This is a genomic window from Desulfomicrobium baculatum DSM 4028 (genome assembly GCF_000023225.1).
In the GTDB taxonomy this organism is placed as follows: domain Bacteria; phylum Desulfobacterota; class Desulfovibrionia; order Desulfovibrionales; family Desulfomicrobiaceae; genus Desulfomicrobium; species Desulfomicrobium baculatum.
Map to the genome: position 1 here is coordinate 3,289,784 of NC_013173.1, position 652,874 is coordinate 3,942,657.

At 59.1% G+C, this 652,874-nt stretch carries 583 protein-coding genes, 7 tRNA genes, 4 rRNA genes, 1 other RNA gene, 2 pseudogenes and 1 riboswitch (1 of these 598 cut by a window edge); of the genes and pseudogenes, 344 read left to right on the plus strand and 253 right to left on the minus strand.

All coding sequences use genetic code 11. The features are described 5' to 3' along the window. Nucleotides 1–264, minus strand: the beginning of a protein-coding gene (locus DBAC_RS14565; RefSeq protein ID WP_015775072.1) for a hypothetical protein. Its footprint begins 714 nt before the window's first position; only the first 264 of its 978 coding nucleotides appear in the window; its start codon is at nt 262–264; its stop codon lies beyond the left edge, outside the window. 267 nt (nt 265–531) lie between these two features. Between DBAC_RS14565 and fusA the strand changes: the two genes are divergently transcribed. The 5 genes from fusA (at nt 532) to DBAC_RS14590 (ending at nt 9,163) form a co-directional block, all read left to right on the plus strand. Beyond that, nucleotides 532–2,592, plus strand: a complete 2,061-nt coding sequence (fusA, locus tag DBAC_RS14570; RefSeq protein WP_015775073.1) for an elongation factor G — start codon at nt 532–534, stop codon at nt 2,590–2,592. A 663-nt stretch (nt 2,593–3,255) separates the two neighbouring features. Next, complete coding sequence (locus DBAC_RS14575; RefSeq protein ID WP_015775075.1) at nt 3,256–4,218, plus strand: carbohydrate kinase family protein; 963 nt, start codon at nt 3,256–3,258, stop codon at nt 4,216–4,218. Beyond that, nucleotides 4,215–6,371: an HAD family hydrolase gene (locus DBAC_RS14580; protein WP_015775076.1), complete on the plus strand. Its 2,157-nt coding sequence runs from the start codon at nt 4,215–4,217 to the stop codon at nt 6,369–6,371. Before DBAC_RS14575 ends, DBAC_RS14580 begins: the two co-directional genes overlap by 4 nt. Continuing rightward, complete coding sequence (locus DBAC_RS14585; RefSeq protein ID WP_015775077.1) at nt 6,368–7,201, plus strand: HAD-IIB family hydrolase; 834 nt, start codon at nt 6,368–6,370, stop codon at nt 7,199–7,201. The genes DBAC_RS14580 and DBAC_RS14585 overlap by 4 nt, the downstream gene beginning before the upstream one ends. A 9-nt stretch (nt 7,202–7,210) precedes the next feature. After that, nucleotides 7,211–9,163: an alpha-amylase family glycosyl hydrolase gene (locus tag DBAC_RS14590; protein ID WP_015775078.1), complete on the plus strand. Its 1,953-nt coding sequence runs from the start codon at nt 7,211–7,213 to the stop codon at nt 9,161–9,163. Nucleotides 9,164–9,176: 13 nt separating this feature from the next. Here DBAC_RS14590 and DBAC_RS14595 read toward each other — a convergent pair whose 3' ends face one another. After that, on the minus strand, nt 9,177–9,743 hold the full coding sequence (locus tag DBAC_RS14595) for a YqaA family protein (protein ID WP_015775079.1): 567 nt from the start codon (nt 9,741–9,743) through the stop codon (nt 9,177–9,179). 315 nt (nt 9,744–10,058) lie between these two features. Between DBAC_RS14595 and DBAC_RS14600 the strand changes: the two genes are divergently transcribed. After that, nucleotides 10,059–11,012 (plus strand): hypothetical protein, encoded by a 954-nt coding sequence (locus DBAC_RS14600; protein ID WP_015775080.1) that lies wholly within the window; start codon nt 10,059–10,061, stop codon nt 11,010–11,012. A gap of 6 nt (nt 11,013–11,018) precedes the next feature. Beyond that, entirely contained in the window at nt 11,019–13,097 is a 2,079-nt protein-coding gene (locus tag DBAC_RS14605; protein WP_015775081.1) for a PEP/pyruvate-binding domain-containing protein, read from the plus strand. A gap of 4 nt (nt 13,098–13,101) precedes the next feature. Here the strand turns inward: DBAC_RS14605 and DBAC_RS14610 are convergent, their stop codons facing one another. Then, nucleotides 13,102–14,058, minus strand: coding sequence for a prenyltransferase (locus tag DBAC_RS14610; protein WP_015775082.1), 957 nt, complete (start codon nt 14,056–14,058; stop codon nt 13,102–13,104). Then, on the minus strand, nt 14,055–14,480 hold the full coding sequence (locus DBAC_RS14615; RefSeq protein ID WP_015775083.1) for an HIT family protein: 426 nt from the start codon (nt 14,478–14,480) through the stop codon (nt 14,055–14,057). Before DBAC_RS14615 ends, DBAC_RS14610 begins: the two co-directional genes overlap by 4 nt. Nucleotides 14,481–14,651: 171 nt before the next feature. On the opposite strand from DBAC_RS14615, the gene DBAC_RS14620 reads away from it, so the two are divergent. The 6 genes from DBAC_RS14620 to DBAC_RS14645 are packed head-to-tail and all read left to right on the plus strand — an operon-like array spanning nt 14,652 to nt 20,919. Further along, complete coding sequence (locus tag DBAC_RS14620; protein ID WP_015775084.1) at nt 14,652–16,199, plus strand: ABC transporter substrate-binding protein; 1,548 nt, start codon at nt 14,652–14,654, stop codon at nt 16,197–16,199. Nucleotides 16,200–16,248: 49 nt separating this feature from the next. Then, the gene (locus DBAC_RS14625; RefSeq protein WP_015775085.1) at nt 16,249–17,259 is read left to right on the plus strand and encodes an ABC transporter permease; all 1,011 of its coding nucleotides are present in this window, start codon (nt 16,249–16,251) and stop codon (nt 17,257–17,259) included. A gap of 9 nt (nt 17,260–17,268) precedes the next feature. Then, the gene (locus DBAC_RS14630) at nt 17,269–18,126 is read left to right on the plus strand and encodes an ABC transporter permease (protein ID WP_015775086.1); all 858 of its coding nucleotides are present in this window, start codon (nt 17,269–17,271) and stop codon (nt 18,124–18,126) included. A gap of 1 nt (nt 18,127) precedes the next feature. Continuing rightward, nucleotides 18,128–19,114, plus strand: a complete 987-nt coding sequence (locus DBAC_RS14635) for an ABC transporter ATP-binding protein (protein ID WP_015775087.1) — start codon at nt 18,128–18,130, stop codon at nt 19,112–19,114. After that, the gene (locus DBAC_RS14640) at nt 19,111–20,085 is read left to right on the plus strand and encodes an ABC transporter ATP-binding protein (RefSeq protein ID WP_015775088.1); all 975 of its coding nucleotides are present in this window, start codon (nt 19,111–19,113) and stop codon (nt 20,083–20,085) included. Before DBAC_RS14635 ends, DBAC_RS14640 begins: the two co-directional genes overlap by 4 nt. Before the next feature lie 9 nt (nt 20,086–20,094). Further along, nucleotides 20,095–20,919 (plus strand): M55 family metallopeptidase, encoded by an 825-nt coding sequence (locus DBAC_RS14645; protein ID WP_015775089.1) that lies wholly within the window; start codon nt 20,095–20,097, stop codon nt 20,917–20,919. 68 nt (nt 20,920–20,987) lie between these two features. Here DBAC_RS14645 and eutC read toward each other — a convergent pair whose 3' ends face one another. The 6 genes from eutC to DBAC_RS14675 all read right to left on the minus strand — a co-directional run bounded on the left by eutC (nt 20,988) and on the right by DBAC_RS14675 (nt 27,516). Further along, nucleotides 20,988–21,806: an ethanolamine ammonia-lyase subunit EutC gene (gene eutC, locus DBAC_RS14650; protein WP_015775090.1), complete on the minus strand. Its 819-nt coding sequence runs from the start codon at nt 21,804–21,806 to the stop codon at nt 20,988–20,990. Next, nucleotides 21,803–23,161 carry an ethanolamine ammonia-lyase subunit EutB gene (locus DBAC_RS14655; protein ID WP_015775091.1) on the minus strand — a complete coding sequence of 453 codons (1,359 nt, stop codon included), beginning with the start codon at nt 23,159–23,161 and terminating at the stop codon, nt 21,803–21,805. Before DBAC_RS14655 ends, eutC begins: the two co-directional genes overlap by 4 nt. A 67-nt stretch (nt 23,162–23,228) precedes the next feature. Next, the gene (locus tag DBAC_RS14660) at nt 23,229–24,338 is read right to left on the minus strand and encodes a glycoside hydrolase family 3 protein (RefSeq protein WP_228644898.1); all 1,110 of its coding nucleotides are present in this window, start codon (nt 24,336–24,338) and stop codon (nt 23,229–23,231) included. Nucleotides 24,339–24,449: 111 nt separating this feature from the next. Beyond that, nucleotides 24,450–25,763, minus strand: coding sequence for a TRAP transporter large permease (locus DBAC_RS14665; protein WP_228644900.1), 1,314 nt, complete (start codon nt 25,761–25,763; stop codon nt 24,450–24,452). Nucleotides 25,764–25,771: 8 nt separating this feature from the next. Continuing rightward, nucleotides 25,772–26,308 carry a TRAP transporter small permease subunit gene (locus DBAC_RS14670; RefSeq protein ID WP_015775094.1) on the minus strand — a complete coding sequence of 179 codons (537 nt, stop codon included), beginning with the start codon at nt 26,306–26,308 and terminating at the stop codon, nt 25,772–25,774. Between the two features lie 152 nt (nt 26,309–26,460). Beyond that, on the minus strand, nt 26,461–27,516 hold the full coding sequence (locus tag DBAC_RS14675; protein WP_015775095.1) for a TRAP transporter substrate-binding protein: 1,056 nt from the start codon (nt 27,514–27,516) through the stop codon (nt 26,461–26,463). A gap of 698 nt (nt 27,517–28,214) precedes the next feature. On the opposite strand from DBAC_RS14675, the gene DBAC_RS14680 reads away from it, so the two are divergent. From DBAC_RS14680 to DBAC_RS14700, 5 genes are all read left to right on the plus strand, one after another. Beyond that, nucleotides 28,215–29,198 carry a BMP family protein gene (locus DBAC_RS14680; RefSeq protein ID WP_015775096.1) on the plus strand — a complete coding sequence of 328 codons (984 nt, stop codon included), beginning with the start codon at nt 28,215–28,217 and terminating at the stop codon, nt 29,196–29,198. A gap of 45 nt (nt 29,199–29,243) precedes the next feature. Beyond that, nucleotides 29,244–30,773 (plus strand): ABC transporter ATP-binding protein, encoded by a 1,530-nt coding sequence (locus DBAC_RS14685; RefSeq protein WP_015775097.1) that lies wholly within the window; start codon nt 29,244–29,246, stop codon nt 30,771–30,773. Then, entirely contained in the window at nt 30,770–31,819 is a 1,050-nt protein-coding gene (locus tag DBAC_RS14690) for an ABC transporter permease (protein WP_015775098.1), read from the plus strand. The genes DBAC_RS14685 and DBAC_RS14690 overlap by 4 nt, the downstream gene beginning before the upstream one ends. Nucleotide 31,820: 1 nt before the next feature. Then, nucleotides 31,821–32,762 carry an ABC transporter permease gene (locus DBAC_RS14695; RefSeq protein WP_015775099.1) on the plus strand — a complete coding sequence of 314 codons (942 nt, stop codon included), beginning with the start codon at nt 31,821–31,823 and terminating at the stop codon, nt 32,760–32,762. A gap of 244 nt (nt 32,763–33,006) precedes the next feature. Further along, complete coding sequence (locus DBAC_RS14700) at nt 33,007–34,275, plus strand: amidohydrolase family protein (RefSeq protein ID WP_015775100.1); 1,269 nt, start codon at nt 33,007–33,009, stop codon at nt 34,273–34,275. Between the two features lie 39 nt (nt 34,276–34,314). On the opposite strand, the gene DBAC_RS14705 is transcribed toward DBAC_RS14700, so the two are convergent. The 3 genes from DBAC_RS14705 to DBAC_RS14715 are packed head-to-tail and all read right to left on the minus strand — an operon-like array spanning nt 34,315 to nt 35,275. Further along, nucleotides 34,315–34,635, minus strand: a complete 321-nt coding sequence (locus tag DBAC_RS14705; RefSeq protein ID WP_015775101.1) for a type II toxin-antitoxin system RelE/ParE family toxin — start codon at nt 34,633–34,635, stop codon at nt 34,315–34,317. Then, nucleotides 34,632–34,862 (minus strand): type II toxin-antitoxin system ParD family antitoxin, encoded by a 231-nt coding sequence (locus DBAC_RS14710; RefSeq protein WP_015775102.1) that lies wholly within the window; start codon nt 34,860–34,862, stop codon nt 34,632–34,634. Before DBAC_RS14710 ends, DBAC_RS14705 begins: the two co-directional genes overlap by 4 nt. Nucleotides 34,863–34,921: 59 nt before the next feature. Then, nucleotides 34,922–35,275 (minus strand): GrlR family regulatory protein, encoded by a 354-nt coding sequence (locus DBAC_RS14715; RefSeq protein ID WP_015775103.1) that lies wholly within the window; start codon nt 35,273–35,275, stop codon nt 34,922–34,924. A 222-nt stretch (nt 35,276–35,497) separates the two neighbouring features. Here DBAC_RS14715 and DBAC_RS14720 point away from each other — a divergent pair, with 222 nt between their 5' ends. Next, complete coding sequence (locus DBAC_RS14720) at nt 35,498–36,634, plus strand: MFS transporter (protein ID WP_015775104.1); 1,137 nt, start codon at nt 35,498–35,500, stop codon at nt 36,632–36,634. 108 nt (nt 36,635–36,742) lie between these two features. On the opposite strand, the gene hcp is transcribed toward DBAC_RS14720, so the two are convergent. The 3 genes from hcp to DBAC_RS14735 form a co-directional block, all read right to left on the minus strand. Further along, nucleotides 36,743–38,440, minus strand: a complete 1,698-nt coding sequence (hcp, locus tag DBAC_RS14725; RefSeq protein WP_015775105.1) for a hydroxylamine reductase — start codon at nt 38,438–38,440, stop codon at nt 36,743–36,745. A gap of 149 nt (nt 38,441–38,589) precedes the next feature. Then, on the minus strand, nt 38,590–39,945 hold the full coding sequence (locus tag DBAC_RS14730; RefSeq protein ID WP_015775106.1) for a sigma-54-dependent transcriptional regulator: 1,356 nt from the start codon (nt 39,943–39,945) through the stop codon (nt 38,590–38,592). Next, the gene (locus tag DBAC_RS14735; protein WP_015775107.1) at nt 39,942–41,702 is read right to left on the minus strand and encodes an ATP-binding protein; all 1,761 of its coding nucleotides are present in this window, start codon (nt 41,700–41,702) and stop codon (nt 39,942–39,944) included. The genes DBAC_RS14730 and DBAC_RS14735 overlap by 4 nt, the downstream gene beginning before the upstream one ends. A 216-nt stretch (nt 41,703–41,918) precedes the next feature. Here DBAC_RS14735 and DBAC_RS14740 point away from each other — a divergent pair, with 216 nt between their 5' ends. The 5 genes from DBAC_RS14740 (at nt 41,919) to DBAC_RS14760 (ending at nt 45,604) form a co-directional block, all read left to right on the plus strand. Next, entirely contained in the window at nt 41,919–42,149 is a 231-nt protein-coding gene (locus DBAC_RS14740; RefSeq protein ID WP_015775108.1) for an SHOCT domain-containing protein, read from the plus strand. Nucleotides 42,150–42,252: 103 nt separating this feature from the next. After that, entirely contained in the window at nt 42,253–42,780 is a 528-nt protein-coding gene (locus tag DBAC_RS14745) for a periplasmic heavy metal sensor (RefSeq protein WP_015775109.1), read from the plus strand. Between the two features lie 106 nt (nt 42,781–42,886). Beyond that, nucleotides 42,887–43,783, plus strand: coding sequence for a DMT family transporter (locus tag DBAC_RS14750; protein WP_015775110.1), 897 nt, complete (start codon nt 42,887–42,889; stop codon nt 43,781–43,783). Nucleotides 43,784–43,905: 122 nt separating this feature from the next. Further along, nucleotides 43,906–44,499, plus strand: coding sequence for a MarC family protein (locus DBAC_RS14755; RefSeq protein WP_015775111.1), 594 nt, complete (start codon nt 43,906–43,908; stop codon nt 44,497–44,499). A 4-nt stretch (nt 44,500–44,503) separates the two neighbouring features. Then, on the plus strand, nt 44,504–45,604 hold the full coding sequence (locus DBAC_RS14760) for a 4Fe-4S dicluster domain-containing protein (RefSeq protein ID WP_015775112.1): 1,101 nt from the start codon (nt 44,504–44,506) through the stop codon (nt 45,602–45,604). Between the two features lie 4 nt (nt 45,605–45,608). On the opposite strand, the gene DBAC_RS14765 is transcribed toward DBAC_RS14760, so the two are convergent. From DBAC_RS14765 to DBAC_RS14780, 4 genes are read right to left on the minus strand one after another with little or no spacing between them, the layout of a single operon-like run. Next, entirely contained in the window at nt 45,609–46,607 is a 999-nt protein-coding gene (locus DBAC_RS14765) for a glycosyltransferase (RefSeq protein ID WP_015775113.1), read from the minus strand. After that, nucleotides 46,604–47,221 carry a methyltransferase family protein gene (locus DBAC_RS14770; RefSeq protein ID WP_015775114.1) on the minus strand — a complete coding sequence of 206 codons (618 nt, stop codon included), beginning with the start codon at nt 47,219–47,221 and terminating at the stop codon, nt 46,604–46,606. The genes DBAC_RS14765 and DBAC_RS14770 overlap by 4 nt, the downstream gene beginning before the upstream one ends. After that, entirely contained in the window at nt 47,218–50,334 is a 3,117-nt protein-coding gene (locus DBAC_RS14775; protein WP_015775115.1) for an efflux RND transporter permease subunit, read from the minus strand. The genes DBAC_RS14770 and DBAC_RS14775 overlap by 4 nt, the downstream gene beginning before the upstream one ends. Nucleotides 50,335–50,377: 43 nt before the next feature. Continuing rightward, on the minus strand, nt 50,378–51,502 hold the full coding sequence (locus DBAC_RS14780) for an efflux RND transporter periplasmic adaptor subunit (protein WP_015775116.1): 1,125 nt from the start codon (nt 51,500–51,502) through the stop codon (nt 50,378–50,380). Between the two features lie 314 nt (nt 51,503–51,816). On the opposite strand from DBAC_RS14780, the gene DBAC_RS14785 reads away from it, so the two are divergent. The 6 genes from DBAC_RS14785 (at nt 51,817) to DBAC_RS14805 (ending at nt 56,535) form a co-directional block, all read left to right on the plus strand. Then, entirely contained in the window at nt 51,817–52,332 is a 516-nt protein-coding gene (locus DBAC_RS14785; protein ID WP_015775117.1) for a lipocalin family protein, read from the plus strand. Nucleotides 52,333–52,432: 100 nt separating this feature from the next. Next, nucleotides 52,433–53,971 carry a PAS domain-containing protein gene (locus DBAC_RS14790; protein WP_015775118.1) on the plus strand — a complete coding sequence of 513 codons (1,539 nt, stop codon included), beginning with the start codon at nt 52,433–52,435 and terminating at the stop codon, nt 53,969–53,971. A 42-nt stretch (nt 53,972–54,013) separates the two neighbouring features. Continuing rightward, a complete protein-coding gene (gene cls / locus DBAC_RS14795; protein WP_015775119.1) occupies nt 54,014–55,444 on the plus strand; it encodes a cardiolipin synthase in 1,431 nt (476 codons plus the stop codon). A gap of 153 nt (nt 55,445–55,597) precedes the next feature. Beyond that, nucleotides 55,598–55,816: a hypothetical protein gene (locus tag DBAC_RS14800; RefSeq protein WP_015775120.1), complete on the plus strand. Its 219-nt coding sequence runs from the start codon at nt 55,598–55,600 to the stop codon at nt 55,814–55,816. Between the two features lie 31 nt (nt 55,817–55,847). Next, nucleotides 55,848–56,018: a hypothetical protein gene (locus DBAC_RS19410; RefSeq protein ID WP_015775121.1), complete on the plus strand. Its 171-nt coding sequence runs from the start codon at nt 55,848–55,850 to the stop codon at nt 56,016–56,018. Nucleotides 56,019–56,217: 199 nt separating this feature from the next. After that, on the plus strand, nt 56,218–56,535 hold the full coding sequence (locus tag DBAC_RS14805) for a TusE/DsrC/DsvC family sulfur relay protein (RefSeq protein ID WP_015775122.1): 318 nt from the start codon (nt 56,218–56,220) through the stop codon (nt 56,533–56,535). Between the two features lie 78 nt (nt 56,536–56,613). Here DBAC_RS14805 and malQ read toward each other — a convergent pair whose 3' ends face one another. The 7 genes from malQ to DBAC_RS14835 form a co-directional block, all read right to left on the minus strand. Continuing rightward, on the minus strand, nt 56,614–58,122 hold the full coding sequence (malQ, locus tag DBAC_RS14810) for a 4-alpha-glucanotransferase (RefSeq protein WP_015775123.1): 1,509 nt from the start codon (nt 58,120–58,122) through the stop codon (nt 56,614–56,616). Next, on the minus strand, nt 58,119–60,020 hold the full coding sequence (gene glgB / locus DBAC_RS14815) for a 1,4-alpha-glucan branching protein GlgB (protein ID WP_015775124.1): 1,902 nt from the start codon (nt 60,018–60,020) through the stop codon (nt 58,119–58,121). The genes malQ and glgB overlap by 4 nt, the downstream gene beginning before the upstream one ends. Before the next feature lie 132 nt (nt 60,021–60,152). Continuing rightward, nucleotides 60,153–60,296 carry a hypothetical protein gene (locus tag DBAC_RS19415; protein WP_015775125.1) on the minus strand — a complete coding sequence of 48 codons (144 nt, stop codon included), beginning with the start codon at nt 60,294–60,296 and terminating at the stop codon, nt 60,153–60,155. 127 nt (nt 60,297–60,423) lie between these two features. Next, nucleotides 60,424–61,506, minus strand: coding sequence for an aminofutalosine synthase MqnE (gene mqnE / locus DBAC_RS14820; protein WP_015775126.1), 1,083 nt, complete (start codon nt 61,504–61,506; stop codon nt 60,424–60,426). A 93-nt stretch (nt 61,507–61,599) separates the two neighbouring features. Beyond that, nucleotides 61,600–63,381 (minus strand): 30S ribosomal protein S1, encoded by a 1,782-nt coding sequence (locus DBAC_RS14825; RefSeq protein WP_015775127.1) that lies wholly within the window; start codon nt 63,379–63,381, stop codon nt 61,600–61,602. A 159-nt stretch (nt 63,382–63,540) separates the two neighbouring features. Then, on the minus strand, nt 63,541–64,866 hold the full coding sequence (gene rimO, locus DBAC_RS14830; RefSeq protein ID WP_015775129.1) for a 30S ribosomal protein S12 methylthiotransferase RimO: 1,326 nt from the start codon (nt 64,864–64,866) through the stop codon (nt 63,541–63,543). Then, complete coding sequence (locus tag DBAC_RS14835) at nt 64,866–65,900, minus strand: elongator complex protein 3 (RefSeq protein WP_015775130.1); 1,035 nt, start codon at nt 65,898–65,900, stop codon at nt 64,866–64,868. The genes rimO and DBAC_RS14835 overlap by 1 nt, the downstream gene beginning before the upstream one ends. Nucleotides 65,901–66,079: 179 nt before the next feature. Here DBAC_RS14835 and DBAC_RS14840 point away from each other — a divergent pair, with 179 nt between their 5' ends. Continuing rightward, nucleotides 66,080–66,373, plus strand: a complete 294-nt coding sequence (locus tag DBAC_RS14840; RefSeq protein WP_015775131.1) for an integration host factor subunit alpha — start codon at nt 66,080–66,082, stop codon at nt 66,371–66,373. Here the strand turns inward: DBAC_RS14840 and DBAC_RS14845 are convergent. Together DBAC_RS14845 and DBAC_RS14850 are read right to left on the minus strand one after the other, a co-directional pair. Beyond that, nucleotides 66,360–67,136: a septal ring lytic transglycosylase RlpA family protein gene (locus tag DBAC_RS14845; protein ID WP_015775132.1), complete on the minus strand. Its 777-nt coding sequence runs from the start codon at nt 67,134–67,136 to the stop codon at nt 66,360–66,362. The two genes, DBAC_RS14840 and DBAC_RS14845, sit on opposite strands and share 14 nt — an antisense overlap. Continuing rightward, nucleotides 67,133–67,741 carry a hypothetical protein gene (locus tag DBAC_RS14850; RefSeq protein ID WP_015775133.1) on the minus strand — a complete coding sequence of 203 codons (609 nt, stop codon included), beginning with the start codon at nt 67,739–67,741 and terminating at the stop codon, nt 67,133–67,135. Before DBAC_RS14850 ends, DBAC_RS14845 begins: the two co-directional genes overlap by 4 nt. Before the next feature lie 106 nt (nt 67,742–67,847). On the opposite strand from DBAC_RS14850, the gene DBAC_RS14855 reads away from it, so the two are divergent. Beyond that, on the plus strand, nt 67,848–69,569 hold the full coding sequence (locus tag DBAC_RS14855; protein ID WP_015775134.1) for an aldehyde ferredoxin oxidoreductase family protein: 1,722 nt from the start codon (nt 67,848–67,850) through the stop codon (nt 69,567–69,569). Nucleotides 69,570–69,708: 139 nt separating this feature from the next. On the opposite strand, the gene DBAC_RS14860 is transcribed toward DBAC_RS14855, so the two are convergent. After that, the gene (locus DBAC_RS14860) at nt 69,709–71,526 is read right to left on the minus strand and encodes a chloride channel protein (RefSeq protein ID WP_015775135.1); all 1,818 of its coding nucleotides are present in this window, start codon (nt 71,524–71,526) and stop codon (nt 69,709–69,711) included. A 10-nt stretch (nt 71,527–71,536) separates the two neighbouring features. Further along, nucleotides 71,537–72,481: a bifunctional riboflavin kinase/FAD synthetase gene (locus tag DBAC_RS14865; protein WP_015775136.1), complete on the minus strand. Its 945-nt coding sequence runs from the start codon at nt 72,479–72,481 to the stop codon at nt 71,537–71,539. Between the two features lie 200 nt (nt 72,482–72,681). On the opposite strand from DBAC_RS14865, the gene DBAC_RS14870 reads away from it, so the two are divergent. From DBAC_RS14870 to DBAC_RS14880, 3 genes are all read left to right on the plus strand, one after another. Beyond that, a tRNA-Leu gene (locus DBAC_RS14870) sits at nt 72,682–72,768 on the plus strand. A gap of 260 nt (nt 72,769–73,028) precedes the next feature. Continuing rightward, nucleotides 73,029–73,784 (plus strand): substrate-binding periplasmic protein, encoded by a 756-nt coding sequence (locus DBAC_RS14875; RefSeq protein ID WP_015775137.1) that lies wholly within the window; start codon nt 73,029–73,031, stop codon nt 73,782–73,784. A gap of 73 nt (nt 73,785–73,857) precedes the next feature. Then, nucleotides 73,858–75,111: a DUF190 domain-containing protein gene (locus tag DBAC_RS14880; protein WP_015775138.1), complete on the plus strand. Its 1,254-nt coding sequence runs from the start codon at nt 73,858–73,860 to the stop codon at nt 75,109–75,111. A gap of 36 nt (nt 75,112–75,147) precedes the next feature. Here the strand turns inward: DBAC_RS14880 and DBAC_RS14885 are convergent, their stop codons facing one another. Both DBAC_RS14885 and DBAC_RS14890 read right to left on the minus strand, forming a co-directional pair. After that, nucleotides 75,148–76,008 carry a motility protein A gene (locus DBAC_RS14885; RefSeq protein ID WP_218915577.1) on the minus strand — a complete coding sequence of 287 codons (861 nt, stop codon included), beginning with the start codon at nt 76,006–76,008 and terminating at the stop codon, nt 75,148–75,150. Further along, nucleotides 76,005–76,892: an OmpA/MotB family protein gene (locus DBAC_RS14890; protein WP_015775140.1), complete on the minus strand. Its 888-nt coding sequence runs from the start codon at nt 76,890–76,892 to the stop codon at nt 76,005–76,007. The genes DBAC_RS14885 and DBAC_RS14890 overlap by 4 nt, the downstream gene beginning before the upstream one ends. A 140-nt stretch (nt 76,893–77,032) precedes the next feature. Here DBAC_RS14890 and DBAC_RS14895 point away from each other — a divergent pair, with 140 nt between their 5' ends. The 4 genes from DBAC_RS14895 (at nt 77,033) to DBAC_RS14910 (ending at nt 80,342) form a co-directional block, all read left to right on the plus strand. Beyond that, complete coding sequence (locus DBAC_RS14895; RefSeq protein ID WP_015775141.1) at nt 77,033–77,215, plus strand: ferredoxin; 183 nt, start codon at nt 77,033–77,035, stop codon at nt 77,213–77,215. 140 nt (nt 77,216–77,355) lie between these two features. Next, nucleotides 77,356–78,039, plus strand: coding sequence for a polyphosphate polymerase domain-containing protein (locus DBAC_RS14900; protein WP_015775142.1), 684 nt, complete (start codon nt 77,356–77,358; stop codon nt 78,037–78,039). 9 nt (nt 78,040–78,048) lie between these two features. Continuing rightward, a complete protein-coding gene (locus tag DBAC_RS14905; RefSeq protein ID WP_015775143.1) occupies nt 78,049–78,780 on the plus strand; it encodes a DUF4956 domain-containing protein in 732 nt (243 codons plus the stop codon). After that, on the plus strand, nt 78,780–80,342 hold the full coding sequence (locus DBAC_RS14910; protein WP_015775144.1) for a CotH family protein: 1,563 nt from the start codon (nt 78,780–78,782) through the stop codon (nt 80,340–80,342). The genes DBAC_RS14905 and DBAC_RS14910 overlap by 1 nt, the downstream gene beginning before the upstream one ends. Here DBAC_RS14910 and DBAC_RS14915 read toward each other — a convergent pair. The 18 genes from DBAC_RS14915 to DBAC_RS15000 all read right to left on the minus strand — a co-directional run bounded on the left by DBAC_RS14915 (nt 80,339) and on the right by DBAC_RS15000 (nt 102,333). Beyond that, nucleotides 80,339–81,874, minus strand: a complete 1,536-nt coding sequence (locus DBAC_RS14915) for a DHA2 family efflux MFS transporter permease subunit (protein WP_015775145.1) — start codon at nt 81,872–81,874, stop codon at nt 80,339–80,341. The genes DBAC_RS14910 and DBAC_RS14915 overlap by 4 nt on opposite strands. A 3-nt stretch (nt 81,875–81,877) precedes the next feature. Beyond that, nucleotides 81,878–83,080, minus strand: coding sequence for an HlyD family secretion protein (locus DBAC_RS14920; protein ID WP_015775146.1), 1,203 nt, complete (start codon nt 83,078–83,080; stop codon nt 81,878–81,880). A gap of 76 nt (nt 83,081–83,156) precedes the next feature. Further along, entirely contained in the window at nt 83,157–86,075 is a 2,919-nt protein-coding gene (locus DBAC_RS14925; protein WP_015775147.1) for a DEAD/DEAH box helicase, read from the minus strand. A 13-nt stretch (nt 86,076–86,088) separates the two neighbouring features. Further along, nucleotides 86,089–87,465 (minus strand): sigma-54-dependent transcriptional regulator, encoded by a 1,377-nt coding sequence (locus DBAC_RS14930; RefSeq protein WP_015775148.1) that lies wholly within the window; start codon nt 87,463–87,465, stop codon nt 86,089–86,091. Between the two features lie 12 nt (nt 87,466–87,477). Then, complete coding sequence (locus tag DBAC_RS14935; RefSeq protein ID WP_043812876.1) at nt 87,478–88,914, minus strand: sensor histidine kinase; 1,437 nt, start codon at nt 88,912–88,914, stop codon at nt 87,478–87,480. Nucleotides 88,915–88,987: 73 nt separating this feature from the next. Then, nucleotides 88,988–90,613: a glucose-6-phosphate isomerase gene (gene pgi / locus DBAC_RS14940; protein ID WP_015775150.1), complete on the minus strand. Its 1,626-nt coding sequence runs from the start codon at nt 90,611–90,613 to the stop codon at nt 88,988–88,990. Between the two features lie 13 nt (nt 90,614–90,626). Beyond that, nucleotides 90,627–91,808: a pyridoxal phosphate-dependent aminotransferase gene (locus tag DBAC_RS14945; protein ID WP_015775151.1), complete on the minus strand. Its 1,182-nt coding sequence runs from the start codon at nt 91,806–91,808 to the stop codon at nt 90,627–90,629. Nucleotides 91,809–91,851: 43 nt separating this feature from the next. Continuing rightward, nucleotides 91,852–92,697: an HDOD domain-containing protein gene (locus DBAC_RS14950; RefSeq protein ID WP_015775152.1), complete on the minus strand. Its 846-nt coding sequence runs from the start codon at nt 92,695–92,697 to the stop codon at nt 91,852–91,854. Nucleotides 92,698–92,699: 2 nt separating this feature from the next. Beyond that, the gene (locus DBAC_RS14955) at nt 92,700–94,610 is read right to left on the minus strand and encodes a GspE/PulE family protein (protein ID WP_015775153.1); all 1,911 of its coding nucleotides are present in this window, start codon (nt 94,608–94,610) and stop codon (nt 92,700–92,702) included. A gap of 18 nt (nt 94,611–94,628) precedes the next feature. Then, entirely contained in the window at nt 94,629–95,099 is a 471-nt protein-coding gene (locus DBAC_RS14960) for a PilZ domain-containing protein (RefSeq protein WP_015775154.1), read from the minus strand. 130 nt (nt 95,100–95,229) lie between these two features. After that, nucleotides 95,230–95,556, minus strand: coding sequence for a MerR family transcriptional regulator (locus DBAC_RS14965; RefSeq protein WP_015775155.1), 327 nt, complete (start codon nt 95,554–95,556; stop codon nt 95,230–95,232). Nucleotides 95,557–95,581: 25 nt separating this feature from the next. Further along, nucleotides 95,582–97,963 carry a phenylalanine--tRNA ligase subunit beta gene (gene pheT, locus DBAC_RS14970; protein ID WP_015775156.1) on the minus strand — a complete coding sequence of 794 codons (2,382 nt, stop codon included), beginning with the start codon at nt 97,961–97,963 and terminating at the stop codon, nt 95,582–95,584. 19 nt (nt 97,964–97,982) lie between these two features. Then, the gene (pheS, locus tag DBAC_RS14975; protein WP_015775157.1) at nt 97,983–99,026 is read right to left on the minus strand and encodes a phenylalanine--tRNA ligase subunit alpha; all 1,044 of its coding nucleotides are present in this window, start codon (nt 99,024–99,026) and stop codon (nt 97,983–97,985) included. Continuing rightward, nucleotides 99,026–99,379, minus strand: a complete 354-nt coding sequence (gene rplT / locus DBAC_RS14980; protein WP_015775158.1) for a 50S ribosomal protein L20 — start codon at nt 99,377–99,379, stop codon at nt 99,026–99,028. Before rplT ends, pheS begins: the two co-directional genes overlap by 1 nt. 77 nt (nt 99,380–99,456) lie before the next feature. Next, nucleotides 99,457–99,657 carry a 50S ribosomal protein L35 gene (gene rpmI, locus DBAC_RS14985; RefSeq protein WP_015775159.1) on the minus strand — a complete coding sequence of 67 codons (201 nt, stop codon included), beginning with the start codon at nt 99,655–99,657 and terminating at the stop codon, nt 99,457–99,459. A gap of 105 nt (nt 99,658–99,762) precedes the next feature. Further along, nucleotides 99,763–100,284 (minus strand): translation initiation factor IF-3, encoded by a 522-nt coding sequence (infC, locus tag DBAC_RS14990; protein WP_015775160.1) that lies wholly within the window; start codon nt 100,282–100,284, stop codon nt 99,763–99,765. Beyond that, nucleotides 100,268–102,205: a threonine--tRNA ligase gene (thrS, locus tag DBAC_RS14995; RefSeq protein WP_043812877.1), complete on the minus strand. Its 1,938-nt coding sequence runs from the start codon at nt 102,203–102,205 to the stop codon at nt 100,268–100,270. The genes infC and thrS overlap by 17 nt, the downstream gene beginning before the upstream one ends. A gap of 53 nt (nt 102,206–102,258) precedes the next feature. Next, nucleotides 102,259–102,333, minus strand: a tRNA-Val gene (locus tag DBAC_RS15000). A gap of 292 nt (nt 102,334–102,625) precedes the next feature. On the opposite strand from DBAC_RS15000, the gene DBAC_RS15005 reads away from it, so the two are divergent. Genes DBAC_RS15005 through DBAC_RS15015 form a run of 3 tightly spaced genes read left to right on the plus strand, consistent with a single transcriptional unit; the run spans nt 102,626 to nt 104,554 of the window. Further along, nucleotides 102,626–103,747 (plus strand): PP2C family protein-serine/threonine phosphatase, encoded by a 1,122-nt coding sequence (locus DBAC_RS15005; RefSeq protein WP_228644902.1) that lies wholly within the window; start codon nt 102,626–102,628, stop codon nt 103,745–103,747. 1 nt (nt 103,748) lies between these two features. Next, a complete protein-coding gene (locus tag DBAC_RS15010; RefSeq protein ID WP_015775163.1) occupies nt 103,749–104,159 on the plus strand; it encodes an ATP-binding protein in 411 nt (136 codons plus the stop codon). A gap of 2 nt (nt 104,160–104,161) precedes the next feature. Then, nucleotides 104,162–104,554, plus strand: coding sequence for a secondary thiamine-phosphate synthase enzyme YjbQ (locus DBAC_RS15015; RefSeq protein WP_015775164.1), 393 nt, complete (start codon nt 104,162–104,164; stop codon nt 104,552–104,554). A 1-nt stretch (nt 104,555) separates the two neighbouring features. On the opposite strand, the gene DBAC_RS15020 is transcribed toward DBAC_RS15015, so the two are convergent. Next, the gene (locus DBAC_RS15020; protein WP_015775165.1) at nt 104,556–105,548 is read right to left on the minus strand and encodes an NAD(P)H-dependent glycerol-3-phosphate dehydrogenase; all 993 of its coding nucleotides are present in this window, start codon (nt 105,546–105,548) and stop codon (nt 104,556–104,558) included. Nucleotides 105,549–105,699: 151 nt separating this feature from the next. Here DBAC_RS15020 and ahbB point away from each other — a divergent pair, with 151 nt between their 5' ends. The 12 genes from ahbB (at nt 105,700) to DBAC_RS15080 (ending at nt 120,385) form a co-directional block, all read left to right on the plus strand. Beyond that, the gene (ahbB, locus tag DBAC_RS15025) at nt 105,700–106,170 is read left to right on the plus strand and encodes a siroheme decarboxylase subunit beta (protein WP_015775166.1); all 471 of its coding nucleotides are present in this window, start codon (nt 105,700–105,702) and stop codon (nt 106,168–106,170) included. A 20-nt stretch (nt 106,171–106,190) separates the two neighbouring features. Further along, nucleotides 106,191–107,459 carry a glutamate-1-semialdehyde 2,1-aminomutase gene (hemL, locus tag DBAC_RS15030; protein ID WP_015775167.1) on the plus strand — a complete coding sequence of 423 codons (1,269 nt, stop codon included), beginning with the start codon at nt 106,191–106,193 and terminating at the stop codon, nt 107,457–107,459. 109 nt (nt 107,460–107,568) lie between these two features. Further along, nucleotides 107,569–107,997 (plus strand): cytochrome c3 family protein, encoded by a 429-nt coding sequence (locus DBAC_RS15035; RefSeq protein ID WP_015775168.1) that lies wholly within the window; start codon nt 107,569–107,571, stop codon nt 107,995–107,997. 183 nt (nt 107,998–108,180) lie between these two features. Further along, on the plus strand, nt 108,181–109,953 hold the full coding sequence (locus DBAC_RS15040) for a hypothetical protein (protein WP_015775169.1): 1,773 nt from the start codon (nt 108,181–108,183) through the stop codon (nt 109,951–109,953). A 183-nt stretch (nt 109,954–110,136) separates the two neighbouring features. After that, complete coding sequence (locus DBAC_RS15045; protein WP_015775170.1) at nt 110,137–110,328, plus strand: hypothetical protein; 192 nt, start codon at nt 110,137–110,139, stop codon at nt 110,326–110,328. Continuing rightward, nucleotides 110,315–111,016 (plus strand): ubiquinone/menaquinone biosynthesis methyltransferase, encoded by a 702-nt coding sequence (locus DBAC_RS15050; RefSeq protein WP_015775171.1) that lies wholly within the window; start codon nt 110,315–110,317, stop codon nt 111,014–111,016. Before DBAC_RS15045 ends, DBAC_RS15050 begins: the two co-directional genes overlap by 14 nt. Nucleotides 111,017–111,082: 66 nt before the next feature. After that, nucleotides 111,083–112,393, plus strand: a complete 1,311-nt coding sequence (locus DBAC_RS15055; protein ID WP_015775172.1) for a nucleotide sugar dehydrogenase — start codon at nt 111,083–111,085, stop codon at nt 112,391–112,393. Between the two features lie 14 nt (nt 112,394–112,407). Next, the gene (mqnB, locus tag DBAC_RS15060) at nt 112,408–113,106 is read left to right on the plus strand and encodes a futalosine hydrolase (protein WP_015775173.1); all 699 of its coding nucleotides are present in this window, start codon (nt 112,408–112,410) and stop codon (nt 113,104–113,106) included. Continuing rightward, nucleotides 113,103–113,894, plus strand: coding sequence for a 1,4-dihydroxy-6-naphtoate synthase (locus tag DBAC_RS15065; RefSeq protein ID WP_015775174.1), 792 nt, complete (start codon nt 113,103–113,105; stop codon nt 113,892–113,894). The genes mqnB and DBAC_RS15065 overlap by 4 nt, the downstream gene beginning before the upstream one ends. Next, on the plus strand, nt 113,891–114,871 hold the full coding sequence (locus DBAC_RS15070) for a polyprenyl synthetase family protein (RefSeq protein WP_015775175.1): 981 nt from the start codon (nt 113,891–113,893) through the stop codon (nt 114,869–114,871). Before DBAC_RS15065 ends, DBAC_RS15070 begins: the two co-directional genes overlap by 4 nt. Before the next feature lie 2 nt (nt 114,872–114,873). Then, nucleotides 114,874–117,375 (plus strand): sensor domain-containing diguanylate cyclase, encoded by a 2,502-nt coding sequence (locus tag DBAC_RS18105; protein ID WP_015775176.1) that lies wholly within the window; start codon nt 114,874–114,876, stop codon nt 117,373–117,375. A gap of 28 nt (nt 117,376–117,403) precedes the next feature. Continuing rightward, nucleotides 117,404–120,385: an AIR synthase-related protein gene (locus tag DBAC_RS15080; protein ID WP_015775177.1), complete on the plus strand. Its 2,982-nt coding sequence runs from the start codon at nt 117,404–117,406 to the stop codon at nt 120,383–120,385. A gap of 166 nt (nt 120,386–120,551) precedes the next feature. Here the strand turns inward: DBAC_RS15080 and pyk are convergent, their stop codons facing one another. The 6 genes from pyk to DBAC_RS15110 form a co-directional block, all read right to left on the minus strand. After that, nucleotides 120,552–121,973, minus strand: a complete 1,422-nt coding sequence (pyk, locus tag DBAC_RS15085) for a pyruvate kinase (protein ID WP_043812895.1) — start codon at nt 121,971–121,973, stop codon at nt 120,552–120,554. Nucleotides 121,974–122,004: 31 nt separating this feature from the next. Further along, a complete protein-coding gene (locus DBAC_RS15090; RefSeq protein ID WP_015775179.1) occupies nt 122,005–123,837 on the minus strand; it encodes a UbiD family decarboxylase in 1,833 nt (610 codons plus the stop codon). A gap of 100 nt (nt 123,838–123,937) precedes the next feature. Further along, nucleotides 123,938–124,333: an FxsA family protein gene (locus DBAC_RS15095; protein ID WP_015775180.1), complete on the minus strand. Its 396-nt coding sequence runs from the start codon at nt 124,331–124,333 to the stop codon at nt 123,938–123,940. Beyond that, nucleotides 124,333–125,568 carry a phosphoserine phosphatase SerB gene (gene serB, locus DBAC_RS15100; protein WP_015775181.1) on the minus strand — a complete coding sequence of 412 codons (1,236 nt, stop codon included), beginning with the start codon at nt 125,566–125,568 and terminating at the stop codon, nt 124,333–124,335. Before serB ends, DBAC_RS15095 begins: the two co-directional genes overlap by 1 nt. Before the next feature lie 4 nt (nt 125,569–125,572). After that, nucleotides 125,573–126,418 carry a DNA polymerase III delta subunit-related protein gene (locus DBAC_RS15105; protein WP_015775182.1) on the minus strand — a complete coding sequence of 282 codons (846 nt, stop codon included), beginning with the start codon at nt 126,416–126,418 and terminating at the stop codon, nt 125,573–125,575. 31 nt (nt 126,419–126,449) lie between these two features. Further along, the gene (locus DBAC_RS15110) at nt 126,450–127,724 is read right to left on the minus strand and encodes an adenylosuccinate synthase (RefSeq protein ID WP_015775183.1); all 1,275 of its coding nucleotides are present in this window, start codon (nt 127,722–127,724) and stop codon (nt 126,450–126,452) included. A gap of 271 nt (nt 127,725–127,995) precedes the next feature. Here DBAC_RS15110 and DBAC_RS15115 point away from each other — a divergent pair, with 271 nt between their 5' ends. From DBAC_RS15115 to plsY, 3 genes are all read left to right on the plus strand, one after another. After that, complete coding sequence (locus DBAC_RS15115) at nt 127,996–129,270, plus strand: phosphoribosylaminoimidazolecarboxamide formyltransferase (protein ID WP_015775184.1); 1,275 nt, start codon at nt 127,996–127,998, stop codon at nt 129,268–129,270. A gap of 69 nt (nt 129,271–129,339) precedes the next feature. Then, on the plus strand, nt 129,340–131,382 hold the full coding sequence (locus tag DBAC_RS15120; protein WP_015775185.1) for a ribonuclease catalytic domain-containing protein: 2,043 nt from the start codon (nt 129,340–129,342) through the stop codon (nt 131,380–131,382). A gap of 79 nt (nt 131,383–131,461) precedes the next feature. Continuing rightward, on the plus strand, nt 131,462–132,046 hold the full coding sequence (gene plsY, locus DBAC_RS15125; protein WP_015775186.1) for a glycerol-3-phosphate 1-O-acyltransferase PlsY: 585 nt from the start codon (nt 131,462–131,464) through the stop codon (nt 132,044–132,046). 274 nt (nt 132,047–132,320) lie between these two features. Here the strand turns inward: plsY and hflX are convergent, their stop codons facing one another. The 3 genes from hflX to DBAC_RS15140 form a co-directional block, all read right to left on the minus strand. Next, complete coding sequence (hflX, locus tag DBAC_RS15130) at nt 132,321–133,943, minus strand: GTPase HflX (protein WP_015775187.1); 1,623 nt, start codon at nt 133,941–133,943, stop codon at nt 132,321–132,323. A gap of 43 nt (nt 133,944–133,986) precedes the next feature. After that, the gene (locus tag DBAC_RS15135) at nt 133,987–134,580 is read right to left on the minus strand and encodes an IMP cyclohydrolase (RefSeq protein ID WP_015775188.1); all 594 of its coding nucleotides are present in this window, start codon (nt 134,578–134,580) and stop codon (nt 133,987–133,989) included. Nucleotides 134,581–134,709: 129 nt separating this feature from the next. Beyond that, on the minus strand, nt 134,710–135,267 hold the full coding sequence (locus DBAC_RS15140) for a tetratricopeptide repeat protein (RefSeq protein ID WP_015775189.1): 558 nt from the start codon (nt 135,265–135,267) through the stop codon (nt 134,710–134,712). 252 nt (nt 135,268–135,519) lie between these two features. Here DBAC_RS15140 and flgB point away from each other — a divergent pair, with 252 nt between their 5' ends. From flgB to DBAC_RS15175, 7 genes are read left to right on the plus strand one after another with little or no spacing between them, the layout of a single operon-like run. Continuing rightward, a complete protein-coding gene (flgB, locus tag DBAC_RS15145) occupies nt 135,520–135,930 on the plus strand; it encodes a flagellar basal body rod protein FlgB (protein WP_015775190.1) in 411 nt (136 codons plus the stop codon). Beyond that, entirely contained in the window at nt 135,930–136,367 is a 438-nt protein-coding gene (gene flgC / locus DBAC_RS15150; protein WP_015775191.1) for a flagellar basal body rod protein FlgC, read from the plus strand. The genes flgB and flgC overlap by 1 nt, the downstream gene beginning before the upstream one ends. A gap of 56 nt (nt 136,368–136,423) precedes the next feature. Continuing rightward, on the plus strand, nt 136,424–136,747 hold the full coding sequence (gene fliE / locus DBAC_RS15155; RefSeq protein ID WP_015775192.1) for a flagellar hook-basal body complex protein FliE: 324 nt from the start codon (nt 136,424–136,426) through the stop codon (nt 136,745–136,747). Between the two features lie 24 nt (nt 136,748–136,771). Beyond that, the gene (gene fliF / locus DBAC_RS15160; RefSeq protein WP_015775193.1) at nt 136,772–138,385 is read left to right on the plus strand and encodes a flagellar basal-body MS-ring/collar protein FliF; all 1,614 of its coding nucleotides are present in this window, start codon (nt 136,772–136,774) and stop codon (nt 138,383–138,385) included. Next, entirely contained in the window at nt 138,386–139,396 is a 1,011-nt protein-coding gene (gene fliG, locus DBAC_RS15165) for a flagellar motor switch protein FliG (protein WP_015775194.1), read from the plus strand. It begins immediately after the preceding gene. Continuing rightward, nucleotides 139,389–140,087: a FliH/SctL family protein gene (locus DBAC_RS15170; protein WP_015775195.1), complete on the plus strand. Its 699-nt coding sequence runs from the start codon at nt 139,389–139,391 to the stop codon at nt 140,085–140,087. Before fliG ends, DBAC_RS15170 begins: the two co-directional genes overlap by 8 nt. Then, entirely contained in the window at nt 140,084–141,430 is a 1,347-nt protein-coding gene (locus DBAC_RS15175) for a FliI/YscN family ATPase (protein WP_015775196.1), read from the plus strand. The genes DBAC_RS15170 and DBAC_RS15175 overlap by 4 nt, the downstream gene beginning before the upstream one ends. Here DBAC_RS15175 and DBAC_RS15180 read toward each other — a convergent pair. Then, the gene (locus DBAC_RS15180) at nt 141,427–143,211 is read right to left on the minus strand and encodes a GspE/PulE family protein (protein WP_015775197.1); all 1,785 of its coding nucleotides are present in this window, start codon (nt 143,209–143,211) and stop codon (nt 141,427–141,429) included. The genes DBAC_RS15175 and DBAC_RS15180 overlap by 4 nt on opposite strands. After that, nucleotides 143,204–143,689, minus strand: coding sequence for a D-glycero-beta-D-manno-heptose 1-phosphate adenylyltransferase (gene rfaE2, locus DBAC_RS15185; protein ID WP_015775198.1), 486 nt, complete (start codon nt 143,687–143,689; stop codon nt 143,204–143,206). The genes DBAC_RS15180 and rfaE2 overlap by 8 nt, the downstream gene beginning before the upstream one ends. Before the next feature lie 70 nt (nt 143,690–143,759). Here rfaE2 and DBAC_RS15190 point away from each other — a divergent pair, with 70 nt between their 5' ends. The 6 genes from DBAC_RS15190 (at nt 143,760) to DBAC_RS15215 (ending at nt 148,857) form a co-directional block, all read left to right on the plus strand. Next, on the plus strand, nt 143,760–144,461 hold the full coding sequence (locus DBAC_RS15190) for a hypothetical protein (RefSeq protein ID WP_015775199.1): 702 nt from the start codon (nt 143,760–143,762) through the stop codon (nt 144,459–144,461). 104 nt (nt 144,462–144,565) lie between these two features. Continuing rightward, nucleotides 144,566–145,096, plus strand: a complete 531-nt coding sequence (locus tag DBAC_RS15195; protein WP_015775200.1) for a hypothetical protein — start codon at nt 144,566–144,568, stop codon at nt 145,094–145,096. After that, nucleotides 145,093–146,304: a bifunctional phosphopantothenoylcysteine decarboxylase/phosphopantothenate--cysteine ligase CoaBC gene (gene coaBC / locus DBAC_RS15200; protein WP_015775201.1), complete on the plus strand. Its 1,212-nt coding sequence runs from the start codon at nt 145,093–145,095 to the stop codon at nt 146,302–146,304. The genes DBAC_RS15195 and coaBC overlap by 4 nt, the downstream gene beginning before the upstream one ends. Then, on the plus strand, nt 146,280–146,894 hold the full coding sequence (locus DBAC_RS19165; RefSeq protein ID WP_015775202.1) for a hypothetical protein: 615 nt from the start codon (nt 146,280–146,282) through the stop codon (nt 146,892–146,894). The genes coaBC and DBAC_RS19165 overlap by 25 nt, the downstream gene beginning before the upstream one ends. A gap of 130 nt (nt 146,895–147,024) precedes the next feature. Then, nucleotides 147,025–148,032 carry an NAD-dependent epimerase gene (locus tag DBAC_RS15210; RefSeq protein WP_015775203.1) on the plus strand — a complete coding sequence of 336 codons (1,008 nt, stop codon included), beginning with the start codon at nt 147,025–147,027 and terminating at the stop codon, nt 148,030–148,032. Between the two features lie 36 nt (nt 148,033–148,068). Next, entirely contained in the window at nt 148,069–148,857 is a 789-nt protein-coding gene (locus tag DBAC_RS15215) for a ParA family protein (protein ID WP_015775204.1), read from the plus strand. Here DBAC_RS15215 and DBAC_RS15220 read toward each other — a convergent pair. Continuing rightward, nucleotides 148,833–149,243 carry a hypothetical protein gene (locus tag DBAC_RS15220; RefSeq protein ID WP_015775205.1) on the minus strand — a complete coding sequence of 137 codons (411 nt, stop codon included), beginning with the start codon at nt 149,241–149,243 and terminating at the stop codon, nt 148,833–148,835. The genes DBAC_RS15215 and DBAC_RS15220 overlap by 25 nt on opposite strands. A gap of 97 nt (nt 149,244–149,340) precedes the next feature. On the opposite strand from DBAC_RS15220, the gene DBAC_RS15225 reads away from it, so the two are divergent. Together DBAC_RS15225 and DBAC_RS15230 are read left to right on the plus strand one after the other, a co-directional pair. Then, on the plus strand, nt 149,341–150,225 hold the full coding sequence (locus DBAC_RS15225; protein WP_015775206.1) for a ParB/RepB/Spo0J family partition protein: 885 nt from the start codon (nt 149,341–149,343) through the stop codon (nt 150,223–150,225). Beyond that, nucleotides 150,222–151,232 carry a bifunctional heptose 7-phosphate kinase/heptose 1-phosphate adenyltransferase gene (locus tag DBAC_RS15230; RefSeq protein WP_015775207.1) on the plus strand — a complete coding sequence of 337 codons (1,011 nt, stop codon included), beginning with the start codon at nt 150,222–150,224 and terminating at the stop codon, nt 151,230–151,232. Before DBAC_RS15225 ends, DBAC_RS15230 begins: the two co-directional genes overlap by 4 nt. Before the next feature lie 7 nt (nt 151,233–151,239). On the opposite strand, the gene DBAC_RS15235 is transcribed toward DBAC_RS15230, so the two are convergent. After that, nucleotides 151,240–151,788 (minus strand): type I restriction enzyme HsdR N-terminal domain-containing protein, encoded by a 549-nt coding sequence (locus DBAC_RS15235; RefSeq protein WP_015775208.1) that lies wholly within the window; start codon nt 151,786–151,788, stop codon nt 151,240–151,242. 132 nt (nt 151,789–151,920) lie between these two features. Between DBAC_RS15235 and DBAC_RS15240 the strand changes: the two genes are divergently transcribed. Then, a complete protein-coding gene (locus tag DBAC_RS15240) occupies nt 151,921–153,354 on the plus strand; it encodes a DNA integrity scanning protein DisA nucleotide-binding domain protein (protein WP_015775209.1) in 1,434 nt (477 codons plus the stop codon). Between the two features lie 4 nt (nt 153,355–153,358). Here the strand turns inward: DBAC_RS15240 and DBAC_RS15245 are convergent, their stop codons facing one another. The 3 genes from DBAC_RS15245 to DBAC_RS15255 are packed head-to-tail and all read right to left on the minus strand — an operon-like array spanning nt 153,359 to nt 157,472. Continuing rightward, a complete protein-coding gene (locus DBAC_RS15245) occupies nt 153,359–155,860 on the minus strand; it encodes a [protein-PII] uridylyltransferase family protein (protein ID WP_015775210.1) in 2,502 nt (833 codons plus the stop codon). Nucleotides 155,861–155,891: 31 nt separating this feature from the next. Next, entirely contained in the window at nt 155,892–156,230 is a 339-nt protein-coding gene (locus DBAC_RS15250; RefSeq protein WP_015775211.1) for a P-II family nitrogen regulator, read from the minus strand. A gap of 24 nt (nt 156,231–156,254) precedes the next feature. Next, the gene (locus DBAC_RS15255) at nt 156,255–157,472 is read right to left on the minus strand and encodes an ammonium transporter (RefSeq protein ID WP_015775212.1); all 1,218 of its coding nucleotides are present in this window, start codon (nt 157,470–157,472) and stop codon (nt 156,255–156,257) included. A 655-nt stretch (nt 157,473–158,127) separates the two neighbouring features. On the opposite strand from DBAC_RS15255, the gene DBAC_RS15260 reads away from it, so the two are divergent. Together DBAC_RS15260 and DBAC_RS15265 are read left to right on the plus strand one after the other, a co-directional pair. Continuing rightward, nucleotides 158,128–159,510: an ammonium transporter gene (locus DBAC_RS15260; protein ID WP_015775213.1), complete on the plus strand. Its 1,383-nt coding sequence runs from the start codon at nt 158,128–158,130 to the stop codon at nt 159,508–159,510. A gap of 13 nt (nt 159,511–159,523) precedes the next feature. Further along, nucleotides 159,524–159,865, plus strand: a complete 342-nt coding sequence (locus DBAC_RS15265) for a P-II family nitrogen regulator (RefSeq protein ID WP_015775214.1) — start codon at nt 159,524–159,526, stop codon at nt 159,863–159,865. A 156-nt stretch (nt 159,866–160,021) separates the two neighbouring features. On the opposite strand, the gene DBAC_RS15270 is transcribed toward DBAC_RS15265, so the two are convergent. Both DBAC_RS15270 and DBAC_RS15275 read right to left on the minus strand, forming a co-directional pair. Beyond that, nucleotides 160,022–161,323 carry a radical SAM/SPASM family putative metalloenzyme maturase gene (locus DBAC_RS15270; RefSeq protein WP_043812905.1) on the minus strand — a complete coding sequence of 434 codons (1,302 nt, stop codon included), beginning with the start codon at nt 161,321–161,323 and terminating at the stop codon, nt 160,022–160,024. A 64-nt stretch (nt 161,324–161,387) separates the two neighbouring features. After that, a complete protein-coding gene (locus DBAC_RS15275) occupies nt 161,388–162,821 on the minus strand; it encodes an aminotransferase-like domain-containing protein (protein WP_015775216.1) in 1,434 nt (477 codons plus the stop codon). Between the two features lie 579 nt (nt 162,822–163,400). On the opposite strand from DBAC_RS15275, the gene DBAC_RS15280 reads away from it, so the two are divergent. The 5 genes from DBAC_RS15280 to DBAC_RS15300 all read left to right on the plus strand — a co-directional run bounded on the left by DBAC_RS15280 (nt 163,401) and on the right by DBAC_RS15300 (nt 170,244). Further along, complete coding sequence (locus DBAC_RS15280; protein ID WP_015775217.1) at nt 163,401–164,123, plus strand: AzlC family ABC transporter permease; 723 nt, start codon at nt 163,401–163,403, stop codon at nt 164,121–164,123. After that, nucleotides 164,099–164,425, plus strand: coding sequence for an AzlD domain-containing protein (locus DBAC_RS15285; RefSeq protein WP_015775218.1), 327 nt, complete (start codon nt 164,099–164,101; stop codon nt 164,423–164,425). The genes DBAC_RS15280 and DBAC_RS15285 overlap by 25 nt, the downstream gene beginning before the upstream one ends. 21 nt (nt 164,426–164,446) lie before the next feature. After that, complete coding sequence (locus DBAC_RS15290) at nt 164,447–165,631, plus strand: aminotransferase-like domain-containing protein (protein ID WP_015775219.1); 1,185 nt, start codon at nt 164,447–164,449, stop codon at nt 165,629–165,631. Nucleotides 165,632–165,798: 167 nt separating this feature from the next. Beyond that, nucleotides 165,799–166,986: an efflux RND transporter periplasmic adaptor subunit gene (locus DBAC_RS15295; protein WP_015775220.1), complete on the plus strand. Its 1,188-nt coding sequence runs from the start codon at nt 165,799–165,801 to the stop codon at nt 166,984–166,986. A gap of 3 nt (nt 166,987–166,989) precedes the next feature. After that, complete coding sequence (locus DBAC_RS15300; RefSeq protein ID WP_015775221.1) at nt 166,990–170,244, plus strand: efflux RND transporter permease subunit; 3,255 nt, start codon at nt 166,990–166,992, stop codon at nt 170,242–170,244. 25 nt (nt 170,245–170,269) lie between these two features. Here the strand turns inward: DBAC_RS15300 and DBAC_RS15305 are convergent, their stop codons facing one another. Beyond that, nucleotides 170,270–171,556, minus strand: a complete 1,287-nt coding sequence (locus DBAC_RS15305; RefSeq protein WP_218915578.1) for a class I SAM-dependent rRNA methyltransferase — start codon at nt 171,554–171,556, stop codon at nt 170,270–170,272. A gap of 78 nt (nt 171,557–171,634) precedes the next feature. Here DBAC_RS15305 and DBAC_RS15310 point away from each other — a divergent pair, with 78 nt between their 5' ends. Further along, entirely contained in the window at nt 171,635–172,585 is a 951-nt protein-coding gene (locus DBAC_RS15310) for an energy transducer TonB (protein ID WP_043811114.1), read from the plus strand. A gap of 117 nt (nt 172,586–172,702) precedes the next feature. Beyond that, nucleotides 172,703–173,251, plus strand: coding sequence for a hypothetical protein (locus DBAC_RS15315; protein WP_015775224.1), 549 nt, complete (start codon nt 172,703–172,705; stop codon nt 173,249–173,251). A gap of 78 nt (nt 173,252–173,329) precedes the next feature. Here DBAC_RS15315 and DBAC_RS15320 read toward each other — a convergent pair whose 3' ends face one another. The 6 genes from DBAC_RS15320 to DBAC_RS15350 form a co-directional block, all read right to left on the minus strand. Then, the gene (locus DBAC_RS15320; RefSeq protein ID WP_015775225.1) at nt 173,330–174,652 is read right to left on the minus strand and encodes a malic enzyme-like NAD(P)-binding protein; all 1,323 of its coding nucleotides are present in this window, start codon (nt 174,650–174,652) and stop codon (nt 173,330–173,332) included. Between the two features lie 594 nt (nt 174,653–175,246). Further along, nucleotides 175,247–175,804, minus strand: a complete 558-nt coding sequence (locus DBAC_RS15330; protein WP_015775226.1) for a Fe-S-containing hydro-lyase — start codon at nt 175,802–175,804, stop codon at nt 175,247–175,249. Next, the gene (locus DBAC_RS15335) at nt 175,804–176,643 is read right to left on the minus strand and encodes a fumarate hydratase (RefSeq protein ID WP_015775227.1); all 840 of its coding nucleotides are present in this window, start codon (nt 176,641–176,643) and stop codon (nt 175,804–175,806) included. Before DBAC_RS15335 ends, DBAC_RS15330 begins: the two co-directional genes overlap by 1 nt. A 2-nt stretch (nt 176,644–176,645) precedes the next feature. Further along, on the minus strand, nt 176,646–177,383 hold the full coding sequence (locus tag DBAC_RS15340) for a fumarate reductase iron-sulfur subunit (protein ID WP_015775228.1): 738 nt from the start codon (nt 177,381–177,383) through the stop codon (nt 176,646–176,648). A 12-nt stretch (nt 177,384–177,395) separates the two neighbouring features. Next, nucleotides 177,396–179,255 carry a fumarate reductase flavoprotein subunit gene (locus tag DBAC_RS15345; RefSeq protein WP_015775229.1) on the minus strand — a complete coding sequence of 620 codons (1,860 nt, stop codon included), beginning with the start codon at nt 179,253–179,255 and terminating at the stop codon, nt 177,396–177,398. Nucleotides 179,256–179,266: 11 nt separating this feature from the next. After that, on the minus strand, nt 179,267–179,911 hold the full coding sequence (locus DBAC_RS15350) for a succinate dehydrogenase/fumarate reductase transmembrane subunit (protein ID WP_015775230.1): 645 nt from the start codon (nt 179,909–179,911) through the stop codon (nt 179,267–179,269). 233 nt (nt 179,912–180,144) lie between these two features. Between DBAC_RS15350 and DBAC_RS15355 the strand changes: the two genes are divergently transcribed. The 3 genes from DBAC_RS15355 to DBAC_RS15365 are packed head-to-tail and all read left to right on the plus strand — an operon-like array spanning nt 180,145 to nt 184,357. After that, a complete protein-coding gene (locus DBAC_RS15355; RefSeq protein ID WP_015775231.1) occupies nt 180,145–182,619 on the plus strand; it encodes a heavy metal translocating P-type ATPase in 2,475 nt (824 codons plus the stop codon). A gap of 53 nt (nt 182,620–182,672) precedes the next feature. Next, nucleotides 182,673–183,866: an HDOD domain-containing protein gene (locus tag DBAC_RS15360; protein WP_015775232.1), complete on the plus strand. Its 1,194-nt coding sequence runs from the start codon at nt 182,673–182,675 to the stop codon at nt 183,864–183,866. Between the two features lie 32 nt (nt 183,867–183,898). Beyond that, the gene (locus DBAC_RS15365; RefSeq protein ID WP_015775233.1) at nt 183,899–184,357 is read left to right on the plus strand and encodes a GyrI-like domain-containing protein; all 459 of its coding nucleotides are present in this window, start codon (nt 183,899–183,901) and stop codon (nt 184,355–184,357) included. Nucleotides 184,358–184,378: 21 nt separating this feature from the next. Here the strand turns inward: DBAC_RS15365 and DBAC_RS15370 are convergent, their stop codons facing one another. Beyond that, nucleotides 184,379–185,311 (minus strand): secretin N-terminal domain-containing protein, encoded by a 933-nt coding sequence (locus DBAC_RS15370; protein WP_043811120.1) that lies wholly within the window; start codon nt 185,309–185,311, stop codon nt 184,379–184,381. A 104-nt stretch (nt 185,312–185,415) separates the two neighbouring features. Beyond that, entirely contained in the window at nt 185,416–186,528 is a 1,113-nt protein-coding gene (gene ald, locus DBAC_RS15375; protein WP_015775235.1) for an alanine dehydrogenase, read from the minus strand. A gap of 555 nt (nt 186,529–187,083) precedes the next feature. On the opposite strand from ald, the gene DBAC_RS15380 reads away from it, so the two are divergent. The 3 genes from DBAC_RS15380 to DBAC_RS15390 all read left to right on the plus strand — a co-directional run bounded on the left by DBAC_RS15380 (nt 187,084) and on the right by DBAC_RS15390 (nt 189,026). Continuing rightward, on the plus strand, nt 187,084–187,725 hold the full coding sequence (locus tag DBAC_RS15380) for an ABC transporter ATP-binding protein (protein ID WP_015775236.1): 642 nt from the start codon (nt 187,084–187,086) through the stop codon (nt 187,723–187,725). Next, nucleotides 187,722–188,516, plus strand: coding sequence for an ABC transporter permease (locus tag DBAC_RS15385; RefSeq protein ID WP_015775237.1), 795 nt, complete (start codon nt 187,722–187,724; stop codon nt 188,514–188,516). Before DBAC_RS15380 ends, DBAC_RS15385 begins: the two co-directional genes overlap by 4 nt. Before the next feature lie 153 nt (nt 188,517–188,669). Beyond that, nucleotides 188,670–189,026: a DMT family protein gene (locus DBAC_RS15390; RefSeq protein ID WP_015775238.1), complete on the plus strand. Its 357-nt coding sequence runs from the start codon at nt 188,670–188,672 to the stop codon at nt 189,024–189,026. 62 nt (nt 189,027–189,088) lie between these two features. On the opposite strand, the gene DBAC_RS15395 is transcribed toward DBAC_RS15390, so the two are convergent. Beyond that, nucleotides 189,089–189,685 carry a nitroreductase family protein gene (locus tag DBAC_RS15395; protein ID WP_015775239.1) on the minus strand — a complete coding sequence of 199 codons (597 nt, stop codon included), beginning with the start codon at nt 189,683–189,685 and terminating at the stop codon, nt 189,089–189,091. A 79-nt stretch (nt 189,686–189,764) separates the two neighbouring features. Further along, nucleotides 189,765–190,457, minus strand: coding sequence for a uracil-DNA glycosylase (locus tag DBAC_RS15400; protein ID WP_015775240.1), 693 nt, complete (start codon nt 190,455–190,457; stop codon nt 189,765–189,767). Between the two features lie 40 nt (nt 190,458–190,497). Here DBAC_RS15400 and DBAC_RS15405 point away from each other — a divergent pair, with 40 nt between their 5' ends. The 4 genes from DBAC_RS15405 (at nt 190,498) to DBAC_RS15420 (ending at nt 196,109) form a co-directional block, all read left to right on the plus strand. Beyond that, nucleotides 190,498–191,118 (plus strand): LysE family translocator, encoded by a 621-nt coding sequence (locus DBAC_RS15405; protein WP_015775241.1) that lies wholly within the window; start codon nt 190,498–190,500, stop codon nt 191,116–191,118. A 73-nt stretch (nt 191,119–191,191) separates the two neighbouring features. Beyond that, nucleotides 191,192–192,109 carry a patatin-like phospholipase family protein gene (locus DBAC_RS15410; RefSeq protein WP_015775242.1) on the plus strand — a complete coding sequence of 306 codons (918 nt, stop codon included), beginning with the start codon at nt 191,192–191,194 and terminating at the stop codon, nt 192,107–192,109. 45 nt (nt 192,110–192,154) lie between these two features. After that, complete coding sequence (gene ptrA / locus DBAC_RS15415) at nt 192,155–194,995, plus strand: pitrilysin (RefSeq protein WP_015775243.1); 2,841 nt, start codon at nt 192,155–192,157, stop codon at nt 194,993–194,995. Nucleotides 194,996–195,053: 58 nt separating this feature from the next. Beyond that, nucleotides 195,054–196,109, plus strand: coding sequence for a radical SAM protein (locus DBAC_RS15420; RefSeq protein ID WP_015775244.1), 1,056 nt, complete (start codon nt 195,054–195,056; stop codon nt 196,107–196,109). A gap of 103 nt (nt 196,110–196,212) precedes the next feature. Here the strand turns inward: DBAC_RS15420 and DBAC_RS15425 are convergent, their stop codons facing one another. Then, complete coding sequence (locus DBAC_RS15425; protein ID WP_015775245.1) at nt 196,213–198,711, minus strand: 2-oxoacid:acceptor oxidoreductase family protein; 2,499 nt, start codon at nt 198,709–198,711, stop codon at nt 196,213–196,215. Nucleotides 198,712–199,016: 305 nt separating this feature from the next. Here DBAC_RS15425 and DBAC_RS15430 point away from each other — a divergent pair, with 305 nt between their 5' ends. Then, nucleotides 199,017–199,598 (plus strand): hypothetical protein, encoded by a 582-nt coding sequence (locus tag DBAC_RS15430; protein WP_015775246.1) that lies wholly within the window; start codon nt 199,017–199,019, stop codon nt 199,596–199,598. A 92-nt stretch (nt 199,599–199,690) separates the two neighbouring features. Here DBAC_RS15430 and DBAC_RS15435 read toward each other — a convergent pair whose 3' ends face one another. Continuing rightward, nucleotides 199,691–200,767, minus strand: coding sequence for a 5-(carboxyamino)imidazole ribonucleotide synthase (locus DBAC_RS15435; protein WP_015775247.1), 1,077 nt, complete (start codon nt 200,765–200,767; stop codon nt 199,691–199,693). Next, nucleotides 200,764–201,258, minus strand: coding sequence for a 5-(carboxyamino)imidazole ribonucleotide mutase (gene purE / locus DBAC_RS15440; protein WP_015775248.1), 495 nt, complete (start codon nt 201,256–201,258; stop codon nt 200,764–200,766). The genes DBAC_RS15435 and purE overlap by 4 nt, the downstream gene beginning before the upstream one ends. Nucleotides 201,259–201,467: 209 nt before the next feature. Between purE and DBAC_RS15445 the strand changes: the two genes are divergently transcribed. Then, nucleotides 201,468–202,358 carry a LysR family transcriptional regulator gene (locus DBAC_RS15445; RefSeq protein ID WP_015775249.1) on the plus strand — a complete coding sequence of 297 codons (891 nt, stop codon included), beginning with the start codon at nt 201,468–201,470 and terminating at the stop codon, nt 202,356–202,358. A gap of 92 nt (nt 202,359–202,450) precedes the next feature. Here the strand turns inward: DBAC_RS15445 and DBAC_RS18110 are convergent, their stop codons facing one another. From DBAC_RS18110 to DBAC_RS15505, 12 genes are all read right to left on the minus strand, one after another. Next, nucleotides 202,451–203,215, minus strand: coding sequence for a tetratricopeptide repeat protein (locus DBAC_RS18110; protein ID WP_015775250.1), 765 nt, complete (start codon nt 203,213–203,215; stop codon nt 202,451–202,453). Nucleotides 203,216–203,256: 41 nt separating this feature from the next. Continuing rightward, entirely contained in the window at nt 203,257–204,138 is an 882-nt protein-coding gene (gene hisG, locus DBAC_RS15455; protein WP_015775251.1) for an ATP phosphoribosyltransferase, read from the minus strand. Then, entirely contained in the window at nt 204,138–204,515 is a 378-nt protein-coding gene (hisI, locus tag DBAC_RS15460) for a phosphoribosyl-AMP cyclohydrolase (RefSeq protein ID WP_015775252.1), read from the minus strand. The genes hisG and hisI overlap by 1 nt, the downstream gene beginning before the upstream one ends. Further along, entirely contained in the window at nt 204,502–205,584 is a 1,083-nt protein-coding gene (gene rlmN, locus DBAC_RS15465) for a dual-specificity RNA methyltransferase RlmN (protein ID WP_015775253.1), read from the minus strand. The genes hisI and rlmN overlap by 14 nt, the downstream gene beginning before the upstream one ends. 95 nt (nt 205,585–205,679) lie before the next feature. Further along, a complete protein-coding gene (locus tag DBAC_RS15470; protein WP_015775254.1) occupies nt 205,680–207,002 on the minus strand; it encodes a tRNA nucleotidyltransferase/poly(A) polymerase family protein in 1,323 nt (440 codons plus the stop codon). Between the two features lie 60 nt (nt 207,003–207,062). Next, nucleotides 207,063–208,436, minus strand: a complete 1,374-nt coding sequence (locus DBAC_RS15475; RefSeq protein ID WP_015775255.1) for a sigma-54-dependent transcriptional regulator — start codon at nt 208,434–208,436, stop codon at nt 207,063–207,065. Between the two features lie 50 nt (nt 208,437–208,486). Beyond that, the gene (locus DBAC_RS15480; RefSeq protein ID WP_015775256.1) at nt 208,487–209,800 is read right to left on the minus strand and encodes a dihydroorotase; all 1,314 of its coding nucleotides are present in this window, start codon (nt 209,798–209,800) and stop codon (nt 208,487–208,489) included. Between the two features lie 22 nt (nt 209,801–209,822). Next, on the minus strand, nt 209,823–210,755 hold the full coding sequence (locus DBAC_RS15485; RefSeq protein ID WP_015775257.1) for an aspartate carbamoyltransferase catalytic subunit: 933 nt from the start codon (nt 210,753–210,755) through the stop codon (nt 209,823–209,825). A gap of 243 nt (nt 210,756–210,998) precedes the next feature. Next, on the minus strand, nt 210,999–213,545 hold the full coding sequence (gene gyrA / locus DBAC_RS15490; RefSeq protein WP_015775258.1) for a DNA gyrase subunit A: 2,547 nt from the start codon (nt 213,543–213,545) through the stop codon (nt 210,999–211,001). A 38-nt stretch (nt 213,546–213,583) separates the two neighbouring features. Next, nucleotides 213,584–215,995, minus strand: a complete 2,412-nt coding sequence (gene gyrB / locus DBAC_RS15495; RefSeq protein ID WP_015775259.1) for a DNA topoisomerase (ATP-hydrolyzing) subunit B — start codon at nt 215,993–215,995, stop codon at nt 213,584–213,586. Nucleotides 215,996–216,082: 87 nt separating this feature from the next. After that, the gene (gene dnaN / locus DBAC_RS15500; RefSeq protein WP_015775260.1) at nt 216,083–217,237 is read right to left on the minus strand and encodes a DNA polymerase III subunit beta; all 1,155 of its coding nucleotides are present in this window, start codon (nt 217,235–217,237) and stop codon (nt 216,083–216,085) included. A 19-nt stretch (nt 217,238–217,256) separates the two neighbouring features. Then, nucleotides 217,257–218,537: a DnaA/Hda family protein gene (locus DBAC_RS15505; protein ID WP_015775261.1), complete on the minus strand. Its 1,281-nt coding sequence runs from the start codon at nt 218,535–218,537 to the stop codon at nt 217,257–217,259. 112 nt (nt 218,538–218,649) lie between these two features. Between DBAC_RS15505 and DBAC_RS15510 the strand changes: the two genes are divergently transcribed. From DBAC_RS15510 to DBAC_RS15545, 8 genes are all read left to right on the plus strand, one after another. Further along, nucleotides 218,650–219,822, plus strand: coding sequence for a homocysteine biosynthesis protein (locus DBAC_RS15510; RefSeq protein ID WP_015775262.1), 1,173 nt, complete (start codon nt 218,650–218,652; stop codon nt 219,820–219,822). 3 nt (nt 219,823–219,825) lie between these two features. Then, complete coding sequence (locus tag DBAC_RS15515; protein WP_015775263.1) at nt 219,826–220,935, plus strand: DUF362 domain-containing protein; 1,110 nt, start codon at nt 219,826–219,828, stop codon at nt 220,933–220,935. A gap of 240 nt (nt 220,936–221,175) precedes the next feature. Beyond that, complete coding sequence (locus DBAC_RS15520; RefSeq protein ID WP_015775265.1) at nt 221,176–221,427, plus strand: FmdB family zinc ribbon protein; 252 nt, start codon at nt 221,176–221,178, stop codon at nt 221,425–221,427. Nucleotides 221,428–221,506: 79 nt separating this feature from the next. Continuing rightward, nucleotides 221,507–222,817 carry an adenylosuccinate lyase gene (gene purB / locus DBAC_RS15525; RefSeq protein ID WP_015775266.1) on the plus strand — a complete coding sequence of 437 codons (1,311 nt, stop codon included), beginning with the start codon at nt 221,507–221,509 and terminating at the stop codon, nt 222,815–222,817. Beyond that, entirely contained in the window at nt 222,810–223,373 is a 564-nt protein-coding gene (pyrE, locus tag DBAC_RS15530) for an orotate phosphoribosyltransferase (protein ID WP_015775267.1), read from the plus strand. Before purB ends, pyrE begins: the two co-directional genes overlap by 8 nt. Nucleotides 223,374–223,401: 28 nt before the next feature. Further along, nucleotides 223,402–224,631, plus strand: coding sequence for a L,D-transpeptidase family protein (locus DBAC_RS18115; protein ID WP_015775268.1), 1,230 nt, complete (start codon nt 223,402–223,404; stop codon nt 224,629–224,631). Continuing rightward, nucleotides 224,628–225,401 carry a sugar phosphate isomerase/epimerase family protein gene (locus DBAC_RS15540; protein ID WP_015775269.1) on the plus strand — a complete coding sequence of 258 codons (774 nt, stop codon included), beginning with the start codon at nt 224,628–224,630 and terminating at the stop codon, nt 225,399–225,401. The genes DBAC_RS18115 and DBAC_RS15540 overlap by 4 nt, the downstream gene beginning before the upstream one ends. 119 nt (nt 225,402–225,520) lie before the next feature. Continuing rightward, nucleotides 225,521–226,915: a Fic family protein gene (locus tag DBAC_RS15545; protein ID WP_015775270.1), complete on the plus strand. Its 1,395-nt coding sequence runs from the start codon at nt 225,521–225,523 to the stop codon at nt 226,913–226,915. 52 nt (nt 226,916–226,967) lie between these two features. On the opposite strand, the gene DBAC_RS15550 is transcribed toward DBAC_RS15545, so the two are convergent. Then, nucleotides 226,968–228,524, minus strand: coding sequence for an ArnT family glycosyltransferase (locus DBAC_RS15550; protein WP_015775271.1), 1,557 nt, complete (start codon nt 228,522–228,524; stop codon nt 226,968–226,970). Further along, nucleotides 228,521–229,441 carry an RluA family pseudouridine synthase gene (locus DBAC_RS15555; protein WP_015775272.1) on the minus strand — a complete coding sequence of 307 codons (921 nt, stop codon included), beginning with the start codon at nt 229,439–229,441 and terminating at the stop codon, nt 228,521–228,523. Before DBAC_RS15555 ends, DBAC_RS15550 begins: the two co-directional genes overlap by 4 nt. Nucleotides 229,442–229,517: 76 nt before the next feature. On the opposite strand from DBAC_RS15555, the gene DBAC_RS15560 reads away from it, so the two are divergent. Both DBAC_RS15560 and DBAC_RS15565 read left to right on the plus strand, forming a co-directional pair. Further along, complete coding sequence (locus DBAC_RS15560) at nt 229,518–230,762, plus strand: NOL1/NOP2/SUN domain family protein (protein WP_015775273.1); 1,245 nt, start codon at nt 229,518–229,520, stop codon at nt 230,760–230,762. 18 nt (nt 230,763–230,780) lie between these two features. Further along, nucleotides 230,781–231,542, plus strand: coding sequence for a class I fructose-bisphosphate aldolase (locus DBAC_RS15565; RefSeq protein ID WP_015775274.1), 762 nt, complete (start codon nt 230,781–230,783; stop codon nt 231,540–231,542). Between the two features lie 9 nt (nt 231,543–231,551). On the opposite strand, the gene DBAC_RS15570 is transcribed toward DBAC_RS15565, so the two are convergent. The 8 genes from DBAC_RS15570 to rfbA form a co-directional block, all read right to left on the minus strand. Continuing rightward, nucleotides 231,552–232,277, minus strand: a complete 726-nt coding sequence (locus DBAC_RS15570; protein ID WP_015775275.1) for a class I SAM-dependent methyltransferase — start codon at nt 232,275–232,277, stop codon at nt 231,552–231,554. Then, complete coding sequence (gene ilvD, locus DBAC_RS15575) at nt 232,277–233,947, minus strand: dihydroxy-acid dehydratase (RefSeq protein ID WP_015775276.1); 1,671 nt, start codon at nt 233,945–233,947, stop codon at nt 232,277–232,279. Before ilvD ends, DBAC_RS15570 begins: the two co-directional genes overlap by 1 nt. An 18-nt stretch (nt 233,948–233,965) precedes the next feature. Beyond that, entirely contained in the window at nt 233,966–234,838 is an 873-nt protein-coding gene (locus DBAC_RS15580; RefSeq protein WP_015775277.1) for a cell division protein FtsX, read from the minus strand. Then, on the minus strand, nt 234,835–235,515 hold the full coding sequence (locus tag DBAC_RS15585) for a cell division ATP-binding protein FtsE (protein ID WP_015775278.1): 681 nt from the start codon (nt 235,513–235,515) through the stop codon (nt 234,835–234,837). The genes DBAC_RS15580 and DBAC_RS15585 overlap by 4 nt, the downstream gene beginning before the upstream one ends. Continuing rightward, on the minus strand, nt 235,512–236,699 hold the full coding sequence (locus DBAC_RS18120; RefSeq protein WP_015775279.1) for a response regulator: 1,188 nt from the start codon (nt 236,697–236,699) through the stop codon (nt 235,512–235,514). Before DBAC_RS18120 ends, DBAC_RS15585 begins: the two co-directional genes overlap by 4 nt. A 1-nt stretch (nt 236,700) precedes the next feature. Then, nucleotides 236,701–237,990, minus strand: a complete 1,290-nt coding sequence (locus DBAC_RS15595; protein WP_015775280.1) for a GAF domain-containing sensor histidine kinase — start codon at nt 237,988–237,990, stop codon at nt 236,701–236,703. Nucleotides 237,991–238,006: 16 nt separating this feature from the next. Continuing rightward, nucleotides 238,007–240,241 carry a vitamin B12-dependent ribonucleotide reductase gene (locus DBAC_RS15600; protein ID WP_015775281.1) on the minus strand — a complete coding sequence of 745 codons (2,235 nt, stop codon included), beginning with the start codon at nt 240,239–240,241 and terminating at the stop codon, nt 238,007–238,009. Nucleotides 240,242–240,613: 372 nt separating this feature from the next. After that, a complete protein-coding gene (gene rfbA / locus DBAC_RS15605) occupies nt 240,614–241,486 on the minus strand; it encodes a glucose-1-phosphate thymidylyltransferase RfbA (protein WP_015775282.1) in 873 nt (290 codons plus the stop codon). A 156-nt stretch (nt 241,487–241,642) separates the two neighbouring features. On the opposite strand from rfbA, the gene DBAC_RS15610 reads away from it, so the two are divergent. From DBAC_RS15610 to DBAC_RS15670, 13 genes are all read left to right on the plus strand, one after another. Further along, on the plus strand, nt 241,643–242,398 hold the full coding sequence (locus tag DBAC_RS15610; RefSeq protein WP_015775283.1) for a MogA/MoaB family molybdenum cofactor biosynthesis protein: 756 nt from the start codon (nt 241,643–241,645) through the stop codon (nt 242,396–242,398). 532 nt (nt 242,399–242,930) lie between these two features. Next, a complete protein-coding gene (locus DBAC_RS15615; protein ID WP_167320947.1) occupies nt 242,931–244,037 on the plus strand; it encodes a two-component system sensor histidine kinase NtrB in 1,107 nt (368 codons plus the stop codon). Continuing rightward, complete coding sequence (locus tag DBAC_RS15620; RefSeq protein ID WP_015775285.1) at nt 244,034–247,135, plus strand: UvrD-helicase domain-containing protein; 3,102 nt, start codon at nt 244,034–244,036, stop codon at nt 247,133–247,135. The genes DBAC_RS15615 and DBAC_RS15620 overlap by 4 nt, the downstream gene beginning before the upstream one ends. After that, on the plus strand, nt 247,125–247,835 hold the full coding sequence (gene cbiR / locus DBAC_RS15625; RefSeq protein WP_143890961.1) for a cobamide remodeling phosphodiesterase CbiR: 711 nt from the start codon (nt 247,125–247,127) through the stop codon (nt 247,833–247,835). The genes DBAC_RS15620 and cbiR overlap by 11 nt, the downstream gene beginning before the upstream one ends. Next, nucleotides 247,828–248,334 (plus strand): bifunctional adenosylcobinamide kinase/adenosylcobinamide-phosphate guanylyltransferase, encoded by a 507-nt coding sequence (locus tag DBAC_RS15630; protein ID WP_015775287.1) that lies wholly within the window; start codon nt 247,828–247,830, stop codon nt 248,332–248,334. Before cbiR ends, DBAC_RS15630 begins: the two co-directional genes overlap by 8 nt. 7 nt (nt 248,335–248,341) lie before the next feature. Beyond that, entirely contained in the window at nt 248,342–249,367 is a 1,026-nt protein-coding gene (locus DBAC_RS15635; RefSeq protein ID WP_015775288.1) for a DHH family phosphoesterase, read from the plus strand. 32 nt (nt 249,368–249,399) lie between these two features. Beyond that, on the plus strand, nt 249,400–251,985 hold the full coding sequence (gene polA / locus DBAC_RS15640; RefSeq protein WP_015775289.1) for a DNA polymerase I: 2,586 nt from the start codon (nt 249,400–249,402) through the stop codon (nt 251,983–251,985). A 30-nt stretch (nt 251,986–252,015) separates the two neighbouring features. Then, nucleotides 252,016–253,188, plus strand: coding sequence for a pyridoxal-phosphate-dependent aminotransferase family protein (locus DBAC_RS15645; RefSeq protein WP_015775290.1), 1,173 nt, complete (start codon nt 252,016–252,018; stop codon nt 253,186–253,188). A 9-nt stretch (nt 253,189–253,197) separates the two neighbouring features. After that, nucleotides 253,198–253,503, plus strand: a complete 306-nt coding sequence (locus DBAC_RS15650) for a DUF1844 domain-containing protein (protein ID WP_015775291.1) — start codon at nt 253,198–253,200, stop codon at nt 253,501–253,503. A 9-nt stretch (nt 253,504–253,512) separates the two neighbouring features. Beyond that, entirely contained in the window at nt 253,513–254,562 is a 1,050-nt protein-coding gene (gene argC, locus DBAC_RS15655; RefSeq protein WP_015775292.1) for an N-acetyl-gamma-glutamyl-phosphate reductase, read from the plus strand. 11 nt (nt 254,563–254,573) lie between these two features. Continuing rightward, nucleotides 254,574–255,821: an EAL and HDOD domain-containing protein gene (locus DBAC_RS15660; protein WP_015775293.1), complete on the plus strand. Its 1,248-nt coding sequence runs from the start codon at nt 254,574–254,576 to the stop codon at nt 255,819–255,821. 76 nt (nt 255,822–255,897) lie between these two features. Then, on the plus strand, nt 255,898–257,139 hold the full coding sequence (locus DBAC_RS15665; protein ID WP_015775294.1) for an EAL and HDOD domain-containing protein: 1,242 nt from the start codon (nt 255,898–255,900) through the stop codon (nt 257,137–257,139). Nucleotides 257,140–257,232: 93 nt separating this feature from the next. Then, nucleotides 257,233–258,015, plus strand: a complete 783-nt coding sequence (locus DBAC_RS15670; protein WP_015775295.1) for a prepilin peptidase — start codon at nt 257,233–257,235, stop codon at nt 258,013–258,015. 60 nt (nt 258,016–258,075) lie between these two features. Here the strand turns inward: DBAC_RS15670 and DBAC_RS15675 are convergent, their stop codons facing one another. Further along, the gene (locus tag DBAC_RS15675) at nt 258,076–258,891 is read right to left on the minus strand and encodes a MotA/TolQ/ExbB proton channel family protein (RefSeq protein ID WP_015775296.1); all 816 of its coding nucleotides are present in this window, start codon (nt 258,889–258,891) and stop codon (nt 258,076–258,078) included. A 4-nt stretch (nt 258,892–258,895) separates the two neighbouring features. Then, complete coding sequence (locus DBAC_RS15680) at nt 258,896–259,354, minus strand: chemotaxis protein CheX (protein WP_015775297.1); 459 nt, start codon at nt 259,352–259,354, stop codon at nt 258,896–258,898. Nucleotides 259,355–259,692: 338 nt separating this feature from the next. On the opposite strand from DBAC_RS15680, the gene DBAC_RS15685 reads away from it, so the two are divergent. Further along, entirely contained in the window at nt 259,693–260,001 is a 309-nt protein-coding gene (locus DBAC_RS15685) for an Hpt domain-containing protein (RefSeq protein WP_015775298.1), read from the plus strand. Nucleotides 260,002–260,078: 77 nt separating this feature from the next. Here the strand turns inward: DBAC_RS15685 and DBAC_RS15690 are convergent, their stop codons facing one another. The 7 genes from DBAC_RS15690 to DBAC_RS15720 all read right to left on the minus strand — a co-directional run bounded on the left by DBAC_RS15690 (nt 260,079) and on the right by DBAC_RS15720 (nt 267,106). After that, the gene (locus DBAC_RS15690) at nt 260,079–260,807 is read right to left on the minus strand and encodes an energy-coupling factor ABC transporter ATP-binding protein (protein WP_015775299.1); all 729 of its coding nucleotides are present in this window, start codon (nt 260,805–260,807) and stop codon (nt 260,079–260,081) included. Continuing rightward, entirely contained in the window at nt 260,800–261,567 is a 768-nt protein-coding gene (gene cbiQ, locus DBAC_RS15695) for a cobalt ECF transporter T component CbiQ (RefSeq protein ID WP_015775300.1), read from the minus strand. The genes DBAC_RS15690 and cbiQ overlap by 8 nt, the downstream gene beginning before the upstream one ends. Continuing rightward, nucleotides 261,560–262,168, minus strand: coding sequence for a NikL family nickel/cobalt ECF transporter subunit (locus DBAC_RS15700; protein ID WP_015775301.1), 609 nt, complete (start codon nt 262,166–262,168; stop codon nt 261,560–261,562). The genes cbiQ and DBAC_RS15700 overlap by 8 nt, the downstream gene beginning before the upstream one ends. Next, nucleotides 262,161–262,787: a cobalt transporter CbiM gene (cbiM, locus tag DBAC_RS15705; protein WP_015775302.1), complete on the minus strand. Its 627-nt coding sequence runs from the start codon at nt 262,785–262,787 to the stop codon at nt 262,161–262,163. Before cbiM ends, DBAC_RS15700 begins: the two co-directional genes overlap by 8 nt. 111 nt (nt 262,788–262,898) lie before the next feature. Continuing rightward, a complete protein-coding gene (locus DBAC_RS15710) occupies nt 262,899–263,669 on the minus strand; it encodes a DUF4198 domain-containing protein (RefSeq protein WP_015775303.1) in 771 nt (256 codons plus the stop codon). 304 nt (nt 263,670–263,973) lie between these two features. After that, nucleotides 263,974–265,401 (minus strand): DEAD/DEAH box helicase, encoded by a 1,428-nt coding sequence (locus tag DBAC_RS15715; RefSeq protein ID WP_015775304.1) that lies wholly within the window; start codon nt 265,399–265,401, stop codon nt 263,974–263,976. Nucleotides 265,402–265,477: 76 nt separating this feature from the next. Further along, on the minus strand, nt 265,478–267,106 hold the full coding sequence (locus DBAC_RS15720) for a diguanylate cyclase (RefSeq protein ID WP_015775305.1): 1,629 nt from the start codon (nt 267,104–267,106) through the stop codon (nt 265,478–265,480). Nucleotides 267,107–267,275: 169 nt separating this feature from the next. Here DBAC_RS15720 and DBAC_RS15725 point away from each other — a divergent pair, with 169 nt between their 5' ends. The 9 genes from DBAC_RS15725 to DBAC_RS15765 all read left to right on the plus strand — a co-directional run bounded on the left by DBAC_RS15725 (nt 267,276) and on the right by DBAC_RS15765 (nt 276,425). Further along, a complete protein-coding gene (locus DBAC_RS15725; RefSeq protein ID WP_015775306.1) occupies nt 267,276–267,902 on the plus strand; it encodes a LysE family transporter in 627 nt (208 codons plus the stop codon). A gap of 30 nt (nt 267,903–267,932) precedes the next feature. Then, complete coding sequence (locus DBAC_RS15730; RefSeq protein WP_015775307.1) at nt 267,933–268,292, plus strand: t-RNA-binding domain-containing protein; 360 nt, start codon at nt 267,933–267,935, stop codon at nt 268,290–268,292. 7 nt (nt 268,293–268,299) lie between these two features. Beyond that, the gene (locus tag DBAC_RS15735) at nt 268,300–269,145 is read left to right on the plus strand and encodes a DMT family transporter (RefSeq protein ID WP_015775308.1); all 846 of its coding nucleotides are present in this window, start codon (nt 268,300–268,302) and stop codon (nt 269,143–269,145) included. 140 nt (nt 269,146–269,285) lie between these two features. Then, nucleotides 269,286–270,593, plus strand: a complete 1,308-nt coding sequence (locus DBAC_RS15740; protein WP_015775309.1) for a PAS domain-containing protein — start codon at nt 269,286–269,288, stop codon at nt 270,591–270,593. Between the two features lie 162 nt (nt 270,594–270,755). After that, nucleotides 270,756–271,481 (plus strand): FadR/GntR family transcriptional regulator, encoded by a 726-nt coding sequence (locus DBAC_RS15745; RefSeq protein WP_015775310.1) that lies wholly within the window; start codon nt 270,756–270,758, stop codon nt 271,479–271,481. Beyond that, a complete protein-coding gene (locus DBAC_RS15750; protein ID WP_043811141.1) occupies nt 271,471–271,731 on the plus strand; it encodes a hypothetical protein in 261 nt (86 codons plus the stop codon). The genes DBAC_RS15745 and DBAC_RS15750 overlap by 11 nt, the downstream gene beginning before the upstream one ends. A 147-nt stretch (nt 271,732–271,878) precedes the next feature. Further along, nucleotides 271,879–273,291, plus strand: a complete 1,413-nt coding sequence (locus DBAC_RS15755) for a hypothetical protein (RefSeq protein ID WP_015775312.1) — start codon at nt 271,879–271,881, stop codon at nt 273,289–273,291. A gap of 21 nt (nt 273,292–273,312) precedes the next feature. Next, a complete protein-coding gene (locus tag DBAC_RS15760) occupies nt 273,313–274,488 on the plus strand; it encodes an MBL fold metallo-hydrolase (RefSeq protein ID WP_015775313.1) in 1,176 nt (391 codons plus the stop codon). 14 nt (nt 274,489–274,502) lie between these two features. Continuing rightward, nucleotides 274,503–276,425 (plus strand): CobW family GTP-binding protein, encoded by a 1,923-nt coding sequence (locus tag DBAC_RS15765; protein ID WP_015775314.1) that lies wholly within the window; start codon nt 274,503–274,505, stop codon nt 276,423–276,425. 203 nt (nt 276,426–276,628) lie between these two features. Here the strand turns inward: DBAC_RS15765 and DBAC_RS15770 are convergent. Next, nucleotides 276,629–276,705, minus strand: a tRNA-Met gene (locus DBAC_RS15770). Between the two features lie 66 nt (nt 276,706–276,771). Here DBAC_RS15770 and DBAC_RS15775 point away from each other — a divergent pair. Both DBAC_RS15775 and DBAC_RS15780 read left to right on the plus strand, forming a co-directional pair. Beyond that, nucleotides 276,772–277,503: a glycosyltransferase family 2 protein gene (locus tag DBAC_RS15775; protein ID WP_015775315.1), complete on the plus strand. Its 732-nt coding sequence runs from the start codon at nt 276,772–276,774 to the stop codon at nt 277,501–277,503. An 83-nt stretch (nt 277,504–277,586) separates the two neighbouring features. Then, entirely contained in the window at nt 277,587–277,901 is a 315-nt protein-coding gene (locus tag DBAC_RS15780; RefSeq protein ID WP_015775316.1) for a lipid-A-disaccharide synthase N-terminal domain-containing protein, read from the plus strand. Here the strand turns inward: DBAC_RS15780 and DBAC_RS15785 are convergent. Beyond that, nucleotides 277,856–278,443, minus strand: a complete 588-nt coding sequence (locus DBAC_RS15785) for a phosphatase PAP2 family protein (protein WP_015775317.1) — start codon at nt 278,441–278,443, stop codon at nt 277,856–277,858. The two genes, DBAC_RS15780 and DBAC_RS15785, sit on opposite strands and share 46 nt — an antisense overlap. Before the next feature lie 132 nt (nt 278,444–278,575). Between DBAC_RS15785 and rpmH the strand changes: the two genes are divergently transcribed. The 6 genes from rpmH to mnmE all read left to right on the plus strand — a co-directional run bounded on the left by rpmH (nt 278,576) and on the right by mnmE (nt 283,305). After that, entirely contained in the window at nt 278,576–278,713 is a 138-nt protein-coding gene (rpmH, locus tag DBAC_RS18550) for a 50S ribosomal protein L34 (protein WP_015775318.1), read from the plus strand. Then, on the plus strand, nt 278,701–279,072 hold the full coding sequence (rnpA, locus tag DBAC_RS15790) for a ribonuclease P protein component (protein ID WP_043811143.1): 372 nt from the start codon (nt 278,701–278,703) through the stop codon (nt 279,070–279,072). The genes rpmH and rnpA overlap by 13 nt, the downstream gene beginning before the upstream one ends. A gap of 18 nt (nt 279,073–279,090) precedes the next feature. Further along, nucleotides 279,091–279,324 (plus strand): membrane protein insertion efficiency factor YidD, encoded by a 234-nt coding sequence (gene yidD, locus DBAC_RS18555; RefSeq protein ID WP_015775320.1) that lies wholly within the window; start codon nt 279,091–279,093, stop codon nt 279,322–279,324. Between the two features lie 5 nt (nt 279,325–279,329). Next, entirely contained in the window at nt 279,330–280,934 is a 1,605-nt protein-coding gene (gene yidC, locus DBAC_RS15795; protein WP_015775321.1) for a membrane protein insertase YidC, read from the plus strand. A gap of 87 nt (nt 280,935–281,021) precedes the next feature. Then, nucleotides 281,022–281,897: a Jag family protein gene (locus DBAC_RS15800; protein ID WP_015775322.1), complete on the plus strand. Its 876-nt coding sequence runs from the start codon at nt 281,022–281,024 to the stop codon at nt 281,895–281,897. 34 nt (nt 281,898–281,931) lie between these two features. Then, nucleotides 281,932–283,305 carry a tRNA uridine-5-carboxymethylaminomethyl(34) synthesis GTPase MnmE gene (gene mnmE, locus DBAC_RS15805; protein WP_015775323.1) on the plus strand — a complete coding sequence of 458 codons (1,374 nt, stop codon included), beginning with the start codon at nt 281,932–281,934 and terminating at the stop codon, nt 283,303–283,305. Nucleotides 283,306–283,460: 155 nt separating this feature from the next. On the opposite strand, the gene rnr is transcribed toward mnmE, so the two are convergent. From rnr to DBAC_RS15820, 3 genes are read right to left on the minus strand one after another with little or no spacing between them, the layout of a single operon-like run. Beyond that, the gene (rnr, locus tag DBAC_RS15810) at nt 283,461–285,566 is read right to left on the minus strand and encodes a ribonuclease R (protein ID WP_015775324.1); all 2,106 of its coding nucleotides are present in this window, start codon (nt 285,564–285,566) and stop codon (nt 283,461–283,463) included. Continuing rightward, a complete protein-coding gene (gene lpxK / locus DBAC_RS15815) occupies nt 285,544–286,635 on the minus strand; it encodes a tetraacyldisaccharide 4'-kinase (RefSeq protein WP_015775325.1) in 1,092 nt (363 codons plus the stop codon). The genes rnr and lpxK overlap by 23 nt, the downstream gene beginning before the upstream one ends. Nucleotides 286,636–286,681: 46 nt before the next feature. After that, complete coding sequence (locus DBAC_RS15820; RefSeq protein ID WP_015775326.1) at nt 286,682–287,386, minus strand: Bax inhibitor-1/YccA family protein; 705 nt, start codon at nt 287,384–287,386, stop codon at nt 286,682–286,684. A gap of 330 nt (nt 287,387–287,716) precedes the next feature. Here DBAC_RS15820 and DBAC_RS19975 point away from each other — a divergent pair, with 330 nt between their 5' ends. Together DBAC_RS19975 and DBAC_RS15830 are read left to right on the plus strand one after the other, a co-directional pair. After that, a complete protein-coding gene (locus DBAC_RS19975; protein WP_015775327.1) occupies nt 287,717–288,112 on the plus strand; it encodes a prepilin-type N-terminal cleavage/methylation domain-containing protein in 396 nt (131 codons plus the stop codon). A 247-nt stretch (nt 288,113–288,359) separates the two neighbouring features. Continuing rightward, a complete protein-coding gene (locus DBAC_RS15830; protein ID WP_043812963.1) occupies nt 288,360–290,735 on the plus strand; it encodes an acetate--CoA ligase family protein in 2,376 nt (791 codons plus the stop codon). Between the two features lie 3 nt (nt 290,736–290,738). On the opposite strand, the gene DBAC_RS15835 is transcribed toward DBAC_RS15830, so the two are convergent. From DBAC_RS15835 to DBAC_RS15845, 3 genes are all read right to left on the minus strand, one after another. After that, nucleotides 290,739–291,425, minus strand: a complete 687-nt coding sequence (locus DBAC_RS15835) for a four helix bundle suffix domain-containing protein (RefSeq protein ID WP_015775329.1) — start codon at nt 291,423–291,425, stop codon at nt 290,739–290,741. 14 nt (nt 291,426–291,439) lie between these two features. Beyond that, the gene (acs, locus tag DBAC_RS15840; RefSeq protein WP_015775330.1) at nt 291,440–293,386 is read right to left on the minus strand and encodes an acetate--CoA ligase; all 1,947 of its coding nucleotides are present in this window, start codon (nt 293,384–293,386) and stop codon (nt 291,440–291,442) included. Nucleotides 293,387–293,469: 83 nt separating this feature from the next. Continuing rightward, nucleotides 293,470–294,327, minus strand: coding sequence for a LytR/AlgR family response regulator transcription factor (locus DBAC_RS15845; RefSeq protein WP_015775331.1), 858 nt, complete (start codon nt 294,325–294,327; stop codon nt 293,470–293,472). 269 nt (nt 294,328–294,596) lie between these two features. Between DBAC_RS15845 and lepA the strand changes: the two genes are divergently transcribed. The 5 genes from lepA (at nt 294,597) to DBAC_RS18130 (ending at nt 302,432) form a co-directional block, all read left to right on the plus strand. Next, nucleotides 294,597–296,399, plus strand: a complete 1,803-nt coding sequence (lepA, locus tag DBAC_RS15850; RefSeq protein WP_015775332.1) for a translation elongation factor 4 — start codon at nt 294,597–294,599, stop codon at nt 296,397–296,399. Nucleotides 296,400–296,455: 56 nt separating this feature from the next. Next, nucleotides 296,456–297,058 carry a signal peptidase I gene (lepB, locus tag DBAC_RS15855; RefSeq protein WP_015775333.1) on the plus strand — a complete coding sequence of 201 codons (603 nt, stop codon included), beginning with the start codon at nt 296,456–296,458 and terminating at the stop codon, nt 297,056–297,058. 2 nt (nt 297,059–297,060) lie between these two features. Then, the gene (locus DBAC_RS15860) at nt 297,061–298,596 is read left to right on the plus strand and encodes a YifB family Mg chelatase-like AAA ATPase (RefSeq protein ID WP_015775334.1); all 1,536 of its coding nucleotides are present in this window, start codon (nt 297,061–297,063) and stop codon (nt 298,594–298,596) included. A 79-nt stretch (nt 298,597–298,675) separates the two neighbouring features. Continuing rightward, on the plus strand, nt 298,676–300,013 hold the full coding sequence (locus DBAC_RS15865) for a M48 family metalloprotease (protein ID WP_015775335.1): 1,338 nt from the start codon (nt 298,676–298,678) through the stop codon (nt 300,011–300,013). A 64-nt stretch (nt 300,014–300,077) separates the two neighbouring features. Next, nucleotides 300,078–302,432, plus strand: coding sequence for a mechanosensitive ion channel family protein (locus DBAC_RS18130; protein ID WP_015775336.1), 2,355 nt, complete (start codon nt 300,078–300,080; stop codon nt 302,430–302,432). 593 nt (nt 302,433–303,025) lie between these two features. Here the strand turns inward: DBAC_RS18130 and DBAC_RS15875 are convergent. Next, the gene (locus tag DBAC_RS15875) at nt 303,026–303,484 is read right to left on the minus strand and encodes an L-2-amino-thiazoline-4-carboxylic acid hydrolase (protein ID WP_043811145.1); all 459 of its coding nucleotides are present in this window, start codon (nt 303,482–303,484) and stop codon (nt 303,026–303,028) included. A 116-nt stretch (nt 303,485–303,600) separates the two neighbouring features. Between DBAC_RS15875 and DBAC_RS15880 the strand changes: the two genes are divergently transcribed. From DBAC_RS15880 to DBAC_RS15895, 4 genes are all read left to right on the plus strand, one after another. After that, nucleotides 303,601–303,942: a cereblon family protein gene (locus DBAC_RS15880; RefSeq protein WP_143890964.1), complete on the plus strand. Its 342-nt coding sequence runs from the start codon at nt 303,601–303,603 to the stop codon at nt 303,940–303,942. Nucleotides 303,943–304,143: 201 nt separating this feature from the next. Then, the gene (locus tag DBAC_RS15885; protein ID WP_043811147.1) at nt 304,144–304,992 is read left to right on the plus strand and encodes a TatD family hydrolase; all 849 of its coding nucleotides are present in this window, start codon (nt 304,144–304,146) and stop codon (nt 304,990–304,992) included. 448 nt (nt 304,993–305,440) lie between these two features. Then, on the plus strand, nt 305,441–306,214 hold the full coding sequence (locus tag DBAC_RS15890; protein ID WP_015775340.1) for a tRNA threonylcarbamoyladenosine dehydratase: 774 nt from the start codon (nt 305,441–305,443) through the stop codon (nt 306,212–306,214). Continuing rightward, complete coding sequence (locus tag DBAC_RS15895; protein ID WP_015775341.1) at nt 306,211–306,747, plus strand: DUF3750 domain-containing protein; 537 nt, start codon at nt 306,211–306,213, stop codon at nt 306,745–306,747. Before DBAC_RS15890 ends, DBAC_RS15895 begins: the two co-directional genes overlap by 4 nt. Before the next feature lie 108 nt (nt 306,748–306,855). Here the strand turns inward: DBAC_RS15895 and wrbA are convergent, their stop codons facing one another. Next, a complete protein-coding gene (gene wrbA / locus DBAC_RS15900; RefSeq protein ID WP_015775342.1) occupies nt 306,856–307,470 on the minus strand; it encodes an NAD(P)H:quinone oxidoreductase in 615 nt (204 codons plus the stop codon). Nucleotides 307,471–307,696: 226 nt separating this feature from the next. Then, on the minus strand, nt 307,697–308,770 hold the full coding sequence (locus DBAC_RS15905) for an adenine nucleotide alpha hydrolase family protein (RefSeq protein WP_015775343.1): 1,074 nt from the start codon (nt 308,768–308,770) through the stop codon (nt 307,697–307,699). 193 nt (nt 308,771–308,963) lie between these two features. Here DBAC_RS15905 and recA point away from each other — a divergent pair, with 193 nt between their 5' ends. After that, complete coding sequence (gene recA, locus DBAC_RS15910) at nt 308,964–310,025, plus strand: recombinase RecA (RefSeq protein WP_015775344.1); 1,062 nt, start codon at nt 308,964–308,966, stop codon at nt 310,023–310,025. Nucleotides 310,026–310,177: 152 nt separating this feature from the next. Then, nucleotides 310,178–312,817, plus strand: a complete 2,640-nt coding sequence (gene alaS, locus DBAC_RS15915; protein ID WP_015775345.1) for an alanine--tRNA ligase — start codon at nt 310,178–310,180, stop codon at nt 312,815–312,817. Nucleotides 312,818–312,944: 127 nt separating this feature from the next. On the opposite strand, the gene DBAC_RS15920 is transcribed toward alaS, so the two are convergent. After that, the gene (locus DBAC_RS15920; protein ID WP_015775346.1) at nt 312,945–313,310 is read right to left on the minus strand and encodes a hypothetical protein; all 366 of its coding nucleotides are present in this window, start codon (nt 313,308–313,310) and stop codon (nt 312,945–312,947) included. A 386-nt stretch (nt 313,311–313,696) separates the two neighbouring features. On the opposite strand from DBAC_RS15920, the gene DBAC_RS15925 reads away from it, so the two are divergent. Together DBAC_RS15925 and metG are read left to right on the plus strand one after the other, a co-directional pair. Next, nucleotides 313,697–314,968 (plus strand): regulatory iron-sulfur-containing complex subunit RicT, encoded by a 1,272-nt coding sequence (locus tag DBAC_RS15925; RefSeq protein ID WP_015775347.1) that lies wholly within the window; start codon nt 313,697–313,699, stop codon nt 314,966–314,968. 24 nt (nt 314,969–314,992) lie between these two features. Continuing rightward, nucleotides 314,993–316,939 (plus strand): methionine--tRNA ligase, encoded by a 1,947-nt coding sequence (metG, locus tag DBAC_RS15930; RefSeq protein WP_015775348.1) that lies wholly within the window; start codon nt 314,993–314,995, stop codon nt 316,937–316,939. 76 nt (nt 316,940–317,015) lie between these two features. On the opposite strand, the gene DBAC_RS15935 is transcribed toward metG, so the two are convergent. Beyond that, entirely contained in the window at nt 317,016–318,698 is a 1,683-nt protein-coding gene (locus DBAC_RS15935; protein WP_015775349.1) for a formate--tetrahydrofolate ligase, read from the minus strand. Nucleotides 318,699–318,712: 14 nt separating this feature from the next. Continuing rightward, the gene (murB, locus tag DBAC_RS15940; protein ID WP_015775350.1) at nt 318,713–319,585 is read right to left on the minus strand and encodes a UDP-N-acetylmuramate dehydrogenase; all 873 of its coding nucleotides are present in this window, start codon (nt 319,583–319,585) and stop codon (nt 318,713–318,715) included. A gap of 196 nt (nt 319,586–319,781) precedes the next feature. Between murB and DBAC_RS15945 the strand changes: the two genes are divergently transcribed. From DBAC_RS15945 to DBAC_RS15965, 5 genes are all read left to right on the plus strand, one after another. Then, on the plus strand, nt 319,782–320,243 hold the full coding sequence (locus tag DBAC_RS15945; RefSeq protein WP_015775351.1) for an RrF2 family transcriptional regulator: 462 nt from the start codon (nt 319,782–319,784) through the stop codon (nt 320,241–320,243). Between the two features lie 73 nt (nt 320,244–320,316). After that, nucleotides 320,317–321,492, plus strand: a complete 1,176-nt coding sequence (argJ, locus tag DBAC_RS15950; RefSeq protein ID WP_015775352.1) for a bifunctional glutamate N-acetyltransferase/amino-acid acetyltransferase ArgJ — start codon at nt 320,317–320,319, stop codon at nt 321,490–321,492. Beyond that, entirely contained in the window at nt 321,473–322,102 is a 630-nt protein-coding gene (locus tag DBAC_RS15955; RefSeq protein ID WP_015775353.1) for an HD domain-containing protein, read from the plus strand. The genes argJ and DBAC_RS15955 overlap by 20 nt, the downstream gene beginning before the upstream one ends. Before the next feature lie 48 nt (nt 322,103–322,150). Beyond that, nucleotides 322,151–322,690 (plus strand): hypothetical protein, encoded by a 540-nt coding sequence (locus DBAC_RS15960; protein WP_015775354.1) that lies wholly within the window; start codon nt 322,151–322,153, stop codon nt 322,688–322,690. Then, a complete protein-coding gene (locus DBAC_RS15965; RefSeq protein ID WP_015775355.1) occupies nt 322,687–323,172 on the plus strand; it encodes a metallophosphoesterase family protein in 486 nt (161 codons plus the stop codon). The genes DBAC_RS15960 and DBAC_RS15965 overlap by 4 nt, the downstream gene beginning before the upstream one ends. An 81-nt stretch (nt 323,173–323,253) precedes the next feature. Here DBAC_RS15965 and DBAC_RS15970 read toward each other — a convergent pair whose 3' ends face one another. After that, nucleotides 323,254–325,152 carry a peptidylprolyl isomerase gene (locus DBAC_RS15970; protein ID WP_015775356.1) on the minus strand — a complete coding sequence of 633 codons (1,899 nt, stop codon included), beginning with the start codon at nt 325,150–325,152 and terminating at the stop codon, nt 323,254–323,256. A 57-nt stretch (nt 325,153–325,209) separates the two neighbouring features. Beyond that, nucleotides 325,210–327,132 carry an aconitate hydratase gene (locus DBAC_RS15975; RefSeq protein ID WP_015775357.1) on the minus strand — a complete coding sequence of 641 codons (1,923 nt, stop codon included), beginning with the start codon at nt 327,130–327,132 and terminating at the stop codon, nt 325,210–325,212. Here DBAC_RS15975 and DBAC_RS19420 point away from each other — a divergent pair. After that, nucleotides 327,131–327,430, plus strand: coding sequence for a hypothetical protein (locus DBAC_RS19420; RefSeq protein ID WP_167320948.1), 300 nt, complete (start codon nt 327,131–327,133; stop codon nt 327,428–327,430). The two genes, DBAC_RS15975 and DBAC_RS19420, sit on opposite strands and share 2 nt — an antisense overlap. Here DBAC_RS19420 and DBAC_RS15985 read toward each other — a convergent pair. Then, on the minus strand, nt 327,417–329,057 hold the full coding sequence (locus tag DBAC_RS15985; protein WP_015775359.1) for a carboxyvinyltransferase: 1,641 nt from the start codon (nt 329,055–329,057) through the stop codon (nt 327,417–327,419). The two genes, DBAC_RS19420 and DBAC_RS15985, sit on opposite strands and share 14 nt — an antisense overlap. A gap of 349 nt (nt 329,058–329,406) precedes the next feature. Between DBAC_RS15985 and sat the strand changes: the two genes are divergently transcribed. The 8 genes from sat to DBAC_RS16025 all read left to right on the plus strand — a co-directional run bounded on the left by sat (nt 329,407) and on the right by DBAC_RS16025 (nt 339,626). Further along, nucleotides 329,407–330,675 carry a sulfate adenylyltransferase gene (gene sat, locus DBAC_RS15990; RefSeq protein WP_015775360.1) on the plus strand — a complete coding sequence of 423 codons (1,269 nt, stop codon included), beginning with the start codon at nt 329,407–329,409 and terminating at the stop codon, nt 330,673–330,675. 210 nt (nt 330,676–330,885) lie between these two features. Next, complete coding sequence (gene aprB / locus DBAC_RS15995) at nt 330,886–331,374, plus strand: adenylyl-sulfate reductase subunit beta (RefSeq protein ID WP_015775361.1); 489 nt, start codon at nt 330,886–330,888, stop codon at nt 331,372–331,374. A gap of 38 nt (nt 331,375–331,412) precedes the next feature. Beyond that, nucleotides 331,413–333,404 carry an adenylyl-sulfate reductase subunit alpha gene (gene aprA, locus DBAC_RS16000; RefSeq protein WP_015775362.1) on the plus strand — a complete coding sequence of 664 codons (1,992 nt, stop codon included), beginning with the start codon at nt 331,413–331,415 and terminating at the stop codon, nt 333,402–333,404. Between the two features lie 162 nt (nt 333,405–333,566). Then, the gene (locus DBAC_RS16005) at nt 333,567–334,808 is read left to right on the plus strand and encodes a CoB--CoM heterodisulfide reductase iron-sulfur subunit A family protein (RefSeq protein WP_015775363.1); all 1,242 of its coding nucleotides are present in this window, start codon (nt 333,567–333,569) and stop codon (nt 334,806–334,808) included. Nucleotides 334,809–334,811: 3 nt separating this feature from the next. Next, on the plus strand, nt 334,812–337,103 hold the full coding sequence (locus tag DBAC_RS16010) for an FAD-dependent oxidoreductase (protein WP_015775364.1): 2,292 nt from the start codon (nt 334,812–334,814) through the stop codon (nt 337,101–337,103). Between the two features lie 11 nt (nt 337,104–337,114). Next, on the plus strand, nt 337,115–338,341 hold the full coding sequence (gene qmoC, locus DBAC_RS16015; RefSeq protein ID WP_015775365.1) for a quinone-interacting membrane-bound oxidoreductase complex subunit QmoC: 1,227 nt from the start codon (nt 337,115–337,117) through the stop codon (nt 338,339–338,341). Nucleotides 338,342–338,356: 15 nt separating this feature from the next. Continuing rightward, nucleotides 338,357–339,031, plus strand: coding sequence for a hypothetical protein (locus DBAC_RS16020; protein ID WP_015775366.1), 675 nt, complete (start codon nt 338,357–338,359; stop codon nt 339,029–339,031). Nucleotides 339,032–339,164: 133 nt separating this feature from the next. Continuing rightward, entirely contained in the window at nt 339,165–339,626 is a 462-nt protein-coding gene (locus tag DBAC_RS16025) for an EVE domain-containing protein (RefSeq protein ID WP_015775367.1), read from the plus strand. Nucleotides 339,627–339,713: 87 nt separating this feature from the next. On the opposite strand, the gene DBAC_RS16030 is transcribed toward DBAC_RS16025, so the two are convergent. The 7 genes from DBAC_RS16030 to DBAC_RS16060 all read right to left on the minus strand — a co-directional run bounded on the left by DBAC_RS16030 (nt 339,714) and on the right by DBAC_RS16060 (nt 348,251). After that, nucleotides 339,714–340,427 (minus strand): ABC transporter ATP-binding protein, encoded by a 714-nt coding sequence (locus DBAC_RS16030; RefSeq protein ID WP_015775368.1) that lies wholly within the window; start codon nt 340,425–340,427, stop codon nt 339,714–339,716. A 10-nt stretch (nt 340,428–340,437) separates the two neighbouring features. Then, nucleotides 340,438–341,205 carry an ABC transporter ATP-binding protein gene (locus DBAC_RS16035; protein ID WP_015775369.1) on the minus strand — a complete coding sequence of 256 codons (768 nt, stop codon included), beginning with the start codon at nt 341,203–341,205 and terminating at the stop codon, nt 340,438–340,440. After that, nucleotides 341,202–342,158, minus strand: coding sequence for a branched-chain amino acid ABC transporter permease (locus DBAC_RS16040; protein ID WP_015775370.1), 957 nt, complete (start codon nt 342,156–342,158; stop codon nt 341,202–341,204). The genes DBAC_RS16035 and DBAC_RS16040 overlap by 4 nt, the downstream gene beginning before the upstream one ends. After that, entirely contained in the window at nt 342,155–343,060 is a 906-nt protein-coding gene (locus tag DBAC_RS16045; protein ID WP_015775371.1) for a branched-chain amino acid ABC transporter permease, read from the minus strand. Before DBAC_RS16045 ends, DBAC_RS16040 begins: the two co-directional genes overlap by 4 nt. Nucleotides 343,061–343,122: 62 nt before the next feature. After that, nucleotides 343,123–344,253 carry a branched-chain amino acid ABC transporter substrate-binding protein gene (locus DBAC_RS16050; protein ID WP_015775372.1) on the minus strand — a complete coding sequence of 377 codons (1,131 nt, stop codon included), beginning with the start codon at nt 344,251–344,253 and terminating at the stop codon, nt 343,123–343,125. Between the two features lie 479 nt (nt 344,254–344,732). Next, on the minus strand, nt 344,733–347,738 hold the full coding sequence (pruA, locus tag DBAC_RS16055; RefSeq protein WP_015775373.1) for an L-glutamate gamma-semialdehyde dehydrogenase: 3,006 nt from the start codon (nt 347,736–347,738) through the stop codon (nt 344,733–344,735). 27 nt (nt 347,739–347,765) lie between these two features. Then, on the minus strand, nt 347,766–348,251 hold the full coding sequence (locus DBAC_RS16060) for an Lrp/AsnC family transcriptional regulator (protein WP_015775374.1): 486 nt from the start codon (nt 348,249–348,251) through the stop codon (nt 347,766–347,768). A 468-nt stretch (nt 348,252–348,719) separates the two neighbouring features. On the opposite strand from DBAC_RS16060, the gene carB reads away from it, so the two are divergent. The 8 genes from carB (at nt 348,720) to DBAC_RS18560 (ending at nt 359,812) form a co-directional block, all read left to right on the plus strand. Next, nucleotides 348,720–351,968, plus strand: coding sequence for a carbamoyl-phosphate synthase large subunit (carB, locus tag DBAC_RS16065; protein WP_015775375.1), 3,249 nt, complete (start codon nt 348,720–348,722; stop codon nt 351,966–351,968). 103 nt (nt 351,969–352,071) lie between these two features. Beyond that, nucleotides 352,072–353,463, plus strand: a complete 1,392-nt coding sequence (gene purF / locus DBAC_RS16070) for an amidophosphoribosyltransferase (RefSeq protein ID WP_015775376.1) — start codon at nt 352,072–352,074, stop codon at nt 353,461–353,463. Beyond that, on the plus strand, nt 353,464–354,459 hold the full coding sequence (locus DBAC_RS16075; protein WP_015775377.1) for a KpsF/GutQ family sugar-phosphate isomerase: 996 nt from the start codon (nt 353,464–353,466) through the stop codon (nt 354,457–354,459). A 164-nt stretch (nt 354,460–354,623) separates the two neighbouring features. After that, nucleotides 354,624–355,049, plus strand: coding sequence for a YkgJ family cysteine cluster protein (locus DBAC_RS16080; protein ID WP_050762113.1), 426 nt, complete (start codon nt 354,624–354,626; stop codon nt 355,047–355,049). Beyond that, entirely contained in the window at nt 355,046–357,382 is a 2,337-nt protein-coding gene (locus DBAC_RS16085; protein ID WP_015775379.1) for a penicillin-binding protein 1A, read from the plus strand. The genes DBAC_RS16080 and DBAC_RS16085 overlap by 4 nt, the downstream gene beginning before the upstream one ends. Before the next feature lie 4 nt (nt 357,383–357,386). Then, nucleotides 357,387–358,412 (plus strand): nucleoside recognition protein, encoded by a 1,026-nt coding sequence (locus DBAC_RS16090; RefSeq protein WP_015775380.1) that lies wholly within the window; start codon nt 357,387–357,389, stop codon nt 358,410–358,412. A gap of 43 nt (nt 358,413–358,455) precedes the next feature. Beyond that, entirely contained in the window at nt 358,456–359,517 is a 1,062-nt protein-coding gene (locus DBAC_RS16095) for a M24 family metallopeptidase (RefSeq protein WP_015775381.1), read from the plus strand. Next, entirely contained in the window at nt 359,504–359,812 is a 309-nt protein-coding gene (locus DBAC_RS18560; protein WP_015775382.1) for a DUF4911 domain-containing protein, read from the plus strand. Before DBAC_RS16095 ends, DBAC_RS18560 begins: the two co-directional genes overlap by 14 nt. On the opposite strand, the gene DBAC_RS16105 is transcribed toward DBAC_RS18560, so the two are convergent. Both DBAC_RS16105 and DBAC_RS16110 read right to left on the minus strand, forming a co-directional pair. Beyond that, a complete protein-coding gene (locus DBAC_RS16105) occupies nt 359,801–360,619 on the minus strand; it encodes a TatD family hydrolase (RefSeq protein ID WP_015775383.1) in 819 nt (272 codons plus the stop codon). The two genes, DBAC_RS18560 and DBAC_RS16105, sit on opposite strands and share 12 nt — an antisense overlap. A 1-nt stretch (nt 360,620) precedes the next feature. Continuing rightward, entirely contained in the window at nt 360,621–360,818 is a 198-nt protein-coding gene (locus tag DBAC_RS16110; protein ID WP_015775384.1) for a Trm112 family protein, read from the minus strand. 138 nt (nt 360,819–360,956) lie between these two features. On the opposite strand from DBAC_RS16110, the gene DBAC_RS16115 reads away from it, so the two are divergent. Genes DBAC_RS16115 through folD form a run of 3 tightly spaced genes read left to right on the plus strand, consistent with a single transcriptional unit; the run spans nt 360,957 to nt 363,967 of the window. After that, nucleotides 360,957–361,775, plus strand: a complete 819-nt coding sequence (locus DBAC_RS16115; RefSeq protein WP_015775385.1) for a type III pantothenate kinase — start codon at nt 360,957–360,959, stop codon at nt 361,773–361,775. Then, nucleotides 361,772–363,064 carry a phosphopyruvate hydratase gene (eno, locus tag DBAC_RS16120; protein ID WP_015775386.1) on the plus strand — a complete coding sequence of 431 codons (1,293 nt, stop codon included), beginning with the start codon at nt 361,772–361,774 and terminating at the stop codon, nt 363,062–363,064. The genes DBAC_RS16115 and eno overlap by 4 nt, the downstream gene beginning before the upstream one ends. Nucleotides 363,065–363,121: 57 nt before the next feature. Beyond that, the gene (gene folD, locus DBAC_RS16125; protein ID WP_015775387.1) at nt 363,122–363,967 is read left to right on the plus strand and encodes a bifunctional methylenetetrahydrofolate dehydrogenase/methenyltetrahydrofolate cyclohydrolase FolD; all 846 of its coding nucleotides are present in this window, start codon (nt 363,122–363,124) and stop codon (nt 363,965–363,967) included. 63 nt (nt 363,968–364,030) lie between these two features. Here folD and amrB read toward each other — a convergent pair whose 3' ends face one another. From amrB to DBAC_RS16140, 3 genes are read right to left on the minus strand one after another with little or no spacing between them, the layout of a single operon-like run. Beyond that, nucleotides 364,031–364,843, minus strand: a complete 813-nt coding sequence (amrB, locus tag DBAC_RS16130; RefSeq protein WP_015775388.1) for an AmmeMemoRadiSam system protein B — start codon at nt 364,841–364,843, stop codon at nt 364,031–364,033. Between the two features lie 9 nt (nt 364,844–364,852). After that, nucleotides 364,853–367,921, minus strand: a complete 3,069-nt coding sequence (locus DBAC_RS16135; protein ID WP_043811163.1) for a tetratricopeptide repeat protein — start codon at nt 367,919–367,921, stop codon at nt 364,853–364,855. A gap of 31 nt (nt 367,922–367,952) precedes the next feature. Next, the gene (locus DBAC_RS16140; RefSeq protein ID WP_015775390.1) at nt 367,953–368,960 is read right to left on the minus strand and encodes a sigma-54 interaction domain-containing protein; all 1,008 of its coding nucleotides are present in this window, start codon (nt 368,958–368,960) and stop codon (nt 367,953–367,955) included. 85 nt (nt 368,961–369,045) lie between these two features. Between DBAC_RS16140 and sfsA the strand changes: the two genes are divergently transcribed. Both sfsA and hslO read left to right on the plus strand, forming a co-directional pair. Then, a complete protein-coding gene (sfsA, locus tag DBAC_RS16145) occupies nt 369,046–369,768 on the plus strand; it encodes a DNA/RNA nuclease SfsA (RefSeq protein ID WP_015775391.1) in 723 nt (240 codons plus the stop codon). Between the two features lie 6 nt (nt 369,769–369,774). Continuing rightward, a complete protein-coding gene (gene hslO / locus DBAC_RS16150) occupies nt 369,775–370,650 on the plus strand; it encodes an Hsp33 family molecular chaperone HslO (RefSeq protein WP_015775392.1) in 876 nt (291 codons plus the stop codon). Between the two features lie 217 nt (nt 370,651–370,867). Here the strand turns inward: hslO and DBAC_RS16155 are convergent, their stop codons facing one another. The 9 genes from DBAC_RS16155 to DBAC_RS16195 are packed head-to-tail and all read right to left on the minus strand — an operon-like array spanning nt 370,868 to nt 378,216. Beyond that, nucleotides 370,868–371,239 (minus strand): flagellar basal body rod C-terminal domain-containing protein, encoded by a 372-nt coding sequence (locus DBAC_RS16155; RefSeq protein WP_015775393.1) that lies wholly within the window; start codon nt 371,237–371,239, stop codon nt 370,868–370,870. Between the two features lie 22 nt (nt 371,240–371,261). Continuing rightward, nucleotides 371,262–372,086 (minus strand): GTP cyclohydrolase FolE2, encoded by an 825-nt coding sequence (folE2, locus tag DBAC_RS16160; RefSeq protein ID WP_015775394.1) that lies wholly within the window; start codon nt 372,084–372,086, stop codon nt 371,262–371,264. After that, complete coding sequence (nikR, locus tag DBAC_RS16165) at nt 372,086–372,505, minus strand: nickel-responsive transcriptional regulator NikR (protein WP_015775395.1); 420 nt, start codon at nt 372,503–372,505, stop codon at nt 372,086–372,088. Before nikR ends, folE2 begins: the two co-directional genes overlap by 1 nt. Before the next feature lie 14 nt (nt 372,506–372,519). After that, complete coding sequence (locus DBAC_RS16170; RefSeq protein ID WP_015775396.1) at nt 372,520–373,176, minus strand: class I SAM-dependent methyltransferase; 657 nt, start codon at nt 373,174–373,176, stop codon at nt 372,520–372,522. Beyond that, entirely contained in the window at nt 373,169–374,671 is a 1,503-nt protein-coding gene (locus tag DBAC_RS16175; protein WP_015775397.1) for an ABC transporter ATP-binding protein, read from the minus strand. The genes DBAC_RS16170 and DBAC_RS16175 overlap by 8 nt, the downstream gene beginning before the upstream one ends. 3 nt (nt 374,672–374,674) lie before the next feature. Then, nucleotides 374,675–375,160: a xanthine phosphoribosyltransferase gene (gpt, locus tag DBAC_RS16180; protein WP_015775398.1), complete on the minus strand. Its 486-nt coding sequence runs from the start codon at nt 375,158–375,160 to the stop codon at nt 374,675–374,677. A gap of 9 nt (nt 375,161–375,169) precedes the next feature. Further along, nucleotides 375,170–376,090: an ABC transporter permease gene (locus DBAC_RS16185; RefSeq protein WP_015775399.1), complete on the minus strand. Its 921-nt coding sequence runs from the start codon at nt 376,088–376,090 to the stop codon at nt 375,170–375,172. Then, nucleotides 376,087–377,151 (minus strand): ABC transporter permease, encoded by a 1,065-nt coding sequence (locus tag DBAC_RS16190; protein ID WP_015775400.1) that lies wholly within the window; start codon nt 377,149–377,151, stop codon nt 376,087–376,089. Before DBAC_RS16190 ends, DBAC_RS16185 begins: the two co-directional genes overlap by 4 nt. 9 nt (nt 377,152–377,160) lie before the next feature. Next, nucleotides 377,161–378,216 (minus strand): BMP family ABC transporter substrate-binding protein, encoded by a 1,056-nt coding sequence (locus tag DBAC_RS16195; protein ID WP_081434509.1) that lies wholly within the window; start codon nt 378,214–378,216, stop codon nt 377,161–377,163. 343 nt (nt 378,217–378,559) lie between these two features. Here DBAC_RS16195 and DBAC_RS16200 point away from each other — a divergent pair, with 343 nt between their 5' ends. Beyond that, nucleotides 378,560–379,054, plus strand: a complete 495-nt coding sequence (locus DBAC_RS16200; protein ID WP_015775402.1) for a PilZ domain-containing protein — start codon at nt 378,560–378,562, stop codon at nt 379,052–379,054. A 99-nt stretch (nt 379,055–379,153) separates the two neighbouring features. On the opposite strand, the gene DBAC_RS16205 is transcribed toward DBAC_RS16200, so the two are convergent. Beyond that, on the minus strand, nt 379,154–379,678 hold the full coding sequence (locus DBAC_RS16205; RefSeq protein ID WP_043811167.1) for a hypothetical protein: 525 nt from the start codon (nt 379,676–379,678) through the stop codon (nt 379,154–379,156). Further along, nucleotides 379,675–380,304 carry a recombination-associated protein RdgC gene (rdgC, locus tag DBAC_RS16210; RefSeq protein WP_015775404.1) on the minus strand — a complete coding sequence of 210 codons (630 nt, stop codon included), beginning with the start codon at nt 380,302–380,304 and terminating at the stop codon, nt 379,675–379,677. Before rdgC ends, DBAC_RS16205 begins: the two co-directional genes overlap by 4 nt. A gap of 95 nt (nt 380,305–380,399) precedes the next feature. Here rdgC and DBAC_RS16215 point away from each other — a divergent pair, with 95 nt between their 5' ends. Next, the gene (locus DBAC_RS16215) at nt 380,400–382,529 is read left to right on the plus strand and encodes a DUF3536 domain-containing protein (protein WP_015775405.1); all 2,130 of its coding nucleotides are present in this window, start codon (nt 380,400–380,402) and stop codon (nt 382,527–382,529) included. Between the two features lie 132 nt (nt 382,530–382,661). Here the strand turns inward: DBAC_RS16215 and trmFO are convergent, their stop codons facing one another. Together trmFO and DBAC_RS16225 are read right to left on the minus strand one after the other, a co-directional pair. Next, nucleotides 382,662–383,963, minus strand: a complete 1,302-nt coding sequence (trmFO, locus tag DBAC_RS16220; protein WP_015775406.1) for a methylenetetrahydrofolate--tRNA-(uracil(54)-C(5))-methyltransferase (FADH(2)-oxidizing) TrmFO — start codon at nt 383,961–383,963, stop codon at nt 382,662–382,664. Between the two features lie 132 nt (nt 383,964–384,095). Then, nucleotides 384,096–386,810: a cation-transporting P-type ATPase gene (locus tag DBAC_RS16225; protein ID WP_015775407.1), complete on the minus strand. Its 2,715-nt coding sequence runs from the start codon at nt 386,808–386,810 to the stop codon at nt 384,096–384,098. A gap of 140 nt (nt 386,811–386,950) precedes the next feature. On the opposite strand from DBAC_RS16225, the gene DBAC_RS19750 reads away from it, so the two are divergent. Beyond that, on the plus strand, nt 386,951–387,310 hold the full coding sequence (locus tag DBAC_RS19750; RefSeq protein ID WP_015775408.1) for a hypothetical protein: 360 nt from the start codon (nt 386,951–386,953) through the stop codon (nt 387,308–387,310). After that, a complete protein-coding gene (locus tag DBAC_RS16235; RefSeq protein ID WP_218915580.1) occupies nt 387,304–388,005 on the plus strand; it encodes a pseudouridine synthase in 702 nt (233 codons plus the stop codon). Before DBAC_RS19750 ends, DBAC_RS16235 begins: the two co-directional genes overlap by 7 nt. Nucleotides 388,006–388,038: 33 nt before the next feature. Here the strand turns inward: DBAC_RS16235 and DBAC_RS16240 are convergent, their stop codons facing one another. After that, nucleotides 388,039–388,242 carry a hypothetical protein gene (locus DBAC_RS16240; RefSeq protein WP_015775410.1) on the minus strand — a complete coding sequence of 68 codons (204 nt, stop codon included), beginning with the start codon at nt 388,240–388,242 and terminating at the stop codon, nt 388,039–388,041. A gap of 3 nt (nt 388,243–388,245) precedes the next feature. Continuing rightward, nucleotides 388,246–389,298, minus strand: coding sequence for a tetratricopeptide repeat protein (locus tag DBAC_RS16245; protein ID WP_015775411.1), 1,053 nt, complete (start codon nt 389,296–389,298; stop codon nt 388,246–388,248). 244 nt (nt 389,299–389,542) lie between these two features. On the opposite strand from DBAC_RS16245, the gene DBAC_RS16250 reads away from it, so the two are divergent. From DBAC_RS16250 to DBAC_RS16465, 48 genes and pseudogenes are all read left to right on the plus strand, one after another. Beyond that, nucleotides 389,543–391,507 (plus strand): peptidase U32 family protein, encoded by a 1,965-nt coding sequence (locus DBAC_RS16250; protein ID WP_015775412.1) that lies wholly within the window; start codon nt 389,543–389,545, stop codon nt 391,505–391,507. A gap of 246 nt (nt 391,508–391,753) precedes the next feature. Next, a complete protein-coding gene (locus DBAC_RS16255) occupies nt 391,754–392,059 on the plus strand; it encodes a ComEA family DNA-binding protein (RefSeq protein WP_043811170.1) in 306 nt (101 codons plus the stop codon). 112 nt (nt 392,060–392,171) lie between these two features. Continuing rightward, nucleotides 392,172–392,696 (plus strand): winged helix-turn-helix domain-containing protein, encoded by a 525-nt coding sequence (locus tag DBAC_RS16260; protein ID WP_043811173.1) that lies wholly within the window; start codon nt 392,172–392,174, stop codon nt 392,694–392,696. A gap of 44 nt (nt 392,697–392,740) precedes the next feature. Beyond that, the gene (gene gmd / locus DBAC_RS16265) at nt 392,741–393,859 is read left to right on the plus strand and encodes a GDP-mannose 4,6-dehydratase (RefSeq protein ID WP_015775414.1); all 1,119 of its coding nucleotides are present in this window, start codon (nt 392,741–392,743) and stop codon (nt 393,857–393,859) included. Nucleotides 393,860–393,866: 7 nt separating this feature from the next. Further along, nucleotides 393,867–394,865, plus strand: coding sequence for a GDP-L-fucose synthase family protein (locus DBAC_RS16270; protein ID WP_015775415.1), 999 nt, complete (start codon nt 393,867–393,869; stop codon nt 394,863–394,865). Between the two features lie 23 nt (nt 394,866–394,888). Then, nucleotides 394,889–395,287 (plus strand): type VII toxin-antitoxin system MntA family adenylyltransferase antitoxin, encoded by a 399-nt coding sequence (gene mntA / locus DBAC_RS16275; protein WP_015775416.1) that lies wholly within the window; start codon nt 394,889–394,891, stop codon nt 395,285–395,287. Nucleotides 395,288–395,327: 40 nt separating this feature from the next. Continuing rightward, a complete protein-coding gene (gene hepT / locus DBAC_RS16280) occupies nt 395,328–395,750 on the plus strand; it encodes a type VII toxin-antitoxin system HepT family RNase toxin (protein WP_015775417.1) in 423 nt (140 codons plus the stop codon). A gap of 11 nt (nt 395,751–395,761) precedes the next feature. Continuing rightward, entirely contained in the window at nt 395,762–396,814 is a 1,053-nt protein-coding gene (locus DBAC_RS16285) for a Gfo/Idh/MocA family protein (RefSeq protein ID WP_015775418.1), read from the plus strand. A gap of 85 nt (nt 396,815–396,899) precedes the next feature. Further along, the gene (locus DBAC_RS16290) at nt 396,900–397,610 is read left to right on the plus strand and encodes an acyltransferase (RefSeq protein ID WP_015775419.1); all 711 of its coding nucleotides are present in this window, start codon (nt 396,900–396,902) and stop codon (nt 397,608–397,610) included. A gap of 47 nt (nt 397,611–397,657) precedes the next feature. After that, a complete protein-coding gene (locus DBAC_RS16295; RefSeq protein ID WP_015775420.1) occupies nt 397,658–398,809 on the plus strand; it encodes a DegT/DnrJ/EryC1/StrS family aminotransferase in 1,152 nt (383 codons plus the stop codon). Further along, nucleotides 398,806–399,051: a UDP-N-acetyl glucosamine 2-epimerase gene (locus tag DBAC_RS16300; protein WP_015775421.1), complete on the plus strand. Its 246-nt coding sequence runs from the start codon at nt 398,806–398,808 to the stop codon at nt 399,049–399,051. The genes DBAC_RS16295 and DBAC_RS16300 overlap by 4 nt, the downstream gene beginning before the upstream one ends. Nucleotides 399,052–399,292: 241 nt before the next feature. Then, complete coding sequence (locus tag DBAC_RS18565; protein ID WP_143890968.1) at nt 399,293–400,567, plus strand: lipopolysaccharide biosynthesis protein; 1,275 nt, start codon at nt 399,293–399,295, stop codon at nt 400,565–400,567. A 652-nt stretch (nt 400,568–401,219) separates the two neighbouring features. Then, nucleotides 401,220–402,035, plus strand: coding sequence for a hypothetical protein (locus DBAC_RS19170; RefSeq protein WP_143890970.1), 816 nt, complete (start codon nt 401,220–401,222; stop codon nt 402,033–402,035). Between the two features lie 153 nt (nt 402,036–402,188). Beyond that, nucleotides 402,189–404,204, plus strand: a complete 2,016-nt coding sequence (gene asnB, locus DBAC_RS16315; protein ID WP_015775424.1) for an asparagine synthase (glutamine-hydrolyzing) — start codon at nt 402,189–402,191, stop codon at nt 404,202–404,204. 21 nt (nt 404,205–404,225) lie between these two features. Next, on the plus strand, nt 404,226–405,527 hold the full coding sequence (locus tag DBAC_RS18570) for a glycosyltransferase (protein ID WP_015775425.1): 1,302 nt from the start codon (nt 404,226–404,228) through the stop codon (nt 405,525–405,527). 35 nt (nt 405,528–405,562) lie between these two features. Next, a complete protein-coding gene (locus tag DBAC_RS16325; protein ID WP_218915581.1) occupies nt 405,563–406,252 on the plus strand; it encodes a glycosyltransferase family 2 protein in 690 nt (229 codons plus the stop codon). A 4-nt stretch (nt 406,253–406,256) separates the two neighbouring features. Further along, entirely contained in the window at nt 406,257–407,003 is a 747-nt protein-coding gene (locus DBAC_RS18575) for a glycosyltransferase (RefSeq protein ID WP_015775427.1), read from the plus strand. Between the two features lie 65 nt (nt 407,004–407,068). Continuing rightward, nucleotides 407,069–409,183, plus strand: a complete 2,115-nt coding sequence (locus DBAC_RS16340; protein WP_015775428.1) for an STT3 domain-containing protein — start codon at nt 407,069–407,071, stop codon at nt 409,181–409,183. A gap of 2 nt (nt 409,184–409,185) precedes the next feature. After that, nucleotides 409,186–410,151, plus strand: a complete 966-nt coding sequence (locus tag DBAC_RS16345) for an NAD-dependent epimerase/dehydratase family protein (protein WP_015775429.1) — start codon at nt 409,186–409,188, stop codon at nt 410,149–410,151. A 41-nt stretch (nt 410,152–410,192) separates the two neighbouring features. Then, a complete protein-coding gene (locus DBAC_RS18150) occupies nt 410,193–411,134 on the plus strand; it encodes an MraY family glycosyltransferase (protein ID WP_167320951.1) in 942 nt (313 codons plus the stop codon). Beyond that, on the plus strand, nt 411,131–413,020 hold the full coding sequence (locus DBAC_RS16355) for a polysaccharide biosynthesis protein (RefSeq protein WP_015775431.1): 1,890 nt from the start codon (nt 411,131–411,133) through the stop codon (nt 413,018–413,020). Before DBAC_RS18150 ends, DBAC_RS16355 begins: the two co-directional genes overlap by 4 nt. 263 nt (nt 413,021–413,283) lie before the next feature. Beyond that, on the plus strand, nt 413,284–414,432 hold the full coding sequence (gene gmd, locus DBAC_RS16360; protein ID WP_043813025.1) for a GDP-mannose 4,6-dehydratase: 1,149 nt from the start codon (nt 413,284–413,286) through the stop codon (nt 414,430–414,432). 18 nt (nt 414,433–414,450) lie between these two features. Further along, a complete protein-coding gene (locus tag DBAC_RS16365; protein WP_015775433.1) occupies nt 414,451–415,401 on the plus strand; it encodes a GDP-L-fucose synthase family protein in 951 nt (316 codons plus the stop codon). Nucleotides 415,402–415,544: 143 nt separating this feature from the next. After that, nucleotides 415,545–415,850 (plus strand): nucleotidyltransferase domain-containing protein, encoded by a 306-nt coding sequence (locus DBAC_RS16370; protein WP_015775434.1) that lies wholly within the window; start codon nt 415,545–415,547, stop codon nt 415,848–415,850. Then, nucleotides 415,847–416,323 carry a hypothetical protein gene (locus DBAC_RS16375; protein WP_218915582.1) on the plus strand — a complete coding sequence of 159 codons (477 nt, stop codon included), beginning with the start codon at nt 415,847–415,849 and terminating at the stop codon, nt 416,321–416,323. Before DBAC_RS16370 ends, DBAC_RS16375 begins: the two co-directional genes overlap by 4 nt. Before the next feature lie 223 nt (nt 416,324–416,546). Beyond that, nucleotides 416,547–418,370 carry an ABC transporter ATP-binding protein gene (locus DBAC_RS16380; protein ID WP_015775436.1) on the plus strand — a complete coding sequence of 608 codons (1,824 nt, stop codon included), beginning with the start codon at nt 416,547–416,549 and terminating at the stop codon, nt 418,368–418,370. Between the two features lie 20 nt (nt 418,371–418,390). Further along, nucleotides 418,391–419,044: a class I SAM-dependent methyltransferase gene (locus DBAC_RS16385; protein ID WP_015775437.1), complete on the plus strand. Its 654-nt coding sequence runs from the start codon at nt 418,391–418,393 to the stop codon at nt 419,042–419,044. Further along, nucleotides 419,041–420,576 carry a methyltransferase domain-containing protein gene (locus DBAC_RS18155; protein WP_015775438.1) on the plus strand — a complete coding sequence of 512 codons (1,536 nt, stop codon included), beginning with the start codon at nt 419,041–419,043 and terminating at the stop codon, nt 420,574–420,576. Before DBAC_RS16385 ends, DBAC_RS18155 begins: the two co-directional genes overlap by 4 nt. Beyond that, a complete protein-coding gene (locus tag DBAC_RS16395) occupies nt 420,576–421,610 on the plus strand; it encodes a glycosyltransferase family protein (protein WP_015775439.1) in 1,035 nt (344 codons plus the stop codon). Before DBAC_RS18155 ends, DBAC_RS16395 begins: the two co-directional genes overlap by 1 nt. Before the next feature lie 81 nt (nt 421,611–421,691). Next, complete coding sequence (locus DBAC_RS18160; RefSeq protein WP_015775440.1) at nt 421,692–422,474, plus strand: class I SAM-dependent methyltransferase; 783 nt, start codon at nt 421,692–421,694, stop codon at nt 422,472–422,474. Nucleotides 422,475–422,709: 235 nt separating this feature from the next. After that, nucleotides 422,710–423,675 (plus strand): glycosyltransferase, encoded by a 966-nt coding sequence (locus tag DBAC_RS16405; RefSeq protein WP_015775441.1) that lies wholly within the window; start codon nt 422,710–422,712, stop codon nt 423,673–423,675. Nucleotides 423,676–423,685: 10 nt separating this feature from the next. Beyond that, on the plus strand, nt 423,686–424,789 hold the full coding sequence (locus DBAC_RS16410; protein ID WP_015775442.1) for a glycosyltransferase: 1,104 nt from the start codon (nt 423,686–423,688) through the stop codon (nt 424,787–424,789). 212 nt (nt 424,790–425,001) lie between these two features. Then, nucleotides 425,002–425,997, plus strand: coding sequence for a glycosyltransferase family 2 protein (locus tag DBAC_RS18580; protein WP_167320952.1), 996 nt, complete (start codon nt 425,002–425,004; stop codon nt 425,995–425,997). Nucleotides 425,998–426,063: 66 nt separating this feature from the next. Beyond that, a complete protein-coding gene (locus DBAC_RS18585) occupies nt 426,064–426,987 on the plus strand; it encodes a glycosyltransferase family 2 protein (RefSeq protein ID WP_015775444.1) in 924 nt (307 codons plus the stop codon). Between the two features lie 185 nt (nt 426,988–427,172). Then, nucleotides 427,173–428,057, plus strand: a complete 885-nt coding sequence (locus tag DBAC_RS18590; protein WP_143890972.1) for a sugar transferase — start codon at nt 427,173–427,175, stop codon at nt 428,055–428,057. Between the two features lie 304 nt (nt 428,058–428,361). Continuing rightward, nucleotides 428,362–428,664, plus strand: a complete 303-nt coding sequence (locus DBAC_RS19925) for a transposase (RefSeq protein WP_267195239.1) — start codon at nt 428,362–428,364, stop codon at nt 428,662–428,664. Then, the gene (locus DBAC_RS18595) at nt 428,624–429,130 is read left to right on the plus strand and encodes a transposase (protein WP_267195240.1); all 507 of its coding nucleotides are present in this window, start codon (nt 428,624–428,626) and stop codon (nt 429,128–429,130) included. The genes DBAC_RS19925 and DBAC_RS18595 overlap by 41 nt, the downstream gene beginning before the upstream one ends. Beyond that, entirely contained in the window at nt 429,123–429,533 is a 411-nt protein-coding gene (locus DBAC_RS20060; RefSeq protein ID WP_081434470.1) for an acyltransferase family protein, read from the plus strand. The genes DBAC_RS18595 and DBAC_RS20060 overlap by 8 nt, the downstream gene beginning before the upstream one ends. Then, nucleotides 429,421–430,110, plus strand: a complete 690-nt coding sequence (locus DBAC_RS20065; protein WP_043811193.1) for an acyltransferase family protein — start codon at nt 429,421–429,423, stop codon at nt 430,108–430,110. The genes DBAC_RS20060 and DBAC_RS20065 overlap by 113 nt, the downstream gene beginning before the upstream one ends. A 632-nt stretch (nt 430,111–430,742) precedes the next feature. Then, nucleotides 430,743–430,922: pseudogene (locus DBAC_RS20080) on the plus strand (DapH/DapD/GlmU-related protein); the annotation flags it as partial. 149 nt (nt 430,923–431,071) lie between these two features. After that, on the plus strand, nt 431,072–431,737 hold the full coding sequence (locus tag DBAC_RS16430) for a class I SAM-dependent methyltransferase (protein WP_228644907.1): 666 nt from the start codon (nt 431,072–431,074) through the stop codon (nt 431,735–431,737). Between the two features lie 134 nt (nt 431,738–431,871). Further along, on the plus strand, nt 431,872–432,804 hold the full coding sequence (locus DBAC_RS18605; RefSeq protein WP_015775448.1) for an NAD-dependent epimerase/dehydratase family protein: 933 nt from the start codon (nt 431,872–431,874) through the stop codon (nt 432,802–432,804). Beyond that, nucleotides 432,801–433,982 carry a glycosyltransferase family 4 protein gene (locus DBAC_RS16435; RefSeq protein ID WP_015775449.1) on the plus strand — a complete coding sequence of 394 codons (1,182 nt, stop codon included), beginning with the start codon at nt 432,801–432,803 and terminating at the stop codon, nt 433,980–433,982. The genes DBAC_RS18605 and DBAC_RS16435 overlap by 4 nt, the downstream gene beginning before the upstream one ends. A 187-nt stretch (nt 433,983–434,169) precedes the next feature. Continuing rightward, a protein-coding gene (locus DBAC_RS16445; protein WP_143890741.1) for an IS3-like element ISDba1 family transposase occupies nt 434,170–435,284 on the plus strand; the annotation gives its coding sequence in 2 pieces (ribosomal slippage) (nt 434,170–434,419 and nt 434,419–435,284; 1,116 coding nt in all). 135 nt (nt 435,285–435,419) lie between these two features. Further along, complete coding sequence (locus DBAC_RS16450; RefSeq protein WP_015775450.1) at nt 435,420–436,784, plus strand: undecaprenyl-phosphate glucose phosphotransferase; 1,365 nt, start codon at nt 435,420–435,422, stop codon at nt 436,782–436,784. Between the two features lie 150 nt (nt 436,785–436,934). Next, nucleotides 436,935–437,768 (plus strand): glycosyltransferase, encoded by an 834-nt coding sequence (locus DBAC_RS18175; protein WP_015775451.1) that lies wholly within the window; start codon nt 436,935–436,937, stop codon nt 437,766–437,768. A gap of 232 nt (nt 437,769–438,000) precedes the next feature. Continuing rightward, nucleotides 438,001–439,113 (plus strand): glycosyltransferase family 4 protein, encoded by a 1,113-nt coding sequence (locus DBAC_RS16460; protein WP_167320954.1) that lies wholly within the window; start codon nt 438,001–438,003, stop codon nt 439,111–439,113. Further along, a complete protein-coding gene (locus tag DBAC_RS16465) occupies nt 439,079–439,870 on the plus strand; it encodes a WecB/TagA/CpsF family glycosyltransferase (protein ID WP_015775453.1) in 792 nt (263 codons plus the stop codon). The genes DBAC_RS16460 and DBAC_RS16465 overlap by 35 nt, the downstream gene beginning before the upstream one ends. Before the next feature lie 53 nt (nt 439,871–439,923). Here the strand turns inward: DBAC_RS16465 and DBAC_RS16470 are convergent, their stop codons facing one another. From DBAC_RS16470 to larB, 7 genes are all read right to left on the minus strand, one after another. Next, nucleotides 439,924–441,120, minus strand: a complete 1,197-nt coding sequence (locus DBAC_RS16470) for an O-antigen ligase family protein (protein ID WP_015775454.1) — start codon at nt 441,118–441,120, stop codon at nt 439,924–439,926. Further along, nucleotides 441,113–442,879 carry an ABC transporter ATP-binding protein gene (locus DBAC_RS16475; RefSeq protein WP_015775455.1) on the minus strand — a complete coding sequence of 589 codons (1,767 nt, stop codon included), beginning with the start codon at nt 442,877–442,879 and terminating at the stop codon, nt 441,113–441,115. Before DBAC_RS16475 ends, DBAC_RS16470 begins: the two co-directional genes overlap by 8 nt. Nucleotides 442,880–442,905: 26 nt before the next feature. Continuing rightward, complete coding sequence (locus DBAC_RS16480; protein ID WP_015775456.1) at nt 442,906–443,754, minus strand: hypothetical protein; 849 nt, start codon at nt 443,752–443,754, stop codon at nt 442,906–442,908. Between the two features lie 84 nt (nt 443,755–443,838). Beyond that, on the minus strand, nt 443,839–444,483 hold the full coding sequence (locus DBAC_RS16485; protein ID WP_015775457.1) for a protein kinase family protein: 645 nt from the start codon (nt 444,481–444,483) through the stop codon (nt 443,839–443,841). Continuing rightward, nucleotides 444,480–445,568, minus strand: a complete 1,089-nt coding sequence (locus tag DBAC_RS16490) for a glycosyltransferase (RefSeq protein WP_015775458.1) — start codon at nt 445,566–445,568, stop codon at nt 444,480–444,482. The genes DBAC_RS16485 and DBAC_RS16490 overlap by 4 nt, the downstream gene beginning before the upstream one ends. Nucleotides 445,569–445,589: 21 nt before the next feature. Continuing rightward, a complete protein-coding gene (locus DBAC_RS16495; protein ID WP_043811200.1) occupies nt 445,590–446,483 on the minus strand; it encodes a polysaccharide deacetylase family protein in 894 nt (297 codons plus the stop codon). A 95-nt stretch (nt 446,484–446,578) separates the two neighbouring features. Next, nucleotides 446,579–447,334, minus strand: a complete 756-nt coding sequence (gene larB / locus DBAC_RS16500; RefSeq protein ID WP_015775460.1) for a nickel pincer cofactor biosynthesis protein LarB — start codon at nt 447,332–447,334, stop codon at nt 446,579–446,581. Between the two features lie 139 nt (nt 447,335–447,473). On the opposite strand from larB, the gene DBAC_RS16505 reads away from it, so the two are divergent. The 15 genes from DBAC_RS16505 to smpB all read left to right on the plus strand — a co-directional run bounded on the left by DBAC_RS16505 (nt 447,474) and on the right by smpB (nt 459,668). Beyond that, nucleotides 447,474–448,883: a sigma-54-dependent transcriptional regulator gene (locus DBAC_RS16505; protein WP_015775461.1), complete on the plus strand. Its 1,410-nt coding sequence runs from the start codon at nt 447,474–447,476 to the stop codon at nt 448,881–448,883. Nucleotides 448,884–448,911: 28 nt separating this feature from the next. Next, entirely contained in the window at nt 448,912–450,105 is a 1,194-nt protein-coding gene (locus DBAC_RS16510) for a pyridoxal phosphate-dependent aminotransferase (RefSeq protein ID WP_015775462.1), read from the plus strand. Nucleotides 450,106–450,224: 119 nt separating this feature from the next. After that, the gene (ffh, locus tag DBAC_RS16515; protein ID WP_015775463.1) at nt 450,225–451,703 is read left to right on the plus strand and encodes a signal recognition particle protein; all 1,479 of its coding nucleotides are present in this window, start codon (nt 450,225–450,227) and stop codon (nt 451,701–451,703) included. A gap of 74 nt (nt 451,704–451,777) precedes the next feature. After that, nucleotides 451,778–452,023, plus strand: coding sequence for a 30S ribosomal protein S16 (gene rpsP, locus DBAC_RS16520; RefSeq protein WP_015775464.1), 246 nt, complete (start codon nt 451,778–451,780; stop codon nt 452,021–452,023). Nucleotides 452,024–452,084: 61 nt separating this feature from the next. After that, nucleotides 452,085–452,318: a KH domain-containing protein gene (locus tag DBAC_RS16525; RefSeq protein ID WP_015775465.1), complete on the plus strand. Its 234-nt coding sequence runs from the start codon at nt 452,085–452,087 to the stop codon at nt 452,316–452,318. 1 nt (nt 452,319) lies between these two features. Next, entirely contained in the window at nt 452,320–452,868 is a 549-nt protein-coding gene (gene rimM, locus DBAC_RS16530) for a ribosome maturation factor RimM (RefSeq protein WP_015775466.1), read from the plus strand. Nucleotides 452,869–452,908: 40 nt separating this feature from the next. Continuing rightward, nucleotides 452,909–454,183, plus strand: a complete 1,275-nt coding sequence (gene trmD / locus DBAC_RS16535) for a tRNA (guanosine(37)-N1)-methyltransferase TrmD (protein ID WP_015775467.1) — start codon at nt 452,909–452,911, stop codon at nt 454,181–454,183. A gap of 48 nt (nt 454,184–454,231) precedes the next feature. After that, nucleotides 454,232–454,579, plus strand: coding sequence for a 50S ribosomal protein L19 (gene rplS / locus DBAC_RS16540; RefSeq protein WP_015775468.1), 348 nt, complete (start codon nt 454,232–454,234; stop codon nt 454,577–454,579). 6 nt (nt 454,580–454,585) lie between these two features. Then, on the plus strand, nt 454,586–455,209 hold the full coding sequence (gene rnhB / locus DBAC_RS16545) for a ribonuclease HII (protein WP_015775469.1): 624 nt from the start codon (nt 454,586–454,588) through the stop codon (nt 455,207–455,209). Next, complete coding sequence (locus DBAC_RS16550; RefSeq protein ID WP_015775470.1) at nt 455,191–455,595, plus strand: YraN family protein; 405 nt, start codon at nt 455,191–455,193, stop codon at nt 455,593–455,595. Before rnhB ends, DBAC_RS16550 begins: the two co-directional genes overlap by 19 nt. Continuing rightward, entirely contained in the window at nt 455,546–456,376 is an 831-nt protein-coding gene (gene rsmI / locus DBAC_RS16555) for a 16S rRNA (cytidine(1402)-2'-O)-methyltransferase (protein WP_015775471.1), read from the plus strand. The genes DBAC_RS16550 and rsmI overlap by 50 nt, the downstream gene beginning before the upstream one ends. Before the next feature lie 2 nt (nt 456,377–456,378). Continuing rightward, nucleotides 456,379–457,125, plus strand: a complete 747-nt coding sequence (locus DBAC_RS16560) for a PTS system mannose/fructose/sorbose family transporter subunit IID (RefSeq protein ID WP_015775472.1) — start codon at nt 456,379–456,381, stop codon at nt 457,123–457,125. Between the two features lie 10 nt (nt 457,126–457,135). Beyond that, entirely contained in the window at nt 457,136–457,414 is a 279-nt protein-coding gene (locus tag DBAC_RS16565; protein WP_015775473.1) for an HPr family phosphocarrier protein, read from the plus strand. After that, nucleotides 457,414–459,180, plus strand: coding sequence for a phosphoenolpyruvate--protein phosphotransferase (ptsP, locus tag DBAC_RS16570; RefSeq protein ID WP_015775474.1), 1,767 nt, complete (start codon nt 457,414–457,416; stop codon nt 459,178–459,180). Before DBAC_RS16565 ends, ptsP begins: the two co-directional genes overlap by 1 nt. Nucleotides 459,181–459,203: 23 nt before the next feature. Beyond that, nucleotides 459,204–459,668 carry an SsrA-binding protein SmpB gene (gene smpB / locus DBAC_RS16575; RefSeq protein WP_015775475.1) on the plus strand — a complete coding sequence of 155 codons (465 nt, stop codon included), beginning with the start codon at nt 459,204–459,206 and terminating at the stop codon, nt 459,666–459,668. Between the two features lie 28 nt (nt 459,669–459,696). Here the strand turns inward: smpB and DBAC_RS16580 are convergent, their stop codons facing one another. Then, nucleotides 459,697–460,278, minus strand: coding sequence for a cysteine hydrolase family protein (locus DBAC_RS16580; protein WP_015775476.1), 582 nt, complete (start codon nt 460,276–460,278; stop codon nt 459,697–459,699). A gap of 139 nt (nt 460,279–460,417) precedes the next feature. Between DBAC_RS16580 and secA the strand changes: the two genes are divergently transcribed. Continuing rightward, a complete protein-coding gene (secA, locus tag DBAC_RS16585; RefSeq protein ID WP_015775477.1) occupies nt 460,418–462,934 on the plus strand; it encodes a preprotein translocase subunit SecA in 2,517 nt (838 codons plus the stop codon). Between the two features lie 279 nt (nt 462,935–463,213). Here the strand turns inward: secA and DBAC_RS16590 are convergent, their stop codons facing one another. The 7 genes from DBAC_RS16590 to DBAC_RS16620 all read right to left on the minus strand — a co-directional run bounded on the left by DBAC_RS16590 (nt 463,214) and on the right by DBAC_RS16620 (nt 471,324). Continuing rightward, complete coding sequence (locus tag DBAC_RS16590; protein ID WP_015775478.1) at nt 463,214–464,053, minus strand: glycine betaine ABC transporter substrate-binding protein; 840 nt, start codon at nt 464,051–464,053, stop codon at nt 463,214–463,216. 16 nt (nt 464,054–464,069) lie between these two features. Next, complete coding sequence (locus tag DBAC_RS16595) at nt 464,070–464,906, minus strand: ABC transporter permease (protein ID WP_015775479.1); 837 nt, start codon at nt 464,904–464,906, stop codon at nt 464,070–464,072. Beyond that, on the minus strand, nt 464,903–466,096 hold the full coding sequence (locus DBAC_RS16600; protein ID WP_015775480.1) for a quaternary amine ABC transporter ATP-binding protein: 1,194 nt from the start codon (nt 466,094–466,096) through the stop codon (nt 464,903–464,905). The genes DBAC_RS16595 and DBAC_RS16600 overlap by 4 nt, the downstream gene beginning before the upstream one ends. A 137-nt stretch (nt 466,097–466,233) precedes the next feature. Further along, the gene (locus tag DBAC_RS16605) at nt 466,234–467,361 is read right to left on the minus strand and encodes a PAS domain S-box protein (protein WP_015775481.1); all 1,128 of its coding nucleotides are present in this window, start codon (nt 467,359–467,361) and stop codon (nt 466,234–466,236) included. 221 nt (nt 467,362–467,582) lie between these two features. Beyond that, nucleotides 467,583–468,959, minus strand: coding sequence for a sigma-54-dependent transcriptional regulator (locus DBAC_RS16610; RefSeq protein ID WP_015775482.1), 1,377 nt, complete (start codon nt 468,957–468,959; stop codon nt 467,583–467,585). Beyond that, nucleotides 468,956–470,182 carry a two-component system sensor histidine kinase NtrB gene (locus DBAC_RS16615; RefSeq protein ID WP_015775483.1) on the minus strand — a complete coding sequence of 409 codons (1,227 nt, stop codon included), beginning with the start codon at nt 470,180–470,182 and terminating at the stop codon, nt 468,956–468,958. The genes DBAC_RS16610 and DBAC_RS16615 overlap by 4 nt, the downstream gene beginning before the upstream one ends. Continuing rightward, nucleotides 470,182–471,324 carry an iron-containing alcohol dehydrogenase gene (locus DBAC_RS16620; RefSeq protein ID WP_015775484.1) on the minus strand — a complete coding sequence of 381 codons (1,143 nt, stop codon included), beginning with the start codon at nt 471,322–471,324 and terminating at the stop codon, nt 470,182–470,184. Before DBAC_RS16620 ends, DBAC_RS16615 begins: the two co-directional genes overlap by 1 nt. Before the next feature lie 495 nt (nt 471,325–471,819). Between DBAC_RS16620 and DBAC_RS16625 the strand changes: the two genes are divergently transcribed. From DBAC_RS16625 to DBAC_RS16630, 3 genes are all read left to right on the plus strand, one after another. After that, on the plus strand, nt 471,820–473,001 hold the full coding sequence (locus DBAC_RS16625; RefSeq protein WP_015775485.1) for an iron-containing alcohol dehydrogenase: 1,182 nt from the start codon (nt 471,820–471,822) through the stop codon (nt 472,999–473,001). A gap of 59 nt (nt 473,002–473,060) precedes the next feature. Beyond that, nucleotides 473,061–473,213 carry a hypothetical protein gene (locus tag DBAC_RS19260; protein ID WP_153304568.1) on the plus strand — a complete coding sequence of 51 codons (153 nt, stop codon included), beginning with the start codon at nt 473,061–473,063 and terminating at the stop codon, nt 473,211–473,213. Between the two features lie 200 nt (nt 473,214–473,413). Continuing rightward, on the plus strand, nt 473,414–475,135 hold the full coding sequence (locus DBAC_RS16630; protein ID WP_015775487.1) for an aldehyde ferredoxin oxidoreductase family protein: 1,722 nt from the start codon (nt 473,414–473,416) through the stop codon (nt 475,133–475,135). A gap of 682 nt (nt 475,136–475,817) precedes the next feature. Here the strand turns inward: DBAC_RS16630 and DBAC_RS16635 are convergent. The 5 genes from DBAC_RS16635 to DBAC_RS16655 all read right to left on the minus strand — a co-directional run bounded on the left by DBAC_RS16635 (nt 475,818) and on the right by DBAC_RS16655 (nt 479,818). After that, nucleotides 475,818–476,555 carry a pseudouridine synthase gene (locus tag DBAC_RS16635; protein ID WP_015775488.1) on the minus strand — a complete coding sequence of 246 codons (738 nt, stop codon included), beginning with the start codon at nt 476,553–476,555 and terminating at the stop codon, nt 475,818–475,820. Next, nucleotides 476,542–477,570 (minus strand): asparaginase, encoded by a 1,029-nt coding sequence (gene ansA, locus DBAC_RS16640; RefSeq protein ID WP_043813059.1) that lies wholly within the window; start codon nt 477,568–477,570, stop codon nt 476,542–476,544. Before ansA ends, DBAC_RS16635 begins: the two co-directional genes overlap by 14 nt. Continuing rightward, nucleotides 477,567–478,346 (minus strand): lysophospholipid acyltransferase family protein, encoded by a 780-nt coding sequence (locus tag DBAC_RS16645; protein ID WP_015775490.1) that lies wholly within the window; start codon nt 478,344–478,346, stop codon nt 477,567–477,569. Before DBAC_RS16645 ends, ansA begins: the two co-directional genes overlap by 4 nt. A gap of 133 nt (nt 478,347–478,479) precedes the next feature. Continuing rightward, complete coding sequence (locus tag DBAC_RS16650; RefSeq protein WP_015775491.1) at nt 478,480–478,896, minus strand: MarR family winged helix-turn-helix transcriptional regulator; 417 nt, start codon at nt 478,894–478,896, stop codon at nt 478,480–478,482. Next, the gene (locus DBAC_RS16655) at nt 478,889–479,818 is read right to left on the minus strand and encodes a cation diffusion facilitator family transporter (protein ID WP_015775492.1); all 930 of its coding nucleotides are present in this window, start codon (nt 479,816–479,818) and stop codon (nt 478,889–478,891) included. The genes DBAC_RS16650 and DBAC_RS16655 overlap by 8 nt, the downstream gene beginning before the upstream one ends. Nucleotides 479,819–479,934: 116 nt before the next feature. On the opposite strand from DBAC_RS16655, the gene DBAC_RS16660 reads away from it, so the two are divergent. The 3 genes from DBAC_RS16660 to DBAC_RS16670 are packed head-to-tail and all read left to right on the plus strand — an operon-like array spanning nt 479,935 to nt 481,544. Beyond that, nucleotides 479,935–480,522, plus strand: a complete 588-nt coding sequence (locus DBAC_RS16660; RefSeq protein WP_015775493.1) for a CDP-alcohol phosphatidyltransferase family protein — start codon at nt 479,935–479,937, stop codon at nt 480,520–480,522. A 52-nt stretch (nt 480,523–480,574) separates the two neighbouring features. Further along, nucleotides 480,575–480,838: a hypothetical protein gene (locus tag DBAC_RS16665; protein ID WP_015775494.1), complete on the plus strand. Its 264-nt coding sequence runs from the start codon at nt 480,575–480,577 to the stop codon at nt 480,836–480,838. A gap of 28 nt (nt 480,839–480,866) precedes the next feature. Further along, entirely contained in the window at nt 480,867–481,544 is a 678-nt protein-coding gene (locus DBAC_RS16670; RefSeq protein ID WP_015775495.1) for a phosphoribosylanthranilate isomerase, read from the plus strand. 100 nt (nt 481,545–481,644) lie between these two features. Here the strand turns inward: DBAC_RS16670 and DBAC_RS16675 are convergent, their stop codons facing one another. From DBAC_RS16675 to DBAC_RS16690, 4 genes are all read right to left on the minus strand, one after another. After that, complete coding sequence (locus tag DBAC_RS16675; protein WP_015775496.1) at nt 481,645–482,712, minus strand: oxidoreductase; 1,068 nt, start codon at nt 482,710–482,712, stop codon at nt 481,645–481,647. Between the two features lie 80 nt (nt 482,713–482,792). Continuing rightward, on the minus strand, nt 482,793–484,208 hold the full coding sequence (locus DBAC_RS16680) for a PAS domain S-box protein (RefSeq protein WP_015775497.1): 1,416 nt from the start codon (nt 484,206–484,208) through the stop codon (nt 482,793–482,795). A gap of 35 nt (nt 484,209–484,243) precedes the next feature. Next, the gene (locus tag DBAC_RS16685) at nt 484,244–484,882 is read right to left on the minus strand and encodes a cysteine hydrolase family protein (protein WP_015775498.1); all 639 of its coding nucleotides are present in this window, start codon (nt 484,880–484,882) and stop codon (nt 484,244–484,246) included. A 16-nt stretch (nt 484,883–484,898) separates the two neighbouring features. Then, nucleotides 484,899–485,390, minus strand: a complete 492-nt coding sequence (locus DBAC_RS16690; RefSeq protein WP_228644909.1) for a PaaI family thioesterase — start codon at nt 485,388–485,390, stop codon at nt 484,899–484,901. 147 nt (nt 485,391–485,537) lie between these two features. Here DBAC_RS16690 and minC point away from each other — a divergent pair, with 147 nt between their 5' ends. From minC to DBAC_RS16710, 4 genes are all read left to right on the plus strand, one after another. Beyond that, nucleotides 485,538–486,221 (plus strand): septum site-determining protein MinC, encoded by a 684-nt coding sequence (gene minC, locus DBAC_RS16695; protein ID WP_015775500.1) that lies wholly within the window; start codon nt 485,538–485,540, stop codon nt 486,219–486,221. 17 nt (nt 486,222–486,238) lie between these two features. Further along, nucleotides 486,239–487,045, plus strand: a complete 807-nt coding sequence (gene minD / locus DBAC_RS16700) for a septum site-determining protein MinD (protein ID WP_015775501.1) — start codon at nt 486,239–486,241, stop codon at nt 487,043–487,045. A gap of 1 nt (nt 487,046) precedes the next feature. After that, nucleotides 487,047–487,301 carry a cell division topological specificity factor MinE gene (gene minE, locus DBAC_RS16705; RefSeq protein ID WP_015775502.1) on the plus strand — a complete coding sequence of 85 codons (255 nt, stop codon included), beginning with the start codon at nt 487,047–487,049 and terminating at the stop codon, nt 487,299–487,301. 157 nt (nt 487,302–487,458) lie between these two features. Next, complete coding sequence (locus tag DBAC_RS16710; protein ID WP_015775503.1) at nt 487,459–488,076, plus strand: GNAT family N-acetyltransferase; 618 nt, start codon at nt 487,459–487,461, stop codon at nt 488,074–488,076. Nucleotides 488,077–488,133: 57 nt separating this feature from the next. Here DBAC_RS16710 and mutM read toward each other — a convergent pair whose 3' ends face one another. The 4 genes from mutM to DBAC_RS16730 form a co-directional block, all read right to left on the minus strand. Continuing rightward, a complete protein-coding gene (gene mutM, locus DBAC_RS16715) occupies nt 488,134–488,946 on the minus strand; it encodes a bifunctional DNA-formamidopyrimidine glycosylase/DNA-(apurinic or apyrimidinic site) lyase (RefSeq protein ID WP_015775504.1) in 813 nt (270 codons plus the stop codon). Beyond that, entirely contained in the window at nt 488,946–490,103 is a 1,158-nt protein-coding gene (locus tag DBAC_RS16720) for a ChaN family lipoprotein (RefSeq protein WP_167320955.1), read from the minus strand. The genes mutM and DBAC_RS16720 overlap by 1 nt, the downstream gene beginning before the upstream one ends. Nucleotides 490,104–490,180: 77 nt before the next feature. Continuing rightward, on the minus strand, nt 490,181–491,446 hold the full coding sequence (locus tag DBAC_RS16725; protein ID WP_015775506.1) for a phenylacetate--CoA ligase family protein: 1,266 nt from the start codon (nt 491,444–491,446) through the stop codon (nt 490,181–490,183). A 141-nt stretch (nt 491,447–491,587) separates the two neighbouring features. Then, a complete protein-coding gene (locus tag DBAC_RS16730) occupies nt 491,588–492,427 on the minus strand; it encodes a tRNA (adenine-N1)-methyltransferase (RefSeq protein WP_015775507.1) in 840 nt (279 codons plus the stop codon). 280 nt (nt 492,428–492,707) lie between these two features. Here DBAC_RS16730 and DBAC_RS16735 point away from each other — a divergent pair, with 280 nt between their 5' ends. From DBAC_RS16735 to DBAC_RS16755, 5 genes are all read left to right on the plus strand, one after another. Next, nucleotides 492,708–494,180: an Rne/Rng family ribonuclease gene (locus tag DBAC_RS16735; protein WP_015775508.1), complete on the plus strand. Its 1,473-nt coding sequence runs from the start codon at nt 492,708–492,710 to the stop codon at nt 494,178–494,180. Between the two features lie 8 nt (nt 494,181–494,188). After that, nucleotides 494,189–494,737: an epoxyqueuosine reductase QueH gene (locus DBAC_RS16740; RefSeq protein ID WP_015775509.1), complete on the plus strand. Its 549-nt coding sequence runs from the start codon at nt 494,189–494,191 to the stop codon at nt 494,735–494,737. A gap of 3 nt (nt 494,738–494,740) precedes the next feature. After that, nucleotides 494,741–495,895 (plus strand): radical SAM family heme chaperone HemW, encoded by a 1,155-nt coding sequence (gene hemW, locus DBAC_RS16745; RefSeq protein WP_015775510.1) that lies wholly within the window; start codon nt 494,741–494,743, stop codon nt 495,893–495,895. Between the two features lie 7 nt (nt 495,896–495,902). Then, nucleotides 495,903–498,128 (plus strand): DEAD/DEAH box helicase, encoded by a 2,226-nt coding sequence (locus DBAC_RS16750; protein ID WP_015775511.1) that lies wholly within the window; start codon nt 495,903–495,905, stop codon nt 498,126–498,128. Nucleotides 498,129–498,367: 239 nt separating this feature from the next. Next, nucleotides 498,368–498,742: a PilZ domain-containing protein gene (locus DBAC_RS16755; RefSeq protein ID WP_015775512.1), complete on the plus strand. Its 375-nt coding sequence runs from the start codon at nt 498,368–498,370 to the stop codon at nt 498,740–498,742. Here the strand turns inward: DBAC_RS16755 and DBAC_RS19470 are convergent. Together DBAC_RS19470 and mnmL are read right to left on the minus strand one after the other, a co-directional pair. Continuing rightward, nucleotides 498,711–499,190, minus strand: coding sequence for a methylated-DNA--[protein]-cysteine S-methyltransferase (locus tag DBAC_RS19470; RefSeq protein WP_015775513.1), 480 nt, complete (start codon nt 499,188–499,190; stop codon nt 498,711–498,713). The genes DBAC_RS16755 and DBAC_RS19470 overlap by 32 nt on opposite strands. Beyond that, complete coding sequence (gene mnmL, locus DBAC_RS16765; protein WP_015775514.1) at nt 499,187–500,140, minus strand: tRNA modification radical SAM protein MnmL/YtqA; 954 nt, start codon at nt 500,138–500,140, stop codon at nt 499,187–499,189. The genes DBAC_RS19470 and mnmL overlap by 4 nt, the downstream gene beginning before the upstream one ends. 189 nt (nt 500,141–500,329) lie before the next feature. On the opposite strand from mnmL, the gene DBAC_RS16770 reads away from it, so the two are divergent. From DBAC_RS16770 to thrC, 21 genes are all read left to right on the plus strand, one after another. Further along, a complete protein-coding gene (locus DBAC_RS16770; protein ID WP_015775515.1) occupies nt 500,330–501,370 on the plus strand; it encodes a rod shape-determining protein in 1,041 nt (346 codons plus the stop codon). Between the two features lie 4 nt (nt 501,371–501,374). Next, nucleotides 501,375–502,391 carry a rod shape-determining protein MreC gene (gene mreC, locus DBAC_RS16775; RefSeq protein WP_015775516.1) on the plus strand — a complete coding sequence of 339 codons (1,017 nt, stop codon included), beginning with the start codon at nt 501,375–501,377 and terminating at the stop codon, nt 502,389–502,391. Next, the gene (locus tag DBAC_RS16780; RefSeq protein ID WP_015775517.1) at nt 502,388–502,894 is read left to right on the plus strand and encodes a hypothetical protein; all 507 of its coding nucleotides are present in this window, start codon (nt 502,388–502,390) and stop codon (nt 502,892–502,894) included. The genes mreC and DBAC_RS16780 overlap by 4 nt, the downstream gene beginning before the upstream one ends. After that, complete coding sequence (gene mrdA / locus DBAC_RS16785; RefSeq protein ID WP_015775518.1) at nt 502,881–504,674, plus strand: penicillin-binding protein 2; 1,794 nt, start codon at nt 502,881–502,883, stop codon at nt 504,672–504,674. Before DBAC_RS16780 ends, mrdA begins: the two co-directional genes overlap by 14 nt. A gap of 12 nt (nt 504,675–504,686) precedes the next feature. Further along, a complete protein-coding gene (gene rodA / locus DBAC_RS16790) occupies nt 504,687–505,796 on the plus strand; it encodes a rod shape-determining protein RodA (RefSeq protein WP_015775519.1) in 1,110 nt (369 codons plus the stop codon). A gap of 268 nt (nt 505,797–506,064) precedes the next feature. Then, nucleotides 506,065–506,487 carry a F0F1 ATP synthase subunit B gene (locus DBAC_RS16795; protein ID WP_015775520.1) on the plus strand — a complete coding sequence of 141 codons (423 nt, stop codon included), beginning with the start codon at nt 506,065–506,067 and terminating at the stop codon, nt 506,485–506,487. A gap of 61 nt (nt 506,488–506,548) precedes the next feature. Further along, nucleotides 506,549–507,118, plus strand: coding sequence for a F0F1 ATP synthase subunit B (locus tag DBAC_RS16800; RefSeq protein ID WP_015775521.1), 570 nt, complete (start codon nt 506,549–506,551; stop codon nt 507,116–507,118). Beyond that, nucleotides 507,115–507,669: an ATP synthase F1 subunit delta gene (gene atpH, locus DBAC_RS16805; RefSeq protein ID WP_015775522.1), complete on the plus strand. Its 555-nt coding sequence runs from the start codon at nt 507,115–507,117 to the stop codon at nt 507,667–507,669. Before DBAC_RS16800 ends, atpH begins: the two co-directional genes overlap by 4 nt. 5 nt (nt 507,670–507,674) lie before the next feature. Then, nucleotides 507,675–509,183: a F0F1 ATP synthase subunit alpha gene (atpA, locus tag DBAC_RS16810; protein WP_015775523.1), complete on the plus strand. Its 1,509-nt coding sequence runs from the start codon at nt 507,675–507,677 to the stop codon at nt 509,181–509,183. Between the two features lie 20 nt (nt 509,184–509,203). Further along, nucleotides 509,204–510,076: a F0F1 ATP synthase subunit gamma gene (locus DBAC_RS16815; RefSeq protein WP_015775524.1), complete on the plus strand. Its 873-nt coding sequence runs from the start codon at nt 509,204–509,206 to the stop codon at nt 510,074–510,076. 13 nt (nt 510,077–510,089) lie between these two features. Further along, nucleotides 510,090–511,499 (plus strand): F0F1 ATP synthase subunit beta, encoded by a 1,410-nt coding sequence (atpD, locus tag DBAC_RS16820; protein ID WP_015775525.1) that lies wholly within the window; start codon nt 510,090–510,092, stop codon nt 511,497–511,499. A gap of 21 nt (nt 511,500–511,520) precedes the next feature. Next, nucleotides 511,521–511,949 (plus strand): F0F1 ATP synthase subunit epsilon, encoded by a 429-nt coding sequence (locus DBAC_RS16825; RefSeq protein ID WP_015775526.1) that lies wholly within the window; start codon nt 511,521–511,523, stop codon nt 511,947–511,949. Between the two features lie 235 nt (nt 511,950–512,184). After that, nucleotides 512,185–513,567: a bifunctional UDP-N-acetylglucosamine diphosphorylase/glucosamine-1-phosphate N-acetyltransferase GlmU gene (glmU, locus tag DBAC_RS16830; RefSeq protein ID WP_015775527.1), complete on the plus strand. Its 1,383-nt coding sequence runs from the start codon at nt 512,185–512,187 to the stop codon at nt 513,565–513,567. Between the two features lie 8 nt (nt 513,568–513,575). Then, a complete protein-coding gene (locus DBAC_RS16835) occupies nt 513,576–513,755 on the plus strand; it encodes a hypothetical protein (protein WP_015775528.1) in 180 nt (59 codons plus the stop codon). Between the two features lie 24 nt (nt 513,756–513,779). Beyond that, nucleotides 513,780–514,025, plus strand: a complete 246-nt coding sequence (locus DBAC_RS16840; protein WP_267195246.1) for a cell division protein ZapA — start codon at nt 513,780–513,782, stop codon at nt 514,023–514,025. A 6-nt stretch (nt 514,026–514,031) separates the two neighbouring features. After that, nucleotides 514,032–514,212, plus strand: a non-coding RNA gene (gene ssrS / locus DBAC_RS18610) — 6S RNA. 158 nt (nt 514,213–514,370) lie between these two features. Beyond that, on the plus strand, nt 514,371–515,930 hold the full coding sequence (rny, locus tag DBAC_RS16845; RefSeq protein ID WP_015775530.1) for a ribonuclease Y: 1,560 nt from the start codon (nt 514,371–514,373) through the stop codon (nt 515,928–515,930). 7 nt (nt 515,931–515,937) lie between these two features. Next, a complete protein-coding gene (locus DBAC_RS16850; RefSeq protein ID WP_015775531.1) occupies nt 515,938–516,714 on the plus strand; it encodes a TIGR00282 family metallophosphoesterase in 777 nt (258 codons plus the stop codon). A gap of 15 nt (nt 516,715–516,729) precedes the next feature. Further along, on the plus strand, nt 516,730–517,926 hold the full coding sequence (tyrS, locus tag DBAC_RS16855; RefSeq protein WP_015775532.1) for a tyrosine--tRNA ligase: 1,197 nt from the start codon (nt 516,730–516,732) through the stop codon (nt 517,924–517,926). Between the two features lie 13 nt (nt 517,927–517,939). After that, on the plus strand, nt 517,940–518,803 hold the full coding sequence (locus DBAC_RS16860) for a UbiA-like polyprenyltransferase (RefSeq protein WP_015775533.1): 864 nt from the start codon (nt 517,940–517,942) through the stop codon (nt 518,801–518,803). Between the two features lie 21 nt (nt 518,804–518,824). Further along, nucleotides 518,825–520,273 (plus strand): threonine synthase, encoded by a 1,449-nt coding sequence (thrC, locus tag DBAC_RS16865; RefSeq protein WP_015775534.1) that lies wholly within the window; start codon nt 518,825–518,827, stop codon nt 520,271–520,273. Between the two features lie 85 nt (nt 520,274–520,358). Here the strand turns inward: thrC and DBAC_RS16870 are convergent, their stop codons facing one another. The 13 genes from DBAC_RS16870 to DBAC_RS16930 form a co-directional block, all read right to left on the minus strand. Beyond that, entirely contained in the window at nt 520,359–521,171 is an 813-nt protein-coding gene (locus tag DBAC_RS16870; protein WP_015775535.1) for an LpxI family protein, read from the minus strand. A gap of 7 nt (nt 521,172–521,178) precedes the next feature. Further along, nucleotides 521,179–521,970, minus strand: coding sequence for an acyl-ACP--UDP-N-acetylglucosamine O-acyltransferase (gene lpxA / locus DBAC_RS16875; protein WP_015775536.1), 792 nt, complete (start codon nt 521,968–521,970; stop codon nt 521,179–521,181). Then, on the minus strand, nt 521,970–522,434 hold the full coding sequence (fabZ, locus tag DBAC_RS16880) for a 3-hydroxyacyl-ACP dehydratase FabZ (RefSeq protein ID WP_043813088.1): 465 nt from the start codon (nt 522,432–522,434) through the stop codon (nt 521,970–521,972). Before fabZ ends, lpxA begins: the two co-directional genes overlap by 1 nt. A 7-nt stretch (nt 522,435–522,441) precedes the next feature. After that, nucleotides 522,442–523,470 carry a UDP-3-O-(3-hydroxymyristoyl)glucosamine N-acyltransferase gene (gene lpxD, locus DBAC_RS16885; RefSeq protein WP_015775538.1) on the minus strand — a complete coding sequence of 343 codons (1,029 nt, stop codon included), beginning with the start codon at nt 523,468–523,470 and terminating at the stop codon, nt 522,442–522,444. Nucleotides 523,471–523,481: 11 nt separating this feature from the next. Beyond that, the gene (locus DBAC_RS16890; RefSeq protein ID WP_015775539.1) at nt 523,482–523,997 is read right to left on the minus strand and encodes an OmpH/Skp family outer membrane protein; all 516 of its coding nucleotides are present in this window, start codon (nt 523,995–523,997) and stop codon (nt 523,482–523,484) included. A gap of 39 nt (nt 523,998–524,036) precedes the next feature. Further along, nucleotides 524,037–526,724 (minus strand): outer membrane protein assembly factor BamA, encoded by a 2,688-nt coding sequence (gene bamA / locus DBAC_RS16895; protein WP_015775540.1) that lies wholly within the window; start codon nt 526,722–526,724, stop codon nt 524,037–524,039. Beyond that, complete coding sequence (locus DBAC_RS16900; RefSeq protein WP_015775541.1) at nt 526,714–527,391, minus strand: ABC transporter ATP-binding protein; 678 nt, start codon at nt 527,389–527,391, stop codon at nt 526,714–526,716. Before DBAC_RS16900 ends, bamA begins: the two co-directional genes overlap by 11 nt. Then, nucleotides 527,384–528,613 carry a lipoprotein-releasing ABC transporter permease subunit gene (locus DBAC_RS16905; RefSeq protein ID WP_015775542.1) on the minus strand — a complete coding sequence of 410 codons (1,230 nt, stop codon included), beginning with the start codon at nt 528,611–528,613 and terminating at the stop codon, nt 527,384–527,386. Before DBAC_RS16905 ends, DBAC_RS16900 begins: the two co-directional genes overlap by 8 nt. A 52-nt stretch (nt 528,614–528,665) precedes the next feature. Beyond that, a complete protein-coding gene (gene lysS, locus DBAC_RS16910) occupies nt 528,666–530,174 on the minus strand; it encodes a lysine--tRNA ligase (RefSeq protein WP_015775543.1) in 1,509 nt (502 codons plus the stop codon). A gap of 79 nt (nt 530,175–530,253) precedes the next feature. After that, nucleotides 530,254–531,084: an amidohydrolase family protein gene (locus DBAC_RS16915; RefSeq protein ID WP_015775544.1), complete on the minus strand. Its 831-nt coding sequence runs from the start codon at nt 531,082–531,084 to the stop codon at nt 530,254–530,256. A gap of 6 nt (nt 531,085–531,090) precedes the next feature. Beyond that, entirely contained in the window at nt 531,091–531,504 is a 414-nt protein-coding gene (locus DBAC_RS16920) for an acyl-CoA thioesterase (protein WP_015775545.1), read from the minus strand. Continuing rightward, nucleotides 531,501–532,691: a cofactor-independent phosphoglycerate mutase gene (locus DBAC_RS16925; protein ID WP_015775546.1), complete on the minus strand. Its 1,191-nt coding sequence runs from the start codon at nt 532,689–532,691 to the stop codon at nt 531,501–531,503. The genes DBAC_RS16920 and DBAC_RS16925 overlap by 4 nt, the downstream gene beginning before the upstream one ends. Then, nucleotides 532,691–533,983 (minus strand): homoserine dehydrogenase, encoded by a 1,293-nt coding sequence (locus DBAC_RS16930; protein ID WP_015775547.1) that lies wholly within the window; start codon nt 533,981–533,983, stop codon nt 532,691–532,693. The genes DBAC_RS16925 and DBAC_RS16930 overlap by 1 nt, the downstream gene beginning before the upstream one ends. A 165-nt stretch (nt 533,984–534,148) precedes the next feature. On the opposite strand from DBAC_RS16930, the gene DBAC_RS16935 reads away from it, so the two are divergent. The 11 genes from DBAC_RS16935 (at nt 534,149) to DBAC_RS16985 (ending at nt 545,594) form a co-directional block, all read left to right on the plus strand. After that, a tRNA-Ser gene (locus tag DBAC_RS16935) sits at nt 534,149–534,244 on the plus strand. A gap of 6 nt (nt 534,245–534,250) precedes the next feature. After that, a tRNA-Ser gene (locus DBAC_RS16940) sits at nt 534,251–534,341 on the plus strand. 302 nt (nt 534,342–534,643) lie between these two features. Next, complete coding sequence (rfbC, locus tag DBAC_RS16945) at nt 534,644–535,207, plus strand: dTDP-4-dehydrorhamnose 3,5-epimerase (RefSeq protein WP_015775548.1); 564 nt, start codon at nt 534,644–534,646, stop codon at nt 535,205–535,207. A 197-nt stretch (nt 535,208–535,404) separates the two neighbouring features. Beyond that, nucleotides 535,405–535,944 carry a menaquinone reductase multiheme cytochrome c subunit QrcA gene (gene qrcA / locus DBAC_RS16950; protein ID WP_015775549.1) on the plus strand — a complete coding sequence of 180 codons (540 nt, stop codon included), beginning with the start codon at nt 535,405–535,407 and terminating at the stop codon, nt 535,942–535,944. Between the two features lie 18 nt (nt 535,945–535,962). Next, nucleotides 535,963–538,023 (plus strand): menaquinone reductase molybdopterin-binding-like subunit QrcB, encoded by a 2,061-nt coding sequence (gene qrcB / locus DBAC_RS16955; RefSeq protein ID WP_015775550.1) that lies wholly within the window; start codon nt 535,963–535,965, stop codon nt 538,021–538,023. Nucleotides 538,024–538,064: 41 nt separating this feature from the next. Next, a complete protein-coding gene (gene qrcC, locus DBAC_RS16960; protein ID WP_015775551.1) occupies nt 538,065–538,835 on the plus strand; it encodes a menaquinone reductase iron-sulfur cluster-binding subunit QrcC in 771 nt (256 codons plus the stop codon). Beyond that, nucleotides 538,828–540,063 carry a menaquinone reductase integral membrane subunit QrcD gene (gene qrcD / locus DBAC_RS16965; protein ID WP_015775552.1) on the plus strand — a complete coding sequence of 412 codons (1,236 nt, stop codon included), beginning with the start codon at nt 538,828–538,830 and terminating at the stop codon, nt 540,061–540,063. Before qrcC ends, qrcD begins: the two co-directional genes overlap by 8 nt. 139 nt (nt 540,064–540,202) lie before the next feature. Next, nucleotides 540,203–541,318 (plus strand): acyltransferase family protein, encoded by a 1,116-nt coding sequence (locus DBAC_RS16970; protein WP_015775553.1) that lies wholly within the window; start codon nt 540,203–540,205, stop codon nt 541,316–541,318. 9 nt (nt 541,319–541,327) lie between these two features. After that, nucleotides 541,328–542,554, plus strand: coding sequence for an MFS transporter (locus tag DBAC_RS16975; protein ID WP_015775554.1), 1,227 nt, complete (start codon nt 541,328–541,330; stop codon nt 542,552–542,554). A gap of 89 nt (nt 542,555–542,643) precedes the next feature. Continuing rightward, nucleotides 542,644–542,796, plus strand: a riboswitch (cobalamin riboswitch). 65 nt (nt 542,797–542,861) lie between these two features. Further along, nucleotides 542,862–543,500: an anaerobic ribonucleoside-triphosphate reductase activating protein gene (locus tag DBAC_RS16980; RefSeq protein WP_015775555.1), complete on the plus strand. Its 639-nt coding sequence runs from the start codon at nt 542,862–542,864 to the stop codon at nt 543,498–543,500. Between the two features lie 33 nt (nt 543,501–543,533). Continuing rightward, on the plus strand, nt 543,534–545,594 hold the full coding sequence (locus tag DBAC_RS16985) for a ribonucleoside triphosphate reductase (protein ID WP_015775556.1): 2,061 nt from the start codon (nt 543,534–543,536) through the stop codon (nt 545,592–545,594). A 78-nt stretch (nt 545,595–545,672) separates the two neighbouring features. Here DBAC_RS16985 and DBAC_RS19265 read toward each other — a convergent pair whose 3' ends face one another. From DBAC_RS19265 to DBAC_RS16995, 3 genes are all read right to left on the minus strand, one after another. Then, nucleotides 545,673–545,822: a hypothetical protein gene (locus DBAC_RS19265; RefSeq protein WP_015775557.1), complete on the minus strand. Its 150-nt coding sequence runs from the start codon at nt 545,820–545,822 to the stop codon at nt 545,673–545,675. A 152-nt stretch (nt 545,823–545,974) separates the two neighbouring features. Beyond that, nucleotides 545,975–546,730, minus strand: coding sequence for a FlgO family outer membrane protein (locus DBAC_RS16990; protein ID WP_015775558.1), 756 nt, complete (start codon nt 546,728–546,730; stop codon nt 545,975–545,977). Continuing rightward, entirely contained in the window at nt 546,730–547,449 is a 720-nt protein-coding gene (locus tag DBAC_RS16995) for a hypothetical protein (RefSeq protein WP_043811216.1), read from the minus strand. The genes DBAC_RS16990 and DBAC_RS16995 overlap by 1 nt, the downstream gene beginning before the upstream one ends. Nucleotides 547,450–547,558: 109 nt before the next feature. On the opposite strand from DBAC_RS16995, the gene DBAC_RS18180 reads away from it, so the two are divergent. From DBAC_RS18180 to trxB, 8 genes are all read left to right on the plus strand, one after another. Continuing rightward, on the plus strand, nt 547,559–548,131 hold the full coding sequence (locus DBAC_RS18180; protein WP_015775560.1) for a FlgO family outer membrane protein: 573 nt from the start codon (nt 547,559–547,561) through the stop codon (nt 548,129–548,131). Between the two features lie 89 nt (nt 548,132–548,220). Continuing rightward, complete coding sequence (locus DBAC_RS17005) at nt 548,221–549,093, plus strand: ABC transporter substrate-binding protein (RefSeq protein WP_015775561.1); 873 nt, start codon at nt 548,221–548,223, stop codon at nt 549,091–549,093. A 131-nt stretch (nt 549,094–549,224) separates the two neighbouring features. Next, complete coding sequence (locus tag DBAC_RS17010; protein ID WP_015775562.1) at nt 549,225–549,914, plus strand: ABC transporter permease; 690 nt, start codon at nt 549,225–549,227, stop codon at nt 549,912–549,914. Then, nucleotides 549,911–550,915, plus strand: coding sequence for an energy-coupling factor ABC transporter ATP-binding protein (locus DBAC_RS17015; RefSeq protein WP_015775563.1), 1,005 nt, complete (start codon nt 549,911–549,913; stop codon nt 550,913–550,915). The genes DBAC_RS17010 and DBAC_RS17015 overlap by 4 nt, the downstream gene beginning before the upstream one ends. Nucleotides 550,916–551,283: 368 nt before the next feature. Then, complete coding sequence (locus DBAC_RS17020) at nt 551,284–552,171, plus strand: hypothetical protein (RefSeq protein ID WP_143890978.1); 888 nt, start codon at nt 551,284–551,286, stop codon at nt 552,169–552,171. A gap of 27 nt (nt 552,172–552,198) precedes the next feature. After that, on the plus strand, nt 552,199–552,651 hold the full coding sequence (locus DBAC_RS17025) for an Hsp20/alpha crystallin family protein (protein WP_015775565.1): 453 nt from the start codon (nt 552,199–552,201) through the stop codon (nt 552,649–552,651). After that, a complete protein-coding gene (locus DBAC_RS17030) occupies nt 552,644–555,064 on the plus strand; it encodes a Lon protease family protein (protein WP_015775566.1) in 2,421 nt (806 codons plus the stop codon). Before DBAC_RS17025 ends, DBAC_RS17030 begins: the two co-directional genes overlap by 8 nt. 39 nt (nt 555,065–555,103) lie before the next feature. Next, on the plus strand, nt 555,104–556,039 hold the full coding sequence (gene trxB, locus DBAC_RS17035; protein ID WP_218915584.1) for a thioredoxin-disulfide reductase: 936 nt from the start codon (nt 555,104–555,106) through the stop codon (nt 556,037–556,039). Between the two features lie 221 nt (nt 556,040–556,260). Here trxB and DBAC_RS17040 read toward each other — a convergent pair. The 6 genes from DBAC_RS17040 to DBAC_RS17070 all read right to left on the minus strand — a co-directional run bounded on the left by DBAC_RS17040 (nt 556,261) and on the right by DBAC_RS17070 (nt 562,322). Next, nucleotides 556,261–556,336: transfer RNA gene (locus DBAC_RS17040), tRNA-Asn, on the minus strand. A gap of 84 nt (nt 556,337–556,420) precedes the next feature. Beyond that, entirely contained in the window at nt 556,421–557,047 is a 627-nt protein-coding gene (locus DBAC_RS17045) for a hypothetical protein (protein WP_015775568.1), read from the minus strand. A gap of 40 nt (nt 557,048–557,087) precedes the next feature. Beyond that, nucleotides 557,088–558,353, minus strand: coding sequence for a radical SAM protein (locus DBAC_RS17050; protein WP_167320956.1), 1,266 nt, complete (start codon nt 558,351–558,353; stop codon nt 557,088–557,090). A 78-nt stretch (nt 558,354–558,431) separates the two neighbouring features. After that, entirely contained in the window at nt 558,432–559,511 is a 1,080-nt protein-coding gene (locus DBAC_RS17055; RefSeq protein WP_015775570.1) for a TOBE domain-containing protein, read from the minus strand. A 243-nt stretch (nt 559,512–559,754) separates the two neighbouring features. After that, nucleotides 559,755–559,830 (minus strand) — tRNA-Asn (locus DBAC_RS17065). Nucleotides 559,831–559,871: 41 nt separating this feature from the next. Beyond that, the gene (locus DBAC_RS17070) at nt 559,872–562,322 is read right to left on the minus strand and encodes a diguanylate cyclase domain-containing protein (protein WP_015775571.1); all 2,451 of its coding nucleotides are present in this window, start codon (nt 562,320–562,322) and stop codon (nt 559,872–559,874) included. 124 nt (nt 562,323–562,446) lie between these two features. Between DBAC_RS17070 and DBAC_RS17075 the strand changes: the two genes are divergently transcribed. The 9 genes from DBAC_RS17075 to proB all read left to right on the plus strand — a co-directional run bounded on the left by DBAC_RS17075 (nt 562,447) and on the right by proB (nt 570,243). After that, a complete protein-coding gene (locus DBAC_RS17075; RefSeq protein WP_015775572.1) occupies nt 562,447–563,076 on the plus strand; it encodes an MBL fold metallo-hydrolase in 630 nt (209 codons plus the stop codon). 59 nt (nt 563,077–563,135) lie between these two features. Continuing rightward, entirely contained in the window at nt 563,136–563,312 is a 177-nt protein-coding gene (locus tag DBAC_RS19270; protein ID WP_153304569.1) for a hypothetical protein, read from the plus strand. Next, nucleotides 563,309–563,869, plus strand: coding sequence for a flavodoxin family protein (locus DBAC_RS17085; RefSeq protein WP_015775573.1), 561 nt, complete (start codon nt 563,309–563,311; stop codon nt 563,867–563,869). The genes DBAC_RS19270 and DBAC_RS17085 overlap by 4 nt, the downstream gene beginning before the upstream one ends. Then, complete coding sequence (locus DBAC_RS17090; RefSeq protein WP_015775574.1) at nt 563,863–564,588, plus strand: ComF family protein; 726 nt, start codon at nt 563,863–563,865, stop codon at nt 564,586–564,588. Before DBAC_RS17085 ends, DBAC_RS17090 begins: the two co-directional genes overlap by 7 nt. Then, nucleotides 564,585–567,221, plus strand: a complete 2,637-nt coding sequence (locus tag DBAC_RS18185; protein ID WP_015775575.1) for a hybrid sensor histidine kinase/response regulator — start codon at nt 564,585–564,587, stop codon at nt 567,219–567,221. Before DBAC_RS17090 ends, DBAC_RS18185 begins: the two co-directional genes overlap by 4 nt. Before the next feature lie 151 nt (nt 567,222–567,372). After that, nucleotides 567,373–567,684, plus strand: a complete 312-nt coding sequence (gene rplU / locus DBAC_RS17100; protein ID WP_015775576.1) for a 50S ribosomal protein L21 — start codon at nt 567,373–567,375, stop codon at nt 567,682–567,684. Between the two features lie 15 nt (nt 567,685–567,699). Next, the gene (gene rpmA, locus DBAC_RS17105) at nt 567,700–567,966 is read left to right on the plus strand and encodes a 50S ribosomal protein L27 (protein ID WP_015775577.1); all 267 of its coding nucleotides are present in this window, start codon (nt 567,700–567,702) and stop codon (nt 567,964–567,966) included. Between the two features lie 101 nt (nt 567,967–568,067). Next, nucleotides 568,068–569,105, plus strand: a complete 1,038-nt coding sequence (gene obgE / locus DBAC_RS17110) for a GTPase ObgE (protein WP_015775578.1) — start codon at nt 568,068–568,070, stop codon at nt 569,103–569,105. After that, entirely contained in the window at nt 569,089–570,243 is a 1,155-nt protein-coding gene (gene proB, locus DBAC_RS17115; protein WP_015775579.1) for a glutamate 5-kinase, read from the plus strand. The genes obgE and proB overlap by 17 nt, the downstream gene beginning before the upstream one ends. Nucleotides 570,244–570,415: 172 nt before the next feature. Here the strand turns inward: proB and DBAC_RS17120 are convergent, their stop codons facing one another. Next, on the minus strand, nt 570,416–571,054 hold the full coding sequence (locus tag DBAC_RS17120; RefSeq protein WP_015775580.1) for a thiamine diphosphokinase: 639 nt from the start codon (nt 571,052–571,054) through the stop codon (nt 570,416–570,418). A gap of 154 nt (nt 571,055–571,208) precedes the next feature. Between DBAC_RS17120 and DBAC_RS17125 the strand changes: the two genes are divergently transcribed. Both DBAC_RS17125 and DBAC_RS17130 read left to right on the plus strand, forming a co-directional pair. Beyond that, complete coding sequence (locus tag DBAC_RS17125; protein ID WP_015775581.1) at nt 571,209–572,603, plus strand: aminopeptidase P family protein; 1,395 nt, start codon at nt 571,209–571,211, stop codon at nt 572,601–572,603. Then, a complete protein-coding gene (locus tag DBAC_RS17130) occupies nt 572,600–573,454 on the plus strand; it encodes a histidinol-phosphatase (RefSeq protein WP_015775582.1) in 855 nt (284 codons plus the stop codon). The genes DBAC_RS17125 and DBAC_RS17130 overlap by 4 nt, the downstream gene beginning before the upstream one ends. Here the strand turns inward: DBAC_RS17130 and DBAC_RS17135 are convergent. The 12 genes from DBAC_RS17135 to DBAC_RS17185 all read right to left on the minus strand — a co-directional run bounded on the left by DBAC_RS17135 (nt 573,434) and on the right by DBAC_RS17185 (nt 587,837). Further along, complete coding sequence (locus tag DBAC_RS17135; protein ID WP_015775583.1) at nt 573,434–573,886, minus strand: hypothetical protein; 453 nt, start codon at nt 573,884–573,886, stop codon at nt 573,434–573,436. The two genes, DBAC_RS17130 and DBAC_RS17135, sit on opposite strands and share 21 nt — an antisense overlap. Before the next feature lie 116 nt (nt 573,887–574,002). After that, nucleotides 574,003–577,818: a pilus assembly protein gene (locus DBAC_RS17140; RefSeq protein WP_081434478.1), complete on the minus strand. Its 3,816-nt coding sequence runs from the start codon at nt 577,816–577,818 to the stop codon at nt 574,003–574,005. 397 nt (nt 577,819–578,215) lie between these two features. Continuing rightward, nucleotides 578,216–578,773: a pilus assembly PilX family protein gene (locus DBAC_RS17145; RefSeq protein WP_015775586.1), complete on the minus strand. Its 558-nt coding sequence runs from the start codon at nt 578,771–578,773 to the stop codon at nt 578,216–578,218. A gap of 3 nt (nt 578,774–578,776) precedes the next feature. Next, nucleotides 578,777–579,172, minus strand: a complete 396-nt coding sequence (locus tag DBAC_RS17150; RefSeq protein ID WP_015775587.1) for a type IV pilus modification PilV family protein — start codon at nt 579,170–579,172, stop codon at nt 578,777–578,779. Next, entirely contained in the window at nt 579,162–580,085 is a 924-nt protein-coding gene (locus DBAC_RS18620; protein ID WP_015775588.1) for a PilW family protein, read from the minus strand. The genes DBAC_RS17150 and DBAC_RS18620 overlap by 11 nt, the downstream gene beginning before the upstream one ends. Then, a complete protein-coding gene (locus DBAC_RS18625; RefSeq protein ID WP_015775589.1) occupies nt 580,075–580,548 on the minus strand; it encodes a GspH/FimT family protein in 474 nt (157 codons plus the stop codon). The genes DBAC_RS18620 and DBAC_RS18625 overlap by 11 nt, the downstream gene beginning before the upstream one ends. 820 nt (nt 580,549–581,368) lie before the next feature. Further along, nucleotides 581,369–585,214 (minus strand): pilus assembly protein, encoded by a 3,846-nt coding sequence (locus DBAC_RS17160; protein WP_015775591.1) that lies wholly within the window; start codon nt 585,212–585,214, stop codon nt 581,369–581,371. Continuing rightward, nucleotides 585,211–585,702 (minus strand): pilus assembly PilX family protein, encoded by a 492-nt coding sequence (locus DBAC_RS17165; RefSeq protein ID WP_015775592.1) that lies wholly within the window; start codon nt 585,700–585,702, stop codon nt 585,211–585,213. Before DBAC_RS17165 ends, DBAC_RS17160 begins: the two co-directional genes overlap by 4 nt. Before the next feature lie 34 nt (nt 585,703–585,736). Next, nucleotides 585,737–586,252 carry a type IV pilus modification PilV family protein gene (locus DBAC_RS17170; protein WP_015775593.1) on the minus strand — a complete coding sequence of 172 codons (516 nt, stop codon included), beginning with the start codon at nt 586,250–586,252 and terminating at the stop codon, nt 585,737–585,739. Between the two features lie 96 nt (nt 586,253–586,348). Beyond that, nucleotides 586,349–586,774: a GspH/FimT family pseudopilin gene (locus tag DBAC_RS18190; RefSeq protein ID WP_015775594.1), complete on the minus strand. Its 426-nt coding sequence runs from the start codon at nt 586,772–586,774 to the stop codon at nt 586,349–586,351. Further along, nucleotides 586,771–587,460: a PilW family protein gene (locus DBAC_RS17180; protein WP_015775595.1), complete on the minus strand. Its 690-nt coding sequence runs from the start codon at nt 587,458–587,460 to the stop codon at nt 586,771–586,773. Before DBAC_RS17180 ends, DBAC_RS18190 begins: the two co-directional genes overlap by 4 nt. A 188-nt stretch (nt 587,461–587,648) precedes the next feature. Continuing rightward, the gene (locus DBAC_RS17185) at nt 587,649–587,837 is read right to left on the minus strand and encodes a hypothetical protein (protein ID WP_015775596.1); all 189 of its coding nucleotides are present in this window, start codon (nt 587,835–587,837) and stop codon (nt 587,649–587,651) included. A 408-nt stretch (nt 587,838–588,245) separates the two neighbouring features. Between DBAC_RS17185 and DBAC_RS17190 the strand changes: the two genes are divergently transcribed. From DBAC_RS17190 to msrA, 4 genes are all read left to right on the plus strand, one after another. Continuing rightward, nucleotides 588,246–589,589 carry a sigma-54-dependent transcriptional regulator gene (locus tag DBAC_RS17190; protein ID WP_015775597.1) on the plus strand — a complete coding sequence of 448 codons (1,344 nt, stop codon included), beginning with the start codon at nt 588,246–588,248 and terminating at the stop codon, nt 589,587–589,589. A gap of 176 nt (nt 589,590–589,765) precedes the next feature. Continuing rightward, on the plus strand, nt 589,766–590,038 hold the full coding sequence (locus DBAC_RS19185; RefSeq protein WP_015775598.1) for a hypothetical protein: 273 nt from the start codon (nt 589,766–589,768) through the stop codon (nt 590,036–590,038). Between the two features lie 34 nt (nt 590,039–590,072). Beyond that, nucleotides 590,073–590,540 (plus strand): LEA/WHy family protein, encoded by a 468-nt coding sequence (locus DBAC_RS18630; protein ID WP_015775599.1) that lies wholly within the window; start codon nt 590,073–590,075, stop codon nt 590,538–590,540. Nucleotides 590,541–590,549: 9 nt separating this feature from the next. After that, nucleotides 590,550–591,146, plus strand: coding sequence for a peptide-methionine (S)-S-oxide reductase MsrA (gene msrA / locus DBAC_RS17205; protein ID WP_015775600.1), 597 nt, complete (start codon nt 590,550–590,552; stop codon nt 591,144–591,146). A 92-nt stretch (nt 591,147–591,238) separates the two neighbouring features. On the opposite strand, the gene DBAC_RS17210 is transcribed toward msrA, so the two are convergent. Continuing rightward, a complete protein-coding gene (locus DBAC_RS17210) occupies nt 591,239–593,371 on the minus strand; it encodes an acetate--CoA ligase family protein (RefSeq protein WP_015775601.1) in 2,133 nt (710 codons plus the stop codon). Between the two features lie 640 nt (nt 593,372–594,011). Between DBAC_RS17210 and gdhA the strand changes: the two genes are divergently transcribed. Together gdhA and DBAC_RS17220 are read left to right on the plus strand one after the other, a co-directional pair. Then, nucleotides 594,012–595,358, plus strand: coding sequence for an NADP-specific glutamate dehydrogenase (gdhA, locus tag DBAC_RS17215; protein ID WP_043813124.1), 1,347 nt, complete (start codon nt 594,012–594,014; stop codon nt 595,356–595,358). A gap of 107 nt (nt 595,359–595,465) precedes the next feature. After that, nucleotides 595,466–598,516 carry a PEP/pyruvate-binding domain-containing protein gene (locus DBAC_RS17220; protein WP_015775603.1) on the plus strand — a complete coding sequence of 1,017 codons (3,051 nt, stop codon included), beginning with the start codon at nt 595,466–595,468 and terminating at the stop codon, nt 598,514–598,516. On the opposite strand, the gene DBAC_RS18635 is transcribed toward DBAC_RS17220, so the two are convergent. Further along, the gene (locus DBAC_RS18635) at nt 598,401–599,366 is read right to left on the minus strand and encodes a LysR family transcriptional regulator ArgP (RefSeq protein WP_015775604.1); all 966 of its coding nucleotides are present in this window, start codon (nt 599,364–599,366) and stop codon (nt 598,401–598,403) included. The two genes, DBAC_RS17220 and DBAC_RS18635, sit on opposite strands and share 116 nt — an antisense overlap. Before the next feature lie 91 nt (nt 599,367–599,457). Between DBAC_RS18635 and DBAC_RS17235 the strand changes: the two genes are divergently transcribed. The 3 genes from DBAC_RS17235 to DBAC_RS17245 all read left to right on the plus strand — a co-directional run bounded on the left by DBAC_RS17235 (nt 599,458) and on the right by DBAC_RS17245 (nt 603,145). Beyond that, complete coding sequence (locus DBAC_RS17235; RefSeq protein ID WP_015775605.1) at nt 599,458–600,075, plus strand: LysE/ArgO family amino acid transporter; 618 nt, start codon at nt 599,458–599,460, stop codon at nt 600,073–600,075. Between the two features lie 65 nt (nt 600,076–600,140). After that, nucleotides 600,141–600,584, plus strand: a complete 444-nt coding sequence (locus tag DBAC_RS17240; RefSeq protein WP_015775606.1) for an alanyl-tRNA editing protein — start codon at nt 600,141–600,143, stop codon at nt 600,582–600,584. Nucleotides 600,585–600,586: 2 nt separating this feature from the next. Further along, nucleotides 600,587–603,145, plus strand: coding sequence for a cobyric acid synthase (locus tag DBAC_RS17245; protein ID WP_015775607.1), 2,559 nt, complete (start codon nt 600,587–600,589; stop codon nt 603,143–603,145). Nucleotides 603,146–603,155: 10 nt separating this feature from the next. Here the strand turns inward: DBAC_RS17245 and DBAC_RS17250 are convergent, their stop codons facing one another. Further along, nucleotides 603,156–605,108: a molybdopterin-dependent oxidoreductase gene (locus tag DBAC_RS17250; protein WP_015775608.1), complete on the minus strand. Its 1,953-nt coding sequence runs from the start codon at nt 605,106–605,108 to the stop codon at nt 603,156–603,158. A gap of 137 nt (nt 605,109–605,245) precedes the next feature. Here DBAC_RS17250 and gluQRS point away from each other — a divergent pair, with 137 nt between their 5' ends. The 5 genes from gluQRS to rrf (DBAC_RS17275) all read left to right on the plus strand — a co-directional run bounded on the left by gluQRS (nt 605,246) and on the right by rrf (DBAC_RS17275) (nt 611,562). Further along, nucleotides 605,246–606,238, plus strand: coding sequence for a tRNA glutamyl-Q(34) synthetase GluQRS (gene gluQRS, locus DBAC_RS17255; RefSeq protein ID WP_015775609.1), 993 nt, complete (start codon nt 605,246–605,248; stop codon nt 606,236–606,238). 177 nt (nt 606,239–606,415) lie between these two features. Next, a 5S ribosomal RNA gene (gene rrf, locus DBAC_RS17260) occupies nt 606,416–606,530 on the plus strand. A 278-nt stretch (nt 606,531–606,808) separates the two neighbouring features. Next, nucleotides 606,809–608,358: ribosomal RNA gene (locus tag DBAC_RS17265) — 16S ribosomal RNA — on the plus strand. Between the two features lie 112 nt (nt 608,359–608,470). Then, nucleotides 608,471–611,415, plus strand: a 23S ribosomal RNA gene (locus DBAC_RS17270). A 32-nt stretch (nt 611,416–611,447) separates the two neighbouring features. Next, nucleotides 611,448–611,562 (plus strand): 5S ribosomal RNA (rrf, locus tag DBAC_RS17275). The 16S, 23S and 5S rRNA genes sit together here, the layout of an rRNA operon. A 102-nt stretch (nt 611,563–611,664) precedes the next feature. Here rrf (DBAC_RS17275) and ygiD read toward each other — a convergent pair. From ygiD to DBAC_RS17295, 5 genes and pseudogenes are all read right to left on the minus strand, one after another. Then, entirely contained in the window at nt 611,665–612,426 is a 762-nt protein-coding gene (ygiD, locus tag DBAC_RS17280) for a 4,5-DOPA-extradiol-dioxygenase (protein ID WP_015775610.1), read from the minus strand. A gap of 8 nt (nt 612,427–612,434) precedes the next feature. Further along, nucleotides 612,435–613,289 carry a hypothetical protein gene (locus DBAC_RS17285; protein ID WP_015775611.1) on the minus strand — a complete coding sequence of 285 codons (855 nt, stop codon included), beginning with the start codon at nt 613,287–613,289 and terminating at the stop codon, nt 612,435–612,437. A gap of 17 nt (nt 613,290–613,306) precedes the next feature. Continuing rightward, complete coding sequence (locus DBAC_RS17290) at nt 613,307–613,885, minus strand: NAD(P)H-dependent oxidoreductase (RefSeq protein WP_015775612.1); 579 nt, start codon at nt 613,883–613,885, stop codon at nt 613,307–613,309. Nucleotides 613,886–614,051: 166 nt separating this feature from the next. Continuing rightward, nucleotides 614,052–614,228: pseudogene (locus DBAC_RS20070) on the minus strand (Rdx family protein); the annotation flags it as partial. A 74-nt stretch (nt 614,229–614,302) separates the two neighbouring features. After that, nucleotides 614,303–614,599, minus strand: a complete 297-nt coding sequence (locus DBAC_RS17295; RefSeq protein ID WP_015775613.1) for a DUF2845 domain-containing protein — start codon at nt 614,597–614,599, stop codon at nt 614,303–614,305. A 71-nt stretch (nt 614,600–614,670) separates the two neighbouring features. Between DBAC_RS17295 and aspA the strand changes: the two genes are divergently transcribed. Continuing rightward, nucleotides 614,671–616,083: an aspartate ammonia-lyase gene (gene aspA / locus DBAC_RS17300; protein ID WP_015775614.1), complete on the plus strand. Its 1,413-nt coding sequence runs from the start codon at nt 614,671–614,673 to the stop codon at nt 616,081–616,083. Here the strand turns inward: aspA and DBAC_RS17305 are convergent. After that, complete coding sequence (locus tag DBAC_RS17305; protein ID WP_015775615.1) at nt 616,080–616,970, minus strand: LysR family transcriptional regulator; 891 nt, start codon at nt 616,968–616,970, stop codon at nt 616,080–616,082. The two genes, aspA and DBAC_RS17305, sit on opposite strands and share 4 nt — an antisense overlap. Nucleotides 616,971–617,069: 99 nt before the next feature. Between DBAC_RS17305 and DBAC_RS17310 the strand changes: the two genes are divergently transcribed. Both DBAC_RS17310 and DBAC_RS17315 read left to right on the plus strand, forming a co-directional pair. After that, entirely contained in the window at nt 617,070–618,311 is a 1,242-nt protein-coding gene (locus DBAC_RS17310; RefSeq protein WP_015775616.1) for an APC family permease, read from the plus strand. A gap of 92 nt (nt 618,312–618,403) precedes the next feature. Then, nucleotides 618,404–618,883, plus strand: coding sequence for a hypothetical protein (locus tag DBAC_RS17315; RefSeq protein ID WP_228644911.1), 480 nt, complete (start codon nt 618,404–618,406; stop codon nt 618,881–618,883). A 95-nt stretch (nt 618,884–618,978) separates the two neighbouring features. On the opposite strand, the gene rbr is transcribed toward DBAC_RS17315, so the two are convergent. Continuing rightward, nucleotides 618,979–619,557: a rubrerythrin gene (gene rbr / locus DBAC_RS17320; protein ID WP_015775618.1), complete on the minus strand. Its 579-nt coding sequence runs from the start codon at nt 619,555–619,557 to the stop codon at nt 618,979–618,981. 198 nt (nt 619,558–619,755) lie between these two features. On the opposite strand from rbr, the gene DBAC_RS17325 reads away from it, so the two are divergent. Together DBAC_RS17325 and DBAC_RS17330 are read left to right on the plus strand one after the other, a co-directional pair. Further along, nucleotides 619,756–620,169: an Hsp20/alpha crystallin family protein gene (locus tag DBAC_RS17325; RefSeq protein WP_015775619.1), complete on the plus strand. Its 414-nt coding sequence runs from the start codon at nt 619,756–619,758 to the stop codon at nt 620,167–620,169. Between the two features lie 24 nt (nt 620,170–620,193). Further along, nucleotides 620,194–620,562, plus strand: a complete 369-nt coding sequence (locus DBAC_RS17330; RefSeq protein ID WP_015775620.1) for an Hsp20/alpha crystallin family protein — start codon at nt 620,194–620,196, stop codon at nt 620,560–620,562. A 490-nt stretch (nt 620,563–621,052) separates the two neighbouring features. Here the strand turns inward: DBAC_RS17330 and ispH are convergent, their stop codons facing one another. The 13 genes from ispH to DBAC_RS17395 all read right to left on the minus strand — a co-directional run bounded on the left by ispH (nt 621,053) and on the right by DBAC_RS17395 (nt 632,459). After that, nucleotides 621,053–621,913: a 4-hydroxy-3-methylbut-2-enyl diphosphate reductase gene (ispH, locus tag DBAC_RS17335; protein ID WP_015775621.1), complete on the minus strand. Its 861-nt coding sequence runs from the start codon at nt 621,911–621,913 to the stop codon at nt 621,053–621,055. 1 nt (nt 621,914) lies between these two features. After that, a complete protein-coding gene (locus DBAC_RS17340) occupies nt 621,915–622,889 on the minus strand; it encodes a tRNA dihydrouridine synthase (protein WP_015775622.1) in 975 nt (324 codons plus the stop codon). Between the two features lie 138 nt (nt 622,890–623,027). Further along, nucleotides 623,028–623,453 carry a hypothetical protein gene (locus DBAC_RS17345; protein WP_015775623.1) on the minus strand — a complete coding sequence of 142 codons (426 nt, stop codon included), beginning with the start codon at nt 623,451–623,453 and terminating at the stop codon, nt 623,028–623,030. Continuing rightward, on the minus strand, nt 623,454–623,756 hold the full coding sequence (locus tag DBAC_RS17350; protein ID WP_015775624.1) for a hypothetical protein: 303 nt from the start codon (nt 623,754–623,756) through the stop codon (nt 623,454–623,456). It lies immediately after the preceding gene. Next, nucleotides 623,757–624,521, minus strand: a complete 765-nt coding sequence (locus DBAC_RS17355; RefSeq protein ID WP_015775625.1) for a flagellar basal body-associated FliL family protein — start codon at nt 624,519–624,521, stop codon at nt 623,757–623,759. 44 nt (nt 624,522–624,565) lie between these two features. Then, complete coding sequence (locus tag DBAC_RS17360) at nt 624,566–624,946, minus strand: chemotaxis response regulator CheY (protein ID WP_015775626.1); 381 nt, start codon at nt 624,944–624,946, stop codon at nt 624,566–624,568. Nucleotides 624,947–624,993: 47 nt separating this feature from the next. Further along, entirely contained in the window at nt 624,994–625,797 is an 804-nt protein-coding gene (locus DBAC_RS17365) for a FliA/WhiG family RNA polymerase sigma factor (RefSeq protein WP_015775627.1), read from the minus strand. After that, nucleotides 625,751–626,566, minus strand: coding sequence for a MinD/ParA family protein (locus DBAC_RS17370; RefSeq protein WP_015775628.1), 816 nt, complete (start codon nt 626,564–626,566; stop codon nt 625,751–625,753). The genes DBAC_RS17365 and DBAC_RS17370 overlap by 47 nt, the downstream gene beginning before the upstream one ends. Before the next feature lie 23 nt (nt 626,567–626,589). After that, nucleotides 626,590–627,651, minus strand: a complete 1,062-nt coding sequence (locus tag DBAC_RS17375; protein WP_015775629.1) for a flagellar biosynthesis protein FlhF — start codon at nt 627,649–627,651, stop codon at nt 626,590–626,592. A 1-nt stretch (nt 627,652) separates the two neighbouring features. Beyond that, on the minus strand, nt 627,653–629,740 hold the full coding sequence (flhA, locus tag DBAC_RS17380; RefSeq protein WP_015775630.1) for a flagellar biosynthesis protein FlhA: 2,088 nt from the start codon (nt 629,738–629,740) through the stop codon (nt 627,653–627,655). Nucleotides 629,741–629,766: 26 nt separating this feature from the next. Continuing rightward, nucleotides 629,767–630,834: a flagellar biosynthesis protein FlhB gene (flhB, locus tag DBAC_RS17385; RefSeq protein ID WP_015775631.1), complete on the minus strand. Its 1,068-nt coding sequence runs from the start codon at nt 630,832–630,834 to the stop codon at nt 629,767–629,769. A 6-nt stretch (nt 630,835–630,840) separates the two neighbouring features. Further along, nucleotides 630,841–631,620, minus strand: coding sequence for a flagellar biosynthetic protein FliR (fliR, locus tag DBAC_RS17390; protein WP_015775632.1), 780 nt, complete (start codon nt 631,618–631,620; stop codon nt 630,841–630,843). An 89-nt stretch (nt 631,621–631,709) separates the two neighbouring features. Further along, nucleotides 631,710–632,459 carry a tRNA lysidine(34) synthetase gene (locus DBAC_RS17395; protein WP_015775633.1) on the minus strand — a complete coding sequence of 250 codons (750 nt, stop codon included), beginning with the start codon at nt 632,457–632,459 and terminating at the stop codon, nt 631,710–631,712. A gap of 269 nt (nt 632,460–632,728) precedes the next feature. On the opposite strand from DBAC_RS17395, the gene rpoZ reads away from it, so the two are divergent. The 5 genes from rpoZ (at nt 632,729) to DBAC_RS18195 (ending at nt 638,844) form a co-directional block, all read left to right on the plus strand. Then, nucleotides 632,729–632,959, plus strand: coding sequence for a DNA-directed RNA polymerase subunit omega (gene rpoZ, locus DBAC_RS17400; protein WP_015775634.1), 231 nt, complete (start codon nt 632,729–632,731; stop codon nt 632,957–632,959). Beyond that, nucleotides 632,959–634,068, plus strand: coding sequence for a molecular chaperone DnaJ (gene dnaJ, locus DBAC_RS17405; protein ID WP_015775635.1), 1,110 nt, complete (start codon nt 632,959–632,961; stop codon nt 634,066–634,068). Before rpoZ ends, dnaJ begins: the two co-directional genes overlap by 1 nt. A 66-nt stretch (nt 634,069–634,134) precedes the next feature. After that, on the plus strand, nt 634,135–634,614 hold the full coding sequence (gene moaC / locus DBAC_RS17410; RefSeq protein ID WP_015775636.1) for a cyclic pyranopterin monophosphate synthase MoaC: 480 nt from the start codon (nt 634,135–634,137) through the stop codon (nt 634,612–634,614). Nucleotides 634,615–634,756: 142 nt separating this feature from the next. Continuing rightward, complete coding sequence (locus DBAC_RS17415) at nt 634,757–635,326, plus strand: acetate uptake transporter (protein WP_218915624.1); 570 nt, start codon at nt 634,757–634,759, stop codon at nt 635,324–635,326. A 281-nt stretch (nt 635,327–635,607) separates the two neighbouring features. Continuing rightward, nucleotides 635,608–638,844, plus strand: a complete 3,237-nt coding sequence (locus tag DBAC_RS18195) for a PAS domain S-box protein (RefSeq protein WP_015775638.1) — start codon at nt 635,608–635,610, stop codon at nt 638,842–638,844. Nucleotides 638,845–638,939: 95 nt separating this feature from the next. Here the strand turns inward: DBAC_RS18195 and hisF are convergent, their stop codons facing one another. Beyond that, the gene (gene hisF, locus DBAC_RS17425) at nt 638,940–639,719 is read right to left on the minus strand and encodes an imidazole glycerol phosphate synthase subunit HisF (protein ID WP_015775639.1); all 780 of its coding nucleotides are present in this window, start codon (nt 639,717–639,719) and stop codon (nt 638,940–638,942) included. Then, nucleotides 639,709–640,350 carry an imidazole glycerol phosphate synthase subunit HisH gene (gene hisH / locus DBAC_RS17430; protein WP_015775640.1) on the minus strand — a complete coding sequence of 214 codons (642 nt, stop codon included), beginning with the start codon at nt 640,348–640,350 and terminating at the stop codon, nt 639,709–639,711. The genes hisF and hisH overlap by 11 nt, the downstream gene beginning before the upstream one ends. Before the next feature lie 201 nt (nt 640,351–640,551). On the opposite strand from hisH, the gene rfaD reads away from it, so the two are divergent. Beyond that, the gene (gene rfaD / locus DBAC_RS17435; protein WP_015775641.1) at nt 640,552–641,535 is read left to right on the plus strand and encodes an ADP-glyceromanno-heptose 6-epimerase; all 984 of its coding nucleotides are present in this window, start codon (nt 640,552–640,554) and stop codon (nt 641,533–641,535) included. A 120-nt stretch (nt 641,536–641,655) separates the two neighbouring features. Here the strand turns inward: rfaD and DBAC_RS17440 are convergent, their stop codons facing one another. The 3 genes from DBAC_RS17440 to uvrA form a co-directional block, all read right to left on the minus strand. Further along, complete coding sequence (locus DBAC_RS17440; protein WP_015775642.1) at nt 641,656–641,910, minus strand: DUF2442 domain-containing protein; 255 nt, start codon at nt 641,908–641,910, stop codon at nt 641,656–641,658. Next, nucleotides 641,891–642,160: a DUF4160 domain-containing protein gene (locus DBAC_RS18645; RefSeq protein ID WP_143890991.1), complete on the minus strand. Its 270-nt coding sequence runs from the start codon at nt 642,158–642,160 to the stop codon at nt 641,891–641,893. Before DBAC_RS18645 ends, DBAC_RS17440 begins: the two co-directional genes overlap by 20 nt. A 71-nt stretch (nt 642,161–642,231) precedes the next feature. Beyond that, the gene (gene uvrA / locus DBAC_RS17445; RefSeq protein ID WP_015775644.1) at nt 642,232–644,973 is read right to left on the minus strand and encodes an excinuclease ABC subunit UvrA; all 2,742 of its coding nucleotides are present in this window, start codon (nt 644,971–644,973) and stop codon (nt 642,232–642,234) included. A gap of 123 nt (nt 644,974–645,096) precedes the next feature. Here uvrA and DBAC_RS17450 point away from each other — a divergent pair, with 123 nt between their 5' ends. Together DBAC_RS17450 and DBAC_RS17455 are read left to right on the plus strand one after the other, a co-directional pair. Next, nucleotides 645,097–645,675 (plus strand): flavin reductase family protein, encoded by a 579-nt coding sequence (locus DBAC_RS17450; RefSeq protein ID WP_015775645.1) that lies wholly within the window; start codon nt 645,097–645,099, stop codon nt 645,673–645,675. Between the two features lie 24 nt (nt 645,676–645,699). Beyond that, nucleotides 645,700–646,725, plus strand: a complete 1,026-nt coding sequence (locus DBAC_RS17455; RefSeq protein ID WP_050762125.1) for a GGDEF domain-containing protein — start codon at nt 645,700–645,702, stop codon at nt 646,723–646,725. An 89-nt stretch (nt 646,726–646,814) separates the two neighbouring features. Here DBAC_RS17455 and DBAC_RS17460 read toward each other — a convergent pair whose 3' ends face one another. Next, nucleotides 646,815–648,287 (minus strand): glycosyltransferase family protein, encoded by a 1,473-nt coding sequence (locus DBAC_RS17460; RefSeq protein ID WP_015775647.1) that lies wholly within the window; start codon nt 648,285–648,287, stop codon nt 646,815–646,817. Nucleotides 648,288–648,335: 48 nt separating this feature from the next. Here DBAC_RS17460 and DBAC_RS17465 point away from each other — a divergent pair, with 48 nt between their 5' ends. The 6 genes from DBAC_RS17465 to thyX all read left to right on the plus strand — a co-directional run bounded on the left by DBAC_RS17465 (nt 648,336) and on the right by thyX (nt 652,600). Beyond that, a complete protein-coding gene (locus DBAC_RS17465; RefSeq protein ID WP_015775648.1) occupies nt 648,336–648,950 on the plus strand; it encodes an RlmE family RNA methyltransferase in 615 nt (204 codons plus the stop codon). A gap of 18 nt (nt 648,951–648,968) precedes the next feature. After that, nucleotides 648,969–649,709 carry a YebC/PmpR family DNA-binding transcriptional regulator gene (locus DBAC_RS17470; protein ID WP_015775649.1) on the plus strand — a complete coding sequence of 247 codons (741 nt, stop codon included), beginning with the start codon at nt 648,969–648,971 and terminating at the stop codon, nt 649,707–649,709. A 9-nt stretch (nt 649,710–649,718) separates the two neighbouring features. After that, nucleotides 649,719–650,240, plus strand: coding sequence for a crossover junction endodeoxyribonuclease RuvC (ruvC, locus tag DBAC_RS17475; protein ID WP_015775650.1), 522 nt, complete (start codon nt 649,719–649,721; stop codon nt 650,238–650,240). Between the two features lie 9 nt (nt 650,241–650,249). Continuing rightward, entirely contained in the window at nt 650,250–650,846 is a 597-nt protein-coding gene (ruvA, locus tag DBAC_RS17480; protein ID WP_015775651.1) for a Holliday junction branch migration protein RuvA, read from the plus strand. Between the two features lies 1 nt (nt 650,847). Next, complete coding sequence (gene ruvB, locus DBAC_RS17485) at nt 650,848–651,822, plus strand: Holliday junction branch migration DNA helicase RuvB (RefSeq protein WP_015775652.1); 975 nt, start codon at nt 650,848–650,850, stop codon at nt 651,820–651,822. A gap of 97 nt (nt 651,823–651,919) precedes the next feature. After that, the gene (thyX, locus tag DBAC_RS17490; protein WP_015775653.1) at nt 651,920–652,600 is read left to right on the plus strand and encodes an FAD-dependent thymidylate synthase; all 681 of its coding nucleotides are present in this window, start codon (nt 651,920–651,922) and stop codon (nt 652,598–652,600) included. The last annotated feature ends 274 nt before the right edge of the window (nt 652,601–652,874 follow it).

The following is a 652,874-nucleotide window of genomic DNA, read 5'->3' on the forward strand; positions in this document are numbered from 1 at the left end:
CCCCAGGTCCAGGCACAAAATCTCACGGCCAAGCTCCGCCAGGGCCGCCACCCGTGCCGCACCCGCAACGAGCACGGGCCGAACACCGCCGGCATCAACCAGCACGGGCATGAGCTGTCCATGATTTTTCAGGCTGCGGCGCAGGGACGGGGACGGCGGAGCGGACCAGAAAAGCCAGGGCCCGCCAACCTCGATATCCGACACGGCGCAACGCAGCATCGTGGGCCGCGCAGGACTCTGCAGCTGATTATCGACCATATTCATGATTTTCTCTCAACAATTTTGAAGAATTACGCACCGCTTAAAATCCTGTTGCTCTTGACAACTTCCAAGGCCCCTCTCTATAGGGGTATTTCTTGAAAAAGTTCAGGATAGCAGGCGGTTTACAAGCGCTCGGGGACTTAGAGCGTGGGACTTTCATCCAATTTCTTCTCTTTTGCAAGCGAATTCCCGTCATTCATGATGAAAGACTGGAACGATCTTATACCCTGTAGCCATATGGTTGCGTAATACTTTGCATAAGGGGGCTGTATGCAGGATCAACTTCAAAAACAGAGGACTTTCGCCCTGATAGGGCATGGAGGAACCGGAAAGACTTCAGTGGCCGAAATGCTGCTGTTTGCCGCCGGTTCCATCACCAGGCTGGGCAAAATTGACGAGGGCTCGACGGTTCTGGACTATGAACCTGAAGAAACCAAACGCAGGGGCAGTATTCAACCCGGCTTTGCGCAGCTCCCCTGGAAGAAGAACCTGAATTTCCTTATCGACACGCCCGGCGACAACAACTTTATCGGCGACCTCCCCTACCTCCTGCAAGGCGCGGACAACGTGGTCCTGGTCATCGACGCCATCGACGGGGTCAAGCCGCTGACCAAAAAAATCTGGTCCGAGGCCGTCAAGGCCTCACTCCCGGCCATGGCCTTCATCAACAAGATGGACCGTGAGCGCGCGAATTTCCAAATGGCATACCAGGGCCTGTCCGACATGCTGGGCATCAAACCCGTCCTGCTCTTTCTGCCCATAGGCAGCGAATCCGACTTCCGCGGCCTGGTCGATATCCTGGCCGAGAAAGCCTACGCCTTCGACGAAAGCGGCGGCCTGACCCCCATCGATATGCCCGAAGATCTGGCTGACGAAGTGACCATGACGCGTGAAATCGCCATTGAAAACATCGCCGAGAGCAGCGAAGAGCTGATGGAAAAATACCTGGAAGAGGGCTCGCTGACGGACGAGGAAATGATCTCCGGTCTGCGCGCGGGCGTCGCCAGCCGCACGCTGGTCCCGGTCTGCGCGGGTTCCGCCATGCAGAACAAAGGGGCGGCCATGCTCCTTGACACCATCCAGAACATCATGACCTCGCCGCTCGAACACGAGCCCTGGCTCGACGCCGACGGGGCCGAGCGCCCGTCTAGCCCCGACGCCCCTTTTGCCGCCTTTGTCTTCAAGACCATCGCCGACCCCTTCGCCGGGCAGCTCTCCGTACTGCGCGTGCTCTCCGGCGTTTTGTCCCCTGACGCCACCGTCCTCAACGCAACCAAGGACGAAAAGGAAAAAATCGGCCAGATCCTGTTTCTGGAAGGCAAGAAGCAGACTCCCTGCAAGCAGGAAGTCGGACCCGGAGCCATCGTGGCCGTGGCCAAGCTCAAGAACACGGCCACCGGCGACACCCTGTGCGCGGAAAAAGCCCCCTTCATCCTGCCCAAGCCGGCCTTAAGCCCCTCCATCATTTCCTACGCCCTGGCCGCCGAGGAAAAGGGCGAGGAAGACAAGGTCTTCGCGGCGGTCCAAAAGCTTCTGGATGAAGACATCAACCTGCACCTGGTCCGCAACGACGAAACCGGCGACATGCTCCTCACCGGCATGGGCCAACTGCACATCGAACTGGCCGTGGAAAAGGTCAAGCGCCGCTACAAGACCAACATCGTCCTCAAAACGCCCAAGATTCCCTACCGGGAGACCATCAAGGGCAAGGCCCAGGTCCAGGGGCGGCACAAAAAGCAATCCGGCGGACGCGGACAGTTCGGCGATTGCTGGATCCGCATGGAGCCCAACACGCGCAGCGCAGGCTATGAGTTCCTGGATGAGATCGTCGGCGGCTCCATCCCGCGCAACTACATCCCGGCCGTTGACAAGGGCGTCCAGGAAGCGGCGGCGCGCGGATTTCTGGCCGGTTATCCCATGGTCGACTTCAAGGTGGCCGTTTACGATGGCTCCTACCACAACGTCGACTCCTCGGAAATGGCGTTCAAGATCGCCGGTTCACTGGCCTTCAAGAAAGCCGTCGAAATGTGCAATCCGATCCTGCTCGAACCCATCATGCTTGCGGCCGTTTTCATCCCCGACGAGTTCATGGGCGATGTCATCGGCGATCTTTCCAGTCGACGCGGCCGGGTCCTGGGCTCCGATTCCATCGGCGGCGTGACCGAGGTCAAGGCGCACGTGCCCATGGCCGAGATGATGAAATACGCCCCGGATCTGCGCTCCATGACCGGGGGCCAGGGCACTTTCACCATGGAATTCGCGCATTACGAGGAATGTCCCCCCAACGTGGCGGAGCAGGTCATTGCCGACAGCAAGAAAGAAGACGAATAATCCAGGCTTCTCCACAACCAGGGCCGCGTTTCAGCTTCCTTCAGACTGCTGGCAAAACCACCTCGAAACCCTCGTCAAATGACGGGGGTTTTTTTATTAAAACAGCTCATTGCGCACAGCAGCCCCGCAAATTCGCACTACGTGCCTGCTTCTTCAAAATGCACGACCAGCAAGACATGCAGACGGGTCGGAAAACGGCACGCCTGAGAAGACTGTCGGGAACGTTCCAACCGTCCGAGCGAACGGACCACGGCCGACGGTGTCCGGCGCTCAAGAAACCGCAAGGAGTTCCGCGCGGCATGGCCATGGCAACGGCGGGCCGCTTGCCGAGAAGGGATTCGCATCCAAAAAAATCAAGCCCATTTGTTTCTGTCCACCATCGCATCTTGTTGAGCTCAAACTGAATAGTTCCTGCTTTTGTTGACATCAATCGCATTTAAAATGTAACAAATAAATTTACATCAGTTTTTTTAATGATCAGCACGCCACACATCTCGTAAAAAAATCTCAAAATCAGCGGCATGATATAACAGAAATCAATCATCCGACCATCTCACTGAATCTGAAAATTGAATACTGAAATCTGTTTAAAATCACTCATCAATCCGACATGAAACATGCAAACATCCTTTAAATTTAAGAAAATGACGAGATACCCAGCATATGAGACACAAGACCAGCCTGGAACAACCCGTCACGCATCAAGCGCCCACGGGTGAAGGCCTGAGCCCCGCCATCCTCCTTTTTGGAGAAATTCTGGCGGACGTTTTTCCCGATCGCGCGGTTCTTGGCGGCGCCCCTTTCAACGTCGCCCGGCATCTGGCGGCCTTCGGTCAAAGACCGCTTGTGATCTCCCGCCTGGGAGACGACGCCCTTGGCATTCAGGCCCTTGACAGCATGGAAGACCAGGGCATGGATATTTCCGGAGTCCAGATCGACCCGGAGCTGCCCACGGGACGGGTAGAGGTTCATATCGAGAATGAGGGGCACCGCTTTGAAATCCTGCCGCGGCAGGCCTACGACTTCATCGACCCTGCAAGCGCGGCGGTCGCAGCCGAAGCCGCAGCTCCCGCGCTCATCTATTTCGGAACCTTGAGCCAGCGCCACCACACCTCTCGGCAGGCGCTGGCCCACGTGCTGCAAAACACCACCGCCCCACGCTTTCTGGACATCAACCTGCGCGAACCCTGGTATGACGAGGACACGGTGCGTTTGTCGCTGCAGAACGCAGACGTCGTGAAATTGAATGACGAGGAATTGCGGAACCTGGCCGAGATGTTCAAGGCCGGCGCAGGCTTGGCGCAGGCGCAGGGAGCGGAGCTGAAGCGCATGTTCGACATCAAGCGCCTGATCGTGACTTGCGGGAAAGACGGGGCCTGGCAACTGGACGGAAACGATGACCTCTTTATCGCCTCCCCCGGCAAGGAACTCTCGCGCATCGTCGACACGGTGGGCGCTGGCGACGCTTTTTCCGCCGCATGCATTCTCGGCATGCGGCTGGGCTGGCCGGAGACCACGGCCCTGATGCGAGCACGCGACTTTGCAGCCGCCATCTGCGAAATTCGGGGAGCGGTTCCTGATGACCGGAAATTCTACCAGGCATTTTTCAAGGAGTGGGAACTGTGAAAAAACGCAGAAAGCCCGTCAAGAAACCACTGTTCATAGTACTGATCAGCATTCACGGACTGGTGCGCGGACATGACATGGAATTGGGGCGTGATGCGGACACCGGCGGACAGGTCAAATACGTGGTCGAACTGACCCGCGCCCTTGGCGAACGCCCGGATGTGGAAAAGGCCATCCTGCTGACCCGCAGGGTTGTCGACGAGGCCATCAGTCCCGATTACGCGCAGGTGATGGAGCCGCTCTCCGACAAGGCCAGCATCGTGCGCATCGAATGCGGCGAGGAAAAATACCTGCGCAAGGAACTGCTGTGGGACTCGCTGGATAATTTTTCCGACAATGTGTTCACCTTCCTCAAAAGCCAGGAACGCGTCCCCGACCTCCTGCACAGCCATTACGCCGACGCGGGCTATGTCGGAGCCCGACTCTCGCATCAGCTCGGCATCCCGCTGGTTCATACCGGCCACTCCCTGGGGCGCAGCAAACGGCTGCGGCTGCTGGCCAGCGGCATTTCGCGGGGGCAGATCGAGGACACATACAAGATGTCGCGCCGCATCGAAGCGGAGGAAACCACGCTCAGCGCGGCCGAGCGCATCATCACCAGCACCGGGCAGGAGATCGAGGAGCAATACGGCCTCTACGATTTCTATCAGCCTGAACGCATGTGCGTGATCCCCCCGGGCACGGACCTGGACCACTTCTACCCGCCCCGCGAAAGTGAAAAAGGGAGCCCCATCGCCCGCGAGCTGAAGCGCTTCCTGCATCGGCCCACAAAGCCCATGGTGCTTGCGCTCTCGCGGCCGGACCCGAAAAAGAACATCGTGACCCTCATTGACGCCTACGGGGAATCCCCCCAGTTGCAGGAGGCCGCCAACCTGGTCGTCGTTGCCGGCAACCGCGACGACATCCAGGACATGGACGACGGAGCGAGGGGCGTCTTGAATGACATCCTGCTCGCCGTCGACCGCCACGACCTCTACGGCAAGGTCGCTTACCCCAAGCACCACAGGCCCGAGGAAGTGGCCACCCTTTTTCGTCTGGCCGCCGCATCACGCGGAGTTTTCGTCAATCCCGCGCTGACCGAGCCCTTCGGTCTGACCCTGCTCGAAGCCGCAGCCTGCGGGCTGCCCATCGTGGCCACTGAGGACGGCGGGCCCATCGACATCATCAGGAATTGCCGCAACGGCCACCTCGTCGATCCCCTCGACAAGGAGGCCATGGCAGAAACGATCCTGCGGACCCTGGTCGATAAAAAAGAATGGCGCAGCTTCGCCAAGAATGGGCTGTCCGGCGTGCGCCGCCATTATTCGTGGCAGGCGCACGTGGAAAAATATCTGGACGAGATCCGCCCCCTGGTGGAAAAAACCGCGCCGCTGATCCGCATGGCGCCCATCCGGCGCAGGAGCATCTCCCGCAAGCAGGCGCTCTTCGCGGAGCTGGACCTGAGCCTCATCGGCGAAAATTACTCGCTCACGGCGCTCATGCAGACCCTGCACGCCCACCGCAAGACCGTCCTCTTCGGCATTGTCACCGGGCGCCGCCTGGACAGCGCCCTGGCCACGCTGCGCAAGCACAAGATCCCGCAACCCGACGTGCTGATCTCCGGACAGGGCACGGAAATACATTATGCCCCCAGCCTCACCCAGGACACGATCTGGGAGCGCCACATCAACCACCTCTGGGATCCCCGGGCCGTGCGCGAGACCCTGCGCGAAATTCCGGGCCTGTCTCTGCAGCCCAAGAAGCACCAGAGCGCGTTTAAAATCAGCTACTACATCGATACTTCGGTGATCAGCGGACAGCAGGTCCGTCAACTGCTCCAGCACAACGAGCAGGCCGTGAACGTGCTCGTCTCCTTCGGCCAATACCTGGACGTGCTGCCGCTCAGAGCCTCCAAAGGCCTGGCGCTGCGCTGGTGTTCCGAACAGCTGGACTTTCCATTGGAGAGCACCCTGGTCGCCGGAGTCACCGGAGCCGATGCCGACATGCTGCGCGGCAACACCCTGGGCACGGTGGTGGACAACCGACACATCACGGAGCTGTCCGAGCTTGCGAACATCGAGGGGATCCACTTTTCGGAAGCATCCTTCGCGGCGGGGATTCTCGACGCCATGGCCCATTACGGATTCCCCGCCCAGGAAGAAGGCGCGTCATGAGACGATTCCTGCTCTGCACCGACCTCGACCGGACCCTGATCCCCAACGGCCCGGAGCCCCCGTGGCCGGCGGCCACGACGCTGTTTCGGAAACTGGCGGCGCGCGAGGAGATCTGCCTGGCCTACGTGACCGGCCGCCATCGCGCCCTGATCGAAGACGCCATCGCGGAGTTCGACCTGCCGAGCCCCGACTTTGCCATTGCCGACGTCGGCGCGAGCATCTACCAGGTCGGCGCGGACGACTGGCAGCCCTGGGATCAGTGGGAGGAACATATCGCGCCGGACTGGCAAGGCATGCGCTGCGCCGATCTCAAGAACCTGCTGCGCGGAATCGCGGAATTGCAACCGCAGGAGGGGGAAAAGCAGGCCGCCTTCAAGCTGAGCTATTATGTCGCCCTGGACGCGGACTCGCGCACGCTCATCGCCCGGATGCACGAGCGCCTGCAGCACGAAGGCATCCGCGCCAACCTGATCTGGAGCATCGATGAACTGGCACATATCGGTCTGCTCGATGTTCTGCCTCAAAGCGCCGGGAAACTGCATGCCATCCGCTTCATGATGGCAAGGCAAAACTTTTCCCTGCAGAACACGCTCTTCGCGGGGGACAGCGGCAACGACCTGGACGTGCTCCTCAGCGACATTCCGGCGGTGCTGGTGGCCAATGCCGACGGTGCCATAAAGAAACAGGTGGCAAGAACCAAACCCGAGGCGCTGTATGTCGCCGCAGGAGGATATCTCGGCATGAACGGAAACTACAGCGCCGGCATTTTGGAAGGAGTGGCGCATTTCTGGCCCGAGGCCGATGCGTGGCTGCGAGAATTTGAGCAATAAGGATCATCCATGTACGAACAAGCTTCCCATGCCCTGTTGAACGAAATCCTGGCGGGCCTCAGACCCGAAATCGGCAAGTTCCGGCTGCGCCATTTCTATACGCGTCTGGGCGCCAACTTTTACGCCATCTATTCCCTTTTCAAACTGCTCTATGGAGACCGGCCCGACTTCAAGCAGCAGATGGTGCGACTGGTCGAAACCCTCGCCCTGCGCTATATGGAGCGTACTCCCACCTTGCGGAAATCGGACTTGGCGCGTGAAGTAAACTACAACTGGTTTTTAAGCCAGAAATGGGTGGCCATGGCGCTGTACTGCGATCGCTTCGCGGACAACCTGCAGGGCCTGCGCGAAAAACTCCCCTACTTCCAGGAACTGGGCGTCAACATGCTGCACGTCATGCCCATCCTCGACTGCCCGCCGGAAAACAACGACGGCGGCTACGCGGTACGGGACTTCCGCAAGATCGACACCAGATACGGCACCCTCAAGGACGTCGAAGAGCTGGCGGCCACGCTCAAGAGCCGCGAAACCCTCCTCGTCCTCGACGTCGTGGTCAACCACACCTCTGACGAACACGAATGGGCAATGCGGGCGCGGCAGGGCGAAAAGAAATACCAAGACTACTACTACGTCTTCGACGACCGCAAAACACCCGATGCCTACGAAGAGGGCATGCCCGAAATCTTCCCGGTCACCGCGCCCGGCAACTTCACCTGGGACGAGACCATGGGCAAGTGGGTCATGACGGTTTTCAACACGTATCAATGGGATTTGAACTATCGCAACCCGGCAGTGCTGATTGAGATGCTCGACATCATCCTCTTCTGGGCCAACAAAGGCGCGGACATCCTGCGCCTCGACGCCGTGGCCTTCCTGTGGAAGAAGATCGGCAGCACCTGCCAGAACGAGCGCGAGGCCCACCTGCTGCTGCGCCTCATGAAGGACTGCTGCCAGGTGACGGCGCCAGGCGTGCTGTTCATCGCCGAGGCCATTGTCGCGCCGGGCGAGATCGCCAAATATTTCGGGGAAGACGCGATCTACTCCAAGGAATGCGAGATCGCCTATAACGCCTCGCTCATGGCCCTGCTCTGGGACGCCGTGGCCACCAAGAACGCAAACCTACTCAACCTGGGCGTGAAGAACCTGCCGAACAAACTGGATCGGGCGACCTGGCTCAACTACGTGCGCTGCCATGACGACATAGGGCTTGGCTTCGACGACAGCGACGTGGAACTGGCGGGATACGACCCGACCCTGCACCGAGCCTTTCTGGTCGATTATTTCACGGGCAAATTCCCTTCGTCGCCGGCCCGGGGCATGCCGTTCGGGACGAACCTGAAAACCGGCGACGCGCGCATCTCCGGCTCCCTGGCTTCCCTGGTCGGCCTGGAGTCGGCGCTGGACTCCGAGGACGAGGAGGCCATAAACGCCGCCATCAAGACCATCACGCTGCTGCACAGCATCATCCTCTCCTTCGGCGGCCTGCCGCTCATGTACTACGGAGACGCCATAGGTACGCTGAACAATCTGGAATTTCTCTCCGATCCGGCAACGCAGAATGACTCACGCTGGGTGCACAGGTCTCGTTTCGACTGGGAAAAAGCCGAAAAGCGCCATCAAAGCGGCACCGTCGAACAGCGTATTTTCTCCGCGCTTAAAAAATTGATCGCCCTGCGCAAGGAGCTTCCGGCCTTCGTGGATTTCGACAATCGTCATCTGCTGCTCGTCGAAAACCCGAACCTGCTGGTCTTTTACCGCACGGACCCGGAAAACAGCCGCAGCCGGGTGCTCGTCATCTGCAACTTCAACGTCGAACCGCAAGCGCTTCCCATCGATACGCTCACGCCGCACGGATTCTTCAACCACGACGGCATGAAGGATCTCTGTACAGGTGAAAACGTGCCGGTGGAAGACGGACAGATCTTTATACCGGCTCTGTCCTTCTACTGGCTCAGGGATTGATTGGGAACGGAACTCAAACCTTTCCGTTGAAGAGTGATACGCCGGTCACGATGATGCCGTAATTGAGGTAGAAGCGTGGAATACGAAAAAGACAGCCTGCAAGCACCGGCCAAAACCCAAGGCCCAAGACGCCCGCGCTCCAGCATGTCACGGAGAAGGGCATGGGAGTGACCGCCCCGGCCAACACGGCCCACAGACCGTATTTTTTGACTATATCGGCGTTTTCACACTTGAACTCGCCGAACAGTCGGCGGAAGAGGGGCCGGTAACCAAGCCAGCGACCGACGGCCCAGCCCTGCATCCCCGCCCAAGCGGAAACCAGCCCAAGAAAGCCTACATAGAAAGGCCAGCCCTGCGCAAAGGCGCTCTTGGCGATGACAATAAGCAGCACGTCGGGCGGAAACGGGGTGACCACGGTGTCCGTGACGAGCAAAATGGCGCACAGCCCGGCAAAACCAAGCCTATCGGCGATCCACTGGGCGAAAAGCTCCAGCTCCTGCTCAAACGCGAATCCAAGAACGGAGAGCAGCACCAGGATTAATGCGATGGCGAAAAAGGTCTTTACAAGAACGGCACGCATGTCGTCGACTCTTCGGTGTTGCAGCATTTACGGGCGATGGTTCACGTGACCATAAATCCGCTTTCGGCCAAAGACGAACCATTTATTCGTTTGGGCGTCCAAGCCGATCAGACGCCACTTGCATCCCTGAAGGACATGGCCCGGAGAAAGGATTTCAAGGCGAAATAGTCGAGGTTTTTCGGTCTTGCAACAACATTCGGTGGAGCGAAACCACGTTGTGCCATCCGTTTCGATGTACGCCAAATACGCTCCGCTCCGGCAAAGCCAAAACGTTTTGGACTCGCGCTCCATGGCTGGAGCGTGTAGTGTCGATCCATGAACACCGGCCCCCCTCTCACCCTCGCTTTCACCGTATTCAGGCCTGAAACCGCGCCCTTCGCCGCCCGGTCCATGGCCGGCCACGATCTTATCGCATTGGAGGAGCCCCGGACCCCGGGATTCGAAGAGATGCTCGCCGACGAGCTTCCCATCGACGAATACCTGATGCTCACGGACTTCGAGTTCCCGGAATACGCCAGCACGCAGTGCCGCACCCTGCAGTCCCTCCACTCCGCCGGGGCGACCATCCTGCAGATCCACCCCTGGATGGACGAACTGGTGGGCATCCACGAATTCTTTGCCGCCGGAAACGGACCCGCCGATATCCCCAAAAACGGACAACCGTGGCTCGTGTACGAAAGGGAGCGGGAATGGAGCGCGAAGCTTCTGGCCTTCTACACCGCCGCCGGGAAAAAAGATTTCGACGGCATCCTCAGCGCCGTGAACGACTTCGCCATGGCCGACGCGGCCAAGATCGGGGACATGGACCGGCACCGCGCCGCAGCCCTGAAAGACATCCTGCCCGCCCACGGCACGGCCTATGTCGAGTGCGGAGCCATCCACCACGACATGGTCGGGTTGATGCTCAAAGCCCTGGGTCACGGTCAGGTCCGGGTGGTTCACCTCATGGAGGAAGTCTGCCTGGCCCGGTACGGCAGACGCAGGCTCATTCCGCCCGGAGATCTGCTGACCTTTCGGCATCTCCTCGGCGCACGACGCGACCACGACCACGAAGCACTCCTGGCCGCAAGGGCAGTGGTCTACAACCGGCTCATGGAAAAAGAGGAAACCTTCGACTCGGCCTCCCCTTACCCGCACATGGACGCCGAAGCCCTGGTCCTGCAGATCGTCGACAGCCTGGACATCGAGCAGTGCCGGACCCTCTTCGGTCGCATCCGGCACATGGGCGTACATGAGAGCCTTGCCCTCGCCCTGCAAAACAGCCATTAGCTGGGTATGAATATCCTGCCCATTCCTGTCACCGGCCGAGACTCCCGAAACCTGATGCCCTTGAGCGGAGCCAAGGCCGTCAACCTCCGGCATCTCTCCCTGCATGGTTTCGCTGTACCGACTACCCTCTTTGTGCCCCCAGCAGCTTACGCCGAATTCGTGCGGCACACGGGCCTCTCGCAACACATCGAAGCGGTTACCGCAAGCCTGCGCGAAGCCATGCGCTGGGAGGAAATCTGGGATGTCTCCCTGAAGCTGCGCAACGCCTTTCTCCGTCAGCCCCTGCCCGAACCCATGGCCAAAGCCATCCTCGCCACCGTCGAAAACGCCTTGCCCGGAGCCTCCCTGGCCGTTCGCTCCTGTTCTCCGGACGAGGATTCGGGCTTTTCCCATGCAGGGATGCATGACTCGGTCCTGGAAGTGCGAGGCCCTGAAGAGCTGTCGTGCGCCATCCGTACCGTCTGGGCCTCCCTGTGGACGGACAGGGCCATCCTGTATCGTCGCGAAATGGGCTTGAAGGCAGGCACGTCCGACATGGCCGTCCTCATCCAGCCCATGATCTACGGACGGGTCTCGGGCGTGCTCTTCACGGCCAGCCCTGTCGACGAGTTCACGTCCATCATCGAGTCTGCGCCGGGCCTGGCCAGAGAGGTGGTCGAAGACCGGGTCGGGACAGAACGCATCGTCATGTCCCGGTCGTCAGGGGCAGAGCTATCGCGCACACCTTTCCTGGAGCCGGTTCTTGGAGGAGAGGAAGCCAGGAAACTGCTGGAACTGGGCCTGCAGATCGAACGGCTGTTCGGCGCCCCCCAGGACATCGAGTGGACCCTCGCCGACACGGGCCCCGTCATCCTGCAGGCACGCCCCGTGACCACCCTGGCGCGGTCCTCGAACGCTGCCGGATGGTCCGACAGGGACAAGCGGCCTTGGTACCTGAGCCTGACGCGCAGCCACGGCAACCTGCTGGAACTTCGCAACAGAATCGAAGGACAGATCCTGCCCGGCATGCTTGAGGAAAGCGAACGCATGAAAGACGTGAACCTTTCGGCCATGAGTCCGGCGGAGCTTGAGGCCGAGGTCCTTCGCCGCCGGGAGGTTCTGGAGCGTTGGCGCGACATCTACTGGCGGGAGCTCATCCCCTTCGCCCATGCCGTGCGGCAGTTCGGCATGCTCTACAACGATGCCGTAGCTCCCGAAGACCCCTTCGAGTTCACGGCCCTGCTGACCGGACAGCAACTCCTTGCGGTCAGGCGCAACGACCTGTTGACGGAACTGGCGGCCATGGTCCGCGCCGATGCGGCCCTGGCCGCCAGGCTCGGGGACGCAGACATCCCAGCAGATGGAAAATTCGCCGAGAAACTCGAGGAATTCAAACAAGATTTCGGAGACCTGTCCTGCGGTACGTCCTGGTGCGAGGAAGGTCCCCAAGGCATCGTACGCCTGACTCTGGAACTGGCCCGGCACGAACCCAGACGGCGCTCGGCGAGGGGGGCCGCCGATCTCGAAGAGCGCTTCCTGGCCGCCCTGTCGCGGGAAAAGCGCGACTTCGGCGCGGCGGTCCTCGACCTGGCCCGAACCAGCTACCGGCTACGCGACGACGACAACCTCTATCTCGGAAAAATCCAGGCCCGCCACGACGAGGCCCTGGCCCATGCCCTGGATATGGGACTGACGATGGACCATGCCGTTCGGGAAGGCCGGAGCAGCCTGCCCAAAGGCAACGCCTGGACCGAAAACGTCGGATCATCGGCGCCGGGAACCCTATTCAAAGGCTGGGCCGCCTCCGCTGGGGTGGCCAGAGGAAAAGCCCGGGTCGTGACCGAGCCGGAAGACCTCTTCTCGTTCAGGGCCGGAGAAATTCTCGTCTGCGACGCTCTGGACCCGAACATGACCTTCGTGGCGCCCCTGGCCGCCGGTATCGTCGAACGCCGCGGAGGCATGCTCGTACACGGTGCCATCATCGCCCGGGAATACGGTATCCCCTGCGTCACCGGGGTGGATGAAGCTACGGTGCGCATCAAGAATGGCCAGACGTTGCTGGTGGACGGATTCCGGGGCGAGATCACGCTGGAACAACAGGACTGAACGGTCAGGAAACGAGCAAGAGGACGGTCAGACCGACCATGGGCGCAAGGCAAAAAGCCACCTGGGCCGTCACGAAATGGAGCATGCCGCGCTCTCCCGGCTGCGCCCCGGACAGGCGCAGGCAGACCAGCCAAAGCCCGGTGCACGCCAGAGCCAACATGAACCGCAAAAAGAGGGCCGTGCCTGGAAGCGGCGCGAGCACGAGCCAGACCAGGGTCAGGGCGTTCAGCCGCAGAATGGCTCGCTGACTGGCGGCAACGCCGAAGCGTACGGCATGGGTGCGTTTGCCATCGGCCCGGTCGGACGGTTCATCGGGCAGGGCCGTGGCCATGGCGCAGGACAGGGACAGGCCGAGCATGAGCGGCATGAGCGTCCAGGGCAACCCGGCGAGGGTCCCGGCGTGTGCGCTGAAGCCGATCATGGGCAGCACGAGCCCCACCCCGACCATCTGCAAGTACTCGCCGCCGCCTCGGTAGGACAAGCGCAGAGGCGGATAGCTGTAAGCCCACAAAAGCCCGAGCCCGATAAGAATAAGCGGCAGTGGCAGCCAATTGTGATGGCGAATCCCCAGGAAAACTCCGGCCAGAGCCGAGAGCGCCCCGCACAGAATAGCCGCCCGGCCCAGCTGGCCCCGTGTCAGAATGCCATCCACGAGAACCCTGGAGCCTCCCGAAAACAGGGTAAAGGTGACATTTCTGCGATCCGTGGCAATGTCCGCCACGTCATTGGCAAAGACGATATAAAGTTGGCTGGCCAGACCATAGAGATGGCAGAGAAGGACGATCTCCCAGGAAAAATCGTCTCCCATGGCCAATGCCTGCCCCAGGAGCAGGGGCCAGAAAATGTACATCTGCGACGGCAGGCGGGCCGCCTGCACCCACGCCCGCCAAGGCATCCCGCAGCGGCCGGGGGGCTCGCGCTTCGCATTGGGCGAAGGCCCAGAGTTGCCGGACGCGATCACTCGCTTCCCGCCATGCCCAACAGGCTCGCCAGAACCTTTGCCTTCAGTTCCAGCACCTCGCCGTCCCCGTACACGCATCCCGGCTCGACTCGCCCCCAGACCACTCCCGGCCAATAAGGGTCCGTCTTCCAGCGGCCGATGACGTGAAAATGAAACTGCGGCACCATGTTGCCGATGGCGGCGATGTTGACCTTGTCGCAGCCGTCGTCGTGCTTGAGCATGGCACCCAGCATCGACGATGCGGTCAGAAGCTGGTCGCGCAGAGGTGCGGGCAATTCATGCCATTCGGTAGCGTCAGTTTCAGGGACGAGAATGAACCAGCGTACATGGGCGTCCCTGTGCAGCAGGAGCCGAAGCTCCCGCCATGTTCCGAGTACGTGGCAGTCCGCAGCAAGAGTGGGGTGCACTATGAATGATTCCATACCCGACGCTACGGCAGCGATGCCCCCTCCCGCAAGCACGGACTTTCCCGGCCAGCCAGCTTGTCCGACAAGAAGCCCAAAAAGAAGAACGCTTTACAGTTCTCCGCAACAGGTGATAATCGCACTCCGTGGCATACAAGTCCCTACATACACTCCTGGAGGTATCGAAGCATGCGTTCCCTGACACTACTCAGCTGTCTTCTCCTGTTTCTCGGATCAATGGCCCCTGCGGCCTTTGCTGCAGACAAAGACACCCTTGTCGTTGCCGTGTCTTCGGACATCCACACCATGGACCCCGGAGTCTCCAGCGACAACTACGACTGGCGCCAGATCTACCCCTGCTATGACCGGCTGGTGAAGTACAAGGTAGAAAACGGCGTCGGCCTGACCGAAGTGGAGCCCATGGCCGCCGAGTCCTGGACCGTGTCCGAGGACGGTCTGAAATGGATTTTCAAGATCAGGAAAGGCATCACCTTTGATGACGGCTCCCCCCTCAACGCCGAAGCCGTGCGCTATTCCTTCGATCGCACCCTGGCCATCGGCAAGGGCCCGGCGGACAACATTGGTGCCATCGCCACCATGGTCGTAGTCGACGACTACACCCTCGAAATCACGCTCAAGAACCCCTACGGCCCCTTCCTGCAAACCCTGGCCACCAACGGCGCGTCCATCGTCAACCCCAAGACCGCGGAAAAGGCCGTGGGTGACGACAAGGCCCAGGCTTTCCTAGCCGAAAACGTGGACGGCAGCGGCCCCTTCAAGGTAGTCGAATGGTCGCGCGGACAGCGTTGCGTCCTGGAAGCCAAGCCGAACTATTGGGGCGACCAGCCGAAGCTCAAAAAAGTCATCATCCGCTTCATGTCCGAATCCGCCGACCGGCGCATGGCCCTGGAACAGGGCGACGTGGACATCGCCGAGAACATCCTCATCGACCAGATCCCGGCCCTGGAGAAGAACAAGGACATCGTCGTCAACCGCTTCCCCTCGCAGATGGTCGAGTACGTGTACGTCAACTGCCAGAACGAGAAACTGAAAGACCCGGCCGTGCGCCAGGCTCTGTCCTACGCCGTAGACTACCAGGGCATCATCGACCATGTGCTGCAGGGCAACGGCGTGCAGATGCGCGGACCCATCCCCGACGGCATGTGGGGTCATCGCAAGGATGTCTTCCAGTACAAGCTCGATGTCGCCAAGGCCAAGGAGTTGCTCAAGGCCGCCGGCGCCGAGAATCTGGAATTGACCCTCATCTATTCCGAACGCCGCGCCACCTGGGAACAGATCGCCCTGGTCATGCAGGCCAATCTGGCCGACATCGGCGTGAAGCTCAATCTTGAACTCATGGCAAACCCGACCCTGCGCGACAAGATCGACAAGGGCGACTTCGACCTGTGCCTCGGCGCCTGGAGCCCGGACTTCGCCGACCCCTACATGTTCATGAACTTCTGGTTCGACTCGGCCAAGGCTGGCCTGCCGGGCAACCGCAGCTTCTACAAAAGCGACAAGGTTGACGAACTGGTCCGCAAGGCCGAAGTGTCCTCCGACGTGGAAGAACGCAAGAAGCTCTACAGCGAAGCGCAGGACATCATCATGCAGGACGCCCCGTACATCTTCCTGTACCAGATCCAGACCATCGTGCCCCTGCGGGCAAACGTGCAGGGCTACGTCTTCAACCCCATGCTCGAATCCATGTACAACTTCGAATCCATCTCGAAAAAATAGTCCGCAGCCGTGGCCAGGCAAGTCTGTCTGGCCACGGCGCATTCCACGCATGCGAATCCTCACCTACATCTTCAAGCGCATCCTGGCCGCGATTCCGGTGCTCATCGGCGTGAGCATTCTCACGTTCATCATTTCGCACGCCATCCCCGGTGATCCGGCCCTGCTCATTGTCGGCCCCAAGGCCAGCAAGGCGGCGGTGGAATCCATCCGCAAGGAGCACGGCCTGGACCGGCCCATGCCCGTGCAGTACCTGCGCTACATGCGCGGTCTGGCGCAGGGCGACCTGGGGCAGTCGATCCGCAACCATCGCCCCGTGACAAGCGATCTGGCCGACTTCTTTCCGGCGACCTTGGAGCTGACCATGGCGAGCCTTTTTCTGTGCCTCTTCATCGGCATCCCCCTGGGCATCCTGGCCGCCGTGCGCCGCAATCGGCTCGCCGATCATGTGGCCCGGGTCATTTCGGTCATCGGCGTGTCCACCCCGGTCTTTTGGCTTGGGCTGATGCTGCTTCTGCTCTTCTACCGCCACTTGGGCTGGCTGCCCGGCTCCGGGCGGCTGGACGTAACCAGCTCGCCGCCCATAGGCGTGACCGGCCTGTACGTGATCGACGCCGCCCTGGCCGGGGACTGGGCGCTGCTGCGCGAAGTGCTGAGTCACCTCATCCTGCCCGCGTTCTGCCTGTCCTACGTGTATCTGGCGGTCATCACGCGCATCGTGCGCTCTTCGATGATCGCGGTGCTGGGCCAGGATTACATCACCACCGCCAAGGCCAACGGGCTGTCCACGTTCCGGGTCATCTTCAAGCACGCGTTCAAGAACTCGCTCATCCCCACCGTGACCATCGCGGGCCTGTCCCTCGGGGAACTCCTCGGCGGGGCCATCCTGACCGAGACGATCTTCGCCTGGCCGGGCATGGGCAAATACGTGGTCGATTCCATCAATTCCCTCGATTTTCCGGCCATCATGGGCTTTACCCTGGTGGCCAGCACGGCGTACGTCGCCATCAATCTCTGCGTGGACGTGCTCTACGCTTTCCTGAACCCACGCATACGCTACTAGAGGACGCCCGTGGCACTGCATCCATTTTTCCGCGAACTGCGGCTCACCCTGGGCATACTCGCACGCAACCCCTCGGCCGTGATCGGCGGGGTCATCATCGCAGTCATGGTCCTCCTGGCCGTGGGCGCACCGCTCCTGGCTCCCTTTGACCCCGTGCGCCTGTCCCTGTCCGACCGGCTTTTGGCACCGGGCACGACGCATTACTTCGGCACGGACGAGCTTGGCCGCGACATATTCTCCCGCGTCATGTTCGGCGCGCGCATCTCCCTCTCCATCGGCCTTCTGGTCATCGCCGTGGCCGGGATCACGGGCGCGCTCATCGGTGCGACGTCCGGATATTTCGGGGGCAGGACCGACAACGTGATCATGCGCTTCATGGACGTCGTCCTGTCCTTTCCGTCCCTCATCCTGGCTCTGGCCCTGGCTGCGGCCTTGGGGCCGAGCCTCGTGAACGCCATTTTGGCCACCGCCTTCGTCATGATCCCCAAATTCGCCCGGCTCGTGCGCGGCGAGGCCATGGTCGTGCGCGAGATGCCCTATGTGGCCGCCAGCCGGGTCGCCGGGGCCGGACACGGCTTCATCATCCGCCGCCACATCCTGCCCAATTGCCTGAACTCGGCCATTGTCCTCGCCACCCTGACCCTTGGCGACGCCATTCTCATCGCGGCCTCCCTGTCCTTCATCGGCCTCGGTGCCCAGCCGCCCACCCCGGAGTGGGGGGCCATGATCGCCTCGGGCCGCAAATTCCTGATGGACCAGTGGTGGTACGCGACCTTCCCTGGCCTCTTCATCCTGTTCACGGTCATCGGCTTCAACATCTTCGGCGACGCCCTGCGCGACGTCCTCGACCCGCGAATCAGGCGCTGACATGACAACCACACCGCCACTCCTCGACATCCGCAACCTTTCCGTCAGCTTCGACACCTATCAGGGCCAGGCCCGCGTGCTGGACAAGGCAAGCCTGAGCGTAAGGCACGGCGAGATCATGGGCCTGGTCGGCGAAACCAGCTGCGGCAAGTCCGTGCTCTCGCGCTCCATCCTGCGCATCATCCCCTCGCCTCCGGGGCGCATCGACGGGGGCGAGATCTTCTTCGAGGGTCAGGACCTGCTCAAATTGCCGCGCACGGCCATGCGCAAGCTGCGCGGCGAGCGCATCTCCATGATCTTTCAGGAACCCATGAGCAGCCTGAACCCCGTCTTTTCCGTGGGCAACCAGATGCGCGAAGTGGTCCGCTCCCATCGCCCGGTCAGCCGGGGCGAAGCCAACGCCATCTGCCTTGAGATGCTGAGTTCCGTGCGCCTGCCGGATCCCGAGTCCGTGCTCGCGGCCTACCCGCACGAACTGTCGGGAGGCATGCGCCAGCGGGTCATGATCGCCATGGCCCTGACCTGTCGTCCGGCGCTGCTGCTGGCCGACGAGCCGACCACGGCCCTCGATGTCACGGTCCAGGGCCAGATCCTGGCCATCCTGGCCGAGCTCGCCGCGAGCCAGGGGCTGTCCATCCTCTTTGTCACCCACGACATGGGCGTGGTCGCCCAGCTCTGCCACCGCGTGGCGGTCATGTACGCAGGCCAGGTCGTGGAGGTCGCGGACGTCGAGAGCCTCTTCGCCCGCCCGGCCCATCCGTACACGCAGGGGCTCATCGCCTCCATCCCCGGACGGACCACAGGCGGCGAGCTGTACGCCATTCCGGGCAGCGTGCCGAGCTGTCTCGCTCCTCCGCCGGGCTGCCGCTTTCACACGCGCTGCACCCACGCCGGACCGGACTGCAGCCGGGCCGTCCCTGAGATGGTGCGCGTGGCCTCGGACCACAGTGTGGCCTGCCACCTCTGTCCCACGGGAGGCGCGCTGTGAACGAGTCGCTGCTCCGCGTCCAGGACCTGTGCAAAGCCTTTGCTGTGGGAGGAAGTTTTCTGGGGGGAAAGAAGTGGCTGCGGGCGGTGGACAAGGTCTCCCTGCACGTGGACCGTGGCGAGACCCTGGGACTTGTCGGGGAGTCGGGCAGCGGAAAGACCACCGTCGGCAACCTGATCTTGCGCCTGCTCTCCCCGGACAGCGGCGCGATCGTCTTCGAGGGCGTGGACATGACCCGGCTGGCCGGCTCGGAGCTGGTCAAGGCCAGGGCGCGCATGCAGGTCGTCTTTCAGGATCCGCAGAGCTCCCTGGACCCGCGCATGACCGTGGGATCCATCGTCTCCCTGCCGCTCAAGATCCTGGGCCTGGCCAAAGGAAGCGCGCTTCGCGAGCGGGCGGCGTCGAGCCTGGCCGAAGTGGGCCTCGGGCCCGAATGCCTGGACCGGTATCCGCACGAATTTTCCGGCGGGCAGCGACAGCGCATCGGGCTCGCGCGCGCCCTGGTCGCGAGTCCCGCCTTCGTGATCATGGACGAGCCCACCAGCGCCCTCGATGTCTCGGTCCAGGCGCAAATCCTGAACCTCATGGGCGATCTGCAGTCCCGCCACGGCCACGCCTACCTCTTCATTTCCCATGATCTGACCGTGGTCCGCCATGTCAGCCATCGCATCGCGGTCATGTACTTGGGCGCCATCGTCGAGACGGCCCCCACGCAGACACTTTTCGACAATCCGGCCCACCCGTACACGCGGGCGCTCTTGGCGTCGGTCCCCGTTCCCGACCCGCGCAACCGCCGCAACCTGGCCCTCCTGACCGGGGACGTGCCGAGCCCCGTGGACCTGCCGCCGGGGTGCCGTTTTCATCCGCGTTGCCCCGAGGCGCTGCCGCAATGCGCCAGCCTCGACCCGCCGAGGGTCGTGCTCGCTCCCGGACATGAGGTCGTCTGTCATCTTCACCAGCAAAATACGTAAGGATACACCATGAAAATCTATATCAGCGCAGACATCGAAGGCGTGGGCAGCGTGGCTCGCCACGAACATTCCCGTGTGGACGGCCGCGAATACCCCCTGGCGCGCCGGTTGATGACAAACGAGGTCAACGCGGCCATTCGCGGCGCCTTCGAGGCCGGGGCCATGGATGTGACCGTGTCGGATTCGCACAACGTGGGCCTCAACCTGCTGCCCGAGGAGCTCGACGAGCGCGCCCGCCTGGTCATGGGCTCGCCGCGCACCCTGTCCATGATGCACGGCATCGACGCCACGTTCTCGGCCGCGTTCTTCGTCGGCTATCACGCCATGGGCGGCACCATGGACGCGAGCATCGTGCACACTTTCACGGGCAGAATCCAGGAAGTGCACTTCAATGGAGTCAAGATCGGGGAGATCGGACTGAACGCGGCCCTGGCCGGACACTTTGGTGTGCCCGTGGCCTTCGTGGCCGGAGATCTGGCCGCCTGCCGCGAGGCCGAAGCCCTGCTGCCGGGTGTGCGCACCCTGGCGGTCAAGGAAGCCATCGGGGCCTACGCCGCCATCTGCGAGCACCCCGCCAAAACATGTCGGGCCATCCACGCCGCGGCCATGGAAGCGATCACCAATCCCCCCAAGGTCAAGCCGCTGGTTTTCTCCGGCGAGGTCGAGTTGACGGTGCGCTGCACCACGGCGTCAGGCGCCGACCGCGCAGGCATGATCCCGCGCACGAAACGCCTGGACGACCTCACCGTGAGCTACGTCGGAAGCGATGTGATCGAAGCCTTCAAAGCCTTCAACACCATGAGCTGTCTGGTGGAGCTGGTGCCGTTCATTTAGGGGATGAGAATCGTCCGCCCGCAAAACGAAAGGCGTTTGCGGGCGGATTTGAAAAGTATGGATCTCCGTCAGTTCTGCGCAAGTTCCGGCAACGGTCTGCCGAACGGCAGATAGTCCGCCGCCATCATGTCTTTGAGCCCCACTCCGCTGTTACCCAGCCGAAAGGCTTCCTCCACCAGGTAGCCGAGCTTGCGCACGCCCTCGGGCACGCTCAGTCCCCCGTCACGCACGTTGGAGATGCAGTTGCGCCTCTCGTCCGTGGTGCCGGGGCCGGGATTCATGGTCAGGTAGATGCCCATGGAGTTGGGCGAGGACAGGCCTGGCCGCTCGCCGATAAGGATGATCGACAGTCTGGCTGAAAGGACGCTCGCGATCTCGTCGGCGATGGCCACCCGCGCGTTTTCCACCACGCAGACCGGCGAGAGGCTGAGCCCCGCCTGACCAAAAACTTTCGAGCAGGCCAGGACAAAGGGCTCGGCGTTCTCGTGGATGGCCCTTGCCGAGAGGCCGTCGCCCACCACCAGGCAGATATCAAATCCCGTCTTCTCCCTTTCCAGAAGGGCCCGCGAACGCAGGCTGAGCCGCCGCCCCTTGTCCGGACGGGTCAGGTATTCGCTCCGGTCGGCCACGCTTGATTCCAGTTCCAGACAGGCCAGCTTGGCTCCAGCCACCTCGGTCCCAGCCAGACGCGCGGCCAGTTCGGTCCTGCGAAACGGCGAATGCACCGCGTCGCGAGCCCGGGCATGATCGAGCCTGAAGGACAGACTTTCTTTGAGCGGCAGACTGGAGCCGGACCGCCCCAGGGCGATGCGGGCGGCGGTAAAGCGCCTGAGCTCGGACCAAGGATCTTCGATGACTGGGTGAAAAGATGAGGTCGGTTCGTTCATTTTTCCCCCGCGACCCCGTTCGGCAGGGCCAGAAGCCGGTTGGACTTCTCAATGGGCACAAGCCCCCCGGCCCCGTCCATGATGCCGGACGATTCAAGCCACGCCGCGAACTCTGGCGCGGGCTTGCGTCCCAAAAGTTTGCGCAGGTAGGCCGCGTCGTGAAAGGACGTGGACTGATAGTTGAGCATGATGTCATCCGCGCCGGGCACGCCCATGACAAAGGTGCAGCCCGCAGTTCCCAGCAGGGTCAGGAGGGCGTCCATGTCGTCCTGATCGGCCTCGGCGTGATTGGTGTAACAGACGTCCACGCCCATGGGCAGGCCCATGAGCTTGCCGCAGAAATGGTCCTCCAGTCCGGCGCGGGTGATCTGCTTGCCGCTCAGCAGATATTCCGGACCGATGAACCCGACCACCGTATTGACCAGCAGCGGCTCGAACTTCCGGGCCACGGCGTAGGCCCGGACCTCGATGGTCTGCTGGTCCACCCCGTGATGCGCCCCGGCCGAAAGCGCGCTGCCCTGGCCGGTCTCGAAATACATGACGTTGTCGCCGACAGTGCCGCGCCCCAAAGACCGCGTTGCCTCCAGCGCCTCCTGCAACAGCGAAAGCGTTACGCCGAAGCTTGCGTTGGCTCCTTCAGTCCCGGCGATGGACTGGAAACAGAGATCCACGGGCGCGCCGCGCTTTATGGCCTCCATGGTCGTAGTCACGTGGGTCAGCACGCAGCTTTGGGTCGGGATGGCGTACCGGGAAATCAGCCCATCAAGCATGTCCGAGATGCGGCAGATGTTGTCCAGGTTGTCCGTGGCCGGATTGATGCCGATGACCGCATCCCCGCAGCCGTAGCACAGCCCGTCCAGGGTGGAGGCGGCGATGCCCTTCAGGTCGTCGGTGGGATGATTCGGCTGCAGGCGCACCGAGAAAGTGCCGGGCAAGCCGATGGTGTTGCGGAAGCGGGTCACGACCCGGCACTTGGAGGCGACCAAAATGAGATCCTGCAGGCGCATCAGCTTGGACACGGCGGCGACCATCTCCGGAGTCAGGCCCGGAGCCAGTCGCGCCAGGGCCGCACCGTCCGCCTCGTCGGTCAGCAGCCAGTCGCGCAGCTCACCCACGCTCAAACTCCGCACCGGCGCAAAGGCTTCGGGATCGTGGGAGTCGACGATCAACCGCGTGACCTCGTCGTCCTCGTAGGGGATGACGAACTCCTCCAGAAAGCGGGTCAGCGGCACTTCGGCCAGCGCCATCTGGGCGCGCACTCGCTCCTCTTCCGTGCTTGCTGCCACCCCGGCCAGGACGTCGCCGGAACGCAAGGGCGTGGCCTTGGCGAGCAAATCCTTCATTGTTCGTTTCATCTCAAATCCTTCAGGGCAAGGCGGAGCCGGAAGTTTCTGAATTGGCTTCCGCAAATTGCGCGGGAGGTCATGGCCGCACCTGCGGCGCCCAGGCAAAACTGGTGTAGAACTGCTGCTTGGCGGCCTGAATGCGCTGATACGAGGCTGCAATTCTTTCGACGGACAGGCGCCCGTCCTCCACGGCCTTGACCAGAATATCAATGGCTTTGGGTACGATCTCGGGATCGTAATCCAGGTTGTTGCCGAAAACCAGCACATCCACCCCGGCCTCGACAGCCAGAAGAATCGCTTCGGCCTGGCCATAATGGTCGGCGATGGCGCGCATCTGCATGTCGTCGGAGACGATGACGCCCTGAAAACCCAGACGCTGCCGCAAAAGCCCCGTCAGCACAGCCTTGGACAGGGTGCTGGGGTAGGCATCATCAAGCTGGCGCAGGAAGAGATGCCCAGTCATGATCAGCGGGCTGGCCTTCAGCGGTATCAGCATCTCGTAGGGACGCAGCTCCGCAGCGCTCCAGGTGTTGCTGATGTCGGTCAGTCCACGATGCGAGTCCGCCGAGGCGCTGCCATGCCCGGGAAAATGCTTGAGACAGGGCAGCACGCCCTGCGCCAGCAGCCCTCGGCAGAAAGCATGGGCATGGAGCGCGACGAGGTCCGGATCGGCGGAGAAACTGCGTTCCAGGGCACCAATGGCCGGACTTTGCGGATTAATGTCCACATCCGCCACGGGTGCGAAATTGAGATTCACGCCAAGGTCCGCCAGCAGCTTTCCGGTCCGCTCGCCCTCAAGCCGGGTCTGGTCCGAACTGCCCTGCCCCATGGCCTTGGCCGAAGGACCGGGCGCAAAACCCCGATCCTCCCGGAAGCGACGCACCCGTCCGCCTTCCTGATCCACGGCGACAAAGAGCGGGACCCGAGCGTTTGCCTGCAGACTCGCGGTCAGAACCCGGACCTGCTCCGGGCTCTGGATGTTGCGTTCCGGACTTTGCAACTGCACATCGCGATCAAAGAGGATCACGCCCCCAAGATTGTGCTCCCGTATGTCGCGCAGGATCGGGGAGGCCCCGTCAACGGTTGTTCCGCGAAAACCGACCAGAAGCATCTGGCCGATCATGTCGCGAAGAAGCGTCTGCTCCGCTGCGAGCAACGGGCCAGGCACCACGGTAAGCAATAGCATGCAGGCAACACCCCGACAAAAAATTCCAAATGACGTCATGTTTTCCCTCTCTTGCTGGAAGCCGGGAGGACGCCCCTGACAGGGAGCCCCCCGGCTGTGTTGCTGCGTTCGTTACTTGGGAAAGTACAGCTCCGGCAAGTAGAGGGCGATCTGCGGAAAAGTGATGATCAGGCCAAGGCCGATGATCATCAAGGTCACGAAAGGCACGATGGAGCCGTAGATGTCGACCAGGGTGACTTCCTTGGGCGCCATGGCCTTCATCAGGAAGAGGTTGTAGCCGAACGGCGGGGTCATGTAGGCGATCTGGCAGGTTACGGTATAAAGAACGCCGTACCAGATGGGGTTGAAGCCAAGAGCGATGATGAGCGGGATGTACAGCGGCGCGACGATGACCAGCATGGCCGTATCGTCCAGAAACATGCCCATGATGATATAGGAAACCTGCATCATGATCAGCACGCCCCAGGGTGAAAGCCCCCACTTTTCAAGAAACAGGATTTCGATGGCGTGCACCGCGCCCAGCCCATCGAAGACTGCCCCGTAACAGAGTGCCGCCAGGATGATCCACATGAACATGCAGCTCACGGACAGCGTCTTGTGCAGCGATGAATCAAGCACCGTACGGCTCAAACGCCCCTTGGCCATGGCGGCGATCATGGCCGCGGCCGCGCCCACGGCGGAGCTTTCGACCAGACTGGTCACGCCCAGCATGAAAAGGCCGGTGACCATGAAGACGATGGCAATGGGGACAATGCCCGCACGCAGCAGGGCGATCTTCTCCCTACCGGAGATGCTGGAACGCTCCTCAAAGGAAAGGGACGGCCCCAGAGCCGGGTTCAGCTTGCAGCGGATCACGATATAGCCCACGAACAACAAGGCCAGCAAAAGCCCCGGAAACACTCCGGCCAACCAGAGCTGACTGACCGGCTGGCGTGCGATCATGCCATATAGGACCAGCACGATGCTCGGCGGAACCATGATCCCGAGCGAACTTCCGGCCTGGATCACGCCGGTGATCATCTTCTTGTCATAACCCCTTTTGAGCATCTCGGGCAGGGCGATGCTCGTGCCGATGGCCATGCCCGCAACAGACAGCCCGTTCATGGCCGAAATGGCGACCATGAGCACCACCGTGCCGATGGCCAGGCCGCCGTTCAGGGGCCCCATCCAGACATGAAACATCTTGTAGAGGTCATTGGCGATGCCCGATTCGCTCAGCATGTAGCCCATGAAGATAAAAAGCGGCAGGGTCAGGAGCGGAAACCAGTTCAGGAGCACCATGCTCGCGTTGAAAGGCATCTCCGAGCCGCCGTCGCCCCAAAGCAGGAGCGAAGCTGCCGCTCCGACAAAGCCCACGGCTCCAAAGACCCTCTGTCCGGTCAGCAGCAGCACCATGAGGGTCGTGCACATAAGAAGAGCAATCATTTCATAGCTCATGGCATCACATCTCCGTAGGTTTTGAGCATGTCCACGCCCATGGCTTTGGATATGTCCTTGATCAGGCGGGACACGCACTGCAGCACCATGAGCACTATGCCGACGACCATGATGATCTTGATCGGCGAAAGCGGCGGAGCCCAGGCGGAATAGTTCTTCTGGCCGTACTCCAGGGAATAGGCGGTGCTCGATATGCCGCCATAAAGCAGCATGCCGAGATAAAAAAGCAGGAAGAAGGACGTGAACGCGTCGATGATGGCCCGGGTCTTTGGTGTCCAGGTGCTGTAGAGCACGTCCATGCGCACATGCCCGCGCAGGATGACCGAATAGCCGCCTCCGAGAAGATAGTAGGCGGCCATGGTGAACTGCGCCAGCTCCACGGCCCAGACCACGGGTGAATTGAGCAGGCTTCGTGAAAAAGACGCATACAGAAGGATGAACATCATCACGAACATGAGGTACATGGCGAATTTGCCGACCAGACGGTTGAGGGCGTCCACGTATTTCGTATATGTCACCAATGCTTTGAACACAGGGCACCTCGCAAAGGATTATGGCTTACCCCAGGCAGCCGCCTTTTCGGGCGCAACGGGGGAATCGGTCCCTTAAGCCGGGGAACGGGAAGGGCCCGGCTCCCTTGGAAGCCGGGCGGATTGATTTCCGGACAGGTACGTTACCGGCTGCGCTAGGCGTAACGGTACGGCTTGCCCGCCTTTTTCATGGTCTCGGTGTAATCCTTGAGGATCTGGACAACTTTGGCGCAACGGGGACTGGTGGCCGCGATTTCGTCCCAGTATTTGACCGCTTCCGCCTCCACCTGGGCCCATTCTTCCTCGGGGATGGTGGTCAGTTCGAGCTTTCCGCCTTTGGTGCGGTAGTGTGCCTCTCCCCACCAGTACCAGTGCTGGCGATAGTAGTTGGAGCTGTCCATGGTGACCTTGAAGAGAGTCTTCAAATGATCGGGAACCTGTTCCCATTTGTCGGAGTTGGCGAAATACGAACCCACCCAGGCACCGTTTATGTTATTGGTCAGATAGTATTTCGTCACATCGGCCCAGCCCACGGTATAGTCCTCGGTGATGCCGGACCAGGCGATGCCGTCCAGCTCTCCGGTCTGCAGGGCCACTTCAACGTCTTCCCAGGGCAGGGTGACGGGCACCACGCCGAAACGCTGCATGAATTTGCCACCGGTGGGAAAGGTGAAGACGCGCTTTCCCTTCAGATCGGCCAGCGAGCGGATGGGCTGCTTGGTGGCGAAGTTGCATGGATCCCATGCGCCGGCTCCGAGCCAGGTCACGCCTTTGACTTCGCTGTAGGCCTCCTGCCATATCTCATTCAAACCGTAATGGTTGAAGAGGGTGGGCACATCGAGAGAATAGCGCGTTGCGAAGGGAAAGTACGCGGCGAAAACGGCCACGTCGACGGGCGCGGCGATGGAGTCGTCGTCGCTCTGCACGGCGTCGATGGTGCCGCGCTGCATGGCCCTGAACAGTTCGGGCGTGGGCACGAGCTGGTCCGCGTTATAGAGTTCAATGACCATGTCGCCGCTTGCAATTTTGTTGAAGGCATCGATCTGCGGCTTGATGACATGCTCGGCCAGGGCAGGACCGGCGTACGTCTGCAGACGCCAGCGGATGGGCGTTTTTTTGGAAGCATGCACAAAGGGTGCGTTGACCACTGTCGCTGCCGCCGCGGCGGTGGCTCCCAGCCCTGCCATTTTGACAAACTCTCTTCTTTTCATGAGTCCAGCTCCGTGTTGACCGTTTCTGTATAAAACCAAAAAATTATCGCTTTTTTGGTGCTCCATGATTGACAATTCATTCTCATGATGCCCGCATCAGCCCAAAATCCTGCTGACAAACCTGAAAAAGCAATAACTCGGCCAACACTTTTCAATTTTGAATTTATCTTATTATTTCAAATTGTAATACATATTTTTATTAGCAGAAACATCACTTATGAAGAATAAAACCCTTATTTTTTGCTCAATTGAGTCACTTTTTTTTAATTCATTTAACAAAATTGAATAAAGTAACCAATAGTCCTTACGCATGGTGACGTATGACACCTGGAGCCGACTGGAAGCGGGCCAAAAACAAGCGAAGCAACATCACGTCTCGTCTTGTGAAAATATTTTCTTTCGAAAGCGAGCAATATTTTCATTTACGATCAAATATTATTCAATTTTGTAATAATTATTTCCGGAAGCACCACCGCGACACAAGCCGGGGGTCATCAAAAAGAGACCGCAGCGGAGCTCCGAGCATCCTTTTTTTATGGACAAAAAGTGCGCCATTAGGCATCAGCCGTATGACACAAAGCCCGGCCTTCCGGGCGGGTCGCAGATTCCACGCGCCGCGACTGCCGGTTCCGGCTGGCACGCATGGTGCTTCAACGTGTCCGGCTCATTTCCATCCAACCATGAAACACGAGGACATCATGAAACGCATCCTGTTCCTGGCCGTGCTCGGCCTGACCCTCTTCCTGGGCACCGCCGCCATGGCCGAAAAAATCAAAGTCGCGGGCATCTACACCCAGCCCATCCAGCAGAAATGGGACGCCACCCTGCACAAGGCCCTTTTAAAGGCCGAGGCGGCGGGCGAAATCGAGTATGTCTGGAGCGAAAAAGTCTCCAATACCGACTACATCCGCGTCCTGCGCGAGTACTCCGAAGCCGGCGTACAGCTCATTGTCGGCGAAGCCTTCGGCATCTCCCGCGACGTGCGCAAGGTCGCCAAGGACTATCCGAACGTGGCCTATCTCATGGGCGACACTTTCGGCCCGGACGGCAAAAATCTTTCTGTGTTCGACAACTACATCCACGAGCCCTGCTACCTCATGGGCATGGTCGCCGGGGCCATGACCAAGACGAACAAAATCGGCATGGTCGGCGGCTACCCTATCGGCGAAGTCAACCGCCTCTTCCACGCCTTCATGGCCGGTGCCAAGGCCACCAATCCGGCAGTAGAGTTCAAAGTATCCTTCATCGGCTCCTGGTATGATCCGCCGAAAGCCAAGGAATTCGCCTACGCCCAGGTCGAAGCCGGCGTGGACGTGCTCTATGCCGAGCGCTCCGGTGTGGTCGATGCGGCCCGTGAAAAGGGCATCATCGCCTTTGGCAACGTCAACGACATGAACAAGGAAGAAAACGGCGAGAACGTGGTCGTGTCCTCGGCCCTGTGGCACATGGAAGCGGCCCTGAACCACGCCATCGAGCGGGTCAAGGCCGGCACCTTCGCCGCTGAAGACTACCGCGAATGGACCATGATGGCCAAGGGCGGCGCGTCCCTGTCCCCCTTCTACGAGTTCGAGGACAAGATCCCCGCCGACGTGAAAGCCAAAGTCGCCGAGACCGAAGCCGCCATCAAGGCCGGGACCCTGGTCATCGAGATCAACGACGACGAACCCAAATCCACCTTCTGATCCCAAGGGGGCCGAGACAATCCGGCCCCTTTTTTTCGGTTCATCATGTCCATCACACCTTTACTGCGACTTTCCGGCATAACCAAGACTTTCGGGCCGCTGAAAGCCAACGACGACATCTCCCTGACGCTGGCCGAAGGCGAGATGCTGGCGCTGCTCGGAGAAAACGGCGCGGGCAAGACCACGCTCATGTCCATTCTCTTCGGTCACTACGTGGCCGACGGCGGCAGCGTTGAAGTCCTTGGACGCCCCCTGCCTCCGGGCTCTCCCCGGGCCGCGCTTGCGGCCGGGATAGGCATGGTCCACCAGCATTTCACCCTGGCCGACAACATGACCGTGCTCGAGAACATCATGCTCGGCACCGAGCCGCTATGGGCATTTCGCCGGGGCTCGGCCCGCGCCCGGGCCAAGCTCGGCTCCCTCATGGACCGCTTCCGGTTGCGCGTGGACCCAGGCGCGAAGGTACGCGCCCTGTCCGTGGGCGAACGCCAGCGCGTCGAAATCCTCAAAGTCCTGTACCGCGACGCCCGCATCCTCATTCTCGACGAACCCACGGCCGTGCTCACCCCCCAGGAGAGCGACCACCTCTTCGCCACTTTGCGCGAACTGGTGAACCAGGGCGTGTCCGTCATCTTCATCACGCACAAGCTGCGCGAGGTCATGACCGCCAGCGACCGCTGCGTGGTCCTGCGCCACGGCAGGGTAGTGCTTGAAACTTCGACGAAGGGGACGTCCGCCGAGGAACTGGCCAAGGCCATGGTCGGCGCGAACATCCCCCAGACCACGCGCACTCCGCACCCGCCAGGAGACGAAATCCTCTTTCTGGACCGCGTCCGCGCCAGCGCCCCGGATCGCGGAGCGAGCCTTGACGAGCTATGCTTGTCGGTGCGCGCCCATGAGATCCTCGGCATAGCGGGCGTCTCCGGCAACGGCCAAGCCCTGCTGGCGGATCTCCTGTCCGGCCTCGTCGCTCCGACCGGCGGCAGCGTCGTCCTTCGCGGACAGACCGTGAGCCGCCTCACCCCGGCGGCCATGATCCGGTCCGGCGTGGGGCGCGTGCCCGACGACCGCACCGGCACGGGACTGGTGGCGGACATGACGGTCATGGAAAACCTGTCCACGGAGATCTACCGCCTGCCCGGCTTTTCCAAACGTGGCATGCTCAATTTCAAGGCCCTGGCCTCCCGCGCCGCGCAGCTCACGGACGTCTTCGACATCCGCTGCGCCGGTCCGGGCGCGCCGGTGCGCAAACTTTCGGGCGGCAACATGCAAAAGCTCATCCTGGCCCGCGTCCTGTCCCAGGGCCCGCACCTGATCCTGGCCAACCAGCCGACCTGGGGCCTCGATGTCGGAGCCACCGCCGCCGTGCACCAGCACCTGCTGGACGCGGCCCGGCGCGGAGCCGGAGTGGTTCTCATCTCCGAGGACCTGGACGAGCTCTTTCAACTCTCGGACCGCATCCAGGTCATGTATCAAGGGCAGCTTTCCGACCCGGAAAACACAGCCACGGTGGACCGGGCCAAACTCGGCCTCATGATGAGCGGCCAGAACTTCGACAGCCGGGGGGCCGCATGAGACTCGAACCCCGCGAATCCGTGGCCCTCACCTGGCAGCTCGGCGCACCGTTCCTGGCCGTCATCGCCTCCATGGCGATCTGCTCCGGACTCATCCTCTGGGCCGGGGCTTCGCCGCTTTCCGCCTGGGGGCTGCTCCTCAAAGGTGCTCTGGGCTCCACCTTCGCCCTGACCGAAACCCTGACCCGCGCCACCCCGCTCATCTTCACCGGCCTGGCCGCAGCCGTGGCCTTCCGGGCCAAGCTCTGGAACATCGGCGGCGAGGGCCAGTTCTACGTCGGGGCCTGCATGGCCACCTGGCTCGGCACGGGCATGATCACCCTGCCCGCATGGCTCATGATCCCCTTTCTCTTCCTGTCCGGCGCACTGGCAGGCGGACTCTTCCTGCTGGTCCCGACCTGGCTCAAGACGCAGCTCAAGGTCGACGAGGTGGTCACCACCCTGCTCCTCAACTTCGTGGTCCTCCTGGTCGTCAACTGGCTGGTCTTCGGCCCCTGGAAGGATCCCATGGCCATGGGCTGGCCTCAGGCCGCGCCCGTCATCGACCAGGCCATGCTGCCCGTGCTCGTGCCCAAGTCCAGCCTGCACCTGGGTTTCATCCTGGCCCTGGCCTGCGCCCTGACCATATGGTGGATGATGCGCTTCACAATCTGGGGCTTCGAAATCCGCGCAGTCGGCGCAAGCATGAAGGCCAGCACCTTTGCCGGCATGCCCGTCCAGGCCACCATCGTCCGCACCGCGCTCATAAGCGGCGGGCTGGCGGCCATGGCAGGCGTCAGCGAACTGTGCGGCGTGAAGGGCTACCTGACCCTCGATCTGTCCCCCGGCTTCGGCTATTCCGGCATCGTCGTGGCCATGCTCGCCGCCCTGCATCCACTCGGAGTGGTGCTCTCGGCCACGTTCATCGCGGTCATCTACATCGGGGCCGATTCCATGAGCCGCGCCATAAATATCTCCAATTACATCGCGGATGTGACCACGGCCGTGAGCCTGCTCACGGTGCTGCTGGCCATGTTCCTGACCCGCTACCGCATCCGCTGGAAATAACATGGACATCCTCTCCCTCTTCCTCGAAACCGGATTCTGGCTGGCAATGGTGCGCATGGCCACCCCGCTCATCTTCGGCACCATGGGCGAACTGATCTGCGAACGGGCCGGGGTACTGAACCTCGGCATCGAAGGCATCATGGCCGCAGGCTGCATGTCCGGCTGGACCTGGGTCTTCCTCGGCGGCACCCTCTGGGGCGGCGTGCTCTTCGCCGCCTGCGTGGGCGCGGCCCTCGGGCTCCTGCACGCCGTCTTCACCGTGCACCTCGGCCTGTCCCAGCACGTCACGGGCCTCGGCATCACCATGCTCGGCGCAAGCCTCAGCTCCTTCGTCTTCCGCATGGTCCTGCCCCAGGTCACCACCCCGCCCAAGATCGTTCCCTTTGCGCCGCTCGACATCCCCGTGCTCTCCAGCCTGCCCTTCATCGGCCCGGTCCTCTTCAGCCAGACGGCGCTTACCCTCCTGGCCTTCATCCTCGTCGGCGTCACGGCCTACGTGCTGCTGCGCACCCCCCTGGGCCTCGCCCTGCGCATGGTCGGCGAAAACCCGCTGGCCGCCGAAGCACAGGGCCTCTCGGTCCTTGGCCTGCGCACCGGCGCGGTCATGGTCGGCTCCGCCTTCATGGCCGTGGGCGGCGCATTTTTAACACTCGCCGCCTTCGACGCTTTCTACATCGGCATGGTCAACGGACGCGGCTGGATCTGCATCGCCCTCGTCGTCTTCTCCTCCTGGAAACCCGGCAAGGCGCTCCTCGGCGCGCTCCTCTTCGCCGCCTTCGACGCCATCCAGATGCGCGTCCAACAGCAATCCATCTCCGCCATACCATATCAATTCTATCTCATGCTCCCCTACCTCTGCTCCATTCTCGCCCTCATCACCATGTCCAGAAAAGCAGCCTACCCCAAGGCCTTGCTGGTTCCCTTCCGCAAGGGTGAGAGGTAGAGAGGGAAGAAATGCGGGGCGCTGCCCCGCACCCCGCAAGGGACGCGTCCCTTGACCCAGTCTGGGGTGCAGGGGGATTATCCCCTTGCCCGCCGGAGGCTTTCTTTAATAGGTACTGCGCGGTAGAAGAAGCGGGGCTCCGCCCCACACCCCGCAAGGGACAAGTCCCTTGACCCGATTATTGGGGTGCAGGGGATCATCCCCTGCCCGCCGGAGGCACTCTTATTTCATCGAGGTGATTATCATGCTGGATTTGCTTATCATCAACGCCGCCCTGCCTGGGGAGGAGGCGCTAGTCGAGATTGGCTGCAAGGATGGCCGGATTGTTGCGGTTGAACCGAGTATCAAGGCTGAGGCGGCTCAGGTCATTGACGCCAAGGGATATCTGGTGACTCCGCCTTTCGTGGACAGCCATTTCCATATGGACGCGACCTTGTCGGCGGGGCTGCCGCGCAGGAACGAGACGGGCACGCTGCTGGAGGGAATTCGGATTTGGGGCGAGCTCAAGCCCGACCTGACGCCGGAGGCTATCAAGGACCGGGCCATGAAGCTGCTGCGCTGGAGCGTGGCCAAGGGCAATCTGGCCATCCGCACCCATGTGGACACGACGGATCCGAGTCTCATGGCTGTGGATGTGCTGCTGGAAGTGCGCGAGGAGATGAAGGATTTCGTGGACATCCAGCTGGTGGCCTTTCCCCAGGACGGGGTGTTGCGCGCCCCGCGCGGGGTGGAACTGCTGGAGCGGGCTCTCGATAAGGGCGTGGACGTGGTCGGCGGCATCCCGCATTTCGAGCGGACCATGGATCAGGGCCGGGAGTCGGTGCGCGTGCTGTGCGAGATCGCGGCCATGCGCGGGCTCATGGTGGACATGCACTGCGACGAGTCCGACGACCCGCTTTCCCGGCACGTGGAGAGCCTGGCGTTTGAGACGCAAAGGCTGGGGCTACAGGGCCGGGTCACGGGCTCGCACCTGACCAGTATGCACTCCATGGACAATTATTACGTGTCGAAGCTGTTGCCGCTCATGGCCGAGGCGGGTTTGCACTGCGTGTGCAACCCGCTGGTGAACATGAACCTGCAAGGCCGCCACGACACGTACCCCAAGAGACGGGGGCTCATGCGCGTGCCGGAGCTGATGAACTTAGGGCTCAACGTGTCCTTCGGCCACGACGACATCATGGACCCCTGGTACCCCATGGGCACCCACGACATGCTCGAAGTGGCGCACATGGGAGCGCACGCCCTGCACATGACTGGCGTGGATGGTTTGAAGAAGATGTTTGCGGCCGTGACCGTGAACGGTGCCAAAACCATGGGACTGGAAAGTTACGGACTTGAGCCCGGCTGCAACGCGGACATGGTCATCCTGCAGGCCGCAAGCGAGATTGAAGCCCTGCGCCTGCACCCGGCACGCCTGTGGGTCATCCGTCGCGGCAAGGTCATCAGCCGGACCCCGGAAGTGGTGGCCAGCGTGGAGTTGGGAGAGGGCGAGGAGTTGGTGGATTTTACATAAGGCAGAGATGGAGTTGCCGACCAACGGCACGGTATGGCCTTATTCGTCCTGCAACCAGTTCGGAACGTCGCGTCGTGTGTGCAGGATGCGCCACACATCGACATGGGCCTCCCGGACGACGTAAAAGACCAGATACGGGAAGCGCTTCAGCGGCCAGGAACGCAAGCCCGGCAGGTCCAGTTCGTGCGCGAAACGGGTCGAGCCGCTTTCCGGGTGCCGACCGATCTGCGTAAAGGTCCGTTCGAGGGCGTCGATGAAGCCCAAGGCGGCTCCCCCTGCCCCTTCCTCCAGATAGTGCCCGATGGCCTCCTCGATGTCCCGATGGGCACGCTCGCGAGGAACGACGGGAAACGCCTTCACCTGCGGTTTGAGCGCCGGACCCGGCCACGCAGCGCTTCGAAATACGCGCCATCGGCCGGTTCACGCTCCGGAGATGACACTCCGGCAAGAAGCAGGGCGCGCAGACGCTGACGGTCCTGATCTTTGCGGATCAATTCCCGTACGTATTCGCTGCTCGTGCCGTAACCACGACTCGCAACCTGCTCATCCACAAAACTCTTGAGGGGCTCGGGGAGAGAAATGTTCATGGTGCTCATAGATAAAACATAGCGATTTTGGCAAAAATTGGCAAGATCAAATACCAATCTCAGATGTTGCCGTCGTCCGCCAATTCCCCGAGCCAATGCCCACTGATGCGCAGACGCACCACGTGGTGCCCGTGCGCATGCCCCACCATTTCAAAAGAGCGGGCTGACGCATCGAGGCTGCCGTCAATGTCCAGATTTGCCGTCTTGAACATGCCAAGATCCGGGGGTGCCTGCGGATTCCATTTGCGCACGAGCAGATTGCCGCGCACCGCCCCATCCACCGCGGCCAGACGGCCTTGCCAGACATAGCCGGGCCCGCCGCCGTTGACCAATCCGTGCCTGAACACCGCGACGCCTTCTTCAGTCCTGTCGTACGCCACGAAGCGCAGCCAATAGATCCCGTCCTGCATCATGAGTCCCCTTTGCTTTCCCGGACGGCTTGCGTACCGACGGAACTTCGCATTGTGGCGCATGGAAGAGACAAAGGCAAACCGCCGCCCCCCCCCTTCCGAACTTGACACCCGCCGTCAACCGTCTCATGCCGTTGCGTCGGCCATGCGTCCTGTCCTGCTCCACGACTTTCGGTCACGTAACTCAGCAACCATCAGCGCCCTGCGGCGCTTCGGGATACGTCCATGAACTCTCCACAAAACAGGCCCATGTACCTGTTCCTCATCGCCTTGGCCGTATTGAGCGCCCTGGGGTTCCAGGGTTGGCGCACGCTTTTCAATAACTACGCGGTGGAGGTGGCGCAGGTCACGGGTCAGCAGATGGGGATGATTCAGGGGCTACGCGAGGTGCCGGGATTTCTGGCTCTGCTGGTCGTCTACCTTCTGGTCTTCGTGCGCGAGCACCGTCTGGCCGTGCTATCGCTCATGGTCATGGGGCTGGGCGTGATGCTGACGGGCATGATGCCAAGCTACGGCGGCCTGGTCCTGGCCACCCTGGTCATGTCCTTCGGGTTCCACTACTATGAGACTTTAAGCCAATCCCTGACCCTGCAGTACTTCAGCGTCACCCAGAGCCCGGTGGTAATGGGCCGCCTGCGCGCGGCGGGTTCCATGGCCAATATCGCCATCGGCCTCGTCTTTCTGGTGGCCGTGAACCATGCCGGCTACCAGACCCTGTACATGCTGCTCGGCATCTTCATCATGGCCGCGGCCAGCCTCTTCCTGCTGGCCAAACCGACACGCACGGACCTGCCGCTGCAACGCAAGAACATGGTCCTGCGCCGCCGCTACTGGCTCTTTTACGTGCTGACCTTTTTGTCCGGCTCCCGGCGGCAGATTTTCGTGGCCTTCGCCGTGTTCCTGATGGTCTCGAAATTTGGATACACAATCACCGAGATCACGCTGCTGTTCATGCTCAACAACGCCGTGAACTCCTTCCTGAGCCCCATGATCGGCCGGGCTGTGAACCGCTTCGGAGAACGCAAGGTGCTGTCTCTGGAGTACACGGCCCTGTTCTTCGTCTTTCTCGGCTACGCCGTGACCGACAGCAAGCTCATGGTGGCCGTTCTCTATATCCTGGACCACATCTTCTACAATTTCGCCATGGCCATCCGCTCCTTTTTCCAGAAGATCGCCGACCCGCGCGACATCGCGCCGAGCATGGCCGTGGGTTTCACCATCAACCACATCGCGGCCGTGGTCATCCCCATCACGGGTGGCCTGCTCTGGATGGTGGACTACCGCATCCCCTTCGTGGGCGGCGCGGTGCTGAGCCTCGTGTCCCTGGCCTTCGTGCAGTGCATCCGTACCGAGAAGGCGTGATCCGTCGGGAAGCCAAAAAAAAGCGAAGGCGCTGCGCATCCGTTCGAAAACGCGAAAACCCCGGGTCCTTTGGACCTGGGGTTTTCGCGTTTTCCGGAGGGAGGAAAATCAGCCGAGGATGGCCTTCAAGTCCGCATCGGGGGTGGTGATGGGCTTGATGTCGAAGGTGTCGACCAGGACCTGCAGCACGTTCGGGGTGATGAAGGCGGGCAGGCTGGGTCCGAGGCGGATGCCCTTGATGCCCAGATGCAGGAGCGTCAGCAGGATGGCCACGGCCTTCTGCTCGTACCAGGACAGGACCATGGACAGAGGCAGGTCGTTCACGCCGCAATTGAAGGCACCGGCCAGAGCCACCGCGATCTGGATGGCCGAGTAGGCATCGTTGCACTGGCCGATGTCCAGGAGTCGCGGAATGCCGCCGATGTCGCCCAGCTTCTTGTCAAAGAAGCGGAACTTGCCGCAGGCCAGGGTCAGGACCACGCAATCCTGCGGAACCTTCTCCACGAACTCGGTGTAATAGTTGCGGCCGGGCTTGGCGCCGTCGCAGCCGGCAACCAGGAAGAAGTGACGGATGGCGCCGCTCTTGACCGCGTCGATGACCGTTCCGGCTACGTTCATGACCGCATTGCGGGCAAACCCGGTCAGCACGGAGCCCTTGTCCTCATCCTTGGCGAAGCCGGGCATGACCAGGGCCTTCTCGATAACCTTGGAGAAATCCTTGCTCACGTGGGTCACGCCGGGCCAGCCGACCAGGCCGGTAGTGAAGATGTTGCCCTTGTAGGACTCGACCGGATTCTGGATGCAGTTGGTGGTCATGAGGATCGCGCCGGGGAACTCGGCGAATTCCTTCTGCTGGTTCTGCCAGGCGGTGCCGTAGTGACCGTGGAAATGCGGGTGCTTTTTGAGTTCCGGATAGCCGTGGCAAGGCAACATCTCGCCGTGGGTATAGATGTTGATGCCCTTGCCGGCGGTCTGCTCCAGCAGCATGCCGAGGTCTTTCAGGTCATGGCCGGAGACCAGGATGGCCTTGCCCTTTTTGGGTCCCAGCGGGACTTCGGTCGGGACGGGGTGGCCGTAGGAGCCGGTGTTGGCGGCATCCAGGAGTTCCATGGCCTTCAGGTTGGCCTTGCCGCAGCCCAGACACAGCCCGATCAGCTCATCGAGTCCCAGACTCTGGTCCAGGGTGGCGGCCATGGCTTCATGGATGAAGTCATAGACCTCGTCGGACTCCTGGCCCAATATGGCCGCGTGATCCGCATAAGCGGCCACGCCGCGCAGGCCGTAGGTCAGGATCTGGCGCAGGGATTCGAGATCCGCGTTGACGTCGGGCCTCGGCGCGAAGCCGACCTTCTCGCCCATGGGCACCAGCTGCGTCGTGCCCGCGGCGGTGAAGGAAATTTCAGGGTGCTTGGTGAAATCGGGCTGTCCGCCGCCCAGGATCACGCGGGCCACTTTGGTCAGGAAGCCGGGTTCGGGTTCGCTTCCGAAGGAGACCTGGCCGCCGGCGGCCTTGACCTTCGTCTTCAAACGCTCCTTCAGGGCGTCGCAGCGCTCGATCATGGCCACGAAGCGGGCCGGATCGAAGTCCACATTGGTCAGGGTCGAGAAGATGGCTTCGCAGGAGAAGCGGTTCACTTCATTATCAACCACGCCCACCTTGCGGCCGGCATGGGCGTAAAGGGACAGGCCCTTGACGGAATGGGTCAAAAGATCCTGCAGCGCCGCCACTTCGGGAGTCTTCCCGCACACGCCGATTTTGTCGCAGCCTTTGCCCTTGGCAGTCTGTTCACACTGATTGCAAAACATGGTTCAACCTCCATGAGAGTTTTGTTGTCGTTGAGACCTCTCTATGCAGGTTGCCGGAAGGCATCTTTGAGCTGGATCAAAAAATACGTTTTCGCACTGAGTTGCGCTCAGGCGATGCTGCCGTCCGGGTCGGGCAGACAAAATTCCACTCACTCTCCGTACTTGGCCAATTTGGCGTGCATGGTCTTTCTGGTGATGCCCAGGCGGCGGGCGGCCTCGCTCTTGTTTCCGCCGGCCGCTTCCAATGCGTCGAGGATGGCCAGGCGCTCCAACTCCTCAAGGGTCAGGTTGGCGAATCCGCCCTCCGGTCTGCCCTCCCCCGCGCCGCCGGACAATGCGGGCGGCAGCTCGCGCTCGCTGACGTATTCGCCCCGGGCCAGGACCACGGCCCGCTCCACGGCGTTCTCCAGCTCCCGCACGTTGCCGGGCCACTGATGTTTGAGCAGGCGGTCCATGGCCTCGGGGGTAAAACCCTTGATGCGCTTGCCGTTCTTGACGGCAAACCCGGTCAGAAAGTGCGAGGCCAGGAGCGGAATATCCTCCTCCCGTTCGCGCAGCGGGGGCAGGGCCAGGGCGACCACGTTCAGGCGGTAGTAGAGATCCTGGCGAAAGCGCCCCGCCTCCACCTCGGCCAGGAGGTCGCGGTTGGTGGCGGCCACGATGCGCACATCGACCTTGATGGTCTGGTCCCCGCCCACGCGCTGAATTTCGCGCTCCTGAATGACGCGCAAAAGCTTGACCTGCATGGACAGGGGCATCTCCCCGATCTCGTCCAGAAAGATGGTCCCCTTGTCCGCCGCCAGAAAGCGCCCCTCCCGCCTCCGGTCGGCTCCGGTGAAGGCGCCCTTCTCGTGGCCGAAGAGCTCGGATTCGAGCAGGGTTTCGGTCAGGGCCGCGCAGTTCACGGCGACGTAGGGTCCCTTGCGGCGAGGGCTGTTGGCGTGGACGGCCCTGGCGATGAGCTCCTTGCCCGTGCCCGACTCGCCAGTGACCATGATCGTGGCCTCGGATGGGGCGATGGTGGCCAGCATGTCCATGAGCCGGTGCATGGCCGGACTCTGGCCGATGATCCCGCCGGAATCGAAGGACGCGGACAGGGTCTGGCGCAGGGCCTTGTTTTCGTCGCGCAGGGCCGCATGGTCCAGGGCCCGATCCAGGGTCAGGCGCAGGTCGTCGAAGTCCAGGGGTTTGGTCAGGTAGTCGTAGGCCCCGGCCTTGATGGCCTCCACCGCTGTTTCCACATTGGAATAAGCGGTCATGATCAGGATGGGGATGGCCGGATTGTAGGCCTTGATCTCCTTGAGTGCTTCGATGCCGGAAATCCCGGCCATGCGCACGTCCATGAGGATGAGGTCGAAGGCCCGCTCCCGGCACAGGGACACGGCCGCCTCTCCACTCTCGATCTCATGCGGGACGAAGCCCCAATCGGCCAACAGAGTGCGCAGCATGCCCCGGTGACCGGAGTCATCGTCAACGATGAGGATGGTAATTTTGGATGGTTTCATGACCGCCTCCCGGTCGTGGGCAGCATGAGGGTGAAAACCGTGCCCTGGCCCACGACGCTTTCCACCTTGATTTCGCCGCCGTGGGCTTCGATGATGCGGTGCACGATGGCCAGGCCCAGACCCGTGCCCGAACTTTTGGTCGTGAAATAGGGATTGAAAATGTCCGGCACAAGCTCCGCCGCCATGCCATGGCCCGTGTCCGCGATGCGCAGGGCCACGCCTCCGGCATCCGGCTCCTGGGCCGCCGTGATCCGCAGCGTCCCGCCCTGGTCCATGGCCTGCACGGCATTGAGGAACAGGTTGAGGAGCGCCTGGGTAAAACGCTCGGGGTCCAGCGGGACGCGGGGCAAGGTCCCCGCCTGCTCAAAATGCACCGCAACGTTCTTGGCCGTCACGTCGGCGCGGACCAGACGCAGGGCCCGCTCCACGACCTGCGCCAGATCCTCGTCGCGCAGCTTCATCTCTCCGGGCCGGGCGAACTCCAGCAGCTCCGAAACCACGCGGTTCAGGCGGTCCGTTTCCTGGATCATGGCCCGCGCCGCGTCCTGGTCCTGCCCCTGAACCTTGCCGGCAAGATAGGTGGCAAAGCCCTTGATGGAGCTGAGCGGATTTCTGATCTCGTGGGCCACCCCGGCGGCCAGATTGCCCAGGGCCGTCAGGCGCTCGTTGCGCCGGACCTGCTCCTGCAGGCGTCGAATTTCGCCCAGATCGCGCAGCAAGAAGAGATAGCCCACGAAGTCGTCATCGCTGGTGACGATACGGGACGCGCCCAGATTGACCGGGACCCGTTTGCCCGGTCCCGCGACAAGGGTCACTTCTCGCTCCGGCACCGTGCCCTTGTCTGCCAGCTCGGCCATGATCCCGCCCCAATCCAAGCCTCCGAGACCATCCAGAAGCATGCCCGACATGGCGTCCCTGTCCAGCCCAAAGAGGGCCGACGCCCCGCCGTTGGACAGGACCACCCGCCCATCGGGATCGGTGCTGAGCAGACCCAGGGGCAGGCACCTCACCACCTCAGAAGCGAAGGCCTGGGTGTCCCGCAACTGACGCCGGGAGAGGCGGTAATGCTGGGCCCAGAAAAGCGAAGCGAAACCGCCCAGACCCATGAACAGCACGAGCACAGTTATCACCACGTTAGTGCGGAGCTCGCCGGCCACGGCCTCCTCCAGGGGGCGCACATCCAGGCCGACAAAGATGACGGACGGATCATGATCGCCCTCGCCTTGGGCCGGGGGCCGCATCATGCCCATCGCGCCCATTCCCCCGTTGCGGGGCGGGCACCACATGGAGTGATGAACCCCCGGCAGGGGCGCAAATTTTTTATAGACCTCGAAAACCCGACCGCCTTCCACCTCCTGAAAATGCCCCTGCCGCTCTTCGCTCAGGGTCCGGGCGGACATGGCTTCCGGGGGATGAAGAACCGACCCGATCCGGGCCGCGTCGCTGTGGGCCAGGACGAGTCCCTTGGCATCGGTCACGGCCAGATAGACGATGCCGTGCTGTTTGGCCGTCTCCTCCACCAGAGACTGAAAATAGCCTGCGCTGCCGTGCATGCCCATCCCTATGCGGGTTCCCGCCTCCAGCGCCCAGAACAGGGACTCGGCATGCTCCAGATAGCCCCGGACCATGTGCTCCCTCTCGCGCTGGACGTTGCGCACCGCGAAAAACGACACCGCCAGTCCAAGAATGACCGTCATCCCCGCCACCAGCCACGGATTTACCCGTGTCCGCTTCATTCTGTCTGCGTACATGTTCATGAGTGACCTCTCGGCTCAACCTGTAACCGTTTTACCCATGTTGTCCAGAATACTGTCACATCTTTACCCGCCTTCCACCAACGCGCACTCTGCGCAATCCCACCAAAATCAAATAAAATCATTAAATTTCAGCTAGATAAAATAGCTCCCATTTCCTGGCACGGCCCTTGCCTTAGAGAAGATGTACAGCAACGAAGTATATGTGGAGGGAACACCATGTGGAATTGCGGAAGTTACCCCTTGCTTGGGGGGTGGATGATGGGACACTCCCTGTGGGGCATCCTGCTTTTGGTGGGACTGGGCGTCCTGATCTGGACGATGCTCAGAAACCGGCGCGAGGGAAGCTCCGCCGCCGACAGATCCGACTCCCTGGAAATTTTGAAATTGCGGCTGGCCAAGGGCGAGATCACCATCGAAGAATACAACACCCTCAAATCCATACTCTAACCGACATGCCACCAGACCTCACGGCAGACAAAATCGTCGACAATGCCTTGTTTATCTGAATGCAAGGCTTAATAAACCATAAACATCCAAAAGGAGACTTCTCATGAAAACGTACCGTAACGCCATTGCCACCATGCTTACCCTGGCCTTTGTCACCGCCTTCGCTGGCCTTGCTTCCGCTCAGGGCATGATGGACGGCATGGGAAACATGACCCCGGAAAAACACGCCACAATGCAGAAGCTGCACGCGGATTTCGCGACGGCCACGGCGGACCTGAAAAAGCAGGTCTTCGCCAAGGAATCCGAACTGAACGCCATTCTGTTCGGCGAAAAGGCCGATGACAAGAAGGTCGAGGCCCTGACTTCCGAGATCAACGCCTTGAACGCCAAGATCTATGCCGAACAAGTCAAGATGCATAAGCAAATGGCCAAGGAAGGAATCGTGCCCATGGGCGGAAAGGGCATGATGGGCGGCAAGGGATGCCCCATGATGGGCGGAAAAGGAATGGGCGGCGGAATGGGCATGATGGGCGGCAAGGGTATGATGGGTGGAATGCAGCACGGCGCGGATAATGGCACTGCCGGACAAGCTCCGATGGACCACAACGCGCACACCCCGGCCAAGCAGTAATCCCTTCACGCTGACGCCTTGATACGGCGCAACTAAACCTCGACAATTCCCCCAAGTTTGCAGAAGCTTGGGGTATTTCTTTTTGTCATCCTCTTACCCCACGCTCATGAAACATTCGACTTCTTCAAAATCCCTGCAGGGCATCCTCTTCGCCCTGGGCGCGACGGTCATCTGGTCCGGCAATTTCATCGTGGCCCGCAGCCTGAATCAGAGCATCGAACCCGCCACCCTCTCCATGCTGCGCTGGGCCACGGCCTTTGTGGGTTTGTTACCCTTCGCCTGGCGCGCCGCGTGGGCGGAGCGCGCGGCCATCCGCAGGAGCATGCCGGCCATGATTCCCATGGCGCTCCTCGGCGTCACGACCTTCAACGCCCTGCTCTACAAGGCGGCCCACACCACCTCGACCCTGAACCTGTCGCTCATTGCCACGTCCACGCCGGTCTTCATCATCCTTCTGGCCCGGATATTTCTCCACGAACGACTGACCACCCGCAAAATGCTCGGCCTGACCTTCGCCCTCGGGGGCGTGCTGCTGCTCATCACCGGCGGCGACCTGGGCCGTCTGACGGGCCTTGATTTTGCCATCGGAGATCTGTGGATGAGCCTGGCCGCCGTCATTTTCGCGGGCTACAGCATCCTGGTGCGCCGCTTTCCCGGAGGGCTGAGCCAGCCCGTCTTTTTGCTGACCCTTTTCGGCGTCGGCATCGTTTTTCTGGCTCCTTGGACCGGATGGGAACTGCTCACCGCCGGAGCGCCGACCATCACCCTCGGCGCGGCGGGGGCCATACTCTATGTCGGGCTCGGCGCGTCACTGGCCGCCTATGCCATGTGGAACAGCGCCGTGGCATCCATCGGTCCATCCTTGGCCGGGCTGATCTACTACAGCCTGCCCCTTTTCAGCGGTGTCATGGCCTTTCTCTTTCTGGGGGAACCCATGGGGCTCATTCATCTGCTCAGCGCGGGCTGCATCCTCGGCGGCATCGTGCTGGCCACGCGGAGATAATGCGAGTAGCGTGGAACCCGGCTCTTGCCTTTGGACGCCCACAGGCCTAAGGACGGCTCGTTCCGGCATCCGGCCGGAACCGACACGAACAGCAGCGCCGCGCGGCGCAAACGGATACAGCCATGATCACTCTTTTCATCAGCCTGAGCATGAAGCTCTTCTTTCTGCTCACGCCCTTTTTCGTCCTGACCGTCTTTTTGTCCATGACCGAGCACATGACCAAGGCCGAGCAGCGCCTCGTGGCCATCCGCACGACCATGGCCGTCATGGTCATCAGCCTCATCCTCTATTTCGCGGGCAACCCCATCTTCTCGACTCTGGGCATTACCCTGGATGGGTTCCGCATCGGCGCGGGCAGCCTTTTGTTCCTGTCGGCCGTGTCCCTGGTCTCGGGCAAACGCACCAGCCAGGAGGCGGCCCCGGACGTGGACTTCGCCGTGGTTCCCCTGGCCATCCCCATCACCGTGGGCCCGGCCACCATCGGTACGCTACTCATCCTCGGCGCGGAGCTGGGCGGCCCCACGGAGCGGGCAGTGGGCGCGGGGGCCCTGGTCTGTTCCTGCCTGTCCGTGGGAATTCTGCTGCGCTCGGCACGCCCCCTGAAGAAGCTCCTCGGTTCCGTGGGCCTGTCCGTCATGACCAAGATCACGGGCCTGGTCCTCTCGGCCATGGCGGCCCAGATCGTGTTTACCGGGATCAAGAACTTCCTGAGCTAAGCTCATGAAATCAACGCCCCTGCCGCCGCCACTGACCGCCCTGGCCGAGCGCATCTCCTCGGAATGCACCGAGTGCAGGGCCTGTCAGACCCGCTGCGCATTCCTGCGGGAGCACGGCACGCCCAAGCTCATGGCCGACCTATTGCTGGGCAAGGGCCAAGGCCGCGCCCTGGCCTTTGAGTGCAGCCTGTGCGGACTGTGCGAAACCTTCTGTCCCATGCATCTGCCGCTGTCGGATTTTTTTCTGTCCATGCGCAGGGCGGCGCTGGATGCCGGACGCGTCAGCCTGAGTCCGTATCGCGCGCTGCTGAATTACGAAGCGCTGGGCGCATCCCGGCTCTTTCGGGCCTTCAGGCTGCCTCCCGGAGGGGATACGGTCTTTTTCCCCGGCTGCACTTTTCCAGGAACCAGCCCGGCCACGGCGATAGCGCTGTTCCTGCACCTGCAAAAATGCGTGCCGGGTCTGGGCCTGGCCCTGGACTGCTGTTTCAAGCCGTCCCACGACCTGGGCCGCCAGGATTTTTTTGAACAGCATTTCGGGGAGCTGCGCACGCGCTTTCTGGCGCGCGGAGTACGCACGGTGCTGGCCGCCTGTCCCAACTGCTTCAAGATGTTCAGCCAGTATGGCGACGGCCTTGCCGTGAAAACCGTGTACGAGGCGATGGCGGAATATCCGCTCCCCGCGAGGCCGCACGCGCGCGGCCCGGCCATAGTGCATACGCCCTGCCCTTTTCGCGGCCAGACAAGTCTTCAGGAAATCATTTTGGGATGTGCCCAGGGATCGGGCCTGGATGTGGAAAAAACACGGCATGACGGGTCGCAGAGCCCGTGCTGCGGAGAAGGAGGGGCCGTGGGCGACCTGAAGCCGGAAAACTCCTCAACCTGGGCCATGGGCACCGCTGAACACGCCCAAGGCCGGATTGTCATCACCACCTGCGCAGGCTGCGTCAAAGCCCTCTCGCCCCACGCCCGTGCGGTGCATCTGCTGGACCTGCTCTTTTTTCCCGCTGAAACACTCAGCAATGCGTTACCACGGCCTCGAGGTACGGCCGTCTATCTTCACCGCCTTCTTTTCAAATGGCGGGCGCGGCGAATCCTGGACTGACAAGTCAGTCCCGCTTCAGCTCACGAAGCAGCCCGGCCAGAATTCCAGCCACGCGCCTGGATGAGAACCGCTCGGCAACCGCGCGGGCCCGCTCGCACATGACCGGATCCTGGCCCCGCCGGATCAGACGCAGCATTTCCCGCCGCAGATGCTCCTCATCGACCGTGGCCCAGAGCATCCCGGGCCGAAAATGCGGCAGCATCCTGGCCATGCGCTCCCCCACCGGTTCCAATTCAAAGCGCAAGGGAATGGAGTTGCGCTCATCCATGAACTCCATGTTCCCGGACCAGCCCGTGGCCAGCACAGGCACGCCGTGGCTCATGGCCTCGCTCAGGCCGAGCCCCCAGGCCTCGCCACGGTGCGGACTGACATAGGCCAGGGCTCCCTCGTGCAGGGCGGCCATGCGGCCGTCGGTCAAATCCGAACCCAGGCTGATCACTCCCGGCAAATCATCCAGCGACACATTCTTGCGGTACTGCTTGAGCACCAGGCGAACATCCGGTCCGGCCGCAGCCCGCACGCGGACAAAAACCCGCAGCAGGGCCTCCAGATTCTTGCGCGGGTTGACGGCGTCCACGATGGAAAAAAAATAGCGTCCCGCACCCAGTCTTTCCCTCGCCCATGTACGGTCCGCGTCGGTCGGGACAACCGCCTCGACCACATGCGGCAGCACCCGCACCACCCCATGGCCCTGGCCCAGAGCCTGCGCGGAAAACGCAGAGGCCGTCCACACCGCACGCACCAGCCCAAGTCCGGGCCTGTATATCTTGGGCAGGATGCTCCCTTCCCATACCGCGTAACCGACCACCGGCTTCTCGCGCAGCACGGGATTGTCTGTGAATATCCGTGGCCAGAAAACGGGATCTTCGTGCACGACGGCCAGATCGGCCTCCTCGGGCCGGTCCACGATCTTAAATCCGGCCAGGGCCAGACACCGCCGGTAGGCCTCGCCCGCCCGCCGATGGCTGATGTAGTCCGAAAGATGCCACCAGACGCGCGTCATCGCACCCCGTCCTTGCGCCACGGCCAGGGAAAGAACATGGGCGTTGCGCGCTGATAGGCCCGGTACGTCTCCCCGTGAACATGCACGAGCTTGCGCTCCTCCAGCCACGCCCCCACAAGAACGTAGAGGGAAAGCGTCAGGCTTGTGATCAGATTCGCCGCGTCAAAGTGCCCCGAGTTGGTCCAGAGCACGAGGAGCGCGCCCCCGTACCAGGGATGCCGAACCCGCCCCAGAATGCCCGAAGTGCGCAGTTCCGAGGCATAGGGACTGCCCGCGAAGGAACAGCTTGAGCGCAACTGCGCCAGCCCGCCGACCACGCTCAGGTCATATTCTCTGGCTCCGGCCCAGAAAAGCCACAGGGCCGCGCCAAGCAGGGCAAAGCGCGGCAGGGCGAGCGCGCCGCTCCAGGCAAAGAGCGCCTCTCCGGCCAGGGAATGTTTGAACAGAAGCAGCGGGACAAGGGTCAGCACGGCCAAACCATTGTAGGCCAGACGATAGAAGGGGCAAAGCCGGGGAAACAGACCGGAGACCAGGCGCATCCAGGAGGGGCTGATGAGCAGGCTGTGGAGGCCGCCCCAGGCGGCCCAGCCAAAGGCGAGCAGAAGGTGTTTCATTTCACCAGAGAATCCCCGCCCTCCAGATTGCGCCCGATCTCGTCCTTTTCGCGGTCATGGGAGTGATCGCGGGCCACAAGCATGTAGATGGAAGGGATGATGAACAGGGTGAACAAAGTGCCGATGGCTATGCCGCCAACCAGGACCAGACCGATGGAATTTCGGGCCGCCGCGCCAGCGCCCGTGACCAGGGTCAAGGGGAAGTGCCCGGCGATGGTCGCACCCGTGGTCATCAGAATGGGGCGCAGGCGGGTCAGGGCAGCTTCATGCACGGCCTCGCGCTTGGAACGCCCGAGTTTCTGCAACTGGTTGGCGAACTCGACGATGAGGATGCCGTTCTTGGAGACCAGCCCCACCAGGGTGACCAGGCCGACCTGGGAATAGATGTTCATGGTCGTGGTCCAGCCTGCCGTCCAGAAGGCCACGTTCGGGTCGGGCATCTTCAGGAAGGTGAAGATGAGGGATCCGAAAACGGCCAGCGGCACCGACCCGGCCAGGATGACGAAGGGATCGCGGAAACTGTTGAATTGCGCGGCCAGCACCAGAAAAATGAGCACCACGGCCAGGCCGAAGGCGGTCAGGAACTTGTTGCCTTCGGTCCTGAGCTGGCGCGAATCTCCGGTGTAATCGAGCACGTAGCCCTGGGGCAGAATCTTGACGGCCTCGTCCTCCAGAAAGCGCAGGGCTTCATCCAGGGGACGGACGGCCACACCGCTGATCTTCACGGCGTTGAGCTGCTGAAAACGGTTCAGGGAACGGGCCACGGTCGTTTCCTTGATGGTCGCCACGGAGGACAGGGGCACGAGCACGCCATCCGGTCCGGTGACGTGGATGTTGCTCAGTTGGTCCGGAGTCAGCCGGTCGACCCGCTGCACCTGCGGGATGACCTTGTAGCTGCGGCCGTCGATGTTGAACCGGTTCACGTAGTTGCCGCCCATCATGGCGCTGACGTCGCCGCCCACGGACGCGAGGCTCAGGCCCATGGCCGCGACCTTGTCGCGGTCGATGACCAGTTCGGCCTGGGGCTGGTCGATTTTGACGTCGATGAGCGGCGGGAAGGCGAACATGCCGCTCTGCATGGCCTTGACCTGGATCTGCCGGGCGAAGTTCAGGATCTCTTCCTGATCCGCCGTGGAGGCGAGGATGAATTCCACCGGAAAATCGCCGCCACCGGGCAGCGCCGGCGGCGTGACCGGAAACATCTGGATCCCCGGAATGGCGGCGAGGCCGGCTTGCACTTCGGGCAAAATCTCGTCCACGGTCCGCTCCCGCTGTTCCCACGGCGAAACAACCAGGCCGCAGAACCCGCTGGACGGGAACGTGACCTGGAAGGTGAACTGGGCCTCCGGTGTATCCATGAAGACCTTGTTGGCCGCCGCCGCGTACACGCTGGTCTGATCCAGGGTCGAATCGGCCGAGGCGTCGAGGATGCCGAAGATGACGCCCTGGTCCTCGGACGGGGCCAGCTCCGTGGCCGACATGATGAACATGGGCACGGTCAGTCCGCTGATGACGATCCAGATCAGGTACATGGCCGGACGGGCATTGAGCGTCCCATCCAGCAGGCGCCCGTAGAAGCGGCGCAGCCGGGCGAAATCACGCGAAATGCGTCCGGCCAGTCCATGCTCTTCCAGGCCCGGCTTCAAAAGCTTGGCGGACATGAGCGGGGACAGGGTCAGGGCCACGATGCCGGAAATGGTCACGGCCCCGGCCAGGGTGAAGGCGAACTCGCGGAACAGGGAGCCGGTCAGTCCGCCCTGTAACCCGATGGGCGCATAGACCGCGGCCAGGGTGATGGTCATGGCGATAAGCGGCCCGATCAGCTCGCGCGCGCCAAGAATGGCGGCGTCCAGCGGCGTTTGCCCCTCGGAAATATGGCGCTCCACATTCTCGACGACCACGATGGCGTCATCGACCACAAGCCCCACGGACAGCACCACAGCCAGGAGCGTGAGCAGGTTCACCGTGAACCCGAATATCTGCATCAGGAATACGGCGCCGATCAGGGACAGCGGGATGGCGATGACCGGAATGAGCACGGCCCGAAAGGAGCCTATGAACAGAAAAATGATGACCACGACGATAAGCAGCGTGTCGCCAAGGGTCTTCAAAACCTCGTGGATGGCGCTGTTGATGTATTCCGTGGCGTCGTAGGCGATGCGGCCCTTCATGCCCGAAGGCAGAGTGCTCTGGATGGCTTCCATCTCCGTGCGCACCAGACCGATGACATCGATGGAGTTTGCATTCGGCAAAGGCCAGACGCCGATGAAGACTGCGGTTTCGCCGGTGAAGCGTACCTCCGCGCCGTAGTCTTCCGCGCCGAGGGCGACGTCCGCGATGTCCCCGAGACGGACCACGGCTCCGTTCTCCTCGCGGATGGCCAGCTGTTTGAATTCATCGGCCGAACGCAGATCCGTATCCGCCGTGAGGTTGATCTGCACCAGCTCGCCCTTGGTCTGGCCCAGGGCGGAGAGGTAGTTGTTGGCGGCCAGGGCCTGGCGCACCGCCGCCGGGGTCACGTTCAGGGCGGCCATGCGGTCGGGCTTGAGCCAGATGCGCATGGCGAAGGTCCGCGCGCCCAGAATGTCGGCCCGCTGCACGCCGGAGAGGGCGGAGAGGCGGGGCTGGATCACGCGCATGAGATAGTCCGTGATCTGGTTCTGCTCCAGATCCGGGGAGGTGAAGCTCAGGTAGGCCGAGGCGAACTGGCTGTCCGCCGACTCCACGTTCAGGATGGGCACCTCGGCCTCGGGCGGGAGATCTCCGCGCACCTGATCGACCTTGGCGCTGATCTCGGACAGGGCCTCGATCGGGTCATAGTTGAGCTTCAGCCGGACGTTGATGGTCGACAGGTTCTGGGCGCTCTGGGACTGGATGTAGTCGATGCCGTCGGCCGCGGCGATGGCCCGCTCCAGGGGGGTGGTGATGAACCCGCGCACCAGCTCGGCACTGGCGCCGACATAGGTCGTGGTCACGGTGACCATGGCGTTGTCGCTGCGCGGATACTGGCGGACCGAAAGGGAAAAGATCGCCTGCAACCCGGCGAGGATGATGAGCAGGTTGATGACCAGGGCCAGCACCGGACGACGAATGAAAATATCGGTGAATTTCATGGGGTGATCGCGTGAAAATGTTGCTCGAAGGTTTTGGCCCGCATCAGGAATTTTCCGGCGTGGGCGCGATCTTGAATTCGGGATTCAGGGCATTGTCCACAATCACGGACTGGCCGTTGCGGTACTTGAAGACTCCGGTGCTGACGACGGTCTGCCCGGGCGCTACCCCTCGGGTCACGGTCACGAAATCGCCGCGCCGCTCGCCCAGGGTCACGAACTGCTGCCGCAGCACGAGGCCTTGCGTGCCGTTCCCTTCGGCCTGCTCGACCACAAAGACCGAATCGCTGTATGCCGCGAACAGCACGGCGGTGGCGGGCACGAGCGTCACGTCCTGCCGTGCGGGCAGGACCACTCCCGCGTTCACGAACATGCCGGGGCGCAGGATCTCTGCGGGGTTGTCGAACACGGCCTGCATGCGCACGGTGCGGGTCGCGCTGTCGGCCAAAGGCTCCATGGCCACGAGGCGGCCTTCCAGGGTCTGTCCTGGCAGAGCGTCGGAGGTCACGCGGACGGTGTAACCGGTCCGCACCTGTCCAACCTGCTGCTGGGGCAGCACGAACTCGACGTAAACGGAGTCCAGCCGCTGCAGCGTGGCGACCTTGTCGGCATCCCCCAGATTCTGGCCCAGATTCACATGGCGCAGGCCCAGCGTTCCGGCAAAGGGGGCGCGGATTGTTTTCTTGGCGATGACGGCCCTGAGCGCGTCCATTTGCGCCAAAATCTGACGGTGTTCGGCCAGGGCCACGTCATACTCGGATTTGGCGGTGGAGTGCTGAGCCAGAAGGGTTTCGATCCTTTTCAAGCTGATGCGGGCCAGATTTTCGCTGGCCTCCAGGGCCCGCAGCTGCGCGTTTTCCTGAGAGACATCCAGTTGCACGAGCACTTCCCCGGCTTCGACCCGCTCTCCGGAGTCGAAATCGATGCGCACGACCTTGCCCGGAATTTCGGCGGTCAGGGTCACGCCCTGCACGGGGGTGACCGAACCCACCGCGCGCAACACCGTCTCCCAGGACGCGCTGGTGGCGTTGGCCGTGGAGATTACCGCCGGGGGCATGACAAAGGATTCGCCCTGGGCGATCATTTTTCTGATCTGCAAGGCCTTGATTCCGACCAAGGCACCGGCCACAACTACGACAAGAAGAACAGCAAGAAGAATTTTTTTGATCATGGGAGTCTACGGATTGAAGTTGATCCATTTTCCGCCTTCTGGCGGCCAATGACGCCATCTACAGGCAAACATGCCCTCCGTAAATACCTGAGCGCGCAATATGCGGCCTGACGCAGAACGCATTCGGCGCAACCTCCATCCGAACGGACGGATCATTGCTTGCCCGTTCGGAACTTCCCCCAGCCCGGCGACAATCGCTTGATGTTGTGGTATTGTTCAGCGATTCTCTTCTTCACACGTCGTGCGCCCACGCGCTCAAGCCGGACTCCCGCCCCTGCGGGCAAATCGTAACGCTCCCAAGGAGGTGCCCCCCAATGCTGAAAAACTTCACCATGCTCTTTGCCCTGTTTCTCGCCGGATGCGTGAGCATGCCGGAGAATGTGCGGCCCGTGGAAAATTTCCGTTTAGATGACTATCTTGGAAAATGGTACGAAATCGCCAGACTCGATCATTCCTTCGAACGCGGGCTGAGCCGGGTATCGGCGGAATACACGCTCCGGGATGACGGAGGCGTCAAGGTGGTCAATCGCGGATACTCCGCAAAGGAAGGAAAATGGAAGGATGTCGAAGGAAAGGCATACTTCGTTCAAAGCCCGGACCAGGGCTATTTGAAGGTGTCTTTTTTCGGCCCCTTTTACGGGTCCTACATCGTCTTTGAACTTGACCACGAACAGTACCAATACGCGCTCGTCAGCGGGCCAAACACCTCATACCTCTGGATTCTGGCCCGCACACCGACGCTCAGTGACGGCATCCGGGACGAGCTCGTCAAAAAAGCGGCGGCGCGCGGTTTTGATACGAGCGCACTCATCTTTGTCGAACATGAATGATCAAAAAATCACTGGCCCTGTCCGGGCCAAAATGCATACTATGACGGAAACGACGGCCAGGCGCACTCAAAGAGACTGTCGGGAATCAGGAGCACGGGGCATGAACGGATCTTGTTTCGAAGAAGCGGACTTGTTGAACGTCTGTCAGGAAAGCATCGACTACCAGGGCATTGTCAGACACATCAACGACGGTGTGCTCATTCTGCGTGAGGGCAACATCATCTTCACCAACGGCGCGTTCTGCGAAATCGTCGGTGCCAACCTGACGGAGTTGCTGGGCAAGCCGTTCACGGATCTGGTCATTCCTGACGACCGGGAACGGGTGGAGCGGCATTGCGTCGACAAGCTCTACACTTCCGACCTCTCAAACCGGATCGAATTCTCCATTTCGAGGCCCGGCGAAGACGCCATCGTGGAAATGAAGCTGACCGTGGTCGAATGCGGCGGAGGCCCGGCCATTCTCGCCGCCATCACCGACATCACCGAGCGCCGCAAGACCCGCATCGAGTTGCAGCGCGTCAAGGACCGGCTGGAAAGCATCCTGCACGCCTTGAATGACGTGGTCGTCTCCCTCTCACCCACGGACCAGTCGATCCTGGCCATCAACCCGGCCGCCGAAGCCCTGTACGGCATTCCCAGGCGCGCCTTCAACGCCGGCGAGATGCAACTCATGCATTTCGTGCATCCCGAAGACCGGGAGGCGGTGAGCAAGTACTACCGGTCACTGGTGGACGACGAGTTCGGCGAGATGCAATACCGTATCATCAGCAGCAACGGACGCATCAAATGGGTCCATGATGAAGGGCACCTGGTTTACTGCACCACCAGGTCGATCCGCCGCCTCGACCACGTCATCCGCGACATCACCGAGCAAAAGGAAGCCTTGGACGCCCTGACCCGCAGCGAGGAAAAATACCGCGATTTCTTCCAGAGCACCAAGGACATGGCCTATTCCGTGACCCCGGACGGAACCTTCATCGACATCAACGAGGCCGGCATCCAGATGCTCGGCTTCACCGACCGCGAGGAAGCCCTGGCCAGCAATCTCAAGGATTTTTACGAGAACCTGTCCGAGCGGGCAGATCTGCTGGCCCAGATCAATGAAGAAGGGTTCGTCACGGACAAGCATGTCCGCTTCCGCCTCAAAGACGGCCGCTCCATCGAGGTGGCCATCACGGCCCGGGCCAAGACCGACGATTCCGGTTACCTGCTCTATTACGAGGGCATCGCGCACAACATCACCCAGGCCATGGAAGACCAGCGCAACCGGGTGCTCAGAAACGCCGCCGGGGGCATGTGCCATTATCTGAACACGCACCTCATGCACATCGTCAACGCCAAAGACGGCATCAGGGAAGAGATCGAGAGCCTCGAAGAGACCGCGCCCGCCCTGTCCGAAGCGGCCAGGGAAACATGGACGGCCGCCATCTCTTCCCTGAACGCCTATTGCGAAGGGCTCGACCTTGCCTATCGCAAGATCACGGCCGTGACCAAAGCCTTCAATTCCGCCTTTCTGACCTACAAGGAGGAATCCTATCTGGACAAGGCCATCCTGGACATCTTCAATTCCTGTCTTGGGGACCCGCTGGATTGCGTCACGCAAGCACCCCCGCCCAGGAAAAAGGATGCGGATACATGACACGCGCGGCAGCTCGGCCCTGCCGCCGCAGGTGAGCCAGGCATGCATGTCCTGAACTGGATAGGCCTTCTGCTCCTGGCCGCCCTGGCCCTGGGCGCGGCAGGTCACGCGCTGCTGCGCAAAAGCGACCCCCGCTCGGCCCTGGGCTGGGTAGGCGTCTGCCTGACGTTCCCCCTGGCCGGTCCCATCCTGTACATCCTTTTTGGCGTAAACCGGGTCCGGCGCAGCGCATCGCGCATGCGCAAAGAAGTGGACGCCCTGTCCGCCGACGTTCCCCAGGCCGTCCCCTCGTACCCGAGCGCGGCCATCAACCCCACGGTCTTGCACCACGCATTCCAGCGCCTGGAGCGCGTCGGGCACAACATCCTCGGCACGGCGCTGGTCGGGGGCAACTGCGTCGAGCCGCTGTGCAACGGAGACGAGGCCTATCCCGTCATGCTGCGGGCCATGGAAGACGCCCGGCACAGCATTTATCTGACCACGTACATCCTCGACACCGACAATCTTGGCCTCAAATTCATCGACGCCCTGGCCCGGGCCGTGCACCGCGGGGTGGACGTGCGGGTCCTCATCGACGGAGTGGGCGAGAAATACTCCTGGCCCCGGGCTTCCCGGGTGCTCACGAAGAAAGGCGTGCCCAACGCGCTCTTCATCCCGCCTCGTCTCTTCCCGCCCGACCTGCACTTCAACTTGCGCAATCACCGCAAGGTGCTGGTCGTGGACGGCAGCCTGGGTTTCACGGGCGGCATGAACATAAGCCAGAAGCATCTCCTGCACGCAAAACCGCCCTGGCCGGTCACGGACATGCATTTCATCGTGCACGGACCGGTCGCGAACCTGTTGCAGGACACCTTTGTCGATGACTGGTTTTTTGCGACCAAGGAGCGCATTTACCCGCCCATACTCTTCACGGAACCAACCGGGGACTGCCTGTGCCGCACCGTTGTCGACGGACCCAATTTCGACGAAGACTACCTGAAGACGCTGCTCACCGGGATCATCTCCGCCGCCACGTCGAGCATCAGGATCATGACCCCGTACTTCCTTCCACCGCGCACCTTCCTGAGCGCCCTGAAATCGGCCAGGTACAGGGGCGTTACGGTCGAGATCCTGTTGCCGGGCCGCAACAACATCCCGTTTGTACATTGGGCCACCCGCCACATTCTCGAAGACCTGCTGCGCGCCGGGATCAACATTGCCTTCCAGCCGGCCCCCTTCAGTCACACCAAGCTCATGCTCGTGGACGGCTGCTATGTGCACCTTGGCTCGGCCAATCTGGACAGCCGCAGCCTGCGGCTCAATTTCGAACTGACCCTGGAAGTCCTCGATCAGCACCTGGCCATCCAGCTGACGCGGCATTTCGACACCATCATGGCCAAAAGCCGCCCGGTGACCCGCCAGGAACTCTCTGGACGCTCCCTGCCCGTGCGGCTCAGAGACGCCTTTTTCTGGCTCTTTTCACCATATCTTTAAAACCCTGGCTGACGGTTGCTTCGCGCCGGGCCAAGTGCCCGTCATGCCATGGGCCTTTTCTTAAAAAACGGGATTTGACTTTGACGCGCGAGCCGCGAATACTTATGAATAAGGCATTCCCGATACAGATCCATCATCAAGAGGAGAAACTCTGTGACCAAGGAATTCACCGTTTCCGCCACCTGTCCCGAATGCGGACACAGGACCGAGGCGCATCATACCAAAGAGGCCATGCAGGAAGCGTTCGGAAATGATGCAACCATCAAGATACTGTGCGCCCATTGCCAGGCCAGTTTTGAACAGCCCGTCGGTCTGGCCTGCGCAGAGTGGGACGAGTACTGTCATGAAATCTCCCTGCCCGCCGACGTCTAGGGCATAAACATTCATAAACTACGGAAAGAAAATGATTTTTGTCGTAACCAAATGCGCGGATTGCCCGCTGCTCAGCTATGTGGAAGGCCAGCGGGTTTGCAATGTCGGCCCTCCAAGCCAGCGTCCCATCGCAGAGGAAGACGAACGCCCCACGTGGTGCAGAATGCGCAAGGAACAGATAATTATACGGGATTTCAAGTAGCCGTCCCCCCGGATAGACTTTCGTCTTTCCTGTTGAAGTGTAGTCCCCTATCTGCTAGAGAGGCCGGTAGTGTTGACTTGACGGGGAAGGATGGCGGGTCTCATTGACAAAAACAGTCCTTCCCCATAGGGGGAGTCTTTGCAAACTCTTTTTCCGGAAGGAAAAATTTTGAGGAACAACATCTAAGGAGGAATTGAGCATGGCAATGATCGAATTCAAGGGTAAAAGTTTCGAGATCGATGAAGACGGTTTTCTGCTGAAGTTTGAAGATTGGGGTCCGGAATGGGCTGAATACGTCAAGGAAAGCGAAGGCATTTCCGAGATCACCGAAGCTCACCAGCAGATTCTCGACTTCCTGCAGGACTACTACAAGAAGAACGGTATTGCCCCCATGGTCCGTATTCTCTCCAAGTCCACCGGCTACAAGCTGAAGCAGATCTACGAACTTTTCCCCTCCGGCCCCGGCAAAGGCGCCTGCAAGATGGCTGGCCTGCCCAAGCCCACCGGCTGCGTTTAATTCAGCTGTTTTTCCAAAAAAAAGCCCTGCTCACGCAGGGTTTTTTTTTATGCGTTCACACGCCCCAAAGCGCACGGATCACTCCGCAACGCGTCCGTAAATCCAGGCCTGGAAACGCATTCGTGCCGCCACATCCCTGGTGGCCATGCCCGGCTGCATGCGCCATCCCCAATTGCCTCCCGCAACCCCCGGCATGTTCATCCGTCCCGTTGCATCCAAATTCAAATAATCCTGCATGGGAATGATGCACAGAGCGGCCACGCTGCCAAGCGCCAGCCGAATCATGACGTCGGCCGCGTCCTCTGCCGAAACGTGCCGGCCTGCGTAGTCACGCAAACGCCCCCGTCCCTGGTCATCGAGCTCGTCTGAAAACCAGCCCCGCACGGTGTTGTTGTCATGCGTGCCGGTATAGACCGCGCTTTGCACCGGGAAGTTGTGCGGGATGTAGGCGTTCTTCCCCATCTCTTCCGAAAATGCGAATTGCAAAATCTTCATGCCCGGAAATTCAAACTCGCGCATGAGCGTAACGACGTCCTCCGTAATGACTCCCAGATCCTCGGCCAGAATGGACAGACCCGGAACGCGCTCCTTCATTGCGCTGAAAAACGCGGCTCCCGGCCCTTTGATCCAGAGTCCGTTTTCCGCTGTCGGCTCACAGGCCGGCACCTGCCAGAACCCGCAAAAACCGCGAAAATGATCGAGCCGGAGCATGTCGAACCGCTCGCTCTCGTGCCGCAGCCGCTTGGCCCACCACGAAAAGCCGTCCTTTTCCTGGAAAGCCCAGTCATAGACAGGATTACCCCACATCTGGCCGGTCTTGGAAAAATAATCCGGCGGTGCTCCGGCGCAATAGATCGGCAAGCCCTCGCGGTCGAGCTCGAACAGCTCCCGGTGCGCCCAGACATCACTGCTGTCGAGACTGACATAGATCGGCACATCCCCGAGCAGGGCCACCCCGCGCGTGGCCGCATAATCGCGCAGATTCTCCCAGTGCAGGCTGAAAAGATACTGAAAATACCGTTCCCGCAGGATGTCGTACCCCAGGCGTTCGCGGGCCTGCTCCAAAGCGTCGGGTTCCCGCAGACGCAGCCCGCGCGGCCAGCTCAGCCATGGCGCTCCTCTCTGCTCGCGCTTCAAGGCCGCGAACAAACAGTAGTCATCAAGCCAGAAGCTGGCCTTGCGGCAGAAGGCGTCAAAACGTACGTCCGCTCGCAGGCCGGGAAATGCATTGTCGAAGGCCTGTTCCAGAATTCTCTCCCGCCATGCGGCAGCCGCGGCGTAGTCCACCCGGTCCTGGGGAAAATCGGGCGCAGGCTCCACGTCCCTCGGCCTGAGCACTCCTTGACGGACCAGCAGCTCCGGGCTGATAAAAAGCGTGTTCCCGGCAAAGGCCGAATAGCTGCTGTATGGAGAATTGCCCGCTCCTGCGTTGATGGGCGCAAGGGGGAGCATCTGCCACACCCCCTGCCCGCCTGCGGCCAGAAAATCTATGTACTCGTGGGCGCACGGACCAAAATCGCCAATCCCGTGCCGACTTGGCAGCGAGGAGACGTGCAGCAGCACCCCGCATCTACGCGCAAGATTCATGCGCTTGCCTCCGCCGGCTGGAAGAAGAGCACGCTCAAGGGAGGCAGAATCAGATTCACGGAATAGGGAAAACCGTGCACAGGAATGGATTCCGCCCGGACCTGGCCCATGTTCCCGACCCCGCTGCCTCCATAGAGCTGGCTGTCCGAGTTCAGGATCTCGCGCCATGTGCCGCCCGTGGCCACGCCCACGGCATAGTTCTCGCGCGGCACGGGGGTAAAGTTGCAGACCACCATGACCGGGCGTCCCTTCGTGTCCTTGCGGAAAAAGCTCAGCACGCTCTGGTCGGAATCATTGCAGTTTTCCCAGACAAAGCCCTCGGGACTAAAATCAAGCTCGTGCAGGGCCCCGCATTCCCGGTAAACCCGGTTCAGATCCCGAACCCAGGCGCGGATTCCATCGTGAGCCGGAAAGTTCAGCAGATCCCAATCCAGGGACAAGTCATGGTTCCACTCACGCCATTGGCCGAATTCCGCGCCCATGAAGAGCAGCTTTTTGCCCGGCAGCCCATACATGTAGCCGAAAAGGGCCCGCAGCCCCGCCATCTTCTGCCAGTAATCGCCGGGCATCTTCGACAGCAGCGACTTCTTTCCATAGACAACCTCGTCGTGGGAAAGGGGCAGGACGAAATTTTCGGCGTACGCGTACCACAAGGCAAAAGTCAGCAGGTTGTGGTGGAATTTGCGGAAGATCGGATCAAGTTCCATATAGGTCAGGGAGTCGTTCATCCAGCCCATGTTCCACTTCAGTCCGAAACCGAGTCCACCCAGATAGACGGGCTTTGAGACCATGGGCCAGGAGGTGGATTCCTCGGCGATGGTCTGCACATCGGGAAATTCCTCGTAGACGGCCTTGTTGAGCTCCTGCAACAGTTCGATGGCGGCGAGGTTTTCGCGTCCGCCGTAACGGTTGGGCACCCACTCGTCATGCTGACGCGAATAGTCCAGGTACAGCATCGACGCCACTCCGTCGACGCGCAGCCCGTCGAGGTGGAACTCCCGGATCCAATACATGGCGTTGCAGATGAGAAATCCGGCCACCTCGTAGCGGCCGTAATTGAAGATGGCGCTCTTCCATTCCGGGTGGAAGCCCTGGCGCGGGTCCTCGTGCTCGAACAACGCAGTCCCGTCGAAATTGGCCAGTCCGTGGACATCCGTGGGAAAATGCCCGGGGACCCAATCAAGGATGACCCCGATCCCCTCGCGGTGCAGGACATCGACCATATAGCGGAAATCCTGCGGACAGCCGTAACGGCTGGATGGGGCGAAATAGCCCGTGCTCTGGTATCCCCAGGAGCCGTAAAAAGGATGCTCCGCCACCGGCATGATCTCCACATGGGTGAAGCCCGCGTCTTTGACGTACGCCGCCAGGTCGTGAGCCATCTGGCGATAGCCGAAAAAGTTACCGTGCTCGTCGCGCCGCCAGGAACCCAGGTGCAGCTCGTAAATGGACCAGGGACTCTCCAGGGCGTTGTGCCTGGAGCGGTTGCGCATCCACTCCCCGTCTTCCCAGACATAATCCAGATCCCAGATGATGGAGGCTGTGGCCGGAGGCTCTTCACAAAGAAGGGCAAAGGGATCAGCCCGCTCGCCTTCTCCGCCCGGCCAGGAAAGATAATATTTGTAGCGCTGCCCATGCCGCGCCTGCGGCACGAAACACTCCCACACGCCGGAGCTGTCCGCGCGCAGGGTCATGGGCGCGGCGGCGCGGTCCCAGGCATTGAAGTCCCCGATGACCGATACAAAGGCGGCATTGGGAGCCCAGACCACGAAACGGGTTCCGGTGGAATCCGGCCCCAAGGATTCGGGGTGAGCGCCGAAATGTTCGTACAGGCGGGTATGCCGCCCCTGCTTGAACAGATAAATGTCGAGATCGCCGAGACTGTGCCGTGCGTCCATAAATTACCTCCGAGGATTCTGAAACATCACGATAGGGAAGAGAGAGGACCATTGGCAAGGACGGATAAGGTTTGGTCACAAAAAAAAAGCGCGGACAAAGCCGCGCTTAGAAATCCCGCAAGGAAGCCGTTCTTAATGATGGCCTTCGTTCATGCCTTCCTTGATGCGGTATACCGCCGCAACGACTATGGCCGCGAGATACGTGAAAATCCCGATGACCCCGATGAAGCCCTGCACCGTGCTGTGCATCATGTTCCCAAAAAGCTCACCCAACATGACTCCCTCCTCGTAACGTGTCCCAGAAATTCGTATGTGGAACTTTTCACAACCATATCTTGGCCAAAAAAGTCAAGGAAAAAGGCCTTCGCCGCATCCGGGTCCGGACGGGGATACCCTCCAAGGCCTACAGTTCCGCAAAGAACGTATCCCGCTCAACCGGGGTGAATCCCGTGGCGGCGATGGTCTCGACCAGTTCGGAGATGGTCATGCCCTTGGGCGAATCGGCGCCCGCCGCATGCCCGATTTTCTCCTCAACGATGGTGCCGTCGAAATCGTCTGCACCGGCCCACAGCGCCATCTGCGCGGCCTTGATCCCGGAAAAGGCCCAGTAGGCCTTGATGTGCGGGATATTGTCCAGGAAGAGACGCGACACGGAAATGGTGCGCAGATAATCCTCGCCCGTGGGGCCGGCAGCGCTCAGGGCGTTGTTGCGCGGCTGGTAGGCCAGGGGAATGAAGACGATGAATCCGGGCTTCTCGTCCTCTGCGGCGCGCAAGCGCTCCATGTGGTAGATGCGGTCTTCCCAGGACTCGATGTGCCCGAAAAGCATGGTGGAATTGGTTTTTATACCCATGTCGTGCGCCAGCCCGTGAATATGCAGCCAACGATCGGCGGTGACTTTTTCCGGGCACAGCTGCTCACGCATGGCCGGGGAAAAGACCTCGGCGCCGCCGCCGGGCAACGCGTCCAGGCCCACGGCCTTCATCTCGCGGAGCACCGTGGCCTCGTCCGTGCCCAGAGTGTCCGCGAAATGGGCCACCTCCACGGCGGTGAAGGCCTTGACCACGGCCTGTGGCCGCACTTCCTTGCACAGGGCCAAGAGATCAAGGTAGTATTGATAGGGCAGATCCGGGTTAAGGCCGCCGGTGATGTGGATCTCGCGGATGGGCTCGTGGATGCGGTCCGTGAGACGCTTTCTGGCTTCTTCCAGTGAATAGGTGTATCCGCCTTCCTCGCCGGCCTTCTTGAAAAAAGCGCAGAAACGGCACTGGTTGCGGCACACGTTGGTGTAGTTCAGGTGCTGGTTATAGACATAATAGGCCTTGTCGCCGTGCCGTGCGCGGCGCTGCTTGAGGGCCGCCTCGCCCAGCTCGTGCACCGAGGCATTGCGCGCAATTTCCAGCGCGAACTCCGGATCGATGCGCTCTCCGGCTTTCAACGTGCTCAGGCGCTTTTTGGCGGCGCTGTCGAGTCCACTTTCAATCATCGTTCTCGTCCTTTAAAAAAAAACGAGGCCGCACCCTTTAAGGATGCAGCCTCGCGTCATGCTTATGTATAGCGGGCACGAAGCTGCGCCAGGCTATTCTTCTTCGGTCTCGGCGTCGGTCTCGGTGTCGGCTTCGACTCCGGTCTCGGCATTCTCTTCCATCTTCTGACGGATCATATCGCCGAGGTTGCTGCCGGTCATGGAACCGCTCTGCGTGGTGCGGAATTCACCGGCACCGCCGGTGCGCTTGCGCTCAGGCTCCTGAGCCTTGAGAGAGAGTCCCAGGCGGCGCTCGTCGGCGCTGACGTGAATGACCTTGGCCTCGATGGCGTCACCTTCGTTGAAGGCTTCCTTGGGGCTTTTGATCTTCTTCTTGCTCATCTCGCTGACGTGGACCAGACCTTCGATGCCTTCCTCAACCTCAACAAACAGACCGAAATCCGTGATGTTGGTGATGGTGCCGGTCAGCATGGTGCCCACGGGGTAGCGATTGGGCACGTCCAGCCACGGGTCGTCGGCCAGCTGCTTGATGCCCAGGGTGAACTTCTCGTTCTCCTTGTCCACGGTCAGAACCTTGGCGCGGACAACGTCGCCCACCTTGTAGAGCTCATTGGGGTGACGGATCTTCTTGGTCCAGGACAGGTCGGAAACGTGAATGAGACCGTCGATGCCGTCCTCGATGCCGATGAACAGGCCGAATTCGGTGATGTTCTTGACGCTGGCTTCAAGGATGGTGCCTTCAGGATACTTCTCGGCGACCAGGTCCCAGGGATTGGGAGCGACCTGCTTCATGCCGAGCGAGATGCGCTTGCGGTCCACGTCCACGCCGAGGATGATGACATCCACTTCGTCGCCGGGGCGCACCATCTGGGAAGGATGACGCAGCTTGCGGGTCCAGGACATCTCGGAGATGTGCACCAGGCCTTCAACGCCGGCTTCCAGTTCCACGAACGCGCCGTAGTCCACCAGATTGGTGACCTTGCCGGAAAGCTTGTGCCCTTCGGGGTATTTCTCGGAGATGTTGGCCCAGGGATCCATGACCAGCTGCTTGAGGCCGAGGGATACCTTCTTCTCGTCCTTGTCGAAGGACAGGACTTTGAGAGTCAGTTCGTCGCCCAGCTGGACCATTTCCTTGGGATGCTTGATGCGCTTCCAGGACATGTCGGTGATGTGCAGCAGACCGTCGAGGCCGCCGAGGTCGATGAACACGCCGTATTCGGTGATGTTCTTGACCACGCCGACTACGGACTGACCCTCTTCGAGGGTGGTCAGCAATTCGCCGCGCTTGCGGTCGCGATCTTCTTCAAGGAGCACGCGACGGGAAACAATAACGTTGCTGCGACGGCGATTGATCTTCAGCACGCGAAATTCGAAATCCTGGTTGACCAGGGCATCCATGTCCGGAACCGGACGCAGATCGACATGGGAGCCGGGCAGGAAGGCCTCGATTCCCTTGATTTCAACAACATAGCCGCCCTTGATGCGGCGCACGATGCGGCCGACCACGACATCGCCGGAGTCGAGCAGTTTTTCCAGTTCGTCCAGGACCTGCATGCGCTTGGCTTTTTCCCTGGACAGGACGATGGAGCCTTCGCGCTCATTTTTGCGGACAACATATACGTCGACAGTGTCGCCAACTTTGACAGTCACCTGGCCGTTTTCCATGAACTCATCGAGTGGAATCTGACCTTCGGACTTGAAATTGACATCCACGAGAATGTAGCTGTCATCAATCTTCACGACCTCGCCCGAAACGATCACTCCCTCTTCGATGTCACCGAAATCGGAGTTGAGATAGTTCTCGAGTTGAGACTCAAAATCCATCTCCATGTCGAAATCATTCATGGACTCTGGCGTGGTTTGAGTGTTGTTCATATGTTTACCCCCTAACAAAATAAATTTGGGCAGTCCTAGCAGAGTGAATCTACCTTGACAACCAGAATAATCTCCGGAAAAATAACCAATTCATGCACATAATGCGTTGGCATCCAAAACCATTTTGCCGGCAAACGCATTTTATGCCCCTCCCGGCGCTTACGCCAGGGCCACCAGATCGTACGTCTTGACCTCCTCGATCACGGCCCGGACCATCTTTCCGGGCATGACCGACTCTCCGCTGACATAGGTGATTCCGTCCACCTCCGGAGCCTGAAACCAGGTCCGGCCTTCGTAAAGCCCCGGCCACTCTTCGTGAGCCCGATCCACCAACACGTCAAGCTCCTGGCCCTCGAATCCGGCAAGCAGATCCGCGCTGATATCGGCTTGCATTTCCATGATGCGGTCCCGGCGCTCTTCCTTGACCTCATCGGGCAGCTGGTCCGGAAGGATCGCCGCCTCGGATCCGTCCTCGGCGTAGTAGGGAAAAACCCCCAGATGCATGAATCTCGCCTCGCGCACAAACGACTCCAGCGCACGAAAGCGCGCCTCGGTCTCTCCGGGGTAGCCGACGATGAAGGTCGTGCGCAGCGCCGCCTCGGGGAAAAACTTGCGAACCTGCTCCACCACGGCCCGGGGGTCGCGCTGAAAGGGCCGCCCCATGGAAGCCAGGATATCCGGATGGGCGTGCTGCAGCGGAATGTCGAAATATGGGATAAAGGGCCTGCCCAGGTCGGCCAGGAAGCGCAGCAGGTCGCCGTCAAGTCCGGCCGGGTACAGATACATGAGCCGCATCCATTCCAGCCCGTTCAAGGGCGCAAGTTTTTCAAGCAGGCCCCGCAGGGCTTTTTGCCCCCGATCCCGACCATAGGCGGTCACGTCCTGGGCAATGAGCACCAGCTCCTTGCGGCCCTGAGCCAGGCAGCGCCGCGCATCGTCCAGAATCCCGGCCTCGTCCCGGCTGACCAGCGGCCCGCGGATGGACGGGATGGTGCAGAAGCGGCAGCGGTTATCGCATCCTTCGGCGATCTTCAGGTAGGCAAAGCTTTGCGGCGTGGTCAAAAGACGCGCCGCTGAAAACCCGCCAAGCGCGGCTTCCAGTCCCGGACGCGCATCTTCCCGAAGCTCCGCGAGCTCCCGCAAACGCTGTCCAAGCTCGTTCTGCCGGCCAATTTCCAAAAAAAGATCCACTTCCGGCAGTTCGCAGCGCAGATCCTGGCCGTAACGGGAGACCAGGCAACCCGTGACCACGAGGCTTGGCCTGGGGCTCAGCTCTGCCAGGCGCTGGGCCATGTCCAGGATGACCTGGAGCGATTCGCTCACAGCGGGTTCGATGAAGCCGCAGGTGTTAATCAGCACCACGTCCGCATCCTCGGGCTCGGCGGCGTTGACAAAGGACGCGCCAAACCCGCCCAGCATCCACTCCGTATCCACCTGATTCTTCGGACACCCCAGGCTGATGGTATGTATTCGCACTTGTTTCATTATTCCTCCAATTCCACGGCAATGTCCGTTTCGGACCAGAAATTCACATTTTCCCTGACGATGCCAAGCCTGGCCAAAGCCTCGACGTTGTCCCGACCATGCCCCCAAAGCTCGCCGCCGCAACGTGAGGGCAGAAAAATTCTCGACACCCGGCCAGCCAGGCCGGAGAGCCGTTCTTCCAGATAAAGCCTGAGAGCCAGGGAGCGCGCCATGTTGCCGAAGGCCGGGTGCCAGGGGCCGGCCAGAAGGCGCTCAAGCAGTCCCGGCTCTCCGGCAAGGCCCAGGCGGATGACCCGCACTCCCGCCTGCCAGAAATCAAGCACGGCCCGGCCGCTCTCTTGCACAGCCGTCTCCAGCGGCCAGGGCGCGTATTCGCCCCGGTCGTAGAGAGCCGCAAGGCCCGTGCCCCGCACCACCACGCACGGATAAATGCGCACCACGTCCGGGGCCAGGGCCAGGGTCCGTCGCACGTCCTCCCTCCACAAGGGGGCATCATGTCCGGGCAGTCCGGGCAGGAGCTGGATGCCAAGCTCAAGGCCGGCCGCCCGGACCATGTCGCAGGCTCCGGCGGCTACGGCCCCGTCATAGCCGCGTCCGCTTGTCGCAAGCACGGCCGAAGAAAAGCTCTGCACGCCCAGCTCGATCATGGACACGCCACTCCCGCGCAACCGCCGGAGGGATTCGGCATCCACACGATCCGGACGGGTGGAAACGCGTAGATGGACCAGGCCGCCTGGTCCCGCGAAGCGCGAGGCAAGCTCCAAAAAACGCTCCTGCCAGGCCAGGCTGAGGCCCGTGAACGTGCCGCCGAAAAAACCGAGTCCAAAAGCCCCTCCATCTTCCCGGGCCAGACGGTCACGCAGAGCCTCCAGGGCATCTTCGAGCCTGAGCCCTCCAAGGCCGGTCTGGGCATGCTGATCACAGAAAACGCAACGGCTCGGACAACCGGCAAAAGGCAGAAAAACCGGAAGAAGCTTCAGCCTCTTTTGCACTGGTTCGGGATGGGGAAAACGATGGCTAAAAATTTTTGTCATATTTGCCAAAAAGAAAAAAAAACAAGCTGTTAGGCTTGAAAAAAAAACCCACGTTGGATATTGCACATTTTAGAATAGCCATTTCAAGCGGCAACTTACGACCATTCTTCCACAAATCGCTTTTATTACAGGAAGATAGACATACCGTCATCCGGGAGCTTCCCGGACCAGGAGGATTGATGAGCAACAATACACTGACAAAAGCAGAAATTGTCGACAGCATTTACGAAAAATCAGAGCGCAATCGGGCCGAGGTCAAAGCACAGGTCGAAACCATGCTCGACATCATGAAGGAAGCGGTCAAAAAAGACCACTCCCTTCTTATCAGCGGATTCGGCAAGTTCGAAGCCTACGAAAAAGACGCGCGCAAGGGCCGCAACCCCCAGACCAGCGAATCCATAATCCTGTCCGAGCGCAAGGTTGTGGTCTTCCGCATTTCGCGCAAGCTGCGAGCCGAGCTCAATCCGCAATAATAAAGCATCCCGGGCTTTCTTTGGTCAAACGAAGCCGCATTGATTCCGCTTCGCCCAGGCTGGAGAAAGCCCCGACCTGCACCCGCCAAAACGTGGTGCCGTGCAGCTCGCCCTTCACGATCCTGGTGCCCGCAAAGCCCCGGGCAAGAAGACGCGATCTGAGCCTGCGCGCATTCTCTTCGACCACGAACGCCCCATACTGCACATAGAACGGCCCCACATACTGAATGCGCTGCCCGGCGATGGTCTGCAGACTGACCCGCGCCGTACCCGGGCCGACAACTCCCAGCACGCTCGCCGCCGCATAGGACAGATCAATGATGCGATTGCCCACGAATGGCCCGCGATCGTTGACCCGCACTTCGGTCGTTCGCCCGTTGTCCAGATTCCTGACCACCAGACGCGTGTGCATGGGCAGGATGCGATGCGCGGCCGTCATCTGGTACATGTCGTAGCGCTCGCCGTTGGCCGTCTTTTTGCCGTGAAAATCCGTACCATACCATGAAGCGACACCGGTTTCGGCGTATCCTTCTGCCGAGCCCAGGGGATAATAGGTCTGCCCGAGCACGGTGTAGGGTTTGTAGGTTCCCTTCTTGCCCGTAGGCGAGGAAGGCTGCGTCTTCTTTGAAGGAGCCGGGGGAATGCTGACTCCGGGGACATACCTCGAGCCGCATCCGCTTAAGGCCGCGCACAAAAACGCGATGGCCAGCACTGCGACCAGCCATCCGCAACCACCACGTCCCGACAACAGGCCCGGGCTCATCCAGCGTTCATCCTTACGACAAGGGTGATGTCTTCGCAGGCACCGGCCAGAATTTCTCGAACCTCGGCGAGGCTAACGGGGGCTTCGTTCCACTCGCAATCGCACTGCTGCAAATCGATTTCCTGGTCATCCACATATTGCAGCACGGCCTGCGGCGAGACGACAACCCCGCGCATGAGGACAGGCTTGAAGCAGTCCAGCGCCACGAAGTTGAACATCTTGACCACAGCCACTCCGCCCGTGCGCTTCTCCTCGTCATGCCGGCTGACCAGGTCGGGGCGAAAAGCCCGGATGGGGCTCGACCGACGCAGGGCGATGCCGCAGAGGCCCGGCATGGTGCCGCTCATGCCCAATTCGTCGCCGTCGCCGACAAGCTCTTCGCGCCACTCGTCCACAGGCGCGTTGTTGAGAAAAAGCCCTGGAACGCTGTTGGTGGCATAATCCACATCCATGCCGAGAATTTCGGTCATGAAATCACGCACGCTGACCGCCTGTTCAAGGAAAACACCCACTCCGCGTCGCAGCAAACCGTGCCAGACCGTAGCAGAAGTTTCCGGGATTGTCAGAATCAATTGATTCGACGTCGCACAAGTTATGTCACCCATGACATATGTCTCCTTTTTTCTTGACTTTCTGCAAAGACTGTCTGCTAACATGCCCTGAAAAGCAAGTTCAACACGCGCAAATGCGCTCAACCTTCAAGGAGCATGCATGAAAATCCTACGCATCAATACCAGAACCAAAAGCTTCAAATTCGAAGAGCTCGGCGACCTGGCCGGTCTTGGAGGCCGCGCCCTGACCTCCAGAGTGGTCAATAAGGAAGTCCCGGCGAACTGTCACCCGCTTTCCGCCGAAAACAAGCTTATTTTCGCGGCCGGCGTGCTGGCCCCGACCAACGCCGCCAACTCCGGCCGTGTCTCCGTCGGCGCCAAGTCGCCCCTGACCGGCGGCATCAAGGAAAGCAACTCCGGCGGCCAGTTCGCGCACACCCTGCCCAAGCTGGACCTCCTGGCCGTCATCCTCGAGGACAAGCCCGAGGCCGGTTCCCCCATGCAGGAGATCTTTATCTCCGCAGACAAAGTCGTGTTCAAGGATTCCGCCGTGGTCGGCATGCGCAACTATGCGGCCCAGGAAAAGCTCCTGTCCGCCTACGGCGACAAGTCCGTGACCGCACTGATCGGACCCGCCGGCGAGCAGTGCCTGTGCGCCGCCACCATCCAGTTCTCCGATCCGGAAGGCCTGCCTTCCCGTTCCGCCGGTCGCGGCGGCCTGGGCGCGGTCATGGGTTCCAAGGGCGTCAAGGCCATCATCCTTGACGGCGAAGCCAACGCGAAGACCGTCTACGGCAACGAAGAGCTGTTCAAGGAAGCCCGCAAGGAATGGGTCGACGTGCTGCGCACGCATCCCGTCACCAGCCAGGGCCTGCCCGGGTTCGGCACCGCGGTGCTGGTCAACGTCATCAACGAGGCCGGCGCGCTGCCGACCAAGAACTTCCGCATGGGCAAGTTCGACGGCGCGGAGAAGATCTCCGGCGAGACCCTGGCCGCCAATATCGAAAAGCGCGGCGGCAAGACCAAGCACGGCTGCCACACCGGCTGCGTGATCCAGTGCTCCCAGGTTTACCACGGCAAGGACGGCAAATACCTGACCACTGGCTTCGAGTACGAGACCATCTGGGGCTTCGGCGCGAACCTCCTCATCGACAACCTTGACGACATCGCGCAGATGGACCGCACCTGCGACGAAATAGGCATGGACACCATCGAGATGGCCAACACCATGGCCATGGCCATGGAAGGCGGCGTCTTGGCTTGGGGCGACAGCAAGGGCGTCCTGGCCGAACTGGACAAGGTCGGCTCCAAGGATCCGCTGGGCCGCATCTACGGCAACGGCACCTCCTACACGGCCAAGGCTTTCGGCGTGGACCGCATCCCCGTGGTCAAGAACCAGGCCCTGCCCGCCTATGACCCGCGCGCAGTCAAGGGCGTCGGCGTAACCTACGCCACCACCCCCATGGGTGCTGACCACACCGCCGGCTACGGCGTGTGCCAGAACGTGCTCAAAGTCGGCGGCGACGTCGATGGTCACAAGAATGAAGGCAACATCGAACTGTCCAAGAACCTGCAGATCGCCACTGCGGCCGTCGATTCCCTGGGCCTGTGCCTGTTCGTGGCCTTCGCCATCCTGGACGACGCCCGCGGCGTGCCCTGCATGGCCAAGCTGATTACCGGCCTGACCGGCAAGGAAATGAGCGTTGACGAGATGATGGGCATCGGCGTGAACTGCCTCAAAGACGAGCTGGATTTCAACAAGCGCGCCGGCTTCACCGACGAAGACGACCAGCTGCCCCGCTTCTTCCGCGAAGAACTCCTTGCTCCCCATAACGTGGGCTGGGGCTACTCCACCGAGGAACTGCAGGCCGCCAAGGTCTAGCCTTTCTCCGCGACCGGTCTTGAACGACGAATCCCCGCCACATGGCGGGGATTCTTTTTTTGCGCAGGCGCGCTGGAACGCGGCCAGGCGAGCCGAAGAGGCGATATGCGCCAAGCATGGCACTGAGCCGCAAAGGATCTCAGGCCTGCTCCTTCATGGATTTCAAGGTCTTGGCATAGGCCGTAAACACGTCTTCCCTGGCCAGTATTCCGAGCACCGTGGTGGGGTCTTCGCTGTCCACCACCGGGAGCTGGGCCAGATCCGATTCCACGAATTTGAGCAGGGCCGTATAAAGGTCCTCGTCGGGCCGCAACAGAACTGCCTTGCGCGCCACGTCCCCGGCCACGAGCAATTCGCACAGCGTGTCCTCGAACAGGACCTTGCGCAGGTCCTGCACTGCAAGCATCCCCGTTATCGTGTCATCTGCGCCGCGCACCGGAAAGCAGAGCTCGTTGGAATTGACGATGATGTCGGTCAGGGCGCCGAAATGCGTTCCCTCCTCCACGATGGTCACCCGGCCGGGCTTGTAGTGCGCCTCGACCTTTTCCCGCTCCAGAATATTGATGGTCGCGTCGCCGACATGGGCCGGGGACTCAAACTTGTTGTCGACCTGATTTTCATACAGCGACACGTTGCGCCCCAAAACCAACGCGATGGCCGTGGCCAGCATCAGCGGAGCGAGCAGGCCATAGCCTTGGGTCAACTCGCAGACCATGACCAGAGGGCCTATGGGCGCGTTGGCCACTCCCGAGAAAAAGGCGGCCATGCCCACCAGAACATAGCCCCCCGGCTCAACCACCACGGACGGAAACAGCCGCTGGGCCAGGGTTCCGACCACACCGCCGCTCATGCCGCCCACAAAAAGGGCCGGCGCGAACATGCCGCCGCTCATGCCCGAGCCAAGGACCACGGACGTGGCCAGCGTCTTGCCCACAATCATCCCGGCCATCATGGTCACGGACAGCTTGCCGAGCATGGCCAGCTCCAGCCAGCCCTGCCCGCCGCCGAGCAGTTCAGGGAACTGGTAGCCGATACTGGCCATGCCCAAACCACCCAGGGCCACGGCCGGCACAAACCCGAAACGATCGGTCAGGGGCCAGAACACCTTGAATTTGATGAAGCGAAAGGTGCGCACATAGAACCAGCCCGTCGCCGCGCACACCAGGCCCAGGATTGCGTAGACGGGCAGCTCGCGGATGTCGGAGAATTCGAACTTGGGAATTCCGAAAATGGGCTCGGACCCGAAAACCAGGGTGAACAGGGAGTAGGAAACCACGGAGGAGATGATGGACGGGAGTAGCGCCTCGGCCTCGAAGTCCTCGCGGTAGATGACCTCCACGGCAGTGAGCGCGCCGCCCAGCGGGGCACGAAAAATGGCGCCAAGCCCTCCGGCGGCCCCCGCCAGGAGCAGGATGCGCCGTTCCTTGGCCGAAAGGCGCAACTTGCCGGCCAGCCAGGAGCCGCATCCGGCCCCGAGCAGAGAGATGGGGCCTTCGCGTCCGGCGCTGCCGCCGGCGGCGATGGTCAGGATGGACGTGCCCACTTTCATGACCGGCACGGATGGCGTGATGTGCCCTTCCTGATGGTGGAAGGCCTTGATCATGGTATCGGTGCCATCCGTACCGCCATAACGGGTCTGGGGCACGAAACGGCGCAGCAGGAAACCGGTGAGGATCCCTATCCCGCCCAGAAAGATGAAAAGCAGCCAGGGCCGGGCTGGACCGGGGGGGCCCGAAAACAATTCCTCCCCGGCCGGAACGGGCAGGGAAAATCCGGCCAGCTGCCCGAGCAGCAGATGGCTCAAGGCCTCTATGCCGACATAGAACAGGATGGCCCCGAGCCCGGTCATGGCGCCGACCACGGCCCCAAGAGCCAACCATTTGAAGCTCAGAACGGAATGGTAGCTGTGGGCCAATTCCGTAGGAATTTTGAACAGGGATCTGAAAAGTGCGCGCATGAACCGGCCCTCAAACCAGCCGGGCTTCGGGCAGGGCCAGGATGGTCCGGGCCAGGGCGACGTCCTTGCCGATCTGCGCTTTAAGTTCATCGAGGCCGGAAAATTTGCGCTCGCCGCGCAGACGCTGCACGAAATGCACTTTCAATGTGCGTTCATAAAGGTCCGCGCTAAAATCCATGACATGCACCTCGACCGAGAGCACATCATTGCCGAAGGTCGGGTTGTAGCCGATATTGGCCACGGCCTGATGGATCTCGCCGTCAAGCTCGGCCCAGCAGCAATACACCCCGGTCTTGGGAAAAAGCTCGTCGACAAGATGCACGTTGGCCGTGGGAAACCCGAGCAGCCGTCCGCCCCGGTTCTGGCCATGGACCACGGTCCCGGTCACGCGGTAGAAACGGCCCAGCAGCGGTTTCGCCGCCCAGACATCGCCGGCCTCGACCAGATCACGAATGCGCGTGGAACTGACAATGGCCTGGTCGACCATCACGGGTTCAAGCTGCTCCACCCCGAACGCCCACTGCTTTCCGAGCTGGCTGAGCAAGGCGTAATTGCCGCGCCGGCCCTTGCCGAAGGCATAGTCATAGCCGATGACCAATTCCTTGATATGCAGGCCTTCAACCAGAATGCGGCGCACGAAATCCTCGGGGCTCATGCTCGCCAGCGCCTGGTTGAATTCAAGACAAAGCAGGTGATCTATGCCCAGGGAACGGATGAGCTCGGCCCTTTGCTCATAAAGGGTAATGAAAGGTGGGGTCTTCTTGCCCGTGAAAAAACGCAAGGGATGAGGCTCGAAGGTGATGACCACCGACGGCAGGCCGAATCCGGCAGCCAGATCCCGCACCCGGGCAATGAGACGCTGATGTCCGATGTGGACCCCGTCAAAATTGCCGATGGTGACGCAGGACCCTTTTTCCAGGCCGCTGATCTGATCCGGCCATGTGACGCAATGCATGAAATAATTTCCTCCAGGCAACAAGCTGGCTTGCGTCTATACCAAAAGACCCCAGGCTTCAACACAGACCGGAGCTTTGAAAAATCGCAGCGCATGCTCGTCAACAAGCTCAAACCATGAAAAATAAATTTTTTTGAAAAAATCGAAACAAAACACTTGCCAAAGCCATGCCCCTCACATAAACACGCTTCTCACGTCACGCCGAAGTGGTGGAATTGGTAGACACGCTAGGTTCAGGGTCTAGTCGGGGTTCCCCGGTGGAGGTTCGAGTCCTCTCTTCGGCACCAGTAAGTCAAAGGGTTGCAGCAGAAATGTTGCAACCCTTTTTCTTTTCCCGAATCTTCCCGTCTGCTCAAAACGCGAAACGCCGTCGAGCGGAATCCATGCAGCCATAAACAGGTCCGACCTATATAGCCGGGGGGCGTCATTTACGCTTCCGGCGAAGAAATGGTTGCCGACAAAGCCGGTATGTCCGTATGATTGTCTCCATGAGAAAAAGGCAAAGCCTTGATGCGACGACCGCACTCTTTATTTCCAAGGAGAGCCCGTGCTGAAACAAGCGCTGCTGTGCCTCGGCTTCCTGCTCCTGTGCATATGGCCCCAGGTCGGCATCGCCGGGACCCTCGACATCTACTACTTTGAATACCCGCCCTATTACCACCAGCTTGAGAATGGCCAGGCGTCGGGAATCATTGTTGATCTTGCCCGCAAAATCCTGGCTTCGGCCCAGGTCGAAGCCAAATTTCACTTCGTGCCCGCCAAAAGAATCCTGCACGAAATACAAAGCGACCGTCCGGCGGCCTCGCTGGGCTGGTTCAAAACCTCCGAGCGCCAGCAGTTTGCCAATTTTTCCCTGCCCATTTACGCGAACCGGCCCGCAGAAGTGTTTCTGCTGCGGGAGAATGAGCTCAAATTCCGCCCGTATGACAGCCTCGAAGGGCTGCTGCAAAGCAGGCAATTCTTTTTAGGGAGAGTGCAAGGATTTTCGGAAGGCCCCCGAGTCGACGCGATCCTGGCGAAGTACGAACACAAAACGGTGCAGGTCGCGGCGGATACGGTCCGCCTGCTCAAGATGCTCGAATCCAGGCGCTTCGATTTCATGCTGTTGCCGCCCGAGGAAGTCGATGTCCTCCTGCAGGCGGCCCAGATGTCCAGAGACAAATTCACGCTGCGCGCAATGAACGACATCCCGCAGGGCAACCTTCGCCACATCATGTACTCCAAAGCCGTGGACCAGGGCCTTGTTCGCAGGATCGACCAGGCCATACTCACCGAAATCGGCATGCTCCCGGCCGGACAGTAGCGCCCCGGTAGCCTCGCCCGGTCGCGATTTTTTTGGCGTAATTCAAGGCAGCGCTCATCAAGGGAGGCATCCGATGGTCAAGCTGATCGACGTGAAGATTCTCAAGATTTTTGTGAGCGAGGCGGTGCGGCACAAGGGCGCGCCCCTCTATGACGTCATCGTGAACGAAGCCCGCCGGCGCGGCATGGCCGGGGCTTCCGTTTCCAGGGGGGTCATGGGCTTCGGTGCGAGCAATCTTCTGCATACGGCCAAGATCCTGCGCCTGGCCGAGGATCTGCCGGTCATCGTCGAGATCGTGGACACGCCCTCGCGCATTGCCGATTTTCTGCCGGTGGTCGACGCGCTCGTCGAGGAAGGAAGCATCGTGGTTCAGGACGGCCAGGCCATTTTCCACCTGCCCATGCGCATCCGCGACGTGATGACCGAGCAGGTCGTTACCGTGGGAACGCAGACGCCCCTGGACGAGGTGGTGGAGTTGCTGTTGCGCAGGGAAGTCAAAGCCGTTCCGGTCATGGAGGCCGGACGCCTCGTGGGCATCATCACCGGCGGAGATCTGCTGGCCCGGGCGCGGATGCCCCTGCGGCTGGACATGCACGGTCACGTACCGACCGACCTGCGCCACAAGCACAGCCATTGCATTGAATTTGAGGGATTGCGAGCGCGCGACATCATGTCGGCGCCGGTCACGACCCTGAACATCACGACCACGGTCACCGACGCCCTGAAGATGATGGCGGCCCGGAACATCAAGCGCCTGCCGGTCACGTCCGAAGACGGAACGCTGATGGGCATCGTCAGCCGCACGGACGTGCTGGCCGCCATCGGACGAACCTCCGCGGTGGCGGCGCATCTCGACGTTCTGCCCGCCGGGATGCACGCCTGCGCCCGGGACGTCCTCTACACGAACGTGCCCACTGCCGCGCCGGACGCGCCCCTGGCCGGGGTTCTGGAACAACTCGTCGCATCTGCGCTGCGCCGGGTGGTCATCGTGGACGCGGACAAGACGATCCTGGGCATCATCCATGACTGGGACCTGTTGCAGTGTTTCGTGCGTCAGAACTCCCCCACGCTGGTGGCCAGACTCCTCGGCATCCTGACCCAGCGCGAGACCGAGCCTGCAGCTCTTGAAGGCATCGCCGAAGAGGTCATGTCCCGCGAGGTCTTGACCGTAGGCCCGGACGCGCCTTTAAGCGAAGTCATCCAAATCCTGATGGACAAAAAGGTCAAACGGCTCGTGGTTGCAGATCAAAAAGGGCATCTGCTCGGCATGGTCGACCGGGACGTGATCCTGAAGGCGCTGGCCAGACAGATCTCGCCCGCGCAATAGACGACGCCAGGTTTGCGATCTTGCCTGGGCGACCGCCTACAGGGAGACCCCGACCTCCTCCGGGGCGGCCATGCGGGGGGCCTCCTCTTCGCGTTCCTGGATCTGGAAACGCTCCTTGATCCGCGCCAGGGAGACCAGCTGCCCTTCCCGCGCCGAGGGAGTGAGAAAGGATTTGAGCTTCACTTCGAGCACCCGGGGATTGAGCTCGCTCTGTATGGCCCGGACACCTTCGATAATGATCTTCTGCAGCAGCAGATCGTGATCCGTGACCTCGCGAATCCGTGCGGCCAGGGGCAGAAAAACGAAGTTGGCCAGAATCACGCCGTAAAGGGTGGAGGTCAGGGCGATGGGGATGGTCGCCAGGACAACCCCCGTATCGTTCACGCCGGAGAGCATGCCGATAAGCCCCACCACGCTGCCGGCCAGCCCGATGGCCGGGCAGATGTCGGCCATGACCCGCAATACCCGCTCGGACTCGTCGCGGCGCTGCTTGAAAAAATACATCTCCGTGTTCAGGATGTCGGTGGTCTGCTCCCGGGAATAATTGTCGACCACGAAACCCAGGGCCCGGCGCAAGAACAGGATGGATGTCTCGCGCTCGTCCTCGACCAGAGTATGCAGCCCGCGAATCCTGCTCTTGACCGACAGGTCCACCAGGATCTCGACAATGGCGGCCGGCTCCCTCATCCGCGTGCGGTAGGAATTGCGCAGCACCTTGCTCACGAAAACAAGCCGCTCCATGCGGAAACTGGCGATGGCCGTTCCGAGGCAGCCCCCGAAAACAATCAGGAACGCGGACAGATTGAAATACTGGCCCACATCCCCGCTGATCACAAAGCCCGCTCCGAAGATCAGGGCGCAGAGCACAAGGCCCAGAATCGATTTTCCTTCCATCATTCGCCTCCCTGTTTCGACGCCGCGAGCCATTGCCGGAATCCTTCCCCGGCCGGGGCCTTGACCATGGGCAGCGGCTCCGTCGGATTCTCGGAACTCAAAACCAGCTCCACGCGCCAACCGGCGCCGGCACCGTCACCATCCACCAGCGGGCGCTGATCGCCATACCCGGCCACGAGCATGCGCTCGGCGGGCAGGCCTGCGTCCCGGATCAAAAAATCGGCCACATCGGCCGCCATGGCCACCGACAATTCCCACGGGCCCCTGGAACCAGCCGCAGCGCCACCGGGAGCGGCATGACCGACCACGGACAGGGCATGCGGCGCGCTGCGCAGAATTTCTCCCACGGCCAGCAGCGTTTCCTTGACATCTCCCCGCAAGACCGCGCGGCTCTTTTCAAAAAGCAGATCACCCGCAAGCACCACATGCAAGGACTTCCCCGGGACCGACTGCACCGCAACCAAGTCCTGCAGTCCATCGCGCGCGATCAGGTCTCGAAGACGATCATGCAGGCGATCCAGAATCGATCCGGCCAAGGCCTGGGGCGGAATGGTCTCGGTCCCGAGCGGCAAGGCCTTCACGGACAATTCCGAAACCGACTTGTATTGAATCTTCGGCAACTGAAAAATGTACAGGGCAGCGAACATGATGAACATGGTCATCATCAGGTCCGACCAGCAGATAACCCAGCTGGCGGGCCGCATCTGCTGCTCGCGGGCGAATATGTCAAAGTGTTGACTGAATGCGTTCACCTCGGGATGTTCGCCATCCGTACCGTGAATGCCGCCAAAGGGTTCGGCCGCGCCATACTTGGGCCGCTGGCCATGCCCGGGGCGGGAAAGCCGCGCCGACACGTCGCGCATGATTTCTGGTGTTGGTTCTCGCATGGGACTCCTCCGCCAGGACATGAGCCAGATTCATGCCAACGCAAAGATTCGATCAACGCATCCCAAACACGACACGGCTTGCACGGACATGTGGAAAGCTGTATGGCAAAAACCAAACGTAACCCCAACCAGGAGGAATCATGGCCATAGTCATCGACCACGAGGAATGCATCGGCTGCGAAAGTTGTGTGGAGATTTGCCCTGAAGTTTTTGCCATGATCGACGGCGAAGAAAAAGCCATGGTCACGGCCCCGGATTCCACGGCAGAATGCGCCCAGGACGCCATCGACGCCTGCCCCGTGGAAGCCATCAGCAAGGAATAGTTCGGTTTTTCATCTTGGGAATAGGGGAGTTCGGCTCCCCTTTTTCATTGGAGCCAACAAATGCTTGCGATTTCCCTTCGTTGTGCCCAAGGTGCGGCTTTGCACGCAGTCCCCGGCATGGAGCCTCAAGCGAAGAGCACATGGAAACACGCACCGAAAAAAAATATGTCCTCGACATGGCCCAGGCCCTTTTAGCCAAGACCATCATCAGCGCGCACTGCCTGCCCGATCCGCATTTTGCCGCAGCCACGGTGCACAGCATCTATTATGACACTCTCGACCTGCAATTCCTGAGCGAAAAGATCGACAGCACCTATTTCAAGGCCAAGGTTCGCCTGCGCTGGTACGGCGACTGGGACTTCAAGCCCGACAACGGACCGGCCTTTCTCGAGGCCAAGATCAAGGAGGGCGGATTGCAGCGCAAGGTGCGAATTCAGGTCTCCCGCACCGGACGCGAACTGGCGCTGCTGTCTCTCGGCGACCCCGAACTGGCCACCCTGCCCGCCCTGCTCGCCACACGCGGCGTAGGGCTTTGCGCCTCGGCCAGGCCGGTCTTCGTCATCAGCTATCGCAGGATGCGCTTCATCGATCCCATGACCGGCGTCCGCATCGCCCTTGATCAGGACATACACGCGTCGCGTCACGCCCTGTCCTGTCCCGGGGCGGCAGGGTCGCCGATGCTCTCCAGCGCCGTCATCGAAACCAAGGGAAACCTCGCAAGTCTCCCCCCGTATCTCGCGCCACTCATGACCATGGGGCTTAGGCCCGAGTCCTTTTCCAAATACCTGCACTGCTACCAGAGCCTGATGCAGCAACATATGTAAGGAGGCCCTGTGAACGAACTTCTCCCCAACAGCGTGGATTTTTTGGCCAACATATACGAGGCGCTGATCAAATCAGGAACATCCGGCCATGAAGAGATGGCGAACGTGGGCCTGACCACCTTCTTCATCCTGCTGCTGGTGTCCTTTTTCGCCTCGCTCTACATTTCGCGCCTCTATATCCGCTTCTACCGGCCGCGCGGCACCGGGAGCCTCGCCTACCGCTCCTTCCCGCTTCTTGGCATCTCGGTCACGGCCATCTTCATCTGCGTGCAGTTCTCCCTGCCCCTGTCCCTGGGCCTTCTGGGCGCGCTGTCCATCGTCCGTTTCCGTACCCCCATCAAAGAGCCCGAAGAAGTCGGATTCATCATGTTGACCATTGCCACCGCCATTTCCTGCGCAACCTTCAATCTTCTGTTCCTGCTCATTCTGCTGGCCGTCTCGACCTTCGGGCTGTTCCTCATCAATTGGCGCGGCCTGCCCCTGGCCGCCAGCGAACAGGGCACGATCCTCATCAATCTGCCCGGAAGCAACGCCGAAGCTTCCGCGACCACATTTTTACCCAGCGTCACCGGCATCGCCGGCGTGCGGGTCATCTCCGTGGTGGAAACCACAGAAGGCGCGGCCGTGACCCTGCGCTTCGCCAAGGGCAGCCCCGACCTTCTGACCCGTGTGCGCGGGCACGCCCTGACCTGCGCCCAGGGGGCCACGGTCTCCATGTTCAACGACCAGGTCAGCATCTGATGCCCGGGCCGCTCAGACGCCCGCTCGTCCTGCTGCTTGTCCTCTGCGGTCTGATTCTGGTCTACTTCGGGCTACGCCTGAACCAGTGGGGGGAGGAACGATCCTGGCGCATCGCCGTCTTGAGAGACGACCTGGGCAGTTCACGCAAGTCATCCCTGCTCGCCAAGCTGGGCATCCCCGTTACCGTCCAAAGACAAAAGCATGATGCCTCCGCCCTGATCGACGCGGCCCGGAACGACGCGCGCCCCTTGGCCGATTCCGCCATGCGGGTGGTGGCCATCCGCGTCGCGGACGAAGACCTCTATGATCCGGAAACCGGGCTCAAGGCCCACAGCCGCGAACGGGGAAGAAACTGGGAGCGTCCGGCGGGCGTCGTGGTCATGCAGGACGGGCGGGAGCTTTTGGCCGCGCCGGCCGGAATACGGCTGCAGGGCAATCGCGACACCCGCGACATGCTGCACAGCTTTCGCCTCTATTTTCGGAACAGCTATGGGCAAAAGAACGTTCCGGGCACGGCGTTCCTGGACGGTTCCGCAATGAAGATCCGCAAGGTGGTCGCGCGCACGGAAAAAAACCTCGTTCCCGGCTTCGTGAGCATGCTCGCCTTCGACGTGGCCAGGCGCATCGGCTCCATAACCCCGGACTATGCGCCGATCGTGCTCTACAGAAACGGCGAGAATCTTGGTCTTGGTCTAGCCAGCGAACACGTCAACCGCACGCACTGGGAACGAAAGCTACGCCACAAGGATTTCGCATTTTACATGCTGGAGTCCGACAATTCCGTCCTGGACACGGCCAGGTACAAGGCCCTGCGACTGCGCCTCGATCCTTTCTTCGGCCTGTGGGACTATGAACGCGTGGCGGGCATACTGGACCTGGATGATTTCATGAACGCCATAACTGCCTTTGCCTTTCTGCAATGGCAGGACTGGAACCAGGGCGCCTTCCTGCTGGACGACACGCAGACGGAGCCTCGCTGGCGCAGCGTACTCTGGGATGCTGACCAGGCTTTTGCAGGGCTTCGCGCAAACGCGATTCCCGCCAACCGGGCAGGCTGGAAAAACTTCCGCGACGCCCACGGCATGCGGGCCTCCGTCTTCAAGGGGATGTGGGATACCAGCCCGCGCTTCAGAAAAGAGATGCTGTGGCGACTGACCTGGAGCATCAACCATCGACTGACGCGGGAATGGATCGCGGAGCGCGTCCGGCATTATGCAGGGCTGGAAAAAGAAGCCGGACTCGAATGCTTCGACGAAAATCTGGCGCTGTCCTATCTGCTCGAACGCCGCGCAGAACTGCCGGCCGAAACCGTGCGCGAACTCGGCGCGCCCGAAACCGTCACGTGCCGCGTGCAAAGTCCCGAGCCGCTTCTCATCGACGGCGAAACATGGGGCAACGCATACGAAGGCATCTATTTCAAAGGCCAGACAATATCCCTCGAAGCACCTCCTGGCCGCGCCGTCTCCCGCTGGGAAGTCGACGGCCGCGAAATCCGGGAACCCCGACTCGAACTCGAACTCCACGCCGACACACGCATCCGCGCCGTTTTCTCCTCGGATTAGTGCATTCCTTCGGGCAGGTGCGTTCCGTGATCGGGCCTGCGGATGATCCACATGAAGATCGCCAGGCCGAAGAAGAAAAGGGCCTGCAGATGGAAGACATCCACGTAGGCCATATAGGCGGCCTGCTGCTGAGCGTAGCGATAGATCATGCCGGCGGCCGCCATGGGGTCGCCCAGGCCGGCTGTGAGGGCCTCCCGCGCCTGGATGAACGGTGTGTCGTAAGGCGTAAGGTGTTCAACCAGATGGTGCTGGTGCACCTGGGCCCGGCGGGCCAGGACCGTGGTCACGAAGGCCGTTCCAAACGAACCGCCCAGGTTGCGCAGCAGGTTGAAGAGGGCCGAGGCGTTGTTCATACGCTCGCGCGGGATGTAGGCCATGGTCAGATAGGACAGGGGCACGAAGAAAAAGGCGATGCCGATGGCCTGAATGTTGCGGCCCATGATGGCCGTGCCGATATCGATCTGCAGGGTGAACCGGGACATGTACACCAGGGACAGCCCGGACACGGTCAGCCCGAAACAGAGCAGCAGACGCGCGTCGATCTTTTCCGTGAGCTTGCCCACAAAGGGCAGCAGGAGCAGCATGATGGCCCCGCTCGGCCCCAGCACCAGCCCCGCCAGATAGGACGTGTAGCCCATCAGGTTCTGCAGATACATGGGCAGCAGCACGATGGACCCGAAAAAGGCGAAGAATCCGAAGAACATGACCACGTTTCCGGCCGCGAAATTGCGGACCCGGAAAATGCGCAGGTTGATGATCGGATTCTCCTGCCGCAACTCCCACCACACCAGGGCGGTCAGACAGACCGCAGCCAGGACGCTCAGGATGACGATCTGCTCCGAGGCAAACCAATCCTCGCCCTGGCCCTTGTCCAGCACGACCTGCAAGCACCCGAGGCCCACGGACAAAAGAGCCAGCCCCATGTAGTCGACCTTCTCCCCGGCCACGCGGCGCTCCTGATAGGGAGGATCGAAGATGAAGGTCCAGCACATCATGAGGGCCACGATACCGAGAGGCACGTTGATATAGAAGATCCAGATCCAGGAATAGTTGTCCGTGATGTATCCGCCCAGAAGCGGGCCCAGAATGGGGCCCAGCACCGCGCCCATGGCGAAGATGGCCATGGCCAGCCCGCGCTGCCGGGGCGGAAAGGTCTCCAGCAGGATGGCCTGGGACATGGGCTGCAAGCCCCCGCCGCCGAGGCCCTGGATGATCCGGAACAGGACCAGGGTTTCGAGGCTCTGGGCCAGTCCGCAGAGCATGGAGGCCAGGGTGAAGACCGTCACCGAGGCCATGAGATAGTTCTTGCGGCCCATGATCCGGGCCAGCCAGCCGCTCATGGGAATGACCACGGCGTTGGACACCAGGTAGGAGGTCAGGACCCAGGTCACCTCGTCCTGCCCGGCGGAAAGGGAGCCCTGGATGTGTCCCAGGGCCACGTTGGCGATGGAGGTGTCGAGGATCTCCAGCAGCGTCGGGATCATGACGCTCAAGGTGATCAGCCATTTGCCCGTGGCGGGTGCGGAGGCCATGGCCTAATCCAGATGGATGGTCGGAACCACGCTCATGCCCAGCCGCAGCGGCTCGGTGGCGTTGACCGGATCGAGGACGATCTTGACGGGAATGCGCTGCACGACCTTGACGTAGTTGCCCATGGCGTTCTCGGGCGGAAACAGGGAAAAAACAGCGCCCGTCCCGGCCATGACCGACTCCACCCGGCCCGTGAACTCACGCCCGGAAAACGTGTCCACGACCAGGGTCACGCGCTGCCCCGGACGGACCTTTTCCAGCTGGGTCTCCTTGAAATTGGCCGTGACCCAGAGCTGCTCGGGGTTCAGCGGCACCAGGGCCATGACCGGCTGGCCCGCAGCCACAATCTGCCCCGCCTGAATCTTTTTCTTGGTCACATGCCCCCTGGCCGGAGCCAAAATACGGGTATAGCCCAGATCAAGCTCGGCCTTGCGCACCTTCTGCCGGGCAAGTTCCACCCGCGCCTCCTGGGCCGCCACTTCCAGATCCTTGATGGAAGCGACCTCATGCCCGGTCTGGGCCAGGCCGATATTGGCCCGCAAGCGGGCCACATCCTCGCTCAAAGACGCCACATTGCGCCCCGCGGCCCGAGCCCGGTCACGGGCCGCTCCGGCCTGCGCCCTGGCACTGTCCAGTGCGGACCGGGCCTCGTCGAATACGGACTGGGCGATGATCCCTTCCTCGCGCAAGGTCGAAAAACGGTTGAAATTGAGTTCCGCGTTCCTGAGTTCGGCCTCGGCCTGCAGCACCATCTGACCCGCCGCCGCCTCTTCCAGCCGGGCCTGATCCAGGCCGCGCAGCAGGCTGTCGCGCTGGGCACGTGCGCCCGTGACCTGGAATTCGGTCTGGCTTATCTGCAACGGCACGCTCTTGCGCAGTGAAGCAAGCTGCGCCTCGGCCGTGGCCAGATCGGCGCGGGCCTGGGCCACGCCCACCTCGTAGCCGACGGGATCAAGGGCCATGAGCGGCTGCCCCTCCTCCACCAGCTGATTATCCTCGACCAGGTCTTCAACGATATAGCCATCCACGCGCGGCGTGATCTGATAGATGCGGCCATCGACAAATGCGTCATCCGTGGACACCCGTCCCATGCTGCGCACATACTGCACGGCCCCGAAAGCGGCGAGCGCAAGGAGCACCGCCAGCATGATGAAGCGTTTGCGACCGGTACGGCCATTGGTCACGGGTACATTCGAATTGGAGGTCATAAGCAGTCCTTTCTACCTGATTTCATGAGCACGAAACGCGGTAAACCTGTCCGCTCCCCTTGGCAAGAGCGCGAGTCTACTTTTTGGGACGCCAGTCCACGGGCAGGCGCACGGTCTTTTCCGCCTTGTTGCGGAAAATGAGATGCCCATGCCGCAGGCCGTAAAGAAAAAGGTCGCGAGTCACGGCCACATCCTGGCGGCAATAGGCGATGATGTCGGCGATGCGCCCCTGTTTCCACCAGGCAAGGGCCTGCATGCCGCTTGCGCTCTTGGCTTCGCCCAGCGTCTCGCGGGCCAGATGGTCCAGGGACAGTCGATAGCCCAGGGTCTCGTGGATGCTGCCCAGGATATCCAGGGTGGGCAGGCTCGCAAAGTCAAAACGGCTCAAGCCGCCGAGCACCGCGTAGTCGAACTTGAGAATATTGAAACCCACCACCATGTCGAACTCCACCAGGTCCCCGACCAAACGCGGCACGTCCTCCTGCAGGTAGTCACGAAAATCCCCGCTGGCTGAGTCATAGACCACCACGCAACTCACCCCCATCAGGTCGGCCCGGTGCCAACCGCCCACCTCCTGGGCCGAACGCCGTGTCTCCAGATCCAGCACCGCAAACCGAAACCCCTCCGGCAGCCCAGCCCCCTGCGCACGCGCATCCCCGACGGCTTCATTTCCCAACCCCGCCGGAGGGGTCCGGGGGGCATCATGCCCCCCGGCCGCCGGAGGCATTTCCCCATACGTCTCAGGCGCGGCCCCGGTCATCACTCCCTCCAGCACCAGCAAGGCCGCGCCCTTGGCGATGGGCCTGTTGCCGGAGCCGCATTTGGGCGAATGCACGCAGGCCGGACACCCGTTCTCGCACGCACATTGCCGGATCACGCCCATGGCGCGCTCCAGCAATGTCTCGTATTCGGCGTAGGCCTGCTCGGCCAGCCCGCATCCGCCGGGCAACCCGTCGTAAATGAACACGGCCGCGGACCCGACCTGGGGATGGAACGGAATGGAGATTCCGCCCAGGTCGTTCCTGTCCGTCATGACCAAAAGGGGCATCATGCCGATGGCCGCATGCTCCAGGGCATGGATGCCCCCCATGAAATGCGCCATCTCTGCTTCGACCGACCGCCTCACGGACTCCGGAATGGCGATCCAGACCCCCCTGGTCTCAAAGACTAGGGGCTCCATATCAAGGGGCACCGTGCCCAGGTTCCGGCCGCCGCGCGTGCTGATGCGGTCGTACCCCGTGACCTGGTCCGTGACCTTAAGCCGCCCGAGGCTGACCATGGCTCCGAACACGGGCCGGGAGGCGCTCACCTCCACGATCTCCGTGCTCTTCTCGTGCCGTACGCGGGTGTAGTAGGAGACCTTGGCCCGCCGCGCCTTCGCCATCCCGGTCTGAAGGTCCAGATCGACGACCACGTAGGTCACGCCCCGGTGCAGATAGACCGCCCCCGGATGGGTTTCAAGCACCGCGCGAAAACCATCCACCAATCCGATGCGCTCGCCGCTGTCCATGTCCATGATGACCACGGTCGAACCCGTGCCGCGCAGGGCCACGCCGCGATGAGGCTGTCTGACCTTGGAAAAGAACTCCAGCCCGTCTCGGCTCTGCAGGACTTGTCCGTCGCGCACCAGCTCCGCGATGAGTCCCGGATTTTCGCCGACCAATGGATCGTCCGCGTACAGCGAGGCCTCTGCCGCCGCGCACTGCAGGTGCCTGCCGGCGATGACCGGATTGTCCGGATTGATGACCGCCGGTTCGGGCTTGAGCGCAAAAAACTCATCGGGATGATGCATGAAATACTGATCGAGGGCATCCTCGTGTCCGATCAGGAAGGTCGCGGCCTCGCGTCCGCCGCGCCCCACCCGGCCCGACCGCTGCAGGCTGGCCATGATGGAGCCGGGGTAACCGACCAGAATGCACACATCGAGCCCGCCGATGTCGATGCCAAGCTCCAGGGCGCTGGTGGAAACCACGGCCAGCAGCTCTCCGCATGAAAGGCGGGCCTCGATCTCGCGCCGCTCCTCCGGCAAAAAACCGGCCCGGTAGGCACAGATGCGATCCTTTTCCGGACCATCACGCTCGCCCGCCCACAAGGCGATAAGCTCGGTCATTCGCCGTGATTTGCAATAGACAATAGTCCGCAAACCCAGTGCCATGGACTCTTGCAACAGGCCAATGGCCTTGCGGGCGGCTCCATCCACGCCGTTTATAAGCAGCATGTGTTTCGGTGGACTGGCGGCCGTGCCCTCAAGCACCGCGCTCATGGACAATCCGGTCAGGGCGGAAGCCAGCTCCTCGGGGTTGGCGATGGTCGCCGAAGAGCAGACAAAGGTCGGGTTCGCGCCGTACAAACGGCACAGGCGGATCAGACGGCGAAAAACCCAGGCCATGTGCGAGCCCATGACGCCGCGATAGGTGTGCACTTCGTCCACGACCACGAACTTCAGGTTGGCGAAAAATTCCGACCATTTTTCATGGCTGGGCAGAATCCCCAGATGGAGCATGTCCGGGTTGGTGAAGAGGACGTTTGGCGGATTTTTGCGAATGCGTAAGCGCTGCGAGGCCGTGGTGTCCCCGTCGTAGATGGCCGACGTGGGCGTGGGAAAGATACTTGCGGCCAGGGAGTCCAGGGCCCGGCGCTGATCCTGGGCCAGGGCCTTCAAGGGAAAGAGATACAGGGCGCGGGTCCGGCGGTCGGCGTGGCAGGCTTCAAGGACGGGCAGATTGTAAATGAGGGACTTGCCGCTGGCCGTGGGCGTAGCCACAACCACATGGCTGCCCGCGCGGATCAGATCAACGGCCCGGACCTGATGCTCGTAGAGTTCCCGCACGCCCAGCAAATCGAGGCCGCGCTGCACCGGGGCCGGCCAGGGCCGCTCGGGGACGGCAAATCGCGGAGCCTGCGGCGGAAAAAAACGACGCCCGGCGATATCCACGGCCAACCAAGGGGTAGCCTCCACCTTGGCCAGCAACTCGGCAACAGAGGCCTCGCTCATCCCGGACATGCTCTCAGGTCTTGGCCGTGATTTTGTATTTCTTGAGCTTGTACTGCAGCAGGCTCTTGGACACGTCGAGGAGCTCCGCCGTCTTGACCTGCACGAATCCGGAATGGACCATGGCGCGACGGATGAGGGCCGCCTCGATCTTTTCCAGGGTTTCGGACAGATTGACCTTCAGCGGCAAAAGATCCACGGCGCTCTTGAACTGCATCTCCTCGTCGCGAAGTTCCGGCGGCAGGTCGTCCACATCGATCACGTCGCGGTTGCTGAGAACCACGCAGCGCTCGATGACGTTCTCCAACTGGCGCACGTTGCCCGGCCATTCGTAGGCGGACAGATAGTCAATGGCCCCGGGAGTGAAGCCCTGGACCTGCCGGTTGTTCTCGAGTGAAAACTTGCGCAGGAAATGGCTGGCCAGGATGGGGATGTCCTCGCGCCGCTCGCGCAGGGGAGGCAGATGGATGTTGACCACGTTCAGGCGATAGAAAAGATCTTCGCGGAACCGGCCGGCCACGATTTCCTCCTGCAGGGTCTTGTTGGTGGCCGCGACCAGCCTGAAATCCACGGCAATGGTCTCGGTCCCGCCGACCCGCTCGATGACCCGCTCCTGCAGCACGCGCAGCAGCTTGACCTGCATCTCCTGGGACAGCTCGCCGATCTCATCCAGAAAAAGGGTCCCGCCCTGGGCCAGTTCGAAGCGGCCGCGCTTCAGGGCCATGGCCCCGGTGAAGGAGCCCTTCTCGTGCCCGAAGAGCTCGCTTTCCAGCACGCCGGGATTCAGCGACATGCAGTTGACCGAGATAAACGGCATGTCCTTGCGGTCCGAGGTGATATGGATGGCCCGCGCCACCAGCTCCTTGCCCGTGCCGGACTCGCCCGTGACCAGCACGTTGCTGCGCGTCGGCGCCACCTTGCCGGCGAGGGTCAGGACGTCCTGGATGGGCTTGGAGTTGCCGATGATGGTCTCCTTGCCGAATTTTTCGGCCAGGCTCTCACGCAGCAGCCGATTTTGCTGCTCAGCATGGGAGAGTTTCATGGCCTTGCCCACCGAGAGCAGGATCTCGTCATTGGAAAAGGGCTTGGTTATGTAGTCGAAAGCTCCGCTCTTCATGGCTTCCACGGCCCGGTCGATGGTCCCGAAGGCCGTCATGATCATGACCGGAACATGCGGATGGCGCTTGCGCACCGTCTCCAGAACCTGCTGTCCGGTCATGCCGGGCATTTTCATGTCGGTTATGACCACATCGACCTCGGATTCGTCGAGGTAGGTCATGGCCATGGCCGGATCGCCCAGGGCCGTGACCGTGTAGCCCTCCTCTTCGAGGATGGCCTCCAGAACCAGGAGATAGTTTTTCTCATCGTCAATAATCAGTATGTGATTGCCCATGTAGAATACCCGCTAGCAATGCTCGGAAAAAACCACCAAGGCTTCGGCCCCACCGTGGGGACCGTTCCTGAGGATCATTTCCGCGCCGTGAATCTGAAAAATGGAACTTGTTATGGCAAGGCCAAGGCCCGTGCCCGTATCCTTGGTCGTGAAAAAAGGCTCGACGTAGCGGTCCAGTTGCTTGGAGTCGAAGCCGGTGCCGGTGTCCTGCACCAGCACGGCCATCTGACCCTCATGACAGACCGGCATGATGCGCACCTGCCCGCCATCGTCGCAGGCCTGGATTGCGTTGCTGATCAGGTTGTAAAAACCGCGATACAAGAGATCCCGGTCTCCCTGGACCACATAACCCTCCGTCAGCGAGCTTTCCACCGCCACCCCGTGCTCCTGCCCCTCCTGGGTCAAAAATCCCACGGCGTGGCGCACGACCTTCTCCAGATCGACATCTTCCAGGGACGGCTGGCGCGGCCTCGCATAGTCAAGAAAATCGTTTACGGTCTGGCTCAAGCGCTTGGACTCGTGGAAAATGGCCTCCAGCATCTTCACATTGGCTCCGCCTTCGGCCTTTTGCCGTTTGAGCAAAAGTTCCGCGCTGCTGCGGATGATGCCCAGCGGATTGCGGATTTCATGCGCGATGCTGGCCACCATGCGCCCCATGGAGGCCAGTTTTTCGTTCTGGAGCAATTCCTTTTCCAGACGATCCTTGTCCCGCAGCCTTTCGTCGAGCACGCGGTCGGCCTTGCGGATGAGAAAAAAGATGAGTCCGTAAAGGGCGGCAGAGCCCATGAACGTGGTCAGGATGATGAGCCGCTGCAGATGCAGCACGGTTTCATAATCGCTGGTGATGTCCTGGGTTAATTCGAGAATGCCCAGAAGCGGCCCGGGCTGATCCCGGAAACGCAGATCTCGCTCGGCTCTCAGCGGATACACCGTGCGCAGCACCACGTCCCCGTCTTCGAGATTGATGCCGACAAGCACGTCCCAGATGCTTAAAGAGTTCAGCAACTCAAAGCTGATCTTGCCGCTGTCTATTGCCGCCTGCACGGCCTCGCCGCCCAATTCGTTGTTCCCGACCTGTTTGACATCGGTGCTGAAAGCGACCTCGTTCTGCTCGTCGTAGATACGCAGATCAAGCACATGAAAGGAGTGGATGGTCGATTCGATGACCTGCGCCAAGCGTTCGTACTGATCGTTGCGTTTGAGCTCCACCCGCCCGAAGCCGAGCACCACCGGCAAGGTGAAACGTCTGTAGATCTGATGATTGAGGTTCTCGGCCAATAGCCTGGCGAACGCCTGATTTTTCTTCAGCAGGGCGCTCTTGGCGTAATTGGTCATGAACACCGACATGAGACTGCTGGACGCCAGAATCAGCACCAGCGTGCTGATGGACAAAAATTTTACCAGTTGGAAAGGATGGGCCGGATCTACGCGAAAGGGATTGAGCTTCATGCTTTGGCCGAGGTCAAAAATGTGGAAGAGCGAATGCCGGGGCTCGCAGCCCCGGGACATCTTGTGTTAGGTTCTACGATGTGCGCCGGTCAAGACAGTAACGGATGAGGCCCAGGGTCGACGCATCGTGTCCGGCCACCTTCCCGCCGCGAAGTTCCGGCAGAATCACCCCCGCCAGTTGCTTGCCCAGCTCCACGCCCATCTGATCAAAGGAATTGATCCCCCAGATAACGCCCTGCACGAAAATCTTGTGCTCGTACATGGAGATCAGGCTACCGAGCACGCGCGGGGTGAGGCGTTCATAGACCAGCGAGTTGCTCGGTCGGTTGCCGGGAAATGCCTTGTGCGGGGCCAGCGCCTCCCGGGCCTCGGGCGCGAGGCTCGCCAGCTCCCCTTCGGCCTCGGCCAGGGTGCGGCCACGCATGAGGGCCTCGGTCTGGGCCAGAAAATTGGCCAGCAGGATAGTGTGATGCTCGCCAACCTCATGCAGCGGATTGACCGCGACCAGAAAATCGCAGGGTACGACCGTCGTGCCCTGATGCAAGAGCTGGTAAAAGGCATGCTGGCCGTTGGTGCCGGGTTCGCCCCACAGGATCGGGCCAGTGGCGTAGGTCACGGGCCGCCCATCCCGGGTCACGCCCTTGCCGTTGCTCTCCATGTCCGCCTGCTGCAGATACGCGGGCAACAGCGCCAGATATTGATCATAAGGCAGCACGGCATGGGCCTCAAGACCGTAAAAGTTGCGGTACCACACACCCAGGAGTGCCAGGAGTACGGGGATATTCTGTTCAAAGGGCGTTGTGCGGAAATGCCTGTCCATCTCCCTGGCACCGGCCAGAAGTTCGCGAAAATTCTCCATGCCCACGGCCAGGGCGATGGACATGCCGATACAGGACCACAGGGAGTAGCGCCCCCCGACCCAGTCCCAGAAGGCGAACATGTTGGCCGGGTCGATGCCGAAGTCTTTGACAGCGGGCTCATTGGTGGACAAGGCCACGAAATGCTTGGCCACGTCGGCCTGCGCCGCGCCGCTTCCAAGGAACCAGTCGCGGGCGGTGTGCGCGTTGGTCAGGGTCTCCTGGGTGGTGAAGGTCTTGGAGGCGATGATGAAAAGCGTGCTCTCGGGGCGAACCCTGCCCAGCACCTGAGCGATGTGCGTGCCGTCGATGTTGGACACGAAATGAAAATTCAGGTCGGGCTGACGGTAGTAGTCAAGCGCCGCCGTGACCATGCGCGGCCCCAGGTCCGAACCGCCGATGCCGATGTTGACCACGTCCGTTATACGCTCGCCCGTGCAGCCTTTCCATTCGCCGGAGCGGACCTTGGCCGTGAAAACCTCCATCTGGTCCAGTACCGCTTGCACCTGCTCGACCACGTTCACCCCGTCAACGAGAATGGGCTGCTCCGCATCCGCCCGCAGAGCCACATGCAGTACGGCCCGATTCTCCGTGGTGTTGATCCGCGTCCCGGAAAACATGGCCTCGATCCGCCCGGCCACGTCGGCCTCGCCGGCCAGATCAAAAAGCAGGTTCATGGTCGTGTCCGTGACCCTGTTCTTGGAATAATCCAGAAAAAGACCGGCGCCTTCCGCTGAAAAACGATCGAAACGGCCCGGATCGCGCTCGAAAAGCTCCCGCATGGGGACCAGGTCCGAGACGTGTTCGCGCAAAGCTTTCCAAGGAGCGGACTGGTCAATCACAGGAAACCTCCGGTCATTTTTTCAAACTGTGCAGAACCTGGCCGATCCTGTCCAGGCAACCGGACAGGGTTTCGTCATCGAGCGCATAGGAAATACGGATGCAGCGGTCATCGCCAAAGGCCGCGCCAGGCACCAGGGCCACGCCGGCCTTGTCCAGCAATAGCCCGCACAGGGCCGTGGAATCCGGCACTTCGGGCGTGTAATACCAATCCACCTGCGGAAACAGGTAGAACGCCCCGGCCGGCTCCGGACAGACCACATGCCCCCAGGACCGGATCTTGGACAGCCCGAGGTCGCGGCGACGCACAAAGGCTTCGCGCATGGGGGTCAGACATTCCCATCCGCCGGTCAGGGCCGCCAGGGCCGCCTTCTGGGCGATGGAGCAGATGTTGGATGTGGACTGGCCCTGAATCTTGGTCATGGCCTTGATCAGGTCCGCATGGGCCAAGGTGTAGCCAACCCGCCAGCCGGTCATGGCGAAGCTCTTGGCCAGGCCGTTGGCCACGGCGAAATTTTCGGGATAGCGCTGCCACCAGGGAGCCAGGGAAGCGGGCTTTGCCGGAGCGTAAACCAGCTGGTCGTAAATTTCATCGGAAATGACAAAAACGCCCTTGTCCACGGCCCAGGCCGCTATGGCATCAAGCTGCGCCTGGGTGTAATGGCAGCCCGTGGGGTTTGAGGGCGTGTTCATGATCAGGCAGCGAGTGCGCGGTGTGCGAACCGCTTCCAGCTGCTCCACGCTGACCAGGAAATTGTTCTGCGGCTCCGTGGTCACGAAAACGGACACGCCGTCGGCCAGCTGCACCAAGGCAGGATAGCTGACCCAATACGGCGCGGGGATGATGACTTCGTCGCCCGGGTCAAGCAGCACCTGAAACAGGTTGTAGAGGCTCTGTTTGCCGCCGTTGGTCACGACGACATTCTCCATGGCCGCGTCCACGCCGTAAAACGTCTTGAAATACCCGGCCACGGCCGTGCGCAACTCAGGGATGCCCGGTACGGGAGTGTAGCGGGTGAAGCCCTCGTCCATGGCGATCTTGGCCGCATCGCAGACATGTTCGGGGGTGCGGAAATCGGGCTCGCCCACGGCCAGGCTGACAATCTGCCGTCCTGCGGCGCGCAGCTCCTGGGCCTTGGTGTTGATGGTCAGGGTCGCGGAAGGCTTGATCCTGGTAATGCGTTGCGCCAGCTTCATTGTCGTGATGTCTCCATTGGGACGTTTGGTGTGTGAATGAAGGTCAGATTACCGCGTTGGCCACATGATCTTCCATCGCGATTTCCAGTTCCGCCAGGATGATGTCGGACAGCCCCAGAATCCCGGCCTCGCTACTGGTGACAAGGATCAGGTCGGGGTCCTGGCGCAGGCCGATGCCTATCTTCCTGCACACAAGATTGGCCAGCCGCACCAGAACCAGCAGGGTGTTGCCCTGGTCATAATCCCGGCGATGATGATCCCGGCAGACATGACAGTAGGATTCGGGCAGATTCCATTTTTCGAGCAACAAAAAACCGCATTCGGGGTGCATGGTTTCGACGAATTCATCGGCTGCGGTTTTGGTGATCCTGGGCGCGTCCTTGTCTTTCTCGCCCACCGAAACCAGGGCTTTCAAAACAAGGAGCTTGCCCACGTCGTGAATGAGTCCGGCGATGAAAGCCTCGGGGACGAGCTCGACGTGGTCGCAACGCCTGGCCAGCCACTGGGCGCCGAAAGCGCAGGCGACGGAATGTTTCCACAAGGTGGCCGTGTATTGCTGCACGAACGGGTTGCGGGAGCTGTAGTTCTTGCGCTGCGTGGTCACCATCACGCTATTGACCACCTCGCGCAGGCCGATGCGCACCACGGCGTCCTGAATCCGGCTGACTTTCTTGATGCCGCGAAAAAAAGAGGAATTGGCGACTTTGAGCACTTCCGCCGCGAGCACTTGGTCCTGGGCAATGTAACTGATGACCTTGTCGGTGTCCGGGTCGGCCTTGGTCGCCTCCTGGTGCACCAGAAGGGCCGTGCGATCGAAAACAGGCAGGTCGCTGCCGGGTTCATCCAGAAACTCCCGCACGCGGTCATGAATAGAGGCAATTTCAAACATTCCTAGACTCCGAGTATCCGTCGCAAATCGGCCAGAGGCCGGGGTTTCTGGACCCGAGGCAAGGTCCTCAAGACCTCTTCCACCGTGGTCATTCCAATCGCCGCCTTGGTGATCCCGTCTTCCATCAGGGAAATCATGCCGGCCTTCTCCACGCTGATCACGCGCAGCTCATGAGTCGTCTTGCGCTGCAACACCGCATCCCGAATAAAGACTTCCGGAATGAGCATCTCATACACGGCCAGACGGCCCTTGTACCCGCTGTGCCTGCAGGCCGCACACCCCCGCCCCTTGCGGAACTCGGCGCCGGCCAGATCGCCGTAGGTGCAGCCCATCCGCCGAAGCTGACTCAGGTCGGGCTGATAGGGAACCGCGCAATGCGGGCAGACCCGTCGCACCAGTCGCTGCGAGAGAATGCAGGACAGGGTCGAGGAAACCAGAAACGGCTCGATGTCCATATCCAGCAGGCGAACCAGGGCGCCGATGCTGTCCTCGGTGTGAAAGGTCGTCAGCACCTTATGTCCGGTCAAGGCGGTCTGAATGCACATCTCCGCCGAAAAATGGTCGCGCACCTCGCCGATGACCACAATATCCGGATCCTGGCGGACGATGTGCTTCAGCGTCTCCTCGAAGGTCAGGCCAATGGAGGGCATGATGGAGCATTGCCCAATCCCGCGCACCTTGTATTCCACCGGATCCTCGGCCGTGATGATGCTCACTTCTGGCCGGTTCAGATAATTGATGCAGCTGTACACCGTGGTCGACTTGCCGGAACCTGTGGGCCCGGTGACCATGATGACCCCGGACGGCGCGTCCAGGGCCTCGTCCATGAACCGGCTGAGCATGCCCGGAAGCATTCCCAGCTCGTGCATGGGCAACAGCTCTTCCTGATTCTTCAGCAGGCGCATGACGATCTGTTCGCCGTACACCGTGACGTAGAAGGACATGCGCAGGTCGATCTGCACGCCCATGTGATTAAAAATGAGCCGCCCGTCCTGATGCCGCCGCTTCTCCGCGATGTCCGCGCCGCACATGATCTTGAAACGGCTGACCAGCGGAGCCACCGCGCCGATGGGATAATCGCGGAAATGGACCATGACGCCGTCTTCGCGAAAACGGACCCGCAGCCGGTCGGCCATGGGCTCGACGTGAATGTCGCTGGCCCCGCGCTTGAACGCGGCCAGCACGATGGAATTGGCGATCTCGACGATGTTCAGGCGGTTCAAGTCCGCCCCGTTGCCGATGCGCAGCTCTTCCTTGCGCTTGCTCAGCACGTCGTCGAGCTGACTGACCCGCGTAATGCAGACGACAATGTTCTTGCCGAAATAGTCCCGCGCCGCATCCAGGCTGCGCGGATCCAGCGGATCGACAAAGGCGATCCGCACCGCGCCATCAGGCTGCATGTCGAAAGGCACAAAGCGGTACTGTTCGTAATACTCCACGGGACCACGGCTCATCAGTCCGGGGTCCGGCTCTTTGGCCGTCAGCTCCAGGATCGGCAATCCGAGCTGCATGGCCAGTATTTCCGTCAGTTTCTCGTCAGCCAGAAATTTATGCTGGATGAGGATGTCGCCGAGCTTCTGCTGCCGCCCGCCCTGCAGCTGCAAATCCAGGGCGCGGTTGAGCTCCTCGTCCGTCAAATAGCCCAAACCGTTCAGCAGGTCGCCGATGCGCAGTTCGCCCTGATTGCGGCGAACGGTTTGGCGGATGTTTTCATCCGTGACATACCCAAGCTCCCGCACGACCTCGCACAGCGGCTTGCTCATATGCAGCTTGGAGGAGACCCGCCGCGCGTATTGCGCCTGCTGGATGGTCAGATGCCCCTCGCGGATCAAAAGCTGGATAATGGGCTTGAAGACCTCTTCGTTGCCCGCGCCGTTACCGTTGCCGGTATCCAGATCACGATCCTGGCTCATGCATGCCTCCGCGCGGAATCAATGCAGGAGGTAAAATCCGAGTTCCTTGTCATACTCGCTCCTGGAAAACTTGGCTCCGATGACCCCGCTGCGGATATTGCGGATCGAGGCCGTTCGTTGGATGAAATTCTCAGGCGGAGAATCAAGACGAAACCGCACCGTAATCACGTCGCCGATTTGCAGGGCCTCCTGATCTTCTTCAGAAGGCGATTCAAGGGAAAAGGACAAGCCGCTCAGGGACAAATCGCGCACTTTCATTTCCAGATCCTTTTCAGTTCTGTGCACGTGGCACCATCCGACCAGCGACACGGTTCTGCGATAGTACTCCCTGAATTCGACCAGCATGATCATGCTTTCGCCGCAGCGGCACCGAATCTTGATGCGGCTGTCACGATTCCGATAGGCCGAGGCATCAAAAGTGGTGGCGAAACCGCAATGGGGGCAATGAAAGACTGCTTTGCCCTGTCTGTCGGCGTAAACTTTTAACATGGCCTTCCTTGAGGACATTTTCGGCTTATTGAAGAAACTGAACAAAAAAACGCTACGGCGTCGGAAACGCCATGTAAAGATTTATGGAAGGACCTCGTTTTCGCAAAAAAAACCCCCGACCTTATGCAAGTCAGGGATTTTCAGTCAGCAGGCGGCGAATTTCTTGCAACTCACCCCGGATCGCGTCCAGCGGGGCCCGCACGGAGGCCGCTCCTTCGAGTTTTTGGCGTGCGCCCTTGATGGTCAATTTTTCAACGTACAGGAGGTGACGAATCTGCTCCAGGACGCGAACATGCTCCTCGGTGTAGTAGCGCTGTCCCTTGGAGGTCCTGGCCGCGGTCAACTGGGGAAACTCCTCTTCCCAGAAACGCAGCACATACGGTTCCACGCCAAGCCGCCGGGCAACCTGCCCTATGCGCAAACGTTTTTCAGTGTCGGGCGTAACGGGTTTGAGCACGTTCCCTCCTGGCCCGCGAAGCCTGTCAGGAAAAACGGACAGACAACCTCTCGACCAGATGCTGACCAATGCGAAGATTGATTTTTTCCACTTCCTTGTCTTTCAGGGTGCGCTCCGCGTGACGGTACACAAAACGGTAGGTCAGATTGCGTTCCGCGCTCCCTTCCGGAGCATACACATCGACCAGAAAGACATCCGTAAGCAGCGGTTCCTGCATTTCCTTGACCGTATCAACTACCGCGCCGATTGCAAGACTCTCGGGCGCGACCAGGGTCATGTCCCGGCGAACCACCGGGAATTTCGGGATCGCCTTGAACGCGACATGCAGGCGCAGGCCCATGAGCAGGTCGAGATCCAGTTCCGCATACCAGACTTCGCCACGCGCCTGATAGGCGTCGGCCAGATCCTCGCGGATCATGCCGACCCGGCCCACGACCACGTCTCCGGCGCGTACCAGAATCTCAGGAGCAAGATATGCATGCTCGCCGCCGCGCTCAAAGCTTGCGGCCCCTACTCCGAGGGTCAGAAGGAGGTGCTCCACCAAACCCTTGATGTCGGCATACCCGAAGCGGCCTTCGGGGTACGGGTAGCGCGCGGGAAAACGGCCGCCGTGCAACAGGATGCCAAGACGGTTGTTTTCGCGGGTCAGGGTGTCGCTGCCCGGGTCCTGCACAAAGGAATGCGCGACCTCGAAGATGCGGATGCGGGTGTTGTCCTGACTCATGTTCTGCCGCAGCGAGCCCAGCATCCCGGGGGCCAGCTCCGTGCGCAGGACATTCATTTCCTCGCTCAGCGGGTTGAAAATATGCACCCGGCCCTCCAGGGGCAGCCCGCAACGATCCAGATCCGCCGTGCCGACAAAACTGTAATTCACCACTTCCGCAAGACCTGCGCCCCGGCCCCAGTCCTTGACCTGGCTCAGGAATGCAAAGGTCGGGTCGGCCTTGTCGAGATCGGCAAGGCTCTTCGTGACCGTGGGCAGAACCGCCTCGATGCGGTCCATTCCGTAGACCCGGGCGACCTCTTCGATGAGATCGACCTCGCGCTCCAGATCCAGCCTGAAGGATGGCGCAGTGACCTGCCAGGGTTCGCCGGGGGCGACGACGCATCCCAGGCGGGTCAGGGTTTCGCGGCAGAATTCGGGCGACATCTCAACGCCCAGCAGCCTCGTGGCCTTGGCCGGAGCAAAGGGAATGATCCTGGGCGAGAACGGCCGGGGCTCGGCCTTGGCCACGCCGGGAGCGACCGCGCCGCCGGAGACGGCGGCCATGAGACTTGCGGCCCGGTTCATGGCATGGGTGTTCCCGATCTGATCCACGCCGCGCTCGAAGCGGTAGGAGGCGTCGCTGGAAAGTCCCAGACGCCGGGCCGTCTTGCGAATGGACGCCGGATCAAAAACCGCGCTCTCCAGCAGCACCGTGGCGCTGCCTGCGCCGATCTCGGAATTGGCTCCACCCATGACGCCGGCCAGGGCAACGGGTTGCTCGTCATCCCAGATGAGCACGTCTTTTGCCGTCAAAGTTCTATCCTGGCCGTCAAGGGTGATCAGGGTCATGCCTTCTTGGGCGCGTTCGACCCGGATGCGGTTCCCGCGCAGCAACTCCCGGTCAAAGGCGTGCAATGGCTGACCGCACTCCATCATCACGTAGTTGGTCACGTCGACGATATTGTTGATCGGACGCAGGCCGACGGCCAGGAGGCGATATCTGAGCCAGTCGGGGCTGGGCGCGATCTTCACGTCCCGGATCAGGCGAGCCTGATAGAGAGGACACAGCTCGGCGTCCGGCTCGATGGCGAAGCCTGCGAAGGGTTCCCCGCTTTCAGCCAGCTCAGCCTGCGGAATCGTCAAGGGCAGACCGAAGGCGGCCGCCACTTCCCGGGCCAGACCAAGAACCGAAAGACAGTCCGCGCGGTTGGGGGTGATGCTCACGTCCAGCACAACCTGATCAAGGCCCAGAGCGTCGCAGATGGGGGTGCCGGGAACAAGCGCCTGATCCAGGACCATGATGCCCTCATGCCCCTCGCCCAGGGCGAGCTCACGCTCGGAGCAGATCATGCCGCAGGACGGCTCGCCGCGCAGCTTGGCCTTCTTGATCACAAGGCCGCCGGGCATGGTCGTGCCCACGGGGGCGACGGGCACTTTCTGACCGGCGGCAACGTTGGGAGCACCGCAAACGATGTCGAGGATCTCGCCCGTGCCGATATCCACCTTGCAGACCGAAAGATGGTCCGAAGACGGATGCACGGCCCTCTCAAGGACATGCCCGACCACGATCTTCTCCAGGGCGGCGAAGGGATTGGCTATTTCCTCCACCTCCAGACCGAGCATGGTCAACCTGTCACCCAACGCCTTGACGTCCCCTTCATAGGGCACGAATTCCCGCAACCAGTTCAAGCTTAGCAGCATGGCAAAACCTTATGTTCGCTCAGGCGAATTGCCGGAGGAACCGCAGATCGTTCTCGAAAAACATGCGCAGATCGCCGATGCCGTATTTGAGCATGGCGATGCGCTCGACGCCCAGACCGAAGGCAAAGCCCGTATAGATTTCCGGGTCGTAGCCGACTTTGCGGAACACGGCCGGATCGACCATCCCGCACCCGAGGATCTCCACCCAGCCCGTCTCCTTGCACACGCGGCACGGCTCGCCGTTCACCTTGCCCTTGCCGCCGCAGATCACGCAGCTGATGTCCACCTCGGCGCTGGGCTCGGTAAAGGGAAAAAAACTCGGGCGAAAACGGACCTTGGTGTCGTGACCGAACACGTTCTGCACAAAGGCGGTCAAGATGCCCCGCAGATCGGCCATGGTCACATGCGTGTCCACGAGAAGTCCCTCGACCTGATGAAACATGGGGGTGTGGGTGATGTCCGAATCCCGGCGATAGACCTTGCCCGGCGCGATGACGCCCAGCGGCGGCTTGCGGGCCAGCATGGTCCGCACTTGCAAGGGCGAAGTGTGGGTGCGCAGCAGGATCGAATCCGAAATGTACAGGGTGTCCTGCATGTCGCGGGCGGGATGTTCGGGGGGAAGGTTGAGCGCTTCAAAATTGTTGAAGTCGTTCTCCACTTCCGGTCCGGACACGACCTCGAAACCGAGGCTCGTGAACACCGCGCAGATTTCGCGGGTGACCAGGGTCACGGGATGCAGCGAGCCCAGATCCGGCTTCCAGGACGGCACCGAGGCGTCAAACGCGCCCAGAGCCTGCTCCCGTGCGCGGGACTTCAAGGCGGCTACCTGCTCTTCCCACAGGGACGTCATGGCGACCTTGACCTGATTGGCGGCCTTGCCCGCAGCCGGACGCTCTTCAGGGCCCAGTGCGGTCAAACCGGACATCAGATCGGCCAGGAGGCCCTTGCGCCCGAGAAAACGAACGCGCAGTTCCTCCAACTCTTCCAATGAAGAAGCCTGGCCCAGGGCTTCATTAAGCTCCGGGACCAGGCTTTCAAGCTTGCGAATAATATCGTTAGCCACTAGTTCGCCTTGGATTTTACCATTTGGCACAAGGCGGCAAAGGCGTCTTTTTCATAGACAGCCATGTCGGCCAGGGCCTTCCGGTTAAGATTGATTTCGGCGAGCTTCAAACCATGCATGAAACGATTGTAGGTCAAACCGTATTCACGCACGCCGGCGTTGATGCGCACGATCCACAGTCTCCGAAATGCGCGCTTCTTCTGCTTTCTGTCGCGATAAGCGAAGCACAAGGCGCGTTCAACGGTTTCTCGGGCGGTGCGGTACAGCTTGCTGCGTGCTCCGCGATAGCCCTTGGCCAGGGCCAAGTACTTTTTGTGCCTTCTGTGGGCAGTCTTTCCTCTTTTTACTCTCATGATCTTCTCCTTTCGCAATCAGGCATAGTGGGAAATGACTATACGCTGAGTCGTTCCGTCCCGGCACAATGCCGGAACTAGAAAATGTACGGTACCATACGACGAATCGCGCCGACACAGGACTGGGCAGTCATGGTGGACTGACGCAGCTGTCTTTTGCGCTTCGCGGATTTCTTGGTCAGGATGTGGCGCATGTTGGCGTGGCTTCTTTTGACCTTGCCAGTGCCCGTGACCCGAAAACGTTTGGCCGCACTTCTGTTGGTTTTCACCTTTGACATAGTTCCTCCTCAAACAGACTTGAATGGCCGCGTGAGCGACCGGCAATACTGCTCCCTCCCGCCAATGTGGCGGGAAATTTTTCTAAATAAGGCGGCAGAGGGAGCTTATTTCTTGGGAAGCCCTGCCAGCAGGAGAAACATGGTCCGGCCTTCGACTCGGGAGGTCTGCTCGACCTTGGCGACATCGGAGACCATCTCCACGATCCGGTCCAGAATGACCTGCCCTCGATCCTTGTGCGCCATTTCGCGGCCACGGAAAAACACGGTCACCTTGCAGCGGTCTCCGTCCTCGATAAACCTTCTGATGTGCTTGATCTTGGTCATCAAGTCATGATCGTCGGTGTGCGGGCGGAATTTGATTTCCTTGACCTGAATCTGGGTCTGACGCTTCTTGGCTTCCTGTGACTTTTTCTTTTCCTCGTAGAGGTACTTGCCGTAGTCCATAATTTTACAGACCGGCGGCTTGGCGTTGGGCGCCACTTCAACCAGATCAAGTCCCTTTGCTTCGGCCTGTTCCAAGGCCTCGGGCACGGTCATGATACCTAGCTGATTCCCATCATCTCCAACAACCCGGATTTCCTTGGCCCTGATTTGCTTGTTCCGGCGGGCCTTAGCAGCTGAAAGAATATCTCATTCCTCCATGTTTAAATGGTTTTTCGCATTCCTGCCGCAAGTGGTCGGCAAACGCATCGACGGACATGACGCCCAGATTGTTGCCACCCAGCATGCGCACGTTGACGCAGGCCTGCTCGACTTCCTGATCCCCAATGACCAGCGCATACGGAACTTTTTCCATCTGCGCCTCACGCACCTTGTATCCCAGCTTCTCGTTGCGCAGATCGAGTTCCACGCGCACTCCCTCCCGCTGCAACGCGTCCTGGCACTTGCGGGCGAATTCGTCGTGGTTGTCGGTCACTGTCAATATGCGGGCCTGGACAGGCGCAAGCCATGCCGGAAAAGCTCCGGCGAAATGTTCGGTCAGAATGCCGATGAAACGCTCCACCGAACCCATGATGGCGCGATGCACCATGACAGGACGGTGCCGCTCGCCATCTTCGCCCACGTATAACAAGTCAAAACGATCCGGCAAGGTGAAATCGACCTGGATGGTCGAACACTGCCACTGCCTGCCCAGGCAGTCGCGCAGCTTGACGTCGATCTTGGGACCGTAGAAGGCGCCGTCGCCCTCGTTGATCGTATACGGAAGCTCCATCTGGCCCATGGCGTCCATAAGGGCGCTCGTGGCGCGCTCCCAGTCCGCGTCGGAACCGATGGATTTCTCGGGCCGGGTGCTGATTTCCATGGAATATTCGAAGCCGAAGACGCCCATGAGATCCTGAATCCAGGTCATGACGCCCTTGATCTCGTCCAGAAGCTGGTCAGGACGGCAGATGATGTGCGCGTCGTCCTGGGTGAACTGGCGCACGCGCATGAGCCCGTGCAGCACGCCGGACAGCTCGTGACGATGCACGACGCCGAACTCGAACAGGCGGACAGGCAGGTCGCGGTAGCTACGCTGGCTGGTGTTGTAGATCAGCATGTGCGCCACGCAGTTCATGGGCTTGACCCCGTAAGGCACCTCGTCGATCTCCGTGAAATACATGTTCTCACGGTAGTTGGCGTAATGGCCGGAGGTCTCCCACAGGTCGCGCTTCAAAATCTGGGGGGTGCGCACGATGCCGTAGCCGCGGCGGATCATTTCCTTGTTCACGAAATCTTCGAGAATAGTCCGCACCAGGCCGCCCTTGGGATGCCAGTAGGCCATGCCCGCGCCGCCGCGTTCATGGAAACTGAACAGGTCGAGCTGGGGGCCGAGCTTGCGGTGGTCGCGCTTCTTGGCTTCCTCGATCATGGCCAGGTGGGCCTTTAATTCCTTGGGGGTGGCGAAGGCGGTGCCGTAGATGCGCTGCAGCATGGGACGCTTCGAATCCCCGCGCCAGTAGGCACCGGCCACGGAGGTCAGCTTCACGGCCTGCAGAAACCCGGTCGAGGGCAGGTGCGGACCGCGGCAGAGGTCCACGAAATTGCCGTGACGATAGAGAGAGACCTGATCGGCGCCAAGGTCATCTATGATTTCAAGCTTGTATGTTTCGCCCATGGAGGCAAAAAGCGCCCTCGCCTCGACAGCGCTCATTTCCTCGCGGGAAAAAGGCTGGTTCGCGACCACGGACGCCGTCATGCGCGCCTCGATCTTTTCCAGATCTTCGGGAGTGAACGGACGCTCGAAATCGAAATCGTAATAAAAGCCGCTCTCGACATCGGGACCGATGGTCACCTTGGCGGAGGGGAACAGTTCCTTGACCGCTTCAGCCATGACGTGGGCGGCGCTGTGGCGCAGCACGCTCAGCCCCTCGGCCGATTCCAGAAACACGGGCTCCATGACGGCGGTTCCGGCGGGCACCGGGCGAGCCAAATCGAGCAGCGCCCCGTCGCAAACGCAGGCCACCGCGGACTTCATCTTCTTGCCGGAGAGGACAGCGCGCAACACATCCGCGCATGTCTGACCAGCCTGAACCTCGACGTCTTGCCCTTGTATCTGAACCATAATGCCCTGCCTCACAAACACGATAGGGAGGCTGTGCCTCCCTATGAGTTCTTTTTTGGTAGGCGCGAGGAGGGTCGAACTCCTGACCCCTTGCACGTCAAGCAAGTGCTCTCCCACTGAGCTACGCACCTAAATGGAGAGCCGCATATATCTTCGCTTTTCGACTCCTGTCAATATCTCTTTTGCATGTTGCGCATTTTTTTTGAAACTTTTCCAGAAAGCCTGCCTCTCACGGCCGGCCGCAAGAAGCGCGAGCTGCGAATCCTTTTCCTTATCCATAGTAATGTTCCGAAACACGAGCCCGAGGTACGCGTCCCGCTCCGGGGACGCGCGTTCACGGATGCGCCAGGATCCTTTGCATTCCCGCCGATTTCAGCTATCCTGCCAGGACATCCCTCAACTCCACACCCCATGGCGAACACAGTGAAAGACACGACCCCCTGCATCCTCATCGTCGATGACGAACCGCTCAATATACGGCTCCTTGATATCGTCCTCAAAAAGAACGGATATCGCACCCTGTCCTGCACCAGCGGCCCCGAGGCCAGGGCACTCGCGGCCGAGCACTCCCCCGACCTCATCCTGCTCGACGTGCTGATGCCCGATGAAGACGGCTACGCCACCTGCGCGCTCCTGAAGCAGCAATCGCAGACTTCCGACATCCCGATCATTTTCATCTCCGCCCTGACGGACACGTCGAGCAAAGTCCGGGGCCTGGAAGTGGGCGGGGTCGATTTCATCTCCAAGCCCTTCGAAAAGGCGGAAGTCCTGGCCAGAGTCAAGGTGCACCTGAAGCTGCGCTTCACCTACCGCGCCCTCATCGAAGCCCAGGCCCAACGCCTGGCCCAGGTCCAGGACGCACAGCAGGCCCTGCTGGTCCTGCCCGCGGAATTGCCCGAGGCGGGGTTCGCAGTGCGTTATGAACCGGTCCTTGAGGCGGGCGGAGATTTTTATGACGTGCTGCATGTCGGCGGGACGACCTTCGACTACGTCGTGGCCGACGTCAGCGGACACGACCTCGGCACATCCTACATCACCTCGGCCCTGAAGGCCCTGCTCAGCCAGAACTGCAATCTGGTCACCTCCCCGGCGGAGAGTCTGACCATGATCAACAGCGTCCTCTGCCGCATCCTGACCGGCGGCACCCACATCACGGCCGGTTTCGCCCGCCTGAACCGCGAGCAGCGGACCCTGCGCTACATCAACGCCGGACACCCCTCGCCCGTTCTGGTTCGGGCCGGGGGAGGAATTGAAATCCCGCAACCCTCCGGGGACATCCTGGGCGTCTTCGATGCCGTCTGGTTCGAAGCCCTGGAACTCTCGGTGCAGCCCGGCGACCGGCTGTTCATGTATACGGATGGGCTCATCGAAGGTTTCGGAGACAAGAAGATGACGCGGGAGGACGGACAGGCCCGACTCTGCGCGATCTGCGAAGCGTACCGGAACCTGCCCCTGGCGCAGGCCGTGAACGCAATCCACGAAGCCCTCGCCGTGCCGGGGGCGCCACGGGAAGATGACACCATCCTCCTTGCTCTGGAGGTCTGACATGTTCAAATTGACGCCGCTGGCCCAAGGATTCGCCCTGGAAATGGACACAAGCCTGGAAAACGTGGACCGCTCTGTGGAGCAGCTCCGCATTTTTCTGGAGGAAAGAAACGGCAGCGAGCACCTCTTCCCGCTCTCGCTCCTGGCGCGCGAGGCGCTCAACAACGCCATGATTCACGGCAACCGCCTGGACCGCGCCAAATCCGTGCGGTTCCGGCTACTGGCCAGCGCAGGCGGCTTTGATCTGCAGATTACGGACGAAGGGCAGGGATTCGCCTGGGACAGACACATGCTGGCCAGCAGCCGGGCCGACGACGTCAGCGGGCGCGGACACGAGATTTTCCGCAATTATGCCCACGCCGTGCGCTACAACGACAAGGGCAACTCCCTGACCCTGGAATATAAAGGCTAGCCATGCACTCCATTCAAATCAAGACCGGCTCCAGAGAGGCCATGATCGACATCACCGCCCGCCTGGAAGAACTGCTGCGAAACCAGGGAACAACCACGGGACTGATGACGATCTACACCCCGCACACGACCACGGGACTGACCATCAACGAAGGGGCCGATCCCGACGTCTGCCGGGACATTCTGACCCATCTGCGGACCATGATCCCGCACCAGGCGGATTTTCGCCACGCCGAGGGCAATTCGGATGCGCACATCAAAGCCACTCTCTTCGGCTCATCCGTGCAGGTCATCGTGCACGAGGGACGGCTGATGCTGGGCACATGGCAGCGCATCTTTCTAGGAGAATTCGACGGTCCACGGTCACGCACGGTCTGGGTCAAGATCCTGGGCTGATTCATTCCTCGCGCAGGGGCCGGGTCATGAGCTCCCGCACGGCCTCGGCGGGATTTTTGTTCTCGAAAAGGACTCCATGCACCTGCCCGGTAATGGGCAGGTCGAGGCCCTGCTTGATCCCCAGCTCGTGCACGGCCTGGGTCGTCTTCACTCCTTCGGCCACATTGTGCATCCCCGCCAAAACCTGCTCCAGGGTCTGCCCCCGGCCGATGGCCAGCCCCACCCTCCGGTTGCGGCTCAAATCCCCGGTACAGGTCAGAACCAGGTCGCCCATGCCGGACAGACCCATGAACGTGGACGGGCGTGCGCCCATGGCCGCGCCGAGGCGCGACATTTCGGACAGGCCACGGGTGATCAGCGCCGCGCGCGCATTTTCTCCAAAGCCCAGGCCGTCGGAAATGCCCGAGGCGATGGCCATGATGTTCTTGACCGCCCCGCCGAGCTCCACGCCGACGACATCGCTGTTGACGTAGACGCGAAAGCTCTGGGTGGAAAAAAGCCCCTGCACGAAATCCGCCAGTTCCGGATCGGCGCAGCCCAAAGACACGGCCGTGGGCATGTTCGCGACCACCTCCGAGGCAAAAGACGGTCCCGAGAGCACGGCGTAGCGGGGCGCAAGACCGGCCAGTTCATCGTCGACCACCTGCCCCATGGTGCGGAACGTGCCCAGCTCCACGCCCTTGCTGGCGCAGACGATGCCGGTCCCGGCCGAAAAATGATCGCGGTGTTCACGCAGAAAAAGAGCCAGATTCTGGCATGGCACGGCCAGCACGACACAGGACGCGCCGGCGAGCACCAGGGATAGATCCGTGTCCGCCCGCAGCCTCGGACTCAAGACCTGGCCAGGCAGATAACGGCTATTGGCGGAACGTTCATTCACGTCTGCGGCGATCTCGGCCCGCCGGGCCCAAAGCCAGGCATCCTCGCCCTTGCAAGCCAGCACATTTGCCAGGGCCGTACCCCAACTTCCAGCTCCAAGTATTGAAATCTTCACGAAAAAACCTCCAGTGCGGATCTTCGGACAAGCCCTCCCACTATCGAAGATGCTCCGCGTTCTGTAAAGGGTGCTATTGCCAGCATATGGCGAAACAGGTAAGGAGCGACCCGAAACAAACCCGGAGTTTCGGGCTCCCCGAGGAGAAAAAGTGGATTTTACCCAAAGCGAACACGACATACTGCGCATCGTCCAGGACACCCTGCCCGACAGCGCCACCCCCTATGCGGACATTGCCCGCCTGACCGGCAGCACCGAGGAAGAAGTCCTCGCGCTGCTCAAGAAACTCAAAAAAGGCGGCCAGATCCGCCGCTTCGGAGCCACCCTGCGCCATCAGCAGGCGGGCTACGGTTTCAACGCCATGGTGGCCTGGTACATCGAGGAAGGTTTCGACCCCGATGAGGTTGGACGCATCATGGCCACGCGGCCCGAAATTTCCCATTGCTACCTGCGCCCCAGCTGCATGGACTGGCCCTACGACATGTACACCATGATCCACGGCAAAAGCCGCGAGGACTGCATGCAAGTGGTGAGTGAGCTCATGGAGCAGACCGGCGTGACCCAGTACGAAATGCTTTTCAGCATAAAAGAGCTGAAGAAGACATCCATGGAATATTTTTAGCGCAGTCAGGGAGAGATGACATGACCATATCACAGGAACTTTTCCAAAAGGCCGGAACCCTCATCCCGGGCGGCGTCAACAGCCCCGTGCGGGCCTGCAAGAGCGTGCACTGCGATCCGCTCTTCGTCGCATCGGCGAGCGGCAGCAAGCTCACCACCGAGGATGGAGCCGAATTCATCGACTACGTCATGTCCTGGGGGCCCATGCTTCTCGGCCACAACCACCCCGAAGTGGCGGCGGCCATCGCCCACACGGCGGCCAAGGGCACGAGCTTCGGCGCGCCTTGCAGGCTCGAGGTCGAACTGGCCCAGGCCGTGGTGGACGCGGTTCCCGGCATCGAGATGGTGCGCATGGTCAGCTCCGGGACCGAGGCGACCATGAGCGCCCTGCGCCTGGCCAGGGGATACACCGGCAAAAATGGTGTGATAAAATTTCACGGCGGCTATCACGGCCATGCCGACGCATTTCTGGCCAGCGCCGGTTCGGGCGTGGCCACCCAGTCCATCCCCGGCACCCCCGGCGTGCCCGCCGACGTGGTCAAACATACGCTGCTGGCCCATTACAACGACCTGGAAGCCGTGCGCGCCCTGTTCGAACAGCAGGGAGACGATATCGCGGCGGTCATCGTCGAGCCGGTGGCCGGCAACATGGGGCTGGTTCTGCCCAAGCCCGGATTCCTGCAAGGCTTGCGCGAGTTGACCAGCAAATACGGGGCGTTACTTATTTTCGACGAAGTCATCACCGGCTTTCGGGTCAGCTTCGGCGGAGCGCAGGCGGCCTTCGGCATCGACCCGGACCTGACGTGCCTGGGCAAGATCATCGGCGGCGGCCTGCCGGTGGGCGCCTACGGCGGTAAACGTAAAATCATGAGCCACATCGCACCCAGCGGCAATGTCTACCAGGCCGGCACGCTCTCGGGAAATCCGCTGGCCATGGCTGCGGGCCTTGCGACCTTGAAGGCACTGGCCCAAAAGGATTACGCGGCCCTTGCAGCCCGCACCGATGCGTTCTCCCGCGAACTTGAGAACATTTTGCACGGCAAGGGCGTGCCCGTGACGCGCAACCACATCGCGTCCATTTTCACCCTCTTCTTCACCGAGACCCCGGTCGTCGACTTCCCCTCGGCGCAGACGGGCGACAGCAAGGCTTTCGTATCTTTTTACCAGCAGATGCGGGAGCAGGGCATTTATCTTGCACCTTCAGGATTCGAGTGCGCCTTCACATCGTTCGCCCACTCCGAGCAGGATTTTGAACGGACTCTGGATGCGGCCCGGAAGGTGCGTTTCTAGAAAAAACAAAACCCTTTTCCCGGGCGTCCTTGACTGAAGACCAAGACCGTCGATATATACGTCCCTGCTTGTGCTTTTTGTAACTTTTCTTTCTGGAGGTAGAAAGAGGATGAAAAAGAAATTGTTGATCAGCCTGATCTGCGCGGCTTTCCTGTGCATGGGCGCCGTTATGAGTGTCAGCGCTGCCGACGCTCCTGCCGATGACTATGTCATCAGCGCCCCTGAGGGCATGAAGGCCAAACCCAAGGGCGACAAGCCCGGAGCGCTGCAGAAAACAGTGCCCTTCCCCCATTCCAAGCATGCAACCGTTGAGTGCGTCCAGTGCCACCACACCCTGGAAGCCGACGGCGGCGCCGTAAAGAAGTGTACGACTTCCGGCTGCCACGACTCCCTTGAGTTCCGTGACAAGGCAAACGCCAAAGACATCAAGCTGGTGGAAAATGCTTTCCACACCCAGTGCATCGATTGTCACAAGGCTTTGAAAAAAGAACAGAAGCCCACTGGCCCCACCGCCTGTGGCAAGTGTCACACCAAATAGCGTCCGCGCTAGAGACCGCACATCAGCACAAGCAAAGGCCGGCCTTTGGTTGCCCCTGCCACACCCCTGTGGCAGGGGCTTTTTTTTCGACTGGAAATCAGATAGTCCGCCCCGTGCATTGCCCTTGCTCAGGCTTCTTGATAAGAAAAGCCGATGTCCCCAACGCCAAGAAAGGATCACGCCATGACCACAAGCACCAACCAGACGGACGATATCATTGAACTGACGGAGATCGTGGAAGAAGGAATCTCTTTGGATAAAAAGTTCGAAGACTTCGCCATGGACAAGGCCGTTGACGCCAAAAGCCTGGATCAGGAGCTTGACGATCTGCTCCGCGACGCCGACACCCAGTCCAAGCCCGCCGCCCGGGCAGCCGATGACGAAATCGACCTGGACATCCTCTTCGAGGAACCGGTGGCCGCCGCAGCGCAGCCGCAGCCCCGCACCGCCTCCGCCGCAACCCAGGCGCCCGATCAAAGCATGGATATCTCGGACCTGGACGACCTCTTCGACTCTCTGGGCATCGGCGAAAATGCGGAGCACGACACCGCGCTCGACATCATTCTTGACGGTGACACGCCCGAACCGCGAAAGCACGGCGCAGAGCCTTTTTATCCATCCGATTCAATAGATCTTGAACTGGAAATTCCCGGCATGGAGAATGGCGACAACAATTCGAATATCCTGGACCTGACCGAAGATCTGCTCGCGGACATCCCGGAAACCGTCCTGCTGGAATCGGCGGACAAGCCCATACCCGAGCCCACCACCGCGCCTGAAAAGCCTGAGGCAACATCCTCAAAGCAGGCCCCGGCGCCAGAATCTCCCGCCGTGGACCCCGCTCCCGCGCCGGCGGAATTTGCCGCGGAGCCCGAAGGCCCGGCCGGGGGCAAATCCGGGCAGGCGGTTGTGGAGCAGGAAGCCTCGCTGGTGGACACGGACGAACCCACGCCGGTTTACGAAGAGCCGGACCATGCCCCTTCTTCGCCCCCTGTGACCGTGACGGATATTGAGCTTGAACAGCCTCGGATCGCTGCGGAGCAGGCCGTGACCACGGAAGCGGAAATCTCCACCGCCGAACTCGAAATCATCAGCGCCAGGCTCGATGCCCTTGAGTCCCGCCCTGAACCGTCTCCGGCGCCCGGCGCCGAAGAACTCCTGGCCCTCTTGCCGCAATTCCCCCAGGAACTGCCTGTGACCCGTAACCTGCGCCAGGAACTCATGGAACATGTCGAATCCCGGGTTTCGGAACTGGCGTCATCGTCCAGCCTGGACGGCCTGCAGGAGTCCGTCAGCGCCCTGCAAAGCCAGGTCGAAGCCATCCCCGACATCCGTGCCGAGCTGGCCAAGACCCCCCCCCTCTCGGCCCTGCAGAAACTGGAGGCCGACCTGGACGAAGTGCGCAACCTGATCCAGCCACGCGAAGAACTTCAGCCCGAACAGATCCTGGCCCTGCTGCCGCAGTCCCCGCAAGGATGGCCCGTGGCCCAGGCCTTGCGCCAGGAGATCATCGAGCATGTCGAATCCCGGGTTTCGGAACTGGCGTCATCGTCCAGCATGGACGGCCTGCAGGAATCCGTGAACGCCTTGCAAAGCCAGGTCGAATCCATCCCCGACATCCGGGCTGAACTGGCCAAGACCCTGCCCGCCTCAGCCATGCAGAAAATGGAAGCCGAACTTGAAGACTTGCGAACCCTGGTCCGCAGTCAGGAAGAAACATTGGACGCCCTGCAGGCGGCATTGTCGGACAAGGATGCCTTCATCGCGAAATTGAGCGACAACGAAAATCGCCTGCGCGAAGAACGTGACGCCCTGGCCGCCCGGGCAGGCGCCGCCCCCGACCCGGATGCGATCAAAAGCGAACTGCACGAATACGTCCAGCAGCAGGTGCCGCTCGCCGCAGCCAAAATCGTTCGCGAGGAAATCCAGGCCCTGCTCAAGGAGCTCGGCGGCTAAAGTCCGAAAGGCCCGTCCCTGGGCTCTCGACTCCCACTTTGGGCTGTGCTAGCTATGAAAAAAACGAAGGGATGGCTGCAAGGTTATTCTTTCTTTTTTTACCGCCCGGTTTTCCCCCAAAGCAGGTCGATACCATTCCCCCCGGGCGGTTTTTTTGTTGCATTTCAAACCAGAGAGACATTTATGGACCAGATCCAAAAACAAGCCCTGCAGGTCGCCAAGGAAATCGTCGTCAAGTTCATTGAAGTCGGACGCATTTCCCCTTCCAATTTTTCCGAATATTTCGAGCCCATCTACGACGACGTCTACCGCACCGTGACCAAGACCGGTCAGATTCCGGACACCGAGAAGGACTGCGCCGTTGAACCCGAATGAACACGGAAAGCGAGTCTCCAGCCTTTTCGACAACATTGCGACCTGGTACGATTTTCTCAATCATTTCCTAAGTTTGGGACAAGACATCTACTGGCGGTATCGTTTGGTGCGCACGTTGCGAACCGGCTCCACGGGCGCGGTGCTCGATCTTGCGGCCGGCACCCTGGACGTGAGCCGGGAAATTCTGCGCCGCCATCCCGCGCAAAAAGTGCTGAGCCTGGACTTTTCCCGCGCCATGCTCTGCAGCGGCAAGAAAAAGGTTGTGAACCAACCGTCCATTTTTCCGGTCCAGGCCGACGGCCGCGCCCTGCCTTTGCCCGACGCATGCGTCGACACGGTGACCATAGCCTTCGGCATCCGCAACATTCTGCCCAGAACCGAAGCCTACGGCGAGATCCTGCGTGTCCTCGCCCCTGGAGGGCGGCTGTGCATCCTTGAATTCGGTACTGGCCAGGCCAGAATCTGGCAGGGCGCATACAATTTTTATCTTGGCAAGGTCCTGCCCCGCATCGGGCGCTTTTTCTCCAAAAATCCGGAAGCCTATCAGTATCTGGCGGACACCATCCTGGCCTTTCCCCATGCCTCAGACCTGGCCAAAGAGCTCCGCGACGCCGGTTTCGACAAGATTGGTTATCAGGCCTTGAGCTCCGGAATCGTTTATATCCACGTGGCCCAAAAGCCATCCTGATGCGCCCCTGGCCGCGCCGTGCCGCAACCCCTCAACCGTCTCAGATATCACGCTAATGAGGAACTCATGATCACTTTCGAAGATATCGCATCCGGCGTCTCAGAAGTTGCCGTGGTGGGCCTTGGCTATGTCGGCCTGCCCTTGGCCGTGGCCCTTGGCGACCACTTCAAGGTCATCGGTTTTGATATTTCCCGGCCCCGCATCGAAGAACTGCGCGAAGGCAAGGATTCCACGCGCGAGGTAGCCCCTGAAAGGCTGGCCGGCGCCCGGGTCGAGTACACCGACGATCCCGCACGGCTTGCCGGGGCCGGAGTCATCGTGGTGGCCGTGCCGACGCCCATCGACGGCAATCGCAAGCCGGACCTGCGGCCCGTGGTCGGCGCCACCGCCACTGTCGGCGCGCACATGCGGGCAGGCTGCATCGTCGTTTATGAGTCGACGGTCTACCCAGGGCTGACGGAAGAAATCTGCGTACCGCTGCTGGAAGAAAAATCCGGCCTGACCTGCGGCAGGGATTTCACGGTGGGCTATTCCCCGGAGCGCATCAACCCCGGCGACAAGGTCCACACCCTGGAGAGCATCGTCAAAGTGGTCGCAGGCCAGGATCAGACCACGGCAGACCTGCTCGCCCGTTTCTATGCCTCCATCGTCAGGGCCGGCGTGCACCGCGCTTCGAGCATCAAGGTCGCGGAGGCCGCCAAGGTCATCGAGAACACCCAGCGCGATCTGAACATCGCCCTCATGAACGAACTGGCGCTCATTTTCGACCGCATGGGCATCGACACGAACGAAGTGCTTGAGGCCGCCGGCACCAAATGGAATTTCCTGCCCTTCCGGCCGGGTCTGGTCGGCGGGCACTGCATCGGAGTGGACCCGTACTACCTGACCTTCAAGGCCGAATCCATCGGCTTCCATCCGCAGGTCATCCTCGCCGGCAGACGCATCAACGACGGCATGGGCAAATTCATCGCGGAGAAGACCATCAAAGCCATGATCGACGCAGGATGCCTGATCAAAGGCGCCCGCGTCGGACTGCTCGGCCTGACCTTCAAGGAAGATGTGCCGGATTTGCGCAACAGCCGGGTGGAAGACATCATCCACGAACTTTCCGACTACCACGTCGATGTCCTGGTTCACGATCCTCTGGCCGACGCGGCGGAGGCCAAAGAGGAATACGGGGTGGATCTTTTGCCCTTGCCGGAACTTAATCAGCTCGACGCCCTCATCCTGGCGGTGTCGCATGCCGAATTCGCGCACCTTGACGCTGGCCGGATCGCGACCATGTTCAAAAACCCGGAAAATGGGATCGTCATTGATGTCAAGGGGTTTCTGGACCGGGACGCCTTGTCGCGGAACTTCAGATACTGGCGGCTCTAACCCAAGGTTCCTTCATGATTCTCCTGGCCTGCGCAACCCGGCACGAATGCCTGAGCGCCGTGAACCAACCGGCGGCGTCATCGCCGACGCCTCGGTTCGAGCCCATGCGCATCCGTGGCCGCGACTTTCTGCCGTGCCTCGTGGGTATTGGGCCGGTGGCCGCGGCCATGAGCGTGGGAGCCGTGCTTGAGCGCCATCCCGATGTGACAGGCATTCTGAATCTGGGCATTTGCGGCAGCTTCGACATCGCCCGCACCCCCTTGGGCTCGACCTGTGTCGCCAGCGCCGAGATCTGGCCGGAGTACGGAGTGCGCCATTTTACAGCGGCAGAGGAAGAGGTCTTTGGCCATCAGATGTTCGCGGATCTGAATCTTGACCCTGTCAACCGCCTCGATCTTGATCCCCTCGCGCAAGCGGCGGCCATGGGCATGACCCTTCATCACACATGGTTCACGGGGCCGAGCCTGACCGTGGCCGGAGTGAGCGGCGATCCGAAACGCGCGGAGCAGCTCCGCGAGCGCCATGACGGCCTCACAGAAAACATGGAAGGATTCAGCCTGGCGCTGGCGGCCAAAAGGAAGGGCATCCCGTTTCTGGAAATCCGCACGGTGTCCAACCCTGTCGGTGCCCGGGACAAGCGTCTCTGGAACTTCCGACTGGCCGTGAATGCCCTGCAAAACATCCTCCCCGTTCTCACCGGAGATTCGCCGTGACCCCCTTGAGCATCGCCATTTCCCCCTGCCCCAACGACAGCTTCATCTTTGGCGCCTGGGTGCTCGGCCTCACCCCTTCCCCGGACGAACGCGACTGCCGGTTTTTCTGGCATGACGTGCAGGAACTCAACCAGGGGGCCTTCGCAGGCGCCTGGGACGTGATCAAGGTCAGCGCCGCCACGGCGCTGCGTCTTGGCGAAACGCACACCATCCTGCCCTGTGGCGGAGCCTTCGGCCTAGAGCATGGGCCCAAGCTCGTGACCCGCAAGGATTTTTCCGGAACCCCGCGCAGAATCGCCGTGCCGGGCCTCGACACCACCGCGGCCTGCGTGCTGCGGGCGGCCCTGGGCGGGGAATTCACCCAGGTTCCCATGATCTTCCACGCCATCGTCGATGCCGTGCGAGCCGGAGAAGTCGACGCGGGGCTGCTCATCCATGAAACCGCCCTGGTCTACGAACGCTACGATCTTGCCCTGCGCCTCGACCTCGGGCATTGGTGGCGCAAGCACACAAACGCCCTGCCCTTTCCCCTGGGCTGCATCGTGGCTCGCAACGAACTCGGCGCAGACCTCCACGCCGGCATCGCAGACAGCATCCGCGCGAGCATCCTGGTCGCCAGGACCCGGCAAGACTCCGTCATGCCATTTATCGCCGCGCTGGCAAGAGAGCTTGACGCGGCCACGCTGGAACAACATATTGCCGCCTACGTCAACGAATTCAGTCTGGCCATGGGCCCTGACGGACAGGCCGCTCTCAACACGCTGCAAACATTGCGGGATCTTTCATGAACGAAGCCTTTGCCCAACTCAAAGCAACTTTCCTCAAAGAGCTGCCGGCTATCAATGCCGCCATCGCGCAGGAAATTGACGCTCTGCCCAAACTGGTCAGGCCCGTGGCCGCGCATGTCATGGAGGCCGGTGGAAAGCGCCTGCGGCCCATGCTCACGCTTCTTTTTGCCCGCGCCCTTTCTTTCCGGGGAGACAATCTGCAAACCCTGGCCAGCTCCCTGGAATTTCTGCATTCGGCCACCCTCATGCACGACGACATTCTGGACAACTCGGAATTGCGCAGGGGCAAACGCGCAGCGCATACCCTTTTCGGCATCACTCCCACGGTGCTGGCCGGAGACGTGCTCCTGGCCCTGGCCAACGAAATCGTGGCCCGCACAAACAATCCGGCCCTGACTTCCTGCATCTCCAAGGCCATCATGCAAACGGCCACGGGCGAAATCATGGAGATCGCCGCCATCCGCAAAGCGCACATCACCCGCGCCGAATACATCGAGATCATCACCGGCAAGACGGCCTACCTTATCCAGTCGGCCTGCGAGTTCGGCGTCATCGCGGCAGAAGGCTCCGAACGCGCACGGGCAGGAGCCAAGACCTTCGGCCTGAACCTTGGCATCGCTTTCCAGCTGGTGGACGACGCCCTGGACTACACATCGCGGGCCGACACCTCGGGCAAGCCCCTGGGCGGCGACCTGCGCGAAGGCAAGTTCACCCTGCCTCTGCTTTTGTATCTTGAATCCCTGCCCGAAGACCAACGCGAAATCGTCACCCGGGAACTCACGGATGTAAACCTGCACCCCGTCAGACAGGATCAGATCATCGCCGATGTCGTGGGGCAGGGCTTTGCCGAAAAAACCCGGGATGAAGCCCGATCCTATTTGGCACTAGCCAGTCAGGCTCTTGCCGTGCTACCCGAATGCCTGGAGAAAAAACTGCTCGGAGCCATGATCGAATTCGTCCTGACGCGGGATAAGTAGACATGCCAAACCAGGATCGCCTTCCCTCTCGCAATCTCGCAACCTCATTGCGCGCAAGCCTGAAAGCGACCTTTTCGCCAGCTACGGCCCAGCTCCTCCAGGAGGCTGTCAAATCCGAACCGAACTTCGGAGTCATCGCCTCCATCCTGAAACTCGATCCGGCCCTGGCCACTGCCATCCTCTCCCTGGTCAACTCACCCTACTACGGACAGACCAGCAAAATTTCCGACCTGCAACGAGCGGCGATCATCCTCGGCGACAATGAGATCCTGCGCATCGCCCTGTCATTGTCTTTGCAAAAAAACCTGAACGCAATTCTGGAAAAAAACGGTTTCGACACCTTCGCCAACTGGCGCATCATCATCTGGGCGGCCCTGGGCGCGGAGCTCATCGCCAGGCGGCTGGCCCCGGAAGAAGCGGAAACCGCGTATATTTGCGCCCTGGTCAAAGACCTCTCTCTGCTCCTCTACGCCGCCAACTTTCCCGAACACCTTCTGCCGCATCTCAAGCAACCGGACTTCGTCAACACCGGCCCGACATTCATGTCCTGGCAGGACCATCTTCCGGAGGATCACTCCAGCCTGACCGCCGATCTGCTCACGCAGTGGAGTTTTCCCGAGCCCATGATCGCGGCCATCACCGCGCACCACGATCTGGAACATGTCTTTGACTATCCTCCCCTGACCCAGGCGGTCATCCTTGGAACCAGATGGGCCGAAGCGGAGTTTCGCACCGACCCGGCCCCGGACAGCCTGAACCAGCTCAGTTTTCTCCTGGCCAAGGCCGGCGCTCTGCCCCCGGAAGGCATGGACGGGCTGCGCGGGCAATGCGCGACGCTTTTTGCGGAACTCTCCACGGCCATGAACGTCAAGGACCTCGACCCCGAGGACAGACTTTACGCCCACTCTTTGCAATCCATCCAGGACTTTCATCACCAGGCCAAGGAAGTCGAGGGGCTGACCGGCGGCAACGCGGCCATCGCGGCCTGTATCGGCAGACACCTGCGCTGGAACTGGGATTGCCGCAAAGCCGAGATCATCCTGCATGCGCCTGCCAACAGACTCTGGGAAAGATTCGTTCTGAATGATGCCGGGGTGCACGGGCCCGACATTGCCCCGACCCTCGAAAAACTCAGGGCGTTTTCGGACTCCGCATTCCCTCTGGAATCCGAGGGACACGTGGTCGGGGAACTGCGCCTGAACGACGGCAGCGATTCCTGCCAAACCAAAGCCGAGGCCACGCTCTACACGCGCCTCCTGGCCCGCAGCATCCGGCACCAGGCCAGCACCGTCGGACAACTTGAGATCAAGGCCGAACTGCTTGATATTCTTCCCACCGGAGTGGCGCTGCTCGACGCGCAGGGACGCATTTTACGGGCCAACCCCACCTTCACCGATTTTCTTGGCGGGGCAGCTCAACTTGAAGACCGACTGGCCCAGGACAAGGACCCGGAGCAGGCGCGGCAGACAGTACAGGGCTGGCGAGATTTCCTGCGCGATCCATCCCAGGGTGGCCATTGCGCCATCCATTGCCCGCTGGGCCCCGGCAACGCGCCCGCAGCATCGTCCTTTTCCCTGGCTGGTTACAAAATCAGCCACGGCTCGCAAACGAACATTCTGGCCATGGTCCAGGATCTGGCCGAAATCCGGGTGCTGGAATTCGAGGCCTTGCACCAGCGGGACTTCCTGAACACGCTGCTCGGCTCCATGCAGGACCTGGTCCTCACCACGGACAAAAACGGGACCATCACCTTCGCCTCCGGCCGCCACAGCGCGTTCCTGACCGGTCGCAACCTCTTCCGTCTGACCCGCCCCATGAACGAACAGGAAGATTCATGGGACATGGAATTTCTGGAACAGAGCCCCACGGCGGTGGAAGTGCAGATCGTCCTTGACGACGAACACCTGCAGCTCGAACTCGTCTTTTCCCGCTTTTCGTTCGGCACCGACTACGGACTTATTGTCGGCCGCAATATTTCGACCATCCGCAGGCTGGAGCGCAAGATCCGGGAGCAGGCCCTTTTCGATTCCCTGACCCAGGTTTTCAACCGGCATCACCTCCAGCCGCTTCTCGACAGGGAGATGTCCCGCGCCAAGCGCACCGAGACCCCGCTCGGACTGATCTTTTTCGACATCGACAAATTCAAGCTCTTCAACGATACCCACGGCCACCATGGCGGCGACAAGGCCTTGAAAGAACTGGGGCAGCTTCTGCGACGCATACTGCGCAAAGGGCTGGACTTTCCCTGCCGCTTCGGAGGTGACGAATTCGTCGTCATCTCCAGCAACTCCACCGTCGACAACCTGCTGACAATTGCTGAAAGAATTCAGAAAGAATTCAGCATACTGCATCATGGGCAGGTCACATTGAGCATCGGCATGAGCATGCTTGAACCCGGGGACTCCTCGCATTCCCTTCTTGAACGCTGCGACAAAGCCAATTATCAAGCCAAGGCGCAAGGCGGAAACGCCATCGTGCGCCTGCAAACCGACCAGAACCTCTGAACCATAAGCGTCACCGTAGGAGAACAACATGCCGATCCGAGTCGAAGTGGCTCTGCGCAAGGCAGTTACCGATACCCAGGGCAACAAGACCGCCCACAAGATCAAGAACGAGCTCGGCCTGACCGTGGGTCAGGTCCGGATCATCCGGATCTACACCGTCGACGGATTGAGCGAAGCACAGGTCGATCAGGCCATCGAAGCCGGCGCCCTGCATGACCCGGTCCTGCACACGGCCCACACGGCTCCGGCGGCCACGGATTTCGACTGGATCATCGAAGTCGGCTTTCGCCCCGGCGTGACGGATAACGAGGGCCGCACCGCCCGCGAAACCCTGCGCACCGTGCTTGGAAACCGCGACGCAGGCATCGCGGTCTACACCTCCACCCAGTATCTGATCACCGGCAACCTGAACCGGTCCCAAGTGGAACACATCGCGAGGGATCTCCTGGCCAACGAGCTGATCCAGCGCTTCCAGATCGCAGACAGGGCCGCCTGGACAGCCAGCCCGGGTTTTCCGGCCCGCACGGCGGCGGTCACCGGCGAAGCCTCCAGCACCGTCGATATCGTTGATTTGAGCGCCATGGATGATGACGCCCTCCTGCGGCTGAGCCGCGAAAACATCCTGGCTCTGAACCTGGAAGAGATGCGCTGCATCAAGGACTACTACACCAGCCCCGAGGTCATCGCCCACCGCAAGGCCAAAAATCTTCCCGCCGCACCCACGGACGCGGAACTCGAATGCCTGGCACAGACCTGGTCCGAGCACTGCAAACATAAAATCTTCAGTTCCCGCATCAGCTACGAAAACCGTGAAAACGGCACCACGGCGGAAATCAACAGCCTCTACAAGACCTATATCCAGGGCAGCACCAAACAGCTGCGCCAGCGCATGGGCAAGGACGATTTTTGCCTGTCCGTATTCAAGGACAACGCTGGCGTGATCCGTTTCAGCGAAGACATAAACGTCTGCATCAAGGTCGAAACCCACAACAGCCCCTCGGCCCTGGACCCCTACGGCGGAGCCCTGACCGGCATCGTCGGCGTGAACCGCGACCCCATGGGCACAGGCATGGGCGCGAACCTACTGTGCAACACCAACGTCTTCTGCTTTGCCTCGCCCTTTCATGACGACGAACTGCCGCCGCGCCTGCTGCATCCGCGCCGCGTTTTCGAGGGCGTGCGCGAAGGCGTGGAACACGGCGGCAACAAGTCCGGCATCCCCACGGTCAACGGTGCCATTGTCTTCCACGAGCGTTTCCTGGGCAAGCCGCTGGTCTTCTGCGGCACCGTCGGCACCATGCCCGCCACCGTGGCCGGACATCCCAGCTATGAAAAGAAGGCCCTGCCCGGCGACCGCATCATCATGACCGGCGGGCGCATCGGCAAGGACGGCATCCACGGCGCGACCTTTTCTTCCGAAGAGCTGCACGAAGGCTCTCCGGCCACGGCCGTGCAGATCGGCGATCCCATCACCCAGCGCCGCATGTACGATTTCCTGATGCGCGCCCGCGATCTTGGCCTCTACAACGCCATCACCGACAACGGAGCGGGAGGCCTGAGCTCCTCAGTGGGCGAAATGGCCCAGGACTGCGGCGGCTGCGATATGGACCTGGCCAAGGCCCCCCTCAAGTATGACGGCCTGCGACCCTGGGAGATCCTGGTTTCCGAGGCCCAGGAGCGCATGACCCTGGCCGTGCCCCCGTCCACATTGCAGGCCTTCATGGATCTGGCGGAGGAAATGAACGTCGAGGCCTCGGATCTGGGCTGCTTCACGGACACAGGCTATCTGCATGTGCGCTACAACGACACGATCGTGACCGATCTAGACATGCGCTTCCTGCATGACGGCTGCCCGCAAATGAAACTCCGCGCCACCTGGAATCAGCCGCAGGTCTGCTGCGGCTGTGAAACCCCGCACCCCAAAGTGACGGATCATCAGGAATTTTTGCAGTCCATGCTCGGCCGCCTGAACATCTGCTCACGCGAGTACGTCATCCGCCAGTACGACCATGAGGTTCAGGGCGGAAGCGTGATCAAGCCCCTCATCGGAGCCAGGAATGACGGCCCGGCCGACGCAGCCGTCATCCGCCCCCAGCTGGGCAGCGACAAGGCACTGGTCATCGCCAACGGCATCTGCCCGAAACTGAGCGACCTGGATACGTACTGGATGATGGCCGGCGCCATCGACGAAGGCGTACGCAACGCCGTGGCCACCGGCGGAGACATCCGCCACATGGCCGGCGTGGACAACTTCTGCTGGTGCGACCCGGTCCAGTCCGAGAAGACTCCGGACGGGGAATACAAGCTCGCTCAGCTGGTCCGCGCCAACCAGGCCTTGGCCCACTTCTGCCTTGCCTACGGGGTGCCCTGCATCTCCGGCAAGGATTCCATGAAGAACGACTACACGGGCGGCGGCACAAAGATCTCCATCCCGCCCACGGTCCTCTTCTCGGTCATGGGCGTGATAAGCGACTGCACCAAGACCATGACCTCCGACTTCAAGCGCCCGGACGAAACCGTCTATGTGCTGGGTCTGACCAAAAACGAACTGGGCGGCTCGGAATATGCCGACACCTTGGGAATATGCGGGGCCGTGCCGCAGGTCGACGCAGTATCCGCGCGCACCCGCTACGAGCGCATGCACGAAGCCATCACCACCGGCCTTTTGAGCGCGGCCCACGACGTCTCCGACGGCGGCCTGGCCGTGGCCGTGGCCGAAATGGCCCTGGCCGGACGCATCGGCGCGGACATCGACACGGACTTGGTCCCGGCCCTTGATTGCCCGCTTCCCGAACAGCGCCTCTACAGCGAATCGGCCAGCCGCTTCGTGGTCACCGTGGCCAAGGACAAACGCGCTGCCTTCGAAGCCCTCTTCGCCGGCGACTTCATGGCCGCCATCGGCACGACCACGGCCGACGAAAAACTGACCCTACGCGCCGGAAGCACCACCCTGGTCAGCTCCCCGGTCGAGGAACTGGCCGTGGCCTGGAAAAAGACGCTGGATTTCTAGGGGAAATGCCTCTGGCGGGCAGGGGGCGCGCCCCCTGCACCCCTTTTAACAGACTTCAATAAAAAACGGGCGGCCCATCGGGTCGCCCGTTTTTTATTGCATCCACACTATGCCCCCAAACCCCTGTACGGGGTGCAGGGGACGCGTCCCCTGCCCGCCGGAGGCATTATTTATAATACACTTTGATCTCGTTGGTCATGACGGTGCCCATGCCAGGGGTGGCCTGGCCGCTGGCGATGATGACGTTTTCGCCGGGGCGAAAGCCCGCGTACTCCTGCACGAATTTTTCCGCCCGCTTCTGATGACTGCGCGGCTCCAGCGGACTCTCCACGGGGGTGATGGCCCAGAAGAAGTTCATCCAGCGCATGATGCGCGCGTCCGTGGTCATGGCGTAGATGGGCTGGGCCGGACGGCGGGAGCTTATGTATCTGGCCGTGGCCCCGGTGGTCGAATGGCAGACGATGGCCGCGCTGTCGGCGTTGTCGGCCATGAGACAGGCGGAATAGGCAATGAATTTGGGGGGATTCTTCTCGGCCTTGGGCACGTAGGGGCCGCCCAGGCGCTCCAGGTAGTACGGTTCGGAATACTGCGCGATCTCGTTGATGAAGCGTACCGCTTCCACCGGATAGCTGCCGATGGCCGTCTCTTCGGAGAGCATGACGCAGTCCGCGCCGTCGATCATGGCGTTGGAGACGTCCGTTGATTCAGCCCGCGTGGGAATGGGATTCTTGACCATGGACAAAAGCATCTGGGTCGCGACAATGGCCGGTTTCTGGGCGTGGCGGCAGGCGCGCAGGATCTTTTTCTGGATGATGGGCAGTTCTGCCGGGCTGCATTCCAGGCCCAGGTCACCGCGCGCGACCATGATGGCATCGGCCACTTCCAGAATGGACTCGAGCTTTTCCACGGCGTTCTTGCGCTCGACCTTGGCCACGACCGGAATCCAGGTCCCATGCCGCGCAATCTCGGCCTTGATGTCTTCGATGTCTTCCTTGCTCTGCACAAAGGACAGGGCCACCGCGTCAATGCCGATATCAAGACCCTGGTGCAGGTCGCGACGATCCTTGTCGGTCATGGCCGCGAGTTTAAGCGTCTTGCCGGGAAAGGCGATACCCTTGTTGGAAGTCAGGATGCCGCCGTTCAAGGCCTCCATCAGCACCAGCCGGTCCCGTTCGATGACCTTTACGACCTTGAACTGCAGCATGCCGTCGGACAGGGACACAGGCATGTCCGCCTCCAGGCCTTCCAGCAGCTCCAGCGCATCGAGGCTTATGAAGATATCGCTTTCAGTCGTTCCCGACATGGCCGGGGAGCCCAGGCACACATAGGCCCCCTTACGGATCTGCAGGGGCGAACCCTTGACCTCACCGATGCGGATCTTGGGTCCGCACAGATCGCCCATGACCGTAAGAGGAATGCCGGTGTCCTTCTCCACCTGCCGGATCTTCTGAATGACCGGCCCGAAATACTCCGCGTCGGCGTGGGAAAAATTGAGACGGAAAACCCGCACTCCGAGCTGAACCATTTCCTTCATGACATTCTGATCCATGGAAGCCGGGCCCAAGGTAGCCACTATCTTTGTACGCATGTGCATGTCCCCGTTCGTATTGGTTGGCTGATTAAATGATTCCATACAGGGGTCTTCCCGGCAGGGCAAGCTCGTCCACCTTTTTTTCGATTTCCGCCACACTGGACAGCGCCGGAGCGTGATAGGTCTTGAGCCGGGCATCGACGACCATGCTCGTGCACCCCCAGTGCTTGCAATGCGTGAATCCGTTCAGCCCGTAGGTGTCCGTGGCCGGGTCCGAGCGGGTGAAGGTCACCCACAGGAAATTATCCCAGGACTCCGCCGTGAAATCGGCGTCGTCCGCGACGACAATCAGCGGGAAACCTTGCAGGTCCGCCCTCGCCAGGATCTGACACAGATTTTCCATGGCGGGATCAAAGGTGTCGCGTGGTTGCGCATGGGGCGGACCGGACAAAACCAGCATGCCGGGGGCAAAAAAACGCGGATTCGAAAAACCGTCCGGCAGGGTCAGGCCCTGCAGGGTCGTGGCCAGGGTGCGCTTGGGGTTCCCGGCCGCCGTCCACAGCACCTTGGAGCCCTGGTTGAGGCTGATGCCCGAATAATCAAGCGTGTCCATGGTCGTGCGGGTGATGAAGTGCAGGTCTCGCGACAGGTCCAGGCGCTCAAGCACGTGCCGGAAAAATCTGGGTACGTCGTGACAGGACAGGCCCGGATCGTCTTCGCGGGCGGCGAGGATAACGTACTTGGAAAGGGATGTCTGAGTCGTGCCCAGAAGCGAAAGGCCGTTGGTGATCAGTTCCTGCGGCTGGCGTTCGCCCGCGTACGGCACGTAGCGTTCGCTGCCCACGGCCAGAAGAAGCGGGTGCACCCCGGCCGCATCCACGGCGTGAACCTCGTGCACGCCGCCGAAAACCTGCGGCACAAGCTCGGCAGTGAGCTCGTGGATGAAGGCCCCGAACATGGTGTCCTCCTGCGGAGGCCTGCCCACCGTGGTGAAGGGCCAGATGGCGCCTGCGCGGTGCAGTACCTCGGTGACCCGCATGACCGGGAAATCATGCGCCAGGCTGTAATAGCCGAGATGGTCCCCGAAGGGACCTTCGGGCTTCTGCACGGCGGGGTCGATGTAGCCCCGGATGCAGAAATCCGCCTCGGCCGGCATCGGCAGCTCCCCGGGCCGCTTGACCATGGGCACGCGATGCCCGCCCAGCGCGCCGGCAAAGAGCATCTCGGCGATGCCTTCGGGCAGGGGCATGATGGCGGCCAGCGTCATGGCCGGAGGTCCGCCCACGAAAACGTTCACAGGCAGCTGCGTTTTGCGCGCGATGGCCTCGGCATGATGGTAGCCGATGCCGCGGTGGATCTGATAGTGCAGCCCCACTTCCCGGTCCCTTTCAAACTCGTTGCCCGAGAGCTGGATGCGATACATGCCCAGATTCGAACCCATGTACCCAGGCTTGGACGGGCTCTCGGAATAAACCAGCGGCAGGGTCACATAGGCGCCGCCGTCCATGGGCCAGGAAATGAGCTGCGGGAGCTCTGAAATGCTGGTGGTGTGGTCCAGGATCGGGCCGCCGCTCACGGTCTTGGGCAGGGTGTGCCAGGCACCCAGCGCCAGACCGGGCCAGAGCGCGGGCTTTTTCAGAACAAGAGCCGGGTCGGCCTTGGCCGAAAGCATGGCCTCCACGCGGTGCAGGGTGGAGCGAAAAATGAACTTGGTGCGCGCCAATGTCCCGAAAATATTGGCGGCCATGGGAAACTTCGTGTCCTTGACGTTGGTGAAGAGCAGCGCCGGGCCCCCGGCCTGGAAAACCCTGCGCTGGATGGCGCCGGCCTCTATGCAGGGGTCGATGAGTTCGTCAATGCGCACCAGCTGTCTGGTCCGCTCCAGATCGTCGAGACAGGACTTGAGATTGCGGTAGATCATGGGTGGCTCCGGGGGATGGGGCTTGAGGACGGTATGGACGGACACGGACCTTGGCCCCTGCATGGGGTGCAGGGGGCGAGCTCCCTGCCCGCCGGAGGCGTTATCTGTGAAAAGTGATGTGCACGTTCGGGTTTTGCCGCCATTCGTCGAATTTCTTGCGCAGCCATTGCTTGAAGAGGTTGCGCGTTGCCGGCAGCAGGATGAGCAGGCCTGCGATGTCCGTCAGAAAGCCCGGCGTCAGCAGCACCACGCCGGCCAGAAAGATGAGCACGCCGTCGAGGAGTTCTTCGGCGGGCATGAAGCCCTGGTCCAGATTCTCGCGGATGCGCAGCATGGTCGACATGCCCTGCATGCGCGCGAGGTGGGCTCCGGCCAGGGCCGTCAGGATGACCAGGGCGACGGTCGGAAGCGCCCCGATGACGCCGCCGACGGTGACCAGCAGATAAATCTCCGCCACCGGCACCAGCACAAAAAGCAAAAACAGCTTTCCAAACATTATTCCTCCGGTCCGGCCAGTTGATCCACGGTTTCGCGGTCCCGCAGGCCCAGAAAATAGAGCACGCCGTCAAGCCCCACGTTGGAGATGGCCTGTCCCGCGCCCTGACGGACCACAGGCTTGGCGTGAAAGGCGATGCCGAGGCCCGCCACGTCGAGCATGGGCAGATCGTTGGCCCCGTCGCCCACGGCGATGACCTGCGACAGGGAAATGTGCTCTTCGGCGGCGATGGCTTTCAGCAGCCTGGCCTTGCCCGCGCCGTCGACGATCTCGCCCACCAGACCGCCGGTCAAGACCCCGTCCTTTATCTCAAGCTCATTGGCATGCACGTAGTCGATGCCAAGATGCTCCTGCAGGCGGCGCCCGAAATAATTGAACCCCCCGGACAGGATGGCGATGGTGTACCCCAGGCTCTTCAAGGTGCGGATCAGTCTCTCCGCGCCCTCGGTCATGGGCAGGGTCGCCGCGACATCCTGCAGCACTGTTTCGGGCAGACCCTTGAGCAGGCTGACGCGCTTGCGCAGGCTCTGGGAGAAATCCAGCTCCCCGCGCATGGCCGCCTCGGTGATGGCCGCGACCTCCTCTCCCACCCCGGCCCGTTTGGCCAACTCGTCGATGACCTCGGCCTGGATCAGGGTCGAGTCCATATCGAAACAGACCAGCCGGCGAATACGTCGAAAGGCGTTGTCTTCCTGGAAGCCGATGTCGATGCCCTGTTCCCGGGACAGGTCCAGAAAAGCGGCGCGCATGCCGGAAATGTCCTCCGGGGTGCCGCGCACGGAAAACTCCAGGCATGACCGGGGCATGGCCGGCGGATTGGCCAGGGACCTGCGGCCCGAGAGACGGGTGATGCAGTCGATGCTCAGGCCGTGGGACGTGATCACCGCGGCCATGGCCGCCAGATTTTCCGCCGTTATCGTCCGCCCGAGCACGGTCACGATGTGCCGCTTGCGGCCCTGCACGCCGACCCAGCGTTCGTAATCGTCCTCGGTCACGGGTGAAAACTTGAGGTGCAGGCCCTGGTTGTGGGCCCAGAAAAGAAGGTCTTTCAAGATGGGCGAGGATTCATTCTCCTGCGGCACCTCGATGAGGACGCCAAGGGAGAGGTCGTCGTGAATGACGGACTGGCTGATATCGAGGATGGTCACCCCGGACTGGGCCAGTTGCCCCATGATTCCGGCCAGCAGGCCGTCCCGGTCCATGCCGGCGATTTGGATGAGAATAATTTCGCGCATCTTCTTATTTGTGCAGGAGGTTCCACATGCGGATGGCGACCCACTCCAGCACCACGGCTGGGTTGGCCCCCACGTCCAGACTTTCAAGCGCATTCTCGATGACGACGCCGACCTGACGCACCGCGACCACATCGAGCCTGGCGGCCAGCAGGCGGGCCAGATCGGTCAGGGGGTTGCCGTACCCTGCCTGGACCAGGCTGCGCTGCACCTCGCGCAAAATGGAGTCAGCCATCCGCGCGTCCACATTGCCCTTGCGGCCCGTCCATTCGAGCCACGCGCCCTTGCCGCTCTGGATGAACTCGCACAGGGCGCGCAGGCTGTCCCGCAGGCCAGGGTCTTCGAGATCTCCCTTGGGCCAACCCAAGGTAAGCACGAAACTGCGGGAAACCAGGGTCGGCAACAAAATTTCACGGCTCGGAGCCAAAAGGACAAAGACGTTGCCTGGGCTTGGCTCTTCCAAGGACTTGAGCAAGGCATTGGCCGCGCCGTCGCCCAGCGCCTGCGCTTCGGCCAGGATGACCACGCGCGGCCCCCGGCCCGCAGGCGGATCGCCGAGCACGGCGCGCACTTCCCGCACCGTGTCCACGCTGATCGACCCCTCGGCCCCGTTCAGGAGAAAAAGATCGCGGCAGGCGTCGCCCTCGATCTGCAGACAGATGCGGCATTTTCCGCACGGAGGAGCCGCCTCGCGGCACATCAGCCGCGCGGCCCAGAAAAGACCAAGCGCCAAGCGTTCGGCGGCGTTCCCGCCTTCCAGAAGCAGTGAACTCGGCGGAGCCAGGGCGAGGCGTTCCAGAAACCCCGCGATGCGGGGCTGAGTGGAGAGGATGTGCTGCCAGGATGTGGACATGATAAAAAAATGGGAGGCGGACCTCCCACTATCAACGCAGAATGGTCTGGTCCCGATCCGGGCCCACGGAGACGATGGAGACCGGAATGGCCAGAATTTCCTCGATGCGAGCGATATAATCGCGCGTTGCCTGCGGCAGCTCGCCATAGGTCCGGCACCCGGTGATGTCTTCGGTCCAGCCGGGCATGCTCTCGTAGACCGGCTCGACATGGGCCATGCCGTTCTCTTCCTGCGGGGGATAGGCGACTTCCTCGCCCCGGTAGCGGTAGGCCGTGCAGAGCTTCAGTTCATCCAGGCCGCCCAGCACATCGAGCTTGGTCAGGGCGATCTCCGTAGGGCCGTTCAGCCGCTGGGATTCGCGCAGGACGACCATGTCCAGCCAGCCGCAGCGACGTTTGCGGCCCGTGGTCGCGCCAAACTCCGCGCCCTTCTCCTGCATGTACGCGCCAGGGCCGTCGGCCAGCTCCGTCGGAAACGGGCCGGCGCCGACACGCGTGGTGTAGGCTTTGACGATGGCCACGATGCGATCGAACATGCGCGGCGAACATCCGGACCCGGCCGAGGCGTTGCCGGCCACGGTGTTGGATGAGGTCACGAAGGGATAGGTGCCGTGGTCGATATCGAGGTGGGTGCCCTGAGCGCCCTCGAAAAGCACGCCCTGTCCGGCGGCTTCCTGGATGGCCGAGGACACGTCGCCCAGATAGAGTGCCAGGCGCCGGGCCACAGGCAGCAGATCGTCAAAAATCTTCTGCGCCGACATGGGCTCCTGACCGTACAGACCGGTCAGCAAGGCGTTTTTTTCCACCAGTGCCTTTTCAATCTTGTGCCTGAGCAAGGTCTCGTCCGCCAGGTCCGCCGCGCGGATGCCTATGCGTGCGACCTTGTCCTCGTAGCAGGGACCAATGCCCCGGCCCGTGGTGCCGATCTTGTCCGACCCGCTCTTGAAATTTTCCCGCGCGCTGTCGATGGCGCAATGGTAAGGCATGATGAGCTGGGTCTTCTTGCTGATCAAGAGCCGCTCAGGGCTGACGTCGATGCCGGACGCGGCCAGCTTGTCCATCTCCTGGCAGAACACGAAGGGGTCCAGCACCACGCCGTTGCCGATCATGCACTTCTTGCCCTGGTGCAGGATGCCGGACGGAATGAGATGCAAGATGGTCTGCTTGCCATTCACCACCAGCGTGTGTCCCGCATTGTTTCCGCCCTGAAAGCGCACGATGGCGGCCACATCCGTGGTCAACAAATCGACTATCTTGCCCTTTCCTTCGTCGCCCCACTGGGCGCCCATGACTACGATATTCGCCATGAATCCGATCTCCTCGTCGTTGGTATATTCGCCGTCAGCGCAATGGCAAATGGCTCCCTTCTTTATGAGAAGGCTGGGGCGAAGTCAATTTACGCAATCGATTGATCCTCGGACTCGTGAGCTTCATGATTCGCCCACCATGTCCGCTTGGCCCCGAGCCCCGCCCCGGCTCAGGATTTGCCGTCCATCCGGGCCTGTGCTAGGGGCACATGGATTCACGCGGGACGGGCCCGCGCCTGACAACGCCAAATCCTCTTTTCGGAGACTATATATGAGTGATCTCAAGAAGATGTATCATACACTGAACCGGGACTCCTTTCCGGCCGACCTGACCTTGACCGTGGGCGGGCAGACCATCCGCTACGCCAAGAAAACCTGGAACATCGGCGGCGAACAAAAAGGATTGCGCTACGGCGAAAACCCGGACCAGCCCGCCGCCCTCTACGAGGTGGTCGAGAGTTCCTTCACCATGGACGGAGTCGCTTTCCAGCAGGGGCAGCACAAGCTCGTTTCAGCCCTGACCGAGGAAAACCTGATCCAGTCCGGCAAACATCCGGGCAAGATCAACCTGACCGACGTGGACAACGGCATCAACATGCTCCAGTACCTGACAGCCAAGCCCGCCGCCATCATCCTGAAGCACAACAACCCCTGCGGTGCGGCCTGGTCCGATGACGGCCTGTTCACGGCCCTTTCCCGCGCCTTCGCCTCCGACCGCATCGCGGCCTTCGGCGGGACCATCATCGTCAACCGCACCCTCGACAAGGACTGTGCCGACTTCATAAGCGCAAGCTACTTCGAGGTCATCGCCGCCCCGGATTTCACCGCCGAGGCCCTGACCGTCCTGACTGCCAAGAAGAACCTGCGCATCATCCGCATCCCGGCGCTCGGCGAGCTGGAAAAAATCGTGGGCACTCCTTTTCTGGACATCAAATCCCTGGTCGACGGAGGGCTCATCATCCAGGCCTCCTTCAGGAACAGAATCCTGACCGAAGACGACTTCCTGCCCGCCGAGACGACCAAGGACGGCACCACCTATCTGGCCCGCAAACCCAGCCACCGCGAAGCCGAGGATCTGCTCTTCGCCTGGGCCGTGGAAGCCGGAGTGACCTCCAATTCCATCATCTTCGCCCGCGACGGGGCCACGGTGTCCATCGGCACGGGTGAACAGGACCGTGTCGGCTGCGTCGAACTGACCATCCAGAAGGCCTACACCAAGTACGCCGACAAGCTGGCCTTCGAACGCCACGGCCTCTCCCTGTACGAACTGAAGCAAAAGGCCCTGACGGATCAGGGACTGGCAACGTCCCTGGCCGAAATCCTGGCCCAAACCGAACAGGACAAGGGCGGTCTGCCCGGCACGGTCCTGGTTTCGGACGGATTCTTCCCCTTCCGCGACGGCGTGGATCTGGCCATTGCCCAGGGCGTGACCGCCATCGCCCAGCCCGGCGGCTCCATCCGCGACTGGGAAATCATCCAGGCCGTGAACAGCGCTACCCCGCAGGTGGCCATGGTCTTCACCGGCCAGCGCTCTTTCAAACACTAGAACACGGCCTCCGGGCCGTTCATCCGAGCAGGCCCGGCCGGCTCACGCGCACTGCGCATAAGGCCTTTTATGTCCACCTCTCTCTCCCTGCAGCCCGGGTGCATCATGGAATTCCTGCAGGACAACCAGCCCGTCACGGCCTGGGTCCTGGACGTCCAGGGCCCGCGCCTGCGGGTTTTCACCTCCGGACAGCGCGAGCTCAAGCTCCCCCTGTCCAGAGCCCTGCCCTGGCTTGGCCCCCAATGTCCGGCGGGCAGCAGCCGCCAGGAAATGCTCGACCTGCTGCGCACGCACAACGGCCGCCGGGAACGCCTGGCCGAATCCGTTGACGCGCTGGAGATCTGGGACCTGGCCCAAGGCGAAGTGGACGAAGCAGGCATTGACTGGTTCGCGAGCCTGGTCTTCGAAGACGCGAGTCCCGATCAGCTCGCGGCCCTGGGGCGCAAGCTCCTGCAGACCAAGACCCATTTCAAATTCTCCCCGCCCCAGTTCGAGATATATCCGCTGGAGACCGTGGAACGCCGCCAGGAAGAGATGCGCAAGGCTCAGGAGCGCGAGCGTCTGGTCGGCTTCGGCCAGGACTTCCTGCGCGGGCTGTGGGATATCTTCTGCAAGCGCAAGAGCGCCCTGCCCCAGCCCGACCAAGAGCAGTCGGAGCGCATCCGCGAACTGCTCATGACCCGCTTGTGCAGCCCCGACGACCGGGATTCGGACGCCCTGTGGAAGACCATGAGTCAAGGCCTGCCGGAAGACCCGCACCTGCCTCTGTTCCTGGCCCAGGCCTGGGGCATCGTGCCGCCGCATTTCAACTTCCACCTCTGCCGCGCCCAATATTACTGGGAGCCGGACTGGGCCGCGGCCCACGCCGAAGCCGTAACTGACTTGCAGGAGCGGGTTCTGGCTACGCGCACCGAGCCCTCCGTCAGCATCGTGACCATTGATTCCGCCAGCACCCAGGACATCGACGACGGCTTCGCGCTGACGCGTGACGAAAACGGGTTCACGCTGCATCTGGCCCTGGCCTGCCCCTGTCTGGGCTGGGAATTCGGCAGTCCCCTGGACAAGGCGGTGCTGCACCGCTTCACCTCCCTCTATCTGCCCGAAGGCACCAGCCACATGCTGCCCGAGGCCCTGGGCAAGGATTTCTTCAGCCTCTGCGCCGGACAAGAGCGTCCGGCCCTGGTCATCTCCTTTGATCTGGACCCGGACGGAGCCTTGCGCTCCTTTGCTCCGCAAATCACCTGGATCCGCATAGAGGCCAATCTGACCTACACGGGCGTGGAAAACGAGATCGAGGCAGGCGCTCCCGGCATGCTGCATCACGCCCGCGACCTGGCCACCCTGCTGCGGCAGGCGCGCATTCGCGAGCACGCGGTGATCATGGACCAGCCCGACCCGCGCATGGTCCTCTGCAATGACCCGGTCAACCCGGAGGTTACGGTCGTCCAGTCCGAATCCACGCCCGAAGCGCAAAAAATCGTGTCCGAGTTCATGATCCTGGCCAACAAGGCCATGGGTTCCTGGGCTCGGGAAACAGACACGGCCCTGCTTTTCAGAACCCAGAACATCACGCTGCCCGCCGAAAGCGCCGGCGTCTGGACCGATCCCACGGACATCTACCGCATCATCAACAACATGGGCCCCTCCATCCTCGAATGCGAACCCAGGCGCCACGCCACCATCGGGGCCAAGGCCTATGCGCCGGTGACCTCGCCGCTTCGGCGCTATTCCGACTTCATCAACATGGCCCAGATCCTGGCCAAGCTGACCGGGCAGGGACGATTGCTGGACAAGGCGGCGCTTGAGAGCCTGCTCCCGCTCTTGTCCAGCCGGGCCGAACTGGTCGGACAGGTGCAGCGCATGCGGCCGCGATACTGGAAATACGAATATTTCAGACAAAATCACAAAAAGATCCGCTGGTCCGGGATCATCGTCGATCCCGGCTCACACCTGGTGACCATTTCGCTGCCTGACCTGCAGCTCTTTCTGAAGGCCCCGCGCAAGATCTTTGGCGACAAAATCCGGCTCGGCCAGCGGTTTTCCATCAGAATCGGCAAGGTCGATCCCCTGAACAACGAGATCAAGATCGTCGAGGCCTGGGAAGAGGAATGAACTTGTACGGCCGGCCATTTTCGAGTAGGGGATTTCGGCACATGCCAATCCAACTTTCCAAAGACCAAGGAGACTGCACATGGTGACAATATTCTGGCTCGCAATCAGCTATCTTCTGGGTGCCATGCCCTTCGGCCTTTTAATCTCCAGAACCTGTTGCGGCATCGATCCGCGCGAACAGGGCAGCGGCAACATCGGAGCCACCAATGTCGGCCGTCTCTGCGGCACCAAGTATGGCGCCCTGACCCTGGCCCTGGACATGCTCAAAGGCTTCCTGCCCGTGGCCCTGGCCGCGAGCTTCTCGGATTCCTCCTTTTTTCTGACGCTGGTCGCCACGGCCGCGGTCTGCGGACATATGTTCTCCATATTTCTGCACGGCAAGGGCGGCAAAGGCGTGGCCACCTGGGTGGGAGCTTTCGTGGCCATCTCCACCTCCGGCACCATAATCTGCGGACTTGGTTTCCTGGCGGCCCTGTACTTCTATAATTTCGTATCCCTGGCCTCCCTGGTCATGGTCGCGCTCATGCCCGTGGTTCTGCTTTTCCAGGGCATGTTCGGCGCCATACCTCTGGCACTGGTGCTCATGGCGCTGATTTTCTGGAAGCACTCCGCAAACATCCAGCGCCTCATGGCCGGTGAAGAGCATCCCTGGAAAATGAAGTAGCCTTACCTGTTGAATGCAACGCGAAAAGCGCGGAAACCTTGGGGGTTTTCGCGCTTTTCGCTTTTCAGGGGAGACACCTTAAGGGCGCACGACTTTCGTCATATGAAGCATGGATTCCCGCCTTAGCGGAAATGACGTGGTGACAGAGCGCAAAGCCCCAGCCATCGTACAGGCAAACCTTCAAATTGAGGCGCTGGTCATGTGTCATCCCCGCGCAGGCGGGGATCCATCACACATTATCCTTCGGACCTGCCTCACGGCACGGCCCCATGCGTCACAGCAGCGCTTTGACCCGATCCACCAACGGAGCCAGGGTCGGGCGTTCGATGGCGGAGATGAAGACCGCGTCGGGGTAGACGTAACCAAGGGTCTGGCGTGTCTCTTCGCTGATGCGGTCGATCTTGTTCAGGGCCAGGATGCGGGGAATGCCGTCAATGGACAGGTCGCGCAGGATGGACTCCACCGCCTGGACCTGGGCCTCCATTTCCGGATGGGAGGCGTCGGCCACATGCACCAGCACGTCCGCGCTCTCAAGCTCCTCCAGGGTGGCCATGAAGGCCTCGCGCAGATCAGCGGGCAGATGGCGGATAAAGCCCACCGTGTCGGTCAGGATGATTTCCCGGTCCTCGGGAAAGCGCAAGCGGCGGCTGGTGGGATCAAGGGTGGCGAAAAGCTTGTTCTCGGCCAGGACCACGCTCTTGGTCAGGGTGTTCAAAAGCGTGGACTTGCCCGCGTTGGTGTACCCGACCAGGGAGACAATGGGCAGCCCGGCCTTGTCGCGACGACTGCGCGTGGACTTGCGGTGCTTACGCACGCTGCCGAGCTCAGTCTTGATCTGGGCGATACGCTCGCGGATCTTCCGACGATCCATCTCCAGGCGCGACTCGCCCGGACCGCGACCGCCGATGCCGCCGGCCAGACGGCTTAAAGCCCTGCTCTGCCCCACCAGGCGCGGCATCATGTATTTGAGCTGGGCCATCTCGACCTGCATCTTGCCCTCGCGGGTCTGAGCGTGCTGGGCAAAAATATCGAGAATGAGCTGCGTGCGGTCCAGGACCTTGCGCTCGGTGATCTCGCTCAGGTTGCGCTGCTGCGTGGGGGTCAGCTCCTGATCGAAAACCAGGGTCGCGGCATTCTTCTGCAGGGCCAGCACTTCCAGTTCGGCAAGCTTGCCCCGGCCGAGGATGAGCTTGGGGTTGACCCTGGTCACCCGCTGCACGACCTGCCCCACAACGTCCAGTCCAGCGGTGGCGGCCAGCTCCGCCAGCTCCGCCAAAGATCGCTCCTGCGCGCTCTTGGACTCCGAAGCCACGCTGACCAGAATGGCCGCGCCCTCGCGGGCCGTGGTAGCCACGCTCTGGCCCGTCCGCGCAAGTTCGTCTTCCAGGGCCCTGACGCCCGCGCCGAAATCGAAATCCACATCGTCCCAGATCATGGCCGGGTGCACCTGATAGGGCAGCTCATCGGCGTTGGGCGGCAGGATATGGGCGATCTGGCAGGTTATGGGCGCCCCGTCGGAGGACACCGTCAGCACGCTGACCGCGTCCAGACGCAGAAAGACCATGTCCATGAGGTCTTCCTGGGTCAGCAGGGACGAATCAAGATGGGTGTGCAGCAGACGCAGGCCGGAAAGGCGGGAATCGGCTTGCCTATGACGTGAAAGCTCGGGGATCAGGATGCCATCCTGCTCGCCGACAATGACCATGACCGGCACGCCCTTGCGGTTGATGAGCACGCCGAGCTGTCGGCTGACGCCGCGGCTCAGGATGGCCAGTTCCCGGGCCTGGTCGGGAGTGCATCCGCCCTGATCGGGGAAGCGCCTGTTGTAGAGTCGGGAAATGGCCGTGATCTGACTGGGCTTGAGGCCTGTCAGATTGCCGAGAGGTTTGGATGCTATGGTGTTCTCTCCGTGGCCGGTGTGCGCCGGCCGGGCCGCTCCGTCAGGAGCGGCTCAGGTACTCGGTGATCATGCGGTCGTATTCCGAGGTCAGGGCAAAGGTCGCCACGGCCATGCGCTTGCGGAAGGCCAGGGAAAGGCAGCCGCCGTTGTCCTTCATCTCCTGCATGCATTCGGCATAGTAGGACGGACCCGGAATGACGGCCACGGAATGGAAATTCTTGGCCGAGGCGCGCAGCATGGTCGGCCCGCCGATGTCGATCTGCTCGACGGCCTGCTTGTCTTCCAGGGTCTGACGCACGGCTTCGGCAAAGTTGTAGAGATTGACGCAGACAAGGTCAAAAGGCGTCAGACGCAGATCTTTCAAGGTCTGCATGTGGGTGGAATCGTCCTTGTCCGCCAGGATTCCGGCATGCACGTGCGGGTGCAGGGTCTTGACCCGGCCGCCCAGGATCTCCGGAAAACCGGTCACATCGCTGACGGAACGCACCTTCAAACCCGCCTGGACGAGTTTCTTGCGAGTGCCCCCGGTGGAAACCAGCTCCACTCCCTGCTCTTGCAGAAAACGGGCAAAGTCATCAAGGCCTGATTTATCTGTAACGCTCAGGATGGCCCGGCGAATTGGCAACATGTTCATGGTGTCCCCCTCTCGAAAAGAATGTTCGCCGTGCACTGCCACCTTTGATCACAATATGCAATAACACAGGCAGGCCAGCCCCCGGATTACCGGGGACCGACCTGCCAGAGGGAGGGGAACGGAACCGTTCTAAAGCTGAGCCAGAAGTTCGGCCGCCGACGCGTTGGCGGGGTCCATCTCCAAAAGCCGATGCAGATGCGCCCTGGCCTCGTCTTTGCGGCCACACGACACAAGGCATCCGCTCAAGGCATAGCGGACTTCGCTTTTGCCGGGGTTTAACTCCAGATGCTGTTCCAGGGGGGTGATGGCCTCGGCCGTGCGTCCAAGCACGTGCGCGACCTGAACCAGCCCGAAAAGCGCGACGATGTTTTCAGGATTGAGGGAAAGGGCTTTCAGATACAGATCAAAAGCCTTGCCTTCCTGGCCCTGATGGGCGCTGACCAGGGCTATTCCCGCTATGGACTTGTCCGAAGAGGCGATATTCTCGGCCTTCTGATACATGGCCATGGCCTGGTCCAGGTCCCCACGCTGCACTGCGATGGTCGCAAGGCCCAGGTATGGATCAGGGTGGACGCCGTTGCTGCTTGCGGCTTTATGGTAATAGCTCTCGGCCTTGTCCAGCTCACCCATGAAAAGATAACATTCGCCAAGTTCCTTGTTGATTTCATAATCCAGATGCGAACTCATGGTTCCTCCTCCTTGTCGGCAGATCTCGTATGCGTTGACTCTCTGCCAGCGACTTAGCAACTTTGATGCCACCCTTTGCGCTAGTCAGAAAAACTTTTCCCGGAATATGGCTTTCACACGGCAACATTTTGGTATTAAACATTATATTGCATTCTGCTCAATCTGGAATGGTCATTGCAAACCAGACCTCGTCAGCATCCCGGCTCTGCTCTATCCAGAACAAGAAATGCCGGTACGACAAGGGGTTATCGAATGAAAAGCTTGTTTCCCGATCACATTGATCTGACGGCCAAGGTCATGGATTTTCAGCTCCAGCGTCAAAACATCGTCAGCGCCAACCTGGCAAACATCAATACGCCCGGCTACAAGGCGCGCACCCTGGAGTTCGAAAAAGACCTGCAGGCCGCCCTCGGACTCTCCGAATCCGGGGCTGTCGCCCGCACGCATCCAGACCACTTTCCTCTCGCCTTCGCCGCCGACCAGACCGAGGCCAGCGTCACCAAATCCTTGACGCCACGCGTGGTGCAGGGCGTGGACAACGTGGATCTCGACAAGGAAATGGCGGCCATGGCCAAGAACAATCTCCTTTACAATACACTTGCGACGGTGATGCAAAAAAGCTTCACCGGCCTGAAGCAAACCATCGCTGACGGAGGCAAATAATGGACTTCATGACCGCCATCGATGTCGGTGCGTCCGCGCTCAAGGCCGAACGCACCCATTTGAATGTCATTTCCATGAATCTGGCCAACGCCAAAACGACCAGAACCGTGGACGGCGGCCCCTATCGCCGCAAAGAAGTCGTTTTCAAGGAGACCGAAGTGCAGAGCCCCTTTTCCAAGGCCATGAACTCGGCCCTGGATCAGGACGTCAAAGGGGTGCGGGTCGAATCCGTCCAGAATGACAGACGGCCGCTGAAGCAGGTCTACGAGCCGGGGCATCCGGACGCCGACGAGGAAGGCTATGTCAGCTACCCGGACATCAACGTGGTGGAAGAGATGACCAACATGCTCTCGGCCATGCGCGCCTACGAGGCCAATGTCTCGACCATCACCACGTCCAAAAGCATGTTCTCAAAGGCCCTTGAAATCGGGCGTTAACCCGGAATGATAATCCGGGTCGGATAAAGAAGCAGTCATAGACAAGGAGGCATTCCATGGCGGTATCACCTTTGGCCATCAAGGCCTATTCCGCGGCAAGCGAGCTCTTGAGGAACCCCAAGAGCCTTGACGCCAAAAACAACTCCACCAAGGAAGCAACCCAGTCCTTCGCCGAGACCATCGAAGAGTCCCTGGCCAAGGTCAACGATATGCAGGGCGAAAAATCGCTCATGATCCAGGATTTTGTCTCGGGCAAAAACCAGAATGTGCATGAGCTCATGATCACCCTGCAAAAAGCCGGACTGGCCATGGATATGACCTCCGCTGTCCGCAACAAGGTCATGCAGGCATACCAGGAAATAATGCGCATCCAGTTCTGATTCTAATACACGCGAGGATTCACCATGCCCCCCTTTCTGCAAAACACTCTGGCCAAGGCCACGGACTTCTGGACCGACAAATCCCTGGCCCAGCGTATCCTCCTGGGAGGACTGCTGGTCTCGCTGCTGATCGCTTTCTTCGTCATGATCTTCTGGATGAACAAGGTAGACTACAGGGTCCTTTACAGCCAGCTCTATCAGGACGACGCGGCCAGCGTGGTGAGTTACCTGCAAAAGGAAAAAATCCCCTACCAAATCACCGATTCCGGAGCCACCATCATGGTACCGGGTGACATGGTCTACGAAGCGCGGATCAAACTGGCCGGCGAAGGCTCGCTGCACGGTCAGGGCATCGGCTTCGAGCTCTTCGACGAGAACAGCATCGGGCAAACCAACTTCGTGCAAGGCATAAACTATCAGCGCGCGCTCCAGGGCGAACTGTCCCGCACCATCTCCGAGCTGTCCGAGGTGGAAAGCGCCCGCGTGCATCTGGTGCTGCCCAACAAGAGCCTCTTCGTCGAAGAGCAGGCCCCGCCCTCCGCGGCCATCATGCTCAAGCTCAAGGGCGGGCGCAGCCTTGGAGCGCAGCAGGTGCAGGCCATCGTCAACCTTGTCTCCACCAGTGTCGAAGGCATGAGCGCCGAACACATCACCCTCGCCGACAGCCGGGGCAAGATCCTCTATGAGCCCAAAACGGACACGGACATCGCGGGTCTGAGTTCGACCCAGCTTGAATACCAGACCAGCATGCAGCGCAGCCTGGAGCAACGCATCGAACAGCTCCTGCTGCCCATTGTCGGCCCTGGACGGGTCATCGCCCGGGTCAATGCCGACCTCGACTTCGATCGCACGACTATCCGCAAGGAAATTTTTGATCCCAAGTCCGCCGTGGTCAGGAGTGAGGTCAAGAACGAAGAGGAAAGCAAGGGCTCAGCCAATGTCGACGGCGGCACGCCCGACCCCAATTACCAGGGCGAGAACGACCGCACGGCGTCAGGCACTGCGCAGGAAAGCGTCCGCACCTCTTCCACCACGAATTTCGACATCAACAAGGAAGAACAGCAGATCATCGCCCAGGTCGGAAGCATCAAGCGTTTAAGCGTTGCCGTTCTCGTCGACGGCAAGTACATTCAGCAACAGGACGGCACGTACGCCTTTGAGCCTCTGAACGCCGAGCAGATGGAGCAGATCCGGCAGCTCAGCCAGAGAGCCGTCGGCTTTGACGACGCTCGCGGCGACGCCATCGAGGTCTCCTCGATCTCGTTTGGCGAGCCTGTCGGAGCCGAACAGGCCCCGCTTCTGGATGTTGCCTCGCGCTATTTCCAGCTGCTGGGCAAGCCGCTCCTCAACACGCTCATCATCCTCCTGTTCCTGCTCTTTGTGGCCCGCCCCGTCGTGCTGGCCCTGATCCGGCCCAAGGTCGACAAGCCCACGGTGCAGACCGCCGACCAGCTTGGCGCGGCCCAGGAGCTCATGGCCCTGACCGAAGGTTTGAACGAAGAGGACATGGCGGCCGTGGACGCGGTCAAGCGCATCGAAAACGCCAAGCACCTCGCACAGCAGCTCGTTGAACAGAACATGGATCAGGCCGTCATGATCATGCGCCAATGGATGACTCAGGGACAGGGAGAAGCATAAGTGGCTGCACCTACTGGAAAACTGACCGGCCCGCAGAAGACGGCCATTCTCATTCTTGCCCTTGGCGACGCCTTTGCCTCCGAGGTCTTCAAGAAATTCGAACGCGCCGAGATCACGGCCGTGTCCCGGGCCATGGCCAAGCTGGACTCGGTGAGCAAGGAGCAGGCCGAGGATGTCCTGAAGGAATTCAACCAGGCCATGACCATCGGCAAGGAGATGCTCTATGGCGGCCCCGAACAGGTCCGCAAGATGATCTCCTCCAATCTTGATTCCGACACGGCGCGCTACATCCTGGACGAGCTTGATTTTGATTCCGGGCCCGTGCCTTTCAAGGAACTCGGCAACGTCAGCCCCAAGATCCTGGCCCAGATCCTGCGCAACGAACATCCCCAGACCCTGGCGTTGATTCTCGGCCATCTTCCGCCGGACAACGCAGGAAATCTTCTTCAGAACATGGCCCCAGGCGTACGGGCCGAGGTGCTCATCCGCCTGGCCAAGCTCGAAGCCGTGGCCGAGGAGATGCTGGTCGAGGTCGACCGGGTCCTGCAGAGCCAGCTCATCGCCATCGGCGGCAAGGAAGGCCGCAAGGTCGGCGGCGTCAATTCCGTGGCGGAAATCCTGAACGCCATCGACCGAGCCACGGAAGAAGAGATCATGGCCGACATCGAGGAAGAAAGCGCGCAGTTGGCCGAAGAGATCAAGCAGCTCATGTTCGTCTTCGAGGACATCATCAAGATCGACGACCGTGGCATCCGCGAAGTCCTCAAAGAAATCAGCAACGAAGACCTGACCATGTCCCTGAAGACGGCCCCCGAGGAGCTGCGCGAGAAGTTCTTCAAGAACCTGTCCGAGCGCGCAGGCAACATGATCCGCGAGGACCTGGAGATCATGGGACCGGTCAAGCTGTCCGAAGTGGAGGCCGCGCAGCAGAACATCGTCAAGCAGGTCAGACGACTGGAGGCCGAAGGCCGCATCGTCATCGCCGGCAGCGGAGGCGAAGTCCTTGTCTGATAACGCGCCACTCTCCTGCAGGGTCATTTATGGCCTGCACAGCCGCGACGGCGTCGGTCTGAACCGCCCACCCGCCCTGACCTGGAACACGGAGACCGAGGACCACTATATGGAACAGGTACGCCAGCGCGCCCAGCAAATGGCCAAGGAAATTCTGGCCCGAGCTCTGGCCGAAGCCGAGCAAATCCGCGCCCGCGCCGAGGCCGAAGGCTTCGCCGCCGGGCAAAGCAAAGCCAACGCCCTGGCGCAGGCGGAAACCGCGAAAGTCTGCTCCTTCATGGACACGATGCAGGCCGCGCTGGTCACTGAAAAGGAGCGCATCTACGCCGAGCACAAACAAAGCCTTTTTCAGATTCTGCGCCTGGCATTTGAAAAAACCCTGGGTGTTATGCTCGACGAACAGCGCGAACAGGTCCTTGGCACCCTCTTCGAGGAAGCCGTTTCGCAGCTGCAGACCAGAACCTGCATCACCGTGCATGTCTGCCGCGAGGACCTTGATCTGGCCAAATCCCTGGCCGACCAGACGCGGGAGAAACACTCCGATCTCCCGGAAATTCGCATCTGCGCCAGTGCTGAACTCGCACCGGGCGGAGTCCGCATCGAAAGCGGCGACGGTCTGGTGGATAATTCCATTACCGCCCGCTTTGAACAGGTCCGCGCCATTCTCGCTGGATACGTGGAAAACTCATGACCGCTGACCTGGACGGCACCCTGCATCTGCTGGCCGGTCTGCAGCCAGCGCAAGCCTACGGCAAGGTGACCAAGGTCGTGGGGCTTGTGGCCGAGGGACGGGGCATCAAGGCCCCGCTCGGCTCTGTCTGCCAGCTTCTGCCTGACGATACCGGCAAACAGGTCATCAACGCCGAGGTGGTCGGTTTTCGCGACGACGTCATGCTACTCATGCCCTATGGCGAAATGCGCGGCATCCGCCCGGGGAGCCTCATCCGCAACACCAGCACCCCGCCTGTTTTCCCGGTCGGCAATCGCTACCTCGGGCAGGCAGTGGACGCCTTCGGGCAGTCCCTTGATCCGGAAAAATCCATTTTTCCGGCCCGCTACAACCCGTTGCACGCCGACCCGCCAAATCCATTGACCAGACCGCGCATCACCGAACCCCTCGACGTCGGGGTCCGAGCAGTCAACGGCCTTTTGACCCTGGGCAAGGGGCAGCGCGTCGGAATCATGGCCGGTTCGGGGGTGGGCAAAAGCACCCTCATGGGCATGTTTGCCCGGTATACGTCGGCCGAGGTCAACGTCATCGGGCTTATTGGCGAACGTGGCCGTGAAGTCGTGGATTTTATCGAAAAAGACCTGGGACCGGAAGGTTTGGCCAAATCCGTGCTCATCGTGGCCACCTCGGACCAGGGCCCGCTGGTGCGAATGCGCGCGGCCTATGCGGCCACGGCCATGGCGGAATTTTTTCGTGACGAGGGTAAAGACGTGCTGCTCATGATGGACTCGGTAACCCGCTTCGCCATGGCGGCCCGCGAGGTCGGCCTTGCGGCCGGCGAACCGCCCACCACCCGGGGATACACGCCGACGGTCTTCTCGCACCTGCCGCGCCTGCTCGAACGCGCCGGGCGCTCGTCCAAAGGGAGCATCACCGGCATTTACACCGTGCTGGTTGAAGGCGACGACTTCAACGAACCCGTGGCCGACGCGGTCCGCTCCATCCTCGACGGTCACATCGTGCTGACGCGAGACCTCGCCGATCAGGGGCACTACCCTTCCATCGACGTGTTAAAAAGCGTCAGCCGACTGGCGCCCGACGTCACCCCAGCGCCCGTCATCGCCGCCGGGCGTGACCTGATCCGCATGATGGCCACCTTTCAGCGGGTCGAGGACATGGTCAACATCGGGGCCTACGCGGCCGGTTCGAATCCGGAAATCGACCAGGCCCTGAACATGGTCCATCCTATCCGCGCCTTCCTGCAGCAGAGCGTCGAAGAACGCTCCACCCTGGATCAGGCTTTTGAGGACCTCAAAAAGCTCACGGGCAGAAATCTTCCCAAATCCGTCAAACCCCGCACTTAATCGACGGAACCTCCTGCCACGCGCAGAACCTCTTCCACCGTGGTCACACCTTGCACGACCCTGGCCATGCCGTCGTCAAACAGGGACCGAACCCCTTTTTTACGCACCATTGCGCGCAGATCGCCCAGGTCGATGTTCTTGCGGATGGCGTCCTTGACCTCCGTGTCATAGGGCAGGATCTCAAAGATGCCGGTTCGCCCGTAATACCCCGTCTGGCGGCAGTGGTCGCACCCGCGGCCCTTCCACAACAGTTGTTCCGGCTGGATGTAGCTGTCCAGTCCCAGGGCCTTTATCTCCTCGTAATCGGGCTTGTACTGCACCTTGCAGTGCAGACAGATGTTACGCACCAGGCGCTGGGCGATGCAGCCGATGACGGCCGCATTGATGAGATAGGCGTCAAGGCCCAGATCGAGCAGGCGGGTCAGGGCCGCGCTGGCGTCGTTGGTGTGCAGGGTCGAGAAGACGATATGCCCGGTCAGGGCCGATTGCATGGCCTGCTCGGCGGTCTCCAGGTCGCGCATCTCACCGATCATGATGATGTCGGGGTCCTGACGCAGGATGTGCCGCAGCATCTGCCCGAAGGTCACCCCGATTTTCGTCTGCACGCCGATCTGATTGAAATCATCCACCACCATCTCGATGGGATCTTCGAGCGTGACCACGTTGACCTGCGGGTTGGCCAGCACCTTCAGGGTCGAATACAGCGTGGTCGATTTGCCGCTCCCCGTGGGGCCGGTGACGAGAATCAGCCCGTACGTCTTGTTCAGAAACGTGCTGTAGGTCGCATAATGGTCAGGGCCCATGCCCAGCTCTTCGAGATTCTTGAGCGTGCTGTCGCTGGAAAGGAGCCGCAGCACCATCTTCTCGCCAAAGGCCACGGGAATGGTCGAAACGCGCACGTCCGTCGGCACTCCCGCCAAAACCAGCTGCACGCGTCCGTCCTGGGGCCTGCGCTTCTCGGAAATATCGAGTCGGCTCATCCCCTTCAAACGGTTTATCATGGCCAGATGCACGGTCATGGGCAGGCGGTGCAGGTCGTGCAGAATGCCGTCGATACGAAATCGGATCAGCGCAAAATCCCTTTTGGGCTCGATGTGAATGTCGCTGGCGCGCTCACGCAGGGCCGAGCGCAACAGATAATCCACGGCCTTGATGATGTGCCGATGGGATTCGGGGTCGGATTTTTCCGAGACCTTGACCCGCGCTTCGAGATTGCCGATCTCGCTGGAGTCCATGAACTCGATCTGCGCGGCCTGAATGGCGGTGCGAAATTGATAATAGTCGTCAATGAGGCGGTTTATGTCCTGCCGGGTGCTCAGGAAAACCTTGTAGGGCAGATCGCTGACCCGCTCCATGTCCTGCCACAGCTCCGGGCGGAAAGGATTGAAGACGGCCAGCTCCAGCTCGCCATCGCGGATCATGATCGGAACCAGGGTATTCATGCGGGCGAAGCTCTCGGAGATGGTCTTGGTGGTCACCTCCAGATCCAGGTCAAAGGGGTCGACCCGTCGAAATTCAAGCCCCTCCCGCCAGGCGACGGCTTTGAGGATGACATCCTCCGTGATGCGCGATTCCGGATGCCCGGCCTCACTGGACGGCTTGCGGATGTTGAAACGGATCAGGTCGTCGATTCCGTCCGGCCCTTCCACATCGATCCCGTTCTTGACGGCGTGGTCCATGATGATCTTGGCTTGCGCCTCGCTTATCTCGCCCGCAGCGGTCAAAACTTCCAGCAGGTACGTTAAAGAGTAGAGTATTCGCCTGGTGTTGAAATTATCCATTTCCCACGCTCCCGTGCATGGCCACAATGCGTTCCACTGTTCCCGTGGTCGAATATCCGGTCAGCAACGGAATGGAACAGACCGTCCCTCCCGCCGCTTCCACCACATCCCTGCCGACTATCCGGTCCACGCTCCAGTCCCCGCCTTTGACCAGCACGTCGGGTCGGACTTTCTTGATGAGTTCAAGAGGCGTATCCTCTTCAAAAAGTATGACGAAATCCACGCAGGCCAGGGCCGCCAGGACCCGCGCCCTGCTCTGCTGGTCGTTGATTGGCCGCAACGCGCCCTTCAGCCGCCTGACAGAAGCGTCGCTGTTGAGGCCGACGACCAGACAGGCGCCCATGCTCCTGGCCCGTTCCAGATAATCCACATGGCCCGGATGGATGATGTCGAAGCATCCGTTGGTGAAGACGACCTTGCCGCCGTCGCCGGGTCTTTCAATTTGCTCGGGTGATGTAATTTTTTGCTCGGTATTCATCGATTCTTGTGGGTTTGACGTATGCCAAGGGGTGCCGTACATGACGCGAAAAATGAGTACGGGATGTGCAATGTCCAAAAGCTGGCTCAAATCCAAACATGATTCCTTTGTACGCGATGTCCTGCGCGACTTCTGCCAGATTGCCAGTGCTTTGGAAAACCATTTTTCCGAGTATGATGCAACCGGCTCCGTGAGCTTCCATTTTTTTGACGACATGCTGGGGCGCCAAAACAGCAAGGGTCTGCTCTGGAGGCTCAAAGACACCTCCCATCTGCTTTTTCGCAACGAAGATCGGACCTCGTTCGCAGTTTTCGGCGAATACCTGGACTGGGCGCTGGGGTACATCTTCCATGAGTGCATCAAGCTTAAAGAGGACGCGTACCAGCAGATGAACTACAAACCACGCTTCAAACAATTGCAGCAGGTTGTAGGGCTGACCCCGGAAGAACAGCACATCGGATCGGAACTTTATGCGGTCATCAGGCAGACATCGGAAAGCATCGAGCGTGAAGTTCGCCGCATCCGTTTTATTATCTTTCATTGCAAACGCCTTTTCATCCTCTATCTTCCCCTCCATCATGATAACCCGTTACTGGCCCGCTTTCTTTACGCGCAAACCGATCTCGTTCATGGGGTGTTCAAAGGTTATGCAGAGGAACTGATTCACGCTATTTACACAGAGGGAACGCACCGCATGTACACTCTGGCAGCGCAATCTCTGGAGGACGGGGGATGGATCGACGAAGCCGCCACAGCCAGAAAATTTCTGTAATGGCCAGGCTTCTAAAAAAATACTTGATCTCACTGCCGATGGTGCTAAATTTCCAAAACAAGAACTTCGATTCACAATCTTAACGTTTTCAAAGGATTACACACATGCGCTATCTTAAACTGATTCTTGTGGCATTGCTGCTTTCTTCTTGGGGTTGCGCTACTTTAAGCGACACCACGACCGAAGATCCGGGGCTTGCTCCGACTCAAAACAGTTTCTTCTATGATTTCAAAGACATTCGCGTTCCAGAGGAAATGGAGATTCAAACCGACAAATCCATCATCTCCCCCTCGGACAGTGGCAAATACGGCACCATGGTCTTTCGTGGCCGGGCTGAACCCATTTCTCTTTTCGACTTTTTTTTCAACAGCATGCCCAAAGACGGATGGAGCCTGGTCACCTACCAGAAATATCAGCGCTTTCACATGGTTTTTACAAAAGAGAATCGCGTCTGCATGATCACGATCGAAGAAAGTCCCATGTGGTACACGTGGCTTGAGATCAAGGTCTCTCCCAAGGTTGCAGGCAGCGCTGAACCGGCATACCCCACGGGCACTCAGCCCCTTACCGATCCGTACCAGACCTACCCGTCTTCGGGGTCCGGCATGGACTCTGAAAGGACGTTGTCGCAGTGATTCCCGCGCACTACCAGTTTGACACGTTTCACGGGAAACGTATTCACCTTGGAATCACCGGTTCCATTGCAGCGTACAAGGCCCTGGATCTGACCAGGGCCTTTTTGCATTTGCACCTGCAAGTCGGTGTGACCCTGACCGAATCGGCGCGCAAATTCGTAACCGAACTCTCCTTCAAGGCTCTCGGAGCCGACCCGCTCTACACCGACATGTTTGCCGCAGGCGCAGATTTCGACCATCTCGAGCCTTCCGTAGCCGACGCTTTTCTGGTTGTTCCAGCCACTGCGAACATCATCGCAAAAATGTCGTGCGGCATCGCAGACGATCTGCTCAGCTGCCAGCTTCTGGCCTACGCCGGCCCTGTGCTGGTGGCCCCGGCCATGAACCCGCGCATGTGGAGCGCGCCGGCAACCCGGCACAACTGGTCTGTGCTGGGTGAACGCGGCATCACGCGCATTGAACCCGAGTGCGGCAACGTGGCCTGCGGCGACACCGGCCAAGGCAGGCTTGCCGCTTTGGATGAAATCTTCATTCACACTCTGGCCGCGCTTTCTCCACAAGATCTGCGCGGCAAAAAAATCATGCTCACTCTCGGACCCACCCGGGAATACTTCGACAAGGCCCGCTTCTGGTCCAATCCTTCAAGCGGAATAATGGGTGCGAGCCTGGCTATCGCCGCGGCCCTGCGCGGTGCTGAAGTCACCGCCATCACCGGCCCGGTGGATATCGCCCTGCCTTCCTTGATCAAACGCGTCCCAGTGGTCACGGCCCGTGACATGTTTGAAGCCGCCACGGATATTTTCCCATCTCAGGACATCGGCTGCTTCACAGCCGCGGTGGCTGATTTTCGTCCCCCATCCTGCCCCACGGGCAAATACAAAAAAAACGGGGGCCCCCTAAGCCTGACCTTCGATGCAAACCCGGACATCCTTGCGACCTTAAGCACCGCCAAAAAATCTTGGCAACAAACCATTGGTTTTGCTGCCGAATCTCAGGATCTTGAACACAACGCGGCGCTCAAATTGCGCAAAAAAAATCTTGATCTGCTCATCGCCAATCCCATAGACGAAGCCGGTGCCGGCTTTGCCGCAGCCACCAACAGAGTTTTGGTCATGGACCGCCACGGTAGACAAGAAGCTTGGCCGCAACTGCCCAAAACGGAAATCGCCTGGAGGATCTGGGATTGGATCTCAATGAACACACCCTGACTGAAGCCCAGCGCACCTTGAAACGCCTCGGCATCACCCACCTCCTGCGCCCGCCCGTTGCGGTGCAGGAGGAGATCCTGCCCGCATCCGACGTACCGCAAGCTGCGCCCCAGCCCGAACCACCTCTTCAGAATCAGTTGGCACAAAAGCCCGCAGCTAAGGCGAATGAACCGCTTCCGCTGTTGCTGCGGTCATTGTTTCACGGGAAACAATCACCTGTACGCACAATGTGGTGCTATGCCGGTTTTTACCAGGATATGCAGGAAGCAACCAATCCCCCCCGTCTGGTTGTTTTCAAAAAAATACAGGAATCCGTCTGTCAGCACCTCCGCTGGCAAATTAAGGACATCTGCTCCTGGCCGACCGATCTTGACCTTAGCACTTTTCGCAAAGGTTTCGAATTTTTTAATCCAGGCCTGATCCTCCTCTTCCAAACCGACCAGGCCGTACATGACCAGTCAAGCAGCCTGGACGCTCAGCTTCTGAAGCAGACAACCCATCGCGTTGTCACCCTGCCGAGTCTTGATGAAATGGCGCGGGGCAACCAGAACGTCAAAAATGAAGCCTGGAAAATTCTGCAGACAGTATAGCTTCGGGTCTCATCCATGCCTGAAACAACGTGACGTATAAAAAAGCAGGCGCATAACTCAAATTCCGTATTGCCCACCAATCAGCCTTAGGTTAGGTCATTTTCATATTTTGTTTCACATGGAGCATTGCATGAAAATTCTTATCACTGGTGCGGCGGGATTTATCGGTTTTCACCTCGCGAGGCGCTTTCTCGCCACCGGAACCTCCGTATTCGGCCTCGACAATCTCAATGATTACTACTCGGTTGAATTGAAAAAAGACCGTCTGAAGCTGCTGCAGCAGGACGCGAATTTTCATTTCGAACCCATCGATCTGGCCGATGGCGCCGCGCTGGATGCCTATTTCAAGGCCAATAAATTCACTCACGTTGTCAATCTCGCGGCCCAGGCGGGGGTCCGCTACTCACTCTTGAATCCTAAATCCTACATTGATTCCAACATAGTAGGCTTTGCCAACCTTCTGGAATGCTGCCGCCACAACGACACGAAGCATCTGGTTTACGCATCGTCGAGTTCTGTCTACGGACTGAACACATCCATGCCCTTTTCGGTTCACGATAATGTGGACCACCCGGTGAGCCTGTACGCCGCCAGCAAAAAATCAAACGAACTCATGGCGCACACATATTCGTATCTGTACAAGCTGCCCACAACGGGCCTGCGCTTCTTTACGGTTTACGGCCCCTGGGGCCGCCCCGACATGGCCCTCTACCTCTTTACCAAAGCCATCTGCGAAAATAAGCCGATCAATGTCTTCAATCATGGCAAAATGCGCCGGGACTTCACCTACATCGACGACATCGTCGAGGGAGTGTTCCGCATTGTGAGCCATGTGCCCACCGGCAACCCGGACTGGGACGGCAAGAATCCCGATCCGAGCACGTCTCCTGCGCCCTACAAGCTCTACAATATCGGCAACAACAACACTGTCGAGCTTGAACAGTTCATCACCGTGCTCGAAAACGCCCTTGGCCGGAAAGCCGTGCGGAACTACATGGATATTCAGCCCGGCGACGTGCCGGCGACCTATGCCAACATCGACGACTTGATCAAAGAAGTGGGATTCAAGCCCTCCACAAGCATTGAGGAAGGAATCGAAAAGTTCATCGCCTGGTACAAAGATTATTACCGTCCATAGTTCCGCGTGAAACGACAGGATCAGGAGGGAAGACTTTTGGCGCAGACAATCGTTTTGGCAAATCAGAAGGGAGGGGTGGGCAAAACCACCACCACCGTCAACCTGGCGGCATCATTGGCGGCAATGGAACAGCGGGTGCTCGTTATTGACTGCGATCCGCAAGCCAACGCATCAAGCGGGCTTGGCGTCGACGTCAGTAACGTGAAGAAATCGATCTATCAGGCGCTCTTTTCACCGGCTGAGGCCAGGACGGCCATTGTGGATTCGGACATGGAATTCCTGAAGATTCTGCCCTCCACGCCAGACCTGGTGGGGGCAGAGATCGAACTGGGCGAAGAAAAAGACCGGGAATTCATCCTGCGCAGCATCGTGAAATTGCTGAGCCCGGAATACGATTACATCCTCATCGACTGCCCCCCTTCGCTGGGGCTCATCACCATCAACGCCTTGTGCGCGGCCAAGTGGCTGCTCGTTCCCCTGCAATGCGAATACTACGCCCTGGAAGGGATCGCGCAGCTCATGAAAACCTACACGCTGGTCAAGGAACGGCTGAACCCGGAGCTGGACATTCTGGGTATCCTTCTGACCATGTTCGACAAACGCAACAAGCTCTCATTCATGGTCGAACGCGAGGTGCGCGACCATTTCAAAGAGCTTGTCTTCACAACTTCAATACCGAGAAACGTGCGCCTGTCCGAGGCGCCAAGCCATGGCCTGCCGGCCATACTTTACGATATCAGGTCCATGGGAACCCAGTCGTATATCGCGCTGGCCCAGGAACTGATCGACAAGAAGATGGGTCAACCGCAGGCGCAGGAGGCCTGAGGCGCGCAGGTCACGGTGACCTTGTCCTTGAAATGACGCTTGGTTATGCGCGATTTGCAGCCAACGCACTGGAATGCGAGCAGACCGCCCATGTTGGCGGCGCGCAACATGAACTTGCGGGGCTCATCGGCCTTCCAGTCCGCGGTACTTGCCCCGCAGGTTTCACAAGCCACGTCGGTGGGCAGCTCGTAACGAAGGTCCCAGTATTTTTCCAGAAGCTGCAGATCAGCCATGGGTTCGACGATAGTGTCTTCCGAAGGATACAGTTTCTCAACCACGGAGAGGACGTGCTGACAAACATGCCGCCACATCTCTTCTTCGATAAAAACACCCTCGGGCTTACCCTTGGCATCAACAACGTATCTGATGGCCGTATCCTTGTTCACTGTGACTCCGGAAGTTGAAGGTTTTGACAATTACCTGTCAGTAAATACGAATCGCCAAGGGTCAACGTCCCTTGACGCAAACATCCGCGGGTAAATTATGACCATGAAAAAACGCGGGCTTGGACGCGGGCTTGATGTACTCATCAAAAGCCGCAATGTCGAACCCGAACACGAAGCAGAAATAGTGGCGCTGGACATAAATGCCCTTGAGCCCAACATCCATCAGCCGCGCCACCACTTCGACCAGGCAGCGCTGGAAGAACTCGCAGCCTCCATCAAGTCCCAGGGCCTGATCCAGCCGGTGCTGGTCAGACCGCTGCCGACTCCGGGTCGATTCGAGCTCGTGGCCGGAGAAAGACGTTGGCGGGCCTGCCGAATGGCCGGGCTTGAGACCATCGACTGTATTGTCCGCCGCATGGACGACTCCGAAAGCATGGCCATCGCGCTGATCGAAAATCTGCAGCGCGAAGACCTCAATCCCATTGAAGAAGCGCGAGCCCTGGGCCAGATCAAGGAGCATTTCAAGATCACCCAGGAAGAACTGGCCGACAAAATCGGCAAAAGCAGGCCTGCGGTGACCAACAGCCTGCGACTCCTGAAGCTGCCGGAAAAAGTACAGCTCATGCTGGAGGCCAATACCCTTTCGGCCGGCCACGCCAGGGCGCTGCTGGGCCTTGATGATCCCGAGGGCATCGCCATGCTGGCCGAACAGATCGTGCACAAGAATCTGAACGTGCGCGACACCGAAGAGCTGGTCAAAAAAATCAAACAGAAAAAGATGGAACCCGAGGAAAAACCGCGACCTGGCAAACCCGTGGTCGAGGACATCGCCGGCGTGATCAAGTCCCTGGCCGGGACATTCACCGTCAAGCACTCAGGAACACCGAAAAAAGGAAAAATCGTGTTCAGTTATGCAACCAGCGAGGAGAGGGAAAAAATAGCGTCCTTTCTTGAACGCATGGCAAAGGAGCAGGAAATATGAATCTGGCGTTCAATGCCTCGCGCATGATCGGCTCCAAGGTGCTTATCATCGGAGACATCATGCTCGACCAGTACCAAAAAGGGCTGGTTGAAAGAATCTCTCCCGAAGCGCCCGTGCCCGTCGTCAAGATCACCGAGCAGGTCTTCAAGATCGGCGGCGCCGGCAATGTGGCCCAAAACGTGGCCACGCTGGGCGGATGCCCGACCCTTGTGAGCATGTGCGGAAAAGACCTTTACGGAGAAAATTTGCAGGAAATCTGCAGCTCCCTCGGCATCGAAAGCCACCTCATCCGTTCCGTTTCACGGGAAACGACCCTGAAGACACGGATCATGGCCCAGCACCAGCAGATGCTGCGCGTGGACAGGGAAACGGACCGCCCCCTTGATGCAAAAGAATTTTCGACCCTTCTGGAGACGGTGGAGAGCAGGCTCGACAGCTTTGAGATCATCATCCTCTCTGACTACGGCAAAGGGGTTATTTCGGAAGAATTTTTACGTTGGATGAAAGAGAAGAAAAGACCGGATCAAAAAATTATCCTGGATCCCAAAACATGCAATTTTCCTCATTACGACGAATTGTATTGCATGACGCCAAACAAGAAAGAAGCCGCAGAAGGCGCTGAAATGGCGATCACAAACCGCGAAGACATCCTCAAAGCGGGTAAGAAGATCATGCAGGAGCGCAACCTGCAAAGCCTGGTCATCACCCTGGGGGCTGAAGGTATGGCGGTATTCCTGCCCGGACAGGGGGTCTTCCACCTGCCGACCACAGCCAAGAAGGTCTTCGACGTGACCGGAGCCGGTGATACCGTCATCGCGGTCATCGCGCTTGGACTCAGCTCCGGGCTCGACCTGCTCAGCTCCTGCATACTGGCCAATTGCGCAGCCGGGCTTGTGGTCGGCCAGGTCGGTGCCGTCGGAATCACCCAGGAGGTGCTCACCGAGACATTGAGTTCCTGGCCTTCGGCGCAGCAGGAAAAATGGTTCCCGCTCCCGGCGCTAGGGTAAACGAGCCCTAGATGCCGCATTCTCCGCCACAACAAGGCCCGCCAAGGCCGTCATAGGCCGCAAGAATCCTGCGCTCCTTGTCCAGCCGATCCTCACCAGGCTTTGGGCAAGGATGCTCCAGGGCAAGGGCAGGCAAATCACCCCACCGCGGCACCGCATTGAAACCGGTGCCGATCACCTCTGCAGTTCTGGTCTCCACCAGCTGCAAGTCCATGGAATCCGTGACGATGACCAGCGGAAAGGGAGACGGCAGGTGAATTCGTGCCGCGGCCACGCTCTCGCGCACAAATGTTCCAACCTCTCCAGGGCAAAAAACAAGCGCCAAAAGAGGGTCTCCCTCCGGTGAAAAGACTGCCAGATCGAGCGCAACCGAGTGCGGCTCGCCGCTGATTGCGTAATCCAGGGGATATTTTGAGCGGATGTTCTCCCGCGGATACTTCCTGTCTTCCACCAGCAGTTTGGCCAACGCCTGCCGCAGATCCTCGTACGTGGTATCCATGATCTCCAGGCCGGTAAGATAATCCGTAATGACACGGTTCAAGCTGACTTCATGCATAGCGCCCTCCTGCGAATGTATGCCTATACTCTAAGCGCTGAGAAAAAGGGGGCAAGATCCTTTTGAAACGATGCGTTGACCGAAAACATTGCCTGGGATAGCGAAAAAAAGAAAATTAAACGGAAGATGTCCATGGAAGAACTGTTTTTGATCAAATGCATCGACCAGATTCATGATGGTTTGTGTAATGGCCTGGCGCGGTTCTCGGGGGCAAGCCGGGCCGCGTTGATTTACGCCTTGGACAAAGACAGTCCGCTCCGCATTTATGACCCGTGCGATCTTTTGCGCGGGCACGAACCGCGTCTGGAGGAAATCTACCTCAAGCATAAAAAAAAGACGCAAAACCCTCCTGCCGAAGAAGCAAATGGTCCCGGTGAATACGCACATCCCGAACTGGCAGGCATTATCGCCTGCGGTGGTCATTTCCCAAGCATATTCTACCAAACCTGGTTCAGCGAGCACCATGTCGACATGTGCTCGACCGGGCCGACACAGCGCTGGCTGGAATACGCATGCAGACTCCTGTCCCAGGACCTTGGAACAAAAAGTATCACGGACCTGGAGACATCTGGGTATGTGCTGCAGAACTTTGCAACCCATGCCGTGCGCGACCACATTGTCGACATGCGAAACTTGAGCCTGGGTCCGGACACACGGCTGCGCATCTACCCTATACTGGACGCGATTCTCAATATTTCAAAGACCCAGGAAGAAGGCAAATGGGCCTTTGGAGACCTCATTTTCGTGGAGCCGTCACAGGTGCACAGAATCCACTACCTGGCCACTTTCGGGGATTTTGAAAGACCGGCCTTGAAAGATTTCAAGCACACGCGAAAGCTCCTGCAGGCGGTCGAAGGCAACAAACACAAGCTGGTCAGCAATGGGCAAAAGATCATCGGCATCGGCACGGGGAGAATGCCGGACTTTTCTGTGACTGCGGAATTTCGCGGCAATCATGGTTTCATCAGGGTTCAGGACGAAACAATCTGCAGCTTTGCCGACGGCGGATTCCATTCCTCCACCAGGCAAGCCAACCTTGTACAGCTGGAAGAAGTGCTGCTCGAACTCAATCTTGATTCAAGCAAGCTCTACACCATCATGAAGGTCGCCAGCACCCTGGTCCGCAGCGCCCAAGAGCGGAAACACGGCTGCGCTCTGGTGCTCGATTTCGGGAGCCCTCTGGCCAACATCTCGGGACAGCATCTGGAAACGCCGCTGGATCTGAAGCGCCACATGGACCTTGATCTGGCCACGTCGCTGGCGAAAGTGGACGGCGCGCTGCACATCGACATGATGTACCTCAAGCTGCACGCATTCGCCTCCCTGCTCGATGGCCGCGCGGTGGCCGGAGAAAACCGCGCCCGGGGAGCCAGGTACAACTCCGCCCTCAGATTCACGGCCGAGCACGATCAGGTCATCCTTGTCGTGGTCAGCTCGGACCGCCCCATTTCCATCATCCAACACGGCGCCGAGATCAAGGCCAGGTGCGATTGGGAGCCCAAGTACCAATGCCTCTCGGAACCCATGACCCTGGAAGACTGGATTCAGCAACCCAATCATTCGTAACGGTTCAGACGTACAGGCTGCTGATGAGAAGCCTGAGGGTCCGCGCGAGGGATTCGCATTCCGAATCGGGGATCTTTTCTCCGCCTTCTCGGATATGCAGAATATCCATGGCCTTGTCTTTTTGTGTCGCGATCTTGGCAAAGACCAGGTCAACCCCCAGCCGGTAGAGACAAAGCGAAACCGTCGCCAGAAGGCCGGGTACGTCGGGAGCCTGAATGGAAAGCACGGTGTGAAAATCCGAGACGCCGTTGTCCAGCGCTACTCGCACCAGGTCGCGGTCCAGCGCATAAACCTTCTTCAGCCTGGAGGTTATGCGCACAGGAAGCTGATCCAGCTTCGTCTCGTCGGCAAAAAGCTGCGCCAGGCTGGAAGCAAAGGCCTCGACCGTCTGCTCGGCATAAAGCATGTCCAAGGGTTCCGTGACCCAAAACACATCCACGACCGTCTTGTCATCCCAGACGCACAGCTCCGCCCCAAGCACGGACATGCCATGCTTGGCCAAAGCCGAACAGACACGGGCGAAAAGGCCCGGCCTGTCGGTGGAAACCAGCGTCACGCGCAACGATCTCGATTGGGGCCGGTGCTCCCAGGAAAGTCGAAAAGGAGCGGTATCCGGGCATCCTCGGAAGAGGTGCACCTGCTGGATATGATCGATGATGCGTCCCGGCGCGGTTTGCATCAGATACCTGGCCGGCATGACGGCGAGAAATCCCTCGAAGTCCCGGATTGAAAAATGCTGCGGACGGTTGGAGCGCAATGAATCGCGTAGCGTGCTCAATCTGTGCACCAGGGTTTCATCGGACATGATTCCATGTTCAAGGACCTTGCGCGTCTTGAAATAGGTTTCCCGCAGTAAATTCTCGATCCAGGGATTCCAGGCCTTGGGACCGGTGGCCATGGAATCGGCCCAGGTCAGCAGGGTCAATCGGTCTAAGCGGCGCAAAGATCCAAGGGTCTGCGCAAGCTCCATGATGACGGACTCCTCTCCCAGATCGTGACGCGTGGCCGTGTGCACAAGAAGTAGATGATGTTCGACCAAAAAAGCGCATTCATGAACAAAATTGTCGTCATAGCCCAATCGGCCCAGAATCTGGCGCGAGAGCTGCGCGCCCTTGGCCGCATGATCACCGTTACCCTTGCCGATGTCATGCAGCAGCGCGGCCCAGCGCAGACAGGGGTCGCTTGATTGGGGAAAAAGAAAATCACCCAGAAATTCATGGCCCAAATCAAAGGACGCCAGATTCCGCACCGTCTCCACCAGATGCGGTCCGGCAGGCAGTTTGTGATAGGCGTCGAACTGAACCAGATGCTCAATGGCGGCAAACTCGGGCACGAAAAGGTTCAAAAAACCGATTTCAAGCATCTGATCAAGGGCGTGCGCAGCATAAGCACTGCACAAAATCTCTTCGAAACGGGAAACTATCGGCACCTGCCAGTTCGGAGCCATGGATAGCGCGGGAAAGCGATCCTGAATGATACGGCGGGTGTGCCAGCCAATGGGAATTGCAGTTTGCGCGCTATGCCGAAAAAGTTCAATAATGTTGGCAGGATTTGCAACCAGAATGGAAAAGTCGAGGCCCGTCTCGACATTGGACGCTCCAGAGACGCGCGTTCCAGCCAAACCCCGAACCTTGTCCAGACAGAGGCGGCAAAGAAGCTTTATCTCGGCCATGGTCTTATGCAGTTCCGAGAGAAACCTTTCCACCGAGTCTCGGTCATTGGCAGGGCCGAAACCGATGCTTTGCGCTATCTCCGGCTGTAATTCCAGATGCAGGACATCATTCTTGCGCTTGCTGACCCGGTGCAGAGCAACTCGAACAAGAGATAGAAAACCGACGCGTTGCGACAAAGCCTCCCGCTCGGAAGACGAAAGAAAAGGCGAATCGTCTCCTGCGGCGCGACACAGGATCTCCAGCCACTGCGTGGTTTGGTGGTCGCGCTGCCCGCCCCTGCCCTCTTTGAGATTTGGTGACAAAAGATGCGTGGTGTCGCCGAACTGCCTGTGCCGCGATTCATGACGGCCTGCGAGCCAGCCTACAAGCTCGGCGTGCAAAGGGATGACAAGGTTCTGCGTGACGGTACGCTGAAAATCGGAAAACAGATCCGCCGAACCGTAGAGAAGCCGCGCATCAAGAAGCGAACAGAGGACTTCAAAATCGGCCGCTGCCAGGGTGATGGTCTCGCTGACACTTCGGATGCCGTGCCCGACATCAAAACCGCTGTCCCACAATGGAAGGAACAGGGCCTCGGCCAGAAACTGGGGATCGGGCGCGTCCGCTTCAGGCAGACACACCAAGAGATCAATGTCGGAAAATGGAAAAAGCTCGCCGCGCCCATAGCCGCCAAGGGCCAGCACCAGCGTACTCCCGGCGGGAGCAAGACGGCCTTCGCAGGCCTCGCGGACCCAGTCGTCCATGCGTGCGGAAAACCAGGCAGGAGAATGGCCCGGGTCCGCGTCCGAATTGCGGTAAAGATCCCGGGCCAGGCGTAAGGTTTCGATACTCATGGCAAAAAAGGGCAGCCGAGGCTGCCCGATTCTAAAGGGCCGATCCGCCGGACTCGCCGGTGCGGATGCGGATGGCGTTGTCGATGGTGGAAACAAAAATCTTGCCGTCGCCGATCTTGCCGGTCTTGGCGGCCTGTTGGATGACCTCCAGGGTTTGATCAAGCAGGTCGTCATCAATTACAATCTCGATCTTAACCTTGGAAACAAAATCAACCTGATATTCTGCCCCGCGATAGACTTCCTTGTGGCCACGCTGGCGACCAAAACCCCGCACATCAGTGACCGTCATGCCCTGTATGCCCATGCTCGTCAGGGCTTCCTTGATTTCGTCCAGCTTGTAGGGCCGGGTGATGATTTCTACGCGTTTCATGATTCCTCCGGAATGGTTGGCAAATTAAGCCTGGTAAGCGGATTCGCTATGGATAGCCACGTCAAGCCCAGCCTCTTCCTCTTCTTCGGTGACACGAATGGGCACGATGGCATTAACAATCTTGAGCAAAACATAGGTGACCACAAAAGAAAAGGCGCAGGTGGCCACGACGGATACGAACTGGATCCAGAGCTGGCCGGGATTGCCGTGAAAAAGACCGTTGAAACCGGCGGGGTTGATGGCCTGACTGGCAAAAAGACCGGTGGCCAGGGCGCCCCAGATGCCGCCCACGCCGTGAATGCCGACCACATCAAGGCTGTCGTCGTAACCAAAGCGGGCTTTGAGGCTCACGCCGAAATAGCACAGCACTCCGGCGCCAAGGCCAATGATCACGGAAGCCATGATGCCGACAAAACCAGCCGCCGGGGTGATGGCAACAAGACCGGCCACCGCGCCGGAAGCCGCGCCCAGGGTCGTGGGCTTGCCGTGGAACTTCCATTCCGCAAAAACCCAGGCAAGCATGGCCGTTGCGGCCGCGACATGCGTGGTGACAAAGGCGTTGCCTGCCAGCCCGTTCGCGGCCAGTGCGCTGCCGGCGTTGAAACCGAACCAGCCGAACCACAAGAGCGCCGTGCCGATCATGGTCATGGGCAGGTTATGCGGCAAAAAGGAGCGCTTGCCGTAGCCCTTGCGCTTGCCGATGACCAGCGCCGCTGCCAGGGCCGCGCTGGCCGAGCTCATATGTACCACCGCTCCGCCGGCAAAATCCATGGCGCCCATCTGGGCCATCCAGCCTCCGCCCCAGACCCAGTGACACAACGGGGCATAGACGAAAGTGCACCACAGGATGATGAAAATGATAAACGCGGAAAACCGCATGCGCTCGGCAAAGGCGCCGGTGATCAGCGCCGGGGTGATGATGGCGAACATGCACTGAAAGATCATGAAGACCATGTGCGGCAGGTTGGTGGCTATGGACTCGTGCGGCTCCATGCCCACTCCGGCCATGCCGATAAAATCAAAGCCGCCGATGAGCCCGTTCATATCAGTTCCAAACGACAGGGAATATCCCCAGAAAATCCAGACCAGGGTGATGACGCCAAGGGATGCAAAACTTTGCATTATGGTTCCCAGGGCGTTTTTGGAACGGGTCATGCCCGCGTAAAAGAGAGCCAGCCCGGGAGTCATGAACATGACCAGGGCAGCACAAACAATGATAAAAGCGGTATCTGTCGGATTCACAATGCACCTCCATTTTTGTCGGGTATGAGCAAGGACGGTGCCATAAGAAAAAAATCATTTATATCGGAATGTTGAAATAAAGCCCCCGCACAACAGAAATACTGTAAAATACAATTTCGTACAGAACAAACAACAAATTACCTTTTTTTGTAAAAACGAGATTCGAAACATGATGTCCTTTTTGTAGAAATAAACATATTTGTCGCCAAAACGACCAGACATACCCAGGCAAGCTCTGACAAAATTCAAATCACACACCACCTCCTCTGGCGCAAAGAGAGATTCACCCCAAAAAGCGTCGTTTTCGTTAAAATTCAGCCGCCAAAAAAGGAAAACATAAGCACGGCAAGAGCGACGCGCTCGCAGAACATCTTCCAAAATTGAAAAAAACTGCAACAAACCGAAATAATTTTATAAAACTCTAAACCACGCACATCAACGACACAATCAAAGCCTAAGTCGCACGAAAATTACAGGGTTATACATAAATGTTAATTTATGACCAAATTGGACACAAAAAGACAGAGGAAAATTAACAAATAGCGTAGTAAAAAACAGTATCATTCCGTAAATACCTTTAAAAACAAGTTGTTAACAACTTTGGCACTGCCTGTGCTTTGGGTGAGTATCAACACTCACCACCACGGAGGTCATCATGTTCGAAGAGAAAAAACAAACAACCGCCCTGCTCAGACCAAAAGTCTGGGCTCTGACCCTATTGCTCGCAACCCTTACCCCGGCAATGGCCTTTGCCGAAGGCGAAGCGTTGTCCCAGTCCAACGCGAACCTGTTGTGGACGTTGCTGGCCGCAATTCTGGTCATGTTCATGCAGCCCGGTTTCGCTCTGGTCGAAATGGGATTCTCGCGGGCCAAAAACGCCGGCAATATTCTGATGAAAAACCTGATCGACTTCGGTGCAGGGCAACCCGCATTTCTGCTGCTGGGTTTTGGTCTCATGTTCGGCCAGGACATTGGCGGGTTCATCGGCTCGTCCGGGTTCGCATTGGCCGGCGTCGACCCGACCAGCGACGCAGGGCTGTGGACGCTGACCTTCTGGTTCTTCCAGTCCGTTTTCGCGGCCACGGCAGCGACGATCATCTCCGGCGGCATCGCCGAGCGCACAAAATTTTCAGCCTACATCATTGTCAGTATCGTGGTCACGGCCGTCATTTACCCCATCTCCGGCCACTGGGCCTGGGGCTCTCTCTGGGGCGCGGGCGAGTTGGGCAAGGGCTGGCTTGAGAACATGGGCTTCATCGACTTCGCAGGCTCCACCGTGGTCCATTCCGTGGGCGGCTGGATGGCCCTGGCTGGAGCCATGGTCATCGGCCCGCGCATCGGCAAGTACAGCCCCGACGGAAAGGCCAAGGCCATTCCCGGACACAATATCCCCATGGCGGGCCTTGGCGTCTTCATCCTCTGGTTCGGCTGGTTCGGATTCAACCCCGGCAGCACCACCGCCGTCAACGGCAGCATCGGCTACATCGCCGTCAACACCAGCCTGGCCGCCTGCATGGGAGTGCTTGGTGCCATGACCTACGCCTGGATCAAGCACGGCAAGCCGGACACCTCCATGTCCTTGAACGGCGCCCTGGCGGGCCTGGTGGCCATCACCGCCGGCTGTTACGAAGTCTCTCCCATGGGATCCCTGGCCATCGGCTTCCTGGCGGGCATCCTGGTCGTCGTCTCCCTTGAATTCATCGATCAGGTCCTCAAAATCGACGATCCGGTCGGCGCGTCCTCGGTGCACGGCGTCTGCGGCATGTTTGGAACCATCATGGTCGGTTTCTTCGCCGCTCCCGGCTATGGCTCGGCCACCGGCCTCTTCTACGGCGGCGGCACCGAAATCCTGGTCACGCAGATCATCGGAGCGGCGGCGGTCTTCGCATGGGCCTTCGGGGCCGGCCTGGTCCTCTTCTACCTGCTCAAAGTGACCATCGGCGTGCGCGTCACCCAGGAAGAGGAACTCAAAGGCCTCGACATCACCGAACACGGCATGGAATCCTACAACGGCTTCCAGATCTTCACCAACGAATAAGAGGGGAAACGCCATGAAACTCGTAATCGCATATATCCGGCCCGAGTGCCTGAACGCAGTCAAGCAAGAGCTGTACGCCAAGAAAATCTACAACATGTCCGTGACCAACGTGCTCGGCAGCGGACGCCAGAAAGGATTCACGGAAACATACCGCGGCGTGGTCATGGAAGTGAACCTGCTGAAGAAGTTGAGACTGGAGATCGGAGTCAACGACGATTTCGCCGAACAGGCCGTGGAGGCCATCAATGCGGGAGCACGGACAGGCAAGGAAGGCGACGGAGTGATCTTCGTGCTGGAATGCGCCGCCGCCGTGCGCATCCGCACCCAGGAGACCGGGCCTGCGGCAATGGGCTAGCAGGCCGCCCAAAAACGGCAATCTGCTGTGTCAGCGAAAAAAGCCAGACCGCTTATGTATGCGAGAATACACTGCGCGGCCTGGCTTTTTTCGCTTCCTTGCATCTTACAATTTTTGAACGGCCTGCAAATTTCAGGGAGGCGGCGCCTCCCTTTTTTATCGCAGACAGGCAAAGCCCCCGCCGGACCACGGACAGGCTCCGCACGGAACGGCATGCCCATAACAGTCCTTGGCAAAAGGCGCGGGAAAACCCTGTACATGGTCGCACGGGGCCACGCTGCAATCCGCGCAGCGGGCATACTCTTCACGCAACGCCTCTTCACGGAAACGGCAAAAATCCTGCGACTGCCAGACATGGAGCGGATCATCCTCCGGCACCCGGCCAAAGACGCGCTGTTTGACGCGAACCTCGGAGCCGAGCAGCCAAGCCGAATAGCTGTGCCACAGATAATAGCAGGGGGTCAGCGCGCCGTCATAGGCCACGAACAGGCTCGGATTCTGGACAAAGGCGCATTCCCTGGGCTCCCGCGCCGCCGTTTCGGGCAGATCGAGACGAATCCCCCTCCTCTGGGCGACATCCATGGCCCGGGCAAAGGTATCGCGCACGCGCGCCAAGCGGTGGAAATCGATGTTCATGGTATTGGGCAGGCTGAATTGCAGACCACGGCCCTGCGCGTCCTCCTTCATGGCCAGAATAATGTCCACGAGCCGCTGCTGCTCCGGAGTGCGGAAAACCGCGTAAAAAGACGTATACGAATGCGCAACATCCAATCCCTCGGCATCAAAGACCTTTTCCCATTCACGATAAAAATCCAGGCAGCGCTGCGAGACCGGCACGTACAGACTCTGCGGGGCATCGGAAGCGTTGTAGGGCAGGACATGAGAAGCAATGACAAATTCTACGCCACGATCCGCGCACCAGGAGATCATGTCCGGGAGGCTGGCATAATTCTGGGCGCTGATCACGGTTTCAGCGCCCAGGGACAGCGGCCGCGCCCCCGTACGGGCAGCCGCGCCACGCATCAGGTCAAAGGATTGCCCGACCTGGACCAGCTCGGCTCCGGCCCGAAAGCGCTCCAGCTGATCCGCATCCGGGGAGTCCACGGAAAAACAGACCCTGTCCAGCCCCGCGTCCATGAGCTCCCCGGCCATGGCCGGAGTCAGGAGCATGCCGTTGGACTGAAAACCAATGACGCAGTCCTCCGGCACCCGGGCCCTGGCAAAGGCGATGAACGAAGCCAGCGCCGGATGCATCAGGGGTTCGCCGATACCGTTCAGGTTGAGCGTGTCCAGGTGCGGAAAAAGAGGGGCCAGAGCCTCGAAGGTCGCCCTGGACATGAGCGCATCTTCGCAGTCCCAGCCCGTGGAATGCTTGACGCACATGGCACAGCCAAGATTGCACAGGGTGGCCAGCTCCGCATAGAGCTTGCGTGGATGGGGGGATGGGTTCGTCAGCATGGCCGGTTCTTTGAACAGTCCGCAGCCCCCGTCAATACCCCAAAATGACACACGCGCCCGCCCCTCACCGGCCAGCCCCGCCAACCATCTCCGCCACCAGGCTGCCCAGGCGCTCTACTCCGCCTGCCAGTTCCTCGGTCCAGGGATTGCCGGAATTAAGACGCACATGGCCGGAAAAACGATCCTGGGTCGAAAAGATGGTGCCGGGCGCAATGCTGATGCCCGCTTCCCTGGCCCGGTACATGAGTTCCACCGAGTCCACGCCCGACGGCAGCTCCACCCACAGCACCCCGCCGCCTTCAGGCCTGCCGACCCTCGTGCCGTCCGGGAAGGTCCGGCTCACGTGCAGCTGCATGGACTGCGTCTGCTCTTGCAAGGCCCGCCGCAGACCGCGCAGGTGCCGATCATAGCGCCCTTCGCGCAAATAGACGCCCACGGCCTCCTGGGTCAGGGTCGCGGAGCAGACGTTGGTAGTGGCCTTGACCTCGTAGGCTTCGCGGTAGAAGCGGCCCGGCATGATCCAGCCGATGCGGTAGCCCGGACACAGCGTCTTGGAAAAGGACGAACAAAGGATGACCAGCCCTTGGTCGTCGTACATCTTGAAGACCGAAGGGCGGGCCGGGCCGAAATGCAGGTCCCCGGCCACATCGTCCTCGATGAGGGGAATCTCCCGCCTGGCCAGAAGCTCCACGATTTCGCGCTTGGCGCCATCCGAGGTCAGGGACCCGTCGGGGTTGTTGAAGTTCGGCGTGAGGATGCAGGCACTTATGTCAAAACGCCCCAGGGCTCTCTCCAGGTCGGCGGGGTCCACGCCATGCCGTGGATGTGACGGGATCTCGATGGAGCGCACGCCCTGATTCTCCAGCAGCTGCTGAAAACAGAAGTAGGACGGAGCCTGGATGAGCACGTTATCTCCGGGCCGGACCAGGCTGCGCACTGCCACATGCAGGGCCTCAAGGGCTCCGCAGGTGATGATGATCTCCTCGGGCCGCACATCGAGGCCTGCCTGGGACGCGCGCAGGGACAGTTGGCGACGCAGTTCCAGGCTGCCCTCCACGGGCAGGTACCCGACCTGGCGCTTGGGATCTTCCCGCGAGAGACGGGCCGCGACCTTGGCCAATTCACGGTAGGGCAGCAGATCTGCCGACGGGCAGTTGATGCCCAGCGGCACAAGCTCGCGGTCACCCACGGTCTCGAGCACGGCGGAAATGAGCTGACTGCGGTTGACGGTATGGGGGCGCAAGAGCGGACGAGGATTGCGCGGCGGAGGCGGCAGCTGCCGCGTGTCCCGCCGCACGAAAAAGCCGGACCTGGGACGCGACTCGATGATCCCCTTGCGCTCCAGCTCGGCGTAGGCCTGCAGCACCGTGCTGACCGCCACCCGGCTGCGCAGGCTGACATGGCGCAAGGAAGGCAGCCGCGCTCCGGGACCCAACGTGCCCGATGATATCTGAAGCATAAGCTGCTGCTCGATCTGACGGTACCTGTAATCGTCCATGGTCGTATCCTCATAAATGACGCCCAACTGTCATTCCCGCGCAGGCGGGAATCCAGCTCTTCCAAGCCCCCTCCCGCATCACCCTGCCGCTGGGATTGGCTGGTGTCGGGGGCGGCGGACTGTCGGCTGTCTGACCGAGCCAGGCATCGTTTGACGAACCATTGCGGGGCGCACAACGCTCGAAGTCATGGACGAGCACGCAATGGTTCGTCTCTACGAGGCCGGCGAGGGAGTTCCGGCAGGCCGCCGCCCCCGACACCAGTTAATCCCCTTCTCGATGCCCGGCCATGCCACCGTATTAGCATTTCTTCTCCCATTCGCCGCACGCCGCCCCTGACACCAGCCAATCCTCTTCTCGATGCCCGGCCATGCCACCGTACTAGCATTTCTTCTCCCATTCGCCGCACGCCGCCCCCGGCACCAGTCAATCCCCTTACCGATGCCCGTCCAATCCCCTTCCCAATGCCCGCTCCCAGTTGCGTCCTCCGCCTCCAATCTGTTATGGCCGAAATTTACGCAAACTGTATCTGTACCGCAAACAGTTTTTGACTAGGTTGAGCGTCAAGAGGATAATAGATTATGAATTGCGCCACCCTTTCTTCCACCAGCCGCGCCGAGTCCCCCCTGGTCTCGGCCTTTCGCCAGACCCTGCCCATCATCCTGGGCTATGTGCCCGTGGGTTTCGCCTACGGCGTTCTGGCCCAGAAATCGGGCCTCTCCGGCATAAACACCATACTGATGAGCCTGCTGGTCTTTGCAGGGTCGGCCCAGCTCATCGCGGTCGGCCTTTTCGCGGCGGGAGCCGCGCCCCTGGCCATCGTGGCCACGACCTTCGTGGTCAATCTGCGCCATCTGCTCATGTCCGCCGCCCTGGCCCCGTTCCTGCGCTCCTGGAACAAAACCCGGCTGGCCCTCTTTTCCTACCAACTGACGGACGAAACCTTCGCCCTGCACGCCGGGCGTTTCGCCAAGGGAGAAACTGCGCCGTGTGAAACCTTCGGCATCAACGTCATCGCCCAGAGTGCCTGGGTGGGCGGAACGGTCCTCGGACTGGCCGCGAGCACGCTTATCACCGACATCCGGCCCATCGGGCTTGATTACGCCCTGCCTGCCATGTTCATCGCCTTGCTCCTGGGCCAGCTCAAGTCGCGGCAGCACCTCGCCGTAGCGGTCATCGCAGGCGTCCTGTCCACGATCCTGATGCTCGCCGGCCTTCAGCAAAGCCACGTCCTGGCCGCGACCATCATTGCAGCAACCATCGGCCTCGGAGTTCACGCATGGACCAGCAAACGATCTTCCTGACCATTCTCGGCATGATGGCCGTAACATATGTTCCGCGCGCCCTGCCCCTATTGGCCCTGGCGCAGCGCACCCTGCCCGAGGCGGTCATCCGCTGGCTGGGGTTCATCCCCGTGGCAGTACTCTCGGCCATGCTCCTGCCGTCGCTGGTCGCGACGGAAAAAGGGCTTGATTTTTCGGCAGAGAACATATTCCTGTGGGCGGCCATACCCACCTTTCTGGTCTGCTGGAAAACCAAGAGCTTTGTCGGCGCCATTGTCACCGGCATGGGCTGCGTGGCTCTGGGCAGACTGTTTTTCGCGTAACACCGCCCTCAAGGAGAGAACATGAGTTTTCGATTCACAAACCGCATCCAGAACACGCCCAAGTCCTTCATTCGCGAAATATTAAAGGTCACCCAGGATCCGAGCATCATCTCCTTTGCCGGCGGCCTGCCAAACCCGCATCTTTTCCCCATCGAAGCCCTGCAGGATGCGGCCCGCGAAACCCTGGCGACGTCCGGGGCGCGCGCCCTGCAGTACTCCACCACCGAAGGGCACGCCGAATTGCGCGGCTGGATAGCGGCCCGCTACGCCAAACGCGGCATAACCGTGGACCCGGACCAGGTGCTCATCACCACCGGCTCCCAGCAATGCCTGGACCTCCTGGGCAAGCTCTTCATCGAAAAGAACGACGAGGTCATTCTGGAGCGGCCGAGCTACCTAGGCACCATTCAGGCCTTCACCATGTTCGAGCCCCGCTTCGTGACCGTTGATCTGGAAGAGGACGGCCCCAATCTGGAACAGGTAAAGGTGCTGCTGGCCACGGGCCGGCCCAAGCTCTTCTACGCCGTGCCCAATTTCCAGAACCCTTCGGGCCTGACCTATTCCAGGGCCAAGCGCGAGGAACTGGGCAGGCTGCTGCAAAAATATCCCGAGACCATCTTCATCGAGGACGACCCCTACGGCGAGCTGCGCTTCTCCGGCGAACACCACCAGCCCGTCTTCGCCCATACCGGCGGACGCAGCATCATGCTCGGCAGCTTCTCCAAGATCACCGTGCCCGGCTTTCGCCTCGGCTGGATGGTCGCGCCCCCGGAAATCATCCGCCTGGCGGTCAAGGCCAAGCAGGCCGCGGACCTGCACTCCTCGACCTTCAATCAGTTCGTCATCAATGAGTATCTCAAAAAACACTCCATCGACGACCATATCGCCAAGATCACGGAGTGTTACGGTTCCCAGGCAACGGCCATGGTCACGACCCTGGAGCGGGAGGCCCCTGAGGGCGTGACCTTCACCCGTCCCGAAGGCGGCATGTTCTCCTGGGTGACCCTGCCCGAGGGCAAGGGCTCCTGCATGGATCTCTTCAACCTGGCCATCGGGCAGAAGGTGGCCTTCGTGCCGGGCATGCCCTTCTACACCGACGGCGGCGGCCAGAACACCCTGCGCCTCAACTTCTCCAATGCCTCGGAACAGACCATCGACGAAGGCATCACGCGGCTGTGCCGGTGCATGAAGGATTTTCTGAAATAGGTCTCCCTCGAAGGATCATGGCGGGAAACCGCCTGGGCAGCGCCCCGCCATGATCCTTTTCCGACTTCCCCACTCCAGATAATATCCCCCTCCCCGAGGTTGAACTCCGAACCGGCCAGGGTGTACACACCGTGTTGATCAGAGTCACATCATCCCGGAGAGCCGACATGCCCGCGTTCCTTCACCTGCTCCTCTGCCTTGCCCTGCTGCTTGCCGCTTGCGGTCAAGACGACGCCCCCTCACGGCCCGAACCGCGAACCATCCAGGCCCAGACCCTGCGCCTGGCGCTGACCGAGGCGAGGGAGTGCAGGAGCCTTCCCGGGCAGGTCCAGTCGCGCAACAGCGTGACCCTGGCCAGCAAAACCAGCGGCACGGTGACGGAAATCCTGGCCCGTGAGGGAGACACCCTCACGGCCGGTCAGACCATCCTGCGCATCGACGACGCCGAACTGCGCCAGCGCGAGCAGAGCGTGCGCGCCACGGCCGGGCAGGCCGGTCTGGAAAGCAAGGCCCTGGCCGCACGCAAGGCGCAGGCCAAGGCTACCTTTGACCGCATGCAGAAGCTTCTGCAGCAGGCAGCGGTCAGTCGCGACGATGTGGACCGGGCCCGGGCCGAGTACGAGGCCCTAGCCAGCCAGGAAAAAGCCCTGGCCGCGCAGTCCTCCGCCGCCGGATTCCAAGGCGCTGAAATCCGCGCCCTGATGCGGTACAACACCGTATCCTCGCCTTTGAACGGGGTACTGACGCGCCGACATGTCGACCTGGGAGCCTTTGTACAGGCCGGGACGCCCCTGGCCGAAGTGGATGACCTGAGCAGCGGCTTCGACCTCGTGGCCCAGGCCGACGAATCCCTGCTCGGGAGCATCAGGGAGGGCATGAGCGTGGTCGCCCTCATCCCCTCGCTGTCCGCGGCTCCTTTTCTGACCACCCTCTCGGCCGTGATCGGCCAGGTGGACCCCGCCAGCCGCGCCTTCCGAGTCAAGGCCGCCCTTGACGGCACGCCAAGCCCCGGCATGTTCGGCAAGGTCTGCGTACCCGTCGGCACGGCTAAAAAACTGCTCGCGCCAGAGGCTGCCTTGCGGCCGCGCGGAGAGCTGACCACAGCGCTGATCGTGGACGAGGATTCCATGCTGCGCCTGCGCATCGTCAAGATCGGCGGGGTCTACCAAAAGGCCGTGCTGGACGGGCAGACCTTCATCCTCCAGACCGGCCAGACCGGCGCCGGCCAACTGGACGAGGCACCCGCAGGAGGCGAAATCCTGGTGGAAGTGCTGTCCGGTCTGGCCCCGAACGACGAAGTGGTCCTCAGCGCGCCCGCCGTGGCCCGCGAAGGCGACCGCCTGGCGCGGGAATAAGCCATGTCCGACCACCCCTCCCACAACCATGATTTTCTGACCCGCATCACCGCGAGCTTCGTGGACTCCAAGCTCGTGCCGCTCATTATCGTCTTTTCCATTTTTCTCGGCGTGTTCGCCGTGCTGCGCACCCCGAGCGAGGAAGAGCCGCAGATCATCGTGCCCATGATCGACATCATGGTCGAAATGCCCGGAGCCATGCCCGAGGAGATCGAAAAGCGCGTCGTCGGCCCCATGGAAAAACTGCTCTGGGAGATTCCGGGGGTGGAATACGTCTACTCCACGGCCATGGACGGCCAGGCCCTGACCATCGTGCGCTTTCTGGTCGGCGAGGATGTGGAGAGGAGCCTGATCAAGGCCTACAGCAAGCTCTACCAGCACCTGGACTGGATTCCGCCCAGATGCTCCCAGCCGATCTTGAAACCCCGCTCCATCGACGACGTGCCGGTCCTGGCCGTGGCCCTGACCAGTGAAACTCACGACAGCCGCACCCTGCGCCAAGTCGGCGCCGAAGTGGCCGAAAGCCTGCGGGCCATCAGCGGGGTCTCGGAAGTAAGCCTCATCGGCGGCCGCAAACGGGCGCTGACAGTGGAGGTGAATCCGGAGCGGCTGCGCCAGCTGAATCTGGACAGCGTGGATGTTGCTGCGGCCATTGCGGGACAGAATCAGGCAGACCAGAGCGGACTGATGACCGCCGCCGGGGCCAGCCGCCAAGTCCGCCTCGACAATGCCCTGCGCTCCGCCGCTGACGTGGCGGGCACGGTCATCGCCGTGCGTGACGGCCACCCCGTAACCCTGGGCAATGTGGCGCAAATCAGCGACGGCTGGGCCGAACCCGAGGATTACGTCCTCTTTGCTCCGGGAACGAAGGCCGGCGTCAAGGGCATAACATCCGGGGCCGGACAGCTCCAGCCCGCCATCACCCTGACCGTGGCCAAGCGTCCGGGCATCAATGCCACTGAGCTGTGCCAAAAGGCGCTGGCGACCATCGAGAGCCTGCGCGGCATGGTCATTCCGGCGGACATGCAGACCGTGATCGTGCGCGACTACGGGGAAACGGCCAAGCACAAATCCGACGAACTGCTCTTCCATCTGGCCATCGCGGCCCTGTCCGTGGGGGCCATCGTGGCCTTTTTCCTCGGCGGACGGGCCAGCATAGTGGTCATGGTAGCCGTGCCGGTGACCCTGGCCGTGACGCTGGCCACCTACTGGCTGCTGGGCTACACCCTGAACCGGGTCACGCTTTTTGCCCTCATCTTCTGCATCGGCATCCTGGTGGACGACCCCATCGTGGACGTGGAGAATATCGTGCGCCACGTGCGCCTGCCCGGCTCGGCCGGACGCCCCTTTTCCCAGGTCATCATCAAGGCGGTCAGCGAAGTACGCGCGCCCCTGGTCCTGGCCACCTTCACGGTCATCGCGGCCATCATGCCCATGGCCTTCGTGGGCGGGCTGATGGGACCGTACATGCGGCCCATGCCCGTGGGCGCGAGCATGGCCATGCTGCTGTCCATGGCCGTGGCCTTCGTCATCACCCCCTGGCTGGCCAAGCGGGTGCTCAAACCCTCAAGCAGCCATGAGCACGAAACCCACGACGACATCTTCACGCGCGGCTACATCTGGCTCATGCGCCATCTCATCGAAAAGTCCCATTTCCGCGCCCTCTTCCTGGCCGGAATGGTCGCCCTGCTGCTCCTGGCCGTCAGCCTCTTCCCTTTGAAAGCCGTACTGGTCAAGATGCTGCCCTTCGACAACAAGAGCGAGTTCGAGATCGTCATCGACATGCCCGACGGAACGGGGCTTGAGACGACCATGGCCGCCGCGGAAACCCTGTCGCGCTCCATCACCCGGGAACCCGAGGTGACCGACGTGCAGCTTTACGTCGGCACGGCCGCGCCCTTTTCCTTCAACGGGCTGGTACGCCATTATTATCTGCGCCGGGGTCCGAATGTGGCCCAGATTCAGGTCAATCTGGTCGGCCGCGGAGACCGCGATGCCTCCAGCCACGAGATCGCGGGCCGGGTGCGTGAAAACATAGCGCCGCTGGCCAAAAAACTCGGAGCGCGGATCAAGGTGGTGGAAGTGCCGCCCGGCCCGCCCGTGCTGCAGACCCTGGTGGCGGAAATCTACGGCCCGACGCACGAATCGAGGCTGGCCGTGGCCAGGCAGGTCAAGGACATCTTTACCCGGACGCAAAGCGTGGTCGATGTGGACTGGCTGGTGAACGATCCGCGGCCGGAGACGCGGGTGCGCGTGGATGCTGAAAAAGCCCTGCAAAACGGCATCAACCCGGACCGGGCCAGGCAGGTGCTGGCCGCCTCCGTTAAAGGAACGCAGGTCGGCATCCTGCACGATCCCCGCGCCCGGGAGGATGTGCCTATCGTGGTTCGCCCGCCCATCTCCAGGCGCTCACACTCCCGGGACCTGGAAACCCTGCCCGTGCGGGGAGAAAATGGAAAAATGGTGTCTCTGGACCAGATCGCAAGCCTGGCTCAAGGAGTCACGCCGGGCTACATCTACCACAAGAACATGCTGCCTGTGATCTACGTAACGGCGGACATGGCCGGAGAGGAAGAGAGCCCGGTCTACGGCATGGCCCGCATCGACGAAGCCCTGGACGAGCTGGGCCGGACCGGCCAGGGCGCCTGGCAGGCCGGAGACACGCGCCCCCTGACCCGCCTCTACACCAGCGGCCCGGACACGACCCACGACATCGCCATGAAATGGGACGGGGAATGGCAGATCACCTACGAGGTCTTCCGGGACATGGGCGTGGCCTTCGCCGTGGTGCTGGTGCTCGTGGCCATTCTGGTGGTGGGCTGGTTTGGATCGTACACGACGCCGCTGGCCATCATGATCCCGATTCCGCTCTCGCTCATCGGCATCATCCCGGCCCACGCCATCTCCGGTTCATTCTTCACGGCCACGTCCATGATCGGCTTCATCGCCGGGGCGGGGATCGTGGTCCGCAACTCCATCATCCTGGTCGACTTCATCACCATGCGCCGCGAGCAGGGCGAAACGCTGGAAAACGCCGTGGTCGAAGCCGGAGCCGTACGCTTCCGGCCCATGGTCCTGACCGCGCTGTCCGTAGTGGCCGGAGCCTTCGTCATCCTCTTCGACCCCATCTTCCAGGGCTTGGCCATCTCGCTTCTGGCCGGAGAAGTGGCGGCGACGCTCTTTTCGAGGATGGTCGTACCGGTGATGTATTATCTGGATCAGCGGGGGAAGGGGACGAACGCGCAGACCGCATCGTGATCGAGCGAACGCTGCAGCGAACGGCTCAGTCCACCAGCACCTCAAGCCCCTTCAGATAGGCTCCTTCCGGAAAGGCCAGGGACACGGGATGGTCGCCGGCCTGGGTCAGGCGGCGGACGATGCGGCCGGTGCGGCCGGCGTCCAGGGCCGCGTCGGACACGATTTTCTGAAACAGGGAGTCTTCCATGAGCCCGGAGCAGGAGAAGGTAAAAAGCCGTCCTCCGGGGTTCAGGAGACGCAAGGCGCAAAGGTTGATATCCTTGTAGCCTCTGGCCGCGCGGTTCAGGCTGGCCTTGGAATCGACGAATTTGGGCGGATCGAGCACGATAATATCAAAGGTACGACCTTCCTTGTGCCAGGTCCGAAGAATCTGGAAGGCGTCACCGCAGACTGTGTCCATGCTCCCGGCCGCAAAGCCATTGAGGTCCCGGTTGCGCTCGGCCAGGGTCAGGGCCGGGGCCGAGGCGTCGAGTTGGGTCACATGCGCCGCCCCTGCGCCCAAAGCGGCCAGGCCGAAACCTCCGGTGTAGGAAAAGCAGTTCAGCACCTCGCGTCCCCTGGCGGCCGCGCCCACGGCCAGACGGCTGTCGCGCTGATCCAGATAGAAGCCGGTCTTGTGGCCGCCATGCACATCGACCAGATATTTCACGCCGTTTTCATGAATCTCGACCTGCTCGGGAATGCGGCCATGCACGGCCTCCACCCTTGCGGACAGCCCTTCCTTGGCCCGCACATCCACATCGGAGCGCTCCAGAATGGCTTCGTCCGGGAAGAGGCGGCGCAATGCGCCGACAATGGTTTCACGCCAGAATTCCGCGCCTGCGGTCAGCAGCTGAAAAACAAGAACACCGGCATAGCGATCCAAAATCAGACCGGGCAGGCCGTCGGATTCGGAATGAACCAGGCGCAGCGCGTTGCTCGCGCTCTCGAAATCCTTTCTCCTGCCGGCCGACTCACGAATGCGGCGCTCAAAGAATCCCTCGTCGATTGCTTGCTCGGCATCGAAAGTCCAGACCCGGCCCATGATCTGCGATTTGGGTGAAAAAGAAGCCCGGGCCAGCCACTGTCCATTCTGCCCGAGGACGTCCACGGTCTGTCCGGATGCAGGTCGGCCCTTGACAGTGGCCACGGCACCGGAAAAGATCCAGGGATGACGCCTGAGCAGAGATTTTTCCCGCCCCGCGACGATGATGAGTTGTGGGTCCATGATGATGTCCTTGCTGCGCATGGGGATGACCCGTGCGGTGAAGTCCTGCGCGCCGGTAGCGGGCAGGCTGCGCAAGACATAGGAAAAGCCAAAGAAGGCGTCCATGGGAAAAATCGCTCTGCGCTTCCAGGACGGCAGACAGCGCCAGGCAGGAAGCGGTCATTTCAAATCCCGCAGTGTCTTGTGTCCGTGGTCTGCGCGCTGCTGGTTCATGCCCTGGTCCTGGCCGCGGTCGGAAAATGGCTTGGATCCGGCGGCGGAGGATCAGGCGGCCCCATGCTCATGGCTCTGGAGCTTTCCGGCGGCGGCACAGGAGCCGGACTTTCTTCCGGGAAACAAGCAGGAACTGACGAATCCTCCCTGCTGCCCTTGCTGGGCGGTTCGGCCGCACCACCCGCCCCCGCCGATGGCGAAGCTTTGTCCACAACGCCGCCGGCTGCCGAAGCGAAAGATCCGGCCCGGAAGTTGCCGCCCGCCCCTGCCCAGGTCCCTGCGGTGCAAAAGCCAGCTCCGACGCCCACCAAGCAGACGCCGATCACGCACAGACCTCCCAAACAGGTCCCGCCTGAGCAAACCCTTGCCAAGCAGCCCGACCCCGGAAAAAAAACCCAGAATCCGCAGCAACTCGACGCCGACATTGCCACTGCGGAATTACCAGAAGAGCCGGCCGTGGATTCTCCCGGCAGCCACGCGGGTGATCCCGAATCCGCAGCGCTTCCAGCCGGAGCCGGCAACCGCGCGCAAGGCACGGATCAAGGAAGCCGCTCCGGCGCATCGGGGGCTGGAGCCAACATCGGCGAGTCTGGTGCGGACGGGAACATGCGCGGCAGGTCTGGAGCGGGAGGCAGCCTGGTCACGTTCGGCGCACCCGGCGGTCCGGGCGTTGTACGCATGGCCCGGCCAAGATATCCGCACGAAGCCAGGCGGCTGGGCAAGGAAGGCGTAGTGGTCTTGAAGCTTTCCCTGGACGAAACTGGAGCCGTGCGCGATGTGGAAGTCTTGCAGGGCGTGGGTTTCGGCCTGGAAGAGGCTTCCCGGGAAGCGGTCCTGCTTTCACGTTTCCGTCCCGCGACCTTGAAGGGCAGACCCGTAGCCTGCCAGGTTATTTTACCCATCCATTTCAAGTTGCGTTAGGCCGCCCCTTTTCATGGCAGGCTCAGACCATTGCCAGGAACCTGGACTCTGATCTATGATTTTTCGTCAGGCACCCGGCAAACCGCCCTCCCGCACATATTTCAAGGCAGGTCCAGCATGCGCGAAAGAGTTGAGTGGTCGATAGAAGTTCCAATCTTTCGCAACCCGGTCATCCTCAGGCAACTGGGGCTGGCCGTCGGCATCCCCTTCGGGCTGATTTTCGTGATCATGCTCGCAAGCGGGGCCTCGATCGCAGACCTCCGCTATCCGGCCATCCTCATCGGCCTGCTCTTCTTCCTGACCTGGCTCTTCATCAGAATCGTCTGGGGCGGCAAGTACGACGCCGAATTCGTCATCGACGGCAAGGGGATACGCTGCCGCACCGCCGCCCGTCAGGCCAAACAGAACCGCATCATCAACGGCCTCACCGTCGTGCTCGGCCTGCTTTCGGGGAAACCGGCCGTGGCCGGCGCAGGAGTGCTGGCCCAGTCGCGCCAGGATGTGCTGGTCAAATGGGGGAGCATCAAAAAAATCAAAGAACTCCCCCGCAGCAATACAATCATGGTCTATGGAGGATTTGCCCAGAACATCGCCGTCTTCTGCATTCCGGAAAATTATCAGCAGATTCGAGAGTATATAGCGTCCAAGGTCCGACCCGGGAGCTGACGTGATGAAATCTCGAAAAAGAACCGCCCCGCCGGCTAATGTGCTGACGGGGCGGTTTTTCTTATTGAACGCGGACCGCTAGAAAATCTGCGGATAGGTCTTCACGAAGGCGTCCAGTCGTTCGCGCGATTTGGCGATGCGTTCGCGCAAGGACACGCGGTAGGCGTCCATGTCCGCGATGGGCTTGCGGGCCACGCCCGTGTCCATGGCGGCCTGGGCCACGGCGGCGGATTCGAACTCGATAAGGCGCAGGTCCACGGGTTTGGGGATGATGTAGTCGATGCCGAATTCAAGCTTGTCCACGCCATACGCCTCGACCACGTAGTCCGGCACCGGCTCCTTGGCCAGAGCTGCCAGGGCCTTGGCTGCCGCCAATTTCATTTCCTCGTTGATGTTCGAGGCCATGACGTCGAGTGCCCCGCGGAAGATGAAGGGGAAGCCGAGCACGTTGTTGATCTGGTTCGGGAAGTCCGAGCGGCCCGTGCCCATGATGGCGTCGGGACGGGCTTCCTTGGCCTCGGTGTAGGAGATTTCGGGAACCGGATTGGCGCAGGCGAAGATGATCGGGTTTTTGCCCATGCTCCGGACCATGTCCTGACTGACCACGCCCCCCTTGGACAGGCCCAGAAACATGTCCGCGCCGACCATGGCTTCGGCCAGTGAGCCGTAGGCTTTTTCCGTGGCGAACTCGCGCTTCTGCGGATTCAAGTCCGTGCGACCGGCGTGCATGTGCCCGCGAGAGTCGAACATGGCGACGTTTTCGAGCTTCACGCCCAGGGCAACATAGAGCCGGGTGCAGGAAATGGCCGCCGCGCCCGCGCCGGAGACGACAATGCGCAGGTCCTCGATCTTCTTGCCCGTGATTTCCAGCGCATTGATCAGACCGGCGGCGGAGATGATGGCCGTGCCGTGCTGGTCGTCATGGAAGACCGGGATGTTCATTTCTTTTTTGAGCTTGTCCTCGATGTAAAAGCACTCCGGGGCCTTGATGTCTTCGAGGTTGATGCCGCCGAAGGTCGGCTCCATGGCCTTGACGATCTCGCAGAGCTTGTCCGGGTCGGTCACGTCGAGGTTGATGTCGTAAACATCCACATCCGCGAAAATCTTGAAGAGGAGCCCCTTGCCCTCCATAACCGGCTTGCCCGCATAGGCGCCGATGTTGCCCAGACCCAGCACGGCCGTGCCGTTGGACACGACGGCGACGAGGTTTCCGCGGCCCGTGTACTTGTAGGTCAGGTCCGGATCCTTGGCGATGGCCAGGCAGGATTCGGCCACGCCCGGGCTGTAGGCCATGGTCAGATGCTTCTGGGTGGAATAGGGCTTGACCGGCACGACTTCGACTTTGCCGGGACGGACTTCGGAATGATAATCTAGGGCTTCCTGGGGCGTGAAAAGAGCCATGTTGTCCTCCAAATGTGATGCCGCCACGGCGGCGTTGATATTCATTCGCATCCCCTTCAAAGGGGTCAAGGCACAAGGCGACGCCCCGCATATCTTCCGGTTGTTACGCAGCGTATGCGGCCAGCGTTCGCACAGAACATGCCGGAGCGTCTGTTTTCGCAACTAACATGAATAAAAATGATAAACGTCACGCCTGGATTTGCGGGATGGCGTGTTTATGCGGGTGGAAGAAGGGCGGCCACGCAGGGCCGCCCCTACGATACATCACCCTGAAATCCATCACCATTCCCGCACCAACGATGCATCGCCACAAAATCCGTCCACGTCGGCGGTTGGCCCAGCAATGCATCACCCGAAATCCATCCATATCATAGGGGCGAACCAACGATGCATCGTCCCGGAATCCATCCATATCGTCGGGACGGGCCAACGATGCATCGTCCCGGAACCCATCCATATCGTCGGGGCGAACCAACGATACATCGTCCCGGAATCCATCCATATCGTCGGGACGGGCCAACGATGCATCGTCCCGGAACCTACCAAACCGTAGGGGCGGCCCTACGTTGCCGCCCTTCTTCCGCCCTGCGTCCCCTATTCCAGCCCAGCCGCCTTCCGGTCCGGCTGCACGTACAATTCTCCGCCGTGGGAATCGTTGATGACCAGCAGCGGGAAGTCAACCACGGTCAGTTCGCGGATGGCCTCCGGCCCAAGCTCGTCGAAGGCGATGACTTTGGCCGCCGTGATGCATTTGGACAAGAGCGCTCCAGCGCCGCCCGTGGCGCCGAAATACACGGCCGTATGGTCTTTCAAGGCCTGCTTGACGGCGTCGCTTCTTTTGCCCTTGCCCACCGAGGCCTTGCAGCCGAGCGAATGCAGGCGCGGGGCGTAGGTGTCCATGCGGTAGCTGGTGGTCGGTCCGGCCGCGCCGATGGGGCGGCCGGGAGGCGCGGGGCTGGGGCCCACGTAGTAGATGACCGAGCCTTTCAGTTCGAAGGGCAGTGGCTCCGCCTTGTCCAAAAGGTCAACGAGGCGCTTGTGGGCCGCGTCGCGGGCCGTGTAGATGGTGCCCGTCAGCCGCACCACGTCTCCGGCCTTGAGTTTGGCCATGGCCTCGTCCGTCAGGGGAGTTTGCAGATTGTATTCGGCCATCAGATCTCCACCTCCTGATGTCTGGAGGAATGACACTGGATGTTCACGGCCAGGGGCAGGCTCGCGATGTGGCAGGGGCTCATGGCGATCTTGACGCCAAGGCAGGTGGTCTTTCCGCCCAGGCCCATGGGCCCGATGCCAAGCTTGTTCAGGGCTTCGAGGAGTTCGTCCTCCATGGCCGCGAGCTTGGGGTCCGGGTTCACGTCGTCCAGCTTTCGCAGGAGCGCCTTTTTGGCCAGGATGGGCGAGTAGTCGAAGGTGCCGCCCACGCCGATGCCGACCACCGTGGGCGGGCAGGGGTTGGGACCGGCCTCGGCCACGCGCTCGATGACGAACTTCTTGATGCCCGCCCAGCCCTGGGCCGGGGAGAGCATGGTCACGCGGGACATGTTTTCGCTGCCGCCGCCCTTGGCCATGAAGGCGATTTTGAGCCTGTCTCCGGGCACGATGTCGAAGTGGATGATGGCCGGGGTGTTGTCCTTGGTATTGGCGCGGGTCAGCGGGTCGCAGGCGGACTTGCGCAAGAAACCGTCGGCATAGCCCTTGCGCACGCCCTCATTGATGGCCTCGCGGATGTTCATGCCTTCGATGCGCAGGTCTTCGCCCATCTCCACGAAGAAGACGGCCAGGCCCGTGTCCTGGCACAGAGGCAGCCCCGTTTCCTCGGCCAACTCGTAGTTTTCGGTCAGCTGGCGGAAGACTTCCTTGGCCGCCGGGGATTCTTCCAGCGCCGCGCACTGCGCGAACCGCTCCCGCACGTCCTTGGGGAGGTAGCGGTTGGAGTCGATACACATCTTGGCCACGGTGTCGATGACCGTGGCTGCGTCCAGTGTTCTCATGGCTATTTCCTGATAAACTGTTTGATTGCGGTGATGCCCATTTTTCGGCGCAGGAAGCCGAGCTGGTTCTGCAGGGGCAGCTTCTTGGGACAGACGTCCTCGCAGGCGAGGAGTCCCATGCAGCCGAAGATGCCGTAGTCGTTGCCGATGATGTCGAAGTACTGGTTGTCCGTGCGCTGGTCGCGCGGATCGATGACGAAGCGGGCGATGCGGTTCAGCGCCGCCGCGCCCATGAAATCGTCGCGCAGCCGCGCCGTGCCGCAGGCCGCGATGCAGCAGCCGCACTCGATGCAGCGCTCAAGCTCATAGATCTCTTCGGCCACGGCGTTGTCCATGCGCTCTTCTTCCTTGGCCGAGTCGAATTCCTTGGTGGTGTGGATCCAGGATTCGGTCTTCTGGTACATCTCGCGGAACCAGATGCCCGTGTCCACGGAAAGGTCGCCGATGAGCTTGAAGACGGGTAGGGGCAGAAGCGTGATGGTCTCGGACAGATCCTTGGTCTTGGTCTGGCAGGCCAGGCCGGGGCGGCCGTTGATGACCATGGCGCAGGCCCCGCAGATGCCTGCCCGGCAGCAGAAGTCGAAGATCAGGCCCGGGTCCTGCTCCTCGCGCAGACGGTTCAGCGCGATGAACAGGGTCATGTTGGTGGTCTCCTCCAGCACGAAGGTCTGCATGTGCGGAGTGGATTCCTTGTCCTCGGGATTGTAGCGGAATATTTCAAACTGGAGCAGTCGTCCCATGTCGTGTTCCTCTTACTTGCTCTTCGTGATGGTCTTGGCCTCGATTTCCTTGGGGTCGGCATGGATGATCTTGCCGCCGCCATAGCCGCGCTCTCCCGGAGGAATCTCGAAGTGCGGGGTCGCCTCTTCGTATTTCAGCTCGGGCATGGTCTGTCCTTCGGGCCAATAGGCCAGGGTGCGGTTCAGCCAGTTTTGGTCGTCGCGGGCCGGGAAGTCCTCGCGGTTGTGGCTGCCGCGACTCTCCCGGCGCACCAGGGCGGCCTGGGCGATGCACATGGCCAGGCGGACCTGGCCCTGGATCTTGAGCGCCGCCGCAACTTCGTGGTTGGCCCCAAGGCCCTTGGAGACCAGGCCGATCCTGCCGGAGCGCTCAAGCAAGCCCTGCAGCACCTCGACGCATGTGGTTAGATCCTTTTCATTGCGGAACACGAAGCAGCCCTGCATGAGCGCTTCCTGCATCTCGGCGCGGACCTTGTAGACGTTTTCCTTGCCCAGACGGCCGCTGATCAGGTTGTCGATACGCTCCTGCTGACGTTTGGCCTCGGCATTGATGACGCCTGTCTTGAAAGACGTCTCGTAGCCCTTCAAAAATTCGACGATCTTGACGCCGATGATGCCGCCCGCGACCACTGTCTCGGCCAGGGAGTTGCCGCCCAGGCGGTTGAAGCCGTGCATGTCCCAGCAGGCCGCCTCGCCGGCGGAGAAGAGGCCTTTAAGGCCGTAGGCCGCGCCGTTCTTGTCCGTGCGCACCCCGGCCATGGTGTAGTGCTGGGTCGGGCGCACGGGGATGAGCTGGGTGCGGGCGTCCACGCCCAGGAAGTTCTGGCAGATCTCGTCCACCTCGCGCAGCTTGGTGGAGATGTGCTTGTCGCCAAGGTGCCGGATGTCGAGCCAGAGGTGCTCGCCATAGGCCGACTGCACGCCTTTTCCGGCGCGCATGTGTTCGGTCATGCGCCGCGAGACAACGTCGCGGGAGGCCAGCTCGGCCTTCTCGGGCTCGTAGATGTGCATGAAGCGTTCTTCGTTGACATCAAGGAGCGTCCCGCCGTCGCCGCGGCAGCCCTCGGTGACCAGAATGTCCGTGGGCACGATGCCCGTGGGGTGGAACTGGATGGCCTCGGGGTTGCCGATGGGCACCACGCCCGTGTCCTGGGCGATGACGTGGCCGCCGCCGTCGCAAATGACCGCGTTGGTCGTGGCCTTGTAGAGACGCCCGAAGCCGCCGGTGCAGATGGCCGTAGCCTTGGCCAGATAGGTTTCAAGCTTGCCGGTGCGCAGACAGCGCACGATGGCGCCCATGCACTGCTCGCCGTCATGGATGAGCGAGATGGCTTCCTTGCGATCGAGGACGTTGATGCCCAGCTCCGCGCACTTGTTGTCCATGGTGCACATGACCGCGTGGCCCGTGCCGTCGGAGGTGTAGCAGGTGCGCCACTTGGCCGTGCCGCCGAAAGAGCGGGCCGTGATCAGGCCTTCCTTCTCGGGTTTTTCGAATTTCTCGAATTTCTCGCCACCCTTGAAGTAGGAGGATGTGCCCGGGACCACCCGGTTCCATGGCACGCCCCAATGGGCCAGGCGGCGCATCTCGATGGGCGCGGCGTCGGCGAAGAGCCGGGCCACTTCCTGGTCGCAGCCCCAGTCCGAGCCCTTGACCGTGTCCATGAAATGCACATCTACATTGTCACCCTCGCCCATGGCGCAGTTGCCCAGGGCCGCCTGCATGCCGCCCTGGGCAGCGGAGGAATGGGACCGGCGGGCCGGGACGATGGACAGACAGATGACGTTGAAGCCGGCCAGCGCGGACTCCACGGCCACGCGTTCGCCGGCAAGGCCCGCGCCGATGACCAGAAGATCGGAATAATACGTTTGCATGCCTTCCCCCTTTAGCCCAAAAATGCGAAGCGCAATAAGGTAACGAGACCAATGGCCATGAACACGGCGAACATGATGTTTTCGGCCTTTTTGGCCTTGGGGCGGTCGGCTGTCTTGATGAAGCCCCATTTGACACCGATGCGGTAGAAACCGACGGAGACGTGCAGTTCGATGCTCGGCAACAGGATCAGGTAGAACCAGCCCCAGCCCTCCTGCACCCGCGCGGCGGATTTGACGGCGGTGATGGGCAGGTCGGAAAGGACCACGAAAAGATGAATGGAGCCCATGATCAGCACGATCATGGCCGTCACGGCCTGCACCACCCACAGCCAGGTGTCGGCGTGATGCATCATTTTGGCGTGGGCCCAGATGGTCTTCTGCCCTTCGGCGCGGAAGGGGATCTTGCGCGCGGCCAGGATGAAGTGGACGATCATGGTGATGAAGATCACGGGGCCGCCCACCTGGGCCATGTACGTGACCTCGAAAAATTCGGCGATGGCGTCCATGATGCGCGGCGAGAGGACCACGGACGAGACCAGCAGCATGTGGCACCACATGAACAGGACAAGACCGGCGCCGGTAAGCATCTGGAGCCAGTCGAGATACGCATCCCGGCGCCCAGGACGCACGACATGCATGGTGGCATCAACGGACATACTTCCTCCGAAATTGCGGAGCCAATGCATTGATGGCTCCTGGTTGAACAACCAATTTGTTTTTCAAGAAACGATGAGGCCCCGAAGAGTTTCGGAAAAGAATTTTTGTAGGTAGGTTGGGTACGCGAATACAATTGATCAGTCAATCACATGCCGCAACGACGCACTTGCAACACGCACGTCAATAGGTACAAAAGGCTTCGAAACAATTGAAATATATCCAGGGGAGAAACATGAACTCGACATCACGTTCAATACGTTTACCCGTCGGCGGAATGCACTGCGCGGCCTGTTCGACCCGCATCGAAAAAGTGGTCGGGGCCATGCCCGGGGTGGAGCAGATCGTGGTCAACCTGGCCACGGAAGAGATGGACCTGCGCTTCAATCCTCAAGACGCGCCCTTGGACACGATATTGGAGCAGGTACGGGAGCTGGGTTTTTCCGTTGAGGCGCCGACAGAACAAAGCGTGCTTGAGCTCAAGATCGGCGGCATGCACTGCGCGGCCTGCTCTTCGCGCATTGAGCGTGTCACCGGCCGCATTGAGGGCGTGACGGAGGCCAGCGTCAACCTCGGCGCGGAAAGCGGCCGTTTCGTCTTTGACCCGGCCCTGGTCTCGCAGCGCGCCCTGCGCCAGGCCATCCACGACGCAGGCTTCACCACGAGCATCCCGCAGAAGGAGCGTGCCGGGGACGAGGAAGAGCGCATCAACGCCCGTCTGGCGGAGAAAAAAAAGGTCGTGCTCTGGTCCATGGCTTTTGCCCTGCCGCTTCTGGTACTCTCCATGGGCCACATGTGGGGCATGCCCCTGCCCCACTGGCTCGACCCCATGCACGCGCCCGGAGCCTTCGCCCTGGCCCAGCTGCTGCTGACCCTGCCCGTGGTCTGGAGCGGCCGCAGCTTCTACCTGATCGGATTCCCCGCCCTGGCCCGCCGCGCCCCGAACATGGACTCGCTGGTGGCCGTGGGCACGGGCGCGGCCCTGGTCTATTCGTTGTGGAACACGGTGGAGATCTGGCTGGGCGTGGACGCCCAGGCCCGGGCCATGGACCTCTACTACGAATCCGCCGCCGTGCTCATCGCCATGATCTCGCTGGGCAAATTTTTCGAGGCCCGCTCCGTATCGAGAACCACGGGCGCGGTACGGGCGCTCATGGCCCTGGCTCCGGACACGGCCACGCTGGTGGACGGCGAGAACGAGCGCAAGATCCCGGTGGAAGAGATCGAACCCGGCGACCTCTTGCGCATCCGCCCCGGCGAACGCCTGCCCGTGGACGGCGAAGTGGCGGAGGGGCAGAGCCATGTGGATGAATCCATGCTCACGGGCGAGCCGCTGCCGGTACGGCGCGGTCCCGGAGGCCGCGTTTACGGCGGCACGCTGAACACCACGGGCGCGTTCGTCATGCGCGCCTCCCTCGTCGGCGAGGATACCATGCTGGCCCGCATCGTACGCCTGGTGCGCGACGCCCAGGGCTCCAAGGCCCCCATCGCCAGTCTGGCCGACACCATCAGCTATTATTTCGTGCCCGTGGTCATGGTCCTGGCCCTGGTTTCGGGCCTGGCCTGGTACTTTTTCAGCGACGAGCCCTTTGTCTTCGCCCTGCGCATCGCCATCTCCGTGCTGGTCATCGCCTGCCCCTGCGCCATGGGCCTGGCCACCCCGACCTCCATCATGGTCGGCACGGGACGCGGCGCGCAGCTGGGCGTTTTGATCAAGTCCGGCCGCGCCCTGCAGCGGGCCGGGGAGCTCGGCACCCTGGTCTTCGACAAGACAGGAACCCTGACCGTGGGCAAGCCGGTGCTAAGCGAAGTCTGGGTCGATCCGGCGGCAGGGATCGACAAGGAGTCCTTGTTGCGCCTGTCCGCATCCATCGAGGCCCAGTCCGAGCACCCCCTGGCCCGGGCCGTGGTCCTCGCCGTGCAGGGCCCCCTGCCCAAGGCTTCGGATTTCCTGTCCGTGCCTGGCCAGGGCGTGACCGCCGTGGTCGAAGGCCGCGCCGTCGCCATAGGCAACGAACGGCTGATGCAGGCCGAAAACCTGAATCTGGAAGAGGCCAAGGCCGTGCGCGAACGCATGGAGGAGAACGGGGCCACCGTGGTGCATGTGGCGGTGGACGGGCGTCTGGCGGGCCTGTTGGCCGTAAGCGACCAGCTGCGACCCGAAGCGAAGGGGGCCCTGCAGCGGCTGCGCGATCTGGGCATGGAGATTGTGCTCCTGACCGGAGATTCCGAGCGCTCGGCGCAGGCCGTGGCCCGTCAGCTCGGCATCGGGAGGGTCATCGCCGGGGTGCTGCCGGACCGCAAGGCCGAGGTGATCATCGATCTTCAGAAGGAGGGCCGCGCCGTGGGCATGGTCGGAGACGGGATCAACGACGCCCCGGCCCTGGCCCGGGCCGATCTGGGCGTGGCCATGGGCGGCGGCATGGACGTAGCCCTGGAATCGGGGGACGTGGTGCTCATGCGGGAAGATCTCACCGGCGTGCTCACGGCGCTGTCCCTGAGCCGGGCGGTGATGCGCAACATCCGCCAGAATCTATTCTGGGCCTTCGCCTTCAACACCATCGGACTCCCTGTCGCGGCTGGGCTCCTGCACATCTTCGGCGGACCGACCATGAGCCCCATGCTCGCAGGCACGGCCATGGCCATGAGCTCGGTCCTGGTGGTTTCAAACGCCTTGCGGCTGCGTTTTTTTATTTCTCCTCATACATAAATGCAGTATGAGCAGTACCTGCCCGCACATCAATCTTGAAGGGAGTGGACACCATGCATAAGCGCATCGAGCAGGTCCTGCCCGGTGAAATCCTGGCGGCCGACCTCGTGGACACGGCGGGCCGCCTTCTTTTCCCCAAGGGGGCGACGCTGTCTGAAAACGCCGTCGCGGCCTTGGTTCAACGCGGGGTTACGGATATCGAGGTCGAGGACGAGCGCGTGCCCCTGAATGCCGAGCAGTTGAAGCAGGCGGCCGAGAATGCGCACAAATTCTATGCAGGGCACGATCTGGGCGTCGCGCCTGGTCCGATGCTGCTGGGCCTGCGCACCGAAGCCGAAGCCATGCGCATTGAGAGAGGCCTGCCCCCGCTGCTGCGCGATTGCCGGGGGCCTGTCGACCCGGTGCCGTTGCCTCAGGAACTGCCTATATTCTGCCTGAACGGCTTCGAGCCTCCGCAGCTGCCCGCCGTGGCCCAGGAGCTCAATCTGGCCCTGAGCGCGCCAGACCCCTCCAGCACAAAAATCGTCGAGCTCATCACCCGCAGCCCCGGACTCACGGCCAAGCTCCTGCGCCTTGTCAACACGCCGCTCTACGGCTTCCAACGCAAGGTCGAAACCGTTTCCCGGGCCGTATCCATCGTCGGACTGCGCGAAGTGGGCATGCTCGCCTCCAGCCTGCTCATGGTCGATCAGTTCGGAGTCATCCCCAAGTCCGTGATCGAGATGCGCTCCTTTCTCGAACACAGCCTTGGCTGCGCCCTGACCTGCAAGACCCTGGCGGAAGTCACCGGACTGGCCCAACCGGAAAAGGCCTTTGTGACCGGGCTGCTGCACGATATCGGACGGCTCTATTTTTTCACGTCCTTTCCCGAACGTTCCCGCTATTGCATAGACAGCGCCCTCAAGCACCAGCGGCCGCTGATGACCGAAGAGGCTTTATTCTTCGGTATCGACCATGCGGACATGGGCGAGCGTCTTCTGGACGGCTGGGGGATGCCCGGCGGCCTGAGCCGGACCGTGGGCTGCCATCATGACCCCGCGCGAGCCGCGGACCTGCCCCTGGCCGGCATCGTGCATCTGGCCGACCTCCTGACCCATGCCATGGGACTGGGGTGCAGCGGCGAATGCGGACCACCCCAGGCCCGCCCGGAAGTCATGGATCTGGTACCGGTCCAGCCGGAGCACATGGTCGACATAGCGATCCGCATCGAGACCCAGCTTGGTTTGATCATGGGCGCATTTCAGTAAATTCAACCTGACAAGGCTCTCAAGGAGAACGCATGCAGATCCAGCGCAAGAACATCCCCGCCGCCATGGTCCTTGAATCCGCCGCAACGCTGACCATCCCGGAAATCGCGGCATTTGCCGGCAAGGTCATTCCCATGCTCCTGGCGGAGGCCGAAAGCAGAGGCATGGCCGTCACCGGCCCGTGCATCTTCACGTACGACGGCTGCGACGGCTCCCCGGACAAGGAATTTTCCCTGACGGTTTCGTTCCCCGTGGACGCCTGCCGCGGCCAGGGAGCGTTCATATGCAAAGAGGTTCCGGCCCACGAATGCCTGTGCACGGATTACCGCGGCCCCATAAACGGAATCGGCCCCGCCTGGAGCGCCTTCACCCCGCTGGCCCTGCAGCAGGGGCTTGCCTTGCAGCCCGTGGGACGCGAAGTCTATGTGGAATGGATCGACCAGAACAACGCCGAGAATCTGGTCGAACTACAGATTCCCCTACAGAAGTGATCCTCCAGGCAACTCTGCGGTTCAGCGCTCCTCATCCACCAACAGCCAGACGCTGCGGGTGTCGCTGGTCTCCCTCGACCCGGCGCCCGTGAGCCGTCCCGCTTCCTCGCGCCCCTGCTGCGAGCTGCCGCCGAGCTCGATCCACTCGCCAAGCCGCCCCGTGATTGTCGTTGAAAGTTCCTGCGTTTCCACATCGAGGCCATGACCTGCAAGACTGTCAAAGAATGGCCTGATATCGATGTTCACCCTCTCTCCCGCCAAGCGTGGAAGAGCGTAAAAGCCCTGGCCGACGTCCACATAGACAAAACCCTCGCTGACCCTCACCCCTCCCGGGCGGACCGCGACCTGGCGAAAGGGCACGGCCAGGGAGCGGCCGATGCGGATCAAGGCCTCGCTCCCGTCCATGACCCGCACGAACTGGTCCGCGCCGCTCTGCGTGCTGCGGCGCGTGTCCCGGCCGTATACGCCTACGGAGGATCCGCCACCGTGAATTTCGACCCCGCTCTCACCCTTCCTGGGCGCACGCTGGCTTACGATATCCAGTCCCTCCCCGATGCGGACACGGCCGGACACGTCCACGTCACGCTGCCGGACCACGGCGTCCCGGCTCTGGCTGACTCGGATGCGCAACTGGCGGGGCGGCCGGTCAATGACGGCCAGCACCTTGCGGAGTTCTTCGAGGTTGGCTGGGGAAGTGCGCACGACAAGGTGCCCGGCCATGCCGGACATAGCCCCTCCCGGCTCGAGCAGGGGGGTGAGCACCGGCAGGACGTCCTCCACGACGCGGTGGCGCAGTTCAATGATTTCGACCTGCTGCGCGGCGAAGACCGGCACACAGAGAAAAAAGACAAACAACAGGGCGAGGCGCATGGAGCCTCCTTGGATGATGGAGAGTTGCGGAGCAAAGCCGCCCAGTTCTGAATCTTCGGCGCGGCTGCTTATGCATACCCCCATGCCCGCAGCCCGTCGAGGGCTGCGCAGGAATCTGTCCACGCCGCATGAAAAAAGCCGCCCCGGTTAAGGAAGCGGCCATGAAGGTCACTGCAGGCTGATAATTCCTACAGGCAGGAGTCGGCCGGGGTGTAGGGCAGGCCGAAGGCTTCGGCCACGCCCTTGAAGGTGATCTTGTCGCCGACCATGTTCAGGCCGTTCTTGAGACCCGCGTTTTCCTTGCAGGCGGTCTTCCAGCCCTTGTCCGCGATCTGCAGGGCGTAGGGCAGGGTGGCGTTGGTCAGGGCCATGGTCGAGGTGATGGGCACCGCGCCGGGCATGTTGGCCACGCAGTAGTGGATGATGCCGTCTACCTCATAGATGGGGTCGGAGTGGGTGGTGGCCCTCGAAGTCTCGAAGCAGCCGCCCTGGTCGATGGCTACGTCCACAAGCACGCAGCCGGGCTTCATGTCCTTGAACATCTCGCGGGTGATGAGCTTGGGAGCCTTGGCGCCGACGACCAGCACCGCGCCGATGATGGCGTCGGCCTGGGCGGCCAGCTCGCGGATCATGGCCGGGGAGCTCATCAGCGGGGTGCAGTTCTTGGGCATGATTTCGGACAGATAGCGCAGGCGATCGAGGTTCATGTCCAGAATGTAGACTTTGGCTCCTAGCCCGGCGGCCATCATGGCCGCGTTGGTGCCGACGATGCCACCGCCGAGAACCAGCACCGTGGCCGGGGCCACGCCGGTCACGCCGCCCAGCAGGATGCCGCGCCCGCCGTGGACGCGCTCGTTGTACTTGGCCGCTTCCTGTGCGGCCATGCGTCCGGCGACCTCGCTCATGGGGGTCAAAAGCGGCAGGCCGCCCTGGGGACCGGTCACGGTCTCGTAAGCAATGGACACGGCGCCGGTCTTCATGAATTCGCGGGTCAGCTTCTCATCGGCCGCGAAGTGAAAATAGGTGAAGACGATCTGTCCGGGGCGCACCATCGCGTATTCGGACGGCTGCGGCTCCTTGACGTGCATGACCATGTCGGATTGGGCGTAGATCTCGGACGGAGCGGCCACGACCTTCGCCCCCGCAGCCTGGTAGTCGGCGTCGGAGAATCCGCTGCCCGCGCCTGCCGAGGCTTCCACCAACACGGAGTGTCCGTGCTGCTTCATGACTTCCACTCCCGCCGGTGTCATGCAGACCCGGTTTTCCTGCGACTTGATTTCCTTGAGAACGCCTACGATCATTTGCCCGCTCCTTATGCCGTGTTGAATACGAGGTAGAAAGCCTTTTACTGGCAAAAAGCTTACCACAAACGCGGCCCGCATGGAATATTGGCAAAGAATCCCCACAAATCGCGAGCCGGCAAAGCTTGCGGCCCGCACGGCCAGGCCTCGATACAGGAAAAGATCCCTTACTCGCCTGCGGAACAAAAACATGTTTGGAACTAAATATTTCCATTATTTGAAATAAGTCATAAAGTTCGGACTGTAATGACAATTTATCTATGGTTACATATATTTCCATACAATAACAAAAATTGCCAGTTCGTACGACAGCGGGCTGTTGGATCGGACAACCAACCGCACATCCTTGCAAGCAGACGCATCGCCGGGCAAACGCAACCATCCTGACCCTGCGGGCACGCGCAGGGCCATGCCGCTCAGACGGGAGCATGCTCCACGCCATCTCTGCGCCTTGACCCGTTGACGGATGCCTTGGCCCGTTGACAGATGCCTTGACCCGTTGACAGATGATTGTCATGTGGCCGGGAGAGCTACTTTTGCACACCGGAGCCCCCCATGCTGGAATTTCGCGATGTAACCCTGCGCCGAGCCGGGCGAGTAATTTTGAACCAGGTCAACCTCACTGTCTCGCCCGGTGAACACCTGGCCCTGACCGGACCGTCCGGCGGCGGCAAATCCACGCTGCTGAAAGTCGCCCTCCTGTTCGAGCCCGTGGATGAAGGCACTGTGTTATGGAACAAAAGGGAGGTCACGGTAGCGGATCTGACCGCCCATCGTTCCCGTTTTCTGTACATCGGCCAGAAGCCTCTACCCTTTGAAGGCACTGCCGAAGAATACCTGGATCTGCCCTTCACTTTCGCGGCCAACCGGGCGTTGCGTGCGGACAGGGAGGAACAGGACAGACTCATGGAGGCCCTGGGCCTTGACCCGGCCTTGAAAAAAAGCCCTTACACCCGCCTGTCCGGCGGCGAGCAGCAGCGCCTGACCATCATCCAGGGCCTGCAGCTTGAACGCGGCTTCTGTCTGCTGGACGAGATCACATCGAGCCTGGACCAGGAGTCCATGCGCTCCGTGATCCGCCATTTTGCCCAGGAAAAGGGTCGCACCGTACTGGCCGTGACCCATAACCGCGAGTGGCTGGATTTCGGTTTCAGCGAGGTCTGCCTCGAATCCGGAACACTGTGGAGGCGCAAATGAACGAGACAATGGCCATCTCCATTCCGGCCCTCCTCATATTTTCCTTCATTCTGGTTTTCCCGGTGCTCATCTTCCGGCATCTGCGTCTGCGCCTGACCCGCGACCTGCTCATCTCCATGGCGCGAATGGCCGTGCAGTTGGCGCTGGTGGCCGTGTACCTGGAATACATCTTCAGGCTCGACATGCTGCTGGTCAACGTGGTCTGGGTGCTGGTCATGATCGTGGTCGCCTCGGGCTCGATCCTGCGCCAGAGCCTCTTGTCATGGCGAAAATGCCTGTGGACGATCCTGCCCGCGCACCTGCTGACAGCGCTCCTCATCCTGGCCGGTTTTCTGCTGGTCTTCGATTTCGCCACCATCACCTCGGCGCGTTATCTGGTCCCGCTCATGGGCATGGTGCTGGGCAACATCCTGCGCAGCAATGTCGTGGCCCTGGACCGCTTTTTTTCCGAACTGCGCGTAAATGTGGAAGTGCACATCCAGTACCTGACCCTGGGCGCAAACGGGGCGGAAGCTGCGCGGCCCTTCCTGCGCAATGCCCTGCGCGCGGCTGTCGGGCCGCAGATCGGGACGGTGGCGACCATGGGCATCGTCTCCCTGCCGGGCATGATGACCGGCCAGATCCTGGGCGGCTCTTCTCCGGCCGTTGCCATCGTCTATCAGATCATGATCATGATCGCGATCTTCACCGCGGCCACGGTCTCGTCCTTTCTGGCCGTGCACTTCGCCAAAAAGGCGGCCTTCGACCCTTGCGGCCGATTGAATGAAGACATTTTTCTAAAACGCCCCTGAGAGGCGACTCGAAAAACACAAAACCAATCTTATCTTTTTGAAATAAAAGGAATTATTTTTAACGAAAAGCGTTGTGTTTTTCCGCAGCCCTGCTAGATCAAGCCGCAATCAAAATTTTGCGGTTCATGCCCATGCGAGGGCAAGGCGGGTCACATGCGCTTTTATCTCACCACCATCATCTTGTTGTCGCTCAGCAACATCTTCATGACCTTTGCCTGGTACGGACACCTGCGCAACCTGTCGCAGACCCCCTGGGTAATCGCGGCCTTTGCCAGCTGGGGCATCGCGCTCCTGGAATACCTGCTGCAGGTTCCGGCCAACCGCATCGGGCATCAGGTCATGAACATCGGCCAGCTCAAGATCCTGCAGGAGTGCATCGCCCTGTCCGTGTTCATCCCCTTCTCCATCCTGTACATGAAAGAAAAACCGGGCATGGACTATGTCTGGGCCGGGCTGTGCATTCTCGGCGCAGCCTTCTTCATGTTCCGCAAGAAACTGATGGGCGCCTGAGCTCGATCACGCCATAAAGACCAAACGGGCCGCGTTCCAGAAGGAGCGCGGCCCGTCGTTTTTTACCAGCCGCCCTGTTTCCAGACTTCGGCCAGGGGCTTGCGCGGGGACGGGCCTTCCCAGTCAATGTAGGGTTTGCCCAGGTTTTCCTTAACATCCAGGATGCCGATGGTGAACCCGGCCACGACCTCGAATTCGTTTCTGTCGATGCCGAAGACCTCGTAGATGGGGTCCTTCTTGATCCCGGCCATGCCGTGGGTGTAAAGACCGAGCTTGCGTGCCTGCAGAGTCAGGGACATCCAGGCCGAGCCGCAGTCGTACATGGCCCAGTCATTGGGTTTGCCGTTGTGGGTGAAGGTCTTCTTGGCGACCATGAAACCGATGACCGAGGCATTTTTGGCCCATTTCTGGTTGGGTTCGACCAAAAGGCCCAGGAACGTCTCGAAAGTCTCGTCGGTCGAGGTCAGGATGCGCCAGGGCTGTTCGTTGTAGGCCGAAGGAGCCCAGCGGGCCGCGTCGAAGATGACGCAGAGGTCCTCGGCCGGGATGGCTGTCTTGACGAAGGATCTGGGCGACCAGCGGGCGGGGAACTCTTCGGCCACGCCGGGACCAGGGTCGCGCTTGCTGAAATCGGGAGTGTACGGGGTCTGATATTTCATGCTCGCCTCCGGGACATGGGTAGGGGGTTGTGATGCTTAGTGACTTACCCTTTGCCCAAGGCGTGTCAACGTGGCGAGCCTACCCGCGCCCCTTTTTGAGCACTTTCGCGAACTGGGTCCGGAACAGTCCCGCCCCGCCGTTGGCCGGGTGCCGCAGGGCCGGGGCGGTGATGCCCATGGCCGCGAGCAGGGCGGCCGATTTCTGGCCCACGGCCAGGATTCTGGCCTGCGGAGCATAGGCCGTAAGGGCCAGCAGTACAGGACGGCCGAGCATGACTTCTTCGTCCGTGGGCGTGCGGTTGCTCAGAAATCCCTTGTCCGGCTTGTACGGGTGCCAGGGGAAGGCGTTCCACAGGATGACGCCGCGCGGATCGATGCCCAGCTCGCGCATGGCCCCCCAGACGATGGTCGCCGTGGGCTCGGTGAAGCCGTCTGCCTTCACGTCCTCGCGGCTGGTGCGCCGGGGGGCGGGCGCAAAGACCATCTCCGGGCCAAGCCCCTTGTGCCGCAGATGGCCCAGGAGCAGGCGCTCCGAGGTCATGGGAATGCCGGAGAAATGCCCGCCCTGGTAGCCCAGGGCCTCGGCCAGGAGAATGACCGTGGCCTTTTGACGTTCGGCCATGTAGGAGGCGAGCTGTTCCCGCCGGATGATCGGCGCCTCGGCCGCCGCGTCATGCAGCGGGTCCCGGTGGTGCCAAGGGTTGAAGACCGCTCCGGCCGGAGAATTTTTCAGGAGTTTCATGAAGGCATGCATGGAGTCTGCGCTACACATTGGCCGCCTCCGGTGCAAGACCCTGCAAACGAGGACTGCAATGATCGACGTCATCCATTACCCGCTTTTCATCATCACGGCTGTGACCCTGAACCTCTATCCCGGCCCGGACACCATCTACATCCTGACCCGCAGCACGGCCCAAGGCCGCGCCGCAGGCGTCGCCTCGGCCCTGGGGATCTCCAGCGGGTGCGTGATCCACGCGCTGCTCGGGGCCTTGGGGCTGGCCGCCGTGGTCATGGCCTCGGCCACGGCCTACCAGATGATCAAATGGGCCGGGGCGGTCTATCTCGTCTATCTTGGCCTGACCATGCTGCGGGCGTACGGCCATGACGCGGCCCATGCGGTATCGACCAAACAATCTACGGGCCGCATCTATGTCCAAGGCGTGATAACCAGCCTGCTCAATCCCAAGGTGGCGCTCTTCTTCCTGGCCCTCATCCCGCAGTTCATCGCGCCGAGTGCCGCCCATCCCGGCCTGTCCTTTCTGGCGCTGGGCTTGACCTTCGTCGCCACCAGCACGCTGTGGAGCCTTGTCCTGGCAATGGCCGCCGGAGCATTTCATCGGCGATTGGCGAGCGGTCCGGGAGCCCGCTGGCTCAAGCGCCTGGGCGGAGGTCTGCTGATCGGGCTGGGCGCCCGGCTGGCTTTTTCCAAGTAGGCCTTGACGCGCCTCACGGCGGATTTACCCTCATTCTTTGCAGCCCGACGATCGACCCCACGGAGACTTGCTGATGAGCACAAAAACCACTTCAAACCTCAAGATCGGCCTTGCCCTCGGCAGCGGCTCATCGCGTGGCTGGGCCCATATCGGCATCATCAACGCCCTGGCGGAGCAAGGCATACGGCCGGACATCGTCTGCGGCACCTCTGTCGGAGCGCTGGTCGGCGCGGCCCACGCCGCCGGGAATCTGGACAAACTCGAAGAGTGGGTTCGCTCCCTGACACGGCTTGAAACTGCAAGTTTTTTTGAACTCACCTCTTCATTCACCGGATTCGTGAATACATCGAGACTACGCAAATTTCTGGAAAAGCACGTGGCCGGTGCGAACGACCGCATTGAGGACCTTAAGCTTCAGTACGGCTCCGTGGCCACCGACCTGGAATCTGGCCGCGAGATATGGTTCACCAAAGGGCCGCTGCTGGAGGCCGTGTGGGCTTCCATCTCCCTGCCGGGATTGTTTCCGGCCATACGCCATGAAAACCGCTGGCTCGTGGATGGCGGGCTGGTCAACCCCGTGCCGGTCTCCGTCTGTCGCGCGCTGGGGGCCGACGTGGTCATCGCCGTGAACCTCAACGGCGACATCGTGGGCAAGCACCTGGTAAAAACGCCAAAACAGAAGAAAAAGAACGGCGTGGCCGAAGCGTTCTCGAATCTGGTCAAGGAATACGCAGGATCCCTCTTTTTTGATTCCGAAGAGGAAGACGAACCTCCGGGACTTTTCGACGCCATTGCCGGGTCCGTGAATATCGCTCAGGAGCGCATCACGCGCAGCCGTCTGGCCGGGGACCCTCCGGAAATTCTGCTCGCGCCCAAGCTCTCGCACATCGGCCTGCTGGAGTTCTTCAGGGCCGAAGAAGCAATTGCAGAGGGCAGCAAATGCGTAGAGCGCGCGCTGCCCGAGATCGAGCATCTGCTGCAAAGACTGTAACCACCATCGCCCCAAATGCCCTGAGAGCATTTCCAAGGAGGCCTCATGCCCATATTGCGTTTTGTTCTTTTCTTCCTGTTCCTCGCCCTGCAGGCCCAGGCCGCGCAAGTGCGGATCTCGGACACGGACTACCGCGCCTATCGGGCCTTGACTCTTGAAACCGGCCTGGAAGTGCTGCTGGTGCATGACCAGCGCGCCTCCAAGGCCGCCGCGGCCCTGGCTCTGCCCGTGGGCAGCCTCGACAACCCGGACTCCCAGCCCGGCCTGGCCCATTATCTGGAGCACATGCTCTTCCTGGGTTCCACGTCCTATCCCGGCCCCGAAGAGTACCAATCCTTCATCACCAGAAACGGCGGACAGACCAACGCGGCCACGGGGTACACCTCCACTACCTACATGATCGAGGTCGATCCTCCGGCTTTCCCCGAGGCGCTGCGGCGCATGGCCGACACCCTGGCCCGGCCGCTGCTCGACCCGGTCTACGCGGACAAGGAGCGAAACGCCGTCAATGCGGAGATGGAGTCCAAAAAGCACAGCGACGGACGCCGCCTAGCCATGCTGATGCTCTCGACCCTGAACCCGGATCATCCGGCCACCCGCTTCACTGGCGGCAACCTGGAGACCCTGTCCGACAAGCCCGGCAGCCGCCTGCACGACGAACTGGTCCGCTTCCACCAGACATGGTACTCGGCGAACCTGATGAAAGGCGTGCTCTACGGCCCCCAGAGCCTTGACGAGTTGGAAGCCCTGGCCCGGAGCGAACTTGCCGTCATCCCCGACCGCCAGGCCAAAATAGAGGTTCCCGTCGCGCCGCCGGCCACGGACGCCGAAAAAGGCGTGATCGTCGGCGTGCGCCCCGTGCGCGAGACACGGAGCATGAGCATCGAATTCGTCCTGCCCCAGGCCCTGGACGACTCCCGCACCAAGCCCCTGCAGGTCGTATCCGCCGTGCTCGGCACGGAGACCGGGCACTCCCTGGTCGAAATGCTGCGAGACAAGGGGCTGGCGCTGGGTCTTTCGGCCGGAGGAGACACCACTTCCTTGCGCAACGGCGTGACCCTGTCCCTCTTCGTGCAACTCACCGAAGAAGGCGACAGGAAACGCGACGAGGTGCTGGCCACGATATTCGCCTACTTCGATCTGCTGCGCGCCCAGGGTCTGGGAGAGACGTATTTCGAGCAGCTGCGGCGCATGCTGGACATGGAATTCCGCTTCGCCCCCCTGGCCAGCGGCTTCGACTATGTCGCCTCCGCCGCGACGCAGATGCTGCGGCATCCCGTGGAAGACGTGAATTACGGCCCCTACCGCCTGGACTCCTTTGACCGCGAGGCCGTAAACAGCGTGATCGAAGCGCTCAGGCCCGAAAACGCGCGCATCTTCCAGGTCGGCCCGGATCAGCCTGTGGACAGGGAGGCCTTCTTCTACCAGACCCCGTACAGCGCAAGGCCCATCGAAGACGGCGACATCACCCGTTGGGGCAAGCTTTCCGCAGGGATGGAATTGCGCCTGCCGGACCTGAACCCCTTCCTGCCGGATGATTTTTCGCTGGTCGCAGCCAAGGGAAACGCAGAGCCTCGCAAACTCACGGACAAACCCGGTCTCTCCCTTTGGCACGCCGGATCGGCTTTTAGGCAGGAGCCCAAGGCCATCCTCATGACCCGGCTGCAATCCGCCCATTTCGCCGCCACCCGCGAGCAAACGGCCCTGCAGGGCGTGCTGCTCGAACTGTGGGATCAGCAGCAGGCGGGCCTGCGCTATCAGGCCATGGAGGCGGGGCTTGGATTGTCCGTGTCCGGCGATGAAGGCATCGTCATCCGAATTGACGGATTCAGTCAGCATCAGGCTGACCTCCTGCCCCGCGTGCTCGACTTTCTCGAGCAGGACGTCACGCCGGAAGATTTCATGCAGGCCAAGGCGGAACAGCTGCGCAGCCTGGCCAACATGGAAAAGCAGGGCCTGTTTGGTCAGGCCATGGGCGCCATGCGCAACCTGCTCAAAGTCCCGTCATGGGACCACCGGGCCATCGAAGAGACCACCAGGGGGCTGACCCTGCAGGACCTTGGCGAATACCTGCGCACAGTGCGGCGGGATCTGCGCTTCACGGTCTTCGGGTTCGGCAATATTACTCCGGACGACCTGCGCAAGCTGGAGGGGGACCTTCGGCCGTTCATCGGACCTGAAGCAGGAGCGCCGCCGATTGCGACACGCATCGCACCCAGACAGGGCGTCGTGGCCGATTACCGCAAAGCGAGCGTGCTGGAAGACAGCGCCCTGGTCGAAATGTTCCTGGCCCCTGAGACCGGCTCAGGTTCCAAGGCGCGCATGCTCCTGCTGGAAGGACTTCTGTCCAACCGCTTCTTCAGCCGTCTGCGCACCGAAGAGCAATTGGGCTACGTGGCGACCAGCTTTCCGGTCATGTTCGCCCACGCCGCCGGGATCGGATTCGGCGTGCAGAGCCCGGTGCAGGGAACGGCAGGCCTGGCCGACCGCTTCGAGTCCTTCTACTACACGGCCCTCTCGCAGCTGCGCGGCGTGACCGGGGAAGAATTCGAATCCGTGCGCCAGGGCGTGCTGGCCTCACTGACCAAAAGCCCGGATACCCTGGAAGAGGAATTCGGCTGGCTGGAAACGGACCTGCGCCTGGGCAACCAGGCCTTCGACGGCCGCGACAAGCTGGTCGATTCTTTGAGGAAAGCCACCCTGCCCGAGATCGTGCGCGCCTACGAGACCATGGTCATGGGCCCCGGCGGCACGCGGGCGCTCATCCAGATCCAAGGCTCGCGCTTCGACGATTTCGGCTGGGCCCGCAAAAGCGGGGCGGAACACGTCGCGGAGCCTACGGATTTTCACAGGCTGATGGGCGTCCAACGCTATCAGGGACTGTGAGGAAAAGCCCCCAGAATGGCGTCCGCTCCTGACCCGCGTGGGCGCCTCGGAGAAAGACATGACCCGGACGTCTTCCGCATTTGGCGACCTTTGCCCGCCCGTATCGCTCTGGCAGGATCTGCGGGAGCAGTTCAGCCTTCGCAGACGCCTGCTGGATGTGGTCCAAATCGAGGTGACGTCGGTTTGTCCCGGCAGATGCGCGTACTGTCCGCACGTGATCATGGCGGAGCACTGGAAGTCACGGCACATGGATACGACCGCCTACGCCAGGCTTTGGCCGCTGCTGCGCGAATCCGTGCGCGCCCATTTGCAGGGGTGGGGAGAGCCGTTTTCGCACCCGCGCTTTCTGGACATGGTCGCCCTGGCGAGAAAAGCGGGCTGTTTCGTGTCCACAACTACGTGCGGCCTGCATATGACAGAGGATTTTGCCAAGTCCCTGGTCGAGAGCGGGCTGGACATCATCGCCTTCTCCCTGGCCGGCACGACGGCGGCGAGCAACGACGTCCTGCGCCGGGGCGTGGATTTCAGCCGGGTAATGGACTCCATCCGCCTGCTGAACGAAGTGCGTACGGCCAGGTCCGGCGTGCATCTCGAAATTCACATCGCATACCTCGCTCTTGCCAGCCGCATAAGTGAAGTGCGCCGTCTGCCGGAACTGATGCGCGAGCTTGGCGTGCATGCGGCGGTCGTCAGCACTCTCGACCCGAACCTAGCCCCGGGCTGGGCGCATGAAGCCTATGCCCCGGACGAACAGGACAAGATCGCCGTTGCCCGCGCCGAACTGGACGCGGCCGCCGCGGAGGCCGCGCGCCTGGGACTCGATTTCGATTATTCCCTGCCGGAGCCGACCCCGCGCCGGGGCTGTCTGGAAAACGCCGACCGAACCGTTTTCGTGGACGCTCAAGGATGCATGTCCACATGCGTCTATCTGAACCCGCCAACCACCTTGCATGAACCCAACCGACGCATTTTCGGATCATGTCTGGAGCAGGATCCCGTCTCGATCTGGAAATCCGACGCATTTTCCGCGTTTCGGGCCGGACTTCTGTCAGGTGAGCCCGATGCCGCCTGCCTGCGCTGTCCGAAACGCCACGCCCGCAGCAATCGGGAATGACCGGCCACCCTCCCCGCCCCTAATAAAAAAAGCGGGCCGAAGCCCGCTGGATCATCCTTGAAAATGGCGAAGCAGAGGGCAGCCCCTGCCCGCCGAAAGGCCGCTATTTCCCGCCCAGCTTACGCCCGGCCAGGAAGGCCGCATAGTTGGCCTGCCAGATGGCCGGCTTGGGGCTGACGTTCTTGAGGGCCCTTAGCCAGTACTCGTTGGGGAAGGAATCGAAGGGAGCCAAGGTGCTTAAGACGCCGATCATGACCACGTTGGCGCTGCGGCCCGTGGGGTCACCAAGGCCCAGGGCCGTGCCGAGCACGTCGACGTCGATGACCTTGTACCCGCTCAAGGCCTCGCGCACGGCCTCCACCGTCGGATAGTTCTCGGCCTTGAAGAGCGGAGGCATGATGGCCGTGTTGGCCAGGATGACCGTACCGCCGGGCCTCAGCATGTCCAGGAAGCCGGGACGGAACACTTCGCTGCGTTCCATGCAGACCAGGCACTGGGTGGTGCCGGGCATGAGCACGGGGGAATGGACCGCGCCGCAGGCAAAGGTGCTGATGACCGGACCGCCCATCTGGGCCATGCCGTGGGTCTCGCCCTTGACGATGTTCTGTTTGTCGTAGCCCAGGAGGTAAGCCAGCTGGGTCAGGACGCGGCCGAAGAAGAGGTTGCCCTGACCGCCCACGCCACGGATGGCCACGGACAAAAAGGGCGGCAGGCCGCCTGTATCCGGCAGGTCGATACTTTCGGGCGGCACGGGCAGATCCGGACAGGTGGTCAGGCCGCAGGCGCTCTGGTCTTTGGCCGGGGCGATGGCGCCCTTGGGGCACATCTGGGCGCAGGCCGGGTTCTGGCTCACGCAGCCGGTGCAGATATTGTTGAAGAAAGGCAACCCTTCGGCGTCGGCCTCGATGCCGGAACAGATCTGGCACATGCCGCAGCGGATGCACAGCTCCGGATCCACGGCCATTTTCACGCCGTAGGATTCCTTGGGCATCTTGCGGATGCACACGCCCGTGACCACCAGCGTCGTGAAGGTGCCGGTCTCGGCGGCGGTCAGGGCTTCTTTCAGGGCCTTTTCCAATGCTTTCTTGTCGTAGCCGCTGACCTCGACCACATTCGCCCCATGGGCCTTCAGGCTCGCGTTCAGGTCGAAGACGTTGGGGTCCCCGGCCAGGTTGGCGGGCGAGGTGGGCGAGGGCTGGCCACCGGTCATGGCGGTCCAGTTGTTGTTCAGGACGACCTTGACGCCGGGGATGTTCCTGAAAATCGTATTGCGGGTCGCATCCATGCCGCTGTGACACTCGGTGCCGTCACCAAGCACGGCCAGGCATTTGCTTGCGGCCTCGGGCCGGGACAGGACATAGCCCAGCCGCTTGGCTTCACTCGCGCCCATGGCCAGAGCGGTGTCCATGGCATTCAGGAAATGCAGCAACGTATTGCAGCCGATGTCGCCGAATACGGCTTCAAGTTTGCCCTTCTTGCGCATCTTGCCGACGATCTGACCGAAAAGGCGATACGGACATCCCGCACAGATCATGGGCGGCCGCGGCAGACTGGCCACCGCCGACTTCCCGGCCGCCTCGGCCAGGCCCAGGCGGGTGGAAATAAGCGCCGGAGTCCATTCCGTAACGGTCTCGTCCGCCCCTTTGCCCTGGACGGCGATTCCTTCGGCCTGGATAGCCTCCTGAATGAAACGATAGCCGTCTTCGATGACGTAGACGGGACCGTCGATGCTCTCGCAAAAGCGGCGGATGAGATCCATGGGCAGCGGGTAGGTGAAGCCCAGGGACAGGACATCGATATTCTTGCCCGTGGCGGCCCGGACTTCCTCCACAAAGAGGTCGTTCACGCCATGGGTGATGATGCCGATCTTGCCGTCACCCCTGGTCAGGACATTGAGCGGGCTCTCCTCGGCCATTTTGCGCAGGGCCGGGATACGGGTCGTGCGGACCTGGTCGTGGAACATCCGCGCCCGCACGGGCAGGGTAATGAAATCACTCATCTTCTCCGGCAGCGGGGCCTTTTCGCGCGTGGCCGTTTCCATCAGGCGCACCAGCCCTTCGCTGTGACAGAGCACCCCGCTGGCGATGACGGCCACGGGAGTGTTGAACTGCCGCCCAAGGTCGGCGGCGATACGGGCCGCCTCGTGCATTTCCTGGTGATTGCGCGGCTCGAAGACCGGAATGCAGCAGCTTTTCAGCATGTAGCGCGGATCGACCAGATGCTGGGTGGAGCTTGGCGTATAATCACTGGCGATATAGTAGACGAGACTGCCGCGCTCGCCGGTGTAGAAAGCGGCGGAAGTGATCACGTCGGCGGCCTGGAACAGGCCCGGAATCTTCATGGTCACGACGCAGTCGCTGCCGGCCAGGGTGTGGCCAAAACCAACGCCCGCTGCCACGGCCTCGTTCACGGACCAGCCCACGGTAATCATGTCCTGGACCTGGGACAGGCCCTTGTCGATGACCTCGGTGCTGGGCGTACCGGGATAGCCGTCCGCGGCATGGATCCCGGCCCGTACGCACCCCACCGCAAAGGCCATATTACCCTGGATGACCACACCCTTGCCCGCGTCGCCGACGCACATCGCCTTCACTGCACTCATGAATCCTCCCGAAAAAATATGTCTTAAAGAAGCACCCGCTAAAGGGCGTAACGGCAAACATCTCGGCGCGCGGTCTGGCCATGAAGACCTTAAGCGTGTTCGCGCCTTGTCGTCTGGCGGTACGCGAAGCCCCGCCCTTTCTCAAGTCCCAAGCCAAACAAAGCCCGCACGCCCGGCACTGGCAAAGGCCATATTCAGGCCAGATATTGATGCAAGTCTTGGAAAAAAAAGCCTCTCGACATTTTCGACGACTGTCCGATCATAAGCTTGCATCTTGAACCATAATCTGTTTGAAGAAACTCCATATGGGAACCACGTACGCCAACATCACGCTTAAAGGTCCAAAGGCGCAGGATATCCTGCAGGAGCTCGGCAATCAGGGACGCTCCGCCTTTGTTTCTCCAACCGAGGACGATCTGACCACTGTCTATGAAATGGACAGCGACGAGGGGGACTCCACAGTCCTCACCGATCTGGCCGAGGACCTCTCCGGCTACTTTGGATGTCCGGCTCTGGCCGTCCAGACCCTGGACGAGGAACTCCTCAGCTACTGGCTCTACCTGGACGGGGAGCTGCTCGACACATACAAATCGCCGTCGCAGTCCCTGGACCCCGAAGGCAAGGGCAACTCCAAAAGCCAGGGCGGCAAGCCCGAACTGCTGGCCCAGCTCTTTAACACCGACGCCACCCGCGAAGAAATCGTCGACATCCTGCACTGTCCGGATCAGGATTGCAGTTTTTCCCTGGCTGTGGATCGCCACCTGAGCCTGGTGGAACTTCTGGGCCTGCCCATGTGTTCCGTCGGCTTCGGATTCTGCGATCTGGACTCCGGCGAATATCCCGAAGATCTGGACGAAGAAGACCTGCTGCGGGTCGACGAGGAATAGCCCGCCTGCGACGGGCGGCCTGCAAGCATTCCCGCGTCAGCCTGTCCAGCCAGGATAATCGCCTTTTCAGCCCGAAATTCCCGCGACAACCTTTACAACAATGACAGCAGGGTTCTGCACCCCTCCTTGAAGGAAGCCCCGCTTCTGCTCCACAGCGTGGCGTGCCCGACTTTACGGCCGGGCCGCTCCGCCTTGCCGTAAAGATGGACATGCAGGCCGCGCAGGCCCAAGAGCGCGACCAGATCAGGCTGTCTCCCTATGAAATTGACCACGGCCGAATGCCCGGTAACGGAGGTCTTGCCCAGGGGCAGCCCCGTGATGGCCCGCAGATGGTTCTCGAACTGGCTCGTCATGGCTCCCTCGATGGTCCAGTGACCGGAGTTGTGCACCCGCGGAGCAATCTCGTTTGCCAGCAGCGTGGAACCGACCTGAAACAACTCCAGGGCCAATACTCCCACATAATCCAGATGCCGGAGCAGTTTTCCGGCCAGCTCCTCCGCCGCCTTCTGCTCCGGATCCTGCGGGCTGCTCTTGGAAAACCGCAACACCCCTTCATGGTGGACGTTTTCGCTCAGCGGATAATAAAGGATCTCCCCGGCCTGGCTTCGAACCCCGAGAACAGAAATTTCGCGGTCGAACGCGACCAAACTCTCCAGTACCAGGGAAAAACCGCCGAGCATCACCCACGCCCTGCCGACATCGTCGCGGCTGCGCAATATGAACTGCCCCTTTCCATCATAGCCGAGAGTGCGGGTCTTCAACACGGCGGGCAGGCCGATTTCCCCGATCGCCGCGTTCAGTTCCGGCAATGAGTCCACCGCCCTGAAGGCAGGGGCGGGAATGCCCAGTTCCTGGAAAACGCTCTTCTCGCGCAGCCTGTCGCCAGCGCAGGCCAACGCCTGCGCACCGGGGTGAACGGGCGTGATCTGCGAGAGAAATTCGATACATTCAGCAGGGACGTTTTCGAACTCGTAGGTAACGAGGTCCACCCGCTGTGCGAAACGGGAGAGCATGATGCGGTCGGAGTATTCCCCCCGCATGTGTTTTCCCAGAGGGGCGGCGCAGGGGTCGGGCGCGGGGTCGTAAAAAACGAAATCAAAACCCAGGGGCAACCCCGCCATGGCGAGCATGCGCGCAAGCTGACCACCTCCGAGCACGCCGATGATCATTGCGGCTCTCCCGGCAGGGGATTGTCCAGCACGTTCTGCGTCTGCTTGCGCCGGTACTCCGCCAGCGCCTCCCGGATTTCGGGATGCTGTGCGCTGAGGATGGCTGCTGACAGCAGCGCGGCATTGACGGCTCCGGCTCTTCCGATGGCCATGGTTCCCACCGGCACCCCTGCCGGCATCTGGGCGATGGAAAGCAGGGAGTCCATGCCGCTTAAGGCCTTGGACCGGACAGGCACCCCAATGACCGGGAGCAATGTCATCGCCGCAGCCATGCCCGGCAGGTGGGCCGCTCCTCCGGCTCCGGCAACGATGACCCGCAGGCCGCGGGCCTCGGCTCCGGCAGCGTATTCAAAAAGCAGGTCCGGAGTCCTGTGCGCCGAAACCACCCGCGTCTCATGAGGGACCATCAGGATTTCCAGCGCCCGGGAACAGTGCTGCATCGTCTCCCAGTCCGAGGAAGACCCCATGATAACTCCGACTAAAGGCACCATATTGTTCTCCATCATATTTGCGAAGGCCGTACCGAACAAAGCCGAAGCCACGGAGCATGGCTTTGCCGAAATGCATCGGGAACACTGCAAATCCGTGCTCTCCCGGCCATCGGATCATTTGCCCCCACCTACTTGTCTATTTTCAACAGCAAGTATATTCGTATTTAATGGATTAATTGTTCGTGAAAAACTGACGAAAGGCGAGAGGCATGCTCAACTACAGGCAACTCTACTATTTCTGGAACGTGGCCACGGCAGGCGGCATCAGGCGCGCGGCCGAGCGCATGCACCTGACGCCGCAGACGCTCAGCGGGCAGATCGGGGAGCTGGAGAGGGATCTTGGCGTCAAGCTCTTCGTGCGGACGGGACGGCGGCTCGAAATCACCGAGGCGGGCAAGCTCGCCCTGGCCCGCGCCGACGAAATCTTCCAGATCGGCAGCGAACTGACCGAAACACTCAAGGCCTCCCCGCCTGAAGAGGCCCTGCCCTTCCGTGTCGGTCTGGCGGACTCGGTGCCCAAATCCATCGCCTTCCGCCTCCTGGCTCCGGCCTTCAAGCTCGCCCCCCCCGTCCGGCTGTTCTGTCATCGGGACAGGCTGGAAAACCTGTTTGCCGAATTGGCCATTCACAAGCTCGAACTTGTCATTGCCGACAGGCAACTGCCTGCCGGACTCGGGGTAAAAGCCTTCAACCACCCCCTGGGTAACTGTTCAATCACATTTTTCGGTGTGCAGGAACTTGTCCGGCGCTACCGGCCGGATTTTCCGCATTCCCTGACCGGGGCACCCCTGCTCATGCCTACGGGAAGCGTACGCGGCGAGCTCGACAGATGGTTTGCCGAACACGGGATCCATCCGCATGTGGTGGGAGAGTTTGACGATACGGCGTTGCTGAAAACCTTCGGCCAGGCAGGCCTGGGACTTTTTCCGGCGCCAAGCGTAATGAGAGAGGAGGTCCGACGTCTGTACGACGTGGACACCGTGGGAGAAGCGCAAGACATTGATGTGCGCTATTTCGCCATTTCTGCGGAAAGACGCCTCAAGCATCCTGCCGTCATGGCCGTGAGCGAGCATGCGCGGCAGAATCTCTTCGTCAGCTGAGCCTGGACCCTGTGTTTTTTGGGAGCGATGCGGACCGCCAGGTTACGGACCCAGGGGGTGGTGCCGGGGATGCGGGGGCATCCCCGGAGACCTCACTGCAAAAAATCCAGGTAATCCCGGGCCAATTTGGCTTCATTGGACTTGGGATATTGTTTGACGATGCGCGTGAAAAGCTCCCTGGCTTCCGCCGTCTTGCCCATGCGCACCTGATGTTCCGCCAAAGCCAGAATGGTGGAGGTGCTGTCCATGTCCGCCTCCAGGCCGCTCTTGAGTACCGACTCTGCATCGTCCAGACGATTCTGGGCCACAAAAGCATCCGACAAAAGTTTATATGCCGGAATATAGCGCCAATTGCGAGCCAGCGCCTTGCGCCCGAGCTCCTCGGCCTCACTGGCCCGACCCTGACGCAGCAGGAGCACGCCAAGATTGTAGGCCGGGAACTCGGGAGTGACGTAGGTCAGGATGCCAATCGCCTTGCGATATGCGGCCTCCGCTTCACTGTCCCGTCCCAGGGCTTCCTCAACCTTGCCCAGGTTGTTCCATGCTTCCCCGAAATCTTCGTCGATTTCAACGGCCTTGGCAAACCCGTCCCGAGCCTGTTCGAGTTCCTGCAGCCCTATATAGATCATGCCCGAATCAAAATGAAAACGGGACATATGCTTGGCCGCCGGCTCCACCTTGAACAGCTCCTGCAAAGCCAGCTGCGGCTGATCGTTGTTGATGTGCGATTCAATCAGGTTGAGGCGCAGCTCCACTTCCTTGGAGCCCATATTCGAGGATGCGCCCCTGGAAGTCCCGCGGGCTCCGCACCCCGCCAGGACAAAGCATAAAACGAGAACCATCGCGCATGTCTTCATGGCCGTGTTCCTTGACAGCCCCCTTTTGGGGGCTCTCGAATTTAGATGACCTTGTTCAGGGAATACTCGATGATGGCCTGAGCACCCACGGCCTGCAGCTTCGGAACCAGATCCCGGACCTGACAGGTCTCGACCACGGTCTCGATGGACAGCCAGTCGGAGTTGTGCAGATGGGCTATGGTCGGAGAGTTCATGCTCGGCAGAAGCGCCATGACCTTGTCCACGACGTCGGCCGGGGCGTTCATCTTGAGCGCGACCAGCTTGTCGGCCCGCAGCGCGCCCTGCAGAAGGGTGTTCATGTTCTCGATCTTGGCCCGCTTCCAGGGATCCTTCCAGGATTCCTTGTTGGCGATGAGCTGGGTGTTGGTCTGCAAGAGCTCGGCGATGATGCGCAGGCCGTGGGCCTTGATGGTCGTGCCCGTCTCGGTGATCTCGACGATGGCGTCCACCAGCCCTTCCACAACCTTGGCCTCGGTGGCGCCCCAGGAATATTCCACCTCGACGGGGATTCCCGCTTCTTCGAAATAGCGCTTGGTGAAGCTCAAAAATTCCGTGGCAATTTTCTTGCCCGCCAGATCTTCCGGCCGCTTGTACGGAGAGTCGCCGGCCACGGCCAGGACCCACTTGGCCGGACGATTGCTGGCCTTGGAATAAATCAGGTCGTCCACGATGACGACGTCCGACTGGTTCTCAAGGATCCAGTCCTTGCCCGTCAGGCCGGCGTCGAGCAGACCGTTTTCCACATAGCGGGCCATTTCCTGGGCCCGGCACAGTGAACAGGTCAATTCGGGGTCGTTTATTTCCGGGAAGTAGTTCCGGTGGTGCGAGGTCACCTTCCAGCCGGCCTTGGCGAAAAGTTTGACTGTGGCCTCTTCCAGGGAACCCTTCGGTATTCCGATGCGCATCTGTTTTCCATCAACCATTATTTATAAACCTCCTTGGGATCGAACACCATGGGGGAGCAGTCCGTCCACCGCCCCTGTGCGTCTCGTTCACGATAAAAACAACTCCTGCGCCCCGTATGGCAGGCCGCCCCGCCAATCTGCTCGACCTGAACCAGCACAGTGTCCCGGTCGCAGTCCAGGCGTATGGAGCGAACCTTCTGCACATGCCCTGACGTGCCGCCCTTGTGCCACAGGGATTTGCGACTGCGGCTGTAGTAATGGACCTCGCCGGTGCGCAGGGTCTCGTTCCAGGCTTCTTCGTTCATATAGGCGAGCATGAGCACTTCGCCACTCGCCGCCTCCTGGGCGATGACCGGGATAAGGCCACCGCATTTATCAAAATCAGGCTGTTCCATCGTTTGGTCCTTCTTTGCTCGTCGTCGAATTCATGCGGCCCTGAGCCTCGGTCTTGAGCTGACCGCAGGCTGCCGCGATATCCTGCCCCTTGCTCTTGCGCAAGGTCACGGTGAAGCCCTTCTTGCGCAGAAGCTCCTCAAAGGCCAGCACATCCCCGGGCGCGGGAGCGGCATATTCGATGCCCGGGCCGGGATTGTAGGCGATGAGGTTGATCTTGCATTTGAGGTGCGACAAGAGCCGCACCAGCTGCCGGGCATGCTGGAGGCTGTCGTTCACACCCTTGATCAAAATGTATTCGATGGTCACCCGTTCCCGGGCTTTGAGTTCCATGCCCTGAAGGGCCGCAATCAACTCCTCGATGGGCCAACGCGCGGCTCCCGGCATGAGGCTTTCCCGGATTTCCTGGGTCGGAGCGTGCAGGGAAATGGCCGGCAGGGCCAGACCTTCAATCCCGAAAACGTCCATCTTGCCCTTGATGGCGCAGGTCGAAAGCGTGATGCGGCGGCGTGAAAATTCAAGGCCCTCGGCATTGGAGAGGATCTGCAGGCTGCGCCGCACCTCGTCCCAGTTGGTGAGGGGCTCGCCCATGCCCATGTACACGAGATTCTTCACTTCATCGCCCAAACCGTGCGCGCGCAGATAGTCCCTGGCCACAAGCACCTGAGCCGCGATCTCCCCGCCGGTCATGTTGCGGGAGAAGCCCATCAGTCCCGTGCTGCAGAACGTACACCCCATGGGACAGCCGATCTGGCACGACAGGCACTGGGTGTAGCGTTCCTTGTCCGGGATGAGCACGGTCTCGACCAGCGCACCGTCAGCCAGACGCAAGAGCAGCTTGACCGTCCCGTCGCTGCTGGTCTGCACCTCATGCACTTCCGGCCAATCGAGCGCCCACTCGCGCATGAGCTGCTCCCTGAAATCCCGGGCCAGGTTGGTCATGGCCGAAAATTCGCGCACTCCCTTGCGCCACAGCCATTGCCACAGCTGCCGAGCCCGAAAGCTCTGGTGGCCCATGGCCTGCACGGCCTCTTCAAGTTCGGGGCAGGTCAATTCAAGAATATTGCGCATGATGCTCCGCTGTCTGGAATCGCAAAGGCACAAAGGGCGTTACAAAGCCACCCCTCGTGCCTTTGGCGGGAAACAAGCTCCGCGAACCGGGCCGCCTAGAGCTGCTCCTTGGCTTTGTATGCGGCCACAAAACGCTCGGCCTCTTCGACCGTGTTCACGTCGCCGGCGATCTGGGCCTGGAGCAGGTTGTCGCGAATCAGCCCCACGGCCGGGCCGGGCTTGATGCGCGCGATATCCATGATCTGCTTGCCGTTCAGCAAGGGTTCGAGCAGCTCCTCACGGATGTCCGCCCGCTCCAGCATTTTCATATTGTGATTGAATTCTGTGTAGTTGGCGTTTCTGGCCTTGATGTCGGCCCGAGCCATCTCGATAAGGCGCGGATAGTCGTCCACGGCCTTGAAACGGCGGATGCCCTTGTCGGTCAGCATGAAGTGGAAACGCATGTGGTTGCGGACCAGATTCACGATCATGTCCACTTCCTCGGTATTGAGGCGCAGACGCTTTAGGATCTTGCGCGCGACCTTGGCGCCGATGCGATGGTGCTGGTAGAAGGTGGTGCGATCCTCGTAGACCTCTCCGGCGTAGAGCTTGCCGCAATTGAGGAAGAGGCAGCCGAGAGTTCCGTACCAGTCGTAGGGCAGCTCTTCCGGGTAGCGCTGCATGACCTTCAGGGTGTGTTCCCAGATGGACCTGGACCCGGTCTCCTCGTCGAAAACCTGAAAGATGCGACTCAGGGCGGCCAGTTCCGGCACCAGTCCGTGCAGGATCATGGAATCGAACAGGAGCTCGGCGAAACGCCACATGTTCTCGGCCTCGACCTTGCGCCATTCATCCATGATGTCCGTGACCGAAACATAATCAAGCACCCGGCGCGAAGCGCGGATGATGGACATCCAGGAATTTTCCTCGATGGGCAGATGATAGTTGGCCGAAAAACGCAAGGCCCGGATGGCCCGCAGATAATCGTGTTTGAGGGTTTCGTCGGGAATACCCTGAAACTTGATCTGCCCGCCGGAGATGTTCTCGAAGCCGTCGTAAACGTCACGGGAACGGGGGATGAACGGACAGGCCAGGCTGACGGGAAAACCGTCGTCCTTGTCGAGCTTCTTCAGCATGTTGGACGTAATCTGGGCCACGCAGGCCTCGGGATGGGAGGCGTCGGCCATGTCGGCGGGATGAAAGAGAAAGGTTGCGCTGCCCTGGTCCATCCTGGCCACGATATCCCCGCTGCCGGCGGTAATTTTGGGAAAAAGATTTTTGAGGCCGGCAAGATCGATATCCGTGCAGATCTCCACCTCGGCATCCTTGGAAGTTCCAAGAATCTTGCGCTGCAGCGCAGCGTTGATGACGTAGGCGTCATAGCCGTTGCGCATGATGGTTTTACAGATGGAGGCGGCTTCTTTTATCGGCTGAGGCATCAAGATCTCCTTGAATGGTCGTGTTCATAAAAAAGTCTGCACCCTATAATCGGATGCAATCTAAATATCTTCATCTTTTTCCCCTGACTTGGTCAAGCGGTAGCGGAACTGCCTGAAGTTGAGTCCGACCATCTCCGCGGCCCGCCCCTTGTGCCCGCCGCAGCGCCGCAGCGCCTCGGAAATGACCTTGTGCTCATGCACGGCAAGGTATTCGTCGAGGGTCATCTGTCCGGACAGGACTTTCTGGATTCCACCATCCTGATCCGTGGAGGTGATTTTTTCATAGATGACCAGGGAATCCGCCGTGACGGTGTCACCGGGTTCGAGGGCCACGGCCCGCTCCACGATGTTTTCGAGTTCGCGCACGTTGCCGGGATACCCGTAGGCCAGCAGCTTCTTGCGCGCATCGGCGGTGAATCCCCGCAGCTGACGCTTCTGGGCGCGGCACGCCTTTTCCAGAAAATGGTCGGCCAGGGTCAGCGCGTCGTCCCCGCGTTCGCGCAGAGGCGGAAGATGCACCTTGACCCCGCTCAGACGATAATAGAGATCCTCGCGAAAATCGCCGTCGGCCACGCTCTGCTCGACGTTGCGATTGGTCGCCGCGATGATGCGCACGTCCGAGCGCAGCTCCTCCGTCCCGCCAAGGGGAATGAAGCAGCGCTCCTGCACGTAGCGCAAAAGCTTGACCTGCGTGGAATGAGCAAGCTCGCCCACTTCGTCCAGAAAAAGGGTCCCGCCCTCGGCCATTTCGAGCAGGCCCTTCTTGGCGCGGTCAGCGCTGGTGAAGGCACCCTTGCGAAAGCCGAACAGCTCGCTTTCCACCAGATTCTCCGGCAAGCCGCCGCAGTTGATGGCCAGGAAAGGATGCTTTGCGCGCTGGCTCTGGCTGTGGATGCAGCGGGCGAAGAGCTCCTTGCCCGTCCCGGACTCGCCGGTCACGAGCACGCTGATGTTTGTCGGGGCGATGCGCCGGACCAGGTCGAAGACGGCCTGCATCTGCCGGCTTCCACCGATGATCTCGCCGTACTGCTTGCTGATCTGCCCCTTGAGCCAGTCATTTTCCTCTTTGAGACGGGCCGTTTCCAGGGTGCGCTCCACCGTGTAGAGCAGGTCGTCGAGCTCGAAGGGCTTGGAGATATAGTCCTTGGCGCCATGCTTCATGGCCGTGATGGCGCTCTTGGCGTCGGCGTAGGCCGTGACCATGAGCACAGGCACCTCGGCCCAGGTCTCGCGGATGCGCACCAGGAGATCGATCCCGCTTTCGCGGCCCAGGCGCAGGTCCAGCAGGATAAGGGCGATGGATTGCTGCTGCAGCACGGCCAGGGCCGTGGCGGAATCGGGCGCGGTCCAGACCGCATGCCCTTTCTTGATCAGGGCGATCTCCAGGACTTCACGCAGGCTCAGGTCATCGTCGACGATAAGTATGTTGGCCATATTCTTTCCGTGCTTCCCTGCTTGCAAAAATCAATTCGGCCCCGCCCGCATCAAGGGCGCGTCAGCGTGATTGCCTCCAGCCTGGAAAAGACAGCCCGGCCGCCCAGAAAATGCGCCATGACCCGGCCCGGCACCTCCTTGTCCAGGCAGGGCGTGTTCTTGCCCTTGGACAAGAGGGCCCCGGCCGTGGCCACCCATGCCAGATCAGGATCAAAAAGCACAAAGTCCGCCGGGTCTCCTGGCCGCAAGCGGTTGGCGGGCAGATCGAAGATGGCGGCCGTGTTCCAGCACCACAAACGGCTTATGTCCGCAAATTCAAGCTCCCCGCTGCGCACCAGTTCATAGGTCAGGGACAGTGCCGTATCAAGGCCGGAAATGCCGTTTGGCGCGTCGGCGAAGGTCACTTCCTTTTCGTGGGCGGCGTGAGGCGCGTGGTCCGTGACCAGGATGTCGATGACTCCCGCGCGCACGGCCTGGCGCAGGGCCAGCACATCGTCGCGGGTGCGCAGGGGGGGATTTACCCGCACGCTGGTATCGTAGCTCTCGACCCGGGATTCATCCCAGAGCAGGTAGTGCGGGCAGGTTTCCGCCGTGACCTTGACGCCGCGCTCCTTGGCGCCGGCGATGAGCTCCACCGACTGCCGGCAGCTGATGTGGGCCAGATGGATGGGCAGGTCCAGATAGGAGGCCAAAAGGATGTCACGGGCGACCTGCATGGCCTCGGATGCGGTGGGAATGCCCTTGAGGCCCAGACGGCTCGAAACCTCGCCTTCGTTCATGACTCCGCCCTTGCCCAGCCACGGGTCCTCGCAGTGGTCGATGACCTTGAGGCCGAAATCCGCCGCATATTCCATGGCCCGCCGAAAAAGCTCCGCGTTTTCGACAGGCAAGCCGTCGTTGGACAGGGCCACGCAACCGGCTCGGGCCAGTTCCCCGGCCGCGGCCAGCTCCTTGCCCAGAAGGCCCACGGTCAGTGCCCCCACCGGCCGCACCCAGGGGCCATGCGGAAAGGCCTCCCGCGCCTTTTGCAGCATGAAGCGTGTCACCGAGGCGTTGTCGTTGACGGGGCTCGTGTTGGCCATGGCCATGACCTGGCCAAAGCCTCCCCCGGCTGCGGCGGACAGGCCGGACCTGATGTCCTCTTTGTATTCCTGGCCAGGCTCGCGCAGATGCACGTGCGCGTCGATGAGGCTCGGCAGGAGGGTTAGCCCCCCCGCATCGACAACCTGGACCCCGGACATGTCAACAGGCGCGGCAACGGTTCCGGCCTCGGCCAGTTCCAGCACTCGGCCCTCGCCAATGAAGAGGTCGCAGCTGCGATCCTCCCAGGAAACATTGCGAATCAGACAATCTACATGTGCCATGGTACCACCATCGTAAAATTTATCATGCCGAAATCCGGGTCCGGGTCAAATACAGGTGCAAAAGGGTCATGCGCACGGCCACGCCCGAGGCGACCTGATCCAAAATAAGGCTCGCCCCGCAGTCGGCCAGTTCCGAGGCGATCTCAAGGCCCCGGTTCATGGGACCGGGATGCATGATCTTCACATCCGCATTGGCCTTTTCCAGATGCCTGGGCGAGAGGCCATAGGTGCAGGCGTATTCGCGCAGATCAGGCAGGAGCCCCGCCTGCTGGCGCTCCAGCTGCAGACGCAGGCAGATGACCGCGTCCACCCCCTCGCAGGCCTTGGCCACGTCGGAGAAAACCTCCACCGGCCAGGTCCGGACCATGGCCGGCAGCAATGTGCGCGGGGCGCAGAGCCGCACCCGCACACCGAGCATGGTCAAAAGTTCCACGTTCGAACGGGCCACCCGGCTATGCGCGATGTCACCAAGGATGCACACGGTCTTGCCCGCAAAAGAGCCCCAGACCTGATGCAGGGTGAACCCGTCCAAGAGGGCCTGGGTGGGGTGGGCATGCCAGCCGTCGCCGGCGTTGATGACGGAGCAGGACAGCCGTTCGGCCAGAAACCTGGCCGCCCCGCTGTCCCAGTGCCGGATGACGATGGCGTCGGGGTTCATGGCCTGCAGGGTCAGGGCCGTGTCTTTGAGGCTCTCGCCCTTTTGCAGGGAGCTGCCCGACTTGGTCAGGCTGAATGTATCGGCGGAGAGGCGCTTGCCGGCCATGTCGAAAGAGGTCTTGGTGCGCGTGGACGCCTCGGCGAAAAACAGGACCACGCTCTTGCCCTTCAGGATGGGCACCTTCTTGATGGGCCGCTGGTTCACTTCCGCGAACCGGGCCGCCGTCTCGAAAACATGGGCGATCTCGTCCGTGTCGAGCTGGGAAATTTCCAAAAGGTCCTTATGCCGCCAATTCATAGCTCCGCCTTGCCGCCCCTGCGGGGGTTGTGATTGCATCGTGGCCAAAAAAAAGGGACCCGGCATTTCGCCCGTCCCTTGCTCCTTACGTACCCCACGGTCTTTCGCACACGTTTCATGCCATGGCCCCTTACACGACCGGGCTCTCGACGTCCAGTGCGGCGGCACGCATGGGCCGGCGCCTTAAAAAAAGGCGCGCCCCAGCGGAGCGCGCCCCCATCAGCTGTTCAAAAACCCACAGGTCTATTCCTGCGACTCATCGGTTTCATCCAGCATCTCGTCATCATCGGGCAGATCCACATCATCCGGGCCGACGGAATCTTCCGGATCCGAATCGGGCGAAGGCACCTCCGCACGCGGAACGCCGCTCACTTCCGGAGCATCGGTCGGCACATGGTCGAAGCAGACCACGGTCTGTTCGTCCTCAAGGCGAACCAGGCGCACTCCCTGGGTGGCCCGGCCGACCAGGCTGATGTCGGAGATGCCGATGCGGATGATCTTGCTACCCGAAGTCAGGAGGATGAGCTCATCCGTGGGGTAGACCATCATGGCCCCGACAACCTTGCCGGTCTTGGGAGTGATGCGCATGTTGATGATGCCCTTGCCGCCGCGCGACTGGGCCCGGAAGTGCTCCACCTGGGTGCGCTTGCCGTAGCCGTTCTCCGCGATGGTCAGAAGCTCCTGCTGAGTGTCCTTGTTGACCACCACGCCGGCCACGACCTGATCGCCCTTGCGCAGGGCCAGGCCCTTCACGCCGGTGGCGGTGCGGCCCATGGCGCGCACATCGGAGCAGGCGAAACGGATGGAATAGCCGTCCACCGTGACCAGCACCATCTCGTCGTTGGTTTCCACCTCGCGCACGCCGATAAGCTCATCGTCGTCACGCATGCCAAGGGCGATGAGACCCACGGCGCGAATGTTGCGATAGAGATGGACGGAGCTGCGTTTGACCACGCCGAGCTTGGTGTAGAAGAAGTAGAATTTCTCCTGGTCCAGATCGCGGCAGGTCATGGCCGCGGCGATGTATTCGTTGCTGTCCAGCGGCAGCAGGTTGGCCACGTGCTTGCCCCGGGCCGTGCGTCCGCCCTCGGGGATCTGGTGCACCTTGACCTGGTACATCTTGCCCTTGTTGCTGAACAGATTCATGTACTGGTGGTTGGAGGTCGTCAGGATGAAGGTGATGAAATCCTCCTCCGCGACCTGCACCCCGGTGATGCCCGTGCCGCCACGGCGCTGCTGGCGATAGTTGTCGAGACTGGTGCGCTTCAAATACCCGTTGCGGGACAGGGTGATGACCACCGGCTCGTCGGGAATGATGTCTTCGATGTCGATGGAATCGGGATCATGGGCCAGAATTTCGGATTTGCGGGGCGTTGCGAAATTGTCGCGCAGATCCTGGAGTTCCTGGCGGATGACGGATTTCAAGACTTCCGTGTTCTCGATGACGCTGGTCAGATATTCGATCTGCTTCAGGAGTTCGGCATATTCCTCCAGGAGCTTTTCGCGCTCCAGATTGGTCAGCCGCTGCAAGCGCATGTCGAGAATGGCCTGGGCCTGGATCTCGGACAGGCCGAAGCGTTCACGCAGACGCTCCTTGGCCTCCTGCGGGGTCTTGGAGGCGCGGATAAGCGCGACCACTTCATCGATGAAATCAAGGGCGATACGCAGGCCTTCAAGGATGTGCGCCCGATGCTGGGCCTTCCTGAGGTCGAAGCGGGAACGGCGGATGACCACCTCGCGGCGATAGTCCAGAAAATATTCCAGCACCTGCTTCACATTCAGCAGCTGGGGCCGGTTGTTGACGACCGCCATCATGTTGATGCCGAAGCTGGTTTCGAGCGACGTGAATTTGAAGAGCTGATTGACGATCACATCGGAGAAGACGCCCTTCTTGAGGTCCATGACGATGCGGATGCCCTTCATGTCCGATTCGTCGCGCAGGTCGGAGATGCCCTCGATCTTGCGCTCGTTGACCAGCATGGCGATCTTTTCCACCAGGGTGGACTTGTTCAGGGCGTAGGGAATCTCTTTGACGACAATGGATTCCAGGTCCCCCTTGCGCTTTTCGATCTCGATGCGCGAACGGATGCGCACCGAACCGCGACCGGTGCGGTAGGCCTCGCGGATGCCGGCCTTGCCGTAGATGAGCGCGCCGGTGGGGAAATCCGGGGCTTTTATGTACTGCATCAACTCGTCGATGGACATCTGGGGATCGTCAAGCAGCCGCAGCGTCCCGTCGACCACCTCGCCCAGGTTGTGCGGCGGAATATTGGTGGCCATGCCCACGGCGATGCCCGAGGATCCGTTGACCAGCAGGTTCGGAACCTTGGTCGGCAGCACCGAAGGCTCCTGCAGGGAGTTGTCGTAGTTGGGACGAAATTCCACCGTGTCCTTTTCGATGTCGGCCAAAAAGGAGCCGGCCAGCTTTGACATGCGCACTTCGGTGTAACGCATGGCCGCCGCGGAGTCGCCGTCGATGGAACCGAAGTTGCCCTGGCCGTCGACCAGGGGATCACGCATGTTGAATTCCTGAGCCATGCGCACCAAGGCGTCGTACACGGCCGAGTCGCCATGGGGGTGAAACTTACCGATGACGTCACCGACCACGCGGGCGGACTTCTTGTAAGCCCGGTTGTACGTGTTGCCGAGCTCGTGCATGGCGAAAAGAATACGCCGATGAACGGGCTTGAGGCCATCGCGCACGTCCGGGATGGCCCGGCCGATGATGACGCTCAGCGAATATTCCAGATAGGATTTCTGAAGTTCTTTTTCGATACTGATGTTGGACACATCCACCTCAATTTCTTGTAAAAGCTGTTGAACCCGAGCTAAATGTCAAGGTCCGAAACCAGAAGGGCATTGCGCTCGATGAATTCACGCCGGGGTTCGACCTTGTCGCCCATGAGCTTGGTGAACAGCTCGTCGGCCTCGACCGCATCGTCGATGGTCACCTGCAGGAACGTGCGGGCCTCGGGGTCCATGGTCGTGCTCCAGAGCTGCTCCGGATTCATCTCGCCCAGACCCTTGTAGCGTTGCACGTTGATCCCTTTCTGGGCCAGATCCAGAACCTGGCGCAGCAGGTCGAAGGGACCCGTCGCCTCCAGCTCCACGTCCTTGTGCCGGATGGTCCAGACCTGCCCGGAACCAAATTCCCTGATCTTGCCCAAAAGCTCCACGGCCCGCCGATAGCGCTTGGAATAAAAGAATTCCACGCCAAGACGGATGACATGATTGTTGGCATCGATGAAACGCAGATAATGACGCGCCTCGGTGTCCAGCGCCTCGCCGTTCTGGGGCTCGTCCTGCTCGCTGATCAGCTCCAGGGAAAAGCCTCCCGCGGCCATGTGCGCCGTCAACGCTTCGTCCGGACCGTTTGCGCGCAGCTCATCGGGCTCGATGGCACCGGGCGCGTTGACAACCCGCATGAACAATCCGTCGGGGATGCCCATGTTGGCGACATCCTGGGCCAGTTCGCGCAGGGCCAGGATGGTGTTCAGGAGCTCTCTCAGATCCTCGCCCGTCAGGGGCTCCCGATCGGGAAGAATCAGGGCCACCTCTTCGGTTACGCGCTGAATCAGGAACTGGCTCATCTCGTCTTCATCCTTGATGTAGCGCTCGAAAGAGCCCTTGTGCACGCGGTAGAGCGGGGGCTGGGCGATATAGAGGTAGCCCTGCTTGATGAGCTCCTCGTAGTGACGGAAGAAGAAGGTCAGGATCAGGGTGCGGATATGCGCCCCGTCCACGTCGGCGTCGGTCATGATGACGATCTTGTGGTAGCGAAGCCGCGCAAGATCCACGTCGTCCTGGCCGATCCCCGCGCCCATGGCGGTGATGAGGGCCTTTATTTCCTTGTTCTGGAGCATCTTGTCGAAGCGGGTCTTCTCCACGTTCAGAATCTTGCCGCGCAGGGGCAGGATGGCCTGGAACTTCGGATTGCGCCCCTGCTTGGCAGAGCCGCCGGCCGAATCACCCTCGACAATGAACACTTCGCACTCGGCCGGGTCCTTGCTCTGACAGTCGGCCAGCTTGCCGGGCAGGGCGTTGTCGGACAAGGCGCCCTTGCGTCGCACCAGATCCTTGGCCCGCCTGGCCGCGTCGCGGGCCCGGGCGGCGTCGATGACTTTTTCAATGATGAGACGCACGTCCTTGGGATTTTCACCAAAGAACTGGTTCAAGGCCTCGTAGACCATGGTCGCCACATATCCGGCCACCTCGGAGTTGCCGAGCTTGGTCTTGGTCTGGCCTTCGAACTGCGGATTGGGGATCTTGACGCTGATGATGGCGGTCAGGCCCTCGCGCACGTCGTCGCCGGACACCTTCTGCTTGAGCTTCTTGGGCACATCGCTGTTCTGGATGTAGGTGTTGATGGCACGGGTCAGGGCCGTCTTGAAGCCCTGCAGGTGAGTGCCGCCTTCCTTGGTGCGGATGTTGTTGGCGAAGGTAAAGACGTTTTCCTTGTAGCCGGCGGTATACTGCAGGGCGAAATCGATACTCACCCCTTCCATCTCGCCGGTCCCGCCGACGACCTTGTGAATCCCGTTGTCCTGGTTCTTGTTCTTGACGAAGGAGATGATTCCGCCTTCATACTTGAACACGTCCCGGTTCTGGCTCTTCTCGTCGAAAAATTCGATCTTGATGCCGGGGTTCAGGTAGGCCAGCTCCTCGAAGCGCTTGGCCAGCACGTCGTACTGGAAATCGAGCTCCTCGAAGATATCCTCGTCGGGCCGGAAGCGGACCAGGGTGCCGGTCTTGTCGGTCTCGCCGATCACCGCCAAGGGGGCCTGCGGCACGCCGCGGCAGTAGCGCTGATAGTGACGATGGCCGCCACGGCTGACCGTGACTTCCAGGTATTCGGACAGGGCGTTGACCACGGACACGCCCACGCCGTGCAAGCCGCCCGAAACCTTGTAACTGTCGTTGTCGAACTTGCCCCCGGCATGCAGGACGGTCATGACCACTTCAAGGGCGGGCTTTTTTTCCTTGGGATGCATGTCCACGGGAATGCCACGGCCGTTGTCCACGATGCTGACCGAGTTGTCCATGTGCACCACGACCTTGATATGGTCGCAATAGCCGGCCATGGCTTCGTCGATGGAGTTGTCGATGACTTCATAGACGAGGTGATGCAGGCCGTTGGTGTTGGTCGAGCCGATATACATGGCCGGACGCATGCGCACAGCGGACAACCCTTCAAGGACGGTGATGTTGTCTGCGGTATACGTTGATGTTTTTTGTGTCATATATCAAATATCTCTATGTAATTTTTCAGCATCACGCTGATCGGAAGAAGATTCTTCAATATTATTTAACCCTTACAATTAGAGCTCTTACAGCTCTTCCTCGCTGTAATAGGTGTCTTCAGTGATCTCCACAGGCATGGTGATGATCATGTAGTTGGGGTCGTCCTTGCCGGTGATGCGGCAGGGTTCGGACGGTCCCACGAAAGAAAAGGTCAGGGAGTCGGACACGAAGTGCCCCAGGATCTCAAGGATGACCTTGGTCGGCAGGGCGATCTTGGACAGTTCGCCCTGATACTGGCAGCTGATCAGCTCCGTGCCTTCGCCGATGTCCTGGCCCTGGCAGTAAAGGGACAGTTCCTCGGGGCCGAAGTCGAAGAACGTGGCCTTGTTGGCTTCGGTGTTGAAAACGAAGATGCGGTCCAGGGCGTCGGTCAGCTCGTGCCGGTCCACCACTAGGTTGGAAGCGAAGCGGTCCTTGTACTGGTTGATGAAGTTGCGGTAATCGGCAAAAACATAGGCTTTAAGCGGCAGGCTGAACGATTCCTTGCGGTTCTCGGTGCGCAGGAAGAGCCGCTTGTCCGAAAGGCTGATCTCGATCTCGTCGTTGGTCAGCCATTTGCGGATTTCGAGCAGGTACTTCTTGGAGACAAGAAACCCGTCCTGGCCAAGGACCGCGCGGATATCGGGGTTGGAGAAGCGCAGCAGGCCGAACTGATGGCCGTTCAAACCGCAGATCTCCACGTCGTCGTTCTCGACGGGCGCGAACTTGATGCAGTTCATGCTGGTCAGGTCCTCGTCGTCGGCGATGCAAAAAGCGATGCGGTCGATGATCTCCTTGAAGAGATCACCGGACCAGAGCACGGCGTTCTGAGCCGGAAACGGGTTGAAATCCTGGAACCAGGAGGACTCGTTGGCCGGGAGCTTGTACTTGCGGCGACCCTGTTCGATGTGCAGATGCTTGGCGGAAGGATCGAGCTTCAAGGTGATTTCGCCGGGGGGGAGACGGCGCATCAGTTCGCAGAACTTCTTGCCCTGCACGCCGACCAGACCGCCATCGCTGATCACGGCCGGATAGACACCCACGAACTCGATGCTCGAATCCGTGGCCAGAATGGAAATGGTGTCTCCTTCGGCCTTGAGCCAGACCGTGCGCAGATAGGCCGCGCCGGTTTTTGACGGAATGATGTTCGAGGCCTTGAGCAGCCCGTCAATGACCTCTTCCTTACGCACTTTCAAAAACATCGCCGACTCCTTCTCCTGACTAGGCAAGGGTTGTTTCGTTCATGGCCAGGCATTTATCGCTCAGCTCATGTAACATGTTTTTTATGCTTTTATCATCTCTTTGTAATTGTTCGACTTTTCGACAGCTATACAGGACCGTCGAGTGGTCTCTACCGCCAAAAGCCCGACCAAGCTCCGGAAAGGACAGGCCGAGGTGTTTGCGGCACAGGTACATGGCCACCTGCCGGGCAAAAACAAGGTCGTGCCTGCGGCCGGAGGACAGGATATCTTCCGGCTTCAGGTTGAATTTGGAGCACACCGCATCCAGAATCTGTTCGACGCTCAGGCTCGTTACGGCCCGATCGTCCAGATAATTGAGAATATTGTCAAACTCTTCATCGGAAATATGGTCATGGACCAGCTCCCGGTAGGCCCACAGCTTCAAAAGACACCCTTCCAGATTGCGCAGATCGGCAAACCGCTGGGCCAGGAGCAGGATTCTGTCCTTGGAGAGATCCAGGCGGCGCTCCCGGCAACGGGACTGGGCGTACTGGGTGCGGATATCCAGATCCGGGGCCTTGAGCATGACGCTGAGGCCCCACTCCAGACGCGACTTGAGCTTGGGCGCCAGAAACGTATACCCTCCGACCTTGCCCGTGCAGGCAAAAACCATCTGCTTGCGTTGCAGATGGAAGTGATCGAAGAGCGCCAAAAGCTCGCCCTGCAGGTAGCGATAGCGGGCAATCTCCTGCAGGTCGTCCACCGCCAGAAGCTGCATCGAGGTCAAAAATTTTCGCGCATCGGACCGGGACGAGTACAGCTCGTGCAGATCCTCGATGCCGCCCACGTAAGACCCGTCCGCGCCATGTTCGCTCCTGGCGTTGGCAATGGCCCGCAGCAAAAAGGACTTGCCCGACCCGCTTTCCCCGCAGAGCACAAACGGGTTGTACGGAGCTTCCCGGCTCTGGGCCACTTCCTGGGCCGAAGCCAGCGGGAAGTAGTTCTTGTTGTTGACCAGGAAGTTGTCGAAAATGAACTCGGAGCCAAAGGGCAGGGCCTGACCCGCCGGCCGGGACTCGCGCACGATGCGGGAGCGACTTCTGTCCCGGCATTCGTAGGCGATGCTCAGCCCCGAACCGGCCAGGGCCTGCTCGAAACGGACCCGCGCGTGCGTTTCAAACCAATCGGAAAAATATCTGTGCGGGAAACGCACCGTGAGCACGGAGCCCTCCACGCTCAAACCCAGGGATGCGCGCCATTTGTCCAGCTCCTCGGCGGAAAATGCCTGCGTGAGCGCCACTTCGACCTGCGCGCCGTTCACTCGCTCCCCTCATGGGCCGCAGCCCCCGGCTGGTTTACTCCGGCGTACAAATCAGACATAGTCATCCCTTGCGGACCGGCTGCGGCCCGATAACATATTTTGGAGGACATGCATGAGCGCACCATTTGAAGTCCACAGAACCATCGCCGAAATCAATGAAAAAATCCGACAAGGAAAAGCGGTCGTCCTCAACGCCAGCGAAATGACCAGTTTAGTTCGCAAGGAAGGCAAGGTCAAGGCCGCCAGACAAGTCGACGTCGTCACCACCGGCACTTTCTCGCCCATGTGCTCCTCTGGCCTGCTTTTCAATATCGGCCAGCAGCCCCCGACCATCAAGACATCCAAGGTCTGGCTCAACGGAGTGCCCTGCTACGCGGGGCTTGCCGCAGTGGATTCCTATCTCGGCGTCACCGAGCCGACGGAAGAAGATCCTCTGAACAAGGTCTATCCCGGCCAGTTCAAATACGGCGGCGGCCATGTCATCGAGGATCTGGTCAAAGGCAAGCGCGTGCATTTGAAGGCCGAGGCCTACGGCACGGACTGCTACCCGCGCAAGGCCATCGAAAAAAACGTTTCCCTGACCGAGCTGCGCAACGCCATTCTCTTCAATCCGCGCAACTGCTATCAAAATTACAACTGCGCCATAAACCGCACGGACAAGCTGAAATATACCTACATGGGCCCGCTCAAGTCGAATATCGGCAACGCCAACTATGCCACGGCCGGCGAGCTGAGCCCACTCCTGAACGATCCGTATTTTAAAACCATCGGCCTGGGTACCCGCATCTTCCTGGGCGGAGGGATCGGCTACGTCATCGGCGAAGGAACCCAGCATGTCCCCGACCCCCAGCGCAACGAACGCGGCGTGCCCATGAGCGCCTCGGGCACCCTCATGGTCAAGGGCGATCTCAAAGGCATGAGCGCCCGCTATCTGCGCGGAGTCAGCATCGTCGGTTACGGCTGCTCCCTGGCCGTGGGCCTGGGCATCCCCATTCCCATTTTAAACGAGGAGATGGCCTGGTTCACCGGGGTGGCCGATGAGGACATTCAGGTGCCTGTGGTGGACTACGGCGAGGACTACCCGAACGGATACCCATCCAAATACGGACACGTCAGCTTCTCCGACCTGAAGAAGGGCGTCATCACCGTGGAAGGCAAAGACGTGCCGACCACGCCCCTGACCAGCTACACCCTCTCTTTGGAAGTAGCGGAAGAGCTCAAGCGCTGGATCCAGGAAGGCAGATTCCTGCTGACCGAAGCCCAGGAACCCATTCCGGCGAGGTGAGCCGTGGCCGAACCCGTTTATTTCTGGAACCTGCGCGCCTCCCGCAAGGCTCCGTATGAAGCCAAGATCAAGCGCCTGCTCAAGCTGACCGGACTTGGCGCGGAGCTTCGCTCCGGCGATCTGGCCGCGGTCAAGCTCCATTTCGGCGAGGGCGGAGGCACGGGCCATGTACGACCCCTGCAGCTCGCGCCCCTTTTGGCCTTTATCCGCAAATGCGGAGCCAAGCCGTTCCTGACCGACACCAACACGCTCTATGTGGGTCAGCGCGGAGAGTCGGTTTCCCACTCCCTGCAGGCCGCCGCCCACGGCTACGACCCCAACGTCCTCGGTGCCCCGGTCATCATCGCCGACGGGCTCAAAAGCGGCAACGAGCGGGCCATTTCCTGTCCGGGCAGACACTTCGAGTTCGCTTATCTGGGCGGAGACATCGTCGATGCGGACATGATGGTCACGGTCAGCCATTTCAAGGGGCACGACCTGGCCGGATTCGGCGGGGCCATCAAGAACGTGGGCATGGGCTGCGCCACCCGCAAGGGCAAGATGCAGCAGCACTGCGGGCTGGGACCTGCCATCCACCCCGAGCACTGCACCGGATGCGGGCACTGCGTGGAGGTCTGCAGCCACGGCGCCCTCACCCTGGACCTGAACAGCAAAATCAGCATCGACCGCGACAAATGCGCAGGCTGCGCGGCCTGCTTTCTGGTCTGCCGCTCGGGCGGACTGGAAGTGGACTGGCGGGTGGACGTGAACACCTTCCTTGAGCGCATGGCCGAATATGCGGCGGCCACGCTTTTGACACGATCACGACGGACCTTACATTTAAGTTTCATCCAGCAGGTCAGCCCCGGATGCGATTGCACGGGTTTTTCCGATGCGCCCATCTGCCCGGACCTGGGGCTTCTGGCCTCCTGGAACCCGGTGGCCCTGGACCAGGCCTGTCTGGACATGGTCAATCAGGCCCAGCCCCTGCACCCAAGCGCCCTCCCTGCGGACATACTGCCTGGGCAGGACAAATTCGAGGCCATCCACGGGCATGTGCGGGGCGACTACCTGCTGGAGTATGCCGCACGCATCGGGCTCGGCTCGCGGGAATATTCGCTTCAGCCCGTCTAGGGCAGGCCTTTTGACGCACATTGCCACTGGACAAAGGGTGTGGCACTATTATAAGTGCCCTTTCTTTGAATCAGCTTACAATTTTATCCCATTGGAGGAATACATAATGGCTCAGAAGAAAATCGAACGCAAAAAAGAGATTGATCGTCGCCGCAAACGTCGTGCCGAGCGCATCAAGGAACGCATCAAAGAAGCCAAGGCCGCTGCCAAAAAGTAGGCCCTGTTTTCAGGGAGAGAACTATGCCCATTTATGAATACTGCTGCGAAGACTGCCGTCAGATCTTCGAAGAATGGCAGAAGGATTTCAAGGACAGGGAAAAAGTCTGTCCGGTCTGCGGGGGCACGTCCCAGAGGCTTATCTCCAATACCTCCTTTGTTTTAAAAGGAGGCGGCTGGTACGCGTCCGGCTACAGCAAGGACTCCGGCGGCAACGGTAAGAAAAAGGACACCTCGTCCACTCCGGCCCCGGACACAACCTCTTCGGCGTCCTGACCAAGGCAGCTCCGGCTGCCTTTTTCATTTTCTGCCGCGAGGCGCCCGCGGCCCCAAACATCAACCCACCCGCACCACCATGATCGATCGTTATACCCGCAAGGAAATGGGCGAGATCTGGACCCTGGAACACAAATTCAGGGTCTGGCTCGAAGTTGAGCTGGCCATCTGTGAAGGCTGGCACGCCATGGGCGTCATCCCCGCCGCAGACATGGCCCCCATCAGAGAAAAGGCCGATTTCGAATTGGACCGGATTCTCGAACTCGAGGAAACCACCAAGCACGACGTCATCGCCTTCCTGACCGCCGTGGAGGAAAAGGTCGGCCCCTCGGCCAGATACATCCACCTCGGCTGCACGTCCTCGGACATCGTCGACACGGCCAACGCCGTGCTGCTGACCAGGGCTGGAAAAATCATCCTGGCCGATCTGGACAGGCTGCTCGGCACCCTCGAAACCATGGCCAAGACCTACCAGGGCAGGCTGTGCATGGGCCGCACCCACGGCATCCATGCCGAGCCGACCAGCTTCGGTCTCAAAATGGCCGTGTTCCACGCCGAGTTCCAGCGCCACCGGCAGCGCTGGGTCGACGCCCTGGAGAACATCCGCTTCGGCAAGATTTCCGGCGCGGTGGGCACCTACGCGCAGCTCGAGCCCGAGCTTGAGGAACGCGCCCTGACCATTCTCGGCCTTGAGGTGGACCCCATCTCGACCCAGGTCATCCAGCGCGACCGCTACGCCCAGTATTTCACCACCCTGGCGCTCATCGCCGGCGGCATCGAGCGTATCTGCGTGGAGCTTCGGCACCTGCAGCGCACCGAAGTGCTGGAGGTGGAAGAAGGTTTCGGCAAGGGCCAGAAGGGCTCCTCGGCCATGCCGCACAAGAAGAACCCCATTTCGGCCGAGAACCTGACGGGCCTGTCCCGCCTGGTCCGCACCAACGCCGTGGCCGCCATGGAAAACATGGCCCTGTGGCACGAACGCGACATCAGCCACTCGTCCGTCGAGCGCGTCATCATGCCCGATTCGACCATCATGGTGAACTACATGCTGAACCGCCTGAACGGGCTGCTTGCAAACCTGCGCATCATCCCCGAGAACATGGAGCGCAACCTGATGGGCTCCTACGGCCTCTTCTTCTCCCAGCGCGTGCTCATCGCCCTGGTGGAAGCGGGGTTGGACCGGCAGAAGGCCTACGTCATGGTCCAGGCCGTGGCCATGGACTGCTGGCGGGATCGGACCTCCTTTGAAGCCGCAGTACGAGGAGACGCGGGCATCACCGCCCATCTCTCCCCGGCCCGCCTGGATCAGGCTTTTGATCTGAACTACTATCTGCGACACGAACAGACCGTGTTCAACCGCGTTTTTTCGCAGGGGAAGAAAAATGATTGATCTGAAGAGGCGTCTGGCCCGTCTGCTCATCGAGAAGTCCTACCTCGAAGGCGACTTCACCCTGACTTCGGGCAAGAAGAGCGACTACTATTTCGACTGCAAGCACACGGCCCTGCATCCCGAAGGGGCCTGGCTCATCGGCAAGCTTTTTCTGGACATGATCCGCGCCAAGGGCGGGGTCAAGGGCGTAGGCGGCATGACGCTCGGCGCCGACCCGCTGGTATCAAGCGTGACGGTGGTCTCCCATTTGGAGGGCTACCCCCTGCCCGGGTTCATCATCCGCAAGCAGTCCAAGGGGCACGGCACCAACCAGTATCTGGAGGGGCTGAAGAACTTCGAACCGGGGCAGAGCGTCTGCCTGCTCGAAGACGTGATCACCACCGGCGGCACACTGCTCACGGCAGTTGAGCGCGTGCGCGACCAGGGCCTCAGTATCGCCTGTATCATGGGCGTGCTCGACCGCGAACAGGGCGGCCGGGAGAATCTGGAAAAAGCCGGATTCGACCTGCAGACCATCTTCACCCGCAAAGAACTGCTCGAAACCGCCAAAAGCTAGGGAGGCTCCGGCCTCCCGTTCCACCACCATGGACACCCGCACCTTCATCCTCATCGCGGCGTTCCTGTCACTCCTGTTTGCCGCCCCGGCCCGGCCCCAGAGCTGGACCGCCTCCCTTGCCCCGCATCCAAAGGCGCCGCCGCTGTTCATGGCCGTGGACATGGCCCGGCAACGCGCCTTTGTGGTCCGCAACAAGGATGGGGAACTCAAAAAAATGAAAGACATGTCCTGCACGACAGGCATGCACGGCGGCGGCAAGCTCCTCGAAGGCGACCGCAAGACCCCTGAAGGCGTCTATTTCCTGCAGGGCAAGGCTACGGGAGGGCTCGATTTCGACAGCTTCGGCAACACGGCCTTTCCGCTTAATTACCCCAATCCAGTGGACCGCATCCAGGGCAAGACCGGCAACGGGATCATGATCCACGGCCGTGGGCGCAGCTTCGGACCGCGCCAGACCCTTGGCTGCGTTGTCCTTGAAAACGACGACGTGGACACGCTGGACCGGCATGTGCGCATCCACGCCACTCCGGTGGTCATCGCGGAATCGGTGAGTTTGACCGGCAAGGCAGGGCCGCCACCGGAGATCGTTCTCGGCACCTGGGGCTGGATCAAGGCCCGGGAGCGGCGCGAGAATGCTTTTTTCGAGATCTACGATCCCGCGCGCTTTGAAAAATCGACGGGTATGAGCTTTGCCCGTTTCCGGCAGAAAATCCTGCAGGAATTCGCCACCTCCCGGTGGATCGACCTCCGCATAGAGGACCTGCAGGTCGTGCAGGGGCCGGACTACATGGTCTCGGTCTTTGCCGAGCGCACCCTGCCGCATGGGGAACAGGGCTGGCGCAGACTGTACTGGATGCGTCAGGTCGAGCTCTGGAAGATCGTGGGCGAGGAGTGGATTCCGCAGAATCTGGGCGGCAGCGTGGACTACGCCCAGCTGGTCGGCAAGGAGATTCGTGAGCGGTTGCAGGAATGCGCCCAGGCTTGGGACAAGGGTGACCTCAAAACCCTCCTGCGGGCCTACGACCGGACCGGTAGGCGCAATGACGCGCAAGGCCGCGAAGCCGTCGCCGCATCGCTTGAACGCGACATGGCGGCCAAAAAGAAAAATCCCTACAGCGCCGAATCCATGGTGCGGGTCACCAAACACGGCGTCGAGGCCAAACTCAAGGCGGACGGACACTCCCGGACCATCCTCTTTCTGCCCGGGGCCTTTAACACCTGGCTCATCGTTAGCGACGAGGCGGCGAAGCAGCCATGACCTTCACCAACCTGCCCCTGCGCTACATCGAAGAGCACCCTCGTTATCTTGACCTCTTTCTGACCCGCAAGGTGAACCCCGAGCTTGGCCTTGACGCCCTGGCCCTCGATACGTTTTCGGCCGAATGGCACAGGAGGACCGCCCGCATTTTTCATGACGCGGGCCTGACCTGCGCCGTGCACCTGCCCTTTTTCGACCTGCGCCCGGGAAGCCTCGACCCCATGATCCTGAAAGCGAGCAGGGAACGCCTGCAGCAAGCCGTGGACACGGCCCAGGTCTACGCCCCGGCCCACTTCATCGCCCACCTGGACTACAACAGAGTCATCTATTCCCATTTTCAGGACGCATGGCTTGAAAATTCCCTGCGCACCTGGGAGCTTGTGCTGGATCAAACGGCAGATGCGCCGCTTTACCTTGAAAACGTGTTTGAACTGAGCCCGGACCATCATGTGCGCGTGCTGCAAGGACTTGGAGGCAAGGCCGGAGCCTGCCTGGACGTGGGGCACTGGCACTGTTTCGCCGCAGGCCGCAAGCGGGGGAATCTAATGCAGTGGCTCGCGGCCCTGTCCCCCTTCCCCCTGCACCTGCATCTGCACGACAACGATGGCGACTCCGACGCCCACCTTGGCCTGGGTCAGGGCTTGATCCCCTGGGACCAGCTCTGGACAGGCCTTGCGGGCCGGAAGGTTTCGGCCACCTTCGAACCGCACACAAAGGACGCCTTCCTGGCCACCCGGAACTACCTACGCGACCACGACCTGAAGCTCTAATCAGCGCGCGTCGCAGAGATAATCGCGACATAAATCACGACACGCGCCTTGCAAATCGCGACAAATCGTGACACATCCATGTCGTGATTTGTCATCATTTGTCACGGTAAGGCCCGCGCATGCATATTTCCGCCCAGAGACATGAAGAAATCCGGCAGCTTCTGCTCCAATATCCTGACGGACTAACCAGCACCGCCATCAGCGCGGCGCTGCGAAATCCGCCGCATCAACGCACGGTGCAACGCTGGCTGTCCGAACTCGTGGCCATCGGAGCCGTGGCCGTTTCCGGTCGCGCTAGAGCCACCGTCTATCAGCTGACCGCCCTGTTCGGCCCCCAGCCAACGCTGCTAGCGGAGCCGTCAGCATTGTTTGACGCCACAGACGGCATTCCCCTGTCAGAACAAGGTAGAGAAATTTGTGCCTATGTCCGACGCCCACGGACAGGCCGAACGCCTATTGGTTATGATCGAAACTTCCTGGACGACTACGTTCCAAGCCTGAGCTGGTATTTGAGCGAGGCCACGAGAAGGCATTTGCGGGCTATCGGCGAGACGGACGCGTTCGGCCGACCGGCCGGCACGCACGGCCGGGCTATTTTGAACCGACTTCTGATTGACTTGTCCTGGGCCTCCAGCCGTCTGGAAGGCAACACCTACTCCCGGCTTGATACGAAAGAGCTGATCGAATTCGGTCGCCATGCGGAAGGCAAAGATGCCCAGGACGCCCAGATGATCCTGAACCACAAGGCGGCCATCGAATTGTTGCTCGATGAAGCCGATGCCGTGGGTTTTGACGCGCAGACCGTGCTCAGCCTGCACGGCCTCCTTTCAGAGAACCTGATGCCTGATCCGGATGCATCGGGGCGTTTGCGGTTCAGGCCCGTGCAGATCAGCGGGTCAGTCTTCATTCCCCTGGCCATGCCGCAGGTTATCGAAGAATGTTTTCACAGCATTCTGAACAAGGCGGCGGCCATTACCGACCCATTCGAACAGGCGTTTTTCGTGTTGGTCCAGCTTCCGTGCCTCCAACCTTTCGAAGATGTGAACAAGCGCGTCTCACGGCTTGGCGCGAATATTCCGCTGCTCAAAAACAATCTCTCGCCGCTGACATTCATCGATGTTCCGGACCGGACCTATGTCGATGCGATCCTGGGCGTGTACGAAATGAACCGCATCGAATTGCTGCGGGACCTCTTTGTCTGGGCATACGAACGCTCGGCCAAGGAATACGTGGCCGTGCGCAAGAGCCTGGCCGACCCGGACCCTTTGCGTCTGCGTTACAGGCAGGAATTGAGGGAGATTGTCGCTGATATCGTGCGCTCCAGACGACAGGATGTGCTAGAGGCCATGGAGCGGTTTGCGCATGAACGGATTAAAGCCCGGGACCGGGAAGCCTTTGTCGAAATGGTTCAGGACGAATTAAAGCGCCTTCACCCGGGAACGCTGGCCAGATATCGACTCCGGCTTTCCGAATTCGAAGCGTGGCGGGAGGCAAGAAAAGCTCTCATGAGCTGAAGAATGCGTCGTGCATGGAAAAGAGCGTGGCGGGCATGAGAGCCCCGCCACGTCAAAAAGAGCCGCCTTCCTGCTCCGGCCACGCGCCCTTGTAGCCCCGACACAGGAAGATGGTGAAGGTCTGGCCGGTGCGTTTGCCGTGCGCCGTGGTCACGACCCTGGGTTCATCCACGCTCTCGAACAGGGGGAGCACCCTGTCTGAAACCTTGTCCTTTTGACCCCTGTAGACAAAGACCGCATTTTGCATCCCGCTGTCCGGACCGGGCCACAGATCGTACTGGTTCATCTTGCGCCCCCCGGCCAGACAGAACGCCCTTTTCTGGCCCGGAACGTAAAAACCCAGCTCCGCCGTAACTCCGTATTCACTGCCAAAAACAAAGACTGTGTCCTCCCCGCCCAGCTCATCCCTGGCCTTGGCCACCTGCGCGCCCAAGTCCTGCCAGCCCATGAGCCGGTGCACCGGATTCTTGGGGCTGTCGAAGGGGATGAACCCTTGCAGATGCAAGAGGATGAAGACGACAGCGCCCAGGGCGGGCCAGGCGAAGCGCCATTTGGGACGCGGGTCGCGGTGCGTGAAACGCTCCACGGCCAGGGCCGCGAGCATGATTCCGGCCGGATAGGCAGTGGCCGACCAGTTGGCTTCGACCTTGGTGTGCAGGCTCCAGAACAGGAAAAAGAGCCACACGGGCCAGAAAAAGACGGTCAGAATGATGCCCACGGACCGGGAGAGCCAGGGAAAGGTGGGTTCTTCGCTGCGTTTCAAAAGCTGACGGCCGACCAGCCAGGCGCCGATAAACAGGAACACGAACCACCACGGGGTGACCACGCCAAGCTGGCTGCCCAGATATTCTGGAAAGTTCTTCAGTTCGAAAAAGACCTTGGCCTTGTCCCCGGCCATGGCCCCGCGATACAGGACGTGCTTGATCCCGACCCAGCCGTTGGTGACGTTCCAGATCAGAATGGGCAACATGCCGGCCAGGCCCCCGATGCCCAGGGTTTTCAGGAGCCGGGGCCAGAAAAGCGCGGGCATTTCCTGTTTGCGCCCGATCCAGAACGCGGCCGCCAGCGCCAGAGGAATGAACAGCACCATGGTATATTTGGCCGTGATCCCGAGCGTGAGAAACAGCCCGAGCATGATGAACGCCGCAAGGTGACCCTTGTCCACGGTTACGCTAAGGCAGATCATGCCCAGGAGCCAGCAGACCAGGAGCGGGTTGTCCGTGGTCATAAGGAGGCCCCCGGCCATGAAGAGCATGGTCGTGTTCAGGACGACGAGGGTCCAGAAGGCGGTGCGGATGCGTTTCAGATAAATGCCGATCCAACCCAGCACGGCCACCTGCATGATCATCGCCCCGACCATGGCCCCGGCGCGCACCCCGAGCTCCGTGGCCCCTAGAAAGACCGTGCCGACATAATTGATGAACGCGATAAGCGGCCCCTTGGAATAATAGGACCACTGCAGGGTCCGGCTCCAGTCCCAGTATTGGGCCTCGTCGGGCGCGAGGTTGAGTTGCCCCGTGACCACGAACCAGTATCTGGCCAGGGTCGCGGCCGTGATCAAAAGAAGACTCAAAGCCCAATACAGGGCGGATTCGTGGCGATCGGTCATATGGTTCCCTCCTTGGCGGGAGCTGCGGCGAGAATATTCTTGATGTCCTGCGCATGACCGGGGTCGATGCGAAACTCGTCCTGCCAGGGCGGCAGGACAAAAAATGAGTGTCCGGGCCAGGAAAGGGCGGCCGCATGCAGAAGAAGCCCTCCGCCCTGGCCATAGCGGGGGTCGCCGACAATGGCGTGACCGCAATCGGCCAGATGAACCCGGATCTGATGGGTGCGCCCCGTGCCGAGCACGACCAGCAGCAGGCTTTTCCCAGCCGTCACAAGCACTGGATGAACATGGGACACGGCCCGCTTACCCTGCCCGGAGACCACCTGCTCACCGCTTCCGGTTTGGGCCTTGGCCAGCTCCGAAACAACCGTCCGCCAGCCGGCCGCTGCCCATGCCCCTTCCACCCAGCACAGATAGCCCTTGGTCAGCGTGGGCCATGACGCGTGCATCGCACGCAGAAAATCATGGGTCTTGGCGCAGAGCAGAAGCCCGGACGTGTCGCGGTCCAGGCGATGCACAGGGATGGGCACGAAGGCCTGCCCCGCAAAGCAGGCCTTCAGCCGATCGTGCACGGAGTCGGTCCAGCCCGTGCCGCCATGAACGGGCAATCCGGCGAGCTTGTCGATCACGAGCATCTCGTCGTTCTCGAACACTCCCCGCAGCCCCGGCAGATCGCGCAGGCTCTTTTCCTTGCGTTGCACGGTGACGGGCGGAACGCGCACTGTCTGTCCCGTCAACACGCGATCGAAGGGCTTGCAGCGGCGGCCGTCGATGCGCACCTGTCCTGTACGCACCAGACGCATGAACAGGCCCGTCGGAAGCGTCCCCAGCCGGGCCTCCAGAAAGGAGACGAGCTTGCGGCCGTTTTCCTCGCGCCCGACCTCCACCAACTGAACCGACGTCCTTTCCGACTGCATGGACCCTCCGCTTTGACAGGCCCTTTCTTGATGGCTACAGGGGCTCTTGTCAAATAAGCCTTTAAACCACCCCTCTATGAAAAATACCACTCGCTCTTTCAGGCTGGTGTGCGCAAAGGACCAGATCCAGGATGTGGAAGCCCTGCTCCAGGCCGAAGGCTTTCGTTTCGAGCCGCAGCCCTGTTACGACCTGGCGCGAACCCTGACCGCCGAGCCCATGCCGCTCGGGCGAAGCATCGCGGCCAAGTTCGGCTACATTTACATTCAGGATAAATCCTCCATGCTGCCGCCCCTGGCCCTGGCCCCCGCGTCCGGCGACCGGGTGCTGGACTTCTGCGCCAGCCCGGGCAGCAAGACCGGCATCCTTTCCAGCCTGGTCGGGCCCTCCGGGCTGGTGCTGGCCAACGAGCCAAGCCCGGACCGCCTGGCCACCCTGCGCGTGAACATGCGCCATCTCGGCTGCTACAACGTGGCCACCTGCAAATATGAAGGCCAGTCCCTGCCTCTTCAAGACGACTCGTGGCCGCACATCCTTCTTGACGCGCCCTGCAGCGGCTGGGGCACGGTGGACAAGAACCCCAAGGCCGCCCAGATGTGGGCCGGGGAAAAAACAGCGCCGCTGGAAACCCTGCAGCGGGAACTTTTGACCAAGGCCGCAGGGCTTCTTGCCCCGGGAGGGCGACTCCTTTATTCGACCTGCACCACAAATGTGCGCGAAAACGAGGATCAGGTCCGTTTTGCCATGGAGCACCTGGGTCTTGTGCCTGAGCCCTTGACGGAATTTCCCGGCTTCAAGTTCGCCCCGTCCCTGCCCGGATGCCTGCTGGTGGACGGAGAAGGCAGCCTTGCGCAGGGATTTTTCCTGGCCGCGCTGGGCAAGCCGGGTCAGCAGGAAAAGAGCCTGCGCGCGCCGAAAGCCGAATTGCCCGGCGAGCTTGTTTCACGCGAAGAATTTTCAGCCCGCACCGGACTGGACACGGGCTGGCTCCCGGAGCACTGTTTTTTGCGCGTGGGCGGCCGCATCTATCTTATTTTGGAACAGGCGGCAAAGCTTCCGGCGGAGCTCCGCTGGCAAGGCTATGCCGTAGGTAAAAGCGCCGGGGATTCCATCCTGGCCGATGCCACGCTGCGCATGTTTGTTCCGCCACGGCCGGACGAAAAAAGCCTGGTTCTCGAGCAGGTGAACACGATCCGCGAACTTCTGTCCGGGCAGAGCCTGTCCTGGTCCGGACCGGGAAAACGCCTCGCATTCTATTTTAATGGACTACCCTTGGGTTTTTTGACGATCAAGGGCAATCGTTGCCTGTGGTCGGATCGATAACATAAACAGGAGAGCATCATGATCGGATACCTGCGCAAGGCGGCCCGCCTCTTTCATCCGGGATCCAAACGAACCATCATCCTGCCGCTGGATCATGGACTTTCCGAAGGGAACATCCCCGGTTTGGAAGATCTGGGAAGTCTGCTTCGCGGGGTGCAGCACCTGCCCACCCAGGGCGTGATCCTGCACAAGGGCATGGTCATGGCCCACGCCAATGAGATTCGCCTGGACCAGTCCCTCATCGTGCATCTCTCCGCCGGCACCCGCCACGGCCTACCCTCGTACAACAAGGCCCTGGTCTGCTCCGTGCAGGAAGCCTTGCGCCTTGGCGCGGACATGGTCTCCATGCACATCAACATCGGCAACGACCTTGAAGACCGCATGCTCTCGGATCTCGGCGCCTGCGTGGAAGAGGCGCACCAGCTGGGCCTGCCGCTCCTGGCCATGATCTACGCCCGCGGCGGACAGATCGTGAACGAGAACGACCCGTCCCTGGTGGCGCACAGTATCCGTATCGGCGCGGAGCTTGGCGCGGACGTGGTCAAGGTGCCCTATTGCGGCAACAACCAGAGCTTCGCCCGGGCCATCGCGTCCTGCCCCGTGCCCGTGGTCATGAGCGGAGGACCGCGCAGCGGCGATTTCAAATCCTTCCTGCGCTCGGTACGCGAAACCCTGGATGCCGGAGTGGCCGGGATGTGCATCGGACGCAACGTCTTCCAGCAGGAAAACCCTGCCAAGGCCCTGGAAGAAATCTGCAACCTGGTGCATGGGAAGGGATAAAACCGGATCTTACGTTGTAGGCTCGGTGTTCCAGGCCATGAGAGGCGTCTGGGCGCGAGGAGCGGTCAGGTCGACGCGCACCGTCGTGAAGGCCCCCATCCAGGGGAAGACCGGAGTGCTGTTCAGATAGCGGATGACCGGGGCAAAATTCCAGGTGCAGGGCGGGCCAAGGAGAATGGACCTGGCTTCGATACCGCCCGGGGAAAGGTTTTTCAGGATCAGGGCGCGCATTTCGAGCCAGGAGAACCAGCGCGCCTCGTTCAGTGCGGATTTCTTTTTTTCCAGCCGTACGGACAGCCTGTACAAAGACGTCCGGTTCAAAAAGCTGATGAGCAGCCCCTTGCGCGCCACACGCGCCGCTTCGCGCAGGGCCAGACCCGGATCTTCCACGAATTCGAGCACCGTCATGAGCGAAGCGTAGTCGAATTCGCGATCCTCGAAAGGCAGATGCTCCGCGCTCCCGAGATGCAGGTCGGCGCGATGGCCTATCTTCTCCCGGGCCCGGGCCAACATGTCCGGGCTTTTATCCATGCCCGTCAGGTCAAACCCGCAGGACCAAAAAAACTCCAGAAACGTTCCCGTTCCGCAGCCAATGTCTATGAGTTTCTGCTTGCGCCTGGGCCACGGTGCGATAACGCTCTGCAGCAGTTTTTCCTCCTGCTGCAGAGCGAAGCTTCCCCGCGTGCTCCCGGCCCATTTATCATAGCGGGCTGCGCTTTCCCGGTTCCAATGCATCAGATTTTAGTCACCGCGCCCTTGGCCGCGGACGAAGCCATGCGGCTGTAGCGACGCAGGATGGAAGAACGGATTTCCTTGGGATAGGGCTTCCAGTTGCGGCGGCGTTTTTCCAGTTCCGCCTCGTCGACAAGAAGTTCCAGGCTGCGGCCCGGGATGTCGATCTTGATCAGATCCCCTTCCTGCACCAGCCCGATGATTCCGCCTTCGGCCGCCTCCGGGCTGATATGCCCGATGGCCGCCCCGCGCGTGCCGCCGCTGAAACGGCCGTCCGTCAGCAGCGCCACTTCGCCGCCCAGGCCAAGGCCGGAGATGGCCGAGGTCGGGGTCAGCATCTCGCGCATGCCGGGGCCGCCCACCGGGCCTTCGTTACGGATGACGACGACGTCGCCGGCTTTGATCTTTTTGCCCATGATCGCGGTCACGGCCTCTTCCTCGCTCTCGAAGACCCTGGCCGTGCCCGTGCGCTGCATCATCTCGGGCGCCACGGCGGATTGTTTCACCACCGCGCCGTCCAGGGCCAGATTGCCCTTCAAGATGGCGATGCCGCCTTCCTTGGAATACGGCTCGGCCACGGTGCGGATGACCTCGGGGCGCAGGATGCGGGGCTGCAGAGCCTCAAGGTTCTGTCCCAGGGTGCGGCCGGTCACGGTCATGACCTCAAGGTCGATGCGCCCGCTCGCGGCCAGCTCGTTCATGACGGCCGGGATGCCGCCCGCCTCGTGCAGGTCCGCTATGTGATGCGGTCCGGCGGGGGAGAGGCGACAGAGGTTGGGCGTCTTGCGGCTGATCTCGTCGAAAATGTCCAGGGTCAGATCAAGCTCGGCCTCGCGGAAAATCGCGGGCAGGTGCAAAACCGTGTTGGTGGAACAGCCCAGCGCCATGTCCACGGTCACGCCGTTGGCCACGCTTTTTTCGGTCACGATGTCGCGTGGGCGAATGTTCTTTTCGACCAGGCTCATGACCTGCATGCCCGCGTCCTTGGCCAGACGGATGCGCGCGCTGGTCGGAGCGGGAATGGTGCCGTTGCCGGGCAGGGACAGCCCCAACGCCTCGGACAGACAGTTCATGGAGTTGGCCGTGAACATGCCGGCGCAGGACCCGCAGCCGGGACAGGCGCATTCTTCCATGCGCTCAAGCTCCGCTTCGGTCATGCTCCCGATCTTGACCTTGCCCACACCCTCGAAGACCGTGATCAGATCGATTGTCTTGCCTTCGAATTTGCCCGGCAGCATGGGCCCGCCGCTGATCATGATGGAGGGGATGTTGAGGCGCAACATGGCCATGAGCATGCCAGGCACGATCTTGTCGCAGTTGGGGATGAAAACCAGCCCGTCAAAAGGCACGGCCGTGGCCGAAATTTCAATGGAGTCGGCGATGAGTTCGCGGCTGGGCAGGCTCATCTTCATGCCTTCATGGTTCATGGCCAGCCCGTCGCAGACGCCGATGGTCGGAAACTCCATGGGCGTGCCTCCGGCCATGCGCACTCCGTCCTTGACGGCCCTCGCTATGATATCAAGATGCATGTGTCCCGGCACGATCTCGTTGGCCGAATTGACCACGCCGATAAGCGGACGCTTCATTTCTTCCCGGGTCATGCCCAGAGCGAAAAGCAGGGAGCGGTGCGGGGCCTTTTCCAAACCTTTGATCATTTTATCGCTACGATTCATGAGGGATCCTCGAGGAGTTTAATTGCGAAAAGCGACAAGGGAGCTCAAAACTCCAACGGCCGCCAAAATTGCAAGAATGGCCAGACTGTGTATCTGCGGCAGAAAAGATATGGTTATCCACAGGGGCGGAACATTGAACATGTCTTCGATGCCGTGGTGCAAAACCTTCAGCAGACCCAGGGCCAGGCCTGCGCCCAGGAGTCCCTGGAAGGCTCCGCCCACGAGCAATGGAAACTGTATGTACGCACGGCTTGCACCCACAAAGCGCAGGATTTCAAGTTCATCACGTCGGGCCAAGAGGGCAAGCTTGATGGTGTTGCCGACCACAAGGCCCACCACGACAAGCAAAAAGCCGGTCACCGGCCAGAAGGCCATCTTGGTCAATCCGACCCAGGAGGTCAACAGGTCGACCTGCAGGGGATTGAAGGTCACCTTCTCGACCTTGGGCAAGGCTTCAAGACGCTTGACCATGCCCGTGGCCCATTTCTTTCCATTTTCCTGAGGCAGCTCGCACTCGACCAGAGCCGTCGGCGGCAGGGGGCTTCGGCCTTTCATCCATTCCAGATCCACATTCTTCTGAAACGATTCCTCCAGCACGCCAAGAGCCTGATCAGGAGTAAACGTGCGCACGTTGACCACCCCTTCCATGGAGGCCAGCCCGGACCAGATCTCTTTTAATTCCTCGGAACCGACATCGCTCTTCCAGTAGACTTGAAACTGGACATTGCCCTGGCGGCTGCCGATCTGCAGATCGAGATTGTGCACGAGCATCAGAAATGCCCCGCCCAGAAAAGAAACCAGGGTGATGGCCGCGATGGTCATGCACAAAGACCACGGAGCCCGAAACAAGTCCCGCACGCCTTGTCCGATGAGCTGAAAAAATACGTTCATGGCCGACCTCCGGAGGGGGCGCAGCCTTCGCGCATGGTCCCGTCCTCCAGAGTCACGATCCGCGCATCGGCCATGCGTTCCATAATTTCACGGTTATGGGTCGCTATCATAATCGAAGTTCCAAACTTATGAAATTGTTGAAATATATCCATCATGCGCATGGACAGTTCGTGGTCGAGATTGCCCGTGGGTTCATCGGCCAGGAGCAGTTTCGGTTTGACGACCACGGCCCTGGCCACGGCCACCCGCTGCTGTTCGCCGCCGGACAATTCCTCGCAGGGCGCTCCGGTCTTGTGATCGAGATGCAGGCTCCTCAGCACCGCCCGAACCCGTTTCTCGATGATGTGCTGTCCGATTCCGCGTACCTTCAATGGCAAGGCGACATTGGCGAAAACGGTCTGGTTGGTCAGAATCTTGAAATCCTGAAAGACCACGCTTACGTCGCGGCGCAACAGATGTTTGCGGCTCTCGGGCAGGGTGTTCAGATCATAGCCGGCCACATCGGCCTTTCCGCGTTGAACGGGCAGCGCGCCGTGCAGGATGCGCATGAAGGTGGTCTTCCCGGCCCCGGATGGCCCGCACAGAAATACGAACTCGCCGGGCTTCATGCAAAAATTAATGTCTTTCAATGCCAGCTGCCTGCCAAAAGAGTAGGAAAGCTTGGAAATGCTGATCATATTTGGTCCCCGGATTTCTCGGCTTCGTCGTTTTTGTGCTCGTGAACGCTGATCTGTTTGAGGAGCGCCTTGGCTTTTTCGAACTCGGGATCATTGCCCAGGGCGTGGGCCAGAAGCGACTTGGCCCGAGCGTATTGTTTTCTGTTCACATAGGCCACGGCGGCGTTGAACAGAATTTTGGGATTATCGGGTTCCTTGGCCAGGGCCGCGCGGTAGATTTCGACAGCCCGGGCCAGCTCGCCCTTGCGCCGATAGGCCACGGCCATGTTGTTCAAGGTGTCGCAGGTCAGGGATGAAAAAATGTACGAGCCGAAATCGCGCTGCACCTCATCGACCATGTCCAGATCCACATAGGCGTTCCAGATGTCCTGCTTGATCTGATCGTTCTTACGGTCGATGTTGAGGGCGGTCATGAAATTTTTCCTGGCCTCGTGCAGATCTTCCTTGTGAAGATTGATGGAGCCCCGCAGGATATGGTATTCGGTATTGTTCGGACTGATGGAAACAGCTTTGTCCGCAGCAGCCAATGCCTGGTCCCACATTCCCTGCCAGGACTGGATCTTGGCCATGGCCTCCCAGCCTCGGGCGAAGAGCGGGTTTGAGGCCAGAATGTCGCACAGCATCTCCTCGGCCTTTGGAAAATCCGAAAATTCCATCAGCACCCGCACATGCGCAAGCCGTATCCGCTGCGCCTGGGCAGGGTAGAGGAGTTCAAAACGACGCAGCAGATCAACGGCCTTGGCCTGTTCCTTCGCCGCGCACAAATTCTGGATCTCGACTTTGAGCAGTTCAAAATCCTGTTCAAAGCCGCCATTGAAAACCGTGTTCAAGGCCTCGGCCAAAGCCTTGATGGTCACAGGCTTGACCAGATACGCTGAAGCGCCTCCATCCGAAGCCAGGGCCACATCCTCCACCTCGGATTTGGAAGTCAGAAAAATAAAGGGAATATAGGGCGATTCCGGCCGGGAACGCACAGCCCGCAACAAGCCAAGGCCGTTCATCTTCGGCATGTTCCAGTCGGAAATGATCAGGCCGGGGGTGCTGTTCTTGATTTTTTCCAGAGCCTCCTCGCCATTTTCCGCTTCCAGAAAATGGGTTAAACCCAATGCTTTCAGCAAGTTCAAAACCGTCTCCCGGGCAGACAGGATATCTTCAACCACCATGACGGTGATATTTTTGTCCATCTCAATTTTCCCCGGGAATGAAAAGAATGACGCAAAATCTGCTGCCGTGCGGAATGACGTCCTCCACCCAGATCTTGCCTTGAAACATGTTCACGATCTTGCGACAGATGAAAAGCCCGATTCCGGTCCCTTTTATTCCGCTCTCAACTGATTTTTCCGTGCGTACGAACTTGTCGAAAATGGATTCCTTGTAGCGGTCTTCAATCCCCTCGCCATTGTCCTCGACCCAGAATTTAAGCACCGTATGCGTGGGGTCCGCGGTCCTGCGCGATTCCCAGGCGCCCATTCCGATCCTGATCCGACCGTTGCTTGGCGTATATTTGATGGCGTTTGAAATCAGGTTCTGGACCAGATGCTCAAGAAGCATGGGATCGCCCAGCACGTGAACGTCGAGTTCGCACTGATTTTCAATGCTCATGTTCTTTTCACGGGCCAAGGGCATAAGCGCTTCGACCTGCCCGCGCACCAGGGGCAAAAAAGAAACCGGACGCAGGATGACTCCCCGCTCCTGACATTCGTCGACCCGCGCGATGTGCAGGAACTCGTCGATCATTTCCAGAAGCTTGGTCGCGCCTTTAAAGGCTGTTTCAATGATCGGCTGCTGGGATTCACTGGGTCCAAGATACGACAACAGATCCATGTTGGAGATGACGGCCGAAAGGGGGCTCTTGAAATCGTGGACCACCATCTGCACCAGTTCGGAGCGCTCGGTGGAGGCGATGATCAGCTCTTTCTGCTTGATTTCGAGTTCCTGCGCCAATTCCTGATAGCGCTCTTTTTCCGTCTCAAGCCTCTCGAACATTCCCAGACTCTCGATCAGGGGAGTGATCCACCCGGCGTATTCGAGCAGGGCGGACAGGTCGGACTCCGTGAAGGGGCCGCCGCCTTCCTTGTCGGAGACATTGATAACCCCGATGACCCGCTCCTGATCGGAAAGCAGGGGCACGGAAATGAGCGAGGTAGTCTTGTAACCGCCGTTGCGGCAGCAAAAGCGACTGTCGCTCTCGATATCCTTGATCAAAAGCGGGGCTTTGTGCGTGCAAACATATCCGGAGATGCTTTCCGGAGAAAGGGGCTGAGTCAGCCCCACTATCTCCTGTCTGCTGGCGGCCACGACTTTGAGTTCCTGCTTGTCCTCGTCGAACAACATGACCGAGGCGTTACGGCTTTTGATCCTGGTCTGGATAAGCATGCCGCCGCAATGCAGTTTTTCGGCCGCGCTCATGGCTCTGCTGGCCAGGATGGCCATCATGCTCCGCAAAAACTGCTCTATCCCGTTAGACTGCTCCATGATCCGATCCTTTTCTTCATCCACACTTGGTGAAGCCGCAGGACGGACAGACAAAGCACCCTTCCTGAAAGACCAGCTCCGTCATGCATTCGGGGCATTCGGTCTTGGACAGGGATTTGTAGGAACTGCTCGGAGTGGTACCTTGCAGATACTTGTTTTCGAGCACCCAGGATACCGCATCGGGAATGGAAAGGAGCATGCCCTTTTTCTGAAAAACCGGATGCTCCCCTCCGATCCCTTTGAGCTGCTTGACTATTTCACGAACATGCACGCCCGAGCGAAGCGCCAGGGAAACCAGCCGGCCAATGGCTTCGGCCTTGGCGGTGATGGATCTGCCCGAGCGGCCGATGGTGGTGAAAACCTCGAAAGGCTTGCCGTTGACCTCGTTGACCGTCAGATACAGGTCGCCAAGGCCCGTGCGGACCTTCTGCGTGAATCCGTAGACGATGTCGGGCCGGTCCATGGGGCGGCACTCGTCACTCTTCTTCTCTTCCTTATTGCCATCTCCGGTGCACAGGACCTGCACGCTCTTGCAGCCGTCGCGGTAAACCGTGACGCCTTTGCAGCCTTCTTCGTAGGCCATCCAATAGATCTGGTAGATGTCTTCCTGGGTAGCGGAATTGGGCAGGTTGACCGTTTTGGAGACGGCATTGTCGGTGTGCTTCTGGAAGGCCGCCTGCATCTTCAGATGCCACTGCGGCTCGATGTCCATGGAAGTCACGTAGACGTTCCTGAGCTCTTCAGGGAGAAAATCCATGTTCTTGACCGAGCCTTTTTCAATCACCTCGGCCATGAGCTTTTCGGAATAGCATCCCTGGTCGTGCAGGGCTTTGACGAAAAAGCTGTTGGCCTCGGTCAGCTTTTCGCCGTCCATGACCTGACGCACGAAGCACAGGGCGAAAAGAGGCTCCACCCCGGAGGAACATCCGGCGATGATGGACAGGGTGCCTGTGGGGGCAATGGTCGTGGTCGTGGCATGGCGGTAAGGCCCCAGATTCTGTTCCTTGTAGATGGAGGTCTCGTAGGACGGAAAGGGACCACGCTCCTTGGCCAGTTCCTTGGAAGCGGATCTGGCTTCCTTTTGGATGAAATTCATCATCTGCTCGGCGAGCACGATGGCCCGGCGGCTGTCGTAGGGCAGGCCCAACTGGTACAGAAGATCGGCCCAGCCCATTACTCCAAGCCCGATCTTTCTGTTCTTGCGCACAGTCTCCGTGATGCGGTCCAGCGGGTATTCCGAAGCGTCGATGACGTTGTCCAGAAAGCGTACGCTCAAATGCACCACTTCACGCAGCCTGTCCCAGTCGATTTCAACGCCCTCGTCCTTTTCGCGCACGAAACGGGCCAGATTGATGGAACCGAGGTTGCAGGCCTCGTAAGGCAGCAGGGGCTGTTCGCCGCAAGGGTTGGTGCTCTCGATCTCGCCCTGGTCCGGATTGGGGTTGTCGCGGTTGATGCGGTCGATGAAGATGATTCCCGGATCTCCGCTCTCCCAGGCCTTGCGCACCAGGAGCTCGAAGACTTCGCGGGCTTTGAGCTTTTCGATGACTTCCTGCGACTGGGGGGCGACAAGGGGATATTCCTCGTCATTCTCCACGGCCTGCATGAATTTTTCGGTCAGGGCCACGGACAGGTTGAAATTATTGAGGTCCCCCTCGCGTTCCTTGGCCCGGATGAATTCCAGGATATCGGGATGGTCGACGCGCAGGATGCCCATGTTGGCTCCGCGCCTGGTTCCACCCTGTTTGACCTGCTCGGTGGCCGTGTTGAAAATCTTGAGAAAGGAGATGGGGCCCGAAGCAACGCCGCCGGTGGAACCGACCCGGCTGTCCTTGGGACGCAGACGGGTGAAGGAAAAGCCCGTGCCGCCGCCGGACTTGTGGATCAGCGCCGCGTTCTTCACCGCGTCGAAGATCTCGTCCATGGAGTCGCCGACAGGCAATACGAAGCAGGCCGCCAGTTGTCCCAGTTCCGTGCCGGCGTTCATGAGGGTCGGGGAATTGGGCAGAAAATCGTACTCGGTCATCAAGGAGTAAAACGTGCGGGCCAGATCCTTGGGTTTGAAAGGCGAAGACGGGTAGTTCTTTTCCATGGATGCTATGCTTGCCGCCACTCTCCAGAACATTTCCTTCGCTGTCTCAATGGGCGTTCCGTCCAGTCCTTTGCGCTGGTAACGTTTTTTGAGCACCAACTCGGCGTTGGAATTGAGACTCACGTCGGGCAGATCAGCCGGCATTTTCATAACGTCCATGGATACCTCACTTTCCTTGAAATAATTGTGTACCTATTGAAAATAATTGATTCTTCTTGATCGGTTTTTCTCTGTACTGGAGAAGGCTTCAGACTTCAATCGTGAGAAACCGCAGGCAATATCCAATCTCTTCTTTGTCTCTCTAAATAAAGAAATGATTTGGTTATTGAGATTATTAGTGCGCGCATTATGTGCGCTTTGTGGTTAACATATCAAAATATTGATAAATTTAAGGTTGGGAAATTTTGATGTCCATTGTTTTTCAGGTTGATCGTTTTGTGCTCGATCAGAAACAAGGAACAAGGGGACATATTTTGAACATAGTTTTCACCAGGTGTTCGTTTTAAGATCAACGTGCTGATTTGTTTGAACTTAAAATGACTCTTCGGCGATTTCATGCAGATATTTTCCGTACTCGTTTTTTTTGAATTTTGCGGCCAGGAGCTTGAGTTGCTCCGCGTCGATGAACCCTTTTGAAAAAGCGATCTCTTCGATGCAGGCGATCTTGAAGCCCTGCCTGTCCTGGATGGCTTGCACAAAGCTGCCGGCCTGCTGCAGGGATTCGTGGGTTCCGGCGTCCAGCCAGGCATATCCGCGGCCGAGCAGCTCAACTTTGAGGCTGCCTCGGCGCAGGTATTCGCGATTGACATCGGTGATCTCAAGCTCTCCGCGCGGGGAAGGCCGCAGCTTTTTCGCGATGTCGACAACAGCGTTGTCGTAGAAATAAATACCCGGGATAACATACTTTGATTTTGGTTTGAGCGGCTTTTCCTCGATGCTGACGACCTGGCCAGAAGAGTCGAACTCAACGACTCCGTAGCGTTGCGGGTCCTTGACCGGATAGCCGAAGACGATGCCGCCCTTGTCAAGTTCGGCGCAGTCTTTGAGGACCTTGGACAGGCCTTCGCCGTAGATGATGTTGTCGCCCAGGACAAGGCAGACGCTGTCCTGCCCGATGAAGTCCGCGCCCAGGATGAAGGCCTGGGCCAGACCGTCGGGCGAAGGCTGCGCTATGTAGGAAAAAGTGAGGCCAAGGTGGCTGCCGTCTCCGAGCACATCCTTGAAGCGCGGCAGGTCCTGGGGCGTCGAGATGATGAGGATGTCTTTAATTCCCGCCAGCATGAGAATGGAGAGGGGATAGTAGATAAGGGGCTTGTCATAAACGGGAAGAAGCTGCTTGCTGGTGCCGAGGGTCAAGGGATAAAGGCGGGTGCCCGATCCTCCGGCCAGAATGATTCCTTTCATGGGATGATCCTTTTGATGCTGTTTCACGACAAGGAAAACACTACTCCAGACCCACCTCACGGACAAGTGCCGGCTGATTGCGATAATGACAACAGCGCCGGGGTTTGGTAGGCAAAACAGGTCAATACAAAATAAATTGAAGCACAAGGGGCCTGCATGCGTGTTACCTGGAAGGATGCATATACCGCCGCCGCAGTGATTATTGGTCAGGGCAGGGATCATCCGCTCATCCACGGCTGGTTCGATGGCGGCGTGGATCTGCGTGCGGGGGATGTGATCGAGGATCCCCACTGCTGCGTGCAGCTTGAAAACAGGATTCGTCTCTGCCTGGAGGACGGGCTTTTTATCCCTGCCTGGGTGGGCAGAAAGGAAAAGGGCGTGTTCGTGCCGGGTGAATTTTCATGCGCGCGGGCTCGGCGGGGCTTTTCCCTGGCCTGGATCACCTTGAGCGACAAGGGATCGCGGGGCGAGCGCGTCGATGCCAGCGGCCCGGCCATTCGCGACGCGGCCATGGAGGCTATGGACATCAGCCTGGCCCGGGGAATGATCATTCCGGACGAGCCGGAAATCCTCAAGGCAGCCCTTGTGGACAGCTGCCTGTTTCAGGGCTTCGATCTTGTCTTCACCACCGGCGGAACCGGAGTCGGGCCCCGCGACATCACCCCGGAAGTGACCCTGCCTCTTTTGGACAAGAGGCTGCCGGGGTTTGAGCGGGCCATGACCCAGGCCTCCCTGGCCAAGACGCCGCACGCCATGATTTCCCGCGCCGTGGCCGGAGTCATGGGTCTCTCCCTGGTGGTCAATCTGCCCGGAAGCCCCAAGGCCGTGCGCGAAAATCTGCACGCCATCCTGCCCGCGCTCAAGCATGCGGTGGAAAAACTGCAGGGAGATCCTAGGGATTGTGGACAATAACCCTGAACTGAAACCCTCCGACGAATTCAAAAATTTCTACATCAAATTCTCCGTGATCCGTCTCGGGATCATGGTTTTTCTTTTGCTTTTGGCCATAGCCGAGATCATCAATATTTCGGACAGAGGCATGAGGCTGGAAATAAATCGTGATTTGCAGTATATTCTATTTTTTGTCAGTGGTTTTTCATTAAGTATCATATATCTCCTGGCTGCAAAGCGATTTATTGGTTCTTTTCTCCTGTTCAGGCTTCAGCTTTTTGCTGATATTTTTTTAACAACGTGGTGGGTTGTTTTAACGGGTGGATCATTCAGCGCATTTGCTTTTCTTTATATACTCTGCCTGTTTTTTTATGGTCGAATAATTGGATTCAAAACGATAATCATTTCTTCTTTTCTTGTCTGGATTCTTCTCTTCATCATATCCTGTTTTCAATTCTACTATCCGCAATATTGGGCTCAGACCCATATCCGCGGTTCCGACTTGGCCTATAACTACAGTTTGCTGACTTTGGCGCTTATTTTGGTCAGCTCTTTGGTCAAATTGAGTCGTACGGCGGAGAACCGGCTTCTGTTTCGGCTCATCGAGCAGGAAGAAGCCCTGCGCAAAGCCGAGGAGATAAAATACCGCGTTTTTGACTGGATCGATGCGGGGCTACTGGTAGTCAACCATGACGGCAGGATCACGACCGTCAACCAACGTACTCTTGATTGGCTTCCCGGACATGATCGCAACGAAATGGTTGGGACCAGGTTTGATGCCTATTTTCCTGAATTTCTTCCTTTCTGGAAGGATCGCGAGCTTGCGTGCCTGCGTCGAAACATGGTCATAAGCACCCATCGCGGCCTAGTTTTCGGATTCAAGATGACCGAATTGCCCGAAAATCAGGGGTGGATGATCCTTTTTTCCGATATCACCGAAGTGCAAAGACTGGAACGGCAGGTCAAGGAAATGGAGAAGCTGGCCAGCGTCGGCGAACTGGCCGCCGGTCTGGCTCATGAAATGAAGAATCCGTTGGCCGGGATCAAGACCAGTCTGCAGCTTCTCCTTTCCGATGATCTGGAAAAGGAATTTTCCGACAGGCTCTCACGGGTCATACTGCGTGACATCGACCGTCTTGATTTTCTGCTCAAGGATTTTCTGATCTTTGCACGCCCCAAGGCACCCGAGCCGTCCGCCCTTGATCTGGCGACGGAGCTGGACCACGTGCTCATGCCTCTTCGCCTGCAGTATCCCGGCGTTACGATACGCGCTCAAGTCCGGGATGAGCCGTTTTATTTTGACCGCAACCAGTTGCATCAGATCCTTATAAATCTTGTGGTCAATGCTTTGCAGGCTCTTGAAAACACGGAAGATCCGAACATCAGCATCCTGGAAGAAAGGGGACAAAGCACCAGGACCCTGGTCATCGCCGACAACGGCCCGGGGGTGGCTGAGGAGATGGTGGACAAGTGCTTCGACCCGTTCGTGACCAGCAAGGCTGTGGGTTCGGGTCTGGGCCTGGCCATCGCCCGCAGGCTCGCGGCCCAGAACGGCACATTCATCGATCTTTCCAATATTCCCACGGGAGGGACAAGGGCCGTGCTGGTTCAGGACCTCTCTTTTTTCCGGACCCAAAAGGATCCCCAGGATACAACGTGAATACTTTCATCGCCGATCTGCACATCCATTCCAAATTTTCCCGGGCCACGAGCAAGAACCTCACGCCTAGAAACCTGCTGGCCTGGGCCGGGATCAAGGGTATCGACGTTTTGGCCACGGGCGACTTCACCCATCCGGGCTGGATGGACATCATCACCCGGCAGCTTGAAGCCGGGGAAAATGGACTGCTGCGACTGCGCGACGACAAGGCGCTGGAACAGGAGCTGCCCTGGTACTCCGGGAACATGAACGCGGCGCGTATCCGTTTTATGCTCTGCACCGAGATCAGCTCCATTTACAAAAAGCGGGGCAAGGTCCGCAAAATCCATAATCTGGTCTTCATGCCCAGCATCGACGCGGCCCTCAAATTCAACACCCGCCTGGCGCAGGTCGGGAACCTCGCCTCCGACGGCCGTCCCATTCTGGGACTCGACGCGCACGATCTTCTTGAAATGGTTCTTGAAACCGACCCGCTGGCCTATCTCGTCCCCGCCCATATCTGGACTCCCTGGTTTTCCCTGTTCGGGTCGAAATCCGGCTTCGATCGTATCGAAGACTGCTTTGAGGACTTAAGCGGAGAAATTTTCGCTCTGGAAACCGGCCTCTCCTCCGACCCGGAGATGAACTGGATGCTCAGCGCCCTGGACCGTTTTACCCTAGTCTCGAATTCCGATGCCCATTCCGGGGAAAAGCTGGGCCGGGAAGTCACTGTTTTTTCCGGAGAGAGGTCTTTTGCGGGTATTCGCGCCGCCTTGCGGCGCGAGAGCGAAACGACGCGTTTTGAAGGCACTCTCGAATTCTATCCCGAGGAAGGCAAATATCACCTCGACGGTCATCGCAAATGCGGCGTCATGCTCGAACCCCAGGAGACAGCAGCGCACCGCGGGTTTTGCCCGGTCTGCGGCAAACCTCTGACCATTGGCGTGCTGAACCGCATCTTTGCCCTCTCGGACCGGGACTTGCCCGTACGCCCGGCCAATCATCCGGGATTCTCGTCGTTGGTGCCCCTGACCGAAATCCTTTCGGAGATTCTGGGGGTGGGTCCCGGCACGAAGAAAGTGCTTGGCATGTACAACCAGCTTGTTCAGGATTTTGGTTCTGAATTCAGTATATTGCGGGATGTTCCCGAAGAGGACTTGCGGCGCTCCTCCACGGTTTTGGCCGAGGCCGTGCGCAGGATGCGGCAGGGCGTGGTTCACAGGCATTCGGGGTATGACGGCGAGTATGGGCGCATCTCCATGTTCGCGCCTCAGGAGCTGCTCGAATTCAAGCATGGGCGCATGCTGTCCATGGCTGCCCGTTCCGCGCCGCCGGAAGTATTGGGACAGCGCTGGCGCAAGACCAAGGGGGAGCTCTCGCTCCTGGCAGACGAAGCGGTCCAGACGGCCAATGAAATGCAAATGGCCGCGATTCTCGCCGGCCCCGGGCCGGTGCTGGTCCTGGCCGGTCCCGGCACGGGCAAGACCCAGACCCTCATGGGCCGCGTGCGCCACCTGCTTGCGCAGGGCGCCGACCCGGCGCGAATCCTGATTCTGACTTTCACCCGCAAGGCCGCGCGGGAATTGAAAGATCGCCTGCAGCGGCTTTGTCCGGGCCTGCCCGTGCTGCCCAAGACGGACACCCTGCACGCGCTGGGGCTTGAATACTGGACCTCTGTCATGGGCGAGGCCCCGATCCTTCTGTCCGAGGAGAGCAGCCGCAGACTTTTCGCGGCCGCCAATCCCGACCTGCAGGGCAAGGAACTCAAAACCGCCTGGAATGAACAATCCCTGGCCCGCGAGGACGGGGTGCGCATCCCCGGCGAACACACCAGATGCTATCTGGACGACAAGGTCCGCTTCAATCTGGTCGATTACACCGATCTGCTCGAATTCTGGCTCGAACACCTCGAACTTGGGCAATGCGTTCCGGACTTCGATCACGTCCTGGTCGACGAGGTGCAGGACCTCTCCGCTCTTCAGCTCGGACTGGTCACGGCGCTTTGTGCCCAGGGAGGGCGGGGTTTTTTTGCCATCGGGGACCCGAACCAGGCCATTTACGGATTTCGTGGCGCGGTGCGTGATGTCGAGGGCAGACTTCGTGCTCTGTGGCCGGATCTCAAAAGGATCAGGCTGGTCCACAACTATCGCTCGGCGCAGCAGATCCTAAGCCTTGCGGCGCATCTTTTTACGGAAAAGCAGACCCTGGTGGCCCAGAAATCCGTCTTGGCGTCCCTCGTGCTGTTCGAAGCCCAGAGCGCCGAGCAGGAGGCGGGCTGGATCGCGGGGCGGGTGCGCGAACTCCTGGGAGGCACCGGCCACTGGCAGGCGGACACGCACGAGGGGAAAAACATTTCTCCCGGCGACATCGCCGTGCTGGTGCGTTTCAAGGCTCTTGTCCCGCCCATTGCCAAGGCTCTTGAGAGCGCCGGGATACCTGTGTCCGTGCCGGAGCAGGAGTCCTTTTTTGTCGATGCGCGGGTGGATCTTCTTTTGCGGATCGCCGGAAACGTGCTCGGACTGCCCGACGCCGTGGACGAGCAGATTCCGTCCTGTCCCGAGGATGTGGTCGAGAAGGGACCGCTGGCCATGGCCGTCCATTTCTCAGCGACCCCGCCGTTTGACGCCCTGTTCTGGAAGAGCAGGGCTTTTGTGGATCTGGTCAAGGCCTTCCAGGCCTGCTCGGGCTGGCGCGGACTTTTGAACATGGTCCGGCTTGAGACCGAGCTTTGCGCCATCAGGGCCAAGGCGCAGAAAGTGCAGATTATGACCATGCACGGGGCCAAAGGGCTCGAATTCGAGGTCGTGTTCCTGCCCGGCCTGGAAGAGGGCATCCTGCCTTTTGCGGGAATGGACATGCTCCTTGGCAAGCCCGGCGACGATCATGGGCTCGACATGGACGAGGAACGCCGCCTTTTCTACGTCGGCCTGACCCGGGCCAAATCCATGCTTTTCCTGAGCCACTCGGCCAGCCGCCGCGTTTTCGGCAAGACTTTGAAACTCGCCCTGTCGTCCCTGGTGCGCCGTCTGCCGCAGGACATGCTGCGTAAAAGCGCCATCAAGCGCCATGTGCGTCGTAATGAACGGCAGCTGAGCCTTTTTGACCCGCATGCGCTTTAGACTGGCTGCGCCATCCTGCGTCATCCCGGACCGGGTCGGGCCCAATTGCCGGGCGCTCTCTTCCATGGTGGGCGAGGTCGCGCTCATGCTCCTTGAGACGCGTGGTTGCCTGGACTACGATGAGCTTGATCTGCCCTTGAATCTGCCTGAACTGGGGCTGACCTACCATGCCCATCTTCCCCTGGATCTGCCCTGGAAGGACGGTCCGGCCGCCGTTGGCGACGCCATTTTCGCGCTTGAGCAAAAAATTGCCTTTCTCAAGCCACGCGGTTATGTGCTCCATCCTCCTGAACCCGGGAACCTCTCCGCGCTGCTGCGGCACAGGCCCGCCCTGTCTTCCATGCTCTGGCTCGAAAATACGCGTGAGGGCGATCTGAGTGGAATCTGGGATGAGATACGCGCATGTGGGCTTGGAGTCTGTCTGGATGTGGGGCACATGGTCAGTTATGGCCAAGACAGCCTGATGAGCCTGCCCGGATTTTTCGAGCGCGTGCGCATTCTCCATATCTATGGCGGAGAATCAAGGAGCGGGCATGCCGGGCTGGGTCAGCTGCCCGATCCGGGCCTGCTGCGCGACATCTTGCTGCGCGTAGCGGAGGATACGACGCTGGTGGTTGAAATATTTTCTCTGGAAGAGCTCGGACGCTCCTTGAATCTGCTTCAGTCCTGGCTTCTTCAGTGGGGCATGCACCATGATTGATCTGGTCCTTGGCGGCAACAAATCCGGCAAATCCGATTTCGGGCTCGAGCTCCTGTGCCGGGGGCCGCGCCCCTGGACGCTTGTGGCCACGGGAAAATCCCGTGACCTTGCCTTTCGGCGACAGATCACTACCCACCGTCAGAACCGGGATGCGGATATCGCGGTGCGGGAAGTGGACACCGATCTGGCCGGCGCGCTTGGAGCCCTTGCTCCCTCAGGCGGCAGCGTTCTGGTCGACAGTCTTGATTTCTGGATGTTTTCGCTGGCGGGCAGCCGGGATGACGGCAAGCGGATGAGAGAGGAATTTTTCGCCGGCCTTCGGGATTGGAGGGGGGGAAATCTGATTTTGGTATCGACTGAAATGGGGCTGGGGCCTCTTGCATTCGACGGTGAAATACGGGCATTTGCCCGCGATCTGGGTCAACTCAACCGTGAAATTGCCAGTGTCAGTACAAGTGTGTATCTGGTCGTTGCCGGGTTGGCCCAAAAACTCAAGTGAGAAGGTCATGGCCTATTTTCGAAAGCTGGATCCGAAGCTTGCCAAGCTTCAAGAATTGCTGAATAAAAATGAGCGTTGGCTGATCCTCATCAATGCCGATCCCGACGCCTTGGCCTCGGCCATGGCGTTGAAGCGCATCCTCGCAGGCCGTGTCGAACAGGTCGCCATCGCCCATGTCAACGAGATCACCAGGCCCGACAATCTGGCCATGATCCGCTTGCTGCGCATCGCCACCAAGAAACTCAATCCGCTTCTTTTGGCCCAGTACGACCGTTTCGCCCTGGTCGACTCCCAACCGCATCATCACCCGGATTTCGCGAACATCCACTTTTCCGTGGTCATCGACCACCACCCGAAAGTCGCGGGCACGCCCGTGGAAGCCGATTTTGTCGAGATCGTGTCCGAGTACGGGTCCAACGCGACCATCATGACCGAATATCTCTACAACCTGGGACTGCGTCCGGGGAAGCTGCTGGCCACGGCCCTCTTGTACGGGATCAAGACCGACACCCAGAGCTTTGAGCGCGAGTTTCACGACAACGACATGAAGGCTTTTCGCTACCTCTCGAAATTCTACAACAAGCCCCTGCTGCACAAGATCATCCGCTCGGAGTTCCGCCTGGAGTGGCTTAAGTATTTCACCCAGGCCTTCCGCAAGATGCGGGTCACCGGCAAGACTATCACCATCTTTATGGGTAAGGTCGATTCTTCCGACATTTTGGTCGTTCTGGCTGATTTTTTCCTGCGCGTGCACGGGCTGTCCACGACTGTGATCAGCGGCATCAGCGAGGACAAGCTCGTTATCGTCTTTCGCGGTGACGGCTTGCGCCGCGACATGGGCAAATTCGCCAAGCGCCTGTTCGGCGACGTGGGTTCCGCCGGAGGACACAAGTCCATGGCCCGGGCCGAGATTCCCATGGAGAAGCTGGGCTGTCAGCACGCCAGCCAGTTTGTGTGGGAACGACTGCATGGTGGCGTGGATGTGAAGAAAAAGAAGAAAGAGCCGGAGACTTCTCCGAACGGGGCCTCATAACCGACACCCGCTTCCCCCAAACCGGAGGGCGCATGAGTTTGCAAACAAGGCTCGGACTGAAAACCGAGCCGCTTTTTTTGATCGACGGTCACGCCTTCATCTATCGCGGTTTCTACGCATACCCCGATTTCAAGCGCTCCGACGGGTTTCCGACCAGCGCCATGTATATCGTCTTCAAGCTGGTCCTCAGGCTCCTGCGCGAAGAGAATCCGTCCCACCTCGTTTTCGTCACCGACGGCCGCGCCCCCACCTTCAGGCATGAACTTCTGCCCACCTACAAGGCCAATCGGCCGCGCATGCCCGAAGGGCTGGCCGCGCAGCTCGAACCGTTGAAGGCGGGGCTTCGGCTGCTGGGCATCCGCGTGCTCGAGGCCGAGGGCGGGGAAGCCGACGACTGCATCGCCTCCCTGGCCGGCCGTTTCAAGGAAGAGCGCAGCGTGGTCATTGTCGGCGCGGACAAGGATCTGCGGCAGTGTCTGGACGAGAACGTGGTCATGTGGGACCCGGCCCAAGGCAAGGAGAAGCTTGTCACCCGCGAGGGCTTTGTGGAGGAGACGGGACTGCAGCCGGATCAGTGGGCGGATTTCCAGGCCATGACCGGAGACGCGGCGGATAACATTCCCGGCATCCCGAAAGTCGGGCCCAAGACGGCCATGGGTTTCTTGCGCCGCTTTCCAAGCCTTGATTTGCTCAAAAAGAATTTCGACCGCCTCACGGCCAAGGAACAGACCCTGCTCTCCCCGCACATGGAGCAGGTCTTTGTGTACCGGAAACTGACCACGCTTCGCACGGACATGTGCACGGAGTTCGGTCTTGACGATCTGGCTGTGGGAGAGGTCGACGGCGGGGCGCTGGATTTTTTCAAGGAATATGAATTCCGCTCCCTCTTGTCCGAATTTCAGGCCCTTGCCCGTAAAAACGGGCGCGCCAAGGCGTCTGGCGCTCAGGAGCAGGCGGCGGTGGCCGCTCCGGTCCCGGACGGGGAGCAAACATCCGGTCCGGTGCGGGTCGAACCCCGCCTGGCCCCACGCCTTGAGCCCATGGCCGGAAAGGACGTGGGCCTTTACGCCGAGGGCGAAAAGTGGATTCTGGGCACGGATGCGGAAGAGCTTTTGTTCATGGGCGCGGCCTCGGATTTGTGCCGCGCGCTGACTGGGGCGCGCGTGTACGTGACGTCGTACAAGAGCGTGCTTGAGCAGGGCCGCCTTGATCTTTCGGGCTGCGCCGAAATTTTCGACATAGAGCTTGCCGCCTATCTCCTGAGCCCGGAAGAGCGCAATTACTCCCTGGAGCGAATCCGCGACGGGCTGGGCGACGAGATCGACGTGCACCGGGAAAATCACGGCCAGGCAGTGCTGGCAGTAGGCCGCCTGCTGCATGCGCGGCTCGCGGGCTCGGAGTTGCTTGGGCTGCTGCAAGATCTTGAATTGCCTCTGACCGAGGTGCTGGTGCGCATGCAAAAACGCGGCATCCGCATTGATGCGGCCAGGTTCCATGATTTTCTCGGCATGGTCCAGGCCGAGCTGGATCGGTTGACGCGCACGATTCATGAGCAGGCCGGAGAAGAGTTCAACATCCGCTCCAGCCAGCAGCTGGCCGAAGTGCTTTTTTCCCGACTGGGCCTGGCCTGCAAGCAGAAGACTCCCGGCGGGGCGCAATCCACGTCCAGCAGCGTGCTTGAAGGATTGGCCGCGGAGCATCCCATCGTCGCCGATGTGCTGGAGTTCAGGATGTACGAGAAGCTGCGCTCCACGTATCTTGAGCCCATGCCGCAGCTGGCCGATAAGAACGGGCGCATCCACACCACCTTCAACCAGCTGGCCACGGCCACTGGCCGCCTTTCAAGCAGCAACCCGAACCTGCAGAACATCCCCATTCGCGGAGCGCTTGGTCCGCGAATGCGCTCCTGTTTCGTGGCCTCGCCCGGCAACCGGCTTGTGGCTGCGGACTATTCGCAGATCGAGCTTCGGGTTCTGGCGCACATGTCCGGAGACCAGACCCTCACGGAGGCCTTTGCCGCCGGTGACGACATCCACGCCCGCACGGCCGGGATTCTCTTCGACACGACCGAGGTCAGCGCCGACGAGCGGCGCAAGGCCAAGACCATCAACTTTGGCCTGCTCTACGGCATGGGCCCGCAGAAGCTGGGGCGGGAGCTGGGCATCAGCCTGAAGGAGGCCAAGGAGTTCATCGCGGTCTATTTCAGCAAATTGTCCCGCGTGCGGGAGTTTTACGAGGAAATCGAAGCCGGGGCCAAGTCCCTCGGCTATGTGACCACTCTGGCCGGGAGACGGCGCATGCTGCCCGAGATCAATTCCCGCAATACGAACATGGCCCAGCAGGCCCGGCGTATGGCCATCAATACCGTGGTCCAGGGTTCGGCGGCGGATATCATCAAAAAGGCCATGCTCGAAGTGGACAAGAGTCCGGTTATTGGCGAATTAGGCGCGAGCCTGATCCTGCAGATTCACGACGAACTGCTGCTCGAGGCCCCTGCGGCCCGGGCCCGGGAAGTGGGCGAGGCCGTGGCCGGGATCATGGCTTCCGTGTACAGCCTCAGCGTGCCCCTCGTGGTTGACTGGGGCGTTGGCGATGACTGGAGCGCGGCTCACCAATAACCATTTGCAAACATCTTTTGCGGATACGATATGCTCAATAAATTACGATTGCTGACCCCCGGTCCCACTCCCCTACCGGAGGAGGTTCGCCTGGCCCTGGCCAAGGACATGATTCACCACCGCAAGCGCGATTTCGTGCAGATCATGGAGCGCATTCAGCCTGGCCTCAAGTACCTGTTCGGCACCGCGCAACAGGTTCTGCCCCTGTCCTGTTCGGGCACGGGAGCCATGCACGCGGCCGTGACCAATCTTTTCGCGCCCGGCGAGAAAGTGCTCGTGGTCGAGGGCGGCAAGTTCGGAGAGCGCTGGCGGGAGATCGCCCAGGCGCGTGGTCTTGTCGTCACCTCCCTGGTTCTTGAAAACGGCCAGGCCGTGGCGGCCGAGGAGGTGCGGGCGGCTCTGACGGCGGATCCTGCGCTTTGCGGCGTGCTGGTCCAGGCCTCGGAGACGTCCACCGGGGTGCTGCACCCCGTGCACGAGCTCGGCCAGGTGACCCGTGACAAGGACGTGCTCCTTGTTGTCGACGGCATCTCGGCTGTCGGAATTTCGCCATGCCCCATGGACGCCTGGGACATCGACTGCCTGCTGACAGGGTCCCAGAAGGGCCTCATGCTCCCGCCGGGTCTGGCCCTTTTGGCCTTGAGCGCCCGCGCTTGGGACAAAGTGCGCAGCGTGGGTCCTACTGACTTCTATTTCAACCTGCTGGCCGAGCGGGACAAGAGCCTGGGTCACCAGACCCTTTTCACTTCCCCGGTCAATCTGCTGCAGGGGCTGGCCGTGAGTCTTGATCTGTTCAAGGAACAGACCCTGGAGGCCGTGTACGCCAAGCAGTGGGCGCTGACGTCCATGGCCCGGGCCGGGGCGACAAGCATGGGGCTTGAGCTTTTGGCCACGACGCATTTCACCTGGGGACTGACCGCCATCAAGCTGCCGACAGGCATCGATGGCGGCGAAGTGCTCAAAGTAGCGGCAGAGCGCTGCGGCGTGGTCATGGCCGGGGGGCAGGGCGAACTGAAGAAGAGCCTGGTCAGGCTCGGCCATATGGGCCATGTGGATTGGAGCGATGTCCTGGCGGGGCTTTACGCTCTGCGTGAAGGCCTGCATGCGGCCGGTGGATATTGCGCCGCAAGGACGTATCTGGAAGACGCAGCCAGTGCCTATGCAGAAGCGCTGCGCGACGGTTGCCCCGAATATCGGGCGTAAGGAGCGATTATGAACGAAGAAAAAAAATTGGCCGAAGAATACGAAGATTTGTCCTGTTCCTGTCCGGAAATGCCGCAGCTGGATTTCGGGACCTTTGTATTGTCCATGAGTTCCTCCGCCTTGGTTCACCTGGGCGAGGTGCCTGAGCCCGAAAGCGGACAGCTCATGGAGAACGTGCTGGCCGCAAAGCAGACCATCGATATCTTGTGCATGCTTGAGAGCAAGACCAGGGGCAATCTGACGGATCAGGAAGCCCGGCTGCTTCGGGACATGCTTTTTGAACTGCGCATGAAATACGTGCAGAAGGCGAAATAGGGAGCAACAATGGTGAAGCGCGTCGGTCTGGTCGGGGTTACCGGCTACACGGGAATGGAGTTGACCCGCATCCTGCTTGGCCATCCCGGCCTGCGTCTGACCCAGGTCACGTCGCGCAAGGAGGCCGGACAGCCCCTGCAAAATATTTATCCCTTCCTGCAGGGCACGGAGCTTGGCGATCTTGAAATAACTGCTCCGGACAGCGCTTTTCTGGCCGCGAATTGCGATCTTGTCTTTCTGGCCGTTCCTCACTGCACGGCCATGGAGATGGCCGCCGAGCTACGCGGGCACGGGACAAAGGTCGTGGACTTGAGCGCCGATTTTCGTCTGCGCGACCATGTGGAGTACGAGAGCTGGTACGGCGTGTCCCATACCCAGTCCGCTCTCCTGGCCGAGGCCGTTTACGGTTTGCCGGAACTTTACGCCGAACGCATCGCCGGGGCCTCCCTGGTTGCCAATCCCGGCTGCTATCCGACATCCGCCATCCTGGCCCTGTACCCGGCCTTGGCTGCAGGACTTATCTCGCCCGAGGACCTGGTCATCGATTCCAAGTCCGGAACCACCGGTGCCGGGCGCAAGGCGGGCGTCGGCACTCTTTTCTGCGAAGTCTCGGACACGTTCCGGGCCTACAATCTGACCAAGCACCGCCACACCCCTGAAATCGAACAGGAGCTGGGCCTGGCTGCCGGCCGCGAAATACGTCTCTCCTTCAACACGCACCTCTTGCCCATCAACCGTGGCATCCTGACGACCGCCTACGCCAAACTCTCCCCCGGCGTCGGCCTGGAGCACATCCGTGCCTGTTATGAGGCGTTCTATGCAGGCAAGCGGTGGGTGCGTCTCTTGCCCCAGGGATCCCTGCCTGAAACCAGGTGGGTGCGCGGCACCAATTTCTGCGATCTCGGACTGGTCACGGACCCGCGCACGGATAGACTCATCGTGGTCTCGGCCATAGACAACCTTTGCCGCGGCGCTTCGGGCCAGGCCGTTGCCAATGCCAACCTCATGCTGGGCCTGAAAGAGGATATCGGCCTGCCCTTTGCTCCACTCATGCCTTAGAGGTTTTGTCCATGTCGGAACAAATGCCCGAACAGTTCTACGACAGGATCTATGTAGCCAGGCAGCCCATTTTCACGGCGGAAATGAAAATCTGGGGCTATGAGCTTCTTTTCAGGAGTGGAGAGGTCCAATCCGCCGTGTTCACGGACGGCGACCAGGCCACGACCCAGGTCATCGCCGATGGATTCGCCCTCGGCTCCCGGGGCATGGGCGCTAAAATCAAGGCGCTGATCAATTTTCCGCGCAATGTCCTTGTGGGCCACGCGCCCTATGTGCTTCCTTCCGAGCGTTGCGTGGTGGAAATACTGGAGACGGTCTCGCCCGAGGATGAGGTCATGGAGGCCTGCCGGGAGCTGAAGAGAAACGGCTATACCCTGGCTCTGGATGATTTTGTGGGAGAGCCGGGTTTTGAGCCTTTGTGCGAGATTGCGGACATCATCAAGGTCGATATTCTGGGCAAGACGCCAGGTGAAGTCATGGCCATCGTCAAGGGCCTGCGCGGGTACAAGGCCCGCCTTCTGGCCGAGAAGGTCGAGAACCTTGATATGTTCAACGTCTGCAAGCGTCTGGGATTTGAATATTTTCAAGGGTATTTCTTCAGCAAACCCGAGATCATCCCCGGGCGCAAGCTCTCTGCCACGCAGAGCACCAAGATCAAACTCCTGAAGGAACTCAATGAAACCGAGACGGAATTGTCCCGGCTGGTGGAGATCATTCAGACGGATCTGTCCATTTCCTATCGCCTGCTCAAGTACATCAATTCCGCCCGTTTCAGCCTGCGCGGTAAAATCGAGTCCATCCAGCGTGCCGTGAACATGCTCGGACGCCAGAATCTGCGTCAATGGCTGCAGGTGGTCATTCTGTCCGACATCAACTCCACGGACAAGGGTCAGGAGCTGGTCCGCATGTCCGTCTTGCGTGGTCGCTTCCTCCAGCTTTTGGCCGGGGCTGCCCCTGCGCCGTTTCCCATGGACAGCATGTTCGTGATGGGCTTTTTTTCCGTGCTTGACGCGATTTTGGACCAGCAGATGGCGCAGGTCCTTGACGAGATTTCCCTGGATCCGGACATCAAGACCACTCTGGTCGACACACATAGCGTGCACTCCGTCTGGATCGGGCTTTTGAATGAGCTTGATCGCGGCAGATGGGACGAGCTGGAGAAAAAGGCGCAGCAGATGGGCATTCCCATGGAGTTTGTCCACAACGCCGCCAGCGAGGCTGCGCTGTGGACCGACGAAGTCATGGGAGGTGCGTCCTAGGGAGGGCCCCAAATGCCCTTGGGGGCTGATTCAAGGTCTGCGAGCTTTCGCGCTCATCAATAAGAAGGACCCGCTGATGGAAGAGACGTATCCGGAACAGCTTTACGACAAGTTTTTTGTCGCCCGTCAGCCCATATTCACGGCACAGATGCAGATATGGGGCTATGAGCTGCTTTTCCGTCACGGAGAAAACATTCAGGAGGCGGTGTTCACGGACGGGGACCAGGCCACGACGCAGATCATAGCCGACGGCTACAATCTTGCGGTGCAGGGGCTGCGCAAGGGAGCCAAGGCTCTGGTCAATTTTCCGCGCACCCTCCTCGTCGGCCGGGCGCCCTATGTCCTGCCTGCCGACCAGTGCGTGGTGGAGATCCTGGAGACCGTAAGGCCAGAGCCCGAAGTCATCAGCGCCTGCCGGGAGCTCAAGAAGAGGGGATACACCCTTGCTCTGGATGATTTTGAAGGCGGACCGGGCCTTGAACCCTTGTGCGAGATGGTCGACATCATCAAGATCGACATCCTGGGCAAGACTCCGGCCGAGGTTGTGGCCATTATGGAGGGTGTCAAAAAGTACGATGCGACGCTGCTGGCCGAGAAAGTGGAGACCCTCGACGTTTTCAGGGTTTGCAAGCAGCTCGGCTTTACGTATTTTCAAGGTTTTTTCTTCAATCGCCCCGAGGTGATCCCCGGGCGAAAACTTTCTGCCACGCAAGTCAACAAGGTCAAGCTGTTAAAGGAATTGAGCGTCCCGGACGTGGATTCCTCCCGTTTGGTGGAAATCATCCAGACGGATCTGGCCATTTCCTACCGGTTGCTCAAATACATAAATTCCGCATTTTTCGGTCTGCAGATCAAGATCACGTCCATTCCGCGCGCAGTTTCCATGCTCGGATGCCGTAACCTGCGGCAATGGCTGCAGGTGGTCATCCTGTCCGATGTGAGCACACAGGACAAGGCGCACGAACTGGTCCGCATTTCCGTGCAACGTGCCCGTTTTCTGCACCTTTTGGCCCACAGGCACCCCACGCCCTTTGACCAGGACAGCATGTTCCTGCTGGGCTTTTTCTCCCTGCTCGACGCCATTCTGGACCAGTCCATGGGGCTGGTGCTGGAGGAGATTCCTTTGGAGCCGGGCATCAAGCGGGCCCTGATTGATCCGGATGATCCGAGTGCGGTCTGGCTCGACTTGCTTGACGAGATAGATCGCTGCAACTGGGACCGTCTGAGCAGGAAGGCTGCGCAGCTGGGGGTTCCCATCGATCTCGTCAACAGGCTCTCCGCCGAGGCCTCGATCTGGGCGGTCTGGGTCATGAGTTGAGCGGGTTATGGCGAATGTGCTTGAATTTTCCCCATAAAATAAGTGTAACGATTTAAAATTATTCCAAACAGAATTAACTTTCAAGGTGATCGCATGGTTGAGCTTTTTTCGTATCCCGCGTTTTTTTACACCATGGCCCTTGTTCTGGGGTTGTGCCTGGGCAGCTTCTACAATGTCTGCGTGCACCGCTATCTGGTGGGCGCGTCCGTAATCAGGCCCGGCTCGCATTGCCCGGCCTGCGGACATGTGCTGTCCTGGTGGGAAAACATACCGGTCCTGTCTTACGTCCTGCTCGGGGCGAAATGCCGATCCTGCAAAGGGAAAATTCATTGGCGATACCCGGCCGTGGAGCTTCTTTCCGGAATTCTGGCCCTTCTTTTCGCGGTCAAGTTCGGCCCGACCGCGCAGTGGCTGACCTACATGGTCTTTCTGGGGATTTTCCTGGTGGCTGCCTTCATCGATCTGGACTCCTTCATCCTGCCCGACGTTTTGACCTATCCGGCGGCCATCCTGGCCTTGTCCACCCCGCTCTTTCTGCCCGTGGACTGGCTTGAGACCATGCTTGGGGGGCTTTGCGGCGCGGGAATCTTTCTGCTCCTGCAGCAGGCCTACCTGCGTCTGCGCGGGATCGATGCCCTCGGCACGGGCGACATAAAGCTCATGCTCAGCCTCGGGGCCCTGGTCGGCCTATCCCTGCTGCCGCTCATGATCCTCCTTTCCGCCCTGTGCGCGCTTGCGATCGCCGTGGTCTACCTGCGACGCCCCGAAGGCCAGGGCCTGCGCACGGCCATTCCCTTTGGCCCGTTTCTCTGCCTCGGAGCGGTCCTGACCCTGCTCTGGGGTGAAGATCTGTTGCTGATGATCATGAATTTATGAGGCGGGGCGTGCGTCGACCGGGGCGATTACAGACCCATTTCCGCGATACGGCGGCTTTTATCAGGGCAGGAAGGCTTTGGCGATGAGGTAGAGATCGGCGAAGGGAGTCCCGGATTTGAGGGCGGACATCATCTGCATGGACAGATCCATTTTCATCTCGGTCGCTTCGATGATTTCCTTTTTGACCAGATTGAGCCTGAATTTGACAAAATCGTAGTCGAAACCGTCATTGATGAGCATCAGGCCGTCTTTGAAATACTGGGACGAGATGTATTCCTGAAACGCGATGAGATATTCGACTCCGTTCCTGCGGGCCAGCATGCAATAGAAGATGAGGTTTATGATCAGCGCCTCGATTTTCAGCTTGTGGTCGATGTTCAGGAATTTGGCCTTGTTCAGCTCGGCGTTGTCCAGATTCTTCAGCATGAGCTGGGCGACTTCGAAGACCTGCTTTTCAAAAATGGGCGCGATGTGGAATTTGGACAAAAAGCGGATCATCACTTTCTGCGGATTCTCTTTAGACACGATGCCCAAAAGACCGATGGCCATGAGCACGTATTTACGGTGCAATTCGGCCAGGATGTTTTTTTTTCTGACCTGAGCCAGTTCCTCGCAGCGTTTGGCCGAAAAAGAGGAGGCGGCCAGTTCGAGCAGAAACCTGACGTGGGGTTCGCGGGTGTGCTTGGCCTCCTCCAGCAGGAATTCATCGCCCTTCTTTTTGGAATCCATGGTTTTCTTCACAGACAGCCAAAAAGCGGCCACGCCCTCAAGCGGCATCTCCATGAGGTCGAATTCCTTGGGGGCCGTCAGCGACTTGGCGCTGGCCCCAAGCAGCAATTCGGAAACCTGCTGGTTGATGTTTCCCGCGTTGTTCATGAGCCTATTCGAAGCAGAATTCCAGGGTGAAGGTCCCGGCTTCGCAGGAGAAGGGTATGGCGATGGCCACGGCCGAGCTCATGTGCGCGATGGTGTGGTTGTCGCCCATGATGACCGAAGGGGTGGAGCCCTGGAGTTTCAGGCCCATGTCCGCCAGACCGACGCGGGCCTGGCCGGAGATCATGTTGGTGATTTCGCCCATGGCGTCCTGCACGTCCTGCAGGATGTCCTCTATGGCGTCTCCGAGCATCTGCTTGACGATGTGCACGGCGGTTTTGCGGTCAAAGGAGATGGAGAAGGTGCCTTGCTTGTCGCCGGTGATGCCGATCACGGCGGAAACATCGCCCCTGGCCATTTTGTCTTTTTTGACGTAAGGCGTGCCGGCCACGACTTCAAGGGCGGCCATGGCGGAGAGGACGTCTTTGGTTGCTTTGATGAAGGGCTTGGCCAGCGATGGATCCATGGGGTTCTCCTTGAAAGGTGCGGGGATGGAAAACTTCACACCGTGGAACTTCATAAGGAAAATTTGTGGCCGGGGTCAACCACAAGACGTGAGCAACTCCAGGATTTCTTGGCAGGCTGGAGCGCTGGTGTTGCGTTTTCTGCGATGTCTTTACGCCAGGCGCAGCACGCGTGTCTCGCTGCAAAGAGCGTGGTGGAGTTTTAGCCGAAAGGCGAACACCGCGTTCCGGGGCGTTTCCTATTGCGTGCGGCAAGAGATGCTTGCCAGTCGCGTCCGGGCTTTCTACATGGGGGCCGATTCAACACTTTCGGATTTTGCCTGGAAGCAGGGAGAAAAGCATGGAGCAGCGGGTCAAGGAACATTTGTGCCAGGTTTATGGCCTGGGCCTGGATGACGTCGAAGAGCTTTACGGGCTTGGTTGCCAGACAGTGGTCGCCACGCTCGGCCGCCTTGAGGCTGCCTTTTTGCGATCCGACGCGCAGGAGCTCGCGGACGCGGGGCATATGCTCAAAGGGGCTCTTTTCAACATGGGGCTGCTTGAACTCGGGGAACTGGCCAGAGCGCTGGAGCTGGCCGGCAAGGCCGGACGCATGGAAGAGGCGCGCGCCGTGTACGACGCGCTCCGCCCGGCCCTGAAATTCTTCTGAGATTCGCAGCAATTCCGGTTTTCTTTGCCCGTACCGGGCATTTTCAAAAATAGGATTTCCGCCTGCATGGCGGCCACTCAGTCGTGGTGATGGTGAGGTTCGTCGCCGAGCGGATGGGCGTGCACGTGACGGTGCGGCAAATGCGGCACGTCGGTGACGAGGCGGCCGTTTTTTATGGTCATGAACTGCGTCGTTGTCCGCGCCAGGAAGTCCCAGTCATGGGAAATGATGATGCGGGCCGTGGGCAGGCTGTCCAGAATTTCGATGATGCGCTCCCTGGTCTGCGGGTCCAGGCCGTTGGTGGGCTCGTCCAGCAGCAGGACTTTTGGCTGCATGGACAGGATCGTGGCCAGGGAAACCAGCTTTTTTTCCCCTCCGGACAGGCGGTGGGTCAAACGACCCTCGAATCCGTCCAGTCCCAGTTCCTTCAGGGTCTGCAAGGATCTTTTCCGCGCCTCGTCCACGGACATTCGCAGATTCAAGGGGCCAAAAGCCACGTCATCGAGCACCGTGGGGTTGAAGAGCTGGTCTTCCGCGTTCTGCAGGACCATGCCGACCTCGCGGCGCAGGGCGCGAAATTCCTTTTCCCCGCGCACCGGTTCGCCATGGAAAAGGACCTGGCCGCGTTGCGGGCTCATGAGCCCCATGACGATATGGAAAAGGGTGGTCTTGCCGCTGCCGTTGGTGCCGTAAAGCCCAATTTTCTGTCCCTGGGCAAAGGCGAAGTTCACGTCATGTAGTACCGCGCCTCCCGAAGGGTAGGCAAAGGACACGTTTTGCAGGGCGAAAATGGGCGTTTCAGACAAGGCGTATCTCCGGAAAAAAGTCCATGAGCACGAGGCCGGCCGTGGCCGTCAGCCACAGGAAGGCGAATAGCGCGTCCCTGCGGCGCGCCTTGAAGCGGACCACGGAGACGAAGCGTCCCTGAAATCCGCGCAGGACCATGGCCTGATAGACCCGGCTGGAGCGGTCGAAACTGTTGACCAGGACCATGGCCAAAAGGTTCCCGATGGTGCGGTAGGTGTGCATGCCGGTGCGGGGCGTAAACCCGCGCAGCCTGGCCGCCGTGACCAGCCGCTGCCATTCGTCGGCGATGGCGTGCAGGTAGCGGTAAGTGAAAAGGAACAGAAATACCAGCTTGGACGGCACACCAAGGCGGTCCAGGGCATGTCCCATTGTCGGGGAGTCCATGGTCGTGACCAGGGCCAGGAAGGTCAGCAGGATGGCGTTGGATTTGAAGGTCGCAAGCTGCACCAGTGCAATGCCTTCACTGCTTGCCGTCAGCGGGCCAAGGGTGAGAAATGGCGTGCCGGGCATGGTCAGGGGTACGGTCAGCCACAGGAAAAGAATGAAGATATTGACCAGGGCCACGCGTTTGCAAAGCAGTCCAAGCGGCGGCCTGCTCAGGCTTAAGATTGCCAGGGCCGGAATCAGCGCCGACCCGGCGGCGATGGGCTCTTCCAGCAGGGCCACGCAGCCGGAGAAAAAAGCAGCCATGACCAGGCGCACCCTGGGGTCGAGCCCATGCACCAGGGAGCGGCCATGGGCAAATGGTTCGTCAAACACGCGGGCGGCTCTTGAAGTAGGCCCCGATGCCTACCAATCCGAAAATCCATCCGATCCCGCCGATGATTTCCTGCAATCCCGGCCCGCTTTGGCTTTGCTCAAGCAGGGCGCGTCGTATGGGGGCAAGCTTCGCGTCGAGGGCGGCATTGACCACGTCTTCCACGTCCGCTCGCGACAGCCCCGCCGCGCCCGGATCAGTTCTGCCCGGGCTCATTGCGCCTGCAGCCGTAACTTCCGCATGCGGCGCAAGGGGCCTCGGAGCTCCCGCGTCCATGAATTCCGCCGCGTCCACGATCCATTCATTCTGGTGCCCTTCTCCGGCCTGCAAGAGAATACGCAAGCCGGATCCGGACGTGCGGGCCTGGTCCGGGATAGAGAAGCGGAACAGCCCTGCCTCATCGGTCGTTCCCTGCAACAGCGTTTCCCCGCTGCCGGCGTCCTGAACCGCGATGGCGCCGTGCCTGACCCGTTTTGATTTGCTGTAGCTGCATTCGACGACGACCTCGCCGCCTTCCACGTAGGCAAAGACATTGACCCGGTGCGCCAGGGCCGGGGCCGGGATCAGGAAAGTGAAAACAAGGAGCAGGAAAAAGCTACGCACGGATTCCTCCTTTGGAGCGTGATGCGAAACGCAGGAGTTCGGGCCGGACCCTGGACAGAAAGGATACGGTCAGCGTGGTCACGATTCCTTCGACGATCATGACCGGAACATGGGCCAGGAAGAGAAGCCTTGCGGCCTGCAGGAAACCTTCGTTCGTATAGGCCAGGGACAGGGCCGTGAGCAGACCTGCGCCGGCCACGGACAGGGCCCCGCAGCAAAACGCGCCCATTGTCCGCATCGGGCCGGGACGGGACAGCAGCGGGCGCAAGAGCAGGAAACACAGCACGGCCGGGAAGGCCATGTTGAAGGCATTCACCCCCAGCACCGTGAAACCTCCGTACTGAAAGAGCACTGCTTGCAGCATGAGCGCCACCAGGATGGCCGGAAAGGCTGCCCAGCCGAGGATGACGCCGAGGAGGCCGTTTAAGATCAGGTGGGCGCTGGAGGGGCCGATGGGAATATGGATGAGCGAGCCGACGAAAAAGGCCGCGGCCAGGATGGCCACGGTCATGAGACGGTCGTAATCGAGGCGGTGCAGGCCCAGGGCCGTGCCGCCGACGGTCAGGACCGCGCCAAGGCCCAGAATGGCTGGAGAAAGAACCCCTTCGGAAATGTGCACGTGTCTGTCCTCTCTTCGCGTGGTTCGGCGAGGCATGACAAAAAGCCGAGCATGTGTCCATGCCCGGCACCTGCTTGGGCCTCTAAAGTCAGGTCCGGCATGGATGAGTGCCTACTTGCGCGCGGGATCGACAAACTGCGTCCACAGCACGGCGCCCAGTTCCACATTCTTGGGCGTGCCCTCGTGGTCCATCTTTTCGTTCGCCGTGTTCAGGGCCGCAAAGCCCCACCATCCGGCGAAAGGCACGGCGTAGGTGAACACGCCGTTGGCGTCGGTTTTGACCACCTGCGTGATCATGTAGTCGTTTGGCGCTTCGTATGCGCTGTTTTTGTTGTAGAATTCCACCTCGACGTCTGCGCCCGCCACGGGCTTGCCGTCAAGAAGCACCTGGCCCTGGAAGACATTGCCGGCATAGTTGCCGAAAGGCCGGGTCAGGGGGATGATCTCGGTTTTGAGACCCAGGGGTTCGCCCCAGCCCTCCTCCTCGCCGAAGGCGGCCACCACGGCCTTGGTGTAATGGATGATGAAGCAGTCTTCGGCCGGTTCCCAGTACGGGGCGGGTTCCATGACAAACTGGTACACGCCGGGCCGTTTGACCACGTATTCGGCGGTCCAGGCCGGGTGCTCCATGATCGTGGCGGGCTTCAGGGCATCCTTCATCTCCGTGGGCTCGCCGTCCACGAACACCTTGAACGAAGCCGGAGCGACAAGGGGCATGCCGACCATTTCCATGGGGTGGGAAAAGGACAGGGCAAGGGAAACGGCTGCGTCCTTTTTGTCCATGACGATGCTTGATGAAGGGATGACCATTCCGAAGTGGGCCAGGGCCGCGCCTGAAAAACTCAAAATTATGGTGAGACAGAGCGCAAGAGTCTTGAACATGGCAATGCACCTCCCGTCTTGAACGGTCCCCGGCAATACGGATCGCGCCAAGATCTGCATGTTGAAACTATGGAATTTGAAAAGCGCCTCTGAAAATAGCACGGAATCAAAAATAATAACATTCACGGTCCTCGCTATCGGGGAATCCGTGTTTTTGTCAACAGTCAGATTTTATTGAGAGTCCGGTTTCAGGAGAATAATGATGACGCCTGGAGAATGATGACGGCTTGGGTCTTTGGGGGGGATGGCGATGTCTGCGGGTAAAGCCCGGCGCGTGTCTCGCGCCGGGCCGGGTCGGGAAAAATCAGGCTGGTTTGTTTCGCTTGGGGCCTGACATGGGTTTTTGTCCGGCCTTGCCGGTTTTGGGGCCAGTTTTGGCGCGGGAGTTGGTGTCGGGATTGGCACCTGGGAGCGCGGAGCCGCGTTTGCGTGCCGGAGCGGCCTTGTCCCGGGATTGAGGGGACCTGGCGGGAGCGGGCGGGGTGGAGGCGGTTGTCGTGGGCTCCTTGCGGGCGTCGGGTCCGGTCGCGAGGGGGGGCTTTCTGCCGCCTCTGCCAGGGCCAAAAGGACGCGGGGCCGGACGCAGGTTCTGCGCAGAGTCGCCTGTCGCCGGCACAAGGGCTCCGCGCACGAGCTGCACCTGCTCCAGGGCGATGTCCAGATCCTGGGCATAGCGCTTGGCCAGGCGGCTTTCCGCCTCGGTCATGAGAGACAGCACAAGGCCGGTGGCCCCGGCTCGGCCCGTGCGTCCGGCACGGTGCAGATAATCGCGGCTCTGGCTTGGCACGTCCACGTTGACCACCAGTTCCACTCCAAAGATATCGAGTCCCCGGGCTGCGATGTCCGAAGCGATGAGCGTCTGGGCCTTGCCTTTGCGGAAATCATCCAGGGCGTCCTGGCGCTGGAACTTGTCGTGCGCGCCGTGCAGGTCGGCCACGGACAGCTGATGGTGTTCCAGGCGTTCGGCCATGCGCTCGGCGCTGGCCCCGCGGTGCACGAAGACCAGGGCCCGCTCGGGGGCAAGGCCGCGCAGCACCTTGCGCAGCCAATCGACTTTGTCGCGTTCCTCACAGACCAGGTAGCAGTGCCGGATGGCCGGGCTGATCTCGTTTTGCGCACGCACGAACGCAAGGTTCGGGGCTAGTCCACGAGCGATGCGGGTCGTGGCCGGACCTTCAGTGGCGGAGACGAAGACATAGCGGGTCTCGGGACCCAGCTGGCCCGTGATCTTGCGGATATGCTCAAGCCCTTCCTCGATGAGCAGGCGGTCCGCTTCGTCGAGGACCAGCCACACGGTCTCCTTGAGTTTGAGTTTCCCAAGCTCCATGAGGTGCGTCATGCGGCCGGCCGATCCGATGACCAGATGGGGTTTTTTCTTGAGTCCCTCGATCTGGCGGCTGACCGCGGCTCCGCCGATAAGGGCCTGCACGCGTACGCCAAGACCGGCGTCTTTGGCCAGGTCCGTGGCCACGCGATTAATTTGCATGGCCAGTTCGTGGGTCGGGGCCAGAACCACGGCCTGCACGTGCATGCTCTCGGCATTGATGCCCGCCAGAATGGGCAGGAGGTAGGCGAGCGTCTTGCCCGAGCCGGTCCGTGAGACCAGCATGGCCGATTTTCCGGCCATCAGCACCGGCAGCGCCGCCTCCTGCACGGGCAGGGGCGTATCGAGTTGACGGGTCTGCAGGGCCTGCACCAGGGTGGGCGGGAGTCCGAAAGAGTCGAAAGTCATATATATCCTTTTCGGCGTGGGGCCGAGGTCATGAAAAAGGTGGCACCGCGCCGGAGCATCCGGCGCGGTGGGAGAATCACAGGGAGGGAGATTCCGGTTGCTCATCGCTCCAGACTATGACCCGGTTACGGCCCAATCGTTTGGATTGGTACATGGCGCGGTCCGCCCTGTGCAGCAGTTCGGCCATGCCCTCGTCCCCGTCTTCCGGCTGCGGAACCATGGAGGCCACGCCAAAACTCATGGTCAGGCAGGGCGCGGCATCGGAGTGGCCGTGTTCCAGGTGCAGGTCCAAGATTGCCTGACGTAGCGACTGCGCCACATGTTCGGCCCCATCGGTGCCGGTGTCGGCCAGGATGATGGCGAATTCCTCGCCTCCGAAACGTGCCACCAGGTCCGCTGGGCGGTTCATCTGCTGTTGCAGCACCGCAGCCACGGCGATGAGGCACTGATCCCCCTGCAGATGCCCGTGGGCGTCATTGTAATCCTTGAAAAAGTCAACATCTCCCAGGATGATCGAGACGGGCGTTTTGTCCCGCATGGCCCGGCGCCATTCCTGCTTCAGGGAGTCATCAAACATGCGGCGGTTGGGGATCCCCGTCAGGCCGTCCCGCATGGACAGAAGCGTCAACTGCTCGTTGGCCCGCTTCAAGTCCTCGGTGCGCTCACGGATGGTCTGCACCATGTTGTCCAAGCTGTCGGCCAGCACCCCTACCTCGTCACCCCGGCGCAGGTCGAGGCGCTGCGCATAGTCTTCCTCCTGACGCAGCCTGGAGGCGTGATTGGTCAATTTTTGCAGGGGCCGCAGGACTACGGCCTGTAGCAGAACGTTCAATATGACCAGCACGATCAGCCCGGACGAGATCACCAGGATCATGGCGTAGCGGATGCTGGCGATGCCTTTTTGCGTGATCTCCCGGGGGAAGAGATATTGGATGCTGAAAATGGGCCTTCCCGCAGGGTCATTGTACGCGCTGCAGACCCTGACAAACTTTCCCTCTTTTCGGGTGAAGTAGTCGAGGTTGTCGATGTGTGCGGTCGTGACCCCGGATGTGCCGCAGGCCATGCGCTCCTCGACGTATGGGTAGACGATCTCGAAGGGGATGCGTGTCTGTGCGGAGAGGGTTTCGACCATGGCCGGGTTCACAAACCGTCCAACGATCAGAAAACCGTTGGACGGACCGCTTCCGTCCGAACGCAGAATCCGCCTGGTGGCGAAAAGCAGGGGGCCGCGTTCGGTATTGATGACTCCGTTGACGCCATCTTCCTCGGCCGTCATGGTCAACAGCGGGTGGTCCGGGGCGATGCGCCCCTTTTGCAGCAGTTCAAGGGCCAGGCTGCTTTGTTGAGCCGTATCACGGGCGTTGCTCCAGACGATCGTTCCGTCCTCTGCGCAATAGATCATGACGTTCACCGAAATGCTGTCCAAGGCTTCATCGTAGAGATTGCTCGTCTTGTAGACCTCGGAGCGGGTGGTCATGAAGTCGTAGGTATCATCCCAGGTCGCCCAGTCGCGGCAGATGCGCTCCAGGTGATAGTTTTCCCGGTCGATGGCGTGGAAAATGCGTTGCAGGTTTTGTCCCGCCTCATGATTTTCAAGTTCAAGAAAGCTCGGGTAAACGACAAAACGCTGCACGAAAAAATCCGCCACGCCGAGGGATGCGAAGAGGACGAAGATGATGGTGAACACTTTGGCGCGGATGGACATGAAGACTCCTTGATCCTGTACAGCGATCAGTAACGAGAAGGATTATCCGAGATCGCCTGCCGGGACAAGCCGCAAGAACGCCGGACTTGCGCTGCGCACCGGGCTGGGCGTACAGACCATGCGTTCGTCCGCGCCGGCAGGCCCGGAAACGTGTCCACAGAGGAGGCAGATGCTCGAACTTTTCACCGTCGCAACCATCACCATTCTGGCCGTCATCAGTCCGGGGGCGGATTTCGCCATGGTCAGCCGCAACAGCATGATGATGTCGCGCCGGGCCGGGGTCCTGACCGCCGTGGGCATCAGCCTGGGCGTGCTGGTGCATGTCGCCTACAGCCTGCTTGGGGTGGGGCTGATCATTTCCCGCTCGGCCGTGCTTTTCAACCTGATCAAGTATCTGGGGGCGGCGTATCTCATCTTCCTCGGGGTCTCCATGCTCCGGGCCCGGCCCGCCATCCCCGGCACCGCGCCGCGCCCCGCGCTTTCCGACGCGGGCGCCCTGCGCACAGGCTTTTTGACCAACGCCACCAATCCCAAGACCACGCTCTTCGTGGTCAGCCTGTTCACGCAGGTCATCAGTCCGCGCACCCCGCTCGCGGTCCAGCTCGGCTACGGAGCGTTCATGTCTCTGGCGCACCTGGCGTGGTTCATCCTCGTGGCCTGCGCCTTTTCCTCGGCTCCGGCCCAGCGAACGGTGGCCTCCTATCGGCATCACGTGGAGCGGGGTATCGGCGGCGTGCTGGTCTGTCTGGGTCTGACCCTGGCCCTGGCCTCGCTCAACCAGGCCTGGCCCCATTGATCCACCCTTTATCAGCCAAGGAGAACTGTCGTGGCCTCGGAGCTCAAACCCGTCGTGAATTTTGAAGAGTCCCTGGGAATCCTGGACATTCGCGTGGGGCGGGTCGTTTCGGCGCAGCCCTGCGCCGAAACGCCAAAACCCACCCACAGGATGGTCATCGATTTTGGAAAATACGGCCAGCGCGTAAGCTACGGTCGCTTCACCGCCCATCCCCTGGACGAGGTCATCGGACGGCTGGTGCTCGCGGTGCTCAACTTTCCCCCGCGCGCCATGGGGGCTGTGGTCTCGGAAGTGCTGGTCCTGGGCGTGCAATATCCGGGCAGGGACAGCGGCGAGGCGACCTTTGTCTCCCCGGCGGTCAACGCCAAGATCGGCAGCAAGCTTTTCTAGGATGCCCATGAAACCCTATCTGTACGCCCTGGGCGCGGTGCTCTGCTGGGCCAGCCTGCCGGCGGCCACGGGCAGCGGCCTGGAGAGGCTCTCGGTCACGGAGCTGCTTTTCTTCAGCTTTGTTCCGGCTGCGCTGTATCTTACTGTGCAGGAGATGATCATTTCCCGGCGCCGAGCCATCCCCTGGCCGGGCCTGAGGCTCGTCGCCCTGGGACTGGCCGGGATTTTCGGCTACCACGCCCTGTATTATCTGGCCCTCGACCACACGCCCCTGGTGGAAGGGGCCATCCTGACCACGACCTGGTCCTTCTGGATCGTCGTCTTTTCCTCCATTCTGGACAAAAAGCGATTGTCCCCGCCTGTGCTGGCCGTGGCCCTGGCCGGGCTCGCGGGCGCGGGGCTGGTAGTGTCCGGCGGGCAGAGCCTGCAGTTTGAAGCCCGGTACCTGCCCGGCTATCTCATGGCCCTGGGTTGCGGGCTGATCTGGAGCAGCTTTTCCGTGGCCTTGTCACGCCTGAAACCCACCCGCGACTACATGCCCGCCTTCACGGTCCTGGCCGCCCTTTTTTCAACCCTGGTCTACGCCGCAAGCGCTCCGCAGGCCCTGCCCCCGGCGGGAGCCCTGTTCTCGGCCCTGTATCTGGGCCTGGTGCCGCTCGGGCTGTCCTTCACCCTCTGGAACAGGGCCGTGACCGCAGGCAACATGACCCTCATCGGCTACCTGTCCTACCTGACCCCGCCCCTGGCCGTGCTGCTGGCCGCCCTGGTCCGGGGAGCCGCCGTGACCCCGCACGCCGTGATCGGCATGATCGTCATTCTCGCGGCGGCTTTTGTGGGCAGAAGAATGAGCTGACCGGCACGGATTTTTTTCCCCGCGTCTTTACAGAGTGGGCAAATCCGGGCCAAGAGGTGGGCTGTGCTTTTCTCGCCGCCAGGCCCGTGGGGCTTGCCCGGCTCCGGATTGATGGTCACAAAAACCGGATCAGGTCAGCCATGAACATCCCAGACGCCAATGACGGTCCCTCCGGGCTGGCCGCCGTGCATATGTCCATTGAGGACCTTTTAAGCTTCATGAACGATTTCCCGGCGCTGCTCTGGCGTATCGAAATCGCCAAATCCCGCATTGAGTTCCTGAACAACAACTACATTGTCTCCAACGGCCTGGACGGGAAGCTGCTGCTGAAAAATATTCAGTACCAGCGGGACGTCGTCATTCCGGAGGATGCCTACCTGCTTGGCGCCTTCATGGATTCCGTGAAAAAGGGAAAGACGGCGGCCACGATTTTTCGCGCGCGGTGCACGGAGAACAGGATCGCCTGGCTCAAGATCACCGGCGCGACAAATTCCTGGGATCCCCGCTATTACTACGGTTTTCTTCTCAATGTGACCGACACTGTGGAGCAGATCAAGGCCATTCTGGACAAGGACGTCAATATCGAGTCCCTGGTCGGCGACACGGGCAACGCGGTTCTGGTTTTGGACTATGATTCGCGCAAGGTCCTGTGCGTGAACGCCGCGGCATGCGATCTGTTCGAGATGAACCGCGGGGAGTTGCTCAACTTGACACTGGGCGATCTGTACCGAGAATCCATGAAGACGGCCGTGGAGAACATGCTGGAGCAGGTTCTACTGCTGCGCAAATGGAACGGAAAGCTGGATTTTTACCAGAGCGGCAAACGTAGTTTTTTCACAGCGGAAACAGTGGTCCGGCATATGTCCTGCGGCGGCAAGCGCCTCCTGCGGGTAGAGTTTGCCAACCCCAAGATCGGCCGGGAGAGATCGCGACCGCGCCGTCTTTTTTCCGACGACTCGCGCCGGGTGCGTTTGATCCATGACTTGTCCGCAGTCAAGGATGATATTGAGGCCATCATGCGGGTGGCCTTCGAGTCCGCGCTTGTTTCAGAAAAGTACGATGCGATCATGGTTTCCGACGTGCATGTGCGCAAGAACCAGGTCTTTGTGTACTACGCCGGAAATCAGCCCATGCCGCTAGAACAGGGGCACCGGTTCGCCTATTCCGGGACCATCGCCGAGGACATCAACCGCTTCGAGCTCTCCCACCTGACCGTGGACGACACGCAGGAGAGCATCAAACCCATCGACTGGGCGCTTTTTGTGCCCCAAGGCATTCGCTCCTACTTCGCCAAGCCCTTCTTCAGCCGCGGCACCCTGCGCACCGTCCTGATCGTGTGTTCGCGCAAACCCCACGCTTTTTCCGGAGTCACTGTCGGCGATTTCGAGGATTTTCTGGACCCGATCAACGACGTCGTCAAAATGTGGCGGCAGTCCGGGCGACGCTGAATCCTTTGCTGAGAGGGACCTCTTTTGGTTCTACCAAAAACGCGTTTTTATGCGCATGCATGGTGTTATGGCGCAACTACCCAGAAAAATTGTAAATAACGTTGCCATGAGTCGATATTTTCGTGTATGGTTTACCAAATCAATCTTTGAAGGAACCAGTGCATGATGGAAGACCATGGAAGCTTGCTCAGTCAGCTTGAGCTGGTTGTTCTTGAAAGGGGATTGCAGCCTGGCGACAAACTGCCACCCGAAAGAGAACTTGCCGGACAAATGCTCGTCAGCCGCAACACGCTGCGCGGTCTTTTGCGTTCTCTTGAAGCCCAGGGCCTAGTCACTATCAAGCCGGGCAGCGGCACGTTCCTGCGCACTAGGCTGGCCGGGATTGCCCACCTCCACCGCTCGTCGCACCAGGCCGTGGCCGATAGAATCAAGGCCGCGTTTATATTCCTGCCACCGATTCTCAGCAAAGCCCTGCAAACTATTTCCGAGCCGAAACTCAAAAATCTGCAGGCCTGCAACATCGCGCTCAGTCAGGCGATGTGCGACGGGGACCCGTGCCGGGTTTGGGCGGAGATCGCCCTTTTCCTGCGTCTCATCGCCCAGGAGACCGGCAACTCTTTTCTGGTCAAGACCGTGGAACAAATGTTCAGCGTCGAGGTGTCCTTTGTTGAGCACTACTTCCAAACCGACCGCGATATCCTCGAGGATATCTTTGCCGGGCATGTCAACATCCTGCAGGCGCTACGGGAGCGAAACGCCGGCAGGATCTCCGCGCTGACCGGACAATATCTTCTGAGCATCTGCCGGGCTCTGGAGGCGGGCAACGAATTTTCCGTCTGGGATCCCGTCGCGCACAGGGCACAGGAAGGGGATGCATATGAGCAGTGACGTTCCGCTGAATCGACGGTTTTTCTTCAGAAAAAGTGTAGCCAGTTTTCTTGATTGCGTATGCAGCGGATGCAATAGCAAAGATGAATATTCGCTTTTAAACGATGAAAAAAATAAAATGTCCGTATTATGGAGTGATTTTACACCTGAAATGATAACATTCGAGGCAAAACGTTTTGGAGTTGATCCGGAAGACAAAGAAGAGATATTTAAAAGAATTCAGCAGGAAATGCTGGATGCAAAGAGCTGATCTGTAAAAAATGGAGAGATAAGGGGTTTTGGCGGTGAATACATGAATCATTAATGTCGTATAAAAAGAGCCGGGGCGAAGTGTTGGTCGCAGGACGCCCCCGCTCTTTAACCATACCACAGTTTCCAACCCGAGCAAGGAGGAGTTATGGAGAGGTACGGAGAAAATTATCTTGAGGAGCGAAAGCTTGTCAAGCGCTGGCCGCAGCCGATTCCGGCGATTGTCGCCCTGGTGCTGACGCTGGTGGTGTTTTACGGCACCTGGTGGATTTTTCAGGATCCCAGAGGGCTGATGCGCATGTACACTCCTTATGTGGGGTACATGTACACCCGCTGGTGGCTGATCATGCTCATCTGGATGGTCTACATCTTCAATTTCTGGCCTTTTAAGCGCAAATGGCTGGAGACGACCCACCCCGCCATCAAGGGGGCTGTCCTGACCGGCATCTCGGTGGTCATCCTCTGGGTGCTGATCAAAGGCTTCTTTGAATACTTTCTGGGTAATTTCGGTCTGGCGTATTTCAATCCCGAGCAGTTGACCAAGCTTCCGGGCATCACAGAGTTTTTCGCCATTGAATACGCAGCACTGGCCTGTCTCATGTTTGCCGCCATCGCCTCCTGGCTCAGCCCGGCCTGGGTCGTGGCCTTGGAGGAAGTGCCCTGGAAGGGGATGAATCAGCCGGGCAAGGGCATCAGCATTCTGGTCATGACCTTTTTTCTGAGCACCCTGGTCTATTTTGTGACCATGCATTCGCACATGGGTATCCTTTACTATCCCTGGCAGTACTTCACCTCCATCGCGCCTCCGTATTGGGAGCAGTTTGCCGACACCGTGTCAGGCAACTTTCATGTCTCCTGGATCATGTGCGCGACCGTGACTGTGTGGATGGTGGAGACGATTTGGGAGCGTTTTCCCTTCAAGCTGATAAAGACCAATTGGCTGCGCCGGGTGGTGGCTTTTTTCGGCATCATCGCCATTGCCTGGGCCATGCATCTCTTTCTGTATTTCGCCCAGGAGCTGACTTGGGGCGAAGCCATCCGCGGCACGCGCCGTGATTTCGCGCCGGACTGGCGTTGGCTGCATGTCGGTGAGATGGCCGTTTTCTGGCTCGTCCCGGCCCTCTTCATTAATTTCTACTGCGACAATTGGCCCCGGCGCTTCAGCCTGCCCGTCAACGTGCTCGTGCGCACGCTGGTGAGCATCGCGGCCGCAATCCTGCTCTACATCTTCTACTACGCAACGTCCCATTTCTTCCTGGGCACGCAAAAGGGATTTTCCCATCCTCAGCAGTTCCCTATGATCCCGACCATCTGGCTGATCAACATCTGGCTGGTGCATCACTGGTTCATGGACAATTGGCCCGCCTGGAAAATGGTCCCCAAGACCGCAACCGAGATCGCCGAGGACCATGCCGCCGAAGAAGTCCAGCTTGAAGGCCTGCGCTGGAGCCCTTCCCTGGGCATGGGGCTTGGAGTGGGGCTGGCCTGCGGCGTGGCGGTGTACTTCATTGTGCTGAAGGCGCTGCCGCTGGCGTATCAATCCATCACCATCATCAAATAGCCGGCCGGGCAGGGAGTAATCATGAGCAACGATCAGAACACGTTCAGCCGACGCAACTTCTTCAAGGGAGCCGCAATGGGGACGCTGGGCGGGACCATTCTCGCCATGGGCGCCTATTCGTACAGCCCGTGGCGCAAGGCTTTTTTCTCCAGCGCGGAGCGCAAGATGGTCGATATCGGAGTGTGCAAGAACATCAAGGTGACGAACATTTCCGAGACAAGCTGGTTCAGCAACGCCGACCTCATGGGCGACATCAAGGGGGCGGGCGGACTGTTGGTCAACCAGTACAGCTACAACTGGCCGCCTTTCGCCGACGGCACGGGCCTCGGTAAGGGCAGCTACGAGTCCGGTATCGCCAAGATAAAGCATCTCTTGCCCCATGACCTCGAAGAGGCCTGGGCCATCACCGAGAAGCTTTCGGTGCACCCCGAGAACGCCGGCGGCTTCGCCTGTCTCATTGAGGTCGAGGAAATGGACGGGACCCAGCACAAATACCTGCTCGACAGCGGTTGGTCCTACAAGTGGATGGACGAATGCTTCAAGCGCGAGGGCATCGACGAGATGCTCAAGAATCGGGAAATCGAGGCCCTGTTCATTTCGCATGAGCATTTCGATCATTACTGGGGCGTTCCGGTCACGTACAAGTACGATCCGACCATCACCACCTACATTCCCGACGGCTTCTACAAGGAAGGCCTGCAGTACCTGAAGGACGCAGGGCACCAGGGCAAGGTGGTTACCGTCAAGGCCGGTCTTCAGCACGTCTCTCCGGGCTTCGCCTCCTACGTCTTCGGCGTCCCGATCATTTGCCGCGTCTACGGCGAGCAGTCCCTGTACTTCAATATCAAGGATGTCGGCCTCGTCAGCGTGACCGGGTGTTGCCACCAGGGTATCATCCAGTTTGCGGAGGCCGCCTACAAGGAAATCCGGTACGAAAACGACCAGCTGCACGGGATTTACGGAGGCCTGCACATCTCGCCCTTTGAAGACTGGGACCCGAAGTACGATGATCTGGTCCTTTCCTTGGGTAAATATGGTTTCCAGAAAATCGGGTGCAACCATTGCACCGGCATCCTCTGCGCCAAGAAGTTCGTCGAGGCCGGATATCCGGTGGTCAAAGGGACGGCCCGCTTCGGCTCCAAGGACGCCGTTTATCTCGGCAACGGCGACAAGATCGGTTTTGGCGTAGACGTCTAACCGCAGGATACATTATGGCTCATCCGGCGGCGGCAGGTTTGCCCTGCCGCCGCCGGTCACTGTGCGAGCCGGACAGCCTGTACGGAGTTCCCATGCTTTTCGACTCTTTTCTGCCGGGGGATCTGTTCACGCCTGACGGACAGGGCATGCAGGAGCTCTTCAGGGTCATTCTGATGCGCACGAATTTCGTGCCGGTGCTGCGTCACGTCATTGGGTGGCGTGGTCTGAAGCAGGTCCCTGGGCCAGTGGAATGCTGGACCGCCAAGGTCGAGGGCTTCGCTGGTGTGTTCGGGATTTCCTTTGGCGGCGTGGTCAATGGCCCGGATTGGGTCCGGGGCACTTTTCAGTTGCATTATTTTCCCTTTCCGGACGAGGAGCTGGTCGAACGGTGTTCGCTGCAGGCGGCGGCCTTGAGCCAGTCCGAGGAATACATGCCTCGCGTGCGTGATTTTATGGCCGACCCAGAGTTTGCGGCCCTTTTTTATATCGCGGACCTGATCCTGGGTGTCGATGGCGAGAAGAAGGCCCTGACGCTTGGCCTTGAGGGGCTCGACCGGTTGCGGCTGGTTTGCGAGGCGGGGGTGAGCGTCATGCGCGACGGGCGGGAGGTCGTTGTGATCGAGCCCGGCGGGCTTGATTCGGATTTTCCGGCCTTTGAGACGGCGCGCGGTTTTTTTGATGTTCTGGCGGCTTCTTTGACCTTCACTCTGGATCAGCCCCCGGCGGCTTTGCGCCAAGCCCTGGCACCGGGTTATGAATTACGGCGCTCCGTATCGGGCTGGGTTTCGGAGTCGGCTACCGATGACAACTGGCTGAGGGGCCTGGCGCTTTATTATGGGCAAGGGGATTTTAAAGGGAGCGATACGTTGGGCGACTCCATTCGCAAATTTTACCGCGTCGAACACGACTGGGCGGCCGGCACGCCCGTGCCGCAGGCGTTCGCAGGCAGTCCGTGGTGGAACTCCAATCGACTGCAGGGCGCGGCCAGCATCGACAAGAAAGCCCTCGGCGTGGACGGCAGGCCGCCGCTGATCATGCTGACCGGCTTTCTGGGTTCAGGCAAGACCAGCTTCTTGAAACATTTCATTGAATACCAGACGCAGCGCAGTCGCTTTGTGGCCGTGATCCAGAACGAGATCGGGGCCGTGGGTCTGGACGGCAAACTGCTGGACTATGCCGTGACGGAGATAGACGAAGGCTGTGTCTGCTGCACCTTGTCAGGCAGCCTGAACCGGGCCGTGAAAGGCATCATGTCGTCCTTCGATCCAGACTACATCATTGTCGAGACCACAGGCCTGGCCAACCCTTTCAACATGCTGGAGGAAATGGAAGAATTGACGGATCTGGTCCGCTTCGACAGCATCCTGACGGTGGTCGACGCGCCGAACGCGCAGCAAACCTTCGCCGAGCACTCCATCGCCATCGACCAGCTCCGGGCGGCGGATATCGTGATGCTCAACAAGCAGGACCTCGTCGATGCGGATCGGCTTGAGGCTGTCATCAAAATGGTAAAGGCGCACAACCCGCATGCGCCCGTGTTTCCCGCCGTGGGCGGTGAGCTCCATCCGGCCCTTGTGCTGGACGTCGATGACCGCCCGCACCGGGCTGTTGGGGGCAAAAGCCACGGACTGCATCATATTTCGCACATGCATGAAGGGCTTTGGTGCAAAAGCATTCTGCTTGAGGGCCCTCTTGAGCGTGAAAGGTTCCTTGAATCCGTAGACCGCCTCCCCGCATCCGTGTTCCGCGTCAAGGGCGTCATCGAGTTCACGGATTCCCCGCTGGCCCTGCTTTTTCAATATGTCGGTGGACGCTACGAGATTTCGCTCTTTCCCGAGCAGTCCGACCCGGACCGCTTCCTGACCCTCATCGGCAAGGGCGGCGACCCTCAGAACGCGGCTGCGGCAATCCAGGCCCTGGACGCATTCGGGACCTGAACGAACTGTGCGTGCCGGAAGTCATGGCTTTCAGGCACGGCGGTAATTTAGGCAAATTTGAAGTGAAAATATCGCGGGGAGAAGTCCGCAGCGTTGTCGATGTGCTCGCAAGAACGAGGGGCGGACGTGTTGGATTGGGTATCGGCTGGACGCCGATAAGAAAAAAGGCTTGCAATGTTTCCACTGCAAGCCTTTGATTTCTTTGGTAGCGGGGGCAGGATTTGAACCTACGGCCTTCGGGTTATGAGCCCGACGAGCTACCATGCTGCTCCACCCCGCGCCATGTGAGAAGAGCTTTCTATGTAGGTTTACAACGCTTGTCAAATGCTATATTCACTTTTTTCTTATGAAAAACACAATTAATAAAATTTCTTTAATTATTCCGGTATATAATGAAGAAGAAAATCTTCAGGATCTGTACTCGGAGATCACCCGCAGCCTTTCCGGATTGACCTGCGCCTATGAGCTTCTGCTCGTGGATGACGGCAGCTCGGACTCCAGTCTGGGCGTGATTCGTGCTTTGGCCGGGGCGGACGAGCGTGTCCGCTTTTTATCCTTTGCCAGGAACTGCGGGCAGTCCGCGGCCTTTGCCGCAGGTTTCCGCTATGCGGGCGGCGACGTGGTCGTGACCTTGGACGCCGACCTGCAGAACGATCCCGCCGATATCCCGGCCATGCTCGACGTCTACGCCCAGGGCGTGGACATGGTCATCGGATGGCGGGCCAAGCGTCAGGACAGCGTGGTCAAGCGCTGGGCCTCGCGTTTCGCCAACTGGGTGCGCAACAGGATCAGCCGTGAAACTGTCCGTGACACGGGCTGCTCTCTTAAAGTAATGCGTGCCGAGATGGTCAAGCGGATCCCCATGTTCACGGGCATGCACCGTTTTCTGCCCACGCTCATGAAGCTTGAAGGGGCGAAGGTGGCGGAAGTGCGGGTCAATCATCGTCCGCGCAGCAAGGGCGTCTCCAAGTACGGGATCTGGGATCGGGCCTGGTCCTCGGCCTACGATCTGCTCGCGGTGCGCTGGATGCAGAAGCGGCATATCGGGTACGTGGTTTCTGATACAAACGTTAAATGATATTTGAAGAGTGACCTGTTTTCCAGGCTGATCCCGGGCGCACGGTCCGGGCTGATCGGCTGGGCTGGGCGGAGCTTCATCATATGGCGCGTGCGCGCCTTGGGCGGAACATGGAATTGACGACGCAGTGGTGGCTCTTGGCCATCGGTTTTACGGGTCAGGGCTTTTTCTTCATGCGCTTTTTCTGGCAGTGGATCGTCTCCGAGCGGGAGAAAAAGAGCATCATACCCATAAGTTTTTGGTACTTCAGCCTGTTTGGCAGCTTTTTTCTGCTGACCTACGCCATCCTGCGCAAGGACATTGTTTTCATTGTCGGCCAGTCCACGGGCTCCATCATCTATACGCGCAACCTCTATCTGATCCACCGCGAGCGCAAACGGCTCCAGAGCACCGGATAGAGCGGGAGCAGGACCCCGGCCACAGCCAGTCCCGTGGCCCAGCCCGCCAGAATGTCCATGGGAAAGTGTTTTCCAAGATACATTCGCGAATAGCCGATCACCAGCGGCAGCGCCCAAATTGTCTTCTTGCGGAATGTGGCGAAAAGGACGAGAGCAGCCGCTGCGGAGTTGGCGGCGTGAGCCGAAGGGAAGGACGAGCCCTGCTGCTTGGTGGTCGTGAAATCCTGCGGCAGAGCGGCCCATGTCCCGGACTGCTGGAATCGCGTCTCGCCGACGCTCTGGTAGGGGCGCACCCGGCCCACGCTCTCTTTAATCAGGGAACAGGTCAGGTCGGAAGCGCCGATGCTTAACGCCAGTCCCAGGACAACGGTCGTGGACGCCCGCCCCAGCTTGAGGCAGATGGCCGCCAGCACCACGGCCAGCGTCCAGAGCACGGCATGGCTTGAAAACAGGGGCATGAGCATATCGAAAAGCGGATTCTGCCAGCTCTGGTTGATCCACCTGAAAAGGGTCATTTCCCAGTCGGGTGTATGGAAAAACATTTTTTTCTCCTTGCTCTGCCTAGTTTGGTGGAAGCGGGCGAAATTGTCCAGCGGGCAAGAGCGCTTGACATCTTGACGCATTAAGATTTTGCGGCTACTTTCCCAGTTTACTTTTTTTGAAGGAGAAACGAAATGAGCAAGAGAACATATCAACCGAGCACCACCAAGCGTAAGAGAAGTCACGGATTTCTCGTCCGCTCCCGGACCAAGAACGGACAGGCCGTGCTGCGCCGCAGAAGAGCAAAGGGAAGAAAAAGATTAGCCGTCTAGCCTATCCTCCCTCGTATCGACTGAAGAGACGGCCCCAGTTTTGCAGCTGTTATGACCGGGGCCGTCGTTTTTTTTCAAAGAGTTTCAGCCTCTTTGTGCTCGAGCGGGAAGACGCCGGACTGTCCTGGCGTCTTGGACTGACGGTGAGCAGAAAAATCGGCAAGTCCGTGCGGCGCAATCGGGTCAAGCGTTTGGTCCGGGAGTACTTCCGGCTTCACCAGCACGATTTTCGCTTGTGCGCCGACATTGTCGTCGTGCCCAAGCGGGGCGTTTGCGTGGATTCCATGGACCTTGCGCAGGTGTCCTCGGAACTTGGCCCGCTGATGACAAAAATCGTGTCCCGGGTTGGAGCGGCCTAGGCCTTTTGCGGAGTTTCCATGCGCCATGTCTTCGTACGTATCCTCTCCTTGTATCAGTATCTGATATCCCCGCTCTATTCTCCCTGTTGCCGTTTCACTCCTTCGTGTTCCGAATATGCCCGGCAGGCCGTCTTGTCTCATGGAATCTTTCGGGGGATGGGCCTTGCTTTCTGGCGGTTGTTGCGTTGTCATCCCCTGTGTGCCGGTGGTTACGATCCGGTTCCCACCCCTAACTTGTCAAAGAGAGATTGAAATCAATGGATAGCAATAAGCGCGTCATCCTCGCTGTTTCCTTGTCCCTGCTGGTGCTTCTGGGCTGGAATTACATTTTCCCCCCGGCTCCTCCTCTGGAAACGGCCCCCCAGAATCTTTCCGCACCCAACCAGACCGCGGCGCCCGCTTCCCAGGATGCGGCGCAGGTGATGCCTTCCTCTCCAACCGTGCAGTTTATTCCCTCCAAGGGGGAAAAGCTGTCCGTGGATACGCCCCTTTATCGCGCCGTGATCAATTCTTCCGGCGGCGTGCTGGAGAGTTTTGAGCTCAAGGAATACAAGGAAACCATTGATCCGGGTTCCAAAAACATCGATCTGGTCACGGCGCAGTCGGTGACCAAAGCCCCCATGGGTTTGATCTGGAATTCCCTGCCGACCTGGGCCCAGGGTGAGTGGACCGTGCAGGGCGGCGACCTGGATTTGGCTGCTGGCCAGAGCGGCACCATTCAGCTCAGCGGCGTCGTCGGCGGCGTGCAGATGGACCGGGTGCTGACCTTCACCGGCGGCACGTACGAGGTCAAGGAAGAGGTCAAGGTCACCAACGTCACTGCGGCGCAGGTGCAGGGGCATCTGGCTTTTTCCGTGTCCAGCGTGCCGCTCACGGCCGAGAGCGACAAGTACAACATGACCAAGATCGCCTACATGGCCGCCGGCAGCCTGACCGAGGAAGACAGCCAGAAGGACCTGCAGATCGGGGTGGAGTCGACGGCTCCGGCCCAGTGGGGCGGCATCGAGAGCAACTATTTCCTCCTGGCCATGGTCCCGACCTCCTCGGACATGTTTGCCCGCGCCAAGCTTGAGGACAATGTCTACCGCATGACCGTGGCCGACCAGGTGTTGCTTGATCCGGGCATCACGCAGCTGCGCACCGTGTCCTATTATTTCGGGCCCAAGACGGAGAAGGACTTGTCCCTCATGCCCAAGGATTTGAAGGGCAGCATGCACTACGGCTTTTTTCACATCATCGCCCAGCCGCTCAACCAGTTCCTGAATTTTCTGTACGGCTACGTCGGCAACTACGGGATCGCGATCATCATTTTGACCATCATCATCAAGCTTCTGTTCTGGCCATTGTCGCACAAGAGCTACAAGTCCATGGAACAGATGAAGAAGCTGCAGCCCATGATGGCCAAGATCCGTGAAAAATATGCTGATGACCGCGAGAAGATGAACTCCGAGATCATGCAGCTCTACAAGACCTACAAGGTCAATCCGGCCGGCGGTTGCGTGCCCATGCTGCTGCAGATTCCCGTGTTCTTCGCCCTGTACCAGGCACTGCTCGGCGCCATCGAACTCAGGCATGCGGCCTTCATCCCGACCCTGCCCTTCACCGATCTGGTCTGGCTGGCCGACCTTTCCGCCAAGGATCCCTACTACATCACGCCGCTGATCATGGGTGCGACCATGTTCCTGCAGCAGCGTCTGTCTCCGCCCATGGGTGATCCGATGCAGGCCAAGATCATGATGTTCATGCCTGTCATCTTCACGTTCCTGTTCCTGAACTTCCCGTCCGGTCTGGTTGTGTACTGGCTGGTCAACAACGTGCTGTCCATCGCCCAGCAGTCGTACATGATCAAGAAATCGAAATAGCGGCGTTTATGGCACGGCGTCCTCTACCGGGACGCCGGCCATGCGGCGGCGCTCGTTTTGATCTTCCGGCAACGTGAAGGAGATTTGATGAATACGTACAAGGATTTTCAGGCCAAGACCGTGGACCAGGCCATTGATGATGCGTGCCGTTTTTTTGCCGTTGAGCGCGACGCACTGGAAATTGATATCGTCAGCGGCGGGTCATCCGGAATATTTGGCCTGGGCGCCAAAAAGGCGACCATCCGGGCAAAAAGGCGCCGCCTCAGCCCGGCGCCGGAGCCATCTTTCGTGAGTGCGGTGGCGGAACGCGATGTTCCGGCAGGCGCTCCAAAACAGGACGAGGCAGAGGGCCTGGCCGAAGCCGAAGACGCTTTGGAAGTCGATGCCGCCGTCGATTTCGACGATGATGACGAGCCTCGGCCGGCCACGACGCTTTCCCCCGAGGAAAGGGTCCTGCTGGAAGCGGACATTCGCAAGATCATGACCGTCCTGCTCGCGCCCATCGCGGTCAATGTGACCCTGACCATCGACGCGGCAACAAGCCCGGTCACCGTGCATATCGAAGACGAGGACAATTCGGGCCTGATCATCGGCCGCGACGGGCAGACCATCACCGCCCTGCAGTATCTGGCCAACCGCATCGTCTCCAAGTCCTGGCCGCAAAGTCCGCGCATCCAGCTGGATGCCGGCGATTACCGGCAGAAGCAGGAGGAACAGCTCCTCGGCATTGCCCAGTTCCTGTCGGAAAAGGCGAAGAAGTCCGGGAGAGTGCAAAGCACCCGGCCCTTGTCCTCGTTTCACCGCCGGGTCGTGCACATGGCCCTGCAGGACGATCGCGGCGTGCAGACCCGCAGCAAGGGCGAGGGACATATGAAAAGGGTTCTCATCCTGCCGGTCAAGCGCGGCAAACCCGCCAGCCGTCCCCCCAGACGTCAGGAGCCCGCCCAGGCGCATCAATCCTAACCTTCGCGGGCCTATTGGCCCGTTTTTTTTTATCATGAACACAAACAACGACACCATCGTGGCCATCGCCACTCCTCCCGGCCAGGGCGCCATCGGCATTGTCCGTCTGAGCGGACCCTCGGCCGGGGAAATCGCGCGCTCTCTTTTCCATTCCTCCCGCCCGGGGTTCACGGACTTCAAGCCCTACCAGCTGCATCACGGGCAACTGCGTGACGGACGAGGAAATTTTCTGGACGAAGTGCTGGCGGCTTTCATGCCTGGTCCGGGCTCGTTCACGGGCGAGGATGTTGTCGAGCTGCAGTGTCATGGCGGCGGGGCCATTTTGCGCCGAGTGGTGGAGGAATGCCTGGCCGGTGGTGCTCGGTTGGCCGAGGCGGGCGAGTTTTCCAAGCGGGCCTTTCTTAATACGCGCATGGATCTGACCCAGGCCGAGGCCATCATGGAGCTGGTGGGCGCGCCCACCGCCGTGGCCGTGGGCCTGGCCGGGAGCAAGCTTGAGGGCCTGCTGGCGCATCGCATCGGCCAGCTTCGGGCCGGTCTTGAAAGCGTGCGCGTGCAGCTTTGCGTGGCCGTGGATTTTCCCGAAGACGAGGTCGAGTGCCTTGCGCCGCAGGACCTGGCCAGGGACATTGCCGAGATTCGCGAGGCCATGGCCGAGCTGGCCGACAATTACGACCGTGGCCGCTGCTGGCGCGACGGGGCCCTGGTGGTCCTGGCCGGGCAGGTCAACGCGGGCAAGTCGAGTCTGATGAACGCGATCCTGGGCATCAACCGGGCCATCGTGACCGACATCCCGGGCACGACGCGGGATTATCTGGAAGAGTCGGTGCAGATCGACGGCCTGCCGGTGCGGTTGGTGGACACGGCGGGCCTGCGGGCCGCGCTCGATAGCGTGGAACTCTTGGGCATCGAACGCAGCCGCGAGCTTCTGGCCCGGGCAGACCTCGTGCTGCTGGTCATCGACTCCGAGCTTGGGCCGGGGGCCGAGGATCTGGATCTGGCGGCGGAGACGGAAAACCTTCTGGTTGTGGCCAACAAGATGGATCTGGTCGCCGGAGAGCCAGCCTGGACGAGGGAAAGCCCTTGGAAAGACAAGGAGCTCTGCCGTCTTTGCGCCAAGCACGGCCAGGGCGTTTCCGGGCTGCTGGCCGCGATCCGCCGCATGGTGGCCGCCACCGGTGCTCCCGAAGCCGGAACGCTGGTGCCGAACCTGCGCCAGCACACTGCCCTAGTCCGCGCCGCGGAAGAGCTGGCTCACCTGCTGGACGAACTGGCCGCCGGACTGCCCTACGACATCCTCTCCGTGCGCCTGGACACGGCCTGCGCCATCTTGGCCGAAATCACGGGCGAGATCACCTCAGAAGAGGTGCTTCGCGCCGTGTTCGACGGGTTTTGCATCGGGAAGTGACCTGCCTGACTGTGAGAGAATGACAAATGGACAGGCTGTTCAAAAATAATGAGTTGCACGGAACAAAGAAAATCCAGATCCGAAGCGTATTGTGCATACGTAAGGACCTGGATTTTCTGCGGTGCCGCAGCAGGTTATCGTTTTCGGACGGCCTGTCAGGGCAGCGTGAAGTTGATCTCCACCCGCTCCAAGCTCACGGCTTCCAGCACCACGTTCAGGGTCTGGCCCATGGCGAAGGTCTTGCCTGTGCGTTGGCCTAAGAGATCCTGGCGCTCCGGGTCGAAGACGTAGAAGTCGTCCAGGGTCGCAAGCCGCACCAGTCCATCCACGGGCATGTCCAGTAGCTCTACCCAGAAGCCGAAATCGGCAACGCCTGAAACAACCCCGCGCATTTCTTCCCCGATCCGGTCCTCCAGGGCCAGAATGGCCGATCTCTTCTGAATCTCCCGCTCCGCCTCCATGGCTTTGCGTTCCAGGGCGTTCAGCCCTTCGCAGATGCCCTGCACGTCGCCCATGCTCATTTTTTCCGGCTCACCCGCGATCAGTCTTTTCAGGCTGCGATGCACCAGCAAGTCCGCGTAGCGGCGGATGGGCGAGGTGAAGTGGCAATATGCGACCGACGCCAGTCCGTAATGGCCGTCGTTCTCCGGCGAATACTGGGCCTGCATCATGGTGCGCAGGATGAGGCGGTTGACCAGATACTCGATGTCCGTGCCTTTGGCCGCATGGGAAATGTGCTGGAGTCCCATCTGGTTCATTTCCTTGGGCAGGCGGTCCACCAGGCTGGTGTGCGAGAGCATGCGCAGCAGGGTCTCCAGCTTTTTCTCGTCGGGCTGGGGGTGGATGCGGTACGGGAAGACGCGCTGCCGCGCGCCCATGTATTCGGCCACGCGCTCGTTGGCCGCGATCATGAATTCCTCGATCAGGCGGTGGCTGAAGAGGCGCGTTCCGGCGTGGACGCTGATGATGTCCTCGATTACGCGGACCTGGGCTTCGGGGATGTCGAAGTCCAGACAGCCGCGATCCATGCGCCGCTTCATGAAGATTTTGGCCAGTTCCTCGGCGTCGCGCAGCATGGGCAGCAGCTCGGCCGTGTCCTGGTCCGGCGTACCATCCAGGGCGGCCTGCACCTGGTTGTAGGTCAGGCGGGCCTGGCTCATGATCACGGCATTGTAGAGCCTCGGCGCGCCGGGTTCGCCGTCCATGGAATAGGGCGTGTCCACGACCATGGCCAGTCGCGCAACTTTTGGGCGCAGGCTGCACAGTCCGTTGGACAGGGCCTCGGGGAACATGGGCTCCACGGAGAGCGGGAAATAATAGGAATTGCCGCGGGCCAAGGCCTCGACATCCAGGGGCGAGCCTTCGGGCACGTAGTGGGCCACATCGGCGATGGCCACCACCAGCCGGTAGCCATTCTCCTGCCGTTCCACGTAGACCGCGTCGTCGAAATCCTTGGCCGTCTCGCCGTCGATGGTCACCAGGGCGAGCTTGCGCAGATCGTTGCGTTCCGCCCAGTCCTGGGGCGACGGCGTGTCTGGCAGGGCTTCGGCCTGACGCAGCGCGGGAACCGGAAACACTTCCGGGATGGAATAGCCGGTCTTGACCAGCAGTTCCTGGGTGGCCAGGTCCCGCTCCTCGCCCAGGCGGCGCAGGGCCGTGCAACGCCAAATGCCCTTTTCCTGCTCCTCGACCGGGGCTACGCTTAAGATGTCGCCCTTTTCAGGGTTGGGGACGTCGCTGGTATCGACCACCGTGTAGAAGGGCATGCGCGAGTCCGTGGGGTGGCAGAAATAGCTGTCCTGATGGATGCGCCGGCTGACCCGGACCAAGAGTTCTCGCGTGGCCCGGTCCAAAACTTCGACGACGCGTCCTTCCGGGGAGTCTTTTTTGCGCGAGCTGTCGACCACGGCAACGACCTTGTCTCCGGGCCAGGCTCCGCCGAAATTATTGGGGTGGATGAAGAGGTCTTTTTGCTTCCTGTCATCGGCAATGAGGTACCCCACTCCGGAGCGGCGCACGTCAAGGGTGCCGGTCATGCGCGGCAGGTTGTCAATGAGGCCGTAGCTCTTGCCCATCTGTACGATCTCGCCGCTCTCGACCATCTGGGCCAACGTGGATTTGATGACTTTCTTGAGGGAGGCGTCGGCGTCGAACAGATCGAAGATGTTCTTGCTGCGCAGCGGCGCGCCGGATTGGTGCAGGGCGGCAAGAAGGTTTTTCTTGGAAAATTTGAGTTGTTTAGCTTGTTTTTTCGGGGGCATGTAAAGTCCAGGGTAGGTTGTGAAATCGATCGCCGAGCCAGTCGCGAAAGGAAATGGGCCCGGCGGTTGAAAAAGAGGTGGTCAGCTGCGGCGTCCACAGCCGATCATCGGCAAAGGGCGCCAGCTTGACGGCGTCCTTGGGCGTGCAGACGATGTGGCCGCAGTCGTTGCGTTCGGCGGCCGCGACAATGGCCTGCCAGTCGGACAGGCCAAAAGGGTGATGATCGGGGTAGATCAGGTGGCGGACCGGCTTTTCGCCGAGATCGGTCTTGCACGTCTGACACACTTTGTCCGGATTGGCGATGGCCGTGACCAGCAGGAATCGCCGACCGTCAAGCGTGTCCTGGGTTTCGCCGGTCAGGGCGTTGGCCACGCCTCGGGCCGTGACCCGGAAAAAGAAGATGGGCTTGCCGAGGATGGCCAGCTTGATATGGGCGACCGTCTCCAGGCAACCGTCGTCGTTGTCGAACATGGTGTTGATCAGAAACGCGTCCGCCCGGGACAGGGCGGAAACGTCCTCGCGCCATGACCCGGCGGGGATGACCCGGTTCCATTCCTCGTCCAGATCACGCGGGGACAGCAGGCACAGGTTCAGGTCGCGCTGAACGCGCAGGTGCTGATACCCGTCGTCGAGGACGAACAGATCGGCCATTTTTCTGGCCGCGATCTTGCCGGCCCGCACCCGGTTGGGATCGACCAGGATCTGGGCCTGGGGGTGGGTGCGCTTCAAGAGCAGCGGTTCGTCGCCCGCTTCATGCGGCGGGCTTAAGAGCTGCACCGCATAGGGTCGGTGCGGCGGTTTGCCGCCGTAGCCGCGAGTCAGCACCGTGGGGCGAAGGCCCTCGTCGCGCGCCCAGTCCAGCAGCCAGGACACGACCGGGGTCTTGCCGGTGCCGCCCCAGGAGATGTTGCCGACGCTGATGCAGGGGGCGGGAGGCCTCCAGGAGGCGCGTTTGCCGGAAGCGAAAAGCCTGGCGCGCAGGCGCATCAGTCGTGCATAGGCCTTGCTTAAGGGGCCCAGGAAATGCGGGAACTGGCTTTGCAGACGAGAGATGCGGTCAGGAGTCATGATTTAGGCGCCGAAAAGGAAAAGGGCGGCTTGCGGCCGCCCCGGATTAATTTCGGGAAGATCCGAAGAATCGCAGCAAAAAGAGAAACAGGTTGATGAAATCCAGGTACAGGGTCAGCGCGCCCAGGATGGTGCCGCGGCGGACGGCCACGGTGTCGTCCATGGGAGCGGACTCGCCCATGACTTTGAGCTTCTGGGTGTCGTAGGCGGTGAGGCCGGTGAAGATGAGCACGCCGATGCCGCTGATGACGAAATCAAGGGCGGAGCTGGCCATGAAGATGTTCACGATGGAGGCGATGATGATGCCAATGAGGCCCATGAACAAAAAGCTGCCCCAGCCGGTCAGGTCCTTCTTGGTGGTCGCCCCGTAGACGCTCATGGCTGCGAACATGCCGGTGCAGACGATGAAGGCCTTGAAGATGGAGGCCGCCGTGTAGACCATGAGAATGGACGACAGCGTGGCACCGTTCAAGGCACTGTAAAGCAGAAAAAGCCCCGTGGCGGTAAAGGCGGACATGCGGTGCACGGCCCCGGAGATGGCCAGGACTAGGCCGAACTGGGCAATTATCAGGCCCCAGAAAATGATGGGGTTGGCGAAGATGGCCTGGGCAATGGCGGGTGTGGTGGCCACGGCATATGCAACCACGGCGGTCAGCCCCAGCCCCAGGCTCATCCAATTGTAGACCCCGCGCAGAAAAAGGTTGGTCGCCTGCACATCGGTGCGGGTCTGGGAAACAGTCTGGAAATTCATTGTTCCTCCACGTTATTATTATGTTTTTTGCTATTAATGGGCTTTGGCAGAGCAGGATATTTTGAAATTTCAAGAGAGAGGCGCGTCCTGATGCCTTATAAACTAAAAATCAGCCCCTTCTGATTTAGGTCATCTGGGGCGCAAGTCAAGGATGGGCGGAGTCCAGCCCAAAAATGGGCTTGAGCTGACAAATTTTGTCAGCATAACTGTCCCAAATTTGTTCGCCTTTGTCTAACCAAACGGAAATAAAAGAAATGACATCTTGGCACGGATAGTGATAGTAGCCCATCACAAGCATGGATATTTAACCCAACGTTATTGGAGGATTGTATGAACCGGTTCAGAAAGAATGAAAAAGGCTTCACCCTGGTCGAACTTTTGATCGTTGTGGCAATTATCGGTATTTTGGCCGCGATCGCGATTCCGCAGTTTACGAAGTATAAAAGAAATGCAGCGGAAGCTTCTTGTGAAGCTGATTTGCGAAATTGTATGAATGACGCCGCAGCTAGATTTGCTGTGAATGGTACGGACAATAACCAAACATGCGAAATTCCGGGGACCTTGCTGACAGGCGATGACTTTTCTGTTCAGAATAATGGAACTATACGCTTTGTAACTGGTAATCAGTACTATTCGGCTCAAAATACTGAGCTAAATTATGCGGGATACGACTTCTATGTTCAGATTGATGAGGGCGCAAACGCAAATTGTACTCTTGCTCCGTAGTATTTTTTAGAATAATTAGTAATTGATTCTATCAATAAGCCCTCGTTAATTAATTAGCGAGGGCTTAATCTTTCTCAAAGGTCAGAAAAGTAAGTGAAAAGGGGCCAAGTCTCTTTTTAATTTTTGTCAAGCACCCAGATGATCTCCTCAATTTTCCACTCTTGATCGATAATCCCGCTCCGGGCATGATGGCTTTCATCATCCTCTCCAAGGAGCGCCTGTGAATTCATCCGATTATATCGACTTTATGGCCATCACGGCCCTGTTTCAGCAAGCCCACGCCGAATTCAGAAATTTCCTCTACGAATACGAAGTCTACACCCTGCTCTCCAAGTCCGGAGCCGAGACTCCTCCGCGTTCCCATCTGATGTTGCGCGGGGCGCGGGCTTCTGATGAGGATTTGGTGGGAATTCCCGGGGAACGGGCCGTGCTCAAGATTGTTTCTCCGACCATTGTGCATAAGACCGAGGTTGGCGGGGTGCGGATTGTGGCCAAGACGCCCCAGAGCGTGCGCTCGGCCCAGCGGCGCATGCTCTACGAGGTGCCGGAGAATTATGCGGCCTGGATCGAGCGCAACCCCGACGCCGCGCCGCCCTCCTACCGAAATCTCAGCGGGCAGGCCTTGGTGGCAGCCATCAGCCGGGACGTGAAGGGCGTGCTGCAGGTGCAGTTCATGCCGCCGGATTCCGATACCTTCGGCCACGAGCTCATCGTGGGCCTGCGGCGCACTCGCGAGTTCGGCATGATTGTGAGCGCCGGCCTGGGCGGCACGGACACGGAGCTTTACGCCCAGCGCTTCCGCAAGGGCCAGGCCATTGTGGCCGCGTCCACCCTCATGACCGACGGCCAGACATTTTTCGAACTTTTCCGCCAGACCATCTCCTACAAGAAATTGGCCGGGTTGACCCGGGGACAGCGCCGCATCGTCGCCGACGAGCAGCTCATCGAATGCTTCGAGAGTTTCGTGGCCATGGCCAATTTCTATTCGCCGGATAATCCGGACGCGCCCTTTGTCATCGAAGAGCTGGAGGTCAACCCCTTCGCCTTCACCGATTATCTGATGGTGCCGCTTGACGGCATGTGCCGCTTTTCCCTGCCGGAAGATCGTCCTGTAGCGCGTCCCGTGGGCAAAATCCAAAACCTGCTGCACCCGCAGCGCATCGGCATCATCGGTGTTTCGGCCACGCGCAGGAATTTCGGGCGCATCATCCTGGAAAACATCCTGGCCCAGGGCTTTGACCCACAAAGCGTCACCATCCTGCGCGAGGGTGCCCCGGACAAAAGCGGCGTGCAGTGCGTACCGGATCTGGCCGCCCTGCCGCACAAGCTCGATCTCTTGGTCGTGGCCGTGGGCGCGGCCCAGGTGCCGGACCTGGTGGAGGAGATCATCAGCCGGGATGCGGCCCACGCGGTCATGCTCATCCCCGGCGGCATGGGAGAGACCGAGGACAGCCGCGAACGCGCCGCCCAGGTCGTGGCGCAGATCAATGCGGCCCACAGCAGGGGTGACGGCGGCCCGGTCTTTCTTGGCGCCAACTGCATGGGCGTGGTCTCCCGGCCCGGGCGCTACGACACGTGGTTCATTCCCGAGGAGAAGCTGCCGCGCGACCGGGGCAAGCCATACCGCCGCGCGGCTTTGGTCAGTCAGAGCGGTGCCTTCATGCTGCACCGCAGCAGCCAGTGCCCCGAATTGGTCCCGGCCTATATGATTTCGATGGGCAACCAGACGGACCTGACTCTGGGGGACATGGTCAGTTATTTCAAGGACTCCGATCAGGTGGATGTCATCGCTGTCTACGCCGAGGGGTTCAGCGATCTTGACGGGCTGGCCTTTTGCCGCGCTGTGCGCGAGGCCGTCATGGCGGGCAAGGAGGTGGTCTTCTACAAGGCGGGGCGTACGCCGGAAGGCAAGTCCGCCACCAGCGGCCACACTGCGTCCCTGGCCGGAGATTTCATGGTCTGCGAGTCCTGCGTGCGTCAGGCCGGAGCCATTGTGGCCCAGAATTTCAACCAGTTTCAGGATCTTTTTCTGCTGGCCGAAACCCTGTATGGCAAGAAGATCCGGGGCAATCGGCTGGCGGCGGTCAGTGGGGCTGGATTCGAGGCTGTGGGCATGGCCGATTCCATTCAGAGCGACGACTATTCCATGCAGCTTGCGCCCTTCGCCCCCGAGACCGTGGACAAGATCGCCGCAGTGCTGCGCGAAAAACGCCTGGACGCACTGGTGGGCATCGTCAATCCGCTCGACATCAACCCGGCGGCCGATGACGACGCCCACGCCCGCATCGCCGCCATCCTGGCCGCCGACCCCGGCGTTGACGCCGTGGTCCTGGGCCTGGACCCCCTTTCCCCGGCCATGCACACCCTGGCCGAAACGGATGTCCCGGCCTTTGACCTGCACGCCGAGAGCAGCATCGCAAAGTTGCTGCCGGACGTGGCCGGTCAGAGCGACAAGCCCATCATCGGCGTCATCGACGGCGGCCGCCTCTACGACCCCCTGCGCGACGCGCTCATGGCCGAGGGCGTGCCGGTCTTTCCGGTCTGCGACCGGGCGGTGACCGCCCTGGCCCAGTATATTCAGGCTCGGCTCTATGCCGATCTGTTGCGCGGCGGCCTTGGGTGAGATTTACGAGCGGCGCTTCGAGCGAAGGCGGTACAGCCGTTCGGTGAAGCCGCCCTCCTGAGGGAAGTCTTCAGCCTGGGCGGCAAGCTGGCGGTCCAGAAGATGGCAGGCCAGGTTCAGGAGGGAAAGGGCGGCATTGGCAGCCAGGGTTTCAGGGGAGAGGGGTTTGGCGGGGGGAATGAACCCTCTGGACTGACACGGACGAACACGGACGGGCACGGACCCCGGAACTGCCTGAACGCCTTGGCCTTGTGCGTTGTCCGTGGCGGTCCTTGTAAGTCTGTGTTCGTCCATTCTTTTTATTTCTTCGGCCACCCACTGCCGCACATCATCCAGCTTTGCACAGCGCCTCGCTTTGAACCGCTTTAGCGCCGGATGCTCCGCCTCAAGCTGTGGCAAACCGCGCTGGCGCAAAAAATCCTCATAATCCAGGCGAAGCTCTTCCAGGCTGGCCCGGGCCACGCTCGTCAGCTTGAGTTCCATCTTTTTCGACGTGCCCGAAGCCTGGCTGCCCTCGGCGATGTTTTGCACGCCGGAACGGGCGGCCTGGACCATCTGGTCGTGGGTGCGGCTTCGCCTGTTTACCAAGCGTTCGCAGAACAGCACCGTCACGTCGTAGACCAGTTGCGCGACCTGAAAGCTTTTGAGGCTTCGATAACCGCCGTGCTTTGGTATAAGCGCTTCGATCATGGTCTTCAGGAGGCCTAGTCTTCGACGACGGCACCTAGGTCGACCTCGAGCCCCGCTTCCCTGGCCTTCAATACCCGGCGCACGATCTTGCCGCTGCGGGTGCGGGGCAGGGCCTCCACGAACTCCACGGAGCGGATCACGGCCACGGGGCCCACTTCCTTGCGGATATGGGTTTTGAGCATGCGGATGATTTCGTTGTGGTCGTCCAGGGCTGCGAATTCCGGTTGCAGCACGATGAAGGCCTTGGCCACTTCGCCCTTGATCTTGTCCGGGATGCCGATGACGGCGGCGTCGGCCACGGCCTTGTGGGCGAGGAAGGCGTTTTCCAGTTCGACGTTGCCGATGCGGTGCCCGGCGATGTTCATGACGTCGTCGGAGCGGCCATGAATCCAGATCAGGCCGTCCTCGTCGCGGGTGGCGATGTCCCCTGCCCAGTACTTGCCGGGACCCAGGGGCCAGTAGGTCGCCTCGTGCATCTCCGGCTTGCCGAAAATATCGAGCAGCATGGACGGCCAGGGCTTGGTCACCACCAGGTTGCCGGCGACTCCGTCCTCCACGCGGTTGCCCTCCTCGTCGACAATGTCCACCTCGATGCCCGGCATGGGCCGGTGCACGGAGCCGGGTTTCAAAACCGAGACCGGGAAGGGCGTGATCATGCACCCGCCCGTTTCTGTTTGCCACCACGTATCGAGGATGGGGCACTGGGAGTGCCCGATATACTTGTAGAACCACAGCCAAGTGTCCGGCGAGATGGGTTCGCCGACGCTGGCCAGCAGGCGCAGGGTGGAGAGGTCGTGCATGCGCGGATACTGGTTGCCGTAGCGCATGAGCATGCGGATGACCGTGGGCGCGGTGTAGAGGACCGTCACCCCGTAGCGGGCCACGATGTCCCACATGCGGTCGGCCTGGGGATAGAGGGGGTGCCCCTCGTACATGACCGTGGTCGTGCCGGCGATGAGCGGGCCGTAGACCACGTAGCTGTGGCCGGTGATCCAACCCATGTCGCCGGTGCACCAGAAAATGTCCGTGGGCTTGATGTCGAAGACCCAGTCCAGCGACCGGTGCAACCCCACCATGTACCCGGCATGGCCATGCACGATGCCCTTGGGTTCGCCCGTGGTTCCCGAGGTGTGCAGGATGAAAAGCGGATCATCGGAATTCATGATCTCGGTTGCCGCATCCGAGCGTTCCTGGCGCACCAGGGCATCGTACCAGATGTCGCGGGCCTCGCCCATGTCCACGTCCAGCTTGGCGCGATTGACCACGACCACGGTCTCCACGCAGTCGCACCCTCCCACCAGCGCCTCGTCGACGGTGGCTTTCAGGTTGACGATGCGGCCGTTTCGATAGAATCCGTCGGCCGTGACCACCAGCTTGGCCTCGACCTCGGTGATGCGCTGGCGCAGGGCCTTGGCCGAGAACCCGGCAAAGACCGCGCAATGCACGGCCCCGATCTTGGCGCAGGCCAGCATGGCCATCATGGTCTGGGGGATGAGCGGCATGTAGAGAACCACCCGGTCGCCCTTGCCAAGTCCCAGGGAACGCATGGCATTGGCCAGCTTGTTCACCTCACGGTAGAGCTCGTAGTAGGTGTACTTCTTGGTGTCTCCGGCCTCGCCTTCCCAGATCAGCGCCAGCTTGTTCTTGTTGGCGGTCTCGATGTGCCGGTCCAGGGCGTTGTAGACGATGTTGCACTGGGCTCCCTTGAACCAGTGGTAGCGCGGCGCTTCGGAGTCATCCAGCACCGTGTCCCATTTGTGGAACCAGTCCAGCTCCTGGGCCGCGTCTTCCCAGTAGCCAAGAAAGTCGGCCTTGGCCGAGGCCTGGGCCGTGGCGAATTCCTGCGGGTTGACATTGGCCTCGATGACCAGTTGGGGCAGGGGACGGAAGACGAGTTCCTCGCTATAGGCCATGTCGGTTTCTTTCATGGCGTTCTCCTTGCGCGGCAGGCCGCGTTTCATGCCTCGATCCATTTGTGTACTCATTTTTGTATTCGGGGAAAGCCCATTCTCGGCTAAAGGTCTTATGCGGCAGGTAAGCGCCGCTAGAGCTGCAAAATTTTCTTCAGTTCGCCGATGCGCCGCCTGCTGACCGGAAGCTCGATCTTCTTGCGCCCGGCCGTGCGCAGCATGAAATTGCCGCCGGGCATGGAGGCGATCTCCGTGACCATGTCCAGGTTGACCAGATATTTGCGGTGCACGCGGCAGAAGCGATGTGGGCGCAGCCGCGCTTCCAGGTTCTTGAGTCGGTAGGAGGTCAGGAAGCGATCCTGAGCCGTGTGCACGAAGCTGTAATCCTCGTAGGCCTCCACGTACACGATTTGCGTGTAGGGGATGAGGATGTGCCGGCCTTCCTGGTTGACAGGAAGCTTCTCGATCTCCGGGGAGCGCTCCCGGCTCATGTCCCAGGCTTGGCGCAGGGCGTTGACGAAGATCTCTTCCTCGTCGTCGCCCATGGAAAGCTGCACGGTCTCTTCGCTGATGTGCTGACGGGACTGCAGGGGCTGGGTCGGGGGCGCGGCCTTTTTGCGCGGAAGCAGCGGGCGCAGGCGCTCGATGGAGCGCGCGAAACGGTTCGCGTTGGCGGGCCAGAGCAGATAGTCGGCGGCGCCGAGTTCGAAGGCGGTGAAGGCCTGATCCTCTTCCGTGGCCAGAAAAATGAGCGCCGGAGGGTCGTCGCCCTGGGCCAGATGCGCGGCTAGTTCCATGCCGCTGACCCCGTGCGGCAGGTCCGTGCCCATGAAAAAGACATCGTAGGGAATAAAGGTCAGCATCTCCAGGGCCTCAAACGAGGACACCGCTTCCCCGAGCACGGCAATCTCCTTGACAGGGGAGAGCATGTCTCGCAATTGAGACCTGACTTCGGGGTCCGGGTGAAGAAGCAACGCTTTGAGTTTGGACATGGCGCCAGCCTGGTCGCAGGTAATGGGAAAACGATCATATATCCTTGATTTCAAAAGTTCTCAAGTTTTGTTCGCGTCTCCAATGCCAGCCACGGGGTGAGACCGTTCTTTTTGCCGATTTTTGGCTTAACTATCTGAAGTGGTTTATTTTTATTACGTCCTGTCGAAATTTTTCCCGCCGTGCGCTCAATGGACATCCAAAAGAAAATCAAATATAAAAAAATGTTTTATCCGTAATGAACGCGAGTCTCTCTCCCAACACAGGACATATGGCAACACAAGAAAATATTAGAAATTTCAGCATCATAGCCCACATTGATCACGGCAAGTCAACCCTGGCCGACCGGATCATGGAAAAGACGGGGCTCATTTCCGATCGCCAGAAAAAGGACCAGTACCTGGATCGCATGGAGCTGGAACAGGAACGCGGCATCACCATCAAGGCCCAGAGCGTGCGCATTCCGTACAAGGCCAAGGACGGCCGCGACTATATCCTAAACCTCATCGACACGCCCGGCCACGTGGACTTCTCCTACGAAGTCTCGCGCAGCCTGGCCGCCTGCGACGGGGCGCTGCTGGTGGTCGACGCCACCCAGGGCGTGGAAGCCCAGACCCTGGCCAACGTGTACATGGCGCTGGACAATGATCTGGAAGTGTTGCCCGTCCTGAACAAGATCGATCTGCCCAGCGCCGAGCCCGAACGGGTGGCGGAGGAGATCGAGGAAGTCATCGGCATCGACTGCACCGACATCGTCAAGGTTTCGGCCAAGTCGGGGCTGGGCGTGGAAGAGCTGCTTGAGCGCCTCGTGGAGCGGGTTCCGCCGCCAAAGGGCGACACCGAGGGGCCGCTTAAAGCCCTGATATTCGACTCCTGGTACGATTCGTATCAGGGCGTGGTCGTACTCTTCAGGGTGCTGGAGGGACGGGTCAAGAACGGCCAGCGCGTGCAGATGTGCGCCACGGGCAAGAAGTTCGAAGTGACCAAGCTCGGCGTGTTTTCACCGGAACCCACGGATATAAAACAGCTTGCGGCGGGCGAGGTCGGCTTTTTGTGCGCGGCCATCAAGGAGCTCAAAGACGCCCAGGTCGGCGACACCATCACCGATCCGGACAATCCCACGAATTCTCCTTTCCCCGGGTTCAAGACCATCAAGCCCATGGTCTTTTGCGGCCTTTATCCCGTGGAGCCGGGCGAATACGACACATTGAAGTCGGCGCTGGAAAAGCTGCAACTCAACGACGCGGCCCTGTACTACGAGCCCGAGACTTCTCAGGCGCTGGGTTTTGGTTTCCGTTGCGGGTTTCTGGGGCTCTTGCACATGGAGGTCATCCAGGAACGCCTTGAGCGCGAGTTCCAGGCCAAGCTCATCGCTACGGCCCCTTCGGTGATATACCGAGTGACCCGTATTGACGGCGTGACCTTTGACATTGACAATCCGAGCAACCTGCCTCCGCAGGAAAAGATCCAGTCCATCGCCGAGCCTTTCGTGCGCATGGAGATTCACGTTCCCAACGATTATGTGGGCAACGTGCTGGGGCTTTGCGAGGAGAAGCGCGGCATCCAGAAGGACATGCGCTACATGACGTCCACCCGCGTGGTCATCAGCTACGAGCTCCCCTTCTCGGAGATCGTCTATGACTTCTTCGATCGCCTCAAGTCCGTGACCAAGGGCTTCGCCTCCCTGGATTACGAGGTCATCGACTACCGGGTGGCCGATCTGGTCAAGCTGGATGTGCTCATCAACTCCGAGCCCGTGGACGCCATGGCCGTCATCGTGCACCGCTCCAATGCGGCGTACCGGGGCCGGGCCCTGGCGCTGAAGCTCAAGCGGGTCATCCATCGCCAGCTGTTCGAGATCATCATCCAGGCCGCGGTGGGCAGCAAGATCATTGCGCGCGAGCGGGTCTCGCCCATGCGCAAGAACGTCACGGCCAAGTGCTATGGCGGCGACATCACCAGAAAGCGCAAGCTCCTGGAAAAGCAGAAAGAAGGCAAGAAGCGCATGAAGCGCATGGGCAGCGTGGAGATTCCACAGGAAGCGTTTCTGGCAGCCCTCCAGTCAGACGAATAGATTCTTATTTTTGATAACAACTGCGTTGGCAGATTACGTATCAGGCAGGTACAGACATGAACCCTCGTTGGCAGACAATGCTCAAAGAATACGCCGAAGCCCTTATCGTGGCGCTGATTCTGGCGTTTTTTATTCGTTCCTTTGTGGTCCAGGCATTCAAGATCCCATCCGGATCCATGCTCCAGACGTTGCAGATCGGCGACCATCTGCTGGTCACCAAGTTCGCCTACGGCGTGAAAATCCCGTTCACCAACACCATGATCATCGAACGTGAAGGCCCGGAGCAGGGCGACATCATCGTTTTCGAATTCCCCGAAGATCCGTCCAAAGACTTCATCAAGCGCGTTATCGGCGTTCCCGGAGACGTCATCGAGATCCGGGACAAGAAGGTTTTCCGCAACGGCGTGGAGCTGCAGGAATCCTACATTCAGCATGTGGACTCCTCCACGTCCGTGCCGCGGCGCGACAATTTCGGGCCGGTGATGGTGCCCGAGAACAAGTACTTCGTCATGGGCGATAACCGCGATGAATCCTACGATTCGCGTTTCTGGGGTTTCGTGGAACGCAACACCATCGAAGGCAAGGCCCTCATCCTGTACTGGTCCTGGGCCAGCCTGACCGACATCCGTTGGGAACGCATCGGGCAGCTGGTGGAGTAGGCATGATCGCCAAAGTCTCCACCGCCGCTTTGCTGGGAATCGACGGATTCTCCATCGAGCTTGAGGTGGACCTGGCGCGTTCGGGCATGCCGGCCTTCATCATGGTCGGCCTGGCTGAAGGCGCGGTGCGCGAGGCCAAGGAGCGCGTTTTCTCGGCGCTCAAGAATTCGGGCTTCAAGCTGCCGCCCAGCCGCATCACCGTGAACATCGCCCCGGCCGACGTCCGCAAGGAGGGCTCGGGCTATGATCTCCCCTTGGCCCTGGGCCTTCTGGCCGGGGCCGAAATCATCCCGCAAGAAAAGCTCTCCGGTCTGTATCTGGCCGGGGAGCTTTCGCTTTCCGGAGAGCTCAAGCCCGTGCCGGGCGTTCTGCCCCTGGCCCTGCGGGCTCGCGAGGCCGGTGCCCGGGGCATGATCGTGCCCGAGGCCAACGGCAGGGAAGCCGCCGTGGTGCAGGGCTTGCCGGTTTTTGGCTGCAAGAGTCTGGCCCAGGTCGTGCGCTTCGTGCTTGGAGAGGAATGCCTCGACCCGCTGGTTTGCGATGTGGAGGGGCTATGGGCCGAGCGCGAGCACTTCTGGCGCGACTTCTCCGAGGTCAAGGGCCAGGAGCGGGCCAAGCGGGCCATCGAAATCGCCTGCGCCGGCTCGCACAATATGCTCTTCATCGGCCCTCCGGGCAGCGGCAAGACCATGCTCTCAAGCCGCATCCCCACGGTATTGCCCCCCTTGAGCTTCGACGAAGCCCTAGAGGTGACCAAGGTCTATTCCGTGGCCGGGAAGCTGCCCCCGGACCAGCCGCTGATGGTTTCCAGGCCATTCAGGTCGCCCCACCACACCATTTCCGACGCCGGTCTCATCGGTGGCGGCCAGTACCCTCGGCCGGGAGAGCTCTCCCTGGCCCATCGGGGCGTGCTCTTTCTGGATGAACTGCCAGAATTCAAGAAGCACGTCCTTGAAGTCCTGCGCCAGCCCCTGGAAGAGGGCCGCGTGACCATCTCACGGGCCGCCGTGTCTCTTGAATACCCCGGCGACGTCATGCTTGTGGCGGCCATGAATCCCTGCCCGTGCGGCTATCTGGGCGACGAGAAGCATCACTGCTCCTGCACGCCCATCCAGGTCCAGCGCTACCGTTCTCGCCTTTCGGGGCCGCTCCTGGATCGCATCGACCTGCATGTGGAGGTTCCGGCCGTGCCGTACCGCGATTTAAAGCAGGAACAGGGCAGTATCAGCTCCGCCGTCATGCAGGAACGCATCAACGCCGCCCGCACGGTGCAGCGGGAGCGCTACGCAGGGCTGCATTTTTCCTCCAACTCCGAACTCTCCGGCAAGTGGCTAGAGCGTTTCTGTCCTCTGACCGCCAAAGAGCACGACTTCCTGGAGGGCGCGGTGCAGCGTCTGGGCATGTCGGCGCGTGCCTTTGTGCGCGTGCTGCGCATCTCCCGCACCATCGCCGATCTGGCCGGAGACGACACGCTCACGGTCACCCATCTGGCCGAGGCCATCAATTATCGGGGTCTGGACCGCCAGAGCCGGGAATAAGGCGTTGTCCGGGTGGGTTGTCAGCGTGCGGGCCATTGGTGTAGGCTTCGCGCATGAATCTTTACTGGAGGAGTCGAACATGAGCTCTATTTTTGACGATCGTGCCTACCGGGGCACTCTGACCCGCCGGGACTTCATCAAGCTTTCCGCCCTGGCCGCCGTGTCCACGGCCGTGGCCGGGTGCGCTGCCAATCCCGTGACCGGGCATAGCCAGCTCATGCTCATGGGCGAGGGTGAGGAAATCCAGGCCGACAGGGCCAGTTCGCCGCACCAGTTTTCCGCCGACTACGGCCTAAGCCAGGACACGGCCCTGAATGCCTATGTCAGCGGCGTGGGCGCTCGTTTGGCCCGGGTCACGCACCGCGCGCACATGCCGTACAAATTCAATGTGGTGAACGCGACATATGTGAACGCCTACGCCTTTCCAGGGGGAAGCATCGCCGTCACGCGCGGCATTCTGGCCGAACTGGACAACGAAGCCGAACTGGCCGGACTGATCGGCCATGAACTCGGGCATATCAATGCCCGGCACACGGCGGCGCGCATGTCCAAGAGCAAGATTCTGGGCGCGCTGGTCGGAGGTGCTTCGCTTATCGCCGGTACGGCCAGCCAGAGCCTGGGCAATCTGGCGGGGACCGTGGGCGGACTGGGGGCCAGCCTGTTTCTGGCCAAATACAGCCGCGAGGACGAGCGGCAGGCGGACGAACTGGGCATGGAATACATGGTCGGCGCCGGCTACACGCCTCAGGGCATGGTCGGACTCATGGATGTGCTGCGTTCCATGAGCAAGCGTCAGCCCAGCGCCATCGAGGCCATGTTCTCCTCGCACCCCATGAGCACCGAACGTTACGAAATGGCCGTGGCCCGATCGCGTACCCGTTTCGGCGGTAGCGGGAATCTGCCGGACTACCGGGAGCGCTACATGGACTCCACGGCGAGGCTGCGCAAGCTTGGTCCCATGTTCAAGCTGTTTCAGGAAGGGGACAAGGCCATGGCCGCCAGGGAATACGCCGTTGCCCAGAGCCGCTACGCCGAGGGCCTGAAGCTGTCTCCCAATGATTATGCCGGGCTGGTCATGATGTCCAAGTGCATGATCGCCCAGAAGAACGGCAAGGGAGCCGCAGACTATGCGGCCAGGGCCAAGCGGGTCTATCCCACCGAGGCCCAGGCCCAGCACATGCACGGCGTGGCCTCCATCCTCAACAAGGATTATGCTGCGGCGCTGGCCGATTTTTCGGCTTACGAGCGGATCCTGCCCGGCAATCCCTCGACGGTTTTCATGAAGGGCTTTTCCTACGAGGGCATGAAGAACAAGCAGAATGCGGCTCAGGAATACCATCGCTACCTGAAAGTCGTGACCCAGGGCGAAATGGCCCAGCACGCCTATTCCAGGCTAAAAACCTGGGGATACCTCTAACCCTAGCGGCTCACAACCAAAAGAGGCCATTCGGGAACGGGTGGCCTCTTTGTTTGAGGGAGATATGCAGATAAAGATATTCATTTTGACGGTTATGTTCGCGTGCCTCTCCAGTCTGGGCGGCTTCGCCGTGGCCGAAGAGGCCCAGCCCGTTCCTGAGAACGTGACGGTTCTCTCCTCTTTTTTTCAGACCAAGGTCAAGGAAGTTGCCGATCTGCAAAGAGATATGGATCTTTTGCAGGCCGCGCTTGAAACGCAGGAGGAGGGCTTCAAGGCCGCCCTGGATTCTGCCCGGAGTCGCCTGCAGACTCTTGAGATCATGGCTCGGATGGTCAAGACGAACCCGTACGACATGCGCGTGGCCCTGGCCGAGGCCACGTACCTGCAGTTGACCTTGACCAAGGATTCCCAGCCCCTTGAGGCCCTGGCCAAGGAGATAGGGTCGAAGGCGGTCACCATCGACGCCCTGCAGGAGGACTTGGAGCGCAAATGGGCCTCAGGCCTGGATAAATCCGTGCGTGACGACGTCCAGGGCATGCGCAAGAGCGTCGCTGCCGTGGACAGGCAAGCGCAGGATTTAAGGACCCGGGTGGACAAACTGCAAGCCCAGATGGTCGAAATCCAGACCCGCACCGCCGAATGGGTGGCCACCTTTCAGACCCAGTTGCCCATGATCTGGAGAGCGGAGTTTTTGGACGCCAAGGACTTCCGGCTGCTGCCCGCAACCGGCGCGGACGTCCGCAAGGATCTCGTGGACTGGTTTTCGAACCTGAGGGTTCTGTTTGTCAGCCAGTATTCTTCCGTGGCCCAGGAGCGGGAAGACTGGGTCGGCATGTTCGTGCTTTTCTGGCTGCCCTTTATCTTTATTGGCTTTGCCGCCTATCGATTTCTGGAGGACGTGTTTGAAAACGCCCGCGCGGGCGGACGAATGACCTCGGCCTTCGGCATCCTTTGTCTGTCCCTGGCGCTGTCCCTGCTGGCCGCTTTTCTCGCCGGGCAGGTCAAGCAGACCTCCCTGCTTCTGGTCGCCACGCACGTGCTCATGCTGCTCGGGGTACAGGCCCTGGCCTGGGTTTTCCGCAACGTGCGCGGGCGGTTGCAAAAAGACAGTTTGCAGCCGTTGCTGCCGCTGGTCTTTTTGTCCCTTAGCGTGGCGGTGCTGGATATCCTGCGCCTGCCCCAATGGATGGAGCATCTCGCCTGGGTGTGCCTGGTGGTGCTCAGCAGTCTTTTTTTCGGGATGATCCAGCCCGAACTGCGCTATGAACGCCTCATCCGGCGGGTGCATCCCTATGCGATGGCGATCCTGGTGGCCGTGGCCGTGCTCGGCTGGGGCAATCTGGCCGTGCTGGCCAGCACCCTGTGGGGCGTGCTGGCCTTGGCGGTGCAACTGGGGATCGGCGCATCGAGCGTGGTGCGGGTGGTGTTCGAAAAACTCGACAAGACCGGCTTCAAGGCGCTGGTGGCGGATCTGGCCGTGACCTTCCTGACGCTTTTTGTCTGGCTGTTCGTGGTGCTCGGGGTCATGGCCTGGATCTCGATCAACCTTGGCACCAACGTTGTTTATGAAAAGCTGTCGACACTGGAATTGAACTGGGGTGACTTCTCCTTCAATTTCCTGCGTCTTGGCTTTGTCCTTCTGCTGTTTCAGGTTGTCCGTTCCCTGGCCCTGGCCTGGAAAACGGTCCTTGATAGCGAGAATTTGCGCTGGAAAAATATCGATCACGGCGCGGCGGCTTCGCTCCAGCGCATAGGAATCTATTGCCTGTGGCTGCTCTATGGCCTGTTGACCGTGAACCTGCTCGGCATCAGCCTGACCAATTTCGCGGTCATCGCCGGTGGTCTTTCCGTGGGCATCGGCTTTGGCATGCAGGCCATCTTCAGCAACTTCATCAGCGGACTCATCCTGCTCTTTGACCGGGCCATTCAGGCCGGGGACGTGATCGAGGTCAACGGAGTCTGGGCCAAGGTCATGAGCGTGAACATCCGCAACACCGAGGTCCAGACCTTCGAAAACGCCAAGATATTTTTGCCCAACTCGACCCTTATCGCGAACCAAGTCACCAACTGGACGCACCGCAACGATGTGCGCATCCGGCGGGACGTCCTTGTGGGCGTGGCCTACGGATCTGATGTGCAGCTGGTCAAGAAGATCCTGCTGGAGGCGGCCTCCGATCACCCTGCCGTCATGTCGAGCCCCGAGCCCTGGGTCATTTTCAACGATTTCGGGGCCAGCTCCCTTGATTTCATCCTGCGCTTCTGGGTGCGGCACGTTGATCTTGGTCTCTCCTCGTGTTCGGAGATTCGCGAGGTCATCGAAGCCAAATTCCGCGAGCACGGCGTGGAGATTCCTTTTCCGCAGATGGATGTGCATATGCGTCCCGGTGACGGGGTGCTGCAGGTCAACTCCAAAGAATAAGTCCGCTGACTTTGACAAAAAGGGCCGTCCTTCCGGTGAAGGGCGGCTCTTTTTTTGTGGCGCGGCAGGTGCGCGGCATGATGTTCGTATGTGCCCGCAAGCTGGAAACGCACAACCAGGAACATGCCGGAGCATTTAAATACAGGTTTTGAACACGTTAGGAACACGATTGGCAACCGGGCATGGCCGGGCAATATGAGTTTGTATATTTGTAGATAACAGTAGTAATATGTTGAAATAAAATATTTAGTTAGGAATATTGCCTTGGGTTTATTGCTCCGAAGCAGATGAGAATGTTCAAATAGCAACGCAAAAAGCAGAACATTCGCGCGCCGTGAAGTTTTGAACACGAAGCGAACAGTTCCGGGGCGTTGAGATGCCTGCGCCGTTGACCATGATTTTTATAGTGTCCGCAATGTTGCTAAATTAGCTAACTATTTGAAATAGAAGTGTTTAATATCGACATGTCGGGATTGCAGATGGAGGGAGGCCAGGGCGGATTGTATACGGAGTTACCGCGCGACAACGCGTGTCTGTCTGTGCGTAACTTTTCTTATACTCTGAAATAATTGTTTATTTTTTGAACATTAGCGTCATTCGCGCCATGTGAATGTGAATTGGCAGCACGGATGGTCTTGCATGATGGTTTGAGAGCGCCGCATGGACAGGCAGGGACTGTAGCCGTTGGCGAACGGTTCATCGCGAGCGCAGGAGAGGATGAAACCAAGCTCGGGGTTCAGGCCCATGCCGGCATAGGCGCGTGCGTAGGCGCAGTCCGTGACAGTGAAGGTGAGAGTGGAAGCAGCCAGGCGGACGTCTCTTATGGTCAGGGCGTCATCTTCCTTCCAGCGTTCAAGGATCGTCGCGAAATGTTCCAGGGTCGGCCCATGCGGGGCCTGGCGGGCAAATGCTTGGCCCGCGGTCATGGCGTCGGCCTGGATGGCTGCGGTGAGAATTTTCTTGGCCGACTCCGGGCTCATGTTTTCCAGCAAGGAATTCCAGATTCGGGCGACAAGTCCGGCTTGGGCTGTGCGCGCGGCGATCATGCTCATGGGGCCTCTTTGCTTTCGGTGGATACTGGGATACTGGGCGGAGAATGTTCACAATGGATGTTTCCGCATGTTTTCGGGAAAGCGATTTCCCCGCCCAAGGCCCGGTTTTGGAGGACATGGACAGCTCCGAACTGGACGAATCCGGCCGCAGTGCCCTGCTTTGCCGGACCTGTGGCCAACCCGTGACCCACCTCCGGGACCGGATCGCAGTGGGTGGAAAGCATGTGCATGCCCTGTTCAACCCCTCGGGCATCCTTTTCGAGGTCGGCTGCTTTGGCCAGGCTCCGGGATGCCGCTTCGAGGGGGAATTCACCCATGCCTTCACCTGGTTTGCGGGTTACGCGTGGCGTTTTGCCATGTGCCGCCGCTGCGCCGCCCATCTCGGATGGGAATACCGCGGCGCGGACGGGGGCTTTGCGGGGTTGATCATGGCCGAACTGCGGGAGTCGCAGTCATGACTTGTCTTTATCTTTGGGCTGCAGACCGCAGCTCTTCGATGCCGGGCCTCAGCCCTGAATGCCGATTTTCGGAAACACGACCTTGACCAGCACCACCCAGATGCCGACCAGAAGCAATATGTACAATAAGCTTTCCATTCCAACCTCCCTGAAGTTGTGTCCTGACTTCTTTTCATGCGCACGCCGGGGGGCGGAGTCAACATGCACGGGCGAAATCAAGGCATGAACGGCGCGGATTCTTTACTCGCGTCCGGTCTGCCTGACCTCGTGGACGCCCATTGCCACCTGCAGGACGGCTTTTTGCGTCACGCTCTGGAACCTGCCTTGCTTCGGGCCCGCGCCGCCGGGGTGCGCATGATGTGCTGCAACGGCACCCACGCAGGAGATTGGCGGTATGTGCTGGGGCTTGGGCGCAGCCACGCCGACATCTGCGTGTCCCTGGGTCTGCATCCCTGGTATGTGGGAGAGCGGGGGACCGATTGGCTGGCCCGCCTTGAGGAGTTGGTGGCGGACAATCCCGTCGGGATAGGCGAGATCGGTTTGGACAACGCTTTGGACGCGCGCAACGACGTTGAGCAGGAAGAGGTTTTTTTGGCCCAGATGGAGCTGGCTGTGCGTTACAGGCGTCCCGTCACCATCCACTGCCGCAAGGCCTTCGGCCGTTTGGCGGATCTGATCGGAGCCATGCGCGAGCGGCCGCCGTATATGATGCTGCATGCCTATGCCGGGTCCCATGAGATGGTCCCGGTTTTCGAGAAGCTGGGCTTTTACATTTCCATTTGCGCCTCCATCACCAGGACCGCGAACCGCAAGGCGCGTACGGCCTGCGTCCGGGTTTCGCCCGACAGGCTGCTGGTGGAGTCCGACAGCCCGGCCATCGCGCCCGTGGGCGTGGATTTCGAGCGCAACGAGCCTGCCTATCTGCCCATGGTGGTCGATGTGCTGGCAGAGTTGCGGGGGGAGAGACCGGAGGTGGTGGCGGCGCGGACGGCGGCCAATGCAAGGCTGTTTTTCCGGTGTTGCGCGGGCGGGGACGCGGCTGCGGAATGAAACGTAGGGGCAGGCCTGCGTGCCTGCCCTTGCCTTTGTGTGACGGTCTGCCTACGGACCGTGAAAACAGAACGGCCAGGCGAGCGCTGGGCATGCCCGTGTGTGGCCGCGCGGCGGCCTGTGGGTCCGTTCCGCCCGCGCCGTATCGAAACTCCTTCGCCGGCCTCGTAAGGGCCAATCGCCGCCCCATGAACGACGGCTAGTTTTTCGGGCGGCCCGCGACGATTGCCCCAACGATGCCAGGCTCAGTCAGACAGTCGATCCGTCGCGGGCGGAACGGACCCACAGGCCTTTGACCAGGTCGATTTTTGAAGAATGGCTTCATGGTGTAGAGTCACCGGATGACCCGTAGGGGCAGGCCTGCGTGCCTGCCCTGGCCTGCCTGCCCTAGCCTGCGTGCCTGCCCTGGCCTGCGTGCCTGCCTGAACCTTATATTGGAGAGCGATTTATGATGCGTTTTGCCCGGACCATGCAGCTTATCGGCGAGGAAGGGTTGACCAGGTTGCAAGGTGCCACCGTGGCCGTGTTCGGTCTGGGGGCCGTGGGTTCCTATGTGGTCGAGGCCCTGGCCCGGGCCGGGGTGGGAAGCCTCGTGCTTTTTGATCACGACACCGTGAGCCTGTCCAACATCAATCGCCAGCTCTTTGCCTTGCAGTCCACCGTGGGCCTGTACAAGGCCGAGGTCGCCAAGGAGCGGGTGCTGGACATCAACCCGGACTGCGCCGTGGAGGCGCGGATTCAGTTCGTGGATGGTGAGAATGTGGCCGGGCTGATGGAGCCGCGATTCGACGTGGTGGTGGACGCCATCGACGGGGTCAACTCCAAGGTCAACCTTATTGTGGCGGCCCGCGAGAAGGGGCTCGCGGTGGTGGCGAGCATGGGCGCGGCGGCCAAGCTTGATCCGTCCAAGATCAAGGCCGCGGACATCTCCAAGTCCTTCATGTGCCCTCTGGCCCAGATCATCCGTAAGCGGTTGCGCCGTCGGGGCGTGACATCGGGCGTGCGCTGCGTCTTTTCGACCGAGACGGCGCAGAACAAGAACGAGCCCGTCATCGAGGAAGCGCCGGAGCAGGGCGTCAGCGGTCGGCCGCGTGCGCCCATCGGCTCCATCTCCTACCTGACGGGCATGTTCGGGCTGTTCGTGGCCAGCGAGGTTGTGCGCGTCCTGCTCGGCGGGTTCGAACCCGTCAACTGCGATAAAGACACCAAGGGGGAAGAATGAGGGTTCGTCTGGCTCTCCTGTGCATCGCGTTGCTGCTGTTGTCCTGTTCCTCAAACCAGGACTGGCGTACGGCCAGTCGGGAATCGGCCGGAATCGCGCCCGATCCGGCTCAGACCCCGGAGGCCGTGCTGCATGTCTATGGCGCCGACGCCTGGGGTTGGCGCGGCTGGTTCGCCATCCATACTTGGGTCGCGGCCAAGCGCACAGGCGAGGATTCCTATACGGTCTATGACGTGGTGGGCTGGAGGGCTTCCAGGGGTAATCCGGTCGTACGCATCGCCAAGGATGCGCCGGATCGTTACTGGTACGGAGCCACGCCCCGCTTGCTCAAGGAGCTGAAAGGACCGGGCGTGGATGCGGTGATCGACGATGTGGAGCGCGCCGCGAGAAATTATCCGTGGCCAAAGGAATACAAGGCCTTTCCCGGTCCCAACAGCAACACCTTCGTGGCCTGGATCGGGCAACAGGTGCCGCAGCTGGAGCTTGATCTGCCCTTCTCTGCCATCGGCAAAGGCTATTCCGGGCTGAACTGAACTGAGCGCTGCCCGATCACGGCAGCCGTTTTGCTTGCCGCCGCGCGTTCCGCAGGTAAAAGAAAACCCCGCAATCCAGGGATGTGCGGGGTTTTTGTTATAAGGCGACTAGTTCTGTTTGAGCTTCAGCCCGATTTTGGCTAGGTGCCGGGCCTGGAATCTCACTCCTTCCAACTCGTTTTCCGAGGGCAGGCGCGATCCGTCGCCGCCGGCGATGGTGCTGGCGCCGTAGGGCGAACAGCCGGTGACTTCATCAAGGCGCATCTGGCCCTGGAATGTGTAAGGCAGGCCGACCACTACCATACCCTGGTGCAGCAGGAAGGTGTGGAAGGACAGGATGGTCGACTCCTGGCCGCCGTGCTGGGTCGCGGAGGATGTAAACACGCCGCCGGGTTTGCCGACAAGGGTTCCTTGCGCCCACAATCCGCCCGTGCCGTCCAGGAACTGCCGCATCTGGCCGGTCATGTTGCCAAAACGGGTGGGCGTGCCGAAGAAGATGGCGTCGGCTTCAGCCAACTCGTCCACAGTGGCCACAGGCACGTCGGCCTGGGCCTTGGCTGCGTCCAAGGCACCCATCTTGGTCAGGATGGCTTCGTTTAACGTCTCGGGTACGCGGCGCAGGGCCACCTCCACTCCGGGGATTTCAAGCGCTGCCGCTGCGGCCGCTTCTGCCATGGTGCGGATGTGTCCGAACATCGAATAATAAATGATCAGCATTTTCATGAATACTCTCCATGCGTTGTGACCAGGATTGGGTCACAAGTTTGTTGGTTTTGATACGTATTACTATTGACGGCCATCTTGCTATGAGTCAAGGGCGATGGGCGAAATAATTGGAAAAGCCCAGCTCTTTTCGGCTTTGATACGGAATTTTGAGGTGCAAAGATACAAAAAAGAGGTTTTTGCGGTGAAGAGCGGGCCGACAGGAGGAGAATACGTGCCGAAAGGGTCAGACTTCAGCCAGCTTGCGCTCCCAAATTTTTTGCTGCGCCCTGGTCTGGGGCCAGGTCAAATTATCCTCGAAACCGTGGGCCATGTCGGGGCGGACTGAAATGATGCGTTCCAGGCCGTGCCGCGCAATGGATACGTCCACCAAATCCCCGTGTTTTCTGGCCTTGGGGGAAAAGGATGCCAGGCAGGCCGCCGCCTCGGCCAGGATCTCCTCCGTCCAGTCCTGTCCGGGGATCGGGACGCCGACAGCATTGGGGCCGGGGAAATTTTTGAGCACAAAGACGTACTGCTCGGGGCTGACCAGCTTCAAGAGTTTTTGGTTGTCCTTGTGATCCCGGCCCATGACCATCCAGTGGTCGGTGACCGCGTCCGCCTCCCTGCGCCAAAGCTGGCGGCCGACGTTGGCCAGATCGAAATATGGGCTGAGCGGCTTCGGAAAGGCCCGCAATATGGGCCAGTAGCGCCGGGCGGATTCCCGTTCTCCCAGGCGACACCCGCCGGCCTGAGTGGGGATTTTGGTGACGCCCAGTTCCTTGGCCAGGGCGTATTGCCCTTTGCGTCCGCGTCCGACCAGGGACCGCAGTTTGGCGCGATCGACCAGGCCGGACTCCTCCATGGGCGTGATGGGGAGTAGTCCCGCGCTTAAGGGGCGCAACAGCAGGTCGCGCACATCGGCGTCGTTGCGGATGATGTTCAGGGTGTCGGCGCGTTGGGACATGGGGCGCTGCCCGAGGACCTCGCCGGAGATGAGATACGAGGCGCCGTAGACCGGCAGAAGTTCCTTGGCCCGACGCAGCATGAGGATCTTGCAGTCGACACAGGGGTTCAGGACCTTGCCGAAGCCATGGGGCGGAAATGCGGCCATGAGGTCCACGAACTCCTGACCGACGTCGATGATGGTAATGGGAATACCGTATTCCCGTTCCCATTCGGGCACCTGGTCCGGCTTGCCGAAAAAAGGGCTGATAAAATGCAGCCCGAGAACCTTGTGTCCGAGGCTTTGCATCAGCTTGCTGGACAGGATGCTGTCCAGACCGCCGGAAAAAAGTGAGAGCGCGTCAAAAGTGTTCATGACCCGTGCTGCTAGCCAAAGCCCGAAGGCGGCGCAAGGATGAAAAATACATACAAGCCCCCCATTTTCACGCACTGCGCGGGAATTGTAAGAAATTCCGGATCGCCTGAAGAATTGTCTTCCAAAACCATATTTGCTACGAATCACTGCTTGTCCGTTTTTCGGAAAACCCCCAACTCTCATGGAGCTGCTCATGGCCCGACCAAAAAACGTTTCTCCCGAAGATGCCCGCCGCGAAGCGCTGGAAACCGCGCTGGCAACAATCGAGCGCCGCTACGGCCTGGGCTCGGTCATGCGTCTTTCCGATACATCCCATCAGGTGGTCCCGGTCATTCCCACAGGTTCCATAGGTCTTGACCTGGCACTGGGCGTGGGCGGCATTCCGCGCGGCAGGGTCACTGAAATTTTCGGGCCTGAATCGTCCGGCAAGACCACCCAGGCACTGCACATCATCGCCGAGGCCCAGAAGCGCGGCGGCGTGGCGGCCTTCATCGACGCCGAGCACGCCCTGGATATCAACTATGCCCGCAGACTCGGGGTCAAGACCGAGGACCTGCTTATCTCCCAGCCCGATTACGGCGAGCAGGCCCTGGAGATCGCCGACATGCTGGTCCGCTCCAGCGCCGTGGACGTGGTCGTGGTCGACTCCGTGGCAGCCCTCATCCCCCAGGCCGAACTGGAAGGAAGCATGGGCGAGACCCAGGTTGGCGGCCAGGCCCGGCTCATGTCCCACGCCATGCGCAAGCTGACCGGCACGATCCACAAGTCGCGCACATCCATCATTTTCATCAACCAGCTGCGCATGAAGATCGGCATGACCGGCTATGGCAGCCCCGAGACCACCACCGGCGGCAACGCGCTCAAGTTCTACGCCTCCGTGCGCCTGGACCTGCGTCGCATTCAGACCTTGAAAGACAAGGAAGAATCCTACGGCAACCGGGTGCGGGTCAAGGTCGTCAAGAACAAGATGGCTCCCCCCTTCCGCGAGGCCGAGTACGACGTGCTCTTTGGCACCGGCATCTCCCGTGTCGGCGAGTTGATTGATCTGGGCGTCGAACAAGGCGTGGTCGACAAAAGCGGCGCCTGGTATGCTTTTGGTTCCGAACGGCTTGGCCAGGGCAAGGAGAATGTGCGTGCCTTTTTGCAGGACAACGACGAGTTGCGCATGCAGATCGAACGCGCTCTGCTCGAACATCTGGGCATGCCGGTTGCGGAGGATGCGGCCGGCGCGGTCGTGCCGGAAGCTGCCGAGTAGGAGATTTGTTTTTTTAGGAAACAGCAAAGGCATGGATTTACCCTAACGGGTACGCGCCCGCCTACCCTGACGGGCACACGTTCGCGGGAATCCATGCCTTTTTTTATACTATACAGGCCCCGCCGCAGAAGGGCCGCAACGAGGTGAATAAAGTGATCAGTGCCGGTGAAATTCGCAAACGGTTTTTGGAATATTTTCAGCAGCACGGACACAGCGTGCAGCCCAGTTCTTCCCTGGTGCCTCAGGACGACCCGACCCTTTTGTTCACCAACGCGGGAATGGTCCAGTTCAAGAAAATTTTTCTGGGCCAGGAGAAGCGTGATTACACCAGGGCCGCCACGTCCCAGAAATGTCTGCGCGTCGGCGGCAAGCACAACGATCTTGAAAATGTGGGGCGCACGGCGCGTCATCACACTTTTTTCGAGATGCTCGGCAATTTTTCTTTTGGCGATTATTTCAAGGAAGACGCTATCCGCCTGGCCTGGAATTTTGTGACCGTGGAGCTTGGTCTCGACAAGGAGAAGCTCTTCGTGTCCATCTTCCGCGACGACGACGAGGCAGGGGAACTGTGGCAGAAAGTGGCCAGCGTGCCGGGCGAGCGCATCTTCCGCCTCGGAGAGAAGGACAATTTCTGGGCCATGGGCGACACCGGCCCTTGCGGCCCCTGCTCCGAAATCTATGTAGACCAGGGTGCGGACATGGCCTGCGGCCCGGATTGCGGCATCGGCAAATGCGACTGCGACCGCTATCTGGAAATCTGGAATCTGGTCTTCATGCAGTTCAACCGCTCCGAGGACGGAACCCTGACCCCGCTGCCCAAGCCCAGCATCGACACGGGCATGGGCCTGGAGCGCATCACGGCCGTATGCCAGGGCAAGCGTTCCAATTTCGACACCGACCTCTTCCAGGGCCTCATTCAGGCCATGGCCAAGAAGGCCGGCGTGGCCTACCATCAGGGCGAGGATTCGGACACGGCGCTACGTGTCATCGCCGACCACAGCCGCTCCATCGCTTTTCTGCTGGCTGACGGCATGCTCCCGTCCAACGAAGGTCGCGGCTACGTGCTGCGTCGTCTGATCCGCCGCGCCTATCGTTTCGGCAAGCTGCTCGGCTTTGACGAACCCTTCCTGTGCGAGACCACGGACCAGGTCGTGAGCGAGATGGGCGACACGTTTCCGGAGTTGGTCGCCAGCCGGGAGTTCATGGTCCGCGTCGTGCGCCAGGAGGAAGAGCGTTTCGGGGAGACCCTGGACAAGGGCCTGCGCATCCTCGAGGACGAGATGGCGTCGCTGGCCGCCGCAGGTAGCAAAACCATCACCGGCGAGACGGCTTTTAAACTTTACGACACCTATGGCTTCCCTCTCGATATCGTCAACGATATCGCTGAGAAGCAGGGTTTTTTGGTAGACGAGGCGGGTTTTCGCGAGCACATGTCCGTGCAGAAAAAGAAATCCAAGCAGGCCTGGGCCGGTTCCGGCGACAAGGGCCTGGCCGGTCAGTTCGCGGCGCTCATGGGCGCTGGACTGGAGTCGGAATTCATCGGCTATGATTGCCTGGCCGCGACCAGCCGTATTGTCGCCCTGCTTGATGCCGAAGGCCAGCCTGTCGAGCGTCTGCGCTCGGGCGTTGGCTTCATGGTCACTCTGAAGACGCCGTTTTACGGCGAATCCGGTGGTCAGATGGGCGACACGGGCCGGGTGCAGGCCCCAACGGGTAGCGCTCGCGTGCTTGATACTTTGAAGCCCGCGCCTGCGCTGATCGTGCACAAGATCGAGATCGGCGGTGGTGAAATTCTGGCCGATCAGGAAGTGGAACTTTTTGTCGAGGAGGGGGAGCGCATCGCCACGGCGCGCAATCACTCCACTACCCACCTCTTGCACGCGGCCCTGCGCCGGGTGTTGGGCGAGCATGTCAAGCAGGCCGGATCTCTGGTCGGCCCCTCGCGTCTGCGTTTCGACTTCACGCACATCTCCGGCCTTTCGCCGGAAGAGCTGCGACAGGTCGAGGACGAGGTCAACCGGGCCATTCTGGCCGACGCGCCCATCGTGACCCAGGTCATGTCCTATGACGCAGCCGTGCAGCAGAAGCAGGCCATGGCCCTTTTCGGCGAGAAGTACGAAGCCGATGTGCGCGTGGTTGAGATGGCCGGCGAATCCGTGGAGCTCTGCGGCGGCACCCACTTGGCCTCCACGGGCCAGGCCGGGTCGTTCGCCCTGCTGTCCGAGGCGGGCATCGCCGCCGGGGTGCGGCGTATCGAAGCCCTGACCGGCTGGGACGCCCTGCGCCATTGGCAGGCTCAGCGCGAGGAAGTGCGCACGGTAGCCGCCACGCTCAAGGCCGCGCCGCATGAGCTGGGCAAGAAAATCATCGCGCTGCAGGATCAGGGCAAGGCGCTGGCCAAGGAGCTGCAGACCCTGCAGGCCAGAGTCATGTCCGAGAGCGGCAGGGATCTGGCGTCGGAGGCCAAGGACATCTCCGGCATGAAGGTCCTGGCCAGGAAGGTTGACGCTCCAGACATGAATGCGCTCAGGAATCTCATGGACGATCTGCGTTCCAAGCTCTCAAGCGGTATCATCGCCCTGGCCGCCGAGATCGACGGCAAGGCCATGCTGGTGCTCGCGGTCAGCAAGGATCTGCACGGGCGCTACACTGCCCCGGCGCTCATCAAGGAAGTCTCGGACGAGATCAAGGGCGGTGGCGGCGGACGGCCCGAGCTGGCCCAGGCCGGTGGTTCCGAGCCCGAGGGCATAAGCCGGGCGCTGGCGAAGCTGGAAGCCTTTTTATCCAAGTAGGAACACGAGCCGCCGGACATGGCGGCTCTTTTTTTTTAGACAGGGGGCGAGGCGGTTTGCAAGAGCGGGCGAGCCGAAGAGGCCCGAATTACGGGCTGCTCCGGCTATGCGGATGCGGCCAGAGGGCCTACACCGTCACGCTGATCATGGGGTTAACGGTGCGGGTCTGAAAGGCTTGCTGACTATAAGCGCCGGCGCGGAGGCGCTGCAGGTTCATGTTTTGGGAATAGTCTCCGGCGGGCCTGTACGGGGAGACGTGCTGAGTAAGATACTGAAGTTCCAGCTCCTGGGCGAAATCCTTGAGGATTTTTGGTGCGGGTTCGTCCAGGGAGATGTTTTGCGTACTCACGCTGACGCCGAGCTTGCCGAGCTGCATGGCGACGGTGCGGGTGGACACCTTGGCTAAGAGCATTTCCTTCGCGGCCCCGCCATTCCAATTCGCATCGGAGCCAAGGCTCTGACTGGAATATGAATTGAGGGGGGAGACGGTCATGGGGAAATCCTTCCTAAGTGGTGTTTTGCATATATTTACTAATAACCAAGTCTTTTGACAAGCATAAGAAAAATGCGGCCTTCCCGGTCACTTACGCTCTAAATTTTCCGGTTTCGGGACATGAAGGAGCCAGGCCACCGGGAACACAGATTCTTGCCGGCATCACCCGGCTGTTTCCGGACAAGGACGGCCAGAGTCTGGCGCAGAGGGCAAATCGTCCTGGGAAATTGCGGGACGGCCGGGGCTTCTCCAGCTTGTCACTTTCGTATTCTCCCGATACACAACCGGTTCCGGGCATTGGCTCGGAGCCGGTTGTTTGCGCTTTTGCGCACCGTGAATCCGTTACCGTTTTCCCGCATTGTCGATGGGAAATTTTAGGATAAGTTATGGCTCAATACGTTGGTGTTTCATTCAGACGCCAGGGACAAATATATTATTTTTTAGCTACGCCGTTTGTGCTCTCCATGCACGACATGGTCCTGGTCAAGACCGAGGAAGGGATCGGGTTCGGGGAGATCGTGGCCTTGCGCGACGACCTGCCCGAGGGCTTGGACCAGGAGTCGGTCAAGCCGATCTACCGCCCGGCCACGGCCGAGGATGTGGAAATTGGACGCGAGAATGATGAATTGGCCAGGGACGCCCGCAAGTACTGCCAGAAATCCATGGCGCGGATGAATCTGGACATGAAGCTGGTGGACGTTGAGATCTACTTCGACAAAAGCAAGATGATCTTCTACTTCACGGCTCCGGGACGAGTCGATTTTCGGGAGCTGGTCAAGGATCTGGTGCGTAATTACCGCACCCGTATCGAGCTGCGCCAGATCGGCGTGCGCCATGAAACACAGATGATCGGGGCGCTCGGCAACTGCGGCCAGATGTGCTGCTGCCGCCGCTATCTGCGGCGCTTCGAGCCGGTGACCATCAAGATGGCCAAGGATCAGAACCTGTTCCTGAACCCGGCCAAGATTTCCGGGGTCTGCGGCCGTCTGCTGTGCTGCCTGGCCTACGAGAAAGAAAATTACGCGGATTTTCAGCGTCGCGCCCCCAAGCTGGGCCGTCGCTACATGACCACGCAGGGCCCCATGAAAACCTTGCGGGCCAATATGTTTCGGGATTCTGTAAGCGTCCTGAACGAAGTCGGGGATGAACTGGATTTTTCCCTGTCAGACTGGGCGGCCATGGTCCTGCCGGATCAGCCGCGCATGGCCGCGCGTGACGATGCCCCCGAAGACGTGCCGGCCGAACTGGCCGCGCTCATGGACCCGGAGGTCAGGAACAAGAGTTCCCAATCGGACCGCAGGACCAAACCCCCACGCAGGGAACAGCGTTCCCGTCCAGGGGGCGAACGACCCCCTGGCCCCAGACCGGATCGTGCTGACCGTTCAGAGCGGCCTGAGCGCTCCGACCGCCCCGATCGTCCTGAGCGCTCCGATCGTTCCGACCGTCCTGAACGTGGTCCGTCCCGTCACAAAAACGATGACGCATCCGCTGCTCCCGCTGCACCCGCCGCGTCCGCCGCAGTTGGCGATCGCCCCGAGAGCAGGCCGGAGAGTTCCGGTCCGCCGCGTGAGCGCAAGGAATATCGGCCCAGGGACAAGCGGCGCAAGCCAGGTTCCGGGCGCAAGGACCATTCATCCAAGCCCTCTGGGCAGCAATAAATTCCGGCAGACAAGGAGAACCGCTTGAAACCGTTTTTCATATCCACACCCATCTATTATGTGAATGCACGGCCCCATCTGGGGCACGGATATACGACCATTGTCGCCGACAGCGTGAGCCGTTTCCACCGCCTCAAGGGGGACGCGACGTTTTTTCTGACCGGCACGGACGAGCATGGCGACAAGATCGTGCAGGCCGCCGAGGCGGCCGGTCAGGATCCCAAGACCTATTCCGACACCATCAGCCAGCTTTTCAAGGACCTCTGGCCCGTGCTGGAGGTGAGCAACGACCAGTTCATCCGGACCACTGACCTGCGGCACAAGGCCTGCGTGCGCCACGTATTGCAGACCGTGTTCGACAAGGGCGACATCTATTTCGACGAGTACGGCGGGCATTACTGTTTCGGATGCGAGCGTTTCTATACGGACAAGGAACTGGTGGACGGCAAGTGCCCCGATCATCAGACCGTGCCCACCTTCATCAAGGAGAAGAACTACTTCTTCCGCATGAGCAAATATCTGGAGCCGCTGCGCGAGTACATCGAGGCCAACCCGGATTTCATTCAGCCCGAGCGCTACCGCAACGAAGTCCTGTCCATGCTCAAGGAAGACCTGGGCGATCTGTGCATCTCCCGGCCCAAGACGCGTCTGACCTGGGGTATCGAGCTGCCCTTCGACTCCGATTTCGTGACCTACGTGTGGTTCGACGCCCTCATCAATTACATCTCTGCGCTGGGCTACCCGGATGGCGAGGATTTCCGCAAATATTGGTCCGGGGCGCATCATCTGGTGGCCAAGGACATCTTGAAGCCTCACGCCATCTTCTGGCCGACCATGCTCATGTCGGCGGAGATCCCCCTCTACAAGGGTCTGCGCGTGCATGGGTACTGGACCGTGAACGAGACCAAGATGTCAAAGAGCATCGGCAACGTGGTCGCCCCCCTGGACATGGCCCAGAAATACGGCCTCAGCGCTTTTCGCTATTTCCTGCTCTCCGAGATGAGTTTCGGGCAGGACTCCTCGTTCAGCGAGGACGCGCTGGTGGGACGCTTCAACGCCGATCTGGCCAACGATCTGGGCAACCTCTTTTCGCGCAGCCTGTCCATGACCCATAAGTATTTTGGCGGGGTGGTCCCTGAATGCGGGGAGCTTCTCGATCTTGACCGGGAAGTGCTTGAACTCGGGCATAACGCCATGTCCAATTACCAGAGCCAGTTCGAACATTTTCAGTTTTCGAGGGCGCTCAAATCCCTGTGGGAACTGGTCCGCCATCTGAACAAATACATCGATTCCTCGGCCCCCTGGACCTTGTACAAGAATAAGGACATGAATCGGCTGGGAACGGTCCTTTACGTCATCCTCGAAGGCATGCGCAAGGTGGCCGTGCATCTGTGGCCCGTCATGCCGAGTACGAGCGAGACCATGCTGACCCAGTTGGGGGTGAAATTCAGCATAGAAGGCACGGACCTGGAGTCCGAGACCTCCTCCTGGTTCGGGCTGGCTCCCGGCACGCCTGTTGCGGAGCGCTCCAACCTCTTCCCCCGCCAGGATCTGGAACAGCGGGAGGAGAAGGCCGCAGAGCCCAAGAAGGCCAAGCCAGCCAAGGAGTCAAAGCCCGAGGCCAAGATCGAGATGGCCTGCCCGGATTGCATCGAGTTCGAGGATTTCGCCAAGGTCGACTTGCGCGTCGGCACTGTGCTTGAAGCCACTCCGCATCCCGAAGCGGACCGCTTGCTGGTGCTGAAGATCGACACCGCCGACGAAACGCCCCGGCAGGTCGTGGCCGGAATCGCCGAGTTTTTCAAGCCCGAGGAGCTGGTGGGCCGCCAGGTGGTCGTGGTCGCCAACCTGAAGCCGCGCAAGCTGCGTGGTCTGGTTTCCCAGGGCATGGTGCTGGCGGTGAAGAAGGAAGGGGGACTGGCGTTGCTTGGACCGAGTTCGGAAGTGAGCAACGGGGGCAAGGTGTCCTGATTCAGGGGCCCGGCTTTCACTGATATCGACGAGCCCGCGCCTCCATTTGGCGAGGGCTCTTTTTTTTGCTCGCGGCTTAGAACAGCCCGCTGATCACGCCCTTTTCGTCGATGTCGATCTTTTCCGCCGAGGGAACTTCCGGCAGGCCGGGCATGCGCATCATGTTGCCGGTGATGGGCACCAGGAATCCCGCTCCAGAGGCGATTTCGACCTCGCGCACGGTGGCTACGAAGTCGCGCGGGCGGCCGCGCAACCCCGGCTGATCCGAGAGGGAGCTTTGCGTCTTGGCGATGCACACGGGTAATCCCTCAAGGCCCAGCTGCTTGATCTTTTCCAGATCTTTCAGCGCTCCGGGAGCATATTCCACCGAGGCGGCTCCATAGACGCGGGTGGCGATGATCTCGATTTTTTCGCGCACGCTCTGGTTCCAGTCGTACAGAGGTTTGTAATGCGCGGTGCACTGGTCGGCCGTGGCCGCGACCAGTTCGGCCAGCTCCTCGGCCCCTTCTCCTCCTTTTTCCCACGCTTCCATGACCGCCGCCTGCACTCCCATGAACTGACAGTGGTCGAGGATGACCTGATGCTCTTCGTCCGTGTCCGTGGCGAAACGGTTGATGGCCACGATGGGGGTTAGATGGAAGAGTCGCACGTTCTCGATCTGTTTGGTGAGATTCTCCAGCCCTCGGCTGAGGGCCTTGGTATTGGGCACTGCCAGATGCGCAAGTTCGACGCCGCCATGGTATTTGAGCGCCCGCACCGTGGCCACCAGGACCACCGCGCAGGGATCGAATCCGGCGGATTGGCATTTGATGTCCAGAAATTTCTCCCCGCCGAGGTCAAAGCCGAAACCCGCTTCTGTGACCACATAATCGGCCAGGCAAAGCCCCGTGCGGGTGGCGATGACCGTGTTGGTGCCTTGGGCGATGTTGGCGAAGGGGCCGCCGTGCATGATCGCCGGGTTGCCTTCCAGGGACTGGATCAGGTTGGGTTTGACGGCTTCCTTGAGCAGCGCGGCCATGGCCCCCTGGGCGTTCAGGTCCCGGGCGTGGATGGGTTCGCGGCTAAAGGTGAATCCAAGAAAGATATCCCCCAGACGGCGCTTCAAGTCCGGCAGGTCGTCAGCCAGACAGAGAATGGCCATGATCTCGGACGCCGCCGTGATGTCGAAGCCCGTCTCCCGGGGCACGCCGTGCGCCAGACCGCCAAGGCCGCAGACCAGGCGCCTGAGCGAACGGTCGTTCATGTCCATGACGCGCTTCCAGGCCACGGTCCTGCCGTCGAGGTTGAGTGAGCGGCTCTTGCTCTGCAGGTTGTTGTCGATGAGGGCGGCCAGCAGATTGTTTGCTTTTTCGATGGCCGCGAAGTCGCCGGTGAAGTGGAGGTTGATGTCCTCCATGGGCAGGAGTTGCGAATAGCCGCCGCCGGTGGCGCCGCCCTTGATGCCGAAGACCGGGCCGAGCGACGGCTCGCGCAGCACGACCATGGACTTTTTGCCGATGCGGTTCAGTCCGTCATTGAGGCCAATGGACACGGTGGTCTTGCCTTCGCCTGCCGGGGTCGGAGTGATGGCCGAAACCAGGATGAGCTTGCCGTATTTGCACTGATCTTTTTCGGCCAGGGAAAGCGGGAGCTTGGCCTTGTACTTGCCATAGGGTTCAAGCTGGTCGTCCCCGAGGCCGAGCATTGCCGCGATGTCGCGGATGTGATGCATCGTGGCTTTCTGGGCGATGGCGATGTCGGACTGCACGGCCTTGGGCATGGGACTCTCCTGGCTTATTTGTGATCGGGGCAGAAGGGACAGAGGCACTGTTCGAGTTCGAGTTCGTAACCGAAGCGCTCGCGCACGGTTTTGCGGCAAATCTCCACCAGTTCGAGCACGTCCCGGCAGGTGGCGTTGTCGACGTTGACAATGAATCCGGCGTGTTTTTCCGACACCTGCGCGCCGCCCACGCGCAGGCCCTTGAGACCGGCCTGGTCGATGAGTTGGGATGCGTAGGCGCCTTCAGGGCGCTTGAAGACGCTGCCGGCGGACGGGAATTCAAGCGGTTGCTTTTCCTTGCGCCTGGCCAGTATTTCCTTGCGCTTGGCGAGGAGGGGCTTAGGATCGGATTGCGGCAGGCTCCATGTCCCGGCCAGCACGACCGCTTCGCGCAGGGCCGAGGCCTGACGGTAGCCGAACCCGCATTCCTGTTTGGGAATGTCGATCACGCGCCCATCCCGGGTCAGGACGGTGACGCTGACAAGGTGGTCCGAGATTTCATGGCCGTAGGCCCCTGCGTTCATGAACAGCGCCCCGCCGAGGGTTCCGGGAATGCCCGAGAGGCATTCGATTCCCCCCAGCCCTTCGCGCAGGCATTCCAGGACCCAGGCGTCCATGATCTTTCCGGCCTGTGCGTGCACGGTGCCGCCATTGCGGACGCAGGCCGTCATCTCGCTGGTGGAGATGATGGGCATAAGGATCTCGCTGTCCGGGAAAAGAGTGTTGGCGCCGCCGCCGTGAATCCAGAAGGGAACGTTGTCGGCGCGATGCCGGCAAACGATTTCAACCAGCTCGTGCGGGGTCCCGGGGAAAAAAATGTCTTTTGCCACGCCTCCGATGCGGAAGGTGCTGTAGTTTTTGAGAGGGATGTTTTGCAGGTGTTTCATGTTTTATGCCTAGGTACTCCCGCTGCCTGACGGGCGCAATATTGCGGTGCGGCCTTTGACCATGTAGAGGACATGAAACCGTGCCGCTCGAATCGGAATATGCGGTGTTTTTTGTGAGCAGGAATTGATGGAGTTGTTTGACGCATGAGTGAGTTACAGTCGATTTAAAATAAAATTTCAATCATTCGAGATTATTATGAAGCTTTCCGCGAAATCCAGATATGCGTCCCGGATCCTGCTTGACCTGGCCCTGCACAACGAGGGAGTGCCCCATCGCGTGAACGACATTTCCGAGCGCACGGGAATCACCGTGCCGTTCATCGAACAAATCATCAAGCCCCTGAAGCATGCCGGGATGGTCACGAGCAAGCGCGGCGCAGCAGGAGGACATCAGCTGGGCCGTTCACCGGAGAACATCACCCTGGGCGACATCGTGCGCATCATGGAAGGCTCGGTGGAGCTTTCGGCCTGTTTGAGCGCGCCGGAGCTGTGCGAAAGGACGGCTGTCTGCCCAACCCGTGCGGCCTGGCAGCGGGCCACGGACGCCATGCTGCGCGAACTGGACACCATCACTCTGGCCGGGCTGGCCGGTGGCGCGCCCAATTGCTGCCAATTGGCCGACGACTATTTCGAGCGCGACAGCTCGTTGCCTGTTTGACAAAGATTTTCTCCCCTGTCAGGAATCGCGGTTCCGCATGTTTGGGACGGAATTTTTCATATCTGGAGTCACCATGACCATCCCTTCTGGTTTCCAATTTTCCACCGCGCAGTGCGGTTTCAAACGGCCGGGGCGTTCGGATCTTGGGCTGGTGGTCAGCACGGTCCCGGCTGTAGCCGCCGGAGTCTTCACCACCAATCGCTTTCAGGCCGCGCCGGTTCTTGTGGCCAGGGACATCCTTGAAAAAGGTTCCTCGGGCATCCGCGCCATTGTCGTCAATTCCGGCCAGGCCAACGCCTGCACCGGTCAGGAAGGCATTGCCAACTGCCGGGCCACCCTTGAGCTGCTGTCCGCCCTCGGCCTCGAAGCGTCCGCGATTCTGCCCGCTTCCACAGGCGTTATCGGCGATCAGCTCAAGATGGAGCTGTGGGAAAAGGCGGTCCCCGCCCTGCGCGAGAATCTTGGGCGGATGGGGCTGGTGGATATGGCCCGCGCGATCATGACCACGGACACGTTCCCCAAGCTCGCCGCGCGGGAGGTCACGCTATCCTCCGGCACGGTCCGTTTGGCCGGGTTTTGCAAGGGCGCGGGCATGATCTGCCCGAACATGGCCACGATGCTCGGTTTTATCCTCTGCGATGCCGGCGTGGAGCACGAGTGGTGGCAGCAGGCCCTGGTCCGCTGCGTGGACAAGAGCTTCAACGCCATCACCGTTGACGGCGACACCAGCACCAATGATTGCGTTCTGGCGTTGGCCAACGGCACCGCAGTCAGGGCGCTGGGCGCGGATCTGGACCTTCTGGAGGAGGCGCTGCTCGAAATTTGCCAGGATCTGGCCTACATGATCGTGCAGGACGCCGAGGGCGGGACCAAGGTCATGCGCATCAATGTTCGCGGTGCGGCCAGCATGAGCGATGCGCAGCTTGCCGCGCGGGCAGTGGGCAATTCTCCGCTGGTCAAGACCGCCCTGTACGGCCGCGACCCCAACTGGGGCCGGATCGTGGCCGCCCTGGGACGGAGCGGAGCAGCTTTTGAACCCGACGATGTGGTCGTGCGCATCGCGGGCATGACCATTTTCCGTCAGGGCACCCCGGTCAAGGCGGATTGGGACAGCCTTTTGGCCTCGGCCCTGCGCCGGGACGTCGTGGATATCGACCTGGAGCTTTGCGCCGGAGAAGCCGAGCTTACGCTCATGGCCTCCGATTTTACCGAGGAGTACATCAAGATCAATGCTGAATATCGAACCTGAAGCCAAGCCCGTGGTGGAGCAAACCTGGAAACGTCTGGCCGATTTTGTTTTTGAACTTGGAATGTTGCGTAAGACCCCACGCACCGGATACCAATTTTTGGGTTCGGGAGCAGAAAACGTGGCCGAGCACTCTTTCCGCACGGCCATGATCGGCTATATGCTGGCGCGGAAAAGCGGCGCGGATGTGGCCAGGACGGTTTTCCTGTGCCTTTTCCATGACGTGCACGAGGCCCGCATCGGCGATTTCAACTACGTCAACCGCATCTACAATACGAGCAACCCGGTCCTGGCCATCACGCACGCCCTGGAGGGCACGGGCCTGCGGCAGGATGCGCTTGAACTCTGGCACGAGCTGGAGGCCGGCGTGACTCTTGAATCCAGGCTCGCCCAGGATGCGGATCAACTCGATTTCATCGCCAACCTGAAGGAAGAGCTGGATCTGGGCAACCCCTATGCCTCCAAATGGCTTGACCATGCGGTTTTGCGACTCAAAACGGACCCGGCCCTGGAACTTGCCCGCGCCATACAGACCACGGATCAGTCGGATTGGTGGTTTGTGCGGCCGGACGAGTCCTGGTGGCGCAAGGGGAACGGCAAGCCCCGCCCCTAGCGGATCATGTCAGCGCAAGAAGCAAGCAGATCCCGTCTTGGGAGAGCAGTGTTCAGTTTTTTTCTGGCGCTGTGCCTGCATGTGATTCCAGTCTGGTTTATCATCTTCGGGCCTCTCTACGGACTTCCAAGCGTCCTTGAGCTCAACCTCGAAACCATCAATATGTACCGCGAACGAATTTTTCGGGAGCAGCACGCCCAGAGCGTTGCCCGGCTGGACTCGGCGCCTTTGCATATCTCCGTGGATGTGCAGGCGCGTCCCGACACGCGCCAGCGCGTCTCAAAGCCGCGCCGCGAAGCGGATTTGACGCGCGCGCGGGCCGTACAGGGCGCCATCCGGTCTTTGTGGGAAGGCATGTCTCCCGACAGCACCGGCTATGCGCTGGTCAGCCTGAGCATTCTGGAAGACGGCAGAATCGGCGAGTTTGTGGTCAACCGCGTTTCCGGCGACCACGATTTCCAGGCTTTTCTGCTCTCTTTTCTGTCCACGCTCAAGTCCACGTACGGCAATGCTGCCGGGCCCGGAGAGGCCCTGTGGATCGAGTGCGAATTCGTCATCCAACCATTGGCGCGCAAGGGGGCCTCATGATTGTCGCGGTCATGTCCGATACGCATATGGATCAACCGGATACCCTTCTGGCGGCTATTTTTGAGCGTTATTGCCGTGACGCCGACGTGCTTCTGCACTGCGGAGACTGCGTGAGCGAGGAAACCTGGTCCTTTCTCAATTCCCATCCACGGTTTTACTCCGTGCAAGGCAACTGCGACCCGCTTTCCCTGAGCGGCAGTCTGCCCGTCCTGCGTGAACTGGAGCTGGAAGGGTTTCGTTTGGGCATGGGTCACGGATGGGGTCCGCGTTCCCGGGTAGGTGACGAGATTGCCAGCCGATTCCAGGGAGCGGACATTGTCTGCTACGGCCACACGCATGTTCGTGACTGGCGGCTGTCATCCGGAGGGGTTCGGCTTTTTAACCCTGGCTCCCTGTTTTGGCCGAGGTCAGGAGAAGGCGGCATGGCCCGGCTTCACTTGCATCGCGGGCAGGACCCGGAAGTGGAGTGGATAACCATCTAAGCCCCATCCCTTTGACTCCCCATGAAAAAAGCCCGCCTCAATCGAGACGGGCTTTGCCATTTGTATGGAGCGTCGAAAGCGTTAGTTTTCGAGCAGTGCAGGGTTGGTGATGCGTACATCGGCTTTGGCGCGTAGATCCGCGACAAAGGCCTGCATGGTCTGCTCTTCGGCCCTTTCGTTAAGGGAAGTCAGCCATAACTCTTTTTCCGCGGCCCAGTCTTCGTCGGCCGGCGGGGTAACCTGTATGGCCTTGGCCAGAACGTAGCCTTCGGGAAAGGCGTAGGCTTCGGGCAGCCATGCACCGGACTTGGTCTCAAAGGCCTTGGTGGCCAGCAACTGGTTCATGCCCAGGCCGTTTATGGTGCCTTGCCGTCCGAAGGGTTCGGTCTCTTTTACGGTGGCGCCTGTCAGGGTTTCTCCCTTGAGCAACAGCTCCAGATCCTTGTCTGCGGCGGCCTTGGCCACCTTCAAGGCTTCGTCGCGGGTGATGGCCGCGACGATTTCCGCCTTGACCGCTTCCAGCGGCTTCACGCTTTCGGCAACCTGTTCACGCTTGGTGGCGAGCAGGTATCCGTCGGCAATGGGCAGCGGAGATTGCGTCGTGATGTCCTGGGGCAGGTCGAAGAGAACCTGGGCATTTTCCGGAGAAAGTCCGGGCAGATCCCTCGGGCCTTGATTCTTGGTGAAGTAGTCCGATTCCCGGATCTCAAGCTTCAGGCCAATGGCTTTGACCACGGCATCGAGAGGCTCGCCGACGAGTACCATTTCCAGTGCCTGATCAAGACGATCCTGCAGGATCTCCGCCGCGCGATCCTCGGCGATGATATTCGCGATGTCGCTCGCGACAGACTCGTAATTCTCATAGCCTGCGCTCTTGGTGTCTTCCACGGTGATCAGGTGGAAGCCGAACTGGGTGCGGACCGGTTCGCTGACAGCGCCCTTTTCCAGGGCAAAGGCCGCGTCTTCGAAGGGTTTCACCATCCGGCCCCGGCCAAACCAGCCCAGCTCTCCGCCGGTCTGTGTGCCGGAGGGGTCCTCGGTGTATTGCGCGGCCACTTCCGCAAAGGATTTGCCGGCAGCCAGGTCTTTCTGGGCGGCTTTTATGGTCTGCATGGCCTTTTCCACGCTTTCTTCATCGGCGTTTTCGTCAACGCGCACAAGAAGGTGGCTGGCCTTGACCTGTTCTTCGATCTTGAACTGTTCCTTTTGCTCGGCGTAGTACTTTTCGGTTTCCTCGGGGGAAACGGCGGCAGGGTCGGCCAGAGTCGCGGGAGTGAGCAGCAGATAGTCGATCTTGGCCCTGGCAGGCACGGCATAGTTGGCCTTGCGCGCCTCGTAATACTCATTGATCCGCGCGTCCGTGGCGTTGACCTGATTCTGATAGTTTTCCCACGGGTACATCAGATACGAAATGGTCGCAGTGCTGCGGCCGTATGTGTAGAAGTCGCGGGCCTGATCCTCTCCGAGGCGGCCGGGAAGACCGACGTAGGTCCGCAGCTTGTCCATGACCATGCCGCGCATGTACTCGGATTCGAATTTGCCGGGCGTGAGGTTGTTGGCACGCAGCACGTTCTGGTACGAGGCCGGGTCAAAGACGTTGCTTTCGTTCTGGAAGGCGGGGATGAGATGAATCTCCTTGGCCAGCTCTTCCTTGGAAACGGTCAGGCCGAGTTTGGCGGCCTGCTGCATCATCAACTCTTCGATGACCATCTGTTCGAGGATCTGTCTCTTGAATCCCATCTGGGCCAGAATCTCAGCGGTCAGGTTGGGGTTCTGGCTACGTGCGAGTTCGAGGCTGCGCTGCAGGCGTTCCTGGAACGGGCGAAAGAGAATGGGGGAGTCGTTGACTGTGGCGACGACGGTGGTCTGATCGTTTTGCACGCGATTCATGCCAAAGGCCAAAACAAAAACGGCAATGATGATGCCGAAGAGGATTTTTATTCCCCAACTTTGGGCGCCCTGGCGCAGGATATCAAGCATGGAATCTCCGACAAAGAGTCTGAAGTTAAAAATAATGGGAGCTGCCCCGAGGGGCTTTTATTTTTGCCTGTCGTTGACGTAATTGAGCAAGCCGCCAGCCTTGATAATGGCTATTTCATTACCCGTCAAATCATGGGTCAGCGTGAGCTGTCTGCCCTCGGATGTGGTGGCGCAAAGCGCCGCTCCGGGTTCAAGAGCGCCAAGTTCGAGGCGCAGGACATCGCCCTGGGCCAGCGTGTCATAGTCCGCCTCGTTGGCAAGCATCAGCGGAAGGATGCCGAAATTGATCAGGTTCGCCTTGTGAATGCGGGCAAAGGACTTGGTCAGAACCACGCGCACGCCCAGATGACGTGGGGCCAGGGCAGCATGTTCACGGCTGGAGCCTTGTCCGTAATTCTCGCCGCCAAGGATGAGCCCCTGTCCCGCTTTTTCGGCCCGGGTCACGAAATCTTTGTCCACGCGCTCGAACACATGCCTGCTGATGGCCGGGATGTTGGAGCGCAGGGCGGTGATGGCCGCGCCGGCGGGCATGATGTGGTCGGTGGTGATGTTGTCTCCGACCTTGATCAGCACCGGCAGTTCCAGGACTTCCGGCAGCCTGTCAAAGGGCGACAGGGCAACGATGTTGGGTCCGCGCAGGATTTCGACGTCGCTTCCATCCTCGGGCGGGAAGGCGAAGAGATGGCGGATGGACGGCGCCGTGGCCGGTAGCGACGGCTTGGAAACGCTTTTGGTCCAGGTCGACGGGTTGGTGAACTTGCCGTTCAGGGCGCTGAATGCCGCGGTGATGGGGCTGACAAGATAGATCTGTCCGTCCTGGGTGCCGCTGCGGCCCTCGAAGTTGCGGTTGAAGGTCCGGGCGCTGACGCCGCCGCTGGACGGAGAGCCGCCCATGCCGATGCACGGACCGCAGGAGCACTCCATGAGCCGTCCGCCCGCGTCGAGGATGAGGTCGAGCAGCCCTTCGCTCATGAGCATTTTGAGCACCTGCTTGGATCCCGGTGACAGGAGCAGGTCCGTGTTCGGGGCGATATGCTCGCCGCTCAGAATCTGGGCCACGCTCTGCAGGTCGGAGTACGAGGAGTTGGTGCAGGAGCCAATGGCCACCTGGTCGACGTTCATTCCGTCGAGTTCCGCCACGGGGACGACCCTGTCGGGCATGTGCGGCCGGGCCGCCAGGGGAACAAGCGCGCTCAGGTCGATGACGATTTCCCGGTCATATGCCGCGCCTTCGTCGGCGGCCAAGGGGGTGAAATCGCTTTCCCGGCCCATGAGCGCAAGAAAGGCCCGGGTCTGGTCGTCGCTGGGGAAGATGGACGCCGTGGCGCCCAGCTCCGCGCCCATGTTGGTGATGGTGGCGCGCTCCGGCACGCTCAAGGTGGCCACGCCGGGGCCGCAGTATTCCATGACCGCTCCCACGCCGCCCTTGACGGTCAGGATGCCCAAAAGGTGCAGGATGACGTCCTTGGCCGAGGCATAACCGGTCAGCTGCCCTTCGAGGCGGATCTTGAAGACCCTGGGCATGGTGATGGTGTAGGGCTCTCCGGCCATGGCCAGCGCCACGGAGAGGCCGCCCGCGCCCATGGACAGGCTGCCGATGCCGCCGGCAGTGGGCGTGTGCGAATCCGAGCCGATCAGGGTCTTGCCCGGAACCGCGAAATTTTCCAGATGCAGCTGGTGGCAGATGCCCGTGCCGGGAGGGGAGAAAACAATGCCGTATTTGGCGGCCACGCTGCGCAGATAGCGGTGGTCGTCAGGATTGCGGAAGCCCATCTGCAGGGTGTTGTGATCGACATAGCTGACGGACAGCTCTGTCTTGACCCGTGGCAGGCCGATGGCTTCCCACTGCAGGTAGGCCATAGTGCCGGTGGCGTCCTGGGTCAGGGTCTGGTCTATCTTGATGGCCACTTCGTTTCCGGGCTGCATATCGCCTTCAACGAGGTGCGCCGCGATGATCTTCTGGGTGAGGTTCTGGTTCATGCGCGCTCCTTCAATTTTGCCGTTGCATATCTTTGAAAAAAGGCCCCCAGCCGAAGCTGGGAGCCTCTATTTGTCGGGCTTACCACGTGGATGCAAGCCGCCTGAGCTTGACCCGCAGAATCTGAATTTCAGTGTCCAGGCGCAGTTTGTCCTGCTGCAGCCGGAAAATGTCCTCGTGAAAGGTTATGCCGCGCGCAGGGTCTTCTTGAAGCAGCAATTCTTTGACCTTGGCCTGAGCTTCGTCCTGTTCAGCTTTGAACCTGGCGATTTCCTTTTCGATGGTCTTAATCTGTTGTGATTCGGATTCGTTTACGTTTTGGCTTGTCATCGTGATTTTCGTCTACCTGCTCTTCTATTCGTGCTGAATTAATGAAGTTTTGAGGACTTGGAAGATTCATGAAAATCTTCCAGAACCAGGGCCAGGCCGAGGAAATGTTGTCCGCATTGGTCATGCAGACTCCTGGATGCGTGAAGGATATGAGCGATCCGGCCAGGGTCCAGTACGGGCCCGGACTTTGCCAGGGCGATTCGCTGACTTTCTTGGCGTTGGACAGGCCGAGCTGCAACAGCCCGGGTTCAATGGCATATCCCGCGCCCAGATTTTCGAGCAGGTCCTGGGCGAATTCGACATCCTCGCTCGTGGTGTCCAGGGTGATGGCGCATTGACCGCGCAGGCCCATGGACATGGCCAGCACCAACGGCAGGTATTCCTGGCAGGAGGTGATGTCTATGGATAGTTTCTGGGGTCTGTTGCCCATGACGGACGTTATCTCGCCGCCGTGGAAGCTGACCCGCAATCCGAACTCATGCAGGATATCCATAATGTCATGGAGGTGCGGCGCGTGCTGGGGCCATTTGCCATGCAGGACCACCTTGCCGTCGGTAAAGAACGGAAGAACCAGCAGGTGCAGGCTCATGAGCGGATCCACGGGAATATCCACCGCCGAAAGGTCAAGGCTGATGGGCGCAGGCGGGACGATGATGCTCAGACCCTCAAATTGCAGTTCCGGGATATGCTCCTGCAGGAATCCGATTCCTTTGCGCAGCAGTTTGCTGTTTGAAAACGATTCATGGAGCTGGATCGAAAGACCCGCCTTGTACGTGGTGGCCGCGACCACAAGCGCAAGCACGAATTTTTTGGACACGCCCTTGGGGATGGAGATGGTCTCTGGGAGTTGCCCGCTGCTCTCGACTCTGACGGGCAACCCATAGCTGTGCGGTTCCACGACCGTCAGACGGGCGCCGAGTTGAGGCAGAATGTCCTGTACGGGCCGGACGTCATGGATTTTGAGTTTCGTGGAGCCGGTGAATTTGGCCCGAGTGACCTGTCCGAGGGCAAGGCACAGCAAAAGATAGAAATGGAATTTGCTCTGCCCGGCATAAATGATCTTGTTGTCCATCGACCAGGACTCGACGGGATGGGCTTCGCATTGCCGGTTCTGGAAAGCGAGGTTGAATCCGCAGAGGTTCAGGGCGTTGATCAATTCCAGGGAGAGATCGTTTCCCTGGAATGGCGCGATGGTCAGCGGCGAGGAGTTGGTGGCGCCAAGGAAGAACATCATGCTGCGCAGGATCTGATCCCGGGGAGCCTCGAGGTCTATTTCCACCGGCTTGCGCCTGGGGAAGAGGCACAATGGCTTTTCATTAGAAGAGTTCCGTTCGACCCTGGCATAGGACAGGTTGTTCGAGAGGTGAAAGATTTTTTTGAGGATCTGGGGTTCCAGATTGTCCGCCTTGGACGCGTCCCGCCAGACCTGCCACAGAACTTTTTCCTGATTGGGGTCGGTGATGCCCAGGTTTTTCGAACGTCGTGTCGACGCCGCCCTGGACAAAAGGTTGGTCCGGGTCATGAGAAGGGAAACGAGCTTTTCGTCGAGCTGCGCCAGTTCCTGCGTCAAAGAGAGAGTATTATGTTTTTCGGCCATGCGAATTCTTCAGGATAGGGTGTTTGTTGTCCATGGGTGCATGGACGCATGATGAAAGTTTATTTCAAAGGCATTCATTAACAATAAGACTTTATGGATTGCAAGCGGTTATTGTTCAATATAAATATAATATATTAATATAAAAGAAAAAATTGGAAGAAGTCCTGGAAAAAAGCTGATTCATACCTTCAGTTACGCGAATCCCGGCATGTCAGGATTGGCGCATGCTTGAGCGGTTGATAAAAAAATCACAAAACGGTTGACAAGAAGCGAGTTGCGAAGCAAATAGAGGTCTCCGTTTTTTTATTTGTGAAAATAAAAACAAACTATATTTAGGAGGATCCACGTTATGGCTCTCGTACCCCCGCATGGTGGAAAAGGTTTGGTTTGCTGTCTGCTTCAGGGTGCCGAATTGGCTGCCGAGCAGAAAAAGGCCGCAGGACTGAAGAAGATCGATATCAGCCCCCGCGCCAAGGGCGACCTGATCATGATGGGCATCGGCGGCTTCAGCCCGCTGAGCGGCTTCATGACCAAGGCCGACTGGAAGTCCGTGTGTGAGAATTTCACCCTGGCCGACGGGACCTTCTGGCCCGTGCCCGTGACCCTGGATATGGATGAAGAAGTTAAGGTTGGCGAAGAGATCGCTCTGTTCGACCCCAAGAAGGGCGTTTTCATGGCCACCATGAAGGTCACCGAAGTTTACGAAATGACCGACGCCGACAAGAAGTGGGAATGCGAGAAGGTCTACAAGGGCCAGGGCGAAGAGTCCGCTGACGACAAGTTCTGGGAAATCGCCCCCAAGGATCACCCCGGCGTGCAGATGGTTATGGCTCAGAAGAAATACAATGTTGCCGGCCCGGTCAAGGTCCTCTCCGAAGGCGACTACCGCGACAGATTCCCCGGTTGCTACATGTCCCCGGCCGAAGCCCGCGCCACCTTCGAAGAAAAGGGCTGGAGCAAGGTTGCCGCTCTGCAGCTGCGTAACCCCATGCACCGCTCCCACGAATATCTGGCCAAGATCGCTGTTGAAGTTTGCGACGGCGTTTTCATTCACTCCCTGGTCGGCAACCTGAAGCCCGGCGACATCCCGGCCGAAGTCCGCATCAAGTGCATCGATACCCTTATCGACAAGTACTTTGTGAAGGCCAACGTCGTTCAGGGCGGCTACCCCCTGGATATGCGTTATGCCGGTCCCCGCGAAGGCCTGCTGCACGCCACCTTCCGCCAGAACTACGGCGTTTCCGACATGCTGATCGGCCGCGACCATGCCGGTGTCGGTGACTTCTACGGCCTGTTCGAGGCTCAGGAAATCTTTGATCGCGTTCCCAAGAACCTGGGCGCCGGCAAGGATCTGGTCACCCAGCCCATGAAGATCGACTGGACCTTCTACTGCTACAAGTGCGACGGCATGGCCTCTCTGCGCACCTGCCCGCACAGCAAGGACGACCGCGTTGTTCTGTCCGGCACCAAGCTGCGCAAGGCTCTGTCCGAAGGCGCCGAGGTTGTCGATCACTTTGGTCGCGACGAAGTCCTGGTCATCCTGCGCGAATACTACTCCACGCTGACTGAAAAGGTCGAAGTGAAGATGCAGGGTGCCGCTTCCGGCGCAGCCATGTAGTTTGATTTCAATCGGCAGGGCGGGCATTTGTGTCCGCCCTGCTGATTTGGCTTTGTGGATTGAAGTCCAACAAGGCCTATGATTGTCAATATGCGGCTTGACACAGCAAAAGTGCTTTGATAAAAGATTCACAAGCGAAGAGCTTGGGTAAATTTTTGTTTGTTTCGGGCCTATGGCTAAGTTGTTTTAAACTCTTTATTCGGAGGAATTATGCCAACCTTTGTTGATCCAGCAAAGTGTGATGGATGCAAGGGCGGTGAAAAGACTGCCTGTATGTACATCTGTCCTAACGACCTGATGATCCTGGACCCTGTAGAGATGAAGGCTTACAATCAGGAGCCGGCCGCTTGCTGGGAATGTTACTCCTGTATCAAGATTTGTCCCCAGGGCGCGATCACCGCTCGTCCGTATGCTGACTTCGCCCCCATGGGCGGCACCTGCATCCCGCTGCGCGGCGCAGAAGACATCATGTGGACCGTTCAGTTCCGCAATGGCGAAGTAAAGCGCTTTAAGTTCCCCATCCGCACCACTGTGGAAGGTTCCATCAAGCCCTTCGAAGGTAAGCCCGAAGGCGCGAACCTGGAAGATGAGCTTCTGTTCACCGAGACCGCTTTGGCAACTCCCAAAGAAGCTCTTGGCCAGAAGATTGAAGTCGGTGAAGCAGACCTGAAGGTCACCTTCAAGTCGGCCGTCGCCTAATTCGGCGCTTTAAACGAAAGAAATTTCAGGAGGAACATATGCCTCAGATTCCTGTTAAAGACGTGATCAAGGGTCTGGCCTGCGCAGAGCCCGAACTCGTTGAGATTGATACCGACATTCTTATGGTCGGTGGTGGTATGGGTAACTGCGGTACTGCTTTTGAAGCAGTGCGCTGGGCCGACAAAGTTGGCGGCGACATCAAGATCCTCTTGGTTGACAAGGCTGCTGTCGATCGCGGCGGCGCGGTTGCTCAGGGTCTTTCCGCCATCAACACCTATATCGGCGAGAACGATGTTGACGACTATGTCCGCATGGTCCGCACCGACCTCATGGGTATTGTTCGCGAAGACTTGATCTACGACCTTGGCCGCCACGTGGATGACTCCGTTCATCTGTTCGAAGAATGGGGCCTGCCTTGCTGGGTCAAGAAAGACGGCAAGAACCTGGACGGCGCTCAGGCCAAGAAAGAGGGCATGTCCCTGCGTTCCGGCGCAGCCCCTGTCCGCTCCGGCCGCTGGCAGATCATGATCAACGGTGAGTCCTACAAGGTCATCGTTGCTGAAGCCGCCAAGAACGCCCTGGGTTCCGATCGTTACTTGGAGCGTATTTTCATCGTCAAGTTGCTGCTTGACGCCAAAACGCCCAACCGTATCGCCGGTGCCGTTGGTTTCTCTGTTCGTGAAAACAAAGTTTACGTCATCAAGGCCAACGCTATGTCCGTTGCTTGCGGTGGCGCTGTCAACGTTTACCGTCCGCGCTCCACAGGTGAAGGCCTTGGTCGCGCTTGGTATCCCGTATGGAACGCCGGCTCCACCTACACCATGTGTGCTCAGGTTGGCGCTGAAATGACCATGATGGAAAACCGCTTCGTACCCGCCCGTTTCAAAGACGGTTACGGTCCGGTTGGCGCATGGTTCCTGCTCTTCAAGGCCAAAGCCACCAACGCCAAGGGTGAAGACTATTGTGTCACCAACCGCGCCATGCTGAAGCCTTACGAAGATCGCGGTTACGCCAAGGGTCACGTCATCCCGACCTGTCTGCGCAACCACATGATGCTTCGCGAAATGCGCGAAGGTCGCGGTCCCATCTACATGGACACCGCCACCGCCCTGCAGACCACCTTCAAGGACCTGTCCAAGGCCGAGCAGAAGCATCTTGAGTCCGAAGCTTGGGAAGACTTCCTGGATATGTGTGTTGGTCAGGCCAACCTGTGGGCCGCCATGAACATCAAGCCTGAAGAACGCGGTTCCGAAATCATGCCCACTGAGCCTTACCTCCTCGGTTCGCATTCCGGCTGCTGCGGTATCTGGGTTTCCGGTCCGAACGAGCCTTGGGTTCCTGAAGAATACAAGGTCAAGGCTGACAACGGCAAGGTGTACAACCGCATGACCACCGTAAACGGTCTGTGGACATGTGCTGACGGCGTTGGCGCTTCTGGTCACAAGTTCTCCTCCGGTTCCCATGCTGAAGGCCGCATTGTCGGTAAGCAGATGGTCCGTTGGGTTGTCGATCACAAGGATTTCAAGCCCACGCTGCCTGTTTCCGCTGCTGATCTGAAGAAAGAAATCTACGAGCCTTGGTACACCTACGAGCAGTTCAAGGGTGCATCCACTGATCCGGTAGTCAACCCGAACTACATCTCCCCCAACAACTTCATGATGCGCCTCATCAAGTGCACCGATGAATACGGCGGAGGTTGCGCTACCCTGTATACCACTTCCGACAGACTGCTCGACACCGGCTTTGCCCTGCTCGACATGCTGGAAGAAGACTCCAAGAAGCTGGCGGCTCGTGACCTGCACGAACTGCTCCGTTGCTGGGAACAGTATCACAGACTGTGGACCGTTCGTCTGCACATGCAGCACATTCGTTTCCGTCAGGAAAGCCGTTACCCCGGTTTCTACTATCGTGCCGACTTCATGGGTCTGGACGATGCCAAATGGAAGTGCTTTGTTAACTCCAAGTTCGACCCGGCTACTGGTGTAACCGAGATATTCAAGAAGCATTACTACCAGATCATCCCTGTCTAGTTTATGGGCCAAAAGGCTGCGGGTCCTTCCCGCAGCCTTTTTTCTCTATCAGGAAATAGAATGGTCTATGCATGATCTGTAACCTCTGGTAGTTATAGATTATGCTTGGGCCATTCTATTCATTTTTACGGCCTTCAACTTAAGTGCTCTGGGAGGAATCGAATGGCTAGCAACAGCATACTTGTCATAGGTGGTGGCTTCGCCGGAATCACCGCCGCCCTCGAGGCCGCTGAGATCGGTCATGAGGTCTTCATCATTGAGAAGACCCCTTTTCTGGGTGGACGCGTTATGCAGCTGAACAAATATTTCCCGAAGCTGTGTCCACCTTCATGCGGTTTGGAAATTCAGTATCAGCGGATTAAGAACAACCCCAATGTGAAGTTTTTTACTTTGGCCGAAGTGACCAAGGTAGACGGCAGCGTTGGAAATTATGAGGTTACGGTACAGATCAAACCGCGCTACGCTGGTCCCAGCAGCCCCGATCTTTCCGATTTGTGTGACGATCTTTCCACGGAAGTGGTCAACGACTACGAGTTCGGTTTGGCCACGCGCAAGCCCGTCTACATGGATGCGCCGTTTGCTTTTCCGCAGCGCTATGTTGTGGACAAGGCCAGCCTGAGCGACTCGGACAAGAGCAAAGTCCAGAAATGTGACTATCTCGATCTGACCGAGGAAGAAAAGACCATCACTTTGAGCGTTGGATCCATCATCATCGCCACCGGATGGAAGCCTTACGACGTGACGAATCTGTCCAACCTGGGTGCGGGCGCGGTCAAGAACTGTATTTCCAACATGCAGATGGAACGCCTCGCATCGCCCTACGGCCCGACAAACGGCGCGATTCTTCGGCCTTCCGACAACCGCGCGCCGAAAAAGATCGCTTTCGTTCAGTGCGCCGGGTCCCGTGACGAAAATCATCTCCATTATTGTTCGTACATTTGCTGCATGGCTTCCTTGAAGCAGGCGCAATATGTCCGCGAGCAGTATCCTGACGCGGAAGTGACCATCTATTACATTGATTTGCGGACTCCTGGCCGCTACGACAATTTCGCCAAGAAGATTCTGGCGGATGAGAAGATCTTTGCCGTCAAAGGCAAGGTCGCGGCGGTTGAACAGGACAGCGCAGGCGATGACGTGTGGGTCACCGTGGAAGATGCGGTGTCGTGCTCCAAGTCTGTCGAACGTTTCGATCTCGTGGTTCTGGCCACAGGAATGCAGCCCAGCCTGGCCGGCGCTTCTCTGCCCATCGATGTCCCGGTTGATGCCGAAGGCTTCATTGTTGGTGGGGAGGAAAAAGGTATTTTTGCCGCGGGCTGTGCCAAACAACCTCTGGACGTTATGAAGTCGGCCCAGTCTGCCACCGGGGCAGCGATGAAAGCGATCCAGACGGTGAGGGGGAGGTAGGTCATGGCCGACAAGATTGGTGTATATTTTGATGAATCAAGCCTTGGCGGGGTTCTCGACATCCAGAGACTGTGCGACGGCGTGCAGAAAAAATGGAGCGATTGTTGCCCCGTAGTCAAGGTGCATCCGAGGCTGGCAACCGCCGAAGGACGAGCTTTGATCCAGGCGGACATCGATGCCGGCTTGATCAACGCTGTCTGCGTCTGTGGTTCTTCGCCTCGCGTGGATTGGGATTTCTACAAGTTCGGGCAGAATATCCTGGTTGACCGGGTCAACCTGCGCGAACTTTGCGTGCTCTGCTACGAGGACCCGAGCAAAGAAAAGGTTGCTCCGGGCACTACTCCCGAACTGCTTTTCAAGATGGCCAACGACTATGTGAACATGGGCGTGGTCAAATTGCAGAAAGCCACGGTTCCGGAAGATGGCGGGATCGAAGTCGTCAACCGGGTGCTGGTCATCGGCGGCGGTTGGGCCGGAATGAGCGCGGCTCTTGATGTCGCCGCCGTCGGATACGATGTGACGCTGGTTGAAAAGAAGGATATGCTCGGTGGCGCTGCCGCCGGCATGTACAAGACCATCCCCTTTGCCTTCCCCTACGACGCGGCTCATGCCACGGGCGTGGAAAAGAAGATTGCCCAGGTGCAGGCTTCCGACAAGATCGAAGTGCTCCTTGACTCCGAAATCGCCGGTATTGCCGGTGCTCCAGGCAATTACGAAGTGACCGTCAAGGTCGGCAAGGAAGAGCGTGTCGTGGCTATCGGGTCCGTGGTCATCGCCACCGGCTGGGTGCCGCAGGATACCGCTTTCCTGAAGCCGCTCGGCTACGGGGCGCTTAAGAACGTAGTTACCTCCCGTGAGTTCGAGGCCATGGCCAAGGCGGGCTCCATTGTGCGCAAAAGTGATGGCGCCAAGCCTGCAAAGGTCATGTTCCTGCTCGGATTCGGCGACAAGCTCGCCCCCTTCGAGGTCAAGGAAGAAGCAGCTCGCGCCGCCGCCCTGGCTGCCGCCGAGGTCAAAGAGGCCGACGACACGCCCAAGACCAACTTCGTCAAGCAGGACACCTACAAGCACTTGTCCTACAGTTCCGAACTGACGTCGCTGACTGCCCTCAAGCAGGCCAACTACGTTCGCGAATTCATTCCCGGCGGCGTGGCCATGGTGGTCTACGAGCACATGATGGTCCCCGGCATGAATGAGCTTTATTACAAGGCCGCGCAGAACGACCCGACCGTTATGATGACCAAGGGCGTGATCAGTGAAGTCCGCGACGGCGGCGATGGCGACATCGTGGTGGTTCTTGAGGATACACTGCTTGGTGCCAAGGTCGAGATCGAAGTGGACATGCTCGTGCTGCCCACGGCCATGGTGCCCACCACCGCTCTTGATCCGGTCCTCAAGCTCAAATACCGGCAGGGCCCGGCCATGCCCGATCTTGAGCTGTTCAGCGGATATGCCGACTCCAACTACATCTGCTTCCCGTACGAAACTCGCCGCACCGGCATTTACGCCGCCGGGACCGTGCGTCAGCCCATGACCATGGCCACGGCCGAAGTAGATGCCGCGGGCGCGGCCCTGAAGGCGATTCAGTGTCTTGAGTCCGCGAATCGGGGCATGGCGGTTCACCCGCGTTCGGGCGACTTGTCCTTCCCCAAGTTCAATCTGGTGCGTTGCACCCAGTGCAAGCGCTGTACGGAAGAGTGTCCTTTTGGAGCTCTGGACGAGGACGAAAAGGGCAATCCGATGCCCAACACCTCGCGTTGCCGCCGTTGCGGAACGTGCATGGGCGCCTGCCCGGAACGCGTCATCTACTTCGACAACTACAACGTCGACCAGATCGGCTCGATGATCAAGCAGGTCGAGGTTCCCGACGATATGGAAGTGGGCGGTCCGCGCATGCTCATTCTTGCTTGCGAGAACGATGCCTATCCGGCTCTGGACATGGCTGCCCTGCGCGGCAAGAAGTGGAGTCCTTACGTACGCATCGTTCCGGTGCGCTGCCTTGGTTCGGTCAACACCATCTGGATCGCTGACGCCATGTCCAAGGGCACTGACGGTTGCCTGCTCCTGGGCTGCAAATACGGTGAAGACTACCAGTGCCACTTCGTCAAGGGATCGGACCTGTGCAGCCGGCGCATGGCCAATATCGGTGAGACCCTGGGCAAGCTTGGCATTGAAACCGAACGGGTACAGCAGATGCAGGTCGCCATTGACGAATACGACAAGGTTCCCGGCATGATTGACGAGTTTGTTGACGCGATCACCAAGCTTGGTCCCAACCCGTTCAAGGGATACTAGGAGGAGCATGTATGTCCAAAACAATTAAGATTGAGCCTAATCTGCAGTTCGTCAAAGAATTGCAGGAGGTGGGTGGTGCGGATCTCAAGAAGTGCTACCAGTGCGCTACCTGCTCTGTCGCATGCCCCATGTCCCCTGCGGACAATCCCTACCCGCGCAAGGAAATGGTCTGGGCCCAGTGGGGTCTCAAAGACAAGCTGGTCAACGACATCGACATCTGGTTGTGTCACAATTGCGGAACCTGTTCCGAACTGTGTCCTCGCGGAGCAAAACCCGGCGACCTGCTGGCCGCCCTGCGCAACATGACCTACCGCAAGTTGGTGAAGCCTGCCATTATCGGCGAGTGGATGAGTTCGCCCAAGCATCTGCCCATCCTGGCAGGTATTCCGATGGCCATTTTTGCCTTCATCTGGATGATCCGGGCCGCTCTTGTCGGCTCCTTCTTCCCCCTCACGGAAGACGGCAAAATCGTTTACGGCAACCTTTTTCCCGGTGATTTCACCATTGACCCCCTGTTCGGGCTGGTCGCCATCTTTGTGGCCATCTGCTTCGGGCTTGGGATCAAGAACATGATCGACGGGTTCAAGGCCAACGTGACCGAAACGTTTGTCATCGGATACAAGAAGCCGACCTTGAAAGATGCGATCATCGCCACGATCAAATACGATGTCCTCCAGCATTCCCGTTTCAAGAATTGCGTGGACAGCCCCGCGGATGAAGAACGGGTCAAGGGCCATCAGATTCTGTTCTACGGCTTTGTGGCCTGCGCCATCGTCACGTCCATCGTGGCCGTGGCTCTCTGGGGCGGCAAGGTCATTCCCTGGCTGGCGCCTGTCGGGCATACACCCATGCCGTTGTGGCATCCGGTCAAGATCCTGGCCAACGTGGGCGCGGTGCTGCTGGTGACCGGCCTCACTCTGCTGACCCGTCGTCGGTTGAACTCGGACACCAAAAAGTCCGTTTCCAACTACTATGACTGGTATCTGCTGGGCGTGATCTGGGTTGTGACCCTGACCGGCATCGGCGCTCAGGTCTTCCGCCTGGCCGGCGTCGCGCCTCTGGCCTTCTTCACGTACTATCTGCATCTGGTCAGCATCTTCATGCTGATTGCGTACCTGCCTTGGTCCAAACTTGGGCATTTGGTGTATCGCACCACAGCGCTCATTTATGCACGGTATATTGGTCGTTTGCCCATTGACGAAAAACTCATCGAAGATGACAAAATCTTTGTTATTTAATTAAAGGAGGACACCATGTCTGAAGCTCGCAAGATTTTTCCCATGGATACGTTTGTGGCCTACCTGAAGGGTGATGGCAACGCTTCTGTTGCCGAAATGCTGGGTTACCTGACCCAGAAAGACCTGGATGGCGATTCCACTCCTTTTGCCGCGGCTCTGGCCAAGGCCTGGATTTATGAACAGCATCCCGAACTGACCAAGATGTCCAAGGGACAGCTGGTCGAGCTGGGACAGTCCGTCTCCGTCGCGCCCATGCCTGTGAAGGCCAAGGCCGAAGTGGACGAAGTGTTCGCCAAACTGGCCGACTACAAGGGCCAGATCAACGCCAAGAGCGCCAAGGTCGATGAGCTGACCAAGGCTCTGGCTGCCAAGGATGCCGAGATTGCGGCTCTGAGCGCCAAGGTCAAGGAATTCGAAGGACAGAAAAAGGGCGAAGCCGAAGCTCTGTTCGTGACCACTGAAGCCCGCATTGTCGAATTCACCGGCAAGCTCGAAGCTCTGCTGAAGGAAGTCGAAGAAGTGAAGAAGACCGGTGTGGTCGTCGCCGGCGTTGCCGGTGTAGCCGCTGCCGCTGGTGCGGCAGCTCCTGCCGCTGCTGAAGCTGCCGGCGCTCCGGCTGAAACTGCCGCTGGCACCGATTTCGGTTTCGCCGGTGGATCGCAGGACCCCTTCGCCGATTCCAACTGGTAGACCCGGTTTGCATCATGTTCTCAAAGGCTCCTCCTTGCGGGGGAGCCTTTTTTTGTGCACGTGTCCGGTGTGACTGCGCCGGAATCCTCTGGCAGAGGGCATTACGCGACGGACTGCGCAGCAAGGAGGCGAGATGAAATACTGGCTGATGAAGACCGAGCCGGGCTGTTTCTCCATCGATGATTTGGCGGCGGCGCCTAATCAGACAAGTTCATGGGACGGGGTACGCAATTTTCAGGCCCGCAATTTCATGCGTGACGACATGAGCGTGGGCGATCTGATCCTTTTTTATCACAGCGTGAAGAATCCTGGAGTGGTGGGCATCGCCAGAGTAGCGCGCGAGAGCTACCCGGACCATACCGCCTGGAATCCAGCGGACCGGCATTTTGATCCCCGCTCTACCCCGGAAAAACCGTTGTGGTTCATGGTCGACGTGCAGTTCGTGGAAAAATTTCCGCATCCGGTCCCGCTTGCTTCGCTGCGCGGGGTGAAGGGTCTGGAAATGATGGAACTTTTGAAGAAGGGGTCGCGGCTGTCGGTCACGCCTGTGACGGACGAGGAGTTCAAAATCGTAACCCGTCTTGCGAGGCAGTGATTTTTGCGAATACGCGAAAGCTGCCAGCAAAAAAGCCACGCCGTGAGTCACGCCGTGACTTTGCCTTTTAAAAGCGGTGGGGGAGGCCTAATGTCCTCCGCCCAGATAAGCCTGCTGCACCTGTTCGTTAATGAGCAGGTTGGCCGCCGAGTCCGCGAGCACGATGTTGCCGACCTCCATGACATAGCCGCGGTGGGCCAGTTTGAGGGCGGCCTTGGCATTTTGTTCGACCAGAATTACGGTAACCCCGGATTTGTTGATCTCTTTGACCGTGGCGAAGATGGATTTGACCAGGATCGGGGCCAGGCCAAGACTTGGCTCGTCAAGAAGCAGGATCTTGGGGTTGGCCATCAGCGCCCGGCCGATGGCTAGCATCTGCTGCTCCCCTCCGCTCAACGTTCCCGCCATCTGCTTGCGCCGCTCCTGCAGCCGGGGAAAAAGCTCATAGATCCACTTTAGGCTTTTCTGGATGCGTTCTGTGTTGGTGGATGTGAACGCCCCAAGAATAAGGTTTTCCTGCACGGTAAGGGTGGTGAAGACGCGACGACCTTCGGGGCTCTGCGTGATCTTGTGCTTGACGATTTCATGCGCAGGCAGCTTGTGCAGAGCCGTGTCGCGAAAGAAAATCGAACCCCCGGTGATGTTTACCAGGCCGCTGATCGCATTCAGCGTCGTCGATTTCCCCGCGCCGTTGGCGCCGAGGATGGTAACGATTTCGCCTTCGTTCACTTCAAGGTTGACCCCGTGCAGGGCTTCGACATTGCCGTAGTTCACGCGCAGATTCTCAATTTTAAGCAGCATGTGGAGTCCCTTATTCGTCGGAGTCGACGCCGAGGTAGGCTTCGATGACACGCGGGTTTGCCTGAATCTCGGCGGGCGTGCCGGCCGCAATTTTCGCCCCGTGTTCCAGCACGACCAGTGATGAGCAGACGCGCATGACCAGGCCCATGTCGTGTTCGATCAAGAGGACCGTGATGCCCCGATCCTGGATGGAACGGATCAGGCGAATGAGGTCATGGGTTTCCTGGTCGTTCATGCCGCCGGCCGGCTCATCGAGCACGATGAGCTTGGGCTTGGTGGCCAGGGCGCGGGCGATTTCAAGCAGTCTTTGGTTGCCGTAGGACAGGTTCTTGGCCTTGTTCTGCCATTCATGGGCCAGGCCCACGAATTCCAGCTCGGCCATTGCCTGGCGCATGGATTCATGTTCCTCGCGCCGCTGTGTCGGCGTACGGAACATGGCCGCCAGGGAACCCGAACGCATGCGGCAATGTCCGCCTGCGAGCACGTTTTCAAGGACGCTCATGTTCTGGAACAGGCGAATGGTCTGGAAGGTGCGGGCGATGCCACGTTCCACTATGGTGTGGGTGGGCAGGCCGACAAGGCTCTGGCCGTCAAAGAGGACCGTACCCGTGTTGGGCTGGTAGTTGCCGGTGATGAGGTTGAAGACCGTGGTCTTGCCGGCGCCGTTGGGGCCGATGAGGCCGACGATGCTGCCCGCTTCCACGTTAAAAGAGACCTCGTTCACGGCCATCAGGCCGCCGAAGCTCTTGCTCAGATTCTCGATGGAAAGCAGCGTCATTTGCGACCTCCCGCGGGAAGAAGGCTGGCAACGTCATAATTCTTGGGGCCGGGCGGAAGCAGGCCCTGATTCCTGAAGATCATCATCAGCACCATGGCCGCGCCAAAGACCAGCATGCGGTATTCGGCCAGGCCCCGGAAGACTTCGGGGAGGCCGACCAGAAGAAACGCGCCCAGGATGACTCCCGGAATGCTTCCCGCTCCGCCAAGGATGACGATGGTGAAGAGGACCACGGATTCCGCGAAGGAAAATGATTCCGGTGCGATGATGGTCATTTTGGATGCGTAGATGGTGCCGCACATGCCGGCCCAGACCGCGCCGATGATAAAGGCCACCAGCTTGTGGTGGGAGACGTTTATCCCGCTTCCGCCAGCAGCGACTTCATCCTCCTTGATGTACATGAGCGCGCGCCCGAAACGGGAATGCTCAAGTCGCAAGAGGAGAAAAATAGTCACGGCCGCGAAGCCCCAGATCAGGTAGAAGAACTGATCGGGTTTGGAAATCTTGTACCCGAAGACCGAAGGCCTGCTGATGCCGAAGATGCCATTGGCCCCGCCGGTGATGTCGAAGACGTTGTTGATGAGCGCGATGCGCACGATTTCGACAATGCCGATGGTCACGATCAGCAAATAGTCCCCGCGCAGGTGGATGATGGGCCTGGCCACGATCATGGCGAAGAATCCGGCCATGATGCCTGCCAGGGGCATGATCCAGAGCACGGGAATACCGAACGTGGTGTTCAGGATGGCCGTGGTGTAGGCACCAATGGCGTAGAATGCGGCGTGTCCCATGTGGAAAAGACCGGCATGACCGAGGATGACATTGAGGCTGAGCGCCAGGATGGTGTAGAGTCCGACGTTGTTGAAGACGTCGGTCCAGTAGGCGTTCAGAAACATGGGGCATGAGGCCATGAGCAGGGCAAAGGCGAGGTAGAGGATATTGCTAGATTTCATACTTTTTCAGCCACCCTTTCTCCTAGAAGGCCCGTGGGCCGGACAATGAGGATCAGGATCAAGACGCAAAAGGCGATGGCGTCCTTCCAGGCGATGGAGATGTACGCAGCGCCGAGGGCCTCGATGACGCCCAGCAGCAGACCGCCGACCATGGCCCCGGGGATGTTGCCGATGCCTCCCAGGATGGCCGCCGTGAAGGCTTTGAGACCGAATATCCAGCCCATGCTGAAATTGATCTGCCCGTAATAGAGGCCGACCATGAGCCCGGCCGCGCCGCCCAGGGCCGGGCCGATGCAGAAGACCAGCATGATGACCCGGTCAACGTTTATGCCCATGAGCTTGGCCGCGCCCTGGTCGATGGCGGCGGCCCGGATGGCCGTGCCGATCTTGGTCTTCTGGATGAAGAAATACAGGGCCGCCATGAGCACCAGCGAGGTCGAAAACATGATGATGCGCATGATCGGGATGTCCAGCCCCAGGATGTTTACGGCCGCCTTGGGCAGGATGTCGTGGGGATAGACCAGAAATTTGGGGCTGTAGATGGCCATGATCGCATTCTGAAAGAAGATGGACGCACCCAGGGCCGAGACCACGGCCGAAAGCCGGGGCGACTGGCGCAGCGGCCGGTAGGCCACGCGTTCCAGTATTGCGCCGATGATGGCGACCAGTATCATGACCATGACGGCCAGCAGAATCACGGCGGGCAGCGGTCCGATTTTGTCAAAAAGGCCCATGGAGACGAGCAGGGTCAGGCCAAGGTAGGCGCCGATGGTGAAAAGATCGCCGTGCGCGAAGTTGATCAGCTTCAGGACCCCGTAGACCATGGTGTACCCTAGGGCGATCAGGGCATAGATGCCACCGACAGCCAGTCCATTGGTCAATTGTTGAAAAAATTCTTCCATAGTGTGTGTCGGGGCAAGATGTTGAAAAAAAGGGCTCCTCCCTGAAGAGAAGCCCTTGCTTTTTATGGCTGCAGAACAAAGGCGCCGGCGGCGTCGACCTTGTACACGCGGTACAGGTCGCCTACGCGGTCACCCTTTTCATTGAAGGAGATCTTGCCGGTCAGGCCGGAGAAGTCTTTCATTTCCTTCTGCATATAGGCGGCCAGCTTTTCGCTGGAGGTGTCCTTGGTCTGCGCGATGGCTTCGGCGATGACGCGGTAGGCGTCGCCGGCCAGCACGGCCCAAACGGAACCGGGCGCGTTGCCGTAGGCGGCCTTGTAGGCATCGATGAACGCCTTGGCTTCAGGGGTGTCGAGGTCGGCGGGAACGGGCGGGCTCAGGAACATGTAGCCCTCGGAGGCCTGGTTGCCGGCAATCTTGACCAGATCGGGATTGTTGGTGGCGTCGCCGCCGAGCATGGGCACGTTCCAGCCCATTTCCATCTTCTGGCGCAGCAGCATGCCGGCTTCAGGATAGTAGCCGGTGAAGAAGATGACGTCGGGAGCTGCGGATTTGAGCTTGGTCAGGATGGCGTTGTAGTCGCGTTCGCCGGGAGTCAGTGCGTCGTAGAAGGCGATGGTCTTGCCTTGAGCCTCGAGCAGGGACTTGGCTTCATCGGCCAGGCCCTTGGCGTAGGAGGTATTGTCGTGGAGGATGGCGATCTTGGCAAAACCCAGGTCGCCCAGGGTTTTGGCGGCGACCATGCCCTGCTCGTCATCACGGGGGCAGGTGCGGAAGAAAAGGGGCAGGCCCTTTTCGGACAGCCGAATGGCCGTGGAGCCTGTGGCGACCTGCAGGATGCCGGACTCGGCGTAAATGTTCTGGGAGGCTTCGGTGACGGATGATCCGTAGGTGCCGATAACGGCGGAAATTTCCTTGGTGGTCAGACGGGTTGCGGCCAGGGCTGCCTGACGCGGATCGCCGCCGTCGTCTTCAACCACGATTTCGACCTGGTTGCCATTGATCCCGCCGGCCTTGTTGGTTTCGGCGGCCAGCAGTTCGACAATCTGTTTCATGTCCTGACCTTCGCTGGCCCAGGAGCCCGTCAGGGGGCACATGAGGCCGATGCGGATGGTTTCGGCCCAGGCCGATCCCAGGGTCAACGCCACGAGGGCCAGGGTCAGGAAACCAAGTGTACACAGTTTTCTCTTCATGAAGTCCTCCTTCAGGTTGCAGAGCCCTTGGGTTCGCAGGCTGCGAACCGGTTGTAGGTAAGATATGAAACCGGAGATTCCGGATAACCCCTTCAAAGGGACGCTAAGAAAACTAGGGATGGAACAGATAACGCAGGAATTAATTTGTAAAAATTGTAAAATTCGACTACATGAGAAGTGTTGGAAAATCAATTTTTTTCCAAAAAGAGACAAGTGCTCGCATGGGAAAGAGTCTTTCCGGTGATTGTTCGATTTGTGTGCATGCATTTCGAATTTTATTTAAAACAGGGCCGTTGGGCAAGTTTTTTTGCGTATGTTCGACTGCTTCGCCTTGATTCGACCGCCTGGGCACATGCTGGCGCCGCACCGATTTAAAAGAGTATCGATCAGGTGAGTTTGGCGCAGGAGGCTGCGCAGAATGAAAGCGGCCCGCAGAGAACGGGTCTCTGCGGGCCGCAAAACGAAGCGAAGGGGCGGTTTTAGATGATCCAGTCGTCGTCTTCTTCGATAGGCGCGAAGCCTCGGCGCATGGTGTTCTCGCAGACCAGCCTGGGGTCCATGAACTGCAGCAGGTAGTCCGGACCGCCTGCCTTGGAGCCCACTCCGGACATGTTGAATCCGCCGAAGGGATGGCGCTCGACCAGCGCGCCGGTGGAACCGCGGTTCAGGTACAGGTTGCCGACGTTGAACTGCTCCCGGGCTTTTTCGAGGTGTTTGGGGCTGCGCGAGAACACGGCCCCGGTCAGGGAGTAGCGCGTGGAGTTGGCCCACTCCATGGCCTGATCGAAGTTTTTGACCTTCATGACCGAAAGGACCGGACCGAAGACTTCCTCCTGGGCGATGCGGTGCTCCGGGGTGATGCCTTCGACGATGGTCAGGGGCGCGTAATAACCGCCGGCCGGGACAGGGCTTGAGTACAGGACCGTGCCCTCGCTCTTGGCGATGTCGATGTACTTGAGCACGTTCTGCTGGGCCTTGTCGTCCACCACCGGTCCCATGAAGTAGGTCGGATCCTCGGCGGGCCCGATGGCCAGCGACCTGGCGCCTTCCACCAGACGTTCGATGAATTTGGCGTAGATGGGCTCGACCACGATGACCCGGGAGCAGGCCGAGCATTTCTGTCCCTGGAAGGCAAAGGCCGAGTGCAGGACTTCCTTGATGGCCTCGTCGAGATCCGCGTCGTCATCGATGATGATGGCGTTCTTGCCGCCAAGCTCCGCGATGACCTTTTTGATCTGCTTCTGGCCGGGATGAACCACGGAGGCTTTGCCTATGATGCGGTGGCCGACCTCCATGGATCCGGTAAAGGCGATGAGGGCCACGTCGGGGTGTTCGACCAGGTAGTCGCCCATGACCGAGCCCCGGCCCGGTACATAATTGAACACGCCTGCAGGCAGCCCGGCCTTGCGGAAGATTTCTGACAGGGTGAAGCCGATCACGGAGGACGGTCCGGCGGGTTTGTAAAGCACGGGGTTGCCGGCGACGATGGCTGCCGAGCTCATGCCGCAGCTGATGGCCAGGGGGAAGTTCCAGGGGGCGATGACGGCGGCGATGCCTTTGGGCTGGTATATGAGCTGGCTCATTTCGCCCGGGGCGCGGCCCATGCGCTGGGGCTTGCCGAAGCGGATCATCTCGCGAGCATAGTATTCCATGAAATCAATGGCTTCGGCCACATCCGCCTGGGCCTGGTCGAACTGCTTGCCCACTTCGAGCGTCTGCCAGGCGGAGAGGGTGAAGATTTCCTTGCGCGCGATCTCGGCGGCTTTCAGCAGATATCCGGCCCGTTCCTCCGGGGATAGCGCTTTCCAGGCCGGGGCCGCTTTCTTGGCTGCCTCGATGGCCAGATCGATTTCCTTGGTGGAAGCCTGGCAGATGGTGCCGATGATTTCGCTCGGATTGGCCGGGTTGACCGACTGCAGCGTGTCGGCCGTGCGTACTTCCTGACCGCCGATGACGAGCGGGTATTCCTTGCCAAGCTGCGCGCGCACTGCGGCGACGGCATCCATGAAAGCCTGGCGCACGGATTCCTGGGTGAAATCGGCAAAGGGTTCGTTCTCGAAGCGGGCCAGGCCCGCGACCTCGGCCTCGGCCTTGGGCTTACGCTGGGCTTTTTCCCGCTCGACGGTCACTGCCGGGTTTTCCATCAGCCGTTCCACCTCGGCCTCTTCGGCAAAGGATTGGCGCAAAAAGGACTCGTTGGCCGTGTTTTCAAGCAGGCGCCGGACCAGATAGGCCATGCCGGGCAGCAGATCGCCGTACGGGGCGTAGAGGCGCACGCGTTTGGCCACTTTGAGCAGGCCTTTGCGCACGGGTTCGGCCATGCCGTAGAGGACCTGGAACTCGTAGCGCTCATCGGGCACGTTCAAGGCCTTGGCCGTCTCCATGACCGCGGCGATGGTGCGGATGTTGTGCGAGGCGCAACCGAAGTGGCAGATGTCGTGGTTCTCCAGGATCATCTTTGCCTGGCGCTCATAGGCCGCGTCGCTCTCGGCTTTGATGGTCCAGACCGGAATGTCCCAGCCGTTCTGCTTGGCAATGACGGTCTCGGAATCCCAGTACGCGCCCTTGACCAGCCGGACGGAGATGGGAAGTTTTTCAGCTCTGGCCCAGGCCAAGAGGTCGGCCAGGTCCTGGTCCGTATCCTTCAGATAGGCCTGCAACACGATGCCCAGATGCGGGTAATCGCGGAATTCCTCGCTTGAGCGCAGGCGGCGGTATACTTCCAGGGTGATGTCTTTGAATTTGTACTGCTCCATGTCGATGCGCATGAAGCCGTTCATTTCCTTGACCTTGCGCAGGATGGCGGCCAGGCGTTTCTCGATGCCCTGGACCGAGCCCTCGAAGTCCTTGGGCGATGCCTGGGAAAAAAGAGCCGTGGGTTTGACGGAAATGTTGACCTTGGGCGCATGGCCCCAGTCCAGGTCCTTGCCGCCGAGGCCGGCCCAGGAGGCGTGTTCCTTTTTCAGCGCGTCAAGCAGCTCCATGTATTCCTTGAGGTAGGCCTCGGACTCGATCTCGCTGACCGATGCCTCGCCAAGGATGTCCACGGTGAAGGCGAACCCGTCCTTGCGGATTTTTTTGAGGTTCTTCATGGCGTCAGGGGTGTTTTCGCCGATGATGAACTGCTTGGCCATGCCCTCGATGTTGGAGCGGATGGCCTTGGCCACGAGTCCGGCGGCCAGCTTGCCGCCAAGGCCGGTGCCCATGACGCCGGCACCCATCTTGAGAACCTTGGGCACATCCTGGTCGTCACCGGCGAAGTATTCGTCAATGTGCCGGGTCAGGGAGTCGGAAGTGTTCAGGTAGGGCAGGACATCCACAAATCGGAACAGTTGAATCTTGAAATTCTCGTTCTTCATGGACCAGTCCATGACCTTGCCTGTCCACCAGCCCTTGTTGAAAATGGAGGGGGCTTCGCCGGAGATGCTGGCAAAAAATTCTTTGCCGCGATCGCTGATCTTTTTGTCCAACACCAAACTGTCCATTTTTGACTCCTGGATTTTAGAACCTGTTTATTTTGCTGATTTTCTTGGGTTTTTGCACGCGATGAACTGCAGGGACAGGGCCTGGGTTTCTTTTAGGGTGTCGAGCACCAGAGTGGTCCGGCTGTCTCGGACTCCGGGTATTTCACCGAATTGCTTCATGAGCAGGGCCAGGGTTTCCGTGCTGCTGACCCGGGCCTTGACCAGATAGTTGTATTCGCCGGCGGTCCAGTGCACTTCCTGCACCTCGTCGATTTCGGCCAACTTCCTGCCTATCTCGGAACTTCCGACCGAGTCGGCGGTCTTGATCTGGATGAAGGTGGACAGGGAAATCCCCAAGGCCTTGGGGTTCAGTCGGACCTCGTATTTATCGATGACGCCCTTCTGTTCGAGCTTTTTCACCCGCTCCAGCACGCCGGATGGAGCCATGCCGATCTGGCGGGCCAGTTCTGCGTTGGTGATCTTTCCATTTTCTTGAAGGATGTTCAGGATCTCGATATCTGTGCTGTCTAACATTGCTGATTGCCTCTTGGTTTGGGAATATAATTCTTGATAAGATCTTCGTCAATGAAGATTGCCATAATTGAAGAATCGGGTGCCTCTCATTGCTCCAGACGTCTCTGGCCTGAAAGGAGTGATGATGGGCGCGTGATCATTCTTGAATAATATTCGCAAATAACATCAAAGAAAAGAATAAAAATTGAAAAACACTAAAATTCAGATCGAGATCGCAAATTTTTGGCGGAAAAATGCGTATCACGTATTTGCGATGCGCGGCAGGGGTCGAGCGGCGGGAGTCAGACGGGCCGTGGATTTTCTGTAATTTGGGGGTGATGGATGGTCCCGAATGTTGGGTATAACCAGTGTTTGACCTTAGAGTGTACTGTGTTTAATGTACCCGGGCCTCATTAGTGTGGGCAAGACGGCTGCCAAGCCGCCTGCACTCCTGACGCGCTTCCCAACATATAACCCACCCATTTATCCATGCCCAAGAGAACAGATCTCAAAAAAATAATGCTTATCGGCTCTGGTCCCATCGTCATCGGACAGGCTTGCGAGTTCGATTATTCCGGGACCCAGGCCTTGAAAGCCCTCAAGGAAGAGGGCTACGAGGTCATTCTGGTCAACTCCAACCCGGCGACGATCATGACCGATCCGAACCTGGCCGACCGGACCTATATCGAGCCCATCGAGCCCGAGACCGTGGCCCGCATCATTGAAAAGGAACGCCCCTGCGCCCTTCTTCCGACCCTTGGCGGCCAGACCGGCCTGAACACGGCCGTGGCCGTGGCCGAGAACGGGGTCCTGGAGAAGTACGGCGTGGAGCTGATCGGCGCATCCCTGCCGAGCATCAAAAAGGCCGAGAGCCGCCAGCTTTTCCGCAAGGCCATGGAAAACATCGGCCTCAAGGTTCCTAAAAGCGGCATCGCCCGCACCCAGGACGACGTCCGCGAGTGGGGCGAGAAACTCAAATTTCCCATCATTGTCCGCCCGGCGTACACCCTTGGCGGCACCGGCGGCGGCGTCGCCTACAACAAGGAAGACCTGGAGCGCATCGCCCAGCAGGGCTTGGCCGCCAGTCTGACCTCCGAGGTCATGCTGGAGGAGTCGCTTTTGGGCTGGAAGGAGTATGAGCTCGAAGTCGTGCGCGACAAGAAGGACAACTGCGTCATCATCTGCTCCATCGAAAATCTGGACCCCATGGGCGTGCACACCGGCGACTCCGTGACCGTGGCTCCGGCCCAGACCCTGACCGACGACGAGTACCAGAAGATGCGCGATGCCTCCCTGGCCATCATGCGCGAGATCGGCGTGGAGACCGGCGGCTCCAACGTGCAGTTCGCCCACAATCCGGCCAACGGCGACATGATGATCATCGAGATGAACCCGCGCGTGTCGCGCTCCTCGGCCCTGGCCTCCAAGGCCACGGGTTTCCCTATTGCCAAGATCGCGGCCAAGCTGGCCGTGGGTTACACCCTGGACGAACTGCAGAACGACATCACCCGCGAGACCATGGCCGCCTTCGAGCCGACCATCGACTACGTGGTCATCAAGATTCCGCGTTTCACCTTCGAGAAATTTCCCGGTGCCGAAGACTTTCTGACCACGGCCATGAAGAGCGTGGGCGAGACCATGGCCATCGGGCGGACCTTCAAGGAAGCATTGCAGAAGGGCCTGCGCTCGCTGGAGACCGGCTATCCCGGTTTGGGCAAAACCTTCGACGGGCAACTGCCCGACATCGAGGACACTCTGGCCGGGCTGCGCAAGCCCAATTCCCGTCGCCTCTATCAGCTGCGCGACGCATTGTTGTCCGGAATCTCCGAGGAAGAGATATTCGAGGCTTCGGCCATCGATCCCTGGTTCATCCGCCAGTTCAAGGATATCGTCGATTTTGAGGCCGTGCTCAAGAACGTCGGCCTGCAGGGCAACCTGTCCGTGGACAACCCGGATTTCGTGACCGTCCTGCGCGAGGCCAAGGCCATGGGCTTTTCGGACCGGCAGCTGGCCACGATCTGGAAGCGCGGCGAGCGCGACATCCGTTCCATGCGCAAGGAGGCGGGCATCATCCCGTCCTACAAGCTGGTCGACACCTGCGCGGCCGAGTTCGAGGCCTACACCCCCTATTATTACTCGACCTACGAGACGGAAAACGAGGCCCGGGTCTCGGACAAGCGCAAGGTGGTCATCCTTGGCGGCGGTCCCAACCGCATCGGACAGGGCATCGAGTTCGACTATTGCTGCGTGCATGCCTCCTACGCCCTGCGCGAAATGGGCATCGAATCCATCATGGTCAACTCCAACCCCGAGACCGTCTCCACCGACTACGACACCTCGGACCGCCTCTATTTCGAGCCCCTGACCCGCGAGGACGTGCTGGCCATCATCGAGCAGGAAAAGCCCGAGGGCGTCATCGTCCAGTTCGGCGGGCAGACTCCGCTCAATCTGGCCGTGCCCCTTCTGCGCGAAGGCGTGCCGATCCTCGGCACCTCGCCGGACTCCATCGATCGCGCCGAAGACCGCGAGCGTTTCCAGGCCCTCCTGAAAAAGCTCGACCTGCTGCAGCCCAACAATGGCACGTCCATGAGCATCGAAGAGGCCGTGATCGTGGCCGCGCGCATCGGGTACCCGGTGGTGGTGCGGCCCTCCTACGTGCTGGGCGGCCGGGCCATGGACATCGTCTATGATGAAAAGGACCTGCGCACCTATTTTGAGAAGCACGTCACCGTGGTCCCGGACCACCCCATCCTCATCGACAAGTTCCTGGAGAACGCCATCGAGATCGACGTTGACGCAGTGAGCGACGGCGAAGACACCTATGTGGCCGGGATCATGGAGCACATCGAGGAGGCGGGCATCCACTCCGGAGACTCCGCCTGCGTGTTGCCCCCGCACACCCTGGGCAAGATGTGGGTCCAGGAGATCGAGCGCCAGACCAAGGCCCTGGCCAGTGAGCTCGGCGTGGTCGGCCTCATGAACATCCAGTTCGCCCTCAAAGATGAGCAGATTTACATTCTTGAAGTGAACCCCCGCGCCTCGCGCACCTCGCCCTTTGTCTCCAAGGCCACGGGCGTGCCCCTGGCCAAGCTGGCCACGCGGGTCATGATGGGCGAGAAACTCGCGGATTTGAAACCCTGGGATATGCGCAAGGGCGGGTATTATGCGGTCAAGGAGGCGGTGCTGCCCTTCAACCGCTTCCCCGGCGTGGACGCGCTGCTCGGGCCGGAAATGCGCTCCACCGGCGAAGTCATGGGTATCGACCCGTCTTTCGGCCTGGCCTTCATGAAGGCCCAGCTTGCCGCCGGACAGTTTCTGCCCGCTTCCGGGTGCGTGTTCATCTCCGTCAACGACCACGACAAGAGCGGGATCATCGTTCCGGCCAAGACCTTTCAGAAGCTTGGCTTCACCATCATGTCCACCCGAGGCACGGCCGCATTTCTGGCCGGCCACGGAGTCGACTGCCAGGTGGTCAACAAGGTCTACGAAGGACGCCCCAACGTTATCGATCATATCAAGAACGGGGACATTCAGCTGGTCATCAATACGTCTTCAGGCAAGCGCACCAAGGAGGACTCCTCGGAGCTCAGACGGACCACGGTCATGTACGGCCTGCCCTACACGACCAATCTGGCCGCGGCCAAGGCTCTGGCCATGGCCATCAAGGAGCGCAGCACCTCCGGGCTCGATGTGAAATGCCTGCAGGAATATTACAAGGAATCTGGCCGGGATTTCTAACCTCCGGACACCGGAGATCAGGGATTTTGGTGCAAAGCTCAGGGCCATTCGCGGCCCTGGGCTTTTGCGCATTCAAGAACACCTACACGGAACGTGAACCAATATGAAAAAGGAAGCTTGCGGATTATTTGGAATTTATGGGCACCCGGAAGCGGCGCGCATGACCTATTTCGGTCTTTACGCCCTCCAGCATCGCGGGCAGGAGAGCGCCGGCATCATCACCTGGGACGGCCAGACCATTCGCGAACAGCGCGGCATGGGGCTGGTGGCCGACGTGTTCGAGGAGCGCCATTTGGGGCATCAGCTCAAGGGCAGCGTGGCCATGGGTCACATCCGCTACTCCACCACCGGAGCCTCGCTGATCCGCAACGCCCAGCCCTTCAAGGTCACCTACAAGGGCATGAACCTGGCCCTGGCCCACAACGGCAACCTGGTCAACACCATCAGCCTGCGCGAAGAGCTGGAAAATCAGGGCACCATCTTCCAGACCACCATGGACAGCGAAGTCATCATGCATCTGGTGGCCAAGTACATGAACGGCGGCACCCCCGAGGAGGCCATCGCCAAAGCCTGCAGCCGCATTCAGGGCTCCTACAGCCTGCTCTTCATGGTCAATCAGAAGCTCATCGCCGTGCGCGACCCGTGGGGTTTTCGGCCCCTGTCCCTCGGCCGGGTCGGGGACGCCTACGTGCTGGCCTCCGAGACCTGTGCCTTCGATCTGCTGGAGGCCGAATACCTGCGCTGCCTGGACCCGGGCGAGATGCTGGTCATCGAAGACGGGCGGATGATGTCGCACCGCTTCATGGAGCCCGCCGAAAAACAGAGCTCCTGCATTTTTGAGCTCATCTATTTCGCCCGTCCCGATTCCCTGGTCTTTGACCAGGAAGTCTACAACGCGCGCAAGAGCATGGGCAAGATCCTGGCCCAGGAATGCCCGTGCGACGCCGATTTCGTCATGCCCTTTCCCGATTCGGGCGTGTACGCGGCCGTGGGCTACGCCCAGGAGTCGGGCCTGCCGTTCGAGGCCTGCATGATCCGCAACCACTACGTGGGCCGGACCTTCATCCAGCCGACCCAGGGCATGCGGGACTTTTCCGTGCGCGTGAAGCTCAACCCGGTCAAGTCCATGATCAAGGGCAAGCGCGTGGTCATCGTCGAGGACTCCATCGTGCGCGGTACGACCATCCGCACCCGCGTCAAGCAGCTGCGCGAACTGGGTGCCAAGGAGATTCACATGCGCGTGAGCTGTCCGCCCATCCGCTACCCCTGTTACTACGGCATCGACTTTTCCTCCAAGGGCGAGCTCATCGCGGCCAACCATTCCGTGGCCGACATCGGGCGCTACCTGGGCCTGGACAGTCTGCACTACATCACCATCGGCGGTCTTCTGAAGGCCGTGCGCGGGCCCGAGAACTTCTGCCTGGCCTGCTTCAACGGGGCCTACCCCGTGCTGCCCGACGAAGGGGTGGGCAAGCTGTCCCTGGAGTGCTGCTAGATGACGGTGGCCGATTCGCAGACAGACTGGCTGGCCAAGGCCCGCGAGGTGCTCGACATCGAGGCCCAGGGCCTCGCCGCCGTTCGTGACCGCTTGGGCGACTCTTTTGTGCGCGCCCTTGAGGTCATGGCCGGATGCTCGGGCCGGGTGGTGATCACGGGTCTGGGCAAGTCCGGCCTGGTCGGGCGCAAGATCGCGGCGACGCTCAGCAGCACGGGCACTCCGTCCTTTTTCCTGCATCCGGTGGAAGGAGCCCACGGCGACCTGGGCATGATCCGCCACGAAGACGTCATCGTGGCCATCTCCAATTCCGGCGAGACCGACGAACTCAACAACATCCTGCCCAGCCTGAAGAGCCTGGCCGGGCATGTCATCTCCTTGACAGGCGGAATCCATTCGACCATGGCCCGGCTTTCCGACGTGGTCATCGACACGTCCGTGCCTTGCGAGGCCTGCCCGCACGGGCTCGCCCCCACGGCCAGCACTACGGCCACCCTGGCCGTGGGAGACGCCCTGGCGGTCTGCCTCATTGATTGGAAATCCTTTGCCCTGGATGATTTTCGCCGGTTCCACCCCGGAGGCGCCCTGGGTCAGCGTCTGACCAAGAGGGTCGAAGAGCTGATGCGCTTCTCCCCTCTGCCCGTGGTGCCCAGCGGGGCATCTCTGGGACAGGCCCTGGATGTGCTCAACGCCGGGGGCCTGGGCTGCGTGTGCGTGGTGGACGGCGGAGGGCATCTGCTGGGCCTTTTGACCGACGGCGATGTGCGCCGCCTCGTCTGCGCGGGTCGGCTGGCCCTGGACGCCGTGGTGGACTCCGTCATGACCGCCTCCCCTCTGCACGCCACTCCCGGGCAAAAAGCCGCCGAAGTCCTTGACATCATGGAGTCCAGGGCCATCACGGTGCTGCCCGTGGTCGCTCCGGACCAGACCTTGGCAGGCATGGTGCATATGCACGACGTGCTGGGTCAGGGCCGGGTCAAGTTTTCACGTTCCTGAAAAAGCGGACGCTTCTTTTCAAACACATTTTTTCCCAAATAAATATGAACGATACATCCATTATTCACCCAGATGTCTGCAGTCGCTGCGCTGTCAGAGGCCGGACGTGCTGCTCGGTCGTAAGCGGAGACGAGGAATTTTGTTTTCCCATCTCCATCCCTGAAATGAACGCCATTCGCAGCGCCGGTCAGGGTGGGGACGATTCCTTTGTACTGGTCGCCAACACCCCCGGTTTTGTTGAACAGCTTGGTTTTCTGATGCCGGAGCGCGACATAGAGGCCGCATTTCCCAGGCAGGGCTCTCATTGGCGACTGGCTACAACCGCCCAGGGCGAATGCACTTTTCTGGGGCGCGAGGGATGTCTTCTGGATCGGAGCGTGCGACCGATCTACTGCCGGCTTTTTCCGCTTTGGCAATTTCAGGGGCAGCTGACCTGGTTCACCGCCGCCGAATGCCTGGCCAATGAAGAATGCGGCTCTCTTGCAGCCATGATCGAGGCCATGAACACAAGCCGGACGGAGGTCAGGGGTCTTTTTAGCGAAATGTGCTCGAAGCTGGGACTTGAACCGGACGCAAAGGTGAAATCATGAAAGTTCTGAAAATATTTCTGGCGTTCATTGTGCTGGGCGTATTCCTGGCTGCGGGCGCAGGAGTAGGTCTCTACTATTGGGCGCAGGAAGATCTGCCCGGATTCACGAAGCTCAGCGATTATTCTCCGGCCCTGGCCACGACGGTCCGGGCCCGCGATGGCAGAATCCTCGGTTATTTTTATCGAGAAAAACGATTTCTTATCCCTCTGTCGATGATGAGCCCGATTACGGTCAAGGCCTTCCTGGCCGCCGAGGATTCCGGGTTCTATCAGCACGAGGGCGTGGACCTGCCCGGTATTTTTCGGGCGGCCGTCAAGAATTTCATAGCCGGAGGCATTGTCCAGGGCGGCAGCACCATTACCCAGCAGGTCATCAAGTCCATGCTGCTGACTCCCGAGCGCAGCTACGAGCGCAAGCTCAAGGAAGTCATCCTGGCCTATCGCCTGGAAAAATACTTGAGCAAGGATGAGATCCTGACAATCTATCTCAATCAGATCTACCTTGGCGCCAAGGCCTACGGGGTGGAAGCCGCCGCGAGGGAATATTTCGGCGTGAACGCTTCCCAGCTGAGCCTTGCCCAGGCTGCGTTGCTGGCCGGCCTGCCCAAGGCTCCGTCGCGGTATTCCCCCTATGGGAACCCGGAGCGGGCCAGGGAGCGGCAGCTCTATGTTCTGGCCCGGTTGAGAGATCTGGGCTGGATCGCCGGCACCGAGTACGAAGCCGCCGTGAATGAACCCCTGGTTTACGGGGCGCAGGAAGATCCGTCCTGGAAAGTGGGCCCTTACTATCTTGAAGAGGTGCGGCGGCAACTGGTCGACCGGTATGGCGAAGACATGGTCTATGGCGGAGGCCTGCAAGTGCGAACCGCCATGGACATGGACCATCAGATCATTGCCGACCAGGCCCTACGTACGGGTTTGGTTGAGACCGCCAAACGTCACGGCTGGCAAGGGCCGGTCAAGCATCTCGACGTGGGCGGGTATGAAGAGTTCCTGGATGCTCAGCAGCTCGGCGAGTCCAGTCCCGGAGATTGGATGCAGGTTCTGGTCACGGGCGTGGAAAAAGCCGGGGCTACAGTGCGCTTCGGCGACAAATCGGGCATTGTTCCCGTCGCTTCCATGAGCTGGGCCCGGGTGCCCAACCCCAAGCTGGCGCCGGAAGAGGCGGGCAAGGTGAGCGACGCCCGCAAGGTGGTCAAGCCCGGCGACGTGATCTGGGTCTCGGTGGAAGAGATGCTGGAAGACAAGCCCTGGAAGCTTCAGCTCGAGCAGGAACCCAAGGTCGAAGGCGCGCTTGTGTCCATGGATCCGCAGAGCGGGGAGGTGCTGGCGCTGTGCGGGGGCTACGATTTTTTCCGCAGCCAGTTCAACCGGGCGACCCAGGCACTGCGCCAGCCCGGATCGGCCTTCAAGCCCATCGTCTATTCCGCGGCGCTGGACAACGGGTTCACCGCCGCAAGCATCGTGCTGGATGCCCCTATCGTCTATCAGGACGGCAGCGGGGAGATGTGGAAGCCTGAAAACTTTGAAGGGATTTTCTACGGTCCGACGCTCCTGCGCACGGCCCTGGTCAAATCCCGTAACCTCGTCACCATTCGCGTGGCCCAGCAGGTGGGCATCGATACCATCGTCGAGCGAGGCAAGGCTCTGGGGCTGACCGGAGTCATGGAACCGAATCTTTCCCTGGCCCTGGGGTCCGGGCAGTTTACGCCGCTCAATTTGTGTCAGGCCTATACGGCGTTTCCCCGTGGCGGCACCAGCATCAAGCCCCGGCTGATCGAAAGCGTGGTCTCGCCCTGGGGCGAACAGCTGTTTTCGGCCACGCAGGAAGTGAGCGAGGCCATGCCCCCGGAAACCGCCTATATCATTTCGCACCTCTTGCAGCAGGTCGTGCAGCACGGGACAGGTGCCCGCGCCAAAGTTCTGGGACGGCCGGTGGCGGGCAAGACCGGCACCACCAACGACGAACAGGATGCCTGGTTCATGGGCTTCTCGCCCTATCTGCTGACCGGGGTCTGGGTGGGCTACGACCAGGTCAGACCCATGGGCAAATACGAGACCGGCGCCCGGTCCGCCCTGCCTATCTGGATCGACTACCGGAGCAAGGTCGAACCAAACTACCCCGTGCAGGACTTTCAGGCACCTCCCGGCATCGTCATGGCCCGGGTGGATGCACGCACCGGCCGTTTGGCAGGTCCGGGAGCGGTCGAAGCCTACATGCTGCCCTTCCAGAACGGCACGGAGCCGTTGCCGTCCGCGGGCCTCGATGAACTGGACGCCGATCCGGGCTCCTCCAATGCCGGCGGGGAAAGTCTGCTCAAGCAGATCTTCTAGATTGATGAACATCCTACACGAAACAAAGGACATCTTGCGGCGCTCGGGGCGCATCAGCCTCGAACTCTACAAGATCATGATCCCCATCATCATTGTGGTCAAAGTTCTGCAAGAGCTGGGACTTATCGTCTGGCTTGCCCGGCCGCTGGCTCCGGTCATGCACTTGGTGGGGCTGCCCGGGGAGATGGGCCTTGTCTGGGCCACGGCCCTGGTCAACAACATCTATGGGAGCATGATCGTTTTCGTGTCTCTGGCCGGACAGCATGATCTGAGCGTGGCGCAGGTAACGGTGCTTGGCGTCATGATCCTGGTCGCCCACGGCCTGCCCGTGGAGCTGCAGATCGTGCGCAAGTCGGGCCCGAGGATCGGCTTTCAGGCCCTGCTGCGCATCGGCGGCGCGCTGACGCTGGGCTGGCTCCTGTCGCGGATATATGCCTGGGGCGGATGGTTGCAGGATGCGAGCGTCATTATCTGGCAGCCCCGGCCCGAGAGCGAGAGTCTGCTGGCCTGGGGACTGGGGCAGGTGCAGAACCTGGCCATGATATTAGTCATCATCACCCTCTTGAGCGCGGTCATGCGCGTGTTCACGGCCATCGGCCTGACCGGATTGTGCGTGCGGCTGCTGGCCCCGGTCCTGCGCGTGCTCGGCATCGGTTCCGAGGCCGGGACCCTGACCATCGTCGGTATGATCATGGGACTGGCCTACGGCGGGGGCATGATCATGCATGAGGCCCACTCGGGCAAGGTCGGGTCCAAGGACATCTTTTCGTCCTTAAGCCTCATGGGGCTGTCCCATTCGGTTTTCGAGGACACCTTGCTCATGGTCGTCATCGGGGGGCATGTCTCCGGGCTGCTCTGGGCGCGGATCATCTTCACCCTTGTTGTCATTGCCCTTCTGGTGCGTGTGGTCGCCTGGCTGGGGGACGACTTCTTCTACCGTCGTTTTTTCAAGCCCGTCGAGGTCTATTCCAAACCCGAGCCCTGCTGTCCGGGCGCGGCCTCGCCGGAAGTCATGCCGGAGAGGAAATAAGCCCGTGGAAATTCTTTTCAAAGCACATCAAGGTGGATCGACCATGCCCCACGCCAGGCGGCTTCAATCCCTGAAAGATCTCATGCAGGCTCGGGATATCGACGCCCTGCTCGTGACCCATCCGGCCAACCGTTTTTATCTGTCCGGATTCGAGCTGCATGACGGGCAGTGCAACGAGAGCTCGGGCTGCCTGCTGATCCGCTCGAACGGGCCGGACTGGCTGCTGACCGATGCCCGCTTCACGGAGGAGGCGCGGCGGCACTGGCCAGGCGAACATGTGCATGTATACGGGGCGCCGCGCGTTGAGAAGATCGCCGCATTCGTGAGGAGCCTTGGCGTCACCGAATTGTGGGTGGAAATCCATGCCATGTGCGCCCAGATGTATCTTGAACTGGGCGGGATGCTGAACCTCTGTCAGGCCCCGCGTTTGGTGGAAGAGCTGCGCACGGTCAAGGATGAGGCGGAGCTTGCGCGACTCAAAGCTTCCTGTGAACTGAACCATCGCGTCTATGATGCCTTGCGGCCGCAGCTTGTGCCCGGAGTTACGGAGCGGGAAGTGGCCTGGATGCTGGAGCAGGAGTTTCGGAGCAGGGGAGCCGAGAGCCTCAGCTTCGCGCCCATCGTCGGATTCGGTCCCAATGGGGCCTTGCCGCACGCCACGCCCGGAGATGCCCGCCTTGCGGCGCAGACTCCGGTTTTGATCGATATGGGCGGACGGCTGGACGGGTATTGCTCGGATCAGACCAGGACATGGTGGATCGGGGACAGACCCACGGACGAGTTCAGACGCACTTTGGAGCTCGTGCAGGAGGCCCAGTCCCGGGCTATCGTCAGGGTCGCTCCGGGGGTGAGCACCGATGAACTGCACGCCACGGCCAAGGAATTTTTCGCGCGGCACGGCGTGGCCGAGCATTTTACGCACTCCCTGGGTCACGGCATCGGCCTTGAGACCCACGAGGCCCCGGGAGTCGGTCCCGTCCGTCCGACCGTGCTTGCGCCCGGCATGGTCATCACCGTGGAGCCGGGGCTGTATTACCCCGAGTGGGGCGGAGTGCGCTGGGAACACATGATCGTGGTGACCGAGGACGGTTATGAAGTGCTCTGAGTCACCGGCACACGCACCCCGCAAGTCACGGCCGCGAAAGACCAGGCGGGAATGGCCCCTTGCGCCGCCAAGGCGGTCCAGCGAAGTCCTCTATGCCGAGGTGCCCCGCAACCAGATCGCCCTTTATCGCTTCCTGCTCGAAGGCTACGACAACCTGGCGGTCATGAGCGTGGTCGACCGCTATCGGGCCGTGATCAAGCTGCGTTTCACGCCCGACGCGGAACGCACCCTGCGCGGGGTTCTCCAGGCGCAGGGCGCAAAACTCATCGAGCCGCCGGGACGCTTAGTCGGCTAGGCCGAAAAATTTCCGCGCGTTGTCCCCGCAGCGGGACCACAATTCATGCAGATTCTCGCCGCGCAGCAGGGCGATTTCGCGCGCCGTGAAACCGAGCAAGGCCGGTTCGTTGGTCTTGCCCCGATAGGGCTCCGCAGAGAGGTAGGGGCAGTCCGTTTCCAGCAGCAGCCGGTCCGCCGGAATGGTTTTGACCGCCTGGCGCAACGCTTCCGACTTGGCGTAGGTCACCGTGCCGGGCACGGAGATGTGCCAGCCGCGCTCCGTGATGAGCCTGGCCCAGTCCGGCCCCAGGCCGAAGCAGTGCCACAGCAGGGGACGACCGCCGAAGCCGGCCTGATCGAGTATGGCCAGGCAGTCGTCCTCGGCGTCGCGGCAGTGGATGACGACACGCTGGTCCAACTCCCGGGCCAGGTCGAGCTGCCTGCGGAACCAGCGCTGCTGGTCCTCTTTGGGCGAGAAATCGTAATAATAATCCAGTCCGATTTCCCCCACGGCCCGCAGCCGCGAATCCTCCAGAAAGGCCGCCCGCATGTCCTTTACGTCGGCTTCCGTCATCTTCGCGGCATCGTGCGGGTGGACGCCAAGCAGGAAAAAGACGTCTTTGTGCCGTTCAAAGAGGGCGCGCCCCGCGCGGTAAGCTTGTGGACCCAGAAAAACATTGCCCACGGTGCGCACCCCGCAGGCCAAAGCCCGCGCGAGGACCGCATCCACGTCATAGTCCCGGCCGTCAAGATGGGCATGGCTATCCGCGCCGACCGGGGATAACCCCAGCGTTTCGGGAAGCTGACGCTCCTTTTTTTTGCTCATCCTATTTCTCTCTCGCGCCCTGGTCCCATTGTCCCGCGGGAACGGCTTCGTCGATGAGCATGACCGGGATTTCCTCGCGTATGGGATAGACCAGACCGCACGCTCCGCATTTGAGTCCCTCTTCCTGAGGAAGAAGTTCCAGATCGCCCTTGCATTTTGGGCAGGCCAGAATTTGTAAGAGTTCCTTGTTTAGGGCCATGATTCCTCCACGTGATAATGGTAAGATGTTGAAGGGGGGCTTATCCTGAACAAAAACGCGTTACAAGCAGACAGATGCCACGCGGTCCTTGAGTTTTCAAACCAATGCGATACAACCGCACCCATGATGCATGGAAAAATGAAATTGTCCGAGGGGCCGGTTTTGCTCTTTGACGTGGGCAACACCAACGTGAAGCTTTGTCTGGCGGATGAAAACGGCCTTGGCCGGACCTATTCGCTGCCCTCCACCAACCGGGAGACCTCCGATTCCCTGGGACTCGGCATCGCCGGCATCTGCGCCCGCGAGGGCGTGGCCGAAGGCGAGGTGCGGGCCTGGGTGCTGTCTTCCGTGGTGCCGCCCCTGAACAACCTGCTTAAGGCCGCCTGCGCGGACTTTTTTTCCTGCCCGACCCTGTTCGTGCCCGGCGACATCGCGTTGCCGCTTGAGAACCACTATGCCAGGCCGCAGGAGGTCGGCGCGGACCGTCTGTTGGGCAGTTTTGCGGCGCGGACCCTTTTTGCCGATTCGACGCTCATTGTCGTCGATTTCGGCACGGCCACGACCTTCGACTGCGTGCAGGGCAACGCCTATCTGGGCGGGCTGATCTGTCCGGGCGTGCTCAGCTCGGTCACGGCGCTGGGCACGCAGACCGCCAAGCTGCCGCAGATCAGTCTGGAACTGGGCAGCGCAGACCTGGACATCGGCACCAGCACCCGGCAGAGTCTCAATCACGGCGTGTTGTTCGGATTCGCGGCCATGCTCGAGGGGCTGACCGCGCGGCTCAAAAAACGTCTGGCCGCTCCCGATGCCCGCGTCATCGCCACGGGCGGGTTTGCCCCGCACCTTGCGGCCATCACCTCATGCATCGACAATCTGGCCCCGGACCTGCTTATGCAGGGCCTGCTGGCCGCATATTTTCAACAACATTCACCAAGGAACATAAGGGAGCAATCATGAGCACCATCACAGGTATTTGGGCCAGGGAAATTCTGGATTCCAGGGGCAACCCCACCGTTGAGGTGGAAGTCACCCTTGAATCGGGCGCCACAGGCCGCGCCGCCGTGCCTTCAGGCGCCTCCACGGGCACGCGGGAAGCCCTCGAACTGCGCGACGGCGATGCCGACCGCTATGCAGGCAAGGGCGTGGAGCAGGCCGTGCGCAACGTCATGGAAGAGATCGCTTCCGAGATCGTCGGCCTTGAGGCTGTGCGCCAGGTGGAAGTGGACCAGGCCCTCATCGACCTGGACGGCACCGAGAACAAGTCCCGCCTGGGCGCCAACGCCATGCTCGGCGTGTCCATGGCCACGGCCAAGGCCGCGGCGGAATTTCTGGGGCTGCCCCTCTATAAATACATCGGCGGCATCAATGCCAAGGTGCTGCCTGCGCCCATGATGAACATCATCAACGGCGGGGCCCACGCGGCCAACAATCTCGACATCCAGGAATTTATGATCCTGCCGCTGGGCGCGGCCAGCTTCAAGGAAGCCCTGCGCATGGGCGCCGAAACCTTCCATACCCTGAAGAAGATCCTGCACAAGGACGGCCTGGCCACCTCCGTGGGTGACGAGGGCGGCTTCGCCCCCAATTTCGCCAGCCATGAGCAGGCCTTCACCTACATCATGAAGGCCATCGAAGAGGCCGGATACGAGCCCGGCAGCCAGATCGCCCTGGCCATCGACGCCGCGGCCTCGGAATTCTACAAGGACGGCAAGTACCATTTCGCCGGCGAGAACAAGATCCTGACCGCGCGCGAACTGACCGACTACTACGCGGACCTGGCCGGCAAGTTCCCGCTGGTGTCTATCGAGGACGGCCTGGCCGAAGCGGATTGGGACGGCTGGGAAGTGCTCTCCGACGTGCTGGGCGACCGCCTGCAGCTGGTCGGCGACGACATCTTCGTCACCAACCCGGCCCTTTTGGCCGACGGCATCATGCGCGGCGTGGGCAACGCCATTCTGATCAAGCTGAACCAGATCGGCACGCTGACCGAGACCATGGACTGCATTGAAATGGCCAAGGAGGCTTCTTTCGCCACGGTCATCTCCCATCGCTCCGGCGAGACCGAGGACAGCTTCATCGCCGACCTGTCCGTGGCCGTGAACGCCGGGCAGATCAAGACCGGCTCCCTGTGCCGCTCCGACCGCATGGCCAAGTACAACCAGCTGCTGCGCATCGAGGAAGACCTCGATTCCCAGGGCGTCTATTTTGGTCCGGCCATGGCCGCCAACTGGTTCGACGAGGAATAGCAACCGTTTTGGGCGCGCTTCGGCGCGCCCTTTTTTTTATCTTGAGCCGAGGACAACATGCATATCATCGACGGAAAAAAGACGGCCGCCGCTATCCGTCAGGAACTTAAAGATCAGGTCGCGGCGCTGACCGCCAGACACGGCCGCGCGCCCGGTCTGGCGGTGATCCTGGTCGGCGGCGATCCCGCTTCGCAGGTCTATGTCCGCAACAAGGAGCGGGCTTGCGAGGACGTGGGCATCATCTCCAAGGGCTTTCGCTTGCCCGAGGACATCCCCCAGGCCCAGCTGGAAGATACGATCATGTACCTGAACGAGGATCCCTCCATCGACGGCCTGCTGCTGCAGCTGCCCCTGCCCAAGGGTCTGGACAGCCAGCGCTGTCTTGACCTGATCAGCCCCTCCAAGGATGTGGACGGTTTTCACCCCGTGAACATGGGGCGTCTGGCCCTGGGCCTGCCCTGCCTGCGTTCCTGCACTCCGGCCGGGATCATGACGCTCATGGAACGCCACGGCATCGACGTGGCCGGAAAGAAGGCCGTGGTCATCGGGCGCAGCAACATCGTCGGCAAGCCGCTGGCGCTGATGCTTTTGCAGAAAAATGCGACTGTCACGGTCTGCCACTCCCGGACCCGCGACATCGCCGAGGAAGTGCGCAGCGCGGACATCGTGCTGGCCGCCGTGGGCATTCCCAGATTTGTGACCCGCGACATGGTCAAGCCTGGGGCCGTGGTCATCGACGTGGGCATCAACCGCACCGATCTGGGCCTGGTCGGGGACTGTGATTTCGAAGGCCTGCGGGATGTGGCGTCGGCCATGACCCCGGTCCCCGGCGGCGTGGGGCCCATGACCATTGCCCAACTTCTGGTCAACACGCTTGAGGCCTACGTGGAGCACGTGGGCTAGTGGCTTCATAAACAGCAAAGGGGCCACAAGGCCCCTTTCCCGCATTCTTTTCCGCCGCCAATCTTATTCGATGATGACCCCGGCATAACCCACCACTCTCGACATATCTCCGTTCACATCCCCGGAGGTTGCGTAGGCCACCAGTTCGGCCTTTTTCGCGCCCTGGATGTTGGCCAGGTGCATGCCGAGGGTCATGGGCAGTACGCCGCACATGGAGATGTTCTCCTCCCGCACCTTGCCGTAAAAGCCCATGGGGTCCAAGGCCAGGATGCGGTCCAGCGCATGCTGATCGATGACGCGGGTTTTTTCGTCGGACGCGAAATGGTTCATGTCCGAGCTGACCACAACGGACACCTCTCGGCCGAGGGCGCTGAGCGCCTCGGCGATCTTGGCCGCAGCTCCACCGAGCTTGTGCGGCCGGGGGTCGCCCACGGCGATGGGGATGATGCGCATTTGGGGGTTCTTGGCCCACAGAAAAGGCAGGACCACTTCCAGGGAATGTTCCTGCAGATGGGCGACGCGGTCGGCGGTCAAGGCCGGTTCGGCGGCCAGGAGGGCGGCGGCAAGTTCGGCGTCCACGTCCATGGCCGCGCCGGGCAGCAGCCATTTGCCGTCTGGCCACACGGCCAGGGGCGCGCCCATGCCGGTGTGATTGGGGCCAAGCAGCAGCACCGTATCCGTCAGCTTGGCCCGGGCCAGGGTCTGGCCTGCCACGCCTCCGGAAAAAACATGGCCGGCGTGGGGAACCATTGCCAGCTTGGTGATTGTATCATTTTCTTTTTCCCCGCGCATGCAGGCCTGCACGGTTGCCAACCACTGGTCCTGACGTGCGGCATAAAACTGGCCTGCGACAACGGGCTCGCGATCAAAACTCATGTCTGCCTCCTAGCGAAATTTTTTCACTTCCCTTTCGAGTCGTGTCCCTTCGAGTTCTGCGGCAGCCATACGACCATGCAGGGAGTTTGGGAAGACGTCCTTGAGGCGGTTCAAGTTTTCACGCCATTGTTCTGTTTCCGAGTTCTTCTTGAAAAGCATGGCCTTGCGGTAGGTGTGCGCCGGCCAGTCGGGATCACTCTCGGCAACATAGCCATCGTATTCCAGGGTCCAGGCCAGAGCGTCCTGGGCGCGACCGCCTTTTTCGGCGGCCTGGATAAGAAGCTCCAGCGTTTCTTTAAGCTTGGGTACGTCGCTTTTTTCCTTTTGCAGCAGCGTGAGAGCCTCCTGCCCAAGCAGGGTGGCCTGTTCCAGTTTTCCTGCGCCCAGCGCTTCCCGGCCCAGGAAATAATGGGCGTAGCCCCGCTGCGTATCGGTCAGTCCCATGTCCGTGGCCAGTTTGGCCCACAGCGGTCTGGCCCTCACGGACTGCTCCAGTTTTTCATGGGCCAGGGCTGTCGCGTAATCGACCTGGCGCTGTCGCTCCGGCGCCAGATTCCAGGATGCCACCTGCTTGGACAGGTCCAGAATGTCCTGCCATTGCTGAAGCTCCACCTGCATGGCCAGGGTCAATTCCAGGCCCGGTTCGGAAAATTCTCCCCGGGGGCCGGAACCAAAAACAAAAGGCCTGGCCATATCCAGAGCTTCCTGCGGGCGTCCGGTCTGCATGTAGGACGTGGCTACGATCAGCCTGATCTGCGGGTCCATGTCACGATCCTGGTACAGGTTTTCGTGTGCGTTCCAGTGCAGCACCGCTCCATTGAAATCTTCAAGCTCCAGATCATTCGTGATCCAGTCCCGCAGGGCCGTGTCCGCCACTTCCCGCGCCTTGGGCAGCAGTTCGTGCTCTGGATAGTCGTTCTGGAAACGGCGGATTTCTTCCAGGCTTGCGGCGTATTTCTTGTTCCAGAGGTGCCACATGGCCAGCTTCAGCCTTGCCACGGGGGCCAGAGAGCTGTCCGCGTGTTCCAGGATGCTGTTGTAAATCTGCTCGGGGTTCGATTCGGGGCGGCTGAATACGGGGTTCATGTCCGCGATGCTCGGCTGGTCGAGGACGCCTTCCTCGGCCAGGCGCATCTTGGCGATGAGGCCTCCCTCTTTGGCAGGATAGGCCTCGGAAGTGCGGTGGTAAATTTCGCGGGCCGCATCGGGATTATTCTCTTTGAGGAGGATGTCGCCGATGCGGGCCATGGCCACGTCCACATCCTGGGCGTCCGGGACTATGTTGGCATAGGCCCAGAAATAGTCCTTGGCCCGGGCCAGGTTGCCGCTGAGCATGGCGGCATATCCGGCGGACATCAGGAAGGACGGGTCGCTCAGGTAATAGCTTGGCCAGCGTCTTTCGATGCTGCTCACGACTCCAAGGGCTTTGTCGAAATAGCCCAGCCCGGTGAACGCCCGGAGCAGGCCGACGGTGCTCGGCTGCACGGCCAGGCTCATGGGGAAGTTCTGGATCGCGTATTGGAAGTGTTCGGCGGCCCGGCCATAGTCTTTGAGTCGCAGGTAGTGTTCGCCCCAGTAGTAGTCGATCATGGCCACCCGGCGGTCGTCCGGGTATTTTCTGCGCAAGAGGTCGAAATAGCCCTTCGCCTCGGGCACGTTGCCCACGAAGAGGTGCAGGTATCCCATGCGGGAGAGGGCCTCGGGCACATTGCGTGAATCCAGGTTCGAGTTTTTGGCTGCTTCGTAGGCCTCCAGGATCGACGCGAAATTGCCTTCAAGGTCTAAAAGACCTTCTTTCATGGTGATGTCGGCCAGGGTATACAGCAATTCTTCATACAGCGGTTCGGGAAGCTTGGGATGCTCGATCATCTGGGTCACGGCCGCGCGGGCGGTCTTCAGATCTTCGACGATCAAAGCGCTTTGGGCGGTCTTGTACAATTCTTCCAGTTCGGCCGTGCTGTTGTCTTGAGCGCCGGCTTCAGATGCGTTCATGGTCTGGTTTGCCGGGGTATCCCCGGGCATCTGCGGCTCGGACGGTATGGATCCAGAAAGGGTGGGCTCTGGTGGCGCGAAGGGTTGGGCGGTGCTGACAGTCTCGTTGCCGTCCGTCTCCGTGGCCGGGGCGGCGACCGCAGACGGCGGCGTTGCCTCGGTCTGGTTCGTGTCCGGCAGCTCGCCAGTCTGATTGGCCGGGGTCGTGACGGGTTCATTGATTTCTGTCTGCGCCGGGAGCCGGGTATCATTCTGTTCTGCTTTCGTGACTACGGGGGCCAAGGCTGCGGGCAGGATTTGTTCTGGAGCGGCGGCGTCTGCTCGCGTCCCAGCGAGGGGCGTCTCCCGGCTTTGTGCGGGAGGCGTCGCGTCGCGGTCGATGGGGAGGCGCAGCGCGGATTGCGTGGAGTCCTCATTCTGATCAGGACGTATTATCTTGCTGCGCACGGCAGAAAGACCCGAAAGTGACGAGTCTTGCACCGGGAGATCGGGTTGATCGCTGCCGGTGGCATTGCTTGGCGCCGATGCCGCAGACGGATCCGGCATGGCCGGAAAGGTCGCATTCTGAGCGAACTCGCTCTGGGCGGCCTGCTCAGGAGGCGGCGAAGCTTCGGGCGTGGCGTTGACATCGGCGGCGGTTTCATTGCCGCGCGACGTGGGCGTGGCTATGGTCGGGACCGGGTTTTCAGGTTCATACGGAGCGGGTGGGTACAGCTCGACACTCAGCGCGTTGCTTTTGGAATCGGTGGAAGAGGATAGAATAAAGTCGGCTGAGCGCGTTTGAATGAAAATGCCGTCCGGAGTGATCAGGATCTCTTTGAACAGCTCGGACGAAGAAAGGTCCGGAATTGTTGGCTTGCGTTCATTTTGCCAGAAACTCCAGGGAACGGGAATCTGGATCTGCGTCAGGCCGCGCTGTCTGGGTTCTGCTACGGGCAGGGCTGATTTGAACTTGAAGACAATCGCCTCACCCTGGGCCAGCTTGTTCCACGTCAGAATCGCGCCATGGGCTGCGTGCAGTGGTATCAGGCCCAAAATGGCCGGAACAAGAAGCCAGATCAGGCTGGCAAGGGGGCGTGTGCGCACGGGCTGCTGTAAGCAAGAATTGGGCACATTTTTATAACATGTTCTTTTTTTTGAGTTTCTCTATGAGGGTGGTCCGCTTGATGCCCAAAACTTCGGCGGCCTTGTTCTTGACCCCGTCCACTTCCCCCAGGGCTTCGCTCAAAAGCCGCTCCTCGACCTGATCCAGGAATTCTTTGAGGCCAAGCTGCTGGTCCCGCAAGTCCTGGAGTTCCGGCCAGCGAAAGCCTGCGTCCACTGCGGGCACGGGCCTTTTGGGCACCTCGATTCCGGTTTCGCGCAGGATCTTATCGGGCAGGTCGAAGATGCCGATGCGATCGGCATCGCAAAGGATGGACATGCGTTCCATGAAGTTTTCCAGTTCGCGCACGTTGCCGGGCCAGGAATAGCGGGCCAGGATGTCTCGTGCGTCATCGGCCATCTCAAGAACGCATTGTCGGCGGTTTGCGCAGAAATGCTTCAGGAAATGACGCGCCAGGACCAGCACGTCCTCGCCGCGGTCGCGCAGTGGGGGCAGGGCGATGGGGATGACGTTCAGACGGTAAAAGAGGTCTTCGCGGAAGGAGCCCTTGCGGACTTCCTCTTCCAGGTCGCGGTTGGTCGCCGCGACCACGCGCACGTCGGTCTTGATGGTCTTGCCGCCTCCGACTCGCTCAAACTCCCGCTCCTGCAGCACGCGCAGGATTTTGACCTGCAGTGACAGGTCCATCTCCCCTATTTCATCCAGGAACACCGTGCCGCCATGGGCCATCTCGAAGCGGCCTATCTTGGTCCGGATGGCATGCGTGAAAGCGCCTTTTTCGTGCCCGAAGAGCTCGGATTCAAGCAGTTCGCGGGGGATGGCCCCGCAATTGATGGGCACGAAAGGCTTGTCCACCCGCGTGCTGTTGCGATGCAGGGCGCGGACCAGGAGTTCCTTGCCGGTACCGGATTCCCCCGTGACCAGGACGGTGCTGTCCGAAGGGGCCACTTTGGCGAGGATCCGAAATACCTCTTGCAAGGCGGAACTCTTTCCAATTATTCCACACGTATCAAATGTCATGGACTCTCCTGGAACGGGGACGGGTTTCAACGCTGTTCCGATACTGCCTAACTGTCAAGATTATGACGGAAAAGCAACTCTAAAAATGCATCATCTCTTGAAATTTCCACCCCGAAGCCGTAACGCCACCTTTATTGCCCGCGAAAAACGTTTTCTGGTCCATGTGCTTCTGGATGGCCAACGGGTCACGGTCCACACCAACAACTCCGGTTCCATGCTGGGCCTGCTGCGCCCCGGCATGGAGGTCTTCATCTCTCCGGCCGGTTCCCCGAAGCGAAAGCTGCCCTATACCCTGGAGCTGGTCCGCCCTTGTGGCGATTGGATCGGGGTCAATACGTCAACTCCCAACCGTCTGCTCAAAAAAGCCTGGGAGGCGTCGGCCATCCCGGAACTTAACGGGTATTCGGAGTTCCTGCCCGAGGCGGTGCACGGGGATTCGCGGCTTGACGCCCGACTGTCCGGGCCCGCCGGAGAGTTCTGGATCGAGGCCAAGAACGTGACCATGGTCGAGGACGGCGTGGCCTGTTTTCCGGACGCGGTCACGACGCGCGGGCAAAAACATCTGCTCGAACTCATGAATCTCGCGCAGCGTGGCGTGCGCGTCGGGGTCTTTTTGGCGGTGCAACGCCCTGATGGCGGGTGCTTCGGCCCGGCGGACTTCATAGATCCGCGCTTTGCCGAGCTGTTCTGGATGGCCGCGGACAGGGGCGTTGAGTTCCTGCCTCATGTCGTGCACGTCAGTCCCGAGGGTATTGCCCTTGGCCCCCGGCTGCCGCTTGTTTTTCGAAATTCAACCCAATCTGGATAATCACGTATGAACGATCAGCTTGTCCGCATCATCTCCGATGAAGCCAACGTGCGCGCCATGGCCTGCCTGACCACCTCCACGGTGCGCGAGGCCTGTGCCCGGCACGCCACCCTGCCCACCGCTTCCGTGGCCCTGGGCCGGGCCATGACGGGTGCTGTGCTTCTGGGCGCGCTGCTCAAGGGGCGGCAGCGCGTGTCCCTCAAATTCGAGGGGAACGGTCCGCTCGGCAAGATCGTGGTCGAGGCCGACCCCATGTGCCTCGTGCATGGCTACGTGGGCAATCCGGAGGTGGACCTGCCGCTTAAAGATGGCCGCTTCGACATCCCCGGCGCTCTGGGGCGGGCCGGCCTTTTGACCGTGACCAAGGACTTGCAGCTCAAGGCCCCCTACCAGGGCGTGGTCAATCTCGTGTCCAGCGAGATCGCCGAGGATATCGCCTATTACCTGACGGATTCCGAACAGACACCCTCGGCCATGGGCCTGACCACCATTCCGGATGAGCGGGGCGGCATCGCCGTGGCCGGAGGATTTCTGATCCAGTCCCTGCCCCCGGCCAACGAGGAGGCCCTCGATAATCTGATGCGGCGGATACAGTCTTTGCCGCCCCTGGCCAAGATGTTCCTGGACGGGGCCACTCCCAAAGAGATCCTGGACCGGATTTTCGGGGACATCCCCTTTGAGATTCTCGGACACCAGGACGTGGCCTTCCACTGCGGCTGCTCCCGCGATCGCATCGAGCAGGCGCTCATCACCCTCGGCGTGGAAGAAATCAAAAGCCTCGCCGAGCAGAACGAGGACACCGTCATCACCTGCGAATTCTGCCGGGAACCGTACGCCTTCAGTCCGGACGACCTGCGGCGACTGGCCGAGGAGCGGCATTAAGGGGGAGGAAATGCCTCCGGCGGGCAGGGGGCTCGCCCCCTGCACCCCGTTTAGGGGTGCAGGCCTGTCGAAGGAGATCGCACGGCAAGAACAAACTTGAATCTCCCCCTCCTTGGCAGGAGGGGAGTTGGAACGGGCGATGCCGGTCGATGGGCGTGAAAAAAGGCCGCCTCCCTTGCGGAAAGCGGCCTTGTAGCCTTTCATCTTCAAAAAAAAATCAGACCATCATGTTGATGATTACCCCGGTCATGTCCAGGCTGGTGTGCAGGGCGGCGGCGTTGGCGGCGAAGGCGTGCTCGCTTTCGATCATCTGCACCATTTCCGTAGCCAGGTCGGTGTTCGAGCCTTCGACCAGCATTTCTTCGTAGCGCAGTCCCTCGTCGGTTTCGACGTACTCACCGCTTGGCACCAGTGGCCCGGAGGCGGTGTTTTCGTAGACATCCTGCACCTGCACGCCCTGACCATTCAGGCCGGTCTCAAATTCCACCCGGCTGGAATGAAAGCCGTTCGTGTTCATATTGGCCACGTTGTTGGCCGCGACCTGTTGGGAAAAACTGATACCCTGCATGGCCTGAACATTTTCCATCATGGAGCACCTCCGCTCAATCTTTTTATCTACCGCAGGCAGGACTTCCGTCAAGGGCTGTGTGGGCGGTGTCCGCGCCTTCGTCCATCTGATCGATGCAGGCATAGGCGCTGTGGTTGTGAATGGATTCAAACGATTCCACCTCGACCCTAAAACCATTCACCTTGGGATGCGCGGCCAGGCGCGACGCCGCGCCCCGTACCACATCCTCCACAAAGGTCGGGGCGGCAAAGGCCGCTTCGGTCACATACTTCTCATCCTCTCTTTTCAAGAGCGCATAAACCGGGGAAGAACCGGATTCCTGCGCGATGGCGATGAGGTCTTCCAGCCAAAGCATGCCCAGGCACTGCGCCTCGATGCGGACCATGGCCCGCTGGCTGTGGGCGCCTTCCCGGGAAATCGCCTTGGAGCAGGGACACACGGTCATAACCGGCACTTCCACGCCCAGTATCAGGCTGACCTCGCCATTGCGCAGCACCCCGCGCAGAAAACAGGAATAGTCCATGAGCGCCGCGCTGCCAGTGACCGGGGCGCGTTGTTCCAGAAAATAGGTGAAAAAAAAGCACAGGTGGGAGCTTTCGGCCTGCAGACGGTCGCGCAGATCCAGCAGCAGGTTTTTGCAGCTGTCCGCGTCCAGGGTCGTGTCCATGTCGCGCAGGGCTTCAAGGAATCTGCTCATGTGCGTGCCCTTGAACCGGGCCGGCAGATCCACGCTCAAATCCACCCGCGCCACGGTATGCAGCCGTCCCTTGGCCCGGTCGCGCACCGTCAGGGGAATGGACAGGTTCTTGACCCCTACGCGGTCGATGCGAAGGGCCACATCCGCCGGGCCGCTCTGAACGTCGCGCATCAGGTCAGATCCTGCCCGGTGGTGGCTAGGTTCAGCTTGCCGTGCTTCACGCCCTTGGTGGAGATGAGCCGTTCGGCGGTGGCCTTTATGTCCTGTCCCGGACCGCGCAGAATGAGCACCTCCATGCAGTTGTGGTGGTCAAGATGGATGTGCAGGGACGTGACAATGACATCAAGGGATGAGTGCTGGATTTCGGTCATCTTTTGCGCCAGGTCCGAGTGATGGTGGTCATAGACCAGGGTCAGGGTGCCGACCATCTCCTTGTTCAGGTCTTCCCATTCCTTCTGCACCAGAGTGCCTCGGATAAGGTCGCGGATGGCTTCAGAGCGAGTCTGATAGCAGCGTTCCTCACACAGTGCGTCGAATTTTTCCAGCAGATCGGAGTCCAGGGACACCCCAAAACGAATAGTCTGACCCATTTTTTCTCCTTACATCATTGCGGGCGGAAGAGTTCCCACACGTTGACCGTCATGCGGGCCTGCTCAAAGGGGACCACTTCCTGACCCTGATTCCTGACCCGCCAGCCGCGGCGGGAAAACCTGGACCATACCGTGCTCGACACGGTCCGCTCGGGATCGCCGAACCAGACCCTGCCGCCCGGAGCCAGGCTGCGCAGCAAAAGATTTTCCAGAGGTTCGAAAAATCGCTGTTCGTAGAAAATGTCTCCGCCCCAGATGCGCTCGAAAGAGGCCGGCGCAAAACCCGGATTGTTCCAGTCCATGCGCACCCAAAGTGGCGAAGGGACGGAGTTGATGCGGGTGTTCCGGGCCGCAAAGTACAAGGCGCCGTGCTCGTAGTCCATCCCGACGACCTGCGCGCCAAGGTTTGCTGCCACCAGGGCCGACAACCCCAGCCCGCAGCCCAGATCCAGGCATCGGCGTCCGGCCAGGTCCTGCCGGGCCAGCCAGCCGCAAAGGGCCAGGGTCGCGGGCCAGAGCTCCACCCAGTAGGGGATGTGCTCTTCGGCTTCCGGGTCGTTCTCGTCCATGGACTGCCAGAGGGACTCCAGATCCGCCGGGCGCTCCAGGGTCCAGGACCGCCCGGCGGCGTTCACCGTGAGCTGCCCATGGTTTTCATGGAGTTCAGTCATTTTCGTCGGGCTTCATCCCTGCCATCATCTGTCCGATGCGGTCGACGCGTTGCCGGTCGTCCGCAGGGAACGTGTCCACGATGGCTCCCCCGTACATGACCGCGACGCGATCGGCCAGAGCCAGAGCCTCGGACAGGTCGCCGGTGACGAGCAGTATCCCGGCCTCCTCGCGGGCCGCGAGCAGGGTGGCCCAGACTTCCTCGATGGCCGAGACGTCAAGGCCCTGGGTGGGCTGCTCGGCCACGATGAGGCGCGGTCTGCGATGGAATTCCCGGGCCAGGACCATCTTCTGCAGGTTGCCGCCGGAAAGCTGCCTGGCCTGACAGTTCACGTCCGGCGGCGAGACCTTGAACTGCCGAACCAGATCCTGGGCCACGGATTTGGCCTTGTCGCGCTGCAGCCAGACGGAAGAGCTGTATCCTTGGCGCGTGGTCAGCAGAAAATTGTCGACCAGATCCATGCCCCGGCAGACCGCCAGGCCCATGCGGTCTTCGGGGATGTAGCTGAGGCCCCCCTGCCAGGAGGGTTCGGAAAAAAAGGTCTGCCAGCTCTTGCCGAGCACGTTGACCTCGCCTTTGCGTGGTTCCTTGAGGCCGCACACGACTTCGACCAGATCCTTCTGGCCGTTGCCGGCCACGCCGACCACGGCCAGGATTTCTCCCTGCCGAAGGCTCAAGGAGACATCCCGTAACGTTTCGTTGCTGACATTCTCCATGCGCAGCACATTCTGCCGCAGTTCCATGGGTTCGCGATGCACTTCCAGCAGCACTTCCCGGCCAACCATGCGCCTGGCCAGATCGGACTGGGAATGCACCTCGCTCGCCGGAAGCTCATCCACCACTTCGCCCCGGCGGAGGATGGCGATCTCGTCGGCCAATGCCATGACCTCGCCCAGCTTGTGGGAGATGTAGACGATGGCCTTGCCCTGGGCGGCCATGCTGCGCAGGGCCATGAAGAGCTGCTGCGCCTCCTGGGGAGTGAGCACGGCCGTGGGTTCGTCGAAGATGAGAATGCGGCTTTTACGCTGCAGGAGCTTCAAGATTTCAACGCGCTGCTTTTCGCCCATGGACAGGTCCGCCACACGGGCGGCCGGGTCGATATCCAGGCCGAAACTCTGTGCCAGTGCCCGGACCTGTTCACGCATGGCCGTAGGAGAAAGGAAAAATCCCGGCTCCTGGCCCAGGAAAACGTTTTCGGCCACGGTCATGGCCTCCACCAGCATGAAGTGCTGGTAGACCATGCCGATTCCGGCCTTGATGGCGTCCTTGGTCGATCGCAGCAGGCTCTCCTGGCCGTCGATGAGGATCTGGCCGCTGTCGGGCAGGTAATGTCCGGCCAGAATGGACATGAGCGTGCTCTTGCCTGCCCCGTTTTCGCCAAGCAGGGCTTTTATCCGGCCCGCGTGGATGTCCAGGCTGATGTCGTTGTTGGCCCGCACCGCGCCGAAGACCTTGGTGATGCCGCGCAGACTGACCACGGCCGTGGAAGCTGGCATTCCTCAGCCCTGCCGCATCCCGGCGATGGGCTGCACGAACTGCGATTCCGTGTCCCACGGAAAGAGGATCCAGGTGTCCTGGCTGACCTCGGTGACGAAGGTGTCCACCAGCGGGCGTCCTGCGGGCTTGGCGTAGACGGAGGCGAAGTGGGCCTTGGGCAGCAGTTCGCGGATGAGCTTGGCGGTGCGGCCGGTGTCGACCAGATCATCGATGATGAGCCAGCCCTCGCCGTTGCCCTCGATGCCTTTCAACAGCTTGACCTCGCCTTTCTGGTTTTTCCAGTCATAGCTGGACACGCAGATCGTATCCACCAGTCGGATGTCCAGTTCGCGGGCGATGATTGCCGCGGGCACAAGGCCGCCACGGGTCACGGCGATGATGCCGTTGAAGAAATCCTTGTCCAGAAGGCGCCAGGAAAGGGCCTTGGCATCACGGTGCAGCTGGTCCCAGGAAATGGGGTAGGTGCGCTGATATCTGTTTTCGGTCATAAACGTATCCTATTCAGAAGGTTCCATGTTCACGCCCAGAGCGGCCGGGGCTTGGGTGCGGTCGCTACGCCATGACGAGAACGCCAGGGCCGCGATGGTCAACACATAGGGCAGCATGAGCAGGATGGACGAAGGCAGTGCCGTGCCCATGGCCTGCAGACGGAGCTGGAAGGCCATGACTCCGCCGAAAAGATAGGCTCCAAGCATGGCGCGACTGGGGCGCCAGAAGGCGAAGATGACCAGGGCCACCGCGATCCAGCCGCGTCCGGCGGTCAGCCCGTTGGTCCATAAATGGGTGTAGGCGAGGCTCAGATAGCTTCCGCCAAAACCGACCAGCATCCCGCCTCCCAGCAGCGCCGCCCAGCGGTAGGCCAATACGTTCAGGCCGGCGGCCCGTGTCGCGGCGGGGCTCTCGCCGGCGGCGCGGATGGCCATGCCCCAGCGGCTGTAGCGGAAGAAGGCCCACAAGAGCGGCGGGATGAGGTAGGAGAGATAGACCAGCGCGTCCTGCTGGAAAAAGATCGTGCCCAGTGCGGGCAGATCGCCGAGGCCGGGCAGGGAGAATTTGTCGAAGCCGGGGGCGGTGCGGCCGATGTAGGGCGTGCCGAAAAAACCGGCCAGGCCCGTGCCGAAGATGGTCAGGGCCAGCCCCGAGACGACCTGGTTGCCCAGAAACCAGATGCAGACAACGCCATGCAGCGCGGCCATGCACGCGCCGCCCAATCCTCCTGCCACAAAGGCCAGCACGGGTGAGCCCGTATGCAGGGCGGTGAGGAAGGCGATCAGAGCGCCGACAAGCATCATGCCCTCGACTCCAAGGTTCAGGATGCCACCCTTTTCGGTCAGGATCTCGCCCAGCGTGGCGTAAAGAATCGGGGTTCCGGCCTGCACCGTGGCCGCAAGCAGGGCGAGCAGAATCTCGGGGGTCATCTGATCCTCCTGAAGTGCAGGCGATAGCGCGAGAAGAATCCTCCGGCCAGAACGGCCAGGAGGATAAGGCCTTCCATGATGGCGCCGAAGGCCGCCGGGACCTGCAGGTCGAGCTGCAGGGTCTCCATGCCTACGCGCAGGCCCGCCAGAAGAAAAGACGACACGGCGATGATAAGCGGGTTCAGGTTGGCCAGCCAGGCCACGACAATGGCCGTGTACCCGTAGCCGGACATGATGCTCGGCTGCAGCCGCCCGAGCGTGGCGGATGCCTCCAGAAATCCGGCCCATCCGGCCAGGGCCCCGCTCACGGCCATGACCAAGACCACCAGCTTGGCGTAGGGCATGCGTGCGTAACGGGCGGCGCGGACATTTTCGCCGCAGGCCCGAAGTTCATAACCCAGGCGGGTGGAGCGCAGGAAAATCGTCATCAGTACGCCGATGGCCAGGCAGAGCAGCAGCCCCCAGTTCAGGCGGGTGTCTCCGATGCGCGCGACCACGGCGGCGGGCACGAATTCGCTGGTCATGGGAAAGCCGAAACTGCCCGGGTCCTTCCAGATTCCGTAGACAAGATACTCAAGAATCAGGATGCCCACATAATTGAGCATCAAGGTGACGATGATCTCGTTGGCTTTGAGTTTAAGACGCAGCACCGCAGGAATGATTCCCCACAGGCTACCGGTCAGCGAGGCGCAGATCAGCATGGTCGGCAGCAGGGCGTACCAGGGCCAGCCGGGAAAGGTCAGGGCGGCCCAGGTTGCGCCCACGGCGCCCAGGGCGAACTGGCCCTCTGCACCGATGTTCCAGATCTGCAAACGAAAAGTCAGGCCCACGCCCAGCGAGCACAGAAAAATGGGGATGGCCTTGATCAGGCAGTCCTCCAGCGCATAGCCGGAGCCAAAAGCGCTGTGCACCAGCAGCCACAGGGCGCTTGCCGCCGGTTTGTCCTGCACGGCCAGAAGCAGCCCGCTAACGGTGAAGGCCAGGGCCAAGGCTGTCAGAAAAACAAGACAGGAGCCCCACCCAAGGGGCTCCTGTCTTCGAACGGCACTGAATTGAAGCATTGAGGGACCTTATTCCAGGGTGCCGACAACGCCCTGCACGAACCAGTTGAATCCGAGCAGATCCGCGTCGGCCATGACCGTGCCGGCCGCGACTTTCTCGGCCCCGGACTGGTCCTTGATGGGGCCGGTGAAGACCTGATAGGTGCCGGCGGCGATTTCCGCCTTCTTGTCGAGCACGGTCTTCTGCACATCGGCCGGAACCATCTCGCCGAAGGGCGCGATATCGACGATGCCCTTGTCCAGTCCGTACCAGTAGAAGTCGCTCTTCCAGGTGCCGTCTTTGATCTGCTGGACCATTTCCGTATAGAACGGGCCCCAGTTCCAGATGGCTGCGGTCAGGTGCGACTTGGGCGCAAAAGCGCTCATGTCGGTGTTGTAACCCACGGAGTAGACGCCGCGTTCCTGCGCCGCTTCCTGCGGGCCGGGGGAATCCTGATGCTGGGCGATGACGTCGCAACCGACGTCGAGCAGGGATTTGCCGGCTTCTTTTTCGGTTGCCGGGTCGTACCAGGTCTTGGTCCAGACTACGCGGACCTGCACATCGGGATTCACGGCCTGGGCGCCAAGGGTGAAGGCGTTGATGCCGCGGATGACTTCGGGAATGGGGAAGGCCGCCACGTAGCCCAGCACGTTGGACTTGGTCATGGCGCCTGCGACCATGCCGGTCAGGTAGCGGGCCTGATAGATGCGGCCGAAATAATTGGCCATGTTTTCAGCATTTTTGTAGCCGGAACAGTGCAGGAATTTGACCTTGGGAAAATCCTTGGACACTTTCAGCATGGGGTCCATGTAGCCGTAACTTGTGGCGAAGATGACGTCATACCCCTTGCGGGCCATGTTCATGATGACGCGTTCGGAATCCTGCCCTTCGGCCACGGATTCGACAAACGAGGTGGTCACTCCGTCCATGGCTTCGACAGCCAGTCGGCCCTGGTCATGGGCATAGGAATATCCGGCGTCTCCCACCGGGGACACATAGACAAAACCGACTTTCATGTCTTCGGCGAAGCAGGTTGATCCCAAGGCCAAAAAGGCCAGCAGGAACAAGGGCAAACATTTTCGCATCATCCGTCCTCCGTAAAGTGTTGCTGCAAGGGGTGGCCCCGGGGCACGATGCCCATTCATGGGGAGAGTTCCAAGCACATGGCACATAGCCAATACCATGTACGCTGGCAACAGGCAGAAGGCCATGCCGACATCCATGTAAATCGGACAAATGTCAGACAGTTGTTGACAAGAGCGCAGAAAATCCGGAAAAAACAGACAATAAATCAGAATGATCGGGGTTCATGATTTCCATTTTTTACTACTAACATATTGAAATAAAAACGTATTGATCCATCCGGCACGGTTCTGTCATACTGTCTTACAATCATCCCGTAGAATAGCGCGGGAAAAGGGAGTAAACATGTCCAAAGACACGATGATAAGTTTCCGGACCACGGAAGAATTCAGCAAATCGCTGAAAAAATTTGCAAAGAAGAACAAGGTCACGCTTTCCGGCTTTATCGACGCCGTTTTGCAGGATTTTTTGCAGTCCCAGGCGGGGCAGGACATCCTGCTGGAGGACCGGCGCAGGTTTCCGCGCCAGCACAAGGCCCTTCCGGCCATCATCAGCGGCCAAAACGGTTCGCAAAAATATTTCCATGCCAGCAAGATAACCAACCTGTCCCTGGGCGGGATCAATCTCGTCGTGCCCAAGAACGGCGACGGGTGCAATCTGGTCGACCAGAAGCTGGAATCCTTTGATGTCGTCTTCGCCCTGCCGCAGGAAGAGCGCCCCATCACCATCCAGTGCCAGGGCAAGCGGGTTTTTCAGACCGCGGACTGCTATCAGGTCGGCGCCAGCTTCGACGACACCGACCTGGACAGCTATCAGGCTTTGCAGAGCTATCTCTACTGATCCATTCCGCCTCGCCATGCAGCTATCGCCTCGGGATACGGCGTTGTCCCCGGGCGATTCAGGGCTTTGGAGACGGTGTGGACGGTACGGAATGCCGGATCAGTTTTCCAGCCATCTGCGCAGATGCGCCGTCTCCTCCTGCCATTTTGGTCCGAAGCGCAGGTCCAGAAAACGCGCGTAGACCACGTCCAGATAATCCATGCATTTTTCCAGCAGGTAGATTTTCTCCAGGATGCGACCGTCCGGGTCTTCGCCCTCCTCCATCTTCATCTCCACCTTGGGGGTTTTGAGGCCCTGCAGGGTGAAGTTGGCGGCGTCCAGAAGCACCTGCCAGCTGATCTCGTCCCTTTCGACGCGAACCTTGGCCTTGTAGACCTTTTTGCCGTTTCGAAGCCCAAGGCGCGCCTCGCGCAGTTCGGCCATGGGGCCGCTGCATACGGCTGTTTCCTTGGCCTCTCCCTCGCCGCCCTGGACCGAGACCTTCTGCTCCACCGTGACCGAGAACGCTTCGCCTTCCTTGGTCCGGAAGAGTCCGCTGCTGGTTTCACTGGCAAACCACAGCCAGGTCAGAAATTCCTGTCCCAGGGCCAGGCTCACTGTTTCCGCGTGTTCCAGATCCATCATGCACCTCCCTGGGCGAAAACGGTTGGTTCAAAATCGTCAAGCGCCGCCTTGCGTTCGGCTCCAAGGATGTTCAGGGCCTGAAAGTAGGGCGTCAGGGGCTCCAGGTGCAGGCCGAAGGTGTGGGTGAACAGCTCCTCGAAGAGTTCGGTCAGCTTGGACTGGGTGGACGCGATCCAGACGGTCTGCCGGTTTGTGTCCCAGACCACGTCGAAGCAGGCCGGAATGGGCAGGGTCCGGGCGCGCAGGCGCAGTTCGACCTGTTCGCGGATCTCGGTCTTCTGCTCTTTGGTCAAAAATTTCTTGCCCTGGTCGCGCATGGCCCGCATGGCCTCGTTCATGGCCACGGCGAAGTGCTTTTTCATGACCGCGGGCGGCACGCGACGCGTGTCCAGACGCAGGGTGAAGGTCAGGTACGGGCCTTTTTCAGGCGGACACAACGCAAAGTCCGGATCGAGCATATTGTCGAAGGAGACCCAGCCAAAGCTGCGTTCTTCGGCGCTGGCGTCGATATCGCGAAAAGCGTTGCGTTTGAGGCGGTCGTCCACTTCGTGCCACAGGCTCGAAGGGATATCCTCCTCCACAATGCGGTAACGGGTGAGCCCCACGCTTGCTGACATGAATCCCAAGGTATCCTCCCTCGCCGTCCTCATCTTTGCGCTTTGACGGCATCCTGGTTTTGTTTAAAGGTCTAGATTCATCACTCGAATTTTACGGAGTTCCCATGTCCAAAGCACTCTGCATACACGGTCATTTTTACCAGCCGCCCCGCTTCGACCCCTGGCTCGAAGACGTACTGCCGGAAGGCAGTGCCGCCCCGGAACACGATTGGAACATACGCATCACCCGGGAATGCTACGCTCCTCTGGCCTGGGCGCGCCGGCTCGGCGGGACGGGCATGATCTGCGAGCTGGTCAATTGCTATGCATGGATGAGCTTCAATTTCGGGCCCACCTTGCTGCGCTGGATGGAACTCCATGCCCCTGAGACCTATACGCGCATCCTGGAAGGGGACAGGCAGAGCCGTGAGCGTCTTGGCCACGGCAATGCCCTGGCACAAGTGTACCATCACTCCATCATGCCCTTGGCGACGGAATTGGACAAGGACCTGGAGATAGCCTGGGCCGTCCAGGATTTCCGGACCCGCTTCGGGCGTGATCCCGAAGGCATGTGGCTGGCCGAGACCGCCGTGGATCTGCCGACGCTCCAGGCCCTGGCCGATGCGGGGATCCGTTTCACCATCCTGGCTCCCCGGCAGGCGCAGGCCATTCGCGGCGCAGGGGGAGAATTTTCTCCCGTGACCGAAGACAGCCTCGATACTACGCGGCCCTATCTGGTCAAGCTCCCTCAAGGCAAGTCAATAAGCGTGTTTTTTTACGACGGGGCCGTCTCCCGGGCCGTGGCCTTCGAGCGCCTGCTCGGTAGCGGAGAGAATTTCTGGGTCAGGCTTGTCGGTTCTTTTTCCCAGGGCCTTGGGAGCATCGCCACGGACGGAGAGTCCTACGGGCATCATTTCATGTTCGGCGAAATGGCGCTGGCGTATGTCGTACAGCAGGCCAGGGAGGGGCGCGACAACGTCGGCCTGACCAATTACGGCGCCTATCTCGCGGCCCATCCGGCCACGGACGAGGTGCTTATCCATGAAAACACCTCCTGGAGTTGCGTGCACGGGGTGGAGCGCTGGAAAACCCACTGCGGCTGCTCCGATGGCGGGCACCCGGACTGGATGCAGGATTGGCGCAGACCGCTCAGGCGCTGCCTCAACTATCTGAAATACTACGCGGATGAACATTTTTTCAAACGGGGAAGCGCTTTTTTCCGCGAAAGCGGCGTTGCCCTGCAGGAGTACGGGCTGGTTTTGGCCGGAAGCGAAGCCCTGGAGTCGTTTCTGGAAAGGCACTGCCTGCCCGGCCTTGAGCCGGCGCAGCGCACCGATGCCTGCCGGTTGCTGCTCATGCAGCGGCTGGCCCTGGCCAGTTTTTCGAGCTGCGCCTGGTTCTTTGACGACATTGCCCGGATTGAACCCTTGAATGGTTTGACCTCTGCCCGGCGCGCGCTGGATCTGCTGGCGGCCACGGGCGGACCGGACGTGGAGGCCGGTTTTGTGCGCGTGCTGGCCGAAGCCCAGTCGAACATGCGTGAAGATTGGGACGGGGCGGCCCTGTGGGAGGAGCTGGTCACCTCCCGGCGTCCGTCCCTGCACGAGCTTGCCGCCTATCCGCGCCGTTTTCCGGCGGCAAAGGACCGGCCGGAGATGGCTTGGCCGGGCGTTCGGCTTGCGCTTGAATCCGATGCCAAGGGCCAAAGGCTGCACTGCTTCTGGACCCGGACCCTGGAAGAGGAGACGGCCTCGCTGTCAGGGCCGGAAGAGTTCCCGCCGCATTCCAGGCACAAGGCCGAGGTGGGTTTTCGTCTGGCCAGGGAAAACGAACGGGAGCTTTTGCAGCAATCCTGCCTTTTGGCCCGGAATATGGCGCCGCTCTTGTCCGGTTTTACCGAAGGACAAAGCGAGCCGCAGCAATCCCTGGCCATGCAGATTCCCGGACTGGTCTGGAACTGGCTTTTCGAAGGCCAGGAGCTGCCTCGGGACATGCAGGACTCCCTGGCCGCATGGTTTGCGGCCAACGCGGGCATCCGCAAGCTGCTGGAACGCCTGATCGAAGAGCGCGGCACCCAGATGGCCTTGTCCCTGCCCGGGCAGGCCCACGCCCTGGTCGAGCTGATCACTCGCTCGCGCCGCCTGGGGCTGTCCATCTACTGGTGGGAAGCCCAGAACGCGGTCATGGCCGTGCCGAACAGATGCGTTCACGTGGAATTGTGCACGCTGCTGGGGCTGTCGGTTCCGGAAATGTAGAAGCGGGAACCCGTCTGCGCGTGGTGACCGTAAGGGCGAAAAATTGTAGGGGCGAAAAATTTTTCGCCCCTACCCCATGCAAGGGGTGCAGGGGACGAGTCCCCTGCCCGCCGGAGGCATCTTTTCCTTTTCCTATTCCCCTTCAATCCACCTTTTCCAGACTTCCCGCGCACGCTCTGCATAGAGCGCCTTGCGTTTCTTTTTGGGCGCTTTCATGTTCAGGGCGGGCATGAGGCCGAAGTGGACGTTGGAGGGCTGGAAATGTTTGGCCGGGGTGCGCAGGTGGGCAAGGAGCGCGCCCAGGGCCGTCTCCACCGGCGGCAGCTCGCGCTGTCCGGACAGGAAAAGTCCCAGCCACAGGCCTGTGGCCGCCGACTCCAGATATCCTTCCACGCCGCTGATCTGACCGGCCAGGTAGGTGCCCGGTCTGCCCCGCAGTTCAAGGGTCGGGGTCAGAACTTCCGGGGCCAGCACATAGGTATTGCGGTGGATGCTGCCCATGCGCAGGAATTCGGCGTGGGCGAGGCCGGGGATGGTCAAGAAGATGCGTTTCTGCTCGCCGTATTTGAGCTTGGTCTGAAAGCCGACCATGTTCATGGCCGTCTTTTCGCGGTTTTCGGCTCGCAGTTGTACCACGGCATAGGGCTGCTTGCCGGTGCGCGGGTCGATAAGGCCCACGGGCTTCAAAGGGCCGAAAGCCAGGGTCATTTCCCCGCGTTCGGCCATGACTTCGATGGGCAGGCAACCCTCGAAGTGCATTTCCTTTTCGAATTCCCTTGGCGCGACCTTTTCCCCGGCCACCAGCGCCCGCACGAAGGCCAGGTATTCGTCCTCATTCATGGGGCAGTTCAGGTAGTCCTTGTCCTCGGGGGCGTAGCGCGAGGCCCAGAAGGCCACGCTCATGTCCACCGATTCCGTGAGCACGATGGGCGCGATGGCGTCGTAAAAGGCCAGGCTGTCCTGGCCGACGATGCGCGAGAGGTCCGAGGACAGGGCGTCACTGGCCAGGGGGCCGGCGGTGATGATGAGTGCCGCGTGCCCTGCGCCGTCCAGTTCCGCCAGGTTTGCTATTTCGCGCCGTTGCAGCGTGATGCGCGGGTGTTCTTCGATGCGTCTGGTCATTTCGCGGGCGAAAAGCTCACGGTCTACGGCCAGTGCCTTCCCGGCGGGCACTTCCACTCCTTTGGCCACGTCCATGACCAGGCTGCCAAGCTCCGTCATTTCGAGTTTCAGCAGGCCGATGCCGGTTTCAAGCTCTGCCGAGCGAAAGGAGTTGGAGCAGACCAGTTCGGCCAGGTCCTTGCTCTGATGGGCGGGGGAGAAGCGCTGCGGCTTCATTTCATAGAGAACGACGTCGCATCCGGCCTGGGCCAGCTGCCAGGCGGCTTCGCATCCGGCCAGTCCGGCCCCGACAATTGCGTAGGTTTTGCTCATCTCATGTTTCCGTGATGGTGGTAAAAGGCGGACTTGTGGCCCATGGTTGCGCCGTGGTCAATCCTTAAAGGGGCAGCCCGCCGCATCTGGTGCGACGGGCTGCGGTGTTGCATGATGGCGAAGCGGGCCGGATCAGGCGTGGCCGGCGGCCTTGGCTGGACGGTTGCGGAGCCATTTCTCGACCTCGATCACGATGAAGGCCAGGATCGAAACGCCGATGATCTTGAGCCAGGGCAGGACGCCGATGGGCGCGCTGCCGAACAGGACATTCATGAACGGGACGTAGGTGAAGGCGAGCTGCAGGACGACCATGATGGCGAATCCGCCCACCACCCAGGGGTTTGTCCACAGCCCGAGGGCAAAGGGGGAGCGGGTGAAGGAGCGGCTGTTGAAGAGGTAGAAGGCTTCGACCATGACGAAGACGTTGACGGCTACGGTACGCGCCTGTTCCTGCACGCCGGTGGTGCGCAGTTCCCATTCGTAGAGGCCGAAAGCGGCGACAAGTAGGAGTCCGCCCACCAGCAGGATACGGATGTAGAGTTCCGTGTCCAGGATGGGCAGTCTCGGATCGCGCGGGTCGCGGTTCATGATGCCCGGCTCCTTGGGCTCGAAGGCGAGCATGAGGCCGAGGCATCCGGCCGTGGTCATGTTGATCCACAGGATCTGCACCGGCAGGATGGGCAGGGCCACCCCGAGCAGGACGGCGGCAAGGATGACCAGGCCTTCGCCTACGTTGGTGGGCAGGGTCCAGACGATGAATTTGAGCAGGTTGTCGTACACGCCCCGGCCTTCCTCCACGGCGGCCTCGATGGTGGCGAAGTTGTCGTCGGTCAGGATCATGTCCGAGGCCTCCTTGGCCGCCTCGGTGCCGCCCTTGCCCATGGCCACGCCGATGTCGGCCTGTTTCAGGGCCGGGGCGTCGTTGACGCCGTCGCCGGTCATGGCCACGACCTCGCCCCGGCTTTGCAGAGCCATGACCAGACGCAGCTTCTGGTCCGGGGCGACGCGGGCGAAGACGGCGGTGTCGGCGGCTTTGGCCACCAGTTCCTCATCGGATATCCGGGACATGTCCGCGCCGGTCATGACCTGACAGGTCGGGCTGCCGGGACAGGTCTCGATGCCGAGTCCCAGCTGAACGCCGATGGCCGCCGCCGTGACCGCGTGGTCGCCGGTGATCATCTTGACCTTGACCCCTGCGCGGTGAAAGGCGTGCACGGCCTGGACCGCCTCGGGGCGCGGCGGATCGATCATGCCCGTGAGGCCGATGAAGATCAGTTCGGAAGAGACATGCTCATGCGCGAGCGATGAGATTTCGGCAGGCAATTCCTTGCAGGCCATGGCCAGGACGCGCATGCCGTCCATGCCCAGGCGCTCGACCTCGGCGCGGATGGAGTCCGGATCAAGGGGCTGAAGCGTGCCGTCGGCGTGAAGTTCCATGGCCGCGCGGTCGAGCACGGTTTCCACCGAGCCCTTGAAGAAGACAAGGCGCGGGCTGGACGCTCCCTGGTCGTGCAGGGTGGCCATGTACTGGTGCTCGGATTCAAAGGGCAGGGTGTCGATGCGCGGCAGGCTCCGGGACTGTTCGTCCAGCCGCAGGCCGCCCTTGCCGGCGGCCACGATCAACGCGGCCTCGGTGGGATCGCCGACGACCTTTTCCCCGGTTTCCGAATATTCGATGCTGGTGTCGTTGCAGAGCAGGCCGGCCAAGAGCGTGGTGCGCAGGGCCTGGTTGCGCTCGTCGAATCCTTCGATGTCCCCTTCGGGCTGGTACCCCGCGCCGCTGACCGCGTGGCTTGCAAGGCCCGCGAAGATGGCGGTGACGGTCATCTGGTTTTCGGTCAGGGTGCCGGTCTTGTCCGAGCAGATGACCGAGGCTCCGCCCAGGGTCTCCACGGCGGGGAGCTTGCGGATGATGGCGCCGCGCGCGGCCATGCGCGAAACGCCCATGGCCAGGATGACGGTCACCGCGGCGGGCAGGCCTTCGGGAATGGCGCCCACGGCCAGGGCCACTGCGGCCATGAACATGTCGGCGGCTTTCTCGCCGCGCAGCACGCCGGCGGTGAAGGTCAGGGCGGCCAGGGCCAGGATGGCCCAGAGCAGGATGTGGCTGAAGCTTGCGATCTTGCGGGTCAGCGGAGTGGCCAGTTCGTCGGCCTCGGAGACCATGGTCGAGATGCGGCCGATTTCGGTGCAGTCGCCGGTGCTCACGACCACGCCCGTGGCCTGGCCGTAGGTGATCAGGGTGGAGGCGTAGGCCATGTTGCGGCGGTCGCCGAGGACGGCGTCCTGCGGCAGGGCGTCCGCGGCTTTGCCCACGGGCACGGATTCGCCGGTCAGGGCCGACTCGTCCACGCGCAGGTCCTTGATGGAAAAGAGACGAAGGTCGGCCGGCACCTTGTCGCCCGAGCGCAGCACCACGATGTCTCCGGGGACCAGTTCCGAAGCCGCCACGCGCCTGGTGGAGCCTGAACGGATGACCACCGCTTCGGTTATCATGGAATTGGCAAGCGCTTCCAGCGCTCCGGCGGCCTTGGCCTCCTGGATGTATCCGACAATGGCGTTGACCAGGACCACGCCCACGATGACGGCGGAATCGACCACTTCGCCCAGGGCGGCAGTGATTATTCCAGCCGCGACGAGGATGTAGACCAGGGGCTGGTGGAACTGCAGCAGGAAGCGTTCGAGTTTGGTTTTGCCCCGGCGCGTGGTCAGGGCATTGGGGCCGAATTCGTCGGTTCGCCATTTGATCTGCAAGGTATCAAGGCCCTTGCCCGGGTCGACTTGAAAAACCTCCAGCACATCCTTGGACGGCAGGTGATGCCAGAGCTTTCCGCTAAAACAATCCATATGGACGCTCCTCGTGTTTGTGATGGGGAAGGCGCACTGCGTTCTCGTCGGTTTGGGGAAAACAAGTGTTTACTGAGTAGAGCACATAATGGCAAACTTCAAGGTGTGAAGGGCGCAAACAATAACACCGGGAGGTATCCATGCGACTGAAAAACTGGCTGCTGCTCATGCTCACGGTTTTCGTCATTCAGGGCTGCGTCATCGCGCCCGCCGCGCCGCCGCAGCGGCATGGACCGCCGGATCACGCCCCGGCCCACGGCTACCGCAACAAATACCGCTATTCCTATTATCCGGATGCCGGGGTGTACTTTGACCTGGACCGCAAGATCTATTTCTATCTGGACCGGGGATGGCGGAGCGCGGTGGTCCTGCCGCGGGCGCTGCGGGTCCGGTTGGGCGGTCCGGTGAGTATGGAGCTCGATCTCGACAAACCGTACTACCGCTACGACGAGCACAGGTCCACGTATCCGCCAAGCAAAAAGAAGAACAAGCGGTGGTGATCATCTCGCCGGGTTTTGAACTGATCGCGCGCGAGCCCGGATTTGTTGTCGTGCACAAGGATCCGGGCCTCGATTTTCACGACTGCGACGGTCGCATGGGGTTGTGCAGCCTGGTCCGGGATCGGCTGCAAGCCAGGGTCTTTCCGGTCCATCGCCTGGACAAGGCCACCTCGGGGCTGCTGCTTTTGGCCAGGAGCCGGGAGTGGGCCGCGGCGCTGGCCGGATTGTTCCGCGAGCGGGCTGTGCAGAAATACTACATCGCCCTGTCGGATCTCACTCCAGGCAAGAAGCAGGGGCTCGTTCAGGGCGACATGGTCCGTTCGCGGCGGGGCAGCTGGAAGCTGGCGCGGAGCATGGAGCGTCCGGCCAGGACGCGTTTTCTGAGCTGGTCCGTGCGGCCGGGTATGCGCCTTTTTGTCCTGAAGCCCATGAGCGGCCGCACCCATCAGCTGCGCGTGGCCATGAAGAGCCTGGGCGCGCCCATCCTGGGCGACAGCCTTTATCACCCCATTGTCCCGGATTGGCCCGATCGCATGTATCTGCACGCCCACACCCTGCGGTTTTCCCTGGGCGGACAAAATTTTGCCTACGCCTGTCCGCCCAGAAGCGGAGACATGTTTTTGGAAGACGCGACGCAGAGCATGCTGCAGGCTCTGGGGCCACTGGAGGGCCTTGCCTGGCCTGCGCAGCCCTAAGTTGTAGATAGAGAGGCGAGCGGAGGGAGGCGGTCAGGTATCGAGCAGGTTGTTGCCCTTGACGCGCATGCGGGAGTTCAGGGCATCGATGCGTTCCTGCAGGCGCGCGCGGCGGTGTTCGTTTTTTTCACCGTAAAAGGAGCGAAGCAGGAAATTGCGGCAATGAAACAGGGTGTGGGACTCTTGGTCGATATCGACCAGCTTTCCACAGATGGCGCAGGTGCTGAACTTGGCCATGGCTCACACCCCTCGCGGAGGTTGAAACGGGGCGTTTGAATTGTCTTCCCAGGACACTCCGGTCAGCAGGCGGTACATTTTGAGCGCTTCGAGATGTTCCGGAGACAGGGCCAACGCGAGCTTGATGCATTCCAGGGCGTTTGCCGGCTGCGCATCGCAAAAATAGGCCTTTGCCATGTTGTAGTGAATGTTTTCATCCTTGGGGCTAAGCTGAACGGCCTGGAAATAAGCCTGGATGGCCTGCTTGTACTGTTTTTCCTGGCGCAGCCGGATGCCCAGTGTGTTGTATGGATTGGGCGCGTTGATGTCGTATTTGACGATTTCGACGAATATTTTTTTGACCTTGGCAAAATTGTTGAGCTTTGCGTATTCATCGGCGGCTTTTTGCAGATAGTAGCGGTAGCGGTCGATGTCGTTTTTTCCCAGATAGGCTTGGGCCAGCCCTTCGTAAGCCTTGATGAAGGTCTGGTTGCGGGCCAGGGACTGGTTGAAGGCCTGGATGGCGTCGGACCATTTTTTGTCCACCAGAAACTGGCAGCCCCGGAAGAAAAGACGGCTGGCCTGCTCGTCCTCCTGGTTGACGACGAGGGTCAGGTCGCCGATGGCGTCTTCATAGCGGCCCTGAACGATCAACGTCGCGGCCTGCTCCACGGTTTCGCGGTCGCTGTCCGGTGTGTGTTCAATCTTTCCGGACTGGATCATGTGCTTTTCCAGGGCCGGCAGGGTGTAGGGGCGCAGAACCAGCCCGGAGCACCCGGCGGAGATGACGCCAAGCACGAACTCTTCGGCCCGCTCCGACGATATGACCAGAATGTGCAGGTATTCCGCCTGTCTGACTTCGCGCAGGGCAGTGACAAACTCGGCGATGCTCAGATCCTCGACTTCCGTGTCGACGATGATGATCCGGGCAGGATTGAACTTGATGAACTCCACCGCCGCCTTGCCCGAGGAAAAGCGCGCGCAGTTGCTGTATCCGAGCCGGGTCAGATTGTCTCTGGTTTCCTGAAAAAGGGAGTCCTGGCTCGTGGCCACGAAAACGAGATCCGTCATTCCCATGCGCTTACATGTCCTGTTTTTCTGCATGTTCTTAAGTAGTGCCTAGCAATTGTCATACGCGTTTCGTACATGGTTCACAAGGGTCCGGCCCTTCCCCCCGCGTATTGGTCCTTGACATCCCCCCAGTCCGTTACGCTACCCGGAATATGTTCGCCTGCCTTTTGATCACGCTTTCATACGCAGCAGCGCCGCCGGCCTTTCGCCTGCGGATATCAACTTTCGGCCCAGGGCCGTTGGTCTTTCCATGGAAATCAAGAAAAAAATCGAAATTCTCGCTCCGGCCGGTGACATAGACAGCTTTTTGGCCGCCATCGCCGCCGGAGCCGACGCCATCTACTGCGGCCTCAAAAATTTTTCCGCGCGCATGGAGGCGGAGAATTTTTCCCTGACCGAGCTCGCGGCCCTGACCGAGCTGGCTCATGCCAAGGGCATTCGCGTGCATGTGGCCATGAATAATCTGCTTAAAACTCCGGAACTGGATCAGGCCGGGCGCCTCATCCATCGGCTGCAGACGCAGGTCGGGCCGGACGCGCTCATTGTGCAGGATCTGGGCCTGCCCGTCCTGGCCAGGCAGGCCGGGTTCACGGGCGAGCTGCATCTCTCCACCCTGGCCAACGGCGGCACCATTGCCGGACTGCCGCAGATTCTGGCCTTGGGCGTGGATCGTCTGGTGTTGCCCCGGGAGCTGTCCATCGACGAGATCAAAGCCGTCGCCAGCCGCTGTCCGGAGGGCCTTGGGCTGGAAGTGTTCGTGCATGGCGCGCTCTGCTACGCGGTCTCCGGCCGGTGCTACTGGTCGAGCTATCTGGGGGGCAAAAGCGGTCTGCGCGGCCGTTGCGTGCAGCCTTGCCGGCGTCAGTACCAGCAGAAGAGCCAGAAGACGTCGTTCTTTTCCTGCGACGATCTGTCCCTGGACGTGTTGGTGCGTCCTTTGAGCGGCGTGGACAAGGTAGATTCCTGGAAGATCGAGGGGCGCAAAAAAGGGCCGCATTACGTCTACTATACGGTCACGGCCTATCGCATGCTGCGTGACGCGGGCGATGATCCGGCCCAGCGCAAGGCGGCTCTGGGGCTTTTGGACATGGCGCTGGGGCGGCCGTCCTCGCACTACAATTTTCTTGGGCACCGGCCCAGCAATCCCATCGCCGACCGGGAACAGACCGCCTCGGGGCACATGGTCGGCAAGGTCCAGGGCGGGTTCAAGGCCGCCTATGTTTCCCCGCGCGAACCGCTCAAAAGCGGAGACCTGCTGCGCGTCGGCTACGAGGATCAGGCCGGGCATCAGACCGTGAAAATCCGGCGCGACATCCCCAAGGGCGGGCGCCTGGAGCTGGCCAAAGGTCAGGGGCGTCCCGCACCCCAGGGCGCCCCGGTGTTTCTGGTGGACCGGCGGGAGCGGGAGCTGCAGGCCTTGATCGCGGACCTGAAAAAGGATCTGTCTTTCGACCGGCCGACCAAGGAGTCCACCTTTACCCCGACCCTGCCGCGAACCGTGCGGCGCAAGGGCAAGCCGCGCGAGATGGACGTCTGGCGCAGCCTGCCGGCCAGACTTGGCAATCAGAGCGAGCAGGCAGTGTGGCTGACGCCGGGCGTGGAGCGGAACATTTCGCGCAATATTTTCGGGCGTATCTGGTGGTGGTTGCCGCCCGTGATCTGGCCGGCCGAAGAAAAAGCCTGGACCGAGTGCCTGGAGAACATGACCCGCCTCGGTGCCAGGCAGTTCGTGCTGAACGCGCCCTGGCAGGCAGGTCTCTTTGCCAAGCCCGAACGCCAGACCTTCTGGGCCGGGCCCATGTGCAACACGGCCAACCCCCTGGCTCTGGCCGAACTTTTCCGAATGGGCTTTGCCGGGGCCTTTGTCAGTCCGGAACTAGACCGCCAGGGTTTTCTGGAATTGCCCGCCCTTTCGCCGCTGCCGCTGGGCATTCTGGTCAAGGGCATACATCCCCTGTGCGTCTCGCGCATCCTTTCGGACAACCTGCGCGAGCGCGAGCCCTTCCAGAGTCCCAAGGGCGAGCAGTTTTGGTCAAGAACCTACGGCGGTCTGGTGTGGACTTTCCCCAACTGGGAAATCGACCTGAGCGAGAAATGGACGGAACTGGAAAAGGCCGGATACGCCCTCCTGGCGCGTCTGCATGAACCCGTGCCTGACAAGGTGTCCATCAAGGAGCGCCAGGGGCTCTGGAACTGGGACCTGAAGATGCTGTAACCCGGTCGCCTGCCGGGCACCAAGAAATGCCCGGTCATTCCCGCGCACAGGTGCTCGGCATGGGTCGTTGTATGTCATTCCCGCGAAGGCGGGAATCCATCTTGTACATATATTTATACGTACAAAATCTCGAATCGAAGATTTGTGATTATCGTTCGCACGTTTTTTCATGCTTAAATAAATCAATATTGAATCTTTTAGTGGACTTGTGCACTGATCCTCCGAAATTCATATGGAGGTTTAGTGATGAAAAGATTGCTTCAGGTGATGCTTTGCGTGCTTCTTTTTGGCCTGTTTGCTTCCGCTCCCGCCGTTGCGCAGGATCTGATCAACATCAACACCGCGACGGCCCAGGAGTTGACGGATCTGCCCGGGATCGGGCCGGTTACTGCCGCCAAGATCGTCGAATACCGTGAGGCCAAGCCTTTCGACACGGTCGAGGAGGTTCTTGAAGTCAAGGGCATCGGTCCGGCCAAGTTCGAGGCCATCAAGGATCGCATCACCGTGGGCGCGGCAGCCCCGGCGGCTCCCGCGGCTCCCGCGAAAGAATAGATCCGGCCAGTTTGCATCCTCTTGAAAAGCGGTTCCCGCCCTTTGGGTTGGAGCCGCTTTTTTGCAGCCCGTTCTCTTGCATATCGTTCAAAATAGCTGTACGAAAAACACCATGCTTTCGGAACTCTTCTCCTCCAAGACGCGCATTCAATTGCTGCTCAAACTTTTTCTCAACCCCGACGTGTCCTGCTATCTCAGGGAGTTGGCGACGGAGTTCGCCGTCTCGCCCAATGCCGTGAAGGAAGAGCTGGATAACCTGACCGAAGCCGGGTATCTTGAAAAGAAAAAACAGGGCCGCTCCCTTTTCTTTCGCGCCAACACCAACCACCCGATTTTTCCCGAGCTGCACTCCATCGTCAAAAAGAGTCTCGGCATCGACCGGGTGGTCGAAGACGTCCGCCGCGACCTGGGCGATGTGCACGCGGTCTACATCCTGGACGACTACGCCCTGGGCAAGGATTCCGGGCTCATCGACCTGCTGATCGTCGGCGAGGTCAAGTCGGACAGGCTGCGGGAATACGTGCGCCTCACCGAAGAGAAAATCCGGCGCAAGCTGCGGGTCATGGTGATCGGGGTGGAGGAGTTCGAGGCTTCGAAACAGACTTTTTTGCAGCGGCCGCATTGGAAGGTGGTGTAGGCCTCTGTGGGGTTAATGCTGATAACGTAACACGGGAAGGATGCATGCAGAATTATGACAGGGCGCGACCGGGCGCACCCAAGAAAGCCCTCATAACCGGCATCACGGGTCAGGATGGGGCCTATCTGGCCGAGTTTCTGCTGGCCAAGGGGTATGAGGTGCATGGCATCAAGCGCCGGGCCTCGCTCTTCAACACGGACCGCGTGGATCATCTTTACCAGGATCCGCACGAGCAGGGCCGCAGGTTTTTCCTGCACTACGGCGACCTGACCGACGCCTCCAACCTGATCCGCATCATCCAGCAGGTCCGCCCCGACGAGGTTTACAACCTTGCCGCGCAGTCCCATGTGCAGGTTTCCTTTGAAACGCCGGAATATACGGCCAACGTGGACGGGCTGGGCACGCTGCGCATGCTGGAGGCCATCCGCATCCTGGGGCTGGAGAAGACGACACGCTTTTATCAGGCTTCGACATCCGAATTGTACGGCCTGGTGCAGGAAGTTCCCCAAACGGAGAAGACGCCCTTCTACCCCCGCTCGCCCTACGCCTGCGCCAAGCTCTACGCCTACTGGATCACGGTCAACTACCGCGAAGCGTACGGCATGTACGCCTGTAACGGCATCCTCTTCAACCACGAGTCGCCCCTGCGCGGCGAGACCTTCGTCACCCGCAAGATCACACGCGCCATGGCCCGGATTTACCTCGGGCTGCAGGACTGCATGTTCCTGGGCAACCTGAACGCCCTGCGCGACTGGGGCCATGCCAAGGACTACGTGGAGATGCAGTGGCTCATGCTGCAACAGGACGCTCCGGACGATTACGTCATCGCCACGGGCGAGCAGCACTCCGTGCGCGACTTCGTGCAGGCCGCGGCCAGGGAACTGGGCATGACCATCGAATTTTCCGGCGAAGGCATCGAAGAAAAGGGCGTCAATCCCGCCAACGGCAAGACCGTGGTGGCCGTGGATCCGCGCTACTTCCGCCCCACCGAGGTGGAGACCCTGCTTGGCGACCCATCCAAGGGGAAAGAGAAACTCGGCTGGAAGCCAAGGATCACCTTCCGGGAACTGGTCGCCGAAATGGTCCGGGCGGATCTGGAAGAGGCCAAGAAGGAAGAGCTGTGCGTGCGTGCGGGGTTTTGTGTGAATACGCCGCAGGAGTGACGGTGGCATGAACAAGACAGACAAAATCCTCGTAGCCGGAGCGGCCGGCATGGTCGGCAGCGCCCTGGTGCGCGCTCTTCTGGCCCATGGCTTCGAGAATATTCTCGGCACCATCCACCGCAAGGCACCTGATTTCGGTCCCGAGGCCGCAGGCCGCGTGCGTTTGGAACCCCTGGACCTCATGGATCAGGCGTCAGTGCATGCTTTTTTCGAGCGCGAGCGGCCAGATCACGTCTTTCTGGCCGCGGCAAGGGTAGGCGGCATTCACGCCAACAGCACCTACCCGGCGGATTTCATCCACGCCAATCTGGCCATCCAGACGGGCGCCATCCACAGCGCGTACCAGGCAGGCGCGCAACGCCTCCTTTTTCTGGGCTCAAGCTGCATCTACCCCCGGGATTGTCCGCAGCCCATCCGCGAATCCTACCTGCTGACCGGCCCCCTGGAAGCCACGAACCGCCCCTACGCCGTGGCCAAGATCGCGGGCATCGAGATGTGCTGGGCCTACAACCGCCAATACGGCACGCGTTACGTTGCGGTCATGCCGACCAACCTCTACGGCCCAGGCGACAACTACGATCTGCAAACCAGCCACGTCCTGCCCGCCCTGATCCGCAAGGCCCACGAAGCCAAGACGCGGGGCGACAGGAGTTTCACAGTCTGGGGAACAGGCACCCCGCGCCGCGAATTCCTCTACAGCGACGATCTGGCCAACGCCTGCGTGTATCTGATGAGCGAGGCTGGGAAGACCGAATCTTTGTTTAACGACCAGGAACCGCCTTTGGTTAATATCGGCTGCGGTGAGGATGTGACCATTGCCGAACTGGCCGGGATGGTGGCGGAGGCTGTGGGTTTTGAGGGCGAGATCGTGTTTGACGCGGGCAAGCCGGATGGAACGCCGCAGAAGCTTCTTGATGTATCGAGGCTGAACGGCATGGGGTGGCGGCAAGGTGTTGCGTTGCCGGAGGGAATTGGTTTGACGTACGGGGATTTTTTAAGGGATTGAGCATGGCTGCGGGAGTATTCCCAATGAAAACAGAGAACATGGTGCAAACAATCAGGCAAATCCTGACCGACCCGGATATTCGGTTGGCCATTTTGTTCGGTTCCCAGGCATCCGGGAAAACCCATGCCGGTTCGGATGCCGACGTGGCCGTAGCCCTGGACGGCGAGATGTCACCAGTTCGCCGTGGAGAACTGAGCGCTAGGTTGTCTGAGGCGTTGGGGTGCGAGGTCGATGTCGCCGATATGCGCAAGGCACAGGGCGAGTTTTTGGCGCAGATCGTCCTGGGCGGGGAGGTAGCGGTTAAGCGTGACACGTCTCTTCTGGCAGAACTGGCTATTCGTGCGCTGGGGTACAGGGAAGACATGCGGCCGCTGGTGCTGCGGGCGCTCAAGGACAAGGTGAGGAGAAGTTTGAATGGATGAAATGCTCATTTTTCGGAAAATGTAATTCCTTAGCAGATGCGTGGACAGAATCCGTTCCAAGCGCGGATTCACGCATGAAGAACTGCTTTGCAATTATGACTTGCAGGATATCTTGAGCGTGAATCTTCAACGCGCGGTGCAACTGAGCGTTGATATCGCCTTGCACATGCTCTCCGATCTCTCCAGAACGCTTCCGGACACGATGGAGGAGGCCTTCATCGCGCTATGCGAACACGGAGTCATTTCAGAGCCCACGGCCAACGCCCTTCGTAGCAGCGTCGGCCTGCGCAATGTGGCCGTACACGATTATGTCTCCGTGAATTGGCAGATTGTTAAGGATGTAGTTGCCGGGCATGTGGAAGTTTTTGTGGATTACATGCGTGAAGTTGAGGGATGGCTTGGCAGGAGTGGTGAGATGGGGAAAAGTTATGAAAGCGACACAATTAGCATCGTCCTGATTTGAAAGGTAGAATCATGTTTTCATCAATCAAAGACCGAAAGATAAAAATTGCAATTGTAGGCTGTGGACGGATCTCCGGCAAGCATTTCGAGGCAATTGCCCGACATGGACAGGATTTGGAATTGGTGGCGGTTTGCGACCGGGATCGCGAAGTGCTGGCCCGGATGATCAAGGATCACGGAGTCCATGGCTTTGATCGTCTCGATACGTTGCTGGCCCAGTCCGATGCCGATCTTATCTCCATCTGTACCCCAAGTGGGCTGCATCCGTCCGAGGTCATTCGATGCGCCAAGGCTGGGAAGCATGTGATGACCGAGAAGCCCATGGCCACGCGCTGGGCCGACGGTGTAGCCATGGTCCGCGCTTGCGACGAGGCGCGGGTCCGTTTTTTTGTAGTCAAGCAAAATCGCCGAAATACAACTTTGCAGTTAGTCAAGCGAGCCATAGATGAGAAGCGTTTTGGCCGTATCTACATGGCCCATCTGAACGTGTTCTGGGCTAGGCCACAAGCTTATTACGATCAGGCCAAATGGCGTGGTACCTGGGAATTGGACGGAGGAGCTTTCATGAATCAGGCTAGCCATTACGTTGATTTGCTGGAATGGCTCATCGGTCCGATTGCTGACGTTCAGGCTATGACCGGCACTTTGGCGCGTGACATCGAGGTGGAAGATACCGGGGTCATGAACGTGCGCTGGCGCAACGGAGCCCTCGGGTCCATGGCAGTGACCATGCTGGCTTATCCGAAGAATTATGAAGGATCCCTGACGATTTTGGGTGAAAAGGGTACGGTGCGAGTAGGTGGTGTAGCCGTAAATGAAATACTGACCTGGGATTTTGCCAACTCTTGCAACTACGATGATCAGGTTAGGCAGGCCAGTTATGAGACAACTTCAGTCTATGGGTTCGGCCATCCACTTTACTATAAAAATGTCATCGACACCTTGCGCGGTGTGGCCGAGCCAGAAACCGACGGGCGCGAGGGCTTGAAGAGTCTGGAAGTCATCATTGCCGCCTATCTTTCGGCTCGAGATGGGAAGACGGTTTCGCTTCCTCTTGAATATTGATTGGTTTGTGGATGTTAGTTTTTGGTTTTTGTCCAAAGACAATGGCCAGCGCCCAGACAATCGAACTTAAGATCTAGCATAACATATGGAACAACAAACAACCCAAAACTACTTCGCTCACGAGTCCTGCTACGTCGACAATGGGGCACAGATCGGGCAGGGCACCCGTATCTGGCACTTTTCTCACATTATGCCGGACGCGGTCATCGGTGAGGGCTGCAATCTGGGTCAGAATGTGGTGATCGCCTCCAAGGTGACCATTGGCAACAACGTGAAGATTCAGAACAACGTCTCTGTGTACGGTGGAACGGTCATTGAGGACGACGTTTTTCTTGGGCCTTCCTGCGTGCTGACCAATGTGACCAATCCCCGCTCGCAGGTGAACAGGCAGGCACTCTACGAAACGACGCTGATCCGGCGCGGTGCGACCATCGGGGCCAATGCCACGGTGGTCTGCGGCATCACCATCGGCCGTTACGCCTTTATCGCTGCCGGGAGTGTCATTGCCCGCGATGTGCCGGACTACGCTCTAATAATGGGTGTTCCAGGGAAACAGGTCGGGTGGATGAGTCGGCACGGACACAGGTTGGATAATCCCGACAGCGAAGGGATCATGGTTTGTCCGGAATCCGGGTACCGCTACCAACTTAAATCCGATTTCTCCAGTGAAGATGAAACCGCGAGTGCGGAAACAGGCTCTCGGAATAAGCTTGTTTGCCTTGATCTCGATGAGGAGTCACCGCTCCCTGCCGATAAGGCGATTGGGTCCAAAACTTACGATGAACTAAAAGCCTAAGCTTTTACTGACTGACCAAAAACCAAAATCCAACAACTCAAAGCCAAATGAAAGTCCCTCTTCTCAATCTCAAGGTCCAGTACGAGGCCATCAAGGACGAAATCGACCAAGCCGTGGCCGAGGTCTTCGTTTCTCAGCAGTTCATCAACGGCCCCCAGGTCGTCGAACTGGAAAAGGCCGTGGCCGAATATTCGGGTTGCGCCCACGGAGTAGGCGTGTCTTCAGGGAGCGATGCGCTGCTCATCGCGCTCATGGCGGAAGACATCGGTCCTGGGGATGAAGTCATCACCACCCCGTACACTTTTTTCGCCACAGCCGGAGCCATCGCCCGCGTCGGCGCCAAGCCCGTTTTCGTGGACATCGACCCGGACACGTTCAACATCAATCCGAACCTGATCGAGCAAGCGGTTACGGAACGCACGCGCGCCATCATCCCCGTCCATCTTTTCGGTCAGATGGCCGACATGGACCCGATTATGGACCTTGTCCACTCCCTGAACCAAAAACCAAAAACCAAAAACCAAAAACCAACCATAGTCATAGAAGACGCAGCCCAGGCTATCGGTGCCGAATACAAGGGCCGCCGGGCCGGTTCCATTGGGGATTACGGCACGTTTTCCTTTTTTCCGTCCAAAAACCTCGGCGGAGCGGGAGACGGCGGTTTGGTGGTTTGCCAGGACGCGGAGCGGGCTGAACGTTTGAAGATTCTGCGCAACCACGGTTCCATGCCCAAATATTTCCATAAGTTCATCGGTGGTAATTTCCGGCTCGACACACTGCAGGCGGCGGTGGTTTTGGCCAAGTTGAAATACCTTGATGCGTGGACGGTGGCCAGGCAGGAGCATGCTCGGGTCTATCGTGAGTCGGGTCTGTCGGAGAATAGGATCATGCTCCCCAAGGAGTGCATGGACAGGCATATTTACAATCAGTTCGTCATCCGCTGTCAGGATCGCGATGGACTCAAACGGCATCTGGCCGACAAGGATATCGGCACGGAAGTCTATTACCCTCTTCCGTTGCATCTGCAAGAATGCTTCGCCTACCTAGGATATTCTCAGGGGGCTTTCCCTCAGGCGGAACTGGCGGCCCAAGAGTCTTTGGCTTTACCCATCGATCCGTTACTTTCTGCGGCCATGCTTGAATATGTGGTTTTCACCATCAACCAAAAACCAACAATTAAAAATCAACAACCAGAATGAAACTCTTCACAGTCATCGGCGCCCGTCCGCAGTTCATCAAGGACTCGGCCGTGTCCTGGGCGATCCGGGCAGAGAACGCCCGAGGCGTGGGGCTGCACGAAGTCATTAAACATACCCGCCAGCATTTCGATGTCAATATTTCGAAGTTATTTTTCGAGAAACTGTACATTCCCGAGCCTGATTACATTCTCGGTGTCGCTAGCATGGGTCACGGGAGCATGACTGGGCAAAGGCTTGTGTGAGTCCATGAGCGAGGGCCTGGCCGCGCATGGGGCTTATCTCCTGTCTGTAGCGGCTACAGGGATTTGATCACTAATGCTTGGCAGAAGCTGATCATTACGCTCGAAGCAACCTTTGTTTATGGACATGGCACAACGTTGTAGAAAATTGTAGATAGCCTTCCGTCGGACCTTAGCATTTCAGAAGGGGGTTCAAGTTATGGCTCAAAAGTTAAAATGTGCTTGAGTTGATAAAACAAACAGTGTGACAGATTATTTTCGTATGAAATTAAATTTATTATTTAAATCTGCATCAATATATATAGTGACAGGAGTTGCGAATAGCGCAATTCCTTTTATTCTGCTGCCGATTTTGACAAGAGTTTTGTCTCCATCAGAGTATGGGAAGATTGTAATGTTCTCTAGTGCTTTTGTTGTTATTTCTTCTATTGTATGTCTAAGTGTTCATGGTTCTGTATCTGTGAAGTATTTTGATATAAATATCGATCACCCTCGATATCTAGCGACAAGTTTGATGGTTGTTTTTCCAAGTGCTATGTTTTGTATTTTTTTTATAATTGTTTTTAGCAATCCCTTGTCGCGTTATGTTGGTATTTCACATTGGTGGCTGATTTTTGCTGCATTAGCTTCAGTAGCTCAGTTTATTGTTCAGCTTCGTTTATTAATGTGGCAAGTTTCTCATAATGCTTTCAAATATGGTGTTTTTGTTGTTTCGCAGACGGTCATGAATCTGGCTATTTCTTTATTTTTTGTTCTAGGATTGAGCTACGGGTGGGAAGGTAGGGGAGTTGGAATAGTTTTATCTATGTTTTTATTTGGTATAGTTGCCTTTTTAAGTATGCAAGTGGCAGGAATGCTGCGATGGAAATTTAGTTTCATGTATGCAAAATCGATGCTTAAATTTGGAATCCCGCTTATTCCACATTCAGTAGGTGGCTTGTTGATGTCAATGACTGATAGATTTGCAATTTCTGCATTGATTGGTATTGAAGAGGCTGGTGTGTATGCGGCTGCGATGCAAATAGGGCTGATTGTTTTTGTTGTTTCAGATGCATGTAATAAGTCATTTGCGCCGTGGTTGTTTAGTATTTTAAGTAAAAATGACGAAAGCGAAAAAATTAAAATTGTAAAATATACATATTTTTTATTTTTTGCGATACCTGTGCTGGCATATTTTTTTGGGAAGATCGCACCATGGTTGTTGCAATTCGTGGTTGGCTCACAGTATCAGAGTGGCTCAGGCGCAGTGCTTTTTATAGCCCTTGGAGGAGGATTTGGGGCTATGTATTATCTCGTTGCAAATTACGTGTTTTATGCAGAAAAGACCGGAGCGCTGGCTTGTGTTACCTTGTTTTCTGGGGTGGTTAACGTGGTTCTTGCCATGCTTCTGGTCAAGGCAAACGGTTCTGTCGGTGCTGCCCAGGCCTATATGGCGTCTCAAATAATATGCTTTTTTTTGACATGGATTATTGCAGGTAATGTTTACTCTATGCCATGGAAGTTTTTTATTTGGAAATAGTGTATGCGACGACAGTGAAATATATGATTAATTCTTCTTGTGTTTGTATTTTTAACGCTATTTCGGTTAGTTTGACTTCAGTACAATTTTTTTGTGTAAACTATAAATAATTCAGTCTAAAATTATATATAGTTTTTTTTGATAAATTTCTGTTGTTATAAATCTATTAATAATCACAATTTGAAATTTTATGGATAAATTTATACACTTACGAAAATTATTTACACATAGAGTCCGAAGGTGTGTTAGTATCATTCAAGGGATTGCCTGTCCTGACTCGTATTTGAATCTAAAAAAATGCGACGTATTACTCTTGTGCCACGACGTTAATAGAGGATACATTTATGAAGGGAAAGCTTACTCCCCTCTCATAGATAGTATGAGATATTATTTTGAGAGGGCTGGGCTTTCGTGTAGTTCAATTGCGTCGCCCTATTCGCTTATAACAGAACAATTGGCATTTGGATCTCCTGTCTCAGTAAATAGATCATACTTTGTTGGTCAAGTTCGGTCTAAATTTAATCATTTCATAGGTGCTAAGCTGTCTATGAAGAATGGTGCGTTTAGCTTATGGTTGAAGATTATTAATTGCTGTCGTCCGAAATTAGTAATTGGAATTCAACCCTGTTTGCAACTTTGTCGCGTATGTAAAATGATGAATATCCCTGTATATGACTTGCAGCATGGTGTTATATGCGAAGAAGAGTCGTGGTATAGAGAAAATATTAAGGATGGAATGGATATCAAGGGGTTGCCCAGTGGGTTTCTCTGTTGGGATGCTGCAAGTGCTGGTACGTTAAAAAAATGGGCTTCTCCAAAAGGATGCAAGATATATGCTGTTGGTAATCCATGGGTTAAGCGATTTGTTGAAAAAAACAATGATGATGTTCTTGTAAAAGAAGCAATCAATGATTTTGTTTTTGATAATTGTGGGCGTTTAAATATTTTGATTTCGCTTCAGTGGGGATTGAAGGATCATGGATATAGTTGCTCTAAGAATCAATTTATGCCTGATTGTTTAGAAGAATTAATTAAAAAATATCAGAATTGCTTCAATTGGCTTATTCGGTTGCACCCAGTGCAGACTTGCGGTAAAGAAAAAATATTAGTAAATAAGTATCTCCAGGATAAGTTTGGCGCCTCTAATAATGTGGAGTGGGTTCAAGCTACAAAAACTCCATTGCCTATTTTGCTTAATATTACTGATGCTCATATCACTTTTTGGAGTTCTGTTACAGTTGAAGCTGCTTGGTACGGAATTCAAACTGCTTTGCTTGATCCTGAAATTGCATATTCTGGAAAACGAGCTAATATGTTTGCTTATGAAAGATCAATAAAAGTTGCGCATGTGTTGCCATTGGAAGTTTCAAAAATTGAAAATTGGCTTTTTAATGCTGTTGGCAAGAAAGTTCGAGATAATGCGATAGATTTTAGAGATTTTGATAAATTTATTAACTTTTATCTGTAAGCGCTCACAGGGATTGGATAAGGTGATATGTTCAGAGAGTTTTAGTTGTGGGCTTGATTTGTGTCGATCAAATTCGACGGGGGGGGGTGATGAGGGGTAAGCTTTTTTCCAAGCAAGCCTTGACCTTAGTCTGTTATTTTTCAGAGCGTTAAGATGTGTGGAATTGCCGGTTTTTGTTCGAGTGGTAAACACGAAGTTCGCTACATCAAAGCCATGACTGAGGTCATTCGTCATCGCGGCCCTGATGATGAGGGCGCAGTCGTTTTCGAGGAGATGGGATCCTCTCCATTAGTTTGTAAAGGTGATGACACTCCGACCTCTGCCGAACTAAGCGTGATTCCCTATTCGCCGAAGTTTTTAATAGATAGCGTTATTCAGCGTGGTGTGAAGGTTGCTTTGGGCCACCGCCGCCTGTCTATTCTCGACCTTTCCTCGCTTGGCCATCAACCCATGTGCACGCAAGATGGTCGATATTGGATCGTTTTCAACGGCGAAGTCTACAATTACATTGAGTTAAGAGCTGAACTCGAAAAGCTGGGCCATACCTTCATTTCCCGCACGGACACCGAGGTCATTCTTGCATCGTATGCGCAGTGGGGAGAAGAGTGTCTTTCTCGGTTCAACGGCATGTGGGCATTTTGCATCTACGACAGTCAAGCCAGAACACTGTTCTTGGCACGTGATCGTTTCGGAGTGAAGCCTTTTTACTATTGGACATCGCCGACGGGGCTTTTCGCTTTTGCCTCGGAAATCAAGCAATTCACGGTCCTGCCTGGTTGGCGTGCAATGTTGAACAGCCAGGGGGCCTACGATTTCCTTGTTTTCGGAATCACAGATCATACCGAGGAAACCATGTTCGCCGGCGTATATCAGCTTCGCCCCGGGTATTGCGTGACCCTTTCGGTTGATAACGTGAATGGCTTGTCGCCAGGGAAATCCTTGCCTGCGCGCGCTTGGTACGACCTTCGCCCGAGGCCGTTTGCAGGGCGCTTCGACTGTGCGGTGAGGGAATTTCGCGACCTGTTCGAGCAGTCCATTGCCCTGCGCTTGCGAGCTGATGCTCCAATAGGATCATGTCTTTCCGGAGGATTGGATTCATCCTCCATCGTTTGCGTCCTGAATGACTTGCTGCGCAAACAGGGCGTGCAGGCCCTGCAGAAAACATTTTCGGCTTGTTCGGACGTGGACCGTTTTGATGAGCGCAAATGGATTGATCTTGTTGTTGGTAAAACCAGAGTGGATGCGCACTATGTCTATCCGGCCCCAGACAGCCTGTTTGAAGAATCTCCAGCCATCACTTGGCATCAAGACGAGCCCTTCGGGTCCACAAGTATCTACGCACAGTGGAATGTCTTCAGGCTGGCCGCACAGAACGGTGTCAAGGTCATACTGGACGGGCAGGGGGCGGATGAGCAGTTGTGCGGTTATCACGGTTTTTTTGGGCCTCGACTGGTGACGCTGTTCAGGAATTCGCAATTTAATATTCTGCTTCAGGACCTTGTGGGGATGCACCGTTTGCACGGATATTCTATTGCTGATTCTCTTAAATTCATGCTTCCGTATGTACTTTCAGATAGTTGCACCCAACTGTTGCGCAGAATTGGCGGATATACACATTGCCGCCCGGAATGGCTAAATTACGGACACCTGCAGGCAGAAGCGGTTGACCCGTTTCAGAAACTCGGCGCACGGGAGGGGAACATTGCGGAACACTCACGGGCTCAGTTGCTTAGCTCCAACCTGCAAATGCTGTTACACTGGGAAGACAGGGATTCAATGGCCCATTCAATCGAGTCCAGAGTGCCGTTTTTGGATTATCGGTTGGTTGAGTTTGTCTTGGGATTGCCTGATGAATTCAAGGTTGCAGGCGGAATGACCAAGCTGGTGTTGCGTGAGTCAATGCGCGAGGTGCTTCCGGAAGAAATTCGCACAAGGGTAGACAAACTGGGGTTTGTCACTCCAGAAGAGGTCTGGGTGCGTGAGATTATGCCTGATATGTTTCAGAGTAAGATCGAGCAAACTTTGGCTGTGGCTGGAAAGTGCTTTAATCACGAATCTGTCAGGTCGGAGTTTGCCAAGATCAGGTGTGGCAAAAAAAACTTCAGTTTCTGGCCGTGGAGAGTAGTCAATTTTGGGGAATGGGTACAGCGTTTTGGGGTAATCAGCTGAAGGCAATTTTGGGAGCAATGTTTGAAAATCCTAATAGTCTCATCTTTCTTCCCACCTCAGAATTCAATCGCCTCTCTGCGTCCATATTCTTGGGCTAAATACTGGTCAAGGAGTGGGCATGATGTGACCGTACTGACCGTCAGCAAGCCTGCTCGTGATGAGGACTCGCCGTTACCTTTCGATGGTTTTAAGGTTGTTGAACTGCCAATTCCATTTTTTTCGTCGCTACAAAAAAAAGTTGCTCAGGAAACTGTGCCGATTCAAAGTAAAAACTCTAATACGAATGCGAAGAATTTGAAAAGTAAGGTGTGGCATTGGTGCGTTACGCGCTTTGCTACAATCCAGAAAAGGTACGGCTGTTTTAGTGGTTGTCGCATGCCAGATTGGCGCGATCTTTGGGTGCCGTCAGCGCTGAAATATGCGCGCAGTGAGCGTTGGGATCTAGTTGTCAGTTCTGCAGGGCCTTATTCTGTTCATTATGTAGCCTACAAACTCCGGCTTTGCGGTTTAGCTGATAAATGGATTGCAGATTGGCGCGATCTTTGGACAGACAATCACATCTACCCCGGACTCCCTTTTTTTCGCTCTGCTGAAGCTTTTCTTGAGCGTAGATGGTGTTTATCTGCAGATGTTATTACAACGGTTTCTGAGCCTCTTGCTGATTTGCTGCGGGGTAAATATGGAAGCAAAGTACGCGTTGTTTATAATGGTTTTGACCAAGATGAATATGAAGATTTGCCTTCTGGTCGCTTTTTTCCCGATGATAATATGTTCCGAATTGTCTATACAGGATCGATATACGAGGATAAGCAGAATCCAGTGCCGTTGTTTGAGGCAATTGCAAGAATATATACTAACAATCCAAGCATCGTAAGTTCATTGCGTGTGCTGTTTGTCGGTCATAATGCGAACGCTAAAAATTTAGCAGATAGCATGGGTGTTGGCGGTTTTGTGGAGTATCAGGGATTTGTCACAAGGTCTGTTGCCTTGCAAATGCAAAGAGATGCGGATTGTCTGTTATTTCTTGATTTTGACCCTTCTCAATTTCGTGGAGTGTTAACAGGTAAAATTTTTGAATATTTAGTTGCGGGCCCTCCGATAATTTCGATAGGATTTGGATCCGACCCTGTCGTAAATGATGTGATTCTGGATGAGCAGAGAGGTTTTGTTCTGGGGAACGATGTGGCAAAGATCCAAGACTGTCTTTTGAGCATGATTGAAGGACGCAGCAAAAACTATACAAAAAATAATTGCATTTTTAATGTTCAAAGATACTCTCGGTTCAGTATGGCGGAGAGAATGCTCAAGTTTGTTAGTGAATGAGGGGTGATGGTTTTAATGCTATGATTTCTGTGTGCATGGCAACATATAATGGTGAGAAGTACATTCATTGTCAGATTGCTTCAATATTGAAGCAGCTTGCTTCTGATGATGAGCTGATTATCTCTGATGATGGCTCCTCCGATGGGACGCTCAGTATCATTGAAGGGTTTTGTGATAGTCGCATCTCTTCAATATGCAATGTTGGAGCTCCAGGCCTTCTCTTCAATATTGAGAATGCTTTGCGCCTTGCACAGGGAAAGTATGTATTTTTAGCTGATCAAGATGATGTGTGGCTTCCTGGTCGGATAGCAGAAATGACGTCAGCATTGCATGAGTTTGATGTCGTTGTTTCTGATGCGATAGTTACAGACCAGTATTTAACGGTTACTCATCCGTCCTTGTTTCAGTTGTTGGGTTCTGGGTCTGGAATAATTAAAAATTTGATAAAGAATACGTATGTCGGATGTTGCATGGCGTTCAGGAAAACAGTGCTGGAAGCGGCACTCCCTTTTCCGCAAGATACTCCGATGCATGATTGGTGGATAGGGATGATAGGAGAATTGAATTTTTCGATATGCTTCTTGCGCCGACCATTGTTATATTATCGACGCCACGATGCAAACTTGTCATGTACTGTTTTTGGATCGAAATACGCAATTAAACAAAAGTTTGTGTGGCGATATGTTATGAGTAAAAATTTGATTCGAAGACAACTGGAATTTTGATGATATGAATTGTGCGTGTACAGTTTCTATTATCAGTCACAATCAGGCTGCACTTGTCGTGAATCTGGTTGATGATCTACAAGCATTCTGTGGGCCGTATGTTGATGAGGTAATTGTTACAATCAATATTGCCGAGGAAGTTCGTCTTGATGTCTCCCAATACGATTTCCCGATTCGCGTTCTGCGCAATCTTGCACCAAAAGGATTCGGAGCGAATCACAATGCGGCATTTCTGGTTTCTTCGTCCGATTTTTTTTGCATTCTCAACCCTGACATCCGCCTGACTCAAAATCCCTTTCCGACTCTGCTCGAGTTTGCCAGTCTATCAGAGGTCGGGGTTGTAGCGCCACGGGTGGTCAACAATTCCGGCCAACGGGAAGACAGCGAGCGCAGATTTCCCACTCCTTGGGAGCTCATGAAGAAGATTGCTGGTGGAAAGTCCGCCGTCTGGTCCGACGCGTATCCTGTTTCAAGCCCCGACTGGATTGCCGGCATGTTCATGCTTTTTCCGCGATCGGTATTTGAAAAACTTCACGGCTTTGATGAGCGTTATTTTCTCTACTACGAAGATGTCGACCTCTGCGCCCGTCTCGCCCTGGCCGGGTATAAACGGCTTGTCTGTTCGGACGTTACTGTCGTACATGATGCCCGCCGCAGCAGCCATGGGAATCTCCGCTATGCGGCCATGCATCTTAAAAGCATATTCCGTTTCTTTTTTTCCGACGTGTATCGTCGGGTCCGAAAACTATGACCGTACTGTTATATTGAGATAATATTGTCGTATTCGCAACCATCACGTTCCTTCAAGGCGACATCATGACCTCTTCATCCCGTTTTTCTCTTTCCTTGACCGGTGAATTCTGGCTGGCTTGTTTGCTGGTTGTGTTTACTACCGTCTCAATCCGTCTCACCGAGTTGTCGCTTTGGCTCAATGAGGCTTTTTTGGTGGATGGCGAGCACCTCATGGCCACGCATGACGCATACGTGTGGCTGTCCGGGGTGAAAGGCATTGGCAATTTCATACATGATCCGTTCACTCGAATTTTGAGCCTTCTTCATAATGTTTCCGGCATCTCCTTGGCCACCATCGGCTTCTGGTCGCCGATCATTTTCATTCCACTCCTTGCGATCCCTGTTTGTCTGTTAGCCCGGTTTTTGCGATTGCCTGAAGGCGGGCTGGTTTTTGGCATTCTGGCTACCGCCGGTTTGGGTTTTTTGGTTCGCACCCGCCTGGGGTTCTGTGATACCGACATCGTCAATCTCATTTTTCCCGTGGCCATGGTCAGCACCTTTGCTCTTTGGCTCGATGGAATGGGGGCTGAGAATCAGACGGCGGATACGTCGCGTGCGCGCAAGCAGATGGGTTGGGCTTTGCTTGTGGGCGTGCTGGGGAAGATGTCGGTTTATGTATATCCTGGCAGTTCGAGCATTCTTCTGCCCGCGTTCGGGTTGGCGGTTCTGATTGGCTTCTGGCGGGCGCATCGCGAAGACCGCTTCTTGTTGGGCAATGGCCTCTTACTTATTTTTGCCGTGCTTTTTGCCGGCTGGCAGGGAGGTGTATTGGTCGGGGCCTGGGTGGCGTGGGTGCTGTTCAAAAAGGACGTGCCCGCAGCGGTTCAGTTTGGCGGAATGGCGGCTCTTTTCGTAGTTGTGGTATTTCTGGGGAATTTTTGGGAAATAATTCAAGCGCTCGTCTACCGCCTCTATCTGTACACCAAGGTCGGAACGCCGGACATGATTAGCAACGCGACGGGCCTCAAGCTACCTGACATCGCCCAAAGCGTGCGCGAGGCTCAAAATCTCGACTGGAGCCAGATCGGCCCACGCCTGGGCGGAAATTGGGTCATTTTTATTCTAGGCATGCTCGGGTTTGGCTTTGTGACTTGGCGTCGTCCCGCGCTCCTCGTTTTTTTGCCATTTCTGGCTCTGGGCCTGGCCAGCGTGAAGTTCGGCAATCGCTTCGCCATGTACGGCACCGTCGGCGTCGGCGTGGGGCTCGGTTTGGGGTTGAGCGAATTCCTGAAAATGTTCGGCCAGAGTCAGGGCCGGCGCTGGATTGCGCAGCTGGTCATGGCCTGCGTGGCCTTGTGGCCTTCCGCCGTGTTCATGCAGGAGGTGGGGCCGGTCCCGGTGCTGCCACGGACCTATGCCGAGACGTTCGTGGAGCTGCGAAATGCGACCGAGGAGGACGCTCTGCTCTGGCAATGGTGGGACTATGGCTATGCCGGTCAGTACTACGCCGAGCGGGTGACATTCGGAGACGGGTCGCGGCAGTCCGGGCCATGGCTCTACCCGTTGGCCCGCGTGCATTGCGCGTCTTCGCCTCGTGAAGCGGCTCAGCTCATGCGCTATTTCGGGCAGGCCATGCTCGACAATGGGACCAGCATTTCAACCGATGTTCGCACAGCCATGTTCAAAGGCAACCCTGTAACTGAACTCCGCGAAATGGATCTGGATCAGGCGCAACAGTTCTTGTCCGATCTTGCCGTGGACGGGCAGAATTGGCCCACTACCGTGCCCAATTATTTTGTAGTGTCCTGGGAAAACCTGCGTCTGGCATCCTGGATCAGCTACTACGGAAATTGGGACATTGCCTCGGGCAGCAGTTCTCCGGGCAAGATCCAGCAGGTGCGCGGGGAGGTTCGGCTTGATTCGGCGGGGGGTATGCTGGTGGTCAATGGCAAGTCGACTCCCGTTGACTCCATGGACGTGGTGGAGGCCGAGGGCGTTCGGAATTTCGAGTGGCCCCACGGTACGGGTACGCATGTGGTCATCAACCAGATGTCGCGACAGGTGTTTCTGATGGACGCCAAGATGTACCGGACCATGATGGTGCAGATGCTGCTTCGCCCGGCCACGGATTTCGAGGGCGATTTTACGCTGGTCGTTGATAATTTTCCGTGGGCTCGGGCGTACAAGGTGCGGCAGTAAATATGGGATTTCCGCAGAAGCGTTCTCTGGTCACCGGCGCGTCGGGGTTTATCGGTCGCGCCTTGTGCCGGGAGCTGACGGGGAAGGGCTGGGATGTCACGGCCATGCTGCGCAGGCCGCAGGCCGGGCCGTGGCGGCATGTGCTGGAGGGTAATCTGGGCCGGGGCGAGGTTGATCCTCAAAACCTCGAAGGAGTGGACACGATCTTTCATCTGGCGGGCAAGGCGCATACACGTGCCAGAAACGCTGCCGAAAATGCTGAATACGAAGCCGTGCATGTGCACGGCACGCGGTCACTGCTTCGCGCCGCCAAGCAGGCTGGCGTGCGCGCATGCGTGCTGCTCAGTTCGGTCAAGGCCATGGGTGAGGGTGGGGAAGAAGTTTGGGATGAGTCCACGACATGTTCTCCGCAGAATCCCTACGGCGTCACCAAGCTGGCGGCTGAAAGCATCGTGCTCGAAGAGCTCCCGTTATCCTGCCCGGTGGTCTTGCGGCCCACGCTTGTTTACGGCGTCGGGAGTAAGGGCAATCTTGACCTGATGATTCGCGCGGTGCGCAAGGGCTTCTTTCCGGCCATTACATTTCCTCCTAACAGCCGCTCCATGATTCATGTGCAGGACGTCGTGCAGGCCTGCCTGCTGGCGGCGACGCATCCTGCGGCATGTGGGCAGGTGTTCATCCTGACCGATGGCGGGGAGTATTCAACCAATGAGGTGCTGGCCTGGATTCATGAGGCCCTGGGCAAAAAGCCCGGACTGTCTGTTCCATACGGCCTGCTGCGGGTTGGGGCGCGTCTTGGGGACGTGCTGGAACGCCTTGGGATGCACGCCCCGCTTAACACTGACAGGCTGAGCAAGCTGGCGGGTTCCGCGCGGTATTCCAACGCCAAAATCCTCCGCGAATTGGGCTTTGACCCTGCCTGGGACCTGCGGAGGGGCATTCATGAGATGGTCGAAGGCTTGAGGTGACAATGACGGGTGCGGCATTGTATTTTTTGACGGGGCTATTGTTGAGCATACCGTGCTGTATCCTGGTTCCCCGTTACTTGACCCGTGCCGGTTTTCTGGACCTGCCCGGAGAGCGCAGTTCCCACGTCCGGCCTACCCCCAAGGGTGGCGGCGTGGGACTGGTCGTGGCCTTTGTTTGGGTTGCCGTCGTCATCGGGCTGCCCCTGTTTTTCTGGCTGCCGCTTCTGGCCTTGGCGATTTTGAGTTTCGTCAATGACCTTCGCAGCCTCTCCGCCGGAGTGCGCCTTGCCGCGCAGTTCATGGCCGCGCTTCTCGTTTTGGGCGGGGCTCTATGGGCGGGGCATATTTCGTGGCCCGCATTCCTGATCCTGCCGGCCCTTTTCTTCGTGGTAGCCACGACCAACTGCTACAACTTCATGGACGGGATCAACGGCCTGGCCGGCATCACCGCCGTGGTCGCTTTTGCCTGCCTGCTTGTTTTTGGCGGTGCGGCCGAAACCCCGTTGTTCTATCCAATCGTGGCGGTCATGGGCGCGCTGCTAGGCTTCCTGCCTTTCAATCTGCCCCGGGCCAGGCTGTTCATGGGGGACGTGGGCAGCATCTTTTTGGGCTTTCTGTTCGCCTTGTCCGTCTGCCTGTTGGCCGGATCATGGACCGAGTTCCTGGTTTTTGCCTCTTTTCTCTTCCCTTTTTATGCCGACGAGGCCGTGACAGTGGTTGAGCGCTTGTGGCGCGGGGAATCGCTGCTTGCCCCGCACCGCAGGCACCTGTATCAATTTCTGGCCAACGAGCGCGGCGTTGCCCATTGGAAGGTCACCGCCTTGTACGCAGTAATCCAGATTTTTGTGGCGCTGCTGGTGGTTGCGGCAGGAAGGCATGGCGCTTGGCATGTGCTTGGCATCGATGCCGCCGCCTTTGGCCTGTGGGCCTGGACGCATTATTCATTGAAACGTCGATATGTTGTGGATCAAGGTGCCCGATGAAAGTGCCCCGGCTGCTGGCGAATAAAAACCTCTACCTCATGCTCCTCGGCGAGAGCGGTCTCTTTGCCATGGCTCTGGTCATGGCTTTTTTGCTGCGTTTCGAGTTTGACATCCCGGCGGATTTTTTCCGGCAGATGGTAGGGCTTTTGCCGGTGGCCGTGGCTCTCAAAGTGGTCTTCTTCTGGGTCTGCGGGCTGTATCGGGGCATGTGGCGCTATACCGGCCTGGCCGATCTGTGGAAGATCGGGCGCGCGGTGTTCATGGCTGAGGTGGCGCTGATCATCTACGTCGCGTTTACGTCGCATTTTCAGGGCTATCCGCGCTCCGTGTTTATCCTGGATCCGTTGCTGGCCTTTGTTTTTGCTTGCGGAGCCCGGGTGCTGATCCGTTCCCTGTATGAGACTTCCGCGCAGCCGAAAGACTGGCTGTTTGCGCTGCTACCTGAAAGGTTCTGCGCTCCCGCCTCCGGGATACGGGCGCTCATTGTCGGGGCTGACGCGGATGGCGCGCGCATCGCCAAGGAAATTTTGGATGTCCGCGATTCCGGACTGCATCTGGTGGGTTTTGTTGATGACGACCCCGCCCGCATCGGGCGCAATATCCATGGCCTGCCCGTATATGGGCCGCTGGCGGCGCTGGTGAGCGTGGCCCAGATGACCCGCGCCGAGGAAATTTTGGTCAGCGCGGGCCAAGCGGGTGGCCATCTGCGCGAGATCGTGGATGCCTGCGAGTCCGCCCAGCTCGGCATCAAGAAACTGCCCGCCCTGGCCGACATCGCCAGCGGCAAGGTCTCGGTCAAGGCCCTGCGCGACGTGCGCTACGAGGATCTGTTGGGGCGAGAGGAAGTGCACCTGGACGAGGCCGGGATCAAGGGCTACCTCGCGGACAAGGTGGTGCTGGTCACCGGGGCCGGGGGCTCCATCGGTTCGGAGCTCTGCCGCCAGATCATCCGCTTTGGTCCGCGCCTGCTCGTCCTGTTCGATGCCGGTGAGGAGAATCTGTACTCCATCGAGATGGAACTCCTGCATCAGCACGGGTTCACGCGCTACGTCACGGTGCTGGGGCAGGTGCAGGACGCGGCCCTGGTGGACGCGGTTTTCGCGGCCCGGCAGCCGCATGTCGTGTTCCATGCCGCGGCCTACAAGCATGTGCCCATGCTCGAAGGCAACCCCTGGCAGGCCGTGACCAACAATATCGTCGGCTCGCGCACGGTCATGGAGGCTTCGGTCAGGCATGGCGCAGGGCGTTTCGTGCTTGTGTCCACGGACAAGGCTGTGCGTCCGACGAATGTCATGGGCGCGTCCAAGCGCGTGGCGGAGCTGCTCATGCATGGCTTCCAGGGCGGGGAGACGACGTTCATGGCCGTGCGCTTCGGCAATGTGCTCGGCTCGTCGGGCTCGGTCATCCCGCTCTTTCGCAGCCAGATCGAACGAGGCGGGCCGGTCACTGTCACTCACCCCGAAGTGACCCGCTATTTCATGACCATCCCGGAAGCGGCCCAGCTCATCGTCCAGGCCGGAGCCCTGGGACGGGGCGGGGAAATTTTCGTACTCAAAATGGGCCAGCCCGTACGCATCGCCGACCTAGCCAGGGACCTTATCATCCTGTCAGGTAAGGATCCGGCCGAAATTGAAGTGAAGTTCACGGGCCTGCGGCCGGGGGAGAAGCTTTACGAGGAGCTAATCACCGCAGGAGAGGGCGTGCTGGAAACCGGGCATGAGAAGATCATGGTGTTGCGCTCCGAAAAAACTCAGATAGAAAACGATGAAAAATTAGTGACCCTGCTAGAGGCTGCGCGGTTTTTTGAAGCTGAGGGGGTCAGACGGGGGCTTCAGGATTTGGTACCAGAATATACTCCCGTAAGTAATGCGGCCGAGGTGCATTGAACCAGGCGAAGCGCTCACGGGTATTTCATGAAATTTTGCGTAGTACATGCCAAAGCAGGGCGGTGGGGTGGCGAAGCTTGTCATACGTACCAATAAGGGTTTGACGCGAGCGAGCTCCCGTGGTTAACGGCTTTGCGCAAGGCCGAGATGGAATTGGTCGTTTCGAGACCGTTTGCGTCCTGCCAGAGCGGTTTTTGAACGGTCTGGGCCTCATCTTTATGATAAAAGATTTTTAACAACATGAATTTTCAGACGGTGTTATGATGAAAAAAGCTTTAATAACGGGAATTACGGGTCAGGATGGGGCGTATCTGGCCGAATTTCTGATCAAGAAGGGATACGAAGTCCATGGCGTGAAGCGCCGGTCTTCGTTGTTCAATACCGATCGCATAGATCATCTCTACGAAGACCCGCATGTGGATAACCGCAAGCTGGTTCTTCATTACGGCGACCTGACGGATTCCACGAATCTGATCCGGATTATTCAGGAAGTTCAGCCTGATGAGATCTACAATCTCGCCGCTCAGAGTCATGTACAAGTTTCTTTTGACTCCCCTGAGTACACCGCCAACACGGATGCCCTGGGGACGCTGCGCGTTCTGGAGGCCATCAGGATTTTGGGCCTGGACAAGAAGACCCGGTTTTACCAGGCGTCCACGTCCGAGCTGTACGGTCTGGTGCAGGAAATTCCGCAGACCGAAAAGACGCCTTTTTACCCCAGATCTCCGTACGCCTGCGCAAAGCTGTATGCATACTGGATCACGGTCAATTATCGTGAAGCGTACGGCATTTACGGCTGTAACGGCATTCTGTTCAACCACGAATCCCCGATGCGCGGAGAAACCTTCGTTACTCGCAAGATCACGCGTGCTCTGGCCCGGATCGTACTCGGGTTGCAGGACAAGGTGTTTCTTGGGAATATGAACGCCAAGCGCGACTGGGGACATGCCAAGGATTATGTGGAGATGCAGTGGCTGATGCTGCAGCAGGATACGCCCCGGGATTATGTCATTGCCACGGGGCGTCAGTTCTCGGTGCGGGATTTCGTGACTATCGCGGCTGCGGAACTTGGAGTGCACCTTGAATGGCGGGGCGAAGGGGTGGACGAGAAGGCCGTGATTTCAGCGGTGGATGAAGCCGTTCTGCGGTCCCATCATGTCGGGAGATGCCCTTTGGACACTCTGCCTCGGGTTGGAAGCGTGATCGTCGAGGTCGACCCCCGCTACTTCCGCCCGACCGAAGTGGAAACCTTGCTGGGGGATCCGTCGCAAGCCAAGCGTGAACTGGGCTGGGAGCCTAAGATTTCATTCGAAGAGATGGTCAAGGAAATGGTTGTCGAAGACCTTTCCCTTGCTGCCAAGGATAAAGTCTGCCGAGACAATGGGTTCAAGGTTTATGACTACAATGAATAGCCGGTGCTTCGGGAAATGATGGAAAGAGAAAGCAAAATCTACGTCGCCGGCCATCGTGGACTGGTGGGAAGCGCCATTTGCCGAAGACTGGAAAAGGACGGGTTTGGCAATATTCTGAAGCGGACAAGTTCAGAGCTTGATTTGCGCAATCAGCAGGCCGTCGAAGATTTTTTTGCGGCAGAGAAGCCGGAGTACGTATTTCTGGCCGCGGCCAAGGTCGGAGGCATTCACGCCAACGACACCTACCCGGCGGATTTCATCCGCGACAATCTTCAGATTCAGACCAACGTGATCGACGCCGCCTACAGACACGGGGCCAGGAAGCTCCTTTTCCTGGGCTCGTCGTGCATTTATCCGAAGCTGTGCCCGCAGCCGATCAAGGAAGAGTATTTGCTGACCGGCCCCCTTGAAGCCACAAATCGCCCCTACGCCGTTGCCAAGATCGCCGGTATTGAGATGTGCTGGGCTTACAACCGCCAGTACGGCACCAGATATCTGGCCGTCATGCCCACCAACCTTTACGGCCCGGGCGATAACTACGACCTGCATGCCAGCCACGTCCTGCCCGCCCTGATCCGCAAGGCCCATGAGGCCAAAGTGCGGGGGGACAGGAGCTTCATGGTCTGGGGCACGGGCACGCCGCGTCGCGAATTCCTCTACAGCGACGACCTGGCCGACGCCTGCGTGTTCCTGATGGCCGAGGCCGGGAAGACCGACGCGATGTTCGGCGACCACGAACCGCCCCTGATCAATATCGGTTGTGGCGAGGATGTGACCATTGCCGAGCTGGCGGGCATGGTGGCAGAGGTTGTGGGTTTTGAGGGAGAGGTTGAGTTTGATTCGAGCAAGCCGGATGGAACGCCGCAGAAACTTCTTGATGTGTCGAGAATGAGGGGCATTGGTTGGCGACCGAATGTCGCATTGCCGGTGGGGATCGGGCTCGCGTACAAGGATTTTCAGGAAATTTGAGTAGAGTCGGGTGCTCGGAGACTTGGTTGCGAGACTATTTTTCGCAGGCAAGGACAATGAGAGAGAATGGTGAAGGATATTCTCGTGGCGCTTAACCGCCAGGGTTCTGCTTTTCGGCGGATGACGTGCCGCGAGGAGGGGACATGCGTATTACTGAAACAGAGCGTCGAGTGCTGCGTGACGAGGCACAAAGAGCTTTCGGGGCAGACTCCAAGGTTTTCCTTTTCGGATCACGAGTGGATGACGCCCGGCGTGGCGGGGACATCGATCTGCTGGTGGAGACTGGAAAGATGGGGCATGTCGCCATTTTCGAAGCTGAGCTCCGCTTTTTGGCCAGGGTCAAGTCGGCTCTTGGAGAACGGAAAATCGACGTGCTCGTGGACTACCCGGATCGCACGTTTCGTCCTGAAATTTTGCGTATCGCACGGGATCAGGGGATACAGTTGTGATTTTTAGAGACAGTAATGTCGATGCAATGCGGTTTTCTGATGCGTGGCAGGAATGTCGTATGCATTTGTTACACGCTAGGCATGCCCTCAAATCAATGGAAGCGCATTTGCCGCTTGATGGGCAAAAACTGGCGAACCTCGATCTGGAGTCCATTCAAGACGTTGACCAGCTTGTGTTGCGATATTCCAAGCTGCAAGATAGCATGGGTAGTAAGCTTTTTCCAGCGCTTCTTAAAGTTCTCATGGAACCGTTGGAAGACAGTCCTATGATGGACAAGCTCAATAAGCTGGAGAAACTCGGGGTTCTCCCCAGCGTTCAGCGTTGGCAGGAACTCCGGGAAATTCGTAACAAATTTGCGCACGACTATCCCGAAGGGGACGAAATGAAGGCCGTGGTATTGAATGCGGCATGCGCAGGAGTAGAAGAACTGGCCGAAGTTTTGGATCGCGTGGGCAAAGCGGGTGGAGTGTGAGGTTTTCTAGGCGCTGAGATTTATTCGAAATGATGCGAGTAAAGAATGCGTCCGGAAGAGGCTAGGGTTGATAGGTTTAGATACGAATGGGGCAAAATGTTTTTCAATGAATTGATGAAGTTGGTTTTGAAAATGGAAGAATCGTCAAAGGAAGATCTGACCTCATGTTCTTCAGTTCTGAAAGACACCTGCGATTGGTATCTTCGGGAGCAGAGGTCCGCCGATGGCGCATGAGCTTTCGTTGATCCAATCGTTGCGTGTGTTGCTGCCCATCGTTTCGAGGCGGCAGTGGATGGTGTTTTGGCTGTTGCTGGCACTGAGTTTGGGCATGGCTATGGTGGAGTTGGTCATTACGGCTCTAGTGACGATGTTTGCCGCCGCCGTGAGCGATCCTGCAAACGTAATGACTCTTAAACCTGTCGTCTTGCTACAAAGCTGGTTCGGGTTCTTCCCTCTGACGGACGTTCGTCAGCTGCTTTTCGTCTTGCTTTGTTGTATTCTTGCGGCAATCCTCATTAAGAATATACTTTCTTTATTCCAGATTAGGTTGACCATTGGTTTTTCGGAAGGGGTAAGCAATAAGTGCCGAGAGCGGATGTTGGAGTTCTATCTGCGTGCGCCGTATCTCTGGCTGCAGGATAAGGGAGGTGCAGAGTTGCTGTTCGGGTACAGGGTCTCAGCTAACCTCGGTCCGGCGTTGACATCTGGCCTACAGCTTTTCAGCACCACTATGATGCTCATCGTGACGTTGACAGGCCTGATTATCGCCTCGCCTTTGCCAATGTTGTTTTTCCTTGGCATCCTCGCGCCCTGTTGTGTCTTGCTGAATAAGGCGGTTGGGTGCGCGCTGGATAGCAGGTCGAAAAGTGTGTTCCGCGTGGAGCGGGAACTGCATACGGTTCAGTTGCTCTCAGTATTTGGTCTTAAGGAGATGCGATTGTATCGGCGGGAGGCGGTGCTTGCGGCCTCCTATGCTTCTAGGCTTGCACAGTGGCTCGCCGCCAGGAAAACGCAGCAGATGCTTACACGATTGCCATTTTCCTTGGTGGAGGTGATGGGATTCGCGACCTTGTGTTTTATTTTTGCAGTCTTTTATTTCTATAAAAATTCAAGTCTGGCATATTTATCGGGGATCATGGCTTTCCTTGCAACTGCGGCATGGCGTTGCCTTCCCATGGGTAGCCGCATGCTGGAGTATCTGGGCAGCCTGCGAGTCTCTGCGCCGTATCTTCAACAAGCTGCGCAGACATTCTCGCAAGAACGGTCACTTGCAGATGAGCTTGCGCTGCCCATAGGAACGACGCCGGAACCGGTGAACTTTGAAAAAGAAGTGCGTTTCGACTGCGTGACCTTTTTCTATCCGAAGGCGGAATCACCTGCTGTAGAAGATGTGTCCTTTTCCATTGCTCCGAAGCAGCTTGTTGGTATCGTGGGCCTTTCAGGTTCGGGGAAAAGCACTCTCGTGAACCTCCTTACCGGTATTATTCCTTCTACTGCGGGCAATATTCTTATTGATGGCGTTCCTCTCACGAATAGGAACAGACGTTCTTGGCTGGGGAAGATTGGGTATGTTCCTCAGGATGCCTATCTACTGGATGCGACGCTGGCCGAAAATATTGCGCTGAGTCGATGGGGTGATCCTGTGGATAGAGACAAGGTTGTTCAGTGTTGCAAGATGGCGGCGCTGGATTTTTGGGATCAACTTGAAAACGGGATGGATACCGTCTTGGGAGAACGTGGGGTTCGGCTTTCGGGAGGTCAAATCCAGAGAGTGGCCATCGCTAGGGCGCTGTATAGTGATCCCGAACTCATTGTTTTTGATGAGGCAACGAGCTCTCTCGACCTTAAAAACGAAAAAACGATATACGAGACAATACTTTCGCTGCGCGGCAAGGTCGCAATGATAATCGTCGCACACAGGCTCAGCACGGTGGAGGGGTGCGACCGAATTATTTGGATACAGAACGGTAAAAAACGGATGGAAGCCGCACCCGGAGAAGTTTTGAGCGAGTACAAGAAACTTTTGGACGGTAACCCCTCCTGTTAGCAGATAAAAACGAGAAGACAATGGCTTTTACATACAGTGATGTTGTTTTTGGCAGAGAAGAGTGTTTCAAACGGTTCGGAACGGTGTTCGATCTCCCCTTGTTGCAGAATGGGATGGAACAGGCCTTTTTATCCCTGAATACCCGGGCTGCCGTCATTCTGGACTTTGGCTGTGGTAGCGCAAAGCCATTCAAATGCATCGTAGAGGGGGCGCCTTATGACAATGTCTATTACTCAATGGATACCGACAGAAGCGCTGGCGCGGACTTCGCTTCCTTCATTAATGTGCCGGGTGATTTGGCTTTCGATTTCATAATCGCGAATCAGGTGATCGAACATATGGCGCTTGATGATGCGCACTCCGTTTTGACGCAGGCCCGTTCGCGCTTAAAAACGAAAGGTGTCTTCATTGCTACGGTTCCCAATGTGCAGCACCCCGTACGCTACTGGGGTGATGTGGACCATAAGCTTCCAATATCATATGCGAATCTTTATGCGTTGTTCGCAGTCAGCGGATATGAGGTCGCCGGGTTGTGGCGATATTCCAAGGCGGTGCCCAACTCACTTCTGGATCGGTTCCTGGCGCGACGTATGCAAAAGATTTACCGCATCGACTGGGCGGACTCCATCTGCCTTGTGGCCAAAAAGCTCCACTCAGAGGATGGTGCTGGATGAAAATGTTAACGCTCTCAATAGATGGGCGTGACTATGCCATCCGTCAAACACCCCCGTTGCGGGCGGTGGAGTCGAATGTACCCGTTTTGTGTGTTGTCAGCTATCTGCCCAATTCCTCCGCAGTGGAACTTGTACGGCTCGCTGTGGAGAGTATTCGTAAGTTCACAGATTCGCCCTATTCTCTGTGGATTGTGGATAACAACTCCTCGGAAGAGCACAAGGTGTGGCTTCGTAAGCAAGTGGATATAACCTTGGTAGAGATATGCACCCCTGCCAAGGAACAGGGGAGTTACGCCAATGCGCTGGCCTTAGAAGCCTGTCTGCGGTTACTGCCTGCTGAAACACGTTTTTTCATGAGCCTGCACCAGGACATTCTCGTCTGTAAAAGCGGCTGGTTGCGATATTTGCTTTCCAAGTTCACAGATAATGTCATGGCGGTGGGTGTACGAGAAGACCGCGCCAGGGTCCCGGCGGGCATTCTGCATGTGCTCGGTTACATTGTGAATCTGTCGACGTTTAGGGCGCTGAGGCTTTCTTATTTTCCAGACTTGCCACGCCACGACGTGGGGGATGCGGCTATTGTCGGGTTGCGGGAGGCGGGATACGCTTACCACGCATCCCGCAACACCATTCACGATGAGGTGTTAGCCGCTACGGTGCCGACACCATACGGGACTGTCGGATTCGATCGTTCTGTGAACGACGACGGAGACGTGTTTTTCATGCATCTCGGGCGGGGCTCGCTGAAAAGCGACGCTGGCTTCGCGCAGAAGGAGAAACAGTCTTTTGAGCTTTGGCGCGACTTCGCATTTCGAGAGCTTGGCCTGCCTCGTCATGCGTGCGTCCCTGTGTACCCATCCAATAAACCCGTTATGACGACGTTCCGTCGTCTTCATGTAGACGCGTTTCAGTCCGGCGCGTACTGGACGGGAAGGGTTTTAGACGTTGGCGGAAAAAAAGAGAACAAGCGCGGCGAGTTTCGTCCGCCGAAAGCAGTTGCTTGGGAGTACCTTAATATAGACGAGGACACGAACCCTGACTATGTGGGCTCGGTCGAGTCCATACCTGTACCGGATGCGTCATTTGACATTGTTTTGCTCGCTGAAGTGTTAGAACATCTCGAAAACCCGGAATTGGCCTTGCAGGAATGCGCGAGAGTGTTGAGGCCTGGCGGTAGGATGTATATTTTAAGCCCTTTTTTGTATCCGATTCATGCCGATCCCGATGATTTTCAACGTTGGCTTCCTGATAAGTACGCGTCTGTACTCGAAAAAACCGGGATCCGCATGACGTCGATTTCCCATATGGGTAGGATGGGCGGAGTCGTGTACGACTTGTTCCGGATTTACGCCTCGAACACCAGACAAGTTGGAAGTCCCTTGGCTAAAAAATTTATCTTAAAAATTTTGTTGCCGCTGACTAATGTTTTTCTGCTGCGTAGCGAGAGGAGAGCATGCCTTGGTAGTCCGTCAGTAATTACAGGTGGTTTTTACATCGAAGGTGTTAAGCCGTGCTTTCAGGATAGGCTGTAATGAAGATGGCAAGGGTTTTCATATCAGGCCAGGAGAATGTTGGTTGGTCACTGGACTATGATCACGCGTACATTTCTGCTGCTTGCAAGGAGGCAGGCTACGCGTTGGAAAGCGCGATGTATCGATCCGATATTGTACATAATATTTCGTGGAGTGGATTCAATAATATTTTTGCATTCTGGTTGCGAAAAAAGGTACTCCTGACATGTTCTAACTTTATCGAGCCGGATAAATCCAACTATAGCCTGTTGGACAAGTGGAACAAGCTAAAGGACAGGCCCATCACATGGCTCTGTCCGAGTTCCAAGCAAAAAAAATTGCTGGACAGATATGGTCTGAAAACAGCGCTGTTGCCATTTTTCATTGATTACGGTCTGTTTGCAGGCAACATTGAAGAAACTGTTACCAGAGAAGAATTGCTGCAGGAGTTTGCGATTCCCGAAGATGTGGTGCAGGCTCGGATGCTCATAGGATCTTTTCAGCGGGACAGCCTCGGAAAGGACTTGAACGTACAAAAATGGCAGAAGAATCCGGAAATGCTCGTTCGCATGCTTTCGTTTCTGCCAAGAGAGCGTTTCCTGCTGTTGTTGGCAGGCCCAAGGCGGCACTATATTCGCAAGCGGTGCAGGGATCTCGGCATTCCCCACTGGTTTGTTGGCAAGGAAACTGCTGGCGATGACTTGGCTATAAACACGCTTCCGGTCGAGGCTATAGCCCGATTGTACAGGTTAGTGGATGTATATGCTGTCACATCGGCGAGCGAAGGTGGTCCTAAGGCTATTCTGGAATGCGCAGCGTCCCGTACACTGTGTTTGAGTACTGACGTGGGTTTGGCTTTGGATTATCTTGATCCCTCATTCGTCTTTAGCGATGAGAACGCATACGGACGATATCTTTATGGACTTGTCACAGGGGAAGTTGCTTGCCCTGCTGCCTACGTGGAAAAGGCATTTCTTGGGTGCCGGCAGAAGCATGCTCCCCCTGCCCAGGCGCATGCCCTAGGCAAGGTGTATGCGGATAGTTTGGCCCTTTGAACAGTTTTCGTTTCGCTTTGCGCGAGGTGAATTTTGGACTCGATTAAGTATCGTGCGTAGTGCACAGTCAGGAGAGCTTGAATGATTAATGACTCTATCCGCAAGTACTATACTGATTATTATAGAAATGCACTTGGGCTTCCTGGGTACGAATGCAACGTTCAGAATAGGTTGTATGAAGACGATAACAGCAAGCAGCTTATTGTGAGTAAATTATCTTTTATTTGTGGCCAGATACCTTCGGGAGGTAAGGTTCTCATTGTGGGGGGGGGGACAGGAGCTGAGCTCGTGGCCTTTCATTCGCTTGGATTTGAAGCATGGATGATTGAACCTGATAAAGAAGCCGTTAAGGTTGCGCGGCAGAAGTCTGTCGTGAATAATATAGCAGATAAATATGTTATCGATGGCGTGGCGGAATTAATTCCTTTTAAAAATTCATATTTTGATTTGATATGGTCTTTTACGGTGCTTGAGCATGTTCAGGACTACGATTTGTCTTTACGGGAAATTTGTCGTGTGATGCGTCCTGGAGCTTGGGGGTGTCTTTTTTTTCCTGATTATCGGTGCATTTATGAATCCCATTACAAGATGTATATGCCTCTTTTTTTACCCAAGTGGGTTGCTGGGTTGTTTTTGCGTTTAAAGGGGCGGGATCCTAAATTTTTTCTAAAAAACACTAATAAAATTAATCATCAAAAATTTATTCGTACTGCCATGGATTTGCCGATTGATACGTTCAGGCACTACCAACCAGTTGGGATTGAGTGGAAGTCTGGCAGAACGTTGATGATGTCATTGGCGTACTTTATGAAAATGTATTTGGATATTGAGTACTCGCTTTCTTATTTTATTAAACGCAAGTAGGTGCTAGTTGCTGCTGGTTGTTGACTTGCAAGGAGGGATATGAAGAGACGAATAAGGCGTTGTGGTGTTGCCAATGAAGTTCTTATTAAGCGAATGGCGTGACACATCGATCTATTAAAGAGTGGGCTGCGCATCTCAGTGTGTTTTTGTGTACAGCGGCAGTGCGGCTGTGTTCAGCATATGTTTTTTCGTTAGTGCTGTTTTAGAGTCGGATAGGCAGCTTTGGAAAATTTCAATGAATAAGTGTTTTGGTTTGCAGATCATCTTCGAGTTCGTCGATGGGCCGTATGGCGGTGGCAACCAGTTCCTAAAAGCCTTGGCGGCGTGTCTTGACTCTCGGGGTGCGCTGGCGCGCTCACCCAAAGATGCAACGGCATTTCTTTGTAACAGTCATCACGAGTACGCACGGATGAATAAATTGCATCACCGCTATCCTGGCATGCCGGTTGTTCAGCGGGTTGATGGGCCCATTTCATTGATCACCAACGTAGATGATCCTAGGGAAAAGCAGGTTCATCAAATAGCGAATCTTGCCGATGGGTTCATCTTTCAGTCACGCTTCAGTTTCGATGCTAACATCGAATTCGGGTTTCCTCTGCGGGGTAAGCCGTATATGATCGTGCACAACGCCCCTGATTCGGCCATCTTCCCCACCACACCTGTCCGACTGTCGACTGAGCAAGATACAAAGTTACGGATAGTTGCTACGTCGTGGTCCGGAAATCCTCAAAAGGGATTCGATGTTTACGAGTGGCTGGACAACAATCTCGACTTCGACAAATACGAGATGTGTTTCATCGGCAACACGCCTGTGAAATTCAAGAACATTTCTTTGATTCCCCCCGTGGACAGTTCGTCTCTTTCTCGCCTTCTCAAGGAATATCACATCTATATCACCGCTTCCCTGAATGACCCGTGCTCCAATGCGTTGATTGAAGCGATACACTGCGGCTTGGTTCCAGTAGCCCGTAACAGTGGTGGCCATCCCGAGCTTGTTGGTAATCCGCGCCTACTTTTCAATAAGCCTGAAGAAATCCCCCGCATTCTCGCTTTGTTCGAGGGGGGCGGTGTGCAATATTCTTCCTCGTTGCCGGATATAGAGCGAGTAACCACGCAGTATGTGGATTTTATTGGTAGCGTATTGCCAAGTTATGTTCCGACCGGCTGCTTACAACGTTTACGTTCATATTTTCCTTTTTAGGCGGAGCCGCATGGATCCAACTCAACGGACAGTAGCTTTCAACGGGTTATATATCCCTTTTCCCGCCCCCGGCGAGACGATTGGTGGCCCGATATCCTTCATGCGGAACCTGCGGCGCGAAATGTCGCGACGTGGTGTTCCTTATGCTGCATCTCCGCGCGCGGCCAAGCTCATGTTTTTTCCCATTGCCGCCGAAGAGCATGTTGTTTTGTACGTCAAGATGCGTGGCGGGCGCATTGTGCAGCGCTTGGACGGGATCCATTACCCGCAGGCCCACACGGACTACGAAGAGCGCAACGCGCCCATACTGAACATTTATCGTCATTTCGCAGACCATGTCGTTTTTCAGAGCGAATATTCCCGGCGGCAATGCTTCACCATGCTTGGTGAGAAGTGTACAGCGGAGTATACGATAATTCCTAATGGCGCGGACACCGACCTGTTTTTTCCAGCGGAAATGCCACCCCCAACAACACCATTTCGGTTCGTCACAACCGGGAATTTTCGACACCGTGAGATGATTTCGAAGGTTGTAGAGGCCTTGGACATTGTGAGTGCGCACTCGTCTGTGCATTTTTATTTACATGTCGCAGGCGAGATTGCGCATCCAGATATTCCTGCGCTTTTGGAGCGCCCCTACATCGTCTACGAGGGAAAGCAGGATCTGCATGACCTGTGCCCGCTGTTGCGGAGCTGTCACGCCGCCGTGCAGGTCATCGCGAATCCGAATTGTCAGAATTCGATCATGGAGGCTGTTTCCAGCGGCTTGCCTGTCATCGCCTTTGATACCGGCTCAATCGGCGAGTTCTGCACTTTCAATCGTGATCTTCTTGCACCCGTCCTTGTCCCTTCGCACCCCGTTTTTCACGCCTACGCAGATTTTTTGTCGGAACATCTTGCGGAGAAAATCCTTTTGCTTGTGAACAATTACGAATATTTTATGAATACTGCGCGTCGTTATAGCAATATTTTTAACATGAGGGACTGCTGCGAGAGATATCTTGATGTCTTTGCCTTGCAACTTGAAAAAACAACAACATCTTTGCAACTAAAAGAATACGTTATTCCCTTCTTGACGAGCACGGCTTCTCATTTTTTACGTAAAAAACGATAATTGATTATATAATGAAATGCAAAAATGAGTTGACTGTTCAGTTGTTGTTTGCTGTTTTTTAGTAATAGCAGCGTGTTTGGCTTAATAGATGTGGTCTTAATGTTAAATACATTAATTCTATACAGTATGTCGAGAATTGTAAATTCTTATGTTAATGTAGTTCTGTATTTTTTACTAATAATATGATATTAAAACCTTTTGTCTCTGTTTTGATGGCAGTTAACAATGGCGAGTCTCATTTGCAGGAGAGTATAGATTCAATTTTAGGGCAATCCTTTAAAAATTTTGAATTTGTGATTATTGATGATGGGTCAAATGATTCAACATGGAAAATTCTCTGTTCATATGCAATTAGCGATCAACGAATAAAAATATTCCAGAATCATCAGAATTTAGGACTTGCTTCTTCTCTTAATAAAGGACTTGGGATATCAAAAGCGCCTTATGTTGCGAGAATGGATGCTGATGATTGGTCTTTTCCAGATCGACTTGAGATTCAGTATGAGTTTATGAAAAATAACCTTGAAGTTGCTGTCTGTGGCGCATGGATTCAGGAATATGAATCAGGTGAAATATGGAGATATCCCGTAAATCATGCAGATATTGTCGCGAATCTGCTCTTTAATAACGCAATTGCCCATCCTGTGGCTATGCTAAATATGTCACGTCTGAATACTATAGTTGACGGCTATGATGAAAGTTTAATCAGTTCTCAAGATTATTCTTTATGGGAAAGAATTGTTTCAAATAATTCAGGGTTACTGGCTAATATTCCGCAGCCTCTTCTTCGTTATAGGACGTATCCACAAAATAAAAGGTCAATTTATAAATCAAAGCAATTAGAAAATGCTAATTCTGTCAGGTTGCGATTCATTCATCGACTTGGGATTGTTCCACGCGAAGATGAGTTGTTAAGTCACATTAAATTAGCAGGTATTTTGCCTATAGAAAAATATGATGAAGTCGTTGAGATTTCAATGTGGGCAGATAAGATTATTGACGCTAATAGAAATAATCGCCTGTTTTCTGTGCAGCATTTGTCGAATTATATCAGCTATTTGTGGTATGAGCTGTTTCGTAAATATAGTTATTTGTCTGTTTTAATGTCTTTTATGTTTTTAAAGTATAGTCCTGTCGGGTTTGGTTTTAGTGAGTTATGGTGTTTTTTTAAGATTTTATTATTCTATTTTATTTTTCCTAAAAAATAATTATTCTCGTCTTTGTGTTGTTTAGTTCATATTATCTGTATATGCTTTCTGTAATAAGTGGTTAAAATGATCGATCTCACAATTGTTATTTGTACGTACAATCGTGCTTTTTTTCTAGAAAAATGTTTAAACTCACTTTTAGAACAGACACAGCCATCAGTAAAATTTTCTCTTATTGTGGTTAATAATAATTCGACAGATTCAACTTGTCATATCATTTCTTCTTTCGCAACAAAGTTCTCTAATTTTATGTTTCTTTTCGCTGCTACTCAGGGGTTAAGTCATGCCAGAAATGCAGCTCTGGGTATAGTAAAAACTAAGTGGGTAGCTTTTTTAGATGATGACGCAGTTGCAAAGAAAAATTGGGTCGATGTTATTTTTAGTACAATCAAGAACGATGACTTTGATGTTTTTGGTGGAGTTTACACTGCATGGCATGTTTTGAGAGAGCGTCCGCAGTGGTTTATAGAGTCTTGGGAGTCTAATATTGGTGTTGCGAAAGAGTATTCACGTTTGTTTGGTGGATATCCTTCGGGAGGGAATTGCGTTTATAAGACTGATCTTGTTCGAGAGCATGGCGGTTTTCCAGTTGGTCTTGGCATGTCCGGGAAGAAGGTTGCCTATGGTGAAGAAACCAAGCTTATCGATAAAATCAGAAGAAATGGGGGTCGCGTAGGCTTTGTGCCAGCAATGATTATTAATCATTGTGTATTAGAGCATAAGTATTCATTGGCGTGGCGTATTAAGCGTAAGTTTGCTTTAGGTCGTGACGAGTTTTATATTTGGCCTGGATGCAAATTTAAAAAAATGTTGAAAGCTGGCTCATGTCTTGTGTTTCATGCTTTCATTACTCCTTGGAAAAGTTTTTTTAAATTTTTCTGGTTGTCTAATTATTATTGGCAAAATATGATTTTGGATATATTTGAGCCATTAGCTTACTGTTGTGGAAATATATTTGGCTTATGTATAAAGACTGATTGTTTTGACTAAGTATCATTATGCGTTTATTTCTTTTTTTAATGCGATAAAGTTGTTTGTGTATTTGTTAATATATATTTATAAAAAAAAGAATTTTCTAGTGATACAAGTTTAGTAATAATTTTATGTCGTATTTATACAACCTAGCCCCCGTGGCCCTCTTCGCCTACGCCCGTCCCGAGCACACGCGAAAGACCGTGGAAGCCCTGGCCGCCAATGAGCTGGCCGCCGAGACTGATCTTATCATTTATTCGGACGCCGCGCGCGGGCCGATGGATGTTCCTGCAGTGCAAGCCGTGCGAAATTATCTGAAAACCATTGGCGGCTTCCGCTCTGTGACGGTCCACGAGCGAGAACGCAATTTTGGTTTGGCAGATTCCATTGTGGATGGCGTGACCGCAACGGTGAACAACTGTGGCAAGGTCATCGTAGTTGAAGACGACTTGATCACCTCACTGTGCTTCCTGCGATACATGAACAATGCTTTGCACATTTATCAAAACGAAGAGTGCGTCATGCATGTGGCGGCACATATGTTTAATATAGACCCAGAAGGACTGCCAGACTGTTTCTTTTTACCTCCAGCTTCATGCTGGGGTTGGGGGACTTGGGCTCGATCATGGCGTCATTTCAGCTGTGATAGCTCGCATTACATAGAGAATTTTAAGCCAGAAGATATTCGCAGGTTTAATTTAGATGACTCGTATGACTATTGGAGTCAAGTTCTCAATAATCATTGCGGTAGGATGAAAACTTGGGCTGTATTCTGGTATGCCTCTGTTTTCGCCAATGATGGCCTCTGTCTTCATCCCCGTACCAGTCTGGTTAGGAATATTGGTTTCGATGGAAGTGGAACGAACTGCGGCACGAATGATATGTTAGATTTTCCCCTCGCTACGAGACTGGTCCTAGATTTTCCGAGCCAGCTTGAAGTTAATACCCTTGGGCTTTCGCGTTACGAAAGCTATTTACGGAAAAGGCTTAAAGGGTGCCCCTCAACAGTACCGAGTTTGCTTACAGGAAGGCTACGGAGGTGGCTTGTCTCGCTTCAGACTTGGGTCAAACGTTTGGTTGGCTGCTGATTTTATGCAATATTTTAAATAATTGGTCCTTCCGGAATTGCTGTGGGTAAATGACTTGGTTAGGAGTCTTCTCACGGAGGACGCCGATGAGAGACACCGAACTTTACGCGCAGATTCTTGGAGTCAAAGCCCCTTGGTTTGTTGATAAGGTTGATCTGAAAGTATCCGAGAATAGTGTTGATATTTGGTTAGACCATGGCCCAGGGGAGCGTTGGCCCTGCCCAAAATGCGGCAAGCTTCTGTCCTGCCGGGACCATGCTCTCGGCGCTTGCTGAAACTCACATGGGATGAGGTTTGGGGCGTAATGGAGCGAGCTGTTCGACGAGGCCTTTCACGCAAGGAGGCCCGGCCGATTCACTATCTCGGAGTGGACGAGAAAGAATTCCGCAAAGGGCACTCCTACATGACCATCGTCTGCGACCTTATGCGCAGCACGGTCGAGCATGTTTCCGAAGAGCGGAAGAAGAGCAGCCTGGATGAGTATTACCGCAGGCTCTCACCAGGCCAACTGGAATCCATAAGGGCCATCGCGATAGATATGTGGGGATTCATATTTCACGGCGACCATGGCGCATGTGCCGGATGCCGGAGCCAAAATCGTCCATGACAGATTTCATGTCATGAAACACCTGAATAAAGCCGTGGATAAAGTGCGCAAGCAAGAACATAAGGCCCTGATGGCTCAGGGCGACGAAATCCTCAAAGGGACCAAGTACCTTTGGCTGTTTCGCCCCGAGAACTTGCCTGCCAAGCATCAGCCGACATTTGACGTCCTCAAGGTCAGCACTCTCAAGGTGGCCAAAGCGTGGGCCATGAGAGAAAACTTGCAGTTGTTGTGGGGCTACATGTCTCCTGGATGGGGACGGAGATTCTTCAAGCGCTGGATAAAATGGATTGATCGTTCCGGCTTGGAACCAATGAAGCGTGTGGGTACAGCTACAAGGGTCATTTCAAGACGGCGATCTATTTTTTCTGCGGCGGACTCGATCTGTACCCGAGGTCAGTTTGAACACGTTACCCACAGAGTTTCCGGAAGGACCATAATGTTAAGCATCTTGCAGATCGATGACTAAAGGAGGGGTAGTTTTGAGGATAGCTTATCTCGATTCTATAAAGGGCGTCGCTATTTTGATGGTGATAGCGATACATTGCATACATCGATTTGAGATAGGCGCTGCGGCTTCTGTAATTGATGCGCTGGCACGGCCTGCGGTTGGCGTTTTTTTGTTCATTTCAGGGTATCTTTTTTCGCTTCGCGATGTCGACTTTAAAAAAAGAATACTCCGACTTTTTCCCGCGTACCTGTTTTTTACCGCTATTTTTTTGTATAAAAATAGCAGTTCTTTAGATTTTATTCAAATGCTTGAAGGGTTTTTTTTTTGGATATGGTATATACTACTACATATTTGTTTTGGTTGTTATAGAAGCTTTTTTTTTCATAATACAAAAAACGCACCCAAAAATTGTCACCGATAATAAGCGTTTGTTCATTTTTATTTCTGCGCTGCTTGCTTTTTTTTCTATTATTGCGTTGCATTTTTTAAAAGATATAAGCTCGGGACTTGGTGTTGAGTATTCGTTCTTCTACTACAGAAATGTTTTTTTATGGTCGCTATACTGGGTACTTGGATTCAGTTCGAGCGTATTTATAGACAATTTGTCTCGCGTAAATTTCGTTTTGATTTTTTTATTTTATATCGCATTAACAACGTGCATGCTCGCTATTAAGAGTTTTTTTCCTGAGTATTATTCTTCATATAACTCATTTCCGCAGGTCTTTTACACTATTGGAACAATTCTGTTATTTTTTAAAATAAAACCGAAAATTAAGGTGTTGTGCTGGCTTGGGAAAAAGTCTTATGGAATATATCTTTCTCACATCTTGCTTGTTCACACTTTCATTAAGCCACTAAGTAGCATATCAGAAAGTAGCCAATGGATAAAATTTTTAATACTATATTTTTCAGTGATTATTTTCAGTTCTGTCTTTGTTTTTGTTTCTGAGAAAATTTTCAGAAAAAAATCTTTTTATATTAGCGGGACAGTGTCGTAAAAGTCAAGTGCTTGTTTTTAAATATTTTAAATGCAGGGTTGAAGTGCGAGAATTTTTGCAAAATAGTAACGCAAATATCTGGCAGGATATTTAGTTGTCTTAGAATTTTTCTGCGGCGGACTCGGTCTGTACCAGAGGTCAGTTTGAACGCGTTACCCACAGAGTTTCCGGAAGAACCAAATAATTTAACGTTTGAAAATGCTATGTTGAAAACTGTAAGGATGATAATTAGGCGATTGCGGGCCAAAGCGAAAATAATACCAGCAAAGCCCGAAGGGTCGATATTGACCATCGATGAAACGGCTTGTGTTAATCAGGGCGGAATTTGCCTTTCAAAAGATTCTATGCTCCACATCGGCGACAGATCAATCGTGGAAGGGCGTGTTATTTTCGAACGACCGGGTGGCATTGTAAGGATAGGGAGCCGCACATTCATTGGATGTTCTACCATCATCTGCGCAACACGTATCGACATCGGGGATGATGTGCTGGTGTCGTTCGGTGTCACCATCGTGGACCATGACTCCCATTCCATCTCTTTTGAAGAGAGAAAGGACGATGTTGTAATGTGGCTGGAAGGGAAGAAGGACTGGATGCATGTCAAATCAAATCCGGTGTGCGTAAAGGATAAGGCCTGGATAGGTATGCATGCCATTATCCTTGAAGGCGTGACTATCGGTGAAGGCGCGGTGGTGGGTGCGGGTTCGGTTGTCACAAGGGATGTGCCAGCCTACACACTTGTCGCAGGCAATCCCGCTCGCCCAATCAAATCCTTGAATTTACCAGATCGTTCTAGTCTGAGGAGCGTGTGACGTTGACCCGAGAGACAATAACTTGGGAACAGGCTGTGGGTTGGCTCCGCGCCCAGCCAAACCAAGCTGCGCTAGTCAGAGCCTGTTATTTCGACGACCCTCTCGTCGATGCTGCCAGGCGCTTCCATGAGAGTCTCGAGTGGCGAGCCGTGCGTGACTTCCTGCCCGCATCCTGTGGGATGGCACTCGATGTTGGTGCGGGGCGAGGTATCGCATCCTTTGCCCTTGCCGCTGATGGTTGGCGCGTGACGGCTCTTGAACCGGACCCGAGTCGACTTGTTGGTGCTGGCGCTATCCGGGAATTAGCGAGTCAGGCAGCCGTGAACATCACTGTTGTCGAGGAGTGGGGCGAAAAACTGCCGTTCGAAGATGGCAGCTTTGACCTCATCCATGCCCGTCAGGTGCTCCATCATGCCCGCGACCTTGAAGCTTTGTGCCAGGAACTGACCCGCGTGCTCAAGCCCAAGGGCATGCTTATCGCAACGCGCGAGCATGTCATTGACAAACCAGAGGACTTGCCGGTTTTTCTTGACTCCCATCCTCTACACCACCTTTATGGGGGAGAAAATGCGTACACGCGGAAGCGCTACCTCGGAGCCTTTGAAGACGCTGGCTTGCGCATGCGTCATGTACTTTCTCCATGGGAGACTCCTGTCAACTATTTTCCGATGACCGAACTGGATGTCCGCCGTGCTGTGAGTAATAAACTGCGCTTTCCTTTTCCAGCACTGCTGCCAGCAGCGTTGATTTGCTGGGTTAGCAAGCGTCTGAGATCGCCCGGCAGGTTGTATTCGTTCGTTGGGGTTAAACTGTAGTAAATAGCTGCTGCCTGTTGCCCGCGAGTGATCAGGTTGCACTCTTGTCTCGGGCTTGAGCCAGATGTTTCTAGCGCCTGAACGCGATTATCATCTTCGATTAATTTGGGCCATTTCTAGGTAGGTAGAATTGCATGACTAAACGCGTTTTTGTCACAGGGGCAGCTGGTTTCATTGGTAGCAATACTGTGCGTACACTGGCCGAATCGGGCTGGACTGTCGTGGGGATTGGCCTTGGCGGACAGGAAGAAGCAAAGCACCTACGTGAACTTGGCCTGCACGCTTGGTTTGAAACGTCTGTTACGCTCGATGCACTTTGGCGCGTAGAGAGCGAGGCCGGAAGCCCAGATGCGATCATACATTGTGCCGGAAGCGGCTCAGTCGCCTATTCCATGACGCAGCCCAGGCAGGATTTTCTTGGAAATGTGAATACAACGCTAGATATTTTGGAGTTTGTTCGGCAATCCTCTGGGCGCATTGCCGTGGTTGTGCCTTCGAGTGCCGCTGTATACGGCGTTGTACATCAACTTCCCATATCAGAGGACGCTCCTTTACACCCAATTTCTCCTTATGGAACGCACAAAATTGTAATGGAAATGTTGTGCAAATCCTACGCGAAACAATGGGGTATTCCTGTTTGCGTGGTTCGTCTTTTTTCCGTTTATGGGGCAGGATTACGCAAGCAGCTTCTTTGGGACGCCTGTTGCAAGGCTACGGCAGGAACATTCAGCTTTTTTGGTACAGGTGCAGAAATTCGCGATTGGCTGCACGTGCGAGATGCCGCACGGCTTTTGGCAGACGCCATTAATTTTTCTTCTCCCGATTGCCCTGTGCTCAATGGCGGCTCCGGACGAGGGATTAGCATTCGCGAAATTCTGACAACTGTAGGTAATCTTTGGAACCCGAAGGTAACTCCCACGTTTTCTGGCGAGGCCAGAAGTGGAGATCCGGCTCATTATATCGCAGATGTGTCACGCCTCAATGCTCGAGGCTACGTGCCTTCCGTGATTCTAGATCAGGGACTTGCGGAATATGTTGAATGGTTCCGAGCAGAGGTGGGCGCATGATCCGAGTTGCTTGGCAAGTGCCAAACTCACCGGAATGGGTTGGTGGCCTGAATTATTTCATAAATTTGGCCAATGCTATTTTTGCTGTTCCTGATCGCGGCATTGAGCCAGTACTGCTCGGTGGAACAAAAGGGCTACCTGAGCCGCTGTGTTCGTGCACTGGGCTTGCGTATCCCGGAATTCCTGTGGGGCGCTGGAACCCGTGGCGCATCATGGATGGCCTACATCGACGATGGTTCGACAGTGGCGGGGCACTTGCAAGACATTTGAAACAGCACAACATTGGCCTTCTTTCGCACGGACAAATTCTTGGACGGCGTTCACCTGTGCCGGCCATGTGTTGGATACCAGATTTTCAGCATGTTCACCTGCCGTCGTTCTTTACCGAAAATGATATTGCCCAACGAAACAAAACGCATGCAGACATCGCCGCGCGGGCTCAAGCCGTGGTGTTGAGCAGTGAGGATGCTCGGCAGGATTTTCTTGCCAGGTATCCCATTGCTGCCGATAAAACTTATGTATTACGCTTTGTCGCGACAATGCCTGAATTTCAGAGCATGCCAGAACTTTCGGACGTGCTGGAGCGTTACGGCATCCATGAGCCTTACTTCCATATCCCCAATCAGCTTTGGGCGCACAAAAACCACAACGTTGTCGTTGAGGCCCTCAAGATATTGTTATCAAGAGGGCGTTGTCCGCTAGTTGTCAGCACAGGGCAAACCAATGACTATCGAAATACTACCTTTTTCACAAAACTCAAAGAACAGGTTGACGCTTACGGGCTTGAAGACCGCTTTCGTTTTCTTGGGCTCACACCGTTCGCGGACATGTCCATGCTGATGCGCGGTGCTCTGGCCATGATCAACCCTTCATTGTTTGAAGGCTGGAGCACCACGGTTGAAGAAGCGAAAAGCTTTGGCAAGCGCCTGCTTTTGTCAAATATTGGGGTGCACCGGGAGCAAAACCCGGAACGAGGCTTGTTCTTTGATCCGCACAGCCCTGAAGAGCTTGCCGAAGCCATGATGAGCGTTGTCGATGGTTACAACTCTGAAGATGAACGTGTTCATGCTGAAAAGGCAAGAAACCAGCTTCAAGGGCGTATTGTTGCCTTTGGAAAGGTTTATCAAGATATCGTTTTGAAGGTGACCCAGGCCCAAATTGGCAAATTAATGAAATAGGACGTGGGATAATTGAGAATGATTTTCATCGGCGCATCGTTTGAAGCTGATTCGATGTCTCAGTGTGTGAGGCCCAAGTATTGCTAAATTTGTGACTCTGGTATGGTATTCACGTCTTTGACCTGCCCGGCACTTTTCAGACCAGTCGAAACTTGAGATAGGTTCCCCCTCAACCACGAGGGAACTGATGAAAAAGGGACGATTTTCCGAAGAGCAGATGGTGGGCATCCTGCGCGAAGCTGACCGCAGTCCGGTGGCCCAGGTGGCCAAGAAGCATGGAATCAGCGAGCAGACGATCTATACGTGGCGACAGCGGTTTGCCGGCATGTCCGCCGATGACGTGAAGCGGCTGCGGTTGCTGGAACAAGAGAACACGCGACTGAAGAAGATCCTTGCGGAACGGGACCTCGAAATCGAGGTCATGAAGGAGATCGCCGCAAAAAAGTGGTAGGCGCACCCGCCCGACGCCTCCAGGTGGCATACGCCAGGAGTCGCGGACTTTCACAACGCAGGGCGTGTGCGCTGTTATCCACTTCCCGGTCGTCGCTCCACCACTACGAGTCACGGCTGGAGGCCCGGGACAAGCCACTGATGGCGGCTATGACAGATCTGGCTGCGACGTATCCGCGCTTTGGATATCGCCGGATCAACGTGTTCATGGAGCGTCTGGGGCATGTCATGGGCGCCGACAAGGCGTTCCGCCTGTGGTCCAAGGCCGGGTTGCAGGTGCCCAGGAAGCGGCCTCGGAAACGAGTGGCGGCGTCCCGCCCGAGACCGCAACTGCCGATGGGAGCAAACGAACTGTGGGCGTACGACTTTGTCTATGACGCCTGCGCCAATGGTCAGCAGATCAAATGCCTGACTGTGGTAGACGAATACACGCGGGAATGCCTGGCTATAGACGTTGCCGGCAGCATCAGATCGGGCCGGGTGATCGAGGTGCTGTCCCGCCTGATCAGCGAACGTGGAGCCCCTCTGAGCCTGCGTTCTGACAACGGACCGGAGTTCGTGTCGAAGGCGCTGCTCAGATGGGCGGCTCAGGAGTCTCTGGATCTGGCGCTGATTGAGCCTGGGAAGCCATGGCAGAACGGTTTGAACGAGAGTTTTAACGGCAAATTTCGCGATGAGTGTCTGTCGATGGAATGGTTCCGGTGTCGGTCCGAGGCGCGGGTTGTGATCGAGGAATGGAGGCGGCACTACAACTCCATTCGTCCGCATTCAAGCCTGAACAACATGACGCCAGAACATTTCTGTCGGCAGTATGGGAAAAACCTGAACCGTGGGGAAACTCTCAAGAATTGAGTGGTCCGAAGTTTCCCGGCAGGTCATCTTCCCGGGCAAATAGAGGTAGATTAATGCAAACGACGAGAATATCCCATTTCATGTTATCTTGGGAAAGACTAAGCAATGCTGAGTAGATCAGGATCCCGTCAGTGGATGATTGGCCTTTTGTTGAAGGTTTCTGACGCCCTTCTGGGTGTGCTGATCTTCGCGCTCTGCCAGTATGCATACCATGGGTTTGTTTTCCACTCCTTGATCTACGAATTTTTCGCCGTCTTGATCGTTCTGCTCTCCCCTGTTTGCCTCGAATTATCAGGCGCGTATCGTACGTGGTCGTCCAAAGTTCCGCGTTTTGAAGGCCGGTCAGTTATTTTCGGATGCATTCTGGTTTATCTTTGCCTGATGTTTGTAGCGTATGCATTCAAAATCAGCGGCGCTTTTTCCCGAGTGATCGTCCTTTCCTGGTTTTTTTCCTGGCCCGTAGCCCTCGTGTTGCTGCGCAAGGTTTTGCGAATAGTCCTTAAGTATCGTAACAGGGATCGAATTCGTTCACAGACTGCGATTATTGTTGGGGCGGGTGATCTTGGCTTGTCTGTGGCCCGATATCTTGAGGAGAATGCGTGGCTGGGGGTCGGGGTCCGCGGTTTTTTTGATGACAAGAAGGATGGCTCCCTCGAGAACAAGCCGGTGCTGGGCCGGACCGAAAACGTTGCCTCCTTTGTTCGCGAGCACAAGGCCGAGTATGTTTTTTTGGCCCTGCCCATGCGTGCCGAGGATAAGGTCAAGCGTCTCGTGACAGAGCTTACGGACTCCACGGCTACGGTCTATCTCGTGCCCGATATTTTCCAGTTCGAGATGATGCTTTCCGGAGCTCCGAGGTATTTTGGCGAAATTGCGGCCATTGCGCTTTGGGAGTCTCCGTTCATTGGCCTGAACGCGGCCCTCAAGCGGTTGTTTGATATCATTTTTGCGAGTTTAGCCCTAATAATTATCTCTCCGGGTTTACTGGCTTTTGCCCTGGCGATAAAGCTTTCTTCACCAGGTCCCGTCTTTTTTACGCAACAGCGCTATGGCCTCCGTGGCGAACCCTTCTGGATTCTGAAATTTCGAACAATGACTGTGTGCGAGGACGGAAATAATTTCGTGCAATGCACCCAATGTGATCCAAGAGTGACTCGTTTGGGTGCGTTCATGCGCAAGTATTCGCTTGATGAACTTCCACAATTTTTTAACGTCTTGCAGGGCAAGATGTCGGTTGTGGGGCCAAGGCCGCATGCTGTGTCCATGAACGAGGAATACAGAAAGCTTGTGGCCGGATACATGTTGCGCCACAAAGTTAAACCAGGAGTTACCGGGCTTGCGCAAGTGAGCGGATTTCGTGGAGAGACCAATACCATGGAAAAAATGGAAGGTCGTGTCCGTAAAGACTTAGAGTATATTAAGTCGTGGACTTTGTTTTTGGACTTGAAGATTATTTTAAAGACGATCTGGGGTGGGTTTACGGGCTGGAATGCGTATTGATTAAAATCGGTCAGATGGGTTTGGGGCCAATAAGAGGATTTGATGTTTTGACTGCGCTGTTCAAGACGCTTCTGATGCATTTTCTTAATGTCAGATGACGGTGAGTGGGATTATGTACGCCGATGCGGGATTTTTTTTACACAGGATATCATGAAATTCTCAATAGTTACGCCTTCCCTCAACGACTTGCCTCGGTTGCGTCTTTGCGTGGGATCAGTACGTGGGCAGACTGGCGAGCGGGAACACATCGTGCAGGATGCCTGTAGTGTTGACGGTACGGCGCAGTGGCTGGCTGCGCAACCCGACATCAATTCGGTCTCGGAACATGATACCGGAATGTATGATGCGATCAACCGGGGGTGGCGGCGCTCCCAGGGTGACATTCTTTCCTGGCTCAACAGCGATGAGCAGTATCTGCCTGGCACCCTGGCCACAGTCGCCAGTTTTTTTGAGGCGTATCCGAAAGTTGACTTTGTGTACGGTCATGCCCTGGTGGTCGATGGTGACGGTGCCCTTCTGGCGGCCCGCCGTGAAATCCGCCTGTCGCGAACCTATATAGCAAACAGTTTTTTGAACGCGTATTCGTGCACGCTTTTTTTTCGTCGCCGCTTGCTGGACGACGGAGTCTTGCTCCTGGATGAAGGCTTGCGTTATGCGGCGGACATGGATCTGGTATTGCGACTGTTGGCCGACGGTCGCCGTTATGCTCGGATTGACAAGTACCTGAGCATGTTCACCCTCGATGGAACAAATCTAAGTTGTCACCAGGGCATGCTGGACGAGACGGCCGAAGTGCAACGTAGGCATGGTGGTTTTAGATCTCCGCTATTGCGACGCATTGTCACGCTCGGGCGTTACGCTGAAAGGTTCATCACAGGCTCTTATCGCCGCTCTACGATAACATATCGTCGTTGTATCGACGAGGTGCCGAATTACGAATCCATCGTGGGCACGGCGGTGTCTGGGTCGTATCGGACTCGCTGATGTGTATCTGTTTTTCACAAATTTGCTTTGACTCTCTGCTACACGTAAAATCTTGAACGCTAAATATATTTAGAAAAAAACTTTGGTTGATAATCAACTATAGACGTTGCCAATATGGATTATTGCAGCAGAATGTTGGTCGTAAACAAGCGCTGAATGGTAAAAAATGCATCCTAAACGTGTATTGATCGTTCATAATCGTTATATTCACCGTGGCGGGGAGGACTCAGTTGTGGAATCTGAAGCCGCTATGCTGGCGTCCAACGACATTGCTGTTCGAATATATGAAGAATATAATCATGGATTGAGCGAACAGTCGTTGTTGCGGATGGTTCTGGATGCGTTCTGGTCTCGGCGTAGCGCCCAACGTCTTGAAGCAGAGATTTCCTTGTTCAAGCCTGATGTTGTTCACGTCCACAATTTTTTTCCCCGTATCTCCCCGGCTGTTTTTTGGGTAGCCCGTCGTTTGGGCGTTCCTACCATCATGACGTTGCATAATTTTCGGTACGCATGCGCCCAAGGCATGCTCTTGCGCGATGGTCAAATATGCGAGTTGTGTTTGGGGCGAAGTGGGCATTGGGGTGTGTTTCACAGGTGCTACCGCGGCTCCTTCCTCCAGTCTCTGGTTCTGGTCGCCAGTTTTGGGCTGCATAAAGTGTTGGGAACGTTTAAGGCCAAAGTCTGTCGTTATATTGCCCTCAATGAATTTTGTCGCGCCAAATTTGTTGCTGCCGGGCTTCCTGCGGAGTTAATGGCGGTCAAGCCGAATTTTGTAGATTTGCCAAAACCGGATCAGAGGCCACGTTGCGGAGGTCTGTTCGTCGGTCGACTGTCTCCGGAAAAGGGACTCGAAACGTTGCTGGCTGCTTTGGAGCAGCAACCCGGAGTCAAATTCACCATTGTTGGTGACGGTCCCATGGCTGGTAGGGTGAGTCGGACGAAAACAGTGGACACCCGAGGCTGGCTGTCTCCTCATGACGTTCAGCAAGCCATGTGTGAGGCGGCTTATTTGGTGGTCCCAAGTCTTTGGTACGAAACATTTGGCCTAGTTGTTGTCGAGGCTTTTGCCTGTGGTTTACCCGTCATTGCCAGCAGGCACGGCGCGCTGGCCGAAATTGTCGAAGACGGCGTGACAGGCCTTCTTTTCGAGCCAGGCAGCGCCAATGACCTCGCGAGGGCCTTGTATTGGGCTGAAACGCATCCTGATGAGATGCGGGCTATGGGCCAGAACGCTCTTGAGGTGTATCAAGATCGCTACTCACCGGATGTCAATTATAAAATGCTTATGAACATCTACCAGGAAGCAATCGATGCATGCCGCCAATCAAACCCTCAAGCCTCTTGAGAGGTCGGGCGCCAGCATCGTTGGCAGTTTCATTGATGCCGGACACTGGGAGCAATTTTTGTCCACGATCATTTCTTGGGCGCAGGCCGGCCAGAGCCGAGTGGTGTGCGTCTGCAATGTTCATTCGGTAGTCACTGCCAAAAGCGATCCTGCATTGCGGGCTGCCATTGACGAGGCCGACATGGCCACTCCAGACGGTATGCCTCTGGCATGGGTGTTGCGTCAAAGAGGATTCCCCGAACAGAAGCGTGTCAACGGTCCGGACTTGATGTGGCGCGTTCTGCCTCTCGCTGAGACGCAGGGAATTCGCGTGTTCTTTTATGGAAGTACGGAGGGCACCCTGCAGCGACTGTGCAGCAGCGTGGGAGAAACGTTTCCCAATCTGTCGCTAGTCGGATCATATTCACCGCCGTTCAGAGTTCTGACCGAAGACGAGCAAAACGAAGAAGTCGAGCGCATCAACTCCTCCAGAGCACAGGTCGTTTTTGTGGGGCTTGGCTGTCCCAAGCAGGAAATCTGGATGCACCGCAACAAAGGACGAATTAACGCCGTGATGCTTGGAGTCGGTGCTGCTTTTGATTTCCACGCAGGGACGCTGAAAAGAGCTCCCCTATGGATTCAAAATAGCGGCTTGGAATGGCTTTTCAGGTTGCTTCAGGAGCCAAGACGGCTATTTTTTCGTTATGTTACGACAAATAGCGTATTTGTTTGGACTATTTTGTGTGAAAAGTTTTTTCAAAGTTCGAAACGTATATGATGGTTTATGATTAAAGTTGAAATGAATTATGTTTTGCGCAAAATAAAAAGTTATTATTTCATTTTTAATGAATTAATCAAAATTGCATTTGAATTGATAACCGCCATTCCGATTGGAAACAAGAAAAACAAAGCGCCATCTCTACTTAGAAAGCGGACATCAAATAATCCAAATGCGAGTATAAAAGTTGTGCAGTAGAGTATCAAAAGCTTATTTTCTTTCTTCGTGGTTGATAGAGATAATGCTAAAATTAGAAAAATAAAAATAAATCCTACTATTCCCCATCCATATATGATTGCAATATAAGAATTATGAGGATGTGCAAACGCTTTATCTAGGGCATATGGATTATTTTTCTTAATTTCTAAATAGTGTTTGTCTAAATAGGATCTGCTGTACGTTTCGAACGTTCGTAGACCGTTTCCAAACAGTGGTGATTCTTTAAATCCTGCAATGCCGATAGACCAGGTTGGCAACCTGTTTTGAAAGTTTGGCTCCTTGTGCGGGGCGAGCACCATGCCCGTGATTCTTTTTTGCGCATCTGGCGCCATAAAGGGCAGGGCCATTGCACCAACGGCGATGGCTACAACCATACCCCCCACCGCTAATTTCCACGACCTGAGCAGGGCAAACAGCCCAAGGGCCGCCGCAAGCCCCAGATAGGTTGATCGTCCTACCGTCAACAAGATAGCAATGCCCAAAATCGCCATCAGAGCGTACCCGATGCGACGAATGGTGGGCTGTGGATGCGGGAAGGATATCAGAGAGAAGATGCCGAAAGACGCGAGCACTCCGACAACGTTGTGATGCGAATAGGACAAGGTGAGGCTGCCTACGTAGCCGGTGGTTTCGATCAGTGGATAGTCAAAAGCCAGGCTTGCGACCACTCTTGCAAGGAAATGGGCGGACAGGGCCAGGGGGAGCAAGAACAAGATGGAAGGCATCTTGTCCTTGAAGAAATAGCATCCAGCCGCTCCCGCGAAAAATGCCGCGCTGAACATGTCGGCGATGGGCAGATCCTTGAACAAATGACCCGGAGTGATGGCAACGTATGCGAAAAATACGATCGGGATGAAAAATTTCCAGCTTACAGTGATGTTTCCGCGAACGTATTCCCGGACGAGCAGCACTGCGCCAAGCACCCCGCTTGAATAGAGAAAGGCATACGCGCCGATGTTTATGCCAAACGCCACAAACATGCCACATAGCGCAAAAAGAAATATTTTTTCAAGTTGCACTTTTTCAGACATTTGGACTGACCTCTGATGTCGTGAACTGCAGATTGTATAATTTCTGATATGTTGGACAGTTATCCAATAATTGGACGTGAGTGCCAACGTCAAGAATCTGGCCCCCCTGCATAACCACAATCTTATCCGCCGACAGGATCGTCGACAGCCTGTGCGCGATGATCAGGCTTGTTCTGCCCTGCATGAGGTTTTCCAAGGCCTGCTGGACGATGCGTTCTGATTCCGTGTCCAGGGCTGAGGTGGCCTCGTCGAGGATCAGGAGCGACGGGTCCTTCATGATCGCCCTGGCGATGGTCAGGCGCTGTTTTTGTCCTCCGGACAGTTTCACCCCTTTTTCCCCAACCACCGTGTCGTAGCCTTGCGACAGCTCCAGGATGAAGTCATGGGCATAGGCCGCCTTGGCGGCCTGCTCCACGGCTTTCCGGTCGAGTTCTTGTTGTCCGTAGGCGATATTTTCAGCCACAGTCAGGTTAAAGAGAAAAGGATCCTGGGAAACGATGCCGATGTTCGTGCGTAGGCTGGGCAAGGTGTAGTCGTGCAGGGGCTGGCCGTTCAGGCGGATTTCGCCTTTCTGGCAGTCGTGAAAGCGGGGGATGAGCTGCACGAGCGACGTCTTACCCGCCCCGCTCTGGCCCACGAATGCCACCCTTTCGCCCGCCTTGATTTCGAGATTTATATCCTTAAGGGCTGGTTCCTGGGTACCGGGGTAATTGAAGGACACGTTCTTGAAGGACAGGGAGGAGAAGGGCGGGGTGTAGACCTCCTTGCCGCCTGTCTCTTCGCTCAATTCTTCGGAATCCAGAATTTCAAAGACCCTTTCCGCTCCGGCCATTGCCTGCTGTATGGTGTTGTTGGCCTGACTGATGGATTTGAAGGGGTCGTAGAGCATGACCAGGGCTGTGAGGAAAGAGAAGAATTCGCCGGGGGTGCGGTTACCGGCGATGACCTCGCGGCCGCCGTACCAGATGACTAGGCCCGCGCCCACGGCGCCGATCAGCTCCATGAGCGGCGAGGAAAGCTGGTTGTAGATGGCGCCCTTGATGCTGATTTTGACCAGATTATTGCTGGTCTGTCCGAATTTTTCCTTTTCGATGTCCTCGGCCGCGAAAGCCTTGACCACGCGCAGGCCGTTGAAGCTCTCCTGCAGGTGCGAGGAGATGTCCGCGATCTTGGATTGGTACTTGCGGCCGACCTTGCGCAGTTTTCGGCCGAAATACACTACTGGGTAAATGGCCAAAGGAAAGACCAGACAGGCCCAGAAGGCAAGCTTTGGGTCGCGGTAAATGGTCAGACCGATGAGGCCGACCATGGTCAGGGAGTGCTGGATGATACGGATGAGTTCCGGCAGGCTCGCGCTGATCAGGTTCACGTCGCTTATGATGCGCGACATGAGCATGCCCACCCTGGTCTCCCCGAAGAAGTCCACGGGCAGGCAGATGATTTTGGCGAACAGTTCGTAGCGCAGACGCTCCAGCACTTTGAGCCCGCAATAGGACATGAGGAACTTCTGGACAAAGAGACCAAGGCCCTTGGCCAGAAACACCCCGACCAGAAGCAGGGGTACGAACATGAGGGCGGATGCGTCTTTTTTGATGAAAATTTCATCCAGCGCCGGTTGCACCAGGTAGGCTGCGCCAGCTGTGCAGGCAGCGACAATGCCCAGACCGCTCATGGCGAGGGCGATATGCAGCTTGTATGGCAAGAAGTAACCCAGGCTTCGCTTCAGGAGCCTGAATGTGCTGTTTTGAGGATCTGTCATGAGAGTATCCGGAGGCGTTATCGCCGTTATGCGTTTCGGTCAGCGAAGATTTGGGGTTTACGGGCTTTCAGGTTGTTCATGATCGGGATGCGCCATTGCTTTTTTTCGCGGACTTCAAGGTAGGAGTCCAAGAAGACATCCAGCTCTTCCGGCGTGCAGGTGTAGTGGTTGGAGTCCGCATAGTGCCGGAAGGCATGCATGGTGCGTCTTAAGTTCGGATAGCGCCACGGGTAGAAATTGTCGAAGTCAAAGAAGTGGAAGCGGAATTCGTTACCAGGCAGCATCTCGACGACCATATTTTGGTCTGTGTCCTCGGTGTAAACGCCTAGGGAGTGAACCTTGCCCAACTCCCGGCCAAGCTGGGTGAAGAATGTCAGGCGGACTTCCGGGGCAAGTTCCCGCACGGTCCGCAGGAAGTGCTTGTAGGCGATACACGAAACTGGCAGCTTTTCTTGGAAAAAAACGGAATCGCTCAGCCAGCCGTTTTTGAAGGTGTTGAGCACACCGGCGGGTATTGGAACGCGTACAGCATTGTCGAAAAGATAGGCATGCGTTGCGCAATTTCGTTCGGCTTCTGAAAGTAAAAGGACGCCTAGGTTTTGGCTGAATTTACGACCATTGTAGATTTTGGGAATGAAGACCCGCTCGCCAAGAGTGAGTTCCAGTTGGGGACAGACACAGCGGTTCTGGTCCCTGAAGGGGCTGCCAAGATCGGCGGCTCTCCGGCGCCATTGTTCCAGAAGGGAAAAAGCCTGTTCGTTGTCAAGGAATGGAGTGCGCCAGAACACGCTCCGTGCTGTAACCGAGGGTATGCGAATGAGAGCCTTTCTTTGTTTCAGAAAGTAGCGGGTGATGTCGGAAAAAATGTTGAACATACCTGTTTCTCTATGCCGGGTTGGCGCGGTGTCGCGTTTGCGGCTTGGCCCTGGCGTCGTCCATCTTTGTGAATACTGTCGCGGTCATGGTAGAAACATGTCCGTGATGCTTGGAGCTTTGGTGAAATCGGGCACGCCTACGTCCCGATAGACCCGCTGGAACTTGCGCGTGACCTTGCGACGAATGAAAAATGGCAATTTGAGCCAGAACTGGCCACGGTGCCTTATGACGCTGTTCTGAAAATCAATGAGCACCGGGCAGTCCTGGTTGCGGACCAGGATGTTGCGGCAGGCGATGCCGAAGTGGTCGATGGCGCTGGGCAGCAGAACGTCCCGCCGGATGCGTTCGAGGGCCTGGAAAAAGGTCAAGCTCAAAGGGCGGGTGTTGGAGTCGAGGTTCTTAGCCACACCGCCCGTATCATCGGTGACCAGTTCCATGACCAGGGCGTCACGACCGCAACGTGTCTTTTCGATGCCGTAAAACGTCACGAAATGTTTGACCAAGTCGTCCGGTACATGGGCCATAAGCCGGTGGTGGTTGTCGAGTTCGTACCTCAGCATGTCCGGAATCCCGTATTTTTTCTGCGCGATCATGGCCGGGTCCGGGAACTCTCCTTTGTATTTGCGATGATGAGCCAGGACCTTGGCGCAGCGCGTGGGGTCTCCCTTGATGGCGTAAACTGTGCTCCAGCCGCCGATGGTGGAAATTTCCGAGTCGAGTGTTATCATACGCCTGTGTTGTTTTGTGATGAAGCGTCTTGTTTGGGGGAGAGTATAAATTCTAAAAATTTTTTGGTCTGCAATTCAATTGAAAATGTTTCCGCTGCGTGGGTCCGGACTCGATTCTTCAATTCGAGGATTTCTTCCCCAGGCATGTGGAGTAGCGTGGTCAGTATGTTGGCGAATTCCGCTCCTCGGCTTTGAGGTGGAATAAGATGGGAGCTCAGGAATTCGGGCCATATTTCAGGGGCTCCGCCTGCGTTTCTGGCAATGGGTATCAGGCCATTGGCCATGGCTTCTTCTAGGGCGATGCCGAGGGGTTCGCACTGGCTCGGCAGGATGAAGATGTCCGCCGTACTTAGTTGCTTTGCGACATCGTCGACATATCCGGTAAAGACAACCCGGCCCATGAGCCCAAGTTTGTGGACGATCAATTTCAACTCCGCTGAAAGAGCTCCTTCCCCAACGATAGTCAAAGAAAAGTCCAATTTTTTGTCGGCAAGAATTTTACATGCTTCCAAAACGTCTATGTGCCTTTTGTCTTTATTGAGTTGGCTTGTGGTTATGATTTTAAGCGTTTTATTCGCTTGTATTACGTGCTTGGAAATTTTTGTTCCTGGGTGGATTGCTACAGTTTTAAATTTTTTTGCGTAAGGTACATTTTTCAAAAAACCTTTCTTTGTGTATTCGCTGCAACAAAAAAAAGATGGTTTTGTAACGTAATGCAGTATTTCGTTCTCTATTTTATTTTGTATGTCTCCAGGACTACCGACGTGAACAATGAGCGGTATGCCCGCAATTTTCGCCGCGATTCCAGCCGACTTAATATCTTTTCCAACATTAGCAATCACGCGTTGGATTTTTCTTTTTTTGAAAAACAAATATAGATTATAGATAAGTATTGGGTTGTAATCAACGCCAAATTGTATTTGATATGATTCTATTTTTTTTTGTGTGGCCCGATCAATAAATCTTTTGTCTTTTCCAAATATCACAGAGTTGATGTTTAGCTCCTTGAATGCAATTGCCGTATCAATGCACCACGTCTTGACCCCTCCCCATTTTCGTGTGCTATTGACAAATGCGATATTCATAGACGTCCTTTGTGCATGGCCCTAGCGGAAGATTTTCGAGGTGAGCGTGTGGGCGTGGAGGAAAAGTTTGTTTCTGAGCCATGTCGGGCTGTTGGCGTCCTTCACGGCGATGCGGCCGATACGTTGCCTAGGCGAGCCTGGGCCGACAAAGGTCCGTTCAAGAGTCAGCGCGCCTAGGTATCCGGCCTTGATGCTGGCCTCAAGGGTTGTTTCGTCGAATTGTCCCCAGGGTAGGCATATATATGGGCAGGGGCGATCCAGGATTGTCTCCAACTCTTTTTTGGCCCGGCTGAAATCTTTGAGGCACAATGCCAAACGTTCTTCCTTCTCCGCGATTAGCAAGGGAGCGCTGTTCCAGTCCAGCCCGAAGCCCGTGTGGGCGTAAGCGCTACCCACCGGGTATACCGGGGAGTCGGCTGCTGCGTTTGGGCCGCAAAGGGCTTTGTGGCTCCAGTGTTTTTCGTCGCCGAGGGTGCCGTTCGGTTCGTTGCTGGTGAAGCAGGCCTGGTGCGCGGCGGAGTGCGAGTACACTTCCATGTCTAGGTCATGCACCACGGCGCGGATTTCGCCCTCGTTCATGAATCCGTCGCAGTTTCCGGACAAGGCCTGCTGCATGATGTCGCCAAACGCAGGCACTCCTGCCGGTTGCATGGTTTGATCCGCGCGCGGACGGGCTTTGCCTGGGCGCAGAAAGTTGGTGATGGCGAAAAAGACGCCCTTCATGTTTCGGCGCAGCAGTTCCGGCACGGCGTAGACCCAGTTGTCCAGGGTGCAGTCGTCGAAGGTGATGACGATGGCTGGAAAGGTGAGTTTTTCTTTTCCGGTGATGACATCGTATAGCCGGGCCAGGCTTATGGTTTCAAAGCCCAGCTTGCGGATCAGGTCCAGGTGGGAGCCGAATTTTTCCGGTGTCATGCCGCTGTCCGGGCGCACCTGATGGTAGCACAGTACTGGAATGCTTGCGCCTAAAAGGGATTGCGTAAGGGAAAGAACCGTTTTGCTCATGAGTTTTACGATCCGGCCAGGATTTTCTTCGCCAGGGCGGCCGCGCCGAAGCCGTTGTCGATGTTGACCACGCCTACGCCCGGCGCGCAGGAATTGAGCATGGCCAAGAGCGGGGTCAGGCCGGCGAAGTTGGCCCCATAGCCGGTCGAGGTCGGAACCGCAATGATCGGGGCTTTTACGAGTCCGCCCAGGACGCTGGGCAACGCGCCCTCCATCCCGGCCACGGCGATGACCACTTTGGCCTGCCGCAGGCTCGGCAGATGCGGCTGCAGGCGGTGCAGGCCCGCGACGCCCACATCGGTCACCAGATGCGCGCTCAATCCCAGAAATCTGGCTGTGCCCAGGGCTTCGCGGGCCACGGGCAGGTCCGAGGAGCCGGCCGTGACGATGATCACGTCCGAGTTCGGGGCTTTTGGATCGGCGGACAGCAGGTCCGCCCCCAGGCAAAAGAGGCCCGCTTCCTCCCACAGGCAACCATGCGGAAAAAAATCCAGCAGCGCCTGGCCGTGCGCTGCGCAAATCCTGGTGGCCAGGACCGGGTGGTGCCTGCCCAGTTCCTCAAGGGAAATGCGGATCTGTTCCAGGGTCTTGCCCTGGCCGAAGACCACTTCGCCGATAGTGGTGCGCGCCTGGCGCCAGGGATCAAGAGTCAGCTCTTCGTGTACGTGGCCCGTAAGAACTGCTTGGGCGTTCTCGCAGGAGATGTTTCCGGCGGCGACGTTTTGCAACAGGGTGTGCAGTTTTTTGGGATCCATGGGCATAAAAGGGGCGGCTCGTGGTTGCTGTGAATAAAGGAGGCGCGAAATCCGACCCAGCCCTAGCAGATGGGCGCATAGCGGGCAAGCGCCCGTAGGCTCCCCATATTGCAAAGAGGCTGGGGAAAAGATAGCGTATGCGGATATGGCGTCCAAGCGAATCCTCTTTGTTTCACGATCCGAGCTCGTGTCCCCCCTGCATGCGCAGTTCAAGGCGCATGAATGCCAGGCCATGGTCGTGGATGATCGCGCTTCGGCCATGAAGGTCGTCGAGGCGCGTAAGGCCGATCTCGTGTTCACCCTGCCAAGCCTGCCCGGATACAGGGCCCAGGATCTGCTCGACGCCGTGCAGCAGTCCGCGAATCCGGTGCCGGTCATCGTGTTCACGGAAAAAGGCAGCGCCGAGGAGGCGCGCTATTATATGGAAATGGGCGCTCAGGATTACTGGCTCTGCCCGCTGACCTGGGAAAAGATCCAGGCCGTGCTGCCCGAGGATGCTCCCGCCCCGGCTTCGCCTCGTTCCGTCGCCCAGAGCGCTCCGCGCGAGGTGTCCATCGTCGGCACCCATCCTTCCGTGACCCGGGTCTTGGCCCTGGCGCGGCAGGTGGCTCCGTCCAAGGCCACGGTGCTCATCTCCGGCGAGTCGGGTACGGGCAAGGAGATGTTCGCCCGCTTTATCCATGCCCACTCAGGCCGGGAAAACGCTCCCTTCGTGGCCGTCAACTGCGCGGCCCTGCCCGAGCATCTGCTCGAAAGCGAGTTGTTCGGGCACGAGAAGGGTTCGTTCACCGGAGCCATTTCCCGCAAGCTCGGCAAGTTTGAGTTGGCCAGCGGCGGAACCCTGCTGCTGGACGAAATTTCTGAAATGGCGCTGGCCCTGCAAGCCAAGCTTTTGCGCGCCCTGCAGGAGGGCGAGATCGACCGCGTGGGCGGGGTCGAGACGGTCAAGGTGGATGTGCGCGTCCTGGCCACCACCAATCGCAATCTGGAGCAGAGCGTGGAGAAGGGCGAGTTTCGCCAGGATCTTTTCTATCGCCTGAACGTCATTCCTCTGCGTCTGCCATCGCTGGCCCAGCGTGGTGACGATGTGCTGCTGCTGGCCGATTTTTTTATACGCCGCCTTACCCGGGAATACGGGCTCGGCTCCCTGCAGCTCTCCACCGAGGCCCGGGACTGGCTCATGGCGCATGACTGGCCGGGCAATGTGCGGGAACTGCAGAACTTGATGGAACGGGCCGTGCTCCTGGCCGGGGCTGGACCCATCCGATCCATGCATTTTTTACTGGATGGTCAGGAATGGTCGCCCGAAATTAACGAGGAGGGCGAAGCTGCCGCACCCGGCGTATTGTCGATGCCGTCTGCTACTTCGGCCGTGACCATCGACGCTGATGGACGCATCCCGACCATTCAGGAAATGGAGATGCACCTGATCATCAAAAGCCTCGACAAGACCGCGGGGAACAGGACCAAGGCTTCGGAATTGCTGGGAATTTCCGTGCGCACGCTGCGCAACAAACTGGGTGAATACAGAAAAATCGGCCTGGACATCCCGTAAGGGAACCGGGCCTTCACGGGAGAAAGATATGATTCTTTGTTCGCAGATCGAGGGCTATCTGGCCAAGTCGTCGTGGATTCGCCGCATGTTCGAGACCGGCATCGAGCTCAAGAAAAAGTACGGCGCGGAGAATGTCTATGATTTCAGCCTGGGCAACCCGGACCTGGCCCCGCCTGCGGCCGTGGCCGAGGGCTTGCGCGAGCTGGCCGAGGAAGCGGGCAAGCCTTTCGCTTTCGGTTACATGCCCAACGCCGGCTATCCGCAGGTGCGCGAGCGTCTGGCCGAGGTGGTTTCGGTGGAGCAGGGAGTGGCCGTCGCGGCCGAAGACCTGGTCATCACCTGCGGCGCGGCCGGGGGCATCAATGCCTTGTTCCGGGCCGTGCTCGAACCCGGCGACGAGGTGCTCTGTCCGGCTCCCTATTTCGTGGAGTACGGATTCTATGCCGAGAACCATCGCGGAGTTTTGAAAGCCGTTCCGTCCAAGCCCCTGACCTTCGAGCTGGATTTGAAAGCCCTGGCCTCGGCTATTTCCGACCGCACCCGCTGCGTGCTCATCAACTCGCCCAACAATCCAACCGGCCGGATCTACTCTCTGGAGGAGCTCGCCAGTCTGGCCGACATCCTGCGACAGGCTTCGGCCCGTACCGGGCGGCCCATTCTGCTCATCTCCGACGAGCCCTACCGTTTTCTGGCCTATGACGGGGCTGAGGTGCCCGCGATTTTCCCAATCTACGAGCACAGCGTGGTGGTCAGCTCCTTTTCCAAGAATCTGGCTCTGGCCGGGGAGCGGGTCGGGTATGTGGCTGTAAATCCGGCCATGCCTGAAGGCGCGCACCTGGTGGCGGGAGTTGTTCTGGCCAACCGCATCCTCGGTTTCGTCAATGCACCGGCCGTGGGTCAGAAGCTTTTGGCCAAGGCCCTGGGCCACGAGGTGGATGCCTCGGTCTACGCCCGGCGTCGCGATGCCATGGCCGAGGTGCTGCGCGAGGCGGGCATCGAATTTTCCATGCCGCAGGGCGCGTTCTATTTCTTTCCGCGCATTCCCAAGGGGGGGGATGATGCGGCCTTCGTCAATGAGCTCATGCAGGAGCAGATCCTGGCCGTGCCCGGTTCGGGTTTTGGTTACCCGGGCTATTTCCGCCTGGCCTTCTGCGTGGACGAGTCCACCATCCGCGGCGCGGCTCCCGGCTTCGCGCGGGCCGTGGCCAAGGCTCTGGGCTGATTTCGGAGCGGCGTGCGGGAGTACCGCGCGCCGCATCGTCATGCCGTGCTTCTGCTTGACGAGTGGGTCGAACTTGTCTATGCATCCCTTCTTCTTTTCCCTAGCATAGGTGCTCTTGCATGTTCGATAGCCTGTCCGACCGACTTGAATCGGTCTTTAAAAAACTGCGCGGCCACGGCCGACTCGATGAAAGCAACATCCAGGATGGCTTGCGCGAAGTGCGCCTCGCCCTCCTGGAAGCCGACGTCAATTTCAAGGTCGTCAAGGATTTCGTCGAAAAGGTCAAAGCGCGCGCCCTGGGTCAGGATGTCCTCGGCAGCCTGACGCCCGGCCAGCAGGTCATCAAGATCGTCCACGAAGAGCTGATCGAGCTTCTGGGCGGCGAGAACTGCGCCCTGAACCTGTCGGGCAAGCCGCCCTACGTCATCATGATGTCCGGCCTGCAGGGTTCAGGCAAGACCACGTCGGCGGCCAAACTGGCCCTGTTCCTGCGCCGTCAGAAGTACGCTCCGTACCTGGTCCCCGCCGATGTCTATCGTCCGGCGGCCATCGATCAGCTGACGAAACTCGGCGCGGAGCTGGGCGTTCCGGTCTATCCTTCCACCGTGGACATGAATCCGGTGGATATCTGCGTCGACGCCATGCGCGACGCCGAGCTCAAGGGCTGTTCCGTGATCCTCATCGACACGGCGGGCCGTCTGCACATAGATGAGTTGCTCATGCAGGAGCTGGTCGGCATCAAGGAAAAGTGCCGTCCGCAGGAAATTTTGTTCGTGGCCGATGCCATGACCGGCCAGGACGCGGTGACCGTGGCCGAGAAGTTCAACGAAGTGCTGGACATCACCGGCGTGGTCCTGACCAAGATGGACGGCGATGCCCGCGGCGGCGCGGCCCTGTCCATCAAGTCCATCACCGGCAAGCCGCTCAAGTTTGTCGGCATGGGCGAGCGCCTGAGCGAACTGGAAGTATTTCATCCGGACCGCATTGCGTCCCGGATTCTTGGCATGGGCGATGTCTTGACGCTGATCGAGAAGGCGCAGTCGACCATTGATTCCAAGGAAGCCGAGGCCCTGGAAAAGAAATTCAGGAAGGCCGAATTTGATCTTGAAGATTTCCGTACGCAGATGCGCCGCATCAAGAAGCTTGGTTCCCTCGAAGGCATCATGAAGCTCATTCCGGGCATGGGGCAGATCCGCAAGCAATTGCAGGACGTGCAGATGCCTGAAAAGGAACTGGGCAAGGTCGAGGCCATGATCAGTTCCATGACCATGGCCGAGCGCCATGAACCCAAGATCATCAACCCCAGCCGCAAGCAGCGTATTGCCAAGGGCAGCGGGGTCACGGTGACCGAGGTCAACCAGCTTCTCAAGAATTTTGAGCAGATGCAGAAGATGATGAAGAAGATGGCGGGCGGCAAGATGCCGTCCATGCCGCAGGGTGGCCGCATGCCCGGAATGCCGGGCATGGGCGCGATGCCGGGCGGCATGCCCGGAATGCCCGGCGCGCTTCCTTCCGGAGGCGGCGGACGAACCGCCGCGGAAGCTGCCAAGCTCAAGGAAAAGCGCAAGAAGGCTAAAAAGCAGCGCAGAAAAAAATAGTCGGACGTCCCTTGTTTCGGTTACGACCGGGCATAGAGGTTCGCACACTACACTTACGTTCAGGGAGAACAACAATGGCTTTGAAACTCAGACTGACCCGCATGGGCTCCAAGAAGAAACCGTTTTACCGCATCGTGGCCGTGGATTCCGCTTCCCGCCGTGACGGCCGGGCCCTTGATTATGTGGGCTATTACAACCCCATGACCGAACCCGCCGAGATCAAGTTCGATCAGGACAAGGTCAAAAGCTGGATCGAACTGGGTGCGCAGCCCACAGATACGGTTCGCTCCTTGCTAAAGAAGTCTGGATTCAGTAAATAGTACCTCCAAGGCTCGTCGCCCGGTTCGCCGTGCGATCCACAGATCTTCAGCGGAGGTGCTCATGCTCAAGGATTTGATCGAATTCATTGCCAAGTCTTTGGTAGACAATCCGGACAGTGTCTCGGTGACTGAAATCGAGGGAGAGCAGACCTCCGTCATTGAGCTTAAAGTGGCCAAGGAAGATCTGGGCAAGGTCATCGGCAAGCAGGGGCGCACGGCCAGGGCCATGCGAACCATCTTGGGCGCCGCTTCAACCAAAATCAGGAAGCGTTCAGTCCTGGAAATTCTGGAGTAACGTGTCCGAAGAGAAGTTGGACCCGGTAAAGCTCGTGGAACTGGGTCGGGTTCAGAAACCACACGGCCTCAGGGGGGAGCTCTGCATCGAACCATATGCAGACTCCCCTTTCATCTTTGAGGGGTTGACCCGCGTCTATCTGCGGCTTCCGGGCAAAAAGCCCAAGCCTTGCGTGCTGGAAGGATGGCGCGCGCATCAGGGCCGCGCTCTGATCACCGTGGACCGCTCCCAGGGGCGGGATCAGGCCGAGGCCTGGCGCGGCGCCGACGTGCTGGCCCGGGAGCGCGACCTGCCGCCGCTGGATGAGGACGAGTTCCGCCCGGAAGACCTGCTCGGTCTGCCGGTCATGCACGTCAACGGTTCCCGCATCGGCGTCCTGGAGGATATCCGGGACGTGGCCGGGCAGGAGCTGTGGTTCATTCTGGACGATGCCGGCAACGAGATCATGCTTCCGGCCGTGGATGAGTTCATCCTTGATATCGACCTTGAGGCCGGCGTCATCCTGGTCGATCCCCCGGACGGCCTGCTCGAATTGTATCAACAGCCATGACCATGAGCTCCGGCCGAACCGGGCTGGAGTGGAAGCAGGAATGCGATTTTCCGTCGTCACCATTTTTCCCGAATTTTTCGATTCCCCCCTGTCTTGCGGACTTTTGTCCAAGGCCAGGGAAAAGGGACTCGTCGAATTTTCGTTCATCAACCCGCGCGATCACTCCACGGACAAGCATCACAATGTCGATGACCGTCCCTACGGGGGCGGGCCGGGCATGGTCATGGCCGTGGACCCGATCCGTCGCGCTCTGGCCACGCTTTCACCCACGGCCCGGGTGCTCATGCTCAGTCCCAAGGGCCGGCCGCTGACCCAGGCGCTGGCCCGTGAATTGGCCGCGGAGGAAGAGATCGCGCTGTTGTGCGGACGCTATGAGGGCATCGACGCGCGGCTTGAAGAGCTGTGCGATATCGAACCCGTCAGCGTGGGCGATTTTGTCCTGAACGGCGGCGAGACCGGAGCCCTGTGCCTGATCGAGGCCGTGAGCCGGCTGGTCCCTGATTTCATGGGCAAGGACGAAAGCGCGGACGAGGAGAGTTTCAGCTCGGGCCTGCTTGAATATCCCCATTACACCAGGCCCGAGGAGTACGAGGGGCTGAAGGTGCCACAGGTGCTGTCCTCGGGACATCATGGTCGCATCACGGCCTGGCGGCGGGAGAAGAGCCTGGAGACGACTCTCGCCTTGCGCCCGGACATCCTTGACCGGGCGGCGCTGACCGATGACGATATCGCGTATTTGAAAGGGCTGGAGAGGACAAGGCCGGGCCGGAATCTTTTCGTGGCGCTGGTCCATTACCCGGTTGAAAATAAATCGGGGCAGACCATCACTACGTCTTTGACAAACCTTGACCTCCACGATATTGCACGCGTTTCGTGTACCTATGGGCTCGGCGGATATTTTGTCTGCACCCCGGTCGCGGATCAGCAGGACCTTGCCCGCACCCTTGTCGGCCATTGGCGCGAAGGTTACGGGCTCAAGGCAAATCCGGATCGGGGCACCGCCCTGGGCCGGGTCCGGGTGGTCGGCCTTTTGGACGAGGCCATCGCCCACATCACGGATTGCACGGGCGTGCGTCCCAAGGTCGTGGCCACCAGCGCCAAGGCTGGAAACATGACCTGCGCCCAGGTTGCCCGGATGCTTACGGAGGAACCCGTCCTCCTGGTGCTGGGCACCGGATACGGCTTGCATCGCGACGTTTTGGCAGGGGCCGACGGCATGTTGCGGGCCATACGTTTTATGGATAGGTACAACCACCTTTCCGTCCGTTCCGCGGCTTCCATCATGGTGGACCGCCTGCTGGGCGATATCGGATAAGACGCACACGTTGCGGCTCAAAGGCCGCTTCAGATAAAGGAGAAAATCATGAACATCATCCAGAAGATTGAAAACGAGCACCTGCGTGCCGACCATCCCCGCTTCCGCGCCGGCGACACGGTCAAGGTGCATACCCGCATCATCGAAGGCGAGAAGGAACGCATCCAGGTTTTCCAGGGCGTGGTTCTGCGTTTGAAGAAGGGCACCACCGACAGCACGTTCATCGTGCGCAAGGTTTCCGACGGCGTCGGCGTGGAGCGCATCTTCCCCCTGCATGCCCCGACCATCGACCGCATTGAAGTTATTTCCGAAGGCGTGGTTCGTCAGAGCCGCATCTACTACCTGCGTAGCCTCAGGGGCAAAGCTGCCCGTATCAAGACCAAGAACGCCTGGTAGGTCAATTTGTTCAGCCCCAAAGGCTGCACTCAGTTTGCGGATGAGATTCAGGCCGGCGTCGACGAAGCCGGACGCGGCTGTCTTGCCGGTCCGGTGGTGGCGGGGGCAGTCATATTGCCTCCGGATTTCGACCTTCCGGGACTGACCGATTCCAAAAAGCTCTCCTCGCGACGGCGCGTGGTGCTTGCACAAGCCATCAAGGCCCAGGCAGTGTCCTGGGCCTTAGGTTTTTCCTGGCCCGGCGAAATCGACCGCATCAACATCCTGCAGGCCTCACTGGCCGCCATGGCCCGTGCCGTGGAAGCCCTGAGAGTCAGTCCGGGCCTGGTGCTGGTGGACGGCAACCAGCGTTTCCCCTCTTCTCTGCCCCAAAAGACCGTGGTCGGCGGCGACGCCCTTCATCCCTGCATCTCCGCAGCCTCAATCCTGGCCAAGACCTTTCGGGACGATCTGTTGCTGTGCATGGATCAGCGCTATCCGGGTTACGGGCTGGCCGTGCACAAGGGCTACGGCACCAAGGCGCATCTTGATGCCTTGCGCCGCCTGGGGCCAAGCCCCGCGCACCGGGTCAGTTTTCGCGGCGTCGGACCGACGCCGCGGGAGGCGCAGCTGTGGCTGCCCGGCATCTGATCACCGGCCAGGCCGGAGAAGAGCTGGCTGCGGCCTTTTTAGTGGAAAAGGGGATGCGGATCGTTGAGCGCAATTTTCGCTGCGCGAGCGGCGAGATCGATTTGATTTGCGAGGACGCCGGAACGATCGTTTTTGTCGAGGTCAAAACCCGTTCCGGAGCCGTGCGCGGCGAGCCCGGCGAAGCCATCGGACCGGCCAAGAAGAAACGCCTGATCAAGGCCGGGGCGTTATACTTGAGCCGCCATCGCGCCTGGAGCAGGCCATGCCGGTTCGACCTGGTCGGCATTCTTTTTCTGCACGGGGAAACGGTCGTCGAACACTGGGAGGATATCATTGATGTACGGGACGGTCTGGATCGTGGCCACGCCCCTTGGCAACCTTGGTGATTTCTCTCCCCGGGCGCGGCAGACGTTGGAAGAAGCCGATGTCATTCTGGCCGAGGATACCCGGCGGGCCGGACATCTGTTGCAGCTGGCCGGAGTTGCGGGCAAGCGTTTTTTAAGCCTGCATGAACACAACGAGAGCTCCCGCATTGCCGAGGTGCTGGCGTTGCTGGAGCAGGGGCTCACGGTCGCGGTCGTATCCGATGCGGGCACTCCGCTTATCGCCGACCCCGGCTACCGCCTGGTCGCGGCCTGCCGTCAGCAGGGCATAAGTGTCGTTCCCGTGCCCGGTCCCTGCGCGCCCATCACGGCGCTCATGGCCAGTGGCCTTCCTCCATACCCTTTTGTTTTTCTCGGATTCTTGCCGCGCAAGGGCGGAGATGCCCGCACGCTGCTGCGGTCCTACGCGCAGATCGGTGCGACCCTGGTTTTTTTCGAGCGCAAGAACCGGGTGCTGCCGACTCTGGAGCTCGCTTTCGAGGTGCTGGGAGAGAGGGAATTTTGTCTGGCCCGGGAATTGACCAAGAAACATGAGCAGTTTATCAATGGCAGGCTTGGTCAACTCCGCGATTTCACGGAGGAGCTTCTGGGCGAGGTGACCGTGGTCATCGGTCCGCCCGAAGAGATTGCCGCCACGTCCCGAACCGATGTCCTGGACCGGGTTCAGGGCATGATGCGGGCGGGCATGCACGCCAAGGACGCAGCGCGGACCGTGCGGGATCAAACCAGCGGGTGGTCGGTCAAAGAGATCTACGAACTGATTGTGGAACAGAACGCGGAGTAAGGGTGGATACGCGGATCCTGCTGCAGATTTTCCTGCGCACATATATGGTTGGCGCCACATTCAACACCAAGGGGATGCAGAATGTCGGGCTGGCCTATATCATGGACCCGGGTCTGCGTGCGCTTTACGCCGCGGAGCCGCGAGCCTTGAAGCGTGCACGCGGCCGCTATCTGAAGCACTACAACACCCATCCTTTCTGGACGCCGCTGTTGGTCGGAATTTTTTTGTCCATGGAGAAAAAGATCGCGCTCGGCATGCTTCCGGCGGATATTCTCCCTAAACTGCGTTCGACCACCGTCTACACCTTGTCGGCCCTGGGCGATTCTTTTTTCGGGGGCAGTTTTCTGGTTTTGTGGTCCCTGGTAGGCGTCAATCTGGCGGTCGCGGGATGCACCGGAACGCTTGTGGTCTGGATCTGTCTATGCCTCTGCGGGCTGCAGATTTTCAAGATGTACACCTTCGGGCGCGGCTATGCCCAGGGGCTTTCTTTTCTGCAGCGTCTCAAGTCCTGGAATCTGATTGATTGGGGGCAGCGGCTCAAGCTGATCAACAGCGTCCTGGTGGCCCTTTTTGTGCTGCAGGCAACTCCTGCCGGAGGGCTGTGGACGTTGGCCTGGGCCGCAGGTGCCGGACTCTTGGCCTTGGCTGGTTTCATGCGTGAGTGGGATCGCTCCATGCTTTTGGCGGCGCTGGTTCTGGGCGGCCTCGTGCTGCCCTGGGAAAAGATTTTTGCTTTTGTATCCATGTAGGTGGCGTAAAATGGGCGAAGTGCAGGAAAAGGTTATCCGGGTCGGGAACAGCCTCGGGCTTCATGCCCGGCCCGCAGGAAAGATTTCTCAGGAAGCCCAGCGCTATGCGGCCTCCATCACAGTCCATTCCTGTGATATGGAGGCCGATGCCAAATCCATCCTCGACCTGCTTTCCCTGGCCGCTCCGCAGGGAACCGAGCTGACCCTGCGTGCGCAGGGCCCCGATGCCGGCGATGCCATCACAGGCGTTTCAAAACTTTTTGAAGACATGTTCGGAGAGGATCGCTGATGGCTTCCCGCACGCTCTTCGGTATTCCCGTCTCGGCCGGCATCGCCATTGGCCGCGCGTATTACCTCAACAAAAGTCACTTCTCCGGCACGGTCCGCCAGACCGTGCCCGATGCGGATGTGCCTTTTGAAAGGGAGCGTCTGACCCGCGCCTTTGATGCGGCCCTGCACGACCTGGAACGAATCCTCTCCCTGGTGCCGGAGGATTTGAAGGAACACTCGGCCATCATCGAGTCCCACCTGATGATGCTGCGCGATCACAAGTTCCGCAAACGGGCCCTGGACCACATCGCCCTTTCCCGGGTCAATGCCGAATGGTCCCTGGAGAGGGCCGTCGGGGATGTGCAGGAGATATTCGCCTCCATCGCCGACGAATACTTGCGGCAGCGCATGCAGGATGTCCGCCTGGTGGCCGAGAGGGTGCTCGGCAAGCTGGTCGGCGGGGAAAGCGGGCATCAGGCCATCAAGCACCGCGCCATTCTGCTGGCTCATGATTTGTCCCCGGCGGACACCATCGAGCTCGATGTGAACAAGATCATGGCTTTCGCCACGGCCCAGGGCGGCAAGACCTCCCACGCCGGCATCCTCGCCCGCTCCCTGCAAATCCCGGCCGTGGTCGGGGTGGAGGGTCTGGGCGACGATCTGGCCGAGGGCGGGATCATCATCCTGGACGGGTTCCATGGGCGCATCATCATCGACCCCGACGAGGACGAGCTGGCCCGCTACACGGACCTGCAGACCCAGTTCGAGACCTACCAGGCCACGATCATGCGCTCCTGCCATCTGCCCGCCGAGACCATCGACGGATATCGGGTGCAGGTTTTGGCCAATATCGAGCTTTTTGAAGAGGTCGTGGCGGTCAACGACAACGGCGGGGAAGGCATTGGGCTCTTCCGTTCCGAGTACAGCTATCTGAACCGGAACGGGATGCCCAGCGAGGAGGAGCTGACCGAGATTTACATGGACATGGCCTCCCTGGTCGCGCCCAAGAAGCTGGTCATCCGCACGCTGGACGTGGGCGCGGACAAGCTCATGCGCATGCAGTCTTCGGCCGAGGCCAACCCTGCCCTGGGGCTGCGGGCCATCCGCTATTGCCTGAAGCACCGGGAAGTGTTCCGCACGCAGTTGCGCGCCATTTTGAAGGCCAGCGTGCTGGGCAACGTGTCCATCATGTTTCCCATGATTTCCGGCCTGCAGGAACTGGTGGAGGTCAAGAAGTTCTACCGCGAAGTCCAGGAAGAGATGCACAGCGAGGGGGTCTGCTTCCGCGAGGACATGCCCATGGGCATCATGATCGAGGTGCCCAGCGCCGTTATCACCGCTGATTTTCTGGCCCGCGAGGTGGACTTTTTCAGCATCGGCACTAATGACCTCATTCAGTATTCGCTTGGCATCGACCGCACCAACAAGGACGTGTCCTATCTGTACCAGCCCCTGCATCCGGCCATCGTGCGCTCCATCAAATGGGTGGTGGACTCGGCCCACCGGGCCGGCATCGAGGTCTGCCTGTGCGGCGAACTGGCGGCCGATCCGTTTTGCATCCCGGTGCTCATGGGCATGCAGGTCGACTCCATCAGCCTCGGGCCCCAGGCCATTCCGGGCATCAAGCGCATTGTCCGCCAGGCCTCCATGGAGGAATGCAACGCCCTTTTGAAGCAGGTCATGGCCAGCCATTCGGTGGCCCGCAACAACAAGCTCGTCCGGGAAATGATCTTCCGCCGTTTCCCTGAGGAGCTCATGTTCTACTCCTCCCTGGTGGACGACTAGATTTCAACTTCAAGGATTTTTTCATGTGCGCCAAGCCCACAGGCATCAAGATCATCGCGGCCAACCGCAAGGCCCGTCACTTTTACGAACTGCTCGACTTCATCGAGGCCGGGATCATGCTGACCGGCTCCGAGGTCAAATCCCTGCGTGACGGAAAGGTCAACTTCATGGACGGCTACGTGCGCATCTCGGACGGCGAGGCCTTTCTTTCGGGCGTGCACATCTCCACCTACGCCAACGCCGGATACGCGCAGCATGTCCCGGACCGGGAGAGAAAGCTGCTCATGCACCGTCATGAGATACATTCGCTCAAATCAAAGATGGAGCAGAAGGGGCTGACCCTGGTGCCGACCAAACTGTATTTCAAGGACGGCAAGATCAAGATCGAGCTGGCCCTGGCCAAGGGCAAGAAGGTCTACGACCGGCGCGAGGATTTGAAGCAGAAAGCTGTGAACCGCGACACCGAGCGGGAGATGAACCGGGCCTGACGGGCAGAGGGGCGTACCCGGTGCGGCATCAGGCCGGAGGGGTGATGCCTGACAGGTATTCCTCCACAGTCACGCAGGCCATGCCCGCGTCGCGGATGTCGCGGATGTTGGCCAGATGAATTTCCTGCGTGCGCGAGGATGAGGCGTCGGTGAGTAAGGTCATGTGATAGCCCAGGCTCAAGCCGTCGAAAAGGGTGGCGCGCAGGCAGAACGGCAACTGCGTGCCGGTCACGGCCAGATGCGAGATCCCCTTGCGGCGCAGGATCAGATCCAGCTCCGTGAACATGAAGGCGCTGAAGCGTTGCTTGACGATGCGGTATTCGCCTTCGATGGGCTCCAGGCCCGGCGCGATGCGGGCTCCCGGGGTGCCGGGCACCACCATGGGGCGTGTTTTCAAGGCCTCCTGGCGTGAAATTTCAACGTCGGAGCCATCGCTGCGGTATTCCCGCACGATGTGAAAGACCGGCCGTCCCAGGTCCCGAAACGAAGTCAGGACCTTGCGGATGACGGGAATGGTGGCGTGGGCTCCTGCTACCTCGCAGGCCCCGCCGGGCACGGCGAAGTCGTATTGCATGTCGATGATCAGAAGCGCGCGGTTATGTTCGTTCATGGCTGCCTTCTTGCGGTTGTCATTGTAAAAAATCTGCCCTAGTGCGTGAACTCGGGGCATTGGTCCGATTTCTAGCCGGAGCACCCGCCCCCGGCAAGAGACTCTTTTATCCCCCAAGACCAGCGAGTCGGGAGTATTCATGATCGGTTATTTGACCAAGAAAATATTCGGTTCCAGAAATGACAGGTATCTGAAAACCTTGCTGCCCACGGTGGCCAGGATAAACGCCCTGGAAAAGGAGATGCAGGCCCTGTCCGATGCCGAGATTCCGGCCCGCTTCGCCGGATACCGGGAGGAAGTGGCCGCTGGGCGCGAGTTTGAGTCCCTGCTGCCTGAAGTGTTCGCCCTGACCCGCGAGGCCAGCAGGCGGGTGCTTGGCATGCGCCATTTCGACGTGCAGCTCATGGGCGGCATGATCCTGCACCAGGGCAAGATCGCGGAAATGAAGACCGGTGAGGGCAAGACCCTGGTCGCGACCCTGCCCGTGGTTTTGAATGCCCTGTCCGGCAAGGGCGTGCACGTGGTCACGGTCAACGATTACCTGGCCAGGCGTGACGCGGCCTGGATGGGCCAGCTCTACACGTTCATGGGGCTGACCGTTGGCGTCATCGTGCACGGCCTCTCCGACGCCGAGCGTCAGGAGGCCTACGGCGCGGACGTGACCTACGGCACCAACAACGAGTTCGGGTTCGACTACCTGCGCGACAACATGAAGTTCTACAAGCATCAGCTTGTGCAGCGCCCGCTCAATTTCGCCATCGTCGACGAAGTGGACTCCATCCTCATCGACGAGGCCCGTACGCCGCTCATCATTTCGGGACCGGGCGAGAAATCGACCACGCTCTATGCGCGGGTCAATTCCATCATACCCCGCCTGACGCGCGACGATCACTTCACCATCGACGAAAAGGCGCGCACCGTCGTGCTGACCGACGAAGGCGTGGTGCACTGCGAAGAAATCCTGGGCGTGACCAACCTCTTCGACCCGGCCAACATCACCCTGCAGCACCACATCCTGCAGGCCCTGCGCGCCCACTACCTTTTCACCCTTGATGACCACTACATCGTCAAAGACGGGCAGGTGGTCATTGTCGATGAATTCACCGGCCGGCTCATGCCCGGACGGCGCTTCAGCGACGGCCTGCACCAGGCCCTGGAGGCCAAGGAAGGGGTCAAGGTCGAAGCCGAGAATCAGACCCTGGCCAGCATCACCTTCCAGAACTTCTTCCGCATGTACAAGAAGCTCTCCGGCATGACCGGTACGGCCGATACCGAGGCCGTCGAGTTCCAGCAGATCTACGGGCTGGAAGTCGTGGTCGCGCCGCCGAACAAGCAGATGGTGCGCAAGGATTTTCCCGACGTCATTCTGAAGACCCAGGCCGAAAAGTTCGGGGCCATCGTGGAGGAGATCAAGGGCCTGCACGCCAAGGGCCAGCCGGTCCTGGTCGGCACCACCTCCATCGAGAAATCCGAGTACATCTCCACGCTGCTCAAGAAGAAGGGCGTTCCGCATGAAGTCCTGAACGCCAAGTATCACGAGAAGGAAGCCGAGATCGTGGCCATGGCCGGTCAGAAGGGCCGCGTGACCATCGCCACCAACATGGCCGGCCGCGGCACGGACATCGTGCTGGGCGAGGGCGTGCGCGAGCTTGGCGGATTGCACATCCTGGGCTCCGAGCGCCACGAGAGCAGGCGCATCGACAACCAGTTGCGTGGCCGCGCCGGGCGTCAGGGCGACCCCGGCTCCTCGCGCTTCTATCTGGCCCTGGACGACACGCTCATGCGCCTCTTCGGCTCCGAGCGCATCGCAGGGATCATGGAAAAACTTGGCCTGGAGGACGGGCAGACCATCGAGAACCCGCTCATCTCCCGGTCCATCGAAAACGCCCAGAAGCGGGTCGAAGGGCACAACTTCGAAATCCGCAAGCAGCTCATCGACTACGACAACGTCATGAACCAGCAGCGCGAGGTCATCTACTCCCTGCGCCGCGAATTCATGATCGCCGAAGACCTGCAGCCCACCGTGGAAGAGTTTGTCGACGATCTTCTCTCCCAGGTCTACGAGCCTTTGGACAACAGAAAGGGGCAGGCCGAATCCCTGGAGGAAGCGCGGGGCATGATCCGCTCCAAGTTGGACGAGATCTTCGCCATGGAGCGCATGGCTCCGGGCGGAAAATTCATGGAGAAGGAGGAGGCGCGGGCCGCCATCCTCTCCGTGCTGGAAGAGCATCGCTCCCTCGCCCCGGACCAGTACCAGGAAATCCTGCGCTTCTTCCTGCTCGACGCCCTTGATCGCAACTGGAAAGACCACCTCTTGCAGATGGACTACCTGAAGGAAGGCATCGGCCTGCGCGGATACGCCCAGCGCGACCCCAAGCAGGAGTACAAGCGAGAGGGCTTTGAGCTCTTCGAGGACCTCATCTTCCGCATCCGCGAGAACACCATGAAAGCGCTCACCCACCTGCGCATCGAGGCGGTCAAGCAGGAGGAGCTCAAGCACGAGGAGCAGGAAGACGTGAAATATGTCGGCGGCAACGAACCCGCCGACAAGAAGCCGGACACCGTGCGGCGGGTCGACCCCAAAGTCGGCCGCAACGACCCCTGCCCCTGCGGCAGCGGGCAGAAATACAAGAAATGTTGCGGAAAGCTGGCCTGACCAGAAAACCCCGGTGCGAGCCGGGGTTTTCGTTTGTGGGGGAAAGGAAGAATGCCCCCGGCGCACGAGGGACCCGTAGGGGCGAAAAATCTTTCGCCCCTCTCTTCTTCGGCCATCCCGCAGCGTAACAAAAGGCAGCGGGGGCGAAAGATTTTTCGCCCCTACGGGGGGTCGGCATCGTCGTCGAACCTCGCATTTCCCGGCTGGATAAAAAAGAACGGCGCAGGCCGGGGAGCATACCCCGGCCTGCGCCGTTTAGCGTCGTGTTTCTGTCCGCCGTTACTTGCCCATCCAGCCCTTCACGGTCTTGGGATATTCCTTCAGGAAACGCTGGGCGTTTTCTTCGGGGCTTCCGCCTTCCTGGTTCCAGGCCATGACCATCTGCAGCTGGGCCGGAGAATCCCACTTGAAGTTGGAGAAGAAGGCATGAACTTCAGGCATGTCCTTTTTGAGACCCTTGCGCACGATGGCCTCGATCTGTTCTTCGCCACCCAGGACACCCTTGGGGTCTTCCAGATATTTGAGTTCCCACTTGCCGAACATCCAGTGCGGGGACCAGGCGGTGACGACCACCCACTCCTTGTTCTTGATGGCATTGTCCAGGGCCGCCGTCATGGTCGCGCCGGAGCCTTCCATCAGTTCGAGCTTGTCCAGCTTGTAGTCGGCCATGGCCTGCTCGGACAGCTTCATGAGCCCGGCGCCCGGGTCGATGCCGATGATCTTGCCGCCAAATTTGTCGGCGTTGGCGTTCAGCTCCTCAATGGAGTCTATGGTCACGTAGGCCGGCACGGCCCAACCCAGCTTGGCCCCGCCGGAGACGACGGACACCTTTTCGACCTTGTCCTTGACCTTGGCATAATAGTCGGCGTGGGTCACGGGCAGCCATGCGGTGACCATGGCGTCAACGTCGCCGGTGCCCAGGGCCTGCCACATGGCTGCCGCGGCCACAGGCAGGGTCTCGACCTCATAGCCCATCTCTTCCAGGGCGGCCTGGGCCACCGCGGTGCTGGCCGTGGCGCAGTCCCATTCAACGTAGGCCAGGCGGACCTTGCCCTTGGCGGCCAGGGCCGGTTGGATCAAAAGCATCAGGCATGCGATGGTGAGTAGAATTTTTTTCACAGGTAACTCCTTTGTTTTAGTTTTCTTTTCGGGTGCCAAGCTTCTGCAGCACCCGGTCCAGGATCATGGCCACAATGACGATGGCGATGCCCGCCTCGAATCCGCGTCCCATCTGCAGGCGCTGGATGGCTTTCCAAACTTCGCCGCCCAGACCCTTGGCGCCGATCATGGACGCGATGACGACCATGGACAGGGCCAGCATGACTGTCTGGTTGATGCCGGCCATGATGGTCGGCGCGGCCAGGGGCAGATCCAGCTTGTACAGCCGCTGCATGCGAGTCGCGCCGAACGCGGTGGAGCATTCCACAAGTTCCGCGGGGATCTGGCGGATCCCCAGGCACGTGAAACGGATCGCCGGCGGCATGGAAAAGATGACGGTGGAAAAAATGGCCGCAGTCTTGCCCAGGCCGAAAAAAGGGATGGCCGGGATCAGGTAGACAAAGGCGGGCATGGTCTGCATCACGTCGAGGATGGGCATGACCACTCTGTATGTGCCCTTGCTGATGGCTGCGCAGATGCCCAGCGGCACGCCGATGGCGATGGCGCAGAGCGTGGCGACCAGGACCAGGGCGATGGTGCTGACCGTGGCGGTCCAGAGTCCCATGTTCCAGATCAGCGCCAGGCCAAGGGCGCTGCCCAGGGTGAGTTTGCGCTCCTTGGTCAGGAACCATACACCGGCGCCCACCAGCACGATGAACACCGGGATGGGGATGAGCAGCAGTCCGCTCTCCATGGCCCCAAGAAGCATCTCGACAATTTCGGCGCTGGCTTTGGTGATAAAGGACAGATGCTCGACCAGAAAGTCAATGCCCGTCTCGATGACCTCGCCTACCGGAAGTTTGTACTCGTTCATGCGGCACCTCCTCTTTCAGCCAGGGCCGCGACCAGAGTGCCGCGCACAATGACTCCCTTGAACTTGTTTGCTTCGTCGACCACGGCCAGGGGATACGGCAACTCCGCCATGATGGTGAAAAGATCCTGGGCCGGCGTTTCCGGATACACGGTCTTGATGTCCGTACAGATGGCCTCGGTCAGGCTCCCTTCGCCGCGCTGGGCCAGGATGGCGGCAGCATCGGCGGACACGATGCCCACCAGACGATGCGTGTGGTCGACCACGAAAAGATGGGCGATGTTGTGCTTGCGCATCTTGCGCAGGGCCGCGCGGGGACCGTCGGTGCGCAGATAGGCTACGGCCTCGCTGTGCTTCATGACGGACTCGGCGGTCAGGACCTTGGTGATGTCCACGTCCTCGACAAAGCGCGCCACGTAATCGTCGGCGGGATGGGTCAGGATTTCCTCCGGCGAGCCGATCTGCACGATGGCGCCGTCCTTCATGAGAATGATGCGGTCGCCGAGCTTCAGGGCTTCGTCCAGATCATGGGAAATGAAGACGATGGTCTTTTGCATCCGTTCCTGCAGGTTGATGAGTTCGTCCTGCATGTCGCGGCGAATGAGGGGATCGAGCGCGCTGAAGGCCTCATCCATGAGCAGGATGTCCGGGGAAAGGGCCAGCGCCCGGGCAAGCCCGACACGCTGCTGCATGCCGCCGGACAACTGGCGCGGGTATGACGCGCCCCATCCGTCAAGGCCGACCAGGGAGAGGGCCTCGTCGGCGAGCTTCAGGCGCTGCTCCTTGTCCATGCCTTGAATCTCAAGGCCCAGGGCCGCATTTTCGAGCACTGTGCGGTGCGGAAAGAGGGCGAAATTCTGAAAGACCATGCCCATCTTGCGCTGTCGCAACTGGCGCAGTTCGTCTTCACCCATGGTCAGGACGTCGCGCCCGTCGATGAGGATCTTGCCCGCGGTGGGCGTGATCAGCCGGTTCAGACAGCGCACCAGCGTTGATTTTCCGCTGCCGGACAAGCCCATGACAACCACGATCTCTCCTTCATGCACTTCGAAGGTGGCGTTGTTCACGCCCACGCCGTGCTTGATGGAGGACATGATGTCGTCCTTGCTTTTGCCCTGGGACAGCATCTCCAGAGCTTTTTTTGGGTTGGGGCCGAAAATTTTATACAGACCTTCAACATATATTTTTGCCATTCAAACTCCTTGGCTAACATTGGCAAAGTGCGCGTTTTTGCGCGCCTTTTTGCAGCATTGGGTAGACTAGGGGAAAAATGCGGAAGATCAAGGGGAGGGAGCGGGGATGTATCGGGTATGCATGGATACCCGATAACCTAAAATGGAGGGTGCTGTTGCACGAAGGCGGAAAGAGAGATCGGACCGCCTTTGAGCCCGAGCTTGCGGCGAATGTTCTTGCGGTGCGTCTGCAGGGTTTCAAAGGAGATGCCGAGTTCTTCGGCGATGGCCCGGCCTTGCCAGCTCTGCTGGATGAGACGGCAGATATCCATTTCGCGGGGAGTCAGCCTGGCAAAGAGATTTGCGGATTCCGGCGCGGTCACGCCCATGTCGGCGATCTTTTCTTCCAGGGCCGACCTGTAGGCTTGGCGTACGAGGGGGGAATCCTCAAGTGCGATACGCTCCACCGTTGGCAGCACTTCTTCGCGGACCTGTTGCACCAGCTCGTCTTTGAGTTCTTGGCGCTCTTCTTCCACGTTGCGCAGAACCTGTTTCAAGGCCGTGTTCATGTCCGCGACTGCCAGCCTGCTTTGGGCCAGGTCACGTTCCAGGGCGATGCGTCCGCGCAGGTCGCGCATCATGAATTGAAACAGGCGCACTTCCCCCACGCTCAGACATCGAACGCCAAGCTTGACCGGTGTTTCCTGGCCATCCGGTCTGAGGGCGGTGAGGGCTCCGCGCCAGGATGCGCCATTTTTCAGCGCTCTGGCCGAGGCCAGGATTCGCGCCTCGTCCACGGCGCGCAGGATGCTTCGGAAACTGGTTCCGGTCAGGGGCTCATCTCCTCTGCCATACAGGGAGTGGGCTTTGCGGTTGGCCGCAAGGATGCGGAATTGTCCATCCGTGAGCAGGATGGCATCGCGCGCGTCGTTGAACACGGCGTTGAAAACGGCGTAGTCCAACGTGGCGGCAGAGGGTTCGGGACTGTCCGCAGCGAGAATGCCAAGCTGTGAGGAGATCCCCACGGTGACCAGGACACCTCCCGCCGGCGCAAGAGTCCTCGGCAGCGGGATGATCCGCAGGCTCACGGGTTGGCCCGAAGGTCCGGTCAGGGTGTGGGTGGTTTCAGCGGAAAGGCGGGCCAATAGGAGCTCTCCGTCCGGGCAGTCTATGCCCAGGGCGTCGCACAGTGATGTGCCGGGAGACAGGTCCCATTCCTCGAACTCTCCCGCGTGCGCTTCGACAATGCGCCCTTTGGCGTCGCAAAAGAAGAATACCGTCGGCATTGGTGAATCCCCTCGAGTTTTTTGCCGCGGTTCCGGCCAGGCGTGGGCCCGCCGGGACGCAGCGAAATTTTTCGATCCGCCCCAGGCTAGAGGATGCCGGAAAAAAACACAACAGTCGTAAGCGGTTATTGCGTGTCGTGTTTTTTACCGGTTTCTCTCGTTGCCCTGCTGCCGGTCGCACTCCGGGGATGTTTTCCGCATCGGGTCAAAATGATCCGGCGTTATTTGCTCAGGAAGTTGGCATTTTGCGTGCCCACTTCGGTCAGCCTGTACTCTTCGAGCTTTCTGTACAGCGTCTTGCGTCCGATTCCCAGGACCTGGGCCGCGCGGGATTTGTTGCCCTGCACGGCATGCATGACCATGCTGATGTGCGAGCGTTCCAGTTCTTCGAGGGTCGAGAACCCCTTTTCGCGCGGGTTTTGGCAACTCTTCTGGCAAAATGGCAAGGCCTGGACGTTTATGATGTTGTTCTCGGCCAGGATCATGCCCCGCTCAATGATGTTTTTGAGCTCGCGCACATTGCCGGGCCAGGGGTTGTCCATGAGCTGTTGCATGGCTCGCGGAGATATCTTGTACTCCTGTCCGTCCTTGGCCAGGGAGACGAGAAAGTATTCGACCAGGGCCGGGATGTCTTCGCGGCGTTCACGCAGCGGCGGCAGCTCTATATTGAAGACGTTGATGCGGTGGTAGAACGCGTCGTGAAACCGGCCTGCCGCAACCTCCTTCTCCAGGTCCTTGTTGGTGGCAAAGATGAAGCGCACGTCCACGCAACGCTCCTCCTTGTCGCCCACGCGGCGGAAATGCTGGGTTTCAAGTACGCGCAGGAGCGCGCCCTGCAGCTCCAGGGTCAGTTCGCCGACCTCGTCGAAGAAGAGCGTGGCCTTGTGCGCCAGAGACAAGAGCCCGTCATGACTGCGGTCCGCTCCGGTAAAGGCCCCTTTGCAGTAGCCGAACAGCTCGCTTCTGAGCAGTTCCTTGTCGAACGTGCCGCAGTTTTTGATGATGAGTGGCTGGTCCGCGCGCCTGCTTTTGGCGTGCAGGGCCGCAGCGGCCACGTTCTTGCCCGTGCCGCTTTCGCCGGTCAAAAGAACCGGCACATCGGTCGGCGCGGCTTTTTCGATCAGATAGCGGACATCCTGCACGGACTTGGAATGGCCAATGAACTTGGGCATGGATTTGTGTTCCGAATTATGGCGCAGCAGTTCGTTTTCCCGCTGCAGCCGGACCCTCTGGTAGGCCTTTTCGATGACTTGTTCCATGCGATCCAGGGAAAAGGGCTTGGTGATATAGTCGTAGGCCCCGTTTTTCATGGCCTGAACTGCGTTGTCCACGTCGGCGTAGCCGGTGATGAGGATGATGGCCACGTTGGGCACCGTTTCAAGCAGCTTGGTCATGAGTTCAAGCCCATTGGCGTCAGGCAGGCGGATGTCCAGGATGATGATGTCGTAATAATGCTTGTGCAGGTGCTCAAAAGCCTCTTTCGCGCTGCCCACGGTGTGGATGGTGCGGCCAGGCGAGGCCAGTTCGCGGGAGAAGAGCTTGCGTATGTTTGACTCGTCATCCACGACGAGGATTTCAATGGAATTGAAGATGCTCATGTATCCAGATCCTTGTTGTTGGCTGAAAATCCTGTCGGGAGCATGACCCGAAAGGCGGAACCCTTGCCGGGTTCGCTGCAGACGTGGATTTCCCCGCCGTGCATTTTGATGATGTTGTAGCAGATGGACAGGCCGATGCCGATGCTGTGCCCTTTGGTCTTGGTGGTGAAGAACGGGATGAAGAGCTTGTCCAGGGTTTCCGGGGGGATGCCCTGGCCTGTGTCCTCGACGATCAGCGCCGCGCGGTCGGGTCTGTCCATGCTGGTGCGGATGGTGATGCTTCCTTTTGACTCAATGGCGTCCATGGCGTTGAGGACGAGGTTCAGGAGGACCTGCTTGAGTTCTCCCTGAGCGCCACGGATGGTCACCGGTTCCGGGCACAGATCCTGATGCAGGGTGATGCCTGGGTGCAATTTGATCTGGTGGTGCAGGATCTTCAAAGACCCAGCGACCAGAGAATTTAAGTCTATCGTATTGAATTTGCATGTTTTTTGACTGCTGAACGAGAGCAGATTCCCGACAATGTCCCGGCACCGGTTGCATTCTTCGAGGATGGTGGTCGTATAGTCCGTGAAATCTTCCAGGATTCCCTGTTCCGTGTCCTTGTCCAGCAGGGTCCCGAGGTAGGGCAGACGGCGCTTCAGGGCTTCGGAAAAGCCGCTGATGGCCGCCAGGGGGTTGTTGATCTCATGGGCCACGCCTGCGGCCAAGAGGCCGATGGTGGCCATTTTTTCGGCCTGGTAATACTTGGCCTGATACTCTTTTTCCATGGTCACGTCGCGCTTTGAGACAAGGACCGTGCGTACATGGCTCTTGTCGTCGAACATGGGCGAGGCCACGACTTCGAAGTGCAGGCTGCGGTCCGGCCTGTGGTCTATATATGATGCCCGGTCGGGCTTCCCGGTTTGCAGGGCCGTGCGCAAGGGGCAGACTTTGCAGGGCTCGGAGCCTCCCCGAAAGACCTGATAACAGAAGAGGCCTTCCGGATGCGGGATGTCGAAATAGTCGTGGAAGACTTTGTTGACGTAGACAATGCGGTAATCCGGCGAAACCACTGCCAAAAGATCCATGATTCCGTTCAGGATGTCCTGGATTTCCTGCTTTTTTCTTTCAAGCTCCGCGTTGTAGGTCTCCAGCTCGCCCATTTTTTCCTGCACTTCGCGGAAAAATCCGAGCTTGGTATATTCAGGCCCGACGATGTCGCTGAGCGTGGTCTTGCCCATCACCAGACCTCCTGGCAGATGGCCAGTAATTGCTCGGCCGTGGCCGGGCGGGGATTGGTCAGCAGGCAGGCGTCCTTGGTGGCCATCTCGCAGATCTGGGGGAAAGCGGACTCGTCGTCCACAATTTCCCGGAAATGAACCGGCGCGCCGAGTTCCAGAAAAATCTCTTTCAGACGTTTGATGCCCCCTTCGGCGGTTTGCAGGGAGGAGGACAGACGCTTGCCGAGGACAATTTCTCCGATGATGGCCATCTTTTCTTCGCAGGCGGGCAGGTTGTAGCTCATGACTGCCGGGAGCAGCACCGGGTGAACCATCCCATGCGTGGTATCGAAAAATCCGCCCAGGGAATGGGCAATGGCGTGGCAGGCACCTAGGCTGGCGTTGCTGAAACTCATACCTGCGCACACGGCGGCCATGGACAGGTTTTCCATGGCCAGGGGGTCGCGGGTTTTGAGCGCGGGTTTGAGGTTGTGCAGAATGAGATGCATGGCTTTCAAGGCCTGGGTCTCGGTCAGCGTGTGTGCGATGAGCGAGACGTAGGATTCCACCGCATGGGACAATGCGTCCACAGCGGACGTCACGACGAGGTCGTCGCTGGCCGTGGAGAGCATATCCGGATCGATGATCGATACGTTGGGAGTCAGGGAGCGGCTGATCAGCGACATCTTCACCTTGCGCGTGACATCGGTGATGATGGCGAATTGGGAAATATCCGAACCGCTCCCGGCCGTGGACGGCAGGAAGATCATGGGCGGCAAGGGCCTGATGATCAGGTTTGCGCCTTCATAGTCCTGAATCGTGCCGCCGTTGCTGGCCACGGTGGCTACGCCCTTGGCCATGTCGAGCGGGCTGCCCCCGCCAAGACCAATGACCACGTCCGCTCCTTCCGCCTTGTAAAGGTCCGCGCCGAGATGCACTTCGTAGTCACGCGGGTTGGAACTTACATTTGAATAGTACACCCATTTCAAGGCCGAAGCCTCAAGAACCCCGATGAGCTTGCCGACCCAGCCGCTGCGTTCGAGGCCCGGATCACTGACGACGAAGACCTTCTTGGCTCCGAGTTGCAGAGCGTACGATCCTGTATATTCCATGCTGCCGTGCCCGAAAATGATTTCTGGCAGAGAGAACTTTCTTATATCCATATCTTCTCCTCGCGACGGGGTTGTCTTCGTGATCCGGGGGTGGTCCAACTGCTCTTGCTGGTGCATCGTGCAAGAACACGACCGCTTGCTCTTGGCTGCCAGACGAGTGGCCTGTTTTTAACGAAGACATTCAATGTATTGAAAATAAAAAGAATATTGTTTGCGATTTTGAGCATGCTATCCAACATTGCGAAGACTGGCAAAGATGGTTTTTGGGGCCAAGAGGCATGATGAGTCATTTTGACTCAACTGTGCTGAAAAGACCAGGATCAAAGTGATACAAAACGGGGTGGGCTTTAAACGCATGAGCAGGGCGTTCTTTCTTTCCAGGGAGGGAGTGCAAGGTTATGCGATTTGATTTCGGCATGTTGCGTTAAATAATACGAATTTTTCACGTTTTCCGACAGTCTGGCCTCATTCTTGCCTTAAGGGGAATCACGAGAGTTAATTGAGTGGATTCTATTTGAGTTAAACAATCTTTAGCGAGGTGCAATCATGGCTGTTCAAGAAATGGTGTATGGATTTTTCATTCCCAGCGTTACTCTGATCGGTATTGGTGCTTCCAAGCAGATTCCTGAGAAAATCAAGGCTCTGGGCGGCAGTAAGCCCCTGGTAGTTACCGACAAGGGCATCACCGGCTGCGGTCTGACCAAGCAGATCACCGACCTGCTGGATGCCGCTGGAATGAAGTATGAAGTATACGACGAAACCATTCCGAATCCCACGGATAACAACGTCCACGCTGGTGTCGACGTGTACAAGAAGACCAAGTGCGATTCGTTGATCTCCCTGGGCGGCGGCAGCTCGCATGACTGCGGTAAGGGTATCGGCCTTGTTGTTGCCAACGGCGGCAAGATCCATGACTTCGAAGGCGTGGACAAGTCCACCAAGCCCATGCCTCCATATCTGGCCGTCAACACCACCGCCGGCACCGCTTCTGAAATGACCCGTTTCTGTATCATCACCGATACTTCCCGCAAGGTGAAGATGGCCATCGTCGACTGGCGCGTCACCCCCGGCATCGCCATCGATGATCCGATGCTGATGGTCGGCATGCCCCCGGCGCTGACTGCCGCCACCGGCATGGACGCTCTGACCCACGCCGTGGAAGCCTATGTTTCCACCATCGCCACCCCCATGACCGACGCCTGCGCCCAGAAGGCCATCGAACTGATCGCCAAATACCTGCGCAAAGCCGTTGCCAATGGTAAAGACATCGAAGCCCGCGAAGGCATGTGTTTCGCGCAGTACCTGGCCGGCATGGCTTTCAACAACGCCAGCCTCGGTCACGTCCACGCCATGGCTCACCAGCTCGGCGGCTTCTACGACCTGCCGCACGGTGAATGCAACGCCATCCTGCTGCCCCACGTCGAACGCGCCAACATGAACGCCAGGCTCGAACGCTTTGTCGACATGGCCAAGTTCCTGGGCGAGAATGTTGAAGGCATGTCCATCCGCGCCGCTGCCGAAAAGGCCCTCGACGCCATCAAGCAGCTGTCCACCGACGTCGGTATTCCTTCCGGCCTGATCGAGTTGGGCAAGCGCTACGGCAAGAACGTCAAGAAGGAAGACATCGCCATCATGACCGGCAATGCTCAGAAAGACGCTTGCGGTTTCACCAACCCTGTCTGCCTGAAAGACGCCGACGTTGCTCGCATTTACGAGGCTGCCCTGTAATGAACACGTGCGCGCCGGTTATCCGGCGCGCTTTTTTCCGACAGAGAACGGAGGTGCGCATGTGGTTTGACGATGCTTCGCTGCTTTTGCTGGAAGAGGCGGATTGGAAAGTCAGCCTTGAGCGCGATGAGGTCGGGGCCACTGTGCGCGATGAAGATTTTCTGGAAGCGGCCAGATTCGACGAAACGTGGTGTGCGAGCCCGTTGTTTTGAAATGGGAACGCATGCACGCCGGGTCATTTTGATCCGGAACCGAAGCGTGAGACTGCCGTAATTTATGATGCCAGTAACTGGGGCAGGGTTGGGGGTTGGCATTCCTCCCAGCCCTGTCTTTTTTTTGGAGTTATGTCTTGGCGGGCATCATGGCTGCCCGCTAAACCCTTATTACTCGGATTAATGATCAAGGAGCATGCATGAAAGTCCTACGCATCAATACCAGAACCAAGAGCTTCAAGTTTGAAGAACTCGGCGAGCTGGCCGGTCTTGGAGGCCGCGCCCTGACCTCCAGAGTGGTCAACAAGGAAGTCCCGGCGAACTGTCACCCGCTTTCCGCCGAAAACAAGCTTATTTTCGCGGCCGGCGTGCTGGCTCCGACCAACGCCGCCAACTCCGGCCGTGTCTCCGTCGGCGCCAAGTCGCCCCTGACCGGCGGCATCAAGGAAAGCAACTCCGGCGGCCAGTTCGCGCACACCCTGCCCAAGCTGGACCTCCTGGCCGTCATCCTCGAGGACAAGCCCGAGGCCGGAAGCCCCATGCAGGAGATCTTCATCTCCGCAGACAAGGTCGTGTTCAAGGATTCCGCCGTGGTCGGCATGCGCAACTATGCGGCCCAGGAAAAGCTCCTGTCCGCCTACGGCGACAAGTCCGTGACCGCACTGATCGGACCCGCCGGCGAGCAGTGCCTGTGCGCCGCCACCATCCAGTTCTCCGATCCGGAAGGCCTGCCCTCCCGCTCCGCCGGTCGCGGCGGCCTGGGCGCGGTCATGGGTTCCAAGGGCGTCAAGGCCATCATCCTTGACGGCGAAGCCAACGCGAAGACCGTCTATGGCAACGAAGAACTGTTCAAGGAAGCCCGCAAGGAATGGGTCGACGTGCTGCGCACGCATCCCGTCACCAGCCAGGGCCTGCCCGGGTTCGGCACTGCGGTGCTGGTCAACGTCATCAACGAGGCCGGCGCGCTGCCGACCAAGAACTTCCGCATGGGCAAGTTCGACGGCGCGGAGAAGATCTCCGGCGAGACCCTGGCCGCCAATATCGAAAAGCGCGGCGGCAAGACCAAGCACGGCTGTCACACCGGCTGCGTGATCCAGTGCTCCCAGGTTTACCACGGCAAGGACGGCAAATACCTGACCACTGGCTTCGAGTACGAGACCATCTGGGGCTTCGGCGCGAACCTCCTCATCGACAACCTTGACGACATCGCGCAGATGGACCGCACCTGCGACGAAATAGGCATGGACACCATCGAGATGGCCAACACCATGGCCATGGCCATGGAAGGCGGCGTCTTGGCCTGGGGCGACAGCAAGGGCGTCCTGGCCGAACTGGACAAGGTCGGCTCCAAGGATCCACTGGGCCGCATCTACGGCAACGGCACCTCCTACACGGCCAAGGCTTTCGGCGTGGACCGCATCCCCGTGGTCAAGAACCAGGCCCTGCCCGCCTATGACCCGCGCGCAGTCAAGGGCGTCGGCGTAACCTACGCCACCACCCCCATGGGCGCGGACCACACCGCCGGCTACGGCGTGTGCCAGAACGTGCTCAAAGTCGGCGGCGACGTCGACGGCCACAAGAACGAAGGCAACATCGAACTGTCCAAGAACCTGCAGATCGCCACTGCGGCCGTCGATTCCCTGGGCCTGTGCCTGTTCGTGGCCTTCGCCATCCTGGACGACGCCCGCGGCGTGCCCTGCATGGCCAAGCTGATTACCGGCCTGACCGGCAAGGAAATGAGCGTTGACGAGATGATGGGCATCGGCGTGAACTGCCTCAAAGACGAGCTGGATTTCAACAAGCGCGCCGGCTTCACCGACGAAGACGACCAGCTGCCCCGCTTCTTCCGCGAAGAACTCCTTGCTCCCCATAACGTGGGCTGGGGCTACTCCACCGAGGAACTGCAGGCCGCCAAGGTCTAGGATTTTTAACCCTTGTCCCGGAGGCGCTGGCCTCCGGGACAAGACTTCGGGACTGAAGCATACTTGCAGCGATGGCTGGAAGATGCACCGGAAAGCACTGCATCCACTGGGATCAGTGACACGGTTGTGAACACGCGGCGCACTCATCGTCTCGAAATACACGCGCCTCTAAATATGTCAAAATAGGCATGTTTATTAATAGTTAAGTCACGACTCACCGAATGGCGTCACGACCAAACCGGGCAGCCTTGAAGACGGAAAACGCATGATCACCGCAATGACGCGGCGGTCATGCGTTTTTTTTGTTTGTTCTTATTTGGCGGGGGGGGCGGTCCAGGGCGGCGGCTTGGCGGTTCGGGCCGCAGGCAGCCTCTCGAAACTCCATCGCGGGCCTCGTAGAGGTGAATCATTGCCTCTTCGAACACAGGCCTTCACTTCGTGCGGTGGGCAATGATTCACCAAACGATGCCAAAGCTCAGTCAGACAGTCGAGAGTCTGCCTGCGGCCCGAACCGCCAAGCCTCGTGTGGATGCTTTAGCGGAGAAGAATGTTCGCAGAAAGTCGTCAGGCATCGCTGACAGTCATTCCCGCGAACGTGTGCCCAGCATGGGTAGGCGGGAATCCAGGCACTCGAGAGGCAGCCTGAGGGTCGAATCGCAAACCTCGTGCGGAGGCTTGGGAGTCAGCGCGTGTTGGTTTGGACGTTGAAAGCGTCGATGGCGGCGTTCCAGCCCAGCTGGCCGAAAAGATCGAGGAGTTCCCGCGCAGGGGGGCAGGTCAAGGTCATAGGACTGGTGTCTTCGGGGTGGCGGAAGGTGAGTTCCACGCTGGCCAGCAGCAGGCGGTGCAGGCCGAAATGGTCGCGGAAGAAGCGGTTCTGCCGGCCGTCCCCGCGCAACACGTCGCCGATGAGCGGGTGGCGGATGTGGGCGAAGTGGCGGCGGATCTGGTGGGTGCGGCCGGTCCTGGGGCGAACCCGGACCATGCTGTAGCGGGCGGTGGGGTTTGGGCCGACCGGGTGCGGGATTTCCGCCGTGGCCAGGCGCGTGAATTCGGTTCGGGCCTCCTGCAGGCTGCCGGATTCGGATTTGAGCGCATCGTCGATGAGACCTTGGGGAGGAACGAATCCCCTCGTCACGGCAAGATAGGTTTTATGAACTTCCTGGCTCGCGAACTGGAGGGCCAGCGCGTGGGCGGCCTGCGGCGAGAGGGCCATGATCATGAGGCCGGAAGTGGGGCGGTCCAGGCGGTGCACCGGATAGAGGCGCTGGCCGAGCTGGTCGCGCAGGATCTGCAGCAGAAAGGGTTCGCGTCCGGCGTGGGCGTTGCGGTGCACAAGCAGTCCGGCGGGTTTGTGCACGGCGATGAGGTGTTCATCCCGGTGCAGCACCGGGATTTCAACAAGCTCAGTGTCCGGCATTGTTTTCTGTCAGCTCGCCGCGCAGGTTCCGGGTCATGGTTTGCCGGATGTCTTCGGGAGGCAGATCCAGGCTGAAAAGATAGATCATCTTGGTCAGGGCCGCCTCGGCCGTCATGTCCACGCCCGAGACAACCCCGGCGCGGGCCAGGGCCGAGCCGGCCTGGTATCCACCCTGGTCCACTGTGCCGCGCAGGCACTGGGTGCAGTTGACGATGACCACGCCGCGTTTGCTCGCCTCGGCCAAGACGTCCATCAGCTCGGCGTCGTCGGAGGGGCCGTTGCCCATGCCGTAGGTCTCGAGCACCAGCCCCTGCAGCGGCGAGCGCAGCACGTTGGCCACCAGCTCGGCGGAGATGCCCGGAAAGAGCCGCAGCGCGCCGACCCTGGCCTCGGACAGGGGGTGCACGGTCAGGCCGTTTGCGGGCCGGGGCGGCAGGAGCAGTTCGGGATGAGGCCGAATGGTCACGCCGATGTGTCCCAGGTCCGGGTAGTTGGGTGAGTCGAAGGCCTGGAACCCGGCCGCGTCCACCTTGGTTGAACGGCAGCCGCGCAGCAGTCTGTTGCCGAAGCACAGGCAGACTTCCGAGACCGGGGTCTGGGCTATGACCATGAGCGCGGTGACGAGGTTGTCGCGGCCGTCGCTTCTGACCTTGCACAGGGGGATCTGGGAGCCGGTCAGGACCACGGGCTTGGCCAGCCCCTCCAGCATGAAGGGCAGGGCCGAGGCCGTGTAGGCCATGGTGTCCGTGCCGTGGATGACGATGAATCCGTCGAATTCGTGGTACTTTTCGGCGATGTCGCGGGCGATGGCCAGCCAGTTTTTCGGGCCCATGTTGGAGGAGTCAAGCAGCGGGGCGTATTCGCAGATGACGTACTTCGGCATCTCGGGGCTTGAGAAGTCGGGCATGGAAGCCATGACGCGGCCAAGGTATCCGGCTTCCGGCGCATAGCCCTGCGGGGTGGGCTTCATGCCGATGGTCCCGCCGGTGTAAAGGATGCAGACCTTTTTTTTCACGTCGCGCTCCAGGCCGTGAGCTTCCAATGGATGAACTCCATGATCTCCTCGTGTTCATTCTTGCCCGCGCCCCGGATCATCATGGGGTCCCCGAAGCAGAAGCGGGCCGGAATCTCCGGCCGGATGCACCCATAATCCTTGCTCAGCTTGCCCAGGCCCCAGGCGTCGGTCTTGAGGGCCAAGGGCACGACCGGCACCCCCGCCTTCTTGGCCAGCTTGATGCCGATGGAGTTGAAGGCCTGGCGGTCAAGATTCAGGGTGCGCGTGGTCTGGGGGAAGACGATGACGGAAATGCCGCGCGCGAGGCGTTCCTGCCCCTGCTCCATGACGGTCTTGAAATCGTCCCGGGCATTGACGCGGTCGACGGCGATGGGTTCGACGGCGTTTACGATCCGCTGGAAGATCGGATAGGTCGTCAAGCTGCGCTTGATCACAAAGGCGATAGGCCGGTGGGTGGCCAGAATGCCCGGCATGCAGAATGTCTCCAGGGTGGACATGTGGTTGGCCACGACCACGCAGGGTCCGGGCAGGCTGGTGACGGCGGAGACGTTCTCGATGTGAAAGCGCAGCCCGCTGGCTTCGGCCCTGCGTATGACGGTCAGGCTGTCCTCGGCCCATTTCTCCATGGAATAGCCGCCTCCCCGGGTTCGCCACGCCGCTTCGCAGACGATGGATAAAATTCGCGCGTAAAAGGCCGCGCTGGGAAAAAGCCGTGAGAACGGGTCGATCTGAATTTTTGGGGTATGATACGGATCGCTGAGTGGTTTGATGTTCATGCAAAAGCTACCGGATGGGGTTTGAGGGGCCGCAGTGCGCCTGCCCCTTCGTGTTTCGTGCCCGCGGATGGTAGCTCAAGAGCTTCCCGGCTTCCAGATGTTTTTCAATGGTTTTCCTCCGACGGCCGGGGTTTTACAACGCCTGGGTCAGCTTGGTCAGGATGGATGCGAGCTGTTCCGTTTCCTCCGGGGTCAGGGCGGCCTCGATCTCCCGGGTCAGGTGCAGGTGGTGGGCATGATGCTCAAGGTAGAGCTCCCGCCCGGTCTCGGTCAGGGACACAAGGATGGAGCGGCGGTCCGTTTCGTGGGGGATGCGGGTCACCAGCCCCTGCTTTTCCAGGCGGTCTATGCCCACGGTCAGGGTCCCGGTGGTCACGCCCATCTTGGCCGCCAGCTCCTTCATGCGCAACGGGGACTGCTGACCCAGGATCTCCAGGGTGTGCATCTGCGGCAGGGTGATGGGCGTGTCCCGGACCACGGCCTGTTCCCACGAAGACAGTTTTTCGTAGAATTCGATGAGCAGATCACTGAGTTGTTCAAGATCATGCATGGTCGGCCCCAGGGCATTCTTGATCCGCGCTTTCCGCCGGACAAGGGCAGGAGTGGACTTCCACGGTGACGTGCTCCAGATGCGTAATTTCGGCGACGAGATCCTTGTAGTATTCGGGAGGGCGGGGGGTCCTGTCTTCGACCGTGACGTGCGCAGCCAGGCGGCGAGGCCCCACGTTCCAGACGTAGAGGTCGCGGACCCGGACCTCGCCGCCGTCTTCGATGCGGCGCAGGATGTCCGCATGCAGTTCCTTGTCCGCGCGATGATCGAGGAGGACCCAGGCGGTCTCGCGCAGCAGGCCGAGCGCCCAGCGTCCGATGACCAGGGCTCCGACAATGCCCATGACCGGATCGAGCCAGTTCAGGCCGTAGTATTTTCCGCCCAAAAGAGCGAAGATGGCCAGGATCGATGTCAGGGCGTCGGCCAGGACATGCATGTAGGCGGCCTTCAGGTTATGATCATGGCTGTGCGCATGGTCCTCATCGCGCAGCCACCATGCGCTGACGAGGTTGATGATCAGGCCCAGCACAGCCACCAGGGTTGCCGGGCCAAAGGAGATGGGTACGGGGGAGAGCAGCCGCGTGAAAGATTCCCCCGCCATATAGAGGGCCACGAGAATAAGCCCCACCGCGGAGGCGAATCCGGCCAGGGCATTGACCTTGCCCGCGCCAAAGACCAAGTCGGGGTTGTCGGCGTTCTTGCGGGCCCAGACATAGGCGAACCAGGCCACGGCCATGGCACCGGCATGGCTGGCCATGTGCCAGCCGTCGGCCAGAAGCGCCATGGAGCCGAAAGCCCAGCCGGAAAAAATTTCTGCGGCCATGGTGACCACGGTCAGCCAGAAGACAAAACGGGTCCCGCGCTCGCCGTGATTAGCCTCGTGGTGATGGTCATGGCCGCAGGAACAGGAATGGTTGTGCATAGGTGCTCGCTGTTGTTTGTTTGTCGAATTGTTTGATTGGCAAGCAAATAATGTGATATTGTTTGAGTGTCAAACTTAAATTTGTTTTTTTCGCATCAGCATCGCGAGGACGCTTCATGCTTGATACTCATGCCAGACGCCTTGTTCAGCCGATCTTTGACGCAATGGCGCAGGCCTTTGCCCGCAGGGGAATCGGTCCGCTCGCGGTGACGCTGTCGGCCGCGCTGCTGGGCGGCCTGGCCGCCGGCGCCTTGGCTTTGGACTGGACAATCCTGTTTCTGGTCTTGCTGTGGTTTTCGGGGCTTCTGGATGCGGTGGACGGAACCCTGGCTCGGCAGAGCGGATTGGCGAGCAGGGCCGGGGCCATGCTGGACATTGTCTGCGACCGGGCTGTGGAGGCGCTGGTCATCGTGGTCTTCGGGCTGCGTTTTCCGGAGGCCCGGCTTGAACTTCTGGTACTCTGCGCGGCCATCATCCTGTCCCTGACGGTTTTTCTGACGGCGGCAGCAGCCCTGCCCTCGTCGGCCGGCAAGAGTTTTCACTATCAGGCAGGGCTGGCCGAGCGCAGCGAGGGTTTTCTGTTTTTCTCCTTCATGGCCTTGTGGCCGTCAGGAGTCGGGGGAGTGGCGCTGGTCTTTGCTTTGTTCGTATTTATTACGGCAGGCCAGCGATTGCGGGCGGCGCTTGGATTTTTCAGGGATTGACAATTGCCCCGGGCTTTGAAAGTCCCGGAAACAAACAATTCTGGAGGCAACAGTGCAGGACAAAGACGGTATCTTTTATTATCCTTATCCCGAGAACAAGCGCATCCGCATGTATGTGCGCGAACAGGACGGGAACGTCGAATTTAGACTCAATAATGTTGATCATCCCGAGATATGGGAACGTCACGGCTGGCTGGACATGGACATCATCAAGCGGAGCGCCAAGATGTACGAAGAGCGTGGTTCAAAGGTCGATCCGACGAAGATTTACGATCTGGAAACCGCGCGTTATCTGCTGAAAGAATCCAAAAAATAGTGATTCCGGGCATGCACGGGGAGAGGGTATGATTATCGACGGTCTGGTGCAGGTGGCGGGAATTCGCAGCCCTGGCGAGGCGCGCATGCTGCTGGACTGCGGCGTGGATCTGCTCGGTTTCCCCCTGCGGCTGCCCGTTCATGCGCCGGACACCTCCGAAGAAACGGCCCGCGCCATCATTGAAGAGGTGGGCCCTGCGCTCTGCGTACTCATCACCTACGAGGAGGACCCGGATCGACTCGTTGATCTGTGTCGTTTTCTGAACGTGGGCACGGTGCAGATGCACGCAGACGTCTCCCCGGACACTTTGGCCCGGATCAAGTCCCGCGCCCCTTTGAACATCTTCAAAAGTTACGTCGTGGGCCGGGAGTCCATGGGGCCGGCGCAGTTCGCGCAGGCCTACTCACCGGTTTGCGACGCCTTCATCACCGACACCTTCGACTCCAACACCGGCGCCAGTGGGGCGACGGGTCAGGTCCATGACTGGTCCGTGAGCGCGGAGCTGATTCAGCGCAGTCCGCGTCCGGTTATTCTGGCCGGTGGCCTGAATCCGGCCAATGTGCGGGCGGCTATCAAAACCGTGCGTCCGGCCGCCGTGGACGTGCATACCGGCGTGGAAGCCCCTGACGGCTCCAAGGCTTCGGACCTGGTGCGCGCCTTCGTACGCGAAGCCCGCGCCGGATTTGCCGAGACGGCCGGATCCTGATCGTATTCAGCCAAAGATTTTTTAGGGGCAGGACTCTTTTTCGATTCACGCCCTGGTCCGGCGGCAGTTCCGCCGGGCCAGGGCGTGCGTGCGTGGGACCTTAAGGCAGGGGTTCGAAGGTGTAGGCCACGTTTGCCTCTGCGGAGGAATACAGCGGCAACTCCTTGCCCTGGCGCACATCCTCCACGAAGTTTGGGTTGAGCAGGATGGACTTGCCGGACAGGACAATGTCCGCCTCGGCAAGCGCCTCCTGCGCTGTCCTGCGGTCGTGGATCTTGCCGCAGATCATGAGCGGTTTGGTGGTCCGGGAGCGTGTCAGGCCGCTCATGGTCTGCTCCGTGCCAAAAGCCTTGCCCTTGAAATCGTAGGTCGAGAGGGACAGGGCGTCGATGGGCTCGGAATCGATGAGGTCGATGAGCTCTTCCCACTCTCGGGCATCCTTGCACAGGGATACGTCCATGTCCGCGATGCCCCAGTTGGAAACGCGAAATGTGAGCAGCGTGTCTTTGGGCAGAACATCGCGCACGGCGCGGATGATCATTCGCGCGAAACGAAAACGGTTGGCCATTGTGCCGCCGTATTCATCGGTGCGATGGTTTGAATAGCTGGAGAGGAACTGGTTGATGAGGTAGCCGTGGGCGCCGTGGATCTCCACTCCGTCAAATCCGGCGGCCACTGCCCCCTTGGCTGTCTCCACGAACCCGCTGACGACATGGGCGATGTCGAAATGACTCATGGCGTCGGGCACGGGGTAGGGCTGGCCGGTGAGCGGATTGGCCTGCTTGGGCGTGACGGGGCTGGGCGCGATGGAACGGCCGGCGGGGTTGATTTCCGGCCAGGCCATGCGTCCGCAGTGAAACATCTGCATGATGGAGACTGCTCCGCGCGCGCGGATGGCCTCGGTGACGGCTTTCCAAGCATCGATCTGGGGCTGGGTCAGCAATCTGGCCTGGCCAGGATACCCCTGGGCGCTCTCGTAGTCCGTGACGATGGCCTCGGTGAAAACCAGGGCCGCGCCGTTTTGGGCCCGCCGGACCAAAAGATCCAGGACGTCCTGGCGCGGAATGGCTTCCCTGCCTGCGGACATGCGGGTCATGGGCGCCACGCCAAGGCGGTTCCGCAATGTGTATGCGCCAAGCGTGAAAGGTGCGAAGATATCCGCAGTCATGGTGAGCTCCTGGTAGTTAGAGGTGCTGATGACGAGGGCCTTGCCGGCTGATAATTTGGCCGGACAAGGACGGCAGGCTTCTACTTGAGGTCGAAGAGAATGCCGCCGGTCCCGTCCGGAACCGGTATCGGCGGTTCCGGCGCATGGTAGATCTTGCGAATTTTTTCGCCGAGCACGCGCAGGTCTTCCAGGGACCGCTTTGAATCGCTGACCTTGTCCAGCAGACGCGCGAGAAGCTGTTCCTTGCGCTGGCCGTCCGCGGTGGATTTCAAGGCTTCGATATAATCCGACATCAGCCCGTACTGCATGGCCTGGGCCTGCGCGATGTTGTTCAGGCGGTCCGAGAGGCCGCCCATGGTTCGGCGGTAGGTTTCCAGCTCCGTGCGTTCGATCAGGGCGCGCATGTCGTGCAGGATGATCTGGTAACTTTCCAGGAGTCCCGAGTTGCGGTTTTTCCTGCAGCCTCCGGTCACGACGACATCCACGGTCTCTCCAGACAGGGTCTTGAGCCGGGTCGGGTGGTCGGTGATGCTGCCGTCCTGGATGATGGCGGTCATGATGGCCTTTCGTTCCTTTTCGGCCGTGAAATGGTCGACGACGTTGCCCTTCAGGGCATGCTCGCGGTTTTCATACCCGAAGAGTGAGATGGCGGCCTGGTTTATGTCCACGAAGCTTCCATCCGGCATGGCCACGAAGATGGGGTCGGTGGAGTACTGAAAGATACGCCGGTACTTCTGCTCGTTGACGCGCAGCTTTTCCTCGTCGTTCTTGCGATCCGTTATGTCCTTGATGAAATGGTAGACCTGCTGGATTCTGCCCAGGCCCTGTTCCTTGTAGATGACTTCGCCCTCGTCCCGCACCCAGCGGATATCGCCGTTGGCGTGGACGATGCGGTACTCGATGCGGTCGATCTCATTTTCGATGAGCCCTGCATAGAAGGCCTGAACCTTTGCGCTGTCCTCGGGGAAGACCAGGTCGATGGGGTGAAAGATGTTGCCGACAAACTGGTCCGCCGGAAGTCCGTAGATTCCCTCTGTAGCGCTGTTGGCCGACTCTATGCGTGAATGTTCGCGGTCGAAGGCCATGATCACTTCCGGGATGGAATCAAGAATGCGCTTGAGTTTTTGGCTGGTCTTCGTCTTCTGGGTGATGTCGGTCAGGGAGCAGAGCAGCGCAGGCAGGCCCAGGTAGCTGATTTTTTTGGCCTGCATTTCGACAAACGATTCGGCCCCGTTTGCATCCTGCAGGGTGAATTCGACCGTTTTTTGCGAGCAGCTCGGTTCGTCCGGAATTCCAAGCAGGTACTTCTCGACCCGGTCGCGGTGCTTGGGGATGACGAAGTCGCAAAAAAATCTTTCTCGCAGAGTCTCTCGGCCGGCGTTGCAGATCGTGGCAAAACAGAGGTTGGCGTGGGCAATCCTGCCGTCGCGCAAAATCACCGCGCCCTGGCTCAGGGCGTCGAGCAGCTGGATGTGTTCAGGGTTCATAAGGTGCATATGTTCATTCCTGGTCGGGGGCTCCCCCCGACCGATTATTTCAAAGTGATGTCGATCATGTCCAGCCTGGTCAGACTGGCCCGGGCTCGCGTGCCGGGGGCGTTCAGCAGATGCCAGGCCGTGTACTGCTCGGCATAGAGGGTGCCTGCAGACATGCCGTCCACGGGCACGATGACGTTCATGCCGCGCATGGACGCGCCGGTGGCGGTATGCAGGACCGCGCCTTCGGCAGTGGTGCCGACAATGATGACGTTCTCCACGTTCAGTTTTTTCAGGATCGCCGCAAGCTCGGTGTTGAAGAACTTGTCCACGGAGGACTGGACAATGGGCTCCGCGGGCAAGGGTTTGGCCTCGGGGAGGATGGTGTCAGGCGTGCCCTTGCTGGTCAGGCTGTGCACCACGGGCATTCCCGCTGCCCTGGCTTTGGCCAGGAAGGCGCCGATGCGGGGCGCGGACTCCACGCAGCGTGGCCGCGCCTGCATGTTGCAGGTCCGTTCTTCGATGTCGAGCACAAGAAAGGCCGTATTCTCCGGACTGACCGTCACGGCTTTGAGCTCCACGGGCACCGGAGGCTGCACTGCGTTCCAGTCTTCGACAATGGTCCCGGCCAGGGCCGGTGCTGCGCATATGCAGACAAGCGCTGCCAAAACAAACAAAAGCATTGATTTTTTCATGGGAGCCTCCTGGCTGTCATGGATTGCCGATCGGGATGCACACGTTGTCCGGAGCTTTTGCTCCTGCCTTTCGAATATTATACACGGCCCGGCCTTCGGCAATGACCACATCCGGATTATTCGCGGAAAAAATTTGCACGGTGGCGTTGCCGACCCTGTTGCCCAGCAGTTTGACCTCGCCGATGGCGATGAGATCCGCCGGGTCGGCCGGACGCAGGTAGTCCACGCGCATGTCGATGGTCGCCACCCGGTCCCGCACCGAGCAGGCCGCCCACACGGCCGAGCCGCCACAGGTGTCCACGAGCATGGAGATGAGGCCGCCATGCAGCGCCGGGCGGCGCGGGTCGCCAATGAATTCCGGGCGATAGGGCATGCGCAGCCGGGCATAGCCGGGGCGGATTTCTTCCACCAGGAGGCCCAGAAAACGGTCGTAAGGAATTTCCTGCTCGATGACGTGACGGATATCCATGAAGTACCTCGGGTTTGCGATGACGTAATGCATTTTCATGGGCAAGACCGTGGGGCTCGTCAAGGGGCGGCCTCAAGCACGGGAGGGCAGAGCGGACTTGTGTTCAGGTTCAGGCCACGGTAAAGCCGCCGTTCATCCTCGGGGCATTTCCCGGATTTTAACGCTTAACTCCTTAAGGACATTGATGTGCCGTCCTTTGAAATCAAAGGTAAAGTCGCTCCTTGCACGCTGTTCAGGCCGCTGACGGTCGATCTGGCCAAGCTGAGCGGTGATGTTGAGGAGCGTCTGGGGCAGACTCCCGAATTTTTTCGCAACATGGCCGTCATTGTGGACCTGTCCGCACTGGGCGAGATGCGCAACGGGCTGGACCTGAGCGGGCTGGTGCGCATGCTGCGGGAGCAGGGCATGATGCCCGTGGGCATCCAGGGCGGAAACGAATTTCATGAGCGTCTGGCCCCCAATCTTCACTTGGGCGTCTTTCCGGAGAGCAGGCCTGCTCCGAGCCGGGTTTCGAGTGGCGGACCGAATGCTCCGTTTTCCGACGCCGCGGCCATGATTGTGGACAAGCCCGTGCGATCCGGACAGCAGATTTATGCCAAGGGCCGCGATCTTGTGGTGCTGGCCCCCGTGGGGCAGGGCTCCGAGGTCATCGCCGACGGCAATATCCATATCTACGCGCCGCTGCGTGGGCGGGCCCTGGCCGGAGTCATGGGTTTCGAAGGGGCGCGGATCTTTTGCAAAGAATTGCGGGCGGAGCTGATCTCTGTTGCCGGACTGTACCGGGTCAGCGAGGATCTGCCCGAAAACCTGCATGGCGTTTCGGCTCAGATCCGGTTGAGCGGACGCCAGCTTTTGATTGAATCACTTTGACAGGACCAGGAGGGACTGTGGGTAAAATTATTGTTGTTACTTCGGGCAAGGGCGGGGTCGGCAAGACCACTTCCAGCGCTTCCCTGGCCACGGGCCTGGCCCGCAGGGGCATGCAGGTCGCGGTGCTTGATTTCGACGTGGGCCTGCGCAACCTCGACCTGATCATGGGGTGCGAGCGTCGGGTGGTCTACGATTTCGTCAACGTCATCCAGGGCGATGCGACCCTGCATCAGGCCATGATCCGCGACAAGCGGGTCGAAAATCTTTTCATACTCCCCGCGTCCCAGACCAAGGACAAGGACGCCCTGCGCATGGAAGGCGTGGAGAAGGTGCTGGACGAGCTTTCCGCCCGGTTCGACTTCGTCATTTGCGATTCCCCGGCCGGCATCGAGCACGGGGCGCTCATGGCCATGCATTTCGCTGACGAGGCCGTGGTTGTGACCAACCCGGAGGTGTCTTCGGTGCGTGATTCCGACCGGGTGCTCGGGCTGCTCCAGAGCAAAACCAGAAAGGCCAAGAACGGCGGGAACATCAGGGAGCATCTGCTCCTGACCCGCTATGATCCCGAACGGGTCGCGCGGGGCGAGATGCTGAGCGTGACGGATGTGGAGGAGATCCTGGCCATCCCGCTTCTGGGGGTGATCCCGGAGTCCAAGTCCGTGCTGGCCGCCTCCAATTCCGGGGAACCGGTCATTCTCGACAACGTCAGCGACGCGGGTCAGGCCTACGAGGATGCCGTTTCCAGGCTTCTGGGCGAGACCCTGCCCCACAGGTTCATCAATCCGGCCAAGAAGGGCTTTTTTTCCAGGATATTTGGAGGCTGACATGGGAATCTTCAGTTATTTTCGTACCAAGAAAAACACTGCCGAGGTTGCCAAGAATCGCTTGCAGATCATCGTGGCCCACGAGCGGGCGCAAAACGGCGGGTATGAGTTTCTGCCCCGGCTGCGTCAGGAGCTTCTGCTCGTGGTCCAGAAATACGTGCATGTGGAGCTCGACAACATCCGCGTGGACGTGAACCGGGACGGCGACTGCGAGGTGCTGGAATTCAACGTGACCCTGCCCGACAATAAACGCTAAACAAAGCACGACGGTTGGTTGCTCCGGGGCCGCTTCATGCCGCCCCGGCTTTTTTTTGTGGTCCGTGGTGAGTGGTCTTTCATGCCGCAGCGCGTTGACAGCGGCATGAAGGGCGTTTTAACCATCAAAAGTCACGTTATCCTCAACCCCCGGCATCATGGCATCAGAACGCACCTCCCGCCCCGAAGTCACCGTTCGCGAGATGGAATTGGACGACCTCGCCCCTGTCTATCACCTTGGCGAGCGGCTTTTCACCTGTGACCTGTATCCTTTTCTGTACCGCACCTGGGACGAATGGGAGGTGGTCGGCCACTACAACACGGACCCGGAATTCAGCCTGGTGGCCGAGGTCGGCGACGCCCTGGCCGGATTCATCATCGGCACGCTCATCAGCAAGGCGTCCTGGACCTACGGCTATATCGTCTGGCTGGGGGTGGACAGGGCCTTTCATTCCACCGGCGTGGCGCAAAAACTTTATGACAAGCTGGTGGAGCGCATGGTCGAGGCCGGGGCGCGCTATCTCATTGCCGACACCGACCCGAGCAACACGGCGGCGCTCAAGTTTTTCGGCAAGAAGGGTTTCAAGGAAGAGCGCGAGCATGTGGTTCTGTCTTTGAATTTGAGCCGCAACGAGCGCTACCGGGCCGTCCTGGAAAAGCACGGCAACGGGCATGGCGAAGCCGAGCTCAAAAAATCCAAACGCTCCAGCGCGTCACTCAAAAAGGGAAAGGAAAAGCCCCTCTGCGGCGCCACCATCCTGGAGCCTGAATTCTAAAGAAAAGACCTCGCCTGTCCGTCTGTGCCAGTCCGTGCCAGCCCATTACGTTTCAAACTAATACAATTTCTGGCAACGCGGACAATGCGTCGACGTCCTTCCCGCGATCTGCTCTGCCTTCAGCGCCCTGCCGCAGGCGGGGCAGGGCTGGCCCTTCTTGCCGTAGACCTCGAAACTGTCCTGGAAGATGCCGCTTTTGCCATAGGCGTTGCGGTAGTCGCTGATGGTGCTGCCGCCAGCGGCGATGGCTTCGAGCAGGATGCGCTGCAGCTCCGAGCAGAGCTGGACGCGTTTTGCAAGAGGTATGTTCGCGGCCAGGCTGGCCGGATGGATACGGGCCGCGAAGAGGGATTCGTCGGCGTAGATGTTGCCGATTCCGGCCAGGACTGTCTGATTGAGAAGCAGGCTCTTCACCCCTGCACGGCGCGCACCGAGGCGCAGTGCCAGGTCCTCGGCCGTGCTCTGCAGCGGTTCGGGGCCGAGGTTTTGATAAAAGCTCCAGGCCTCAATATCTTGCGGCCCATATATTCCGAAGAATCCGAAACGCCGCGTGTCTTCGAAGATCAAGCGGTCCCTGCCTTCAAGCTCGCAGACCAGATGCGTGTGTTTGGGCAGGTCCTGGCCCGGGCTTGCGACCCAGACCCGCCCTGTCATTTTGAGGTGGAAGGCCAGGCATTCGCCCTGGTCCAGATGGACCAGGAGGAGCTTGGCCCGGCGCGAGACATAGGTGATGGTCCTGCCCGGCAGGGAGCCTGGGTTCCCGGCCCGCAGAACGCTTGGCGTAAAATGGAGGACTTCGCGGATGCGGCGTCCCTGAACCAGGGTGTGCAGGCCGCGGGCGATGGTTTCGACTTCGGGCAGTTCGGGCATCAGTCTTGAGGGGAGGCCAGGGGGATGGACAGGTTTATGGTCTGGTCGGCCCGCTGGACGGTGAGTTCCAGCGGTTTGTTCTGACGGGAAGCGGCCATGGCCGCGAAGTGCAGGTCCATGGCTTCCTTGAGATCCCTGTCCCCGCCCTTGAGCAGTATGTCTCCCGCCATCAGACCGGCAATGTCGGCCTTGGAGCCGGGGTCCACGCTTTCCACGCGCATGGCCTTTTCCTCGAAAAGGATGTTCATGCCGAGGCGGCTTTTATGCTGTGCGGCGCAGTGGAAATAGACCTGATCCGCAGGCAGGGGGCGCTGGGCCGCGTCGGTTTGCGCCTTGAAATCCGCCTCGTCGCGGACGGGCATGACGGAGAGGCAGGCGGCTTTCGGGTCCAGGGTGCGCAGCCGGTATTCGATGCCCCAGCCGTGTTCCACGTGTCCGCTTCCGGCCAGGATCAGCATGGGCCGGGCCAGTCTTTCTTTCCAGGCCAGGGCCTGTTCGGCCATCATGGAATCCCACAGGGCTTGCACGAGATAGAACTTTTCAGCCATTTCATCCATGGAGGGAGGCTTGCCGGGCATGGTTCCGGGAGGCTTGGCGTCCGCGGCAGGAGTATCTTTGGGCGCGGCTGCGGGCGTACGCATGCTTTGGTGCAGTCCGACCTGCATTGCAAGGGCCGCCTTTTGGGCCGGACTGGCCGGAATGATCCGGCGCGGCAGGGCGTTCCTGTCGGCTTCGCCAAGGCCCATGTTGCCCTTGTCGCGGAATGTGACCAGCGTTTGCCTCGGGATGTTCAGGGCAATCACGGGCAGGTCGAATTTTTCAGCCAGCTCGAAAACAGGTTTGTACAGGGCGTAGGAGTAGCCCCAGAGTTTTTCCCAGCCCACTTCTTCGCCGAGGTCGCCGGCAGTGATGCGCCGCGCGTTGAATCCGTCCAGCACGGACTGGCTCGTCACCGGGAGCATCTCAAGGCCGATGGAGAAGCGCTGTCCGCTTTGTGCCATGGCTTCGATGAGGCGCGTCTGGACGGCGTGGTCGCAGGGGTTTGTGTGGCTCTCGCCCACAAGGATGAAATCGGCGCGGCTGGCCTGCTTCACGACTTCGGCGTCGGACAGGGGCTCGGCCGCGGCCGAAAGAAAGGATCCCGGCGGCGGGGACACCCATGGGGATGTCACCGTCGCCGGTTTTGCGCATCCGGCAAGTATTGCCAGCAGCAAAGGGAGGATGAGGCGGCTCATCAATCCCAATTGCGCTTGTCCTCGATGAACCGGATCTGCGGGGGCAGGGTGCCGGGGGTGAGGATTTTGAGCGCCGGACGGATCTTGATCTTTTCGCGGAACATGTGCAGCAGCTCCTCCTCGCGCTTGAAGCCCGAGGTTTCGATCAAAAGCGTCATCTCGTCGATGCCGCCGGGGTTGGTGACTTCGATCTGCCATCTCTTGATCTCTTCGAAGCCGGAGATGACCTGTTCGACCTGGTGCGGGTACACGAACATGCCCTTGATGCGGGCCGTGGTGTCCACGCGGCCGACAATGGTGCCCAGGCGCGGGGAGGTGCGGCCGCAGGGGCAGGACGCGCGGTCGATGTAGGACAGGTCGCCCGTGGCCAGGCGTATGAGCGGGTAGGTCTTGTTGAAGGCCGTGACCACGATTTCGCCCACCTCGCCGTCTTTCAGCGGGATGCCCGTGTCCGGATGGCAGATCTCCACATAGGCGCGGTTGGCGATGTGCAGGCCGTTCTTGTGGAAGCATTCGTAGCCGATGCAGCCCACATCCGCCGTGCCGTAGCCCTGGCGCATGATGAGGTCGAACTTCTTTTCGAGCGTGGAGCGCAGCTTCTCGGAGAATTTCTCGCCGGTGACAAAGGCCACTTCCAGGTACAGGTCCTTGCGCAGGTTGAGGCCCTTCTCCTCGCCCTTCTGGGCCAGGTGCATGAGGTAGCTCGGCGTGCCCACGTAGCCGGTCACGCGCAGCTTCTTCATGATGTCGAGCTGGCTGCCGGTGTTGCCGGGACCAGTGGGCACCACGGCGCAGCTGAGCTGGCGCAGGGGCTCCTCGAACATGAGGCCGGCCGGGGTCATGTGGTAGTTGAAGGTGTTCTGGACCAGGTCGCCGGAACGGAAGCCTGCGGCGTAAAAGCTCTCGGTCCAGCCCCAGTAGTCGTCCCCTCTGTCTTCGGGATCGAAGATGGGACCGGGCGACAGGAAGACGCGGCGCAGTTCGCCCAGATCCTTGGTCAAGAGGCCGCCCAGGCGCGGGCCCATGGACTGCAGGAAGATGAGCTCCTTTTTCTTGAGGATCGGAACGTGCTTGAGGTCGATGAGGTCGCGGAATTTTTCCACGGAAAACTGTGCGCGGTCAAAGCGCTTTTTTACGTCCTCGGAATATCTATAGGCATAAGAGAGCAGCTCTTTGAGCTGGATCTGGTAATATTTCTGGCGTTCCGTAGCATCCAGAACTTCGCGGCGGCTGAAAATGCCTTCGGTGCGATCCTTGCGGGTCATCAGCACTCCTCCTTGCGGGGCTATGTCCGGCCGTGGGGTCGGGGTCAAAAGGTGGAAAAAACAGTCTTATACAGGAATAAAAAAAGGATTTGCAAGTGGGTACCTGCAAATCCTTGAAATAGAAGATGAATTGATGTTTGCTCAGTCTTCGGTCAAAGGCTCCTGCGGCATGTCTTCCTGCGACGGCCCTTGCGGTTCCTCGGTTTCAGGCTTGTCAAGCTGGGCAAACGTGCGGGCAAAGACCAGAAATCCGGTATGAGCGACCATGCGGTCTTCGGGCCGCAGGCGCTCGGGCACGGGCTTGTAGTGGCGCAGGAAGATTTCCACCACTTCGATCTGCCTGAAGGGCCCGTCCTGCAGCACCTTGAGCAGGTCCTGGACCTGGTTGGTGGTCGGCAGCAGAAAGCCTATGGGCGCGCCGGGCACAACCGCGCTTGGAATATGATGGATATAGTCGCAGGGTTCGCGCACGTCCAAAAAGAGGGCGTCGGCGGCATGCGGGTTGAAGCCCTCGGCGATGTCGTGATGGAACTGCTCCACGCGGTGGGAAAGGCCGATGCGCTCCAGGTTCTGGCGGCAAAGGGTATAGAATTCCTCACGGCGTTCGTAGGTGTAGACCTTGCCTGTGTCGCCGACCAGCCAGGCCAGGGCCGTGGTCAGGCCGCCGGAGCCGCAACCGGCCTCGACGATGCGGCAACCGGGGCCGATGCCCAGTTTCATGACGATGTAGCCGATTTCCTTGGGATAAATGATCTGCGTGCGGCGTTTTACCGACTTGACCAGATCATAAAGGGTGGGGCGCATGACGGTGAAGGGGTAGCCCTTGTGCGTCATGACCTGCTGTCCCCAGCCTGCGGCGCGGACTTCGTCGAGGTGCAGAAGTCCTTCATTTGTATGCATGACCTGCCCTTCCTGGGCAGTAACAAAATATCGCTTGTCGTTTGCGTTGAGCAGCATTACCAGCTGTCCCGGTTCGAGCATGTGGCCTCCTGTAAAGTGCGTAGGCGGGAGTAGCCATGGCATAATGGGATGTCAAGCAATCCCCTTTGCCCTGAAGATGGTTTTTCTTGCTATAGCTCCTCTGGGCGGGTAGAGAACCTCCTTGATACTCGGCGTGCTGTGCGTCCGGCAGAGTCCGGTCACTGTGTAGTCTCTTTCGCCACACGCAACGTGTCTGCAAATTTTTTCCGGTTTTTTTGATACGCAAATTTTTTCATTTTTCCCCGGCTTTGCCGGAAACTTTTTTCATTTGAGGATACGTATGGGCGAGAAGCAGAAGCGCAAGATGTTCATCAGCGTGCTGCCTGGCGAACAGGTGGAAGTGGCCATCATGGAAGATGGCGTGGTGTGCGAATATTATGTTGAAATGCTCCACCAGAGCAAGACCAAGGGAAACATCTACAAGGCCAGGATCCACAACGTGGACCAGGCCCTGCAGGCCGCCTTCATCAATTACGGGGCGGAAAAGAACGGATTTTTGCAGGTCGACGAGGTTCATCCTGAATATTACCAGGGCGATGTGCCCAGCCGGGGCAAGTACCCGCCCCTGCAGAAGGTTTTAAAGCCCGGCCAGGAAGTGCTGGTGCAGGTGGTCAAGGAGCCGACCGGCTCCAAGGGTGCATTCCTGACCACGTATCTGTCCATCCCCGGCCGCTATTTCGTACTCACCCCCGGCCGCGAACAGCTCGGCATTTCCCGCAAGATCGAAGATGAAAAGGAGCGCGACCGCTTGAAAGAGGTCGTCGAGGAGCTCAAGCTCGACGAAGGCCTGGGCGTCATCGTGCGCACGGTCAGCGAGTCCCAGAGCAAGAGCAGCCTGTCGCGGGATTTGCAGTTCCTGAAGCGCCTGTGGAAAGAGATCCGCAAAAAGGGAATCTCCTCTGAATCCCCGGCCCTTATCTATGAGGAAAAGGATCTGGCCTTTCGGGCCATCCGCGACTACCTCACTCCCGACATCGCCGAATGCTGGGTTGATGATGACGAGACCGCGAAGCAGATCACTGATTTCGCCGCCCTTATTTTTCCCCGCCGCAAGACATTCATCAAGGTGCACTCCGAAACCGAGCGGACTCTGTATGAGCGTTTTCGCATCGAGGCGCAGCTGCAGAAGATTTTCAGCCGTAGCGTCAATCTGCCCAGCGGCGGCCAACTGGTCATCGACCACACCGAGGCCCTGACGGCCATCGACATCAACTCCGGCAAGATCGGCGGCGAAAAGAATTTCAAGGAGATGGCTCTGCGCACCAATATCGAGGCCGCGCAGGAAATCCCCAATCAGCTCATGCTGCGCGACATCGGCGGCCAGATCGTGGTCGATTTCATCGAGATGAAGGACGGCAAGCACATCCGCGAAGTGGAGAAGGTGCTGCGCCAGGCCCTGAAAGTCGACCGTGCGCGCACGGATATCGGCCGCATCTCCAAGTTCGGCCTGCTTGAGATTGTTCGCCAGCGTCTGGGCACGTCGGCCCTGTCCGGAAGCCTGGAGCCGTGTCCGCACTGCTCCGGCGCGGGCACCCGCCGCAATCTGGAATGGCGCTCCATGCAGGCGTTGAAAGACATTTATCGTGAACTGCGCAAGGACAAGAGCTTTGAGCCGTTCACCTACAAGACGGACGCGGATCTCATGCAGTATCTTGTCAACCGCAAGCGGGAAAAGCTCATGGAATTTGAGCAGACATTCGGTCGCAAGATCTTCGTCATGCCTACGGAAACGCCCAACTGCGCATTTTGCTAGGTTCTTCCATGAAGATTTTGGTTCACATCTGCTGTGGGCCGTGCGCCATCACACCCGTCCGGGCCTTGCTTGAGGCCGGGATGGGTGTGACGGGTTTATATTACAATCCCAATATTCATCCCCTGCAGGAATACCTGCGCCGCCGGGAAGGCGTGGCCCAGATGGCCGAGCGTCTCGGCATCCCGGTCATCTTCAAGGATGACGAGTACGACCCCAAGGCCTATTTCAGGGCAGTGACCTACCGCGAGCCGAACCGCTGTCTGCCCTGCTATTCCCTGCGGCTGGAGCGGGCCCTGTCCATCGCCCGGCGCGGCGGCTTCGACGCCTTCACCTCCACGCTCCTTTACAGCAAGTTCCAAAAGCACGAACAGATCAGGACCTTGGGTCACGATCTGGCCGAGGGGTCGGGAGTGGAGTTCCATTACCAGGATTTTCGTTCCGGGTGGTCCGAGGGCATTGCCCTGTCAAAGGAATGGGGGATGTACCGGCAGCAGTACTGCGGTTGCCTTTACAGCGAGTTCGAGCGCTACTCCTCGGAGCTGGACAGGCGCGCCTAGCTCATGCTGCTTTACGTTCACGTGCCTTTCTGCGTGCGCAAATGCGGCTACTGCGCCTTCCATTCCGGTCCGTTTTCCCGGGAAGCGGCGGCGCTTTATATGCAGCATGTTTTGCGGGAGCTGGCGGATTGGGGGAAAGTTCTGGGCCGGGTCCCGGTTGAGTCGGTTTATTTCGGAGGCGGGACTCCGTCGCTTTTGGAGCCCGGTCAGATTGGGGCCTTGCTGGAGGCCGCTGGCACCTGCTTTACGCTGAGCGCAGATGCCGAAATCACCCTGGAGGCCAACCCGGATTCCGTGCTTAGGCCCGGATTCCTGGACAGCGTGCGCGGCCTTGGAGTGAACCGGCTGAGTCTCGGTGTGCAGAGCCTCCAAGACGATCTGCTGGCCATGCTCGGGCGTCCTCACGACAGCAGGCAGGCGCGTCTTGCCGTGCAGGCCGCGAGGGCGGCGGGATTCTCGAATTTGAGCCTGGACCTGATCTGGGGGCTGCCCGGTCAGACTCATGAGCGCTGGATGAATGATCTGGCAGCGGCGGTGGAGTTGTCGCCCGAGCACCTCTCCTGTTATGGGCTGAGTCTGGAAGACGGTACGGCCCTGACGCGCAAGGTCGAGGAAGGGGCGCTGACCCTGCCGGACGAGGAGACCGGCGCCCTCATGTACATGGACGGATCGGAATTTCTGGAGTCGAGCGGATATGCTCATTACGAAATTTCGAATTATGCCCGCCCGGGTCGGGAGAGCCGTCACAACCGGGGCTATTGGGCGGGCCTGGAGTATCTGGGCCTCGGCCCGGCGGCGGTTTCCACCATCCAGGACCGCAGGTGGTCGAACCCCACGGCTCTGGGCGAGTATGCAGCGGTTGTGGCCGAGGGCAAAGAGCGAAACGAGACGGAGGTTTTGACGGCGCGTACGCGCCTGCAGGAAATGGTCATGCTGACCCTGCGCACGGGCGCCGGGCTTGACCTGGAAAAATTTAAGGCAACGACCGGAACGGAATTTCCATGGCGCCACCCGGCTGTCGAGCAATTGCGCTCCAGCGGGTTGGTTCGCCTCCGCGCCGGTCATCTTCAACTGACACGTAAGGGCATGCTGGTCAGCAATTCCGTCATCGAAATGGTGCTTGGAATTCTGGATCGCATGCACGCAGAAACTGTGTAGGACACTTATGACAGACACCACTGATTTTGGTGACGCCCCGCGCGAGGGCTCCCAAACCGAGAATTTCGAAGGCAAGGCATTTTCCATGGCCGACCTGCCGCAAACCCTGCAGGCCGCGGCGACCCGTTTGAACTGGGCCGAGCTCATGCCGGTGCAGGTGCAAACCATCCCGTACATGCTTGGCGGACAGGACGTCATGGTCCAGTCGCAGACCGGCAGCGGCAAGACCGGGGCTTTTTTGCTGCCCATTCTGGACCGCATTGAAACAGGGCTTGGCGCGCCGCAGGCCCTGGTCCTGGTTCCCACCCGCGAGCTGGCCGTGCAGGTCACCCGCGATGCCGAGGAACTGGGCCGGGAGGCCGGGATCAAACCGCTCTCCATCTACGGCGGCGTGGGCTACAAGGGCCAGATCCAGGGCCTTGAGGACGGGGCGCAGCTCATCATCGGCACGCCGGGGCGCATCCTGGACCACCTGCTCAAAGGGAATCTCAACCTGGACCGGCTGAAGATCCTGGTCTTCGACGAGGCCGACCGCATGCTGTCCATGGGTTTTTATCCGGACATGAAGCAGCTGCAGCGCTATTTGCCGCGCGGGCTGCAGTCGGCCATGTTCTCGGCGACCTATCCCGGACATGTGAAGCGCCTGGCCCAGCAGTTTCTGAAAGATCCGGTCTTTGTATCCTTAAGCCAGTCCCAGGTTCACGTCAGCGACGTGCTGCATGTGGTCTACAAGGTGCCGGCCATGCAGAAGAGCCGCATCCTGGTCAAGATCATCGAGCAGGAGAACCCGGCCTCGGCCATCATCTTCTGCAACACCAAGGCGGATGTGCATTTTGTGTCCACGGTGCTGCGTCGCTTCGGCTACGATGTGGGCGAGATCAGCGCCGACCTGACCCAGGCTGCGCGGGAAGAGGTGCTTGAGAAGCTGCGTCTGAACAAACTCAAGTTCCTGGTGGCCACGGATGTGGCCGCGCGCGGCATCGACATCCACGAGCTGTCCCATGTCTTCCAGTATCAGCCGCCTCAGGATCACGAGGCCTACGTGCACCGCACCGGACGCACCGGAAGGGCCGGAGCCGCCGGAGTCGCGATATCCTTTGTTTCGGGCATGGAAGAGATTGAGCTTGAGCAGATAGCCAAGAAATTCTCCATCCCCATGGTCGAACAGCCCCTGCCTGCCGACGAGGAGCTTGAAACGCTCATCTCCCAGCGGGCCGTGTTTTTGCTTGAGGCGCGCCTGCGCAAGGCCGACAATATCCAAAAAGAGCGGATGCAGCGGTTCATGCGCACCGTGGGCGAGCTTGCGGCCAACGACGAATCCCGCGCACTTTTGGCCATGCTGGTGGACGAATTCTATCAGGGTACCTTTCATGCCCCGCTGGAGCAGCCTTCGGAGAAATTGGTCGACATGGTCCGCCCTGTCAGGCCCCAGTCCGCGCCTGCGCAGCCTGCTGCGCCCAGAGCGCCCAGAATGCCCGCTCCCCGGCCAGTGCCTCAGACCGAGAACATCCAGACCGAGCAGCCTGCGGACGCAGCGGCCGTCCCGGCCGAGAACGGACGGCCCGAAGGCGAGAAGCGTCGGCGCAAGCGGTCCCGCAAAAAGCCGGCCGCCGGAGCTGACGCAGCTTTGCGCGAGCAGGCCCGCCCTGAAATATCACCGGAGGCCTCGGATGTTCAGCCGGCCGCCCTTGAACCTGCGGAAGTCCCTGCGGTAGCCCCCGAGGTCGTCGTGGAGCCCCAGGTCTCTGCGCCGGCGGTCATCCCGGAAAAGATTCAGCCTCCCCGCAGCCCCCGGCCGCCGAAGCCCGCTCCGCAGGCTGCGCCCGCTCGGGCCGAGACCAAGGATGAGGCCGTGGCGGCAGAATCCGTAGCGCCCGGCACTCCCGAGGAGAATGTGACCGAAGAAGGACAGCCTGCGGCCGCGCCGAAAAAGCGTCGTCGCCGCCGTCCACGCAAGTCTGGAGGGGCAAAGCCCGAAGGCGGCAATGATGTTGCGACTGAGGCTGCCGCACCCTCCGGGGCTTCCGCTCCGGCGCCAAGCGTTGCGCAAGCCCCGGCAGCCCCTGCGCCTGCGTCCCGTCCGCCGCGCGGGGAACCCAAGGCGAAGTCTGCGGAGGCTCCGGCCGACGACAGTGCCTCGCGGACCAGGGAAGCCCCTCGTCCCAGTCGCAAGAAGCCGGCCGAGGCCAAGACCGAACCGCCTAGGCCCAAGAAAAAGATATTCCTGGAATAAACGTCAGCCCCGGCCAAGCTCCGGGGCTTTCTTTTAGCGGACCGTGCGGGGGCCGGGACCGGTCGCGCAGTCGGCGCTGCGCGGAAGTTGCGCACGGCGCCCGGTTGGGTGTCGACGAAGAGTCCGGATTCGCGTAACAGTGAGAATGTCTTGCCTGTGATGACCAGGCCGGCACTGCCGCATTCGCGGTCGATATATCCGAATTTCAAGAGATGGTTCATGCATGGGCGGGAGGGAGCATGTCAGAAGAGCGACGCAAACGAAGCCGGGTCAGCCTTGAATTTCCGCTGACAATCGCCTTTGAGGGCAAAAGGGTCCGGGGCAAGGTTCATGATTTGAGCTTGAAAGGGCTCGCGTGTTCCACGGAGGAGTGGATTCTTCCCGGCAAAGAGTGCGAGGTCACGCTGGAGCTTGAATCGGGGCTGCGCATGCATATGCACGGGCGGATCATCCGCGCCGGGCAGGACGGCGCCATCGATTTCATTCGTATGGACGAGGCAAGTTTTGCCCATCTGCGCAACCTGGTCCGGCTCTACGCCGAAGATGCCGATCTGGTCGACGAGGAGCTGCGCCACCCGGCGTTCACGCCGGAAGAGGAGCCTTTTCCAGAGTGAGCAGGGTTCGTTTCAATTCAATTCCAGGCCCGAATCCGCCAAGCCCCAGGTTGCCGGCCAGTACCCGGTGACAGGGAACAAGCAGGGGCCAGGGGTTTCTGGCCATGACCCCGCCAACGGCGCGAGCCGCCCGGGGCGAGCCACAGCGATCGGCCAGCCGCCCATACGTAGTGAAGGCGCCTCTGGGTGTGTGCATGCGCAGCGTGTCCAGAACCTTCAAGGAGAAGGTGGTCAGACTGCGTCTGTCCAGAGGCATCTCCGGCCATTCGTCGGCATGAAGGCTCGCGTACTGCGTCACGATCCGTTCCAATGCGGCTCCGTAGGGCGATAGTGGCGCGGTGGCGGCCTTAGGTTCCGCGCTCAGGTCTGTCCGGGTCAAAAGCCCGTCCGTCCACACAAAGGTGACCGAGAACCACCGGTTTGCAAACGTCTCCGAAAAAGCGTTCATGTTTTTTCCTTTTGAGGGTTCATCCACTCCGGGCGTTTTTGCCCCAGGGCCTTGCCTTGCCATGTATCCGTGTCATGCAGGTGCTGTTTGACCGCGTTTAAGTAGGCGGTTTTTTTCATGGCCCACAAAGGGGCGAGCAGTTCGTCCTGTTCGGGGTCGCTGTTTATGCGGTGAATCACGATATCCTGCCGCAGCAGGGCAATTCCCCGCACAAGCCAGGTCTGGGATTCCTCCTGCGAGAGCAGTGCGATCGACCCGGCGCGCCAGGCGGATTCCAGGGGCGTGTCCCGGCAGATATACAGATTATGTATTTTTATGCCGGACACCGGCAGGCTGTTGACAAAGAGAATGGTTTGTTCGAAGTCCGCCAAATTCTCCCCCGGCAAGCCGGTGATGACATGGGCGCAAACCTTGATTCCCCGTTCCGCGGCTTTTTGGGCCCACGTGGCGAAGCACGCTGCGTCATGTCCGCGGTTGATGCGGTGCAGGGTGCTGTCTTGCGCGGACTGCAGGCCCAGGTCCAGCCAGAGTTCTTCGAAAGGCGCACTGCGCAGGATATCCAGTTTTTCCTCGTCAAGGCAGTCCGGCCGGGTGCCGATGGCCAGGCCGACGAGGTCCGGCAGCCCAGCCAGTTCCTGCAGCAGCGCCCGCAACCGTTCCGCAGGCCCGTGGGTGTTGGAGAAAGACTGGAGATATCCCAGAAAGCGCGTGTCCGTGTCGCGGTCCCGGGATAACTCCCGATACGCGAAATATTGATGACGCAAGGACATGCCGGCCTCGGCCAGGCCGGTTCCGGTCCCCTTCTGATTGCAGAACGCACAGCCGCTGCGGGACAGGGTGCCGTCCCGGTTTGGGCATGAGCTGCCGGCGTCCAGCGGAATTTTACGGACCCGTTGGCCAAAGCGCTGCTTGAAGTAGAGTGACAGTCGGTAGAATCTGTTGTGAGACATCGTTGGTATGATTGAGGTTTGTGCCTGGCTGCGGTGCGGGTTGCCTGCGCGTTGAAATTCGGATAGGCAGCGAGGCTCATTACACATCTTTTTAGGACCCGTTCCATCAGTGTCCCGCAGTGGTCCGTGCTCCGGAGCGGGCGACGCTTTTCCAGCCTACCGCGCTGAACATGATAAAAGAGGAAATATATGTCCAGGATTTTGGATAAGATTTTGGGTTTCTTTTCGAACGATCTGGCCATCGATCTCGGCACCGCAAACACCTGCGTCTACGTCAAGGGCAAGGGGATCGTTCTGCGGGAACCGTCCGTGGTCGCCGTCAAGCGCGACAATCGGGGCAACAACAAGGTTTTGGCTGTGGGCAGCGAAGCCAAGCGGATGCTCGGCCGCACCCCCGGCAACATCGTGGCCATTCGTCCCATGAAGGACGGGGTCATCGCCGATTTCGAAGTGACCGAAGCCATGCTGCGCCATTTCATTTCCAAGGTGCACAACAGCCGCAGGCTGGTCCGGCCCCGCATCGTCATCTGCGTGCCCACCGGCATCACCCAGGTCGAAAAGCGTGCCGTGCGGGAATCCGCCCAAAGCGCCGGAGCGCGCGAGGTTTTTCTGATCGAGGAGCCGATGGCCGCGGCCATCGGCGCGGATCTGCCCATCACCGAGCCGACCTCGAACATGGTCGTCGATATCGGTGGCGGCACCACGGAAGTGGCGGTCATCTCCCTGGCCGGCATCGTCTATTCCAAATCCGTGCGTATCGGCGGCGACAAGATGGACGAGGCGATTCTTCAGCACGTCAAACGCAAATACAACATGCTCATCGGCGAGAGTTCGGCCGAGGACATCAAGACGACCATCGGCTCCGCCTACCCCATGGATCCGGAATTGGTCATGGACGTCAAGGGGCGCGACCTGGTTTCAGGCATTCCCCAGAACATTACCATCACCTCGGAAGAGGTCCGCAAGGCCATCTCCGAGCCCGTCGATTCCATCGTTCAGGCCGTACGCATCGCCCTGGAGCAGACTCCGCCGGAACTGGCGGCGGACATTGTCGACAGGGGCATCGTGCTGACCGGTGGCGGAGCGCTCTTGAAGGGCCTCGACAGCCTGCTGCGCGAGGAGACCTCCCTGCCCATCACCGTGGTCGACGATCCTCTCTCCACGGTGGCGCTGGGGTCGGGCAAGGTCTTGGACAATCTGGATGTCCTGCGCGAGGTAACCATCGAGTAGAGTGATGTCCCCTCGCTTCAAACGCCTGGTCCTCTTTTTTTTTCTTCCGCTGTTCCTCTATTTTTCCATGTACACATGGAACTGGAAGACGGGGTATCTCGATCGCCTGGCCGCCTTGACCGGGATGGAGCTGACCGGGTGGGTCCTGGCCCCGGGCAGATGGCTGCAGAACAATGTCGACGAATTCTGGTCGCGCTACGTCTATCTGGTCGGCGTGCGCCAGGAGAACGAGGACCTGGTCTTGCGGGTGCGGGAGCTTGAGCAGGAGCTGGGCCGCATATCCGAAAAGGCAAAATCCGCCGATCGCCTGACGTCCCTCTTGCGCTTCAGCCCCGAACCCCCCTGGGAGATGCGCGGGGGGCGGGTCATCGGCCAGAAGCTCGGTCCCAACGCGATTCTGGAAACCATACTTGTCGATGTGGGCCTGAGCCACGGCGTAAGGCTCAATGATCCGGTCATCTCGCCCAAGGGCGTGGTCGGAAGAATCGCCAAGCCGGGTCTTCATTTTTCTTCCGTGGTGCTCTTGTCGGATCCCTCCAGCCGAATTCCCGTCATGACCAGCGAGGGCCGCGTGCCGGCCATCGTTCAGGGCCAAGGCGCCGGAGCTTTCCTTGAGGTCAAGTTCATTCCCCGCAACGATCCGGTCAGCCCTGGCGAGATATTGCTCAGCTCCGGCCTGGGCGGCGTTTTTCCCAAGGGCATACCCGTGGCCAGAGTGGTGGAAGTGACTCCGGCGGACGTTTCCCTTTTTCAGCGGGTTTATGCCGAACCCCTTCTCGCCCTGCGTTATTACGAGGAACTCCTGGTCCTGAGCCGTACGGACGGGTTCGACGCCGGTCAGCCCGTCATGTCTCCGGCCGTGACCAACGCGTCCTCTCCCGAGGCTCCCAAGGCTCCCGATAAAACTCCTGCAGCTCAGCCAGCGGCCGAGACCGCGCCTGCGGCGGGTCCGTCGGCAGCACCTCCTTCCGCGCCAGAGCCAGCCACTGTAACACGGCACCCTGTGCGCAAGAAGCCGTGAGACTTTCCGCCGCGCATCCCTCCACTTCGCGAAAAGGTCAAATTCCTGCGGTCATCTGGTGGACAGACTTTCTGATCATCGCCCTGTGGGCGCAGGAACTGTCCGGTGGGCTCGACTTCCTCTCTCCCGGAGTGCTTATCTGCCTGCAGTCCGGGCAGTGGTTGACCGCGCTCTGGATGGGCGTGCTGTGGGTGCTTGTGCAGGAGGGCGGCGGCAATCTGGTTTTTGGCGTAAGTATTCTTTTTTATGCCGGGATGCTGATATTTTTTCTGCTTTCGAAATGGCTGCTCGAGCCGGAAAACCCTCTTTTCATTATTCTGTTCTCGCTGCTGCTGGCGTGCTGGTCATGGGTGGTGCTGAGCGGGGCAATCAGTTTCCAGGAACTGCCGCCCCGGACGTATTCGCCCTGGTCCTGGATTGCCAGGCAGTGGGCTGCGTACATGCTTTTTTGGAGCGGAGCCCTGTTCATTTATCGGCGGGGGGGCAGAAATGGGCGCATTTAACACCCCCGAGCGGCCTCAGATATTTTCCGGCCCACCGCTGTTGCTTGTGTTTCTGGTGGTTCTTTTTTGCATCTTCAGTATCCGCCTGTGGTATCTGCAAATCTACAAAAGTGATTTTTATCAGGGTCGCGCCCAGGAAAACAGAACCAGGCAGAGCACCATGTTTTCTCCACGAGGCATCATCCGGGATCGCACCGGGCAGTTGCTGGCGGAAAACAATCCAGCCTACGCCCTGGCGCTGGTGCGCGAGGACTGCCCGGACATTCCCAAGACGCTGGACCAGATCAGCCGTTGGACCGGCCAGCCTCGGGATGAACTGCAAAAAGCCTTTGAGATCGGTCGCAAGCGGGTCAAACATTTTGACGAGCAGGTCATCGTGCCCAATATCCCGTTTGAGCTTGTGGCCCTGGTCGAGGCTCACCGGCAGGACTGGCCCGGGCTTGTCATCGCCGTGCGCCCCAAGCGTTCCTACGCTTACGGTGAAACGCTGGCGCATGTCCTGGGTTATGTGGCCAGGGCCAATGAAGAGGAACTCATCAATGACCCGGACCTGCAGCTGGGCGACAACGTCGGCAAGCAGGGCGTTGAGCTGATGCTTGAGCGCAGGTTGCGCGGAACCAAGGGTCTTCAGGAGTTTGAGGTCGATGCATCCGGGCGGGTGCTGTCCTCGCGGATTGTATCTTCGCCGGTTATGGGCGAAGATTTGAATTTGAGCATCTCCCTGCCCTTGCAGGAGACCGCGACCAAGGCCCTGGGCGACCGTGCAGGCTCGGTCGTGGCCCTGGATGCCGACACGGGGGAGGTGCTGGCCCTGGTCAGTCTGCCCAGCTATGATCCCAATGAGTTTGTTGTCGGCATCAGTCATGCGAAGTGGAAGGAGTTGCTCGAAGATCCTCTGCATCCTCTGCAGAACCGGCCAGTGCAAAGCACGTATCCTCCCGGATCCATCTTCAAGCTCGCGATAGGGGGGCTTGGGCTTGAGAGCGGCACCGTCAAGCCTTCCTCGACCGTGTTTTGTTCCGGCAGTTACAAGCTCGGCAAGCGAGTTTTTCGCTGTTGGAATAAAGGTGGGCACGGGACGACCGATTTCAAAAAGTCCCTGCGCGAATCGTGCGACGTCTATTATTATCAGCTTGGGGAACAGCTTGGCGTGGAAGCGATCAGCGACTTTGCAATCCGCTGCGGATTCGGAGTCAAGACCGGCGTGGAGCTGCCCCACGAGCGGGCCGGAAACATGCCTACGCCGGAATGGAAATTGAACCGCTTTGGAGAAAAATGGCAGGGCGGAGAGACCTTGAACTACGCCATCGGTCAGGGATACACACTGACTACGCCTTTGCAGGTGGCCAGGTTTGTCGCGGCCCTGGTCAATGACGGGAAGATCCTGCGGCCGACCCTGCTTTTATCCGAGAAGCCCGACGTGGTGGGCGAACTGCCCATGCGTCCCGCGACCAGGAAGCTGATTCTCGACGCCATGGTGGCCACGGTGGAGGAGGAGCGGGGCACTGCCCGGGTTCTTCGCCGTCCCGGACTCAGGATCGGAGGCAAGACCGGCACGGCCCAGGTCGTCAAGCTGCTGGACAAGTACGAAAAGAAAAAGACAAATGAAATCCCCTATAAATACAGGGATCACGCCTGGATGGCCAGCTTCGGGGAAAAGGACGGGAAGCGTTTCGTTGTCGTGTCCATGGTCGAGCACGGCGGTCATGGCGGTTCGGATGCGGGCCCCGTGGCCGGTGCGGTGCTCGACGCTCTCTTGGGCGTTCAATCGGAAGAGTGACCAGGAAAAGAAATGTTCGATAGACGACTCATATTTCATATCAACTGGGGCCTTTTGAGCCTGACCGCGATCCTTTTTTGCGTCGGGGTCATGAATCTGTATTCGGCCAGCACTCTGCGCCTTGCTTCCGGTCTGGAAATCGACACGTACTTCAACAAGCAATTGCTTTGGGGCGGAGTCGGGCTGTGCGTCATGACGGCGCTGGTGCTGGTTGATTACCGTCATTTGAAGTCCATTTCGTGGCCTTTTTTCATCCTCTGCCTGATTCTTCTGCTCGGGGTCAGCGTCGCCGGCAAAACCATTTACGGAGCCAAAAGATGGCTTGATCTCGGTTTTTTCAATCTCCAGCCTACGGAATTGACTAAAATTGCGGTTCTGATTCTTGGCGCCAGACTGATGGCCCGCATGGAGGGAAAACTGGGCTGGCTCAACCTGGGCAAGGCGCTTCTTGTCGGCCTGGTGCCGGCGGCTCTGGTCGTCAAGCAGCCGGATCTTGGTTCGGCTTTGAACATCCTGCTCATTTTGGGGGGCATGGTTCTCTTCAAAGGCGTCACCGGTTCCGTGTTCAGGGTTTTGGTCATCGTGTTGCCGGTCATGGTCCCATTCGGCTGGTTTTTTCTGCACGACTACCAAAAGCAGCGCATTATGACTTTTCTTGACCCGGGAAACGATCCGCTAGGGGCCGGGTACCATATCATTCAGTCCCAGATCGCAATCGGTTCGGGGGGCTTCTGGGGCAAGGGCTTCCTGGAAGGCACCCAGAGTCAGCTGCGGTTCCTGCCGGAAAAGCATACGGATTTTGCCTTCGCCGTGTTCGGCGAAGAGTGGGGGTTCTTCGGGGCCATGATCCTGCTCATCACTTTCTGCGCATTTCTCTACCAGATTTACATTGTGACCATGGAAGCAAAGGATGACTTCGGAAGCTACCTCGCTGCGGGGGTCTTCTTTTATTTCTTTTGGCAAATTCTCATCAATATCGGCATGGTGCTCGGCATAATGCCTGTCGTCGGGATTCCGTTGCCCTTCATCAGCTATGGCGGCAGCGCGTCCGTGGTCAATTTTTGCATGATCGGGCTCGTCCTGAACGTGGCCATGCGCCGTTTCGTTTTCAAGAAAGGTTGATTCTTTTTATTCGCGGTTTTCGCGGGTCTGAATTTTATTCGGTTGCGCATGCGTAAGAAGGCGTGGTTGCGGCGTGCGCGGCCGCCCATTTTTCTTCGAACAGAAAAGCGCGAGCTAGACACGTGAAATTCCGAACAAACTACGAAAACCCATGCCATGCCAATCATTTTGATGATGCTTTGTCCAAAAAGATTTTGACACGAAAATGGGAATCAGATAGAGGCCCTGTGACTTTGAACAAAAATTCACAACCTATTTAGGGGGCGGCATGATTGATCTAGATTACACTTTTTTTGTTCAGCTCGTGAACTTTATGGTCATCCTGACGGTCTTGAATTTGATCCTGTACCGTCCCATCCGGGGGATCATCAAGAAACGGGCCGAGGTCATGAGCCAAAAGCTGGGAACCATCGAGGATTTCGCTGCCAAGGCGGAAGCCAAACTTGAGAGCTACAAGGTCGCATTGAGTGGAGCCCGGGTCGAGGCTCAGCAGTTGCGTGTGACCTTGAAGGCCGAAGGTGTCGCGGTCGAGTCTTCCGTTTTGGCCGAAGCCGGTGCCGAGGCCGCCGAAAAGGTCGCCGCCGCCCGAAAGGAGATCGACGGTCAGAAGCAGACAGCCCTCAAGGCTCTGCGCGGAGAAGTCTCCACCTATGCCAAGAATGTCGCCGACAAGGTGCTGAGCAAGGCATAACGGACCGGGGATTTTTCTTGTGTGTCATAGATTTACTTTTTCATATAAGGAGGGCGGAATTTTGAAAAAGTTCAAGACTGTCGGATTGGTGACGGCAGCACTGGTTCTCTGCGCGGCGATAGCTTTCGCCAGCGACGGAGAGGGTGGAGGGCACAACAAGCTGCTCGACCTTCTCTTTCGCGTAATCAATTTCGGCATTGTCGCGTTCTTGGTCTATAAGTTCGCGGGCAAGCGCATCGCGGACATGTTGTCCGGGCGCAGCAAGCAGATCGAGACGGACCTTGCCGATCTCGACGAGCGCAAGGAAGATGCCGAGAAGCGTCTGCTCGAAGTTGAAGCGAGTATCGCCAATCTTGAGGCCGAAAAAGCCAAGATTCTGGAAGACGCGAAGGCTCAGGGCGAAGCCATGCGTCAGGCGATTGTCGACAAGGCGGAGGTCCAGGCTGCGCAGATCAGAGCCCAGGCTGAAGTTTCGGCGGCCCAGGAAGCAAAGTTGGCCATTGACGCCATCCGCGAAGAACTGGCCGAAAAGATTACCGCTGCTGCTGAAGATCTTGTCAAGAAGCAGCTCAAGAAGAAAGATCACGAAGATTTGGTCAACGAATATCTTAAAAAGGTGGTGCTCAATTGACTGGGAATATCGTAGCAAGACGGTATGCCAAGGCGTTGTTCGCCGTTGCGCAGGCGCAGTCCGATAAGGGCTCGATGGCGCAATACGGTGCCGACTTGGCAAGGCTGGCTGGACTCCTGGAGAATGCGCCTGAGCTCACGAAGATCTTCCGCAACCCAATTTTTGGCGTGGAAGAAAAGAGAGGGGTAATCAATAAAATTCTGGAAAAGGTCGCACCTTGCGCCATGGTCCGGAATTTTTGTCTGCTTCTGGCGGACAAGAACAGATTGTCTTTTCTCCCCGAGATCAACGCATCTTATGGTACGCTTTTGGATTCAGCCCAGGGTGTTCTTCGCGGCAAGCTGGTGACGGCTGTAAAGCTCTCCGACGTTGTGCAGAAGAACGTTGTCGATAAATTGCAAAAAGAGTCGGGCCAGACGGTGGTCCTTGATTACGAAGTGGATCAGGAGATTATTGGCGGGCTTATGCTCAAGATCGGGGACAAGATCCTGGACGCCAGTATTCGCGCTCAGCTGCAAATTTTGAAAGAAAATATCAAAAGGGGTGAGTAGAGGCTATGCAGATCAAAGCAGAAGAAATTAGCCAGATCATCGAAGGCCAGATCAAGAATTACGAGAAAAAGGTCGAGATGAGCGAGACTGGCGTGGTCCTGTCGGTAGGTGACGGTATCGCCCGCGTTTACGGCTGCGAAAACGCGATGGCCATGGAACTCCTCGAGTTCCCCGGTAACGTCATGGGAATGGTCCTTAACCTTGAAGAAGATTCCGTTGGTGTCGCCCTTCTCGGTGAGACCGAGCACATCAAGGAAGGCGACATCGTCAAACGTACGGGCCGGATTTTCCAGGTTCCCGTCGGCGACGCGGTCATGGGCCGTGTCATCGACCCCTTGGGCAATCCCATCGACGGTCTCGGACCGATCCAGACGGATCTGTTCCGTAACGTTGAAATCAAGGCTCCCGGCATCATCGCCCGTAAGTCGGTACATGAGCCGATGTACACCGGTCTGAAGGCCATCGACGCGATGACGCCCATCGGCCGCGGACAGCGCGAACTCATCATTGGCGACCGTCAGGTCGGCAAGACCGCTGTCGGCGTCGACGCCATCATCGCCCAGAAGAACAGCGACATCCATTGTTTCTACGTCGCCATCGGCCAGAAGCGTTCCACCGTTGCCCAGGTTGTTGAGGCCCTTCGTCAGAACGGCGCTCTGGAATACACGACCGTCATCTCCTCCACCGCCTCCGAGCCGGCGCCGCTGCAGTTCATCGCTGCCTACTGCGGATGCACCATGGCGGAGTTCTACCGTGACAACGGCAAGCACGCCCTGATTGTTTATGACGATCTGTCCAAGCAGGCTGTGGCCTACCGCCAGATGTCCCTGTTGCTGCGCCGCCCTCCGGGACGCGAAGCTTTCCCCGGCGACGTTTTCTACCTCCACTCCCGCCTGCTGGAGCGCTCCTGCAAGGTCAACGACAAGCTGGGCGCCGGTTCCCTGACCGCCCTGCCGGTCATCGAGACCCAGGCCGGCGACGTGTCCGCGTACATCCCGACCAACGTTATCTCCATCACCGACGGCCAGGTCTATCTTGAGCCCAACCTGTTCATGGCCGGCATCCGTCCCGCCATCAACGTTGGTCTGTCCGTATCCCGAGTCGGCGGCGCGGCCCAGATCAAGGCCATGAAGAAGGTTGCCGGTACGCTGCGTCTCGACCTTGCCCAGTATCGCGAACTGGCCGCTTTTGCGCAGTTCGGTTCCGACCTGGACAAGGCCACCAAGACCAAGCTGACCCGAGGCGAGCGCCTGGTCGAACTGCTCAAGCAGCCCCAGTACAAGCCTATGGTCGTCGAAGAGCAGGTTTCCGTTCTTTACGCAGGCACCCGCGGATTCCTTGATGACGTAGCCGTTACTGACGCCATCCGCTTCGGTGAAGAACTGGTTGAGTTCATGCGCAATCAGAAATCCGACATCCTGGCTGAAATCGTTCAGACCAAGGATCTTGGCAGTGAAACCGAAAAGAAACTGGCTGATGCGATCAATGAGTTCAAAGCCGGTTTTAAAGCCTAGGATCGTTTAAGGAGTCTTAAATGGCATCACTCAGGGACATTCAGAATAAAATCGTCGGTGTAAAGAAGACCAAGCAGATTACGAAAGCGATGAACATGGTCGCTTCCGCAAAGCTGCGCGGTGCTCAGGGTCGCATCGAGCGCTTTCGTCCCTATGCTGATAAGTTCAATGACATTCTTATCGATCTGGCTTCCCGCGCCGACGCCAGCGCGCATCCCTTGCTTGAAAAGCGCGAGGTCATTCAGAACATCGGAATTGTACTGGTGACATCGGACAAAGGGTTGTGCGGCAGTTTCAACGCGAACTTGTGCAACGCCGCCAACAGGCTGGCCAAGCAGAAGGAAGCAGAAGGCAAGACGGTCAAGTTTATCTGCATTGGAAAGAAAGGCAGAGACTTCATCCGCAAGACGAAATTCGAGATTACTACCGCTTACGCTGAAAACATGACACACTTTGATTTTCAGTTGGCAAGCGAAACAGGAAATCTCGTCATTGACGGATATCTCTCTGGGCAATTTGACGAGGTGCACATTGTTTACGGAAAATTCGTAAACATCGCCAGGCAGGAAGCGACATCGTCGCAGATTCTCCCCGCCGAAACGCCCGAAGTGGAGGCCCCGGCCGGCGCTTCGAGCGAATACATCTTCGAGCCGTCAGTGGAAGGTCTTTTGGCCGAGCTGCTGCCCAGGTATGTGAAGGTTCAGATGTACCGCGGCCTGCTCGACACGTCGGCCAGTGAGCACGCAGCTCGCATGTCGGCCATGGATAACGCGACAAAGAACTGCGACGAAATGGTCGGCAGCCTGACTAAAGTCTACAACAAGGCGCGCCAGTCAAGTATCACCACCCAATTAATGGACATCGTAGGCGGTGCCGAGGCACTGAAAGGATAAGGGGGCATAACGCATGAGTGCTGTTAATACCGGTAAAATAGTGCAGGTCATTGGACCTGTTGTTGACTTGGAGTTTGCCGAAGGCAACCTTCCAAGTATTTTGAACGCTGTTCTCATTACGAACCCGACCATTGATGCCGAAGAAGACAACCTGGTTGTTGAAGTCGCGCAGCATCTTGGCAACAGCGTTGTCCGCTGCATCGCCATGGACAACACTGACGGCTTGGTTCGCGGCCAGATCGGCAAGGACACGGGCAAGCCTATCCAGGTACCCGTCGGCAAGGCTTCCCTGGGACGAATTCTGAACGTCGTAGGCCGCCCCGTGGATGAAAAGGGTCCCATCTCCTCCGAGAAGATGTACCCCATCCATCGCCCTGCTCCCGGATTCACCGAACAGTCGACCAAGATTGAAGTGCTGGAGACCGGCGTCAAGGTTATCGACCTGCTCGTACCTTTCCCCAAGGGCGGAAAGATGGGCATGTTCGGTGGTGCGGGCGTTGGCAAGACCGTTATTCTCATGGAAATGATCAACAACATCGCCAAGAACCACGGTGGTATTTCCGTGTTCGCGGGTGTTGGCGAGCGCACACGTGAAGGTAACGACCTTTATCATGAAATGATCGAAGCCGGGGTTCTGGATAAAGCCTGCCTCGTCTACGGTCAGATGAACGAACCTCCGGGAGCCCGTTCCCGCGTTGCGCTGACCGCTCTGGCTGCCGCGGAATACTTCCGTGACGAAGAAAACCAGGACGTGCTGCTCTTCGTAGACAACATCTTCCGTTTCACCCAGGCCGGCTCGGAAGTCTCCGCGCTTCTTGGCCGCATGCCTTCCGCGGTTGGTTACCAGCCGACGCTGGGTACCGACCTTGGTGAGCTGCAGGAACGTATTACTTCCACCAAAACGGGTTCCATCACCTCGGTTCAGGCCGTTTACGTCCCTGCCGATGACTTGACCGACCCCGCTCCTGCAACAACCTTCTCGCATCTTGACGGAACCATCGTTCTTTCCCGTCAGATCGCAGAGCTTGGTATTTACCCTGCAGTGGATCCTCTTGACTCCACTTCGCGCATTCTGGATCCCAACGTCATCGGCATGGACCACTACATGACTGCCCGTGCTGTGCAGCGTCTGCTTCAGAAGTACAAGGATCTGCAGGATATCATCGCGATTCTGGGTATGGACGAACTGTCTGATGAAGATAAGCTGTCCGTTTCCAGAGCACGCAAGATTCAGCGATTCCTGTCCCAGCCTTTCTTCGTTGCAGCCCAGTTTACCGGCAAGGAAGGCCGCTATGTGAAGCTCGAAGAGACCATCAAGAGCTTCAAGGAAATCATTGAAGGCAAGCACGATTCCGTTCCGGAGTCCTGCTTCTACATGGTAGGCGGACTTGAAGAGGCATTGGAAAACGCCAAGAAACAGTAATTCTTGCTCTGGGGTATTGATATGGCTAAAACAATTACGCTTGAAATAGTGACACCAGACAAGATGGTGCTCAAGGAAGAGGTCGATTATGTCGGCGCTCCCGGCATCAATGGCGAATTCGGTGTCCTGCCCAATCATATCCCGTTTCTCTCTGCACTTGGTATCGGGAGCCTTTACTACAAACTCAACGGCAAGAAATACTTTGTTTTTGTTGCCGGCGGTTTTGCTGAAGTCTCCCCTGCAAAGGTGACGGTTCTTGCCGAAGTAGCGGAAAGAGCTGAAGACATCGATCTGGAAAGAGCTCGCAGAGCTCAGGACAGAGCCGAGCAGCGCACCAAACAGCAACAGGAGAAATTGGATCACGCAGCCGTGCAGGCTGCATTGGCCAGAGCACTTCATCGCATGAAATGCCGACAGAATGCTGTAAGTGAAGGCACTTGCCGCATGTAATGACCGCAGATTCAGTTATTATGAAAAGCAGGCTCCCCGGAGCCTGCTTTTTTTTTGAGCATTGAATCTTGAGAATAATATAATATCTCGATATCAAATATTAAGATTTTTGCGTGGTCGAAGAAATTGGCACTCGCATTGTTTTAATGAGCCGTCTCCTTGGCCGACAGGCTGGAAAATTGGGTGAGCCTTATTGTGCGGGAAGGAGCTGAAATCATCTTTTTTGAGGATAATCATGAAGCCAGAATTAGGATATGTTATCTTGGCAGCCGGAAAAGGCACGCGCATGCACTCTGATTCACCGAAAGTTTTGCATCAGGTTTTGGGAAAGCCCCTGCTTGGCTATGTTTACGACGCGCTGACGCATGTCCCGCCAACCCAGGTCTGGACCGTGATCGGCTTTCAGGCTGAAAAGGTGCAAGACTGCTTTTTGGGTCAGCAGGGGCAGTTTGTCCTTCAGGACGAGCAGCTTGGCACAGGTCATGCCGTGATGCTCGCCTGGCCGCATGTTGCCGCGAGTGGGATTTCCCATCTTTGCGTGCTGAACGGTGATACTCCGCATGTACCAACAGAAGCCATTTCTAATTTAGTCGATTTATGCGCGGCCCAAAACGCGGGCATGGGCATGCTGACGTTGCATCTTGAGAATCCTTTTGGCTACGGACGGGTCATCCGCAACGCAGACAACTGCGTAGAGCGGGTCGTGGAAGAAAAGGATTTCGTTGCAGCTGACCATGGCGGTGAGGTCTGCGAGGTCAATTCCGGGGTGTATGTGTTCGATGTGACGCGCTGCGGGCCGCTATTCGAGAAGATGGACCGCAATAACGCCCAGCAGGAATATTATCTCACACAGATGATCGCCATCTGCGCTGCCGAGGGATTGCCTGTGGTTGGATTGCCTTTTGCCGGCTCGGAGCTGTTGCGGGGCATCAATTCGCCGCGAGAGTTGGTTCGGTTTGAAGAATCGCTGCGCTTGCAGATCGTGGACAATTTGCTGGATTCCGGTGTCATCCTGCGCAACAGCGAGTCGATATACATCGGGCCCGACGTTGCCGTCGCTCCCGGCGCTGAAATAATGGGACCGTGCGAAATATACGGATGCTCGCGAATTGAGCGCGGGGCGTCCATCTCTTCGCATTGCTGGATCAAGGATTCTGTTCTTGGTCCTTGCCAAGTGAAATCCTTTTCTCATATTGAAGGTTCTCACATCCGGGCCGGAGCCAGCGTAGGTCCGTACGGACGGATACGACCCGGGTCCGATATCGGGGAAGATGCGCGCGTGGGCAACTTCGTCGAGGTCAAGAAATCCGTGCTGCATGCCGGTGCCAAGGCGGGCCATCTTTCCTATCTGGGCGATAGCGACATTGGTCCCGGAGTGAATATCGGCGCAGGAACCATCACCTGCAATTATGACGGGGCCAGGAAGCACCGCACGGAAATTCATGAGAACGCCTTTATCGGCAGCAACACGGCACTGGTCGCTCCCGTGGTCGTGGGTGCGGGCGCTCTTGTCGCCGCCGGTTCAGTGGTTACTAGAAATGTTCCTGATGGTGCCCTGTGCGTGGCCAGGGCCAGACAGTCGAATTTGGATCGCAAGAAAAAATCACCTCAATCCTAGGATAACTTATGGATATTCTTAATCAGCTGACAGAAAAAATAACGCTCCTGCTGGAGCGCCAGGAAGCATTGAAACTAGAGAATATGCAATTAAAGGAGTCTCTTGAGCAGGAACGCCAGACCAAGGAAGCCGTTCTGTCCAGGGTGGAAAATATCTTGAACAGCCTGCAAGAGGTTGATAGAAACTAACTAATGCCAGGATACAATTTGACAGTGCTCGGCCTCGATCTTTCCTTCGCGGCCGATGTCTCGCCCGAGCGGATTCACAAAGCTGTTGACCTGGTTCATCAGCGCTACAAGGATCTCGAAGGGCGGGTCAGTCACATGAGCAAGGAGCGGCTTTTGACATACCTGGCGTTGAGTCTGGCCGACGATTATTTACATGATCAAGGGAAGATGTCGCAACTGGAAGGCACGTTGCAACAGCTTCTTACGAAGATAGATAGTCCTGAAGAATAGTGAACAAGTACCCTGGAGGGTCAGTGATTGGTGATGCGTTTTTGAGCCAATAAAGCGTACTAAGGGTAGCTTACAACGGTCTTGTGTGCACGCTTCGGACAACCGGAGAAGCCTGATGGACTGTAGCCAACCCCCTCTTAACTTAAGAGGTTCAAAATGATTCCCAACACTGCCTTCCGGGGCTTTTAACTGGTTCGCCCCTTCCAAAAGCCAGTCTCTCATACCCTCCTTGCCGATCGTAATTAAGCGCTCGCGCTGTTGTCTCGTCGGTCCGATTTAAGGACAGGGACGACATATCATGGTCGTTGCGCAGCCATCTTAAATATATTGTGCCAAGGAGTTTCCATGACCAGCCAAATCATAATCACCGCTTTTATTTGCACCGGAATTGGTGCGGTTGCGGGTTTTTTGTTCAAGAAATACATCACCGATCAAGAGAATGACGACGCGCGCAAATTGTCCGAGCGGATTCTGGATGAAGCCAAGAAGGATGCGCAGGCGCACAAGAAAGAGGTTTTGCTCCAGGCTCAGGACGAGGTTTTCGCCCTGAAGAAGGAAGTCGAACAGGATGCTAAGGACCGAGAGCGCGAGCTGAAAAAGAACGAGGCCAGGTTGCAGGCCAAGGAAGAGCGTCTGGAAAAGAAGGTGGAATCTCTGGCTCTGAAGGAAAGCGAGCTGGTCAGCCTGGAGAAGAAGGTTGCCAAGCAGGAGCGCGCCGTCGAGGAGAAGGAGGAGGGGTTGCAGGAATTGATCGCCGCCCAGCAGACCCGCCTGGAGGAAATTTCAGGTTTGACCGGTGAAGAGGCCCGCGCCCGCCTCATGCAGGAAATTGAGAGCAAGGCACGCCATGAGGCGGCCAAGATGGTGCGGGTGATCGAGGTCGAAGCGCAGGAGACCGCGCACCGCAAGGCGCAGATGATCATTGCTAGCGCGGTCCAGCGTTACGCTGGCGATTATGTCTCCGAACATACGGTCAGCTCCGTGGAGCTGCCCAGCGAAGACATGAAGGGGCGCATTATCGGTCGCGAAGGCCGCAACATCCGGGCCATCGAAGCGGCCACGGGTGTTGATCTGATCATCGACGACACGCCGGAAACGGTCATTTTGTCCGCATACAACCCGCTGCGCCGCGAGGTGGCCAAGAGGTCGCTCGAAAGACTGATCAGCGATGGCCGCATTCATCCCGCGCGTATCGAGGATATCGTCAAGAAGGTTGAAAAGGAGATGGATGTCCAGATCCGCGAGATTGGCGAGCAGGCCACTTTCGATCTCGGCGTGCACGGCATTCATCCCGAGATAGTGAGGCTGCTGGGCCAGTTGCGTTTCCGCACGAGTTTCACCCAGAATGTTCTGCAGCATTCCCTTGAGGTGGCTTTTTTGTGCGGAATCATGGCCGCCGAGCTTGGGCTGGACATTAAGAAGGCCAAGCGGGCCGGGTTGCTGCACGACCTGGGCAAGGCCGTGGACCACGAAGTCGAGGGTCCGCACGCGCTGATCGGCGCTGATCTGGCCAAGAAATACAATGAGTCCGCCGAAATCGTGCACGCCATCGCCGCGCATCACGAGGATGTCCCGCCTAAGTCCGTTTATGCCGTGTTGGTCCAGGCCGCGGACAGTCTCTCCGGAGCCCGCCCCGGCGCGCGCAAGGAGCTTCTTGAGAGCTATGTGAAGCGTCTGGAGGAACTCGAAGGGATTGCCACCGGATTTGCCGGCGTCAGCAGAGCCTTTGCCATTCAGGCCGGCAGGGAAGTTCGGGTCATGGTGGACTGCGAGGCGGTCAACGACGACCAGATTTACATGCTGAGCAAGGACATCGCCAAGCAGATCGAAGAGAAAATGACCTATCCGGGTCAAATCCGGGTTACGGTCATCCGCGAGAAGAGGGCAGTGGGCATTGCTAAATAGTTCCCGAATGCGACTTCTTTTCCTTGGCGACATCGTAGGTAACAGTGGGCGGCAGATGGTGAAAGACCATCTGCCGCGTTTGCGTCGGGAATTGGAGCTGGACGTGGTTCTGGCCAACGGCGAGAACGCTTCCGGCGGGCTTGGACTCTCGGCCAAAAGCGCGCAGGAGCTGCACCGCTGCGGGGTGGATGTCCTGACCACCGGAAACCATGTCTGGAAGTTTCCCGACATCCGCCCGGCATTGCACAATGAACCATGGCTGCTGCGTCCGGCCAACTACCCTGCGTCAGCGCCTGGCCGTGGAGCCGGCGTTTACGAATTGGGCGAGAATCTGCCGCCGCTCATGGTCGTCAATCTGCAAGGGCGGACTTTCATGGAAGCCATCGACTGCCCCTTCACGGTTGCCGAGAACCTGGTGGCCCAGGCTCCGCCAGAGGCTGTGATTGTGATCGACATGCACGCCGAAGCCACCTCGGAAAAGCGCGCTTTGGCCCATATGCTGCGCGGACGCGTGCAGGCGGTGCTTGGCACGCATACCCATGTCCAGACCAACGACGCGTATATCTTCGACGGAATCACAGGCTACATTTCCGATTTGGGGATGTGCGGGCCGGAAGATTCCTGCCTGGGCATGGACAGCGACATAATTTTACGCAGATTCAGGACAGGACTGCCCCAGCGTTTTGAGCTGGCCAAAGGGCCGTGCATGCTCAACGGGGCGCTTATGGAAGTGGTTGACGGTCAATGCCGCGAGATCACGGCATGGCAATACAGGGCATCTTAAAGAACAGGAACCGCCATGACAGATATGGAATTGGCTCGGCAGCTGGAGCAGATCCGGCGCGGGAGCGTTGAGATCATCAACGAAGAGGAATTGGTCGCAAAACTGCGCAGGGGCGTTCCGCTGCGGATCAAGGCCGGGTTTGATCCCACGGCCCCGGACCTGCATCTCGGGCATACGGTGCTGATCCAGAAGCTCAAGCATTTTCAGGAGCTTGGGCATCAGGTTATTTTTCTGATCGGTGATTTCACCGGCATGATCGGTGACCCCTCCGGCAAGTCCGAAACACGCAAGAAATTGACCCGCGAAGAGGTTCTCCGCAACGCCGAGACTTACAAGAAGCAGATTTTCAAGATTTTGGATCAGGATCGCACCGAGATCGCGTTCAACTCCACCTGGATGGACACGTTTTCCGCAGCTGAATTCATCGAGCTTTGCTCTCGCTACACCGTGGCCCGCATGCTTGAGCGAGATGATTTTGAAAAGCGGTTCAAGGGCAACCAGCCTATCTCCATCCACGAATTCCTTTACCCGCTGGTACAGGGATACGATTCCGTGGCCCTCAAGGCGGATGTCGAGCTCGGTGGCACGGACCAGAAGTTCAATCTGCTCATGGGACGCCACCTGCAGCGCGAACACGGTCAGGCATCGCAGATCGTACTGACCATGCCCATTCTGGAGGGCCTCGACGGGGTCCAGAAAATGAGCAAGTCGCTGGGCAACTACATCGGCATAGATGAGGCTCCGGGCGACATGTTCGGCAAGCTGATGTCCATTTCCGACGAACTGATGTGGCGCTATTATGAGCTGCTTTCCGACAGTTCCCTGGAACGGATCGGTACCCTGCGCGAGCAGGTACAGTCCGGCGCCCTGCATCCCAAGGTCGCCAAAGAGGATTTGGCCCAGGAGATCACGACGCGCTTTCACGGAGCCGAGGCCGGCGTTGCTGCGCGCGAGGCTTTCAACTCCGTGTTCGCCAAGCAGGGCATCCCTGAGGATATCGAGGTTTTTTCCGTGCAGGCCGGAGCGCTGCTGGTCGATGTCCTGAGCGACAGCGGCGTGTGCTCTTCCAAGGGTGATGCCCGGCGGATGTGCAAGCAAAACGCCGTGACCATTGACGGACGCAAGGAAGAGGATGCGGCGTTTGCATTTGCGCCGGGAGAGTACGTGCTCAAGATCGGCAAGAAGAGATTCCTGAAGCTCGTGGCCGCGTAAGGGGGATTCGCCGATGCTTTCGATGTGGCGCAAAACCGTTCTCCTGGCGCGCATGGTCAAGATCGAACATTCGATCTTTGCCTTGCCGTTCGCCTACCTCGGGATGATCTGGGCTGCGGGCGGCTGGCCGGGCTGGAAGATATTTCTGGCGCTGACCGTGGCCATGGTGGCCGTGCGTTCCTTTGCCATGGCGGTCAATCGCCTCGCGGATCTCCCCATCGATGCGAAAAACCCGCGCACCCAGACCAGGCCCCTGGTGACGGGCGAACTCAGTGTTTTCGAAACACTCGTTTTCATAGCCGTCAGCGCCCTCGTCTTTGTCGGTGCGTGCTGGCAGCTCAACCCCCTGTGTCTGGCGCTTTCTCCACTGGCTCTGGTCTGGTCCGCAATGTACAGCTATACCAAGCGTTTTACCTCTCTGTGCCATTTTTTTCTGGGCACGGTACTGGGGCTTGCTCCGCTGGCAGGATGGCTCGCCGTGTCGCCGGAGGTTGCGCTTGCTCCAGTTCTTCTGGCTCTGGGGGTTACTTTTTGGGTCGGTGGATTTGACATTCTTTACGCATGTCAGGACGCCGAGTTCGATCAGAGTGAGGGCCTGCATTCTCTGCCGGCAGGCAAAGGGGTGCCGATCGCTCTGGCGCTTTCGACCTTCAGCCATGTGGTCACGGCCCTCTTTTTTCTTCTGGCCGGCTGGGCCGCAGGCGCCGGGATTGTGTACGCGGGTTTTTGCCTGGTCGTGGCGGCGATCCTGCTTTTCGAGCATCGGCTGATCTCTGCCGACGATTTGAGCCGGGTTAACCTTGCTTTTTTCACCTTGAACGGATTTGTAGCGGTTTTCTTGTTCGCGGGCGCTGTCATCGACACGGCGCTCAGGTAAATACTATTCAGGGAGCATCTCATGCGCGAAGCCAACGTTTTCCCCACATACAGAGGGGAGATGGAATATGTCTGCCTCGGCTGCCAGGCCAGATACCCCATTGACGAACTGCATTACACCTGCCCCAGCTGCAAGGGTGTTTTTCTGCTGGAGGATACCCGCTTTCCAGAGTTGGAAAAAACACCCGGGTCCGCATGGCGCGATATCTTCGATTTGCGGGCGGCGACGAAAAATCCTGCCCTGCGCGGCATCTTTCGTTTTTACGAGCTGATGGCCCCTGTCGTGGCCGAGGAGCACATTGTCTATCTGGGTGAGGGCAACACCCCTGTGACCCGCTCCTCGACCGCTCTGGAGCGCCTAGTGGGCCAATCCATGGCCTTCAAGAATGACGGCCAGAATCCGTCCGCGTCATTCAAGGATCGCGGCATGGCGTGCGCCTATTCGTACCTGCGCCATCTGGTTGCCAAGCATGGGTGGGACAATGTGCTGACCATCTGCGCCTCCACGGGCGACACTTCGGCCGCGGCGGCACTCTACGCCGCGTATGTTGGCGAGCCCCTGACCTCGGTCGTGCTGCTGCCCCAGGGCAAGGTCACTGCGCAGCAACTGTCCCAGCCTCTGGGCAGTGGGGCGAAAGTGCTCGAAATTCCCGGTGTTTTCGATGACTGCATGAAGGTGGTCGAATATCTGGCCGATCATTACCGTGTGGCGCTCCTGAATTCCAAGAACGCCTGGCGCATACTCGGGCAGGAGAGCTATGCCTTTGAGGTGGCACAGTGGTATGATTGGGATCTGCGCGGTAAGGTTATTTTCGTGCCCATCGGCAATGCCGGAAACATCACGGCCATCATGAGCGGCTTCCTGAAGCTGCTGCGGCTTGGGATCATCGAGACCCTGCCGCGCATCATCGGCGTGCAGTCCGAACACGCCGACCCCGTTTTCAGGTACTATGACCAGGACCCCGGCCATCGCCGGTTCGAGGCCGTGAAGGTCCGGCCGTCAGTGGCCCAGGCCGCGATGATCGGCAATCCCGTATCCTTTCCGAGGGTCGCTTTTCTGGCGGAGCAGTATCAGAAGCTGGGCGGCGCCGGATCTTTCGCGGTGGTGCAGGTCAGCGAACAGCGCATCATCGAGTCCATGCTGCTGGCCAACAGGCACGGCCATATTGCCTGCACCCAGGGCGGGGAATGCCTGGCCGGACTGTTCAAGGCCAAAGAGCTTGGGCTCATGGAAGAGGGCGAACTTGCGGTGCTCGACGCCACCGCCCACGCTTTGAAGTTCGCTGGATTCCAGGACATGTATTTCCATGACGGGTTTGGTCCCGAATTTGAAATCACGCCGGACAGGAAACTGGCCAACGTGCCGCGTCTGGTCATTGATCAGCAGGACAAAGAGCGCCTGTCCGAGGATGCGTTTACGGTTCAGGCCGCACAAAATGTGGTCGGCATTCTGGGGCTGGATAAAAAATGACGGTGCCGGCCTGAAATGGTGAAAACAAAAAATGGCCGCGGTGCGCACCGCGGCCATTTTTCGTTTCATGGGCATTTCGCGTGCGCTACGCGCCCGGTGACAGACCGAGCAGGGCGATGCCGTGGGCATTGGCAAAATCGAGAGCCTCGCGCTGTTCGAAAAAGATGCATCCCCCGGCTTCAAAGGCCAGGCACGTCGCGCCGACCTCGGCCATGGATTGCAGCGTCTTAAGGCCAAAGGCGGGGAGGTCGAGCCTCTTGTCTTGGGTCGGCTTGGGGCGTTTCACGACAACCGCCCCGGGCCCGCCAAGCTGGCCTCCGCGCCGGATGGCTGCGTCGGTTCCCTCGATGGCCTCGACGGCAAGAACGATTTTCTCCCGCACCACCAGGCACTGGCCGATGTCGAATTGTCCCAGGGACTGGGACAGCGTCCATGCGAACTCCACATCCTCGCGTTCGCTCTGCGTCGGTTTTCTTTTTGTCAGAACCCCTTCCGGGGCCAGCAGGTCTGGCGAGTAGAGATGTGGAGCCACGACAGTGAGGCCTTCGCGTTCAAGCTCGGTCGTAAGCGCGCGCAGCAACACGTCATCCCCGCGAGCCTTGATGGAAAAAAGAAGCCGTGCCGCTCGCCAGTCGGGCCGAAGATCAAGGGCTTTTGGCTTGTTGATGGGCCCCGCCATGACCACGTGCGTGACATGGTTTGCGGTAAAGAAATCGATAAGCCTGCCAAGTTGGCCAAGCTTCAGCCAGGAGAAATTGTCGCAATGGGCCTGAAAAGACGGATCGGTGTCGGAAGCGAATCCGACACCGACGACGCGCTCGCCGCGCTCTTTGGCCGTGCTGGCCACGGTGATGGGAAATGAGCCGCCGCCCGCGATGATGCCAAGCGTTCTGGTCATGGCCTGTCTAGATGCGTTCAGGCGTGATGGTGCCTCGTTTGCTGCTGCGAATGAAATCGATCAGTTTCATGACCTGTTGGAAGTTGCCCAGTTCCGTTTCAACTTGCTGCATGACTTCATTGCGCTCCTGGTTGGAGCGCCAGATCAGCTTGTAGGCGGATTTCAGGGCATGAATTTCTTCCGAGGAAAAACCGTGCCTGCGCAATCCGATGAGATTGAGGCCTCGCAAGGTGGCGCGTTCGCCGACGGCCAGCATGAATGGCGGCACATCCTGGGCAACCCCGGTCTTTCCGCCGATGAATGCGAAGTCGCCGATGTTCACGAACTGGTGAACAGCCGAAAGGCCTCCCACGACCACTTCATTCCCGACAGTCACGTGCCCAGCCAGGGTCGCCGCGTTGGCCAGGACATTGTTGTCTCCGACCACGCAGTCGTGCGCGATATGGGAATAGGCCATCATCAGGTTGTCCGATCCGACCTGGGTCGTTCCTCCGCCACCTTCGGTGCCGCGATGAATGGTGGAGAATTCACGGATCTTGTTGCGGTCGCCGATGACAAGCGTGCTCTCTTCACCGCCGAATTTCAGGTCCTGGGGTTCGCCGCCGACGCAAGCCATCGAATGGACATGGTTTTTGGTGCCCAAGGTCGTGAAGCGTTTTATCTGGGCTCCGGCGTCGATGATTGTCTCATCGCCGATGTGAACGCAGTCTTCGATAATGGCGAAAGGGCCAACCGTGACTCCGGTACCTAGGTATGCACCCGGATGAACCACCGCAGATGGATGTATGGATGTCTGCATCAGTCCTCCCTGGGAACAATGGAAGCGGTGAGAATGCCTTCGGCCACGACCTTTCCGTCGACCATGGCCTTGCCGTTGGTCTTCCACATCATCATCTTGTGCCGCTCGTAGGTGACATGCAGGTGCAATTGGTCGCCTGGGAAAACGGGGCGCCGGAAGCGCACTTTTTCCATGCCGGTGAAAAGAAATATCTTGCCGACAGTGTCCGCCGGGGGAAGGCTTTTAATGACCATGATTCCGCCCGTCTGGGCCAGGGCCTCAAGGATGAGCACTCCGGGCATGACGGGGTAGGACGGGAAATGGCCCTGGAAGAAAGGTTCGTTGATGGAAACGCTCTTGATGGCGTGCACGGACTTCATGGGTTCGAAGGACAGCACGCGGTCCACCATCAGAAATGGATAACGGTGGGGGAGCAGGTCCAGAATATCCCGGCTGACGATTTCGCCCTGTTCTGGTTTGGTTATCATGTCTTTACCCTTTGTTCGCAAGTTCTTCCCGGAGTGCGGCCAGTTCCTTTTCCAATCTGCCGAGGCGCCGCTTCATTTCCGGCAGCTTGGGCATGATGGCCGATGCCCGTAAAAAAGATCCATGGGGCATGACCGGGATGCCGCTCAAGTCCTGACCCGGGGGCACGTCCTTGCCTACGCCGGACTTAGCGCCGATTCGGCATCCGTCGCCCAGGTTCAGGTGACCGGCGACTCCGACCTGCCCGGCCAGAACCACTCCGTCACCAAGGGTGGTCGAGCCAGCGATGCCGACTTGCGACACGATGATGCAGTTTCGCCCTACCCGCACATTATGGCCGAGCTGGACCAGATTATCGATCTTGGTGCCGTGCCCCACGCGGGTTTCACCCAAGGCGGCACGGTCTATGGTCGTGTTGGCGCCGATCTCGACATCGTCTTCGATCACGGTCCGTCCAATCTGGGGAAACTTTGTCATTCCGGAGGCGGCCTGGGCAAAGCCGAATCCGTCGCTTCCCAGAACTGTGCCGGCATGCAGGATGACCCGTTTACCGACCAGCGTGCCGGCCATGAGCGAACAGTTCGGGTAGATAATCGTATCCTCGCCGATGCTGCAGTCTTCGCCGAGGTAGGAGCCGCTGAATATGCGAACTCCCGCACCCACCTGCGCCCCTGGGCCGATGTAGACAAAAGGGGCAACGGCGGCGCTTGGGTCGATGCGCGCGGCTTCGTGCACAAAGGCCAGAGGGCTTATGCCTTCAAAAGAACCCTGAGGCTTGGCGAAAAGCTGAACGCTGCGGGCAAAATCAAGATAGGGATGAGCGCTGATCAGACAGGGTTTGGTATCCAAAGCCTGATCAGCGCTGACGAGGACTGCGCCGGCGCCGGTTGTTTCGAGTTGCGGCGCATATTTGGGGTTGGCCAGAAAGGACAGCTCGGACGCTGAAGCCTCGGCCAGGGTGTTGACCCCGGTGATCTCAAGGTCCTTGCCCTTCAAGGTCAAGCCCAAGCGGGATGCGATTTCGGAAAGAAGCATTGCCCGCTCTGTTATTTGCCGCGCATGGCTTTGTTGAGTTCCGCCATGATGGCGTTTGTGAGGTCAACACTTTCTTGGCCGTAGATCACACCGCTGGCCTGCTTGTCGAAAATGGCGGTGTAGCCGTTTTTCTTTCCGTAACTCTCGATCACTTCCAGAAGCTTGTCGATGATGGGCTTTGAAAGGTTCTGTTCGGCCTGCTGCAGCTTGCGCTGGTAGCTCTGTCCCATGTCCTGGAAGTCACGCACTTTGCGTTTGTATTGCGTTTCCTTGTCAAGCTTGGCTTCCTGGCTGAGCATCATGGACTGTTTCTGCAGTTCGTCTTTGAGCGTGTCCAGTGACTTTTTCTGTGTATCAAGGTTGTCCTTCATGTCCTTGAATTGGGACTTGAGCTGCTCCATGGCCTTGGAGCCGGGTTCGGACTTGGCGATGACCGTCTTCATATCAATAAAACCGATTTTGGTTTCGGCGCCTGCCGTCAGGGCCAGGCAAAGCACGAAAAAGATTGTCAGGATAAATGTACGCATGGAAAACTCCTCACCAATAATGTGTAATTTGTCTTGTGGTTAAAAAAACTGTCCAACTGAAAATTCGAAACGACCCTTTCTTTCGTCATCAATTTCAACCGTGTCCAGAGGGTATCCGTACTCCAGTCGCAACGGGCCCAGAGGCGAGTACCAGCGCACGCCGGCGCCAACGCTCTTGTAGAGGTCCATGTCGACTGATTCGTCATCATCCCACGTCTTGCCGGCGTCGAAGAAGACCAGACCCACTATGCCCATGTCCTTGTGCAGAGGAACAAGGTATTCCGCATTGAAGAAGAAGCTCTTGTTGCCGCCCTTCTCGTCGCCTTCGTCGTAGCCTTCCTGTCCTTCCTGCTGGTCATAGACGGGCGAGATGCTACGCTCCTCGTATCCTCGCACCGAATTCATGCCCCCGAGATAAAAGCGCTCGAAAGGCGGAATGCGCTCGCTGCCGTTTTCCATCACGTATCCCGCCTGGGCGTGCAGGTGGATAATGGTTTCCAGAAAAACAGGGTAATAATGGTTTGAGTCGACGATGTATTTGACGAAATCGTCATCGCCGCCAATCAGACCTCCCGCGTATTCCACGGAAAATTGGTGGGTTGTTCCTTTGCTGGGGTTGATGCGCCGGTCCGTCGTATCACGTTTTATGGATGCGTACAGGGCACTGGCCCAGTTTTGCCCTTCGATGTCCTTAATGACCTTGTCCGCGTCGTCATCGATATCTTCGATGGTGTAACGCTCTATGCGGTAGTTCCAGGAGAGGTTGGTGTACTCCCCGAGCGGGTATCCAAAGAGCAAGCGGGCACCCATGGCCTGCTTGTCGTAATCTGAATATTCATTCATCTTGTTGTAGAGACTGACGCCGACACCGAGATCCGTGTCGTCATAATGCGGGTTCCAGAAGGTGGCGGTGTAATCTGCGGACTTTGAGCTGATGGTGCCCGTGAATCCGAGCTGGTAGCCCATGCCGAAGAGGTTGCGCTCCAGCACCTGCCCCGAGAAAAACACCTGCGAATAGCTGGAGTAGCCCACGCCGGCGGAGAACTGTCCCGTGGGCTTCTCCTTGACCTTGACCCGCAGGTCGAGAGCGCTGGGATTGGCCGTGGGCTCCGGGGTGATTTCGACGGTTTCGAAGAAATCGAGCCTGTTGAGGCGGGTGTTGGACCTGCGCAACAGGGATCCATCGAAAATGTCTCCATCGACCAGGCGCATTTCACGGCGGATGACGTTGTCCCTGGTCTTCGTGTTGCCTTCGATCAGGACACGGTTGATGGAGATTTTGTTGCCCTTGGACAAGATGTACGTGATATCAAGCTGTTTTTCTTCTTCGTTGCGAGCCATGTTCACATCGGCTTCGGCGAAGGCGTAACCAAAGTTGGAGTAGTGCTCCACGAGTTTCTGCAGGTCGGAGCGCAGCACGGAGCGATCGAAAAATTCATTCTCCCTGGCCAGGTCGTCCAGGGCGATGACGCTATCCAGATCTTCGGGTGCGGCGATCATCTCCCCTTCGTACTTGACGGAGGCCACCGTGTAACGCTCGCCCTCCTCGACCTGGAAGGTCACGGTGATACCGTCGTCCAGGTAGCTGACTTCGGGCTGGCCGACCTTGGCGTTCAAAAAGCCGCGATTGCCGTAATAGGCTTCAAGGGCCGCTGCGTCACGGTCCAGGATTTCTTCGCGCAGCACTCCCGTTCCCGTCATCCAGGAAAGCATGCCGCGCTCGGTCAAGGCCAGTTCGTCCTTGAGGTCATCGGGGTCGAGCTGCTTGGCGCCCTGAATGACGATGTCCGTCACGTAGAGCTTTTTGCCTTCCTTCACGAGGATGTTGAGTCGCGCACGCTTGGCGTCGGCCTGGGTCAAGGTGTAGTCGACCTCGGCATTATAGAAGCCGTCCTTGCGGTACAGTTCGCGTATCTTGCCCATATCGTCGGCCAGAACCCGGGGGTTCAGAACTGCCCCGGTCTTGGTGGCGATGGTCGCCAGCAGGTCGTCGGCGTCAAGCTCCTCCGCCCCTTCGACGCTGATGGCTGAAATGAGCGGTTTTTCCTTGACGTTTATGACCAGGCGTTTGCCTTCGGCAGTGTCTTCCAGGGCGATGGCGATATCGTCGAAATATCCAAGTTCGTAGAGGCTTTTGAGCTCCGTGTTGACGGCTTTGGGGTCGTATACGTCGCCGGGCTGAATCTTCAGCCGCATAAGCACCACGTCATCATCGAGGATTTCGTTTCCGCGCACATCTATCGATGCGATCCGGTCTGTCTGCTGCACGCCGTTCTGGATCTTGGCCGCGGTTTCTTCAATGGCCGGCAGAATGTTGATCACACCCTCTTTGACCACGAAAAAGGGTATGGGCTCGCGGACGCCGAACGCCTCCACAAGCCGGGTGTCGATGCTGATGTTCTCGCCGACCTGGCTGAAGCTGCCGTAGACGGCGTAAGCCGCTCCGGAGAGCAGCGCCATGTCCCTGGCAATTCCAAGATCCAGATATTCGACCTGCTGTTCTTGCAGGAGCCGCATGGTTTCCTCTTGCGGGATCACTTCCAGTCCCAGGGCCGTCAGGCGATCCTGAAGCAGCTTGGGCAGGCTCTCCTCCAGATAGGCCAGGTCCGGTGCCGCGTTCACGGCGAATGGCAGCACAATGACCTTTTTCGTCGGTTCGGCGAACCCGGGGTGGGCGCAGAAGAGACACAAGAGAGCAATCAAGCACAGGAGGACATTACGTTTCATACAATTCTCCGGAACGCAGCTCCAATGTGCGATGCATGCATTGGGCAAGTTCAGCATTGTGGGTAACGACGACCAGGGTGACTCCCTGATCCTTGTTCAGATGCAATAAAAGATCGTTGACTTCCCGACCTGTCCGTTCATCAAGATTTCCGGTAGGTTCGTCGGCAAGCACAACGGCGGGCTCAAGCAGAATGGCCCGGGCAATGGCCGCCCGTTGTCTCTCTCCCCCGGACAGGGTGGTTACCCTGTGATGCCGTCGATGCGCAAGCCCCACCCGCGACAAAGCCGCGTCGGCCTTTTCCAGGGCCAGCGATCTGGCCACGCCGCCGATGATGCCCGGCATGGCCACGTTTTCCAGAGTTGAGAATTCTGGAAGCAGGTGGTGGAACTGGAAAACAAAGCCCATGTTCTTGTTGCGAATGCGGGCCCGTTCTTTCCAGCCGAGGGTTGATATGTCGGCTCCGTTGAACAGGATGGACCCGCTCGAAGGCACGTCCAGGGTGCCCATAAGCTGCAACAGGGTGCTCTTGCCCGATCCCGAAGCCCCGACGATGGCCAGGGAATCTCCACCGAGCACGGTCAGGTCGACGCCGGAAAGGACGGTGATGGTTTCCTCGCCCTGTTCGTAGGCCTTGCCGACGTTTTGCAGGCGATAGACTTCACTCATAGCGCAGCGCCTCGGTGGGGTGCATTTTCGCGGCTTGGCGGGCCGGATACAAGGTGGCCAGGAAGCACAGCGCCATGGCCGCGACGGCGATGAGGGACATGTCAAGAAGCTCTATTTTCACAGGCAGATGGTCCAGATAATAGACATCGGCCGGAAGCTTGATGAATTGGTATTTTTCGAGGAGGGAGCAGATCGCAAGACCCAGTCCGAATCCGATACTCGTGCCCACGGCCCCTATGAGCGAGCCCTGCAAAATGAAAATGTTCCGGATCTGGGGGGGCGTTGCGCCAAGAGCCATGAGCACGGCGATGTCCTTGGTTTTTTCCATGACCATCATGACCAGGGTGGTGATGATGGAAAAGGACCCCACCAGCACGATCATGATCAAAATGACCGCCATGGCCGTCTTTTCGAGCTTCAGCGCCGCAAAGAGGTTCTGGTTCATCTCTATCCAGTTGCGCGAGTACAAGGGGAAGCCGCCCAGCGCCCGGACCAGCGCCTCGCCAATTTTCTGCACGCCGTCTATGTCCGATACCTTGTATTCGATCCCGGTCACGAAATCGCCTTCAAAGCCCAGGATTTTCTGGGCTTCGGGGATGGATACGAAGGCCAGGGAAGAGTCGTATTCAAACATGCCCGAACTGAAGATACCGACCACGTTGAAGAAAACGATCTTCGGAGAAAATCCGGCGGCTGATTTCTTTCCGCTGGGCGCGAGCAGGCTGAGCCTGCTGCCGAGAGTCAGGCCCAGTCTGCTTGCCAGCTCCTTGCCGATGACGATGCCCGGGGTGTCGCCGTTGCCGGCAAGGTCTGCGAGGCTGCCGCTGATCAGGTCCTTTTCGACGGACAAAACCGTGCCTGCGCTTTGCGGGCTGACGCCGCGCAGCACGACGCCTTTGACCCCGGAAGGGGTGGAGAGCATGACTTCGTAGTAGATGAACGGCGTGGCGGCGACCACGCCGTCGACCTGCAGGCTTTTTTGCACCAGTTGGTCGTAGTTGCCGATGGTCTGTTTGACCGAGCCGAGAATGAGGTGGGAGTTTATGCCCAGAATCTTGTCGCGCAGGTTTTCGCTGAATCCGTTCATGACCCCGAGGACCACGATGAGAGAGGCCACGCCAATGGCCACGCCCAGCACCGAGATGAGCGAGATGACGGAAATGAAGGCCTGCTTGCGGCGGGCCAGAAGATATCGCAGGGAAACGAACAATTCAAAGTGCATGGGTTCTCGCTCTAAAAAGACCGGTGCCGTCCGAGTCGTGGCTCGGGCGGGCCTAGCCGGTGATTTCGGGCCGCAGCAGCGGGAAGAGGATGACTTCCCGGATGGACGGAGAATCCGTCAGCAGCATGACCAACCGATCAATGCCGATGCCCTGTCCGGCAGCCGGAGGCATGCCGTATTCCAGGGCGCGGATGTAGTCTTCGTCCATGGCGTGGGCTTCGTCGTCGCCGGCGGCCTTTTCCCGTACCTGTTCCTCGAAGCGATCCTTCTGGTCATATGGATCGTTCAGTTCGGAAAAGGCATTGGCCATTTCTTGCCCGCAGATGAACAGCTCGAATCGATCCGTGATTTCGGGATTCGCATCGTTCTTGCGGGACAGGGGGGATATGTCTGTCGGATAGTGATAAATGAAGTGCGGCTGGATCAGCTTGGGCTCGACCAGATTGTCGAAGAGCTTGGCCTGGAGCTTTCCCAGCTTCTCCTTGGGGTGCACGGCCTCGCCCAGTTTCTGGGCCAGATCTTTGCACTTGTCGTAATCGCGGTATATTTCAGGGGATACGCCGCCGATGATTTCCAGGGATTCGTGGAAAGGCATGCGCACCCAGCCATCCTGAAGGTCGATGACATTGCCCTGATATTCCACCAGATGGGTCCCGCAGACGGATTTGGCCAAATCGCCAAGGAGTTCCTGGGTCAGGTCCATGAGGTCGACGAAGGTCGCATACGCCCAATAGAATTCGATCATGGTGAATTCGGGATTGTGGCGGGTGTCGATGCCCTCGTTGCGGAAATTGCGGTTGATCTCGTAGACCCGGTCAAATCCGCCCACAAGCAAGCGCTTGAGGTAAAGCTCGGGAGCGATACGCAGGAAAAGGTCCATGTCGAGGGCGTTGTGGTGCGTGCGGAAAGGCTTGGCCGTGGCGCCGCCGGCGATGGGCTGCATCATGGGCGTTTCCACTTCCAGAAATCCGCGCTCGTTCAGGAAATTGCGGATGAACTGCACGATGGCCGTGCGCTTGCGGAAAATGTCACGGGCACGGTCGTTGACCAAGAGGTCCACGTAGCGTTGGCGATACCGCGTCTCGACATCTTTCAGACCGTGGTATTTTTCCGGCAGCGGACGCATGGACTTGGACAGGAGGCGCACCGCAGCGGATTTTATGGTCAATTCCCCGGTCTTGGTGCGAAAAAGGGCGCCGCTGACACCGACGATGTCGCCGATTTCGAATTTTTTGAACACGCCATATTGTTCAACTCCAAGATCATCGCGCTGGGCGTAAACCTGGATTTTGCCGCTGGTGTCCTGAATATGAAAGAATGTCGCCTTGCCAAAGGAACGATGGGCCATGATCCGGCCGCACAGAGCAAAGGTCAGGTTTTCCTGGAGGAGGACGTTTTCGTCCTTTTCGCCATGCGCCTCAAGAACGTCGCCGATTTCTGCAGAGCGGCGAAAATCATTGGGATATAAAGGGATGCCCGCATCAAGCAGAAACTGCGCCTTTTCCTTGCGGTGGCGAAGCAGCTGCTTTTCGCTTGGGACATTGGTCTGATCTTTTGTCAAGGAAAGTCTCCGTATCGGGAATAAAGGCGTCAAACAAGCTAATTCGGGTATTGGAAATTGGACCTGTCGTCAAGAAAAGTCAATGCCCGGGAGGTGGCGCTAGATCAGGAAATCCGCCGATTTGGAGTCTTCTTGCCACGCGTTCCCCGTTCTTGAAGACCTTTTCCGCAGGCAGGCCGACTGCGTTCAAAAGCAGAGCCAAGGCTGTTTGCTGCGTGTCCGGGGCGAAGAGGGGGTAATCGCTGCCGAAAAGAATGCGCTCGGGGTCATGCCGCTTCAGAATGGCCTCAAATGCCGAATCCGGAATGACTCCCGGGCAGCACGACGTATCCATATATACATTACGGCCGGCGAGGTGGGCGAGGGTCTCTTCCCAAAGGTACAGCCCGCCCAGATGCGCGGCGATGACCGTAAGGTCCGGGAAACGTTTCAAGACCATGGCCAGGTCGCGCGGACGGGACAGGGTCGTGCCTGCCTCCCTGACCGGACCCATGTGGATCATGATTGAGAACCGCCCTTGCGCGGCTTCCCAGAGGGAATCCCAGCGGGAAGAGTCCAGCGCAATGCCGGTGAGGTCGGGGTGGATCTTGAGCCCCCGGATGCCGTTTCGTTCCAGGCGATCCAGTTCGGCTTCCCAGGCCGGGTGGTCCGGGTGGACAGTGCCGAGGGGGATGAGCCTCGGGTGCGCGCGGCGCAAGGAAAGCATCCATGAATTGGCCGGAATCATCTGGTCCGGGCGCAGGGCGGCGGTAAAACACAGCGCATGGGACAGGCCGGCACGGTCCAGGTGCTGGATGAGATCTTCGGCCGTGCCGTCTCCGGCCGGCCGCAGCCCAAGGTCGCGACCAATGGCCGCGGTAAGCTTGGGCGCTATTTTCGGCGGGAAAACATGGGTGTGGCAGTCGATCATGCGACTCTAGCCGAACAGGGCCGAGAGCCAGTCCGGAACGCGGACAGGCTTGCCTTGGGCGTTGACCACCGCGTGCTGGGTCGAACCCCGGGTCAGGACCGCGCTCTGATTCGCATTGGTGATTTCATAGACAAAGCTGAGACTGGCTCGCGACTGACCGGCCAGACCGGTGCGGATGTGGATGATCTCGTCGTAGCGGGCGGGAGCGAGATAACGGCATGCGGCTTCGCGCACCGGCAGGAAGATGCCGCGCTCCTCCACGGTCGCATAGCTGAAACCCAGGCTGCGGATCAGCTCGCTGCGGCCGCGTTCGAAGAGGTGCAGATAGTTGGCGTAATAGACCACGCCCATGGCGTCGGTTTCTCCGTACGAGACGCGGTGGGCGAGGCTGCACGAGGGTTGTGGAAAGTCGGCTTTCATGCGTCCGGCCCGAGGCAGAAGGTCAGCAGCTCGCGGCCGTCATTTATGAAAAGGCCTGCACCTTTCGCCGTGTCCTCATTGAAGACGTTTGGTCCGTCGGTTCGGGGTGCCTGCGTCCGGTAGATCAGGAAAGGCACTGGGTCCTCGGTGTGCGTCCGGCGCGCGACAGGGGTGAAATGGTCGCAGGTGACCACAATGGTCGCGTCCTCATGCGCAAGGGCGGCCAGAATTGGTGCCACGATGCGCTGGTCGAAAAGCTCGATGGCGCGCTTTTTCAGTGCTGCGTCGCCCATGTGTCCACACTCGTCCGGGGCCTCGACGTGCACGTAAACGAACTCGCCGCGCTGGAGAAAATCCAGCGCCGCTTCAACCTTGCCTTCGTAATTGGTGTCGATGAGGCCGTTGGCGCCGGGGACCTCCAGGACCTCCATGCCTGCGGCCCGGCCCAGGCCTTTGACCAGATCCACGGCCGAGACCACCGCCCCCCGCAGGCCGAAGCGCTCGGCAAAAGCGGGTAGTTCCAGTGGCCGTCCCTGTCCCCATGGCCAGACCGATGTGGCCTCGGAGGTCGTCTCGGCGCGCAGGTATTCGTGAGCAGTCTGCAGAAATGCGAGCATCTCCGGAAAGGATGCGTAGGCGGTAAGGTCCTGGGCGATGTTCTGGTCCAGGATGTCGTGTGGTGGACGGATGGCGAGTTCTGCCGCGTCTGTCAGCGCCCCGCCTCGCTGCACCAGGAGGTGGCGGTACTGGATGCCCTGAACGGCCTGGAAGGGGGTGCCCCCGGCCATATCCGCCAGCCGGGCGACCAGGGGGGCGGCCTCGGGGGTGCTGATATGTCCGGCGGAATAGTCCAGCATCACGCCCGCGTCCGTCAGTTCGGTCAGGCGAACCAGATTCATGCGCCAGACCAGATCGTCCTGGTCCAGGGTCAGCCCCTGGGCGGCAGCCTCGATGGGTCCGCGTCCGGTGTGATGCGTTTGCGGGTCGTAACCCAGCAGGCTCATGTTGGCCACGTCGGAACCCGGAGGCATGCCGTGGGGAACTGTCCGGCAGAGGCCGCAGCGGGATTTGGGAGCCAGCAGGTCAAGAGTCGGGGTGCTGGCGGCATGCAGGGAGGTGCGTCCTCCCAGGATATCAAGGGGCCATCCGGCCATGCCGTCGGCCACCAGGAAAACGGTTTTTGACATCAGATGATCCTGTAGTGCACCGGCGGGTCGAGCACGAAGCTGAATTTCTTGATGGTGTCCAGGGCGGCGGTCACGTTTTGCATCTGCGCGGAATGGCTGATGAAGACGATGGGAACGCCGTCGTTGGGCGCGTACTGGCGCTGCACGACCTGGGCGATGCTGATGTTGTACTCGCCCATGACCCCGGCGATGGAGGCCATGACGCCAGGCCGGTCAACCACGGTGAAGCGGAAATAATGACGGAACACGGTCAGTTCGGGGGCCAGAATCTGTGCCTGGGGCAGCCTTGATTCCAGGAAGCCCGTGTTGTTGGGCACGCAGTTGGTGCGGGCCAGAGCCAGGATGTCGGCCAGCACGGCGCTGCCCGTGGGCAGGTCGCCTGCGCCCTGTCCATAGAGCATGACCGGACCCACGGCGTTGCCTTCGAGCAGGATGGAATTGAACGGGCCGTCGACCTTGGCCAGAATGTGGTCCTGGCGCAGCAGGGCCGGGTAGACCCCTGCGTGGAGCATGCCGGACTTGTCACGGACCTGTGCCAGGAGCTTCAGGCGGTAGCCGAACTCCTTGGCCAGGATGATGTCGAACTGCTCGACCTTGGAAATGCCTTCCACCGTGAGCTTGCTCAAGGGGAAGTCGAGTCCGTAGGCCAACCGGATGAGGATGACCAGCTTGTGGGCGGCATCCATGCCCTCGATGTCCAGGGTCGGATCGGCCTCGGCGTAGCCCTTGGCCTGGGCCTTGGCCAGAACCGTGGCGAAATCCTCTCCCTTTTCGGACATTTCGGACATGATGAAGTTGGCCGTGCCGTTCAGAATGCCGGTCAGGGCCTTGATGCGGTTTCCGGCCAGGCTTTCTTTGAGGGTCTGGATGATGGGGATGCCGCCGGCGACGCTGGCCTCGTAATAAAGACCAAGGCCCTTGCTGGCCGCGAGCTCGAAAAGCTCCGGACCGTGCTGAGCCAGGAGCGCCTTGTTGGCCGTGACCACGGATTTGCCGCTGTTCAATGCGCGGGTGATCAGGGTGCGCGGAAATTCGATGCCTCCGGCCAGCTCGACGATGATGTCGATTTCGGGATCGTTGATCAGATCGTCCATGCTGGTGGTGAAGGTCGTGCCCGGTGACGGGATGACGTTTCTGGGTTTGGCCAGATCGCGGACCATGATGGTCTTGACGGCCAGGGTTTTGCCCAGTCTGCGCACGATCCAGTCGTTGTTTTCCTGGATGATCTTGATGAGCCCGGAACCTACGGTGCCAAGGCCGGCCAAGCCGAGATGGATGACGGAGTCTTTCAAGGAATTCCTCCACGCCGAAGCATTGAGAAAAAAGATTATGGAGCAAAAAAAAGCTATTTGCCGCATCCTGCACGCGCTGTCAAAATGACAAATGGCGCTAAAGCGGGGGCATTTTTTATTGACGCCTCATGTGCTTTTGGATAACTAGCCACTTCTTCAACGGACGGAGAGGTGGCCGAGCAAGGCTGAAGGCGCTCGCCTGCTAAGCGAGTATAGGGGCTTAAACCTCTATCGAGGGTTCAAATCCCTCCCTCTCCGCCATCCCCTGGAGGGTTGGCAGAGCTGGTTGATTGCACCGGTCTTGAAAACCGGCATGCCTTTGCGGGCATCTGGGGTTCGAATCCCTAACCCTCCGCCATTAGTACGTGTTCCGCTGAAATCGCAAAGATTTCGGCGGTTTTTTATTTGGTTTCGCGTCCAACGGATAAAAGGCCCGGCTCTGCAGTCGGGCCTTTTGTTATTTCTGCGCGAAAGTGACGGCCGGGCCGATTGTTTGAGGTGAATCACAATGCACCGCGCGAGAATGAGCGGCCCGAAGCCTTGCGGGTTTGGTCTGTTGGGTTTGGCGTGCCGACCCGCGTTTCGGGGCGGCATTGTTTTCCGATTGCGCTTGCTATAGTCAAAAACCACTCTCAACACTGATCATAAGGATGCCGTATTATGGATGTGACCCGGACCGAAATTCCCGGAGTGCTCGTGCTCAAGCCCAAGGTTTTTGGAGATCACCGCGGTTTCTTTTGCGAAACTTACAGCCGTCGCCAGCTGATCGCGCACGGCCTGGATGTCGATTTCGTGCAGGACAACGAGGCTTTTTCCGCGCAGGCCGGGGTGCTGCGCGGTTTGCATTTTCAGACCCCTCCGATGACCCAGGCCAAACTGGTGCGGGTGGGGCGGGGCGCTGTGTACGATGTGGTGGTCGATCTGCGCACGGGTTCCCCCACCTTTGGCCGCTGGCAGGGCTTCACCCTCTCGGCCGCGAATTTCTTACAACTTTTCATCCCCGCGGGCCTCGCGCACGGGTACATGACCCTGGAGTCCGACACGCAATTTCTCTACAAGGTCGACCAGTACTACTCGCCGGAGCATGATGGCGGGATCTCGTGCCTGGATCCCGTTTTGGGCATTGACTGGCCCGACCTGCCGCCGATCATGTCCGACAAGGACGTGCGATTGCCGTGTCTTGCGGATTTCAGTTCGCCCTTCCGCATGGAGGGCGCTGGCTGATTGCCGAGCAGATTGGTATGGTAATGCCCGCGCAGACCGTGAATTTTCATGTGTTGCGAGGGGGTTAGCTTGCGGCGGAAGATCGTGATTTTTTTCATTATCTCTTGACACGGGACGACCCTCTTGAATACAGGTGGGCAATTATTCCGTGTCTGCTTTTTTCAAATTTCATCTCAACGCGGTAGGAGGAGAGGACTGTGGCAAAATGCAAAAGCTGCGTGGTGTTGCCATTCCTGGTCGGTTTGGTGGCATCGATCGTGCTTGGTTGGTGGGGCTTTCCCAAAGTCCTGTACAGTCAGAAGACCCAACCCATCCGGTTCGATCACGTCGTGCATGTGGAAGATCAGGCCATGGCATGTGAAGATTGTCATGCGTTTCGGGATGATGGCTCCTACGCCGGCATGCCCACCAACGCGAACTGTGTCGGATGCCATGAGGATGTTCAGGGGGAAGATCCTGATGAAGCTCGCTACGTGACCGAGTACGTGCAGCAGGAAAAGGAAGTTGAATGGCTGGGTTATCAGAAACAGCCGGACAATGTGTACTTCTCTCACATCGCGCACAAGGAACTTGACTGCACATCATGTCATCCGGACGTGGCCAACATGAGCACCCCGCCTGTCTACTATGAAAACAGGCTTTCGGGCTACAGCAAGGACACCATGAAGATGTGGCAATGCGAAGAGTGCCATGCCCAAAGTGGCGCCAGCAACGCCTGTTTTGTCTGCCACAAATAAGAGAGGAGTGGATTTACGATGGGACTCGACAGAAGAAGCTTTATTTCTTTGGTGGCTGGCGGTGTAGCGGGCAGCCTCTTCACTCCCGTAATATGGAAAACCCTGGATGACGTGTCCATCTGGACACAGAACTGGCCCTGGATTCCGCGGTTGCAGTATGGCGAGGAGCTGACGGTTCCGGCGCTGTGCAAGCTGGGCGCGGACGCCTACGGCCTCAAGGTCAAGACCATTGCCGGTCGGCCTGTCGCGGCCGAGGGCAATCCGGATCATCCCTTGAGCCTCGGCGGCATCTGTCCTCTGGGTGCGGCCAGCGTGCACCTTCTCTACAGCCCTTCCCGGGTCAAGAACCCCAAACTGAGGGACGGCTCCTCTTTCAAGGACATCACTTGGGAGGAAGCGGAAGAGCTGCTCGCCGGGAAGATCAAGGAAGCCGGCGCGAGCATGGCCATGATCAGCGGTGACGAGACCGGCTCCGTTACGGACGTGCTGTCCGGTCTGGTCGGCAAGGCCGGTTCGGATAAATCTTTTTTCATGCCCGGCGAGAGCGCCCCGGCAGCAGCGGCCCTGGCCATGCTCGGCGGAGACGGTCAGGTCGGCTATGACATCGAAAACGCGAACTACGTGCTCATGCTCGGCGCCGACGCTCTGGGCTCCTGGGGCAACGTGGCTCGCAACGGCAAGGCCTTCTCCGCCAGTCGCGAGAAGGGAGTCAAGTTCGTCTACGTCGGACCCGCCCAGAACGGGACCTCCGCCGTGGCCGACAGCTGGATTCCCTGCGCCGCAGGCACCGAACCGGTCCTGGCTCTGGGGATCGCGGCGGTTATCGCCGGCACGAACCGTGATCGTTCATTCTGGCCCGGTTTTGCTTCTTTCGCAAAATTTGTGCAGACATCCTATCCGCTGGACAAGGTGGCCGAAATCACCGGTGTTTCGGCGGCGACCATCACGGGCCTGGCCCAGGAATTGGTCCGGGCCGGACGTCCGCTGGTCCTGACGGCCGCTGAGGCTGGCCAGGGTCTGGGCGCTTTCGAGCTTGCCGCCGGGATGAGCCTGAACATGCTCCTGCAGCGCGTCAACACGGTCGGTGGTGTGCGGATTCTGCCTTGGGCTCCCAAGGTGGTCGAGGCCGCAGCCGACAAAAAGGCGATGCTCGCCAATGATCTTGTTGCCTACTTGAGCACAGTGGCCGACGGCGGCGCCGAGGCTCCCGCGCTGCTCATGGTCTACGGCGCCAACCCGGCCTATGCCCTGCCGAACCTGGTCAAGGCTCAGGCGGCCATCGACAAGGCCGGCTTCGTGGTCTCCTTCAGTTCGTTCATGGACGAAACAGCGGCCATGGCCGACCTGATCATGCCCGACAGCTATGCTTTCGAACGCCTGGATGACGCCTACTCCCCATATGGTTCGGGTCAGCCCAACTATACGGTGGCCGCGCCCGTCATCAAGCCGGTTTTTGACACCAGGCCCGCGGGCGACGTTCTTTTGTCCGTGGCCGCCAAGGCCGAGCTGGATCTGGGTTTTGAGACTTTTGAAGACGTGGTCAAGGCCAAGGCCGAAGCGCTGGGCGCCGACTTCGACGAGATGGTCGAGGGCGCGGTCTGGGTTTCGGAAGAGTTTCCGGCTCAGGATCTGGCCTTGTGGACGACTCCCCTGCAGGAATTGGCCGTGGCTGCCCAGGATGGCAAGACCCTGGCGCTGGCCCCGGTGCTGCGGCTCAAGATCGGCAGCTCCAAGATCGCCATTCCTCCTTTCAACACCAATGCCATCCGCTTTGATGAAATGCTCGGCAACGACATGTACGTGCTGATCAACGCGGCCACGGCGAAGAATCTGGGACTGAAAAAGGACGATGCCGTCAAACTCGCCAGCTCCGGCGGGGAATGCAAGGCCCGTGTGCGCATTTTTGAAGGCGTGATGAACGATACCGTCGTGGCCCCCCTGGGTCTTGGCCATACTGCATGGGATGCTTTCTCCAGTGGCAAGGGAGATAACGTTTACAAATTGCTGGCTGCCGACACCGAAACAGAGACTGGGTTGTCCCGGTTCGCAACGGTGCGGGTCACTGTCAGCAAGGCGTAGCTCTTCCTTAAGCACCTGGAGAAAATAAGAGGATATTCACAATGCAAGCAAAAGAATTCAAAGTAAAATGGGGCATGCTTGTCGACCTTGACAAGTGCACCGGGTGCGGCGCCTGCACCGTGGCCTGCCGGGCGGAGAACAATCTTCCCCCCGAGGCCGATGCAGCCAACAAACTGCGCACCAACGACTGGATGAACATATACGAACTGTCCAACGAGAAGCCGTTCCCCGATCACGAGGTCGCCTATCTGCCCCGGCCATGCATGCAGTGCGGTCGTCCGTCCTGCTCCACGGTCTGTCCGGTCGTGGCCACCCTCAAGGACGAGGAAGGCGGCATCGTCAGTCAGGTTTATCCCCGCTGTATCGGTTGCCGGTACTGCATGGCGGCCTGCCCGTACCATGCCCGTTATTTTAACTGGTTTGATCCGATCTGGCCCGAAGGCATGGAAAAGGTCCTGACTCCTTACGCATCTGCCCGTCCGCGCGGCGTGGTCGAGAAATGCACGTTCTGCCATCATCGTTTCATGGCTGCCAAAGAGCAGGCTCGCATGAACGGCGAAGACCCGACGGAACTGGCCGAGGACGCATACATTCCGGCCTGCGCCGAAATTTGCCCGACGGGTGCGATCAAATTCGGGGATCTGAAGAATCCCGAGCATGAAGTCAGCAAGCTGGCCGCGAGCAAGTACGCTTTCCGCCTGCTGGAAAAACTCGGCACCGACCCGCAGGTCTATTATTATTCCAAGCGTGAGTGGGTGAGGAAGCTCGGGGACAATTACCTGAAGAATGCCAAGGGGGGCGAACATGTCTGATAGAGCGTACTGGCCCGAAGGGGTGGAGCGTTGTTCTGTTGGGAAGTTCCTGGCCTGGTTGGGCGTGATCAGCATCTTCCTCGCGTGGGGAGGGTACGGCGCGTTCAAGGTCCTGGGAACCGGTATCGGCGTTACGGGCCTGGACAATTATTTCGGGTTCGGCCTGTGGATCACCTTTGACCTGGCGGTCATCGCCTTGGGCGCCGGAGCCTTCTTCTCCGGATTTCTGCGGTACATTGTCCGCATCGACGAGCTTAAAAACATCATCAATCTGGCGGTCATTGTCGGGTTCCTCTGCTACTCCGGCGCCATGCTGATCCTGGTGCTCGACATCGGCCAGCCGCTCAGGGCCTGGTTCGGCTACTGGCACCCGAACGTTCACTCCATGCTGACGGAAGTCATCTTCTGCATCACCTGCTACTGCACGGTGCTGATCATCGAATATGTGCCGATCATCCTGGAAAACCGGAAGATCAACCAGAACAGGTTCTGCCATCATCTGGCTCACAACTTCCATGTCTACATGCCGCTTTTCGCCGGCATCGGCACCTTCCTGTCCTTCTTCCACCAGGGTTCCCTGGGCGGCATGTACGGCGTGCTCTTCGGCCGTCCGTTCGTGTTCCGCGAAGGCTTCTTCATCTGGCCCTGGACCTTCTTCCTGTTCATCTCCTCGGCCATTGCCGCCGGACCCGGCTTCACCATGCTGTGTTCCGCAATGATGGAAGGCATCACCGGCCGCAAGCTGGTCAGCTATGATACCAAAAAGCTCCTCGGCAAGATCTCCGGCCTGCTTCTGTGCGTCTACATCTTCTTCAAGATCATCGACACCTACGCCTGGGCCAAGGGCATCCTGCCCGGCATGGGGCTGACCTTTGACGAGATGTTCAGCAGCGAACATGGATACGGCAAGATTTTGCTGTGGCTTGAACTCTTCTGGTTCGGCGTGATCCCGGCCGCAATGCTGGTCACCCCCGCCGTGCGCAATCGTCCGTGGCTCATGTACAGCGCTGTCGTCATGGCCGCCATTGGCGTGACCATCAACCGTTTCGTCTTCACGGTCCAGGCTCTGGCCATCCCGGTCATGCCTTTCGACCGCTGGACCACATACGTTCCCAACTGGGCGGAATGGTCCACTTCGCTCATGATCGTCGCCTATGGAATTCTGGTCATGAGTATCTCCTACCGCTATCTGCCGATCTTCCCCCAGGAAGTGAAACTCAATAAGTAGAGATGATTGTTTCAATTAAAAAGGCCCTTCGGGGCCTTTTTTTTTGGGATGACAAATGCTTGGCATCTGTGTTCATAACCTGGTTGCTGTTTAAGAATCATGATGGGACATGCGGCAGCCGACTGAAAAGGGAGGTGTCATGAAGGATGCGCAGAACGGGCGGCAGGCCGCCATCGATGTCGCCAGGGCGCTGGGACTTTTGCTTGTCTATTACGGGCATTTCGTCGAGCAGATCATGTATCTCAAAAATCCTGCGGCCGCCGTGCAGTACAAGTGGATCTACTCGTTCCACATGATCCTTTTTTTCATCCTTTCAGGTTGGGTGAAGGGCGCGCGTCCCAGCGTGCCGACGGCCATAAAATTCGTGCAATCGACCCTGGCCAGCCGGATTGTGCCCTATCTTTTCTTCAGTATCGTGCTGGCGGGCCTGTCGCTGGTGTTCACGGGCTGGTTCCCCATGCTCGATCTTTCCAGCGCGCAGGGATATTTTCAGGCGGGCGTGTCCACGGTTCTGGGCTTTCCCCTTTTCAACGTGCCGCTCTGGTTTGTGGCCTGCTTGGTCAGCGTGGAATGCCTGCATCGCCTTGTGCAGGCATATCTGGACTCCACCGTGCGGATTATCGCGGTGGCCGTTGTCTGTTATGTCGGCGGCTATCTCCTCAATGAGCACTATTTCTTTTTCGGTCAGAACATGAGTTTTTGGCTCCTGCATGAAGTTCCCGTTGTTTACGCATTTTTTCTTGTGGGTGTGTTGCTGGGCAGGGGCGGACTCCCTGGGCGGATTTCGCCTGCGGCGGGCGTTGCGATCTTTGCCCTGGCGCTGGCTGCGGTTCATTTCACCTATGACCTCAATCAGGGCCCTTTCAGATATCTGCAGGCCGTGATCATCCTGCTCTCGGGGCATGGCCATTTTCTGTGGTTTCCGTTCACCGCCTTGGCCGGGTCCGTCATGGTCCTGGCTTTGGGGCGAGTATTGCACAACGTCTCCCTGCTCGCATTTTTCGGCCGCAACGCCATCATACTGCTTGGCCTTAACGGGGTCTTCTACCATTTCGTCAATGCTCCCGTGGCCGCGTGGAGCGTCGCCAACCTTCCTCCGGACGGCTGGAGCGTATTTTTTGTGAGCGCCCTAGTCACTCTCGTGAGTTTTGGGCTGAGTCTTCCGGTCATTTACGGGCTCAATATCGCCGTGCCCCAACTGGTGGGCAAACCGCGTACCGCAGGGCGTTTTTTTGGCCCCTTGATCAAGGGGTAGCGGGCCGTGATGCTGCCCGGCAAGATGGGGAGTGAGCGTGCGGAGGCCCGCGCGGCGGGGTTGCGCCGCACGCTGCTGACGCTCAATGTCTTTGCGGCGCTGAAGATGACTCTTTTCCCCATGGCCATCATCACCCTGTTCTGGAAGGACCGGATTGGTCTGACCCTGACCGAGATCTTGACTCTGCAGGTGTTTTTCTCTCTGGCCAGCGTGATCATGGAGTACCCGTCCGGATACGTCAGCGACCGCCTGGGCTATCGCTGGGCGCTGATAGTGGCCTGCGTCTTCGGTATTGTCGGATGGGGCTGGTATCTGCTCGCGGCGACCTTCTGGGGCGTGCTGGTCGCGGAGCTGCTGCTGGGCGTTTCCTACGCCTTTATCAGCGGGTCGGACACGGCGCTGCTTTTTGAGACCTTGCGCGCCGAAGACAGGGTGGATCTGTACACCCGCTGCGACGGACGCATGGTCGGATGGGCTCAAGGAGGAGAGGCCGCGGGCGCGCTCTTTGCCGGACTCATGTACGCGCATTGGCCGCTCTTGCCCTTTGTGGCCCAGGTCGGGATTTGGACTCTGGCCCTGGGCTTGTGTTTGAGTCTGAGGGAACCCAAGGCTGAGAGCGGCGGGCCGGTGGTGTCACATCTGGCCGAGGCGTTGCGCGTGTGCAGATTCGCCTTTCGGGAGAGCTCGGCCATCCGGGCGACCATCATGAACGGGATGCTGCTCGGTCTGGCTTCTTTCTACATGGTTTGGCTCATTCAGCCGTATATGCAGGAGTGCCGGGTCCCCGTGACATGGTTCGGCCCTGCCTGGGCCGGGGCGAATCTGGTTGTGGCCCTAGCGGCCGCGAACAGTCACCGGGTTGAAGGCAAGGTCGGCGTGGCGGGCATGCAGGTTCTTTTCTTCGCGCTGATCGTCGTCGCGTACCTGGGACTTGGAACCATCACGGCCGTGGGCGGCTTTTTGTTCTACTATCTGCTTACGGCCATGCGCGGGCTGCAGGGGCCGCTCATGCGCTCGCGATTGCAGGCTTTGAGCAGCAGGGCGAATCGGGCCAGCATTCTGTCTCTGCACAGTCTGGCTTTCCGTCTGGGGTTCGTGCTCACGGGTCCGCTGGTGGGTCTGCTTGCCGACAGCCACGGTCTGTCGACCACGTTTTACGTCTTGGCCGGATTTTTCGCGCTGGCTCTTCCCGTGGCCGCGCGAAATTTTTTGCGTCATAACCATGCATATTCATAGGGCTGGTTTCGTCTTCCACACACGAGACACACCCCTGTGGAAAAGGTTTTGGTTGATCCCGATGCCTTGATGTCCTAATACTTAACCTGTTCTGCGAAACTACTTCAGGAGCAAGGGAACCCGGTGCGAGTCCGGGGCGGTCCCGCCACTGTAACCCCGATTTTGCGTGCCCGAGCCGATCCCCTTTGGGAGAAGCCGCATGCGGGGCAAGCCAGAAAACCCGCCTGAAGCAATTCTCTTAACCCTCTGCACGCGGATGCAGGGCGTTGAGTTGTTCAGAAAAACGTCACCACAACTACGAGCGAACATGACTGACACGATTCCTTCATGGGAACGCGTGCGCGGCATGGTGCCGGTGAGTCTTTGCGACTGGCCGGGCAAAATCACGTGCGTGCTTTTTGCCGGCGGCTGCAATTTGCGCTGTCCGACCTGCCACAACGCTTCCCTGGCCTGGAAATGGGCATCGCTGCCGAATCTGAACCGGGAGGTCGTTCTGGCCGATCTGCGTCGCCGCAAACGCTGGCTGGACGGGATCACCCTGTCCGGAGGAGAGCCGACCTGCTTGACGGACCTGGATGATCTGCTTGCGGACCTGGCCTCGACCGGCCTGCCGGTCAAGCTTGATTCCAACGGCTCCGCGCCGGGTGTCCTGGCACGTGTGCTTGAGGCCGGACTTGTCCAGTCCGTGGCCGTGGACGTCAAAGGACCCTGGTCAATGTATCCTGAACTGACCGGGCAGGCCATGGACGCCGATGCGGCCTGTGACGCGCTGGGAGATGTTTTCGATCTGGCCCAGGCGTATCCCGGCCGGGTCTATTTTCGCTGCACCAAGGTGCCGAGCCTGACTCCCGAGGATCTGGAGACCACCCAGGCCCAGATGCCGCAAGGGCTGCCTTTGCATTTCCAGGAATTTGTGCCTCCTCGAAGCTGTGACGATTTTTCCTGATTCTCAATTCGACCGAACTTTATTGGAGTATTCATGCCTCAGCAGATTGTGAAACGTGATGGACGTGTTGAATCCTGGTCTGTGGACCGGATTGCCCAGGCAATTTTGAAATCCCTCAACGCCAGCGGCATCAAGGATCCCATCCTGGCCAAGCGTCTGGCCGGAAAGGTCGAGTCCAAACTTGAAGCCGAGGCCATGCCCGAGCAGGAGCTGGTTCAGGACACCGTCGAGCAGGTCCTCATGGAGTCCCGGCTTTATCAGGTCGCACGGCGCTACATCGTGTACCGCGAGAAGCGCAGGGCCATCCGCAGCCAGACGGAAACCTTTCTGGACGTGACCGAGACCATCGACAGCTACCTGGACAAATCCGACTGGCGCGTCAGTGAGAACGCCAACATGGCCCACTCCTTCCAGGGACTGATGCTGCATCTGTCCGGTTCCGTGCAGGCCCGTTACTCCCTGGAGAAATATCCCGAGGAAGTGCGGCAGGCCCACGAGCACGGCTATTTTCACATCCACGACCTGTCTTTTGGCCTGGCCGGCTACTGCGCGGGCTGGTCCCTGCGCGACCTTTTGCTGGAGGGCTTCAATCTCGAAGGGCGCTGCTCTTCCGGGCCGCCCAAGCATTTTGATGCGGCCTTGGGACAGATGGTCAATTTTCTTGGCACGTTGCAGAACGAATGGGCCGGCGCCCAGGCCTTCAACAACGTGGACACGTATCTGGCCCCGCTGGTCCGCCATGACAGCTTGACGTACGACGAGGTCAAACAGGCCATGCAGAAGTTCGTGTTCAACCTGAACACGACCTCGCGCTGGGGTGGGCAGAGTCCGTTCACCAACCTGACCTTCGACCTGGCCCCGCCTGCGCATATCGCCTCGGAGGCGGTCATCATCGGCGGCAAGCTGCAGGACAGCACCTACGGCGAGTATGCGGCCGAAATGGAGATGATCAACCGGGCCTTCCTGGAGGTCATGCTGGTCGGCGATTATCACGGACGGATTTTTTCCTTCCCCATTCCGACCTACAACATCACCCCGGATTTTCCCTGGGAAACGGAGGTTGGCGAGCTGCTCCTCAAGCTCACGGCCAAATACGGTGTCCCGTATTTTCAGAACTTCATCAATTCCGACCTGAAGCCCGAGGACGTGCGTTCCATGTGCTGCCGCCTGCAGATGGACCTGCGCGAGCTGCGCAAACGCACGGGCGGTCTTTTCGGCGCAGGGGATCTGACGGGCTCCATCGGTGTGGTGACGCTTAATCTGCCCAAGCTGGCCTATCTGGCCCAGGGCGAGGAAGACTTCCTGGATCTGGTGGGCGAGTATGCCTCGCTGGCCAAGGACTCTCTTGAATTCAAGCGCAAGATGGTCACCGACAACATGGACAAGGGCATGTTCCCTTTCTCCAGCCGCTATCTTAAAAATGGTTTTCGCAGCCATTTCAGTACGATCGGAATCCTTGGCGGCCACGAAGCCTGCCTGAATCTGCTGGGCAAAGGTATCGATACCGAGGCCGGGACGAGGCTCATGATCCGCACCCTGGAACATCTGCGCGAGATCACGGTGCGTTTTCAGGAAGAGACGGGCAGCCTCTACAACCTTGAAGCCACTCCGGCCGAAGGGACCAGCTACCGTTTGGCCAAGATCGACAAAAAACTGTATGCGGACATCCAGGCCTCTGGAAACGGGGTCCCCTACTATACCAACTCGACCCTGCTTCCGGTGGGGCATACCACAGACATTTTTTCCGCTCTGGAGCACCAGAACCGGCTGCAGCCCATGTATACCGGCGGCACTGTGTTCCACAGTTTCCTGGGTGAGTCCGTGCCGGACACTCAGGCTTTGAAGGCGTTTCTGGTGCGCGCCCTGACCGAGACCAAGATCCCCTACGTGTCCATCACGCCGACCTTTTCGATCTGCAAGGATCACGGCTACCTGACAGGCGAGCAGATCACCTGCCCGAACTGCGGCCAGGAGACGGAAGTGTACACCCGCGTGGTGGGCTACTACCGCCCGGTCAAGATGTGGAATCGCGGGAAGCAGTCGGAGTACAAGGATCGCGTGGAGTATTCCCAGGCCTCCTGCTTCGGGCAATAAAGAGCGCAGGCTTCAACGCGAAAACGGCCGGACTGCATGACAGTCCGGCCGTTTTCGCGTTTGCGGGTCGGGGATGCTTTATTTTTCGTTCAGTCCCGAGCGGCGCAAACCGTTCAAGAAGCCCAGCGCGGAGCGCAGGCCGCCGGCCAGGCTCGTGATCGCGGTGGAGATGATCGGCTTGGGGCGCTGGATTTTTTGAGAGTGCAGGAACAATGTGATTTCACGCATGGCGTACCTCTGTATTCAGAAATATGGTAAATTTTACGAACTTAATTTTGAAACGAAAGCTAGCTAGGCGCGAAAAGTCTGTTCGTCAAGCAAAATGCTGACGATTGTTATGATAGGAGTGTCGATTTTTTGGGACCCGGGTCGTGTGCGGGTCAGGAAGCGGGCAGCAGGGCGGCCTGGGTGGCCGGATCCCAGTTCGAAGTGGCCGGCATGGCCATGGATGCGCGGAAGCGTGCCAGGGCGGCCCTCGATCTCTTGCCCCAGATGCCGTCGATTTTTCCTTTGTAGAGCCCCTGCGCGGCCAGGGCCTGCTGCACGCGTTTGGCGTCGGCTTTGGTCTTGAGATCGAGGAGCACGGCCGGGAGTGCAGGGGCTGCGGGGGCGGGCGAAGAGGCGGTGAGCAGTGCGCGGATCTCTTCAGTCACGCGCAGGCGGCAACTGGCGGTGGCGAGGACCGCGTGGTCCGCAGGCTGGACCAGACGCGCAGAGATGCGCAGGCCCCCGTCGACCAGGGCATAGGTTCCGGTCAGCATGGTCTGCAGTCCGTTCGTGGCTCCTGCCTGATCAGGCGCGGAGGAAAGGGCCGTCTCGCCCTGCTGCTTTAATGAGTAGGGCGTGGGCATGAACACGCGGGTGTCCGCCAGGCGGTACCCATGATTGGTGAGGGAGTTGCCCATCTCCTCGGCCAGGATCCGCCCCAGGGGGGATGTGGTCGTGACGTCGTGCAGGTCCGCGAAGGGCGCGGTCATGATCAGCCCGGAGCGGTCCAGGCGGACTTGCAGGTTGGAGATCAGGCTCGCAGTCAGGGCGTCGCACAGCATGTCGATGCGCGACGCGCCGCATTGCGCCTTCCCGGAGACAGGCAGGGCGCACAGCAGAAAAATCAGGAAGAGCGCTCGGCGGATCATCAGTTCACCAGGGAATAGCGTTTGAGTTCCACGCCGCCCTGCGGCGCCCGCAGCTGGTAGTGGGCCCAGTCGGGGCTGCTTACGTAGAAAATGCTTGAATCGCGGTACAGGTACGCGCCCTGATGGACGAGGGCTGAATTGATCTGAACTTCCGAGTCAGGGGTGGGTGCGTCAAAATATCCGCTTTCCTCGCCCACTTCAGGCACGGTTTCGTACAGTCCGGCGCTGTTTTTGCTTTGCCTGAAGCCCGGTTCCGGAGCACGGCGCAAACCTTTGGCCGTCCTGTCCAGGACACGGCGGTGCGTGACAAGTTCCAAATTGGCCTCAAGGACGGCGGCCCCTTCGGGAACAAAGGACACGGGGACGCCGTAATCGACCAGGTGTGTCAGCAGGGCTTCCCTGTAGGCCTTGGCGAAAGGCGTGGTGCCAAGAGGCGCGACATATACGCGTACATCCTGCTCGGCGAAGAAATGATCAAGGGCCTTGCCGCAGTTTTTGGCGACCTTGTCCGCCAGCAGATCCCAATGGGCCATGGCCTGCATCTTGGGCTGGGTGGTGAGCAGGTAGCCGCTTGAAATGGGAGCCTGGGCCGTGACCAGTTGCGATGATTGATCGGAATTGACGCTGACTGAAGAGCATCCGGCCATAAGGCCGAGGGTCATCACTGTGAGCAGGGCTGCTAAGCGCATGGCGTGGTCCTTGATTTTGATTCTTTCCATGATCAGAGTATCGGCCGCGGGCCGGAAAACTTAAGGGCGATTGGGGAAATCTTGGCACGCGGCATGCTCTGCATTCGGCGGTAGGCATTTTTCTCCCGGAGGATCGGTAATGTCCAAGCTCACTCTCCTGTTTTTTTGCGTTTTCATCAGCGGATGCGTTCAGCTGCCCCCCTTTTATGAAGTGGGCTCGCGCGCCAAGACGCCGCCGCTCATCCCGCTGTCCTACAAGGCGGGAGATCACTTGCACCGGCAGCTTGCCGGCAGCGGAGTCGCGGGCTATCCGATGCTTGCGGCATCCTTCGTTGACTCGACCGATGTGGAAAATACCAATGATCTCGGGCGGCTTCTCTCGGAACAGGTTTCGTCTCGCTTGAGTCAGCTCGGGTATTCCGTGACCGAGGTCCAGTTGCGTTCCGATGAGTTGCGGGTGCTGCCCGAAGGAGGCGTACTCGCTCTTTCCCGGGATTTGTCACGGATCAACACCGATGTGCAGGCCTATTCCGTACTGGTCGGAACCTATACGGTCATCGAGCGCCAAATTTACGTCAACGCCCGGGTGCTGCGTACGGGCGACGGAGTGGCTCTGGCCTCTTCGGATTTCACCCTGCCCTATGTGCGTCCCAAGAAAGCCGTAACCAGCGGGTCGCCGGTTCGGGCTTCCGTCAAGACCAGCCTAGATTGAACAAATACGCGACGCTTCCTTCTTGTTCTTGTGTCTGATTTGGCATATGAGTGTGCTCGTATGTCATTTTTCACTTAACAGGAGGAAATATGAAGAAACTTTTGGTGTTGATTGTTTTGATGGCGGTGCCGTGTCTGGGCCTGGCCCAGGACAAGGTGCTCAGCATGTCCACCACGACCAGCACGCAGTCTTCCGGTCTGCTTGATATTCTGCTTCCGGAGTTCAAGAAGGACACGGGAATTGAGGTCAAGGTTCTGGCCAAGGGTACGGGTGCGGCCATCCGCGATGGCGTGGACGGGAATGTGGACGTGATCTTCGTGCATGATCCGGCCCGCGAGGAAAAATTCGTGGCCGACGGGTTCGGGACCAAACGCTACTACGTCATGTACAATGATTTTCTGCTCATCGGACCCGAGGCGGACCCGGCCGGGGCCAAGAGTGGCGACGCGACTGAAGCCATGAAGAAGATCGCCATGTCGCAGGCTGTGTTCGTGTCCCGTGGCGATGACAGCGGCACCCACGCCAAGGAACAGGAACTGTGGAAGTCCAGCGGGTTGCCCTTGAAGGAAGAGGACACCGTCTTCAAGTCCAAGAGCAAGGAAGTGACCTTCAAAACCGTCCATCCGGAAGGGATGAAGAATTACATGTCCATCGGCCAAGGCATGGGCAAGACGCTCACCTTCGCCGAGGAGAAGCAAGGCTATACCATCACGGATCGCGGCACCTACGTTCAGTACAAGTACGGCCGTCCGGAGGGGCTGGATCTTGTGCCCATAAGTGAAGGCGACAAGACGCTCTTCAATCCTTACGGCGTTATCCCGGTCAATCCGGAAAAGCACCCCCATGTCCGTTTCGACCTGGCCGACACCTTCGCCAAGTGGCTGGTGTCCGAGCGCGGTCAGAAGGTCATCGGCGACTACAAACTCCTTGACAAGCAGCTCTTCTTTCCAGACGCAAAGTAGCTTCGAGCGGATGTGAAGAACCGATCCCGGGCCAGGTTTTTTTGTCTCGGGGGCTCAAATTGAGGTTTGCGACGGCCCGCTCTGGCAGCGGGCCGTTTTTTTTTTCAATGCCTTCTTGATTCGGGGGCCGCATGTTTTTTGATAGTCTTTGGGCCGCGCTGAAGCTGTTGTTTGAGTTCGATGCCGAGCTCCTGCACATCGTCGGCGTGTCTTTGAACGTGAGCTTCTGGTCCACCGCGGCCGCGTGCATTCTTGGTGTTCCTGCGGGATTCCTGATCGGGGTCGGGCGTTTTCGCGCCAAGCAGGCCGTCATCACCTTTTTCAATACCATGCTGGCGCTGCCGACCGTGGTCATTGGCCTTCTGGTCTATTCCCTGCTTTCGCGGCGCGGCGTTTTCGCCTCCCTGGGCTGGCTGTACACGCAAAAGGCCATGATCTTCGGCCAGATAATCCTCATCACGCCCATTGTCATCGCCTTCACCATTGCCGCCGTGGGCCGCATCGACGACCGCTATCGCCGTACGGCGCTGACCCTTGGCGCTTCTCCCTGGCAGGTCGCGCTGGTGGTCCTGCGCGAGGCCCGTTTCAGCATCATGGCCGCCATCGTGGCCGCCTTCGGCCGTGTCATTTCGGAGATAGGCATCTCCATGATGCTCGGCGGCAACGCCAAGGGCTTCACCCGGACCATGACCACGGCCATGGCCCTCGAATACGACAAGGGCGAATTCGTCCTTGCCCTGGGCCTGGGCATTGTGCTGCTGGCCATCAGTCTGGCCGTGAACGTGCTGCTGGGCTACGCACAGGGGAGGACGCAACGATGAGTCTTTTCGAGCTGCGCGATGTGCGCGTTGCCTATGACGGCCGGGTGGTGCTCGATCTGCCGCGGCTGAATATCGAAGAGGGCGAGGCCTATTCTCTGCAAGGACCCAACGGGGCCGGAAAATCGACCCTGCTCGGCATCCTTTCCTTTTTGAATGCTCCGCATCAGGGCCAGGTCCGCTTCGAGGGCGGCCCCGTGTTCTGGAAAGAATCCGCGCTCCGAGCCCTGCGCCGCAACGTTGGGCTGGTGGAGCAGCATCCGGTCATGTTCAGCCGCAGCGTGCGCGAGAATGTGGGCTACGGGTTGACCATCCGAGGAGTGGACAAGGCCCGGCGCGAACGCCTGGTCGACGAGGCCCTTGATCTGGTGGGCCTTGCCCACCTGGCCGGCAGCTATGCTCCGCGCCTGTCGGGCGGAGAAACTCAGCGCGTGGCCATAGCCAGGTCTCTGGCCAGCCGTCCCAAGGTTCTGCTCCTGGACGAGCCCACGGCCAGTGTCGATACCCAGAACCGGGTCATCATCGAGCAGATCGTGGCCGATCTGCGCGACCGAGGTGATACCACCATCGTGCTCTGCACCCACAACCGCTCCCAGGCTGCGGCGCTGTGCCCCAAGGTCATTTATCTGGAAGACGGCCGTCTCGCCGCGCGTCCGCTGAGCAACTCCTACGCCGGGCAGTTCGTGGACGACAACGGACAGACCTGGTGCCGCATCGCTGCGGGCTTTCGGGTGCCGGTACCACAGTGCGGACCGGGCCGGGGCCGGGTGGTCATCGAACCGGGCGTGGTGCGCCTGAGTGTGGCGAGCGCACCCGGCTTGAATCGGGGAATATTGACCCGGGTTCGGCTTGAGGGCGATATGGTCAGCCTGAGCGTCGATCTGGGAAGGCCGTTGCATGTGCAGATGGGATTGAAGGAGTTTTGGGGCGCAGGCCTTGAGATCGGGGCGCTGGTTCAGGCGGAGATTCCGGCTGCGGCTGTGGAGTGTTTTACGGGGTCTTGAGAGCGGCTGGGGCGCGCGGAAGCGGGCGGGTCGTCGGTTCACGCTGGGCGTGAAGCGTTGAGACGCGTAGGCGGGAAAATTTCTTTGTTGGCGATGGGGCGGGTCGTCGGTTCACGCCGGACGCACGGCTTCGAAACTCCCTCGCCGGCCTCGTAGAGTTTATCCATTGCCCCATGGAACATCGGTTTTTGCTTTGGGCGGACAGCAATGGGTAAACAAACGAGTCCTGGCTCGGTCAGACAGTCGAAGCCGCGCGTCCGGCGCGAACCGACGACCCTCGAGCGGTTGGCGGATGTGCATGGAAAACAGGGAGAAGAGGGCTGGCCTTGAGTGATTGACTGATGAGCATGGAAAACCGGGATAGGAATATGCAGGGGTTGGAGGAACTTCATTCGGGGTGTTGCCCGGAGGCCGGTTCGGACGGCGAATGGCGGGAGCTGTGCCGTCGCTGCAACGAGCTGCGCCTTGCGAAAGAGAGCTGGTGGGCGCGGATCGTGAGCGATCCCGAGGCGGTCCCTTGCGTGGAAGAGTCGGCGGTGACGATGCGCCTGCGCGGCAACGCCTTTGCGGAAGTGGAACTTCGCGGCCCGGGCTTGCAGTGCCGCATTGCGCCGGAACATCTGCTTCTGGCGCATCCCGGAGCGCGGACCGTGCTTGGCGACGAAGCTGCGCCGCAGCCGAAGCTGGTGCGGAATCTTGCCGACCTCGCGTGTTCCTATGATCATGTGCGGCGACGGGTCTGCCGTCATGAAGACCGGCGGGCGGCCATCCTCGACCGGCTTTTTCTGCGCCATTCCTGCGTTCTGGCCGTGGACGCCGCACTACCTTCGGGACGGGTCGACCTTGTCGCCCTTTCTGCGCACGGAACGGCTGTTTTTTTTCTGCTTCGCCGTTATCAGGCCGGTGATCTGCGCTTGCATGGGCCAGGCGGGATCGTCTGGCGCATGCATGAGCTGAACCGCCTTCTCGCGAATGAACAGGCCATGGACTGCTGGCTTCGCGATTTCCTTGAACGCGCCTGCGCCCTGGAAACGCCTCACTCAAGACGGTACCGGCCCTCCGCGAATCCCGTCGTCATCCACCCGCGTGTCCGCCTGCTGATCGTCGACTTCGATCACGCCCAGCGTCTTGAGGGGCTGCCTTCCTTGCGCGCAAATCTTGAGGATGGACTTGACCACGGCGCCGCCCGGGGTGATATTCATTGCATTGGCGATGCCGGAAACATTTTGTACAGTACCTTTTTTTCCGGAATCTGATTGGCCCACTTTTTTGCGGAGGGAGATATGTCCGATCTGCATTTGTGGCACCGCGCCGAACTCGGGAAGCTCAAACAGGACATGGAGGAGCTTTTTGATTCCTTTGTGCGCGATTTCTGCAGCCCCTTGGATTTGCGGCTCTTGCGTTGCGAGCCGGACGTGCGCGTGGTCAACGAAAAGGATGCCATTATCGTCTCGGCCCATGTGCCCGGCCTTGATCCACGTTCCATCAAGGTCTCCGTGACCGGCGACCGCCTGGCCATCGCCGGCGAGAAGGTGGAGGAAATCCGGGATGGGCAGGCCCTCAGCATTTCACGGCAGGGGTTTTCAAGCACGGTGCGCCTGAATGCCCCCGTGCAGGCGGATCAGGTCCGCGCCACCTATTCGGGTGGCGTGTTGCGCATCGTTTTGCCCCGGTGCACGAGCTGCACCTCCGTACAGGTGAGTACGGAAGAACATGAGCGAGGTAGCAATGAGTAAATCGTTACGATTGACGCCCGACCAGCTACGGTGGACCCTCGACACCTCCACCCTCCCTTTTGAAACGACGGACGAACTCGAACCCCTGGACGAGATTCTGGGACAGGACCGGGGCGTTGACGCGCTCAGGTTCGGCATCGGCATCCATCGCCCGGGCTATAACATTCTGGTCACGGGTTCCCCGCGTACCGGGCGTATGGATGCGGTGAAGAAGGTGCTCGCCAAGGTCGTGCAGGACGGGAAGACCCCTGGCGACCTCTGCTATCTGAACAACTTCAAGGAGCCCGACGCGCCCATCCTGGTGCGCCTGGGGCCGGGCCTTGGCGCAAGGCTGAAGAAAAATATGCAGCAGCTGGTCGAGGAGCTCAAGAAAGAGGTGCCCAAGCTCTTCGAGAGTTCGGAATATCTGGCGCGCAAGAACGAGATCAACGAGGTTTACGAGAAGAAGACGGCCAGCTTCTTCATGAATCTGGAAAAGCAGGTCAAGGAGGCCGGTTTCGCCCTGGTCACCTTTCAGGGCCGCCAGGGGCAGCCGCCGGAGGTCATGCCCGTCGTCGACGGCGATCCCACCCCGATATTGAAGCTTGAGCAGATGGTTGAAAAGGGGCGTTTTCCCAGGGAGGAATTCGACCGCATCAAAGCCAAGCATCTTGAGATCAAGACCGAGATCGATTCCATTTTCCTGCAGATCCGGGTTCTGCAGAAAGAAATCCAGGAAAAGAACCGGCAGGCCGACAAGCTCATGTTCTCCAATCTTGCCGGCGATCTCATTGCGCCGCTCAAGGCTGATTTCGCCTGTGCCGAGCTGGACGGGTATTTTCAGCACATGATCGACGACATGGTCGACAACATTGCCATCTTCTTCACTCAGGAGCACCCGCCGCAACTGCCCATGGGCGACCCCTTCGAGCAGTATTCGGTCAATGTGCTGGTGGACAACGGCGAGCAGCAGGGCCCGCCGGTCATTATCGAGGAGTATCCGACCTACCGCAACCTGTTCGGCAGCATCGAACGCATCGTGGACCGCAGCGGGGTCTGGCGCACGGATTTTTCCCGCATCAAGGCCGGGTCTTTCGTGCGGGCCAACGGCGGATATCTGGTCCTGAATCTGCTTGACGCCATCATGGAGCCGGGTGTGTGGCAGTCTCTCAAGCGGGCGCTCAAAAGCCGCAAGATGGAGATCCAGACCTACGATCCCTTCTACCTGTTCACCACCTCTTCCATGAAGCCCGAGCCCATCGAGATGGACATCAAGGTCATCGTCCTGGCGGACACCTACCTGTACCATATGCTGCAGCATTATGACGACGATGTGTCCAAGATTTTCAAGGTCCGCGCGGACTTCGACTCCACCATGGACAAGACCGGCGAGTCCGTGCTCCGTTTCGCCCGTTTCGTGCGCACCCAGGTTGCCGAGCATGGCCTGCGGCCCTTTGATCGTTCCGCTGTGGCCGCGCTGGTGGAAGAGGCCGTGCGCATGGGCGGACGGCAGGAAAAAATGGCCGCGACCTTTCCGAAGCTGACCGACCTGCTCATGGAGGCCGATTATTTCGCCGGACAGGAAGGGCGCGATACGGTGCTGCATGGCGACGTGAGCCAAGCCATCGAGACCCGCATTCATCGGTCGAGCCTGATCGAGGAAAAGATTCAGGACATGATTGACCGCGGTTCGATCATGATCGATACCGACGGGGCCAAGGTCGGGCAGATCAACGGCCTGGCCGTCTACAACATGGGCGACGTGATGTTCGGGAAACCCAGCCGCATCACTGCAGCCACATCCATGGGCAAGGCCGGGATCATCAACATAGAGCGGGAGGCCGAGCTTTCGGGCAGCACCCACAACAAGGGTGTGCTCATCCTCGGCGGGTACCTGCGCAAGATGTTCGCTCAGGACAAGCCCCTGGCCGTGAGCGCGTCCATCGCTTTCGAGCAGAGCTATTCCGGGGTGGATGGCGACAGCGCCTCATCCACGGAAATGTATGCCTTGCTCTCGAGTCTTGCGGGGGTACCCATCAAGCAGGGCATCGCCGTGACCGGGTCCGTCAATCAGAACGGCGAGGTCCAGGCCATCGGTGGAGTCAACCACAAGATCGAAGGTTTTTTCGCCTGTTGCAAGGCCAAGGGCCTGACAGGGACGCAAGGAGTGATCATTCCCAGGGCCAATGTCCTGGACCTCATGCTCAAGACGGAGGTGGTCGAGGCTGTGCGCGAGGGGCGCTTCAACATCTGGCCCGTGAGCAGCATTGAGGAGGGTATCGAGCTTTTGACCGGCAAAAAGGCCGGCACGCAAAAAAAGGACGGCACCTACCCCAAAGGCAGCATTTACGCTCTGGTGGACCAGCGGCTCAAGGACCTGGCCGAGGGTATGATCAAATTTGGCAAGGAAGACGGAAAACAGGAAAAGGCCTGATCAGGGCCGAGCATGAAGGAGAACACCTTGGAAAATAAAATGTACGATCTGATTATTGTTGGTGGCGGCCCGGCCGGACTTTCCGCCGGAATTTACGCCATGCGCGCGGCCATGCACACGGTTCTGATCGAAAAGGGCATGCCCGGCGGGCAGATCGCTTTGACCAAGGATGTGGAAAACTACCCGGGCATCGAGGAAGTCGGTGGCTTTGAGCTGTGCGAGAAATTCTTGAACCACGCCAAGCGCTACAATCTTGAAATCCGGGAAAACGAGGTGGTCAGCGTCGAACCCGGGGTGGACTTTCACGAGGTTGTGCTGGCCGGCGGAGAGCGTCTGCACACCCACTCCGTCATCCTCGCCCCTGGTGGTTCGGCCCGCAAGCTGGGCGTGCCCGGCGAGATGGAGCAATACGGCAAGGGCGTGTCCTATTGCGCCACCTGCGATGGTTTTTTCTTTCGCGGCAAGACCGTTGTCGTCGTTGGCGGCGGAGACACGGCCCTGGAAGACGCCCTCTACCTGTCCAAGATTTGCGCCAAGGTCTATCTGGTGCACCGCCGCGATGAATTTCGCGGCAGTCGAATCCTGCAGCAGCGGGTGTTTGCCGAGCCGCGCATTACCCTGGTCCTTGATTCCGTGCTGGACGACATCGCCGCCGATGATCAGGGCGTGACCGGGGTGACCGTCAAGAACGTGAAGACCGAAGAGACCCACAACGTCGCGACCGACGGCGTGTTCATCTTTGTAGGGTTCCTGCCCAACAATGCCCTTGTCCCTGCGGGCGTGAAGATGAACGCTGCCGGTTACGTTGTCACCGACGAGAAGTGCGAGACCAGCCTGCCCGGCATTTTCGCCGTGGGCGATGTGCGTCAGAAGTACGCCAATCAGATTGTCCTGGCCGCGGCCGACGGCTGCGTCGCCGCCCTGGCCGCCGCGCATTATGTGGAGACGCGAAAGGCCCAGGCTGCGCGCAAATAGCCTTTGCACGCAGAAAACGCTTTGCGGCGCAAACCCTCTGGAGGCAGAAGGAGGGCGGCCACGGGGGGCCGCCCCTACGTGAGGACAATATAGGTCGGCAATGCGCGATTATACCTGCCTCATGACGTAGGGGCAGGCCCCTGTGCCAACCCTTTTTCGGCAACAAAAAACCCCTTGATAATCCAAGGGGTTTTTTGTTGCCTGATGGGCATGGAAATTTGTGGCTCCCCGGGACAGATTTGAACTGCCGACACGGTGGTTAACAGCCACCTGCTCTGCCAGCTGAGCTACCGGGGAACACGAGCCAGAAAGCGCTTTTAGGGAAAGGCTGGCGGACTGTCAACCCTGTCGTTTTCCACGTCATTCCCAGCGCTTTCGCCTCTAGAATGTTCGATGGCGGATCGAATCCGGCCGTTCCTGAGGGTACAGCTTTCCATACGCGGGCAGGGTGAGGTGCGATTTTCCAGGGGTGAGTTCCATGATGCGGATCAGCGTCGTGTCTACGGGCAGTCTGTCCAGAATCCGGACCTTGTATTCCGGTGCCGGGACGAGGCCGGACGCGCGGATTTTTTCAAAATACTGTCCGTATTCCGGGTCAGTCGAATTCGCGCTCAGACCGTAGGCGTTTTCGCGGTAAGGGTAGCCGCCGATGATCGTCTTGGTTCCGCCCAGGTAACGGAAAATATCAACCTGGCTGGTTTTGACCACCCTGGACAGGATCAGGATCGCGGGATGTTCCTGCTCTTCGCGCACGAAGATGAGGGATCTGATCTCGTCCACCGGAGTCAGGAACGAGTCCTGGAGTTCTCCGCGTACATGGGTACTCACCTCGTCAACATACCTCCAGCCTGGTTCCAGGGGGATGGGTTCGTTCCGCCAGAGGAAAACCGTGTCCGCTCCGGGCTGGTAGCGGTCACTGAACGGAGTGGGCGCGCAGGCCGAGAGCAAAATCAGCACGGCCGACAATGCTGTGAATATGAAAGTTCTGTGGTTCAAGAGAGTGTTCATGGCTCCTCCAAGAAAAAAAATCAGGGCAAACGTTTTTTTTTCAAAAGTACACCCCAAGTCCCGGCGCGATCCATTCGCAGGATTCCTCCAGGCTGGGTTGATAAAGGCCCGCTATGTCCGGATCGGCGACGGGGGCCGAAGCGGCGGCGCCTGCCGTTGGTCGGGCGGGATGCCGTTCCAGGAAGACCGTAAATCCCGCCGAGACAGATATCTCCCGATGCGCAAACTCCGGGTTGGCCAGGGGGCGCACAAAGGCTGCCGCATAGGTCGGGCTGCTCGCTTGGTTTGTTTCGAGCGAATCTTCCTCGCCCGGGACCGGCGGCTCTGAGCCCGGTCGTGTGGCGGCCGCAGTCGTCGCGGCAGTGCGAATGTGGCCGCTGTCGGTCAGCAATTCGCCGTTTTCAAGCAGAAGCACTCCAAACCGTCCTCGGCTTGCCGCGGCCTGAAAACGGTATTTGTAGACAAAGGAGCAATAATTGACGGCCAGCTCCAGCTTGTGCGCGGCCGCATGGGCCACGAGTTTCAGGGCGCAAAGCTCAGATTCGAGCACCGTGACCTTTGGGCCGTGAATGTATGTATAATCATGTTCGAGCAAATGTCTGGCATTGTGCGGAGTGAGACGCAACTGGTGCAGGTTCAGGTGCGAAACGCCGGCCGCCGTCAGTTCGGGCAGCAATGTTTCAAGGCGTCCGGCTTCCTCCGGCACGGCCGGAATTTCCACCGTGACCGTGGCCACGATGCCTGCTGCCTGGCGCGCGAATTTCAGGTCATAGTCTGTGGCGCCGATGTCGAAACGGATTTCGTTCAACCCGGCGGCGGCAAGCTTTTGCAGCTTGTCTTCCGTGACCAGAATGCCGTTGGTGTACAACCAAATGTGCAGCGCCGGGTCGCAGGTCCGGCGCAGGGCCTGGACGAAGGCGAGGCTCTTGTCGAAGTCCAGAAACGGTTCGCCGCCACTGACGCTCGCCCCGCCGAATCCGAAAAAGCGGACGTAGTCGGCGTAGTCTTGGGCGTGGTGAAACGGCACGCTTCCGGACATGGGCGGGTCATCCATGTTCTGGGGCGCGGGGCAGTAGAAACAGCGGCCATTGCAGCGCCCGCTGATGAAAAGGCAGGACCAGGCCAACCCCGAACACTGCCGGCATCCCGGCGACAGCGGGCCGTGATGGATCTTGGTGCCAAGACACGACACGCTGACGCCCGGAGTTTGCAGAAGCCGGGCCCTCTCCTGGGTTGCGAGCCGGGCGCGTTCCTCTGTAATCCAATTGATATAATTGAAGATGGGTCCGTATTCGCGAGCGTTCATTTTGATAAAATGGTCTCTCGTCTGTTCATCGTGCATGGAATTGGTGTCTCCTGTTAAGACGATACGACCCTGGAAAAGTCAGTCGACCCGTAGAATGGTGGCGTAACTGCCGAAAACAGCCCAGACGGTATCCTTTTCCTGCAGCTCAAGACGTCGCAGGCTCTGTGTCGTGGTGATGACGCACAGCTCCGTGTCCGAGCCGATGCGCAGCACGTATTCGGTATTGACCCGGCCGCGCGTGATGCGGGTGATGACTCCGGGCAGGCGGTTTTCCGCCGAGCAGAGGGGATCTGCTTCGGTCTTGTACAGGCTCACCCAGGGCGCCTTGACCTCCACCGTGGCCAGTCGTCCGACCTTGAGCCCGAGACGGCTCAGGCTGTCCAGGGTGATGACCGAGGAGATGACGTGGCCGTCGAGGGTGGTGAGTTCCACCGCGGCCTGGATGTCGGCGGGGCGGATGTCCGTGATCTTGCCGAAAAAGGAGTTGCGGGCGCTGGTCTTGCGATGGCTCTCCCGCTGCAGGAAGGAGGAGGTGATGGTGCGGATCTCCTCTTCCGAGAAAGACACGTAGGCAGAGGTCAGGTTGGGCGTGGAGTGACCAAGGTACAACTGTACCGCAGGCAGGGGCATGTTGGACTGCATCAGCTCCACCCCCCTTGATTTACGGATCATCTCGGGGCTGCCCAGGTTTTTGGGAAAACCGCAGGCCTGGGCCCGCTCGTAGAATTTGCGTCGTACAAAGGCCGGGTCAACGCCCAAGGTTTGCCCCACGGCCTGGCGGAAGGCCTCTTCTGCGAAAAGGTGCCTGATTTCCACTGCCAGAGCGGCTGCCAAGGGTACGGATCTGGTCTGCTGCGGCATGGATCTGCCGAAGGTGACAAGCAGGCGGTCGTGGTCGATGTCCGTGAAGGGGTCCAGCTCAAGCACTTCGTGCAGTTTGGCCCCGGTGTGCCTGATGAGCAGAAAGATGAGCAGGATGCGCTTGCGGGACAGGGTCACGTCGGCGCGTTTGGAGCCTTCGGCCCAGGACCGAAATTCCCGTTCCAGATGTTCGAGTTGCAGGGAATCAAGGCAACTCGAAGCCTCGCCCACGATGCGTCCATGGTCGGCCTGACCGGATGAGGGGGGGCGCAGGGCTGGATTGTGCGAGGCTTTCATGATTTCCATCATGGACCGAGGGGAGGCTTCAAGGCAAGCGTCTATTTGGGGAAAAATTGGGGAAATAGGGTGGCTTATCGCCTGCGCGGCACTGCATGAGGCTATCTCATCGGCATTGCTGATGCGTCATCCCCGCGTACGCGGGGATCCAGGTGTTTTTGAGGAAAAGGCGCGGCTTCTCATCTGGTCGGGGGGGATGCGGCACAAAAAAAGGCCCTTCGTGTGAAGGGCCCTGGAAAAGTCTGGCTCCCCGGGACAGATTTGAACTGCCGACACGGTGGTTAACAGCCACCTGCTCTGCCAGCTGAGCTACCGGGGAATGCGCGTGAGGAGCCTCTTTAGGCAAAGAGGGCCGCTCTGTCAACCAGTTTGCGCTGCGGCGCGAATTTTTGTCTGGTTTGCCTCTTCAATCTTGCCTTGTTGCTCCAGGGCCGTGATCAGGACTTCCCAGAAGGCGGGGGAGTCGGTTTTCAAGTGCACGCTCTGCCGGGCCAGAGATTCGGCGATTTCCGGATCGTCACCGCGCTCCAGGTAGATCGTGGCCAGAAGATGGAAGGAGTGGGCGTCCTGGGGGTTGGCCGTGATGGCTTGGTGCAGATATTCCCGGGCCGTATCCCGGTCGTCGCGGCGAAAAGCCAGTCTGGCCAGGTAGCGGTAGGCCAGATTGTGTGTGGCGGCGAGATGCTCCCCGTCGGACATGGCCCGGACCTGTTCGTAGAGGTTCCAGGCCCGCTCGAAGTCGCCCTCCTCCTCTGCCATGAGGCCCAGGCGGATCAGCGCATAGACATGATCGGGCCGGATGGAGAGCACCTGCTCGAAGGCCTGCCGGGCGGCCACGGGGTCCCCGTCTTTGAGGCAGGCGCAACCGAAGTTGTAGAGCGGCATGATGTGTTCCGGATGGAGGCCGGTCAGGTCTTGAAAGATGGTCCTGGCCTTGGCGTACTTGTTCAGCCGCGCATAGCAGACTCCCAGGGAGTTGCGGGCCAGCAGGTTGCCTTCGTCGACGGTCAGGGCTTTCTTGTATTCGGCGATGGCATCATAGATTTCGCCTTGGGCAAAAAGGCGGTCGGCGCTGATGTTCAGGGATACGGAATCGAAGCAGGCAATTCGCTCATCGTGCAGGAAGTCGGCGTGATCCAGGGCCTTGCGCGCATTTTCCAGGATGTCGGAGCGCGTGTAGTCCAGGAAGGGGTAGGCCGCGATGCCTACGGATTTTTCCAGTTCGGCGAAGCGGTCGTCCTCAAGCAGTTCGCGCACGATGCGCAGGCATTCTTCCTGATCCAGGCCCGGTACGTGGTAGATGATGCAGTTCACGCTGAACCGTCCGCCAAGGGCCTCCGCTCCGAACAGGGCTTCGACCCGGCTGGCGAGGGTCTGAAAGAACTGCTCTTCTTTCATCTTGTCCATGGGCGTGCGGTCGGCATGGGGCGTTTCAAGGCGCATGAGCACCATGCAGAAATTTTTTGCCTGGATGCGGGCCGCTTGCCAGGCTTGTAAAAAGTCCCGGTAGGGATAGAGCCCGGTGAGGGGGTCTTTTTGCGGGGTGCGGTCGCCGGGCTGAACTTCGCGCTGCTCCATGCGCCCTGTGTGGTCGTCGAGCAGGGTCAGCTTGTCGCCTTTCTCCACGGTCCAGTTCGGATCGCTTTGCACCAGCACTTCGGCGATGGACATTTCCTCCTGCACTTCGACCAGCGAGACCTCGGCCTTGTACATGGGCGGGTAGTGGCCAAAAATCGCATCACCCTGTCTCCCGACAATGGTTTCGCTGCCGTTGAACTTGCGGGACCAGATCAGAAAGCGTTGCCCTTCGTGGGCATCCATGCTCCGGCCGAGGTTGATGATCAGGCGATTCATGGGCATTACTTCAAGCACCATCCCGCCCTGGGTCAGGATCTGTCGGAAGGAATAGATCTGGGAGCGGCCGCCGGCCTTGGCGGTGTTCAGGGCTTTTTCCGCTTTTTCCAGAATCAGCCAGGCCTGCTCCTCGGGCGCCTTTTGAAATTGCGCCCCTTGAAGATCCTGCGGATAGTTGACGTGGCCGATACTGGCCGAGACGCCGACGTCTTCGCGCAGGGGCGTGAAGCGCGCCGTGACCTTGGCCAGTTCGGCGCCGAGGCTGAGGGCCAGTTCGCTCATCTTGGCGCGGGAGGCCTGCGGCCAGAGCACGCCGAAGGAATCTCCGTCCAGACGGCAGACCAGGGTCTGCTTGGGGCAGACGGCGCGCAGCCGTTCCGCTGCCAGAACCAGGATTTTGTCCCCGAAATTGTGTCCGAAATTTTCGTTGATCTGGCGGAAGCGGTCCAGATCCAGAATGATGAGGCCGAAGCAGGCGCTGTGCCCCTGCAGGGAGTCGTCGGCCATGGCTTCGGGACCAGGCATGATGGAGCCGACGATGCCGGAAATTTCCCGGATCAGGCCCTGATGCATGCAGTGGCGGTTGAAGAGGCCGGTCAGCGGATCGGTGATGGCCGATTTGCGAATCGTGATCTGCTCCAGACACAGCGAGGCCATCTGCGGCAGAAAGGGCAGGGCCCGGGCCGTTTCCTCAGGGTCCACTCCTCTGGCTTCAAAGATCGCGAGCAGCCGGTCCGAATACGTCAGCGGCAGCGAGAGTCGATCATTTTCCAGGGTCGCGCGTCCGAAGGGATGCTGCGGCTCCGCTTCCATGTTTTCAGGTGTTTTGGCCGGAAACATGAGGCTGTAGGAGGAAAAGGGAATGATGGCCCTAAGGGCGGTTTTGAGCAGGGGCTCGTATTCGATGATGTCTTGTCTTCGCAGCGTGCCGGTCTCGATGGAAGTGGCCGTGTTCATAATTGACCCCGGGTGTTTTTTAAGGCCATTGCCTCATGGCGGAATCCTTGTCCAGAAAGCAGAATTGTGTTTTGGCCCGAAGCTGGCTACATCTTGAACATAAATGTTTCCCTGGGAGGAATTGATGCTGAAAGTTACCGTCATGCCGCTTGGACCGCTGGATACAAATTGCTACGTCGTGCACTCGGACCGTGAGGCCGTGGTCATCGACCCGGGCGGGGAGGCGCAGGAAATCCTGTCTTTTCTTGCCTCCGAAAAGTTGAACCTGACCGCGATCCTGAACACGCACCTGCATTTCGATCACATCCAGGGCAATGCGGACCTGGTCGCGGCCACGGGATTGACCGTCATGGCCAGTGCCAAGGATGGTTTTCTGCTTGAAAATGAACTCGGAGGCGGTGGAATGATGGGCTTTCCGCGCACGCCGCCCTTTTCGTATTCGCCGCTGGAGGAAGGAGAGTTGCCCTTGCTCGGCACGACCTGCCGCGTGCTGGCCACCCCCGGTCATAGTCCGGGCAGTTTGTCATTTTATTTCCAGGAGCTGGGCGCGGTTTTCGTCGGCGATCTGCTTTTCTACCGCTCCGTGGGGCGCACCGATTTTCCCGGAAGCTCGGAACGCGAACTGATCCGCTCCGTCCGCAGCGCTATTTTTACCCTGCCCGAAGAGACGGTGGTGTATCCCGGTCACGGACCCGAAACCACGGTCGGCCAGGAAAAGCTCAACAATCCGTTTTTTACGGAATTCATCCGTTAGGAGTGGCCATGATCCCCGAAGGTGAACATGATTTCCGGGACAAGTGCTGACACGTGGGAGTGGATGCCAGTTGGCAGCTGCGTTTCAGCCGTACGGACAAGCAGGTTTTTTGGGTCAAGCCGGGCGTGGTGCCCCAGCTCGAGAACGCGCTTTATATAGAAACCGATTGGACTTTGAGCCTGCGCGAAGTCGGTGAATTCGTGCGGGCGGAATTTGTCCGCAAGCCCCGACCATGAACGAACCTCTGATCATGTCCCTCAGCCCCAGGGCAGGCGGAAACAGCGATCATGCCGCTGCTCTTTTCGCGCGCAGTCTGGACCGGGAGTCTCGGCCCGTTTTTTTGCGCGAACATCAGATCGAGCCCTGCACGGGGTGCGGGTGCTGCGCCGAAGACGGCCTGTGCAGGATTGGCGCGGACGGGGCCGAAGAGCTTTTTTCACGGCTTGACCGCGCCTCAGGGCTGGTTCTGACCGCGCCGGTTTATTTTTATCATCTGCCAAGCCAGGCCAAGGCCTGGATTGATCGCGCCCAGTCCAGATATATGGCCCGGCAGAGCGGGCTGCGCACCCCGCAAGCCCTTCGCTGCGCCTATGTCGTGCTGGTGGCGGGACGGACACGGGGCGAGAATCTTTTTGCGGGGATCCTGCCGACCTTGAATTATTTCTTGCAGGTTTTTGATTTTCGTATCGAGAAGACGCTCTGCCTGCGCGGTCTGGACGGGGCTGATGATTTTTCCCGGGACCGCGCGGCCGCGGACGCCGTGCGAGATCTGGCCAGGAGCAGCGGATGGTAGGGGCGGGGCTTTCACGCGGGCTCGCCGCCGTGCTGCATGTGCTCGGACGCCGCTGTCAATTTTGCGCGGCGGTGCTCGAACATGCCGATGCATTTCCGTTGTGCCGAAACTGCCGGGCGCTCCTGGCCCCGCGTGTTAACGGCTACTGCCCTGACTGCGGAATCTGTTACGCGGACCCCGCGACGCCTGTATATTCTTGTTTGTCGTGTCGCCAGGGCAAGCCCCCGTGGTCGGGGGTGGCTTTTCACGGGCTCTACTCCGGCGCGCTGCGCGAGCTTATCCACCAGCACAAGTTTGGCCATGACCATGGTCTAGGGCTGCTGCTGCGCGATCTGATCCGCGAGGCCTGGGAGCGGCACTGTCTGCCCCGCCCCGACTGCATCGTGCCCGTGCCCATGCTGCCCGCCAGGGTGCTTGACCGCGGATTCAACCAGAGCGCCGAGTTGGCGCGTATGCTCGGCAAGGTCATCGGCTTGCCTCCTCTTCTTTCCGGTCTGCGCAAAATCCGGGACACCAGTGCCCAATCGAGCCTGGGCCGGGCCGAGCGGCATCGCAACGTCGCGGGCGCTTTCGAGGCGGCCGCGAGCCTGTCCGGGCAGCACGTGCTGCTTGTCGACGATGTCATGACCACGGGCGCGACCCTGACGGCCTGTGCCAAGGCCTGCCTGGCTGCGAAAGCGCGGCGCGTGGACATCTTTTTTCTGGGCAGGGCGGTATGAAGAATCTTTCTTTCCGGAACTTCGGGCATCAGAGCCAGCGGCGGGTCTTGGGGCTGCTGACGCTCATGCTCCTGGGAGTTATGGCGCTGGGGGCCAAGGAAGCCTATCGCTACAGGGTCATTCGGGATCATCAGTTGCTGATGAAGGCGGAGCAGGCTCATCTGGATCTGGTCCAGACTTTTCGCGTTGCCATGAGCTCGGCGCGTTTGGGCTTTGATCGCCTGTCTTCGGCCCCGGACTTGCCCGGTCTTTTTGCTCTTGAAGTCGAGACGGACAAGGCGCTCATGCTTTCGCGGCGGGCTCTGGTCGTGATGCACCAGGGCGGCGAGCTTGGCTTGGAGGGCCTTGAAGGACAGCCTGTGGGCCAGATCATCACTCTGGCCCAGCCTATGCCGCCTGAGCTTCTTGAAGAGGCCTCGAAGCTCGTACCCGTGGTGCGGGACATTTCGGACCAGGGGCATTTTATGATCCGCACCCAGATGCACGCCCTGGACGCGTCGAAAAACGAGGGGGTCAGTCCGGATCTGGCGGCCGTCCGTGAACAGACGGAAGTTTTGTTCAGCCAGGCGACGAAAACGGCCGAAATCCTTCAGCGCGACATCAGAGTCCGGATCGCGCGGGCCATCGACAACCACCAGACCAACGCCAATCGAATCCTGGCCATGACTTGCGGGTTGGTGGTTCTTTTGCTGACGGGCATGGTCACGCTGTGCGTGCGCATCATGCTCTCCTTTGCGGACATGCTCCGGTCGCGGGAAAAAGACGGCGCGGCCGTGGTGGAAGCCAACGCGGGCATGGAAAGGATTTTGGAGGCATTGCCGGTGGGCATCGCCATCCTGGGCCAGGACCGGATTATCCGCCGGGTCAACCTGGCCGCGACCAATCTGCTTGATATCGAGCCCGGCTGGTTTTTCGAGCGCCACGTCCCTTGGGACATGTTCTATGAGAATGTGCAAAGCGATGACCCTGAAAGGCAGCCCCGGATCGAATTCGAGCACGAGGTGCGCATGCGCGCGCTGGAAGGGCGGACCCTGGATGTGATCAAAAGCTCCATCCCGGTCATTCTGCAGGGGGAAACCCTGATCCTTGAGGTCTTCATGGACGTGACCCAGCGCAAGCAGGCCGAGCGCGAGCTGTTGCAGGAAAAATCGCGTCTGGAGTCGCTTCTTTCCGGGATAAATGAAGGCGTGGCCCTGACCGACGAGCGCGGCGGCGTGCTTGAAGTCAACGAGAGCCTGTGTCGAATTCTGGGTGCCAAGGCCCATGATCTGCTGGGCCGAAAAGTCTGGGACCTTTTCCCCGACGGGATTCTCGGGACGCAGCTGGCGCAGGGGTTGCGCGCCCTGCAGGAAAATCCCCGGACCCGGTTGCGTGAAATCCAGCTGGAATCGTTCCGGGACATGGCGCTGGTGGTGCGCATGCAGCCTGTTCTGGGCGAGGAAGCTTTTGGCGGCATGATCGTCAGCGTCATCGAGGTCACGGCTATTGTCGATGCCCGGCGCAGGGCCGAAGCCGCTTCCCAGGCGAAAAGCATGTTTCTGGCCAACATGAGTCACGAAATCCGTACGCCCATGAATTCCATCCTCGGCCATGGGGAATTGCTGGCCCGGACCCGCCTTGATACCGAACAGGCGGATTGCGTGCAGGGGATCCGCGTTTGCGCCGAGAGCCTTCTGGTCATCATCAACGACATCCTTGATTTTTCCAAGATAGAGGCCGGCATGCTGCGCATTGCGCCCGAGGATGTCGATTTGGGTGGGCTGCTTGCGCGCGTGCGGACCATGCTTAGCGAGCAGGCGCAAAAAAAAGGTCTTGATTTGCAGTTGGTTACTGCCGGATTGCCGCAGGTGGTGAGTACGGATGCCGGCCGATTGACGCAGATCCTGGTCAACCTGGTCGGCAACGCCATCAAATTCACGGAGCATGGCGGCGTGGAGCTTTCCGTCCGCGGGGAGGCCCACGCGGGAGGCAAGGCCGCGCTTTGTTTTTCCGTGCGCGACACCGGGATCGGCATTTCTGCGGACCGGCAGAAGGGAATTTTTGTCTCTTTTGAACAGGCGGATGGCTCCCTGACCCGTGAGTACGGCGGAACGGGCCTGGGTCTGACCATCGCCAACAGTCTGGTCCGCCTGCTCGGCGGCAGCGGTATCTCGGTAAAAAGTCAGACCGGCCAGGGCAGTACTTTTTCCTTCACCCTGGTCATGAACGTGTCCGCGCCGGCACCGGCGCAAGAACTCGCTGCCATTGACGGCCAGGAGCGTTCTTTCGGTCGGGTCCGGGTTTTGGCGGCAGAGGACAACCCGTTCAACCGGGGCCTGCTGGTGAAGATGCTCAACACTCTGAACGTAAGCGATATCCAGATGGTCGAAAATGGGCAGGACGCGGTTGATGCCCTTGCGGCAGGGCAGGCCTTCGACATCGTGCTCATGGATATCCAGATGCCGCTCATGGACGGACTGGAAGCCACCAGACAAATCAGGGCCATGGGGCTGAACGTGCCCATCATCGCCCTGACCGCCCACGCCCTGGAGTCGGATCAGCGCAAGAGTTTGGAGGCGGGCATGAACGGGCACCTGGCCAAGCCTTACAGATTGCAGGATCTGGTCGAGACTCTGAGCACATGGTGTTCTTGAAGTTTTTGTTGACGCTCTACGGGTTTCGTTTTATTTGCATCCTCCCTCTCGACAGCTGTCCTGCTCCGGACGGCTTTATAGCGTTATGAAAGTCTTGACGGGGCGCCTCGGAAGAGGTAGCCACGTCGTTCAATATTTTGGAGGACGCAAGATGTTTGCAATCGTGGAAACGGGCGGAAAGCAGTTTCGTGTGGAAGAAGGCCGCAGTCTGAAGGTAGCCAAGCTCGACGTGCAGGCCGGTTCAGAGCTCACTCTGGACAAAATCCTGCTTGTCGGAACCGGCGCCGACGTCAAGATCGGTCAGCCTTTCGTCGACGGCGCAGCCGTGCAGTGCGAAGTGGTTGAGCATGGTCGTGACAAGAAGATCATCATTTTCAAAAAGAAACGCCGCAAGGATTATCGTAGAACCCAGGGTCACCGTCAGGATTATACAACCCTGAAAGTGAAATCCATTCAGGCCTAGTGTCGGGAGGAAATAATGGCTCATAAAAAAGCAGGTGGTAGTTCACGCAACGGGCGCGACAGTGCCGGCCAAAGGCTTGGCGTGAAAAAGTTCGGTGGCCAGACGGTTTTGGCGGGCAACATTCTTGTGCGTCAGCATGGCACCAAGGTTCATCCCGGCGTTAACGTTGGCGTGGGCAAGGATTTTACTCTTTTCGCGCTGATCGACGGAGTCGTGAAGTTTGAAAAGTATACCCGCAAGAACAAGGTCAAGACCAGGGTCAACATCGTTCCTGCTGTCTAGGCTTTGTCCAGCACAAGCCTTTTTCAAGCCGCTTCAAGAGAGTGCTCTTGGGCGGCTTTTTTTGCTGTCCGGCGGCTGTGCGACCCGGACCTGGAGAGAACATGAGATTTGTAGATGAAGCCAAGATCATCATCCGTTCCGGAAGCGGAGGTCAGGGCAGTGTTTCGTTCCGCCGGGAAAAATACGTGCCCAGGGGCGGTCCCGACGGAGGGGACGGGGGCAAGGGCGGCGACGTCATCATGCGAGCCAACAACAATCTGTTGACTCTTTACGATTATCGTCACGCTTCCTTTCAGGAAGCCGAGAGCGGGCGGCCCGGCGGCGGACGGCTTTGTTATGGTCGCGCCGGTGAGGACAAGATCGTCGAGGTGCCCGTGGGCACCCAGGTTTTCGAGGAAGTGGACGGTCAGGAGCGGCTGATCGCCGACTTCACCAAGGATGGCCAGGAGATCGTCGTGGCCGAAGGCGGGCGCGGAGGCAAGGGCAATACCCATTTCAAGTCTTCCGTCATGCAGGTGCCCCGTTTCGCGCAGCCCGGAGAACCGGGCGTGGAAAAGTACATCCGCCTCGAACTGAAAGTCTTTGCCGATGTCGGGCTTTTGGGGCTGCCCAACGCGGGCAAGTCCACCCTCATTTCGCGCATCTCCGCGGCCCGGCCGAAAATCGCGGCCTATCCGTTCACCACGCTGGCGCCCAATTTGGGCGTGGTCATCGACGAGCATGAGCGCAAGCTGGTCGTGGCGGACATTCCCGGTCTCATCGAGGGCGCCCACACGGGGCAGGGCCTGGGGCACACCTTTCTGCGCCACGTGGAGCGGTCCCGCTTTCTGGTTCATATCCTGAGCATCGAGGATGTGAATGTGGAAGATCCCCTGTCCGGGTTCCACATCCTTGACGACGAGCTGCGCAAGTTCGATCCGGCATTGGGCGAGAAGCCTCAGATTCGCGTGATCAACAAGATCGATCTGGCTGACGAGGAGCGCTTGGCCGAGGTGCGGGCCGCCTTTGACCGGCTTGGGCTCAAGGTGTACTTCATGTCGGCGTTGGACGAAACCGGAGTGGACGTGGTGCTGGATGCCATGTGGAATCTGCATCTGCAGACCGTCAAGGACGAAACCGAACATGGAACTATCGACTGATTGGCGCGAGCAGCGCCGCCGGATTCTGGAGAAGGCCAAACGGGTCGTCATCAAGATTGGCAGCGCCGTGTTGACCACGGAAAAGGGCCTCGACCCGCGCGTGGTCAACCGCTTGGCCGATCAGATCGCGGGGCTGCATGACCGGGGCCTTGAGATCGTGCTCGTGACCTCCGGGGCCGTGGCCGCAGGGCGCTGCGTGCTCGGCGCGGACAAGGCCGCCGGCTGCATGGTGCATAAGCAGGCCGCCTCAGCCGTGGGCCAGAGCCGGCTCATGCACAGCTATGACGAGGCGTTCGCGCACTACGAGAAGATCACGGCGCAGGTCCTCTTGACCAAGGATGACCTGCGCAGCCGCGAGCGTTTTCTGAACGCGCGCAACACCATGTGCCGTCTGCTGGACTGGAAGGTCATCCCCATCGTCAACGAGAACGATACCGTGGCCGTGCAGGAGCTCAAATTCGGCGACAACGACGCCCTTTCGTCCATGGTCGCCAATCTGGTCGGGGCCGATGTGATCATCAATCTGACCTCCGCCGATGGCGTCTTTGACGACAATCCCCTGGAAAATCCCGACGCCCTCTTTGTGCCCTGCATCGAAAACATTTCCGATCTCAATTTGCAGTCCATGTGCCGGGGCAAGACCGGGGCCGGAACCGGCGGGATGCTTAGCAAGCTCATGGCCGCCCGCCGCGCCGCGAGCATCGGCGTGCCGACGCTGATCGTCTCGGGGCGGCAGAAGCACGTGCTGGAGCGCGTGTTCGATCTGGAAGACCTGGGCTCCTGGATTGCGCCGACGCAGAAGATGCTCTCGGGCCGCAAGTTCTGGCTGGCCTATCACCTGGACCCGGTCGGCAGCATCGTCGTCGATGATGGCGCGGCTCGCGCTCTGACAAGCAAGGGCAAGAGCCTCTTGGCTGCGGGTATCGCCGGTGTGGAAGGCACTTTCGGCATGGGCGCTCTGGTCCGGATCGTGCGCCTCGATGGCGGCGCCGTGGGCGTGGGGCTGACGAACTTCAAGGCCGTGGAACTGCGCAAGATCCAGGGTTTGAGCAGTTCCGAAATCGAAAAGATCCTGGGGCCCTGCCCGCATCAGGAGGTTGTGCATCGCGACAATATGGTGCTCGATAGTTCGCTCTGAAGACTCCGGCGAGGCGTTACCGCGCTCCGGGTAGGACGGCTTCTGCATTTTGCATGCACGAAGCCTTTTTTTACGCCCGCGCAAGCCGAGATTCCCGCGCTCCGTGCCAGTCCGTGCCGGTCCGTGTCCGTCCCTCAGACGCCGATTAGGGCCGGGTGCCCTGTGGGAAATTTCAGGACCTGAAAAGATGAAACACAAACAGCCGCCCGCTGCGCAGGGTCACGGTGGCCTGGGTTTCGACAAAGACGTTGCTCATGCCCCAGCTTGTGCCGAAGGTCAGGGTGGCATCCTGAAGCGGATATTCAAGGCCGGTGAGGCTCACGCCGCTGGCCTCGGGCGTGGCCGGGAGCAGTGACAGGGTATCGCCCACTGCGCCGCTCAAGGTCAGGGATTGATCCGTGAGGTGCACGCATTGTTCCTGGTCCATGATGCAGGCCGGGATTCCTGCGGGCAGGCAGCGTGACAGGAGAAAGATGTTGCCCAGGGTGTGGTCGAGCCTGCCCCCGGTGCCTCCCAGAATGGAGATGCGGGACGCGCCGCGCGTGAGGGCCAGTTCGAGCGCCAGTTCCAGGTCCGTGGCGTCTTTTTTGGGTGGATGCAGGTGCAATTCCACGTCCGCCTGTCGGTATTCCTGAAGCAGTTCTTCGGAAATGGAGTCCATGTCGCCCACGGCCAGATGCGGAAGCATTCCCATGGCGCGTAAATGCCTGCTGCCGCCGTCAACCCCGATCAGCCTTTCGGCGGTGGAAATGACCTGCCTGATGACCGGCGAGAGAGTCAGGGGCCCGTTGGCCAAAAGAACCCAGTGCATGCGCGTCTCCGTGAAAAAAGAGAATTTGCCGTTTCGGGTTCGTCCCGATACGAAGCTTCTAGGTAATCATACGCGCCAAACAAGGCAAGACGCCGGCATGCACGGCCATTCCGCGCTCCGGCCCCGATTATTCTCCTCATTTCAGGAGCCTTCAATGTTCGATTCCTCTGTATACAAGGCCCGCCGGGCCGCGCTGATGAGGCTTGTCAAAAGCGGCTGTATTCTGCTGCCCGGCAATGATCTGATCGGCATGAACTATCCCGCCAACACGTTCGACTTTCGCCAGGACGGTTCTTTTCTTTATTTCACGGGCCTGGATACTCCAGGTCTTTGCCTGTGGCTGGACTGCGAGAGCGGGGAAGAGTTTCTGTTCGGCCCTGTGCTTGGCATGGAGCATACCATCTGGAGCGGGGCGGTCCCCTCGCTTTCGGAATTGGCCGCCCTGTCCGGCATTGCAGGCTGTGAATCCTTAAACGGATTGACGAGTGCCGTGCAGCAGGCGCGAGGGCAGAGGCGAAGCGTCCATTATCCACCGCCCTACCATGGATACACGACCCTGCTTCTGGCCGATTTGCTGGGTGCTTCGCCCCGGGGGGCGAAAACTGGATTCTCACGCGTCCTTGTGCAGGGGATTGTGGAACTGCGTAGCATCAAGAGCGAAATGGAAGTGGCGCAAATCCGTGAAGCCATCGCGCTTTCCGCTGCGATGTACAGCCACCTCATGGCGGTCTGCGTTCCCGGCATCTCGGAAATGGAGCTTTACGGTCGCTCGCAGGGACTGATTCTCGCGCGTGGCAGTCGGGTGGCATTCCCAATGATTTTGTCCCGGCGCGGAGAGGTGCTGCACAACCACAGCCACGATCAGATCCTGGCGGACGGTGATTTGCTGCTGGTCGATTCCGGAGTGGTCTCGCCTTTGGGCTATGCCTCGGACATCACCCGAACCCTGCCCGTGAGTGGACGTTTCATGGCCAGGCAGGAGGATGTTTATGAAATTGTGCTCCGAGCCCTGGCCGAGGGCACTTCGCGCATGGCCCCCGGCGTGCCTTTTGTGGAATGCCATCTGGCCGCAGCCAAGGTTGTAGCCCAGGGGCTGTCGGACCTTGGACTGATGCGCGGCGATCCGGCTGAGGCCGTCGCAAGCGGGGCTCACGCCCTCTTTTTCCCGCATGGCCTGGGGCACATGCTGGGGCTTGATGTGCATGACATGGAAGCGTTGGGTGAGGATTTCGTCGGCTATGACGACACGTTCACGCGTTCCGGCCAGTTCGGCTTGTCCGGGCTGCGCATGGCCCGCAGGCTTCGGCCCGGCTTTGTCATGACCGTTGAACCAGGCATCTACTTCATTCCCGCCCTTATCCGGCAGTGGCGGGAAGAGCGGCGCTTGGAACAGTTCATCAACTATGCGGCATTGGATGCCTATCTGGATTTCGGCGGCATCCGCATCGAGGACGACGTGCTGGTTACCGAAGACGGCAGGGATGTCTTGAGTACGGACATTCCCAAAAGCGCCAAGGATGTTTGCAAGCGCATGGGAGCCGCATCGTGAGAAAGATCAGCCTGCACGGAGGGCACAGCGGCCAGTATTGTGATCATGCCCGCGATACGCTGGCGGATATCGTTGAGGCGTATCATTTGGCCGGCTTTGAATGTGTTGGCCTGAGCGAGCATATGCCGCCTTTTGGCGACGCCGGGCTGTATCCCGATGAAGTGGAGCTTGGCCGGTCAGCTGGCTGGATGGAGGCGCGGTTTGCCCTTTATGTGGCCGAAGCCAGGGAGCTTGCCCGCAACTACAAGGACCGCATGCGCATTCTGGTGGGAATGGAAAGTGAATGGTATCCGGGCTGCGCCCGGTGGGTGGCTGATTTGCGCCGGTACCATGGGCTGGATTACGTGGTGGGCTCGGTCCACCACGTGAAAGGCGTGTGTTTTGATTTTTCCAGGGATGCCTACGACAAGGCTTCCGCGATCTGTGGCGGGACAAGCCGGATGTATGCGGCCTATTTTGACGAGCAGTTGGAAATGCTGCGGGAAACCAGGCCGGAGGTAGTGGGGCATTTCGATCTTATCCGCCTCCATGATCCGGACTATCTGCAAACTTTGGCGCTGCCGGAAGTTTGGGAGCGGGTCATGTGCAACCTGGAGTGGCTCCGCGACGCCGGAGCAATTCTTGATATCAACGCGCGGGCCCTGCTGAAAGGCCAGCCCGAACCCTATGTGTGTGCCCCTATCTTGGACGCTGCCGCAAAGCTTGGGATTGGCGTTGCCTACGGCGATGACGCGCACGGAGTGGCGGATGTGGGCTACGGGTTTGAGCAGGTAGAGGAGGTGCTCGCGGCGCGAAATATGAAAGGGCCGGAGGCTTTTGGTGATGGGGTTCTACGCAATCTCTGCGGGTGAGGTCTTCCAGGCACGCCAGAGCAGCCGGCTGGAATAGGCCAGGCCGCTGCCGACCATGACATAGAGTCCGGTCTTGATGCCCGCTGCGATCGGCAGCAAGCTTAAAGTCCGTCCGAATATGATCATGACCGCGATAAGCATCCAGTTCCGAACGGAAAAAAGCCCGCCCAAACAGGCGCGGGAAGGCTTGCCGCCGATATGAAGAATGATCTTGCCTGCGACCCGGTCCAAAATGAATCTGCCTTTAACAATCCCCAGCGCCACCCCAGTCGCAATCACAGCCAAGGTAAAAAACAAAGACCCTTCCCGAGAAAGATAAATCCCTTTGACGGAGAGAAACATACCGACCGCAGACCAGACAATGGCAGCTGTGAGCAGGCGCGTGCGGGGGTAGGCGCGGGGGGTGAGGCGGTCGAGGAAATGGGGGGGCATGGGGGCTTTGATAGGGAGGGGGCTGGTTAAAGTCAAATGGCGACGCCGTCCAGCACGTGAAAAAAAGAGGCCAGCATCGTGACGATGCCGGCCTCTCGCCGTAGGATCAATTCGCGTTAATCCACTTCAAGGGTATGCCATCCGCCGCGGCCGGACTTGACGTTAGGTATCGGCAGGTTTGGCTGATGGATTTCGATGATGCTCCCGGTGCTTGTCTGCACGAAGGCTCTTACGCCTTCCTCGCTGCCAAGGTGCAGGCTGGGAGAAACACCCATGCCTTGCCCCAGGTCGACAATGAACGGTACGTATTTTCCCCCTCCATCTCCGAAAACGTTTTCTTTCCACGCTGTCCCGGTTCGGTAATAGAGCGCATATAGTTTGCTAGTTCCCTCCGCTGTGCAATAGTCGCTTGATGGGGTGAACGTCGTAAAATTTGTGAGGCCGCCAAAAAGTGTTGGTTGCCCGACAACACGTTCGCCGGTGCTATTGTTCATCGCCCGTCTCCATCCATCTATGTTTGGAGTATCTCGGATATAATCAGCCAGTTCCTCTACAGTTGTTACGTCTGATGGTGGACAGTCTCCAAGGCTGTCGTCGCATTCAAGAAGTCCTGAGCCATCGTTCAAAACTTGAATTCCCGTAACATCGAACAAATTTCCTGGGGGGATTGTGCTAAAGTTGTATGCGGAACTGTCGGTTTTTTTGGGCTCCATGATGCCGTACATCCACTGGGTTCTTAGGTCAGTTTTATCCAAAGTGTCCCAGAACTTGCCCGTACCGAAGTATACCCAAACATTCTTGTCTTTGAAGCCGACGTTGGGAGCGCCGGTCATTGGCCCTCCGGTGTCAGTCATCTCTTTGCGTTCCCATTTGCTGGGATCAGGTTCCGCTTCGACTTTCAACCTGTGTACTCCGCCTGTGAAGTCTCCCTTGTTAGGGGTGACCACTGTGCCGTAATACATCATGTCAATGAAGAAATCGAAATCGTAATCAACGGATACAAAGCCTGTTCCCATCGCGCTGTCCGAGTCCGAAAGGGAAAGGATTCCTTTATCGCTGCTTGACGGTTTGGCGATGCTTGCATCCATGCGCAACGAAAACGAGGTGGGTATGTTAGGACCTTTTTCTGCGTCGATGATTGCCGCCATCGGAATGACAATGACCTGTGCCTTCTGATTGCTTTGTCCATCAGTTTCAAGTGGGCCGGTGCCAAACAACATGTACCAATATCGTTCCCCGTCGGTTCCGTTGACTGCGACAAGCGTCGGTTGGTTCACTGAGTAGCCCAAGGTGTATGTGCCATCGAAAGTTAATTCCCCCAAGAGTACCGGCGGAACCTCCGGATTTGTCACGTCAAACATGACAAAAGATGAGCCAAAGTAGTTTGTGCCCACGGCAAGGTTTTGTTGACCATCGCCGCCGAAATTGAATCCGCATACGAGGATGGTCCCCCATCCCTCGGGGTGATCCTTGTCTGGGTAAAAGACTTTCGCGTCAAACACCCTAGGTTTCAAATCCACGTAATATTGGTGCTGATAATTTGGGTTTGTCAGGCATGACAGGTGTGGCAAGAGATTGTACGGAACATACGCCCACATTTCAGTGCCAAGCTCAAAACCGCCATTTGTGGAAAGAGTGCCGTTACTCTCTATGTTGGTATAGTATCCACCTGTTTTTTCGCTGTAAAACCCGCTGTTAACGGCGTGCAGCATCCCGTCATTAGCGCCAAAATAGACCATGACGCGTCTATTTTTGTACTGCTTATAAAATTCTGTATATGTTGAATCATTCCAGTATAAATCGTAATTTTCTGCCGGTGCGGAGACGACAGTCGGTGAAGAATTGATTATGTCGCCCATGCGCCATGTTTCAGGTGTTTCAGGTTCGCCGTCAAAATTTCTGTCGACATTTATTTCGCGGGATCTCAAGGCTGTGTTATCTTCGCCTCTGATCCAATTTACTACAGAAGCTGGACATAGCGTGGAATTTACGTTGCCTGGGATGAAATCGACAACTTCGTTATCGTAGTCTATTATTCCATCTCCATCATCATTCCAGGTAAAAATGTAGCGTAGTGATTTGTCCTCGCCGCTTGTAGAGTTGTAATTTGAACGCTGTATTAATGCTTCTGAATCCGACATCTTGTTTAGCCATCTGGAGGCGCTCCAAACGTGCTTTACAGAACTCAACTTCTTTTCTTCTCCAGTGCAGGTCCCGTTGACCACTTCGCCCCCTGAGCAAGCCTTGGATTCCTTGTCGCTTTCATCATACCAAATGGTGACCTTGGCGTCTCCGGGGTCGAGAACATGCTCTGATGTGCCGTTATCTTCATGCATGATTCCGTCATTATCCAGCCAATAAGCGTAAACATCGCCGGTCCAAGTTGTCTTGTCGCGTTGAGGCCAGAAGACCGCTTGGTATAGAAGCCCAGCCCCTTTTCGGGATGTGGAGACGACCGATGCTGCCGACCCGGAGGATACGCGGTTCAGTATGCTGCTGAATGCTGTGATGAGCGCGTTTTCAAGTTCGGCGCCAGTGGCAGCTTCGAAATAGTTGTCAGGGATTCCGTCTTTTGGGCTGGTGTCGTATTCAGTTGAGTTGGTTGGTTCGCCATTGCCATCGTTGTCCTTGAAACCTCCCCATTTGGCGGCTTCTTTCAGGAGTTGGCTTCCGGATCCGAAGGCAAAGATTGTATAGAGATCGACAGTCTGGTTTCCTTCAAGGTCGTCACGCATGTCCGTCGTATGTGCCCAGTACGCGACGTTGTCGAGAAAGGCAGAGCCTTCGTTTGGATATGTGACGTTGTCGTTATTGGCACCGTCAAAGCCGTCTTTGATGAATTCTGGTAAGTTTTGATCTTGGGTAGATTCGCCGTCGGTAATGAGAATGACATTTTGATTGGAGCACCAGATTTCATCCCCAATATCAGCAAAGTAATACGGGCTTGGGTATGAATCCCCGCTCTGAACATTGTATGCATCTGTTTCGTATCGTGGCCCAATTTCATTGGAAAGATTGTTGTCTTGGCGTATATATCCACATGCAGTATACAACGTTTCAGCTAGGGGTGTCCAGCTGTTGACGGCTATTTCGTCAATGTTGTTGATTATGTCGTCTATCTCTGTGCTGTCCGATGTCATGTAATTCAGAATTTCGCCACCATCTTCATATCCAGATATGTCTTTTTTAGTGACGTCGTCATCGTATCGAAATAAAGCTAGCCTCATTCTGTAGCCGAAACGGTGGAGAAGTCCGTATTTTTTTTCAGAGTAAATTTTAAGTTGGAATTTTCCTACTTCGCTTCCTATTGACCATATTTTGCTTGTTGTATTGGGTGGTGTAGCTTTGTAGAGAGTTATGTAGTTATCGCTAGCGGTTTGCTTAAATCCAAGAGGTTCAGAATACGGAGTTACATTTTTTCCTGTTGCGTTGAATACGTGGTACATGCCTCTGCTGTTTCCGCCGTCAGTTTTAGAGACTAAATATGTGTTTGTGGCGTTGTTGTATGCTCCACCCGTGAGGACTTTTCTGACGATGTCTGTTCTGTGCATAGAAACCCAGTTCATGAAATTGCCATTCCATTTGCCAGAAGTGTCGGGTTTAAAATAATCAGCGGTCTCATCGTAGGTATAATTTGCGCTGGGTTCAAAGTAGCCGTAATATTCGTTGGAAGCGTTGTATCCTGTATATGCTCTTGTGTTGTCGTTTCCCCAGTATACCGCTTCTTCCTGATATGCATGCTCGTTCATGCTTCCTGATGAATCGACGATGAGTGTTGTTGAAGGTTTAACAGCGTCTGATAAAAAAGGAGGTATGTGTGCATAATTGTTGCAGCTAAATTGCTCTGCTGTTATTGATTGCGCTGCTAAAGCAATGCTCGCAAAATAAAGTATAAACAAAAAAATAAGCAGTGGTACCCGCGAGCTTTTCATTTTAGCGCTCCCTTGATTTGAAATAAAAAAATCCTGATAATATTTTTTCACCCAAAATTATTCACATATTATTAATATTGACTCGACGTCAGGAATGCCTTCAGGAGTATAAGGCGCGGAGCATTTAACATCTACTATTGTGTCGATAAGGTTATCAGAGAGTTCCGTCGGAGTAGCGTCGCACCCTAGGACTAGTGTCGATGCCGTAAGCGGTAGTATTGTTCCTGATTTATCTTTGACGCACCATCCTGCTGGCTTGATGAGGGTCCATACTCCAGAGCAAAGATTTAATGTGGAGTTGGTGGAAATGTCTGCAGTGTTTTCTGCATGTGTGTTCTGGAATAGAAATGCTACGAATAAGATGGACATAATCAAAACTCTCATAATTCAAACTCCATTATTTTCCTGAAGTGAGGGATCTGTAGATTTCCGCAGAGCGTTTTCGGGACTCACCGTTATCAGAACGGCCAGTGGATCGCAGGCTGTATATTCGTGCCATGGCGCCTCCGGCGGCCAATCCTTTTCCGACACCTTCGTAGCCTGCTGCAAAAATGATGGATGTTCCGTCAGAGCTTAATGAGCCGAGGTAGTTGATGGTGATCGTCGAGGCGATTTCACCGTCAACAAGAAAATTTAGTGTTGAAGTGTTGTTATTATTATAAATTGCATTGCCGGGGTTTACAATTTCAAATGTTGTTCCGTTGATGTCAAGAGGGCCGTCCTCAGGAAAAGAAGCGTTTGCGTCATCTCCTCGCGAAAATTCAGAAAAGCCAATGACTTCTTCCGCGACATTGAGGCCGCTGTCACTCCAAAGAAAAGCCTGCTTCATAAGTCGAACATTTCTGCCAACAAAAAGATCAATTTCTGTATTCCGGCTCAATCCTATGACTACTGCCGCAAGCAAAGCCATAATCACTAGGGCAAGGACTAGCGCGCTTCCGTTTTCTTTGTGCATGTGTTAACCGCCTACAACGATGCGTTGATACTGTACTGCCGTGGGGCCATAGTGATTCCAGGACACAGTAACTACAATTTTCCATAGATTGACGCCATCAAGAATTTTGTCATCGTCAGTTTCGATGGTCCACGTCCGAGCGTACAGCACTCCTTGTGAGATGATTTCTTCTGGGCCGCCAGCAGGCTCGGCCGCCGCATTGTCTTGGCATTCCAATGCAAGCTGCTCAAGTTTGGCCATCCCCAGTTCCGACGCGGTGGTAATCCCGTTACTAATGGCCCTGCCTTTGATGCTTCCATCCTGCGCTTTTGCCCACCCTAAAATTCCAACAGTAATAATTACCGCAGCTATCAGCAGTTCAACGAGGGTGAAACCTTTTTGATTATTCTTAATTAACATTGCGCAACCAGACCTGTGTTTGAAATTCCTGATAGTGGAATCCTGCCGGCAGAGTTGATCCCTCGAAAGTTTGACCAGGGTCCCATGGTAACCTGAAGGTGCGGGTTTCCTGATGGCCTGGTTCGATTTCTCGAGTGCGCAGAATCATGTAAATCCATACAGCCTTGACGTTCTCCGGGTTTCCTGGATCGTCTTCCCAGTTTGCCAGAATTCCTAGGTTTTCATCGTCCTCAGTGTATGCGAGTTGAAAATCCTGTACATCATAGATCAAAACTTCTTCCAGGCCTGTGGGGTGTTCAACAAAGCGCTGTCGGAGTTCATCGCCGTTCACGTAAAATTCAACGGGATTTACCCGGAAAACTTTCGAGTTATCTCGTAGCGAAGAAAGACTGCTATCGATAGTCACACTGTTTAGTCCTTTTGCTGTGACAGTGTAGAATGAATTTGGAGTCAGTGATGGATAAAAGCTTATATATTTTGAAAAGTTGGCTGTTCCGATATCAGTTGAATTATCTACTGGAATTACGTTTGTCTCGGTAATGGGTGCTGTTGTTGTTGCTACGTGCTCAAATCCATAGATCAGTGTGACGCGGTCTGACGTTGTGCCCGAAAAATTTTGATCTGTGTGTATTAAAAATGTGTCTTCTCCAGCTATTTCGTTCGTTCCGGAAATTTTTTCGCTGCACCCAAATCCAGCATGGCTGAAAGCCTGTATTAAAACCTGCATTGCAGCTCTGGCGCTGCTTTGCATTTCCAGTTGGTTTTGTTGTGCTTGATTTATTCTTGTTTGCTCACGAAACAGGCTATAACCAGCTGTTGTAAGAATTCCAAACATGACGATTACGACCAGCAATTCGACAAGCGAAAAGCCGGCATGTCCAGCATGATTTAAGTGGGCTCTGTCACTGTACACGTATAGCTCCAGTGCGTAATATCTCTGTTGTGGTGACTGTTCCTCTGCTGTTGCTCATCACGATTTGGACAGTTCCAGTCCCCATGCCGTCCTCGTTAAATCGTGCCCGTGCGCCCGTTCCAGCTTCAAAGCGGATTGTTCCGCTATAGGAGATAAGATTTACTGTTTTCGCGACGATATCGTCTCCGCTGTCTAAATTTGCGTCTGGACCGGAATCAATGATCTGGTAGGCATGTGTTCCCGTGTCGAAATCTACTGCCCATGGACGCAGCCTTTTCAACGCTCCCATCTGCGCCTGTCTCAAGTCTTGAGAAAGGCTGCTGGTCGCGGATCTCAGATGATGTTCCGGCAGATATTTGAGGAGAAACAGCCCCGTGACGACTCCCAAGATGCTAAGAATCGCCACCACAACCAGCAATTCCACCAAGGTTACGCCGCGTTGGTTTTGACAATCAGTATGCAAATCGGCCTCGCTTTATTTGGACAATTATTTCGATAAGAGATGCAAGGGGTTGATGTTTTTGATCAGAGTCTGCGTCATTTTTGGGTCAAATAAGGAACTATTGCCAATAATTGGTTGATTGCTTCCAAAAACTGTCACAGTGCGCTGTTTTTGCTTTGTCGGTACCAGTGGGGAAGAAGTACTTTTCTCGCCCGCTAACAGGCCTGTTTTTTTGACCAAGAATTTTTTGTTGAGAAAAAATCTGCTCACAAGACAGGGGCTGGTGCGCAATTTTTCTCTGCGTTGAATTTATGCATAAGTATCTATTACCCTTTAGACTAGCATAATATCGTATTTTGCAGGTGTCAAAGCCTAGTGTCTTCCAGTAGTGATCTTTTGGAATTATTAACAGCAGAAAGTATGCCGGAACGATAGCCTTGAAAAAGCGTTTCGGTGTGGGTTTCTGATCGGCTATCATTGCAGGATGGAGGTTGGCGGCACTCAGCGTGGAACTGATGCTGGAATTATTTATTGGATTCAAGGCGGTAGGACGTTTGCCGTTGCGCAGTGGCTTTTGGCCAGACGTGTCGTTTTTTTAGGCTGTGTTCTTCCTCCTGAACAGACTGCCGGGTTTGATGTCTAATGGCGGGGGGCCTCGGTTTTCAGAATTGTGTTTAGGCTGGGATGGAAAAGGGCTCTGGCTGCTGATTTTGCACCGAAGGACATTATGGGCCTAGCTCCCAGCCCTTGCCACTTGCTGGAAGGTGGGAAACGGATCCGCTGTGTCTATTAGCAGGCAATTCTTTAGGAGGGGATTTGGTGTGGATCTTGTTCTCCGCAATCAGTACGTATTCTTCCGCCAAAATAGGCCGCCAGACTTGAACGTCAACGATGGGTCGACCTCCGGGGCGAAGATTTCGCCGGATGTTAGCGGAGTGAAGGCTTTCACGGCCCGTTTTTCGCCGACGTGCAGGATGGGTCTCGCCGCTAGGCCTTGCCCGAGTTCGACGAAGGCGGGGAAGTTTCCACCAGGGTGCTCCAGCGAGGGCCAGAAGTACGGGGTGCCGGTCTTGTAGGAGAGCGACCAGAGGCGGCTTGCTCCTCCTGCCGCGCAAATTTCCTGCGCCGGGATGACGCTTGTGAACACCACGGATCCTCCCAGCACTGCCGCCTGACCCAGCACCCGTTCTCCCGCTGCGCTGAATGTCTGTTTCCAGCCCGGAGCTTGTTCCTGCGCGCTGGTCAGCCATGCCCAGTCCCGGGTGGCGTTGGAGCTTTCGTCCATCTGGATTATTTCGACGCAATCCTCGGAAAATTTCCCTTCCCCGCATGTGCCCCGCGTCACGGCAACCTTGCTGCTGTCGAAAAGGAGTGATGTGAAGACCGTGTCCCAAGTCCGTGTCCCGGCGGTTTCCGGTTCCCTGATCCCGTAGAAGCCCATGGGTACGGTTTGGGGGATGTCGTCGCGGTTGAAAAATCGCCCCGTGCCGAAATAAACCCAAAGACTGCCTTGTTCGTCCATGGCGACCGAGGGCGCGGCGCTGACCGGTTCCGCCACATCTACTAGCGTGGACGTTTGCCATCCATCGGGCGGGCCATTGCCGGTTCGCAGCCGGTAGACCTTGCCCGCCGGGCTGGCCGAATCCCCGGCCACGGTGCCGAAGTAGACAAGATCGGTGCTGAGTTTTCCCGTGCTGTTTTTGGATGGGATGTCCAGATCCACGCCAACGGGGCCTGAAATGAACGACCCCGCCTCCGTGAAAGCGAAAGGATCGCCTTGTGACGAGGCCAGGCCCGTGCTGTCCACGGTTTTGACGGCTTTTTCCACGTACAGCGCGCTGAGGTCCAGCACGAAGAGCTTGCCGGGCTGGTCGCTCTTTTCGCGCATGAGCGTGCTCCTGTCGGCGCGTCCGGAGGCGTCGGCCGGGCCGGAACCGAAGACCAAATACCATTTGTTCTCGTCCGCATTTTGTGCATTAGGGCTGCTCATGGGCATGACCGCAGGTATGCAGGTCGTGAAGCCCTGACCGGGCAGGGATATTTCAGCCAGCACGTTGGGCGGGGATTCCGGGTCGGTCACGTCCATGATCACATAGGCCGAGGATACGGTGCGGTCGAGGCCCTCTTTAAAGTCGTCGCCGTCGGTCTTGTCGATGTCCACCTCCATGGCCGCCCCACCCATGCGCATGCCCGCGACCAGAATGGTGCCCCAGCCGCCGGGGTATCTGGCTTCGTCTACGGACGTGACCCCGTCGGACATGACGAAAATCCGGGCGTCGAAAACCTTGGGCGTCAGGTCCATGTAGGCGACATGCAGGTCTTCCCCGTAATCCGGGTGCATGAGCCATTTGAGGTGCGGAAGCTGGTTGTAGGGCACGTAGGCCCAGAGTTCCTGGCCGAGTTCAAATTCTATCCGGCCATCAAGCGCGTCGTCGAAAGTGCGGGTTCCGGCGTTCCAGAAGCCGCCATTGAAGGCATGCAGTATGCCGTCATTGGCTCCGACGTAGACCACTTGGCGTCGGCCCAGGTATTTTGTCAGGAATCTCTCGTAGGTCGTATCATTATATATGAGGTGATAGTTTTCGGCAGGCTTGCCGACCACGGTGGGCGATGAGAAGACAATGTCGCCTAGCCGCCAAGTAATACTCTCCTGTGTGCGGTTTCGAGATTCATCTGGGATCTCTTCCACCGTGGCGTCACCGACATCCATTCCACGGATGAAGTCCACTTGCCGCTTGGCCACGGTAGCCTGGAAGTTAACGAATTCTAGAGGGTTATCTTTTCGGAGATCGTGGATTTTTTTCTGCACTGTATTTGTCAGATCAAGCCCCATCGTCCCGGAAGTTGATTCGTACAGGGTCAGGTAGTTGTGAAAATAATCCGGTGAGTTGAGCTTTGCTTCCTCAGGCTTGGCTGGAAGCGCAAAATCCTGGATTTCTCCATTGTCCTCGTCGGCCACCATGTTCTGGTTTATGTCTACAAAGGTCATGATATAGCGATTCGGCGCAACGGATGCGTAGCTCGATCGCTGCGTGATCGCCTCGTCATTGGTCAGTTTGTTGAGCCAAGTGCTTGCTGACCACTGGAACTCGATGTCGCCTAAGCCGTCCAGGGCCGTGGCATTTCTTTCTTCTTCGTCAATGAGGCCGTTGTCATCTGCATCGGCATGGACGTAAATCTTTTCCCCGGTGAATTCGATGACCCGGCCTGCGGTGTTCTCATCGCCCTGGTCACTACTCTTGATGGCCTCGCGCAGGTTGCCTTGAGCATCCAGCAGATAGGCGTGCACGTCCCCCGACCAGGGCGGGGCGGTTTGGTTTGTCCGGCCGGGCGGGAAAAAGACCGCCTGATACGCAGCCCCTTCGCCGCTGCGCGTCCGGGTCGAGACGGCTGTGGCCGTGCCGGACACGACTGGTGGAGCGTCGGGCAGCAGGGCGCGGGTCAGCGTTGTTTTCAGTTCGTGCCCCGACTGCGGGGTAAAAAAGTTGTCGGGCAGGCCGTCGCCGCCGGAATTGAACTCCTCGTCCAGGTCCGGGAGGTTGTTGCCGTTCAAATCACTGAATTTTCCATGCCGAGCGGCATCCTGCAGGAGATAGCCCGGGCCGTCGGCGAGGGAGACGGCGTAGAAGTCCCAGTTTTGGATTCCCTCCATGTCGTCTTCGGGGCGCAAGTCCGTGGTGTGGCCCAGGTAGGCTGCATCAATGAGAAAGGTGCTTCCGTCCTGGCCCAGGACGTATTGTTTATCATTTCGTTTTATCGCAGCCGTGTTCTTGAATTCGGCGGGAACGCCATGGTCGCTGGAGCTTTCCCCGGCGCTGAACAGGATCACGCTCTGCTTGGTGCAGGGCGCCGTTTGTCCCTTGGACGGAAAGTAAAACGGGTCGTCGGTTTTTTGGCCTCGCCCGCCGTCATGGCGCAGATATTCGTAGACCTCGTGCAGGGTTTTAGCCAGTGGGGCAACGCCCCGTGGATTGACGGAGTTCACGACGCCTATGATTTGCTCAAGTTCGGCAGCGTTGTCGGTCATGGGAAACTGGTGGTGTCCGCCGTCTTCAAAGGTGAACAGCGCGACGCGGGCCTTGTTCTTCGTTGCCTGGAGCAGGCCGCCTTCATTTTTACCTTCGTTCTTGACGCGCAGGGCGTAGCGTTCCTCGCCGGATACAAGCATGAGGCCTTCGTCATCCCGGGGCGTGATGGTGACAGCTCCGTGCAGGGGCGTCATGCCGTCCGTCAGCTCTGTGGCATTAAATGCAAACTCCTCTGCCTCATGGCCAAGTGGTTCAGATTCATAATAGACGCTCCCGTCCTCGAATTTTCCACCGGTCAGCACCTTGCGCGCCACATCGATGCGTAGCATCGCGGCCCAGTTCAGGAAATTGCCGTTCCATTCCCCCGTGGCATTATCCGCAAAAAAATGCGGCGTGTCGCTTTCGGCATTGTAGCTGTAGGAGGAGTGAGGATCGAAGTAGCCATAGTATTCTCGCGTTCCGTTGAACGGATCGGAATAGGCCCGCTTCAGCATGCTTGAGGAGGTGTCCAGGATGAAGGTCAGCGATGGTTTTTCTTCCATGGGCAGGAAGGGCGGCAGCCAGTGGAAATCGGAGGCCCGATACGCTCGCGCTTCGGAGGCAAGGAGGAAGAGTGCGCAGGCGACTATCCAGATCGCATTTCCGATTTTTCTGCTCATTGGTTGACGTGCCTCCAGCCAAGGTCCACTTCCGCTACGCAGTTGCGCGTTCCCTGTCTGTGCGAGCGGATGAGGTAGCTGTTGTAGCTGCCGCCTGAGGCCGCGCCGCCGCCCATGCTCCCGTATCCCGAACCGCCTTGCAGTGCGTTGCCCGGCATCAGCCCCGTCTCGATGAAACCCACCCGCACATGGGTGGCCCCTGCTCCATGGCGGTGCCATGTGACGGGGAAGTCCTCCGGGTTGAAGTCGCGACTGTCTTCCCAGTCTGAGGCGTTGGTGCCGTTGCTGTAGAATGTGGAATTGACGGAGGCGATGGCACTTTCCAGATATTCATGGCCTGCGTTCGCGCCCGAATCCGCCAGAAAAAAGGTGGCTTTACCGTCCTGGCCGTTGGCGGCCATGAGGATGTTCAGATGCGCCGTGTCGCTTGCGGCCAGTCCCATGATCCCGAGTAGGGCGAGGGTGATGATGGCCACGATGAAGACCATGCCAGACTGGTCCGAACAGGTGCCCGGGCCTGGCCTAGAATTTCGGAGAGAAGACATAGACGTACCGTGCGCTCGCGCGTGAGCCGCTGTTGTCCCATGAAAGGATGCAGGTCATCTCCTTGCAACGCTCCACGGGGGTGTTTTCGGCCAGTGTGCAGTTCATGGTAAAACGGACGCCATCAATGACGCGGCGTGCGGCGGTGTCCGTCAGGGCATTGAACGTCTGGGCGGAATACTGGGCGCGGGTGGCATTCTCCAGAAATTCCTCCATCAGAAAATTTGCTCGGGAGATGTGACTGGCGCGGACATCCTGCACCGAGGCCCGGGCGATGACAGCGGCGATGCTCATCAGGCCGATAGCCAGAATGGCCGCCGCCATCAGGACCTCGATGAGCGTGAAACCGGAAGGGGCGTTTTCTTCCCATCGCGCGTGAGACGGACCCTCGGAGACAAAAATCGGCTTTGCGGTCTTGAACAGGCGCTCTGTGGAAACGACACGGCAAAACGTTGACGCCTCCTTGAAGAAGGGCCTCCATGACTTTTTAACCATTTGAAAGCTCAGGATTTTGCGCCATTGTCCGACATGGTTCGCCTTCGCGACGTTTTACAGGGAATTCCGAGAGGGGAAGGCCGGACATCTGCCGCTTCACTCCGTGACCACGCTGCCCGATGGCCGTACCTTCACCGTGCGCGACAGTCCGGTGTTGTTTTGGATGACGACGGACCCGCCCACGGAAGCCCTTCCGAAACCATTGAAATGGGTGGTGAAGGATTTTGCGTGGGTGACCTGGTTTCTCAAGTCCGCGAGATCAAAGCGCCATAGCAGGGTGTTGTCGCCGCGCACCCTGATTTCGCAGGCATTCTGCTCCGTGTCGCATTCAAACCGGATTTGTACGTTTCGCTTGATGGCCTCAAATCTGGCATGTCTGCACATGCTGACAATGGTCCTGGCCGCGCGGTTGACTTCGGCTCCCGGCAGGGCGGCGAGCAGCGTCGTGCCGCAGATGCCGGCCAACACGGCCGCGATGGCCAGGACCACCAGGGTTTCGAGGAGCGTGTAGCCTTTGTTCACGGCATTTTTTCCATTTGCGTGTTCCTGCACCAGACGATGGTGGACAGCGTTCGATTGCCGACGCCCAAGCGGGCACGGGAGTGGTCGGGAATCGCGGTGATCTTCACGCGCACGCCACGGATCTTCTCCGTATGTTCATGAGGTTCGTTGATGACTGTGCCGTTCGCGTCGAGATAGGTGAAGCGCAGGTCGCCGATGTTGGTGCTGAAAGGTTGCCAAGCCACGGCTCCGGTGTCGTACTTGCGTAGCACATGGTCGGGGATTTTTTTGGCGGAGCCGTCATTGGCGACGTTGAGTCTGAAGCCCGCGTGCTCGCGCAGGCTGCCGCTGCCGTTTTCATTGGCGATTCCATCCGCGTTCCAGTCCTGGCTGCAATAGACTGCGGTACCTGTGGTGGCGCGTCCGTAGTCCGGGTCGCCTATCCCGGGCTTATGGGAAAAGCCGAAGCCCGGGCTGCCTTGCGCCGAGAATCCGCACATGCGCAATTCTTCGGAAATGAGCGCGGCGGCGGAGTGCAGCTCTTGCTGCATGAGTGTGGTCTGACTTTGCCTGGCGGCAATGCGATGGTGGGTCTGGAAAAGGGAGTAGATCGCGCTGATGATCATGCCCGAGATGGCCATGGCGACAAGGGTTTCGACAAGGGTCATGCCGGATTGCCCGAAACGCTTCTGAATGTTCTTGGTCATGGGTCGCGCCTGAGGATCTGCTTGGTTTCATTGCAAGAGTTCCCGGCACGATAGGTCTGACTGCAGCTTGTTTCAATAATGTCGATCCGTTATATTGAAAGGCCAAAAAATAGGTAGGATTGGGGCCAAAAAAAGCACGGCCTGGGCAGAGAATACCCAGGCCGTACTTTTTTTGCCTTACGCGCCAACTATTTGTCGACGACTGCGCAGTCCGGATTGGGGCACCACCATTCCTCCCCTTCGCCGGTAATGGCCTTGACTTCGTTTGATTCAAGCATGGCGGCCGTGTGTGAGTCCAGCTCCTTGCATTTGCGGCCGGTAAGCTTTTTCTTGGTGTCGCCAGCCAGGCGCAGGGTATCTTCCTGTTTGTCCGTCATGGAGGACCTCCTTTGGTTTGTCCGTCGCGAATATACCCGCGCGCGCCGCTGCTGACAACAGCGGGCGTAGGGCCTGAGGAGAGGGCGGGCACGGGGGCCTGCCCCTACAGGTCCGCGCCCACCCGTTTAGGATATGACCATTATCGTAATGCGAAAATCCGCGAGGCTTGATCCGTGAGGAGGCGAGGCCGATGTGGTGGTGTAGGGGCGAAAAATTTTTCGCCCCTACCAATGGACTGGTATGATGGGTGGCGCGTGAAAGAGTGAGGCGCAACCGGGTAGGTGCTTGTTTGAGTGTTGTTGAATTTTCAGATATATTGGCAATATGGAGAAGAACGTCCCACGGAAAATGATCAGGCTTTCAGCGACTTGTCGCGCGAGGTTTGCGGCGGGCGTGGACCCGTGCGCATGACCGAGGCCCAAAAAAATATACTCGCCGTGGATGCCGACCCGGTTCAGCGGCAGGCCTTGGCTGAACTGCTCGCCTCTGACGAACACGCGGTGCTGCTCGCATCAGGTGCCGAGGAAGCTCTGCTCAAGCTCGAAAACGGTCAGGTCGATCTGGTCATCGCCGAGGAAGAGATGCCAGGCATGTCCGGCAGGGAATTGTTGTGGGAGTGTGTCCGGCGTTGGCCAGGGCTGCCGTTCATCATGTTGACCGGGAGCGGCACGGTGTCGAGCGCCGTCGCGGCCATCAAAGACGGGGCTGCGGATTATCTGGCAAGGCCCGTTGACGGGCAGGAACTGTTGCGGGGAGTTGCCCGGATTTTGGCTTCAAGCGGAGGTCGCGCCTGGGCTCGCAGCGGCAACCTGCTGACCGACGAGCTTTGGGGCGGGAAGAGTCCCTCCATGCAACGCCTCTACAAACTGATCGAGCGGGTGGCTCCGACGGAGGCTACGATTCTGCTTCTCGGCGAGAGCGGCACGGGCAAGGAAAAGATCGCCGGGCTTTTACATCGTTTGAGCCAGCGCTCGCGGGGTCCGCTTGTGATCGTCGATTGCGGCTCCACGCCGTCCACATTGCTGGAGAGTGAACTGTTCGGGCACGCCAAGGGTTCATTCACAAACGCTTACAAGGACAAGAAAGGGCTTGTGGCCGAGGCGCATGGCGGGACTCTGTTCCTTGATGAGATCGGCAACATCTCCTCGGAAATGCAGTTGAGACTTTTGCGCTTCCTGCAAGAACGAAAAATTCGCCGGGTTGGAGACCTGGCCGAGACCGCAGTCAATTGCCGCGTCATTGCCGCGACCAATGCGGATTTGGCTGAGTTGGTGCGCAGCGGCGAATTTCGGGAAGATCTTTACTACCGCCTCAAGGTCATCAACATCCAGGTGCCGCCCCTGCGCGAGCGCAAGGCCGATATCCCTGTTCTGGCCGAGCGTTTTCTTCAGCTTTTTGCGGAGGATGGGCCCTTGCCGCGTCTTGACGCGGAGGTCGCCGAAGCCATTCTTGATTACCCTTGGCCCGGCAATGTGCGCGAATTGCGCAATATGCTGGAGGCTGCGGTCATTTTGTCTTCTGACGGCGTGATCCGGATGGAGGACATGCAGTTTGAGGACAGCTACGAAGACACTCCCCTGCCAGGCAATCTTCTTTCTCTGTCCGGAAGCGAGAAACAGGTGGTTTTGAACGCTCTGGAGAGAAGCTCCTGGGTGGTCAAGGACGCCGCCGATCTGCTCGGGGTCAGCCGCCGGACCATGCATTACAAGATCAAGAAATTTCAGATTGATACAACCAAACGTTCAGCCTGACCGAAAGTTTCGGATGCCGGCTGCGCGAGGCGGAGCTTGGTGCTGCGGCAACGGATCCCTGAACCCGACTGCTGATCCAGGCCGGGGGCGTTTTTTCGGGCCAATTCCATTTTTTCATTTGTCATCCCGCCCGCAGTGATTAGCAGGGGAAGTGACAGTTGAAGACAGGAGGGCCTATGAAAAATATGAATACGCTGTTGCACTTCATGCGGTATTTTGAGCCGCATTGCATAGAGAAGAACGGAGAAAGGATTTGTTACGTCTCGGCCCTTGAGTATCCGGAGAAGGGTGAGGCACTTGAGGTTCTGGGAGGAAATGGATTTTTTGCTCATGGACCCAAAGAAGTGATCATGAAATATGCGGGCAGAAAAAATGTTGACGGCGACGACCAATGGAGTCTTTCTGATGAGCAATTGCCTGACACTTTTCCTGTATGGGAAGCCCGCTGAGAATCGTACTGGCTGTGATCCGGCAGGAGGGATAATGAGATTTGCACTGTTTATGCTCGGCGTTGTTGCTTTCATTACAGTTACAGGGTGCGCCCATTTCGGAAGAACAGTTGAGTCACCCACGGTTCGTCTCGTTGATATGGCGCCGGCAAGCAGCACCCTCTTCGAGCAGCGTGTGCTTTTGACTTTTCGCATAGTCAATCCAAATCCGTTTGCGTTGTCGTGGACCGGAGTCAAGGTCAATACTCGGGTCAACGACATGGATCTGCTGCCGGGGGTGTCATCGGAAAATGGCCAGGTGGAAGCCCTGGGAGAATCGGTCTTCAAGGTCGAGGCCGCCGCTTCGACTCTGGGTCTGCTGCGCCAGGTACTTAATTTTCAGGGTGGCCAGAACACGCTGACCTATGCCCTGGAGGGAATTCTCTATCAGGGCGGACTGAGTTCCGGAGGAATCCCGTTCTCCGCAGAAGGGGCGCTTTGGGATTCCGGCCAGGAACTTTAGGGAGGCTTTATGCGGCTGGTGTTGATTTTTGCGATTTTGGCTTCAGGCGTGTTTGGAGGAACTGTGGCTGCACAAACAAAAGAAGCGGTATTTGCAGGTGGGTGTTTCTGGTGTCTGGAAGGACCTTTCGACGCCTTGCCCGGAGTCATGGAAACGGAGGCCGGATACACCGGCGGACAGATATCCAATCCGACCTATGAGCAGGTCTCGTCCGGAACCAGCGGTCATATCGAAGCCATGCGGGTGGTTTATGACCCCGAGCAGGTCGATTTTGAAAAGCTCCTCAATGTCTTCTGGCGCAACATCGACCCCCTTGATGCCGGTGGACAGTTTTGTGATCGCGGTCCGCAATACAGGTCCGCTGTATTTTTCGCGGATGCGGCCGAAGAGTCCGCCGCGCAGGCGTCAAAGGCCCGGCTTGAGGAGGCCCATGGGTTCACGATCGCAACTGAGATTCTGCCCCGGTCAGAATTCTATCCCGCCGAGGAGTATCATCAGGATTATTACAAGAAAAATCCTCTCAGATACCATTTTTATCGGCAGGGCTGCGGCCGTGACCAGCGTCTGAGGCAGCTTTGGGGAGCGGAAGCGAAAGTGAAGCCCTGACGACATCGCGCTAAAAGGGAATGAAAACCCGGCAACTGCGATTCGCGCAGGCCGGGTTTTTTATTTTGCGGGGGTGGTTCTGCTGGGCTTTTTTAGTCTTCCCGGAGTTCGGCTTCGCTCATGAAATTTCGATCGTAACGGTCCCAAATATCCAGGGCGATGCTGAGCGGCTTGACCATCGGCACGGTGTAGGTGTGGAAGCGCTTGGCGTAGAGGGATTCCCGGAATCTGGTCACGTGTGTGCACAGACCGCGCGGGGAGACGATGAACGGTTTGTCGATGGATCGCCTGAATTCGACCAGTCGCTCGGCCAGATATTCGGAGAGATAGGGCACCTGCAGGTAGATCGCGGCAACGATGACGTCGGTATCCGCGTCATCGGCGATGATCTCAAGCGCACGGATGAGCCGCCTGTCGTCGCAGTTGCCCAGAAGATCAAGCGGGTTGTTGCCGACGTTGACCAGCATCTGCTCCAGGTCGTCGGGGTTTGTGGCTTTGATGTTTTCACGCAGCAGGTCCTGCAGGCGCCTTCTGGTTTGGGGCGTGAACTGGGCCAGTTCCATGCCTTCGGCCGTGATCTGGTCGGCCAGCAGCACCGCCGCGCCGCCACCGACGCTGACCACCGCCGTGCGTTTGCCCCTGGCCTTGGGCTGCGTGGTCAGGATGGAGAGCACGTTGACCATGATCTTGGGGTCTTCGGTCAGATCTTCGATGAGATAGAATCCGGCCTGGGAACAGCAGGCCCGGAAGGCTTCGTGACTGCCCGCCAGGGATGCGGTGTGGGACATGGTCGCCTCCTTGCCGCCGCCGGAGCCGCCCTTGATGATCAGGACCGGCTTTTGAGCCGCCACCTGCCTGCCGATCTCCATGAGCTTGAGGCCTTCGGACAGCCCTTCCAGATAGATGGCGATGACCTCGATGCGCGGGTCCTGGCCCATGTGTGCCAGGATTTCCGCCACGCCCACGCTGCTCGAGTTGCCGCAGGATACCCACTTGCCCATGCCGACCCGGTCCGCTTCGAGCATCTCCATGAGTTCCATGCCGATGCCGCCGCTCTGGGAGATGATGCCGATTCCGCCCGGTTCGCGGATGATGCCCGTGCGGTGGGGCGGAATGAACATGGTGTTCACGCCGGAGAAGTTGTCGATGATGCCCAGACAGTTGGGGCCGATGTAGCTGACCCCGTACTGCAGGCTCAAATTCCGCAGCCTGTCTTCAAGCTCCCGCCGCCCGGATTCGGCAAAGCCGTCGCTGATGATGATGGCGCCCTTGCCGCCGGCCCGGCAGAATTTCTCGAACTCACGGACCACGGTCTCGGAGTTGACGACAAATACCGCCACTTCCGGAACCTCCGGCAGGCTCTCCAGATTCGGGTAGCAACGCATGCCCTGCAAAGCTTCCGTGCGTGGGTTGATGGGATAGAGGCGGTCCAAACGGCGAAGATTTTTGAGTACGATGCCGCCCACCGTGCCGGTGTTCGACGCTCCGTAGAGGACCACGGAGGCGGGGCTGAAGATGGTGCGCAGGCTGGCCATTTTTTGCGGCGAAACATCGGTCTGGCGAGGGTAGTGGACCGGTTCGCCGGCGATGAGGCGGGCGTCGACAATGGCGAAGCCCTCTTCGTAGACAATGACGGGGTTTAGATCGAGTTCATGGATTTCAGGGTGTTCGGCCATGAAACGCGACACGTTCATGGCCAGGCGGATGACGGCCTCCTTGTCGAGGGCCGGGCCCCGGAATCCGTCCAGAATGCGTCCGGCGTGAGTCCTGTCCAGCATGGCCCGGACTTCATTTTCTTCCAGAATGCCGATGCCGGGAGTCACGTCGGCCAGGAGTTCAACGAAACGGCCTCCCGAACCGATCATGGTCATGGGACCGAAGCTGGGGTCCTGGGTGGCGCCAATGAGCACTTCAAGGCCGGGTTTGACCATGGGCTGAATCAGGATGCCGTCAATCTCCGTCACCCCGGCGGCCCGCACATTGTCCATGAGTTCTGCATACCCGGCCTCAAGCTCGGTCAGGTCTTTACGATCCAGCAGCACGCAACCGAGGTCGGTCTTGTGGATGATCTGGCTTGAGACCGTCTTCATGGCCACCGGAAAACCAAGCTCCTGCGCCGTCTGCTTGGCTTGCTCCAGCGTGCGGATCATGCGGCCCAGCACGGGGATGTCGTAGGCGTCCAGAAGGGTTCGGCTTTGTTCAAATCCAAGCTGTATCGGTTCCATGGGAGCTCCTGGGGTGCGGGTGTCGGTTTCGAGGTTTCATCATGAGGGGCGCGGGGATTTTTTGCAAGAAGGGTCTGAGGGAGACAGGACATGACGGGGGAGTCGTGTCGGGGTGGGTTGGTCCCGGGCTGGCCGCCTCGAAACTCCTTCGCGGGCCTCGTACGGCCGAATCGTTGCGTGCAGGGCGCAAGATCGGGGTTGCTCGTGCGGCAACGATTCAGCCAACGATGCCTAGCTCAGTCAGACAGTCGCGGCGACCAGCCCGGGACCAACCCTCCCCGACACGGTACTGCGAGGTGTCATTGTTGCGGCATTGCCCTTCGTCATCCCCGCGAAGGCGGGGGATCCAGGCATTTTGAGGATAGAAGCAGCTTTTCGTTTTCTTGGAATGAGGAGGCGCGGATTTGTGTTAAACTGGAATTGCAGAGTATGGTTCCGTTGAAATTACGGGAATCGAGCCGATAATCCAGGTATTGTGCGAAATAGGGCTTCTTTTTCGGAAAAAATGTCGGACTCCCTTGACCTTGGCTTCGCTTAGGGGAAGAAGGGTGGCAAGGTTTCCACGGTCTTCATTTTACGGTAGAGTAAATGCCGACAGAAATTGGCTGCAACAGGACAGATGCGGAGGACTTTCATGAGCATGGAGATTCTTGAACTGGTCAAGCGGCGGGATCCGGGCGAAGTGGAGTTTCATCAGGCCGTGACGGAGGTCATGGAGTCCATCGAACCGGCGCTTGAGCGTAATCCCGAATACCGCCGGGCGGGGATTGTCGAACGCATGGTCGAGCCGGAGCGCACGGTCATCTTTCGCGTGCCATGGGTGGACGATCACGGGGATGTGCACGTCAACCGGGGTTTCAGGGTGCAGATGAACAGCGCCATCGGGCCTTACAAAGGCGGCATCCGTTTTCATCCGTCCGTCAATCTCGGCATTCTCAAATTTTTGGCCTTCGAGCAGGTTTTCAAGAACTCCCTGACCACATTGCCCATGGGCGGGGGGAAGGGCGGCGCGGATTTTGACCCCAAGGGCAAGTCCGACAACGAGGTGCAGCGTTTCTGTCAGAGTTTCATGCTCGAACTTTTTCGTCATATCGGGCCAAATACGGATGTACCTGCCGGAGACATCGGCGTGGGCGCGCGGGAAGTGGGCTTCATGTTCGGCATGTACAAGAAACTCAAGAATGAATTCACGGGAGTGCTGACGGGCAAGGGCGCATCCTGGGGCGGCAGCCTGGTCCGGCCCGAGGCCACGGGGTACGGGGCGGTCTATTTTGCGGGCGAGATGCTGGCAGCCCAGGGGAAGACGCTGGAAGGAACGCGCAGCCTGGTCTCCGGATCGGGCAACGTGGCTCAGTATACCATGGAAAAACTTTTGCAGTTGGGCAGCTCCCCGATCACATTTTCGGATTCGTCGGGTTACATTTACGACGAGTCCGGAGTCACGCCCGAGAAGCTCGCCTTCATCAAGCACCTCAAGAATGTGCGCCGGGGGCGGGTGCATGAATACGTGGACGCCTATCCCGAAGCCGTCTTCACTCCGGCGGACTATGCGCTTGGGTACAATCCGCTCTGGGCGCATAAAGCGGAATGCGCCTTCCCTTGCGCAACACAAAACGAGATCGGCCGACGCGACGCGGACAACATGGTCGCGGGCGGGGTGCGGGTCGTGACCGAGGGGGCGAACATGCCGACTTCGCACGAGGGCGTGCGTATCTTTTTGGACAACGGGGTGCTTTTTGGCCCCGGCAAGGCCGCCAACGCCGGCGGGGTCTCGGTGTCGGGCCTGGAGATGACCCAGAACAGCATGCGGCTGAGTTGGACCCGGCAGGAAGTGGACGACCGGCTGAAGCTGATCATGAAGACCATCCACAAGGTCTGCATGGATACGGCCGCAGTCTACGGCAAGCCTCTCAACTATGTCGTGGGCGCCAATATCGCCGGCTTCGTGAAGGTGGCCGACGCCATGCTGGACCAGGGCGTGGTCTAGCCCGCGCATTGTGATTGCCTCGTCAAAGCCGGTTCGCCGGCTTTTTTCTTGCCCGTTGCCCCTGGCCTGCGCTTTGGATAGGTTTGACGCCACCCAAGGAGACGTTCATGCCCAATACGCCCGACCTGCATCTGGTGGCCCAGGATTCGGAATTTCGGAAATTCCATGACCTCATGGCCAGGAAAGTCCAGAATATTCTGCTCGTGTCCACGGCTTACGATGCCTGGGTCATGGAGGAGGACTGCAAGCTCTCCGAACGCATCGTGTCCGAATACCAGGGCCTGAACCTGAGCCGCCCGCCCCGTCTGACCTGGGCCTCAAGCGCCGAGGAGGCGCTGGCTTTTTTGGCGCAGCGCCCGTTCGAACTCATTATCCTCATGCCGCAATTGGCCGAGCGCGAGGCCCTGACCCTGGGGCAGAGGATCAAGGAGCTCAGCCTTGGCATCCCCGTTTATCTGCTGACCCACCGCGAAGTGTTCCTGCCCGGGGAAACCCCGCCCGAAGGCATTGACCGCCAGTTTGTGTGGACCGGCAACGCCGACCTGCTGGTCGCCCTGGTCAAGAACGCCGAAGACGCCATGAACGTCGATTTCGACACGAAAAGCGTCGGCATCCGGGTCATCATCGTGGTCGAGGACTCCCCTCGTTATCAGTCCTGCCTGCTGCCCATCCTGTATCGCGAGCTGGTGGTCCAGACCCAGGATGTCATCCGCGAAGGGCTGAATCAGGAGCACCGCCTGTTGACCATGAGGTGCCGGCCCAAGATTCTCTTGACCGATAATTATGAGGACGCGCTGGCTCTGTTCCTGAAATTCGAGCCGTATGTGTTGGGGGTGATCTCCGATGTGCGCTTTCCCCGTGGCGGCAAGCTCGATGCTTCGGCCGGCGTCGATTTGCTCGGGGCCATCAAGGCTCAGCGTTTCGATATCCCGCTGCTGCTGATGAGCAACGAGCCGGACAACGCCCGCAGGGCCCGGGAGATTCCGGCCAGCTTCGTGGACAAGAATTCTCCCTGCCTGCTTGCGGATGTGCGCGGTTTCGTGCTGGAGCGTCTGGGGTTCGGGGATTTCATCTTTCGCGGAACGCAAGGAGAGGAAATCTCTCGGGCCGGAAGCCTCTATGCGCTTGAGGAACGGCTGAGGACCATTCCTGCCGAGGCTCTTGTCAACCATTCTCGTCACAACGATTTTTCGCGCTGGTTTTTTGCACGGACCGAGTTTGAGCTGGCCAACCACCTGCGCCCCTTGAGCGAAACAGATTTCGCGTCACCGGAGCTCTTGCGGGCCGGAGTGATCGAGATGATCCGGGCCAGGCGGCAGCAGCGGCAAAAGGGGATCGTGGCAAATTTCAACGCCAAGGATTTCGATCCGACCACGGACTTCTTCAAGATCGGCAAGGGTTCCATGGGTGGCAAGGCGCGTGGGCTGGCGTTTTTGTTTTCCATCCTGAACAGGATTCCGGCCCTCGCGGAAAAATATCCCGGCGTGGATTTTTCCATGCCGAGGACCCTGGGCATTTCGACCGAAGGTTTTGATTCTTTTGTAAAAATCAATGATTTAGGGTATTTGTCTGGAGTTGATCTTGCGGACGACGAGGTCTTGAAGATCGTTGAAAAGGCCCGTTTTCCCAAGTGGCTGAGCCATCAGCTTAAAGCCTATCTTTCCCAGGTCCACCATCCTCTGGCCGTGCGCTCGTCAAGCCTCCTCGAAGACGCCCAGTATCAGGCCTACGCTGGACTGTACTCCACGATTATGGTGCCCAACAATCATCCAGACCCGAATGTGCGGCTGGCGGAATTGATCCTGGCCATCAAGCAGGTCTACGCCTCCACGTTTTATCAGGCGCCCAAAGCCTTTTCAAGGCGGGTCAACCAGCGCACCGATGAGGAGAAAATGGGCGTGCTGGTGCAGCAGGTCATCGGGGATGATTACGGCGGGTATTTTTATCCGGCCATTTCCGGCGTGGCACAGTCATACAATTACTATCCGTTCGGACGCATGAAGCCCGAGGACGGGGTGGCCACCATTGCTTTCGGATTCGGCAAGATCGTAGTCGATGGTGGGCAGACCCTGCGCTTTTCGCCCAGATATCCGAACATCCTGCCGCAATGTCCGACGGTGGAGCTGGCTTTGCGCACGGCCCAAACAGAGTTCTACAGCCTGCCTCTGGAGCATTGGCCCTGGGCGCGCACGGATTTTTCCCTATCCCGCCGCAACATCACCGAAGCCGAGGAAAAGGGGCCGCTGGCCCTGGTAGCTTCGACCTTTCTCCCGGAAGAGGGGCGCATTCGTGATACGGCGTCCATTCCCGATCGGCCGCGCGTTCTGCTTTTCGCTCCGGTATTGAAGCACAAGATCCTGCCGCTGGCAGAAATCCTGGCAGATGTCATGGGCATCACGGAATCGGCCATGGGGTGCCCCGTGGAGATAGAATTCGCCTGCAATCTCTACCGGGACAAGCAGCACAGGCCCGTGTTTTCCCTGCTGCAGTTGCGTCCCATGTCCGCCCGGGCCGATCTTAACCGGGTCACCATCACCGAGCATGATCGCGAGCAGGCCTTCTGCCTGTCTTCCCACGCTCTGGGCAATGCTGAGAAATGTGATGTGCGCGATATCGTTTTTGTGCGGCCCGATGCCTTTGAGGTCGAAAAAACCGTGCAGATCGCAGGGGAGATCGGACGCATCAATGCCGCGCTCGTGGCCCAGGGGCGCAAATATCTGCTGGTGGGCCCAGGGCGCTGGGGTACGGCAGACCGCTGGCTGGGCATTCCCGTGACTTGGAATGACATCTGCGGAGTCTCGGCCATCGTCGAGACCGCTTCGGCCCAGCTGCGCGTGGAGCCATCCCAAGGCTCTCATTTTTTTCACAACATAACCACTCTCGGGATCAATTACATTATGATGTCGGGCAAGGAAGGCGAGCGTTTCGACTGGGAATGGCTGGAGGGGCACGATGCCGTGGCCAGGGACGAGCATGTGGTTCACGTGCGCCTGTCTGCGCCGATGGTCATCAAGGTCGATGGCCGCAGCTCGCACTGCGCGATTATTCCGGGGGACGAAATGGCGCGATGCCTGGAGGTGAACACGGCTCCGCCGGGCACCGGGTGCTGCGCTCCGGGCTGCGAGGGAGCAGGTTCGCCCGGGCAGTGCGCACTATGATTTCGGCGATGCGCCGGGACAGGCTGCTTTGCAGGCTCCAGCATTGATAGAAATGCGGGACGCGCAGGGTTTCTCCGGGGGTGAGATCGACCAGTTCGCCTTGCCTGAGATGCGGCTCGGCCAGGATGCGGGAGATCATGCCGTACGCTCCGCCCTGAAGAATGAGGCCCTGAAAACTGATGTTGGACGGCATGACATGCGCGGGCGGGGTGATTTCCTCGCCGAAGCGCTGCCTTAAGAATTCGTGCTGGAGCGCGTCTTTGTGATTGAAAATGACAATGGGGGCATTGTCTGCGGCCTGCCGGGTAAAACCCTGCGGGCAGTGGCGCATTCTGAACGCAGGCGTGGCCACGCACAGGTACTCCATGTCGCCCAGGTCGTGGGTGAGCAGTCCCTGGAAAGTCGCCGGAGTCGAGGTGATCGCTCCCTGGACCTCCCCTGAACGCAGATAGGCATGGGTCACGGACTGGTCGTCGACCACGAGATCAAGTAGCACGTTCTCTCCCGCCAGGATGTCGGGAATGCTGCGCAGGAACCAAGTGTCCAGGCTGTCGGCGTTGACGGCCAGGGTCACGGTCGCGATGTTGCTGTTTTCTCCCGGTGCCAGCTCCTCAAAGAGTGATTCCTCCAGGACCGAAAGTTGCCGGAAGTGGCGCAGCATGGCCATGCCCGCGGATGTGGGCCGGATCGGCACCGAGCGCACCACGAGCATCTGGCCCACATGTTCCTCCAATTGTCTGATGCGCTGGGAAACAGCGGACTGGGTCAGAAAGAGCGAGCGTGCCGCTTTTTCGAAGCTCTGTTCGGTGATGACCGCAGCCAGGGCCTGAAGGTGTTTGGTGTCGATCATTAATTTTTCTAATGCCTCAATAAAATTATTCGTTTTCCTTATGATTCCGCCTCGGTTATGTCTTGGTTCAACATAACGCAAGGGGAACCTGATGATTTTTACGCCATTTTTGCAGGGCCTGGGGACAGGCGCTGGTCTCATTATCGCCATCGGTGCGCAAAATGCCTTCGTGCTGAGCCGGGGTCTGACCCGCAACCATCATCTCCCCGTGGTGCTTATCTGCGCCGTGAGCGACGCGCTGCTCATAACTCTGGGGCTGTCGGGGATGGGGATTGTATTGGCTCAGAGCGAGGCCTTTGCGGTTTGGGCCACTTGGCTTGGGGTGGCCTTTCTTTTCTGGTACGGGCTGCGCTCTTTTAGGTCGGCCTTGCATTCGGGCAGTCTTGCGCCCCAGGAGCGGGCGAGGATGGGACTTGGCGCCACGGTGGCGGCGACCCTGGCCGTGACGTTTCTGAATCCGCACGTCTATCTCGACACGGTGCTCCTGCTTGGCTCCATCGGAGGGCGCTATCCGGAGGCGCAACGCTTTTTTTTCGGCGCGGGAGCCGTAACGGCCTCACTGGTCTGGTTTCTCGCTCTGGGCCTTGGCGCACGCCTGTTGCTGCCTTTTTTCCGTCACCCCAGATCATGGGCCGTGCTTGACGTCCTGGTAGGCCTGACCATGTGGGGCGTTGCCGCGTCACTGGCAACGTCTGCTTTTGCGGGCTGATTTGGGGCGTTTGAGCCCTTTACCCCGTCCCTCCCCCCGGCTATCAACCTTCCATCGGAGGAACGATGGCCAAAAATTACGACCCGCGCATGCACACGGCGGAACACATCCTCAATCAGACCATGGACCGGCTCTTTGCCTGCGGGCGCTGCTTTTCCGCGCATGTGAACCCGGACAAGGCCAAGTGTGACTATCATTATAATCGCGATCTGACCGAGGCCGAGGCCCGGGACGTGGAGGCGAGGGTGAACGCTGTCATCGCCGCCGACCTGCCGGTCTTCGCCGAAAACATGGCCCGGTCCGAAGCGCAGACTCTCTTCAATCTGGAACGTCTGCCAAATGACGCGTCCGAAGAGCTGCGCATCATCCGCATCGGGGATTACGACGCCTGCCCCTGCATCGGCGAGCATGTGGACCAGACCTCCGCGCTCGGTGTCTTTCGGCTGACCACCCATTCCTTTGAGAATGGGGTGCTCCGGCTGCGCTTCAAGCTCGGGAAACCCCTCTGATCATGGCCACTCTTCCCGCCCACGGCGGCAATATCCGCTCCATGGCCTCGGCGCTTGGTTGCGCTCCGGAAGAAATTCTGGACTTTTCGGCGAACATCAACCCACTTGGGCCGCCCGCATGGCTGCGACCCGTGGTGGCCCGCGCCCTGGCCGGGACGGCCCATTATCCCGAACCACGGGCAGAAGGGCTGCGCCGGATCGCCGCCACGCGCATGGGCGTTGCGCCCGAAAACGTCGTCGCCGGCAACGGTTCGTCCGAACTGCTGTATGCCCTGCCCAGGGTTTGCGCGGCCAGGGGCCTTGGGCGCGCAGTGCTGCCCGTGCCCTGCTACGGGGACTATGCGCGGGCTTGCGAAGCGGCCGGGCTTTCCTGCGAAACCCTGACACTGCATCCCGAAACCGGCTTCGCCATGGAGTGGTCGAAACTTGAGGAGATGCTAAGCAAGCCGGCGCTGGTCATTCTCGGTCAGCCCGGAAACCCGGCCGGCACCCTGCTCGAACCGCAGCGTATTCTGGATCTGGCCGCCCGGCACCCCAAGAGCTTCTTTCTTATTGATGAAGCGTTCGCTGATTTTGTGCCGCAGCTGTCCCGGCTTGGCGCGACGGTTCGTCCAAATCTGTTTGTGCTGCATTCCCTGACCAAATTTTACGCCGTGCCGGGACTGCGTCTGGGTCTTGGGTATGGGAGCGGTGAGGTGTGCGCGGCGCTTGCGGCCTTGCTGCCGGACTGGAGCGTCAACGCCCTGGCCCAGGCCGTGGGCGTCGATGCCTTGCGTGACGACGCCTACGCCAGGCAGACCATGGACGCGGTGAAGGCGCTGCGGAGCGATTTGGCAGCAGCCCTCACGGGGCTCGGGGTGAGAGTGTTTCCGGGCAGCGCCAACTATCTGCTCTGCCGCAGCGAAAATCCGGACGCCTTTGCCTTGCAGGAGAAGCTCGCCAAGAGCCGCATCCTGATCCGCAACTGCGCCAATTATGAGGGCCTCGATGCCCGCTATTTCCGGGTGGCCGTGCGCGGTGTCGAGGAGAACGGGCGATTGGTGCAGGCTCTTTCAGAAATTTTCGAGTCGGCAAAACCCCGGAGCCGTTCCGTGCGCAAAACCCCGGCCATCATGCTGCAGGGACTCTCGTCCAACGCGGGCAAGTCGGTCCTGACCGCGGCGCTGTGCCGGATTATCCTGCAGGACGGGCTTTGCGTCGCTCCATTCAAGGCGCAGAACATGTCGCTCAATTCCTTTGTGACCAGGGGCGGTGGCGAGATGGGGCGTGCCCAGGTCCTGCAGGCCCAGGCCTGTCGGCTGGAGCCGGACGTGCGCATGAATCCGGTGCTTTTGAAGCCCAATTCGGAGACGGGTTCCCAGGTCATCGTGCTCGGCAAGCCCGTGGGCAACATGAGCGTGGGGCAGTACATCCGCTACAAGCCGCAAATCTTCGAGACGATCACGCGAGCTTATGATGAGCTGTCCGCCTCGGCCCAGCTCATGGTGCTGGAGGGCGCGGGCAGTCCGGCCGAGGTCAATCTCAAATCCCATGATGTGGTCAACATGCGCATGGCCCGGCACGCCGGGGCCAGGGTGCTTCTGGCCGGCGACATCGACCGGGGCGGGGTCTTTGCCTCCTTTGTTGGGACCATGGAGGTCATGGAGGAGTGGGAGAGGGCCCTGGTGGCAGGGTTCATCGTCAATCGTTTTCGGGGCAGGCAGGATCTGCTTGGGGACGCCATCGACTATGTGCGCCGTTTTACCGGAATCGAGACGTTGGGCGTGGTGCCATTTCTGCAGAATCTGGGATTGCCCGAAGAGGATTCGGTCAGTTTCAAGGAAGCTCGGCCGCAGGGCGGAAACGCCGAGCTTCGCATCGTGGCCGTGGACCTGCCGCACATTTCAAACTTCACGGATCTCGATGCCCTGGGGCTTGAGCCGGACGTGGATTTGCGCATCGCCCGCGCCCCCCATGACTTGGCTGGAGCCGACGCCATTATTCTGCCGGGTTCGCGCAATGTGTTCGCGGATCTGGACTATCTGTGGAGTTCGGGCCTGGCCCAGGCTGTGCTGGCCAGCCGGGCCGAAATAGTCGGGGTCTGCGGCGGGCTGCAGATGCTCGGGGCAGGCATTGCGGATCCGGCCTGCGTCGAGAGCGGGGGCGCTTCGGCCAGGCCCCTTGGCCTTTTGCCTCTGGCTACGGAAATGGCCGTGGACAAGGTGTTGTGCCAGGCACGCTGCGTTTTCCTGCCCTCAGGGGAAGAGGTATGCGGGTATGAAATCCATCACGGCCACACGCATGTGCTGGATGGACAGACCACGCCTGTCATGGCCCGTACGGACGGGACAGTGATCGGTTGGGGGCGTGAAGACGCGATGGTCTGGGGCACCTATCTGCACGGAGTCTTCGATGCTGACGGGTTCCGCCGCTCCTTCCTGGATCGTTTGCGGGTGCGCAAGGGGCTCGCTCCCCTGAACACGGTGCAGGTAGCCTATGACCTTGAAGCCGCGCTGGACCGCCTGGCCTTGGTGGTGCGGAAAAGCCTCGATATGGAGCGAATTTATCGCCTTCTGGATTGATGGCGCCGGTTCACGCGCTTTTCAAGACGCGCACGCGTGTTTCGTAGTAGGGAGTGCCGCGTCCAACGGTGCTTGAAATGTCGCGGGTCAGCCGGTTCAGCCCATGCCCGGCTTTAAGCCAGCCCCCGCGTTCGGCCACCAGAATGTCTCCTCGTTGTCCGGCCCTGATTTCAATCCTTGCCCGGACAGATCCCGTCCGGCTTTCCACCACGACCTCGTCGCCATCCTTCAGGCCGCTGCGGCGTGCTTCCTCCTCCGCCAGGATGACCACAGGCAGCGGACTGTGGTCGTCCATGGTGCGCTCAGAGCAGATGAATCCATGGGGGGCGATGGTCAGCAGACGGTAAGGGAACGCGGGGTCTGCCCGGCCCAGGTCTCCGGGTTCGAATTCGGTCATGAACTGGAACTTGCCTGAGGGCGTGGGGAAGTTTTTGTCCGCATAGGGAACTATGGGAGCGTTTAGCCGAAAAGCCCCTTTTCGCAGCTCCGCCATGGAGCATCCTTGTTCACGGATGGGCGCGCAGAGGTCGTGCAGCCAATCCGTGACGCTGCGCTGAAAACGATCTGCAAAATCAAAACGTCCGGCCAGGTCGTGAAACATCTGAAATTCGCTGTGGCACTGACCCACCGGCGCGATGGCCGGGTTGACCGGCCCAACGTAGTTGTGGCCGTAGCTGGCCATGACATCCTCTTCTTCCAGAAACGTCGTGGCCGGCAGAAAGACATGGGCCTGGTCGGCGGTGTCGTCCAAAAAATGTCCGGAATAGACTACGAACTCGGCCTTGCGGAACGCGGCGATCATCTTGGAGGTGTTCGGGGCCATGCATACGGGGTTGGCGGCCGTGACGTAGATCATGCGGATTTCGGGGTCGCGGGCGGTGAGTATCTCTTCTCCAATGCGGGGCAGCAGCAGGGTCCGGCGTGGCGGGTTCAGGTCGTCGCCCCAGAGTCTCTGGTCGTAGGGTCCGTACTCTTCAAATCCCTGGCTGACTCCGCCGCCGCTGACGCCGATGTTGCCGCTCAAGGCGGCGAGGGCGTCGATGGCCCGGATGGAGAGGTGCGCCTCCTCGTGACGGTGCAGGCCCCAGCCAAGCAGCGTTGACGTCGGTTTTTGCCGCATGAGGGTTTCGGCCAGGAAGCGAGCATCCTCCACACTAACGTCGCAGCGCGTGCATAATTCTTCCGCGCTGTATCCGGCTAAAATGCTGAGGTATGTGTCCGCGCACACCGAATGGTTTTCCATGAAGGCGCGGTCTTCTGCACCCTGCGCCAGGATCAGCTTGGCCACGGCCATGGCCAGAAAGGCGTCGGTGCCGGGTTTGGGAGCGATGTGTCGATCCACAAGGGAGGCAGATTTGCTGGATGCAGGATCAATGAGGACGACCCGGCCGCCGCGTCGCCGGATCTCGCGGATGACAGGGACGAGGCTGACGTTGGTCGAGGCGGGATTGCGTCCCCACAGGATCATGGACCTGCTGTTGTAATGGTCGAGCGGGTCGTGGGATACGCGCTTTCCGAAATCGAGATCCTGGGCGCCCTGTCCCGTTCCGCCGCACAGCGATCCCACCGGCGTACTCACTCCACCGAAAAGATTGAAGAAGTAGCGGTTCAAAAGTTTCAGGGCCGTGCGTTCTCCGTATCCCTGATAGTAGAGAATGGCCTCAGGTCCGGACTCTGCGGCGATGGTCTGCAAACGGCTGGCGACGGTGTCCAGCACTTCGTCCCAGGTGGCGTTTCTCCACGGCTGGGAGTGACTGTCGCGGATGAGCGGGCGGATGATGCGCTCCGGACTGTAAATTCGCTTGATATAGCGAGCCGCTTTTACGCAGGTCACGCCCCTGGTAAGAGGGTGCGCCGGGTCTGCGTTCAAGGCGATCAGGCGCCCGTCACGTATTCTGGCCAGGAGGCCGCAAGTGTTGGGACAGTCTCTGGTGCAGGTGGTGGGTACGATTGTATCATTCATATGTATGCAGAGTGAGGGTTCCGACAGCCAGCTTACTATTTTACAGGCGTGCGGCATACTCCGTCACTTGCGCGGTGCCGTCAACGTGTGTCTGGCCCGCTTGACAATTGTGATCCTCCGTGCTCCCCAAAACAGCCATGAGCCCCTTCATTTTTGACCCCGAAACACCTGTGCGTGGGCGACTAGCGCCCAGTCCGACCGGGCATCTTCATCTCGGCAACGCCTGGTCTTTTTTGCTGTGCTGGCTGGCTGTGCGTTCTGCCGGCGGACGGCTGGTGCTGCGCATGGAGGATATCGACCCCGAACGCTCGCGGAGGCATTTTGCCGAGGAAATCATGCGCGACCTGTCGTGGCTCGGCCTGGATTGGGACGAGGGGCCGGACCTGGGCGGCCCGTATGCGCCGTATACGCAGGGCGAGCGTCTGGAGCGCTATGCGCAGGTCATCGAAACCTTGACCGGTCTTGGGCGAACGTATCCGTGTTACTGCACGCGCAAGGAACTCAAAACCATGGCCTCCGCACCGCATCTCGAGGATGTCGGGCCGGTCTACCCGGGCACCTGCCTGGGACTTGGCGCCGTTGATCGCAAGGCTCGTGAAGATCAAGGCAGGCGTCCGTCTTTACGCCTGCATGGCGGAGGGGAGACTCGTTTTGACGATCTTCTGCATGGCGAGGTCCGTCTGGATTGGGAGGCGTGCGGCGGGGATTTTCCGCTCCGCCGATCCGACGGAGTCGTTGCCTATCAATTGGCCGTGGCCGTGGATGACATGGACCAGGCCATCAACCTGGTGGTTCGAGGTGCGGACATTCTGCCATGCACCCCTCGCCAGATTTTCCTTTTGCGTCTTCTGCATGCGCCGGTTCCGCGATATGCCCATGTGCCCTTGCTGCTGGATCACGCGGGTGTGCGTCTGGCAAAGCGGCATCAGTCACTTGAGTTGCGGGCGCTCCGGGAAAAGGGTGTCTCGCCCAAGGCGATTGTCGGGTATCTGGGAAACCTGGCGGGCTTGCTGCCCGAGAACGCCGCAGTGACTCCTGCAGAGTTGGTATCCGAATTTGCGTGGGGCAAGATCCCGCGCGATCCCGTGACGGTGCGGGGTGACGTCGAGGCAGTCTTGCGGTTAGTTTGATGAAAATCAAGTATTTCAGGACGTAAGAGTGCGGTAGGGAGAATAGTTTCAAGAAATTTTATAAAAGAGTGAATTTCTTGTTGACGGGCGTCCCGGAGTTCACTTAGAGGCTTCTTCCGCGATGAGGAACGCCTCTTCCGGACAAACGAAGTTCATTGATATTTTCATATATTTCGTCCTGGTGACCACGGCGGAGGGGAACCACCCGATTCCATTCCGAACTCGGAAGTTAAGACCTCCAGCGCCGATGATACTGCCAGTCCACTGGTGGGAAAGTAGGTCGTCGCCAGGACCTTTTTTTTCTCTTCTCTTAGGTTATGACCCCCTAAAAAATGGTTGACCTTTTGAAGGATGGAGGGTTAAGAAATTAACCCTGCCTTTGCGAAGAACGCTTCGCGAAGGGAATTGAAAAAAGCTTGAAAAAAGCGCTTGACGGTGGGGATACGAGTCGATAGAGACGTTTCCTCTTGCCGGAAGGCTAAAGGATCTTTGACAAATAAATAGCGAGTTGGAGCAAATAGAACTTGAATTAAGGTTTTATAAAGCAACATGGTTGCTTGAAGTTATACGTAACTGGAGAGTTTGATTCTGGCTCAGAATGAACGCTGGCGGCGTGCCTAACACATGCAAGTCGTACGAGAAAGGGGCTTCGGCCCTGAGTAGAGTGGCGCACGGGTGAGTAACGCGTGGGTAATCTACCCTTGGATTTGGGATAACTCTGCGAAAGTGGAGCTAATACCGGATAGTCTGGCTTTAATTAAGAAGTCGGTAAAGGATGCCTCTGCATATGCATTCGTCCGAGGATGAGCCCGCGTCTCATTAGCTAGTTGGTAGGGTAATGGCCTACCAAGGCAACGATGAGTAGCTGGTCTGAGAGGATGATCAGCCACACTGGAACTGAAACACGGTCCAGACTCCTACGGGAGGCAGCAGTGGGGAATATTGCGCAATGGGCGAAAGCCTGACGCAGCAACGCCGTGTGAGGGATGAAGGCTTTCGGGTCGTAAACCTCTGTCGGAAGGGAAGAACGGGCATTGGTCTAATAGGCCTTTGTTTTGACGGTACCTTTAGAGGAAGCACCGGCTAACTCCGTGCCAGCAGCCGCGGTAATACGGAGGGTGCAAGCGTTATTCGGAATTACTGGGCGTAAAGCGCACGTAGGCGGCCTTGTAAGTCAGGGGTGAAATCCCACGGCTCAACCGTGGAACTGCCTTTGAAACTGCAGGGCTTGAATCCTGGAGAGGGTGGCGGAATTCCTGGTGTAGGAGTGAAATCCGTAGATATCAGGAGGAACACCGGTGGCGAAGGCGGCCACCTGGACAGGTATTGACGCTGAGGTGCGAAAGTGTGGGGAGCAAACAGGATTAGATACCCTGGTAGTCCACACCGTAAACGATGGATACTAGGTGTCGGGGACTTGATCTTCGGTGCCGTAGCTAACGCGTTAAGTATCCCGCCTGGGGAGTACGGTCGCAAGGCTGAAACTCAAAGAAATTGACGGGGGCCCGCACAAGCGGTGGAGTATGTGGTTTAATTCGATGCAACGCGAAGAACCTTACCTAGGCTTGACATCCTGGGAATCCTGCAGAGATGCGGGAGTGCCCTTCGGGGAATCCAGAGACAGGTGCTGCATGGCTGTCGTCAGCTCGTGCCGTGAGGTGTTGGGTTAAGTCCCGCAACGAGCGCAACCCCTATTCTCAGTTGCCATCACGTAATGGTGGGCACTCTGTGGAGACTGCCCGGGTTAACCGGGAGGAAGGTGGGGATGACGTCAAGTCATCATGGCCCTTACGCCTAGGGCTACACACGTACTACAATGGTGGGTACAAAGGGCAGCGAAACCGCGAGGTCGAGCGAATCTCAAAAAACCCATCATAGTCCGGATTGCAGTCTGCAACTCGACTGCATGAAGTTGGAATCGCTAGTAATCCCGGATCAGCATGCCGGGGTGAATACGTTCCCGGGCCTTGTACACACCGCCCGTCACACCACGAAAGTCGGTTCTACCCGAAGTCGCCGGACTAACCCTTGGGAGGTAGGCGCCTACGGTAGGGCTGGTAATTGGGGTGAAGTCGTAACAAGGTAGCCGTAGGGGAACCTGCGGCTGGATCACCTCCTTATCAAGAATTCTCCAACTCGCTATTTATTTGCAAGGTTTCTTGCCTTGCGGATTTATACATCCAAGCCAAATGGGCTTGTGATCATTGACAGACAAATAGGTGAAGAGAAGAGAGTTAAGATGTTAAGGGCATACGGTGGATGCCTTGGCGTCAGGAGGCGATGAAGGACGTGGAAGGCTGCGATAAGCCTCGGGGAGCCGTCAAGCAGGCTTTGATCCGGGGATTTCCGAATGGGGCAACCCGGCTAGAGTAATGTCTAGTCATCCAATTGCTGAATACATAGGCTTTTGGAAGCGAACTCGGGGAAGTGAAACATCTCAGTACCCGAAGGAAGAGAAATCAAGAGAGATTCCGATAGTAGCGGCGAGCGAACTCGGAAAAGCCTAAACCGTGTGGCTTCGGCCATGCGGGGTTGTAGGGCTCCAACACGTGATCCATGAGTAGATAGCAGAACGTACTGGAAAGTGCGGCCATAGCGAGTGAGAGCCTCGTATGCGAAATCGAATAGTGGCACATGGAGTACCTGAGTAGGGCGGGACACGAGAAATCCCGTTTGAATCTGGGAGGACCATCTTCCAAGGCTAAATACTCCCTGACGACCGATAGTGTACCAGTACCGTGAGGGAAAGGTGAAAAGAACCCCTGTTAGGGGAGTGCAATAGAACCTGAAACCGTATGCCTACAAGCAGTGGGAGCACCTTCGTGGTGTGACCGCGTGCCTTTTGCATAATGGGCCAGCGAGTTAATCTGTAGTGCGAGGTTAAGCCGATGAGGTGTAGCCGTAGCGAAAGCGAGTCTTAAATGGGCGACTAGTACTGCGGATTAGACCCGAAGCCGGGTGATCTATCCATGAGCAGGTTGAAGCTTGGGTAAAACCAAGTGGAGGACCGAACCGTTGTAAGTTGAAAATTACTCGGATGACTTGTGGATAGGGGTGAAAGGCCAATCAAACTCGGTGATAGCTGGTTCTCTCCGAAATATATTGAGGTATAGCCTCAGGAGTTTACTTGCGGAGGTAGAGCACTGAAAGGGCTAGGGGGCTTACCCGCTTACCAAACCCTATCAAACTCCGAATGCCGTAAGTTAAGATCCTGGGAGTCAGACCGCGGGTGATAAGGTTCGTGGTCGAGAGGGAAAGAGCCCAGACCGACAGCTAAGGCCCCCAAATCCATACTAAGTGGGAAAGGAGGTGAAGTCGCATAGACAGCCAGGAGGTTGGCTTAGAAGCAGCCATCCTTAAAAGAAAGCGTAATAGCTCACTGGTCTAGCGACTTTGCGCCGAAAATGTAACGGGGCTAAGTATGGTGCCGAAGCTTCGGAATCAGGTTAATACCTGGTTGGTAGGAGAGCGTTCCCATCTGGGATGAAGGTAGATTGGAAAGTCTGCTGGACTGATGGGAAGTGAATATGCTGGCATGAGTAACGATAAAACAGGTGAAAAACCTGTTCGCCGTAAACCCAAGGTTTCCTGGGTAAAGTTAATCTTCCCAGGGTTAGTCGGCCCCTAAGGCGAGGCTGAAAAGCGTAGTTGATGGGAAACGGGTTAATATTCCCGTACCTGCATATGTTCGTTTGAACGATGGGGGGACGCAGGAAGGTAGGTCATCCGGGTGTTGGATATCCCGGTGCAAGCTGGTAGGGATGAGACATAGGCAAATCCGTGTCTCTTTATCCCGAGAAGTGATGCCGTGTCGTAAGACAGAAGTGATTGAGCCTCTACTGCCGAGAAAAGCCTCTAAGTGAGAAGATATGCAGACCGTACTGTAAACCGACACAGGTGGGTGGGGTGAGTAACCCAAGGCGTTTGAGAGAACTCTGGTTAAGGAACTCGGCAAAATTACCCCGTAACTTCGGGAGAAGGGGTGCCATTTGGGGTGAGCGTATTTACTTCGCAAGCTTCGAGTGGTCGCAGAGAAATGGCGGTGGCGACTGTTTACTAAAAACATAGGACTCTGCTAAGTCGTAAGACGACGTATAGGGTCTGACGCCTGCCCGGTGCTGGAAGGTTAAGAGGAGATGTCAGCGCAAGCAAAGCATTGAATTGAAGCCCCAGTAAACGGCGGCCGTAACTATAACGGTCCTAAGGTAGCGAAATTCCTTGTCGGGTAAGTTCCGACCTGCACGAATGGCGTAACGATCTCCGCACTGTCTCGACCAGAGACTCAGTGAAATTGAATTGGCGGTGAAGATGCCGTCTCCCCGCAGAAAGACGGAAAGACCCTGTGCACCTTTACTATAGCTTGACATTGGATCTTGAACTATCATGTGTAGGATAGGTGGGAGACTGTGAAGCGGGTACGCTAGTATCTGTGGAGTCAACCTTGAAATACCACCCTTGTTAGTTTAGGACTCTAATCCCTCGCCGTTATCCGGCAGGGAGACAGTGTCTGGTGGGTAGTTTGACTGGGGCGGTCGCCTCCCAAAGAGTAACGGAGGCGCGCAATGGTTCCCTCAGGCTGATTGGAAACCAGCCGTTGAGTGCAAACGCATAAGGGAGCTTGACTGCGAGACAGACATGTCGAGCAGGTACGAAAGTAGGTGTTAGTGATCCGGTGGTCCCGCATGGAAGGGCCATCGCTCATCGGATAAAAGGTACGCCGGGGATAACAGGCTGATCGCATCCAAGAGTTCACATCGACGATGCGGTTTGGCACCTCGATGTCGGCTCATCACATCCTGGGGCTGGAGCAGGTCCCAAGGGTACGGCTGTTCGCCGTTTAAAGTGGTACGCGAGCTGGGTTTAAAACGTCGTGAGACAGTTTGGTCCCTATCTTCTGTGGGCGTAGGAGAATTGAGTGGGTCTGTTCCTAGTACGAGAGGACCGGAATGGACGATTCCCTAGTGGACCTGTTGTCACGCCAGTGGCATAGCAGGGTAGCTATAATCGGAATGGATAACCGCTGAAAGCATCTAAGCGGGAAACCAGCCACAAGATAAGTTCTCCCTTGTCGCAAGACACTGAAGATCCCAGGCAGACCACCTGGTAGATAGGCCGGAAGTGTAAGCGCAGTAATGTGTTCAGCTGACCGGTACTAATAGATCGTGAGTCTTAACTCTCTCTCTTCACCTGTTTCTCTTATATATTTCGTCCTGGTGACCACGGCGGAGGGGAACCACCCGATTCCATTCCGAACTCGGAAGTTAAGACCTCCAGCGCCGATGATACTGCCAGTCCACTGGTGGGAAAGTAGGTCGTCGCCAGGACCTTTTTTTTCTCTTCTCTTGAAAGGTGGGACTTATATCAAGTCGCCACCTTTTTCTTATTTGGTCCTTCCGGAAACGCTGTAAGCGCGTGAACCGTCCTTATTATCCCACTATCAATCCCCGCATGGACACCGACCCCAGCGTCACCCGGTCATTGAAGAACGCCACCGGTTCTCCCTCGCCCGCCGCTCCCAGGACGTAGAGCAGGGGCAGGTAGTGTTCTTCTGTTGGAATGGCCTGACGGGCGTGGGGTAATTTTTCGTAATGCACCAGTGTCTGGTGGTCTGCGGCGCTAATCCGCTCGGCCATGGCCCTGTCGCTTTCCACGGCCCAGTCGAATCCCTCTTCCTGCCAGGCCATGAGCCGCAGATTGTGGACCATGTTGCCGCTGCCCAGGATCAGCACATCCTCCCTGCGCAATTCGCCGAGTTCCCTGCCCAGTTTGTAGTGAAAATCCGGTGGTGCGCCCGCGTCCAGGCTGAGTTGCACTACGGGGATGTCCGCCTTCGGATACATGCGGCAGAGCACGGACCAGGCGCCGTGATCCAGCCCCCATGATCGGTCCGGCCGTATGCGGGTCGAACGCGCCATAGACATTACCCTGTCTGCCAGTTCCGGAGAGCCCGGAGCTGGATACCGCATGTTTTCCAGGGCCGCCGGGAAGCCGGAGAAGTCGTGGATGCTCGCGGGATTTTCCATGGTCGTCACGCAGGTTCCGTCCGTTTCCCAGTGCGCGGAAACGCAGACGATGCCTTTGGGCCGCGGCAGTGACCTTCCCAGATTCGACCAGGTCCGGCTGAATTCATTGTCTTTGATGGCGTTCATGGGGTTGCCGTGGCCAACGAACAAGGCGGGCATGGTCATGGTCTTTCTCATGGCTTGATGTTGGTGAAGACACGGGTCCAGGCCAGGGTCAGAGCGATGGAGAAGAGGGCGGCAACGATACCGAGCGCTACATCGTACATGGGCGGAGCGGCCAGGGCCAGTCGGATGAACAGCGTCGACAGGGCGTAGCCCGAGTTGCGGAAGACCGCGTGAAACGAGGGCCTAAAGCACTGGGAGATGAGTACCACCAAAATGTCGGTGAATATGAGCAGGGTGTAGAAGACCGGGAAGAAATCGATGTGGGGCCGGCCCGTGACCATGTTGTAGAGGTTGTTAAGGCCCAGGACAAAAAAGGTGATGAGGATCAAAAGGGCGATGCCTTTTTTCGCGGCCACGAATCGAAACAGGTCGTGGGGCAGCCCCTTGTCCTGTTTCTTGTCGGGTTGGAGGCGATAATAGACCCCGAGCAGGGCGAAAATGACCAAAGCTCCGAAGCCGTATCCAAGAATGTGCAAGACAGGAGTCAATTCCGTGCCGACGGTGATGGGCTCGGCAAAGTAGGACAACTCCTTGAAGGCATCGCGCAGCAGAATAAGCGAGAGAATTTCGAACTGCTTGCCCACGGATTTGGAAAAGGAGCAGGGCAGGGTGAAGATGAGGCTCACGACCTCAAGGATCAGCACCAGCGTGAAGGCCAGGTTCACGGCATGAAAATGATTGGTGGGCGTGTGCGCGGCCAAAGCGGCAGGGAGCAGGCCTTGCCGGTTCAGTTCTATGCTGACGAGAGCGCCTAGGAACACGACCACGAGCCCCAGGGCAAAACGCCGGTGCATACGCTCATGCTCCCAGAAATGATGCAGGGGATCGAATATGTAGGTGAAGCGCTCAAACAGAAAATCCATGGACTGGGCTCCAACTTTTATAAATATCTGGATGTGATGGATACGACTTCGCTGAGATAGGATTTTCGTACGTCGTCGCTGACCGCGCACAGGCTGCCGAAAAAGGCATGGTGCAGGACTTCCATCCCGCAAAGCTCGAAGATGCCCGTGTTCGTGGTCAGGGACATGGCTTCGTGCATGCCCTGAGAAGTGTAGAAGGGGCTGGGCAAGCCGGTCGTGTTGAAGATGAGAACTTTTTTTCCGCCCAAAAGTCCTTTTACGCTGTCCCCGTGCAGGGAGTAGGCAAAATCCTGGCAGAAGACCCTGTCAACGTACCCCTTCAGCATGGCCGGCATACCCGCCCACCATACCGGGTAGACAAAGGTCAGCGTGTCGGCCCAGGTGATGAATTCCTGCTCCTGCCTGACGTCTTGCGGGACCGTTCCCGCCGGGTCGTCCATGTCCCTTTTGCACAATACCGGATTGAAGGCGATCCCGTACAGGTCTCGGCAGCTTGTGTCGTGTCCCAGTGCCTCGGAAACAGCCTGCACCGAATCGGCGATGGCGCGGTTGAAGCTTGCGGCGCTGGGGTGGCAGAAAATGACGAGGTGGTTCATGGCATCCCCTTATCGGTGCATACGTTGTGTTGAATCGGCCCGAACGGACTCCCCGGCCTTCCCGGAAAAAGAACTCGGGACTATGGAGCACCATACGACAAGGGTGAAAATCTTGAAAGCGATATTTGTCCAGCACGAAGTTCTCGACACAAAGATTCATTGCAGGTCAGGTTTGTCGAACGAGGGCTAGAATCTGGTCGGCATCCGGGATGCGTCTGGTCTGTTGTTTGGAATATATCAGCATGTCGTCGAGCAGAATTTCGAAGTCGCCTCTGCTTCCTTGTGAGAGGGTGACGGTGGCCCCTGCATCGACGCGTAATCTGTCCGCAAGACTTGCGGCGCGTTTTTCATAGCCCGCTCATAAGCCGCAGTAGACGATTTGTATCTGCATTGTGTTACCCCTGGATGTCTTCGTGCCTACTTCTGAAAGAATTCCGATTGCTTGAGCTCGCCCCCTTCAAAGGTCAGGACATAATAGCCGCCGCTGGCCTCATAGGTCAGTTGCGTGATGTAGAGCAGGCGTTCTCCGCCGCTTCTCGTGGTGCTTTTGACTTCACCGATGCGGTCTTCCCACAGAGGATCGCCGCATTTTTGGCGTACCTTGGTGATGATGGTGCCGGGCGTCATGAGGTCGCCCTGGCAGCGCATGTCCGCAGCCTGGGCCGGGTGCGCAAAAAATAAAAGCAGGGCAAGAAAAAAAAAGTGCTTTCTCATTGAGCTGTCTCCGATTAATTATGTGTGGAGGTATTCTAGACCGCAACAGAATCACGAGTAAAGAGGACATTATGAACTACCGAGTCGAGAAGGACTCTCTTGGAGAACGCAAGGTGCCGGAACACGCCTATTACGGGGTACAGACCGTGCGGGCCATGGAAAATTTTCAGGTCACGGGGATTCCCATTTCCCATTATCCGCTCCACATTGAGGCCTTGGCGTGCATCAAGCAGGCCGCGGCCCTGGCCAATCTGGAACTGGGCATTTTGGATCCGGAAATCGCCGATGCCATCATGGCGGCCTGCCGGGAAGTGCGCGAAGGGAAGCTGAATGACCAGTTCGTGGTCGACGTGATCCAGGGCGGGGCCGGGACCTCGGTCAACATGAACGCCAACGAGGTCATCGCCAACCGGGCACTGGAATTGCTGGGCCATGCCAAGGGCGAGTACGGGTTCTGCCATCCCAACAACCACGTCAATCTGTCCCAGTCCACCAACGACGTGTATCCAACGTCGCTGCGGATCACGGCCATCTGGAAGATCCGGGAGCTTGTGCGCAGCATGGGGGATCTGGTCGACGCCCTGGCCTGCAAGGGCGAGGAGTTCGCCGATGTGCTCAAAATGGGCCGCACCCAGCTGCAGGATGCCGTGCCCATGACCCTCGGCCAGGAGTTCACGGCCTGGGCCGTGACCGTGGGTGAGGATATCGACCGCGTGCAGGAGTGCCGCAAGCTCCTGATGGAGATCAACATGGGCGCGACGGCCATCGGCACCGGAATCAACACCGTTCCGGCCTACGCCGCCTTTGTGTGCGAGAAGCTGGCGCACATCACGGGTCTGCCCCTGACCAAATCCCCGAATCTGGTCGAAGCCACTTCGGACACCGGGGCTTTCGTGCAGCTTTCGGGCGTGTTCAAGCGCGTCGCGGTCAAGCTCTCCAAGATCTGCAACGATCTGCGCCTGCTTTCCTCCGGCCCTTATGCAGGGCTGGGCGAAATCAACCTGCCGCCACGGCAGCCGGGTTCGTCCATCATGCCCGGCAAGGTCAATCCGGTCATTCCGGAGATGGTCAACCAGGTCTGCTTCCAGGCCATCGGCAACGACCTGACCGTGACCATGGCCGCCGAGGCCGGGCAACTGGAGCTCAATGTCTTCGAACCTATCATCGCCTTCAACCTCTTCCAGACCATGGACATGTTGCTGCGGGCCATGCGTATTTTAAAAGACCGCTGCATCGTCGGCATCACCGCCAACCGTGAGCGCTGCGCCCAGATGGTGCGCATGTCCGCCGGGATCGTGACCGTGCTCGTGCCGTATCTTGGCTACGACGAGGCCGCCGCCATCGCCAAGGAAGCGGCCATGACCGGGAAGACCGTGTACGATCTGGTGCTGGAAAAGGGGCTCATGACCATGGAGGAGCTGGAGGACGCCCTCGACCCCATGAAGATGACCCACCCGCGCATGGTCCGGGGGACGCGGCGCTAGCCGTCCTTGTTCTCCGTCCAGATGGCGGCGATGTGCGCGGCCGCGCTCGTGATGAGGCGGTCGTCGCCGCGCCGTGAGAGCCAGGTCAGGCACAGCGGCACCTGAATCTCGCCCGGCTCCCAGATCACGCCCGCGCCCTGCCGGACCACATCCTCGGCCTCGCTCCTGCGCAGGAGCGTCACGCCCATTCCTCCCATGGCCAGCTCCTTGACGATGTTCTCGTCCACGGCATCGGTCACCGTGTTGGGCCGGACGCCGGCCTCGTCCATGCGCTTCTGGCAGAGCAGATGGAACGGGCACTGGCAGGTGGTCCAGATCCAGGGCATGGCCGCGACGGCGGGCCAGTCCAGGGCGGCAGGGTCGCCTGCCAGGTGGCGCGGCACGACCACGCTGACCGGGGTGGTGGCCAGCTGGAGCGAGCGGACTCCGGGTGAGAAGCTGGTGCCGAAGGCGAAGCCCATGTCCATCTCGCCGCGCTTGAGCATGGCCTCGGTGGACAGGGTCTGGCTGATGCAGAAGGTCAGGGTCACCTGCGGCAGGGTGGTGGTGAAGGCGCGGATGACCCGGTTCAGGCGCAGGAATGTCGGATCGGTGTTGAGGCCGATGCTGAGCTTTCCGGCCACCTCTTCCCGCAGGCTCATGGCCGTGCGCCCCAGCTCCGTCGTTTTTTCGAGTACGGTTTCGGCGTGAGGCAGCAGCGTTTCCCCAGCCCTGGTCAGGCGCATGCCCTTGGCCTGGCGCGCGAAGAGCGCGACCCCAAGCTCCTCCTCCAGGTTCTTGATCTGGGTGGACAGGGCGGACTGGCTCAGATGCAGCGCCTCGGCCGCGCGAGTCAGGTTGCCCGTGCGGGCCACGGTCTGAAAAGCGGTGAGTTGGTGGAATTCCATTCTTGCTCCGTTCGAAACATTCGAACGCTCGTTTCGCAAATCCATATTGGATTTGTCAAACCTCGGTCGTTATTTCGGCGTGCAGACAAGGAGCACCCCATGCGCACGCGAAAACTCGGACCGGTTCTCTTGACCGGCTTTATCATCGGCCCCATCCTCGGTTCAGGCATCATCATCCTTCCGCCCCTGGCCTACGGGTTGCTCGGAAGCTGGGCTCTGCCGGCCTGGGTGGCCATCACCCTCATCGGCGCGCTCTTCGCCGCAGTGTTCGGCAACCTGAGCATTCTCTTCCCCGGCGACAGCGGGGTCAGCCAGTGCGTGGCTCTCGCGTTCGGACCCCGGGCCAAGATTCTGACCGCCTATTTTCTCATGGGCGCGGTCTGCGTGGGACCAGTGGCGGTGGCGCTCACCGCAGCCAGGTACCTGGGCCTTGGCGGCATCCTCGCCGACGAGATTGTGGCCATGGGACTAGTTGTGATCATCTGGACCCTGCTCCTGCGCCGGATCGCGTCCCTTGGGACCGCGGCCTTCATCCTGTCCTCGGTTTCGGCGGCCCTCCTGCTGGTCGGAGGGGTCGGCTGCCTGATTGCGATGCCGGCTGTCCAGCTGCCATCGGAACCCTTCGAGCCGACTCGCTTCGGCTATGGCCTGCTGCTCCTCTTCTGGACCGTGGTGGGTTGGGAGATCATCGGCAATTATTCGGCCGAGATCCGTGACCCCGGGCGCACCATTCCGCGATCGGTGGCCCTCAGTGTCGTGGTCATCGCCAGCGTGACGCTGACCGTGGCCGCGGCCATGCAGAGTGTCGGCGGACAGACAATGGCGGGCATTCTTGCGCCGGTCTTCGGACCCGGCAGCGTGGTGCTCCTGTCCGTGCTGGCCGTGGCGCTTTGCCTGGTCACGGAGCTGGCTTTCACCGGCGCAGTGTCGCGGCTCATGGCGGCTCTGGCCGTTGAAGGGGCCTTGCCCGCGTTTTTGGCTCATCGCAACACGAGCGGAGCTCCGGCCATTGCGGCCACGGCGCTGACCGTCATCCATCTGTCCGTGCTGGCCTTGAGTCTGGCCGGGGTGCTGAGCGTGGAGAAGATGGTGGCTCTGGCCAACGGTTTCTTTCTGGCCAACGCCATCATGGCTCTGCTGGCCGGGGCGCGGGTTCTGGGATCGCGGGGCATGCGGGTGTCGTCGGCACTGCTGGCTGCCGTTCTTGGCTGCGTGTTGGCCATGTCGTCCTGGCCCCTGCTGCTCGCGCTGGCCGGCGTGACCTGGTGGGTGCTCGGCAGGCGGGATGTATCGACCCACGCTTTGATCGTGGATGAGAATCGGGTTCTTGATCCCGACTGAGCCGGATAAAGCATGAGGCCAGGAAGAATGGAGAATTTGCGGGCCTTGACGAAAGGCATGCGAATCGCCATTTTTAGAAAATGTTGCGATCAGTGTTGAGTGAACTCTTCCGCTACCTGCAGGTGGCCCCCTTCCCGCATCTGACTACGGTCAAGGTCTCGGCCCTGGCGGCGTTGTCTGCCGGTGAGGCGTGGTTTTTCCTTGAGCAGCCCGAGTTTTCCTGGGTTGCCTGGGTTTGGATTGTGCTGACCGGGCTTTTTACCTGGGGCGTGATCCTGTGCCAGGCGGACGCCTTTTCCCGCTACCGCGAATTCAAGAGACTACGTCGTCTGTTGCGCCGCTACGGGTTCAGACCCGGAATTTTCCGGCTGGTGGCAGCGTCCCGCTGCCAGCGCGACGCCGCTCTCCTGGCCGCCCGTGAGACCGGCTGCCGCGCGCAGGCACGGAATGTTTTCCGCGAACTCGGATACCGCTGGTACCACATCCTGCCCGACGCCATCGTGGCCAACCCTTTCATCTTCTTCCATCCCAGATTCCTGCGTTCCACCTTTGTTCCGGGCAAGCGTTCCTGACGAGAGCGCCGTTGCCCCTGTTCCGGCATGTCCATGCGCTGCCGCAAAAAAAAGGAGCCTCGAAGGCTCCTTGAAACGCGGGATGTGAGGGAGGGTTACCAGTTTTCGGCCAATTCCTCAAAATGTGCCTGGGGATGGTCGCAGGCCGGACAGCGCTCGGCGGCTTTTTCACCGGTGTGCACATAACCGCAATTGCGACAGCGCCAGGTGATCTTCTTTTCGCGCTTGAAGACGCGGCCTTCCTCGATGTTTTTGGCCAGGGCCAGATAGCGGCGCTCGTGCTCCTTTTCGGCCACGCTGATGGCCGCCATGATGGAGGCGACCTCGGGAAATCCTTCCTCTTTGGCGGTCTTGGCGAAATCCGGATACATGTGTCCCCATTCGTGGTTCTCGCCTGCGGCGGCCTCGCGCAGATTCTCCAGGGTCGTCCCGATGCGGCCGGCGGGGAAGGCTGCGGTAATCTCGACCTCTCCGCCTTCAAGCAGCTTGAACAGCGTCTTGGCATGGGCCATCTCCTGCTCCGAGGTCTCGGCAAAAATTTCGGAGATCTGCACGAAGCCTTCTTTGCGGGCCTGCTTGGCAAAGAAAGAGTAGCGATTGCGCGCCTGGGATTCTCCGGCAAAAGCGGTCAGAATATTTTTTTCGGTCTGCGTTCCTTTTAGAGATTTCGACATAAATCCTCCATGTTTGAAATTAACCCCTCTTTTATCAGCGAGATAATTTTTTGTCAAAATATTAAGAATTATTCTTGATAGAAAATAGCTGCCTGATTTTTCGAGACTTCGGCAAGCCTGGTCCGCCAGGACCCCGGTCTTGACGCTCGCGGGATCGTGTTTATGTAGTTGCCATCGTAACGATTGGAGGTATGCAGTATGGTTATCGATTTCAGTACATACTATGATTTACCCCGTAACATGGATAGTTTTTTCGAAGAATTGTGGCGGCCAAGTACGCTGAGCCAACGACGCATTTCCTACCCGCCAGTCAATATCAGCGAGGGAGAGGAAGAAATTGTCGTCATGTCGGAAATTCCTGGAATGGATACAGAAGACGTCGAGCTGACCTTGAATGAGAAGAGCCTGATCATCCGGGGTACAAAAAAGAACGAAGTCGGCAATTACTATAGGCAGGAACGTCCGACCGGGAGCTTCCAGAGGATTATAAATCTGAACGTTCCCGTGCGTGCGGAGGCGATCAAGGCCTCCATGAAGGACGGGGTGCTGCGGGTTGTTCTGCCCAAAGTCAAGGAAAGTCACCCGCTGACCATCGCTATTGATGCCCAGTAAGTGCTGCAAGAAGGAGACGAGCCCATGACAAACGATATGGAAAAAAAGACAGCCCCGACCCTGCCTCGGTTCCGCCCCAACACTGACGTGCTGGAGCGAGAGGACGGCTTCCACATTTTCGTGGACATGCCCGGAGTGGGCAAGGACGGCTTGTCAATTGATCTGCGGGATAACGAGCTGGAGATTCGCGGCAAGGCGGTCTACCCTCGTGAGGAAAACGCCAAGGCCCTGCATGTGGAGTTTGGGGACGGGGAATACGTCCGCGCTTTCACCATCTCCGACGGCGTGGACCGGGAAGGCATAAAAGCCAGCCTGAAGAAAGGTTTGCTTGAAGTCTTCCTGCCCAAGGCGGCCCGCTTCAAGCCTCGACGTATCGAGATTCAGGCAGGATGATAGTTTGGCTGGAATAAATTGATTGAACCAAAAAACGCGTTCTGTCAGGTTGTGATGGGGCGCGTTTCTTTTTTGGGGCTTGTTGGTTGGCATGGTGCAGTCCTGAGGGGCGGTCCAGGGCGGCGGCTTGGCGGTTCGGGCCGCAGGCAGACTCTCGAAACTCCATCGCGGGCCTCGTAGAGGTGAATCATTGCCCCTTCGAACACAGGCCTTCGTTTCGTGCGGTGGGCAATGATTCACCAAACGATGCCAAGGCTCAGTCAGACAGTCGAGAGACTGCCTGCGGCCCGAACCGCCAAGCCTCACGTTTATGCGTTGGTCTGAGAAGAATTTCCTCGGAAAGTCGTCGGACATCGCTGAAAGTCATTCCCGCGAACGCGTGCCCGACATGGGTAGGCGGGAATTTAGTCAGTCGAGAAGCTCCCTGCGAGTCGGACCATCAAGGCTCGGACGGAGGTTTGGGCGTGAGAAGAAACGCCAAGCTTCGATTTCAATCCGGAAAAGCGAGGCGGAGTGTCTGGGCTACATTCTGGATTATCCATGGTGGTGTGGAGGCTCCTGCTGTCAGTCCGATGCGTGTAAACGCGGCAAGTTCCTCCAGTGGGAGTTCTTCTGCGGTTTCGACGTGGATCGCGAATATTCCTGACTCTTGCGCAATTTGAGCCAATCGCCGGGTGTTTCCGCTGTTTTTTCCTCCCACGATGACTATGGCCTGAACCTTGCGGGACAACTCGCGCACTTCTTCCTGTCTGTCCTTGGTTGCCATGCAGATCGTGTCGAGAATGGTCATAGCGGCATCTACGTTTGCTCTCAGATATTCGCGAATGGTATCGAAGGACTCCCTGTCCTGCGTGGTCTGCGCCGCCAGAAAATAGGTCTGCGCGGGATCGACTTCGTACGCCTGCAATTCTTCAAGGCTTTCAAAAATTGTGTGCTTCGGGGCGTAGCTCACCAGGCCTTGCACTTCGGGGTGATCGCGCTCTCCGAAAAGAAGCAGGTGTTTATTCTGGTCGGCTTGTCTTTGAATGAGGATCTGAGCTTTTTTGACTTTCGGACATGTGGCATCGACCACAGTTATGTTCTGTCCTTCCAGACTCGTCTGTATGTGCCTGGGGATCCCGTGGGCCCTAATGACGACCACGTCCCCTGTCTGCAGGGGCTTTGTCCCGTCGGTCTGCAACACTCCCAGGCCCTTGTATCTGGCCAGCACCTGCGGGTTATGGATGATGGGTCCCAGGGTATATATATGCTGCGCGTCTTGGGGAGGGATGGACACGGCATTGTCCAGCTTGTGCAGCGCCATGTCGACTCCCATGCAAAATCCCGCTGTCTCCGCGATGATAAGTTCCATTTCAGCTCTCCTCGGTTTCCGACATGCTGGTCTGTAAAATCGCAAACACCTCATCCCATGATTTGCAAAAAACGATATCGCGCCGCAGCGCGCGCGCACCGGGCAATCCTTTCAGAAATCTGGGCACCAGGGTGCGCATTTTAAGGAGTCCGAGCCTGTCCATGCCATGCTGCGGATAGAGCTCGCTGAGCCGTCGAACCATGTCTTCCATCTGTTGCCAGGATTTTGCGGGCGGCTCCTCGTGCCGTCGCAACTGGAGATAGCGTGTAAATATTGACGGATCGTTCAGTGCTCCGCGCGCAAACATGATGCTGTCCACGCTGGTTTGCTCGATGCACTTTATGGCGTCTTCCGCGTGAAAGAGGTCGCCGCTGGCGATGACAGGCAGGGTCACCCTTTCTTTGAGCGTTTTCAAATGTGACCAGTCGGCATGTCCGGTGAAGCCTTGAGCCCCGAACCGTGGATGCATGGTCACCCAGCCGGCGCCCAGTTCTTCAAGTTTGGTGGCCACCTGCAGGTAGACAGGTTGCCCTACATACCAGCCCAGTCGAATTTTAAAGCCCATGCATCCGGGCTCGGCGGCATCGATCATGGATTTGGCGATCTTGAGGAGATTTTCCGGTTCTTTGAGCAGGGCCGCGCCACTGCCTGTTTTTATGACCTTGCGTACCGGGCAGCCGCAGTTGAGATCGAAATAGCGGAAACCCGCTTTCCGCAGACGTTCGATGGACTGGACAAGAAATGGCTCTTCCGATCCGAAGAGCTGCACGACCAAGGGACTGTCCTGGTCACAGGTCTGCAGGAGCTCGTTCGTGCCCGGACTGTCATAAATGAGGCCCTTGGCGCTGACCATTTCCGTCACGGCCGCGTGGCACCCGTATTCATGGCAGAGGAGACGAAAGGGCAGATCCGAAAATCCGGCAAGAGGAGCCAGCCATGGCTTATCGGCGGTTATTGGGAAAAGCGTTTTTTTCATGTGGAAATATGTGTGAAATAAGCGACTGGATAAGCAGCGCCCAGGTTTGAACAGAAAGGGGGCACGCGCAGTGCTTGATGTCTATCGGTTGAGCACGTGGCGCAGGGGCCATACATAAGGCAGGCAGGCTACTTGGCTTTAAATTTTGGGTTGGTCAAGAATGAGTTCCACTTCATCCACGCTCAAACCTGTTGACTGCGCCAGGGCCTCGGCTGACTGGCCGCGCTTGAAACCGCTCAAGATTGTTTGCCGCAGGAACTGCGGCGATTTGGTGAAATTTTCGGCCTGTTCAAGCAGACGGCGCATTTCCACTGCACGGTAGTGCAGTTTCTCTTCCAGAGCAGTCAGCTCTTCCTGCCGCTTGGTGAAGGTGCCGATGATTTCTTTTTCCAGGCGGGCGTTCATGTCCAATTTTTGCAGAAATTCCTCTTGTCGGTCCTGTAGGGAGCGCACCAGAAGTTCGGATTTTTTCAACTTGCTGTAGAAAAAAAAGGCGAGAACGATGAGCAGAATTTCCATCAAGGTCGATGCGGTGAGGATCCAGTACGAAATTTGAGGGTTCATCTATACCTGCGTGTCAATCAGGTGCCCCTGATCTGATTCGAATTCGGATTCATGAGGATGCGCTTGCCGTTTGCCTGCGTGGTGTTCCAAAGCTGACTCGTTGTGCCCTTCGGGATCAACCTCTGTTTCGGCGGCGCTGTTCTCGCTTTTGGCCACCTGGTCCTTTTCTCGCCGTTGCCGGCGCAGCACCAATTCCTTTGCCAAGGCCTGTTGAATTTCCGGATGCGCGAGTTGCGCATGATGGAGTTTTTGAGCCTCTGGGATCTGGCTGATAAGTGTTGACAGGTTGAGGTTGTCGACCATTTATTTCACCACATATTCTTCCAAAAGAATTTCAGAGACGTGGCCGCTTTTTACTGTCTGATTGATGACTGTCGTGATATCTGTCTTCAATTTTTCGGATTCCTGCGGATTATCCATGAAAAAAAGAGGCGAGTTTTTCAGATATCGGTATATCCCGTCGCGGATAAGCACCCTTTTTGCCTGGATTTCAGCCCGCATGACTGGGGTCGTATCCGGTATGGAAAAACGGCAGGTCAGGAAACGGATTTTTCCTTCAAGATTATATTCGATTTGGAATTGTTCAAGAGAGTATGCCTGGATTTCTTCCGGCTTCTGGGTCTGGGCTTTTTCGGGAGAATCGGCGTCGGCAGGAAGGGCAGAGTCTTGGGGCGTTTGCGGCTCTTGAGTGCTTTCCGCCTCTGTGGAAGTTTGTTCTCCGGGGGCTGGCGGATCGGATTTCATGAAAAAGTAGGAGCCGCCGGCGCCAAGCAGCAGGCACAGACCTGCGGCAATTCCAAAAATCCAGAGTTTCTTGCGGTTTTTCTTGGCCGGTGTTTCGAGTTGTTCCGAGGGCGGAGCGGCCTCTTCGGGTTCAGGCAGGGATTCGACCGGGGTGGTTTCGGCCTCTTCCTCCTTTTCCTCGAATTCAAGGAAAAGGGCGTCATCCAGATCAAGCTCAACTTTCTGCAGACCCTTGGGAACGTTGTCCTGCAGGCGTTCATCATCCAGGGCGACGTTTTTGTCGCCTGCAGGGGAAATCTGGGCGAGAAGGATGAGCAGGATCATGGGACCTGAATGGGCCGGCAAAACGGGCTTGCCGGCCAGCGTGGTTATTCGAAGATTTTATTGATTTTTTGGCCCAGGGTCTCCGCAGTGAAGGGCTTGACGATGTAATTGGACACCTTGGCCTGCACAGCCTCGATGATGTTCTCCTGCTGGGCTTCCGCCGTGACCATGAGGAACGGCAGATCGCCGAATTCTTCGCTGGCGCGGACTTTGCGCAACAGTTCGATGCCGGTCATCTGCGGCATGTTCCAGTCGGAGATGATGAAGTCCACCTGGTCTTTGGTCAGGATTTCCCAGGCCGCGGTCCCGTCGTCAGCCTCGATTATGTTGTTGAAACCGAGCTGTCTGAGAATATTCTTGATGATCCGCCGCATGGTCGAAAAATCATCAACGATGAGCACCCGCATGTTCGTATTGACCGCCATGTATTCCTCCACATGAACTTTTCGTGAAAATAATCAACTAGGTGTGATCAGTTGATATCGCCGTATTCGCGCACAAACATTTTTTTCAGTTTTCCTAGCGCCTGGGAGTGCAGCTGAGAGACCCGCCCTTCGGTTATGTCGAGGGCCAGTGCCACTTCTTTCATATTGAATTCTTCAGTGTAATACAAACTAAGGACCAGCTTTTCCCGTTCATTAAGTCTATCGATGAGATGACCGAGCTTGTCAATGATGTCGTGGAAGGCCACAGCGGCAAAGGGCTCGCGGTGATTCCCCCCATCGCCGGGCTGGTTCCATTGGTCCTGTATCGCATCGAGGCTCAGGATGATCTGGGAGTTCACCGCTTCAAGAGTCGCTTCCAGTTCCTGGCGATCCTGCCCGGTGAGTTCCAGGAGTTCGCTTCGCGTGGGGGCGTGCCCATTTTCCTGCTCGAAGCCTCTGATGACCTGCTCAAGTTTTTTGATGCGTTGGCGAAGCCCCCTGGAGTACCAGTCCATGCGACGCAGTTCGTCCAGCATGGCTCCACGGATGCGGCTGTCGGCGAATGTCTCGAAGCGGATGTTCAGTTCCGGCTGGAATTTTCCGAGCGCCTCCATGAGGCCCAGCGTGCCTGCGCTGATCAGGTCGGAAAGTTCGATATGGGCCGGGAGCTTGGCTTTCAGGTGCAGGGCGATGATCTTGATGCGGGGCGCGAAGGCGCGGGCGATGCAATCCTTGTCCGATGGACACAGGGATGCAAAGGTGATTCCCGTCTGCTCCAGTACGGCCCAGACAGGTTCTGCGGAATTATTCCGCAAAGAGGAGCTTCTTCCAGAAGAACTTGATGTTCCCATCGAGATGATCCTGTGGTGCCCATTGCGCCACGTTGCGGGCGATGCGCTGCATCGCCAGGGATGCGTCGGTGTCGGGGCTCAGACTGCAGAACGGCTGTTGCTGGATAACAGCCTGGCGCACGGCCTTGTCCTGGGGGATGGCACCGACAAAATTCAGGGAGACGCCGGTCAGGAAATGGTCGCACGCATTGTACAGCTTGGCGAAGATGTCCTTGGCCGATTTTTCATTTTTGGCCATGTTGACCACGATATGAAATTTGTCCACGCCGTGCTTGAGTTTCAAAACCTTGATGAGGGCGTATGCGTCGGTGAGAGATGTCGGCTCCGGCGTGACGACCACCAGACGTTCCTGGGCCGCGAGGTTGAAATAGAGCACATTGTCGTTGATGCCCGCGCCCGTGTCCACGATCAGAAAATCGATGCTGTCTTCCAGAACGTCCATGGCTTCGAGGAGTTCGAGTTTCTGGCCCGTGGACAGAGACAGCATTTCACTTACTCCGCTGGCTGCGGGCAGGATGGAAAACCCGTACTGCGTGGGGTGCAGGATGTCGCTTAAGGACACTCCCTCGTGGAAGACATGGAAAAGATTTCGCTCCGGGGTCAGGCCCAGCACGACGTCCACGTTGGCCAGTCCAAGGTCCGCGTCAAGAATGACGCATCGTCGCCCAAGCTTGCTCAGGCACAGGGCGAGATTGACGGAAACGTTTGTCTTGCCGACGCCTCCCTTGCCGGAGGTGACCGAGATTACAATGGGGAGAGAGGAGCTCATGCTGTGTCCGGGATGAAAAATGTTTAGTTGGTTGCTTCAGGCAGTTCATGCCGCAGCAAGAGTTTCCAGACATCCTGGTCCTTGGGTTGGGCCAGGGAGTTCTTCAGATCCGGCCCCATGGAAAAAAGAGAGATCGGCAGGCCGGTGTTGTTGGCCTGATTGATTATTTCCCCATAATTACAGGCTTCATCAAGCTTCGTCCAGATAATGCTGGCTGCCGAGGCGGAGCGGAATCTGGACACGAACGCGTCCATCTGCGTGGGGGCGAAAAGCGGGCTCAGGACCAGATGCACATGGCAGGCCGGCAGCTTCCCTCCGGAAACCTCCTGCAGCCAGGAATCAAGCTGCTGATGGGCAGGCAGGCCCGGCAGGTCAAGCAGGACGAGGTCATGAGATCTGGCGTCGCGCTCAAGGCTTTCCCAGTGGGCGGAGTTGTCGAGCTCTCGGTAGGACAGGCCCGAGAGTTCCGTGTAATGGCGCAGGTAGAGCCTGCCCTTGCCCTGGGAACGATCGGCGTTGACCACCAGAATGCGCGCCTTCGGGCGTGTTTTTTTCAGGGACAGGGCCAGGCGCAGGGTGGTGCTGGTCTTGCCGCTGCCAAACGGTCCGGTCAGAAGGTGGAACTTGTGCGACCAGTTCGTATCGAACCACGGGCTGAGGCTGACCATGCCGTTCATGACGGACAGGGTGGGCGCATCGGGGGCGTGGCGGAATTTTTCCCACAGATCGATCAGCACGTCCTCCTTCACTCCTTCCCGTTCCAGGTACTCGAAAACCAGCTGCTGGCGCGGAGTCAAAAGCTGCATGTCCATCTGGGGCTTCAAGACGGCCATGAGCTGTTTGCGCAGCCTGGACCACTCCTCGCGCAGGCAGCTGGCATCATTCTGGGCCAGGAGGGGCATGACTGTCTCGGAGACGGCCGTCTGTTCCTGCGGTATATCAAGGGCCGCCATGATCTCGTAGCAGGTCGCGCCTTTGCGGGTCTGTTTCTGGTTGCTCAGGATGATGGCGTCGGGACCAAGTTCGCTTTTGATCCGGGCCATTATTTCCGAGGTGCTTTTTCCGGTGAATGTTTTGACCTGCATCTTAGATTTCCACCATGGCTACGGATTCGAGTCTGATGTCCGCCGGTATTTCCGCCTGCGAGATGACAGGCATGGTTGGCAAAAAACGGGCCAGGAGCTGGGACAGGTGCTGGCGGATGAGCGGGGAGGTCAGCAGCACGGGCTGCCCCTCGGCCACGATGCCCTTTTCCGCCGCCTTGTTGATGGCCTGGATGATCTTGTGCGCGATGCCCGGTTCCATGGCCAGGTACGAGCCGTTGTCCGTGCGTTTGATGCTCTCCTGAAACGTGTTCTCTATGGACGGCGACAGGGAGATGATGGGCAACAGGTTGCCGGTACCCAGATACGGCTTGATGATGGTGCGGGAAAGGCGTTGGCGCGCAAACTCCGTCAGCTGATCCGCGTCTTTCACGGAATGACCGTAGTCGGCCAGGCACTCCACGATGGACAAGAGGTCGCGGATGGACACATTTTCGCGGACCAGATTCTGCAATACCTTTTGCAGAACGCCAAGTGACAGGACGCCCGGCACCAGCTCTTCCACGACCTTGGGCGCGCGCTGGGACAGGTTGTCCAGCAGAGCCTGAACTTCCTGGCGGCCCAGGAATTCATGCAGGTTCTGCTTGAAGACCTCGGTCAGGTGCGTGGCGATGACTGTGGACGGGTCGACCACCGTGTAGCCGGCCATGACGGCCTCGTCCTTTTTGGCGTCGGGAATCCACAGCGCCGGAAGGTTGAAGGCCGGCTCCAGGGTTTCGATGCCCTTGATGGCATGGCGCGCGTCGCCGGGGTCCATGGCCAGGAAATGGTCGATCATGATCTCGGCCGAAGCCACCCGGTTGCCCTTGATCTGGACCACGTACTCGCCGGGTTTGAGCTGCAGGTTGTCGCGCAGATGCAGTGACGGCACGATGACGCCCATGTCGAGGGCGAACTGGCGGCGGATGGAGCGGATGCGGGCCAACAGGTTGCCGTTCTGGTCTTCGTCCACCAGCGGGATAAGGCCGTAGCCCACCTCAAGCTCCATGATATCGAGCGGCAACAGGGCCTGCACTTCTTCCGGGCTGTCGGGGGTAGCGCCTTTCTTCTTTTTATCGGTCTCCGGCAACTTGTTTTCGGCTTTGATGCGGTCGGCGAACAGAGCCACCATGAAGAGTATTACGGAGAGGGTCAAAAAGGCTATAGTAGGCATGCCCGGGACTATGGCGAAGAGCAGCAGCACGCCGGAGACCAGCCGCAGGGCCTTGGGGTGGTTGGTCAGCTGACCGATGAATTCCTCGCCCATGCGCGCTTCGGCCGCCGCCCGGCTGACAATGAGACCGGCCGCGGTGGAGGTGATGAGCGACGGGATGGTCGAGACCAGGCCGTCGCCAATGGTCAAGAGGGAAAAGGTCTGGGCCGCTTCCATCCAGCTCATGTCTTTTTGCAGCACGCCGATGAAGATGCCGCCCACGATATTGATGAACGTGATGAACATGCCCGCGTTGACGTCTCCGGAGACGAACTTGCCTGCGCCGTCCATGGCGCCGTAGAAGTCCGCCTCCCGGCGCAGGTTCTCGCGTTGCTTGATGGCCTGCTGCTCGTCGATGAGCCCGGCGTTCAGATCGGCCTCGATGGCCATCTGCTTGCCGGGCATGGCGTCCAGGGTGAAGCGGGCCGCGACTTCGGCGATGCGGGTCGTGCCGGCCACGATGACGGTCTTGTTCAGGATGAAGAGGATCAGGAAAATAACTGCGCCGATGGCAAAATTGCCCCCGACCACAAATTGTCCGAAGGCTTCGATGACCTTGCCCGCGGCGGCAGTTCCCTGGTCTCCGTTGAGCAGGATGAGCCTGGTCGAAGCCACGTTCAGCGCCAGACGCAGGAGCGTGGTCACGAGCAGGACCGACGGGAAGATCGAAAATTCCAGGGGTGAGGTCATGAACATCGAGGTGATGAGGATGACCAGCGAGAAAGAGATGGAGAAGGCCAGCAGAATGTCGAGAATGATGGTCGGCAATGGCACCAGCATGACAAAGAGGGTCATGACAACGCCACCGGCCAGCAGGATGTCTCCCTGGCGGGTAAAGCGTTTGTAATTGATGGTCATGGCCTCGGTGCGTGTAGCCATTATTTTGACGTCCTTGCCGCGGAAGTTCAGCGCGGGTGATGTTTGGTTTTGTATATCTGGGCCAGGATGGCGGCCACTGCCTGGTAGAATTCTTCCGGAATCGTGTCTCCGACTTCGATCACCTTATACAAGGCGCGTGCCAGGGGCTTGTTCTCACGAATGGGCACATTGTTTTCCCGGGCAATGTCCTTGATGCGCTGGGCAACGGCGCCGGCACCCTTGGCCAGAACCATGGGTGCCGGGGCTTCCATGGCGTTGTAGCGGATGGCGATGGCCAAATGGGTGGGGTTGGTGATGACCACGTCGGCCTTGGGCACGTCCTGCATCATGCGCCGCATCATCACCGCCATCATTTTCTGGCGCTGTTTGCTTTTGATGGCCGGGTCGCCTTCGGCCTGCTTGCGTTCGTCCTTGACCTCGCTCTTGGTCATCTTCAGGTTTTCCTCATAGTCCCAGCGGGTATAGAGAAGGTCCGCGATGCCGATCAGGATCATGGGGGTGAGCGCGTAATAGAACATGGTCTGTCCGGACTTGAGGACGTAGGCCGCGATGCTTTCGGCTGGCTGGTAGAAAAGAGGGATGACTTCCCCGAAGGCCTGTTTCAAAACGATATACGGCCCGATTGCCACGGCCGCTGCCATGAAAATGCTTTTGGCCAGCCGGACGAAGGTCTGCTTGCTGATGAGGAGTTTCTTGAGGCCGGACAAGACGTTGAACATCTTGAATTGCGGTTTGAAAACCTTTGGTGCCCAGAGCTTTCCGACCTGCAGTCGCACGACGATGAAGGCGGCGACCGCAATGACGATCATGATGGGCAGGACCATGAGAGAGATGCTGTAAAGGCAATCCCTGAACAGGGTATAGACTGATGCCGGGGTCAATTCGAAGACGAAGCCTTCGGTGAAGAACCAGTGCATCAGATTTTCGATTTCGGTGCGGATGGTGCCGAGATAGAGCTGCAGCATGAGCAGGCCAAAGAGCAGGGTCAGGGGTTTGGGCAGCTCCTGGCTTTTCGGTACATTCCCCTGGCCTCGCGCTTTGTTGCGTCGTTTGGGGGTGGCGTTTTCGGTGCGGCTCGGATCGTGCTGTGCCATGACTACCTAGCGCATCGCGCCGATGAGTTGTGAGAAGAGCAGCGGCATGCGGGACACAAAGCCCTCCATGTGCAGGCTGATGATTTCGAAGATGATGCCCAGGAACAGGAATCCGACGCTGATCTTTATGGGAAATCCGATAATGAGTACGTTCATCTGTGGGGACGCACGTGAAATAAGGGCCAGGGCCAGATCCACCAGGAGGATGGCCGCGATGACCGGGGCGCCGATCTGGATGGCCAGAACAAAAATCTGACCCGACAGGGCGAATATCTGATCCGTCAGCCGGGGGGAAATGAGAATGGAGCCGGGCGGGAGCAGGTCGAAACTTTTCATCAGGCCGCTCAATAAATACAAGTGCCCGTTGATGGACAGGAATGTCAGCAAACTGACCATGTACATGAAGTGCGCCGTGACCGCCTCTGAAGCACCGGAATCGGGGTCCACCACGTTGACCATGGCAAAGCCCATCTGGAAGCCGATGAGCTGGCCGCCGGTCTGGATGGCGGCGAAGACGAAGCGGATGACCATGCCAAGGATGAGGCCCAGCAAGAGCTCCGCGCCAAACATGACGGCCAGTGCAAAGGGATGGCTCGGCATCTGGGCGCCAATGAGGGGGAGTCGCGGCCACAGGGCCAGGGTCAGGGTCAGGCAGAGCGCGGCCTTGGCTGTGGCCGGCAGGGTCTGGCCGCCAAAAAACGGCATCAGAAAAAGAATGAGGCTTATGCGCATCAGCGCAAAGAGAAAGGTCAGAAAGACGTTGGGGTCGAGGGAGAAGAGGTCCATGGAGAGGGGCACAGCAAAACGCGGACCAGAAAAGACCGCGCTTGCCCCCGCGCCCGGTGATGGCCCCCGGAGGCCGGCCCGGAGGCATTTCAGATCATGCCGGGCCAGGACTCCAGTTGCCAGCGGCGCAGGGCGTTGAACATGTTGGTGCGGATGCGCTTGTCCCCTCCGCACAGCGCCAGGGCCTGATTCAGGGTCTGGCTGCGGGCGGTCTTGTCCTTGGAGGGGCAGTCGTTTTCCCAGACCGGGAGCTTCCACTGTCTGCAGGCCTGCGTGATGGTGGCCTTGTCCAGCAGGAGCAGGGGGCGGATGAGGGTCAGCTTTCCGCCGAAATAGGATTCCTTGGGCACCAGCCCGTAGATCTTGCCGGTTTTGAGCATGTTCATGAAAAAGGTGGAGACCAGGTCGTCGGTATTATGACCGAGGGCCAGATGGGTCAGGTTGTACTGTCGGCAGATGTCAAAAAAGCGTTTGCGCCGATGCCAGGCGCAGAAAAAGCAGGGAGACTTCTTGCGGTTTTCCGCAGAGTGCGCCCTGGGGCCGAAGTCCGTGGTCTCCAGATGCCCGGGCACGCCGTGCGCGCGCATCCAGTCCGCCAGGGGCGCGTGGCTCGTTTCGTCAAAGCCGGGGTTTAGGTGGATGACGAACAGTTCGACGGGAAAGGGTATGATGCGTTGACGCATGATCATGACCTGCAGCATGACCCAGCTGTCTATGCCGCCGGAAACGGCCAGTCCGATGCGCGCTCCCGGCCATGCCATGCCGGTCTGCTGCATGATCTTGCCGGCCTGTCCGAGGCAGAACTGCTGCGCGTATTTGAGTCTTCCCCATTGGGCCATGTCTTCATCCTGGGTTGAAGTGTCGGGGGGCGGGACCGCTTGCGAGGATTTGACAGATCCTCGGCGAGTATTATGACCCCTCAAGAGCGCATGGTTGTTACAAAGCGCGGCGGGCCGTGTAAAGGGCCCTGGAAGCGTGTTTGCGAATTGTGTGTTGACAGTGCCCAGGGGTTATGCGTAGCGTGAAATGTTATTCCCGACTCGACTTTTTAGAGCGCGGGACGTTTTGTCGTTTATTCACACATTTATATACATTTTTCGGAGGTGCGATGGCCAGAATTACCGTTGAAGATTGCTTGGAGAAGGTCAACAACAGATTTCTGATCGTGCAGATGGCCATTAAGCGGGTCAAGCAATATCATGAAGGATACGAACCTCTTGTTGCCAGTAAGAACAAGGAAATCGTGACCGCCCTCAGAGAAATTGCCGAAGGAAAGGTTCTGCCCGACGTGGCGCGCGTCGAGGATTTGAGTTTTGAAGCTGACGATCAGGATGAATAATGGCTGACAAGCGTGATTATTACGAAGTGCTCGGTGTAGGCCGCAGCGCCTCGGCGGACGAAATCAAGAGTGCCTACCGCAAGATGGCGTTGCAGTTCCATCCGGACCGCAACCCCGACAACCCGGAGGCCGAGGACAAGTTCAAAGAAGCTGCGGAAGCATACGAAGTTTTGGGGGACGCGGGAAAGCGCGCCCAGTACGACCGTTTCGGCCACGCCGGCATGAATGGTCAGGGTTTCGGGGATCATTTTCATTCTTCCGAAGATGTGTTCAGCGCCTTTGGAGATATTTTCGGGGATTTTTTCGGCTTTGGCGCTGCTGCCGGCGGTCGCAGGCGTCCCCGTGCCGGGGCTGATCTGCGCTACAACCTGACCGTTTCCTTTCGTGATGCGGCCAAGGGTACGGAGGTCGATCTCAATATTCCCAAGAAGGAAGTCTGTTCGGACTGTTCCGGGTCGGGTTCCGCTCCCGGACACTCCGCTGAAACCTGCCAGCATTGTCGCGGCCAGGGCCAGGTGACCCAGAGCCAGGGCTTTTTCCGGATTTCCGTGCCCTGTCCGGTCTGCCGGGGTGAAGGCCAGGTCGTCACCCATCCGTGCGCCAAGTGCCGCGGCCAGGGCATCGTGCAGGTCAACAAGAGCCTCAAGGTGCGTATTCCCGGCGGCGTGGACAACGGCAGCCGCCTGCGTCTGCGCGGCGAGGGCGAACCCGGAGATTTCGGCGGCCCGCATGGCGACCTGTATGTGGTCATCTATGTCGAGGAAGACAAGATATTCACCCGCAGGGGCCAGGATCTCGTCATTGTGGCCGACATCTCCATCGTGCAGGCCATACTTGGCGCCAAGATAGAGGTTCCGACCCTTGATGAGCCCGTGACCCTGGAGATTCCCAAGGGGACGCAGTCCGGCAAGATCCTGCGTATAAAAGGCATGGGCCTGCCGCATCTGGGCAGCACCCAGAAGGGGGACCTGCTGGTGGAGGTTTCCGTGCGCATCCCGACCAAGGTGACCAAGAAACAGGAAGAGCTCTTGCGCGAGTTTGACAAGCTCGAAGAGAGTCGTCCTTTGAACAAGGTCAAGGATTTCTTCAAGAAAGCCATGGGCGATTAATCAGCATACATGAACCGAGCAGGCCGGAAGCGCATGTTTCCGGCCTTTTCTTTTGCGGAGGGCAAGATGGATGAGAAGCTGACGCATATCGACGAGGCCGGGAACGTGGTCATGGTGGACGTGGGTGACAAGGCGGATACCCGGCGGCGCGCAGTGGTGCGGACGAAGGTTCTGCTCAACGAGCGCACCTTCGACCTGCTGACCAGGAACGCCCTGCCCAAGGGCGACGTGCTGACCACGGCCAAAGTGGCCGGGATAATGGCCGCCAAGCGCACTTGGGAGCTCATTCCCATGTGTCATCCACTGTTGCTCTCCAAGGTGGATGTCACGCTCATCCCCGTGCCCGCCGATCTGTCCATCGAGATCGAGGCCGAGGCGCGGACCACCGGCCCCACCGGCGTCGAAATGGAGGCGCTCATGGCCGCCCAGGTTGCGGCCATGACCATCTATGACATGTGCAAGGCCGTGCAGCGCGACATCCTGATCACGGACTGTCGTCTCACGCACAAAAGCGGTGGAAAAAGCGGCGAGTTCAACGCCGAGTAGTTTACCGACATTTCAGGCATTACGTTTACGCGTTCTGGATTTCCGGGGCGCGTTTTTTTGCAGGCAAGGGCATGATCATCGTCAACGATACACTTTGGCTTTCATGACATTACAAGGAAAACTCGTGAATTCAGAAATACGCATCAAGGATACTTCCGCCAATCCGGCCCCCTTGGGTCTGGTGGGATTCGGGCTGACCACAATCCTGCTCAACATCCACAACGTCGGGCTCTACCCGAACAACTCCATGATCCTGGGCATGGGCATTTTCGTGGGTGGGATCGCTCAGATTATCGCCGGCATCCTCGAATCCAAAAAGAACAACACTTTCGGCCTGACCGCATTCACCGCCTACGGCTCCTTCTGGCTCTCGCTCGTGGCCATCTGGACCCTGCCCGCCCTCGGCCTGGCCGAGAAGGCCGATGAGACTGCCATGGGCTTTTATCTGGCCATTTGGGGTCTTTTCACTTTCGGCATGTTCATCGGAACGTTCCGCCTGAGCCGGGCCTTGCAGGTCGTCTTCGGCACGCTGGTCGCCCTGTTCTGGCTGCTGGCCATCGGTGACTTCACCCATATCGCCGCCTACAAGGTCATCGGCGGGTACGTGGGCATCCTGTGCGGCTTTTCGGCTTTTTATACGGCCATTGCGCAGGTGCTGAACGAAGTTTACGGCCGCACGGTGTTGCCGCTGGGGCCGGTTGCTCGCTCTTAGGCGCCGGGGGGACCCGATACTGAAAAAGGCTGTGCACAAGGTGTTCAGCCTTTTTTTTCATTGCGGCAGCTTGATGCGCGGCTGCGTGGTATCTTTGGGGCCGGAGTTCAGGGCAGCCTTGCCAGAGTCCGAACTCCTGTCTTACAAGCTCGGCATGAGCCAGCACTTTTTCTGCAAGTCGAGACGCGGTCGTCATACAGCCAGCGAGTTGAGTCGAACTTCAAGCCCTTCGCGTACAAAGCCGGACATGCTTGGCCGTTGGGCTGGAGCGAGGATTCCGCATGAGATTTTGTAGCACCGGCATTTCCCTTCGGACTTCCATCCCTCTGCTTTTGGTGGGCGTTATTCTTTTTTCCACGGTTTTGGTCAGTTGGGTGTCGTTTACCGGGAGCCGCGCAGCCGTCGGGGATGTCGGTCTGCAGCTGCGCAAGGAGGTTTCGCATCGCATTTCGGAGCATCTGCTCGAATTTCTTCGCCTGCCTCACGAGATCAACCGCCGCAACGCGCTGGCGTTGCAGAATGGACTCGTACCCGCCGCTGATCCGCAGGGATTGATTTCGCGGTTCGCCGAGCAGGTGGATCTTTTTCCTTCGGTTTCAAGCATCTATTTCGGCAATGCACAGGGCGGGCTTGCCAATAGCGGCCGGGATCCGGAGCGCAACTCCCGATATTCAATCCGCACGGATGATTTCAAAGCCGGAACGTTTCGCAGATACGCCATGGACTCCCGAGGCGTGCAGGGCGAGGAGCTGTCCAGCGCGGCAGGCTTCGACGCCAGGACCCGGCCGTGGTACACGAAGGCTCTGTCCGCGAACGGGCCGGTCTGGAGCGACGTTTACGTGCTGTTTACCGGACAGGATCTGGCCCTTGCCGCCAGCCGCCCCGTGTACGACAGCCACGGCACGGCCCTGGGCGTGGTCTCCGTGGATGTGTTCCTGTCCCAGCTCACGAGGTTTTTGCAGCAACTGCGCATCGGCAGCACCGGAAAGGCGTTCATTCTGGATCGTACCGGGGTGTTGGTGGCCGGTTCGGGCACGGAGCCGCTCTTCGTTCCGGCCCGGGGCGGGAATCCGGGCCGGCGGATATTGGGAACGCAGAGCCGGGATCTGCTGGTACATGCCGCGTCGCAGGCCCTGTCTTCACGATTCGGCAATCTTGAGAAGATCAGCGCAGAGCACCATTTTGAATTTTCGGGCCTGGGCCAGCACCTTCTGGTCACGGTTTCTCCGTTGCGCGATCCCCTCGGCATTGATTGGCTTATCGTCGTTGCCGTGCCGGAATCCGACTTCATGGCCAGGATCGGGGACAATGCCCGCGTCACCGCGATTATCATGCTTGGAGTCCTTGCGTTGTCGCTTCTGGTCGGAACGCTGCTGGCCCGCAGGATCGTCAAGCCCATCTCCGGGTTGGAAGAGGCGGCGGGCCGTTTGGCCGGAGATTCGAGTCTGGAAATGATTGGTGAGACTTCGAGGTTTGTCGAGGTCCAGAGCCTGACCAGATCATTCAATCGGATGGCGCGGCAGCTTTCCCAGACCATGCAGGGCATGAAGCGGGAACTGACGGAGCGGCAATGGGCCGAGGCGGCCCTTGGCGAGAGCGAATCCCGGTATCGAGCGCTGGTCGAACTGGCCGTGGACGGCATTCTGCTCGGCTCGCACGAGGGCGTCATCACCGGCGCCAACGAATGCATGTGCGACCTGACCGGGCTCACGCGCGAGGACATGCTTGGCATGCACATCAGCGCCCTGCCGTTCAAACCGGAGAGCCTGGAGCGTGAGCCGTTTCGTTTCGAGCAGCTGGAACACGGGGACATCGTGCAGAAAGAGCGCGTTCTGATTCGTCCTGATGGGACCGAGATCCTGGTGGAGATGCGCAGCAAGATGATGCCGGACGGAACATATCAGTCCATTTTCCGCGATGTCACGGCGCGCAGAAAGGCGGAGGCGGCCTTGCGCGAAAGCGAGGAGCGCCTGCGCATGCTCAGTGACAATCTGCCCGGCGGGCTCGTGTATCAGATCGAGGTGGGTCTGGATGGCCGGGAGCGCAGATTTACCTATATCAGCGGCGGCGTGGAATCTCTGCATGGCCTGAGCGTGCAAGACGTGCTGGACGACGCGTCCGTGCTCTATGCGCAGCTTCCGGAAAAGGACGGGGAGCAGTTGGCTGAGCGGGAGGCCGAGGCTTTGTCGGCCATGTCCCTTTTTCATGCGGAGGCGCGCTTTCGTCTGGCCTCGGGCAAAGTCCGCTGGAGCTATCTGGCCTCCGCTCCGAGACGGATTGGTGATCGCGTGGTCTGGGACGGGGTCGAGATAGACATCACAGAGCTCAAAAAGACCGAAGCCGCCCTGCTCGAAGCCAAGGAGACCGCCGAGACGGCCAACAGGGTCAAAACGGAGTTTCTGGCCAACATGAGTCATGAGATCCGCACGCCCCTCAACGGCATTCTCGGCATGATGCAGCTGTTGCGACAGACCAGCCTGGAACCGGAGCAGGAGAAGTATGTGGAGCTTTCCATCACTTCGGCCGCGCGGCTGACCCGCCTGCTGGCCGACATCCTGGATATCTCCCGCATCGAAGCCGGGAAAATGAGCCTCTTTAACGCGCCCTTCAGCGCTGCCGAGCTTGTCGATTCGGTGGTGGAGCTTTTTGCGGTTCCCGCCCGGGAAAAGGGCCTGCGGCTTCGTTGCGCCATTCATCCCGGCCTGCCGCCCCTGCTTGTCGGCGATGAGGCCCGGGTGCGCCAGATCCTTTTCAACCTGGTCGGCAACGCCCTCAAGTATACGGAGCAGGGGGATATAACCCTGGAGCTGTTCGCGCGAGACGCGGACCTGTGCCGGTCCGAGTGCATGTGCATACGTGTCGTCGATACCGGCGTGGGCATCCCCGCGCACATGCTTTCCGGCGTGTTCGAGCCCTTTCGGCAGGTGGAGGGTTCCCATACGCGCAGTTACGAGGGCGCGGGGCTTGGGCTGGCCATTGTGCAGCGGCTGGTGGAGCTTATGCAGGGCGAGATTTCCGTGCAGAGCGAGCCCGGCGCGGGCACTGCCGTTCTGGTCAGTCTGCCCCTGCGCGCCGCCAGCGAGTATTGCATCCCACAGGACGTCGCGGAGAGCGTGGCGTTGGAGGCCGGACCGGGCCTTCGCCTTCTGCTGGCCGAAGATGAAGCCATCAATCAGTTGGCCATGCGCACTCTGCTGGAAAAAGCGGGGCACCGGGTGTCCATCGCGCAGAACGGCCAGGAGGTCCTGGATCTTTTGCGGGAAGAGGATTTCGATTGCGTTCTCATGGACGTGCAGATGCCGGTCATGAGCGGCATCGAAGCCACCCGCCGCATTCGCACCTCTCCGGAACTGGCGGCCAGGAAGGACGTACCCATCATCGCCCTGACCGCCCACGCAATGAGCGGGGATCGCGAGTCGTTTCTGCAGGCCGGGATGGACGACTACCTGTCCAAGCCGGTCGGCCTGGACGATCTGGTCAAGGCCATCGCGAAGCTTAAAAGCAGGTCAAGCGCATAGGGTCGCGCCCTGCGGCGGGCGGATACCACGTCCTGGCAACGAAAAAGCCCCCGTTTTTGCGGGGGCTTTTTCGTTGCCAGGACAAGACGTCGAGATCACCAGATCCGGCGGACCTTGACCCCTTTGTCCGCCATGTAGTTCTTCAGGTCCGTGACCGTGTATTCGCCGTAGTGCACGATGGAGGCGATGAGCGCGGCCGAGGCCCGGCCCGTGGTCACGGCGTCGACCATGTGTTGGGGGTTGCCGGCCCCGCCAGAGGCGATGACCGGGATGCGCACGTTGTCGGTGATGAGCCGGGTCAGGGTCAGTTCGTAACCGTCCTTGGTGCCGTCGGCGTCGATGGAGTTGATGCACAGTTCCCCCGCGCCCAGTCGCTCCACTTCCTTGGCCCACCACAGGGCGTCGATGCCCATGTGCTTGCGGCCGCCGTGGATGACGATCTCGTAGCCGGACGGGATGTTCTCGCTCCTCGGCACGCGCAACACGTCCATGCCCACGACGATGCACTGGGAACCAAAAGCCGCCGCGCCCTCGGAGATGATATGCGGAGTCTTCACCGCGGCCGAGTTGACGGAGATCTTCTCCGCTCCGGCCAGGAGCACCTCGCGCATGTCGGCCACGGTGGAGATGCCGCCACCCACGGAAAAGGGGATGAAGATCTGGGAGGCCACGGCCTCCACGACCTTGAGCATGATGCCCCTGCCTTCGTGGGAAGCGGTGATGTCGTAGAAGACGATCTCGTCCGCCCCTTCCTCGTAATAGCGGCGGGCCGTTTCCACGGGATCGCCGATGTCGACGTTGCCTTCGAACTTGATGCCCTTGGTCAGCTTGCCGTTCCTGACATCGAGGCAGGGGATGATGCGTTTACTGAGCATTGGCTGTCTCCCTGCAGTATTCGTAGAAATTGGAGAGCATCTTAAGGCCCGGGCGCCCGCTTTTTTCCGGATGGAACTGGGCAGACCACAGCCCGTCGCGGCCATGCACGGAGCAGAACTCCTTGCCGTAATATGTCGTGGCGATGACATACTCCGGGGCCGGGCTTGGGTAGTAGCTGTGCACGAAATAGAATTCGCTTTCCGGAGAGATGCCGCTGAAAAGGGGGCATTCTTGCTTCAGGCTCACGGTGTTCCAGCCCATGTGCGGGATGTTGATGGGCGCGCCGTCCTCTTCGGTCAGATCCGGGGTGAACACGTCGCAGCTGCCCGGGATGAGGCCCAGGGTCTTCGTGTCATTCTCCGGGCTGTATTCGAGCAGGATCTGGCAGCCCAGGCAAATGCCCAGGAGCGGTTTTCCGGCGGCTATTTCCCGGGCCATGACGTCGTGCAGGCCGGACTGATGCAGGTTGGCCATGGCCGAACCGGCCGCGCCGACACCGGGGAAGATGAGGCCCTGGCAGCCTGCGATGGTGTTCGCGTCGGCAGTGATGGTGCAGGGGATGGAAAGATAATCGAGGGCGCGCTTGACACTGGTCAGATTGCCGGCCTTGTAGTCAAGGATGGCTAGCATGGGGAGCTCCTGTCGCATGGGGTGATGATAAAGCAGGCACTCTAGCCAAAGACATCGCAAAAACCAAGGCCCGGATGCCCCGCTTTTTCAAAACAGTTGTGATCTGAAGCCATGGGAATAGCTCGTGTCTCCCTGCCTGGCGTCTTGCCGAGGCAGGGGTTTCGGGCTAGGGGCGGGTGAAGAAGATCTGAAGGGGGATTTATGATCATCATTACCGGCGGCGCGGGTTTCATCGGCAGCGCCATGGTCTGGGAATTGAACCAGCAGGGGTACAGGGATATCGTCGTGGTCGACAATCTGGCTTCCACGAACAAATGGCGCAACCTGGTCGGGCTGGCCTATCATCGGTATATTCAAAAAGACAACTTCCTGGATTTGCTCAACACCAGATATATGGAAGGTCGGATCGAGGCCGTGATTCATCTTGGAGCCTGCTCCGCGACCACGGAAGCGGACTGCGATTATCTCATCCGCAACAACTTGGAATATTCCAAGGCCATGTGCCGCTTCGCCCAGGAGCGCAACGCCCGTTTCATCTACGCCAGTTCCGCTGCGACCTACGGGGACGGCAGCCGCGGATTCGACGACTCGGACGAGGCCATGGAGGGTCTACACCCTTTGAACATGTACGGCTATTCCAAACACCTGTTCGATCTCTGGCTCAAGGGTGACGGACTGCTGAACAAGATGGCCGGGCTCAAGTTCTTCAATGTCTTCGGTCCCAACGAATACCACAAGGACGACATGCGCTCCGTGATCTGCAAGGCTTTCACCCAGATCCGGCAGACGGGAAAATTGAAACTCTTCAAATCCTATCGCAAGGAATACGCCGATGGCGAGCAGCGCCGGGATTTCGTCTATATCAAGGATTGCGTGAAGGTCATCGACTGGCTGATCAAGAACCCGGAGGTGGGCGGCATCTTCAACGTGGGCACGGGCCAGGCCCGGACATGGAACGATCTGGCGCGAGGCGTTTTCACGGCCATGGGCCGGGAACCGCAGATCGAATACGTGGACATGCCGGACACCCTGCGCGGCAAGTACCAGTACTACACCTGCGCCGACCTGACCAAGCTCTCGGGCCACGGCTGCGACGTGGATTTCAGGCCGCTTGAGGACGGGGTCACGGACTATGTGCAAAATTATCTGATGCACGGGTATTCACACCTGACGTCACGGTACTGACCTTCGCCCCGGCCTCAACGCAAGACAGGCGGCCCGGAGTTTTCCGGGCCGCCTGTCTTGCGTTGATGGCTGTGTTTTGATTTCGGCTGATGTGCAGGGTTTTGAGTTTCGTGCGGCTGCTCAGGCACTTTTCCGGTGCCATGAAGGTGCATCCACAATGCCCAGCAGCGCGTCTATGGACAGATCTTCGTCGAGCAGGGGCCAGTGGATTCCGTAACCCGAGGGCGAAACCTCGAAAGTGTCGCGTTCCCGTGGAGAGGCGTTGGCCAATAAAGGAGAAATGGCCTTGAGGGCGAATTTTTTGTGCTCTCCATCGATACGCAGCAGCAGATTGTCCGTTTCGAAGCGGATATCATCAACGACGTGTTTTTTCATTTCTCCCACCTTGGAAAAGTTCCCACTGTTTTTCAATATATTCAAAGTGTTCGAATATTATTTTGCGGATAACCCTTTTTTCGGCGCGCGTGACATTGAAGGAAAAAGCCTCTTCAATGTCAAATGATTGCGTGTTGAGCCAGAACTTGCATTCCATATCCCCTTTTCGACAATGAATGTGAATCGGCTCGCTTCCTTCGTTGGCATAAAAGAAAAGTCGCCAGCCAAGGAGGAGAAGGACTGTCGGCATGGGCATCTCATTTGTTACAAATTTTTCATAACATAACCCTGACTTCTGCATTGGGCAAGTATGCTCCTCGATCACAACTCAAGGAAAGGCCCCGTGACCGAGCCGGGGTTTTGTTTCAGTTCCTCCGGGGTGCCTTCGGCCACGATGATGCCTCCGTTTTCGCCTCCGCCGGGGCCGAGGTCGATGACGTGGTCAGCCGCCGCGACCACGTCCAGGTTGTGCTCGATGACGATGACCGAGGCTCCTTTGTCGACCAGGGTGTGCAGTACGCTGATGAGTTTGCCGACCTCGTGCATGTGCAAGCCCGTGGTCGGTTCGTCCAGAATATAGAGGGTGCCGGGCAGGCTCCTCTTGCCCAGTTCGCGCGAGATCTTGATGCGCTGGGCCTCGCCGCCGGACAGGGTCGTGGCGGGCTGGCCCAGGCGGATGTATTCCAGTCCCACCTCCTCCAGCACCCCGAGCTTGCGTTCCAGGGCCGGGTGGTTGGCGAAGAATTGCCGTGCCTGTCTCACGGTCATGTCCAGCACGTCGGCGATGGACTTGTCGCGGTACAGGATATCGAGGGTCTCGCGGTTGTAGCGCTTGCCCCCGCAGACCTCGCAGGTCACGAACACGTCGGGCAGAAAATGCATCTCGACCCGGATCTGCCCGTCGCCCTGGCAGGCCTCGCAGCGGCCGCCGCGCACGTTGAAGCTGAATCTTCCGACATTGTAGCCGCGCTTTTTGGCGTCTTTGCTGCCGGCGAAAATGGCCCGGATTTCATCGAAGATCTTGGTGTAGGTGGCCGGGTTGGAGCGAGGGGTGCGGCCGATGGGGCTTTGGTCGATGGAGATGATTTTTTCCACGGCCCCTGCACCCTCGATGCCGCCAATGGTGCCGGGGCTGTCCACCTTGAGGCCCTGGGCCAGGGCCAGATGCTTGTAGAGGGAGTCCATGACCAGTGAGCTTTTGCCCGAGCCGGAGACTCCGGTGATGCAGACCAGGGAGCCCAAGGGAAAGCGGGCGTCGATGCCGCGCAGGTTGTTGGTGGTCACGCCGCTCAGGGTGATGGCCCGGTCCGAGGTCCTGCGCTGGGCGGGCCGGGCGATGCGCAGTTCGCCGCGCAGGTATTTACCGGTCAGGCTTTTGGAGACGGTCACCAGATCATGGGGCGTTCCGGCGAAGACCAGCTCTCCGCCCAGAAAACCCGAGCCGGGACCAAGCTCCAGCACATGGTCGGCGGCGCGGATGGTCGGCTCGTCGTGCTCGACCACGAGCACGGTGTTGCCGCGCCCCTGGAGCTGGCGCAGGGTGTTTATGAGGCGCTGGTTGTCGCGCGGGTGCAGACCGATGCTGGGCTCATCCAGGACGTAGGTCACCCCGACCAGGCCCGAGCCAAGCTGCCCGGCCAGACGGATGCGCTGGGCCTCGCCGCCGGACAGGGTAGACATGTTGCGGGCCAGGTTGATGTAGTCGAGCCCCACGTTGGCCAGGAATTCCAGGCGGTGGCAGAGCTCTTTCAAGAGCGGGGTGCTGATTTCCACATTGACGCCGGAAAAGTTCAGGCCTTGCAGCCAGGCGAGGGCGCGGGTGATGGGCAGCGAGCAGAAGTCGAAGATGCTGAGTCCTTCGATGCGCACCGCCAGGGACTCTGGTCGCAGGCGCGCGCCCTGGCAGGACGGGCAGTTCATGGTCTGGCGGTAGCGGGCCAGTTCGTCGCGCCAGATGTGGCCGAGACCGCCGCCCTGTTCGAGAAAATGGATCACTCCCGGCCACCTGTCGTCGCCGTGGAACAGGGCCTGCCGGGCATCAAGGCCGAAGTTCTGTAGCGGCGTGTCCAGGGTGAAGCCGTGTTTGAGCCCCAGTTCCCTCAGGTCATGGGCGTAGCGGTCGAAAGCCCGGCCCTTCCAGGGCAGGATCGCCCCCTGTCGCAGGGACAGACCACCATTGGGCGCGAGCAGCATGGGCTCATAGTACTCGACGGCACCCAGGCCCGAGCAGTGCGGGCAGGCTCCCTGCGGGCTGTTGAACGAGAAAAGTTGAGGACTGGGTTTGGGAAGGCTTAGGCTGCATCTGGGGCAGACGGCGTCGGTGGAGAAGAAGATGTCCTCGCCGCCGATGATGGAGACGACGATCCGTCCCTCGCCGCTTTTCAGGCCGAGCTCCACGGAATCGGCCAGGCGCTTGCGCATGTCGGGCTTCAAAACCAGGCGGTCCACGACCAGATCGATGCTGTGCTTCAGGTTTTTGCCCAGCTCCGGGACCGGATCAAGGTTCGTCACCTCGCCGTTGATCCTGGCGCGAACAAAGCCCTGGGTCTTGAGCTTCTTGAAGAGATCCGCGTGGGTGCCCTTCTTGTGGTCGACCAGGGGCGCCAGGATCATGAATTTTGTCCCTTCCGGCAGGCCAAGGATGCGTTCCATGATCTCGTCGCTGCTCTGGGCCGCGATGGGTACCCCGCAGTCGGGGCAGCAGGGCGTGCCGAGGCGGGCGTAGAAGACGCGCAGAAAATCGTAGATTTCCGTGACTGTGGCCACGGTGGAGCGCGGGTTTTTGGACAGGGTCTGCTGTTCCAGGGAGATGGCCGGGGTCAGACCCTCGATGAGGTCGATGTCCGGCTTGTCCATTTGCGGCAGGAACTGGCGGGCGTAGGCGGACAGCGATTCGACATAGCGCCGCTGGCCTTCGGCGTAGACGATGTCGAAGGCCAGGGTGGATTTGCCCGAACCCGAGGGGCCGCAGACCACGACCAGCTTGTCGCGGGGGATGTCCAGGGTCAGGTTCTTGAGATTATGCTGACGCGCGCCGGCGATATGTATGACTTTGGTGTCCATGAAGTCTCTGTTGCGTACGGTTGAAGGATGATATTTGACGGATGCTTCTTATAACCATATGAGAATGGCTGACAAGTGGCAGTGAAAATGCAAGATGATCAGTGTTGTATTACGGAGACAGTGATGAAAATTTCGCTTGGTGCAAAGACGCTGGCCCAGCCAGCGCCGTTGTGGATTGTCGGGTCTTATGATGAAGACGGCAGAGCCAACGCCATGGCTGCGGCCTGGGGTGGGATATGCTGTTCCAAACCGCCGTGTATCACAGTCTCCTTGCGTGAAGAGCGTCACAGCTATGCGTCCATTCTCGCCCGTCGTGCGTTCACCATCAGTGTGCCTTCGATCAGATTCGCGGCGCAGGCCGATTATTTCGGCATTGCATCGGGAAAAGACGTGGACAAGTTCGCGGCCACGGGGCTGACCCCGGTGCGGTCGGAGCTGGTCGATGCCCCCTATGTGGGAGAATTTCCTCTGGTGCTCGAGTGCGCCTTGCTGCGCACCGTGGAGCTCGGCATGCATATCCAGTTCATCGGAGAAATCGTCGATGTCAAGGCGGAGGAGGACGTTCTCGACGAGAAGGGCTATCCTGACGCAGCCAAGGTCAGGCCGCTCATCTTCACCCCCGTGACCAGGGCCTATCACACCGTGGGCGAGTATGTGGGCCAGGCTTTCGAGATCGGACGTTCCTTCGGGGAAAAGAGTTAGCAATCAACACGAATGGGTCGGGTCATGAGCGTTCAGCACGAAAATTTCTTTTGTTCGCACGATGTCGTCACGTCCCTCCTCAAGGCGGGGGTTCCGGCCAATTCCAAATGGGGGGCGCTCATTCTCTACATGCGCTCCCTTTCGGAGTACGATTTCCTTTCCGCCGAACAGAAACGACAGATGCAGGCCCTGGTCATGGGCGTCGTGCGGGATGGGGATTTTTCCGAAAAGAAATTCAAGGAAATAGTGCGCAGCAAGGAGCAGATTCTCTACCAGCCCTGGAACAAGAAGCTGGAGGAGACGTTTCGCGAGACCGTGGTCCTCATTGAGCATGTGCGCTCCCAGAACCTTTTGCGGACCAAGGAGGTCCGCGATCTGCGGGAGACGACCATCAGCACGGTGACGGACCAGAACGCCCTGGAGGACATTGTCCTTGGGATCAAGGCGGCTTTCGAGAAGGTGCTTACGCACATGGAGCAGGACACACGGGATCTGGTCGAGATGAGCTACACGGACTCCCTGACCAAACTCAGCAACCGCCGGGCCTTTGACCGCTACTACCAGACGACCCTGGTCGAATACATGGTCACGGGCAATCCCATGAGCCTCATGTTTCTCGACATCGACCATTTCAAGGACTTCAACGATTCCTACGGGCATCGTATCGGGGATCAGGCCCTGGTCACCGTGGCCAGCAAGCTGACAGGCTACGCGCAAAAATACGGCACCGTCCCCAACCGCAGCTTTTTTCCCGCCCGCTTCGGCGGAGAAGAGTTCGTGGTCGTTTTGCCTGGGGTTGGACTTGGCGAGGCCGCGGAAGACGCCGAGAATCTGCGCACCATCATCGAGGACTACAATTTCATCATCCGCGACCACAACGGCCAGGTGCTGCAGAAGGGTATCAAGATCACCGTGTCCATCGGCGTGGCCGAATTGAAAAAGGATTGGGCCGACGAGGCCGGAGCGCGGCTCCTCGACGAAGCGGACAAGGCCATGTACCGGGCCAAGGGGCGCGGGCGGAACCGGGTCTGCACCATGAACGAGCGCTGAACGCCGACAAGCGGATCCGCCGTGGAAGAGCTCTCCTTGCCGGGGAGCTTTTTTTTTTGAGCATGCTGTGGATGCGGCGGTTCCGCCTTTCAGAGGCTTGCCGCGAGGATGATACGCAGTCGAGCGGAGTAGTCGTGTTCCGCCACGATGTGTTCCTGCCAGGCCCGGCGCAGCTCTTCCTTCTCACCCGGGTCGGCGGCGAGAGAGCGCAGGAGCTTTGCCGCTTCGCTTGGCGAGGCGAAAGTCACCGCCCGGGCCAGTTCCTGCGGGAATATTTTCATGCCGGGCGTGTCGTCCGTGAGCAGGAAGCCGCCGCAGGCCCAGACGTCGAAGTGGCGTTGGGTCAGGCCGTGGGGCAGGAGCAGGCTGGTCAGGTTCAGGGAAAAGGACGCCCTGCGATATATCTCGGCCAGCCCCGCATAGTAATCCACGGGGGGCAGGATTTTGGCGCCGGGCAGCAGGGTTTGCCAGTGTTCGTCGCCGACGATCGTCAGGTCGGTCTCTTTTGCAAGCGCGGCGAGGCACGCTTGCCGCCATGCGGCCGAGGCCGTTTCCGCGCCCAGGCCGAGAACTCGGACCTCGTTTCCCGGCCACAGCGCATGATCGGGAAGTTTTGCGCGCCACCAGCCGAAATGCGCTTCGCGTCCGGGCAAGCGAGCGGCCTCTTCGGCCAGTTCGCGTGGCACGCGGCAGGCCGCGAAAAAGCGATCCCGGTCCGGAAAGGCCGAACGGCCGACAAAGGTCAGGTCCTCTCCCGTCGGACAGGGGGGGCCGGGGGGGAAGAAGCGCCTGCTCGCGGCCAGGGGCAGGTGCCGTGCGTCGGCCCCCAGGGCGCACAAGGGCTCCACGAACCAGTCGTCGGTGACGAAGAGGGGCAGGTTTTTCCAGAGCTGGTTTTTCTGGTTTGTGAGCAGGTGCAGGGGGTTGTCCACGCACCAGACGGCTATGGGCACTCCGGCCGCCTGCAAGAGGGCCTGGTTTTCCCCGTACGGGTCCAGGCCGTGGAAGTTGACGCTCAGGAAGAGGCCTGGTCGCTCCTGATCAAGCAGACGGCAGAGCTCCTGTTGTGCAAGGTTTGCGGGCAGAAGCCGGGAGGTATAGCCGAGGTCTTTTGCCGCATGGACCAGTTCCGGGATGATGAGGGTATTCTCAGGTCCGGGCAGCCAGAGGCTCTTGGCGGGCGGAGTCTGCGGGAGCGGGCGAAGCCTGGCCAGCAGGGGCGCGAAAATGGACGGAAAGAGGCGGCTTGCCGGGGTGTAGTGCAACACGCGCATGCCGGGCAGGAGGTCGCGTGCCTGCGCGAGAGTGACGTCGTGCCACTCGGGCGGGATGGCCGAGTGCCATGAGCCTGGCATCTGTCCGTCGATTTCGGGCACGCGCAACAGGAACACGCGGTTCGCTTTGCCGGTGTGCCGCGCGCAGAGTCCAGGTTCGGGACCGGGACAGGTGATGAGCAGATCCGCGCCTTCGCCGTAAAGATGAAAACATTGCTCTCCTGCGGGGAGCGATGTAGAAATCCCCAGTTCGTTTTTCAACTTTACACGTATGGGTCTGGCTGGCATGAAGGCGCTCGCTTGGGTGGTCGGGATGCTGCCCCGGTCATAAAAAGCATGAAACAATACCGCGATTACTATTTCAAAAAGGCCAAGCAGGACAATTATCCTGCCCGCTCCGTATACAAGCTTCAGGAAATGGACAAGGCGCACAAGCTCTTGCGCCAGGGCCAGAAAGTGCTTGATCTCGGCGCCTGCCCCGGTTCCTGGACTCTTTACGCCGCCGAACGCGTCGGCGCGGAAGGCCGGGTGCTGGGTATCGACCTGAACATGCCGGATACCCGTTTTCCGGAACAGGTGACCTTTTTGCAGGAAGACATCTTTGCCCGCACTCCTCTTTTTCTCGGGCACCTGCAGGCGCTTGCCCCTTTCGACGTAGTCATGAGCGACATGGCCCCGAAGACCACGGGCTCCAAATTCACCGATCAGGCCCGCTCCATCCAACTGGTGGAGGCGGCCTTTGGCGTGGCCGAGGAATGGCTGGCTTCCGGCGGCACGTTCATCGCCAAGGTCTTCGAAGGTCCGGATGTGCAGCCTTTTGTGCAGTCTCTTAAAGTCCGTTTCGCCAAGGTCGGCATGTTCAAGCCCAAGAGCAGCCGGGCGGAGAGCAAGGAAATATTCATCCTGGGTTTGGGTTTTGTTCCCGCGGCCAGCGAGGCCCCGCCCGCATAACTTTTTTTGGAGGATTGTATGGCAGGACATAGTAAATGGAAGAATATCCAGCACCGCAAGGGACGGCAGGATCTGAAGCGCGGCAAGATGTTCACCAAGGTCACCAAGGAGATCATTCTGGCGGCCAAGGGCGGCGGCGATCCGGACATGAACGCCCGCCTGCGCGCGGCCATTGATGCCGCCAAGGCCGTGAACCTGCCCAAGGACAAGATCGATACGGCCATCAAGAAAGGCACGGGTGAGCTGGCTTCCGAGGCGCTCGAAGAAATCATGTACGAAGGATACGCTCCCGGCGGCGTGGCCATTCTCATCGAGGCGGTCACGGACAACAGGAACCGCACCGTGGCCGAAGTGCGTCACATCCTGAGCAAGAACGGCGGCTCCATGGGCGCGGCCGGTTGCGTAGCCTGGATGTTCGACACCAAGGGCGTCTTCGCCTTCGACAAGGAAAAATACACCGAGGATCAGCTGCTGGAAGCAGGGCTTGAAGGCGGCGTCGAGGATGTGCTCGATGACGACGATTCCTGGCAGGTGCTCTGCGCGGCCGAGGATTTCCACACCGCCAGAAGCGCTTTCGAGGCCGCGGGCATCGAGATCATGAGCTCCGGGCTGAACCGCATTCCGCAGAACACCGTGGCCGTGGATGTCGACACCGGCCGCAAGGTCATGAAGCTTTATGATGCCCTGGACGACAACGACGACGTTCAGAACGTGTACGCCAACTTCGAGCTGCCGACAGAACTCCTGGCGGAGATGTAACCCGGCCGCATGGCGATGGAGCGCATCATCCTGGGCGTGGACCCCGGGTCACGCTGCATGGGTTACGGCCTTGTACGTGAGCGATCCGGGGTTTTGTCCCTGGTCGAGGCGGGCGTGGTGCGACCGGGCGAAGAGGCCATGAGCGCCCGTCTGGGCCTCATGTACACGCGTATCTCGGAGCTGCTGCATGCACATTCTCCACACGCGGTCGCGGTGGAGAATGTTTTTTTTGCCCGCAACTCGGCCTCGGCCCTCAAGCTCGGCCAGGCCCGGGGCGCTGTGCTCGCAGCCTGCGGCGTGCACGGGGCCGAGGTCTTCGGCTACGAGCCCACCCTGGTCAAGAAATCCCTGGTTGGAGCGGGCCGGGCGGAGAAGAGCCAGGTCTCTTTCATGGTCGGACAGCTGCTGGGGGTTAAGCCCGATTGGGCCGAGGATGCCGGCGACGCCCTGGCCCTGGCCATTTGCCATCTGAATCACTCCCGTTTCCTGGCTGCCGTGGCCGCTGGTCAAAACGGGGCAACTCGTCTATAGCTCCTCTCCATGATTGCCTATCTTGAAGGAACGGTCCTGCGCCGCGATGAAGAGTCCTGTGTCCTGCTCACCGCAGGGGGCGTGGGCTATCAGCTCCACTTGACCTCGGACGGGTTGGCCGCCCTGCCCGGCGCCGGTGATACGGCCCGGCTTTTCGTCCATACCCTGGTCCGCGAGGACGCCTTGACCCTCTTCGCTTTTTCCTCCTGGGAAGAGCGGCAGGCCTTCGTGACCCTGCTCGGCGCGCCCAAGCTCGGTCCCAAGACGGCCCTGGCCATGCTTGGATGCTATTCCCCGGCGGAACTTGCAGCCTGCATCGCCAAGGAAGACGTGGCCGCCCTGAGCCGTGTGCCCGGAATCGGCGCCAAGACGGCCAAACGGCTGCTCCTGGACCTGAAGGACAAGCTTGTTTCTTCTCCAAGCCTGCTTCCCGGCCGCACCGCTCCGGCGCCCACGGCTTCGGCGGATTGCGCGGCGGCGCTCGTGTCCCTGGGATACGGGCGGCATGAAGTGGACGAGGTGGTGCGGGTGGTGTTCGAAAAAGAGCCCGATCTGGACGCGGGCAGCGCCATCCGGCAGGCTCTGAAGATTTTTGCTTCCAAATAGTATGATTCAAAACCCCATCGAAGAGCACATCCGTCCGCGCACCCTGGACGATTTCATCGGCCAGGAAGATGTCCGCGGCAACCTGAAGATCTATCTGCAGGCGGCCAAGGAACGGGGCCAGCAGCTGGATCATTGCCTGCTCTACGGCAATCCGGGCCTGGGCAAGACCACCCTGGCCCAGATCATGGCCAGCGAACTGGGCGTGAACCTGGTCTCCACTTCCGGGCCGGTATTGGAACGCAGCGGAGATCTGGCCGCCATCCTGACCAGCCTGAACCGGCACGACCTGCTCTTCATCGACGAGATCCACCGCATGCCGCCCGTGGTCGAAGAAATTCTCTACCCCGGAATGGAGGATTTCAAGCTCGACCTCATTGTCGGACAGGGGCCAGGGGCACGTACGGTCAAGATCGAGCTGGAGCCCTTCACCCTGGTTGGGGCCACGACCCGCATCGGGTTGTTGACCTCTCCGTTGAGAGACCGTTTCGGGGTCATCTGCCGTCTGGAGTTCTACAATCCGCAGGAGCTTTCTCTGATCGTGACCCGCGCGGCCCGCATCCTGGGACTGCAGATCAGCGCCGACGGGGCGCTTGAGATAGGCAAACGCTCACGGGGCACGCCGCGCATCGCCAACCGGTTGCTGCGCCGTGTGGCCGACTACGCCCAGGTGGCCGGGAGCGCGGTCATCGACGCGGAGGTGGCGGCCAAGGGCCTTGACATCATGGATGTGGATTCGCGTGGCCTGGACATGATGGACCGCAAGATCCTGGAATGCATCATCGATCATTTCGGCGGCGGGCCCGTGGGCGTGAAGACCATTGCGGCGGCCTGCTCCGAAGAGGTGCGGACCATCGAGGACATCTACGAACCCTACCTGATCCAGTGCGGTTTTTTGAAGCGCACCCCCCGGGGCCGGGTGGTCACGCCCAAAGCCTACCAGCACATCGACGGCGGGCTGAAGCTGCGCGGCGAATAGGCCGGAACGCCTTTTTGGCGGCAAGGAAAATGCCCCGGTGACCGGTCTTGTCCGGCACCATTTTTGACCTGTCATCACTTCAGTCCAGCGAGGAGCCATGAAAGTTATTGATCCGTGTTTTTCCTTCATGCACCTGCCCGACGGCGAGTTTGTCCTGAGCCACCTCGAACTGGCGGCCCGGACCTGTTACAAATCCGAAGACAAATCCAGCCCGGATTCGGCCCGCAAGCTTCTCTCCCGCATCGTGCGTCTGGGCCATGACAGTGTTTTGGAGCACATCAGCGTTACAGTTCGTATCGTCTGCGACAGGGGCGTGACCCATGAACTGGTCCGCCACCGTCTGTGCGCCTTTTCGCAGGAAAGCACCCGCTACGCCAACTACGCCCAGGACAAGTTCGGTCGCGAGATCACGGTGATCCGTCCATTTTTCTGGGCCGAGGATGACGCCCGTTACGCATTGTGGCTGTCCGCCATGCAGGCTTGCGAGGACGCCTATCTGCGTCTGGTCGATGCCGGGGCCACGGCACAGGAGGCCAGAAGCGTCCTGCCCAACAGCCTCAAGACCGAGATCGTGACTACGGCCAACATCCGGGAGTGGCGACACATTTTCAAGTTGCGTTGCGACAAGGCTGCCCACCCCCAGATGCGCCAGGTCATGCTCCCGCTGATGAGCGCATTTCAGCAACGCATTCCCCTGCTTTTCGACGATCTGGGAGAGCGTTTTGCCGAGGCCCTCGCCGAACTGGACTCCCAGGGTGCCGCCGCCCGCTTGTACTGAAATTTTTACGCACTTAAGGTATCGTTAAGGGCATGTTCAAGAAACGTGCCCTTTTTTTGTTGTGGTATGTGAGGAATTGTCCGACAGGATCGTAGGATGGCTCGGAAACAAGCCCTAGGAAGAGCAAATCCCCTTTTTGCCTTTCTGTTGCAGGAAATTCGGAGCGTTCTCATCTATTTTTTTGGCCGACCCGGGATTTTTTCAGAGTCAAGGGCATAATGACCTTGGTCCGTAATTAATATTTTATACTAATATTTGAGTATACTATATTTAA

Coding starts and splice junctions, on each gene's coding strand:
- DBAC_RS16915 (WP_015775544.1), bottom strand. CDS start 531,084: ATGATCGACTGCCACACCCATGTTTTCCCGCCGAAAATAGCGCCCAAG.
- DBAC_RS16510 (WP_015775462.1), top strand. CDS start 448,912: ATGATTCTTTGTTCGCAGATCGAGGGCTATCTGGCCAAGTCGTCGTGG.
- DBAC_RS17015 (WP_015775563.1), top strand. CDS start 549,911: ATGAGTCTTTTCGAGCTGCGCGATGTGCGCGTTGCCTATGACGGCCGG.
- DBAC_RS14665 (WP_228644900.1), bottom strand. CDS start 25,763: ATGATTGCTCTTCTTATGTGCACGACCCTCATGGTGCTGCTGCTGACC.
- DBAC_RS14750 (WP_015775110.1), top strand. CDS start 42,887: ATGAAACATTCGACTTCTTCAAAATCCCTGCAGGGCATCCTCTTCGCC.
- DBAC_RS16080 (WP_050762113.1), top strand. CDS start 354,624: ATGAACGCCATTCGCAGCGCCGGTCAGGGTGGGGACGATTCCTTTGTA.
- DBAC_RS19470 (WP_015775513.1), bottom strand. CDS start 499,190: ATGAACGCTTTTTCGGAGACGTTTGCAAACCGGTGGTTCTCGGTCACC.
- DBAC_RS16095 (WP_015775381.1), top strand. CDS start 358,456: ATGCCCCACGCCAGGCGGCTTCAATCCCTGAAAGATCTCATGCAGGCT.
- DBAC_RS20060 (WP_081434470.1), top strand. CDS start 429,123: ATGACTAAAGGAGGGGTAGTTTTGAGGATAGCTTATCTCGATTCTATA.
- DBAC_RS15365 (WP_015775233.1), top strand. CDS start 183,899: ATGCAGATCCAGCGCAAGAACATCCCCGCCGCCATGGTCCTTGAATCC.
- DBAC_RS15395 (WP_015775239.1), bottom strand. CDS start 189,685: ATGAAATATCAGACCCCGTACACTCCCGATTTCAGCAAGCGCGACCCT.
- DBAC_RS15260 (WP_015775213.1), top strand. CDS start 158,128: ATGTTCGAAGAGAAAAAACAAACAACCGCCCTGCTCAGACCAAAAGTC.
- DBAC_RS15055 (WP_015775172.1), top strand. CDS start 111,083: ATGATCACTTTCGAAGATATCGCATCCGGCGTCTCAGAAGTTGCCGTG.
- DBAC_RS18130 (WP_015775336.1), top strand. CDS start 300,078: ATGCAGATAAAGATATTCATTTTGACGGTTATGTTCGCGTGCCTCTCC.
- DBAC_RS15865 (WP_015775335.1), top strand. CDS start 298,676: ATGAGCTCTATTTTTGACGATCGTGCCTACCGGGGCACTCTGACCCGC.
- DBAC_RS16255 (WP_043811170.1), top strand. CDS start 391,754: ATGAAAAGATTGCTTCAGGTGATGCTTTGCGTGCTTCTTTTTGGCCTG.
- rplS (WP_015775468.1), top strand. CDS start 454,232: ATGAACATCATCCAGAAGATTGAAAACGAGCACCTGCGTGCCGACCAT.
- mnmL (WP_015775514.1), bottom strand. CDS start 500,140: ATGTCTCACAACAGATTCTACCGACTGTCACTCTACTTCAAGCAGCGC.
- DBAC_RS15035 (WP_015775168.1), top strand. CDS start 107,569: ATGAAAAAGAAATTGTTGATCAGCCTGATCTGCGCGGCTTTCCTGTGC.
- DBAC_RS14700 (WP_015775100.1), top strand. CDS start 33,007: ATGCTGGATTTGCTTATCATCAACGCCGCCCTGCCTGGGGAGGAGGCG.
- DBAC_RS15070 (WP_015775175.1), top strand. CDS start 113,891: ATGAACGAAGCCTTTGCCCAACTCAAAGCAACTTTCCTCAAAGAGCTG.
- aspA (WP_015775614.1), top strand. CDS start 614,671: ATGAACTACCGAGTCGAGAAGGACTCTCTTGGAGAACGCAAGGTGCCG.
- lepB (WP_015775333.1), top strand. CDS start 296,456: ATGAACCCTCGTTGGCAGACAATGCTCAAAGAATACGCCGAAGCCCTT.
- DBAC_RS14625 (WP_015775085.1), top strand. CDS start 16,249: ATGCGAATCCTCACCTACATCTTCAAGCGCATCCTGGCCGCGATTCCG.
- DBAC_RS16340 (WP_015775428.1), top strand. CDS start 407,069: ATGACCTCTTCATCCCGTTTTTCTCTTTCCTTGACCGGTGAATTCTGG.
- DBAC_RS16525 (WP_015775465.1), top strand. CDS start 452,085: ATGCTCAAGGATTTGATCGAATTCATTGCCAAGTCTTTGGTAGACAAT.
- DBAC_RS19410 (WP_015775121.1), top strand. CDS start 55,848: ATGATTTTTGTCGTAACCAAATGCGCGGATTGCCCGCTGCTCAGCTAT.
- pyk (WP_043812895.1), bottom strand. CDS start 121,973: ATGCGTACAAAGATAGTGGCTACCTTGGGCCCGGCTTCCATGGATCAG.
- fusA (WP_015775073.1), top strand. CDS start 532: ATGCAGGATCAACTTCAAAAACAGAGGACTTTCGCCCTGATAGGGCAT.
- DBAC_RS16325 (WP_218915581.1), top strand. CDS start 405,563: ATGGCAACATATAATGGTGAGAAGTACATTCATTGTCAGATTGCTTCA.
- DBAC_RS15965 (WP_015775355.1), top strand. CDS start 322,687: ATGATTGTCGCGGTCATGTCCGATACGCATATGGATCAACCGGATACC.
- lepA (WP_015775332.1), top strand. CDS start 294,597: ATGGCAACACAAGAAAATATTAGAAATTTCAGCATCATAGCCCACATT.
- trmFO (WP_015775406.1), bottom strand. CDS start 383,963: ATGAGCAAAACCTACGCAATTGTCGGGGCCGGACTGGCCGGATGCGAA.
- fliR (WP_015775632.1), bottom strand. CDS start 631,620: ATGGACCTCTTCTCCCTCGACCCCAACGTCTTTCTGACCTTTCTCTTT.
- DBAC_RS16505 (WP_015775461.1), top strand. CDS start 447,474: ATGGCGTCCAAGCGAATCCTCTTTGTTTCACGATCCGAGCTCGTGTCC.
- yidD (WP_015775320.1), top strand. CDS start 279,091: ATGCGCCATGTCTTCGTACGTATCCTCTCCTTGTATCAGTATCTGATA.
- DBAC_RS17070 (WP_015775571.1), bottom strand. CDS start 562,322: ATGAACACGGCCACTTCCATCGAGACCGGCACGCTGCGAAGACAAGAC.
- DBAC_RS14770 (WP_015775114.1), bottom strand. CDS start 47,221: ATGAAACACCTTCTGCTCGCCTTTGGCTGGGCCGCCTGGGGCGGCCTC.
- serB (WP_015775181.1), bottom strand. CDS start 125,568: ATGCGCGAAATTATTCTCATCCAAATCGCCGGCATGGACCGGGACGGC.
- rny (WP_015775530.1), top strand. CDS start 514,371: ATGACCAGCCAAATCATAATCACCGCTTTTATTTGCACCGGAATTGGT.
- lpxA (WP_015775536.1), bottom strand. CDS start 521,970: ATGCAGACATCCATACATCCATCTGCGGTGGTTCATCCGGGTGCATAC.
- rodA (WP_015775519.1), top strand. CDS start 504,687: ATGTTCGATAGACGACTCATATTTCATATCAACTGGGGCCTTTTGAGC.
- DBAC_RS15280 (WP_015775217.1), top strand. CDS start 163,401: ATGAATTGCGCCACCCTTTCTTCCACCAGCCGCGCCGAGTCCCCCCTG.
- DBAC_RS14895 (WP_015775141.1), top strand. CDS start 77,033: ATGGCCATAGTCATCGACCACGAGGAATGCATCGGCTGCGAAAGTTGT.
- DBAC_RS17345 (WP_015775623.1), bottom strand. CDS start 623,453: ATGAACCCTCAAATTTCGTACTGGATCCTCACCGCATCGACCTTGATG.
- DBAC_RS15685 (WP_015775298.1), top strand. CDS start 259,693: ATGGAGCAGCGGGTCAAGGAACATTTGTGCCAGGTTTATGGCCTGGGC.
- DBAC_RS15875 (WP_043811145.1), bottom strand. CDS start 303,484: ATGAGCATGATCGCCGCGCGCACAGCCCAAGCCGGACTTGTCGCCCGA.
- DBAC_RS15755 (WP_015775312.1), top strand. CDS start 271,879: ATGGAGAGGTACGGAGAAAATTATCTTGAGGAGCGAAAGCTTGTCAAG.
- DBAC_RS14805 (WP_015775122.1), top strand. CDS start 56,218: ATGGCAATGATCGAATTCAAGGGTAAAAGTTTCGAGATCGATGAAGAC.
- atpD (WP_015775525.1), top strand. CDS start 510,090: ATGAGTGCTGTTAATACCGGTAAAATAGTGCAGGTCATTGGACCTGTT.
- DBAC_RS16370 (WP_015775434.1), top strand. CDS start 415,545: ATGCGTATTACTGAAACAGAGCGTCGAGTGCTGCGTGACGAGGCACAA.
- DBAC_RS14715 (WP_015775103.1), bottom strand. CDS start 35,275: ATGATGCAGGACGGGATCTATTGGCTGCGCTTCGTGGCGTACGACAGG.
- DBAC_RS16085 (WP_015775379.1), top strand. CDS start 355,046: ATGAAAGTTCTGAAAATATTTCTGGCGTTCATTGTGCTGGGCGTATTC.
- DBAC_RS16660 (WP_015775493.1), top strand. CDS start 479,935: ATGCTTGATACTCATGCCAGACGCCTTGTTCAGCCGATCTTTGACGCA.
- DBAC_RS14835 (WP_015775130.1), bottom strand. CDS start 65,900: ATGACAAAAATTTTTAGCCATCGTTTTCCCCATCCCGAACCAGTGCAA.
- thyX (WP_015775653.1), top strand. CDS start 651,920: ATGAAAGTTATTGATCCGTGTTTTTCCTTCATGCACCTGCCCGACGGC.
- mreC (WP_015775516.1), top strand. CDS start 501,375: ATGTCCCCTCGCTTCAAACGCCTGGTCCTCTTTTTTTTTCTTCCGCTG.
- lpxD (WP_015775538.1), bottom strand. CDS start 523,470: ATGCTTCTTTCCGAAATCGCATCCCGCTTGGGCTTGACCTTGAAGGGC.
- DBAC_RS15105 (WP_015775182.1), bottom strand. CDS start 126,418: ATGTCCACATCCTGGCAGCACATCCTCTCCACTCAGCCCCGCATCGCG.
- DBAC_RS16200 (WP_015775402.1), top strand. CDS start 378,560: ATGTCCAAAGACACGATGATAAGTTTCCGGACCACGGAAGAATTCAGC.
- mqnB (WP_015775173.1), top strand. CDS start 112,408: ATGATTCTCCTGGCCTGCGCAACCCGGCACGAATGCCTGAGCGCCGTG.
- DBAC_RS15895 (WP_015775341.1), top strand. CDS start 306,211: ATGAGGGTTCGTCTGGCTCTCCTGTGCATCGCGTTGCTGCTGTTGTCC.
- DBAC_RS16605 (WP_015775481.1), bottom strand. CDS start 467,361: ATGCCGACGGTATTCTTCTTTTGCGACGCCAAAGGGCGCATTGTCGAA.
- DBAC_RS14860 (WP_015775135.1), bottom strand. CDS start 71,526: ATGCGCGCACTTTTCAGATCCCTGTTCAAAATTCCTACGGAATTGGCC.
- DBAC_RS17460 (WP_015775647.1), bottom strand. CDS start 648,287: ATGCCAGCCAGACCCATACGTGTAAAGTTGAAAAACGAACTGGGGATT.
- flgB (WP_015775190.1), top strand. CDS start 135,520: ATGAAAAGCTTGTTTCCCGATCACATTGATCTGACGGCCAAGGTCATG.
- rpmH (WP_015775318.1), top strand. CDS start 278,576: ATGAGCAAGAGAACATATCAACCGAGCACCACCAAGCGTAAGAGAAGT.
- DBAC_RS15835 (WP_015775329.1), bottom strand. CDS start 291,425: ATGATCGAAGCGCTTATACCAAAGCACGGCGGTTATCGAAGCCTCAAA.
- DBAC_RS15040 (WP_015775169.1), top strand. CDS start 108,181: ATGACCACAAGCACCAACCAGACGGACGATATCATTGAACTGACGGAG.
- DBAC_RS14660 (WP_228644898.1), bottom strand. CDS start 24,338: ATGCTATTGCTTACCGTGGTGCCTGGCCCGTTGCTCGCAGCGGAGCAG.
- bamA (WP_015775540.1), bottom strand. CDS start 526,724: ATGAAACGTAATGTCCTCCTGTGCTTGATTGCTCTCTTGTGTCTCTTC.
- DBAC_RS15745 (WP_015775310.1), top strand. CDS start 270,756: ATGATGGAAGACCATGGAAGCTTGCTCAGTCAGCTTGAGCTGGTTGTT.
- flhA (WP_015775630.1), bottom strand. CDS start 629,740: ATGGCTACACGCACCGAGGCCATGACCATCAATTACAAACGCTTTACC.
- proB (WP_015775579.1), top strand. CDS start 569,089: ATGGAACTATCGACTGATTGGCGCGAGCAGCGCCGCCGGATTCTGGAG.
- DBAC_RS15340 (WP_015775228.1), bottom strand. CDS start 177,383: ATGGGACGACTGCTCCAGTTTGAAATATTCCGCTACAATCCCGAGGAC.
- DBAC_RS17470 (WP_015775649.1), top strand. CDS start 648,969: ATGGCAGGACATAGTAAATGGAAGAATATCCAGCACCGCAAGGGACGG.
- DBAC_RS15480 (WP_015775256.1), bottom strand. CDS start 209,800: ATGGCACATGTAGATTGTCTGATTCGCAATGTTTCCTGGGAGGATCGC.
- DBAC_RS17240 (WP_015775606.1), top strand. CDS start 600,141: ATGGCCAAAAATTACGACCCGCGCATGCACACGGCGGAACACATCCTC.
- DBAC_RS18110 (WP_015775250.1), bottom strand. CDS start 203,215: ATGAAGACATGCGCGATGGTTCTCGTTTTATGCTTTGTCCTGGCGGGG.
- mutM (WP_015775504.1), bottom strand. CDS start 488,946: ATGCCCGAACTGCCCGAAGTCGAAACCATCGCCCGCGGCCTGCACACC.
- DBAC_RS15135 (WP_015775188.1), bottom strand. CDS start 134,580: ATGAACATGTTGCCAATTCGCCGGGCCATCCTGAGCGTTACAGATAAA.
- DBAC_RS16250 (WP_015775412.1), top strand. CDS start 389,543: ATGGAAATCAAGAAAAAAATCGAAATTCTCGCTCCGGCCGGTGACATA.
- DBAC_RS14720 (WP_015775104.1), top strand. CDS start 35,498: ATGAACTCTCCACAAAACAGGCCCATGTACCTGTTCCTCATCGCCTTG.
- DBAC_RS14900 (WP_015775142.1), top strand. CDS start 77,356: ATGGAAACACGCACCGAAAAAAAATATGTCCTCGACATGGCCCAGGCC.
- secA (WP_015775477.1), top strand. CDS start 460,418: ATGATCGGTTATTTGACCAAGAAAATATTCGGTTCCAGAAATGACAGG.
- DBAC_RS16565 (WP_015775473.1), top strand. CDS start 457,136: ATGGGCGAAGTGCAGGAAAAGGTTATCCGGGTCGGGAACAGCCTCGGG.
- DBAC_RS17050 (WP_167320956.1), bottom strand. CDS start 558,353: ATGAACGCTCGCGAATACGGACCCATCTTCAATTATATCAATTGGATT.
- DBAC_RS16735 (WP_015775508.1), top strand. CDS start 492,708: ATGGGCGAGAAGCAGAAGCGCAAGATGTTCATCAGCGTGCTGCCTGGC.
- ruvA (WP_015775651.1), top strand. CDS start 650,250: ATGATTGCCTATCTTGAAGGAACGGTCCTGCGCCGCGATGAAGAGTCC.
- DBAC_RS19975 (WP_015775327.1), top strand. CDS start 287,717: ATGAACCGGTTCAGAAAGAATGAAAAAGGCTTCACCCTGGTCGAACTT.
- DBAC_RS15245 (WP_015775210.1), bottom strand. CDS start 155,860: ATGAGTATCGAAACCTTACGCCTGGCCCGGGATCTTTACCGCAATTCG.
- DBAC_RS15985 (WP_015775359.1), bottom strand. CDS start 329,057: ATGGCCGAAAAACATAATACTCTCTCTTTGACGCAGGAACTGGCGCAG.
- DBAC_RS15675 (WP_015775296.1), bottom strand. CDS start 258,891: ATGAACAACGCGGGAAACATCAACCAGCAGGTTTCCGAATTGCTGCTT.
- DBAC_RS18175 (WP_015775451.1), top strand. CDS start 436,935: ATGAAATTCTCAATAGTTACGCCTTCCCTCAACGACTTGCCTCGGTTG.
- DBAC_RS17150 (WP_015775587.1), bottom strand. CDS start 579,172: ATGTTAATTAAGAATAATCAAAAAGGTTTCACCCTCGTTGAACTGCTG.
- DBAC_RS15430 (WP_015775246.1), top strand. CDS start 199,017: ATGGGAACCACGTACGCCAACATCACGCTTAAAGGTCCAAAGGCGCAG.
- DBAC_RS15015 (WP_015775164.1), top strand. CDS start 104,162: ATGCACTCCATTCAAATCAAGACCGGCTCCAGAGAGGCCATGATCGAC.
- DBAC_RS15345 (WP_015775229.1), bottom strand. CDS start 179,255: ATGCAAACGTATTATTCCGATCTTCTGGTCATCGGCGCGGGCCTTGCC.
- DBAC_RS19265 (WP_015775557.1), bottom strand. CDS start 545,822: ATGCGTGAAATCACATTGTTCCTGCACTCTCAAAAAATCCAGCGCCCC.
- DBAC_RS14945 (WP_015775151.1), bottom strand. CDS start 91,808: ATGAAGCTGGCGCAACGCATTACCAGGATCAAGCCTTCCGCGACCCTG.
- DBAC_RS16835 (WP_015775528.1), top strand. CDS start 513,576: ATGGATATTCTTAATCAGCTGACAGAAAAAATAACGCTCCTGCTGGAG.
- DBAC_RS15765 (WP_015775314.1), top strand. CDS start 274,503: ATGGCTCATCCGGCGGCGGCAGGTTTGCCCTGCCGCCGCCGGTCACTG.
- rlmN (WP_015775253.1), bottom strand. CDS start 205,584: ATGCGCAATATTCTTGAATTGACCTGCCCCGAACTTGAAGAGGCCGTG.
- DBAC_RS14620 (WP_015775084.1), top strand. CDS start 14,652: ATGCGTTCCCTGACACTACTCAGCTGTCTTCTCCTGTTTCTCGGATCA.
- DBAC_RS16920 (WP_015775545.1), bottom strand. CDS start 531,504: ATGAAAGCCGACTTTCCACAACCCTCGTGCAGCCTCGCCCACCGCGTC.
- DBAC_RS16970 (WP_015775553.1), top strand. CDS start 540,203: ATGAAGGATGCGCAGAACGGGCGGCAGGCCGCCATCGATGTCGCCAGG.
- DBAC_RS16035 (WP_015775369.1), bottom strand. CDS start 341,205: ATGACGCTGCTTTCCATCGAGAATCTGAGCAAGAGCTTCGGCGGCCTG.
- DBAC_RS16600 (WP_015775480.1), bottom strand. CDS start 466,096: ATGGCAAAAATATATGTTGAAGGTCTGTATAAAATTTTCGGCCCCAAC.
- DBAC_RS15725 (WP_015775306.1), top strand. CDS start 267,276: ATGCTCGAACTTTTCACCGTCGCAACCATCACCATTCTGGCCGTCATC.
- DBAC_RS15540 (WP_015775269.1), top strand. CDS start 224,628: ATGACCTTCACCAACCTGCCCCTGCGCTACATCGAAGAGCACCCTCGT.
- DBAC_RS15510 (WP_015775262.1), top strand. CDS start 218,650: ATGAGCGCACCATTTGAAGTCCACAGAACCATCGCCGAAATCAATGAA.
- DBAC_RS15560 (WP_015775273.1), top strand. CDS start 229,518: ATGAAAAATACCACTCGCTCTTTCAGGCTGGTGTGCGCAAAGGACCAG.
- DBAC_RS15710 (WP_015775303.1), bottom strand. CDS start 263,669: ATGTTCAAGACTCTTGCGCTCTGTCTCACCATAATTTTGAGTTTTTCA.
- DBAC_RS14645 (WP_015775089.1), top strand. CDS start 20,095: ATGAAAATCTATATCAGCGCAGACATCGAAGGCGTGGGCAGCGTGGCT.
- DBAC_RS17370 (WP_015775628.1), bottom strand. CDS start 626,566: ATGAGCTCCTCTCTCCCCATTGTAATCTCGGTCACCTCCGGCAAGGGA.
- DBAC_RS14855 (WP_015775134.1), top strand. CDS start 67,848: ATGAAAATCCTACGCATCAATACCAGAACCAAAAGCTTCAAATTCGAA.
- DBAC_RS16115 (WP_015775385.1), top strand. CDS start 360,957: ATGAAATTGTCCGAGGGGCCGGTTTTGCTCTTTGACGTGGGCAACACC.
- trxB (WP_218915584.1), top strand. CDS start 555,104: ATGTACGATCTGATTATTGTTGGTGGCGGCCCGGCCGGACTTTCCGCC.
- DBAC_RS16175 (WP_015775397.1), bottom strand. CDS start 374,671: ATGCCAGCTTCCACGGCCGTGGTCAGTCTGCGCGGCATCACCAAGGTC.
- DBAC_RS15350 (WP_015775230.1), bottom strand. CDS start 179,911: ATGTCCGTTGATGCCACCATGCATGTCGTGCGTCCTGGGCGCCGGGAT.
- DBAC_RS17075 (WP_015775572.1), top strand. CDS start 562,447: ATGCTGAAAGTTACCGTCATGCCGCTTGGACCGCTGGATACAAATTGC.
- DBAC_RS16385 (WP_015775437.1), top strand. CDS start 418,391: ATGGCTTTTACATACAGTGATGTTGTTTTTGGCAGAGAAGAGTGTTTC.
- DBAC_RS17375 (WP_015775629.1), bottom strand. CDS start 627,651: ATGCAGGTCAAAACATTCACCGGAAAAAGCACCTCGGAAATAATGGCC.
- DBAC_RS15920 (WP_015775346.1), bottom strand. CDS start 313,310: ATGACCGTCTCCCCCCTCAATTCATATTCCAGTCAGAGCCTTGGCTCC.
- DBAC_RS14950 (WP_015775152.1), bottom strand. CDS start 92,697: ATGTTTGAAATTGCCTCTATTCATGACCGCGTGCGGGAGTTTCTGGAT.
- DBAC_RS16870 (WP_015775535.1), bottom strand. CDS start 521,171: ATGACCAGAACGCTTGGCATCATCGCGGGCGGCGGCTCATTTCCCATC.
- DBAC_RS18115 (WP_015775268.1), top strand. CDS start 223,402: ATGGACACCCGCACCTTCATCCTCATCGCGGCGTTCCTGTCACTCCTG.
- DBAC_RS14635 (WP_015775087.1), top strand. CDS start 18,128: ATGACAACCACACCGCCACTCCTCGACATCCGCAACCTTTCCGTCAGC.
- DBAC_RS14765 (WP_015775113.1), bottom strand. CDS start 46,607: ATGACGCGCGTCTGGTGGCATCTTTCGGACTACATCAGCCATCGGCGG.
- DBAC_RS14680 (WP_015775096.1), top strand. CDS start 28,215: ATGAAACGCATCCTGTTCCTGGCCGTGCTCGGCCTGACCCTCTTCCTG.
- DBAC_RS16485 (WP_015775457.1), bottom strand. CDS start 444,483: ATGATAACACTCGACTCGGAAATTTCCACCATCGGCGGCTGGAGCACA.
- qrcC (WP_015775551.1), top strand. CDS start 538,065: ATGCAAGCAAAAGAATTCAAAGTAAAATGGGGCATGCTTGTCGACCTT.
- DBAC_RS15045 (WP_015775170.1), top strand. CDS start 110,137: ATGGACCAGATCCAAAAACAAGCCCTGCAGGTCGCCAAGGAAATCGTC.
- DBAC_RS16290 (WP_015775419.1), top strand. CDS start 396,900: ATGGAACAACAAACAACCCAAAACTACTTCGCTCACGAGTCCTGCTAC.
- DBAC_RS14755 (WP_015775111.1), top strand. CDS start 43,906: ATGATCACTCTTTTCATCAGCCTGAGCATGAAGCTCTTCTTTCTGCTC.
- DBAC_RS15975 (WP_015775357.1), bottom strand. CDS start 327,132: ATGAACCAGAACCTCACCCAGAAGATCATCGCGGCGCACCTCGTTGAA.
- DBAC_RS17245 (WP_015775607.1), top strand. CDS start 600,587: ATGGCCACTCTTCCCGCCCACGGCGGCAATATCCGCTCCATGGCCTCG.
- DBAC_RS14785 (WP_015775117.1), top strand. CDS start 51,817: ATGCTGAAAAACTTCACCATGCTCTTTGCCCTGTTTCTCGCCGGATGC.
- rimO (WP_015775129.1), bottom strand. CDS start 64,866: ATGAAACAAGTGCGAATACATACCATCAGCCTGGGGTGTCCGAAGAAT.
- DBAC_RS16010 (WP_015775364.1), top strand. CDS start 334,812: ATGGCCGACAAGATTGGTGTATATTTTGATGAATCAAGCCTTGGCGGG.
- argJ (WP_015775352.1), top strand. CDS start 320,317: ATGACCATCCCTTCTGGTTTCCAATTTTCCACCGCGCAGTGCGGTTTC.
- DBAC_RS17440 (WP_015775642.1), bottom strand. CDS start 641,910: ATGAAAAAACACGTCGTTGATGATATCCGCTTCGAAACGGACAATCTG.
- DBAC_RS17145 (WP_015775586.1), bottom strand. CDS start 578,773: ATGCACAAAGAAAACGGAAGCGCGCTAGTCCTTGCCCTAGTGATTATG.
- DBAC_RS17325 (WP_015775619.1), top strand. CDS start 619,756: ATGGTTATCGATTTCAGTACATACTATGATTTACCCCGTAACATGGAT.
- DBAC_RS16270 (WP_015775415.1), top strand. CDS start 393,867: ATGAACAAGACAGACAAAATCCTCGTAGCCGGAGCGGCCGGCATGGTC.
- DBAC_RS16490 (WP_015775458.1), bottom strand. CDS start 445,568: ATGAATATCGCATTTGTCAATAGCACACGAAAATGGGGAGGGGTCAAG.
- DBAC_RS17160 (WP_015775591.1), bottom strand. CDS start 585,214: ATGAGCAGAAAAATCGGAAATGCGATCTGGATAGTCGCCTGCGCACTC.
- DBAC_RS17360 (WP_015775626.1), bottom strand. CDS start 624,946: ATGGCGGTCAATACGAACATGCGGGTGCTCATCGTTGATGATTTTTCG.
- DBAC_RS17465 (WP_015775648.1), top strand. CDS start 648,336: ATGAAACAATACCGCGATTACTATTTCAAAAAGGCCAAGCAGGACAAT.
- DBAC_RS17025 (WP_015775565.1), top strand. CDS start 552,199: ATGTCCGATCTGCATTTGTGGCACCGCGCCGAACTCGGGAAGCTCAAA.
- DBAC_RS18605 (WP_015775448.1), top strand. CDS start 431,872: ATGACTAAACGCGTTTTTGTCACAGGGGCAGCTGGTTTCATTGGTAGC.
- DBAC_RS17305 (WP_015775615.1), bottom strand. CDS start 616,970: ATGGAATTCCACCAACTCACCGCTTTTCAGACCGTGGCCCGCACGGGC.
- DBAC_RS15360 (WP_015775232.1), top strand. CDS start 182,673: ATGCATAAGCGCATCGAGCAGGTCCTGCCCGGTGAAATCCTGGCGGCC.
- DBAC_RS14850 (WP_015775133.1), bottom strand. CDS start 67,741: ATGGGTGACATAACTTGTGCGACGTCGAATCAATTGATTCTGACAATC.
- DBAC_RS15300 (WP_015775221.1), top strand. CDS start 166,990: ATGTCCGACCACCCCTCCCACAACCATGATTTTCTGACCCGCATCACC.
- DBAC_RS17340 (WP_015775622.1), bottom strand. CDS start 622,889: ATGAAAAAAACGCTTTTCCCAATAACCGCCGATAAGCCATGGCTGGCT.
- ffh (WP_015775463.1), top strand. CDS start 450,225: ATGTTCGATAGCCTGTCCGACCGACTTGAATCGGTCTTTAAAAAACTG.
- DBAC_RS15400 (WP_015775240.1), bottom strand. CDS start 190,457: ATGTGTAGCGCAGACTCCATGCATGCCTTCATGAAACTCCTGAAAAAT.
- DBAC_RS15860 (WP_015775334.1), top strand. CDS start 297,061: ATGATCGCCAAAGTCTCCACCGCCGCTTTGCTGGGAATCGACGGATTC.
- DBAC_RS16860 (WP_015775533.1), top strand. CDS start 517,940: ATGCTTTCGATGTGGCGCAAAACCGTTCTCCTGGCGCGCATGGTCAAG.
- DBAC_RS14915 (WP_015775145.1), bottom strand. CDS start 81,874: ATGGCCTCCGCACCCGCCACGGGCAAATGGCTGATCACCTTGAGCGTC.
- DBAC_RS17235 (WP_015775605.1), top strand. CDS start 599,458: ATGATTTTTACGCCATTTTTGCAGGGCCTGGGGACAGGCGCTGGTCTC.
- DBAC_RS15645 (WP_015775290.1), top strand. CDS start 252,016: ATGCTCAATAAATTACGATTGCTGACCCCCGGTCCCACTCCCCTACCG.
- glmU (WP_015775527.1), top strand. CDS start 512,185: ATGAAGCCAGAATTAGGATATGTTATCTTGGCAGCCGGAAAAGGCACG.
- DBAC_RS17010 (WP_015775562.1), top strand. CDS start 549,225: ATGTTTTTTGATAGTCTTTGGGCCGCGCTGAAGCTGTTGTTTGAGTTC.
- DBAC_RS16240 (WP_015775410.1), bottom strand. CDS start 388,242: ATGGCCAAGTTCAGCACCTGCGCCATCTGTGGAAAGCTGGTCGATATC.
- DBAC_RS16710 (WP_015775503.1), top strand. CDS start 487,459: ATGGCATCAGAACGCACCTCCCGCCCCGAAGTCACCGTTCGCGAGATG.
- DBAC_RS16770 (WP_015775515.1), top strand. CDS start 500,330: ATGTCCAGGATTTTGGATAAGATTTTGGGTTTCTTTTCGAACGATCTG.
- DBAC_RS14865 (WP_015775136.1), bottom strand. CDS start 72,481: ATGCATTGCGTCACATGGCCGGATCAGATCAGCGGCCTGGAAAAAGGG.
- DBAC_RS16185 (WP_015775399.1), bottom strand. CDS start 376,090: ATGACCCCCGAGATTCTGCTCGCCCTGCTTGCGGCCACGGTGCAGGCC.
- DBAC_RS17170 (WP_015775593.1), bottom strand. CDS start 586,252: ATGGTTAAAAAGTCATGGAGGCCCTTCTTCAAGGAGGCGTCAACGTTT.
- DBAC_RS14955 (WP_015775153.1), bottom strand. CDS start 94,610: ATGAGCCAGGATCGTGATCTGGATACCGGCAACGGTAACGGCGCGGGC.
- DBAC_RS15720 (WP_015775305.1), bottom strand. CDS start 267,106: ATGTCCATCCGCGCCAAAGTGTTCACCATCATCTTCGTCCTCTTCGCA.
- DBAC_RS14780 (WP_015775116.1), bottom strand. CDS start 51,502: ATGATCAAAAAAATTCTTCTTGCTGTTCTTCTTGTCGTAGTTGTGGCC.
- hisI (WP_015775252.1), bottom strand. CDS start 204,515: ATGGAACAGCCTGATTTTGATAAATGCGGTGGCCTTATCCCGGTCATC.
- DBAC_RS14615 (WP_015775083.1), bottom strand. CDS start 14,480: ATGGAATCATTCATAGTGCACCCCACTCTTGCTGCGGACTGCCACGTA.
- DBAC_RS15650 (WP_015775291.1), top strand. CDS start 253,198: ATGAACGAAGAAAAAAAATTGGCCGAAGAATACGAAGATTTGTCCTGT.
- DBAC_RS15385 (WP_015775237.1), top strand. CDS start 187,722: ATGAACGAGACAATGGCCATCTCCATTCCGGCCCTCCTCATATTTTCC.
- DBAC_RS15095 (WP_015775180.1), bottom strand. CDS start 124,333: ATGTTTGGAAAGCTGTTTTTGCTTTTTGTGCTGGTGCCGGTGGCGGAG.
- DBAC_RS16435 (WP_015775449.1), top strand. CDS start 432,801: ATGATCCGAGTTGCTTGGCAAGTGCCAAACTCACCGGAATGGGTTGGT.
- DBAC_RS16050 (WP_015775372.1), bottom strand. CDS start 344,253: ATGAAGAGAAAACTGTGTACACTTGGTTTCCTGACCCTGGCCCTCGTG.
- DBAC_RS18180 (WP_015775560.1), top strand. CDS start 547,559: ATGTCCAAGCTCACTCTCCTGTTTTTTTGCGTTTTCATCAGCGGATGC.
- smpB (WP_015775475.1), top strand. CDS start 459,204: ATGTGCGCCAAGCCCACAGGCATCAAGATCATCGCGGCCAACCGCAAG.
- DBAC_RS16635 (WP_015775488.1), bottom strand. CDS start 476,555: ATGCCGGACACTGAGCTTGTTGAAATCCCGGTGCTGCACCGGGATGAA.
- DBAC_RS15230 (WP_015775207.1), top strand. CDS start 150,222: ATGAATCTGGCGTTCAATGCCTCGCGCATGATCGGCTCCAAGGTGCTT.
- DBAC_RS14935 (WP_043812876.1), bottom strand. CDS start 88,914: ATGAAGCTCAATCCCTTTCGCGTAGATCCGGCCCATCCTTTCCAACTG.
- DBAC_RS15785 (WP_015775317.1), bottom strand. CDS start 278,443: ATGTTTTTCCATACACCCGACTGGGAAATGACCCTTTTCAGGTGGATC.
- DBAC_RS17310 (WP_015775616.1), top strand. CDS start 617,070: ATGCGCACGCGAAAACTCGGACCGGTTCTCTTGACCGGCTTTATCATC.
- DBAC_RS17125 (WP_015775581.1), top strand. CDS start 571,209: ATGTTCGATTCCTCTGTATACAAGGCCCGCCGGGCCGCGCTGATGAGG.
- DBAC_RS16470 (WP_015775454.1), bottom strand. CDS start 441,120: ATGTCTGAAAAAGTGCAACTTGAAAAAATATTTCTTTTTGCGCTATGT.
- DBAC_RS17005 (WP_015775561.1), top strand. CDS start 548,221: ATGAAGAAACTTTTGGTGTTGATTGTTTTGATGGCGGTGCCGTGTCTG.
- DBAC_RS16690 (WP_228644909.1), bottom strand. CDS start 485,390: ATGAAAATGCATTACGTCATCGCAAACCCGAGGTACTTCATGGATATC.
- hemW (WP_015775510.1), top strand. CDS start 494,741: ATGCTGCTTTACGTTCACGTGCCTTTCTGCGTGCGCAAATGCGGCTAC.
- rpsP (WP_015775464.1), top strand. CDS start 451,778: ATGGCTTTGAAACTCAGACTGACCCGCATGGGCTCCAAGAAGAAACCG.
- DBAC_RS15600 (WP_015775281.1), bottom strand. CDS start 240,241: ATGGACGTTATGAAAATGCCGGCTGATCTGCCCGACGTGAGTCTCAAT.
- DBAC_RS15250 (WP_015775211.1), bottom strand. CDS start 156,230: ATGAAACGCGTAGAAATCATCACCCGGCCCTACAAGCTGGACGAAATC.
- DBAC_RS15290 (WP_015775219.1), top strand. CDS start 164,447: ATGAGTTTTCGATTCACAAACCGCATCCAGAACACGCCCAAGTCCTTC.
- DBAC_RS17055 (WP_015775570.1), bottom strand. CDS start 559,511: ATGAAAGCCTCGCACAATCCAGCCCTGCGCCCCCCCTCATCCGGTCAG.
- DBAC_RS15470 (WP_015775254.1), bottom strand. CDS start 207,002: ATGCCTCAGCCGATAAAAGAAGCCGCCTCCATCTGTAAAACCATCATG.
- DBAC_RS15305 (WP_218915578.1), bottom strand. CDS start 171,556: ATGGACGCCTTCTTTGGCTTTTCCTATGTCTTGCGCAGCCTGCCCGCT.
- hcp (WP_015775105.1), bottom strand. CDS start 38,440: ATGTTTTGCAATCAGTGTGAACAGACTGCCAAGGGCAAAGGCTGCGAC.
- DBAC_RS18630 (WP_015775599.1), top strand. CDS start 590,073: ATGAGATTTGCACTGTTTATGCTCGGCGTTGTTGCTTTCATTACAGTT.
- DBAC_RS15885 (WP_043811147.1), top strand. CDS start 304,144: ATGCACGGGCGAAATCAAGGCATGAACGGCGCGGATTCTTTACTCGCG.
- DBAC_RS16655 (WP_015775492.1), bottom strand. CDS start 479,818: ATGCACAACCATTCCTGTTCCTGCGGCCATGACCATCACCACGAGGCT.
- eutC (WP_015775090.1), bottom strand. CDS start 21,806: ATGAACGAACCGACCTCATCTTTTCACCCAGTCATCGAAGATCCTTGG.
- pheT (WP_015775156.1), bottom strand. CDS start 97,963: ATGCTGCTAAGCTTGAACTGGTTGCGGGAATTCGTGCCCTATGAAGGG.
- DBAC_RS16620 (WP_015775484.1), bottom strand. CDS start 471,324: ATGGATATAAGAAAGTTCTCTCTGCCAGAAATCATTTTCGGGCACGGC.
- polA (WP_015775289.1), top strand. CDS start 249,400: ATGAGTTTGCAAACAAGGCTCGGACTGAAAACCGAGCCGCTTTTTTTG.
- DBAC_RS14930 (WP_015775148.1), bottom strand. CDS start 87,465: ATGGGCAATCACATACTGATTATTGACGATGAGAAAAACTATCTCCTG.
- DBAC_RS15475 (WP_015775255.1), bottom strand. CDS start 208,436: ATGGCCAACATACTTATCGTCGACGATGACCTGAGCCTGCGTGAAGTC.
- DBAC_RS16610 (WP_015775482.1), bottom strand. CDS start 468,959: ATGAGCATCTTCAATTCCATTGAAATCCTCGTCGTGGATGACGAGTCA.
- DBAC_RS14735 (WP_015775107.1), bottom strand. CDS start 41,702: ATGAACATGTACGCAGACAGAATGAAGCGGACACGGGTAAATCCGTGG.
- DBAC_RS16630 (WP_015775487.1), top strand. CDS start 473,414: ATGAAAGTCCTACGCATCAATACCAGAACCAAGAGCTTCAAGTTTGAA.
- DBAC_RS16380 (WP_015775436.1), top strand. CDS start 416,547: ATGGCGCATGAGCTTTCGTTGATCCAATCGTTGCGTGTGTTGCTGCCC.
- DBAC_RS14710 (WP_015775102.1), bottom strand. CDS start 34,862: ATGAACATTTCTCTCCCCGAGCCCCTCAAGAGTTTTGTGGATGAGCAG.
- DBAC_RS17180 (WP_015775595.1), bottom strand. CDS start 587,460: ATGACCAAGAACATTCAGAAGCGTTTCGGGCAATCCGGCATGACCCTT.
- DBAC_RS14595 (WP_015775079.1), bottom strand. CDS start 9,743: ATGCGTGCCGTTCTTGTAAAGACCTTTTTCGCCATCGCATTAATCCTG.
- DBAC_RS15190 (WP_015775199.1), top strand. CDS start 143,760: ATGTCCAAAAGCTGGCTCAAATCCAAACATGATTCCTTTGTACGCGAT.
- DBAC_RS17450 (WP_015775645.1), top strand. CDS start 645,097: ATGAAAATTTCGCTTGGTGCAAAGACGCTGGCCCAGCCAGCGCCGTTG.
- DBAC_RS16110 (WP_015775384.1), bottom strand. CDS start 360,818: ATGGCCCTAAACAAGGAACTCTTACAAATTCTGGCCTGCCCAAAATGC.
- DBAC_RS14760 (WP_015775112.1), top strand. CDS start 44,504: ATGAAATCAACGCCCCTGCCGCCGCCACTGACCGCCCTGGCCGAGCGC.
- rpmI (WP_015775159.1), bottom strand. CDS start 99,657: ATGTCAAAGGTGAAAACCAACAGAAGTGCGGCCAAACGTTTTCGGGTC.
- DBAC_RS16405 (WP_015775441.1), top strand. CDS start 422,710: ATGAATAAGTGTTTTGGTTTGCAGATCATCTTCGAGTTCGTCGATGGG.
- gmd (WP_015775414.1), top strand. CDS start 392,741: ATGCAGAATTATGACAGGGCGCGACCGGGCGCACCCAAGAAAGCCCTC.
- DBAC_RS15820 (WP_015775326.1), bottom strand. CDS start 287,386: ATGAATTTCCAGACTGTTTCCCAGACCCGCACCGATGTGCAGGCGACC.
- DBAC_RS17090 (WP_015775574.1), top strand. CDS start 563,863: ATGGTAGGGGCGGGGCTTTCACGCGGGCTCGCCGCCGTGCTGCATGTG.
- DBAC_RS15735 (WP_015775308.1), top strand. CDS start 268,300: ATGAAACCCTATCTGTACGCCCTGGGCGCGGTGCTCTGCTGGGCCAGC.
- DBAC_RS16205 (WP_043811167.1), bottom strand. CDS start 379,678: ATGATGGATCTGGAACACGCGGAAACAGTGAGCCTGGCCCTGGGACAG.
- rplU (WP_015775576.1), top strand. CDS start 567,373: ATGTTTGCAATCGTGGAAACGGGCGGAAAGCAGTTTCGTGTGGAAGAA.
- DBAC_RS18120 (WP_015775279.1), bottom strand. CDS start 236,699: ATGGACAAAAATATCACCGTCATGGTGGTTGAAGATATCCTGTCTGCC.
- DBAC_RS14775 (WP_015775115.1), bottom strand. CDS start 50,334: ATGAAATTCACCGATATTTTCATTCGTCGTCCGGTGCTGGCCCTGGTC.
- rfbC (WP_015775548.1), top strand. CDS start 534,644: ATGGATGTGACCCGGACCGAAATTCCCGGAGTGCTCGTGCTCAAGCCC.
- DBAC_RS16025 (WP_015775367.1), top strand. CDS start 339,165: ATGAAATACTGGCTGATGAAGACCGAGCCGGGCTGTTTCTCCATCGAT.
- DBAC_RS15110 (WP_015775183.1), bottom strand. CDS start 127,724: ATGGCGAATATCGTAGTCATGGGCGCCCAGTGGGGCGACGAAGGAAAG.
- rplT (WP_015775158.1), bottom strand. CDS start 99,379: ATGAGAGTAAAAAGAGGAAAGACTGCCCACAGAAGGCACAAAAAGTAC.
- DBAC_RS17220 (WP_015775603.1), top strand. CDS start 595,466: ATGCCCAATACGCCCGACCTGCATCTGGTGGCCCAGGATTCGGAATTT.
- DBAC_RS15680 (WP_015775297.1), bottom strand. CDS start 259,354: ATGGATCCATCGCTGGCCAAGCCCTTCATCAAAGCAACCAAAGACGTC.
- atpA (WP_015775523.1), top strand. CDS start 507,675: ATGCAGATCAAAGCAGAAGAAATTAGCCAGATCATCGAAGGCCAGATC.
- nikR (WP_015775395.1), bottom strand. CDS start 372,505: ATGGGTCAGACTATTCGTTTTGGGGTGTCCCTGGACTCCGATCTGCTG.
- DBAC_RS14920 (WP_015775146.1), bottom strand. CDS start 83,080: ATGACCTCCAATTCGAATGTACCCGTGACCAATGGCCGTACCGGTCGC.
- ruvB (WP_015775652.1), top strand. CDS start 650,848: ATGATTCAAAACCCCATCGAAGAGCACATCCGTCCGCGCACCCTGGAC.
- DBAC_RS16740 (WP_015775509.1), top strand. CDS start 494,189: ATGAAGATTTTGGTTCACATCTGCTGTGGGCCGTGCGCCATCACACCC.
- DBAC_RS17210 (WP_015775601.1), bottom strand. CDS start 593,371: ATGGAACCGATACAGCTTGGATTTGAACAAAGCCGAACCCTTCTGGAC.
- dnaN (WP_015775260.1), bottom strand. CDS start 217,237: ATGTTTTTGAAAGTGCGTAAGGAAGAGGTCATTGACGGGCTGCTCAAG.
- DBAC_RS15080 (WP_015775177.1), top strand. CDS start 117,404: ATGCCGATCCGAGTCGAAGTGGCTCTGCGCAAGGCAGTTACCGATACC.
- dnaJ (WP_015775635.1), top strand. CDS start 632,959: ATGGCTGACAAGCGTGATTATTACGAAGTGCTCGGTGTAGGCCGCAGC.
- pruA (WP_015775373.1), bottom strand. CDS start 347,738: ATGGACAGTTTGGTGTTGGACAAAAAGATCAGCGATCGCGGCAAAGAA.
- DBAC_RS14845 (WP_015775132.1), bottom strand. CDS start 67,136: ATGAGCCCGGGCCTGTTGTCGGGACGTGGTGGTTGCGGATGGCTGGTC.
- DBAC_RS16685 (WP_015775498.1), bottom strand. CDS start 484,882: ATGAAAAAATCAATGCTTTTGTTTGTTTTGGCAGCGCTTGTCTGCATA.
- DBAC_RS16260 (WP_043811173.1), top strand. CDS start 392,172: ATGCTTTCGGAACTCTTCTCCTCCAAGACGCGCATTCAATTGCTGCTC.
- DBAC_RS16625 (WP_015775485.1), top strand. CDS start 471,820: ATGGCTGTTCAAGAAATGGTGTATGGATTTTTCATTCCCAGCGTTACT.
- DBAC_RS16495 (WP_043811200.1), bottom strand. CDS start 446,483: ATGACACCGGAAAAATTCGGCTCCCACCTGGACCTGATCCGCAAGCTG.
- DBAC_RS16795 (WP_015775520.1), top strand. CDS start 506,065: ATGATTGATCTAGATTACACTTTTTTTGTTCAGCTCGTGAACTTTATG.
- DBAC_RS15425 (WP_015775245.1), bottom strand. CDS start 198,711: ATGAGTGCAGTGAAGGCGATGTGCGTCGGCGACGCGGGCAAGGGTGTG.
- DBAC_RS16365 (WP_015775433.1), top strand. CDS start 414,451: ATGGAAAGAGAAAGCAAAATCTACGTCGCCGGCCATCGTGGACTGGTG.
- DBAC_RS15670 (WP_015775295.1), top strand. CDS start 257,233: ATGGTTGAGCTTTTTTCGTATCCCGCGTTTTTTTACACCATGGCCCTT.
- DBAC_RS15955 (WP_015775353.1), top strand. CDS start 321,473: ATGCTGAATATCGAACCTGAAGCCAAGCCCGTGGTGGAGCAAACCTGG.
- tyrS (WP_015775532.1), top strand. CDS start 516,730: ATGACAGATATGGAATTGGCTCGGCAGCTGGAGCAGATCCGGCGCGGG.
- wrbA (WP_015775342.1), bottom strand. CDS start 307,470: ATGAAAATGCTGATCATTTATTATTCGATGTTCGGACACATCCGCACC.
- DBAC_RS14890 (WP_015775140.1), bottom strand. CDS start 76,892: ATGCGAGAACCAACACCAGAAATCATGCGCGACGTGTCGGCGCGGCTT.
- argC (WP_015775292.1), top strand. CDS start 253,513: ATGGTGAAGCGCGTCGGTCTGGTCGGGGTTACCGGCTACACGGGAATG.
- rnr (WP_015775324.1), bottom strand. CDS start 285,566: ATGCCCCCGAAAAAACAAGCTAAACAACTCAAATTTTCCAAGAAAAAC.
- flgC (WP_015775191.1), top strand. CDS start 135,930: ATGGACTTCATGACCGCCATCGATGTCGGTGCGTCCGCGCTCAAGGCC.
- DBAC_RS15585 (WP_015775278.1), bottom strand. CDS start 235,515: ATGATCAGCATTTCCAAGCTTTCCTACTCTTTTGGCAGGCAGCTGGCA.
- DBAC_RS17135 (WP_015775583.1), bottom strand. CDS start 573,886: ATGCCCCCCCATTTCCTCGACCGCCTCACCCCCCGCGCCTACCCCCGC.
- mrdA (WP_015775518.1), top strand. CDS start 502,881: ATGGGCGCATTTAACACCCCCGAGCGGCCTCAGATATTTTCCGGCCCA.
- DBAC_RS15195 (WP_015775200.1), top strand. CDS start 144,566: ATGCGCTATCTTAAACTGATTCTTGTGGCATTGCTGCTTTCTTCTTGG.
- DBAC_RS15555 (WP_015775272.1), bottom strand. CDS start 229,441: ATGCAGTCGGAAAGGACGTCGGTTCAGTTGGTGGAGGTCGGGCGCGAG.
- DBAC_RS16465 (WP_015775453.1), top strand. CDS start 439,079: ATGCATGCCGCCAATCAAACCCTCAAGCCTCTTGAGAGGTCGGGCGCC.
- DBAC_RS16395 (WP_015775439.1), top strand. CDS start 420,576: ATGAAGATGGCAAGGGTTTTCATATCAGGCCAGGAGAATGTTGGTTGG.
- DBAC_RS18560 (WP_015775382.1), top strand. CDS start 359,504: ATGAAGTGCTCTGAGTCACCGGCACACGCACCCCGCAAGTCACGGCCG.
- DBAC_RS16195 (WP_081434509.1), bottom strand. CDS start 378,216: ATGCGAAAATGTTTGCCCTTGTTCCTGCTGGCCTTTTTGGCCTTGGGA.
- DBAC_RS16925 (WP_015775546.1), bottom strand. CDS start 532,691: ATGTCAAAAACCGTTTTCCTGGTGGCCGACGGCATGGCCGGATGGCCC.
- DBAC_RS18185 (WP_015775575.1), top strand. CDS start 564,585: ATGAAGAATCTTTCTTTCCGGAACTTCGGGCATCAGAGCCAGCGGCGG.
- carB (WP_015775375.1), top strand. CDS start 348,720: ATGCCCAAGAGAACAGATCTCAAAAAAATAATGCTTATCGGCTCTGGT.
- DBAC_RS15780 (WP_015775316.1), top strand. CDS start 277,587: ATGGCGCGTGCGCGCCTTGGGCGGAACATGGAATTGACGACGCAGTGG.
- DBAC_RS15750 (WP_043811141.1), top strand. CDS start 271,471: ATGAGCAGTGACGTTCCGCTGAATCGACGGTTTTTCTTCAGAAAAAGT.
- purB (WP_015775266.1), top strand. CDS start 221,507: ATGATCGATCGTTATACCCGCAAGGAAATGGGCGAGATCTGGACCCTG.
- DBAC_RS15845 (WP_015775331.1), bottom strand. CDS start 294,327: ATGTCCAAACTCAAAGCGTTGCTTCTTCACCCGGACCCCGAAGTCAGG.
- DBAC_RS17085 (WP_015775573.1), top strand. CDS start 563,309: ATGAACGAACCTCTGATCATGTCCCTCAGCCCCAGGGCAGGCGGAAAC.
- aprA (WP_015775362.1), top strand. CDS start 331,413: ATGCCTCAGATTCCTGTTAAAGACGTGATCAAGGGTCTGGCCTGCGCA.
- DBAC_RS15580 (WP_015775277.1), bottom strand. CDS start 234,838: ATGAACGTATTTTTTCAGCTCATCGGACAAGGCGTGCGGGACTTGTTT.
- DBAC_RS16825 (WP_015775526.1), top strand. CDS start 511,521: ATGGCTAAAACAATTACGCTTGAAATAGTGACACCAGACAAGATGGTG.
- qrcD (WP_015775552.1), top strand. CDS start 538,828: ATGTCTGATAGAGCGTACTGGCCCGAAGGGGTGGAGCGTTGTTCTGTT.
- ptsP (WP_015775474.1), top strand. CDS start 457,414: ATGGCTTCCCGCACGCTCTTCGGTATTCCCGTCTCGGCCGGCATCGCC.
- DBAC_RS15630 (WP_015775287.1), top strand. CDS start 247,828: ATGATTGATCTGGTCCTTGGCGGCAACAAATCCGGCAAATCCGATTTC.
- DBAC_RS19420 (WP_167320948.1), top strand. CDS start 327,131: ATGCGCGCTCCTTCAATTTTGCCGTTGCATATCTTTGAAAAAAGGCCC.
- DBAC_RS16615 (WP_015775483.1), bottom strand. CDS start 470,182: ATGGGCAAGACCACGCTCAGCGACATCGTCGGGCCTGAATATACCAAG.
- DBAC_RS15800 (WP_015775322.1), top strand. CDS start 281,022: ATGAATACGTACAAGGATTTTCAGGCCAAGACCGTGGACCAGGCCATT.
- DBAC_RS15660 (WP_015775293.1), top strand. CDS start 254,574: ATGTCGGAACAAATGCCCGAACAGTTCTACGACAGGATCTATGTAGCC.
- thrC (WP_015775534.1), top strand. CDS start 518,825: ATGCGCGAAGCCAACGTTTTCCCCACATACAGAGGGGAGATGGAATAT.
- DBAC_RS15390 (WP_015775238.1), top strand. CDS start 188,670: ATGCGCTTTTATCTCACCACCATCATCTTGTTGTCGCTCAGCAACATC.
- DBAC_RS16650 (WP_015775491.1), bottom strand. CDS start 478,896: ATGCATGATCTTGAACAACTCAGTGATCTGCTCATCGAATTCTACGAA.
- DBAC_RS18585 (WP_015775444.1), top strand. CDS start 426,064: ATGATCGATCTCACAATTGTTATTTGTACGTACAATCGTGCTTTTTTT.
- DBAC_RS15420 (WP_015775244.1), top strand. CDS start 195,054: ATGACCCGGACGTCTTCCGCATTTGGCGACCTTTGCCCGCCCGTATCG.
- gyrB (WP_015775259.1), bottom strand. CDS start 215,995: ATGACACAAAAAACATCAACGTATACCGCAGACAACATCACCGTCCTT.
- yidC (WP_015775321.1), top strand. CDS start 279,330: ATGGATAGCAATAAGCGCGTCATCCTCGCTGTTTCCTTGTCCCTGCTG.
- hemL (WP_015775167.1), top strand. CDS start 106,191: ATGACCATATCACAGGAACTTTTCCAAAAGGCCGGAACCCTCATCCCG.
- DBAC_RS16725 (WP_015775506.1), bottom strand. CDS start 491,446: ATGACCCGCAAGGATCGCACCGAAGGCATTTTCAGCCGCCGCGAAGTT.
- DBAC_RS16680 (WP_015775497.1), bottom strand. CDS start 484,208: ATGCACCTTATGAACCCTGAACACATCCAGCTGCTCGACGCCCTGAGC.
- flhB (WP_015775631.1), bottom strand. CDS start 630,834: ATGGCACAGCACGATCCGAGCCGCACCGAAAACGCCACCCCCAAACGA.
- DBAC_RS16475 (WP_015775455.1), bottom strand. CDS start 442,879: ATGACAGATCCTCAAAACAGCACATTCAGGCTCCTGAAGCGAAGCCTG.
- DBAC_RS18160 (WP_015775440.1), top strand. CDS start 421,692: ATGATTAATGACTCTATCCGCAAGTACTATACTGATTATTATAGAAAT.
- DBAC_RS17395 (WP_015775633.1), bottom strand. CDS start 632,459: ATGGCCCAATGGGGAAGACTCAAATACGCGCAGCAGTTCTGCCTCGGA.
- DBAC_RS15370 (WP_043811120.1), bottom strand. CDS start 185,311: ATGGGGGTATGCATAAGCAGCCGCGCCGAAGATTCAGAACTGGGCGGC.
- DBAC_RS15665 (WP_015775294.1), top strand. CDS start 255,898: ATGGAAGAGACGTATCCGGAACAGCTTTACGACAAGTTTTTTGTCGCC.
- ald (WP_015775235.1), bottom strand. CDS start 186,528: ATGATCGTAGGCGTTCTCAAGGAAATCAAGTCGCAGGAAAACCGGGTC.
- DBAC_RS17295 (WP_015775613.1), bottom strand. CDS start 614,599: ATGAGAAAGCACTTTTTTTTTCTTGCCCTGCTTTTATTTTTTGCGCAC.
- gdhA (WP_043813124.1), top strand. CDS start 594,012: ATGGAGATTCTTGAACTGGTCAAGCGGCGGGATCCGGGCGAAGTGGAG.
- DBAC_RS15285 (WP_015775218.1), top strand. CDS start 164,099: ATGGACCAGCAAACGATCTTCCTGACCATTCTCGGCATGATGGCCGTA.
- rsmI (WP_015775471.1), top strand. CDS start 455,546: ATGTACGGGACGGTCTGGATCGTGGCCACGCCCCTTGGCAACCTTGGT.
- recA (WP_015775344.1), top strand. CDS start 308,964: ATGGCCCGACCAAAAAACGTTTCTCCCGAAGATGCCCGCCGCGAAGCG.
- murB (WP_015775350.1), bottom strand. CDS start 319,585: ATGAAACACCTGCAAAACATCCCTCTCAAAAACTACAGCACCTTCCGC.
- DBAC_RS17185 (WP_015775596.1), bottom strand. CDS start 587,837: ATGACGGACAAACAGGAAGATACCCTGCGCCTGGCTGGCGACACCAAG.
- DBAC_RS14885 (WP_218915577.1), bottom strand. CDS start 76,008: ATGATGGAAGGAAAATCGATTCTGGGCCTTGTGCTCTGCGCCCTGATC.
- DBAC_RS16040 (WP_015775370.1), bottom strand. CDS start 342,158: ATGAAATCTAGCAATATCCTCTACCTCGCCTTTGCCCTGCTCATGGCC.
- DBAC_RS15225 (WP_015775206.1), top strand. CDS start 149,341: ATGACCATGAAAAAACGCGGGCTTGGACGCGGGCTTGATGTACTCATC.
- DBAC_RS16890 (WP_015775539.1), bottom strand. CDS start 523,997: ATGCGTACATTTATCCTGACAATCTTTTTCGTGCTTTGCCTGGCCCTG.
- DBAC_RS15380 (WP_015775236.1), top strand. CDS start 187,084: ATGCTGGAATTTCGCGATGTAACCCTGCGCCGAGCCGGGCGAGTAATT.
- glgB (WP_015775124.1), bottom strand. CDS start 60,020: ATGGACGCACGGCACAGTCTCGGCGATCTCGACATTTATCTGTTCAAG.
- DBAC_RS16105 (WP_015775383.1), bottom strand. CDS start 360,619: ATGAGCAAAAAAAAGGAGCGTCAGCTTCCCGAAACGCTGGGGTTATCC.
- DBAC_RS17455 (WP_050762125.1), top strand. CDS start 645,700: ATGAGCGTTCAGCACGAAAATTTCTTTTGTTCGCACGATGTCGTCACG.
- eno (WP_015775386.1), top strand. CDS start 361,772: ATGAGCACCATCACAGGTATTTGGGCCAGGGAAATTCTGGATTCCAGG.
- DBAC_RS15210 (WP_015775203.1), top strand. CDS start 147,025: ATGAAAATTCTTATCACTGGTGCGGCGGGATTTATCGGTTTTCACCTC.
- gmd (WP_043813025.1), top strand. CDS start 413,284: ATGAAAAAAGCTTTAATAACGGGAATTACGGGTCAGGATGGGGCGTAT.
- DBAC_RS15925 (WP_015775347.1), top strand. CDS start 313,697: ATGGCTCAATACGTTGGTGTTTCATTCAGACGCCAGGGACAAATATAT.
- pyrE (WP_015775267.1), top strand. CDS start 222,810: ATGATTGATCTGAAGAGGCGTCTGGCCCGTCTGCTCATCGAGAAGTCC.
- hisF (WP_015775639.1), bottom strand. CDS start 639,719: ATGCTCAGTAAACGCATCATCCCCTGCCTCGATGTCAGGAACGGCAAG.
- uvrA (WP_015775644.1), bottom strand. CDS start 644,973: ATGGACACCAAAGTCATACATATCGCCGGCGCGCGTCAGCATAATCTC.
- ispH (WP_015775621.1), bottom strand. CDS start 621,913: ATGGAACTTATCATCGCGGAGACAGCGGGATTTTGCATGGGAGTCGAC.
- DBAC_RS16670 (WP_015775495.1), top strand. CDS start 480,867: ATGATTATCGACGGTCTGGTGCAGGTGGCGGGAATTCGCAGCCCTGGC.
- DBAC_RS15760 (WP_015775313.1), top strand. CDS start 273,313: ATGAGCAACGATCAGAACACGTTCAGCCGACGCAACTTCTTCAAGGGA.
- hisG (WP_015775251.1), bottom strand. CDS start 204,138: ATGGTTGATGGAAAACAGATGCGCATCGGAATACCGAAGGGTTCCCTG.
- DBAC_RS14790 (WP_015775118.1), top strand. CDS start 52,433: ATGAACGGATCTTGTTTCGAAGAAGCGGACTTGTTGAACGTCTGTCAG.
- DBAC_RS16245 (WP_015775411.1), bottom strand. CDS start 389,298: ATGGGAATGACGGATCTCGTTTTCGTGGCCACGAGCCAGGACTCCCTT.
- DBAC_RS15320 (WP_015775225.1), bottom strand. CDS start 174,652: ATGGCTCTTTTCACGCCCCAGGAAGCCCTAGATTATCATTCCGAAGTC.
- rfaE2 (WP_015775198.1), bottom strand. CDS start 143,689: ATGAATACCGAGCAAAAAATTACATCACCCGAGCAAATTGAAAGACCC.
- purF (WP_015775376.1), top strand. CDS start 352,072: ATGAAAAAGGAAGCTTGCGGATTATTTGGAATTTATGGGCACCCGGAA.
- DBAC_RS19185 (WP_015775598.1), top strand. CDS start 589,766: ATGAAAAATATGAATACGCTGTTGCACTTCATGCGGTATTTTGAGCCG.
- cls (WP_015775119.1), top strand. CDS start 54,014: ATGCATGTCCTGAACTGGATAGGCCTTCTGCTCCTGGCCGCCCTGGCC.
- malQ (WP_015775123.1), bottom strand. CDS start 58,122: ATGAATCTTGCGCGTAGATGCGGGGTGCTGCTGCACGTCTCCTCGCTG.
- DBAC_RS15180 (WP_015775197.1), bottom strand. CDS start 143,211: ATGGATAATTTCAACACCAGGCGAATACTCTACTCTTTAACGTACCTG.
- DBAC_RS15335 (WP_015775227.1), bottom strand. CDS start 176,643: ATGAGAACACTGGACGCAGCCACGGTCATCGACACCGTGGCCAAGATG.
- DBAC_RS16990 (WP_015775558.1), bottom strand. CDS start 546,730: ATGATCCGCCGAGCGCTCTTCCTGATTTTTCTGCTGTGCGCCCTGCCT.
- fliE (WP_015775192.1), top strand. CDS start 136,424: ATGGCGGTATCACCTTTGGCCATCAAGGCCTATTCCGCGGCAAGCGAG.
- fliF (WP_015775193.1), top strand. CDS start 136,772: ATGCCCCCCTTTCTGCAAAACACTCTGGCCAAGGCCACGGACTTCTGG.
- larB (WP_015775460.1), bottom strand. CDS start 447,334: ATGCCCATGGATCCCAAAAAACTGCACACCCTGTTGCAAAACGTCGCC.
- plsY (WP_015775186.1), top strand. CDS start 131,462: ATGGTGACAATATTCTGGCTCGCAATCAGCTATCTTCTGGGTGCCATG.
- DBAC_RS14675 (WP_015775095.1), bottom strand. CDS start 27,516: ATGAAAAGAAGAGAGTTTGTCAAAATGGCAGGGCTGGGAGCCACCGCC.
- DBAC_RS15410 (WP_015775242.1), top strand. CDS start 191,192: ATGAGCACAAAAACCACTTCAAACCTCAAGATCGGCCTTGCCCTCGGC.
- amrB (WP_015775388.1), bottom strand. CDS start 364,843: ATGAGTTTTGATCGCGAGCCCGTTGTCGCAGGCCAGTTTTATGCCGCA.
- DBAC_RS15635 (WP_015775288.1), top strand. CDS start 248,342: ATGGCCTATTTTCGAAAGCTGGATCCGAAGCTTGCCAAGCTTCAAGAA.
- DBAC_RS15115 (WP_015775184.1), top strand. CDS start 127,996: ATGAGTGATCTCAAGAAGATGTATCATACACTGAACCGGGACTCCTTT.
- gluQRS (WP_015775609.1), top strand. CDS start 605,246: ATGAGCCCCTTCATTTTTGACCCCGAAACACCTGTGCGTGGGCGACTA.
- DBAC_RS14960 (WP_015775154.1), bottom strand. CDS start 95,099: ATGTTAAAAGTTTACGCCGACAGACAGGGCAAAGCAGTCTTTCATTGC.
- mqnE (WP_015775126.1), bottom strand. CDS start 61,506: ATGATTGAAAGTGGACTCGACAGCGCCGCCAAAAAGCGCCTGAGCACG.
- DBAC_RS15270 (WP_043812905.1), bottom strand. CDS start 161,323: ATGCTGACGAACCCATCCCCCCATCCACGCAAGCTCTATGCGGAGCTG.
- DBAC_RS15295 (WP_015775220.1), top strand. CDS start 165,799: ATGCCCGCGTTCCTTCACCTGCTCCTCTGCCTTGCCCTGCTGCTTGCC.
- DBAC_RS15550 (WP_015775271.1), bottom strand. CDS start 228,524: ATGACCGATCGCCACGAATCCGCCCTGTATTGGGCTTTGAGTCTTCTT.
- DBAC_RS16980 (WP_015775555.1), top strand. CDS start 542,862: ATGACTGACACGATTCCTTCATGGGAACGCGTGCGCGGCATGGTGCCG.
- DBAC_RS15945 (WP_015775351.1), top strand. CDS start 319,782: ATGAAGCTTTCCGCGAAATCCAGATATGCGTCCCGGATCCTGCTTGAC.
- DBAC_RS18595 (WP_267195240.1), top strand. CDS start 428,624: ATGGCGCATGTGCCGGATGCCGGAGCCAAAATCGTCCATGACAGATTT.
- cbiR (WP_143890961.1), top strand. CDS start 247,125: ATGCGCTTTAGACTGGCTGCGCCATCCTGCGTCATCCCGGACCGGGTC.
- rpmA (WP_015775577.1), top strand. CDS start 567,700: ATGGCTCATAAAAAAGCAGGTGGTAGTTCACGCAACGGGCGCGACAGT.
- DBAC_RS15485 (WP_015775257.1), bottom strand. CDS start 210,755: ATGAATTGGCGGCATAAGGACCTTTTGGAAATTTCCCAGCTCGACACG.
- DBAC_RS19925 (WP_267195239.1), top strand. CDS start 428,362: ATGGAGCGAGCTGTTCGACGAGGCCTTTCACGCAAGGAGGCCCGGCCG.
- DBAC_RS15570 (WP_015775275.1), bottom strand. CDS start 232,277: ATGCATTGGAACCGGGAAAGCGCAGCCCGCTATGATAAATGGGCCGGG.
- DBAC_RS15520 (WP_015775265.1), top strand. CDS start 221,176: ATGCCCATTTATGAATACTGCTGCGAAGACTGCCGTCAGATCTTCGAA.
- DBAC_RS17290 (WP_015775612.1), bottom strand. CDS start 613,885: ATGAACCACCTCGTCATTTTCTGCCACCCCAGCGCCGCAAGCTTCAAC.
- DBAC_RS17365 (WP_015775627.1), bottom strand. CDS start 625,797: ATGGGAACATCAAGTTCTTCTGGAAGAAGCTCCTCTTTGCGGAATAAT.
- DBAC_RS15935 (WP_015775349.1), bottom strand. CDS start 318,698: ATGCCCAAGGCCGTGCAGTCCGACATCGCCATCGCCCAGAAAGCCACG.
- DBAC_RS17120 (WP_015775580.1), bottom strand. CDS start 571,054: ATGCACTGGGTTCTTTTGGCCAACGGGCCCCTGACTCTCTCGCCGGTC.
- DBAC_RS16730 (WP_015775507.1), bottom strand. CDS start 492,427: ATGCTCGAACCGGGACAGCTGGTAATGCTGCTCAACGCAAACGACAAG.
- DBAC_RS15090 (WP_015775179.1), bottom strand. CDS start 123,837: ATGATCTACCGCAATCTCAAGTCCTGTCTCGACGATCTGGAGCGGACC.
- DBAC_RS14740 (WP_015775108.1), top strand. CDS start 41,919: ATGTGGAATTGCGGAAGTTACCCCTTGCTTGGGGGGTGGATGATGGGA.
- DBAC_RS15175 (WP_015775196.1), top strand. CDS start 140,084: ATGACCGCTGACCTGGACGGCACCCTGCATCTGCTGGCCGGTCTGCAG.
- DBAC_RS16850 (WP_015775531.1), top strand. CDS start 515,938: ATGCGACTTCTTTTCCTTGGCGACATCGTAGGTAACAGTGGGCGGCAG.
- DBAC_RS16355 (WP_015775431.1), top strand. CDS start 411,131: ATGAAAGTGCCCCGGCTGCTGGCGAATAAAAACCTCTACCTCATGCTC.
- DBAC_RS16285 (WP_015775418.1), top strand. CDS start 395,762: ATGTTTTCATCAATCAAAGACCGAAAGATAAAAATTGCAATTGTAGGC.
- ptrA (WP_015775243.1), top strand. CDS start 192,155: ATGCCCATATTGCGTTTTGTTCTTTTCTTCCTGTTCCTCGCCCTGCAG.
- DBAC_RS17250 (WP_015775608.1), bottom strand. CDS start 605,108: ATGAATGATACAATCGTACCCACCACCTGCACCAGAGACTGTCCCAAC.
- rfaD (WP_015775641.1), top strand. CDS start 640,552: ATGATCATCATTACCGGCGGCGCGGGTTTCATCGGCAGCGCCATGGTC.
- DBAC_RS16985 (WP_015775556.1), top strand. CDS start 543,534: ATGCCTCAGCAGATTGTGAAACGTGATGGACGTGTTGAATCCTGGTCT.
- DBAC_RS15545 (WP_015775270.1), top strand. CDS start 225,521: ATGCATATTTCCGCCCAGAGACATGAAGAAATCCGGCAGCTTCTGCTC.
- DBAC_RS15905 (WP_015775343.1), bottom strand. CDS start 308,770: ATGAACACTTTTGACGCGCTCTCACTTTTTTCCGGCGGTCTGGACAGC.
- DBAC_RS16140 (WP_015775390.1), bottom strand. CDS start 368,960: ATGACATTTGATACGTGTGGAATAATTGGAAAGAGTTCCGCCTTGCAA.
- DBAC_RS15715 (WP_015775304.1), bottom strand. CDS start 265,401: ATGACTTTCGACTCTTTCGGACTCCCGCCCACCCTGGTGCAGGCCCTG.
- DBAC_RS16905 (WP_015775542.1), bottom strand. CDS start 528,613: ATGCACTTTGAATTGTTCGTTTCCCTGCGATATCTTCTGGCCCGCCGC.
- acs (WP_015775330.1), bottom strand. CDS start 293,386: ATGAAACGCGGCCTGCCGCGCAAGGAGAACGCCATGAAAGAAACCGAC.
- DBAC_RS19750 (WP_015775408.1), top strand. CDS start 386,951: ATGCGACTGAAAAACTGGCTGCTGCTCATGCTCACGGTTTTCGTCATT.
- DBAC_RS14880 (WP_015775138.1), top strand. CDS start 73,858: ATGGTCAAGCTGATCGACGTGAAGATTCTCAAGATTTTTGTGAGCGAG.
- DBAC_RS16750 (WP_015775511.1), top strand. CDS start 495,903: ATGACAGACACCACTGATTTTGGTGACGCCCCGCGCGAGGGCTCCCAA.
- DBAC_RS17355 (WP_015775625.1), bottom strand. CDS start 624,521: ATGATCCTGCTCATCCTTCTCGCCCAGATTTCCCCTGCAGGCGACAAA.
- rbr (WP_015775618.1), bottom strand. CDS start 619,557: ATGTCGAAATCTCTAAAAGGAACGCAGACCGAAAAAAATATTCTGACC.
- DBAC_RS17350 (WP_015775624.1), bottom strand. CDS start 623,756: ATGGTCGACAACCTCAACCTGTCAACACTTATCAGCCAGATCCCAGAG.
- DBAC_RS15740 (WP_015775309.1), top strand. CDS start 269,286: ATGAACATCCCAGACGCCAATGACGGTCCCTCCGGGCTGGCCGCCGTG.
- DBAC_RS15445 (WP_015775249.1), top strand. CDS start 201,468: ATGCTCAACTACAGGCAACTCTACTATTTCTGGAACGTGGCCACGGCA.
- DBAC_RS14825 (WP_015775127.1), bottom strand. CDS start 63,381: ATGAACAACACTCAAACCACGCCAGAGTCCATGAATGATTTCGACATG.
- DBAC_RS14575 (WP_015775075.1), top strand. CDS start 3,256: ATGAGACACAAGACCAGCCTGGAACAACCCGTCACGCATCAAGCGCCC.
- DBAC_RS15265 (WP_015775214.1), top strand. CDS start 159,524: ATGAAACTCGTAATCGCATATATCCGGCCCGAGTGCCTGAACGCAGTC.
- DBAC_RS16345 (WP_015775429.1), top strand. CDS start 409,186: ATGGGATTTCCGCAGAAGCGTTCTCTGGTCACCGGCGCGTCGGGGTTT.
- DBAC_RS15275 (WP_015775216.1), bottom strand. CDS start 162,821: ATGGACGATTACAGGTACCGTCAGATCGAGCAGCAGCTTATGCTTCAG.
- obgE (WP_015775578.1), top strand. CDS start 568,068: ATGAGATTTGTAGATGAAGCCAAGATCATCATCCGTTCCGGAAGCGGA.
- DBAC_RS14685 (WP_015775097.1), top strand. CDS start 29,244: ATGTCCATCACACCTTTACTGCGACTTTCCGGCATAACCAAGACTTTC.
- DBAC_RS14585 (WP_015775077.1), top strand. CDS start 6,368: ATGAGACGATTCCTGCTCTGCACCGACCTCGACCGGACCCTGATCCCC.
- DBAC_RS18155 (WP_015775438.1), top strand. CDS start 419,041: ATGAAAATGTTAACGCTCTCAATAGATGGGCGTGACTATGCCATCCGT.
- DBAC_RS16995 (WP_043811216.1), bottom strand. CDS start 547,449: ATGGAAAGAATCAAAATCAAGGACCACGCCATGCGCTTAGCAGCCCTG.
- DBAC_RS17165 (WP_015775592.1), bottom strand. CDS start 585,702: ATGGTCTTCATCGTGGCCATCATCACCCTCGCCCTACTCGGGATCATG.
- DBAC_RS16075 (WP_015775377.1), top strand. CDS start 353,464: ATGACGGTGGCCGATTCGCAGACAGACTGGCTGGCCAAGGCCCGCGAG.
- DBAC_RS14840 (WP_015775131.1), top strand. CDS start 66,080: ATGAGCAACAATACACTGACAAAAGCAGAAATTGTCGACAGCATTTAC.
- DBAC_RS15315 (WP_015775224.1), top strand. CDS start 172,703: ATGCGCGAAAGAGTTGAGTGGTCGATAGAAGTTCCAATCTTTCGCAAC.
- DBAC_RS16410 (WP_015775442.1), top strand. CDS start 423,686: ATGGATCCAACTCAACGGACAGTAGCTTTCAACGGGTTATATATCCCT.
- DBAC_RS14605 (WP_015775081.1), top strand. CDS start 11,019: ATGAATATCCTGCCCATTCCTGTCACCGGCCGAGACTCCCGAAACCTG.
- DBAC_RS15565 (WP_015775274.1), top strand. CDS start 230,781: ATGATCGGATACCTGCGCAAGGCGGCCCGCCTCTTTCATCCGGGATCC.
- DBAC_RS16155 (WP_015775393.1), bottom strand. CDS start 371,239: ATGATGGAAAATGTTCAGGCCATGCAGGGTATCAGTTTTTCCCAACAG.
- DBAC_RS14590 (WP_015775078.1), top strand. CDS start 7,211: ATGTACGAACAAGCTTCCCATGCCCTGTTGAACGAAATCCTGGCGGGC.
- DBAC_RS15140 (WP_015775189.1), bottom strand. CDS start 135,267: ATGAGTTCGCATCTGGATTATGAAATCAACAAGGAACTTGGCGAATGT.
- folD (WP_015775387.1), top strand. CDS start 363,122: ATGCATATCATCGACGGAAAAAAGACGGCCGCCGCTATCCGTCAGGAA.
- DBAC_RS15240 (WP_015775209.1), top strand. CDS start 151,921: ATGGAAGAACTGTTTTTGATCAAATGCATCGACCAGATTCATGATGGT.
- DBAC_RS16675 (WP_015775496.1), bottom strand. CDS start 482,712: ATGACTGCGGATATCTTCGCACCTTTCACGCTTGGCGCATACACATTG.
- DBAC_RS17330 (WP_015775620.1), top strand. CDS start 620,194: ATGACAAACGATATGGAAAAAAAGACAGCCCCGACCCTGCCTCGGTTC.
- DBAC_RS18645 (WP_143890991.1), bottom strand. CDS start 642,160: ATGCCGACAGTCCTTCTCCTCCTTGGCTGGCGACTTTTCTTTTATGCC.
- hslO (WP_015775392.1), top strand. CDS start 369,775: ATGAACGATCAGCTTGTCCGCATCATCTCCGATGAAGCCAACGTGCGC.
- trmD (WP_015775467.1), top strand. CDS start 452,909: ATGCGATTTTCCGTCGTCACCATTTTTCCCGAATTTTTCGATTCCCCC.
- lpxK (WP_015775325.1), bottom strand. CDS start 286,635: ATGACTCCTGACCGCATCTCTCGTCTGCAAAGCCAGTTCCCGCATTTC.
- rpoZ (WP_015775634.1), top strand. CDS start 632,729: ATGGCCAGAATTACCGTTGAAGATTGCTTGGAGAAGGTCAACAACAGA.
- DBAC_RS16900 (WP_015775541.1), bottom strand. CDS start 527,391: ATGAGTGAAGTCTATCGCCTGCAAAACGTCGGCAAGGCCTACGAACAG.
- DBAC_RS18575 (WP_015775427.1), top strand. CDS start 406,257: ATGAATTGTGCGTGTACAGTTTCTATTATCAGTCACAATCAGGCTGCA.
- DBAC_RS14690 (WP_015775098.1), top strand. CDS start 30,770: ATGAGACTCGAACCCCGCGAATCCGTGGCCCTCACCTGGCAGCTCGGC.
- DBAC_RS14925 (WP_015775147.1), bottom strand. CDS start 86,075: ATGAGCGAGGCCTCTGTTGCCGAGTTGCTGGCCAAGGTGGAGGCTACC.
- DBAC_RS16295 (WP_015775420.1), top strand. CDS start 397,658: ATGAAAGTCCCTCTTCTCAATCTCAAGGTCCAGTACGAGGCCATCAAG.
- DBAC_RS15120 (WP_015775185.1), top strand. CDS start 129,340: ATGTCCACCTCTCTCTCCCTGCAGCCCGGGTGCATCATGGAATTCCTG.
- DBAC_RS16020 (WP_015775366.1), top strand. CDS start 338,357: ATGTCTGAAGCTCGCAAGATTTTTCCCATGGATACGTTTGTGGCCTAC.
- mntA (WP_015775416.1), top strand. CDS start 394,889: ATGAAAACAGAGAACATGGTGCAAACAATCAGGCAAATCCTGACCGAC.
- sat (WP_015775360.1), top strand. CDS start 329,407: ATGGCTCTCGTACCCCCGCATGGTGGAAAAGGTTTGGTTTGCTGTCTG.
- DBAC_RS19260 (WP_153304568.1), top strand. CDS start 473,061: ATGTGGTTTGACGATGCTTCGCTGCTTTTGCTGGAAGAGGCGGATTGG.
- DBAC_RS14910 (WP_015775144.1), top strand. CDS start 78,780: ATGCCCGGGCCGCTCAGACGCCCGCTCGTCCTGCTGCTTGTCCTCTGC.
- DBAC_RS16450 (WP_015775450.1), top strand. CDS start 435,420: ATGATTGGCCTTTTGTTGAAGGTTTCTGACGCCCTTCTGGGTGTGCTG.
- DBAC_RS16580 (WP_015775476.1), bottom strand. CDS start 460,278: ATGAACGAACATAACCGCGCGCTTCTGATCATCGACATGCAATACGAC.
- ruvC (WP_015775650.1), top strand. CDS start 649,719: ATGGCGATGGAGCGCATCATCCTGGGCGTGGACCCCGGGTCACGCTGC.
- DBAC_RS16225 (WP_015775407.1), bottom strand. CDS start 386,810: ATGGATTGTTTTAGCGGAAAGCTCTGGCATCACCTGCCGTCCAAGGAT.
- DBAC_RS16480 (WP_015775456.1), bottom strand. CDS start 443,754: ATGTTCAACATTTTTTCCGACATCACCCGCTACTTTCTGAAACAAAGA.
- moaC (WP_015775636.1), top strand. CDS start 634,135: ATGGATGAGAAGCTGACGCATATCGACGAGGCCGGGAACGTGGTCATG.
- mnmE (WP_015775323.1), top strand. CDS start 281,932: ATGAACACAAACAACGACACCATCGTGGCCATCGCCACTCCTCCCGGC.
- DBAC_RS15405 (WP_015775241.1), top strand. CDS start 190,498: ATGATCGACGTCATCCATTACCCGCTTTTCATCATCACGGCTGTGACC.
- DBAC_RS15890 (WP_015775340.1), top strand. CDS start 305,441: ATGATGCGTTTTGCCCGGACCATGCAGCTTATCGGCGAGGAAGGGTTG.
- DBAC_RS16755 (WP_015775512.1), top strand. CDS start 498,368: ATGTCAGAAGAGCGACGCAAACGAAGCCGGGTCAGCCTTGAATTTCCG.
- DBAC_RS18195 (WP_015775638.1), top strand. CDS start 635,608: ATGAGATTTTGTAGCACCGGCATTTCCCTTCGGACTTCCATCCCTCTG.
- DBAC_RS15610 (WP_015775283.1), top strand. CDS start 241,643: ATGCGTGTTACCTGGAAGGATGCATATACCGCCGCCGCAGTGATTATT.
- DBAC_RS17030 (WP_015775566.1), top strand. CDS start 552,644: ATGAGTAAATCGTTACGATTGACGCCCGACCAGCTACGGTGGACCCTC.
- DBAC_RS15355 (WP_015775231.1), top strand. CDS start 180,145: ATGAACTCGACATCACGTTCAATACGTTTACCCGTCGGCGGAATGCAC.
- DBAC_RS19415 (WP_015775125.1), bottom strand. CDS start 60,296: ATGTTGGGTGAGCTTTTTGGGAACATGATGCACAGCACGGTGCAGGGC.
- DBAC_RS16645 (WP_015775490.1), bottom strand. CDS start 478,346: ATGAACATCAAACCACTCAGCGATCCGTATCATACCCCAAAAATTCAG.
- DBAC_RS19170 (WP_143890970.1), top strand. CDS start 401,220: ATGATGAATATCCCTGTATATGACTTGCAGCATGGTGTTATATGCGAA.
- DBAC_RS16060 (WP_015775374.1), bottom strand. CDS start 348,251: ATGTTAGACAGCACAGATATCGAGATCCTGAACATCCTTCAAGAAAAT.
- DBAC_RS14655 (WP_015775091.1), bottom strand. CDS start 23,161: ATGAAACGAACAATGAAGGATTTGCTCGCCAAGGCCACGCCCTTGCGT.
- DBAC_RS17045 (WP_015775568.1), bottom strand. CDS start 557,047: ATGAACACTCTCTTGAACCACAGAACTTTCATATTCACAGCATTGTCG.
- folE2 (WP_015775394.1), bottom strand. CDS start 372,086: ATGCGCGACGTTCAGAGCGGCCCGGCGGATGTGGCCCTTCGCATCGAC.
- ygiD (WP_015775610.1), bottom strand. CDS start 612,426: ATGACCATGCCCGCCTTGTTCGTTGGCCACGGCAACCCCATGAACGCC.
- aprB (WP_015775361.1), top strand. CDS start 330,886: ATGCCAACCTTTGTTGATCCAGCAAAGTGTGATGGATGCAAGGGCGGT.
- asnB (WP_015775424.1), top strand. CDS start 402,189: ATGTGTGGAATTGCCGGTTTTTGTTCGAGTGGTAAACACGAAGTTCGC.
- DBAC_RS18105 (WP_015775176.1), top strand. CDS start 114,874: ATGCCAAACCAGGATCGCCTTCCCTCTCGCAATCTCGCAACCTCATTG.
- ilvD (WP_015775276.1), bottom strand. CDS start 233,947: ATGAATCGTAGCGATAAAATGATCAAAGGTTTGGAAAAGGCCCCGCAC.
- hisH (WP_015775640.1), bottom strand. CDS start 640,350: ATGCTAGCCATCCTTGACTACAAGGCCGGCAATCTGACCAGTGTCAAG.
- gpt (WP_015775398.1), bottom strand. CDS start 375,160: ATGACCGAAAACAGATATCAGCGCACCTACCCCATTTCCTGGGACCAG.
- qrcB (WP_015775550.1), top strand. CDS start 535,963: ATGGGACTCGACAGAAGAAGCTTTATTTCTTTGGTGGCTGGCGGTGTA.
- DBAC_RS15235 (WP_015775208.1), bottom strand. CDS start 151,788: ATGCATGAAGTCAGCTTGAACCGTGTCATTACGGATTATCTTACCGGC.
- DBAC_RS16595 (WP_015775479.1), bottom strand. CDS start 464,906: ATGAACGAGTACAAACTTCCGGTAGGCGAGGTCATCGAGACGGGCATT.
- DBAC_RS16975 (WP_015775554.1), top strand. CDS start 541,328: ATGCTGCCCGGCAAGATGGGGAGTGAGCGTGCGGAGGCCCGCGCGGCG.
- DBAC_RS16030 (WP_015775368.1), bottom strand. CDS start 340,427: ATGCTGCTTAAAATTGAGAATCTGCGCGTGAACTACGGCAATGTCGAA.
- DBAC_RS16005 (WP_015775363.1), top strand. CDS start 333,567: ATGGCTAGCAACAGCATACTTGTCATAGGTGGTGGCTTCGCCGGAATC.
- DBAC_RS15595 (WP_015775280.1), bottom strand. CDS start 237,990: ATGGAGCAGTCTAACGGGATAGAGCAGTTTTTGCGGAGCATGATGGCC.
- DBAC_RS15330 (WP_015775226.1), bottom strand. CDS start 175,804: ATGGCCGAATACAATCTGCAAACTCCCCTGACGGACGAGGCCATGGCC.
- DBAC_RS18635 (WP_015775604.1), bottom strand. CDS start 599,366: ATGATCGACACCAAACACCTTCAGGCCCTGGCTGCGGTCATCACCGAA.
- DBAC_RS16045 (WP_015775371.1), bottom strand. CDS start 343,060: ATGGAAGAATTTTTTCAACAATTGACCAATGGACTGGCTGTCGGTGGC.
- DBAC_RS14695 (WP_015775099.1), top strand. CDS start 31,821: ATGGACATCCTCTCCCTCTTCCTCGAAACCGGATTCTGGCTGGCAATG.
- DBAC_RS15970 (WP_015775356.1), bottom strand. CDS start 325,152: ATGCTTGATATCCTGCGCCAGGGCGCCCAAAGTTGGGGAATAAAAATC.
- DBAC_RS18580 (WP_167320952.1), top strand. CDS start 425,002: ATGGCAGTTAACAATGGCGAGTCTCATTTGCAGGAGAGTATAGATTCA.
- DBAC_RS17020 (WP_143890978.1), top strand. CDS start 551,284: ATGCAGGGGTTGGAGGAACTTCATTCGGGGTGTTGCCCGGAGGCCGGT.
- DBAC_RS16190 (WP_015775400.1), bottom strand. CDS start 377,151: ATGCTTCAATTCAGTGCCGTTCGAAGACAGGAGCCCCTTGGGTGGGGC.
- DBAC_RS14745 (WP_015775109.1), top strand. CDS start 42,253: ATGAAAACGTACCGTAACGCCATTGCCACCATGCTTACCCTGGCCTTT.
- purE (WP_015775248.1), bottom strand. CDS start 201,258: ATGGTGCCTTTAGTCGGAGTTATCATGGGGTCTTCCTCGGACTGGGAG.
- rfbA (WP_015775282.1), bottom strand. CDS start 241,486: ATGAAAGGAATCATTCTGGCCGGAGGATCGGGCACCCGCCTTTATCCC.
- DBAC_RS14730 (WP_015775106.1), bottom strand. CDS start 39,945: ATGAAACCATCCAAAATTACCATCCTCATCGTTGACGATGACTCCGGT.
- DBAC_RS16090 (WP_015775380.1), top strand. CDS start 357,387: ATGAACATCCTACACGAAACAAAGGACATCTTGCGGCGCTCGGGGCGC.
- minE (WP_015775502.1), top strand. CDS start 487,047: ATGGGAATCTTCAGTTATTTTCGTACCAAGAAAAACACTGCCGAGGTT.
- DBAC_RS17190 (WP_015775597.1), top strand. CDS start 588,246: ATGACCGAGGCCCAAAAAAATATACTCGCCGTGGATGCCGACCCGGTT.
- DBAC_RS16170 (WP_015775396.1), bottom strand. CDS start 373,176: ATGACTGAACTCCATGAAAACCATGGGCAGCTCACGGTGAACGCCGCC.
- DBAC_RS16215 (WP_015775405.1), top strand. CDS start 380,400: ATGTCCAAAGCACTCTGCATACACGGTCATTTTTACCAGCCGCCCCGC.
- DBAC_RS17140 (WP_081434478.1), bottom strand. CDS start 577,818: ATGAAAAGCTCGCGGGTACCACTGCTTATTTTTTTGTTTATACTTTAT.
- DBAC_RS14600 (WP_015775080.1), top strand. CDS start 10,059: ATGAACACCGGCCCCCCTCTCACCCTCGCTTTCACCGTATTCAGGCCT.
- qmoC (WP_015775365.1), top strand. CDS start 337,115: ATGTCCAAAACAATTAAGATTGAGCCTAATCTGCAGTTCGTCAAAGAA.
- DBAC_RS15010 (WP_015775163.1), top strand. CDS start 103,749: ATGTTCAAATTGACGCCGCTGGCCCAAGGATTCGCCCTGGAAATGGAC.
- DBAC_RS15830 (WP_043812963.1), top strand. CDS start 288,360: ATGGCCATCACGGCCCTGTTTCAGCAAGCCCACGCCGAATTCAGAAAT.
- msrA (WP_015775600.1), top strand. CDS start 590,550: ATGCGGCTGGTGTTGATTTTTGCGATTTTGGCTTCAGGCGTGTTTGGA.
- DBAC_RS16300 (WP_015775421.1), top strand. CDS start 398,806: ATGAAACTCTTCACAGTCATCGGCGCCCGTCCGCAGTTCATCAAGGAC.
- sfsA (WP_015775391.1), top strand. CDS start 369,046: ATGCATCATCTCTTGAAATTTCCACCCCGAAGCCGTAACGCCACCTTT.
- DBAC_RS16815 (WP_015775524.1), top strand. CDS start 509,204: ATGGCATCACTCAGGGACATTCAGAATAAAATCGTCGGTGTAAAGAAG.
- DBAC_RS17285 (WP_015775611.1), bottom strand. CDS start 613,289: ATGGATTTTCTGTTTGAGCGCTTCACCTACATATTCGATCCCCTGCAT.
- DBAC_RS15435 (WP_015775247.1), bottom strand. CDS start 200,767: ATGATCATCGGCGTGCTCGGAGGTGGTCAGCTTGCGCGCATGCTCGCC.
- DBAC_RS15775 (WP_015775315.1), top strand. CDS start 276,772: ATGAAAAACACAATTAATAAAATTTCTTTAATTATTCCGGTATATAAT.
- DBAC_RS15880 (WP_143890964.1), top strand. CDS start 303,601: ATGGACAGCTCCGAACTGGACGAATCCGGCCGCAGTGCCCTGCTTTGC.